An 814233-nucleotide genomic window follows, 5' to 3' on the forward strand; every position below is an offset into this window, starting at 1 on the left:
AGCGCGATGAACAGGTTCAAGCGCGACTATCTCGCCGCCTACATCAGCGCCAGCTCCGATCCGGCGACCTACGGCAAGATCACCGTGCTGACCATCCCGGGCCAGGTCAACGGGCCGAAGCTGGCCAACAACGCGATCACCACCGACACCGCAGTGTCCCAAGACCTCGGGGTCATCGGTCGCGACAACCAGAACCGCATCCGCTGGGGCAATCTGCTGACGCTGCCGGTGGCCCAGGGCGGGTTGCTTTACGTCGAACCGGTCTACGCCTCCCCGGGCGCCAGCGACGCCGCCTCGTCGTATCCGCGGCTGATCCGGGTGGCGATGATGTACAACGACAAAATCGGATACGGGCCGACCGTCAGCGATGCGCTGACGGGGCTGTTCGGGCCCGGTGCCGGTGACACCGCGACCGAGATCGCGCCCACTGACGGGGGCGCCCCCGCCAGCTCGTCAGCGGGAACCGAGCCGCCGGCCGAGTCGGTGCCGGGCGCGACGGAGCCGCCAGCCGCCGCAGCTCCGCCCGCGCCGAACGCCGCCACGCCGTTGTCTCCGGCAAAGTCCGCCGCGCTGAGAGAGATTCAAGCGGCTATCAGCGCAGCGCGTGACGCGCAGAAGAAGGGCGACTTCGCCGCCTACGGGGCGGCGCTGCAGCGAGTCGACGACGCGATCAGCAAGTTCAACAACGCCAAGTAGCTTCTTCGCGAGCCCCACATCGCGCAACAAGCGGCCCGCCCGATAGGCCGCTGCACGTGTCAGATTCTGTGGGAAAGACGGCTGGAACCGCGCCGTAGGATCGCCGCCCTCAGCCGCACAATGGGCCACGACAGTTGGGTTCTGAAGAAGGAGGAACACCAGATGGCGGACGCGAGCGAAATCGGAGTCACCGTTGTCCAGCCTGGGGAAGGGGATTACGTTGCCCTGCCTGGCTTTGGAGCGGTCTTCAAGCTGTCCGGCAAGACCAACGGCGGCGAGGTGTCGATTGTCGAGCACCCGTTTGAGGTCGGCCTGCTCACTGCGGCGCACCGGCACACCCGCGAGGACGAGCATTCGATCGTGCTGGCAGGCGAGATCGGCTTCCGCTCCGACGACAGTGAAGTCGTCCTCGGGCCCGGCGGCTACATCACCAAGCCGCGTGGGCAGATGCACGCCATGTGGAACGCCGGCAGCGAACCCGGTCGCATCGTCGAGATCATCACGCCGGGCGGGTTCGAGAATTACTTCCGCGAGCTGGGTGAGCTGCTCCTCGACCACGCCAACGATCCGGTCGGCAAGGTGCTGCACGAGTTGCCCGAGTTCGGCCAACTCGCCGACAAATACGGGCTGACCTACGGGTCGCCCGCCTGGATGGACGACATTGCGCAGCGATACGGGCTGAAGCCGCCGTCACACTGAGCGCATCCGGCCGCGCGCCGACGCCCCGCGATTTGGTTGCCCCAGCAGGGTTCGGTAACCTGGTATTCACCCGTCGCGGGGTGGAGCAGCTCGGTAGCTCGCTGGGCTCATAACCCAGAGGTCGCAGGTTCGAATCCTGTCCCCGCTACTAGTGTGATGTCCCGGGACACCGTTGACAGGTGTCCCGGGGCATTGTTTACATGGGCGGCTTGTTTTCGGGTGGGTTTCCGCATTTGACGGCGCGGGGTTGGTAGTCGCGGGTGGGGTCGAGGACGAGTTTGCGGATGAGCACTCCGGTGTTGTGGTCGATGATGCGGATGTCGCGGTCGTCGATGAGGACGGTGACTTTGGTGCCGCGCAGGTGTTTGGACAGGCCGATGTGGTGCAGACGGTTGTTGTAGCGGATGGTGGTAGCCGCTGGGTAGGGCTCGGAGGTGTTTTTTTAAGTGTTTGGTGGAAACGCTCGACCTTGCCGCAGGTTTGGGGTTGGTAGGGCCGTAAATGGCGGTATTTGATGCCGAGTTCGCCCAGGGTGATTTCTAGGGCGGTGCGTCCCTGCCCGCGTTGTTTGGCGGTGAAGATGGCGCCGTTGTCGCTCAGCGCGCCTGCGGGTATGCCCCATCGGGTGAAGGACTCGGTGAAGGTGTCAACGACGTCGGGGCCGGTGGTGACCAGCCGGGCGTGGCTGGCGATGGCCACGCGGGAGTGGTCGTCGAGGATGTTCAGGATTTCTGCCGGGGTGTGATCGGCCAGCTGTCAGTGGGTGGTGCCGGCTTGCCGCAGCTGGTTGGGTTGTTGGGCGCAGAAGCGTTTCCAGGCCGAGCGGGGTCGTTTGTGTGGTTGGGGGGCCACGAAGCGCGGCGGGTCAGGATCCGCCAGATGGTCGATACCGCGGGCACATTGGTGACGGTCCGGTCGCGTTTGAGGTGTGCGGCGATGGTGGCCGCGCCGGCGTCGTAGCCCTGTTTGGTCAGGGGTTTTGCGCAGCCGCACGATCTTGTCTTCGACCACGGTGTCGACCGCCTGCGGGCTGTGGTGTGGTCGGCGGGAATGTGGTTCAAACGCCGCGGGGCCTTCGGTCTCGTAGCGCTTGACCAGTTGCTGGTCGCGCACGCAGCCGAGCGCGCTCTCGCTTCGACGCCTACATAGTGGAGGGGCCGCACGACGCCCGCTGCGACATATAATCAACAAGGTCGGCCGCGCCGCCGGCACGAACGACTGGGTGCGAACATCCGACAGCTGAGGGAAGCTGCGGGGGAGAGACAAACTGCCGCGGCCGCAGCCATCGGCATCAACCGGGGTTTTCTTCGAGGCGTAGAGGCCGGTGAGCGAAACGTGTCGGTGGAACGGCTTTTCGACATCGCTGACCAGTTCGGCGTGACAGCTGCTGCGCTCTGCTCGACCGCGTCATCTGGTCGTCCACTGCCGGTATGGACGCCGTGTGGAAGGGTGTCGCTATCAGAGATCGAGTGTGCGAGATCGGTCGTGGCCCATGGCTGCTCCACATTCCTCATCAGCCACTGACGCCGTGTAGGGCCATTTCGATGACGCTGCGGCGGGCGGTTTCTGGGTCCCAGTCGTGACTGGCGCGCAGGTGAATGTAGCCCCAACCGACCATGTTGAACAGCACGGTGGCGGTGACAGTCTCCGGCACGCGTCGCAGCGTTCCATCCGCGGCGCCGTCCAAAAGTAGGCGTTCGAGCGGTTCCGCGAATACGTCAACAGTGAGGGCGTTGGGCCCGGATCGGTGGAAGGCCTCGCCGTGGGCGAGGAACATTCCGGCGAGTAACGGTAGGTGTTCGTCGGCAGCAGTGCACATCGCCTCGAGGGCGGCGCGCAGCCGTTCAGCTGCGGTGCCCCGTCCAGTGAGCGCGGGCCAGATTGCTGTGCGGAATGTCTGGGCGGCGCGCGCGGTGAGCGCGGCCACGAGTTGATCGCGGGTGACGTCGCGTCGGTAGATCGTTGCCCGCGACATTCCGGCTTCGGCGGCAATGCGCTCCCGCGTCGTCTCGGCCAAGCCCCAGCGGGCGATGGCGGCGGCGGTCGCGTCGAGAAGGCGTGGATCGACATCTGAGTTGGTGACGGGCATGTCTTGACTCTGGGCCATGCACACAGCATAGTTGAGATATGGCTGTCTCATATACGAGCGTACCAAGTATCACATTGCCCGTTCGCCGTTGGCATAAGCAGGAAATACACACGACCGCGGAATCCGCGTGGACGTTCGGGTTCGTCGACCTGGCCGGGTTCACCGCACTGACCGGTGCCCACGGTGACCGGGAGGCGGTCGCTGTTGTAGACCGGTTCGAGACGATCGTGACCGCGTCGTTGACCCCCGACGATCAACTGGTCAAGACCATCGGTGACGCCGTCATGGTGCGGTTCGCCACGATGAGGACCGCGATCGCCGGCGTTCGGCGCATCTTCGCGAAGTGCACCAGCGGCACGGGCTTACCCGCTCCACGCGCCGGTCTGCACCACGGGCCTGCGGTCGCGCGCGGTCAGGATTGGTTCGGAGCCACGGTCAACGTCGCTGCCCGCGTGGCCGCGCATGGTCGCGGCGGCCAGCTGCTCGCTACCGGTGACGTCGCGGAAACCGCGCGTCGTGCCGGCGCGGCCGTCACCGCGCTGGGTCCAGTCGACTTGCGGAATGTTATAGCGCTGGTAGAGCTTTACGACATCGACGTCGGCGCCAAGGTCATCGGTACGGTGATCGACCCGGTCTGCCGGATGCAGGTCGCCAGCACAAACGCGGCCGGGAGGTTACATCACCGAGGCCGCGACTACTGGTTCTGCGGCGCCGCCTGCCGCTCGGAATTCGCACTTCGCCCAGAGCGCTACGCTGCCGAAAAGTAAAGCGAGGCCAAGAGTCGTGCCAAGCATGTCCGCAATCGAATCCGCGTTCTGCCGCAGCGGACCCTGGCGGGCGGTGACCCGCCGAGTGCTGCCCTGGGCGCTACAAGGGATCGAACCAGTCGGGGAAGTGCTGGAGATCGGCGCCGGCAGCGGCGCCATGGCCGCCGAAGTCCTGAGGGCCCATCCAGACACCCGGGTGACGGTCACCGATTACGACCACGCCATGGTCGCCGCTGGTGCACGACGGCTCAGGTCATTCGGTGCCCGCGCGACCGCACGGCAGGCTGACGCCAACGCACTTCCTTTTGGCGACAACACGTTTGACATCGTGCTGACGTTCATCATGCTGCATCACACCGTCACGTGGGAAAAAGTCCTCGCCGAGGCGATGCGCGTCCTCACCCCCGGCGGCATCTTGATCGGCTACGACCTGCTGTCCTCGTGGCAGACCCGCACCTTGCACCGGCTTGAAGGCGCACCGCACCGGCTCATCCGTCGAGGTGCGCTCGAACCAGTACTGCACCAGCTCCCCGTCCGCAGCTTGCATGTGCGAGAAAATCCGCTCCTCGTCCGATTCACCGCTACTCGCTACTAAGGAGCCGAGTGCGTCATGACCGCCGGCCAGATCACCCTCGCGATGCGCCTCAGGATCGCTGCGGTCGACCCGGCGTAGAGCCGCAGCGGCTTCCGGGGACGGATTGCCAGCAGCAATCCGACACCTTGACGGTTTACCGCCCAGGCGTGGGCATGGGCATGGGCATGGGCGACATCGGCATCGATGGCATCGGGGACATGGATGGCATGTTGGGCATGGACGGCATGTTGGGCATGCTCTTCATCCCGCCCATCTCACCCATCATTTTTTTCATGTCCTCTTTCATCTCAGCACAGCACGGCATATCGGCTTTCATGCCAGCGCAGCAGTTCGGATGCACGAAAAGCAAATACAAGCCCGCAAAGATGACGAATATCCCGACCGCAATACCGGTGATGGCCAGGGCCGGGTAAAGCCAGCGGGTCCACGTCGGGCCGGTTGGCGTGGAAGTGGCGGGGGTGGTTTCTGTCATTGGTTGCTTACCTTTCCGGGGCGGAACGATCTGGATACTAAGCTACTAAGTAGGATAGTAGCATGACAAGTTTCGAAGTAGACTGCCCGTCATGACGAGCGGTCGGATACGAGACACGTATGGCCTCGGTGAACTCGAGGCCGACATCATGGCTGTCCTGTGGGACGACGCGCAGCTCACCACCGTGCGGCACGTCGTCACCGCGTTGCAGCGGGATGCGGCCTACACCACGGTGATGACGGTGATGGAGAACCTCTACCGCAAAGGTCTGCTCACCCGCGAACGCGTCGGGAGGGCGTTTCACTACCGGCCGGTGTGGAGTCGTGAGGAATACACCGCCCGGCTCATGCGCGACGTGTTGGCGGCAGCGACCGACCATGAGGCTGTTTTCACGCATTTCGTCTCGCAGATGACGACGGAAGAAGCCCGCGGCCTGCAGGCTGTCTGGCAGCGTTACAAGAGACGACGGGCATAGGCCTCATGCCGATGGTGGCGTGTGTCCTGGCAATCGTTCTGCTGAGCGTGTCGGTGGTGCCAGCCGGGCTGGACCGGCTCACCCCTGGCACGCACCCAGCGGTGCGGCTTGCGGCGTGGTTATGGACCGTAGTCACGGCGCTAGGTGCGGTGGTGGCGATACCGCTGGCCATTGCCGCCGCAGGTCGTGGTCTCATCGCGGTGGTCGTCGCTGTGCCGATCATGGTATTGGCGGGCCGAATATGGTTGCGTTACCAGCGCATCATGCGTCGGGCCCGAAACCACGCCGACGCCGTCCGCCTCATCGCCCGCTCTAGGCCGGGCCTTGCGGCGCAGAACCCCGTTGCCCTGATCGACTCCCCGATGCCCTTGGTGTACTGCCTTCCCGGACGCCCATGCCTCATTGTCGCCACAACCGGCGCTCACGACCGTCTCAGCTCCACTGAACTGGAGGCAGCGTTCGCCCACGAGCGAGCGCACCTGCGCCAACGGCATGCCCAGCTACGGGCAGCCGTCCAGGCGGTTGCCGCCGTGATGTGGTGGCTGCCGTTCTTTCGCCGCGCCGCCGAGCGCATTAGTGACGCGACCGAGCTGTGCGCCGACGCAGCCGCCGCCCGATGCCACCACCGGCAGACCCTAGCCAGCGCGCTTATGGCACTGGCGCCCGCCCCTGCGGGCGCCCTGGGCGCCGGACTCGTTGGCGCACCGGAACGCCTTGTATGGCTCCTGCATCCACCACCGCGACGCTACCGCCGTCATTTTGCCATCACCTTTGTCGCCTTGGCCCCAGCCGCTGGGCTGCTCGGGTTGATCCTGGGGTGTCCGCTCATGGCAGCGCTCGGGATGGCTTGACGATCCAAAATCGTGTACGCACAACGCGCTTTGCTGTTCGTCGGTCACCTCATCGACGCTGCCGCGAGCAGTTCCCACATGGGACCGGCTGCGATGCCGAGCGCAAGGCTTAAGCCGGCCGCAAGGATCGCGGTTCCTGTGGACCATCTCTCGGGCGTCGTACCGGTTTCGTGTTCGGGCCGTTGGAAGACCGGGATGATCCATCGCAGGTAATAGAACAGGCTGATCAGGCTGTTGACGAACACCACCACGGCCAACCACGCCTGACCGCCGTCCCACGCGGCGGTGGCGGTGGTGAGCTTTCCGACGAAAACAGCCGTCGGCGGAGTGCCGACGAGACCGAGCAGCGCCACCACAACCGCGCCGGCCAGCCAGGGCCGGGTGTGAGCCAGACCGCGGTAAGCGTTGAGGTCACGCCAATGCGGCAGCGCGGTGCTGACCGCGAATGCCGCGCTGTTCGTCAGGGTGTAGCCGGCCAGATAAAACAGCAACGACGGCAGCGCAAGATCGCTGCGGTGAGCGACCGTGATCGGGACGAGAAGATAGCCGACCTGGCTGACGGTCGACCAACCCAAGAGTCGCCGCGGATCAGGTTGCCAGTAGGCGGCCAGGTTGCCCAACGTCATGCTGGCGACGGCGAATACGGCGATCAGCAGCGGCCAGGCCACGGTGTTGGGCAGGACGGTGACCAGCCGGTACAGCGCGATGAGTGCTCCGATCTTGGGCACCGTGGTCAAGAAGATGGCCGCTGTTCCGTTGGTCGCTTGGGCCGCGTCGGGAACCCAGAAGTGTCCGGGCACGCCACCGGCTTCGAACATCAGTCCCGCGAGCACGGCGACTAGGCCGGCCGCGACGGCAATAACCGGTGCGTCGGCGAGCCGGGCGGCGAGTTGGTCGTAGCGGGTGACTCCAGTGACCCCGTAGAGGACGGTGACACCGAGCATCAGCGTGATGCCGAACAAGGCGCCAAGCAGGTAGGTCTTCATCGCCGCCTCGGCCGCCGCCGGCGAGCGCAGCAGCCCGATCAACCCGTAGAGTGGGATGCTGGCGAGCAGGTATCCAGTTATCAGGACCAGTAGGTCGTCGGCACCGGCCAGCACCAGGATGCCGGTGGCGGAAAACAGTAGCAGGGCATAGGTCTCGCTTTCCCGGGCAGCTCCTTTGATTTCGTCGCCGGCCACCGCAAGGACCATCAGTACTCCGACTGCGGCCGCGATCCGCGCCAGCCCGGTAGCGGTATCGAGGGCGAAGGTGCCCTCGAATGCGGTCTGATCTGACGCCGTCATGCCGACTACAGCGACGGTAATGGCCGCGCAGAGAGCCGCGGCGGCAACGATGCGCATCCACCACTGCCGGTGCCTGGGCGTAAACGAGCCGCCGATCAACACGATCAGGCCGCCGGCGAATATCAGCATCTCCGGCAGCATCAGCAGCGGCCGCATCCCGGTCTCGGCGTTCACCGGCTATCTCCCGACCAGGCCGATGAGTGCGTGGGCGGCCGGCTCGATCAGATCCAGCAGCGGTCGTGGGAACACGCCGATTGCGACAGACAACACCAGAAGTATTGCCACAGAGATCGTTTCGGATGGATACAGGTCGGTGAAGCTACGCGAGTCGCCCCGCGTGTCGCCGGTGAAGATACGCTGCAGCGCACGCAGAAACAGCGCTGCGGTGATCAAGATGCCCGGCAATGCGACCGCTGTGACCGGAGCCGCGGCGATGCTGCCGGCGAAAACTTGGAATTCGGCGATGAACCCGGAAAATGCCGGCAGCCCAAGGGAGGCGAACGCCCCGACCGCGAACAGCGCGGCCAGTTTCGGTGCCGGCGCAGCCAGACCGCCATAAGCGTCCATGTCGTAGCTGGCTGCGCGGTCGTAGAACACCCCGGCCAGCAAGAACAACGCGCCGGTGATCAGGCCGTGGCTGACCATCTGCGTGACCGCACCGGTGACCGCGACCGCGCGCGCGTCGGCAGTGTTCACCGAGAGCAGGCCGGCGGCGCCGAGCGCCAACACGATGTAGCCCATGTGGTTCACCGACGTGTAGGCCACCATGCGCTTGAAGTCGGTCTGCGCCAACGCGACCAGCGCCCCGTAGAGCACCGACACGATGCCGACGACGATGATCGGCCATGCCCAAGCGCGCCAGGCTTGCGGCAGCATCGGCATCGCGATCCGCACGAACCCGTAGGTGCCCATCTTCAGCAGCACCCCGGCCAACACCGCCGAGCCGATGGCCGGCGCATCGGTGTGCGCCGGGGGCAGCCAGGTGTGGAACGGAACCGTGGGTGTCTTGACCGCCAAGCCGAGCAGGATCGCCGCCAGAACCAGGCCACCGGCGAGCGGGCTCCCGGCCAACGGTGTGGTGGCTGCGATTTCGACCATGTCGAACGTATGTGGTTCGGAACCGATGTACAGGCCGATGAAGCCGACCAGCAGCGCCAGCGAACCCAGGAACGTGTACAGGAAGAACTTCAGCGCCGAGCGGCCCGCGTCGCCGTGGCCCCAACCGGCGATCACGAAATACATTGCGACGATTGACAAGTCGAAGAACACGAAGAACAGGATCAAATCCGCGGCGACGAACAGACCCAGACTTACGGTTTGCAGAAACAAGAACAGCGCGGCCTGCGGCCGCGGCCGGTCGCGGCTGCGCAGCGCGTAGAGCGCGCACGCCAGGAAGATCACCGACGTCATCACCACCAGCGGCAGCGACAATCCGTCGACACCGAGGTGGTAGCTGCTGTTGACGCCCGGGATCCACCGGGCCCACTCCTCGAAGGCCAGGCCGTTCGGGCGTGGCGTGTCATAGCGTGCCCACACCAGCACGGTCAGCGCCAAATCCACGCTGGTGACGAGGACCCACAGCCAGCGGGCCGCGGCATCACCGCCGCGCGGTAAGACCAGCACAACCAGCGCCGCGGCCAGCGGCAGAAAGACGATCAGACTCAGCATAATTCACCTCACCGCCACGAGAAGCACGACACCCAACACCAGCACCACCACAGCCGCGAGATAATACTGGTGCAACTGACCAGTCTGTGGTTTGCGCGCCAGGTCACCCAGCCGACGCATCCGCGCCGCGACCGCCTCCACCGCCGCGTCGACGCCGCGGTCATCGACGCCGGCCGCCCGCCTTGCGGCCCGCAGCGAGCCGGCCGCAATCCGGTGCACGGCTTGATCAAGCACCCGATCGTCGAACCGGGCCAGCAGGTCAGCCACTCGGATCGTCGGCCGCACGACTGCTGCATGGGCGGCCCGTTCAAGGCCCATCCAGTCAGCGGCCCACCGCGGCTCGGGCGCCCCCCAGCGCAGTACCGCCGCCACGACCAAAAACGCCACCAGCGCCGATACCGCCAGCTCGAGCACCGTCGCGTGTGCCGTGGGCCCGTTATCGAGAACCCGGCTCAACGCCGGGAAGATCGGCGGCAATGCCAACACCCCCGCCACTGCGGCGCCGAGGGCCAGCACAACAACAGGTAGTTGTTGAAACGTATTGCCCGCGTGGGTTTTCCGCCGGTCGGATTCTTCAGCAAAGTCGTGATCCACCGACGGCATGCGCCACACGGCAACCAGGATCTTCGCCGCGTAGGCCGCCGAGAGCGCAGCGGCGACGAATCCGGCCACGTACAGGGCGGGGGAGTGATCGAGCGCAACCGCCAGCACCGCGTCCTTGGTCGCCCACAACGACAGCGGCGGAATTCCCGCCAGGGCAACGGCACACACGGTGGCCGACCAGCCGACCAGCGGCCATCGTCGAGCCACCCCGCGCAGCTTGTCGAGTTGTTTGGTGCCCAGCAGCGACAGCCACACGCCGGCGGCCAAAAACAGCCCGGCCTTGGTAGATGCATGCGCGATCAGTTGCGCGGTGCCGCCGCTGACCGCGCCCACACCGGCTGCCATCACGACAAACCCGAGCTGTGCGGCCGTGGAAGCGGCGAGCAATTGTTTGAGATCACGCTGGGCCACTGCCACAGCACCCAGCAGCACCGCGGTCGCCGCGCCGGTCCAGGCCGCGACCTCGGCGGCCCACCTCGTGGCTGCCAGCAACGGCTCGGTGTGCAGCAGCAGGTAGGCGCCCATGGCTACCATCGCCGCGGAGTGCAGCAACGCGCTGACCGGGCTGGGACCCTCCATCGCACGGGAGAGCCAGAACGAAAACGGCAGCTGCGCCGCCTTACCGAGCGCTGCAGCGAGCACCCCGGCCGCAATGACGTTGCGCCACACGGCGCTTGCGTTGGGCAGATCCGCCAGCGCCAGACCCGCACCACCGGCCAGCGCGGCCCCGGCCGCGAGATAGAGCCCGAGGTCGGCGGTGCGGGTGGTGACGAACGCGGTGAGCCCGGCCGACACCCGAAACTCGTCGCGCCACCAGAATCCGATCAGCGCATAGGACGCCGCCCCCATCACCTCCCAGGCCAGCAGCAGCGCCGGCAGCGTCGCGGCGGTGGCGGTCAACACCGCGGCGGAGGCGAACAACAGCATTAAACCGTGGAATCGGCCCGCGGCTTCGCGAATGTCCCCGACGGCGAACACCAGCACCAGAAAGGTCACCACCGCGACGGCGGGAACCACCACCGCCGCCAGGCTGTCTACGGACAACGCGAATTGCGCACCGGCGACGAACGACACGCTGACCGCCGGACGAGTGACCGCCACCGCGATCGACAGCGCCACCACGACCGCCGCCGTCGCTACCGACATCGCGCCGCCCAACCGATCCGCACGGCGGGCAACCAGCAATGCTGCGCCGCTTATGGCGGGAATCAGGATCAGCAGCCACAGAGCCAGCTGCGCCGGTGTCATCGCCCCGTTCATCCGGCCAGGTCGGCGGCCGTGTCGGTCATGTCGGCCCGGCGGTCTCGATGCAGCAATGTGGCGACCGCGAATCCCATCGCCATCTCCACCGTCATGGCGGCGATGATCACCAGCAGCAGCACCTGCCCGGCCGGTGCCGGTACCAGAAACCACCAAACCCCGCCCGCGGCAAGGATGATCGCGTTGATCATCAACTCCAGGCCCATCATCACCATGACCACGACCTGCTGCGACAGCGCGCCGTAGAGTCCGACGCTGAATATCGCCGCTGCCGCAAGCAGCACGGTTTGCAGTGTCATCGCCCCACTCCGCCCGGCTGTGGATCGCGGGCGGGTCTGTGCTTGAGGTCGTCGCCGAAGCGGTCATAGCGGCTGCGGTCGGCCGCCAGGACGATCCCCGCGACGATGGTGGCCACCATCACCGGGCTGATCACCGCCATGGCCAGCATCTTCGGGCCCATCACGTCCTCCCCGAGCGCGACAGTGACGTCCGGCGGAGGTGTGCCGCGGCGGGACGGCCAGTCAGTCAGTAGAATCCCCGCGGCCAGCACAATAAACGTTCCCACGGCGGCGGCTAGTGCCCGTCGGTTGTCGTGCACCATGCTCATCGGCATCAGCGCCGGGTTCATGCCCATGAACATCACCATGTAGACCGCCATCACCGCCATCTCCATCACCATCATCAAGATGGTCACCACGCCGATGTAGTTCTGCTGCAACAGCAAAACCGCGACACCGACAGCAACGAATGAGAGGGCCAGCGCGTAGGTGGCCCGGGCCATCGAATCCACGATGAAGACCGCGGCCCCGGCCCCCACCGCGATCACGGCGGCGACCCAGAACACGATGTCAACGATCATGTGTCAACTCCTCACTGCGATAACGGCCACGACGAGGTCTTGGACGAGGGTGAGCGGCAACAACACCAGCCAGCCGATCTCCATGAATTTGTCGGGCCGCAAAACCGGAACCCGCCCGCGTAACCACACGAACACCGACAGCAGCGCAACGGTCTTGAGCAAGACCCACACCCAACCCGGTAACAGCGGGCCGGCGCCACCGCCGAGGAACATCGGCACCGCGAACGCGGCACCGGCGGCCAGCAGGGCGTAGCGGCCGGCCTGGAAAACCAGCCGGTCCACGCCGGACAACTCGGCGGTGACACCGCCGACGATATCTGCGCCGAGCGCCGGGCTGAACGGACCCCACACCGAAAACGCCACCACACCAAGGCAATACACGACGAAGGCGATCGGCATCCACACGACGAACCACAACCCGTGCTGAGCGGTGATCACATCGGCCACCCGAAGGCTCTCGGCGGCGATGGCCGGCGCAACGAGCGCGAACATCAGCGGCAGCTCGTAGCCCAGTCCGTGGGCCAGGAAGCGATAACCCCCGACCAGGGAATGCGCGGAGTTGGGACCCCAACCGGCAAGCCACACCAACGCCCACACCATCACATCCATCGCGTTGAACCACACCACGCCGACATCGAAATCGAACAGTGTCCAGCGCCCGAGCGGTACCACCGTCACCATCAGCGACGCGACAACGATCAGTCCGGCACCACCGATCCGCCATAGCAAGGTGTCGGCAGCCACGGTGGTGCGGCGACGTTGGCGCATCAGCCGAGCGACCTCAACAACCGCTGTCCTCCCACCGCGCGCACGCACCCCGGTACCGCGGGCAGTGAGCACACCGTCGAGAGTTGCCGCATAAAGGCCGAGACCCATCACCAACGCCGCCCCGGCCAGCCCCCACACCCCGGGCACCGTCGTGATCGAGACGTCAACCATGGCGACCGCCCGCGGGTGTCGTGTCGATACCAAGGCTGGCAATCACCAGTCGAGCCGTCGCAAGGTCGAGGCCACCTACCAGATGAGGCACTGCGCCGACAGCCATGGTTGAAATCGCGCGAGACTGGTTGACTTCAAGAGGATTCGAAAGCGCCTGCCGCGCCATGTCGACCCGCGTGAGCAGGCGGTCGTAACAATCGCCGGCCAGCGCGGCGGGCAACTCAAGGCGCTCGCAGTCCTCGAGGGTCAACGATGCGACGTCGCGCAACGACCAACGCAGCATTCGAGACCGGCGAAGCTTGCCGTGCAGAGTGTCGAGCAGGAGCTCCGCGTGGTCGAGGTCCGTTTCGCTCAGGAGCGCGTCCCGCGCCGCGCGAGCGATCGCCGCCGCGCGCGGCGAGCTTGCCAGCGCCATCACGTCAACGACGTGGTCGCACTGTCGCGCCGCGACCACCGCCGCGTCATTGTGGTCTTTTGAGTGCCGATTTTCATCAGGAGGTTTGCTATCCACGACCCACGCCTCGGCCTCCGCGAGCACGTCTCCCTGCAGCGAGCACCGCAGCACCAATCCTGCGGGCCAGTAGCAGAGCACCGGCCCGAGTCGCACATGCAACACGTCCATTTCCAAGCCGTCGCGGTCGTCGCCGCCTTCGGCCAGTGCAATTCCAGCCGGCGCCATGTCCATGTCGCCGTGGTGCATGTGCTGGTGTTGGCTGTGCTCGTCGTGGGTGGCGACGTTGTGGTCCATATGCTCGTGCTCAGCGTGCTCCATGCCGCCGTGGCTCATCTGGTGGTGGCCGCTGTGATCGGTGCTGTCATGATCAGCGCTCAAGTTTGGAGACTGAGCGCGTTCACGAGCATCGGTGCGGTGCATATCGATATCGAGCAACTGAACGGCGGCCCGATCCAGGGCCGACTCCACCATTTCCGAATCGGGCGCGTCGATACGGACACGGGGCCCGGGTAGCTGATCCCAGACTCGGTCGATCGCCTCGCTCAATTCGGGCCCGGGCACGCCGCAGACTGCCAACACGTCGGCGTCGGCCGGTGATGTAGCCGCACACCATCCACGGGCACGAAGTCGGCGGTCGGCCTCGGTGCGCACCACCCAGTACCCGGGCGTCTCCACGGTGAGAACGTGTGCGCGCCGCGCTCCGCATCGGGCCAACAGCCGCGTCACACCCATCGCAGTGCGCCCTCGCGCCATGCCCACGCCACGGCCACGAGCAGCGCCGCCAGAAACAGGAACATTTCGGTGATTGCGGTGGCACCCATTTTCGCGACCACCAACGCCCACGGGTACATGAACAGCATCTCGACGTCGAAGGCGAGAAAGACGAGCGTTGCCAGATACCACCGCACGTGATAGCGCGACAATGCGTGCTGCTCCGGTAGCCACCCGGACTGGAACGGCAGTATTGTCAGTACGTTCGGACTCGCCGCAGTAAGTCGGTGCAAAGCGTAGACGCCCACGACCACAGCCAAGCTGCCCGCCAGCATCCACGCCACGCCCGCATACATCGCGGCTCCTATTTCCGTTTAGTTGTCCGCAGTCAAGCGATGTCGACGCCTATTAGCGCCGGCTCCCGAACGCCCACCGCCGCCGGTGAGGTTCGCGGCGATACCGGGCGGCCGTTGCACACCTCAGCATTGTGATTTTCGGCCACACTGGGCGGTCGCCGAGGGCCGATCGTGGCGTTGAACCGCGCCGAACGTACACATCAACGCACAACGTGCAATCGCACGCGCAACAGGATGGTTGACGCTTCGCAGTGCCACCGATGTCATTTCCCCTCCTGGGCTGATACGTACTACTCGCTCAGTCGTACAATACCCTGTCGGGGTATCGATAATGCAAACGGCGTGGGGTTTGTCGCGTCGGCTGGCCTGGCTTTCGGGCCAAACCCTTCTAATGGTGCGGCAAACCGCCCTTTGCGTTGGCCGAACGGCTGCGTCTCACCCGCGCCGAAGCATCGCGGCGCGTCGGCGAAGTTGCCGATTCACGGTTGCGCCGCACGATGACCGTCCCGGTGATCCGCAGCTCCATCACCGGCAGCCCTGCGTCGTCGACATCGAAACCTGCGAGAAAGCCGAAGCCCAACTGGCCCGCCAGAGTGGGCGTTTAGCCCGCCGCTAGCTCCACCACCTTGCCGGTGCCGTTGTCGGCGACAAGTACTTTCTTTATCGCGTTGTCCACTGCCACGGCCACGGGGTGATCGCCGGTGAACGGGAGCACCGTCGAAGTGCTCGCCCCGGCATCCAGCTTCACCACCTTGCTGCCCTCGTGGTCTGTCACGTAGACGGCCCCGGCGGTGTCCACCGCGATGCCCGAGGGCACAGTGAGGCCCGTGAAGGGCAGCACGGTCGGGGTGCTCGATCCGGGGTCCAACTTCAGCACCTTGTCGTTGTCGGAGTCGGTCACGTAGACGGTGCCGGCGGAGTCCACTGCCACACCATCTGGATGATTGAGGCCGGTGAACGGCAGATCAGTCTGTGTGTTCGACCTGGTGTCCAGCTTCACCACTCTGTTGCTGCCCCGGTCGGCGACATACACGTTGCTGGCAGCATCCACCGCCACCCCTTGGGGGAAATTGAGGCCGGTGAACGGCAGCGCTGCCGGGGTTTGCGACCCGGCAGCCAACTTCACCACCCTGTTGTTGAAGTCGGCGACGTACACGGTGCCGTTGGCGTCTACCGCCAGCCCCTGCGGCTGGTAAAGGCCGGTGAACGGCAGCACTGCCGGGGTGCTCGACCCGGGAGCCAACTTCACCACCCGCCCGTACATGCCCTGACTGGTGACGTACACGCTGCCGGCGTTATCCAGCGCTACCCCGCCCGGGGAGAAGGGGAAGTCGAGCCCGGGGAACGACAGCTCGGTTTGCCCGGACGCCGACCTGGACGGTTCCGGTCCCCGTGTTACCAGGTAGCCCGCGACGCCGATGGCGACGATCACTAGCAGTGCGGCGGCGCCGACGAGGATCCGCTTGCGTTTGCGGTGAGATTCTGCTCGTGCGCCAGGTGATGGACTAAAGTCCGGTGCGCCCGCAGGGCTGGCGGAGGGCGGAGCGCTGGGCGGACCGCGCCAACCGCCAGTGCTGGCGGCAGGCGGTGTCGACCCGGGCTGGGTGGTGGGCGAGCTCGACAGTCGTGACCACGCCCTGGCCTGGGTCATGGCGTCGGCGCTGTCCCGTCCGGTATCCCTGGCATCGGCCGGCAGGGTTGCTTGTTCGCCACGCTGCAAAATCGCGGTCGCCTGGCCCTGCTCAGCTGTGTTCAGTGCGTCGTGGGCGGCGGTGGCCAGTTCACCGGCGCTGTGGTAGCGCTCGTCGGGGTTTTTCGCCATGCCTCTGGCGATCACCGCATCCAAAGCCACCGGAACCTGCCCGGGTCGCAGCTGACTGGGCCGCGGCGCGGGCTTCGTCAGATGCGCGCCGACCGCCCGTTCGATGCTGTTTGCCTGATACGGAGGCGACCCGATCAGACACTCGGCCAACACACATGCCAGCGAATAGATATCGGCGCGATAGGTGACCTCGCCGTCGGTGAACCGCTCCGGGGCCATGTAGTTGTAGGTTCCCACCACCGTCCCGGTGTGGGTCAGCCCTGGGTCGGCAGCGGCGCGGGCGATACCGAAATCCACCAGGTAGGCGAAGTCGTCACCAGTGATCAGGACGTTTTCCGGTTTGACATCGCGGTGCGTCACGCCGTTGGCGTGCGCGGCGTCCAACGCGGCGGCGACCTGCCGCACGATGGCTACCGCCCGTGCCGGCGCCAGCGGGCCATCGGCGGTCAACATGCTGTGCAGCGAAGCGCCGTCGATCAGCCGCATGTCCAAATAGAGCTGCCCGCCGATCTCGCCATAATCATGGATCGGTACCGCATGCGGCTCGGTCAGCCGTCCCGCGGCGTCGGCCTCGCGTTGCATCCGCTCGCGAAACACCGGGTCGGCGGAGAATTGCGGCGAGATCAGCTTCAGCGCCACCACCCGGCGTTTGCGGGTGTCCTCGGCCTGATAGACCTCGCCCATCCCGCCGCGACCCAGCAGCCGCATCAGCCGATAATGCCCGAAAAGCGACCCCGCCCGCGAACCCGGCTCACTGCTTGGCATCAAACTCCTTTATGTGATTACGAGATAGCGTTCACCGCTGTCGCTAGCCGCGACTGGAGCCAGTTCGGCGGCGCAATGGATCCATATTGCGCCAAGCCGTGTTGGCCCGGACCGATTATCGTCTGCATAAAGGCTTTTACCGCGGTTCCCGTCTCGGAGTCCGAATACTTCGAGCAGACGATCTCATAGGTCGGCTCCACGATCGGGTATGCACCCGGCTGCGTCGGTTTGTAGAACGATGACGTGTCTAACACCAGGTCATTGCCCTGCCCCGTGATCTTGGCACTGGCAACCGATTTACCGGCCGACTCGGCAGTGATCGACACCGGCTCCGGACCCGCTGACGTGATGATTCTGGCCATGTTCAACTGTTTGCCCAACGCAAACGACCACGCGGTGTAGGTGATCGATCCGTCGGTGGTCTGCAGGGTCGCCGTCACGTTGTCATCGCCGTCGGCGCCGGCACCGACGCCCCCCTGGAACGTCCCGCTGTGGCCTTTACCCCAGGCACCGTCGGATGCGGCATCGAGGTACTGCTGAAAGTTGGCTGAGTTACCGGATTGGTCACTGCGGAAGATGACGTGAATGGCCGTTGAGGGCAGGTTGGTTCCTGCATTGAGCGCCTTGATCGCCGGGTCATCCCAGCTGGTGATGCTGCCGTTGAAAATCTTCGCCAATGTGGGCGCATCCAGATTCAACGAACTCACGCCGCTGATGTGGTAGGCGACCGCGATCGGTTGAAACACCGCCGGCAGCTCCCACACGGGGGACCCGCATCGCGCCGCCGCCTTGTTGGGCTGACCCGTCGACGGGTCCAACGGCACACCGGAACCCGCCAAATCTGCATCATGATCGATGAACTGCTCCACGCCGGCGCCGGAGCCATTCGCCGCATAGTCCAGCGCGTGACCGGGGCACGTGTGGGAATAGACGTACACAAACCGTTGTATCGCGTTCTGTTGTGCGGTTGCGCCGGCGCCGTCGAGCTCCTTCTTGCCGCCGCAGTCCACTTTGACCGACGATCCTGAGGTGCTTGTATCGCCACCGCATCCCGATAGCACCAGTGCGCTGCCCACTAGCAGGCTCAAGGCTCCAGTTCGGGTGAGTCCCACAGAACTCCTCTCTCACAAGTGGAGGTTGCGTTTAGAAGGCGGTGTAAAAGCAAGGCCGGTCCGTCGCTTCGTTGTCAGCATACGGGCGGCGGAACGCGGGCGACTGATCCACCCGCACAAATCCATCCGTACCATCATTTGAGAATCCGCTGCACGGCGATATCCCACTTCGCGGGCGAATGTAGCGTCCGTGGCAGCTTGTCGACGATCCTGGTTGAAACCGCATGAAACCTATTAGTCGCCAAAGGAACAACACCTGGCTTCCCGCCAAGCCCGTCAAACGACAGGCTAGCTGACACATGGCTACTGCCACGGACATTAATCGCCACATGTGACCGGTCCCTTCGATGACGACTGCGTAGGTGTCCGCGACTTCGGTGGAGGCCGCCAGGTCCGAAAGGGGGAGATCGCGTAGTGGTCGGCGCTGATCGCCAGCACTGGGACATCGACCTTGTGGAGCCACTGGTCCAGCCGAAGCCTGCCGACGGCCGCCATGGTCGGTAACACGCCGCGCGCTGACTCCATCCACCAGGATGGCGACGCCATCTCTTGGCAGGGCGTTAGGACGATGGAGGTACGGCCACAACATCAGCCGACGCGTTGGTGATCACGAGTCTGCGACGGAAGCCCGGCGCGGGGGAGACCCGCGGTGAGCACTTCGAAGTAGGTGGAGACCACCGAGGCGGGACTGTGCCGCAGATTCGTGCCGACGCGGCGAAGGCCAAGGGTATCGCCGAAGATCCGGACGCTGCCAGCACGAGGGCGATCGCCTTGACCAGCTCGGGATGTCGGGCGGCAAAGCGGACCGACAGCGGGCCACCGAGCGAATGCGGGAATGTCAAGAGCAATCACCCTGCCAGGCTCAGCGAGCGCGGGAATGTTTTCCAACCAGTGTTGCCACGGCCCGCCCAGTCCGCGCACCAACAGGAACGTCACCGGTCCTTGGTCCGCCGAGCCGTAGGCGAGATAGTGCAGCCGGGATCCGTTGATCTCGGCGGGGTGTTGGTGCTGGGACCAGTCGATGTCGCGCCAGCTTTTGCGGGCGGCTCTGCGTTAAGAAGGAGCCACGTCAGATGGATTGCCGTCGGTATTTTTCTTCCACCGTCGACAACACCAAAACTGCGGAGTACGGTATGCGGGTATGGGGTACATGGCAGCGCGTTCGGAGGCCCGCGTCTGATGCCTCGCTTCGTGTCGCCGCGTTGTGTTGGTCGCGGGCGCGGCATGCCGCGCTTGCGGTCCTTCATCGCCGTCGCGGCCATGCTGGGGCTGATCGCCATCCTCGGCCATTCTGCGCTGCCGCGGTCGGAGTCCCCTGCCGCGCATTCGCTGGGCACCTTGGCTACATCGCTGAGCAGCGATGGTGGCGTCAGCGTCGAGCATGCGCATTTTGTCGAAGGTTGGTCGACGGGACACCCCGAGGTGTTGGCCGCTGCGGTATTGCCGAATTCGCCGTCGAGTTCCTTGGTTGCGCTGGCTGCGGTGGTGGCAGTGGCTGCTGTCGCCGCCTGGCTGGCCTCAGGAAAGCTGCTGGTCGGGCGGGGCCCGCCCGCCGCGCCGGCTCCTGCCCTTACCGGTCAAGACCTCTTGACGCGGTTCTGTCTTTCTCGTCGCTGACTGGTCAGCGTCAGGCCGTTGTTGCTTTGTCACGACGGCCGGTGACTGCTGCCATGTCAACGGCCGCGCTCTCTGTCGCGGCTTCGAGCAGAAAGCGACGATCCCATGAACAACAATGTTTTGCCCCTGAAATCTCTGAAAACCCTTACACCGCGCAACAGGGGCCGACTGCGCCTAGTGAACGGGCAACACCCCGCAGGTCAATGCCGGGCCTCCCGCGATGGTTATCGCCAGCCCGACGCCTTGGTCGGCAACACGCCAGTGCTGCGGATCTCCGCGCCGCTGACCGCCGCCGACCGCGGATTTTGGGCCAAACTCGAGGGGTTCAACCCAGGCGGCAGCATGAAAGACCGTCCCGCGCTGCAGATGGTCGAACGGGCCCGCCTCCGCGGCGAGCTGCGCCCCGGGGCCCGTATCGTCGAGTCCACCAGCGGATCACTGGGGCTCGGTTTGGCGCTGGCCGGCATGGTTTATCGCCATCCGGTGACCGTGGTCGCCGACCCGGGCATGGAGCCGATCGTGCAGAACATGCTGCGCGCCTACGGCGCACAGGTCGATTTGGTCACCGAGCCGCACCCGGTCGGGGGCTGGCAGCAGGCCCGCAAAGACCGCATTGTCGAGCTGCTGGACGCCGACCCGGAGGCCTGGTGTCCCAACCAGTACGTCAATCCCGACAACGTGGAGGCTTATCGGCCGTTGGCGTTGGAGTTGCTCGACCAACTCGGCGACGTCGACGTGCTGGTGTGCTCAGTGGGCACCGGCGGCCATTCCGCGGGTGTGGCGAAGGTGCTGCGCGAGGTCAACCCCGACCTGCGGGTGATCGGCGTGGACACCATCGGCTCGACGCTCTTCGGGCAACCGGCGGCTAGTCGGCTGATGCGCGGACTTGGCTCGAGCATCTATCCCCGCAACGTCGACTATCCGGCGTTTAGCGAGGTGCACTGGGTGGCTCCGGCCGAAGCGGTGTGGGCGGCGCGTGCCCTGGCAGCCACCCACCACGCCAGCGGCGGCTGGAGTGTCGGGGCGGTCGCATTGGTCGCCGGCTGGGCCGCGCGCAGCATGGCGGCCGATACCACCATCGCCGCAGTCTTCCCCGACGGTCCGCAACGCTACTTCGACACGATCTACAACGACGACTACTGCCGCCAGCACGGCCTGCTCGACCAAATCCCCCCGGCCGAGCCGGCCGTCATTGCGCACCCCGCCGAGCAGATCGTGCAGTCCTGGACGCGGTGCACGACGGTTCTCGACCCGACCGGAGCGCTGCGATGAAGGCGCTCGTTACCGACAATGGTCCCCGACAGCGAGCGCCTCGGTACCGCTGCAGCGATCGCCGAGCTGCGGGCATCAGCGGTCATGCCAGCCGTAGGCGCTGGCGCAATCGCGTCGTTCGGGATAGCGGATCTTTCGACGGTGCCGCAGGCCGGATCTGATGATCGGCTTGGTAGCGCGGCGCAGAGCACGCCTTGGTGAGCAGTGCAACGGCGATGACCAACTCGTGATGACGGGGGATATTGCAAGCCAATTAGAGACCGCCCAATACTTGCTGTCGTCGTCTGCTCCCAAGCCGCGCACACTCATCGAGATCCTCCACGAAACCGCGTCCCGCTATCCCGACGCGCCCGCGCTCGATGACGGCACCGTCGTGCTGACGTACCGTGACCTGATCGCCGCCATCAATGAGCGGGTGACGTGGCTGGCGGCCGGCGGGGTCGGTCGCGGCGACCGAGTCGGAATCCGCATGCCGTCGGGCAGCAACGCCTTGTATGTCGCGATTTTGGCGACGCTGGCCGCCGGCGCGGCCTACGTGCCGGTGGATGCCGAGGACCCCGAAGGGCGGGCCGACCTGGTTTTCAACGAGGCGGGCGTGGTGGCGGTGATCACCGAGCAGGGGCTGGCCCGCGGTTCCGGATCTTCGCGGGGCTCGCGGGCCGGCGCCCCGCTGGGCGGCGACGACGCCTGGATCATCTTTACCTCTGGGTCTACCGGAACCCCGAAGGGTGTTGCCGTCACCCACCGCAGCGCGGCGGCGTTCGTGGACGCGGAGGCGCAGATCTTTTTGCAGCACAACCCGGTTGGGCCGGGTGATCGGGTGCTGGCGGGTTTGTCGGTGGCATTCGACGCCTCCTGTGAAGAGATGTGGCTGGCGTGGCGACACGGCGCGTGCCTGGTGCCGGCGCCACGGTCGCTGGTGCGCGCCGGCAGCGATCTGGGGCCATGGCTGCTGGCCCGCGACGTCACGGTGGTGTCTACGGTGCCGACCCTGGCTGCGCTGTGGCCAACCGAGGCTCTGGAGAAAGTCCGGTTGCTGATTGTGGGCGGCGAGGCTTGTCCGCCTGAGCTGGCCGAGCGACTGGCGGTAGACGGCCGGGAAGTGTGGAACACCTACGGCCCCACCGAGGCCACGGTGGTGGCTTGCGCGGCAAGGCTGACCGGCAGCGGGCCCGTGCGCATCGGGCTGCCGCTGCCCGGCTGGGGTCTGGCGGTCATCGACCGCGACGGCCAGCCGGTGCGCTACGGCGAGGTCGGTGAGCTGGTGATCGGCGGTGTCGGGTTGGGGCGCTACCTCGATGCACGGATGGACGCCGACAGGTTCGCGCCGCTGCGCAGTCTGGGCTGGCGGCGCGCCTACCGCAGCGGCGACCTGGTGCGTCTGGAGCGCGACGGGCTGGTCTTCGTCGCCCGCGCCGACGACCAGGTCAAGGTCGGGGGTCGGCGCATCGAGCTGGGCGAGGTGGATTCCGCGTTGGTGAATCTGCCCGGCGTGCGCGGCGCAGCGGCCGCGGTGCGCTGCACGGGCGGCGGCGCCGCGCTGCTGGTCGGCTACCTTGTGAGCAGCGATCCGTCCTTCGACTTGGCGGCCGCGCGGAGGGCGCTGCGGCAAACGCTGCCTGCCGCGCTGGTGCCGCGGCTGGTGCTGGTCGAGCGGTTGCCCACCCGCAGGTCGGGCAAGCTCGACCGGGACGCGCTGCCGTGGCCGGTTGACGCAATCGCGGACGAATCGCCGGAGCTGGGCGGCACCATGGGTTGGCTGGCCGGCCTGTGGCGCGACGTGCTGGGCGCTGCCGTCGACGGGCCCGACGCCGACTTCTTCGCCCTGGGCGGCGAATCACTATCGGCGGCTCAGCTGGTGCATGCGCTGCGCCAGCGCTATCCGCAGGTTACGATCGCCCAGCTCTACGAGCATCCCCGGCTGTCGTCCTTGGCCGGTTTTATCGATGAACTCGATCTGCCAGTCCGCCCCGCGCCGCGCGTGGTGCGCCCGATTCCGCGGTGGACACAGGCCGCGCAGGTGCTCCTGTCGCTACCTTTGGCGACGCTGACCGGCATGCAGTGGGTGACGTGGCTGGCGCTTGCCAACAATGTTGCCGCGGGGCTGCGTCTGCTGCCCTGGCTGGTGACGCTCGACTGGTGGTGGATCATCGCCGGATTTCTGGTGTTCATCAGCCCGCCGGGGCGGATAGCCACCGCGGCCCTCGGGGCGCGGCTGCTGCTATTCGGCTTGGAGCCGGGCCCCTACCGGCGCGGGGGATCCGAGCACCTGCGGGTGTGGACCGTCGAACGCCTCGTGGAGGCCAGCAGAGTTGAAAACCTGGTTGGCACACCATGGTTGACCTACTACGCCCGCGCGCTGGGCAACAAGGTCGGCAGCGGGGTGGACCTGCACGCCATGCCGCCGGTGACCGGGATGCTGAGGCTGGGCCACCGCAGCGCGATTGAACCGGAGGTCGATCTGGCTGGGCATTGGGTCGACGGCGACCTGTTTCACGTCGGCCGGATTGCGATCGCCAACGACGCGATCGTCGGCGCGCGCACCACATTGCTGCCCGGCGCGTCGGTGGGCCACTACACCCAGATTGCTCCGGGTTCCAGCGTGACCGGCACGGTGAACAACAGCCAATACTGGACGGGTTCGCCGGCGGCGATGTCCGGTACGGCCCGCCACCGGTGGCCGCAGCACCGGCCGCCACGCGCGCCGCTATGGCTGGCAATATACGGGCTGACGCCGGTGCTGCTCGGCGCGCTGCCGCTACTGGCCGAACTCGCGGGACTGATGGTGCTGGTCTGGGCAGTACGCGACAGCCGCACCCTGCTCGGCGCGATCGTGCCGACGGCGGTCTGGACGCCGGTGGCCGTGGCCGTGACGCTGACGGTGTACGCAACGCTGACAGTGGTTGGGGTGCGGATTTGTTCGCTGGGGTTGAGTGAAAATTATTACCCGCTGCACAGCCGGCCGGGGTGGCAGCTGTGGTTTACCGGGCGGTTAATGGCTACCGCGCGCAGATACCTGTACCCGCTGTATGCCAGCCTGCTCACGCCGTGGTGGTTGCGCCTGCTCGGGGCGAAGGTGGGCCGCGGCACCGAGATCTCCACGGCGTTGCTGACCCCGAAGTTCACCGTCATCGCCGACGGCGCCTTCCTGGCCGACGACGTGATGGTGGCGACCTACGAGCTGGGCGGCGGATGGATTCACGCGGCCACGGCCAGCATCGGCAAGCGCGGGTTCCTCGGCAACTCCGCCATCACCCAGCCCGGCCGCCGGGTGCCCGACGGCGGGCTGGTTGCGGTGCTGTCGCTGACTCCGCACAAGGCCACCACTGGGTCGTCGTGGCTGGGCAGCCCGCCGGTGCGGCTACGCCGCCGCGCGGCCGAAGCGGACACGCGCCGTACCTATTACCCGTCGTTGCGGCTGATAGTGCTACGGGCCGTCGCCGAAACCACCCGACTAATTCCGTTGATGGTGACGTTCGCGATCGGGGTCGCCGTCGTGGACGCATTGCAGTGGCTGGCAAGCCAATTCGGCTACGGCTGGGCGGCGCTGGGCAGCGGTGTCGTGTTGCTGGCGGCCGGCGCCATCGCCGGCGGCGCCGCGGCGGTGGCGAAATGGCTTTTGGTCGGCCGCATACGGGTGGCCGAGCGGCCGCTGTGGTCGTCGTTCGTATGGCGGAATGAGGTGTCCGAATCCTTCGTTGAGACGGTCGCGGCGCCCTGGTTCGCGCGGCCCGCCAGCGGCACGCCGGTGTTGAATCTCTGGTTGCGTGCGCTGGGCGCGTCCCTCGGCCGCGGCGTCTGGTGTGAAACGTACTGGCTGCCCGAGGCCGACCTGGTGAGGCTGGGCACCGGCGCCACCGTCAACCGCGGCTGCGTGGTTCAAACGCATTTGTTCCACGACCGGATCATGCGCACAGGCCCTGTCGTCCTGGAATCCGGAGCCACGCTGGGCCCGCACAGTGTGGCGCTGCCGGCGGCGAGGCTGGGTGCCGGCGCCACCATTGGACCGGCGTCGCTGGTGCTGCGTGGCGAGCACGTGCCATCCTCGACCCGCTGGCAAGGAAACCCCATCGCGCCGTGGGTGTTCCGCGACACACGCCGCGCCCGGGCGGCCGACCGCCAACCCGAGGAGCTCGCCGCGTGAGAGAATTCAGCTAAGGGGCACAACGTCGCGGCCGTTTGTCGGGTACGGCCACGGTCACGCGGGCGCGGGGTTTTCCCACTGCACCTGCCGGTTGCGCGTACGTAGTTGTCGCATCAAGATCGGAACCGAAGGTCCTACCAGACAATCGCCAACCGCGAGTTTGTCCCACCGAGTCCGCGCAGAGAACACCACCTGGTTCTACGAGCAGGCCGGTCGCCATCGAGCTATTGGGCTGCCCTGCAGACTTATGTATGAGACGCATTGCCTCCGCGAGTCGCCCGTGCCGATGTATGTGGTGATGCCCGAAAAGACGGGGCGCGCAGTCCATTATGGCTGCGAGGGGGCGCTCAAGATGAGGAAGGCATTTGTCATCCCTGAAGGGGTCGCTTACCGGAGGCCTGGATCGCTTCGCCCCAAACTAGGCGAATTGCGGGAGTTGGTGCGTTACCGTGCCAAGCTGGTCGCGATCCGGTCCGGACTCAAAGCCCAGATCCATCCCGTGCTCGCCAAAGCCGGCGCGTGTTGATCGCGGTGTCGGACCTGCTCGGAGTCGGTGGTCGAAAACGGCTGGCCAAGGTGCCGCCGCTGGCGACATCTTGCTGCGTAAAAGATGAGGTTGCGCGTCACCTCTCGCCGTCGCTGTCGGCCGACCGATCAGGCTCCCAGGTGCCCGGCACCATCGGCACCGTCGGACCGTCACCAAACTCATCACCCGTCAGCGTGGTCAGGCCTGCGACCTCAGTGACGCTGCCCTTGCGGGCGGTCCCGGCAAAACCCAACGGTCCCGCACCGGTAGCCGAGGCCGCCGTCGAGGCGACGGGCTCTTCAGCCGGCGGCGCGCCCCAGTCGGGGTCGACTTCGACATTCATATCCATGAATTCGTCGGCGCCGCCGTGCAGCGCCGCGCTCCGGCGCCGCCGTGCCCGCCTCGTCTCTCGAGCCGCCGCTGCTGCCGCCGCCGCGGCGGTATCGGGCTCCGGCGCTTTGCGTTTGGTGCTCGAGCTGGCACTGTTGCTCATTCCCGAGCCGAGCCCGATCCGGGGCCCACCCGCCAGGTAGGGGAAGGACACGCCGGTGACGCTGGCGGCCGGCGGTGTGGGCGGCGTCGGCGGTGCGCCCGCGGCGCTGCTTGGCGCGGGCGCCGGAGTGCCGGCAGAGGCCGAGCCAGGGCTCACGGCGGGCGCCGCAGGCGGTGCAAGCCCGACGCCCACCTTGGGCTGGTCCTCGATCGGGATCGCTTCGGCGCCTGAGGGCACCGGCACCGCGGTCAGGCCGGCCAGCCCAGACAAGCCGATCGCCGCTCCCAGGCCGGTGATGGCTCCCAAGCCAGCGATGGCCAGACCGAGGCCGACCGATAGCAACTGCGGGGATGATTGCGCCACGCTGGACGCCACTAACTGAAGGTGAAACATGAAATCGGCTTCCATCAGGGCAAGGATGCTCGACACCTGCGACGGATCTGTCAGCAGGGCGTTCGCAAGCGCTTGAAATTGCTGGGCAAGTTCGGATCCCCACTCTTTATAGAAGCCTGGGTCGGAGGGGCAAAGGACGTTCTCGGTTTCGCCGGTCCATGGATCTACTCTGGTGCCGCAGCCGCCGCTATCGCCGTTGTTGCTGTCGGATTTCTGGATCTGCGGTGCCGCTGCGGTTTGCGGCGTCGAGGCTACCGCGATGCTGGAGACTGCCTGATAGGTGCTCATCGTGGTGGCGGCCTGGATCCACATCCGGACGTAATCGGCCTCGTTGAACGCAATCGGAATCGTATTGATCCCAAAAAAATTCGTGGCCACCAAGGTCGCGTGAGCAGCATGGTTGGTGGCTAGCTCGGGCAGCGTCGGCATCGTTGCCAGTGCGGCGGTGTAACCGGCGGCCACCGCCTCATGCTGGGCGGCCGCTGCCGCGCTGTCTGCGCTGGCGTGCATCAACCACGCCACATAGGGCACATTGGCGGCGACATACGATTCTGCGCTCGGCCCCTCCCACACGCCAGCTTGCACCGCCGCCAACAACGCGCTGAGTTCCTCTGCTACTGAAGCGTATTCGGAACTCAACGACGACCACATCCCAGCCGCCGCCAACAACGGTCCGGGCCCCGGACCGGCACTCAGCAACGCCGAATGCACCTCCGGCGGCGAGGCCATCCACACCGGTGCGGTCATCGTCAGCCGCCGACAACCAGATACGACGACGTAATATCACGGGCGCGCGACCTCATGACAGACACTCCTCCGTCGACGGGTTCCATCAACCTGCAGAGCTTACTGAATGTGATTTTCATTATCAAGTGACTAGTGGACGACGTGTATCGCCGCCCGCGTTCGGTGAATCGACGATTCGCTGGCTTAGTTGAAGCATTTGTCGGACACAATGAAGTTGCGCATGTCTGACCGCTGTTGGTACGCAAGGTTTGTTCTTTTGACTGCTGCCAGCGCAGCTGAAATCCCCCTCGTATGAGCGACAGGCGGCTGAGTCGATGACGCTGTAGTACCGACCGACGGCGGGATCCGATGAGGGTGACTATGGCTAGCGCCGACGCCGCCGTCGGATCCGGCTGGCCTAAAGCGCCACTACCCCGTCACTACGACTGCGGCGAGCATCAGTGCGGTGGCAGAGACGCACGACAAGAGCGCCGCCAGCCACTGGCGTCGCCGACCAACCTAATAGCGGCGGGCGTTGTGAATCGGGCCGGATGAGGTCATCGGCACCACCTTGACCGGCTGACCGTAGGTGGAGGAATGGACCATCAGACCGTCACCGACGTAGATGCCGACGTGTGATGCGTCGGAGTAAAAGGTGAGCAAATCGCCGGGTTGCAGGTCCGACAGCGCGATGGGCTGCCCGCCGTGGGCCAGCGCCTGGCTGGAGTGCGGCAGCGCGATGCCGGCCTGCTGGAACGCCCACATCACCAAGCCAGAACAGTCAAAACCCCCGGGCGCGGCGCCACCCCACGAGTACGGGGCACCGACCTGGGTCAACGCGGCCTGCACGGCCGTCGCCCCTTGGCCGCTGCCCGGCGCGCCGCCGGGAAACGCCTCAGGCGCGTCTGCGCCGGGCCCACCACCATTGGGCGGCAACGCTTCCGGTGCGGGGGCGGCTACCAGCGCGGCGGGCTGCGGAGCCGGCCCCGGTTCGGCCAGCGCGGTGCGCTGACCCGGCGACAACGAGAGGTACTGCGACTTGACGACGGCGATCTGCACCTGCAGCTGACTTTGCTTGGACTGCAGACTCGCCCGCACCGCCGCAGCCTGCTCGGCGGCGGTCTTGGCGTCTGCCGCCGATTTCGCCGACGCCTGCTCGGCCTTGGCGGCCTGCTTCCCGGCTGTCCGGTAACTGGCCATCTGCGCGGACATCTCGGTGGCGATCACCCGCTGCACAGCCAGCTTGCCGATCAACTGCTGGGGCGACTCGGCGGTCAGGATCGCATCCATGCCGTCGGTTCGACCGCCCATGTACATCGCGGCAGCAAACTTATTGACACCGGCCTGGAAGGTTGCCAACCGGGCTTTGGTGGCTTGCGCGGCGGCCTGGTCGGCCGCGTGCCGCTTGTCCGCGGCGCGCTGCGCAGTCACTTTGTCGTTGAGGTCGAGCTGGGCGCTGTGCATCGCCTCGGTCGTCTGTTCGGCCTGGCGAGACAGCTCATTGAGCTTTGCCATGGCGTCATCGGCCGGATCGGCCAGCACATTGCCGGTGACCGCGCCGGAGAAGATGGTGATAAAGCCCGCTATCGCGGCGACGGCAAATCGCTTGCGGGTGCGTCCAGCCCAGCGTCTACCGTCATGCCCCGACCCCAAAATTTCGTATCCTTAAAACCCGTCGACAAGACGTCGAATTTGCTTTAGGTCTCAGACAGGTTACGAAACGGTATAGGCATTGTCCATTAGCGGAACATCAAAGAAGTCGGCAGGATTCGGTGCCGGTAGCTCGCTACAGCGGGGTGCAGGCGGTCCGGGCCCTTGTCGTAGGCGACGACGCAGGCGCCGTATACCTGCATCAGAATGCGCATCTCGCGCGGTACCGACGAGGTGGTGAACTCCACGCAGCCAAGCGCAGGCGGCGGCCGCTGCACGCCGTACGATGCTTTGTCTTCTGGTGCCTACAACCCGCGCCGGGCGCAACGGGAAAATCCGAGTTGCGTGCGTTCATATTGTTGCGACGGCGTAGGCATGGTTGGGCATCGGAGAGACCCATCTTCGGTGACCCAGCGCTTTTCCGACCATTGTTGATGGCCAGGATGCGCCGCGTCGTCACACCTGGCGGTTAGGAAGGGCATCCGAATGGCAGGAACTGGAAAGTCCGGAATAGGGGAGGGCGGTCCTCCGTTTTCACGTTAACGCCGGTCGAACCCGCGAGCCCAGTCGACCACCGCGGCGCACGGGTGAGAGTGAGGCGCAGCCCGCCAATCTTGCATACCCTAGGGGGGTAAGGTAGAACTGGTATTGTCATATACAAGGATGCGTACGGATGGGAGAACGACATGAGCACTTCGACAGTCACGGTCGCCGGGATGACGTGCGGTCACTGCGCATCCTCGGTGCGCGAGGAGCTAGGTCATATCGCCGGTGTCAAAGCCGTGGATGTGGATCTTGCTAGCGGCAGGGTGAGCATCGACAGTGACCGTCCGATCGACACCGACGCGATCGAGGGCGCCGTCGAAGAGGCTGGCTACCAACTTGCCGGCTAGGAGCCTTGCGTCACGCGATTTGGTTCTGAGAGGAGTATGCCAGATGGACGCCGTCACCGAAGCTGCTCAGCAGATCGAGCTGCAGATCGGCGGAATGACATGTGCTTCGTGCGCGGCCCGAATCGAGAAGAAACTCAACAAGCTCGACGGGGTCAGCGCCTCGGTCAACTTCGCCACCGAGAAGGCCAGTGTCGAGTACGGCAGTGACGTTTCACCGGATCAGCTGGTGGCCACGGTTGAACAGGCCGGATACGCCGCGCAGCTGGCCCGACCGAGCCGGTCGGTTGCCGACAGCGACGCAGCGCTGGTGGTAGAGCCGGATCCGACTGCGTCATTGCGGCAGCGGCTGCTGGTTTCACTGGCACTCACTGTGCCGGTGATCGCGATGGCCATGGTTCCGCCGCTGCAGTTCATCAACTGGCAGTGGTTGTCGTTGACGCTGACGGCGCCGGTGGTGGTGTGGGGTGGCCTGCCGTTCCACAGGGCCGCGTGGGCCAACCTGCGGCACCGCACCGCGACCATGGACACGCTGATCTCAATGGGCACGATCGCCGCGCTGGGCTGGTCGGTCTATGCGCTGTTTTGGGGGACCGCCGGTATGGCGGGCATGCGGCACGCATTCGAGTGGGCCATCGCCCGCAGCGACGGCACTGGCAACATCTATCTGGAGGCCGCCGCGGGCGTCACCACGTTCGTCCTCGCTGGCCGGTTCTTTGAGGCCCGCGCCAAGCGGCGTGCCGGTGCCGCGCTGCGCGCGCTGCTCGAGCTGGGCGCCAAGGATGTCGCGGTGCGCAGAAACGGCGCAGAGCAACGCATCCCGATCGACCAGCTCGCTGTCGGCGACGAGTTCGTGGTGCGGCCGGGTGAGAAGATCGCCACCGACGGCGTGGTGATCGAGGGCTCCTCGGCGGTGGACGCCTCGATGCTCACTGGGGAGTCGGTGCCGGTCGAGGTTGGTCCCGATGACCAGGTCGTCGGCGCCACGGTCAACGTCGGCGGGCGAATCGTCGTGCGCGCCAACCGGATCGGCTCGGATACCCAATTGGCGCAAATGGCCAAGCTGGTCGAGGAGGCGCAATCCGGCAAGGCGTCCGCGCAGCGGTTGGCTGACAAGGTCTCCGGAATTTTTGTGCCCATTGTGATTGTCCTGTCGCTGGCGACGCTCGGGGTCTGGATCGCCGCTGGCGGATCGATCTCTGCGGCGCTCACCGCCGCGGTGGCGGTGCTCATCATCGCCTGCCCCTGTGCGCTGGGCCTGGCCACGCCGACCGCGTTGATGGTCGGCACCGGCCGCGGCGCGCAACTGGGGATCCTCATCAAGGGGCCCGAGGTGCTGGAATCGACTCGGCGCATTGACACGATCGTGCTCGACAAGACCGGCACCGTCACCACCGGCGCGATGACCCTGCTCGACGTGATTAGCGCCGACGGCGAACAACCCGATGAGGTGCTGAGATTGGCGGGTGCACTGGAAGACTCCTCTGAGCATCCAATCGCCAAGGCGATCGCAAAGGGGGCCCGCGACAAAGTCGGCGACCTGCCGGCGGCAGAGGGTTTTGCCAACCTGGAAGGGCTCGGCGTGCAGGGCGTCGTCGACGCCCACGCAGTCGTAGTGGGCCGGCGCCAATTGCTGGCCGACTGGTCGCAGCAGCTACCGGAGAACCTCATAACATCGATGCGCCAGGCCGAATCGCAGGGCAAGACAGCAGTCGCGGTGAGCTGGGACGGCCGACCGCGGGGGGTGCTGGTCGTTGCGGACGCGGTCAAACCGACCTCAGCCGAGGCTGTCGCGCGGCTGCGGGCGCTGGGCTTGACGCCGATCATGCTCACCGGTGACAACGAAGCCGCGGCCCGCACCATCGCCGGCCAGGTAGGCATCGAGCAGGTCGTCGCCGAAGTTTTGCCGAAAGACAAGGTGGAAACCATCAGGCGGCTGCAGACCGCGGGCAAGATGGTGGCCATGGTCGGCGACGGCGTCAACGACGCCGCCGCCCTGGCGCAGGCCGATCTCGGGCTGGCGATGGGTACCGGCACCGATGTCGCCATCGAGGCCAGCGACCTTACGCTGGTACGCGGCGACCTGCGCTCGGTGCCCCAGGCGATCCAACTCTCACGTAAGACGCTGGCGACGATCAAGAGCAATCTGTTTTGGGCCTTCGCCTACAACATCGCCGCGTTGCCGCTGGCGGCCGCCGGGCTGCTCAATCCCATGCTGGCCGGTGCGGCGATGGCCTTCTCGTCGGTCTTCGTGGTCAGCAACAGCTTGCGGCTGCGCAGATTCAAGCCGCACACGTAAACCAAGGCGACAGCTTCAGCGTCGGTAGTGACGAAAAGAGCGACGCTGCATGGCAGTTTGGATGCCTGCCTAAGGGGTACCGGTACGGAGGATCCATCGCCGACGCCTGAAGGAGCCCTTATGAGCACCGCCAGCAACATGCTGAAGACCTACCCGCAAGATCTCGGTGGCGTTGACCGAGCCAAGTTGGCCGCATGTATCGACGCGTGCGTCGAATGCGCGCAGGCTTGTACCGCGTGTGCCGACGCCTGCCTCAGCGAGGAATCGGTGGCCCAGTTAACAAAATGTATCCGCACAGACCTTGACTGCGCCGATGTCTGCGAGGCCACCGGCCGTGTCTTATCGCGGCACACCGGCTATGACGCCAACGTGACCCGGGCTGTGCTACAAGCATGCGCCGACACGTGCAAGGCTTGCGCAGAGGAGTGTGAGAGCCACCAAGCCCATGAGCACTGCCGTGTTTGCGCGGAAGTATGCCGTCGTTGCGAGCGGGCTTGCCGTGATCTGATTGAATCTCTCGGCTGAACCTGCGGTGCCGAAATAAGGATTTTCAGCTGATCACCGTGCGACGCTGGCCCGGGACGAGTTCCTGCACCGCCTGTAGCTGTTCGAGCAAACCCCAAACCTGCTTGATCTGAATGGTCGCATCGCTGGCCGTGCTGCCCAACCTTATCGACACCGATCCGGGCGGCAGGCCGAGTGCCGCCAGGCAGTCCCTGATCACGTCGCCATCCTGCGGGAAGTAACGCAGCGTAGTCGACAGGACCCCGGTCAGCTCGTCGGATAAGGTCCTAATCTCACGCGGTCGTAGCCGCGAGAACGACCCGGCGCCGCCGAGGACGGCCGGGTCGGCCACCCGCACCGGGTCGACCCGCGAGGAGCGGAAGCGGCACACCCGCCATTGCGCGACCGACGGGGCACCCGTGGACAGGTAGGCGGCCAAGGCTCGTCGCGCGCTGATCCGCATCGCGGTGGAGTACAGGTCGGTCAGGACATCATCGTCATCGGGCTGAAAATCCCAGGTGCTCTCCACCCGCGCGGAACGCAGACCGTGCACCCCGCGCAGCAGTCCGGTGATCTCGTTATAGGGCACGAACCCGCCCGCCTCGCCAAGCGCCGAGCCGCGCACGATCAGGTTGCAGCTCAGCGCGATCGACTCCGCGTAGTGCCGAAACTGCTGGGCCTGCTCGGGGTTTGCCGGGGCGGCCGCCTGGCGGTGAACGAACTTGGCGGCAAGCAGCGCGCGCAGCGCGTCGGCCGCGAAGAACACCGGCATGGTCGGCGCGGGCGTCTCGGGGCTGTCGAAAAGCACGGGGCCGGCCGCGAGGTCAGCCCTGGCTGGTCCGGTCACCGCTTGGTGCAAGCCCTCAAGGACGCCCGCCGGGAGATGTGTGAGGTCGTCGTCGGCGACGACGAAGCCCGTGCGCGCCGGGTCCAACCGCTGCACCTGGATGACCGCGTCCAGCAGGAGCTGCCGGAGTTCCCCCAGCCCGATCCGGGTCGGCAACACCACCTCGGCCGCGGCGAAGTTCACCGCTGGTGAACTTGCGCTGGCGATCGCTGCGCGGGCGCGCACCAGGGTGTCATCGGCGGGCCTGCTCGCCGGCCGGTTGACCAACAGCACCACCGAGATCGGCACCGAACACCGTTGCCGGGCCAGCTCCCACAGCGTGTCGTCGAGCACGGCCCGGTTCTGCCCACCGAACCCGACGGTGGGAATCAACACCGGCAACGCAGGGCCGGGCGGGAGTTGGTCGGCCAATTGGTCGACGACGTCATCGAACAGCCGGGTGTAGTCCGCGCCGCGTCCATCGACGGTGTGCCGGCAGGCCTGGTGTGCTGTCATCGGGCATCCTCCTGTCCTTTGCGCACATAAGGCGCGGCGATTCGAGCGAGCTGATCGGCGCGGATCACTACCTCGCGGAAGGTGTCGGGCGACATCGGCTTGCGCAGCCCGTCGCGAACCGGGTCCCACCGCGGGTCGCCGAATGGGCGGTTACCCACACCCACCTCCGCGGTTGCGGCCAGGGCGGGCACCGCGGCAATCACCAAGTCCCGCAGCCTGCACAGCACGTCGACCTGGGCGGCCTGCTGCTGGGACAGCACTGGGATGCACGTCCAGCCGAACATCTGTTCCCCGGCGTCCTCGACGAGCACCGTGACGGTGAGCGGCCCGGGTTCGTCGGGGACCGTCACGTCGCATCGCAATCCGCCGTTGACCGGTTCGGCGGGCCGATCGGCCACCGACAGCGTCCAGCTGAACCGGGCGCCATCGTCGACCGGCCGGTCTAACGCGACGTAGAAGGTAGCGGGCTGCCCGGCCACGGCCTGGCAGTGACGATGCCGCGCGGGGAACGGTCCCAGTACCCGGACGGCGCGGTTGGCCAGTCGGCGCAGCACATTGCGCGTCACCCCGGCAACGACTTGATTGCCTTGGTCGAGGACCCGGGGCCAGTCGGTGGTTCCGCAGGTGAAGACCGTCCCGGTAGCGCTGTAGGCGCCGAGTACGGCGTTGGCCTCAGCCCCCGCTGGGCGGTCCTGCCAGCCCTCACCCAAATGTGCGACGCCCAGCACAGCCAACTGCGGCGGGGTGCCGTCGGTTCCGGTTGCCCGCAGGTCGCCCCCGGGTCCCCGGTCGAGTATCGCCCCGTCGCACTCGTAGCCGACTAACCGTTCCTCGGCGCCGAACGTGTCTCCGGTGCGCAGACCTAAACCGTCGTAAACCCAGTGCCCGGCGTGCTGGACGGTGTACCCGACGGGATCTCGGGGGCCGTCCCACCAGCCGCCGCCGTGCCGGTAGCTGACGCCGGTCATGCTGTTTTCGGGCGCACGCCGCCACCACTGCCCGCCCTGGGGGTGGCTGACCGGCGGGTGCACACAGGTCATGTCGCCGTTGTCGGCCAGATCGATACGCCACCAGCTGGTGTTGCCGCTGAAGAAGGCGACGTTGCCGCCCTTCGCGACGAACTGCTGGACGGCCTGACGCATCGGCGCGCTCCAGTATTCGTCGTGGCCGACGCTGAGCAGTAGCCGGTAGCTGGCCAGCAAATCGGGGTCGCGATGCAGGTCGAGGTCGGTGCAGAAATCGACCGCGACGCCCTCGCGCTCCAGCCACCGGATCATCGGCAGATCCCAGTGTGCGAATCCTTCGCGTGGGCTGCCGGGGTCGTAGACGTCGACCGCGCCGGGAAACGACAGTTGACCACCGGTGCCGCCGCCGGGGCGCCGCGTGGTCAGCGTCGTGGCCGTTGCCGCGGGCACGAATGACGCGGTGTGGTACATGCTGCCGCCGCCCGAAGCGTTGTAAGCCTGGTAGGTGGCCCAGGACAGCTTGTACAGAATCGGCGGTGTGTCATTGGCGTGGCGGCGCACCACGAACAGCGCCCGGCCCGACCGCGCGTCGATTGCGGGTGCCGCATCCGGCGCGGGCTGGTCAACCACGGCATCGGCGGCGGTGATCACCGCCAGGTACACGCCGCCCGGCCAGTTGTCGGGAATGTCGAATTCTTCCGGCGGCCAGCCCCAATCCTGGTCAGGCGGTCCCGGCGGCAGGTCGTACCCGCGGTGCGGTGAACTGGTGCCCAGGTGGACGGTCTGCGATCCGACCCGGAAGAACGCCACCCGATAGTGGGATTCGGTGGTGGATACGTGCAGCACCAGCCGCCCACCGGCACGGACCGTCGGCTCGCGCGGGTACACCCACGCAGCAACCTCGGCCGCCCGGCGGCCTGGTGCGGCTGGTGGGTCTGCCGACCCTCCGCGGGCGCTTCCCGTCACCGCGTATCCTCCCCCACGCGACCTGGCCGTCCTGCAGCTGACGGACCAACGGATCATGCGTGCTGCCCATTATCACCGGCATGACGCCGAACCGATTTACTACCTCAGATACGACAAGATACCCCGGCGGGGTATTCGTTTAAACCAAAATCGAAACAAACCCGCCGCCGAGACGGAGGAACGAGAGATGAATGACACCGCCGAGGTGGTCGTGGTGGGAGCCGGATTGAGCGGCCTGGAATGTGCGAGCGCGATCGTAGCGGCAGGTGTTGACGATGTTCTGGTCGTGGAAACGGCCGGCGCGGCGGCTGCGGTCCCGCTCGAATGGCGCAGCATGGCGCCGCCGCACTATGTGTGCATGGATCGCAAGCCAGTGGTCGGTGGGCGATCGCTGCACTGGCACGGGGTGGTCCTGCGACTTGAGGAGTGGGCGCTGGCCGACCCGGCCTGGCCGCAACGGGCCCGGTCGGCGCTATGCGGCGAGCCGGCGGGTGCCGCGGGTCTGTACGAATTGGTCGAGCGAGAGCTAGCGGACTGGGCGGGCGGCCCCCTGATTCGCGATCACACCGTGAACTTCGGAGTGCTGGCTTCCGGCCGGGCGGTGCCGCAGGCCGTGCGGCCCGACGGCATTGGCGGCTGGCGCGCCTACACGCCCCTGGGGCGGTGCATCGGCTGGATGGCGCCCGGCGAGCGGGCGGGGCGGCCCCGGGTGCGCGACGGGTGCCAGGTGCTGAGCGTGCTGACCCGGGCGGGCCGGGTTGCCGGGGTTCGGGTGCGGGATACGCGCACCGGCGACACCGAGACCATCACCACCCGCACCGTGGTGCTTGCCGCGGGAACCCTGGACAACACCAGGCTGGTGGCGCAACTGTCGGGCAGCGACCGGCCGCCGGCCTTCACCGGCCTGAACGACCACCTGGTGCAGGGCTTTGTGGTTCGCCTGCTAGCCGCCGCGCTGGGCTGGCCGCGGCCGGTGGACGCGTTCGAGTACATGCCCAGCGCCGGGAGCCGGTTCAACGTGTTCGCCCGCACCCGGGCGGTGCCCGGCAGCCCCGACGAGGTGCTCCTCGACGTGTGGGCGATGGGTGAGCAGATGCGTTCGGAACACAACGTTGTCTCGTTTCCCGACACCGGACGGGTTCCCTGGCGCGCCATGGTGACGCCGGCCCTGACGGAATCCGACCGAGAGGTGCTGGCCGCGCAGCGACGTGGGCTGACCGAGCTGTGGGCACGCCTGCGCGGACCGGCGGGGACCCACTTGCGCTTCCCGGACTTCCTGGGCGCACCGTTGCCCTTCGATCGGGCACTGACTCGGGTGAGGAGTGAACCGCGGGGGGCTCCGGTCGGCTACTGCTGGCCGCTGGGCACCGTCGAGCATGAATCCGGCACGCTGCCGCTGGGCGGGGCGGATGTTGGCGAAACCGGTGAACTCACGGCCGCGGTTGGCGGGTATGTCGTCGGTCCCGCGACGTTTCCGCGCTCGGGTGCGGCGAACCCGTCGCTGACCACCCTGGCCCTGGCCCGGTGGACGGCAGCCAGGCTACTCACGGAGTGAATCTCTGGGCGGCGTCACAATGTCTCTGCGTGCCGGGCGACCTTGTCGAACGCGGTCACGACGGCCTCCAGCCCCGGCGGAGTGCTCAACAGCAACCGGTGCGGCAACAGCATCAGGTTGCCGTAAAGGTGTTCGGCGTGCGGAAAGCGGGTGTCGGGCCTGGGCCGCAGCCGATCCTGCAGCCAGCGGTAGCGCGGCTTGGTCTCGGGGCAGTACAGCGGGTTCTGGTGCAGGGGACGGTCGGCACGGTGCACCCGCACACCGAGTTCGGCGGCCACGGCGGCGCACACCCGGTCGGTGGGGGCACCGGCGAAAGCCTCGGGGTCTAGCCGCACGCCGTAGGCGAAAATGCTAGGCAGGTCGAGCTGCGCCGGCCGCGCCAGCGGCCGCAGGCCCGCCACTCTGGCGAGTTCGGTGTCCAACAGGTCACCGGCTCTGGCGCGCTGTTGCAGCTGCGCAGGCAGCCGCTCCAGCTGGTCCAACAATAGCGCCGCCGATAGCTCGGGCAGGCAGTGGTTGGTGCCCATCACCTCGCAGGCCTCGGTGAGGTAGGGGTAGCCGATCGCCGGCTCCGCGTCCGGGTAGCGACGGGAGTCCGCCCGCAGCTGTTGTAACCGGTCATACAACCGCGCGTCGGAGGTGCTCACGGCTCCGCCCTCCCCGCAGGTCAGCACCTTGCCCTGCTGCATGCTGAACGCACCGACGGCGCCCAGCGACCCCGCCACGCGGCCGTTCCAGCGGGCGCCGTGCGCTTGCGCGCAGTCCTCGACCACGGCCAAGCCGTGCCGCTCGGCGAGCGCCCCGATGGCGTCCATGTCGGCCATCCGGGAATGCAGGTGCACGACGATCAGCGCCTTGGTGCGCTCGGTGATCGCCTCGGCCATCGCCGCTGGGCTCACGCAGCCGGTATCCGGGTCCACGTCGGCGAAGACCGGCACCGCGTTGACGTTCAGCACGGCGGTGGCGGTGGCGACCCAGGTGAACACCGGCACCACCACCTCGTCTCCGGCCCCCACTCCGACCGCCTCCAACGCGACGGCGAGGCTGCTGGAACCGTGGTCGGTGCTCACGCAGTACGGGACGCCGAGGAACTCGGCGAAGCGCTGGGCGAACCGACGCTCGTAGGGCTCGACGCCGGTCCAGCCGCCGGTCAGCGTCCAGCGGCCGCTGGTCAGGGCCGCGGCGACGTGTTCGATCGTGGCTCGGTCCTGCTGCGGCCACTCGGGCCACCCGCCTGACCACACGGGGAGACCTCCGTGCAACGCCAGTTCTGCCACCACACCTCCCGGCCATACTTCGAGACGATTACCTTACGCAGCTTGGCATCGAGGCGATTGGTGGTTGCGGGCACTCGAAAAACCGCATAATGTCGAGCTGATACACCCTAACCCCCTAGGGGTATAGGTCCAAAGTCGGGATCTGCCACCGCTTTCGGTTAAGTTGGCCCCCGCTTCTAGAGAGGAATTCGATGAAGACAAAGCGAAACCTTCGCAGATGGACAATTGCCGCGGCCACGGCACTCGCGTTCGGCACTTTCGGTATAGGCGCCGGCGTCGCTAGCGCTGTTCCAAATGACAGCGGCATCGGCGTCAACGGCGGCAGCGACATAGGCGGCGGTATCAACCTTGGTCCGATCGGCGGCGGCGTCGGCAGCGACACCGGCGGCCGGGCCAATCTCGATCCGCACGGCGTCAGTGGCGGCGCCGGCACCGACATCCGCGGTGGTGTCAACCTCGGCCCGCACAGTGTCAGTGGCGGCGCTGGCACCGACAGCGGCGGTGGCATCAACGTGGGTCCGCACGGCCGTAGGTAACGGCCGACCGGCCCGGCGGCACCGGTCAGTGGTTGGTGTTGGGACGGACCGGAGGCGCCGGGCCATCAGGTCAAGCTAGCGTTGCTGACTGGCTGGGTGCGCGGAGCGTCCTCAGGCGGCGGCGCGGCGTGCACTTGGCGGTCCAACTGGACGTCGACGGTGCGCTCGTCGGGAAAGCGCGGGGTACCGGCGATCGCGTCTTGCAGCCACAGCTTGGCGCGCACGACCGGGCGTCGCAGCTTGCGTTCCCGCTGCAGCGCACGGCGCATCTTCTCCGGTTGGTTGCTGTACCGCCAGCGGGCCCACGGGGCGTGCGGGCGCGACAACCTGATCACGCCCACCACCAGCAGCGGTAGAAAGAACATGCCGAGCAGGCCGGTCCACACCTTGCCCTTGAGCATTACCACCACGGCCAGCGCCAGCGTTACTGCCGCCCCACCGATCACGGTGGTCCGCGCCACCAGCGAGTGGTAGTCGCGCCACAAAGCTAAGAGGAACGTCAGCGGGTGAAAACCCAGCAACAGCAGTCCCGCTACCGCGACCGAGGCGAAAACCGCGTCTACTGACGATCGCCCGTCCTCCGCCCAGTACACGTCGGACAAATGCAGGATCAGCGCGTATTCGTCGAGCACCAGCGCGGCCCCGATACCGAAAACGGTTGCGACCGCGATGAATTCGGGCGTCTGCCCCTTGACGGCCCAGGTGACCATCATCAGCCCGGATGCCATCACCAGGATCACCCCGTATACCGCGTGGTGGATGTGCACCGCTCCAATGCGGATATTTCGTGGTTGCCACCACCGGGGCGGCACGCCCGTGTCGGCGTGACGGCGAACGTAACGCACGATGATGCGCGTCACAAAGAACGTCAGGATGAATGCGACCAGACAGAACAATAAAGCCAGTTGGCCGTGGTCGACGATATCCTCATGCAGCCAGCGCAGCACCTAAAGGAACTTACGGCAGTCCGTCGGCCAACAGCAGCAGAACCGGTCCGAAGGAGACTGAAGGGTGCGCGGCCCAGGTTACGGCAGCGACGGTAGCGTGATTACCGACGGCAGCGACGGAAGCGTGATCTCCGATGGCAACGAGGGAAGGTCAAACCCGCCCGACGTAGTGGTGGCCGTCGGCGCTGTTGTCGCGGTAGTCGCCGGCGTCGTAGGGGCGGGCGTGCCGCCCTGGTTGCCGGTGAACAGCGCGACGATGCCCCAAATAATCAGCAAGATCAGGATCGCGATGACGACGCTCAACAGCACCACGGGCTTGCGGTACCAGGGGGTCTGCGAACGCTGGTTTCCAGCCCTGCCGGGGTTGAGACGCAAAGTCTCATCGTCGCCGCTGTGGTCCGGCGGTTCGTAGCGCGCCACGGTAGAAAGTCTAGCGGCGACTTACTGAGTGTCACACGCGCCCGCCCCGGAAGGCCTTACGCCGGCAACCCTCCAGGGAGTGCCCGCATCCAGATCCAAGCCCACCGTCGCCGCGACATAGACCCGGTCGTTCCGGCCGAAGCTCATTCACGCTGATTTCCTGGTAAGTGCCACTTCCCAAATGATGGCTCGGTCGCCTACCGCCAGCACTGGCAAAATTCGACATTGGCCTGCGGGCAGAATGGGATAACGACGAGTTGCTAAACACCATGTTACCCTTGCGCCCGCAACCATCGCCGGACGGAACGGACCATCCCGCAGATTACCAACCCACACCCTCGAAATCCGCGAACGCTCGTGCTGGGCTACAGCGGGCTACTCGCTGCGGTCGCTGGTTATGTCAACTCGGTGGCCTTGCTGGTTTGGATTTTCCCGGTCGGCAACCTCACTGCCTTGACCACGCAAATCGGCATGCACAGCACCAATCCGCTGCTGTATTCGGGCCGGATGATCGCCGGGATCGTGGTCGGATTCCTGGCCGGTGCTGTCGTTGCCGGTATGGTGCTGGCTGCCGCGCGGAGCCACACCGGCCCGCGTCACGCTGCGGTCCTGCTTGCCGAGGCAGCGCTGTTGCTGGCCGCCGCTGGTTTCGAACATCCTTTGGTCAGGGCGCCGCTGGCCGCCGCCGCCTGCGGGCTGCAGAACGGGATGACTTCTAGTTTTCCCGGGATGGCGATTCGTACCACGCACTTCACCGGAACCGTCACCGACCTCGGCCTGCTCGTAGGTCGCGCCTACCGCCACGGAGTCGACAAGGCGAAAGCCGCCGTTCTGACGACGACAGTGGTGCTGTTCGTCGGCGGTGCTGGTGCTGGGGTGATAATCGGTGGCCGCATCGGCGACCATGCGCTGATCCCTGCGGCCGCCGCGTGCGTAGCTGTCGCCGTCGCCAGTGTGCTGCATGACCGCAGGCGTCGCATGCGGGCGGCTCGCGCGGCACCTAGACCCGGGTCCGCATACCCTGCCCGTCCGCCGAGGGCCGCCACCACATAATGCGGTTCACCACAATGGGAATCGATCAGCTGCCGCTTCCAGCGGTAGCTCGGCCCCTTTCGGGCCAATACAGCGGGGTGTGGTGTAGAGGGCGAAGCGCCGGGGCCCGCCGTGCTTTAGCTGAACACGCGCAAGTCGAGTTGCGCCGGCCGCGCCACCGCCTGCGTGCCCCGCAGTCTGGCCAGGGTCCTCGCATCGTAGGCGGAAAATCCTCTCGCCAGCTTGAGAGATAGGCGGGAAACACGCTAACGTTCACGCCGCCGAGGCGACCGCTCGCGCGGTTCCGGTGACAGCCAGCGACCGGAGAGCGTGCGAGCGCCGACGAAGACCAGTCGCAGCACCGTGAACGTGGTCAGGCCGGACCAGATGCCCACAAGTCCCCAGCCGAAAATGAGCGACAACCAGATCAGCGGCAAGAACCCGATTAATGCGCTGATCACGGTTGCATTGCGCAGGAACTTCGCGTCCCCGGCGCCGAGTAGCACCCCGTCGAGACCCCAGACAATCCCGGCGATGGGAAGTTGGGCGGCCAGGAACCACCACGGCACACGGATCGCTGTCAGCACCGATTGGTCGTGAGTGAACAGCTCGGGCATCACCGCTGCCCCGGCACCGAGCAGCAGCGCCAGCGCCGTCGCCGCCAGCAGCGAGATCGCCGTGATGCGCCATGCCACCGACTTGGCATGCACGGCATTGTGCGCACCCAGCGCGGCACCGACCAGCGCTTGTGCAGCGATGGCCAGCGAATCAAAAACCAGCGCAATGAAATTCCACAGCTGCACTACCACCTGATGCGCGGCGATCGCTGCTGCACCGAACCTAGCAGCCACCGCGGCGGCCGAGACGAAACACGCTTGGAAAGCGACAACGCGGACAAGGAGGTCACGGCCCAGCGCCAACTGCGCCCGCAGCACAGCACGGTCGATACGTAGTGAGATCCGCTCGGCCAGCAGCGCCCTGCCGAACAGCAGTGCGGCCAGCCACTGACCGGCCAGGTTGGCCACCGCCGAGCCGGGCAGGCCCCAGCGGGGCAATCCCAGCCAGCCGTAGACCAGTAGTGGGCATAGCAGTGCTGACAGCCCGAAACCGGCTGCGACATAGCGCAGGGGGCGCGCGGTGTCCTGCACGCCGCGCATCCACCCGTTCCCCGCCAGCGAGACCAGAATCGCCGGCGCGCCCAAGATCGCGATCCGTAACCAGGGCAACGCCGCCCCCGCGATGTCACTGCGGGACGCGATCACCGCCAATAGTGGCACGGCAGCAGCTTCCACCCCGATCGTGATCACAGCGCCGAAGGCCAGCGCCAGCCATGTCGCGTGGATTCCTTCCTTGACGGCCGCCGCGCGCTCGCCAGATCCGAAGAGCCGCGCTGCTCGCACCGTGGTTCCGTACGACAGGAACGTCAACTGCGACTCGCTGAGTACCAGCCCGCCAATGGCCAGACCCGCCAACGATAGTGCCCCGAGGTGGCCGACCACGGCGGTGTCGAACAGCACATAGAGCGGCTCTGCGGCCAGCACCCCCAGTGTGGGCAGTGTCAAGCCGGCGATTTGTCGGCCGTCGGCGGCAGGCCTGGGTTTGTCAGTCAACTCTGGTTAGCCCTGTCGTCGAAGTCCACGGCTAGTGCCCCCGCCCCGCTCACACGGTACGGCGCGGATCGAGGTTGCGCCCGCCGAAGCCCAGCGCACCGACGACCGAGGCACAGCGCAGCGCAGCGAGCATCACCCGCACGGTGAAGCGGCGAGGCACGTCGGCGAGATCGACGGGCACCAGCCATCCTCCGATGCGCCGAGCCTCGCGCCAGGCTCCACAGCTAAGAGCGGAGGTCTCGCTGACCCGAAACCCGACTCAGCGGGAAAGCCTCTGCGGCGGAACGGAATTCGTGAGAACTGGAAAGCCTTGGTGCTGCACGCATACTCAGGCGCTTCGTGTGGCCGCCAGCGAAGTCCATGCGACGCTCAGCTGGTGTAGGCGGTGTAATTGAGGGTGGTCATCATGCCAGACTCCTGGTGGTACGCGTTGTGGCAGTGGATCATCCAGATGCCGGGGTTGTCGGCGACCAGTACAGTGGCGATCTTTTGTTTGGGTAACACGTTGACGGTGTCTTTGCGTGCGCCCAGGCTGCCGTCGGGTTTGATCACCTGGAAAGTGTGGCCGTGCAGATGCATGGGGTGGTACATCATCGTGGTGTTGTTGAACGTCAGGGTCGCCCGCTGACCCTGCTTGATGGTCAGCGGCGGGTTTTTCGGGTAAGGCTTGCCGTTGATGCCCCAGTCGTAATTGGACATCGAACCGGTGAGCTCCAGAGCCAGGTTGACGTCTGATTTCGTTGATTCGAGGCTGGCCGCCGGTGTGGCGGTGAACATGTCGACGGTGCCCACTCGGCGGTTGAGCTCGGGTGGCTGGAAGTTCACGTCGGGTGTGGTGCCGGCGCCGGTGGACAGCAGGGCTCGCCCCGGCTGTGCCTTCTTGCCTTCGGGCACGGCGACTAGGGGGAAGACCCCGTCGCCGGCGGTGACGATGACGTCGTAGCGTTCGGCCATCCCGAGCAACAAGGCGTCCACGTCGGTGGGTACGACCGGAAACCCGTCGGTGTGGGTGACGGTCATGGCGTGCCCGGCCAGAGCAACGCGGAAGGCGGTGTCGGCGCCGACGTTGATGAGCCGGATGCGGATTCGTTGCCCTGGTTTGGCGTTGAAGGTCGTGGGTGCGGCGGGGACGCGACCGTTGACCAGATAGTAGGGGTAGTCGACGTCGCCGGAGTCGCCGCCGAGCAGGCTGCTGGTACCGACGCCGGTCATTCCGGGCATTGCAGTCATGCCGGGCATCTCGGCCGGCATGTGCATGGTCTTCAGTTCGTCGTAGATTTGCTGGGGACCCTTGCCGATCCCGTCGGTCCAGTCATCCAGGACGACGATCCATTCGGTGTCGTAGTCGCCCGGCTCGGCGGGGTCGTCGATGATCACCGGTAGGTAAAGCCCGTAGTCGGCTTGCAGGCCGACGTGGGGGTGCGCCCAGTAGGTGCCCGGATGCGGGGAGGTGAATCGGTAGGTGAAGTCGCTGTTGGCGGCGATGTTCGGGGTGGCCGGGAAGACGCCGTCCATGTTGTTGCGCAATGCGATGCCGTGCCAGTGCACCGAGGTCGGGGCGTTGAGCCGGTTCTTTACGGTAACGGCGAGCTCGTCGCCGACATTGGCGCGGAGCAGCGGACCGGGGAGGGCGTCGCTGTAGGCGGAGGTTCGTGCGAGCGGGCCGCCGAGGTCGATTGTCGCCGGTTGCGGAGTGAGCGTGGCGCTGACCGTGCGGCCGGTGTGCGGGCGGGCCGCCTCGGCGGCAGCGATGGCCTGTTCGAGGCTGGGCGCGGGATCCGTCGACCGACCGCAGGCTGCCAACGCCACACCGACCCCGCCGGCCACCGAGGCGGCGACGAACGCCCGCCGATTCAGTTGCAGGTCATTCCACGCTGGTCTAGTCACCCGAGTCCCTTCTTCCATAGTTAACGGTGGTGTCACAGCTCTAAGAGGTGCGTCGGCTGGTGCCCGTCGTTACGTTGTGCCGTGCTGGTCGTGGGGCGCCAGCTCGCGCCGGTGGTCGGCGATCCGGACGATCTCGTCAGCGACCAGCTGTGGCTCGGTAAAGACCACTTGATGATTCGACCGCGCCGCTGGGACGTGACGCGCATCCAAACGCGCTGCAGTCTGGCGGTGCGCCGCCACGAAAGCCTCGCGGACGGGCCTGTCGAAGATCGTCGACTTCATCCCTGAGATGACGGTGACCGGGACGTCGCCGAGAACAGGCGGATGACTCCGCAGATTACGCAGGCCCTCGATGAAGAATCGTTCTTCCTCGTCGGCCGCCTGAGCGGCGCGTGGGGTGAGATCCTCGGTGACCAGATCGTGCACCACGTCGGCAGGCATGCCCGGCATGGCCCACCGGACGGCCAGCGGTATCAGGCGCAGGCTCCTCAGGACGCCGATTACTGATCGGCCTGCCAGCACGATCTGCCGCAGGCGTTTGAGCGGCGACCCGCAGCAGATGTTGACGTGTTCGTCGGCGTGATCGATGAGCACCAGCCCTGCGATGTTGGACGGATTCGCGGCGGCAGCTGCCAGGGCGATCGTTCCGCCGTAACTGTGTCCGGCCAGGATGTAGGGGCCCGCATCCAGCGCTGACAGCAGTTGGGTGAGGTCACCGCTGATGCGTTCCAGCGTGCGCGGTCCGGGGTCATCATCACTGCGCCCCAGATTGGCCCGATCGTAGACCACGGTCCGGAATCGTTGTGCCACAATTGGCTGCACGAGGCCCCACTCGGATCGTGAGGCGCCTAAACCGGATTCGAACACCACTGTGGGCCCGCCGGTGCCCGCGGTCATGTAGTGCAGTTGGCGCCCGCTTGGGAGACGGGCGAAGTGACTGCGGCCCAGAGTATGCATCACGGATTTTCTTCCTGTTCAGAACTCAGCGAGCCGAGTGCGGCAGCTGCTGTAGAAGACTTTCCACCGGAGCGGTTCTCGCACCCGTGCCGTGATCCGGCGGGTGCCCAGGCCGGGCGCCGACATCACGCAGGATCGCCGCCCACTCCATGACGAACACGTGTGAGACCGCCCGGCATAGCACCTGTCCTTCACCAGCGAACCGTTTCCACATGCGCAAACCTATACCCCGGCAGGGTACATCTGCAAACGGTCCTCAGTTTGTCGACCTCGGCCGTTCACCCAGATGGGTTCCCGCAAAAAAGTGGACAACACTAGCTTGCTTGCCTGGTAGCGTTCCAGCACGCATTTCCCAATCTCCGCTCGGCGAGCGCGTGGCAAGCGCTGAATGCCTGCGATCATTGTTGTAGCGATTCCCCAATCAACAACTGCTGCAACAATGTCCGCCATTATAGCGAACGCGCGACGATAGCAGCATTCTTGATTGAAACACGACCACGTCACGCGGCTGACTATGGTGTGCGGTACTGCGCGACCACGCTGAAACTGAGTGATGGATCTTCGGCTATCCCAGGCTCGACCAGCTTGGCACCATGGGCGGGCGTTCGAGGAACCGGGCATCAGGTACGCCACCCGGTATGCCGCGCGTAGCCGCGGCGGCCAGTGGCAACCCGCCCAACATTCCTCCTGGATTGCTTGCCATGACGTCCGGCGCAGTTCCGAGGGCGGTGCCCGGCAACGCTGTTGCGACAGGGCTGACGGCTGGGACTGCCGCGCCCCAGCTCTGTGGCACAGACAACGCGCCGATCGGTACTGCCCGGCCCATTCCCGCGGAAACCACCCCGGTGGCGCCCAGGCCTGCTAAACCCCCTGGACCTGCCGATCCCAACGCACCCACTCCGGGACTGAGCCCCGCGGCCAGGCCCGGCGTCAACGCGTGTGCCGTGCTGGCGGCGCTGACGGCCGGCATCAGATTTTTCAGCTGGTTCGCGTTCGACAGCAGCGAACTCGATATCCACCCGACCGAACTGGTCATCGACATGCCGGTAGTCAGAGGGCTCAGAGACGAGCTCAACGAGGACAGAGACGACGTGGACGATGCGGACGACAGCGGCGAGGCAAGCCCCTGCAGCGCCGCGGGTAGCGTCGAAGTCACCTGCGACAGTGCCGCCTGGGTGTTCGCCGCAGCGGAGGTGCCAGTGGCCTGCGCGACCGCAGCACCCTGCGCCGCCAGCGCGGTCGGATTGGCCGTCTGGGGGGCCGGGGCAAACGGCATCAGCGCGGCCGCGGCCGCCGACGAGCCGGCATAGCCATACATCGCCGTGGCATCCTGGGCCCACATTTCGCCGTAGTGGGCCTCGGTGGCCGCGATCGCCGGAGTGTTCTGCCCCAAGATGTTCGTCGCGATCAACGACATCAGCAGGCTGCGGTTAGCCGCGATTACCGGCGGCGGCACCGTTGCCGCAAACGCCGTCTCGTAAGCAGCCGCCGCGGCCCGGGCCTGGTTGGCCACCTGCTCGGCCTGGGCGGCGGTGGTGTTCATCCAGGCCACATAGGGGGCGACCGCAGCCGCCATCGAGGCCGACGCTGGGCCTCGCCAAGGGCCGGCCGTCAACCCCGAAATCACCGATCCGTAATCGGCTGCCGCCGAGTTTAATTCGGCGGCCAACCCGTCCCAGCCGGCGGCGGCGGCCATCATGGGTCCTGAGCCAGGACCGAAATATATTCTCGCGGAGTTGATCTCCGGTGGCAGCGCCCCGAAATCCATTTCTTTTCCTCCGTTTCGCCTATCCGGTCGCGGTCGCGTTGGCGGCCTCGGTGACCGCGTACGAACCAGCGCCGGCCGTCAAGGTGGCCACGAACTGGTCATGAATAGCTGCGGCCTGGGCAGCCACTGTCTGATACATCTGAGCGTGCGCGGCGAACTGGGTAGCGGTCAGCGCCGACACCTCGTCGATGGCCGCCGGAACCACTTCAGTGGTCGGTGCTGTCGCGGCAGCATTGCCGGAGCTGATTGCTGAGCCGACGGCCTGCAACGTGCCGGCCGCGGATGCGAGCATTTCCGGCTGTGCGGTGACGAATGACATATGTTGTCTCCTTTAGCAATAGCGTCACCGAGTGCAGATGACGGTGTTTTCACGCGGTGTTTACTTGTGCCTATTTGCCGGGCTCTTTTCCCTGTACCCCGGTGGTTCGTTCGGGTGGGCTGCCGCTGCGGATAGGACTTTTAGTGCCGACGAGCGGCTGGGTCGGTCAAAGCTGCCATATGGCGTATTGGGCCGGGTGATTGACGACGCCCGCCTCGCTCGCCGGACGCTGTCGAGCAGATCGTGTTGCGGCAGAGGACGTGGGTCAACAGTCACCGGCCGTAGCCGCAGAGCCAACGGCCTGGCGCTGACCGATCAGCGACGAGACAAACAGAACCGCGTCAAGAGGTCTTGACCGGTCAAAACAGTGGCCAGCCCACGAGGCGGGCCCCGCCCAGCTGGCACCACAAACAGGGCAAGCAAACCGGTGATAGCTATTACTGCCGCTGCGGCGCCAACCGCAACCAAGTCAGTGGGGGGCAGCGGCGGCGATGCGATCGCAAATACATGGTGGCATGCGGACGATGAGCGGCCAGCAATGGTCGCTTGATTGGCGTTGACAACGAGCTCGCCGTCCAGCGATGAAAGCGACGGCCGCGATGGATGAAGCATCTGCTCGGTCGGCTGCAACCCGCAGTGGTGGCCGACGAGGGCGACCAGCAACGCCACGACCGCCAGGGCGATGACTGATCGCCACCGTGGCCGTGTACGTGCGTCGCTCAACCGCATAATGCCTCGATCGTAGCAGCATGCGCCCCGGGGGTATACCAGAAGTCCGGCGTCAAAGCGGCGCGCGTGGGGCTGTGATCAGGCCGATATTCCGTAGTCACACAGCAGGTAACGATGAGGCCATCACACTGCGCGGCAGCCGCGCGCGCGCCACATGCGGCCCTACCGGCACCGGGTAACCGTATAAGCACACGGTTTGCGGCGTCTCGCCGGGCGACTCGGATGGGGCTCGCGACCGTGCGGTTTTGGGGTCACCCGCCGCTGGGGGATTTGCCGCCGGTTCTTTGCGCTGACATCGGTACGGCCAACTCGGGCGGCGGATTGTCCCCAGCCCGCGGCGCGTCTGCTGCATGCCGGCCCAAAACGGATAATCTTTTCGCGCGCGGCCGAACGCGGTGATGTGCCACCCGCACGACGAACCACGTGATGCAAGCAATCGACACGATGACAAAGCTCGGTGGCACATTGAACATGGCGGACACCGCGAGCCCAACCCAGACCGATACCACACTGATGACTGTCGAGATGAGCATTGCGGTGCCCGGCCGCGCCGTCAACATGATCGCTGTCGCAGCAGGCGTGACGACAAGGGCAAAGAGCAGCAAGGTCCCAACGGCTTGAACGGCCATGGTCACCGCGACTCCGAGCAGTGCCATGAAGATGATCGACAATGCCCGCACCGGCACGCCCTTGGCCTCGGCGACTTGGGCGTTGATCGAGGCGAACAACAGCGGGCGGTAGATGGCGCCGATGCTTGCAGCCAGAAGTGTCAGCAGGGCCGCGAAGGTGAGAAGTTGTTGATGCGAAACGGCCAGCAGGTTTCCGAACAAGATGCTGGTCATGGTGCTGGAGTTTCTGGTCGCCAGTGAGTTGAAGAACAGTCCCAGGCCGATGGCCATCGCCAAGACGGTGCCGGTGGCGACCTCGCGGTCGGCGGCCCGCTTGCCCAGTGCGCCGATGACGAGCGCACCGCCGACACAGAAGACCCCGAGGCCCAAAGTGAGGGGCGCACCGACTAACACCGCACCCGTCGCGCCGGGCAGCCCGACGTGTGCCAGGGCGTGCGCCGCAAACGCGGTGTTGCGGACAACGATGAAATAGCCGATGAGGCCCGCGGCGAGCGCGACGGTCGTCCCGCTCAGCAGGGCATGACGCATAAAGTGTGAGGTCAGGATTGGCCACCAGTCGGCCTGGTAGCCCAAGGCGACCAATTGTGTTGTCATACAACGCTCCTCATATAGAGCTGGCCTTGGGGCGTGTGAGCAACTTCGATCGGTGTCCCGTAGAGGTGAGTGAGCAGCGCTTCATCGACCACCCCGTCGACGGCAGCATAGTGGGCGTGCCCGTCGAGGAGATAGATCGCGCTGTCCAGCGCGTTCAGTAGCGGGTTAAGGTCATGCGCCACAACGAGAATCGTGACAGCCAGGTCGTGGTGCAAGTCTTTGAGCAGTCTGACGATGTCGCGCTGGCTACACAGGTCCAGTGATGCCAGCGGCTCGTCCAGAATGAGGAGCCTCGGTCGCGCGACCAACGCTTCGGCGATCGCCACCCGTTGGCGTTGGCCGCCGGATAGCCGGGAGAGACGCGTGCCGGCGAATTCGCTTGCGTGCACTGCCTGCAGCGCCTCCTGGACCCGACGCCGTTGGGCGGCAGTGGCGCGTCCGAAGGCCCATTTGCCGCCGGTCAACCCGAGCATCACCGCGTCGGCGACACGGATCGCCTCGTCTGCGCCCGAAGCGCAATTTTGCGGGACGTAGCCGATGGAGTTGTTGTCCTCGCCCGGACGTTTGCCGAATACCTTGACCTGACCTGAGGCGATTGGGATCAGTCCCAGGATCGCCTGTAGAAGTGTGGTCTTTCCTGCTCCGTTGGATCCGATGATGGCCACGATGCCACCGGCCGGCACCTGAAACGTGCTCTCTGACCAGATCAGCCGTCCCCCACGCACCACGCTGACGTCGTCGAACACCAATGCGATGCCATCTGAATCGACATCAGGCGCGGACACGGAGCGCCTTAGCCAGGGACGTGAGCTGGTCGGTCTGCCAGCTCTGGAACGTTCTCGCGCCGGGCCCAACCGTCTCGGTGACGTTCACGACCGGCACCCCCGCCTGTTCGGCTGCCGCACGGATCTGCTCAGGCACCGACCCTTGGGTTTGGGTGTTATAGATCAGCACATCGATCTGACGCGCCGCGAGCGTGGTGCGGAATGCCTGGATATCAGCGGGCGACGGATCGCTCTGGTTTGCCGCGGCCCGCCGATAGCCCTCCGGTGTCTTGTTGACCAGGCTGAGTGCCTGTGCCATGCGGTCGAAGATGGGCTCGGTGGCGGCATACGACTTGCCTGACGCGCTGGCTTTGATCGTGGCGATGGCATCGGTGTACGGCTTGATGCCGTTGGTGAATGCCGATCGCTGTTTCGCGAAGTAGCCGCCGGCCGAAGGAGCCAATTTGGTCAGCTCGCCCGTCACTGCGTCGGCGACAGTAATGACGGCTGGTGGGCTGTACCACAGATGCGGGTTGGCACCATCTGGCGTTTTGGTCGCTTGGGCCACGTTGATTACGGCGGCTGTCGGGGCAGAAGTCGCCGCGAGCTTGGCCGCCCACGGGTCGTAACCGGCGCCGTTGAAGACGACCAGGCGTGCAGTCGCGAAGGACGCGGCCTCGGCTGGGCCGGGCTCATAGTCGTGTGGGTTAACCGAGGAACTCGTCAGGACGGTGGTCACCGTCCCGCAGCCTCCGGCAAGCGTGGCGACGATATCGCCCCACTGGGCCACGCTAACCACTACATCGAGTGGAGCGGTCGGGCATGGTCCTGCGGCCGGCGCACCGGTGCTGGTCGATGGCCTATTGTCCGAGCCCGCGGAGCAGCCCCCGAGCGCCGACCCGACCCCGAGCATTAGGACGACGGCAAGGCTCAGTTTGCCAACCCGCGACGCGATCATGACGGAAATGATAACCGTTTTCGATTAGGCCGGCGATAGCCAGCCCTGCCGTGCGGTGTGCGAGCGCAGCGCTTCGCGCGCGACTCGAGCTCGGCGCCACCGACGTCAAAGTCCGCGGGAATAGTGTGGATTAACGGATCGCGATCCAGCCAGGTCCCCGGCGACGGCGAAGGCGGCCGGTCAATGATCACGAGCGTACGAGTCGCGCGATGGCGTCGGTGGCTTCTTTGATTCTGAGGTCTGCTTCTTCGTCGCCGAGCTGGGCGGCGTCGATGACGCAGTGCCTGAGGTGGTCGTTCAATAGGCCAAGGGCCACGGCTTGCGCAGCGCGGGTGAGTGCGCTCACCTGCGTCAGAATGTCGATGCAGTACTGATCATTCTCCACCATCCGCTGGACTCCGCGGACCTGCCCTTCAATGCGCCGGAGCCGGTCCAGGTAGCGGTCCTTGTTGGAGATGTAGCCGTGCGGTTCTGAGTCCAAGCTCGGTGCTATTGATTTGGTTGGCATGGCGTCATTATTGCTTTCCTGGTGATCGCCGGCTGAGAATTTCCGGGCAATGGCAGAGCCCATGGCGCTGATCTTCCCCGCCGAGGTTATATCCATCGTCGACTCCGGCGCCGCCCCGGTGAGCGGTGGCCATCCTGTCGTCGAAGACGGAAACGGAGATTCGTTACCTATACTAGTGGGGGGTATGGGGTTGTGGGGTGGACGTCCCGCATGTGGTGCAACCACCAGCGCACGGGGTGAGCGGGTGGGCGCTGGTTGGTCGGACGCTTGCGGGCGTCACCGACTGGTGGTGGCGGTCGGTACTTGTGGTGGCAGCTGTGGTGTGGGGGCTTATAGCTGTGGGCGCTCATGGTGGGCTGTTGTCGGGGCGGGCTGGCTACTGTTCTGACCGGTCAAGACCTCCTGGCGCGGTTCTGTCTGTCTCGTCGCTGATCAGTCAGCATCAGGTCGTTGTGCGCTGCGGCGACGGCCGGTGACTGCTGACCATATCAACTGCCGCCCACACTCTTCGCGGCACCGATATCGAAATGACGATCCTGATGAACAATCTCCACTCTCTCGTCGTCGGCTTTTCCGCTGGCGATCCAACACGATCTGTTCGACACGGCGCTACCCAGCGAAAGGGGCGCAATTCGGTGACGCCCTTTCCGGGCCGCGAGACGGTCCCTGATGATGAGCCGCGGGGACACAACCGCCACGAGTATGCGGTCTGGGACGCCGCATACGTGCTCGGTTCACTGTCCGCGAAGGATCGGCGCGAATTCGAGGCGCACCTGGCAGATTGCCCGGTCTGCCGGGCGGCCGTCACGGAACTCAGCGGGATACCCGCTCTGCTGGCATTACTCGAGCGTGAAGAGGTGGCCGCGAGCTGCGAGCCCACATCAGTCGCAGGCTCCGCCGAGGCGGTCACATCCGGTGTTGCTCATGGAGCACGTCATTCGTGACAACTGCAGCCGGAGACGTTGGCGCCGGCAATCCTTGAGGGGTGACCGCCCGGCACGTTCTACGGTCTACGTGCGTAGGCCGAGGCATCTACGGCCAAGAAGACGCTCGTACGAGTTTCACCACCGGCGATGCGCATGTGTCCATCGCGGACGATGCGACCAAGCAAGTCAGCGTGTACGACAACGGCGAGTCGGTGCGCACCATGCCGACATCGATTGATATGGGTGGGAGCGAAACAGTTGCAGGCCAAGAGATTTCATCTGGACACAACCTGGGGTCTACACGGTCATGGATAAAGCCAATCCGGTTGTCATGGATTCGTCGACCTTCGGTTTGCCGATCAACTCCCGGCTGGGTAATCGGGAAACGATCAACTACGCCCCCCGGATCAGCACCGACGGTATCTACCTGCACCAGCTGGACAGCACCGTGAGGCTCAAGGCAACACCAATCTGTCGCACGGCCGCCTCAACCTCAATGAGGACAACGCGAGATGGTTTTTCGGCTTCTCACCGGCCGGGCGACATCGTCGAAATCCGCAACACCGGCGGCAAGCCTTTGCAAGTCTGGCAGAACGGTGATTGGACCATGCCGTGGGACCAGTGGGTGGCCGGCAGTGCGCTGACCTGACAACCGTCACAAAAGGCAGGCCGGCCCGAGCGCCAGCGGGTCACGACCGCCACCCACATCACGGTCGTCAACATCAACCCGGTCGCGCCACAGGATACGACGCAATGGCGGTGCCATGAGCCCCACGCGGTGGTGTAGGTGATCTGCCGATCATGGGCAAAATCGCCAAAGATCCTCGCGGACCGTGCGCGCCGCGCCGCGGTTCCAGACCCGGTCCATGATGACCGACTAGAGATCTCAAAACGCCGAACGCGCACCAGCCAATGGATTGGGAGGGAGATCGCGCGCCAACAGGCAAGGTGTCGGGGCCACCCAAGGGCGCCAGTTGCGCGCTGGTTGTGGAATCATCGAACACCACCATCGTCAACCCCACTGAGGTGATGCGGCAATGGCGTTCATCGCGCAGTTCCGCAGTTTGCCCAGACCCAGCCGGATACTGATGGTCAACCAGTTGGTCATCAACGTCGGCTTCTACATGCTGATGCCGTACCTGGCTGGCTACCTCGCCGGTCCGCTGGGGCTCGCGGCGTGGGCCATCGGGCTGATCATGGGTGTTCGAAACTTTTCCGAGCAAGGCATGTTCATTATTGGCGGCACGCTCGCCGATCGGGTCGGCTACAAACCGTTAATCGTCTCCGGGTGCCTGTTGCGCACCGGCGGGTTCGCCATGCTGGCGATTACGCAGTCCTTTGCCGCTGTGCTGATCGCTTCAGCGACAATCGGTTTGACGGCCGCATTGTTCCACCCCGCAATCCGGGCTTACCTCGCCGTCGACGCCGGTGATCGCCGCGTGGAAGCATTCGCGATGTTCAACATTTTCTACCAGGCAGGGATTTTGGTCGGCCCGCTGGTCGGGGTCGCACTGGTGGCCATCGATTTTCGGATCAGCGCGCTCTCGGCGGCGGCGTTGTCCGCGGTGCTGACGGTAGCCCAACTGTTGACACTGCCAACGCGCGGCGCCGATCCCGAAACGGTGCCGACGTCGATACTGCAAGAGTGGCGGGTTGTTATCGGCAACCCGCCCTTTCTGCTGTTCGCCGCAGTGATGACCGGCTCCTACATCTTGTCGTCCCAGATCTTCCTCACGATGCCGCTACAGGCATCGATTCTCACGCCATCCTTCGCAACATTTTTAGTGACAGCGCTTTTCGGTGTTTCAGGTCTGGTCGCGGTCGCTGGCCAGCTGCGGATCACCCACTGGCTCGCGGCGCGCTGGAACCGCGGGCGCAGCCTGGCCATCGGCACCACTATCCTGGCGGGCTCATTCCTGCCGCTGACCATTGCGCCCGACGCGCAGCGCTTCGGTATTTTTCCGGCACTGGCCGCGCTCCTGGCGTCCACCGCCATACTGGCCGCTGGTGCCGCCGCGGTCTTCCCCTTCGAGATGGACACGATCGTCTCGCTAGCAGGAGGCCGGTTGGTGGCCACCCATTACGGGTTCTACAACACCATCGTCGGCACCGGAGTCCTTCTTGGCAATCTGGCCACCGGGGCTCTCATGGGAGCCGCACGCGAGGCTGGGCTCGGCGAACTCGCTTGGGCTGGACTAATTCTCGTCGGCATCATCGCCGCATTGGCACTTCGCGGCCTCGACCGCCGCGGTTATCTGCAGGCGAAGACTGTCGCGTCACGGTGAGGAGATTGTGGCCGTCGAAGCGACGGCCAGGGCCAACGCGTGACAGCTGGAAATGATGCCGCAGTCGTCACTGGCGCCGCCGTTCCGCAGCGATGTAATACAGGCGCGACAACTTTCGGTCCGAGCGTCGGCAAACCCGGTATCAGAGGTCATTGCGCGGAGCTGATCAAAGGCCATGTGTACCTTGGCACGACCGCGCGTGACGCTGGTAAGCCGCTCCACGGTTGGCAGGCTCGGCGGGCGGATATCAGCGATAAACATCCGGACACCCCGACCAGTAGTCGGCGCCTAATTCCATCGTCAGGTTCCTTTCGGGTAGAGCGACTGTGTCGTCGGACTAGTTGGTACGACATCCAGGTACATGGGTATACAGCCGGTTAAGGCGAAGCGCATCGCCCGTTCCGGGCTTGGAAAGGAAATCTGAGATGAGGCGACGGTTATTGACCACTGGTGCCGCTGCAGTCGCGGCGTTGCTTACCGTGACCGCGTGCGGCGGCTCAGTTGATCAGGGCAACCCCAGCACCACCGGGCCCGGTTCTTCCGGCGGAGCGAGTTCGTCAGCTGGTTCGCAGGCGCACAACAGCGAGGACGTCACGTTCGCCCAGCGCATGATCCCGCACCACCAGCAAGCAGTTCAGATGAGCGACATCATCCTGGGTAAACAGGGCATCGATCGTCGCGTGGTCGATCTAGCGAAACAAGTCAAGGGAGCGCAGGGGCCTGAAATCCAACAGATGCAGAGCTGGCTGAGCCAGTGGGGTCAGCCAACATCGCCGGCGATGCCGGGCAGCATGACACCCGGAATGCCTGACCACGGAGGTACGCCTGGCATGACCGGAATGGACGGAATGATGTCTGAACAGGACATGCAGGCCCTGAAAAACGCACAGGGTGTTGACGCCAGCAAGCTCTTCCTGACCCAGATGATTCGACACCATCAGGGCGCAATCACGATGGCCCAAAACGAAATCAAATCTGGTCAGTATTCGCCGGCCGTCGCCCTGGCGCATTCGATCATCACAGACCAGCAGCGGGAGATCAATACCATGCAGAGCATCTTGAGGTCGCTGTAGCAGCCCACGCTCCTCGGACTGGAGAAGCAGTATGTTCCGGACCAACGATCATGTCTTTCGCGAGAGCCGAAAATTGACGAAACTGACTTGCGCACGCGGCGATTTAGGTGCGAGCCAGCGCATGGCGAACCGCTCGGCTTGGCATGGTACGGGCTGGGGGTATAAACTCAAGCGGGTGGACGTTCCACAGGCGACAACAGGCTTCGCATCGCGCGATGCCAGAGATACTCGTGCCTGGGCTAGCCGCGTTATGAGGTCTACCAATCCCCGTCGGCTGCGGTTGCGGTCATTAATTGTGGTGGCGGCCGTGGTGTGGGGGCTTGTGGCTGTAGGTGCTCATGGTGGGCTGTTGTCGGGTGAGCAGCACGCAGCTCATGCGGCGCATCCGTTGTTGACGTCGTTGGGGGCGGAGTTCACCGTCGATGTCGATCACGCGCATCTTGTGGACGGGTCGGGGTCGTCGCATCATCCTGAGGAGTTCGCCTCCGCGGTGTTGCCGCGTCCGGCCACCACGTTGAGTGCGTTGGGTGTGGTGGTGGCAGCGCTCGCTGTCATCGGTATGCTCGGCGGCCTCGTGGTGGCGGCCGGGCGGGACCCACCATCTGGGCTGGCCCCTGTTATTTCGGGTCGAGATCGATTGACCCGGTTCTGCCTCGCTCGCCGCTGACGTGGTCAGCGTCAGGCCGTTGAGTGCCCTTGGCACCGATGGCCGGTGACCGCTGACCCACGTCAATTGCCGCACGCTGTTCCGCGGCACCATGCCCAAGCGAGGACCACATGAGTCATGTTCTGTCCATCGAAACCCCGCACATCTCGCGGAATCACACCTCCTCCCGGTATCCCGTTGCCACCGATAGGTTTCGCCCCACTCCGCAGCAGTGCCGCCACGCTCCGGATCGGTATCGCCGGGTGGGCGCCATGGTCGGTAACACTCCGGTACTGTGGATCGGCGAACCGTTCGGCTGCGCCGAGCGCGGTTTTTGGGCCAAACTCGAAGGAGCCAACCCCGGCGGTATGAAAGACCGCCCAGCCATGCACATGGTCGAACGCGCCCGACTGCGCGGCGAGTTGATGCCCGGAGCCCGCATCGTCGAATCCACAAGCGGCACCTTGGGATTAGGACTGGCTCTGGCTGGCCAGGTGTATCGGCATCCGGTCACTCTGGTCACCGATCCCGGGATGGAGCCGATCATCCGGCACATGCTGGCTGCCTACGGGGCGAAGGTGGATCTGGTCAGCCAGCCACACCCGACCGGGGGTTGGCAGCAGGCCCGCAAAGACCGGGTGGCCGAGCTGTTGGCCGCCGAGCCTGATGCCTGGTGCCCCGACCAATACAGCAATCCCGACAACATCGACGCCTACCGGCCACTGGCGTTGGAGCTGCTCGACCAACTCGGAGACATCGATGTGTTGGTATGTTCGGTGGGCACGGGCGGTCATTCGGCCGGGGTGGCCCGCGTGCTGCGCCAACATAACCCGGCGATGCAGTTGATCGGTGTGGACACCATCGGTTCGACGATCTTCGGGCAACCTGCCGGCTCGCGGCTGATGCGCGGGCTGGGGTCGAGTATCTATCCGCGCAACGTCGACTACGGCGCTTTCACCGAGGTGCATTGGGTTGCGCCCGCCGAAGCGGTGTGGGCGGCGCGCACTCTGGCCGCCACCTATTACACCAGCGGCGGATGGAGTGTGGGGGCGGTCGCGCTGGTCGCCGGCTGGGCCGCGCGCAGCTACCCGCGCGGCACCCGCATCGCCGCGGTGTTTCCCGACGGCCCGCAACGCTACTTCGACACCATCTACAACGACGACTACTGCCGCCAACACGGTCTGCTCGACGTCGCCCCGCCCAGCGGGCCCGATCAGATCAGTACACCCGCTCAGGCCGTCGTCGATCGCTGGACCCGCTGCACCACCGTCGTCGATCCCACGGCAACCGCACCCCGCCACGCCGCAGCCGACGACGAGAGAATCCCCGCATAAAGGTGAACACAACAATGAGACACGAACACATTTAGGGCAGTTCGAGGCGCGTTTTAGGAATTGATAACAACAATATGCAGAACGGAACCCAACACATGCAATCTCCGCCCGCAAGCCAACCGGTGCAGCAAATCCTCTCTCGTGAGGGCGTGGCGTTGCCGGTGCTTACCCGCAGCGACATCGCCGACCTTCCCATCACTCCCAGCGACGTGATCGAGTCCGTGCGGGGCGCGTATCTACGGGTGGCACAAGGCTCTTCCCGAGCCCCAGCGAAAATCATGATGCGTTCACCGCATAGAGATTCAGCGTCATATGCGATGCCCGGCTATGACGGCGGTTTGCAAGTCTTGGCCTTCAAAGACTATTACATGCAAAACGACGACGGCAAAAAAGAATACATCACCATCGCTCTCTACGACGATAAGACCGGTGTGCCGTTAGCGTTTATGGATTGCACCCGAGTCACCACATTGCGAACCGCGGCCAGCACCGCGCTGATCGCCGCCGCATGCGCCCCCGCCGGAGCGCGCACCGCGCTGGTGAGCGGTTCTGGTGCGCAGGGCAGGGAAACCTTTCCATTCCTGCTCAGCGCTCTTCCCGAGTTAGACCGGCTGCTGCTGTTTGCCACGCATCCCGACGGAATCGCCTCGGTACGCGCGTATTTGCGCGAACAACATCCCGATCGAGACATCGAGATAGTGACTGACCCGGAGCAGGCCGCTGGCGAGTCGGATGTCATGGTCGCGACGTCGGCCGGCCCGGCCACCGACGTCAAGCTGCGCACCAGCTGGCTCAAACCCGGGGCGCTGTTCATCTCGGTGAACGGCACAGGAGTGCACCCGTCATCGCTGCGCGACGCCGACTACGGAGTCGCGACCACCGCCGGCCAGCTCGCCGTGACCGGTACCCGCTTCGCCAACGAGGACGGCTCGCTGCCGCTGGACGCCGAACTGCCCGACATCCTTGCCGGAACGGCGCCTCCCCGGCGGGACAAAACCGACCGGGTTTTCGTATTCAACAGCGGCATGGCCATCACCGACATCCCGGTGGCGCATGCGCTGGCCACCCAGGCGATCGCGCTGGGGCGGGGACAGGAGATCCGGCTGTGGAGCTAGCGCCCTTGACATTGCCGGCAGTTGCGCCGTCATGGTTTCAACAGATCACAGCCGATCCGTCGTTGCTAGCCGATATGGCTCATGCGATAGGCGGCCCGTTTCATGTGCTGTTTCCGCCGCGCTTCGAGCACAACCTGCAGGCCTTCGCCGACGTCTTCGCCTCGTCGGGGGTGCGCGGGCAAGTGCTCTTCGCTAAGAAGGCGAACAAAGCGGGATGCTGGCTATCGGTGTGCGCCAGGACCGGCGCCGGGGTCGACGCGTCCAGCGCCCCGGAATTGGTTCAGGCACTGGCCCGCGGTGTGCGCGGTGCCGACATCGTCGTCACGGGTCCGGCGAAGAACGAGCATTTGCTCTGGCTGGCCTCTCGGCACGGCTGTTTGATCGCCGTCGACGCCCTCGACGAGCTCGACAGGGTGATCGCGCTAGCCCACCGTGGCGATGGTGTCCGGATCGTGCTGCGGGTGCTCCCGGACGTCAACCCCGACAGCCGGTTTGGCCTCGACTCGGCCGAACTGGACATCGCGCTACAGCGATGCGCCCAGCAGGGGTCCCGAGTGTCCATGGAAGGGTTCTCGTTTCACCTCAACGGATACGAGGTCAAACCGCGCGCGCAGCTAGCGGCCCGATTGGTCGACCGTGTCGTGCAGGCACGAGCGCAAGGGCTCGCAGCGACGGCTATTTCGATCGGCGGCGGGTTCGCGGTGAGCTATCTGGACGCCGACACGTGGGCCCGCTTCCTGCGCGACGCTGATGAGTCAGACTTTCACAGCGGCAAGACCTTCACCCATTATTACCCCTATCATCAGTCGCCCACCGGCGCGGAAATGCTGGCCGCGATCTTATCCAGCGAAACAGACTGCAGCGCAGGCACAGTCGGCGAAAAATTCGCGAAGACAGAAACCAAACTGCTCATTGAACCGGGGCGTGCGTTGCTGGACGGGGCAGGGTTCACTGTTTTCCCGGTCCAGGGGTTCAAGCGGCGACGCGACTACGGGATCGTCACCGTTGACGGGTTGAGCATGAGCCTGTCGGAGCAATGGAAGTCCAGCGAATTCCTTCCCGATCCGATGCTGTGGCCGCATGAAACCCCCGACGAGCACGATCCGACAACCTCGGTGCGAAGCTGTGTCGGTGGCGCCAGCTGCCTGGAATATGACATGCTGACCTGGCGCAAAGTCGTGTTGCCACGGGAACCGCGGCACGGCGACCTGCTGATCTATCCCAATACGGCCGGCTACCAGATGGACAAGAACGAATCCGACTTCCACCGACTTCCCTTGCCCCCCAAGATTGTGGTGAGTCCCGACGACCAAGGCCGGTTCCGCTGGCAGCTGGATGAAAACGGCTCTCTTCAGTGAGTCGTCCGCCCGTGGCTGAGACCCGCAGAGCGCGCCTTGGTTACCTGGTGCGTACCAGCCGGCAACTCACCACATTGGCGGCACCGATCGCCGGCGTCCAATTCGCCCAAGTCGCCTTGACCACCACCGACTTGGCCATCATGGGACTCCTCGGGGTGCAGGCCATCGCCGCCGGCGGGCTGGCCGCCACCTTATACAACTTGATGCGCACCATGTGCGTCGGTGTCGTCACGGCGGTGGGCAACCTGGTTGCCGGCGCGGCCGGCCGCGGCGAAACACGCTCGGGCACCGACCGCCCGGATGACCAGGCGCAGAACGAAATACGCCAGATCACCCGGTCAGCCTTCTTGGTGGCCACCGTGGCCGCTGCGCTCCTCGGAGTCGCGCTGATCGGCTTGGGTTATGTTTTGCCGCTCTTCGGGCTCGACGAGGAGGTGCTGAGAGCGGCGCGACCAATGATGATCACCCTGGCACCTGGGCTGATCCCCATGGTGTGGCTCAACGTCTTGCGCCAGTTCAGTGTCGGCATGCGCCGACCAGGCCCGCTGTTAGCCGTCAGCATCGCCTCTATCGGAGTGAACGCCGGATTAGACCTGGTGTTCATCTACGGTCTGCTCGGAATCCCCAAACTCGGGCTCGCCGGAATCGGGCTGGCCACAACGCTGGTACAAGTAGCCACTGTGATCGCGTTCTACTGGATCCTGCGGCGCGACAACCACCTTGCCCCGCTGCTGTCCATCCACGGCTGGAAGGCAGACGCTGCAACAGCGCGCAGCATCGTACGTCTGGGCATCCCGATCTCGCTGACCTACGGCTCCGAGGCCGGCATCACCTCCCTAGCCGCCGTGGTGATGGGGATGTTCGGCCCGATCGCGCTAGCCGCCTACAATGTGGTGAACCAACTGACACGTATCGCCTTCCAGGTCAGTATCGGCTTGTCCCATGGCGCGTCAATTCTCATCAGCCGCGCGGTCGGCAGGGCAGACAAAGAACATGCTCAGCAGATCGCCACCGCAGCGCTGGTGCTGGGATGGCTGACTACGGCCCTGATTGGGCTGGTGTACGTGGCGGCGCCAACCATGGTGTTGCGGCCATTTCTTGATCCTGCCGATTCGTCAACCATGGTGCTGGCCAAGCTCTTTCTGCTCTTCGCAATAGTTCAGCAGATCGTGGACTTCACCCAGAACATCGCTGTGGGCTTGTTACGAGGCATCGGAAATACTAGGACTGGATTTCACGTCACGTCGATCGGGTATTGGATGGTCGGCTTGCCTACGATACTATTGCTAGCCTTCCCAGCGCATTTGCAGGGTCCAGGGGTGTGGATCGGGCTCAGCACAGGCTTCGCCACGACAGCAGTGTTGCTACTGCGCCGGTTTTACCGAGACCTGCCACAAACTGTCTAACCTGCGAGACGTGGAACATCGACGAGTAGGCACCAGCAGACCCGCTGCAACTAGCTGCGGTGACGCCCACGCCATGGACGGCAAGTACTCCATTATCAACCGCCGACAAAGCTTTTCGCTCATTGCCGCAACCAAAAATCAATATATGCCCCGAATGCACTTGTGGCCGGACTCACCGAACTAGAGGGCGTTGCGCGCTGATGTAGCGCAGTAGATGACGGTCACCGGTGCCGCTGATGGTGAAGCCAGCATCGGCGATAATCCTGTTTGAGTTAGGTGGTACGCCACGACATTGGCGTCCGTTCACCCCAGAGTTTCGGTTGAAGGCCGCACACACGGTGGTCGATGAGCATCAGCGGGTTGCTGACGTCGCCCGTGAGCTAGACATGCACGAGCGACTGCTGCACACATGGGTGCGCGACGAGCGCTGGCGAATGTCCGAGGCCCACGAATCCGCCTGCCGACAAGTGGGGCCACAGGGCTTTATGAAAGGCGGTATCATCGCTGCCGTGCGAATGCTCCGGCGCACTAGCGGCTCGCCGCCTACACCAGGGTGATGACGGTGAAATCGATCGTGTGCATCGGATAGGGTCTGTTCGCCCGCGACGCTTCAGGCGAGCGTTCAGGTACCGGCCAGGTGGGCCGTGGGAGGAATCCACCGCCACGTTTGTACGCGACGTCACTGCAGGCTGGCTGCCGCGCGTACCTGCATGGCGGCGGATTACCCACCGGCCGGGGACTGTGCCATCACTGTCGGTCGGAACCCGTATTTGGGAGCGCTGCCGAAGCCATTAGTGGGCGGAGCGCCCAGCGGCAATCCGCCGAGCATGCTTGCCGGTGTGCCGGTCCCGATTGACGGGGCGACGCCCAGCCCGGTGGCCGGCAACAGCGAGGCAGCCGGGTTCATCAGCGTCGGCGCGAACCAACTCGGCGGCACCGACAACGGGCCGAGGGTGGCGGCTCGGCCCAAACCTGCGGCCACTCCACTGAGGCCGCCCAAACCGCCGAGTCCACCTAGTGCGCCACCGGCCGCGGCCGCGCCTGCGGCCTGCCCCGCCGAGCTCAACGCTGCGTCTTCAGCCGCATCCGCAGCCCCCAACCCGAGTAGGCTCAAAAACGGACCGACGGTGTTACTCGGCATGTAGAAACCCGACGAAAAGATGGTGTTCCACAGATTAGAGTTGAGTCCTAGCGGCGAGTTGGCTAGCCAATCCAAAAACCCCCCTGGGCTCGACAGATCCGTACCGCCCATTCCTAACCCAGCCAGGATCCCGGAGAGCCCCGACGTCGATGCCGGAAGTGACGCGGGTGAGGCGAGTCCGTGCAACGCGTTGGGTATCACGGAGAACAGCTGCGACAGCGTCGCTGCGCTGCTCGCGCCGCTGAACGTTCCGGCGGCTTTGGCGACCGCCGCGGCCTGTACGGTCGCCGCGGCCGCGCTAGTGGTGGGAGGCGGCTCGGCGAACGGTGTCAATGTCGAGGCCAACGCGGAGGCGTCGGCATAACCGTACATCGCCGCGGCGTCCTGGGCCCACATCTCCGCGTAATGGGCCTCGGTGGCAGCGATCGCCGGAGTGTTCTGCCCGAGGAGGTTGGTAACGATCAGCGACATCAACAGAGTGCGGTTGGCGGCGATCACCGGCGGAGGCACTGTCATTGCGAACGCGGCCTCATAGGCGCCCGCCGCCGCTTTGGCTTGGCTGCCGGCCTGCTCAGCTTGGGCCGCGGTGGCGGTCATCCATCTCAGGTATGGCGCGGTCGCGGTTACCATCGACGTCGACGCGGGACCGCGCCACCCTCCGCTGGTGAGTCCAGAGACCACCGACCCGGAGGAGGTCGCCGTGGAGTGCAGGTCGCTGGCCAGCGCGTCCCAGGCCAATGCGGCTTCCAGCAGTGGGCCCGAGCCGGGCCCCAAATACATTCGGGCGGAATTGATTTCCGGCGGTAATGCGGCATAATCCATGGTTACCACTTCGTTTCAGCTCGTCGCCATTGCGTTGGCAATTTCGGTGGCCGAATACGAACCACCGCTTAGGTTCAGGATGTTCACCAGCAGCTCGTGAACCGCCGCGGCCTGCGCGTTGACCGTCTGGTAGAGGGCGGCATGCGCGGCGAATTGCGCTGCGGTCAGCGCCGAGACCTCATCGGCGGCGGCGGGAACCACCCCCGTTGTCGGTGCGGCTGCCGCAATGTTGCGCGCGGCCATGGCTGACCCGATACCCTGCAAGTTACTGGCCGCCGCTGAGATAGTTCCCGGGGTTATGGTGACGAATGACATGGAGTTCTCCTTCGAGGATCAAGCCGATCTCGATGGGCATGCTCGTGTTAGGGCGCATCATGGACAACACGATTGTTGTGCGCAGCTGTGCGTGAGAGCTGGTTTGGCACAGGCTGTTTCAGGCAGCAGAAGCCGTGCCGGGACCGGATGGAAATATTGCGGTCATCATGTGTGAATAGGCGCTGTAAGCCCGCGATGATGGCGACAGGTGCGATACTGTAGTAAAAGGTTCAGCGCCGCATACGGTTTGCGGCTTAATCGGAGCAGCAAGGCGCCCGGCTCGACTCCATCGAGTGGGCGAGCTGTAGTGATTCTGGGCGTCTCTGACGAAAGGGCCCCACAGCTGGCTGTGAGCACTATTCCGTCAAGCTCGAGCCCGGCACGGCGGTGCCCGCGGCTTGATATAGACCCAAGCCGGTCTTTGGACGCGTGTCAGCCGACGCGTTCGGCCTGCATGCCCCACTTCTCCTCGATGCGTGCATAACGCCAGATCGCCAGCGCCACTGACCATGTCACCACGAACAGCCCGACGATGACGAAGCCGATGGCATTGAGGTTGATGCCGCCGATCCAACCCCAAAACGCACCGCTCCATCTGAACTGTTGCGCCAGCAGCCCTAGTAGTTCGACGGTGCCGATGAGCAGTGCAACGCCGACCGACAACCCGGTGATGGTGATGTTGTAGTACACCTTCCGGACCGGGTTGGAAAACGCCCAGCCGTACGCAAAATTCATGAAGGAGCCGTCGATGGTGTCCAGCAGACACATCCCGGCCGCGAACAGCACGGGCAGACACAATATGGCATACCAGGGCAGGCCGGCCGCGGCGCTAGTGCCCGCCAACACAAGTAGCGCGACCTCGGTGGCGGTGTCGAACCCCAGCCCGAACAGCAGGCCGATCGGGTACATGTGCCACGACTGGGTGATCGATCGGGTAAAGCGGCCAAGGATGCGATTGATCAATCCGCGGCTGTTTAACTGCGCTTCGAGTTCATCCTCGTTATAGATGCCGCGGCGCATCCGCGCGAACACGCGCAGGATGCCGATGAGAATGACGACATTAATGATGGCGATCAGATAGAGGAATACGCCTGAGACGGCGGTGCCGATTAAGCCGGTGTAGTGATGCAGCGCCGAGGAATCGTCTTTGACCGGCCCGATGATGGCCTTGAGCCCGATGGACAGCAGCAGCGCCAGTCCGAAGACGACACTGGAGTGGCCCAGGGAAAAGAAGAACCCGACGGCCAAGGGACGCTGGCCGTCGTTCATCAGCTTGCGGGTGGTGTTGTCGATGGCGGCGATGTGGTCGGCGTCGAACGCGTGCCGCAGGCCCAGCGTGTACGCCGTCAGCCCAATGCCGATGCCGAACGCTTTGTCGCCGACACTGAAGTGCGCCGGCTCGACGATGAGCACCAGGATGGTCCAACCCACCAGATGCAGCGCGGCGATTACCGCGAGCATCGAGCCCAGGCGCAGCCACTCGTCCGGTGTCAATGCCCCGCGCAGCTTAGACCGCGATGACGGCTGCCGACTGAGTAAAGGACCTACCATGTCGCGTCCCTCGGTGTGGAAACTGAGCCACAAAAACACTAACCCGCCGCGCCAGGCTGATGCATAGAGTTCGCAAAAAGATTGCAAGCTCTTCGCTGGTGTGAGTCGACCATCCACGCGCGATACTGAATAGGTGATCAAGCAGTCGGCGCTGGATCCGGCCGTCACCGAACGGATCGGGAAGCTGCTGCGCGCCCATGGGCTGCGGCGGATGGCGTCGCGGATCGCGGTGTTGGCGGTGCTCGAGCCCAGCCGTGGTCATCTGTCGGTCGCCGAGATCGACCAGCGGTTGCGCGAGGGCGCACCGGTCGGGAGCACGTCGCCGGACCTGGCGACGATTTACCGCACGGTGACCACCCTGGTCGACCAGGGCCTACTGCACGTGCTGACTGTCAAGGGTGGTGTCACGAGGTATGGCTTGGCCGCAGAACCGCACCACCACGCCGTGTGCACCCGATGCGGTTCGATCGCCGAAGTACCGGCGCAACAGCTGACTTCGGCACTCGAACATGCGATGGCGGGTAGTTCCTTCGCACTGTCTGAGCGTGCGGGCCTCACCCTGCACGGCCTCTGCCCGCAGTGCCAGGCTGAAGGGGGCGGTCCGCTGAGCGAGAGCGAACGCGATGAGCTCAACCGGCTGCGCAAGGAGAACGCCGAGTTGGCATTGGAGCGCGATATGTTAAAGCGCTCGGCAACCGCGCAGCCTCGCCAGCAGGGTCAGTAGCCGCGGACCGCGGACTGCGAGGCCGCTCAGGATCTAGTGTGTCCGAGAACTCCTGTCCTGTATCCCGGGCGCTCTTCCGAAGAACCTCATAAGCGGCGCTCATCAGGCCGCAGATTCGCTGAGCGCCAACTCATGTCTCCGATCGCGATAGCCATCGTTTTCATTTACCTCGGCCGCGCAGATGATGGGTAACGGAGTTGGCTCCTGGATCACGGTCTGCTCCCTCACCTGCTCCACGTGCTGAATACCCGGTGTGTCTTGGGCTTCCAGACGGTGGGCGCGGTCGAGGCGGTACACGGCCCGAGCGGCGATGAGGCCGACGAGAACGAGTCCTGCCCAAACAACTTGGCCGATGCCGAGCTGGCGCGCTGCACCCATGAGCCAGCCCGTGGCCAGGTTGCCGGCAAGGATTCCGATCCCGACGATTGTGTTGTAGAACCCGTAGTGGGTTGCCACCAGCCGGCCGCGGGCCAGCGCCATGACGGTGTCCATTTCGAACGGGAAGATCGCGGCCCCGCCAACGGCCAACCCGGCCGCTGATAGCAGTAGCGCGGCGGCCGCCGCAATTGTCCCGTATGCGGAACTGTCGGGGATGAGGGTCAGTGGCACGAAGGAGACCGCCAAGATCGTCATGCCAATGGCCAGACTGCGTCCTCGGCCCCATCGTGCGGCGAACCAGCGGGTGATGCGCAGTTGTCCTGCGACAGCGACCAGACCTGAAACGATGAAAATCCCTGCTACTAGCGCGGATTCGTAGCGCGGCGAAATGATCGAAGCTTGTAGCGGAAGGGCGAGGTAGACCTGGAAGGACAACACGTAGGAGCCGATCATCGCCGCGGCGAAGAGCAGGAAGGACCGGTTGGCGATGACGACGCGCCAGTCATCGAGTATGGAAGTCTTTTCCTGAGCCGGTTCGGCGCTGTGCTGCGGAAGCGCCACCAACTGCGCCACCGTGAGCACTGCGAAGACGACCGCCGCGGCACCAGCGGTAACCCGGAAGTCGATCGCCACCAGCAAGACTCCGACCAACGGGCCCAACAGGATCCCGGCCTGGTAGAAGATGTTGAACACGGCAAAGGCTTCCACCCGACGTTCGCCGGTATCCGCGGCCAGGTAAGCGCGCACTGCCGGGTTGAACAATGCCCCGGCGAAACCTGTGGCCGCGGAGGCGATCAGCACCGCTGGTAGGGACTGGGCAACGATCAGCAAGGCGAATCCGCCGGTGCGCAGCAGGCATCCGGCCACGATCAACGGCTTGTAGCCGATCCGGTCGGCCAGCGTGCCGCCCACGACGAACATGCCCTGCTGGGAGAAGTTGCGGACACCGAGCACCAGCCCGATGGCCCACGTCGCCAGCCCGAGCGGGCCGGCGAGGTAGGCCGCCAGGTAGGGCATCAGCATGTAGAAACCCATGTTGATGCCGAACTGGTTGATCATCAGCATCCGGGCCGACCGGTCGAAGCTGCGAAACTGCGCCATGAACTCACTCATCGCAGCGCTGCAGCAGGGTCGATGACGGTCGCGCAGCGCGTCCAGGATTCGACGACCCGCTCAGTAGGGTCGGTGATAACGGCCGGCTCGTCGGGGGGAAGGTGATCGAGCAGACCGTGTTCGCGGCAGTAGTCGTCGTTGTAAATGGTGTCGAAATAGCGTTGCGGACCGTCGGGAAAGACCGCCGCAATAGTGGTGCCCGGTGACATCGTGCGCGCCGCCCAACCGGCCACCAGCGCAACCGCGCCGACGCTCCAGCCGCCGCTGGCGTGGTGGGTGGCCGTCAGGGCGCGGGCCGCCCACACCGCCTCGGCCGGGGCCACCCAGTGCACCTCGTCGAACGCCGCATAGTCGACATTGCGCGGATAGATGCTCGACCCCAGCCCGCGCATCAGCCGCTTGGTGGCGGGTTGGCCGAAGATCGTTGAACCGATGGTGTCCACGCCGATGACTTTCAGGTTCGGGTTGAACTCGCGAAGCACCCGGGCCACACCCGCGGAGTGGCCGCCGGTGCCCACCGAGCAGACCAGGACGTCAATCTGCCCGAGTTGCTCGATGAGCTCCAGCGCCAGCGACCGGTAGGCGTCGATGTTGTCGGGGTTGGTGTACTGGTCGGGGCACCACGCGTCGGGGTCGGCGGCCAGCAGCTCGGCGACCCGGTCTTTGCGGGCTTGTTGCCAGCCCCCAGTGGGGTGCGGCTCGGTGACCAGATCGACGTCGGCACCGTAAGCGCGCAGCATATTTTGCACGATTGGCTCCATGCCTGGGTCGGTGACCACGGTGACCGGATGCCCGTAGGTCGTGCCGGCCAGCGCGAGCCCTAATCCGAGTGATCCGCTGGTGGACTCGACAATGCGGGCCCCGGGCCGCAGCTCGCCACGGACACGGGCGCGTTCAACCATGTGCAGGGCGGGACGGTCTTTCATGCTGCCGCCCGGGTTGAACCCCTCGAGTTTGGCCCAAAATCCGCGATCGGTGGCGGTCAGCGGTTCCGAGATACGTAGCACCGGAGTGTTGCCGACCAAGGCGTTGGGCCGGCGATTAGGACCGGGGGCGGGGTCGCAGCTGGCGGCGGTGCGCTGGCCGTTCGCCAGGGTGGGTTGCGGTGAGCTCTGCAGGTCGATGGTGTCGAGGGACAGGTCGGAGAGCTCGCAGGCTTTCAAAGACAGAAGGTTGTTCATGAGATCGTCGCTTTCTGGTGTAAGGCCGCAACGCAGAGCGCGGCCATTGACATGGGCAGCGGTCACCGGCCGTTGTGGCAAAGCACAACAGCTTGACGCTGACCATTCAGCGACGAGAAAGACAGATCCGGGTCAACAGATCTTGACCCGTGAGGGCACCCACCGGCCCAAGCGGGGGACCCCGCCCAGCCGGCACAATAAGACTGGCCGTTGAACCCGCGCTGACGACGAAGGCCGCTACCAGAGCAAGCGCAACCAGAGCGGTGAACGACGACTTTGTCAGCATCACGGTTGGGAACGCCTCGTGGTGCACGCCGGACGAACCATCGTCAAGGTGTGGGTGACCGACGGCGATAGCGGATTCTCCGCCCAGCGAGGGTGCCACAGTGTGCGCTGACAGAGACGTGTGGGATACCGGCCGCAGTACGTCGGAGTGGGCGGCGATTGCGAGCATCCCCACCGCCGCCACAACGGCGACGAGGAAGCGCAGCTGTGGCCGGCTGCGCGCGGCCACGCGTCCGGCCTCCGCTCGCATCCGCAAGAACCCCATACCCCCAGAGGGTACGCCCATCTCCGGGCGTTGCCAAGTGTCAGGATGAAGTGATCTCGATTACGCCGCTGCCGCTCACCCGGGTTGCGATTTGGCCGAGTCGCCCGAGGGTTTCGGTCTAGCGGTTAGCTGAAAACGATTTTCATTGGCGCGCGATGGCGGTTGCAGGAGACTGCTTGGTCAATGTCCCGGGCGAGCCAGCCGTTATGACGAGCCAGCCGTTATAGCGTCACCGCAATTGCATCCGCCGGCCTGTAACAAACGGGTTCGGTTTCCTGGTCTCGTCGTGGATCCGGCCATACCCGGGGAGATATAGGGTGTCAACGCTCGGCGACGTCTCGTGGACTAAGCGGAGGCACGCTTGCCCTGCCGTGCGATCAGGAACGTACGAGTCGTGCGATGGCTGCAGACGCTTCGGTCAGCTTCGTTTGAGCGTCGTCGCCGCCCTCGGCGACTGCGCGTGTCACGCAGTGGTCGAGGTGCTCATCGAGCAAGTTCAGCGCCACCGACCGCATGGCACTATTGACCGCGCTTATCTGTGTTAGGACATCTATGCAGTACTTGTCTTCGTCGATCATCTTGGCGATGCCGCGAACCTGGCCTTCAATGCGGCGTAGCCGCTTGGCATAGTTGTCCTTCTGCGCCGAATATCCGGGCGGGGTTGTCATCTGGCCTCCTCGCGTATTAGCCGTCGGGTGATCTCAGCTGTAGTAGCCAGCGCGATCGCGCCTCAGCAGTGGCCGATCATGGACTGCAAACCCAGGGCTTCCAGGCAACGGCCAGGACCACGGGAATGCAGCGGATCGGCACGGGTCATGCAGCCATCATACCTACCCCGTAGGGGTACATGGAACGATGGCGGCACCAAGCATGTGCGAGATTTCCCGTCACCGTCACCCGCTCGACGAGCCCGTTCATGCACATCTTGCCACCCGGCCTCAGTTCCTCTCGGTCCGGCGCATACAACGCTGCGGCCATCCATCGGGTTCGTCGAGATTTGGGGGAGCCTCCCTCCCGGCCGAAGCCCTCATGTGGCAGCGGTATGGTTGCCTACTTTGTGACGCCTTTCCACTGGTTGGATACGGGGGCTCGGACTGATGGTGCAGGATGGCATGGCGGTATCCGACGAAAACTTCGCACTGTCCGTGACAGTCGACCATGTATTCGCTGCCAGGGCGTTATGAACGATGGCTATCTCGGTTTTCTGCGTTGTCCCCGGTGTGGATTGGAGGCACGCGAAGACCAAGCATCGTTTGGATGTCCCGACTGCGCACGCCGCGGCATCGGAGCCAACCTCACCCCTGCATACGCGTTGGCGCCCGGTGCCTTGCCGTGGCAGGCCTCCGAGCCAGGCATTTTTGGCTTTCGCGGGTTGCTGCCGTTGGCGCACGACGACGTCGCGGTGAGCCGGGGAGAAGGTGGGACGCCTCTGATTCCGTTGCATCGGCTGGGACCTCGACTGGGCTTGCACAGACTCATGCTCAAAGACGAAGCGCGCAATCCGACATGGTCATATAAGGACAGGCTGGCGGCGGTCGCCGTCACCAAGGCGGCGGCGTCTGGAGCTTCAACCGTCGTCGTCTCCTCGACCGGCAACCATGGTGCAGCGGCCGCGGCCTACGCCGCTGCGGCTGGGCTTGGCTGCGTGGTGCTCACCGTCTCGTCGGTACCACGCGAGATGCGCATCCTGATGCAGGCATACGGCGCCTGCGTCGTCGCCTACGACAAGGGCCCAGACCGGTGGTCGGTGTTGCGGGCAGCGGTCGAGGCGTTCGGCTGGGTACCGATGTCTGGGCTTGTGATCCCCCCGATCGGCTCCAACCCGTTTGGCATCGAGGGATACAAAACAATCGCCTACGAGCTGTGGCGCCAACTCGGCGAAACGCCGGATGTTGTCGTGGTGCCAACCGCCCATGGTGATGGGTTGGCCGGTATTCGCCGAGGATTTTCCGACCTTATGGGTTTGGGTCTTGCCAGCCGCATGCCCAGGTTGGTTGCGGCGGAGCTGTTCGGCGCCTACGCCCGCGGGCTCCATTCCCAAGAAGGACAGCAACCTACGGTTCCCGCGCAGCCTTCAATGGCGTTCTCCGTGGCGACACGTAGGGCGACTTATCAGGGGTTGGACGCCATAAGAGCCACTAACGGGACGGCGGTAGCCGAACCAAGCAATGACGCGATCGCTCGTATGCAACTCGAGTTGGCCTCGACCGAGGGCATTTACGTAGAAGGGGCATCCGTGTTGACGGTGCTCGCCGCCCACCACCTTGCCGAGCGGAGGTGGATTGATCCCGAGGAGAGTGTGGTGCTGTTATCGACGTCGACCGGGTTGAAGGATCCCGGTTCCTCCGCGGGCCACCTGCGCGATCTACCGGTGCTTGAACCCACCCTGGCGGCTCTTGAGGGTGCGCTGCCGGCGGGCATGTGCCGATGACAATACATTGTGACCGTCTGAACAGATCTGTCGTTCCGGGCTTCATCGAAGTCGAGGCCCCGCCAGGCACGACGAACAACTAGTGTTCGCCCGGCTGGTTTCGTCGGCGGCCGCCTTTCCGGAACCGTGGCCGGAATCCTACTGGTGCTTAGACACCCAGATGGCAAAGACCGACAACACGGTGGTCGCGACAATCACCAGAATCCCGCGACGATCGCCACCCACACCACGATCTGGTAGGGCCTGTCCGAATGAAGCGGTGGCGCCCCGACCGGTATGCGGCGTGACAACGAAGTCCCCCAGGGGGCTCCAGGATTTGTTACGGGCCGTCCTAAGGGTGCTTGGATACTTTTTACTCACTGTGATAAACCTTTGGCCTGGTCAGCCTATTTGGGGTTGGAGGCATCACAGCTCCGTGGGTCGTTGATCACGGCACCGGGCTCGGGCCTAGGCGTCGTGTCGCGACGGCATATCGATCTCAGACGAGTCTGCAGCTGCCGCTGTCTGCCCTGACGCCTAGACCCGCCCACCGGTATTTCCAGCTCGCCGCCGGGTCTGCGCAGCCGGACACAGTCGCCGGCGGTCATCGCGGCTTGCGAAGGCACTACCCGAAAGGAAGGCCCGAATGACCGCACCCCGCCCCGCGAAGCTGGTGGGCGCTCAGCGACCGTAGCCGCTCAACGCCATCGAACAGCTTAAGAAAGACGACGCTCCGCTCAACATGCGGAGGCGCGTCGAAAACGTCTACGCGGAAAGCGGTTTCGACAGTATGGGCAAAACCGATCTGCGCGGCCGGTTCCGTTGGATGAGGCTCTGTCGCGGTCCAGGATGGCAACACTACGCGGGCTGCCGCGCAACGGCACCGACATCCCCGCGGTCGACACAGCGGTGCTGCGGCTACGAGCAGCCCTGGGCGACAAGAACATCGTGGCGACAGTCGTCAAGCGCGGCTACCGGCTTGCGATTGACGACTGTCATCGATCTGACGAATGGGTTTGAGCGGATGAGAATGCCTGCGCTCGTTCAATGGCGCGCTTAAGCCCGCGCCCATATTTATCCCGCTGACCTACAGCTCAAATGTGGTCGGAGGGCTGATAGCTCGAAATCGCCCCGGTTGTGGGTCAGCAGCGGTACGCGATGGATGTTCGCGGCGGCATTGTGGCGCAACGCTTGACCTTGCCCCAGAGGCACGGTCTACTGTCGGGGCCACCATCGGCGGAATCCTGCGGCTGCGCATGAAGGGGAGGGTTTTCAGATGCGGAAAGCGCCTCAGTGGACTGACCGGGAAGCTCACGGGCGTTTGAAGCTGTCGACGGCCTATCGGCACAAGCACATCAAGAACGATGACGATAATTGGACCGGCTCCCTGGTGGGAGCTCCAATCGAATTGGGAGCGGATATGTGCGCTGCACCTACGCAACAACGGACCACAGCGCCGGCTGGTGTCGGCGTCGATAACGAGACCGTGATTGCTGGCCGGGTCGTCGACGACTCCGGTCGGCCGGTTGGTGGCGCGTTTGTGCGACTGCTGGACGCGTCCGACGAGTTCACGGCGGAGGTGGTCGCGTCGCGCACCGGTGAGTTCCGGGTGTTCGCTTCGCCGGGATCATGGACGGTACGTGCGCGGTCGTCGATCATCGGCAGCGGCGACGCCGTAATCACCCCCATGGGCCCGGGTATCCATGAGGTGGACATCAAAATCACTACCTGGACCGCTGGCTGCTAGATACGAAATACCCGGCAGCGCGGCCAGCATCGCCCGGTTGCTCGAAACCCGCGGTGCCGACGCCGCCCCTCGCGTGCGTGGCCACCAGATAGCACGCGGGCAGTGCGGAACTGTCGAGCGTCGCGATCGTTTGCTCGTCGGGTTGCGGGCCGAATGATCCGGGATGGTGCTGAAAACCCCATGAACTTAGGACACTGTCCAGCACGGTCACCGTGGTGTCCCTGCCCAAGGATGACGAATTGCATCGCAAACGCAGGCTGTGATCGCGGCGCCTGCCCGAGAACCGGGTTGCCACAGCCGGTATCGGGTTCCACGGGTGGGTCTCGACCGCCGAATTGCGGCTGGTCAACGAATTGGCCAGCGCGCTTTCTGCCGCACGAATCATCGCCCGCGGGCAAGGCTCTCTATGCCGTTGGCGATTCAATAATACGACAGACGGTGGCGGCCTGTCCGCGGCGTTGATCGCTGCGGGCAGTCTGTAACGCAGCGGCCAGCGTGGTGCGTAGCGCGCGTAAGTCGGCGATGGCGCGGTCAATGTCGCGAATGTGCTTGTCGAGCAGCGCGGCGACCTGCTCACAGGGCGCCATGCCGTGGCGATGCAAGTCGAGGATGTCTTTGATCTCCGACAACGTCAGGCCGAGGGTCCGGGCCCGCACGATAAACCGCAGGATCGCGATGTCGTCGTCGCTGAACAACCGGTAGCCGGCTTGGGTGCGCTCAGCCGGCGGCAGCAGCCCCTTGGCTTCCCAGATCCGGATGGCCTTGGCCGAGACGCCGACGGCGTCGGCGGCGTCGCCGACGGTGTGCGTCACAAGGGCCCGTTCACGGACGGCAGTCGTCATTAGTGATCCTTCCCGCGGCCGGATTCAAGCGCATTCGTTGGTCGTTCGGGGCTCGGCGTCAGGGTAGTGAGTCCGTTTACCCTGCCCCCTATTCTGGCTGAATTGCACAAGTCGTCCGGCAGCGCCGCGCTCCGCGAAGGCAACGTCGACGGTGACTCCAACGGTAGGGCTTACCCTAGGGGCAAGGTCAAGGGTGCGTGCGGCGGCCCGCCAGAAATTAATACAGCGCCCTAGCCCAGATTTTTCATGGAAATTGGTGTGGGCTGGGTCTGATATTGAATTGTGTTGCGGGGTAGTGATTTTGGTGTGGCGGCGTGGTTGGTCTGTCCCGTGTCGCCGGGTGGGGCGGGCTTTCCCAGGGCCAGTGGGTCTTTCGTGATCGGTCGGTCAGAGGGACTGTCGGTCAACCGAAGGCGGTGCGGATGCGGTGCCAGGCGGTCGCGATCAGGGCGGCCCACCGCCAGGTGGCATCGATGCGTAGCCGGGTTCGACGGGCGCCTCGGGTGATGCGGGCGGCCACGTGCAGCACCCGGTAGCGAAAGGTGTCGATCTCGGCGCGGGCCAGGCCGGGATGGGTGCTGAACCCGATGAGTCGTGCCCAGGTGACCAGATCGGCTGCGGCCAGCGTGATCTCCAGCCAGGCGGCGTTAGCGTCGAATGCCTGGCACGGCAGGTTGCCCAAGCCGGTGGCTTTGAGTTCACGGATGCGGTCCTCGACGCGGGCGTGCTGACGGTGCCGTAGCTCCAGGCCGGCGACCTGGCCAGGCACGACACAGGGGGCGGTGTCGGTGATGAACGCGGTGACCCGCATCCCGTCGGCGTCGGTGAACCGCAACTGCGCACCTGGATGCGGGCGTTCCCTGCGCAGGATCAGCCTCGTGCCTGGTGGCCAGCTGCTCAGGTTGACCAGCCCGGTGGCCTCGGCGACCCACGCCCCGTCGCGCAGGCCGCCGTCGGTGTCGATCGCCGGATACCAGCTATCGGCGATGTTGATGGTGTCCACCGCGTCCTGCACCCGCCAATCGACGGGATAGCCGAAGGAGAACCCCACCCCCGCTGTCCGGCAGGCGGTGGCGAAGTCGTGGGTGGCCCCGGCGGTATCGCAGCGCACCAGCACCTTGGGTCGGTGGGGATCGTTACTCGGGTCGGGTCGCCACGCCGCGGGCAGGGCCGCCAACGCCTGGTGCAGAACGGTGATGTGGTCGGCGGCGGTGTTGGAGCCGGCGCGGCCGGTGCGCAGCAGCCCGGCCAGGGCTTCCCCACCGGCGATCTCGGGGCGGTCCAGAAACGCCAGCAGCGGATGATGACCGTAGGTTTTCTTCCAGGTCGGGGTCGCCAGTTCCTTGTTGTCGGAGTGGTCGATGACCAGGGTGGCGTCGATGTCGATGTGCAACCAGCCGCCCGGTACGGGAGCCGCCCCCGCGGCCCAGGCCGCCGTTCTGGCTGCTGCCCGTGCGCCACGCACCCCGGGCAGGTGGGCAGCGTCGATCCGCTCATCGACCAGCCGCCACATCGTGGTCGTCGAGGCCTTCGCGCCCAGGACGTGCTCACGATCGCCGCACAACTGGCCGACGGCGTCGATGCAGTCCGCCCCGTCGGCGACCGCAGCGGCCAGATCGGCGAACACATCCCCCGGCGCGTACGTCCACCGGCCGCGGTAGGTATCGGCCAACACGGCCGTGACCTGCGCCGATAACCCGCTGCGGTCAGCGAGCTCACGCACCAGGGCCATCCCGGCATGCGACACGACACCATGGCCATCGGCGGACACCTTCACCCGCGATGCCACCGCGATATCCTTCACCTGCGAAGTGCCTTCCCGTCAGGATTGTTGAACCGTGGAGAAGTCCAATTATCCCTTGCAGGACAGGCACTTTCGCTTATCTACACACCGCCACAAGCGACATTCGGCGAAAAATCCGGGCTAGTGGGGATCGGCTTAGCAACGGAACGAATCTGGTTGTTTCGAAGGCGAGGCCACGGGCGTCAGACTGGGTCGCGCCACGGCCAGCCGATCATCAAGGCTGGGTTCGGTGTCGGGATAGCCTGAGCAGGTCGAGCTCGAATTCGGCAAACGTGGGGAGGATGTTGACGAACATCTTGCCCATCGAGGGCGGCTGTTAACCGAAGGCTTAATGGCCTTGAGCTACGCGCGGCAGTTCACCCGTGGTCGGCGCGGTCGCTGCCGTGCTCGACAACAGGTGGCACGCGGGGCATTTCCGCCCGTTGGGTCGGTACCTCGACTGGTCGCGCGGCCTGCACCGAGGTCATCCGATCGTCGCGAAGCGATCAGCAGCGGTGTTGGCGGCAGCTGACGACTCGGTTCCTTTCTCACGGTGCGAGTTTGATAAAGCCCGGCGGCATGGGTCGCGCCGGCGACGGCTCGACCGGACCGCCACCGCCGTTGTCACCACTGCCTCCATCACCGATGCCGCCACCGCCGTCGCCACCACTGCCGGCAGTGCCCCCCGGCTGAGGAGCATCAGCAGGAGGCTCCACCTCTTGCGGTGGTGGCGGGTGTTGCGGTGGCGGCGGCGATTGTTTTGCTGGCGGCGGTGGGGCGATCGGCGGGGGTGTCAGGATATGCGCCGTCGGCGGCGGTGGTGCCGGAATCTGCGGTGGGTCCGGTAAGCGGGGATCCCCCGCGGGGACCGCTCCGATCAGTGAGGCGAGCATTTTGCCATGCGCGTCTGACCGGTCGCCCCCGTAGCGGCCCGCCACAAAAACGCCGCCGTCCATCAAGTGCCGCAGCCGCAGCGTCCCGGTGCCCGTCGGTTCCTGCCACGCCGCCGACATGTTGGTCATATCCAACCCCGGCGGCGGCTCCCGCAGATCGCTTCCTGAGTTGACTGTGTCGTGCGTGTACGCAGCGACCCGGTGCGTCGGTTCATCCGATACCGGCTCGGATTTAGCCTTGATGGAGGCTATCTTGCTTTGGTCGGATGGGCAGTAGATCTGCACTGCGGCAGTGATAAATCGGGTCATGGTGGTCGTGAGGCGGGCGGGGTATCGGCGCACGGTCGGGTCTATGCTGTACGCATCGTTCCTCAGTCCGTCCAGTATGTCGTTCACCGGCATGCCGGCATCGAGTTTGCGACAAACTTTGTGGCCTGCGGCGATGACGGTTGGCACGTTTTTGATGGCGGGGATTTCTTCTTGATCGAGCAGTGCCAGAAACTGGTCGTCCTGGCTTGGGTCGGCCGTTGCTGCGCCGCCGTTCAGAATTGCGGCGCCGGTTAGCACCACGATGGCGGTAACCAGGGCACCGGCGTGGCTAGTGATGCCGGTGAACATGGTAGGGGTTTCCGTTCTGCTTGGGTGTCCACGGCGCCGCGAGCCATTGGCCGTCGGCGATACCGTGGTTGGTCTCGTGACGTGAGCCCTTGCGTCGCAGAAGGTTTCCCTACGGCGCTGGTGCTCGAAGGATCGATGTGAAGTGATGGACTATGTAGCCAATCGATGAATCTGCTTACGGCGTTGGTTGGGGCGCCGCATAGTGGCGTACAGGGACTACGAGGCCCAATTATGTTGTGGCTCAGCTCATATTCGCCTCCCTTTGCGTGAATACGGTGGAGGCATCACTGCCGGTAACTCCGACGGTAGAGAATGCCGCGAGGGCAAGGTCAAGGCGTAGCGTCGAAATAATTCGCTGCCCACGGCGTCCCAGGCCATCGGTTTCGGTGATACTCGCTGTAATCACGGAAGCCCGTGCGCTCCACAATGTTTTAGTATTGCGCCCCGGTCGAATATCAGCTGCAGTTAGACCGTGGACTCGATGAGGCCAATCGACCGGCGCCGGTGTGCCCTAACCCTTGACCTTGTCCTAGGGGTAACGCATAGCTTGGGGTTGCTCGTCGGCTAACGCGACGCGCGAGCCTGCCGAGAGCGTGAGCAATGACGGGGCAATGAGTGAAGGGAGCGTTCGAGATGGCATTGCATGGGCTCTTTGTGAAGGCGGCGCCCCACGTGTTGACTTTTGCGGCTTATGAGGCGCTACACCGAGTGGTGGCAAAGGCTCCGTGGCGGGAGGCAACGGTGTCCGCCATGGCCTGTGGTGTCCGCGGTGTCCGCAAGGCTGAGGAGAAGACCGAGCGGGCGCGACTGACAGCCGCCGACATGTTCGCCGAGGCGATAGAGCGCAGCGAGGAGAAAGCTCCGCTGTCAGCTGTGGCGAACGAGGAAGTTCCGCCTCAGCGGCGGCGGACTGGAAAGACCAGGACCTCTGATGCTGACAATTGATGCTCACCGGGATGCCGGGCTGACCATTGCGTCCGACGCAGCAGGGCGGATGCGTGTACACACCAACGGGTTTCGTATCGACGGGGGCCGCGCCGTCGCGATCGAGGAGATGCTCGGCAAGCTGAGCGGTGTGCGCGCCGTGCATGTCTATCCGCGAACCGCATCCGTTGTGATCAGGTATTCGCCCGCTTTCTGCGACACCGCTGCCATCTTGTCGGCGATCACCGATGCTGAGCACAGCCCTGCCGCGCCGGTGCCCGCGCGTGCCCGTGCCCCCCGCTCGCCTGATATCGGCAACGGCGGCATAGCGGGCAAAGTCACCGGCGGCGTAGGGCGAACGCAATTGGGCCTGCGAGGTGACGTGGCAGACCATTTGCCCGAGATCGAGCAGCAGCTGGAAGCTTCGAAGACAATCGACACGGTCGTGTTCGACAAGACCGGCACCCTCACCCGCGCCCAGATGCAACTCACCGATGTGATTGTCGGCAAGCGGCGCCAGCCAAATCTCGTGCTGCGACTTGCCGCCGCGGTGGAGGCGGGCTCCGAACACCCGATCGCCGCGGCGATCGTTGCCGCTGCGCAAGGCTGCGGATTAAAGATTCCGGCCGCCACAGCGTTCACTAATCTCGCGGGGCACGGGGTACGCGCCAAGGTCGACGGCCGGCCCGTGCTGGTTGGGCGGCGCAAGCTCGTCGACGAGCATGATCTGCTTCTGCCGGACCACCTCGCTGCGGCGGCCGCGGAACTGGAACAGCGGGGCCGCACGACGGTCTTCGTTGGCCGAGACGACCAGGTTGTGGGTGTGCTCGCCATGGCTGACACGATCAAAGACGACGCCGTCGACGTGGTCCATCACCTGCATGCCATGGGCCTGCAGGTCGCCATGATTACTGGCGACAGCATTCGCACGGCCGCCGCGATCGCGCACCAGGTCGGTATCCACCAGGTGGTGGCCGAGGTAGTGCAGGAAGACAAGGTGACCGAGATCCGGCGGCTACAGGACGAGGGCCGGGTGGTCGCGATGGTCGGCGACGGCGTCAACGATGTTCCCGTTTTGGTGCAGGCCGATCTGAGCGTTGCGATCGGCCCCTGCACCGACGAGGCCATCGAAGCCTCCGATATCACGCTGATGTCCGACCGCTTGTACGGTGTCGTGCACGCGATCGAGCTGTCGAGGCGGACCCTGCGCACGAGCAATCTGAACCCCGGCGGGGCCTCCGGCTACAAGACCGCCGCGATCCCACTTGCCGCGGTCGGCTTGCTGAACGCCGTCATTGGAGAATCCATCTCTACCGGTCCGCCGGTGTGGACAAACGCTTGACCCTGCCGTAGGGGCAACCCTTACGTTGGGGCTGCCGTCAACTCTCCCGATGCGCGTGACTCGCACCGCCGGGAGCGTGAACGAATGACGGGGCAACGATGTGAAAGGGAGCGTTCGAGATGGCCTTGCATGGATTTTTGGTGAAAGCGACGCCCCACCTGGCGACTTTTGCGGCGTATGAGGTGATACACCGGGTGGTGGCGAACGCTCCGTGGCGGGACGCGACCGTTTCCGCGATGGCCTGTGGCGTCCGCGGCGTCCGCAAAGTTGGGGAGCGCACCGAACGGGCTCGGTTGACGGCCGCGGACATGTTCGCCGAGGCGATAGAGCGCAGCGGACAGGAGGTTCCACCGTCAGAGGTGGTGGACGAGAAAGTTTCGCCGCAGCCGCGGCGGGCTGGGAAGACCAGGGACCGCTGATGCTGACCATTGATGCTCAGCCCGATGCGGGGCTGACTGTCGCATCCGACGCAGCGGGCCGGATGCGGGTAAACATCAACGGGTTTCGTATCGACGGGGCCCGGGCCGCCGCGATCGAAGAGATGGTCGGCAAGCTGCACGGTGTGCGCGCCGTGCGGGTCTATCCGCGGACGGCATCCGTTGTGATCCGATATTCGCCCGAGCACTGCGACTCCGCTGCCGTCTTGTCGGCGATCGCCGAGGCGGAGCACAGCCCCACCACATCGGCGCCTCCGCGTGCCCGGCGCTCAGCTGATAGTGGCAACGGCAGCATCGTGGGGAAAGTCGTCGGCGGGATAGGGCGGACGCTGTTGGGTCTGCGCCATGACGTGCCGGATCGTCCACCGGAGATCGAGAGGCTGCGGGGCGCGCTGGAAGGCATCGGCTATCAGCACGAGCCGGTTGCCGCGAGTCAGCTGTCACCGCGCGACGAGGCTGAGCGCGGGATTCGGGCCTGGTTACGGCGAGTGCGGTTGGCCTGGCCGTTGGGCCTGTTGGCATCTGGTTTGACGATGTTCTTCGGCGCCTACCCATGGGCGGGGTGGTTAGCCTTCGTCGCGACGGTGCCGGTGCAATTCATAGCCGGGTGGCCGTTCCTGTTGGGGGCGGCGCAGCGGGCGCGGGAGAAAACTGCGAACATGGACACGCTGATCACACTCGGCACGCTGACCGCGTTCATCTACTCCACCTATCAGCTGTTCGTTGGCGGCCCGCTGTTCTTCGACACCGCGGCATTGATCATTGCGTTCGTGGTCCTGGGCCGCTACTTCGAGGCCAGAGCCCACGGCAAGACACGGGAGGCGATCAGCAAGCTGCTGGAAATGGGCGCCAAGGAAGCTTGCCTGCTCATCGACGGCCAAGAGCTCCTGGTGCCAATTGATCGGGTGCAAGTCGGAGACCTGGTGCTGGTACGGCCTGGGGAGAAGATCCCGGTCGACGGCGAGGTCATCGACGGTCGTGCCGCCGTGGACGAGTCGATGCTGACCGGCGAGTCCGTCCCGGTCGAGAAAACGGTGGGTGACCATGTCGCCGGGGCCACCGTCAACACCGATGGGCTGTTGACCGTCTGCGCTACCGCCGTCGGGGCCGACACCGCGCTAGCGCAGATTGTGCGCCTGGTCGAGCAGGCACAGGCCGGCAAGGCCCCGGTGCAGCGCTTGGCCGATCGGGTCTCGGCGGTGTTTGTGCCGGCTGTCGTCGGCGTTGCCGTGGCGACGTTTTTCGGCTGGACACTGTTCGCCGCCAACCCGGTCGCCGGGATGACTGCGGCGGTCGCGGTGCTGATCATCGCGTGTCCGTGTGCGCTGGGCTTGGCCACCCCCACGGCGATCATGGTCGGCACCGGCCGAGGCGCCGACATGGGGATCCTGGTCAAGGGTGGTGAGGTGCTGGAAGCCTCGAAAAGGATCGACACTGTGGTGTTCGACAAGACCGGCACCCTCACGCAAGCCCAGATGCGGCTCACCGATGTGATTGCCGACAAGCGGTGTCAGCCCAATCTGGTGTTGCGGATTGCCGCCGCGGTCGAGTCGGGCTCTGAGCATCCCATCGGTGCGGCGATCGTTGCCGCTGCTGAGGAATGCGGGTTAGAGATTCCGTCCGCCACGGCCTTCGCCAACCTGGCCGGGCACGGGGTGCGCGCCGAGGTCGAGGGCAAGCCGGTGCTGGTCGGACGGCGCAAGCTCGTCGACGAGCACGATCTGCTTCTGTCCGATGACCTCGCCGCTGCGGCCGACGAACTGGAAGAGCAGGGCCGCACCGCGGTGTTCGTAGGCCGGGAAAGCCAGGTTATTGGTGTGCTCGCCGTGGCCGACACGATCAAAGACGACGCCGCCGATGTGGTCCATCGGCTGCATGCCATGGGGCTGCAGGTTGCCATGATCACCGGTGACAATGCCCGAACAGCCGCGGCCATCGCGAAGCAAGTCGGCATCGAGCGGGTGCTGGCTGAGGTGTTGCCGCAAGACAAGGTGACCGAGGTTCGCCGACTACAAGACGAGGGCCGGGTGGTCGCGATGGTCGGCGATGGCGTCAACGACGCACCCGCCCTGGTGCAGGCCGATCTTGGCATTGCGATCGGCAGCGGTACCGACGTGGCCATCGAGGCATCCGATATCACGCTGATGTCCGGCCGACTCAACGGTGTCGTGCATGCGATCGAGCTGTCGAGGCTGACGCTGCGCACGATTTATCAAAACCTTGGTTGGGCCTTCGGTTACAACACCGCCGCGATACCGGTGGCCGCGCTCGGCGTGCTGAATCCGATTATTGCGGGCGCGGCGATGGGATTCTCCTCGGTCAGTGTGGTGACCAACTCGCTGCGGCTACGCCGCTTCGGGCGCGATGCTTCGCAGAGGATTCCCGAGCATGCGGTATAGCGGATCTTGATCGGCGACCTCGCGCTGCGGTGGACGGTTACCGTTCTCTTCGGCGCTAGCTTCGTGGGGCACCTGTATGGCCTTGTCGCGCAACATGAACTCTGGATATGCAGGGTCGAGCGCCTGTTGCACCTCGTGATGTCGGCGGCGATGCTTGTCATGGCCTGGCCCGCCGGAATGAAACTCCCGACACTTGGGCCGCTGGTTCTGTTTCTAGCCGCGACCGTTTGGTTCCTGCTTGTGGCCGCGCACGTATTTTCCAGCACCGCTGGACGATTGACCAACGGCTACCACGCCATAATGATGGCCGCGGTGGCTTGGATGTATGCGGCGATGACCGGCGGCTTGCCGGGCAAGCCTAGTCACTCACTCGACCGCACCGTTTCTAGGTCGCCAGCCATGGAGATGCCGGGTATGGAAATGTCAGCGCACGAACCCGGGTGGATCACCGTCGTCAACTGGATTGCGACCGTCGGATTCGCAATTGCCGCGATGTATTGGCTCTACCGGTATTTCGTCCAGCCCATAAACAACCCGGTGCCGAACATCCCTTACCTCGCGGACTTGGGACGCCTATATCAGGCTTTCATGGCCACGGGTATGGCCATTATGTTCGGCGTAATGCTGTAGAAGCCTGACATTCGCCCCACCGGTACTCACTTGTCAGCGGCTTGCGTATAAAGCCGCCGTTGAAGTGCGCCATCGAATAAGCGCCGGATGGTTGTCGGTTAGGGTCCCCCGACTTAGGACAAGTTAGTGTGCATGGCTGCCGTTGATCTTGGCGATGGCGTTGCGGAGGTCGTCGGGTCGGGGGTCGACAGCGGTCAGGACTTGTCTGCCGGCTTTGATCTGCACGGTGCGGTAGCGGCGCGCGGTCCGCACGAATTTCTTGATGCTCCAGCTGGTTTGGGTCTCGATGTGGTGGCTGACGGTCAGGGCGGCGAACACGATGGTCAGGTGAGCGTCGATGGATTCGCGCTTGTGGTGATAGATGGGCCTTGCCTGCAGGTCGTGCTTGGACATCCGGAAGCTCTTCTCGATGCGCCAGAGCTGGTGGTAGGCCCCGATGACAAACTCCGGTGTCTGTTCGATGAGGTTGGTGGTGTAGCCCTTGAGCCCTGCAAGGCCACGGGCCTTGGCTTCCAACTCGCGGTTGACGCTCTTGGTGGCACCGGTGAGCTTGATGAATCGATTGCGTTTGACAGGGGCTCGCCCGTCAACGGCCTTCTCGGCTTTGGCGACCTGCTCGGCGATGCCGCGCAGAGTGCGGCGCGCCCGGTCGTGACGGTATTGGTAGTAGACGACGCGATCGGGGATGCCTCGTGTCTTCTCACCGCTGGTCGACAGCCAGGGTTGGGTGAAGATCTGCCCGTCGTCGATGTTCTGATCGGGATGCTTGTCGCGCCATTCGCGCACTACATCGGGCACGAATGGGATCTTGGTACCGAGGATGAACGACAGCCCCGAGGCTTTCAGCGCGATCTGATTAGCCTCGGAGATCATGCCGGCATCGGCGACGACGATGACATCGGTGAGATTGTGGGCGGCCTTGAACGCGTTGATCACTGGCAGCATGGTCGCGGTCTCTGCTTTGTTGCCCTCGAACGCCTCGACGGCCAACGGGAACCCCGACGCGTCGGCGTCACCGGCATCGGTTTCGAAGTACAACGTTTATGCCGATCTTTCGGTTATGCCGATGTTTCGGGTTGATGCGCAGGTCAGTGGCGCCGTTGCCGCTTGAAAGGTCGGCATAAGCAGTTCGGTGCGACGCTCCAAGTACGCGTCTACTTGGAGGTTGATTGTCGTGATGACGGTGATGCCCGTAGCGGCTTGTGGTCCGCTGGCGGGGGCGGTGATGGATCGGCTTGCGGCATGGATCGCGGCCGAAGGATATGCGCACACGATGACTCCCCAGATCTTGGGAGTGGCCCGTGGACTGAGCGCGTGGATGGCCGACCAGCACGTGGGGCTCGATGCCCTATCTGTTGGAGTCCTTGAGGAATTCGAGGCCGCGTATCCACTCGGTGCGCCGGGTCATCAGTTGGTTCGGATGCGGTTGCCGGCGCTGCGGCGCTTTCTGATCGAGACCGGCTATCTGCGCGGGGTTCACCCAGTTCGCAAGCGGCCCAGGCGTCCTGGCCGCAGGGTGGGCCGGCCGCTCAGTGTAGCTGCAGAGCGGGAGCTGGAGGAATGGGCGCGTTGGCAGCGTGAGGTGCGCGGGATCAGCGGGGGGTGCGTCGGCCACCGACGTCAGTGGGTCGGCGAGTTCGTCGAGTCGCTGACCCGAAATGACGCGGTCGATTGGCACCGCTGCGATGTCAATGCCCTGAATGGCTTCGTCGGCTGGCGTTCCCATGGATTTTCATCGGCGTCCTGCACGGGCATCGTTGACGCTCTGCAGTCACTGATGCGTTGGGCGCTGGCCACCGGCCGCCTGCAGCATGACCTAACCGGCGGGATCCTGCGCGCCCGCGCTTCTCGGGTGACGCTGCCGCGTGGTCTGTCCGTGCCCCAAATCGAAGCCCTGCTCGCGGCGTGTGACGCACGCACCGTCTCGGCTATTCGGGATTGGGCGGTGATCGCCGCGCTGTGGCGGCTCGGGTTGCGTGCCGGGGAGGTCGCGAGCTTAATGCTCGATGACCTTGATTGGGCCGCAGGCAGATTGAGCGTCGTGGGTAAGAACCAGCGGCGTTTGACGCTGCCGCTGCCGGTCGATGTCGGCGAGGCCCTGGTCGCGTGGCTGCGCGTGCGTCCCTCCGCCGCGGCGGATCGGGCGTTGTTCGTGCGTCTGCGCCCGCCGAACCGGCGGCTGAGCAGTGCCGGGATTTCCGACATTGTCAAACACCGCGCTGAAGCCGCCGGCCTCGGTGTCGTGCATGCGCACCGTCTGCGGCAGAGCGCGGCGATGAACGTGATCGCCACTGGCGGCTCGCTGGTCGAGGCTCAGGAGCTCCTGGGCCATCGAAGCGTTTCCAGCACACGGGTATACGCCCGGACAGACCTTGTCTCCTTGCAGACGCTGACCGTGGCGTTCGGTCAGGTGCCCCGATGAGCCTGCACGATAACCTCGACGCCTACCTGATTGCGCGCCGCCAGTTGGGTTTTCAGCTCAAGACCACTGAATACCTGCTTCGGCAGTTCTGCGACTGGCTCGCCGACGGTGGCAGCTCCGAGGTCTTCACGATCGATCAGGCTGTGCAATGGGCAACCCAACCCCGGGATGCCCGCCCGGTGTGGTGGTCACAACGGCTGACTGCCGTGCGGCCATTCGCCGCCTACCTCAACGCGGCTGGCGCGCAGGCACCGATCATCCCCAAAGGGCTGCTGCCGGTCCGAACGACCCGATGCGCCCCCTACATCTACTCCCAGTCAGACCTCGACCGGCTCCTTGACGGGTGCTCGTCGTTCTTCAGAACGGTTCGGGTCGCAGCAACGATGCGCACGATCATCGGGCTGTTGGCCGCCACCGGTTTACGGATCGGCGAGGCGACACGCCTGCGAATCACAGACCTCGATGCCGACCAGAACGTCCTGACCATCTATGGGACGAAAAGACCGCTGGATCGGCTCGTGCCGATCCACCCAAGCACCACAGCGGCATTGCTTGCCTACACAAACCTGCCCGAGCGCCTCGCCACTCACCCGGCGACAGGCGGGCCGATCTTCGTCAACGCCGCCGGCACCGGGTTCGTCATCGAGACGATCGAGCAACACTTCCGCGCCCTGGCCGACTCCTTGCAGCTGAGCGTCCCGGGCCGGCGTCGACCACGGCTGCACGATCTGCGGCACACCTTCGCCACCGGCCACATGGTCGCCGCCTACACCCACGGTGCGGACCCCGCACGAACCCTTGGCCTGCTCTCAACCTGGCTCGGGCACACCACGCCCGAGAACACCTACTGGTATCTCAGCGCTGTCCCCGAATTACTCGCCGCCGCCGCGCGACGACTCGAAACCGACATCGAACAAAGCGAAACATCATGACCGCCTTGGCCATTGAACTGCAGACAGACATACTTCACCGTGTTTCGCTCACACCCAACGCGATCTCGCCGCCAACACCATCAGCGCCTACCGTGACACCTGGCGGATGCTCATCAGATATCTCGCAGAATCGACCAGAACCAGAGCCGAACGCATCGACTTCACCGACGTCGACGCCCAGGCCGTCTCCGCGTTCTTGGATTACCTGGAAACCGAGCGAGGTAACACCGTTTCCACGCGCAACTCCCGGCTATGCGCGATCCGGGCCGTGCTCTCCCACGCTGTGGTCAATCATCCTGAGCATGCCGCCACCATGACCCGCGTCCTGGCGATGCCACCCAAACGCCACCCGAAGCCGATGCTGGAATTCCTCACCGCCGCCGAAGCCGACGCTCTGATCAACGCCCCCGATCGCACCCGCTGGACCGGCCGACGCGATCACGCGCTACTGGTTCTGGCCATCCAGACCGGACTGCGGGTCAGCGAACTATGCTCACTGACCACCTCCAACGCCCACTTCGGATCCGCAGCGAGCATCACTTGCACCGGCAAAGGCCGCCGCAAACGGGCAACGCCGCTGACCGCGACCACCGTCGCGGTCATGAGCGCGTATCTAACCGAGCGATCGACCCGCCCCGGTCAGGCCCTCTTCTGCGGACCCGGCGGCGATCACCTCTCCCGCGACGCGCTCGAGCACCGGCTCGCGATCCACCTCCCCACAGCAGCAGCAAGTTGCCCCAGCATCGCTGACAAGCACGTCACTCTCCACACCTTGCGCCACACCGCAGCGATGAACCTCCTCGCCCAGGGCGTCGACGTCGCCGTCATCGCACTCTGGCTCGGACACCAACGAACCCAATCCGCCGACGCCTACCTGCACGCCGACATGAACATCAAGCAGACTGCGATCGACCGGACCCGACCACCGAACACCAAACCCGGCACCTACCGACCCGAACCCGACATCCTCGCTTGGCTCAACAGCCTATGAATATGCCGACCTTTCAAGCGGCAACGGCGCCACTGACCTGCGCATCAACCCGAAACATCGGCATAACCGAAAGATCGGCATAACAACGTTGAGACATCATAGAGCACTAGCGACGTGGGACCCAGTCCGGCGCGAGCTGCGCACGCCACTGACAGTGCTTGGCGCACAGCAAGTTTAGCGAACTTCGGCAGACGACGCGTGACAGTGCGGTAGTCGACGGTCTCCACGCCCGTCTCGGCGAGCACGCGTAGCGAGTCGGCCTTGCTGGTCGGTTCAATGATGCGGGCCAACACCAGATCACGGAACACCGCGTCGCAACCGGTTGCCGCATCGAAGCCAAGTACCTGATAGGCCGCGCACAACGATTCCCACAGCGGGGTCGACTTCGTCGAGACGATCTCCAACGGATCACCATCAACACCGGCGGTGGCCAGCCCGAGGTCAAGGCTGATTTGGCCCTCGGCAAGGCGCTGACGTGCCGCGGCCTTGAGCGCTTCGACCTCGCCATCGTCGTGTGCCGAGCCCAGATGCTCGATCTTTCGCGACCCACGCCGGGTCGACCACACGATCTGCACCGCAGTCGCGCCCGAAGCGGTTTTCACGGTGCGGACATAGGCCACCAGCGCCTCCTAGAGCCCGGATTTAGTGTGCAGATCTCGACCCGACATCCAGAGAATTCGCAGCTCAACGTCCGGCGGCACTCGGCAACGCCAGAAAATGTCCTAAGTCAGGTTCAGCGCGCCATCGAATAAGCGCCGGATGGTTGTCGGTTAGGGCCCCGTTGGCACCAAATGGAACATTCCATCGAAATGGAATGTTGGGACCGGTATGCGTATCGGAGAGCTTGCCGACCGGCTGGGCATCAACACCAAGACAATCCGGTACTACGAGTCCATCGGGCTGCTCCCCCCACCACAGCGCACATCCTCCGGTTACCGCCACTACAGCACCGCCGACGTCGACCGGCTCACCTTCATCAAAACAGCCCAGCGACTCGGGATGAGCCTGGGCGAGATCCGCGAGGTTCTCGCCTTCTGCGACCGTGGCCAACTCCCCTGCGGGTACGTCCGCGAGGTCCTGGACCAACAAGTCACCGGAATCGACCAACGCATCGCCGAACTGGTCCGGCTGCGTGAACAACTGGTCACCCTGCAATCGCAGACCGCGCACCTGCCCTCCGCCGAATCCGGCTGCTACTGCGGCATCATCGAGCACGCCACCCTGCCCGCCCCACGACTGGGTACACAGTGACGGGCGGCCTGCTCCGGTCGAACAGGCCGCCCCGGAGTCCGCGCTAAAGCCGCTGCCCGACACCAGCAGCGATCAGCGACTCCCGATCAGGCGCGCGGCCCTGGCAGCACGGAGCCAGAAGACCATCCACGACTACCGCCGGAACCGATCCGATCCCGTATTGGGCCGCCGCGTCGGCACCACCTTCCCGCAGATCGCGAAGCGTTAATTCGCAGTCCGGACAGGCAAGTTCCTGCACCAGACGAACCGTGGGCTCGCACACCGGGCATCCAGCGACGAAAACCTCAACGTGGCGCTTTGCCATCATCATCACCTCCGGTCTCGACGCTATCGCTTCCATCCGACTGGAATGTCAAGCTGGACCGAGGCAAAGCGCGACTTTTCCCGGACCGCACACGGCGCAAAGACTCGTCGCACACCCAGCGCGCGCAGTTGCTGAACCCAATGTCCCGTGACCTGACCCGTCCGCGCGTCCGGGATGTGCCGGACGTGTCGACCAGGCGACAAATGAGAACACCGGGTTCTTCGAACTCGGGGAAATCCGGTACGGACCATGAAGGCGGGCGGTCATGTAGCCGCAGCCGACCAGACACGATAGTGCACCGACACCCGCGGCTGCGAGATGCCGCCTTGGGCCACACACAGTCCGCCGCGGTGCGTTCACCGACCACTATGTATTCCACCAGCTTCAGTCGCGTGCGGTCGCAAGGGCACGGAAGAACCGGGCGGTTGCGTCCAGATGCTGTGCACGGCGCCGCGGTGGCCTCGGCTACGGCGACGGAAGAACCCGCTGGTATCGCGCCCCTACCAGGGTTTCGGCAAGTATCGTCTCACCAGCCGCAAACGAGGCGGGACTACTTGCGTGGCCGTAAGAATCCTGGCACCCATCATTTAGGCGGCCGCCTCCTGGTGTTCGGGGACCGGCAGTGCTAGGGCGGCATCGCCGAGATCACGCAGCGCGTGATAGCAGCGGCGCAGGATTTTGCGTTCCACCGCCAAGGTGGAGTTCTTGCCGTTATGGTCGTCGCGCTTGGCTGCCAACTTGCAGTAGTAGGCGTAATCGGGGGAACTGCGCCAATATGAGCGGCCAGCCGGCGATCAGCCTCCCACTGCACCGCAATGCCGAGGGCCTACCGATCGGCGTCCAGCTCGTCGCCGCTTACGGCCGGGAGGACGTGCTGATTCGCGTTGCCTCCCAACTGGAGTCGGCCCACCCGTGGTTGTCTCAGCACCCGGCGGCGCATTGACGATCCGACGGTCTTCGATGAAGTGCAGGCTGATCGCCGTCAATCGGCCTAGACTCGAAGCATCGACGCGTGCGGCTGGGAGGGCGCATCCGGAGGGGAGGCGGCGATGAGTTCTCAGCAAGCACACCGCCCATCTGCCCCGATACCACTTGAATTGCCGCCAAGCCGGATAGTGCCGGTGCGCGCACCGGACGGCACCTGCCTGCATACCGAGGTCTTCGGACCCGAGGACGGCTATCCGATCGTGTTGGCGCATGGCATCACGTGCGCGATCCGGGTATGGGCCTACCAAATCGCGGATTTGGCCACCGATTACCGCGTCATTGCCTTCGACCATCGCGGCCACGGCCGCAGCGGTTTGCCCCCGCGCGGCAATTACCGGCTCCATCACCTGGCTTCCGACGTCGACGCCGTACTCGAGGCCACCCTTGGCCCCGGGGAGCATGCCGTCATCGCCGGCCACTCGATGGGCGGAATTGCGATCGCCGCGTGGTCGGAGCGGTATCGCCACAAGGTCCCGCGCCGGGCCGACGCCGTCGCGCTAATCAACACGACCACCGGAGATCTGCTGCGCGAAGTGAAGCTACTGCCGGTGCCGGCGCCGTTCGCGGCGGTCCGGGTGTTGGGCGGGCGCGCACTGGTCAACATCTTCGGTTCGTTCACGGTGCCGCCCGCGGTACGGCGCGCAACCCGCGAAATGATTTCGCTGCTGGCAGTCGGCGCCGACGCCGACCCCGACATCGCGGACCTCATCTACGAGCTGTTCGACGCCACATCACCGGCGGGACGCGGCGGCTGCGGCAGGGCGCTGGTCGACGCGCTGGGGTCGCGGCACATCAGCTTGTCCGGTCTGACGGTGCCGACACTGGTCATCGGCAGCGAACGCGATCGGCTTACGCCGCTGAGTCAGTCCCGCCGGATCGCGGCGGCCGCGCCGAACCTGGTCGGGCTGGTCGTGCTGCCCGGCGGTCACTGCGCGATGCTCGAACGCCCCACCGAAGTCAACCGCCAGCTGCGCGAACTGGTGGAATCAGTCGCCGGCGAGCGGCGCATCAGCTCGTAGCCGGCCAGCAACCTCGGCGGCCGCACGCTGGCCCGATCGCACCGCCCCGTCCAGGAACCCGGTCCACTCATCGGCGGTCTCGGTGCCTGCCCAGTGAATCGGCCCGACCGGGCGGCGCAACCACGGCCCGTAACGGGTCCACGATCCCGGCGGCACCGCAGCCGTCGGCCCACCGGCCGCGAATTCTTCTGCGCCCCAACGGTGATCGACATAGTCGAGTGGCTTGAGGGCATCGTCACCGAACAGCGAGGCGAAGCAGCCCAACGCGCGCTGGCGGCGCTGCTCTGCAGGTAACGCGTCGAAGCTGCGGGCGTCGACGAATCCCAGCAGGATGCCCGGACCGTCGGGCTGCGGGCTCACGTCGAACGTGATGAACACCGGGCCCTCGTCGGACAGTGCTTCGCCTGAGCACCCGGCGTCCCGCCAGAACGGAGTGGGGTAGGCGGCGTAAGCCTTGGACAGTTGGCCCTGCGGCCAGCAGGTAGCCAGCCGCTGGTATTCGGCGGGCAGCGCAGGAGTGAAACCGATGCTCGCCCGATGTTCCGGGGGGATCGCCACGACCACGAATCTGGCTTCCGCCCTGCCCTTTTCGGTCACGATGAGCGCCGTGCCGTCCCGGTGCTCGATACTGCGCACCGCGGCGCCCAGCACCACCCGGTCGCCGAGTTCGACGGCCATCGCGTCGGCGATCTGCTGAGTGCCGGCCAAGAAGCGGTCCTGCTGGGCACCGTCATGCACGTCGAGTAGTCGATCCAGGCCACCGGCCGCCCGCACATATCGGGCGGCGTGCAGCATCGACACGTCGTCGGGTTCGCAGCCCCAGGTGACCCGAGCCATGATCGCCAAGAGGTCGCGGGCAGTGGCGCCGGCACGCACCGCCTGCAGCCAGCCGCCCAGCGACTGTTCGTCCAGCCGCGACGCTCGCCGCGCGGTCCACGGTTCGGCTAGCGGTACTTGTCGGGCAATACGCTCGAATTGCCAACGCACCCGGCCGATGTCGAGTAATCCGCCCAGCGACAACCTCGGGATGGTGCCGGAATACGAGCGGGTTTCGCCCCGCCACCGGATCAGGTTGGCGCCATCGGCGAAGGTCGGGGTGGTTTCGATGCCGAGTTCGGCGGCCAGCTTCAAGACCGCATCCTGTGTCGGGCCGACGAACGTACCGCCCAGATCGACCGGGATGCCGGCGACATGCCCGGTGTAGGAGCGCCCGCCCACCCGGTCGCGGCCCTCGAGGACCAACACCTCGTGCCCAAGCCGCATCAACTCACGGGCTGCGGTGAGTCCGGCGAAACCGGCCCCGATTACGACAACGTCGGCGGTCCAGTCCATGCCTCACAGTGAACCGCCCAACGTCGACTTGTTGCGCCCAAACGCCCGAAATATCCCAACAAGTCGACGTTCGCGCCGTTCAGGGGGCCACCGTCAACCAGTCTTTGAACCCCGACGGGTCATGTCGGCCTAGCGCGCCGTGTTCGTAGAGCCCCCAGCCCTCCACCGGATCGGCGTCGCCGTCGCGGCACACCGCGCGGCCCACATGGTCGATCACCCCGAACCCGGAGCGTGCGACGACGGCCGGGTCGGTCATGTCGTAGGTCAGTCGGTCGGTGAACTTCTCGCCCTTCCACATGCCGTGCAGCCAGTCCGAATCGCCGCCGTAGCCGCCGCCGACGTGGATCGGCACCGGCAGCTTGGACTCCACCTCGAATCGCACCGGGGTGCCGTCCGGCCTGGACGCTTCGATCGTGGCGCCGGTCGGGATGCGGGTGCCTGACCGGTAATGAATCTTGACGCGCGGCCAGCCCAATTGCTCGACACGGCCGTCGCGCCAGACTCGGGTGCAGTCGTTGAGTGATCGAAACCCGTTGGGCTCTTCCTGAATGATGAGCACGATGGCGAACTCGTCGAACGCCATCGGCACGTAAAGCCACCACATGCCCTCGAACGGCGGGTCGGCCGGACGTCCCGCCGGTTCGGCTTCACCGATCGGCCGGATACCCCAGGACCGGTCCCGGCTGCCGATCCAGGTCGCCGGATCGACGGCGATCTCCTCTCCGTCGACCAAGATCCGTCCGCTCCACGAGCCCAGCTGGGCGAAGCGCTGCGCGTTCAGCGTCACCCGGTTACCCGATCGCAGGATGTGCGGTTGCTCCTGGACGGGGTCGAACAACCCCTCCCAGGCCAGGTCGACGGCGATGCCCTCGGTTTCCTCCAGGATCACCCGCAGCTTGCGCAGCGGTTCGTTGACCTCGACCCGGTAGCCGCCCACGTGCTGGTTGAGCCGGTCCTGGTCGATGGCGTCCGAGAGGTGCACCGCCGTTTGGGTGTCGCCGCGGCGGATCAGCACAAACGCGTCCTTGATCCCGAGGTTGGGGTAGTAGCCGATGCCGGTGACCAGGAAGATGTCGCCGGTGCGGTCGTGGGCGTTGAGGTAGGACCGGTCGTAGAAGTTGCGGTCCGACGAGCCCGGCCAGGCGATCGGCTGGGGGATCTGGTGTACCGGAAACTCGTCGAGCGGTCCGAGCATCAGTCTTCTCCTATGAGTCTTTTCATTAATCCGGCGTGGTAGAACAGCGACTCGACATCGTCGGGTTTCTCCACTTCACCGAAATGCACCCGCCGCGCGCCGGTGCGCATGAACACACAGGCCCACATCACGCCGGAATACACGTAAAACCAGTGCAGGTCCCCGATTTCGACACCGGACAGCCGCCGATAGCTGGCGCTGACATCGTCCTCGCGCATCACTTCCGGCAGCCCTGGCAGGGTGGCCAGACCGGCGAGTTCTTCAAAGACCATGTGCGCGAATATCATCCACGCCACGTCGAGTTCGCGCGGCCCCAGCGTCACCATCTCCCAGTCCAGCACCGCCACCGGTTTGAAGTCGCGGTAGAGCACGTTGCCGATCCGGGCGTCGCCCCAGCACAGCACCGGCTCGGCGGCCGCCGCCTGGTGCGGCCAGTGCGTCTCCAGCCAGTCGAAGCTGCGTTCCAGCAAGGCGGAGCGGCCGATATCCGGAACGGCGAAGTCGTACCAGGACCGCACCCACTCGAAGTGCCGGCGCAGTGCTGTGTCGCCGGATCGTCCCTCGTCGAGAAAGCCGAAAACCTTCTGCGGGTCCGGAATTGAGTGCAGTTTGGCCAGCACCTGCACGGTGGTGTCCTGCAGTTCGCGCTGGCATTCGGCGGGAGCGTCGGCGAACCAGTTGTTGCCGAAGGTGTAGGGCATCACGTCGGGCGGTACCACGCCCTCGACGTGGTCCATCAGAAAGAACGGCTTGCCCAGAACGTCGCCGGTGGTCTCGATCCAACGCACCAACGGGACGGGCACGTCGGTGAGTTCACCGACCCGGCGCATCACCTCAAATTGATGATCCAGCCGGTACGACGGGAACACCGGCACGTCCTCGGCGGTGGGCGCCACCCGCGCCACCCAGCGCTGCTCGACCGCAGTCCCGTGGTCGTCCCAGCGTCCGGTCAGAATCAGCGTCTCGGAGGACATCCCGTTGGCATCGATGCCGCTTTCCACGGTCACCTGCGGCGCAACGCCGCCGGGCATCACCGTGGCGAGCCATTGCGACATCACCGCCGGCACGGTGGTGATGTCGCGGCTGGACCGTTGCAGACGGCCGATGTCGCTGACAGCGGGTTGGTTGGCCACAATCGCCTCCAGCAATTACGATACGGTGGGTAGCGTTATGAAAGCAGACCTGACTTCGGTTGACAAGTCGCCGAGTGCCGGGCGGCCCCGGGACCCGCGCATCGACGCTGCCATATTGGCGGCGACGGCGGAACTGCTTGTGCAAATCGGCTATTCGAACCTCACCTTGGCCGCCGTCGCCGAACGCGCCGGGACCACCAAGACCGCGCTGTACCGCCGCTGGTCGAGCAAGGCTGAATTGGTGCACGAGGCCGCCTTTCCGGTGGCGCCCACTGCTTTGGTCAGCCCGGCCGGTGATATGGCCGCCGATGTGCGGGCGATGATCGCCGCCGCGCGCGACGTGTTCACCAGCCCGGTAGTGCGCGCGGCGCTGCCCGGACTGGTCGCCGACATGACCGCCGACTCCGAACTCAACGCCAGGGTGATGTCGCGGTTCACGGATCTGTTCACCGCCGTGCGGGTCCGGTTGCGTGAGGCGGTCGCTCGCAGCGAGGTCCATTCGGACGTAGACCCGGACCGGTTGGTTGAACTGATCGGGGGAGCGACGTTGTTGCGGTTGCTGTTGCGCCCCGACGAGGACCTCGACGACGCCTGGGTGGACCAGACCACTGCGATCGTCGTGCACGGTGTGATGGCATAACGATCATGGCGGCACTGCAACCATTCCCTACCGACTGGCGCACCGCGCTGGTCTTGGTCCCGCACCCCGACGACCCCGAATATGGCATCGCCGCTGCGGTGGCGAAGTGGACGGCACAGGGCAAGTCTGTCCGCTACGCATTGGCCTGTCGTGGCGAGGCCGGCATTGCGGGCATGCCCCCTGAGCAAGCCGGGCCGATCCGGGAAGCCGAGCAACGGCGGTCGGCGGCTATTGTCGGCGTCGATGACGTCGATTTCTGGGACTTCCCGGACAGCGACATCCGCGATACCAACGAACTGCGAGCGAAGATCGCGTTAGCCATCAGCGACACCAAACCCGATGTGGTGGCAACCATTTACGGCGGGGCCCAATGGGCGCCGGGGATGCCCAATCAACGCGACCACATCGAGTTCGCAGCCGCGGTCAGCGCCGCCTACGATGCCCTGCCCGATCCACCGCGCTGGTTGTTTCAGAATGGTCCAGATGGCACCCACGCGGAGGTGGTGGACGGCTACATCGACGTCGCGGTCGCCGCGCTCGCGGCCCACACGGTCTACCTTTCTGTGCTTGACCCGCAGACACCGGTCATCGAGCAGGCCCGCCGGCACGTCGACTTGGTAGTACCGACGCGGCCAGACTGCGGCGGCCGGGCGGTGCAATTCATCTTGGAAAGGGGCAGCAGTCGATGACGGGACGACTCGACGGTCGCGCGGCGATTGTCACCGGCGCTAGCCGTGGATTGGGCCGAGCGATCGCCCTGGCGCTCGCGGCCGAGGGCGCAGCCGTGGCTGTCGGCGGGCGCACCGAACAGGTCTGGGACGAACGATTGCCCGGCACAATCGGGCAGACCGTCGCCGACATCGAGTCCGCCGGCGGGCGGGCCGTTGCGATCCGCGCCGATCTGCTCGATCGCGGTGATATCGACCGGTTGGTCGGAGAGACACGAGACACATTGGGCCCCATCACAATTCTCGTCAACAATGCGGCGTTCACCGCACCCGGACGCCCACCCAAGCCCGGCGCTCCGACCCAGCCGACCAAGCCGGCCAAAGCGCCGTCGGGCGCGGCCAAACCGGGCTGGCCGCCGCTGCTCGGCACACCATTAGCTGCATACCGGCGGCACTTCGAGATTTCAGTGTTCGCCGCCTACGAGTTGATCCAACTGGTGAGCCCCGACATGATCGCCGCCGGTTCCGGGTCGATCATCAACATCACCTCGGTCGCAGCGCGACTTCCCGGCGACGGGCCCTACGCGGACCGCAGCGGCGGCGTCTTGCCCGGCTACGGCGGATCCAAAGCGGCGCTTGAGCACCTGACGTGGTGTGCCGCGTTTGATCTCCAGGGCCACAACATAGCGGTGAACGCCCTCTCGCCGTCCAAAGCCATACTGACGCCGGGACTTTCGTATTACACCCGCGAGTTCGACGAGGTGGCGACGGCAGAGGAGTTCGCTCGGGCGGCAGTGGAACTCACGCTGGTGGACGCGAACGTCGTCACTGGACGCACGATCGGTCATCTGCAGGTACTCGACGGCAGCTTCCGCGCCTACGGCTAACCAGGTTTAGTGGCGGTCACCGCGTTGATGATCACCGCATGCAGTCGGTGCCAGCGCAGGGAAGAAAACCCGGCCCGCAGTAGTAGTCGAGTGGCGCGGCTGCGGGTGCGAGCTTTGCCGCGGCGGGTAGTGATCAGAGTTGGCGCCAGCCACCGGGAGAACTGGTCGACGAGCGCCAAGCGGCCGCCAGGGCACAGCACGCGGGAGCATTCGGTCAGGCCTGCTTGCTGATCGGACCAATGGTCAAATGACGTCGTGCTCACGACCAGGTCAAACGTTTCGTCGGGGTAGTCGAGCTGTTCGGCCACTCCAACAGTGAAGGCCAGTCGGCTATCGCGTGCTAAAGCGGTTGCGGTGCTGATCATTTGCGACGCGGCATCGATGCCGGCCAGCTGTACAGCGCTGGGATAGCGGGCGGCCAGCACGCCAAGCAGATAGCCCGTCCCGCACCCGACGTCGAGCACTCGGCTGGGAGTTGCGACAGTCGCCACGGCCAACTCTGCGGTGCGATCCGCGATCGCATGATGCAGCCCGCCGCGCCACCCACGGTCATACCCGGTCGCGCGATGCTCGAATGCCTCGACGTCTCGGTGCGGCGGCACAGCGTCAGTGTGCCACCCGAGGCTGTTCGGCGAGGCGCTTGAAGACGAGCAGCTGTCGGCACACCATGACGAGCTCGCCGATCATCGGGCTTGCTTGTCCGCGAGGACACTGGTGCGCAGCGCGACGGCGAGCAGGATGGTGCCTAGCGCGAGGCCGACGAACTCGAGCCAGCCAACCAGCCGGCCGTCGGCGTGGCCGGTGTCGACGATGTGGCTCAGCGAATGCAGCACCCAATGCGCCACCGCGAACGCCAGGGCCGGAACCCGCCAGGTCGGCCAGCGCAGTGTGGCGAGCAGCAGCAAACCCAACGGCAACTCGAACGACGCGTTGTCGAAGATGTAGTGATTATTGCGCGGCCCGAACGCGCCAAGAGTGTCGAAGAAGGCGCCCGGGGCGAACAGCATGAACAAGCCGAGAAGCGTCGAATACAATCCGAACCCGATCAATACCGCGTCAACGAAGCGTGAGCGTGTCGTCATAGCTGTGACCCTAGACGCTGGCGCGTCCCAGAGCATGTACCGCCTCGGCAACGGCATCGGCTAGCGGATCAATTTCGGCAGCAATAAGATTCGAGACGGTAATTCGTATCCCCGCCGATGTGTTGATTCTGAATCTCGTTCCCGGAGCGGCTGCCCAGCCGGCGCCGAGCAGCCGGGTGATCGCGACGGTTTCGTCGGGCACCGGAATCCAGATGTTGAGGCCGGATCGACCGTGGGAATTCACGCCGCGCTCGGCCAGCGCCGACTGCAGCGTCTCGCGGTTGCGGCCGTAAATGCCTTCGGCCTTGTGTACCAGCCGTATTGCTGCGCTGTCGCGCCACAAGCTGACCGCGAGGTCCTGCAGCAGGTAGCTGACCCAGCCGGGGCCTAGCCGCAGCCGGCCGTGTACCCGCTCAACTGTCCGGCGGTCGCCGGCCAGCACTGCCAGCCTCAGGTCGGGGCCGTAGGCCTTGGATGCTGACCGCACGAATGCCCAATGGCGCGTCGATCCGGACAAGGTATGCAGTGCTGCGCCGGCGATACCGGCGCAGTGGTCGTCTTCGATCAGCAGCAGGTCGTCGGCATGGTCGGCCATCAGCCGCCGCAACTCCGCGGCTCGTTCGGCGGAGATCGCCGCGCCGGTCGGATTTTGGGCACGAGTGGTCACCACCATGGCTCGTACGCCGCGACGCAGCGCCCCGGCCACATCCGCGGCCAGCGGCCCGTCGTCGTCGACACGCAGCGGCTCGACCGAAAATCCCATTGCAGCAAGGAGATCCAGTAGATTCGCCCATCCCGGATCCTCGACTGCCACTCGATCACCAGGCCGCAGGTGAGCTGCGAGGACGCGTTCGATGCCGTCGAGCGCGCCGGCGGTCACCGCGAGGTGCTCGGCCGGCACGCCCTCGGCACGCAACGACACCTGGACGTATTCGGCCAACTCGGGCGACATTGCGGGCTCGCCATACAGCAGCGGAGTGCGCCGTTGCCGCACAGGTTGGGCGCGGGCGATCGGCAGCAAGGCGGGATCCGGGTTGCCCGTCGAGAGATCGCGCACACCTTCGGGGACGGCCAGTCCGCGCAGGGATCGCGGTGTGGTCGCAGGCCGTTCGCGCACCCGGGTGCCTCGCCGTCCCGCGGTCTCAACCGCTCCGCGGTCGCGCAGCACGCGGTAGGCAGCCGCGACTGTGTTGGCGTTCACGCTGAGCTGCGCGGCGAGTTGCCGGATGGGCGGCAACTCGGCACCGGGGGACAGCGCGCCCGTGGAGATGGCTTCCTCCACGCTGGTCGCAATTGCCTCGGCGCCTGAGCCGCGAATAGTGTATCGTACTGGCACATAATACAGTATGCACTAGTACAAACTACTGCGAGGCAAAATTGGAATCGCCGTCGACCTACGCGCCCACCGCGCGCAGCACGCCCACGCGGTATCGCGAACGTGCCCGCTACGAGCGCGGCACCGTCCACCGCATCCTGGACGAGGCCCTGATCTGTCACGTCGGTTACCTCCAAGACGGCCGCCCGGTAGTACTGCCGACGACGCACGCCAGGGTCGGCGACGTGTTGTATCTGCACGGTTCCACCGGCAGCGGTCCGATGCTGGCGGCGTCATCGTCAGAAGGTCTGCCCGTCTGTGTCACGACCACCCTGGTCGACGGCTTGGTGCTGGCCCGTGCCGCGCTGCACCACTCAATGAAGTACCGGTCGGTCGTCGTGCACGGCACTGCACGCCTTGTCCGGGACCGGCCGGAGAAGCGGCGTGCTTTGGATGCCCTGCTCAACCACGTGGCTGCCGGTCGTGCCGCTGATAGCCGACCGCCCAATGCGCGTGAGCTGGCTGCCACCGCGGTGCTCGCGGTGGACTTGCTCGAGGTTTCGGCCAAGGTACGCGACGGCGGGCCGGTCGATGATCCCGAAGACCTGGCGCTGCCGCTTTGGGCCGGCGTGCTGCCGCTGACCTTGACCGCCGGCGCACCTGTCCCGGCCGAGGGCCTCGACCCGGCTGTTCCGCTGCCGCCTTATCTGGCGTCCTATCGACGAGGCTGACAGTTACATGGGCAGCGACGCACCCCGGGTAGTGAGTGCGAGCCGCGAGATTGCGGCAGCAGCGGATCGCATATTCGAGCTGATCGCCGACCCGTCGCAACAGCCGAGCTGGGACGGTAACGACAACCTCGCTGAAGCTGAACCAGGACAGCGGGTCCAACGCGTCGGAGATGTCTTCGTCATGATGCTCACCCTGGGCAGCATCCGCGAAAACCACGTTGTGGAGTTCGAGGAAGCCCGTCGCATCGCCTGGCTGCCTTCCGAATCGGGTCGTCGGCCACCCGGACATCTATGGCGCTGGGAACTCGAGCCCATCGACGAAACCCACACGCGGGTCACCCATACCTACGACTGGTCGAAACTGTCCGACAAGCACCGCCTGCCGCGCGCCCGACGCACGACGGCCGACCGGCTCCGAGCATCGCTGGACCGGCTCGCCGAACTCATCGAGAAGGAATAACTATCAATTGCCGTGCGTCGCGCGCTTCTCCGCAAGCCGGGCCGCGCCGTTCGTGCCCAGTCGAATGGCGATCGACCCGAAGATTTGGGTGCCGGGAATGCGTGTCCTGAAGCTGATTTCGGTGGTGAGCTGGGTGCCCATACCTTCGGCCTCGACAGTTACTTCGCCGATGTAATCACGGAACGGCAGACCGGACAGCAGTTTGTAGCGCAGCCGCTGCAGCGGTTCAAACTCGATGATCTGTTCTCGGGTCGGCGGTCCTACCAAGTAGAGCGCCCGCACAGCGCCCGTTCCGTTCGGGTGTGGCTCGCCTGGCTTTTCGACGACGGATCTGCGGAAGGGTGTCCACTCAGCCATCCCGGCATGATCCGACACGACGTCCCAGACGGTGACCGGATCGGCGGCCACGTGACGCGACATCCGGTAGTGATAGAGCTTGCTCATTTTTCGAACATCATCGGAACGTTGAGCGGCCCGCGGATTGCGGTGGTGTCGCGCCAGGCCACCGGACCTGCCAACGCCGGTTTGCGGGCGAAGATTTCGCGCAACGCCACGGTGGTTTCCAGCCGCGCCAAGGCCGCACCGAGGCAGTAATGCGCGCCGTATCCGAAGGACAGCGGTGCGGGGCCGGTGCGTTTCGGCTGGAAATGGTCGGGCTCGTTGAAGACAGCGGGATCACGGTTGGCGGCGGCGATGACCACCACAGCTTGCTGGCCGCACGCTATGTCGACGCCGCTGATCCGCTGATCCTCGGTGGCGGTGCGCGCGGTGGCCTGCACCGGGCCGTCGAGCCGGAGTAATTCAGTGATCAGCGACACATCAGCGGCCTCGACTCGATCGGCGATACGGGTGCCATTCGGCCCGGTAGAGAGGAGCCGGACCATCGCTGCACCAAGGAGATTCGCTGTTGTTTCATGACCCGCGACGGCAATAAGGATCGCGGTGATGACGACGTCATCGAGCAGCAGGTCCGGGTCCGATGCGATGAAGCTGAGCAGACCATCGCGTGGGTTCGAACGATGATCGGCGGCAAGCGGAAGAAACTCGGTCACCAATGCCGCGGACGCCGCAGCGCCGGCGGCGATATCGTCGGGCTCCGCGAGCGTGCCCAGCATCCGGATGATCGCCGGCGATTGCTCGCGCAGCAGTTGAGAACTCTGGGGCTCCAGGCCAAGCCACTCCCCAACAACAGCGATCGGCAGTGGCAAGGCGATATCGGCCATGAAGTCGAAAGTCATGGCCGCGGGCGGGTGGTTGATTACTGCCGATGCGATTGCCTCCACTCCAGCGGTCAGCCCGGTGATGAAAGAGCGGGTGAACACGTCGCGCACCGACCCGCGTAGGCGGTCGTGATTGGCGCCGTCGGCGAAGAGCATCGAGCGGTTGACCATGTCGGTGCCCATGGAGTCGATTGCCGCGCGGGCATTCGGGTTTGCCAGCGGATTGCTGGTCCATCCCGATCCGCCCAGCACCTCTCGTGCGGCGTCGTAGCCGAGAACGAGCCAGGCTTGCGCGGTTTCGTCCCATACCACGTCGCCGGCACGGCGGCGTTGTTCATAAAACGGGAAGGGGTCTGCGGGATCCCACGGGAGGCGCGGGGCAATGGTGCCAGAGGTGGTCATCGGGCCTCCAATCCGTATGGCAAACCGCGTTCGCGAACCCAGGCATCGTGTTGCTTGCCCAGCGGCGTGATCGGTTCGGCGACGCCGTCCATGTCGTCCACCATCGCCCGGGCGTAGATAGTGGCGCCGAGTGCGGCGGATATCGCATTGACGCTGAGGTTGAGCCGGGAGAAGAAGACGAAGTCGTCGGGGATCGACATGCGGCGAACCGGATGGTCTGGCGAACGGGCATCGAGCAGACCACGAATAGCACGGCGCGAGGTGTCTTTTGTGTAGGTCACAGGTTGGGGCGCGAGCAACTCGTAGAGGATCTCCGCCCACCACTGGTATGTCTCTTCGACAGTCAGACTGGAATCGTTTGCCAAGAAGCCCGATTCGATCATCAAGACATGCAGATCGTGTTTCCGGCCTTCGATTGCCGCACGATCCAACTCGACGATTCTGCGGCGTTGATATTCGGCCACGACCTTGACACAGCCGAAGTCGACGAAACCGACCGTACCGTCCAGGCCGAAGCAGTAGTTACCCGGATGGGGATCGGCGTTGAACAGATTAGCGTGTCGATAAGAGCCCGCCGCGAACCGCCAGATCACCTCTGCCCAAGTGTTCTTCAGCTCCTGGTCGGCCCCTTGCGCGGCGGCCCAGCCCAGTCCGTCGAGATAGGTCATGGTCAGCACCCGATCACCGGACGCCTCGCCGACGACCTCCGGTACCCGGATGAAGGGGTGGTCACGGTACAGCTTGCTGAAAGCGGTGACGTTAGTGGCCTCATGCGGGTAGTCGAGCTCTTCCGAGATACGCGCGGCTATTTCCTGAGTGGCTTGCCGCAAATCGGACCGCAGCGTGGTCCCGGACGCCGAGGCGGCCAACCGGAAAAACGTTGCCAGCAGTTCGGTGTTGGCCAGATCATTTTGAATCGCCTCCGCGGCGCCGGGATACTGAATTTTTACCGCTACTTGGCGCCCGTCATGCAGCACGGCATGGTGCACCTGTCCGATGGAGGCCGCCGCCATTGGTTGTTCGGTGAACTCGGCAAACATTTCCTGGGCGGGGCGGCCGAGGTCGGCCTCTAGCACTTCTTTGGCCAGGGCCGGGTCCATAGGTGGCGCATCGGCCTGCAACTGAGTCAATGCTTCCTGGTAAGGCGAAAGTTCGCCTTTCCCAACTGAATCCGTGTCTATCATGGAAAATATCTGCCCGGCCTTCATCAGTACGCCCTTCGAATGGCCGAGCAGCTCGGTGTAGCGCTCCGCAGTCCGCTCATGGAAGCGCTGTACGGCATCAGCGTCGCCGGTCTTCTCCCGTAGGGCGGCCACCATCCGTCCGCCGGCCGCCCGCGCGGTGAACCCCGCCAATGGCATGGTCCGACGGACTCGTCCGCGCGGGACCGAGTCGTCGTTACGGGTGGTCATGGGGCTCCAATCCGTATGGCAAGCCGCGCTCACGTACCCAAGCGTCATGCTGCTTGCCCAGTGGTGTGGTCGGTCCGGCGACGCCGTCCATGTCGTCGGATATCGACCGGGTATGGACGGTGGCGCCCAGCGCCGCGAAGAGCGGGTTCAACATGAGGTTGACCCGTGGGAAGAAGACCAAGTCGTCAGGCGCCGACATCCGACGTACTGGGTGATCGGATGGACGTAGATCGATAAGACCGCGAATGGCGCGTTGTGCGGTGTCCTGGGTATAAGTGACCGGTTGGGGTGCCAGGACCTCCCAGGCGAGGTCTGCCAGCCACTGGTAAGCCTCGTCCACAGAGACGGTGGAACCTCCGTCGAAGTAGCCCAATTCGGCCATCAGATCGTGCAAATCACGTTTACGTCCGTCGATGGTGGCGCGGCTCATCTGAACGAACTGCAGGCGCACACGCTCCGGCAGCACCTTGACACAGCCGAAGTCGACGAACCCGACCCGGCCGTCCAAGCCGAAGCGGTAATTCCCGGGGTGGGGGTCGGCGTTGAACAGATTTCCATGTCGGATGGCACCTCCGCCGAACCGCCAGATCACCTCCGCCCATGCGTTTTTCAGCTCCTGGTCGGCCTGTTGCGCTGCAGCCCAATCCACTCCGTCCAAATAGGTCATGGTCAGCACCCGATCACCGGACGCCTCGCCGACGACTTCCGGTACCCGGATGAACGGATGATCGCGGTAGAGCTCGCTGAAAGCAGTGATATTGGCGGCCTCGTGGCGGTAGTCGATTTCCTCGGCTATGCGGGCGGCGATCTCCCGCGCCGTCTGTCGTGGATTGAGCTGCATCGCGACGCCCGCCGCCGAGGTCGCGAGCCGAAAGAATGCCGCCAGCAATTCGGTATTCGCCAGATCCTCGCGGATCGCTCGCGCCACACCTGGATATTGGATCTTGACCGCCACCCGGCGGCCGTCCTGCAGCACAGCACTGTGGACCTGTCCGATGGAGGCTGCTGCAATCGGTTCGTCGCTGAAGTCGGCGAATACCTCCTCGGCGGGACGGCCGAGTTCCGCGCGAAGCACTTCTTGGGCCAGGGCCGGATCCATCGGCGGTGCATTGGCCTGCAGTCGGACCAGCGCTGCCTGGTATGGCGAAAAGCCGCCACTCCCAACAGAACTGACGTCCACCATCGACAATATCTGGCCGGCCTTCATCAGCGCGCCCTTGGAGTGGCCCAGTAGCTCCGTGTAGCGCTCCGCAGTCCGCTCATGGAAGCGCTGTACGGCATCAGCGTCACCGGATTTTTCCCGCAGCGCCGCCACCATCCGCCCCCCGGCGGCACGGGCAGTGAAGCCCACCAACGGCATGGTGCGGCGGATCCTCCCATGAGGGACCGACTCATCCCTATCCGCCATGGCCGACCTCCTAGCGGCGATGTAACTCAGGCGCTAAAGTAGTCACTTATCGATACTAAGTGAGTACTTGGGAGCGGTCAATGCCACCAATGCCGACCCGAGAGCGGCTGGTCACCGAGGCAATGCGGCTCTTCGGCGAGCAGGGATATAACGCCACCAGCGTCGCGCAGATCGAAGCCGCCGCCGGCCTGGCGCCGGGCTCGGGAGCCCTCTACCACCACTTCAAATCGAAGGAGGCGCTCCTGGACGCCGGCATTGACCGGCAGTTGGACCGCCGCCGTGCGATGCGCGATATGCGCGCACTTTTCGCTGGCCTAGGCGACTTGCGGAGCGAACTTACGATGCTGGGCCGATACGTGCTGGCCGTGCTCGACGAAGAAACGCCACTCCTCCAGATCGCCTCTCGCATCCCATCGGGTCAGTCGGCCCGACTCACGGACGCCTATGCAGCATTGTTCGACGGGCTATATGCCGAACTTGCTGATTGGGTCACCGGATGGATCCCAGCGATTAGCCAACAGGATGCCGCGGCCATCGCCACGGTCGGGGTCAACGCGCTCCATGGCAAACGGGCGACGAGCACTGTGTTTCACAAGCGAAGAACAGCCATGCCCGACGAGCAATACATTGCGGAGTGGACAGCGATGCTCGGCAGCCGGATCGATTCGCTGCGGCAGTAGCGGCTGGCGTGCCAGGATGAGATCAGCCCATGCCGCAAACGCGGCAGGCAACCGGGTCGAGTGGTGTGCCGATGCCCGTGATCGACAAGGCGACAGGCCGCGTCGTCGCTGTGATCGTGCTCTTGATCGTCGGGGCTGCGGCGTTGCGCGGATACCTGCCCGGCGTCGAACGTGCGCCGCGGCACGAACCTCCGCGCAGCTCCGCCTCGTTGGTGTATGTGGTGGCATTGCTGGCTATCTCGCTGGTGATCGTCGGCGCGGCCGTCATCGCCCGACTCCGTGATCCGCGCACACCGGCTACCAGTGCCGGCAATCTGCCGGAACGTTTCGGCGGCGGTGTCGGACGGCCAGGCTGGCGGGTATTGCTGGTCGGAGCCGCGGTGCTCGTCGGGTGGCTGCTGCTGGTGTTGCTGCTGACGCGGTTTTTCGTGCCACACGAAGTTGGGCAATTCCCGGACGGAACCGCCCCGAACACCCAGCCGCCGACCGGTGACACTGTGCCGCCACCTGAGCAGCCGCGGAATCCGGACACTGAGCGCGACGTGCTGGGTTACCTCGTCGCGAGCACGGTGGCGTTTCTGGTGTTACTCGTCGCGGGTGGGGTCGTCGCTGCCCGCCGCCGGCGCAGCACCGAACCGCGCATCGCCCCCGCCGAATCGGATGAGTCGCCCGCTTCCACCGCAGCCTCCGAAACACTTGTCCGCGCAGCGGAAGTCGGCCTTGTGGAAGTCGGCGACCTGAGCCGCGAGGCGCGGGAAGCGATCATCGCGTGTTACGCGGCGATGGAGCGCGAACTGGCCAAGGTGCCCGACGCCGCGCCGCAGGAATTCGACACTCCAACCGAAGTGCTGGCCCGGGCCGTCGAACATCATGCGTTGCATGCCGATAACGCTGCCCAACTGGTCAAGCTGTTCGCCGAGGCGCGGTTCAGTCCCCATGTGATGAACGAGAGCCATCGCCAGACCGCGGTAGACGTGCTGCAGTTGGTTCTCGCCGAATTGCGGAGCCTGGTATGAAACGCGTGGCGATCTTGAGTGTGTGCGTTGTTGTCGCCGTAGAGGCGGCGATGTTGGTGTTGCCCGATCGTCGACTCGTGCTGTGGACGTCCGGACTGGCGGTGGCGTTGGCGGTGGTCAATATTCGCCGGTTCGTCGGTCATCAGGACGAGCCGACGCGCGTCGCCACCGGCAATGAGTTGGGGGAGTCGTTGCGTAGTTGGCTGACCCGTACCGAGACACTGATTCGCTGGTCGGAATCCAACCGGGCCGACTGGGATCGGCATCTGCGTCCGATACTGGCCCGGCGGTTCGCCATTGCTACCGGGCAGAAGCAGTCCAAAGACCCGGCGGCGTTTTCTACAACCGGGCGAATGCTTTTGGGCCCGCAGCTGTGGGCATGGGTGGATCCCAACAACGTCGCGCAGTCCGGCGGCAAAGAACCGGGCCCCGGCCGGACGGCGCTCGAGGAAATTCTGCAACGGTTGGAGCAGGTATGACTGGAGGCGCGGCGGGGCCCGCCGAGGTGACTACTGCCCGCTGCGAGGCGGTGCTCGACGAAATCGAGCGTGTGGTGGTCGGGAAGCGTTCCGCCCTGACCCTGATCCTCACTACGGTGCTGGCCCGCGGTCATGTGCTCATCGAGGACCTCCCCGGTCTGGGCAAGACGCTGATCGCGCGATCGTTCGCCGCGGCGCTGGGGCTTGGCTTCACTCGCGTCCAGTTCACGCCCGATCTGCTGCCGGCCGATTTACTTGGCTCGACCGTCTACGACATGCAGTCGGGGCGCTTCGAGTTCCGTTCCGGACCGATTTTCACCAATCTGCTGCTGGCCGACGAGATCAACCGGACGCCGCCCAAGACCCAGGCGGCGTTGTTGGAGGCGATGGCCGAAAACCAGGTCAGCATCGACGGGCAAACGCACCGGCTCCCAACACCGTTCATCGTGTTGGCCACCGACAACCCGATCGAATACGAGGGCACCTACCCGTTGCCGGAGGCGCAGCTGGACCGGTTCGCGGTTCGCCTCGAACTGCGCTACCTCTCCGAGCGCGACGAGACGTCGATGCTGCGCCGGCGACTGGAGCGTGGCTCGGCCGAACCGGCGGTGAACCAGGTTGTCGACGCGCACGATCTGCTGGCGATGCGGGAATCGGTGGAGCAGGTGAGTGTGCATGAAGACGTTCTGCACTATGTGGTCTCGCTGGCCGCCGCGACTCGCCACCATCCGCAGGTCGCGGTCGGTGCCAGCCCCCGCGCCGAACTCGACTTGGTGCAGCTCGCACGTGCCCGCGCCTTGCTGCTCGGACGGGATTACGTGATTCCCGAAGACATCAAAGCACTCGCCGTCCCGGCTGTGGCGCACCGGATCACGCTGCGCCCGGAGATGTGGGTGCGGCGGATCCAGGGGTCAGACGTCGTAGAAGAATTGTTGCGCCGCTTGCCGGTTCCGCGCGCGCGCGGTGCAGCGACGTGACCCAAAGCCGGGAGGTCACCTTACGTTGGCGCGCATCGGCGCTGACGAGGGCGGTGGCCACCTGCGCGGGCGCGGCTTTGGTGGCGGCGCTGGTCGCGTCGCAGTGGCAGCTGCTGGCGTTCGCCGCGCCGCTGTTGGGCGTGTTGTGTTCGATCGGCTGGCAGCGGCAGCTGCCCAAGGTTCGGGTGCACGCCGAACCTGGCTCGCTACGCTGCTTCGAGTCCGAGCAGACGCAACTGAGCGTGACTGCGATCATCGAAAGCCCTGGTGTGGCAGTAGGTCTCACGGTGTCGGCGGTCGACGGCATGCAACTCGCGGTGCTCGACCGGCCCTCTGCTCAGCGACAAACCGTCGCTGCTACCGCCGACCGCTGGGGTCGCTACCCGATCCGGGCCACGGTCGACGTCGTCGCGCATGGCGGGTTACTGTTCGGGTCCGCCACCGCAGATGCCGCCCACGTCAACGTGTTTCCGATAACGCCCCCGCAGCCCACGGCACTCCCGCAGACCGAACTGCTCGATCGCCTGGGCACCCATCTCACTCGGCACATCGGCCGCGGTGTCGAATACGCCGATATTCGCGCATACGTGCCCGGTGACCAGTTGCGCACGGTGAACTGGCCGGTGAGCGCGCGACGCGGCAGCCTGCATGTGACCGAACGGCTGACCGATCGGGCTGCCGACGTGGTAGTGCTCGTCGACACTTATCAGCAGCCGCCGGGCCCGGCGACAGAAGCTACCGAGCGCACTGTGCGAGGCGCCGCTCAGGTGGTGCAGACTGCGCTGCGCAACGGCGATCGCACCGGCATCGTGGCGCTCGGTGGGCGCCGGCCGCGGTGGCTGGGCGCCGACATCGGCCAGCGCCAATTCTATCGGGTGCTCGACACGGTGCTTGGCGAAGGCGATGAATTCGAAACCACCACCGGCACTCTCGCACCCCGCGCCGCTGTCCCACCGGGCGCGATCGTCGTCGCATTCTCCACCTTGCTGGACACCGAGTTCGCGCTGGCGTTGATCGACTTGCGGAAGCGTGGTCACGTCGTGGTGGCCGTCGACGTCCTGCAGGGTTCGCCGTTTGAGGATCGGCAGGATCCGCTGATTGGCCGATTGTGGACCTTGCAGCGGTCGGCCATGTATCGCGACATGGCCACCATCGGTGTCGACGTGGTGGCGTGGCAGGCCGATCACACCTTGGACCAATCGATGCGTGCGGTTCCCGACCATCGGCGCCCGGTGTCGGGGCGACGATGATCGCGCGCGCATTGTCGGTCGCCTGCGGGCTGCTGATGGTGGCAGCTGTCGGGATAGGCTCGCAGGGCGGCACATTCGTCGTCACGCTCCTTGCTCTGGTTGCAGTGGTTGCCGGAACACTGGTTCGACCGGCCGCCACGCTGGCGGTGCTGCTGACCGTGATAGCCATCATGTTGTCCAATCCTGGGCCCACGCTGGCCGCGGTGTCCGGGCTGGCCGCAGCGGCCTATCTGCTGCTGCGACACGCCGTCAGTACGGGCACCGGGCTCGATACCGTCAGCGGGTCGGCTCTGATTGGGGCCGTTGGTTTCACGTTGGTCGGATTGGTCGCGACCGCGTTTCCCTTGCAACTGCCGTGGCTGCCGTTGGCGGCGCCGCTGGCCATCCTGGCGATCTACCTGGTAGCGATCCGGCCATTCACCATTGATCCGGCGCCGGTGGGTCAGGGTCGCCCCGCAGAAGTTCCGCCGGAAGATGGGCATGGTTGATTTCGGCCGGCCTGTGGTTGAAACCCAACTGTGGATAAGTCCCCGAGGGACTACCGACGGATCTGCCGGCGGTTGCGCTCGCTGATCTCGGCGTAGCGGGCACCGAGATCGGTGGTGTCCGACAGTGCACCGGAGATCGCTTGCTCGGCAGCCAGCGCGGCATCGGTCACTGCGGCCGATCCTCTAAGGTAGATCTCCTTGAGCCCGGCCATGATCGGCGCAGGCACCTCGGCGATCTGGCCGGCCAACTCGACCGCCCGAGACAGCAACCGTGCATGCGAGACGACCTCGGTCACCAGCCCGATCTGTTCGGCACGTCCGGCGTCGACGACCTCGCCGGTCATCGACAGCCGATGCGCCATCGCCACGCCGACCAACTGCGGCAGCCGCGCCGTCATCCCGCCGCCCGGCAGAATACCCACCCGTGCATGGGTATCGGCGAACACCGCGCGCTCCGAGGCGATCAGGAAATCGCAGCCCAGCGCCATCTCCAGTCCACCGGTGAACACTGGGCCGTTGATCGCGCCGACAACCGGCGTGGCCATCTGGGCCACCCGGGTGATGCAGTTATGTGACTGGTACCGCTCGAAATACGCCGAGCCCTCCCGCTGCGCCTGCTTCAAGTCGACACCGGCGCAAAACGCCGGATCGGTACCGGTGAGGACGACCGCGCGCACCGACGCGTCGGCATCGGCCTCGCACAAAGCGTTGTACAACGCTTCAATCAACCCGCTGTTCAACGCGTTTCGCGCCTCGGGACGGTTCAGCGTCAACACCCGTACCGGGCCGGCGTCGTCGACGAGGACCACCTGCCGAGTAGTCATGGTCATCTGACGAACTGGGTCGCTTGATCCACTAGGTCGAACAACGGCTGAGGGATGATCCCCAGGACGACGGTGACCGCCGCGCAGACCGCGATGGCGGCCTTGCTCAACACGCCCGGCACCACGACATGCGGTGTGTCAGGGGATGGCTCGGTGAAGAACATCAACAGGATCACCCGCACGTAAAAGTACGCTGCGACACCGCTGGCGATCACGCCGATGACTACCAGCGGTACCGCACCGCCCTCGGCGGCGGCCTTGAACACGGCGAACTTGCTGACGAAGCCGCTGGTCAACGGAATGCCCGCGAATGCCAGCAAGAACATCGAAAACATCACACCGACAATGGGGGAACGCCTTCCCAGCCCCGCCCATCGCGACATGTCGGCGTCCTCGCGGCCGTCGGTGCTGCGGACCAGGCCCAGGATGGCGAATGCGCCGACCGTCGAGAAGCTGTAGGCGATCAGGTAGAAGATCGTCGACGAGACACCGGCCGGGATGTCGGCGATCACCCCGGTAAGCACGAAGCCGACATGGGCGACCGACGAATACGCCAGCATGCGCTTGACATCGGTCTGGTTCACCGCAGTGATGGTCCCCACCACCATGGTCAGAATCGAGATCGTCCATAACACCGGCCGCCACTCCATATGCACTGGCGGCAGCGCGACATAGACCACGCGTAACAGTGCGCCGAACGCGGCGACTTTGGTTGCCGCGGCCATGAATCCGGTGATCGGCGTCGGAGCTCCGACGTAGACGTCCGGGATCCAGGAGTGGAACGGAACGGCACCGACCTTGAACAGCAGTCCGACCGCCAACAAGGCGACGCCGATCAACGTCAACGAATCAATACCGCGCGCGGCCAATTCATCCCGGATGCCGGGTATGGCCAGTGTGCCGGTCGCGCCGTAGAGCAATGCCGCGCCGTAGAGGAAGAATGCCGACGAGAACGCTCCGAGCAAGAAATACTTCATCGCCGCCTCTTGAGACAGCAGCCGACGGTGCCTGGCCAGCCCGCACAGCAGGTACAGCGGCAGCGACAGGACTTCCAGCGCGATGAACATTGTCAGCAGGTCGTTGGCGGCGGGGAAGACCATCATTCCGCCGACGCTCAGCATGGTCAGCGGGAAGACCTCGGTCTGGGTAACCCCGAGCCGTACCGCATCCTGTTCGCCCTTGCTGCCGGGGATCGCGGATGCTTGCGGCGTAAAGGAATCCAGCCCGGTGGCATGTTCGGCGACCCGTGCACCCGTAGCGCTGTCGGCGACGTCGCCGGTAACTACGGCGGCGGCACCGGGTCCTGCGGCATTGAGTACTAGAGCACGTTCGCCGATGAAGATGACCGCCATGATCGCGACCAGGACCACTGTGCCCTGCAAGACCAACGCCGGGCGGTCGACGCCGACCGCCCCCACCAGGGCGCTTCGACCCGCCACCGGGCTGTTGGCGGCGACCACGATGATCGCGACGAACGCGGCGACCAATCCGCCGAGGGCCAGCGTCATCTGCGCGCCGTAGCGGAATCGCCGCGGCAGGAACGCCTCTACCAGAACGCCGGTCACCCCAACGCCGAAGACGATCAACATCGGTAACAACAGGGAGTATTCGACGCTGGGCGTGTTCATCGTGCCGGTCCTTCCGCATTATGCGGCGCGGGATCGTACTGTCCGATCGTGGTCATCGTGTGCCCGACCGCCGGGTTGATGATGTCCAGCACCGGTTTGGGGTAGAACCCGAGGAACAACAACAGCGCAATGAGCGGGGCGACGACCACGACCTCGCGGGGCACCAGGTCACGAATCCGTTCGTTGCCCTGTGTGACCGGCCCGGTCATCACGCGCTGGTAGAGCCACAACATGTAGATCGACGAGAGCACCAGCGCGGTGGTGCCGAACACCGCCGCCAGCCAGTATCTGTTGAATGTGCCCAGCAGGACCAGGAATTCGCTGATGAACGGTGCCAGTCCGGGTAGCGACAGGGTGGCCATCGCGGCGACCAGGAAGGTCCCGGCCAGCACCGGGGCCACCTTCTGCACACCTCCGAAGGCGCTGATCGACCGGGTGCCGCGCCGAGAGATCAGGAACCCCGCGATCAGGAATACCGCTGCGGTGGACAGCCCGTGGTTGACCATGTAGAGCGTCGATCCGCTCTGGCCCTGGCTGGTCATCACGAAGATACCCAGGATGATGAACCCGAAGTGCGAGATCGACGTGTAGGCGATCAGCCGCATGATGTCGGACTGGCCGATCGCCACCATCGCGCCGTAGACCACACCGATGACTGCCAGTACTACGATCAACGGCCGGAAATATGTTGAGGCGTCGGGGAACAACTGCAGGCAGTAGCGCAGCATCCCGAAGGTACCGACCTTGTCCATCACCGCCATCATCAGCACCGCGCTCGCCGGCGTGGCCTCTACTGCAGCGTCGGGCAGCCACCGGTGAAACGGCCACAGCGGTGCCTTGATCGCGAAGGCGAACATGAAGCCGCCGAACAGCGCTTTGAGTACCAATGGATCGACGTTCGTCGAACCCGGCGAGAATATGTGCACGACTTCCCGGAAATCGAACGTGCCCGTACCGTGCTGCGCGGTCACTACGTACACCCCGATCACCGCAGCCAACATGATCAGGCCGCCGAACAGGTTGTACAGCAGGAATTTCAATGCCGCACGGGAGCGGTTTTCGCCGTTGCCGAAGCCACCGATCAAAAAATACATCGGGACGAGCATCGCCTCGAAGAACACATAGAACAGCAACACGTCCAGTGAGATCAGCGAAATCAGCACCATCGACTCGACGGTCAGCGTCAGCGCCACATAGGCGTGCACGCCGCGGGTGCGTTCGCCGCCGTCGTTCCAGCCGGCCAAAATCAGCAGCGGCACCAGCACCGCGGTGAGCAGCACCAGCACTATGGCGATACCGTCGACGCCCAGGGTGTAGCCGGCGCCGAATGCCGGGATCCAGGAATGGGACTCGACGAATTGATAGGTTTCGCCACCGGTCTCGAAACCCGCGGTGACCACGATCGCCAGCGCAAGCACCAGCAGGCTGACGACCAGGCCCGCCCACTTGGCCAGCCGCGGCGATGCGGCCGGCAGCAGGATCACCAGTACCGCACCGGCGATCGGCACCAGCCACAGCACGCTCAGCCAGGGAAAGGTGTTCACAGCTGCACCGCCAGGATCACTGCGACGACCAGAACCGCGCCCGCGAGCATCGTCAGCGCGTAGCTTCGGGCGAAGCCGGTCTGCACACCGCGTAGCCGATCCGACATTCGGCTCACCCCGGTCGCCAGCGTGGCGACCGTTCCGTCGACGCCTCTGTCGTCGGTCTCGACCAGCGCGTGCGCGAGTTGCCCACCGGGCCGCATGAACACCTCCTCGTTGAAGGCGTCGCCGTACAGGTCGTTGCGCGCGGCGACCGTGAGCGCGGACACATCGGTGGGTGCGATTTCGGGCACCGGTCGGGTTGCGTACATCCGGTAAGCCACGAAGACGCCCACCAGCACCACGGCCAGAGTCACCACGGCGCTGACCCATGCCGGGATGGCATGTGCGGCTTCATGGTTACCGGCGATCGGTTCGACGACCGGCGCGAGCCAGTGCTGCAGGGTGCCGCCGATCGCCAGCAGACCGCCGGAGAACACTGCGCCGACCGCGAGCACGATCATCGGCCATGTCATCACCCGAGGCGCTTCGTGCGGATGCTGGAGTGCGCGTTCCGCGGTCACCTCGCTCTGCTCCGTGGCCCAACGCTTTTCGCCGTGGAAGGTCAGCACCATTACCCGGGTCATGTAGAACGCGGTGATGCCGGCGCCCAGCACCGCCGCGGCCGCAAGGATCCCGCCCTGTACTCCGCCGGTGCCCAGCGCGGCCTCGATGATCGCGTCTTTGGAGTAGAAGCCGGCGAACGGCGGTATCCCGATGATCGCCAGATAGCAGAACCCGAACGTAGCGAACGTGACCGGCAGGAACGCGCGCAGGGCGCCATAGCGGCGCATGTCCTGCTCGTCGTTCATTCCGTGCATCACCGCGCCGGATCCGAGGAACAACCCGGCCTTGAAGAAGCCGTGGGTGAGCAGGTGCAGGATCGCGAACGCGTAGCCGGCTGCGCCCAGGCCGGCGGCCAGCACCATATATCCGATCTGGCTGATCGTCGACGCGGCCAGCGCGCGCTTGATGTCGTCCTTGGCACAGCCGATAATCGCCCCGAACAGCAGGGTCGCCGCGCCGACCACCACCACTGCGAGCCGGGCGTCGGGGGAAAGGTCGTAGAGCGGGCCGGACCGCACGATCAGATAAACACCGGCGGTCACCATGGTGGCGGCGTGGATCAACGCGGACACCGGGGTGGGGCCCTCCATGGCGTCGAACAACCACGCCTGCAGCGGCACCTGGGCCGACTTCGCGCATGCCCCCAGCAGCAGCAGCAATCCGATCGCGGTCAGCATGCCGCGCCCGGCGGTATCCGCCGCGGCGAACACGCCGTCGAATTGCAGGGTGCCGAAGCTGGCGAACATAGCGAACATGGCCAGCGACAGGCCGAAGTCACCGACGCGATTGCTCACGAACGCTTTCTTGCCCGCTGTGGCCGCCGACGGCTTTTGGTACCAGAAGCCGATCAGCAGGTAGGACGCCAGCCCGACGCCCTCCCAGCCGACGTAGAGGCCCAGGTAGTTGTCCGCGACCACCAGCAACAGCATCGCGGCGACAAACAGGTTCATGTACGCGAAAAACCGTCTGCGGTCGAGGTCTTCGGCCATGTAGCCGATCGAGTAGATGTGGATCAGCGAACCAACGCCGCTGATCAACAGCACGAAACAGATTGAGAGTTGGTCGATCTGCAGCCCGAAGTCGACTTGCAGGCCGGCGACCGGCACCCAGCTGAACAGGTTCGGATGGATGGTCCGCTCGGGCCCGGACCGACCGAGCATGTCGGTCAGCAGCACCAGACCCATCACGAACGACGTCAGGACGGTGGCGCAGCCCAGCAGGTGTCCCCATCGGTCGGTACGCCGGCCGCCGACCAGCAGGATCAACGCGCCCGCCGACGGCAGTGCCACCAGCAACCAGCTCAGATGTGTCATTGCTGTGCTTTCAGCCTTTGAGTAGGTTGACGTCGTCGACCGAGGCCGACTTGCGGGCACGGAAGATCGTCATGATGATGGCCAGGCCGACCACCACTTCGCATGCGGCGACGACCATTGTGAAGAACGCGACCATCTGGCCGTCGAGATGCCCATGCATGCGCGCGAAGGTGACGAACGCCAGGTTGACGGCATTAAGCATCAGCTCGATGCACATGAACATCACGATCGCGTTGCGTCGCAACAGCACACCGGCCGCGCCGATGGTGAACAGCAGCGCCGACAGATAGAGGTAGTTCTGCGGGTTCATGACCTACCGTTCCGCTCTGAGCTGTCAGGTGAACTGCCGGGCGACCGGGGGCCGGTGGCGTCGCCCGACGTGTCGACCTTGCGGTGCTGCAACACCGGCGACACCGAGAGCTTCGAGAAGGAGCCGTCAGGCAGTAGCGCGGCCACGTCGACTGCGTTGTGGCGGGCGTACACCCCGGGAGTCGGCAACGGTGTGGGATAGTGACCGTGCTGGAAACGCCGAATAGACAATTCCCGCTGAGTCATCCGGGGCTGCAACCGTTCCCGGTGCGCCAAGACCATCGCGGCGATCACCGCGGTGATCAGCAGCGCGCTGGTCAACTCGAACGCCCACAGGTAGCGCGAGAAGATCAGCGCGGCCAACCCTTCGACGTTGTGAGTCTTGTCGCGGGCCGACAACCCGGCGAAAGCCATTGTGGTTGACCCGATCCCGGCGATCAGCAAGATTCCGAATCCAACCCCGGCCACGACTGAGGCGATTCGCTGTCCGCGAAGCGTTTCCACCAGCGACTCCGCGGAATCGACGCCGATCAGCATCATCACGAACAGGAACAGCATCATCACCGCGCCGGTGTAGACGACGATCTGCACCACACCGAGAAACATTGCGTCTTGCACGAAGTAGAACACCGCCAAGATGAGCATTGTCATCGCCAGGAACATCGCGGAGTACACGGCTTTGGCGGCAATCACCACCCCCAGCGCGCCGATCACCGCGAGCGCTCCCAGGAACCAGAATGTCGCCGCCTCACCGGTGGAGGTGCGGACGAGGGTGTCGGCGGCCAGCAGTTCGGTGGTCAACGAGCTCATCAGGCTTTACCTTGCCTCGCCCTGTCGAGCAGGGCAAAGAGATCCGGATTGTCGCGCAGGCCGTCCGCGGTGACGTTTCCGAGGTAGTAGTCGGCCTGGGTGGCACCGTCCGGCATCGGGTGCGGCGGTGCGGTCATGTCGGGTTCCAGCGGTACCAGCAGCATGTCCCGGTCATAGATCAGATCGGCGCGGTTGTCGTCGGCCATTTCATACTGGTTGGTCATGGTCAAAGCCCGTGTCGGACAGGCCTCGACGCAATATCCGCAGCCGATGCAGCGCAGGTAGTTGATCTGATAGACGCGGCCGTAGCGCTCCCCGGGAGAGAACCGTTCCTCGTCGGTGTTGTCGGCGGCTTCCACATAGATCGCGTCGGCCGGGCAGGCCCAGGCGCACAACTCGCAGCCGATGCACTTCTCCAGGCCGTCTGGCCATCTGTTGAGTTGATGGCGACCGTGCCAGTGTGGCACCCGTTTCTTCTTCTCCGGATAGCCGTCGTTGATCGGCCGTTTGAACATCGTGGAGAGTGTGACGCCGAATCCGGCGAGGGCGTCTTTGAAGCTAGCCACCGGCATCCTCCTTGCTGACCCCGGTTGACGCCGGCTCGCGCGTGCGTAACGGCAGGGGTGGGGTCGGGAATCCTTCGCTCGGGACGGCCGTACTTACCGGCACCGTCTCCGATGCGCGAATATTCACCGCGCTGAACCGCCTATGCAGAAACACCAATAGCGCCAGCGTGGTGACCGTACTGATAATGGCCAAGACGATTTGCCAGTGCGGGTAGCCGTCGTTGCGGATGCTGCGCATCACCGCGGCGGCCATCACCCAGAGCAGCGCCACCGGAATGAGCATCTTCCAGCCCAGCGCCATGAACTGGTCGTAACGCAACCGCGGCAGGGTGGCGCGCAACCAGATGAAGATGAACAAAAAGCCCCACACCTTGATGGTGAACCAGAGCACCGGCCACCAGCCCTGGTTGGCGCCGTCCCACATGTTGAATGGGAATGGCGCGTGCCAGCCTCCGAAGAACAGCGTGACGGCCAGCGCAGAGACCGTGGTCATGTTGACGTACTCGCCCAGGAAGAACAACGCGAACTTCAGCGACGAGTATTCGGTGTGAAAGCCCCCGACCAGCTCGCCCTCGGCTTCGGGCAGATCGAATGGCGCCCGGTTGGTTTCACCGACCATCGAGGTGACGTAGACCAGGAGCGACGGCAGCAACAGAAACGCGAACCAAACCCGATCTTGGGCGGCAATGATGCCCGACGTCGACATTGTCCCGGCGTAAAGGAACACCGAAGCGAATGACAACCCCATCGCCACCTCGTAGGAGATCACCTGGGCGGTCGACCGTATCCCGCCCAGCAGCGGGTAGGTGGAGCCGGATGACCAGCCGGCCAAGATGATTCCGTACACCCCGATCGACGACATCGCCAGGATGAACAGCACCGCGACGGGGAGATCCGCCGTCTGCAACGGGGTGCGATGGCCCAACACGCTGACCTCGGGGCCGAACGGCATCACGACGAACGCGGTCATTGCCGGCACCACCGAGATAACTGGAGCCAGCAGGTAGACCACTCGATCGACGTCGGTGGGAGTGATGTCCTCCTTGAGGGCCAGCTTGATTCCGTCGGCCAGACTCTGCAGCCATCCCTTGGGGCCGACCCGGTTGGGGCCGGGCCGCATCTGCATGCGGCCCAAAACTTTTCGTTCGATGACGATCGCCAGGAGCACGGTCAGCACCAAGAACCCGAAAACGGCGATTGCCTTGGCGATGATCAGCCATAACGGGTCGTGGCCGAAGCCGTTCATGCGCTCGTTCCAATCCGCACCAGGGCGCCGGCGGTGACACCCAGCTGGGGGTGCAGCGCCGACCCGGCCGAGTTCATCGGCAGCCACACCACGCGCGGCGGCAGGTCGGTGATGTCCAGCGGCAGGCTGATCGACCCGCGCGAGGTGGTAACGCTGACCAGATCGCCGGCGGCCGCGCCAATCTCGGCCGCCGTGTCGGCCGACAGGCGCACCACCGGCTTGCGTGCGGTGCCGGCGAGGTTCGGTTCGCCGTCCTGCATCCGGCCGGCGTCCAGCAGCATTCGCCAGCTGGCCAGCACCGCTTCGCCGCGACCCGGGCCGGGGGGCTGGCCCGGCGGAACATCGGGACGGGCGATCCGCTCCCCAGCCCAGGCGCCGAGCCGCTGTAGTTCGTCGCGTGCCGCATCGACGGTGGGTAGCCCCAGCGCGACACCCATTTCGTCTGCGATCGAGTCGAGCACCCGCCCGTCGGCCAGCGCATTGCTATCACGCAGCGCGACGCCGAAGCGGCGGTGCCGGCCCTCCCAGTTCACGAATGTGCCTGACTTCTCCGCCGCGGGTGCGACCGGCAACACCACGTCGGCACGCTCGGTGACCTCGCTGTGCCGCAACTCCAGGCTGACCAGGAAATCCACCGCATCCAGAGCGGCCAGTGCGGCGCCGGGATCGATGAGGTCGCCCGGTTCGACTCCGCCGACCAGCAGTGCGCCTAACGTCCCGTCGGCGGCAGCGGCCAGGATCGCATCGGTGTCTCGGCCCGGAGTCGATGGCAGGTTGTCGACGTGCCAGTGTTCGCAGAGTTGTGACCGGGCGTCCTCGTCCTCCACTGGACGGCCACCGGGCAACAGCCCGCCCAGCGCACCGGCATCCAGTGCGCCGCGCTCGCCCGCGCGGCGGGGCACCCAGGCCAGCCGGGCCCCGGTGGCGTCGGCCAACCGAACCGCGGCCGACAGGGCGCCCGGTGACATCGCCATCCGCTCTCCGACCATGATCACCGCGCCGCGTTGCCGCAGCAGGTCGCCGATCTCTCCGTCGTGCAGTCCGTCCAGCACTTGCGCCTCGGCACCCGGCACGGCGGGTATCAGGGTTCCCAACATCTTCGCCACGGCGCGGTCGGCGAACGGCGCCACCGCGTAGACCCGGGTGTGGTGTTTGTTGACTGCCTTGCGCAACCGCAGGAAGACGATCGGCGACTCCTCCTCGGGTTCGAACCCGACCAGCAGGACGACCGGTGCGGCTTCCAAGTCGGTGTAGCTGACATCGATTGGCTGTCCGGCGACCCGAGCCGACAGGAAGGCCGCCTCTTCGGCCGAATGCGGGCGCGCACGAAAGTCGATGTCATTGCCGCCCAATGCGATTCGAGTGAATTTGGCGTAGGCGTAGGCGTCTTCGGTCGTCACTCGGCCGCCGACCAGGACGCCGGTGCGCCCCTGAGCGGCGGCCAGTCCACGCGCCGCCAGCACCAGCGCATTCGGCCATGCGGTGGGGACCAGTGTGCCGTCGGCATCGCGGACCAGCGGAGTGGTGATCCGGTCGCGTTGCCTGGCGTAGGTGAACGCCCACCGGCCCTTGTCGCAGTTCCACTCCTCGTTGACGTGCGCGTCGTCGCCGGCCATCCGGCGCATCACCTTGCCGCGGCGGTGGTCGGTGCGCTGCGCGCACCCCGACGCGCAGTGTTCGCACACGCTGGGGCTGGACACCAGGTCGAACGGTCGGGCCCGGAACCGGTAGGAGGCTCCGGTCAGCGCGCCCACCGGGCAGATCTGCACGGTGTTGCCGGAAAAGTAGGAATCGAACGGTTGGTCGGTGTAGATGCCGACCTGTTGCAGCGCACCGCGTTCAAGCATCTCGATGAAGACGTCACCGGCGATCTCGTTAGAGAACCGGGTGCAGCGCGCACACAGGATGCAGCGGTCGCGGTCCAGCAACACCTGCGATGAAATGTTGATCGGCTTGGGATACACCCGTTTGACTTCCTCGAAGCGAGTCTCGGGGCGTCCGTTGGTCATGGCCTGGTTCTGGAGTGGGCATTCGCCGCCCTTGTCGCACACCGGGCAATCCAGCGGATGGTTGATCAGCAGCAGCTCCATGACCATGTGTTGGGCCTTGTCGGCAACTTCCGAGGTGTGTTGAGTGCGCACCACCATGTCGTCGGTCGCTGCCACCGCACACGATGGTTGCGGCTTGCGCTGGCCCTCGACCTCGACAAGGCATTGCCGGCACCACGCCACCGGATCGAGCAGCGGGTGGTCGCAGAAACGTGGGATCTCGATGCCGATCTGCTCTGCTGCCCGAATGATCAACGTGCCCTTGGGGACTGTCAACTTCTGGTCATCGATGGTGAAGGTCACCATCTCGGGCCGCGGCTCATCAGCGCCGGCCGAAGTGTTGGCCGCCGACGTCACGCTGTTCCTCCCTCGGGTTCCCGCTGCGGCACGAAAATGCTCGCGTTCGGATCAAATGGGCAGCCGCCCTGCTCGACGTGTGCGATGTACTCGTCACGGAAGTATTGGATGGACGACTGCACTGGCATTGCTGCGCCATCTCCCAAGGCGCAGAACGACTTTCCGAATAACACGTCGGCGATGTCGAGCAAGGTGTCCAGGTCTTCGGGTGTGCCACGGCCGGTTTCCAGCCGCTCGTAGATCGGCACCAGCCAGTAGGTGCCCTCGCGGCACGGCGTGCACTTGCCGCAGGATTCGTGTTTGTAGAACTCCGACCAGCGCTGGGCTGCCCGCACGACACAGGTGGTCTCGTCGAAAATCTGCAGGGCTTTGGTGCCCAGCATCGATCCGGCCGACGCCATACCCTCGTAGTCCAGCGGGATGTCGAGGTGCTCGTCGGTCAGGATCGGTGTCGACGACCCGCCGGGCGTCCAGAATTTCAGCCGGTGCCCGGTGCGCACCCCGCCGGCGTACTCGAGCAACTCCCGCAGTGTGACGCCCAGCGGCGCCTCGTATTGGCCGGGGCGGTTGACGTGTCCGGACAGCGAATACAGCGTAAAGCCAGGGGATTTCTCAGTGCCCATCGAGCGGAACCAGTCGACGCCGTTGAGCAGGATCGGCGGCAGGCTGGCGATGGTTTCGACGTTGTTGACGACGGTCGGACTGCCGTACAGCCCGGCCACCGCCGGGAAAGGTGGCCGCAGCCGTGGCTGGCCGCGATAACCCTCCAGGGAGTCGATCAGCGCAGTCTCCTCGCCGCAGATATAGGCGCCCGCGCCGGCGTGCACCGTGACGTCGAGGTCATAGCCGGAACCTCCGATGTCGCGTCCCAGGAACCCGGCGGCGTAGGCCTCGGCCACCGCCGCCTGCATCCGCCGCAGCACCGGCAGCACCTCACCGCGCACATAGATGAACGCGTGACGGGCGCGGATCGCATAGCAGCAGATGATGACGCCCTCGATGAGGACATGCGGCGTCGCCAGCATCAGCGGCATGTCCTTGCACGTTCCGGGTTCGGACTCGTCGGCGTTGACGAGCAGATAGTGCGGCTTGGCGGCGGCGCCCTCGTCCCCCTGCGGGACGAACGACCACTTGCTTCCGGTCGAGAATCCCGCGCCGCCGCGCCCGCGGAGCCCAGAGTCCTTGACCTCTTTGATCACGGCGTCGGGCTCCATGGCGAGGGCCTTTTTCAGCCCGAGATAGCCGCCGTGGCGGCGGTAGGTCTCGATCGTCCACGACTCGGGTTCGTCCCAGTAGCGGCTCAACACTGGGGTGAGCTGGGTGGTCGTCATTGACCGCCTCCGTCGGGTGAATTATCCGGCTCGGGGGCCTGCATCCCGTTTTCCCGGGCGACCCGCAGCCCGGCCAACGTGGGCGCCCCGGGGCCGCCCTGGCCGTCGTCGGGGCGCTCGTCGGGGAAACCCGCCAGGATGCGCTCGGTCTCCCGGAAGCTGCACACCGGCAATCCGCGCGTGGGCCTGGGAGTTTCACCGGAGCGCAGCGCATCGACCAGCGCACGTGCCGATTCCGGTGTCTGGTTGTCGAAGAACTCCCAGTTGACCATCACCACCGGTGCGTAGTCGCAGGCGGCGTTGCATTCGACGTGTTGCAGGGTGATTGAACCGTCCGACGTGGTCTCGTCGTTGTCGATGCCCAGATGGTCTTTGAGCGCATCGAAGACGGCGTCGCCACCCATCACCGCACACAGCGTGTTGGTACAGACCCCCACCAGATACTGGCCGGTGGGGTCGCGCCGGTACATCGTGTAAAACGACGCTACCGCGGCGACATCGGCACCGGTCAGCCCAAGCTGATCTGCGCAGAACGACAGGCCGGCCGGGGTGAGGTAGGAGTCTTCGGCCTGCACCAGGTGCAGCAGCGGCAGGATCGCCGATCGGGGTTGCGGATAGCGGGCGATGATCTCCTTTGCTTCGGCTTCCAGTCGGGCCCGCACCTCGTCCGGATACGACCGCGGGGCGTCGGGGTCGCTCTCGAACTGGCCCGGCTCCTCCGGCGGGCGGCCGAGCTGGATGAAAACGCGCTCACCGTCGGTGCCCGCGGTCGGCGGCATCAGCTTCCCCCGCCCGGTCTTGTTAGGCGCCGTCACCGGTCGACTCCGCCCATGACCGGGTCGATGCTGGCGACCGAGGCGATCACGTCGGCGACCAATCCGCCCTCGCACATCGCAGCGACAGCCTGCAGATTGGTGAACGACGGATCCCGATAATGCACGCGATACGGTCGAGTGCCGCCGTCGCTGACCATGTGCACCCCCAACTCACCGCGCGGCGACTCCAGTGAGACGAAGACCTGCCCGGGCGGCACCCAGATGTCTTCGGTTACCCGCTTGAAATGGTGGATCAGACCTTCCATCGAGTGGCCCATGATCCACGCGATGTGTTCGGGGGAGTTGCCGAGCCCGTCCGGGCCCAGCTTCAGGTCGGCCGGCCAGGCGATCTTGCGGTCTTCGATCATGACTGGGCCACGCCCCAGCTTGCCAAGTTTATCCATGCACTGTTCTACGATCTTCAGTGATTCCTTCATCTCGTTGATGCGAATCAGGTAGCGGCCGTACGCATCACAGCCGTCGTCGGTGATCACGTCGAATTCATAATTCTCGTAGCCGCAGTACGGCTCCACGCGGCGCAAGTCATAAGGCAGTCCGGTGGAACGCAGGACCGGGCCGGTAATACCCAGCGCCATGCACCCGGCCAGGTCGAGATAGCCCACGCCCTTGGTGCGGGCCTTCCAGATGTAGTTCTCGGTGAGTAGGTCTTCGATGTCTTTGAGCCGTTTCGGCATCAGCTCGAGGAAGTCGCGGATTTGAGGGAACACTTCGTCCGGCAGGTCCTGCGACACCCCGCCAGGCCGGATGTATTGGTGGTTCATCCGCAAACCGGTGATCGTCTCGAAGATGTCGAGCACCAGTTCGCGTTCGCGGAACCCGAATAGCATCACGGTCAGCGCGCCCAGTTCCATGCCGCCGGTGGCTAACGCGACCAGATGCGACGAGATCCGGTTCAATTCCATCATCAGCACCCGAATCACGTTGACGCGCTCCGGGATCGCTTCGGTGATATCGAGCAGCTTCTCCACACCCAGGCAGAAGGCCACCTCATTGAAAAACGGCGACAGATAATCCATCCGGGTCACGAAGGTCGGACCCTGGGTCCAGTAACGGAATTCGAGGTTCTTCTCGATACCAGTGTGCAGATAGCCGATCCCGCAGCGAGTTTCGGTGACCGTTTCGCCCTCGAGCTCGAGGATCAAACGCAACACGCCGTGCGTCGACGGGTGTTGAGGCCCCATGTTGACGACGATGCGTTCGCCCGGATCCGCAGCTTTGGCTGCCTCGACGATCTGCTCCCAGTCCTGCCCGCCGACGCTCAGGACCGTCTCGGCAGTACCGTCCGTGCCGCGGGACGGGGTGGTGGGCTTGCTCATCAGGTGTATGCCCTCCGCTGGTTGGGCGGCGGGATCGTTGCACCCTTGTATTCGACTGGGATACCACCCAGGGGATAGTCCTTGCGCTGCGGATGGCCCTGCCAGTCGTCGGGCATCTCAATACGGGTCAGCGACGGGTGGCCATCGAAGATGATTCCGAAGAAGTCGTAGGTCTCACGCTCATGCCAGTCGGTGGTCGGATACACGCCGAACAGCGACGGGATATGGGGATCTGCATCGGGCACAACCACTTCCAGTCGGACACGCCGGTTGTGGGTGATCGACTTCAGCGGGTATACGGCATGCAACTCGCGGTCGGCGTCGTCCGGGTAGTGCACTCCACTCACGCCCAAGCTCAGTTCGAAGCGCAGGTCCGGCTCGTCGCGCAGCAACTGGGCGACGGCTGGCAGCAACTCCCGACGGACGTAGAGCGTCAGTTCGCCGCGAAACACCACGATGTTCTCGACGGCGTCGGCGGCCTCGATGCCGTCGCGCTCCAGAGCCTCGGTCAAGGTGTCGACGACCTCGTCGAAATATCCGCCGTAAGGTCGTTGGCTGCGGCCCGGCAACGCAACCTCGCGTACCAACCGCCCGTACCCGGAGGTGTCGCCGGTGCCGCGCGCACCGAACATGCCGCGGCGAACCTCGATCACCTCTCCAGCTTCGGCGTCGTGGTTGTTGCCCGGCTCGTTCACCGCAATAACCCCTTCATCTCCCAAGTCGACGGAGCCGACAGTGCGGCCTCTTCGGCCGCGGCGATCGCTTGCTCACGGTTGACGCCCATTGGCATCGCCTGAATCTTCTCGTGCAGCTTGAGCATTGCGTAGATCAACATCTCCGGCCGAGGCGGACAGCCCGGGAGGTAGATATCGACCGGGACGACGTGATCCACCCCCTGCACGATGGCGTAGTTGTTGAACATCCCCCCCGACGATGCGCATACGCCCATGGACAGCACCCATTTCGGCTCGACCATCTGGTCGTAGATCTGACGGAGAACCGGCGCCATCTTCTGGCTGACCCGGCCGGCCACAATCATCAGGTCCGCCTGCCGCGGCGACGCCCGGAACACCTCCATCCCGAACCGGGAGATGTCGTAATCCGGGGCCATCGACGACATCATCTCGATCGCGCAACACGCCAAACCGAAGGTCGCCGGCCACAACGAGCCCTTACGGAAATATCCGGCCAGAGACTCAACCGTCGACAGCAGAAAACCGCTGGGCACTTGCTCTTCCAGGCCCACTGCTACCTCAATCCCAATTCAGACCTCCGCGGCGCCAGACATACGCATAGGCGACGAGTACGACGACGACGAACAGCACCATCTCGACGAGTGCGAACAACCCCAGCGCGTCATAGCTGACGGCCCAGGGATAGAGAAAGACGATCTCGATGTCGAAAACGATGAACAGCATCGCGGTCAGGTAGTACTTCACCGGGAAACGCTGACCTGGCGCCGCATGTGGGCCGCTGACCGGCTGATCGATCGGTTCGATGCCGCACTCGTAGGCTTCCAGCTTGGCCCGGTTGTAGCGGGACGGGCCGGTCACTTTCGCGATCGCCACGGAGAACACCGCGAACCCCATCGCGATCGCGCCGAGTACCAGGATGGGTAGGTAGAGGTTCATCCTGCGTGACGCTCCCTCGTGGCTGTCGGTGTGAGCTCAAGCACAGCCTAGCGATGATGTGTGCGGCTCCGCTCACGGGTCTGGTTGTGAGCTCGAACACAGCTTGGCGAAGGTGATGTCTCGGCTTATCGCGCTTGCATCAAGTCGGGTCGTGGTCGCCAATGGCTGTCTCGTTCAACGCGAATTACCGACGGCAACACAACAATTCGCGTTGGCTGTGGTCGCAGGAACGACTTGCCCTGCCGAGGCGCTACTGAACCGGCGTGCGCAATAGGCCGAGCACAGTCCGGCCCAGCCGAATGGGGTCCAGCGGATGCGGGACAGCCGCCTCGGCATGTGACCAGCGAGCCAGCCATGCGTCGTCGGCGCGCCCAGTGAGGACCACGATCGGCGGGCACTGCGCGACCTCGTCCTTCAGTTGCTTGGCGATGCCCATCCCGCCTTCCGGGGTGGCTTCGCCGTCGAGTACGGCCAAGTCGATTCCGCCGGCATCGACGTGCTGGATTACCACCGGCCCCGTCGCGACTTCCACGTAGCTCAACTCAGGCAGATCAGGGTGCAGCCGTTTGCCCAGCGCCAACACCACCTGTTCGCGGGTGTGCGCATCGTCGCTGTACACAAGGATCCGAAGAGCATCAGTGGCAGGCATGTGCAGATCGTACTGGCGACGACGATGCGGGCCGGCGTAGCGGCCCGAGGACGAGTCGACACCAATTATCGCGGCACCCCGCTATGTCGCCCGGACGAAGCACGCGTCAGCCGAGGCCTTCGCGGTCTGGCCGACCATGCCTAACCGATTCCAGTCCAGGTCGAACTGGGTCCGATCGACCTCCGTTTCGGCCGTGATCCGCACCGAGCCGTCGCCGAGTACAGCGACCTTGGCCGGCAGCGGCAGCGGCGCGGTGACTCCTTTGATAGTGAAGTCGGCCTGCAACTCGGCGCCGTTGCCGGTGGTCGGTTGCACCGCGGTGACGACGACGCTGATCTGCGGGAAGTGCTCGACGTCGAAGAAATCGGCCGAGTGCAGATGCTCGTCGCGTTTGCGGATGCCGGTGCGCAGCGACGCGGCGGCGATGTCGAGGCGGCCGAAGACGGCGCCTTTGGCGGTCACTTGGCCGTCGCCGCTGACCTCGGTGAACTGGCCTTTGACGTTGAGCAGACCCCAGAAATTCTTGATCTTGAAGGTGACGGTCGAGCGGTCGGGAACCAGGTTCCACACCCCGGCGGTGTCCGGATCGCTCAGCAGTGTTTCCACGGTGGTCATATGTGCCCTCCGTTGACCGAACTCAGCTCAACAGCGGCGCGAGCTCGGCCGGGTCGAAGTACTCGTCGATACGGCTGATCAGGGCTCGAGAACCCGAGGAGCCACCCAACTTAATCACGATGCACACCCGCAAGGCGATCGATCCGCCGTTGTGGCCGGTGGCGTGCAAGATGTGCTGCTGGACGAAGCCGTTGGGAAACAGCTGGCGGTCGAGGATCTCGTAGCGCCGGTCGGCGGTGACGTCGATGAACCAGTGCAGCACCCGGAGCGCACGTTTCTTGTCGTTGTCGCGACCCGCCCCGACCCGCCAGACCGCGATGTCGTCGTCGAAGATCTGCTCGAGCGTTGCCACGTCGCTGTGCTCGATCGCGGCGAACAGCCGATCGGCCACGTCGACGATGACTTCTGCACTCTGGCCGGACTCGGTAGCGGGCATCGGTCGCCTTCCTATTCCTCGTGGTATCCGGGGTGTGCGACGGCCAGCCGCTGGCTGACCAGGACATGCAAAGCCCGCAGCACCTCGTCGCTGCGCTCGTCCAACTGGCCGGCCCGGATCGCGGCCGCCAAGCCGGCTTCGTCATCGAAGCCCAAGCCGGCCAGTGCGCCATGAGCCGGTTCGGCACCGGGACCCAGTAGTTCGCGCTCGACCATCCGCAATGCGTTAGCGGCTACGCGGGCATGGAAGTTGACCTGGCCGCTGGTGGCCGCCCGGACGTCGGTTTCCAGGAATTCGGCTACCGCCGCTATCAGTTCTGCGGCGGTGGGGCGACCATGAACACCGGTCATCGTGGGCCGGCCTCGTTGAGCAAGGTGAGCAGGTCCCACTCGGTCTCGCAGACCCGCCGTCCGATAGTGGCCAGCTCCACCGACCGGGTCTGTCCGCTCAGGTGCCGCTCTGCCTGGTAGCGGCAGATGACGCCCCAGCGCAGGGTGGCCAGCACCAGCCACCAGTGGAATGCCACCCGGTCGACCGTAGTCCCGCTGGCATCTTCATAGGCGCGAAGAAAGCTTTCGATGCTGCCCAGGCCGCCGGCGCCGCGGCTGGCCGGCGCGCCGAACCGCCAGGCCCGGATGCAGAACCAGGCCAGATCTTCATAGACCTCACCGATGTGCACCAGCTCCCAATCGAGCACCGCCGCCAGGTCGGATCCGTCCACGATGAGGTTGCCCATCCGGTAGTCGCCATGCACCAACCGCGTTGGGGACGGGGCCGGCCGGTGTGCGGCCAGCCAGCGAAATGCCCACTCGAAGGTGGCGGTGGTGTCGCCCATCGCGTCGAGCCGGTTGTGCCAGTCACCGAGCTGGTCTTCGGTTTTCAGGTCCGCATCGTGCGGGTCGGCCCGGTGGATGGCGGCCAGCGCCTGCGCACATTGGCGCATCAGCCGCTCGCGGCCCGCGTCGTCCAGCTGTCGGTCGATACGCCGGACAATGGTCTCGCCCACGACCGCGTCGCAGATCAGAAACGGATTGCCCAGGGCGGCAGTCGAATTGTGGGCGGTCAAGATGTGCGGGACGGGCGCGCCGGCCGCTGCGGCAGCTGCCTGGACGCGGGCTTCGAGCTCCATCGACGCGTGCAAGTCGTCGGGCGGACCGATGCGCAGGATCAGCGACCGGTGGTCCTCGCGGGTGACCGCCTCGAACGCCCACGTGCTGCGGCTGGCCCCGCCGGTCAGCGCGCGCAGGTTGTCGATCGTGGTTTCAACGCCGAGCGCTGCGGCCACCACACCTGCCAGAGCGGACTCCTGGACACGCGTCACTTCTTGCCGAACTTGAACAGCCGCTGGGCGACTCGGCGGATCTGGATCTCCTCGGCGCCCTCGGTGATCCGGTAGCGGCGGTGGTGCCGGTAGATGTGCTCGAACTGTTCGTGGCGGGTGTAGCCGAGCCCGCCAAAGATCTGCATGGCCCGGTCGGCGGCATCGCACACCAACCGGTTGGCCCGATAGTTGGCCATCGACACCTTGTCCGACACCTCCAGGTGGTGGTTGCGGTCCAAATGCCATGCCGCGTAATAGACCAGCAGCCGCACCATCTGCGCTTCGGTCTGCAACTCGGCCAGCGGCCACTGCACCGCCTGGTTGACCGACAGCGGCTTGCCGAACACGATGCGTTGACCGGCATACTCGGCGGCCCGGTTGATACAGTACTGCGCTGCGCCCAGACTGCTGGCCGCTTGACGAATCCGGTTCTCGTGCAGGAATGTTTGCGCAACTTCGAGGCCGCGGTCTACTTCCCCCAAGACAGCGTCGCCGGGCACTCGCACGTCGCTGAGCTCGACTTCACCGTGGTCGCTGGGCATGTTGAAGGTCCACCAGTAGAACGGGACGGCGAAACCCGGGGCGTCGGTGGGCACCAGGAACGCGGTGATACCGGTCGCCTGTCCCGGGTCGCCGGAGGTGCGGGCGAAGACAAGATCGTGGGTCGCGCGGTGCACCCCGGTGTTGAACCGCTTGGCGCCGTTGATCACCCAGCCGTCGCCGTCGCGTTCGGCGTGAGTTTCCAGCCAGGTGGCATCCGAGCCGTGCGCCGGCTCGGTCAGTCCGAACGCCATCGAGCGCTCTCCGGTGATCAGCGCCTCCGACCAGTCGCGGCGCTGCTCGTCGGTGCCGAACCGCTCCATCATGATCACCTGCGGGAAGTTGCCGACGATCGACGACTCGTCCTGCAGATCGTTGTGCAAACCAAGGCCTTTGGCGGCCAGGTGCTCGCGGATGACCGCCATGTCCAGGTTGGTGCCATCCCGGCCGCCGAGTGACGCCGGCAACGCGTAGCGCAGCCAGCCTGCCTGGTCGGCTCGCCGGCGCATCTCGCCGAGCAGATCCTCCCACTCCCGCCGCGGGATGCCGCCGTTATCGACGTCGGTGCGGGCGAACTCGCGGCGCTGGTCGAAGTACTGCATGTTCTCGGCTTGCAGCGGGGCGATCTCGGCGTCGATGAACGCATCGATGTCGGCAAGCAGCCGCGGAAGGTGTTCGGGCAGGGTGAAATCCACGGTGTTCTCCTTCAGAAGCCGTAGAGGGTTTTCTTCCAGATCCTCGACAAGGTGGTGATTGCATCATCGTCGGACAGTTCTATGCCCAACTCGGAGGGGCCCACAAATACCGTGGTGAAGTTCTCGAAGAGCAGTGCGATCGCCGCGGCGGTATGTTGCGGATCAAGCTCAGCAGAGTAACCGTGCTCCTGCGCGCGCCGCACCGATGCCGCCACGATGTCCATGCCGAAGCGGCGGAATTCGTTTTGTACCTCGGCGAATCGTCGCTGGGTGGCGGCCAACTGCGCCACGGCGATCATGATGCCGATGTTCTGCTTGAACATGTTCCAGTAACCGGTGACCACCGAGGTGAAGAACGCGGTGTCGTCGGGTGACTCGGGCAACGAGACACTCAGCCCGGAGGGTGCCACGACGTCGTGCAGAAACGACTCCGCCAGCGCGGCCAGCAGGTCTTCCTTGTCGGCGAAATAGCGGTAAAACACCGACGGCGATTTGCCGGCGGCCGAGGTGATGTCGGCCAGCGTGGTGCCGTGAAAGCCACGCTCGGCGAACAGTTTGCGCGCCGCCTGCTCGATCGCCTGACGGGTATGGCGACCTTTGGAGCTGCGCGCTTCGGTTGGCATCAGTTTCGTTTCCGGTCGCCCGCCCGCAGTAACGCGCCGGGAAGGTCATGGCCCACAGCTGTTCGCGCGACCTCGGCGGCCGCGATCGCCGCGTTCAGGTCGACGTCGACGCCGAACCCGCTGTCGGTCAGCAGATAGACCAGGTCCTCGGTGGCGATGTTGCCGGTGGCGCCCGGGGCAAACGGACAACCGCCCAACCCGCCCACCGAGGAGTCCAGTCGGCTGACCCCGGCGCTGACCGCTGCGTAGGCGCTGGCCAGCCCGGCGCCGCGGGTGTTGTGGAAATGCCCGCCCAGCGGAAGGTCGTCGATCACCGGGCGCACCGCCTCGATCAGCGAGCTGACCCGTCCCGGCGTGGTGGTGCCGATCGTATCGGCGATCGACAGCCGGTCGACGCCGTAGTCGCGAGCTGCCGCGGCGATGTCGACGACCCGCTGCGCCGGGGTAGGTCCCTCGAAGGGGCAATCCCACGCGGTGGCGATGATGACCTCGACGATCACGTCGCTGTCGCGGCCGATCGTCACGATGTCGGCGATCTGCGCGGTGGCCTCGGCGCTGGGCCGGCCGACGTTGGCGTGGCTGAAGGTGTCCGAGGGCGAGACCACGTACTCGATGGCCCGCAGTCCCGCAGCCGCCGCGCGTTTGGCGCCGTTGGGGCTGGCCACCAGCGCGGAAAATTCGATACCGGGGAAGTGCTGCAGTTCGGCGGCCACCTCGGCGGCATCGGCCATCGACGGCACCTTCGACGGCGACACGAATGCGCATGCCTCGACCTCGCGCACTCCGGTGACGGCGATCGCTTCGAGCAGTTCGAGCTTGGCGGACAAGGGGATTGGCTGCTCGATCTGCAGCCCGTCGCGCAAGGCGACTTCGCGGATGGTGACGTGCTGGGTCGTCATAGCACTCCCTCGGTGCGCAGTGCTTCGAGGTCCTCGGCAGTCTTGCCGAGCAGACCGATGTAGACGTCGTCGTTGTGCTGGCCGGGCCACGCGGGGCCGGCGTTGCGCACCCTGCCCGGGGATTCGGACAACAGCGGCATGATTCCGGGGCCGAGGACGGCCCGGTCGATTCGTTCGTCGTAGTGTTCGGTGATCATCCCGCGAGCCTGCAGCTGCGGGTCGTCGACTACGTCGGCCACCGTGTTGATCGGCCCCGCGATGACGCCAGCGGCAGTGAGGGTTTCGATGATGTCGCCGGGCTGGCGTTCGGCGGCCCAGTCACCGATGATCTTGTCCAGCTCGTCCTGGTTGCGGCCGCGGGCGCCGTGGCTGGCGAACCGGTCATCGGTGACCAGTTCGGGGCGGCCCATCGCCTGACACAGCCGGGCGAAGACGGTGTCCTGGTTGGCGGCAATCACCACCCAGGTGCCGTCGCCACTGCGGTAGATGTTCGACGGCGCAATGCCTTCCAGGCGGGTGCCCGACGGCCCGCGCACCACGCCGCCGACGTCGTAGTCGGGGATGGTGGATTCCTGGATCGCCAAACATGATTCGGTCAGCGCCACGTCGACCACTTGGCCCTCGCCCGTCACGCCACGCCGGTACAGCGCGGCCAGCGCGCCCTGGGCGGCGAACATGCCGGCCAGGCTGTCACCGAGCGACAGCGCCAGCCGCGGCGGCGGCCCGCCGGGAAAACCGTTGAGATGCCGCAGCCCACTGGCCGCCTCGGCCACCGACGCATATCCGGCTTTACGGGCATCGGGGCCGGTTTGGCCGTAACCCGACACCCGCACCAGGATGATGCCGCGGTTGCGTTGCCGCAGTGTGTCGTAACCCAGGTTCCACTTCTCCAGGGTGCCGGGCCGGAAGTTCTCGACCACGATGTCGGATTTTTCGACGAGCTCTAGAAACAGTTCGCGTCCCCGCGGCTGACGCAGGTCGAGTGTGACGGCCTTCTTGTTGCGGGCATGCACGGTCCAGAAGAAATGATGGCCGTCGAGTTCGGCCTGTCCCCAGGTACGCAGCGGGTCGGGAGCACCGGGCGGTTCGATCTTGATGACCTCCGCACCCATGTCACCGAGTAGCCGACCGGCGAACGGCCCGGCGATCAGAGTGCCCAACTCCAGCACCCGGATACCGTCCAGCGCGCCAGTTGGTGTCACTCCGGCCTCGCGAAGGCGTGACGCACCAGCCAATCGCTGACGACGCCGACGGCCTGACGCAGCGCGCCGCGCTGGTCTGGGCCGGCGTAATAGTGGGTGGCGCCGGGGATTTCATGGATTTCCTTGTCGGCATGCCCGATCGCCTCGAACAGCCGGCGAGTGTGGCTGGGCGTGCAGGCGTCATCGGCCAAGTTGCCGATCACCAACGCCGGCACAGCGATGTCACGCCCGCACTCCACGCCGTCGCCGTTGGCGTCGTCGTAGCTCCACTGCGACAACCAGCTGCGCAACGTGCAGAACCGGGCCAGCCCGACCGGGCTCATGTTCACCACCTGAGGATCACCCAGATAGCACGTTCCGGGGGTGCGTTCGTTCGGATCGACCGACGGGTCGAGCCAGCGCGGGTCGGCCATGGTGCCGTGCACGACGAAGGCGAACTCGTCGTCGGGGCGGCCGGCGGCCTTCAGCTCGGCGAGCTTCTCCTTGACCCAGGCGGTGATTCGTCGGTTGCGGTCAATTTGGGCTTGCCGGTAACGATCGAGGAACTCCTGGCTGTAGGGCGGCTGGTTGGGGTTGTCGGGGTTGTAGAGGTTCAATTCCGGGTTGCGTTTAGTGGGATCGGACTCGTCGAGAATCGACGCGTCCAGCCATTCGGTCATGGTGCCGTGCCGGCTGATATGAGCGGCGAGCAACATGATGCCGTCGGCGGCTTGCAGGTCCAGCTGGGTGAGATCGGGCCCATCGCCCGACGGACTCGAGGTCACCGTCGCGTGCTGGGCCTGCTGTTGGTAGAACACCGACAGCGAGCCGCCGCCGCTCCAGCCGGCCAGCACAACCTTGTCGTAGCCGAGCCGATTCTTGGCGTCTTTGATGCATTCGCCGAGGTCTTGAACCACCTTCTCCATCAACAGCGCCGAGTCGGTGCCGCGGAACCGGCTGTTGCAGTAGATGACATGGTGGCCGGCGCGGGCCAGCGCGTTCATCATCGGCAGATAGGCCCCGCCGCCGATGGGGTGCATGAACACCAGCACGGTGTCGGACGGTTTGTCGCGTGGCTTGAGTAGATGGCTTTCCAACACCACCAGCTCCGCCAGCCCGCCGTAGACGTCGCGAACACCGGAATTGTTCTGGAAGGCAATCAGATACGGGATCCGGTCGTATTCATGCTTGACCGCTGTGCTAGTCATCAATGCTGTCCTAGGTCGTGCGCCAGCACTTCAGCTGACGGGGTGAGTCGGCGGCGGGTGTCGACGGCGATCACCTGCCAGTCGACGCTGTGGAAGTCGTCGAACTTGCGGCGCGCACGTTCTCGCGCCTTCTCCGGCGCGCCGTGGTGAACTCCTTGCGGTGCATGGGAAATCAATCCTGGCGGCATTGGGATGCCGTAGAGCGAGCCGCCGTGGAAGAAGGCGATCTCGTCGTAGTCGACGTTGCGGTGATACCACGGGGTGCGCTCGGTGCCGGGCACGCCTTCGGCGGGCTTGGGTAAAAAGTTCATCACGTAAACCCCAGTGGCCTGCATGAACAAGTGCACGGTGGGCGGCAGGTGCACACTGTCGGAGGTCACCACGTTGTAGTCGGCGATGTTGAAGGTGAACGCGAAGTTGTCGCCGCGCCAACCCTCCACGTCGAGTGGATTGTGTTGGTAGAACAGCGTCGTCGGGCCACCGTCGTGCATTAGCCGGACCTCGTACTCGTCGCGCCCGGGAGGGGGCGGGTCGTCCGACGCCGCCGGCTCGGGGATGGTGGCCTGCGACGGGTCGAACGGGAAGTGCCGGCCCAGCGCGCCCGGCGGTGGCACGCGAAATTCGTCGGTGGCTTCGATCATCAACAGCGTGGTCTCGCTGTTGGGCAACTGACGCCAGGTCGTGGCCTTCGGCAGATACACCCAGTCGCCCTGGCGGTAGGGCAGCGGCCCGAATTCGGTCTGCAATTCGCCGTCACCGTTGTGCACGAAGCACAGCAGGTCGCCGTCGACGTGGCGGACATAGAACGGCATCGGTTCGCTGCGCCGGGACAGCGAGATGCGGCAGTCAACGTTGGAGAACATCAGCAGTGGGCCGCCGTCGGCGTCGGTGGCATCGCTGGGCTTGAGCTCGCTGGACAGCACGTCGAGAGGCCGCAGCGGGCCGACGGAGCGGTAGGCGGTCGGGTCGTGGCGGCGGTACATGTTCGCCGTGCGGCCGGTGAACCCGCCCCGGCCGAGTTCGTCATCTTTAAGCCCGTCGAGATCGGCGTGCAGACGGCGTGGTGTTTTTCCTTTGCGCAGGTGGACGAAGGATTCCATCGGTGGCTCCCGGGTCGGCCGCAATAAAACTGAAAGTGACATTACTTTCTCTTTTGTGCCGGCACAAGAGCTCGTCACAGTCGCGGTCGAAGCGCGAGTGGACGGCAAAGAGATAAACTGGTCATACTTATGACTATGTCTGAAGTCAGCTCGCTCGCCGAGGCGAAGGCACATCTGTCGGAGTTGGTCGCCCGTGTCGGCGATCAGCACGAGCGAATCACCGTCACGGTGCACGGGCGTCCTACAGCGGTGCTTCTTGCCGTCGATGACCTGGAGTCACTGGAAGAAACCATTGCGGTGCTATCCGACCCGGCAACGCTTCGCGCTCTCGGCGAGGCCGATGCCGAGCTAGCCCGCGGGGAAGGTGAGAGCCAGGACAGCCTTGCCGCGGCGATGCAAGCACGCCGAGCTTCGATGTGACCGACCGTCGACACGAGCTGATAATCGCACCGACTGCGAAAAGACAACTGGCCGAACAACTCCCCGAATCAGTGGCATTCGCGGCCTACAAGTTCATCATCGGCCCGTTGCTCGACAACCCTCAGCGTGTGGGCAAGCAGTTGCGGCCACCGTTGCACGATCGACATAGCGCGCGACGCGGCACCTACCGCGTGCTCTATCGGATCGATGACGCGTGTCATCAGGTCACCGTTGTCGGCGTGTTCGGCCGCGCGGATGCATACGGTGCCCGATAAGCGGCCGTGTCGCTAGCCTGGAAATTGTGGGTGCTGTCACGCCCGAGCGCGGCTGGGAATTCGTCATCGCGCCGCCTCGCAGCGGCCCCGGTGTTGCATCGATGGTGGGCTATCGCTCGTTGGGCGCTCCACCCGAGGTGCATCGCGGGATGCCGTCGTCGACACTGACCTTCATCGTCAGCCTCGATGACGGGGTGGAAGCCGCCGACACCCGAGAGGCACTCCGCGATGCTCGGCCCACCCCGCTGCTCTTGAGCGGGTTGCACGAGCGGGCCGCTCAGATACGGCAGCGACCGGGCCAAGCCGGCGTGCAGTTGGCCCTGCATCCGCTCGCCGCGCGAGGACTCTTCGGGGTGCCCAGCGCCGAGTTGAGCGTGTCCGATTTCGATGCCACCGCCGTGCTGGGCCACCGCGCCGTCGAGTTGTGCGAGCGGGCGGCCGACGCGCGGGATTGGCGGGGTGCCTTTGCGGTGATTGCCGATTACCTAGTGGGTGCGCGGCAGCGCCGCGACCGTGCGACGGTACGCCCCGAGGTCGCCTATGCCTGGCACCTCCTGGAGCGAAGTCGCGGCCGGGCCTCGATAGGCGCCGTCGCCGACCGAGTCGATGTCAGTGCACGACATTTGACGACGTTGTTCAACCAGGAAGTCGGCCGGTCGCCCAAGACGGTGGCGATGCTCATGCGCTTCGAGCACGCCACCGCCCGGATCGCCGAGTCGGTACGTCAGCATGGGCTGGTCGATTTATCAGCTGTCGCGATCGACACCGGGTACAGCGATCAGGCCCACCTGACCCGAGAGTTTGGCCGGTTCACCGGTACGTCGCCGCGCCGGTGGTTGGCCGAGGAGTTCCGAAACATTCAATACGGCGGCCACTCGCTTCGATCAGACTGCGAGCATGACTGATTCCAATCCGACCGTGTGGTTGACGTTGCGAGCCCACAATGCACCCAAGCTGATTGACTACTACGTGGACACCTTCGGCTTCGTCCTGGCAGCCCGGTACGGCGAGGGCGATACTGTCGACCACGCGCAACTTCTGTGGCCCGAGGGCAGCGGCGGGATCATGCTCGGCAGTGACAGACCCGACGGCGAATGGTCCCGTGAGCCTGGCACCGCGGGCGGCTACGTCGTCACCGCCGATCCGGATGCGCTCTACGAACGCGTCCTGCAACGCAAAGCCGAAATTGTTCGGCCCCTTGCCAATACCGATTACGGTGCCCGTGAATTCACCGTCCGCGACCCAGAGGGCAACCTGTGGTCCTTTGGTGATTACCGCGGCGCGCCGATGCCGGCCTGACATGCGCGCTAAACGAATCACCGCCAACCTTCGAGTAGCCGATATCAACACAGCGAAGACCTTCTACACCGACTACCTGGGGCTCAGCGCCGAGGAGTTCAACCTGGGATGGGTGGCCCGCTACACCGAACCGGACAGCGGCGCGAACGTCCAGGTCGTCACGCGCGATGCATCCGCCCCCGAAGACTCGGTCATCTCCGTCCACACCGATGACGTCGACGACGCGTATGCAGAAGCCCAGAGACTCGGCTACGAGATCGTGCATCCGTTGACCACAGAGTCGTGGGGGGTGCGCCGTTTCTTCGTGCGCGCACCGGATGGCAACGTCGTCAACGTCGTAAGCCACCGGGACTGAGCACCGGCGCGGCGTGCGGGTTCAGTCCCGGACGCGCACGACGACTTTGCCTTTGGCGGTGCGATTCTCAAGCGAGGCGACTGCCGCGGCGGCATCCTCCAGCGGGTAGACCACCGGCTCCGGGGGAGACAGCTTGCCTGAGGTAAGCAGCCGCTCGAGCCCCGCCCACTGCTCATGCAGCGCATTGGGGTGTTTCCCGGCCCATGCACCCCAGCCGACCCCGACCACGTCAATGTTGTTGAGCAGCAGCCGGTTCACCTTCACGGTTGGTATTTCACCGCCGGTGAAGCCGATCACCAACAGTCGTCCCGCCGGAGCCAGCGAGCGCAGTGAATCGGTGAACCGATCGCCGCCAACGGGATCGACCACCACGTCGACGCCACGGCCGTCGGTCAATTCCTTTACCGCGTCTTTAAATCCGTCGGCCAGCACCACATCCGTGGCGCCGGCGGCCGTCGCAATATCGGCCTTTTCCTGCGTGCTGACCACCGCGATGACGCGCGAAGCCCCGAGCACCGACGCCAGCCGCAGCGATGAGGTGCCGATACCGCCGGCCGCTCCGTGTACCAGCACCGTCTCGCCCGCCTCCAGTCGGCCGCGGACGGTCAGCGCGAAGTACATCGTCAGGTCGTTGAACAACAGGCCGGCGCCTGCCTCGAAGCTGACGTTGTCGGGCAGCTTGAACGCTCGGTCGGGGGCCAGCACTGCGACCTCGGCCATTCCGCCGGTGAGCATCGTCAGGCCAACCACCCGATCTCCGGCACGCACAGTGGCGTTGTCGGGTGCCGATCGGACCACGCCGGCGATTTCCGCGCCCAGCACAAACGGCGGATCGGGCCGGTACTGGTAGAGGCCGCGGGTGAGCAGCGCGTCCGGAAATGCCGCGCCGGCAGCGTGCACCTCGACGATCACGCCGTCGCCCGTGGGTTCGTCGACGTCGGCCACTTCGATACCGTCCGGACCATCGAGCCTGGTCACCCGTGCTGCGCGCATGCCACCTCCGTCATCAACGAAACGCTGTCCAACCCGCCTAACCCCCGGTGATCGTAGCCCCGCACGCTGACCCTCCGGCTGCACAGGGAACCCACAGCAGCTGCACAGCGGTGCCCGCACGAGGCAACAGGTGAACAGAAGGTAAACTAACCGTGAACAACCTGGGGTTCGGGCGGCGACCGCCCTCCGACCACGACCGTTGGGAGGTGTGGCAGATGCCGAGCTTGCCGCCCGTAGTTCTCGATAGCACCGTCGATCCGACGGATCGAGCCGACGCGATTGACTTCATCAATCGCGTCAACCTGCTGTTCGACGCCTGCGATATCGATGCCATGGTCGAGGCCTTCCTTCCGGACGGCGTGACGTACCACACCCATGGCGTGGCTCGGGGCCGGGCGGAAACGCGGCGCTTCTTCGAAGAGACCTACCCCTACAGCGTTCCCGGGGTTAGCCGCATCGCCACCAACCCGATCGTCGATAGCGACGGCGAGGGAGTGATCGTCCGCTACTACAACCTTCTCGTCCGCTATGCACCGGAGCCGGCTGGGCCCAGGATGGTGACGGGCGAGGTGGTAGAAGAGCCAGATGATCTGCCCGCGATCTGGGTCTACTCCGCTGTGACGGATCGCCTGCGTCGGCTCGATAACGTCTGGCGGATCTTCGAACGTCACATCGGGACGACGACGATGAACGACCGGCTACGTCCGATGGCGTCGGCGCCCGGGTATATGGGCCCGGGCCTGCGCCGGGCTGCCTCATGGTGAGAACCCGCCGGCAACACGTACCACCCCGAGATCGCTACGTAACCGCGCTCGCCGCTTAGGCTTTGCGCTGCTGGGCAAGTCCGTCGACGATCAGCTCGAGCCCGAATGCGAATTCGTCCTCCAACGGCACGGGCAAATGGTCGGCCACGGCAACGGTGGCGGGAAACAACCCGGGGTCTAATTCATGGAACACGCCGGCGAGTCGGGCGTCGCCGGGGCTGCTGTGGCCGGTGAGCTGGATGACGAAGCCCAAGACATAGCGCGCCAGCGTTGCATACGTGCGTGCCGCCAACTGTGGCGGAAACTCGTGGTTCAGCAGGATGGCAATCAACCGTTCACGCTGAGCCAACGCATTCGGGCCGATTGGCGCCTGTTCGACCAGTAGGCGCGCGACGTTTCGGTGGCGGCGCAATACATCGAACATGCCCAGCGCCACCGACTTACACGCCTGCTGCCAGCTCAAGGTACTGAGTTCTTCAGTGCTGAAGTCGACTTGGCCAAATACTCGGTCGACGACGTGAGCGATCACCTCGCCCCGATTGCCGAAATGCCGATAAAGCGTGGCGGTTCCCGAATCCACCCGCCTTGCCAGCGTCCGCATCGACAATGCGTCGGCGCCTTCCTCGTCAACGATTTGCATCGCCGTCTCGATGAACCGTTCTCGCGGTACCGGAGGGCGCCCGGGAGAACGTGTCATGGGCCAAGTATGCCGACCCTTGACAGCGGCGGGCAATAACGGCAACAGTGTACTCATTATGTTGCTGCTTCCCCTCGCGCCGGAGCCATGTCACCGTCCCCACTGACCGCGACATGCTCCCGTCGGAGCGGCGCGAATTCATTCGCACTCACCGCACCTGCGTGTTCGGCTACCGCCGACGACACGACGGCCCGGCCATGTCGATCGTCTACTACATCCCGACCGACGATGACGAGTTGCTCGTGTCCACGATGGCCGGACGCGGCAAGGCGCGCGCCATCGCACGCGACGGCAAGGTGAGCCTGTGCGTGCTCGACGAGCGTTGGCCCTTCGCGTATCTGCAGGTGTATGCCGACGGGGTGATCGAGCGTGACCGCGGTCTTGTCGTCGACGTGATGATGGCGGTCGCCGGTCGCATGTCTGGCCAACCGCTGGGTGAGGAAACGCGCCCCTACGTCGAGTCGATGGCCACTGAAGAGGATCGGGTGGTCGTGCGTTGCCGGCCGTACGCGACATTTGCGCAACCGCCACGGCATCTGTACCGGAATGATCAGGAGGATCGGATTACCCACTGGGTATCAGGCACGGTCGGGTGGGACGCGCCTGACCCGGCCTGAATCCGCATTGGAATTCGCCGTCGTCTCAGGTTCCACGTTTCCGATGGTCAGCCCGCCGGCCCGTGCCTAGTCCAGCTAGACTAAGTCCGGTACGCTGATCGTATGTCGACCGTCAACATCCACGATGCGAAGACCCACCTGTCGCACCTGCTCGCTCGCGTCGAGAATGGCGAGACGATCACGATCGCGCGCGCCGGCAAACCAGTCGCCGACCTGATCCCGCACGCACGCGCCGACATCGTTTTCGGCGGCCTGGCAGGTCGACTTCATTACGACACCGATCATTTCGATGACACCGACCACGATCTCAACGCGCTGTTCGGCATCGAATGAGTGGCCTCTTGCTCGATACCCACGTCGTGCTCTGGCTGCTCGACGCTAACCCCCGGCTCGGGACCGCGGCCCGAGATCGCATCACGGGCAGCGCAGGCGTGTATATCTCCGCCGCGAGCACCTGGGAACTCGCCATCAAGGCCGCCGTCGGCAAGGTCGAGCTGCCCGACGATTTCGAGGACGCGATTGATCGGTCCGCCCTGCGCGACCTGCCCGTTACACGACGCCACACTCTCGCCTCTGACTTGACGGCACTGCCCCATAAGGATCCCTTTGACGCAATTCTGGTGACGCAAGCGAAGATAGAGCGGCTCACATTGGTCACCGCCGACACGAAGCTGCTGAATGTACTACCCGACGCCATCGACGCGACGGTCTGACTTTCGCGGCGGCGCATTCCCGAAAGCGGCCAGTTTCAGGGGCCTTTCCCAAACCCGGCTTCAAGAGCCGGTCATCGCCGAGCGGATCACCTCCAGGTCGTGATCGTCGATCTTGAACACCCCGAATCGGAACTTGTAGCCCCACCGAGCTTTATCTTCGATGAAATCGAGTTGGCCGATCAGCGGCCGGATCGGCGTCTCGGTGCACTCGAGGAAGTCGACGTTGCGACGCCACGGGTGGAAGTCAGGCGTCATGTTCGCCTGATATGGCTCATCATCGGCGACTCGGCCGATGGCGGTGAAAGCCTGAAGCGGCTCACCCTCCGGGTAGTCGGTCTTCGGTGAGTAGAAGACAATCCAGTCACCACGGGCCATCTTGCGAAGCATGTGCGGCTTGCCGTGGTTGGCCTGGGTGAAGCGCCCGCGCACCCCCTGTTCGACATGGTCCCGGCTGACGGTGTTGATCCAGTTCGTCATGGCCGCATGCTAGGTCGGATGTCCGACACATTCGCGCGCTCGAAGTCGGGCTGTGGATAACTTCAGCGGAGCACGTCTGCTCGCCAGCACCTAGGTGGCGGGGGAGAGAACCGATCCGAGTCGTAATTGCTTGCTGCTCAGGACACGTCGTTGCTCGGTGACGAGGACTGTCGCCAGCCCGGCAGCGACCAGCCATACCGCCAGTTGTGCGACGCCGGTCGCGGCGACGTCTGAGCCGATGATGACGCCGCGCAGCGCAAGGATGGCCGGATGTGTCGGCAGGTAGCCGCCGATTGTGTGCAGCGCCGACGGGATCGTGGACATCAGGCTGGTGACTAGGGCTATGACGAGCACCGCGATCGATGCGAACCGGCCGGGTCGTTTGAAGATTGCGGTGGCGGCCTGGTTGAGCGCAATGAACGTCAGCGCAGTCAGCAGAGTAACGCCGAGCAACTCGAACCACCGCACTACTGCGATATCCAGAATCGGGATCAGGATGATGCTGAGCACGAAGGCGGCGAGCACTGCCACGGTTGCGCCCGGACAGACGGCGCGGGCCACGATCAGCCAGGTGTGTTCGCGGGAGGTGAGCACGGCCGCCGGCACGGCCCTGGTGATCACGTATGTGCCCAACGCGCAAGCCCATAGCGCCAGCGTGGTCGCAACTGCGGCAACGGCGGCGCCGACGTTGGTGTTGTCGGTGATGGCGACAGCCGGGGTTGCGGCGACGTTTTTCAGGCGCTCGCGCTCCGCCGGGTTGTAAGCGGGCACGTTGTCGCGTCCGTTTGCCAGCTGGGTGGCGAGTTGGTGCGCGCCGTCGGAGAGCTCGCCGATTCCGCCCTCAAGCTGGTGGGCACCGTCATTGACCTGGTTGGCCCCGCTGGCCGCGGCCTCGAGTCCCGACGCGACCTGTTGGATCTGGCTTGCTGCTCCGGCCAAGGGTGCTGGTGGCGGTGCAGGCAGGTGTTGCAACGGGGCGGTGACCGCCGATACCTGCCTTTGCGCGTTACCAAGCCCGTCGGCGAGCTGTCCGGTACCCGAGGACAGTTGTCCGGCACCGGCCTTGAGCTCGTCGGCACCGGTGGCGAGCTGTGCGGCACCATCGGCCGCCCGGCCCAGTTGGTCGTGGATAGTGGAGAAAGACAGGTACACGTTCTCCAGGTAGGTCCGCACAATCTGTTGGTTGAGCGTGCGCAGCACTACTTGGGCAATCTGGTTGCTTATCAATGGGTCTGCGACACCGGTCGCGTTCGAGGTTTGCACGCGTAGCTCAGCCTGCCCGGCTTCCCAAGGGTTCGTGCCGGCCGAGGAGGTGGCCTTGGCGGAGAAGTTTTCCGGGATGGTGACGACGGCCCCGTAGTCGCCGCGGGCGACCCCGTCTCTGGCGTCGTCCGCATCGGTGAGCACCCAGGAGTATGCGGCATCGCTGTGCGTGAGGTTGCCGGCGAGTTCCCGGCCGAGCGGAATGGTCTTGCCGTCAACGACGACCGGATGATCGTTGTTGACCACGGCCGCTCTCGCCGCTCCGTGGTTTGTGGCCGGTGACCAAAATGCCCAAAGAAACAGGCTCATCACCAGGATGGGCAGCACGACCAGGCCGGTCCAGGTACGCCAGGTGAGCGGGCCGGACGCCACCGAGCGCGCCGAGTTGGCGAAGGGTCTGATCATCGTGACACCTCGACTAGTTCAGAGGTCAACTGCAACATGCTTGCCGAGGACAAGGGCAGCAGGTCGCCGATCAAGGCAGGATCCTGGCAGGTGACCACAAAAGTGGCCGGTCTGCCCGAGCCCGTCTTCTGGTTGGAGAAGCATTGGCGCAGCATGCTTCTGGTGCTGCTGCGCACTATCACATCGATATCGTCGAGCAGGATCAGCTCGATGTCGCAGGCCAGCGCGGCCTCCACCTCGGCGGCTGCATCCGACGTTTCCTGGCACGAGATCACCGCGACTTTTCGGCGCACGGTGCCAATGTGCTGGGGCAGCACCTGACCGAGAACTTTCAGGTCGCCCTCGATGCGACGGACCCGGCCGGCCAGCGTGAACAGCAACGCACTCTTGCCGGCAGGACCATGGCCATGTATCACCAGGATTTGCCCTTTGCCCACCCTGAGATTCACGCCCGAGTAGACAACATGCCCACGGTCGTCCTCGCGGCACAGCCCGTGGGCATTGATTGCGTCATCGGAGTCCGGCGACGGCCAATCGGCAAGGCGCAACTCGTGCATGAGCCCGTCGCCCTCCGCATCGAAGATGGGCAGCCGGCGATCCAGCCAACCGGGCAGACCCCACGCACGACGCCCGAGCAGCGCCAACACCGCCGGAACCAGCGTCATGCGCACCAGAAACGCGTCCACGAACACACCGATGGCCAGGCTGAAGGCAATCGGCTTGATCACGGCGCTGCCCTCCGGTACGAATGCGGCGAACACCGCGAACATGATCACCGCCGCCGCGACCACCACACGAGACGCCGAGACGAACCCGGACTCGATGGCCTGGTGCGGATCGCCTTGGTGCACATAGCTTTCCCGGATTCGAGACACCAGGAAAACCTCGTAATCCATGGCGAGGCCAAACAGCACACCCATCAAAATGATCGGCAGAAAGCTGACCACGCTGCCGGTATGGGTAACGCCCAATGCGCCCGACAAGTGGCCTTGCTGGAATACGAAGGAGGTCGCCCCGAATGCGGCGCCCACCGAGAGCAGATATCCGGCGGTGGCCTTGACCGGCACCCAGATCGAGCGGAACACCATCGCCAGAAGGACCAGGGAAATCCCGACGACAAGGATCGCGAACGGTAACAGGGCGGCACCGAGTTGTGTCGAGACGTCGATGCCCACCGCGGTAATGCCGGTGACGGCAGTTTCCACTCCGTAGGTGCTTTTGAAATGCTCCCGCTGGCCGCGAAGCGCCTTCACCAGATCATCTGTCTGCGCCGAGTCGGGCGCGGTGGCGGGCACGACTTGGATGATGCCGGTGTCGGCCTTCGGATTTGGCGTCGCCAGCGGGACACTGGCCACACCGGGGATTCGGCTGATCTCGTCGGCGATCTTGTTCATGACGCCCACGGGGTCGGTGCTCGTGATGATGTCGGCCGTTACGATGAGCGGGCCGTTGTAGCCGGCCCCGAAGTGGTTACTCACCACCTCGTAGGTGTCCCGAGCGGGCGTACCCTCCTCTTCGGTCCCGTTGTCGGGCAACGCAAGTCGCAGATCGACAACCGGAAGCGCGCACAATGCGAGGCCGGCGACGAGCACCACGACGGTCAGCACGGGGACTCGGGTGGCAAGTCGTACCCAGAAGCGGCTCACCAACGCACGTTCGGTAGCTTTGCTGTGCTGGCGCTTAATGGCCTTCGGCCGCAGTCGTTCTCCGGCGAAGGCTATCAGCGCCGGAATCAAGGTCACCGCGATGGCCACCGCGATGACCACCGCCACCGCTGCGGCCAGACCCATCGTGGTCAAGAACGGAATGCCCGCCACGGCCAGCCCCAGCAACGCGATCACGACCGTGAGGCCGGCGAAGATCACCGCGGATCCGGCGGTGGCGGTGGCCTGCGCGACGGACTCTTCGACGTCGAGGCCTTCGGCAAGCTGGGCGCGGTGGCGTGACAGCAAAAATAGCGCGTAGTCGATTCCCACGGCCAGTCCCAGCATTACCGCCAGCATCACGGCGGTCGAGGAGACCGGCGTCAGGAGCGTGGCCGTATAGACGAGTGCGACTGAGATGCCCACGCCCAGGATCGCGGTCAGTAGCGGCATGCCGGCCGCGATCAGGGAGCGGAACACCAGCAACAGCACGCAAAACGCGATCAGCAGACCGATCCCCTCGGTGGAGCTCAGTTTGGGCACGGGGTTGGAAAAGGCCGGCCCGCCGACACTTACCGTCGCTTCGTGTCCGATCGCCGCGGCGAGATCTCTTCCGATACTGGTGAGCTGATTCTTGGTATTCGGCTTCACGTCGGCGAGTGTCACGGTGAGCTGCGCCGTGACGATCGCGGCTCGATGGTCGCCGGACACCGCACCCGCTACCCGCGGACGGGGGCCAACCGCGGGTTGGCCGGCGGCGTTGGGGTCGAACGGGTTTATCACCGCGGCGACTTGGTCGAGCTTCTCGATCGCCGCCACCGCGTCGGCGGTCGGCTTCGCGGCGAGCCGGGTGACGTCTTGTCCCGGGGGTGCGACGATAACCAGCTGCGCCGACGAACCGCTGACATCCGGAAACACCCTGCCTAGATAGTCGAGTGCCTCCTGCGACTCGGTGCCGGGAATTTCGAAAGTGTCATCGGTGCCTTTGTTCAACAGCGCGCCGCCGCCGGCCAAGGCGAGAACGACAAGCCACAGGACCAGCACCAATCGTCGCCGCTGCGCGGCAAGCCGGCCCAACCGATACAGAACAGATGACACCGAAGTCTCCTAGCTGCTGCTCGTCATCCGCGCGATGACTCGCATGGCGCGGCGGCCCAGGGAATGACGTAGCCGCTGAGCCCGCGACTGTCCAATTGGTTGCGCCGGGGCCGAACCGAGGCGCGGAAACAGTGCCAGCGCGTTGTGGTGTTCGATAGCGCTACGGGTGTCGTCGCCGCACGGATAGATTTCCAGGCCGGCCGCGAAGAGCTTTCCGGCGGCGACGGGGGCGAACGGCCAGTCGGAGCCGAAGGTGATGTGGCCGGGTTTGGCGAAGGCCAGCAGCGTGGGCAAAGCGGCGGCACTGGAGGACAGCGCGGTGTCGAAGTAGAAGCTGGAGAAGTCGTCGAGAACATCGGCCCAGCTGCGGCCGGTGTCGGCGGTGATGGCCAGGGCCATCCGGTGACTGGCGTAGGGCACGAAGCCGCCGGCGTGGCTGAGGATGAACCGAATGTTCGGGTAGCGGGCCCGAATTTCATTGCGCACCAGTAAGTAAGCGGCCCGGGTGGTGTCGAGCAGGAAGTCGGCCGCGAACGGCGCGAGGCCGGGCACGATGGGGCCGGGCAGCTCGGCTGGATGGATGAACACCACGGCGGAGCGCTGGTCGAGAGCTTCGAACAGCGCATCCTGACCGTGCTGCCCCACATACACGCCGGCGTTGTTGGCCAACAGTACGACGCCGTCGGCGCCCAGTTCGTCGAGTGCGCGGACCGCTTCCACTACAGCGGCATCGATATGCGGCATTGGCACGGTGGCGAAGAATCCGAACCGGTCCGGCTGCGCTGTGACCAGTTCGGCGGTGTAGTCGTTGAGATCACGCGCCAGCGCGGCCGCGCCGGCGGGGTCGGGTAGGAAAGTGGTGCCGGGGGTGGACACCGATAGGATGGCGGTACCGATGCCCATTTCGGCCATGGTCTGCAGCGACGCGTCGGGACTCCACTTGGGTAGCGCGCGTCCGCCGGCTTCGTCGATCCCGGCTTTCTGCAGGGCTTTTCGATAGTCGGGTGGGATCAGGTGATGATGGGTGTCGATGCGAAGCATGATTGTCTTTTCCCTAGGTGTCGGCGATCCCTGCGCCCGACAGCGCGGGGATGGTGTCTTCGCGGCGCAGCAGCGAGGCGGCTGCCGTCTTGAATTGGGCAAGCTTGTCGATGATGGTTTGCGCTTCGGGTCGGTGACCCCAGATGCTGATTCCTTGATATGTCGTGGGCTCCCAGGTCGTTTCGTCGACCACGACGGGGTTCCAGCCGACTTCCCATTCGAAACCCGATGGCGTGATGGCGTAGTACGACAGTTCGCGGTCATTGGTGTGCTGACCGACGGCCAGTGCCATGGGGAATCCGAGCTCCTTGACCCGTTGATAGGAGGCGGTCATGTCGTCGAGGTCGGCGACCTGGATGTTGAGGTGCTGGACGCGGGTACGGACCGGGTTTACGGGCAGCCGGTTCACTGCGGCTATCGCCACCGAATGGTGGCGTTGGTTGACTCGTAGGAATCGGATCTTGAGCTTGACGCCGCTAATGGTTTCGTCGATGTAGTCGGACAGGCGGGCGTCGAACACGGTGTTGTAGTAGCCGCGCAGCTGCTGCGGCTTCTTTGACGTCACCGCGACATGGCCAATGCCGCCGTCGCCGGTGATGAACCCGCCGACCTGCATGGCCAACGGTGTATCGCTGGTTCGGGCCCGGGTGAAAACTTCTTGTACCAACCCGTTGGGTCCGGGGAACCGCACGAGGCGCTCGACGCCCCGCAGCGCGGCCTCTTCTGCGGTGCCCTCGGTGATGGGAACACCATGCCTGGTGACCCGGGTGATGATTTCGTCGAAGGAGCGGTGGTCGTCGAGTTGCCATCCCAGGGCGGTGACATCCTCGGCCGGTCCGCGTTGCAGTAGGAAGCGGCATTCGTTGTCGTCGAGCCGAAACCGCATGACATCGGGCAAAGTGTCGTCCAGATGCATCCCGATGGCGTCTTGGCCGAAGCGGCGCCAGTCGGCGAACCTGTCGGTTTCGACGACGATGTAGCCGAGGTGCACGTTGCCGAAGATGTCCATTAGCCGAAAACCGAGGGTGTGCTGAGGAATTCATTGACGAGCCGGTTGAACAGTTCGGCGCGTTCCCATTGCATCCAGTGGCCGGTGTGCGAGGTCATCACCAGTTCCGCATTGGGCATCAGGTCGAGCAGCATCGGCCCGCCGGCGGGCCGGTTGACCCTGTCGTCGCGGCCCCACAGCACCAGGGTTGGCGTGGCCAGGTGTTTGAGCCGGCGGTCGCGGGTCAGATCCATGCGCCACAGCGTGCGCAGCGCGGTCGGGCCGGACGGTCGGCGCAGCGGCGGGTTCGAGACCACCTCTGGATCGATAGAGGCCTGATACCGCAGCTCGATCAAGTCATCCGGGACCGAAGCGCCGTCGTACACAAGGTGGTTGCGGATGAAGGTTTCCAGCTTGTCGCGGCTGGGGCCGTCGCCGCCGTAGTACGACAGCAGGCTGTTCAGCCCGGCCGTAGGGAGAGCGCGGGTGGTGCCGATACCGCCGGGGCCCATCAGCACCAGTTTTCCGACCCGATGCGGAGTGTCGAGGGCCAGTCGTAAGGCTGCCGCGCCGCCGTAGGAGTTACCGACGAGATGTGCGGTGTCGATGCCGAGTTCGTCGAGCACGCCGCGGATCATGTCGGCGAGGTAGCCGAACGGATCGCCTTGGTCGACGCCTTTGACCGAGCGGCCGTAGCCGGGCATGTCGGGCACGATCACCCGGAACTGCTGCGCAAGCGCATCGATGTTGCGCGAGTAGTTGGACACGCCGGTGGCGCCGGGTCCGCCGCCGTGGAGCATGACCACCGCTGGGCCGCTGCCGGTTTCGGTGAGGAAGATCGGCTTTCCGGCGATGGTGACGGTGTGTTCGATCGGGTTCGCTGTCGTCATGCGGAGACTCCGGTATCGATGCGGAGCCTCGGTGGTGGCGCCAGGGGCTGCCCGGGTTTGGCTGCGGTATAGATGAATCCGTCCGGCCGCAGCACCACGGCCGTGGCTTTCTTGCGCTGTAGCCAGCGGACGAGGCTGGGCTCGTCGATCCGGAGTGCCGGCACTCCCAGTTCGGTCCAAGTGTGCATGCCGGGCGGCGGTGCGCCGATGTGCAATACCGCCCAGCGCCCGCCGAGAACGTCGTCGAGGCGGACGTTTTCGCCCTTGGCGTCGGTCACCCAGGGTTGGGGGATCTGCCAGCCGACCGCGCGGTGCCTGCCGGCGGCGAAGAAGCCGTCGGTGTAGCGCGCATCGGGAATCCAGGTCAGCTTCTGCACGCCGGCCTCCAAACCGGGCACGCGCGACAGGGTCCGCATCACGTGATTACGGACGCTGGCGATGGCCTGGTTGCGCTCGGTGATGATCCGGCCGACGAAGCATGCGCGGCGGGCGACCTCGGTGACGTGCGGTTTGCGTTCGGCCTGGTAGGAATCCAGCAACGAGTCCGGTGCTTGTCCTCTGACGACAGCGGCCAGCTTCCAGCACAGGTTGGCCGCGTCGCGAACGCCTGCCGACATTCCCTGCCCGATCCATGGCGGCATGGCGTGCGCGGCGTCGCCGGCCAGAAAGACCCGTCCCGCCCGCCACCGGTCGGCGACGCGGACGTGGTGGCTGTAGATCACCGCGCGCAGGATCTTGACGTGTTGCGGAGTGACGCCCTGATCGCCGAGGACCTTCCAAATCGCCGCTTCACTCAGCAGCTCCTTGTCATCCTCACCCGCGTGCGCCGGGTACTCCCACCGGTGGTGGCCGAGCGGGGTCGGGCAGTCGACCGTCGGCCGGGCGGGGTTGGCGTGGAACCGCAACCGATCGTGGGCATCCCACTCCTCGAGGACCTTGGTGTCGATGACCACCCATCGCTCGGCATAGGTGCGGCCCGAATAACCGACACCGAGCTGACCGCGAGTCGGTGACGACCCGCCGTCCGCGGCGATCACATACGACGCTCGCAACCGCTTGAAGGTGTCGGTGCGCAAGTCGGCCAGCATGAGCTCGACGTCGTCGCCCTTCGGCAGCACACGTAGACATTCGTGTTCCAGGAGGACGTCGACGTCGGCAAAGCGCTGGACGCCCTCACGCAGGACACGGTCGACGGCCGGCTGATACAAGAACTGCTGCGGTGGATGGCCCGACCCGCGTGAGGTGATGGTGGTTTCGATGAAAGGCACGCCGGCGGCGTCGACGAAGGCCACCGGCCGGTCAGGCAGCATGTCTTGCTGCAGGCGCTCGGACAGGCCGACGGATTGCCAGATCCGCATCACTTCCTCGTCGGTGGAGATCGCCCTGGCGCGGCCGTAAATATCCGGATCACGCTCGACCACAAGGACTTTCAGGCCCAGGCGGCCTAACAGGTTTGCGGCCGTGGCGCCGGTCGGTCCGTAGCCGATCACCGCTACGTCGTAGATATCGGGGGTGGTCACAGGTCTGCCGCCTCGTTGAGCTTGTGCTGTAGTGATCACTACGGTAATGTAGCGATCACTACGGAGTCAATACCCAAACCCATGGAGCGGGAGATGGCGCAGAAGCAACAGCCCAAGCCGCGCCGAAAGCGCGCCGACGGCGAGCTGTCGCGCGAACGGATCCTCGACGCCGCCACCGAGATCGCCGCAGAACGCGGCTACGAGGGCACCAGCATCGCGCTGGTCAGCGCGAAATGCGGGCTGCCGGCCAGCTCCATCTACTGGCATTTCAAGGACAAGGACGACCTGATCGCGGCCGTGATCGAGCGCAGTTTCGACAGGTGGCTCTCCGCTTGGCAGGTCCCCGAGGTGGGCGCAGCGGAAGACCGTGCGGTGGGCATGGCGGTGCAAGTCGCCAAGGCACTACTGGAATCGCCCGACTTCATCCGACTGGGGCTGATGTTGGCTCTGGAGCGCCGGCCCGTCGAAGCCCGTGCCAGGGCAATGTTTTTGCAAACTCGGGCTCAGGCTTTCTACCAACTGACCCAGACCATTCGGGAGCTCACGCCCGAGCTCAGCGACGCCGACGTGAACCAACTCGCCAGCTACGCGCTGGCCGGGGCGGACGGGCTGTTCATCGCCAAGGAGGTCGGCGGCGACACGGTGGACCTACTGGCCTTGTTCGAGTTGCACGCGCGGGCCGTGCTCGCCGCCGCTCGTCGGCTGATCGACGAAAAGGCGAAACCATGACGTCACAAGGTAAATGGCCGGTGGCCATCATCGGGTCGGGCAACATCGGCACCGACCTGATGATGAAGATTCTGGGCAGCGACGGTCCGCTCACGGTAGCCGCCATGGTGGGCATCGACCCCAGTTCCGACGGGCTTGGCCGCGCGGCGCGCATGGGGGTGCCGGTCACCGCCCGCGGTGTCGACGGCCTGCTGACCATGTCTCAATTCGACGACATCAGACTCGTTTTCGACGCCACCTCCGCCGGAGCGCACCGGGCCAATTGGCCCAAACTGGCCGGCGCCGGCGTGCGGATACTGGACCTCACCCCCGCCTCGATCGGGCCGTACTGCGTGCCGGTGGTCAATCTCGACGACCACCTCGACGCGCCGAACTTGAACATGGTCACCTGCGGCGGGCAGGCCACCGTGCCGATTGTCGCCGCCGTCGCACAGTCGGGGATCGTGTCCTACGCCGAAATCGTGTCGTCGATCTCATCGCGGTCGGCCGGCCCGGGCACCCGCGCCAACATCGACGAGTTCACCGAAACCACCACTGCTGCACTACAGCTCGTCGGAAAAGCGCAGCGCGGTAAGGCGGTGATGATCCTCAACCCCGCCGACCCGCCGATCCTGATGCGCAACACGGTGTACTGCCTGGTCGACGGGCACGCCGATCATGAGCGGATCGAGGCGGATGTACTGGCCATGGTCGAGCGGGTCAAAGATTATGTGCCAGGTTACCGGCTCAGGCAGCGTGTCCAGTTCGAAACGTTCAGCGTCAACAATCCGCTCTACATCCCGGAAGCCGGCAAGTTCACCGGCACCCGCATCACCGTGCTGCTCGAAGTCGCCGGCGCCGCAGACTATCTGCCCGCCTATGCCGGCAACCTCGACATCATGACCTCGGCCGCCAAGGCGACCGCCGAGCGCATCGCCGGAGCGACCTCATGATCTATGTCAGCGACGTCACGTTGCGCGACGGCATGCATGCCGTGCGACATCAATACACCATCGAGCAGGCCACCACGATCGCCGCGGCGCTTGATGCCGCCGGTGTTGATTCCATCGAAGTTGCCCACGGTGACGGGCTGGGCGGATCCAGCTGCATCTACGGTTTCGGCGCCCACACCGACCTGGAGTGGATCGAAGCCGTGGCGGGAGTCGTGCGCCGTGCCAGGGTCGCCACCCTGGTACTGCCGGGCATCGGCAGCGTGCGCAACCTCAAGGACGCCCACCGTGCCGGGGCCACCGTCGTGCGGGTGGCCACCCACTGCACCGAAGCCGACATCTGCGCCATGCACATCGCAGCCGCCCGCGAACTCGGCATGGACACGGTCGGCTTCCTCATGATGAGCCACCTGACCACGCCTGCCGCGCTGGCCGGGCAGGCCAAGCTCATGGAAGGCTACGGCGCCACCTGTGTTTATGTCGTTGACTCCGGTGGCGCCATGACCATGGACGATGTCGCCGACCGCGTCGACGCTCTGCGCCAAAGCTTACTGCCCACAACGGAAATCGGGATCCACGCCCACCACAACCTGTCGCTGGGCGTGGCTAACTCGATTGTCGCGGTCGAACACGGCGCCCACCGGGTCGACGCGTCTTTGACGGGCATGGGCGCCGGCGCCGGCAACGCCCCGCTCGAGGTGTTCATCGCCGCGGCGGCCAAGCTCGGCTGGGAGCATGGCTGCGACTTGTACGCCCTAGAGGACGCCGCCGATGACATCGTGCGACCGTTGCAGGGGCGCCCGGTGCGGGTGGATCGGGAAACGCTGACTCTCGGGTATGCCGGGGTGTACTCGAGCTTCCTGCGTCACGCCGAAGCCGCCGCCGACCGCTACGGCGTCGACGCGCGGACCCTGCTCGAAGAGGCCGGCCGGCGCGGTATGGTCGGTGGGCAGGAGGACATGCTTGTCGACATCGCACTTGACTTCGCCGCCGAGAGGCGAACCGGCGCAATGAAGCTAGCGGATCAGCCCTTCTGATAGCTCCCGGGAGACGTCGCACGTTTTGGTCGCGGCCGCGGCGAAGCTCATCGTTGCGGCGCCAGTGCAGCAAAGATCCGGCGTCCGATCCAGTGTGGCAGAACGCTGAGGACCGCAGCGGACAGCTTATACGGCTTCCCGGGGACGGATATCGACCTGCCCGACGCGGCGGCGCCCAGGGCCTCTGAGGCCACCTGCTCGGGGCGCAGGATAAGCCATTTTGGGACGCGCTCAAGAGCGCGGTCGAGGCCGGCACGGGACGTGAATCCCGTTTGCACATAACCTGGCATCACGGTTGTGATGGTGATAGGCGAGTTGCGAGTTTCTTCATAGAGGGATTGGCAGAGACTGTTGACAAAGGCTTTTGTCGCTCCGTACACGGAGTGGTAAGGAGTGGGCTGAAGTCCATCCATCGACGAGACGGTGATTATGGCTCCCCGCGCTTGCGCCTTCATGCGTTCGAGTGCCCGCCGTGTAAGTCGCAGTGGCGCAAGTATGTTAACGGCGATCGTACGGAGTTCGGCGTCGAAGTCGGTGTGCGAGAATGGACCGAAGGTGCCGATGCCCGCATTGTTCACCAGCAGATCGATGAATGGGTCGGTATCGAGGCGCTGTTCAACGGCTTTGAGAGAATCCGCGTCCGAAAGATCGGCGGGCAACACCTCGACCGCGACCTGGTAGCAGGCTGTTAATTCGGTGGCCAACGCCTGCAGGCGGTCCGCGTCACGTGCGACTAGGACGAGGTCGACGCCGCGACGTGCCAGGTTGCGGGCGAATGCGGTACCGATGCCAGCCGAGGCGCCGGTTACAAGCGCGCGGTTCCACGGTGCGCGAGGCGCAGGTCCGTCGGTGGTGTTGCTCATGCAGTGAGGCTCCTGTTTGGTGGCTGTCGTCATCCAGCCCGGGTAAGCCGCACGTTGATCCTCTTGACGGCTGCTGTAAGAAGGAACTGGTAGTGCGGACCGAGGATTCGGCCGAGCGTGTCCAGCACTCTTGCGTCGGCGCCGATGAGGACTCGGGCCCGGTTCTTGAGGATGCCGTTGATGATGTCGTCAGCTGCTTGCCCGGCGCTGGTTCGTGCCATGTAGTTCTCGAAGAATTCGACGTGCCTCGCCTGGTCGCGATGGCCTGCCAGTCCGGCATTGCGGGCAATGTCGGTCTTGATGTTGCCCGGGTGCACGCAGGTTACTGCGACCTTGTGGCGGTTGACGAGCATCTCCTGCCGCAGCGCTTCGGTGAAGCCGCGGACAGCGAACTTGGAGGCGCAGTACTGCGACTGGCCGGCGATACCGAGCAGGCCATCGACCGACGACATGTTGACCAGGTGTCCATCGCCGGAGGCGATTAGGTGCGGCAGAAATTCCTTGGTCCCATTGATGACACCCCAAAAGTTGACGTCCATGATCCACTCGAACTGCTCGTAGGTCATCTCCTCGAAGAAGCCGAAAAATCCCACCCCGGCATTGTTGATGACCACGTTGACAACGCCGAATTCCTCGGCGACAGAGGTGGCATACGCCGCCATCGCCTCGCGGTTGCGGACGTCGAGATTGTCAGCGCGGGACTCGATGCCGTGCCTGGCCTTGATCTGAGCAGCGGTATCGGCCAGGCCTTCGACCGCCCAGTCGGACAGTGCGAGGCGTGCGCCGTTGCTCGCGGCGTTGAGGGCAAGGGCACGGCCGATGCCCGATCCCGCCCCGGTGATGACCACGACCTTGCGGTCAAGCGACTTCATGTTTGCAATTGCTTTCCCCGACGTTGCCTGGCGAGCACCGCCACAAGGACGCGGTTGGGCACGACCTGCGCCGCGCGCCCGACGAGCCGGGCTGCCCAGCCAGGAATGACGGTGCCGCGGTCTTTCTGCAAGGCGTCGATGCCGGTGCGCGCCACCGCGCGTGGGGACACGTACATGACTTTCGGCAGACCGAGCGCAGTTTCGTCGATGCCTGCGGCACTGAGGAATTCGGTGTGCACGGGACCCGGGCAGACGGTGGCGATGGTGACGCCGGTGCCGGCGAGTTCGCCGCGGAGCCCTTCGCCGTAGAGGTAGGTGAAGGCTTTGGTGGCGGCGTAGGCGGCCTGACTCGGTGTGGGGATGAAGCCGCTGACGGATCCGACGTTGAGGATCGCGCCGCGGCCGCGGGGCACCATCTGCTGTACGGCGCGGGTGGTGAGGTCGATGACGGCTTCCACGTTGACACGGGCCTGGGCGATTTCGGCGTCGACAGTGGAGTCGACGACCGCGCCGACGGTACCGATGCCGGCGTTGTTGACCAGGATGTCGACTTCGAGGCCGCGGTCGGCGACTTCGTCGAACAGCCGGGACCGCTGTGTCGGGTCGGCGACGTCGCAGGCGATGACATCGGCGCGGACTTTGTCAGACAGTTCTGTGGCCAGGTTGCGGAGCCGGTCTTCGCGACGGGCCACGAGGGTGACGCCGTAGCCTCGGTCGGCCAGTTCGCGGGCGATGTCGGCTCCGATGCCGGAGGAGGCGCCGGTGACGACGGCAGTGCCGGCAGCTGATGGTGCGGGCAGGCTCATGAGGATCTCTGTTCAGGTGAGCGGCTCGTGAATGCGCGTTGGTAGTAATGGGCGCGGGCAGCGGGATCCAGGTCGCTCGCGATCTTGCCGATTCCCATGGCGAGCAGCACGCGATCGCGGATTCGCCTGCCGACCAAATATCCGAGTCTGATGCCGATCCCCTGGCTGGCCGGCGCGAACACGTTGAATCGGTTGTGCTGCACCGCGTGCACGACGGCGCGCGCACAATCGTCGGGAGTGCCGGTGGGTAGCAGCCGCGATGGTCGGGTGGTGCCGGTAGTCATGGCGGTGGGAATGTATCCAGGGTGCAGAAGCGAAAAGCGCACACCGCTGTCGCGATACTCCAGCGCCATGCACTCGGTGAGCCCGACGACACCGTGTTTGGTGGCGGTGTACACCGAACTTCCCGGTTGCGGGATTCGTCCGGCGGCGGATGCCACGTTGACGATGTGGCCGCATCGGCGCGGCAACATGCGCTGCAGCGCCAACCGGGAGCCGATGATCGGACCCAGCAAGTTGACCGCGACTTCGCGGCGCGAGTCGTGATCGCTGCCCGTGTGGAACGGGCCCATCCAGTCGACACCGGCATTGTTGACCAGCACGTCGAGAGGACCGTGCGCGGCTTCGGCTGCGTCGAGAAACGTTGCGAACGACGCTTCGTCGGTGACGTCGAGCCCGACGCCGATCGCTGTGCCACCGATCTCCGCGGCCAGGTTGCGCGCCGCGTGCACGTCGAGATCGCCGATGGCCACCCGCGCGCCCCGCTGCGCGAAGTGCTGGGCAATGGCGCGGCCGATGCCGCCGGCGCCGCCGGTCACCGCGACCGATGCGCCGCGTATCGGTGTCATGTGGGGTCCTTGCTGGTAACCCACAACATCTGGCTTTTGCGGGCGCGGATGTCGTCGACGTAGCAGTCGATGGGCTGTCCACCGTGGCGAGCGATGCAGCCGTTGCAGTATCCGCAGACCGGGGCGTCGGGCGTGGGCGCCTGAATGTGTTGGAAGAGGTAGGGATCGGCGATGAATGCCCGCGCCGCCGACACCGCGTTGCAACGTCCAGATTCGATGGCGGCTTCCATTCCGGTCGTGGTGTGGAATCCGCCGACGCAGATCACCGGAATCTCGAGTGCAGCGGTGAATAGTCCGGCCTGCGCAAGATTGAAGCCCTCGCCGCCCGGCGCCAACCGTTCTGCGACACGTTCGATCACCGGCGCCAGGGCGAGCATCGCCGTGCGGCGATACCGGGGCAATTCAGCGGCCGCACCTTCGGTGACCTCCGCCCTGACGAATCCCCGGTAGCGGCCCAGAACCGTGGCGGGCCAGGATTCGTAGTGTCCACGCGAGACTTCTACGGCGTCGATCCCTTCGTCCTGCATGGCTTGTGCGACTCGGACGAGGTCGGCGGTGGCGGCTCCGCGACGCAGCGGCATCATGTCGGTGCCGTTGATCTTCAGCAACACCGGGTAGTCGTCACCGACGCGCTTACGGATCGCCCGACAGATCTGGCGCAGCAGCCGCATCCGGTTGTCGAGGCTGCCGCCGTAGTCATCGGTGCGCCGGTTGGTGTGCGGGGTCAAAAACTGGCTGAGCAGATATCCGTGGGCGGCGTGGATCTGCACACCGTCGAACCCGACATCGCGGGCGCGCTGAGCAGCCGTCGCGAAACTATCGATAACACCAGGTATTTCGTCACTGTGCAATGGCCGCGGCTTGGTTCCGAACAGTGGTTCACGTACCGATGACGCCGACACCGTCGGCTGGCCGGGAATCCAAGACTTGACAGTTTGCCGCCCGCCATGGTTCAGCTGGGCGATCAGCAGGCTTCCGCCGCCGTGGGCCAGCTTCACCCAGTCACGCAGGCCCGGTTGCTTGTCGTCGGCGTCGATGCCGGCTTGGCGGCCGGTGGACTTGCCCTGCAACGAGACGTAGAGGTTACCGGTCACGATCAACGGCGTGGCGGCGCGCACCATCGGCTCGTAGAACTCGAGTAGTTCGTCGGTGACGAATCCGTCGTCGCTGGACCGCGTTTCGCTGGTTGCCGATTTGAACAGCCGACCGGCGACGGTGAGAGACCCGATCTGCAGCGGTGTCAGCAGCGGACGGATTGACTCAGCGCTCATGATCCCGAACCCATCCGGATGACGGGCACTGTGCGTTCGACGCTATAGGCGTGCACTGCGGTGACGACGGCGTGCAAATCGGCGACGAGCGCGGCGATCGGGGCCGTGACCAATAGTTCGTCGACGGCTGCCCGGCTGTCGGCGCCGAGCAGTATCGCAGCGTGGTAGCGGTGCTGCGGAGGATTGTCGTGCCCGACACCGGGTGAGGTGTGAGCAAGCCGGGTCCACGGCACAAACGTGTAGGTCCGTAAGTCCCGAGCGCCTGCGTTGAGCAGAGCCGGTCCCATTCGATTGTGTACGAAACTCCGGAACACTGTGCCGCGGATGCCCCGTCGCCGGCGCAGCATCACCGCGACGTGCTGGCCGACGGTGTCGTCGAAACCGTCGGTCCACCAGCGACCGCCACCGGGGCCGGTGGGATGTCCCAGCACTCGGGAGAAGACGTTCTGCTCGTCGAGATAGACCTCGCGCGCGTGCAGGGCTGTGGCCAACATTGCGGCCGCACTGCGGAAACGGATCTCCGCGCAGCCGTCGAAGCGCCAGGTGTCCGCGATTGCGGTGCCGACGCCCGGTGTCGCTGGCCAGAACCCATGGTCGGTGGTAGAGAAGAGGCGCTGGTTGTATTCGAGCAAATTCGGAAGCTTCGTGACCTTCTCGGCATGAGTGCCGGCCCAGTAGGCTTTGGCGTTCTCCCGGGAAAGGTCGTCTCGCAGCATCAGCGGCGAAAGCATGGACGTGGTGCGAGTGGGGCCGGTCATCCGTCAGCTCTCCGTGATGCGGTAGTCGAGGGCATAGCGCGTCAGGATGTTGTCGATCAGCCGGCGGTCGGCACAGTGGTCGACCGCGATGGTGACGACGGTGGCGGCGTCTTCGGTGCCGGCCTCCACGGTGCGGATGCCCGAGACCTCGGACAGGGCGTCGACAACGGCGGCGCAGGCAGCGTCAGCGCGCAGCGGCAGCTTGTAGGGCTTGCCGACCGCGGTCATCGGAATGGTGTCGACGACGGTGACGGTCTTTGGCGCTGCGGCGGGTTCGGCGACCAGTTCGCCGGCCCATCGCCGCAACGTGTCAGCGTCGGCGGCGGCGCCCGCACGGAGCGTCACGTACGCGACGGGTACCTCGCCGGCGTGAACGTCAGGCCGGCCGACCGCCGCCGCGGCGGTCACATCGCGGTGGGCGAGCAAGGCATCTTCGATCATCGCGGGGTCGATGTTGTGTCCACCGCGGATGATCAAATCTTTCGCGCGCCCAGCCAAGTACACAAAATCGTCGTCGTCGACCCATGCGAGGTCACCGGTGTCCAGCCAGCCGTCGACCAGCTTGGCGTTGCCGTTCAGCACATAGCCGCGTGCGTCGTGGTCGGTGACATAGCCGGGGAAAACCGTTGGCCCGCTGATCGCCAGGATGCCGGTGGTATCGCGTGGCAGGTCATGCCAGCTGCCGTCGTCGCCGATGTGCACCACCTTGACGTGCTGGTAGGGCAGGCGCTGGCCGACCGAGCCCGGACGTGGGTGGTCGGGAAAGCTGCGCACGCTGGCACACGTCGCCTCGGTCAGTCCGTAGCCCTCGACCAACGGAATGCCGGTGTGTGATTCGAAATCCTTGCGCACCGCGTCCGGGAGTGCGGAGGCACCGACAATGGCCAGCCGCATGCTGGCGATGTCGGCGTCGACCGGGCACTGCGCCAGCACCGAGTACACGGTGGGGACCGCGCTCATTGTCGAAAGCCGGTAGCGCTCGACGATTTTCCAGAAGTTGCCGTACAGTGCCGCGTCCCGGTAACCCAGCGGCCCTGCCCACACCACCTGCTGTCCGCGCAGCAGCGGAGCCAGCGTGGTCACCACCAGCGCGTTGACGTGAAACAGTGGCAACCCCGCGAATACCACTGAATCCTCGTCGAGCGACGTGTTGGCGGCGACCATCCACGCGTCGGTCACCTCGTTGGCATGGGTGTGAGCAGCCAGCTTGGGGGCGCCGGTGGTACCACCGGTGTGGAACAAGGCCGCCAAATCACCCGCTTCGGGCGCTGCCCCGGAAAATCCTGCGTCGTCGTACTTCTCGGCCAGTACGTCGAGGTAGCCGACGGCCGCGCCCGGCAGCGTCGGGGCGCCATTACCACGTGATTCATCACCGGTCGGGCGCAGCAGCAGCACCGTATCGACCAGGCCGGCCTCGACCAGCCGCGTGGCGATCTGCCAGCCGGTCGGATCCAATTCCGGTGCAGCAGCGACCAGCACACGCGCACCGGAACGTCGGACCAGTTCGCTGATGTGCTCGGCGGACAGCGCACCGTTGATGGGTGCGGCGATGCCGGCGAGCTGGGCCGCCAGCGTGGCGGTGATCAACTCGTCGCAATTGGGAGCGATAAGAGCGACGGCGCTGCCGCGCTGTATCCCGATGCCGCGCAGCAGGTTCGCGGTTCTGTGAACGTCTCGCAGCAGCCGACCGAAGGTCCGCTGCGCCGGCTGTTGCCAGCGTTCTCCGTCGGGCAGCACGCTGACAGCGATCCGGTCCGGCCAGCGGGTGACCGCGCGGACCAGCATCTCGTAGGTCGAGGCGGGCAGTCCGCGCTCGGCGAGCGGAATCTGCTCGATCGCACGCAGGTCGGCAGGGCCGGCGTAGTGCGGCCACAGCAGGTCGGCGCTCACGCGTACCTCACGGTGTTGCGCTGGCTGCCGAGGTCGACTGCGCCGTCGTCGGTCGCGATGGCGGCCTCCACCACGTCGCCGTCGTGCAGATACTTGGGGTTGCCGGATTGCCGTTTGAAGAAGGCCTTCCACTTCATCGCCGGTGGCAGCAGCGAGCCGATGATCTCGATCGGCTTGGGTGGGGAACTCAGCGCGGTGCCGGCGGGCGTGCCGGTCATGATCAGGTCGCCGGCAGCCAGGTCCTGGAAGCGGGTCAACGACTGCAGCGCCTGAGCCGGCCGATACAGCATGTCGGGTTCGACCAGCATGTCTTGGCGCAGTTCACCGTTCACCCGCAGTCGCAGCCGAAGGTCGCCGAAGCGTTTCAGTTCGTTCGCGTCGAGCAGCACCAATGCGGGCCCGACCGGGGTGAAGGTGGGGTAGGACTTGGCCTCGTAGAACTGGGTCTGTGGCAACTGGATGTCGCGGGCCGACACATCGTTGGTCACCACCAATCCGGCGACGACGTCGGACCAGTTCGATTCGGAAACGGTTGTGCCGACGGGAATGTCGCGGCTGACGACCAGGCCGATCTCGACTTCGTAGTCCAGGAAGCGGACGTGGGCGGGTTTGACGATGTCATCGAGCGGCCCGGTGACCGAGGCCGACGACTTGCGGAAGAAGGTTAGTGGGATCGTCTTGGGGTCCATGCCGGAGTCTTTGACGTGCGAGGCGTAGTTGGTCATCTGCGCCACCACCCGGCACGGTGTGGTCACCGGCGAGACCAGGTCGAGGCTGTCGACGGGAACGGTTTCGCTGCCCGTGGTGGCGGCCTCGATGGCGGCCCGGTCGGCCAGCAACTCGGCGGTGGTGGCGGCGCTGGTGACGATCCGGGCTGCGCCAGTTGAGGTTTGGACCCACCAGGCATCGAAGGTGCGCAGGACAGTGATGGTCATGACTTGGCAACTTTCAGTAGGCCGATGAGGCGGTGGATGTCGAATTCGTTGTCATCGCGTAGGGCGGTGAGCATGGAGCGGGCTTCGCCGCGGGCGTGTCGCGGGCTGGTGCCCAGGAAGTCTTTGGTGGCCGGTGGTCCCCATTGCGCGAGTCCGGAGGCGGTGAACGGTGCCCAGCCGGGCTCGAGGGAGTTGTCGAACATGTCGCCGTCGGCAAAATGCTCGACCAGGAAGTCGTCGGGGTCGCGCCAGTAGTCGAAGATTTGGCTGCCCTGGATGTGGCGGCCGATGCCCCAGGACCGTTGGTAGCCGTGCTCTTTGAGGTATTCGCCGCCGGCGGCAACCGCGTCGAGGTCACACACTTGGTAGGCCGAATGCACGTAGCGGTTCGACGGCCCCAGCGCGATCGCCAGCGTGTGGTGATCGGCGGGTATCGAGCCGCGGTCGCAGCGGATGAAGCTCATCGTGGGTCCGCGGTCGCGCTGGCCGGGAAAGAACAGGAAGTCGCTGACGATCATGCCGAGGTTGTCGAGGTACCAGTTCAGCGCCGCAACGTATTTGGTGCTCTGCACCACCACGTGGCCGAGTCGCTGCACCTTGGCGGGCATGCGCGGCGGGCGCTGGGTGGCGTTGACGCGATTGAGGTCGTGGCCGAAGTTGAAGGTGTGGGGCGTCTGCCCGACAAGCCCGTCGAGAGGATGCGTGCCGGCCACGACGCGCACCGGGATGCCGGTGGGATCGACCAGCTCGACCGTCAGCCCGCCGATGGCGTCGGGCAACGGACGAGTTCGCGTGCCGGTCGCCTTTGCCAACCGCACCAGGTCGGCCTCATCCTGCGCGGTGAACGCGATCCCGCGGAAGCGCGTGGTTGCGCCACGGCGGATGATCACACATGGCGCACCCGGGTCGGTGCCGCGCAGCTGCAGCTCGGTGTCGGTGCGCAGGACGGTCGCGAAACCGAAGGCATGCGCGAACGCCTCCGCCCGGGTCAGGTCGGGTTTCTCGAATTCCAGCCAGGCGAGGTCGTGCACCTTGATCACCGGGTCGTGCGACCGTCCAGGATGCTCGCCTTTGTGGGCACCCTGCTCGCTGTGCAGGTCGTGGTGTGCGGTTTTGGTCATCGGTGTCACCTCATGGAGTCGACAAGACGGGAGGCCGCGCCGGAGCTGGCCCCGCGGATGCGGTCGAGGATGGCGCCGGAACGGTCCGGCACCGCGTTTCCCCGCCAGGCGACGTGGTGGTCGGGGCGGATCAACACAAGATCGCGCTCGTACAACATGCGGGCGTGATCCTCGCGGATATCGACTGTCTTCAACGGCATTCCGCGTTCGGCTGCTGCGGCGGCGAAGGCGTCGACGTCGAGGTCGGCGAACCGCAACAGGGTGAAGCCGTGCCCGAACAGGTCGAAGATCGGCCGGCCATCCTCGAGGAACACGCTGGGCGGACGTGCGCCGGGCTGCGTGCCCGGGGCATAGGCGTGCATGTGATCGGCCGGCGCCGTAACCGGTTCGCGGCAGATGGCCGGAGAGTGGTCGTATCGGTACCCGAATTCGACTCCGTCGGCCTCGTTTTCGAGGTTGCCCAGATCGAGGATCTCCCGACCCATCCGCCGGCGGCCGCGTTCCCCGTTCCAGCGCTCGCTGTGAATGACCTTGCGGTAGGCGGTTTTGATCGCCAGGCGCACCAGCGTGTGCCGCGCCGACGCCGTCCGGTTGCGTACCGCCACCGGGCGGCGCTCGGCTTCATAGGCTTCCAGCAGGCCGTGGTCACCCCAGCCCTGCACGATGGCGCCGAGCACCCAACCCAACCCGACGGCATCGCCCACACCGGTGTTCATGCCGTAGCCGCCGGCGGGCACGACCTGATGGGCGGAGTCGCCGGCCAGCCAGACGCGGCCCTTCCCATAACTGTCGGCAAGTGACAGTCGGGGGCGCCATTCGTTGGCGCAGATTATGTCGCAGTCGAACTCGATGCCCAACTTCGCGAACAAGAACTGCTTCGGGTCGATCGCGTCGGCGTCCGCGCCCGCTCCGAGAAGGCTGTGCAGCGTCCAGGTGTCGCGGTCGTTCTGCGAGATCAGCGTCCACCCCTCGGGTGATTGGGTGTGCCACGTGGTGCCGAACCGCTCGAATAGTTGACGGTCAGGCGACGTGAAATGGACGAGGTAGACCCGGCCGTCGATCGGTGTTTCGCCTTCGTCGAGATAGGCCCGGATCGCTGCCGGGACAAGTCGGCGGACGCCGAGTTCACGCACAGCGAGACGACGCAGATGGATGTCGTCGAGACCGATTCCCAGCCCTTTGCGCACGACGCTTCCCGCCCCGTCGCAACCGGCGAGGAATTCAGCCCGTATCGTGCGCGTCTCTCCGGTTGACGAGCAGTGGATCACTGCGTCGACCCCGTGGTCATCCTGCTGAAACCTCTGCAGGCCCCAGCCGTAACGAATGTCGATCTGTGGGGCACGGCTTTCCAGAATGTTCTTGAGGGCCGGCTCGAGCAGCGCCTGCGACACCCGCATCGCCGGCTCGAGCGTCATCGTCCCGTCGTCGCACTCGCGGATAAGCGCGCGCCGCTGCGCAACGGTGGGATAGGCAAAGCGCGCCAGCTCCCATCCGTTGAGGTTGGTCACCCACGACACGTCGAAGGGATGATCCTCGGGCACCGCGACTTTGCGCAGCTCGTCGGCCACTCCAAGGTGGCGAAACAATTCCATGCTGCGGCCGTTGGTGATGTCCATCTTCGGGTGCGTGGTGGTCGAAGGATTGCGCTCCGCCAGCATCGCGGCCACGCCGTGGCGGGCCAGCGTCAAAGCGAGCGTGAGCCCCACCGGACCGCCCCCCGCGATCAGCACCGGTACTTGGGTCACCGTGCTCATGGATCCTGCCCTTCCCCGCCTCCTGTTTGTAGCGATTGAACACTATCGTTCAATATGAGTCAAGCATGTCATTATCCTTGCAACCAACGCTGTGCTTGCACATAGATGTACTATGGATTCGTGCTTTCGAAACCACCCTGAGGACGGGCTCATGACCACACCCACTGACCAGCGGATCAGCGATGCCGCGGTCCGGCTGTTCGTCGAGAAGGGAACCACTCAGCTGACCATCAGCGAATTGGCTCAGGCGGCAAACGTGGCTCGGGGCACGCTCTACCGCAATCTCGGGTCGGTGGGGGACTTGTTTGATCGCGTCGTCGCCGACCTCAGCACCGACATGCATCGGCGAGTCGCGGAGAGCTTCGCCGGTATCGACGACCCCGCGGCGCGCCTGGCGACCGGCGTGCGGTTGTGGGTCCGCTATGCACACGAGAACCCGACGATTGGCCGTTTCGCGGTTAGGTTCGGGTTGTCCGAGGAGTCGCTGCGCGCGATGATGACCGGGCCGCCCATGCGTGACATCACCGATGGCGTCGCGGCCGGGCGGTACAACCTCGGCCCGGTAAGCGCCGACAGTATCGCCTCTTTAGTGGTCGGTGCGACCGTCAGCGCGATGTGGATGGTGCTCGAGGGGCATCAGACGTGGCGCGAAGCCGGGTCGTCGACGGCCGAACTCCTGTTGCGCGCCATGGGGATCGAGCCCGCCGAGGCCCGCGAAATCTCGATGGCCGAGCTACCGCGCCTGTCTGCGGCGTAGGGCGCCACAACCTTACTTGAGTTCCGAGGACGACAATCCCAGTAGCCGTCGGGCCACCACCAACTGCTGGATCTGTTGAGTGCCTTCGAAGATATCCATGATCTTGGAGTCGCGCGCCCACTTCTCCAGCAGGGACTGCTCGGAATAGCCGGTGGTGCCGGCCATTTCGACGGCCTTGCAGGTGATGTCGCTGCCCACCCGGCCGGCCTTGGCTTTGGCCATCGATGCTTCTTTGGAGTTGGGGATGCCGTTGTCGGCCTGCCATGCCGAGCGTACCGTCAGCAGATAGCTGGCCTCCCAGTCGGCCTCCATCCGTAAAAACTCTGCGGCCGGGGCGCTTTGGGCGTGCGACGGCTTGTCATAGGAGATCTCCACGCCGGCCTCGGTCAGGACCTTGCGCAGTTCTTCCAACGCCGCGCGGGCGACGCCGACGGCCATCGCCGCGACGACCGGGCGAGTGTTGTCGAAGGTTTCCATCACCCCGGCAAAGCCCTTGCCCGTTTGGATCTCGGGATTGCCCAATAGGTTGTCTTTGGGGATGCGGGCATTGTCGAACCGGATCACCGCCGTGTCGGAGCCTTTGATGCCCAGCTTGTTCTCCAGCCGTTCCACGGTGACACCGGGGTGCTCGCGCGGCACGATGAACGACTTGATCGCCGGGCGGCCCAGCGACTTGTCCAGCGTTGCCCACACCACGATGTGGGTGGCGCGGGAACCGGCAGTGACGAAGATCTTTTCGCCGTTGATCACGTACTCGTCGCCGTCGAGCTTGGCGGTTGTCGACACCGCTGCCGAGTCGGAGCCGAACCCTGGTTCGGTGATGGCCATTGCCGCCCACACCCGGCCCAGGCGTTGCAGCTGCTCGTCGGTGGCCACTCCGGAGATCGCGGCGTTGCCCAACCCCTGATACGGGATCGACAGCATCATCGCGGCGTCGCCCCAACTGACTTCCAGGGCTTGGAGCACAGCAGCCATGTTGGCGCCGTTGCGGTTCTTCTCTTCGCTGCTTTCGCTGCCGCGAAACGCATCGGCTCCGGCCATGCCGAGGGTGTTGGATGCGGCGGCGCCCTCGTACATGTGGGTCAGGGTGTCGAGCTCGACCGGGTAGGCGTGCTCCTTCAGGTCGTATTTGCGGGCGATCGGCCGCATGAGTTCGGCACCGGCGGAATGAGCGTTGTCGATGACCGCGTGCATTTTCTTGGGAAGTTCCAGATTGATTGCCATGACTAGACTTTCGGTTGCGGGGAAAGACTCAGATGACTACAACGCCCTCGGCGACGCCGATGGCCCGCAGGTCGCGGTACCAGCGTTCGACGGGGTGTTCCTTCGTGTAGCCGTGGCCACCGAGCAGCTGCACGCCGTCCAGGCCGATCTGCATGCCCTTGTCGGTGGCCAGCCGCTTGGCCAGCGCCGCTTCGCGGGTGAACGGCAAACCTTGTTCGGCGCGGGCGGCACCGCGCCAGGTGATCAGCCGCATGCCGTCGAATTCGATGGCGATGTTGGCGCACATGAACGCCACCGACTGGCGGTGAGCGATCGGCTCGCCGAAGGCTTCGCGTTCTTTGACGTAGGGGACGACGTAGTCGAGCACGGCATGGGAGGTGCCGACGGCCAGCGCGGCCCAGCCCAGCCGCGACAATGCGATTGCTTCCGAATAGTCGGCGTCGCTGGCGTCGTCTTCGCCGAGGCGGGCGCTCAGTGGCACCGACACCTTGTCCAACTCGACCTGACCCAAGGCCGCAGCGCGGATGCCCATGCTCGGGTCGGTCTTGACAGTCAGACCCTGAGCCGACGACTCGACGATGAACAGTGCCGGCCTGCCATCGAGTTGTGCTGCCACGATGAACAATTCGGCATCGGCGGCGGCCGGGACCAGCGATTTGACGCCCTCGAGCCGGTAGCCGCTGGGGGTGCGGGTCGCGGTGGTCTTCAGGTTGGTTGGGTCGAACAACGCGTGTGGTTCGGCGATTGCCACGCAGGCCTGCGGGACATTGTCGCCCGCGAACTCCTTGAGGTAGGTGGCCTGCTGATCGGCGCTGCCCCAATGGGTGAGCGCCGCGGCGACCCCGGCCGGGGCGAGGATCGGCAGGGCCAGTCCCATGTCGCCATACGCCAGCGCCTCGGCGACCAGCACGTTGGTGACACTTGAGCGGTGTTCGGCGATACCGTCGAAGTCCTCGGGGACGTTGACGGCGGTGATCCCTAACTCTGCCGCCTTGGCGACCAGATCCGGGGGATAGGCCGCCGCCTCGTCGGCGTCGTGGGCAGCGGGCCGCAGGATCTCTTCGGCGAACTGCTCGACGGTTTCGACGATGAGCTTCTGATCATCGTCGGGCGTCAGGTCGAAGTAGTCTTTGCCGCTTGCCTTCAGCCGCGTCGGCCCGCCGCGAAGCCCTTGGACGCGTTTGAACTGCCGGTTGGTGGCGCCGGCGGCCGAAAACACCGTCTTGACGCCGTAGCGCAGCGTCCGGTTGAGCGGATCGCGCAAGCGGTATTTGTCCAAGAACTCTTGGCCGAGCAGCGGCGTGAGCAGCGCCATGCCGATGTCGATGCCGGATCGCTTGTGCTTGTGTTCACCAACGGCGGTCTTACGGCCGGTTCGCTTGGGGCGTCCACTGGTCGCGGGGAGGGTGTTGGTCATATCAGCAGCCTTTTATTGAGCACTGTCGTTGGGCTAACGCCGTCTATCTTACTCTGGAGTAAGATAGACGTACCTGTTAAATACTTCACACCGCTGCTAGCTGCGCAGTCGCCTCAGCACCTCGTCGTGCAGCGAGCCGTTGGTCGCCACCACGCTGCCGCCGTGAGGGCCGACGGTGCCGTCCAAGCTGGTGAAGGCGCCGCCCGCCTCCCGAACCAGGATGTCCAGCGCGGCTAGGTCCCAAACCGAGACTTCGGGTTCGGCGGCGACGTCGACGGCACCCTCGGCCACCAGGCAGTACGACCAGAAGTCGCCATACGCCCGCACCCGCCACACCGCGTCGGTCAGGGCGACGAAGCGCTCCCGCAGACCGCGTTGCGCCCACCCGGACAAGCTGGAGAACGACAGGCTCGCCGCGCTCAGCTCTGCTACCGAGGACACCGTGAGCCGCCGCGGCGCCGAGCCGCCGACCGTCGCAAATGCACCCGCACCGCTCGCCGCCCACCACCGCCGCTGCAGCGCCGGCGCGCTGATGACGCCGACAGTGGGGACGCCATCGTCGAGCAATGCGATCAGGCTGGCCCATACCGGCACCCCGCGGACGAAGTTCTTGGTGCCGTCGATCGGGTCGACAATCCATTGCCGCCCGGTCATCGTGGTGGATCCACCGAATTCTTCGCCCAGGATGCTGTCGGTGGGCCGGTCCCGTCCGAGCGCTTCGCGCAATGCGGTTTCGACCGCCCGGTCGGCGTCGGTCACCGGAGTGAGATCAGGTTTGGTGTCGACCTGCAGGTCCAGCGCGCCGAACCGGGTCAGCGTCACCGCGTCCGCGCGGTCGGCCAGCGCCAACGCCACCGCGAGATCGTCGTCGGCATCGGTCATTGATGCCACTCCTCGATCCCGGCTGCGCCGGCATCATCGTCGTCGGCATGGGCGAGGGGCGTCATTCCTGCAGTCCTACCATGGGCGGCGTGTGGGAATTCGGTGTGCTGTTACTGCTGATTGCGATTCTGGCCGTCTTTTTAGCCCCGCGGTTCATCCGGCGCGGACCACGCGGCGACGCAGTGAACGGCACACTGCTGGTCACCGGTGTCAGTCCACGACCCGACGCCACCGGTGAGCAGTTCGTCACCATCGCCGGCGTGATCAACGGGCCGACCGTCAACGAGCATGCTGTCTATCAGCGCATGGCCGTCAATGTCGATGACTGGCCGACGATGGGTCAACTGCTGCCGGTGGTGTACTCGCCGAAGAACCCGGACAACTGGAGCCTCGCGCCGTCCGAGCCGCCGAGCCCGCCGAGCACATCCGCGGATTGAACGAATCGCGTCCAGATTTCGTGCACAGCATGTGGGACTCGGCGAAGTAGGGAGTCTTCCGTCTGCGACAAGTCGCGTGCGTCAAACCGGGACGTACGTCATCGCCACGCTGGGACGCCAGGAGTGGTTGGATCGGCCGAGCTATCGGCTTGAGCACGCTTTGGCATTTGTGTTCGCCGCCTGTGGTCGCCACCGAGAGCAGGTGAGCAACGCATTGCACGGAACGTGGCTGGGCCATCCGCTGCACCCGGCATTGACGTCGTTGCCGATCGGAGCGGTGGCTACGACGGTGGCATTAGACGCGGCAAGTGTGCTGCCGGGTCGTGCCGCAGGATTACGTGCCGCGTCACGGTTGACCTTAGCTGTCGGGATTGTGGGAAGCCTGGGCGCGGCGGCTACCGGCCTTACCGATTGGCAGCACACCCACGAACGCCCGCGCCGCATCGGTGTGGTGCATGGCGCATTGAACGCCCTCGCCACCGCCCTGTATCTGACCTCCTGGTGGGATCGCGGCCACCGCAGGCACTTTCGGGGAATCGTCGGTACTGCGGCCGGCTACGGCCTCACGCTTGGCAGCGGCTATCTGGGGGCGACGTTGGTGTATGGATCAGGCGTCGGCGTCGACCACTCCGGCGCGGGGCTGAGCATCAAAAGCTGGACACCGGTTCTGCCAGTGACGGCGCTGGACGAGCGGCCACAACGGGTGGAGGTGGCCGGCGTGGGCGTGGTCCTGTACCGCGATGATGGTCAGGTGCTGGCGGTCAGCGAGCATTGCCCACATCTGGGTGCGCCAATGGCTGACGGCTGGATCGACCGGGGCCGAATCGTGTGTCCCTGGCATGGTTCACGGTTCGCGTGCGGATCGGGCGAAGTGCTGCGGGGACCCGCGACGACGGCGCTGCCGTGCTACTCGACTCGGGTCCGCGGTGGCCTGGTCGAGGTGTGTGGCGTCGTTCCGGGCACTGTGGAAGGAGTACGGCGATGAATGCCTATGAGGTCCTCTGTGAGCATCACACAATCCTGCGCCGGTTGTGCAGGAACATCACGGCCATTCCGCGCGAATCTTACGAGCGTCGGCAGGCCCTCGACGACCTGCTGATGGAGTTGGACATTCATATGCGCATCGAGGATGACTTGTTTTATCCGGCCGTCTCGGCGGCGAGCGAACTCGTTGCGATTGCCCACGCTGAGCATCGCCAGGTGTGGGATCAGCTTGCCGCCGTCTTGCGCACGCCTCGGGCAGCACCTCACTACGACGACGAATGGTGTTCGTTTGTCACAGTTTTGGAAGCGCACGCTAGCGAAGAGGAACGCGATTTGTGTCCGCCGCCCGTTGCTGTGGATGAGGAGGTGCTCGATGAGTTGGGCGACGAAATGCTCAAGCGCATCGAGCAATTACGGGGTTCCACGCTCGAAAAGCTTCGGGTGAGCGGGCGCGCCGCGGTGCTTCGCGCGTTGTGATCGTCACGTGGTGCTGTTGGCCCGCGTGGTTGCCTGATCGCTGACATCGAGTTGCGGCGATTTCCCCCACCTGAAGCCGACGGTGGTGATCAGATGGTGCACCATCGCGGCAAAGGTGATAGCCCAGGCGGCCAGGCCAACCCAGCTTTCGTCGGCACCGATGTACTCCACGATCGGCAGTTGATCGGCCTTGCCCAGGTAGTCGCCGGCGACCCCGTACATGCCCAGCGGGAAAACCACGCTCCACAGCGGTCCCTCGTAGCGCAGCGGAATGCGATGCACCACATGCTTCCACACGCCGGCGGCGATCAGCGGAGGTATCAGCCAGGTGCCGAAAGCCCAGAACACCACCGACGTGCCGGCGATCAGTCCGCGGGTGGCGTCGACCATCGGCGCGGATGCCATCTGCGCGATGCGGGCGCCGGCGACGACGGTGATGGCGGTAGCGCCCATCGACACCCAGTACGGCGCGGTGAGGTCTTCGGGCCGCAGCCCATAGAGCAGGATACGGGCACCGACGAAAATGCCTGCGGCAGCGTAGAGAAAGACGCCTACCGACCAGGAGAACACCGCCAGCAGCGCCAATTCCCGTCGGCCCGTTTCCAGTTCGGGCTCCAACGCGGCGGCCAACACGGCGACCGATTCGCTGGCCACCACCCAGATGAACCAGCTGCCGTTGGCGTGCTGCAACACCGGCCGGTGGGTGGTACGCACCACCGCGGCCCACGGTACGACGTAGCCCAGCACCAGCCACGCTAGCCATCCGACAATCAGGAGCACGGACGCCAGCCGGTAGTGCGTGTCGATGGCCAATCGGGTGCCCAGCACGTCGACGGCGGCGACAAATGTGAATGACCCGAAAGCGCGGCGCGGATCCCGCAAGTCTGCGGTGAAGTCGGAGCGGAAAGCGATGACCCGCACCGCGGTAGCCGCCACCAAGACGACGAAGGCCAGGACGGCAAGCCACAGCAACATCACCGAGAAGGCATAGGCGTGGTGGTTGTGCATCGCGATCGACACGATGCCGGTGGCCATCACCAGCGCGAAGTAGCCGGGGTTGAGGGTTCTTACCGCTTCCCGAATGCCGGTCGCGCCGTCTGCTTCAGTAAGGGACACCAATCTTCCGCCATCTCCGCCCGCTGGTTCCTGGCTCTTGGGGAGGCCTGGCAACGCGGCTGCGGATGACAATATAGGGCCGCCACAGATACCACAGCGGGTAACTCCACGCATGGACGAGGCGGCTGAACGGCCAGACGATGAAAATCGCCCACGACGCGATGGCGTGCACCCGATAGAGCGGCGGTGCGCTCATGATCGCCTTGACGTTGGGGCGGAACGCGAACAGGCTGCGAAACCACACTCCGACGGTGTTGCGGTACTCGTAGTGCGAGGTGTCCTGTAGTCCCAGTGTCAGGAAGATGCCGAGCAGCACGATGAGCCCGAGCAGGATCAACGCCACGTAATCCACCGGACTGGTGGTGGCGCGGACCCGCGGGACAGCGGTGCGGCGAAACGTCAACACCCCGGCACCGATCAAGATGCCGATGGCGGCGGCCGAGCCCGCGACCGCGGAGAAGTCCTGGTACCAGGTCTCGGGAATGCCGAGCCAGTCGGTGACCGACTTCGGGACGAGGATGCCCAGGATGTGTCCGCCGATCGCGGCGAACGTGGCGTAGTGAAACAGCGGGGATCCCCACTTGAGCAGCCGACGCTCCTGCAGTTGGGTCGAGCGGCTGGTCCAGCCGAATTGGTCATACCGCCACCGCCAGATGTGCCCGACGACGAAGACGGCGATCGCGATGTACGGCAGGATCACCCACCAGCAGATGCTCCATGTGCTCAGTTGTCCCACGGATCGCCTCCACTTCCGGCGCCATAACCAGCGAGGTATTCCGGCGGCGCGAACGGCTCCAGCCCGACCTCCTCGCGCGGCGGACCGGACTCCCAGGCGGCCCGCACCTGATCCAGTTCGCGCTTGCCGAGCCCGGGCAGATCGGCGATCACCGCGGCCACCAGGTCGGCGTACGGCGACTCGGCCGTGGTCAAATTGCGGCGCAGCAACTCCAAGTCGGGGCGGTGCGCGGACAACAGCCGCTGGCCTCGGGGACACAGTGCGGCGAAGTCCAACACCATCGGCAGGTAGTCGGGCAACTCGTCGTCGGTCGGGACGAAGCCGGCATCGCGATAGGCGGTCTTGAAGATGACCATCGCCATCCCGCGTTTGCGGGTGTCGCCGTAGCGGTAGTAGGTCAGATACAGCGTGCACTTTCGGTGCAGATCAAAAGTGCGCACGTAGTGCTGCGCGACCTGGTCGGGCGACGTGGCGCGCAGCCAGCCGAGAAACCGGCCGAATGCCTCGCGCGCCGGCTTGGGGCTGGCCCCGGCCGCGAACGTGTCCAGCGTGTCGAGCCCGTCGAAAAGCGCCGTCGTCGGGTACTGCAGCAGCACCGACGCCAACTTGATGGTCTGCTGGTTCATGCGGTGCCCGGTTCTGGGAACATCCGCGTGTCACGGTCCCTGCCGTTCCAGTTCAGCAAGTTGAAGCCGGTTGCGGGGCTGGCAGTTTCGGCGGGGCTACTCGCAGGACGATAGGAGCCGACGCCGTGTGGACCAGGCGGGCCCATCCCGCCCATGCCGGGTCCGCCGTCGGTGTCGAGGCTGCAGAACAGCTGTTCGTGCTGACCCATCAAGATCCCGGCCTCCTCGGTGTGGGCAGGCGGAATCACATAGCGCTCTTCGTATTTCGCAATAGCCAGCAGTCGGTACAAGTCGTCGAGGTCGTCGGCGGTGGCTCCGACGGAAGCAGGCAGACCTTCGTCGATGTCCAGGCCGAGCTGCCCGGCGCGCTGAATTGCCCGCACCGCGGCCAGCTTGCGCAGCACCGTCCGCACCACTTCGGCGTCGCCGGCGGTGAACAGGTTGGCCAGGTATTCCACCGGGATGCGCAGCGCGTCGATCGTGGCGAAAACATTGTCGGGATTGTTCTCGTCATAGCCGGCCGCGTTGACGACGTCGGCCACTGGCGACAGCGGCGGGATGTACCAAACCATCGGCAGCGTGCGATATTCCGGATGCAGCGGCAGCGCGACCTTGTGCCGCACCGCCAGCTCATAGACCGGGGAGCGCTGTGCGGCCTGGATCCAGTCGTGCGGAATGCCGGCGCGCGCCGCCTCGGCCTGCACGGTCGGATCGTGCGGGTCCAGGAACACGTCGAGTTGGGCTTCGTAAAGATCCTGCGCATCGGGTGTGGCGGCGGCGTCGAGCACCTTATCGGCGTCATAGAGGAACAGGCCCAGATAGCGCAACCGGCCGACGCAGGTCTCCGAGCAGATCGTCGGCAGCCCTTGCTCGGTCCGCGGATAGCAGAACGTGCACTTCTCGGCCTTGCCGGTGCGGTGGTTGAAATAGACCTTCTTGTACGGACATCCGGAGACGCAGAATCGCCAACCGCGACAACGGTCCTGGTCTACCAACACGATCCCGTCGTCGGCGCGTTTGTACATCGCCCCAGACGGGCAGGACGCGACGCACGACGGGTTGAGGCAGTGCTCGCAGATGCGGGGCAGGTAGAACATGAACACCTGCTCGAACTCCATCTTGACGTGCTCTTGCAGCCCGGCGAGGTTGGGATCGTCGACGGCCAGTTCCGGCGCGCCGGCGAGGTCGTCGTCGAAGTTGCTGCCCCACTTGACTGTTACGTCGCGACCGGTCAGCGCGGAAATCGAATGCGCGCTGGGGTTCGCGGTACCCAGGGGCGCGTCGATCACGGTTTGGTAGTCGTAGGTCCACGGGTCACCGTAGTCGTCGATGCTGGGCAGGTCGGGGTTGTAGAAGATCGAGAGCAGTTTGCGCAGCCGCCCGCCCGCCTTGAGCTGTAGTCGGCCTTTGCGGTCCAGCGTCCAGCCGCCGTGCCACTGCTCCTGGTCCTCGTAACGCTTGGGATAGCCGATGCCCGGTTTGGTTTCGACGTTGTTGAAGTAGACGTATTCGGTGCCCGGGCGGTTGGTCCACACCTGCTTGCAGGTGACGGTGCAGGTATGGCAGCCGATGCACTTGTCCAGGTTCATCACCATCGCCACCTGGGCCATCACCCGCATCAGTACTGCACCTCCTGCGAACGACGCCGGATCACGGTGATCTCGTCGCGCTGGCTGCCGGTCGGGCCGTAATAGTTGAAGCCAAAAGACAATTGGGCGTAGCCACCGATCATGTGGGTCGGCTTCATAGTCAGCCGGGTCAGCGAGTTATCGCCACCGCCATGCCAGCCGGAGACCTCCGATTTCGGGGTCATCAGATGCCGGTCCATCGCGTGGTACATGAACACGGTGCCTTTGGGCATTCGGTGCGTGACGACCGCGCGGCAGGCCACCACACCGTTGCGGTTGTAGGCTTCGATCCAGTCGTTGTCGGCGACCCCGATGGTCTTGGCATCGGCCGGGCTCATCCAGATCACCGGCCCCCCGCGGAAGAGCCGCAGCATATGCAAATTGTCTTGGTACTCAGAGTGGATCGACCACTTCGAGTGGGGGGTGAGATAGCGCACGGTGATCTCGGGGCGGCCCTCCTCGCCGAGCGCCTCGTCGCCGAAATGCCGCGCGTAGTTCAGCGGCGGCCGGTACACCGGAAGCCATTCACCGTATTCGGCCATCCAGTCGTGGTCCAGAAAGAAGTGCATCCGCCCGGTCAGCGTGTGCCACGGCTTTTTGCGTTCGACGTTGACGACGAACGGCGAGTAGCGGCGCCCCCCGGCCTCGCTGCCCGACCACTCGGGTGAGGTGATCACCGCGCGGGGTTGCACCTGAGTGTCGTGGAAGGTGATCCGCTCACCGGAGCGTTCCTCGGCCAAGTCGCTCAACTGCACGCCGGTGAGTTCCTCCAACGCCTCCCAGCCCTGCAGTGCGACCCGGCCATTGGTGGTTCCCGACAGCGCCAGGATTGCCTCGGCCATATGGACATCGCGAGCCAGCGATGGTCGCCCGTCGGCGACACCGCCGTGGACGATGCCGTTACGCCGGCCCAGCCAGTCGATTGCTCCGGTCGGCTTCCAGCTGATGCTTTTCATCGGGGTGCCCGCGGTTTCGACCAGCGGACCCAGCGCGGCCATCTTGGCGGCGACCGCGGTGTAATCGCGTTCGATCGCCACCAGTTTCGGCATGGTCTTGCCCGGTAGCGGCTCGCACTCGCCGTAACGCCAGTCACGCACCACACCGCCGGGCTGGGCCAGCTCGTCGGGACTGTCGTGCAGCAGCGGCGCGGCGATCACATCGGTGCGGGTGCCCAAATGCTTGGCGGCAAGCCGGGAGAAGTCGCGGGCGATGGTGGCGAACGTGTCGAAGTCGGTGCGGGCTTCCCAGGGCGGTGCGATGGCCGGATTGAACGAGTGCACGAACGGGTGCATGTCGGTAGTGGAGATGTCGTATTTCTCATACCAGGTGGCGGCCGGCAACACGATGTCGGAATACGTGCAGGTGCTGGTCATCCGGAAGTCGAGGGTCACCGCCAGGTCGAGCTTGCCGCGCGGTGCCTCGTCGCGCCAACGCACTTCGTTCGGTCGCAGCTCCTCGGGGGACTCGTCAGCGCGCACGGCGTTGTGGGTGCCCAGCAGATGCCGCATGAAGTACTCCATGCCCTTGCCCGATGATCCCAACAGATTGGCTCGCCACACCGTCAGCACCCGGGGGAAGTTCACTGGGTTGTCCGGATCCTCACCCGCGAAATGTAAACGGTCGCTGGTCAATTCGTCGACCACGTAGTCGGCGATGCTTTTGCCGGCGGCCGTCGCCGCATCGGCCAGGTCCAAGGGGTTGCGGTCGAAAGTAGGGAAGGTCGGTGTCCAGCCCAGCCGGGACGCTTGGGCCAGCGCATCGGCGTTGGCCTTGCCGCGGAACAGGCCGCGACCCAGCGGGGATGACAGTTCGTCGGCGCCGAACTGCTCGTAGCGCCACTGGTCGGTGTGCAAGTAGAAAAACGACGTGCCGGTCATGTGCCGGGTCGGCCGTTGCCAGTCCAGCCCGAACGCGACCTGCTGCCATCCCGTCAGCGGGCGCACCTTTTCCTGGCCGACATAGTGCGCCCAACCGCCGCCGTTGACGCCCTGGCAGCCGCACAACATGGTGAGCGTGAAGAAGGTGCGATAGATCTGATCGGAGTGGAACCAGTGGTTGGTGCCCGCGCCCATCGCGATCATTGAGCGGCCCTCGGAAAGCTCTGCGCTGCGCGCGAATTCGCGCGCCACCCGGGCGGCGGCCGCCGCCGGTACCGACGTGATCACCTGTTGCCAGGCCGGCGTGTAGGGCTGGGAGGTATCGTCGTAGCCGGTCGGCCACTCGCCCGGCAGCCCGTCGCGCGGCACCGCGTAATGCGCCATCAGCAGGTCGAACACCGTCGTCACCAAGCGATCGCCGATCCGCAGTACCGGAACGCCGCGGCGGATCGCGCCGCCGCCTTCGGTTTCGCCGATGTCGAAGCGGGGCAAGTCGATTTCGACTGCCTCGTCGCAGCGGCCGTGCAGTGTCAGCACCGGGTCGACGTCACCGAGGTCAAGGTTCCACTTGCCCTTGCCGGCGTCGCTGAAGTGATCGGCAAGGGTGCCGTTTGGGACGACGGGTTGGCCGGTCGCCGCGTCGAGCAGCACGGTTTGGTGCACCGCGCGCGCGTCGTCACGGCCGAGGTCGGCGGCGGTGAGGAATCGGTCGGGCACGTATGCGCCGTCGCGCTCTCGCAGCGTGACCAGGAACGGCAGGTCGGTGTAGGTCTTGACGTATTGCTGGAAGTAGGGCACCAGGCGGTCCCGAAAGAACTCGGACAGCACCACGTGTCCCATCGCCATCGCCAGCGCGCCATCGGTACCGGGCGCGCAGGCCAGCCAGTCGTCGGCGAACTTGGTGTGGTCGGAATAGTCCGGGCTGACGACGACGACCTTCTGGCCGCGGTAGCGGGCCTCCACCATGAAGTGGGCGTCGGGAGTACGGGTGATCGGCAGGTTGGTGCCCCAAATGATCAGGTAGGCGGCGTTCCACCAGTCGCCGGACTCCGGCACGTCGGTCTGGTCGCCGTAGACCTGCGGCGAGGAGGGAGGGAGGTCGGCGTACCAGTCGTAGAACGACAGGATCGTCCCGCCGATCATCGACAGGAACCGGGTGCCGGCGGCATAGGAGATCTGCGACATGGCCGGGATCGGCGAGAACCCGACCACCCGGTCCGGGCCGTAGGTCTTGATCGTGTGCACGTGCGCGGCCGCGATCAGTTCGCTGACTTCGTCCCACGTCGTACGCAGAAACCCGCCCTTGCCGCGGGCCTGTTTGTAGCTGGCGGCGCGCTCGGTATCAGCAGTGATCTCCGCCCACGCCTCGACCGGATCCGCCAGTCGCGCGCGAGCTTCGCGCCACATCTCCAGCAGGGGCTGGCGGATATACGGGTAGCGCACCCGCGCCGGCGAGTAGGTGTACCAGGAAAACGACGCGCCGCGCGGACAACCGCGTGGCTCGTATTCGGGGCTGTCCGGACCGACTGACGGGTAGTCGGTTGCCTGGGTCTCCCAGGCGATGATGCCTTCTTTGACGTAGACCTTCCACGAGCAGGAGCCGGTGCAGTTGACCCCGTGGGTCGAGCGAACCTCCTTGCCGTGCCGCCACCGCTCGCGGTAGAACTCCTCGGCGCCGCGACCGCCGCGGCGATGCACCTCGCGGTGGTCGGCTGTGGGCGTGCCCACGGTGAAGTACTGCGCCTTGCGTAAGAGTGATTCGACGGGTTCGCCGCCGGGCAGCAGCGGCGCCAGCACGCCGCGCGGAGGCCTCCCGTCGCCGTGCTCGTCGCTTGCTGTCGGTCGATGGTTGATCGCTGTCAATCCGCTTACCCCGGCTCTCTCGCGCATCGCACTACGCCGATCCGGGGGGATCGACGCCGGCGACACCTCCGGTCGAGCAACAGATCCCGAGCGTTCAAACCGTTAGGTGCCGCTTCGATTCCGCTGATAACACCAGCACCTCTCGGTATACCACTGGTCGCCGCGAAAGATTGGGAGGTTGCCGATCATTTTTACAGGATGCGCATGTGAAAATTAGGAACACCGGTCTAGCCGAGTTGCTCGAGAGCGAGCGTGGAGTGGGCGTAGGCACCGCCCGCGCGCATCTCGGCGGCGACCCAGATGGCCTCCATGATTTCCTGATCGCTGGCACCCTTGCGTCGCGCGAGCCTGGTGTGCCCCTGAATGCAGTACGGGCATTGGGTGGTATGTGCGACGGCGACGGCGACGAGTTGTTTCGTCTTCTCCGGCAAGGCGCCTTCGGCGAACACCGCCCGGCTGAAAGCGTCGAAAGCGTCGTGGACGTGCGGAGCCAATTCCTTACGGCGCGCGGAGATTTCGGGGGTGGTGGGGTGGTACATGCCGTCTGCCATGTCGTTTCCTTCCGTCGAGCCCACCCCTATCAGCCACGTTAGTTCGAATCGCGGCCGTTTGACACCCGCCGGGGCGGGCAATTCCGGGCGTGTCGATGACGACACCAGAAGCGTTGTGATAACGCAGAATTGGCGTTCGCGAAGTTAGCCGTGGCTGATGTGCAGCATCTTGGCCAGGCTGGACAGCTTGACGCGCGGTCGCCCGTGCGGCTCGCCGGCCGAGCGCTCGTACTCGTCGATCAGCTTCCAGTGCGCGTCGGTGACCAGCTTCGGTTGACGCGAGGCGAGCCACTCAGCGAGTTTGTCGGCGTGGTCGGTGCCGAAATCGGCGAGGCTGGCTTTCGACAGATCGTCGAGCAGCGCGTCGACGGTGTCTTGCGAATCCTTCTTGTTGGTGCCGATCACCCCGGTCGGTCCGCGCTTGATCCAGCCGACGACGTACTCGTTGCGGCTGTCCGTCACCCGGCCGCCGCTGTTCGGGATGATTCCGCTTTTGTCGTCAAACGGCAGTCCGGAGGTGGGCACGCCGCGATAGCCCACCGAGCGCACCACCAGCTGCACAGGTAGCTCGTCGCGCGCGCCGGTGTCCTTGGCCACCACGCGCCCGCCCTCGTCGCTGACCAGCTCGTTGCGCCCGAGCACGATCTGTTCGACTTTCCCGTCGCCCTTGATTTCGATGGGGGAGGTAAAAAACCGGAAGACGAGTCGGCGGTTACTCGGGCGGGGCTCACGGCTCGCATAATCCCGCAGCACGGTGATGTTCTGCTTACACGTCTTGCCGACCGCGGCGGCGTCCTCGTCGCTGATGCCTTCGAGATCCGCGGGATCGACCACCACGTCGACTCCTTGGAGTGCCGCGAGCGTGCCCAACTCACGCAACTCCAGCGTCGTGAACGCGGTCTGCAGCGGACCCCGACGGCCGATGACCACCACTTCCTGGACACCGCACGGGCGCAACGAATCCAACGCGTGATCGGCGATGTCGGTCTGGGCCAGCTCGTCGGGGTCGCTCACCAGAATGCGGGCGACGTCGAGTGCGACGTTGCCGTTGCCGATGACCACCGCGCGCGCGCCGGACAGATCGGGCGACATTTGCTCGAAGTGCGGATGAGCGTTGTACCAGCCCACGAAGTCGACGGCGGCGATGCTGCCTGGCAGCTCTTCACCGGGAATGCCCAGCGAGCGGTCGGATTGCGCGCCGGTCGCATAAATCACCGCGTCGTAGCGCTCGGCCAGCTCGGCGGCCTCGATGTGTTCGCCGATCACGACGTTGCCGAAGAAGCGGAAGCGCGGGTCGTCGGCCGTCTTTTCGAACTGCTTGCTGATCGACTTGATCTTGGGATGGTCCGGCGCGACACCCGAGCGCACCAGGCCCCACGGCGTGGGCAGCATCTCCAGCATGTCTACCGCCACGTCGACGTCATCCGAGGAGTCAGCGGCCTTGAGCAGTGACGCTGCCGCAAAGAATCCGGAGGGACCGGAGCCGACGATCGCGACGTGGTATGGGCGCATAATCTTCGATGCTAAACGCCGGTACCCTGAGCAGCTGTGGAACCCGACCGCCAGGCCGACCTCGCCGCCCTTGACTCCACCCTGACCACGGTGGAGCGGGTGTTGGACGTCGAAGGTCTGCGCTCTCGCATCGAGAAACTCGAGCACGAGGCGTCCGACCCGAACCTGTGGGACGACCAGTCCCGCGCGCAGCGCGTGACCAGCGAGTTGTCGCACGCCCAAGGCGAGCTTCGGCGCGTCGAGGAGCTGCGCGGCCGCCTCGACGACCTGCCAGTGCTCTACGAGCTGGCCGCGGAGGAAGGCAGTGCAGACGAGCTCGCCGAAGCTGACGCCGAGCTCAAGGCGCTGCGCGCCGATATCGAGGCCATGGAGGTCCGCACTCTGCTGTCCGGCGACTATGACGAGCGTGAGGCGCTGGTCACCATCCGCTCGGGTGCGGGCGGCGTGGACGCCGCCGATTGGGCCGAGATGCTGATGCGGATGTATATCCGCTGGGCCGAGCAGCACAAGTATCCCGTCGAGGTCTTCGACACGTCCTACGCCGAAGAGGCCGGCATCAAAAGCGCGACCTTCGCCGTGCACGCTCCGTTCGCCTACGGCACGCTGTCGGTCGAACAGGGCACCCACCGGCTGGTGCGGATCAGTCCCTTCGACAACCAGAGCCGACGCCAGACGTCGTTCGCGGAGGTGGAGGTGCTTCCGGTGGTAGAGACCACCGATCACATCGATATCCCCGAAGGCGATGTCCGTGTCGACGTCTATCGGTCCAGCGGCCCGGGCGGCCAGTCGGTGAACACCACTGATTCCGCGGTTCGGCTCACTCACGTCCCGACCGGGATTGTCGTCACGTGTCAAAACGAGAAGTCGCAACTACAGAACAAGGTTGCGGCGATGCGGGTGCTTCAGGCAAAGTTGTTGGAACGCAAGCGCTTAGAAGAACGCGCTGAGCTTGACGCCTTGAAGGGGGACGGCGGCAGCTCCTGGGGTAACCAGATGCGGTCGTACGTACTGCACCCGTATCAGATGGTCAAGGATCTGCGTACCGAGCACGAGGTGGGCAATCCGACGGCCGTGCTGGACGGCGACATCGACGGGTTCCTGGAAGCGGGAATCCGGTGGCGTAACAGGCGAGATGACGACTGACACAACAGTTTTGGCAATGACCAAGAACCTGGCGGCGGTCCAGCCCTTCCGTGATATCTGGCGCGGCGGTGTGCGCGAATGGATTCTCACCAGTGGCTTGCACATCGTGCTGGTACTGATCGCTGCGGTGCTGGCGGCGCGTTTCGTTACCTGGGCGGCGCAGAAGGTGACTCAGCGCCTCGATGTGGGATTCGCCGAAAGCGATGCGCTGGTTCGGTCGGAGGCCACCAAGCACCGGCAGGCGGTCGCGGCGGTGATCTCCTGGGTGTCGGTGGTGATGATCGCCGTCGTCGTCGCCATCCAGATCGCCGACATTCTGAAGTTTTCGGTGGGTTCGCTGGTCGCGCCGGCGACCGTGCTGGGCGCCGCGCTGGGTTTCGGTGCTCAGCGGGTGGTCCAAGACCTGCTGGCCGGGTTTTTCATCATCGCCGAGAAGCAGTACGGGTTCGGCGATTTGGTCGAGCTCACCATTTTGGGTTCGCCCAAGGACGCTGCGGGCACCGTCGAGGGTGTCACGCTACGGGTGACCAAGTTGCGTTCTCCGGACGGCGAAGTGTTCACCGTTCCCAACGGTCAGATCGTCAAGTCGATCAATCTGTCCAAAGACTGGGCCCGCGCCGTTGTCGACATTCCGGTGCCGACGACCGCCGACCTCAATCAGGTCAACGAGGTTCTGCGCCAGGAGTGTGAGCATGCGCGCGATGACGAGGTGTTGGGGGAGTTGCTGCTCGACGCGCCCACTGTGATGGGAGTGGAAAGCATCGAGGTCGACACGGTCACCTTGCGGTTGGTGGCCCGCACGTTGCCCGGCAAGCAGTTCCAGGCGGGCCGCGAGTTGCGTGTGTTGGTGATCCGAGCGTTGGCCCGCGCCGGCATCGTCAGCGCGGCCGAGGCGCGGCCGACCGTCGGCGCGATCGCCAGCAATGCCGAGCAGGAAGTTCAGGAACCGGTGGACAAGCAGTGAAGCTCACACTGAACCCGTTGAGAAAGCCCGCCGAAGATAAGGACCGAAGTTGGCCGGGCTATTTCCTGGGCGGCCATGTGCGCACGTCGACTGCCGTGCTCGTCGTCGCGTTCCTCGGGTTGTGGTGGATTTACGACACCCACCAGCACTCCGACCAATCGGAGTCGACGCCCGGCCAGGCCCCCGCCACCCAGGTGGTGCCGCCGGGGTTTGTGCCCGACCCGAACTACACCTGGGTACCGCGCAGCAGAGTGCAGCAGCCGCCGCCGGTGACGACGACGCCGCCGCCGACCACGACCCCGCCGACGACCACCACGACCACGCCACCGCCGCCGCCGTTCCAACTGCCGGTTCTGCCGCCGCCCTTCGGGCCGGGCACATCGCCCACCCCGCCACCGCCACCGCCCGCGCCGGCGCCGCTACCGCTACCGCCGTTCCCGCCGCCACCGGCGCCGCCGCGCTAACCCCGCAGCTGGCCTGGCGCGACTTGTCAAAACTCCCGGTTACACTGGCGTGCCGTGATGATCACCCTCGACCATGTCAGCAAGCAGTACAAATCGTCGGCGCGCCCAGCGCTCGACAACGTCAACGTCAAGATCGACAAGGGTGAATTCGTCTTTCTGATCGGTCCGTCGGGCTCCGGCAAGTCAACATTCATGCGGCTGCTGCTGGGCGCCGAAAATCCCAGCACCGGCGACGTGCGGGTGTCGAAGTTTCATGTCAACACGTTGCCGGGACGTCACATCCCGAAGTTGCGGCAGGTGATCGGCTGCGTTTTCCAGGACTTCCGGCTGCTGCAGCAAAAAACGGTGTTCGAGAACGTCGCGTTCGCGCTGGAGGTCATCGGCAAGAAGCGTGAGGTGATCGTCCGGGTGGTGCCCGACGTGCTGGAGATGGTCGGCTTGTCCGGCAAGGCCAACCGCCTGCCGCACGAACTGTCCGGCGGTGAGCAGCAGCGGGTCGCGATTGCGCGCGCATTCGTCAACCGGCCGCTGGTGCTGTTGGCCGACGAGCCCACCGGCAACCTCGACCCGGAGACCAGTAACGACATCATGGATTTGTTGGAGCGCATCAACCGCACCGGGACCACCGTGCTGATGGCCACCCACGACCACCACATCGTCGACTCGATGCGGCAGCGCGTGGTGGAGCTGTCGTTGGGCAGGCTGGTGCGTGACGAGCAGCGTGGCGTCTACGGGATGGACCGCTAAGTGCGATTCGGCTTCCTGTTCAACGAGGTCCTGACCGGTCTTCGCCGCAACGTCACCATGACCATTGCGATGGTCCTGACCACCGCCATCTCGATCGGGCTGTTCGGCGGCGGGCTGCTGGTGGTGCGGTTGGCGGAGCACTCCCGCAGCATCTACCTCGACCGGGTGGAAACGCAGGTCTTCTTGACCGAGGACATCTCGGCCAACGACCCGACCTGCGACAGCGCCGCGTGCAAGGCGCTGCGCGAGAAGATCGAGGCGCGTGACGACGTCAAATCGGTGCGGTTCCTCAACCGCGACGAGGCCTACGACGATGCGATCCACAAGTTCCCGCAATACAAAGACGTGGCCGGCAAGGATTCGTTTCCGGCGTCGTTCATCGTCAAGCTGGAAAACCCCGAGCAGCACAAGGGTTTCGACGCCGCCATGCAGGGTCAGCCCGGCGTGCTCAATGTGCTCAACCAGAAGGACCTGATCGACCGGTTGTTCGCCGTGCTGGACGGTCTGAGCAACGCTGCGTTCGCCGTGGCGTTGGTGCAGGCCATTGGGGCGATTCTGTTGATCGCCAACATGGTTCAGGTGGCGGCATATACGCGGCGCACCGAAGTCGGAATCATGCGCCTGGTTGGCGCCACCCGCTGGTACACCCAGCTGCCATTCCTGTTGGAGGCGATGCTGGCCGCCACCGTCGGCGTGGTCATCGCGGTCATCGGGCTGATTCTGGTGCGCGCGCTGTTTTTGGAGAATGCGCTCAACCAGTTCTATCAAGCCAATCTGATCGCCCGGATCGACTACGCCGACATCCTCTACATCTCGCCGATTCTGCTGGTTGTCGGCGCGGCGATGGCGGGGGCGACGGCCTATGCCACGTTGCGCGTCTACGTACGGCGGTAACGGTGGCGAAAAGGCCGGGCGGGTCCAAGCCGGGTAGGAACGTCGTAGCCTCCAACCGCAAGGCTCGGCACGACTATTCGATCCTGGAAGTGTTCGAGGCCGGGGTGGTTTTGCTCGGCACTGAAGTTAAAAGCCTGCGGGAAGGCAAGGCGTCTTTGGTGGACGCCTACGCCACCGTCGACGACGGTGAGGTTTGGCTTCGCAACCTGCACATTCCGGAGTATCACCACGGGACCTGGACCAACCATGAGCCACGTCGAACCCGCAAACTACTGCTCCACAGGCGGCAAATCGACACACTGATCGGCAAGATTCGAGATGGTAACCTCGCCCTGGTGCCGTTGTCCCTGTATTTCTCCGACGGAAACGTCAAAGTAGAGCTTGCGCTAGCGCGCGGTAAACGGGCCCATGACAAGCGTCAGGATCTGGCCCGCCGCGACGCCCAGCGCGAGGTGGAGCGTGCCCTCGGTCGGCGTGCTAGGGGCATGAACTGATCGGCGCCGCGTACGCCCAGCTGTCCGCGGTCAGCTACGGCGTCAGCGACTTCGTCGGGGGCGTGGCCTCCCGGCGGGTGGCCGCGCTGCGGGTCATGCTGGTGTCGTACCCGATAGCGGCGGTGCTTTTAGGTGTGCTGGCACTCAGCACCGGCGGCCCGGTCCACGCCGGCGCCGTCGTGTGGGGTTCGCTGTACGGGATCAGCCAGGCGGTCGGTGTTTTTTGGTTCTTCACCGCGCTGGGCCTGGGGCCGATTTCGGTGGTCTCGCCGCTGGCGGCGGTGCTCAATGCCGCGGTTCCGGTGGCCGCCGGTGTGGCACTGGGGGAGCGGCCGGGTCAGATGGCCACCGTCGGTGTCGTGGTGGCGATGATCGCGGTGTTCCTGGTCGGGCGGGAGTCGCCGGACGACGAGGACGTCCGTACCCATCGGTTCACCCGCAAAGTGGCCTGGCTGACCATCGGCGCCGGGGTGGCATTCGGCCTGGACTTCGTGCTGTTGCATCAGGCTCCGGTGGAATGCCGGCTGTGGCCGCTGTTTTTTGCGCGGGCGTCAGCCACCGTGTTGGTCTTCGTGTTGGCGGCGGCGACCGGCAATTTTCAGGCCCCGACGAAGACGCCGCTGCGACTGGCGGTCGCTGCAGCGCTGCTGGACACCTGCGCCAATGTCGCCATGCTGATGGCGTTGCATGCCTGGCTGCTGTCGCTGGCCAGCATGCTGATCTCGCTGTATCCGGCGGCCACGGTCGTGCTGGCGATGGTGGTGCTGCGCGAACGGGTGACCCGGTGGCAGGCCGCCGGCATGGCGCTGGCGATGGTGGCGGTGGGCTTGATCACCGCCACCTGACGCGCGGCTAGCATCAGGGCGCATGGGCAATGTGACGCACCTCGATAAGTCCAACGTACTGTCGGGACTCTTCGCGTCCTGGGATGCATTGGACCGGTTGCTGACCGGCCTGTCCGAGCAGCAGTGGCGGACGCCGACACCGCTGCCCGGCTGGAATGTACACGCGGTTATCGCACACATCATCGGTACCGAATCGGCACTGATGGGAGTGAGCACGCCCGAGGTTGACGTGTCGGCACTTGGGCACGTGCGCAATGACTTCGGTGCAATGAACGAGTGCTGGGTGCGCCACCTCAGCGGCGAGTCCGGCGCCGACCTACATCAGCGGTTCCTGGCTGTGACGGGCGACCGGCGCAAGCAGTTGACCGATTTGTCCGACGACGATTGGGCGGCGGTGACGCAAACGCCGGCCGGCCCGGACAGCTACGGGCGGTTCATGCGGGTGCGAGTCTTCGACTGCTGGATGCACGAGCACGACATCCGCGACGGGTTGGGGTTGGCGGCGTCGGATGCGGAACTCGACGGCCCGGCGGCGCGGCTGGCGCTCGACGAGATGGCCGCAGTCATGGGGTATGTGGTGAGCAAGCTCGGCAAGGCGCCCGACGGGTCACGAATCGCGATCGAGCTGACCGGTCCATTGGCGCGGGTGATCCGGATCGCCGTGGACGGCCGCGGCCGGGTGGTTGACGACTTCGGTGGGGCGGAACCGACGGCGACGATCCGGTTGGATGCCCTGCTCTTCACCCGGTTGGCCGGTGGGCGAGTGGCCGCGGCACCCGTCGAACTCGGCGGCGACAAAGAAGTCGGCGGGCGCATCGTCGAGCACCTGAACTACGTGATCTGACGCGGCCGGGATGAATATTGACTGGCCTGTTGTTTTAAACCGCGTACCATTGAATGTCCTGCCGAAGTTCGGCGGGGATGCGAGGGGCTGAACGGTTTCGACTTCGCGCATCGAATCAAGGGAAGCGTGCCGGTGCAGGCAAGAGACCACCGTAAGCGTCGTTGCAACCAATTAAGCGCCGATTCACATCAGCGCGACTACGCTCTCGCTGCCTAAGCGACGGCTAGTCTGTCAGACCGGGAACGCCCTCGGCCCGGACCCTGGCATCAGCTAGAGGGATCAACCGATGAGTTCGGTCGCGGGACTTATCGGGACATACACAGCGACTGGGATCGTCATCTCGGCTGGTTCGCGTGACCGGGAGATCCGAGTAGAGGCATAGCGGACTGCGCACGGAGAAGCCTTGAGGGAATGCCGTAGGACCCGGGTTCGATTCCCGGCAGCTCCACCAAGAAGGTGCTGGTCAGGTGTTGTAAGTTTCGCTGGTCACCAGCGTTGAAATGCCTGCACGCATCCAGGAAGCGGCTGCCCGCTGAGGTCGACTGGGTATCGACCTCCATCAGGTGCGCACAGATTTCCCGGCTGAATGGCACCGCCAGGTCCGTCAAGGAGGCCGATGTTGCGCCGGACTCGGCGAGCGTCAGGATGGATTTGGCCAGCGCGAACTTGTACGACGCTACGTTCGCGGCCCCGCAGCACGACGTTGCGGAAGTCCTCGGATGCCTGGCCTTCCAAACCCACGACCAGAAGCTACTTGATGTGGGCGACATAAAGCGTGGCAGAGGGCTTACCGAGATGGCAGACGCTTACCGAAGGCGAGGCCCGGGGTTCGCGCTGAACCCTAGTATTCGTCCATGCCGTTAAGCGGGGGGCAGGCGTTCGCCGGGTACAGGATCGTTCGGCTACTGGGATCGGGAGGCATGGGGGAGGTTTACCTCGCCCAGCATCCGCGTCTACCGCGACGCGACGCTCTGAAGCTCCTTCCACGCGATTGGGCAGCCAACGTCGAATATCGGGAGCGCTTCAGCCGGGAAGCCGATCTTGCATCAACACTCTGGCATCCACACATTGTCGGTGTTCACGACCGTGGCGAAGAAGACGGCCAATTATGGATCTCGATGGACTTCGTCGACGGGCTGGACGCGGCCCGGTTGCTGGCCGATCGATATCCCGACGGGATGCCGGTCGAGGACGTCGCTCGCATCATCGCAGCGGTCGCCAGCGCGCTCGATTACGCCCACAAACAAGGCCTGCTGCACCGCGATGTCAAACCCGCGAATGTCATGGTCACCCATCTCGACGACGAGGGTCAGCAACGAGTCCTGCTGGCCGACTTCGGGATAGCTCGCAACGTCGACGACATTAGCGGCATAACGAAGACGAACATGACGGTGGGCACGGTGGCTTATTGCGCACCCGAACAGTTGCTTGGCGAAGACATCGATGGCCGCGCCGATCAATATTCGTTGGCGGCCACTGCGTTTCACTTGCTGAGCGGTACTCAGTTGTTCCCGCACTCCAACCCGCTGGTCGTCAGCAACCGTCACCTCAATGTGCCACCACCGAAACTGGCGGACCGTCGCCCGGAACTCGCCAAACTTGATCCGATTCTCGCCACCGGCCTGGCTAAGCGGCCTGAAGACCGGTTCAAGCGTTGCTCTGATTTCGCACGCGCACTGGAGGAACAGATCAATCCATCCGGTGCACCGACACCCGCCTCCTCGATAGAGCCAACAACGATCGAGCGCGATGTTCCCGACGTGAAAAAATTGCCACCCCAGGCTCAACCTGCCAGGAAGAAACGGAACGCTTTGCGCCTATCCGCAGTCGCAGCGGCGGTCGCGGTTCTCATCGCTGGGCTGATAACCGTCTGGCGACCGTGGGAGCGACAGGCCACGAGCAGCGCACCAAAGTTTGTTGCCCCCTCAACCCTTCTGCATCCGAGTCCGCCAGCGGCAACCGCCATGCCCGCCGTTCCGCCCGCGCAGCCAACCAGTACGCCGAAGCCGACAAAGACCTGTGTAAAAGGTGAGGACTCAGCAGCGGTTCAATCGGTGGTCGCCCGCTTTCGCCCCGAGGATATATTCCCAGATGCCCCACCTGGTCTTCACGTGGTGACCGAGGGTGGAAATTTTGACTCCTGCGCAACGCTGTCGGCTGTCTTCATCAGCATCGCAGAAGGCACAGGCAGCACACCATCAGATGCGCTTCTGTTCCACGAAGGTAGTTATGTCGGCCCGGCGACACCTAAACCGCACTCATTCACAACATTAGACACAGGACTGACCACAGACGACACGGTGGTGCTGAAGTACGGCGTGCCAGGTACCTGCAATGCATGTCCCGACATGACATTCACCATCGTCCAGTTCCAATGGCAGGGTGACCATGTGCAAATGATCGGCACTCCTCCGACCCTGTGGGCTGGCCGGTAGGGCCACGGCATCAGCCTGCCGTCTCAATCGCCGCCATCGCAGTTCTTGCCCCTCTGCCTGAGATCCTCGGCAAGCTTCCTTATGAATCTGCAAGTCTCCAATAGCTTTTCGCGAGCGTCCGGTGGCCACTCCATTAGCGGCGGCAGGGTCAAGGCGGCATCCCACAGCAAGTCGCGCTTCTCGGGGTCGTGGGCGTTGTCGGCGGTGAGGGCCAATAGAGCTTGGACGGCAGCATCACCGGGGTCAACAATGTCGTCGGAGTCCATTACCGACACGGTAGAGGTGACCACCGACAGTATGGCTTTTGCCCGCTACGAGGCCTAGTGCCAGTGGCCCGGTGTGGATCGCCCAGGCGGGTTCGGTCGTCATGCTGGTTCCGGGAACCAGCCGAAGTTATCAACGGTCAAAGCAAGCCCTGGTGTCGGCGTGCCCCGTTATGGTTGAGGGGTGGGGAGGGAACATGGGATCGCGATCGCCGGGCGAATCCTGTCCATCAGCAAGTGCGTCGAGAAGCTCCGTGATTACCCGCAGCGAACCGTCGCTAACTACGACCTACCGGGTCCGGGGGCTCGCGCCAGTCTGTCGCGAGAAGAGGTAGTCCGAACCCGGGCTGTCTCATCACGGATCTCGGGCGTCGAGGTGGACTGGTTCTTGAAGCAGGCCAATGACGCGCCGTGGCCATCGCCGGCAGCCGATGATCTGCGGCAGGCTGACCCCTCTGTCGCGGGCGGGCCCTACAGCGAGCTGGTGAATCTCTACAACCATTTCCATTCTGGTGCGCCCCGTGGGATCGGGATGGCGAAGGTCAGCAAAGTGCTCTATGTAAAGCGGCCTGCTGCCTTTCCGATCCTCGACCAGCGGATCGCTTCGGTATATGACGATGCTGCTGCCGAGTCCGCTCGTCGATATCCGCACCTGGGACAAAGACGCGCCTACTGGGCGGCTATCCGTGACGACGTTATCGCCAATACGGAATCCGGTGCGCTAGAGGACCTTCGGGTTGCCATTGAGAACGAGTTGGCTGCCGAAAGAAAGCTCACGTCGGTAACAGATCTTCGGCTTATGGACATGCTCACTTGGCGTTGAGGGGTAGTACACCGGCCTAAGAGGGGCGAGGTATCTGGCGGCTTACGCCGGATGGCCCCAATAAAGACAGACGCCTACTGAAAGGGAGTCCCGGCACTTCGCTGGACCCTACTAATTCGTCCATGCCGTTAAGTGGGGGCAGGCGTTCGCCGGGTACAGGATCGTTTGGCTACTGGGAGCGGGAGGCATGGGGCAGGTTTACCTCGCCCAGCATCCGCGTCTACCGCGACGCGACGCTCTGAAGCTTCTCCCACGCGATTGGGCAGCCGACCCCGACTATCGCGCTCGCTTCGAACGGGCGGCTGATCTTGCAGAAGGACGGTACACCGAAGGGCCCCGACAGTCTGTCAGTGCTTGTTGGCGGAGGCCTTTCGAACTGGTGGTAATGACGGGGCCCGGCGCAAGTGCTTCAAGCTGCCGATGGGGTACCGCCATCGCGGATCCACTGCACCTCTCAGTGCCGGTTGCTCTTGCCCAAATTGCAGGCTGCGCACAATGTCTGGAGGTTGCTCATCTCAGTCTTCCCACCCATGCTCACGGGGACAATGTGATCGACATGAAGGGTGACACCGTGCGTCTGTGGCGTCGCTCCGCATCCCCTGCAGCGGAAGTTGTCGCTCTTGAGGACCCGGTATCGAAGGCTGTCGCTCATGCGGTTGCGTTCCTGCTGGCGCAAGAACGTCGCTGTCGACTGGGCCTCTCGGATCTGTTTCATCTCAGTAAGTCCGCTCCGCAGTCCATCGAAGTTCCACTCAAGTCCCCTGGAGTAGGAATTCTGTCCCTTCGGGCTGGTGTAGCGGACGAAGCAGCGCACTTGGGCAACGCAGACGGGCGTCCTCAGCATTTGCTTAGTGAAGAGCTTCTGCTCGATCCGCAGGAAGGCCGCACGGCCGATTTTTTTGTGCTTTGAGCACCCCAGCTTCGTCGAGCCAAGCTGCTCATAGGCGGCCCGGTATTCGGCAAACACGGAGACATCGTTCATCTGTACCGCGATTTGACTGAGTAACTGATCCTCTAGGACGGCGAGCGTTGCCATGAAGAACTTGTGCAGGTCGTAGCGATCGAACTTCGCCTTGGAGTTGACCCTGTCATCCCAGTTGTAGACGATCGGACCTGGGTACTTCAATCGCTGCCCATAGCCCTGGTTGAGTGTTTGGAGTGCCGCGAGCGCAGTACTGCTTTTGGTCACCATTCGGCGCCGCGTCGATATGACAAGAACTGCGACGATGGCAGTAGTTCCCAACAACGCTAGGACGATTACGGCTACGACCTGACCATTCACGCCGGGGAGATTAACAGCTTGGTCCGACCTCCAAGACGACAATTGGGGCCATGCCGCATCGACGTGCTATTGGTTGTCGTGCCCCAGATGTACAACCTGTGAGTCCGCCAAAAGCGCTGCACCATCCCGCGCTTCGCTCCTATCCTTCGGTACGCGACGCACGGCAGAGGGGGAGCGCAATGCTCGAACTAGTTTTGCAGTTAGAGCCTCATCCGAAGTACATGCCGGTCAGCACCGCCATGCTCGACACTCTCAGAGAGATCTTGGCGGACGGTGTCAAAGGCGGCTACGACAGCGACGCCGTTTTACTCGCCCTGGCTCTAGCTGTCTTCAAGCTGGAAGATTCGCTGATGGACCATACAGCCAAACTGCTCGACCTTGAAACCCGCATTTTGGAGGCTGGCCTCCGCCTGCCCGCGCCGGACTGAGCGGGCCAGTCCGCCAGGGGCGGCGCTGCGGTGTGCTCATGTCGTGCCGACAATATGACATGCGGCTTGTACCTAGGCTGGCATGATCGCCGATCATGTCTGATCACTACCCACATTGGGGACACCCACCGGAGTCGTCAAGTATCTCCACACCACTACCGCTTCGCTCGCCCAGGATCGTTACCGGGGGATCGGGCCAAAATTCATGAAGCGCTGCAGCAGGGTCCTCTACCCGTGGTCTGACGTTGAATGGTTAGACCGCAACACCTTTCAACGAACCGACGATCCGAGACGGCAGCGATGAGCGACGCCGCTGACAGGCTAGCCCAAGCGCTCCGCGACCTCATCAACGAAGCGGTCCAGGACGCCCTCGACCGGACACGCCCGACACCGCCGCCTGTACGAGTGGTTGAACGTCCCACGGTGCCAGAGGAAGATTTCGAAGCGTGCCCCTGGTGCCGAAAGAAACACAGGCGGCACCTCATGCCGGTCACCGAGGCCCGGCAGCAACTCGGCGGCATCAGCCCCAGCACGTTCTACGGCCTGGTCAAAGAAGGCGAACTGTCGCTTGTCAAGATCGGCAGCCGCTCATTCCTCCAGGCGGAAGACCTCGACGATTTCATCAGGAGAAAGCGATATGACCGCTCCCGTTGAACGGAAGCTGCCCGGCCAACCCGTCGCCCGTGAGGAGCTTATGCGCGCCTACGACGCCTGGAAGAGGGCGAACCTCTTTGACCGTCCAGCGCGGGCTGCAATTTTCGATCTGCTTGTTCCGAAGCCCGAGGAAACGTATCGGTGGCGCGTCGAACTGGACTGCGGCTGCATCCGCGATGCAGTAACGCATGGGGACGATGTGGCGGGCCTCCTGGCGAAATCGGATACCTACCACTTCAGCACGCAGAAACCATCGGCGCGGGAGATCGCTGAAGCGACCAAGCAGATGAACACGGAAATCAAAGAAGATCTCAAAGCGAAGCGGGACGGCGATAAGCCAGCCATCAAGCCGAAGCGGCCCAGCGTCCGGGGCGAGGAAAAGCTCCCGCCAGGGCAGTGGTTGTGCCAGTACAACCGCGACTGCCCCAGGTATCGCTCGCACGGGGGTCCGGTCCGGGACATCGTCGAGTGGGTCAGGCGTCGCGACGACCTCCACACCATGGAGCCGTTGGAGATCGATGGCAAGGTGATCCGACCCGCGAAGGAGTACGCGCTCTGGGACGTCGTGCTGGGTTGCGGCCATTTCCACCAGGAACGCACCGAGCCGGATTGGAAGCCCGAAGACGGTATCGGGCACAAGAAGCCGTCCAAGAAGTGGCGAGGCCTGGAGGAAATGCTTGAGATGGTCGCTTACGGCGACCGCGACGAGCAGGAGTACTGGCGGCGCGTCTACGTGGAGAACCACCCTGAGCCTGTGCCCTTCACGCGGTGCCACACCTGCGCATGTCTTCGTTCCGTTGTGGCATACCAGCGCGTCGGCTGGCTGGCGCCCAAGCCGAAGCCGATCAGGGCGGTCAAGCCCAATCCGCCACGCCGCGAGACCCTTCAGCGACGGTTACAAAAGCTCGAATCCGAAGCCGCGCAACTACGGGAACAGTTGGACAATCTCCCAACCGAGGACGAACCTCCGTTAGGTGACCGCTCTTGACGCCGTCAAGACCCGAGAACGAAACCGCAGGTAACGAGCGGGAGTGAATCGGAACGAGATGTAACGAACCGGCAGGTCATGCGTCAAAAAGCCCTGGTAGGGCATCGGTTTCGATTCCCGGCAGCTCCACTGAGAAGACATGCGGGTCGATCCCGCTGGACGCATTGTCATGTGACGATATCGCTCGCTGACTGAAAACGATTTGCGCCGCAGGTGCTTTCGGCAAAACGATCGCCGACAAGCACGGGTTGCTCTGAGCCGCACTCAATGCTGCGGTGCGCGCCGGCCACATTGCCTCCAACCCAGCCGCCGGCGCGCCGCTGCCGCGCACCGAGCGTCCCGAGATGCGCGCCGGCTAAAGGCGGGATTACCCGACTTCATGACGCACGAACTCGTCGAGCACCTGGCGCGACAGCTTGGACACGCTCATCTTGCGTTCGGCAGCGATCGCTTGAAGCTTGTCTCGCGTGGACTCCGAGACGCGAACCTGAACGACTGGCGAGTGCTTGGCTCCACCAGACAGCGACTTGCCTCCCGGGACCAGGCCGCGTTCTCGTGATGTGCGTTCGACTTCCTCGGCCATCTTGGCGGCGCGGGCTTCAGTGAGTCGTTCGCCGTTGACGTAGACCACTTCCTTGTCGAGATCGATGTCGGAAACGTCCACATCATCTCCGATTACGTAGTCCGCAGGGTTGCGCTTCTTGCTCATCGGTTCCGTTCCTTCGGTAGTGCGTGGAAAACGATCAGGTCACCGTTGCCGGCTTCGACAGCTCCACCTCAAGGAGGCGGCCGCTGGTGTCTCGGCCTTCGTAGATCAGCGACTCGTCGTCGCGGATCTCGGGAATGCCGCAGTGGCGCATAGCCGCGACGATGCGGTGCTTGCCGACACGGTGTTTGCGTCCGCTCTGGGTGATCCTGTTCCGCTGCACATAACCAGTATGTAATGCATACTCGTCATTCTCAACGAGTATGCATTACATGTTCGCGTCATTTTCTACTGAAAGGTGCTGCCATGAGCGTATCCACTGCCCTGGCCGCTATCCGGCGGTGTGGACGATCAAAATATCTACCTTGGTTCTGCGTGCAACAGTGGCGGGCACTGAGCCCAGAAGCCGCCCGGCGACCGTGTCCAGTCCCACGTCGCCGACCACGAGTAGGTCTGCCTTGACTTCCTCGACCAATTTCACCAGCGCGTCGACTGCCGCACCGACGATCGCCCGCTCTTCGATGTCCTTGGCGCCGGCGGCCTTCGCCCGCTCGCGGGCGTCCTGAAGGATCGCATATACCGGGGCACTGCCATGCATCTTGTATCCCGCGTCCCCAAGACTGTCGGAGGCGCGGGGGTCAGTCACACGATCGGGCGCAGGTGGTCGTGACCAGCCGCCCTTCTCCGCAGTCGAGAGATGCGCACTGGCGATAATCAGCCTTGCGTTATCTTGCGCCGCAACCATGCCTGCGCGGTCGACTGCACGGAACGACGACGTCGAGCCGTCCGTCCCGACAACAATTGTCCGATAGCTCATGTCGCCTCCCAGCAGTCGGTTAACGACGACAACAAAACATTAAACTGCCCGACTTCTTAAATGAAGCCATTGCGCTCATCTCGGGACATGGGTCCCAGAGAAACCGCATGGACGCCTGGCGACAAGGTGCTACGCCCTGGCGTTCATGACGCCGTCCCGCCTTGAGTTGGGTTTCCATATCCAGCCATGCGCAGCTGGTCAAAACCTTCCCATGGCGTGATGTGGCGGAGCAGAATCTGATGCGTAAGGCCGGTAAGGCCTGAACTCAGAGCCTTTACCCGGGTGGCTGCCTCGACAGGAGGGAGTCATGACGACTCGTCGTCGAGCTATCAGCAGGCCGTCAATAGCGTTGGGGGACAGCGCTCCCCGGCATATCCGCGCTCATGTCAAGCTAGTTCCTTGTGTCAGCGCCGACCCAGCGCGCCGACTCTCCGTACGACGTCGTCCGTAACTACGGCCAGTCCCATGACGCGTACGGGCAAACGACCTCGCCAGTGAGTACGGCGCCGGCGCAAGGCACTAGCTCACCACACGCCTCGCCGCCGACGACGCCATGTACCAAACCCACCAGGAAGGGAGCCTGTGATGAGTTATCGCTATCGAGCCATGAAGACCCTCATCGGTGCTGCTGCATTGGTGGCGGCAGCGGTCATTCCGGTCAGTTACCACAGCACGGTCTATGACATGGGCGGGTGCGAGATAGGGAACAGCTATAACCCCGGGCAGGACATCTGCCAGCCGTACTTGCCTGGTGGCCCGGGATCCAGGTATGGGGAGTTCTGCCCGGGTGGCTATTACGCCCCTCAGCGTGACGCCTGCGAAGTCGGCGAGCGCGCGCACCCGCCAAATTGAAGCTAGTCAGTGCCGGCGGCCGGTCACCGAAGTTGGAACCACTCAACACGCTAGGCGAGGACAAAATGGCTACCCGGAATCGGAAGAGCAAGCTCATTTGGGGGGCCGCAGTAGCTTCAGCAGTGTGCTTCATCATCTTCGTGGTGTGGGCAATGGCTACGCAAACCGATAGGGCTCAACACCCCTCAACGTCTCCGGATGCAGTGCTCCTGCAGAAGGACGACCGGTTTCTGGCCATCATGAGGGACGACGAGATCGCCGCTCGCGACGGCAATTCACAGGAACTCACCAATACGGCGTACAAGATCTGCAATGCCCTAGCCAACGACGAGGGACACATCCTGATCGAGCAAGACGTCCAGGAGAGTGCCCCATCGCTCAGCGAGGCTCAGGTGGACGTTCTCGTCGACACCGCGATCAACGTTTACTGCCCGGCGGAGGGCTGATGGTTCACGCGATCAGATGGTGCGCGCCGCTGGGCCAGCAACTTAATCTCTGCTTTCAGCATTCTGGATGCCCAGCCATGCGGCTATCTCCGCAGCACGCCTGGTACGCCGCTTGCGACAGTGGAGTGTTGTACTGCTGGCAGCCCGCGCCCGCGACGGGCCAATTCGGCGGCTTCGGCGCCCCAGCGGAGCAGTCGGCATAGGCGAACCGGTCTTGGACCGGTATGTAATTGCAGTAATCGGGCATGGCATTCGCCACACTTGAGCTGGCCACGGAGGTGGGCGCCAGCGCAATGCTCACTGCGGCAACGCCAATGAACAGTTTCTTCATTTCCTTACTCCCTTTCCAGGGGTTGCGCACGGCGATCGAGCAGTCCTCGTCGCCGGCATTCGGTGCCGGTCGTTGATTCTGTTCTGGTGCTGGCGGTGCCGCCGGTGACGATTTATCGGCGCAGCCAAAATTGCGGCACCGCGCAGACGCCGCCGGGGCTTGCTGTCCCGACTTATCTACTGCGGCTTCGCGCCGTAGTAGCCAGCATCGGGCATCAGATAGTCGTGTGGCACGAGTAATTGGCTACTCGTTTTTTTCCCGCGCGTCACTCATTTGCTAGAAGTCTGATTCGCCGCGATGAGGTCGAACGGGGTCTTAACCGGAGGCGCGCGGCGCCACGGCTGAGCTCGCGCAGCGGCGGCTAGCCGGGCGTGCGAACGCAGCGATCTAACCGTGGACTACGCGCTGAGAGAGGTGCTGCGATAACTCAGCAGCTTGAGGCAGTTAGCCTTTCCAGACGACCTTGTCGACGCCGGCGGCATCCCGGTAAACAACGCTGTCGGGCGCTGTGCCACCCCGAACGTCGAAGTAAAGTTTCCCGGTTGTTTGGCTGCCCGGCGCGATCGGTTGATTGGGCAGGCCGTCGACCTCGTTCCCCTTCATCACCGCATAGGTCGAGCTGTTAACGGCACGCGCGTTGAAGTCGGCGATGACCGGAGTCGGGGAGCCGCTAACACCTTTGGCCGTGACATCGGAGTACCAGACACCATCGTTGTGACCGCTGGGTTGCAAGTCGCCCACGGTGTAGTCGATGACTCCACCTGAGCTGGGAATTTCTGCCGATTGGCCAAACTGGACGACTTGTGGGTCGGCGAACGCGGGTGTCGCCGTCAGGATCCCTGCCGTCGCGATGCCGGCCGCGGCTGCCGTCGTCTTGATGGCGAGCTTGGAGAACATCACGCCAGACTCCTTCCGCTATGTTCCAGTGATCTCTAAAAGAGGTAGCTGGTGGCTATCCAAATTCGCAGATTTCAAACCTGCTCGGACGTTGTCATCGCGTTGACCGTTGGTGATGGACGCAGCCCAGCGAATTTAAATTGCAATGTCATGCCAGGCAATATCGACGTTCGCGGCAGAAACCCAACTGTGAGAAGGAAGAATTGAGCCAATCATGGCTGGGCGAGTGGATGGCAAGGTCGCGTTCATCACCGGTGCGGCGCGCGGTCAAGGTCGCGCGCATGCGGTGCGATTGGCAAAAGAGGGTGCGGACATCATTGCCATCGACATCTGCAAGCCGATCGAAGGGTTTCTGAATCCGCCGTCCACCCCGGAGGATCTGGCCAGAACCGCGGATCTGGTGCGGGGCCACAACCGTCGCATTGTCACCGCCGAAATCGACGTCCGTGATTACGAGGCCCTCAAAGCCGCAGTCGACGGCGCGGTGGAGCAGCTGGGCCGGCTGGACATCATTGTGGGCAACGCCGGCATCAGCAACGCCGGCAGCGACGACGGCGACACCCTCGACAAAGTCAGCGAAAGAGACTGGCAGGACATGATCGATGTGAACCTGTCAGGTGTATGGAAGACCGTGAAAGCTGGTGTGCCCCATATAATCGCGGGTCGCCGCGGTGGCTCAATTGTGCTGACGAGCTCGGTCAACGGGTTCAAGGCATATACCTTTCCGCGTCTCGGCCATTACGTGGCCGCCAAACACGGTGTGGTGGGTCTCATGCGGACGTTCGCCGTCGAATTGGGTCAGCACATGATCCGGGTCAACTCCGTACACCCCACGTTCGTGAACACCCCGATGGTGCTGAACGAGGGCCTCTACAAAATGGTCCGCCCCGACCTGGCCAACCCCGGGCCCGAGGATTTGGCCCCGTTTTGCCAGACGTTCCACACGCTGCCGATCCCCTGGGTGGAGGCCGAGGACATCAGCAACGCCGTGCTGTTCCTGGCGTCCGACGAATCTCGCTACATCACCGGTGTCACGTTGCCGATCGATGCTGGCAGCTGCCTGAAATGAACGGCGCTGCGAACAGCGCTGTACGGCGTCGGGGGATCTGAACGTGGTAAACACGGGACTATGTCCGTCGTGAGCCGTCAACTTCGTTAAGAGATTGAGCGTGCACGAGGATCGCCTGTTGATTCCCGGTCAGACATGCTGGGGCACCGCGCGGGCTGATCGGTTCGCCGGCATCATCGATGCGGCCGATTACTTCACGTATGTCAAGGCGGCGATGTTGCGCGCTCGGCATCGAATCATGGTGATCGCTTGGGATTTGGACGCCAGGATGACATTCGAACGAGGTGACAAGACCCTTCCCGGCCCTAACCAGCTGGGCGCCTTTCTCTATTGGATGCTGTGGAAACGGCCCTCTCTCGAGGTCTACCTCCTGAAATCCAATCTGCGCCTGCTGCCGGCGTTCGATGGCATCTGGTTCGGGCTCACCCCGGTGGCGGTGGTCAACCAGATCAGCAGCAAGCGAATCCGCTTCGCCATCGACGGCACCCGTCCAATCGGCTCTGTCCATCACCAAAAGATTGTGGTCATCGACGATGCCGTGGCGTTTTGTGGCGGCGTCGACCTCACGATCGACCGGTGGGACACCCCAGCTCATCCAGATGAGAGTCGCCGCCGCCGGACGCTGGGACGCAGCTATGGGCCGCGCCATGACGTCATGGCAGCAGTTGACGGCGCGGCCGCGCGCGCACTCGGTGAGCAAGCGCGGGCTCGGTGGCAGTCCGCGACCGACCAAACGTTGGCGCCGGTTGACGCTAAGCACAGTGCTTGGCCCACGAGACTGGAACCCACTTTGCGCGACGCCGACATCGGAATCGCGCGCACCCTGCCCGAACTGGAGGATCGCGGCGAGGTTCGGGAAGTAGAGGCACTCAACCTCGCCGCCATTGCGGCAGCCCGTCACACCATCTATCTCGAGAACCAATATCTGGCGGCCCGGCGCATCGTCGACGCGCTGGCCGCCCGACTCAGCGAAGAGGACGGTCCGGAGATCGTCATCGTTCTTCCGCGTAGCGGCAACAACCCCCTCGAGCGGGAAACGATGGACGGCGCACGCCAACGACTGCTTCACGTGCTGTGGGCTGCAGACGATCATCATCGATTGGGCGTGTACTTTCCGGTGACCGACCGCGGTGGCCCGATTTACGTCCACTCGAAGGTAATGGCGATCGACGATCGGCTGCTACGCATCGGGTCCTCGAACCTCAACAACCGGTCGATGGGATTCGACAGCGAGTGCGATATAGCCATCGAGGCGGACTCGAACAATTCTGAACACGATGACGTCCGGCGCCAAATCACTTCCGTGCGCGATCAATTGGTGGCCGAACACCTCGGCGCGGCGGCCGACGAGTTCGAAAGCGCGATGCGTGAGTCCCAGTCGTTCCTGGCCGCCATCGAAACCCTTCGGGGAGAGGGCAAGACCCTGCGGCCACTTACCGAACAGACCGTGGCCGATGAGGCGAGCCCGCTGGCCGAGACCGACTTGATGGATCCTGACCATGTCCCACGATCATTGGCACGAAGCGTGCAGCGGTTCATATCGGGCCTTCGGGGCTGACCGAAACCTACGGTTGCTCCAATAGCCGCAGCGGATGCAAACCGTCGACTGCGCCGATGAACGGCGGGTGAATGCTGTAGCCGAGCATCCGCCGAATGTCGTCGGAGACCGTCCGGGCCAGCTCGCGCGACACCGACAGGGTGAAGGCCTCCATCGGTCGCAACCACGGTTGGCAGTACTGGGCGGTGACGGCAAGACGATCACCGGCGGAGGTGTTGGCTCCGCCGCCATGCCACAGGGTGCCTACGAAGAAGACGCACGAGCCGGCCGGCATCACCACAGTTTCCGCGCGATCCGCTGGGCCCGGTCTCCGTTTGCCCCAGCGGTGGCTGCCGGGGAACACGACGGTGGCGCCGTTGTCGGCGGTGAAGTCGTCGATCGCCCAGATCGTCGCGGCTGCCAACGGTTCTCGGGGGCGCGGAACGGGATAGAAGCCGTCGTCGTGGTGAGGCAATTGCGCGGATTCTCCGGGCTGAATGTTGATGGCCTGCAATGTCGAAAGCAGGTAGTTGGGCATCAGCAACCGGTCCAATACCGCCAGTACCCGCGGATGGTCGGCAATCCGATCGGATAGACGCGTCCTGGTCAGCAGGCTGTAGATGCGCTGGGTGTGTCGGCCCTCGAAAGAGTTGCGTCCGGTGTGTCCCAGCCACGGCCGGACCACGTCGCGAATCTGCTGGCACTCCTCGGCGGTGAGCAGGTTTTCCCAGATGACGTAGCCGTCACGGTCGAGGGCCGCCACGTCTGCTTCGACGATCGCGCTGTCGACCGAGGCCCCGCCGCTCGGTTCCCGCTTGTAGCGAAGCGCCAAATCGCCCCTCAGGTCCTCCAGCGTGGTGAGGGACTCGTCATCGATGTTCATGGGGACTCGTCCTTATGAGGCGGTTTCCCCCCTCACCCTAACGTTGGCGCCAGGTCGGTACACGTTTCTCGAGGAACGCACACATGCCCTCTTGAGCGTCGTCGGCGCCGGCGTTCATCGCCATGACCGCCTTCGTCAAGTCGTAGGCCCGGTGCTCGTCGAGCTCAATCTGCGCGTAGAACGCTTCCTTGCCCAGCCCTACCGTCAGTGGGCTGGAAGCGACGATGGCGTCGACGAGGGAACCGAGCTCCTCTTCGAGCGATTCCGCCGAAACGACGCGGTTCACCAAACCCCACTCGAGCGCGGTCAACGCGGTAATCGGCTGGCCGGTGAGCAGCATCTCCAGCGCCCGCTTCCTGCCGATCGCGCGCGAGAGCGGCACCATCGGAGTCGAGCAGAACAGCCCGATCTTGACTCCGGGAGTAGCGAAACCGGCGCCGTGCGCCGCCACGACGAGGTCGCAGGCCGCGACAAGCTGACAGCCCGCCGCGGTAGCCAAACCCTCGACCTTTGCGATCACCGGTTGGGGGAGCCGGTGGATGGTTTCCATGAGCTCGGTGCACACGTCGAAGAGCCGCTGGTAGAAGGGAACGTCGCGGCCGATCATCTCCGTCATGTCGTGACCCGCCGAAAACGCCGGGCCGACGGCATCGATGACGATCACCTGCACGTCAGGTTTCGCACTGAGGCGGCGCAACGTGTCGATCAGGACCTCCATTACCTCGAGGCTGAGGGCGTTGCGTTTCTCCGGTCGGTTGAGGGTCAGGCGCGCCACCGGGCCGTCGGCGCGTACCAGAACGGGCGCATTTGCGGCGAGCTTGCTCATGCAGGCGAGCATATGTCCTGGTGCCGAGGCCGGCGATCGAAGTCGAGGCTCTCCAGTGGCGGCTGTGGGAGCATGGGCAAGACGGTTCCGTACCAGAGCAAAGGTGGAGCAAGTGGTCATTGCCCTTATCGTCATCGGCGTAATTGTGGCGATCCTCGTGGTGGTCGCGTTCAGCGTCTACAACGGGCTCGTCCGTTCACGGAACGCCTACAAGAATGCTTTCGCGCAGATCGACGTTCAGCTGACCAGGCGTCATGACTTGATTCCCAACCTCGTCGAAACGGCCAAGGCTTATCTGGCCCACGAGCGCGGCACCCTCGAAGCGGTGATTCAGGCGCGCAACTCCGCAATCAGCGCACAAGCGGCAGCCACCGCCAACCCGGGAGACCCCAACGCCATGGGCAAGTTGGCAGAGTCGGAAGGCGCGCTGACCGGAGCTCTCGGGCGGCTGTTTGCGCTGAGCGAGTCGTACCCAGACCTCAAGGCCAACCAGAACATGATGCAGCTTTCCGAAGAGCTGACGTCGACGGAGAACCGTGTTGCGTTCGCCCGTCAGGCCTACAACGACTCGGTCTTGACCTACAACAACAAGCGCGAAGTCTTCCCGGCTGCCATCTTCGCGGGCATGTTCGGCTTCACCGCGGCGGCACCGCTGGAGGCGGGTCCGGAGACGCGGGAAGTCCCGCGCGTCCAGTTCTGATTCGTGGATTTCTTCGAGCGCCAGCGGCAGGTACGCGCGGCGTCGAAAAGAATGGTGTTCCTGTTCATCCTGGCTGTACTCGGGATCACCGCGGTCGTGGATGCCGCAGTCATGGCATTCGTGCTGTCTGGAGCGGACGAGCCAATACCGCCGGGAGAGTTGGTTGCCATGGTGGTGATCATCAGCATCCCGGTGCTGCTGATGATTGGCACGGTGTCGGTTGTCAAGACGTTCATGCTGCGCCAGGGCGGCGGGACCAAGGTTGCCGAGAGCCTGGGCGGGGTGCGCGTACCGGACATGCCAACAGACCCACAGCTCAAGCGGTACCGCAACATCGTCGAAGAAATCGCCATCGCGTCAAGCACTCCGGTGCCGGTGCTCTACTACCTACCGCAGGAGCAGGGCATCAATGCGTTCGCCGCGGGATACACACCGGCAGACGCCGCCGTGTGCGTCACCCAGGGCTCGCTCGACCGGCTCAACCGCGACGAACTGCAGGGCGTGATCGCTCACGAGTTCAGCCACGTCGTCAACGGCGATATGCGGTTGAGCCTCAGACTGATTGGCGTACTGGCCGGGATCACCGCGTTGGCGGTGGTCGGGCGGGTGCTGTTGTATTCGGGTAACGGGCGCAACCGGGACCGCGACGGTGGTCTCCCGTTGTGGGCAGTCGGGTTGGTCGTTCTGGCGGCCGGCTGGATCGGAGTCTTCTTCGCGCGGCTGATCAAAGCAGCCGTCTCGCGTCAGCGGGAGTATCTCGCCGACGCATCGGCGGTCCAGTACACGCGGCAGCCGAGTGGGCTGTCGGGCGCGCTGAAGAAGATCGGTGGGCTGCAGGCCGGCTCAAAGCTGGCCAGCCCCAAGACCGAAAACGTCAGTCACATGCTGTTCGGCCCGGGCATGAACTTTTCCTCGCTGTATGCAACCCACCCGCCGCTCCTCAAACGCATCCAGGCCATCGAGCCCGACTTCACGCCGGACAACCTCGACCAATTGCGGCATCGGTGGTCCCAACAGCCGCCGGACGGCTTGGCAGAGGACGCCCGGATGGGCTTGGCGGAGGCGCCAGCGCACCAAACTGCCTCCCGCCGCCTCGATGCCCGCGAATACGCAGCGGCCGTTGGCAACCCGACCGCAGCATCGCACCAGGCAGGTGTGCGCATCCGCAAGGCGATCCCGGATAACCTGGCCGACCTTGCGCACAACCCGGCCACCGCGGTCCCGCTGATCTACGGCTTGATATTCGACCGCAAACCCAACGTCCGGCAGGCCCAGTACGACATCGTCGCCCGCAATCACGGCAAGCAGGTGGCCGACGAGGCATGGCGATGCGGCGCAGAGTTGGTGCACCTCGACCCAAGCCTGCGCCTGCCCGTCGCGTCCATGGCATTCCCTGCTCTACGCGGTCGGGCCGCGGCGGACATCCGACAGATGACATCGGTTCTGGGCCAACTGATCAACGCCGACGGGCAGCTCGACGTCTTCGAATACTGCCTGGGCACACTGGTATTCGTCGGCTTGCACGAGGCATTGACGTCGGGATCACCGTGGAAGAGCAGGCGACAGAATCTGGCCAGCGCCCAAAACGCCGTCTCTTGTCTGATCGCGGTGCTGGCGCAGACCGGTAACAGTGATCCGCGGGCGGCGGCAGCGGCCTTCCACGCAGGCATCTCCGTCGCATACCCGCAAGCCCGCATCCCGTTCCTGCCAGTCGACGGGGTCTTCGCGCTCGAGCAAGTGTGGCCGGTGATCGACGGACTGGAAGGCAACGACAAGGCCACCGTTGTGGCCGCGGTGGTGACCACGGTCATGGCCGACAGGACGGTCACGGTGCAGGAGTCTGAACTGCTCCGAACCGTGTGCGGTGTGCTGCATGCCCCGGTCCCACCGGTTATCTAAGCGCGCAATGGTGCCAGCAACGCCTGAAGTCCGTATTCGAAAACGGCGTCATAGTCGGTCGGGGACTGCAGCGCTTCGACGAGCGCCCGGTCCGCCCAGTCATCGGCCCACAGTGACGGATCCTCCTCGTCGTGCTTGGCGCCCCGAACGGCCGAGAACTGCATCACCGCCGACGATATGACGTGAACCTGCACCGCCCGCAAGACCAGTGCAGCCTCGGTGCCGGTGACACCCAATTCCGCGAGCTGCGCCGCCAACGTCTGCTGAATCGGCAGGAACAACCGCGGCGTCTGGTCGCGTTCATGCGCGATACTGAGCAGGTGCTGGCGCTCAATCAGCGCCGTGCGCTGCGAGCGGGCAAGCGAGGCAATGCGTTCGACGGCGGTGTCACCCGCGATGGGGAGATTGGCCATCTGGCTGAGCAATCGGTCGACCAGGTTGTCGAAAAGTTTGTCGCGACCCCCGACGTGCCAGTAGATCGAGGTGACGGCCACCCCGAGTTGCTCGGCGAGGCCGCGCATCGTGAACGCCTCCACCCCGTGGAGTTCGATCAGTCGGGCCGCAGCGTCCAGGATCACCTCGGCGCTCACGGCCTGTTCGCCCTTGGCAGTCAAGGTGTTTCACCTCCGCTAACGCAATCCGACTCGGGAAGCTCCAGGTAACGTTCCAGGTTGCGGTGCATGTTGATCACCCGCCGTTCCTCATTAGACAACACCATATGGGTGTACCCCGGCTGGTGCAGACCACGCTGCAGTCCCGGCAACACCGTGAGGTCCTGGGACATCACCAGACCCGGGTGCGCCTCCTCGGCCGGCATCCGCACGTCGGCGGGCTTGCTGCGCGGCGCACCGGGCGGCATCCGGGTGAACAACACCATCACCAACTCGCCATGGTCGGGGTCAGGCCCTGGCCGTGCGGCCAGGACGGTCAGATGATCGGCGTTGGTCAGCAGGGACATGTTCGGGAAGATGTTGTACTGGTGCAGCCGCATCATCTGATCGGTGCTGGCCCAGCTGAGATCGACACCTCGCTCAGCAGCGAAAGCTCTTGTGCGATCGGCGATCATGTCGGCAACCGACTGCCCGGGTTGGCAATCATCGTGCGGGAACGGGGTGCCCTCGCCAACACCCATCAATGCTCCCTGGGTATCGACATAGGCGTCCCAGATCTCGTCGTCGCTGGGCGCTTGTTTGATATGCGGGCTGGGCACTCCGTAGAGCTGCTCGGATTTACCGGTGTGTCCCCAGATCACCTGTGGCGCATGGACGTCGTCCACGCACCGGTGCAGCTCGGGATGCAACGTCTGGATGTGATAGGTCTCGCTGAAGCCGTCGGCGATCGTCTTCCAATTCGCCTCGACTTCGATGGTCATCGTCGCGTAGCAGCGGAAGTCGCGGAGCCCGCACCAGGCGATGTCGTCCGGCACCGCCTCCAGGAAGTCAGCCAACGGCATCGCGTCGCGGTCGAGGTTGACGAAGACCAGCCGCTCCCACACCTCGACGCGGGCCGTAAACAAGGGCAACTCCGACATCCGTAACGCGCCGAACCCCTTGCGATTGGGAACTCGCTTGAGAACGCCGCAGAGGTCCCAGGTCCAACCGTGGTAACCGCATCGCAGTTCACGCAGGTCCGAACCGGAGCCGGCGCACAGCGAGTTGCCCCGGTGCCGGCACACGTTCTGGAACGCACGCAGGGCGCCGTCGTCGCCGCGAACGACCAGTATCGAGTAAAGCCCGCACCGGTATTCGAAGTAGTCGCCGGCCTCGGCGACATGGTCCACCGTGCAAGCGAGCTGCCACACCTTCGGCCACATCCGCTCCACCTCGAGCTGGGCGAACGCCGGGGAGTAGTAGCGCTCCGCCGGAACGAGGGCGGGGCGCTGCGGCGGCGTGCCGATCGCGTCTTCCTGACGGACTTGACGCGCAGTTTCGGTCGTCATCGAAAGGCTCCCGTCGGCTCTGTAACGGTGTTACATTGCTCACTGTAGCGGCTGGCGGGGGCAGACAAGGAGTAATCGTGTTCGACCTCAAGATTCTTGGCGGCGCCGTCGTCGACGGTACAGGCGCGGACCGATTCGACGCCGATATCGCTGTCAAGGACGGCAAAATCGTGGAGGTTCGTCGCCGCGGACCCAACGATCAGCCGCTGGACGGCGAGGCCGCCGAGACGATCGACGCAACCGGAAAGATCGTCGCGCCGGGATTCGTCGATATTCACACCCACTACGACGGTCAGGTCAGCTGGGATGGCCTGCTGGAGCCGTCCAGTAGCCACGGTGTCACCACGGTGGTGATGGGCAACTGCGGTGTCGGCTTCGCGCCGGTGCGGCCGGGGCAAGAAGACTGGCTGATCGGCCTGATGGAGGGTGTGGAGGACATTCCCGGTGCCGCTCTCACCGAGGGCATCACGTGGGGCTGGCAAAGTTACCCCGAATACCTCGACGTCGTCGAAAGCCACGAGTTCGCTGTCGATGTGGGAAGCCAGATAGCCCACGGCTCGGTCCGCGCCTACGCGATGGGGGAGCGCGGCGCCCGCAACGAACCCGCCACCCCGGAGGACATTGCGGCAATGGCGCGACTCGTGCAGGAGGCCGTCGAGGCCGGCGCGCTGGGCTTCTCGACGTCGCGCACCCTCGGCCACCGGGCCATCGACGGCGAGCCCGTTCCTGGAACCTATGCCGCCGAGGACGAGCTGTTCGGGCTCGGCCGTGCCATGGCGGCCGGCGGGCAGGCTGTCTTCGAGCTGGCTCCTCAGGGGGTGGCGGGCGAGGACATCATCGCGCCCAAGAAGGAGCTGGAGTGGATGCAGCGGCTGGGCGCTGAGATCGACCGGCCGATCTCCTTCGGCATGATCCAAGTTGACGCCGCCCCAGATCTTTGGCGCGAACAGCTGGACATCTCGGCGGCTGCTCACGCGGCAGGCAGTCGGCTGTATCCCCAGATCGCCGCGCGACCGTTCGGCATGCTGTTCGGCTTTCCCGGGCATCACGCGTTCACCCACCGTCCGACCTTCCGCCGGCTGAAGGCCGAATGCGGCCGCGAGGAACTGGCGCAGCGCCTCGCCGAGCCGGCCGTCAAGGCGGCGATCTTGTCCGAGGACGATCTGCCGCCCGACCCAAACCGGTTGTTCGACAACATGTTTGCTCTTGCTCAATACTCGCTTGGTCGGCTCTATGCGCTGGGCGACCCCCCCGACTACGAGCCGACCGCCGAACGCACCGTGGAGAAAATCGCGGCCGAGCGCGGCGAGGACCCATTGGCCACGCTCTACGACCTGATGCTGGAGTCCGATGCAACGGCGATGCTGATGCTGCCGTTCTACAACTATTTCTACGGCAACCATGACGCGATCCGTGAGATGCTGTTGCATCCCGCGGGTGTGTCGGGTCTTTCCGACGGCGGCGCGCACTGCAGCATGATCTGTGACGCGTCGTATCCCACCTTCTTGCTGACGCATTGGGCCCGCGATCGTCACCGGGGCGAGAAGCTGCCGCTGGAGTACGTCATCCGCAAGCAGTCTCACGACACCGCACAGCTGTTCGGGCTTTCGGATCGCGGGGTCATCGATGTCGGAAAGAAGGCCGACGTCAACCTAATCGACATGGATGCGCTGACGTTGCATCCCGCGCGGATGGCCTACGACCTGCCGGCCGGCGGCAACCGCCTCGTTCAGGGAGCCTCGGGCTACAGCGCCACGATCGTCAGCGGCGCCGTGACCCGCCGCGACGGCGTCGACACCGGCGCGCGTCCCGGCCGGCTGGTACGCGGAGCACGCTGAGCACATGTCGATCGATCGTGCTGCGCTGGCAGCGGGCAGCATCCGGTTAGCGTCAGGCGTCTCGTTTCTCGTCGATCCGGTTCGTGCGAACCGGCTTTGGGGCGCCGAGGCGGAAGAGTCGTCACCGACGGCGCGACTGCTGTTGCGGTCGATGGGCTACCGCGACGCGTTGATCGGCGGGCTGCTCGCAGCGGCAGCATTGCGCGGCAAGAACACTCGCGGCTGGTTTCTGGCATCCGGTGGTGCCGATGCTGCCGACCTGCTCGGCGGGATGAGCGTGCATCACGAGATGAAGCGCTCCCAACAGATCATCGGCCTGGGCGGGGCTGTCATCGGCATCGCCGTCGGGCTCTGGGGCGCTTTGCGCGCTCAGCCGTCTTCGCCGGTGTGTAACCCCTCCGGCGGTGGCGTGGAATAGGCGGGATAGGCCGGCGGCTTTACCACGCTGTCGTCGTCTTTTTCTTCGGATGCGGCCTGGGCGTCCTTTTCGTCGCCGTTCGGCGGTTCAGCAGTGCTCATCAGTCCTCCCTAGCCGATGCCGTGTTCGATGATGTCGCGGGCACGGTCGAGCAACGACGCGAAGGGCCCGACGGCAAAGTTCAGCTTCGCGGATTCCACGCCGGCATGCGGACGGGTCGGCGCGATAGCTTCCGCTGCTCGCACCGCTGTTCCCAGTCGTTTGAGTTCGTCGGCGTCGAGCTCACGCTGCAGCTTGGGGAACTCTCCGCTCTCCTCAAGCTCGGCGTGCTCCAGCACCGCGTCTCGCAGCTTGCTGAGTTCGTCGATGAACTGCTGCGAGGTGATGTCGATGTTCTCGATTTTTGACAGCAGCTCCTTGGCGTTGTGCTCTTCCTGGAGTCGAGCATCGACGATGACGTCCCCGGTATCCAGCTCGCGGCGCACCCGCGGGTGCACCAGCATTTCCTCGGCTGTCTCGTGGACGGCCAGCAGTTGGCGCAATTGCAGGAATGGCTTCTCCCGCGCCTGTGGGTCCGATGCGAGCAGCACCTGGTCGAACAGGTCCTCGATCAGGTTGTGTTGTGCTTTGAGGAACCCGACGACGTCGTCGGGCGATTGAATAATCATCTCGGGCATGCCAGATACCTCCAGCGGTCAGCCAGATTCCGGACGCGGCTAGGTGGCTGTGAGCCGCTCAGCGCCGCGCATACCCTGGCGCGACGGCGGTTAAACGCCGTGCGCCTGAACGGATCGGCGACGAGGACTACCCTGGCCTTATGGCCAAAAGCCGAGTCAAGGTGGCCCGGGTCTATGACGATCCCGGCGACGACGACGGCCAACGCATCCTGGTAGATCGGGTGTGGCCGCGAGGATTCCGCAAGGACGACCCGCGGGTGGGCACCTGGCACAAGGACGTCGCGCCGTCGAAAGAGCTACGTGAGTGGTACGGCCACAAGCCCGAGCGTTTCGACGAGTTCGCCAAACGCTACAAAAAAGAACTTCACGACAGCGAGGCGCTGGACGAGCTGCGCAAGCTGACCAAACGCGGGACGGTCACGCTGGTGACCGCCACCCGTGAGCTGGACGGCAGCCAGGCCGCGGTACTGGCCAAACTGCTCTAATAGTCGAACCGCGCCAGCTGGGTGTCGCCGCGCCGACCCGATTCGTCGATCGACAGTACCGCCGGCACCATCTCGCTGGTGACCATGCCGTGCTCGGCGGTCAGCTCGTCGACGATGTCGAAGCTGCGCGCGATCCACTCCGGGGTGTCCACGATAATCGTGACCACCGGCACCCGTCGCGCCAGCTGAAACAGCTTGTCTCCGTGAGGTTCATGGTCGCCGTGGAAGCCCCAGATGCCACGAAGCACAGTCGCACCGCGGGCCATCCCCGAGTCCAGCAGCCGGCGGACCAGGGCGCGGTGAATGGGCAGACCGCCGTGTCCGGTGGCCTCGCTGGTGTGCACCATCAGCTTCTGCCACACCGCCCGCCCGTGCTCGTCGGTCGTCGGCAGACGATGCGGCCGGGCCAGCGCCTGGCCGTCGCGTTTGCACACCCGCACCCGTTCGACGGTCAACAGCGGATGGGGCAGGACTGCTCTGAGCTCGGCGGCCGCCGCCGACACCTGTGCCGCGCTTCCGATGGAGATAATCATCATCGGAACATTGACGTTGCGGCTGAAAAACCGGGCGCGGTAGCGCTCGCCGTGGGCGGTGCCGTCGACACCGAGAAATACTGCGGCACCAGCGAAACCATGCCGATGCAGCATACCGCACACGGTGCGGTATGCCGGCAGCCCGCCGATGCGCTCTTGGCGTCCGACGTAGACGGTGAGCTTGCTGGTGTCGTGTGCGTCGGAGGCCGCGTCTGCGCGCACCAACTGTGCGCGTTCCAGGGTCATCAGGCCGCGGCCGGTCACCGCGATCACGTCGTCGACCAGTCCGCTGATCTTCGACTCGAGATCGACCGCGGCGACCGTCACCGGTGGGTCCTCCGACAGGCTCAGCGATTCGTCGGTGCGCAGCACGTGCCGCGGGCCGAAACTGGCGATGCCGCGCAGCATCACGCTGGTCGCGACTTCGCGTTCGCCGAAGAGGTTAAGCATCGCATCGGCCAGGAACCCGTGCTGTGCCGCATCGTTGGCGGCACGCTGGCGTTCGCCGAAGTAAGTCGTCAGTTTCAGGTAGGAGTCGTTCATAGCCGGCCCACGATCCATTGGCCCAGTAGCGCTGCGGCCAGGCCCAGCACCATGCTGACGACGATATTGCCTGCGGCGGGCCAGATCTGGCGCTCTTCACCGAGCCGTTGGGTTTCCAGCATCCAGGTGGAAAACGTGGTGTAGGAACCGATGAACGCGGTGTCGATGAGCAGCGCGGCGTGCCTGCTCAACGCCAGCCCGCCGAGCATGCCCAGCAGTGCGGCGCCGCTGATGTTGACTGTCAGCGTCCCCAACGGAAACGCCCGGGCCGCCCGGCGGGCCACCGCGCCGTCGACCACAAATCGCAGCACCGAGCCGACACCCCCGGCCGCCAACACGCCCACCCAGATGAGCATTTAGCGCACCCGCACCCGTCGTACCGCGGCGGTCGCGAGGTACACCGCCAGCAAGCCCAGCACGATGCTGGCGACGGTGTAGCCGACCGCAAGACCGTATTGCTGGTGTTCGAGCATCGCCAGCGTCTCGACCTGCATGGTGGAGAAGGTGGTCAGCCCCCCGCACAGCCCGGTGCCCAGCAGCGGGCGGCGATAGCTCGACAGCGGCAGCCGCTCCAGCAGTCGGGTGGTGAAGTAGCCGACCAGAAAGGCGCCGACGATGTTGGCGACGAACGTCGGCCACGGCCAGCGCGTCGGATCCGGCACGGCCAGGGTGTTCAGGCCCGCCCGCACCGCCGCGCCCACCGCGCCTCCGACAAAGACAGCGGCCAACTCCCGGTAGTCGCGACCTGGCATCCCAGCAGCGTATGCGGGACATCGGCAGAATTGGTGTCATGGCGGCCAATCCACGCGCCGGTCAACCGGCCGAGCCCGAAGACCTCGTCGATCTGCCACACCTGGTAACCGCGTATTACACGCGGCAACCCGACCCGGATGACGTGGGGCAGCAGGTGAGCTTCGGCACGTCAGGCCACCGGGGCTCAGCACTGGACGGCGCGTTCAACGAGCCCCACATCCTGGCCATCACCCAAGCCATCGTCGAGTACCGCGCCACCGCCGGCACGACGGGCCCGCTGTTCATCGGCCGCGACACCCACGCTCTTTCCGAGCCGGCCTGGGTGTCGGCGCTGGAGGTGCTGGCCGCCAACGACGTGACCGCGATGATCGACTCGGCCGACCGGTACACCCCGACCCCGGCCATCAGCCACGCCATCCTCAACTACAACCGTGGCCGCGCCGACGGGCTGGCCGACGGGATTGTCGTCACCCCGTCGCACAACCCGCCCCGCGACGGCGGCTTCAAGTACAACCCGCCGCACGGCGGCCCGGCCGACACTTACGTCACCAACGCAATTGCCAAGCGCGCCAACGAGATTCTGCGTGAAGGCGGTACCGCGGTGAAGCGGATACCGTTGGCCCGCGCTCTGCGCAGCACCTGGCGCCACGACTACCTCGATGCCTACGTCGACGACCTGCCCAGCGTGGTGAACATCGACGCCATCCGAAAGGCGGGGGTGCGGATCGGCGCCGACCCGCTCGGCGGGGCCAGCGTCGACTACTGGGGCGTGATCGCCGAACGGCACAACCTCGATCTGACCGTGGTCAATCCGTTGGTCGATGCGACGTGGCGGTTCATGACACTCGACACCGACGGCAAGATCCGGATGGACTGCAGTTCGCCGGATGCGATGGCTGGGCTGATCGCCAACCGCGACGACTATGCCCTGGCCACCGGCAACGACGCCGACGCCGACCGGCACGGCATCGTGACTCCCGATGAAGGGCTGCTGAATCCCAACCACTACCTGGCGGTGGCCATCGACTATCTCTACACGCATCGGCCTTCCTGGCCGGCCAGCATCGCCGTCGGCAAGACCGCGGTCAGCTCGTCGATCATCGACCGGGTGGTGAATGGCATCGGCCGGCGGCTCGTCGAGGTGCCGGTGGGCTTCAAATGGTTCGTCGACGGCCTACTGGAGGCCACCATCGGTTTCGGTGGCGAAGAATCGGCCGGCGCGTCGTTTCTGCGCCGCGACGGGTCGGTGTGGACCACCGACAAGGACGGCATCATCCTTGCGTTGCTGGCCGCCGAGATCCTGGCGGTCACCGAGGAGACACCGTCGCAGCGTTACCGGGAGTTGGCGGGCAAATACGGGGCGCCGACCTATGCGCGGGTCGACGCGCCCGCCGACCGCCAGCAGAAAGCAAGGTTAGCTAAACTATCGGCCGACGAGGTAAGCGCTACCGAACTGGCTGGCGAAGAGATCACAGCAAAGTTAACCACTGCTCCTGGCAACGATGCTCCGTTGGGTGGCCTGAAGGTGACAACCGAGAACGCGTGGTTTGCTGCACGTCCGTCGGGCACCGAGGATGTCTATAAGATCTACGCCGAATCCTTCCGGGGCGCGGAGCATTTAGCCGAGGTTCAGCGAGTGGCTCAGGACGTGGTCGGTAAAATCATCGGGTGACCCTCGTTGCCCGGCGCGCTCAAACGCCGCTGCCACGGGAAGCCTGGGCACTGATTTCGGCGAATGTGATGATCGCCCTCGGCTACGGCGTGGTGTCTCCAGTGCTGCCCGCCTACGCCCGCACGTTCGGGGTCAGCATCGGCGCGGCGACCTTCGTCATCACCGTGGTCTCGGTGACCCGGCTGTTTTTTGCGCCGGTCACCGGCCTGATGGTGCAGCGGCTGGGGGAGCGGCGGATCTATGTAGCCGGGCTGCTGTTCGTGGCGGTGTCGACCGGCGCGTGCGCCTTTGCCCAGACTTACTGGCAGTTGCTGGCGTTCCGCGCGCTCGGCGGGATCGGGTCGACGATGTTCTTCATCTCCGCACTGGGACTGATGATTCGGATCAGTCCCGACGACGCGCGAGGGCGGATCGCAGGCCTGTTCTCCACCGGGTTTCTGGCCGGCTCGGTCGGCGGACCAGTGGTCGGTGGTCTTACCGCGAGCTTTGGGCTGAGCGCGCCGTTCCTTATCTACGGAGCGGCACTGCTGGCGGCTGCGGTAGTGGTGTTCGCCAGCCTGCGCCGTTCCACGCTGGCCGCTCGTGCTGATGAGACCGAACCGACGGTAACGCTGCGCGCCGCGTTGCGGCATCGCGCCTACCGCTCAGCGCTGGTGTCGAATTTCGCGACGGGTTGGTCGGTGTTCGGGCTGCGGATCGCGTTGGTGCCGCTGTTCGTTTCGGAGGTCCTGGGCCGCGGTCCGCGGATGACCGGTTTGGCGCTGGCGACGTTTGCGATCGGCAACGTCGTTGCCGTGCTGCCCAGCGGTTATCTGTCCGACCGGATCGGCCGGCGAGGCCTGTTGATCGCCGGACTTGCGGTGTCGGGGGTGACGACCATGTGGGTGGGCGCCTCGACGTCCGTGTCGCTGTTTTTGGTCGCGGCGTATCTGGCGGGTGCGGCGTCGGGCATGTTCACCTCGCCGCAGCAGGCCGCGGTCGCCGACATCCTGGGCGGCACGGCGCGTGCGGGCACCGCGGTGGCGACGTTTCAGATGATGGCCGACCTGGGCGCGATCGTGGGTTCGGTGGCGGTCGGTCAGATCGCCGAACGCGTGAGTTTTGGATGGGGTTTTGTGGTCAGCGGGGTGATCTTGCTGGCCGCCGCGGTCGGCTGGGTGGTGGCGCCGGAAACCCGCCCGGTGGTGGCGCCGGCGGTGCTGGGGTTGGAGGGCGCGCCGGACGCGGCGTGAGCGTACACACGCCCGGCCGACCCCCGGTTACGCTGCGGTGATGGTCACCTTGGACCGCCTGGTGAACGTACTGGGCACGTATGGCGTTCAGCTGCGCTTCTGTTCGGTGCCGCGATCGACGGAATTGAGCAGCGTGGTGATGCACGAGTCCATCGCCGGCCGCGCCGTCGTCGGCGACGTGCTGTTGGCCATCGGCGCTGGCTCGGTGAAAGAAGCTGTGCGATGGGCGATGTCGGCGCATGCCGTGGCCCTACTGGTCCGTGGCGGCGACGACAAAACCGCGTTCGTCGGCGAGGGGGAGGCGGTCGCGGTGATGGTGATCGACGAGGCATTGCCCTGGAGCGAACTGGCTGCGGTGGTCTACGGCTTGGTGCTCGAGGGGCGCGAAACCGAATCAGGCCGTGGCCCAACCGATTTGTTCGCGCTGGCCGACAACCTGGCTGACGCGGTCGGCGGCGCGGTCACCATCCAAGACGGGCTGGCCCGCGTGCTGGCCTATTCACGGCAACAGCAGCACGCTGATTCGGCACGCGCCGAAACGATTCTGACCCGCCAGATGCCGGAACGGTTGCGCGCCCTGCTCGAACAACGCGGCGTGTACGCGCATTTGGCGGCATCGGACGAGCCGCTGTTCGTCGCCGCAGACGACGAGCACGGATTGACCGGCCGGATGGTGGTCGCGGTACGGGTCGGCCGTGAGCTACTCGGTGCCGTGTGGGTGGCCTGCCCCGAGCCGCTCGCCGCGGCCCGGCTGACCGCGCTGACCGACGGTGCGCGGACCGTCGCGCTGCATGTCCTGCGCTCCCGCGCGAGCGCCGATCTGGAACGTCAGGTGGAGTCGCAGTCGGTGACCGGGCTGCTGGAGGGCACCGCCGACGCGGTGACAGTAGCCAGTCGACTGGGCTTGCCGCAGGCACCGATGCGGGTGATCGCGGTGCACGCCCATCTGCCGTCCGAGCCCCACGCCGCCCTGTTGCAGGCCTTCGAACGTGCCACCACCGGCTTCGGCTGGTCACGGCCCGGTCGCAGCGCACTGGCCGCCAACACGGTGTACACGCTGCTGCCCGCCGAATCGGCGGCCGACGCGCGCCGCTGGGTGAGCGACTTACAGGCGGTGCTGCCGTCGCCGGCCAGTGTGGTCGCCGGGATCAGCGCCGTCGCGTCGGCCGACGAACTGGCCGCCGCGCGCCAAGAGGCCGACGAATGCCTGGCACTGCACGAGGTACGGCCGGAAGGCGCGCCACCGGCCTACGACGAATCCTGGGACGAGATCCTGCTGCAACGGCTGCGCACGGCAGCAGGCGCGGGCCGGGCACCGGCGCGCGGGCCAGTGGCCGAACTGCGCCGCCACGACCGTGAACACGCGACGCAGTACGTGGCCACACTGCGGGCGTGGCTGGCGGCGCAGGGTGACCTGGCGCAGGCCGGCGAGCGGTTGGGCGTGCACGAAAACACCGTGCGCTACCGGCTGCGCCGGATGGCGGAAGTCACCAACCTCGGCTTGGACGACCCCGGTAAGCGGCTGGCAATGACGATCGAGCTGGCCTCCAGCGACGACGACGAATCAGCTGTTGTGTCGGAAGCCGACAAACACTGACTTCGTCGTTGTCGGATTCCGGCAAACCAGTCAGCGGGTATCCGCGTCACCATGGATAACGTGATAGGTGATGGGGGTCCGCGGTCGGCGGTCGTGGTGGGCGCCGGTGTCGTCGGGTTGTCCACGGCATGGTTTCTGCAAGAGCGCGGCGTAGACGTCACGGTCGTCGATCGTGTCGGCGTGGCCGCAGGCGCCTCGTGGGGCAACGCCGGATATATCGCGCCGGCACTGACCATGCCGCTCAACGAGCCGCACACATTGCGATACGCCTTGCGCTCACTGTTGAAACCATCTGCCCCGGTGCGCATTCCACCGTCCACCGATCCGGCGCTGTGGCGCTTTTTGATGCGGTTCGCGGCCAACTGCCGCAACGCGTCATGGACGCGGGCGGTGCGGGCCAACCTGGCACTGAGCGAGGAATGCATCGAGGCCTACGACGTACTGGTCTCCAACGGTGTCGACGCGCCGATCACCGATGCGCCGGTCACCGCGCTATTTCGGACGTCTCATGACGCCGAACACCTGTTGGCGGAACTGCGCCGCTTCCAAGAGGCCGGCCAGCCCGTTTCCACCACGGAACTGACCGGTGCGGCTTTGCGCGAACAGGTGCCGCTGGCATCCGATGCGGCCGCCGCCGGCGTGCGCGTCAATGGCCAGCGTTTCGTCGACCCCGGCCGGTTCGTACAGGCGCTGGGCCGGTCGGTTGTCGAACGAGGAGCGACGCTGCACACCGCCGAGGTCGCCGATGTGGAGCCCGCCAGGGACGGTGTCGTCGTGCATACCCGCAGCGGTCCGGTGCTGAGTGCCGACGTGGCGGTGATCGCGGCTGGCGCCTGGTTGTCGCCGTTGGTGAGCCGCTGGGTGCGGGTTCCGGTGTACGCCGGGCGCGGCTATTCGTTCACGGTGCCGGTGGAACGTCCGGTTCCCTGCCCGGTGCACCTGCCCGATGCGCGGGTGGCGTGCACGCCGTTGAACGGGAAGCTGCGGGTCACCGGGACGATGGAGCTGCGCGATCCCGACGCGCCGGCGTCCGAGGCGCGGGCCGACGCCATCGCCGACGCGGCGCGCCCCTACCTCGACGGCGTCTGCTGGGAGCAGCGCAGTGAGGTGTGGGTCGGTCCACGTCCCCTGAGTCCCGACGGTCGTCCGCTGGTGGGGCAGGTGTCCCAGGGGATCTACGTTGCCGGCGGGCACGGCATGTGGGGCATGACCCACGGCCCGGTGACCGGTCGGTTGCTGACCGAGCAGATCACCACCGGCAAGCAGTCCCTCGCCCTGCGTGAGTTCGACCCCACGCGTTAAGAACCCGATTCCTTCAGTTCCACCCCACGCGTTAAGTACCGATTTCTAGGAGGCACTACATGTCCAGTTCCGAAGGTGTGTGGATGACACCGGAAACCCGCGACCGGCTCGAGGCCGAGCTGGCCGCATTATTGGGGCCGCATGTCGACGACACGCTCGATCTGGACGAACGGCGCGCGCGCCGGGCGCGCGTCCGGCAGATCCACGATCTGCTGCAATATGCCGTCGTCGGCGAAGATCCGCCCGACGACGGGGTTGCCGAGCCGGGCATGGTGCTGACCGTGCGCTACGACGACACCGGCGAGACCGAAACGTTCCTGCTGGGGGCTCGCGGCGCCGAGCACGGCGATATGGAGATCTACTCCGCCCAGTCACCGCTGGGGACCGCGATCACCGGCGCGCGCCGCGGCGAGCAGCGCAGCTATCGGGTGCCCAGCGGCGCCACGGTGTCGGTCACGCTGGTCGAGGCCGTGCCCTATGGACTGCATAGCAGTGACTGTCCGGCCTGACCGGGCGTGATCAGCGACTTTGAAGCCGAGTTGGCGGTGGTGTAGCTTCGATGAGCACACCATGGGGCTATGGCGCAGCTGGTAGCGCACCACACTGGCAGTGTGGGGGTCAGGGGTTCGAGTCCCCTTAGCTCCACCCAACGAACTGCAGACACAAGGTCTGAGGGTTGCCCCGCCTATCTTGGCGGTATGTCAGAGGAATCGAAGGATCGCGCGGCCGCTCGAGCCGAAGAGCTGATCGAACGGCGCTCCGACTTGCAGCGTGGACAGCCGGTTACTGAAACGGACGCCCAGCTGGCAGCACAGCGCGCCGAGGAAGCCCACGAGCGCGCCGCCGCGGCCCATCGCAGTGCTGCTGATCGTCACGACGAGTCGGCCCGGACACATGAACGAACTGCCTTGGTGCACGAGAACGCGATCGACGCCGGCGTCGGTGATGCCGACGAACACCGTGAGGCGGCAGCCTCGCACCGCGAACAGGCCGCCGCGGACCGCTCTGCCGCCGAGTTGTCTCAGTGCGAGGCCGACGAGGAGCAGTGAGGCTACGCTTTCATCGTGGTCCGGTTCCGACCACGACGCCTGCAGCGGCTTCGATCGGCTTGACGATCGACGTGAAATCGGATTCGGGCCCCTCCGCGCTCAGTGTCGCCTCCCATAACTGCGCCACCGAGTCCGCCAGCTGCGTGGGCATGCCCAGCGCTCTGGCCTCGTCGAGGTACAGGCGCACATCCTTGACCATCAGACCCGTCGCGAAGCCGTAGTCAAAAGTGCGCGGGAGCACCGCGCGTGGGAACTTCTCGCGGCTGGCATGGGTGGCACCTGACCCCGCGTTGAGAACATCGATCATGACCTGAGCATCCAGACCCGCCTTCACACCCATCACCATGACTTCGGCGGTTGCGGCCAGCGAAGCGGCGGCCATCAAGTTGTTCACCAGCTTCATCGTTTGCGCGGCACCGGGTTTTTCACTGACGAAGATGGCGCGGCCGATGGCATCAAAAACAGCGGCGGCGGCGTCGAACTCGGCTCGCGGGCCGGACACCATCACGGCAAGCGTTCCCGCGTGAGCGCTGTGCACCCCTCCGCTCACCGGGCTGTCCAGCATGGCCACATCATGTTCGGCCAGCAGTTCGTGGTTACGTTGCGCTGCTTGGCTTCCCGCGGTTGACAGGTCGATGAAGAGTTGAATGCGGTCACCGATGGCGACCATTGCCGCCACCTGCATCGACGTCTGTGGTGTCGGCAGGCTGGCTATGACGGTCGGCACGCGATCAGCCACCTCCCGTGCCGAGGCAGCCCGGTCGGCGCCCTCAGCCACGACGGATTCGATCGCGGCACTGCGGGTGTCGAATGCGACGACACAGTGTCCCGCGCCGACAAGTCGGCGCGCTATCGCAGATCCCATGTTGCCCAACCCGATGAATCCGATCTCCACTTCGTGGCTCCTAACACGTGCTCGACGTCGCTGTCGATTCTGGCAAATCGAGCCTGCGGTCAGCGCTTGCCTGCCCGGCTGGACTTGACTCTCACCGCAGTCTCGATGCCGTCATCGCAGTCTCGGCGAGAAAGCCACCAGGCCTTGACCTGAACTGCGGTTGAGGTCTTAACGTCGACGTTGTGACCCACCAGCTGGCCTCCGTCGGCGCGATTCGTTTCGCGCGACGCTCGAGCAACTTCGAACAGACCGTCGCGTTCTACCGCGATCTCGTCGGGCTGCCGCTGTGTGCAACGTTCGCCAATAGCTACGGCAGCACAGGCGCGATCTTCGGAATGCCCGGCACTGCCCTCACTTTCGAAATCGTCGAAGCAACCGAACCCGTCGCCGTCGACCTCCATGAGCAGCTGTGTCTGTACTTCCCCGACGCGACAGCGCAACACGACGCGACGGCTCAGCTGCGGATAGCCGGGGTGCAGCCCGTGGAGTCCCATCCATATTGGGCCGCGGTCGGGGCGGTCACCTACCGCGATCCCGATGGACGTGAGATTGTGTTCGCGCCCTTCGTATTCGGAGTCAACGAGCCACCCGCGGGCGGCGCCTCGGGCGAACACTGGACGGTCACCAGGTCTGCTCGGCGGCACGCACTAGCATGTGGTTGACCGCCACCCGCCGGTCGCGGGTCACCATGTACAGCACCGCGTCCGCGATGTCCTCGGGCCGCAGTTGGACCACGCCCGACGTCCGGCGATCATAAGCTTCGCGCGACTCCGCCGGCAGGTGGGTATTGATTTCGGTGTCGACCGAGCCGGGTGCCACGACACCGACGCGAACCCTTTTGCCCAGCAACTCTTGTCGGATGCCTTCGCTGAACGCGTTGACACCGTATTTCGTCAGCGAGTAGACCGCGCTTCCCGGGCGGGCCACCCAACCCGCAGTGGAACTGATCGTGACCAGGTCGGTGACACCGCGCGGTGAGCTGGCGGCCGCCTCGACGAGATGCGGGATCGCGGCGTGGGCCACATACAGAATCCCTTGCACGTTGACCGCCACCAGGTCATCCCAGTCTTGTAGTGGCGCTTCGGCGGCGGCTCCCGTCCGGACCAGCCCGGCGTTGTTCACCACGGTGTCGAGCCGGCCCAACTCACGAACGGTGCGATCCACCGCCTCGGTCACTTGCACCGCGTCGGTGACGTCGGCCGGCACCGCCAGCGCGGCGCCGCCCGTCGACTCGATCTCGGCTTGCAGTTGATGCAACCGGTCGGCGCGGCGCGCGACCAGGGCGACCGCGGCGCCGTCGGCGGCCAGGGCCCTGGCGGTGGCCGCGCCGATGCCGCTGCTGGCACCGGTCACCAACGCGACGGTGTTGGCTAACTGCAGCGTCATGTCACGGCTTGCTGCGTCCCGAGCGGCTCAGCCGCCACTCGGGCGGGAAGTTCATGTCGTTGTCCTTCACCACGTTGTTCAGGCCCTTGTTGAAGGTGCCCTCGGTGAGGTCGACCTCGTTGTCCTGGTCGTTTTGAATCAGCGGCAGCATGCCTTCCACCATGCCGGTCAACAGGCTGCCGAAGTACTCGCCCTTGTGCTGCTTGTAGAGCTCCAGGAAGGTCTTCTGCACCGCGACCGTGTCGGTGGGGCGAGAGCGCGAGCAGGCCATCGCATACTTCAGCGTTTCCTCTTCAAGCTTTTCGCGGGGCACCACGCTGTTGACGAACCCGCACTCATACATTTCCTTCGCGCTGAAAGGCCTTCCGGTGAACAGCATTTCGGAGAACTTCCGCAGACCCATGGTTTCCGCCCACCACCACAGCCGCGGCCCCCAGCCCACATAACGAAAAGCCGGGTGGCCGAACAAAGCGTCGTCCGAGGAGATGACCAGGTCGGCGTCGCCGGCCTGATAGAAGTGCCAGCCATAGCAGTACCCCTTGGCCTCGATGATGCTGATCTTGCGAAGTTCCTGCAGCGGCCGATTGCCGGCCGGAGCCTTGGCGTAGAAGTCGGTCACGGTGGACAGATAGCGGTAGGAGCCTCCGGGCGGGTACTTGACGTTGTCGTCGTTGATCGCGAGTTCGTGAAGCAGTGGCATACCGGGGTTTTCCAGCATGTCCCGCTGCTCGGGCAGGTCGCCGCCGCTGCCGAAATCCTCTCCCTCGCCGCGGATCACGACCACCTTGACGTCGTCGTCGACATTGCATTTGTGGATCAGGTCGGCATAGTTCTGCCGCATGCCGAGCGTCGTCGAATTCTGCGCATCGGGGCGATCGAAGGTGATGTAGGCGATCCGGTTCTTGACGTCCTTCTCGAACTTGATGAACGGCTCCGCCTCTTTTTTCATTCGTTCGTAGTCGTACTCAGGCATAAGGGTCTCCCATCCGTGCGCGGTGTCGCCGCCAGTGTGTCAGCGTCGGAGTGTGTTCGGGCAGTTTGTACTTTCCGCTTAAACCAACTGTCGCGCGGTATGCGACATTGGCACGATGAAGGTCGCGATCCTCGACGATTACCAGAACGTCGCGCTGAGCATGGCCGACTGGTCGCAGGTGGCCGCCCGCGCCGACATCACCGTGTTCACCGATCACCAGGCCGATCACGACGCGATCGTCGAGCGGCTTGCCCCGTTCGACGTGGTGTTCGTGATGCGTGAGCGCACCCCGTTGCCGCGCAGCATCATCGAGCGGCTGCCGAACCTGAAGATGATCGCCTCGACCGGTCCGTTCAACGCCGCCATCGACGTCGCAGCCGCCAAAGAGTGCGGCATCCACGTCAGCACGACCGGCGGATACCTGGAATCCACCGTCGAGCTGACCTGGGCGCTGATTCTGGCCGCCGCGCGCCGCCTCGTCGACGAGTCCGTGTCGGTACGCGGCGGCGGCTGGCAGACCTCCGTCGGTCGCCAGCTGGGCGGAACGGTTTTGGGCGTATTGGGTCTGGGTCGGATCGGCAGCCGGGTCGCGCGGGTGGGGGCGGCCTTCGGCATGGACGTCATCGCCTGGAGCACCAACCTGACTCCGGACGCCGCCGAACGCGCCGGGGTGACCTACGTCGGCAAAGAGGAGTTGTTCCGTCGCGCCGACGTGCTGACCATCCACCTGGTGCTCAGCGAACGCAGCCGCGGTCTGGTGGGCGCCGGCGAACTGGCGTTGATGAAACCGACCGCGCTGCTAGTCAACACCTCGCGCGGACCCATCGTCGACGAGAGGGCGCTGATCGAGGCGTTGCGCTCCCACCGGCTCGGCGGGGCCGGACTCGACGTCTTCGACACCGAGCCCTTGCCGGCTCGACACCCCCTGCGCGCGTTGGACACCGTCGTCGCCACCCCCCACATCGGCTATGTCGCCGACCGGGTCTATCAGACCTTCTACGGCGAGGCGGCCGCCAAGATCGCCGACTGGCTCGACGACGTCGCGCGCTGAGCGTCGGCGCCGCCAGCGCGTCTCGAGGCGGCCGAGCACCACCAGCAGGATCGCGGCCAGCGCCCACCCCAGCAGGATGTCAATGACGTAATGCTCGGCCGAATACACCAGCGTGAACGCCATCGTCAGCACGTACGCCACCAGCAGCGGGCGCCACCACCAGCGGACGCGACGCCACAGAAACACCGCGATCATCGCCGACAGTGCGGCATGCAGCGACGGGATGGCCGCCACCAGGTTCACGCTGGCCTGCCCGGAGTCGAGTAAGGCCCGCGCTGAGTGCAGATGCAGCGTGCCCCAGCCCCGGCTGGAGATCCGTTCCACAAACGGGTGGGCGCCGGGGTGGCTGGTGTGCATGGGGCCCAGCAGCCCGCCGTCGGGCACCCCGGCGGGGCTTCGGAACATGCACCGTGGGTTGGACGGGCCGTCGGCGATCTGGTCGGGTGTGCAGCGCGCGGCCGCCCACGGCGGCGCCGACGGCACCAGCACGTAGACGATCAGAGCGGCAAACGACAGCCCGATGAATCGCCGGGCAAATGCTGCCCAATCATTTCGGTTGCGCAGCCACAACAGCCCGGCGATCACGTACGGCAGGATGAAAAACGACATGTAGACGGCGCTGATGACCACCTCCCACCACGGCGGTTTAGCCAACTTGAGCTGTTCCTGCAGCCACACTGTCGGCACCACCCCGAAGAACATCCATCGGTCCACGTCTACTTGGGGCTGCCACAGCGTGGGCGTTCCAACGAACGTGGCCGCATGGCGGCTCAGGTCATACAGCAGCAGAAAAAGCGCGAATGGCAACCAGTCGCGCACGACGGCTAAGGCTCGGCGGGGACGTCCGATACTGGCGGCGATCAGCCCGGTGGCGATGTAGAGCAGCAGCAGTTCGCGGTTGAACGCGAGCCCTTCGGTCACCGTCCGGTACACCACGACCGCGGCCCATACCGCGATTGCCGCGCGTCGGATGAAGGTGAGCCGCCGCTCGCGCGGTGTGGCGGCAGCCTCGCGCGCGGCAGCCGGTTGCCTCTCGCCTGTGAGCACCTGGACCTTTCAGTCGGTCATTATTGACACCGGGGTCAATCCTTCCGGTGTTTTGCCGTCCTACATAGTCGCATTCTGCTGGGGATCTGGTAACCGGCGCGTCGATTGCGCTAAACGCGCTGTTTCCCGGCGTCTCCGGTCCAGTGATCGGAGTCAGTGCTGCTGCTCATAAAGGGCGCGCACGGCGTCGATGGTGTCGGCGTCGGCCGGGCCCTTGTCGTGGCGGTAGCGCAGCACCCGGGCGAACCGCAGCGCCAAGCCGCCGGGGTAGCGCGACGAGCGCTGCAGCCCGTCGAAAGCGATCTCGACCACCTGCTCGGGGCGCAGTTGCACCAGGTAGCCGTCGATGCCGCCGACGGCCAGCTCGGTAAACCGGGCGGTCTGCCAGTCCAGCATGGCGTCGGTCATGCCTTTGAACGTCTTGCCCAGCATCACGTAGCCGCCGGCCGGATCCCGCGCGCCGAGATGGATGTTGGACAGCTTGCCGCGGCGGCGTCCCGATCCCCATTCGACGGCCAGCACCACCAGGTCGAGGGTGTGCACCGGCTTGACCTTCAGCCAGCCCGCACCGCGGCGGCCAGCCGCATAGGGTGCCGTCAACGATTTGGCCATCACTCCTTCGTGGCCGGCGGCCAGCGTCGCCGCCAGGAAGTCGGCGGCCGCCGCGGGCTCGGCGGTGACCAGCCGATCGACCCGGTGCTGCGCAGGCGCGATCTCGTCGAGGACGGCCAGCCGGTCGGTGGTCGGCGCGTCGAGCAGGTCGACGCCGTCGCGGTACAAGACGTCGAAGAAGAACACCGACAGCGGCTGGACAGCGCGGGCCGCCGCGACATCGACCGATCGGCCGAAGCGCGACCCGGTGACTTGAAAGGGCTGCGGCCGGTTATCCGGCCGCAGCGCGATCGCCTCGCCGTCGGCGATCAGGTCGGTGACCGGTAGCGCCAGCGTCGCCTCGACCACCTCGGGGAGCCGGGCGGTGACGTCGTCGAGACTGCGGGTGTAGACCGTGACCTGATCGCCGGCGCGGTGGATTTGCACGCGCGCGCCGTCCAGCTTTGTCTCGAAAATAGCTGTGCCGCTGAGCTTTTCAAGTGCTTGGCCGACGCCGGTGGCGGTTTGGGCCAGCATCGGCCCGACCGGGCGACCCACTTGCAGGGTGAACGTATCCAGTGCGGGCGCGCCGCCGGCCAGGCCCGCCGCCGCGACCGCGGGCAGATCACCGCCCAGCATCGCGGCGCGGCGCACCACCGCGGCCGGGATCTGCCCGGCCGCTGCCACCGCATCGGCCATGATTCCGGCCAGTGCGCCTTGCCGCAGCTCACCGGTCAGCAGTCGGCGCAGAAACGCCTGTTCGGTGTCGGTGGCGAGGGAGAACAGCGCGGCGACGTGTTGAGCGCGCCGGGCCTGCGAGCCGGTGCCCGACAGCGCGCCGATCGCCGAGAACGCCGCGTCGACGTCGCGCACGGTCAAACTGGGGTGCGTCGCGGCCGAGGGTAGCGAGCGCAGGCTGGCCCAGCCCACCCCGATCTGGCGCTGCGGCAACTCGCCGGAAAGCCAAGACACGACGATCGCGACGACGTGTGGGTCGGATTTTGTCTGGATGAGCAGGTCGGCGATCCGCGCGATCTTGGCCCGCCGCGCAGCAGCGCCGCCTACGTCGACCCAGGCGGCCGCCACGTCGATCAGCAGCACAGCCCACCTTTACACGCCTGGCCGACAACGTCACGCGCGGCCGCGCTAACGTGCTGGACACAAGAGCTGTCAAACACGGAGGTTTGCATGGAGATCAACGGCAAGAAGGCGGTCGTCATCGGCGGCGCCTCAGGCATGGGACGGGCCACCGCCGAACTGCTGGCCGCACGTGGGGCCAGCGTCGCGATATTCGACCGCGAAGGCTCCGACGGTAAGGACGTCGCCACCGCGATCAACGGCACGTTCTACCCGGTGGACGTGACCGACTTTGCCGGCACCGAGGAGACGCTGCAGACCGCCGTCGATGCGCTGGGCGGTCTGCACGTGATCGTGACGACGGCCGGCGGCGGTATCGCCAAGCGGACGATGTCCAAGTCCGGCCCGCACGATCTCGAATCCTTCCAGTCGGTGATCGATCTCAACCTCATCGCGACCTTCAACATCAGTCGGCTTGCGGCGGCGCACATGAGCAAGAACGAGCCGGAGGACGAGGAGCGCGGCGTCATCGTCAACACCGCCTCGATCGCGGCGTTCGAGGGCCAGATCGGGCAGGTGGCCTACACCGCAGCCAAGGCCGGCATCGCGGGCATGTGCCTGACCATGGCGCGCGACCTCGGATCGCTGGGCATCCGGGTGCTGGCGATCGCGCCGAGCCTGTTCGCGACCGGGCTGACCAAGGGCATTCCGGACGAATACGCCACCGCGCTGACCAAGGACGCGGCGTTCCCGAAGCGTCTGGGCCGGCCCGAGGAGTACGCCAAGCTGGTCGCGGCCATCGTCGACAACCCGATGCTCAACGGCCAATGCCTGCGGCTGGACGCCGGGCAGCGCTTCGCGCCGAAGTGATGCCGTAACCATCAAGCCGCGAAACAGAAGCCACGGTCGTGATTACGACCTCGACGACAGCCCTGGCTTCTGTTTCGCGGTCAAACCGCCTGTGAGTACGCTTCTTGCACCGCCTGCAACGACGAGGAGGGCCCTCGAATGGGTATCGCACTGACCGACGACCATCGCGAACTCGCCGAGGTGGCCCGCGCGTTTTTGACCTCACAGAAGGCCCGTTGGGCGGCGCGCTCGCTGCTCGATGCGCCCGAGGAGGCCCGTCCGCCGTTCTGGCAAGACCTGGTCGAACTCGGTTGGCTGGGCCTGCATATCGACGAGGAGCACGGCGGCTCGGGATACGGGCTGCCCGAATTGGTGGTGGTGATCGAGGAACTCGGCCGGGCGGTGGCGTCCGGGCCGTTCGTGCCGACCGTCATCGCCTCGGCCGTCATCGCCCACGAAGGCAGCACCGAGCAGAAGAGCCGGCTGTTGCCGGGGCTGATCGATGGCACGGTCACCGCCGGCATCGGGCTGGGTGGTGAGGTCGCCGTCGACGGGGGAGTCGCCACCGGCGACGCCGGAATCGTGCTGGGCGCCGGGCTGGCCGAGTTGTTGGTGATCGCCGCCGGCGACGACGTGCTGTTGCTGGACCGCAGCCGCGACGGCATAACGGTTGAGGTGCCCGACAACCTCGATCCCACTCGGCGCTCGGGACGGGTCAAGCTGCAGAACGTCAGCGTCACCGACGACGACATCCTGTCGACGGGACGGGAATCGCTGCTGGCGCGGGCCCGGACGCTGCTGGCGGCCGAGGCGGCCGGCGGGGCGTCGGATTGCCTGGACGCCGCGGTCGACTACGCCAAGGTGCGCCAGCAGTTCGGCCGCACCATCGCCACCTTCCAAGCGGTCAAGCACCACTGCGCGAACATGCTGGTGGGTTCGGAGTCGGCGACGGCGGCGGTGTGGGATGCCTCCCGCGCGGCCGGCGAAGATGAGGAGCAGTTCCGGTTGATCGCCGCGGTTGCGGCGGCGCTGGCGTTCCCGGCCTATGCGCGCAACGCCGAGCTGAACATTCAGGTGCACGGCGGAATCGGCTTCACCTGGGAGCACGACGCGCACCTGCATCTGCGGCGGGCGATGACGTCCCGTGCGCTGTTCGGCGGGGACGCGCCCGCACAGGATGTCTTTGATCGCACCGCGGCCGGTGTTACCCGGGCCAACAGCCTGGACCTGCCGGATGAAGCCGAAGAACTGCGCGGCCAGATCCGTGCCGACGCCGCCGAGATCGCCGCGTTGGCCGCAGAGGCGCAGCGCGACAAGCTGATCGCCACCGGCTACGTGATGCCGCATTGGCCCAAACCTTGGGGTCGGGCCGCGGATGCGGTGGCGCAACTGGTGATCGAAGAGGAGTTCACCGCAGCGGCGATCAAGCGGCCGGACTACTCGATCACCGGCTGGGTCATCCTTACCCTGATCCAGCACGGAACTCCTTCGCAGATCGAGAGATTTGTCGAGAAGGCGTTGCGCCAGGACGAGGTGTGGTGCCAGTTGTTCTCCGAACCTGATGCCGGATCGGATGCGGCTGCGGTCAAGACCCGCGCCACCCGCGTCGAGGGCGGCTGGAAGATCAACGGACAGAAGGTGTGGACCAGCGGCGCGCACTACTGCCGTCGCGGCCTCGCCACCGTGCGCACTGATCCCGACGCGCCCAAGCACGCCGGTATCACCACGGTGATCATCGACATGAAGGCTCCCGGGGTGGAGGTCCGCCCGCTGCGTCAGATCACCGGCGGCTCGGATTTCAACGAGGTGTTCTTCAACGACGTGTTCGTCGCTGACGAGGACGTCGTCGGGGAACCCAACACCGGCTGGACGGTAGCCCGCGCGACGTTGGGCAATGAGCGGGTCAGCATCGGCGGCGGCGGTTCGTACTATGCGGGACTGGCCGGACAGCTGGTGCAGCTGGCGGAGCAGTACGCAGATCGCTTGGCCGGGGCCAGCGTCCGGGTCGGAGCCTTCCTGGCCGAAGAACACGCGCTGCGGCTGCTGAACCTGCGCCGCGCCGCTCGCAGTATCGAAGGCGCGGGCCCTGGTCCCGAGGGCAACATCACCAAGCTCACACTGGCCGAGCACATGGGTGAGGGCGGCGCCATCGCCGCAGCTCTGCTAGGGCCCGAGATCGCCCTGGGCGATGGGCCCGGCGCGCTGGTCAGCCGGCTGGTGATGGGTGCCCGCGGCATGGCCATTGCCGGCGGCACGTCCGAAGTCACGCGCAATCAGATCGCCGAGCGGATTCTCGGCATGCCCCGCGATCCGCTGATCAAGTAACCGGGGCGAACACCGGCGTCGCTCCCTCGAACCGGGCTTCGACCGGCATGCCGCATACAACTGAATCAGGCTCGCAGTCAACGATATTGGCGGCCAGCCGCAGTCCCTGCTGTTCGGCCAGTTCGACGATCGCGATCACATAAGGAGTCGGGATGTCGGGGTTATACGGATGGAAGTTGACGGTGAAGGTGAACACCGTGCCGCGTCCCGACACCGGACGGGCCACCATCGGGCTGTCACAGCCCGGGCAGGAGTTGGCCGGCGGATGAACCCAACGGACACATGTGTCGCAATGCTCGATGAGCAACTGCGACTTCGGTTCTGCGGTCACCGGCAATACAGTACGCTCTGTTGGACTGGCGGCGCGGACGGACGGTTCTGATGCGACGCTTCGAGAAGGACGCGATCTTTTCCGGTGTCGGGATCTCGCGAATCGGGCGCCGTACCGGCATCCCTTCGCTCGAGCTCACCCTCGAGGCGGCGCATGCGGCCATCGCTGACGCGGGGCTGAGCGCCACCGACATTGATGGCATCGCCACCCTCGGTGATACACCGGTGCCCGACGTCGCCGCGGCGCTGGGTGTCGAACCCGTCGACTATAGTTCCGGTTTCGGCGCTGCCGGGCTGCTGACCCCGGTCGCGTCGGCGTGTCGTGCGGTTGCCGAGAAGCAGAGCAGGCACGTGCTGGTCTATCGCACGGTCCAAATGATCGGTGGCTCGGTGCCAGCGGCGCCGACGTCGGACTCTTCGACGTCAACGCAGCAGTCGCCGACCGAACAACCCAGTATCGGCGGGATGGACGATATCGTCGAACTCATTGCCGCCCACGCTTACTCGGCTGCGAATTGGCTGGCGTTGAATTGCCGGCGGCACATGCAGCTCTACGGAACCACCAAAGAGCAGCTCGGCTGGTTGGCGATCAACAGCCGACGCTACGCGGCGTTGAATCCCCTTGCGGTGTACCGCGACCCGCTGACCATGGCCGACTACCTTGCGGCGCGTCCGGTTTCGGCACCGTTCGGATTGTTGGACTGCGATGTCCCGGTCGACGGGTCGATCGCGGTGGTCGTCTCGGCTGCCGATTACGCTCGCGACTGCCCGAATCCAGCAGTGGCGGTGGAAGCCGTCGGCGGGTCCGACGGTGCTGGCGGCTGGTTTCACCGCCCGGACTACCCGAAGATGGCATCCAGCGACGCGGCGGCGCAGATGTGGTCGCGCACCGACCTGACCCCGTCGGATCTCGACCTCGCCGAGTTGTACGACGGCTTCACCTTTCTCACACTGGCGTGGCTGGAGGCGTTGGGTATCTGCGGTGACGGCGAGGCCGGTCCGTTCGTCGAGGGCGCCGAGCGGATCGCACGCGACGGCATGCTGCCGCTGAACACCTACGGCGGGCAGCTCTCGGCGGGCCGCATGCACGGCTACTGGGTGCTGCATGAAGCGTGTTTGCAACTGCGCGGTCAGGCCGGCGACCGGCAGGTACCCCGGCGGCCGGAAGTCGCGGTGGTCGCCGCGGGCGGTGGTCCGATCGCCGGGTGCATGTTGTTGACGTGTTGAGTGGGACCGCCCGCGTAGTATCAGGTCGGGTTGGGCTGCTGGCGTCGCGATCAAGGGGCGATTATGCGGGATAGACGCGCCGAGCCGGCTGGCTTGGTGCACTCGGCGTTCTTCTACCGATCCGAGCAGGAATACCTCGACGCGGCGGTACCGTTCATCGCCGACGGGTTGGACATGGGCCAGCCCACGATCGTCGCGTTGCCAGAAGAGAAGTTGGCAGCAGTCCGCGACGGGCTGGGTGATGCGGCCGTAGACGTCGCCATGGCCGATATCACCGAATCCGGCCGCAATCCGAATCGGCTGCTGGGACTGATGGGTGCTTTTGTCGCCGAGCACCCGGACCGGCGGGTGCGGATGGTCGGCGAACCGGTGTGGCCCGGGCGCACCGCCGACGAGTATCCAGCATGTGTGCAGTACGAAGCCTTGTGCAATACGGCCTTCGCCACTAATGAGGTAACCGGGCTGTGCCTGTATGACGCCGAGCAACTGGCTGACACCGTGCTGTTCGACGCCTGCACGACTCATCCGCTGCTGTGGCGGAACGGGACGGCGGATCGCACCGCCGATTATTCTCCGGATGAGGCGGTGGCCCGTTACAACCAGCCGCTACCGACCAACGCCGACGCGGCGGCTTTTACGGTGCGAAACCTGGGGGATCTCACCGGTGCCCGTACCTTCGCCAGCCGCTACGCGGGGTGGTTGGGACTGTCTCAAGGCGGCATTGCCGACCTGCTGTTGACGGTCACCGAGTTGGCAACGAACAGTCTGCAGCACGCCAAAAGCCATTGCCGACTGGCCTTCTGGCAGCACAACGGCCATCTCGTTTGTCAGGCACGCGATCGCGGGCGGCTTGATGACCCGCTGGCCGGGCACCGCCTGCCGGCCGCCAACGCCGTCACCGGCCGTGGATTGTTTCTGGTGAATACTATGGCGGATCTTGTTCGCACTCACGCCGCCGAGGCAGGCACCACTATTCAGGCGTACTTTCGGCTGACGCCGGCGCCGGGAATGATGAACTGAGACTGTCGGGTTCGACGCGGCCGCGGCCCATCAACTCCAGACCGGCCATCGCCGCGTCGGCGCCGGCCTTGTCGGTTTTCTCCATGACAAAGCCCATGTGGATGATGACCCAGTCGCCCGGGGCGAACGTCTCCTCGGGCAGCATGCCGACGTTGACCCGGCGGTTCTCACCGGCGACGTCGACCAGCGCGAGTTGCCCACTGTAGCCGTCGAGCATCCGCACGACTTGACCTGGAATTCCCAGACACATCAGTTAAACCTCCCGTAGCTCCGCCTCGGCACGCAACATCGCCACCGCCGATTCGACCTCTCGCACTGCCGTGGGGACGGCATTCAGAACAGCCTCGGACAGGCCGATCCCTTCACCGATGTCGGCGACTTCGCATCCGACGACGACAGTCCGGGGCGGAGCGCCGCCCAGGGCCCGCAGACTGGCGAACACCGTCGCCGGATCCATGCTGTGGGCGTCGAGACCGGCTGGGGCGTCCGGCGATTCGTGGTCGGCCTCGAAGACGTGCACCGCCCCGGGCGCGCCCCGGCCCGGCAGCGCGTCGACGAGCACCAGCGCGTCCCAATCCTCCAGCAGGTCGTAGGCCAGGTGCATTCCGCCGATGCCGTAATCAGTGGCGCGCACCGCATCCGACCCGGGAATCCGTTCGCACACATGGTGCAGCACCTCGGGACCGAAGCCGTCGTCGCCGAGGAAGATGTTGCCGATGCCGGCGATCAGGATTCGGGACGCCATAAAGCTACGTTACTCGCGTTACATGTGCCGGATCTTCAGGTAGCGCCGAGCATCCGGCAGCGACACGAGCCCCATCAGGACTGCTGAGAAGACGACCAGCGCCAGGATGCCGATGAACACCCACCCTACGATTTCCATGTCGGACTCCCTTCTGCGATGTGTTGAGCTTCGAGCGGCTCGACTTCGTCGGGGGCGAAGTACAAATAGCGGCCATACCAATCGTGCAGGTCAGCCGCCGGATCCTCCTCGACCACCACCCCGACATGCTGGTTGCCGTCGACGTCCTCGTGCACCGAGGTCACCCGAGCAGTCTTGCCGACGAAGAACAGATCCTGCGCGTCGGCGCGACGCGACGGGCGCAGCCGGACCCGGCTGCCGCGCGCGACCCGGATGCCGTCGACCAGGACAGCGTCGATGTCGGGGTGAACGGCGGTGTCGGCCATGGGATCCCACCATTGAACGCCGTCGGGTATCTCCGGTATCAGGTCCGGATCACCGAGCTGCGGGTCGCGCAGCACGCCATGCAGCCGCTGCATCGCCTCGGGAGACATCGCATCGCACCGGTCGATGAGCTGAGCCGCCAATGGATCGGTGGCCCGGGCCTGTGCCTTCTCCTCGTCGGTCATGGTCATCACCCGCAGGGTCAGGATCTCGTCGATCTCGGTGGAATCGTAGAGTGCGCCCTCGCTCTGTTCGGCGACCTCGGGATGGTCGTAGAGAATGATCGGCGACACCAGCAGCAGATCGGATTCGCCGGGCGGCCCGGCCAGCACCGGAAAACAGCGGTGCTGTGCGCAGCGGGCCGCCGCGGCCGCTGCGCCCTCGGCTGGCTCCAGCAATGAAACGAACGCGCCGCCATGAGCTTCTGCGATGATGTGTGTGCCGATCAGCGACCTAGCGATGGCATCGGCTTTATCGATCGCCGCAGCGCCGGTGTTGCTCAGTGTCAAGGTGACACGGTGCAAACCGTCGTCGTCGGGTTCGACGCCGATGGTCAGCGACGCGGACACCGCCTGCCGGGTGCGCACCAGTCTGCCGCCCTCTACCGGCTCGACATCAGTTCCCGACGGCGCCTCCACCGTCCACTGCCCCCGAGTCTGGTCGCCGATGTCGAAGGGGCCGAACGACAACTCGACTTCGACAGCCTCGTCCCAGCACAGCCACGTCGCCGACGACGTGGTCAGCTCGTCGACCGGCTGGTAGTGCCGGTTGCCGGTGGCACGCTCGGCGCCGCGGTGCTGCAGTTGCAGGAAACGCACCACCAGTGTGAGACCATCGACGCCCTCGAGGAGGAATTGCGCCGAAAGGCCGTCGTCCTCGCCGATTCCGGCGTCGGCTGCCCCGGGCGGCCCGAGAACACCCCACTGCCAACGGGATTGGTTCTTGCTCGACGACGCGCGGTAGGGGTAGAGCAGGTAACCTTCGTAGAGCACGGCATCGGCGACTGTGCGGGCGCGGGCCCAGTTCGCGCTCATCGGACTTCCTCGCGCGTCGCTGCCAGCAGAGCGGTAACTGCCTCGTCGAGGCTCAGCAGTCCGCGCGCGGACTTGTACTCGGCCAGCGCCTCGACCGTGTCGTGGTCGAGACGTACCCATCCGGTGGTGGGATAGTGCTGGCGCATCAGATCCCGCCACACCGAGACCGGCATCGCGTAGCGGTCTTCGCAATCCCACGGCACCTGCTGCACCGAGAACCCACGCTGGCCTGCCATGAAAATCGTTCCGCTGAACAGGAATTGCAGTGGCAGCACCCCGTCACGCAGTGCGTGCAGGTATTTGGCGGCGGCCACCTCGAAGTCATACGTGCACTCGAGTGGGAGCGCTACGGTGGCGGCGCCGGTGAACCCAGCCACCATCGCCGCGCAGTGCTGCCATAGGAACGTGTGTTGGGTGGTCGCCCAACGTTCCCGCGCCCCAAACAAGTCGACCAGCCCGGCGGCCTCCTCGTCGGTGTAGCCGCGCCGCAGCGGGTCGATCCGGACCTGGCAGCGCAGCGCGATCGCATGCACCGGTTCGTCTCCGGTGGCCGAAACCGCGACGTGCGCGGTCAGCACCGGCGTCAATGCGTATGGCTCCGGGGCGATGTCGACGACGGTGAACGACACCCCGGTCTCGGTCATGAGCGCCGCTCGTCACTGCGGCCGGCCACGGTCGCGAAGAATTTGTCGATGAACGCGCGGGCGTCCTGTCCGCCGTCGAAGCCGCGCCATAACGTCCGTAGGCCGCCGACGAATTCGTAGCAGGCATCGATCGGCACCAGATAGCACTCGGGTTGCCCGGTCTCCGGAACACGCACCAGCAGTGCCTCGACGTCGTCGGCGAGCAAACCGACCCGGGAGTCTGCCGCGCTGATGGCACCCCAGTCCTGCAGGTCCAATTCGGATTCACAGGCGCCCGCGGGTCCCGGGTAGAAGGCGACGGTACGTCCCAGCGCCGAGTTGCGGAAGAAGAACGCCAGGCCGACCGGGATCTGCAAGATCTCCCAGGCGCGGCGATCCAACGCGAAATCGGGGAAGGACAGATACCGGTCCGGCACCGCGCGGTAGCGCAGCTCGGCGTGGCTGTCAGTGAACAGCAGATAGCAACCACGGCATACGCACATCAGTTGCCGCCCCGCCACATTGACCACATGCTGGTGGGCGTCGGCGATGGCTTCCGAGCACATTTCGCATCGTTGTCCGGCCGGCTGTGGGGCGCGCCGGTTGCCAGTGATGCGGGACAGCACGTTGTAGGGACTGGTCATGCCGGGGCGCCCATCGGCTCGGCCGGCACCGCGATGGAGAGCACGCCGTCGCGTATCAGGAGCGGCATCGGCTCCAGGTGCGATACGGCATCCAAGCCGATACCCGCGTGCACGACGTCGAAAAAGGCGTGGCAGGCCGGGCAGCGCAACAGTGCGTCGGTCAGCTTGGCGCCCGTCAACGATCCGTCGCATACCGGGCAATGGTCGCGGTAGGCGTAGAGCTGATCGCCGATCCGACATGCCAGCACCGACCTACCGCCGACGGCGAAGCCACCGACTTCCCCGGGGGACAGGTCGGCCAGATCGGCTACCGAATGCCATGCCGGCGAGCCGCTGTTGTGGACCTTGGCCAGCAGCGATTCGGCCGGTATCACCGCCGCCACCGCTGGCTCGGGCTCGGCACTGACGATTTCGATCGACGAAATCTCCGGTGCGGCAGAGCGGATCGCGTCCTCGACGGCCAGCTCCAAGGTCACCGCTGAGGACGGACAACCGTTGCAGCTGCCGGCGAATTGCAGTTGGACGGTGTCGCCGACGATGCCGACCAGGTGCACGTCACCGCCGTGCGAGCCCAGATAGGGACGGACCCGCTCCAGTGCGTCGGACACCCGCCGGTGCACGTCGTGCGGATGCAGACCGTGCACCAGCAGCAGGCTGGCCACCAGGTCGTCGGCGGCCAGCCGATCGATCGCGGCTGGCTCGCCAACCAAATCCACAATCTTCGCCAGCGCGGCGCCGTAGAGTTCGACGACCTCACCGACCAGCTGCTCGGCGCGCTCCCGTGCCGCGGCCCCGCCCGCCGAGGCCGAGTCCAGCAGCGTCTGGATCCGATCGCCCGCCGTGCGCCATTGCGCGTCCCCTCCGAGTTCCTCCGGGCGATCAGCCATGCATCACTCCCCGCCAGCCGATTGGGTCGGCGAGTGCAGCCGATCCAGCGCCTTGCCCTTACCGAGATACATGTGCACACCACAGGGCAGGCACGGGTCGAAACTGCGCACGGTGCGCATGATGTCGATGCCTTTGAAGTTCTCCCGATTGTTCTCCTCGAAAATTGGCTGGCCCTGCACCGCGTCTTCGTACGGCCCGGGCGTGCCGAAGCTGTCGCGCGGGTTGGCGTTCCACGGGGTGGGCGGATACGGGTGATAGTTGGCGATCTTGCCGTCCCGAATCACCATGTGGTGGCTCAGAACGCCGCGGACCGCTTCGGTGAAGCCACAGCCGATGCCCTCCTTGGGAACGTCGAACTTTTCCCAGGTCTTGGTGCGGCCGGCCCTAATCTCGGCGAGTGCCTGCTCGCAGAAGTGCAGGGCGCAGGCCGCCGCGTAGGCCTGGAAGTAGGTCCGCGCCCGGTCTCGCTCGATGGTGTTGGATCCGTGCTGCGGGATCTTCCACTCGAACTCGACCGGCCCCTTGAGTGCGGTCTTCGGCAGGTTGATCTGCACGCTGTGGCCCGTCGACTTGACGTAGCCGATGTCGACCAAGCCGGCCAGCGCGGTCGCCCACAACCGGGCCAGCGGACCGCCGCCGGTGTCCAGCGCCAGGTGATCCTTCCCGTCGAACCAGCGGGGCGACATCACCCAGCTGTAATTGCCACCATCCATTTCGCGCTTCTGCGGGTGCGGGTTGGTGTGCTGGTTCCACGGATGCCGCCGGTCGACAGGATTGCCCAGCGGGTCGTTCTTGACGAACATCTCCTGGTCGGTCCAGTCGTCGTAATACGAACTACCCAACAGGATCCGGATGCCTAGGTTGATGTCGACCAGCGAGTGGGTGACCAGCTTGCCGTCGACCACCACGCCGGGCGTGACGAACATCGCGTTGCCCCAACGCTCCATGTCCTTGTAGTCAAAGTTGCATACCTCCGGGTCCTGGAAGGAGCCCCAGCAGCCGAGCAGGGTGCGGCGCAAGCCGACCTTTTCGTAACCGGGGATGGCTTCGTAGAAGAAGTCGAACAGGTCGTCGTGCATCGGCACGACCTTCTTCATGAACTCCACGTAGCGCATCAGCCGGCTCATGTAATCGGTCATCAGCTGTACAGTCGCGACTGTGCCCACCCCTCCGGGGTACAGCGTGGACGGGTGCACGTGGCGACCCTCCATGAGGCAGAACATCTCCCGCGTATAGCGGCTGACTTGCAATGCCTCCCGGTAGAACTCGCCGCTGAACGGATTGAGCGCGCGCATGATGTCGGCGATCGTCTTATAACCGTGCATCTCGGCGTGCGGTGCCGCGGTGTTCTCGGCTCTGCTCAACACGCTCGGATTGGTCTCGGAAACCATCTTCTCGCAGAAGTCCACGCCAACCAGATTCTCCTGAAAGATGTTGTGGTCGAACATATATTCCGCGGCTTCGCCGAGATTGACAATCCACTCGCCGATGTGCGGCGGCTTGACACCATAGGCCATGTTCTGCGTGTAGCAGGAGCACGTGGCGTGGTTGTCACCGCAGATTCCGCAGATACGGCTGGTGATGAAATGCGCGTCGCGGGGATCCTTGCCCTTCATGAATAAGGAGTAGCCGCGAAAGATCGACGACGTGGAATGGCATTCCACGACTTGATTGTTGTCGAAGTCGATCTTGGTGTAGATGCCGAGGCTGCCCACGATCCGGGTAATCGGATCCCACGCCATTTCGACCAGTTGGCCGGGTTCGCGCTTTGCCAGGGAAGGTTCGGGAATGATCGTTGTCATCGAACTTCACTCTCTCTTACGTGTGGCTACCAGGTGCGCTTCAGGCCCGTGGTCAGTTCGGTGCCCTTGTGCCGCCAGCGCGGCTCCTTGTCGAGGGTGCGGTTGGTGATCCCGCGCAGGTTGCGGATCAGTGATCCGTACAACCCGGAGGCGGTGGTGGACACCTTGCCGCCGGGCGGCTCGTCCATGAACGGCATGAACTTGTCCGGGAACCCGGGCATGGTGCAGCCGATGCAGATGCCGCCGACGTTCGGGCAGCCGCCGACACCGTTGATCCAACCACGTTTGGGCACATTGCATTTCACGACCGGACCCCAACAGCCCAGCTTCACAATGCATTTCGGTGACCCGTATTCGGTTGCGAAGTCACCCTGCTCGTAGTAGCCGGCCCGGTCGCAGCCTTCGTGGACGGTGGCGCCGAACAGCCACTGGGGCCGCAGGGCGTCGTCGAGTGGAATCATCGGCGCCTGCCCGGTGGCCATGTAGAGCAGGTAGGTCAGTGTCTCCGACAGGTTGTCCGGCTGGATCGGGCAGCCCGGAACGCAGACGATCGGGATGCCGGCCTTGCTCTTCCAGTCCCAGCCCAGGTAGTCGGGTACACCCATCGCCCCCGTCGGGTTGCCGGCCATCGCGTGGATGCCGCCGTAGGTGGCGCAGGTGCCGACCGCGACCACCGCGGTTGCCTTGGGAGTCAGTCGGTCCAGCCATTCGCTGGTGGTCATCGGCTGGCCGGTTGCCGGGTCGTTGCCGAACCCGCACCAATAGCCTTCGTTCTTGATCGCTTCGTTGGGTATCGAGCCTTCCACAACGAGCACGAACGGTTCGAGTTCACCGCGGTCGGCTTTGAAGAACCACTCGAGGAAGTCGTCGGCGCCGCCGGTGGGCCCGCATTCGAAGTCGATCAGCGGCCAGTGCACCGCGATCTTGGGGAGGCCAGGCAGGGCGCCGAGCGCGATTTCCTCGATGCTGGGCTGGGTGGCGGCAGTCAACGCCACCGAATCGCCGTCGCAACTTAGGCCCGCGTTGATCCAGAGCACATGGATCAAAGTTTCTTCCGCTTTGACTGCTGCTTCCGTTGGCATGCCGCAGCTTTCCGGGGCCAGGGCTGATTGCTTGGCCCCTGGCACCGCCGGAGTCGACCGTCGGCCCGCCTACGCGGTACTAGTTTTTGGGTCTACTCCCGCTTAGTTGCGTTGTCAACGGTCTGTCAGCAAATTTGGGAAACCCGTCCAACTTTCCGGATTCTCAACGGTCTTGGAGCGTGCCATCAGCTGTTGACGCCTTGGCGCGAAGCGAGGTCCGAAGCTCCTGCGAATAACTTGCATGTGCTGTCATGCAAGCGATTTGCACTGATATGGACCGCGTTGGCGGCCCACGTCGTCAGGGCGGGCCGTCTGCCACGAACCGCCGCAGCCAGCCGAACCAAGCCGACATACCGTCCCCGGTGCGGGCGCTGACCGGCAAAACCGTCGCGGTCGGATTGACCTCGCGGACATGGGCGATATAGGCGTCGACGTCGACGTCCAAATACGGCACCAGATCGATCTTGTTGAGCAGAACAACGTCCACGGCGCGGAACATCACCGGGTACTTCTGCGGCTTGTCGTCACCTTCGGTGACGGAATACACCATCGCCTTGGCGTGCTCGCCCACGTCGAACTCGGCCGGACAGACCAGGTTTCCGACGTTTTCGATGATGACCAGATCTAGCGTACTGAGCTCGAGGCCCTGCAGGGCGCGGTTGACCATCGGGGCGTCGAGGTGGCACTCGCCGCCGAACCCGTTGCCGGTGTTGAGAAGAGAGATCTGCGCGCCTCGTCCGCCGAGCTTGGCGGCGTCGAGATCGGTGGCGATGTCACCTTCGATGACTCCGACAGCAAACTCGCCGGCGAGTTCGTCGAGGGTGGCAGCCAGCACCGTCGTCTTCCCCGACCCGGGCGAGCTCATCAGATTTAATGCGCGAACACCATTGGCTTCGAACGCATTTCGGTTGTAATCGGCACGGACGTCGTTTTCGGCGAAAATCGCCTCCAACACGTCGATCCGCTGCGATCCGGTGTCATAACCGCTGTGATCTCCGTGGTCGTGGTCGTGGTCGTGGTCGTGGTCGTGGTCGTGGTCGTGCGTGTGCACGGTGCCGTCGTCGTGTCGATGAAACCTGCCCATCGTCAGCCCCCTATGAAACGTCCAGCGAGGTCACCAGAAACTCTTCGCCACGCAGCACCTCGACGTCTGCGCTCTCACACTGCGGACACAGCAGGCACCACTGCGAGGTGATCGTCGAGGGTTGGCCGCACGAACGGCAACGCACCTCCGCGCTGACCAATTCGAGTTCCAGTTCGGCGTCGGGCATGTCCTCGTAATCTCGGACAAGCGTCCAGCAGAACGACAGCGATTCAGGGACCACCTGGCGAAGCGCGCCGATCCGGACGCGGACGACGTCGACGTGGCGGCCATCGGCATACGGCTTGACCGCCCCGGCGATCGCCTGACACAGCGACAGCTCATGCATGGGCGGCCACCGCCGCGGCGAGCTGACGGCACGGGTGGCCCATGGGCACCGTTTTACACCTCGCAGCCCGTCAAGGTGGCCGAGTGGGCGCAACCCGTCGCCCTGGTTATCGGCGGCAGACGCACAATGGAAGACGAGAGAGGAGCCGACTATGGCCATTTCGTTATCGACCACCCTGCAGACCTCATTCGACGACGCGGTTGCCCGGACTCGGCAAGCGCTCGCTGCCAAGGGTTTTGGCGTGCTGACCGAGATCGATATGAAAGCGACGCTGAAAGCCAAACTCGGCGAGGACATGGAGGACTACCTGATCCTGGGCGCCTGCAACCCGCAGTTCGCCCACCAGGCGGTCAACGTCTACCGGCAGATCGGGGTGTTGCTGCCCTGCAATGTCGTGGTGCGCCGAGATCCCGAGGCGCCCGACAGCGTGATCGTCGACGCGATGGACCCGCGACTGATGGTCGAGGTGACCAAGGAGTCCGCACTGGACGACATCGCCAACTCGGTGACCGGGCTGCTGCAAGAAGCGCTCGAAGACCTCGCCGCGCGCCCGGTCTAACCACTTGCACCGGCCCGACGTCGGCGACTAACCTCAATAACCGTGCAACATCTTGCCGTAGTAGCCAGCACCCGCAGCGGGGTCTGATCCAGACCGACCCCCCGCTGTGGGTCGGAAGCTACTACCCGTCGGTCATTCCTGCAGATCAGAGAAGACCGGCTCATGACAATCGATCTCGGCGCCGATACCGCGCCCGCCCCGCCCGAACCGCTACAGGCCCGCTTCCGTGGCGTTCCACTGCCGCGTGAGCTCCGGGAGGACGCCAACACCATGTCGTGGAGCACATTCACCGCCGAATATGCGCCCATCGGCGGGCCGCTGCGGCTGGGCAACTGGGAATGCGCCGACACCGGCCGGCCCGCCACCCGGCTGGGTCCCCAGGCCCGCACCTTTCAGGCCACCCTCGGTATCGGCGACCGCATTGAGACGCTGACCGCCACCGCGACCGGCCCGGTCGCCGCGCTGACCGAGATGCTCTACACGTGCGGCATCGCGGTCGAGACGCTGCACTTTCATCAACTGCGCTCAGACGATGCCATCGCGACGTTTATCCAGGGCAGCGACGGTGCCCATGCGGAGTGGGCGATGGGCTGGTCAGACGACGCGACGGACTCCGCGTTACGTGCGGTGATCGCCTGCGCCAACCGACTGTTGACCTGACCTACTACAGCGGGCGCAGCACGATCGGCATGCCGTCCATCGGGATCGGCATGCCCCCGTAGTCCCAGCGCGGCTGGTAACCCGGCCGGGCCAGCTCCAAGCGGTAGCGGCGCAGCAGCCGGTGGATAACGGTTTTGACCTCCAACCGGCCGAACACCATCCCGATGCACTTATGGGCGCCGCCGCCGAACGGCGCGAACGCGTAACGGTGCTTCTTGTGCTCAACGCGCGGCTCGGCGAACCGTTCGGGGTCGAACTTCCTGGGCTCGGTCCACAGCTCGGGCAGCCAGTGATTCATCCCCGGCCAGGTGACCACATTGGTGCCGGCCGGTACGTAGTAGCCCAGCAGGTCGGTGTCGCGCACGGTCCTGCGCATGTTGAACGGCAGCGGGGTCACCAGGCGCAGCGACTCGTCCATCACCAAGTCCAGTGTCTCGAGCTTCTCCAGCGACTCGATGTCCAGCGGGCCGTCGCCCAGCCGAGCCGACTCGTCGCGGCAGCGTTCCTGCCACTCCGGGTTGGCCGCCAGGTTGTAGGCCATCGTCGTGGTGGTTGACGTGGAGGTGTCGTGGGCGGCCATCATCAAAAAGATCATGTGGTTGACGATGTCCTCGTCGCTGAAGCTGTTGCCGTCGTCGTCGGCGGTGTGACACAGCACGGTGAGCATGTCGGTGCCCTCGGCGTTGCGACGCTCGGCGACTCGCTCGGTGAAGTAGTCCTCGAGCACCTTGCGCGCCCGCAGCCCCTGCCACCATTTGAAGGGTGGGACGGGCGTGCGGATGATGGCCCCGCCGGCGCGGGTGGTGGTGGTGAAGGCCTGATTCACCTTGGTGACGAGGTCATGGTCGGTACCCGGCTCGTGGCCCATGAAGACCACCGACGCGATGTCGAGGGTGAGTTCCTTCATCGCCGGATGGAACAGGAAGCGCGCGTCGTTGGTCGGCCAGTCGTGCACGATGGCCGTCGCGACCCGGTCGATGTGCTCGACATAGCCGGTCAGCCGGGTTCGGGTGAACGCCTCCTGCATGATGCGCCGGTGGTACATGTGCTCGTCGAAGTCGAGCATCATCAGACCCCGGTTGAAGAACGGGCCGATGACGGGATGCCAACCCTCTTGGGAGAAGTCCTTGTTGCGGTTGGAGAAGATGGCCTGGGTGGCGTCGGGGCCGACGGCGACGATCGACGGCAGGATCGGTGAATCGGCGAAGAAAACCGGGCCGCGCGTCTGATACAAGTGCAGCGGGAAGTCGGGGCCTTCCCGGAACATCTCGATGATGTGGCCCAGCAGCGGCAGCCCGGAATCTCCCATCACCGGCTTCAGCCCACTGCCGGGCGGCGGCTCGGCCAACTTGTGCTGCTTCCAGTCGACGGTCAGCAGTCGCTTCTCGATCACCCCCATCCCAGGGATGGTGTTTACCGTCGGAACCAGTCGGCGCTTGGCCTGATCAAGCAGGTAGCGCGGGGTGCTGATGGTCGCCATCGAGGCTCCTTACCGATTGTGGCAGCCGTCACTGAACCCCATCCTGACGGCGAAACTTGACGCCTGTCAAGTTTGCCTTCGCTGGCGCGGCGCCGCCCTACAGCGGACGCAGCACGATCGGCATGCCGTCCACCGGCACGGGCATCCCGGCGTAGTCCCATTTCCCCGTGTATCCCGGGTGAGCCAGCTCCAGCCGGTAGCGCCGCAGCAGCCGGTGCAGGATCGTCTTGATCTCCAGTCGGCCGAACGCCATGCCGATGCATTTGTGCGCGCCGCCGCCGAACGGCGTGAATGCATAGTGATGACGCTTGTGCTCATTGCGCGGTTCGGTGAACCGGTCCGGGTCGAACGTGAGTGGATCCGTCCAGAGCTCCGGCAGCCGATGGTTCATGCCGGGATACGCGATGACGTTGGTGCCCTTCGGTAGGTAATAGCCCAGCAGGTCGGTGTCGCGCACGGTCTGGCGCATCGCCCACTGCACCGGCGTCACCAGCCGAATCGACTCGTTCATTACCAGGTCCAGTGTCTCGAGCTTCTCCAGCGCTTCGATGTCCAGCGGGCCGTCGCCCAGCCGGTCCGACTCGTCGCGGCAGCGGTCCTGCCATTCCGGATGCGCGGCCAGGTGGTAGGCCATCGTGGTGGCCGTGGAGGTGGAGGTGTCGTGGGCGGCCATCATCAAAAAGATCATGTGGTTGACGATGTCCTGGTCGGAGAAGCTGTTGCCGTCCTCGTCCTCGGTCTCGCACAGCACCGTCAGCAGGTCGTTACCTTGCTTGCCGCGCCGCTCCTTGACCCGGGCGGCGAAGTAGTTCTCCAGCAGTTGCCGCGCTTTGAGGCCACGCCACCACGTGAACGGGGGGACGCTGGAGCGGATGATGGCGTTGCCGGCGCGGGTGGTGATCGTGAAGGCTTTGTTCACCTTGGTGACCAGCTCGTGGTCGGTGCCCGGTTCGTGACCCATGAACACCATCGAGGCGATGTCGAGCGTGAGCTCCTTCATCGCCGGGTAGAGCAGGAACCGCGCGTCGTTGACCACCCAATCGTTGGCGACCACTTGGGACACGACCTTGTCCATCTGCTCGACATAGCCGACCAGGCGGGAACGGACGAAGGCTTCCTGCATGATCCGCCGGTGGAACATGTGCTCCTCGAAGTCGAGCAACATCAGACCGCGATGAAAGAACGGCCCGATCACCGGAACCCAACCCTGCTGCGAGTAATCCTTGTTGCGGTTGGAGTAGATGACTTGGGCGGCGTCGGGACCCAGCGCCGCGACCCCGGGCAGCACCGGCGAGTCGCCAAAGACGAGCGGACCTTTGGTGCGGTAGATGAACATCAGATAGTCGGGTCCGCCCCGCAACATCTCGATGACGTGGCCGAGGATCGGCAGCCCGGCGTCGCCCATGACGGGTTTGAGCCCGCTGCCCGGCGGTGGATCCGCCAGCTTTCTCGGCGGAAACTCGGTGTTCAGCAGTCTCCGCTCGACGGCACCCATCCCGGGGAAATTGTTGAACGATGGAGTAAACCGGCGTTTGGCCTGGTCGAGCAGGTAGTTCGGGGTGCTGATGGTCGCCATTGACGCTCCTCACCGATTGTGGCCGCCGTCACTCAAAATCCATCCTCAAGACCGACTTGACGACTGTCAAGTTTCGTTTTTTCCTGGTGTAGTGCAAGGTCGAAGTGTGAGCACACAGCAGGAAGCCCGGCGGACCGCCGATCAGTCTGCAGCTGTGTCCGCCCCGACACGGCGGGGCGACAGGCAGCGGCAGGCGATCGTGCAGGCGGTGCGTGAGCTGCTGGAGGAGAAGCCGTTCGCCGAGCTGTCGGTCAGCACGATCAGCGACCGTGCAGGCGTGGCCCGATCGGGTTTCTACTTCTACTTCGACTCGAAATACTCGGTGCTGGCCCAAATCCTGGCCGAGGCGACCCAGGAGCTCGAAGAGCTCACCCAGTACTTCGCGCCGCGAGGGCCCGACGAGTCACCGGCGGCGTTCGCCAAGCGGATGGTCGGCAGCGCCGCAATTGTCTACGCGCACAACGATCCAGTGATGTCGGCCTGCAATGTCGCCCGCAACACCGACGCCGAGATCCGCGAAATCCTTGACCAGCAGGTCGACGGTGTGATCACTCAGATCATTGGGATCGTCGAGGACGAGTTGACGGCCGGCACCGCGCATCCGATCAGCGACGACATCCCGGCGCTGGTTCGCACGCTCGCGGTCACCACCGCGCAGATGCTCTCCGGAGACACCACCTACCTGGGCGCCGATCGCGACGTCCAGCGTGGGATCCGCGTGCTCGAGCAGTTGTGGCTGGCCGCGTTGTGGGGCGGCCGGAGCTAGCGCGCCGGTATTGTCTACCGCCATGGCTCAGACGACCTACGCGGGTAAGAGGTGTTTTCTCACCGGTGCGGCCAGCGGCATCGGCCGCGCGACCGCGTTGCGGCTCGCCGCCCAGGGTGCCGAGCTCTACCTGACCGACCGCAATGCCGACGGGTTGGCGGAGACGGTTGCCGACGCTCGCGCGTTGGGTGCCCAGGTCCCCGAGCACCGGGTGCTGGATATTGCCAGCTACGACGACGTGGCCGCCTTCGCCGCAGACATTCACGCCAACCACCCGAGCATGGACATCTTGATGAACATCGCCGGCGTCTCGGCGTGGGGGACCGTCGACCAGCTCAGCCACGAGCAGTGGAGCAAGATGGTCGCGATCAACCTGATGGGCCCGATCCACGTCATCGAGACGTTCATTCCGCCGATGATGGCCGCCGGCCGGGGCGGACACCTGGTCAATGTGTCGTCAGCGGCGGGACTGGTCGCGCTGCCGTGGCATGCTGCCTACAGCGCCAGCAAGTACGGTCTGCGCGGGGTATCGGAAGTGCTGCGCTTCGACTTGGCGCGGCACCGGATCGGCGTGTCGGTGGTGGTGCCCGGGGCGGTGCGAACGCCGCTGGTCAACACCGTCGAGATCGCCGGCGTCGACCGCGAAGACCCCAATGTGAGCCGTTGGGTGGATCGCTTCAGCGGGCATGCCGTCTCACCGGAGAAGGCGGCCGAGAAGATCCTGGCCGGAGTCGCCAAGAACCGCTTCCTGATCTACACCTCGGCGGACATCTGGGCGTTGTATACGTTCAAGCGGGCAGCGTGGTTGCCCTATAGCGTGGCGATGCGCCAAGTCAACAGGTTCTTCACGCGGGCAATGCGGCCAAATCCGGTGCCGCGCTAGCGGGCTTTGCCGTCGAGATTGCGCTCAGGGCTGTTGATTTGGCGTCACCCACAACCCTGTGTGCAATCTCAACGCATGGTCAGGCTAAGCGGTCGGCATCTGCAGTTCCAGGCGCACTCCGAGCAGGCGAACCGGGCGATCGAGCTCGAAGAGGTCCAGCACCCGCAGCGCGGCAGCCACGATGACGTCGGGGTCGGTGCTGGGGTGGTCAAGCTTGCGGATTTTGGTGCGGGTGAAAAACGTTGCGGTGCGCATGGTGATGGCCACCCGGGTCACGATGCGCTGTTGAGCGACGACCTCGCCGAGGGCGCGCTGCGCCAATTCGGTTACTGCTGCCTCCATTTCGTTCCGGTCGGTGAGATCACGCGGGAAAGTGATGACGTGGCTGCGTGACCGCGGCACCCATGGCTCGGCGCTGACCGTGTCGGCGCCACCGCCGTTGGCCACCAGCAGCAACCACAGCCCGGTTCGTGACCCGAAGGTCTTTGTGAGCAATTCGGTATCGGCGTGGGCCAGCTGCCAGACGGTGGTGATGTCCAGGGCGGCAAGCTTTTTCGTGGTCTTGGGCCCGACACCCCAGAGCGCGTCGACAGGCCGGTCACCCATCACCGCCATCCAGTTGGCATCGGTGAGCTGATAGATGCCGGCCGGTTTGGCGAAGCCGGTGGCGACCTTGGCGCGCTGTTTGTTGTCGCTGATGCCGACTGAACAGGACAACCCGGTTTCAGTCGAGACGACGGTACGGATCTGTTCGGCGAGCTCTGACGGTTCGTCGACGTCGGCGCCTACGAATGCTTCATCCCAGCCCCACACCTCCACCGGGTGTCCTAGGTCTCGTAGCGCGCCCATCACCTCGGTAGAAGCGGCGTCATAGGCGGCGGCATCCGACGGCAGAAAGGTGGCCTCCGGGCAGCGGCGGGCGGCGGTCCGCAGTGGCATACCCGCGCGCACCCCGGACTGCCGGGCTTCATAAGAGGCGCAGGTGACCACCTTGCGCGGCTCGGTCGGATCACCGCTGCCGCCGACGATGACGGGTAGTCCCGCCAACTCCGGGTGGCGGCGCAGTTCGACCGACGCCAGGAATTGGTCGAGGTCGACGTGCAGAATCCAGCGGGCGGTCATTTCCCGCAGAGCTTGCGCGCCAGGCTTTCCCAGCCGGCGCCCAGCGTCTCGAGCGTCTGGCCGCGGGCAGCGAGTTGATGCTCGACGTAATCGACGTCGAGCAGAGCCAGCAGAGCATCGGTTTGCACGTCTAGGTCGCCGGTGGTGCCGGCTGAGGCCAGCAGCATCCGGACATGGGTGCGTTGCACCATCGCGGCGGCGCTGTAGCGGGTCTGCGGATCGCGGTTGGCCGCCGACAGCAGTGCGTGATGCCGATGGACAAAGCACAGCCGTTCACGCCCGAATGCCACCAGCCGATCCAACGGCGGCGCATCGGGGCCCAATGGTGGCGGGCCGAACAAAAACGCTTGCTGACTGGACCGCTCGTCTTCGTCGAGCAACACCATCATCAATCCGGCCCGGCTGCCGAAGCGGCGGAACACCGTGCCCTTGCCCACCCCTGCCGCGGCGGCAATGTCATCCATGGTGACCGCGTCGGCACCCCGCTCGGCGATGAGCCGGCGGGCCGCTTCTAGCAGCAGCGCGCGATTGCGGGCGGCGTCGCCACGCTCGTTGGGAGTTGAAACGGGCAGCCCACCTCGCCGGTCGACGACGCTCACCATTGCACTGTAACGCGCCCGGAATAAACCGGACTACGGTCCGGTTGCGCCATGCGAGGATGTACCCGGACAAGCCGAAGGGGAATTCGAAGATGCCGGATATCAAGGTATTGGCGCTGGTCGGAAGTCTGCGGGCGGCCTCGGTCAACCGTCAGATCGCGGATTTGGCCGCCGACGTCGCCCCCGACGGCGTCACCGTGACCGTCTTCGACGGGCTCGGCGCAGTGCCGTTCTACAACGAGGACATCGACAATGCCGACGACGTGCCCGCTGCGGTAACCGTTTTGCGGACCGCGGCGGCCGAGGCCGATGCCGCGTTGGTGGTCACACCGGAATACAACGGCAGCGTGCCGGGCGTGCTCAAGAACGCGATCGACTGGCTGTCCCGGCCGTTCGGTAACAGCGCGTTGAAGGGCAAGCCACTGGCCGTCATCGGCGGGTCGATGGGCCGCTACGGCGGCGTCTGGGCACACGACGAAACCCGCAAGTCGTTCGGCATCGCCGGTCCGCGCGTCGTCGAGGCGATCAAACTCTCGGTGTCCCTGGCGTCGCTGAACGGTGTGCACCCACGCGAACATGCCGACTTGGTTTCCAACGTGCGTGACGTAGTGGGCAAGCTCGCCGCCGAGGTGAGCTAGCGCCCAGTCAAGAGTTTGCTGTGGCGAGCCGGAGGAGAATCTCGGGCCGGTAGTTGTCGGTGGCCGGTGATAGACCTGGGCGCATAGTTCGCACCCGGGCCGAAGCAACCGGATTGTGATCTACGACACGCCGACAGCGAGCGTCGCGGTGGGCTTACGACCAGGGAATTTCATGAATGTTGTTCAGAATATCTTGTATCTCTTCTTATTGACGGCCACTAGGTGTAGTGTTCCGGACACCGACAGACCCCAGGTTCACCAGGTCGGCCGGGCCGCGCCAAAAGACTCAATATTTTCGACGACGGGTCGCCGACGCGGTTGGCGACGACGGGAATTTCGGGTCGTGGCGGGGTGCTGAACCAGCAGTGCAGATGCAGTACCACAGTAGTTGCCAGTCCGTGTCAAGTTCGTCATCTTCCACAGAGGAGTGGTATCGCCGATGAGCATCACCGTGTACACCAAGCCGGCGTGTGTGCAGTGCAACGCCACCTATAAGGCGCTGGACAAACAGGGCATCGCTTACGAGAAGGTGGACATCTCGATCGACAGTGAAGCGCGCGACTACGTGATGGCACTGGGTTATCTGCAGGCCCCGGTCGTGGTGGCCGGCAACGAGCACTGGTCGGGCTTTCGTCCGGACCGGATCAAGGCGCTCGCAAGCGCTGCGCTGAGCGCATAGCAGGTCAGGAGATCGCGGTGCAGTCGTGCAGCTTGGTGTATTTCTCCAGCGTGTCGGAGAACACCCATCGCTTCGTGCAGAAGCTGGGCATTCCGGCCACGCGGATACCGCTGCACGGCCGCATCGAGGTGGACCGGCCTTACGTTCTGGTGCTGCCCACCTATGGCGGCGGCCGGGCCACTCCGGATATCAATGACGGCGGATATGTGCCCAAGCAGGTCATCGCCTTCTTGAACAACGAACACAACCGCTCGTTGATCCGCGGCGTCATCGCCGCGGGCAACAACAACTTCGGTGCCGAATTCGCCTATGCGGGCAACGTGGTCTCCCGCAAGTGCGGCGTGCCGTACCTGTACCGCTTCGAACTAATGGGAACCCCGGACGACGTAGAGGCCGTCCGCGCCGGTTTGGCTGACTTTTGGAAGGACGACACGTGCCACCAACCGCCGCAACTGCAGAACGTGTAACGCCGGCCGGGCACAACACGTTGCCGGGCGAGACGGATTATCACGCCCTCAACGCGATGCTCAATCTGTATGACGCCGACGGCAAGATCCAGTTCGACAAGGACCGGGAAGCCGCGCATCAGTTCTTCCTGCAGCACGTCAACCAGAACACGGTGTTCTTCCACAATCAGGACGAGAAACTCGACTACCTGATCCGCGAGAACTACTACGAGCGTGAGGTTCTCGACCAGTATTCGCGCAACTTCGTCAAAACGCTGCTGGATCGGGCCTACGCCAAGAAGTTCCGGTTCCCCACGTTTTTGGGCGCGTTCAAGTACTACACCTCCTACACGTTGAAGACCTTCGACGGGAAGCGGTATCTGGAGCGCTTCGAAGACCGGGTCGTCATGGTGGCGCTGACGTTGGCCGCCGGTGACACCAAACTGGCCGAGCAGCTCGTCGACGAGGTCATCGAGGGCCGCTTCCAGCCGGCCACCCCGACGTTTTTGAATTCTGGGAAAAAGCAACGGGGAGAGCCGGTGAGTTGCTTCCCAGCCGGAACGCCGGTTGATACACCCGAAGGGCCGAAGGCGATCGAGGCTTTGCAGGTCGGTGACCGGGTGCTCTCGCACGACGGATCCTTTTCCGTAGTCGAATCCGTTGTCGAGAACCCCAACGACCAGCCTCTGGTCTCGATTTCACACTTCGGGCACAAAGAGCCGATCCGGTGCACTCCGGAGCATCCGATCCTCGTGTGGACGACCCGTGAGGTCGAGAGTCTCATCGAAGGCGATGGTGCTGATCCATTCAATGGATTTGTATGGCTAGCGGCCAAAGACGTTCAGCCTACGGACTTCATCGTCACGGCGGCGCCGCTGGAGGGGCGCGATCGGCGCGTATATGACCTGATGAAGTATGTCGGCTCGGGCGTGTACGAAGAGGTCGACGGGCTCATCCGCAAGGTCAACTCCGACCAGAAGCACCGCAGCAAGCAGCGCCACTTCATGCGCTTCATTTCCGTGAATCGCTACGTCGAAGAGTCCTACGACCTCGGCCTCATCCTTGGTTGGTACGTCGCCGAAGGTCACATTTCCAAGCGATCAGGGTCTGATGGTGTGACGCCCAACGGTATTCACTTCACCCTCGGCGCACACGAAATCGAATATCAGCAGGAGCTGGCCGCGGCGTTCAAGCGGGTGTTCGCGGCAGATCTTGCTGTCCACCACAGTGTGTCGGACCAGTCGGTGCGGATGGTCTGCAACAGCATGGTCGTCGCCTCGCTGTTCCTCTCCATGGTTGGGACGGGATACCACGCAAAACGGTTGTCCCACGACATCTTGACAGCCGATGAAGAATTCCAGCGCGGACTGTTAGACGGGCTGTTCCGGGGCGACGGGTGCTGCACCACCGGCGGGATGATGCTCGACCTGGTGAACCCGGAACTGATCGATCAGGTTCAACTCCTTCTGCGTCGAGTCGGCATCGTGTCCACAGTCCGTCAGTACGTCAACCAAGCAGGCAACCTGACTGGGCAGGTCTTCGTCCCCGGGCTGCCCGGCACCAATGAAGAATTCATTTTCGATGTCGGCAAGAACCTCTATAACTATGTCGGTCGAAAAGGGTCGTCGCGCAAGACTTACCAGGTGGTAGGTGGGCGGCACGTGTACGGGATTCGCGAGCTGAAGGGTACGCAGGAAATTCCGGGCACGGTGTATAACCTTCACGTCGAGGGCACGCATACCTACACGATTCGTGGCGCAGTTGTCCATAATTGCTTCCTTTTGCGCATCGAGGACAACATGGAGTCGATCGGGCGCTCGATCAACTCCGCGCTACAACTGTCCAAGCGCGGCGGGGGAGTGGCGTTGCTGCTGAGCAACATTCGCGAACACGGCGCGCCGATCAAGAACATCGAGAACCAGAGCTCGGGCGTCATTCCGATCATGAAGCTGTTGGAGGACTCGTTCTCCTACGCCAACCAGCTCGGAGCCCGCCAGGGCGCCGGCGCCGTGTACCTGCACGCCCATCACCCAGACATCTACCGCTTCCTGGACACCAAGCGGGAGAACGCCGACGAGAAGATCCGCATCAAGACGCTCTCCCTGGGTGTGGTGATTCCTGACATCACCTTCGAACTGGCCAAGAAGAACGAGGACATGTACTTGTTCTCGCCCTATGACGTCGAGCGGGTCTACGGTGTCCCGTTTGCCGACATCTCCGTCACCGAGAAGTACTACGAGATGCTCGACGACTCACGCATCCGCAAGACGAAGATCAAGGCGCGAGAGTTCTTCCAGACGGTTGCCGAGCTGCAGTTCGAGTCCGGTTATCCCTACATCATGTTCGAGGACACGGTGAACCGGGCCAACCCGATCGACGGCAAGATCACTCACTCCAACCTGTGCTCGGAAATCTTGCAGGTGTCCACACCGTCGTTGTTCAACGAGGACTTGTCGTATGCAAAAGTGGGCAAAGACATCTCGTGCAACCTGGGGTCGCTGAACATCGCCAAGACGATGGACTCGCCGGATTTCGCGCAGACCATCGAGGTGGCGATCCGGGCCTTGACGGCGGTCTCCGATCAGACGCACATCACCTCGGTGCCCTCGATCGAGCAGGGCAACAACGACTCGCACGCCATCGGTCTGGGCCAGATGAACCTGCACGGCTACCTGGCCCGCGAACACATCTTCTACGGCTCCGACGAAGGCATCGACTTCACCAACATCTACTTCTACTGCGTGCTGTATCACGCACTGCGCGCGTCGAATCGCCTTGCGGTCGAACGCGGTACGCATTTCAAGGGCTTCGAGAACTCCAAGTACGCGTCGGGAGAGTTCTTCGATCGCTACACCGAACAGGGGTGGGACCCCGCGACGCCCAAGGTGCGTGAGCTGTTCGCCGAGGCCGGCATCCGCATCCCGACGCAGGATGACTGGCGGCGGTTGAAGGAGTCGGTGCAGGCCCACGGCATCTACAACCAGAACCTGCAGGCGGTGCCGCCGACCGGGTCGATCTCCTACATCAACCACTCGACGAGTTCGATCCACCCGATTGTGTCCAGGGTCGAGATCCGCAAGGAAGGCAAGATCGGCCGGGTCTACTACCCGGCGCCGTACATGACCAACGAGAACCTGGAGTACTACCAGGACGCCTACGAGATCGGCTACGAGAAGATCATCGACACCTACGCGGCGGCCACTCAGCATGTGGACCAAGGGCTTTCGCTGACGTTGTTCTTCAAGGACACCGCCACCACCCGCGATGTGAACAAGGCGCAGATCTACGCCTGGCGCAAGGGCATCAAGACGCTGTACTACATCCGGCTGCGCCAGATGGCATTGGAGGGCACCGAGGTGGAGGGCTGCGTCTCCTGCATGCTGTAGTAAGGGCTTCGGTCGAGTGGCCACTTGATGCACGCAATTCAGCATTTCGCGTGACATAGGTGGCCGCTCGACAGCAAAGGTAAAGTTGCTTGCCGTGGTGAGAATTCCCCGGCCCCATCCCGGCGCCAAGCCGGGCGGCAAGGTCGACGCACGCAGCGAGCGCTGGCGCGAGCACCGCAAAAAGGTTCGGGGTGAAATCGTCGAGGCGGCCTTCCGCGCCATCGACCGGCTAGGGCCAGATCTCAGCGTCCGCGAGATCGCCGAAGAGGCCGGCACCGCCAAACCCAAGATCTACCGACACTTCCACGACAAGTCGGATCTGTTCCAGGCAATCGGGGAACGTCTGCGCGACATGTTGTGGGCGGCGGTCTTCCCATCGGTCGACTTCGCCACCAACTCGGCCCGGGACATCATCCGGCGCAGCGTCGAGGAGTACGTCAACCTCGTCGATCAGCATCCCAACGTGCTGCGGTTCTTCATCCAGGGCCGCTTCCCGGAGCGGTCCGAGTCCACGATGCGTGCTTTGAACGAGGGCCGCGGCATCACGTTGGCCATGGCCGAGATGTTCAACAACGAGATGCGGGAAATGGACCTCGACGCCGCCGCGATCGAACTCGCCGCATTCGCCGCGTTCGGTTCGGCGCAATCGGCCACCGACTGGTGGCTCGGCCCCAAGCCCGGCAGCCCGCGGCGCATGCCCCACGACGAATTCGTGGCGCACCTGACGACGATCATGATGGGCGTCATCAGCGGCACCGCCGAGCTGCTGGGCATCGACCTGGACCCCGATTTGCCGATTCACAAGGCGGCGCCGCGCGACACCGCCGCGAGCTAGTTGTCCCCGCGGCGGACGAGCAGGGCGAGCAGCGCGCCGATGCCGGCCGCTACCGCGGCCACGATCATCGAAGCGTGCAGGCCGACCATGAACGCGCCGTGGCTGCCCTGCGCCACCGCGTGTGCCAGCGGTGCCGGCATACCGGGAGCCGTCGGTGAAACACCTTGGGCGACTAGCTCTTTGGCAGCTATCAACTTTGCGGCCACTGGTGCGGGTGTACCGGCGCTGGTGAGCTGGTCGACGAGGACCGAACCGACCCGGCTGGACAGCACCGAGCCGAGGATCGTCGTGCCCAGCACCCCGCCCAGCTGCACAGCGGTGCTTTGCAAGCCGCCGGCCACCCCGGCGTCGTCGACGCTGGCGTTGCCGATGATGGCGTCCGAGCTGGCGGTCAGCACCAGCCCGATGCCCGCGCCCAGCAGCACAAATGCCGGCCACAACGCCGAATAGCCGGAATCGGCTCGCAAAAACGCCAACGAGAACAACCCGGCCGCAACGGCAGCCAACCCGACCACCATCGCCGGGCGCGGACCGAATTTCTCGGTGAGCCATCCGGACAGCGGTGCGGTGACCATCAGCGCCACGCTCAGTGGCAGCGTGCGCACACCGGTTTCGACAGGGGAGAAGCCCTGCACGTTCTGTAGGTACAGCGACAGGAAGAACACCGCACCGAACAGCGCGAAGAAGTCGATGACGACGACGGCGGTGCCGATCGACAGCGACCGGTTGGCGAACAGCCGGATCGGCAGCAGCGGTTCAGCCGTCCGCAACTCGATCAGTACAAACACTGCCACCGCGGCCAACCCGGCCAGCAGTACCAGCAGGGTACGGCCCGCCAGCCAGCCCCAGTTCTGAGCCTTGATCAGGCCGAAGACGATCAAAAACAGCCCACCGGACAACGTGGTGATGCCGGGAACGTCCAGACGGTGTTCACCACCGCTGCGGCTCTCGACGATGGCCCGTCCGCCGATCAACAACGCCGCGGCGGCGATCGGCGCATTGATGTAGAACACCGATTGCCAGCTGACGTGCTCGACCAGTAGCCCACCGACGATGGGCCCGGCGGCAATCGACACACCCGACGCCGCACCCCAGATTCCGACGGCGGTGTTGAGCTTTTCGGGCGGGAACGTGGCACGCACGATCGCCAGTGTGCTCGGCATCAAGAGTGCACCGAAGACGCCTTGCAGCGTGCGCAGCGCGATGACGCCGGCGACGCTGCCGACTAGACCAATCGCGACGGACGTTGCGGCGAAACCGAGCACGCCGACGAAGAACACCTGCCGGCGCCCGAAGCGGTCGCCGAGTTTTCCGCCGAAGATCAGCAGCGAGGCCAGCGCGAGCATGTAGGCGTCGGTGATCCACTGCAGGTCCGACAGCGACGCCCGCAGATCGGTGGCGATGCGCGGGTTGGCGATGGCCACCACGGATGCGTCGAGGCCCACCATGATGACGCCGATCGACACGGCGATCAACGTCCACCACGGATTGCCCCGTATCCCACGGTGGCCGGGCGCCCGATGCCGGGCTCCGCGGGTCAGTTCGGGGGCGGTCAGGATGACGGCCATGTATGAGCTCCATTCATATGTGGAGGGTGATTACCACTTACGTCCAGCTCGACGATACGCATAAGTGGATGCCACCCTCCAGTTCAGCGGGTATGGTTGGCCTGTGATTTCAGGCGCATCCGGGCGCGCGAAGGGAGCCAGGCCACTTCGGGCCGACGCGAAGCTCAACCGGAACCGGATTTTGGCCGCCGCCGCCGAGTTGTTCGCCGAGCGCGGCCTGTCGGTGCCGCTGGAAGAGATCGCCAACCGCGCCGGGGTGGGTGTGGCCACGCTGTACCGGCGCTTCCCGACCCGCGCCGATCTGGCGGCCGCCGCGTTCGAGCGCAACATGTCCCGCTACACCGAGGCGGTAGACGGGGCGCTCGCCAATCCCCGCGCCTGGGAGGGCTTTCGGACGTTGGTCTTCGAGTTATGCGCGCTACAGGCGAGCGACGCCGGTCTGCGTGATTTGTTGACCACGGCGTTTCCGGCCAGCAGCGCCGTTGAGCAACGCACCAACGAGACCGTCGAGAAGGTCAGGGTGCTGATCGGCCGGGCGCAGGCCGAGGGGAGTCTGCGGCCGGATGTGGCCGTCGCCGACATCGTCGTCATGCTGATGGCCAACGCCGGCGTGTTGAGGACCACCGGTAGCGCGGCCCCGGACACCTGGCGCCGGTTCGCGGCGTTGATGGTCGACGCGTTTCGCACCCGGCCCGACGTGCCGCTACCGCCCGCTCCGCCTGAGCAGCAGCTGCGTCAGTCGATCGCCTTGCTCACCGACGGGCGCTGAAGTATCCGGTACCGGCGTTCCCAGGTAGGATCGACATTTATGACGATCGCCGAGTCGGCGCCGCAAACTCAGGCGCAGCAGAGCCCCGTGCATACCCGCGCAGTCATCATCGGAACCGGCTTTTCCGGCCTGGGGATGGCCATCGCGCTGCAGCGCCAGGGGGTTGACTTCGTCATCCTGGAGAAGGCCGACGACATCGGCGGCACCTGGCGGGACAACAGCTACCCAGGCTGCGCATGTGACATCCCGTCGCACCTGTATTCGTTTTCATTTGAACCGAAGCCGGACTGGAAGAACCCGTTCTCCTACCAGCCCGAGATCTGGGACTACCTGAAGGGCGTCACCGAGAAATACGGCTTGCGCCGCCACATTCAGTTCGATTCGCTGGTCGATCGTGGCCACTGGGACGATGACGAGCTCCGCTGGCATGTGTTCACCGCCGACGGACGTGAATACGTCGCCCAGTTCCTCATCTCGGGGGCCGGGGCGTTGCATGTCCCATCTTTCCCCCAGATCGAGGGACGCGACCAATTCGCCGGCCCCGCTTTCCATTCCGCGGAGTGGGACCACAGCGTCGACCTCACCGGCAAGCGGGTGGCGATCATCGGGACCGGTGCCAGCGCCATCCAGATCGTCCCTGAAATTGTCGGGCAAGTCTCCGAACTTCAGCTCTACCAGCGCACCCCACCGTGGGTAGTGCCCCGCTCGAATCCCGAAATCCCGTCGGCGCTGCGGACGGCCATGGAAAACGTTCCTGGGCTGCGTCCGCTGGTGCGCCTGGCGATCTACTGGGCGCAGGAGGCATTGGCGTTCGGGATGACGAAGCGTCCTAATGCGCTGAAATTCATTGAGGCGTATTGCAAGTGGAACATCTGGCGCTCGGTGCGAGACCGAGAGCTGCGCCGCAAGCTGACCCCCAAATACCGCATTGGTTGCAAGCGAATCCTGAACTCCTCGACGTATTACGCGGCGGTGGCCGCCCCTAATACCGAAGTGATCACCGAAAGCATCACGCGCATCACGCGCGACGGGATCGTCACCGCGGACGGCACCGAACACCCAGCCGACGTGATCGTCTACGCCACTGGCTTCCACGTCACTGACTCCTACACCTACGTCCAGATCAAGGGGCAGCACGGCGAGGATCTGGTCGATCGGTGGAACCGCGAGGGCCTCGGCGCCCATCGCGGAATCACCGTCGCCGACGTGCCCAACCTGTTCTTCCTGCTGGGCCCGAACACTGGGCTGGGCCACAACTCCGTGGTGTTCATGATCGAATCGCAGATCCGCTACGTCGCCGACGCGATTAAGACGTGTGACAAGCGGGGAGCGCAGGCGCTGGCTCCGACCCGCGAGGCGCAGGACCGCTTCAACGACGAGCTGCAACGCAGGCTGGCCGACTCGGTATGGAACACCGGCGGCTGCAGCAGTTGGTATCTCGACGAGCACGGCAAGAACACGGTGCTCTGGGGCGGCTACACCTGGCAGTACTGGCGGGCGACCCGCTCGGTCAAGCCGGAGGAGTACCAGTTCTTCGGGATCGGCGAGGGCTCACGCGCCGCCCGCAAGGCCGCCATCCAGTAGGCGCGCAAAAGCCGTCGCGGCCGCGTCGACGCCGGCTTCGTCGCCGGTGGCCACGAGGTCCAGCAAGAGCCCCCGAATCACGGCCAGCCCGAGCCGTGCCATGGCGGGGTCGACTGGGCCGTCGGCGACTTCCTTGGCCTCGGCCAGCCATCCGTCGACGGCGCCGGGAACCATTCGGACGAAAGGCTTTTCGCCCTGGACGGCGCGGGCGTAGCACTCAAAGAAGAGGCGCTCGAATTGCCGCAGTTCGGGCCGCCGCAAATCGTTCCACATAGCGGCAAAGCCCTCTGACAGGTTGGTGGGCAGGTCGCGCAAGAGCGCCATCTGGCGGCGCTCGACGTCCTCGACGATCGCCACCAGCAGGTCCTCCCGAGACCCAAAGTGGTGCAGCAACATCCGATGGCTGGTGCCGACGGCGGCGGCTACGTCGCGCAGCGAACGGTCGCCGACGCCGCCCGCGGCGAACTCCGCGACCAGCGCGTCGAGGAGCTGCCGGCGCCGTTCCGCGTCAGGGGTGCGAGCCATTGGCCCGGCTGAGTTGCTCAGACCGGGCCTTGAGTCCTTGGGCCTCGAGTTTGAGATAACGCTTGGTCATCGATCCCATCAGCCGCGCGACCAGAGCGCCGAGCGGGCCGCGCTGGTCGAGCCGCTGGCGCACCAGGGTGCGGCCGCCGGGTTGGGGGATCACCTCGTGGCGGGCGGTGGTCGACGCGCCGGGCGCGCGCTGCACCCACGTCCACGACGAGCCGGGCTCGACCTCGGTGACCTGCCAGACCAGCTTCGACATGCGCGGCTGCTTGATCGCGAAGCGCTTGCCGACCGCGAGCCCGGCGCCGTCCACCGCGGCCAGCGACGTCACCGACGCCGTCCACTCGGGCCAGCGCTCGACGTCGCTGAATACCTGCCACACCAGTTGCGGCGACGCATCGATCTCGACAGTGTCCTCGGTAATCATGTACCAAATGGTACATGTTGCGTCGTCTGTTGAATAGAGGTCTAGCCCGGGCGGCTGCCAATTTCCAAACCCGCCAACTGCGTTGTGCCATCGAAAATGATGCGGCCCCATTCGCGGACCGTGCAGCGCAGAGCGCCGGCCAGATATTCGTAGTCGGCGTCGATGTTGCGGCGTTCTGCGGGCAGCGGTACTGGAAGCACGTGCGGACCCGCCTCATCGCCACGCCCATCTAGCTCAACGCGGTAGCGTGCGCTGCGGGCATCAACCCGCCACCGTCGGCCATCGCAATTGGACGACACCCACGCGGGGGGAGTGATGCGCAGGACCCGATCCTGTAGTCGCACAACAACTCCGGTCACCTCCCGTCGCAGCGGCCCGAGCTCCAACAGGCCCCCCGAGAACACCACCGAGACGTCGGCTTCACCGAAATCGTGAGCCTGACCCCACCACCAGCGACGTGGGAAACCCGCTCCCCAATTGCGTTCGCAATACAACGTGGCGTCGGTAAACCGCCAATGTTGGTCTCCACACGTCACTGTTCCCGAAGCCTTGGCGTCCAGCCGGTACGGATGCCAGTATTGATTCAAGAAAGGCACCGACGAGACGACTCCGCCCCCGGCAAATGCCTTCGGCCATCCGAATTCTCGGGTGACGGTGAGATCCACCGCGCTGTCGCCGATGGCCATCGCCAGCCGCTTGCCGTTGGCCTCGACGAAGTCAGTGCCCGCGCGGGCAATGACCGAAAATTGCGAGCGGTCAGCACTGACGCCCTCGATCGCAGCAGAATGCACCACGCCGCCCGGATGCAACGCAATCGCGGCAGTCGACCAGTCGCCATCGGGGTGTCGGTTTGCGCTGCACAAAGCCACTACCACGCGTCCGCGCGAGGGGTCGGAAAGTCGCCAGAACCAGCCCTCCATTTCGGTGCCGTGCGAAGGCAGCGGATCGCCGAACGGCACATCCGCTCCCGTTCGGCGATAGAGGGAAACAAGTCGCTGCGCCGCAGGTGTAATCGAGCCGAGGATGTTCACGGCTCTTGCGATACCCCCGCGCGCGGCGCTCGAACCCGGGCGACTCGCACGACACGGCAACACAACTTCTTGTGTTGCGGCTACTTGTCGCACCCCAGGGGTAGTGTTTGAGGTCCGAACACGGCCAACGACATGTCCTGGTGAAGTGGGGTTCTGGTGACCGAAAAAGTGAAGCTGATCGATCGGGTCTCGGCGATCAACTGGAACCGGGTGCAAGACGAGAAGGACGCCGAGGTCTGGGACCGGTTGACCGGCAACTTCTGGTTACCGGAGAAGGTGCCGGTGTCCAACGACATCCCGTCCTGGGGGACGCTCACCGCACACGAGAAGCAGCTGACCATGCGGGTGTTCACCGGGCTGACGCTGCTGGACACCATCCAGGGCACGGTCGGGGCGGTCAGCCTGATTCCCGACGCGCTGACGCCTCATGAGGAAGCCGTCTACACGAACATCGCGTTCATGGAGTCGGTGCACGCCAAGAGCTACAGCCAGATCTTCTCCACGCTGTGCTCGACCGCCGAGATCGACGACGCCTTCCGCTGGTCGGAGGAGAACACCAACCTTCAGCGCAAAGCCGAGATCGTGATGCAGTACTACCGCGGCGACGAGCCGCTCAAGCGCAAGGTGGCCTCCACACTGCTGGAGAGTTTTCTGTTCTATTCCGGGTTCTACCTGCCGATGTACTGGAGCAGTCGGGCCAAGCTGACCAACACCGCCGACGTGATCCGGCTGATCATCCGTGACGAAGCGGTGCACGGCTACTACATCGGCTACAAGTACCAGCGCGGTTTGGCGCTCGAAGACCCGGCGACGCAAGCCGAATTGAAGGACTACACCTACGAGTTACTCTTCGAGCTCTACGACAACGAGGTGGAGTACACCCAAGACCTCTACGACGAAGTCGGGTTGACCGAAGACGTCAAAAAGTTCTTGCGCTACAACGCCAACAAGGCGCTGATGAACCTCGGATACGAGGCGCTATTCCCGCGTGACGAGACCGATGTCAACCCGGCGATCCTGTCGGCGCTCTCGCCCAACGCCGATGAGAACCACGACTTCTTCTCCGGCTCGGGCTCGTCGTATGTGATCGGCAAGGCGGTCGTCACCGAGGACGAGGACTGGGACTTCTGAACATCGGCCGCCATCGAGCGGCTGGTAGCCCGCCGAGCAGTGAGATCAGCAGTACGCTCAACCCGTGCCGGAAACGTCATACGCATCGTGTGGCGATCTCAGCCTGGCGTATCAGGTATTTGGCGACGCGCCTGTCGAGCTCGTCGTCGTCAACCCGTTCGTCAGCCACATCGAGCTGGCCTGGACCCTCCCCCAATTCAAAGCGTTCATGGAGCAGCTCGCCACGTTCTGTCGCGTCCTTTTGTTCGACAAGGCCGGAGTCGGGCTTTCCGATCCGGTGCCGAAAGTTCGCACGCTGGATGATCGGGTGGCCGAGATTGAGGCCGTCATGGACGCCGTCGGTTTCGGACAGGCAGTCGTCTCCGGTCTGAGCGACGGTGGACCGGCCGCCATGATGTTCGCGGCAACACGACCGGAGCGAGTGCGCGCGCTGATCCTCTGCGCCACATACGCGTTCAATCCGGGCGAGTGGGCCGACATGGAGCGCGGGCCGGCCGAGTTGCGGGCGCGCTACGTCGCCGAGGTGGGCGAGGACTACACGCCGTCGATTGAACAGCTCGCCCGCTGGTTGGAAGCTTGCCGCGCTGTGCGCTCCGGGTGGGGCACCGGTGCGGCAGCCAGCATCAGCGCGCCGTCGGTCCGGTCGATACGCCAGCTCGCAATGCTGGAGCGCATGGCCGCCAGCCCGGGGATGGCGCGGGCGTCATTCGAAGCGGCCTTCTCGACCGACGTGCGACCGATCCTGTCAACGATCACCGTGCCAACTCTCGTTATCCATTCCCGCCAGGACCCCGCGGTCCCGGTGCAGGGCGGTCAGTATCTCGCCAGTCACATCCCCGGCGCGCGATACCTGGAGGTCGAGGGTGTGGACCATGCACCCTTCTTGACCGAGCCCGACAAGATCCTGACTGGGATCGAGGAGTTCCTCACCGGCAGCCATGCCGCGCCTGCACAGTCGCATCGCGCCCTGCGCACCGTGTTGTTCACCGACATGGTCGCCTCGACCCAACATGCCGCGGCAGCGGGCGATGAGCAGTGGCGCGCGGTGCTGCACCGCTTTGGTGAGATCACCGCCGAACTCACGCAACGGTTCGACGGCACGGTGGTCAAGAGCACCGGCGACGGCCACCTCACCACGTTCGACGGCCCGACGCAGGCCATCCGCTGCGCCGAGGCGCTGCGCGCTGACGCCGAGACCCTGGGCATCCAGATTCGCGTCGGCATCCACACCGGCGAATGCGAACTACTCGACAACGACATCGGGGGAATCGCGGTACACATCGCGGCGCGGATCCTCGGTCATGCAGGCCCGGGCGACATTGTCGTGTCCCGCACCGTGCGTGACCTTGTCGTGGGCTCGGGCACTGGCTTCGAGGACCGTGGCAACGTCGAACTGCGTGGCGTGCCGGGCATTTGGCAACTGCTGGCGGTGGATCGCCGCGGCCCGCGGGCGGGATCGCCCGAGGCGGAACTGGCGTCAATGCCCACTCCTGGCCGTCGGACCGCGATGCACCGCTCGGACCGTGCCGTGGAGCTGATCGCGACGCGTGCACCGTGGCTTCTCCGCGGGGTGGCGCGCCTCGCCCCGGCCACCGGCCGCAGATGAACAGCCGGAGTCAGCTCGGTTCGACTGGGATCTAGCCTGACCCGCGAAAGCCTGTGAACGACATATGAATTTCGCGAGCCGCCCTGCGTGTCAGGATGCGCGGGTGACCTCGGCGGCGGCAGACTAGATTCCATGGCCACCACGTCGTTTCTCAGCTCGGTGCTGCGTTGGCTGCAGGTCGGTTATCCCGACGGCGTGCCCGGGCCTGACCGGGTGCCGTTGCTGGCGCTGCTGCGCAGCACACCACTGACCGAAGAACAGGTCGCTGAGGTGGTGCATAACATCACCGCCGGCGGATCAAAGGCGTTGGACGGCAGCCAGATCCACCACGACGAGATTGCGGAGTTCATCTCGGACATGACGCACTATGACGCCGGTCCGGAAAACATCCAGCGGGTCGCCGGGATTCTGGCCGCGGCCGGTTGGCCGCTAGTCGGCGTCGAGGTCGACGCTGAAAGCGCTTAGAGCGCCGAGGTGTCGATCACGAAGCGGTAGCGCACGTCGCTGGCCAGCACCCGCTCATAGGCCACGTTGACGTAGTCGGGTTCGATGACCTCGATTTCGGGTGTCACGTTGTGCTCGGCGCAGAAGTCCAACATCTCCTGCGTCTCGGCGATACCACCGATCAGCGAACCGGAGAGGCTGCGCCGCCAGGCCGCCAGCGGGAACGCCGGTACTTCCATCGGGTGTTCGGGCATCCCGAGCTCGACCATCGTCCCGTCGACATCGAGGAGTTTGAGGTACTCGCTGAGATCCAAGTTGGCCGAGACGGTGTTGATGATCAGGTCGAAGCCGTCCCGCAACGCTTTGAAGGTCTCGGGATCCGAGGTGGCGTAGTAATGCTTCGCGCCCAGGCGCAGGCCGTCTTCCATCTTCTTCAGGGACTGCGACAGCACCGTGACGTCGGCACCCATCGCGGTAGCGAGCTTGACGCCCATGTGTCCGAGGCCGCCCAGGCCGATCACCGCGATCCGCTTGCCCGGTCCGGCATTCCAGTGCCGCAGTGGGGAATACAGCGTGATGCCGGCGCACAGCAGCGGCGCCGCGGCATCCAGCGGCAGCGAGTCGGGGATGCGCAGCACGTAGTTCTCGTCGACGACGATCGCGCCGCTGTAGCCGCCCTGGGTCGGCTGGCCGTCTCGGTCGACGCCGTTGTAGGTGCCCATCGGTCCGCGCTTGCAGTACTGCTCCAGGCCGGCCAAACAGCTGTTGCACTCGCGGCAGGAATCCACGAAACAGCCGACCCCGACGCGGTCGCCGACTTTGTGCTTGGTGACCTCCGAGCCCACCGCCGTCACCACGCCGGCGATCTCGTGGCCTGGCACCACCGGGTAGTTCGGTTGACCCCATTCGGCTTTGACGGTGTGGATATCGGAGTGACAGATACCGGCGAACTTGATGTCGATGGCCACATCGTGGGGCCCCGGGTCGCGGCGGGTGATCGTCGTTTTGGTCAGCGGTTCAGTCGCCGAGGTGGCGGCATAGGCGGAAACAGTGCTCATCACAAACCTCTTGAGTACGTCTTTTGTCAGCAGCAGATTGAGGGGGACCTAGCCAGAATAGCCTAGGTAAGCTATGTATTTCTTCCCCGTGAGGGCAATCTCACAGGCTCGGGGGAGGGCCGCGTCCATCGCCGAGCGTCACGCTGGCGTGGCGCCGGGCTGCGATGGTCACACTGGCGTGACGCTCGTGGACGTGATCGGCCGTCAGTTGATTGGCGCGTTGACCCACCGCAGGTCGTCAACAACACCGCGGGCCGCGACCAGACCCTGCCCGGTCTGCCACACCTCGTTGTTGACGATGAACACCCGGTTGTCGCGGTAGGCGGATAACTTGCGCCACGCATCGCTCTCCAGCACGGTTGGCGCGCGGTCTTTGGCGGCCGATGACGCGAAGGACACGTAGACAATGTCGGCGTCGGCCGCGCTCAGATCCGGCGTGCGGTCCAGGTTGGCGTCGGTGGTGCCGATCTCGATATAGGGCTTGTCAGTGAAGCGTTGCGCCGGCGGCCGGTCGACGCCGACGGCCTTCAGCACACTGGCCGGGAAGTTGTCGGCGCCATACACCCGCACGCTGTTCTCGGTGAACTGCACGACCGATGCCTGGAAGTGGGCGGCGTCGTGCGCGGCGCCGGTTTCGCCGGCTTTGGAGGTGAAATCGTGGATCAACGCAGCCGCGGCATCGGCACGCCCCGTGGCTGCACCGATACTGCGCAGGTTGTCCTGCCAGGCAGCCCCGGGTGCCGCGGTGAACACGGTCGGGGCAATGGCCGCCAGCTGCGGGTAGAGCTGCGGTGTTGCGGCTTGCGAGCCGAGGATCAGGTCCGGCCTGGCCGCGGCGATGCCGGCCACATCCGGAGCGCTGCGGGTGCCCACCCCGGGCAGGTCGTGCACGACCGTGCCCAGATACGACGGCTGGCTCGGCGAGCCGTCGGGTAAGGCAGCCGACACGATGCGGGACTGCAGGCCCAGCGCGCACAGCGCGTCGAGCGCATCTGCGGACAGCGCGACGATGCGCTGCGGATCGGCGTGCACGTCGACCACCTCGGGGTTCACGCCCGCGGCGTTGTGTGCCTGCCGCATCGAGGGGCCCGGATCGGCCTGAGCCGGTTGGTTTGCACACGACTCGTCGGGTCTGCGCTGGTTGCCCAGCACACCCGCGCCGGCGATCTGGGTGGTGCTGGTGATCACCGATCGCGACGCCTCGGGCGACGGTTGTCCCCCGGAGCTGCAACTGGTGCACAGCGTGACCGAAATTGCTGTCGCGCCAGCGGCTGCGGCAAGCAGAACGCCTGGTCGCACACCGCTGAACAGCACGCGTCCGACGGTAACATCCGCGCAGCTCGCGACCAGCGCGACGAGGCTGCCCCGCCAATTACGACAGTTTGTAGGACCCGGACCGTCACGTGCCCGATCAGAGGTTAGGATTCAGTGAGAATCCCGGTGCCTTGTTCGACGTTTGGAGGAGCTCTTGACAACCGAAGCGCCCCCGCTGGGAGAACTTGAGGCCAGTCGCCCCTATCCGGCCCGGACGGGACCTAAAGGCAACCTGGTCTACAAGCTGGTGACCACCACCGATCACAAGCTGATCGGCATCATGTACGTCGTCACCTGCTTCGCCTTCTTCTTCATCGGCGGACTGATGGCGCTGCTGATGCGCACCGAGCTCGCCGCGCCGGGTCTGCAGTTCCTGTCGAATGAGCAGTTCAACCAGCTGTTCACCATGCACGGCACGATCATGCTGCTGTTCTATGCCACCCCGATCGTGTTCGGGTTCGCCAACCTGGTGCTGCCGCTGCAAATCGGCGCCCCCGACGTCGCGTTCCCGCGGCTGAACGCGTTCTCTTACTGGCTGTTCCTGTTCGGCGCGTTGATTGGAATGGCGGGCTTCATCACGCCGGGTGGGGCTGCCGACTTCGGCTGGACGGCCTACACCCCGTTGACCGACGCCATCCACTCGCCCGGCGCCGGGCCCGACCTGTGGATCGTGGGCCTGATCGTCGCCGGTCTGGGCACCATCCTGGGTGGGGTCAACATGATCACCACAGTGGTCTGCATGCGCGCCCCCGGGATGACGATGTTCCGGATGCCGATCTTCACCTGGAACATCCTGATCACGTCGATCCTGGTGCTGATGATCTTCCCGCTGCTGACTGCAGCGCTGTTCGGGTTGGCCGCCGACCGGCACTTGGGTGCTCACATCTACGACGCCTCCAACGGCGGAGTCCTGTTGTGGCAGCACTTGTTCTGGTTCTTCGGACATCCGGAGGTCTATGTCGTGGCACTGCCGTTCTTCGGCATCGTCACCGAGATCTTCCCGGTCTTCGCCCGCAAACCGATCTTCGGCTACACCACGCTGGTGTACGCGACGATGTCGATCGCAGCGTTGTCGGTCGCGGTGTGGGCGCACCACATGTTCGCCACCGGAGCCGTTCTGCTGCCGTTCTTTTCGTTCATGACGTACCTGATCGCAGTGCCGACCGGAATCAAGTTCTTCAACTGGATCGGCACCATGTGGAAGGGTCAGATGACGTTCGAGACCCCGATGCTGTTCTCGATCGGGTTCGCGGTCACCTTCCTGGCCGGCGGTCTGACCGGGGTGCTGCTGGCCAGCCCCCCATTGGACTTCCACGTCACCGACAGCTACTTCGTGGTCGCGCACTTCCACTACGTGCTGTTCGGCACCATCGTGTTCTCCACCTTCGCCGGCGTGTACTTCTGGTTCCCGAAGATGACCGGCCGGCTGCTCGACGAGCGACTCGGCAAGCTGCATTTCTGGTTGACGTTCATCGGTTTTCACACCACGTTCTTGATCCAGCACTGGGTGGGCGACGCCGGTATGCCGCGCCGCTACGCCGACTACCTGCCCACCGACGGCTTCCAGATGTTCAACATCGTTTCGACGATCGGGGCATTCATCCTCGGCGCGTCGATGCTTCCGTTCGTGTGGAACGTCTTCAAGAGTTGGCGGTACGGGGAAGTCGTCACCGTCGACGACCCGTGGGGTTACGGCAACTCGCTGGAGTGGGCCACCAGTTGCCCGCCGCCGCGGCACAACTTCCACGAGCTGCCGCGCATCCGCTCCGAGCGTCCGGCCTTCGAGCTGCACTACCCGCACATGGTGGAACGGCTGCGCGCCGAAGCGCACATCGGCCGGGGACCGCACCCCTCGGGCGGTGACGTCACCGAAGCCGACGACGTGAGCGTTCGCACCTGATGAGCGATAGCGGCTACAGCCGCGGGTGAGTACGCCCGCCAAGGTGCCGGTGCTGATCACCGTCACGGGTGTCGACCAGCCAGGTGTGACGTCAGCGCTGTTCGAGGTCCTCTCCGAGCACAAGGTTGAGCTGCTCAATGTCGAGCAGGTGGTCATCCGCGGCCGACTGACCCTGGGCGTGCTGGTGTCGGCCCCGGTGGAGGTGGCCGAGGGCCAGGCGCTGCGGGATGACGTCGAGGCGGCCATCCGCCGGGTGGGCCTGGACGTCACGATCGAGCGCACCGACGACCTGCCGGTCATCCGGGAGCCCTCGACCCACACCATCGTCGTGCTGGGGCGGCCGATCACGGCCGGGGCCTTCGGTGCGGTGGCTCAGGAGGTCGCCGCGCTGGGCGTCAACATCGACGTCATCCGCGGCGTGTCCGACTACCCGGTCACCGGTCTGCAACTACAAGTGTCGGCGCCGCCCGGTATCGGCGGCAAACTACAGGCTACGCTGACGCGGGTGGCCGCCGACGCGGGCGTCGATGTGGCGGTGGAGGACTACAGCCTGTCGCGACGCGCCAAACGGCTCATCGTATTTGACGTCGACTCGACCTTGATCCAGGGCGAGGTGATCGAGATGCTGGCCGCCCGGAGCGGAGCCCAGGACGTGGTGGCGGCCATCACCGACGCGGCGATGCGCGGCGAACTGGACTTCGCCGAGTCGCTGCAGCAGCGGGTCGCCACGCTGGCGGGTCTGCCCGCCGACGTGCTCGACGACGTTGCCGCTCAGTTGGAGCTCACCCCGGGCGCTCGCACCACGCTGCGCACGCTGCGGCGGTTGGGATTTCACATCGGCGTGGTGTCCGGCGGCTTCCGCCAGGTGATCGAACCGCTCGCACACGAGCTGATGCTGGACTTTGTCGCCTCCAACGAGCTGGAGATCACCGACGGCACGCTTACCGGCCGGGTCGCCGACCCGATCATCGACCGGGCCGGAAAAGCCAAGGCGCTGCGCGACTTCGCGCACCAGGCCGGGATTCCGCTGGAGCAGACCGTCGCAGTCGGTGACGGCGCCAACGACATCGACATGCTGGCCACCGCCGGGATGGGGATTGCTTTCAACGCCAAGCCGGCGCTGCGGGAGGTGGCCGACGCGTCGCTCAGCTATCCCTACCTCGACACCGTGTTGTTCATTCTCGGGGTCACCCGCGGTGAGATCGAGGCCGCCGACGCGGTCGACGGGGTGCTGCGGCGCGTCGATATCCCGCCCGAGTAGCCGACCGGGCAAAGCGCCGCAGTCAGACGACCCGGGGGCCGCCAAAGCGTCGCGGTACGGCACGATGGTCAGGTGCCCGAAACCGGCAGCGACGCAGCGCACCCCGACCTGCTGATCGACTTCCGAGAGGTTTCGTTGCACCGCAGCGGCCAGACACTGGTCGGGCCGGTGAGTTGGTCGGTGGAGCTTGACGAACGCTGGGTGATCATCGGCCCCAATGGCGCCGGCAAGACATCGCTGCTGCGCATCGCCGCCGCTGCCGAACACCCGTCGTCGGGTGTGGCCTACGTGCTGGGTGAGCGGCTGGGCCGAGTCGACATGTCGGAATTACGCGCCCGGGTGGGGTTGAGCTCGTCGGCGCTGGCGCAACGGGTGCCCGGTGCCGAAGTGGTGCGCGACTTGGTGGTCTCGGCGGGCTACGCGGTACTGGGCCGCTGGCGGGAGCGCTACGAGGACGTCGACTACCACCGCGCGATCGACATGCTGGAAAGCCTCGGTGCCGAACACCTGGCCGACCGCAGCTACGAGACCCTGTCGGAGGGGGAGCGCAAGCGGGTGCTGATCGCCCGAGCGCTGATGACTGATCCGGAGCTGCTGTTGCTCGACGAGCCCGCGGCCGGTCTGGACCTGGGCGGCCGCGAGGAGCTGGTCACCCGGCTGACCGATCTGGCCGCCGACCCGGACGCGCCGGCACTGGCGCTGGTGACCCACCACGTCGAGGAGATCCCGCCGGGCTTCAGCCACTGCATGCTGCTTTCCGAGGGGCAGGTCGTCGCGTCGGGTCTACTGGCAGATGTGCTGACCGCCGAAAATCTGTCCGCGGCATTCGGCCAGTCGATCGCCGTGGACGTCATCGATGGGCGCTACTTCGCCCGGCGCACCCGCACTCGCGCGGCCCACCGGAGGAATTTATGAGCACCCCGTTGCCCGTGCGGCCCGCGGCCACCGTGATGCTGATCCGCGACAACACCCAAGGACTCGATGTCTTCCTGATGCGGCGGCACGCGGCGATGCACTTCGCTGCCGGAGTAATGGTGTTTCCCGGCGGCGGCGTCGACGAGCGCGACCGCAACGCCGAAATCGTCTGGGCCGGGCCAGGACCGGGATGGTGGGCGCAGCGGTTCGGCATCGAACCCGACCTGGCCGAGGCGCTGGTGTGCGCCGCCGCCCGCGAGACCTTTGAGGAGTCCGGGGTGTTGTTCGCCGGGCCGGCCGACGACCCGGCCAGCGTCGTCGGCGACGCCTCGGTCTACCGGGAATCCCGGCTCGCGCTGGCCGCGGGCACCCTGTCCTTCGCGGACTTTTTGCGCACCGAAAACCTGGTGCTGCATGCGGACCTGCTGCGGCCGTGGGCGAACTGGGTCACCCCCGAGGCCGAACGGACCCGCCGCTACGACACCTACTTCTTCGTCGGCGCGCTGCCGGCGGGTCAGCGCGCCGACGGGGAGAACACCGAATCCGACCGGGCCGGGTGGACCACCCCGGAGGCGGCCATCGAGGACTTCGCGGCCGGCCGGACCTTCCTGTTGCCGCCGACCTGGACGCAGCTGGACTCACTGGCCGGCCACACCGTCGCCGATGTGCTCGCCGTGGAACGCCAGATCGTCGCGGTGCAGCCCGACCTGGCGCGCAACGGCGACAACTTCGAAATCGAGTTCTTCGACTCCGACCGCTATAACCAGGCGCGCGGCAAGCGGTGGCCATGAGAGAGTTCGTCAGCGTCCACTCCGATGCCGCTCGCGCCGGCATCGCCACCCTGGTGCTCTCGCGGCCACCGACCAACGCGATGACCCGCCAGATCTACCGTGAGCTCGCCGAAGCCGCCGGTGAGGTCGGGCAGCGCGACGACGTCACCGCGGTGGTCTTGTTCGGCGGCCATGAGATCTTTTCCGCCGGTGACGACGTGGCGGCATTGCGGGCGCTGAGCCCGGCAGAAGTCGACACCTGGATCCGGGCGCGCCGCGACGCCCTCGACGCGATCGCCGCGATTCCCAAGCCCACGGTTGCCGCGGTCACCGGCTACGCGCTCGGTGCCGGGCTGACCCTGGCGCTGGCCGCCGATTGGCGGGTCAGCGGCGACAACGTGCGGCTCGGCGCGACGGAGATCCTGGCCGGGTTGATCCCCGACGGCAGCGGCATGGCCCGGCTGACCCGCACCGTCGGAGTCAGCCGGGCCAAGGAGCTGGTGTACAGCGGGCGATTCTTCGACGCTGAGGAAGCGCTGGCCTTGGGCCTGGTCGACGACATGGTGGCCCCCGACGACGTCTACGACGCTGCCGCGGCATGGGCCAACCGCTTCATTGACCGCCCGCAGCCGGCGCTGGCCGCGGCCAAAGCCGGGATCGACGACATCTACGACCGCAGCCGCGCCGAGCGGTTGGCTGCCGAGCGCGGCCGCTATGTCGAGGTGTTCAGGGCCAGCCTCGGGGGCCTCGCCGAGCAGCCCGGCCGATAGGCTGGGGCACCATGACGAGTATCGATCCGTCTCCCCAGCCGCACGCCACGGCCGAGCAAGTGGAGGCCGCCCGGCATGACAGCAAGCTCGCTCAGGTGCTTTATCACGATTGGGAAGCCGAAAACTACGACGAGAAGTGGTCGATCTCCTACGACCAGCGCTGCGTCGATTATGCTCGCGGCCGGTTCGACGCCATCGTCCCCGACGACGAGATCCGTCGGCTGCCCTATGATCGTGCCCTCGAATTAGGTTGTGGCACTGGGTTTTTCCTGCTCAACCTGATTCAGTCCGGGGTCGCGCGCCGCGGATCGGTGACCGACCTGTCGCCGGGCATGGTCAAAGTCGCCACCCGCAACGGCCAGTCGTTGGGTCTGGACATCGACGGGCGGGTCGCCGACGCCGAGGGCATCCCGTACGACGACGACACGTTCGACCTGGTGGTCGGCCATGCGGTGCTGCACCACATTCCCGACGTCGAGCTGTCGTTGCGTGAGGTGCTGCGGGTGCTGCGCCCGGGCGGGCGGTTCGTGTTCGCCGGTGAGCCCACCTCCGTCGGCAACGGCTACGCGCGCGCGCTGGCCGACCTGACCTGGAACATCACCATCCGGGCGATGAAGCTACCCGGGTTGGGCAGTTGGCGTCGCCCGCAAGCCGAGCTCGACGAGAACTCCCGGGCGGCGGCTCTGGAGTGGGTGGTCGATCTGCACACCTTCGATCCGCGCGATTTGGAGCGGATGGCGGCTAACGCCGGCGCGGTGCAGGTGGCTACCGCCAGCGAGGAGTTCACCGCCGCGATGCTGGGCTGGCCGGTGCGCACCTTCGAGTCGACGGTGCCGCCGGGGAAACTCGGGTGGAACTGGGCGAAGTTCGCGTTCGGTAGCTGGAAAGCGCTGAGCTGGGTCGACGAGCACCTCTGGCGGCAGGTTGTGCCGAAGGGCTGGTTCTACAACGTGATGATCACCGGGACCAAGCCGTCCTGAACTTCGGGCTCGACGACGTCGGCTACCTGACGTCGGACGCCGGTTCGGCGGCGCTGGGCGTGGTGGCCACGTTGCCGCTGACCGACCGGGTGGCCGACATCGCCGCGGTCCGCGCGCGCTTCGGAGACCGCACACCGGCCCTGGTGGAAACGGTGCTGCTGCGGCGGCGCGCGGGGGCCAAATTGCCGGGGACCGGCGACTGGCTGTTCACCGACGAAGCGCTGCAGCAGGCCAGTGCGGCGCCGGTGGCGGCGCACCGGGCGCAGCGGCTGGCCGGCCTCCTGGTACACGACGTGACCTGCTCGATCGGCACCGAACTCGCTGCCCTGCGCCGGTCGGCGGCCCGGGTGGTGGGCAGTGACATCGACCCGGTACGGCTGGCGATGGCACGGCACAATCTGGCCGGCGGTGCCGATCTGTGCCGCGCCGACGCGCTGCACCCGGTGACCCGCGGCACCACCGTCGTCGTCGACCCGGCCCGGCGCTCTGGAGGGCGCCGGCGCTTCAATCCACGCGACTACCAACCCGCGCTGGACCAGTTGTTCGATGTCTACCGCAGCCAAAACATCGTCGTAAAGTGCGCTCCCGGAATCGATTTCGACGCAGTATGGCGGCTCGGCTTCGACGGCGAGATCGAGGTGAGCTCGTTTGGCGGGTCGGTTCGGGAAGCGTGCTTGTGGTCAGCCGGTTTGGCCGAAGCGGGCGTGCGGCGGCGAGCCAGTCTCCTTGACCGCAGTGAACAAATCACCGACGCCGAGCCGGACGACTGCGGCGTACGGCCGGTCGGCCGCTGGATCGTCGACCCGGACGGCGCGGTGGTGCGGGCGGGCCTGGTGCGCCATTACGGCGCGCGGCACGGGTTGTGGCAACTCGACCCCGACATTGCCTACCTGTCCGGCGACCGACTGCCGCCGGCCGTGCGCGGTTTCGAGGTCCTGCACCAGTTGCCCTTCGATGAGCGACGACTTCGGCAGGCATTGGCGGCGCTGGACTGCGGCGCGCTGGAAATTCTGATCCGCGGTGTGGATGTCGATCCGGACGCCTTGCGCAAACGGCTCAGGCTGCGCGGCGAACAACCGCTGGCGGCGGTCATCACCCGTATCGGCTCAGGCAGGACCAGCAGTGTGACGGCGTTCGTTTGTCGTTCGTCGCGGTGAGAGCCCAGGTAGGCTCTCGTGGACGGCGGTTGCGCCGTCTTTCCGTTTGTGAGGGTGAATGCGCAATGTGATGGTGGCCGCGGTGCTGGCGGCCGCAGCCTTGGTGGGCTGGCCGGGTGGGCCGGTGGCGGCGGCAGATCCGTCGTGCGCCAGCCTGGGCGGCAGCGTGGAGAGCGGCCAGATGTGTCACGTGCACACGTCGAATGCCACCTACACCCTCGACATGAGGCTTCCGGTCGACTACCCCGACCAGCAAGCGCTGGTCGATTACCTGACTCAGAACCGGGACGGGTTCGTCAGTGTGGTGCAGACGTCCGGACCGCGCGACCAGCCTTACCAAATGGACGTGACCTCTGAGCAGTACCGCTCCGGGCAACCGCCGAAGGGCACCCGCAGCGTGGTGCTCAAGATATTCCAAGATGTCGGCGGCCCACGCCCGTCGACCTTCTACAAAGGGTTCAATTACGACCTCGAGCGACACGAGCCGATCACGTTCGACACGCTGTTCGCGCCGGGCAGCAAGCCGCTGGATGCCATCTATCCGATCGTGCAGCGCGACCTGGGACGCCAGACCGGGCTGGGCGCGGCAATCCAGCCCGGCTCCGGCCTCGACTCGTCGCACTACCAGAACTTCGGTATCACCGACGACCAGTTGATCTTTTACTTTGCGCCGGGAGAACTGTTGCCGCCCTTCGCCGGTGCCGCGCAGGCCCAGGTGCCGCGCAACGCCATTCCGCCGCTGGCGATTTAGGTCGGCTACACCAGTCGACGCCCCTCGAGACTGCGTGTAGTGCGCAATTCGTTGACAACGTGCGCGCTGTGCGCAGGGTCGACGCAGTGAGCGCAGACTCGGCGCGATTGGCGGGACTCAGCCCGGGGCGTAGCTGTACACCTGCCCGGCGCTGGTAGCGGCGACCACGCGGCGATCGTTGCCGACCGCCACACCGACCGGGTAACCAGTGGCCTCCGGCAGCGGATAGCTGTTGAGGGTGTGACCATCCTTCGGATCGAAAACCAGCAGCGACATGCTGTCCCCGCTGCGGGCCACGGTGTAGCCGACGGCGGGACCGGCCAGGCTCGACGACGACAGTGGGGTGACGTCGTCGCGGCGCCACGCCAGCTCGGCGTGGTCGCCGGCGTCCTTGAAAGCGACCAGTTGTGTGTCGGGGCCCCCGCCGGACACGATCAGCCCGCCGGGTGTGACAGCGGGCGGTGTCTGCGCCAGGAACTTCAGCGGCGCCGACCATTTCGGCTTCCCGTCGGAGGCATGCAGCGCCCATAGCTGTTGGTCGCGGCCGTTGACGTAGACGGTCGAACCGTCGGCGGACAGCACCGGGCTGGCCAGCACACCGGCGGTGACGGCGTCGCTGGTCCAATCCCGGGTCAGCAGCGGGTTTTGACCTCGGTGGTATTTCAGCCCGACCAGCACCGGCGCCGCTGCGCCCGGCTCCCATAGGCTCACCACTACCGTTTTGCTGGCCGCCGAAAACGCCGGCGCCGCGGCGACCGGGCAACCGGAACGCGCCGGCGCGCAATCGGACAGCCCGCGGGTGAAATCGGTCGGGTCAACCCCGTCGACCAAGTCCAACGGACTGCCGGCCGTGATGCCGCGACGGGCGTCGAATACCAGTACCTGACCCAGGTGGGTGATCACCAGCAGCTGGCCATCCTCGAGAAACCTTGGGGTGGAGGGCATTCCGATTACCGGCGCTCGCCAGCGGATCCATTGCGTGGGCGGGAAGGACAGCATCGCGCCGGGCTGGCCGATGTAGACGTTGTCAAAGCCGTCGAAGAGCGGACCGAAAAATCCACCGCCCTGAAACAGCCGGGTGCACCAGCGCTGTCGGCCGTTGTCGTCGTTCTCCCATTCCATCAGCGAGCAGCCGCCCGGAGTCTGGGCGTTCAACACCAACCAGCCGCGCCCGCTGAGTGCCGGGGCGGCCGCCAGGCTGCCTTTGACCGAGCGGGTCCAGCGCAGGCTCAACGTGGTGGCCCCGGCTGTCGGGGTGTAGCTGCTGTTGGCGGCATCGCCGTATTGGGCCGGCCAAGCCGGGGCTGACGCGGCGTCGACCCACGAGTCGGTGCTGTGGCATCCGGCCAGCATGACCGCCAAGAGCATCACCACCGTCGCGGCGAGGTGGCGGGTACGGGGGAGATGACGAAGGATGGCGCGTCTTGGGGCCACAATCTGCGCACTCGGCGAGACGGACGTCGGCCAGAACACGGTGCCGAGAGTAACCGAGGAGGGCCGGCGTATGCCTGATTGCCTGACTTGCCTGTGGGACTTGTGCGGTCTGCATCGGCGCCGGACTGTGTCTGATCGCCTGACTTCTCCTCGGGACGCTCTGCGTCCCGCATCGGCGTCAGGCTAGGATTTCCGGCCATGACGACCATGTGGGGAGCACCCCTGCATATCCGGTGGCGAGGTTCGCGGCTGCGTGACCCGCGCCAGGCCAAGTTCTTGACGCTGGCATCGCTGAAGTGGGTGCTGGCCAATCGCGCCTATAGCCCGTGGTATTTGGTCCGCTACTGGCGGCTGCTGAAGTTCAAGCTGGCCAACCCGCACATCATCACCCGCGGCATGGTGTTCCTCGGCAAGGGTGTGGAGATTCACGCGACCCCGGAGCTGGCGCAGCTGGAGATCGGCCGCTGGGTGCACATCGGCGACAAGAACACGATCCGCGCCCACGAAGGCTCGCTGCGGTTCGGGGACAAGGTAGTGCTCGGCCGGGACAACGTCGTCAACACCTATCTCGACATCGAGATCGGCGATTCGGTGCTGATGGCCGACTGGTGCTACATCTGCGATTTCGACCACCGGATGGACGACATCACGCTCCCGATCAAGGACCAGGGCATCGTCAAGAGCCCGGTGCGGATCGGGCCGGACACCTGGGTCGGGGTGAAAGTGTCTGTGCTGCGGGGCACCACGATCGGCCGTGGCTGCGTGCTGGGATCGCATGCCGTGGTCAGAGGCGACATCCCGGACTACTCGATTGCGGTCGGCGCGCCGGCCAAGGTGGTCAAAAACCGGCAGCTGGCCTGGGAGACCTCGGCCGCCGAGCGCGCCGAACTGGCGGCGGCGCTGGCCGACATCGAACGGAAAAAGGCGGCCCGCTAACTCCGGATCCATACCGGCTACTTTGGAAGAGTGCCGCCGACATTCGACGACGTTTACCGAAGCAAGTATCTGCTGCTGACCACGTTCACCAAGGAGGGCAAGCCCAAGCCCACCGCGGTGTGGGGCGCGCCGGAGGGCGACCAACTGCTGGTGATCACCGATGACGGATCGTGGAAAACCAAACGCATCCGCAACACGCCCCGGGTGACCATTCAAAGGTGCGGTGTGCTGGGCAGCCCAAAGGGTGAGCCCGTCGAGGCGGTCGCTCGGGTGCTGCCTAAATCAGAGACCAAACGCGTGTACGAAACTGTAATTAAGCGGTACTGGTGGCACGCCTGGTGGTTCGTTCCGCACACGATCGTGCGGGGCGGGATCGACAAAGTCCACATCGGGCTGGAGATCAAACCCGCTGCTGCCTAGGCGATGCACGATTCACTTGTAGGGCGGGTACGGGTTCTTCTGCAAAACACCGGCGAGATGTACAGCGTTGCGCGCTGCGGCCTCGGTAGTAGTTGCCACTGCTTCGGGAACATCGTCGAGGTCGTTGTAGTCCGTGCCTTGCATGGCCTCGCCATTCCAATAGGTGCAGCCCTGTGCCGGGATTGAGAACCCTATGTCGTTGAGCGCTTGAAACAGATCCGCGACGATTTTGTGGGCGCCATCCTCGTTGCCCACAACAGCCGCCAGCGCGACTTTGCCGACCATTCTGGGCCGGCCGGCGTCGTCTTCGTCGGACAGCGCGGCGTCGAGCCGCTCCAAGACGCGCTGTGCGACGCTGGACATGTGGCCGAGCCAGGTAGGCGTAGACACCACGACGATGTCTGCGGTCGTGATCTTTTCAAGTAGTTGTGGCCATTCGTCACCTTGACCCATGTCGCTTTCGACGCCAGGCAGCAGCGTCAGGTCGACGCACCGCACCTTCTCGGTGGCGACGCCGACGTTGCTCAAATGGCCGAGCAGCTGGTCCGCGATGAGCTCGCTACTCGACGGCGCCGGGCTCTTTTTCAAGCTGCAGATCAACGCGATGGCGTGCAGAGATTCCGCTGTTGGTGGGGTCATATTGGCGAAGTACCCCAACGCGGCGTGGGCAAACGACAGGTCAGCTGAGGTCTTGAGGGATCCGACTGCCAGCCCTAGCAACAAGTTTCGAAGTAATACTTGTCCCGGACGAGAAACTGCGCCGATGCTGCACGAGAGGGGACTGAGGTTCGATGAGCGTGCCGTGCGTGTTAGCGTCCAGACCGTCAATGCTGGGCGCGCTCGGGCGTGTCTGTTTCCCTCTTACCGCGCTGGTTTGCGGCAGCGGCCCACTGGTGAGCTCTGAATTTGTCGTTGTCGGACTGTAGCTGCGTGTTGTCGGCTTCCAGTTGACTGTTTCGACTTTCCAGGTTCAATATGCGAGCGATGCCCGCCAGGTTGACGCCTTGGTCGACGAGTCCCGTGATCTGTTTGACGCGATCAAGATCATCGTCGCTGTAGCGGCGAGTACCGCCGTCCGTTCGAGAGGGACTCAGTAGTCCCCACCGCTCGTACAGTCGCAGTGTCTGGGACCCAACACCCGATAGCTCAGCAGCCACGGAGATGCCGTACACGCCACGCGCGGCTCGAGATGCTGAATCGTCGCTCAACCACTTCTCCGTCCATCAGCGAACCTATGACTTCTACTTGCCTGAGGCTATCAGATGTGCTACCAAATGATCTATATAAAGACACATAGATTACTGTAATTGTTAAGGCGAGGTAATCGGTATGTCGGACGTTATTAAGCCGCCGCTCGACGGCCAGTCAGCACACCGTCCCGGTGCACCTGCGCGGGCATCTGCTGACCCCGCTCCAGTAAACGGTTTGTCCCTGCTAAACGGCGATGTGCGGGCGTTCGGTCCGGTTGAAGATTCTGATCCCATACAGATGGTGCTTGCCTCCGGAGAGGGGGCGCCCGCCGGGCGGTTCCGATTCTTCTGCGACGGAGAGCGTTGGCAGTGGTCGGAGGCGGTAGCTCAGATGTACGGATATCAGCACCAATCCGTGCCGCTGACCACCGAACTGGTGCTGCGGCATGCTCATCCCGATGATGTCGAGCAAGTGGCTGCCTGCCTACGCCACATCCTCAAGGCAGAGCCTTTCAGTAGCCGTCATCGGATCACCGACACCAACGGGAGAACTCATTGGGTCGTCGTCGTAGCTGATCGCCTGTCCGACAGCGTCGGCACGCCGATAGGCGCCAGCGGCTTCTACATCGATGTCACCGAAGCACTGCAGTCTGACATCAGGACTACCGTTGCGGCCGCTTCGGCATCGCGCGCCCGCATCGAACAGGCTAAAGGAGTACTGATGGCTGCTTACGGCATCTCCGCCGACCGAGCGTTCGACATTCTCGTGTGGCGTTCCCAGCAGACCAATATGAAGCTTCGTGACGTCGCCGATCGATTTCTCGATGCCTACGTCGCCAAATTGTCGCCTGACAGCTTGTTGCGCGTCGACCACGCGTTGCTCACCCTCACTGCTCCCTCCGGTGGCGGCAATTTCTGAACGATCGGCATGCGCCGGAAGGCTGTTCAGCAGCGGCTGCCGGCGAATAATTTTCGTCAGCATGCGGTTGCACGTTATTGCGGGACATGATATATAAAAGCTATGTCTGCAGACATAGATGATCTGCGTCGATCTGGGGAGGTAGAACATGGTGCTGATGCGTACAGATCCGTTCCGCGAACTCGATCGTTTCGCCCAGCAGGTGTTGGGCACAGCGGCTCGTCCAGCTGTCATGCCGATGGACGCTTGGCGAGATGGCGAGCAGTTCATTGTCGAGTTCGATTTGCCGGGCGTTAAGCCTGATTCCCTCGACCTCGACGTCGAACGGAACGTCCTGACTGTCCGGGCAGAGCGCCCCGACGTCGACCAAAGCCGCGAGATGGTGACCGCTGAGCGTCCGCGTGGGGTATTCAGCCGGCAACTATTTCTCGGGGAAAACCTCGACACGGACAAAATTGACGCCAGTTACAACGACGGCGTCTTGCGGCTTATCGTCCCAGTGGCCGAAAAGGCGAAGCCGCGGCGCATCGAAATCAGTCACGACAGCCAACGGGCGGTAATCAACGCGTGACAACGGTCTGCTTCTACGAATGTCGTGCAGCGCAAGGGAGGTGATGCGTCGATAAACGGAAAAGCTAATGGCAATGGTCGTGCCGTCCGCAAATAACCTTGATAGACAGCCCGTCGATAGCGACGTCGCCTGATCGCCTCTCTGAACCGCCTAGTGGACGGCATGACGTCGGGGCCCGGGGTGAGGCGCACATGCTGCCTTGCAGCGCCTCATCCCGGGCTAGACGCGGCCTTCGGCGCTGGTCCCGAAATGACTAACGTCGATGACGCCCACCCGACGAGTGGCCCCCGTCTGCCGATCCACTCGCTACCGTTCGTCGATCACGGTCGTCGGGGGGCGCTGTGCCGCTATCAGGGCGCGGGCGCAAAGCTGGCCACCAGATCCGATCACCGATCAGCGCGAATAACGCCGGGATGACCAGCGTTCGAACCACGAACGTGTCTAGCAGGATGCCGAGCCCCACGATGATGCCCAGCTGGGTCAACACGATCAACGGCAGTACGCCTAGTACGCAAAACACCGCCGCCAAAACGATTCCCGCGCTGGTGATCACTCCGCCGGTGGCCGAGACCGCGCGGATCATGCCGTCGCGGGTGCCGTGGTCGGGGGTGTCCTGGCGGGCGCGGATGACCATAAAGATGGTGTAGTCGACGCCGAGCGCAACCAGAAACAAGAATGCGAACAGTGGTGTGCTGTTGTCTAGCGCCGGAAAACCGAAAAGGTGAATGCTGGTCCAACCGCCCAAGCCAAGCGCAGCCAGCGCGCTGAGCACGGTGGCAACCATCAGCGCGGGCGGTGCGAGCATCGCCCGCAGCAGCACGTACAGCACGACCAATACGACCGCCAGAATCGCCGGAATCAAAACGAGCCGATCTCGTACGGCGGCATCACGAGTATCGAGCGCTTGCGCATCTGGACCGCCCACCAGAGCCGCTGGATCCGCAGTTCGTGTCGACTTACGCAGAGCCGCAACGGTTTCGAACGCTCTGGTGGTCGCTGGAGCGGCATCGATCACCACTGACCACTTTGTCTGTCCGGTGGGCGACGTGCCGGAGGGAGTCGCTGACACAACACCCGGCGTCGCGGTGATGGCCTTCTGCACCGGCCCTGCCCTCTGGGTGGACGCGATCACGACCGTCGGGTCGGATGCACCGCCGGGGAAGTGCGCGGCCAACGTGTCGAATCCGGCGACCGAGTCAGCTCGAACGCGGAACTGCTCGGTCTGGGAGAGTCCGATGCGGGTTCCCAGCAGGCCGAGGGCCAATGCCGCCAAGACGGTAACCGCCACGGCGCACACCGGGCCGGGTCGCCGGCCCACCGCGTTCGCTACGCGGTGCCATGCGCCGGTTGTCGTTGACTGCGAGTCACCGGCGTGTGGAATGAACGGCCAGAAGATGCGTCGACCACACCATCCCAGCACCGGTGGCAACACAAACAGCACGAATAGCGCTGCGACGACAAGTCCGCACGCCGCGCAGATACCCAAACTTCGGGTGCTGGGAGTTACCGCCAAGATCAGCGTCAACAGAGCCAGCACAACGGTGGCGTTACTGGCCAGGATGGCGGGGCCGGCCGCGTGCACCGCGCGCCGCAATGCCCCGCGATGATTGGCCTCGTTGCGCAACTCCTCGCGGTAGCGCGAGATCAGCAACAGCGCGTAGTTAGTTCCCGCGCCGAACACCAGGACACTGGTGATGCCAGAGGTTGAGCCGTCGAACGTAACTCCGGCCGCCTTGGCAACCTCGGTGCCCACCACCGTCGCGACCCGGTCGGCAAACGCGATCACCATCAGCGGCACCAGCCACAACACCGGTGAACGGTAGGTGGCAATCAGCAGCAGCGCGACAACGAGGGCGGTCACCGCGAGCAGGGTTACGTTCGCGCCGGAAAACGCGTTGGCGATATCGGCACCGAACGCGGGCCCGCCGGTGACGTGCGCGGTCAGCTCTGATGGCAGTCCGGCGGCCGCAACTCGGCGAAGCGTTTTCACCGCGTCGCTGAGGTCGAACCCGGACAACTCGCCGCTCAACGGCACGGTCGCGATTGCCGCTTTGCCGTCGCTCGATGCAATCATCGGCGACCGCGGGCCGGGAGGTGCTTGCGGGATCTGTTGCATGCGGTTTTGCGCCAGCTCCACCGCCGACAAATCAGCAGACGTCAGCGCCGATCCGTCGTTGCGAACGGCCACTAAAATCGCCGAGCTCTGCTCGCCCCCGGGAAACTGATGAAGCGCTGCGGCGGCTCTGGCCGAATCCGAGGAAGTGGGCACTGACACCGGTGACTGTCCAGCGGCGCTATTGCCGCCGCTCAACGCCATCAACGCAGCCGCGACCACAACGACCGCCAGAGCCGCCAGCCACGAACGACGTCCGGTGACGGCGGCGGACAGGCGCTCCCACACCACTGAGAAAGCATTTCATCCATTTAAAAATTAATCAACTGAACAAACTGTTCATATCGCGGTATGCTGCGGTTCTGATGAATCCCGACCAGGGTGCTGACCGGCGGGAGCTGGAAGCACTGATCTCGGCCGACGCGCGTGCTCTCTCGGCCGAATCCGACCAGATCGGCCGATTGTTCGCTGCTGCCCATCAGGTGCACGCCACCGACTTCCGCGCGCTGCTGCACATATTGGTAGCGGAGTCGGGCGGCAGCCCACTGACCTCGGGGGAGTTGCGGCAAAAATTGGGACTTTCCGGCTCCGCGATCACCTACCTGGTTGAACGCATGATTGGCTCCGGTCATATCTGGCGGGACTCTGACGCCGCGGATCGACGGAAGGTGATCTTGCGTTATGCCGATCACGGCCGCGACACCGCTGCTGCGTTCTTCACACCGTTGGCCGCACACACCCACGCCGCGATGGCGGAGGTGTCCGACACCGAGCTGGTCGCGGGGCACCGGGTATTCACTGCGCTCCTAGATGCGATGCGCCGGTTTCAGGACGAGCTCACATCATCAGCGATGTCGCCGCCGCCGGTGTAGTACGCCGCCAGTCAGGCGGGTATACGACACCGAGTTTAAGAGGGAGGAGACGAGCAATGCGTATCTCGACATTCATCGCCACGGCTGCCTCGGTCGCCGTCGTATCGGTAGTCGGCGGATTGGCCAGCGGACCTGCGGTCCAATCCAACTGGTATGCGCGGCTGCGCAAGCCTTCCTATCAGCCGCCGCGACAGGTTTTTCCGGTGGTGTGGCCGGCGCTCTACGCCGATATCGCGGTTGTATCCGCATCCACGATCGACCAGTTGCACGACAGCGATGACGAGAAGCAAGTCCGCGCGTATCAGACGGCACTTGGCGTCAACCTGCTCCTCAATGGCAGTTGGTCGTGGCTGTTCTTCAACCGCCACTATCTGGCCACCTCGGCCGCGGTTGCGGCTGCCTTGACCGCAAGTAGCGCCGACTTGACCCGCCGTGCGGTCGCGGCGGGTGGCCCGCGCGCGGCGCCGTTAGTCCTCTACCCGCTGTGGTGCCTCTTCGCCACAGTGCTGTCGACGCATATCTGGGTACTCAATCGCCGGCGCCGGCCCATTTCACGATGACCGTTGAACCCGACGGCATCGCCAGGCGCAAGCGTCGTCACATCGACGTGTGCCTCGACGGCGACGTCAACTACACGGGTGTGACCACCGGGCTGGAACGTTATCGATTGCCCTACAACGCATTGACACAGACCAGCCTCGCCGACATCGACCTGTCGACTGAGTTCATGGGCGCGTCGTTGCGTGCGCCCCTGCTGATCGGAGCGATGACGGGCGGCGCCGAACTTTCCGGCACCATCAATCGAAATCTGGCTGCCGCCGCGCAGGAGTTGGGCATCGGAATGATGCTGGGTTCGCAGCGGATCATGCTCGACGACGTCCGGGGTGAACAGGCCGCAGCCAGCTTCGCGGTCCGCGACGTGGCTCCGGACGTATTGCTGTTCGGCAACATCGGCTTGGCACAGTTGGCCAAGGAAGCGGTACCGAATATCGCGGAGGTACTCGATCGGGTTGATGCGAATGCGCTCGCAGTGCACACGAATCCGCTACAGGAGGCAATGCAGCGACACGGTGACACTGACTTCGCTGGATCGCTCAGTCATCTGTACGACGTCGCCGATGCGCTTGATTATCCGCTGCTGCTCAAGGAGGTCGGCCATGGTATCGGCGCCTCGGGTGTCGCGGAGCTGACTCGGTCGGGTACCGATTTACCGGTGGCTGCCATCGATGTCGCGGGTGCGGGGGGCACGTCGTGGTCGCGCGTCGAACAGCTGGTCCGCTACGGGGTGGTGCGCTATCCCCATCTCGCCGAGTGGGGTATCCCGACCGCACAGGCCGTCATCGAGGTGCGTGAAGCGCTGCCTAAAATGCCACTGGTCGCGTCGGGCGGCATCCGCACCGGCATGGATGCAGCCAAGGCCATCGTGCTCGGCGCCGACGTAGTCGCAATCGCAGGCCCTCTTCTCGAGGCAGCGATCGAATCCGCTGTCGCCGTGACGGATTGGCTGCAACGCTTCATCGACGAACTTCGCATCTGCTTGCACGGCTGCGGCACCCCAGGGCTGACGGCGCTGCGTGCTATCCGGTTGACACCTGTCGCGTGACGCCATGGCAGTAATTCTCGCTTACGTGTCACCGACGCTGGGCCATCATTATCCGGTCAGCGCGTTGTTGTCGGAACTGGCGAAGCGCGGTCATCATGTTCACCTTCGCACCATGTCGTCCCAAGTGCCGACGATGCGCAGGCTCGGCTTCCACACCGAGGCTGTCGATCCGCGAATCGAGGCCATCCGCGGTCATGACTGGTCGACGCAGGATGCGCTGAAAGTATTGAAAATGTCGATCGACGTCCTGTGTCGACGGGCTGTGCTCGAAGTCGACGATCTCCGGACTGGTATCAGCCGGGCACGGCCCGATGTCGTCATCGTCGATGCCAACTGCTGGGGTGCGATGGCGGTAGCCGAAGCCTGCGGGATCCCCTGGTTGGTGTTTTCGCCGTTCACTCCGTACTTGAGGTCACGCGGAGTGCCGCCATTTGGCCCTGGCTTGCGACCCTTGCCTGGGATCGCCGGCACTGTTCGCGACATGGCGATTCGACCATTCGTACGGCATCTTTTCGACCGGCCGACTTTGCCGCGTGTCAACGCAATTCGCGCCGACGTGGGTGTGCCGAGCGTTCGGTCGGTGGACGAGTTGATGCGCCGGGCACCCATGCTGGCAGTCGGTGGCGAACCATTCGAGTACCCGCATCCGGGCTGGGGTGACTCGGTACACCTCATCGGTGCCTGCGCGTTCGAGCCGAATCCGGCAGTGGTGCCCGGCTGGATGGCCGACATTGACCAACCTGTCGTCTTGGTCAGCACGTCTTCGATCGAGCAAGCCGACGCAAACCTGGGGCGCGTTGCGTTGCAGGCGCTGGCGGACGAGCCGGTTCACGTCGTTGCGACCTTTCCGGCCGGTATCCCAAGGGATCTCCCGCAAACGTCCAATGCCAGCGTATGCCGGTTTGTGCCACATGATGTCGTGCTTGACCGGGCGATCTGCGCCGTAACGCATGGAGGAATGGGTACCACGCTGAAGGCGCTCGACCGTGGAGTGCCAGTCTGCGTCGTACCCTTCGCACGCGATCAGGCCGAAGTCGCGCGACGCGTCCAGGTGGCGCGCTGCGGCACCCGGCTGCCGGCGAAGCGGCTCACGCCCGGCCGCCTTCGGGCTGCGGTGCGGAAGGCGGTAGCGATGGCCGACGGTGCGCATCGTGTCGCCGCCGGATTCGCTGCGACCGGTGGCGTGGCCCGAGGAGCCGATTTTGTCGAGCATTGCGCCCTCAATTCGGCGACAGAATGGAACGTGTAGCCGGGACATACCGTGTCGTGAGTGAGTCAACTTCAGGTGTTGCGCGGCCGAGCGGTCGCTTTACTACGACGCTTAACGCCCGTTGACGGCTTTGGCCGCGGTGCAGTGAGTTCGGCCTCAAACGTGGACATCGCTTCGATCATCGCCGCGAAGACGCGATGCGCAGCGACGAGGTCCCCGTCGCGTAAATCAGCGACGGCGGAACGCAGATGGGCGCCGAGCGGTTCAAAAAACGCGCGACCCAGCGCCATGCCTTGGGCCTCGTAGCGGAGCAGCGACTTACGGCGATCCGCCGGGTCAGGGTCCCGCCGGATATGCCCCGCCTCGATCATCCGGTCCACCAGATAAGTGATAGCTGCCGGCGACACGTCCATGCGTTGGCGAAGCTCCGACAAGGTCAACGGATCGCCTGTTGTCTCGGCCACCATGATGTGCAGTAAGGCTTGGCAGTCGCTGCTGTTGACCCCGTTGTGACGCGCGAAGTACCGGGCAATGCGATCGGATTGCGCAGTAATTGCCCGCATATCGACCGACATCAGCTTTTCCAGCTCCGCCCGGCCTGGCGGTGGATTCTTTACGCGCCGCTTGGTCACCTGACCGCTTCCTACTCAGCGATACATCGACAGCGTATCTGGAGCACGTTGAAGCGGCCGGTACACCCGTCACTTGATCCAGCGTGTCGCGTGGCGGTAGCAGTACATTACGACGCGAATATTTACATGAGACGAGCCCGGCGCGGCGGCCACAGCCGACACCACCATAGAAGGGCTATGGTGACGGCGCCCTGACATCAGTCAACGCAAGCCGTTCTACAGCGGCGTTCACCGAATCGATGATGGGCAACGAACCCTCGTAATTCAGCACTCGTAGCAGATGTTTCACTGCGTCGCCGGGTACGACCATCCACGCAAGACCGATCCCACGGCAGTGCTCGTCGATGCCGAGAAGTGTGCGCAAGCCTGAAAGGTCGAGGAAGTCGACATCGCTGAGGTCCACGACGAACTTCTGTTGCGCTTTAAGAGGTTCGGCGACGAAGGCTTGGAAGTGATTGAAGTTGCTGACATCAATCTCACCGGAGACCTCGACGACGGTAAAGCGCGCAGGGCCTTGCACGTGGAGTGAATAGGCCAGCGGGCCGCGCAGTTGCTCGCTGTGGCAAACACGGCGGGATCTTGAGGTTTGGGTTGGGGAACGCCCCTGGATATCCGACATTCGCGACTCCCTGTGACCGACTTGTCGGGGCTGCTAGACCACAGGCTGCGAGTTCAACCCTCTGTCGATAGTACAGGTTGTAACGACGGGCCGGCGCGGAAGCAGTCCGCACAATCTATTTCATATTCTTAACTATTAAGCAGAGTAAGGTGGCGGGTGTCGATGTCGGGGGGGAAGGCGAGGCTGGCGTCCATGACGATCGCGATGGCGCTGTTCACCAGGGACCTTCGAGTCCGCGACAACCCGGTGCTGACCGCCGCACACCAAGCCGGGGGAGCCGTAACGCCGGTATTTGTGCTCGACGACGCGATACTCGCCAGCAGCTACCTCACGCCGAACAAGGCTGCATTCCTCAGTTCGGCACTTCACGAACTCGACGATGAATTACGCCGAATCGGTGGGCGACTTATCCTGCGCCACGGCCAGTTAGTGACCGAGGTTGTGCGGTTGGTCCGCGAACTGTCAGTTACTGATGTTCACATCGCCGCTGATGTCAGCGCCTACAGCCAGCGGCGCGAGCAGCGGCTGAGTGACGCTCTGCAGAAGCAAGGTTGCCGGCTCACCGTGCATGCCGCCAGCGTGACGGCATCCGATCCCGGTGCGATAGCTCCGGCAGGCTCTGACCACTTCGCTGTCTTCACCCCGTACTACCGACGATGGAGCCGGACGGGTGGACGCAAAGTGTTGACCGGACCACGATCGCTGACGGTGCCTGAAACGCACAGTGAGGCGCTGCCCGATGCCGGAGAGCTCTGCGCCGGTCAACCGTCGCCGCAGTTGGCCGTCGGTGGGGAACGGACCGCGCGCCGACTGTTGCAACGTTGGCTTTCCGGCCCGGTCGATCGCTACGACGCTTGTCATGACGACCTGGCGGCCGATGCGACGTCTCGGTTGTCTCCGTATCTGCATTTCGGGTGTCTCTCCTCAACCGAAGTCGTGCAACGGACCGGTCGCGCTACCCCGGGACGCGAAGCGTTTGTCCGCCAACTTGCTTGGCGCGATTTCCACCACCAGGTCCTTGCTGCCCGTCCCGACGCGTCGCAGACGGACTATCGGGCCCGCGACGACGACTGGCGACACGAACCGCGATTACTCGACGCGTGGCGGCAAGGACGCACCGGCTACCCGATTGTCGATGCTGGGATGCGCCAATTGGCCGCTGAAGGGTGGATGCACAACCGGGCTCGGTTGGTCACCGCCAGCTTCCTGGCCAAGAGCATGTATGTCGATTGGCGGCAGGGAGCCGACCACTTCATGAGCCTGCTCCTCGACGGGGACATTGCCAATAATCAGCTGAACTGGCAGTGGGTCGCAGGCACTGGCACAGACACCCGACCCAACCGGGTACTGAACCCGCAGCGGCAAGCAGAGCGCTACGACCCTACCGGCGACTATGTACGCCGCTGGATTTGCGAGCTCGCCCACATCGAGGGCGCACAAGTGCACACACCCTGGGAGTTGGAGTCGCCTCCAGATGGCTACCCCAGCCGGATCGTCGACCACCTCGAAGGTGCTCGCCAGTTCAAGGCTGCGCGCTCCGGCGGAAACTAACAAAGCAGTTGTCACACCGAACGCGTGAGATTTAGCGGTGGGTATTCGGCAGATTTCAATCAGTGCGCTTCAGTGCGCTCGGCTTGTGCACGGCGTCCGAGCCGGTCTTGCTGCTGCGTACCTTGTATTGCGGCTCGTCCTTTGACGCGCGTACCTTCCGCCCGGCCGCCAAGGTGTCGGAGGTGATTTCCTGCTCCACTGTTCCGTGAACCGTCTTGCCATGACTCTTCCATTCGACATCCTCGCCCTTACGGAATTTCTTGCCACCCATGCGTTTCTCCGTTTCATTCATTCGATGGCACAGCGGCATGACAGCTATGCCTCAACCACACCCCGTGGTGATGTCGCGCGCGATGCCGCTGAACACGGTTTCTCGAACCGCAGTGGAGCCGGCCCAAAACAACTGCCCGGCAAGGCCATAAGGCTGAAAGAGTGCACGCTGCCAATAGACAGCCCCGCCGTTGCTACCGGGCCTCGCCGACATTTCCAGCCATAGCCGACCCGGTAATGGAACATCGGCGCGCAGCCGCAGTAGCCGCGGTCTATCGACGCGCTCCACCCGCCACCAGTCAAGGGCCTCACCGGTGTGCACTTGCGCGCCGGCGTTTGGTTGCCGACGCACGCCCAACAGCCGCGCAATTTTGCGGGCCCAGCCTTGAATCGGCCATGCCAACGGCGAAACCGACCATCGTCGCTTTTCGGCGACCATCGTTTCAATGGCTCGCCACAATGAGGCCGGGTCAGCGGCTACCCGATGTTGTCGGACATCGTCGTAGAGGAAACCACCGGACCAGTCCGGATCGGTGGGCAGCGGCTGCGACGGCGCACTGTCGCCATCGTCTTGTGCCCATCGGGTCCGAAGCTCCGGCTCGCGTACACGCGCCAGCGCGAGCGCTACTGCGTGTTCGTAATGCGTCAGCCCGCCGGCGGGCTCGGGAATGTGGCGCGTGATATCGGATTCGGAGCACACCACGTCGTTCTCCAGAGATTCCATTAATGAGACCGCCAGCCGGCGCGGGATCGGTGTGATCAGGTTGACCCACTGGGCCGACAGCCACGGCGTCAGCACCGGTACGGGGATCGCGATGCGCCGCTGCAAACCCGCCACTGCGGCGTACTTGCGAATCATCTCCATATAGGTAAAGCGGTCCGGGCCCCCGATATCAAAGGCTCGGTTTACTGTGTCCGGCAGCTCCGCGGCATGCACCAAGTAGTACAAGACGTCACTGATTGCGATGGGCTGCACTTGAGTGCGCAACCAGCGCGGTGTGACCATGAGCGGCAGCCGCTCGGTCAAATAGCGCAACATCTCAAAGCTGGCGGAACCCGCGCCGATGATGATCGCCGCGCGCAGCTCAACGGTGGGAACGCCCGATTCTCGAAACAGCCGACCGACTTGGGCACGTGAGGCCAGGTGCTCGGAGAGCTCCTGGCCGTCGGCAACGATTCCGCCGACATACACGATGCGCGTCACCCTCGCCTCGACAGCGGCTTCCGCGACAGTCGATGCCGCCCGGTTGTCGAACTCAGCGAAGTCCGCGCGCAGCAGCGAGTGCACGAGGTAATAGAGCACCTGCTGCCCGTCAAGCGCCTGGCGCACGTTGTCGCGGTCGGTGACGTCGCCTTCGACCACCTCTACCTGGTCGCGCCACGGCACATCGTCGAGCTTGGCCGGTTGGCGCGCCAGCACACGCACCGTATGTCCCGCGTGCAACAGCTGTGGAACCAGCCGCGTGCCCAGGTAACCGGTCGCGCCGAACACGACGCACTGCATTCACTCACCCCTTCTCGGGACGGCCGTATGAGCCGGATGCCCGTGCGTGCGCCGGCGTTCCTTCATCTCGGCCTCGAAGACGTGCCGACGCCCGCCAGTGAGCCGGACCCGCATCAGCCGCTCGAGCTCTTGAAAGCAGCGGTAATAGCCGTCGTCGTAGTCTTCGACGATTTGAAAGCTCCAGCGGCCCGGTAGCACGTTGCGTCCGATCAGTTCACCGCTGATGCGCTCGGCGAGTTCGGCCCGGCCAAGTTCTTGAAGCTGAGCCGATGCCTCGTCGAGTAGAAGGTCGGCGCGACCGGTGAGTTGATGAAACGCATACAGGTGCCCGCGCGCCCGCTCGACGGTTTCTAGCGCCTCCGAAACCTTGCCGGCCGCCTGCACGGCGCCGTCAGTAGCGCCGTCGGGACGGCAATGATTGCGTCGGCTGGCGCCGAATGCTGCCGTAGCCTGGGCGTTTTCTCCTGGGCGGCCGGCCGGGTCATCCACGGGCGTTGGCATGTCGGTTTGGTTCTCCCCTACTCGTATCGGCATGACATTCCCCCTGTGAACCCGCTTGAACCCTACTTTCGCCACTAGAGATTAAAATCTTTAATAGTTAAGTAAATGGTCATATCGCGCCGGGTCGTTTTCGGATGCCGTCCAGATCGGCTGGCGTGCAATGGGGTTGGTCGCGTCGAGCCGGGGTAGTCCCAACCCTGATTGTGACAACGACGGACAGGGATGAAGATGCCACTAAACCTAAAGCTGATGTTCAGCGTTGACCGAGTGATCCCGGCGTCGCCGCGCGTGGTGTGGAACACCTTGGTTGATGTTGATGCTTGGCCGCAATGGGGACCGTCGCTGGCCGACGCGCGGCTTGATAGGTCGGAGCGCGGTTTGCAGCTGGGATCAACAGGGCGCTTGCACACGCCGGTGGGCGTCGTAGTGCCTTTCGTTGTCACCGAGTTCGAAGTAGGCCGTCACTGGGCGTGGGCCGTTGCCGGCATGCCCGCAACTCGGCATAGCGTTACCCCGGTCGTGGGCGGCACCCGAGTTACGTTCGCGGTTCCCATGTGGGCGGGGCTTTATTGCCCGGTGTGCGTGGTCGCACTCCGGCGCATCGAGCGCATGGTTGTCGGCGCAGCGCTATAGGGTCACGGCATTTCGGTATCAACGGCTCCGAGCTTTATGAGGCTGGCAGTTTCCTGCGCCGCGCAGCCAACAGCAGCCACGACATGACAGCCGCACAAAAAGCAAGTGACTGCGCGGCGCCGGTGCGTCCATTCGGATAAAAGACGCCTTCCACGTAGCGACCAATGAAGCCTGTCGTCGGCAGTGTGTCCATACCTGCTCGCGCCCGCGCGAACGTTTCGAGCCACGTAAGCGGGCACGGAAGTTTCAACCAGACGACTCCTAGGCCCCAAGCAACGCACGGAACGTGCAACAGAATGGTGCGCCACCAGCGCAAGGCTAGAAATCCACCGCTGGGAACGTAGACGAGGAAAGCTGTGTGCGCGCTGACCGTCAACACGACGGCAGCGAAATATGCGCGCCGGGTGGCTGTTTGAGCTTGTTGCGGCGAACTTGCCCCGGGCGCATCCCGTAGTGCGCTGCTGCGCGCGTCGGACTGGGAACTCGGGCGGTCGATCACGAACCAGTACGTACCTGGTAGCGGCGCTCGGCATAAGCGAGGTCGTCTCGCCAGAGTCGGGTGGCGGCGTAGCGCATCAGCGGCGAAATGAGTCGCGACAGCCGGGATGCGAGAGGAAACCCCGGACGGCTGGAATGTGCGACGACGGCCTCCAACACGGCCGTACGTGGGCGTCCATCGGGGCCTGGACCGATTGGCGTGGCGTGCGTTTCGACAACGCTGCCAACTCCTTCGCCCTCGACGATCCGCATCACCACGGTCCGCGCGTCGGTGCACATGAACTCGGCAATCACCGGCACACCAAATCGAGCCATCCGAAAGGTGACTGCGACCAGAAAACGGTCGTCCTGCTCGGTCGGGGTGCTGAGGACGTCGAGATTGGTGAACGAATACGGGTGAAACCACGCGCCATGCCATGGATCGAGCCGGTTAGCGATGATGTCCACGGGTTCGCATATCCCGACCACTTTGGCGACGGCATGGACCGTTTCGCCGGTCGGCCGATGAAAATTCAACGGCTTCTCCGAGGGCGGCTCTGCGCCGATGTCGTCGAGTCGCACCCAGACGAGCACACCGTCGTCGTAACCCCGCAGCGGTGCCCAGCCGTACTCACAGCCTTCGCCGTCGAAGGCCAATCCGTGCCATCGGCACATCAGCGTGCTGTCGTGAACTACGCCGGTCGCGAGATCCGCCCCAAGATGCGGACAAGTGCGCGGGCCGACATGGAGGCGGTGCCGCTGGTCACGCCAGGCGACAATGTTGACTCCGGCGACGACGGCACCGAATGGACGGTCGGTGCGTACCTCGCGGCTCGCGGCAAATGCATACCAATTTCCGGTGAGTCGACGTTGGGAGCGGTCCAGCGCGCCATTGATGATGACCGGCTTTGCGTCGCGGTAGGTCGGTTTCTGGCGAGCCCACGACGTCGGTGGCACGATCTGCAGCGGCCAGCTCTTCGGCCACCGCTGCCGTACGTGATCTCGAATATTCATGAGGATCTCAATTTTTGACGATTCGCCAGCCAGCGCAGCGGCGCCCATCGGCCGCGGGTGGGCACCGTGGTCAGCGTATGACCGGCAAGCCCCCACTGGGCCAGTAGCCGGTTGGCCGCCGACCAGCCGGTGGTGGCGGCGCGCTCCATCAGCGCCACCGGAAGATCGACTCGAATCCCATCGCCGGCCAGCATCAGCCCGGGTTGTGGCGTGGTGATGCTCGGGCGGTGCGCGTAGGAGCCCGGCGTGAACAGCGGGCAATCGCTGCGATGGAGTACGCGTTCATGGACGATGTTCGCCTCCGCAGTCTCCGGATAGAGCGTATGTAGTTGCCGGATCGCAGACCCCCTGCATGGTGCGAAATGCAGTGCATAGGAGTGTAATTCGACAACGGAGCCGCGTCGGCGCTGAGCCCAGTCGCGGGCTTGGCTTTCATAGCGTTCCAACACGCTGATGTTGTCGAGCGGCTTATGGCCGGCGGTCCCCAGAAATGCCGGGCGGTGGCCCGCGACGGGCCGGTCAAGCCACAGGCGATGTACCGCGAAGGGCGGCGCGCTCCGCAGTTGCTGTATCTGGTTACGCCACGTGTCGTCGGCCAGGGTCATTGACGCTGCGGTGATTCGCTGCAGGCCGCCGATGTCAGTGGCCAGGACCACAGCGTCTGCCTTGAGGCGGTCATTGGAGTCGGTATGCACGCTGAACGCGTTGTCGGCCTCGACGTCGATGCGAATTGCACTGTGCCCAAGGTGGAACCGCACGTCATGCTCTTCGAGGTAGCGCTGTAACGGCTGCCACAGAGCGGTGTCGTAGTTCGATGTGGGAACGTCGAAGATGAGGCCCTCGCTGGAGCCGAGAAAGTAGATGTGGAACATCGTCGCCAACTCGGCTGCCGACAGCTGCGAGGGTTCGGCGAAAAAGCTGCGGGAAAACACTTCGAACGCCAGATGCCGTGCGGCATCAGGGAAGTTGATACCTTTCAAAAATGTTTCGGCGTCGATATGGTCCAGCCGCTGATAGATGTCGGGCAGAGACACAGTAGCTAGCGGCGCAGCGGCCCGCGCGTCGATGCGGGCCAGATCCGGGAGCCGGAAGGTGGGGCTTCGCATCGCGAACGCCAGCGCGTTCCACGGCGGTGTTCGGGGTAGGCCGCGGAAGCTGTCGCGCCGGCCGGCGCCATCGACTAGCGGATAGTCGTCGACGGGCGCGAGCATGTGCAGTTGCGGGTCGATCCGCTTCAGCAGGTCCCTCAGGTTGTAGTACTGGCGAAAGAATGCGTGGAAGCCGCGGTTCATGGCCAGTTCGGTGCCGTCATGGTTCTCGGTCCAGCCGCCGACCCGTCCGCCCAGATAGTTTTCGCGCTCAAGGATCGTGACCGCAACGCCGCGTTCCGCCAGTCCGGTTGCGGCGGTCAGCCCGGCGATGCCGGCACCGATGACCACGACAATTGGGCGTGACATCAATGCACTGGCATGGCGCAAACCCGTTGGGGGCGCGTGGGTTTGACGGCGACGATCGGTCATTGTGGCGCATCCGCGAGGAAGGTGTGCACGATATTGGCTTCCCAGCCCGGCATGGTTTGGCTGCGCACCGCGGTGAATCCGGCGTCGGAAAGCCGGCGCCGAAAACGTGCTGCACCATCGAATGCCAGCACGCTTTGCCACAAGTAGCGGTACAGCGTGGCGTCGCGCGTGCGCCACCACCCGGTCGGGATGATGATGCCCCAGCACACCGCATGCCATACCGCGGTGGCCGCGCGAGAGTCACGCACCGAGTACTCGTGTACGGCCAATGTGCCGCCGGGCCGTAGCAGCGCACAGAACTGTTGCAACTGCTTATCCGGCTCGGCGAGGTTGCGCACCAGGTACGCCGCCAGGATGCCGTCGAACGGTCCGGTGACCCCGTGGTCGGCCAGTTTCTCGACAGGGGCATGCACGAACTGCACTGAGGGTGGCCATTTCTTGCCGGCTGCGACATCAAGCATGCCCCGCGAAGCGTCGACGGCGACGATATCGGCTTTCGGCGCGACCGTGAGCAGCGCAGCAGTCGATGCGCCAGTGCCGCATCCGGCATCGAGCAGTCTTAGCCCGTCGCCGTCACCAGGCAGTCGCATGCGGCGTGCCGAGCACCGCAGGTGCGGGTGATAGCCCGGATTTGCACGGACCAACCGGTCGTAGGCAACCGCGCCGGCGTCGAATGCGCGGGTTAGCCCGTCGTCGGAGCCGAGCCTATCTGCGCACACGTTGGCGTTCCCATAACAGCAGCACCGCAGTGAGCATCGCGAAGCCGAACAAAAAATCCTCGACCGGGATGTCGAACGGAAACCGCAGCCCGCTGATCTGGCGCTCGTCATAGCTGACGATGGGGGCGCTGCGCTTGGTCAGCCAGCCGTCCACCGGAACCTGGAAACCGAGCACGATCAGCATCGACAACCAGTAGGCGGGGCGCCGAAACAGACCGGTATGCAGCAATGCCAATTCGATTCCGAAGACTGCCAGCACAGCCAGTAGGGCCGGCAAGGCATAGCCCAACCCTGTCATCGTCGGCTCACCCAATCGAGAATTGTGCTCACCGCGTTAAAAGTCAGCAGAGCGCATAACGGAATTACGATGAAGAACAAAACCTCCTCGATCGGCACGTGAAACGGAACGCGCAGACCGGTGATGTACGCAGGGTCATAGGTCCAGATGTGGCAGGCCACCGCGATTTCATCCCAAATCAGGAAGAGCACGGCGACGGGTAACACCGCGCGGACGATTCGTCGCGGTTGGCGGTAGACCCCGCGTCCGAACACCTCCAACGGTGCGGTGATTGCCAGGCATGCGGCCAGGACGAGCAGATATTGCCATCGATCGCTCATGCCGCACCTGTTTCGCCGGCACGGGCCTTCCATGCACGAATCAGGCCCGCACCGGCTACTCGCAGTCGTCGGGCGGTACCGACTGTGGCGCGCCGCCCGAAAACCGCGAAGTCGTTGTCTTCGATCTCCTCGAGGATCTCGGAATACAGCGTCAAAGCGGTTGCCACGCAGGGCCGGGAGCGAGGCGCCAGCGACGCAATCCCGTCGGCGGCAAACCGATATGTCTGCCGGGCGATTTCGTGCTGGGCGGCCAGGGCGCTGCGCACCCAGGTATCGGTGCGATGATGGTGGTGGCACCACATCAGCACATCGCGATCCACACAAAAACTGGCGAGTTCGTCTGCGGGCAGGTAGATCCTGCCCCGCATCAGGTCTTCGTCGACGTCACGCAGAAAGTTGGTGAGCTGAAACGCCCGCCCGAGGGCCGCGGCGTAGGGGGTGGCCTCCGCCACGGAGCAAATGGTGCCGAGTATCGGAAGTAGTTGCAGTCCAATCGCTTCCGCTGACCCTCGCATATAGCGGTTGAGCGCCTCGCGGTTGGGATAGTCGGTGACGGATAGATCCATCCGCATCGACGTCAGGAAGTCATCGAATAAAGCCGCATCGATGTCATAGCGGCGTGCGGTGTCGCTGACCGCGGCGAGTACGGGATCTTTATGGTGGTCGCCGCCGGCGAAGAACCGATCGCATAGCTCCTGCAGTCGTAGCGTTCGGACATCGATTGTCAAATGCGGGTTGAAGTCATCGAGGATATCGTCGGCGTAGCGGGCGAATCCGTATAGGGCATGCACCGGAGGCCGTTGGTCGGGCGCCAGCAATCGGGTGGCCAAAAAGAACGTGCGCCCGTGTGCGGCATTGATTTCGCGGCAGCGGCGATACGCGTCACGCAGCCGGGGGTCGTCAATGCCGGCGGCGTCGAGTTCGCTACGGATCATGGCAACGAAGCTTTCAGGTCGAGGTGTTTCCGTGATCGGCCGACGACCCCGGTGATGCGGTCGGCCGCCAGCCGCCCGGAGATCAGCGCGGTCGGCACACCCACGCCCGGGACGGTCGACGATCCGGCCAGCACCGCGTTGTCGATGCCGCGCACGATGTTCGCCGGGCGGAATGGCCCTGTTTGGCCAAAGGTGTGTGCGAGCGCGAACGGTGTGCCGGCGGTCATACCCTGACGGGCCCAGTCGACTGGGTTGATGACGTCGAGCACCCTGGCATCGTCGCCCAGGTCCGGTATTAGCCGGTCCTGCACGGTGTCCACAATCGTTTGCGCGTATGTCTGACCTGTGACCGACCAGTCGACCGCGCACGTGGAAAGGTTGGGCGCCGGGGCGAGCAAATAGAGTAAGTCTCGTCCGGCCGGTGCGAGCGTCGGATCGCCGGCGGTCGGCCGGGTGACAAGCAATGACGGATCTCGCATCAGCCGGCCGTCGCGAATGATGTCGGTGAACGTGTGCTCCCAGGAGTCACCGAAAAGAATTGTGTGGTGGGCGGTCGACGGGTGCACACGGCGGCAGCCGACGTGAACCACAACCGCAGACGGCGATGAGCGCAAAGCACGCAGGCGACGCGGTGTACGGCCGAGTAATTCGTAGGTCTGGGGTAGTTCGGTGGTGAGTACTACCGCATCACAGTCGATTCGCTGGCCTTGGTCGGTTCGGATGGCGGTGATTTCCCCAGCGGCGCGGTCGAGGCCGGTGACGGTCGATCCGTAAAGAAACCGCACACCGGAGTCGGCTGCCGCGGCAGCCAACGCGTCGGGTAGCGCTCGTACACCACCGCGGGGGAAGAAGACGCCCGAGATGGTGTCCATGTAGGCGATCACCGCATAGGCCGCCAAGGCGTCCTGCGGAGCCACACCGGCATAGAGCGACTGGAACGTGAAAACCCGCCGCAACCGCGGGTCGGTGATGTGTCGCTTGATCATCGTGTCCCACTTACGAAATCCGCCCATCACCGCCAGCTTTGCCAGCTGCGGCGTCAACAGATCCAGCGGTGAATCGAAGTTCGCGCCGATGAAGCCGTCGATTTCGATGCGGTACAGGCGGGTCAGCCAGTCACGCAGCCTGCGATAGCCGACAGCCTGCTGGTGGCCGGCGAAGGCTTCGATGGCGCTGGCCATTTGATCCGGGTCACGGTGTACATCGATCCAGCTGCCGTCGGCGAACATGGCCCGATAGGCCGGGTCCACCGGCAGCAGTTGCAAACGGCCGGCGCAAGTCTCACCCACGGCAGCGAAGGCATCGTCGATGATGTCCGGCATCGTCAGGACCGTCGGACCGGTGTCGATCCGGTAGCCGTCGACGTCCAGGCGGCCTGCCCGTCCGCCGGGCCACGGTTGCCGCTCCACGACGGTGACCGCCCGACCGCGCCCCACCAGATGTAGGGCTGCAGCCAGGCCCGCCAAGCCGGCGCCGACGACCACCACGTGATCGCTACGTCTCCAGACAGTTCGCATCAGTGCAAAATTCCCGAATTCATGCGGCTCATTCGTCGCGCTCTGTGCACGCGGTCGCCATGTTTGCCAGCGCTTCTCGCAACGCTTCGTCGATTGCCATGTCGGCCAATGCTTTTTGCGCCGTCGCCACGTTCTCGCTGATCATGTCTTCTATCCACTGCACAGCTCCCGTTGTGGCAATCAGGGTCTTCCATCTATTGAGTGAGGAGTCCTCCAAGTGGCCGCTGCTCATTAGTTCGGTCAACTCGCGGCGGGTGGGCGGGTCCGCCATCTGCTGCGCGGTCACCATGACGCTCGTTGCCTTGCGTTCAAGCAGGTCAACGCCATCGGGCTTGCCTGTGCGCGCCGACGAACCGAAAACACCCAGCAGGTCGTCGCGCAGCTGGAATGCCTCCCCGACGGCGGCGCCGTATCGGCCAAGCTGGGAAATTGTGTAACTATCGCAACCGGCCATCGCCGCGCCAATCTCCAAGGGCCGGCGCACCGTGTAATTACCCGACTTACGTCGTGCCACGATCAAAACGGACTCCAAGGATGGTTGATCGCGGACGTCGCTTGTCAGGTCGGCGAACTGGCCTATCGCCAACTCCACGCGCATGGCGTCATAACGTGGCCACACTTGCTGCAGGCGAGGAAAGTCCATGCCACATTCGCGCAGCATCTGCTCGGCCCAGATCAGACACAAATCGCCAAGCAGAATCGCCGCCGATTCGCCGAACCGGCGTGTTGAACCGGATAGCGCCTTCCCGCGGTGCCAAGCCGCCAATTGGATATGCACCGCCGGCCGGCCTCTCCGTTGGGGCGACTCATCCATCACGTCGTCCTGTAGGAGCGCGAAGGCGTGCAGCAACTCGAGGCTGGCGGCCGCGCGCAGGGCCGCGTCGTCGGCTTCCGCCCCACACAGCCAGCCCAAATACATGAATGACGACCGCAGGCACTTTCCGCCCGAGACGAACTTCAGCAGGATGTCGCCGGCCGCATCGATACCTGCGCGATCCAACTCCGCAGTGCGTGCGGAGACAAACTCCGACACGTGAAGAAGCACAGCATCCCGAACACTCGCACGCCAGGCATCGAAGCTGCCTGCGTCCACTCCGTCAGTAGCGCCCGGCAAACCCACTGCGGGCATGAACGACAAACTAGAAAGTTCGCTCACCGACGGCCCTTTCTGAACGTTTGTCAGCGGCTTGCTCGGCTGGCTTAACCTCACGCGGTCATACCCCCCTGACGGCACCTACAAACACTCCAAAAAGGGCTGTTGCCAAGACAACGCTGACTCCTGATGGCGGTCAGACTGCTCGACAAAGCCAGTTCAGTTCCTTAAACGTTAAGGTACTGAAGTTTTGCCGTGGTGGCTACCAAGAGGGCAGCAGCAGTCACAAATCGGGGTCTTCTGCCGTCGTTATCGCTGGAGCGAGTCGTCCAGCGCTGCGCGCAGCCCTTCGGTATCGGCCACGGTCACGGTCAGCGCGGAGTGGTCACGCAATCCGATAACCCGGCGAATCGGCGGGTCGAAGTGGATGCAGACGCCCGCGGTGGCATTCGTTCCGAAGGTCAGGCCGTCGTCGGCCATGGACAGCCGTGGTCCCACCGCAGTCCACCACCGATACGGCCCGGTCACATGGGCATCGTCGATCTGCTGCAGTGGGACCTCGACCCGAAAGGGCCCGAAGCGGGCAATCAATCGGCTATCGGTGAGCGTGACGCCCTGGGTGGTGGGCCAAACCCGGAACGGCAGCCACATGGGCACCAGCCGAGGGTCATAGCGATACGGGAAGTAGCGCCCTTGCGGCTGTTGCTTCGTCATGCCGCCGCCCGGCCCAACAGGTGGCACAACGCCGGCTCGAGGCTGGGTTGGCGAAATCGGTGACCGGCGCTCTGCAGACGGGCGGGGTTGACCCGTTGACTTGCGCAGGCCAGTTCGCGGGCTCCCTGGTCGCCAAGCAACAGTCGCGGCCCCAGCGCGGGTACCGGCAACACCGCCGGCCGGTGCAGCACGCGCGCGAGAGTGTGGGTGTAGTCGATGTTGCGCACCGGTTCGGGGGCCACCGCGTTGACCGGCCCGGACAGTTCGGTGTCCCACAGCCCGCGGTGGTAGATGTCGATGAGGTCGTCGAGGCCGATCCAGGACAGCCACTGCCGGCCGTTGCCGACCCGCCCGCCCAGTCCGGCGCTGAACAGCGGACGCAGCAGGCGAAGCGTTCCGCCGCTCGGGGATTGCACGATACCGGTGCGGATGCGTACTACCCGGTTTCCGGCTTGTTCTGCCGGCACTGTCGCATCTTCCCAGTCGGCGACGACGTCGGCGAGGAACCCGTCGCCGCGCTCGCTGTCCTCGGTAAGAATTTCGTCGCTACGGTCGTAGCCGTAGAAGCCGATCGCCGACGCGCAGATCAGCACGGTTGGACCGCCGGGTGTTTGGGCGACGAGTTCGGCCAGCCGCCGGGTGGGGTCGATTCGGCTGTCCCGAACCGCGCGTCGGTGGTCGTCGGTGAAGCGCCCGGCGATCGAGGCGCCGGCCAGGTGGATCACCGCGTCGACACCGGCCAGTAGGCCCGGGTCTGGGCTATCCGGATCCCATTGCCGCTCAGTGGCATTGGTTGGTCGATGCCGCACCAGCCGGATGAGACGGTGCCCGCCGGTGGACAGAAATGCGCTCAACGCCGACCCGACCAGCCCGGAGGACCCGGTGATCGCGACGGTCAGCGGCCGCAGACCGTGTTCGGCCGCCTGCCGGTGCGCGGCCAAGTCGTCGGCAAGTTGGCGATGGCGGTAGCCGAACATCGGCCGAAGCGCCCGCTCGGGCACCGGTGTTGCAACTCGGTCGATCACCCGGGTCCGATCAGTGTCGACCTCGTCGAAGTCGTGGGTGTGGCGCCACCGGACCGCGATCCGGGCGGGCAACGAGGCCAATCCGGCGCTGTCGATCTCGTCGACGAAACGTCTTGGCGGGTCGTAGAAGTCGGGCCGATGCTGGGCCACCCAGCGAAGCCCGCCCGGCAGTGCGAGGGTCGCTCGGCCGTTCTCCAGCGAGTCGGCTTCGGCGACCAACCGCATCGGCTGCCACGGCGGCGACAGCCGGGTGAACGCCCCGGGGCGGGCATGCCAGGCGAACACCTCGTCGCGTGGCGCATCGATCACACTGGAGTAGACCAGGCCCATGACTCGACGGTACCGGCCTTTTCGGACTACCGGTCGGGTAGTGCGTGGGCGACGATGGGCAACCGGGGCAGGGGTTGGCGTTCGCGACGCTTTGCCGCCAGGTACACCTGGGCGGTCTCCTCGGCCACGGTGTGCCAATCGAAGTCCGAAGTCAGCCGCTGCCGGGCGGCGTGCGCACGGCGCTGCGCGGCGGCCGGGTCGTCGAGCACGGCACCGACCGTCTTGGCCAGCTGGGCCACGTCGCGCGGTGGGCAAGACATGCCGGTCTGGCCGTTGATCACCGCCTCGCCCAAACCGCCGATGTTCGACGTCACCAGCGGAGTTCCGGCCGCGGCGGCCTCCAACGCCGCTAGCCCGAACGGCTCGTAGTGGCTGGGTAATACGGCTGCGTCGGCGCGGTGCAGCGCGGCCAGCAGGTCGGCATGGTCGAGCCGCCCGACGAAGTTGGTTGCCTTGAGCACCCGGTGTTTTCGCGCCTGGTCGATGAGCCAGTCCTGCTGGGTGCCCTCGCCGGCAACGGTCAGCGTCGTTCCCGGATGGGCTCGCCTGATCCGCGGCAATGCGGCGATCGCGTCGTGTACGCCCTTCTCGTATTCCAGACGGCCCACATACAACAGCTCCGGTGGACCGGTGCGGCGCCGGCGGGCCGCGAATGGCCAACGCCCCGCGTCGATTCCATTGCGAATCACCGTGATCTGGGCCAGCCCCGGACCGAACAGTTCGGTGATCTCGTCGCTCATCGACGCCGAACAGCTGATCAGCGAGTCGGATTCACGCACCAGCCATGACTCGAGGGCGTGCACCTGGCGGCTGACAGGGCCGGACACCCAGCCGGAATGCCGGCCGGCCTCGGTCGCATGGATGGTGGAAACCATTGGTACGTCGTGGAACTCGGCTAGTGCCATGGCTGGATGGGCCACGAGCCAGTCGTGTGCGTGCACAACATCGGGGGTGAAGTCCAGCGATAGCCCGGCGCGGGTCATGGCGTGTCCCATGGCAAGGGTCCAGGCCATCATGTCGTCGGCGAAGGTGAACTCGTGCGGGTCCTGCGCAGCCGCGACCACCCGCACGCCCTCGCTGAACTCCTCTGTCGACGGATGCGTGCTCGGGTCGGTTCCCGTCGGTCGGCGGGAGAGCACGACGACCTCGTGGCCGGCTGCAGCCAGTGCCGTCGACAGGTGGTGGACGTGGCGGCCCAGGCCGCCGATTACCACCGGCGGGTACTCCCACGACACCATCAAGATCTTCATGCGGTTGCCCACCTTTGGCGCGCCCACACTTGGCGCGAGCGTGCGTGTCCCCGGTCCGTACACGGCGTGTCGGACCGGGGACACGCACGCTCGCGGGAGAAGGTGACCCTCAGCATGGCAGCCGCCGGGCGTCGAGGGCGCCGAACAAACCGTCGGCACGATTCCAGCCGTCGGCCAGCCGCTGGGCGACCTCGCGGCGGCCCGACGCCAACGCATCGGCGATCTCCCGGGTGGCGTGGGCGTGCAGGTGCGCCCGGTAGCGCGCGTAGTCGGCGGCGGAATCCTTGCTGACCATGAACGGCCAGTCGCTGGAGACCGTCAGCAGCGTCTCACGCAGGATCTGGTCGGCAACCTGATCGCGGGGGATCGGCCCATCCAATGACGCGTTCTGGGTCAGCGCCTTGTCGACCGTACTCAGCGCGGTGTCGACCACCTCGGTGTTGAGCTGGACCAGATCGGCCACTTTGTCCCCGGACCACACCTGCCAGTCCTTGCCGGAACCCCAAGAGCTGGGCGGCAATTCGACGGCAGAGCCGACAAAACCGTCGGCGATCGCGTCGCTCAAAGTGCCGACCCGCACCCCGGCTTCGGGCAGGGCACGCAAGACCCGCTCCAGCCATACCGGTCCCTCGTACCACCAATGGCCGAACAATTCGGTGTCGAACGCAGCGATGACGTGGGCCGGCCGCCCGATTCGCTCGGATTCGGCCAGCAGTCGGCCGCGGACGACGTCGACGAAGTCGTCGACGTGGACGTCGACCGCACGGTCGGCGCGCTCGGGATCGTAGGGCGCCTTGGCGTCCGAGGGCACGTTGCGGCCGGTGACCCGGGCCGGCTTCAGGCCGGTGCGATGGTCGTAGGTGTGGAAGTCGCGGTAGGCGGCGTGACCGGGGTAGCCGGACTTCGGCGACCACACCCGGTAGCTGACTTGCAAGTCACGCCCGAACGCCACCACATCGGTGTCGCCGACCGGCCGTCCCAACGCGGTATCGCCGTGCAGCGAGGGGCCGTCGACCATGAAATGCCCGACTCCGGCTGCGGCGTAATCGTTTTCCATGCCCGGGGCGTAGGCACATTCGGGAGCCCAGATCCCGCTGGGGGTGTGCGCCAACCGCTGCCGAGCGTCGGCCAGCCCTTCGCGCAGCGCGAACTCCCGCAGCCGCGGATGCAGCAACGGCTGAAACGGGTGCGCCAGCGGGCCGCCGAGCAACTCCACCGTGCCGGCATCGACGAGGCCGCGCAGCAGTGGGCTGCCGCCGTGGTGCCACAGCGTGGCGAAGTCCTCGAGGGCCTGGTCAGCTTCGGCGCGCTCGCGAATCCCGAAGTCCCGCAACGGCTCCGGTAGGCTGGTGGCCTCGGTGGCGCGCAGCCCCCAGTTGGCCAGCCAGTGGTACATGCCGTCGAGGCAATAGGGGTCGTCGAGTTGGGCGGTCACCACCGGCGTCATCCCCAGCGTGACCACCCGGTGCCGGTCTTCGCCGGCCAGCGTGTGCAGTACCCGCAGCAGCGGTAGGTAGGCCGCCGACCACGACTGGTAGAGCCACTCCTCGCCGACCGGCCAGCGGCCGTGGTGGGCCAGCCACGGCAGATGCGTGTGCAGCACCAGGGTGAACAAACCGGGGACCCGGTCGGCGGAATGGCTCACGGGCGCACCGCGATCGCGACGAGATCCAGGCTGGCGTCGATATCGCGGTCGGCTGCGTCGACGATCTCGAAGTCGGCGGCACTGACCGCAGCGACATCGGCCAGCAGGTCGGGTGGCCAGGGGGCGTCGGCCACCGCCCGGGCAACCTGAGCGTCGATGATCGAGCCCCCGTGCCGGGCATCCATGTCGGCCAGCCGCGGTCCGTGGAAGACCCCGCTCAGCGTCACTGTCGCGAACCCGGCGTCGAGCAGCAACTGCCTGAGCTCGTCGGCATTGAGCTCGCGGGTATGAAACGGGTTGATCGGGGTGTCGCGGCCCGGTGAGAACGTGATCCGGTTCGGCGTCGACACCATCAGCACCCCCGACGGCCGCAATACCCGGGCGCATTCGGCGACGAACTGTGTCTGATCCCACAGATGCTCGATGACCTGGAAGTTGACCACGGCATCCACCGACGCGTCCGGCAACGGCAGCGCAGCGAGGTTGCCGTGCATGACCTCCACCCGTGGATAACGTGCGCGCACATGAGCGACCGTCGACTCGTCGTAGTCCAGCGCGACCACTCGGCGCGCCACCGCGGCGATCAAGTCGGCGCCGTAGCCTTCGCCGCAGCCCGCCTCGAGCACTTCGCGGCCGGCGCAGCGCGAAGCCAACCGCTGGTAGACGACCTCGTGGCGGCGAAACCAGTAGTTCTCCACGTCCAGGCCGGGAATGGTGCGCTCACCGGTCAACGGCAGTGCGGCGTCGACCGGGGTGTGCGGAACGTCGGGAACTAATGCGCTCATTGCATAGGGAGGCTAGCCCCTGCGGCGCCGATCGCGAATGGGGTCACCGCAGACGGGCGGGCAATCGGGCCTAGCACGACCCGCTATGGTGTGAGAGCGAACCGCACAAAGTTACCGCTCAGTAACATGCGTGTGTGGTGGCGTAAGACGTGACCCAGGTCCTGCAGTCGACGGCTGTGGGACTCCTTCGAGGAGGACGAACCACACTTATGACGAACATCGTGGTCCTGATCAAGCAGGTCCCAGACACCTGGTCGGAGCGCAAGCTCACCGACGGCGACTACACGCTGGATCGCGAGGCCGCCGACGCCGTGCTGGATGAGATCAACGAGCGCGCCGTCGAAGAGGCGCTGCTCATCCGGGAGAAAGAGGCCGCCGACGGCACTGAGGGGTCGGTGACCGTGCTGACCGCGGGCCCGGAGCGGGCCACCGAGGCAATCCGCAAGGCGCTGTCGATGGGCGCCGACAAGGCCGTCCACCTGCTCGACGACGGGATGCACGGCTCCGACGTCGTCCAGACTGGCTGGGCGCTGGCCCGTGCGCTGGGGACCATCGAAGGCACCGAGCTGGTGATCGCCGGCAACGAATCCACCGACGGTGTCGGCGGAGCTGTGCCGGCCATCATCGCCGAGTACCTGGGTCTGCCGCAGCTCACCCACCTGCGCAAGTTGTCGGTCGAGGGCGGCAAGATCACCGGCGAGCGGGAGACCGACGACGGCGTGTTCACCGTGGAGGCCTCGCTGCCGGCAGTGGTCAGCGTCAACGAGAAGATCAACGAGCCACGCTTCCCGTCGTTCAAGGGCATCATGGCCGCCAAGAAGAAGGAAGTCACCAACTTGACGTTGGCCGAGATCGGTGTCGAGGGTGACGAGGTCGGGCTGGCCAACGCCGGGTCGAAGGTGCTGGCGTCGAACCCGAAGCCACCCAAGACGGCCGGTGAGAAGGTCACCGACGAGGGCGATGGCGGCACCAAGGTCGCCGAGTACCTGGTCGGCCAGAAGATCATCTAAGACCCCTAGACCCGAAAGATACGGACATAACTCATGGCTGAAGTACTCGTGCTCGTCGAGCACGCTGAAGGTGCGCTGAAGAAGGTCACCTCCGAACTGATCACCGCCGCCCGTGCGCTGGGTGAGCCGGCTGCTGTCGTGCTCGGTGCGCCCGGAACTGCCGAGCCGCTGGTCGACGGCCTGAAGTCGGCTGGCGCCGCCAAGATCTACGTCGGCGAATCGGAGACGGTCGACAACTACCTGATCACCCCGGCGGTCGACGTGCTGGCCGCATTGGCCGAATCGGCGGCGCCGGCGGGCGTGCTGCTGGCCGCCAGCGCCGACGGCAAGGAAATCGCCGGCCGGCTGGCCGCGCGGATCGGCTCGGGGCTGCTGGTCGACGTCGTCGACGTCCAGGCCGGCGGCAAGGCGGTGCACTCCATCTTCGGTGGCGCCTTCACCGTCGAGGCCCAGGCCACCGGTGACACCCCGGTGATCACCGTGCGGGCCGGCGCAATCGACGCCGAACCGGCCGACGGCGCGGGAGAGCAGGTCACCGTCGAGGTGCCCGAGCCGACCGAGAACGCCGCCAAGATCACCTCCCGTCAACCCGCCGTCGCCGGCGATCGCCCGGAGCTGACCGAGGCCACCATCGTGGTCTCCGGCGGTCGTGGTGTCGGCAGCGCCGAGAACTTCAGCGTGGTCGAGGAATTGGCCGACGCGCTGGGCGCTGCGGTCGGTGCCTCGCGTGCCGCGGTGGACTCCGGCTACTACCCGGGCCAGTTCCAGGTGGGCCAGACCGGTAAGACGGTGTCGCCGCAGCTCTACATCGCACTGGGCATCTCCGGCGCGATCCAGCACCGCGCCGGCATGCAGACCTCCAAGACGATCATCGCGGTCAACAAGGACGAAGAGGCGCCGATCTTCGAGATCGCCGACTACGGCGTGATCGGCGACCTGTTCAAGGTCACCCCGCAGCTGACCGAGGCGGTCAAGGCCCGCAAGGGATAGCTTTTGCTGCGTGACCAGACGTAAAAGCCCCCGCACACCCGGTGTGTCGGGGGCTTTTACGTCTGCTCGGCACCAGCTCACCGGCCGCGGCGCCGAGTGCGCGCAACTGGACGAACTCCTTACGGCGGCCCGGGCCGGCCACAGCCAGATACTGGTCCTGCGCGGCGAAGCCGGCATCGGCAAGACGGCGCTGCTGGGATATCTCAGCGACGCTGCCGCCGATTTCGAGGTGATTCGCGCCGCCGGGGTGGAGTCCGATATGGAACTTGCCTACGCCGGGCTGCAGCAGCTGTGCGCCCCGCTGATGGACCGCCTCGGAATACTGCCCGAACCGCAGCGCGAGGCGCTGTGCATCGCGTTCGGGTTGAACACCGGGCCCGCCCCGGACCGGTTTCTGGTCGGGCTTGCGGTGATGGGATTGCTCGCCGCGGCCGCGGGAGAGCAGCCGGTGTGCTGCATTGTCGACGACGCCCACTGGCTGGACCGGGTTTCCGCCCAGACGCTGGGGTTCGTGGCGCGCCGGCTGCTGGCCGAGCCGATCGCGCTGGTGTGCGCGCTGCGCGAACCCGTCGACGGGCTGACCGGGCTGCCGAGGCTGATGCTGCGCGGCCTGGCCGACGCGGACGCCCACGCGCTGCTGGAATCGGCGCTGCCCGGCCCGATCGACCCTCAGGTCGCCGACCGGATCGTCGCCGAAACCCACGGCAATCCGCTGGCGCTGGTGGAGCTGCCCCGAGGGTTGTCCGCGGCCGAGTTGGCCGGCGGCTACTACCGCCCGGACGTGCAGCCCGTCGCCGGGCAGATCGAGCGGCACTTCCTGGCCCAGATCCGGTCGTTGCCCGACGACACCCAACGGGTGCTGCTGGTGGCCGCCGCGGAGCCGGTGGGTGATGCGACGCTGCTGCTGCGGGCGGCCGAGTCGCTGGGGATTGCGCCCGGTGCGTTGGCCCCCGCCGAGGAGACCGGACTGCTCGAAATCGGTGCGCGGGTGCGGTTTCGCCACCCGCTGGTGCGTTCGGCGACCTACCGCGCGGCATCGGGCGCCGATCGCCGCGACGCCCACCGCGCCCTGGCCGAGGCAACCGACCCGGCGCACGACCCCGACCGTCGCGCCTGGCATCGCGCCTACGCGGCGGCCGCTCCCGACGAGTCCGTCGCTGCCGAACTGGAACGATCCGCGGGCAGGGCTGCGCTGCGTGGTGGGACCGCCGCGGCGGCAGCGTTTTTGACCCGGGCTACCGAACTGACTCCCGACGCCACCGTGCGCGGAGCGCGTGCGCTCGACGCCGCCGAGACCAAGCGCGCGGCGGCTGAACTCGACGCCGCCGGTGAGTTGCTGGCCATCGCGGAGCTGGCGCCGTTGGACGAGCTGCAGCGGGCCAGGTTGGGGCGCATGCGTGCGCAGCTGGCATTCACCCGCAGCCGCGGCAGCGCTGATGCGCCCGCGCTGATCGGTTCGGTGCATCAATTCTTCGACGCCGCAAAGACTTTAGAGTCCCTCGACGCCGCTATGGCGCAGGAGGCCCTGTTGGAAGCGGTCAGCGCGGCCATGTATGCCGGCCGGCAGTTCGGCGCGGCGGCGCGTGCGGACACGGTGGCGGCCCTGCTCGCCCGGCCGGACACCGACGCCACCCGCCCGGCCGATCTGCTGCTGCGCGGCTTGACCACCCGGATCAGTAAAGGCTGCGCGGCCGGCGTGGCGCCGATGCGCGCGGCGGTTGCGGCGATGACCCCCGAAACCTGGTCGTGGCAAGCGTTTCCGATCGCCCACGAAGCTGTCGTGCACGATCTGTGGGACGACGAGTCCTGGTACCGGATCGCCACCGACGCGGTGCGGGTCGCCACCGACGGCGGCGCGCTGGCGATGCTGCCGGCGGCCTTGACGACTCGCGCCGGGGTGCACGTGCAGGCCGGTGAATTCGCGTCAGCGCGGGCGCTTATCGCCGACGCCCGAACCCTGTCCGCCGCTGCCGGCCATACGCCGGTGCGTTACCACGAGTTGGCGTTGGCGGCCTGGGTCGGTGACGAAGCGGAGGCAACCGAGCTGATCGAGGCCGCCACACGGGACGCGGGCACCCGCGGAGAGGGCCGGGTCAACGCCTTAATCGGATATGCCACCGCGGTGTTGCGTATCGGTCTGGGCCACTACCCGGTCGCCTGCGCCGCGTTGTGTCGGGCGTGTGAATACGAAGATCTGGGTCTGTACGGCTGGAATCTCTTCGAGCTGGTGGAGGCCGCCATACGCGCCGACGAACGCCCGATCGCTCTCGATGCGCTGGCCCAACTCGAGGAACGCACCCTGGCCGCCGGTACCGATTTGGCACTGGGGGCGCGGGCCCGGTCTCGGGCGCTGCTCAGCGACGGCCGCACGGCAGAGAACCTCTACGTGGAGGCGATCGAGCGGCTGGGCCGCACCCGCATCGTGGTGCAGCTGGCCCGCGCCCACCTGGTGTACGGGGAGTGGTTGCGTCGCGAGAAGCGCCGCACCGACGCGCGCGATCAACTGCGGACCGCCCACGAGATGTTCAGCCGGATGGGAGCCCACGCGTTCGCCGACCGCAGCCGACGGGAGCTACAGGCGACCGGGGACACCACCAGCAAGCAGCCAAATGCTTCCGGTGGCGTGTTGACTCCCCAGGAACAGCAGATCGCCGAACTGGCCGGCGCGGGTCTGACCAACCCCGAAATCGGAGCGCAGCTATTCATCAGCGCACACACCGTCGAATGGCACTTGCGCAAAGTGTTCGCCAAGCTGGGAATCCGGTCCCGCCGCGAACTGCGCGACGGCTCCTGGCGTTAGACCATCCGCCAGACCACGGACTTTCCAGGGTTCCCCCGCGGCCACCGGGGTGCCAGTGTTGTCCCATCACCGCCGGGATTCACGAACTGGGAAGGGAACCAATGAAGATCACCGTGATGGGCGCCAGCGGGCAGATCGGCTCCAAGGTCGTCGCGCTGCTGGGCGCCGCCGGCCACGAGACCGTGGCCGCTTCCCGCAATACCGGCGCCGACGTGCTCACCGGCAACGGCCTGGTGGAGGCGCTGTCGGGCGCTGACGTGCTCGTCGACGTGGTCAACTCGCCAAACTTTGACGACGACCCGGTGATGGAGTTCTTCACCAAGTCGGCGACCAACCAGGTGGCCGCGGCCAAGACCGCCGACGTCAGCCACTACGTCGTGCTGTCCATCGTGGGGTGCGACGGCCTGCCCGACAGCGGCTACATGCGCGCCAAGGTGGCCCAGGAACGCATCATCACCGAATCGGGGCTGCCCTACACGATCGTGCGCGCGACCCAGTTTCACGAGTTCGCCGACGCGATCACCGCGTCGCTGACCGTCGACGGGGAGGTGCGGGCCCCGGACGGGCAGATCCAGCCGATCGCCGGCGCCGACGTGGCCGCCGAAGTGGCCCGGGTCGCCCAGGCAGCGCCCGTCGACGGCATCGTCAACATCGGGGGGCCGGAGAAAATGAGCTTCGCCGAGCTGGCCAAGCTGGCGCTGGCCCACCGCGGCGAGGACTTGCCGATTGTCGTCGACCCGTCGGCGGTCTACTTCGGCACCCAGGTTGGTGACACCGGCCTGGTCACCGGAGAGGGCGCCGTGTTGGCCAGCACCCGGTTGGCCGACTGGCTGGCAGCGCAGTGAGCGAACTGCACGACCAGACCGCACTGGTGACCGGGGGCACGGCGGGCATCGGCCTCGAGTCCGCGCGGCTGCTTGCGGCCGAGGGCGCCGCGGTGATCATCACGGGTCGCTCCCGTGACCGCGGTGCCGCGGCCGTCGCCGAGCTGGGCGGCGGGGCGCGTTTCGTGGCCGCCGACCTGTCGGATTTGGAGTCGGTGAAAGCCCTTGTCCGGCAATGTGGTGACGTCGACATCGTGGTGAACAACGCGGCCAGCTTCCCCGGCGCGTTGACCGTGGAACAGGACGTCGCATCATTCGAGTCGACCTTCGACACCAACGTGCGCGGCGCCTACTTCCTGGTTGCGGCGTTGGTGCCGGGCATGTTGCGCCGCGGGCACGGCAGCATTGTCAACGTCACCACGATGGCCGCGTTCAAGGGCATCCCCGGCGCCTCGAGTTACAGCGCGTCCAAAGCCGCGCTGGAATCGCTAACCCGCACCTGGGCGGCCGAATTCGGGCCCCGCGGGGTACGGGTCAACAGCGTCGCGCCCGGGCCCACCGCCACCGACGGCGTCGCCGCCGAGTGGGGCGACACCAACGACGAGTTGGGCCGGGCGTTACCACTCGGCCGGACCGCCAAGCCAGCCGAAATCGCCCAGGCCGTGCTGTTTTTGGCATCACCCCGGTCGAGCTTCATCACCGGTTCGACACTGCACGCCGACGGCGGCGGAGCCGCCGCCTGATCCGGCAAGCCGGCTGTCGCCGAGTGCGCGCACGTCAAGTCCCTCGAGCGTGCCGGCGTCACGCCATGCGGCAAGGATGTCGGCGTATTCGGTTGGGCTGCCGAAAAAGAAGCTGTCCTGGTTGAGTCTCTTGGTCGCTTGGCCTTCGCGGTTGTAATAGCCCGGCGTGCACGCCTCACGCCGTCCGGCGATGACGCTGGAGCGTTGCATGACGGCGTCGACCCAGGCTGCTTCGGCGCCGGCAGTGGCTTCCAGCTCCGCCACGCCGCGCTGTAGCGCCCAGGCGATCACCCAGGCGATGTGTTGGGACTGGGTGTCGATGAGGTAGGGGAAGTTCACCGTGAAGCCGGACTGCGCGATGCTTTCGATGAAGCAGTTCGGAAAGCCGTTGATCTGCAAGCCGTGAAAAGTGCATATCCCGTCGGCCCATTTGTCGGTGAGGGTGCGGCCGTCGCGACCGACGACTTCGAAGCCGGTCCGTTGCCGGTAATCGGTGCCGACTTCGAACCCGGTGGCGAAAATCAGGCAGTCCAGGCCGTATTCGACACCGTCGACGACGACGCCGCTTTCGCTGATCTGCTCGACCCCGCGGCCGCGAGTATCGACCAGGGTCACGTTGGCGCGGTTGAATGCCTGCAGGTACTCGTCATGGAAACATGGCCGCTTGCAGTAATACCCGTACCACGGCTTGAGCGCCTCGGCGGTGGCGGGATCAGTGACCAGCGAATCCACCCGCGCCCGAATCTCTTCCATCTTCGCGAAATCGGCCAGCTCCGCTGCGTTCGGTCCATCGGCGTTCACGATCGGCATCTTCTTGGTGAGGCTGGTCCAGGCGTCGTCAACCAGATCCTCGTCGGCTTGGCCGCCCGCCGTGAGGATTTGGAAGTTCTCCATGCGCCGGCGTTGCCAGCCCTGCGGCAACGTCGCTGCCCATTGGGGGTCGGTGGGCCGATTGGCCCGTACGTCGACAGTTGACGGGGTCCGCTGGAAGACGACGAGGCGCTGGGCCGCTTCGGCGAGGCGGGGAACACACTGAATGGCTGTCGCGCCGGTCCCGATGATGCCCACCCGCTTGTCGGACAGCTCGGTGAGCTCTGGGCCGGTGTAACCGTAATCCCAGCGGCTGGTGTGGAAAGCATGGCCGCTGAAATCCGTAATGCCCGGGATACCAGGGAGTTTCGGCTTCTGCAGGTACCCGTTGGCCATTGCCACGAACCTGGCGCGGATACGATCACCACGGTCGGTGCTGATGATCCATCGCGATTCGACCGGGTTCCAACGGATTTCACGTACCTCGGTGTGCAGACACGCGTTTCGGTACAGGTCGTAGTGCTCGGCGATGCGTCGGCAGTGGGCGAAGATCTCCGCGCCTTTGGCATACTTCTCGGTCGGGAGGTAGCCGAGCTCCTCCAGTAACGGTAGGTAGACGTAGGATTCGACGTCGCAGGCGATACCGGGATAGCGATTCCAATACCAGGTACCGCCGACGTCGGCGGCTTTGTCGATCAGCCGCACACCGTCGACGCCGAGTTGTTTCAAACGCGCTCCGATGAGTAGCCCACCAAAACCCGCGCCGACGACCGCTACGTCAACCGCGTCGGCCAGCGGGTCGCGGGTGAAGCCGGCATCGGCCCACGGATCGTCGCCGAAGCGGGCGAAGGCACCGCTGATTTCGACATATTGATCGATTCCGTCCGGCCGCAACCGTCGTTCGCGCTCGTGGGCGTACTTGACGCGCAGCGCAGCGGGGTCGAAAGCCGCGCCGTCGACGTTAGCCACGGCTGAATAGTGAACTAATTTTCACGACACGGCAATGCCTGCCGCGGCAAGCCTACTGCGCCTGAATGAGCTGGGTCCCGTCCGCGTCGAAGAGTTCCTTGGACCACTGGGCGAGGAGCTCAGTGCTGTCCCAGTCATCGGGGTGGAACCCGGGGCGGGTGTAGGCGGCGATGCGACGACGGGTCTCGGCGCTCAGTAGTGGCGATTTGCGGAAATCGTTGAGGCTGCGCAGCAGCCGCCGCGGGTTGTAGGACGCGCGATCGCGGGCCATCGACCGGACCGTCTGGATGACCATCTCGGCCAGGAAGATCGCGGTGCCTATCCGCATGGCCCGCACCCGGGTCCGCTCGGTTCCGCCGACCGCCTGGAAGACATCGAAGGCCACCGCTTTGTGCTCGCACTCTTCGAAGGCGTGCCACAGCAGTATTTGGCGCACATCCGATCGGCCCAGCAGGTCCAGCATCTGCTCGTCGGTGAGCAGGAGCTCCGCCAACGTCGCCGTGTAGTGCTCCAGGGCGGCGGTGCCGGCCAGGGCCATCTCTGTGGAGAACACCTTTTCCAGCTTGGCCAGCAACCACGTGACGTGGCGGTCCAGCCGCGCGGTGGGATAACCCATTTCCTGGAGTCGCTCGTTGAGCATCCGGTGTTGGTGGCGGTGGGTGGCCTCTTGGGCGATGAACCCTTTGACCGCCTGTTGCAATTCCGGGTCGGTGACCTGGTCGCGGTAGTTGCGCACCGACCGGATGAAAAAGTCCTCGCCCTCGGGAAACACCGCAGACAGCACTGCGACGAAGTGGCTCATCACCAGGTCGTCGCCGGCGAAGTGTTTCCGGGTGCCCGTGGGAAGCGTGAACTGGACCCGGCGGGCTTTCAGTGCCGGGCGCTTGGCGGGTGGTTGGGACATCTCCGGTCTCCTGTCGTTACGAAGCTCACATCTGACTTTACGCCTAGTCAGATAAGAATGACAGACTTGGTCCGTGAGCCCGGCGCGGATTTATGGCGGCTTGACCGCCGAGCAGCGTGAAGCCGGGCGCCGGGCGCGCCTGATCGACGCGGCAATCGAGCTGATGGGCACCCGAGGCGCCGCCGACACCACCGTGACCGCGGTTTGCGCCACGTCCGGGGTCACCTCGCGCTACTTCTACCAGCACTTCGCTGACCGTGACGCACTGCTGCGGGCCGTGGCCGACCAACTCCGCACCACCATGCAAGAGGCCATCGTGGCGGCCATCCCCGAGGGCAGCGCCGCGCCCGATGCGTTGGCGCAAGCCCCGATTCGCGCGCTGCTGACCATGATGCGCAATGATCCGCGGCTGGGCCGGATTCTGTTCGTGGAATCCGGCACCGAGCCCACCCTGCGCCAACTCCGCAGCGAGCTGATGGCCAGCTTTGCCGATTTGGTCTGGCAACAGGCCCGGCTGCACCTGAACATCTCCGATTCCGCGCTCAAGGTCGGCGAATTGGCCGCGATCGTGGGTGTCGGCGGGGTCTTCGAAGTGTTGCGCCGCTGGGCCGACGGCGAACTCGACTACACCCCGGATCAACTCGTCGAGCACTGCGCCGGGTTGCTGGGCAGCCTCGCCGGCTACGTCCTGGCAGACAGCGCCGCCGAATAGCGTCGGTATTCTGGGCGGGTCATGGTCTACCTGGATCACGCCGCCACCACCCCGATGCATCCCGCTGCCATCGAGGCGATGACGGCTGTGCTGGGTACCGTCGGCAACGCCTCCTCGTTGCACACCACGGGCCGGGCGGCGCGACGGCGGATGGAGGAGTCGCGCGAGCTGATCGCGGCCAAGCTGGGTGCGCGCCCGTCCGAAGTGATCTTCACCGCAGGCGGCACCGAGAGCGACAACTTGGCCGTCAAGGGCATCTATTGGGCACGCCGCGACACCCAGCCGCGCCATCGCCGTATCGTCACCACCGCCGTCGAGCACCACGCCGTGCTGGACGCGGTCGGCTGGCTGGCCGAGCATGAAGGCGCCGAGATCACCTGGTTACCCACCGCCGCCGACGGGTCGGTGTCGCCGGCAGCGCTACGCGACGCGTTGGAAGCCCACGACGACATTGCGCTGGTGTCGGTGATGTGGGCCAACAATGAAGTCGGCACCATCATGCCGATCGCCGAGCTCGCGGCGATCGCCGCTGAATTCGATGTCCCCATGCACAGCGACGCCGTGCAGGCGGTCGGTCAGCTGCCGGTCGACTTCGCGGCCAGCGGGTTGTCCGCGCTGAGTGTGGGGGCGCACAAGTTCGGTGGTCCACCCGGCGTCGGTGCATTACTACTACGCCGAGACGTCTCCTGTGTCTCGCTGTCGCACGGCGGCGGCCAGGAGCGGGACATCCGCTCCGGCACACCAGATGTCGCCGGCGCCGTCGCAATGGCCGCCGCCGTGCAGGTCGCGGTCGACGGGCTGCAGGCAAATAGTGCGCGGCTGCGCACGCTGCGTGACCGGCTGATCGACGGTGTGCTGACCGAAGTCGACGAAGTCCGCCTCAACGGCGCCCGCGAGCCGCGGCTTCCGGGCAACGCCCACTTCACCTTCGATGGCTGCGAAGGTGATGCGTTGCTGATGTTGTTGGACGCCAACGGGATCGAGTGCTCGACCGGCTCTGCCTGCACAGCCGGGGTGCCGCAGCCGTCGCATGTGCTGCTGGCAATGGGCGCCGACCCGGCCAGTGCCCGCGGGTCTTTGCGACTGTCGTTGGGGCACACCAGCACTGACGCCGACGTCGATGCCGCACTGCGGGTGCTGCCGGGTGCGGTATCGCGCGCGCGGCAGGCTGCGCTGGCCGCAGCGGGGGCACCGCGATGAAGGTCCTGGCCGCGATGAGCGGCGGCGTGGACTCCTCGGTGGCCGCCGCGCGCATGGTCGATGCCGGCCACGATGTGGTCGGTGTGCATCTGGCGCTGTCGCAAGCGCCCGGGACGCTGCGTACCGGCTCGCGGGGCTGCTGCTCCAAGGAGGATGCCGGCGACGCCCGCCGTGTCGCCGACGTACTGGGAATCCCGTTCTACATTTGGGATTTCGCGGACAAGTTCAAAGAAGATGTGATCGACGACTTCGTGTCGTCCTACGCGCGGGGAGAAACGCCGAACCCGTGTGTGCGATGCAACGAGCGGATCAAGTTCTCGGCGCTGGCCGCTCGTGCGCTCGCGCTGGGCTTCGACACAGTGGCCACCGGGCACTACGCCCGGCTGGCCGACGGGCGACTGCGCCGCGCGGTCGACCGCGACAAGGACCAGTCCTACGTGCTGGCGGTGCTCACCGCCGAGCAGCTGCGCCACGCCGCATTCCCGATCGGCGATACCGCCAAGCCGCAGATCCGCGCGGAGGCCAACCGTCGCGGCCTTGCGGTGGCCGAGAAACCGGACAGCCACGACATCTGCTTCATCCCGTCCGGCGACACCCAGGCCTTCCTGGGTGCCCGCATCGGGGTGCGACGAGGCGCCGTGGTCGACGGCCAGGGCACCGTGCTGGCCGAGCATGACGGGGTGCACGGCTTCACCATCGGGCAGCGCAAGGGCCTGGGCATCGCAGGCCCCGGCGCCGATGGGCGTCCGCGCTACGTCACCGCCATCGACGCTGACAGCGGCACAGTTCGGGTCGGTGCGGCCGCCGATCTCGACGTGTGGAAGCTGACTGGGCACCAGCCGGTGTTCACCGCCGGCACGGCGCCGTCCGGGCCCATCGAATGTGCGGTCCAGGTACGCGCGCACGGCGAAACCGTGAATGCCGTCGCGGCATTGGCCGGCGAGCGCCTCCACGTAGATTTGCGGGCTCCGCTGCGCGGGGTGGCGCCCGGTCAGACATTGGTGCTCTACCGTCCCGATCCCGACGGCGATGAGGTGATCGGCAGCGCCACGATCTGTAGCTGATCGCCGAGCGTGAAGCCACTGCGAAATTCCGACCAGATTTTCGCAACCATTTCACGCTCGGCGCGGTGGCCGTCGGCGTGGTGCCGGCCGCGTTAGGGAATGTTGGCGGCGATGTTGGTCATCACCATGTCGGACACCGACGCCGGGAAACCGCAGAAGGTGACCTCCATCAACACCACCGACTTGACCCGATAGTCGCGGCCGCAGTCGCCCGGACGGGTCTGCAGCGACTGGGTGTCGGCGCGCCAGCGGCCGACGAATGCCTTCCCGACCGAACTGGACCCGCAGTGATCGACGGTTTCGACCAGGGCGTCGAAGGCGTGCTGAGCGGTGTCGGCATCACGGTAGGCCGCGGCGCCTTCGGAGATCAGCCCGCCCCGGGGCGGGTACTGAAAGGTGGTCTTGTGGAACTCCTCGACGTCGGGCCCGAAGGTAACGGTCTCGGCGTAGACGAACCGGCACTCCGGCGGTGCTGTGCCGGCGAGCGAGTCGATGTCGATCGGCGACTTGCCATCCATCGACGGGATGATCGTCAGGCGCTCGTCGGCGCCGGTGATCGCGCGCATCCGGAACTGATCGAGTAGGACCTGGTCGACGTCGACACCTAAAACGGGTCCCGCGCCGAACGCCGGTAGCGCCGTGCCGCCCACCACTCGGGTACATGCTGCGGCCAGCAACGCCGCACCACACATCAGCAGTGGGCGCCACATTGTCTCAAGGGTAGTCGCGAGGTGCCAGTACGGTTGGCCGGTGAGCGTTTTCGCAACCGGCAGCGGAACCGGGTCATGGCCGGGGACTTCTGCGCGGCAGGCCGCCGAGGTCGTGGTCGGCGAGTTGGCCGGCGCGCTGGCCCATCTCGTCGAATTACCCGCCAGGGGAGTGGGCGCCGACACTATCGGGCGAGCCGGCGGGCTGTTGATCGACGTGGCCATCGACACGGTGCCGCGCGGCTACCGCATTGCAGCGCGACCCGGCGCGGTCACCCGCCGGGCGGCCAGCCTGCTCGACGAGGACATCGACGCGCTCGAAGAGGCCTGGGAAACCGCGGGCCTGCGGGGCAGTGGGCGTGCAGTCAAAGTGCAGGCGCCCGGGCCGGTCACGCTGGCCGCCGAATTGGAGCTGGCCAACGGACACCGGGCGATCACCGACGCCGGCGCCGTGCGCGATCTCGCCGCGTCGCTGGCCGAAGGTGTCGCCGCACACCGCGCCACGGTGTCGCGCCGGCTGGACACTCCGGTCGTGGTGCAGTTCGACGAGCCTTCGCTGCCGGCGGCGCTGGCCGGGCGGCTGACAGGTGTGACCGCGCTGAGCCCGGTGCACCCGATCGACGAGGCGCTGGCCACCACGCTGCTCGACAGCTGCGCCACCGCTGCCGGAGCCGACGTGATGGTGCACAGCTGCGCGGCCGAATTGCCGTGGAAGGTGTTGCTGCGTAGCAGTATTCACGCGGTATCGGTGGATGTCGCAACATTGCAGGCCGCCGATTTGGACGGGGTCGCCGAGTTCGTCGACTCGGGTCGTACGGTCATGCTGGGGGTGGTCGCCTCGGAGCCGCCGGCGCGGCGGCCCTCGGTAGAAGAGGTCGCGGCCGGCGCCGTCGCGGTGATCGACCGGCTGGGGTTCGCCCGGTCGGCCTTGCGCGAACGGATCGGCATCAGCCCGGCCTGCGGCCTGGCCGGCGCGACCCCCGAGTGGGCCCGCGCGGCCGTCGAGCTGGCCCGCAACGCCGCCGAGGCGTTCGCGGATGACCCCGAGGCGATCTGAGGTGATAGCCATGTCAGCGCCCTCCGATAGCCTGCCAAGGTGAGCTCACCAGAAGCTGACCCGGTCCCGCCCGACATTCGGCGGCAGTGGCGGGAACTGGCCGACGAGGTGCGTGAACACCAGTTCCGCTACTACGTCCGCGACGCGCCGATCATCACCGACGCCGAGTTCGACACGCTGCTGCGGGAACTGGCCGCGCTCGAGGAGCGCTACCCCGAGTTGCGGACCCCGGATTCACCCACCCAACTCGTCGGCGGCGCCGGCTTTGCCACCGACTTCACCGAAGCCGAGCATCTGGAACGGATGCTGTCGCTGGACAACGTGTTCAGCACCGAGGAGTTCGACGCCTGGGCGGCCCGGGTGCGCGCCGAGATCGGCAACGACGCGCATTACCTGTGCGAGCTCAAAATCGACGGGGTCGCCCTGTCATTGGTGTACCGAAACGGGCGCCTGGCCCGCGCGGCGACCCGCGGCGACGGGCGCACCGGCGAAGACGTCACACTCAACGCCCGCACCATCGACGACGTCACCGGACTGCTGACCGCCAGCGACGACTATCCGATACCCGATGTCCTCGAAGTGCGCGGCGAGGTGTTCTTCCGGCTCGCCGACTTCGAAGCGCTCAACGCCGCATTGGTCGAAGACGGCAAGACGCCGTTCGCCAACCCGCGCAACAGCGCGGCAGGCTCACTGCGCCAGAAGGATCCGGCGGTGACCGCCCGCCGCAAGCTGCGGATGATCTGCCACGGCCTGGGCCGCACCGAAGGATTTCGACCGGCCACGCTGCACGACGCCTACCTCGCGCTGCGGGCCTGGGGGTTGCCGGTCTCCGAGCACACCGCCCGTGTCGACGGGCTGGCCGGCGCACACGAGCGCATCACCTACTGGGGTGAGCACCGCCACGACGTCGAGCACGAAATCGACGGTGTCGTCGTCAAAGTCGACGAGGTATCGCTACAGCGTCGGCTGGGCTCGACGTCACGCGCGCCACGCTGGGCGATCGCCTACAAGTACCCGCCCGAGGAGGCGCAGACCAAGCTGCTGGACATCCGGGTCAACGTCGGCCGCACCGGGCGGGTCACTCCCTTCGCCTACATGACACCGGTGAAGGTGGCCGGGTCGACGGTCGGGCTGGCCACCCTGCACAACGCGTCGGAGGTCGGGCGCAAGGGCGTGCTGATCGGTGACACCGTGGTGATCCGCAAGGCCGGTGACGTGATCCCCGAAGTGCTCGGTCCCGTCGTCGACCTGCGAGATGGCTCAGAACGCGAATTCGTCATGCCCACAACATGTCCCGAATGCGGGACGACGTTGGCTCCGGCCAAAGAGGGCGACGCCGACATCCGCTGCCCCAACTCGCGGTCCTGTCCGGCGCAGCTGCGGGAGCGGGTTTTTCACGTCGCGGGCCGCGGCGCGCTCGACATCGAGGGACTGGGCTACGAGGCGGCCATCGCGCTGTTGAAGGCCCACGTCATCGCCGACGAGGGCGATCTGTTCACCCTCACCGAAGGCGACTTGCTGCGCACCGAATTGTTCACTACCAAAAGCGGTGCGCTGTCGGCCAACGGCAACCGGCTGCTGGCCAACCTGGACAAGGCAAAAAAGCAGCCGCTGTGGCGGGTGCTGGTCGCGTTGTCGATCAGGCATGTCGGCCCGACCGCCGCACGTGCGCTGGCCACCGAGTTCGGCAGCCTAGACGCGATCACGTCCGCGTCGACCGAGCAGTTGGCCGCCGTGGAGGGGGTTGGCCCGACGATTGCCGCCGCCGTCACCGAGTGGTTCACCGTCGACTGGCATTGCGCGATCGTGGACAAGTGGCGCGCTGCCGGGGTTCGAATGGCCGACGAGCGCGACGCCAGCGTGCCGCGCACGCTGGAGGGGCTGTCCATCGTGGTCACCGGCTCGTTGACCGGCTTTTCGCGCGACGACGCCAAGGAGGCCATCGTGGCGCGCGGCGGCAAGGCCGCCGGCTCGGTGTCGAAAAAGACCGCCTACGTGGTTGCCGGCGATTCACCCGGATCCAAATACGACAAGGCCGTCGAGCTGAATGTGCCGATTCTCGATGAGGACGGATTTCGAAAGTTGTTGGCCGACGGGCCGGACTAGCCTGAACAGGTCGGGGCCGTTTGGGATAGGGATTGCCGATGACTGACGTTGACGTGCATCACGACGGATATCCGGCCTATCGCCGGAAAGTTCGCTTCGACTGGTCGGATACCCCGCTGCACTGGGTACCCGACGACCCATTCGCCACGCACATGATGAACGTGCTGCATTTGTTGCTGCCGGCCGGCGAGCGGTGGTTCATCCAAGTCGTCAACGAGGCCGAACCGATGGTGGACGATCCGGAATTGCGGGCGGCGATCAAGCCATTCATCCAACAGGAATCGTGGCATGCCTTCGCGCACCAGTTGGTGCTGGACCACTTGGCGGAGCAGGGCATCGACACCACTGCGTACACCGCAAACCTCCAAAAATGGTTGTCCAGACTTGGTGATCAGCGTCCGAATTGGCCGAAGCCACTGCAGCGGTGGTGGCTTTACCGGCGCCTTGCGGTCGTCGCGGCGCTCGAGCACTTCACCGCCGTGTTGGGGCAGTGGGTGATCCAGAACCGTGGCCTCGACTACGCCGGAGCCAACCCGGTCATGCTCGACTTGCTGCGCTGGCACGGTGCCGAGGAGATCGAGCACCGGTCGCTGGTTTTCGACGTCTACCAGAACCTGTGCGGCAACTATCTGCTGCGGGCGTCGACGATGCTGTCCACCGCGCCGATTTTCCTGATCCGCTGGCTCGCGGGCGCGCGGTTCTTGATGGCGCGTGACCCAACCGTCGATGCCAAACCGCGGTGGCGGGACTGGCTGCGCGCCGCCCGGCAGTACCGACTGCCGGGACCGTGGCAGCTGATCGTGAGCGCGCAGTTCCGCTATCTACGGCCCAGTCATCATCCCAGCACCGAGGCCTCCACCCAGATGGCGATGGATTATCTGCAGCATTCGCCCGCAGCACAAGCTGCCCGCGAACGGGCGAAAGGCTAAAGGCCGCAGTCAGCGCAGCAGCGTCGCCACGATGCCGGCCAGATAGCCCAGCCGCGCCACCTCGGACGGCCGGAACGCCGGGCCGCCGGGACGACCGAGCATCACCGCGGTGTGCGGTTCGCCCAGCGGCGCCGCGACCAAAGTGGTGTCCATGTCGCGCCACAGCTGCGGCACCCAGCCCGCCGTGCCGTCCAGGGCGGTGGCACGTTCGAGCGGTAGCCATGGCGCTTCGTCGGGCTGAGTTTCCGGCGCGCCGCGACTGCCGACGACGAACTGAAGCTGTTCGGCCGAATGGCGCAGCACCGCACACCAGCCCACCCGCAGCACACGCGGCGCCTCGTCGGCCAGCACTTGCAGCTTGGCTGCCGTGTCGCCGGCAGCAGCGATGTGGTCGATGAGTTCCAGCTCGCGGTGTGCCTCCAGCAGCCCGGTGTGCGGGCGAACGCTGTCGACCCACACTCCGTTGAGCGCTTCGGCGGCCGTGATCAATCTGTCCGGCATCGACCAGGCCGGCAGATCGACCACCAAGTCGTCGATCGCATAGCCGGAGCCACGCTCGACCACGTCCAGCGACAGAATGTCGGCGCCCGCCGAACCCAGCGCGACCGCCAGCGAGCCGAGGCTGCCCGGTCGATCGGCCAGCCGGACCCGCAGCAGATAGGAAGACACGCGCACACTGTCGCACAGTGCTGATCGGGCGGCGACCCGCAGCGCCCGGCTCTGCCGCGCTTGCGATCGCCGCCGGCTGATCGGGCGGCGACCCGCAGCGCCCGGCTCCGCCGCGCTTGCGATCGCCGCCCCATTAAGCTTTGGCCTCGTGTCTCAGATCTCCCGTGACGAGGTGGCCCATCTGGCTCGGCTGGCCCGGCTGGCGTTGACCGATGCTGAGCTGGACAGCTTCGCCGGTCAACTCGACGCCATCCTGACCCACGTCAGCGCCATCCAGGCCGTCGACGTCACCGACGTGCAGGCTACCTACAACCCGTCCGAGACAGTCGGCGATACCCGGCCCGACGAGCCCGCCGCGTGCCTGACTCAACAGCAAGCACTCGACCAGGCGCCCGAAGCCGTCGACGGCCGCTTCGCCGTCCCGCAGATCCTCGGAGAAAGCCAGTGAGCGACATCCTCCGGTTGGACGCGGCGACGTTGGCGGCCAAAATTGCGGGCAACGAATTGTCGTCGGTGGAAATCACCCAGGCCTGCCTGGACCAGATCGAGGCCACCGATGACCGCTATCACGCCTTCCTGCACGTCGCAGCCGACACCGCGCTGCAGGCCGCCGACGCGGTCGACAAGGCGGTCGCGGCCGGCGACGAGTTGCCGTCCCCGTTGGCCGGGGTGCCGCTGGCGCTCAAGGACGTGTTCACCACCGTCGACATGCCGACCACCTGCGGGTCGAAGATTCTGGAGGGCTGGCGCTCGCCGTACGACGCCACCGTCACCGCAAGGTTGCGCGCGGCGGGCATTCCCATCCTCGGCAAGACCAACATGGACGAGTTCGCGATGGGCTCGTCGACCGAAAACTCGGCCTACGGCCCGACCCGCAACCCGTGGGACGTCGAGCGGGTGCCCGGTGGTTCGGGCGGTGGCAGCGCCGCGGCGCTGGCCGCGTTTCAGGCGCCGCTGGCCATCGGCACCGACACCGGCGGCTCGATCCGCCAGCCCGCCGCGCTGACCGCAACCGTCGGCGTCAAACCCACCTACGGCACCGTGTCGCGATATGGGCTGGTGGCCTGCGCGTCGTCGCTGGATCAGGGCGGTCCGTGCGCACGGACCGTATTGGATACCGCGCTGCTGCATCAGGTGATCGCCGGCCACGACGCCAAAGACTCGACGTCCATCCCTTTGCCGGTGCCCGATGTCGTGGCCGCCGCGAAGGCCGGCGCATCCGGTGACCTCAACGGGGTGCGGGTCGGCGTCGTGCGGCAGCTGCGGGGCGAGGGTTATCAGCCCGGTGTGCTGGAGTCGTTCCACGACGCCGTCGAGCAACTGACCGCGCTCGGCGCCGAGGTGACCGACGTCGACTGTCCGAACTTCGATCACGCACTGGCGGCCTACTATCTGATCCTGCCCTCGGAGGTGTCCAGCAACCTCGCTCGCTTCGACGCCATGCGCTACGGCTTGCGGGTGGGCGACGACGGCACGCACAGCGCCGAAGAGGTAATGGCGCTGACCCGCGCCGCCGGGTTCGGGCCGGAGGTCAAGCGGCGCATCATGATCGGCACCTACGCGCTGTCGGCGGGCTACTACGACGCCTATTACAACCAGGCGCAGAAGGTGCGCACGCTGATCCGCCGCGACTTGTATGAGGCGTACCAATCGGTCGAGGTGCTGGTGTCGCCGACGACGCCGACCACCGCGTTCCGGTTGGGAGAAAAGGTCGACGATCCGCTGGCCATGTATCTGTTCGACCTGTGCACGCTGCCGTTGAATCTGTCCGGCCACTGCGGGATGTCGGTGCCGTCCGGGTTCGCGCCGGACGACAACCTGCCGGTCGGATTGCAGATCTTGGCACCGGCGCTGGCCGACGACCGGCTCTACCGGGTGGCCGCGGCCTACGAGGCCGCCCGCGGCCCGCTGCCATCGGCCATCTAGTCGCGGGCAGGGCCGACCACCCGGCAAGATGGGGCTATGCGGATCGGGGTTCTTACCGGAGGCGGCGACTGTCCAGGGCTCAATGCGGTTATCCGGGCGGTGGTACGCACCTGCGACGCCCGCTACGGCTCATCGGTGGTCGGATTCCAGGACGGCTGGCGGGGGCTGCTGGAGAACCGTCGTCTTCAACTGCGCAACGACGACCGCAATGACCGGCTACTGGCCAAAGGCGGCACGATGCTCGGCACCGCCCGGGTGCATCCCGACAAACTGCGGGCCGGTCTGAACCAGATCAAGCAGACGCTGGATGACAACGGCATCGACGTGCTGATCCCGATCGGCGGTGAGGGCACGCTGACCGCCGCGCATTGGCTGTCCGAGGAGAACGTGCCCGTCGTCGGCGTGCCGAAGACGATCGACAACGACATCGACTGCACTGACGTGACTTTCGGTCATGACACCGCGCTGACTGTGGCCACCGACGCCATCGACCGCTTGCACAGCACCGCCGAGTCGCATCAGCGGGTGATGCTGGTGGAGGTGATGGGCCGGCATGCCGGCTGGATCGCGCTGAACGCCGGGCTGGCTTCCGGCGCCCACATGACCCTCATTCCCGAACAACCCTTCGATATCGAAGAGGTGTGCCGGCTGGTCAAGCAGCGTTTTCAGCGCGGCGACTCGCACTTCATCTGTGTGGTCGCCGAGGGCGCCAAACCGGCCGTGGGTTCGATGACGCTGGCCGAAGGAGGCCTCGACGAGTTCGGTCATGAGCGGTTCACCGGGGTGGCCGCACAGCTGGCGGCCGAGGTCGAAAAGCGCATCAACAAGGATGTACGGGTGACCGTGCTGGGCCATGTGCAGCGTGGCGGCACCCCGACCGCCTACGACCGGGTACTGGCTACCCGGTTCGGGGTGAACGCAGCGGATGCCGCCCACGCGGGCGAATACGGCCAGATGGTGTCGTTGCGGGGTCAGGACATCGGCCGAGTGGCGCTGGCCGATGCGGTGCGACAACTCAAGCTGGTACCGCAGAGCCGCTACGACGACGCCGCGGCCTTCTTCGGCTAGCAGCCGGTGTCGCCTGCTGTTTACCCGCGGGCCATGAATTCTTCACGAAAATCCGGATATTCCTTGGGTTTTCGCCCCCTCCACCGGTGCTACGGTCGGAATTATGATTATCCGCGGTAGTGGTCGCGGCGTACTTCAACAGCCGGCCCCGCTGGCGCAATCGCAAGGTCCGCCGCCGCGGCGCCGGCCATCGCCTGGTCGACCGATTCGGGCACGGTCCGCGCCGGGTGCCGTGCCGCAGTCCCGAGACGATCCCCCCGCCTACCGCCCGCCGTCGCCGGCGGACATTCGCGCCACCGTGCCGGTAAGACAGGCGCAGGCGCCTGCGGTTGATCGGCAGGTGCCTGCCGCTGTTGCCCCCGACAGCCAGCAGGAGCGCGACACCCAGCCCGCCGCCAAACGCGACTGGCGGAGCCTGCTGGTCCGGCTGACGCCGGTCGACCGCGGCCCCGGAAAAGCGCGGGCCGATGAACTCACGCTGCGCAACCGGATCCGAGCATCCGTGGACAACGCATTCCCGATCGCGGTTCTCAACCTCAAAGGAGGTGTCGGCAAGACCGTCGTCGTCGAGGCGTTGGGCTCGACGTTCGCCGACGCGCGCGACGACCACGTTCTCGCCGCGGACCTCGACGCCGGCGGCCTCGCTGATCGCCATGGCCGCCGCAACTCGCTGAACATGGTCGACCTACTCGCCGATCGGTCGGCCACGCAGTATCCGGACCTGCGAGCTCACACCTACCAAAACAGTTCCGGCTTGGAGATTTTGGGGATCCCAGACTATGCCTACAGCGATTGGCGGATCGAGCATGACGACGTTGTCAAAACGTTTTCGAAACTGCGGCAACATTATTCGGTGATGCTGATCGACTGCGGCCGAGACCTGAAATCAGGTGTGACGAAGGCAGTTTTGCGCGAGTCACGAGCGCTGGTGGTGGTCACCAGCGCCTCCGTCGATGCGATCAAGAAGACGCGAACCACTATGCAGTGGCTGGCAAACAACGAGTATCGGAAACTGATTGATGCGACGGTACTGGTGGTCAACCACACCGAGCCAGGAAAGCCGGGCTCCGTCGCGAGCAAGGAGCTGCAGCAGCTGGCTCAGCGGTTCCCGTCGGAACGGGTGGTGGAGCTGCCATTCGACCGGCACGTGTATGAGGGCAGCGAGATCACGCTGCAGCGGTTGAGCAGGGAGAGCAGACGGCGTTACCTGCAGATGGCGGCCTCGCTGGCCGACCTGTTCCCCACCGAAAGCGGCGCGACGCCGGCAAGCGAAGACTTCCGCTGAACCCATAGCCGTTACGTAACAACTAGCTGTAACGTAACGGCTATGGTGGCACGGTCGTTGACCTGCAGTGTTTGTGGCACCGACTTCTGCGCTCGCTCCGACGCAATCTATTGCTCACCCGCTTGCCGGCAGAAGGCGCACCGGGCTCGCACGGCCCGGCGAATCGGCGCATTGGCCGGCCGTCACCAGCGAGCGTTCAGCAAGCCTGATGTCGATGGCGCAATCAAACGGGCCCAGCGGGAACACGAACGAGCGCTCAAGCTGCGGCGCGCCGCGCGCGCCTACCTGGAGCAGCACAGCGCCGCCGCGGAGCGACGACGCGCCGAATACCATTCGCCGGCAAACCAGGCGCGCGGCGGCCAAGGTGGCGGAACAGGGCGGGCGCGGTGGCTGCCGAACTAAACGGTGAGACCGCCGAGACGGAGCAGGCGCTTGCCGGCGGCGCGCCACAACGCGTCGGGTCGTTCCGCTTCTATTTCGCGGACCAGCGCTGGGAATGGTCGGAGCAGGTGCAGCGCATGCATGGCTACGAGCCTGGGACTGTCACGCCCACCACCGAATTGGTGTTGTCGCACAAGCATCCGGACGATCGGAGTGAGGTAGCGGCAACCATCGACAACATCCTGCACACGCATCGAGCGTTCAGCACTCGCCATCGCATTCTCGACACGCGCGGCACCGTGCATCACGTCGTGGTGGTGGGGGACAAGCTCAGTGATGAGACCGGTGCAGTCATCGGCACCCACGGCTACTACGTGGACCTCACCGCAACCTCCGGCCCGTCGCGCGACGACGACATCATCTCTGCGCGGGTCGCGGAGATCGCCAGCAACCGGGCCACCATCGAGCGCGCCAAGGGAATGCTGATGCTGGTGTACGGGATCGACGTCGACGCCGCTTTCGACTTGCTCAAATGGCGGTCCCAAGAAACCAATGTCAAGCTGCGGTTGCTCGCCGAGCAGGTCGCCGAGGACTTCTGTGAGGCAGGGCGCGATGCCATCCCGTCGCGGTCGGCGTTCGACCATCTTCTGCTCACCGCACATGAACGCGTTGTCGACTGTTCCGACGAGCAGGCGGGCGCTTCCGCCTGACTGTGTCTCGGGTGACGACCCGCAGCGCCCGGCGTCGCCGGGCTCGCGGTTGTCACTAGGACTATCGGGTGACGACCCGCAGCGCCCGGCGTCGCCGGCCTCGCGGTCGTCACTAGGATCGGGTCCGTGACTGTTGCCGCAGCTGAGCTGCTCGATTACGACGATGTCCTGGCGCGCTACGAGCCGGTGCTCGGCTTGGAGGTGCACGTCGAGCTGTCCACGGCCACCAAGATGTTCTGCGGCTGCTCGACGACATTCGGCGCCGAACCCAACACTCAGGTGTGCCCGGTGTGCCTGGGCTTACCCGGTTCGCTGCCGGTGCTCAACCAAGCCGCAGTCGAGTCCGCGATCCGCATCGGGCTGGCGCTGAACTGCCAGATCGTGCCCTGGTGCCGGTTTGCCCGGAAGAACTACTTCTACCCGGACATGCCGAAGAACTACCAAATTTCGCAGTACGACGAGCCGATCGCCGTCAACGGCTACCTCGATGTGCCGCTCGACGACGGCACCACCTGGCGCGTCGAGATCGAACGCGCGCACATGGAAGAAGACACCGGCAAGCTGACCCACCTGGGCAGCGAAACCGGACGCATCGAAGGCGCCACCGGTTCGCTGATCGACTACAACCGTGCCGGTGTGCCGCTGATCGAGATCGTCACCAAACCCATCGAAGCAACCGGCGAGCGGGCCCCGCAAATCGCCCGGGCTTACGTGACCGCGTTGCGGGACCTGTTGCGCGCGTTGGACGTTTCCGACGTGCGGATGGATCAAGGTTCGATGCGCTGCGACGCCAACGTGTCGCTGAAGCCGATCGGGGCGAGCGAGTTCGGTATCCGCACGGAGACCAAGAACGTCAACTCGCTGCGCAGCGTCGAGGTCGCCGTGCGCTACGAGATGCAGCGACAAGGCGCGGTGCTGGCGGGCGGCGGCCAGGTCACCCAGGAGACTCGGCACTTCCACGAGAGCGGTTACACGAGTCCGGGACGCACCAAGGAAACCGCCGAAGACTACCGCTATTTCCCGGAGCCGGATCTGGAACCCGTTGCACCCGACGCCGAGCTCGTCGAGCGGCTGCGTCAAACCATCCCCGAGCTGCCGTGGTTGCGCCGCAAGCAAATTCAGCAGGAGTGGGGTGTTTCCGACGAGGTGATGCGCGATCTGGTCAACGCCGGCGCCGTCGACTTGGTCATCGCGACCGTCGAATATGGCGCGCCGAGCGAGTCCGCGCGTGCGCTGTGGGGCAACTTTCTGGTGCAGAAGGCCAACGAGGCCGGCGTCGGCCTCGACGAACTGGCCATCACCCCCAAGCAGGTCGCTGCGGTGGTCGCGCTGGTGGACGAGGGCAAATTGTCCAACAAGCTGGCCCGCCAAGTTATCGAGGGTGTGTTGGCCGGGGAGGGCGAACCCGAACACGTGATGACCGCCCGGGGCTTGGCCGTGGTGCGCGATGACTCACTGATCCAGGCCGCAGTCGACGAGGCGCTGGCCGCGAATCCCGACGTGGCCGAAAAGATTCGCGGCGGCAAAGTCGCCGCGGCGGGCGCGATCGTCGGTGCGGTCATGAAGGCCACCAAGGGCCAGGCCGACGCGGCGCGGGTGCGCGAGCTGGTGCTGGCCGCGTGCCAATAGCGCCAACTCTGGCCCTGGGTAATCGCATGCTCTAAAGCTGCACCCGCGCGCGGCTGACACGCCTACGATGGATTTGGTCGGGGAAAGCCGTGACTGACGAAACGGTGTGATCGCGACGTGTGCTGACGGGCGGATATATCGGTGCGGCGGCGTTCTTGAGCCGCCCGGTTCCCCACTGTCCACCGGCCTCCGGCGGATGCCATGACCGACACGCTGTTGCTGCAGCCGGGCGACGTTCGGCAGCGATTCACCGTGACCGGTGTCGTCCAGGGCGTCGGATTTCGCCCGTTCGTCCACCGCACGGCCAGCGAACTGGGCCTCGTTGGGTTCGTCGGGAACGATTCCGGTGCGGTGTTCGTCGAGGCGCAGGGCTCAGCTGCGCGCCTTGACGAATTCGGTCGCCGGTTGCGGGCCGACGCGCCGCCGTTGGCGCGCATCAGCGCGGTCTCCGTCGTCGACATCGAGGCAAATGGCGATACCGGATTCCGCATTGTGGACAGCCAATCCGGCCCGGGTGCCGGCACGCCGATTCCGCCCGACATCGCGGTGTGCGACGAGTGCCGCGCCGAGTTGGTCAACCCCGCCGACCGCCGGTACCGGCACCCGTTCATCACCTGCACCAACTGCGGACCGCGGTTCACCATCATCCGCGAACTGCCGTACGACCGTCCGGGCACCACCATGTCGGGCTTCGCCATGTGCGAACGCTGCGCGGCTGAATACCACGACCCGGGCAACCGCCGGTTCCACGCCCAGCCGATCGCCTGTCCGGATTGCGGGCCGTCGTTGTGGTGGCAGCGGGGCGCCGAACGGGTCCACGGATCCGACGCTGCGCTGGCCGCCGCCCAGCAGGGGCTGATCGAGGGGGCCGTCGTCGCGATCAAGGGTATTGGCGGCTACCACCTGGCCTGCGTCGTGGACGACCAAGCGGTGGTGGCGGGGCTGCGGGCCCGCAAGGCCCGCGGCGCAAAGCCTTTCGCGATGTTGGTCCGGGATCTCGACGTCGCCCGTCGCTACGCGCACATCGACGCCACCGAGGCCGCGATCATGCTCAGCCCGGCGCGGCCGATCGTGTTGCTGCGCCGCCGCGCGGACGCCCCGGTCGCCGACGCCGTCGCGCCGGGCAGCCCGCTGCTCGGAATGATGCTGCCGTACACACCGATTCACCACTTGCTGCTGGCGTCTGGACTCGATGCGCTGGTAATGACCAGCGCCAACCGTTCCGACGAACCCATCTGCTTCACCGACGACGATGCGACCCGGCGCCTTCCGCCGCTCTGCGACGCGCTGCTCGACCACAACCGGCCGATCCACGTGCCGTGCGACGACTCCGTGGTCCGCGTCGTCGACGGCCACGAACTACCGATCCGCCGCTCCCGCGGTTACGCGCCGCTGCCCGTCGACCTCGGCCACGAAGCGCCTTCGGTGCTGGCCGTCGGCGGGGAACTGAAGAACACCTTCTGCCTGACCGACGGTTCACGCGCCTACCTCTCTGGGCACATCGGCGACATGGAAACCCTGGAAACCCTGCGGGCGTTCGAACGTGCGGTGAGCCAGCTCGGCGAAATCCGCTCGCGGCCAGTTCGATTGGCGGCTGACCTGCATCCGGGGTATCAGACCCGAAGCTGGGCCGAGCGGCATGCCGGTGAGCGTCCGCTGGACCTCGTGCAGCACCATCACGCGCACGTCGTCTCGCTGTTGGCCGAGCACGGCCGGCTCGGCGAACCCATCATCGGCGTCTCGTTCGACGGCACCGGCTACGGTTGCGACGCCACCATCTGGGGCGGGGAGATCCTTGCCCTCGGACGCGATAGCCATCGGTTCGCCCGGGCCGGTCACCTGCTGCCGGTGCTGCTGCCCGGCGGTGACGCCGCAGTGCGCAATCCGTGGCGGATGGCGCTGTCTCAGTTGTGGGCGGCCGACGTCGACTGGGCCGCCGACCTGCCGCCAGTGACCGCAGCCACCCAGGCCGAATTGCGCGCCACCCGTTCGCAATTGGAAACCGGCTTCGGCTGCGTGCCGTGTTCGAGCATGGGCCGGTTGTTCGACGCCGTCGCTTCTCTGCTGGGGGTGCGACACCACATCGACTACGAGGGACAGGCCGCCATTGAACTCGAAGTGCTGGCCGAGTCCGCGGACACCCCCGCCGAGCTGCGCCTTGCGGTGCACGACGACGGGGTGGTCGACCCGCGCGGCCTGATTGGTGCGATGGTTGCCGCGCTGCGCGCAGGTGTCGAAACCGCTGCGCTGGCAGCTGGGTTCCATCATGCCGTCGCCGCCGCGGTCGCGGCGGTGGTGGGCCGGGTCGCCGGCGACGTGCGACTGGTGGGTCTTACCGGCGGCGTGTTCCAAAACGTGCTGCTGCTGCGCTCCTGCCGCCAGCAGTTGCAGCAGGCTGGTTTTGAGGTATTGACCCACCGGACGGTCCCGCCTAACGACGGCGGGCTCGCGCTGGGCCAGGCCGCGGTGTCGGTGCTGACCGTGCTGGCATCGCAATCCGAGTTAAGGGGGGCTGATTTGTCATGACTACCACCGCGATTGACCGCGGGCTGGGCGCCGAGCTGACCGCCGATCTCGCGGCCACCGCACTCACCCTGGCCCGGCGGTTTGCGGGCGGCGCCACCATGTGGTCGATAGCTCCGTCCTGGGAGCCGCATGCCCTACACATCGCCGTCGAGTTCGTGCACCCGGTGATCATGGGCAAGCGGGCCCTGCCGGCGGTCGCTCTGATCGGATCCGACCTGGTTGATCTGGTTCGGATTTCGGTGCGCCCGGGCGACATCGTGATCGCGGTGTCAGGTGCCGACGACCCCGACGTGCGCTCGGTGATGCGCCGCTGTCCGGCCTGGGGCGCCACCACCATCTGGATCGGCAGTGGCGAGCGACCTGAGGCGGGAATGGCCGACCATGTGCTGTGGCTCGACGACCCCGATCCCAGGGTGCCGGCAACCGGTGGCTTCGTGCTGTTCTATCACCTGCTGTGGGAACTGACCCACGTCTGCTTCGAGCATCCCGGCCTATTGAAGGACGACGCCGCGTGCACCGATGACGTCTGCGTGACGTGCAGCGACGAAGGTCGGCTCGGTGAGGTGGTGTCGGCGTCGACCGACGGCATGGCCGCGGTGCGCACCGCTAAGGGCGTCGAGTCGGTCGCCACCACCCTCGTCGACCCAGTCGCCGCCGGCGAGCTTGTGTTGGTGCATGCCGGTACGGCGATCAGCCGCGTTAGTGAGGAGGAGCGGCACGAATGACTGAAGAGCCCACCAACTTCCTGTATCCGTTCATTGACGCCCAGGAGGACGACCCCAAGTCGCTGCTCGCCGATCTGACCGCGTCGGCACAAGCGAAGGCGACCGAAAGCCTGAGGCTGCGCCGCTCCACGCTGGCTGAAAACACCGAACTGGTTGCCGCCGCGGCCGCGGAGATGGCAGCTCGTTTCGCGGCGGGGGGCCGACTGTTCACCTTCGGCAATGGCGGGAGTTGTACCGATTGCACCACCTTGGCGCGGCTGTTCGCCCGCCCGCCACTCGGAAAACCGTTGCCGGCCTGGTCGTTGACTGCCGACCAGGCGATCATGACCGCGCTGGGCAACGATGTCGGGTTCGAGTTGGTGTTCGCCCGCCAGTTGATCGCCCGCGCGAAGGCGGGCGACATCGCGATCGCAATGTCGACCAGCGGCAGTTCCCCAAACCTGATGGCCGCACTGGCCGAAGCCCGTCATCGCGACATGTACACCATCGGCTTCGCCGGATACGACGGCGGCGCATTCGCCAAAAGCCTGGACGTCGACGCCTGCTTCGTCGTCCACTCGCAAAGCGTGCACCGGATACAGGAATCGCAAGCGCTGCTGGGCTACGAGCTGTGGTTGAAGGTCCACGAAGAGCTGGGGGTGGAAGTGGCATGACTAAGTCCGCCAATGAATACCTGTCATCGGGGCCGAAATTCGCCGAAGGCGAGGTGATCGAGCGGATCGAAACCTTCCGCAAGCGCCGGCCCCGGTTGCTTGACGATCACGTGACCACCGCGCACGGCGCCGGCGGAAAGGCGTCGGCGGCTCTGGTGGATGCGGTGTTCATGGAGGCCTTCCGCAATCCGCTGCTCGAGTCGCTCGGCGACGGCGCGGTCCTCACCCTGCCCAGCGGCGAACGGCTGGTCATGTCGACCGATTCGTTTGTGGTGCAGCCCAGGAGATTTCCTGGCGGTTCGATCGGCGAACTCGCCGTGCACGGCACCGCCAACGACCTTGCGGTGGCCGGTGCGGTGCCGCAGTGGCTCTCGGCGGCGTTCGTGCTCGAAGAGGGATTTCCGATCGCGGAATTGAAGGAGATCGTCGCGGACATGGCCGCCGCAGCGTCCGCGGCAGGTGTGCAGATCGTCACCGGCGATACCAAGGTGGTGCCCAAAGGTGCCGCCGACGGGATGTTTGTCACCACTACCGGCGCCGGCGTCATCCCGGCGGACCGACGGCTCTCAGCTGAGTCGGTACGGCCGGGCGACAAGGTGCTGTTGTCCGGTTCGATGGGCGATCACGGCATGGCGGTGATGCTGGCCCGCGGCGATTTGGCCATCGAAGCCGACATCCATTCCGACACTGCGTCGGTGAGTCCGCTGGTGGAACTGCTGTTGGCTGCCGCACCGTCCACCCGCTGGCTTCGCGACCCGACTCGCGGTGGCGTCGGGACCGTCTGCAACGAACTGGCCCAGGCGTGCGGGCTGGCGGTGGTGCTCGAAGAGGACAAGTTGCCGATCCACCCGATGGTCAGCGGCGCTTGTGAGCTGTTGGGCATCGACCCGCTCTATGTCGCCAACGAGGGCAAGTTCGTCGCCGTCGTCGCCGCCGACGAGGCGGAGGCCGGGCTGGCTGCCCTGCGCTCGCACCCGCTAGGCGCCGAAGGGGCTGAGGTGGGAGAGATCGTCGAGGAACCCGCGGAAACCGTGGTGGTGCAGACCGGGTTCGGCGGTTCCCGGATCGTCGACATGCTCGTCGGTGACCCGCTGCCGCGGATCTGTTGACGTGGCGATCGCAAGCGCGGCGAAGCCGGGCGCAGCGGGTCGCCACAGAGAAATGGCGCCACAGAGAGAGGAGCTCTGAAATGTGTCTTGGTATTCCGGGGCGGATCGTCGAAATCACCGATGCTGACAACTATTTGGCCAAGGTCGATGTCAGCGGTGTGCAGCGCACCATTTCGGTGCGGCTGCTGGAAAAGGACATGCCGCAACCCGACGACTGGGTGCTGGTGCATGTCGGTTTCGCGATGGCCAAGATCGACGAGACCGAAGCGTTGCTGACGCTCGCGGCCGTCAAGAAACTCGGTGACGCCTACACCACCGAAATGGAAGCGTTCGATTCGTCGGCCATCGTGTGAAGGGATAGCTATGAAATTCGTTGACGAGTTCCGTGATCCGGCGGCGGCGCGCAAACTGATCGCCGCGATCAAGCGCCTAGCCGGTACCGGCGAGAAAGGGGCCGAACACTTCAAGTTCATGGAGGTGTGCGGCGGACACACCCACACCATCTACCGGCACGGCATCGAACACCTGTTGCCGGAGAACGTCGAGTTGGTGCATGGCCCGGGGTGTCCGGTATGCGTGATCCCGATGGGCCGCATCGACGACGCCATGTGGCTGGCTGAGCAACCCGACGTGATCTTCACCTGCTTCGGCGACATGATGCGGGTGCCCGGCTCCAACGGAAACCTGCTGGACGCCAAGGCGCGTGGCGCCGACGTGCGGTTCGTCTACTCGCCACTGGATGCACTGAAGATCGCCGTCGACAACCCGGACAAGCATGTGGTGTTCTTCGCCGTCGGGTTTGAGACCACCGTGCCCTCCACCGCGGTGACGCTGGTGCGGGCCCGCGATCTGGGCCTGACCAACTTCAGCGTGTTCTGCAACCACGTCACGATCGTGCCGCCGATCAAAGCCATCCTCGAATCACCGGACTTGCGACTGTCCGGCTTCATCGGCCCCGGACATGTGTCGACTGTCGTCGGCAACCGGCCGTACCGCTTTGTCAACGACGTCTATCACAAGCCGTTGGTAATCGCCGGATTCGAGCCGCTGGACATCCTGGCATCGGTGGCGATGCTGCTCACCCAGATCCGGGAGGGCCGCTGCGAGATCGAGAACCAGTACTCGCGGGTCGTGCGTCCAGAGGGCAACCCCGCAGCGCTGAAGTTGATGGGCACGGTTTTCGCGCTGCGCCCGCACTTCGAATGGCGTGGGCTGGGCTTCATCTCGCAGAGCGCGCTGCGGTTGCACGACGATTTCGCCGAGTTCGATGCCGAACTGCGCTACGAGATGCCCGGTGTGCGGGTCGCCGACCCCAAGGCATGCCAATGCGGCGAGGTGCTCAAGGGTGTGCTCAAGCCTTGGGAATGCAAGGTTTTCGGCACAGCGTGTACCCCCGAAACCCCGATCGGCACCTGCATGGTGTCGCCGGAGGGCGCCTGCGCGGCGTATTACAACTTCGGCCGGATGCACCGCGATGCCGTCAAGCTGGTGGGATCCCGAACCTGACCGTGTCGGTGGATACCCGCGGGGCGGAGATGTTCGCCCGCTACGCCTACGCTCCCAACGCGCTGGGCTACTGCGGGCCGCCTCTGGGCGCCACCCTGCGGGACGGCTCGGTCGACGACGTGCGGATCGCCGCGCGGAAGTTCTCCGGGGCCTGGCCCTATTTGCAGGTCCTTGCCAGGATGACCGGCATCGCCGATCCGCTGGACTACCGACTCGTCGAGTCATACTGGCTCGGCGGCGGTCTCGGCGCCGATCTGGAACCGGGCGAGTTCGTCGACGAGTTGCTCGCCATCATCGGTCCGCAAGCCGGCCGCTACTGGTCGCACCTCGACTCGGATTTGGTGGGCGAGGCGGCTGCTAACCACTGCTTCCACGTGTTCGGGGTGTACCCATGGTCGCGACTGCTGGGCCTTAAAGGAGGGAGCCTCGACGAGCACCCGTTGAGCGTGCTGGATAGTTGCCGAATCACTTGGGGGACAGTGGTTTCCCGCGACGGTGACGACGTCGACGTATCGTGCCGTGCTTTGCTGTGGGACGGTCACGTGCTGGAACTGTCCGAACCGGCGACCCGCCGGGTCGAGGTATGGGCCGACGGATACAGCGCGGTGCCCGACGTGACCGTTGGCGACGAGGTCGCGGTGCACTGGGACCGGTTGTGCGGCCGGCTGGCGCCCGAGCAGATTCAGGCGCTGACCGATGCGACGGCGGACCAGCTGAAGGCGACCAACCAGCGACTCGCGCGCGGGTAGCCGTCGTCGGTCCATGATGGCTGTGTGGACGATGAATCATTCGACCGGCTGGTCGGTCTGCTGGACTACACGATGTTCGTTGTCACCACTCAAGCCGACGGCCACACGTCGGGCTGTCTGGTCGGCTTCGCCACCCAGACCAGCTTGGCGCCGCCGAGGTTTCTCGTCGGCATCTCGAAACGCAATCACACCTATCGAGTGGCGAGCCGAGCCGACCACGTAGCGGTCCATCTGCTGTCGCGGCGCGACATCGAGTTGGCCCGGCTCTTCGGCGGCCAAACCGGGGATGAGATCGACAAATTCGAGCGGTGCGCCTGGCACAGCGGCCCGGCAGGGATGCCGATCCTCGACGATGCCGTCGCCTGGTTCGTCGGAAAAACCCTGAGCCGGCTCGACGTCGGCGACCACATGGGCTATCTGCTCGAACCGATTGCGGGGTATGCGCCGGAGCGCGCCGACGATCTCGTCAGCTTCTCCGACGTGCTCGACATGGAACCGGGCCACGAGGCCTAGGAAGATCGCAAGCGCCGCATAGCCCGGCGCCACTGGTCGCCGCCACCAGGCATAGCGGCTTCTGGTTGAGTCTGCGTCCACCATAGTGGCTACTCGAACTTGTGCTTGGTAGGCGCAGAGTCAACGGCGACAATCCAGCGTTACGTCTTGTCCTCGTTGGCCCGGGGGAATCCGCCGCCCTGCGGGAACAGCGGGAAGACCACGTCGTCGAGTTTCTCGGCGTCTCCGGCTGTCTTGTTGACCGTCGCGCCCCACACGTTGCCGTCCGGTGACATCCGCAACGCCCAGGCGTGGGCATGCGTGTCCTGACGGACCACGTCGGGTTCGCCGGTGACCGCGCCGGTCGCCGGGGCAAGGTGGATGGCCACTGTCTGCTTGGTGTTGATCAGGTTGACGAGCACGGTGCCGTCCAACGCCGCACATCCGGCAACGCCGGGCCGGTCCGGCCAGGTCCAGACCGTGGAAACTTTCGAATCCCGGGTGATGCGCTGCAACCGGTCTGCAGTGGGTGCGCGGTCGACCACGTACAGCGAGCCGTCAACCGGGTCGGTGCACACCCCGCCGCCGGCGCCGAGTCCGGACAGCGCGGTGGTCGGCGGCGCCTGGTTCAGGGTGGTCGGCTGCTCGATCCGCAGCACCTTGCCCGCCATCGAGCCCGGGTCCTCGGCCATCGCGGGGTTGCCGGCGTCGCCGGTGAGGACAACCAGCGTGGTGGGGCTGGTGAAGATCAGTGCTCCGGTATTTCCGTTGGCGCCCTTGGGGATTCCGGTCAGAATGTCTTTGGGGATATCGCCGTCAGCGATGCGAATGACCCGGTTGTCGCTGGGCGTGCTGATGTAGGCGTACATCAGCCGGTCTTGCTGATAGGTCGGCGACAGCACAATGTCCATCAGCCCGCCGTCGCCGGCGGGATCGACCGGGATCACCAGTTTGACTTTGGGCTCGGCGCTGACCGAGACCTCTTTGACGGCGCCGGTGGTGCGCTCGGCGACCAGCGCCGACTTGCTGTCGGGGCCCATGATGAGGCCGCTGGTGCTTTCCAGGCAGCCCTGCATCACGCCCGGAGCCGGGCACTTTTTGGGGAATGGCTTGGCAGGCAGCGGTGGCGGCGGGGGCGGAGTCGAGCTTGCTGGCGCATGGCGCTGCGGCTCGGTGGTGAACGGTTCGGACTGAGCGTCGTTGAAGCGTGCGCACCCACTGACGACGAGCAGCGCCGCGGACAGCGCGACAAGCGCGCACCGCGCCGACCGTCGTACCTGCATGTCCGCAAGGGTACGGACAACGCTGCGGCGCTCGCCATGGCGTCCCACCGACGCGCCGACAGCGCCGAATAACGGACCGATCAAGCCGCGATACAAAACCATCGTCTTGCCGGTTGCTTGCACTTAGGCTGGCACGGTGACCGGCGACCCCTATGGCTTTACCCGCTTTCACCGGCTTGAGGACGCGCAGGCGTCACCGGCTCGCAAGCCCGCTCCGCCGCCGCGGGAGTCCCGTCCGCCGGAGCCCCCGCCGCAGTCCGCTGAGCCGGAGGCGGTCGAGCCCGACGACGAGCTGGAGCCGGTCGTTGACGACGATGACTCCGAAACGACCGGGATCGCACGCGACGAGCCAACTGACGAGCCGGCCGAAGATATCGATGAGGACCTCGACCAGCCGCCCGCCGCCGACCGCGAACTGCCGCCGTCTGTGCAGCCGCGGCTGTTAGACGACCCACGGCTCAAAATGGCGCGGCAGCGCGGCACCCAGCATCTGGGCCTGATGGTGCTGCGGGTGGGCGTCGGTGTCGTGTTGGTCATTCACGGTATGCAGAAGATGTTCGGCTGGTGGGACGGACCGGGGATCGACGGATTCAAAAACTCGCTGACCGAATTGGGGTATCAGCACGCGGACATCCTGAGTTATCTGGCGGCCGGTGCCCAGGTCGTGGCCGGCGCACTTTTGGTTCTCGGGTTGTTCACCCCAGTGGTCGCCGCCGGCGCGCTGGCCTACCTGGTCAACAGCCTGTTGGCGGATATCGCGACACAGCGACAGCACGGGCACCTGAACTTCTTCCTGCCCGGCGGCAACGAATACCACATCGTGCTCATCATCGCGCTGGTCGCGATTATCCTCGCCGGCCCGGGCCTTTACGGGTTCGATGCGGGCCGCGGCTGGGCCCGTCGCCCGTTCATCGGATCGTCCGCAGCGCTGCTCATAGGTGTCGGCGGCGGAATCGGGTTCTGGGCGCTATTCAACGGTGTCAATCCGCTGACGTGAAGCTCGGCGGCGGCCGTCGCGACGGCCCCGACGTGCATCAGTCTGGTAAAAGCGCCGCTCAAATCCCCAATCTCGGCCCAACTGCCCTTACCCTGACACGCGTGACGAGTCAATCGCATGACACACGATGGCGGCGGCCGGACAGCTCCGAGGCGCCAACTCCGGGACGTCAGGCCGCAGCGAGCCTGGTCGACCCGGAAGACGACCTGCCGTCAGCCACCTATGCAGGCGATTTCGAGACGACCACCATTCCGCACTACGACGCCGCCGCCGGCATGTCCCCAGACTCCGGCAATCTGCGGCTGCCCGGCAACGGATACGGCGCGATCGGCGGCCAGGAGCCACTGGGCGCCCTGCCGTATGTCCAGCCGCAGAACAACGGCCATCATTCGGTATTCGGGCCGGCCGAGCTCGAGACCGGCTTCGACGACGAGCGTGTCCGAGCAGCCGGCCGGCGCGGCACCCAGAACCTCGGTTTGCTGTTGCTGCGGATCGGGCTGGGCGCGGTGCTGATCGCCCACGGCCTGCAGAAACTGTTCGGCTGGTGGGGCGGCCAGGGGCTGACCGGGTTCAAGAATTCACTGGCTGACGCCGGCTACCAGCACGCCGACATCCTCACTTACGTCGCCGCCGGCGGTCAGATCCTGGCCGGAGTTCTGCTGGTGCTGGGACTGTTCACCCCGGTCGCCGCGGCCGGCGCGTTGGCGTACCTGATCAACGGCCTGATCGCCGGGGTGTCGGCGCAATCCGACTCGCAATCGATTCCGTTTTTCCTGCCTGATGGGCACGAGTACGAGCTCACGCTGATCGTCATGGCCGCCGCGGTCATCTTGATCGGCCCGGGACGGTATGGATTCGACGCTGGTCGTGGCTGGGCGCGGCGGCCGTTCATCGGCTCGTTCGCGGCCCTGCTGTTGGGGATCGGCGCAGGTATCGGCATGTGGGTGTTGCTCAACGGTTCGAATCCGCTGACGTAGCGGCAGACCAGCGGGTCTAGCCGGCGTACGGGTTGGGTACCCGGCCCCCGCTGGCTTCGGTCAACACCGGGAGCGTCGCGAAGGTGACCGCGGGCAACCGCAGTTCGCCGTCGCCCTTGAGTTGCGCCCGCGCCCACAAACTCTTGGTGAACCGCAGCCCGTCGATCTGATCCCAGCGCACCGTCCGGCTGCCGAGCAGGGTGCGGACCGTCACGCCTTGTTGGTCGGCCACGGTTCGCAGCCGAATGATCAACGCCGACAACATGACCGGGATCACCAACAGCGGCGCGCTCAGCGGCCAGGTCAGTACCGGTATCAGCAGACCCAACGCGAAGAAGCCAACCGCAAAGTGGGCCATCGGCGAAATCTTGATCACCGCCGGGGACGTCGCGGGTGAGCTGGCAGCCACCGGTGCATTGTGTCATCGCCTGGTGAGATTGCGCGCAGGGCTGTGCCTTGATGGACAACCACGACCGTAGGCGCAATCTCAACGCTGACCGGGTTTCCATCCGGATTTGACGGCTGACCTGTGCAGAGACTACCGTCGAACGCTATGTACAGCCGCGAAATGCTCGTAGTACTTGGTCGGCGCGTTGGTAGCTGATTAGCTTTCGAGCACCAACGCGCAACCCCTCGTGCAGCAGAGCTGGCGGGGGTTTTTTGTTGCCAGCACCTGAAGAGGACACAGTGAGCGCACCCATAACGCGACCATCGGAGCGATCGGCGAGACCGCCGGTTGCCAACGGCGCGTCCGCCGCAGCCAAACCCATCGGCCCCCAACCGAGCCACGTTGCGCCGCACCAGCTTACCGGCGCGCAGTCGGTAATCAGGTCGCTGGAGGAACTCGACGTCGAGGTCATATTCGGCATTCCGGGCGGCGCCGTGCTGCCGGTGTACGACCCGCTGTTCGACTCGCAGAAGCTGCGCCACGTGCTGGTGCGGCACGAGCAGGGCGCTGGGCATGCCGCCAGCGGCTACGCGCACGCCACCGGCAAAGTCGGCGTGTGCATGGCCACGTCGGGTCCCGGTGCCACCAACCTGGTCACTCCGCTGGCGGACGCGCAGATGGACTCGGTCCCGGTGGTGGCGATCACCGGGCAGGTCGGCCGGTCGCTGATCGGCACCGACGCCTTCCAAGAGGCCGACATCTCCGGTGTGACCATGCCGATCACCAAACACAACTTTCTGGTCCGCGACGGCGACGAGATCCCCCGGGTGATCGCGGAGGCCTTCCACATCGCGGCCACCGGGCGTCCCGGTGCGGTGCTCGTCGACATCCCCAAGGACATCCTGCAAGGCCAGTGCACGTTCAGCTGGCCGCCGCGGATGGATCTGCCCGGCTACAAGCCCAACACCAAGCCGCACAACCGGCAGATCCGGGAGGCCGCCAAGCTGATCGCGGCGGCCCGCAAACCGGTGCTCTACGTCGGCGGCGGGGTTATCCGCGGCGACGCCACCGAGCAGCTGCGCGACCTGGCCGAGCTGACCGGCATCCCGGTGGTGACCACGCTGATGGCGCGCGGCGCCTTCCCCGACAGCCACCCGCAGCACCTGGGCATGCCGGGCATGCACGGCACGGTTGCCGCCGTGGCGGGCCTGCAGCGCAGCGACCTGTTGATCGCGCTGGGCACCCGATTCGACGACCGGGTCACCGGCAAGCTCGAATCATTCGCGCCGGAAGCCAAGGTCATCCACGCCGACATCGATCCGGCCGAGATCGGCAAGAACCGTCACGCCGACGTGCCGATCGTCGGCGACGTCAAAGCCGTCATCACCGATCTGATCGCGGCGCTGCACCATGACGGGGCCACGATCGACGTCGACGACTGGTGGGAGTACCTGCGCGAGGTGCGGTCCACTTACCCGCTGTCTTACGGGCCGCAGAGCGACGGCAGCCTCAGCCCCGAATACGTGATCTCGACCCTCGGCAAGATGGCTGGGCCGGACGCCGTCTACGTCGCCGGAGTCGGACAGCACCAGATGTGGGCCGCGCAGTTCATCTCCTACGAGAATCCGCGCACCTGGCTCAATTCCGGCGGTCTGGGCACCATGGGCTTCGCCATCCCGGCGGCGATGGGCGCCAAAATCGCCCGCCCGGACGCCGAGGTGTGGGCGGTCGACGGCGACGGCTGTTTCCAGATGACCAACCAGGAACTGGCCACCTGTGCCATCGAAGGCGCTCCGATCAAGGTGGCGTTGATCAACAACGGCAACCTGGGCATGGTGCGTCAATGGCAGTCGCTGTTCTATCAAGAGCGCTACTCGCAGACCGATCTGGCCACCCACTCGCACCGCATCCCGGACTTCGTCAAGTTGGCCGAGGCGCTCGGCTGCGTCGGATTGCGCTGCGAGCGTGAGGAAGACGTGGCAGATGTCATTGCCCAGGCCCGAGCGATCAACGACCGACCGGTGGTGATCGACTTCATCGTCGGGGCCGACGCGCAGGTCTGGCCGATGGTGGCCGCCGGCACCAGTAACGACGAGATCCACGCCGCTCGCGGAATCCGCCCGCTCTTCGACGACGAGGGCAACGAGGGGCACGCCTGATGAGCACTCTGGATTCTGCGAAGACGCATACGCTTTCGGTGCTGGTCGAGGACAAACCCGGTGTCCTCGCGCGAGTGGCGGCGCTGTTTTCCCGGCGCGGGTTCAACATCGAGTCGCTGGCTGTCGGCGCGACCGAACAAAAGGACATGTCCCGGATGACGATCGTCGTCTCCGCCGAGGACGCCGTGCTGGAACAGATCACCAAGCAGCTCAACAAGCTGGTCAACGTCATCAAAATCGTCGAGCAGGATGACGACAATGCGGTGGCCCGCGAGTTGGCTCTGATCAAAGTCCGCGCCGACGCCAATACTCGCGGCCAGATTATCGAAGCGGCGAACCTGTTCCGCGCCAGGGTGATTGACGTCTCTCCGGAGTCGCTCATCATCGAGGCAACCGGTACCCCGGCGAAGTTCGAGGCGTTGCTGCGGGTGCTGGAGCCCTACGGGGTGCGCGAAATCGTCCAATCCGGATTGGTGTCGTTGGCCCGCGGTCCGCGCGGCATCGGCTCCGCAAAATAACTAAGGGAGAGAAGACAAGTGACATCGGTCTCTAGCGAGATGTTCTACGACGACGACGCCGACCTGTCGATCATCCAGGGCCGCAAGGTCGGCGTCATCGGATACGGCAGCCAAGGCCACGCGCACTCGCTGAGCCTGCGCGACTCCGGCGTCCAGGTGAAGGTGGGCCTGAAGGAGGGCTCGAAGTCGCGGGCCAAGGTCGCCGAGCAGGGCCTTGCGGTCGACACCCCGGCCGAGGTGGCCAAGTGGGCCGACGTGATCATGCTGCTGGCACCCGACACCGCGCAGGCCGACATCTTCAAAAACGACATCGAGCCCAACCTCGAGGCGGGCAACGCGCTGTTCTTCGGCCACGGGCTCAACATTCACTTCGACCTGATCAAGCCTGCCGCTGATATCACCGTGGGGATGGTCGCGCCGAAGGGCCCGGGGCATTTGGTGCGCCGCCAATTCGTCGACGGCAAGGGTGTGCCCTGCCTGATCGCGGTGGACCAGGACCCCAGCGGGGAAGGCGAGGCGCTCGCGCTGTCCTACGCCAAAGGCATCGGCGGCACGCGCGCCGGCGTCATCAAGACCACGTTCAAGGAAGAGACCGAGACCGACCTGTTCGGTGAGCAGGCCGTGTTGTGCGGCGGCACCGAGGAATTGGTCAAGGCCGGGTTCGACGTGATGGTCGAGGCCGGTTACGCGCCGGAGATGGCCTACTTCGAGGTGCTGCACGAACTCAAGCTGATCGTCGACCTGATGTACGAGGGCGGTATCGCGCGGATGAACTACTCGGTGTCTGACACCGCGGAGTTCGGCGGCTACCTTTCGGGTCCGCGGGTGATCGACGCCGACGCCAAAGAGCGGATGCGCACCATCCTGCGCGACATCCAGGACGGCAGCTTCGTCAAGAAGCTGGTCGCCGACGTCGAGGGCGGCGGCAAGGAACTCACCCGGTTGCGCAAGGAAAACGCCGAGCATCCCATCGAGGTGACCGGCAAGAAGCTGCGCGATCTGATGAGCTGGGTCGACCGCCCCATCACCGAGACCGCCTGACGTTTGGGCCGAGCGTGCGTGTCCCCGGCCGACACGCCGGGCGGATTCCCGGGTTTGCGCACGCTCGGCACGGTCAAGACGTCAGCCGGTCGGCGACCGACACCACCCGCCGAGCCAGGTGCTCCAAAGCGTGGTTGATGGGATCGTCGAACTCGTGGATGTTGTCGTGGGTGGAAACCAGGCTCACCCCATAGGGATTGCCGTCGACGAACTTGCACGGATCGGTGTATCCCGGCGGCACCAGGATGCCGCCGAAATGCATCAGCGTGAGGTAAAGCGCCAGCAGCGTGGTCTCTTGGCCACCGTGGACGGTGTTCGACGACGTGAAGCCCGCATACACCTTGTCGGCAAGCTTGCCCTCGGCCCACAACCCGCCCAGCGAGTCGAGAAAGTTGCGCAATTGCGATGCGGGCGAGCCGAACCGGGTCGGTGAGCCGAAGATCACCGCGTCGGCCCAGACGATGTCATCGCCCGTCGCGACCGGCAAGTGCTTGGTGGCGTTATAGTTCGCCGTCCACGCCGGATTGCCGGCAAACGATTCCGGGTCGCGGGTTTCGGCGACGGGGCGAACCCGCACCTCGGCGCCCGCGGACTCGGCCGCTGCGGCGACGTGTTTGGCCATCGTCGTGCCGTGACCGGTAGCGGAGTAATAGATGACCGCGAGGTTCGTCATGGCGCCATCGTAGGCATCGCGGTGATCCCGAACTCGCGCTTGAGCACACTGCGCGCGGCGTAGTAGCCGCACATGCCATGCACGCCGCCGCCCGGGGGAGTGGCCGCCGAACACAAATACGCCTTGGGAATCGGTGTCGCCCAGGGATTGAGTCGCGGGGTCGGGCCGACGATCGCACGCCAGGCGGAATTCCCACCCATCCCGATGTCACCGCCGACATAATTCGCGTTGTGATCGGCCAGCCGCGCTGCGGGCACGCTGCGCGCGGCGACCACGATGTCGCGGAAGCCGGGCGCAAACCGCTCGAATATCGTCGTGACGGCTTCGGTTTGGTCAACGGTAGAACCCGAGGGGACATGCGCGTAGGTCCACAGCGGCCGACGTCCCTCTGTATCGATCCGGCCCGGGTCGCAAACGTACGGAGTAGCAGCCAGCACCATCGGCCACTCCGCATGCCGTCCGGCGGCCACCTCCGATTCGGCTCGCGCCATCTGCGCACGGGTGCCGCCGAGGTGGAAGGTGGGTACCTGCGCCAGCCGCGCGTCGGTCCACGGAATGTCGTCGCTGAGCACGAAATCGACCTTCGCGACCCCAGGACCAAAGTGGTAGCCACGCAAGGCTTTCGCATAGCCGGCGGGCAACGTATCGCCGTAGATGCGCAATAGCGCCGTCGGAGCGGTGTCATACAACACGACACCGCCGGGCGGCTCGGTGATCTCCATCCCGGCGGTCAATTCGCCGCCGTGCGCCCGCAGATCGGCGATCAGCGCATTGGCGATCGCCTGGCTGCCGCCCACCGGAATGGGCCAGCCGACCGAATGGCCCAGCGTCGCCAGCATCAGCCCGGCGGCCGCCGACACCAGCGACGGCATGCGCGAAATCGTATGAGCGGCAACACCACTGAACAGCGCTCGAGCGTCCTCGCCGGCCAGTGACCGCCACGCGGGAGTGGCTTGCGCGAGCATCCGTAAGCCCAGGTGCAGAGCCGGCAGCACATCCGTCGGCACCGAGCGTTTGTCGCCGAGCAGCAATCCCACCACCGCCTCGGAGTCAGCCACCAGCGGGCCCAGGAGGCGCCGCCATGACGCGCCGTGCTCTAAGCCGTCGCAGGTCCGTTCGAGATCGTGGTAGGCGATCGCCGCCGGCCGGTCCGGTAGCGGGTTGGCATATGCCAGCTCTGGTACCGCCAACTGCACACCGCGCGCGGGCAGGTCGAACTGCGCCAGGAACGGCGACGCGAGCGCCAGTGGGTGCACCGCCGAGCAGATGTCGTGCGACACCCCGGGAAACTCTGGATCGGCGGCGGTGCGGGCGCCACCACCGAACGTCGGCTGCGCCTCGATGACCTGCACGCTCAACCCCGCGCGTGCGCAGATGACGGCGGCGGTCAGCCCGTTGGGCCCGCTACCGACCACGGTGACGTCCATCCCGTGATGGTAGGGACCGGCGGGCTACGCGGTCAGGCCAGGCCGGTCACTCCGACACAGCCATTGACTCTGCGGCTACCAGGCAAAAGTGCGAGTAGCTCGCCTGGTCAGCGCAGAGTCAACGCATTGGTGGGGCCGGCGCGGCCCGCATCGTCGCCGGTCCCACGGTCGCCGCTACGCTGGCCGGGTGAGCCTGCCTGTTGTCTTGATCGCCGACAAACTTGCCGAATCAACCGTCGAAGCCCTGGGCGACCAGGTCGAGGTGCGCTGGGTCGACGGCCCGGATCGCGAAAAACTGTTGGCTGCGGTACCGGACGCCGACGCGCTGCTGGTGCGCTCGGCCACCACCGTCGACGCCGAAGTGCTGGCCGCCGGGTCCAAGCTCAAGATCGTCGCCCGCGCCGGCGTCGGGTTGGACAACGTCGACGTCGAGGCCGCCACCGCCCGCGGCGTGCTGGTGGTCAACGCACCCACATCGAACATCCACAGCGCCGCAGAGCATGCCATCGCGCTGCTACTGGCCGCGGCCCGCCAGATCACCGTGGCCGACGCCTCGCTGCACGCGCACGAGTGGAAGCGCTCGTCGTTCTCCGGCACGGAGATCTTCGGCCACACCGTCGGCGTGGTCGGGCTGGGCCGCATCGGGCAGCTGGTCGCGCAGCGGCTGGCGGCCTTCGGCGCCCACGTCGTCGCCTATGACCCGTACGTGTCGCCGGCGCGGGCCGCGCAGCTGGGTATCGAGCTGCTGGCCCTCGACGAGCTGCTGGGCCGCGCCGACTTCATCTCGGTGCACCTGCCCAAGACACCCGAGACGGCCGGCCTGATCGGCAAGGAGGCGCTGGCCAAGACCAAGCCGGGTGTCATCATCGTCAACGCCGCACGCGGCGGGCTGGTCGACGAGGCCGCGTTGGCCGAGGCGGTGTCCAGCGGGCACGTCCGCGGCGCGGGTATCGACGTATTCGCCAGCGAGCCGTGCACCGACAGCCCGCTGTTCGACCTGCCGCAAGTCGTGGTAACTCCCCACTTGGGCGCCTCGACCGCCGAAGCTCAAGACCGGGCCGGCACCGATGTGGCGGCGAGCGTGAAGCTGGCACTGGCCGGCGAGTTCGTCCCCGACGCGGTCAACGTCGGCGCCGGGGTGGTCAACGAGGAAGTTGCGCCGTGGCTGGACCTGGTCCGCAAGCTCGGTGTACTGGCGGGTGCACTGTCCGACGAGCTGCCGGTGACGCTGTCGATACAGGTACGGGGCGAGTTGGCTGCCGAAGACGTTGAGGTGCTGCGACTTTCGGCTCTGCGCGGTCTGTTCTCGGCGGTGATCGAAGACCCGGTGACATTCGTCAATGCGCCGGCGTTGGCCGGCGAACGCGGCGTCGCCGCCGACATCAGCACCGCCACCGAAAGCCCCAACCACCGCAGTGTCGTCGACGTGCGCGCGGTCGGCTCCGACGGCTCGGTCGTCAACGTTGCCGGCACGTTGTCCGGACCGCAGCTGGTGGAGAAGATCGTGCAGATCAACGAGCGCAACTTCGACCTGCGGGCCCAGGGCACCAACCTGGTGATCAACTATGTCGACCAGCCCGGGGCGCTGGGCAAGATCGGCACACTGCTGGGCGGGGCCGGGGTCAACATCCACGCCGCGCAACTGTCCGAGGACGCCGAAGGCCCGGGCGCAACGATCTTGTTGCGCCTGGATCGCGATGTGCCCGGGGATGTCCGGTCGGCGATCGGCGCGGCCGTCGAGGCCAACAAACTCGAGGTGGTGGACCTGTCATGAAGTTGGCGATCATCGGCGGTGACGGTATCGGCCCAGAGGTGGTGGCCGAAGCGGTCAAAGTCCTCGACGCGGTGCTGCCGGATGTGGAGACGACGAACTACGACCTGGGCGCCCGGCGCTTTCACGCCAGCGGGGAAGTGCTGCCCGACTCGGTGCTCAGCGAGTTGCGCGCGCACGACGCGATCCTGCTCGGCGCAGTCGGTGATCCGTCGGTGCCCAGCGGCGTGCTCGAGCGTGGCCTGCTGCTGCGCCTGCGCTTCGAACTCGACCACTACGTCAACCTGCGGCCGGCCCGGCTGTACCCGGGGGTCAGCAGCCCGCTGGCAGGAGATCCGAAAATCGACTTCGTGGTGGTGCGCGAGGGCACCGAGGGTCCCTACGCCGGCAACGGCGGCATCATCCGGCGCGGCACTGCGCAGGAGATCGCCACCGAGGTCAGCGTCAACACTGCCTACGGGGTGCGGCGAGTGGTGCGGGATGCGTTCGAACGCGCGCAGCGGCGGCGCAAACACCTGACCCTGCTACACAAGACGAATGTGATCACCTTCGCCGGAGACCTGTGGTGGCGCACCGTGCAGCAGGTCAAGGCAGAGGAGTATCCCGACGTCGAGATCGCCTACTGCCACACGGACGCCGCGACCATCTACATGGTCACCGACCCCGGCCGGTTCGACGTGATCGTCACCGACAACCTGTTCGGCGACATCGTCACCGACCTGGCCGCCGCGGTATGTGGCGGTATCGGGTTGGCGGCCAGCGGCAACATCGACGCCACCAGGACCAATCCGTCGATGTTCGAGCCGGTGCACGGCAGCGCGCCCGATATTGCCGGGCAGGGCGTCGCAGACCCGTCCGCGGCGATTATGTCGGTGGCGCTGCTGTTGTCCCACGTCGGCGAAGACGCCGCTGCTGCGCGAGTGGACCGGGCAGTGGCGACCCATCTGGAGACTCGGGGGACGCAGCGGTTTTCGACCCGTCAGGTGGGCGACCGGATCGCTGCTGAGCTTTAGCCTCCAGTTCGGGCGGCAGCACCGAGGCCGGCACCAGCGGCGTCGCGACCAACGGAAACAACCCGCACACCAAGAAGGCCGCCGGATAGCCGCTGGCCACGATCAGCGCGCCGAACACCGGGGGCCCGCCGGCGGCCATCAACCGCTGATAGGTGTTCTGCAGACCCAGCGCACGTCCGCTCCAATACGGTCCGGCGTATTCGGTGATCGCGGTGGACTCCAGCCCATTGTCGAGCACCGCGATCACCGATGCGGCCACCATCAGCGGCACGGCATATGCCGACTTCAGATGATCGGCGATCGCCAGCAACACCAGCGCCAGGCCGCCGGCGATGCCGATCATGCGTACCGGCCGCAACCGGGAGCCGACGCGATCCGACCACCGCCCGACCAGGACGCGGCCCACCGCACCGAGTAGCTGCGAGACAGTGACCAGCGTCCCGGCCGACGCGATCGACCAGCCGTGCTTGTTGATCAACCACACCAGCATGAACGTTACGGTCACCGTCTGCGGCATCATCAGCAGCGCCGACGACGCGTGGATTCGGCGCAGCACCTGCGGTCCGCGGTACGGATTGGCCAGCTCTTCCTTGCTGGCCGCCGTGCGTGGCTTACGCGGCGGGTCGATCACACCGATCGCGCTCGCCACCGCCGACACGGTGCACATCAGCGCCGGAAACGTCAGTCCGGCCATTGGCCCGTGCTCGGCCAGCTCGGGAATCACCAGCGCGCCCAACGCGATTCCCAGCGGCTGCGCGGTCTGCCGGATCCCCATCGCCAACCCGCGCTGGTGCGGAGGAAACCACCCGGAGACCAGCCGCCCGCCGGCCGCGTTGCAGCTGGCGGCCGCCATGCCGCCGACGAACAGGAACGCACCGATCGCCATCAAAGAATGCATGGTCGTCGCGGCGTAGGCGGCCGCCGCAGTCAGCACCGAACCGACCGTGAGCACGATCCGCTCGCCGATCCGGTCGAGCAGGTAGCCCCAGGCGATCAGGGTCACCACCATGCCGAAGCTCGGCATCGACGCCAGCAGACCGGCCTGCGCCAGCGGCGTGCCGCGGTCGTTTTCCAGTGCCGGAATCAGAAAGGCGACGCCGTTGATGAAGATGAAAGCGCTTGCCGTAACCGCCAGCGAGATGGCCACCATCGACCAGCGCGCTCCGGTACCGATCGACTCCGTCGCCATTCAATCCATCGTTCCACACGCATTCACGGCGTGCGGTTGGCGAAACACCGGAGATCAGAGCGGATGGAAGCTGCGACTGGCGATGAAGCTGGGACGAGGATCGGCAGCACCGAACGGTTCGACCAGCGTGTTTTCCACGCTGTTGTACACGATGAACACGTTCGAACGGGGATAGGGCGTGATGTTGCTGTTCGACCCGTGCATGCAGTTGCTGTCGAAGAACACCGCCGATCCCGCCGGACCGATGAACTGGCGAATACCCCGCTCGTTGGCCAGCCAGGTCAGGCTGGCGTCGTCGGGGGTGCCGATCTCCTGACGGCGCAGCGACGAGCGGTAGTGATCGGGCGGCGTCTCGCCCGGGCAGGACACGAACCACTTATGCGACCCGGGCATGATCATCAGCGAGCCGTTGCAGTCAAGGTTCTCGGTCAGCGCGACCGAAACGCTGACCGCGCGTGGGGCGGGCATGCCGTCCTCGGCGTGCCAGGTCTCGAAGTCGGAATGCCAGAAGAACTCCTGGCCGTTGAAACCCGGCTTGAAGTTGATCCGGCTCTGGTGCACGTACACATCCGAGCCGAGCAGCTGACGGACCGGACCGACCAGCCGCGGATCGGCGATCAGCGCGGCGAACGCCGGACTCACCTTGTGGACCTCGAAGATCGACCTGATCTCGCGGCTGTCGGGCTCGAGCACCGAGCGTTCGTCGTCGGCCAAGATCGGGTCGGTGCGCAGGGTGTCCAGCTCGGCCCGCAGATCGGCCACGACGTCGGGGTCGAGCAGGGTGTCCACGCTCAGGAACCCGTCGGCGTCGAAACGGTCGACCACCGCCCGCTCGAGCGGACCGCTGACACGATCGGGAGCCCACACCACGGGGTCGTGGCGTGGTTCGATCCCAATCTTGACGTCGCTGCGAGTCGGGTAGCGGTCGTAGCGATCGGTCACTGTGGCCGTCACGCGGTCGCCTCCGTCTCCTCCACGATCAACGGATAAGCCCCAGTCTCGTCGTGCACCTCACGGCCGGTCACCGGCGGAGTGAACACGCACACCATGCGCAAGTCGGCGTGGGCGCGGACCCGGTGATGCTCGTGGCCGTCAAGTAGATACAAGGTCCCATCGCGCAGCGGGTGTACTTCGCCGGTCTCGTCGTTCACCAGTTCGCCTTCGCCGCCAACGCAGTACACCGCTTCCACGTGGTTCGCGTACCACATGGTGGTTTCGGTACCGGCATACAGCACGGTCTCGTGCATCGAGAACGACTGCCCATCACGCGCCAGCAGCAGCCGCTGGCTGTTCCAGGTTTCTGCCTGAACGTCGCGGTCGGTGCCGCTGATCTCGGACAGGGTACGGACGATCATCGGTCGCCCTTCCCGTTCGCGCCGACCCCGGCCAGCGGTCGCGCAGTAGCCGCCTTGATCGACTCCGACACGATCTCCAGGCCCTGCTCGATCTCGGTGTCCTCGATCACCAGCGGCGGCATCATCTTGACCACCTCGCTCTGCGCGCCGGACGTCTCGAGCAGCATCCCGCGCTCGAAGGCCGCCCGGCACACCGCGCCGGCCAGCTCGGGACGATCGAACGCCAGACCCTGCACCAGACCGCGTCCGCGGACCTGCACCCCGTCGACGGGCGCGACCACGTCGCTCAGCGTCCGCTCGATCTGCTCGCCCTTGCGCAAGACGCTTTTGCTGAGCTGGTCATCGGTCCAGAAGTCCAGCGCAGCAGTGGCAGTGACGAACGCCGGGTTGTGACCGCGGAAGGTGCCGTTGTGCTCACCGGGCTCCCACACGTCGAGTTCGGGCTTGAACAAGGTGAGTGCCATCGGCAGCCCATAGCCGCTGATCGACTTGGACAGGCACACGATATCGGGCACGATGCCGGCGGCCTCGAAGCTGAAGAACGGCCCGGTGCGCCCGCAGCCCATCTGCACGTCGTCGACGATCAGCAGCAACTCGTGGCGACGGCACACCTCGGCCAGCCCCCGCAACCACTGCAGCCGGGCGACGTTGATGCCGCCCTCGCCCTGGACAGTCTCGACGATCACCGCCGCCGGCTGGTTCAGCCCACTGCCGTTGTCGTCCAACAGTCGCTCGAACCACATGAAGTCGGGCGTGGTGTCGTCGAGATAGTGGTCGTAGGGCATCGGGGTGGCGTGCACCAGGGGAATGCCGGCCCCGCCCCGCTTCATCGAGTTGCCGGTGACGCTCAGCGCGCCCAGAGTCATGCCGTGAAACGCGTTGGTGAAGCTGATCACGCTTTCCCGGCCGGTGACTTTGCGGGCCAGTTTCAGCGCCGACTCCACCGAGTTAGCGCCGGTGGGGCCGGGGAACTGCACTTTGTAGTCCAGTCCGCGGGGCCGCAGGATCACCTCGTCGAAACGTTCCAGGAACCGCGCCTTGGCGACGGTGTTCATGTCCAGGCTGTGCACCACCCGATCGGCGGTCAGATACTCCAGTAGCGCCGCTTTGAGGTCGGGATGGTTGTGCCCGTAGTTGAGCGCGCCGGCACCGGCGAAGAAGTCCAAATATTTCCGTCCCTCGGTGTCCCACATGTGACTGCCGGATGCCCGGTCGAATACCACCGGCCACGAGCGGCAATAACTGCGCACCTCGGATTCAAGTGCCTCAAAAATGGACAATGTGGTTTAACCTTCCGTCCGTTCGAGCAACACGACGGAACGAGAGCGATAAAGCCGAATCCGCACGGCGACGGTACGGCAGCGGGGTTCCGGTTCGTCTTCGACGTCGGTAACAGCGAAGACGACTGGGCTCCGTTGCCAGTCGTCGATCTGTTTCGGCTTACCACCCCGCTCGGACGCCCCGACTCGGTCTGCCGGAGGGTTCACGTCGCGCAATCAGCAACCTTACCGAGAACCCGCAGCCGGTCTCAAGCTCCTCCGTCGGCGGGTCTGCTCGGCTCAGCCGTGCTGGGGTACCCCCAAAGGACCAATACGAAACAGCTGTTCAGAGGCGTGATCGTTCGGAAATAACTCTGAGCCGAATAGCTCATCACGCTCGAGCGGCGCATTCCAGCGGCGAGCGAATGCGCTGAACAACCGCTGGCTGGCAACATTGTCCGGTGTGATCGACGCCTCAACATTCGTGACGCCCGCGGGCTGCAACCGCTCGGCTAGATGGTCAAGCATGCGCCCGGCGGCCCCCGCGCCGCGATGCGCGGAACTGACCGCGATCTGCCACACCATCACGGTGTCCGGGTGTTCGGGGCGGCGGTAGCCGGTCAGGAACCCCGCTGGCCGGCCGTCGATATGGGCGATCACCGAGGTGGCCGCGAAGTCCCGGCACCACAGCAGGTAGGCGTAGGGCGGGTTGACGTCGAGGGTCGCGCTGTCGGAGGCCATCCGCCACAACGTCGGCCCGTCGGCCACGGTAGGTGCGCGCAAGTCGAGGTCCACGGAATTGGTCACCGCGCCGACAGTAGTGTCAGCTCTTCGCGCGCAGTCGCGCGCCCACCGGCACCAACGGCAGGGCCAGTAGCGGGAACAGCGCGCACACCGCGAATGCCAGCGGATAGCCAGCGACGTCGATCACCTCGCCGAAAATCGGCGGTCCGGCACCGGCGGTCAGCCGCTGGCTGGTGTTCTGAGCGCCCATCGCGCGTCCGCTCCAGTACGGCCCGACGACTTCGGGGATTGCGGTGAACGCCAGCCCATTGTCGAGCACGGTGACCACCGAGGCGGCGACCATGGCCAGCACCGCAAGCGACGATCCCAGCTGGTCGGTGAGCGCCAGCAGCGCCATGACCACCGCGGCGATCATCGCGATCGTGCGGATCGGCCGCATCCGGGAGCCGACCCGGTCCGACCATCGTCCGACGGCGATCCGGCCCAGGGCGCCGAGGAGCTGCGACGCGCTCACCAACGCACCCGCCGAGGCGGTGGACCAGCCATGATCCCGCATCAGCCAGACCAGCATGAACGTCAACACCACCGTCTGCGGCACCATCAGCAGTGCCGAGGCCAGGTGGATGCGCCACAACACCGCCGTGCTGCGGTATGGATTGGCCAGCTCGTCGTCGTTGGCCGCCCCCCGCTTCTTGCGCGGCGGATCGAGCACGCCGATCACGCTGACCACCGCGGCGCCCGCGCACAGCGCCGCCGGGAACAGCAGCGCCACCGAGAAGTCGCGTTCGCCCAGCTCGGGCAGCACCAGCGCCGCCACGGCGATCCCCAGCGGTTGGGCGGTCTGGCGGATACCCATAGCCAAGCCGCGCTGGTCCGGCGGGAACCAACCGGTCACCAGCCTGCCGCTGGCGGTGTTGGCGCTGGCGGCGGCCATCCCGCCGACGAACAGACACGGCGCCTCCACCAGCATGGAAGGAGGAACCGAGGCCGCGGCGAAGGCGGCCGCCGCGGTCAGCGCCAGACCGACTCCCAGCACGATCCGCTCGCCGACCAGATCCAGCAGATAGCCCCAGGCGATCAGCGTGAGCACCATGCCAAAGCTGGGCATCGCCGAAAGCAGAGCGGCTTGGGCCAGGGTGATGCCGCGTTCGGCGTCCAGAGCGGGGATCAGGAACGCGATGCCGTTGACGAAGACGGTGGCTGACAATGTCGCCACCAGCGAGATTCCCAGCAATGACCAACGCCGTGTCGAGCTGATCGAAGCCGTCACCACTTTTCCAGGGTTCCAGGTAGTCGGTTCTTCCGTGTCGGCCCATGGCGCCGGCGCGTCATGGCCGCATCGTCATTAGGCTCTGACGAATGCGCCTTGGCCGAATTGCCAGTCCCGACGGCGTCGCCTTCGTCAGCATCGAAGGCGAGCCCGGAGACCCCGACGGGATGACCACCCGCGAGATCGCCGAGCATCCGTTCGGCACACCGACGTTCACCGGTCGCAGCTGGCCGCTGGCCGACGTGCGGCTGCTGGCCCCGATGCTGGCCAGCAAGGTGGTCTGCGTCGGCAAGAACTACGCCGCGCACATCGCCGAGATGGGCGGCGGTGCATCCGCTCCCGACCCCGTGATCTTCCTCAAGCCCAATACCGCGATCATCGGACCCAACGTGCCGATCCGATTGCCCGCCACAGCATCTCCCGTCCATTTCGAAGGCGAGTTGGCCGCAGTCATCAGTCGCCCTTGCAAAGACGTCACGGCTGACCGCGCCGCCGAGTCCATCCTGGGGTACACCGTCGCCAACGACGTGACGGCCCGCGATCAACAGCAGTCCGACGGGCAGTGGACGCGGGCGAAGGGCCACGACACGTTCTGCCCCGTGGGGCCGTGGATCGTCACCGACGTCGACCCCTCCGACCTCGAGTTGTGCACCGAGGTCAACGGGCAGGTCAAGCAACGGAGCCGCACTTCGCTGATGATCCACGACATCGGAGCGATCGTGGAATGGATCTCGGCGGTGATGACCCTGCTGCCAGGCGATCTCATCCTCACCGGCACGCCCGACGGAGTCGGGCCCATCGAGGACGGCGACACGGTGACCGTCGCCGTCGAGGGAATCGGTACGTTGACCAATCCTGTTGCTCGCAAAGGGAAGTCATGACCGACGAGGTGCGGGTCCGGTTCTGCCCGTCGCCGACCGGCGTGCCGCATGTCGGGCTGATCCGCACTGCGCTGTTCAATTGGGCCTATGCCCGTCACACCGGCGGCACCTTCGTCTTCCGCCTGGAAGACACCGACGCTCAACGCGACAGCGAGGAAAGCTATCTGGCGCTGTTGGACGCATTGCGCTGGCTCGGCCTGAATTGGGACGAGGGCCCCGAAGTCGGCGGTGATTACGCTCCCTACCGGCAGTCGCAGCGGGGTGACATCTACCGCGACGTGGTGACCCAATTACTGGCGGCAGGCGAGGCCTACCAGGCCTTTTCGACGCCCGAAGAGGTCGAGGCACGCCATCTCGCGGCCGGGCGCAGCCCCAAGCTGGGCTATGACAACTTCGACCGAGATTTGACCGCGCAACATCGCGCGGCTTATCTGGCCGAAGGTCGCCAACCGGTAGTGCGCTTGCGGATGCCCGACGAGGATCTCGGCTGGGACGATTTGGTCCGCGGACCGACCAACTTCGCAGCCGGCGCCGTACCTGATTTCGCCTTGACTCGCGCCAGCGGAGATCCCTTGTACACCTTGGTCAATCCCGTCGACGACGCGCTGATGAAGATCACCCACGTGCTGCGCGGTGAAGATCTGCTGCCGTCCACCCCGCGGCAGATCGCGCTGTACCAGGCGCTGATTCGCATCGGGGTGGCCCAGCGTGTTCCCGAGTTCGCCCACCTACCAACAGTTTTAGGCGAAGGAACCCGAAAGCTCTCCAAGCGGGACCCGCAGTCGAATCTTTTCGCGCACCGGGACCGCGGCTTCATTCCGGAGGGACTGCTGAACTATCTGGCGTTGCTCGGCTGGTCGATCGCCGGTGACCGCGACGTGTTCAGCCTTGCGGAGATGGTGGCCGCGTTCGACGTCGCCGACGTCAACGCCAATCCGGCCAGGTTCGACCAGAAGAAGGCCGACGCAATCAACGCCGAGCACATCCGGCTCCTCAACCCGGACGAGTTCACCGACAGGCTGCGCAACTACTTCGCCGCCCACGGGCATCGGACCGGGTTGGACGACGCGGCTTTCGCCACGGCGGCCGGACTGGTGCAGACCCGCATTGTCGTGCTCGGTGACGCCTGGGCGCTGCTGAAGTTTCTGAATGACGACGAGTATGCAATTGATCCGAAGGCCAACGCCAAAGAATTGGGACCGGATGCGCGTCCGGTGCTCGACGCCGCCGCGGCGGCCCTGGACGCCGTGACGGAATGGACCGCGGCCGGCATCGAAACTGCCCTCAAAGATGCGCTGCTGGATGGTCTGGGGCTCAAACCACGCAAGGCCTTCGGCCCGATCCGAGTCGCGGCCACCGGGGCGTTGATCAGCCCACCGCTGTTCGAATCGCTGGAGCTGTTGGGACGTGACCGCAGTCTGCACCGAATCCGCGCCGCCGGCACCCGGGCACAGCCGTGAGCATGGCGGCTGGATTCTTTGGTAGTCTGCACGTCGGCCCACAACCGCTGGCAGCAGCCGCCCCATGATGCGCTGACCAGCAGTTATAGGCAGCCAATGGGGTATGGTGTAATTGGCAACACAGCTGATTCTGGTTCAGCCATTCTAGGTTCGAGTCCTGGTACCCCAGCAAAGTTTGTCCACCACAAGCAATTAGGTGGGTATACCGCTGTGAGCTATGCTGACAGCTCGGATCGGTTCTGGCCCCGTCGTCTAGCGGCCTAGGACGCCGCCCTCTCACGGCGGTAGCGTGGGTTCGAATCCCATCGGGGCTACTTATCCGGCCGGTGCGCTGTTACGGCGCGAGCACACTCGGCGCAGTTGAACCGCCCACCGGCATATGCGGCAGCCCGAGCTTGCGATGATCCCAGGAGCGGGTGCGCCGCGCGGCGATGCGCACCGCGACCCGCTTGTTCATCATCTGATCCACCGCCGGTTTCATGTCGTCGGTGTACGGCCCGGTGTAGCGCTCCCATACGCTGACGCCGACCCGGAAGATCGCCTCGGAGTCATCGACAATCTCGGCGTGTCCTTCGAAGGAAACCCCGCGCAGCGTGTCGTAGGTGTTGCCGTCCTCGAGTAGGAAACTCACCCGCGGGTCACGCCGGAGGTTCACCGCCTTCTGCGACTTCGCCTTGGTCTCCAGCCAGATCTCGCCATCGACCACGCCGTACCACATGGCGGTCAGATGCGGTTGCCCGTCGGGCCCCACGGTGGCCAACGTGCCGGTGCGGCTGGAGGCGACGAAGTCGGCGATCTCGGCTTCGGACATGACAATCTGCGCGCGCTGGTTGCTACCCATGGCTTGACAGTGTGGCAGGTCGGCGATTCGAGACGGCGACGACGGCATCGAAACTGCATCTCGACGCAACGACTAAAGCCGGCGAGTCAACGCGTCGGCCGCGGCCAGCAGGTCGGCCGCCCACCGCGCACCGGGCCGTCGTCCCATCCGGTCGATCGGCCCGGACACCGAAATAGCGGCGATCACTGCACCGCGGCTATCGCGCACCGGCGCCGACACGCTGGCTACCCCGGGCTCGCGTTCGGCGGCGCTTTGCGCCCAACCGCGCCGGCGCACCTCGGCCAGTGTGCGGTCGGTGAATTTCGCATCCGGTAACACCGCCTGCTGGGTGGCGGCATCGGCGTAAGCCAACAGCACTTTGGCGCCCGACCCTGCGGTCATCGGTAGCCGCGTCCCGACCGGAACGGTATCGCGAAGGCCCGCAGGCGGTTCCAGCGCCGCCACACAGATCCGCCAACTGCCCTCGCGGCGGTACAACTGCACGCTTTCACCGGTGATCTCGCGCAGTTGCGGCAGCACCGCTGCGCCGGCCGCCAGCAGCGGGTCGCTGACCGCAGCCGCGAGTTCGCTTACCGCCGGTCCCAGCAGCCACCGACCCGCGCCGTCGCGCACCAGCAGCCGATGGACCTCCAGGCCGGCGGCCAACCGGTGCGCAGTCGCCCTGGGCAGACCGGTGCGGTCGCACAATTCGGCCAATCCGCATGGTGATTCCGCAATCGTGTGCAGCACGCCCACGGCTTTGTCGAGGACGCCGATGCCGCTATCATGTCTCACATAGAGATACTAACGTCTCATATAGTGAGATCAAGGGAATTGAGATGACAACGCGCACTCTGGCCGAGAAGGTTTGGGACGACCACGTCGTGGTCTCCGGTGGCGGCACCGAACCGGATCTGATCTACATCGACTTACATCTGGTGCACGAGGTCACCAGTCCGCAGGCGTTCGAGGGTCTGCGGCTGGCCGGGCGTCCGGTACGCCGACCCGATCTGACGCTCGCCACCGAAGACCACAACGTACCGACCATCGACATCGACAAGCCGATCGCCGACCCGGTATCGCGGACTCAAGTCGAGACGCTGCGGCGCAATTGCGCCGAATTCGGTATCCGGCTGCACCCGATGGGCGATATCGACCAGGGCATCGTGCACATCATCGGGCCGCAGTTGGGTCTCACCCAGCCCGGCATGACGATCGTGTGCGGCGACAGCCATACCTCCACCCATGGCGCATTCGGCGCTTTGGCAATGGGTATCGGCACGTCGGAAGTCGAACATGTGTTGGCCACCCAGACATTGCCGCTGCGGCCGTTCAAGACGATGGCGGTCAACATCGATGGGCAATTGCCGCCGGGCGTGACCGCCAAGGACATCATCCTGGCGGTGATCGCCAAAATCGGCACCGGCGGCGGCCAGGGTCATGTCATCGAATACCGCGGCAGCACCGTCGAATCGCTGTCGATGGAAGCACGGATGACGATGTGCAATATGAGCATCGAAGCCGGCGCCCGCGCCGGAATGGTGGCCCCCGATGCGACGACGTACGAGTTCCTGCGTGACCGACCGCACGCGCCGACCGGAGCCCAATGGGATGCCGCGATGGCCTACTGGGAAGGGCTGCGCACCGACGAGGGTGCCGAATTCGACACCGAGGTCTATCTCGACGCCACCGAGTTGAGTCCATTTGTCACCTGGGGCACCAACCCCGGGCAGGGCGTCCCGTTGGCCGCGGCGGTGCCGGATCCCGAGTTGATGACTGACGACGCGCAGCGTCAGGCCGCCGAGAAGGCATTGGCCTACATGGACCTTCGACCCGGGATCCCGATGCGGGAGATCGCCGTCGACACGGTGTTCATCGGATCCTGTACCAACGGCCGCATCGAGGATCTGCGTGCGGTGGCCGACGTATTGCGTGACCGGCACATCGCCGACGGTGTGCGAATGCTGGTGGTTCCGGGGTCGATGCGGGTGCGCGCGCAGGCCGAAGCAGAAGGGCTGGCCGAGGTTTTCACGGCGGCAGGCGCCGAATGGCGTCAGGCCGGTTGCTCGATGTGTCTCGGGATGAACCCCGACCAACTTGCGCCAGGGGAGCGATGCGCCGCGACCTCCAACCGCAACTTCGAAGGGCGGCAGGGCAAAGGCGGCCGCACGCATCTGGTGTCTCCGGTGGTGGCCGCCGCCACGGCCGTGCGCGGGAAACTGTCGGCCCCCGCCGACTTGGACTGAGCTAGCAGGGAAAGGAACGGGCATGGAAGCATTTCGTACCCACACCGGTATCGGAGTTCCGCTGCGGCGGTCCAATGTCGACACCGATCAGATCATTCCTGCCGTCTATTTGAAGCGGGTGACCCGAACGGGTTTCGAAGACGGATTGTTCGCGGCCTGGCGTAGCGATCCGTCTTTCGTGCTCAATCTCAGCCCATTCGACAGGGGCTCAGTCCTCGTCGCCGGACCTGATTTCGGAACCGGATCCTCGCGCGAGCACGCGGTGTGGGCACTGATGGACTATGGATTCCGGGTGGTGATCTCATCGCGCTTCGCCGACATTTTCCGGGGGAACGCGGGCAAGGCAGGCCTCTTAGCGGCCGAAGTCGCCCAAGATGATGTCGAACTGCTCTGGAAGCTCATCGAGCAGCATCCGGGGTTGGAAATCACTGTCAATCTTCAAGATCGGAATGTGTCCGCCGGAACGGTGGTGGTGCCGTTCACGATTGACGATTACACCGCCTGGCGACTGGCCGAAGGCCTCGACGATATAGGTCTTACGCTGCAGAAACTCGATCACATCGAGTCTTTCGAGGAGGCGCGGAAAGCCTGGAAACCGCGCACTCTTCCGGCTTCCTAACCCGGCCGGAAAGGCCCGAATTCCGGCGTTACACCCGGACCATTTGGCCGCCTCGCCACCGACCAAGGGCGGCAACCGGATTGCAAAAAAGTCCGTTATTGCCGCCTGAAATTGCGCGTGGCTCTTGGAAATCAGTGGTGTCAGGGTTTACCGTGTCCACTAGTCGGTCCAACAAGGGCCACTGGCTTCGGAGGGTTTGCATGAACAAAGCAGAGCTCATTGACGTACTCACAGACAAATTGGGCTCAGATCGTCGGTCGGCTACCGCCGCTGTGGAGAACGTCGTCGACACCATTGTGCGCGCGGTGCACAAGGGCGACAGCGTCACCATTACCGGCTTCGGTGTGTTCGAACAGCGGCGTCGCGCAGCACGCGTCGCCCGTAATCCCCGCACCGGCGAGACGGTGAAGGTCAAGCCGACATCGGTGCCGGCATTCCGCCCCGGCGCACAATTCAAAGCCGTTGTCTCTGGCGCACAGCGTCTCCCATCGGAAGGACCTGCCGTGAAACGTGGTGTGGTAGCAAGCGGCGCCAAGAAGGCGGCGAAGAAATCACCGGCCAAGAAAGCGGCCAAGAAGACGGCTGCCAAGAAGGCTGCGAAGAAGGCTCCGGCCAAGAAGACCGCCGCGAAGAAGGCTCCGGCCAAGAAGGCCGCAACCAAGCGGACGCCGGCTAAGAAGGCCGCAACCAAGCGGGCGCCGGCCAAGAAGGCCACTAAGTCGACGGCACGGAAAGCGACGAAGTCGACGGCGCGCAAGACTGCAACTAAGGCCCCGGCCCGCAAGTCTGCCGCCAAGAAGTCGCCGGCCAAGAAGGCCACCGCCCGCCGCGGGCGCAGGTAATCACAGCACGGAGATTCGCCGCGGTTCGGCCCTAGCGTGGGCCGGCCGCGGCGAATCCGCGTGCTAGGTCACCACGTTGGTGGCCAGCGCGCTGCCGATGTGATCGGCGGCCACCAGCCGCCCCGCCGATAGCGACAGAACCCAGGTGCTGCCCTTGCGGTTGCGCGATTTGTCGGGACGCACGCCGTCGCGGTCACACCACCAACCGATCAGATCCGGAATCACCTTGCCCTGCGTGCAGATCACCGGAGTATGCGTCGGACCCGGCGTCGACCGTCTACGGCGCGCACCGTCGCGCAGCCCGGCGATTTCCAAAACCCGGCGCCGGGCTTGCTTGGGATTATCGGCATAGGCTTCCTCGGTGAGCATGGGCTCGTTGCAGATGACCACACCCAATTCTTCGGCCAGCGGTTCCACCGTCTGGTGGCACCGCACCCGGTCGGCCGCGTAGACATCGTCGGCGCCGAAGGCCAAGAGCTGACCGACCAGTGCCTCGGCCTGCGCACGCCCCTTCTTGTCCAAGGGGCGCTTGGTGTCATCCCCGGAGAACCGCTTCTTGCTGCCCGCGGTACCGTGCCGGACCACCAATACGGTCTGGGTATCGGCCGGATGTTTGGCGAACCGGCGCAGAACTTTTCGATCCTGCGGGTAGGACACCTTCTTCATCGCCGCCGCGACGGGCAACCACAGCAACTCGTCGACTTCGCGGTTCGGGCTGAAATTCCCGCCGAGGCTGCACGCCGCCCAGTACAGCACCTTCTTGGTGCCTTGCTCGATCGGGTAACTCACCGTTGCGATGCGTCTACCCAAATGCACGCGGTGGCCGGTTTCTTCGAAGACCTCACGCACGGCGGCAACCGGTTCGGTTTCACCGGCATCGACTTTGCCTTTGGGCAGTGACCAGTCGTCGTAGCGCGGGCGGTGGATGAGCGCGATTTCGACATCGGCCTCGTGGTGCCCGGGGCGCCATAGCACCGCGCCACCGGCACAAACGATCTTGCTCGCTGGACGCTCCGGCGAGTTCTGTGTCGACACCCTCACTCCTGCAGGTCAATCGGGGCGCCGCTGGTACACAGCGCCTGGCCGGTCGGTCGGGTAGAGATTTCCGTCAAGGACTGCGGTGCCGCTCCATCAGCGATACCTGATGGTCGCGCACGGTGTGACCGGCCTGCGGCGACGCCCTCCACTGGCCGTCCGATCCCAATTCCCAGCAGCGGGTGGCCGGGTCCAGTGCCGACTCGAACATGTCGTTCATTTGTGCTGTCAGCCGGGGATCTTTGACTTGGGCCATCACCTCGATACGCCGGTCGAGGTTGCGGTGCATCATGTCGGCGCTGCCGATCCAGAACTCGTCGATGGCGCGGAAGTGAAAGACCCGCGAGTGCTCGAGGAAGCGACCGAGAATCGAGCGGACGGTGATGTTTTCGGAGAACCCCTCCATGCCGGGACGTAGTGCGCAAATTCCGCGCACTACCACCTCGACGCAGACCCCGGCCTGCGATGCGTGATAGAGCGCATCAATGACCTGCTCGTCGACGAGCGCGTTGGCTTTCAGCCGGATCCATCCGTCGCCGCTTTCGCGGTGCGCCTCGACCTCTCGTTGCACGCGTTCGATGATGCCGGTGCGAATGCCGTGCGGAGCCACCAGCAGATTGCGGTAGGTCAGTTTTCGTGAGTAGCCGGTGAGCGAGTTGAACAGGTCGGTCAGGTCCGCACCGATGTCAGGGTCTGCGGTGAGCAAGCCGATGTCCTCGTAGAGTCGCGCGGTCTTGCTGTTGTAGTTACCGGTGCCGACGTGGCAGTAACGCCGGATCGTCGAACCCTCACGACGCACCACCAAACATGTCTTGCAGTGTGTCTTGAGTCCGACGAGCCCGTACACCACATGCACGCCGGCCTGCTCGAGCTGACGCGCCCACTTGATGTTGGCCTGCTCGTCGAAGCGGGCCTTGATCTCCACGAGCGCCACCACCTGCTTGCCGGCCTCGGCAGCGTCGATGAGTGCAGTGACGATCGGCGAATCACCCGACGTGCGATACAGCGTTTGTTTGATCGCGAGTACGCCCGGGTCGGCTGCCGCCTGCTCGATGAAGCGCTGCACGCTAGTGGAAAACGAGTCATACGGGTGGTGCACCAATATGTCGCCTTCGCGCAGGGTGGCGAAAATACTTTTGGGCGTCTCCCGCTCGGCGAACGCCGGATGAGTGGCCGGCACGAAGGTCGGATCTTTCAGTGCCGGACGGTCGAGGTCGTAGATCTGCCACAGCGACGACAGGTCCAGCAGCCCGGGCACGTTGATCACGTCGCCGGGATGCACGTCGAGTTCGCGCAGCAGCAACTCCAACATGTTCTCGGTCATGTCGTCGGCGACCTCGAGCCGCACCGGGGACCCGAATCGCCGGCGCGCCAGTTCCCGCTCGAGGGCTTGCAGTAGGTCCTCGTCGCGGTCTTCTTCGACCTCGAAGTCCGCGTTGCGGGTAATGCGGAACACGTGGTGCTCCACGATTTCCAAGCCGGGGAACAGCACCGGCAGGAAAGCCGCAATCAGTTCCTCCATCGGCAGGAATCGGACTTGCGCTTTGCCGTCGGCACTTTCGCGGGCGGCGAGCTCGACGAAGCGATCGACGTTGTCGGGCACTTTGACCCGGGCGAAGTGAGTGCCGCCGTCGTCGGGTCGCTTGACGGTGACCGCCAGGTTCAGGCTCAGGCCACTGACGAACGGGAACGGGTGAGCCGGGTCGACAGCCAACGGTGTCAGAACCGGGAAGACCTGCTCGTGGAAATACTCCGACAGTTGCTTGCGCTCATCCTCGTTCAGCTCGGTCCACGTGACGACGTAGATACCGTGCTCGGCGAGCGCGGGACGCACCGAATCGAGGAACACCCGTGCGTGCCGGCTGGCGATGTGCTGAGTTTGCTCACCGATGCGACGCAATTGTTCGCGTGGGGTCAAGCCATCGGCCGACCGCACCGAGAGTCCCATTTCGTCGCGGCGCTTGAGGCCGGCCACCCGGACCATGTAGAACTCGTCGAGGTTGGAGGCGAAGATCGCCAGAAACTTGGCCCGCTCCAGCAGCGGCAGCGAGGTGTCGGCGGCCAGGGCCAGGACGCGCGCGTTGAAATCCAGCCAACTCAGCTCGCGGTTGAGATATCGGTGCTCGGGAAGCGCGTCCTCGATTGCGGCAGCAGCAGTTGCTGCGGGCGGTGCGCCCGGTGCCGAGTCGCCCGGGTGCCACACCGTGGCGTCCGGGCGCGCCTCGGCTGCCTCCCGGGCTTCGGTTTCGGTCACTGTTCGATCATGACTCATCGACGGGTGTCACTGCCACCAGCCGACTGACATCCATCCGCCGTTGGTGTGCTGTTCACCTGACGCCGCCGATCGCGCGAGCTGTCGCCGGACCCACACCGAGGCGGCGAGCAGCAGCCAGATCGTCGGGGGTGTCGATATCGCAGCGCAGGCCCGGCCACGCGCCGGTCAGCTCGATCGCGCCCGAACGCCGATGCTGCGCGGCTGAATCGGGCCCGAACCGCGGGTCGAGTCCCGCGCCGAACGCGCACAGCGCCGCCGTTCCGCTGCCGAGCCGGTCAGCGACGAAGCTGCGTCGGTAACTGCGTGCGGCAGCGATCGCCTCCGCAAGTTCCTGAGTTTGCAATGACGGCAAATCGCCTTGCAGCACAACGATATTCGGGGTGGATTCGACTACCACCCGTTCGGCGGCCGCGATCGCGTTGTTCAACGGATCGCGATGACCTTCGGGCGTGGGGTCGAACAGCACTTCGGCTCCGAGGGCGGCCGCCGTGTCGGCAGCAGCATCGTCAGGGGTGATGACGGTGATCGAGCGCACCGACCCAACACCGGCTGCCGCGGTCAAGGCGTCGGCCAGCATGGCCAGCACCACGTTTTCACGGGTCTGCGCTGAGAACACCGGCGCCAGCCGGGTCTTGGCGGCCGCCAACCGTTTGACGGCGATGATCAAGCCGACATCGGCCTCCGCGTCGGCCTGCCTGCCGTCCATACCGCAATCCTGCCAGCCCGGTTTCGTCGCCCGGCGTCGTCCACCGGGCAGACTAGGGTGAACGCAATGACTGAAGGCTCCGTCGCAGTGATGGGCGCCGGCGCATGGGGCACGGCGCTGGCCAAGGTGCTGGCCGACGCCGGCAGTGAGGTGAGGTTGTGGGCGCGCCGCGCCGACGTCGCCGCGGAAATCAATGCCACCCGGTGTAACTCCGATTACCTGCCGGACGTGCGGTTGTCACCGGCTATCCGGGCCACCTCCGACGCCGCGGAGGCGCTCAGCGGTGCGTCGACGGTGTTGGTCGGTGTCCCGGCGCAGACGATGCGGAGCAACCTCGAGCAGTGGGCCGGCTTGGTCAGCGAGGGCGCGACGCTGGTCAGTCTGGCCAAGGGCATCGAGTTGGGAACTCTGATGCGGATGAGCCAGGTGATCGTCGCGGTCACCGGTGTCGATCCGGCACAGGTCGCGGTGCTGTCCGGACCGAATCTCGCCAGCGAGATCGGGGCCGGCCAACCCGCCGCCACCGTCGTCGCCTGCAGCGACTCCGGACGCGCCGTGGCAATACAGCGCGCGCTGAACACCGGCTACTTCCGCCCGTACACCAACGCCGATGTCATCGGGACCGAGATAGGCGGCGCGTGCAAGAACGTCATCGCCCTGGCCTGTGGAATGGCGGTCGGCGTGGGCCTCGGCGAAAACACCGCGGCAGCGATCATCACTCGTGGGCTCGCGGAGATCATGCGCCTCGGGATCGCAGTGGGAGCCAAGGGCGCAACGCTGGCCGGCCTGGCCGGAGTGGGGGACCTGGTGGCCACCTGCACGTCGGCGCATTCGCGGAACCGATCGTTCGGTGAATGCCTGGGTCGCGGCGGAACGATGGAATCGGCGCTGCAGGCCAGGGACGGCCAGGCCGTCGAAGGTGTGACGACGTGCGAATCGGTGCTGGCCCTGGCCTCCAGCTACGACGTCGAGATGCCGCTCACCGACGCGGTTCACCGCGTCTGCCACAAGGGGCTGTCGGTCGGCGAGGCCGTACTGCTGCTGCTGGGTCGCAGCACCAAACCAGAATGACGCGTTACGGCGATTCCACTCGCACCCTGAAAGCCGTCAGTTCGCCGGCGGTGCCGGGGCTGCCGATGGCACCGTCGCCGGTGCTGGCGTCGGCCTACCACTTGTCCACCGACGAGTCCGCGCAGCTGGACGCCTATGGGCGCAAGTCGAATCCGACCTGGCGGCAGCTCGAATCGGCGTTGGCTGAGCTGGAAGGCGCCGCTGCGGCATTGGTGTTCGGCTCGGGCATGGCGGCGATCAGCGCCGTGCTGCGGGTGCTGGCCAAACCCGGCGCGGTGCTGGTCATTCCGGCCGACGGGTATTACCAGGTGCGCCACTATGCCGCCGAATATCTGGCGCCCCTCGGTGTGACGGTCATCGAAGCGGACTATGCGCAGATCTATGAGGCAGCCGAACGCGCCGATGTGGTGCTGGCCGAGACGCCGGCCAATCCACGGCTGGACGTCGTGGACCTACGCCGGCTGGCCGCGGTGTGCCACCGACGCGGTGCTCGCCTGGTCGTCGACAACACCACCGCGACACCGCTGGCGCAGCAGCCGCTGGCACTGGGCGCCGAGCTCGCGGTCGCAAGCGCGACCAAGGCCCTGTCGGGTCACAGTGATGTGGTGGCCGGATATGTCGCCGGCAACCAGCTGGAGTTGATCGCCGCGGTCGAACAGGAACGGCTGCTGGCCGGGGCCATCCTGGGTGCTTTCGAGGCCTGGCTGGTGCTGCGCAGCGTCGGCAGCGCCGGTCTGCGTTTCGAGCGTCAATGCCGCAACGCGCAGGCCCTCGCGACGATGCTGCGTGACCATCCGGCCGTGAGCGCGGTCCGGTACCCCGGGCTAGCCGACGACCCGGCCCACCCGGCCGCGTCGGCGCAGATGAGCAGATTCGGCGGCATGGTGTCCGTCGAGTTGGCCGACGCCGCTGCCGTGCATCGACTCGTTGAGCGCAGCGAGCTGCTGACCGCGGCCACCAGCTTCGGGGGGTTGCACACTTCGGTCGATCGCCGGGCTCGGTGGGGAGATCGTGTCCCGGATGGTTTCGCCCGCATCGCGCTGGGCATCGAGGACACCGACGACCTGCTGGCCGACATCGAACACGCGTTGGCACACTGAATCCGCAGGCCGCAGCGCCGTTCCCGGCATCGGCGCGCCGACCCGGTAGCCTCTCTAGGTTGTGAGTGCCCGTGACCGTATCCGCGTCGCCGTCGTGTTCGGCGGACGCAGCAACGAGCACGCCATCTCGTGCGTGTCGGCGGGCAGCATTTTGCGCAACCTCGATCCGCGGCGGTTCGAGGTCCTGGCGGTCGGCATCACGCCGGAAGGGTCGTGGGTGCTCACCGACGGAAATCCGGACGCGCTGGCGATCACCAACCGGCAGCTGCCCGGCGTGACGTCGGCATCGGGAGCCGAGTTGGCGCTGCCGGCCAGCCCGGAGCGGGCCGGTCAACTGGTGTCGCTGTCGCCGGGAGCCGGGGAGGTGCTGGGCTCGGTCGATGTCGTGTTTCCGGTGCTGCATGGCCCCTACGGCGAAGACGGCACGATTCAGGGACTGCTCGAGCTCGCCGGGGTGCCCTATGTCGGCGCCGGAGTGTTGGCCAGCGCGGCGGGCATGGACAAGGAGTTCACCAAGAAACTGCTGGCGGCCGAGGGGCTTCCGGTGGGCGCTCACTCGGTACTGCGGCCAGCGCAGCAGACACTGGATCTCGCCGACCGCGAGCGACTGGGCCTGCCGGTCTTCGTCAAGCCCGCGCGTGGCGGCTCCTCGATCGGCGTGAGCCGGGTGACCAGCTGGGACCAGCTGGTCGCCGCCGTCGCCGAGGCCCGGCGACACGACCCCAAGGTGATCGTCGAAGCCGCGATTGTGGGCCGGGAATTGGAGTGCGGAGTGCTCGAATTCCCCGACGGCACAGTGCAAGCCAGCACACTCGGCGAGATCCGGGTGGCCGGGGTGCGCGGCCGCGAAGACCCCTTCTACGACTTCGCCACCAAATACCTCGACGACGCCGCCGAACTCGACGTGCCCGCCAAAGTCGACGACGAGGTGGCCGACGCGGTGCGCGAACTGGCGATCCGGGCGTTCAAGGCGATCGACTGCCAAGGACTGGCCCGGGTGGACTTCTTCCTCACCGAGGACGGGCCGCTGATCAACGAGGTCAACACCATGCCCGGATTCACCACGATCTCGATGTATCCCAGGATGTGGGCGGCCAGCGGCGTGGACTACCCGACGTTGTTGGCGACCATGGTCGAGACCGCATTGGCCCGCGGAGTCGGCCTGCGCTAGGGCCCCGCTTGCCGAGTGGCCACTTAATGCACGCGATTCGCGCGCAGGCGTGTTATAACTTCCCATTCGGCGCGGGAATTAGGCTGACGCCGGGCTGATCGGCACCGCCGCCATGGTGTGGTCGAGCACATCCGATATCTGCTGGATCGGCGCGGGCCCCGAGCCGGGCGGCAATGTGAGCGCCACATATACGGGTCTGTCGACGGCGTACCAGGTAGACCTGTCATCTTGGCGCACCTCGAACCACTGCACCCGGTTGACGACCTGGATAGGAGCGCCCACCAGAAAATCGGCCGGCCGGTCGAGACCACAACGCAGCACGACGGGCTCGCCCTCGCTGCCGGTCTGCCACGCGGCGGTACCGGGCGGCGACGGCTGCACGGTCACGGCGCGCTGGTAATCGCCGAGTCGCTCCGGCAGCGCGGCCACTAACGCCCGGCAGGCCGGATTCTGCGCCTGCGGCGCGGGCGCAGCGGCGATCGCGACTGGTTGTCGGGACGGGTGGCGGGTCACGGCGATCGCCAGCACCGCGCCGATCGCGCCGACCGCCAAGACCAGCGCGACGATCAACAGGGCGCGCGGCGGTCCGTCGTGGTTATCCATCCGTGCATACACTCCCCGCAGTCCTACAAAACGTACCCGCCAGGAGGTGGCGTGAGCACTCTGGGCGACCTCGGCGAGTTCGGCATGATCGGCCAGCTGGTGGCTGGCCGACGGCAGCCGGATGCCGTTGCTCTCGGACCGGGTGATGACGCCGCGCTGGTGCTCGCCGGCGACGGGCGGGTCGCGGTGTCGACGGACATGCTCGTGCAGGGGCGCCACTTTCGGTTGGACTGGTCGACACCGCACGACGTCGGCCGCAAAGCCGTCGCCCAAAACGCCGCCGACATCGAGGCAATGGGTGGGCGGCCGACCGCGTTCGTCGTCGGGTTCGGCGCACCACCGCAAACACCGGTCGCAGACGTCAGCGCGCTGGCGGATGGGATGTGGCAGGAGGCCGAACGGGTGGGCGCCGGCATCGCCGGCGGAGATCTGGTCAGCTGCCCGCAATGGGTGGTCGCGGTGACGGTGCTCGGTGACCTCGGCGGCCGCGCGCCGGTGCGGCGCGCCGGGGCGCGGCCCGGGTCGCGCATCGCCGTCGCCGGTCAGCTCGGGCGATCGGCAGCCGGATATGCGCTGTGGCACAGCGGTATCGAAGGTTTCGACGACTTGCGGCGGCGACATCTGGTTCCGCAACCGCCCTATGGGCAGGGCCGCGCCGCCGCCGAGGCCGGCGCCGGGGCGATGATCGATGTGTCCGACGGTCTGGTAGCCGATCTGGGCCACCTCGCCGAATCGTCGGGCGTTGGCATCGACCTGGACACCAGCGCATTGTCGGCCGACCGCGACGCGGTGGCGGCCGCCGCCGAGACCATGAGCGCCGACCCGTGGTCGTGGGTGCTCGGCGGGGGAGAAGACCATGCACTGGTGGCTGCGTTCGCCGGCCCGGTCCCCGCTGACTGGCGTGTCATCGGGCGGGTGCTCCACGGCCCGGCCCGCGTGCTCGTCGACGGGAACGACTGGACGGGATATGCGGGCTGGGAATCCTTTGCCCGCTAAGGTGACGCGGTGACCGTCTATGCCATTGCCCAGCTGCGGTTCACCGATCGAGCCGCCTACGACCGGTATCAGTCGAAATTCATGGAGGTGTTCAATCGCCATCCGGGAACGTTGTTGGCGGCCGACGAGTCACCGCAGGTGGTGGAGGGCCGCTGGGATCGCGAGAAGGTAGTCCTGATGTCCTTCCCCGACGAGCAGGCTTTCCGTCGCTGGGCCGAATCGCCCGAGTACCAAGACATTTCGACGGATCGTCGTGCGGGTGCCGATACGGTGGTGCTGCTGGTGAAAGGCCTGACGTGACCGCGCTGCCGCTCGCTGAGCTTGTCGAAGACGGCTGGGCAGGTGCCCTGGAACCGGTAGCCGCAAAGGTCGCCGAGATGGGGCAGTTCCTGCGCGCGGAGATCGCGGCCGGCCGGCGCTACCTGCCGGCGGGACAGAATGTCTTGCGCGCCTTCACTTTCCCGTTCGACCAGGTGCGGGTTTTGATCGTCGGCCAGGACCCGTATCCGACGCCTGGGCATGCAGTCGGCTTGAGCTTTTCGGTGGCCCAACAAGTCCGGCCACTGCCGCGCAGCCTGGACAACATCTTCGCCGAATACACCAAAGACCTTGGCCATCCCGCGCCGTCGTGCGGTGATCTCACGCCGTGGGCGCAACGCGGGGTGATGCTGCTCAACCGGGTGCTGACAGTGCAGCCGGGCAAGGCGGCATCGCACCGGGGCAAGGGCTGGGAGGCCGTCACCGAGTGCGCCATCCGCGCGCTGGTGGATCGGCGCAAACCGATGGTGGCTATTTTGTGGGGCCGTGATGCCTCGACGCTCAAACCGATGCTGGCCGGCCAAGACTGTGTCGCAATCGAATCGCCGCACCCCTCGCCGCTGTCGGCATCGCGCGGATTTTTCGGCTCGCGTCCGTTCAGCCGCGCCAACGACTTGCTGATCCAGATGGGCGCCGAACCGATCGACTGGCGATTGCCCTGACTCGCTGCGGTTCCCGCCGCCAGAACACTAGCGTTCGAGCATGGTGGATTTCGCTTTGCGCTCATGCGGATTGCGCGGGCATGCGACATTCGCGCCCGACGAGCCGGCGCTTCGGGAGCGGCTGAAGGTCGATACACCGGTCGGGGAGGCATGGCGTTGTCTGCGATGCGAAACCTTTGTGGTCGGCGCACCGCGCCAGCGCGGTCCGGCAGACACCGCACCGGAAGTGCCGCGCGGGCGATTGTTACGGGACCGGACGTTGATGCGAGCCCTCGCCGTGGAACGCGCGATTCGAGGCATCATCGTGCTGCTCGTGGCCGCCGGTGTGCTCAAGGTCCGCGGTTCACGCGAACGGTTGCAACAGGCCTTCGAGCAGGATCTCCCTCTCCTTCGTCCGTTGGCCAACCAGCTCAGCTGGGACCCGGACAACTCGAAAATCGTCCGCCACATCGGTCACGCGCTCACGCTGTCGTCGTCGACGTTGCTGTGGATCGTGCTGGGCCTGGCCGCGTATGCCCTGATCGAGTTCGTCGAAGCCGTCGGATTGTGGCTGGTGCAAAGGTGGGGCGAGTACTTCGCGGTGATCGCGACCAGCGTTTTCCTGCCGCTGGAAATTTACGAACTCACCGAAAAGGTGACAACGCTGCGAGTAGCCGCGCTGCTGGTCAACATCATCGCGGTGATCTGGCTGCTGTGGAGCAAACGGCTGTTCGGGCTCAACGGCGGCGCGCAGGCGTACCACAAGGAACATCGGGAAGAAAGCTTGTTGACCGTCGAACGTGCCGGCCTACGGGAAGCTGGCCGGGCTGAGGACAGCTAACCGCGGCTGACTTTGCCCGCCTTGATGCACGAGGTGCACACGTTGAGCCGCTGCTTGTTACCGCCGGGGCGAGTCACGGCGCGCACGGTCTGGATGTTGGGATCCCAGCGGCGGCTGGTCCGGCGATGCGAGTGCGACACCGACTTGCCGAAGCCGGGGCCCTTTCCGCAGATGTCGCAGACGGCGGCCATGTGTATAACTCCTCGAGTCTCTTGGGCCGGGGCAGGTAGCCCTGCTCCTCCTCAGGCCGTTCCGGCCTGCATCGTCGCAGCGCGCAACCGAACGACTGGGTGGCCCGAACAACCTGGCCAGAATAGCCGCCGTGCGGCGCAAGCGCCAAAACGACCAACAACCCCAGGACACCTTATGACCAGTCCTGTCGTTGTCACTGGTTAGGCTTGCGCCCACCGGAGGAGGCGGGAGGAGGTGACAGATGGGCGCCGAGGTGGACACGTCGGATCGCCTGCTGGACGCGTCTGCCCTGCGAGACTGGGCGCATACCGCGGTCAGCGACCTGATCACCCACATCGACGAGATCAACCGCCTCAATGTGTTCCCCGTCGCCGATTCCGACACCGGCACCAACATGCTGTTCACCATGCGCTCCGCGCTGGCTGAGGCCAACACCGAAGCAGGCTCCGGCGACGTTTCGCGAGTAGCAGCGGCGCTGTCGGCCGGCGCCCTGAACGGCGCCCGCGGCAACTCTGGAGTGATCCTGTCCCAGATCCTGCGCGGTATCGCCGACGTCACCGCGGGCGCCGCCGCCGAGGCCGAAGGTGAGCTGCACCACATCGACGCAGCGGTTCTCGGCTCGGCGTTGCGGCAGGGGGTGGCTCTGGTCGTCGCCTCGATGGGCGGCCAAGAAGTTGCCGGGACGATCGTCTCCGTGCTGCAGGCCGCCGCCGGCGCCGTGGAGCAGTGCGCGAACGTCGACGACGGGCTGGCCCGGGCGATCAGCGCCGCCGGGGACGCTGCGGTGATTGCGCTGGAGAAGACCCCGGAGCAGCTCGATGTGCTGGGCGACGCCGGCGTGGTCGACGCCGGTGGGCGCGGTTTGCTGGTTTTACTGGACGCGTTGCACTTCACCATCACCGGCCAGGCATCCGCCCGCACCGTGTACGAGCCGTCACCGCGCCGGGCATCGGCCGAGCCGGTCGCCGAGCAGCGCGCGCCGGAGTTCGAGGTGATGTACCTGTTGGAGGGTTGCGATGCCGATGGCGCGGATGCGCTGCGGGATCGACTCGCCGAGCTCGGTGATTCGGTGGCGATCGCGACCTCCGCGTCGGAGGTCTCGGATGCCGTCGGCGGCTACTCGGTACACGTGCACACCGACGATGCCGGCGCCGCAGTGGAGGCGGGTCTGGCATTCGGCAGCCCGCGCCGGATCCAGATCTCGGCGCTGACCGGCGGCGCGACCGGGATACCACCGGGCAGCTGGACGCGGGAACGGGCCGTGCTGGCCGTCGTCGACGGGGAAGGCGCGGCACAGCTGTTCGCGGGGGAGGGCGCCTGTGTGCTGCAACCGGATCCCGACGCCGCCGACCCATCCACCGTCGTCAGTGCCCAGCAACTGCTGCGCGCAGTGGTGGACACCGGTGCGGCACAAGTGATGGTGCTGCCCAACGGGTATGTGGCCGCCGAAGAACTGGTCGCCGGCTGCACCGCGGCCATCGGTTGGGGCATCGACGTGGTGCCGTTGCCGACCGGGTCGATGGTGCAGGGGCTGGCCGCCCTCGCGGTCCATGAACCCGGCCGGCCGGCCGTCGACGACGGCTACACCATGGCCCACGCCGCCGGGGGTGCGCGGCACGGGTCGGTGCGCATTGCGACCGAGAAGGCGTTGACGTTCGCCGGACCCTGCGAGCCGGGCGACGGCCTGGGCATCGCCGGCGACGAGGTGCTGATCGTGGCCCCGGACATCACCGCGGCGGCAATCGGTTTGATCGATCTGCTGCTGGCAGCCGGCGGTGAGCTGATGACGGTATTGACCGGTGCCGCTGTCGACGCCGCGGTCGGGGACGCCCTCCAACAGCACGTCCACGACGACCATCCCGGCACCGAGCTGGTGACCTACTGCACCGGGCATCGGGGTGACGCGCTGCTGATCGGGGTGGAGTAGCGATGGCGGCGCTGACCGACCGACTGGATTACGTACTCGGCGCCAAATCCGCCGGACCCCTCGACGACGTGTTCGGTATCCGCACCGTCGACGACCTCTTGCGGCACTACCCGCGCAGCTACATCGAAGGCACCACGGTTCGCGGTGTCGGCCCCGAACGGCCGCCGGCGGGCGAGCATGTCACGCTTGTCGACACCATCACCGGCGCGGAGACACGGTGGACGACCAAGAAGCCCAAGATAAAATATCTGGTCATCACCATCGGCTCCGGGCGAAACAAGGTGACCGCCACGTTCTTTCACGTCAAGAAGTGGACCGAGCAGCGGCTCGCCAAAGGAGCGCGAGTCATGCTGTCCGGGGAGGTGGGGTATTTCCGGAACGCCATGCAACTCACCCACCCCGACTTCCTCGTGCTGAACTCCCCGGACGGCAAAGACCACGGCAGCAGGTCACTGCGGATGATTGCCAAGGCGTCGCAGGCAGTCAGCGGCGAGGTGCTGCAGTCGGCGTTCGAGCGGGCGTTTTACCCGATCTATCCGGCTAGCACGAAAGTGCAAAGCTGGGACATCTACTCGTGCGTGCGTCAGGTGCTCGCGGTGCTCGACCCGGTCCCCGATCCGCTGCCTGACGTGGTGCTCGCCGAGCACGATCTGATCTCCGAGGACCGCGCGCTGCGGGCGATTCATCTGGCCGAGGACGAAGCCGAGCGGCGACGCGCCCGGCAGCGGCTGACCTTCGACGAAGCCATGGGCCTGCAATGGGCGCTGGTGACGCGCAGGCACGGTGAACTTTCGGAATCCGGTCCGGCCGCGCCGCCACACCCGGACGGCTTGGCGCAAGAACTGTTGCGGCAGTTGCCGTTCGAGTTGACCGCCGGCCAGCGTAACGTGCTCCAGACGTTGACCCGCGAAATCGATGCGACCCGCCCGATGAATCGGCTGCTCCAGGGTGAAGTCGGCTCGGGCAAGACCATCCTCGCGGTGCTCGCCATGTTGCAGATGGTCGACGCCGGCTACCAGTGCGCGCTGTTGGCGCCGACGGAAGTCCTTGCCACACAGCATGTCCGGTCTATCCGCGATGTGCTGGGCCCGCTGGCGATGGGCGGCCAGCTCGGCGGAGTGGACCACGCTACCCGGATCGGGCTGCTCACTGGGTCGATGTCGGCAGGGCAGAAGAAACAGGCTCGCGACGAGATCACCTCCGGGCAGGTGGGTGTCGTCGTCGGGACTCACGCGCTGTTGCAGGACGCAGTCGAGTTTCACCGGCTGGGCATGGTAGTGGTCGACGAGCAGCATCGGTTCGGCGTCGAGCAACGAGACCAATTGCGCGCCAAGGCTCCCGCCGGTATCACGCCGCACCTGCTGGTGATGACCGCAACGCCGATCCCGCGGACCGTTGCGCTGACGGTTTACGGCGATCTGGAGACTTCGACCTTGCGTGAACTGCCGCGCGGGCGGCAACCGATCACCACCAAAACGATCTTCGTCAAAGACAAGCCCGCCTGGCTGGACCGCGCCTGGCAGCGCATCATCGAGGAGGTTTCGGCCGGCCGCCAAGCCTATGTGGTCGCACCCCGCATCGATGAGACCGATGAGGGCCAGACTGAGGAAGGCCAACGGCCGTCAGCGACAGCGGTAGAACTGTTCGCTCGGTTGCAGCGCCATGAGTTGGCCGGCGTGCGACTGGGGCTGATGCACGGTCGGTTACCCGCCGACGAGAAAGACGCTGTGATGACCGCGTACCGTACCGGTGAAATCGATGTGCTGGTGTGCACCACGGTGATTGAGGTCGGCGTCGACGTCCCGAACGCGACGGTGATGCTCGTGATGGACGCCGACCGCTTTGGCATCAGCCAGTTGCATCAACTGCGGGGCCGCATCGGCCGCGGTGCGCATCCCAGCCTGTGCCTGCTGGCGAGCTGGTCGTCGCCGAATTCGCACGCCGGAGCGCGACTGGCTGCCGTCGCCGAGACGCTGGACGGGTTCGCATTGGCCGACCTCGACCTCAAGGAGCGGCGCGAAGGCGATGTACTGGGCCGTAACCAATCCGGCCGTGCGATTACCCTACGGCTGCTCTCACTGGCCGATCACCGGGAAATTATCGAGGCGGCGCGGGACATCTGCGAGCGCGCCTATGACGAAGACCCGGCGGACGCCGGCCTGGCGCTGCTGGCCGCACCGTTCACCGGCACCGAGCGCATCGAATACCTGGATAAATCATGACCCGGAAGTCGCTGCTCTGGCTTTCCGCGATCGCGGTGCTGGCGGTGGTGATCGCCTACCAGGTGCTGGCATCGTCGGCCGGTGATCGCGCAGAGGAGTTCGCCGCGCGCGCCGACGTCCCGACGGTGCAACCCGGCGCGGATGTGTTGGCCGGAATTGTGGTGGTGCCCAGCAGGGTCCACCGCTACGACTACCGGCGTGACGCGTTCGGCGACGCCTGGACCGACGACAACGACGCGCCCGATGGGCACAACGGATGCGACACCCGCGACGACATCCTCAACCGCGATCTAGTCGACAAGACCTATGTGTTCATCAAACGCTGCCCGGACGCCGTGGCGACCGGCACGCTGCACGACCCCTACACCAATGCCACCGTCGACTTTCGGCGCGGCGCACGGGTGGGCGCATCGGTGCAGATCGACCACATCGTCCCGCTGGCGCTGGCCTGGGACATGGGCGCCTATGCCTGGCCGTTTCCGCAGCGGCTGCGCTTCGCCAACAATCCGGCCAACCTGCTGGCGGTCGCCGGAAAAGCCAACGAGGACAAGAGCGATTCCCAACCGGCGTTGTGGATGCCGCCCAACACCGCGTTCTGGTGCCAGTACGGCATGCAGTTCATCGCCGTGCTGCGTGGTTACGCGCTGCCGACCGACCAGACGTCGGCCGAGGTGCTGCGCCAGGCGGCCGACAAGTGTCCGGTCGGATAGCGAGGCGCTACATCATCAGCCCGAACATCATGGCTATGCCGGCGGCAATGATCGCCTGACAGAGCAATCCCAGCTGCGCCAAACCCGGGTGTGCTGGCTGTACGGTGCGCGACAGCGGGTTGGCCCTGCATGCCACGAAGTAGCGGTAGAACCAGTACACCGTCGCCACCGCGAATCCGGCGGTCGCGATCCAGTTAACCGCGGCGATCCACCCGGGTTCGGGCCCAGTCAAAGGCATCTCCGTCCCCAGCGAGCCCGAATGGATGTGAGCGGATGATGTACTGGGCTGGCCCGGCAGGCTGCCATTCATCACTGCGTACATCCACGCCATCGCCGTCATCATCGCGGCGTTGTAGCCGTGGGAAAGTCGGCCAGAGCTAGCGCAGGACAGACGTCGTGCCGCAAACACGAACCAAACCGCCGCCAGCAGGAAGAAGACCACTGGCAAGACCTTTGGGAAGTCGATGGCGGCACGCCAGGCCATCTCAACCATTGCCAGCGACATCGCCAGATGCAACAGGTGATCGATGGTGCTGTCCCACCGATTATGATGCACGACAAGGACATACAGGTATCCGGCGATGCCGATGCCGAAGAGGACGGTGACGATCCAGCGCAGCACGAGGTCGGTGGTCAATAAACCGGACCCTGAGTCGGAGGAGGCACGGCTACCGGCGGATCGCAGCCGGTGCGGCGGCGGCGTCGACCCGAGTGGTACCGGAATCTCCACGCGCCGCATGGGCACTGGACTCCGGATTGAGGTCCAGCCGACGCAACAGCTGCGCGTTGAGCGCGACGATGACCGTCGACAGGGACATCAGGATGGCGCCGACCGACATTGGCATCACGAAGCCCACGGGGGCCAGCACACCGGCGGCCAGCGGTACCGCAATGAGGTTGTATCCCGCCGCCCACCAGAGGTTTTGCTTCATCTTGCGGTAGCTGGCCGCCGAAAGCTGGATCACCGACAGCACCGAACGCGGATCGGAGCTGGCCAGGATTACACCCGCTGAGGCGATCGCCACGTCGGTGCCCGCGCCGATGGCGATACCGACGTCCGCCTGGGCCAGGGCCGGTGCGTCGTTGACACCGTCACCGACCATCGCGACCTTCCATCCTTCGGCCTGCAACTCCGATACCTTGGCCGCCTTGTCCTCGGGCCGGACCCCGGCGAATACCCGGTCGATGCCTAGTTCACCGGCGACCGAGTGCGCGACGGCCTCGGCGTCACCGGTAATCATGACCACGTGGAGACCCAGCCGATGCAGCGCGTCGACGGCCTGGCGTGACTCCCGGCGCACTTCGTCGGCCAGCGCCAGCGCCCCGACTACAGCGTCGTCGGAGAGCACATGAAGGATGGTGGCGCCATCGTCTCGCCAATGCGTAGTCGTCGCTAATTCGGCAAGCCCGGTCTCCTCGAGTAGCCGCGGCCCGCCGACCCGGATGCGTCGGCTGCCAACCGTCGCGGTGACCCCGACTGCCGGAGACGACGCGAAATCCGTTGCAGCCGGAACACTCAGACTTCGCCCGCGGGCCGCGTGCACGATCGCGCGGGCCAGCGGATGCTCGGAATCAGCCTCGGCGGCGGCGGCCAGCGCCAGCACCTCGTCCTCGTCGTAGCCGTCGGTGGTCGCGACACCGAGCACCGCGGGCTCGCCCTTGGTCAGGGTGCCGGTCTTGTCGAAGAGCACTGCGGTGACGGTGCGCATGCTCTCCAAGGCGACGCGGTCCTTCACCAGCACGCCGCCGCGAGCGGCCCGCTCGGTGGCGATGGACACCACTAGCGGGATGGCCAGGCCCAGCGCGTGTGGGCAGGCGATGACCAGTACGGTGATTGTCCGGATCACGGCTTGGTCGGGATGACCAAGGAACCCCCAGACGATCGCGGTGAGCACACCGGCGCCCAGCGCGAACCAGAACAACCAGCCCGCCGCTCGGTCGGCCAGGAGCTGCGCGCGCGACGACGAATTCTGCGCCTCGGCCACCAGGCGCTGGATGCCCGCCACCGCGGTGTCGTCACCGACCGCGGTCACTTCCAGGCGCAACCCCGAGTCGGTCGCCACCGTGCCGGCAACGACGTGATCGCCGACCGTTCGTCGCACAGTGCGGGATTCGCCGGTCACCATCGACTCGTCCATCTCGGCCGCGCCGTCGGTGATCCGGCCATCGGCGGGCACACTCCCACCCGGGCGGACAACCACGACGTCGCCCACCTCTAGCTCCGCGGGGGCCACGCTGACGACGGAATCGCCCTCGACACGCTCGGCCTCGTCGGGCAGCAACGCGGCCAGTGAGTCAAGCGCCGACGTCGTCTGCGCCAGCGAGCGCATCTCGAGCCAGTGCCCGAGCAGCATGATGACGATCAGTAAGGCCAGTTCCCACCAGAAGTCGAGCCCGTGTGCCACCCAGCCCAAGGTCGACGCCCACGACGACACGAACGCCACCGTGATCGCGAGCCCGATCAGCAGCATCATTCCCGGTGCCCGCGAACGGATTTCGCTGACCGCACCGGTCAAAAACGGTTTGCCGCCCCACGCGTACATGATGGTGCCGAGCACCGGCGACACCCATGTCGAGCCGGAGAAGCCGGGCACGGTGTAGCCAATGATCGTGGCGAACATGCCCGAGAGTCCCACCGTGGGAACCGCCAGCACCAGCATCGTCCAGAACAACCGGCGATACTGCGCAACATGGTCGCCGTGGCCCGCATGCCCCTGATGTGACTCGTGCCCGGCATGGTCGGCATGGCTCGTCCGCGGCTCGGTCATGTCAGCCACTATATACCCCGCCGGGGTATAGTCTGACCGACGGAACCGGTGGCTCGGATTACACGCCGGTGTAGGTCAGCGGATCCTCACGCACCCGGGTGCCGTCATTGAGCCCGTTGAGGGCATCCATGTGCTCGGTGGCCAACTCGAAATCGAACACGTCGAAGTTGGCCGCGATGCGTTCGGGTTTGCTTGATCGGGGGATGACGACATTGCCCAATTGCAGGTTCCACCGGATCAGCACTTGCGCAGGTGTCCGGCTGTACTCGCCGGCAATCGACGTCACCGTCGGATGGTCGAGCAGCCTGCCGACCGCCAGCGGGCTGTAGGCCTCGGTGACGATGTTTTGCCGGGCATTGACGTCGCGCAACTCGACCTGGCTGAGCAGCGGGTGCAGCTCGATCTGGTTGACCGCCGGTGTCACAAAGGTGAGGTCGGTGACCATCGACAGATGTTCCTCGGCGAAGTTGCAGACGCCGATCGACCGGGTAAGGCCGTTTCCGCGGGACTGGATCAGGCCGCCGAAGCTATCCACATATTTGCCCAACTGCGCAGCCGGCCAATGGATCAGATACAGGTCGACATACTCGAGGCCCAACCGTTCCAGGCTGGCGTGGCAGGCCTCTTGTGCGCTGCTGAAGCCCTGGTCGGCGTTGGCCAATTTGGTCGTGACGAACAGTTCGGCGCGCGGAATCCCCGACGCGGCGATCGCGCGGCCGACGGCGGCCTCGTTGCCGTACACCGCCGCGGTGTCGATCAACCGGATCCCGATCTCCAGCGCCGCCGATACCGCGCGTTCGGTCTCGTCGTCCGACAATTCCGCGACGCCGAGGCCGAGCACCGGCATTGAGTTCTCGTCATTGAGTAATACAGAAGGGATGGAAGGGCTAGCGGCGCCCGTCATCGTCTCACCTGCCTGTGAAATTGAAGGTACGTGGATCAGGACCAAGCCGGGTCCCGTCGTCGAGCGAGGAGATCGACGCCATCTGCTCTGCGCTGAGTTCGAAATTGAACACGTCGAAATTGCTCACAATCCGCGAAGGGTTCACCGACTTCGGGATCACGATATTACCGAGTTGGATATGCCACCTAATCAACACCTGGGCAGGCGTGCGGCCGCAGCTGTCGGCGACGGCGGTAATGGTCGGGTCGGTGAGCAGCGAGCCCTGCCCGAGCGGGCTCCAGGCTTCGGTCGCGATGCCCAGGCGGGCGTGGACTTCCCGCAGCGCGGTCTGAGGCAGCCGTGGATGCAGTTCCACCTGGTTGACAGCGGGCACGATGCCGGTGGCATCGATCAGAACCTGCAGGTGCTCGGGCTCGAAATTGCTCACCCCGATGGACCGGATCCGGCCCTGGTCGCGGAGGTTGGCGAACGCCTTGAAGGTCTCGACGAATTTGTTGAGCTCAGGCAGCGGCCAATGCACCAGGTAGAGGTCGAGATAGTCGATTCCGAGCCGATCCATGCTGGCGTCGAAAGCCGCCAATGTGCTGTCGTAGCCTTGGTCGGCGTTCCACAACTTGGTGACCAAGTAGAGTTCGTCGCGGGGCACACCGGAATCCGCTACCGCACGCCCGGTCTCACGTTCATTACGGTAGGCCGCCGCTGTGTCGATATGCCGGTAACCGGCTCGCAGGGCGGCGCCCACCGCCTGCTCGGTGTCCGCAGGCGGAATTTGGAAAACACCGAATCCGACCGCCGGAACGCAATTACCGTCGTTCAGCCTGACTAGGGGAGCAGCCATGACAAGGAGTCTGCCAGGCCGCCTGCAGAACACCGCTACCAACATCGGCGTCAAGATCATCCCCTGGATCCCGACCCGCGCCAAGCGACTGCTGACCGGCGGCCGTTCGGTCACCATCGACGGCAACACACTGGATCCCACACTGCAGCTCACGCTGGCTGCGCAACGGGCGGCGGGGATCAACAGCCTGGTCGTCGACAACGACCCGAGCGCCTCGCGGGCCCAGGCCCGGATGATGTCCCTCGGGTTCGGTGGATCGCAGATTCACGTCGACGTCACCGATGTGTTGATACCGGGACCGGCCGGCGACATTCCGGCCCGCCATTACCGCCCGGCCAGCACCGAGCCGACGCCGCTACTGGTCTTCTACCACGGCGGTGGCTGGGTGATCGGCGACCTGGATACCCATGATGCGCTGTGCCGGTTGGCTTGCCGCGACGCCGATATTCACGTGCTGTCAATCGACTACCGGCTGGCGCCTGAGCATCCGGCGCCGGCCGCGGTCGAAGACGCCTATGCGGCCTTCCAATGGGCACACGAGCACGCCGGCGAACTCGGCGCCCTCCCCGGTCGGGTGGCGGTCGGGGGCGACAGTGCGGGCGGCAACCTGGCGGCGGTCGTCTCGCAGCTGGCACGCGACAACGGCGGCCCGGCGCCGGTGCTGCAGTGGCTGATCTACCCGATCACCGACCACACCGTTCCGACCCGCTCACGCACCCTCTTCGCCGACGGTTTCGTGCTGACCAAGCACGATATCGACTGGTTCCATGAGCAATACCTCGGCGGTTCTGGCGTCGAACCGGACGACGCGCGGGTGTCGCCATTGCAGGCCGACAACCTCTCGGGGCTGCCGCCCGCGCTTATCGCGATCGCGGGCTTCGACCCATTGCGCGATGAGGGCGAGCGCTATGCGAGGGCGCTGCAAGCCGCCGGCAACGCCGTCGACCTGCGTTGCTTTCGGTCACTGACGCATGTATTCGCGAACCTCTTCCCGCTCGGTGGCGGCAGTGCGACCGCGACGACCGAACTAGTCTCGGCGCTGCGCGCCCACCTCAGCCGGGTCTGAGCTCCGTTACTCTAGAGGCGCTATTGCGACAACGGAGGATCAGCAAACCTGTGGCCGACAAACCGAAACGCCCCGCCTATGACCTGAAGAAAGCCGGACGGCGACGCGATATCGCGATCCGGACCGGGCTGACGGCGATCGTGCTGATCTTCGCCGTCGTGCTGGTTGGCTACATCGTCATCTCGCACGACAAGAAGGGCGACGGCGAGAGCCGGGCGGTGCGGGTGACCTCGAGCGCGCTGGTCACCAAGGACGGAACCAAGGACCCTAAAGCCGTCGTGTCGTTCTACGAGGACTTCCTGTGCCCGGCGTGCGGCAACTTCGAGCGGACGTTCGGTCCGACGGTGTCCAACCTGATCGAGTCCGGCGCGATCGCCGCCGACTACTACATGGTGGGCATTCTCAGCAGGCCGCAGAACGACGACTATTCGACGCGGGCCGGATCGGCGGCCTATTGCGTCGCCGACGAGTCCATCGACGCCTTCGGCCGCTTTCACGCCAAGCTGTTCACCAAAAACGTGCAGCCCGAGGAAGTGGGTGGCACCTACCCGGACAATGCGCGATTGATCGAACTCGCCCGCCAAGCGGGGGTGGTCGGCAAAGTTCCCGATTGCATCAACAGCGGCAAATATGCCCCGATGGTCGACGGGATGGCATCGGCCACCGATATTCACGCCACCCCGACCATCCGCATCAACGGTCAGGATTACGAGTGGTCCACACCTGACGCGCTGGTCGCCAAGATCAAAGAAATCGTCGGGAATGTGCCGGGCCTCGACACGGCGGCGAGGCCGCCGGCGCAGTGACCACCGCGGTGTCGGCGCAACCCGGTGAGCCGCTCGAAGATTCGGCGCCTCGCGTTGCGGTCGCGGCCAGCAGTGCGTGGTGGGTGCTGGTCGCCGGAGTGGTCGGGCTGATCGCCTCGGGGATACTCACGGTGGAGAAGATCCACCTGTTGATGAACCCGTCGTATGTGCCGTCGTGCAACCTCAATCCCGTGCTGTCATGCGGCTCGGTGATGGCGACCCCGCAGGCATCGCTGCTGGGCTTTCCCAATCCGTTGATCGGGATCGTCGCTTTCAGTGTCGTCGTGGTCACCGGTGTACTGGCGATCGCCAAAGTGGCTCTGCCGCAGTGGTATTGGATCGGACTGGCGCTCGGTAGCTTGGCCGGCACGGGATTCGTGCACTGGTTGATCTTTCAGAGCCTGTACCGGATCGGGGCACTGTGTCCGTACTGCATGGTGGTGTGGGCGGTCACCGTCCCGCTGCTGGTGGTCGTCGGGTCGATCGCTTTCAATCCTGCCGACGGGAGCCCGGTCGTCCGCGCGCTCTACCATTGGCGGTGGTCGCTTACCGCGCTCTGGTTCACGGCGCTCATTCTGCTGATCTTCACGCGGTTCTGGGATTACTGGTCGACACTTCTCTAGAACGAAGGGGCGTGTGTGATTTCCAAAGTGCTGGTCGCCAACCGCGGTGAGATCGCGATCCGCGCGTTCCGCGCCGCCTACGAACTGGGCGTGGGCACCGTCGCGGTCTACCCGTACGAGGACCGCAATTCGGTGCACCGGCTCAAGGCTGACGAGTCCTACCAGATCGGCGATGTCGGACATCCGGTGCGGGCCTACTTGTCCGTCGACGAGATCGTCGAAACCGCCCGCCGCGCAGGCGCCGACGCGGTGTATCCCGGATACGGATTCCTGTCGGAGAACCCCGAATTGGCAGACGCCTGCGCACGGGCGGGGATCACGTTCGTCGGCCCGAGCGCCGCGGTGTTGGAGCTGACCGGCAACAAATCCCGCGCGATCGCGACGGCGCGCGAAGCGGGCCTGCCCGTGCTGATGTCCTCGGAGCCGTCGGCATCGGTTGACGAGTTGGTGGCCGCCGCCGGTGATATGCGGTTCCCGTTGTTCGTCAAGGCGGTCGCGGGTGGCGGCGGACGCGGGATGCGTCGCGTGGGCGACATCACCGCGCTGCCCGAGGCCATTGAAGCGGCCAGCCGCGAAGCCGAATCGGCGTTCGGGGATCCGACGGTTTATCTCGAGCAGGCGGTGATCAACCCGCGCCACATCGAGGTGCAGATCTTGGCTGACACCCATGGGAATGTCATCCACCTCTACGAGCGGGACTGCAGTGTGCAGCGTCGCCACCAGAAGGTCATCGAACTGGCGCCGGCGCCGAACCTCGACCCGCAGGTCCGGGAGAAGATCTGCGCCGACGCGGTCGCGTTCGCCCGCCACATCGACTACAGCTGTGCGGGAACCGTGGAGTTCCTGCTCGACGAGCGTGGTGAGCATGTCTTCATCGAAATGAATCCGCGCATTCAGGTCGAACACACCGTCACCGAGGAGATCACGGACGTCGACCTGGTTTCCAGCCAGCTGCGCATCGCCGCCGGGGAGACTCTCGACGACCTGGGTTTGCGCCAAGAGGCGATTCGGCCGCACGGCGCAGCGCTGCAGTGCCGGATCACCACCGAGGACCCGGCCAACGGGTTTCGGCCCGACACCGGGCGAATCAGCGCCTACCGTAGCCCGGGCGGGGCGGGCATCCGGCTGGACGGCAGCACGCATCTGGGTGCGGAGATCAGCGCTCACTTCGACTCCATGCTGGTCAAGCTGACCTGCCGGGGACGGGACTTTTCGACGGCGATGAACCGTGCCCGGCGCGCGCTGGCCGAGTTCCGGATCCGCGGCGTTTCGACGAATGTCCCGTTTTTGCAAGCAGTGTTGGACGATCCGGATTTTCGCGCCGGCCGCATCACCACGTCGTTCATCGATGAGCGTCCGCAACTGCTGACCGCGCGTGCGTCGGCCGACCGCGGCACCAAAATCCTCAACTACCTGGCCGACGTCACCGTCAACCAGCCGCACGGCGCTCGGCCGTCGACGGTGTACCCGCACGACAAGCTGCCCGAGGTTGACCTCGAGGCGGCCCCGCCGCCGGGCTCCAAGCAACGGCTGGTCGAGTTGGGGCCGGAGGGTTTTGCGCACTGGTTGCGGGAATCCGCAGCAGTCGGGGTCACCGAAACCACCTTCCGCGATGCCCACCAGTCGTTGCTGGCCACCCGGGTGCGGACTCTCGGGCTGCTCACCGTGGCGCCCTACATTGCGCGGCTCACACCGCAATTGCTGTCAATGGAGTGCTGGGGCGGCGCGACCTACGACGTGGCGCTGCGCTTTCTGAAGGAGGATCCTTGGGAGCGGTTGGCGGCGCTGCGTGAAGCGCTGCCCAACATCTGCCTGCAGATGTTGCTGCGTGGCCGCAACACCGTGGGCTACACGCCGTACCCGGAAGTCGTCACCACGGCGTTCGTCGAGGAAGCCACCGCAACCGGAATCGACATCTTCCGGATCTTCGACGCGCTCAACAACGTCGAGTCGATGCGTCCGGCGATCGACGCGGTACGCGAAACCGGTTCTGCCATCGCAGAAGTCGCGATGTGCTACACCGGCGACCTGGCCGATCCGGATGAGAACATCTATACGCTGGATTACTATCTCAAGCTCGCCGAGCAGATCGTCGATGCCGGCGCACATGTGCTGGCCATCAAGGACATGGCCGGGCTGTTGCGGGCACCCGCCGCGACAGCACTGGTGAGTGCACTGCGGAGTCGCTTCGACCTGCCGGTGCATGTGCACACCCACGACACCCCGGGCGGGCAGCTGGCCAGCTATGTCGCGGCCTGGCATGCCGGGGCCGACGCTGTCGACGGTGCCGCCGCCCCATTGGCGGGAACGACCAGCCAGCCCGCGCTGAGTTCGATCGTGGCTGCGGCCGCGCACACCGAATACGACACCGGGCTGTCGCTTGCTGCGGTGTGCGATCTGGAGCCGTATTGGGAGGCGCTGCGAAAGGTGTACGCCCCCTTCGAATCCGGGCTGCCCGCACCGACCGGCCGGGTCTACGACCACGAGATCCCCGGCGGCCAGTTGTCCAATTTGCGCCAGCAGGCCATTGCGCTGGGTTTGGGCGATCGTTTCGAAGAGATCGAAGTCAATTACGCCGCAGCCGATCGGCTGCTGGGCCGGTTGGTCAAGGTCACGCCGACCTCGAAGGTGGTCGGGGACCTCGCGCTGGCGTTGGTCGGGGCCGGAGTCAGCGCCGAGGAATTTGCCTCGGAGCCATCCCGATTCGACATACCCGAGTCGGTGCTGGGTTTCCTGCGCGGCGAGCTGGGTGATCCGCCCGGCGGCTGGCCGGAGCCGCTGCGCACCGCGACGCTGGCCGGCCGGGCGCCCGCCAAACCCGCACCGGAGCTCTCCGCAGACGACGAGACGGTGCTGGCACAGCCCGGGCCCAAACGTCAGGCCACCCTGAACCGATTGCTATTCCCCGGTCCGACAAAGGAATACGAATCGCATCGGGAAGCCTACGGTGACACGTCGCAGCTGTCGGCCAACCAGTTCTTCTACGGCCTGCGCCAAGGCGAGGAACACCGCGTCCAGTTGGAACCCGGTGTGGAACTGCTGATCGGGTTGGAGGCGATTTCCGAACCCGACGAGCGCGGCGTGCGAACGGTGATGTGCATCATCAACGGCCAACTGCGACCGGTGGAGGTGCGCGACCGCAGCATCGCCAGCACGGTGCCGACGGCTGAAAAGGCCGATCGTGCCAACAGCGGTCATATCGCTGCGCCCTTCGCCGGCGTTGTCACCATTGGTGTGTCCGAAGGCGACCGGGTGAGCGCCGGGCAGACCATCGCAACCATCGAGGCGATGAAGATGGAGGCGCCGATCACCGCCCCCGCCGATGCGACGGTCGAACGGGTGGCGGTATCGACCACCGCCCAGGTGGAGGGCGGTGACCTGCTGGTGGTGCTGCGCTGACCCGCATCATCGGCGGTGTGGCCGGGGGCCGGCGGATTGCGGTGCCGGCGCGGGGAACCCGGCCAACCACCGATCGGGTCCGCGAATCGCTGTTCAATGTGTTGACGGCAAGGCTCGACCTGACCGGGATGTCGGTGCTGGACCTTTACGCGGGCTCGGGCGCCCTGGGTTTGGAGGCGTTGTCGCGCGGCGCGGCGTCGGTGCTGTTCGTCGAGTCCGATCGGCAGGCCGCGGCCGTCGTTGAGCGCAACATTGCGGCCCTCGGACTGCCCGGCGCGACGCTGCGGCGCGGGAACGTTTCGACGGTGGTGGCAGCCGGCGCCGCCACGCCGGCGGACCTTGTGCTTGCCGATCCGCCCTATGACGTCGACGCTGCCGAGATCGAGGCGCTGTTGGATGCACTGACCGGTTGTGGCTGGGCCAGCGCCGGAACCGTGGTCGTGCTGGAGCGGGCGGCCGGAGGCACGCCGCTGGCGTGGCCGACCGGCTGGCGGCCCTGGCAGCAGCGGGTTTACGGCGACACCCGGTTGGAGCTTGGCGAACGGTCTTGAGCTGGCTGCTACCGTCGTGAGCCATGAGCGGCGCGGTATGCCCAGGATCCTTCGACCCGGTGACGCTGGGGCACGTCGACATCCTCGAGCGCGCGGCCGTGCAATTCGACGAGGTGGTGGCCGCCGTATTGGTCAACCCGAACAAAAAGGGCATGTTCAGCGTCGACGAGCGAATCGCGATGATCGAGGAGTCCACCGCACATTTGGCGAACGTTCGGGTGGAGTCGGGCGAGGGTCTGGTGGTCGATTTCGTCCGGTCGCGCGGGCTCACCGCGATCGTCAAGGGGCTGCGGACCGGTACCGACTTCGAGTACGAGTTGCAGATGGCCCAGATGAACAAGCACATCGCCGGGGTGGACACGTTTTTCGTGGCGACCACGCCGCGGTATTCCTTCGTGTCGTCATCGCTGGCCAAGGAGGTCGCGTCGATGGGCGGTGACGTGTCAGAGCTGCTGCCCGAACCCGTCAACCGTCGGCTCGCCGAAAAACTATCGCGCGGTAGGTAATTCGTTACGGAACGTCGCCATCCTCGCCGTCGCTTTCGCGCAGGAGCCGCTCGGGGTGGTGGTAAGTGTTGGTGCGAGGTTGGCCCCGGTCTAGGTGCGGAGGTGGGATCCATTGGGTATCACCGTTTTTGAGCTTGCGGGTCTTCCAGCCGCCGGAGGTGACGAGTTTGTGATGCGGTCCGCAGGCCAGGGTGAGATCGTCGACGTTGGTTTCGCGGCATTGGGCGAAGTCGGTGACGTGGTGGACTTCGGTGAGGTAGCCGGGCACGTCGCAGTTGGGGAAGGTGCAGCCGCGGTCTTTAGCGTAGAGCACGATGCGCTGGCCGGAGCAGGCCAGCCGTTTCGTGTGGTAAAGCCCGATTGCTTTGCCGTTGTCGAAAATCGACAGGTAGTGATGAGCGTGGGATGCCAGGCGGATCACGTCGCTCATCGGCAGCAGGGTGCCGCCACCGGTGAGGGCTTTGCCGGTGCCGGCTTCGAGTTCGGCCAGGGTGGTGGACACGATGATGGTGGCGGGTAGCCCGTTGTGTTGGCCCAGCTTTCCGGAAGCCAACAGCGCGCGCCCGGCAGCATTGAGCGCATCGTGGTTGCGTTGGCCGGTGCTGCGGGTGTCGCCCTGGATGGCTTCCTGCGACGGTGTGCCGCCGAGGCACGGCGTGGAATCCTCCGGGTTGCACATGCCCGGGGCGGCCAGCTTGGCCAACACGGCATCCAGGGTGGCGCGCGCCTCCGGGGTTAGATAGCCGCTGACTGGACTCATCCCGTCGACGTCTTGTTTGCCCAGGATCAGGCTGCGGCGCCGGGCGCGATCGTTGTCGGTGAAATCGCCGTCGGGGTTGAGGCAGTCGGTGAGCCGGTCGGCCAACTTGCTCAAGTCGTCGGGGCGATGCTCGCCGGCCAGTTCCGCTAGGTGGGCTTCGGCGCGCTGGCGGGTCTCCACATCCACCGCGTCGGGCAGGCGGTGATAGAAGCTGCGGATCACCGCCACGTGGCCGGCTCCGAGGTGTCCGGCGCGCTGGGCGGCCGCGGTGGCGGGTAGCAGCGGCTCGAGCGGTTCGCCGGTGATCGCGCGGCGCGGCCCCAGGTCGGCGGCCTCACCGATACGCCGTGAAGCGTCGGCGCGGGTGATCTGCAACCGCTCGGCCAACGCAAACGACAGCTTGCCACCCAGCTCGGCTTGATCGGCCTGCTCGGCGAGCTGGTTGATCAGCGGATGCTCGACGGCGGGCAGCTGGCGGCGCAGCGTTTCGGTGCGCTGCAGCATGGTCAGCCGCTCGGGGGTGGTCAACCCGTCAAAGCACAGGTCCAGGGCGCGTTTGAGGTATGTCGCCAGCCCATCGAAGACCTCATCGATCTCTTCCCGGCAACTCGAACGCATATTCGAATGATACCTGAAGCCGACGACAAGCGCTGTGGTTATCCACGGGCAAAACTACAGTGATACAAGTGGTTTGAGGGGTACAAGTGGTGGAAAACCCGGATAGTTGACGACCATGCCAAGGTGTGTGCCGGACCGCCTTGGCAAACGAAGGGACGGGCGTCTGGATGGGCCCGTCCGGGCGGCGTTGGCGCCGGACCCCGTAGCCCGACATAATGACGCCAAGTGTGCAGGTGAGCGGCATAGCAGCCAATGTCCGACACACCGGGCACGGCAACCCAGTCACAGAAGCAACACCAGGCACACTGGTAACAACAAACGATGCCGGAAGGGTGTTGCCGTGTACCGAGTTTTTGAAGCCCTGGACGAGCTGGGCGCGATTGTCGAAGAAGCCCGCGGAGTACCGATGACGGCCGGCTGCGTGGTTCCGCGCGGCGACGTGTTGGAGTTGATCGACGACATCAAGGACGCCATCCCCGGTGAGTTGGACGATGCCCAGGATGTGCTCGACGCCCGCGATTCGCTGCTCCACGACGCCAAGACCCACGCCGACTCCATGGTCTCCTCGGCGACCACCGAATCCGAGTCGATGCTCAACCACGCGCGCTCGGAGGCCGACCGGATCCTGTCCGACGCCAAGTCGCAGGCCGACCGGATGGTGGGCGAGGCACGCCAGCACAGCGAGCGGATGGTCGGCGAAGCTCGCGAGGAGGCGGTCCGCATCGCGGCCGCGGCCAAGCGGGAGTTCGAGGCCACCACCGGCCGTGCCAAGGCGGAATGCGACCGGCTGGTCGAAGAGGGCAACATTTCCTACGAGAAGGCCGTGCAAGAGGGCATCAAAGAACAGCAGCGGCTGGTCTCGCAGACCGAAGTCGTGGCATCGGCTCACGCGGAGGCCACCCGGCTCATCGACTCCGCGCACGCCGAAGCGGACCGGATGCGCGGCGAGTGTGATATCTACGTCGACGCCAAGCTCGCCGAATTCGAGGAGTACCTCAACGGCACGCTGCGCTCGGTCAACCGCGGTCGACACCAGCTGCGGACCGGGGCCGGCACCCACGACTACGCAACGCGTTAGTTCGGATTCGGACCCCTGTCTGCCCCGCCCGTAAAATCGCGGGCATGCCTAGGCAGCACAGCTCGACAAGGCACCGGCAGCCAACGTCACCGCTCGCGATCAACGTCGCACGGCTGCCGCGACGGCCGGGGGCGATGTTCTCGGTGCATGACACCGTGGCCAGCCCGTCGCGCATCGGACTGGACTTGATCGCAATCGAGCGCGGGGCGCCGATGCAGCTGGATCTGCGGGTGGAGTCGGTGTCCGAAGGCGTGCTGGTGACAGGCACGGTGGCCGCGCCCACCAGCGGCGAATGCGCCCGCTGCCTGAGACCGATCACCGGGCAGGTGCAGGTTGACCTGACTGAGCTGTTTGCTTACCCGGACAGCGCCACCGACGTGACCACCGAGGACGACGAGTTCGGCCGCGTCGTCGACGACATCGTCGACCTCGAGCAGCCCGTCATCGACGCCGTCGGCTTGGAACTGCCGCTGTCGCCGGTGTGCCGCACGGATTGTCCGGGGCTGTGCCCCGACTGCGGGGTTCCGCTGGCCACCGCCGAACCCGGCCACCACCACGACCAGATCGACCCGCGCTGGGCCAAGCTGGCCGGCATGGTGCATCCGGACGAGGACGCGGCACAGTCGTGAACAGCCTGCTCGAGGCGCTCGGGACGGACCTGCCCGACGAGCTGCTTACATTGGCGCTGACGCACCGCAGCTACGCCTACGAGCACGGCGGGCTGCCTACCAATGAGCGCCTGGAGTTCCTCGGCGACGCGGTGCTGGGACTGACCATCACCGATGAACTTTTCCGCCGCCACCCCGACCGTTCGGAGGGCGATCTGGCCAAGCTGCGGTCCAGCGTGGTCAACACCCAGGCGCTGGCCGACGTCGCACGTGCGCTGACCGACCAGGGGCTCGGCGCCCACTTGCTGTTGGGCCGCGGCGAGGCCAACACCGGCGGCGCGGACAAATCGAGCATTCTGGCCGACGGCATGGAGTCGCTGCTGGGCGCGGTCTACCTCCACCACGGGATGGATACGGCCCGCGAGGTGATCCTGCGATTGTTCGGTGGACTGCTGGACGCCGCGCCCACGCTGGGCGCCGGCTTGGACTGGAAGACCAGCCTGCAGGAGCTGACCGCGGCGCGCGGCTTGGGCGCGCCGTCGTACCAGGTCACCTCCACCGGGCCCGACCACGACAAGGAGTTCACGGCCGTCGTCGTCGTCATGGACACCGAGTACGGCAGCGGTGTGGGTCGATCCAAAAAGGAAGCCGAACAGAAGGCCGCTGCAGCAGCCTGGACTGCCCTCGACAGCGCGTGATGTAGATGCCCGAACTCCCCGAAGTCGAAGTGGTGCGGCGCGGGTTGCAGGACCATGTGGTCGACAAGACGATCACCGCGGTCCGCGTCCATCATCGCCGCGCGGTGCGCCGCCACGAGGCCGGCCCGGCCGACCTCACGGCGCGACTGCTCGGCGCACGGATCACCGGCACCGACCGCCGCGGCAAATATCTGTGGCTGACGCTGGACGACGACCAGGCGCTGGTCATCCACTTGGGAATGAGCGGACAGATGCTGCTCGGCACGGTCCCTAATGTCGGCCACTTGCGGGTCGCCGCGGTGCTCGACGACGGGACCACGATGAGCTTTGTCGACCAACGGACATTCGGCGGATGGCTGCTGGCCGACCTGGTAACTGTGGACGGCAGCGTGGTTCCCGCGCCGGTGGCGCACTTGGCCCGTGATCCGCTCGACCCTCGATTCGACGTCGCTGCCGCGGTTAATGTATTACGGCGCAAGCATTCTGAGATCAAACGCCAACTACTCGACCAGACCGTGGTGTCGGGTATCGGCAATATCTATGCTGACGAGGCGCTGTGGCGGGCCAAGGTGAACGGAGTCCGCCTCGCCGACGGTTTGAGCCGACCGAAGCTGACAGCGGTGTTGGCGTCGGCCGCCGAGGTGATGCGCGACGCGTTGGCCCAGGGCGGCACCTCGTTCGATGCGCTGTATGTCAACGTCAACGGCCAGTCCGGCTACTTCGACCGGTCGCTGAATGCTTACGGTCGCGACGGCAAACCCTGTCGGCGCTGTGGTGCGGTGATCCGGCGGGAGAAGTTCATGAACCGCTCGTCGTTCTACTGTCCGCGCTGCCAGCCCCGCCCGCGGCGCTGACGCTCTGCGCGAGCGTGCGTGTTCCCGGGCGACACGCCGGGCAAATTACCGGGGACACGCACGCTCGCGCCAGGGGCGAGCAAAGTCAGTCGAAGATGTCGCGCCGCACCGATCCCGGCGGCGCGTCCGGATCGACGAACCATTCCCGAGCGAACAGCAGCCCGAACACCTGAGGTGGCAGGCGCAGCAGCACCCCGAACATGCGCGCGGCGAAACCGGTACTGCCGATCTGCGAGCGATGAGCGGCCAATGCATCCCGCTTCTGCCGTGCAAAACGGAAAACGTCGATCCGGTGAGTGATGGTTGCCCGCGGAGCGTATGCGGTGCGGACGACGTCCGCCTCGTACGGCGCCGGCAGTCGCAGCACCCGAGCGAGATCGCTGATCCGGCACAGCCATTCCCGCGGCATCGTCACCTCGAGCACTCTCGGCGTACCAGCAAGTTGGGCCGCCCGCTTGCCGACATGGTGGACCTGCACATGATCACGATGGTGATAGCCGCCGTTGGATTGGTAGTTCAGCAGCAGGTCCGCGTTTTCGGCCCGAAGTATCGTCGCCAGTCGTTGCGCTGCCTCCTCGACATCCGCTCGTCCGAACCGGACTCGTCCGGGCGGGTCGGGGTAGAAGTCGGGGCCGTATCCGCTGTCGGCATAGCCGAGACACTCGACCCGATGCGCCCCGAGAATGCCTGCGCTCGACCGCAATTCGTCGAGCCGAGGCCTTTCTTCGGCATTATCCATATGACCGTCGGTTGCCGTGACGACAACCACACGGTTCCCGGCCGCCGCCGCTCGCGCCAGCGTGCCGCCGGTCAGGATGACTTCGTCGTCCGGGTGGGCGTGAAATGCGACGACGGTGGCCATGGGTTGCAGTATTACCCGACATCGTCGATTGCCGCACACGGTAGAACTGACCCATGACGCAACTGTGGGTGGAACGCACCGGGGCCCGTCGCTACACCGGACACAGCTCGCGGGGCGCGCAGGTTCTCGTCGGGTCCGAGGACGTCGACGGGGTGTTCACGCCGGGGGAGCTGCTCAAAATCGCGCTGGCCGCCTGCAGCGGAATGGCCAGCGACCAGCCGCTGGCCCGTCGGCTCGGCGACGACTACTCGGCCACCATCAAAGTCTCCGGCGCGGCTGACCGTGAGCAGGAGCGGTATCCGCTGCTGGAGGAGACCCTCGAGATCGACCTGTCGGGCTTGACGGACGACGAGAAGGCGCGCGTGCTGACGGTCGTCGAGCGCGCCGTCGACCAGGTCTGCACGGTCGGACGCACCCTCAAGTCGGGAACCAACGTGACTTTCGAGGTGACCAGTGGCTGAGGTGCGGCTCACCGCCTGGGTGCACGGCAACGTGCAGGGTGTCGGCTTCCGCTGGTGGACTCGGAGCCGCGCCTTGGAACTGGGTCTGACCGGCTACGCCGCCAACCGGCCCGACGGGCGGGTCCAGGTCGTCGCGCAGGGATCGCGTGACGCTTGTGAACAGCTGTTGCAGCTGTTGCAAACCGGCAAAACACCAGGCCACGTCGACAATGTTGTCGCGGATTGGTCTCAGCGCGCCGAACCGATCAGCGGCTTCAGCGAGAAGTAGCCCGGCGCCTCCTCGGGACGCGCGGCGTCCCGCATCGTCGCCGGGCGGAGCGGTAGTCTGCACGCCGTGTACCTCAAGAGTCTGACGCTCAAGGGCTTCAAGTCCTTTGCCTCGCCGACGACTCTGCGTTTCGAGCCGGGCATCACCGCCGTGGTCGGGCCGAACGGCTCGGGTAAGTCCAACGTGGTCGACGCCCTGGCCTGGGTGATGGGCGAGCAGGGCGCCAAGACGCTGCGCGGCGGAAAGATGGAAGACGTCATCTTCGCCGGCACCAGTTCGCGAGCACCGCTGGGCCGCGCTGAAGTCACGGTCACCATCGACAACTCGGACAACGCGCTGCCGATCGAGTACTCCGAGGTGTCGATCACCCGGCGGATGTTCCGCGACGGCGCCAGCGAATATGAAATCAACGGCAGCGGTTGCCGTTTGATGGATGTGCAGGAGCTGCTCAGCGACTCCGGCATCGGGCGCGAGATGCACGTCATCGTCGGGCAGGGCAAGCTCAACGAGATTCTGGAATCGCGGCCGGAGGACCGTCGGGCGTTCATCGAGGAAGCCGCCGGTGTGCTCAAGCACCGCAAGCGCAAGGAGAAAGCCGTCCGCAAGCTCGAGGCGATGTCGGCGAACCTGGCGCGGCTGACCGATCTGACCACCGAATTGCGTCGCCAGCTCAAGCCGTTGGGTCGTCAGGCCGAGGTGGCCCGTCGCGCCCAGACCATTCAGGCCGACCTGCGCGACGCGAAGCTGCGGCTGGCGGCCGACGACGTCGTGACCCGGCAGGCCGAGCTCAACGACACCAACGAGGCAGAAGCGGTGTTACGCCGCGAGCACGACGAGGCTGCCGCGAGGTGTGCGTCGGCCTCCGACGAGCTGGCCACCCACGAGAGCGCGTTGGCCCGCCTTTCTGAACGCGCTGAACGCGCACAGCAGACCTGGTTTCGGTTGTCCGCGTTGGCCGAACGGGTCAGCGCGACGATCCGGATCGCCAGCGAGCGAGCGCAGCACCTCGACGTCGAGCCCGCGACGACCGGCGGTCCGGATCCCGATGCGTTGGAGGCCGAAGCGCAACAGGTGGCGGCACAAGAACAGCGGCTGCTGGCGGAGTTGGCCGCCGCGCGCACCGGGCTGGAGGCCGCCCGGGCGGAGTTGTCGCACCGTGAGCGCAGCGCCGCCGACGCCGAACAGGCGCACCTGGCGGCGGTGCGCGCCGAGGCCGACCGCCGGGAGGGCCTGGCCCGGCTGGCCGGCCAAGTCGAAACCATGCGCGCGCGGGTTGAATCGATCGACGACAGCGTCGCCAAGTTGTCGGAGCGCATCGAGGAGGCAGCCACCCGAGCGCAGCACGCGGTGGCGGAGTTCGAAACCGTGCAGAGCCGCGTGGGTGAACTCGATCAGGGCGAGGTAGGCCTCGACGAGCATCACGACCGGATGGTGGCGGCGCTGCGACTGGCCGACGAGCGGGTCGCCGAACTGCAGTCCGCCGAGCGCGGGGCCGAACGTCAGGTGGCGTCGCTGCGGGCCCGCATCGACGCGCTGTCGGTGGGACTCGAACGCAAGGACGGTGCCGCCTGGCTTACCGAAAACCGCAGTGAAGCAGGTATTTTCGGAACCATCGCGAAGCTGGTCAGGGTTGAGTCCGGTTACCAGACGGCGCTGGCGGCGGTGCTGGGCGCGGCCGCAGACGCCGTGGCCGCCGACAGCTTCGGCGCTGCCCGCTCGGCGGTGACCGCGCTCAAGCAGGCTGACGGCGGACGAGCGGCGATCGTGCTGGGCGACTGGCCGGCCGCACCCGAATCCGAACGCGCCGCGGCCGCGTTGCCCGACGGCGCCCGCTGGGCGCTGGACCTCATCGAGGCGCCGCCGCGGCTGCGCGGCGCGATGACGGCGATGCTTTCCGGCGTCGCGGTGGTCGCCGATCTGGGTGCGGCGCTGGATCTGGTGGCGGCGAGCCCGCGGTTGCGCGCGGTTACCCACGACGGCGATCTGGTCGGGGCGGGCTGGGTGAGTGGAGGATCAGACCGCAAGCCCTCGACACTGGAAGTGGCCGGCGAAATCGACAAGGCCGGTGCTGAACTGGCGGCCGCCGAAGCTCAGGTCAACCAGCTATCCGCCGCGCTGTCGGGTGCGCTCAGTGAGCAAGCCACGCGGCAAGACTCCGCCGAGCAGGCGCTGGCCGCGCTCAACGAATCCGATGCCGCGATCTCAGCGATCTACGAACAACTGGGTCGGCTGGGCCAGGAGGCCCGCGCCGCCGACGACGAATGGCGCCGGCTCTTGCACCAGCGCGAGGAGTTGGAGGCCGGCCGCGCCCGGACCCTCGAGGAGCTCGGTGAGCTGGAGACCCGGCTACGCAACGCCGAACAGACCCAAGATGTGTCGGCCGCCCAGCCCGTCGACCAGCAGGAGATTGCCGCGGCCCGCACCGGTTTAGAGGCTGCCCGCACCGCCGAAGTGGAAGCTCGGTTGACGGTACGCACCGCTGAGGAGCGTGCCAATGCCGTTCGGGGACGGGCGGATTCGTTGCGCCGAGCCGCCGCCGCCGAACGGGAGGCGCGGCTGCGTGCCCAGCAGGCCCGCGCCGCCCGAGAGCACGCCGCGGCGGTGGCAGCTGCGGTGGCCGACGGCGGGCACCTGCTGGCCAGGCGGCTCAATCAGGTGGTCGGCGCAGCGTCGCGCGACCGCGACGCACTGACCACCGAACGCCAGCAGCGATCGACGGCGATGACGGCGGTGCGCGACGAGGTCAACACCCTCAACGCGCGGATCGCCACCCTGACCGAAGCGCTGCACCGCGACGAAGTGGCCAAGGCGCAGGCCGCGCTGCGCATCGAGCAGCTCGAACAGATGGTTCTCGAACAGTTCGGGATGGCCCCCGACGACCTGGTCGCCGAATACGGTCCCGATGTCGCGCTGCCGCCCACCGAACTCGAGATGGCCGAATATGAGCAGGCTCGCGAGCGCGGCGAGCAGGTCACCGCGCCGGCGCCGATGCCGTTCGACCGGTCCACTCAGGAGCGTCGGGCCAAACGCGCCGAACGTGAGCTGGCCGAACTGGGCCGGGTCAACCCGTTGGCGCTGGAGGAGTTCGCCGCGCTGGAGGAACGCTATAACTTCTTGTCCACCCAGCTCGAGGACGTCAAGGCCGCCCGCAAGGATCTGCTCGACGTCGTCGCCGACGTCGACGCCCGCATCCTGCAGGTGTTCACCGACGCCTACGCCGATGTGGAGCGCGAGTTCCAAGGAGTGTTCGCAAGCCTTTTCCCGGGCGGCGAGGGCCGGCTGCGGCTGACCGATCCCGACGACATGCTGCACACCGGCATCGAGGTGGAGGCCCGCCCGCCCGGCAAGAAGATCAAGCGGCTGTCGCTGCTGTCCGGTGGCGAGAAGTCGCTGACCGCGGTGGCGATGCTGGTGGCGATCTTCAAAGCCCGGCCGTCGCCGTTCTACATCATGGACGAGGTGGAGGCCGCGCTCGACGACACCAACCTGCACCGGCTGCTGCAGCTGTTCGAACAGCTGCGCGCCCAGTCGCAGCTCATCGTCATCACTCACCAGAAGCCGACGATGGAAGTGGCCGACGCGTTGTACGGGGTGACGATGCGCGACGACGGCATCACCGCGGTGATCTCGCAGCGGATGCGCGGTCAGGAACTGGTCACCGCCGGATAGCGCCGCCAGCGACCGGCCCTCGGTGTTGGGTGTGGCCCCTGGAACAATGGCGTGGTGTCCGAAGCTCTGTGGATCGCCGTCGCGGTCATCGCTGCACTGGTCGTCATCGCCGCACTGATCTTCGGCCTGGTCCGCTACCGCCGGCGACGGATCAGCTTGTCGCAACAGCCCGCAACGCTCGACCGCTCCGGCGGCTACACCACCTCAGCGGGCATCACCTTCAGCCAGACAGCGCCGCCGGTCCAGCCGGCCGAGCGCATCGACACCACCGGCCTGCCCGGTGTCGGCGACGACGCCACCATTCCGCGTGACGCCCCGAAGCGCACCGTCGCCGACGTTCAGCTGCCCGAACCCGACACCGAAACACCGCCGGCGCCGCCCGCACCGCCAGCACCAGCAGCGCCGCCCGCGCCGAAAGCTCCCGATCTCGAGGCGATTGCCCCGGCCGAAGGCCGGTTGGAGCGGCTGCGCGGGCGGCTGGCCAGATCGCAGAACGCGTTGGGGCGCAGCATGCTCGGCCTCCTGGGCGGCGGGGATCTCGACGAGGACTCCTGGGAAGAGGTCGAAGAGACGCTGTTGGTGGCCGACCTGGGCCCGACGGCGACCACGTCGGTGGTGTCGCGCCTGCGCAGCGAGCTCGCCGGCAAAAACGTCCAGACCGAGGCCGATGCCCGCGCGGTGCTGCGGGAGGTCCTGATCAGCGAGCTGCAACCCGAGTTGGATCGCTCGATCCGTGCGCTGCCGCACGCCGATCATCCGTCGGTGCTGCTGGTGGTCGGTGTCAACGGCACGGGCAAAACCACCACGGTCGGCAAATTGGCGCGGGTGCTGGTCGCCGACGGCCGTCGGGTGGTGCTGGGCGCCGCCGACACGTTCCGCGCCGCTGCGGCCGACCAACTGCAGACCTGGGCCGCCCGGGTGGGCGCCGAAGTAGTGCGCGGCGCGGAGGGCGCCGACCCGGCCTCGGTCGCGTTCGATTCGGTCGACAAGGGCATCGCCGCGGGCGCCGACGTCGTCGTCATCGACACCGCAGGGCGATTGCACACCAAGACCGGGCTGATGGACGAACTGGGCAAAGTCAAACGGGTGGTGACGCGCCGCGCGGCCGTCGACGAGGTCCTATTGGTGCTCGATGCGACCATCGGGCAGAACGGCCTGGCGCAGGCGCGGGTGTTCGCCGACGTCGTCGACATCACTGGCGCGGTGCTGACCAAGCTGGACGGAACCGCCAAAGGCGGCATCGTGTTCCGGGTGCAGCAGGAATTAGGCGTGCCGGTCAAACTGGTCGGCCTCGGCGAGGGACCCGACGATCTCGCGCCGTTCGAGCCCGCCGCCTTCGTCGACGCCCTACTGGGCTGACGCCCACCGGTGAGCATCCTGTAACGCTGGCGAAACCACGCCGCGTCGGAGCCGAAACAACGACTGCGCATTGTTTGACCAGGTCGTTGGCAGCTTCGGCGAAGGAGGTCTGGGCGCGTGGACCAATACCCGACGATGGGGGTGCCGAACACCGGCGATACCGCCTGGATGCTGGCCAGCTCCGCGCTGGTGCTGTTGATGACACCGGGCCTGGCCTTTTTCTATGGCGGCATGGTCCGCGCCAAGAGCGTGCTGAACATGATCATGATGAGCGTCAGCGCGATGGGCGTGGTGACGGTGCTGTGGGTGCTCTACGGCTACTCGCTTGCCTTCGGCGACGACGTCGGGTCCATCGCGGGTAATCCGACCCAATACTGGGGCTTAAAGGGGCTCATCGGCGTCAATGCCGTCGCAGCCGACCCGGCCGCCCACTCGGCCGCCGTCGAGATTCCGCTGGCGGGAACCGTGCCGCAATCCGTGTTTGTCGCATTCCAGCTGATGTTTGCGATCATCACGGTGGCGCTGATCTCCGGAGCTGTGGCCGATCGGTTGAAGTTCGGCAGCTGGATGCTGTTCGCCGCGCTGTGGGCGAGTTTCGTGTACTTCCCGGTCGCGCACTGGGTCTTCGCGTTCGACACGGTGACGGCGGCGCACGGCGGGTGGATCGCCAACAAGCTGCACGCCATCGACTTCGCGGGCGGTACCGCCGTCCACATCAACGCCGGCACCGCGGGCCTGGTGTTGGCCATCATCGTCGGCAAGCGCAGAGGCTGGCCCGCCATGCCGATGCGGCCGCACAACTTGCCGCTGGTGATGCTCGGCGCCGGTTTGCTGTGGTTCGGCTGGTATGGCTTTAACGCCGGGTCGGCGCTGAGTGCCAACGGCGCCGCCGGCTCGACGTTCATCACCACCACGATCGCGACGGCCGCAGCGATGCTCGGCTGGCTACTCACCGAGCGGATCCGCGACGGCCACGCGACGTCACTTGGGGCCGCGTCGGGCATTGTGGCCGGGCTGGTCGCGATCACCCCATCATGTTCGTCGGTCAACGTAGTTGGCGCCCTGGTAATCGGCGTGGTGGCCGGCGTCGCATGCGCGTTGGCCGTCGGCCTGAAATACCGATTCGGGTTTGACGATTCGCTCGACGTGGTCGGGGTGCACCTGGTCGGCGGTCTGGTGGGCACCTTGCTGGTGGGCTTGCTCGCGGCCCCGGAAACGGTTGCCATCGCCGGCGTGGCGGGGGTGTCGCCGGGTTTGCTCTATGGCGGCGGTTTCGATCAGCTGTGGCGGCAGACCATCGGCGCGGGCGGTGTTCTCGTCTATTCGGCTATCGGCACCGCTATCTTGGCTCTGATCGTGAAATACACGATCGGACTGCGACTGGGTGCGGAGGATGAAACCTCAGGCATCGACGAAGCTCAACACGCCGAAGGCGGCTACGACTTCGCTGTTGTCCGCAGTTCGGTTATCGCACATCACGACTTAGCGGACGGAGCAGAGGTACACAACGATGAAGCTGATTACCGCGATCGTCAAGCCGTTCACGCTGGAAGACATCAAGGCCAGCCTGGAGGAGGCAGGACAACTGGGGATGACAGTCAGCGAAGTCCAGGGCTACGGACGGCAGAAAGGTCACACTGAGGTTTACCGCGGTGCTGAATACTCGGTTGATTTCGTACCGAAGGTGCGAATCGAGGTCTTGGTCGACGACTTTGCCGCCGACAAGGTCGTCGACAGTATCGTGCGAGCGGCGCGCACCGGCAAGATCGGTGACGGCAAAGTATGGGTCTGCCCCGTGGAAACCGTTGTGCGGGTGCGCACCGGCGAGCGTGGGCCGGATGCGATATGAGGTTCGTTCTGAATTTCTGCCCCCGGCCGGGCAGCAATGAAATCAGGCCGCCCGGGCCCGCCGGGGCCGGGTGAGTGGGAGACGGCGACAGGCGGAAGTAGCGGTGCGGCAACCGATTTAGTCGCGGCCCGGGAGCAGCTGCTCGTCGCCGCGCCGGACCAGCTGGATTCGCGGGCGCTGCGCAAAGCCTGGGGAGAGCTGCACGAGTCCTGGCTGGCCACGAAGGCGACCGAGATCGGTATCACCGCCGGCAGCGGGTTTGCCGTCGTCGCCACCGGTTCGCTGGGCCGTCGCGAGCTGCCGCCGTATTCCGACCTGGACCTGGTGCTCATGCACGACGACATGCCGGAAGGAATCATCGAGCAGATCGCTGAGTCCTTGTGGTATCCGCTGTGGAACGCCAACATTCGTCTCGACCACAGCGTGCGCACGGTCGCCGAGACACTGGAGGTCGCAGGTGCGGACATTTCCGCGGGCCTGGCGATGCTCGACATTCGCCACATCACCGGCGATCAGCGGTTGTCGACCCGGCTGATCGACGGCGTGCGCCACCAGTGGCGAACCGGAATACGTTCCCGCTTCGATGAACTCGTCGAGGTGACGCAATCACGGTGGCACCGCAGCGGCGAAATCGCGCACCGCGCCGAACCCGACCTGAAATGCGGCCGCGGCGGCCTACGTGACGTTCAACTGCTCGACGCGCTGGCCATCGCCCAGCTGGCCGACCGCCTCCCATCGGATAGTCCGACAGTCTCGCTGACCGGTGCATACCTCAACCTGCTCGACGTTCGCACCGAACTGCACCGGGTTTCGCGGCGCGGGCATGATCTGCTGCTGGCCCAGTACGCCGACGAGATCAGCGAGGTGCTGCACGTCGGCGACAGATACGACCTATCGCGCATGTTGTCCGACGCGGCCCGGACCATCAGCTACCGCGTCGACGCCGGGTTGCGGACCGCTGCCAATGCGTTGCCGCGCCACAAGATGTCGAGTGTGCGCCGACGGCTACGCCGACCGCTGGATGACGGCGTGGTCGAGCATGCCGGGGAAGTGGTGCTCGCCCGCCAAGCCCGGCCCGAACGTGATCCCGGTCTGGTGCTGCGGGCGGCGGCTGCATCGGCCGTCACCGGATTACCCATCGCGGCGTCCACGCTGAACCGGTTGGCCCATACTGCAGCGGAACTGCCCACGCCCTGGCCACGTGAGGCGTTGGACGACCTACTGGTTCTGCTGGCTGCGGGTCCCGCGGTGGTGGCGACGATCGAAGCGCTCGATCGCACCGGTTTGTGGGGCCGGCTATTCCCGGAATGGGCCGCAATCCGCGACCTGCCACCACGTGACGTCGCCCATGTCTGGACAGTGGACCGTCATCTGGTCGAAACTGTCGCGCGCGCAAGGATTTTCACGACCCGAGTGGCGCGACCCGACCTACTGGTGCTTGCCGCGCTGCTCCATGACCTCGGGAAGGGCCGAGGCGCCGATCACAGCGTTGTCGGTGCCCAGTTGGCCACTCAGATCGGTACCAGGCTGGGCATGTGGCCCTCCGACGTCGAGATGCTCTCGCGGCTGGTGTTGCATCACCTGCTGCTGTCGAAGATCGCCACCAGACACGACCTGAACGACCCGGAAGTCATTTCCACCGTCGCGGACGCCCTCGCCGGGGACCCGGTACTGCTCGACGTGCTGCACGCGCTCACCGAAGCCGACGCGCTGGCCACCGGCCCAGCAGTGTGGAGCGATTGGAAGGCATTGCTGGTCGGGGAGTTGGTGCGGGCCTGCCGGTTGGTGATGGCCGGTGAGCCGTTGCCGCAGCCTGACCCGATCGATCCTGACTATTTGTCGCTGGCAGCAGACCACGGAGTGCATGTCGAGATCCGAAGCGGCGGCGGTCGACGCACCTACCGGGTGACGATGATTGCCCCGGATCAGCGCGGCCTGTTGTCGAAAGCCGCTGGCGTGCTGGCATTGAACAGGCTGCGAGTCCATTCGGCCTCGGTGAACATTCATGACGGTTCGGCCATCAATGAGTTCGTGGTGTCGCCACACTTCGGAGCCCCACCGGCCACTGGCCTGCTGCGCCAGCAGTTCGTCAACGCGCTGGACGGCGACCTCGACGTCCTCGGCGTGCTGGTGCAGCGTGACGCCGATGCCCGGCCCATCCGCGGCGTGCCGACCGGAGTTCCTGCCGATCTGCCGACCGCCCCGCCACGCGTTTTGTGGTTCGACGGCCCGGGCAACCGGCTGACCGTCGAGATCCGCGCCACGGATCGCACCGGCTTGCTTGCGCAGGTGACCGGGGTGTTGGAGCGGGGCGGAGCGGACATCATCTGGGCGAAGGTCGCCACCCGGGGCTCGACGGTCGACGACACGTTCTGCGTCGCGCTGCCCACCGGGACGGCCGACCAAACCGCCTGCATGCAAGCGGCGATCGAGCGGGAATTGGTCGCGATGTTGCGCGGCGATACCGCCGAAATTCCACCGAGCACCTAATTCGGATCCGCCTGGCCGACGCTAATGCCCGGCCAGGCGCTTTGCCGAAGTGAAGGCCGCATTAACTTCGTCACGCTCATGACACATAGCGAGCCAAATTTAGTAAACCTTCCGAGCTGACCGTTAAAAGCCAGTTACCCGCCTATTCATTGATGGATGAATCCGCAAAACTATGAGTAGGAATGGGTAGCCAACACGCCTACTCGGCGTTGATAAGAAGGGGTCCATGACGTTATGACTACACAGCCCGAATCGTTGTCGGCAGCAGTCAGGAAGTTACAGGACACCGGCGTGGCGGTGGCTGCGCAGAACGCCGCCGTTGCCATTCCCACCAGCGCGGTACATCCGGCCGGCGCCGACGCAGTGTCGGCAGTGACCGCCGCACAATTCGCGCTGCACGGTGAGATGTACCAAGCGGTCAGCGCCCAGGCCAAAGCCATTCACGAGATGTTCACCAGCATCCTGGCCCAAGCGGACAACGCCGCCGTCGACAGCTAAAGGGTGTGTCGGTGTACCTGACTCGTCAGACGAAGACCGATTTGGGCATCACCGTGGGTTTGACGCCGTAGCGCGGGGCACCGAAGCCAAAGCCCCCGCGCCCGGCGGGGGCCGCCGACGGCATTCCGGCCGGCACGGTGGCCACCGCGCTTTCTTCCGCGGCGGCCGTCCACCCGGTGCCCGCCAGCGTCGCGGCACCGGTGCCGGCCGGGGTGGCCGCAGACCAACCCGCAGGCACCGACAACCCGCCGACCGAGGACGCCTGGCCCAGGCTCGCCAATATCGGCGCACCGCCCACGCCGACTGAGCCGGCTGGGCCTGCTGCGCCCGCGAGCATCGTGCCCAACCCCGCGCCCAGGCCCTCCGCACCGGCAGCTTCGGCGGCAACGGCCGCGGGCGCGCTGCCGGCCAGGGTATGTCCAAGTGATACCGCGTTCGGGATGGCGGCCATGACGAACCAGGCCGCCGTGTTGACCGCCCCGTTCGTGGCATTCGACACCAGCGGAATGCCCAGGAAGCTGTCGATCGAGCCCAGGAATCCGGTGGTCCCCGCCGTCGCCGCCATGGGCGTGGCCAGTTGTTGCACGGTGCTGGGCAAGGCGGTGACCAGCTGGGAGAGACCGGTTTGGGTGCTGGCGGTAGAGGCTTGGGTGACCGCCGCGGCTTGGGCCGCCAATCCGGCGGGGTTGGTGGTGGATGCCGGAGGGGTCAGCGGTTGCAGAATTCCGGCGCTGGCCGAGGCGGCGGCGTACCCGTACATGGCGGCGGCGTCTTGGGCCCACATCTCGGCGTAGAGGGCTTCGGTGGCTGCGATGGCCGCGGTGTTTTGGCCGAGGAAGTTGGTGGCAACCAGGACGGCCAGCTGAGCCCGGTTGGCCGCGATCACCGGCGGAGGCACGGTCATCGCAAAGGCGGCCTCGTAGGCCGCCGCTGAGGCCATGGCCTGGACAGCGGCATGTTCGGCGGCAGCGGCGGTGGTGTTCATCCAGGCCAGATAGGGAGCGGTCGCGGCGGCCATGGCCGCGGAGGCCGGGCCCAGCCATTCCTCGCCGGTCAGCATGGCGATCACCGACTCATACGACGCCGCGGTGGTGGCCAACTCGACACCGAGGCCGCTCCAGGATGCCGCGGCGGCCATCATCGGTGCGGGGCCCGGGCCGGCGTAGATGCGGGCGGAGTTGATCTCGGGGGGTAACGCGGCGAAATCCATGTTTGCGCTCGTTTCTGGGTTGGCGACGCGGAGTGGTTCCTAGACGACGGCAGGTTTGGGCATGACGGTCGGTTTGACGCCGTAGCGTGGTGCGCCAAAGCCGAAGCCATTCCGCCCGGCGCCGGCTGCCGATGGCACCCCGGCCGGCACCGTGCTCACCGGAGTGCTGTGCGGGGCAGCGCTGGTCCAGCCCGCACCGGTCAACGTCGGCGGGGTCGCGCCGGACACCGGGGCGGTCGCCCCAGCCCAACTGGGCGGCACCGAGAGCCGGCCGACCGAAGAGGCCTGACCCACCGCCGCCGACATCGGCGCCGCGATGCCGCCGGCACCCGCCGGCTGCGCCGAGCCGGCCAGGAGCGCCCCATCCACACCGCCCGCACCGACAGCGTCGGCGTCGGCAGCCAGCTCGGCGGGGGCATCGAACAGGCCGCCGCCGGCCATCCCGAGCAGGTTCGAGCAGGCAGAAGCCCAGTTTCCCCCGCCGATGTTGAAGATGTTGGCCATGTTGCTGGACAGGCCCCCGGGCCCCGTCCCACCGAGGATGTCGGTGAGCCACGACAACGGGTCCGACCCCGATGACCCCGAAATCCCGCCGAGGAGTCCGGATACTCCCGACGAAGATGCGGCCGCGACCGAGTTGGCGGTCTCGGTCTCGCCATACGAACCCGCGCTGATCCCCAGCGTGTGCACGAACATCTCGTGAATCGCCGTGGCTTGGGCGCTGACTTGTTGGTACAGGGTGCCGTAGGCGGCGAACTGAGTCGCCTGCAACGCCGACACCTGGTCAGCGGCTGCCGGGACCACGCCCGTGGTCGGCGCTGCCGCCGCCGCATTCTGCGCGGCCATGGCCGAGCCGATTCCCTGCAACGTGCCTGCCGCGGCGGCCAATGCTTCGGGATGTGTAGTCAGAAAAGACATGGAGTTCTCCTCATAATGCGCGCCATCCGAAAATGGGTGGCCGACTGTTGGCGCTCGACCCATTGCACGTGCATGAGGTTTCCGCAGATTGGCCCGAAAGAATGGTGCGGTAACGGTCTTTTAACAGCTATGCCCGGAAGCTTAACGAAATAGGATGGCCTGTGAGGATTCGGCAATTGCCCTTTAAAGGGCGCGACTCCGAACAGTAACCGTTAGATTTCTTTAACTCCTCAGTTACATTTTTGCGAAGGCAATAATTGTTGGGTTTTGCTCCAGCAGTGCCAGCCCACGTCCGATGCCTGCCGCCATCCCGGCAGCATCGTCGCCCGGCGGCGTCCGGCTAGCATGGCGACGTGTTTGAATCGCTGTCCGACCGCCTCACCGGTGCACTGCAGGGACTGCGCGGCAAGGGCCGGCTGACCGACGCCGACATCGACGCCACCACCCGCGAGATCCGGCTGGCGCTGCTGGAAGCCGACGTGTCGCTGCCGGTGGTGCGCGGTTTCGTCAACCGAATCAAAGACCGCGCCAAGGGCGCCGAGGTCTCCGCGGCGCTCAACCCTGCGCAGCAGGTCGTCAAGATCGTCAACGAAGAACTCATCGGCATCCTGGGTGGCCAGACCCGCCAATTGGCCTTCGCCAAGACCCCGCCGACCGTGGTGATGCTGGCCGGCCTGCAAGGCTCCGGTAAGACGACACTCGCCGGAAAGCTCGCCGCGTGGCTGCGCGGCCAGGGCCACACCCCGCTGCTGGTGGCCTGCGATCTGCAGCGGCCGGGCGCCGTCAACCAGTTGCGCATCGTCGGCGAACGGGCCGGCGTCGCGGTGTTCGCCCCGCATCCGGGCACCTCCGTTGAAGCGGACCCGACGCAGCAGGCCGGCCCCGGCGATCCGGTCGCCGTGGCCGCGGCCGGGCTTACTGAGGCGCAGACCAAGCATTTCGACGTCGTCATCGTCGACACCGCAGGGCGGCTGGGCATCGACGACGAGCTGATGACCCAGGCCGCCGCCATCCGCGCGGCCATCGATCCCGACGAGGTGCTGTTCGTTCTCGACGCGATGATCGGCCAGGACGCCGTCACCACCGCGGAGGCGTTTCGCGAGGGCGTCGGTTTCACCGGCGTGGTGCTGACCAAGCTGGATGGCGACGCTCGCGGTGGTGCCGCGCTGTCGGTTCGCGAAGTAACCGGTGTGCCAATTCTTTTCGCGTCCACCGGCGAGAAGCTGGAGGACTTCGACGTCTTCCATCCCGACCGGATGTCGAGCCGCATCCTGGGCATGGGCGACGTGCTGAGCCTGATCGAACAGGCCGAGCAGGTCTTCGATGCGCAACAGGCCGAGGCCGCCGCGGTCAAGATCGGGTCCGGCGAGCTGACGTTGGAGGATTTCCTCGAACAGATGCTGGCGATCCGCAAAATGGGTCCGATCGGCAACTTGTTGGGCATGCTGCCCGGCGCCGGCCAGATGAAGGACGCGCTGGCCGCCGTCGACGACAAACAACTTGACCGGCTGCAGGCCATCATCCGGGGGATGACGCCACAGGAGCGGGCCGATCCGAAGATCATCAACGCGTCGCGTCGGCTGCGCATCGCCAACGGGTCCGGGGTGGCGGTGTCAGACGTCAACCAGCTCGTCGACCGCTTCTTCGAGGCCCGCAAGATGATGTCGTCGATGGTGGGCTCGATGGGAATCCCCGGCCTTGGCCGTAAGTCATCGTCCCGAAAGAGTAAGGGTGGCAAGGGGAAAAAGAACAAAAAGCGCGGACCGACGCCACCCAAGGCGCGGAGCCCCTTCGGGCCCGGGATGCCGGCGATGCCCGCCGGTTTCCCCGACCTGTCCCAGATGCCGGAGGGCCTCGACGAATTGCCGCCCGGGTTGGCCGATTTCGACTTGTCCAAGCTGAAGTTCCCGGGCAAGAAGTAACCGCATGGGGCTCCATGTGCGCGGCCGCGGGTTACCCGACGGCGAACCGGTGCAGTGGTGGATCGCCGACGGAAAGCTCAGCGCCGAGCCGGTGCCCGACGCTGACACCGTTTTCGACGACGGCTGGATCATCCCGGGGCTCGTCGACGCGCACTGCCACCTCGGCATAGGTCCCGACGGGCCGGTCGGAATTGACGAGGCCATTCGGTACGCGGAGACCGAGCGCCGCGTCGGGGTGCTGCTCCTACGTGACCCCGGGGTGCCGATCGACACCCGGGGCCTCGACGACCGTGACGACCTGCCCCGCATCATCCGCGCCGGGCGTCATCTGGCCCGGCCCAAGCGCTATATCGCAGGCTTGCCGATCGACATCGAAGACGAAGCACAGCTTCCCGCAGCGGTGGCCGAACAGGCCCGGCACGGCGACGGCTGGGTCAAGTTGATCGGCGACTGGATCGACCGCGCGGTGGGCGATTTGGCGCCGTTGTGGTCCGACGACGTACTCAAGGCGGCGATCGACACCGCGCATGCCCACGGCGCGCGGGTGACCGCCCATGTTTTCGGGGAAGACGCCCTGCCGGGACTGATCAACGCCGGCATCGACTGCATCGAGCACGGCACCGGGCTCACCGACGACACCGTCGAGTTGATGCTCGAACACCACACCGCGCTGGTGCCGACGCTGATCAACGTCGAGAACTTCCCCGGTATCGCCGATTCCGCCGGGAAGTACCCGGCCTATGCCGCTCATATGCGAGACCTCTACGCAAAGAGCAAGCAGCGACTGTCCGCCGCGCGCGAGGCCGGCGTACCCATCTACGCCGGCAGCGACGCAGGAGGCATGGTCAGCCACGGCCGGATCGCCGACGAGGTCGACGCGCTCACCGGCATCGGGATGACTGCCACCGAGGCGCTCGGCGCTGCCTGCTGGGACGCCCGGCGTTGGTTGGGGCGGCCGGGCCTGGAGCACGGCGCATCCGCAGACCTGTTGTGCTACCGCGACGATCCCCGGGGCGGCGCAGCCGTGCTGAGCCAGCCGGACGTGGTGATCCTGCGCGGACGGGTGTCCTGACCGGCGCATCCGGCGACGGCCCGTTAGCATCGAAGGATGTCGTTGGCCACCGGCGCGACGTTTGCTGGATACACCATCCAGAAAATCCTGGGCTTCGGTGGGATGGGCGAGGTCTACCTGGCTCGGCACTCCACGCTGTCGCGGGAGTTCGCCTTGAAGGTGCTGCCTGCGGCAGCGTCGGCCGACGACGGGTTGCGCCAGCGGTTCACCGCCGAGACGTCGGCGGTGACGACGCTGTATCACCCGAACATCGTCGAGGTGGCCGACCGCGGTGACTATGACGGCCACCTGTGGGTCGCGATGGACTACGTCAACGGCATCACCGCGGCGCAGCTCGTCGCTGACCAGTACCCGGCCGGCATGCCGGCCGGTGAAGCCCTTGCCGTCGTCGCCGCCGCGGCCGGCGCACTCGACTACGCCCACCGACGGGGAATCCTGCACCGCGGTGTCAAACCCACCAACATCGTGCTCACCGATCCGCAGGACGGTGAACAACGGATCCTGTTGACCGACTTCGGACTAGCCCGATATTCGGGGCAGCAGCGCGAAACGGCCGCCTATGCCGCGCCAGAACAGCTGACTGGCGCGCCGATCGACGGGCGCGCCGATCAGTACGGCTTGGCGGCAACCGCCTATTACCTGTTCACCGGTGGCCCGCCGCAGCATTCCGGCTTCGCGCCGTCGAAGCTCAGTGACCGGCGCCCCGAGCTGGCGCGGCTCGACGAGATACTGGCCACCGCTATGGCCAACAATCCTGCCGACCGGTTCGGTCGCTGCAGCGAGTTCGCCGCGGCCCTCTCCGAGCGGGCCGGCGGATGGATGGGCGATCGCAGCCCCGAAGCCTTCTTCACCGTCGTCGACTATCCCGACGACCCGGAGCCCGAGACAGCCGCTGCAACTGCGCCGGTACCGGCGAAGCGCACCCGGCGCTGGACTTTGCTGGGATCCGCGGCCGGCGCGGCGCTACTGCTCTTACTCACCGGTCTGCTGGCCGGCATCATGATCGGCCGAAAGCACGACGCGTCGCCCGCACAGGCGGACGGCCCCTCGATGCCGCAGGCTCCGGCGGCCCTCCCGACGAGCAGCGCCCCCGCGCAACCTCCGGCGCGCCAACAGCTCGATGGCACCTATCAGGTAGACGTCAACCGCGCCCAGCAGACGTTCAACGACCTCCCGGATCCGCAACCGCCCAACGTGACGACATGGTGGGCATTTCACTCGTCGTGCACGCCGGCCGGTTGTGTTGCCACCGGGATCCAACTCGACGACCAGGACCACCAAAACCCACACCGAACCGCCGGGCTTCGGCCACTTGTCTTCGATTTTCGCGACGGCGCCTGGCAGTCACGCCCGGAAACGCTGCAGTTCCCCTGCGTAGGACCCACCGGGGCGGCGGACAAGCAGACCATGACCCAGGTGTTGTCACTTGAGCCGCAGACTCACGGCCCGTTGCGCGGCGTGATGACGGTGACGGTCCAAACCGATGAATGCGGCCAGCAGGGCGGCCAAATCGTGATTCCGGCGGTGGCCGGACGGCTGGGGCCGGTCGCGCCTGGGGTCACGGTGCCCGGCGTCCCACCGGTCGCGGAATCTCCGGCGTCGAGTACGTCGAGCCCGCCCACGTCGTCCAGCCAAACCCCGGCCAAGCCGGGCGGCTGAAATTCCAACGCTCAAAAGATTGTGAGTGCTTACTATCTATGTTAGCGTGGGCGAAAGCGATGAGGAGGAGTGGCGCTATGACTCGCGCCGGCGACGATGCAGAGCGAAAGCGATGAGGAGGAGCGGCGCTATGACTCGCGCCGGCGACGATGCAGAGCGAAAGCGATGAGGAGGAGCGGCGCTATGACCTACGACGTGATCGTGCGCGACGGCTTGTGGTTCGACGGCGCCGGCAACGCGCCACAAATCCGCACGCTGGGCATTCGCGACGGCGTCGTGGCGACGGTGTCGGCCGGCGCGCTCGACGAGACCGGATGCCCCGAGGTGATCGACGCCGCGGGCAAATGGGTCGTCCCCGGTTTCATCGACGTGCACACGCACTACGACGCCGAGGTGCTGCTGGACCCCGGATTGCGGGAATCGGTGCGACACGGTGTCACCACGGTGCTGTTGGGGAACTGCTCGCTGTCGACGGTCTACGCCGACTCCGCTGACGCCGCCGACTTGTTCGCCCGGGTCGAGGCGGTGCCCCGCGAATTTGTGCTCGGCGCACTGGAAGACAGCAAGACCTGGTCCGGGCCCGCCGACTACGTCCGGGCACTGGAGGCACTGCCGCTGGGGCCGAATGTGGGCTCGCTGCTGGGACATTCGGATCTGCGGACAGCGGTGCTGGGGCTGGACCGCGCCACCGACGACACCACCAAGCCGACCGACGCCGAACTCGGCCGAATGGCGGGCATGCTCGACGAGGCGCTCGACGCCGGCCTGCTCGGCATGTCCGGGATGGACGCGGCAATCGACAAGCTCGACGGTGATCGCTACCGGTCGCGGGCCTTGCCGTCGACGCTCGCGACCTGGCGGGAGCGCCGAAAGCTGATCAATGTCCTGCGCAAGCGCGGCCGGATTCTGCAAAGCGCTCCCGACGTCGCCAATCCGCTGTCGGGACTGCTGTTCTTTTTGTCCAGTAGCCGATTGTTCGGGCGCGGCAAGGGAGTTCGGATGAGCTTGCTGGTGTCGACCGACGCCAAGTCGATGCCGGGAGCGGCCACCGTCTTCGGCCCGATCATCCGGCTGCTCAACACCGTTCTCGGTGCCAGTGTGCGGTTCCAACATCTTCCGGTGCCCTTCGAGTTGTATTCCGACGGCATCGATCTGCCGGTTTTCGAAGAGTTTGGTGCCGGGACTGCGGCGCTACATCTCCGCGATCAACTGGAGCGCAATGCGCTGCTGAAGGACACCGACTACCGTCGCAGCTTCCGGCGCGAATTCGACCGCCGCAAGCTTGGGCCGACGTTGTGGCACCGCGACTTTCACGAAGCGGTGATCGTCGAATGCCCCGACAACGCGTTGGTCGGCAAGAGCTTCGGGCAGATCGCCGACGAGCGCGGGCTGCACCCGCTCGATGCATTCCTCGACGTCCTCGTCGACAACGGCGAGCGCAATGTCCGGTGGACCACCATCGTCGCCAACCACCGGCCCAAGCAGCTCAACAAGCTGGCCGCCGATCCCAGCATCCACATGGGGTTCTCCGATGCCGGCGCACATCTGCGCAACATGGCGTTCTACAACTACGGTGTGCGACTGCTCAAGCGCACGCTGGACGCCAAGCAGGCGGGGGCGCCGTTCCTCACCCTCGAACATGCCGTACACCGGCTGACCGCCGAGGTCGCCGACTGGTTCGGTCTGGACGCCGGCACGCTGCGGCAAGGTGACCGTGCCGACTTCGCGGTGATCGATCCGGCCGGTCTCGACGAATCGGTGGACGGCTACTACGAGGAGAAGGTGCCGTTCTACGGCAATCTGAGCCGGATGGTGAATCGCAACGACGCCGCCGTCGTCGCTACCGGGGTCGGCGGTGAGATTGTGTTCCGCAACGGCCGCTTCCGCGACGGCTACGGCACGACGGTGAAATCCGGGCGTTTCCTGCGTGCGGGCACCCGTCAGCTACAGCAGGCGTGAGATGGCCCGCACCCAACAGCAGCGCCGCGAGGAGACGGTCGCGCGGCTGCTCGACGCCAGCATCGCGACGATCACCGAAGTCGGCTACGCCCGCGCCTCGGCCGCGGTAATCACCAAGCGCGCCAACGTGTCTGTGGGCGCGCTGTTTAGGCACTTCGACACCATGGGCGATTTCATGGCGGCCACCGCCTACGAAGTGATGCGCCGCCAGCTCGACGAGTTCAGCAAAAAGGTCGCCGAAATACCTTCCAACAAGCCGGTTCTGGAGGCCGCGTTGGCGATCCTGCGCGATCTCACGGCAAATTCCACGAATACCGTGATGTACGAACTCATGGTGGCCGCACGCACCGACGAGAAACTCAAAGCCACGTTGCAAAACGTCCTGGCGCAATATGGGGCCAAGATCCACGAGGCGGCGAAGGCACTGCCCGGCGCCGATGACATCCCCGACGATGTCTTTCCGGCTTTGGTGGCGGTGCTGACCAATACCTTCGACGGAGCGGCCCTGGTGCGCGCGGTGTTGCCGCAACCAGAGATCGAAGCTCAACGGATCGCGCTATTGGCGTCACTGTTGAGCGGAATGTACGTCGCCGACGCCGCAGCGGGCTAAAGCGCAGCTATATCCCGGACAGCCTGCTCAGCGCATCGTCCAGGGTGCGGCACAGCGACATGATCTCGTTGAGGCCCAACAGGGTGAGCGGCCGATGGGTGGCCGGGCCGTCGGCGACGACGGCGAAGCGGTCCGTGTCGCCGATGTTTTCGTGGGCGGTGATGATGACACTGATCCCCGCCGACCCGAGGAACTCCACCCGGGAGAGGTCGACAACCAAACCGGCCGGGCTTTTCGCCAGCGCGGCATCGAGCGCTTCGGTCAACCAGGGCGCGCTGAGCATGTCCACGCTGCCGCTCACCGAGACCACAGCCAACTGTTCAACCCAGTGCTCGTCGACGTTGAAGTCGTTTTTGCCGGGCTGCGGTGTGGAACCCGGTGGAGCCTGCTGGTGTTCGGCCATCATTTTCCTCGTTCCTTGCACGCGTCTGCGCGGCATGCTCGCGGCGCCGGCATGTTCGGCCTGGGCTGTGGCCTCAACCCGATAACCAGCGCCGACGGCTGCCGACGCTCACCGCACACCCCACTTCGCGGACGACAAGATGCCACGGCATCAGAAGACTAGCCCACAAAGCTGCAATCCACAGGGGAGGGGATAGCGTTTCGGAGCGCCGCTGCACTCAGAGGGCGCCGATGCCCGACTGGGGGCCCAGCGCGAAGCCCCAGTCGAGCAGGCTCGCGGCCTGATCCCAATAGGACGGGCCGCCCTCGCGGACCAGTCCGTACATCATCGCGATCACCAACCGGCGGCCGTCGCGCGCGGCGGCGCCGACGAACGTCTTGCGGGCGGCGTCGGTAAAGCCGGTCTTGCCGCCGATCGCGCCCGGATACCGGTAGAGCAACTCGTCCTGGTTGACGATCTGATGTTCGCCGTTATCAGCGGGGAACATCGCTGACGGCTGAGCAGTGATCTGCGCGAACACCGGGTTGGCCAGCGCTGCGCGGAAGATAACCGCCAGGTCGTGCGCGGTCGAGGCGCCCGAACCGCCCGGCCCGTCCAGTCCGGAGGGGGTCGCCGCATGGGTGCTGGTCGCGCCCAGGGCGCCGGCCATGGCGTTCATCTTGGCCACCGCGGTCTGATGGCCGCCCAGCATCCGCGCCAGCGTGTTCGCGGCGTCATTGCCCGACACCAGCAGCAGACCGTCCAGCAGCTGGCGTGCGGTGTAGGTGCGGCCGGCTTTGACGCCGACGCAGTTGCACTCGACGTGGGTGTCGGTTTCGTCGGCGACCACGGTGGAATCCAGGCTCAGCTCGTCGAGGGCGACCAGCGCCAGCAACACTTTGATGGTGCTGGCCGGCGGGTGCCCGACGTTCTCGTCGCGCGCGGCCAGCACCCGGCCGGAATCCAGGTCAGCGACGATCCACGTCTGTGCCGGTCCATCCGGGATGGGCACCGAGCCGACGGGTTGCACGCTGGTATCAGCCCACACCGTCGCGGTGGATGCGCTGAGCGCGGTGAGGACGGCCGCGATCGCGGCGACAAGCCTGCGCATGGGCGGTCAGCCTAACGTCGGGTCGCCATCGTGTTCAATCAATCCCATGTTGAGCCAGGCGGAAATCTCCGACCGATTGGAGATCCAGCGGTTGTTGGTTGATTACTCGAGCGCCATCGATACCCGTCGATTCGACGATCTCGACGATGTGTTCACCAGCGATGCATATATCGACTACAGCGCCTTTGATGGGATCGTCGGGCACTATCCGGAGGTAAAGGCCTGGCTGGCGGAGGTGCTGCCGAATTTCGCCAACTACGCCCACATGCTGGGCCTGCCGTCGATCAGGGTCGACGGTGACTCCGCGAGCGCGCGGACCTTCTGCTTCAACCCGATGGTGTTCGGTGGTGAGACGCCTAGCACCATGCTGCTGGGCCTGTGGTACGACGACGAGTTCGTCCGCACCCCGGCGGGCTGGCGGATGAGTCGCCGTGTCGAGACCAAGTGCTTCGACCGGCGCCCCTGACGGATTTCCACTCAACGTCGGCGTTCTGGCACAATGAGCGGCTGCACACGCGAGGCAAAACCGGATCCCGGCATCCTGCCCGGATCGCTGAATTGCAGCGTGACACGCATAGGAGAAGTCGCTAACCATGGCTGTGAAGATCAAGCTCACTCGGCTTGGCAAGATCCGCAATCCCCAGTACCGCATCTCTGTCGCCGACGCGCGCACCCGTCGCGACGGCCGCGCGATCGAGGTCATCGGCCGTTATCACCCCAAGGAAGAGCCGAGCCTCATCGAGATCGACTCCGAGCGCGCCCAGTACTGGCTCTCGGTCGGTGCTCAGCCGACCGAACCCGTGCTCAAGCTGCTGAAGATCACCGGTGACTGGCAGAAGTTCAAAGGGCTGCCCGGCGCCGAGGGCCGGTTGAAGGTCGCCGAAGCCAAGCCAAGCAAGCTGGAGTTGTTCAACGCCGCGCTGGCCGCCGCCGAGGGTGCGCCAAGCACCGAGGCCGCGACGCCCAAGAAGAAGAAGGCTCCGACCAAGAAGGCCGACAAGCCGGCCGATAAAGCCGACGAATCCGAGTCGGCCGCCGAGCAATCCGAGCCGGCCGAGCCGGCCGCTGAAAGCTGATCATGGCCACTGTGGTCGTTGACGCCGTCGAGCATCTGGTCCGTGGGATCGTCGACAACCCCGACGATGTTCGGGTCGACATGGTCACCAACCGGCGTGGCAGGACCGTGGAAGTGCACGTTCACCCCGACGACCTCGGCAAGGTGATCGGCCGCGGCGGACGCACCGCGACTGCGTTGCGCACGTTGGTGGCCGGAATCGGCGGTCGTGGTATCCGCGTCGACGTGGTGGACACCGACCAGTAGCCCCGATGGAGCTGCTGGTCGGGCGGGTGGCGAAAGCGCACGGCATCACCGGCGAGGTCGTCGTCGAGGTCCGCACCGACGATCCCGAGACCCGGTTCGCGCCGGGAGCGGTCTTGCGCGCCAAGGCATCTGACGGCGGCGAGCGCAGCTATGTCGTCGACACCGCCCGCGCGCACGGCGGGCGGCTGCTGGTTCGATTGGTCGGCGTGCGCGACCGCGACGCCGCCGATGCGCTGCGCGGCACTCAGTTCCTCGTCGACTCGCAGGACCTGCCGCCCATCGACGAGCCGGATACCTATTACGACCACCAGTTGGAAGGACTTCGGGTGCGCACGATCACCGGACAGGACATCGGCACTGTCACCGAGGTACTGCACACCGCCGCCGGTGAGTTGCTGGCGGTCCGCCGCGACGACGCGGGCGAGTTGCTGGTGCCGTTCGTCGGCGCGATCGTCACCTCGGTATCGCTGGACTCTCACACCATCGAGATCGATCCGCCCGAGGGACTGCTGGAATTGGGGCAGTGAGGGCCGCATCGACATGAAAATCGACGTCGTGACGATCTTCCCAAGTTACCTGGATCCGCTGCGACAATCGTTGCCGGGCAAGGCAATCGAGTCGGGTCTGGTGCAGCTCAGTGTGCACGACCTGCGGCGCTGGACCCACGACGTACACCGCTCGGTGGACGACACGCCCTACGGCGGCGGCCCGGGAATGGTGATGCGGGCGCCGATCTGGGGTGAAGCACTGGACGAAATCTGCTCGGAGGACACCCTTCTCGTCGTTCCGACGCCGGCCGGCGCGCCGTTCCGGCAGGAGACCGCCCGACGGTGGAGCAGCGAGGCGCATCTGGTGTTCGCGTGCGGACGCTATGAGGGCATCGACCAACGGGTCGTCGACGACGCCGCCCGACGAATGCGGACCGAAGAGGTTTCGATCGGCGACTATGTGTTGCCCGGTGGCGAGTCGGCGGCGCTGGTGATGATTGAGGCGCTCATCCGGCTGCTGCCGGATGTGATCGGCAATCCGCAGTCGGTTCACGATGATTCGCATGCCGATGGCCTGCTGGAGGGCCCGTCGTATACCAGGCCGCCGACGTGGCGCGGACTCGACGTGCCCGAGGTGTTGCTGTCCGGCGACCACGCGCGCATCGCCGAATGGCGGCGGGCGGCCGCGCTGCAGCGCACCCGGGAGCGTCGGCCGGACTTACTGCAGTAGTGGCGCCGCGCTGATGCGGGCTCAGATCCGGCCGGTCGGGAACATGGTCTTGACCGCTTGGGTGATCGTGGCCCGCGCGGTGGCCTCATCGGACGGCTGCAGCGACTCGATCACCATGATGTAGCGCCGATCCGCGCCGATAACGCCGGTCGACAAGTGCATCCAATCACTGCCGATGCAGCACATCCACCCCTGTTTGACGGCAACCGGTTCGGCGTACAAGCCGTCCGGGATACCGAACCGTTGCGGGTAGCCGTCGATACCGATCGGGGTGGACCGGGCCAGGTTCGCCACGATGATGTCGGCCTGCGCCGTCGGCAGGCCGCCGGACCCGCTGAGCAGCATGTCGTAATAGCGGATCAGGTCGGATGCCGAACTCATGGTGTCCCACCAGCGTCCGTCGCCGGGTGGTGTCGTGGCGGTCAACCCGTACCGCTCGACGACCTCGGCGATGATCGCCTGGCCGCCGCGCTGATTCCAGAAATTCTCGGCGGCGTTGTCGTCCGAGGAGCGCAGCATGATCTCGAGCGCCTGCCGGTCCTCCGGCGACAGCTGGGTCTTGCCCTGGGATTCGGCCAGCAGCAGGTCGTCGGCGATGAACAGTTTGGCCACTGACGCGATGCCGATCAGCGTGTCCCTGCCGTTGGAGAACATCCGGTTGGTGTTGCGGTCGAAGAGCGCCACCGAGATCGTCGCGCCGTCCGCGGCGGCTTCGTCGGTGGCTTGCTGGATGCGCCTTTGCAGCCCGCCCAACGCCGCGGCGGACTCAGCGAACCCCGATTCGGGCGGGATCAATGCAGCCACCAGCGGCGCTACCCGGCTCGTCCGGTGTTCGGCCGGCCTGACGGTGGACGCGCCGTACACCTTGGCCTCGCAGCCGGCCACCAACACCGTCAGCGCCGCTGTTACGGCAATGAGCAGCATCGGGGCCCGCGCTCGCATGCGTCTCCTTGAAAGAGTTGCCAAGAAACACCTGAACTGAGGGGTGCCACCAGCCGCCCGGCTGCTGTCGTGGTCAGGCCCCTTAATGTGTACCACTCGGCCGCCCGTCCGGATGGCAGGCCTGACCGGTGATTTTGCCTGATTTCACTGCGTGCGCGCGATCTGGCACAATTGACCAGTTGTCTCCAGCGGTTGCCGGGCGGCCGGGCTGCTTCCGCCTGCTGCGAGATGCGTCAAGATGCCCGAATCCATCGGCTCGGTTGACCGCCCATGCGCCGCCGGCGCAGGCAGAAACCCCAGCCGCGAACCGCAAGGAAGTGTCTTCGGAAATGAACACGCTGGACTTCGTCGACAACGCGTCGCTGCGCGACGACATCCCGGCCTTCAACGCCGGCGACACGGTCAACGTGCACGTCAAGGTGATCGAGGGCGCCAAGGAGCGCATCCAGGTGTTCAAGGGTGTGGTGATCCGCCGCCAGGGTGGCGGGGTCCGCGAGACGTTCACAGTGCGCAAGGAAAGCTACGGCGTCGGGGTGGAACGGACTTTTCCGGTGCACTCGCCCAACATCGACCACATCGAGGTCGTGACCCGAGGCGATGTGCGTCGCGCCAAGCTGTACTACCTGCGGGAGCTACGCGGCAAGAAGGCCAAGATCAAGGAAAAGCGCTGAATCGCGGCCCCTTCGACGTGGGGCGGATGCGGCTGACGGCGGCGCGAACCGCCCTGGCTACGCTGATCTGGTGACCGAAACCACGGACTCGTCATCCGAGCGCGAACCCGATTCCGGTCCGGCGGAGCCCAATGTCGCCACCCGAGAACCCACCCCCCAGGACGCGAAGACCACCGACGAGCCGAAGGGCAATAAGCGGGCGGCGCTGCGCGAGGTCGCGATCCTCGCGGCAATCGCGGTGATTCTCTACTACGTCATGTTGACCTTCGTGGCGCGGCCCTACCTCATCCCGTCGGAATCGATGGAACCCACACTGCACGGATGCTCGGGCTGTGTCGGCGACCGCATCATGGTCGACAAGGTCAGCTACCACTTCGGATCGCCGCAACCCGGCGACGTCGTCGTGTTCAAGGGACCGCCGTCGTGGAACCTCGGCTACAAGTCGATCCGCTCACACAACACCGTGGTGCGTTGGCTGCAAGACGGGCTGTCATTCGTCGGATTCGTACCACCCGACGAGAACGACCTGGTCAAACGAGTCATTGCGGTCGGCGGGCAGACCGTGCAGTGCCGCAACGAGGGCGGGTTGACGGTCGACGGCACGCGGTTGACCGAACCGTATCTGGATCCGGCCACGCTGATGACCGACCCAGCGGTGTACCCGTGCCTGGGTAACGAGTTCGGGCCGGTCACCGTCCCGCAGGGCCGGTTGTGGGTGATGGGCGACAACCGCACCCACTCGGCGGACTCCCGCGCCCATTGCACCAGCACCCCGGCCGATGCGATGAAGGGCCTGTTGTGCACCGGCGATCCGGTGTCTGGCACCGTGCCGGTGGGCAACGTGATCGGCAAGGCCAGGTTCATCGTGTGGCCGCCGTCGCGCTGGGGTGGTGTGCGTTCGGTCAATCCCCAGCAGAGCCAGTAGCCATGGCCACCACCTGGCCGCCGCGGACGGTAATCCGTAAATCCTCGGGCTTGCGCACCTTGGAGTCCGCCCTGTACCGCAACGGTTTGGGACCGGTGGTCGGGGTCGACGAGGTCGGTCGCGGAGCCTGCGCGGGCCCGCTGGTGGTCGCGGCTTGTGTGTTGGGTCCTGGCCGACTGGAAAGCCTTGCCCTCCTTGATGATTCGAAGAAGCTCACGGAAAAAGCGCGGGAGAAGCTGTATCCGCTGATTCGCCGTTACGCGCTGGCGTACCACGTGGTGTTCATCCCGTCTACCGAGGTGGATCGGCGCGGAGTGCACGCAGCCAACATCGAGGGCATGCGACGCGCGGTGGCCGGCCTGCCGGTGCGCCCCGGGTATGTGCTGTCCGATGGTTTCCGGGTGCCGGGGCTGCCGGTGCCGTCGCTGCCGGTGGTCGGCGGAGATGCGGCGGCCGCCTGTATTGCCGCGGCCAGCGTCCTGGCCAAGGTCAGCCGGGACCGGTTGATGGTGGCGATGGATGCCGAACATCCCGGCTACGGCTTCGCCGAGCACAAGGGCTACAGCACGCCGGCCCACTCCGCGGCGTTGACCGAGCTGGGTCCCTGTCCTGAGCATCGCTATTCGTTCATCAACGTCCGCCGGGTGGCAACCGGATCGGGTACCCGGGTAGTGGCCGAGTGCCGGCCCGGCGATCCGGACCAGCCGGGCCCCGCGATGGGGCTAGCCTGACGACGATGCGGTCCATCCACACGGCCCGGGACAGCCGGGTCATCACATCTAGCCGAGTAAAAGGACGACCGAGCAGATGAGTGCCGAAGATCTCGAAAAGTACGAAACCGAGATGGAGCTCTCGCTGTACCGCGAATACAAAGACATCGTGGGCCAGTTCAGCTACGTCGTGGAAACCGAGCGGCGGTTCTACCTGGCCAACAGCGTCGAGATGGTGCCACGCAACGCCGACGGCGAGGTGTACTTCGAGCTGCGGCTGGCCGATGCGTGGGTGTGGGACATGTATCGGCCGGCGCGGTTCGTCAAGCAGGTGCGGGTGGTCACCTTCAAGGACGTCAATATCGAAGAGGTGGAAAAGCCCGAGTTGCGCCTGCCCGAGTAGCTACGCGGCGATCGCAAGCGCGGCGAAGCCGGGCGCGGCGGGTCGCCGCCAATGGCGTCAGCTTTCCAGCGACCGCTGGTCGTCGCTGAAGGCCGGGTTGCCGCGGTGCTCGATGACCGTGCGTGCCACGTCGGCCAGCTTGATGTTCAGGTCCTGCGAGTAGCGCCGCAGCACATCGAACGCCTCGTCCTCGGAAACCCCGTGCAGCAGCATCAACATGCCCACCGCTTTGCCGATCTCCCGGTTGCTCAGTAGCCCCCGTCGCAGAGTGGTGACGTCCTCGCCTGCGGCGATGGCGTTGATGGCCACACTGGCGAACGACGCCAGCACGATCGCCTGACCGGCGGACTGGGTGTCGAAACCGTTGGCGGTGTCACTGAACAGGTTCAGCGCGCCGGTCTTGCGGCGATCGACCAAGATGCGAAAGCCCATCGCTGCGCGGACCGGCGTCTCGTCGAGCAGGCGGGCGGCCAGTCTGGGCCATGAGCACGGTGTGGCCAGGTCGGTTTCGATCTGGGGAGTCTCCTCCTCGATCGCGTCGAGGCACGGCCCTTCGCCGACGGCGCGTTCCAGGTCGTCGATATGCTGCGCGACCTGGTCGCTGGCGCCGACGGTCACGTAGCGATCGCCGCGGCGCACCAGCAGGCTGGCGTGGTCGCAGCCGGACACGATCAGGGTGGCCGCGATGCAGATAGCCGCATACACCTCGCTGGGGTCCGAGCCTTGGTAGATGATTTCGGCCAGCGCGGCGAACACCGTCGCGGGGTCGGCTTTGACCGGCTGAGGTATTGCCTCGGAGTTCGTGTCGGCCTCTTCTGCCACGTTGTTCCTCATTTCAGGTGCTGCCCTCGTAGCGGAACGCGCACGTCTTCCGGCGACTAGGTCGGCCGGAAACCACGGTATACCGGGCGTCGGCCCAGCTGGCTGGATCAGTTGACAACGGTGATGTCAGCCGGCGGCCGGCGAGCGGGGTACGACGCTCTTCGTACGCAGCTTCGCGGCGACGTTACTGACACCTCGTCCTGCCAGCGTACCGAGGAGTGCTTCACCGAACATGCCGGGAGGCATGACACCGGAGGCCACCGGAGCTGCCGCGGCGCTGGTGCTCGGCAAAGTCAGTGCCGCGGGGCCAACCGCCGGGGTGGCCGTGGCGGCCCAGGTTTGCGGGACCGACAACGTGCCGACCAGGCTGGCCCGCCCCGTCGCCGCCGATACGGAGGGCGCACCAAAGTTCGCCGGTCCGGCAGACGATGCCAGTGTCAGCGGCCCGGCCGGTCCGCCCAAGAATGGTCCTATTCCTTGCGCGGCGTCGCGTTCGGCATTGATCGCCACTGCATGGTTCGTCACGCCTATCGAGGATCCAGAAAACGATGCACTGCTAATGGACGCCGCGCCGCTCGTCGAACTCACGGTGTCGTTGAAGACGTCGGTTGGAGTCAGCAACGGGGTGGACGGCGCCGGCGCCGCGGGTTGCTGCAGCGTCGTGGGTGGTTGTGCGAACGCCTGCGCTGGGCTCCCCGCGGAATGCGCGGCCGCGGCGGTTTGTGCGGCCACCCCGGCGGGGTCCGTGGTGCGTGGCGGGTTAATGAACGGTGTCAGTCTCGACGCGGTGTGCGATGCAGCGGCGTAGCCGTACATCGCGGCGGCGTCCTGAGCCCACATTTCGTCGTACTGGGCTTCGGTTGCCGCGATCGCCGGGCTGTTCTGACCGAAAAAGTTGCTCGCCACCAGCGCCTGCAGTTGCGTGCGGTTGGCTTCGATCAGCGGCGGGGGCACCGTCATTGCGAAGGCGGTTTGGTAGGCGCCTGCGGCGGTCGTGGCCTGTAGAGCGGTCTGTTCGGCCTGAGCGGCGGTGCTGTGCATCCACGCCACGTAAGGCGTAATCGCATTCGCCATCATGATCGACGACGGGCCCTGCCAGCCGCTGGTTGTCAGGCCGGTGATCACTGACCCGTAGGCGGCGGCCGACGCGTTCAGTTCGTGGGCCAGCTGGCTCCATGCGGAGGCCGCGGCCAACATTGGGGACGAGCCGGGTCCGGCATAAATTCGGGAAGAGTTGATTTCTGGGGGCAATGCTCCAAAGTCCATGTCTGCAAACCTTTCTCAATCAGCGGTATGAGTTTGGCGTTTGGGCTGCTATCCGGCAGCAGGCGAGCGGACGATCACCGGTTTACTTTTCGCGCGAGGACCGTCAAACCCGTATCGAGTTAGCGCCCCCAACACGGACTGGCTGAACGCGCTTCCGGGAACGGGCGGCATTTCCGCGGCAGTTGCCGGCGTTGCGCCCACGGACTCCGGCAAGGTCAGTGCGACCGTTCGCATCTCTGGTACGGCGGTGGTCCAGTTGGCCGGCACTGACAACGACCCGACCGCGCCGGCCCGGCCCATTGCCGCTGATACTGGTGGGCCGAGTCCTCTCACCGGAGCGGTCGAGACAAGGCGGCCACCAGACACGGCAGATTTTTCCGCGTCCCGGGCCTCTTGGAACGCGAGCCGCTCATCTTGGATCACGATGCTGCGCCCCGTATTTGCGGCGTTACTCGTCGAGAACACCGTGTTCACGATCTTGGTGACCGAAAGGAAGGTGCTGAGCGTAGACGAGGGCGACAGCGAAGCAGCGGGTGCGGCGAGTTGCTGTAGCGCGGCGGGCGCAGCGGCCGCTGCACGCGCGACGGCACCGGACTGGGCCGCAAGCCCGGTCGGATCGGTAGTGGGTTGTGGGGGGACGAAGGGGGCCAACCGAATCGCCGCCGCCGAGGTCCCGGCGTAGCCATACATCGCGGCCGCGTCTTGGATCCACATCTCGGCGTAATGCGCTTCGGTTGCCGCGATCGCCGGCGTGTTCTGACCGAAGAAATTCGTCGAAATTAATGCCATCAACAGGCTGCGGTTAGCGGCAATCACCGGCGGTGGAACGGTCATCGCGAACGCCAGCTCGTAGGCGGCCGCTGCCTCCTTAGCCTGGATGGCGGTCTGCTCGGCCTGGGCCGCGGTGCTGTGCAGCCAAGCCACATGCGGTGCCGCCGCGGCGGCCATCGACAACGACGCTGCGCCCAGCCACCCGAAACCAGCCAGTTCGGAGACGATGGAACCGTATCCGGCGGCGGTGGCAAACAGCTCGACGGCCAGCGCGTCCCAAGCCGCCGCGGCGGCCAACATCGGGCCCGAGCCCGGCCCCAAATACATTCTGGCTGAGTTGATCTCCGGCGGTAACGCTCCGAAATCGAACACAAGCCCCTCAGCTCAACCTGTTGCGACGGCGTTGGCCGCCTCAGTCGCCGCATAGGAGCCGGCACTGGTATTCAAGGTGGTGACGAACATCTCGTGAATCGCCGAGGACTGGGCACTGACCGCTTGATACAGCTGGGCGTGCGCGGCGAACTGCGCTGCAGTCAGCGCCGAAACCTCATCTGCGGCAGCGGGAATCACTCCGGTGGTCGGAGCCGCCGCGGCGGCGTTCTGAGTAGTGATCGCTGACCCGATCCCCTGGAGGCTGCTTGCTGCTGCCAGAAGCATTTCCGGCTGTGCGGTGACGAAAGACATGACTATTCCTTTCCTGGATGACGGTGGTCGTTGTGAAGGCGCTGAGAAAGCGCTCCGGGGGACCACGAACGGGGAGATACTGCCCCACAGGACATTTCGAGCAAATTGTCAAGCGGCTATTCCGCAGCGACGCAGAACGCTGAAGAAAGATGCTGGAAAGCCGTGTCATTCGCCGCTGCCCGCCTTCCACCCCGACTCACTCACGGGTAGAAGCCATCAGCCAGGTGCGGCGGTTACGGCGAGCTTCATCGCCTAGCGGGATGCTACGCCGCGTCCGACAGGGCGCGCAATCACTTGTGGATCGACATGCAACTGGGGATAACTGGCCGCTGAACCGTGATGGGTGCTCCGCAATGTCGGCCCGGTCCAGCAGGGTGGCCGCATGACAACGTTGACGCGGACCCAGTTGGGAGCCCTTGGCGAACAGCTGGCCGTCGACCACTTGATCGGTTCGGGATTAGAGATCCTGGCTCGAAACTGGCGCTGCCGCTACGGCGAGCTGGATGTGATCGCCGCTGACCCGGCCGCGCATGCGGTGGTCTTCGTCGAGGTCAAAACCCGCACGGGTGACGGCTTCGGCGGCCTGGCCTATGCGGTGACCGAGCAGAAAGTGCGCCGGCTGCGGCGGCTGGCAGCCGTGTGGCTGGCCGGTCAGGACCGACGTTGGGCGGCGATCCGCATCGACGTGATCGGCGTCCGGATCGGTCGTCGTCGCGCACCGGAGATCACCCACCTGCATGGAGTCGGCTGATGGCGCTGGGGCGTGCGTTCTCGGTCGCGGTGCGCGGGTTGGACGGCGAAATCGTGGAGATCGAAGCTGACATCAGTTCGGGGTTGCCGGGCGTGCACCTCGTCGGCCTGCCCGACGCAGCCTTGCAGGAGTCCCGCGACCGGGTCCGGGCAGCGATCACCAACTGCGGCAACCAGTGGCCGCAGGCGCGTCTCACGCTGGCGTTGTCACCGGCCACCCTGCCGAAAATGGGTTCGGTCTATGACGTCGCGTTGGCGGCGGCGGTGCTGTCGGCGCAGCGCCAAACACCGTGGCAGCGGCTAAAGACGGCGGTCCTGCTGGGCGAGCTGGCGTTGGACGGCCGGGTGCGGCCGGTGCGCGGCGTGCTGCCGGCCGTGGTGGCGGCGAAGCGCGACGGCTGGCGAACCGTTGTGGTACCGACGGAGAACCTGGCCGAGGCCAGCTTGGTCGACGGTATCGAGGTGTGGGGCCTGCGCACTCTGGGTCAGTTTCAGGCCTGGCTCGGCGGATCGGCGCGGCTGGACGAGCGGATCAGCGGCGCACTCCCGGCGCCGGAACCGTCGGCGGATCTGGCCGATGTGGTGGGGCAGTCGCAAGCGCGCTTCGCCGTCGAGGTGGCCGCTGCCGGTGCGCATCATCTCATGCTCACCGGACCGCCCGGCGTCGGGAAAACAATGCTGGCTCAACGTCTTCCGGGCCTGTTGCCCACGCTGTCAGACAGCGAGTCGCTGGAGGTCACCGCGATCCACTCGGTGGCGGGCCTGCTCTCGGATGCGACACCATTGATCACCAGGCCACCGTTTGTGGCGCCGCATCACAGTTCCAGCGTCGCCGCGCTCGTCGGCGGGGGATCGGGCATGGCCCGGCCCGGTGCTGTCAGCCGCGCACACCGTGGGGTGCTGTTTCTCGACGAGTGCGCAGAGATCGGGGTCAGTGCGCTCGAGGCGCTGCGAACACCGTTGGAGGACGGCGAGATTCGGCTTGCCCGCCGCGACGGCGTGGCGCGCTACCCGGCCCGGTTCCAGCTGGTGCTGGCGGCCAACCCCTGCCCGTGCGCGCCGACCGACCCGCAGGATTGCATCTGCGCGGGCGCGGTCAAGCGTCGTTACCTGGGCCGGCTGTCCGGGCCGCTGCTGGATCGCGTCGACCTGCGGGTCGAGATGCATTCCGTGCGCACCGCGGCGTTCTCGACGGCGCAGTCCGAGTCGACGGCGCAGGTGCGCAACCGGGTAGCGCAGGCCCGCGGTGCGGCGGCTGAGCGCTGGCGAGCACACGGCTTTCATAGCAACGCCGAAGTCAGCGGGCCGTTGCTGCGGCGGCGGTTCCGGCTCGGCACCACCGCGATGGAGCCGCTGCGCGCCGCCCTGGATCGCGGGCTGTTGAGTGTCCGTGGCGTCGACCGCACTCTGCGGGTCGCGTGGACGCTGGCTGATTTGGCCGGCCATGCAGCTCCGGGACTCGACGAGGTGGCCGCCGCGCTGAGCTTCCGCCAAGCCGGAGTGTCGCGATGAGCGATCCGACGCTGCGGGCCTGGGCCTACCTGTCGCGCGTTGTCGATCCACCGTGCGCTGAACTGGCCGGGTTGGTCGAACGGGTGGGGCCGCAGGAGGCAGCCGAACGGGTTCGACGTGGGCAGGTCGACGACACGTTGGCGCGGTTCACTGAAGCGAGGCGCGAAATCGACCGGGCTGCGGAGGATCTCGAGCTGCTTGCCCACCGGGGCGGGAGACTGCTCACACCCGCCGACGACGAGTGGCCGGTGCTGGCGTTCGCCGCATTCGGCGGCGCGGCCGCCGCGGCCAAACCGCAGGGCAGCGCGCCGATGGTGTTGTGGGCGGTCGGGCCGCAGCGGCTGGACCAGGTCGCGCAGCGCGCGGCTGCGCTCGTCGGCACTCGTGCGTCCACCACCTACGGCGAGTGCGTGGCGGCTGATCTGACAGCAGGACTGGCCGACCGCGACGTGGCGGTGGTATCGGGCGCGGCCTACGGGATCGACGGCGCGGCGCATCGAGCTGCGCTGGCCGCAGATGGCGTCACGGTCGCGGTCCTCGCCGGGGGCATCGATATTCCCTATCCGGCAGGGCATTCCGGGCTGTTGCATCGCATCAGCAGACACGGGTTGCTGGTCACCGAATATCCACCCGGCGTGCGGCCGGCGCGGCACCGGTTTTTGACCCGCAACCGTCTGGTGGCAGCCTTTGCGAACGCGGCCGTCGTGGTGGAAGCCGGTCTACGCAGCGGCGCGGCGAGCACCGCCGCCTGGGCCAGGTCGCTGGGTCGGGTAGTCGGCGCGGTACCCGGGCCGGTGACCTCGTCGGTGTCGGCGGGTTGTCATGTCCTGCTGCGCGACGGCGCCGAGCTGGTCACCCGTGCAGCGGACATCATCGAGTTAGTGGGCCGCATCGGCGAATTGGCATCCGAGCAGTCCCGGCCCACCACAGCGCTCGACGGCCTCAGCGATATCGAACGCCAAGTGTATGAAGCGCTGCCAGGCCGCGGCGCCGCCACGATCGACGAGATCGCGGTCGCCGCGGGGCTGGCGCCGGCGCGGGCGCTGGGCCCATTGGCGATCTTGGAGTTAGCCGGGCTGGCCGAGCGCCGCGAAGGCCGATGGCGCATCGTCCGCCAGGCGCCGCGGCTCGTATAGTCGACGGAGTGGCCGGTCGACCAGTGCACACCTTTGAAGTGGTCCGCAGCGAAGAAATCACCCCGCACATGGTCCGCGTGGTACTCGGCGGCAGCGGCTTCGACACCTTCACTCCCAGCGACTTCACCGACTCCTACGTCAAGCTGATATTCGTCGCCGACGACGTCGACGTGACCAGCCTGCCGCACCCGTTGACGCGGGACAGCTTCGCCGAGCTGCCCGCCGAACGGCAACCCGTCGTTCGCACCATGACCGTGCGCCGCGCCGATTCGGCGGCGCGCGAGATCGCCATCGACATCGTCGTGCATGGTGAACACGGGACAGCCGGGCTGTGGGCGGTCGGGGCCGAACCCGGCCAGCCGGCCTATCTGATGGGGCCCAGCGGCGCCTACGCCCCGGACCCGGCCGCCGATTGGCATCTGTTCGCCGGCGACGAATCAGCGCTGCCGGCCATCAGCGTGGCACTGGAAGCATTGCCGCCCAACGCCGTCGGCAAGGTGTTCATCGAAATCGCCGACCCCGAGGACGAGATTGCGCTGACCGCGCCCGAGGGCGTGTCGGTGAACTGGATCTACCGCGGTGGGCGCGCCGATCTGGTTCCCGAGGATCGCGCCGGTGACCACGCCCCGTTGATCGAAGCGGTCACGACCACGCAGTGGCTACCTGGGCAGGTGCACGCCTTCGTACACGGCGAAGCCCAGGCCGTCATGCACAACCTGCGGCCCTACATCCGCAAAGACCGTGAAGTCGACGCCAAATGGGCATCGATCTCGGGTTACTGGCGGCGGGGCCGCACCGAAGAGACGTTTCGGCAGTGGAAAAAGGAGCTCGCCGCTAAAGAGGAAGCCGAAGCCGGAGGCTGATCCACGGCTGGCATCCTCACTGTCATGGCATTCGGCGATTACCAGTTCGAGATCTACCTGCAAGGCCTGGCCGGCGTGGTCCCAAAGCTGCCGATGGCTTTCGCCGAATTGGAGGCCAAGGCGCATGCCGCCATGCCGCCGTCGGTGTGGTCGTACGTCGCAGGTGGCGCCGGCGACGAGCGCACCCAGCGGGCCAACTGCGAGGCCTTCGAGCGCTGGGGGTTGATCCCACGGATGTTCGTCGGCGCCACGCAGCGCGACATGTCCATCGAACTGTTCGGCATGGCGCTGCCGTCACCGATATTCATGGCACCCATCGGTGTCATCGGGATCTGCGCCCAGGACGGCCACGGCGATTTGGCCACCGCCCGCGCGGCGGCCCGCACCGGCGTCCCGATGGTCACCTCCACCTTGACCGCCGACCCGCTCGAGGAGGTCGCTGCCGAATTCGGTGGCACCCCCGGCTTTTTCCAGCTGTACACCCCGACCGACCGGGAACTCGCCGCAAGCCTGGTGCATCGCGCGGAGGCCGCCGGTTACCAGGGCATCATCGTCACGCTCGACACCTGGGTGCCCGGCTGGCGTCCTCGCGACCTGTCGACCGCCAATTTCCCGCAGCTGCGCGGACATTGCCTGAGCAACTACACCAGCGATCCGGTGTTCCGGGCCGGGCTGCAGCAGCCGCCGGAAGATGATCCGCGGGCCGTGGTGCTGCGCTGGGCGCAGGTCTTCGGTAATTCGCTCACGTGGGATGACCTTCCGTGGCTGCGCTCGCTGACCAGTCTGCCGCTGATCGTCAAGGGCATCTGCCACCCCGAGGATGCCCGTCGCGCCAAGGACGGCGGCGTCGACGGCATCTACTGCTCCAACCACGGCGGCCGGCAGGCCAACGGCGGACTGCCCGCGCTGGACTGCCTCGCGGCCGTGGTCGACGCCGCCGACGGCCTGCCGGTGCTGTTCGACTCGGGCATCCGCAGCGGCGCGGACATCGTCAAGGCGCTTGCGCTGGGCGCGACCGCGGTGGGCATCGGCCGTCCGTACGCCTACGGATTGGCGCTCGGTGGAGTCGACGGCATCGTGCACGTACTGCGTGCGCTGCTGGCCGAAGCCGATCTGACCATGGCTGTCGACGGCTACCCGACACTGGCCGATCTGACCCGCGAGGCGCTGCGGCGCGTCAGCTGAGCCAGATGGTCGCCGTCTGCGACCGTGGGGGAGTGGAGACGGTCCTCGACGAGTTCGACGACTATTTGACGCTGCAGCGCAATCGCTCGGCGCACACCCGTCGTGCCTACCTGGGCGACGTGCGGTCGTTTTTCGCCTTCGCCGAGGAACATGCGCCCGGATCCGGCCTTGCCGCGCTGACCCTGCCGTTGTTGCGGTCCTGGCTGGCCACCCAGGCCGCCGCAGGTGCAGCGCGCACGACGCTGGCGCGCCGCACGTCGGCGGTCAAGGCGTTTACTGCGTGGGCGGTGCGCGGTGGGCTGTTGAGCGCCGACCCGGCCGAGCGGCTGCAGGTGCCCAAGGCGCATCGCACGTTGCCGTCGGTGTTGCGCCAGGATCAGGCGCTGGCGGCCATGGCAGCCGCGAAAACCGGCTCACAGCAAGGCGATCCGTTAGCGTTGCGGGACCGGCTGATCGTCGAGTTGCTCTACGCCACCGGAATCCGGGTCAGCGAGCTATGCGGTCTGGACGTCGACGACGTCGACACGGCGCATCGGCTGGTGCGCGTGCTCGGCAAGGGTGACAAGCAGCGCACCGCCCCGTTCGGGGGGCCGGCTGCCGAGGCGTTGAACGCGTGGCTGGCCGACGGGCGGCCCGCGCTGGCCACTGCCGAGTCCGGGCCGGCGCTGTTGCTGGGTGCGCGGGGCCGCCGGCTCGACGTCCGGCAGGCCCGCACCGTCGTGCACCAGACCGTGTCTGCCGTGGCCGGCGCACCCGACATGGGTCCGCACGGGCTGCGGCACAGCGCCGCCACCCACCTGCTCGAAGGCGGCGCCGACCTGCGTGTCGTGCAGGAGTTGCTCGGCCATTCCAGCCTGGCCACCACCCAGCTCTACACCCATGTCACGGTTGCTCGGCTACGGGCCGTCCACGATCAGGCCCACCCGCGGGCCTAGCCGCCCAGCGGCTTGAGCCGGACCGGCGTCGACGCCAGCAGCCCGAGCGGGTCGACGTAGTCGGCTCGGGCCGCCGGACCCCACATCGCGCCCCAATGCAGGCACGCTGCAGCCCCGCACCCGCGGTGGCCGGCCAGCAATTCGCCGATCACCGTCGAGCTGGTCACTCGTTGACCGACCTGAACAGCGGCTCGGACCGGCTCGTAGCTGGTATGCAAGCCGCCCGGGTGGGCCAGCGACACCACCGGCCTGCCGGCCAGCATCCCGGCGAACACCACCGTCGCGTTGCCCGCCGCGTAGACCGGTTGACCGGCGACTCCGGCCAGGTCAACGCCCCGATGCCCGGGATTCCAGTTCGGCGAGGGAGCATCGAAGCGGTGCACGACGGCCGGGGGTGGTCGCAGCGGCCAGTGCAGCCGGACGTCATCGGCAACCGCCGGGGCGGCGCACAGCAGCGCACAAAGCAGCACCACAACAAATCGCACCGGCCCAGTCCAGTGTGCAGCGGGCAGGCCCGCCAGCCGGGCTGTGGACAAAGCACCTGCTGAAACCGTGTAAACTCGTCCGCGCAGCTCGCCCAAGCGGGCTGACTTCGCGTGTCTGCAGCCGAATGGGTGCCGCGCGGTCCCGTCCTCAGGCGGGTCCGGCATCCCGCAGACACCAGGGCCCGGCTTCACCCGTCGCCGGGCGACAACCGACACAACATAAAGGCATCAGCATGGCCGTCGTAACCATGAAGCAGCTGCTGGACAGCGGCACCCACTTCGGGCATCAGACCCGTCGCTGGAATCCCAAGATGAAGCGGTTCATCTTCACCGACCGCAACGGCATCTACATCATCGACCTGCAGCAGACGCTGACGTTCATCGACAAGGCGTACGAGTTCGTCAAGGAGACCGTCGCCCACGGGGGCACGGTGTTGTTCGTCGGCACCAAAAAGCAGGCGCAAGAGTCCATCGCCGCCGAGGCCACCCGAGTCGGGATGCCGTACGTCAACCAGCGCTGGCTGGGCGGCATGCTCACCAACTTCTCCACCGTGCACAAGCGGCTGCAGCGCCTCAAGGAGCTCGAGGCGATGGAGCAGACCGGCGGCTTCGAGGGTCGCACCAAGAAGGAAATTCTTGGCCTGACCCGGGAGAAGAACAAGCTGGAGCGCAGCCTGGGCGGTATCCGCGACATGGCGCGGGTGCCGTCGGCGGTCTGGGTTGTCGACACCAACAAGGAGCACATCGCCGTCGGCGAGGCCCGCAAGCTGGGCATCCCGGTGATCGCGATCCTTGACACCAACTGCGACCCCGACCAGGTCGACTACCCGATCCCGGGCAACGACGACGCGATCCGCTCGGCGGCGCTGCTGACCAAGGTGATCGCCTCGGCCGTGGCCGAAGGGCTGCAGGCGCGGGCCGGGCTGGGCCGCGGGGACGGCAAACCGGAAGCGGACTCGGCCGAACCGCTGGCCGAATGGGAGCAGGAGCTGCTGGCCAGTGCCACCACGTCGGCGCCCGATGCCGCCACCGCGGCGGAGACCACCACCGAGACCACCACGGAAGGCTGAGATGGCGAACTTCACCGCTGCCGACGTCAAGCGGCTTCGTGAACTGACCGGCGCGGGCATGCTCGACTGCAAGAACGCGCTGGCCGAAACCGACGGCGACTTCGACAAGGCCGTCGAGGCGCTGCGGATCAAGGGCGCCAAGGATGTCGGCAAGCGCGCCGAGCGCGCGACCGCCGAAGGTCTGGTCGCCGCCAAGGACGGTGCGCTGATCGAGCTGAACTGTGAGACCGACTTCGTCGCCAAGAACGCCGAGTTTCAGCAGCTGGCCAACGAGGTAGTAAGCGCTGCCGTCGCCGCCAAAGCTGCCGATGTCGAGGCGCTCAAGAGCGCGCAGGCCGGGGAGCGGACCGTCGAGCAGGCCATCGCCGAGCTGTCGGCCAAGATCGGCGAGAAGCTCGAGTTGCGCCGGGTCGCGTTCTTCGACGGCACCGTGGAGACCTACCTGCACAAGCGGTCAGCCGACCTGCCGCCGGCGGTGGGCGTGCTGGTGGAGTACACCGGCTCCGACCAAGAGGCTGCGCACGCGGTCGCGCTGCAGATAGCCGCGCTCAAGGCCCGCTACCTGTCCCGCGACGACGTGCCCGAAGACGTCGTCGCCAGCGAACGCCGCATCGCGGAGGAGACCTCGCGCGCCGAGGGCAAGCCCGAGCAGGCTCTGCCCAAGATCGTGGAGGGCCGGCTGGGCGGATTCTTCAAGGATGTCGTGTTGCTGGAGCAGCCGTCGGTGTCCGACAACAAGAAAACGGTCAAAGCCCTGCTCGACGAGGCCGGTGTCACCGTGACGCGATTCGTCCGCTTCGAGGTGGGTCAGCAGTAGCATCAGCCGGATGCGACACGTACACGCATTTGGCGACGATGCGCTCGGCGACCTCGACGCGGTTGCGCTGGCAGAGGTCATCCAGTCCGGCAGAGTTTCTCGCGCCGAGGTCATCGAGGCTGCCATCGCCCGCACCGAGGCGGTCAACCCGGCCCTGAACGGCTTGGCGTATGAGGCATTCGACCGCGCACGGGCCGAAGCGTCCGCGCCGCCGAAAAGCGGTTTCTTCAGCGGCGTGCCGACGTTCATCAAAGACAACGTCGACGTGGCCGGCATGCCGACCATGCAGGGCACCGACGCGTGGGACCCCCGCCCGGCCGCCGCTGACGGCGCCTTCGCCCGGATGTATCGAGCCACCGGGCTGAACCCGCTGGGCAAAACCCAGTTGAGCGAGTTCGGTTTCAGCGCCGCCGCCGAGCATCCCCGGCTGGGCGCGGTCCGCAACCCCTGGAACACCGACCACACCGCCGCCGCATCCTCGTCCGGGTCGGCGGCGTTCGTCGCTGCCGGGGTGGTGCCGATCGCGCACGCCAACGACGGGGGCGGGTCCATCCGGATTCCGGCAGCCTGCAACGGCCTGGTCGGTCTCAAACCATCGCGCGGCCGATTACCGCTGGACGACGACTTTCGCCAGATGCCGGTGCGCATCGTCTACAACGGCGTGGTGACCCGCTCGGTGCGCGACACCGCCGCCTTCTACCGGGAGGCCGAACGCATCTGGCCCAACCCCAAGTTGTCGCCTATCGGCGATGTTGCCGGTCCCGCCAAGCGGCGGCTGAAGCTTGCGGTCGTCACCAAGTCCATCGGCCGGGAAGCCACTCCGGAAGTGCGCGAGCTGACATTGAAGACCGCGGCCTTGCTGGAGGAACTCGGCCATCGGGTGGAATACGTCGAAAACCCGCCGGTGCCAGCCTCTTTCGCCGACGACTTCCTGCTGTACTGGGCGTTCTTGTCCACCGCGCTGGTGCGCCGGGGGCGGCGCGTATTCGGCCCCTCGTTCGACCGCACCCGGCTGGACAACTTGACGCTGGGGCTGGATCACTACGCCAGCCGCCGCCTGCACCGGCTGCCGCTGGCCATCGCCCGGCTGGCGGCTTCGTCACGGCGCAGCGCACGGTTCTTCCGCAGCTACGACGCGTTGTTGACGCCGACGCTGGCCACCGAGACTCCCCGCGTCGGGCACCTTGACCCGACCGCGGACTATCAGCAGATCATCGACCGGCTGATGGAGTGGGTTGCGTTCACACCGCTACAGAACGCCACCGGTGATCCGGCGATCTCGTTGCCGCTGGCCCACACTGCCAACGGTTTACCGCAGGGCATGATGTTCTCGGCAGAGCGCGGAGCGGAGGCCCGACTGCTGGAGTTGGCCTACGAGCTCGAAGAAGCGCGGCCGTTTGCCGCCATCCAGGCCGGCGGCGGCTGACCGCGCCGGCGTTAGTCGGATCCCAGCGCTTCGAGCATCCGTTTGAACTCACGCTGCTCCGACGTTGACAGCTTGCTCAGGATGCGGGCGTCGGCTTCGCGCACTGCCGCCTCGGCACGCTTGAGCAGCGCCCGGCCCGCGCCGGTCAGCGTGGCCGGCAGCGCTCGCCCGGACGGCACCGTCGCCGGCCTGGCCACCACCTCGACGTCTTCGAGCTTGCGCAGCACGGTGTTCATCGCCTGCGGTGTGACGTTGGTCTGTCGCGCCAAGTCGGCGCTGGACATCCCCGGATACATGGAAAGTATTCGCATGCAAACGAATTCGGGCAGTGTCAGTTCGAGTGGGCGCAGAACCGCGGTTACCTCCGGACGCAGCGCGGCGCCTACCCGGTACAGCAGATAGCCGAGTGGCGCATCCTCGATCCGTCCCATGTCAACCATCTTGACATATATCAGGCTGGTTGATATACCGGACGGTATGACTGAAACCAAGAATTTCGATTTTGACTTCGACCCCGCCTACCGCGGCGAGGCCGCGCAGTTCGGCGCAGGTGTCCGGCCGCCGTGGAGTCTCGGCGAACCGCAGCCGGAGATCGCGGCGCTGATCGAGGCGGGCAAAATCCGGGGCGATGTGCTCGATGCGGGCTGCGGCGAGGCCGCGCTGGCCCTGCACCTGGCGGCATTGGGACATAACACCGTCGGGCTGGACGCCTCGCCGACCGCGATCGAGTTGGCCAGCGCCGAGGCCGCCAAGCGTGGATTGACCAACGCGTCTTTCGAGGTCGCCGACATCTCGGCGTTCACCGGCTACGACGCTCGGTTCGACACGATCGTCGACAGCACGCTGTTTCATTCGATGCCGGTGGAGCTGCGCGACGGATACCAGCGCTCCATCGTTCGTGCCGCTGCTCCCGGTGCGTCGTATTTCGTGCTGGTCTTCGACCGGGCCGGGATGCCGGACAGCCCGGCCAATCCGGTCACCGAGGATGAGCTGCGCGACGTCGTCTCCAAGTACTGGGTTATCGACGAAATCCGGGCCGCCCGAATTCACGCCAATTTCCCCGACGGCGTTTCCGCCGAGTTTCCGGTGGTGGATCTGCGCGACGAGGCCAACGGACGCAAGTCGGTGCCGGGCTGGCTGCTCTCCGCACACCTCGGCTGAGCGGCGGCGGGTCACAACCGCAGCAATTGGCTGAACTCGTCGAGGTGGGCCCACACGTCGAGCGGTCCGGCGTAGATCGCCGCCGCGCCGGCGTGTTCTAGTGCCTCGCGGGCGATTCCGCCGCTGAGCACCGCTGCGGTCGGGACCCCGGCGCGCCGGCCCGCCTGCACATCCCACACCGTGTCGCCGAGGAAGACGGCCTGCGACGGTGGTGTCCCGACACACTCCAGTGCGCTGGCGACGATGTCAGGATCCGGCTTGGCCCGGTCAGCGTCAGCGGCCGACGTCACGGCGGCCACCAAATCTTCCGCGTCGAGGACGCTGCGCAGCAGAGCAAGCTCGTCTTCACCGGCCGATGTGGCGAGCACCGCGCGCCAGCCCTGCCGTGCGATCGCCTCGAGCAACTCGCGCGCACCAGGCAGCGGGCGCAGCGTCGACCCGCTGTCGAGGAAGTAGCGGGTGTGTGACTTCTCGACCTGTTTGCCGTGCGCGTCGGCCAACTCGTCGCCGAGCAGAATGCGGACGAGTTCAGCACCTGAGCGGCCGATGAGTCCGTGGATGCGCCAGCAGGGCACCTCTTTGCCGATGTCGAGAAAGGCGCGATGCCAGGCGACGACGTGATGGAAGTTGGAATCGACCAACGTGCCGTCGACGTCGAACAAGACAGCCGATTTATCACCGGCGCCGCTGTCACGCGCCGGCTCGACCTGGGCGGGTTGCGCCATTACGAACAATCCTTCCGTGGGTGGTGGGCCGCTAGTGGGTACCCCGTCGGCGGCATGCCGACGCGGCCGGTAGCCGGTCGGGGATTGCCAGGCACCGACATCGGGTAACCGGCGTGCGAAACCCGACTCGAGGAGTGGCAGTGGGCGACGTGACGGACATGGCCAAGCGGGCGCGTCAGGAAGCAGATGCGTATCGCGGCGACAGCTCCCGGCCGTTGGGCGGCTATCTGGTTGTTCTCGTCGTCTACGGGACGGTCGTCATGCTCAGCGCGGTGATCGCCGCGGCCACCGGACGCCGGTTGCCCGAACGGTGGCGGACGCAGGATCTGCTGACGGTGATGTGTGGCACCCATAAGCTGTCCCGCGCGCTGACCAAGGACGCGGTGACCAGCCCGCTGCGGGCTCCATTCGCCCACTACGCCGGCACCGGCGGTCCCGCCGAGGTGCAGGAGGAGACGCGGCACTCCAGCCAATTGCGGCACAGCCTGGGTGAATTGCTCACGTGCCCGTTCTGCCTGGACATGTGGGTGGCCACCGGGTTCGTCATCGGGCTGATCTTCGCGCCGAGATTCACCCGCTTGGTCGCCGGAAGTTTCACCGCGCTGGCGGGGGCTGACTTTTTGCAGCTCGCGTACGCAATGGCACAGCAATCCGCGCAGGGTTGAGGAGTCGAGGAGGTCAGTCATGCCCAAGACAACGAAGGGCGGCAAACCCAAGCAGGGCGAGTTGCCCAGCACTTTGCAACGTTCCGGCGCCAAGGCGCAGCGTACTTTCGCTAAGGCGCACGACGCGGCCGCCAAAGAGTACGGCAGCGAGCAGCGCGCCCACCGCGTCGCCTATTCGGCTCTCAAGCACAGCTTCGAAAAAGTCGGCGACCGCTGGCTGCCCAAGAAGAAGAAGGGCCCATCGGACAAACGCGCCGAGCGCGGCGGCCTGAATAATCCGATCCCCTCAGCGGAGGGCGTGGATGCCAACGCCAGCAAGAAACATCTGCTCGACGTCGCCCGCCGGCTCGACGTCCCGGGGCGATCCACGATGAACAAGTCGCAGCTCGTCGACGCGATCAAAAAGCACAACCGTCGTGTCCGGGGGCGGTGAGCAGCCGGCGCGCTACCGGCTGGCCCGGGCATCGGGCGAAATTCTGTTGTGGTGGGCAATCACCGCCGTTGTCTGGCTGGCGACGCTGAGTTCCCGCACGCCTGCCGAATTGGTGGTGATGGTGGTGTGCACACTGCCCTGTGCGGTGGCTGCGCGGTCGGCGCGGCAAGCCAACGGGGGCCATTGGCGGTTCCGGATCGGCTGGTTCCGTTGGGTCGCCGCGGTGGTGTGGGCCGTGCCGGTGCAAACGATCCAGGCCTGGGGGTATGCGCTCAAAGCGCTTCCAATCGTCCGGGTTGGGCGCCGCCGCGGGGTGATCAGTGCTGTGGTGTTGCCGTCCGAAGCCGAGACCGTGGCGGCGGCGCGCCGCGCGGCGGCGGTATTGGCGTTCGCCACGACGCCGGGAACGGTTGTGCTCGACAGTGATCCATCCGAACAGACCGTGCTACTGCACCGAGTCCGGCCGCGACCGGACCGGCTGACGGCGGCGGTGCAGCGATGACCGCGGGCGAACTCGCCGCACTGCTGGTGTTGATCGGCGTGTTCGTGCCCGGCGCGTGGATGGCTTCCCACGGCAAACCGCATGCCCGGTTGGTAGGACTGGAGTTCGCCAGTATCGGTGCGACCATCACCGTGATGCTGATTGCCGTTGGGTGGCAACGCGATTTGGATCTGATTGTGGCGCTGACACTGGCGGTGGTGACATTGCCGGGCACGCTGGTGTTCACTCGGCTGCTGGCGGGTAAGTCGTGATCGCGTGGGTGCTGGTTTTCACCGGCGTCGCGGTGATGGTGTGCTCGGCGCTGGGGGCGGCGGCGCTGCCGCGGGTGTACGACCGGCTGCACCTGCTGACCGCGACCACCTCGTTGGGCGTGCCGCTGATCGGCGTGGGCCTGATCGTGTCGCAGGGCCTTTCGGAGCCGTCGGCGATGATCGCGGTGACGGTCGTGCTCATCGTCGTCAGCTCCCCGGTGATATCAGCGGCGACGGCTCGCTTGACGGCACAACATGAGCGACTGGTGGATCGGGACACGCCGTCATGACCTTTCTGCTGTCGGTTGTCGTGACACTGGTCGGGGTGATGGGGACGGTCGTGGCGCTGACCGGCCGGCCGGAGCGTCAGGCGATACCGCTGTCGGTGTTCGGGCTGGCGCTCACAGTGCTTTTCGTGGTTCTACAAGCCCCCGATGTCGCGTTGTCGCAATTGGCAATCGGTGGCGTCGTCGTTCCGCTGATGGTCATGTTGACCCTGCGGGCGGTCCGTCGACAGGCCTCCGATACCGACGAGCCCAGACAGCAGGAGACGGCACCGTGAGTCGCGGCCTGCGCACGGCACTGTTCCTTGCCGGGGCCGCCGGGCTGGCAATCCTGATGTGGCTGAGCTTCGCCCAGCTGCCGCCGTTCGGCCAAAACCAGCACTTATACCGGGATCTGGCTGTGCCGGCCGCAATTTCACGGGCCACAGCCAATGTCGTCGCGTCGGTCAACTTCGACCAGCGTGCCCTGGACACACTGGGGGAGGAGACGATTCTGCTCGGTTCGGTGACCGGGGTGATGGCTCTGTTGCGCCCGGCCATCGAAGAGCGTGAATACCAATCGTCGGGCCGCCGCACGGCGCTGGACGCAACTCGTCTGGTCGGCTATCTGATGCTGCCGGTGACCATCGCGTTAGGTATCGACATTGTCGTGCATGGCCATCTCACCCCGGGCGGTGGGTTCCAGGGCGGGGTGGTGCTGGCCGCCGGGTTGCACCTGCTGTACATCACCGGCAGTTTCCGGGCGCTGGATCGGCTGCGGCCGGTCAATGCGTTCGACGTCGGAGAGGCGCTGGGCGCAGCGGCTTTCGTGGCGATCGGGTTGGCGGGGCTGGTCTTCGGCGGGGTTTTCCTGGCGAACCTGTTGCCCACCGGAAAGCTGGGTAACTTGCTTTCGTCCGGCTCGGTGCCGCTGCTCAACATTGCTGTCGGTGTGGAGGTTGCCTGCGGGATGACGGTGCTGCTGGCGCAATTCCTGGCTCAGGAGATCACCGTCGCCAAGCGGGGTGACAGCACGTGAGCGGCTACGCATATTGTGTGGCCGGCTGGCTGGTGCTGATCGGTGCGCTCGGAATCATGCGTAGCCGCAACCTGATTCACGCCGTGGTATGCCTGTCGATCGCTCAATCCGGCACCTATGTGTTGTTGCTGGCGATCGGATACCAACGTGGTGCCGCGCCGCCGATCTTCGCCGGCTCGAATCCGCCGGCACCGGCCGATGTCGTCGATCCCGTCGTCCAGGCGATGACGCTGACCGACATTGTCATCCAGGCGACTGTCACTGCGCTGTTGCTGGCGCTGGCTATTCAGATCCACAAACGGCACGGCACCCTGGATCCCGACGAACTGTCGGCGTTGAGGGGCTGAGCCGGCCGTGCAGACTACCGCGGCCATGCTGTTGCCGCTGCTGGTCGCGGTTCCCGTCGTTGCCGGGTGCCTGCTGCTCGCGCTGGGCGGACGGGTATCCGGAGCGACAGCCACCTGGCTGACATTGGCAGTGTCACTGGCGGCAGCCGCGGTCGCCGGGTTTGCGGCGGTCGCGGCCGGTCAGCACATGGTGGTCACCTGGATCGGCGGCTGGTCCATGCAGGGCCGCACAACGGTCGGAATCGCGCTTGCTGCGGGCCCGCTGTCTGCGGGCATGGCCACACTGGTGAGCCTGCTGATGGCTTGCGCGGCGCTCTATAGCCGGTTGGGGCTGGACGAGGCCGGACCGCGCTTCGACGCGCTGATGCTGCTCTTTCTGGCCGCGATGAACGGTTTCGTGCTGGCAACGGACCTGTTCAACCTCTTTGTCTTTCTTGAATTGATGGGGGCGGTGGCGTATGCGCTGACCGGCATCAAGATCGAAGACAAGTCGGCGATCCAGGGTGCGCTCAATTTCGGCATCATCCAATCGCTTTCGGCATGCCTTTCGCTGGTGGGCATCGCGATTCTCTACGCCCAGACAGGCCAGCTGGGCATGGCTCAGGCCGGGATAGCGCTGGCGCAGGGGGCGCCGAGGACGGTCACGGTCGCGGCCTTCGTGCTGATTCTCGCCGGTCTATTGGTGAAGGCCGCCATTGTGCCGCTGCATTTCTGGTTGGCGGACGCGCACGCCGTGGCCCCGGCTGGCGTATGCGTGCTGTTTTCCGGCGTCATGGTCGAACTCGGCTTGTACGGGATGTGGCGGGTGTATTGGGTGACGTTCGCCGACGCGCTGCCGCGGACTGCGGTCATGCACACGTTCATGGCGGTGGGCGTGCTGACTGCGGTGGTCGGCGCGGTGATGTGCCTGTTGCAGCGCCATCTCAAGCGGCTGCTGGCCTATTCGACGATCGGCCACATGGGCTTGTTTCTGGTGGCTGCCGCGACCCTGCGGCCCGACGCGGTCAGCGGAGCGGCGGTCTACGTGGTGGGCCATGCCGGGGCGAAATCAGCACTGTTTCTGATCGTGGGGATCTTGCTCGACCGTCACCAGACGGTCGACGAGCTGGAATTGTCCGGTCGCGGACGCGGCCAGCATCTGTTGGCGGCGCTGTATCTGGTGGCGACGCTGGCACTGGCCGGTCTGCCGCCGTTCGGCACCGGGCTGGGAAAGTCGTTGTGCGAGGAGGCTGTCGGCGCCGGATGGGGTTCGGCTTTGTTCCTGGTGATTTCGGCGATGACCGGTGGTGCGGTGTTGCGCGCCGGAGTGCGCTGCTTCACCAAGTGGGGCAACGGCGCCGACCCGCCCCCCGATGCGTCGGAGGCAACCAAAGGCGAAGAGGAACCGGACGCGGTGCTGCGTCGGATACCGCCGAGCATGTATGTCCCGATCGGCGTGCTGCTGCTGGGCTGCCTCGCGGCCGGCGTAGTGCCCCGTGGCGGCGAGGCCGCAGGCGCCGCGGGCCGACGATTCGTCGACACCGCCGGCTATGTCGCCGCCATCCTCGGACGTTCTAGCGCCGGCGGGCCGACCGGTCCGGCCCCCGGCTGGACGGCCGGCGGCGTGATCCTCGCCTTCACCGGGGTGTTGGCCGCGGCCGGGGTGGCGGCTATTGCGTTGCGGGACAACGGCTCAGCACTGCAGCGTGCCACCTCGGCGGTGACCCGGCCGGCTGTCGTCGCGCTACGAAGAGCGCACTCCGGCCATGTCGGCGACTACGTCGCGTGGATGTTCGCGGCGCTGACCGTGTTGGCGGCGGTGCTGGGCCTGCAGCTGCGGTAGCTCACTCACCGAAGCCTTGCGGTGGAGCTGCCACCGACACGGGGACAGGGGGACCTGCACCAAGGCTGTTTGCTGCAAAGGCCGCTCCCTGGTCGATCATCGCGCCGTCGTCTGCGTAGGTTTTGTGGGCCGAAAAATTCATCCCGTCAGAGCAGACCGGGTCCTCGGTGGCGCACACCTTGATGGTCTTGCCCTGATACGCCGGGCCGATGACGACCGGCGGCTCACCGAGGAAGTTCATGGCCCGAACATTGGGCATGCCGAACAAGACGACCGAGGCGACGTGGTTGGCCACGGCGGGGTCCAGTGGTTTGGGGACGGTCGCCGGATCGACGCCGTCGGGGACTGCAGCCGAGGTGACAAACCCCATCACGGCCGCGCCCTGGGAGTAACCGCCGAGCACCATCTTGGTCTGCGGACAGCTGTTCGCCGTGGAAAGGACGTGCGCGCCGGCATCTCTGATCCCGTCGACACCGGTATCCCACTGTTCGCTGGCGGGATAGTTGACCGGATATACGTCGAGCGACCGCGGGCCAACTCGCTGGTGCAGGTTGTCGACGAAGGCCTGCCCGACCGGGCCGACACCCGGATCGTCCCCGGTGCCGCGGGCGAACACCACCTGCACATCGGGGCACGGCTCGGCGGACGCGGTGGGAAGAGCAGAATCAGACAGGAGCCAGGCGTTGAGGCCGCAGGCGGCAAGTGCCGCAGGACCAAGGAATCGGACGAGGTGACGTGCAATCATGGCGCAGGAAGTGCCCACCGGATCGCACCCTCAAACCAGAAAATTTTTGGGCACTAATGCTCGGTGACTACCCGGCTTCGACGTAGGCGCCGGCGGGTACTCCAGCGGACGAGTTTCGTCGGGATGCGACAGGTAAAGGCGGTGTCGCCGATGGAGAACCATCTCAATGCGAAGTCCGGGCAGACCCCGGCTGCGGGCTCGTCGGAGCCGATGCTGGACGCGCTCACGCCGGACGAACTGAGTGCCGCTCATTCGGTCATCGCCTCGGCTGAGCCGCAACGCGTCGGCAGGTTCTGGTTCTTCCTCGACGAGCAGCGTTGGGAGTGGTCAGATGCGGTCGCACGCATGCACGGCTACCAGCCGGGAACAGTGGTACCCACCACCGATCTGTTGCTGCAGCATAAGCATCCCGACGACCGGCAGCGAGTCGCTGCGGTGTTGGGTCGAGTGCTCTCCGGCGAACCGTTTTGCAGCCGTCATCGCATCATTGACACCGCCGGACACACGCACTGGGTGGTGGTCGTGGGCGACGTGCTGTACGGCGAAGCCGGTGCGGCAACCGGCACGACCGGGTTCTACGTCGATGTCACCGAGTCACTGCAGTCGAATATCAGCACTGCCCTTTCCGAAATCGCGTCGTCGCGCGCCCAAATCGAGCAGGCCAAGGGCGTACTGATGGTGGCCCATGGCATTTCCGCGGAGCGGGCGTTCGACATCTTGGTCTGTCGCTCACAAGAAACCAACATCAAGGTCCGCGATCTTGCTGGTCGCTTTCTCTCGGCCATCGCCGGCCATGTGTCGATCGATTCCGTGGGCAATGTCGACCATGCCCTGTTCACCGTCGGATAGCCACGGCGCTATCACGTCTGTGCTCCGCCACCGGCGCCCAGCGTCCGCTGCATATCCGGCTTCATGGCCGCCAGCTGGCTACCCCAGTAGCCCCAGCTGTGAACGCCGTTGCTGTCGATGTTGAACGTCGCGTTGTGGCCGCCGGCCGCGGTGTAAGCGTTCCGGAAAGCCTCATTGCTTTGCAAGATCACCTGCTCGATGACCTGCCCCGGCACGCTGCCCTCGCCGATGTTTTCCGAGGGCGTGCCGTTGCCGCTGTAGATCCACAGCCGAGTGTTATTGCCGGCTAGCCGGCCGGCCTGCACGGTGGGGTCGTTGCGCTGCCACCCGGGGCCGCCTGCCGGTCCCCACATGTCCTCGGGGTTGAAACCGCCCTCGTCGTTCATTGCGAACTTGATGAAGGTCGGCCCGCTGCCCTGGGAGGGGTTCAGCAATGCCGACAGCGAACCGGCGTAGGCGAACTGCCCCGGATGGTAGGCGGCCAAGGTCAACGCTGACGATCCGGACATCGAAACGCCCACCACGGCATTGCGATTCGACCGCACACCTCTGCTGGAAAGATAGCCGGGAAGCTCATTCGTCAAGAATGTTTCCCACTTGTAGGTTTGGCCATTCGCCGAGCCGTACCAGTCGGAGTAGAAGCTGGACCGTCCGCCGACCGGCGCCACCACCGATATACCCGAACCGGCGTAGTCGTTGAAGGCGTTGGTTTCGATATCCCAGCCGCTGCGATCGTCGCGGGCACGTAGCCCGTCGAGCAAGTAGACCGCCGGCGCTCCGCCACCTTGAAATTCGACGGTGATGTCGTGGCCCATCGACGGCGACGGCACCGCAAGGAATTCGGGCGCAGCGGCTCGCGCCGGCGGTGCAGCCCCGACCAACCCAGCCAGTCCCGGTAGTGCGGCGGCCACAACTCCGGCATTCAGCAGTCGGCGCATCCAACGTCTTTTGTTCGCATCCATCTCTATCCCTTCCGTCCGGTTGGGCTGCCGCCCATTAGCCGTATCCACGAATCCCATGTCAGCTCAACGAACTTCGTCATCCACCGCCCTTCCGGAGTTGGCTTACCCATCAGACAGCTTCAGCGGATTGCCGACGTCTACCGACAACGGTCGAGGCGCGTTGATGGTCGGGGGAATCTTGCTCAGCACGACTGCCGGCCGGGAGAGTTCGATAACACGGCTCATGGGGCGTTCTTTTCGTAGCGCGGTGCCCCCGAGCGCCGTGATGGATGGCTGCCCGCAGTCTGAAAGACAGACCACGACCTCTTTTTCTTAACAAAGATGAGGCAATCTGTCCAGAAGGTTCTTCGGCGACGCCGACTCCGCGTTTTCTGTTTGATCCGTTACGGGTTCGGCCGATTCGCGGCCAGCTGTTGCGCGGAGTTGGCGAGGCCAAGCCCGCCGCTTTGTGGTGTGCCGGGCCACCGCACGCTACTGCGTGCTAGAGCCCGTGGCGCCGACACCGTCTGAGAGTGGTGGCCGTTGGTGTGAAAGACGAAACGCTCAACGATTTGTACCGCATGGTCGGCGAAACGCTCATAGAGCCGGCCGACCAGGGCCACGTCAACCCCAGTGGCGACGTCGTATCGCCATCCTGGGTCGATGAGCACGGTCAGCAACTGGCGGTGCAGTTCGCCGACCGCGCTGTCGCGGCGGCGAAGGCGCGTGGCCGGGCCTGGCTCGCGCGACAGCAGCACTTCTTGGGCAGTCCAGGCCAGCGCCACGGCTAATGCGCTCAGTTCAGCGATGCGTCCGCTTACTTCGGCAGGCACCGCATGATGAGGGTGGTGGCGGCGGGCCATCTCGGCCACCCGCACCGCCAGTTCGCCCATGCGTTCTGCGTGCGCGGCGAGCCTGATGGCGTTGACGGCCACGCGCAGTTCAGTGGCTGCCGGCGGTTGCAACGCCAGCAAGAGGAACGTGGTCTCTTCGATGCTCGAGCTCATGGCGACGGTTTCCTTGTGTCCGCCGATGACAGCTTCGGCCGAGTTAATGTCGGCCAGCAGCAATGCATGTGTGGCATGGTTCATTGCCTGAGCGGTGATAGCGCACATCTCAGCGAGCTGGGATGTAAGTGCCGCGGTCTCATATCCCACTGCGCTGTTCATAATCGTGAATCAGTCTGAGCGGCGCGAATTAAACCTCGCGACACCGCTTGTTACCGAAATGGGACATAGCAGTGCCGTCGGGTGACGGTCTGATCGCCGGTGCCGCCCCACCGCAGCCAGCCGGATTATTTGGGCTGCGCCAAGCGGATTCGATGGTGCGCCGTGTGGACCGAGTCAGGCGGGAGTCATTCTCCAAAACCCCCGCCCGGAGACGCCGCCGGCACTGCGGCGCCGGGACTCGCCTGCAAGTGGCTTGCGGCGAAGTCTGCGCCCTGGTTGATCAGGCTGCCCTCGTCTACGTAGGTGTTGTGCGCGGCGAAGTTCATCCCGTCAGAGCAGACCGGGTCCTCTGGAACGCACAACTGCAGGGTCTTGGGCTGATACAACGGGCCGATGGTGAGGGGCGGTTCGTTGAGGAAGCTCATCGCCCGCACATTCGGGGTTCCGAACAGAACGACCGCGGCGACGTGGTTGGCCACCGCAGGCGAGAGCGGTTTGGGCACTGTCGCAGGATCAACCCCGTCGGGAACCGTTGGCGACGTGACGAAGCCCATCACGGCCGCGCCCTGGGAGTAGCCGCCGAGCACCATCTTGGTATTGGGACAGGTGTTCGCCATCGACACGACATGAGCGCCGGCGTCCCTGACGCCGTCCACCCCGGTGGCCCACTCGTCGCTGGCGGGGTAGTTGACCGGATACACCTCCAGCGACTTCCCGCCGATGCGCTGGCCGAGCGCGTCGACGAACGCCTGTCCGGTGGGACCCACGCCGGGTGGCTCACCGGTACCGCGCGCAAACACCACCTGGGCATCGGGGCATCCCGCGGCCGACGCCGACGGAAGAGCCTGGCCAGAAAGGACGGTGGCGCTGAGACTGCATGCTGCGACCATCGCAGAACCGACGAGACGAACGACGTGACGTGCCATCATGCCGCAGTTGTTGCCCATACGCTCACTTCCTTAAACGCAAACTTTCCGGCTCAATTCATCCGCCGCGATTCCGGCCTGCCCGCGGCTGGTTGTCGGCACGCCTAGTGTAGTGGGTGAGCTCTCGATTATGTTAAACCTCAGCTCTTTTCGATCCCGGTAGGAGCGCGGCGTGTCTGGTCAGCGCGTGATCGGCTTGCAACGCGCTGCCGGAGAGCCCACGAGGCGGAAGTCCTCGCTTGTGTCAATCTGCGGGTCGACCCCATTTTGGAACAGGATGATGATGTCGGAGCCGCCGAACTGGAAGTAACCGAACTCCTCGCCTTTGGCCATGTGCTTGCCAGCAGTCGAAGTGAGTGTTACCGAGGACACGTGCGCCATTCCTACCGGGATGACTGCGACGATCCCGATGTCACCTAAGTCGGACTGCGACGTGTCGAGGGTGACTACTCCGCGGGTCTGTGAGAATTCGTAGCCGCTGGTGGCGCTGTCGCTGGCCTGTAGCTCGTGATCTTCGATGCCCACCCGCATGAAGACTTTGCCGCTGATCCGGTAGGACTCCTCGACCACACCGCCAACCGGCAGGTGGTAGCGGTGGTAGGCGTGCACCGGCAGCATGTAGTGCACGAACGTGCCCCGGGCAAAGCTCTCGCTGTAGCGGCTGCCTTCGATGAGCTGCTTGATGTTGCCGTACTTTTCGCTCTTTACCTTGGTGGCCGGGATGTTCGAGTCGGCATCGATGTCGAAGGTGTGTTGATACATGCAGTCGGCGGGCGAGGTGACCGCCAAGTTGCTGGTCGGCTCGGCGATCGGGCGCAGACCACCGTTGAGTTCACGGGCGATGAACTGGTTAGCGCTCAACCAACCGCTGGGCGCGTTCGGCACGCCGTCGACCAGCGATTCGTGGATGCGATACTCCGGCGCGTTGTCGATGAACGACTGCAACGCGTCCTGGCTGAACGACTCGGGCGTGTCCAGGAAGCTTCCCCAATGCCGGGCGAACTCGGTTATCCACCCGCGAAAGACGTCGGAGTCCTGCGGAGCCTGCTCGCCGACCTTTTGGTCGACGAGGAAGTAGAAATGGCTCATCCGATCGCTGACTTCCTGGGACTCCCGGTTCTCGTTCTTCCAGGCGTCCGCGCTCGACTCGTGGGGCACCCATCTGACGAAGCGCCGCAGGTACTCCTCGTACTGACCGATGTCGGTAGGCCACTCCAGTGCCTCGAACAGTTTCGGGTTCAGCTCGGCCTCGGCGAACCGCCGAGCCGCCAGCAACGACTGCTCAAGCCGAGCAGCGAGCCCCTCCTCATTGTTGAGTGCATCATGCAGTTTCCGGACGATCGCTTCGGGTTCAGGCATCTGTGCTGCTCCTATCGGGTTTCAGGAGAAGTACCCGCAGCTGAGTCGGGTAACCAGGGAGGGCTTCGGCCTAGCGCTAACCGCCCAGAGCCGGCCCGGCGATCGGCGGCAGGCCCATCGTCAGTGTGAGGAGCATCAGCAGCAGCAAAAACCAACCCGCGCCCTGCCATGCCCACCAAGGCCTGCCCTGCCGCCACAGCCGGTACGTTCGCGCGAACGCCCAGACGCCTCCGCCGAACAGAATCACCGGCGCGCCAACTCCCAGCGCGATGCGCAGTGCTGAGCCACACGCCGCTGTGTCGGTGCGCGTGCCGCCGTCGCAACCAGCAACTGACAATGCCGCCAGAACGAGGAAGGCCACGCCTACCACGGCGATTACCAGAGCGAAAGTGACCGCCGGCCGCACGCTGCGGTCTTCGCGGCCAGGCTCGTCGGGGCGGGGCGGCAACGGTGGCGTACCCATCGTTACTGTTGCCGGTCGGCCAGCGCGTCGTCACCGGATTCGCGTGCGCAGTGCACGCAACAGTAGACAGCGTCAGTGGTCTCAACCCCGTGCCCGAGAATTCGGCAGCCGCAGTGCGCACACTGGGGCGCAATTTCGCTGGCCGCACATTCGATGCTGTCGAAAGTAGCGGTGCGCCCCTGCCAAGTCACCGTGAACGCTTTGTCGTAGTCGTTCCCGCATGTGGCACAAATCGCCATGTCAGCCGAATCCCCGAATATCCGGGCCGGTAAACGCGACTGTCAGGGCAGGCCTCAGTCCGAAAATGACACAGAACAGCGGGCTTAGTCAGCGCCCAAGCGACGCTCACAACGGTGACTCGTACAGAGCCAGGCTGATGAAGGCGAAGACAATACAACAGAGCACGCTCAACGACGCGAGAGTCGCGCCGGCAAATATGAGCCATCGGGTGGCGCGGCGTCGGCCTCGCTTGAACATCGCGAGACGCTCTTCCCGCATCACTTCAGTCGCCACGAGTGCGAAACTGACATTCACCAAGTCGTCAGACGCAAGAGACCTACCCGCGGCTATCTCCTGAAGGCGTGCCGCCGGGATTCCCACACCGACGGCAGTGAAGCGCCGACTCATGCGTCGGGCCCGTCTGCCGCTGAGTACCTGATCTCGGGCGTGCCGACGATGCGGCGGCGGTGGTCCCCACTCGTCGACAAATGAATACGATGTGGCTGTCATGGCGTCGGCCTTCACCACCCCACGGTGCCCGCGCCAACGAGCGCTCGACGGTGCCGGGGCGCTGCGGCCATGGTGTTCACCTGCTCTGTGCCGATGCCGTGTGTCGTATCAGCACGTCGGAGCGCTCCGGCGAGCTTGAATGTTGCGTCGACACAAGCGCATTACCCGGGACTTGGATGAGTAAAACATGCAATATCAGCGGCGCCTAGCCCTCCGCCGCACGCAGGCCAGACTCCTACTGGCGCGGTCTGAAGCCGGTTTGGTGGGCTCACCGTCGGGTACTTGTTGCCTATGGCGTTTGCACAGTATCAAAACGAGATTTACACGCAGGGTCAAAAGGGCGAAAACCCGGCTTTGCCAATCACTTTCGCTGACCTGGAGGCGAAAGCCTCGGCTGCGCTGCCGCAGTCGGTATGGGGTTATGTAGTAGGCGGCGCCGGCGACGAGCACACCCAGCGCGCCAACTGTCGCGCCTTCGAACGCTGGGGCCTGATGCCGCGGATGCTGGTCGCCCCCACCGAACGTGATCTTTCGGTCGAGGTGTTCGGGGTGAAGTTTCCCGCTCCGGCGTTCATGGCACCGATCGGCGTCATCGGCGTATGCGCCCAAGACGGCCATGGCGATCTGGCCTGCGCCCGTGCGGCGGCGCGCACCGGTATCCCGTTCATGGCCGGAACACTGTCGGCCGACCCACTCGAAGACGTAGCGGCTCAGCTAGGTGACACCGCCGGGTTTTTCCAGCTTTACACGCCACCGGACCGCGCGATGGCCGCCAGCCTGGTGCATCGCGCCGAGGCAGCCGGGTATAAGGGCATCGTCGTCACCCTCGATACCTGGGTGACCGGTTGGCGACCGCGTGACCTGAGCGCCGGCAATTATCCGCAGGTGCCCAGTCGTTGTCTTGCCAACTACACCAGCGACCCCGTCTTCCTCGACAGCCTGAAACCCGGCGAAGATCCAACGGAGGCCGCGGTGCAGAAGCTTCCCATCTTCGGCGGGCCTTTTCGCTGGGATGACCTGGACTGGCTACGTGCGGAGACCGAGCTTCCGGTAATCCCCAAGGGAATCTGCCACCCCGACGATGCGCGGCGCGCCAAAGACGCCGGCGTCGACGGCATCTACTGCTCGAACCACGGGGGCCGACAGGCCAACAGTGGTGTACCCGCCCTCGACTGCTTGCCAGGAGTCCTCGAGGCGGCTGACGGGCTACCCGTGCTGTTCGACTCGGGTGTCCGCAGCGGACCCGACATCATCAAGGCGCTCGCGATGGGGGCCGCCGCAGTCGGAATCGGCAGGCCCTACGCCTACGGTCTGGCTCTTGGCGGTGACGATGGCATTGTGCACGTGCTGCGCTCGCTACTGGCCGAAGCCGACCTGCTGATGGCCGTCGACGGCTACCCCTCCCGCGAGGACCTCACCCCCGAGGCGCTGCGGCAGGTCGGATAAACAACGGTACTAGTCACATCCGTTCAATTTTGAGGTAGCGGATGATGGCGGGCAGTTCGCGCCAAATGAACGCCAGCCCCACCAAGGCCAGGATGGCAATCACTACATAGAGAACGATCACTGAACTCTCCTCGGTATCGGTCAAATCCATTACGGAGTTCACCCCGGCGGCAAGTTGGGCATGATCGGCAGGATCGCGTCGTGTCTCTTCGGGCCGACTCCGGTGGAGCGACGGGCGTCGGCTTTACCATCCTTGTGGTGGCCGACGTTTTTGTCGTACGGACCTTGGTTGCCCTGCTGGACCCGCCACGAATGCGACGTCGAATCGGGTTTGATCTTGGCCTTGCCAACTCGGATTTCAGCCATCTGGTTCCCTCCAATTGCGTTGCGTTAGAGCAGTATCTGACGTTGTGGATCGAGCTCGGCGAAAAAGCGGTCAACCGCCGGCCACACGGTGCTGCCTCCGGACAGCCCCCGCCATTCCTGGCGGATGACGGCGACCAGGCGGTAGCAGTCGTCGATCGGCACTATCCAGTGTTCGCGGGCATCACGAGTCGTGTTCACCAGCAACGCCTCGAGGACCGGCGACAAGTCCTGCAACTGCGGGCATTCCTGCAATACCTGCTGCCAATTCGCGGCATCCACCTCCCAGGTTGTCGCACCCATCGGGCTGGGATAGTGGGCGATGACCGAGCCGTCGGTGTCAACCGTGAAGAATGCCAAACCTACGGGGACACCCAGTCCGCCGACCGGGAAAGCCGGCAGCCGCAGTCGCCGATCGGGCACCAGTCGGTAATGGCCACGTCCGGCGGCCTCTCGCTCGAACAGCACCGTGCACGCCCGGCAAGCGCATAACAGCTCACCGGTCTGCTCGTCAAGCATGTGCCGGTGCGTTTCCGCCACTGGGGCGCTGCATAATTGGCACTTCAACACCTCGTCGGACGGTGTGGCCGTCCGGCGGATGGTGCGGCGCAGCGCGGACAGCCCCGTCCGCGCGGTTGTCTCGACGCCGGCGCGGGTCATGTTGGGGCTCCGTTGGTCGACGCGCGAACCATCAGCTTGTCCAGCGGCACAAATGCGTTGTCGTGTTGCGCGCCCGACACTACGGTCACTTCGGACAGCTCCGGCGCGGCCGCGAGCACCGCTTCGCGTACCACATCGGCGATTCCGGCCGAGCCGCAGCCATGGGCTGACAGCCGCACGGTGGCGACACCGTTTTCGATCGCGCTCAATTCGACCCGGGCGCCGTGGTCGTCGAGCGGGCCCGCCAGCTTGGCGAGCACCCGCGAGACGCGGCCGTCGACTGGTTCTGGGTGCACGTCATGCAGCGCCAGCAGATGCCCGAGTAGTTCGTCGTTCAAGAACGCTTCCCGCGCCGCGGGGATGCCCACGACATGGCCGATGGCCCGCGTCAGTGCTTCACCGTAAATCCGCGCCAGTGCCGACACCGTCTCGGCTGCGATCTCCCCGGCCGGGCCGGGCGTCTGCTCTATCTCCTCGAGCAAGTCGTTGAGCCGGCTCAGAGCGTCGCCGACTTCGCGGTCGGCCAACCGTTGCGGCGCTTCCGGTTCAGTCATGACCCTAGGTAGCCCGTCGGTGAGTGGGTCTCGTGGATGGTGCGCCCGCCGCCGACATACATGTGTACGCCGCATGGCAAGCACGGGTCGAAGCTGCGGACCGCACGCATGATGTCGACGCCGCGGAAATTGTCCGGGCCGTTCTCCTCGAAGATCGGCATGCTTTGCACGGCGTCCTCGTATGGCCCTGGTGTGCCGAACGAATCGCGCGGGCTGCCGTTCCAGGGTGTGGGCGGATAGGGGTGGTAGTTGGCGATCTTGCCCTTCTCGATCACCATGTGATGCGACAGCACCCCGCGGACCGCCTCGTGGAAACCGCAGCCGATGGCCTTCTCATGCGGCACCTCGAAGTTGTTGAACACCTTGGTTTCTCCGGCGCGCACCATTTCCATGGCTCGCTCGGCGAAGAATAGCGCCATCGCTGCGGAGTAAGCGACGAAGTACACCCGGGCGCGGTCACGCTCCAACGCGTTGGACCATTGCGGAATCTTCCACTCCAGGGTGGTTTCCGGCAGGGTGCGGCTCTTCGGCAGCGAGATCTGCACGCTGTGACCGGTGGACTTCACGTAGGGTGTGTCGACCAGGCCGGCCAGCGCAGTGGAGTACAGCCGCGCAAACGGTCCGCCGCCCGTGTCCAGCGCCAGGTGCTCGCCGCTGTTCTTGTCGAGCCAGCGCGGACTCATCACCCAGCTGTATTTGTCGTTGAAGTCGCGCTTTTGCGGCTCGGGCAGCGTGGTCTGGTTCCAGGGGTGCCGGATGTCGACCGGGTTGCCCAGCGGGTCGTGGGTGACGAATGGTTCCTCGTTGACCCAATCGTGGTAGTAGGAGCTGCCCAACAGGATCCGGATTCCGAGGTTGATGTCGACCAGGTCGGTAGTCACCAACTTGCCGTCGACGACGACACCGGGTGTCACGAACATCGCCCGGCCCCACTCGGTCATGTGCTCGTATTTGTAGTCGACTTTGAACGCGTCCTGCCATGCGCCCCAACAACCCAGCAGCACCCGACGACGGCCCACCTCTTCGTAACCGGGCAGGGCTTCGTAGAAGAAGTCGAAGACGTCGTCGTTGAGCGCGACGGCCTTCTTGACGAAATCTAGAATGCCCATCAGCCGGGTCAGGTAGTCGGTGAAGGTCGTCGGTGACGGCATGGTGCCCACACCGCCGGGGTACAAGGTCGACGGGTGCACATGGCGACCTTCCATGATGCAGAACATCTCCCGAGTAGTGCGGCTGACGCGCAGCGCCTCCCGGTAGATCTCGCCCTCGAACGGGTTGAATGCTCGCAGGATGTCGGCGATCGTGCGGTAGCCGTGGATGCCGGCATTACGGGCTTCGGTGTTCTCGGCCTTGGCCAATACGCCGGGGTTGGTTTCCTTGACGATCGCCTCGCAGAAATCGATGAACACCAGATTGTCCTGGAAAATGGTGTGGTCGAAGAGATATTCGGCCGCCTCACCCAGGTTGATGATCGTCTCGGCCAGCGGCGGGTTGTCGATGCCGTAAGCCATGTTCTGGCAGTAGATCGAACACGTGGTGTGGTTGTCGCCGCAGATACCGCAGATGCGGCTGGTGATGAAGCCGGCATCGCGGGGGTCTTTGCCCTTCATGAACACCGAATAGCCCCGGAACAGCGACGAGGTGCTGTGGCATTCTTCCACGGTCTTGGTGCCGAAGTTGATTTTGGTGTAGAGGCCGAGGTTGCCGATGATGCGGGTGATCGGATCCCACGCCATCTCAATGGTTTGCGACGAACCCTTCGTACCCGTTTGCGCCGGCTCGGTTAACGTCATTTTTGCTTTCCCTCCTCAATGTCGTGTGGCTGTCAGGGACGCCAGCGCGGGTTGTATCCAGTGGTCAATGCATCGTTGTTCTGCCGCCACTTGGGTTCTCGGTTGCCGCCTCGGTTGGTGATCGCTCGCATGCGCCGGATGAACGCTCCGTACGGCTTGACCATCATCGACGACAGGCTGCCGCCCGGCGGGGCGTCCATGAACGGCTGGAACTTGTCCGGGAAACCGGGCATGGTGCAGGCAATACAGATCCCGCCGACGTTCGGGCAGCCGCCGATGCCGCCCATCCAGCCTCGCTTGGGTACGTTGCAGTTGACGACCGGGCCCCAACAGCCAATGTGCACTTGGCATTTCGGCGAGTTGTAGTCGTGCGCGAAGTCACCCTGCTCGTAGTAGCCGGCCCGGTCGCAGCCTTCGTGCACCGTCTTGCCGAAGAGCCATTGCGGGCGCAGCAGGTTGTCCAGCGGTGGTGGCGGCGCCGAGCCGGCCGCATGGTAGAGCACCCAGGTCAACGTCTCCATGAAGTTGTCCGGCTGCACCGGGCATCCGGGAATGTTGACAATTGGAAGCGCCCCACGGGATTTGAAGTCCCAGCCCAGATAGTCGGCCAACCCCATAGAGCCGGTGGGGTTGCCCGCCATCGCGTGGATCCCGCCATAGGTCGCGCAGGTGCCGACCGCGACGACCGCCCAAGCCTTGGGTGCGAGGTTGTCCAACCACCAGTTCAGCGTCAGGGGCTCACCGGTTTCCAGGTCGTTTCCGAACGAGGTCCAGTACCCGTCGCCGTTGATGTTCTCATTGGGAATCGAGCCCTCGATCACCAGGATGAACGGCTCGAGCTCGCCACGTGCCGCAGCCCGGAACGGCGCTAGAAACTCCTCCCCACCCATTGTCGGCGAGAGCACCTTGTTGTGCAGATTGACTTTTGGCAGGCCGGGAATCAATCCGGTCACCACATCCTCAATCGGCGGCTGGGCGGCGGCCGTCACCGACACCGTGTCGCCGTCGCAGCTCATGCCCTCCGAGATCCACAGGATGTGAACTTCGTCGAAACCGTGCGGCTTGGGCTGCGTTGCCTCTTGTGGCAATGTCATTGCTTCACCCTTTCGTTGAGGCCGGTACCGGGTTAGGTCTGCGGACGCTGCTGAAACTTGTCGCGCAATCGGTCGTAGAGTGCGGCGACGGGAGCTGCCAAAGCCAGCTTCGGTGGCTCGGTAGGTGCTTTGGGATGCGGCCGCGTGGGCGCTACCTTTTTTGCTTCGTCCAACACCTTGCCCAGCTCGTCGAGAGCTTCCTGGTCGACTGCCTGGCGCAGCTTGGGCCACAGCGTGCCCTCTTCGTCCTCGATGTGATGGTCGAGGTCTTTTTGCAGTGTCGCCAACAACGTGCGGGTCTGTTGCTCGTCGTCGCCCGCCTCGTCCAGCGCGACAAGCGCCTTCTTGACGCTCATGTGTTCGTCGAGGTGTTCGTCAATTTCCGCCGCACCATCCGATATGGCGTCTTTGGCCAGCGGGTAGACCATTAGTTCTTCCAGCGCCGCGTGCTTGGACAGCTCGCGGATCATGACCTCGACCACACCGCGCCGTTGCTCCTCGTTCTTCGCCGCTTCGTAATCGCGAAAAAGCTGCTCGACCATGCGGTGGTCGTTGTTCAACATCTCGAGCGCATCCATATGTCCTCCCTCGCTGAAATCACGATTCCCGTTGCAGCGCCGGCATTTCGGTCTCCAGCGGCGAGACTTCGTCGGGGGAGAAGTAGTAGAAGCGCTGATACCACTGATGCAGATCAGCACCCGGGTCGTCGTCCACGGTGACGGCGATCCGGTACTCGTCTTCCATGTCGACGAGCACATCCTCGACTCGGGCGGTTCGATTCACCAGAAAGATGTCGTGGGCATCGGTACCGCGCCGGCGCGGACGAAGCCGCACCCGGCTGCCCTTGGCGACGACGACGCCGCTGATGGTCACCGAGTTGGGCGGCGATTCGCGATGCGGACGCATCGAGCGCACCGCACCATGCAGGCGGTCCATCACCTCGCGAGGCATCGCCTCGACGCGATCGATGATCGCTGCTGCGCGCGGATCGGTGTCGCGAGCTTCGCGCTTTTCTTCGTCGGTCAGCGTTTCGGTGCGCAACGACAGGATCTCGTCGATCTCGGCGGCGTCGAACAGATCGCCGGGGCTTTCCGGGCTGACCGCCGGGTGGTCATAGAGCAGGATCGGCGACGACAGCACCAGGTCCTGGGCGCCAGGCTCGGCGGCCAGGACCGGGAACGTGTGAATGTTCTGGCAGCCTTTGGCGGCGACGGCGGCCCACTCTGGGCCGTCGAGCAGCGACAGGAACGCGCCGCGGTCCACACCGATCAGGGTGTGGGTGCCGATCATCGACGCTGCGAGGGCCTGCTGCCGGGAGGCGTCCGCCGGGGTGGCGACGTCGCTGTTCTCGGTGACGACGCGAAGCTTCCATAGCGGAAACGGCGCCTCGACGGTGGACATCGACAACCGCAGACGCGCCGTCACCGGCTGGCTGCTACGTACGATCCGCCCGGCGTTGCCGGGTAGCGCCTCGATCTCCTCGCCGCCGGGGATCCGCACCTCGATCACCAGCGGGGAGGCGCTCAGTTCAGCGACCGGCGCGACGACGTCGTGCTCACGCGGCACCGCATCGTCGAAAGTGAGGTGACGCCGGTCGTCGATGGTCAACGCATCGACTGGTTCAAAACTGCCGTCTGCGCAGGCCCGCTGCACGGATCGGTGGTGGACGTGCAGGAACCGCAGCCGGATACGGACTACAGCGGTATCGCTTGCTTCCAGCAGGCATTCCGTTTGCTGATACCAGCCGTCAGCGGAACCGGTGACACTGGTATCCGCACGGGCTTCTGGCGAAAGCCATTGGCGCGGCGCCAGGATCCCGAACTGCCACCGCACTCGGTTCTTCGGCGAAGAGCGCCGATACGGGTAGAGGAGGTAGCCCTCGTAGAGAATGGCGTCGGCCACGGCTTGTGCCGCCTCGAAGCCAGGCCAGGCAGTCACCAGGTGCTCCGAACGTGAGAGATTTCCGGCGCGCCGACTGGTGGTCTCCTGTCTGGCGCCTCAGCCATGACAGTCACCCCCGCTGCGCGCAGTCAGTGCTGTGGAGCTCGAAACCGGCCCGTCAACAGCGGCGGTACCCGGGTTCTGCACTGGCCAAACCACGATTTTGCGCGGCGGCAGATCCATCTCGGATACAGCTTCTACCGGTTCGGTCGTCGCCGAACGGGTAGAGCGGCCTACCTGCCGTGGGATCGTGGTGTTCAGTCCTCCTTGGCGACCCGCGTCAACGCTCTTTGCAGCGTCGAGTGGATGGGCAGGAGCCACCGCAGACCGAAGGCAGCCGCGGTCCGCGCCACGATCGGTTTTTGGCTGACCAATCGGAGCGTCACACCACGGCGTCTGCATCGTTCTGCCTCGCGCGCCAGAACCGCGAACGCGCAGCAACCCATGAAGTCGAGCTCGCGTACGTCGACCACGACGGGTCCCGGGGCGGCAGCGGTCGCCGCCATCTCGGCGAGCAGGTAGCGCCAGTCGCCTTCGTTGCTGGCGTCTACCTCGCCACTGACGGAGATGATCACCGCGGTACCGACGTGGCGGGTGGCGGCCCGCAGGGCGCGCGGCGCGTCAGCGGGCTGTGTATTCGAAACAGCTTGAGAGCGACAAACTTTGATCGCCGCAGAGCTCATAGATGCACTCCGAATCGTGCGCCGTAATCGGCGCATCGGCGGATGCCGGCCCTACGCTGCTGAAGACAGGGTGGTCTGTACCCATTAGTAACCTCCACGAGAGGATCTGTCCAGCGTTTGATGGGAATTTCCTGTGAAAGCCGGTTGGAGCAGCGTTACCGCGAGACGGTGGCCGCAGGACCTGATGGCCAGCCTCGCCTTGTCTTCAGAGAATCGGTCGGCCGCCGGTGACGGCCACCCGCGCACCGGAAATATAGCTGGCGTCGTCGGAGGCCAGCAGCACATAGATCGATGCCAGCTCGGCGGGTTGACCGGCGCGCCCCAGCGGGACGTTCTCGCCGAACGATTTTACCTTCTCCGCGGGCATGGTCGACGGGATGAGCGGTGTCCAGATCGGACCGGGAGCCACGCTGTTGACACGAATCCCTTTGTCGCCCAGCATCTGTGCCAGACTGGCCGAGAAGTTGGCGATCGCTGCTTTGGTCGCCGCATACGGCGCCAAGGTGGGGTTGGGTGTGTCGGAGTTGACTGACGAGCTGCCGATGATCGAAGAGCCGGCGGCCATGTGCGGCAAGGCCGCCTTGGTGAGATAGAAGTAGGCGCCGACATTCAGGCGGAACGTGTAATCCCATTCCTCGTCGCTGACCTCGTCGAGCGTTTCGTGCGTCATCTGAGATGCGGCGTTGTTGACCAACACGTCAATACCGCCGAGCTCCTGGACTGCCCGATCCACCACGGCCCGGCAGTGTGCGGGTTCGGACAGATCGCCAGGAACGAGGACGCATTTGCGGCCGGCGGCTTCGACATAGCGAGCGACGTCCTGAGCGTCTTCGTCCTCGTTGAGGTAGGCGATCAACACGTCAGCGCCTTCTCTGGCGTAGGCAATCGCCACCGCGCGACCGATCCCGCTGTCACCGCCGGTGATCACCGCCCGTTTACCCGTGAGTTTTCCGGAGCCTCGGTAGCTGTCCTCGCCGCAGTCCGGGACGGGGTCCATGCGAGCTTGCACACCGGGTACCGCTTGCTGCTGCTCGGGAAAACTCATCCTGAAGTGTCCAATCGTCAGGTGGCGCAGGCGTTATCGAAGTCGCGATCGTGATCTACCGCCCGGCTACCCGGCCTAACCAGCGGCTAACCATTGATGTAATGCGTTTACGGCGACGTAAAAGATCGCTGTCACGCAACATCATTCGTCCGGACCACGTTTGGGTCGACAGTGGATGGGTATGGGGGACTGGGTGCGGTGACCTACTCGAGACCGGGGTATCACCGCTCGAACGGAAGGCTCGAACGACACGAATGAGAGGAGATAGCGTGAAGTTCACCGCCACTACTGTGAAAACGGGAATTGGAGCCGCTGCAATCGCGGCCGCCAGTGTTTTCGGTGCGCCGATGGCCTCTGCTGCTCCGCCGAGCATCCAGGGTTTCGGCACCAGCCAACAACTCGTCGACGGTCCGTTGGTCACCGACTACACGGTGAGTAATTTGCAGCCCAGCGACATGGTGATTCCGGGGTACACCCCGAAGGGTCACTTGTACCAGGCGGATCTGACTGCCAAGTCGGACAGTGGGACTGTCACGCCGTTGGTGTCGGACTTCAACGCCCGGGCCGCCAACGGTGAAACTTACCGGGTGGTTGACACGTCGCCGGTGCCGAACGGCATTAGCCCGGCACCGATTGTTCAGGGTCAACAGTCCAGCGGCAAGGTCTACTTCGACGTGACCGGTGCGCCGCCCAACGGCGTCGTCTACAACGACGGCGTGCAGGACGTCCTGATCTGGACGAGCAACACTTAAAGCTGCCAGACCAGGCAACTTGCCCTCCCCGCGTCATTCAATGACGCGGGGAGGCGTCATTTTGCAGACATTTTCGCCGCGGCCCGGATCGGGTACTCGAAGCGGTATGAGTGCAACCGATCGCAGACCGGACAATGTGCGTCAGCAGGCCCGTCGGCAGGCCGAACAAGCGCGCACGGCGATGGACGACCGGCGTGAAGGACAACAGGGCGGACTGAGCGGCTGGGTGGCGAGCCGGGCCGGCAGTTGGGACCTCAGCGGCCAGGACGAGGCAACACTGCAGCGGCAGAAGTTCTTCTGGAACGTGTTGGTCGACTATTGGTTTCGAATGGAAATCGACGGCTGGGAAAACGTCCCGGAGACACCGGTGTTATTGGTGGGCATCCACTCAGGTGCCCCATTCGTGTGGGATGCCTGGACCGTCGGTTTGCAGTGGTGGCGGCGATTCGGTCCGGAGCGGACTTTGCATGGAACCGCCCACGATGCGTTGATGGCGATTCCGGGTTTCGGCCGGTACTTCCGTTCGATGGGTGTGCTGCCGGCCGCGCCGGACGCCATTGCGACGGCGCTGGCCGAAGGACGTGATGTCGCGCTCTGGCCCGGCGGCGAAGTGGACTCGCTGCGGCCGTGGAGCGACCGCGACCGCGCCAACCTCGCCGGGCGCAAAGGCTTCGTCAAGATGGCGATTCGCGCCGGCGTGCCGATTGTGCCGATCGCCACGGTGGGGGGCGCCGACGCGATGCCGGTCCTGATCCGCGGCGACAAGCTGTCGCGGGTCTTGCGGTTGGACCGGCTGTTGCGGCTCAAGGTGTTCCCGGTGGCCGTCTCGTTGCCGTGGGGCATCGCGCCCGCCGCGCTGCCGCAGTTCCCACTTCCCGCCAAGATCCGGACGCGATTCATGCCCGCCGTCGAGCTTGACCAGGACGCTGAACGCGCGGACGACGACGAGTATGTGGACCGCAAGTACCACGAAGTGCAGGACAGCATCCAGCGCGGCATGGATGCGCTGGCCCGCAAGCGCGCCCTGCCGTTGTTCGGTTGATCCTCGGGTCCCACTCAAACGACAGGCCCGGTCCTTTCGGACCGGGCCTGTCTATTGGATCAAGCTATTCCTGGTGAGACTCCTGGCGCTTCTCCGCCGTCTCAGCGCTGCCGCGAGCCGCGTCGGCTTCGGCTTCCCGCTTGGCCGCGTCGCGTTGAGCTTCGGCCTTGTCCTGCTGGGCCTTACCCTCGCGGGCCATGTCGTCCTGGCCGAGAACGTTGCCTGCGGCTTCTTTGGCCTTGCCCTTCACGCCTTCGACAACGCCACGAACGCCCTCTTCGGGCCCGCTGTTCTTGTCGTCCGCCATGGATTCCTCCTAGTTGGCTAGTGTCACTGAGTTTCTGCTCAGTACCGGCCGATGTCTCGACCGGTTTCGGCGCGGCGCAGAGACTCGTTGATCTCTTGCTTTCCCCGCCGCGTCTCGCGGATTCCCGGGTCGGCGAGTACTCAAACCTTCACGGCCGCCTTCCCCGGCCGCCGGCCTGTTTCGTCACCTCACGGCCGGGTATGTGGGAGCGATGATGGGATCGCTGTGGCTGGCCGACCGAAGCCGCCTAACTGCGCGAACAAGCCTGGGACCGCTGTCTGCCGACGTCGTGGTGGTTGGCGCCGGCATCACCGGCCTGGTCACTGCGGTGCTGCTGGCCAGGGCAGGCAAGGACGTAGTGGTGCTGGAGGCGCGCGGCGCCGGCGCAGTGACGACTGGCAACACCACCGGGAAGGTCAGTCTGCTGCAGGCCACGATGTTGTCGCAGATCGTCGCCCGCCACGGGGCTGACCTGGCACGTGATTACGTGCGTGGCAACCATGAGGGCCAGGATTGGCTGCTGCGGTATTGCGAGGCCAACGGTGTTCCGGTGCAGCGTGAGGACGCCTACACCTATGCGCAGTCGTCGGGAGAGGTGGCGTCGGCGCGCGCGGAGTTGGCTGCGTGCCGGCTGGCAGGCCTCGACGTCGACTGGGACGACGACGCCGATGTTCCGTTTCCCTATCACGGCGGGGTACGGCTCGCCGACCAGGCGCAGTTCGATCCAATGCCATTGCTGGACAGTCTGATCGGCGAGTTGACCGAGCGGGGTGGCCGGCTCGTCGAGGGCGCGCGGGTGCATCGCCTCGCACACCGCAGCGGCCGTGTGCGGCTAGGCGTGCGTACCTCTGACGGTGAGGTCGACGTCGACGCTGGACGGTGTGTGCTCGCCACCGGTATGCCCATTCTGGATCGCGGCGGATTCTTCGCCAGACTGAAACCCAGTAGGTCCTACTGCATTGCCTTCGACGTTCCCGGCACCATCACCCGACCGATGTTCATCTCGGCGGGTTCGCCGACCAGGTCGATCCGATACGCGCCGGTCGCCGGCGGTGAGCGACTCATCGTCGGTGGTGCCAGCCACGTCGTCGGCCGCAAGAGCCCTACCGCCGAGCTGGACGAACTGTCGTCATGGACGCGTAACTACTATCCCGGTGCCGAGGTGACCCATCAGTGGTCGGCCCAGGACTACACGCCAGCGGACCACTTGCCCTATGTCGGTCCGATCCTGCCTGGAGACGAAAAAGTTCTTGTCGCAACGGGTTTCAATAAGTGGGGGCTGGCTGCCGGCGCGGCGGCGGCGCTTGCCCTCAGCGGGCGGATCCTCGATGGGCGGATGGATTGGGCGCGTGCCTTCGCGGCGTGGAGCCCGCATGAGCTCGCCGGCATCCCCACCGCTGTGCAGGCCAATCTCGAGGTCGCATTCCACATGGCCAAAGGGTGGGTGGCGCCGATGACCCGGCTGGGACGCGCCACTCCCGCCGACGGCGGAGTGGTCAGCGGTCCACCCTGGAATCTGGAAGCACGTTGCACGGTTGACGGTGTGCAGCACCGTGTTTCGCCGGTATGCCCCCATTTGGGCGGAATTGTGAATTGGAACGACGCCGACAAGTCGTGGGAGTGTCCGCTGCACGGATCGCGCTTCGCACCCGACGGCACACTGTTGGAAGGACCGGCCACCCGAGGGCTGACAGCGTCGTCGTAGCTCCCAGGCGGGCACTGACCTTCTGGTGTGCGGGTGCGCGAGGATGTCCGCGAGAAATCTCGCAGTGGCTGCACGGCCGGCGAGCCTCGACATTAAGCTTTCACCTCGGACATGCGGGGGTGGGCATGAGGCAGGATGGAAAGTGCCGTGTCCGGGCGCACCGGGATGGCGCTCTTACGCGAGGAGTCTGATGACAGAACCGGAGCCGACGAGCACCAGGGGCGTAGAGGCGTTTTTGCCGGACAATGGCTACTCGGCCGCTCAACCGGATAATCGGCCGAAGTATTCGCGGGTGTTACTCAAGCTCGGCGGCGAAATGTTCGGCGGCGGTCAGGTCGGTTTGGATCCCGATGTGGTGGCCCAGGTAGCCCGCCAGATCGCCGAAGTGGTTCGCAGTGGCGTGCAGGTCGCGGTCGTGATCGGCGGTGGCAACTTTTTTCGCGGCGCACAACTTCAACAACGCGGCATGGAGCGCAGCCGCTCGGACTATATGGGCATGCTCGGCACTGTCATGAATAGCCTTGCGCTGCAAGACTTCTTGGAGAAGGAAGGCATCGCGACCCGAGTTCAGACCGCGATCACGATGGGGCAGGTGGCGGAGCCGTACATTCCGCTGCGTGCGCGACGGCATCTGGAGAAAGGCCGGGTGGTGATCTTCGGTGCCGGCATGGGATTGCCGTATTTCTCCACCGACACCACCGCGGCGCAGCGCGCGCTGGAGATCGGCGCCGAGGTGGTGCTGATGGCAAAGGCCGTCGACGGCGTGTTCGCCGACGACCCGCGGACCAACCCCGAAGCCGAACTGCTCACCGCGATCAGCCACCGCGAAGTAATCGACCGCGGGCTGCGGGTGGCCGATGCCACCGCGTTCAGCCTGTGTATGGACAATGGCATGCCGATCTTGGTGTTCAACCTGCTGACCGACGGCAATATCGCTCGCGCGGTCGCGGGTGAGAAGATCGGGACGCTGGTCACCACCTAAGGAGCGGCGAAACAATGATTGACGAGGCGCTCTTCGACGCCGAAGAGAAGATGGAAAAGGCCGTCTCGGTGGCGCGAGACGATCTGTCGACCATCCGGACCGGGCGGGCCAATCCGGGAATGTTCTCCCGGATCGTCATCGACTATTACGGCACCAATACCCCGATCACCCAGCTGGCCAGCATCAACGTCCCCGAAGCACGCCTCGTCGTCATCAAGCCGTACGAAAACAATCAGCTGCATGCCATCGAAACCGCGATCCGCAACTCCGACCTCGGGGTCAACCCAACCAACGATGGCAACGTCATCCGGGTGGCGGTGCCGCAGTTGACCGAGGAACGCCGCCGCGAGCTGGTCAAGCAGGCCAAGCACAAAGGTGAGGAAGGCCGCGTTTCCGTACGCAACATCCGCCGCAAGGCCATGGAGGAACTGCACCGCATCCGCAAAGACGGGGAGGCCGGCGAGGACGAGGTCGGCCGGGCCGAGAAGGACCTGGACAAAACCACCCACCAGTACGTCACTCAGATCGACGAGCTGGTCAAACACAAAGAAGGCGAGCTGCTGGAGGTCTAGCGGCCGCTCAGCAACGATGTCCGTGGCAGGCACTGATACCGGTACAGGCACCCCGGCCGAGGAATCGCTGCCGGAGCCGCCGCCGAAGACGTCGCGGGCCGGCCGCAACCTGCCGGTGGCGATCCTGGTGGGCGCGGTCCTGGGCGGGGCCGTCATCGCCACGTTGTTGTACGCGCGCTACGCGTTCGTCGGGATACTCGCCGCCGGTGTGCTGCTCGGCACGCTCGAAGTGATGCGGCGGCTGCGGGCCGCGGGCTACGTGATACCGGTCATCCCGCTAGTGCTCGGTGGTCAGGCCACCGTGTGGCTGACCTGGCCGTACGGGGCGCGCGGCGCGCTGGCCGGCTTCGGCGGCACCGTCGTCATCTGCATGATCTGGCGGCTGCTGAGCCGCCGGGGTCGGCGGGCGGCGCAGGGTTCCGATGCCGCGCCGGCGAACTACCTGCGTGACGTCTCGGCGACAGTTTTCCTGGCCGCCTGGGTCCCGCTGTTCGCCTCGTTTGCTGCGCTGCTGGTCTACCACCATGACGGACCCGCCAAGGCGTTCTCGCTGGCCGTCGGTGTGGTGTCCTCCGATGTCGGCGGTTACGCCGCGGGCGTGCTGTTCGGCAAGCACCCGATGGTCCCGGCGATCAGCCCCAAGAAATCCTGGGAAGGACTGATCGGCTCCCTGGTGCTGGGGACCACCGCGACCGCGCTCACCGTGGTCTATCTGGTCGGCAAACCGCCGTGGATCGGGGTACTGCTGGGTTTGACGGTGGTGATCACCGCGACCCTCGGTGATCTGGTGGAATCACAGGTCAAGCGGGATCTGGGGATCAAGGACATGGGCAGCCTGCTGCCCGGCCACGGCGGGGTGCTGGACCGGTTCGACGGATTCCTGCCGTCGGCGGTGGCAGCCTGGGTCGTGCTGACGCTGGTGCCCTGATACTGGACTCATCATGGTGCAACAACTGGTGTTCGAAGCACCGCGGCGCGCACTGCCGCCGCGGCATCTGGCCGACCTCGACGAGGCGGGTCGCGCCGCCGCCGTCGCGGAGCTGGGTCTGCCGGCTTTTCGCGCTAAGCAACTGGCGCACCAGTATTACGTCCGGCTGATCGCCGACCCCCGGCAGATGAGCGACCTGCCGGCCGCAGCCCGCGACCTGGTCGCCGAGGCCTTGTTTCCCACCCTGCTGGCGCCGGCCCGCGACATCGCCTGTGACGACGGCCAGACACGCAAGACACTGTGGCGCGCCATCGACGGCACCACGTTCGAATCGGTGCTGATGCGCTACCCGCAGCGCAACACCGTGTGCATCTCGTCGCAAGCCGGCTGCGGCATGGCATGTCCGTTCTGCGCGACCGGGCAGGGCGGGCTGAACCGGAACCTGTCGACCGCGGAGATCCTCGAGCAGGTGCGGGCCGCGGCCGTCGCACTGCGCGACGACTGGGGCGACCGGTTGTCCAACGTCGTGTTCATGGGCATGGGCGAACCGCTGGCCAACTACGCGCGGGTGGTGGCCGCGGTGCGTGGCATCACCTCCGGATTCGGGATCTCGGCCCGCTCCGTGACGGTGTCGACGGTCGGTCTGGCCCCCGCCATCCGCAAGCTGGCCGACGAGCGGCTCGGGGTGACGCTGGCGCTGTCGCTGCACGCGCCCGACGACGAGCTGCGCGACACGCTGGTGCCGGTCAACAACCGGTGGAAGGTCGGCGAGGCGCTGGATGCCGCCCGCTATTACGCCGACGTGACGGGTCGACGGGTCTCGATCGAATACGCGCTGATCCGCGATGTCAATGATCAGCCTTGGCGGGCCGACCTGCTGGGAAAGCTGCTGCACCGCGCGCTCGGCCCGCTGGCACATGTGAATGTCATCCCGCTGAACCCGACACCGGGCAGCCAGTGGGACGCCAGCCCCAAGCCGGCCCAACGCGAGTTCGTCCGGCGAATCCGTGCCAGGGGCGTCTCCTGCACTGTCCGCGACACCCGCGGCAGGGAGATCGCCGCCGCTTGCGGTCAGTTGGCCGCCGACGGCTGAGTGTCGACCTTTTACACCGAGACTGCGCTCAGAGCATGCCTGACCGCCGTGCACGGGCGCTGACCGCAGTTTCGGTGCCGTCAGCGCAGTCTCGACAGTTCGGCGCTACCGGAGCCAGCCGCGCCGGCGACCCCACCAGTCGCGCACGACGAAGAACAGCACCAGAGCCGCGAAGCTGATCAGAAACCAGTCTTCGATATGGCCGACGTGGTTGCCCCGCAGCATCAGTAGCAGGAAGCCGACGATGCACAACCCGACGATGCGCCAGGTGCGGTTGTTGATCTTGCTCCAGCCCCAGGCTGCAGAGGGCACATCGGCGGTGTACACCCCGGCGTCGCGCTCCACCTCAGTACTGACCACGACGTCACCTCCGGTTGGGATTGCCAGTGCCCCGACATTCTGGCACACCCACGTCAGGGCCCGGGCGGGGGCGGCGGAGGCATCAGCACGGTGTCGATCATGTACACCGTCGCGTTGGTGGTGCCGATACCGCCGCAGGTGACGGCGGCGTCGTTGACTTTGAGGTCGTCGCTGGTACCGGTGACAGTCAGCGTCGCATTGTTGTCCAGCGTCTGATGTACGCCGTCGGCCTGCGCCGGCGTCAGCTGACCATTGACCAGGTGATAGGTCAAGATGCCGTTCAAAAACGCTGCGTCGGTCTTGAGCCGGTCCATGGTGGCAGCATCGAGTTTCTCGAAGGCCTTGTCGGTCGGCGCGAACAAGGTGTACTCGCCCTTGTTCAGCGTGTCCACCAGGTTCACCTGCGGGTTGAGTTTGCCGGAGAAAGCTTGGGTCAGCGTGGTGAGCTGCGGGTTGTTCGAGGCGGCCACGGCGACGGTGTCTTTGGCCATCCCGGAAACCGAGCCGGGCCCGGTGGGCACCTGCTGCTCGTACTCGGCGCAGCCGGGACCGACCGGATTGCCTGCCGGGGCCGGGCTTCCGGTCGTCGTGGGCGCCGATGTGGTGATGAGCACCGTCGTGGTCACGGTCGCCGGTCCGGACTGGGCCGGCTGGTGGACTTCGGTTGTGGTGCAGCCCGACAACCCCACCACTGCGATCGCCGCGAAGCCGACCGCGGCAAGTGCTTTGTGCTGCATAGCGTCCATGGCTGCCATCTCCCGTTTTTAGGCCATTAGATGTTCGTCGCCCTTCCCGCTTTGGGCTCGGATTAAACGGTGTTCGCGTCTGCACGTGGGAACTCGCGCACCGCGCGGCACAATAAGTGGGTGACGAGCCGCCGCAAGATTCTGGTGCTGGGCAGTACCGGGTCCATCGGTACCCAGGCGCTGGACGTCATCGCGGCCAATCCGGATCGCTTCGAATTGGTCGGGCTGGCCGCCGGGGGCGCCAATCCGGATCTGCTTGGCCGGCAGCGCGCCGAGACCGGGGTCACCAACATCGCCGTCGCCGACGAGCGCGCAGCGCACGCCCTCGGTGAGGTGAGCTATCACGGGCCCGATGCGGCTACCCGCTTGGTCGAGGACACCGAGGCCGACGTCGTGCTCAACGCACTGGTAGGCGCGCTGGGATTGCGGCCCACGCTGGCGGCGCTGGGCTCCGGTGCCCGCCTGGCGCTGGCCAACAAGGAGTCACTGATCGCCGGTGGCCCGCTGGTGCTGCAGGCGGCGCAGCCAGGTCAGATCGTGCCCGTCGACTCCGAGCACTCCGCGCTGGCCCAGTGCCTGCGCGGCGGCACCCCAGATGAGGTCGCCAAACTGGTGCTCACCGCCTCCGGCGGGCCGTTCCGGGGCTGGTCGGCCGCCGAGCTCGAGCACGTCACGCCCGAACAGGCCGGCGCCCATCCCACCTGGTCGATGGGGCCGATGAACACGCTGAATTCGGCGTCGCTGGTGAACAAGGGGTTGGAGCTCATCGAAACCCACCTGCTGTTCGGGGTGCCTTACGACCGAATCGAGGTGGTCGTGCATCCGCAGTCGATCGTGCATTCGATGGTCACCTTTACCGATGGCTCGACGATCGCGCAGGCCAGCCCACCGGATATGAAGCTGCCGATCGCGCTGGCGTTGAACTGGCCGGAGCGGGTGCCCGGCGCGGCCGCGGCCTGCGACTTCTCCACCGCGTCGAGCTGGGACTTCGAGCCGCTGGACAACCAGGTATTTCCCGCCGTCGAGCTCGCCCGGCAGGCCGGGCAAGCCGGTGGCTGCCTGACGGCGGTCTACAACGCCGCCAATGAAGAAGCGGCGGGCGCTTTCCTGGCCGGCCGGATCGGCTTCCCGGCGATCGTGCGCACAATCGCCGACGTGTTGCACGCCGCAGGCCAATGGGCCGCATTACCCGCTACCGTGGATGACGTACTCGACGCGCAGCGCTGGGCCCGTGCGGAGGCTCGACGCGGGATTGAGCGAGCCGCACAGGAGGTCATAGGCACCCGATGATGTTCGTTGTCGGCATCGTGCTGTTCGCGCTCGCCATCCTGGTCTCGGTGGCGCTGCACGAGTGCGGGCATATGTGGGTCGCGCGCGGGACCGGCATGAAGGTGCGCCGCTATTTCGTCGGCTTCGGGACGACGCTGTGGTCGACGCGGCGCGGTGAGACCGAGTACGGCATCAAGGCCGTCCCCGCGGGCGGATTCTGCGACATCGCCGGCATGACCTCGGTCGAAGAACTGCTGCCCGACGAGCACGACCGCGCCATGTACAAGCAGAAGACCTGGAAGCGCACCGCGGTGTTGTTGGCCGGCCCCGGGATGAACTTCCTGATCGGCCTGGTGTTGATCTATGGCATCGCCGTCGCCTGGGGGTTGCCGAACCTGCATCCCGACGATCGCGCGATCGTCGGTGAAACCGCTTGCGTCGCACCGGAACTCACTAAAGGCGAGCTGGGCAAGTGCAACGGGCCCGGGCCGGCGGCGATGGCCGGAATCAAGTCCGGCGACGTGATCACCACGGTGGGCGCCACCGACGTGCACAGCTTCGGCGAGCTGGTCGATGCGGTGCAGAAACTCACCGGTCCCACTCCGTTCGTCATCGAGCGGGACGGCGCCAGGTTCACCGTCATGGTCGACGTCACCCGAACGCAGCGGTTCGCCAAGCCCGGCGACCAGCAGCCGAGCCCAGTGGGCGCCATCGGCATCAGCGCAGCCCAGTTCGGGCCGACGCACTACAACGCGCTGACGGCCATCCCCGGCACCGTCACCTTCACCGGCGATTTGGCCGTCGAGTTGGGTAAGTCGCTGGCGAAGATCCCGACCAAAGTCGGCGCGTTGGTGCACTCGATCGGCGGCGGTGAGCGGGACCCCGAGACGCCGATCAGTGTGGTCGGGGCGTCGATCATCGGCGGCGACACCGTCGACCATGGGTTGTGGGTGGCGTTCTGGTTCTTCCTGGCGCAGTTCAACTTCGTGCTCGGTGCCATCAACTTGGTGCCGCTGCTGCCGTTCGACGGTGGGCACGTCGCGATAGCGGTGTATGAAAAGCTGCGCAACATGGTGCGGTCGGCCCGCGGGAAGGTCGCCGCAGCGCCGGTCAATTATCTCAAGCTCATGCCCGCCACCTATGTCATCTTGGTGGTGGTGGTCGGCTACATGCTGCTGACCGTGACCGCCGACCTGGTCAACCCGATCAGGTTGTTCCAGTAGGAGACTCACCGATGGCCACCGGCCAAAACATTGGACTGGGCATGCCGGCACCGCCGGCGCCCACGTTGGCACCACGACGCAAGACCCGTCAGCTCAAGGTGGGCGACGTCGGCATCGGCAGCGATCATCCGATCGCCGTGCAGTCGATGACCACGACGAAAACCCACGACGTCAACGCCACGTTGCAGCAGATCGCCGAGCTGACCACCGCCGGCTGCGACATCGTGCGGGTGGCCTGCCCGCGCCAGGAGGATGCCGACGCGCTTGCCGAAATCGCCCAGCACAGCCAGATTCCGGTGATCGCCGACATCCACTTCCAGCCCAAGTACATCTTCGCCGCGATCGACGCCGGCTGCGCGGCGGTGCGGGTCAATCCGGGCAACATCAAGGAATTCGACGGCCGGGTCGCCGAGGTCGCCAAGGCCGCCGGTAAGGCCGGTATCCCGATCCGCATCGGCGTCAACGCGGGCTCGCTGGACAAGCGGTTCATGGACAAGTACGGCAAGGCCACCCCGGAGGCGCTGGTGGAATCGGCGCTGTGGGAGGCGTCGCTGTTCGAAGAACACGGCTTCGGCGACATCAAGATCAGCGTCAAGCACAACGACCCGGTCGTGATGGTGAGGGCCTACGAACAGCTGGCCGCCCAGTGCGACTACCCGTTGCACCTCGGGGTCACCGAGGCCGGCCCGGCGTTCCAAGGCACCATCAAATCCGCCGTCGCATTCGGCGCGCTGCTCTCACAGGGCATCGGCGACACCATTCGGGTGTCGCTGTCGGCGCCACCGGTTGAAGAGGTCAAGGTCGGCAACCAGATCCTGGAGTCGCTGAACCTGCGCCCGCGCTCGCTGGAGATCGTGTCGTGCCCGTCGTGCGGCCGCGCGCAGGTCGACGTCTACACCTTGGCCAACGAGGTCAGCGCCGGTCTCGACGGGCTCGACGTGCCGCTGCGAGTGGCCGTCATGGGTTGTGTCGTCAACGGCCCGGGGGAGGCCCGCGAGGCCGACCTCGGCGTGGCATCGGGCAACGGCAAGGGCCAGATCTTCGTTCGCGGCGAAGTGATCAAGACCGTGCCCGAAGCGCAGATCGTCGAGACGCTGATCGAAGAGGCCATGCGACTGGCCGCCGAAGGCGGCACGCCGTCGGGTCCGGACGCAACTGCGAGCGGTTCCCCGGTTGTGACCGTAAGCTGAGGGGGCCCGTTCGGGCTACCTGATCGCAGAAAGAGTCAGTATGTCGGCTCCGCCCATCCATCGCTTGGTCGACGAGCGGCGGGTGTCGGTGGTGCGGGATGCCGCCGCGGTGCGCCGCGTCCTCGACCACGACCCCGTCGGGTCGTGCATGGTCGCCGCACGGGTCGCCGACCACGGCATCGACCCGAATGCGATCGGCGGCGAACTGTGGACTCGGCGGGGCGCCGACGAGTCGCTGTGTTACGCCGGCCCCAATCTGATCCCGCTGCGGGGCGGGCCGACCGACTTGGCTGCGTTTGCCGACGAGGCCATGGGCGCCTCGCGGCGGTGTTCGTCGCTGGTGAGCCGGGCCGAATTGGTGATGCCGATGTGGCAGCGGCTCGAGTCGGTCTGGGGCCCGGCCCGCGACGTGCGTGCCCATCAGCCGTTGATGGCGCTGAACTCGATGCCGGCCTGCGCGATCGACACCGGCGTGCGCCAGGTGAAGCTACCCGAACTCGACGCTTACCTGGCGGCGGCCATCGATATGTTCATCGGCGAGGTGGGGGTGGACCCGCGGTTGGGCGACGGCGGTCGCGGCTATCGCCGCCGGGTGGCCAGCCTGATCAGCCAGGGCCGGGCGTGGGCCCGCTTCGAGCACGGCGAAGTCGTCTTCAAGGCTGAAGTCGGATCGCAGTCACCGCATGTCGGCCAGATCCAAGGGGTGTGGGTGCATCCCGACCGGCGCGGCCGGGGCTTGGGCACGGCCGGCACCGCGACGCTGGCCGCGGTGATCGTCGGCACCGGGCGAATCGCCAGCCTGTACGTCAACAACTTCAACACGGTGGCCCGCGCTGCCTACACCCGCGTCGGCTTCACCGAAGTCGGCGCCTTCGCGACCATCCTGCTGGACTGACTCGTCGCGACCGTTTTCGCCGTCACGCTGGCGTGACGCTCGGAGGCGACGGTCACGCTGGCGTGACGCTCGGCGGCGGTCACGGTTGCCTTCGGTGAGCCTCCGACCGTCCAGGGACTCGATTTCATAACATTTGCCTCAATGGCAACAAAAACCACATTTGCATCGCAAGCCGTGTGTCTGCTGCTGGTCGCGATCACCGCCTTGCCCGGCTGCACGCCGCGCCCCGATGGGCCGGGTCCGGCCGCCGAGCGATTCTTCGCCGCCTTGTCGACCGGCGACACCGCCGCCGCCGCCGAGCTCAGCGACGACCCGAGCAATGCCCGCGAGGCGCTCAATGCGGCGTGGGCCGGCTTGCAGGCCACCCACCTGGACACCCAGCTCTTGGGCGCGCGCTACACCGAAGACACCGGCACGGTGGCCTACCGCTTCACGTGGCAGCTACCGAAGAACCGGACCTGGACCTACGACGGGCAACTGAAGATGGCCCGCGACGAGGGCCGCTGGCGTGTCCGGTGGACCACCACCGGTCTGCACCCGCGACTCGGTGAGCATCAGACCTTCGCGCTGCGGGCCGACCCGCCACGACGTGCCGCGGTCAACGAACTCGGCGGTACCGACGTGCTGGTGCCCGGCTACCTCTACCACTACACACTGGACGCCGGCCGGGCCGGCGGGCAGCTCATCCAGACCGCACGCGCGGTCATCGACGCCCTGCACCCCTTTGACGACGCGCTGAACGACCCGCAGTTACTCGCCGAACAGGCCAGCTCGTCGGCCAAGCCGTTGGATCTGATCACGCTGCGCGCCGACGACAACAACGCCGTCGCGCCGGCAATCGGCAACCTGCCCGGGGTGGTGATCACCCCACAGGCCGAGCTGCTGCCGACCGACGAGCACTTCGCGCCCGCGTTGATCAGCCAGGTGAAGCAGGCCGTGACCGACCAACTCGACGGCCAGCCCGGCTGGCGGGTGGTCAGCGTCAACCAGAACGGAGTTGACGTCGCAGTGCTGCACGAGGTCGAACCCGCACCGGCGCCGTCGATCTCGATCAGCCTGGACCGCTCCGTGCAGAACGCAGCCCAGCATGCCGTCGACAACCAGAGCCGCCAGGCGATGATCGTGGCGATCAAACCCTCGACCGGCGAGATTCTGGCGGTTGCCCAGAACGCTGCCGCTGACGCCGACGGCCCGATCGCCACCAGCGGCCTGTATCCACCCGGGTCGACGTTCAAGATGGTCACCGCCGGTGCGGCGATCGAGCGCGATATGGCCAGCCCCAACACGCTGCTGGGCTGTCCGGGCACGATCGACATCGGTCACCGCACCGTGCCCAACTACGGCGGGTTCGACCTGGGTGTGGTGCCGATGTCACGGGCTTTCGCGAGTTCCTGCAACACCACGTTCGCCGAATTGGCCAGCCGGATGCCGCCTCGAGCGTTGACGCAAGCGGCCGCCAAGTACGGCGTCGGCCTCGATTACCAGGTGGACGGCATCACCACGGTGACCGGTTCGGTGCCCCCGACGGTGGATCTGGCCGAGCGCACGGAAGACGGCTTCGGCCAGGGCAAGGTGCTGGCCAGCCCGTTCGGCATGGCGCTGGTCGCGGCCACGGTGGCCGCCGGGAAGACGCCGGTGCCGCGGCTGATCGAGGGCCGGGAGACGACGGTGGCCGGCGATGGCACGCCGGTGAGCCCCAAGATGCTCGACGGCTTGCGGCCGATGATGCGCCTGGTGGTGACCAACGGCACCGCGACGGACATCTCCGAGTGCGGTGCGGTGTTCGGGAAGACGGGGGAGGCCGAATTCCCGGGCGGATCGCACTCGTGGTTCGCCGGGTACCGCGGTGATATGGCATTCGCGGCGCTGATCGTCGGGGGCGGCAGCTCGGAATACGCGGTGCGGATGACCAAGTTCATGCTGGGCCAGCTGCCGGGCGACTATCTGGCGTGACGAGCAGTAAATTGGTACCGCTATGACCCAGCCTGACCAATTGACCGAGCTACGGGTTTCGGATGCCGACCGCAACGGCACCCTGCGCCGGCTGCACAACGCGGTCGCGCTGGGGCTGATCGACATCGGCGAGTTCGAGGAACGCTCGTCGCAGGTGTCCTACGCTCGGACTCGCACCGAGCTGGACAGCCTGGTCAGCGACCTGCCCGGCCCCGGAGCGATCGTCACCTCGGCAGCCGACCGGGTCGAACTGCGCGGCTGGCTCGGCTCTCTCAAGCGGCACGGCGGGTGGATGGTGCCGACTCGGCTGGCGCTGGTGCGCCGAGTGGGTTCATGCGAGTTGGACCTGGTGAACGCGCGTTTCGCCGGCCCGGTCGTCGTCATCGAACTTGACATGAAGTTCGGATCGGTCGAAATCCGTCTGCCCGAGGGCGCCAGCGCCTCGATCGACGACGTCGAGGTTTACGCCGGTAGTGCCAGCGACCGCCGCAAGGCCGCGCCGGCCGAAGGAACACCCCATGTGGTGTTGACTGGACGAGTGGTCTGCGGCTCGGTGGTGGTCAAGGGACCGCGCCGGTCGTTGCTGCGGCGGCGTTAGCGCCGGAAAAGCGTCGCGCCGGCGCGCGCCAGCCGACCCCATCCGCGCGGCCGGCGAATCAGCGTGAGCACCAGCGGAACCGCGTTGAAATACGAGACTCGTTCGGCGATCAGTCCGTCGATGAATGCGAAGCGATCGACGGCGTCCCACGCGATCGGCTTACCGCCGTAGGTTCCGCTCAACGTGAACTCGATGAACACCTCCGTTTTGCCGTGGCCGACGGTGTGCACGTCGGCGTGCAGGTCGGGAATCAGTGCGAAGAGCCGCTGGAACGCTGACAGGCAGGCCCGCTTGCCGTGCAGGGTGCCCATCATCGGCTGGACCAGCACGATGTCGTCGCTCCACAGTGCGTCGTGCCTGGCCAGGTCCGGTGTGCGCCAGGTGTCGGCGAACCGCTCGGCGAACTGTGCGGTGAACTCTGCGTCAACGGTGTCGATCTCCATGGTCGTGCAATGTAGCCCGACCATCCGACTACCCTGGCGACATGCCTGTTCGCACCGCACTTTCCCCCGGCGTGCAGTCTCCGACACTGCCGGTGCCGGCGTCGGTTCCCCGCCCGGAATACGTCGGTAAAGCCACCGCGCGCGAGGGCAGCGAGCCGTGGGTGCAAACTCCCGAGGTCATCGAGAAGATGCGCACTGCGGGCCGGATCGCGGCCGGCGCACTGGCCGAGGCCGGCAAGGCGGTGGCACCCGGGGTGACCACCGATGCGCTGGACCGGGTCGCGCACGACTACATGGTCGACCACGGCGCCTACCCGTCGACCCTGGGCTACAAGGGTTTCCCCAAGTCGTGCTGCACGTCGCTGAACGAGGTGATCTGCCACGGCATCCCCGACTCGACGGTGATCGAGGACGGCGACATCGTCAACATCGACGTCACCGCCTACATCGACGGCGTACACGGCGACACCAACGCGACGTTCCTGGCCGGCGACGTCTCCGAAGAGCACCGGCTGCTCGTCGAGCGCACCCACGAGGCGACGATGCGCGCGATCAAAGCCGTCAAACCGGGCCGGGCATTGTCGGTGGTCGGGCGCGTCATCGAGTCGTATGCAAACCGGTTCGGCTACAACGTGGTTCGCGACTTCACCGGTCACGGCATCGGCACCACCTTCCACAACGGCCTGGTGGTGCTGCACTACGACCAGCCCGCGGTCACCACGATCCTGGAGCCGGGGATGACGTTCACCATCGAGCCGATGATCAACCTCGGTGCCCTCGACTACGAAATCTGGGACGACGGCTGGACGGTGGTCACCAAAGACCGCAAGTGGACCGCGCAGTTCGAGCACACCCTTCTGGTCACCGACAGCGGCGCCGAAATCCTGACGTCTCTCTAGCGCGACGAACGTGAGTGGGGCGCTGCTGGTCGCGGGCACCAGCTCCGACGCCGGGAAATCGATGGTGGTGGCCGGGCTGTGCCGGCTGTTGGCCCGCAAGGGCATCCGGGTGGCGCCGTTCAAAGCGCAGAACATGTCCAACAACTCCGCCGTCACCGTCGAAAACGGCGAGATCGGTCGGGCGCAGGCCGTGCAGGCCCGCGCCGCAGGATTGCCGCCAAGCGTCCGGTTCAATCCCATCCTGCTCAAACCCGGCAGCGACCGCAGTTCACAGCTGGTAGTCCGTGGCCAGGTCGCCGGCTCGGTCAGTGGCAGCGGTTACTGGACCCAGCGCAACGAGCTGGCCGCTGTGGTGGCCGACGAATTGGCAAGCCTGCGCGCCGAATTCGACGCCGTGATCTGCGAGGGCGCCGGATCGCCTGCAGAAATCAACCTGCGCGAAAATGATCTGGTCAACCTGGGACTGGCCCGGGCCGCGCATCTGCCGGTGATCCTGGTCGGCGACATCGATCGCGGCGGGTTGCTGGCCCATTTGTTCGGCACGGTGGCAGTACTCGACGCGCCCGACCAAGCGCTGATCGCCGGGTTTATCGTCAATAAGTTCCGCGGCGACCTCACGCTGCTGGCACCCGGTCTGCGGCAACTGGCCGAGCTCACCGGCCGTCCGACCTACGGCGTCCTGCCCTACGCCGAGGAACTATGGATGGACTCGGAGGATTCCGTCTCGGTGATGGATCACCGGGTGATGGGCACACCGCAACCGCCGCGCGGGCAGGGCCGGCTTCGCGTCGGTGCGCTGCGGCTGCCGCGAATCTCCAACTCCACCGACGTCGAGGCGCTGGCCTGCGAGCCCGGGGTGGTGGTGCGCTGGGTCAGTGAGCCTGCCGACCTGACCGACGTCGATGTGATCGTGGTGCCGGGCAGCAAAGCCACGGTCGACGATCTGCGCTGGTTGCGCGCGCGTGGCCTGGACCGGGCGATCGCAGCGCATGCCGAATCCGGCCGGCCGGTACTGGGTATCTGCGGCGGTTTCCAGATGCTGTGCCGCTCGATCGACGACCGGGTGGAGACCCGGTCCGGGCGCGTCGACGGGCTGAGTCTGCTCGACGCCGACATCGTGTTCGAGACCAAGAAGGTGCTGCGTCGGTGGCAGGGTCCGCTGAACGGCTACGAGATCCACCACGGCCGGGTCGCCCGCTGCGCCGAAGCGGCCTGGTTTGACGCGGACGGATCACCGCAGGGTTATCGACGCGACCATGTGTACGGCACCCACTGGCATGGCCTGTTCGACAACGACGAGTTTCGGCGAAAGTGGTTGACTGCTGCGGCCGCCGCGGCGGGCCGGAATGGTTTCGTTGTGGCTGACGATGTGGATGTGGCGGCCCGCCGCGACGGCCAGCTGGACCTGATGGCCGATTTGTTGGCGGCGCACGTCGACATCGACGCGATCATCGGTCTACTCGACAACGGTCCGCCGTCGCGCCCGACTGTCGTTGCGGGCCTGCGCGATTAGCGAACCGTTGTCAAAACTGCGCTAGCGCAAGTGTTCTGAGGCACCGCGACCGCCGGGGCAGCTATTAGACATCAGTTCACCTGATATCCATCTGAGAGACAGTGCAGAAACGCCACGCGCCGAGGGCAATGGCTGTAGCTTGCGAAAGTGCCCTCGACGATGATGACCACCATCGACGGATTCCCGATCGAGGTCAATATCGCGGGCCCGGAACGGGGCTCGGTCGTCGTGGTGCTCGGCGCGGCCCAGCGGGCTCTGGCTGCCTACGACCCGCTCTGTGAACGCCTGCACACCGCGTCGCTGCGGACGCTTGTGATCGGCCCGGACCAACGGCTGACCGCCAAGTCCGTCGTCGGCATTCTCGACGTGCTCGATATCGACTGGGGCGTGCTGGTAGGCGATCGCATCGGCGGCGAACTGGCCTGGGAGCTCGCGGCCACCAGGCTGGACCGCTTCACCGGTCTGATCGTCGTCGATCGCGGGCATCCGCGGGCGCCCGACGTCGCCGGGGTCATCCGCGACCGAGACTGCCCACCGGTGGAAATCAACACCACCGCGCTGGTCAGCTCGCCTGCAGCGCAGGCGGTGGCCCGCGCCAGCCAGCGGTTCGTCTACGGGGATTACCGCGTGGTGGAGTTGCTGGGGCGCCGCAACGCGCAAGATTCCACTGCGCAGCTGGCCGCCGAGATCGTCCTGCGTACCAGCACCTGGTGACCGACCGCGGCCGCGGCATCGGCCTACGGTGGTGACGTGCACACCTCGCGACCCCCGATGATCGGGATGACCACCTATCTGGATCAGGCCCAGACCGGCATTTGGGATGTGGTGGCCAGTTTTTTGCCGGCCGTCTACTTTGAGGGCATCACGCGAGCCGGCGGCGTGGCGACGCTGCTGCCGCCCCAGCCGGTGGATGTCGACATCGCCGAGCGGGTACTCGACGGACTCGACGCTTTGGTGATCACCGGCGGCAAGGACGTCGATCCCGCCGCCTACGGCCAGCAACCGCATCCGGCCACCGACGAGCCCGGCCGGCAACGCGACGCCTGGGAATTCACCCTGCTGCGTGGAGCGCTGCGGCGCGCGCTGCCGGTGCTGGGGATCTGCCGGGGCGCGCAGGTGCTCAACGTCGCGCTCGGCGGAACGCTGCATCAGCACCTGCCCGACGTCATCGGGCACAGCGGCCACCGGGCCGGCAACGCGGTGTTCACCACGCTGACGGTGCGCACCGTGGCCGGCACCCGGTTGGCGGGATTGCTGGGGGAGTCGGCCGACGTGCGCTGCTATCACCACCAGGCCATCGGCGACGTCGGCGACGGACTGGTCGTCAGCGCCTGGGACGTCGACGGCGTGATCGAGGCCCTGGAGTTGCCCGGTGATGCTTTTGTACTCGCCGTGCAATGGCATCCCGAGGAAAGCCTCGATGACCTGCGGCTGTTCACGGCGATCGTCGACGCGGCCCGCGCGTATGCGAGCGTGAGCAAATGAGCACGGATCTGAACCGGCGGCTGGCCGGCAAAATCGCCGTGGTCACCGGCGCCGCCGGCGGCATCGGTCTGGCCACCGCGCAGCGGCTGCACGCCGAAGGGGCCACGATCGTCGTCGGCGACATCGATCGGCGGGCCGGCGCACAGGCCGCCGACGACTTGGCCGGTTTGTTTGTGCCGGTGGACGTTTCCGACGAAGCCGCCGTCAACGCACTGTTCGACACTGCGGCGGCAACCTACGGCTCGGTCGACATCGCGGTCAACAACGCCGGCATCTCACCGCCTGAAGACGAGCTGATCGAGAACACCGAGCTGCCCGTGTGGCAGCGGGTGCAAGACGTCAACCTGACATCGGTCTACCTGTGTTGCCGGGCGGCGTTGCGCCACATGGTGCCCGCGGGAAGCGGCTCGATTGTCAATGTCGCCTCGTTCGTTGCGGTGATGGGCTCGGCGACGTCGCAGATCTCCTACACCGCCTCCAAGGGCGGCGTGGTGGCGATGTCACGTGAGCTCGGGGTGCAGTTCGCCCGGCAGGGCATCCGGGTCAACGCGCTGTGCCCGGGCCCGGTGAACACTCCGCTGCTGCAGGAGCTTTTCGCCAAGGACCCAGAGCGCGCCGCGCGCCGGTTGGTGCACGTGCCGATGGGCCGCTTCGCTGAAGCACCCGAAATCGCCGCCGCCGCTGCATTCCTGGCCAGCGACGACGCCTCGTTCATCACGGCCTCGGCGTTTCTGGTCGACGGCGGCATCAGCGCCGCCTACGTCACCCCGGTGTAGTCGACTCGGTCAGCCGTTCGCGGTGTCGAACGAAAAACACCACCGCCGCAGCCGCGCAGAGCACACCGACGACACCGCCTATTGCACAAGCCGGCCCGTGCAGGGCATCGGCAACTTTCTGCCAGTCGCGGTCGAGCGCATAGCCGGCCCCGGCAAGCGCCGCGGTCCAGGGGATGCAGCCGGCAACGGTATAGACGCCGAACCGCAGCGGCGGCATGGCCGAGATCCCCGCCGGCAGTGAAATGAATGTGCGCACCGCGGGCAGCAGCCGCCCGAGGAAAACCGCGGCGCCGCCGTAACGCGCGAACCAGCGCTCGGCGCGGTGCAGGTCGTGACCGCGCAGCCACACGCGGCTGCCCCAGCGATGCCAAACGGCTTGGCCGCCATAGCGTCCGAGCGACCACGCCAGATAGCTGCCGACCGCGTTGCCCGCGACGCCGGCCGCCACGATGAGGACGAGGCTGGGGCCGGCGCCGGGTAACGCCTGGGCGGCCAACGCCCCGCCGAAGAGCATGACCAGCTCCGACGGAATGGGGATGCACGCCGATTCGGCTGTCATGAGCACAAACACGGCGACATAGCTGTAGCTGGCGATGAAATCTTGCATTGAGATCGTCTCCTGAAAGGTTGGGTTCATCCGGCTGAGGGCGAACGCGGAATCACGGTGGGACGCAGGTCGTATTGCGGCGTTGCACCGCCAGCTGAGCGCCCGGCCATATGCGTTATCGGCATCAACGGCATGCCGGACAGTCCACTCGTCCCGGGCACCCCGACGCCGGCGCCCGGCAATGTCGCGGCCGCCGGGCTTGTCGTCGGCCCTGCCCAGAGCTGCGGCACGGACAGCGGGCCGATGGCGGTGGCCCTGCCCAGGCTCGCCGAGACGCTAGACCCGCTGCTGCCCAGTGCCGTGGTGGCCGAGCCAATCGCGCTTGGGGCCGAACCGGCCCAGCCGCCCAGCGCCGAGTTGGCGGCGGTGACGGCCGCCGGGGCGGCGATAGCCGACGCGGTGCCTGTTTTCGCGAACCCGAGACCTCGCATCAAAAACGTCAAGGGATACGTCGCGAGTCTGGCGGGAACGGTAAGTGAGTTCAGCAGCGACAGCGAATGCAGCGACGACGACGTCGCCGACGACGACGGCGATGCCAGTCCCGCCAGCGCGTGCGGCGTTGCGGCTTGAATAGCGGCCGGGCCACTGGTGGTCGGCGGCGGCTGGCTGAACGGACTCAACTGCGAGGCCGCCGCTGACGAGCCGGCGTAGCCGTACATGGCGGCAGCATCCTGAGCCCACATCGCGTCGTACTGAGCCTCAGTCGCGGCGATCGCCGGCGCGTTTTGTCCCAGGACATTGGTGGCAAGCAGCGTCATCAGCTGAGCGCGGTTGGCGGCGATGAGCGGCGGCGGCACTGTCATCGCGAACGCGGTTTCATAGGCACCGACGGCCGCCCGGGCCTGGTTGGCGGTTTCTTCGGCCTGGGCAGCGGTGGCCTGCAGCCACCCCGCGTACGGTGCGGCCGCGGCTGCCATCGCCCCCGACGATGGGCCCGACCACGATGCGGCGGTCAGCCCGGAGATCACCGAGGAGTAGGCGAGCGACGCCGAGCCGAGCTCGGCGGCCAGTTCGTCCCAGGCCGATGCTGCGGCCAGCATCGGCCCGGCGCCGGCCCCGGAATACATCCGGGCGGAGTTGATTTCGGGCGGCAACATTCCATAGTCCATCGCTATGCACCTCCGTGAAGCGCCGCGATCGGATCGGCGGGAATGCCTGATTTGCTGCTGATTGAAGACAGTGAAGACATGGACTTCTCCTGAAGAAGAACGGACATTGTGACGGAGACAGACCCATCGGCCACTGCGGTGCTCGTACCGTGGACGCGCTGCTACGCGGTTCAGAACTGAGTCGCGGGCTATGGCGCCGAGGTCAGCGTCGAAAGCTGATACCCCGCGGATGGCGTGGGTCGGCGCTCATCGGCCGCCATGGCATGGCTCGACGGCTCGGCGCCGAATCGGTCACTGCCGCGTGATGCAGAACTGAGTTAAGAGATCCTGTCCGGAATGACCCGATGCGGGTGCACGGGCGCACGTGCCGCCCGGCCAGGACCACACGATCGGCGTTGACACCGGCGAGGTCTGCGACGCCGGTATCACCCGCAATTGGGCCGGTGGGCGATCGCGGTGTAGTCCCGCGGACTTGAATGCCGTATGACTTGCCGGCGCGGAGGCGTGTCCCAACTGCGCGTGGTCAACATGGGCAGCGCTCGACGCGGTTGCCGAAGGCGGGGTGTCCGGCACGGCGCGCTCTAACCGCAGCAGCCAGCATCCGAGGACAGCGGCCAGCACGCATACCACCGCGGCAATGGCGATGGCCGACTGCGACCGTGACGGTCGGCGTGCGACGCTGAATTTCACAGTGTCTCAACTGTAACAGCGCGCAGCGGGGTTCAGCAGCGTTGCGACGGGGCCGGCGCTATCCGGCGGCCGGCGGGTGCGCCATCACACTCGGGCGGAACCCGTATCGGGGCGCGGCACCATTCAGCCCGTGTCCATTCGCACCTGCGAGCGGCATCCCGCCCAGGAGGCTTCCCGGACCGCCTGCCACACCGCCCGGTGGGATGCCCTGGGCGATGCCCGGCAATGCGGTGGCCCCGGTGGCAATCGGCGACATGGCGGTCCAACTCGACGGCACCGACAATGGTCCGATCGAGCCTGCCTGACCCAAACCGGCCGCTACTCCGCCGAGTCCACCGAGCGGGCCCGCCAATGCACCGCCGAGCCCTTCGGCGGCGGCCGCGCCTCCAGTCGCCGCCCCCTCGGCTGCCTCCGCAGCGCCACCGACGCCCGCCATCGCGGCGAAATCGGTCATGGTGCCCAAGAAGTTCCCCGGCATGTAGAACCCGGACGAGAAGATGGTGTTCCAGAAATTATCGTTCAGCCCCAGGCCCTCCGAACCAAACAGGCCATCGGGGAACAAAGAGCCCAGGAAACCCGAGCCCAACGTCGACGACGCCGGGGAGGAGAGGCCCTGCAGTGTCTGCGGGATGGTGGTCGTCAACTGCGAAAGAGCCGTCTGAGTGCCTGCGACGGTTGCCGTTCCGGTGGCTTGGGTAACCGCCGCGGCCTGCAGGACCGGACCGGTGGTCGTCGTGGTCACCGGCGGTTCGGTGAACGGCGCCAACGCCGATGCGGCCGCCGACGATCCGGCATAGCCGTACATCGCCGCGGCGTCTTGCGCCCACATCTCGGCGTAGTGCGCTTCGGTGGCCGCGATCGCCGGCGTGTTCTGGCCGAGGAAGTTGGTCGCGACCAACGACGCCAACAGCGCGCGATTGGCGGCGATCACCGGCGGGGGCACCGTCATGGCGAACGCGACTTCGTAAGCGCCCGCGGCAGCCTTGGCTTGGATGGCCGTCAGTTGCGCCTGGGCCGCGGCGCTACCCATCCACGCCACATACGGAGCGGCGGCGGCGGCCATCGACGCCGATGCCGGCCCGCGCCATGGTCCGGTGGCCAGATTGGTGACCGCCGACCCGTAATCTGCGGTCGCAGAGGTCAATTCGGCGGATAGGTTGTCCCACGTGGTGGCAGCCGCCAACAATGGGCCGGCGCCGGCCCCGACGTACATGCGGGCGGAGTTGATTTCTGGTGGTAGGGCTGCGAAATCCATTGCATCGCTCCTCAACTCGCGGCGACGGCGTTAGCTGTCTCGGTGGCCGCGTAAGACCCCGAGCTGGCCGCCAGCATCGTCACGAACGCGTGGTGGATGGCGTTGGCTTGCGCGCTGACCAATTGATACATCTGAGCGTGAGCGGCGAATTGTGCTGCAGTCAGCGCTGATACCTCGTCGGCGGCGGCGGGGATGAGTGCCGTGGTCGGTGCCGCCGCTGCGGCATTCTGGGCGCTCACCACCGAGCCGACAGATTGCAGATTAATGGCCGCTGCGGACAGCGCTTCGGGTACGATGTTGACGAATGACATGGACTGCTCCTTCGAATACCAGATCGCCCCGGTGGACTAGTCCATCCCTGGGCGCATGCAGGCAGCGCACACCCGTATTTGCACAGGCGTGCCTGAAAATTGGCCCAATGCATGCGTTGAGACAGCAGGCATCGTGCCTGGACCGAATCGAGATCGTTACGGTCGTCGAATGTTGCGGACTCGGACGGTCATGTCCGAGCTGAAAATCACAGTTCGACCCATGCGCGGGCCAAGCTGCACTGATCGTGGGTAGCATTGGCTACCCGCTCCTGGCCGGGCGGTGAACGCGGCCTGATATCAACCCAAGCCGACTTCTCGACGCGTTTCAGCCGACGCGTTCGGCCTGCACGGCCCACTTCTCCTCGATACGGCCATAACGCCAGACCATCAGAGCGACAACCCATGTCGCCACGAACAGCCCGACAATGACAAAGCCGACGGCGTTGAGGTTCAGCCCGCCGACCCAATCCCAAAATGGGCCGCCCCAACCGAATTGATCGACGAATAGGCCAAGCAGTTCGACGCTGCCGATGAGCAGGGCAACCGCCACGGACAGCCCGGTGATGGTGATGTTGTAGTACACCTTGCGCACCGGATTCGAAAAGGCCCAGCCATAGGCGAAGTTCATGAACGAACCATCGATGGTGTCCAACAAGCACATTCCGGCGGTGAACAGCACCGGCAGACACAGAATGGCGTACCAGGGCAGGCCGGCCGCGGCGCTGGTGCCGGCCAGCACCAGCAGCGCGACCTCGGTGGCGGTGTCGAAGCCCAGCCCGAACAACAGGCCCACTGGATACATATGCCAGGACGCCGTAATCGATTTGGTGAAGCGACCAAGGAACCGGTTGAGCAATCCGCGGTTGTTCAGCTGTTCTTCCAGCTCGTCCTCGTCGTAGACCCCGCGGCGCATCTGGACGAACACCCGCAGGATCCCCACCAGGATAACCACGTTGATGACGGCGATCAGGTACAAGAACACGCCCGAGACCGTCGTGCCGATCAGGCCGGTGTAGTGGTGCAGCGCCGACGAATCCTGCCTGACCGGCCCAACGATTGCTTTGACGCCGAATGCCAGCAGCAGTGCCAGCCCGAAGACGACAGAGGAGTGGCCCAGCGAGAAGAAGAAGCCGACGGCCAACGGGCGCTGCCCGTCGTTCATCAGCTTGCGGGTGGTGTTGTCGATCGCCGCGATGTGGTCGGCGTCAAAGGCGTGCCGCAGCCCCAGGGTGTAGGCCGTCAGACCGATGCCGATACCGAACGCCTTGTCGCCGACCGAAAAGTGCGCCGGTTCGACGACGAGCACCAGCGTGCACCAACCGACCAGATGCAGCGCGACGATCACTGCGAACATGGCGCACAGACGTAGCCACTCGTCTGGCGTCAAGGCGTTTCGCAACCTCGACCACGACGATTGCTGCTGACCAAATGCAGCGCCGGCCATGTCGTGTCCTCTCCGCACAAGAAGAAAACCCCGGCCGCTCACGACGTTAATCCACCAGCAAGCGACATGCAGACGATTTGCAGTAATAATGCAAATCATTTGCAAGTGGAATATGGTGGAATTTAGTGGAATTCCGTAGCAACGCTGGAATTGCGTCCTCGCTCAACGCCGGTAGGTGATCAGCGGGATCGCCAGCTCGGCCGCCGTGGCAGCGCCGTGGAATCCCACCAGCTGTGCCACTTCCGGCGGCTCAAAACCGGTGGCCAGCACCGCCGTATCACCGGTGCAGGTGACGACGACATCGCCGATCCTGTTGAGGTGATCGCCGTCCACTGGCCCGAACAAGCCTGCCGCAACCGCATTTTCGCGGCTGCGCACCTCGGCGCGCCCGGCCAGTATCTCGCTCCACGCCGCGATGACGTCGGGCGCCGCGCCGGCGACGGTATGGAGGTAGCGCACCCGCGGATCGCCGGCCGCCACCCGTACTCCGGCAGCCAGCTGCGCGTCGGTCCCGAGGTCGATTCGCGCGTCCGCCGGGATGTTCAGTCCGCCGTGGTCGGCCGTGATCAGCAGCGCCGCATCTGCCGGCAGCGCCTCGACCAGCCGCGTGAGCAGCGCGTCGACGTAAGCGGCGGCGCTATGCCATTCCGGTGAACCGATCCCGAATACGTGCGCGGCAGTGTCGAGGGCGGCGGTGTAGCCATAGACCAGCCCCGGTCCTGCCGCCAGCTCGTCGGCCACCCGCTGCGCGTAGTCATCGCCCGGGTTCGCCGGACGGAAGTCCGCGCCGCGGTAGGCCGCTTCGGTGAGGCCGCTGCCGATGAACGCGGCCGGCAGCACCGCCCGCGCGCTGATACCCGCCGCGGCGAGCCGTTCGAACCACGTCGGGACGGGCTGCCACTGCGCGGGCGGTGGGTCGTCGCGCCAAAAGATATGGTGCAGCACTCGGTCGGTGGCGGGCAGCTTGACGGTGAAGCCCAAAACGCCGTGCCGGCCCGGCGGGACTCCCGTGCCCAACGAGACCAGGCTGGTCGGTGTCGTCGACGGGAACGTGCACGTCAGTTCCTGGAGCCGTCCGTCCTCGCCGGCCAGGATCGACGCGAGCAGCGGAGCGCTGCCCGCCAGCTCCGGCAGCAGATGCCAGCCCATCCCGTCGACCAGAATGACGGCGATGCGGCGCACGTCGCCCACCGTTTCGGTGATCCCCAACGCGTCGACCGCTTCCGGCGCTGACAGCAGCGCAGCAGCGGCGGGCAGCACGTCGCAGATGGAACGCGGCGATCGCAAGCGCGGCGAAGCCGGGCGCAGCGGGTCGTCGCGCGACAAATCAGCCACGGACCTCAGTCTGGCAGCTTCCCGGGCCCCCGATCCTGTTCATTGGCGCGATTCGGCCATCAGGTGCGCGCATACTGGAGAAGTGACCAAGCCATCCGCGTTGGATCCGACGGTCACCGAGCGGATCGGCGAGTTGCTGCGCGCACATGGGCTGCGGCGGATGGCGTCCCGGATTGCGGTGTTGGCCGTGCTGGAGCCGGTTCACGGTCATTTGTCGGTGGCCGAGATCGACCAACAGCTGCGCCAATGTTTGCCGGCCGGTGAACAGCCGCCGGACCTGGCGACGATCTATCGGACGGTGACCACCTTGGTCGAGCAGGGTGTGCTGCACGCTCTGACCCTCGAGGGCGGGGTCACCACTTATGGGCTGGCCGAAGACCCACACCATCACGCGGTGTGCACCCGGTGCGGCTCGATCATCGAGGTGCCCGCGCAACAGCTGAGTTCGGCGCTCGAGCATGCGATGGAAGGCAGTTCGTTCACCCTGTCCGAGCGGGCCGGTCTGACCTTGCACGGCCTGTGCCCCGCATGCCAGTCGAACGACCGGCCGCCGTCAGCTCAGTCCGAGTAGCGCGTTCTCCACCACCTCGGGCAGCGCCGGATGAATCCAGTATTGGCCGCGGGCCATTTGATGGGCGGTCAGCCCGAAACTCATTGCCTGGATCAGTGGCTGGATGATCGAGGACGCCTGGTGGCCCATGATGTGGGCACCCAGTAGCCGCCCGCTACCGCATTCGGCGACGAGCTTGACAATGCCGGTGGTGTCCTCCATCGCCCAGCCGTAGGCGACGTCGCCGTAGTCCTGCACCTTGACCGACACGTCGAAACCCTTTGCAACAGCCTGGTTCTCGGTCATACCCACACTGGCGACCTGCGGATCGGTGAACACCGCCGAGGGCACGTAGCGGTGGTCGGTGGCCATCATCGCCTCGGTGTCTTCCCAGTCGCACAGCAGGTTGTGCTGCACGACGCGCGCCTCGTGATTGGCCACATGCTTGAGCTCATACGGGGAGGAGATATCACCGAGTGCGAAAACATTACGGGCGGAGGTCCGTTGGTATTCGTCGACCGCTATGCGGCTGTGCACAACGTCGATCCCGGCCTGCTCGGCGTCGAGCAGATCCCCATTGGGTATCCGCCCGGTGGCCACCAATACCGCGTCGGCGCTCAGCGTGGAGCCGTCGTCGAGTTCGAGCACGATGCCCGAGCCGTCATGACTGGCGTCGACGACGTTGCGATGGGTGCGGAGTTCCCATTTGGTCGAGGCGATGCGGGTGAAGCGCTCGGACAGCGTGTCATCCAAGTGCCGCAGCAGCGTGCCGCCCCGGATCACCAGCGTGATCCGAACGCCGAGCGCCGAGAAGATGTGCGCGAATTCGGCTGCCACGAAACCGCCGCCGATGATCACGAGGTGCTCGGGCAACTCGGCGATCCGCATGATCGTGTCGCTGGTGTGGTATTGGACGCCGCACTCGAGGACCGCAGGCGGAGCAACCGGCCGTGATCCTGCGGCGATCACCACTTGGTCGGCGGTGAACTCGTCGCCGTCGTCGGTGCGCAGCAGATAACGACCGTCGGGCTGGACCGGGCCGAAACGCGTGTGACGCCCGTACACGTCGACATTGGGGGAGGCGCGTCGATAATCCTCCCCGCTGACCCCGATCGGGTCGATGCGACCAAAGATGCGGGACACGATGTCATCCCAGCGCACACCCTCGATATGCGCGTCGATACCGTAACGCGCTGCGCCGCGGATTGTTTGGGCAACCTCGGCAGCGTAGACGAACATCTTGGTCGGGATGCATCCGACGTTGAGGCAAGTGCCGCCGAAGACGCCCTGTTCGCAGATCGCGACTCGTTTGCCGGCATAGCGTTCATCGAGAACGCTGTTGCCCGAACCGGTTCCGATGATTGCGAGGTCGTAGGTTTCCATGTCGTCATCCGTTCTGTGACGGTATCGATTCGGCGGCGCCGAGGTAGTGGTCGAGCCAGGTGTCCAGCTGACGATAGGCCTCCTGGCGAGGCTGCGGCATGGACAGGAACACATCGTGTTTGGCGTCGGTGATCGGGACGATCGTGCTGCGGTTGCCGATGCAGCCGGCCCACCGGGCGATGTGGCTGACATCGAGCACCGCATCGCCGCATTGCAGGGCAACCGAGTCGGCGGTTTCGGACACACTATGGTCTGAGCGCAGGATCAAATTGGGTACCCCGACATCGAGCCCGCGGTGCAGCCGGGCCTGTCCACGCCGGATCGCGTGTAGCCAGCCGAAGGTGATCGGGAACCCACCGAGCGGCTTCCACTGCAGGTCGTAATCGAATTCGCCGTGATAGCTGGTGTGCAGGCTGGCGCCGTAGCCGCCCGCACCGGGTGCCCGGGCCACCCGTGTTTTGCTGACCCGTGCGATGGCTGCGATCAGAGCAGAGGTCACCGCCCAGCGCAGCACCGCCGCACCGGGCAGGTCGAGCAGCGGACTGTTGAGCACCAGGCCACCAATACCGGCCCGGGCGGTGGCGTCCCGGCGCCGCAGCCGATCCAGCCACAGCGATCCGATGAGCCCGCCGGCGGAATGTCCGCACACCAGCACACGAGCGGCATCGGTGTCCTGGCGGATAACGGCCAGGACGTCGTCGAGTTCGGCGTCGTAACAGCTCAGGTCGGTGGTGAAGTGCGGGGTTTGACCCGGCCGCCACGAACGTCCGCATTTGCGTAGGTCGACTGCATAGAACGCGAAGCCGCGGTCGGCGAAGTGGTCGGCCAGCGCGGTATTGAAGAAGTAGTCGGTATAGCCGTGCATGGCCAGGACAGCGTGTGGCACGGCGGCGGCTTCGCCGCGACGGATCAGGGTCGCGACGACGTCTCCCTCGCCGTCCGGATCGCGGCCCAGCGCGATCGTGCGCTGCCAGTAACCGGGCAGGACATCGCGCTGCCAGCCAGTCACGTTCGCCAGCTTAAAGCGTGCGGGATTGCATTGACTGCTGCCGGGATAGCCTGAGGACCGCTACAGCCGATCCACGACGAAGGACAAACCTCCGGTGTCCGACTCCGCTACAACCGCGAAGGCCGACGTCGTGCTGGTGGGGGCGGGCATCATGAGCGCCACCCTGGGGGCGTTGCTGCGACGGCTGGAACCCGGCTGGTCGATCACTGTGGTCGAACGGCTGGACGCCGCCGCCGCCGAAAGCAGCGACTCGTGGAACAACGCCGGCACCGGCCACTCCGGGCTCTGCGAGCTCTTCTACACCCCGGATCGCGACGGCTCGATCGACATCAGCAAAGCGGTGCGCGTCAACGAGCAGTTCCAGGTCACCCGCCAGTTCCTGGCCTATTCCGTGGAAAACGGCATCCTCACCGACGTGCGCGGCTTCCTCAACTCGGTCCCGCACGTCAGCTTTGTGCAGGGCGTCGACGAAGTCGACTACCTGCGACGGCGCCGGCAAGCGCTGTCGGCCAACCCGCTGTTCGCGCGCACCGAGTTGATCGAAGATTCCCACGAGTTCGCCCGCCGGTTGCCGCTGATGGCAGCCGGACGTGACTTCCGCCGGCCGGTGGGGCTGAGCTGGGCCGCCGACGGCGCCGACATCGACTTCGGTGTACTGGCACGACAGCTCATCGGTTACGGCCTACAGGATGGCACCACCGCGTTGTTCGGGCATGAGGTGCGCAATCTGTCCCGTCGACGCCAGGGCGGTTGGTCGCTGAGAATCCGCAACCGCCGCACCGGCCAAAGCCGCGACCTCCACGCGAAATTCGTGTTCGTCGGGGCCGGCGGCGAAGCGCTGCGGCTGTTGCAGCGCTCCGGAATCAAGGAGGCGAAGGGTTTCGGGGGCTTTCCCATCGGCGGGCGATTTTTGCGCAGCGCCAATCCTGCCCTGGTCGGGGGGCACCGCGCCAAGGTGTACGGCATGCCCGCGTCCGGGGCGCCCGGTGTGACGGCGCCGCATCTGGACGTGCGGATCGTCAACGGCAAACCGTGGCTGTTGTTCGGGCCGTTCGCGGATTGGTCGACGAAGTTCCTCAAGCACGGCCGTGTCTCCGACCTGGCGCGGTCGGTCAAGCCGAACAACGTGTTGTCGATGCTCGGCGCCGGGTTCGGCCACCGAAAGCTGGTCAACTACCTCCTCGGCCAAGTGCAGCTCACCCACCCAGCGCGGGTCGATGCGCTGCGTCAGTTCGCGCCCGGCGCAGTCGATTCCGACTGGCAGACGGTGGCGGCCGGCCAGCGGGTGCAGGTGATCCGGCGCGGAAAACTCGAGTTCGACACCACGGTGCTGACTGCCGCCGACGGCAGCATCGCCGGGCTGCTGGGCGCCTCGCCGGGCGCCTCGACAGCCGTATCGGCGATGCTCGATGTGCTCCAGCGCTGCTTTCCCGACCGCTATCAATCATGGCTGCCGACCCTCAACGAGATGGTGCCCTCGCTGGGCACCGCGTTGTCGCGGGAGCCGGCGCTGTTCGACGAGGTGTGGGCATGGGGCACAAAGGTGTTGGAGCTATGACCGCCGGATTGCGCCGAGCGTGGGCCAAAGACCTTGACGCGCCGACCCTCTACGAGCTGCTCAAGCTGCGGGTGGAGGTCTTCGTCGTCGAGCAGGCCTGCCCGTATCCCGAACTGGACGGGCGAGACCTGCGTTCGGAAACCCGACATTTCTGGCTGGAAGAGCCCGATGGCGCGGTGATCTGTACGCTGCGGCTGATGGAAGAACACGCCGGCGGGCACAAGGCGTTCCGGATCGGCCGGTTGTGCACCAAACGCGCTGCGCGCGGGCAGGGTCACACCACCCGACTGCTGCAAGCCGCATTGGCGGAGGTGGGCGACTACCCCTGCCGTATCGACGCCCAGGCCTACCTCGCCGAGATGTACGCCCAGCACGGCTTCGTCCGTGACGGCGAGGACTTCGTCGAAGACGGTATTCCGCATGTGCCGATGCTGAGGCCGGGCGGGCCGTGAAGCCCTACCCGTTCAGTGCGATCGTCGGCCATGAGCAGCTGCGGCTGGCGTTGATCCTGTGCGCGGTGCGCCCCGAGATCGGCGGGGTGCTGATCCGCGGCGAGAAGGGCACCGCGAAGTCCACCGCCGTGCGGGGCCTCGCCGCGCTGCTGTCGGCCGCCGCGTCGGAGGGCACCGACGCCCGGTTGGTGGAACTGCCGATCGGCGCCACCGAGGACCGGGTGATCGGCTCACTGGATCTGCAGCGGGTGCTGCGCGACGGTGAGCACGCGTTTTCGCCCGGGCTGCTGGCCCGCGCCCATGGTGGTGTGCTCTACGTCGACGAGGTCAACCTGCTGCACGACCACCTGGTCGATCTGCTGCTCGACGCCGCCGCGATGGGCCGGGTGCACATCGAACGTGACGGGATCTCACACTCCCACGAGGCCCGGTTCGTGCTGATCGGCACGATGAACCCGGAAGAGGGCGAGTTGCGCCCACAGCTGCTGGACCGCTTCGGGCTGACGGTCGACGTGCATGCTTCGCGTGAGGTCGACGTGCGGGTGCAGGTCATCCAGCAGCGGATGGCTTACGAGGCCGACCCGGACGGATTCGCCGACCGGTATGCCGCCGCGGATGCCGAGTTGGCCCGCCGGATCGCCACTGCCCGCCGACGGCTCGACGACGTCGTATTGCCGGAGAACGAGTTGCGCCGCATCGCGGCGCTGTGCGCGGCGTTCGACGTCGATGGGATGCGTGCTGATCTGGTGGTGGCCCGTACCGCCGTCGCTCATGCCGCCTGGCGGGGCAGCGGCGACGTCGACGAGCAGGATATCCGGGTGGCCGCCGAGTTGGCGTTGCCGCACCGGCGCCGCCGCGACCCGTTCGATGATCCGGGCATCGACCGTGACCAGCTCGACGAGGCGCTGGAGCAAGCGGGCAATCCGGAGCGGGACCCAGACCCGGACCCTGACCCACCGGGCGGTGGCCAAAGCGCAGAAGAAGCGGAGCCGCAAGCGAATTCGCAACACGCGCCGTCGCAGCCGCGACCGAGCGCGCCGCCGTCGTCGACCTTCCGGACCCGCGCCCTGACCGTGCCGGGCGTCGGTGCGGGGGCACCGGGCCGCCGATCGCGGGCCCGCAACACCTCCGGCGCGGTGGTGGCCGCCACCGACGACGTCGCCGCTGGCCATGGCCTGCACCTGTTCGCCACCGTGTTGGCCGCTGCCGAGCATGCGGCCGGCGGGAACCGGCTGCGGCTCCAGCCCGGGGATGTGCGCCGCGCGGTCCGGGAGGGCCGCGAAGGCAACCTGGTGATCTTCGTCGTCGACGCCTCGGGTTCGATGGCCGCCCGCGACCGGTTGGCGGCGGTCAGCGGTGCGACCTTGTCGCTGCTGCGCGACGCGTATCAACGGCGCGACAAGGTCGCCGTCATCACTTTCCGCCACCAGGGTGCGCAGCTGTTGTTGCCGCCGACGACGTCGGCGCACATCGCCGCTCGCCGGCTGTCCCGCTTTGACACCGGCGGCAAGACGCCGCTGGCTGAAGGGCTGCTGGCCGCCCGCGAGCTGGTGCTGCGCGAGAAGGTTCGCGACCGCGCGCGCCGCCCGCTGGTGGTGGTGCTCACCGACGGGCGAGCGACATCGGGCGCAGATCCGTTGGGCCGCAGCCGCACTGCGGCCGCCCTGCTGGTCGCCGAAGGCGCCGCCGCGGTGGTGGTGGATTGCGAGACGTCGTTCGTGCGGCTGGGGCTGGCCGAACAGCTGGCGGCCCAGTTGGGCGCGCCCACCCTGCGGTTGGAGCAGCTGCGGGCCGATTATCTGACCCAGGCCGTGCGCGGCGCAGCCTGAGTTCGGGGTGAATTAGTCATGCCACAGGGCCGCCCGCTTCAGGTTCCCGACGACGGCTTGACCACTCGGGCCCGGCGCAACTCTCCGGTGTTGGCCGTGCACACCGGGCCGGGTAAGGGAAAGTCGACCGCCGCATTCGGAATGGCGCTGCGGGCCTGGAATTCCGGGTTGAACGTCGCGGTGTTCCAATTCGTCAAGAGCGCCAAGTGGAAGGTCGGCGAGGAGGCGGCGTTTCGCGAGCTGGGCCGGTTGCACGACGAGCACGGTGTCGGCGGAGCCGTCGAATGGCACAAAATGGGTGCCGGCTGGTCGTGGTCGCGGAAGGCCGGCAGCGACGACGATCACGCCGCGGCGGCCGCCGACGGCTGGGCCGAGATCACCCGCCGGCTGGCGGAGCAGCGACACGACTTTTACGTGCTCGACGAGTTCACCTATCCGCTGAAGTGGGGCTGGGTCGACGTCGACGAGGTGGTGGACGCCCTGCTGTCGCGTCCGGGCCACCAACATGTGGTGATCACCGGCCGCGACGCCCCGCCGCGGCTGGTCGACGCGGCCGACCTCGTCACCGAGATGACCAAGATCAAGCATCCGATGGACGCCGGGCGCAAAGGCCAGAAGGGCATCGAGTGGTAGAGGCGCCCCCCCTTTTGCGCGAGCGTGCGTGTCGCCGGTCGACACGCCGCACTCAAACCCGTTTTTGCGCACGCTCGCGCCGATGGCGACCAGCGTGAGCACGCCTGCCGTCGTCATCGCAGCTCCGGCATCGGGAAGCGGAAAGACCACCGTCGCAACGGGTCTGATCGGTGCACTGCGGCAGGCGGGCCATCTCGTCGCACCGTTCAAAGTGGGCCCGGACTTCATCGATCCCGGCTACCACGCCGTGGCAGCCGGGCGCCCGGGCCGCAACCTCGACCCGGTTCTGGTGGGCGAGCAGCTCGTCGGCCCGCTTTACGGACATGGCACCGCCGGCGCCGACATCGCGGTAATCGAAGGCGTGATGGGGCTTTTCGACGGACGCATCGACGAGGCCGCAGCCGCCCCGGCACGAGGATCGACGGCGCAGGTCGCCGGCCTCCTGGGCGCCCCGGTCGTCCTGGTGGTCGACGCCCGCGGGCAAAGTCACAGTATTGCAGCTCTGCTGCACGGCTTTTCGACGTTCGACACCGGTATCCGCATCGCCGGTGTCGTGCTGAACCGGGTCGGCTCGCCCAGGCATGAGCAGGTGCTGCGGCAGGCCTGCGAACATGCCGGCATCCCGGTGCTGGGCGCGATTCCGCGCCGTGACGAAATCGAAGTGCCGACACGGTATCTGGGCCTGGTCACTGCAGCCGAATACGGTCGGCGCGCCCAGGCCGCCGTTGAGGCGATGACAGCCTTGATCGCCCGCTACGTCGATATCGGTGCTGTCGTCGCAGCGGCCGCAACTGCGGTCACCGATCCGCCGTGGGATCCGGCGGCCGCCGTGGGTGAAGCGGTCACCGAACCGGTTACGGTCGCGTTGGCCAGCGGCAAGGCATTCAGCTTCGGCTACGCCGAACACGCCGAACTGGTCCGGACGGCCGGTGCCGACGTCGTCGAATTCGATCCGCTGGTCGATTCGTTGCCCGAGAACACCGACGCGGTGCTGTTGCCCGGTGGCTTCCCCGAACAGTTCACCGCCGAATTGTCGGCCAACGATCCCGCCCGCCGGCAGATCAGCGCGCTGGCCGCTGGCGGAGCGCCAGTGCATGCCGAATGCGCCGGGTTGGTGTACCTGGTTTCCGAACTCGACGGCTACCCGATGTGCGGGGTCCTGGCCGGGTCGGCGCGGTTCACCGAGCAGCTGACCTTGGGATATCGTGACGCCGTCGCCGTTGCCGATTCGCCACTCTACGGCACTGGCCAGCGGGTGACCGGGCACGAATTCCACCGCAGCGCAGTCACATTCGCCGACACTTATCAACCGGCATGGAGGTATCAGGGGCACGCCGCGGGCACTGTGCGCGACGGCGCCGTCCACCGCGGCGTGCATGCGGCCTACCTGCACACCCATCCTGCTGCGGCTCCAACGGCCGTGGCACGCTTCGTGGCCCACGCCAGCAGCATTAAACTCGCCCAGTGACCGAGAACGCCTACCTGGTCGGCATGCGGCTGTCCGGCAAGAAGGTCGTCGTGGTCGGCGGCGGCACGGTCGCTCAACGCCGGCTTCCGCTGCTGGTCGCCAGCGGCGCGGACGTGCATGTCATCACCCGCAGCGCCACCCGCGCTGTCGAGGCGATGCAGCGAATCACCTTGTCGCTGCGCGAGTATCGCGACGGCGACCTTGACGGAGCCTGGTATGCGATTGCGGCCACCGACGACCCCGCCGTCAACACCGCAGTGGTCGACGAAGCAGATCGTCGACAAATCTTCTGCGTCCGCGCCGATATCGCCGTTGAGGGCAGCGCGGTCACCCCGGCGACGTTCGACTACGCCGGGCTGGCGGTGGGCGTGCTGGCCGGCGGCGAGCACCGTCGCTCGGCAGCGATCCGCTCGGCCATCCGGGAGGCGCTGCAGCGTGGGATCGTCACCGCCGAGAGCGACGACGTCGTGCACGGCGGGGTGGCGCTGGTCGGCGGCGGCCCCGGCGACCCGGAACTGATCACCGTCCGCGGGCGCCGCCTCCTGGCCCAAGCCGACGTGGTGGTCGCCGATCGCCTGGCCCCACCGGAATTACTTGCCGAGCTGCCGCCGCAGGTCGAGGTGATCGACGCCGCCAAGATCCCGTACGGCCGCGCCATGGCGCAAGACGCCATCAACGCAGTGATGATCGAGCGCGCCAAGGCCGGGCAGTTCGTGGTGCGCCTCAAAGGCGGCGACCCGTTCGTGTTCGCGCGGGGCTACGAGGAAGTGCTCGCGTGCACCGAAGCCGGAATTCCGGTCACCGTCGTGCCGGGTGTGACGAGTGCCATAGCGGTGCCCGCGTTGGCCGGCGTTCCGGTCACCCACCGCGCCATCAACCACGAATTTGTGGTGGTCAGCGGCCATATAGCGCCCGGGCATCCCGAATCGTTAGTGAATTGGGACGCATTGGCGGCAATGTCGGGCACCATCGTTTTGCTGATGGCCGTGGAACGTATCGAACTATTCACCGAAGCGTTGTTGAAAGGCGGTCGACCAGCGGATACGGCGGTCTTGGTGGTTCAGCACGGGACGACGGCCGCCGAGCGCACGTTGCGGGCTACCCTCGCTGACGCTCCCGAAGCGATCCGCGCGGAGGGTATCCGGCCGCCGGCGATCATCGTGATCGGCGCCGTCGCGGCTTTCGGCACTTAAGCGGTTCTTAAGATTACTGTAGGGTAGCTCCTTATGACTGCTCTCAACGACGCAGAGCGGGCAGTCGGTAGCTGGACTACTGACGACCCCGTTCCGACGCCCGTTAAAGAGGCTCCCGTGGACCGTACGAGCAGGTATTCCCCGGCGTGGCTGCCGTCGCGCCGATTCATTGCCGCGGTGATCGCGATCGCCGGCATGCAGCTGATGGCGACCATGGACGGCACCATCGCGATCGTGGCGCTGCCCCGGATCCAAAACGAGCTCAGCCTGTCCGACGCCGGCCGTAGTTGGGTGATCACCGCCTACGTGCTGACCTTCGGCGGGCTGATGCTGCTCGGCGGCCGGCTCGGCGACACCATCGGCCGCAAACGCACTTTCATCGTGGGCGTCGCGCTGTTCACGATCGCCTCGGCGCTGTGCGGCATCGCCTGGGACGAATCAACCTTGGTCACCGCCCGGCTGCTGCAGGGGGTGGGCGCTGCGATCGCCTCCCCGACCGGTTTGGCGCTGGTCGCGACCACCTTCCCGAAGGGACCCGCGCGCAACGCCGCAACGGCGGTGTTCGGCGCGATGACCGGCGTCGGCTCGGTGATGGGCCTGGTGGTCGGCGGGGCGCTGACCGAGGTGTCGTGGCGGCTGGCGTTTTTGGTGAACCTGCCGATCGGGCTGGTGATGATCTACCTGGCCCGCACCACGCTGCGGGAAACCGTCAAGGAGCGGATGAAGCTCGACGCCACCGGGGCCTTTCTTGCCACGTTGATCTGTACCGCCGCGGTGTTCGCGTTCTCGATGGGCCCGGAGCAGGGCTGGATCTCCGTCACGACGATCGGTTCGGGACTGGTGGCCCTGGGTGCTTTCATCGCATTCGCCATCATCGAGCGCACGGCCGAGAACCCCATCGTGCCGTTCGACCTTTTCCTGGACCGAAACCGGCTGGCCACGTTTGCGGCCATCTTCATGGGCGGTGGTGTGCTGTTCACCCTGACCGTGCTGATCGCGCTGTACGTGCAGGACATCATGGGCTACAGCGCGCTGCGCGCCGGGGTCGGCTTCATCCCGTTCGCGATCGCCATGGGCATCGGCATGGGCGCGTCGTCGCAGCTGGTGTCGTGGTTTCCGCCGCGGGTCGTGGTGATCAGTGGCGGTGCCCTGTTGGTGGGCGCGATGTTGTACGGCTCGACGCTCAACGCCGGCATCCCCTACTTCCCGAACTTGGTGATCCCGATCGTGGTCGGCGGCATCGGTATCGGCATGATCATTGTCCCGCTGGCGCTCTCGGCGATCGCGGGCGTCGGGTTCGACAAGATCGGACCCACCTCGGCGATCGTGCTGATGCTGCAGAACCTCGGTGGTCCGGTGGTGCTGGCCGTGATCCAGGCCGTGATCACGTCGCGCACCCTGTATCTGGGCGGCACCAACGGCCCGGTGAAAAACATGAACCCAGCGCAACTGCACGCGCTCGATCAGGGCTACACCTATGGCCTGCTGTGGGTGGCCGGGGTGGCCGTCGTGGTCGGCGGGGTTGCGCTGCTGATCGGCTACACCGCCAAGCAGGTTGCCCACGCGCAGGAAGTCCAGCACGCCCTCGACGTCGGCGAGCTGTAGCGGGCACGGTTCACCGGCGCTGAGACGCGCCTGCATTAGGCTGGCGTCTCATGTCTACGCCGGGCGGGCCTGCACCGACGGCCCGGCAGTTGTCCTCCAGCGTGCTCGGTATCGCCATCGTCGCGATCACCGGCATGCAGCTGATGTCGACGCTGGACGGCACCATCGTGATCGTGGCGCTGCCGCGCATGCAGGCCGAACTCGACCTTTCCGACGCCGGGAAGAGCTGGGTGATCACCGCTTACGTGTTGACCTTCGGTGGGCTGCTGCTGCTGGGTGGTCGGGTAGGCGACGCCATCGGCCGCAAGCGGGCTTTCATCTCCGGGGTTGGTGTGTTCACCCTGGCGTCGTTGGCATGCGGGTTGGCCACCGAGGAGTCGTTCCTGGTGGTGGCTCGTGCTGTCCAGGGCATGGGCGCCGCGGTGGCCGCGCCGACCGGTTTGGCGTTGATCGCGACGACCTATGCCGTCGGTCCGGCCCGTAACCAGGCGATGGCCATCTCGGCAGCCATGCAGGGCGCCGGTTCGGTGCTGGGCCTGGTTCTCGGCGGCGCGCTGACCGTGGTGTCCTGGCGGCTGGCGTTTTTGATCAACATTCCGATCGGGATCGTCATCGTCGCCATCGCGGTCACGCAGCTGGCGGAGACCCGCCACGAGCGGTTGAAACTCGACATCACCGGCGCGGCGCTGGCCACGCTGGGCTGCATGTCCGCGGTGCTGATCTTCACCCAGGGGCCGCAACGGGGCTGGACGGATCCGTGGGTGATCGGGGCGGCGGTCGCCACCGTGCTGCTGGCGCTCGGATTCCTGGTTGTCGAGCGCACCGCCGAGCATCCGTTGGTGCCACTGTCGCTGTTCAGCGAGCGCAACCGGGTGATGACCTTCTTTTCCCTCTTCATGGCCGGCGGGGTTCTGCTGACCCTCACGGTGATGATCGGGCTGTATGTGCAGGACGTGATGGGATATTCGGCGCTGCGCGCCGGGCTGAGTTTCATCCCGTTCGCCGTGGCGCTCGGCGCCGGGAACGTGGTGGCGGCGCGGTTAGCGCCGCATTTCGCGCCGCGCTGGCTGATCATCTGCGGCGGAGTCGGGGTGTGGGGCGCGATGCTGTACGGCTCCACATTGACGCGCAACATCCCCTACTTCCCGAACCTGTTGGTGCCCATCGTGATTGGCGGGTTCGGGATCGGCGTTATCTCGGTCGTCCTGCCGCTGTGCGCGGTCGCCGACGTGCGGCCCCGCGACATCGGGCCGGTGTCGGCGATCACGCTGATGGTCCAGGACCTCGGCGGTCCGTTGGTGTTGGTGGTGATCCAGGCGGTGCAGGTATCGCGCACCCTCTATCTCGGTGGCACCACCGGGCGAGTTGCCGACATGACGCCGGCCCAGATCAACGCGCTCGACCATGGCTACACCTACTCGCTGCTGTGGGTGGCCGCCGTCGCGGTGCTGGTGGGCGCCGGTGCGCTGGGTATCGGCTTCTCGGCGCGTCAGATCGCCCGCGCGCAACACAATCGCGAAGCCGTGGAGGCCGGTCAGCTGTAGCGTCACGAAAAAGAAGCCAGGGTTGTGATGAGCCACGGATCACAGCCCTGGCTGCGGTTTGGCGGTTCGATGCACGCCACCGATAGGCTTGCCCGCTGTGATCACCCGGATGTCCGAGCTGTTCTTGCGCACGCTGCGCGACGACCCCGCCGATGCCGAGGTTCCCAGCCACAAGCTGCTGATCCGGGCCGGCTACATCCGGCCGATCGCGCCCGGCCTGTACAGCTGGCTGCCGCTTGGTCTGCGGGTGCTGCGCAAGGTCGAACAGGTCGTTCGCGACGAAATGAACGCCATTGGCGGGCAGGAGATCCTGTTTCCCGCGCTGCTCCCGCGTGCCCCCTACGAAACGACCAACCGCTGGACCGAATACGGCGACACCATCTTTCGGCTGCAGGACCGTCGCCGCAACGACTACCTGCTGGCGCCGACGCACGAGGAGCTGTTCACGCTGACAGTGAAGGGTGAATACAGCTCCTACAAAGACTTCCCGCTGGTGCTCTACCAAATCCAGACCAAATACCGCGACGAGGCGCGGCCGCGGGCCGGCATCCTGCGCGGCCGGGAGTTCGTTATGAAGGACTCCTACTCCTTCGACGTCGACGATTCCGGACTCAAAGCCGCTTACCACGCGCACCGCGAGGCCTATCAGCGCATGTTTGACCGGCTGCAGGTGCGCTACGTCATCGTGTCGGCGGTGTCCGGTGCAATGGGCGGCAGCGCCTCGGAGGAGTTCTTGGCCGAGAGCCCGATTGGTGAGGACACCTTCGTGCGCTGCCCGGAGTCGGGTTACGCCGCCAATGTCGAGGCGGTCGTCACCGCGCGCCCCGAAAGCCGGCCCGTCGACGGGCTGCCCGAGCCGGTGGTGCACGACACCGGCGACACTCCCACGATCGCCACGCTGGTGGAGTGGGCCAACCGCGCGGAATTGGGCCGCGGCGTCACCGCCGCCGACACGCTCAAGAATGTCTTGGTCAAAGTCCGCGTACCGGGCGGCGAGTGGGAGTTGCTGGGCATCGGGATACCGGGTGATCGCGAGGTCGACGACAAGCGCCTGGCCGCCGCCCTCGACCCGGCCGACTACCAGCTGCTCGGCGACGACGATTTCGCCAAGTACCCATTTCTGGTGAAGGGATACATCGGCCCGAAAGCTCTGCACGACAACGATGTTCGTTATCTCGTCGACCCGCGGGTGGTGGACGGCACCAGCTGGATCACCGGCGCCGACCAGCCGGGCCGCCACGTCGTCGGGCTGGTGGCCGGGCGCGACTTCACCGCCGACGGCACCATCGAGGCCGCCGAGGTTCGTGACGGCGACCCGTCACCCGACGGTGCCGGGACGTTGGTCTCGGCCCGCGGCATCGAGATCGGTCACATCTTTCAGCTCGGCCGCAAATACACCGACGCCTTCACTGCCGACGTGCTCGGCGAGGACGGCAAGCCGGTCCGGCTGACCATGGGCTCCTACGGCGTCGGGGTGTCGCGGCTGGTGGCCGTCATCGCCGAACAACACCATGACGAGCTGGGCCTGCGCTGGCCGTCCAGCGTCTCGCCCTTCGGCGTGCATCTAGTGATCGCCAACAAAGACGCCGAAGCGCGCGCCGGAGCGATCGCGCTGGCCGCCGACTTGGACCGGCTCGGAATCGAAGTGCTGCTCGACGACCGCCAGGCATCGCCCGGGGTGAAGTTCAAAGACGCCGAGCTGCTCGGTGTGCCGTGGATCGTGGTGGTGGGGCGCGGCTGGGCCGACGGGGTCGTCGAGCTGCGCGACCGGTTCAGCGGTCAGGTCCGTGAGCTGACCGCGGGCGCCGCCCTGGCCGCCGACATCACGACGGCCATCACCTCACCCGACTAGACGCCCTTAGTCGCTGCCGCCCGGGAACGCGGTGGTGATCGGCCAAACGCCCGCAACCCGATTCCAACGGGCGGCCAGCACGGCGCTCTGGGTCAGGGCTCTCACCCCGAACCCGCGGTCCGGGTCGGCCTGGGCCTGCTCGACCACCGCCCGCCAGGCCACCTCGGTGTCCTTCTCCATCCGGGCCGCGAGTCGGGCCGCGTCGGTCTCGTTGTTCACCGGCATGGGCAGCTGGTAGCCGGCTGCCGCGACCGGGGCGGTGATGTCGTGGTCGGTCAACATCGCGATGACCTGGTCGCGGCGCTCGCGGTGTTGCGTCATCGACGCCGCCACCAGCTTGTTGACGTCCGGCGTACAGCGGGCGGAGACGATGCCATAGCCGTAGATGACCGCGTGCTCGGTGGTGAGCGCAGCGCTCAGCGCATCGGTGTACGACGTGGGCTCGGGGGACGTCATGGCGCGGTGCCTCCGAACACCAGCGCGACGGTATATGCCGCGGTGCAGGCCGCAGCAATCGAACCGAGCAACCCCGCGCGATAACCCGTCGACACGGTCGCCAGCTTTTCCGCGCTGGCGGCCGACGCACGCAACGAACCAACGACCTCGGAGAGCGTGGGCGGCGGTCCCGGCGGAGCACTGCTGGACGTCGGGGCCGTTGTCGTTTGGCTGGAGGTGCTCGTCGTTATCCCGGCAACCCGGTCGATCTCGGTGGCCAACGACTGCGCGTGTTGGGAACGTTCGGAGGCGACCTGCTGCAACGCGGCTGCGACCGCCGCCGGCTGAGCGGGGGCAGCGGCAGCGGCCAGTTCACTGTCGTGGCGGGCCAGCGTCAGTTCTGCTTCCAGTTCGTCGACCGGAGGCGGCTGTTCCGGTTGCGTACTGCAGGCCGGCGCAGCGATCCCCAGTACCGCGAGAGCGGCGCCGCCGACCAGCACACGTCGCCGCGTGACGACGGGCGGTGTCGGTGGCACAGCAACATCCTGCCATTGCCTTTTCGTGCACTCGCGGTGACCGGCTGAGACCGGATTCCTGGCGTATCGTTGATGACTGGTTCCCCGGGACCGGCGATAGCCGTGCGCCCGGAGAGCAGCCGGAGCCGCCCCGCCGGCGACATCAGTCGCCGAGCGGACAACTCAAGATGAGGAGCTCGCCGTGGCCACCGGGCTACCGTCGCACACGCAGGTGATCGAGCTGCTCGATGGTGAGTTCGCGCGCGCAGGCTTCGAGATCGAAGACGTGGTGATCGACACCCGGGCGCGGCCGCCGCGGATCACGGTGATCGCCGACGGCGACACCGCGCTGGATCTGGACACTATCGCCGCCCTGTCTCGCGGTGCCTCGACGTTGCTGGACGGTGTCGAAGGCATCCACGGCAACTATGTGCTGGAAGTCAGCTCGCCCGGGGTGGACCGGCCGTTGACGACTGCGAAGCATTTCCGTCGCGCCCGCGGCCGCAAGGTCGAACTGGCTCTCTCCGACGGATCGCAGTTGATCGGACGGGTCGGTGAAACCTCTGGAGACGCGGTGACACTCGTTGTCCGCGAAGACCGGCGGCGCGACTGGACTGTCCGGATGATCTCGCTCGACGAGATCGTGAAAGCGGTTGTTCAAGTGGAGTTTTCGTCGCCCAGTAAACGTGAGTTGGAGCTGGCGGCGCTCGGTCGGGGCGGGGAAACGGAGGCCGAATGAACATCGACATGGCCGCGCTGCATGCGATCGAAGCGGACAAGGGCATTTCGGTGGATGTGGTGGTCGAAACCATCAAATCCGCACTGCTCACCGCCTACCGGCACACCGAAGGACATCAGCAAGAGGCGCATATCGACATCGACCGCAAAACCGGTGTTGTCCGGGTGATCGCCCGCGAGGTTGACGAAGACGGCAATGTGTTGTCCGAATGGGACGACACCCCAGAGGGTTTCGGCCGGATCGCGGCTACCACCGCCCGGCAGGTGATCCTGCAACGGCTGCGCGACGCAGAAAACGAGCGCAATTACGGTGAGTTCTCCACCCGGGAAGGCGAGATCGTCGGTGGGGTGATCCAGCGCGACAGCCGGGCCAACGCCCGCGGCCTGGTCGTGGTTCGAATGGGCAGTGAAACCAAGGGGTCCGAGGGGGTGATCCCCGCGGCCGAACAGGTACCGGGGGAGACCTACGAGCACGGCGACCGCTTGCGCTGCTACGTAGTGGGCGTGAGCCGCGGCGCTCGCGAACCGCTGATCACATTGTCGCGCACTCATCCCAACCTGGTGCGCAAACTGTTCTCGCTGGAAGTACCCGAGATCGCCGACGGCTCCGTGGAGATCATCGCGGTCGCCCGGGAAGCCGGTCATCGCTCGAAGATCGCGGTCGCATCCCGGGTTCCCGGCCTCAATGCCAAAGGCGCTTGCATCGGCCCGATGGGTCAACGGGTCCGCAACGTCATGAGCGAGTTGTCCGGCGAGAAAATCGACATCATCGACTACGACGAAGACCCGTCCCGTTTCGTCGCCAACGCGCTTTCGCCGGCGAAGGTGGTTTCGGTCACGGTGATCGACCAGACGGCCCGCGCCGCTCGAGTGGTGGTGCCCGATTTCCAGTTGTCGCTGGCCATCGGCAAGGAGGGGCAGAACGCGCGGTTGGCCGCCCGGCTCACCGGCTGGCGTATCGACATTCGCGGCGATTCGCCGGGGTCGTCGGCGGACCAGCCCGACCATGCCGCCGGCCACGGGATGGCGCACGGCCGCTAGTCGGCAACGCAGCCAGCCCGCGCAATTCTTAGCGGTCCGGTGAAGGTAAACTAAGCCGTGATCCAGCGCGAGACTTCGGCCTCGGCGCATCGACGCATCGACGGACCGGTGCGGACGTGTGTCGGTTGCCGAAAGCGAGAGTTGGCTGTCGAACTGCTTCGAGTGGTGGCTGTGTCGAGCGGGAACGGTAAATACGCCGTGATCGTTGATGCAGCAGGTAACCTGCCGGGGCGGGGTGCGTGGCTGCATCCCGTACCGCAGTGCGCGAACCAAGCGATCCGGCGGCGAGCTTTCAGTCGAGCGCTGCGCATCGCCGGTTCACCGGACACCTCCGCGGTGGTCGAGCACGTCAACACGCTCGGCCCACCCGGCAACAGAACAGGTAGCAAAGAACATGAGCACACCGTGAAGTCCCGATGACCATGCGTCATAGCTAACCCGAGGCGCGGCCTACCACCGCTGTCGCCTCATGGACAGGAGATGTAGTGGCAGGCAAGGCCCGCGTACACGAGTTAGCCAAGGAACTCGGTGTTACCAGCAAGGAAGTTCTCGCCCGGCTGAACGAACAGGGCGAATTCGTCAAATCGGCATCGTCGACGGTGGAAGCGCCGGTCGCGCGCCGGCTGCGGGAGTCGTTCGGCGGCGGCAAACCCGCTCCCGACAAGACCGCAGAGAAAGCGGCAGGCAACGGCGCGGCAGCAAAGGCCCCCGCGAAGCCCGACACCGCCGCTGAGAAAGTCGACGGCCGCAAACCGTCCGCACCGGCGGCCGCCGAGCCGCCCGCGCCACCGGCCCAGCCAGCCGCCCAGGCCCCGCCCGCCGGCCAACCGCAAGCTGCCCCGCCGCCGACGCGGCCCGGCCCCACGCCCGGCCCGCGACCGAGCCCGGCCCCGAAGCCGGCCGCGCGTACCCCGCGCGTCGGCAACAACCCGTTCTCGTCGGCCCAGCCCGTCGACCGGCCCATTCCTCGTCCGCCGGCGCCTCGTCCCGGCGGACCGCGGCCCGGCGCACCGCGCCCGGGCGCATCGCCCGGCAGCATGCCGCCCCGCCCGGGTGGAGCTCAAGGCCGCCCACCGCGTCCCGGCGCGCCGCGTCCCGGTCCGGGCGGTCGGCCCGGCGCTCCCGCGGGCGGCCGCCCCGGCGGCGGTGGCGGCAACTATCGAGGCGGCGGCGGTGGCGTCGGTGCCCCGCCCGGCGGCGGCTACCGTGGCCGTCCCGGTGGCGGCGGCGGTCGCCCCGGCCAGCGCGGTGGCGCGGCCGGCGCGTTCGGCCGGCCCGGGGGCGCGCCCCGGCGCGGCCGGAAGTCCAAGCGGGCCAAACGCGCCGAATACGAAAACATGCAGGCACCGGTGGTCGGTGGGGTGCGGTTGCCGCACGGCAACGGCGAAACCATCCGGCTGGCCCGCGGCGCGTCGCTGAGCGACTTCGCCGAGAAGATCGACGCCAACCCGGCCGCGCTGGTCCAGGCGCTGTTCAACCTCGGCGAGATGGTCACCGCCACCCAGTCGGTCGGCGACGAGACACTCGAGTTGCTGGGCAGCGAGATGAACTACGTCGTGCAGGTCGTTTCCCCCGAGGACGAGGACCGCGAGCTGCTGGAGTCGTTCGACCTCTCCTACGGGGAGGACGAGGGGACCGAGGAAGACCTGCAGGTGCGCCCGCCGGTGGTCACCGTGATGGGTCACGTCGACCACGGGAAGACCCGCCTGCTGGACACCATCCGTCAGGCCAACGTCCGCGAGGCCGAGGCCGGCGGCATCACCCAGCACATCGGCGCCTACCAGGTCTCGGTGGACCTCGACGGCACCGAACGGCCGATCACCTTCATCGACACCCCGGGTCACGAGGCGTTCACCGCCATGCGTGCCCGCGGTGCCAAGGCCACCGACATCGCGATTCTGGTGGTGGCCGCTGACGACGGCGTGATGCCGCAGACCGTGGAGGCCATCAACCACGCCCAGGCCGCCGACGTGCCGATCGTGGTGGCGGTCAACAAGATCGACAAGGAGGGTGCCGACCCGGCCAAGATCCGCGGACAGCTCACCGAATACGGTTTGGTGTCAGAGGATTTCGGTGGCGACACGATGTTCGTCGACATCTCGGCCAAGCAGGGCACCAACATCGAGGCGCTGGAGGAGGCGGTGCTGTTGACCGCCGACGCGGCGCTGGACCTGCGGGCCAACCCCGACATGGAAGCCCAGGGCGTGGCGATCGAGGCACACCTGGACCGGGGCCGCGGCCCGGTGGCCACCGTGCTGGTGCAGCGCGGCACGCTGCGGGTCGGCGACTCGATCGTCGCCGGCGACGCCTACGGGCGGGTTCGCCGCATGGTCGACGAACACGGCGACGACGTCGAGGAGGCACTGCCGTCGCGGCCGGTGCAGGTCATCGGCTTCACCTCGGTGCCCGGCGCCGGCGACAACCTGCTGGTCGTCGACGAGGACCGGATCGCCCGCCAGATCGCCGACCGGCGCAACGCGCGCAAGCGCAACGCCATGGCCGCGCGTTCGCGCAAGCGGATCAGCCTGGAGGATCTGGACTCGGCGCTCAAGGAAACCAGCCAGCTCAACCTGATCCTCAAGGGCGACAACGCCGGTACCGTCGAAGCGCTGGAAGAGGCCCTGCTGGGCATCCAGATCGACGACGAGGTGGCGCTGCGGGTCATCGACCGCGGTGTCGGTGGTATCACCGAAACCAACGTCAACCTGGCATCGGCCTCCGACGCGGTCATCATCGGGTTCAATGTGCGCGCCGAGGGCAAGGCCACCGAGCTGGCCAACCGCGAAGGCGTGGACATCCGCTACTACTCGGTGATCTACCAGGCCATCGACGAGATCGAGAGCGCGCTGAAGGGCATGCTCAAGCCGGTCTACGAAGAGGTGGAACTGGGCCGCGCGGAGATCCGGGCGCTGTTCCGCAGCTCGAAGGTCGGCCTGATCGCCGGCTGTCTGGTCACCTCCGGCGTGGTGCGCCGCAACGCCAAGGCCCGGCTGCTGCGGGACAACATCGTGGTCGCCGAGAACGCGACCGTGCAGTCGCTGCGCCGCGAGAAGGACGACGTGACCGAGGTGCGCGACGGCTACGAATGTGGTCTGACGCTGAGCTACAACGACATCAAGGAAGGCGACGTCATCGAGACCTACGAGTTGGTTGAGAAGGCCCGCACCTGATGGCCGATCCGGCCCGAGCGCGACGATTGGCCAAGCGGATCTCGACGATCGTCGCCTCGGCGATCGAATACGAGATCAAAGATCCGCGGCTGGCTGGGGTGACCATTACCGACGCCAAGGTGACCGCCGATCTGCATGACGCGACCTTGTTCTACACGGTGATGGGGCGCACCCTGGAGGACGAGCCGGACTACGGCGGTGCCGCCGCAGCGCTGGAAAGCGCCAAGGGTGTGTTGCGAACCAAGGTGGGCGCCGGTACCGGCGTGCGGTTCACTCCTACGCTGACGTTCAGCCGCGACACCGTGCCCGACGCGGCGCACCGGATGGAGGAGTTGCTCGCCCGCGCCCGCGCCGCCGACGCGGACCTGGCGCGGGTTCGCTCGGGTGCAAAGCCGGCAGGGGAGGCCGATCCGTATCGGGCAAGGAGCGGGGACTCGGACGCTGGAGACGCCGGTGACGACGACCAACACGACGACTGAGGCGGCCGTGGCCGGCCGGCGCGTCGACGCCGCCGCAGCCGCGGAGTTGCTGTCCGCTGCCGCCACGATCGGCGTGGTCTGCCACGTCTATCCCGACGCCGACACCATCGGTGCCGGGTTGGCGCTGGGGATAGTGCTGGACCAATCCGGCAAATCGGTCCAGGTCGGTTTCGCCGCGCCGGCAGCGCTGCCGCAGTCGCTGCAGTCACTGCCCGGCGGTCGGCTGCTGGTCGGTCCCGAGGAGATGCGCCGCGACGTCGACCTCGTCGTGACCGTGGATATTCCGAGCATCAACCGGCTCGGCGGGCTGCGCGATATGGCCCGCGCGGACCGGGAGCTGCTGGTGATCGACCACCATGCGTCCAATCAACTGTTCGGCACCGCCAATTTCGTTGACCCATCGGCGGATTCCACCACGATGCTGGTCGCCGAACTGCTCGACGCGTGGTCCAAGCCGATCGACATCGAGGTTGCGCACTGCCTTTATGCGGGGCTGACGACCGACACCGGGTCGTTTCGCTGGGCCGGCGCCCGGGCACACCGGTTGGCGGCCCGGCTGATAGAGCTCGGCGTGGACAACGCCGCGATCAGCCGAGCGCTGCTGGACACGCATCCGTTCAGCTGGCTGACGATGCTGTCCCGGGTGCTGGGTTCGGCCCAGCTGTTGCCCGACGCCGTCGGGGGCAGTGGGCTGGTGTATGCGTCGGTCGGACACCAGGAGTGGATCGGCGCACGCGCAGAGGAAGTCGAAAGCATCGTCGACATCGTGCGCACCACGTCGCAGGCCGAGGTGGCGGCGGTCTTCAAAGAGGTTGAGCCGCAGCAGTGGTCGGTGTCGATGCGAGCCAAAAAGGCGGTGGATCTGGCCGTCGTCGCGTCGACGTTCGGCGGTGGCGGACACAAGCTGGCCGCGGGCTACTCGACTACCGGCACGATCGACGAAGTGGTGGCCGCGCTGGTCGCCGCCCTTGCCTAACCGCGCTTAACCGCGCTTAACCGCGCGAGCGTGCGTGTCGCCGGTCGACACGCCGGGATGAAACCCGGTTCTGCGCACGCTCGCGCAAGATGGTGACCATGCCCGACAGGCCCGCCGCCGGTTCACGGCAGATTGCCGGCTTGGCACTACCGGCGCTCGGTGTGCTTGCGGCCGAGCCGCTCTACCTGTTGTTCGACACCGCGATCGTCGGTCGGCTGGGTGCGCTGAGCCTGGCCGGACTGGCCATCGGGGGACTGATCCTCGCTCTCGTCGGCTCCGACCTGACGTTTCTGTCCTATGGCACGACGGCACGTTCGGCCCGCTATTTCGGTGCCGGCGACCGCGCCTCGGCAGTGGCCGAGGGTGTGCAGGCGACCTGGCTGGCGCTGGGTCTGGGCGCGCTGATCGTCGTGGTCGTGCAGGCCGCAGCGGTGCCGCTGGTCTCAGTGATCGCATCCGGCAGCGACATCGCCGATGCCGCACTGCCATGGCTGCGGATCGCGATCTTGGGCGCCCCGGCGATCCTCATCTCGCTGGCCGGCAACGGGTGGCTGCGCGGGGTCCAGGACACCGTACGGCCGCTGCGCTACGTGGTCGTCGGTTTCGGGCTGTCGGCGTTGCTGTGCCCGTTGCTGGTGTACGGCTGGCTGGGACTGCCACGAATGGGGCTGGCCGGTTCGGCGCTGGCCAACCTCGTGGGCCAGTGGCTGGCCGCGGTGCTGTTCGGCCGCGCGCTGTTGGCCCAGCGGGTGCCGCTGGGGCTCGACCGCGCCGTACTACGAGCGCAGCTGGTGATGGGCCGCGATTTGATGGTGCGCACGCTGGCTTTTCAGGCCTGTTTCGTGTCGGCTGCCGCGGTGGCGGCGCGGTTCGGCGCCGCGGCGCTGGGTGCCCACCAGGTGGTACTGCAGTTGTGGACGTTTCTGGCGCTTGTCCTTGATTCGCTGGCGATCGCGGCACAGGCACTGGTGGGCGCGGCGCTCGGGGCCAACCGCGTCGAGCATGCCAAATCGGTGGCCCTGCGGGTCACGGTGTTCTCGACGGTCGCTGCCGGAGCTTTGGCCGTGGCGTTCGCGGCCGGGGCCGCGGTGCTGCCTCAACTGTTCACCGACGACCATTCGGTGCTGGCTGCGATCGCCGTGCCGTGGTGGTTTTTGGTTGCCCAATTACCAGTCGCCGGAATCGTTTTCGCGCTCGACGGGGTGTTGTTGGGTGCCGGCGACGCCGCCTTCATGCGTACCGCGACGGTGCTCAGCGCGCTGGTCGGGTTCTTGCCGCTGGTCTGGCTATCGCTGGTCTTCGCCTGGGGCCTGGCCGGAATTTGGTCGGGGCTGACCATGTTCATGGCGCTGCGGCTGCTTTTCGTGGGATGGCGCGCGTTGTCGGGTCGCTGGGCGGTGACGGGGAGTTGAGCCGAAACCCGTTGGGCGGCAAACCGGCATCCGCCTGGCCGTAGGATCGGTGGGCGTGACCAGTCAGCGCGAGCGAATGCTCAGCGGCGCCCTCTACTACGCCAACGACCCTGAACTCGTCGCGAGCCGCAGAGCGTGTCAGCGTCTGCTCGACGCGTTCAACGCGACGCAGGCCGACGACGGCGAGCGACGGCAACAGCTGCTGACGAAGTTATTCGCTTCGCTGGGCGAAGGGGCGACGATACTGCCGCGGTTTCAGTGCGACTACGGGACACAGATAAGCATCGGGGCGAACAGCTTCATCAACTACGACGCCATCATGCTGGATTGCGCACCGATCACCATCGGCGACGACGTGTCGATCGGTCCACGCACGCAGCTAGTCACGGCGCTACATCCCGTCGAGGATCACGATGTACGACGGCAAGGCTGGGAGTCGGCGTCACCCGTGGTGATCGCCAACAACGTATGGATTGCTACCGGCGTCATCGTCTGCCCCGGAGTGACCATCGGCGACAACTCGGTCATTGGAGCCGGCAGCGTCGTCATCAAGGACGTGCCGGCGAACGTGTTCGCCGCCGGCAATCCGTGCAAAGTGATCCGACAAATTTCCTAACTCAGTGGCCCCATCACCCGCCGGCCAGTGCGGGTCGGGCCTCACTCAGCGCATCTGCGCACGGCCCCGTCGCAGCACCGCCTCCCGGTTGCCGGCAATGTCGTCGCCGGTCGCGGTGCTCATCCACTGTTTGGCCGCGCTCGCTTCCAGCCACAACCCGGCGGCAGTCTGCGAATCGTCGATGCGGTGGTAGGACGCCAGCAAAGCCCGCACCGCGTTCTGGTTGTTGCCCGCGATCGAGGTCGCTACCTGCCGGGCAGCGGTGAGCAGCTCGTCGTGGGCAACCACCTCGGTGACCAGCCCGGCGCGCAGCGCGTCGGATGCGGACAGGTAATCACCGGTCAGGCTCATCCGCCGGGCCAAGCCAACACCCACCTTCTGCGGTAGCCGCACACTCAACCCCCAGGTGGGCAACAGACCCACCCGGGCGTGAGTATCGGCGAACCGGGCATGTTCTGACGCGATCAGAATGTCGCAATACAGCGCCAACTCCAGCCCGCCGGTCACGGCCGCGCCATTGATCGCGCCGATCACCGGCTTGCTCATCGCCGGCCAGCGCGGCGAAATATCCGGCAGCGCCGACTGCCCGCCCAGCTCTTTGAGGTCCAGTCCCGCGCAGAACACCGGGTCGGCCCCGGTGACGATCACGACGTCGACGGCGTCGTCGGCCTCGGCCTGGGCCAGGGCGGCGAAGAATCGGTCCCGCAGCGCCGTCGACAGCGCATTGCGGGATTCGGGACGGTTCAACGTCAGGACGCGGACCCGCTCGTCGGTGTCGATCAGCAAGATGTCGGTCATCGGATCACCGTAGCCAGTGCCGGCGCACCTATCGTGAGGGGTATGTGCCGGAACATCACCGAACTGCGCGGCCTCGAACCGCCGGCCACGGCCGTCGAGATCGAAGCCGCCGCGCGCCAATACGTCCGCAAGGTCAGCGGCATCGCGCGGCCGTCGTCCGCCAACGCCGAGGCGTTCGAGGCGGCGGTCGCGCAGGTCGCCACCGCGACGGCCCAACTGCTCGACGCGCTGCCTGCGCGGCGCCAGCCTCCCAAAAGCGTCCCGCCGCTGCGCCGACCCGAAGTGGTTGCCCGGCTGGCGGCGCGATGACCCAAACCGCGACGATGCCCGCGCTCAAGGAGTGGAGCGCGGTCGTGCACGCGCTGCTGGACGGGCGGCAGCAGGTGTTGTTGCGCAAGGGTGGGATTCACGAAAAGCGCTTCGACGTCGCCGCTCCCGAGTTCGTCTTGTTTCCGACGGTCGCGCACAGTCACGCACAGCGGGTCCGCCCTGAACACCGAGATCTGCTCGCGCCCGCGACCGCGGACAGTGCCGACGACCGGGTAGTCGTTCGGGCAGCGGCGAAAGTTGTTGCCGCGCTGGCGGTCAACCGGCCCGACCAACTCGATGCGATCGAGGATCTGCATATCTGGACCGCCGAGTCAGTGCGGGCGGATCGGCTGGACTTCCGGCCCAAGCATCGCCTGACGGTACTGGTCGTGCAGGCCATCCCGTTGGCGAAGCCGCTCCAACTGGCGCGCACCCCGGAGTACGCGGGCTGCACCAGTTGGGTGCACGTCCCGGTGACCCCGACATTGGCTGAACCGGTGTACGACGAGACCGCACTACGCCAGGTCGTCGCCCGTGTCCGCGCCGCCGTCGGATGACGACGTCTGGTCGACCAGCACTGCGCCGTCGGGCCGGTTACCCAAGGTCTGCAGTGGCATTTCCGCACTGCCTACCGTGCTCCGAATGATGTCGGCCAGCTGCGGTGCCGCGTCGCACTGCAGGTAGTGGTCTGCGGTCGGCACGATCCAGTAGCGGTTACGTCCGGGCTTGTCTTTGAGAAATCTCTGCCAGACGAAGTTCGCCACCCGCAGCGGGGCCACGTTGTCGTGGCAGCCCCAGACCAGACTGGTGTTGACTTCAGTTCGGGAAAGCGCTGTCAGCCAATTGGTTTCGTCGGCGGCGCGCTCATGCAGGTATTGAATCGTGTCGGGGAGTACGGCGATGCCGTCGTGGTACGCGAAACATTGCGCCAATGCGCTGATTTCGGGATCCTCAAGGCCTCGTCGCGGCATGAAAGTCGTCGCACCCATGCCGGCGGCCAGCATCTCCGCCGTTGTGGCCTGCGCTGTGGCGCGTGCGGTCGCGGGGTCGAGCAGCGCCTTTTGAAATGCGGTGAGATTGGCCAGCGGCAGATAGATGTTGGCGTTGGTCAAGATGACCTCGGCAGGTGGGACCGGCTGCGGTGCGGCGGTGATCATCTCCAGCGCGATCATGCCGACGCTGGTGCCCCGGTCATGGGTGAGCATCGCGTAGCGCGTCAGTTTCCACACGTCGGCGATCGCATGGATCAGCAGGCGGGCATCGTCGTAGAGCGAATACACGTGCGGGGCGGGCGGCTTGTCGGAGAATCCGTAGCCGGGGAAGTCCAGCAGGAAGATCTCGAACTCGGCGCCCAGTTCCCGCGTCAACGCGTAGTAGTCGATGCTGGATGTCGGAAACCCGTGAACACACACCAGCGCCGGGGCCCCCGGCGTGCCGCAGCGGCGGGCGAAGACCGTGACGTCGGCTCCGCCGTTGGCGGCCGTCGACGACCGCCAACGGATTTCGGTGCCGCCGCTTTGCCAGTCATCGAAAATACTCATCGGCTGATCCGGAGAGGCACACCCGCGTCGGCGGCTTTAGAAGACGTAGTAGGGAGAAAGCTCGTTGGCCCGTTGCAGGTTGGTGGACGGGCAGTCTACGTCGGGATCGGAGTAGACCGTGGAATAGAACAACGCCTGCTGGATCAACCCGTAACTGGTCTTGAACGCCACCATGCAGGAGGCGAACCAATAGCTGTTGTGATAGGTCGGCTTCAAGATCCAGTACTGCGCGACGCGGTGGCCGTTGACGGTGGTCTCGAGCGCGTCGGCCGGCAGCGTCTGGTCATAGTTGCGCCAGATGATCGGTTCGACGGCCAGCTGGTAGTTGCCGGCGTCGTATTGACAGCGCAGCCCCTCTTGGGGCTCCGGCGGGGTGAACGACAGGCCGAGCCGCTGGACGACATCGAACGGAACGTCGTTGCACGGGTCGAAGGGACTCGGATCGGTGGTCGCGATGATCGGGCTTTTCATCGTGCTGGCCGGCGACATCGGCATTCCGGTGGAGCGCAGCTGCACCGTTTCGTTAGCGGCGCCCGGCGGGGGTGCACTTTGCCAAACCACGACGACGGCCATCACCAACGCACCCAGCGCGGCGATCAGGCGCACTTTGGCGACCACGACACCCCTTCCGATCCGCTGGCTATTGCGTGGGAGTGTACAAGTCGCGACAGTGTGCCGATAGCAGAAACGAGAACCTGTTCTAGTCCGGTGTGCCGGCCGGTGGTTAGGCTGGTGAGTCGTGGCAACTCGGCAGGGCGCGACGCAACCCACGTTGTGGGCTGTTTCTGACCTGCACACCGGCCATCAAGGCAACAAGCCCGTCACCGAATCGCTGCACCCGTCGTCGCCCGAGGATTGGTTGATCGTTGCCGGCGACGTCGGCGAGCGCACCGACGATATTCGCTGGTCGCTGGATCTGCTGCGGCGACGGTTCGCCAAGGTGATCTGGGTGCCCGGCAATCATGAGCTGTGGACCACCGGCAAGGACCCGGTGCAGGTCTTCGGCCGCGCCCGCTACGACTACCTGGTCCACATGTGCGACGAGATGGGCATCGTCACCCCCGAGCATCCGTTCCCGGTCTGGACCGAGCGGGGCGGGCCCGCCACGATCGTGCCGATGTTCCTGCTCTACGACTACACCTTCCTGCCGGAGGGCGCGACCAGTAAGGCCGAAGGGCTGGCCATCGCGCGGGAGCGCAATGTGGTGGCCACCGACGAGTTCCTGCTGTCGTGCGAGCCGTACGGCACCCGGGACGCCTGGTGTCGCGATCGGCTGGCCAGTACCCGCAAGCGCCTCGACGAGCTCGACTGGATGACGCCGACTGTGCTGGTCAACCATTTTCCGCTGGTGCGCGACCCCTGCGATGCGCTGTTTTACCCGGAGTTCTCGCTGTGGTGCGGCACCACCGAGACCGCCGACTGGCACACCCGTTACAACGCCGTGTGTTCGGTCTACGGTCATCTGCACATTCCGCGCACCACCTGGTACGACGGCGTGCGCTTCGAGGAGGTGTCGGTCGGCTACCCGCGGGAATGGCGTCGCCGTAAGCCCTACAGCTGGCTGCGTCAGGTACTGCCCGATCCGCAGTACGCGCCGGGCTATCTCAACGATTTCGGCGGCCATTTCGTCATCACCCCCGAGATGCGCGAGCAGGCCGAGAAGTTCCGGGAACGAGTCCGCCAGCGGCAGTCGCGATGACGGGAACGCTGTTGTCGTCGGTGCTGCCCGACGACGCCGGGGACCTCGCGTCGGCCGAGCTCTACGCCGACCCGCCCGGCCTGACGCCGATGCCCGAAGAGGAGCCGTTGATCGCGCGGTCAGTAGTCAAGCGGCGCAACGAATTCACCACCGTTCGGCACTGCGCCCGGGTCGCGCTGGGCGAGCTCGGGTTTCCACCGGCACCGATTCTCAAGGGGGACAAAGGCGAGCCCTGCTGGCCCGACAGCGTGGTGGGCAGTCTGACGCACTGTGCGGGGTTCCGCGGAGCGGTGGTTGCCCGCAGTTCGGCGGTGCGTTCAGTGGGCATCGACGCCGAACCGCACGACGTGCTACCCGACGGGGTGCTTGGTTCGATCGCGCTGTCCGAGGAGCGCCATGAAATCGCGGCCTTGCCGGACGGATTGCACTGGGACCGAATCCTGTTCTGCGCCAAAGAAGCCACCTACAAGGCCTGGTTTCCGCTGACCAAACGGTGGCTTGGTTTCGAAGATGCCCACATCGTGTTCGACGTCGACCCGTCGGACACAACGGCCGGCGAGTTCGTCTCCAAAATCTTGATTGATGGGGCCGCGCTGTCCGGTCCGCCGCTGACGGCGCTGCGGGGACGGTGGTCGGTTGACCGTGGGTTGGTGCTCACGGCCATCGTGTTATGAGCACCGGGCCGGGCATCGTCGTCGTCGACAAACCGGCCGGCATGACCAGCCACGACGTGGTCGCACGGTGCCGGCGGATTTATGCGACCCGAAGAGTCGGGCATGCCGGGACGCTGGACCCGATGGCAACCGGTGTGCTGGTGATCGGCGTCGAGCGCGCGACCAAGGTCCTCGGGCTGCTCACAGCGACGTCAAAGTCCTATGCGGCCACCATTCGCCTGGGCCAGTCGACGTCCACCGAGGACGCGGAAGGTGAGCTGCTGCACGCGGTTTCCGCACAACACCTGGCCGACGACGCGATCGCGACGGCGATCGGGCAGTTGCGTGGCGACATCATGCAGGTGCCGTCGGCGGTCAGCGCGGTCAAAGTCGACGGCCGGCGGGCCTACCGGCTGGTTCGCGAAGGCCGGGCCGTCGAGTTGGCCGCCCGGCCGGTGCGCATCGACCGGTTCGACATGCTGGCCGCGCGCCGCACCGGTGAGCTGATCGATCTCGATGTCGAGGTGGACTGCTCGTCGGGGACCTACATCCGTGCGTTGGCCCGCGATCTGGGAGCGAAGCTGGGCGTGGGCGGGCATTTGATTGCGCTGCGGCGCACGCGGGTCGGACGGTTCGGGCTGGATCAGGCCCACACCCTCGATGAACTGGCCGAGCAGCCGCAGCTGAGTCTGGACCTTGATCAGGCGTGCCTGCTGATGTTCCCGCACCGCCGGCTCAGCGACGAGGAGTCCGAGGCGGCCCGCAATGGCCGGCCGCTGTCACCGGCCGGTATCGACGGCGTCTACGCCGCGGCTGCCGACGACGGCCGGGTGATCGCACTGCTGCGCGACGAGGGGCCGCGGACGAAGTCGGTGGTCGTCATCCGGCCCGCGACGCTCTAGACGCCCGCCGTACGCTGTGGCAATGACAAACAAGGTGTACGTCGTCGGGGTCGGCATGACGAAATTCGAGAAGCCGGGGCGACGTGAAGGCTGGGACTACCCCGACATGGCGCGCGAGTCGGGAACCAACGCGCTGGCCGACGCCGGGATTCGCTATGACGAAGTGCAGCAGGGCTACGTCGGCTACTGCTCGGGTGACTCCACCTCCGGGCAGCGGGCGCTCTACGAGCTGGGCATGACCGGAATCCCGATCGTCAACGTCAACAACAACTGCTCCACCGGCTCGACGGCGCTTTTCCTGGCGGCGCAAGCGATCCGCGGCGGGCTGGTCGACTGCACCATCGCGCTCGGCTTCGAGAAGATGCAACCCGGTTCGCTGGGGGGTGGTGCCCAGGACCGTGAATCGCCGATGGGCAGGCACGTCAAGGCGATGGCCGAGATCGACGAGTTCGCGATGCCCGTCGCGCCGTGGATGTTCGGCGCTGCCGGCCGCGAGCACATGCGCCAATACGGCAGCACCGCAGAGCATTTCGCGAAGATCGGCTACAAGAACCACAAGCACTCCGTCAACAACCCGTTCGCGCAGTTCCAGGAGTCCTACACGCTGGACGACATCCTGGCAGCCCGGATGATCTCTGATCCGCTGACCAAACTGCAGTGCTCGCCGACCTCGGACGGTTCGGGCGCGGCGATTCTGGCCAGCGAGTCGTTCGTGGACCAACACGATTTGGCCGGCCAGGCGACCGAGATCGTCGGCCAGGCGATGACCACCGACTTCGCCTCCACCTTCGACGGCACCGCCAAAGCCCTCATCGGCTACGACATGAATGTGCAAGCCGCGCAACAGGTCTATCAGCAGTCCGGGCTTGGCCCGGAGGACTTCCAGGTCATCGAGCTGCACGACTGCTTCTCGGCCAACGAGTTGCTGCTCTACGAGGCGTTGGGCCTGTGCGGCGAGGGTGAGGCGCCCAAACTGATCGACAACGGTGACACCACCTATGGCGGACGCTGGGTGGTCAACCCGTCCGGCGGCCTGATTTCCAAAGGCCATCCGTTGGGCGCGACGGGTTTGGCGCAGTGCGCCGAATTGACCTGGCAGCTGCGCGGCACCGCCGACAAGCGCCAAGTCGACCACGTCAGCGCGGCGCTACAACACAACATTGGGCTGGGCGGCGCCGCCGTCGTCACCGCGTATCAGCGGGCCGAGCGGTAACGCCTAGATCACCCAGATCGCTTGGGCGGCCGGGCTGCCCAGATCGACGGCCGCCTCGGTACCGTCGCCCGACTCGACCGCCACCGAGATCATCCCGGCGAACTCTCGGCGGGTCAGCACTCGCAGCCGCGAATCAAGGCTGATACCGATGCTGTCGAAGTAGCGCAGCATCTCCGGGTCGGCATCGGAGATGCGTGCGACCGTCCCGGCTTCCCCGTCGCCACAGGCCCACAGCTGACGCGCCGGCGGAGTCGGTACTTGGCCGTCGGTGGCAGGGATCGGATCACCATGCGGGTCGCGCTGCGGGAACCCCAGTTTGGCGTCGATCCGGGCCACCAGTTGGTCGGAGACGGCGTGCTCGAGCACCTCAGCCTCGTCGTGCACCTCATCCCAGCTGTAGCCGAGCTCGTTGACCAGGAACGTCTCCAACAGCCGGTGCCGGCGCACCATGGCCAGCGCCGCGCGGCGGCCGGAATCCGTGAGCGTGACGGCGCCGTACTTCTCGTGGTCGACAAGGCCTTGCTCGGCGAGCTTGCGGATGGATTCCGAGGCGGTACTGGCCGACACACCCAGCTTTTCGGCCAGCATCTTGGTGCTGATCTTCTCCCGAGACCACTCCTGGGCATTCCAGATGATCTTCAGATAGTCCTGGGCAACCGCTGTGAGCTCGCCAGGCTCGTCGTCAGGGCGCACACCGGAAGTTTAAGCAATGCTCACCTGATCTGGGACTCTGGCGCGGTCAGAGACCGCCTCGCGCCGTACGCTTGCGGTTGTGCAACGGTGGCGCGGGCAGGACGAGATCCCCACGGACTGGGGCAGATGCGTGCTGACCATCGGGGTATTCGACGGGGTGCATCGCGGCCACGCTGAGCTGATTTCGCATGCGGTGAAATCCGGCCGGGCCCGTGGCGTGCCGACGGTGCTGATGACCTTCGACCCGCACCCGATGGAAGTCGTGTTCCCCGGTAGCCATCCCGCGCAGCTGACCACACTGACCCGGCGCGCCGAGCTCGCCGAGGAGTTCGGAGTCGACGTATTTCTGGTGATGCCGTTCACCACCGATTTCATGAAGCTGACCCCGGACCGCTACATCCACGAGCTACTGGTCGAGCGCCTGCACGTCGTCGAGGTCGTCGTGGGCGAGAACTTCACCTTCGGCAAAAAAGCCGCCGGCACCGTCGAGATCCTGCGACGGGCCGGCGAACGGTTCGGCTTCGCGGTGGAATCGATGTCGCTGGTCACCGAACATCACAACACCGAGACCGTGACGTTCTCCTCGACCTATATCCGCTCCTGCGTGGACGCCGGTGACGTGGTGGCCGCCGCAGAAGCGCTCGGCCGCCCGCACCGCGTCGAGGGCGTGGTGGTCCGCGGCGACGGGCGAGGCAAGGCGCTGGGCTTTCCCACCGCCAACGTGGCGCCGCCGATGTACTCCGCGATCCCGGCCGACGGCGTGTATGCCGCATGGTTCACCGTGCTGGGGCACGGGCCGGTGACAGGCACCGTCGTCCCGGGCGAGCGCTACCAGGCCGCCGTGTCGGTGGGCACCAACCCGACCTTCTCCGGGCGTACCCGCACGGTCGAAGCGTTCGTCCTGGATACCACCGCCGACCTGTACGGCCAGCACGTGGCGCTGGACTTCGTGGCGCGGATCCGTGGGCAGGAGAAGTTCGCTGCGGTCGACGACCTCGTCGCGGCGATGGGTACTGACACCGACCGGGCGCGGGCCCTGCTGTCGGCGGGCTGACCTGCGGTTTGGGGACCGCGCGGCGCCCGCTGCTAGACTGCCCGGCGACACGGCGCGTGCTGCAGTTCGCGGCGGCCGCGCCCCAGATTTCGATGATCGCGGACCAATTGATGGAGATATTTCGTGGCGCTGACAGCCGAGCAGAAGAAAGAAATCCTGGGCTCCTACGGCCTGCATGAGACCGACACCGGTTCGCCGGAGGCGCAGGTCGCGCTGCTGACCAGGCGGATCGCGGACCTGACCGAGCATCTCAAGGTGCACAAGCACGACCACCACTCACGTCGGGGGTTGCTGTTGCTGGTGGGACGGCGGCGGCGTCTGCTCAAATATGTGGCCCAGATCGATGTGGCGCGATACCGCTCGCTCATCGAGCGCCTGGGCCTGCGTCGCTGATTCGCCGTCGCGATGCGCGCGCTTGCCGCGGCCGCGATCGCAGCAGTCGCCGTCCTCGCCGGACTGACCGGCTGCTCATCGTCTGCGACCAACGCCGCGGACCTCAAAGTGGGGGATTGCCTCAAGCTGGGCGGCACCGCCGACCGGCCGGAGGCCAGCAAGGTCGCCTGCGGCAGCCCTACGTCGAACTTCAAGGTTGCGGCCACTGTCGCCGACCGCGATCAGTGCCCGGACGACGTCGACTCCTCGTATTCGATGCGGAACGCATTCAGCGACTCGACCAACACCGCGTGCCTCAATATCGACTGGGTGGTCGGCGGTTGCATGAGCGTGGACCCGGAGCACAACGCCGACCCGGTCCGCGTCGACTGCGACGACAAATCAGCACCGCATCGCCAACGCGCCACCCAGATCCTCACTGATCTCCGGGACCCGGTCAGTGTCGATCAGTGCGCCAGCGGCGTGGGCTACGCGTATGCCGATCAGCGGTTCACGGTCTGCGTTGAGGATGTCGCCTGAACGTCGCGACCGCCGTCGGGCTTAGGAATCGCCAGGTCGGCGTGTAGAGTGAGGTCGTTCTGGGCCAGATCGGCCCGAGCAGGTGCGGTTCGCGCGATCCGCGCGCACCGTCCCAGCGCGTCACAGCGCGACCGCGAACGCAGAAGGGCCACGTCTGTATCGGGCGGTCTTCGGTAGTGGCTGCCGGATGAGCTGTCCGGCCGCTTCGATCGACGGCCGTAGCCGTATCCAGGCCGGTTCTCTCGGGTTGCGCGTGACCGCGCGAAACAGCTGAAAACGAACCCAGAGAGGCCGCACGGACTCCATGTCTGTAGCTGAAATTGAACAAGGCGTGTTCGAATCCACCGCCACTATCGACAACGGGAGCTTCGGCACCCGCACCATCCGCTTCGAGACCGGCCGGCTGGCCCAGCAGGCCGCCGGCGCCGTCGTCGCCTACCTCGACGACGAGACCATGCTGCTCTCGGCGACCACCGCCAGCAAAGCGCCGAAGGAGCACTTCGACTTCTTCCCGCTGACGGTCGATGTCGAGGAGCGGATGTATGCCGCGGGCCGCATCCCCGGCTCGTTCTTCCGGCGGGAGGGCCGGCCGTCCACCGACGCGATCCTGACTTGTCGGCTCACCGACCGCCCGCTGCGCCCGTCGTTCGTCGACGGCCTGCGCAACGAGGTCCAGGTTGTGGTGACGGTGATGAGCCTGGACCCCAACGACCTGTATGACGTGGTGGCGATCAACGCCGCGTCGGCCTCTACCCAGTTGGCCGGCCTGCCGTTCTCCGGCCCGGTCGGCGCGGCGCGGGTGGCACTCATCGACGGCACCTGGGTGGCTTTCCCGACCGTCGAGCAGCTCGAGCGGGCGGTGTTCGACATGGTGCTGGCCGGCCGGACGCTCGATGACGGTGATGTCGCGATCATGATGGTCGAGGCCGAGGCCACCGAGAACGTCATCGAACTGATCGACGGCGGCGCGCAAGCGCCGACGGAAACCGTTGTGGCCGAGGGGCTGGAGGCAGCTAAGCCGTTCATCGCCGCGTTGTGTGCCGCGCAGCAGGAGCTTGCCGAGGCGGCCGCCCGGCCGACCGCCGACTATCCGGTGTTCCCGGACTACGGTGACGACGTCTACTACTCGGTGTCCTCGGTGGCCACCGACGAGCTGTCGAAAGCGTTGACCATCTCGGGCAAGACGGAACGCAACGACCGCACCGACGAAATCAAGGCCGAGGTGCTCGAGCGGCTCGCCGACACCTACGCGGGCCGCGAGAAAGAGGTGAGCGCGGCCTTCCGTGCGCTGACCAAAAAGCTGGTGCGCCAGCGCATCCTGACCGATCACTTCCGCATCGACGGCCGCGGCATCACCGACATCCGCGCGCTCTCAGCTGAAGTGGCCGTGGTGCCCCGCGCGCACGGCAGCGCGTTGTTCGAGCGCGGTGAGACCCAGATTCTCGGGGTGACCACGCTGGACATGGTCAAAATGGCCCAGCAGATCGACTCGCTGGGACCGGAAACCTCCAAGCGCTACATGCACCACTACAACTTCCCGCCGTATTCGACCGGGGAGACCGGCCGGGTCGGCTCGCCCAAGCGGCGCGAGATCGGCCATGGCGCGCTGGCCGAGCGGGCGCTGGTGCCCGTCCTGCCCAGCATCGAGGAGTTTCCCTACGCCATCCGGCAGGTGTCCGAAGCGTTGGGCTCCAACGGTTCCACGTCGATGGGATCGGTGTGCGCCTCGACGCTGGCGCTGCTGAACGCCGGTGTGCCGCTCAAGGCGCCGGTGGCAGGCATCGCGATGGGCCTGGTGTCTGACGACGTCGAGGTTGAGGCGGCGACTGGCACTACTACTGAGCGTCGGTTCGTGGCGCTGACCGACATCCTCGGTGCCGAAGATGCGTTCGGCGACATGGACTTCAAGGTCGCCGGCACCAAGGACTTCGTCACCGCGTTGCAGCTGGACACCAAGCTCGACGGGATTCCGTCGCAGGTGCTGGCCGGAGCGTTGTCGCAGGCCCGCGACGCGCGGCTGACCATCCTGGAGGTGATGGCCGAGGCCATCGACGCCCCCGACGAGATGAGCCCGTACGCGCCGCGGGTCACCACGATCAAGGTGCCGGTGGACAAGATCGGGGAGGTGATCGGGCCCAAGGGCAAGATCATCAACGCGATCACCGAGGAGACCGGCGCGCAGATCTCCATCGAGGACGACGGCACCGTGTTCGTCGGCGCCACCGACGGCCCGTCGGCGCAGGCCGCCATCGACAAGATCAACGCGATCGCCAACCCGCAGCTGCCCAAGATCGGGGAGCGGTTCCTCGGAACTGTGGTCAAGACCACCGATTTCGGCGCCTTCGTGTCGCTGCTGCCCGGACGCGACGGGCTGGTGCACATCTCCAAGCTCGGCCGCGGCAAGCGGATCGCCAAGGTCGAGGACGTGGTCCACGTCGGCGACAAGCTGCGGGTGGAGATCGCCGACATCGACAAGCGCGGCAAGATCTCGTTGGTGCCGGTGGACGAGGACAGTCCTGCAGCCGCGTCCTCCGAGCCTGCTGCAGCCACTGGCGATTCGGGGGCCGCGACAGCCGATGCCGCGTCCGCCAGCAGTTAAGACCGGCGCGCTGCGCCGCGGCCGGCACACGGCTGAACCGTCTTCTGCGCTGCGCCGTAGCACGTTGCCCGGTGGCCTGCGCGTGGTCACCGAGTACCTGCCGGCGGTGCGCTCAGCCTCAGTCGGTGTCTGGGTGGGCGTGGGTTCACGCGACGAGGGCGCCACGGTGGCCGGGGCCGCGCACTTCCTGGAGCATCTGCTGTTCAAGTCGACGCCGACACGCACCGCGGTGCAGATCGCGCAGGCGATGGACGCTGTGGGCGGTGAGCTCAACGCCTTCACCGCCAAAGAGCACACCTGCTACTACGCGCATGTGCTCGACAGTGACCTGGCGCTGGCCGTCGACCTGGTCGCCGACGTGGTGCTCAACGGACGCTGCCTGGCCGACGACGTCGAGCTGGAACGCGACGTGGTGCTGGAAGAGATCGCGATGCGCGACGACGACCCCGAGGACGCGCTCGGAGATCTGTTCCTGGATGCGATGTTCGGCGATCACCCGGTCGGTCGTCCGGTGATCGGCACCGCACAATCGGTGTCGGCGATGACTCGCTCTCAGCTGCGCTCATTTCATGCCCGGCGCTACACGCCCGAGCGGATGGTGGTCGCGGTGGCCGGCAACGTCGACCATGACGACGTGGTGGCGCTGGTGCGAGAACATTTCGGGCCGCGCCTGGTGCGGGGACGGCGTCCGGTGGCGCCGCGCAAGGGCACCGGACGGGTCGTCGGGCGGCCCCGGTTGGCGGTGACTAACCGGGAGGCCGAGCAAACCCATCTCTGTCTGGGAGTGCGTGCGCCGGGCCGGCATTGGGAGCATCGCTGGGCGCTGTCGGTGCTGAACACCGCCCTGGGCGGCGGCCTGAGTTCCCGTTTGTTCCAACAGATCCGCGAATCCCGCGGCTTGGCGTACTCGGTCTATTCGTCGCTGGACATCTTCGCCGACAGCGGTGCGCTGTCGGTGTATGCCGCCTGCTTGCCGGAACGTTTCGGCGAAGTGGTGCGGGTGACCACCGACGTGCTCGATGCCGTGGCACGCGACGGCATCACCGAATCCGAGTGCCGGATCGCCAAAGGTTCACTGCGCGGCGGACTGGTGCTGGGCTTGGAGGATTCCGGCTCACGGATGAACCGCATCGGGCGCAGCGAACTGAACTTCGGCGAGCACCGCAGCATCGAACGAACGCTGCACGAGCTGGACAAAGTCACCCTCGACGAGGTCAATGCGGTGGCCCGCAGGCTGCTGAACAAACCCCACGGCGCGGCTGTTCTCGGTCCGCACAAGTCGAAACGATCTCTGCCACAGCAGCTTCGGGCAATAGTACGGTAGCGCCATGGTACTGGGCTTCTGGGATCTCGAGGTGCCAGTGGTCGGTGCGCCGATGGCCGGCGGTCCCGGTACACCGGCGCTGGCTGCGGCGGTCTCGAATGCGGGCGGCATGGGGTTCGTCGCCGCGGGCTACCTGAGCCCGGAGCGGTTCGCCGATGACATCGCAGCCGCCCGCGCGGCGACCAGCGGTCCCATCGGGGTCAACCTGTTTGTTCCGCAACCCAGCGCCGCCGACTATGTGCAACTGGACCACTACGCGGACCAACTCGACGAACTGGCCGAGCACTACGAGGTCGAGGTGGGCCGGCCCCGGTTCGGCGACGACGACAACTGGCAGCGCAAGCTCGAAGTCGTGGCCGACGTACGGCCCGAGGTGGTGTCGTTCACCTTCGGCGCCCCGCCGCCCGATGTTCTGCGGTGGTTCGGTGCGCTGGGCATCGTGCTGCTGATCACGGTGACGTCGGCCTACGAGGCAGGCGTCGCCATTGCCGCAGGAGCGGATGGCTTGGTGGTGCAGGGCCCGGACGCCGGCGGTCACCGTGGCACGTTCGCGCCGGACATGCAGCCCGGCCGCGAGTCGCTGGACGAACTGCTGGGCCGCATCAGCGCCGCCCACCACGTCCCGCTCATCGCCGCGGGCGGCCTGGGCGGCGCCGAGGATGTCGCCAGGGTTCTGCAGAGCGGAGCGGTGGCCGCTCAAGTCGGGACCGCGTTGCTGCTGTCCGACGAAGCCGGGACCAATAGCGCTCATCGCACCGCGCTGCAGAACCCCCAGTTCGGCAAGACGTTGGTGACCCGAGCGTTCTCCGGACGGTATGCGCGCGGCTTGGAGAACGATTTCACTCGGCTGCTCGACGACGTTGCGCCGCTGGGCTATCCCGAGGTCAACCACATGACATCGCCGATTCGCAAGGCAGCGGTCGCCGCCGATGATCCGCACGGGACAAACCTCTGGGCGGGAACGGCTTTCGCCTCGGCCCGTCCCGGGCCGGCCGCGGATATCGTCGCGTCCCTCGCCGCCGGTTGATCGATGAGCAGCTGAGCGGAGCTATCATCGCCGGATGAGCGAATCCGGCCCGCCGTCGGTCACGGCCAGTGTGCACATCAACGCCGACGCCGATGCGGTATATGCACTTGTCACCGATCTGGCGACGTTGGCGTCGATGGCTGAGGAGACCGTCGCGATGCGGTGGCGCAAAGGCGACGCGGTCCGACCGGGTGCCGTGTTCACCGGACGCAACCAGAGCGGCAACCGCCGCTGGAGCACCACCTGCACGGTGACCGACGCCGAGCCGGGCCGGCGATTTGCATTCGATGTGCGTTCGACTGGCATCCCGGTAGCGCGGTGGTGTTACGACTTCAACGCGGTCGAGGGGGGTTGCCACGTCACCGAGAGCACGTGGGACCGCCGGCCAGGATGGTTTCGCAAAGTTGCCGGCCTGGCCACCGGCGTCAGCGACCGCGCGTCGGTCAACGCCGATCACATCCGGCTGACGCTGCAGCGCCTCAAAGAGCGCGCGGAAACCGGTTAACGCAGTATCTCCCGCCGCGACGGAATCACCGTTAACATATGGCTGTCGTTGCCCTCGGCGGGAAGGGGTAGATGTGCTCACCGTGCTCGAGCGGGTCTTGGATTTTCGGCTCACCTTCGTCGAACTCGTCTGCATCGCAGTGCTGTTGGCTGTGCCGTACCTGGCGATCGGTATTGCCTGGGCCAGTACGCACAGCGCTCATTTCGAGCAGCTGCAGGGGTTGGACCTGACGGCGTCGGTGCTCGGGTCGATCCTGTTGTGGCCGGTGCTCGGCTTTAGCGGCGTCTGCCACGCCTGAGCGCCGATGTTGCTCACCCTGGTGCGCCGGCTGATGCACTACCCGATCAGCATCGGGGCGCTCGTCGAGGTCGCGCTGTTGTGCGCAATCCCCTATCTGATCGTCGGCGCAATCGTCGCCGGCACCTACAGTGAGGGTCTGCGCCAGGCGCAGGTCGAGCAGGGCACCGACGGGTTGATCGCGCTGATGGCATCGATCATCTCCTGGCCGGTGCTGCTGTTCGCCCACTCCTGCACGCTGTGACGGGGCCAGGTCAGGCTTCGTCGTCGTCGTTGAAGAACCGTTCGGGATGGTGATAGTCGTTGGTTCTGGGTTGGCCGTGGTCGAGCTTGGGTGGTGGAATCCATTGAGTGGCACCGTTAGCGAGATTGACTGTGTGCCAGCCTCTTTCGGCAAGGTCATTGTCGGATTTGCAGGCTAGGGTCAGGTTGTCGATATCGGTGTTGCCGCCGCTGGCCCAGCTGGTTATGTGGTGGACTTCGCTGAAGTGGCCGGGCATGTCGCAGCCCGGACGGGTACAGCCACGATCTCTCGCATACAGCACGACGCGTTGATCCGGTGATGCTATTCGCCGCGTTCGACCCAGATACAGCGGCCGGCTCTGGTGGTCGTCGAACACGGCCAGGTAGTGGTAGGCGTGGCTGGCCATCCGGATCAGGTCCCGCATGGGCAGTAGCGTGCCGCCCGCGGTGACGGCATGGCCGCTGCCCGCATTGAGCTCCTTGAGAGTGGTGGACACGATCACGGTGACCGGCAAGCCGTTATGCACACCAAGTTTGGGGTCACCGAGCTGACCGCGCACCAAAGCATTGAGCGCGTCGTGTTGGCGCTGGGCGTGGCTGCGCAGATCCCGGGCCGCCACATCCGCAGTGGGTTGTCCGTCGATGCACGGGGCAAAGTCGTCGGGATTGCACGTGCCGGGGGCGGCGAAGCGAGCGAACCACGCTTCGAGATTGGCGCGCAGTTCCGGGGTGGCAATCAGTTTGGCGATGCTCATGCCGTCGCGGCGTTGGCCGCACCAAGTGAATCCGCGTTGGCGGGCGCGGTCCTCATCAGAGAACTTGCCGTCGGGATTGATCAGCGTTGCGCAGCGGTTGGCGACCTTCTCCAGCTGGTCGGGCCGCAGCAAGGTCGCCTGTTCGGCGAGAAAGCGTTCGGCTTGTTCGACGGTTTCCGGCGGGGTGGCCTCCGGCAGGTCGCGGATGAAGGTCTGAATCACCCGCAGATGCTGTTGGTCGAGCTGCCCGTCGCGCCACGCTTGAGCGGTGCCGGGCAATTCGGGCGGCAACGGCTGGCCGGTCAGGATGACCCGCGGGGCCAGTTGCTGCGCATCCCGTAACCGGCGACGCGCCTCGGCGGGGCTGATGCGCAACCAGTCGGCCACCACCTTGGGCGCCGGGCCGCCGATCTCGGCCAAGTCCTCCTCGGCAAGGCCGGCGATCAGATCGTGGCTGCTCACTACCTGGGAGCGGCGCGCGGTTTCCAATCGCTGCAAGACGCGCAGCCGTATCGCCGGCTCGTACTTGCCGAAGTCGAGTGCATCGATCCCCTCCACCGCCGCGTCCAGCGCGTCAAGGCGCGCGGCCACCGCCGGGGGTAGAGAATCGCAACCCGAATCCATGGTCGAAAGCTATCCATGCGGACCGACATGGATTCTGCGCGTTCTGTTCAACTACCGGCTCGAATTCCTCCGCTGTGGATAAACCTCTAACTGTGGATTAACGGGGGGCGCCGGGGGGTGACCGTGACCCGAGCGTGCCGCGGCGTACAACCACGCACGTTCGCGCGAAAAGCAATCCCGGCTAGGGTTGTGACCATGCGGGTAGGAGTGCTGGGGGCCAAAGGCAAAGTCGGTGCGACGATGGTGCAGGCGGTGCAGGCCGCTGACGACCTGACCTTGTCCGCTGAGGTGGATGCCGACGAGCCGCTGAGCCTGCTGACCGACAGCCAAACCGAGGTCGTCATTGACTTCACCCATCCTGACGTCGTGATGGACAACCTGAAGTTTTTGATAGACAACGGGATTCACGCCGTTGTCGGCACCACCGGCTTCACCGACGAGCGACTCCAACAGGTCCGGTCGTGGCTGGCCGCCAAACCGGGGACCGCGGCGATCGTCGCGCCCAATTTCGCGATCGGGGCGGTGCTGAGCATGCATTTCGCTAAGCAGGCCGCACCGTTCTACGACTCGGTCGAGGTCATTGAACTGCATCACCCGCATAAGGCCGATGCGCCGTCGGGCACTGCGGCGCGCACTGCCGAATTGATCGCCCAGGCACGAAAAGACTTGCCGCCCAATCCCGATGCCACCAGCACCAGCCTGCCCGGAGCGCGCGGCGCTGACGTCGACGGTGTCCCGGTGCATTCGGTGCGGCTGGCCGGCCTGGTCGCTCACCAGGAGGTATTGTTCGGCACCGCGGGAGAGACGTTGACGATCCGCCACGACAGCATCGACCGCACTTCGTTTGTGCCGGGCGTACTGTTGGCGGTCCGCCGCGTCGCCGAACACCCGGGTCTGACCATCGGCATCGAATCGCTACTCAACGTGCAATGACCACCGCCGTGCGCCTGCAGCTGTTGATCGCGTTCATGTGCGCGGCGCTGCTGGTCTACCTCGCGCTGCTGGCCCGCACCGCTGTCGTAATGATCGGCTCCGGCCGCGCCGCGGCCATCGGCCTGGGAGTGGCGCTGTTGGTCCTGCCCGTCATCGGTCTGTGGGCGATGGTCGCCACCCTGCGCGCCGGGTTCGCACATCAGAAGTTGGCCCGGCTCATCGCCGAGGACGGACTGGAACTCGACGTCAGCACGCTACCGCGGCGGCCGTCTGGCCGCATCGAGCGGCAGGCCGCCGACCGGCTATTCGAATCGGTGCGCACCGAGTTGCACGACGATCCGGACAACTGGCGGCGCTGGTACCGGCTGGCCCGCGCCTACGACTACGCCGGTGATCGCGCCCGCGCCCGGGAGGCCATGAAGAAGGCCGTCGAGCTGCAGAGGCGGCGATGAGCACAACGCTGTTGATCGTCCACCACACGCCATCGCCGCATTGCCAGGAGATGTTCGAGGCCGTGCTGGCCGGCGCCACCGATCCCGAGATTGAAGGTGTGGAGGTTGTGCGGAGGCCGGCGCTCACGGTCTCGCCGACCGACATGTTGGAGGCCGACGGCTACCTGCTGGGGAGTCCGGCCAACCTCGGCTACATGAGCGGCGCGCTCAAACATGCCTTTGACGTCTGCTACTACCCCATCCTGGACGCCACCGGCGGGCGACCGTACGGGCTGTTCCTGCACGGCAATCAGGGCACCGAAGGGGCCGAAAAGGGTGTCGACTCCATCACCACCGGGCTCGGCTGGGTGAAAGCCGCTGAGACAGTGGTGGTGTCGGGGAAGCCAACCAAAGACGACCTTGAAGCGTGCTGGAACCTTGGGGCCACCGTTGCCGCGACCCTGATGGGCTGAGTGGCCACGGCCACGCGGCGAAGTCGCACCCCAGGGCTACTTAGGGAGAAGCGAACGAACGAGTCGACGTGGTCCCAACGGCCGGAGCATGTAGCTGGCCGGCCGCGGCCTGACTCGTAGCGGCCACCAGAACCATCGTCCGAGCAGCGCCGCGATCGACGGCGTCATCAAGGAGCGCACGATCAGGGTGTCGAACAGCAGGCCCAGACCGATCGTGGTGCCGGCCTGGCCGATCGAGCGGAGGTCACTGGCGGCCATCGACATCATCGTGAAGGCGAACACCAGGCCCGCGGCCGTCACGACACCACCGGTCTCGCCCATCGAGCGGATGATGCCAGTCTTCAGTCCCGCACCGATCTCCTCCTGGAACCGTGACACCAGCAACAAGTTGTAGTCCGATCCCACGGCCAGAAGAATGATCAACCCAAACACCGGTGCGATCCAGTTCAGCTCTAAGCCAAAGAGGTGTTGCCACACCAACACCGACAGACCGAAAGCGGCACCCAGCGACAACAGTACTGTCCCGACGATCGCCATGGACGCGACCAGGGCCCGTGTGATGAGTACCATGACGACGAAAATCAATGTCAGAGCCGCTATTCCGACGATCAGCAGGTCATATTGGGAGCCGGCCTGGATGTCGCGGTAGACCGCTGCCGTTCCGGCCAGGTAGAACTTGGCGCCAGTGAGCGTCGTGCCCTTCACCGCTTGGTGCGCGGCGTTGAGCGCCGGTTTGACCGCAGCAATGCCGGCCGGAGTCGCCGGGTCCGTGTCGTGGGTGATGATGAACCGGGCAGCTTTGCCATCCGGTGACAAGAACAGCTTTAACCCGCGCTGAAAGTCCGGGTTTTGAAAGGCTTCCGGAGGCAAATAGAAGTAATCGCCACTCTTGGACGCGTCGAAGGCCTGGCCCATCGCGCTCGCTGTATCGGTCATCTGAGCCATTTGCGTGACCAGGCCCGAGAAGCTGCTGTGCATTGTGAGCAGGGTGCTCTGCATCGACTTTGCGACGGCGATGATGGGCGGAAACTCGGCGAGCATCTCGGGCAATAGTGCGTCGACGTTGTTCAGGTCCATGATCAGCGTGCTCATATTCTCGCTGAACTTGTCCACGCCGTCGATTGCCTCGAACGCCGATCTGGTCGCGGAGCATACCGGGATGTTGAAACAGTGCGGTTCCCAGTACAAGTAGCTGCGGAGCGGCCTGGCGAAGTCGTCGAAATCCGCGAGATGGTCCCGCATCTCATCCAGAGTGGCCTGCATGGTCTGCATGTCACCGACCATGTGATGGGTCGTGCTGCTCATTTGTTCGAGCAAGCCTCGCACACGTTCCATTGAGTTGATGATGGCGCCGAGATCGTCGCTCATCTTGAGCATGTCGGCCGTTCGATCCCTCATGAACTGAAGGTTCTGCTGGATCGGAATCGATTGAGCGCTTATCTGAAACGGTATCGATGTGTGCTCGATCGGTCCGCCCAACGGGCGCGTGATGCTTTGCACCATGGCGATTCCCGGCGAGCGAAACACATCTTTGGCGATCCTGTCGAGGATGATCATGTCACCGCTATTTCGCATGTCGTGGTCGCTCTCGACCATCAGGATGTCGGGATTCATTGTCGCGGCGCTGAAATGACGCTCGGCGGCGGCATACCCGATGTTTGATGGCAGGTCAGACGGTATGTAGAAGCGGTCGTTGTAGCTGACCTTCATGCTCGGCATGATCAGGATGCCGATGATCGCGATGACGAGGGAGGTGGCGAACACCGCGCCGGGCCAACGCACCGCAGCGGTGCCGACCCGTCGCCAACCGTGAACTTTTACCACCTTTTTCGGGTCGAGCAGACCGAATCGACTGGCCACGGCTACGACGGCCGGCGCTGCGGTCATCGCCCCCGCAACGACGACGAGCAAACCCAACGCCGACGGAATTCCCAGCGCCTTGAAGTACGACAATCGCGCCAGGTGCAGGCAGAAGGTCGCTCCGGCGATCGTCAGACCCGAACCCACAATGATGTGAGACGTACCGCGAAACATGGAGTAATAGGCCGTTTCTCGGTCTTGACCGGCCTGGCGAGCCTCCTGGTAGCGACCGATCAGAAAAATCGCGTAGTCGGTTCCCGCCGCGATCGCCAGCGAGGACAGCATGGCGACGACGAACGTCGAGAATCCCAACAAGCCGGCGTTCCCAAGCAGCGCGACAAGCCCTCTGGCGGTACCCATCTCGAAGCCGACCATGACGAGCACCAGCAGCACGGTGCTGATCGAGCGATAGGCGATGAAGAGCATGATTATGATGACCACGCCGGTCACGCCCATCATTGTGAACATGCTCTTATCGGCAGCTTCGTTCATGTCGGTTGTCAGCGCAGCCGGACCGGTAACGTATACCTGCAGACCGCTCGGGGGCCCGGACCGGTCGACAATGTCCCGCACTGCCTTGATCGACTCGTTACCCAGCGTGCTGCCCTGGTCGCCGGCCAGATTGAGTTGGACGTAGGCGGCTTTGCCGTCTCGGCTCTGCACGCCATCGGCGGTCAGCGGGTCTCCCCAGACGTTCTGGACATGTTGCACGTGCTTGGAGTCAACCCGCAGTTTCTGCACCAGCTCGTCGTAATAGCGGTGCGCCTCCTCCGCGAGCGGGCGATCGCCTTCCAGGATGATCATCGCGATGCTGTCGGAGTCCGACTCGTGAAAAGTGTTGCCAATGCGCTTGGCTGCGATCATTGCCGGAGCATCTTGCGGCGACATCGTGACCGCATGGTCACGCGCGACCGATTCGATCGGCGGCACGAAAACGTTGAGGGCGACCGTCAGGAGTAGCCATGCCACCAGGATCGGCACAGCGAACCTGCGGACGAACCGCATGTATTTCGGACGGGCCTGGTTGTCAGCGTTCATGCGGCCTTCACCAGACAAGACGTTTGTGCGTGGTGGCCGGTCGAGGACCGTTGGTCCTTGACCTCGTCGTTGACGACGATGCGACACCCGATGTCGTCGCTGTCGCCCTGTGCTACGACGCTGGCGATCACCGCCGGCACGGTCGTGGTGATCGTGAAGGTCCAGGGCAGGGTAGTGAAGTCCGTGTGTTCCGGTTGGGCCGTCACATCTAGGTAGCTCACGCTCCCTGTTGTCCCGCTGGGGCCGTAAATCTCGTAGGTAACCCGCTTGACGTGGGACGCCTTGAGTGGCGCCGCGCTGCTGCCGGTCGCGGAGAAGATTTCGTCAGACCCGAAAACGCCGCGAAGCCGGTCGACGGCAACACCGCCGAGGGCAACTGCCGCCACCACAACGACTGGTACCCAAGCCCGTCTCAAAAAAGTCAGCATCGGGATCTCCCTTCGGCAGGTTTCGTCGCCAGCATATACCCTAGGGGGTATGGTATAAAGGAACCATGGCAATCGAAGAGAACCGCACCGCATCACAGAGGGCCGATGCCGCCGGATACGACCCGGGCGATATCGACGCCGTCCTTGCCCGGTTACGTCGAGCCCACGGTCAGCTTGGGGGCGTCATCTCGATGATCGAACAGGGGCGCAGCTGTAAAGACGTCGTCACCCAACTGGCCGCGGTGTCGCGGGCACTGGATCGCGCCGGCTTCAAGATCATCGCCTCGGGTCTGCGCGACTGCATCACGCGGTCAGACGCTTCACCTGCTGACCGGCTGTCGATCGATGAATTGGAAAAACTATTTCTGAGCCTGGCCTGATACCCGGGCGTGCGAAAGAAGGGAAGACAGGTGGTACCCGCCGAAAGTCGCCGAGCCGAATCGAAGGTGACGCTGTGGTTAGACCCGGTGTGTCCATTCTCGTGGAACACCGCACGGTGGCTGCGTATCGCCGCCGAGAAGACCGGCTTAGCTGTCGATTTGCGACTGATGAGCTTGGCAGTCCTCAACGAGGGACGAGAACTCCCACCCCCACAACAGGCCCGCATGCGCGACTCGCAACGAGCTGGCCGGCTGATGGCTGCCATAGCGCCTGAACAGAACGCCGGCGGGTGGAGCGCCGCATATTTCGCCTTCGGTGAGCGCTACTTCGACCGATCCGAACCCCTCGACGACAGCCTCGTCGCCCACGTGCTGGCAACGGTGGGTAGCGCCGCCGAGCCCGATGCAGATGCGTCCCTCGACGAACTGGTACGACGTTCGCACGAGGCAGGTCAGGAAGCGCTCGGTGAGACCGGCGGCAGCCCGATTCTGCGGATCGGTGAGCGTGCCTTCTTCGGGCCGGTCTTGACCGGACTGCCCGATGAGACGGTGGCGACCGCGTTGTTCGATGCAGTCGCCACTTTGGCCGCCGTCGACCAGTTCACCCAGCTGCAACGGCCCCGTCCTTAACTAATTTTGGGTAGTCCGGAAGCGAGATGAGGAGGAACACAATGACGCCAGGGTTGAGCACCACGTTGCACACCTCGTTCGAGGAGGCGGTGAAACGGACCACCGACGCGCTCGCTGAGCAGGGTTTTGGCGTGCTGACGACCATCGACGTCAAAGCCACCCTGAAAAAGAAGCTGGGCGAGGATATGGAGAATTATCTGATCCTGGGAGCCTGCAACCCGACGCTGGCACATCGCGCCCTGGGCGTCCACCGCCAGATCGGCCAATTGCTGCCATGCAACGTGGTGGTGCGAACCGATCGTGACGGCGCAGACGACGCCGTTCTTGTTGAAGCGATGGATCCGCAAGTCATGGTCCAGGTAACCGGCGAACCGGGTGCTCTGCAGGAGGTCGCAGACCAGGCCACCGCCAAACTGCAAGCTGCCATCGGCGCGCTTGAGCAACCAACTCCCGCGCGCTGATCCGCTGGGCGCTGAAACGCGCCGGATCAAGCGCGGCGAGTGCTGTACTGGTGTCCGGTGCGGCCGTTGGACGACTACACCGACCCGGCACGTCGAGGCCGATCGGTGACGTCAGCTCCTGACCCGAGCGACGATGCGGTGACGAAGAACCGGAAGGAAACGGTGATGGCTTCAGCGAGCGCGGTGACTGAGATTCCACGTGACCACAGCCCCTTCTCGACGACGGGGGTCTCCCGCGACTCAACCGGCGTCCCGCGCTATGACGAGTTACCGGCCACGCTGCTGGACATGCTTGCCGAGCATGTCCAAACCCGGCCCGACAGCGAGGCGTTGGTCGAGGTGGGCTCCGATCGTTTGACCTACCGGCAGTTGTGGGATCGCGCGGCCCGGGTGGCCGGCGGGCTGCGGGCCGGTGGGCTGCGGCGAGGTGACCGCGTCGCGCTGCGTTATCCCGCGGGCATCAATTGGGTGCTTGCGTTCTGGGGCACGGTGATGGCCGGCGGGGTGGCAGTGCCGGTGAACACCCGGTCGGCCCGGCCCGAGGTTGAATTCGTCGTGTCCGACGCCGGCGCCCAGCTGGATTTGGTCGACACGCCGTTACCCGACGGCGAACCCTATGTGGTCGACGGGCTCGAGCGCCGCGACATCGCGGCGATCTTCTACACCTCGGGAACCACCGGACGTCCCAAAGGTGTACCAACGACTCACGAGGCATTCCTGACCAACGCCGAGAACATGATTCGGTGCCTGGGGCAGCCGCGCGACCTCGGTGAGGAGTTGCGCACGCTGATCTCGGTGCCGCTGTTTCACGTGACCGGCTGCAACTCCCAACTGCTGTTCGCCGGGTATGTCGGCGGCGCGTCGGTCATCATGCCCGCGCTGAACCTGGCCCAGCTGGTCACCGTGCTTTCGGCCGAGCGCATCTCATCCCTGGTGACCGTGCCGGCCGTGTACGCATTATTGTTGCGGCACAGTGACTTCGCAGCATCGGATGTCTCCAGCGTCCGTTGGGTCGGTTACGGGGGCGCGCCGATTGCGCCGTCGTTGGTCAGGTCGGTGAAGCAGGCGTTCCCGCAGGCCACCGTGTTCAACGGGTACGGCATGACCGAAACCGCCTCGCTGATGACCGTGCTACCCGACGACGACGCCGTCGAGCACGCCGACTCGGTCGGGTATGCGGTGCCCTCGGTTGACCTCGGCGTGGTCCGCTATGGCGATGATCCGGCCGTGGGTGAGTTGGTCGCGCGCGGCGCCAACGTGACGGACGGCTACTGGGACCGGCCGGACGCCACCGCGGCCACGATCGTCGACGGCTGGCTGCACACCGGTGATGTAGTCCGGGTTGACGATGCGGGCCGAGTGCACATCGTCGACCGGCTCAAGGACATCATCAACCGCGGTGGCGAGAACGTCTCCAGCGTCGAAGTCGAGGCGGTATTGCTGTCGGCACCCGGCGTCGCTGACGCCTGCGTGCTGGCGGTCCCCGACGAGGTCATGGGGGAGAAGGTCGGCGCCGTGTTGGTCGGCGAGCAGATCGACGTGGCAGCGGTGCTGGACTACTGCCGCGAACAGCTTGCCGACTTCAAGATTCCGCAATACGTGACGGTGGCCGGCGAGCCACTGCCGCGTAATCCGGGTGGCAAGCTGCTCAAGGGCCAGTTGCGCGAACACGTGCAGTGGGGCGCTGCGCTGCGATGACCGTGCTGATCGCCAACCGCGGCGAAATCGCGCTCCGGATCATCCGCACCGCAACCGAATTGGGTATCGGCACCGTCGCGGTCTATGCCGAAGACGATGCCGACAGCCCGCATGTGCATGCCGCCGATGAAGCGATCGGACTGTCCGGCAGCGGGCCCGCGGCCTACCTGGATCACGCCGCGGTCCTGGCGGCGGCCAAGCAGTCCGGCGCGGCGCTGATTCACCCCGGCTACGGGTTCCTCAGTGAGAACGCCGCATTCGCGCGCGCCTGCGCTGCGGCAGGGTGCACATTCGCCGGGCCCGATGCCGATCTGCTGGAGTTGTTCGGCAACAAGACTGCAGCCCGCAACGCCGCGGCCGCGGCCGGGATTCCGGTGCTGGCCGGCACCGACGGGCCCAGCAGCCTGGACGACATTCGTCGGTTCTTCGCTGCCCAAGCCGAAGCGATAGTGATCAAGGCCTTAGCCGGCGGCGGAGGCCGGGGAATGCGAATCGTACGCCGCCGAGAGGACATCGACGACGCGTACCGCCGCTGCGCTGCCGAGGCGCAACTCGGCTTCGGCAACCCGGCTGTGTTCGCCGAGGTGTTGTTCGACGGCGCACGCCATATCGAAGTACAGATCGCGGCGACACCGGACCACGCACGTGCACTGGGGGACCGAGACTGCAGTATCCAGCGGCGCTACCAGAAGCTCGTCGAAATCGCTCCGGCGCAGGGCCTCTCGACGTCACTGCGAAGCGAGCTGCACTGCGCGGCAGCGCGGCTGTGCGCTCAGGTGCGTTACCGCGGACTGGCCACGGTCGAATTCCTGGTCACAGGCGAACGGTTTGTGTTTCTCGAGGTCAACCCGCGCCTGCAGGTCGAGCACACCGTCACCGAGGAAGTCACCGGGATCGACCTGGTCGCCCTGCAGTTGGCGATCGCAGACGGCGCGACGCTCGACGAACTCGAATTGCCGGCCGGAATCGACGGAGTCGACGTGGTGGCCGAACCTGCTGCGACTCGCGGCATCGCGATCCAAACTCGGGTCAACATGGAGACTTTTGCATCCGACGGGTCGGTGCTGCCCGCGGCCGGCACCCTGTCGGTGTTCTCGCCGCCGAGTGGGCCCGGGGTGCGTGTTGACACCTACGGTCGTCCCGGGCTGACCCCGAGCCCGGCCTACGACTCGCTGCTGGCCAAAGTGATCACCCATGTGCACGGGTCGTCTTTCGCTGCGGCGCTGCGCAAAGCGCAGACGGCGCTGGGCGAATTCGGCATTGAAGGCATCCGCACCAATATCGCGTTCCTGCAGGAGTTACTGGCGGACAGTCAGATTCAGACCGGTATAGTGACGACGGGCTTTGTCGACGAGAAGCTTCCTACGTTGGCGGGAGCCATCATCGGTCAACCCCAAACCCCGACTGCGCCGCTTGAGTTGTACCCCGGTGAAGAGGCGCTGCGGGCCCAACTCGCCGGCACCGTCGTGGAGATCGCACCCGAAGGCGTGGACTTGGCAGCCGGGACGCAGTTGGTGGTACTTGAAGCGATGAAGATGCAGCACGTGCTCACCGCACCGGATGCGGTGCACACCGTGCGCAACCTGGTGGCGCCCGGACAGGTCGTGGGCACCGGAGACCCGTTGGTGGTTTTCAGCCGCACCGCCGCCGGTGCCGAAGGCCAAGCGGCCGCTGAACTCGACTTGGACCGCGGCCGCGGCGATCTCGACGAGGTCCGTCGCCGCCACCTGCTCACCCTGGATGAGGGTCGGCCGGCCGCGGTGTCCAAACGGCGCAGCCAGAATCGCCGCACCGCCCGGGAAAACATCACCGACCTGGTGGATCCGGGCAGCTTCGTGGAATACGGCGGGCTAGCGGTTGCCGCGCAGCGCAGCCGGCGATCCGAGGAGGATCTGATTGCCAATACGCCCGCGGACGGTTTGGTGGCGGGTCTGGCCACAATCGGCGGGGGCGAGGCGGTGGTGGTGTCCTATGACTACACCGTGCTCGCCGGCACCCAGGGCATGCGCAATCACGCGAAGACCGACCGCGTCTTCGATTTGGCGGCCCGCAAGCGCATTCCGGTGGTGTTGTTCGCCGAGGGCGGCGGCGGTCGGCCCGGTGACACCGACGTGGCCAACATCGCCGGCCTGGACGTGCCGACCTTCCGCGCGCTCGGCGCGCTGAGCGGCCGGGTGCCGCTGGTGTCCATCGTCTCGGGACGCTGCTTCGCCGGCAACGCCGCGCTGGCCGGAACTTGCGATGTGATCATCGCGACCCCGGACGCCAACATCGGCATGGGCGGCCCGGCGATGATCGAAGGTGGCGGGCTCGGCGTCTACCGGCCGGAGGACATCGGACCGATCGACGTGCAGCGGCGCAACGGGGTGGTCGGACTGGCCGCCCGCGACGAGGCGCATGCGGTAGCCCTGGCCAAGCAGTATCTGTCCTACTTTCAGGGCAGCATCGACGGCTGGGCGGCGCCGGACCCGCGCCTGGCTCGACATGTGGTGCCGCAGAACCGGTTACGAGCCTACGACGTGCGCCGGGCCATCGAATCCGTTGTCGACGTGGATTCGGTGCTGGAGGTGCGGCCGGACTACGGCGTCGGAGTGGTCACCGCGCTGGTGCGTGTCGAGGGCGCACCGTTCGGGCTGCTGGCGAACAGCAGCCATCATCTCGGCGGCGCCATCGACGCAGAGGCGGCCGACAAGATCGCCGACTTTTTGATCGTGTGCGAATCGTTTGGCCTGCCGATAATCTCGCTCTGCGATACGCCGGGATTCATGGTTGGGCCGGACGCGGAAAGGGAAGCTGCGGTGCGGCGGTTCAGCCGGCTGTTCGTGCACGGCGCACGTTTGACCGTCCCGTTTGGAATGATCATCCTGCGCAAAGGTTACGGGTTGGGGGCGATGGCGATGGCAGGCGGATCATTCCATGCGCCGGAGTTCACCGTGGCCTGGCCGACCGGCGAGATCGGCGGGATGGGATTGGAAGGCGCAGTGCGGTTGGGCTTCAGCAAGGAGCTGGCGGCCGTCGCCGATCCGGCCGAGCGTCAGAACCTGTTCGACAAACTCGTCGAGGCTGCCTACCAACACGGCAAAGCGCTCACGTCGGCCACCACCTTTGAGCTTGATGACGTGATCGACCCGGCGGATTCGCGGGCATGGATCATGAGATTGGTCCGCCGTTGACGAAAGGATGGTGCGTGTGAAAGTTGACCACAAGGTCGCGATCGTCACCGGCGGTGGCGGCGGCATCGGCGGCGCGCTGGCGGCAAAGCTGGCGCAACAGGGCGCGCGGGTTGTCGTCGCGGATTTGGATCCCGCTGCCGCGGCGGGGGTGGTTGAACAGATCAACGCCGAGCGTTCGGGCGCGGCCGTCAGTGCGGGTGCAGACGCCTCCGACGTCGCCGAGATCCGCAAGCTGATCGCATTGGCCCGAAGCGAATTCGGGCCGGTGGATCTGTATTTCGCGAACGCCGGCATTACCGGTGCCCCGGGACTGGACCTCAGTGAGGACGAGTGGGACCGGTCCATCGACGTCAATCTGCGTGCGCACATCCGCGCTGCCCAACTGCTGATACCCGAGTGGATCGAACGCGGTGAGGGTTACTTCGTCAGCACCGCGTCGGCGGCGGGGCTGCTCACCCAACTGGGCTCGGCCGCCTACTCGGTCACCAAACACGCCGCCGTGGGTTTCGCCGAGTGGCTGAACATCACCTACGGCGACCAAGGGGTTCGGGTGAGTTGTCTGTGTCCGATGGGCGTGAACACCAAGCTGCTGTACTCCGGCGAACGATCCGGCGACCCGCTCGGGGACCTCGCCACCCGGGCGGTGACCACCGCCGGTGACGTGCTGGAGCCGGCCGTGGTGGCGGACAGCGTGCTGACGGCCATCGACGAGGAACGGTTCTTGATCCTTCCGCATCCGCAGGTGCTGGACATGTACCGCCAGAAGGGCGCCGACTACGACCGCTGGCTGTACGGCATGCGCCGTTACCAGCGCAGCCTGCAGAGGGAGCCGCGATGACTGACCTCACCGGCAAAACTGCGATCGTCACCGGCGCCTCCCGCGGAATCGGGCTGGCCGTCGCGCAGCGGTTGGCCGATGGCGGCGCGAACGTCGTGCTCACTTCTCGCAAGCAGGAAAGCGCGGAGGCAGCAGCTGCACAGGTGGGCGCCAACGCCGTCGGCGTCGCGGCCCACGCTGTCGACGAAGACGCGGCGCGGCACTGTGTGGACCTCACGCTCGACCGCTTCGGCAGCATCGACATTTTGGTCAACAACGCCGGAACCAATCCCGCCTACGGCCCGCTGATCGACCAGGACCACGCCCGCTTCGCCAAGGTCTTCGACGTGAACCTGTGGGCGCCGCTGCTGTGGACCTCGCTGGCCGTCACAGCGTGGATGGGCGAACACCACGGCGCGGTCGTCAACACCGCGTCGATCGGCGGTCTGCATCACGCGCCGAACATGGGCATGTACAACGCCACCAAGGCCGCGCTGATCCACGTGACCAAGCAACTGGCGCTGGAGCTTTCACCGCGGATCCGGGTCAATGCGGTGTGCCCCGGCGTGGTCCGCACCCGGCTGGCCGAGGTGCTGTGGAAGGACCACGAAGACGCTCTATCGGCGTCGACTCCGCTAGGACGCGTCGGCGAGCCTGTCGACGTGGCGGCCGCAGTCGCGTTCCTGGTGTCGGACCAAGCGAGTTGGATCACCGGCGAGACCATGGTCATCGACGGCGGCACGCTGCTCGGCAACGCACAGGCGTTCCGTGGCTAACGTCTTAGGCGTCGACGCGGCAGCGATCGCTGACTGGTTGACGGAACTCGGGATCGAGTTCAGCCCGCCGCTGAGTTTCGACCGAATTGGGCTCGGGCAGTCGAATTTGACCTATCGGGTGCGCGACGCCCGTGGCGATCGCAGCTGGGTGCTGCGCCGCCCACCGCTGGGGACGTTGCTGGCGTCGGCGCACGACGTCGCCCGCGAGGCGCGGATCCTGTCGGCGCTGCAGGACACCGCGGTGCCGACGCCGGCGGTGTACGGCCTGACTCGGGACATCAATGGTGTTCCGCTGCTGTTAATGGAATTCGTCGACGGCTTGGTGCTGGACCGGATGTCGGTCGCGGAATCGCTGACGCCGCAGCGTCGCCGACAGATTGGGCTGTCAATGGCCAAGACGCTGGCCAAGATCCACGGGGTCGACATCGAGCAGGTCGGCCTCGACGACCTGGCCAGCCACAAGCCGTATGCGCAGCGGCAACTCAAGCGGTGGGCCGGGCAGTGGGAGCTGTCGAAGACCCGGGAGCTGCCCGATCTCGACGACTTGACTCAACGGCTGATCGCCGCGGCGCCCGAGCAACACGAATTGACGTTGGTGCACGGCGATTTCCATCTGCGCAACGTCATCACCTCGCATGTGACCGGGGAAGTCGTGGCCGTCGTGGACTGGGAACTGTCTACCCTCGGCGACCCGCTGGCCGACATGGGCAGCCTGCTGGCGTATTGGCCGGAATCAGCTGCTGAGGATCCCACCGGCGCGTTTGCGGCGGCTGCGCTGGACGGGTTCCCGGACCGCGCCGAGATGGCGCAAGCCTATCTGGCCGAAAACGGCCGCGACGCAACGACACTGAAGTATTGGCATGCGTTGGGCCTGTGGAAGGTTGCGGTCATCGCCGAGGGCGTGATGCGCCGCGCGATGGACGAGCCGCGGAACAAGGCCGCTTCGGGCACCCCGACCGCCGAACGCATCGACGCGCTCGTGCGCAGGGCCCGCGAAGTGGCCGACGACGCCGGCATCTGAACGACGGTCAAGCGCGCGAGACGCGACGGGCGACCTCGCCATACCGCTCGACGCGGTCCGGCTCGGTCAGCGCGTTGTACAGCACGAGCCGGGTCGCGACGTCGGCGTACTTGTCGGTCAACGCGTCGGCCAGCCCGTCCCACGTCGACTCGGTGGCGAAGGCGGCGATGTGCTCGTCGCTGATCTGGGCGGCCATCCCGGCGAAGTCGCCGGCCTTCTGCTTCTCCCGGATCCGGGCAGTGGTGCCCTCGAATCCGGCCTCGTCCCAGATGAACGCGTAATTGGGCGTGCTCCCGTAGAAAGCCATGCTGACGCGCACGCGTTCGCGCTCGGCGTCCCGCTCTTCGTCGTTGTCGCCGACGATCGTCAGCACCGGCACGATCACGGCCACATCCGATGCGCTGCGCCCCGCTTTCGCCGCTCCGGCGGCGATGTTCGGCACGGCGTGCCGGGCCAGGTAGCCGGGCTCGGCGATCGGATGGATGTGCACCCCGTCGGCCACTTCGCCGGCCATTCGCAGCATCCACGGATTCACCGCCGCGATATCCACTTGGGGATCAGGCGCCTCGATGGGCCCGGCGCTCCACTGCGGAGTGATGAAGTCAAGATCGTAGAACTCGCCGTGGTGATCCAGGGTTCCACTGCGAAACGCCGAGAAGCACGCCTTCACGGCGCGCACGTAGTCACGCAGCCGTGGGCCCGGCCGCTCGAAGGCCACGCCGTAGCGCCGCACCACGTGGGTGCGCACCTGAGTGCCCAGACCCAGCCGGAACCTTCCGCCGGATGCTTCCTGAAGCTCCCACGCCGCGGCCGCTGTCACGAACGGACTGCGCGGAAAGGCCACCGCCACGCCCGTGGACAGCTCGAGGCCGGGGGCGGCCTGCGCGGCCATGGCCGCGTTGAGATAGGCCGTGCGGCCCGTCTCGGTGAACAGCAGGCCGGAGAACCCCGCCGATTGGGTTCGCCGGGCGAGCTCCCCGGTTTGGCGCAGCGGGACCGGGCTCGTCATCGCGTCGACGTGCATCTGCGGCGACTACTTGGCTAGCTTGGCGCCGAAGAAGTCCCGCATTGCGGTCCAATGCCGTTCGGCGGCGTCGGCGTCGTACGGCGGGTTGTCCGGGACCGCGAAGCCATGCTCGGCCGGATAGGTCTCGATGGTGTGCTCGACGCCGGCCGCGGTCAGCGCCTTGCCGAGCTCCTCGGCCTGCTGGGGTGTGAACGAGCCGTCGTTCTTGGCGCCGGCCACGTACACCGCCCCCTGGATTTGGTCGGCGAGCAGGTGTGGGCTATCGGGGCTGTCGGTCACCAGCCCGCCGCCGTGAAACGACGCCGCCGCAGCGACCCGTTCCGGTTGACGACCGGCCACCACCACCGACGTGCGGCCGCCCATGCAGTAGCCGCAGACACCGAAGCGGTTGCCGCTCACCTCCGGGCGACCGGCCAGGTAGTCGAAGAAGGCCTCGGCGTCGATCGCCATCTTCAGTGGCGTGACGGTGCCGATCATCGACATCAGGCGCCCGCGCTCCTTCTTGTCGCTGAAGGCGGTCTGCATGTCGAATGGAGCCCAGTCGCCGGAGCGGTAGTAGACGTCGGGCAGCAGCACCGCGTAACCGAAGCCGGCCAGCTTGGCGGCCATCTCGTAAAAGGTGTCCCGCACACCCCCGGCGTCGGGGTACATGACCACACCGGGCCAAGGGCCCTCACCCTCGGGTGTGTAGAGCCAGATCGGGCAGCTTCCATCGGCGGTGGTGACGGTGTCGGTGATGTTCGGCATGGCTACCGTTCTACTCGCCGCGATCGCCGCCGATTCATCGGCGTCGACCCGCCGCGCCCGGCTTCGCCGCGCTTGCGATCGCCGCTCGTTCGTTGGCGTCGACCCGCCGCGCCCGGCTTCGCCGCGCTTGCGATCGCCGCTACGCTGAGGGGCGTGCCGATCGCCACACCGTACGAGGACCTGCTGCGCCTGGTACTCGAGCGCGGCACACCCAAAGCCGACCGCACCGGCACCGGGACCCGCAGCCTGTTCGGCCACCAGATGCGCTACGATCTGTCAGCCGGTTTCCCGCTGATCACCACCAAAAAGGTGCACCTCAAGTCGGTGATCTACGAACTGCTGTGGTTTCTGCGCGGCGACTCCAACATCGCTTGGCTACACGAGCACGGCGTCACCATCTGGGACGAGTGGGCTTCTGACACAGGCGATCTCGGCCCGGTGTACGGCGTGCAATGGCGATCCTGGCCCACCACCTCCGGTGCGCACATCGACCAGATCAGCGCGGCGCTGAAGTTGCTGCGCACCGATCCGGACTCGCGGCGCATCATCGTGTCGGCGTGGAACGTCGGCGACATCCCGCAGATGGCGCTGGCGCCGTGTCACGCGTTGTTCCAGTTCTACGTGGCCGACCGGAAACTGAGCTGCCAGCTCTACCAGCGCAGCGCCGACCTGTTCCTGGGTGTGCCGTTCAACATCGCCGGCTATGCGCTGCTGACCCACATGATGGCCGCTCAGGCCGGTCTTGGCGTCGGCGAGTTCGTCTGGACCGGCGGCGACTGCCACATCTATGACAACCATCTCGAACAGGTCACCGAGCAATTGCGTCGCGAACCCCGGCCGTATCCAGAACTTGTTCTGGCACAGCGGGATTCGATCTTCGACTACACCTACGACGACATCGTCGTCAAGAACTACGACCCGCACCCGGCGATCAAAGCGCCCGTCGCCGTATGACACACCTGAGCTTGATCTGGGCTCAGTCGACTTCGGGGGTCATCGGCCGCGGCGGCGGCATTCCGTGGCAGCTGCCAGAAGACCAGGTTCGCTTCAAACAACTCACCATGGGCCACACCGTGGTGATGGGCCGGCTGACCTGGGAATCGCTGCCGCAGCGGTTCCGGCCATTGCCGGGGCGCAGAAATGTCGTACTGACCCGGCAGACTGACTTCATGGCTGAAGGCGCCGAGGTGGTCGGCACCCTGGAACAGGCACTCACCGACGCCGAGACCTGGGTGATCGGCGGGGAACAGATCTATGCGCTCGCGATGCCACGGGCCACCCGATGTGAGGTCACCGAGATCGAGATCGACCTGCCCCGCGACGACGGCGACGTGCTGGCTCCGGTGCTCGACGAGACCTGGGTGGGTACGGCGGGGGAGTGGCTGACCAGTCGGTCCGGGTTGCGCTACCGGCTGCACACCTACCTGCGGTAATGAGCACGTTGACGGTGGCGCAGGCCCGCCGGATAGCGGTCGCTGCGCAAGGCTTCGCCGACGCCACGCCCACGGGTTCGATCACCCGCGCGCATTTGCGGCGCGTGATTTCCCGCATTCAGGTGCTGCAACTGGATTCGGTGTCAGTAGCCGTGCGGGCCCACTACGCCCCGGTATTCAGCCGGCTCGGGCCCTACGACCGCGAGGTATTGGACCGTGCGGCATGGAGCCATTCGGCCCGAACACCCCGGCTGCTGGTCGAGTACTGGGCACACGAAGCCGCGCTGATGGCCGTCGACGACTGGCCGCTGTTGCGCTGGCGGATGCGCCAGTACCGGCACGGCCGTTGGGGTTCTCATGTCGTCAAGGCAAATCCGCGGCTGGCCGACGACATCGTCGCCGCTGTCGCGCATCTCGGGCCGTCGACCGCCGGACAGATCGAGGCACATCTGGCCGCGGAACCGCGTAAAGCCAAGGGGGCCTGGTGGAATCGCAGCGACACCAAGTGGGTCGCCGAAGCGTTGTTCGCCTCCGGGGTACTGACCACCGCCACCCGGGTCGGGTTCGCCCGCCACTACGACCTGACCGAGAACGTGCTGCCGGCCGAGGTACTGGCCCGCCAGGTAGACGACGACGAGGCCATCCGCGAACTGGTGCTGCGGTCCGCCACCGCGCTGGGCGTCGGCACCGAAGCCGATATCCGGGACTATTTCCGGCTGGCCGCAAGCCAGGCCAAGCCGGCCATTGCCGAGCTTGTCGCAGACGGAGAGCTGGAGGTGGTGTCCGTCGCCGACTGGCCGGCTCCGGCGTATTTGCGTGTGGGACAACCGACTTCGCGGCGGGATCGGGGGACCGCGCTGCTGTGTCCGTTCGATCCGTTGATCTTCTTCCGGCCGCGGGTGCAGCGGCTGTTTGGTTTTCACTACCGCATCGAGATCTACACTCCGGCAGCCAAGCGTCAATACGGCTACTACGTGTGGCCGTTTCTGCTCGACGGTGAACTGGTCGGGCGAGTCGACCTCAAGGCGGACCGCAGCGGGGACGCGCTGCACGTCGTCGGCGCCTTCGTTGAGGACGGCCGGTCACCGTCGCGGGTGGCCGAAGCGCTGGCGGCAGAGCTGGAGTCGATGGCATCCTGGCTGGGTTTGGGCAGGGTCACCATGGGCGCCGTCGGGGACCTGACCGCCGAGCTGCGCGCGGTCACGTAGGTAGGTAGAGAACACGCAGCACCGAACCTCGACAAACACATTCGGAAAAACCAGGCGCCCACTACGCTGCGGGTCGTACCCACCGATGACGACCAGCACCATTGTGGACGAGTCCACGAGGTCCGGCCAGGAAGGGTAGATGTCCGTGACGGGCGTTTCGAAGAAGACCATCTCCCGGCGCGAGCTGATGCGGGGCATGGCGTTATCGCTGCCGGTGATCGGCGTTGCGCTTACCGCGCCGTCCGCCCTGGCAGAGCCTCCGGATTCGGCCTGCGGCGATCCGTCTGGTTCGGTGGACAATTGCGCAGTCGAGCTACCCGAAGAGTTCACCTCGACGAGCTTCAGCACGACGGCCGTAGCGGGTGGCACGAACTACTCCATCTTGTTCAGCACGAAGATCTCATCGGGTCCGTCCGTGCCCACGGCCGCCACCGGTTACAAGATTCGCAGCGTCAGCGTGGCGGGCACAAAGCTGGACGGCACCCCGTTCTCGCTGAAGCCGGGAATCGGCGAGGCCGGCCCGCGTGTGCTCGGTGCCAGGTCCGCCTCGTCACTCGGTTTCGCCCTGGACGTGGTGTGGAGCGGGAGTCAATTGGTGCGCTCATTCGACTACACCTACGACGTGGTCTTTCTCAACGGATTGACCGAGATCCAGACGTGCACGTATGTGACGACGATGACGCTGGACGACAATGGCATGACCCTCGGCGGCGTCGGGTCGGTCACCTTCTCCCCGCCCAGGCTCACCGCCTGCACCAGCTGAGCCGTCGCCGGCTTTCCGGCGGGCTAAGGTGAGCGCCGTGGCCGAGACCGCCCCGCTGCGCGTGCAATTGATCGCCAAGACCGAGTTCTTGGCGCCGCCGGACGTGCCATGGAGCACCGACGCCGACGGCGGCCAGGCGCTGGTCGAGTTCGCCGGCCGGGCCTGCTACCAGAGTTGGTCAAAGCCCAACCCCAAGACCGTGACCAACGCCGGCTACCTCAAGCACATCATCGACGTCGGGCATTTCTCGGTGCTCGAGCATGCCAGCGTGTCCTTCTACATCACCGGCATCTCCCGCTCCTGTACCCACGAGCTGATCCGGCACCGGCACTTCTCCTACTCGCAGCTGTCGCAGCGCTACGTGCCGGAAAAGAACTCACAGGTGGTGATCCCGCCGGGCATCGAAGACGACCCGGAGCTGCAGCAGATCCTGGCCCAGGCCGCCGACGCCAGCCGGGCCACCTACACCGAACTGCTGGCCAAACTGGAAGCAAAGTTCATGGCGGGCGAGCCCGCTGGGAGCCTGGGCGTCTTGCGGCGCAAGCAGGCCCGCCAGGCCGCCCGTGCCGTGCTGCCCAGCGCCACCGAAACCCGCATTGTGGTCACCGGCAACTACCGGGCCTGGCGGCACTTCGTCGCGGTGCGAGCCAGCGAGCACGCCGATGTGGAGATCCGGCGGCTGGCCATCGCCTGCCTGCGCCAACTTGCCGAGGTCGCGCCGAGCGTCTTCGCCGACTTCCAGATCGTCACGCTGGCCGACGGGACAGAGGTCGCGACCAGTCCGCTGGCCACCGAAGCCTGAGGCACTCGCAGCCGGGGAAGGCCGGTCATGGCCATTGGACGTGCGGGAGGCTTGAACCCTGCGGGTAATCTGGAGGCCGTGAGCACTGCCGGCTTCGACGCGCGGACGCGCCTGGGAACCGTCTTGACCGCGATGGTGACGCCGTTCGGTTCGGACGGCTCGGTGGACACCGTAGCGGCCGCGCGGTTGGCCAACCACCTCGTCGACGCCGGTTGTGACGGTCTGGTGCTGTCCGGCACCACGGGTGAGTCGCCGACCACCGCCGACTACGAGAAGCTCACGCTGCTGCGGGCGGTGTTGGAGGCGGTCGGGGATCGTGCCCGTGTCATCGCCGGCGCAGGGAGCAACGACACCGAACACAGTGTTCGGCTGGCCGAGGCCTGCGCGGGCGTGGGCGCCCACGGGCTACTGGTCGTCACGCCGTATTACTCGAGGCCGTCGCAGGACGGGCTGTTGGCGCACTTCACCGCCGTCGCCGATGCCACCGCGTTGCCGGTCCTGCTCTACGACATCCCGCCGCGGTCGGTGGTGCCGATCCAGCCCGACACCATCCGCGCGTTGGCATCTCACCCCAATATCGTCGGGATCAAAGACGCCAAGGGTGATCTGCATGCCGGTGCGCAGCTGATGGCCGAAACCGGACTGGCCTACTACTCGGGCGACGATGCGCTGAACCTGCCGTGGCTGGCGATGGGCGCGACCGGCTTCATCAGCGTGATCTCCCACTTCGCGGCAGGGCAACTGCGAGACTTGTTGACTGCCTTCCAATCCGGAGATGTGGCGACCGCCCGCAAGATCAATGTCGCGCTCGGTCCGCTCTGCGATGCGATGAGCCGGCTGGGCGGGGTGACGATGTCCAAGACAGGGCTGCGGTTGCAGGGTATCGAGGTCGGTGACCCCCGGTTGCCGCAAGTGCCGGCCAGCCCTGAGCAAGTCGAGCGGTTGGCTGCCGATATGCACGCGGCCTCGGTGCTCAGGTGACCCCCAAGTGGATGTAGAACTTTCGCCGCCAGGACCTTTGACCACTGGCGGATTGCGGGTTACTGCGCTGGGCGGGATCAGCGAAATCGGCCGCAACATGACGACTTTCGAGCATCTCGGCCGACTGCTGATCATCGACTGCGGAGTCATGTTTCCCACTCACGACGAGCCCGCCGTCGACTTGATCCTGCCGGACCTTCGGCATATCGAAGACCGACTCGACGACGTCGAAGCGCTGGTGCTGACCCACGCGCACGAAGACCACATCGGCGCAATCCCGTTCCTACTCAAGCAGCGCCCCGACATTCCGGTCGTCGGCTCGAAGTTCACTTTGGCCCTGGTCGCCGCGAAATGTCGTGAACACCAACTCAAGCCGGTCTTCATCGAAGTTGCCGAAGGCATGCGCAGCACGCACGGGGTGTTCGAGTGCGAGTACTTCGCGGTCAACCACTCGATTCCCGATGCGCTGGCGATCGCGGTGCGCACGGGCGCGGGAACCGTTCTGCACACCGGCGACATCAAGCTCGACCAGTTACCGCTCGACGGGCGCCCCACCGACCTGCCCGGGATGTCGCGGCTCGGTGCCGACGGGGTGGATCTGTTCTTGTGTGACTCGACCAACGCCGAAATTCCCGGGGTCGGGCCGTCGGAAAGCGAGGTCGGCCCGACGCTGCACCGGTTGATCCGCGGTGCCGAGGGCCGGGTGATCGTGGCGTGTTTCGCCTCCAATGTGGACCGGGTGCAGCAGATCATCGACGCGGCGGTGGCATTGGGCCGGCGGGTGTCGTTCGTCGGGCGTTCGATGGTCCGCAACATGGGCATCGCCCGCGAACTCGGTTTTCTGCGGGTGGCCGACTCGGATCTGCTCGACATCGGCGCCGCGGAAATGATGCCACCCGAACGGGTGGTGCTGATCACCACCGGCACCCAGGGCGAGCCGATGTCGGCGCTGTCGCGAATGTCGCGGGGCGAACACCGCAGCATCACGCTCAACGCCGACGACTTGATCATCCTGTCGTCGTCGCTGATCCCCGGTAACGAAGAAGCCGTGTACGGCGTCATCGACGCGCTGTCCAAAATCGGGGCTCGAGTTGTCACCAACCAGCAAGTGCGGGTGCATGTTTCGGGGCACGCGTACGCGGGCGAGCTGCTGTTCCTCTACAACGGGGTGCGGCCTCGCCAGGTCATGCCGGTCCACGGGACCTGGCGGATGCTGCGCGCAAACGCCGCGCTGGCCGTTCGGACCGGGGTGCCCGAGGAGTCGATCCTATTGGCCGAGAACGGTGTGAGCGTCGACCTTGTTGCCGGCAAAGCCGCCATCGCCGGCGCGGTGCCGGTCGGCAAGATGTTCGTCGACGGGCTTATCACCGGCGACGTCGGCGACATCACCCTTGGCGAACGACTTATCCTCTCATCGGGTTTCGTCGCCGTCACCGTAGTCGTGCGCCGGGGCACCGGTCAGCCCGCGGCTGTGCCGCACCTGTATTCCCGCGGCTTCTCCGAAGACCCCAAGGCGCTTGAGCCTGCGGTGCGCAAGGTCGAGGCGGAACTGGAATCGCTGACGGCCGAGAACGTCACCGATCCGGCCCGGATCGCCCAGGCGGTGCGGCGCGCGGTCGGCAAGTGGGTGGGCGAAACCTACCGTCGCCAGCCGATGATCGTGCCGACCGTCATCGAGGTGTGAGCCTCGCAAAGCCTTACTGCCTCAGCGTTTTTCCGCGTACGCCGACCACTCGATTTGCGATGCGGTGAGATTGCGGCCGGTCGGCTCGACATAACGCTGGACCAGCTGTTCGGGCCCCACCTGCTCGATCAGCCGCCAGCCGAACTGGTCGAGAAATGGCGCCACCTCGTGGGGCTGCAGCCCGAAGTGCCACAGTTGACGGCGTTGCCGAACCTTGCGGTACAACGACTTTGCGCCGTACAGGTTGGTGCCGTCGATGAAATCGCGTCGAACATAGGTGAATGCCAGCCGACTACCCGATGCGACGGGTCGCAGTCCTGCCAGCGTGGCATGCACGGCGTCAGCGGTGAGGTACTGCGTCACGCCTTCCCAGCTGAAAAACGTGCGATGGTCGGCTCGGTAACCGAGCCCGGTCAAGACCGTGAGCAGGTCGTCGTGCTCGAAGTCCACCGGCACCAACCGGACGGAGAGCGGTTGCTCGCCCAGCACCCGCTGCACCACCGCCGCCTTGCGGGCGATGTTGACCGGCTGGTCGACCTCGAAGATCGGGATGCGGGTGTGTTGCGCCAGATGATAGGCGCGAGTGTCGAATCCGGCGCCGAGGACCACCACGGCGTCGATACCGTCCAGCGCCTCGTCCAGCTTGTCGGCGATGTAGTGCTTACGACAGGCGAGGTTGGTCCACAGTCCCGGGCCGCCTCGCTCCATGCCGGCCATCATCAGCCGCCGCAGCGGCGCCGGGCGTAACGCGGCGACCAGCCACCGGGTGGATGCCGGCAGGAACCGGGCCGCCAGGTCGTCATTGACCAACCGCTTTGCCGGTGGTTCGTGCTGTTCGATCGCTGTCAGCGCGATCGGGCCGAACGCGGTCTGCGCCGCCGGGTTTCGCGCCATCGCTAGCGCTTGTTCACAAAGCCCGCGTCGACCGGCAACGTGATCCCGGTGATGTAACGGGCCTGATCGGAAACCAGCCAGGCCACCGCGTTGGCGATGTCATCGGGCTGCAGCACCTGCACCGGCAGTGCGTTGCCCATGTCGGGCGGAGAACCGGACTCGGCGACCAGATCGGCCAACCATTGGCGGGTGAACTCGTTGTTGATCATCGGAGTGTCGACACCGGCCGGGTGCACCGAGTTGACCCGAATGCTATGCGGCGCAAGATGGTTGGCGTAGACACGCATCAGGCCGACCAGGCCGTGCTTGGCGGCGGCGTAGCCGATGGAACCGGCGTCGGTGCTGCCGATCCCCGAAAGCCCCGCGGCCGAACTGATCAAGACGATCGACCCGCCGTCGCCCTGGGAGATCAGCGTCGGTATCGCGACCTCCACGGTGTGATGAACTCCGGTCAGATTGACATCGATGACGTCGCGCCAGCCGTCGGCGCCGGCCTGCATCGGTGCGATACCGGCGTTGGCGACCACGATGTCCAACCGACCGAGATCATCGAGGCCCGCCTGCAGCGCGGCGGTCAGCGAGCCGCGGTCGCGCACATCACCCTGACGGGCCACGATGCGGGCTCCGGTGTCCTCGACGAGCTTGACGGTGGCGGCCAGATCGTCGGCGGTGGCCAGCGGATACGGCACGCTCGGGATTCGATCGCACAAATCGACCGCGATGATGTCGGCGCCGTCGGCGGCCAGTCGCACCGCATGGGCGCGGCCCTGGCCGCGCGCGGCGCCAGTGATCAGCGCGACTTTGCCGGCGAGAGGGCGGCCCATCAGGGACGTAGCTGACCCTTGGCAGGATCGCCGGCGACGACCGGTTGCAGCATCTTGATGTCGGGCGCCCCGGCCAGGTGCTCGCCGGCGTCTTTGAACATCGTCGCCATCGCAGGCGCGGTGCTGTGAGCTTTGAGCGCGTCTTCGTCCGCCCACTGCTCGACAAACACGAACTTTTCGCCCGATTCGTGCAGGGAGTAGAGCTGACAGCCCGGTTCGCCGTGCACGTCTTGGACCGCGCGGCTCAAGATATCGCGGACGGTGTCGACCGACTCCGGCTTGACGGTGAGGGTGGCGACGACAACGACGGGCATAGCGGGAGCTCCTCGAGGTAGCTGACGTGACGGCTGTCACCCTACTCAGGCTTTCCGCCTGTCCCGGTAGCCAGGTGCAGGTTACCAGTGTGGCGGATGGTGCAGATGGTGCACTTGCGACTAGGCTTGCCGACATGGCTAGTAAGACCGTGGCCCGATCCGGCGCCCGAACGAGCAGGTCAAAGGCCACGCCGCGGCGCGGCGCCCGATCCACGCGCTCAGCATCGCCACGGCGGCGGCCGTCAGCGCCCGCCAAGCGCCGCAACCCGTCGTTGGTTGCCACGGCCGGGCTGACCTGTGGGCGCGCGGTGCGCGCCGGTTGGCTGATGCTGGCAAAGGGCACCGGCACCACCGCGCGGTCGGTGGGCCGGGCCCGTGACATCGACCCGGGCCACCGCCGCGACGGCATCGCGCTGGCCCTGCTGGCGCTTGCCGTCGTCATCGCCGCCAGCTCGTGGTTCGACGCAGCCCGCCCGGTAGGAGCGTGGGTTGACTCCGTGTTGCGGACGTTCATCGGATCAGCCGTGGTGGTGCTGCCGGTGGTCACTGCCGCGGTGGCGGTGCTGCTGATGCGTACTGAGCCCGACCCGGACGCCCGGCCGCGGCTGGTGCTCGGCTCGGCGATGGTTGCGCTGCCGGTGCTGGGGCTGTGGCATCTGTGGGCCGGCTCGCCCGGTGCGCCGGAGGCACGCCAGCACGCGGCGGGCTTTGTCGGGTTCGCCATCGGGGGACCGCTTTCGGACGGATTGAGCAAGTGGATCGCCGCACCGCTGTTGTTCATCGCCGCAGTGTTCGGACTACTGCTGTTGACCGGCACCACGATCCGCGAGGTGCCCGACACGGTGCGTGCCATGTTCGGCACCCGGCTGTTCGGCTACGACTACCCGGATGAATCCGAGTACGACGAGCCGGAAGCCGAAGATGCTGCGCCGGAGGACTTTTCCGACGGGTACTACGACGACCCGGTGAGCTACGGCGACGACGAACCGCAGGCGTGGCCATCCCGCGACCAGCCCGTCGCCGCCGACGACACCCCAACGGTTCCGGAGCCTGCCGTCGCACGCAGCCGTCGCAAAGCCAAACGCGAACCGCAGGTCACCGATCGGGTCGTCGAGGGGCCCTACACGCTGCCGCCATTGAGTCTGCTGGTCGCCGGCGATCCGCCGAAGCGGCGCAGCGCCGCCAACGAGCAGATGGTCGACGCGATCACGTCGGTGCTGCAGCAGTTCAAGGTCGACGCGGCGGTGACCGGTTGCACCCGCGGACCCACTGTCACCCGCTATGAGGTCGAACTCGGCCCGGGCGTGAAGGTTGAGAAAATCACTGCGCTGCACCGCAATATCGCCTACGCGGTGGCCACCGAGAGTGTCCGGATGCTGGCCCCGATCCCCGGTAAATCCGCGGTCGGCATCGAGGTGCCCAACACCGACCGGGAGATGGTGCGCCTGGCCGACGTGCTCACCGCACGAGAGACCCGTCGCGACCACCATCCGCTGGTGATCGGCCTGGGCAAAGACATCGAAGGCGACTTCATCAGCGCCAACCTCGCCAAGATGCCGCACCTGCTGGTGGCCGGCTCCACCGGATCCGGTAAGTCCAGCTTCGTAAACTCCATGCTGGTGTCGTTGCTGGCGCGGGCCACCCCCGAGGAGGTCAGGATGATCCTGATCGACCCGAAGATGGTGGAACTCACGCCCTATGAAGGCATTCCGCATCTGATCACCCCGATCATCACCCAGCCCAAGAAAGCGGCTGCCGCGCTGGCCTGGCTGGTCGAGGAAATGGAGCAGCGCTACCAGGACATGCAGGCCTCCCGGGTGCGCCACATCGACGACTTCAACGAGAAGGTGCGCTCTGGGGCCATCACCGCGCCGCTGGGCAGCCAGCGCGAGTACCGGCCCTATCCGTATGTGGTGGCCATCGTCGACGAGCTGGCCGATTTGATGATGACCGCGCCCCGCGACGTTGAGGACGCGATCGTGCGCATCACCCAGAAGGCCCGCGCGGCCGGTATCCATCTGGTGCTGGCCACCCAGCGCCCGTCGGTCGACGTGGTCACCGGCCTGATCAAGACCAACGTGCCGTCCCGGCTGGCGTTCGCCACGTCATCGCTCACCGACTCCCGGGTGATCCTCGACCAGGCGGGCGCCGAAAAACTGATCGGGATGGGCGATGGGCTGTTCTTGCCGATGGGGGCGGGGAAACCGCTCCGCCTGCAGGGGGCGTTCATCACCGACGAGGAGATCCACGCCGTCGTCGCCGCGTGCAAAGAACAGGCCGAACCCGAGTACACCGACGGCGTCACCACCGCGAAGCCCACCGGGGAACGCAAGGATGTCGACCCCGACATCGGCGACGACATGGACGTGTTCCTGCAGGCCGTCGAGCTGGTGGTGTCGAGTCAATTCGGCTCCACCTCGATGTTGCAGCGCAAACTGCGGGTCGGCTTTGCCAAGGCCGGCCGGTTGATGGACTTGATGGAGACCCGCGGCATCGTCGGGCCGTCCGAGGGCTCCAAGGCCCGAGAGGTCCTGGTCAAACCCGACGAGCTGGCCGCGACGCTGACGTCGATCCGGGGCGGCGGGGAGGACGCCGAGGACGCCGACCAGCGCCGAAAGTGAAACTGTTGTGAATTTTCGGCCGGATTCTCGCAACAGTTTCACGCTCGGCGGCTAGAGCACCAGCAGCATGCGGGTGTTGCCGAGGATGTTGGGCTTGACGTAGCTCAGGTCGAGGAATTCGGCGACACCGATGTCATACGAGCGGCACATCTCCTCATAGACCTCGGCGGTCACCGGGGTGCCGTCGATCTCGGCGAAACCGTGCCGGCTGAAGAATTCGATCTCGAAGGTCAACACGAACAGCCGCTGCAATTGCAGATCGCGGGCCACCTCGAGCAGGCGGTCGACGATCGCATGGCCGATACCCCGGCCGGTCACGCTCGGGTCGACCGCGACGGTGCGCACCTCGCCGAGGTCCGACCACAACACGTGCAGCGCTCCACAGCCGACCACCTCGCCCTCGTGTTCGGCCACCCAGAACTCCTGCACGGCCTCGTACAGCGTCACCAGGTTCTTTTCCAGCAAAATCTTGCCGGCGTAGGTGTCGACGAGTCGCTTGATCGCCGGCACATCGGAGGTCCGTGCGCGCCGGACGGCCGGCCGGTAGGCGCGTGGACCCCCCACTGCGTTCACGGGTGCAGAGTATCGGTTTCGGCCCATCCGAGGGGCAACCGATATTCTGATGCCGTGACGGGGCAGCCTCAAACCGGTCCGATGGTCCGGCGTGTGCGCGTCACCAACCTCGCCAACATGCTCACGCTGCTGCGTCTGGTGTTGGTTCCGGTCTTCCTGTTGGCGCTGTTTGCCGGGGATGGACACGAAACCCCCAGCCGCATCGTGGCTTTCGTGATTTTCGCGGTAGCGGTCATCACCGATCGCTTCGACGGCGCGCTGGCCCGCAACTACGGGATGGTGACCGAATTCGGCACGATGGCCGACCCGATTGCCGACAAGACGCTTATCGGAGCGGCGCTGATCGGGCTGGCGATGCTCGGCGACCTGCCGTGGTGGGTCACCGTGCTGATCTTGGTGCGCGAGGTCGGCATCACCGTGCTGCGGTTCGCCGTGCTGCGCCGCGGCGTCATTCCCGCCAGTCGCGGTGGCAAGCTGAAGACGCTCGTGCAGGCGGTGGCCATCGGATTGTTCGTGCTGCCGTTGTCCGGATCATGGCTGGTCCTGGCAACGGTGGTGATGGCGATTGCCATCGTGCTGACCGTGGTCACCGGTGTGGACTACGTCGCGTCCGCCGTACGAGACGTCCGGGGACGGTCTGCGCCCTGAGGCGATAGGGCCTGTGCACGGGGAACCAATGCCGACCCGCGTGGCGTTGACCTAGATGACCAGTGTCAATCTGCGTGACCGGACCAAGGAGTGCACAATGCCGCCATTGTTGCGTGAGGTCATCGGCGACGTGCTGCGCCGGGCCCGGACTTCACAAGGCCGCACCCTGCGCGAAGTTTCCGACGTCGCCCGGGTCAGCCTGGGATATCTCTCCGAGGTCGAGCGCGGCCGCAAAGAAGCGTCCAGCGAGTTGCTGAGCGCCATCTGCGATGCGCTGGAGGTGTCGCTGTCGGACCTGCTCGTCGGCGCCGGTGAGCGCCTGGCCCGCCAAGAACACACCACGTCCAGCGCCGCCAACATCGACGCCGACACCTTGGTCGTCATCCCACCGGTGGTCTCGCTGGCCATCGCCTGAGCGTGGCGATCCGGCCGGCGCCGGGCGGTTTCCGCGCCGACATTGTCGAGCGTCTGCGCGCCGAGGGTGTGGCCATCGGCGCCAAGCCGATAAATTGAGCAGCAGGGCTAGCGCACCAGCCCCATCCGGCAGACACGAAAGAAGGCGGAGCTAAACAGATGGCCAATCCGTTCGTCAAAGCGTGGAAGTACGTGATGGCGCTGTTCAACGCGAAGATCGACGAGCACGCCGACCCGAAAGTCCAGATCCAGCAGGCCATCGAGGAAGCGCAGCGCACCCATCAGGCGTTGACGCAGCAGGCCGCCCAAGTGATCGGCAATCAGCGCCAACTCGAGATGCGGCTCAACCGGCAGCTGGCCGACATCGAAAAACTCCAGGTCAACGTACGCCAAGCGCTGACGCTGGCCGACCAGGCCACCGCTGCCGGAGACACCGCCAAGGCCACCGAGTACAACAACGCCGCCGAGGCGTTCGCGGCCCAGTTGGTGACCGCCGAGCAGAGCGTCGAAGACCTCAAGGGCCTGCACGACCAAGCGCTGCAGGCCGCCGCGCAAGCCAAAAAGGCCGTCGAGCAAAACGCGATGGTGCTGCAGCAGAAGATCGCCGAGCGCACCAAGCTGCTCAGCCAGCTCGAACAGGCCAAGATGCAGGAGCAGGTCAGCGCGTCGCTGCGGTCAATGAGCGAACTCGCCGCGCCCGGCAACACCCCCAGCCTTGACGAGGTACGCGACAAGATCGAACGCCGCTACGCCAACGCGCTGGGCGCCGCCGAACTCGCGCAGAACTCGGTGCAGGGCCGCATGCTCGAGGTCGAGCAGGCCGGCGTGCAGATGGCCGGGCATTCGCGGCTGGAGCAGATCCGCGCGTCGATGCGCGGTGACGCGTTACCCGCCGGCGGCAATGCCGCCAGTCCGGGCACACCGGCCGCCGCCGCCGACCCGGCCGCCGCTGAGAAGCCGCTCGGTCAGCAGTAGCCGGGACGGGCGACATGGCGGTGAAATCGGGTCAACGCGTGACGGCAACCGGTCAGTGGCGCACGCTGGTGCAGCGGGGTCTGGACACTGCCGGCGAGTTCTCCGATCTGGTGATGCGCAGGATCAGCGCGGTCACCGACCCGCGAGCGCGACTGCTGCGTCGCCGCCGACGGGCATTGCGCTGGGGTCTGATCTTCAGCGCCGGTTGCGTGTTCTGGGGCGTGGTGACGGCGCTGCTGGCGGCGTGGGGCTGGTTCACGCTGCTGCTGGTGATCACCGGCTCGATCGCCGTGGCGCAGGCGATTCCGGCGACGCTGCTGCTGCTTCGCTACCGGTGGTTGCACGCAGTGCCGCTGCCGGTGCAGCGACCCGGCAGCACCCGCCGGTTGCCGCCGCCCGGCTCGGCCGCACGATCGGCAATGTTTGCCCTGGGTGCCTCCGAACGCGGCTTCTTTTCGCTGCTGGGCGTTATGGAGCGGGGCAACATGTTGCCGCCCGACGAGATACGCGACCTGACTACCGCGGCCAACCAGACCGCGGCGGCCATGGCGGCGACAGCCGCGGAAGTGGTGTCGATGGAGCGGGCGGCGCATTTCACTCCGCAGTCACGCACATACCTAGTGCCCACGATCAACGCGTTCACCGCTCAGTTGGGCACCGGCGTGCGTCAGTACAACGAAATGGTCACCGCTGCAGCACGGTTGGTGTCGGCCGCGAACGGTGACGCTGCGGCGCCCTCGCCGTTGTCCCGGCAGCATTATCGCGAGGAACTGGTCGGCGCGACAGACCGTCTGGTCGGCTGGGCGCAGGCGTTCGACGAACTCGGCGGGTTGCCGCGGGCCTAGATGTCGTGGCTGCGCTGCGGCGCTGACTCGGGCCGCGGGCCGTAGCGCTCGATGTACGCCCGATGGATGTGGGCGTCGCGTTGCCGGGCCCGTTCGTCGACCAGGTCGGGATCGAGATTGTGCATGCGCAGCATGTGGCGGCGCCACACCTTGTTCAGCGCATGCGAGAAATACACGAACGGAATGAGAATCGGCAGCGTCATGCCCGCATGCACGTAGAGCGTCGTCGGGATCAGCCAGAACGGGGCGAGCACCAGCACCGCCGGAACGGCGACCCGGATCATCATCCGGGCAGTGGCACCCTTGCCGGCCAGGTCGTTGCGCACCCAATCGCGCATCGAGCTGGGCAGCGGGTGGCCGTAGCAGTAACGGATGTACTGGATAGCGTTGGGTCGTTCGCGCATTGGACTCGTACCTAGAACGACGCCTTCAGTGACGGCAGCGCCAGGGCCGCCAGACCACGAACCGTCGCTTTCAGCATGTCGTAGAAGTCGAAGTAGTCACGCCACAAGGTGATTTGCCCGTCGTAAACTTCAAACACCCCGCAGACCCAGAACTGCAGTCGCAGCGGGCCGAAGATCAGCGCATCGCTGCGTTCGGTGAGCACGGCGGCGCCGTCGGCGGCGATGCGATGGATCTTCACTTCGAAAGCGGTGCTGCCACCCTCCATCCGCCGGAACAGTTTCATCGCCCGGTGACGGCCGTAGATCGTCGGTAGCCCGACGTTCTGGTACACCAGGTCGTCGGCCAACGCGGCCTCGGCGGTGTCGAAGTCCTCGTCCTGCAACGCGTTCAGGAATGTCTCGACCGTCCGGGTGTTTTCCATCGTCTGCTCGGTCATGGTCACCAGCCTAGATGCGGCCGCTGTGGCAGGGTAGGCCCGTGCGCGTCGCTGTGGTCGCCGGGCCGGATCCCGGGCACTCGTTTCCTGCGATCGCGCTGTGCCAGCGATTCGCTGCGGCGGGTGACACCCCGACTCTGCTCACCGGCACCGAATGGCTCGAGGACGCGCGTGCCGCCGGCGTCGACGCCGTGGAGTTGGTGGGGCTCGATCCGACCGCGGCCGACGACGACCGTGACGCCGGCGCCAAGATTCACCAGCGGGCGGCGCGGATGGCTGTGCTCAATGTTCCGCAGCTGCGGGACCTGGAGCCGGATCTGGTGGTGTCCGATGTCATCACGGCGTGCGGCGGCATGGCCGCTGAGTTGATGGGACTCCCGTGGGTCGAGCTCAACCCGCATCCGCTGTACCTGCCGTCGAAGGGGTTGCCGCCGCTGGGTAGCGGCCTCGCGCCGGGCATCGGGATTCGCGGTCGGCTGCGTGACTCGGTGATGCGGGCGCTGACCGCCCGATCCTGGCGCGAAGGGCTGCGCCAGCGAGCGGCGGTGCGCGCCGAGATCGGTCTGCCGGTCCGCGACCCGGGTCCGTTGCGGCGGCTGATCGCCACGCTGCCCGCATTGGAGGTGCCCCGGCCGGACTGGCCGGCCGAGGCCGTCGTGGTGGGGCCACTGCACTTCGAACCGACCCAGCACGTGTTGCCTGTCCCGCCCGGTTCCGGTCCGGTGGTGGTGGTGGCGCCGTCGACGGCGCTGACCGGAACACAGGGGATGGCCGAGACCGCCCTGGACTGCCTGGTGCCGGGGAAGCAGCTGCCGTCCGGGGCGCGCATCGTTGTCTCGAGGCTGAACGGTCCCGAGTTGACGGTTCCGCCGTACGCCGTGGTGGGGCTGGGCCGTCAGGACGAGCTGTTGGCGCATGCCGACGTGGTGATCTGCGGCGGCGGGCACGGAATGGTGGCCAAGACGCTGCTGGCCGGTGTGCCGCTGGTGGTGGTTCCGGGCGGTGGTGACCAGTGGGAGATGGCCAACCGGGTGGCGCGTCAGGGCAGCGGGCGGGTGATCCGGCCGCTGACTGCCGACGCGTTGGTCGCTGCGGTCGGCGAGGTGCTGTCGACACCGAGCTACCGCGACGCGGCCCGCCGGGCGGCAGCCAGCATCGCCGACGTGGTTGATCCGGTGCGGGTATGCCACGAAGCGCTGGCACACGCTGGGTAAGTTGGACGTCGTGCGTCTCACGGAGTTCAACGAGCTGGTCACTATGCGATTCGGTATTACCTACGGTGCTTCGGTGCTGGCCGACCATGTGCTGAGCGGGTTCGACGGGCGCACCGCCGCACAGGCGATCGAGGACGGCGTGGATCCGCGCGACGTCTGGCGAGCGCTGTGCGTGGACTTCGATGTCCCTCGCGAACAGTGGTGAGCCTTTCGCGGCTGCAGCCGCTGCGCTGAGACGGCATCCAGCGCGGCGGCTGGCTGCATTAGGGCGCTGCCACCGCAGGTTCGATGCCTTCAGCGCAGACTCGATGTGCGCTCGGCGCGCCTCCTTGCTCTCGAACACACGTTCGTTACTGTAATGAGCGTTCGACGACGAGGACTTGTCGGTGGGCTGTTCTAGCGTCACGGCCAACTGACCAAGACCGGTCAACCGAACACCGACTACACCGAGAGGTAGCACCATGGCGCAAATCCCTGACCGCGAGAAAGCCCTCGACCTGGCGATGGCCCAGATCGAGAAGAATTACGGCAAAGGATCGGTGATGCGCCTCGGGGACGAGGTGCGTCAGCCGATATCGGTCATCCCGACCGGATCGATCGCACTGGACGTTGCCCTGGGCATCGGCGGCCTACCGCGCGGTCGCGTCGTCGAGATCTATGGCCCGGAGTCCTCGGGTAAGACCACTGTCGCCCTGCACGCGGTGGCCAACGCCCAGGCCGCCGGCGGTATCGCGGCATTCATCGATGCCGAGCACGCGCTAGACCCCGAGTACGCCAAGAAGTTGGGTGTGGACACCGATTCGCTGCTGGTATCCCAGCCCGACACCGGTGAGCAGGCACTGGAGATCGCCGACATGCTGATCCGCTCCGGCGCGCTGGACATTCTGGTCATCGACTCGGTGGCCGCGCTGGTGCCGCGGGCGGAGATCGAAGGCGAGATGGGGGACAGCCACGTCGGTCTGCAGGCCCGGCTGATGAGCCAGGCACTGCGGAAAATGACTGGCGCGCTCAATAATTCGGGCACCACCGCGATCTTCATCAACCAGCTGCGGGAGAAGATCGGTGTGATGTTCGGGTGTGGATCTTGGTACACCAACGTGACATTGGCCGATGGGTCGACAGAGAAGCTCGGCAAGATCGTCAACCAGAAGATGGATGTCGAGGTTTTGTCCTACGACTTCGAGACTGGCCAAATTGTGCCGCGCAAGGTGACTAACTGGTTCAACAACGGCAAGACGGAAGAGTTCCTGCACTTCAAGGTCGACAGGCCTGGAGGCGGGACTGGGCGCGGCCACGCTAGCTTGGCCATGACTCGGAACCACCTCATCCGAACTCCGGGCGGCTGGCGTGAGGCCGAAGACATTGCCGTCGGTGACCGCGTGATGTTGGCGCAACCGAGCATGCTAAGTGAACAGCAGTGGGAAGTCGTATTGGGATCCTTGATGGGCGACGGATGCCTATCTCGTCCAGTTCGGCAAGATTCGGAAAGCGCCCGATTCCGTATGGGGCATGGAGCAAAACAGTCGGAATACCTTGACTGGAAGGCATCCCTACTCGCGAACATCTCGCACAGTCGCACCGGTAATAACAAGGGAGCGGTATTCGCAGACTTCACTCCGCTTTCTGAACTTCATGAGCTAATGAGCGCGGTTTACCTGGGTGATGGTAAGAAGTTCCTCTCCGAGGAGTACTTGAAGGCACTGACCCCGCTGGCGCTGGCTATCTGGTACATGGACGACGGGTCGTTCAGCCTTCGCTCCAAGGGTCTGCAACAGCGCACTCAAGGCGGAAGCGGGCGAATCGAAATCTGCGTCGAGGCGATGAGCGAAGGATCGCAGACGCGTCTTAGCGACTACTTGCGCGATACCCACGGTCTGGACGTGCGACTGCGCAATGCTGGCGCAAGGGGTAAGGCCGTGATGGTCTTCTCGACACAAGCCACCGCAAAATTCCAGGAGCTCATCGCCCCGTATGTGCACCCGTCGATGGCATACAAGCTCTTGCCGCGCTTCCGTGGTCGGTTCAACGTAGAACCACAGTTTGTTGTACCCACGATGCAACTGATGCCGGCACGTGTCATCGAGATCGAGTCGAAGACGAACTATCAGAAGATGGACCGCTTCGACATCGAGGTCGAAGGTTCGCATAACTACTTCGCCGATGGTGTGATGGTGCACAACTCACCTGAAACAACAACGGGCGGAAAGGCTTTGAAGTTCTACGCTTCAGTTCGCATGGATGTCAGGCGGATTGAGACGCTCAAGGACGGCACCGACGCGGTGGGTAACCGCACCCGGGTCAAGGTCGTCAAGAACAAGGTATCGCCACCGTTCAAGCAGGCGGAGTTCGACATCCTCTACGGCAAGGGCATCAGCCGGGAAGGCTCGCTGATCGACATGGGTGTGGATCAGGGCTTCATCCGTAAGTCCGGCTCCTGGTTCACCTATGAGGGCGAGCAACTCGGTCAGGGCAAGGAGAATGCCCGCAATTTCCTGCTGGAGAACACCGACGTGGCCGCCGAGATCGAGAAGAAGATCAAGGAAAAGCTCGGCATTGGCGCGGTGGTGACCGATGACGAAGTCCTGCCCGCCCCCGTCGACTTCTGACGGGGCGCCGGCCCGCGAAGAGCAGGCGCGGGCGTTGTGCCTGCGCCTGCTCACCGCGAGGTCACGCACCAGGGCCGAACTCGAAGGCCAGCTGGCCAAACGGGGATACCCCGACGATGTGAGCACCACGGTGCTGGACCGGCTAGCCGCCGTCGGCTTGGTCGACGACGCCGACTTCGCCGAACAGTGGGTGCACTCCCGTCGGGCGAACGCCGGAAAGGGCAAGCGCGCGTTGGCCGCTGAGTTGCGCACCAAAGGTGTCGACAAGGACGTGATTACCGCGGTGCTGGACGGCATCAAACCCGCAGCCGAGCGCGATCGGGCCGAACAGTTGGTACGGACCAAACTGCGTCGCGAGCCTTTGAACAACGACGACGACGCACGAGTCAGCCGCAGGCTGGTCGCGATGTTAGCGCGCCGCGGCTACAGCCAAACCATGGCCTATGACGTGGTCAGTACCGAGCTGGCCGCCGAAAGAGAGCGTCGGCGGGTGTAGAGCCTCAGAGGGTTTCGAACTCGATCTGCGGCTGTATGTCGATCTCGGTGCGCAGCGAGTTGGCGATGTAGCACTGTCGATGGGCCACCTCCAGCAGGTGGTGGATCTGCTCGACGGTCGGGCCTGCAGCCACGACGACCCGTGGCCGCAGCGTGATTCGGGTGATGCTGACCGGGTGGTTGTTGTCCGGCATGACGCCTTCGGCGTCATCGTCGTAGGCGAGCACGTCAATTCTTGCGCGCGCTGCCACGGCTAGGAAGGACAGCAGCTGGCACGACGAGGCGGCCATCACCACCAGTTGCTCGGGATTGAGGTGTCCGGGCTGGCCTAGGAATGCGGGGTCCGCCAAGAGCACCAGCGAGTCGCGCGCTGAATCGGCGCTGGCTGTGTGTTCGCGGCGATAGTGCTGGTATCCAAGCCCGGTCGAACCGCTCCATCGGCAGCGGGCGCGGTAGGTGCGTTGGGATGCCTGCATCCGGTCAGCCTGGCATATCGCGCGGAGCGGCCGGTCGAGTGCCGACGCGTCTAGCCGGGCCTCTACCACCGGAGTGACCGGAGCACCTTCCCTGCTACTAGTCGCCGTACCATGGCTCCGTGACTTCGACGCTGGCACCACGCACCGGGCGGACCTATCAGGTCCGCACTTACGGGTGCCAGATGAACGTCCACGACTCGGAGCGGTTGGCGGGGCTGCTGGAGGCGGCCGGCTACCGGCGGGCCCCCGAGGACAGCGACGCCGACGTGGTGGTCTTCAACACCTGCGCGGTGCGGGAAAACGCCGACAACAAGCTGTACGGCAATCTCAGCCACCTGGCCCCGAACAAGCGCAGCAACCCGGATATGCAGATCGCGGTCGGTGGATGCCTGGCCCAGAAGGACCGGGACACGGTGCTCCGCAGGGCGCCGTGGGTCGACGTCGTCTTCGGCACCCACAACATCGGGTCGCTGCCCACGTTGCTCGACCGGGCCCGCCATAACCGGGTCGCCCAGGTGGAAATCGCCGAGGCGTTGCAGGAGTTCCCGTCCAACCTGCCGACCGCTCGTGAATCCGCTTATGCAGCTTGGGTTTCCATTTCGGTGGGTTGCAACAACAGCTGCACGTTCTGCATCGTGCCGTCGCTGCGCGGCAAGGAAGTTGACCGCAGCCCGCACGACATCCTGGCGGAGGTGCGGTCGCTGGTCGCCGACGGCGTGCTGGAAATCACCCTGTTGGGCCAGAACGTCAATGCCTACGGGGTGTCTTTCGCTGATCCCGCGTTGCCCCGCGATCGTGGTGCATTCGCACAGTTGTTGCGCGCATGCGGAGACATCGACGGGCTGGAACGGGTGCGGTTCACCTCACCGCATCCGGCCGAGTTCACCGACGACGTCATCGAGGCGATGGCACAAACCCCCAACGTGTGCCCGGCCCTGCACATGCCGCTGCAGTCCGGCTCCGATCGGATCCTGCGCTCGATGCGGCGCTCCTACCGCGCGCAGCGCTATCTGGGCATCATCGAGCGGGTTCGGGCGGCGATGCCGCACGCGGCCATCACCACCGACCTGATCGTCGGTTTCCCCGGCGAAACCGAAGAGGACTTCACGGCCACCCTCGACGTCGTACGGCAGGCCCGGTTCTCGGCCGCGTTCACCTTCCAGTACTCCAAACGCCCCGGCACCCCGGCCGCCGAACTCGACGGCCAGCTGCCCAAAGCCGTGGTGCAGGAACGCTATGAGCGGCTGGTTGAGTTGCAGGAGCAGATCTCGCTGGAGGAAAACCGCGCCCAGATCGGGCGCAGCGTCGAATTGCTCGTCGCGACCGGCGAAGGCCGCAAAGACAGCCGCACCGCACGGATGAGCGGTCGCGCCCGGGATGGCCGGTTGGTGCATTTTGCGCCGAAAGACCAGCAGGTGCGTCCCGGCGACGTCATCACCACGCTGGTCACCGACGCCGCACCCCACCACCTGATCGCCGACGGCGACATCGTCGCCCACCGCCGCACCCGCGCCGGTGACGCGCAGGCCGCCGGCCAGCGTCCGAGCGGCGTCGGTCTGGGCATGCCCGGCATCGGCCAGTCCGCGCCGGTAGTGACCGGATGCAGCCGATGAACGAGCAGAATCGCGGGGATTTCGAAGCCTACCGAGCAGATTTGGAAGCCGCCGAACGGCGCATCGCCCACGAGATCGACCCGGGCGCAAGGGCTTTGGTAGTAGCGATCTTGGTGGTTGTGCTGGTGGCGTCGTTCATCCTGCCGCACACCGGCCATGTCCGCGGATGGGACGTGCTGTTCGGCGGCGACGACGCGGCGGCCGCCGCGGTGGCGCTGCCGTCGCGGCTGTTCGGCTGGCTGGCGCTGGTGTTCGGCGTCGGGTTCTCGATGCTGGCCTTGGTGACCCGGCGCTGGACGTTGGCCTGGATCGCGCTGGCGGGCTCGGCGGTGGCCAGCGCCGTCGGCCTATTCGCGGTCTGGTCGCGCCAGACCGTGGCCGTGGGGTATCCCGGTCCCGGGGCGGGCCTGATCGTCGCCTGGATCACCGTGATGGCGCTGACGTTTCACTGGGCCCGGGTGGTGTGGTCGCGCACGATTGTGCAGCTGGCGGCCGAGGAGCAGCGCCGTCGCGCGGCCGCGAGCCAGCAAACCCGCACCCTGCTGGAAACTCTGGACGACGAGAAGCCGCCCGAATAGTCAGCGCTGTCAGGACTTCAGCGCATCAGCGGCCGCGTCGGCCCATTGCCGCCACTGCGCGGCGTTCGCCTTGGCCTCTTCGGCCTCCTTGCTGCGGCCCGCCGCCTCGGCCTTTTCCGCTTGGCGTTCGAACTGCTCGGCGCGAGTCCGGAACTGCTCGGCACGGTCTTGGGCCTGCGGGTCGGACCAGTCCGATTCCCCGGCCTCGCGCACCTTCTTCTCGACCGCGCGCAGCCGCCGCTCCAACTCCGCCGACCGCTCTCGCGGCACCCGACCGATCGCGTCCCACTTCTCGGCGATCGACCGCAGCGCCGCCCGCGCCGCGTCGAGGTTGGTGGTGTCAAGCTTTTCGGCCTCGGCCAGCAGCGCTTCCTTGGCGGTGGCGTTCGCTCCCAATTCCGCGTCGCGTTCGGCCGTCGCCGCGTTGCGGGCCTTGAAGAAGGTGTCCTGAGCGGCCTTGAACCGCCGCCACAGTGCATCGTCGACGTCGCGGGCGGCTCGACCGACGCCCTTCCACTCGGTGAGCAACTTGCGGAACGCCGCGCTGGTGGCGCTCCACTCCGTCGATCCGGCCAACTCTTCGGCGCGCTCACACAGCCGTTCTTTGGCGTCGCGAGCCACCGACCGCTCCCGGTCCAGCTCGGCGAAATGCGATCCGCGCCGCCGGTTGAACGTTTCCCGGGCCGTCGAGTAGCGCTTCCACAACGCGTCGTCGGTTTTGCGGTCCAGACCGCCGATCGTCTTCCATTCCTCGAGGATCGCGCGCAACCGGTCACCGGCGGCTTTCCAGTGCGTCGAATTGGCGGCCAACTCCTCGGCTTCGTCGGCCAGCGCCTCCTTGCGGGCGATCTGGGCGGCGCGATGCTCCTCGCGGCGGGCGCGATCCGCGGAGGCGACGGCGTCGGCATGTTCGCAAATGCCCGCCAGCCGGACCACCAACGCATCGACGTCACCGAGCACGCACGCCGTCGGCAATGCCTCAGCCAGCGCGGCGGCGTTGGATTTGATCTTGCGGGCATCCCCGGTGCCGGAGGCCAGTCGCTCCTCCATCAGGGTGACTTCGGTGCTCAGGTCATCGAAGCGCCGGCCGAAATGGGCGAAGGCGGCCTCGGTGTCGCCGGCCTGCCAGGAGCCGACGACTCGCTCACCGGCGGCGCTGACCAGCCATACCGTGCCGTCAGCGTCTACCCGCCCGAACCGGTGCGGGTCGCTGGCCGGCGGCGCGGCGATCGGGGAGGGTCGCGGTGTCGGCCTGGGCCCAGGTCGTGGCCCCGGTCGCGGAACCGGTCTGGACTCAGTGCTGCGGGGCTCTTCCACCATCACCGTCACCTACCCTTCGCGCGGATCCCGCGCACCTGCCGCGCATATTGCGGCGCCGACTGCTGCACCTCGGGAGTGCCCGTGCCCCTCGACGGGTTCCCCAACCAGTATTGAAGCAGCTTGCCAGGCGGCGCGCCCCCACCTTCGCGTTGCCGCCTCGGTGACCGCTCCGTGGGACATGGGCAGGCAATCGGTTCGTGCTGACCGCGGCCCTGGCAGACCCGCGTTTGCATAGCAGATACATAGGCTATGGAGGGTGCGTAATGCCGTACGTTGCGAAGGGGTTCGGCTAATGTTCGCGCGTTGTCCACCGCACTAGAGTGGCGACGGAGTGTGAACGAACAGCATGGAAATGTAACGGCTTCCGGGCCGAATGACGGCCAAGGAGGTCTTTGATGTGGAGGGCTGATCTTGCGATCTTCCTCGCACTGTGCGCCGCGCTGGCATCCGCGCTCGGTGATGTAATCCGTCAGCGTTCCGCTCAGGAGATCACCGACAAGCAGGTCGGTCACCTCGAGTTGTTCCGCATGTCGTTGCGCGACGTGCGCTGGTGGTTGGGCGGCATGGGTGCGGTGGCCAATTACGCGCTGCAAGCCGGCGCGTTGGCTTTGGCCTCGGTGATGTTGGTGACATCTTTGCAGGTGACCGCGCTGCTGTTTGCGTTGCCGATCTACGCGCGAATCACCCACCATCGCGTAACCCGCTGGGAGTGGATGTGGGCGCTGGTACTGGCTTGTGCGCTGGCCCTGGTTGTCAGCGTCGGCGACCCGACCGCCGGTCATTCACGTGCCTCGTTGGGCACCTGGATTGTGGTGGCCATCGTGATGGGCCCAGCGCTGGTGCTGTGTGTGTTGGCGGCGCGGATCTGGTCGCGCGGTCCGGCGGCCGCGGTGCTGCTGGCGGTGGTGGCGGGGTCGTCGTTGGCGGTATTCGCCGTGCTGACCAAGGGTGTCGTGGAACTGCTTGAAGGCGGCATCGGACCGGTGCTGCGGGCGCCCGAGTTCTACGCGTGGATATTGGCGTCGCTGGCCGGGATGATCTTCCAGCAGTCGGCGTTTCGCGCCGGCGCATTGACTGCGTCATTGCCGACGATCACCGTGGCCAAGCCCGTGGTGGCGTCGGCGCTGGGGGTTTTGGTGCTCGAGGAGAGACTGCGGGTCGACGGGCCGGAAATCTTCGTGCTGATCGCGGCGGTCGCGGTGGTGATCACCGCGACGGTGGCGTTGGCCCGCGGCGAGGCCGCCACCATCGCGTCCGGCGCCGGTCGCGACGTGAGAGGCACCTACGAGTCGACGGCGCCCGCATAGCGCCAGCCCTCCGAGACCTCAGGCGCGGTGCGGAGGTTAGTTTGATGGCGTGTTGGGCGCCATCGCGATCATCCCCTCGGCGCCGGTGCTGGTTCCCGAGTTGGCCGGAGCCGCAGGCGCCGAAGTGGCCGATCTGCGGGCCGCGGTGATCGCAGCGGCCGCCGCGCTGCCGCCGCGCTGGATCGCGGTGGGCATGGGCGGCGTCGAGGCCGTCGTCGATGCGTCCGCCGTTGGTACGTTCGCGGGGTTCGGCGCCGAGGTCGTTGTCCGGCTCTCGCCGGGCGACGACCGCGACCCGGTGGCGTTGCCGCTGTGCGCGTTGTTCACCGGCTGGGTACGGGAGCAAGCACAGCCTGACGCCTGCGCCGAGGTGCGGGTGTATCGCGCCGATCTCGACGTCGACGCCGCGCTGGCCGCCGGCCGTCGATTGCGGGACGAGATCGAGCAGGCGCCAGATCCAATCGGCGTCCTGGTCGTCGCCGACGGCGCCCACACCTTGACCGCCGCCGCGCCCGGCGGTTACCGCCCCGGCGACGTCGAGGTGCAGCGGGGGCTGGATGACGCGCTGGCGGGCGGCGACGTGGCCGCCCTGGCCCAACTGCCCGGCCAGGTCGTGGGACGGGTGGCGTTCCAGGTGCTGGCCGGCGTGGCCGAGCCGGCACCACGATCGACCAAAGAGCTCTACCGCGGAGCGCCCTACGGCGTGGGCTACTTCGCCGGTCTCTGGCAGCCGTGAGGCCGCTGGCCGTCGTCGGCCCGACCGGCACCGGCAAGTCGCAGCTGGCGCTCGAGGCCGCCGAGCGACTCGGCGGCGAAATCGTGAATGCCGACGCGATGCAGCTCTACCGCGGGATGGACATCGGCACCGCCAAACTGCCCGCCGCCGAGCGCCGCGGCATACCGCACCATCAGCTCGACGTTCTCGACGTCACCGAGACCGCCACGGTTGCCCGCTACCAGCGCGAGGCGGGCGCCGACGTCGAAGCGATCGCTGCCCGCGGCGCGGTGCCGATCATCGTGGGCGGGTCGATGCTGTACATCCAGTCGCTGCTCGACGATTGGTCGTTCCCGGCGACCGACCCGGCGGTCCGGGCCGGCTGGGAGCAGCGGCTCACCGAGGTAGGGGTGGCCGCGCTGCATGACGAGCTGGCGGCCCGCGACCCGGCGGCGGCGGCGTCGATTCTGCCCACCGACGCCCGCCGTATCGTGCGGGCGCTGGAGGTCGTCGAGCTCACCGGACAACCGTTCGCCGCGTCGGCGCCGAGCATCGGCGCCCCCCGCTGGGACACCGTGATCATTGGATTGGATTGCCCCACCGGCATTCTCGACGAGCGGCTGGCCCGGCGCACCGATGCCATGTTCGCGTCGGGACTGGTCGAGGAGGTCATCGCGCTGCTCGGACAAGGGCTGCGCGCGGGCATCACCGCCGCACGGGCACTGGGCTATGCGCAGGTGATCGCCGACCTCGATGCCGGCGGCAACGGCGAGGGTGCGCGTGAGCCGACGTTTATCGGCACCCGTCGCTATGTACGACGGCAGCGGTCCTGGTTTCGCCGCGACCACCGCATCCACTGGCTAAACGCAACGGCCGGCGACCTCGCGGGTGACGTCGTACAGGCCTGGCGGCACGTATCCTGAGCAGGTGATCTTCTCGAAGGGTCACGGCACGCAGAACGATTTCGTGCTGCTGCCCGACCTCGACGCCGAACTGGCGCTGCGCCCCGCAGCGGTGGCCGCACTCTGCGACCGCCGGCGCGGGCTGGGCGCCGACGGGGTGCTGCGGGTGAGCACCGCGGGCGCGGTGCTGGCTGCCGGCGCGCTGGAGCGGCTGCCCGACGGAGTCAGCGGCGACGACTGGTACATGGACTACCGCAATGCCGACGGTTCCGTCGCCGAGATGTGCGGCAACGGCGTTCGGGTGTTCGCACACTATCTGCGGGCCAGTGGCCTGGAGTCGCGCGACGAGTTCGTCGTCGGGTCACTGGCCGGCCCGCGGCCCATCGTGCTGCACGGGTTCGACGCCACCCACGCCGACGTCACCGTCGACATGGGCAAGGCCAACCGGCTCGGGGCGGGGGAGGCGGTCGTGGGGGGCCGCCGGTTCGGGGGCATCGCCGTCGACGTGGGCAACCCACATCTGGCGTGCGTCGATGAGCAACTGACCACCGAGACGCTGGCGGCACTGGATGTCGGCGCTCCGGTGACCTTCGACGAGGCGCAATTCCCGGATGGGGTCAACGTCGAGGTTCTCACCGCGCCCGCTGACGGCGCGGTCAGCATGCGGGTGCACGAGCGGGGCGTGGGTGAAACCCGCTCCTGCGGCACCGGGACAGTTGCGGCCGCCGTCGCCGCGCTGGCCCACACCGGGACGGCCGGCGGCTCACTGATCGTGCGGGTGCCCGGCGGCGACGTCGTCGTCACCATCACCGAAGCCACCAGTTACCTGCGCGGGCCGTCGGTTCTGGTGGCCCAGGGCGACATCAGCGAGGAATGGTGGCAGGGCGCGCAGCGTTAATTCGGATGCACGTCGCCGATTCGGCGTGCACCATGTGTTATTGCCTATGACATATCCGGAATTTCCCGAAGAGAACACTCCCAGCACGGGTGAGCTTGCGCTCGACGACCGGTCGGCGCTGCGCCGCGTCGCTGGGCTGTCCACCGAACTTGCCGACGTCTCCGAGGTCGAGTACCGGCAGCTGCGCCTCGAGCGTGTCGTGCTGGTCGGCGTGTGGACCGACGGCAGCGCCGCCGACGCCGAGGCCAGCCTCGCCGAGTTGGCGGCGCTCGCCGAAACGGCCGGCTCGCAGGTGCTCGACGGGATGATCCAGCGCCGCGACAAACCGGATGCCTCGACGTACATCGGCTCGGGCAAGGCGCAAGAGCTGCGCGAGGTGGTGCTGGCCACCGGCGCCGACACCGTCATCTGCGACGGCGAGCTGTCCCCGGCTCAGCTGACCGCGTTGGAGAAGGCCGTCAAGGTCAAAGTCGTCGACCGCACCGCGCTGATTCTGGACATCTTCGCTCAGCACGCCACCAGCCGGGAGGGCAAGGCGCAGGTGGCCTTGGCGCAGATGGAATACATGCTGCCTCGACTGCGCGGCTGGGGTGAGTCGATGTCGCGGCAGGCCGGTGGCCGCGCCGGCGGCAGCGGCGGCGGGGTGGGTCTGCGCGGTCCCGGCGAGACCAAGATCGAGACCGACCGGCGCCGCATCCGAGAGCGAATGTCCAAGCTGCGCCGCGACATCAAAGCGATGAAGCAGGTCCGCGATACTCAGCGCAGTCGCCGGCTGGACAGCGACGTTCCGTCCATCGCGATCGTCGGCTACACCAACGCCGGCAAGTCGAGTCTGCTCAACGCGCTGACCGGCGCGGGTGTGCTGGTGCAGGATGCACTGTTCGCCACCCTCGAACCCACCGCCCGCCGCGGAGAATTCGGGGACGGGCGGGCATTCGTGGTCAGCGACACGGTCGGCTTCGTTCGGCATCTGCCCACCCAGCTGGTCGAGGCGTTCCGCTCGACGCTGGAAGAGGTCGTCGACGCCGATCTGCTGGTCCATGTCGTCGACGGTTCCGACGTCAATCCGCTGGCCCAAATCAGCGCGGTGCGCCAGGTGATCTCCGAAGTGATCGCCGATCACGACAGTCGTCCGGCACCCGAACTGCTGGTGGTCAACAAGGTCGACGCCGCAGGCGATTTGGCGCTGGCCAAGCTGCGTCGCGCGCTGCCCGGGGCGATGTTCGTGTCGGCCCGTACCGGAGACGGCGTCGAGGCGCTGCGCCGACGGATGGCCGAACTGGCCGCCCCGACCGATACAGCCGTCGACGTGGTAATCCCTTATGACCGTGGTGATTTGGTGACTCGTGTACACGACGAGGGCAGGGTGCAGCAGGCCGAACACAACGCCGACGGCACCCGGATCAAGGCGCGGGTGCCGGTGGCCTTGGCCGCCAGCTTGACGCAATTTTCGGCGACCTGAGTCACTCCGCGCCGAATGCGGCCGAGCGGGTAGGTGTTTCGTTCGTGCGGTATGCTTGCCCGGAACGTTGGCGTCACGAGGAATGATGCCAATACGTCGTGGAACGCTTTCTCCATCGGCTGCCTGCCGATTAGTGCGCCCCGCACAAGCTCTTCTCGCGGCGATCGATTTTGCCGACCGGCAATCTCGCCAACCTGTGCGCCAGCGCCGCTTGACGTCAATCGTCGCGGCTGCGCCGCACCACCATGCCTGAAAGGCACCCCCAATGACCACATCATTTGCCGACCTTGGCGTGCGCGAACCACTTGCCGGGGCGCTCACCGCCCTCGGTATCACCACGCCATTTCCGATCCAGGTCAACACTCTTCCCGACACCCTCAAGGGCCACGACGTGCTGGGACGAGCCAAGACGGGCAGCGGGAAGACGCTGGCCTTCTCGATTCCGCTGGTGGCCCGGCTCGCCGACCGCAAACGACGCCCGTCGCGGCCGACCGGGCTGGTATTGGCGCCGACCCGCGAACTGGTCAGCCAGATCTGCGCGACGCTCGAGCCGCTGGCGGCGGTCTACGGACTGACGGTCACCCCGATCTTCGGCGGCGTCGCGCAGAGCCGGCAGGTGGCCGCGCTCAACAGCGGTATCGACATCGTGGTGGCCTGCCCCGGCCGGCTCGAAGACTTGATGAAACAGCGTCTGATCAGCCTCGACGCAGTCGAGATCAGCGTGCTCGACGAGGCCGATCACATGGCGGATCTGGGCTTTCTGCCAGGCGTCACCCGCATCCTGGCGGCGACACCGGCCGGCGGTCAGCGGCTGCTGTTCTCCGCGACCCTCGACAACGGGGTCGACAAGCTGGTCCGGCGCTTTCTGCGAAACCCGGTGTCGCATTCCGTCGATGAGATCAGCGCGCCACCCGCGGCGATGACACACCATGTGTTCCACGTCACGGGAACCGAGGCGAAAAAAGAGCTGGTGCACCGGCTGGCGTCCGGCACCGGTCGCCGCATTCTTTTCATGCGCACCAAACACCAAGCCCGCAAGCTTGCCAGGCAGCTCACCGAATCTGGCGTGCCAGCGGTCGACCTGCATGGCAACCTCTCGCAGCCCGCGCGGGACCGTAACCTCGCCGCATTCACCGCGGGTGAGGCGCGTGTGCTGGTCGCCACCGACATCGCCGCTCGTGGGGTGCACGTCGACGGCGTCGAACTGGTGGTGCACGTGGACCCACCGGCGGAGCACAAGGCCTACCTGCACCGCTCGGGTCGCACGGCGCGGGCCGGCAGCGCGGGCCACGTGGTCACCGTCGTATTGCCCGAGCAACGCAAAGACACCCGGCTGCTGCTGCGCAAGGCCGGAATCACCGTCACGCCTCAACAGGTGGCGGCCGACTCCGCGTCGGTGCAGGCACTCGCCGGCGAGGTTGCGCCGTTGCGGCGGCCCGCCGCCAAGGATGCGCCGCCCGCGGGTGCTCCCACGGATGGCCGCCCGGGGCGGCGATCCCGGCGCGCTCGAGAACAACGACGCGGTGGCGAACACGGTCATCCCCGGCAGCGCAGTCGCCGCGACGCTGGCACTCCGCGCGCCGAGGCCCGGCGCAGAGCTGTCCGCCAGCAGCCAACCGCTCGGTGATCCTTGCTTACTCGACGTCGTAGACGTCAGTATCGGCTGTTTCGATGATCCGTTGTGCCAGCTGCGCTTTCAGCGCGTCGAGTCGGTGCTCCTGCTCGGGTGTGCGATCCTGACTGCGGGCCAGGTCGACGAACTCGTCGGTGACAAACCCATCACGCAACAGCAGGGTCACGGTGCTGTCATTGATGCTCACCTCGAAGACGAAGTCCTCCAGCAATCGGCCCCGGTCGGATCTGACCAGCGTGCGGTCGACGACGTAGCGCCCGTCGGAGACAGCGCGCGTCACTGCCTCGAAACCATCGCGAGCACCGGGGCCTCGAAACGCCGTGCGGATCACGATCGATCGCCGCGGGGGTAGCCCATCAGTGCACAGGACGGCAAATGCGCGCCGCATCACTTTGAACGCGGTGGCCACGCCGGCCGGCGAGTACGGCCCGGCGTAACGCAGCATGTCGGCGAACGAGAACTCCAGCGTCTGTCCGCGTTCGTGTACCCGGATCATCTCGGCCATTCGCCGAGGGTAGGCCGGCGCGGTCCAACCAACCACCCGGTTGGTATATCTTGGGCGGCAGAGTCCCCATTCGCCGGAGGTTGATCCATGGGTAGCGCCGTCAAGTACCAGCGCACGTTGTTTGAGCCCGAGCACGAATTGTTCCGCGAGTCCTTCCGGGCTTTCCTCGATCGCCACGTCGCGCCGCATCACGACGAGTGGGAGCAGGCCAAGATCGTCGACCGCGGGGTCTGGCTGGAAGCCGGCAAGCAGGGGTTTTTGGGCATGGCGGTACCGGAGGAGTACGGCGGCGGTGGCAACCCCGACTTCCGCTACAACACGATCATCGTCGAGGAAATCACCGCGGGCCGCTACAGCGGGATCGGATTCGGTCTGCACAACGATGTGGTGGCACCGTATCTGCTGCGGTTGGCCACCGAGGAGCAGAAGCAGCGCTGGCTGCCCAAGTTCTGCACCGGCGAACTGATCACCGCTATCGCGATGACCGAGCCCGGCACCGGCAGTGATCTGCAGGGCATCAAGACCCGCGCGGTCAAGCAGGGTGACCACTACGTGCTGAACGGGTCGAAGACGTTCATCACCAACGGCATCAACTCCGATCTGGTGATCGTGGTGGCGCAGACCGATCCCGACAAGGGTTCGCAAGGCTTCTCGCTGCTGGTCGTCGAACGCGGTATGGAGGGCTTCGAGCGCGGCCGGCACCTCGACAAGATCGGCCTGGACGCCCAGGACACCGCCGAGCTGTCGTTCACCGACGTCAAGGTTCCCGCGGAGAACCTGCTCGGCAAGGAGGGCATGGGCTTCATCTACCTGATGCAGAATTTGCCACAGGAACGGATTTCGATCGCGATCACCGCGGCTGCTGCCATGGAGGCGGTGTTGGCGCAAACCGTGCAATATGCCAAGGAGCGCAAGGCTTTTGGTCGATCGATCGGAAGCTTTCAAAACAGCCGATTCCTGCTCGCAGAACTAGCTACGGAAACCACCGTCGTTCGAATCATGGTCGACGAGTTCATCCGTTTGCACCTCGACGAGAAACTGACGGCCGAGCAGGCAGCGATGGCCAAGTGGTACTCCACCGAAAAGCAGGTGAATTTGATCGACCGCTGCCTGCAGCTGCACGGCGGCTATGGGTACATGCGTGAATATCCCGTCGCGCGTGCCTATCTCGATTCCAGGGTGCAGACCATCTACGGCGGCACCACCGAGATCATGAAGGAGATCATCGGCCGCGGCCTCGGGGTCTAGCCGTTGGTGTGCGCGTCGTGCGCGTGATGGGCGCGCTGCAGCAGATCCATCAATTCGTCCTCGTTGCGGATCTTGGCCCGATATTTCATCGGGAGCGCCCGGATCTGATTTTCTTCGCTGACGAGCCGGTCGAAGATCTTCCTCCGCTCGGCGGGGTCGATGGCGTAGTGCCGGTCGAGGTACTCGGTCGCATGCCGACGTGCGCCGGCGACGGCGTTTTGGGCCCGCCCTCGCGCCGACAGTAACGAGGCCGCGGTCGTGATGACCAGGATGACGATGATGACCGTCAACGACGCGGCCGTGCTCACCTCGGCGACGGGAATCGGCTTGCCGCCGTGGATAAACGGAACGCTGTTCTGGTGCAGCGCCTGCAGCATCAGCTTCACGCCGATGAAGCCCAGAATGGCGGCCAGGCCATAGGACAGGTAGATCAGCCGGTCCAGCAGCCCATCGATGAGGAAGTAGAGCTGGCGCAGTCCCAGCAGCGAAAGCGCTGTGGCGGTGAATATCAGGTACACGTTCTCAGTGAGGCCGAACAGCGCCGGGATGGAGTCGAACGCAAACAACAAGTCCGCGCCGCCCAGGGCGACCATCACCACCAGCAGCGGTGTCATGACCCGTTTGCCGTTGTCGTTGATGAACAATCGGTCGCCGTCGTAGCTGTCGGAGGTGCGCAGGAACCGTTTGGCGACACGGATGATCACCGTGTCGGCGGTGCGGCCCTCCGATTCCGACGGCTTGACCAAACCGGCCGCCGTGATCAACAGGACAATGCCGAACAGGTAAAACGCCCAATCGAAGATCGTGATGAATGCCGCGCCGACAAAGATGAATCCGGTACGGGCCACCAATGCGATCACGATGCCGAACAACACCGCCTTTTGCTGGGCCGCCCGGGGTACGGCGAAGCTCGCGATGATCACCAGAAACACGAAAAGGTTGTCGACCGAGAGCGCTTCGTTGCTCAAGTAGCAGGCGAAATATTCCACGGCCGGCGCGATGCCGCCGACGATCAACACACCGGCGCCGAACACAATCGCGATACCGGTATAGATCGCCGACCAGATGGCCGCCTCACGCAGCGTCGGTACATGTGCGCTGCGGACATGGAAGTAGTAATCGAACAACGTCAAGCCGGCGAGTACGACGACTGTCAGCGCCCAAATCAGCCCGGAAACTCCCATGTCCGATGCATTTCCTCCCCGCGCGTTGCTCGGCCGCCCGTTCCGGCACGGTAACGCACCGACGGTTGGTGCGCACTCGACCATCCACGACACGCACGCGTTCGGGGGGCATTTAGACATCGGCTGGATATTCGGTTCCGTAATGTCTGCAAGATGACTTCGCAATTCTCGTTCGCCGACGCCCATTGGTGGCGCCGCCGGGGAGGTGTGGTGAAAGGGCAACATCGGCTTGTCGGTGCGGTGGTTTCCCGCGCGGCCCTTGCTTTGATGGCTGTGGCAGCCGCCGCCGCGCTGTTGTCCCCGACGGCTGCGGCGTCACCCGAGAGCGACGCTGACGACGCGATTACCGCGGCGTGGGAGGACGCCGGCGGCGAGAATTCGGATCTCGGCGCCAGGCAGGGCGACGTGTATGCCGTTGGCGCCGGATTCGCCCAGGACTTCGCCAACGGCAAAATGTTTTTCACCCCGGACACCGGTGCCAGATCCATGTACGGCGCGGTTCTGGACAAGTACGAGTCCCTCGGCGGGCCTGCCAACAGCGACCTGGGTTTTCCCACGATCGACGAGGTGCCGGGACTGGCCGGGCCCGATAGCCGAAACAGCACATTCTCGGCCGGCGACAAACCGGTGATTTTCTGGACGCCCGACCACGGTGCATACGTTGTGCGCGGCGCCATCAACGCCGCCTGGGACAAGCTCGGAAGCTCCGGCGGAGTGCTGGGCGTGCCGGTCGGCGACGAAACCTACGACGGCCAAGTCGCCACCCAACTCTTCAGCGGCGGCCAGGTGTCGTGGAACCGGCAGACCAAGGCGTTCACCACCACTCCGCCCGAACTGGCCCAGCAACTGACCGGCCTGCAGGTGCCGATCGACCCGACCGCGGCCATCAACATGGCCTGGCGGGCCGCCGGCGGGGCATCCGGCCCGTTGGGCGCCAAGCAGGGCGGACAGTACCCGGTCGGCGACGACGGACAGGGCCAGAACTTCGCCGGCGGCAAGGTCTTCTTCAGCCCGGCCACCGGCGCCAATGCCGTCGAAAGCGAAGTGCTGGCCAAATACGAGTCGCTGGGCGGACCGGTCGGCAGCGACCTGGGCTTTCCCACCGCCAATGAGGCCGACGGCGGAATCAAGCCGGCCAGCCGGATCAGCACGTTCTCCGGCGCGGACAACCCGGTGATTTTCTGGACGCCCGACCACGGTGCGTTCGTCGTGCGCGGCGCCATGAAGGCCGCCTGGGACAAACTGGGCGGGGCAACCGGCCAACTCGGCGCCCCGGTGGGCGACCAGACGGTGGACCGCGACATCGTCGCGCAGAAGTTCAGCGGGGGCAAGATCGCCTGGGACCGGGCGAAAAACACCTTCAGCACCGAACCGACCCAGCTGGCGTCGGCGTTGTCTGGACTGCAGGTACCGGGCCAGAACCTGCCTGCCGGATCGGCACAGCCTGCCGACACCGGCCCAAAGCGGGCCTGGCACGCGTGGTGGCTGTTGGTCATCATTCCCGTCCTGCTGCTGATCGCCTTGGTCGTGCTGGCCGCGCCGTGGTGGAGCCGTCGCCGCATGGCTCGCCGCGAGGGCCCGGTTTACGAGCCCGATCACGACATGGACGCCGGCTATGACGCCGAGCCGAAATCCCGGGTGCGCTGGGCAGCCGACGCCGACGGCGAACCCGGCTCGTCGCCGTTCTCCGGTGGATATTCCGAAGCGGCTCCGGCGGCCGCCGCTGCCGGTCCGCCGGACAGCGGCTGGATGTCACCGGCCAGCGCTGGTTTCGATGAGCCACCGCCGGGCGCCGAAACCCCCAGTGGCGTAGCAGCTTCCGAGTTCGAGAGCGAGGCCGAGGCCGAGGACCCCGACGCGGTGGACACCGCGCCGACACGAATCCCCACGGAAAGCGAAATAAGCGGCGGGCGACACGCGGCTACCGACGGTGCCGCGGACGCCGAGAGTGAGGCTGAGTCAATGACGCCGGTTGCGGCCGACCAGCCCGCGATTCACCTTCCGTTGCAGGACGCGCACGAAGCGCCCGACGGGTATCCGATCAAGGGCAATGTCAGCTTCGGCCTGTACTACACCCCCGACAGCGCGCTGTACGACGACGCGTTCGCCGAAATCTGGTTCACCACCGAGGAAGTCGCCCAAGCCAACGGCTTCTCCAAGGCGACTTGACCCCGTTTCAGATTTTGCGAATGACGGTGACGACCTTGCCCAGTACGGCGGCGTCGTTGCCCGGGATGGGGTCGAACGCCGGGTTGTGCGGCATCAGCCAGACCTGGCCGCCGGTGCGCTTGAACGTCTTGACGGTGGCCTCTCCGTCGATCATCGCCGCGACGATGTCGCCGTTGTCGGCCACGTTCTGCTGACGCACCACCACCCAGTCGCCGTCGCAGATCGCCGCGTCGACCATGGAGTCGCCGACCACCTTGAGCAGGAAGAGCGCACCCTCGCCCACCAGCTCACGAGGGAGTGGGAAGACGTCTTCGACGGCTTCCTCGGCGAGGATGGGGCCACCGGCAGCGATGCGCCCGAGCACGGGCACGAACGTCGGTTCCGGCAGCGCGTCCGAACCCGACACGTCGGTGAGAACGGTGGGTCCGCTCGCGTCGTCGGCGCCACGGACGTCCACGGCACGTGGCCGGTTGGGGTCTCGGCGCAAGTAGCCTTTGCGCTCCAGGGTGCGCAGTTGGTGCGCCACCGACGAGGTTGACGTCAGGCCCACAGCATCACCGATTTCCCGGATGCTGGGCGGATATCCGCGGCTGGTGACCGATGCGCGGATGACGTCCAAGATCGTGCGCTGCCGTTCGGTCAGCGTCGAATCCACGGATCGCTCGCGGCGGCCGCTACCGGCACCCGGGGTATGGCTGCTGTCGCTCATAGGTCCGAATGTAGCCGCGATCCAACGGAAACTCAAACATGTGTTCGAGGTGTGTCGCCATAACGCCCCGAGGGTGTCGGACCCCCGTCTTATCGTGCTGCTGAGTATGCAACGAATCGATCACATGTTCGGAATTCGAACGTGCTATCGATTATAGTTCGAACAAGCGATCGATCAGCTGCGACGGAAGGGGTTCCCATGACAGTCATCGAGACGACCCGGCCCGGTACACCGCGTCGCAGTCGACCGGTCCGGATCCGTCCGGCCGGGCAGCAGGACCGGCCGCGGCCATCGAGGCCGCCCGTCGCGCCGCCGCGCTACCGGGGCACCGGTGTGCTGATGTCGACGGCGCCGCACCGGCCACGTCCCATAACGCCGGCGACGACGGTGGCGCTGGCGCTGCTCGCCGGGGTGATCACCGTGTGGCTGGGCTTGGTGGCACAGTTCGGCGAGGCAGTGCAGAACACGTCCGCGGACATGCCCGACCAACTTGCCGTGGTGCGCGTCGAACCGGGGGAGACGCTGCAGCACTTGGCCGGCCGGGTCGCGCCCGGCGCCCCGAGCGGTCAGGTCGCCGACCGCATCCGGGAACTCAACGGTCTGGACACTGCGACGCTGGCCGCCGGCCAGACCCTGATCGCACCGGTCGGCTGACCGTCAGCCGTGGACGGCGAAAACCGCGATGCGTCAACGGTAGCCGCCGCCGGGGGCGCGCGGTGGGTGCCGATCGCGATGGCGCTGGGCCTGCGGGGAGCCGCGCGGGTACGCTCAGAAGGTTCTGAGATACCCGGCTATCAGCGCGGCGAAGGAGCGGCCATGCACTGTCCGTTCTGTCGTCACCCCGATTCAAGGGTGGTCGACTCCCGGGAAACCGATGAAGGCCAGGCGATCCGGCGTCGCAGATCGTGCCCCGAGTGCGGACGGCGGTTCACCACCGTCGAGACCGCGGTACTGGCTGTGGTCAAGCGCAGCGGTGTCACCGAACCATTCAGTCGCGAGAAAGTCATCAGCGGCGTACGGCGAGCATGCCAGGGCCGCCAGGTCGATGACGACGCGTTGAATCTGCTCGCCCAGCAAGTGGAAGACACCGTTCGGGCCAACGGATCGCCGGAAGTCGCCAGCCACGAGGTCGGGTTGGCAATCCTTGGCCCGTTGCGTGACCTCGATGAGGTGGCCTATCTGCGATTCGCCTCGGTGTACCGGTCGTTTTCCTCGGCCGACGATTTCGAACGGGAGATCGAGGCGCTGCGCGCGCATCGCGAGATATCAACTCCCAGTTGAGCCGCCGGGGGTGGCGGTCGTCGGCGGACGTAGGCTGACCGCATGCCGGCCGACCTGCATCCTGATGTCGAAGCACTCGCCCCGCTGCTGGGCACCTGGGCTGGCCGCGGATCGGGGAAATACCCGACGATCGAGCCGTTCGACTACCTCGAGGAAGTCGTGTTCACCCATGTCGGCAAGCCGTTCTTGGCCTACGGCCAAAAGACGAAGGCGGCTACCGACGGCAAGCCGCTGCACGCCGAGACGGGCTATTTGCGGGTGCCGCAACCGGGCCAGCTCGAACTTGTCCTCGCTCATCCCAGTGGGATCACCGAAATCGAAGTCGGCACCTACACGGCGGCCGGCGATGTCATCGAGATCGACCTGACCGCATCGAAGATCGGCCTGACACCCACCGCCAAAGAGGTGACTGCACTCGGACGGCGCTTCCGGATCGACGGCAACGAACTGTCGTATTCGCTGCAGATGGGCGCGGTCGGATTGCCGTTGCAACATCACCTTGCCGCCGTATTGCACCGGCAAGGTTAGACAAACCGGGTGACGCCCTCGTTGACCACGTGACCCGCCACCCGAACCCAGCCTTCCGGATTCCAGGTGGTCTGGATCAGCGAGCCCTTGCCCTGGGTGATGGTCAGGTCGCGGCTGAGGTAGTCGGTGATCCGGACCGCAGCAGATCCCGTCGCCTCGTCTTCGGGCACACCCAAGCCCGGCGCGAACATTCTGGAACGCAGCGATCCCGCCGACTGGTCGGTCCAGGCCCACAGATAGTGCTGGATGTCGTCGGGAAAGTCGGCGGGGTTGGCCGCGGCGAGGTCATCGACTGAGTCGAGATCGTGGATCGCCAACTCCGGAGCCCACTCCGAGCGGGCGCTGATGGCGGTGACGTCGTCTTCGTAGCTCACCTGCACAATCCCGGCCGGCAACTGCAGGGTGCGCAGCGGAATGCCCTGCTCGCGCAGCCACCACGACAGCCCGACGGCCGGGTGGCCGGCGAAGGCGAGTTCGGTCATCGGCGTGTAGATGCGGGCGTGCGCGGTGGTCGAGCCTGCTTGCGGCATGTCGACGAATATCGTTTCGCTGTAGCCCAATTGGCTTGTCAGCTTCTGCCGTTCGGCGATTGGGACGGTACCCGAATCGACAATGCCGAGTGGGTTTCCGAAATTGCCCGCCGAGTCTGTGAAAACCCGCAACACCGTCACGTCGATGCTCATGGGGTGACTGTACGACGGTGCTTACCAGCGGCGTCCGCGGGACTGGTCAGGTGGCGCTGCGTTCGTCGGAACCCATGGCGCTCAAGACGGCAACGCGGGTGTCGTGCGGGCCCGAGACCGTCGGTTCACCGCTGCCGGCGCGCAGCAGCTCACGCAGTGCGTCGGGGTCGTATTCGGCCGGCTCGGTGGTGTCGATGAAACGCTCGACGACTTTGATGAAGCGGTCGGGGTCGTCGTGGAACGGGAAGTGTCCGGAGCGCTCGAAGATCTCCAGTCGTGAACCGGGCATCGCCGCATGCGCCATCCGCGCGTGGCTGACAGGCACCACCACATCGTCTGTGCCCCAAATGATCTGCACCGGAATAGCTTCCATCAAATAGCACCGGTCCAGCATGGTGACCATCTGACCGCGCCAGTCCACCACCGCCCGCAAAGTCCGGGTGAATGCCGAAGAGGCCGTCGGCTCCGGCAAATCGGCCAGAATCCGCAACACATTCGGCAGGTCGTGGCCCAGCCTCGTCGACCCGAACACCATGCCCGCCGCACGTCCGGCGAACTGCACAGCCGGAAGCACCAACGGCAGCCGTAGTAAGGCCAGCGCCTCGCCGCCCAACGGCAGTGAGGCCAAGCGAAACACGAGGTTGACGTCCTTGGTGACACCGCCGGCGCCGACCAGGATCAGTCGCTCCACGAGCTGTGGGAACTGGTAGGCGAACTGCATCGCCACCCCACCGCCCAGCGAATGACCGACCACGGTGACCCGATCGATGTCGAGTACCGAAAGCAGATCACGCAGCCCGTTGGCGTAGGCCGCGGCCGAGTAGTCAGCGCGGGGCTTGTCCGACTGACCGTGACCCAGTAGGTCCACGGCGACGACGGTGAATCGCTGCGCCAGTGTGGCCTGCACCGTCTCCCAGGTGGTGGAGTTGTCGCCGATGCCGTGAATCAGCAGAATCGCCGGGCCCGAACCCGCGATCCGGTAGGCGCGTCGATAGCCGTGGATGGTGCGAAACTGCAGCGAAGGCGCCGCCTGGCGCACCGGGCGCAGCTTTCGCTGTCGCCCGATGACATCGCCAACGTCGTTGTCGGCGGTCACAAACGCCGCTCCTCTCCCCCCGCGAGTGCGCGGGTGTCCGCACCTCGCTTGCTCTGCATCCTCGCCGGAGCGTTAGGGCTCAGGTCCTGTCGTCGTCGTCGAACTTCTTCTCGGCCTGCTGCGCCAGGAATCGTTCGAACTCCGCGCCGAGTTCGTCACCGCTGGGCAGATCTTCGTCACGCGTCAGCAGCGATCGGTTCTCCTGTGCGGCGACGAACGTATCGTACTGGCGCTCAAGTGCTGCTACGACCTGGGCCACGTCTGTGCTGGCCTCGACTTGTTCGTCGATCTTGGCGGCGATGTCGGCCGCCGCATCGACCAGCGCAGTCAGCGGCAATTGCAACGACCCGGTCTTGGCCACCTGCTCCAACAGCGCCTGCGCGGCGGCCGGATAGTCGGTCTGCGCCAGATAGTGCGGGACGTGCACGGTGAAGCCGACGACCTCGTGGCCGTGCTGGGCCATCCGGTATTCCAGCAGGTTCGAGGCACTACCCGGCACCTGGACCTCGGAGATCCACGGCGTGAAATCGGCGATCAACTCGCGATTGTTCGAGTGCGCGGTCATCGTCACCGGCCGGGTGTGCGGAACCGCCATCGGGATGGTGCCCAGCCCGATGGTCTGCCGGACTCCGAGGCGCTCGGCCAACAGTCGCACGGCACTGATGAATCGCTCCCACTTCAGATCGGGTTCCATCCCGGCCAGCAGCAGAAACGGTGTGCCGACGCTGTCGTGCAGCGCGTAGAGGCTCAACTCGGGATCGTCGTAGTGGGTGAAGTGATCGGTCTTGAACGTCATCAGCGGCCGGCGGGACCGATAATCCAGCAGTTCGTCGATGGCAAACGACGCCACCAACTCGGTGTCCAGGGCGTTTTTCAGGTGCGTCGCGGCCAGCCGGATGGCATGACCGGCGTCGGAAAACCCTTCCAGGGCATGGACCAGTACTGGGCCCCGGCCATCTGCAGACGACAACTGGGGCGCCGGGAACTCGAGCTCGTACATCCCGTTCTGCTCGGGCTGATAGTGCTGCCCGTGGTCCGCAGGCTGGTTGTGGCTCATCGTGTTGCCTCCTCGCCACGGCGCCGGATAGCGCACCGTGTCAAATAGTCTCTCTCAGGCGGGCGGGCCGGGTCTCACAGACCCCACTGGTTAGCTGACCCGCCCGTATGTTCGAAACGCGGCGGCACAAGTCCGCATTCCACGGGTACCCATTCGGGATAGCTGTTTCGCGCTTCCGCGGACGGGGGCATCATCGACAACGATGATGCGCACTGTTGTGGCGGCGGCAAGTGTGGCGGTCCTGGTCGTGTCGGCCTGCGGGCGCCATCCGGATCCTCCGCCGACCACCAGTACAGCCCAACAGCATTTCGCTGATCCCGCATCGTGGGTGGTGGCCGCGCCGGTAGACCCGGATCCTCGGGTGGGCGCACTGTTCTTCGGGGCCGGTGATCTGCACACCTGTACCGGCTCCGTGCTGCATTCAGTCGGCGGCGACCTCGTGCTGACGGCGGCGCACTGCCTGGCCGCCGGCACAGCGGTGACGTTCGTACCTGGCCTTTCCGGAGCCGCCGCAGCGCCAGACAGCTGGACGTTGGACACGGTCTATCTCGATGCGCGGTGGACAACCGACAAGGACCCGCATGCGGATTATGCGATCGCGCGAGTCAGTCGGGCGGACGGTGCATCGATCGAGGCGGAGGTCGGTTCGGCGCTGACGCTGGGCACCGCGCCGCAGCCGGGCAGCGCGATCACTGTCGTGGCTTATCCGGCCGGGGTCGGCGGCAAGCCGATCGGCTGCCGGGTCAAGAGCCAGACCGTGCGCGGCGGCTATCCGGCTGTGCCGTGCGCGGGGCTGGTCGACGGTACCAGCGGTGCGGCCTGGATCACCGGATCGACGGTGACCGGAGTGGTCGGCGGCCTTGACGGTGGCGGCTGCGAAGAAAACGTGTCGTACTCCGCACCGTTCGACGAGCAGACCGCCGCGTTGTTGGTGCGGGCCGAGGCCGGCGGTCCGGGCGACGCCGCTCCGCCGGCCCTGACCACCGAGTGCTAGCAGGCCGGGGAGGATGCTCAGCTGCGGAATTGGTTGAGCGCGCGCACCTTGTTGCGCACATCCAACGCCGCGACCTTGTATGCCTCGGAGAACGTCGGATAGTTGAACACCGCGTCGACCAGATAGTCGACGGTGCCCCCGCATCCCATCACCGCCTGCCCGATGTGGACCATCTCGGTGGCGTTGCTGCCGAAAATGTGCACTCCCAGCAGCGTCAGGTCTGCCGTAGAGACCAGCAGCTTGAGCATGCCGTAGGAATCGCCGGCGATCTGGCCGCGAGCCAGCTCCCGGTAGCGCGCCACCCCCACTTCGTAAGGAATCGCGTCTTTGGTCAGCTCCACCTCGGTGGCCCCGACATAGGAGACCTCCGGAATCGAGTAGATGCCGATCGGCTGCAGCTCGGTCATGGGATCGGTCGGCTCGCCGAAGGCATGATAGGCCGCCAGCCGCCCCTGATCCATCGAGGTTGCCGCCAGCGCGGGGAAGCCGATCACATCACCGACGGCGTAGATGTGATCGACCTTGGTCTGGAACTGGTCGTCGACGAAAATCCTTCCGCGATGGTCGGTTTCCAGGCCGGCGTTCGCCAAGTCGAGGTCCTCGGTCTGACCCTGCCGCCCGGCCGAATACATCACCGTCTCGGCGGGGATTTGCTTGCCGCTGGCCAACGTGGTGATGGTGCCGGCAGCTCCGACGTCCACGGCGGTGACCTCTTCGCCGAACCGGAACGTCACGGCCAGGTCGCGCAGATGAAATTTCAGCGCCTCGACGATTTCGGGGTCACAGAAATCGAGCATGGAATCGCGCTTTTCCACGACCGTCACCTTGGTCCCGAGCGCGGCGAACATCGACGCGTACTCAATCCCGATCACCCCAGCTCCGACGACGACCATCGACGCCGGCAGCGACTTGAGGTCCAGGATGCCGTCGGAGTCGAGCACCCGTTCCTCGTCGAACTCGACCCCGCTCGGGCGCGCCGGCGTGGTTCCGGTAGCGATGACGACGAAATCCCCAGAGAGCGTGATTCGTTCGCCTCGGGAGACGTCCTCCACCAAGACGGTGTGCGGGTCGACGAAGCGACCGTGCCCGACAATCAGGTCGATCCGGTTGCGAATCAACTGCGAGCGCACCACATCGATCTGCTTACCGATCACGTGCTGGGTCCGTGACAACAAGTCGGCGGGGGTGATTTTGTCCTTGACCCGGTAGCTGGCGCCGTACAACTCGCGCTGGTTCATGCCGGTGAGGTAGACCACCGCCTCCCGCAAGGTTTTCGACGGGATCGTTCCGGTGTTGACACAGACGCCGCCCAGCATCCGGCCGCGCTCGACAATGGCCACCGACTTACCGAGTTTGGCCGCCGCGATCGCCGCCTTCTGCCCACCCGGTCCTGAACCGATGACGATGATGTCGTACTCCCGCATCGAATTCACCATGCCATAGAGGTCTACGCCGGTTTCCCAGCCCGCGTGCGGCGAACCGGCCAACAGTCGTGAGTTCATCCACAACAGATCGGCCCAGCCCGCGTTGCCGGTCATCCACTGACGGTCACCGTTGACAGCGTCGCCTCATGACAAAGCATCGAAAAGACTTTGAGTTGAATCGGCCAGGCGCGTTGATCGCCGCACTGCCCGCGGTTTTGGGGTTTGTGCCGGAGAGATCGCTGGTGCTGGTATCTGTCGACGGTGGCGAGCTGGGTTCGGTGATGCGCGTCGACCTATCCGCTCAGCTGACGCAGCGTCTCGGGCACCTCGCAGAGGTTGCCGCGGCAGCCGACCCGGAGGCCGCGATCGCGGTGATCGTCGACGCCGACGGAGCATCGTGTCCGGTGTGCAACGAGGAGTACCGCGAGTTGTGCACGACGCTCACCGAGGAGTTGTCCAGCCGCGACATCCTGTTGTGGGCCGCACATGTCGTCGATCAGGTGGCGCCCGGTGGTCGCTGGCACTGTGTCGACGGGTGTGGTTCCGGCGGCACGGTTGACGACCCATCGTCGTCGCCGCTGGCCGTGGCCGCCGTCCTGGACGGCCGGCGGTTGTATGCGCGGCGCGCCGACCTGCAGGCCGTCATCGCGGCCGACGACGGGGCCGATAGCGACGAACTTGCCGCCGCACTCGACCGATACGCCGGATCGCGTGAGGCGGCCTATCGCGCGGACCCCGACGGCTGCACCCGTCGCGACGTTGAAGATGCGATGGCCGCCGCCGCGAGCGTGGCCGACGGGCAACCGCTTTCGGAGGTGGAGCTGGCCAAGCTCGGCTGCGCACTAGGCGATGTGCACGTTCGCGACACGCTCTATGCCCTTGCGGTGGGGGATAACGCGGGCGAGGCCGAGTCCTTGTGGGCGCTGCTCTCACGTGCGCTACCTGAGCCCTGGCGGGTCGAAGCGCTGGTCCTACTCGCGTTCAGCGCGTATGCGCGTGGCGACGGACCGCTGGCCGGGGTGTCGCTGGAGGCCGCGCTGCGTTGCCAACCGACTCACCGGATGGCGGGCATGCTGGACACCGCGTTGCAGTCGGGATTGCGACCCGAACATATCCGGGAACTCGCGCTGACCGGGTATCGGCTTGCCAAGCGGTTCGGTGTGCGCTTGCCGCCCCTGCGGTCGTTCGGCCGGCGTGCGGTCTAGGGCGCAACAGCCAGGTCAGACCTTCTCGACCTTGACGGCGTGAGCCATCTCGTGCGGCAGGCTGACGTTTTCGTGGCCCGGGATCACGATGGTCACGCCACCGGCCGGGTTGGTCTCCACGGTCACCCGTGCGTTGGGGACGACGCCGGCGTCTTTGAGGCGGGTGATCAGGTCGATGTCGCCTTGGACGTGCTCGGTGAGCTGCCGGACCACCACGGCGACCGGCGATCCGCCCGGCAGCTCGGTCAGCCGTACCAGGTTGGCGTCTTCGGCGCCGAACCCAGGCCCCACGCCCAGATCCAAAAGCCCGGGAATCGGGTTGCCGAACGGCGAGGTCGTCGGGTTGTTGAGCACCTGCACAAGCCGACGCTCGACGTCTTCACTCATGACGTGCTCCCACCGGCAGGCCTCGGCGTGTACGTCTTCCCACGGCAACCCGATCACGTCGACCAGCAGCCGTTCGGCCAGCCGGTGCTTGCGCATGACGGCGATCGCCAGTGTCCGCCCCTTGTCGGTCAGCTCCAGGTGGCGATCACCGGCCACGTGCAACAGCCCGTCGCGCTCCATCCGCGACACCGTCTGGCTGACGGTAGGCCCACTCTGGTCGAGCCGCTCGGCAATCCGGGCACGCAGCGGCGTTACACCCTCTTCTTCGAGGTCGTAAATGGTCCGCAGGTACATCTCGGTGGTATCAACCAGGTCGTTCATTCCGCACCCTTCGTTGCACCTGAGTCTACTTGCCCAGCTGCGTGAATGGTCTGCTAACACACACGCACGGTCCAGGGGCCATTAGTGGTCAACCGTCCCCACGGCAGCAGTATGCCCGCCGCAACGCGGCGGGCATACCCCGTGACAGGTCTTAGCTGGCGTACGACCGCAGCCGGTCGGCGCGCTCGCCGTTGCGGAGCTTGGCCATCACCTCGCGCTCGATCTGGCGCACCCGCTCGCGCGACAAACCGAACAGCTTCCCGATCTGGTCGAGCGTGCGGGGCTGGCCGTCGTCGAGGCCGAAGCGCAACCGGATCACCTGATGCTCACGCTCGTCCAGCGTGGCCAGCACGCTGCGGATGTCAGTGTGCAGCAGCTCGGCGATCACCGCGTTCTCCGCGGACATTGCTTCGGCGTCTTCGATGAAGTCGCCCAGCGGGGCCTCTTCCTCCGAACCGACCGGCATGTCGAGGCTGACCGGATCGCGGCTGTGCTCGAGCAAGTCGTTGATCTTGTCGACCGGAATTCCCGACTCCGAAGCGAGTTCCTCGTCGGTGGCTTCTCGGCCGAGGTTCTGGTGCATCTCTCGCTTGATCCGCGCCAGCTTGTTCACTTGCTCGACCAGATGAACCGGCAGCCGGATGGTGCGGCTCTGATCGGCCATACCGCGGGTGATCGCTTGGCGAATCCACCACGTGGCATACGTGGAGAACTTGAATCCCTTTGCGTAGTCGAACTTCTCCATCGCACGGATCAGCCCCAGGTTGCCCTCCTGGATGAGGTCCAGCAGCGGCATGCCGCGGCCGGTGTAGCGCTTGGCCAACGAAACCACCAGCCGCAGGTTGGCTTCCAGGAGATGGCGGCGCGCGGCTTCGCCGTCGCGCACCACTGTCGCCAGGTCACGCTTGCGCTTCTCGCCCAGGCGCTTGCGGGTATCGAGCAGATGCTGAGCGTAGAGTCCGGCCTCGATGCGCTTGGCGAGCTCGACCTCGTCGGCGGCAGTAAGCAACGCCGTCTTGCCGATGCCGTTCAGATACACGCGCACCAAATCCGCGGCAGGACTCTGAGAATCCAGATCGCTCTCAACCCGGCTGGTAGTGGCATTTGCCATAGCGGCCTCCTGATCGGCTTGAACTGTCATGTGGTCCAACGACTAACCCGGGACAAGAGTTCCCACCGGGCGGCGATCTCACACCCGTTGACGTGCGCTAATGTGCCGAGGCCCTGAGAATGTGCTGAGAAGTGCCGCCGGGTGGCGGTTATTCGGAACTGTCGGCGCCCGGACCCCGCGATTCGGGTTGCGGCGCTGGACGAATGTCTCGCTCGAGTGCGGGACGCTCGGCGGTCGGGAACAGCGGGGTGTGCCGGCGGGATGGATCGAACCGGCGGGGTTCGTCGGGGCGGCGCGGCGGCCGATCATTGGCGATCAGCACCGCCATCCACGGCAATGGAATCGACGCGACGAGAATCAGCAGCGAGATCAATCCGTTGTGCCACGCGCCGTACGCGAGGGCGGCCAATACCAGCGCAGGAATCCGGAATGACATCAGCGTCAGGTACTTGCGTACCCGCTGACGATGCTGCACCTCGTAGGAGGGTGCGGCTGCTGTGATGAGCACCGGCCGACCGTCGTCGTCGAAACCCAGCTCGGAGCCGTGCTTCATCCATCCACTGTCCCACATTCGGCCCATTCCGGCACAGGCGCCTATTGCCCCGCGGCGGGCTCAGAGTCGGCTCAACGACCGGTTTCCGGCACAATGAGACGCATGCAGACCCAGACGATCGAACGCACCGATACCGACGAACGCGTCGACGACGGGACCGATAGCGACACCCCGAAATACTTTCACTACGTCAAGAAAGACAAGATCGCCGAGAGCGCGGTGATGGGCACACACGTCGTTGCATTGTGCGGTGAGGTGTTCCCGGTCACCCGATCGGCCAAGCCGGGGTCGCCGGTCTGCCCGGACTGCAAGCGGATCTACGAACAGCTCAAGAAGAGCTGACCCGCTCGTCGCTGACACGGCCCGAATCCTGATCGTCGGTGGTGCCGTTCTGTGCCCGGGATTTCAGCCAGCGTCGCATCCGATGCGCATGGGTCGCCGGCGCCGGCCACTCCTCCTGGATGGCGGCGTTGAGTTCGGCGCCCAGCATGATCGCGAAGCCCCCGAAGAAGGCGAATAACAAAAACGCGATCGGCGTGGCCAGCGCGCCGTAGGTGTAGCCGGTGGCGGTGATCCAGGTCAGATAGATGCGCAATCCCAAGGTGGCGATCAGAAACACCACGGTCGCCAGCACTGCGCCCAGGACCAGCCGGTGGGTCGGCAGCGCTTTGGGCAGCGCCACCCGATACAGGATCATCACCGCGACCATCAACCCGGTGATCAGCGCCGGGTAGTAGCCGATGTCCAGCCAGCTGTCCGGGATGAACTGCGCCACCTTCCACTCGCCCCGCACCAAAAGCGGGGCAGTCGCGATCACGAACAGCAGCATCACGACATAGAGCAATAGGGCGAACAGGCGCTGACGCACCGGGTGGCGCAGCGGGGTCTGGTCGTGGGCTTCCACCACCGCATCGACGAACGCCGAGATCGCCGACGATCCGGCCCACAACGAGATCACGAAGCCCAGCGACACCACCTCACCCCGCGCACCCTTGTCGATGTCGCTGATCGTCGGCTTGATGATCTCGTTGACGACGTTCTCGGAGAAAAAGCTGTGCGCCAGCGTCACCAGGCGGTGCTCGATGACGGGCAGAGTGTCGGGACCGAACAGCGGCGCCACGTAGGCGAGGCTGCCCAGCATGCCCAGCAGCAACGGCGGCAACGACAGCGCCGACCAGAAGGCCGCCTGCGCTGACTCGGAAAAGATGGAGTCGTCCCAGCTTTTCGACAGCGTCCGGCGTGTGACACGCCAGACGTGATGCCGCGACGGCTTAACCCGCTGATCGCTCATGACCAACCCAGCATTCCTGACGAGTTGTCCTGCCGTCCGGATTGCCGGTAGGTGAGTTGTGTCTCAAGACTCCACAGGAGCGCTTACTTGCAGCACCGCCGCCAACTCAACCAACTTCGCCTCGTGCTCATTGGCGTGATGCTGGCAGAAGAGAAGTTCGGCGCCAGAGGGCAGCGTGGCGCGCACCCGGGCGGCCGCGCCGCACCGGTCGCAGCGATCAGCCCTAGTCAACTCCGGACTGGTCAAGGTCGCGTTCATGGCTACTCCGTTTCTGGCCTATCTCCACTGTCTCAGATGTCGGGGCGTTTGGCCTTCTTCCCCGTGTGGTTACCCGCTGTGTCGTTTCTCACGCCCTACCGGTTACACCTCGGGCAGGGTGGTTTTGTGAACCCTGATCCCGCGGTGCTGGTCCACCTCTGTTCAGCCGACCAGTGGTCTGCTGCCCAGGCTCTCGGTGCCCTCCACCCCGAACCGACCGACTGCGCCGGATTCATCCACCTTTCGACACCGGGCCAGGTACATCTGCCGGCCAACCGCCTCTTCAGTGGACGCGTCGACCTGCTGCTGCTGTACATCGATCCGGCCCGGCTGGATGCACCGGTGCTTTGGGAACCGGGAGTTGCAACGGACCCGGAGTCAATGCTGTTCCCGCATCTGTACGGATCACTTCCGGTCGATGCTGTGTTCAAGGTCACCGACTACCGGCCCGGCCCCGACGGAGCCTTCCCGGCGGCTTCGGAGTCGGAGTCGGCATAGACGCTTCGCCCGCGCCGTCGGCGCACCGGCCGGCATCGCCGGCCATAGCTCAGTCGAGGTAGTCGCGCAGAACTTGAGAACGGCTGGGGTGGCGCAACTTCGACATCGTCTTGGACTCGATCTGGCGGATGCGCTCCCGGGTGACGCCGTAAACCTGCCCGATTTCGTCGAGGGTCCGGGGCTGGCCGTCGGTGAGCCCGAAGCGCAGCCGCACCACGCCGGCCTCGCGCTCCGACAACGTCTCCAATACCGACTGCAGTTGGTCCTGCAGCAGAGTGAACGACACCGCGTCGACGGCGACGACCGCTTCGCTGTCCTCGATGAAGTCGCCGAGCTGACTGTCGCCCTCATCGCCGATCGTCTGGTCCAGGGAGATCGGCTCGCGCGCATACTGCTGGATCTCCAGCACCTTCTCCGGCGTGATGTCCATTTCTTTGGCGAGCTCCTCCGGGCTGGGCTCACGGCCCAGGTCCTGCAGCAGCTCACGCTGGATGCGGCCCAGCTTGTTGATCACCTCGACCATGTGGACCGGGATGCGGATGGTGCGCGCCTGGTCGGCCATCGCGCGGGTGATCGCCTGGCGGATCCACCACGTCGCGTAGGTCGAGAACTTGTAACCCTTGGTGTAGTCGAACTTTTCGACCGCACGGATCAGACCCAGGTTGCCTTCCTGGATCAAGTCGAGAAATGCCATGCCGCGACCGGTGTAACGCTTGGCCAGCGACACCACCAGACGCAGGTTGGCTTCCAGCAGATGGTTTTTCGCCCGGTCGCCGTCCCGGCAAATCCATGACATGTCACGCCGCTGGGCCGCGGGCAGCTTCTCGCCGCGCTCGACCAACTCGGTCATCAGCTGGGTGGCGTAAAGCCCGGCCTCGATTCGCTTGGCCAGCTCCACCTCTTCTTCGGCGTTAAGCAGCGCCACTTTGCCGATCTGCTTGAGGTAAGCGCGTACCGAGTCCGCCGACGCAGTGAGCTCAGCATCCTTTCGGGCCTGGCGCAACGCCTCGGACTCGTCCTCATCCCATACGAAATCGCCTGAGGCCTTGTCCTTTTCGGTGGGCTCAGCGATTTCCTCGTCGTCGTCGGTGGAGCCCTCAGCGGGCGCCTTCTTGGTCGAGGCGGTCTCCGAGTCGTCGGTTTCGGCTTGTTCGTTGTCGGTGTCGTCGTCGCCGTCGGAGGACGCATCCTCCTCGAGGTCGTCGAGGTTCAGGTCGGCGGCGTCGATCTCGATATCGTCGCCGGGCTCACCGTCGAGTTCCGGCTCGGTGTCGAGGTCCTCATCGACAGCATCTTCGGCAACGACCTCGCGGTCCTTCGGGGTGTCCTTGGGCGACGCTGCCTTCTTCGCACGCCCACTGGCCGGCGCGGACTTGGCAGCGGCGTTTTTCGCCGGTGTGCGGCTCTTCTTGGCGGCGTCAGCACCGTTGGCTTTGGCCGGCGCCTTACTGGCGCGTGTCGTTGTCTTGGTGGCCCGTTTGGCGGGGGCGGCGCCGTTTGCGGATTTGGCCGCGGGTCGCTTCGCCCCGGCTTTGGCGGGGGACTTGGTAGCGGAGCGCTTCACCGGCTCGTCGGTCGCCGGGCTTGCCTTGGTCGCTGCCACGTAAACCCCTTCAGTAGGACTCAGTCTTCAAGCCGAGCCTTCGGTGCTCCTGGGCGTGCGTTACCGAAAGTGTCGGCTATGTCGGATGTCGGTCTTGATATCAGCTTGGATGCTCGCCGCTATGGGTTGGGCGGCTGCCGGTGACCAGTGTAACGACCGAGCGCGGCCACATTGCCCGGAGCGCGCAATTCAGTGGGTGACATCCCTGGTCGCCGCCATCGCCGCGCCGACGATTCCCGCTGTGTTCTGCAGGGCGGCGGCGACAACCGGCGTCCGGTTCTCGAGCAGTGGCACCCATTTGTCGGCCTTGCGGCTGATTCCGCCACCGGCGATGAACAAATCGGGCCAAAAGGCGTTCTCGAAAGCGACCAGTACTTTCGTCACCTGTTTCGCCCATTTCTTATAGCTCCAGCCGTGCTTGTCCCGTACCGACGACGCGGCACGGTGTTCGGCTTCTTTGCCGCCGACCTCGAGGTGACCGAATTCGGTGTTGGGCAGCAATATCCCGTTGTGAATGACCGCCGACCCGATTCCGGTGCCGAATGTGAGCAGCACCACCACGCCGGTTTTGTCTTTGCCCGCGCCGTAGCGCTCCTCGGCCAGCCCGGCCGCATCTGCGTCGTTGAGGACGACGATTTCTTGGCCGTCCAGCTCCCCGGCGATGACATCGCGTGCGTTGGTCCCGATCCACCCCTTGTCCACATTCGCTGCTGTCTGGACGACGCCCTCGGTGACCACGCCGGGGTAGGTCACCCCCAGCGGGCCCGACCAGCCGAATTCGTTGACCACGGCGGCGATGGTCTTCGCGACTGCCGACGGCGTGGCCGGCTGTGGCGTCGGCAGCTTGAACCGGTCGCCGACGAGCTCACCGGTGTCCAGATCGACGATCCCGCCCTTGATCCCGCTGCCGCCCACGTCGACGCCGAAGCCGCGCCGCTGCGGCGTCGCGCCGGGCCCATCGGTCGCAGACGAAGCCGTGGTCGAGTCGCTACTGGTCATCGCATCTCCTCGGCGGGACGTGGCTGTGGCCCACACCCTAATGCGATGCCCCGCCGCGGGGGTGCCCCAGCGAGGATTGTGATGCGATAGAGCAGTGACGACACCTGACAACAGCCCTGCTCAGCTGCGTTCGGTGGCCGAAGCGCTGGCCGGCGAGGCGGCTGAGTTCGTGCGCCGTCGTCGCGCCGAGGTGTTCGGCGCCGACGCGAGCGTCTCGGCAAGCGAGGCAGTGCAGACCAAGTCCACTCCGACGGACCCGGTGACCGTCGTCGATACCGAAACCGAGCGATTGCTGCGTGATCGACTGGCGCAGCTGCGATCCGGCGACCCCATTCTCGGTGAGGAGGGCGGTGGCCCGGCCGATCCCTCAGCGAGCTGTGCCGACACGGTCACCTGGGTACTTGATCCGATCGACGGCACGGTGAACTTCGTCTACGGCATCCCGGCCTACGCGGTCTCGGTAGCCGCGCAGATCGACGGCGTGTCGATTGCCGGCGCAGTCGCCGACGTCGTCGGCGGCCAGGTGTATTCGGCTGGGACCGGACTCGGTGCGCACCTCGCCGACGAGCAGCAAACCCGTCGGCTGCGATGCACCGATGTCGACGATTTGTTGATGGCGCTGCTGGGCACCGGGTTTGGCTATTCCAGGCGGCGCCGCACAGCCCAGGCGGCGCTGGCGGCCCGGATGCTGCCGATGGTCCGCGATGTGCGCCGCATCGGTTCTGCCGCACTGGATTTGTGCATGGTCGCGGCGGGCCGACTGGACGCCTACTACGAGCACGGGCTACACCTGTGGGATTGCGCGGCTGGGGCGTTGATCGCTGCCGAGGCGGGCGCGCGGGTAGTGCTGCCGGATCCTGGGACGCCAGCCGGCGGAGCCGGGCCGGTGGTGGCGGCGGCACCGGGGATCGCGGACGAATTGCTTGCTGCCCTCGACCGATTCGGCGGGCTGGCGCCGATCCCGGGCTGAGATCTGATTGTCCGGCTTCTGCTCGCGCCGCGCCGCGGCGCGCATCCTCCGCTGGACCGAAATCAGCAGCTGTTGGCGTGGATCTTCGACAGCAGCGCAGGATCTGGCGGCTCACCGGGCCCTGGCCGTAAGCCGGCGAGCACCGCTTCGATGTCATCGCTGTGGGCCAGCGCGGTGAACTCGGTGCCCAACGCCAGATCGACAGAGTCGTCGGAGCGGTCGTCGCGGAACAGTTCGGTGCACGGCGCCACCACCCACAGGGCAGCCGCCGCGGCCTGCCCGACCTCGCCGAAGCGGATCTGGCCCTGGCAGGCCAGTCGGGTATTGGCATAGATCGGGTCGTTGGCGGCGGTCGGCTGGGCGAAGCCCAGGTCGCGCAGCGTGCCCGCGACGTCGCCGGCCTGGCCGCCGCGCCCGCTGGCATTGAGCACCCGAATCTTGGTATCCGCCAGCTTGGCCGGGGTGACGTTGATCATCGTGCTGTACGGGACCGGCTCGCCCAGCCGTGGTTGGCCCGGATCGGTCTGCGGCGGCGGGGGATTGCAGATCGCGACCTCGTGGACGTCGGACGGACGGGTCAGTGCAATCGTCCAGATAAAGCCGGTTGCCAGCACCAGAAAGATCAGCAGGAACATAGCGGGCCGGGTGTTGCGGCGGCGAAATGGGCGACCATGTTTGTCGAACGCGGTGCCTTCGGTGATTTGCGCGACCACGGGAGCACTCTAGCGGCGATCACGAGCGCGGCGTAGCCGGGCGCGGTGGGTCGCCGCCGACGAGACTAGCGGCGATCCGAACGCGATGTTTAGAACGAGATAGGGCGGTCAAGATACGTGTGTGACGTAAATCACACTTGAACAAACCGGGTTACGGGCACGAATCGTTTGGCGGATGCGTTCGACGCTGGTACAAAGCGTTGCTTGCAGGGTTTATGAGGGGAGCGAGGGGAAAGGCCGATGGCTACCGACTATGACGCCCCAAGGCGCACCGAGACCGATGACGTTTCCGAGGATTCGTTAGAGGAGCTCAAAGCGCGGCGCAATGAAGCGGCGTCGGCCGTAGTCGACGTCGACGAATCCGAGTCCGCAGAGTCGTTCGAACTGCCTGGCGCCGACTTGTCCGGCGAAGAACTGTCGGTTCGTGTTGTTCCTAAGCAAGCTGACGAGTTCACCTGCTCGAGCTGCTTTCTGGTGCAACACCGCAGCCGGCTGGCCAGCGAGAAGAACGGCGTGATGATCTGTACCGACTGCGCGGCCTGAGCGGGTTGGGTCAGCTCCGCAATGCTGACAGCACCCGCTGCGGGTGACGGCAGCTCACCAACCAGTACGGCGTCGGGTCGTCGGGGTCGTCGAGCACGACCAACACCATCGGGCCGACCCAGCCTCGGTGCAGTACGTAGGCCGCGGGATCGAGCTGGCGCCCTAATGCCGCAGACTTGGCCGAGCGTGGGACCTCCGCGGAGCGGGCGATCGCCGTGACAGGCAGATGCGCCTCACCGGCCCACAGCTCGACGCCGTCGTCGCCGACGGTGACCCGAATCTCCATCCGGCCCAGCCACAGCAACGCTCCGGCGGCCACCCCGAACAGGACCGCAAATGGCAACCAGTCGGGAAGTGTCGGCACGCCGTGGTTGACCTCCAACGCGATGAGGGCCGCAGCCGCGAAACCTAGTGGCCACCACCACCATGGCACCCATAGATGCTCGCGATACCGCACACTTTGCGGCGCGACGCGCGTACCCGACACGCGGTCAAGGGTAGTCTGTGCCCCCGTGTCGACCAGTCTGGCGATCGTCCGCCTCGATCCGGGACTTCCACTGCCTAGTCGCGCCCACGAGGGGGACGCCGGCGTCGACCTCTACAGCGCCGAAGACATCGAACTGGCGCCCGGTCACCGTGCCCTGGTGCGCACCGGCATTGCGGTGGCCATCCCGCTGGGAATGGTCGGGCTGGTGCATCCGCGCTCCGGATTAGCTGCGCGAGCGGGGCTTTCGATCGTCAACAGTCCCGGGACCATCGACGCCGGCTACCGCGGGGAGATCAAGGTCGCGTTGATCAATCTCGATCCTGCGGCATCGATCCTGGTGCACCGCGGCGATCGCATCGCCCAACTGCTGGTGCAAAGGGTGGAGTTGGTCGAGCTGATGGAAGTGGCGTCGTTTGACGAGGCCGGCCTGGCGGGCACATCTCGTGGCGACGGCGGTCACGGCTCCTCCGGCGGACACGCGAGTTTGTGACGCCGGCGACGATGCAGAGCGTAGCGATGAGGAGGAGCGGCGCTTGTAATGGCATTCGGTAAAAGCAAACCCCAAGACGACTCGGCCGAGACGGAGGTGGCGGTCCCAGTGCAGAACCCGGAGCCGACAGCCGAAGCCGAATCCGACGTCGAACTCGACGGCCCGTTCGACATCGAGGATTTCGATGATCCGGCGGCCGCCGAAGTGGCCCGCCTGGACCTCGGCTCAGTGCTGATCCCGATGCCCGGGGACGGTCAGCTGCAAGTCGAACTCACCGATACCGGCGTCCCGAGTGCGGTGTGGGTGGTCACGGTCAATGGCCGGTTCACCATCGCGGCATATGCGGCGCCGAAGACGGCCGGATTGTGGCGGGAAGTGGCCACCGAACTCGCTGATTCACTGCGCAAAGACGGCGCGAAAGTGACCATCCAGGACGGTCCGTGGGGCCGGGAAGTTGTCGGCAGTGCGGCCGGCGAGGTGCGTTTCATCGGAGTCGACGGCTACCGCTGGATGATCCGTTGCGTGGTCAACGGAACACACGAGACCATCAACGCGCTCACCGAGGAAGCCCGGGAAGCGCTGGCGGACACCGTAGTCCGTCGCGGCGATACACCACTACCGGTGCGGACGCCGCTGGCGGTGGAGTTGCCCGAGCCGATGGCAGCGCAGCTGCGGGAGGCCGCCGCCCAACAAGCGGCTGCGCAGCAGGGTGACCCCGAACCGGCCGCTCGGCGCAGCGCCCAGGGGTCGGCCATGCAGCAATTGCGCAGCACCAGCACCGGAGGCTAAACGGCGCCCAGCGCCGCCAAACATGCGACGCCCAGCGCAGCCGGGTCGGCGCCGATCTGATCCAGCGTCACGCTGCGCAAGGCGGCTCGCGGCGCGGCAGACGCCCATTGCACGCCGACCTCGACCGGATGGATCGGGTCGTCGGTGGCGGCCGCCACTGCCAAGGGGACTCCCAGATCCGCGAGCTCTGTACAGGTTGGTGCGATGTAGGCCGCTGCCTCGTCCATGGCGTCGGGGAGTTGTGGCCACTGCCCCCGCCATGAGCGGGCCAGCTCGTCGCCCAGCCACGGCGGGCTGGACTCCCGCATCTGCGCCGTCGTCGCGGCCAGTCCCTCGCGACGGAGTTGCGCCGCGGAATGGCGCGCCGCGTGGGCGGCCGGCGCGTCGTCGGGCGCACCCGCCCAGGCGGGCAGCGCGGCCAGCACCGCTACCGCGCGATCGGGATGCCCCAGTGCCCATGCGGCGGCCACGGCGGCGCCGATCGAAACACCGCCAACGGCGATCGGCCCGCCGCGCGCCGCGTCGTCCAGGGCGGCGAGATAGCCGCGCACCAAGCCGCCCGGCCGCGGAGGCGGTGCCACAATCAGCGCGCCGGCCGCCCGCAACGGGTCACCGAAGGCCCGCCGGATGTAGTCGTCGTCGGAGCCCGTGCCGGGCAGTATGACGGCGGAAACACCACTCAAGTCGACGGTCACAGCTTGATACTGCCTGGCATTCGCGGGGTATCCCTCCGACACCCCAAGAGATACATGGCGTTGGGGAACCAACGGGTCTACGGTGTCCGTTGGCATATATGGGTTCGACCACCACAGTGGATTGGTTCCAGTGGGATCGGCCGAAGTGATCAGGAGAGGTGATGGCGACCCGCGAAGGTTATCTGCGCCGGCTCACTCGTCGTTTGACGGAGGACCCCGAGCAGCGCGATGTTGAGGAGTTGTCCGACGAGGCAACCAACACCGGCGCGCAGCGCGCGATCGACTGCCGCCGTGGTCAGGAGGTGACGATGGTGGGGACGCTGCGCAGCGTGGAAGCCAACGCCAAGGGCTGCGCCGGTGGGGTTCGTGCCGAGTTGTTCGACGGCACCGACACCGTGACGCTGGTGTGGCTGGGGCAGCGTCGTATTCCGGGCATCGACTTGGGCCGCATGCTGCGAGTGCGGGGTCGGCTGGGCAAGCTGGATAACGGCACCAAGGCGATTTACAACCCGCATTACGAAATTCAGCGGTGAGATGAATCCTGACGGGCGGGAATGACCATGGCAGATGACCGCACCGGCGCCGCCGAACGGGTGATGGCACACCTGGGCGGTGTGAGCGGAATGGTCTACTCTTCGCTGCCGGTCGTGGTGTTCGTCGTCGCGAACGGGGTGGCGGGGTTGGTGGGCGCTACCGGCGCGGCGCTCGGCGTGGCGGTACTCATTCTGCTGTGGCGCCTGACCCGGGGGGAGTCCACCAGACCGGCGGTATCCGGATTCATCGGCGTTGCCTTCTGTGCGGTGATCGCCTACGCGCTCGGAGAGTCCAAGGGATATTTCCTGCTGGGCATCTGGGTGTCGCTGGTGTGGGCGACGGTCTTCGCGGTGTCGGTGCTGATCCGCCGGCCCGTGGTGGGCTACTTGTGGAGCTGGTGGGCCGGCGACGACCGCAGCTGGCGTGACGTGCGTCGCGCTGTCTACGCCTTCGACCTCGCGACTTTGACCTGGGTGCTGGTCTTCGGGGCCCGGTTTGTGGTGCAGCGGTTGCTCTACGACGCCGACCAGACGGGCTGGTTGGGTGTTGCGCGGATCGCAATGGGTTTGCCGCTGACCGCCGCGGCCGCCCTGGTGACCTATCTGGCGATCAAAGCAGCGCAGCGTGCATCGAGTCCGGTCCTGGTCAGCGTGCCGGCAGAAGCAGCTGGCGCAGCTCCGCCTCCACCTCAGTAACGGCGACGAAGAGCAACTCGTCGCCGCCCTCCAGCGGTTCGTCGCCCTGCGGCACGATGACCCGCGGCCCGCGCAGGATCGTCACCAGCGCCGCATCACGCGGCAGCTCCAGCTTGCGTACCGGCTTACCGCCCCATGGCGTGTCGTCGGGCAGCGTGATCTCGACGAGGTTGGCCTGGCCCTTGCGGAACTCCATCAGCCGCACCAGATCTCCGACGGCGACGGCCTCTTCGACCAGGGAGGCCAGCATCCGCGGGGTGGATACGGCGACGTCGACGCCCCAGGCGTCGGTGAAAAGCCATTCGTTGCGGGGATCGTTGACCCTGGCCACCACCCGAGGTACCGCGAACTCGGTTTTGGCCAACAGGCTGAGGACCACGTTGGCCTTGTCATCACCGGTAGCGGCGATGACGACGTCGAAGTCCTCGAGGTGGATCGATTCCAGCAAGCTCAACTCGCAAGCATCGCCCAGCCGCCAGTGCGCTGCCGGGATGGCATCGACATCGAGGTGTTCGGGGTTACGCTCGATCAGGCTCACTTCGTGGCCACTTTCGATGAGTTCCCGCGCGATCGAGCGGCCCACCGCGCCGGCGCCGGCAATCGCGACCTTCATAACTCTTCGCTCGGCGGCAGAGCGGCAATGGCCACCGCCTCAGCAGCGCGGCCGGATATCGCGGCGACGTAGACCTGATCGCCGGCCTGAATGACCGTCTTCGGTTCGGGTAGCAGCCCGCTGCCGAACCGGATCAAAAACGCCACCCGGGCTCCGGTCGCTGTTTCCAGATCGGTCAGCCGATGTCCCACCCAGTCCTCATGCAGCACCACTTCGACGACGGCGACCGTGCCGGTCGGATCGCGCCACTTGCTGGTTTCAGACTCCCGAGTCAGCGCGTTGAGAAGGCGATCGGTAGTCCACGGCACGGTGGCGATGGTGGGGATGCCAAGCCGCTCATAGACCGCGGCGCGTTTGGCGTCGTAGATCCGTGCCACCACACGCTGCACGCCGAAGGTTTCCCGGGCCAGCCGCGCCGAGATGATGTTGGAGTTGTCGCCGGACGACACCGCGGCGAAGGCATCGGTCTCCTCGATGCCCGCCCGCAACAGCACATCGCGGTCGAAGCCCAGGCCTAACACCCGGTCGCCGGCGAAATCCGGGCTGAGCCGGTTGAAGGCAGTCCCGTCGCGGTCGATGACCGCGACATCGTGGCCGATCCGGGACAGGCCGTCGGCCACCGAAGACCCGACCCGGCCGCACCCCATCACCACTACCCGCACCTGAGGTCCTTTCGGCTGCGTTCTGCTCGTCTACGGAACGCTACCGCCAATCGCGGGTGGGCTTACTCTTGGCTCTCGTGTCCAAACTTTCGACGGCGGCGCGCCGGTTGGTGTTGGGTCGGCCGTTTCGCAGCGACCGGCTGAGCCATACCCTGTTGCCGAAGCGGGTCGCGCTGCCGGTGTTCGCCTCGGATGCGCTGTCCTCGGTGGCTTACGCCCCTGAGGAAGTATTTCTCATGCTTTCGGTGGCCGGCCTGGCCGCGTACTCGCTGACGCCGTGGATCGGGTTGGCGGTGGCCGCGGTCATGTTGATCGTGGTGGCCAGCTACCGGCAGAATGTGCATGCCTACCCATCCGGTGGCGGCGACTACGAAGTCGTCACCACCAACCTCGGTGAGCATGCGGGTCTGACCGTAGCCGCCGCGCTGATGGTGGATTACGTTCTGACCGTTGCTGTTTCGACAGCATCAGCCATGTCGAACATCGGATCGGCCATTCCGTTCATCGCCAAGCACAAAGTGCTGTTCTGCGTCATCGCGATTCTGTTGGTGATGGCGATGAACCTGCGTGGCGTCCGCGAGTCCGGGGTGGCGTTCGCCGTTCCCACCTACGCGTTCATCGTCGGCCTGGGCATCATGCTGGTCTGGGGTCTGTTCCGGATCTACGTGCTCGGCGACCCGCTACAGGCCGAATCAGCCGGTTTCGACATGCGGGCCGAACACGGTCAGATCGTCGGATTCGCACTGGTTTTCCTGGTGGCCCGGTCATTTTCCTCAGGGTGTGCGGCCTTGACCGGTGTGGAGGCGATCAGCAACGGCGTGCCGGCATTCCGGAAGCCCAAGTCGCGCAACGCTGCAACGACTCTGCTGATGCTGGGCATGATCGCGGTGAGCCTGCTGATGGGCATCGTCCTGTTGGCCGAGAAGACCGGGGTCAAGATCGTCGACGATCCCGCGCGTCAGCTGATCGGCACCCCTGCGGATTACCAGCAGAAAACTCTTGTCGCCCAGATTGCTCAAGCGGTGTTCGGCAGCTTTGAGGTCGGGTTTTGGCTCATCACCGTGGTGACCGCACTCATTCTGGTGCTGGCGGCCAATACCGCATTCAATGGCTTTCCGGTGTTGGGTTCGGTTCTCGCGCAGCACAGCTATCTGCCGCGCCAACTGCACACCCGCGGTGACCGATTGGCCTTCTCCAACGGCATTTTGTTCTTGTCCGCGGCGGCTTTGGCCGCGATCATCCTGTTCCGCGCCCAGGTGACTGCCCTGATCCAGCTCTACATCGTCGGGGTGTTCTGGTCATTCACGCTCAGCCAGATCGGCATGGTGCGGCACTGGACGCGGCTGCTGCGCACCGAAACCGATCTGGCGGCACGGCGCAAGATGATGCGCTCACGGGTGGTCAACACGATCGGTCTGGTTTCCACCGGAACGGTGCTGTGTGTCGTGGTGGTCACCAAGTTCGCCGCCGGCGCCTGGATTGCTGTCGTCGCGATGACATCGCTGTTCCTTGTCATGAAGTTGATCCGCAAGCATTACGACGCGGTCAGCCGGGAACTGCAGCAGCAAGCCGCCGAGAACGAGGGTGTGGTGTTGCCCAGCCGCAACCACGCCCTGGTGCTGGTGTCGAAATTGCACCTGCCGACCTTGCGGGCACTGGCCTATGCCCGGGCCACCCGTCCCGACGTTTTGGAGGCCGTCACGGTCAGCGTCGACGACGGCGAAACACGCGAGCTGGTGAGCAAATGGGAAGACAGCGACATCAGCGTGCCGCTCAAGGTCATCGCCTCGCCCTACCGCGAGGTCACCCGCCCGGTGCTCGAGTACGTCAAGCGGGTCAGCAAGGAGTCGCCGCGCACCGTGGTGACCGTGTTCATTCCGGAATATGTCGTGGGCCGCTGGTGGGAACAGGTGCTGCACAACCAGAGTGCGTTGCGGCTCAAGGGACGGTTGCTGTTCATGCCGGGCGTGATGGTGACTTCCGTTCCATGGCAACTGTCTTCGTCGGAACGCCTCAAGACGCTGCAGCCCCACATCGCTCCCGGAGACGCTCGGCGGGGAATCTTCGATTGACCGAGCTCACGCTGACGGTCGGTGCGCCGGCGAATGGAGGCAGCTGTGTGGCCCGGCATGACGGTCGAGTGGTGTTCGTCCGCTATGCGCTGCCCGGTGAACGAGTACGGGTGCGGGTCACCGCGGACCGGGGTTCCTACTGGCACGCCGAGACCATCGAGGTGATTGAGTCGTCGGATTACCGGATCGCGTCCTTGTGTCCGATCGCCGGAGTCGACGGGTCCGGTTGTTGCGACTTGGCATTCGCCGAACCGGAGATGGCGCGGGCACTCAAGGGCGAGGTGGTGAGCAATCAGCTGGCGCGCCTGGGCGATCAGCAATGGTGCGGTGTGGCCGAACCGCTTTCCGCGGCGGGTCCGACGGGGTGGCGCACCAGGGTCCGGCTGGCGGTGGACGCCGACGGCCGCGCCGGCTTTCATCGTTACCGCAGCGACGAGTTGATCACCGATATTCGTTGCGCGCAGCTGATTGCCGGGATGGTTGACGGGCTGGCCGCTGCGAGTTGGCCGCCGGACGCGCAACTGTATGTGGCCGTTGACGACGACGCGCAGCGTCATGTGGTGTGCACCGCGCGGCAAGGCCGACGCACCGCGACCGATGTGGTCGAGGGCAGCTATCAGGCCGTGCAGCGGGCCGGTGAGCGCAGCTGGAAGGTGCCGGTGACGGCGTTCTGGCAGGCCCACCGAGACGCGGCGCGGTTCTACAGCTCGTTGGTCAGCGATTGGGCGCAGGCCGGCGCCGGCCAGACCGCATGGGATCTCTACGGCGGCGCAGGGGTTTTCGCGGCGGCGCTGGGGGAGGCGGTGGGTGAGTTCGGGCGGGTGGTGAGCGTCGACACCTCCCGCGCGGCGTCGCGCGCAGCTCGAGCCGCGTTGTCCGACCTGCCCCACGTGAGTGTGGTCAACGATTCGGTGCGCCGGGCGCTGACCGCGCAACGTACGCGCGCCGACGTAGCGGTGCTGGATCCGCCGCCCGCCGGCGCGGGCCGCGACGTCATCGGCCTGCTGGCCGCTGCCGATGTGCCTCGAGTGGTGCATATCGGCTGCGAGGCAGCGTCTTTCGCGCGTGACATCGGCCTGTACCGCGGCCATGGCTACGTCGTCGAGAAAATCCGGGTGTTCGACTCGTTCCCGCTGACCCACCACGTGGAGTGCGCCGCGCTGCTGACCCGCTAGCCGCTCTGATGCCAACGTTCCAACACCGCAGGGAGTTCGGTGAGCAGGAAGTCGTAGAAGTCGTGCATCTGCGTGAGGCGGTGCCGCGCCGGGCTGTTCGGTCCGGTGGTCGCGATACCGGCCTCGGCTGCCGTCTGCATGGCGGAGATGACGGCGTTCTGATTGGTGAACAGCACCGCCCAGGCGTCGTCGCGTAGCCGGAAATGGTCGCGGCGGCTGGCCGGCGCCGGCACCCGCTCGGCTAGCCCGACGGACGTGAGCATTTTGACGGCGCCGGAGATCGCACCGGAACTGGCCTGCAGCTGGTCGGCCAGCTCACCCATCGTCATGGTGGGCTGCTCGGTGAACAACAGGGTGGCCAGCACTCGAGCGGTCATCCGTTGCAGCCCGTGGCTGGTGAGGATCACAGCGAGCTGCTCGGCCGCGTGCTGTTGGTCTGAGGCCACGCCAACTCCCTACAGAGACTTCAAAGATTTCTGAATATTCAGTATAGTGAACCACGGCGTGCCGGGAAGTCTGGTCGGCAAATGTGATATCCGACTGTGCGGTACGTCCATCGGCGCACCGCGCTCGACCCGAAAGGGATTGGGCGATTTCCATGCAGAACGCCTCGACCGTCGCGGCATCCGCAGCAGTAATTACCGAGGTGATCCGCGTCCGCGACCTCACTTTCCGCTATCCCAAATCGCCCGGGCCCGCGATCCGCGGCATGGAGTTCGCGGTGGGCCGGGGCGAGATCTTCGGGTTCCTGGGCCCCAGCGGAGCGGGCAAATCGACCACCCAGAAGATCCTGATTGGCTTATTGCGTGGTCACGGTGGCGAGGTCTCAGTCTGGGGGAGGGATCCGCTGGCGTGGGGATCCGACTACTACCAGCGCGTCGGGGTCTCGTTCGAGCTGCCCAACCACTATCAGAAACTGAGCGGCCTGGAGAACCTGCGCTTCTTCGCGTCGCTGTATGACGTCGCGACCCTGGATCCGATGACGCTGCTGGACGCCGTGGGTCTGACCGACGATGCCAATACCCGCGTCAGCAAATACTCCAAGGGCATGCAGATGCGGCTGACGTTCGCGCGGGCGCTGATCAACGACCCGGAACTGCTGTTCCTCGACGAGCCAACCTCGGGACTGGACCCGGTGAACGCACGCAACGTCAAGAACATGGTGCTAGACCTCAAGGCCCGCGGTCGCACGGTCTTTCTCACCACCCACGACATGGCCACCGCCAACGAACTGTGCGACCGGGTCGCCTTCGTGGTCGACGGCAGGATCGTCGCCCTGGACACCCCGACCGAGCTGAAAATCGCCCGCAGTCAACGGCTGGTCCGCGTGGAGTACCGCGGCGAGAACGGTCGACTCGACACTGCCGATTTTCCCCTGGACGGGCTGGCGGACGATCCCGCATTTCACGCCGTGCTGCGTGACCACCACGTCGAGACCATCCACAGCAAGGAAGCCACCCTCGATGACGTCTTCGTGGAGACCACCGGACGGCAGTTGTCGTGACCCGATTGGTGAGCGCGCTGCGGCTGGAACTGACACTGCAAGTGCGGCAAAAGTTTCTGCACGCCGCCGTTTTCTCCGGGGTGATCTGGCTGGCCGTGCTGCTACCGATGCCGGCCGGCCTGCGTCCGGTCGCCGAACCCTACGTGTTGGTAGGTGATATCTCGATCATCGGGTTCTTCTTCATCGCGGGCACCGTGTTCTTCGAGAAGCAGGAACGCACACTCGGCGCGGTCATCTCCACCCCGTTGCGGTTCTGGGAGTATTTATCCGCGAAACTGGCGCTGCTGGTGTTGATCTCGTTGTTCGTGGCGGTGGTGGTGGCGACGGTGACGCGCGGTTTGGCGTACGCCGTGATGCCAGTGCTGGTCGGGGTTGTGCTCGGGACACTGTTGATGCTGCTGGTGGGGTTCATCACCTCGCTGCCGTTCGCGTCGATCAGCGACTGGTTTCTGGCGGCGACGATCCCGCTCGCGGTGATGACGTTGCCGGTGCTGAATTATTCGGGTGTGTTGCCGAATCCGCTGCTCTACATCATCCCGACGCACGGGCCGTTGCTGCTGTTCGGCGCCGCGTTCGAGCAGGTTGCGTTGGAACCGTGGCAGCTCGGGTATGCGGTGCTGTATCCGGTGGTGTGCGTGGCGGGGTTGTGTTGGACGGCGAAGGCGATGTTCGACCGCTACATCATCGCACGATCGGGAGGTCTGTGATGTCGGGTGTGCGAGTGCTGACCGCATTCGGCCGCAATGATATTCGAGGTTCCTACCGCGACCCGCTGCTGGTGATGATCGTGGCCGCGCCGGTGATCTGGACCAGTGGCGTCGCGCTGCTCACGCCGCGGTTCACCAGGATGTTGGCGCACCGCAACGGGTTCGATCTGGTGCCGTACTACCCGTTGATTCTGACCGGGTTCCTGCTGCTGACCAGCATCATCATCGCAGGTGCGTTGGCAGCGTTCCTCGTGTTGGATGAGGTCGACGCCGGCACACTGGTCGCGTTGCGGGTGACGCCGGTTCCGCTGTCGGTCTTCTTCGGCTACCGGGCGGCCACGGTGATCGCAGTGACCACGGTCTACGTGATCGCGACGATGTCGTTCAGCGGAATCCTGCAGCCCGGCCTGGTCGGGGCGTTGATCCCGATCGGGCTGCTGGCCGGGCTCTCCGCAGTGGTGACGCTGCTGCTGATACTGGCCGTGGCCAGCAACAAGATTCAGGGCCTGGCGGCCGTCCGCGCCCTGGGCATGCTGATCGCCGGGCTGCCCTGCCTGCCGTGGTTCATCGATTCCAATTGGAATCTGGCGTTCGGGGTATTGCCGCCCTACTGGGCCGCCAAGGCGTTCTGGGTGGCCAGCGACCAGGGCACGTGGTGGCCGTACCTGCTGGGCGGCGTCGGGTACAACCTGGCGATCGCCTGGCCGTTGTTCCGCCGCTTCCTCGCCAAGACCGCTCTCGGCAAGAGTGCTGACGGCGGCTGACCGCCAGTGGTCCGTACCTTGAGGCGTGTGGACACTGTCGATGTCGTTGTGGTGGGCGCGGGCCCTACCGGCCTGACGTTGGCGTGCGGATTGTTATTGCACGGCGTCTCAGTGCGTGTCGTCGATCGCGCGTCGGGTCCGGCAGTGACGTCGCGGGCCAACTTTCTGCACGCGCGCGGTTCGGAGGTGCTCGACCGGGTGGGTGCGTTGGGGACGTTGCCTGATGAGTCGCTACGAGCGATGCGGATTACGACCTATCTCGGCGACCAACCGGTCATGAAGCTGCAGTTCGGTGATCCAGGGCTGCGCACGGCCGCGCCGCCAATGCTGGTGTCGCAGGCCAAGGTCGAGGCGGCACTGGGCGATCGGTTGGCCGAGCTTGGCGGTGTTGTGGAATGGGGCCGGCCGTTGCGTGCTGTGACGCCGGACGACGAGGGCGTCACTGCGGTGCTGGGTGCCGATCAGAGCGTGCGGACGCAATGGGTCGTGGGCTGTGACGGCACCGGCAGCACCACTCGCGCACTGGCGGGTATTGGCTTTCCGGGCGTGCAGCTCAGCGAGCGTTTTCTGCTGGCCGACGTGCACCTTGATTGGGACATGGACCGTGGCGGGACGACCGGTTGGATTCACCCGGCGGGGATGATCGGCGTGATGCCGATGCCCGACCCGGATGGGCGCAACGACTTGTGGCGGGTAATCGCCTACGACCCGGGAGGTGACGAAAAGCCAAGCGAGCACCAGATTCTCGACCGTCTCGAGCAGATCCTGCCGGAGCGGACCCAGCGCCCAGTGCGGATCGGGGATGCGGTGTGGCTTTCCCAGTTTTCGGTGCACCGGCGCCTCGCCGATACCTACCGTCGGGGCCGGATTGTGATCGCCGGCGACGCGGCGCACGCGCATGCTCCCTTCGGCGGGCAGGGAATGCTCACCGGTGTCGGGGATGCGGAAAACCTGGCGTGGAAGCTTGCGTTGGTGGTCAGTGGTTGTGCGGCTGATCGACTGCTCGATAGCTATGAGGCCGAGCGCCGCCCGCTGGCGATGGAGGTGCTGCGCGGCACCAGCGCGATGACCCGCGTCAACGTGCTGAGTAACCCGATTGGTCGGTTTGTGCGAGATCGGATCGTGGTGCGGTTGGTCGGTTTGGCGGTGGTGCAGCGTTGGGCGACCTACTCGGCGTCACAGCTGTGGGTGAGTTACCGCAAAGGACCGCTCGGCGGGCGAGGCCGAAAGCCGCGTCCGGGTGATCGGATCAGTGATCTGCCGTGCATCCGCGAGGACGGCGCAGTGTCGCGCCTGCACGCCGAACTGGGCGGTCGTTGGGCGTTGCTCGCGCCGCGCGACGGCGATGTGGGGGGCGCCGAAAGTGTTCAGAAACGACTCGGCGGTCATCTGAGTGTGCTGCGCTACGACGGCAAGGAAGCGATGCTGGTTCGGCCGGACGCGCACCTGGGGTGGCGGGGTGATCCCGACGACGTGCTTAGTCTCGACCGATGGCTGGCCAACGCGTTGGAGACTGGACGAGCCCGATAACCCCGTAACGCAGTGCACCAGCGGTAGCGCCCAAATTTCGGGCCTGCGGCAAGTTCTCAGAAAAGCATTCGCATTGCGGCAGCATGCGTCTCGTACGCAGGTAGTTACCGCGGCGGTGTCGGTGTAGGCGTCGATGCGGGCGTGGCAATGACCAACAGGCCGCCGGATACCCACTGAATGGTGATGGTGGTCTGCGGCAGCGCGGTCTGCAGGTCAGCTTGCAGTGCGCCGACATCCGGTTCGGTTTGCCCAATCAAGGTGACAGTGATCGCCGTAGCCGATCCGGTAATACTCAAGATCGCGCTGTCCGGTCTGGACGATGCCCATTTGGCGGCGGTGCCACGCGCGGTGGCAAGTGCAGTTTCGCTGCCATTGGGTTCGATGGCTCCGCGGGTGCGTGTCCAGGCGAGGCTGACCGGAATGCGGTAGGTGAACCGTGCGTTGAGCAGCGCGGTCAGGTCTTCGGAATTTTTTGGCGGATGTGGTCCGGCCGCGGAAACAACCAGCGTCCCGGACTGATAGCTGAGTCCGTTGAGGCTCAATGATTGCCCGGCCAGCCACTTCTCGACCACGGGGCTTAGCTCGATCAGCGGCAGTTGCGGCATGTCGGGCTGGTCGTCCTCAGGATCCCGCATGGGTATCCAGCCCAACTGCACCGTAACCGGATGGCCCAATGCGCGACCGAGAGTGGCCGCCACATTCTGCACCGGTGGGGGCGACGTGGGGCCCGCGATGTCGGCGCGAATCGCGTTGTCAGCGGCTGTGATACGGGTAAGTCTGCTACCGGAGTCGAGAAGATCTGTGATTGTCTGGGTGGCTACTTTGAGTTCGTGGGCTTGGCGCGTGATGGCGAGATAGCGCGGCGTGAGGATCAATGCGAGTGCCAATACGCAAATGGCCGCCACAGCCAGAGAAGTAAGAATCTGGCCGCGACGGGTCCGCAACATGTCTCCGGGAACCAAGCCAGTCAGCAGGAATACCACAGCCGCCATCAACACGATGCCGATCAGATTCGTCAGAAACAACAACGCGGCGCCCCGAGCCAACTCTGGCTGCCCCCGACCCAGGAGCACACCGGCTGCCGCCAGAGGCGGGACGACCGCGACAGCGACTGCGACGCCGGGCAGCGCTGCGGAAATCTGTTTGTGTACGGTAGCGATCGCTCCGGCGGCGCCAGCCCCGAGCGCAACCAATAGGTCACGTATATCTGGGCTGGACCGGGCAACTACTTGGGCAGGCAGCCCGGTCCCGGCTGGGGGCAGCAGTGTTGCGAAGAGCCATCCCACGGCGACGGCGCACGCCGCAGAGACCGATACCAGCATCAGAGCGCTCACAAACCGCTGCGCCCATCCCATGACCAGACAAGCGGCAATCCCCATGATCGGTGCCATCAGCGGTGCAATCATCATTGCGCCGATCACGACCGCCGCGGAATTCTGTAGCAGCCCGATCGCCGCCACCAGGCTCGAGAGAAACATCAGCACCGCGAATCGCGAAACTGCTGCACCCGACGGGGCCACCATCAGGGCGACCATCACCGAATCGCGGTCTTCGATCGGTAACCGATTCAGCGGCCACGTCACGGTCGACACCACGCGACTCTTCAGCGCGGTCAGCATGTCGTTTCCCCCTCGCGCCCCAGCGCCATCCCGAATCGCCACGTGCAAGCGCGATGACGGGCGCTGCGAGTTTTACGGCTCGAGAAGGCGTTGCTTTTGTTGAGTGAATTCCTCCTCGGTCAGTATCCCGGAGTCGCGGAGGTCGGCGAGTTCGCGCAGCTCGGCGGCGATTCCCGTCACTGGCCCGGTGAGTGGTCTCGGCGCCAACTCCGTGCGCTTCCGCCCCGTCGATACGGCCGGCTGCCCGCGGCGCAGACCGGCGGTACTGCCAAGGGCGCGTCCGGCCATCCCCGCCGCAGCCATCTCCGCGTAGGGGATTTCCGATTCGCCGGCCGCGACGGCTGCCGCGGCAGCAGCGCTGGAGCCCGGCGACACCATGGCGACTTGCCGAATCGCCGGCGGGGCAGCAGTGGTCCAGGATTGCGGCACCGACAATCCGCCGACTGAGTTGGCTTGACCCATACCTGCCGCCACGGGCACACCACCTAAGCCCAATCCTGGGTAGACGCCGCCCGTCTCTATCTCGGCGGCCTGGAGCGCAACACCTACGCCGGCCACATCCACACCGAACGAACCGGCCGAATCAATGACGAACGAGCCGAATAGGTCGGCACCCAGGCCTGCCAGCGCCACGGTCAAGGCCGGACTGGCGCTCAACGCCGGCGCCAGCGCGCCAATTGGAGCAGCCGAGGCGGTTGGCGCCGCGGCGCCTAATGCCGGCAGCCCCGCCGCGGGCGACGTCAGGCTTTGCAGCGCTTGCGGCACTGCCGAGATCGCGGTTTGGGCGCGGGTGCCGGCTGCGGTGCCGATGGCCTGCGCTAACGCTGCTGCTTGGTCGGACATGCCGGCTGGATTGGTGGTCTGTCCCGGCGGCGTGAACGGTGCCAGCGTCGCGGCCGCGGCCGAACTGCCGGCGTACCCGTACATGGCGGTGGCATCCTGGGCCCACATCTGGGCGTAGTGAGCCTCGGTGGCCGCGATCGCCGCGGTGTTTTGACCCAAGAAGTTGGTCGCCACCAACGCAGCCAGCTGGGCACGATTGGCCGCGACGGCCGGTGGCGGCACCGTCATCGCGAACGCGGCCTCATAGGCGGCCGCGGCGGCGCTCGCCTGCGCAGCGGTCTGCTCGGCCTGGGCGGCGGCCGCGTGCATCCACGCCGCATAAGGGGTGGCGGCGAACGCCATTGACGTCGACGCCGGCCCCAGCCAGCTGCCGGTTAGTTGAGCGATCAGCGATTCGTAGGATGCGGCCGCCGTGCCCAAGTCGGCAGCCAGACCGTTCCAGGCAGTTGCGGCGGCGAGCATCGGTGCCGAGCCGGGACCGGAATACATCCTGGCGGAGTTGACTTCCGGTGGCAGCAGCGCGAATTCCATTGCTTGACAACTCCTCAGCTTGCTGAGACGGCATTGGCCGCCTCGGTGGCTGCATAGGAACCGGCGCTGGTTTGCAACGTGGTGACAAACTGCTCGTGGATAGCCGCAGCCTGCGCGCTGATCGCCTGGTACATCTGGGCCTGCGCAGCGAATTGTGCTGCGGTCAGCGCTGATACCTCGTCTGCGGCGGCGGGAATTACTCCAGTCGTCGGTGGCGCTGCCGCCGCATTTCCTGCGCTCACTGCAGAACCGATACCCTGCAAGTCACCGGCCGCAGCCGTAAGCAGTTCTGGCTGTGTGGTTAAGAAGGACATCTGTACTTCCCCTCTCTATATTCAGTCGGACCACCTTTGGGTGGCTTCAGACGAAGGTGCGCTGGAGTGCACGCAAAATGGTGCAGCCGCGGCCGCCATCACCGGCGACGCCCCGGGATCGGCATACATTCTGCTGGAATTGATCTCTGACGGTAGAGCCACATAATCCATGTTCGGTAACCCCCGGTGAGTTAGGTGAGTTACTGGCGCGTGTCTCGCCGGTCAACGTGGCGCCCGTCAATGAGCGCCGAGGCATGCGGCGGCCGCAAACTTCCATGCTGGTCTCTGGCTATTTGGTAACGCGACGGAGAAACCAGTCCGCGCAATCTAGCCAATTGCATTCCATCAACTGCGCGATCCGAGTCGGGATTGAATTGGTTCAGCCGATTCTGCTGAGAAGCGCTGCTGCCGGATTTTCACGCTCACCCGGACGCAGGCAGCCAAGGCTCAGCCAGCAACCTGAATGTTGAAGAGTTCACCTGGACATCGCATTTGTACAGACGCAAACGTCAGCAGCTTATGATCCGCGGTTCCGCCATTGCCGATGTTGTCGGCGCTGCAAATACGCCTCAACGCCGCGGTTATGTTGTCGCGCACCGTGCCACGGCGTGAGCGTTGAGTAACGGCAGCAGCACGGCGCACCAGTTATCCGCCGTACCTCGCCGGATGTCCCCCGCACTTCGTGCCTCCATGCCACTATCGCTCATCTGACGCGCCGCCACGATTGTCGCAGCGCTAAAGCCGATGGCATACCCGCCGATCGAGACGGGCAAACCGGTCCATCCAATACTGCCGACGGCGCACTGCTACCGCGGACTCCGGTGCCCGCGCTCGTCTTCTTCCGGTTCGTCGCGTACTAAGCGCGAGTCCCTGCTAGTCGCGGTCCGTGCCCTCGGCATGCTCATCACGGGCTGCCTTGCCAGCCCGAGTTGGTCAACGGAACCAGGTTCATCCGAGTTTCCAGTCCGCAACCCAGTTCCACCACCACAGCATTCGGATGGGCGGCGATGAAAGTTATCTCCTGCATCGGGATCGAACTCGCCGCTTTTGCGAAGCATCGGACTATTAGCCCAAAACGAAGTAGCGCACCCACAGATAGACCGCGGACAGCGCGATCGACACGATGGTCACCACCGTGCCTTTGCGGGTGAATTCCCAAAACGAGATGGGACTCTCGGCGCGACGAGCGATTCCGAGCATGACGACGTTGGCGCTGGCTCCCACGGCGGTCAGGTTGCCGCCGAAGTCGGCACCGAGGGCCAACGCCCACCACAGCACGTCGGGGTGGACGTGGTCGTGGATGGTGGCCGCCAGCTCGCTGACGATCGGGGTCATGGTCGCGACGTAGGGGATGTTGTCGATGACGCCGGATACCGGTGCGGATACACCGAGGATCAGCATTGCGGTGACGAGCATGTTGCCGCCGGTTGCGGTGGTCGCGGAGCGTGCGAGCTGTTCCACGACACCGGTTTTCACCAGGGCGCCGACCATGACGAACAGGCCGGCGAAGAACAACAGCGTTTCCCATTCCACGCTGGACAGATAGTCGGAGCGCTCCAGCCTGGAGATCACGACCAGGATGCCGGCGCCCAGCAGCGCCACGACGGAAGGCTCCATGTGCAGCGCCGAGTGCGCGATGAAAGCCGTGAAGACCAGTGCCAGGACAACCCCGCACTTGATGAGCAGCCCGTGATCGCGAATGGCCTCGCGCTCTTCCAGTGACATGACATCGGCGACCCGCTCCGGATCGACCGTGAACGACCCACGGAACAGCAACGGCAACAACCCGACAAAGACGACGATGACGATGAGGACGATCGGCAACATGTGCACCAGGAAGTCGTTGAACGTCAATCCAGCGCGGCTGGCAATGATGATGTTGGGCGGATCACCGACCAACGTCGAGGCGCCGCCGATATTGGAGGCGAATACTTCCGCCATCAGAAACGGGGCCGCGTTGATCGCCAGTCGATCGCACACCAATAAGGTGACCGGCGCGATCAGCAAGACCGTCGTGACGTTGTCCAACAGGGCCGAGGCGAGCGCCGTGATCAGCACCAGCAGGACCATGATGCGCAGTGGGGAGCCGTTGGCACGTTTGGCGGCCCAGATGGCGAGATACTCGAAGACACCGGTTTGGCGCAGCACGCTGACGATGATCATCATCCCGAGCAACAGAAAGATGACGTCCCAATCGATTCCGGTCTCATGGGAGTAGAAGACGTCATCGGACCTGATCAACGGCAAGCAGACCACGATCGCTGCGCCCGCCAGCGCTACCAGCGTCTTGTTGATGCGGTCGCTGGCGATCAGCGCATAGGCGGCCACGAACACCGCAATTGCGACGACGCTCATCGACGACCCCGCCGGCGACGTTGCGCCGCTGTCGCCGGGATCAAGTTTTCAGCGCCGCTGCCAGCAAGCGCGATGCGGTGATCACTCCGTGTAAGGTGCCGTCCTTGACCACCGCGATCAGCGGGCTTCTCAGCCGCGCCATCACCGCGGCCACCTCGATGATGGTGTCGTCGGCGTCGGCCGACGGTACGTTGCGTAGGTGATCCGGCAGCACATCGCGCACCGTCTTGCCACCCAACTTTTCCGCGGCACGGTCGGCCATGGATTCGTCGAGTACACCGGCAAGCGACGGATCGTCTTGCACGTAGCGGGGAACGATGAAGCGGACGACCTGGGATGCCGGTAGGACGGCGTACGACTTTCCAGACGTGACCACAATCCCGGGCAAGCGGTGTTCGGCGAGCATGCGGGCGGCATCGAGTGCGTCGGCATCGATGCTCACAACCGGAAAGTCCTCGGCGATGTCCTCTGCGTGCATACGGTGACAATACGTCCGCTGCGGGCGGGCTTGTTTGGTCTCCGACCATGATGGCGATGGCGCGCTCCCGGGTCGCTAGACGTTGCAGGACACGAACGCCGACCAGGCTTCCCGGCTCACCGAAAACCGACCCTATCAGCGTCGGCGGCACCCCATGTCATCAACGCGACGCGTGGCCCGTGCCTGCGTAGGATGGCGGGATGCTTGAACAGATCCGCGGGCCCGCCGATCTGCAGCACCTTTCCCAGTTGGAATTGCGCGATCTGGCTCACGAGATTCGTGAGTTTTTGATCCACAAGGTCGCGGCCACCGGGGGGCATCTGGGGCCTAACCTGGGCGTCGTCGAGTTGACGCTGGCGCTGCACCGGGTGTTCGACTCGCCGCACGATCCGATCGTGTTCGACACCGGTCACCAGGCTTACGTGCACAAGATGCTGACCGGCCGCGCCGCCGACTTCGAAACGCTGCGCAAAAAGGGCGGGCTGTCGGGTTATCCGTCCCGCGCCGAAAGCGAGCACGACTGGGTGGAGTCCAGCCATGCCAGTGCCGCGTTGTCGTACGCCGACGGGCTGGCCAAGGCCTTCGAGTTGGCGGGGCACCGCAACCGGCATGTCGTGGCCGTGGTGGGCGACGGCGCGCTCACCGGCGGGATGTGCTGGGAGGCGCTGAACAATATCGCCGCCGCGCGCCGGCCGGTGATCGTGGTCGTCAACGACAACGGCCGCAGCTACGCTCCGACCTTCGGCGGCCTCGCCAATCACCTGGCCGCGCTGCGGCTGCAACCGAAGTATGAGCAATTGCTGAACCGGGGGCGCGCCACCGTGCGCGGCATGCCGGTTATCGGTGAGTTGGTCTACCACTTCATGCACAGCGTCAAAGCCGGCGTGAAGGACGCGCTGTCGCCGCAGCTGCTGTTCACCGACCTCGGGCTGAAATATGTCGGGCCGGTCGACGGCCACGACGAACACGCCGTGGAGACGGCGCTGCGCAGCGCCCGCGGGTTCGGCGGCCCGGTACTCGTGCACGTCGCGACCGGCAAGGGACACGGCTACGGCCCGGCTGAGGCCGACGAGGCCGAACAAATGCATTCCTGCGGGGTGATCGACCCGGCGACCGGGCTGGCCACGAAGGTGCCGGGACCGGGCTGGACGGCAACGTTCTCCGAGGCGCTGATCCAGCTCGGTGCCCAACGCCGCGACGTGGTCGCGATCACCGCGGCGATGCCCGGCCCCACCGGGCTGACAGCCTTCGGGCAGCGCTTCCCCGACCGGTTGTTCGACGTCGGAATCGCCGAGCAGCACGCGATAACGTCGGCGGCCGGCCTGGCCATGGGCGGGTTGCATCCGGTCGTGGCGATCTACTCGACGTTCCTCAACCGGGCGTTCGACCAGATCATGATGGACGTCGCGCTGCACAAGCTGCCGGTCACCATGGTGCTCGACCGGGCCGGGATCACCGGGCCCGACGGCGCCAGCCACAACGGCATGTGGGACCTGTCGATGCTGGGCATCGTGCCCGGTATGCGGGTGGCCGCGCCCAGAGACGCTGCCCGGCTGCGCGAAGAACTCGGCGAAGCCCTCGACGTCGACGACGGTCCCACCGCGATCAGATTCCCCAAAGGGGATGTGGGCGAAGACATTCCGGCCGTCGAGCGGCGCGCCGGCGTCGATGTGCTCGCGCTGCCGGCCGAGGGGCTGAACCATGACGTGCTGCTGGTGGCGGTCGGAGCGTTTGCGTCGATGTCGTTGGCGGTGGCCGAGCGGCTGCGTAACCAGGGCATCGGCGTGACGGTGATCGACCCGCGGTGGGTGCTGCCGGTCTCTGATGCACTGCGCGACTTGGCGGTGACGCACAAGCTCGTCGTCACGCTGGAGGACAACGGCGTGGCCGGCGGGGTCGGTTCGGCGATCTCGGCGGCGTTGCGGCGCGTGGAGATCGACGTGCCGTGCCGCGACGTCGGGCTGCCGCAGCAATTCTTCGACCACGCCGCTCGCGGCGAGGTCCTCGCCGAGGTAGGCCTGACCGATCAGGACGTGGCGCGCCAAATCACCGGCTGGGTTGCGGCGTTGGGCAGCTCGGTCACCGAAGCCGAGATCCGCGAGCACCTGGACTAACCGGGCGGCGGCTGCAATGCCGCGGCCAACTCCGGCACCACTAGCTGACGCTGCCAATCGCGGGCGCCGCCGGCACGGAGAAAATCGTCGATGGCCGTCGCCGCGTCGGCGGCGCCGTCCCAGTCCCAGCACAGCCGTCGCACCAGGTCGGGGGAGATCAGGTTCTCCGTCGGCACCGCCACCCGCTCCGCGACTTTCGTCAGCGCGGCGCGGGCGGCATCCAGCCGCGCGGCGGCTTCGGGTCTGCGCCTAGACCAGCGCGCCGGCGCCGGCGGGCCGTTCGGTGGTTCGGTTTCCTCGACCGGCTCGCGATTCTGCCGGGCGGCCTCCAGCGCTGCGAACCACATTGCCGCACTGCGGCGCTGCTTGCGCCCGCCGAATATGGGCAGATCGACGAGGTCGTCGACGGTTTTCGGGTCGGCGATGGCGGCCGCGACGATCGCCGAATCGGGCAGGATCCGGCCTGGCGCGATGTCGCGGCGTTGGGCGATGCGGTCGCGCGCTGTCCACAATTCCCGCACAGCGGCCAGCCCGCGTTGGTTGCGCACTTTGTGGATCCCCGACGTGCGTCGCCACCGGTCGCGCCGGGTGGGCTGGGCCGGCTCGGCAGCGGATGTCCGTAAGTATTCGAATTCCTCTGCCGCCCAAGAACTTTTATCTTGTTCTGCCAGCACGCCGGCGATCGCCTGGCGCAACTCGATGAGCAACTCGACGTCGAGGGCCGCATAATTCAGCCAGGCCGCCGGTAGCGGACGTTTGGACCAGTCGGCAGCGCCGTGGCCTTTGACCAAGCCCAAGCCCAACAGCCGCTGCACCTCCGCCGCCAGATTGACCCGGTCGAAGCCGGCCAGGCGGCCGGCCAACTCGGTGTCGTACAGGCTCGGTGGGCGCATGCCAACCTCGGCCAGGCAGGGCAGATCCTGGTCGGCGGCGTGCAGGATCCACTCATCGTCGGCGAGCACCTCGGCGACCGGTCGCAGCACCGTCAGCGGGTCACCGCCGTGGCTTACCGGGTCGATGAGCACGGTGCCGGCGCCAACGCGCCGGATTTGGATCAGGTAGGCCCGATTTGAGTAGCGGAATCCCGACGCGCGCTCGGCGTCCACCGCGAACGGTCCGTGCCCGCCGGCCAGCAGCTCCGCGGCGGCCGTGATTTGGTCCGCTGTCGCCGAGAGGTCCGGCACCCCCTCGGCGGGATGCAGCAACGGCGTGACGTCGGCTTCGACTTCCGTGCTCTCGGGTTGAACCGGCGCGTCGGACATCTCTAGGCGCGGGACCGCGACCCGAGGTCGGTCACCCCCACCGGCGGAAGCCCTGCAGCGTGCTCGAGGACTTCGCAAAACGCCTCGACGTGGGTGCCGATGTCGGGGGTGATCGCGGTCCAGGAGGCCCGCAGTTCGAGCTGGTGGGCGCGCGGCGGTCCGGAGATATCGCCGTAACGCACCGACGTGGTGGCGGTGACGGTGCCGCCGAGAGCCGTGACGTCCTCGGCGCGTGCCTCCAGGGCGTCGACCAGCCAACTCCACGCCACTTCGGGTAGCAACGGGTCGATGGCCTCGCTGGAGTCCAGGTCGGCCTGGATGTAGGCGACCAACCGCATGGTGCCGTCCCAGGCGTCGGCGCCATCAGGGTCATACAGCAGAATCAGCCGGCCGAAGGCGTCACCCTCGGAGCGCTCCGGGACGATCGCGACGTCGGGATGCTTGACCTCGGCGCCCAGCGCGTAGCTGTAGGGCGCGAGACGCTGCGGCGGCCGGATCGGGCCCAGCTCGATCTCCGGCCGCACGGTCGCGGCGTTCATCGCCGTCACCGCCTCGCGGAATGGGGCCGGTTCGGCTGCAGTCACAACCTCTGACGCTAGACCTATCCGCAGATCCGTGGAAACAGGCGCGCCGCGGTCTGCCCGGGCCAGCCATTGACTCTGCGTGTACCAGTCAAAAGTGCGAGTGGCCTGCCTGGTCAGCGCAGAGTCAACGCAAGGCTAGAAGCGAGCCGGCCGCTTTTCGCGGTGCGCGGCCAGACCTTCGGCCACGTCCGGCCCGCTGAAGCCGAGAAATTCCAGGCCAAGCGAGGTTTCGAAGGCCGGCGCGAACATCCGGTACCAGTGGTTGAGGCTGTGTTTGGTAAACCGGATCGCCGATTGCGCGCCCTGCGCCAGGTCGCCGGCGATGCGGGTCGCGGTGGCCAGCACCTGGTCATCGTCAACGCAGGTCGAGACCAGTCCGATCCGCTCGGCTTCCTCGCCGGTCAGCGGCTCGCAGGTGAGCAGGTAGTACTTGGCCTTGGCCATGCCGACCAACAACGGCCAGCAGATCGCGGCGTGATCACCGGCGGCCACGCCCAGCTTGGTATGGCCGTCGATGATCTTGGCGTTGCGGCCCGCCACCGACACGTCGGCGAGCAGTGCCACCACCAGTCCGGCGCCGACCGCCGCACCGTGAATCGCCGAGACCACCGGCTTGTCGAGGTTGACCATGTTGAGTACCAGGTCGCGGGCCTCGCGCATGATGCGCATCCGGTCGGGAAACTCGCCCATGGTCTCCTGGATCAGGTCGAAGCTGCCGCCGGAGGAGAACGCTTTACCTTCGCCGCGGACCAGGACCACCCGCACGTCGGGGTCGCGATTGATGGCCGGCCAAATCTCGGCGAGATCGCGATGCATCTGCGGACCCACCGAGTTCAGTCCGGGAGCGTCGAGAATCACCTGCAGCACGCCGTCATCGCCGGGTTCGATTCGCAGACTTGGGAATTCGTCGTAGTTGACTGGAGGTTGCTGTACTGGCATACCGACGAGGTTACGCACGCACGGCTCGGGTCCCCACGTCGGCCTTGATGTCGCCCCTGACGATCCGTTCGGCCAGCCGCGAGGCCAGCGCCATGATGGTCAGCGCGGGGTTGGCGCTGCCCTGAGTGGGGCACACCGAACCGTCGGCCAAGAACAGGTTGGGCACCGCCCAACTTCGCTGATCGGAGTTGACGACGCTGGTGTCGGGGTCGCTGCCCATCCGTGCGCCGCCGATCAGATGGGCGAAACGCTGGATGGTCAGCACGTCCTGGGCCCGGGCCGCGTGCAGGATGTTGGTGATGACGTTGGTGGAGTACTCCATGTTGTCCTTGTCGTTGTCCGACAGCGAGTAGTCGAACCGGGCGACCGGAATCCCGTACTGGTCGGTCTCCTCGGCGAGCGTAACCCGGTTGTCGGGGTGTGGAAGCAATTCGTTGAGCACGCCGATGGTGGCCCAGTGGTTGTAGTCGCGCATGTATTCGCGCAGCGCAGCACCCCAGTGCCCGTCGGCCAGCACGTGTTCGGCCCACCCGATCGGCAGTGGCGACACCGTCTGGATGGAAAACCCGCGCGCGAAGCCGCGATCCGGATCCGTCTCGTAGAACTGTTCGGACGACACCTCCGGCGGCGGCGCCTTGTACATCCGCAGCTCGTCAGGCCAGCGGCCCGCGGTCTGCGAGGCACCCTGCACCATCACGTAGCGGCCGACTTGGTCGCTGTTGTTGCACAATCCGTTCGGGAACTTCTGACTGGTCGAGTTGAGCAGTAGCCGTGGGGTTTCGATCGAGTAGCACGCCACCGCAACCACTTTGGCCCGCTGAAACCGCTCCCTGCTGCCGTCTTCGTCGAAATATGTCACGCCGCTGGCATTTCCAGCCTCGTCGAGCTCGACGCGCGATGCCATGCAATTGGCCCGGACCTCGACACCGTGGGCCAGCGCGTCGGGCAGATGTGTGACGTACGGGCTGGCCTTGGCGTTGACCTTGCAGCCCTGCAGGCAGTAGCCACGGTAGATGCAGTGCGGCCGGTTGCCGAAGGTGCCGTTGACGATGCCGACCGGGCCGACCCGCATCTCGATGCCGAGGTTGAGCGCTCCTTCCCACAGTTTCATCGCCGCACCCGAAACTGGATGCGGGGCAAAGGGATAGCGGTGCGGATCGCCCCACGGCCAGTCCTGGCCGGCGACCGGCAACTCCTGCTCCAGGCGCTCGTAGTGTGGTCGCAGATCGGCGTAGCTGATCGGCCAGTCGGCACCGACCCGGTCCCGGGTGAACGTTTCGAAGTCGCTGGGATGGAACCGCGGTGTGTAGCCGGCGTAGTGCACCATCGAGCCGCCCACACCGCGGCCGGAGTTGTTCTTGCCCAATTCGATCGGATCCGAGCCGCCGATGATCCGCTTCTGCGTCCAATACAGCTGATGCGACCCGGCCTCGTCGGATACCCAGTCCTCGTCGGGATGCCAGAACGGGCCGGCCTCCAGAATCACGATTCGCCAGCCGGCGCGCGCCAACCGCTGGGCGAGCACCGAACCCCCGGCGCCGGCCCCCACGATCACCAGGTCGACCTCTTCGTCGTCGTGGTAGCGGCGCATGGTGGCTTTGCCGGGCAGGTCACGCGAGTGCACGTCGAGCAGGAATCGAGAATCGTTGTCGGGCGGACCGAGGGCGCCTTTGAGCAGGCCTCGCAAGAAGTCACCCATCGATGTCGTCCTCGTCGACAGTCGTGACCGGGTCCTCATCGGTGGCGCCGGGCTTCTCGTACGGCTCCCGGCTGCCAACCCCGCCGAGCCGCATGAACCCGCGGGGATAGGCCGGCCCGCCGAACCCGATCTCATTCCACGCCCACGGATGACTGTAGAAAGCCGAGAGCGCCATCCGCATCACCACCGACCACGCGCGGGAGACGTTCAACTTCTCCCAACTGCCGCCGTACAACTGGGTGTCGGCGAAGCGCTGGACGACAGATTCGCGAGTCGTCGCCTCGGCGGCGGCAAACGAGTCCGCGCCGGCGTCACGGGCCGCCTCGTCCAAGCCGGCCAGCACCAGCCGCCAGGTGTCCCGGTCGTCGGGCATGTCGTCGTATTGGTAGCCGTCCAGTTGCCCGTCGGCGAGCTTGGCGTCGACGAACTCGGCCACCGGTACCCGCGGCTCACCGTCTTGGGCCAGCACGGTGTCGCAGAACATCCGCAGTGTCGGTTCCTCGGCAGGCTCGAAGAACCGCAGCGGTCCGGGTTCATCCAGCCGGGCCAGCACCACTTTGCGGGTGGCTTCGTCCCAGGTGTCCGCGGTGGACACCACGTCGTAGTCGGGGTAGCGGCCGATCATCTGCGGTGTGACGCCGCGGCGCTGGCGCGGCAGCCACGACGGGTGCAGCGGCTTGCCGTCGGGCCGCAGGTTGGGCAGGTGCTTACCGCTGGCGATGTCGCGCATGCTCACTTCTCGCGCCGCATGATCGCCGCCAGTATGCCCATCGCGCCGACGATGCTCATCAGTCCCGGTGCGGCGATCGGCGGGCCCATCGGCACGTTGTAGTTGTACAGCCCCCAGCCACCGGGCCGGCGCGCGACGCCGCGGGCGTGAAAATACTGGCCCATCAGCCCGTTCGCCGCGTAGATCCCCGCGGTGACGGGCAGCCACCGCTTGGCCCAGTGCTTCGAGAACACCCCGGCCACCCCGGCCACCACCACCGGCGGCGTCACGACGATCGGGCTCCACATCCATTTGTTGCCGAAGCTGGCCCGGTAGTGCTCGAAGTACACCTCGGCGGTCGTCACGACCGCCGCGAACGCGGTCAGCCCCGACAGCGTCCGCTCGAAACGGCCATGTGCGATATTGCGCAACACCCGGTCAATCAGGTATTCGGCCTCGCCGACCAGGTTTGTGTCCTTGGCCGGTTTGTCCATCAGGAACATCAACCGTCTCCTTTCACGCCGTCGGGGCGGCTGAGGATGGGCACGCGCAAATGCGCGGGCCGCCGCCGCACCGACCGCATTCCCCAAAACGGCCGTGCGCACACTTCGGGCCATCTCCGTTGGCTGTCGTGGCAGCATTGAGCGCGATGACTACTCGTCGTGACCTTCCCGACTCGCCGTATCTGGCTGCCGCCGCCGGCCGCACGCCCGCCCGGTTGCCGGTGTGGTTCATGCGCCAGGCCGGCCGCTCGCTGCCCGAATACCGGGCGCTGCGGGCACAACACAGCATGCTGGCAGCCTGCTTCGACGCCGAGCTGATCACCGAGATCACCATGCAGCCGGTGCGCCGCCACGACGTCGATGCGGCGATTCTGTTCTCCGACATCGTGGTGCCGCTCCGCGGTGCGGGCGTCGAGCTCGATATCGTCCCCGACGTCGGGCCGGTCATCGCCGCACCGGTGCGCAGCGCCGACGACATCAGCGCATTGAAACCTCTTGAGCCACAAAACGTTCAACCGGTATCAGAGGCGGTGGCGCAGCTGGTGGACGCGCTCGGCGATGTTCCGCTGATCGGTTTCGCAGGTGCGCCGTTCACGTTGGCGTCCTATCTGGTGGAGGGCGGACCCAGCCGTCACCACGCTCGCACGAAGGCGATGATGCTGGCCGAGCCGGACAGCTGGCATGCGCTGATGGAAAAGCTGACCGACGTGACCATCGCCTTCCTGCGGGTACAACTCGACGCCGGGGTGGACGCCATTCAGGTGTTCGACTCGTGGGCCGGTGCGTTGTCGCTGTCGGACTACCGCCGTTATGTGCAGTCCCACAGTGCGCGGATCTTCGCCACGCTCGCCGAATACGGCGTCCCGATGACGCACTTCGGAGTGGGCACCGCCGAATTGCTGGGGCCGATGTCAGGGGCCGGCGCCACGGTGGTGGGAGTCGACTGGCGGACGTCGCTACTCGACGCCGCCTGGCGGGTCGAGGCCGGCACGGCGCTGCAGGGCAACCTCGATCCCGCGGTGCTGCTGGCAGGCTGGCCGGCGGTGGAGCGGGCGGCGCGGGCAGTGGCCGACGACGGGCGGCGTGCCGTGGAGGCCGGCGCGGCAGGCCACATCTTCAACCTCGGACATGGGGTGCTGCCCGACACCGATCCCGACGTGCTGACCGAGTTGGTGTCGTTGGTGCATTCGCTGTGACCTCGTATTGCGTTGTCGGGGGCGGCATCTCAGGGCTGACAGCCGCCTATCGGCTACGGCTGGCCGTCGGTGACGACGCGACGATCACCCTGTTCGATCCCGCCGACCGGCTCGGCGGGGTACTGCGCACCGAGCGCGTCGGCGGGCAGCCGATGGACGTCGGCGCCGAGGCGTTCGTGTTGCGCCGGCCCGAAGTGCCGGCGCTGCTTGCCGAGTTGGACCTCGCGGACCGGCAACGCGACACCACCGGTGCCCGCCCGCTGATCTACAGCCAGGCCCGGCTGCATCCACTGCCGACCGGCACGGTCAACGGAATCCCGTCGTCGGCGGAATCGGTCGCGGGTCTGGTCGACGACGGGACCGTCGCACGCATTGCCCAGGAGCCCAGCCGTCCGCTGCAGTGGCGCCGCGGCAGCGACCCGAGCGTCGCTGAAGTGGTGGCCGACCGGTTCGGCGAGCAGGTGGTGAGCCGGGTGGTGGACCCGCTGCTGGCTGGCGTGTATGCGGGTTCGGCAGCCAGTATCGGGCTGCGCGCGGCGGCGCCGTCGGTGGCCGCAGCCCTCGACGCCGGTGCAGCCAGCCTGACCGGGGCGGTGGGCCAGGTGCTGAGCACGACCAGCCGGGGGCCGGTTTTCGGCGCGGTCGACGGCGGCTACTGCGTGCTGGTCGACGCGTTGGCCCGGCGCAGCCGGGTGCGCTGGGTGCAGACGGCGGTGCAGCGCCTCGAGCATGCCGATCGGGGCTGGGTGCTGCACGACGACGCCGGGACACCATGGCAGGCCGACGGGGTCATTCTGGCCGTCCCCGCGCCGCGACTCGCGCCGCTGGTCGAAGGCATTGCCCCGCGTAGCGCCGCGGCCGCGAACCGGATTGGCAGCGCATCCTCTGCGGTGGTGGCGTTGGCGGTGCCGCCTGACACTCCCTTTCCGCACCAGTCCGGGGTGCTGGTGGCCACCGGCGAAGCTTTGCGCGCCAAGGCGATCACCTTGTCGTCGCGCAAATGGGGGAGCGGCGGCGAGGTCGAGTTGCTGCGCTTGTCGTTCGGTCGGTTCGGCGAGGATCTGGCCGTGCGGGCCTCCGACGACGAACTGCGGTCGTGGGCGGTGGACGACCTGGCCACCGTGTTCGGGGCGGCCGTCAAGCCGCTGGACGCCTGGGCGCAGCGCTGGCCAGATGCGATGCCGCAATACGGCCCCGGTCATGCCGATGTGGTTGCCGAGTTGCGTGCCGGACTGCCGCCGGGAGTGGCGGTGGCGGGCAGCTACCTCGACGGGATCGGGGTGCCGGCGTGTGTCGGCGCGGCTGGTCGAGCGGTGTCGGAACTGCTGAAGGTGGGCGTGGCACGATAGAGCCATGGCCCGCCTGGACTACGACACCCTCAACTCGACCCTGCGCTACCTGATGTTTTCGGTGTTCTCGGTACGGCCCGGCGTACTCGGGGACGAGCGAGACACCATCGTCGACGAGACCGCGACCTTCCTCAAGCAGCAGGAAGAACGCGGCGTGGTGGTGCGCGGGCTCTATGACGTCTCGGGCCTGCGGGCCGACGCCGATTTCATGATCTGGACGCACGCCGAACGCGTCGAAGCGCTGCAAGCGACCTACGCCGACTTCCGCCGCGCCACCACGCTGGGCCGGGCCTGCACGCCGGTGTGGAGCAGTGTGGCGCTGCATCGGCCTGCCGAGTTCAACAAGAGCCACGTCCCGGCGTTTATCGCCGGCGAAGAGCCGGGCGCTTACATCTGCGTCTACCCCTTCGTGCGGTCCTACGAGTGGTATCTGCTGCCCGACGAAGAGCGCCGCCGCATGTTATCCGAGCATGGGATGGCCGCGCGCGGGTACAAGGACGTCCGAGCCAACACGGTGCCGGCCTTCGCGCTGGGCGACTACGAGTGGATCCTGGCGTTCGAGGCGCCCGAACTGGACCGGATCGTCGACCTGATGCGCGATCTGCGGGCCACCGACGCACGCCGGCACACCCGCGCCGAGACCCCCTTCTTCACCGGGCCGCGGGTGCCGGTCGAGCAGTTGATGGCTTCGCTGCCATGACGTCTCCGGTCGATCCCAGCCGTTTCGAAGAGATGTACCGCGATGAGCGGACCTCGCATGGATTGCCGACGGCCACGCCATGGGACATCGGCGGCCCGCAGCCGGTGGTTCAGCAGCTGGTGGCGCTGGGCGCGATCAAGGGCGAGGTACTCGATCCGGGCACCGGCCCCGGCCACCATGCGATCTACTACGCGTCGAAGGGCTATTCGGCCACCGGCGTCGACGCGTCACCGAGCGGTCTGGAACGTGCGCGGGAAAACGCTCGTAAAGCCGGCGTTTCGGTGAACTTCGAATTGGCCGACGCCACCCGGCTCGAGCGGCTGGACAACCGCTTCGACACCGTCGTCGACTGCGCCTTTTATCACACCTTCAGCACCGACCCCGAGCTACAGCAGTCGTATGCCAAGGCGTTGCACCGCGCCACCAAACCCGGTGCGCGGCTGTACATGTTCGAGTTTGGTCCGCACAGCGTCAACGGCTTTCGCATGCCGCGGTCACTGTCCGAGGACGACTTTCGACAGGTGCTTCCGGCCGGTGGCTGGGAGATCACGTACCTGGGTCCGACCACCTACCAGGTCAATCTCAGCGCGCAATCCTTCGAGATGATGCTGGCACGCAATCCCGATATGGCTGACCAGATCAAGCCGGTAGCCGAGCGGTTTCAGGTCATCGAACCGTGGCTGGAGGGCGGCCGGGCACACGCCCCGTTCTGGGAAGTGCACGCAGTCCGGGTGGACTGACTGTCGCGAGAGTGCAACTAGCGACATCGTCTCTCGCGAAACGTGTCGGTAGTTGCACTTTCGCGAGAGATCAGGCAGGCACCAGCTTGAGGCAGATCGAGTTGATGCAATAGCGCTGATCGGTCGGCGTCTGATAGCCCTCGCCTTCGAAGACGTGGCCCAAGTGGCTGTGGCAGTTGGCGCACAGCACTTCGATGCGACGCATGCCCAACGAGTCGTCGGACCGCAGGATCACCGCATCCGAGGCCGACGGGTCGAAGAATGACGGCCAGCCGCAATGGGATTCGAACTTCTCGCTGCTGCGGAACAGCTCGGCCCCACAGGCCCGGCACTGGTAAATGCCCTCGGTTTTGGTGTCGGTGTATTCACCGCTGAAGGGCCGCTCGGTGCCGGCTTGCCGTAGCACCGCGAACTCCTCCGGCGTGAGCTTCTGCCGCCATTCGTCGTCGCTCAACTGCACCCTGGGAGAGGTCATGCTTCCACGCTAGCGCGCCGGCTGCTCGCTCGTCAGCCACGCCGGATCGATCCCGTCGTCCAGCCGGTTTTCCGCCTTGGCGTCCAGATAACGGAAGTACAGCACCGTGAACACCACAATCATCAGCAGCGACCAGCCGTAGGTGATCTTCAGGTACTCCAGCGGACGCCCGATATACATCCAGTTGAACAGCAGCCAGCGGTCCATCGTCAAGAAGCCGTAGATACCCAGCCATGCCGGCCAGTTGCGGATCACCGAGTTGGGCAACACCACCGTCATCAAGAACGGGAACAGCATCATCGAGTAGTAGCCCTGCGCCAGCGACAGCACCAGCCAGGACCACAGCAACACCACACCAGAGGAAGTGAGCAGCCAAAACCGCGGGTCGCGGGTCCGGTAGTAGCGGTACAGCAGCCACAAACTACCAATCGCGATGAGCGTGAACAGGATTCGCAGAAACATGATCAACCAGGTGGGCAACCCGAAGTATACACCGTTGCCCAGGATCGAGCTGTTGAAGTAGTCGCGGGTACCCATGATGTAGGGCAGTGTGCGGGTGAAGAAGTCCATCGGATCGCTGAGCAGTGGCAGCGCGGCCAGGTTGAACACCGCCGGCACCACGATGGCGACTATCACCGCGCGCCACTGCCGGTTGAGCAGCGGCAGCAGTAGCAGCGGTCCCAGGACCGGTTTGACCACCAGCGCCAATCCGATCGCCACACCAGCCGGCCACTGGCGGCCGTCGAGCAGCCACCGGAAGAACAGCACTTCCAACAGCAGGATGCAGCCGTTGATGTTGGTGAACACCAACGTGTTGGTCACTGATTCGGTGCAGAACATCGCCAGCAGCAGCGCTGGTGCGGCCACTGAGGTGACGGTGAAGTTGAACATCCGCAGCAGCAGGTAGGCCGCGATCACGATCGCAATGGTGTTGCACGCAATGAACAGGTAGCGCGACTCGGCGAACGACAGATAGCCGAACGGCGCCATGAGCAGCGTGCCGCCGGGCGGGTAGAGGTAGTGCGGGTCGACGTAGTCGAAATGCTCGTTGTAGATGTCCAAGCCGTGCCGAAAGTTGGACACCGCCCGGTACACGGGTTTGAAGTCGTCGGTGATGTTGCCGTTGGTCGTCACCACCACGCTGCGGTGGATGATGGCCAGAATGGCCGCCGGCCACAGCACCGACCGCAGCACCGTCGCGATGCTGGGGGCGCTGGTGCGGGGACGAAACAAGGAGTCAACCGTCGTCACCAGCGCACCGTACACCGGTGCCTCGCCGACCCAAGTATCAGGCGGGACAGTAGGTGTCGGTGTCGGGCAGGTGGCCGCTGTCCAGGTAACCGATCAGCGGCGGTACCGCACACGAGGAGTAAATGCTGGCGCCGTGGCCGATTCCCTGCCACATCACCCGCTTGCTGGCCGCGGTGGCGTTGATGATGGTGGCGGCCGTTGCGGCGACGCCCTCGGAGCCGACGATCGGGTCGTTCTGCACGCCCAGCAACAGGACGTTGACCTTGAGGGTCTTCGGTGCTTGCGGCGGGGAGCCGCTTGGCCAGTGCACACACTTGACGAGATCCAGCGCGCCGACCCTGCCGAACTGCGGGTAGAGCTTGCCCCACTCGACCACCAGTTGGCGCACACGATCCGGGGTCGGGCGGTTGAGCGCGTCGCTGCAGCTGTTGATGAACTGGCCGTCGGTGCCGCGGGTGGATTCAGCCCGGTTGATCAGCGATGTCAACAAGTTGGTGTCGCCGGAGCGGGCGTTGGCCAGCGCGGTGGCCAGGTCGGTGGTGGTTCCGATGCGGTCCCCGGTGGGGAAACCCAGCGCGGTGGAGATGGCGTTGGCCACCGATGCCACCGACGCGCCGGCGAGCCCGTGGCCGGCGCGGGCGTCGGCGAGCAGCGAATCGACGGCGCCCTTGGGGTCGGGTCCCAGCGCACAGTTCACCGCCGCGCACTGGGCAGCGAACGCGTCCAGCGCCGCCTGTTCGCCCTTGACCCGCTGCTCGGCAGCGGCTTCGGCGCCCACGCCCAAGGCGATCGGCGAGTCCAGGATCAACCTGGACACCTTGTCGGGACGAGACCCGGCGTAGCTCAGCGCCACCTGGGCGCCGTTGCCGATCCCGACCAGCGCCAGCGCGGGCACGTCCCAGATGCTGCGCAGCCGTTCGAGGTCGCCGGCCGAGTGCGTGTTGTCGTAGGCGGAGTCGCCGGGGGCGATGGTGTCGGTGCAGCTGGTGGTGGCGTTTTGGGTGATGTCGGCGAGGTTGGCCACCGGATCGTCGCCCGTCTCGAACTGCGATTGGTTGCGCATTTCCAGACGGTCGAACTGGTCGCGGCAGTCGACAGGACTCGACAGGCCCATGCCGCGACGGTCGACGGCGACGACGGGGTGGGCGCGCAACACGTCGGCGCCCGCGCGCGACAGCCACACCGGCAATTGCAGCGACGACGGCAGATCCGAACCGGTGGTGAACACCAGTGGGCCGGCATCCTCCGGGGTCTGCACGGAGCGGGCGCGGACCACGCCGATGCTCAGCGTTCCCGACGAGCCGTTAACCGGGTCGAGGTCGGCATCGTAGTTGGCGCAATCCAGTTTGACTCCGGGAGCGGCGGGGACGGCGGCGTCGCCGAACACCCGCGACGTGCAATCTCGCCACGACAAGTCGTTCTTGGGAGCCGCGATCGGCGGCGGACCACCGGGCGATTGGGTCTTTGCGGCTTTCCCTTGCGGGTGGGCACCGGAGTTGGTGGCAAAGCGCGGGTTAGCGGCCAGACCCGGCGCACAGCTGGCCACCAACGCAGTCACCGCGACCAAGGTTGCGGCGTAGATGGCGTGCCGGTTCATGCGACCACAGTAACTAGACGCCGCGGACATAGCGGGTGTAGAGGTAGCCGTCCTCGTCGGACAGGATGTGGGCGCAGCGCATCGCGCTTTGCACCTGGCCCGGCCCGGTCGCGATACGGCGGGCCTGACCGCCCACCACACACGGTGCGATTGTCAGGCACAGCTCGTCGAGCATGCCGCCTTCGACCAGCGAGCCGAACAGCATCGGGCCACCCTCGGTCAGCACCCGGTTGAGGCCACGGCTGGTCAGCGCCTTCAGTAGGGCGGCCTCGTCGACCAGCGCCGGATCACGGCCCGAACAGTCGACGACCTCGGCCAGGCCACCCAGCCGACGACGGGTCGCCTCGGCCGACGCAGCGCAGGTGAGCACCAGCGGCGGCACCTCGGTGCGGGTGAACACCGGCATGTCGCGCTCCAGCCGGCCGGACTTGGTCACGATCGCCAGCGGCGGGACTTCGCTTTGGCCGCGGGCCTGTCGCCGCTGCCGCGCCGATACGCCCGGGCGCGCCCCGGAATAGCTTTCGATGCGCACCGTGCCCGCACCGACCAGGATGACGTCGGCGAGTTCGCGCAGCAGGCTGAACAACGCCCGGTCGACGGGCCCGCCCAATTGGCCGGTGGTGCCGCCGACGGTGCCGCCCCCGTCGATGCTGGCGATGAAGTTGGCCCGCACCCACAACCCGTCCGATGGATAGGCGTACAGGTTGGGCAGATCGCCGTCGTCGAGCCGGCGGGTGGAGCCCAACAGTGTGAGCTCAGCGGTGAGGTCGGGTCCAAGCTCGGCCATGAGCTTGATTGCAGCACGTCGTTACAGTGCCTGCATGCACGGCCCCACCTCTACGGACGCCACCGACGCAATCGGGCATCTGGTGGATCGGCATCCGACCGTCTCCCCGGAGCGGCTGATCGGCCAGTTGACGCCCCCGCCGATGTTTGCCGGGGTCAGCTTCGCGACCTACCGTCCCGACCCTGCCCAACCAAGCCAAACCGCTGCCGTCGAGGCATGTCAACAATTTTGCCGACAGGCTGTCGAGCGCCGGGCCGGTCGCCGCAAGCTGTTCGGCAAGCGGGCGGTAGTGCCCGGTATCGGGCTCTACCTCGACGGCGGCTTCGGCGTCGGTAAAACCCATCTGCTGGCCTCCGCGTACCGCCAGATACCCGACGGCATGCACCGCAAGGCGTTTGCGACGTTCATGGAGTTGACTCAGCTGGCCGGGGTATTCGGCTTCGCCGAATGCATCGACCTGCTTGCCGATTACACGCTGGTCTGCATCGACGAATTCGAGCTGGACGATCCGGGAAACACCACGCTGATCGCCCGGATGCTCGCCCAGCTCGTCGAGCGCGGTGTGTCGCTGGCCGCCACGTCGAACACGTTGCCCGAACAGCTCGGCGAAGGCCGCTTTGCCGCCCAGGATTTCCTGCGTGAAATCAACACGCTGGCAAGCATTTTCACCGTCGTGCGGATTGACGGGCCCGACTATCGACATCGCGGCCTGCCGGCCGCACCCGAGCCGCCGTCCGATGACCAGGTCGCCGCGTCTGCCACGCGTGTCGACGGAGCCACTCTCGACGACTTCGACGAGCTGTGCGCGCATCTGGCCACCATGCACCCGTCGCGCTATCTGGCGTTGATCGAAGGCGTGACCGCGGTGTATCTGACCGGCGTGCACGGCATCGACGACCAAAACGTCGCGCTGCGACTGGTGGCGCTGACCGACCGGCTCTATGACGCCGGAATACCCGTGGCGGCCTCGGGTGAGAAGCTGGACCACATTTTCAGTGAAGAGATGCTCGCCGGCGGTTTTCGGAAGAAGTACCTGCGTGCCACGTCGCGCCTGCTGGCGCTGACGGCATCGAGCTAGAGCCGCCGGACCATCACGTAGTCGTCCTCGCGACGCTCGCCTACCTGAAACGTTCTGGTGCCGCTGACGATAAAGCCATGTTTGGTATAGAAGCGTTGAGCGCGTTGGTTTTGCCGGTTGACGCCAAGCCACATGCAGGTGGTGCCCAGCTTCTCGGCAGCAGCCAACGCGGCGGTCATCAATGCCGTCGACACTGCCGTGCGGTGATGATGTTCGACCACGTAGATTTTCGAAAGCTCTACGGCTGGAACGGCGCTGACTGCCCGCCTTACGTCGGGGTCGTCGGTGACGCCGCAGACCAGCATCGCATAGCCCGCAATCCGGCCGGCTTGCTCGGCGACCAGCAACACGCGTTCGGGATCAGCGAGATACTCGGCGAAGCGCGCCGCAGACAAATTGGCTTCGACGAACGCCGCGATGTTCGCCGGTGTCACTGACGCCGGACAGGCCAGGGGAAAGGTGTCAGCGGCGACGGCGGCCAGTTCGTCGAGATCGACGGAATCGGCGCCGGCAACGCGAACCGTGAGAGTGTCTGTCGTCAGAGATTCCACTGCGCCAGGTGGGTGCCGGTCTTCTTGTCCAGCAGCACCACATTCGAGACCGGATCACGCTGGACGTCCCAGTACACGCCACCGCGGACCACCGACCCGGCCGGCGCATTCCCCAACGCGACTTCCAGAGCGTCGGGAGCATCGGATGGCCGCGGCCGGTAGGCGTCGGCGAACGGTGTGACGCCGACGAAACTGAAATCGGTGCCCATCTGGAACGGATTAGGCATCCTGATCGCGTGGATCGCCACGTCGGCACGGTCGACCCCGCTGCCGGGGAAGCCTTTGACGTAGTTACCGCCGCGCTGGTAGCCGAATCCAGGAGGCGCATCGACACGCTGGACGCTGCTGACGGTGATGTCGGCGATCATCTTGCCGGTGTCCACCCGCAACGTGTCACCGAGTCGTCCGATCGGTGCCTCGCTGGCCGAGGCAGGTGGAGCGGCGACGAACCCCGCGACCATGACGGTGATCACGACAATCAACCAGCGGTGCATTGTTTCCTCCTCGGCGACCTTCGCATGATGGCACATCGCGGCGTCTGCGTCGCCGAGTTGGTCGGCAATCAAGCTCAGTCGCTTTTTTGCGCTACCAGCGATTCCAATACGGCGATCAGGTCGGTCTCCGCCCGGACTTTGTCGACACCGGCGCGGTGCAGCGGGCCGGCGCCATCTTCCAGCTCGAGCAGTGCCAGCAATATGTGTTCGGTGCCGATGTAGTTGTGGCCCAAGCGCAGTGCTTCACGGAAGGTCAACTCGAGCGCCTTGCGGGCCGGGCCGCTGAAGGGAATCAGCTGGGGCGGGTTTTCTACCGCCGCGGGCAGTGTGACGGCGGCTCGAACCGATTCGACGTCGACCTGCTGGGCCGCGAGCAGCTTGGGGGCCAGCCCCTCAGAATCGCCGAGCACACCTAGCACCAGATGATCGGGGGTGATTTCGCTGTTGTGCGCTGCGTGGGCGGCGTTTTGGGCGGCGACGACTGCGTTGCGGGCCCGCGGCGTGAAGCGCTCGAAGCCTTGCTCGGGATCCACCGCGAAGGGCTGCGCGCGAAAAACGAACCGCTTCTGGGCGGCTTGCTTGGTGACACCCATGCTCTGGCCGATGTCGGTCCAGGATGCTCCGGAGCGGCGCGCCTGGTCGACGAAATGTCCGATCAGGTGGTCGGCAACCTCGCCCAGATGTTCGGCCGCCAGAACGGCATCGCTGAGTTGGTCCAGCACATCTGGGTGAACGTGCTTGATGGCACCGATTAATTCGTCGAGGCGGACTGGATAGGCGATCGGCGTCGGGTTGGCGGCGGGTCCTGTCATGGCGTCAACATTAGGTTGACGCCCGGATCGCGTCAACCCTGAGTTGACTACCGCGGTTAGGCCATTTTTGGGCTTGTGTTGAATTACACTGCCGACCATGCGTCCAACCGTGGCTACCGATTGGCGGCGTATGGTTCGGCCGATTCGACGTTTGGCTGCGGCTGTCGCGTGTGTGTTCGCGTTGGCCGGGGTGCCGTTCTCCGTTGTCACGCTCAGCGTTCCGGCACCGAGCCGCGCCGATGTGTGCGAAGACGGTCAGCCGGACTGCTCGGACAGCTCATGCGACGACTCAGACGGTTGCCAGGCGCCACCGCCGGTCTTCGTCCCCGTGCCGGTACCGCGCCCCAATGTCAATGCGTGTGTCAACCTCGGCGGGCGGCGTCGGGTCAGCGTGAGCGGATGCATCTGAGTCGTCGGCGCTGACCGCCGCGCCTCAGCCCTTCGGGTAACCGCGTCGAACGGTGCGATCCAAAATGCCCAGCGTGGCGCGCAACGCGAGTTCGGAGATGACCGGGAAAATTCCCGCCGCACGCCACTTCTCGTCGATTTCCGACCAGTCGTAAAACGATGTGACTACGGTGCTTTCACCGTCCTGATCAGGCTCGAGGCGGTAGCCGTAGACATGGCCGATCTGCGGTCGGATCTGACCCAGAATTGTCCAGGAGATCAGCCGGTCGGGCTCGAATTCGCGGATGCTGACGGTGACGTCGTAGCGGCCCATTTGCGGGAAGTCGTTGAGCGCCTCGCGGTCCATGTGCACGACGAAGCTGTCACCGACTGCACCCACGGGTCCGCCGTCCGCGTCCTGCAACATCCCCGATGAGTCGATGGCGACATGGCCATGTGGGTCGCACAGCACCGCGAAGATGTCGGCCGCCGGTGCCGCGATGCGGCGTTGCACCTCGATTCGTTCGGTCATGAGCCGCTGCCGGGACTGCCGCCACCACCGGCCGTGTAGGAGGCGGCGCCGGTGCCGGCAAGCTTTCCGCCGTCGACGATGAGGTATTCCTCGCGGATGGGGCGCCCGGCGAACCAGTCTTCGAGGATCTCGCGGGTGCCCGCGGCGTAGCGCGCCTGGGCCGAAAGGGTGCTCCCTGAGATGTGCGGCGTCATCGCGTTGTGCGGCATGGTGCGCCAGGGGTGGTCGGCGGGCGGCGGTTGGGGATACCACACGTCGCCGGCGTAACCGGCGAGTTGGCCGCTTTGCAGTGCTGCCACGATCGCGTCGCGCACGCAGATCTCGGCGCGGGCGGTGTTGACGATGTAGGAGCCGCGGCGCATCGATCCCAGCAGCTTTTCGTCGAACAAATGGTAGGTCTGCGGATGCAGCGGGGCGTGGATGGACACCACGTCGACCGCACGCACCAGCGACGCCACGTCGGGATGAAACGTCACGTTCAATTCCTGCTCGAGCTCAGCGGGCAGGCGGCGGGTGTCGGTGTAATGCAGGTTGACGTCGAAGGGCGCCATGCGGCGCAGCACGGCCTGTCCGATGCGGCCGGCGGCCATCACGCCGACTTCGAGACCCTCCACGTCGTAGGCATGCGCCACACAGTCGGCGATGTTCCAGCCGCCCTCGGCCGCCCATTGGTGTGACGGGACGAAGTTGCGCACCAGCGCCAGAATCTGCATGACGGCATGCTCGGCCACACTGATGCTGTTGCTGTAAGTTTCCTCGGCCACGGTGATGCCGCGGGTGATCGCGGCGTCGAGGTCGACGTGGTCCGAGCCGATTCCCGCGGTGATCGCCAGCTTGAGCTTCGGTGCCTTGGCGATTCGCTCTGCGGTCAAGTACGCGGGCCAAAATGGCTGGGAAATCACGATATCGGCATCAGGTAGCTCACGCTCGAACTCCGAATCCGGGCCGTCTTTGTCCGAGGTGACCACCAACTGGTGGCCACCGTCTTCGAGGAACTTGCGCAACCCCAACGCGCCGGACACACAACCCACCAACTCACCGGGAGTGAAGTCGATCGATGACGGGCTGGGCAGACTCTGACCGCCCGGGTAGCCCTGCAACACCGGGATGCTGTCGCGCGCATACGCCGGGGGATAACCGGTTACCGGGTCGGGATAGAGCACCAGCACGACCTTGGCCATGACGTAATTCCTCCTCAGTGTCCGCGTTATCGAGCCCGGATCGAGACTAGCCCTTGCCATCGACAGGACAGCACTGCCGGGGTGCGCGATGATGGAGCGGTGAAACTGCTCTCGATGCTGGCCGGCATGGCGGCCATGATCTGCTTGGCCGTGCCGGCCAACGCCGATCCGGGCGGCGTCGATGCGGAGTTCGTGGCGGCCCTGAGCAAGGCCGGCATCACCTACGGCAGCCCCGAACAGGCTGTCGCGGCGGGCAGACAGGTGTGCACGCTGATGGACAGCGGCCAGCAGGACATCGACATCGTCAGGAAGGTGGCCGAGCAGAATCCCGGCTTCACCATCTCCGGTGCCGCCAAGTTCGCCGCGATCGCGGCGAGCGCGTACTGCCCCGAATATGTCGTCGGCAGTCCCAGCCCAGACGCCAATTAATTTGCCGTAGAACAGGCTTGGCTATAGCTGTCAGGCCGCGCCGCCTTCGGCCGCGTCGTCGAGCTACCCGAGGCTGCCCGGTGTTCCGGCTGGGACTTGTTCGTTGCTGACCCAGTTGCAGGGCATCCACGTCCGCCACGCGATGAACGCGCACCGCTGCTCGGGGGTCAGTGGGCCCGGGCCCGCACACGGCACGTCCGGCGTGCCGCATACCTGGCCGGGGTCGGCATGGACCGGTCCAGCACCGGCAGCTACGCCAACGGCCGCCGATGCGGAAACCGCCGCGACAGCGAACACATACTTAACCCCTGTGACTGCTTTCATCTCGATTCCTTCCCGGGGGGATGCTAACTCCGGGCACCGACGACCTGGCCGCATTCGACATACGGACAGCGCACTGTGGGCAGCGGTACATGTCGCACCCTCTGCTTAAGGTCTTTGACACGACGACGGGGCGCAATGTCTTGGGCCCGAAAGCGCTGCGGCCGTATTGACCGCTCGGTGTTGGGGCACTTCGCGTCCAGGTATCGAGAGAGGACAACCGACATGACTCGAATCGCCTTGGCGATAGTGGCGGCGACGCTGGCGTTAAGCGGCGGGCTGCTAGTCGCGCCGCCGGCGCACGCGCTTCCGCGATGCCTGTTCGATGGCGACTGGAACTGTCAGGGGCCACCCCAGTACAACGGCCCGGGGCTGAACACCTGGGACGTCCCGGGCACCTACGGCGGGTGGACGACACTGCCGCTAATTTGCGACCCCGGGACCGGCGCCTGCCGGCAGTACGTGACGCCATGAGCGGGTAGCAGGCTTGTGACCTGCACAAACACTGGTGCGCGGTACTGGGATTGAACCAGCGACCTCTTCCGTGTCAGGGAAGCGCTCTCCCGCTGAGCTAACCGCGCGTGGATCGAAGAAATCGAGGTGGAGACGGGAATCGAACCCGTGTGCACGGCTTTGCAGGCCGTTGCCTCACCACTCGGCCACTCCACCGCTGGGGTTGATGCCACTAGCATCTTCGAGCGGATGACGGGATTCGAACCCGCGACCCTCACCTTGGCAAGGTGATGCGCTACCAACTGCGCTACATCCGCGAGCCACGGACGAGATCGTCGCCCGTCGCGAAGCACGACGATAGTCCACCTAAGCGGGCCTGCACAAATTCCTCGGTGCGGTTCGGCGCGCCTCATCGCAGTCGGGTGCAGCAGGTTCCGCTATCACGCTCGCCGCGTGTTAATCTTCGTGCTCGTTCGCCTTTCGGCACCGGTCCCGTGGCTCAGTGGGAGAGCGTCCGCTTCACACGCGGAAGGTCGCTGGTTCGATCCCAGCCGGGACCACTTCACATCGCAGGTCAGAGGCCATTAGCACCAGGACGCGCTGAGAATACGTTGTGACGCACCATTATTCAGATCAGGCAATCGTGCGGATCGCATGCTGATCGCACAGAACCGCTCGAAATGTGCGCTGACCAGGTATTCCGGCTGATGATGCAGCAGCCGACGAGGGGCCACGACACCCGACTGAGCTAGCGCGGATTGGCCAAAAGACTTTGCGGATCCCGCCGTCGTGCGGCTGGAGCTGTGCAACTCACGGGCTGGCGTGGTGGTCGAAAACCACCGGCTCTGACAGGCGAAGTAGTCCAACACGCCGTGTGAGTTTTCACCTGAAATTGGAGTAGCCGACTACTCGCGCGGTGGGGGGATCGACGAGATCACACTGACCGGGTAGCGGCAGATCCTGCCGCTACCCGAAGGGGAGTTAAATCATGAAGGTCAAGCAAGTGGGACTTACTCTCACCGTGGCAGCCGCCATCGGTTTCGCACCGCTTGGCGCGCTGACGCCCGGTGTGGCACAGGCAGGACCGCTGTGCGCCCAGGCAGCACAAGTAGGTGGTGAGATTTACCAGCGGTGCTTGCAGATGGAGCAGAACCAGAACTACTGCGGATTGGCAAGCGGTTGCACCCCGGGTGATCCGTGCGTGGTTGGCGCGCCAGGCGAAAAGCAACAGTGTGCCGATCTACGAGCGGGGGCACACCAATGAAGATCCTGGCAACCCTCGCAGCAGCGGCGTTGGCACCGGTGGTGATCACGCCGCTTCCCTCCTCGCCGTCCTCCTCGCTCTGCGAACAAATCACAGGGCGAGGCCACCTGACCTGTGCCGACACCTGTTCGAACAGCTGGTTTTCGTCGTTGCCGAAGTGCACAAATCCATGCAGTAAGTCGGAAACCGACAAGAATTATTCTTACTGGCCGCCGGGTTGCGACCCGTCACAGCCGATGACCGATTAAGGAGGTCCAGTGATCAAAGCAGTGCTGATGCCCACCGTCCTGGCGGCAGGCATCGCCTGCATCTGCGAGTAGCGTCTTCCGATGGTGAGAAGGCAATCACCATGAGAACGGCGCAGCGGTTGAGCGAAGGCTGATCCTTCAGGCCGACTCAGCCGGTTCGTCGGCCACGACCGCGAGCTCGTCCCAGCGCAAAAGGCGAAGGCGCAAAAAATTTGCTGACTGCCGCGGGCCCAGTCGGCGAGTTTTATTAGGCAGCCGTCCAATTAGCAATACTTATTGCGCATCCGAGCAATTATCGGGACCGCACATCTTCGACACATAAAGCGCCCACATACCGATTATTCTTCAGTTGAAGTAGTCGCCTCGTTGCGTTCGCCGCATAGAACTTACCAAGGAAGCTCTCAGGTACTGCCTAACTGGACGAAAACTGAGTTGTTGCACCGATGTTGAATGCGACGGACCAGGGCCGGCAGGTTCGGCACACCCCGGTCGTGACGATGTTTCGACTGCGCCTCACGCAGGTCTTGCGGAACCTTATGTTCAGTGTTTAAGTGAACATACTGAGGGTATGCACAGTTCTGATTCAAGGAGGACAGTGGCGGCGTAGCTGCCATTGTCGATGACGAGCACCAGCGGGGCCTGGGTTCGGCTTTGCTGAAGTTCGGGCGCGCTGCCGGGTGGGTACCGGTGAGGCGGCGCGTGCCGGGTGTCTCGGCCGTATCGAAACAGCCGACGGGGGTTGCGTGAAGGGCCGGATCGGGACCCGGCGTTTGACGCATCACCACATTTGCTTGGTGGGGGCATTTCATGGGGGTTGCGGATTCGGTCGTTCGGCCGACGCCAGTTCAAGCAGGTGCGGGGTCGTCGGTCAACGCGGCGCATCACCCGCGCACCAATAGATGCGGTAAGCCAACGTGATGGCCACCTCAGGCCGTGAGGACCTGATGGCGGCGCGGGCGGCCCCGGTCCCTAGGTGGACCGGGGCCGGGACACGACTGCCTGCCGTGCGCATATGGCACCCCGCGTGTGACGCGATCGACAAACTCAAGCTGTCCCGGCGTGAGCGAAGCGCGCGAATCCGGGTACCCGGTGGACGGGCCGTGACCGGCAGCGGCCGAACTCCAGGTGGGACGCCTCTCGCCAATGCCCGCAGGGCGGACGCATCCAATGGATGTGATCATCGTTGTGGGATAAGGCGATTCAACGCTGCACGCATTTCGGACGCTGGCCTGTCGGCCTGAGTAGGGGGTTCTTCGTCAGCATGCTCAACTACGGCACGCAACCAGACATGCTGGGCCCGTTGACCGCTGCTCAGCGGTCGATATGGGCTGCCCAGCAGCTCCGCACAGAAGTCCCTTACAACTTTGCCGCCTTTGTGAGGATCGATCACGCTGTCGACGCCGAGAAGCTCGCGGCTGCGTGCGAAGCGGCGGCGACGCGGTTCGGCACACCCTGCGCCCGGCTCTCGCTCGTCGACGGTGAACCGGTGTTCATGGTTGACCGCACCCTCGCGCAGACCGGGCTCTTGCGCTGCATTGATTTGCGCGACGAGCCGGACCCCGAAGCCGCCGCCAGCAACTGGATGAACAACGATTACCGCGAGCCAATTGAGATGGTTCGTGACCGACTTACGAACTTCGCGCTGCTGCGGATCACCGATAACCTCTCGTACTTCTACTTGCGCGCGCACCACGTTCTTTGTGACGGCTATGGCGCCGACAATTTCATCCAATACATCGCCGCCGTCTACTCGGGGGCAGCCGCCGACACCGCGGACATCGACTTTTCCGAATTTGCCCTGATCCGTGACGCAGATCAGAAGTATCAGCAGTCTTCGCGCAGTCAAGCCGATGCCGAGTACTGGAAGACGGTTGTCCAAGGACCCTTGGACGTCAGCGACCTGACCGGGACGTCAAGGTCCGTGCCACCACGCCACCCGCTGGTGCGCGAACTGCAGTGCCTACATCGGCGGCCGACGAACGGGGATCATCAATTCGATGTCGCAAGGGTGGTTGCGGCGGTGGCGGTATTCATCGCGAAAACCACCGGACGCCAGAATGTCTCGATGTCGTTGCCGGTGTCGGCGCGCACCACTGCGGCGCTGAAACGACGTGCAGGCATGGTATCCAACCTGGTGCCGCTGCTCATCAGCGTCGAGGACGGCGACACCATTGGTGCAGTAACCGATCAGGTCACCAAGGCGTTGGTCGGTGCACTGCGCCATCAACAGTTCCGCCGGTGGCCCGATCTCATTGCCGACACAGCCGGGGTCGACATGAACGTCGAGTTCGGTCCGGTGATCAACGTGCTCGACTTCGCGGCGACGCTTCAGTTCGGTCCGTCCAAAACGGCCTACAACGTGCTGAGCACGTTCCCCATCCAAGACATTGCCGTCAACATCTATCCACAGCTGGGTGAGGGCGCGCCGCGAATTCAGTTCAGCTGGAATCCGGATCGGTACAGCGCCGACGACATCGACAGGCACATCAGCCGTTTGGAATCGCTCTTCGACCGCCTGTTGGCGGCGGACAGGTCGGTCGCGGTCGGAAGCATGCCATTGCTGGACGCCGGTGAGCGTGACCTGTTGCTATCGCGGTGGTCTGGCGCTGGTGTGGAGACGCCGGCGGGGGTGGTGACGCAGTTGTTGGCCACGGCGGCGGCTGCCGATCCGGACGCGGTGGCGGTCATCGACGGTGCACGCAGCTTGTCGTATCGCGACCTTGATGAGTGGTCGACGCGGTTGGCGCGGGTGCTGATCGAGGCGGGCGTGGGCCCAGAACGCGCGGTGGGCGTGGCGATGGACCGGTGTGCGGAGTTGGTGGTGGCGTGGTGGGCGGTGATCAAAGCCGGCGGCGCATATGTGCCGGTGGATCCCATCCACCCGGTCGAGCGCATCGCCACCGTGCTGGACGCGGTGGGAGCGGTGTGCGTATTAGCCTGTGGCGCCGACGATGTGGCGGGGGTCGGCACGCGGCCGGTGCTGCGCGTCGACGGTCTGGACGTGTCGGGGCGCTGCGCCGATCCGATTGCCGACGCCGACCGGCTGGCGCCATTAGGGGTGGATGACACCGCGTATGTGATCTTTACATCCGGGTCCACCGGCGTGCCCAAGGGAGTGGCGGTCAGCCACGCCGGCCTACTGGGGGTGGCCGCGGCGCAACGGGAGTTGTTCGGATTGGGTTCGGACGCACGGGTTTTAACAGTAGCTGCGCCGACTTTTGATGCCTCGGTGTTCGAGTTGATGTTGGCGGCGGGGTCCGGGGCGGCGGTCGTAATAGCGCCGCCGGAAACGTATGCCGGTGAGGCACTGACCGGGTTGTTGGAGGACCAGCAGGTCAGCGCTGCGGTGCTGACACCGTCGGTGCTTTCGTCGCTGGACACGGCTCGGCTGAGCGGATTGGACACGCTGCTCACCGCGGGGGAGGCCTGCCCGGCGGAGTTGGTAACGGCCTGGGCCCCGGGCCGGCGCATGTTCAACGGCTACGGCCCCACTGAGGCCACCATCTGGTCGACTTGTAGTGCGCCGCTGGCGGCGGGGCAGCCGGTGAGCATCGGCGCTCCGATCCCGGGGGTATGCGCACTGGTGCTCGACGCGCGGCTGAACCCGGCTCCGACCGGGGTAGTGGGTGAGTTGTATCTGTGCGGGCCGGCGCTGGCGCACGGCTATGTAGGCCGGGTGGCGTTGACCGCGGAACGGTTCGTGGCGCATCCCTTTGGGAGTTCCTGGGGCGCCACCGGCACGCGCGTCTACCGCACCGGGGACCTGGTGTGCTGGGGCGCTGATGGGCAGCTGTGTTACGTGGGGCGCGCTGATGAGCAGGTCAAGATCCGCGGGTCTCGCATCGAACTCGGGGAAGTTCAAACGGCTTTGAGTGCGCTGGACGGCGTCCAGCAAGCGGTGGCGGTCGCCCGCGAGGACCGCCCGGGCGACAAGCGCCTGGTCGGTTATGTCACCGGCGCAGCCGACCCGGTCGGGATACGCACCCAACTGGCCGACCGGCTCCCTGCCTACATGATCCCCGCGGCAGTGGTGGTGCTGGATGCTCTGCCGTTGACGCCCAACGGAAAACTCGACACCCGCGCCCTGCCGGCGCCCGAATACTCCGCCGGTGAGTATCGAGCGCCGGGCAACGCGGTTGAGGAGATTCTGGCCGACATCTACGCCGAGGTGTTGGCACTGGAACGGGTCGGCGTCGACGATTCATTCTTCGAACTGGGCGGGGACAGCATCTCGTCGATGCAGGTGGTGGCGCGTGCCCGCGCCGCGGGCCTGATTTGTCGGCCGCGCGATGTTTTCGTCGAACAGACCGTGGCCCGGTTGGCCGTCGTGGCCGCGGTGTCCGACGGTGAGGTTGGCCCGATCGATGAGGGCATCGGGCAGGTGGTGGCCACTCCGATTATCCGTTGGCTGGAAAGCGTGGATGGTCCGGTCGAGCAGTTCAACCAGACGATGGTGCTGCAGGCCCCCGCCGGGGCCGACGAGGCCGACGTGCTGATTGTGTTGCAGGCCTTGCTGGATCGCCATGCCATGTTGCGGCTGCGTGTCGACCACGACGAGGCAGGTGGCTGGTCGTTGACGGTGCCTGAAGCGGGGTCGGTGGATGCTCGCAGGTGCCTGCAGTCGGTGCAGGAGTTGTCGGACGCGGCACTGATCGAGGCGCGGTCGCGGTTGAACCCGACCGCCGGGGTGATGGTCGGCGCGCTATGGGTGGCTCCGGCGAACCAGCTGGTGTTGGTCGTTCACCACTTAGCCGTCGATGCGGTGTCGTGGTGGATTCTGCTGGAGGACCTCAACACCGCCTGGGCTCAGCAGCACGGCGGGCAGCCAGTGGTGTTGCCGGCCACCGGCACCTCGTTTGCCCGGTGGGCAGCGCTGTTGGCCGAGCACGCGCAACGCCCGGATGTCGTAAACCAGGCGGACGCCTGGAAGCAGGTGGCGGCGACCACCACTGCACTGCCGGCCGTGCGGCCCGGAACCGACACGTATGCCAATGCCGGTCATCTGTCGGTATCGCTTGACGCCGCGACCACCCGTATGTTGCTCGGAGAGGTACCCGCTGCGTTTCACGCCGGAATACACGACATTCTGTTGACCGCGCTCGGTTTGGCGGTCGTCGAGTTCGTGGGCAACGGCAGCGCCCCAATCGGTATCGACGTCGAGGGCCACGGCCGTCACGAGGAGTTGGACGCCGATATCGACCTGTCGCACACGGTGGGGTGGTTCACCACTAAATACCCGGTGTCGTTGAATCTCGGGAGGCTGTCCTGGGCACAGGTGGTTGCCGGTGAGGCGGCGCTGGGGCCGGTGCTTAAGGACGCCAAGGAGCAGTTCCGGGCGCTCCCGCACCCGCTGACGTATGGGGCGCTGCGGTATCTCAACACCGATGTCAGCCTGGCCGAGTCCGATCCACCGGTCGGGTTCAACTATCTGGGGCGCCTGGGTGTCCCGACAACCGATGCGGCTGATGGTGTTTGGCGGCTCGGGCAGGATAGCTTGGCGGTCACCGGCGCCGCCGCGGCGGTACCCATACCGTTGGCACACACCGTGGAGCTCAACGCCGTCACTGTCGACACCGAGGCCGGGCCGCACCTGCATGCCAACTGGACCTGGGCGGCATCGGTGCTCGACGAAGCACAGATCAGCCGGCTGAGCCGGTTGTGGTTCGAGGCCCTTGCCGGTATCTGCGCGCATGTGCGATCTGGTGGTGGCGGGCTGACACCTTCTGATATCGCGCCGGCCCGGCTCAGCCAGCAGCAGATCGACGAGCTGCAACAGTACCATGAGATCGCCGACATCTTGCCGTTGACGCCCTTGCAGCAAGGGCTGCTCTTCCACACCAGCACCGCGCAGGCGAGCGACGACATGTATGCCGTACAGCTGGATTTCACCGTCACCGGCCCCCTCGACTCCCGCCGGCTCCGCGATGCGATGCACACGGTGGTCAACCGCCATCCACATCTGGCGGCACGATTTTGCCAACAGTTCGACGAGCCGGTGCAAGTCATCCCGGCCGATCCGGTCGTCGAGTGGCAATACGTCGATTTCGGTGTCGCCGCTGCTGACAACGACGCCGACCCGGACGAGGCGATCGAGCAACTGTGCGCCGCCGAACGTGCCGCGGTCTGCGACCTGGCCGACCAGCCGGCATTTCGGGTTGCGTTGATCCGCACCGCCACAGACCGGCACCGGTTGGTGCTGACCAATCACCACATCGTGCTCGACGGCTGGTCACTGCCGATTCTGCTGCGGGAATTGTTCGCCAGCTATTACGGGCAGCCGCTGCCCGCCGCCGGGTCCTACCGGACATTCCTTACCTGGCTGGCCGATCGAGACCTCGATACCGCGCGCGCCGCTTGGCGCGAGGTGCTGGCGGGCTTCGAAACCCCCAGCCTGGTCGGCCCGAAGGATCGGTTGAGCCTGGGGCGGCGCGGCTTTGAACGAGGCTCTGCATCGTTCAAGGTGCCCGAGCACACCACACAGGCCCTCAATCACCTGGCGCGCTCCTGCCACACCACCGTCAGCACCGTGTTGCAAGGCGCCTGGGCACTGCTCCTGACCTCGCTGACCGGTCAGCGTGATGTCGTCTTCGGCACCCCGCGCTCTCGGGTAGGTCAGTTGGAAGTGGCTGGCGCGGAATCAATGGTGGGCCTCCTGATCAACACCGTGCCGGTGCGGGCAAGCATCACGGCGGCAACCACCGCCGCAGACCTGCTGCGCCAGCTGCAGAACACCCACAACGAGACGCTCGAGCACCAGCACCTGGCGCTCAGCGAGATACATCGCGCTACCGGTCACGAAAGACTGTTCGACACCCTGTTCGTGTACGAAAACTATCCGATTGACGCCGACGTCCCGTTGGGCGCCGACGGATTGGTCATCACGGGATTCACCAACCGCGAATACAACCACTACCCGCTGACAGTGGAAGCGCTGCCGGGTCGCGAGCTGGGTTTTCACGTCGAATACGACACCACCGTGTTCGACCCGGCCGGCATCCAGGCGCTCATCCAGCGGTTGCGGCGAGTGCTGGCAGCGATAACCGCCGACCCCTCCCGGCGCCTGTCATCGGTGGACCTGCTCGACATCAGCGAGCGAGACCTGTTGGTGTCCAAGTGGTCTGGTGCCGGCGTGACAGCGCCAGTGAATGTGGCGCCGCAGTCGTTGGCGGCGGCGGTGGCTGCCGACCCGGGCGCGGTGGCGGTCATCGACGGTGACCGGCGGCTGTCGTACCGCGAACTCGATGTGTGGTCGACGCGGTTGGCGCGGGTGCTGATCGAGGCGGGGGTGGGCCCAGAGCGCGCGGTGGGCGTGGCGATGGACCGGTGCGTGGAATTGGTGGTGGCGTGGTGGGCAGTGGTCAAGGCCGGCGGAGTGTATGTGCCGGTGGACCGGGCCCATCCGGTCGAACGGATCGCTGCGGTGTTGGACGCAGCAGGGGCAGTGTGCGTATTAACCTGCGGCGCCGACGATCTCACGGCCGCCGGGCCGCGGCCGGTGCTGCGCGTCGACGGCCTGGACCTCCGTGGTCGCAGCGCGGATTCGATTGCCGACGCTGATCGGCTGGCGCCACTACACGTAGACAACACCGCGTATGTGATCTTCACGTCGGGTTCTACCGGTGTGCCCAAAGGGGTGGTGGTCAGCCACGCCGGCCTGTTGGGTTGGGCTGCGGCGCAACGCGAGAAGTCCCAATTTGGTGACGATGCGCGGGTATTGATGGTGGCCGCGCCGACCTTCGACGCGTCGATCGGCGAAATGTTGTGGGCGGCGGGGTCCGGTGCCGCAGTCGTCGTGGCACCGCCGGGCGTATATGCCGGTGAGGCGCTGACCGCGCTGCTGCAGGAGCAAGAGGTCGACGCGGCGTTTTTGACTCCGTCGGTACTGTCGTCGCTGGACCGGACCCGACTGGACGGACTGGGCACGCTGATGGCCGGCGGGGAGGCCTGTCCGGCAGAGTTGGTCGGCGCCTGGGCGCCGGGCCGGCGCATGCTCAATGTCTACGGCCCCACCGAAACCACCATCTGGGTCACCGCCAGCGCGCCGCTGTCGCCGGACCAACCGATCAGCATCGGCACCCCGCTGCCCGGGGTCCACGCGCTGGTGCTCGATGCCTGGTTGAAGCCGGCCCCTGTGGGGGTGGTCGGTGAGCTCTATCTGGGCGGGCCCGTGCTGGCGCACGGCTACGTGGGCCGGGTCGAGTTGACCGCCGAACGGTTCGTCGCAAATCCCTTCGGGGCGGCCGGGTCTCGGATGTACCGCACCGGTGACCTGGTGCGCTGGACCTCCGCCGGCACCCTGGACTGCCTGGGGCGCGCCGACACCCAGATCAAACTACGCGGGCAGCGCATCGAACTGGGCGAAATCGAGAACACCTTGCTGACCTGTCCGCAGGTGGCCCAGGCCGCCGTCACCGTGCACGAAGGCGAGACCGGCGCGCACCTGGTGGCCTACCTCGTTCTCGATCCAGCCGCCACCGCCGACCACGACGTCGAGGTCGTCGACGAGTGGCAACACCTGTATGACGAGTTGTACGGCGCTGAATTGGAGGAGCCGGAATTCGGAATGGATTTCCGCGGCTGGAACAGCAGCTACACCGGTGACCCGATTCCGCTCGAGGAAATGGTGGAGTGGCGGTCGGCCACCGTGGACCGGATCCGCGGATTGAGTCCGGAGCGGGTGTTGGAGATCGGGGTCGGCTCGGGGCTGTTGCTGACGCAGGTGGCCCCGACCTGTGCCGAGTACTGGGCCACCGACTTCTCCGCGCCGACCATCAAGACCCTGCAGGAGCAGGTGGCCGCACAGTCATGGGGCGACCGGGTGCGGTTGCGGGTGCAGCCGGCGGATGTGGCAGATGGGTTGCCCGAAGGGCATTTCGACGTCGTGGTGCTGAACTCGGTGGTCCAGTACTTCCCGAGCGCGGGCTATCTGCTCGATGTGCTGGCAGCCGCGATGCGATTGCTGGCGCCGGGCGGGGCGGTTTTCATCGGCGATGTGCGCAACCATAGCTTGCAAGGTGCGTTCCAAACCGCGATCGCGCTGGCCCGCACGGACAGCGCCGACGCCGCCGAGATCCGCCAGCGAGTCCAACACGCACTACGTGGTGAACCCGAATTGCTGCTGGCCCCAGAGTTTTTCACCACATGGGCCGCTGACCACTCGTCGGTGGCCGGCGTTGACGTGCAAGTCAAACGCGGATGGGCCGACAATGAGCTGACCCGGTATCGCTACGACGTCGTCGCCTACAAGACCCCCGCACCGGTGCACTCATTGGCCACCGCGGTCACATGGACCTGGGCCCAATGCACCGACCTGCCCGGTCTGCAAACCAGGCTGGCAGCCCAACGTCCAGCCACTGTTCGCGTCACCGGTATCCCGCGCACCGGAGTGACCGTCGATGTCCATATCGAAACCACCTTGTCCGCCGGACAATCGCTGGGCGACGCGCTGGCCCAAGCCCCCGCCGACACAGCGGTCCCGGAGGAACTGCATCGGCTCGGCGAAGCCAGTGGATACCACGTCGCGGTGACCTGGGACGCCCAACCGGGCGCCCTGGACGCGGTTTTCATCGCCGCGGTCGGCCCGCATCGCGAGCACACCCCAGCCCTGACCGACGTGTACCTGCCGCCCGCCGGAGCTCAGCACCGCGTTACCTACGCCAACGATCCACAGACCAACACCAAAGTCAGCGCGGTCCGTCGGCGGTTGAGCGCGTGGTTGCCCGAATACATGGTGCCGCAGCACATTCTGGTCCTCGAGGAGTTCCCGTTGACCTCCTCGGGCAAGCTCGACCGAAAAGCCCTGCCGGCGCCCGAGTATCAGGATTCCGATCGTTACCGCGCCCCGGCCGGTGCGGTCGAGGAGATTCTGGCCGGCATCTACGCCCAGGTACTGGGACTGGAACGCGTTGGCGCGAATGACTCATTCTTCGATCTGGGCGGCGATTCACTCTCGGCGATGCGGTTGATCGCCGCGGTCAACAGCACGCTGGACACCAACCTGTCGGTGCGCGTGTTGTTCGAGGCGCCAACGGTGGCCGAGTTGGCGCCCCGGATCGGCGGAGACGCAGGACGGTTGGAGCCGCTGGTAGCCGGCGAGCGGCCCGCGGCGATTCCGTTGTCCTTTGCCCAGAGTCGATTGTGGTTCATCGACCAGTTGCAGGGGCCCTCACCGACCTACAACATCGCGGTGGCATTGCGGCTGCGCGGACACCTTGATGCCGAGGCTTTGCGTGCTGCCCTAGGCGATGTAGTGGCTCGGCACGAAAGCCTCCGCACACTGTTTGCGGCACCCGAAGGGATCCCTCAACAGGTGGTCATGCCGGCCGAGCAGGCTGGATTCGGTTGCGAGATCGTCGATGCGGCCGGATGGCCGGAAAGCCGGCTGAGTAAGGCCATCGGTGCGGCGGCACGTTACGCATTTGACTTGGGGACCGAGATCCCGTTGCGCGCACCGCTGTTTCGGGTCTCAGAGGACGAACACGTGTTGGTGGCGGTGGTGCACCACATCGCCGCCGATGGCTGGTCGATCAGGCCGCTGGCCCGTGACCTCGCGGTGGCTTATGCCAGCCGGTGCGCAGGTCAAGCCCCGGACTGCGAGCCGTTGGCCGTTCAGTACGTCGATTACACCTTGTGGCAGCGCACGCAGTTCGGCGATCTCGACGACAGCGACAGCCCGATCGCGGCGCAGGTGGCCTACTGGGAGAAAGCTTTGGCCGGCATGCCCGAGCGCTTGCAGCTGCCCACTGACCGGCCCTATCCGCCGGTGGCCGACCACCGTGGCGCTCGAGTGGCCATCGACTGGCCGGCCGAGCTGCAGCAACAGGTTCGGCGAGTGGCCCGCGAACACAACTCCACCAGTTTCATGGTGATCCAGGCCGCCTTTGCCGCGCTGCTGTCGACCATCACCGGTAGCAGCGATGTGGCGGTGGGCTTCCCGATCGCCGGGCGCCGCCTCCCGGTGCTCGACGAGCTGGTGGGCTTTTTCGTCAATACCTTGGTGTTGCGCGTCGACGTGTCCGGTGACCCCACCTTCGCCGAACTGCTGGCGCAGGTGCGGCGTCGCAGCCTGGCGGCCTACGAGCACCAAGATGTGCCCTTCGAGGTCCTGGTGGAGCGACTCAATCCCCCTCGGAGCCTCACCCATCACCCGCTGATCCAGGTGGTGTTGGGCTGGCAGAACTTCCAGGACCATGACCCCGCTGCCGGACTGGCGTTGGGTGACGTGCACGTCACGCCGGTGTCTGTCGATACCCAAACCGCCCGAATGGATCTGGCGTTTTCGATGTCAGAACGTTGGAGCGAGGCCGGGGTGCCCGCCGGGATCGGCGGGGAAGTGGAATTTCGGACCGACGTGTTCGACGCCGCCGGCATCGGGGCGCTCGTCGGGCGGCTCGAACGGATGTTGGTGGCGATGACCGCCGACCCCGCCCAGCGGGTTTCGTCGGTGAACGTGCTCGATGAGCGCGAGCATGCCCGGCTGGACAACTGGGGTAACCGGGCGGTGTTGACCCAGCCGGCAACCCCGGTGGCGGTCCCGGCACTGTTCGCCGCGCAGGTGGCCCGCACCCCCGACGCGGCAGCGGTGACCTTCGAAGGCCGGTCACTGACCTACCGGGAGCTTGACGAGGCGGCTAACCGGTTGGCGCACCTGCTGGCCGCGCAGGGCGCAGGCCCAGGTGCCTTTGTGGCGCTGCTGTTTTCCCGCTCCGCCGAGGCGATCACGGCGATCTTGGCGGTGCTCAAGAGCGGGGCAGCCTATCTGCCGATCGACCCTGCGCTGCCGTCGGCGCGCATCGGCTTCATGCTCACCGACGCCGAGCCGATCGCCGCGGTCACCACAACGGATCTGGTCGACCGGCTCGACGGCCATGACCTCGTCGTCGTCGACGTCAACGACCCCGCTGTCGCCGCCCAGCCCGGCACTGGATTACCGATGCCCGCGCCGGACGACATGGCGCACCTCATCTACACCTCGGGCACCACCGGTGTTCCCAAGGGGGTGGCCGTCACTCACCACAACGTCACTCAGCTATTCGACTCTCTGGACGCCGGCGTGCACTTGGCACCGGGACAAGTCTGGACACAGTTCCATTCCTATTCGTTCGACTTCTCGGTGTGGGAGATCTGGGGAGCGCTGCTGCACGGCGGCCGGCTGGTAATAGTGCCCGATGTGGTGGCGCGTTCACCGCACGACTTCCACGCCTTGTTGGTGGGTGAGCACGTCAGCGTGCTCACCCAGACCCCGTCGGCAGTGGGCGTGCTCTCACCCGAAGGGCTGGAGACAGCGGCGTTGGTGATCGGTGCTGAGCCGTGCCCGCCCGAGTTGGTCGACCGGTGGGCGGCCGGGCGGCTGATGGTCAACGTCTACGGTCCGACCGAGACGACAATGTGGGCGTCGAAGAGCACCCCGCTGGCCCCGGGGACCGGGGCGCCGCCGGTCGGCTCGCCGGTGACGGGCGCGGCCTTTTTCGTGCTGGATGCTTGGTTGCGGCCGGTACCGGCGGGCGTGGTCGGAGAGTTGTATCTGGCCGGTCGCGGTGTGGCGGTGGGGTATTGGCGGCGACCCGGGTTGGCGGCGTCGCGGTTTGTGGCCTGCCCGTTCGGGGGTGCTGGGACGCGCATGTATCGCACCGGGGATCTGGTGTGTTGGGGTCCCGATGGGCAGCTGCGCTACTTGGGGCGCGCCGACGAGCAGGTCAAAATCCGCGGATACCGCATCGAACTCGGTGAGGTGCGCTCGGCCCTGTCCGGGCTACCCGGGGTCGAGCAGGCGGTGGTGATCGCCCGCGAGGACAGGCCCGGCGACAACCGGTTGGTCGGTTACCTCACCGGCACAACAGATCCCGCGGAGGCACGCGCCGCGCTGGCTCAGCGGCTACCGGCCTACATGGTGCCGTCGGCGGTGGTCGTGCTGGATGCCCTGCCCGTCACGGTCAACGGCAAACTGGACACCCGCGCGTTACCCGCACCGGAGTACCTGGACACCGGTCAGTACCGCGCGCCGGCCAGCCCCACGGAGGAGATCCTGGCCGGCATCTACGCCGAACTACTCGGAATCGAGCGGGTCGGGGCCGACGACTCGTTCTTCGAACTGGGTGGGGATTCGCTGTCGACGATGCGCCTGATCGCGGCGATCAATACCGCGCTGGACGCCGATCTTTCGGTTCGCACCGTCTTCGAAGCGCCCACAGTCGCCCAATTGGCACCGCATATCGGTCAGGGCGCTGGTCGGCTGGAGCTCATGGCGGCTGGTGAACGACCGGCGACAATTCCATTGTCGTTCGCCCAGAGTCGGTTGTGGTTCATCGACCAGTTGCAAGGCCCGTCACCGATTTACAACATCGCGGCCGCATTGCGCCTGCGCGGGCCGCTGGATGTCGATGCGCTGCGGGCGGCGTTGGCCGACGTCGTCGAGCGCCACGAAAGCCTGCGCTCCCTGTTCCCGGCACCGCAAGGAACACCTGAGCAAGTGGTCATCCCCATCGAGCGGGTTCACACCGGGTGTGACGTCGTTGATGCCACCGGATGGTCGGAGAGCCGGCTGGATCAGGCCGTTGACGCGGCAGCACGCTACACGTTCGACTTGGCAACTGAAATCCCTTTGCAGGCACGGCTTTTCCGCATCGCCGAGGGCGAGCACGTGCTGCTGATCGTGGTGCACCATATCGCCGCCGACGGCTGGTCGCTGAGGCCACTGGCCGCCGATTTGGGGGTGGCTTATGCCAGCCGGTGCGCCGGGCGGGCCCCCGGGTGGGCTGCGTTGGCGGTGCAGTATGTCGATTACACACTGTGGCAGCGCAGTTGGCTTGGCGACCTCGACGATAGTGACAGCCGCGTCGCTGCGGAGCTCGAGTTCTGGACACAGGCGCTGGCCGGAATGCCCGAACGCCTCGACCTGCCCACCGATCGGCCCTACCCGCCGGTCGCGGATCATCAGGGCGCCACCGTGACCGTGGATTGGCCGGCGGAGCTGCAGCAGCAGGTTCAGCGGGTGGCCCGAGAGCACAATGCGACCACCTTCATGGTGATGCAGGCCGCGCTGACGGTACTGCTCTCCAAGCTCAGCGCCAGTTCTGATGTGGCGGTGGGCTTTCCGATCGCCGGGCGCCGTGACCGCGCGCTCGACGAGCTGGTCGGCTTTTTCGTCAACACCTTGGTGCTGCGGATCGATCTGTCCGGTGATCCCAGCTTCGCCGAGCTGCTGGACCAGGTGCGGGCGCGCAGCCTGGCGGCCTACGAGCACCAAGACGTGCCCTTTGAAGTACTGGTGGAGCGGCTCAACCCCACCCGCAGCCTGACCCATCACCCGCTGGTCCAGGTGATGTTGGCCTGGCAGAACCTCCCTTGGCAAGACGATGACCCCGCCGCCGGGCTGACATTGGGCGACCTGGAAGTCACGCCGCTGCCGGTGGAGAGCCACACCGCCCGCATGGATCTGGTCTTTGCACTGGCCGAACGGTGGAGCCAGACCGGTGAGCCTGCCGGAATCGGCGGCAAAGTGGAATTTCGCACCGACGTGTTCGACGCCGACAGCATCCAGGCGGTCATCGAGCGATTGCAGCGGGTGCTGATGGCCGCGGCGGCCGATCCGACCCGGCCGCTGTCGTCGGTGGATCTGCTCGATGAGACCGAGCATGTCCGACTGGATGAGGTGGGGAACCGAGCGGTGTTGACCGGGCCGGTGCCCGCCGCGGTGTCGATTCCGGCGTTGTTCGCACAGCAGGTGGCCCGCGCACCGGAGGCAGTGGCGCTGGTAAGCGACGGTCGGTCACTGACCTACCGGGAGCTCGATGAGGCCGCGAATCGGCTGGCGCACTTGCTGGTCGGTCACGGCGCCGGCCCAGGCGAGTGCGTGGCGCTGCTGTTGCCGCGGTCGGCTGACGCGGTCATCGCGATTGTGGCGGTGCTGAAAACCGGGGCAGCCTACCTGCCGGTCGACCCGGCGGTGCCGTCGGCGCGGATCGAGTTCATGCTTGCCGATGCCGCGCCGGTCGCCGCGATCACCACCGCCGATCTGTCCGTTTTGCTCGACGGCAGTGGTGTGCTGGTCGTCGACGTCAATGACCACGCTGTCAGTGCCCAATCCAGCACCGCGCCGGGGGAACCAAGCCCGGCCGATGTGGCCTACCTGATCTACACGTCCGGCACCACCGGCACGCCAAAGGGTGTGGCAATCACCCACCACAACGTGACCCAGTTGCTGGCGTCGCTGGCGGCCGGGCTGCCGGCGTCGGGGGTCTGGAGCCAGAGTCATTCGCTGGCCTTCGACGTCTCGGTGTGGGAGATCTTCGGTGCGTTGTTACGCGGTGGGCGGCTGGTGGTGGTGCCCGACTCCGTGGTGCGCTCTCCGAAAGACTTGCACGACTTGCTGCTCGGTGAACAGATCAGCGTCATGACCCAGACTCCGTCGGCAGTGATGGCGTTATCACCGGAGGGCCTGGAATCAACGGCGTTGGTGATGGCCGGTGAGGCGTGCCCGGCCGAGGTGGTGGATCGCTGGGCGTCGGGGCGGGTGATGGTCAACGCCTATGGCCCGACCGAGACCACGATGTGTGTGGCGATCAGTGCGCCGCTGACCCCAGCGGCAGGTGTGGTGCCGATCGGGTCGCCGGTGGCCGGTGCTGCGCTGTTCGTGTTGGACGGCTCGTTGCGCCCGGTGCCTGCGGGGGTGGTCGGCGAGTTGTATGTCGCCGGCGCCGGTCTGGGATACGGGTATGTGCGACGCGCGGGGTTGACCGCGTCGCGGTTCGTGGCCTGCCCCTTCGGGGCACCTGCGACGCGCATGTATCGCACCGGTGATCTGGTGTGTTGGCGCCGCGATGGCCAGCTGCAGTATCTGGGACGCGCTGATGAGCAGGTCAAAATTCGTGGCTACCGCATCGAACTCGGCGAAGTCCAGGCTGCCCTGAACGCGCTTGACGGGGTGGATCAGGCGGTGGCAATCGCCCGCGACGACGGTCCCGGCGACAAACGCTTGGTCGGTTACGTGACCGGCACCGCCGATCCGGCCGGGCTGCGCGCGGCGCTGGCCGACCGGTTACCGGCCTACATGGTTCCGGCCGCGGTGGTCGTCCTCGATGCGCTGCCGCTGACACCCAACGGCAAACTCGACACCCGCGGCCTACCCGCACCCGAGTACGCCACGGGCGAATACCGGCCCCCCAGCACTGCAGTCGAGGAGATCCTGGCCGGCATCTACGCCCAGGTGCTCGACGTCCAGCGCGTTGGAGTCGACGACTCGTTCTTCGATCTGGGCGGAGACAGCATTTCGGCGATGCGCCTGATCGCGGTGATCAACACGAATTTGAATGCCGCGCTTGCGGTTCGCACTGTGTTCGAGGCGCCCACGGTTGCCCAGTTAGCGCCCCGGATCGGGGAGGACGCGGGTAGGTTCGAGCCGTTGACGGCGGGCGAGCGACCGGCGGTGGTCCCACTGTCGTTTGCGCAGAGCCGATTGTGGTTCTTGGATCAGTTGCAGGGGCCCTCGCCGGTTTACAACATGGCGACAGCGTTGCGGTTGGACGGGCGGCTCGACGTCGAGGCGTTGGGTGCGGCGCTGACCGGTGTGGTGAGACGCCACGAAAGCCTACGCACCCTGTTCGTGGCATCCGACGGGATACCTCAGCAGGTGGTGGTGCCCGCCGAGCGGGCCGAGCTGGATTGGCAGGTCGTCGATGCCACGGCCTGGCCGACGACACAGCTGGACGAGGCGATCGACACCGCGGCGCGTTACGCCTTCGATCTCGCCTCCGAAATTCCGCTGCGGGCAACCGTTTTCCGGGTGGCCGAGCACGAGCATGTGTTGGTGGCCGCAGTGCACCACATCGCCGCCGACGGCTCGTCGATCACTCCGCTGGTGCGTGATCTGGGTGTGGCGTACGCCAGTCGCTGTGCCGGGCACGCGCCGGAGTGGGCCGATCTGGCGGTGCAGTATGTCGATTACACGCTGTGGCAGCGCGCGCAGTTGGGTGACCTCGACGACAGCAGCAGTCCCATCGCCGCCCAGCTGGGCTTCTGGGAAGAGACGCTGGCCGGGATGCCCGAGCGGGTGCAACTGCCTACCGACCGGCCCTATCCACTGGTGGCCGACCAGCGCGGCGCCACTGTGACCGTAGATTGGCCGGCCGAGCTGCAGCAGCAGGTTGCCCAGCTAGCCCGAGAACACAACGCGACCAGCTTCATGGTGATGCAGGCCGCCTTGGCGGTACTGCTGGCCAAGCTCAGCACCAGTTCTGATGTGCCGGTGGGCTTCCCGATCGCCGGACGTCGTGATCCGGCACTCGATGAGCTGGTCGGCTTTTTCGTCAACACCCTGGTACTGCGGGTCGATCTGTCCGGTGATCCCAGCTTCACCGAGCTGCTGGCGCAGGTGCGGGCCCGTAGTCTGGCCGCCTACGAGCATCAAGATGTGCCCTTCGAGGTGCTGGTGGAGCGGCTCAACCCGACTCGATCGCTGACCCACCATCCGCTCGTGCAGGTGATGTTGGCCTGGCAGAACCTGCCGGGTCACACCAGCGATCCCGCCGCCGGGCTGGCCTTGGGTGATGTTCACATCGCGCCGATCCCGGTGGACACCCACACCGCCCGCATGGATTTGGTGTTCTCGCTGGCCGAACGGTGGAGCGAAAACGGTGAGCCCGCGGGGATCGGCGGAACAGTCGAATTTCGCACCGATGTGTTCGACACCGCCAGCATCGCAACCCTCACCGAGCGGTTGCGCCGGGTCCTGATGGCGATGACGGCAGACCCGGCACGGTCGTTGTCGTCGATGGATCTGCTCGACGAGCGCGAGCACGCCACGCTTGACGACCTCGGGAACCGGACCGCGTTATCCGCGAATTCGCCGCTGCCCGTTTCGGTTCCAACGTTGTTCGCACAGCAGGTGGCTCGCACTCCGGAGGCGGTAGCGGTGACCTGCGAGAGCCGGTCACTGACGTACCGAGAGCTGGACGAGGCCGCCAACCGGTTGGCGCAGCTGCTGGCCGGTCACGGAGCAGGCCCGGGGAAGTATGTGGCGCTGCTGTTTTCGCGTTCGGCTGAAGCGATCGTGGCGATCATGGCGGTACTCAAGAGCGGGGCGGCCTACCTGCCGATCGACCCGGCGCTGCCGGCGACGCGGATCGGGTTCATGCTCGAGGATGCCGCACCGGTCGCGGTGATCACCACCGCTGACCTCGCGGCACGGCTGTCCGGTAGTGACGTGCGGGTCATTGATGTCCATGACACCGCCGTCGATGCCCAGCCCAACACCGCGCTGCCGGCCCCGACCGCCGCGGATATCGCCTACCTCATCTACACGTCGGGGACCACCGGCGTGCCCAAAGGTGTTGCGGTTACCCATCACAACGTCACCCGGTTATTGGCCACACTCGACGCCGGTCTGCCGAGTGTGGCGGTATGGAGCCAATGGCATTCGTTGGCCTTCGACGTCTCGGTGTGGGAGATCCTCGGTGCGCTGCTGCATGGCGGGCGGCTGGTCGTGGTGCCCGAATCGGTAGCGGGCTCGCCGGAAGACCTGCACGCTTTGCTGGTCGCTGAACAGGTCAGCGTGTTGAGTCAGACCCCGTCGGCGGTGGGGATGCTCTCGGCTGAGGGTTTGGAGTCGACGGCGCTGGTGGTGGCCGGTGAAGCCTGCCCGACTGAGCTGGTGGACCGCTGGGCGCCGGGGCGAGTGATGATCAACGCCTACGGTCCGACCGAGGCCACCGTGTACGCGGCGATCAGCGCGCCGTTGACGGCAGGATCGGGTGTCGTGCCAATCGGTTCGCCGGTCTCCGGCGCGGCACTGTTCGTCCTCGACGAGTGGTTACGGCCGGCGCCGCACGGTGTGGTCGGTGAGTTGTACGTCGCCGGTGCCGGGTTGGCGTGCGGGTACGTGCGACGCGCGGGATTGACTGCGTCGCGGTTTGTGGCCTGCCCGTTCGGCGGGGCCGGCGAACGGATGTATCGCACCGGGGATTTGGCGCGGTGGGGCACCGATGGGCAGCTGCAGTATCTGGGACGCACCGATGCGCAAGTCAAGATCCGCGGCTACCGCATCGAACTCGGCGAAGTTCAAACGGCATTGAGTGCGCTCGACGGCGTACAGCAGGCGGTGGTGATCGCCCGCGAAGACCGCCCCGGCGACAAACGGCTGGTGGGCTATGTGACCGGGACCGCCGATCCGGTCCAGGTTCGCTCCCGACTGGCGGACCGATTGCCGGCCTATATGGTCCCGGCGGCGGTGGTGCTGCTGCCGGAGCTGCCACTGACGCCCAACGGCAAACTCGACACCCGCGCCCTGCCGGCACCGGAATACGCCGCCGGTGAGTACCGTGCCCCGGGCACCGCGATCGAGGAGATCCTGGCCGGCATCTACGCGCAGGTACTGGGGTTGGAGCAAGTCGGAATCGACGACTCATTCTTCGACTCGGGCGGGGACAGCATCTTGGCGATGCAGGTGGTGGCGCGGGCCCGCGCCGCTGGCCTGACGTGTCGGCCGCGCGACGTCTTCGTCGAGCAGAACGTGGCCCGGCTGGCCCGAGTGGCCGAAGTAGCCGACAGCCACATCGACGACGGTGACGACGGCGTCGGACAGGTGGTGGCCACCCCGATCATCCGTTGGCTGGAAAGCGTGGACGGTCCGGTAGACCAGTTCAACCAGACGATGGTGCTGCAGGCTCCCGCCGGGGCCGACGAGGCCGACGTGCTGATTGTGTTGCAGGCCTTGCTGGATCGCCACGCCATGTTGCGGCTGCGGGTCGACCACGACGATGCCGGTGGCTGGTCGCTGACGGTGCCCGAACCCGGGACGGTGGCCGCCCGCGAGTGTCTGCGGTCGGTGCAGGAGTTGTCGGACGGGGCGCTGATTGAGGCGCGGTCGCGGTTGAACCCGAGCACCGGGGTGATGCTGAGCGCACTGTGGGTAACCGGCAGCGGCCAGCTGGCGTTGATCGTTCACCACCTGGCAGTTGACGCGGTTTCGTGGTGGATTCTGTTGGAAGAGCTCAACACCGCGTGGGCTCAGCATCGCGAAGGCCGCGAGGTGGTGTTGCCGGCGACCGGCACATCGTTTGCCCGGTGGGCGACGCTTCTCAGTGAACATGCTCAGACGTCGGAAGTGGTTGAACAGCAGCAGAGTTGGCAGCAGGTGGCGGCGGCGCCGGCGGCTTTGCCTGCCGTGCAGCCGGAAACCGACACGTTTGCCACCGCCGGGCATCTGTCGGTGCCGGTGGATGCCGAGATCACCCGCATGCTGCTCGGGGAGGTGCCGGCAGCATTTCACGCCGCAACGCACGACATGCTGCTGATCGCGTTCGGGTTGGCGGTAGCCGAGTTCGTCGGCAACGGCAGCGCCCCGATCGGTATCGACGTCGAAGGCCATGGGCGTCACGAGGAGCTGAACCCGAATGTGGACCTGTCCCACACGGTGGGCTGGTTCACCACCAAATATCCCGTCGCGCTCACCCTTGGCGGGCTGTCCTGGGCGCAGGTCGTCACCGGCGAGGCGGCGCTGGGGGCGGTGATCAAACACGCCAAAGAGCAGCTTCGCGCCCTGCCCGACAGCCTGACGTACGGTCTGTTGCGGTACCTGAACACCGACGTTGATCTTGGCGAGTACGAGCCGCCGATCGGATTCAATTATCTAGGCCGCGTGGGGATCCCGGCAGCTGAATCGTCCGGTGAGCTGTGGCAGATCGGCCCGGACGGCCTATCGGTTGCCGGCGCGGCTACGGCAATACCCATGCCGCTGATGCACACCGTGGAACTCAACGCTGCCGCCGTCGACACCGAATCCGGACCGCAGCTGCATGCCAACTGGACGTGGGCGCCGTCGGCGCTCGATGAAGCGCAGATCAGCCGGCTCAGCCGGTTGTGGTCCGAGGCGCTGGCCGGGATCTGCGCGCATGTACAAGACGGTGGCGGGGGATTGACGCCATCCGATATCACTCCGGCCCGGCTCAGCCAGCACCAGATCGACGAGCTGCAGGCGCAAGGCCGGATCGCCGACGTACTACCGCTGACAGCGGTGCAAGAGGGTCTGCTCTTCCACGCAAATACTGTGCGGGGCAACGACGACCTGTACGCCGGGCAATTGGACATCAGCCTCACCGGCGCCCTCGATCCCCACCGGCTGCGCGATGCCATGCACACGGTGGTCAACCGGCACCCCAACCTGGTAGCCCGGTTCTGCCCACAGTTCGACGAGCCAGTACAGGTCATCCCGGCTGATCCGGTATTGGCCTGGCGCTACGTCGAACTCAACGAGGACGACATCGACCACGATGAGCAGATCCAGCGGCTCTGCGCCGCCGAGCGTGCCGCGGTCTGCGACCTCGCCAGCCAACCGGCGTTTCGGGCCGTCCTGATCCGCACCGCAGCAGACCGCCACCGATTGGTGCTGACTAACCACCACATCGTGCTCGATGGCTGGTCGATGCCCATCCTGTTGGGCGAACTCTTCACCGGCTATTACGGGCAACGACTGCCCGGGGCTGCTGAGTACCGCAGTTTCGTCGCCTGGCTTGCCGCCCGCGACGCCGAGGCCGCCCGCGCCGCCTGGCGCGAGGTGTTCGCTGGCTTTGACGCTCCGACGTTGGTTGGGCCTCAGGGCCGGATGGAGCCGGGACCGCGAAGCGTGAAAGCCTTTGGGCTGCCTGCTGAAATCACGCAAGCCGTCTCCGAACTGGCCCGCTCGCGTCATACCACGGTCAACATCGTGTTACAGGGCGCATGGGCTCAGCTGTTGAGTTCGCTGACCGGCCAACAGGATGTGGCGTTCGGCACCACGGTCTCGGGACGGCCCGCCGACGTCGCCGGTGCGGAATCGATGGTGGGACTGCTGATCAACACGGTGGGAGTGCGTGCGCGCATCACCGCGTCGACGACCACCGCCGACCTGCTGGACCAGCTGCAGGGCGCCTACAACGACACGCTTGAGCACCAGCACGTGGCGCTTAGCGAAATCCACCGGATCACCGGTCAGGACACGCTGTTCGACACGCTTTTCGCGTTCGAGAACTACCCGATCGACAGTGGCGCGTTACTGGGTGACCACGAGTTCGCCATCACCGATGTCACCAGCCGCGAATCCACCCACTACCCGTTGACGATGCAAGCCCAGCCGGGCCACGAGCTACGACTACGCGTCGAATACGACGCCGATGTGTTCGACGCCGCCAGTATCGAGGCGTTGGCCGGGCGGTTGCAGCGAGTGTTGGTGGCGATGATTGCCGATCCGGCGCAGCCGTTGTCGTCGATGGATCTGCTCGACGAGCGCGAGCATGCCCGGCTTGATGTGCTCGGCAACCGGGCGGTGTTGACCCGACCGGCGGTGCGGGTGTCGATTCCGGCATTGTTCGCACAGCAGGTAGTCCGCGCTCCCGAGGCGGTGGCGGTGACGTGCGAGGGCCGGTCACTGACCTACCGGGAGCTGGACGAGGCCGCCAACAGGTTGGCGCAGCTGCTGGCCGGGCGCGGGGTGGGCCCGGGTAAGTCTGTGGCGCTGCTGTTTTCGCGTTCCGCTGAGGCGATCGTGGCGATTCTGGCGGCGCTGAAGAGCGGGGCGGCCTATCTGCCGATCGACCCGGCCCTGCCGGCGGCCCGGATCGAATTCATGCTCGCCGACGCCGCGCCGATCGCAGCGATCACCACCGCTGATTTGGCTGATCGGTTCGACGGGCACGAGCTGGAGATCATCGATGTCCACGACCCCGCCGTCGGCATCCAGCCCAGCACGGCGCCGTCGGCGCCGAACCCGGACGACATCGCCTACTTCATCTACACCTCCGGTACCACAGGAGTCCCCAAAGGCGTGGCGGTCACCCATCACAACGTGACACGGCTGTTCGACTCACTGGAGGCGGGGCTAGAACTCGGGCCGGCACAGGTGTGGACGCAGTGCCACTCCTACGCCTTCGACTACTCGGTGTGGGAGATCTGGGGTGCACTGCTGCACGGCGGCCGGCTGGTGGTCGTTCCCGAAGCGGTGACCCGCTCCCCGGAGAACCTCCACGATCTGCTGGTTGCCGAACAGGTCACCGTGCTGAGTCAAACCCCTTCTGCGATAGGCATGTTGTCCCCCGAGGGACTGGATTCGGCGGCGCTGGTGATCGCCGCGGAGGCATGCCCGACCGAGTTGGTGGACCGGTGGGCGCCCGGTCGGGTGATGATCAACGGCTACGGCCCGACCGAGACGACGGTGTATGCGTCGGTCAGCTCGTTGACCGCAGGGTCGGGTGTGGTGCCGATCGGTTCGCCGGTGCCAGGAGCGGCGTTGTTCGTGTTGGACGGCTGGTTGCGCCCGGTACCCCCCGGGGTGGCCGGTGAGTTGTATGTGGCCGGCGCCGGGGTGGCGTGTGGGTACGTGCGCCGCGGGGGATTGACCGCGTCGCGCTTTGTGGCCTGTCCGTTCGGGGCGCCTGCGACGCGCATGTATCGCACCGGCGATCTGGTGCGTTGGGGCACTGATGGGCAGTTGCTGTACCTGGGCCGCGCCGATGAGCAAGTCAAGATTCGCGGCTACCGCATCGAACTCGGCGAAGTCCAGGCAGCCCTGACTGCCCTCGACGGCGTGGATCAGGCGGTGGTGATCGCCCGCGAGGACCGCCCCGGCGACAAACGCCTGGTCGGTTATCTCACCGGCACCGCCGACCCGGCCGAGGCGCGCGGCCACCTGGCGCAGCGGCTCCCGGCCTATATGGTGCCGGTCGCGGTAGTGGCGTTAGACGCACTGCCGTTGACGGTCAACGGCAAACTTGACACCAGGGCCCTACCGGCGCCCGAGTACCGGGACACCGATCATTACCGCGCCCCGGCCAACCCGACCGAGGAGACGCTGGCCGGCATCTATGCCGAGGTACTCGGACTCAACCGCGTTGGGGTCGACGACTCGTTCTTCGATCTGGGCGGGGACAGCATTTCGGCGATGCGCCTGATCGCGGCGATCAATGCCGCTCTGGATGGCGATCTTTCGGTACGTGCCGTGTTCGAGGCGCCCACGGTCGCCCAGTTGGCGCGCAGCGTCGGTGAGGGCGCGGGGCGGCTGCCGCACATAGCGGCGGTTGAGCGTCCCGCGGTGGTCCCGTTGTCGTTTGCCCAAACCCGGTTGTGGCTCCTAGACCAGCTGCAGGGCCCCTCACCGGTGTACAACATCCCGGTGTCATTGCGGCTGCGCGGCCAGCTTGATGCCCCGGCGTTGCGTGCGGCATTGGCCGATGTGGTCGGCCGTCACGAAAGCCTGCGAACGCTGTTCCCAGCGCCGCTGGGTACGCCTCAGCAGGTGGTTATCCCCGTCGAGCGGGCCGACTTTGGCTGGCAGCACGTCGATGCCAGCACGTGGACGGCCAGCCGGCTCGCTGAGGCCATCAGCGAGACGGCACGCCACACGTTTGACCTGGCCACTGAGATTCCGTTGCGGGCCAGGCTTTTCCAGATAGCCGACGACGAACACGTGCTGGCGGCAGTAGTCCACCACATCGCCGCCGACGGCTCGTCGATCACTCCGCTGGTGCGTGATCTGGGTGTGGCGTACGCCAGTCGCTGTGCCGGACAAGCCCCGGGCTGGGCTGATTTGGCGGTGCAGTATGTCGATTACACGCTGTGGCAGCGCGCGCAGTTGGGTGACCTCGACGACAGCAGCAGTCCCATCGCCGCCCAGCTGGGCTACTGGGAAGAGGCATTGGCCGGGATGCCCGAACGGCTGCAGTTGCCCACCGACCGGCCCTACCCACTGGTGGCCGATCAGCGCGGCGCGACTGTGGCGGTGGATTGGCCGGCGGAGTTGCAGCAGAATGTTGCCCGGGTGGCCCGTGAGCATAGCGCCACCAGCTTCATGGTGATGCAGGCTGCTTTGGCGGCGCTGTTGTCCAACGTCAGCATGAATTCTGATGTGGCAGTTGGCTTCCCGATCGCTGGCCGTCGTGATCCGGCACTCGACGAGCTGGTGGGCTTTTTCGTCAATACGTTGGTGCTGCGGGTCGATGTGACGGGTGATCCCAGCTTCGCCGAGCTGCTGGCGCAGGTGCGGTCGCGCAGTCTGGCCGCCTACGAGCATCAAGACGTGCCTTTCGAGGTGCTGGTGGAGCGGCTCAACCCGACTCGGTCCCTGGCCCATCATCCGCTCGTGCAGGTGATGTTGGCCTGGCAGAACTTCGGCGGGCGCAGCGATGATGCCGCCGCCGGGCCTGCCCTGGGCGACCTGCACGTCACGTCGATGCCGACCGATACCCAGTCGGCTCGCATGGATTTGGTGTTTTCGCTGGCCGAACGGTGGAGCGAGGACGGTGAGCCCGCCGGGATCGGCGGCAGGGTGGAATTCCGCACCGATGTGTTCGACGCTCCCAGTATCGAGACGCTCGCGGAGCGGTTGCGCCGTGTGCTGATGGCCATGACGGCCGATCCGACACGGTCGTTGTCATCGATGGACCTGCTCGACCAGGCTGAGCACGACCGGCTTGATGACCTGGGGAACCGGGCTGCGTTGACCGCGAATTCGCCGGCACCAGTGTCGATTCCGATGTTGTTCGCACAGCAGGTGGCTCGAGTCCCGGAGACGGTGGCGGTGACGTGCCAGGGCCGGTCATTGACGTACCGGGAACTCGATGAGGCCGCCAACCGGTTAGCGCAGCTGTTGGTCAGTCACGGAGCCGGTCCGGGACAGTGCGTGGCGCTGCTGTCCTCACGTTCGGCTGAGGCGATCGTGGCGATCATGGCGGTGCTGAAGAGCGGAGCGGCCTACCTGCCGATCGACCCGGCACTGCCGGCGGCGCGGATCGGGTTCATGCTCGAGGATGCCGCGCCGATCGCTGCGGTTACCACCGCTGAACTTGCTGGGCGATTCGATGGGTTCGTTGACATTGCGGTGATCGATGTCGATGAGCTCGCTATCGACGCCCAGCTCAACACAGCACCACCGGTGCCGGACCCACGGGACATCGCCTACATCATCTACACCTCAGGCACTACCGGGGTGCCCAAAGGCGTCGCGATCGCTCACCACAACGTCGTCCAACTGTTGGCGACGCTGGACGCCGGCCTGCCGGTGACCGGGGTATGGTCGCAGTGTCATTCGCTGGTCTTCGACGTTTCGGCATGGGAGATCTTCGGCGCACTCTTACACGGCGGGCGCCTCGTGGTGGCGCCCGAGGAGGTAGCACGCTCACCGAAAGACCTTTCGGAGTTACTGGTTGCCGAGCAGGTCACCATGATCACCCAAACCCCTTCTGCCGTAGGAATGTTGGCCCCTGACGGGCTGGACGCGGCGACGCTCATGGTGGCCGGGGAGCCCTGCCCGGCCGAGGTGGTGGAACGGTGGGCGCCGGGCCGGGTGATGGTCAACGCCTACGGCCCGACCGAGACGACGATGTGCGTGGCGATCAGTGCGCCGTTGACCGCGGGGTCGGCGGTGGTGCCGATCGGTTCACCGGTGCCGGGCGCCGCCTTGTTTGTGTTGGACAACTGGTTGCGGCCAGTGGCCTCCGGTGTGGTCGGCGAGTTGTACGTGGCCGGTGCCGGGGTCGGCTGCGGGTACGTGCGTCGGGGTCCGTTAACGGCATCGCGCTTTGTGGCCTGCCCGTTCGGGGAGCCCGGCGAACGGATGTATCGCACCGGGGATTTGGCGCGGTGGGGCAGCGATGGGCAGCTGCAGTATTTGGGGCGCGCCGACGAGCAGGTCAAGATCCGCGGCTACCGCATCGAACTCGGCGAAGTCCAGGCAGCCTTGTACGCGGTAGACGGCGTGCAGCAGGCGGTGGTGATCGCGCGCGAGGACCGGCCCGGCGACAAACGCCTGGTGGGTTATGTGACCGGGACTGCCGACCCGGCCCAGGCGCGCCGCGCGCTGGCGCAGCGGTTGCCGGCCTACATGGTGCCGGTCGCTGTGGTGGTGTTGGATGCTCTGCCGTTGACGCCCAACGGCAAACTCGACGCCCGCGCGCTGCCCGCCCCGGAGTATCGCGACGCCGACCGGTATCGCGCTCCGGGCAACGCAATTGAGGAGATTCTGGCCGGCATCTATGCCCAGGTGTTGGGGCTGGAGCGCGTCGGCGTCGACGACTCGTTCTTCGAGCTGGGCGGGGACAGCATTTTGTCGATGCAGGTGGTGACGCTGGCCCGCGCCGCAGGCCTGACGTGTCGGCCGCGCGATGTTTTCGTCGAGCAAACGGTGGCAAGGCTGGCGGTAGTGGCCGCGGTGTCCGACGGCGGCATTGACGACGGTGATGACGGCGTCGGCGAAGTGGCGGCCACTCCGATCATCCGGTGGCTGGAAAGCGTGGATGGTCCGGTCGAGCAGTTCAACCAGACGATGGCGCTGCAGGCCCCCGCCGGCGTCGACGAGGCCGACGTACTGATTGTGTTGCAGGCCTTGCTGGATCGCCATGCCATGTTGCGGCTGCGCGTCGACCGCGACGAGGCCGGTGGCTGGTCACTGACGGTGCCTGAGCCGGGGACGGTGGATGCTCGCAGCTGCCTGCAGTCGGTGCAGGAGTTGTCGGATGCGGCAGTGATTGACGCGCGGTCGCGGTTGAACCCGACCGCCGGGGTGATGCTCAGCGCGCTGTGGGTAGCCGACCGCGGTCAGCTGGTGCTGACTGTTCACCACTTGGCCGTCGATGCGGTGTCGTGGTGGATCCTGTTGGAGGACCTCAATATCGCCTGGGCTCAGCAGCACAGCGGACAGCCGGTGGCATTGCGGTCAACCGGCACATCGTTTGCCCGGTGGGCGGCGATTCTGCGTGAGTACGCTCGGACACCGGAAGTAGTGGCCGCAGAGCAGATCTGGCGGCAGGTGGCGGCGACGCCGACAGCCTTGCCCGCTGTGCGGCCCGAAACCGACACGTATGCCACCGCGGGGCACCTGTCGGTGTCGCTGGATGACGTTGAGACCACCAGGATGCTGCTGGCCGAGGTGCCCGTGGCGTTTCGCGCCGGGATACACGACATTCTGCTGATTGCGTTCGGGTTGGCGGTGGCCGAGTTTTCCGGCAACGGCAACGCCCCGATCGGCATTGACGTCGAGAGCCACGGCCGCCGTGAGGAATTGGGCTCCAATATCGACTTGTCTCACACGGTGGGTTGGTTCACCGCGAAATACCCGGTGTCGCTGGCTCTTGGCGGGCTGTCCTGGGCACAGGTGGTCGCCGGCGAGGCGGCGCTGGGAACGGTGATCAAAGACGCCAAAGAGCAGCTTCGCGCCCTGCCCGACGGCCTGACTTACGGTGTGCTGCGCTATGTGAACGCCGAAGTCGATCTGGGCGGCTCCGACCCGCTGATCGGGTTCAACTACTTCGGGCGTTCGGGCGCGGCGGCCGGCGAGACTGGGGACGGCTGGCGAATCTGCCCGGACGGCTCCTCGATCACCGGCGCCGCGACGGCGACATCGATGCCGCTGATGCACACCGTGGAACTCAACGCCGGCACCGTCGACACCCAGGCGGGTCCGCATCTCCACGCCGACTGGGCATGGGCGGTCTCGGCGCTCGATGAAGCGCAGATCAGCCGGTTGAGCCAACTGTGGTTTGAGGCTTTGACCGGTATCTGCGCGCATGTGCGAGCCGGTGGCGGCGGGCTGACCCCGTCGGACATCGCGCCGGCGCGGCTCAGCCAACGCGAGATCGACGAGCTGCAACACAACTATGACGTCGCCGATATCTTGCCGTTGACACCGTTGCAGCAGGGCCTGCTGTTTCACGCCACCGCACAGGACAGCGAGGACGACCTCTATGCGGTGCAGCTGAACGTCGCGCTGAGCGGTCGGCTCGACAGCAACCGGCTGCGCGATGCGATGGACACCGCGGCCAAGCGGCACCCGAACCTGGTGGCCCGGTTCTGCCGACACTTCGACGCGCCGGTGCAGATCATCCCGGATGATCCCGCGGTGGCGTGGCGCTACGTCGAACTCGACGACGAAGACCTCGACGGCGATGAGCAGATCCAACAGCTTTGCGCCGCAGAGCGTGCCGCGGTTTACGACCTCGCCGACCAACCGGCCATGCGCGCGGCTGTGATTCGCACCGCAGCCAACCGGCACCGGTTGGTACTGACAATTCACCACGTCGTGCTCGACGGCTGGTCGCTGCCGATCCTGTTGGGTGAGATATTCGCGAGCTTCACCGGGCAGCCGCTGCCGGCGACGGTCTCGTATCGGACATTCCTTACCTGGCTGGCCGGCCGGGACCTCGATGCCGCCCGCGCCGCCTGGGCCGAGGCGTTCGCCGGCTTTGACGCCCCCACATTGGTCGGCCCCCCGCACCCACGGCGACTGGGTGCCCGCGGCGTCATCGCGGGTCGGGTGCCCGCCGAGACCACCCACGCGCTCAGCGAGTTGGCCCGGTCGCGTCAAACCACTGTCAACGTCGTACTGCAGAGCGCCTGGGCGCTGCTGCTCGCGTCATTGACCGGTCAGCACGATGTCGCGTTCGGCACCACGGTCTCGGGTCGGCCGGCCGAGTTGGCCGGTGTCGAATCGATGGTCGGGTTGTTGATCAACACGGTGCCGGTACGGGCTCGCATCACGTCGGCAACTACCACCGCAGATCTGCTGGATCAGTTGCAAGGCGCGTACAACGACACGTTCGAGCATCATCATCTGGCGCTCAGCGAGATCCACCGCGTCACCGGTCAGGAGAAGCTGTTCGACACGCTTTTCGCCTACGAGAACTATCCGATTGACACCGGTGCGTTGTTGGGCGACAACGAGTTAGCCGTCACCGACTCCACCATCTCCGAATACAACCATTACCCGTTGACGGTGCAGGCCCAGCCGGGTCGGGAACTGGGGCTGCGCGTCGAATACGACACCGATGTGTTCGACGCCTCCGGCATCGACGCGTTGATCGGGCGGTTGCAGCGGGTGTTGACGGCCATGACGGCCGATCCGACCCGCCCGTTGGCGTCGGTGGATGTACTCGATGCGGCCGAGCATGCCCGGCTGGATGAGATCGGGAACCGGGCGGTGTTGGCTCACTCGACGAGCGCGCCGATGTCGATTCCGGAGTTGTTGGCCGAGCAGCTGGCCCGCACCGCCGATGCGGTCGCAGTGACGTGCCAGGGGGAGTCGATCACGTATCGAGAGCTCGCCGAGGCGTCGAACCGGCTGGCGCACGTGTTGGCCAGTCACGGCGCGGGCCCGGGACAGTGCGTGGGCTTGCTGTTGTCGCGCTCAGTCGACGCGATCGTGGCGATGTTGGCGGTGCTCGAAAGCGGGGCGGCGTATCTGCCGATCGATCCGACGCTGCCCGCGGCGCGGGTCGGGTTCATGCTCGGCGATGCTGCGCCGGTGGCGGTGATCACCACCGCCGAGTTGGCTGACCGACTCGACGAATTCGGCGTCGTGGTCGTGGATGTCGATGATGCTGTTGACACCCCGCCGGGCACGGCACTGCCGGTCCCGGACCCTGATGACGCCGCGTATGTGATCTACACCTCCGGCACCACCGGGGTGCCCAAGGGCGTCGCGGTCACCCATCGCAATGTGATGCAACTATTGGCGTCGTTGGATGCCGGCTTGCCGGCGGCCAGGGTGTGGTCGCAGTGTCATTCGCTGGCCTTCGATGTTTCGGTGTGGGAGATCTTCGGCGCGCTGTTGGGTGGCGGGCGGCTGGTGATCGTGCCCGACGCGGTAGCGCGCTCGCCGCACGAGTTGCACGATGTGCTGGTTGCCGAGCACGTCAGTGTGCTGACCCAGACTCCGTCGGCGGTTGCGGCGTTGCCGCAACAGAGATTGGAGTCGACGGCGCTGGTGATGGCCGGTGAGCCCTGTCCGGTCGAGGTGGTGGATCAGTGGGCGCCGGGCCGGGTGATGGTCAATGCTTACGGCCCCACCGAGACCACGATGTGTGTGGCGATCAGCGCGCCGTTGACCGCGGGGTTGGACACGGTGCCGATCGGTTCGCCGGTGCCGGAGGCGGCGTTGTTTGTCTTGGATGGGTGGTTGCGGCCGGTGCCGGCCGGTGTGGTCGGCGAGTTGTACGTGGCCGGCGCCGGGGTGGCGCGCGGCTATGTAGGCCGGAATTCGTTGACGGCGTCGCGGTTTGTGGCTTGCCCGTTCGGGGAGTCCGGGCAACGGATGTATCGCACCGGGGATCTGGTGCGTTGGGGTTCGGATGGTCAGCTGCAGTATGCGGGGCGCGCCGACGAGCAGGTCAAGGTCCGCGGCTACCGCATCGAACTCGGCGAAGTCCAGGCGGCCCTCAACGCCCTCGATGGGGTGGATCAGGCGGTGGTGGTCGCCCGTGAGGACCGCCCCGGCGATAAACGGCTCGTCGGCTACGTGACCGGCAACGCCGACCCGGCCGAGGCGCGCAGTCAACTGACGCAACGGCTACCGGCCTACATGGTGCCGGCGGCGGTGGTGGCGTTGCAGGCGCTGCCGCTGACCCCGAACGGCAAACTCGACAACCGTGCGTTGCCGGCACCCGAATACACCGCGACGACGTATCGCGCTCCGGCTAACCGGACCGAAGAAATCCTGGCCGCCACGTATGCCCAGGTACTCGGTCTCGAGCGGGTCGGCGTCGACGACTCATTCTTCGACCTGGGTGGCGACAGCATTTCAGCGATGCGCCTGATCGCCGCGATCAACATTGCGCTGGATACCGACGTCGCGGTGCGCACGTTGTTCGACGCGCCCTCGGTGAGAAGTTTGAGCCGGCAGATGGGCAGCCGGGCCAGGTCGGTGGAAGTGGCACCAGTTCAGATCCTCCGGAAAGGTACCGGCGTCCCGCTGTGCTGTATCCATGACGGTCTCGGGCTGAGCTGGCGGTATCGGGCGCTGGGCGATTATCTGGACTGCCCGATCATCGGCATTCAACAAGCCCAGCAAAATGGCGAGCCTGATGCCGGGTCGATTCGTGAGATGGCGCAAAACTATGCCGACCGGCTCCAAGCGGTTTATCCGACCGGGCCCTATAACATCCTCGGCTGGTCTTTTGGCGGCGTGGTCGCCCACGAGCTTGCCATCGAGCTTCGTCGACGCGGATGCGTAGTCCGACGTCTTGTCCTGCTCGATGCCGCGTCGAACGGGAGCGGAAAGGCCACCAGCAATGGCGCCGTAGACGAGAGTCGCCTGCTGGATCGCATCTTGCGGAGCAATCGGATACCGATTCCGGCCCAGCCTGAACCGCTGACCTATCGCCAAGTGGAGGAATTAATTCACCAACAGGAGGAGGCGGAATATCCTCTGCCGCCGCGACCACTGCTGAAGTTCATCGTGGAAAGCGCTAACGCCAACCGGATGCATCTGTTAGAGCATGTGCCTGCTGTGTTTGACGGTGACATGTTCCTCTTCTCCGCCACCCGAAACGGAAATGGGAACGGTGCATCCAAGCTGCAGAGCTGGCGCCCGTATGTCGCCGGGGACATCACCGAGCAGTCGGTGGACTGTGCGCATCATGAGATGTTGGATAGCGAACCGCTCAACGCGTATGCCAAACGACTCAAGCTGTTGCTGCAAACCTAGCCTCGGTCCCGCGGCGCTAGAACCGGAACGACGGCGTCGGGAAGTTGAAGTGCGGCATCGCCGGCATTGCCGGGGCGGCCGGAGTGGGCATCCGAGGGAATTGCGGAGCGGGCATGGTGGGCAGCCGGGGCGCCTGCGGAGCCGGCATCCGAGGGAATTGCGGTGCCTGTGGAAACGGCAAGCGCATCGGCGGCTCCGGCGCCGGGATGTTCACCGGTGGCGTGGGCGCCTGAACCGGGGGCGCAGGGTGCTGCCAGGGCGGCGACGGTAGTTGCCAGGGCGGTGACGTCGGTACCTGGGTAGGCGGTTTCGGAAATTCAACGGGCGGGGTGGGCGCCTGCACTGGCGGCGTCGGAATGTGTGCCGGCGGGGTCGGCGGGTTGGCGGGCGGCGTCGGCAGATGTAGCGGGGGTGTCGGCAGATGGACAGGTGGTAGCGGCGGCTGGGCAATCGGCGCCTGGATCGGCCGCGGAACCGCCACGTGAATTGGCGGCGCGGGCACCCGGACCGGTACCGGCACGGGCACCGGGACCGCGGCAGGAACCGGCACGGACGCGGCGTCCGGAAGTGGCGGAGGCGCGAGCGCCGGCTTCGGAACCGGTGGCGGCGCGACGGGATCAACCGGCGCGGGCGGTGCCGCCGGAGCGGGTGGTGCGGTCATGTGAACCGCCTGCGGTTGCGGCTGCGAAGCCGCCGGCGCGGGCGGCGCAGGCGGCTGCTCGGTGGGCGCAATGAGTTGTTGCACCGGGTTGGGCAACAGCGCAACGGTCGGCCGGACGCCCAGTGCCAGCGCGACTTCCAGCGCCAAGGCCGCGATAACGAAGACGACGGCCAATCCGCTAACGACCAGCAGCAGCGGCCGCCGCCCCGACCGGGGTTCGTCGAGACCGCCGTCCTCGGACAGCACAGTGGTATCGGCGTCGTCGTCGACCACCGCACTGTACGCAATGTCCTCTTCGCCTAGCTCAACACCGGCCCGGGCAATCGGCAGGTCGAGGTAACCGGGGGCGACGGCATACGGGTCCACCCGACCAGTACCGGGATCCTGCGCATACGCCAAAGCCGCGGTCGACGATGCGAACAACGGCGCGTTGGCGGACGCCAGCGCCGCCCCGCGGGCCAGCGCCGTGCCAGGCTCCTCGGGTGCGCTTACCGGAAGCCAGGTCGCCGACTCCAACACCGGCTTGATCGGTGCGATATCGACGCCACAGCCCACCACGAACAAGCCCTCCGGGCGGGTCGCCGATCCGTCCAGATCGGCGATCATTGCCGCGAGCTCGCCGGCCATGTCGGTGCTGCGCAGCGGCCGCCGGTACACGTCGGTGACCGAACCGTCGGAGGCATCAACAACGGCCAGCGTTGCGGTCTGCGGTTCGACGAACAGCATCGCGGTGTGCTGGTAACCGATCGCCTGGCCGACCGTTTGAGTCAGTGCGGCCGCAGCCAGAAACGCCGAGACCAACATGACGTTCTCGATCTTGCGGGCGGCCAGTGCCTCGCGCAGTGCGGCCGCGTCGACGGGGTTGGTCCAGGTGACGCCCGTCGAGGCCAACCGGTAGCCGCCTGCGGTCGCGGCTTCGCGCGTGCCCACAATGGCCGAGATCACCTGGTCAGAGCTGCTGAGCGTGGCGGCGGCCGCGACATCGAAGTGGTCTTCCTCGACCGTGACACCGTCGGCATTGTCACCCTCGACCAGCACCATGCGGATCGTGCTGGGTGCCATCGATACCCCGAGGACAATGTCCACTTCTCCTCCAAATTCTTCGCCACCAAGCCACGGTCTGGGCGGAGGAGCGCACCGCACGGGCCGCCATCTACATACTTTGTCGAACTAACAACGTGTGACGTTACGCCGCCCAGATGAGTGCAGGCTGTGAACTGGCTATGAGCCAGAAGGCTGAATCCCGACGGGTGTCAGGCCACGCGGAACTGCTGCAGGTCGGCCTCTTTGACGGTCAATCCGTGACCGGGGGCGGTCCGGTCCGGATGTAGCGCCCCGTCCGGCTCAGGGTCGATCGTCCCGTCGAACGCCATGCCTTCGATCCGCACATGATCATGGAAGTACTCCAGATGCCGCAGGTGCCATATCGCCGTTCCGACGTGCGCGCTGATCTGCGGCGCGCAATGCAGCGACAGGTCCATGCCGCGTGCGTCGCACAACGCGGCGACCTTGAGCACGCCGGTGATTCCCAGCGCGCGCGTGACGTCGGCCTGTAAGCAGTCCACGGCGCCCGCTGCCAGCATCTGGTGGAAATACGGCAGGTGGTAGCCGTATTCGCCGGCGGTGATGTCCATCCCGCCGGGGCCCTGCTCGCAGAGCTGCCGCAGGCCGTCGAGGTCATCGGAGGTCAGCGGCTCTTCGAACCAGCGCACGTCGTATTCGGCGAAGCGGTGCGCCCACAGCAGTGCTTGCTTGCGGTTGTAGGCCCCGTTGGCGTCGACAAAAAGTTCCGCCGAGTCGCCGATCGCCGAGCGGGCCGCGGCCACCCTGCCGGTGTCGGCGCCTGGGTCGCGGCCGACCTTCATCTTGACCCGCGGTATTCCGGCGCCGACCCATCCGGACAGCTGCTCGCGAAGGGTGTCGTTGTCGTAGGAGGTGAATCCGCCGCTGCCGTAGACCGGTGTGGCGTCGTGCACGGCGCCGAGCGCCACCGCGAGTGGTTCGTCGAGTAGCCGGGATCGCAAGTCCCACAGCGCGACGTCGACCGCTGAGATGGCCTCGGCGACTACGCCCGGTTTACCCAAATTGCGCACCGCGTGTTGCATCTCGGCCCAGCGGGCCGGCGGCTGCAGCGCGTCTGCGCCCTTGACCACGTCGGCCAGCTTGGACTGGACCACGGTCACCACGGCTGTGCCGCCGTAGGTGTAGCCGGTGCCGACTTGGCCGCCGGCCCGCACTGTCACCAGTACGAGAGTCGTCGAATCCCACGTCAGGGTGCCGTCCGATTCCGGGGCGTCGGTGGGAATCGAGTAGGCCGAAGCATCGACGGATTCGACAGGGATTACTGAGCCGGCACGCGAAGGCATGCTCGGTGACTACCCGCAACGCAAACCGGGTATGCCCGACGTGGCGAAATGAAAGGAACTATGGCAAACGAACCACTGCTGGCTGAACAGCTTGCGCCGCATGTACTTCGGGAATACGCGTTGCTGGCCGACGGAGAACGGGGAATTGTTGTTGGGCCGCGCGGTGATTGCTGCTGGATGTGTCTGCCGCGCTGGGACAGTCCCGCGGTGTTCAGTTCATTGCTGGGCGGTGGCGGCGTCTACTCCGTCTCGCCGGATCACCCGCGCTACGTCTGGGGCGGCCGATACGAACACCGGTCGCTGATCTGGCGGTCACGGTGGGTGACCACGGATGGGATCGTCGAATGCCGCGAGGCGCTCGCATTTCCCGGCGACCCGCACACCGCGGTGATACTTCGGCGCATTCGCGCCCTCGATCGGCCCACCCGGATGCGGATCAGACTCGATCTGCGCGCGGAGTTCGGCGCTAAGGGCATCCGTGACTTGTCCTGCAGCGACGGAGTCTGGACCGGCCGCTCGGGGCCGCACCGCTTCCGCTGGGTTGGCGCCGGCGGCGCTCGGCGCGGCGACGACGGGGCGCTGGAGGCGGTCGTCGAAGCCAGCCCCGGCACGGATCACGACCTGGTGCTGGAACTGTCCGACGAGGAGTTGGCGTCCGATGTGGTGCGGCCCAACGATGCTTGGCGCGACACCGAACATGCCTGGATGCAAGCTGTTCCAGAATTTTCCGGCACTATCGCGGACCTCGACACCCGGACCGCGTATGCGGTGCTGCGCGGCCTGACCAGCAGCGGGGGAGGGATGGTCGCCGCGGCGACGATGTCGCTGCCGGAGCGGGCTGAGCAGGGCCGCAACTATGACTACCGCTATTGCTGGATCCGCGACCAGTGCTACGTCGGGCAAGCTGTCGCCGCTGCAGGCGGCTACCCGCTTCTCGACGACGCCGTTAAGTTCATCAGCGAGCGGGTGCTCGACGACGGCCCGGGCTTGAAGCCGGCCTACTGCGTTACCGGTGACGCCGTGCCCGGGGAGCAGGACCTCGACCTGCCGGGGTATCCGGGTGCGGCTGTCAAGACCGGCAACTGGGTGACCGACCAGTTCCAGCTGGACGCCTTCGGCGAGGCATTGCTGCTGCTGGCGGCCGCGGCACGGCTGGACCGGCTGGACAGCGTGCATTGGCGTGCCGTGCGCACCCTGGTCGAGTCCATCGAGAAGCGTTGGCGCGAGGCCGATGCCGGACTCTGGGAAATCGATGACCGGCGGTGGGCGCACTCCCGGTTGATCTGTGCGGCCGGCTTGCGACGGGCCGGCGAGGTAGCACCGAGACAGCAGGGCTCCGAGTGGCAGCGGCTTGCCGACGTGCTGATCGCCGATGCCGATTCGGACTGTCTGCACCCGTCGGGCAGATGGCAACGGGCGCCGGATGATTCGCGGGTCGACTCGGCATTGCTGCTTCCGGCGATCCGCGGGGCGATACCGCCCCACGACCCGCGCAGCGTTGCCACCCTCGAAGCAGTGCGCAACGACCTGGGCCGACACGGGTTCGTGTACCGCTTCAAACCTGACGAGCGTCCGCTCGGGCAGGCCGAAGGGGCCTTTTTGCTCTGCGGATTCCTGATGGCACTAGCCGATCATCAGCAAGGCAACAACTTGGCGGCAGTGCGCTGGTTCGAGCGCAATCGCACCGCCTGCGGCCCGCCCGGCTTACTCACCGAGGAGTTCGACGTCGACCAACGCCAGCTGCGCGGCAACCTCCCGCAGGCGTTTGTGCATGCGCTGCTGTTCGAGTCCGCGCACCGGCTGGCGGACTCGGTCGGGCCGTCGGTCGGCACCGGGACTGGCAGGTAGCGATGGTTTGCCGTCAATCGTCGCGGGGTACGCAGCCGCCGTGGGTCTTGTCGTGCGCGTGTTGCAGCGCAGTCGGCTGTACCGGATGTTGCGACTGGGTGGCTATGTCGCTTTCGACCTGCCGCGCACGGTGACGGCACTGGGTGGAGTGCTGCTGCTGGGCATTGTCGCGGCCCACATCTATGCCCTCACCCGAGAGACGTCGCCGCCGGTCTACTTCATCATCTACGCCGCTGTGCTGATCGCCGGCTGTCTACTGGCCGCCGGTGTCATGTGGCTCGGGCTGAATCCCCGTCTGCCGCAGCTGGGTTGGCTGCTGGGCGACCTGGTGTCGGTGGTGTTTCTCGGCTTGTATCTGGCCAGCCGGGCGGCCAGCCTGCCGGGGCTGGTGGCGTTGACCGGTCGCTGGGATGTCGCGCCCGGCACGTGGGCGCTGGCTTGCGCGGGCGGCTTCATCGCGGTTCACATGACGGTGCTCTTGGGCATCAACGTGGCCTACCCGCAACGACAGAATTGGCACGACTGATGACCTTCGACTACCCGGTGTGGCTGCGGATCGACCACTGGCTCAACGTGCTTTTCCTGACGTTGCTGTTGCGCAGCGGGATCGAGATCCTCGGCACCCATCCCAAGTTGTATTGGCGCGAGGACAGCAGGCCCGGCACCGAGTGGGCGCGCTTCACCCCCAAGGAAATGCCGACCAATAAGTTGTACGACACGCTTGACGAGGAGGAGTCCTACAGCTCGATCGTCGCGTTGCCCGGCCACAAGAAACTCGGCCTCGGCCGCCACTGGCACTTCTTCGCGGTGATCGGGTGGATTCTGGTCGGTCTGTCCTACTACATCCTGCTGTTCGCCACCGGGCAGTGGCATCGGTACTGGCCCTATTCGTGGTCGATATTTTCCGAGGCCTGGAACGACATCGTCGCCTACATGACGTTCAACTTGCCGTCGCTGTTGCCCAGCGAACCGCTGGATGCCATCCAGAAATTGGCGTACGCCGGCGTCATCTTCGTTCTTGCCCCGTTCCAGATCCTGACCGGCGCGGCACAGTCACCGGCGGTCGAAGCGCGCTTCCCGTGGTACGTCCGGCTGTGGGGTGGCCGGCAACGGGCGCGCAGTTTGCACTTCTTTGGTCTGGTGGCGTTTTTGGTCTTCATCGTGATCCACCTGTCGATGATCTTCTTCTGGGGCTGGGGCCAGCTCACCGCGGCGATGATCTTCGGTTCGGTCCGCAACATCAACTGGGCGACGTTCTGGTCGTTCGTGATCATCGGCGCGATCGTCGCCGTGCACGTCGCCGCGACGGCATGGAGTCTTCGCCGGCCAACACAGGTCCACAAAATTTTGGGCGTGATCAATACCCGCGCCAAACTCATGTTGTTGCGGCCGCTGAACTCGCGGCAGGACTACCCGGTGCACAAGCTCTCCAAAGAGCACCGAGTCAACGGCAAGCCGCCATGCTCAAGTGAGTACAAGGTGATGGCGGTGCACAACTTCGTCGACTGGCGATTGCGAGTCGGCGGTCTGGTGGAAAAGCCGGTGACCCTCGACTTGGCGGGGCTGCGCGCGTTGGGCGAACCGGAAACGCAGCGGGTGTTGCACAACTGCGTGCAGGGTTGGACGAGCATCGGTCAATGGAGCGGGATTCATCTGAGCCGGCTGCTCGAGGAAGTCAAGCCGCTGCCACAGGCCCGCTACATCTGCTTTTTGACCATGCAGGACAACAGCCGCGACGAGCCCAGCTCCGACGGGTTGGGCCAGTTCTATGAGGTGATGGATATGGAACTGGCTTACAAGCCGCAGACCATCCTGGCCTACGAGATGAACGGCCAGCCGTTGCCGATCAAACATGGTGCGCCGCTGCGGTTGCGGGTCGAGACCCAAGTCGGCTTCAAGATGGCCAAGTGGATCAACCAGATCGAGTTCGTCGACGACCACCGCGGTATCGGCATGGGCTTGGGCGGTTGGCGCGAGGACAACATCCATTACGACAAGGATGTGGAGATCTGATGACCCGCGACACTGTGGTGCGTCCCGAGCTGGTCAGCTTGAATCTGACCGAGTGTGAGCGGGTGCTGGACCAGGTCAAGGCCAAAGGAGGGCACTGCGACGGCTGTGGCGCAACCGAATTCGATGTCGGCGATGCGCTCTACCTTGGTTTCCTGTTTCTCGACGAGGACGACGATGCCTACATGGTGGCTTTGACATGCCGCAAACCGGAGTGCCCCATGCCGCGCACCGGAATCAAACTGCGGGAGAAAGACTTCCTCACCCGCGATGCAGACGAGGCCCGCGCCGCGAGCTGGTCCGTCGAGGTCCCCGATGCCGTTTAGCGGTGGCGGGTGTGGGTGCGGTGAACACCGGGTGAGCCAGCTCGAATTGATCGATCAGCTCGGATAGCCCGCGCAACTCGTCGCACAGCGATTGGAATCGGGCTTCATCGGCCGCACTGAGGATGCCTTCGGAGCTGTAGAGCACCAGCCGCCGCAGCCGCCCGGCAAGAGCCGTGCCCCACCGGATGCTGAAGTCGTAACTTTCCCCTTCCTCGACTTCTTCCTTAGCGCCGAGTTCCTTGAGGGCCCGGATCTGTTCATTGATCCACTCGAAGTCGTCGTCGACGCCGATCGGGGTGTGCGGTACGGCGCTCACCGGTTCTCCTTCAGTCATAGGTGCGGCTTCGCGACGCCGACCACATACGGTGCTCCGCGTAGCGTGAGAAACACCTGGTGTGGACCAACCTCCATCCCGGACAGCGGCGCCGACTTCGCCTGGCCGGCAGGCAAACTCGAGCGGTAGTCGACTACGTGGATCACATGCATGGCGTAGTTCGGATAGCCGCCGAAGCTGTTCGTCTCGAGCGTCACCAGTTGCCGGTCGGTTGCCGCGTAGATCCGGGTGTCGTCGGTTCCCAAATAGCGGATCGGCGATGACGGCAGTTCCGCACGGCCGACCACTTCCAATCCTTCGCCGCCGCGGCGGGAGTCGATCGAGTAGAGCGTGGCGTGGTCGTGGTCGGCGGCGTAGGTGCGGGTCACTTTGGTGTTGTTGCCCGCTGACGCCGCGACGTCCATGGTGAACGCGCCGCGTTCTCTCGGTGGCGACGAGGGTCCTTTGTAGTATCGGATTCCCGACGGCGCGTACACGTGGTAGTCGATTTCGCGTCCTCGCGTGGAACCGTCGATGGAATCCGCGCGATCTCCGGTGATCGTGGCAGCCGGCAGTTTGCGGTAGCCGTATTGATCCACCGGCGTCACAGTCGTTCCGTCAGCGGACAGCGCGAGCAAGATCCGCATGCCGGCGTCTTCGGAGAGGTAGTCGGGAGCCGGACCGGCATCGAACTGGCCGACCGTCCGCAGGCTGCCGATGTCGACGATGCCCACGTCCCCACGCTGCGGTTGCGGCACGAAGACGTTGCGGTCGTCCATCTGGCTGATTTGGAGGTTGCGGCCGGCGTCGAGCGGCCCCGACAGCGTGGTTCGCGCAGTCTCCGGCTTTTCGGCGCCGCTGACCTTCGCCAGCCGATGGTCATCGGTGAGGCCGAGCAGAGTGTGCGTGCCATATGACCACACCGGACTGTGCAGCGCCGCGTCGACATGCACCAGCGTCACTTCAGGCGAGCTCTCCGGCTGTTGAGGCGATGAGCACCCAGCGACAGCGAGTGCGCCGGCGGCAGCAGCCGAACACCAGCGCCAGAATGCGGTGGCCACGTGGGATGCAATACCCCAAGACGCGGGTGCTTACACCTGTTTCGGCCCTTGTCAGAAGGGTATGCCCGCACCATGCCGACTTTTGGCTACCTCCTCACCAGCGAAGAGTTCCATCCGAACGAATTGATCCGCCAAGCCGTTCGAGCTGAGGCCGCCGGCTTCCAGCGGCTGTGGATCTCCGATCACTTTCATCCGTGGACCGACCAACAGGGACACAGTCCATTTGTCTGGTCGGTGATCGGCGCGCTGTCGCAGGCCTGCTCATTGCCGGTCACCACGGCTGTCACCTGTCCGATCATGCGGATCCATCCAGCGGTGATCGCCCAGGCCGCCGCGACCTGCGCCGCTCAGCACGACGGGCGGTTCGTCCTCGGGGTGGGGACCGGGGAAGCGCTCAACGAGCACATCACCGGACAGCATTGGCCGACGATGGCGATCCGCCGCGAAATGCTCGAAGAAGCGGTGGCTGTGATCCGAAAGCTGTTCTCCGGCAACGAGGTCAGCCACCACGGCCAACACTTCACCGTCGAGAACGCCAGGCTCTACACGCTGCCGTCCCAACCGGTCCCGATCTATGTCTCCGGATACGGGCCGCAGGCCGCCGGCTTGGCCGGCCGGATCGGCGATGGTTTCCAGTGCACCATGCCCGATGCCGAATTGGTGTCGCAGTTCCGGGAGAACGGCGGATCCGGTAAGCCGACCCAGGCCGGCTTCAAAGTGTGCCACGCGCCGACCAAAGACGACGGGCTGCGCACCGCGCACAGTTTGTGGGCAAACGAACAGTTGCCTGGGCAGCTCGGCCAGACCTTACCCCGACCAAGTGATTTCGAGCAGGCATCCAGTCTGGTTCCAGAGTCTGCGGTGGCGGAGTCGGTGCCCTGCGGGCCGGATGCCAAGCCCTATATCGAGCGGATCCGGGAATTCGCCGCCGCCGGCTTCGACGAGGTCTACATCCAGCAGATCGGTCCGGACCAGGACCGGTTCTTCGACTTCTGGGAGTCGGAGATCGCACCCGAGTTCGCGTGAACCGATGAGCACTACCAAGGTCCCCGGCGCGGAGCGTTACCTCCCCGAAGATCGCAGCCTGGATTCATTGGAAGCCGCGGCAAGCTGTTGCCACGGCTGCACGCTGTACCAGAGCGCCTCTCAAACGGTGTTCGGGCACGGGCATCGAGACGCGCCGATCATGCTCGTCGGCGAGCAGCCGGGGGACCGGGAGGACATCGAAGGCCTGCCGTTCGTCGGACCCGCCGGGCGACTGCTGGCCCGAGCACTCGACGACGCGGGCATCGACCCCGATCTGACGTATCAAACCAACGCGGTCAAGCATTTCAAGTTCACCCGCAAAAGCGGCAAACGGCGGATACACCAAAAGCCCAACCGCACCGAGGTCGTCGCGTGCCGCCCCTGGCTGTTAGCCGAAATCGACTCACTGCAGCCTCAGCTGATCGTGCTGCTCGGCGCGACCGCCGCCCAGGCATTGCTGGGCAGCGCCTTTCGCGTCTCGGCGCACCGCGGCGAGCTCATCGGCCTGCCGCAGGAGTTCGACGTGCGGTTGGACCCAGAGCCCCAACTGGCGGCCACCGTGCATCCGTCGGCGGTGCTGCGGGACCGCACCGACCGCGACAAGGCCTACGCGTCTTTCGTCGACGACCTCCGCAGCGCACGCGCCCGTCTTTCGACCGTTTGACGCCCCAACTCGCGGGTACACGTCGACAGTGACCACCGGCGTCGTCACCGTCGCCGTGGTACCCATGACCGCCGCCGTTGCCCCCTCCTCGGCCGGCGGTGACGATCCCGGCGGTCCACTCACGTCCCGCAAAGCGAACCCCCACGGAAGGAATACCAATGCCCAAGACCGCCGACTTTATTCTCGACCGACTGCGGCAGTGGGGGATTCACCGCATCTACGGATATCCGGGCGACGGCATTCTGTCGATGCTGGGAGCGCTCGATCGCGCCGGCGGAGATCCTGAGCTGATCCAGCCGCGGCATGAGGAGATGGGTGCATTCATGGCGACCGCGCACGCCAAGTTCACCGGGGAGATCGGCTGTTGTTTGGCAACCTCCGGCGGCGGGACCATCCATTTGCTCAATGGCCTCTACGACGCCAAGCTCGACCACCAGCCAGTGGTGGCCATCATCGGTCAACAGAAGCGGATGTCGCTGGGTGCGGCGTTCCAGCAGGAGATCGATCCCAACTCGCTGTACAAAGACGTATCGTCTGACTTCGTCCAAACGTGCATGGCCCCCGAACAGGCGCGCCAGCTCGTCGACCGGGCCTGCAAGGTGGCGCTGAACAACCGGACCGTGGCGACGATCATCCTGCCGGAGGACGTCGCGGAGGCAGATGCGGTGCCGTCGCCGCCGCGCATGCACGGCGCGGTGTTCACCAGTGTCGGTTGGACGAAACCGCGGGTGATCCCCCCGGAGTCCGAGTTGCAGAAGGCGGCCGGAATTCTCAACGACGGCAAGAAGGTGGCCATCGTTATCGGCCAAGGTGCGGCCGAGGCGGCCGACGAGGTGGTGCAGACCGCGGAGTTGCTCGGCGCCGGCGTCGCCAAGTCTTCGCTGGGACGCGCCGTGCTGCCCGACGATCTGCCCTATGTCACCGGTCCCATCGGCTTGCTCGGTTCCACCGCCAGCGAGGCGATGATGTCCGACGCCGACACCTTGTTCTACATCGGCACCAGCTTCCCCTACACCGAATGGCTGCCGAAGGAAGCCCAATGCCGCGGCGTCGAGATCAACATCGACGGACGCATGATCGGCACCCGCTATCCGATGGAGGCCAATCTCGTCGGAGGCTCCAAAGAGACGCTACGAGAGCTTATTCCACTACTGAAGCGTAAAGATGACCGGTCGTGGCAGGAAAAGATCCAAAAGGAAGTCAAAGAGTGGTGGGCGGTGCTCGACAAGCGGGCGCACGACAAGGCGGAGCCGCTCAACCCGGAGCTGGTTGCGCACGAATTGTCGAAACGGCTACCGGATAATGCGATTCTGACCACCGACGCCGGTTCGGTGGCCAACTGGTGGGCGCGGCACCTGAGGATGCGCCCGGGTATGCAAGCCTCGTTAGCCGGAAACTTGGCCACGATGGGACCCGGTACGCCCTATGCGATCGCCGCTAAGTTCGCCTATCCGGGCCGGCCGGTGATCGCGCTGGTCGGTGACGGCGTGTTCCAGATGAACGGAATGGCCGAAATGATCACGGTCAAGCGTTACAAGGATCGGCTTTCCGATGGGCCGCTGATCTTCTGTGTGTTCAACAACGAAGACCTCAACCAAGTCACGTGGGAACAGCGGGCGATGGGTGGGGAGCCCAAATTTGAGGGGTCCCAATATATCCCGGATGTGCCCTACGCGGAGTTCGCAAATCTGCTCGGTCTGACCGGGATTCGCTGCGACGACCCGGCGAAGATCGGCGAGGCCTGGGACCGGGCGCTGGCCGCCAACGGTCCGGTGGTTTTGGAAGTCGTCGTCGACAAGGACATCCCGCCTGTTCCGCCACACATCAAGAAGATGATGGCCAAGAAGACCGCCAAAGCGGTGATCAAAGATCCCGACCGGGTCAGCATTGGCAAGAAGGGCGCCAAACAGAAGATGCACGAGTTCACCGAGTCGATCAAGCAGACGGTCAAAGGTGACGACGAATGACGCAGACCGTCCCATCGCGGCCCGATACCCGCTTCGTCGCTGGGATGGCGTCGGTCGGCAAAGTCAACGTCGCAGGGCTGGAGAACCAGCTGCGTCGGCACGTCAGCGGTGAGGTGCGATTCGACACGGCCACCAAGGCGATGTACGCCAACGACGCGTCGAACTTCCGCCAGGTGCCCATCGGTGTGGTCGTGCCCAAGACGATCGACGACGTCGTCCAGACCGTGCGGGCCTGTCACACCTACGGTGCCCCGGTGCTGTGCCGGGGCGGTGGGACCAGTTTGTCCGGTGAGACCGTGAACGTGGCCGTCGTCATCGACTTTTCGAAGTACCTCACCGAGATCATCGACATCGATGCCGGGCGTCGCGTGGCTACTGTGCAAACCGGGGTGATCAACGAGCAGCTCAACAAGGCCACTGGCGAATACGGACTGGTGTTCGGTCCGGACCCGTCGTCGCACTCGAGGTGCACCTTGGGCGGCAATATTGGCAACAACTCCTGCGGCGTCCATTCGATCCAGTCGCATCTCTACGGACCGGGGCCGCGCACGTCCGACAACACGCATTCAATGGACGTCATCACCTATGACGGCGCGCGGTTCTCGGTCGGCGTCAATGAGGAGAAGAATCTGGACGCCATCATCGCCGCCGGTGGACGCAAGGGTGAAATCTATGCCGCCCTGCGGGATTTGCGCGACGAGTATGCCGACGACATCCGCAAGGGATATCCATCGGTGGACGAGCTGCCGCGGCGGGTGTCCGGATACAACCTCGACGAATTGCTCCCGGAGAAGGGTTTCAACGTAGCCCGCGCGCTGGTCGGCACCGAAAGCACCTGCGCGGTGGCGCTGACCGCGACAGTGATGCTGACACCGGCGATGATTCACCGCACGCTGGTGGTGATTCAATACGACTCGCTGGGCGAGGCCGGCGACGCGGTACCGGACCTGATGGCCTGGAAACCAATTGGTCTGGAGGCCGTCGACCACCTGCTGGTCCACGACCAGGAACTGACCGGAACCAATGCGGCCGGCCGGGCGGCGCTGCCCCGGCCCGAATCCAGCGGTGCCTGGCTGTTCATGCAGTTTGGATCCGACGAGCCCGGCGAATCACTGCGCCGGGCTGAGGAATTCGTCCAGTGGCTCCAGAAGAAGAAGGACTACGACGACGACCGCATCGTGCTGGCCCGCAGCAAGCAGGACGGCGGCAACAGCGACGAGTTGTGGTCGATCCGCGAGGCCGGGCTGGGATCGACTGCGTTTCCGGCTGACAGTGGCGATCACTGGCCAGGCTGGGAAGATTCGGCTGTGCCGCCGGCGCGAGTTGGCGACTATTTGCGGGATCTGCAGCAGCTCTACGCCGACCACAGTCTGCGCGGTGCCATGTACGGCCACCTGGGCGAAGGCTGCATCCATTCCCGGATCAATTTCGACCTGCGCCACCGCGACGGGTTGGCCAACTACCGGCACTTCATGGAGGCGGCCGGCGACCTGGTGGCGCGCTACAACGGCTCGATGTCCGGCGAGCACGGCGACGGGCAGCAGCGTGCCGAACTGCTCGGCAAGCAGTACGGTCCGCGCCTTCTCGAAGCGATGCGCAAGTTCAAGCTGATCTGGGATCCGGAGTGGAAGATGAACCCCGGCAAGGTCATCGACCCGTATCGCTTCGACGAGAATCTCAAGCTGGGCACCGACTACAACCCGCCGCGGCCGAAGGTGAAGTTCGCCTACCCGGACGACGGCGGCGACTTTTCGCACGCGGCGCTGCGCTGCGTCGGTGTCGGCAAATGCCGGGTGCCCGAGGCGACGAGCACGATGTGCCCGAGCTATCAGGTGACCAGGGAGGAGAAGCACTCCACTCGTGGGCGCGCCCGGCTGCTGTTCGAGATGTTGCGCGGTGAAGTGATCACCGACGGCTGGCAGTCCACAGAGGTCGCCGATGCATTGGACCTGTGCCTGGCCTGTAAGGGCTGCACCAGCGACTGCCCGGTCGACGTTGATATCCCGACCTACAAGGCGGAATTCCTCTACCACCATTTCAAGTCGGCGCGCCGGTGGCGACCGCGCTATGCCTACGCGTTCGGGTTCATCGACCAGGCGGCCCGGTTGGCGAGCGCGATCCCCGAACTGGCGAACTTCGCCACCCAGACACCGGTGCTGTCCCGCATCGCCAAAGCCCTGGGCGGAATCGACCGCCACCGGCCGCTACCGACGTTCGCGCCGATGACACTGCAACAGTGGTTTTCGGAGCGCCCGGTGGTCAATGACGGCGGACCGCGGGTCATCGTGTTTCCGGATACGTTCAACAACCGGCTGCATACCGATGTCGGGGTGGCCTGCGTGGAGGCGATCGAGGCGGCCGGCTGGCAGGTGGTAATGCCGACCAAGCACATCTGTTGTGGCCGACCGCTGTACGACTACGGCTTCTTGGATGTGGCCGAGCGCTACCTGCACGATGTGCTGGCGCAGTTGCGTGACGACATCCGGGCCGGCACACCGATCGTGGGGATGGAGCCCAGCTGTCTGGCCGTGTTCAAAGACGAGCTGCCCAAGCTATTGCCGCATGACGACGACGCAGACCGCCTGGTACGCAACAGCTATCACTTTGCCGAGTTCTTCACGAAGTTCGACGTCGAGCTTCCGAAGGTGTCCGGTGCGCGGGCGCTGCTGTGGGGGCACTGCCACCAGCGGGCAACCGGCGGGGTGGATGCGGATCAGCAAGTCCTGGAGAAGATGGGACTCGACGTGCAATCAGTAACCGGCGGCTGCTGCGGATTGGCCGGTTCCTGGGGTTTCGAGCAAGGCAAGTACCAACTTTCGATGGACTGTGGCGAGCAAGCGCTGCTGCCGAAGGTTCGCGACAACCCCGACGCCCTGGTGGTGGCCGACGGATTCTCCTGCCAGACCCAGATCAAAGATGCGGGCGCAGCGACGCCGCTGCATCTGGCGCAGGTAATGGTCGGCGGTCGGCCGAGTCGTCCGGAGCCCTCGTCACGCGTTCGGGCGGCCCGGGTGGCTGGCCCACTGGCCGCAGTCGCGGTGGTGGGTGCCGGGGTGACTTGGGCGCTGGCAGCCGCACTCCGAAAGCGTTGAGCCGCTACGGCACCTCGTCGTCTTCGTCCGTGCGCAGCAGTTTTTCGGGGTGGTGGTAGTTGTTGGTTCGTGGTTGGCCGTGGTCGAGGTGTGGGGGTGGGATCCATTCGGTGTCACCGTTTTTGAGTTTGCGGGTTCTCCAGCCGCCGGAGGTGACGAGTTTGTGATGTGGTCCGCAGCCCAGGGTCAGGTCATCGATGTCGGTGTCGCGACATTGGGCGTAGTCGGTGACGTGGTGGACTTCGGTGAGGTAGCCGGGCACGTCGCAGTTGGGGAAGCTACACCCACGATCCCTGGCGTGCAGCATGATTCGCTGACCGGGTGAGGCCAACCGCTTGGTGTGATATAGCCCGATCGCCTTACCGTTGTCGAAAATCGACAGGTAATGATGCGCATGCGATGCCATTCGGATCACATTGGACATCGGTAGCAGGGTGCCGCCGCCGGTGAGGGCTTTGCCCGCGCCGGCTTCGAGTTCGGCCAGGGTGGTGGACACGATGATGGTGGCCGGTAGCCCGTTGTGCTGGCCCAGATCGCCGGAGGCCAGTAGCGCGCGAGCGGCGGCCAGCAGCGCGTCGTGGTTGCGCTGGGCGGTGCTGCGGGTGTCGCGCTCGATGGCTTCTTGTGAGGGGGTGCCGCTCACGCAGGGCGTGGGGTCGTCGGGGTTGCACATGCCGGGGGCGGCCAGTTTGGCCCATATTGCTTCGATGGCGGCCCGCAGTTCAGGGGTCACCCAGCCGGTCAACTGCGACATCGCATCGGGGTGCTGATTACCCAGAGCCAGGCCGCGGCGTCGGGCGCGGTCGGTGTCGGTGAAATCGCCGTCGGGGTTCAGACAGTCGGTGAGCCGATCGGCGAGCTTGTGTAAGTCGTCGGGGCGATGTTCGCCAGCCAGCTGGGCTAGGTGGGCTTCGGCGCGCCCGCGGGTCTCCACATCCACCGCGTCGGGCAGCCGGTGATAAAAGCTGCGGATCACCGCCACATGCCCGGCCCCGATGCGTCCGGCGCGTTGAGCGGCGGCGGTCGCCGCCAAAACCGGCTCCAAAGGTTCGCCGGTGATTGCGCGGCGTGGCCCCAGGTCGGCGGCCTCACCGATACGCCGTGAAGCGTCGGCGCGGGTGATCCGCAACCGCTCCGCCAACGCAAACGAGAGCTTGCCGCCGAGCTCGGTTTCGGTGGCCTGCTCGGCGAGCTGGTTGATCAGCGGGTGCTCGACAGCGGGCAGCTGGCGGCGCAAGGTTTCGCAGCACTCCAACATCGCCAGGCGTTCGGGGGTGGTCAACACATCGAACGACAGGTCCAGGATGCGTTTCATGGCGGTCTTGAGCGCGTCGAAGTACTCGACGATCTCTTCCCGACTACCCGAATGCATGTTCGAATTTTATCGACGGGGCACGACAATGATGGCCGACCGTGAGACCACTGAAACGGAAGTGGCAGAAGTGATTTCAGCGAAGCTGGCGCTGACCCCAACTCGACGCGGCCAGCAAGCTTGCCATTAGCCCCGCGCCGAGCAGCGAGCGCCGATGCCGGGTGGCCCAGAATTGCGCGCTATGGCCGTGGGCCTGGTCGTCGAACACGCCATGCGCGCCGTAATCCTTGCCCCCTGGCCCGTCGACAGGCTCCCAAAGATTGGCCGGCTGATCCGGCCCGACTTTCTGATCGGTTTGTTGCGAGTCATATCCAGTCCGGGCCAGATAGCGGTCGAGCAGCGCAGGCGCGAACCGTTGTCCGATGATCGTTCCGACCGTGCTCGCCCCGACCCAGTACTGCTTGCGGCGCGGATGGTCGAGCGCATGCAGGACGCCGCGCGCGGCGACCTCTGGCTGGTATATCGGCGGCACCGGTTGCGGGTGCCGATCCAAACGCGAAAGCACCCAGGAGAACTGCGGGGTGTTGACCGCGGGCATCTGCACGACGGTGATCCGCACCTTGCTCTTCTCATGCATCAATTCGGTTCGTAGCGATTCGGTAAAGCCGTTGATGGCATGTTTGGCGCCGCAGTACGCCGACTGAAGCGGAATTGCGCGGGCGCCCAGTGCAGATCCCACTTGCACGATGACTCCGGAGTTCCGCGGACGCATTCGCTTCAACGCGACCATGGTGCCGTACACGAAGCCGAGGTAGCTGATCTCGGTGACCCGGCGGAATTCCTCCGGTTTGATCTCGGCGAACGGCGCGAAGACCGAACTGAATGCAACGTTGATCCAGGCATCGATAGGGCCGAACCGTTCCTCGACGCGTTGCGCGGCCTGTTCCACCGCGTCATAGTCGGACACGTCGGTCGGGATCGCCAGCGCCTCACCGCCTGCCGCGCGCACATCGGATGCCGCGCCGTCCAGCCCGGCCTCGCCCCGTGCCAGCAGTCCGATGCGTGCCCCTCGCTTCGCGAGCAGTTGCACAGTCGCTCGGCCGATACCGGCGCTCGCGCCGGTCACCACGACGACGGGTGAGTCTTTGATTCCCATGGTCTTACGCTGTTCCGATCTTGTAGGGCGGCGGACGAATGGTCTCCATAAGCACGCTTACCCCGGCCCGGGGCCGGTAAACCAACTAAGGTCGTACTGCAATGACCGACGTGAGCACAATGCAGATGGCGTGCGAGGAGCGCGAAGAATTCGCCGACCTGCTCGCGGGGCTATCACCGGCGCAATGGGAGCACCCTAGCTTGTGCGCTCAATGGCGGGTGCGTGACGTCGTCGCTCACGTGCTCAGCTATGACGAGCTGAGTCGCCGGGAACTGGTGTGGCGCTTCGTCAAAGGCGGTTTGGTGGTCAACCGCATCAACGCGATCGGCGTCGCTGAGTATGCGCGCCGCTCGCCCGAACAGCTCACCGAATTGATGCGCGCCTGCATCCCGCCGCGGGGCTTCACGTCGATGTGCGGTGGCATGGTCGCGCTCGTTGACGGCATGATCCATCAGCAGGACATTCGCCGGCCACTCGGTATCGCGCGCACCATCGACCCACAGCGGATGCAAGCCGTGTTGGACTACGCCTTGCGGGCTCCCGCAACTCGTGGTGTGTGGCGGGCTCGAGGGATCCGGCTGGTCGCCACCGACCTGGACTGGTCGCACGGCAGCGGGACTGAGGTAAAGGGCCCAGGCGAGGCTCTGCTGATGGCGATGGCTGCACGCCCGGACGCCCTCAATCAACTAGCCGGACCAGGGAAAGAGCTGCTCGCTCAGCGCATACGTCGCTGACCCGCCCAGTGGTTTACCAGTCGGAGGACTCGCCAGGCGAGTTCGCCAGCGCCGCGTCCACGCTCTCGTCGACGGCTATCAGTTCGCCGAGCCCGCAGGCGGCGACCAGTCGCGCAACGACAGGCTGGTTGCTGACCAGGCGGATCTCGACGCCACGCTCCCGGCTGCGCTCCGCTTCCTCGGCCAGCACGGCGAACGCGCAGCAGCCCATGAAGTCCAGGCCGCTGGTGTCGACCACCAGAGCACCCGGGGAACTGGCAGCAGCCGCCGCCTCGCTCAGCAGGTGCCGCCAGGTGTCTTCGTTGGAGGCGTCGACTTCGCCTCCGGCATGGACAATCACCGCGGATCCGCTGCGTTCGCTGGTGGTCCGCAGTGTGCTCCGTGCACCGGCCAGTTCCGAGACCAGACGGCTGCTCAACATCAAATGACTGGACGATGCTTCTGCCGTGGCAAAACTCATGGTGAACTCCTCAAATCGGCGCTTCGCGCCGCGAAGGATGCCCGCCCTACGTGCCTGAAGACAGACCTCGTAATTTCTAGATTTCATTTTTATAACAGAGATTGCTCGGCATGTCTATGTGGAGTTGCTAAGAATGGGCTGGATCCGACCGGGATAGCCCGACGTTCCGCAAATGAGGATGACTGTCCGCATTTCCGGACGAATCTCGTCAGCGCACGTGATGTAAATGTCGATTACATCTGTTACCAACAGCTCTCATTCGACAGCGGCCACGCGGGGCGCGGGGCAGCATCGAGCGCTAACAGCCTGTTGCGGCTCGGTAGCAAACTCTCGGTCGACGAGGTCGGGTGCCTGTTGCGGAGCAGCTGTCGGTGGCGCTCAGCATCGGGCGCGAAGTTTGCCAACGGGCCGGGCGAAACCGTCGCCTCAAGCCGCCGTCTGGTCCGATTCTCGAGGGCTTTCGGCCTCGAATTCGGCGATTGCCCGAGCAGTGCGTTTGCGGAGCAGAATCGCGGCAATGCCGCCAATTACGACCGCGACAACCAGAGCGATCCAGGAGAAGCGCTGCAGCCAGCGCTCGGCTGCGACTCCGGCGTAGTAAATCAGGGCGGTGGTACCGCCGGCCCAGCACACGGCACCGGAAACATTGGCGACGAGAAACCGCGGATAGGGCATCTTCAAAGCGCCGGCAAGCGGCCCGGCGAAGATCCGCAATAATGCGATGAACCGCCCGAAGAAGACCGCGTGTGAACCCCATCGGGTGAATATCCGTTCGGCCAGGCCGACGTGTCCGGGGCCGAAGTGGTGCGGAAACCGCCGGCCCAGCCATTCGAACAGGGGCATGCCGAACCGCCGGCCAATGGAATAGCCGATCGTGTCGCCGATCACCGCTCCGATCACTGCGGCCGCCCCGACGCCGATTGGGCTGACGGCCAATTCGTGGCGTGATGACATCAGCGCCGCGGTGACGAGCACGATCTCGCCGGGAAGTGGAATCCCCAGGCTCTCGATCCCGACCACGACGCCGACGATCAGGTACACCGTCAGCGGTGGGATCGAGTGCAGCAGGACATCCACCGTCATGCGATAAGGATGCCTGACCGGGGTGGTCAGCGGGCGCGGCGACGCGCTGTGACGTCATCGAGGTGTGGACGTTTGGGTTGCCGGCCGTCGCCGGTAGAGCGACCGCGCAGCTGGCGCCACAGCCAGGGCAGGAGCATGTTCTGTGTCCATCGCACTTGCGCACCGGCGCGCGCTGACAGCGACGAGCGCACCGCCACGCCGGCTGAGTTCGCCCAATCATGATTGCTCGACGGCAGATTCAAGGCCTCTGCCGCGGCGGCCGCAAACAAGATATGGCCCTTGGTGGAGGCGTGAATGCGGTCCGCGCTCCAGGTGTCGAGGTCGTGCATGGAGGGGGCGGTGTACAGATCGACGAGCCCGAATCCATGGCTTTGGGCAGCGCTGCGGATGACGTCGTTGATGCGGGCCACTCGTGCGGCAAGCAGGCGGCCGACCGGCACGAGTTTGGCGACGTCGGGGAAGGTCGTCGTCGCCACGGTTGCTCCCGACCCGGCCAACCGCGTATACAGCAGGCCCAGTTCGGCCAGGGCTTGATCGAAGGATCGTCCCGGCCGGGTGACGTCATTCATCCCAGCGCACACGGTGATCAGATCCGGCCGCATCGCAAGCGCGTGCGGTAGTTGGTCGTGCAGCACGTCACGGATCCGCCTGCCCCGCACCGCCAGATTGGCGTACTGCAATCCGGGATACAGGGCGTCGAGCTGGTAGGCCAGCCGGTCGGCGAATCCGCTGAGGCCAACGGTGTCGTCGCCGTCCCACAACCCCTCGGTCTGGCTGTCGCCGATAGCCACGTACCGGCGGTAAGCGATGCCCGACATGACCGCGAGACTAACCCCGGGAATTCAGGCCTCAGGCAAGACGAAGCGCTCGACGGCCTTGGCGAAGCCGTCGTTGTCGTTGCTGTCGGTGACTCGACGAGCGGCTTTCTTCACCTCGCTGTCGGCGTTACCCATGGCGATCGGCAGACGTGAGTGCGCGAACATCAGAACGTCATTGGGCATGTCACCGATCGTTGCGATCTCGTCGGGCTTTAGGTTGTACTGGGCCGCAAGGTATTTGGCGACCGAACCCTTGTTGGCCTCGGGATGGGTGACGTCGAGATAGTACGGCTGTGACGTCGATGCGGCGACGCGCTCACCGAACTTGTCGTGGACTGCCTTGGTGGCCGCAGCAACCGCGTCGTGGTCGTCGCTGACCCCGACGAGCTTGGCGACCGACTCGGTGTGGTCCTTCGGGTCTTTCATCACCTTCGGCTTGAACTGGACCGTCTTGGACTCGCGATCTACATGCGAGCCGTCGAGATCGGGAACATACCAATCGGCACCCTGATAGATCCACACGTCGAGGTCGAACGAGCTGATCACCTCCGCGATCGGTACCACGAGGTTGTCGGGGAGGACCTTCTGTTCGATGACGCTCATATCGCGCTTGACGAAGATGCCGCCGTTGAAGCCGGCGATGGGCGTTTTCAGATCGAGCGGATCGATCAGCATCGCCATACCCTTGGGCGGTCGCCCGCTGGTGACGGCGAACAACACGTCGGCGTCGTGTAGCTTGCGCACCGCGTCCACGGCCGCGTCGGTGAGTTGCTTCTGCTGGTCTACTAGCGTGCCGTCTACATCGGCGAGCAGCAGACGGATCCGGTCAGTCGCCACGCGTCCCCATGATAGTCAGGATCGGCGTTATCGCAGGTACCGTCTCTGACATGCCGAAGAAGGCGAAGCGGACCGCCGATTCACTTGCGCCGCAGTATCCGATCGAGTCGGTGGACAACGCGCTCAAACTATTGCTGCTATTAGGGGACCAACCCCAGATCCGGCTGACCGACGCGACCCGGTATCTGGGAGTGGCATCCTCGACCGCACACCGGCTGTTGGCGATGTTGACCTACCGCGGATTTGTGCGCCAGGACCCGGTGTCGAAGGCCTACCTGCCGGGTCCGGCGCTGACCGGTGTGGCATTCGCGATCTTCGGCCGCATCGATATCGCTGGAACTGCCATGCCGATCATGCGCGGGCTCAGTGAACGACTGCGCGAGACAATCCATATCGGGATGCTCGACGGTGCAGTGGTGCGCTTCGTTGCCGCGGTCGAAGGGCCGACGGCGGTGCGGGTGGCCTCCCGCTTGGGTCGCACTATGCCGGCGCACTGCACGTCGACCGGCAAGGCCATGCTGGCCCAGCTGTCACAACCGGAATTGCATCAGCTGCTGCCCGACGAGACCCTGGAGCGGATCACTCAGCGGTCGATCGCCAAGCGCACCGCGTTGGAGGCCGAGCTGTCGCGGATCCGCGAACAGGGCTACGCCGTCAACCGGGAGGAGAGCGAGGAAGGTGTTGCCTCGGTTGCGGTGGTGATTCCGACCCGGGCGCCGGGTTTGCGGCTGGCGCTCAACGCCGCAGCACCACAGCATCGGTTGAGTAAGCCGCAATATGCATCGGTGGCGGCCACACTGGCCAAGGCGGCCAAAGAGATCGGCGAGCAACTCTGATCCGTCGAGCGTCGACTTGTTGCGCGAATTCGCCCCAAAATCGCCCAACAACTCGACGTTCGGCGGCGAGCAAGGGGTTACCCGAGCCGCGCGACTTCGTGCCGCCACGCCGCCTCGACGGTGAAGCCGGCACCGAGGTCGGGCAGATCAGCCCAATCCCGGTCGTCGATGTCGTGCACGGTGCCGCCGGCGGAGCGCACGCGTAACGCCATCCGGGCCAGCGCGTCGACGCTGATCGCCTGCAGCACCGCCTGCTGCACGCTGGCGGCGGCGCTGGTGATCCCGTGGCCGCGGCAGATCACCACCGGCCGGCCGCGCATCGCGGCCACCATTTCCTTGCCCAACTGAGGGTTTCGGATCAGCACCGCCCGTTCGTAGACGGGCACGCCACCGCGTGCGAGCCACGCGCCGGCAATGTCGTATGCACCCCAGATCGGCCGGAGAACGATGCCCGCCAGATCCGCGGCGACGACAGCGGGCGGATGCAGATGGGCAACCGCCCGATGCCGCGCGTCGGCCAGCAGGGTTTCGACGTGGATCGGAAGCTCGTTGGGCACTCGGTAACCGTCGAGTTCGGCTGCGGCGCCGGCGCTGCCGTCGAAGTGGATCAGCCGAATATCCTCCGGCCGGGTGAACGCCACCCCGGTATCGGCGTCACTGCGGCAGCGGATCAGCAGGTGCTCGTCGTCGACGCGCAGGCTGAGATGGCCGAGGATGCCGTCGACCAAGCCGCGCGCCGCGGCCACCCGGCAGGCCTGCGCCACCAACGCGCGTTGCTCGTCGAGACTCACGATGCCCCCAGACCCGATCCACCGTCCGGGTGGATGGTGTCGCCGGTGATGCCGCGGGAGCGGTCGGAGGCCAAGAACACGAAACTCCACGCGTGGTCGTGGCCGGAGAGTGCGACGTTCAGCGGTGTGCGCGCCGCTAAGTCGTCGGCCCGGCCAGGTGTGTCGTCGAGGCGGACATCCTGCAACCCGAGGCTGGTCGCCCCACGGAGATCGGTGTTCAGCGTGCCGCCCGGCGCCACACCGTTGACTCGGATGTCCGGCGCCAGTTCGTGGGCGAGCGTGCTGACCAGTCCACGCACCGCGAATTTCGACGACACGTAGAGCACGCCACCACGGCCGGGATAGAACGACGATGCGGATTCGGCCAGCACGATCGACGACCCGGCGCCGGCTTTCAGCGCCGGCACGGCGGCCTTGACCGATTGCAGGTGGCTGAGCACGTTGGCCCGGAAGATCTCGTCGAATGCGGCGGGCAGGTCATCGGCGTCGAAGTCCAGGATTCCCCGGTAGAAGTCGAAAATTCCCACACAGTTGACCAGGGTGTCGAGTCCGCCGAACGCGTCGACCGCGGCGGCGACCGCGCGTTCGTTGGCGGCACGCTCGATCGCGTCGCCTTCGACGACCGGCACCTCCGGGCACTCCTGGCGGAGAGCCTCGCACTTGCCGTGATCGCGTTCCAGCACAGCAGCTTTGGCGCCTTCGGCACGGAAAGCGTCGACGACGGCTCGTCCGATGCCCGATCCGGCGCCGACGATTAGGGCACGCTTGCCGTCCAGCCAGCCCGTCATGGTGTCGGCCCCTCGTCCGGAAGCAGCGGGCCATGCGTCGTGCCGACCATTGCCTCCAGTGTGCGGGTGTTCTGCCGTGTCAGGGCTTCCAGCTCGAGTGCATCCAGGCTGATCGACTGCCCGGATTTGGGTGCGGTGACCAACAGCCGTGATCCGTTGCGGGTATCCACGCGACGCACCTGCACTTCGGTGAATTCATTTGCGATGGTGAGGGGTTCATCGGTCATAGGAACACCGCCAGATTCTGCATCCGCAACACCGACTCGTCGACCATGATGGTGCGCCGCGCCAGTTTCCAGCGCTCGCCGTCCCGGCGCAGTACGTCCGTGCGGCCGCAGGACACCAGCGCCGCTTCGTTGGCATCACCGCGGCTGCGGAACAGCAGCTCAGCGGATTCGACGACCACATGATCATCATCCTCGCAGGCGAACGTGCGAACGTTGGTGATGTAGTGCCGTAGCCGTGACGGCGGATCTTCGGTCCATGCGTGCTCGGTACGGAACCGGGCCACCCGTCGGCTCAGCGAGTATTTGTCCTCGTCGAAGTGCGCCATGCCGGGCGAGGTGTCGAACCCGGCCCCCAGCGCGGTGGTTACCCGCACCGGCATCAGGTAGACAATGTCGTCGGCCAAGGTGGCCAGCCACGCCTCGTACTGCTGTGCGTCGAGCAGGTAGGCTTCGTCAACCAGGAACTGGTGGGCCTGCAGGTGCCGAAGATCGTTGAACGGCAGGGGATGTCGGGCGGTCATACCGTCTCCAGGTGATCGGCCCACAGTTGCAGTAATGCGCGCTGGTTGTTCTCGTTGTAGCCGACTTGGGCGCGGCCCGGCCCGTGGAACGCAGTTGCGGGCAGCGTGTCGACGACGGGACGGTCATCGGAGAACAGGCCCATCCGGCTGTTCAGCAGCAACCGCCGCGCCATCGTGCCGCCTGCAGTGGTGGTCAGCGACACCCAGTTCTCGACGTCGTCCTGTTCGAACATGCCCGACGACCCGAAGCACATCAGGTAGGCCTTGTAGGAATTCTTCTTGTACTCCGGCGGCGCCGCAGAGTCCACCGCGAACCATGAGTACACCTCGGTTTGGTTCGCGCTGATCGGCTGCCAGAGCCGAATCGAGATGAACGGCAAGACCGCTTCGCCGTCTGCGACTTTGGGCCAGTTGTGTACGAAACTCAGGTTGGGGAAACACGAAGCGGCCGAGATCATGAATCCGTCCTCGCCGACGACCTGTTGGTGGCGTTGTGACCAAACGTCTTTGATCCGGCCGATCATCTCATCGGGGTATCCGACGTAGCGCATGCGTTCGTCGAAAGCGCCCGGCGGGAGTTTATAAGTGGTTCCACCGCCCCGGCCGGCCCAATAGGTGGCGCCATCCTTGCGTTTTTGAGCCTTGGGTTCGCGGAACAGTCCGATTTCGACGATCGAGGCATGGGTCTGCGGGGTGTGGTACATGTCGCCGGCGAAATTCTCCGCTCCGATCTTCCAATTCGCGTTGATCCGCCAGCGTTGCGGGCCACGCACTTCCAGGCCGTGGCGGCTCTGTTTGGTGTAGAAGTCCAAGTAGAACCGGAAGTCACCGAGGAAGTCCTCCAGCGGCTCGGCGTTGGGATCCAGGCTGATGAAGATCAACCCGTTGTAGCTCGCCAGATTCGGTGCAGGTAACAGGGTTTGAGCGGTCTTGGCGAATCCGTCGTCGCCGCCGTAGGCCTCGCGGTGGAACGGAAGACCGGTGAGCCGGCCGTCGTTGCGGTAGACCCAACCGTGGTACGGGCAACGGAAATTCGAGGCATTGCCCATCTCGGCGCGGCACACCTGCATCCCGCGGTGTAAGCACATATTAAACAGGGCCCGCACATCGCCGTCCGATCCACGGGCGATGATGAATGAGTCACCCAGCACCCGACGAACCACGTAGTCGCCGTCGTGGGGGATCTCCGACTCGTGGCCGACGAACAGCCAGGCGCGGCTGAATATTCGGTCCTTCTCCAAAGCGAAGATGTCGTCGTCGTTGTAGATGTAGGCGGGGATCATCCCGCGCCGAACGTTGTCGAAGACGTGGCTGTAGTCGGTCACCGGCCTACTCCCGTCGATGATCTGCTATGCAGAGAGCACTTCCGCTATTTAGAGAATGCCCGAACCGTCGGGGACGGTCAACGGAGCGCCAGCTGTGCGCTGGGTACGTGAACAATCTCACATGAATCCGAATATGCGGTTATGAAAATCGTGCAAGCTGGGCATATCGGGCTATAGTCCGTGACGGAACGAGGATAGAAACCGTAAATGAGGAGAGGCTGAGGTCATGGTTCAGCGGTCGAAGTTGGGCACCCGAACGCTGTCCTTCATCGGACGGCAGGACTGGCTGGATCGCCCCAGTTACCGGTTTGAGCACATGCTCGGCTTTGTCTACAACGCGCTGGGCGGCGCCCGGGACCGCGTTTCCAACGCACTGAACGGCGCGTGGCTCGGGCATCCGGTTCATCCGCCATTGGCGTCGCTGACCAGTGGAGCGCTCGGGACGACGGTCGCGCTGGATGCGCTGAGCGTGCTACCGGGCCGACCGGCTTCCGAACTGGTCGACGCATCGCGGTTTGCGCGACGCGCGTTGGGTCTGGGGATTCTGGCGAACATCGCCTCCGCGGTCACCGGCGTCACCGACTGGCAGCACACCCACGAGGAAGACCGCCGCGTCGGAGTCGTGCACGGTCTGCTGAACGTCGTCGCGACTGGGCTGTACGTGAAGTCGTGGTCGGATCGCCGACGTGGCCGCCACCTGCGCGGAATTGCCATCAGTGCAGTGGGTTACGGCATCACCGTGGGCAGCAGCTACCTGGGCGGCGCCTTGGTGTTCGAGTCCGGAATCGGCATCGATCAATCCGGCCAGCGGTTGCGCACCCGCGACTGGACGCCCGTGCTGCCGGCGACGTCGCTGCAGAACGGCAAGCCGCAGCGAGTCGAGATCGACGGGGTGGGGTTGGTCGTGTGCAAGACCGGCGACGGCGAGGTATCCGCCTTCGGCGAGTTCTGTCCGCACCTCGCGGCACCGATGGCTGACGGATGGGTCGATCGCGGACGAATCGTATGTCCCTGGCACGGTTCGCGATTCGACGTCGACTCGGGGGAGGTGCTGCGCGGCCCGGCGGCGGCGCCGCTGCCCCGCTATCAGGCGCGGATCAGCGACGGAATGATCGAGTTGCGCGGCGACGCACAACATCCGCTCGAGGCGGGAAGGGGAGTGGCCAAATGAACGCCTACACAGTGCTGCAGGACCACCACAAGGTACTCAAAGGCCTGGGGGCCAAGGTCAGTGCGGCGCCGGCAGGGACCGCGGAACGGCAGGCCATCCTCGACGAGATGCTGGTGGAATTGGATATTCACTTTCGCATCGAGGACGACATCTACTATCCGGCCCTGGCGGCGGCCAGCAGGTTGATCGCGATCGCGCACGCCGAGCACCGCCAGGTCACCGACCAGCTCGCGGTGCTGCTGCGCACGCCGCCGACTGCGCCCACCTACGAACTCGAATGGGAAACGTTCAAAACGGTCCTGGAGGCGCACGCCGACGAAGAGGAACGTGACATGATCCCGGTTCCCGCATCGGTGCACATCACCGACGAAGAACTCGAGGCGCTGGGGCGCGAGATGGCGGCGCGCATCGAGCAGCTACGTGGCTCCACTCTGGAAAAATTGCGGGTGAAGGGCAAAGCGGCGCTGCTTCGCGCGATGTAGTCCCGCAGAGGACAGCCGGGCATTGCTAGTAGCGTCAGCGCTATGTGGGCGGCACCGGAGCACCTCGCGTCCCAAAGCGACATCACGGCCGAGATCGCCGGCGTGGCAACCGGCAGTGCTGACGGACCGCAGCCGCAGCTGAACTACCCGCCGTACCGCAGCAGCGCCCTGCGCCATCCGCAATCGCCGTTCGTCCGCGTCGATCCGGAGGGCGTCGAGCGCGCGGCGCCGTGTTTCGGCTACCAGGACGTCGACCCCGGCGATGCCGACCTCACCGCCGGTGGTGCCGGCGAGCCGATCGGCGAGCGCATCATCGTGACGGGGCGGCTGCTCGACACCGCGGGCCGACCGCTGGCCGGACAACTCATCGAGATCTGGCAGGCCAACGCCAGTGGCCGTTACAACCACGATCGTGACCAACACCCGGCGCCGATCGACCCGAACTTCATCGGGGTGGGCCGCTGTCTGACGCAGTCCGACGGCACGTACCGCTTCCTGACCATCAAGCCGGGCCCGTACCCCTGGCGAAATCACCACAACGCTTGGCGACCGGCGCACATTCACTTCTCGGTTTTCGGCACGGCTTTCACCCAGCGCCTGGTCACTCAGATGTATTTCCCCGGGGACCCGTTGTTCGGGTTGGACCCCATCTTCCAGTCCGTCCTCGACCCCGCCGCCCGACAACGTCTGATCGCCGCCTACGACCACGAGCTCACCCAACCCGAATACGCCACCGGTTACCGCTGGGACATCGTGCTGGAGCAAAGCGAACATGAGTGAATTAGCCTGCACGGCAGGGCAAACAGTCGGGCCGTTCTTTCACTGCGCGTTGCCGTATGTCGGCGACAACCGATTGGCCGGCGATGCCGACGCCATCCAGTTGCACGGCGTGGTGTTTGACGGCGCCGGTGTCGGCATCCCCGACGCGCTGGTCGAACTGTGGCAGCCGGCCCCGGACGGCAGCATCGTCTCGCAGCCCGGTTCGCTGCGTCGCGACGGCGCGACATTCACCGGCTGGGGACGATGCGCGACTGACGAGGCCGGACGCTACACCTTCACAACGCTGACACCCGGATCGGTAACCGCCGGACGTGCTGCGTTCTTCGCGATCACCGTCTTCGCACGCGGGTTGTTGAATCGGTTGTTCACCCGGGCCTATTTGCCGCACGGTGATCTGGCCGCCGAGCCGCTGCTGTCAGTGGTCGACACCGCGCGACGAAACACCCTGTTGTGCTCCGTGGAGCCGAGCGGATACCGTTTCGACATCCACCTGCAAGGCGAGCACGAAACGATTTTCCTGGCCTACCACAGCGATAACGGATGACGAACCTGCTGTGGCCGGGTGATCACCGCGCCGGTGCCCTGATGACCGACGAGGCGTTGCTTGCGGCGATGCTCGCGGTGGAATCGGCCTGGCTGAACGCACTGGCCGCTGCCGGTCTGGCTCCGGTCGAGGCAGCCGACGCCGATCTGGGCCAATTGGTGGGCTCGCAGGACTGCGAGTTGCTCGCGGTGACCGCCGAAGACGGCGGCAACCCGGTGATCGGGTTGGTCGCACTGCTGCGTGAGCGCGCCGCTCCGGCCACCAGCGCCTGGATCCACCGCGGCCTCACCAGCCAGGACGTCCTGGACACTGCCCTGATGCTGGCCGCCCGTGATGTCGCCGACACCCTGAAAAGCCAATTCTGCGAGCAGATTTCGGCACTGTCCGCTCTTGCGGAGAAGTATCGGGCCACACCGATGGTGGCCCGCACATTAACCCAGCACGCCGTGCCAACGACATTCGGTGCCAAGGTGGCCGGGTGGCTGGGCGGCGTGGTCGAGGCGTATCGGGGCCTCGGCGCATTGACCTGGCCGGCCCAGATCGGCGGTGCCGGCGGGACCCTGGCGGCGACGACCGAGCTGGCCACCTTGGCCGGCAGCGCAGGCGGCCCCGCGCAGGTCTCGATCCAGTTGGCGCAAAACACCGCAGCGGCATTGGGATTGGCGGCCCGAATGCCGTGGCATACCACCCGGGCGCCGGTCACCGCGTTCGCCGACGCCCTGGTGGGATGCACTGACGCGTGGGGCCACATCGCCTCGGATATCGTCACGCTGGCCCGTCCCGAGATCGCCGAGTTGTGCGAGCCTACCGTCGGCGATCGCGGCGGATCGTCGACCATGCCGGGCAAGCGCAATCCCGTGCTGTCCATCTTGCTCCGGCGCACTGCGATATCGGCGCCACCATTGGCCGCGACCCTGCACATCGCCGCCGCCCTCGCCCACGACGAGCGCCCGGACGGGGCGTGGCATGCCGAATGGGACACGGTGCGGACGTTGGCCCGCCGCACCGTCGTCGCCGCCGCCCAGTGCAGCGAATTGCTCGCCGGGTTGGAAGTCCACCCAGACCGCATGGCCGACAACCTCGACGGCGCCGACGTATCCGGTGAACAACGAGCGATCGCAGATCTGGTCGAAAGCACCCCGTCGCCAACCTATTTCGGTACAGTAGATTTCTTGATCAACGACAGCCTGGACCGTGCGCAACGGCTTCGCGAGGAACGACGTTGAGTACGCCCGCCATCCGCGGATGCCATTTGGGCGGCTCACCCGACCTGCCGCCGCTGGTCGTCGGCCCGTCGCTGGGCACATCCGTGGCCGCGTTGTGGTCGGCCGCAGCCCGGCGTCTGACGGACAGCTATCAGGTCATCGGCTGGGATCTACCCGGCCACGGCGCCAGCCCGCCGCCGCGGGACGCCTTCACGATCAGCGAGTTGGCCTCAGCCGTCGGCAAGCTGGTGGATCACACGGTGGGTAAGCGACCGGTCACCTATGCCGGTGTCTCGGTCGCCGGCGTCGTCGGACTGCAGTTGCTGCTCGCGCGCCCCGAACGCATTATGTCGGCTGCGCTGATCTGCACAGCGGCAAAAATCGGCGACCCGGACGACTGGCACTCCCGAGCCCAGGTCGTCCGTAGCGGCGGAACCGGCGAAGTGGTGTCCGGATCTGTCCGGCGGTGGTTCGCTCCAGGCTTTTTCGAGCGTGACCCGGGCTCGGCGCGGGCGCTGCTGGACGCGTTGCGGGAAGTGGACGACGACGGCTACGCGCGAACCTGTGAGGCGCTGGCCGAATTCGATGCCCGCGGTCGACTCGGTGAAATCGACACACCGATTGTCGCGGTCGCCGGGGCCGACGACATCGCCACTCCGCCCGATTCGGTGCGCTTCATCGCCGCCAATGTCAGCCGTGGCCGGTTCGTCCAGGTGCCCAACGCCGCGCACCTGGCTCCCGCCGAGCAACCCGGACGTATTGCCAAAGTTCTTTCTGCGCTGAGGAAGTGGAGATAGATGGCCGGGGCCAGTGACCGCTCCGCAGACGGGATGGCGGTGCGGCGTGAAGTGCTCGGCGAGCGCTACGTCGAACGCGCCGACTCGCAGATCACCGACTTCACCCGCGAGTTTCAGGCTTTCATCACCGAATTCGCCTGGGGCGCGATCTGGACGCGACCGGGCCTGGACCGGCGCAGCCGTTCACTGATCGCGCTGACCGCCCTGATCGCCCGTGGGCGCGACGAGGAACTGGCGGCGCATATCCGGGCGGCGCTGCGCAACGGGTTGACCCGCGATGAGATCAAAGAAGTGCTGCTGCAGACCGCCGTCTATTGCAGCGTGCCAGATGCCAACAGCGCTTTCCGGATCGCCCAGCGCGTGTTCGACGAAATCGACGCTCAGTGACGCAGATTCAGCCGGTTGCCGGTTTGTGAGCAATGATCGCCACGGCGATCAGCTGCTCACGGTACTTGCGGAAAGTGCGACGCATGATCAGTACGCGCCGTCGCGCATCGTGGTGGGTGAGCAGGTTTTTGGCGAACCGCAGCGCTCCCCACAGCCCTTCGTCGGCAACCAGCCGCCGCGGCTGTAACAGCGCCATCGGCGCCGTTGCCACTTCGTCAACGACCAGGCCCGCCTCGGCGAGGAGCTGGGTCCATTCAGCCACGGTGAGCGGGCGGGCGTTGACTTTGATGGCGCGGGCAAGAGACTGCCGGACATCGGTTTTGATGTCCTCGGCGATGCTGTCCGGTGTCAGCGCCAGTTCGTGGATCGCGTACCGTCCGCCCGGTCGCAGGACCCGCGCCGCCTCGCCGACGATCGCCTGCTTGGCGGTGTCGCCCTGCATGGTCAGCATCGCCTCGCCGATCACCACGTCGGTGGCGGCGTCGGGCAGGCCGGTCCGGGCGGCGTCGGCGACCCGGACATCGCCGTGGTCCGCAACGAGGTTGCGCACCGCCCGAGCGGCGTCGGGGTCTTGCTCGGCGCCGAGATACGAGCGCGGGTGGCGGGCCAGGATCTCGGTCGCGGTGCGGCCCATTCCGGGGGCCAGTTCGAGCACGTCGACACCGGCCACATCGGCGCGGGCCAACAGGGTGCGGGTCAATCCGATCCCGCCCGGGCGCAAAACCCGCTTGCCCAGCCGGGCCAGCAGCCAGTGCCCGTGTATCGCATCATCGGTGCGGTCCGCCGACGGCAGCGTGTCGTAGTCGGTCATCAGCCTGCCTGCCGCACAGTCGGTGTGAGCGGCAGAATTTCCCGCTTTTGGTGCACGGTCAGATAGCGTAATCCGTCCGGACCCGCGCTGAACTGGCGTCGGGACCGCTTAGGCAGCCAGAGCAACGCGCCGGGCACCAAGTCGATCACGCCGTGTTCGGTGGTAAGCCGCCCGCTACCGGAGAGCACGTGGATCAAGACGTCGACGTCCGCGCCGGCGTGCGCGTCGATCCCGCCGTCGGGCGCCAGCGCGATCACGTTCGAATCCAGGTCGCGTTCGCGGGCCTCCAGCTTCCATACCGCCCCGGCCACGTCGGGCTCGGCCGCCAGGTCGGCGGTGTTGGCCAGAACGCGGGGGAGCGGAGTCGTGGCGCGCTTGGTGATTCGGATCCGCCAGACCTTCGGGCCCTTCTCGACGTATTCCCAGCCATAGCTGCCGGCGTGGTCGGCCTCGAACTCGTCGTGCAGATGCTTGGGGTCATGGTTGTTGACCAGCACAAACGATTCGTCGACGGCCAGTGCGCCGTAGGTGGCGAAGATCGTCGGGTGCTTCTGGGGCTTGGGCAACTCTCGGACGTCAAGTTCGTTCTCTGCCACGGGGTTTCGTCCTCCCAGAGTTTGTACAACGCAACTTGTGTAAACACTACCGCATCACCTGCGCGATAGGGAAGCCTCGCCTACCTTTAGATCGTCTGGTGGCGGCCGAAGAACTCGTGGTCTTCGTTGTAACCGCCATAACCGCTACCGACCTCGGAGTAGTGCGCAACGAACTCGATGCCCTTGAGCCACTTCACCTGCCTGAACCCGTGCTGTAGCTCGTTACGCAGCCGCAGTGGCGCGCCGTGGCCGTAGCTCACTGCTTCCCCGTTCATGTCGTAGGCCAGCATGGTCAGATGGTTGCTCATCTGCTCGATCGGGTGCGCGACGTAGTAGATGCCGCCGTCGGCGCCGGCGCCCAGTGAGTAGAACACCGCCCATTTTGCCTCCGGCAGCGGCTTGACGATGTCAATGATCGTCTGCATCGATACACCGCCCCATTTCGCGACGCCTGACCAACCCTGGATGCAGAAATGCTGGGTGATCTGCTCGTGGTAGGGGAGATCATGCAGGTCGGCCAGGGAGAAGTCGGTGGGGTTCGCGACAAGACCGTGGACCCGCAGCCGCCAATCCACGAAGTTGTTGTGCTCCAGCTCCTTGTACTCCACGGTTTCCGGGTAGGTGCCGTTGTGCCAGAAGTAGGGCGAGATGTCTTGCTCGGTGAACGCGCCCGGCCTCGGGTTGACGTATTCGAACAGCCGCTGCAACGGCCCGATCAGCGCGTAGCCGACTCGTTGCACCACGCGGGGGTGGCGATATGTGAACGGGGTGGCAGCTCCCCAGGCGACCGCCACCACCACCATCGCCGCGGCAAAGGCGCCGAACCCGATCCAGCGGTCGTCGTCGCGGGCGGCGAACATGTGGTTGAGGTTGCGCAACGCCTCGGTGGTGAAGACCAACGTCACGTGCACCACGATGAAGAACACGAAATACGCCATGACCAGGAAGTGCAGCGAGCGCGCGACCTGAATGTTCAACCGTTTGCTGATCACGGTGAGCCGCATGGACAGCGCCGGCGACATGCCGAGCCCGGTGATGACCGCCAACGGCGCGGCGATGAAGACGGTGGTGAAGTAAGCCAGCAGCTGCAACGCGTTGTAGGCCAGCCACGTGTTGTCGGCCGGCCAGTTCAGTGACAGGTACTGGATGGCCACCGACACCGCGTTGGGGAAGACGTCCCAACTGGTGGGCACAATGCGACGCCACTGCCCGGTCGCGAACAACAGCAGGTAGAACACCGCGCCGTTGAGCAGCCATACGACGTCGGACCCGAGGTGCCACCACCGGGCCAGGCCGATGGAGTGCCGAATCCCCGGCAACCCGAGTTGATCGGGCAGCGCGACCGAATCATCCTTGGCTGTCCACATCGGGTCGTCCGGCACCGGCTTCGCCAGCCGCAACCACTCGTCGTTGCCGGGTGTGGCGTTGCGGCTGAAGTAAAGCCGCGGGTGATCGACGAGGATCTGGATGCCCGAGCGGATGATGAACGTCATCAAGAACAGGTTGAAAAAATGCGTCCACCCCACCCAGCCGGGAATGCCGGCGGGCGCCCCGGACGGTCCGGGTACGCCGGGATAGCGCTGGATGAAAGCCTGCACTGCTGAAATATTGTGCAGCCCTTTGCCGATCGCGACCGCTGCGACGAGTATGCCGAACCCGATCGGGATCAGCCACAGCGTGTTGAACCACATCTCGCGTCCTATTCGCAGCCGCGGAGCGATGGCCCGCTTGTCTGCTAATCCGCCTGCCCAGCTTTCCCGATCGACGATGTCGTGCGCCAATCGCAGCTCGGTGCGGTAACTGATAGCGGGCGGATCGACGTCAGCGCCACTCGCTCGCGGCTCCCGGACGCCGAGTTCATTGTCGGCCATGGGGTCTCGCACCTCGCTCTAGTTTCTACAAGGCAAATTGTGTAAACTCTAGCCCATGACGTACGTGATCGGGAAACCATGCGTTGATGTGATGGACCGGAGCTGTGTGGAGGAGTGCCCGGTTGACTGCATTTACGAGGGCGGGCGTGCTCTCTACATTCACCCGGACGAATGCGTGGATTGTGGTGCCTGCGAGCCGGTTTGTCCGGTCGAGGCGATCTACTACGAGGACGATCTGCCCGAGGACCTGCAGCCCTACCTGGCCGACAATGACGCGTTCTTCTCGGAAACCTTGCCGGGCCGCGACGAGCCGCTGGGCTCGCCGGGCGGCGCGGCCAAGATCGGCCCGCTCGGCGTGGACACTCCCTTGGTGGCTAGTCTGCCGAAGGCGGACGAAACTCAGGAAGAATGAGCGACATCGTCAGGTCACCAACCGAACACGCCGGTCGCCGGCGCGACGTCCTTCGGGTATTGAAGGCGGCGACGGCGCCGATGAGCATCGCCGCGGTCGCCGACGAGTTGCACGTGCATCCCAATACCGTCCGTTTCCATCTCGACACACTGGTCAGTGAGGGACAGGTGGAGCAGGTGGCGCCCGATCGTAAAGGGCCGGGCCGGCCGCCGTTGCTGTTCCGGGCCACCCGCCAGATGGACCGCGGTGGCCCGCGGCGTTACCGGTTGCTGGCCGAGATCTTGGCGATGGGCTTTGCCGCAGAACGAGATCCGGGCGCCAAGGCGCTGGCCGCCGGCCGGGCGTGGGGCAAGCAGTTGGAACCGCCGCCCGAGAGCGGCAAACGGTCCGCAACTCTCGGCACCGAGGAATCGATCGAGCACTTGGTCGACGTGCTCGACGACCTCGGGTTTGCGCCGGAGCGCCGCGGCAAAAAGGAGGTCGGTCTGCGGCACTGTCCATTCCTGGAACTGGCCGAAGCCCGGACCGCCGTTGTCTGCCCGATTCACTTGGGGCTCATGCAAGGAGCATTGGAAACCTGGCAGGCGCCGGTCGCGGTCGATCGGCTGGACGCCTTCGCCGAACCGGACCTGTGCATGACGCACCTCACTCTGGGCTCTCGCAGATGACCGCTGGAGCGGCCGTCGCCGTCGCCGTCATCTTCCTCTGGCTGGGCATGGTGTTGGCGATCTCGTTCCTCGAAGCGCCGCTGAAGTTCCGCGCACCCAACGTCACCACTCAGATCGGGCTCGGCATCGGCCGGCTGGTCTTCCGCGCGCTCAACAGCGTGGAGGTCGTTTTCGCCGTGGTGATCCTGGTGGCCGCCGTGGCCAGCCCGCCCCGGACCGCTGTCACGGTGGCGTTCGTCGTCGCGTTTGCCATGCTGGGCCTGCAATTGGGCGCGGTGCGACCGCGGTTGAACCGCCGGTCCGACAAGGTGCTCGCCGGTCTGAACGCGCCGCGCTCACGCGCCCATTACGGGTATGTCGGCCTCGAACTGATCAAGGTGGTTGCATTGGCCGTAGCCGGGGTTCTTCTACTATCCAGCTGAAGGCCCACCTCCGACTCGAAGGAAATCATCGATGGACTCCGTCTCACTGACCAGCCTGGCCGCCGAACAACTCGCCAAGGCGCGAGAGGCGCATAGCGGTCGGGCCGCGCACACCATCCACGGCGGTCATGCGCTCGAATTGCGCCAGACCGTACTGGCGCTGCTGAGCGGTCAGGAGCTGGCGGAACACGACAGCCCGGGGGAGGCGACGCTGCAGGTCCTGCAGGGCCACGTGCGGCTCACCGCCGGTGACGAAGCCTGGGAGGGCAAAACCGGTGACCACGTCACGATCCCGCCGCGCCGGCACGCGCTGGAATCACTCGAGGATTCGGTGATCATCCTGACCGTGGTGAAGAACATTCCTTCGGCGTAGCCGACGCTGTGCTGTCGACACCATGGTCCCGCCGCATGGGGTTGCGAGTGCCGATCGTCAACGCACCGATGGGCGGAGTCGCCGGCGGACGGCTCGCGGCCGCCGTGACGGCGGCGGGCGGGCTGGGCATGGTTGGTATGGGCAGCGCCGGGTCGACCTCGGCACTGGCCGCCGAGTTGCAGCACGTGCGCGGGATGGTCGGAATTGGCTTGGTGGACTGGGTGATTCGCAAGGAGCCGGGCCTGCTCGATGCGGCGCTGGCCGCGCAGCCGGTCCTGCTGTCGGTCAGTTTCGGGACCGACTGGTCTTGGGTCCGTCGCGCCCATGATGCCGAAATCGCCACCGCCACCCAGGTTTACGACGGCGGCGAGGCCCGGCGCGCCCAGGATGCCGGCATCGACGTTCTGGTCGCCCGGGGTGCAGAGGGCGGTGGTCACGGCGATGCGAGGGTCGCGATGCTGCCGCTGCTGGATGCCGTGCTGGACGCGGTGTCACTGCCGGTGCTGGCCGCGGGTGGCATCGCCTCGCCGCGCAGCCTCGCCGCGGTGCTGGCCGCCGGTGCCGGCGGGGCGTGGTTGGGCACCTGCTTGTCGGCTTCCTCGGAGGCGCTGACCAGCGACGCCGCCCGCCGGATGCTGATTGCTGCCGGCGAGACGGACACCACCGCGACTCGGGTGTTCGACGTCGGTCGTGATCGCCCGTGGCCCAAGCGGTTTCCGTCGCGGGTGCTGCGCAACGACTTCGTCGCCCGCTGGGGCGGCCGCGAAGACGCGCTGGCCGGCGATTCCGGTGCGCAGGCCGAACTCGCCGAGGCGATCGCCGCCGAGGATTATCGGGTGGCTCCGGTCGACGCGGGACAAGGGGTGGGAATGGTGACCGGCGTGACGCCGGTGGCCGACGTGATCGACCGGCTCTGCTCGGGCGCCGAAGGTTTGCTTGGCCGCTGGGGTTAGTCGCTTGTCAGCACCACACAGCACCGCTCCGGTTGCGGCTGCAACCGCGCCCGAGGGCAGTGCGGGGTGAGCGCATCGGTCACACCGGTGATCAGTGCATGGTTCATGCCGCAGGCCAGTTCGGTCTGCTCTTGAGCCAGCGCGTGAAACGGGCAGTTGGCCAGATAGACCTCGCCGTCGGCGCGCCGCGGCTCGTAGCCGTAGTCGGCCAGCACGGTCGTCGCCAGTTCGAGCGCTGCCTGCGCGTCGGGCGGCTGCCGGTCATCGCGGACCGCGGCATCGGCGATGGCGCGGCCGTAGTCGTGCGCGACCTGCTGCAGCACCTCGACGACGGGCATGCCGGTCTGCGCGGACCGCGCGATGGCCTCGGCCATCAGCCGGCCGGCGAGCTCGTACTCCCGCTGCGGCAGGCTGACCGCGATGTCGCGGTTGGCCCGTTGGTACAGCTTGGACGTCCGGCCTGCCCCGGGGCCGGACCGCCCGGTCAACCGGGCATAGCCGGATTCCAGCAAACCCTCGGCCTCCAGTCGGTCGAGGTGGAACTTCGCCTGGTGGCGCGCAATACCGACCGCGTCGGCTGCTTGATCCCGGCTGACCGGCTCCGGCTGCGAGCAGACGAACCGGTAGAGCTCGTGTCGCACCGGATCGGCGAGCGCGCCGATGCCGGCCGCGTCGCGCTGCAAGTCTCCCATATCTCCACTTCTAACGGATTAAACCCTTGACGTTAGAGTACGCCTTGTTCTAACGTTCAAATTAGGATCTTTTAGAGTAAGGAGCGAGACATGACTACTACCCACGCGCCGGCCCCAACGGCCACCCTCGCCGAGCGGTTGAAGGATCCGACGTACTCCGCGTACTTCGCGTTGCGCGTCGTCTTCACCGTCGCGCCAATCCTGTTCGGGCTGGACAAGTTCTTCAACCTCCTGACCCATCCCTATCACTGGGGCGAGTTGTATCTGGCCAACTGGATCAACGACATCGTTCCCGGAAACGCCGACCAGTGCATGTACGTCGTCGGCGTGATCGAGATCGTGGCCGGCATCCTGGTAGCGGTCGCGCCGCGCCTCGGGGCCTGGGTGGTGACGGCTTGGCTGGCCGGCATCATCGTCGACCTGCTGACGCTGTCCGGTCACTACGACGTCGCGCTGCGTGACTTCGGGTTGCTGGTCGGCGCCGTCGCGCTCGGCCGGCTGGCCCAGGGCTTCCACACTCCCCGGCAACCCTGACGCGGCCCGACCGGCTGCGAATCGGTGCGGCCCAGTGCATCACACCGCGCGCACGTAGCGCTTGGCGATGATGCGCTGGGCCAGCGTCACGACCGGTCCGCCGGCCCTGCTCCACCACGTCGCCGGCCGTGAGAATGCCGACACCTCCGCGAACACCGCAGCGGTCACCGGGTCATGGCGTACGACGAATCGTTCCTCACCGGACTCCGGGTGACCGGGCAGCGTGCCGTAGGCGAATCCCCTGACATCCGGTTCGTCGATGACGTAGATAACACGACACGGTGCCTGCAGGAAGGCGAGCTTGACCAGCAGCACGGCGCCGACCTCGACCACCTCGCTGCTGGCCGTCACCCGCAGTCCGGCGCCGCGCTGCATTCCCCAATGCATCACCGCGTCGGCGGCGTCGTCGAAACGCTTTTGGCCCGCACCGATCTGGGTGGCAAAGCCCATGTGGTGATAGCCCGGAGGCGGCGGGCCGGCGGTCGCGCCCACTTCGGGATAGGTCAGCGGTAAATCGGCCAGCATGCGCAAGTCCACCCGCTCAGCTTGCCACGACGTAACGGGCTATAGGCATTGGCGGCGTACGGTCGGCTTCATGACCGCACCAAGCTCTCAAACTCCTGCCCAAGCTTCCGGGACCTTCACTCTCGGCGGTGACCTCACAGTCAACCGGCTCGGATTCGGTGCCATGCGCATCACCGGCACGGGTGTCTGGGGCCCGCCGGCCGACCGCGGGGAAGCCGTGCGGGTATTACGCCGCGCCGTGGAACTCGGCGTCAACTTCATCGACACCGCCGACTCGTATGGCCCCTACGTGTCTGAGGAGATCATCTGCGAGGCGCTGCATCCCTACCGGGGGCTGGTCATCGCGACCAAGGCGGGGCTGCTGCGCACCGGCCCGGATGTGTGGGTGCCGTTGGGCAATCCGACCTATCTGCGCCAGGAGTGCGAGATGAGCCTGCGGCGTCTGGGTGTCGACACCATCGACCTCTTCCAACTGCATCGCGTCGACCGCAACTTCCCGTTGGCGGACCAGGTGGGTGAGCTGGTGAAGTTGCGCGAGGAAGGCAAGATTCGCCACATCGGCCTGTCGGAGGTGGACGTCGATCAACTGAGCGCCGCTCAGCAGATCACCCCGATCGTGTCGGTGCAGAACATGTACAACCTGACGGCCCGGGACGCCGAACCGTTGCTGGACGCGGCGACCGAGCGGGGCATCGGCTTCATCCCGTGGTTCCCGCTGGCCGCTGGACCGCTGGCCGCCCCCGACGGGCCGCTGCAACAGATGGCGGCCGAACACCACGCGACACCCGCACAGTTGTCGCTGGCCTGGCTGCTGAAACGCTCGCCGGTGATGTTGCCGATTCCGGGCACCTCCAGCGTGGCGCACCTCGAGGAAAACGTCGCCGCCGCCGAGATCACGCTGTCCGACGACGAGTTCGAGACGCTGGGGGCCGCGGGGGCGCAGCAGCAGGATTGACTCTGCGGCTACCGTGCAGAAGTGCGAGTGGACCGCGTGGTGAGCGCAGAGTGAACGCCAAGCACGCGGGCGGCGGATTCAATCCGCCCGACCCGACCACAAGCGGCGGGCCCGATTACGGCCGGTTCATCGACGCGGCGCGGACGCTGCAGGATCACGCGCGTGCCGTCGATGCGCCCGACGAGGTGATCAGCGAGGCGGCCGACCTGCTCGAGAAGGTGTCCGATCTGCTCAGCCCGTACGACACCGACGAGTGGCGCTCCCCGTCGGGCCGCCGGATGGACCTGCCGATGCGCGGCAACCTGCTGACGGTGCCGATGAAAATGACCAAAACTGGCGACGGCCGCATCCACGGCTGGGCCCGCTTCCGCCGGTTTCATCTGGGACGCAACGGTGCCGTGCACGGCGGCGCGATTGCGCAGCTGTTCGATTCGGTGCTGGGCCTGACGTCTGCGGTGCTCACCGGCGGGCCCTACCAGCGCACCGCGTATTTGCACCTAAACTACCGTCGCATTGTGCCGATCGAAAAAGAGCTACAGGTCGATGCGGGGATCGAACGCACCGGCGGCCGGAAAATCTTCGTCGAGGGACGCCTGCTCGACGGCGAGACCGTTCTGGCCGACGCCGAGGCCCTCTTCGTTCGGTTACGGCCGGGACAACCGTGACACCGTCGGGACGGCCAATCGCGCACCGCTGGTCCCGGTGGCGAGATCGGCTGCGCCGTTGGCCCGTCGTCGAGCTCGGCTACCGGACGGCCGTCGCGGTGATCGGTTTTACCGTTCTGACGATCGGCATCATTGCGATTCCGTACCCGGGGCCGGGGTGGGCCATCGTGTTCCTGGGCCTGGCCATTCTCGCCAGCGAATTCGCCTGGGCGCACCGAGTGCTGACATACGCCAGGAGCCGGTATGACGCGGTGATGGCGTGGTTCGCCCGCAGGAGCCGGTGGACACAGGCGCTGGGTGTCGCGTTTACCGCGGCGATCGTAGTGACGACGATGTGGCTGCTCGGCGTCGCCCATTGGTCGGCGGAATTGGTGGGTGTCGAGCAGTCGTGGCTGACGAGCCCGATCGCCCAGCATTCGTAGTTCCAGCCCGCGCGGTTCCTAGCGGCGTGGGGCGTCGAGCCGTTCCCGCGCCGCGGTGAACAGGGTCGCGCAGACGTCGGCCAGGTCGCCGGGACGTTGCTTGCTGCCGGTCATCAGCCAGTCGACGAGTAGATGGTTCACGCCGCCGACCAATGCGACGGCGGTCGAATGTTCCTTTTGCGTCAGGGGTTCGGTGCGGGAGGCGGCCCAAATGGTGGCGACGATATCGGCGAACTGCCGCAAGACGCCGTGGCGCCGCTGTTCCATCTCGGGCGAGACCCCGACCACCTCGGTCAGTACGACCCGGGCGCGTCTCGGGTCGTCGGTGAGGTAGCCGATGAACGCGTGCAGACCGGCCTGGGCTCTCGCGTCGACATCGGTGCCGGCGGACTCGACGGCCGCCAGGGTGGCTGCGCGCATCTGGTCGACGAGGTCGGAGTAGAGCTCGGCGAGGCAGCTTTCGCGGTCGCTGAACGACTCGTAGAAGTACCGTTCGGTCAGGCCGGCGACGCCGCAGATCTGTTTTACCGAGCTGCCCGCATATCCGCGGATGCCGAACACTTCCAGACCCGCCGCAAGGATGGCGGCACGCCGCTGACGTGTGCGTTCCTGGGGAGTCAGCCCGTGGTATTTGCGTCCTGCCGGCCGCGCAGCTAACTGCTTGCCTGCCATCTCTGTCCTTGTTTGTCGTCGGACTGCAGAGTAGAGTATCAATTCTGACATGTCTTCATGTCAGGATGGGGGCGTAACTGAGATGAACGCACCGATCACGGGCCAGGTGATCGCGGTGACCGGCGGCGCGCGGGGGATCGGGCGGGAAATCGCCCGCCAACTTGCCGCCGCCGGGGCGCGGGTGGCTATCGGCGATCGCGACGGCGAGATCGTGCGCAGCACCGCCGCGGCGCTACCCGGCACCGTGCAGGGATTCGATCTCGACGTCACCGACTCGGCGTCGTTTCGGGCCTTCCTCGCCGCCGTCGAGGCGTTGTGGGGACCGATCGACGTGCTGGTGAACAACGCCGGGGTGATGTGGGTGGGTCCATTCGACGAAGAACCCGAGTCGTGGACCCAACGCATGTTGGACGTCAACCTGGGCGGTGTCATCCGCGGTGTTCGGCTGGCGGCTCCTGCTATGCGAGCCCGGGGCCGCGGCCATATCGTCACGATCGCGTCGGCCGCCTCGCGGCTGTCCCCGCCGGGCGAATCGACGTATGCGGCCACCAAGCACGGAGTGCTCGGCTATCTCGTTGGCGTGCGAGAAGAACTGCGCAGCAGCGGGATAGAACTCTCGGTGATCATGCCGGGTGTCGTGGAGACCGAACTGGCCGCCGGCACCGCGACCGGCGCCGCGCGGCTCCTACAGCCGGCGGATGTCGCGCGGGCGGTGGTGCGGACCATCGAACGGCCGCGCTTCGAGGTGACCATCCCCGGATATGTGGGGCCGCTGACCCGGTTCGTCGCGGCGCTGCCGCAGCGCACCCGCGACCTTGTGCTACGGCGCATGGTCCCCGACCAAATTGCGGCGACACGCGGATCATCCGCGCGCGCCGGTGAATCCCAAGCTGATGGAGGAGACCAATGACAACGACCCAGCCCACCGCGATCGTGCGGCCGATACCGGAGTTCGACGGCGTGCACGACGTTTGGCCCCGGGGTGCTCGACTCGAGGCAGTGCGGGCCGCCGCGCAACGCTATCGGGAACGCTTCGCCTCCCAGGGGCAGGTCAAGGCGATCAAAAGTATCGACCTGGTGGCCGCTCCGTATCCGGCCCGGTTCGCGTTTCAGGGCTATTCGGTCAATCTCAACCCGTTCATTTCCATCATCAATCGGATGATGGTGATCCAGTTCGAGGGTTTCGACGGCAAGCTCAAAACCTTGGTCTGGGAGCCGACCGTTGCGGATGGATCCGCCGAAGCGCCGTTTTACAACAAGATCCGCAAATTCGGGAATGCTTTGCACGCCGGGCGATTCTTCGTCAAGTACTACAACGACCCCGACGAGGTGCTGCCGAATCTGGGTCTGACGAATGCAGACGTCGACTACGTCAGCTACGACCATCTGCATGTGCAGGACGTGCGGATGATCATGGGCAGCACCGAGCCGATCGAGGGGGAGGACAAGCCCCGAGACCCGGTCTTTCCCAACGCCAAGTTGCTGGTGCACCGCAAGGAACTCGGCACGTTCGAGGCGCTGCATCCCATGCAGTGGGCCTGGTACGTCGAAAACGGGATGGCCGGCGTACCGGCGGAGCGACTCGAAATCTTCGACGGCGACGTGGAACTGGGCGTCGGGGTGAGCCTGCTGTGGACACCCGGTCACACCGACGGGAACCATTCGCTGTGCGTCAACACTCCCGATGGTGTCTGGGTGTGCTCGGAAAACGGTATGGCGCCGGACAATTGGCAGCCTGAGCTGTCGAAGATCCCGGGCGTCAAGCAGCAGGCCGCGTTTTACGGTCGTGAGGTTGTGCTCAACGCCAACACGCTGGAGGACACCCTCGACCAGTACGACTCGATGGTCAAGGAGAAGACGATGGCCTCACCTTCGCCGCGCGACCCACGCTGGGTGCAGGTGATCCCGTCGTCGCAATGTGTGTCCTGGAAACGCCAATGGCCGCTGATCCCGACGTATTCGCACGTCCCGCTGAACTACGGCGAAGTCGTCAAACCCGGCCGAAGCGCCTCGTGACGACGACACGGCCCGTCGTATCGCCGATCATCAGTCACAGTTCGCCGAGCGCCACATCGGTGCTGCTCTACTGGCTGGCCCGGATCTTTCTCAAGCAGGTCTATCGGGTTTGGCCGCTGGGAGACCGCGGGATCCGCGCCTTGCGCATCATCGAAACCGCGTTCACCCGGCTGCCGTACCCCACGACGGTGTGCCACAGCCACACCCGGCTCGGGGGCGTCACAACGCACTCCTGCACCCCGCACCAACCCGCCACCGACGCCCTTGCCGGAGCGCACATCCTGTTCCTGCACGGCGGCGCGTTCCTCTTCTGCGGCCCGGCCACCCATCGTCGCCTGTGCAGTGGCCTGTCCGAAACAACCGGTGTGCCAGTACATTCCGTTAATTATCGGCAGCTTCCCGAGGTAGGGGTCGGCACCTCGGTATCCGACGCGTACGCCGCCTACCGGGCGCTGGCCCAAGAGGCGGCGCCCGGCAAGGTCATCGTCGCAGGCGACTCCGCCGGCGGCTTTCTGGCCGCCAAGATTTGTGAGCTCGCCGACACCGACGGCATTAGCCGCCCAGCCGCCTTCGTCGGCTACTCACCGCAACTCAGTCTCGACGCCGACCAACGCGACCCCGCTGCGCTCAAACACGACGCGTATCAGCCGCTGAGCGCGGTGCGCCGGGCCAAGGCGAAGTGGCTGCGCGGTGACATCGAGCTGCGCGGCTCGCGGACGCCGATCGACGCACCCATCGCCGCGTTTCCGCCGAGCTTCTTCACCGTCGCCGAACGTGAGTTATTGGAGCCCGACATCCTCGCGTTCACCCAGCGGCTGCACGAAGCCGGAACACCGGTCGAGACGCACCGTTGGCGCCGTCAAGTCCACGCCTTCCCCGTGCTCGGCCGGCTGCTGCCGGAAGGCCGCGAAGCCATCACCCTGACTGGCCAATTTCTGCGCGCAGCACTCGAATAGCGCCCTCGCATAGTCATCCCCGGAAGCCAGCAGTATCAGGGCTTGCGCCGGCGTGGCGGCGGTGTAGCCACCGGGAGCATGCCCTCTTCGTGGTCGAGCTCGCGTTCTAGCACGCGAAGGCTCCGGTCGGGCAGCATGCCGGCGTCGCGCCGGCGCACGAGTTCGTCGCGCTGGGCTTCGATGGCCGCGCGGCGTATCCCGACATTGGCCTCATAGGCGGGGGAGGCCGGGATCTCATCGGAATCCCAGGATTCCAGCAGATCGAGTCGACGTCGATAGCGCTCCAGCCGCGCGGACAACTGTTGGCGCACACCATCGATAACCCGTGGATCAACATCGTCGTGGTCCTGTTGGTCCAGCTCGTCCAGTCTGTCGAGGGCAGCCTGAACGGCAGCTGTTCGAGCCTGATTGCGCAGACGCACTTCGTCGACGGCATTGGCGTGCAGGCCCAGGGCTCGTACCACCGGAGCGAAGGTGATGCCCTGTCCGATCAGTGTCACCAGCACGATCACGAAGGCGCAGAACAGCAGCAGACTCCGGTCGGGAAACGGTGTGCCGCTGTCGGTGACGAATGGGAGCGCGAAAATCGCGGCGAGGCTCACCACGCCGCGGGTGCCGGCCCAGCTGAGCACGAAAACCTCGCGGCCGCTGAGTCGCTTAGCGTTGCGGGACCGAGGGGCATCGTCGCCGGAGACGTTGCCGAGCCGGGTATGCAGCGGTCGAGGAAGCGCCTGGGTGAGCAACAACCACAGCGGTCGGACCAACAGCACCACCGCGACCGTGATCGTCACTGCCGCAATGATCGTCGAGAGTTCGTAGCCCGTGAGGCCGTGGAGAATAGCCGGCAGTTGCTGACCGATCAGCAGGAAGACGACACCTTCGAGCAGGAAGTTGACCAGTCGCCAGACGGCGCGGGTCTGGAGTCGGCTCGCGCCAGATTCCGATCGTGGCGAGTGGTGGCCGACGATCAGCCCACACACCACAACCGCCAAAACGCCCGAGGCATGGACCTTCTCGGCTGCCAGATAGGTCAAAAACGGTGTCGCGAGCGAGATCGCGTTGGCTGTCAACACGTCGCGGGTCCAGCGCCTGATGAAACGTCGGCAGTACGCCAGCACCATGCCCACTACCAGACCACCCACGGCCGCCAGCACGAATTTTCCGGCTGCCGATGGCACTGAGAATCCGGCGCCGCGAGCGACTGCAATGGCGACCGAGAACGTGGTGAGCGCGGTGGCGTCGTTGAGCAGTCCTTCGCCCTCGATCAGTGTGACGATGTTGAGCGGTAGGCCGACCTTTCGTGCGACGGCGAGCGCGGCCACCGGATCTGTCGGCGCCACTGCGGCGCCCAGCGCCATGCCCACCGCGAGCGTCGCGCCGCCGATGAACAGGCTGAACGCCACACCGACGGCCGATGCGGTCACCAGCACCAGCACCACCGACAGGCTGATGACCGTGCGCAGGTTGTGACGTATCCCGACCAGCGACGATTCCAGCGCCGCGTTGTACAGCAGCGGCGGCAATATGCATGTCATCACGACATCGGGATCAAGGCTGAGGTTCGGCCCTGGCAGCAGCGCATACCCGATGCCGACCAAAGTGAGAAGCGCCGCGCCCGGCAGTCCGGTGCGTTCACTGATCCAACTCACCACCACGATGACGCCGACAGCGGCGAGCAGCAGTGCCAGGGCCGTCTGCACCACCACGGCCACATTCTGCCGGACATCGTCTGATCCGCCGTGATCGATGTCGTGACCTCGGGTCGGCAATCCGTTTGCGGTCCGCGATTCACGTCAACCCCAGATGTAAGTAGCTGTCGAGAACGCGTCAGGAGATTGCAATGGTTTATCCGTCTGGTCAATCCGGTCCGAGCCAGCAGGCCCGCGCCGAGCCGCCCGTCCGACGGGAGGTTATTGCATCCTTCGACAATTACTTCGCCGCGCAGCAACTGGTCGACCGGATGTCCGACGGCGGGTTTCCGGTGGAGCACGTCCGCATCGTCGGCGACGGTGTACGCACGGTTGAACACGTCACCGGCCGCCTGACCAACGCAAGGGCAGCGTGGGCCGGCGCCGGCGCCGGTGCGTGGTGGGGTCTGCTCATCGGGTTGCTTTTTGCGATCTTCACGGTCGGGCCGTATTGGATATGGGCGCTGCTCATCGCGGTGGCCATCGGTGCGTTCTGGGGTGCAGTCTTCGGATTCGTCGCACACTGGTCGACTCGAGGCCGGCGTGACTTCTCCAGCGTGCAAACGTTGGAAGCCCAGCGCTACGACATCTGCGTTACGGCCGACCACGCACCGGAAGCGGCCCGCTACGTCCACGCCGGGTAACGGTATGCCGGGGTGAACCCGAGCGAACGATTTTGCTGACAGCGGCGCCGCCGGGTCCGTTCGCTGCTCGACGGCTCCTGCTTGGCTGCTGACCGCCCCGATAGCATGGTCGTCGTTCCCCCGAGCCTTGGAGACCGCCGTCATGACCGCCCCTGCGCAGCCCGCCCTGATCCGGGTTCCTGCCGGCACGACCGCGGCCGCAGCGGTGCGGGACGCGGGGTTGCCGGTCCGCGGCGTGCCCGACGCCGTCGTGGTGGTGCGCGATGCCGACGGCAAACTGCGTGACCTGAGCTGGACACCGGACGTCGATTCCGAGGTCGTTCCGGTAGCGGCCGACACCGACGAGGGTCGCAGCGTCATCCGGCACTCGTGTGCCCACGTGTTGGCCCAAGCCGTCCAGGACATGTTCCCGGACGCCAAGTTGGGGATCGGGCCGCCGATCACCGACGGCTTCTACTACGACTTCGACGTGGCGCAACCGTTCACCCCGGAGGATCTGGAAGCGCTGGAAAAGCGGATGCGCCGCATCGTCAAAGACGGGCAGCTGTTCGCCCGGCGGGTCTACGAATCCAAGGACGAGGCGCGCGCCGAACTGGCCGGTGAACCCTACAAGCTCGAACTCGTCGACGACAAGTCTGGGGACCCGGCGGTGATGGAGGTCGGCGGCGACGAGCTCACCGCCTACGACAATCTCAATCCCCGTACCCGCGAACGTGTTTGGGGCGATCTGTGCCGCGGTCCGCACATCCCCACCACCCGCCACATTCCGGCGTTCAGGCTGACCCGCAGCTCGGCGGCATACTGGCGCGGCGATCAGAACAACGCCAGCCTGCAACGCATTTACGGCACCGCCTGGGAGTCGCAGGAAGCCCTCGACCGCCACCTGACCCTGCTGGAAGAAGCCCAACGCCGCGACCACCGCAAGCTGGGCGCCGAGCTGGACCTGTTCAGCTTCCCCGACGAAATCGGCTCCGGCTTGGCGGTTTTCCACCCTAAAGGCGGAATCGTGCGCCGCGAGCTGGAAGAGTATTCGCGGCGCAAGCACATCGATGCCGGCTACGAGTTCGTCAACACTCCGCACATCACCAAGGCGGACCTGTTCCATACCTCCGGGCACCTGGACTGGTACGCCGACGGCATGTACCCGCCGATGCACATCGACGCCGAGTACGACGCCGACGGCACGGTGCGCAAGCCGGGGCAGGACTATTACCTCAAGCCGATGAACTGCCCGATGCACCACCTGATCTTCCGTTCCCGCGGACGGTCCTACCGCGAACTGCCGTTGCGGCTCTTCGAGTTCGGCAGTGTCTACCGCTACGAGAAGTCCGGCGTGGTGCACGGACTGACCCGGGTACGCGGGATGACCCAGGACGATGCGCACATCTACTGCACTCGTGAGCAACTGCGTACCGAACTCGCGTCGCTGCTGCGGTTCGTGCTCGACCTGCTCCGCGACTACGGGTTGGACGACTTCTACCTGGAGCTGTCCACCAAAGACCCCGACAAGTTCGTCGGCTCCGACGAGGTGTGGGACGAAGCCACCGAAACACTGCGCGCAGTGGCCGAGGAGTCGGGACTGCAGCTGGTTCCCGATCCCGGTGGGGCCGCGTTCTACGGGCCCAAGATCTCAGTTCAGGTCAACGATGCGCTCGGGCGCAATTGGCAGATGTCGACCATCCAACTGGACTTCAACATGCCCGATCGGTTCCACCTGGAGTACACCGCCGCCGACGGCACCCGGCAGACGCCGGTGCTGATCCACCGCGCGCTGTTCGGGTCGATCGAACGGTTCTTCGGCGTGCTGACCGAGCATTACGCCGGCGCGTTCCCCGCATGGCTGGCGCCGGTGCAGGTGGTCGGCATCCCCGTCGCCGACGGTCATGTGCCGTATCTGGAAGATGTTGCGGCCCAACTGCGCTCGAAGGGTGTGCGGGTCGAGGTCGATTCCAGCGACGACCGGATGGCCAAGAAGATCGTCAACCACACCAACCAGAAGGTGCCGTTCATGCTGCTGGCCGGGGATCGTGACGTCGCCGCCGGCGCGGTCAGTTTCCGGTTTGGCGACCGCACGCAGATCAACGGGGTGAGTCGTGACGAAGCCGTCGACGCCATCGTGAAATGGATTGCCGAGCGCGAAAACAGCGCTCCCACCGCGGATTCGATGAAGGTGAGCAGCCGTGGCTGACGAGGACTTCATCGTCGACAGAGGCGTCGGCGAGTCGGACCACCTGCAGCGGTTGTGGACGCCCTACCGGATGAGCTACCTGGCCGAGGCGCCGCTGCGGCGGGACGAGAGCAGCCGTGCACAACCTTTTACCGACATCCCGCAGCTGTCCGACGAGGACGGCCTGGTGGTCGCCCGCGGTGAACTCGTCTATGCGGTGCTCAACCTCTACCCGTACAACCCCGGGCACCTGATGGTGGTGCCGTATCGGCGGGTATCCGAACTCGAGGACCTCACCGACAAGGAGAGCGCAGAGCTGATGGCGTTCACCCAGAAGGCGATTCGCGTCATCAAGAACGTGTCGCGGCCGCACGGCTTCAACGTCGGACTGAACCTGGGCACGTCGGCGGGTGGGTCGCTGGCCGAGCATCTGCACGTGCACGTCGTGCCGCGGTGGGGCGGTGACGCCAACTTCATCACGATCATCGGTGATTCCAAGGTCATTCCGCAGTTGCTGCGCGATACCCGTGAGCTGTTGGCGACCGAGTGGGCCAGGCAACCGTGAGCAAGCTCTTTTCCCGCGAGGGGGTCGCCAGCGTCACCACGCCGCTGGCCAGGGCGTTTCTGCGGGTGGGTTTCACCGCGGACGGCGTCACCATCCTGGGCACCGCCGCGGCCGTGGTCGCCGCGCTGACGTTGTTCCCGACCGGCCGGCTGTTCGCCGGCACCTTGGTGATCTGGTTTTTCGTGATGTTCGACCTGCTCGACGGCGCGATCGCGCGGGAAAGCGGCGGCGGCAGCCGGTTTGGCGCGGTGCTCGACGCCACCTGTGACCGCATCAGCGACGGCGCGGTGTTCTGCGGGCTGGCGTGGTGGGCGGCGTTCGGCCTGCACAGCCCGTCACTGGTAGTGGCCACGCTGATCTGCCTGGTCACCTCGCAGGTGATCTCCTATATCAAGGCCCGTGCCGAAGCCAGCGGTCTGCGCGGCGACGGCGGCTTCATCGAACGACCGGAACGGTTGATCATCGTGCTAGTCGGCGCGGGATTGTCCGACCTGCCCCTGTTCCCGCTGCCCTGGGCGGTGCACGTGGCGATGTGGCTGCTCGCCGCGGCCAGCATGGTCACCTGCGCGCAGCGGTTGCATACCGTGCGGACCTCGCCAGGTGCGGCGGATCCGCTGCGCCCGGGGGAGTCGGAAAAGAGCGAGCCGTGATCTCGCTGCCGGCGGGACTGAAAGTGCCTGGGCTCAGTCGCTTCCCGCTGGCCGGCCGAATGAGCGACTGGGGGTATGCGGCCGGCTGGATGATGGTGCGCACCATGCCGGAGTTGGCCGCGCGCAACGTGTTCGACGCCGGAGCGCTCTACGCGTCGCGCAACGGCGGGCCCGAGCAGCTACGCAAGAACCTGGCCCGGGTGCTCGGGGTGGCGCCGGCCGAGGTGCCCGGTGCACTGATGCGTGCGTCGCTGGCCTCCTATGCGCGCTACTGGCGGGAAGCGTTCCGGCTACCGACGATGGACCACCGGCGAGTGGCCCAACAACTCGACGAGTCGATCCTGGGGCAACAACATCTGGAAGCGGCGCTGGCGACCGGCCGTGGGGCGGTGCTGGCGTTGCCACACAGTGGCAACTGGGATATGGCCGGTGTTTGGCTCACCCAGACACACGGCACCTTCACCACCGTCGCCGAGCGTCTCAAACCCGAGTCGTTGTACCGGCGGTTCATCGACTATCGCGAAAGTCTCGGCTTCGAGGTACTCCCGCTGTCGGGCGGCGAGCGGCCGCCGTTCGAACTGCTCAGCCAACGGCTGAGCGACAACAGGGTCGTCTGCCTGATGGCCGAGCGCGACCTCACCCGCACCGGCGTTCAAGTCGACTTCTTCGGTGAGCCCACCCGGATGCCGGCCGGATCGGCGAAGCTGGCCATCGAGACCGGCGCGGCGCTGCTGCCGGTGCACTGCTGGTTCGAGGACGCCGGCTGGGGCGCGGAGATCTATCCGGCGCTGGACTGCGCCAGCCGCGACGTCAGCGCCATTACCCAGGCGCTGGCGGACCAGTTCGCGCGCAACATCGCCGCATACCCCGCCGACTGGCATATGCTGCAGCCGCAATGGCTGGCTGATCTGTCCGATGAGCGACGGGCCAGCTTGGGAATCGGGCGAGCTGGAGCGACGCGACCCGGGGAGCAGGAACAAGTCTGATGCGCATCGGGATGGTGTGTCCGTACTCGTTCGACGTGCCGGGCGGGGTGCAGTCGCATGTCCTGCAGCTCGCTGAGGTGATGCGCGCGCGGGGGCACACGGTCAGCGTGCTGGCGCCGTCGTCGCCGCATGTCGCGCTGCCCGACTATGTCGTTTCCGCCGGCCGGGCCTTCCCGATTCCCTACAACGGCTCGGTGGCGCGGCTGCAGTTCAGTCCGGCGGTGCACGGCCGGGTTCGGCGCTGGCTGTCCGACGGCGATTTCGATGTGTTGCACCTGCACGAACCCAACGCGCCCAGCCTCTCGATGTGGGCGTTGCGGGTGGCCGAGGGGCCGATCGTGGCGACCTTTCACACGTCGACCACCAAATCTTTGACGCTGACCGTCTTCCAGGGGGTGCTGCGGCCCTGGCATGAGAAGATCGTCGGCCGCATCGCGGTGTCCGACCTGGCGCGGCGCTGGCAGATGGAGGCGCTGGGCTCCGACGCGGTGGAGATCCCCAACGGCGTGGATGTGGCGTCGATCGCATCGGCGCCGCGGCTGGACGGATATCCGCGGCCCGGCAAGACGGTGCTGTTTTTGGGCCGCTACGACGAGCCCCGCAAGGGGATGGCGGTGCTGCTCGACGCGTTGCCCACGCTGGTCGAGCACCTGCCCGACGTGCAGTTGCTGATTGTCGGGCGCGGCGATGAGGACGAATTGCGCGACGCTGCCGGCGATTTGGCGAAGCATCTGCGGTTCCTTGGCCAAATCGACGACGCCGGGAAGGCCTCGGCGCTGCGCAGCGCCGACGTCTACTGCGCACCCCACACCGGCGGTGAGAGTTTCGGCATCGTGCTCGTTGAGGCGATGGCCGCCGGCACCGCCGTGGTGGCCAGTGATCTGCACGCGTTTCGGCGGGTGCTGCGCGACGGCGAGGCCGGCCGGCTGGTTCCGGTGGACGACGGCGCCGCGTTGGCCGAAGCCCTGGTCACGGTGCTGGAGAACGATGTGCTGGCCGGACGCTACGTCGCGGCCGGCCACGAGGCCGTGCGCCGGTACGACTGGTCGGTGGTGGCCAACCAGATCATGCGGGTCTATGAGACGGTGGCCGGCTCCGGCACCAAGGTTCAGGTGGCCAGCTGATGGTTTGGCTGCTGGTGGCGGTCGCGGCGCTGGTCGCGCTGCTGGTGGTGTTGGGCGCCTGGGGCTATCACACCGCCAACCGCCTGGACCGGTTACATGTGCGCTGCGACCTGTCCTGGCAGGCGCTCGACGGTGCGCTGGCCCGCCGCGCCGTGGTGGCCCGCGCCGTCGCGATCGACGCCTTTCACGGCGCGGCCCAGGGTAAGCGGCTGGCGGCGCTGGCTGACGCGGCCGAACGTGCTCCCCGCCACGACCGCGAGGCGGGTGAAAACGAGTTGTCGGCAGCGCTGGCTGCTGTCGATCCGGCGTTGCTGCCGTCGGCGCTGGTCGCTGAGCTGGCCGACGCCGAAGCCCGGGTGCTGTTGGCCCGCCGGTTCCACAACGACGCGGTCCGCGACACCCTGGCGCTGCGCGAGCGAACGATAGTGCGTCTGCTGCGCCTGGGCGGAAGGGCCGCACTGCCAAGCTATTTCGAGATCGCCGAGCGGTCACGCATGCACGGGCTGAGCGGCCACGCGGCCAACCGGCGGACGTCGGCGCGGGTGGTGCTGCTCGACGGCACCGGCGCCGTGCTGCTGCTGTGCGGATCCGACCCGGCGCTGCCCCATGACACCGCACCGCGCTGGTGGTTCACCGTGGGCGGGCAGGTCGGCGACGACGAAGACTTGGCGCAGGCCGCCGCCCGCGAGCTCGCCGAGGAAACCGGTTTGCGGGCTGAGCCCGCTGACATGGTCGGACCGATCTGGCGACGCGATGCCGTGTTCGACTTCAATGGCGCAGTGCTGGACAGCCAGGAGTTCTTCTTCGTCTACCGCACCCATCGGTTCGAGCCGTCCATCGCCGGGCGGACCGAGCTGGAACGCCGCTACATCCACTGTCACCGCTGGTGTGGCGCGGCCGACATCGCCGGCCTGGTGGCCGCCGGCGAGACCGTTTACCCGCTGCAGTTATCCGAGTTGCTGGCCGACGCGGTGGCACTGGCCGATGGCGAGTCCTCGGGGCCGCGGCGGCAGCTGCAGTCGATCCGCTGAGCAGCGCTCCGGCTGAAACTCAGACACACCACCAACCCGAGCAGACAGATGCCGGCCAACAACCACGGCATCGCCGCGGCCGGCTCGAACGGATGGAAGCTGGCGTTGTCCAGCATGCCGAACGCGGTGAGCAGCCCGGCCAGACATAACGTCGACGCTGCCAACCTGGCCGCGGCGCCGGCCGCGACCACGATCAGGAAAGGCAGTGGCCAGATCAGGTACTGCTCGAGCACGACTTTGCTGGCCAGCAGGAAAGCCACCAGGGTCAGCGCGGTAGCAAGCCACACGTCGGTCAGCGACGCGAGGAGGACCGCGGCGGCCGCGAAGCAGACCAGCAGCAGATAGCTGAGCCACTTGGCTTGTTCGTGCGTCAGTAGCCCGAGCAGTTCCCGTTGCCACGACAACCCCTGCGGAAGCTTCGTCGCGTCGTAAAGAACCACATCGGCATACAGCGCGTGAAAGCTGTGCAGGTAGGGCAGGCACAGAACGGCGACGACCAGGACAAGGGTCCCGATGATCGCGAGCCGCCGGCCTTTGACATGGCGCAGGATGGTCGGCAGCACGAATATCGGGAACGTCTTCGCGGCGACTGCCAGGGCGTAGTAGCCGGCGGTCGACCTGATATTGCGCCGAGCGGACAGGCTGAGCAGAGCGGCCAGCAGGAGCGCACAGCCCAGTGAGTCGAAGCGGCCGTAGTAGGCGCTGTTGTACAGAACCAGCGGGTTCAGAAAGAACGCTGCGGCGGCTCCGGCCACCACCCACTCGTTGCGGCCTCCGCGGCGCGCCGCGGCCGCGAGCAGCAGCGTGCAGGCCAGATCGGCGGCCGCGATCGGCAGCTTGCCCGCCACCTGAAACGGGATGCCACTGTGCTGGGCCAACCATTGGAACGGCAATTCGATGTACAGCCAGAGCGGGAAGTACGCATACGGCCCGGCGGGGTAGTGCGGATGATGTGTGTAGATGTTGACGCCGCGCAGGGTTGCCGCACTGGCCATGTCCCAGACCACGAAGTCCTGGCCGTGGGTCAGCGGGATCAGGACGCAGCGTGCAATCGTCCCGAGCAGCAGGACAATGGCGAGGGGCGAGACGGCTCGGAAGCTCACTGCCGGCGAGGTTTTCGATCAGTGCTGCGACCTAATGGTCCACCGATCGGCAGCATGCGCGGGATCGTAGCACCATCCGCGGTCTGATCGATCCGCCCAGGTCGCGCCTTTTACCATCAGCTTTTCGGGACGCTTTAGACTGGCTTAGTACCAGGTGAAGGAGATCAGCAGTGGATAGCGCCGGTTCGTCGAACGGCCGCGGGCAAATCGGAACCGCGCGGGTCAAGCGCGGCATGGCCGAAATGCTCAAGGGCGGCGTCATCATGGACGTCGTCACGCCCGAGCAGGCCCGCATTGCCGAGGGCGCCGGCGCCGTCGCGGTGATGGCCCTCGAGCGGGTGCCCGCCGACATCCGCGCCCAGGGCGGGGTGTCGCGGATGAGCGACCCGGACATGATCGAAGGCATCATCGCCGCGGTCACCATCCCGGTGATGGCCAAGGCGCGCATCGGGCACTTCGTCGAGGCGCAGATCCTGCAGAGCCTGGGGGTGGACTACGTCGACGAGTCCGAGGTGCTCACCCCGGCCGACTACACCCACCACATCGACAAGTGGAAATTCACCGTCCCGTTCGTCTGCGGCGCCACCAATCTGGGCGAGGCGCTGCGGCGCATCGGCGAAGGCGCGGCGATGATCCGGTCCAAAGGTGAGGCCGGCACCGGCGACGTCTCCAACGCCACCACGCACATGCGGGCGATCGGCGGCGAGATCCGTCGGTTGACGTCGTTGTCGGAAGACGAATTATTCGTTGCGGCAAAGGAACTCGCAGCGCCCTACGAGCTTGTCGTGGAGGTGGCCCGGGCCGGTAAATTACCGGTCACGCTGTTCACCGCCGGCGGCATCGCCACCCCCGCCGATGCCGCGATGATGATGCAACTCGGCGCCGAGGGGGTGTTCGTTGGCTCGGGCATCTTCAAGTCCGGCGACCCGGCCCAGCGGGCCGCCGCCATCGTCAAGGCCACCACTTTCTACGACGACCCCGACGTGCTGGCCAAAGTGTCACGGGGGCTGGGTGAGCCGATGGTCGGCATCAATGTCGAGGAGATCGCGACGGCGCATCGCCTGGCCGAACGCGGCTGGTAAGAACGATCCGTGGCGATCGAGCAGATCCTCGATCTCGAGCAGCTCGAGGTCAACATCTACCGGGGCAGTGTGTTCTCCGCCCAATCAGGCGCCTGGCAGCGCACCTTCGGCGGCCACGTGGCCGGCCAGACGCTGGTGTCGGCGGTGCGCACCGTCGACCCGCGCTTCCTGGTGCACTCGCTGCACGGATATTTTCTACGACCCGGAGATGCCAAGGCGCCCACGATCTTTCTCGTCGAACGGATCCGGGACGGCGGCTCGTTCTGCACCCGGCGGGTCAACGCCGTCCAGCACGGCGAGACGATTTTTTCCATGTCGGCGTCCTTTCAGACCGACCAGAGCGGCATCGAGCACCAGGACGTGATGCCTTCGGCGCCGCCGCCCGACGATCTGCCCGGGCTGCAGTCGATGAAAGTGTTCGACGACGCGGGATTCCGCCAATTCGAAGAGTGGGATGTGCGGATCGTGCCGCGGGAGCAGCTGACACTCCTGCCCGGACTGGCGTCCCAGCAGCAGGTGTGGTTTCGGCATCGCGATCCGCTGCCCAACGACCCCGTGCTGCACATCTGTGCGCTGGCCTACATGAGCGACCTCACCCTGCTCGGTTCGGCGCAGGTAATCCACCTTCAGGAGCGCGACCACTTGCAGGTCGCATCACTGGACCACGCGATGTGGTTCATGCGGCCGTTCCGGGCCGACGAATGGCTCCTGTATGACCAGTCGTCGCCGTCGGCGTGCGGTGGGCGGTCGCTGACCCAGGGCAAGCTCTTCAACCAGTACGGCGAGATGGTCGCGGCGGTGATGCAGGAGGGCCTGACCCGCTACAAACGCGACTTCCGACCGGGGAGCCAGTGAGCGCACCCCATATCGGCGTCCTGGCGTTGCAGGGCGACACCCGCGAACACCTGGCGGCGCTGCGCGAAACCGGAGCCGATCCGCAACCGGTGCGCCGCCGCGACGAACTCGACGCGGTGGATGCACTGGTGATCCCCGGCGGGGAGTCCACCACGATGAGCCACCTGCTGCGCGAACTCGACCTGCTGGATCCACTGCGCAAGCGGCTGGCCGAGGGCTTTCCGGCCTACGGGGCGTGCGCCGGGATGATTTTGTTGGCCGGCGAGATACTCGATGCCGGCGCCGGCGGGCGCGAGGCGCTGCCCCTGGGTGGCATCGATATGACGGTGCGGCGCAACGCCTTCGGACGACAGGTCGACTCGTTCGAGGGTGACATCGCCTTCGACGGTCTCGACGATCCGGTGCACGCTGTATTCATCCGGGCGCCGTGGGCGGAGCGGGTGGGTGCAGATGTCCAGGTGCTGGCCCGCGCAGCCGGTCACATCGTCGCGGTGCGGCAAGGCCCCGTGCTGGCGACCGCGTTTCACCCGGAAATGACCGGCGATCGTCGCATCCACCGGTTGTTCGTCGACATGGTCACCGGGGCGGCCTAGCCCCGCGCGAGCGAGACACCACGGCTGCCGCCAGGCATGATGTGCTCATGGCCGACATCGTGCGGGGCCGATTAGGACGCGTCGCAAAGCTGGCCGGACTTCCAGCAGGAGTGGCCGGGCGGGCCGCGCTGGGCGTGGGCAAGCGGATGACCGGCAAGTCCAAGGAAGAAGTCAACGCGGAGCTGCTGGAAAGGGCCGCCGACGAGCTGTTCCAGGTGCTGGGGGAGCTCAAAGGCGGCGCCATGAAGGTCGGTCAGGCGCTGTCGGTAATGGAGGCCGCAATACCTCCGCAGTTCGCCGATCCGTTCCGGGAGGCCTTGGTCAAGCTGCAAACCGAAGCACCGCCGCTGCCGGCAGCAAAGGTGCACCGGGTGCTCGACGCCCAGCTCGGCACCAAGTGGCGCCAACGCTTCGAATCCTTCGACGACACCCCGGTCGCGTCGGCGAGTATCGGACAGGTTCACAAAGGCACCTGGAAAGACGGGCGCACAGTCGCCGTCAAGGTCCAGTACCCCGGCGCCGACGACGCGCTACGCGCGGATCTCAAGTTGATCCAACGGTTCTCCTGGCTCGCCAAGCAGATCGTGCCGCGAGCGGACGTGGACCGCCTCGTTTCCGAGGTCAGCGAACGTATCGAAGCAGAACTGGACTACCGGCAGGAAGCCGACTATCAGCGTGCCTTCGCGAAAGCTTTTGCGAACGACCAGAAGTTCTTCGTACCGGCAGTGGTCGCGAGTGCGCCCAAGGTCATCATCTCGGAGTGGGCGGAGGGTCGACGTCTTTCCACAATCATCGCCGAGGGCACCCAAGATGAACGAGACGCGGTGTGCACCTTGCTGCTTGAGTTCACGGTGAGCTCACCCGCCCGGGTCGGGCTGGTGCACGCCGACCCTCATCCGGGCAACTTCATGATGCTGGCGGACGGGCGGCTGGGAGTCATCGATTTCGGCGCCGTCGCCGAGCATCCCGGCGGGGTTCCCGCCGAATTCGGCGAGCTGCTGTGCTGGGCGCGAGACGAACAGTGGGATGAAGCAATCTTCTTGATGAAGAAGCTCGGGTTCATGCCCCAGCACTACGACCTGAGCGCCGAGCAGCTGGTGGAGTACCTCGGACCGCTGTGGGCTTACATCGATCCGTTGCGCTCCGGGGAGTTTCACTTCACCCGCGACTGGTTCCAGAAGTCGGCCCTGATCACCGCCGACCCGCTCGCGGACGGATTTGCTGACCGGTTCAAGGTGGCCCGGCAACTGACGATCCCGCCCGGCTACGTCATGTTGCTCCGCACGCTGGGCGGTCTGCTCGGAGTAGCCGTGCAACTTGACGCGCAGGTTGCCTACGCGACGCTGATCGAACGATGGATACCGGGATTCTTCCCGCCCGGGGAGGGGCAGCGCCCGCGGGCGACGGACGACCCGCGCCTGCCGCCCACGTAGACTCGTCTGGCGAACTTTGCCAGCAACAGAAGAGGTAGCACGCCGATGAGCGGCCACTCCAAATGGGCCACCACCAAGCACAAGAAGGCCGTCATCGACGCCCGTCGCGGCAAAAACTTCGCCCGGCTGATCAAAAATGTCGAGGTTGCGGCCCGCGTCGGCGGTGGTGACCCGGCGGGTAACCCGACCCTCTACGACGCCATCCAGAAGGCCAAGAAGAACTCGGTGCCCAACGACAACATCGAGCGCGCCCGCAAACGCGGCGCCGGTGAAGAGGCCGGCGGCGCCGATTACCAAACCATCACCTACGAGGGCTACGGCCCCAATGGGGTGGCTGTGCTCATCGAATGTCTGACCGACAACCGCAACCGCGCCGCCAGCGAGGTGCGGGTGGCGATGACCCGCAACGGCGGCAACATGGCCGACCCCGGCTCGGTGGCCTACCTGTTTGCCCGCAAGGGCGTGGTGACCTTGGAGAAGAACGGGCTGACCGAAGACGACGTGTTGACCGCGGTGCTGGAAGCGGGCGCCGAAGACGTCACCGACCTTGGCGATAGCTTCGAAATCCTCAGCGAGCCAGGTGATCTGGTGGCGGTCCGTACCGCGTTGCAGGACGCCGGCATCGACTACGACTCCGCGGAGGCGGGCTTTCAGCCGTCGGTCACCGTTCCGCTGGACGCCGAGGGTGCCCGCAAAGTCATGAAACTCGTCGATGCGCTCGAAGACAGCGACGACGTGCAAGACGTCTACACCAACGCCGACATCCCCGACGAGATCCTGGCTCAGATCGAGGAGTGACAGCCCGCGAGTCGAGCCTGCGACCGCGTGTCCTACCGGCTCTTGTCGGCGCTGCCCGTTAGGGTATCGAACAACCGTTCGGCATCGAGGGAGCTTGACGTGCGCGTGATGGGCGTCGACCCGGGACTGACCCGCTGCGGCCTGTCGGTCATCGAAGGCGGCCGCGGGCGGCAGGTGACCGCGCTGGACGTCGACGTGGTGCGCACCCCGGCCGACGTGCCGCTGCCGCGGCGGCTGTTGACGATCAGCGACGCCGTCGAGCACTGGCTGGACACTCATTGTCCCGACGTGATCGCGATCGAGCGGGTGTTCTCCCAGCAGAACGTGTCGACGGTGATGGGCACCGCGCAGGCCGGCGGCGTGATTGCGCTGGCCGCGGCCAAGCGCGGCATCGACGTGCACTTCCACACCCCCAGCGAGGTCAAGGCCGCGGTCACCGGCAATGGCGGCGCCGGAAAGGCCCAGGTCACCGCAATGGTGACGAGAATCCTCGGGTTGCAGGCCAAACCGACGCCGGCGGACGCCGCCGACGCGTTGGCGCTGGCAATCTGCCACTGCTGGCGCGCGCCGATGATCGCCAGGATGGCCGCCGCCGAAGCCAAGGCGGCCGAGCAGCGCCGGAAGTTCAACGCGAAAGTGAAGGCCGCGACATGATCGCCTCGGTACGCGGAGAGGTGCTCGACATCGCGCTCGACCATGTCGTGATCGAAGCGTGCGGTGTCGGGTACAAGCTGATGGCCGCCCCGTCGACGTTGGCGACGCTGCGTCGCGGCAGCGAGGCCCGGCTGATCACCGCGATGATCGTGCGGGAAGACTCGATGACCCTGTACGGGTTTCCCGATGCCGACGCTCGCGACCTCTTCCTGACACTGCTGGGTGTCTCCGGTGTCGGCCCCAAAATCGCATTGGCTACATTTGCGGTGTATGACGCGGCGGCGCTGCGCCAAGCGCTGGCCGACGGTGACATCACCGCGCTGACCCGGGTACCCGGCATCGGCAAGCGCGGCGCCGAGCGCATGGTGCTCGAACTCCGCGACAAGATCGGTCCGGTCGGACCGACGCCGAGCGCGTCAGTCAACGGCCACAGCGTCCGCGGCCCTGTGGTGGAAGCCCTTGTCGGGCTTGGCTTTGCGGCCAAACATGCCGAAGAGGCCACCGACACCGTGTTGGCCGGCGACGACGCTGCCACCACGTCCAGTGCGCTGCGCGCGGCCCTGTCGCTGCTGGGCAAGTCCACATGAGCGAGCCCGACGAGCGTGAGGTCTCACCGGCGCTGACCGTCGGCGAGGGCGACATCGACGCCAACCTGCGGCCGCGTTCGCTGCGCGAGTTCATCGGCCAGGCGCGGGTGCGCGAACAACTGCAACTGGTCATCGAAGGCGCCAAAAACCGTGGCGGCACACCGGATCACATTCTGCTGTCGGGGCCGCCCGGGCTGGGCAAGACGTCGCTGGCGATGATCATCGCCGCCGAATTGGGGTCGTCGTTGCGGGTGACATCCGGACCGGCGCTGGAACGCGCCGGTGACCTGGCCGCGATGTTGTCCAACCTCGTCGAGCACGACGTGCTGTTCATCGACGAGATCCATCGCATCGCCCGGCCCGCCGAGGAGATGCTGTATCTGGCGATGGAGGACTTTCGGGTCGACGTGATCGTCGGCAAAGGGCCTGGGGCGACGTCGATTCCACTGGAGGTGGCACCGTTCACGCTGGTCGGTGCGACCACCCGGTCCGGTGCACTGACCGGGCCGCTGCGCGACCGGTTCGGGTTCACCGCGCACATGGACTTCTACGAGCCCGCCGAGTTGGAGCGGGTGCTGGCCCGGTCGGCCGGGATCCTGGGTGTCGAACTGGGCGCCGAAGCCGGCGCGGAGATTGCGCGCCGCTCGCGCGGCACGCCGCGGATCGCCAACCGGCTGCTGCGACGGGTGCGTGACTACGCCGAGGTCCGTGCCGACGGTGTCATCACCCGCGATGTCGCCAAGTCGGCGTTGGCGGTGTACGACGTCGACGAGCTCGGCCTGGATCGGCTGGACCGGGGCGTGCTGTCGGCATTGACCCGCAGCTTCGGCGGCGGCCCGGTCGGCGTGTCGACGCTGGCGGTAGCGGTCGGGGAGGAGGCCACCACCGTCGAGGAGGTGTGCGAGCCGTTTCTGGTGCGAGCCGGAATGATCGCCCGCACTTCGCGCGGTCGGGTGGCCACGGCCCAGGCCTGGACGCATCTGGGCATGGTGCCGCCGGTCGGAGCCGGTGGCCTGGGTCAACCGGGACTTTTCGACTAGTTACGTCGAGTTACGTCCGCACCCGATCCGGGTACCCAGCACGCAGCCGACACCGTCGGTATCAACTGTGTGAGGAGATTGTCATGAATGACTCGCGGACGGCCCCGGGCAGCCTGCACATGCCTCGCAGCCGCGGCGCGGTCAGCGGATTGCTCCTGATCGCCCTGGGTGCGTGGGGTGCGTTGGCCCCGTTCATCGGGCCGTATTTCCACTGGGCCTATACGCCAGACCAGGAATGGACCTGGACCGCGGCCCGCGGCTGGCTTGAAGTGTTCCCCGGCGTCACCACCCTGGTCGGTGGCCTGCTGGTGCTGGGTTCGGGAAACCGCGCCACCGCGATGTTCGGCGGCTGGCTGGCGGCCTTTGCCGGGGCCTGGTTCGTGGTCGGGGGCGCCTTCGCCTCGACGCTGCGGATCGGCAGCGTCGGCCACCCGGTGGCCTCCACCGACGCCAAGCGGGCATTGCTCGAAGTCACCTACTTCTCCGGGCTGGGCGCGCTGATCGTGTTCTTGGCCGGCGCTGTGCTGGCTCGGGTCGCGGTCCGGATGGCGCGAGATGTCGAGGCGGTGCCCGCAGCCGCGGCTCCTGCCGCCGACGTGCCTGCGGCGGACTACCCGCCCGCTCCGGAGTACGAGCCGGCGCCCGCAGTGTCACCGGATGCGGTCACCCAGGCGCGGGCCGATCAGTTCCCCGCGCAAGACGCGGAGCCCGCGCGGTCCAAGAGCAGCTTCTTCCGTCGGCGCAAGCACGTCGACGCGTCGCGCTGAATAAAGACCAAGTCCCCCATTTCGAGCGGAAATGGGGGACTTGGCGTGTCTTTGTCAGAGTAGGCCGAGCAGTTGCAGGTCGGTGATGTACTTGACGATCACCGGCGCGCTGACATGCGGAATGTCTTTGTCCGGGCCAATTTTCGCGTCCTGCACCGCGGCGCGGAAGCGATCGGTCGGCGCAATCGAGCCTTGGATCGGCGTCTCTGGCTTCTGGTAATTGTGCAGCAGCGGCAATAGCGAGTACTGGCGCTGTTTTTCCGGCAGCGCCCGCAGTGTCATCTCGAACCGCTGCAACCACTCGCCGTAGTCGGCGATCCGCTGGATCTTGTACCCGGCGTCGATCAGCCAGTCGACGTATTCGTCCATCCCGACGCCGTCGTCGTAGGGATTCATCACGTGGTAGGTCTGCAAGCCCTCCACATTCTGAGCGCCCAACGTCGAGATGGCCTCGGCGATGAACTCGACCGGCAAGCCGTCGTAGTGTGCGCGCTGCCGGTTGCCGTCCGCGTCGAGCTGGTAGAACGAGCCGGGCGCGATGCCGGTCGCCACCAGGCTCAGCATCGTCCGGGTGAACATGTCCGGCAGATTGAGCTGGCCCGCATACGTGGTGTCGGCCAGGATCATGTCGCAGCGGAACACCGCGACCGGCAGGCCGCACAGCTCGTGCGCCTCGGCCAGCAGCACTTCGCCGGCCCACTTGCTGTTGCCGTAGCCGTTGGCGTAGCTGTCGCTGATCCGGCGGGTCGGGCTCATCACCCGGACATCGGCATCCTCGGTGAAGCTGCCCGGAGCGATCTGGTCGCCCACGCCGATCGTGGACACGTAGCTGTATGGCTTCTTCTTGGTGGTCAGCGCGATCCGGATCAGCTCGGCAGTTCCCAGCGCGTTGGGGCCGAACAACTCGCTGTAGGGCAGTACGTGGTTGACCAGCGCCGCCGGGTCGACGATCAGGTCGACCGTGTCGGCCAGGCGCTGCCAGGTCGCGTCGTCGAGGCCGAGGTTGGCCTCGCCCTTGTCGCCGGCGATGACCTCCAAGTGATCGGCGGCCAGCTTCTGGTAGTGCGCCAGCAGTGCCGGGTCGCCGCTGTCGAAGGTCTTGTCCAGCCGGGCCCGCGCATCGGCATCAGACTTGGCCCGCACCAGACAGATCAGCTTGCCGTCGACCAGGTCCATCCGTTCCAGCCACTCCAGGGCCAAGTAGCGGCCCAGGAAGCCGGTCGCGCCGGTCAGCAGCACCGTCCGCACCTCTGAGCTCGGTCCAGGCAGCGAGGGTGCGGCCGCCAGCGTGGCGGCGTCGAGGAACTTGTCCAGCGTCAGATCACCGGCGTGCACCTCGACCGCGTCGCGGCCATGCACGGAGCCGAACGTGGGTCGCTTGGAGCCCTGCCGTTCGCCCTCGATGTAGTCGGCGATGGACTGCAGATCCGAGGCCGGGCTGACGATCACACCGACCGGCACGTCCACATCGAAGATCTCCCGCAGCAGGTTGCCGAATGTCAACGCCGACAACGAGTCTCCACCCAAGTCGGTGAAGTGCGCATCGGGTTGCAGGTCGGACGTCGACGCACCCAGCAGTGCGGCCGCGGCCCGGCTGATGGTCTCCAGCACCGGCGCGCCGGCACCGCTGCGACGAAGCTCGCTGAGCTCATTGGCCTGCCCTTCGGCCAGCTCGTCGTAGAGCTGTTCCAGCCGTTCGCCGTAGTGCTGCTTCAGTTTCGGCCACGCCAGCTTGCGTATGCCCGTGAGCAGACCGTTTTCCAGTGTGAAAGGCGTTGTCTCGATGAGGAAGTCGCGCGGGACCTCGTAGGACTGCAGGCCGGCCTCTTTGGCCACGTTCTGCAGCGACTCGGCGATTGCCGACTTTGACGCGTTCACGTCCGTCGGCACCACGACCGCCAGCAAGTAAGGATGCGCGCTGTTGCCGTAGACGTAGATCTGCCGCACCAGCGGGCTGTTGCCGAACACCGCCTCCAGCTTCGCGACCGTGACGAACTCGCCCTGGGCGAGTTTGAGCACGTTATTGCGGCGGTCGACATAGACCAGCCGGTCGGGGCCGACCTCGGCCACCACGTCGCCGGTGCGGTAGTAGCCCTCGGCGTCGAACACCTCCGCGGTGACCTCGGGTCGCTTGTAGTAGCCGGGGAACAAGTTCTCCGTCTTCAGCAGCAACTCGCCCCGTGGATGGGGCTGATCGGTGTGGAAGTAGCCCAGATCCGGGACGTCGACCAGTTTGTAGTCGATGACCGGCGGGCGTTGCACTTCACCGTCGAACAGCACCATGCCCGCCTCGGTGGAGCCGTAGCCGTCGAGCAGATGCATCTCGAGGACGGACTCGACCCAGACCTTCAACTCAGGAGACGTGGGCGCCGAGCCCGTCATCGCGAAGATGAACCGCCCGCCGAGGCGGTCCTGCCGCTGCTCGGCGATGACCTCGGTTTCGGCGACCGCACGGTCTGACCCCTCAGCAGTCCGGCGGTCCACTTCGCTCTGGAACTCTTGGAAAAGCATTTCCCAGATTCGCGGCACGAAGTTCAGCTCGGTCGGCCGCACCAGCGCAAGGTCGTCCAGCAGCGTGGACAGGTCGCTCTTGGCGCCGAAGTAGGCGGTGCCGCCGTTGCCCAGGGTGCCGTAGAGGATGCCGCGGCCCATCACGTGACTCATCGGCATGAAGTTGAGGGTGATCGACGCGGCGCTGGGCCCGAACCAGTTCCGGGACGACCGTTGCCACATCTTGGCGACGTTGCGCTGCGGGTACATCGCGCCTTTGGGTGCGCCGGTGCTACCGGAGGTGTAGATCAACAGCGCCAGCGCGTTCTCGTCATCGGCGACGAATGCAGGCAATACCGGCAGCGCCTTTCCGCGGTTCAGCACCTCGTCCAGCGTTTCCACGACAACTGGGCTGTCGGCCAACTGCGCGCAGGCCGCTTGCACGGCGTCCCGGTGGTCGTCGACCTGCCGGTGGTAGTCGAACACCACCAGCCGGGCGGGCCGGTGCCCGGTCTGGATCAGTTCGACGGCGTCGGGCAGATGGTCGACGCTTGCCGCGATCACGGACGGCTCGGTCTCGACGACGATGGGCCGCAGCTGCGTGATCGCCGCGCTGGTCTGCATCGGCACCGACACCGCGCCCAGGCGCGCCAGCGCCACATCGATCGTGGTGTAGTCGACGCTGGTGAAGCCGAGCACGCACACCCGATCGCCGGGGGACACGGCGTCAGCGGCCCATGCACTGGCCAGCGCATCCACGCGCCGGCCCAAGTCGCGGTAACTGATCGTGTCGAAGCGGGGCAGCAGTTGGGCCGACGTGCGGCCGCTCTGGTCGCGGACGAATTCGACCGCGCGCTGGCCGAGTGCAGGCCGGTCCGCATAGCCGTCGAGGATGGCCTGAATCACCTGTGGCAGCTGGAGTCCGGGCTCTTGCGCCGCTGCGGCGACGGCCGGGTCAGGGCGGGCGGCGGCGAACTGCGGGTCGTTGGCGATCAAATCGGCGATGCGGCGCTCGACGAACTCTTCATTGATATCGGTGGGCATTGGGGTCCTCTCGCAAGGATTAGGACGTTTCAGGTTTACGGCGCACCGTTGCGTCAACGGTTTACTACGTTAGCAAAGCTAAAGTTATTCCGGTTAGCAAGGTGACCAAGCTAACGGCGCCCGTCCGGCCCGCATGCGCGCCCGCACTGCAGCTCGGATTGCCGGCCCCCTGCTGACCCCGGGCGCATGGGGACCCCTGAGTCCCAGGCGTCACACCAGTCACCGCGGGGATCGACGTGCCGTTGTGCCCGCCTCGTAGCGACAACGCGGCGTATGCCCAGGCGGCGGGGCGACGATGGAGTCACTCGGACCACTCCTAGCGCTGTTTGCCACACCTGTCACGGCCTGGCCCGTCGTTCCGGGGTGCCCGCCTATGCGCGACAGCCTATGCGCGACAGCGAACGGATTGTCGGATGTCCATGCGACGGTCGGGCGATGAATGAGTCGCTGCTACTGCGGGGGACCGAACTCCGCTACGTACTGACAATGCAGTTGTTTCGCCATGGGCCGGCCACCGTAGGCGAGCTGGCCGAGGCGCTCGCGCACCACGGTTTTGGCGTGGGCGGGCGGATGTCGAAATCCATCTCAGACGCGTTGCGCTGGGAAATGGGCCACGGCCGGGTGCGCCGGCTGAGGCGCGGCCGATATGGACCCGGCTGGATGCCGCGCGGTACCGAGCACCGAATCCGCACGCGTGAGCTGGCACTGCGCGACCGAGCCAAGTGTCGCTCCTAGCCGGGCACCTTCCCACCAGCGACAACGCCGCCACGCGCGTGACTGGCGCGGCGGAAGTGTCTCAAGTGAACAATTTTTGGTCCTGGCGCCACACCAAAGCGTCAGTTGTCGCTGCGAGGCGGGCACATCGTCGCATCCCAAAGTCCCTGCGACAGCTGGGATTACGACAGCTGGGATTACAGTGACGTCACATCTCGGCGAGAAGCCCTGCCAGCACATCGAGGCCTTCGGTGAGCAACTCGTCGCTGATCGCCAGCGGCGGCAGGAACCGCACCACATTGCCGAAGGTGCCGCAGGTCAACAGGATGACGCCGGCGGCGCGCGCGGCAGTCGCCAGTTTGTTCGTCAGCTCGGCGTCGGGTTCGGTGCCGCCGGATTTCACCAGCTCGACGGCGATCATCGCGCCGCGTCCGCGCACATCGCCGATCCGGTCGTCGTCGGCCTGCAGCCGGAACAACCGCTCGGTCATCAGTCGCCCGATGTGCTGTGCGCGCTCGATGAGCTCGTCGCTCTCGATGGTCGCGATGGTGGCCAGCGCCGCCGCGCATGCGAGCGGATTGCCCCCGAACGTGCCGCCCAGGCCACCGACGTGGGAGGCGTCCATCAGCTCAGCGCGGCCGGTGACCGCCGACAGCGGCAGCCCGTCGGCGATGCCCTTGGCGGTGCAGATCAGGTCGGGCTCGATGCCTTCGTGCTCGCACGCGAACATCGCACCGGTGCGGGCGAATCCGGTCTGCACCTCGTCAGCGATGAAGACGACGTCGTTCTGGCGGCACCACTCCAGCAAGGTCGGCAGGAACCCCTCGGCCGGCACGATGAAGCCGCCTTCGCCCTGGATCGGCTCGATGACGAGGGCCGCCAAGTTGTCCGCGCCGATCTGCCTGCCGATGACGCGGATCGCTCGTGCGGCCGCCCGTTCGCCGTCCGTGGCCAGCTCTTTGTCGAGCAGCCGGTCGCGATACGGATAGGACAGCGGCGCTCGATAGATCTCCGGCGCGAACGGCCCGAAGCCGCTCTTGTACGGCATCGACTGTGCGGTCAGGGCCATGGCCAAGTTGGTGCGACCGTGGAAGGCATGGTCGAAGGCGACCACCGCGGATTTGCGGGTGAAGGCGCGGGCCACCTTGACCGCGTTCTCCACCGCCTCGGCGCCCGAGTTGAACAGCACGGAGCGCTTCTCGCCGGAGCCCGGGGTGAGGCGATTGAGCTGCTCGGCGACGGCGATGTATTGCTCGTAGGGGGTCACCATGAAGCAGGTGTGGGTGAAGTCGGCGACCTGCCCGCGCACCGCATCGACGACCCGGGGCGAGGCGTTGCCGACCGTGGTGACCGCGATGCCGGAGCTCAAGTCGATGAGCCGATTGCCGTCGACGTCTTCGACGATGCCGCCGCCGGCGCGCACGGCATAGACCGGCATCGTGCTGCGGACACCGCGGGCGACCGCAGCGGACCGGCGCTTGGCCAATTCCAGCGATGCGGGGCCCGGGATTTCGGTGACGAGGTGGCGACTCTGTTCGAGAGTGGGCATGTATCCGAGCCTAGTTGCGGTCACACCCGAAACGCCGCCGGGCGAGCGCTCGAAACCGCAATCACTATGGGAACTGCCTGAGAAGATGCCGATATGGCCTCCGCGGAAGGCTCACGCATCGGCACCATGTTCGGGCCCTACGAGCTGCAGTCGTTGCTGGGCCGCGGCGGCATGGGGGAGGTGTACCGGGCGTACGACACCGGCAAAGACCGGACGGTCGCGCTCAAGCTGCTGCGCCCAGAACTGGCCGCAGACACCACTTTTCAGCAGCGGTTCCGCCGCGAATCACGACTCGTGGCGCGGCTGCAAGAACCGCACGTCATCCCGGTGCACAACTTCGGCGAGATCGACGGCGTTCTCTACATCGAGATGCGGCTGGTAGAAGGAAGCAATCTCAAGGCCCTGCTGCGCCAGGGCGGGGGGCTGGACCCGGGGCGGGCGGTGTCGATCATCGCGCAGGTGGCGGCGGCGCTCGATGCTGCGCACGCCGACGGGCTGTTGCACCGCGACGTGAAGCCGCAGAACGTGCTGTTGACGCGCACCGACTTTGCCTACCTCGTCGACTTCGGTATTGCCCGTTCGACCTCGGATACCAGCGGGACCAACGCCGCTACGCTGAGCGGAACCTACCTCTACATGGCCCCGGAGCGGTTCAGCGGCGGACCGGTGGGGCCGCACGCCGACATCTACTCGCTGACCTGCGTGCTCTACGAATGTCTCACCGGCCAACCGCCGTTCCCGCAGGGCGAACTGGACCAGCTGTTGGGCGCCCACTTGTTGACTCCGCCGCCGCGGCCCAGCCAGATCCGGCCGGATCTCGGGCCGGCCTTCGACGAGGTGATCGCCCGGGGGATGGCCAAACAGTCGGAGGAGCGATTCCCGTCTGCCGGCGAGCTTGCCCAGGCCGCCAACACGGCGTGGGTCTGGTCGGCCGGGGTCCCGCCGCCCGCCGCGAAGCAGCCCGATCCGACGCCGACCGATCCCGGCCCGTCGATACACCAGGCCATGCCGTCCCGGCGCCGGTGGCCGGTGCTGGCCGCGGCAGCGGCTGCGGCTGCGGTGCTGATCGCCGGCGCGCTGTGGTGGGGTTTCGGGGCGGGTCGTCCTGCCGACGTCGAGGTGCCGCCAGCGAGCACGCCCTCGCCGTCGCCGCCGCGGCCGCCATCGTCGTCGTCGCAGGTCACCCAACCCGTGCTCAGCTTGCCGGGCGCCGATGCGCAGGGTTTCATCGACTATCCCGGGGCCCGTTGTGACCCGGGAAACCGGCCTGCGGTGCTGGCCCGCACCGACGAGTCGGTGCTGGTGATCTGCCAAGCCGGTCCCAGCCGCTACTACTACCGGGGCGTTCGGCTTAGCGACGGCGCCGCAATCGAACTCGCCAACGCGGTCCGCTCATCCGGCGGATTCGACGTCGTCAACCCGGTCGACGGAACCCGATACGAGGTGCGTAGCGACGGCTTGACCATCATGCTGTCCGACGGTCGGCACTTCATGGAGCCGATGCGCGACTACGCCTCCGATTGACCTGCTCGCGCCGTTGTCGCGGGTCAGGGTTGGCCGAGTGGCTTGCACACGTTGTCGGCCGGGTTCCAATACTGGCCGTCGGGGCAATTCAGGGGTTGCGGGCCTTCGCCCAGCGGGCGGCAGACGTTGCCGGTCGGCTCCCAGTACTGGCCTTCGGGGCAGTTCAGCGGTTCCGCCGAGCCCAGGGCTGGTGTTTCGACCACCACGACCGCCATCGTTGCTGTCGCCAGCATGGCTGCGGCCGCCAACCGGCCGACGAGGTTATTCATGACAGACCTCCAGAAAAGCGTGTTAACCGTGCGATGAGCTTATGTATTGACGGCCGCGTCATGCGCCAAACGCCGGGCCGTCGATCGTGTCGACGGTGGCGAACGAGGAGACCGGCGCGCGGCGCAGTTTGCGTGGCTGGCGAACCGGGTGCCCGAGCGCGATCACGGCGGCCAGCGCCAGCGGGCCCGGAGCCGCGAGCAGAGCTTTGACCTGGGGTTCCTCCCGGATCGCGATCGTCGTAATGACCCCGCCCAGGCCTTCTTCGCGGGCGGCCAGCAGGATGCTCCAGGCGAACGGGTAGATCGAGGCACCGCCGGCGAAGGTGTACCGGTCGGCGTCGCGGTCCACCGCCGCCAGCAACGACAGGTCGGCGAACAGCGCAAGCAGGACCGGGGCCTGGTCGAAGCGGTCGGCGAACCCTCCTGGCGGGTCGGGCTGTCCGGCGGCCAGGGCGCTGGCTTCGGCGTCGCGGTCGTTGGTCGGTGACCAGGGCCGCAGCCCCGCGGCGCTGAGCGCCAGGTAGTCGCGGGAACCGCGCTGGTACAGATCCCGCAGTCGGCGCCGCCGCTCGGGGTCTTTGAGCACCACGATCCGCCACGCCTGCGCGTTGGCGCCGCTGGGCGCGAACCGGGCGTTTTCGAGCACCCGCGCCACGGCGGCGTCGTCGACGGGCTGATCGGTGAAGTCGCGAACTGCGCCGGTAGTGCGCAACGCCGAGAGGAGTTCCATCCAATGGCACACTAGCGGTCATGGACCTTCTCGTCTTCTTGCCGCTGCTGATCATACTGGCGGCGTTCATGTTCTTCGCATCGCGGCGTCAAAAGCGGGTGATGCAGGCGACTATCGACCTGCACGAGTCACTGAGCGTCGGCGACCGGGTGCACACCACGTCGGGGCTGCAGGGCACGATCACCGACCTCAACGACGACACCGTGGACCTGGAGATCGCGCCGGGCGTGGTGACCACCTGGATCAAGATGGCGATCCGCGACCGTATCGACCCGGAGATCACCGAGGGCGACGACGGCGCCGTCGAGCTCACCGCCGACCCAGAGCGACTGCCCAAGGACTAAGTCCGGCCGACCGGCACGTACCCTTTGCGGGAGCAGTCGAACTGATCGGTAAGCGAGGAGACTCAACAACGTGGCATCGCCTTCCGCGCCGGTGCACCCTGCCCGTTACCTGACGATCTTTCTGGTCATGCTCATCGGCGTGTACCTGCTGGTCTTCCTGACCGGGGACAAGCGGGCCGAACCGAAGCTCGGCATCGACCTGCAGGGCGGCACCCGGGTCACGTTGACCGCACGGACGCCGGATGGTTCCCGGCCGTCCAGGGACGCACTGTCGCAGGCCCAGCAGATCATCGGTGCCCGGGTCAACGGGCTGGGCGTCTCGGGTTCGGAGGTCGTCGTCGACGGCGACAACCTGGTCATCACCGTGCCCGGAAACGACGGCAACGAGGCCCGCAATCTGGGGCAGACCGCGCGGCTCTACGTCCGGCCGGTGATCAACGGTATGCCCGCACAAGCCGCTCCGCCGCCCGAGGAGTCGCCGCCGCCGGCGGATGAAAAGCCGGGCGACAAACCCGCGCCGACCGGCCAACCGGCGCCACCACCCCAGCCACGGCCCTACCCGCAGGAGCCGCCGCCATCGCCGAGCCCGGCTCCGCCGCCGGATCAGACGGCGGCGCCCGTCCAGCCCGGGCCGCCGGATCCGCGGAAGGACCTCGCCGAACGCATCTCCAAAGAAAAGGAGTGGCGGCAGAGCACCGACAAGGCCATCCAGTTCTACGGGCTGCAATACCAGGCCACCCAGTGCGACAAAGACGACATCCTGGCCGGCAACGACGATCCCAACCTGCCGTTGATCACCTGCGACAAGGACCACAAAACCGCCTACCTGCTGGCGCCGTCGATCATCAGCGGCGACCAGATCCAGAACGCCACCTCGGGCCTGGACCCGCGCAGCGGCTACGTCGTCGACGTGCAGTTCAAGAGCGCCGCGGCCGGCATCTGGGCGGATTACACCGCCGCCCACATCGGCACCCAGACCGCGTTCACACTGGACTCCCAGGTGGTCAGCGCGCCGCAGATCCGTGAAGCGATCCCCGGCGGCCGAACCCAAATCACCGGCGGCGACCCGGCGTTCACCGCCGACAGCGCCCGTCAGCTCGCCAACGTGCTCAAGTACGGGTCGTTGCCGCTGTCGTTCGAATCCTCGGAAGCCGAAACCGTTTCGGCCACACTAGGTTTGACGTCATTGCGGGCAGGACTGATCGCCGGTGCGATCGGGCTGGTGCTGGTGCTGCTGTATTCGCTGCTGTATTACCGGGTGCTGGGATTGCTGACCGCACTGTCACTGGTAGCTGCTGGCGCCATGGTTTTCGCGATCCTGGTGCTGTTGGGCCGCTACATCAACTACACGCTGGATCTGGCCGGGATCGCCGGTCTGATCATCGGTATCGGCACGACCGCCGACTCGTTCGTGGTGTTCTTCGAACGCATCAAAGATGAGATCCGCGAAGGCCGTTCGTTCCGGTCAGCGGTTCCGCGTGGTTGGGCGCGGGCGCGCAAGACGATCGTGTCCGGTAACGCGGTGACGTTCCTGGCCGCCGCGGTGCTGTACTTCCTGGCGATCGGACAGGTCAAGGGCTTCGCATTCACGTTGGGTCTCACCACCGTCCTCGACCTTGTCGTGGTGTTCCTGGTGACCTGGCCGCTGGTGTACCTGGCGTCGAAGTCCCCGACGTTGGGCAAGCCTGCATACAACGGCCTGGGCGCGGTACAGCAGGTCGCGCGCGAGCGGCGCGCCGCAGCCCACACAGGACGGGGATAGCGAGATGGCCGCAAAAGCAACGGAAGCAGCCGTCGAAATCACCGAGACGGCCGGCGCCGAAGGCGACGACACCGCCACCGGGCTGCCGCACCACAACTTCCTGTCCCGGCTGTACACCGGGACCGGTGCGTTCGAGGTGGTCGGCCGCCGCCGGCTGTGGTACGGCGTCAGCGGGGCGATCGTCGCAATCGCGATCGCCAGCATCGTGCTTCGCGGATTCACCTTCGGTATCGACTTCGCAGGCGGAACCAAGGTGTCGATGCCCAGGGGAGACATCCAGACCAGCCAGGTGACCGAGGTCTACCACGACACCATCGGCTCTGACCCCGAGTCGGTGGTGATCGTCGGCAACGGCGCCTCGGCGACCGTGCAGATCCGTTCCATGCCGCTGGACAACGACCAGACGGCCAAGCTGCGCAACGCGCTGTTCGACAGGTTCCAGCCAAAAGGCGCCGACGGCAAGCCCAGCAAGCAGGCGATCAGCGACTCGGCGGTCTCGGAAACCTGGGGCGGCCAGATCACCAAGAAAGCGGTGATCGCGCTGGTGGTGTTTTTGGTGCTGGTCGCGATCTACATCACCGCGCGCTACGAGCGCTACATGGCGATCTCCGCGCTGGTCGCGATGTTCTTCGACGTCGCCGTCACCGCGGGCATCTATTCGCTGGTCGGCTTCGAGGTCACCCCGGCGACCGTGATCGGGTTGATGACGATTCTCGGGTTCTCCATCTATGACACCGTCATCGTGTTCGACAAGGTCGAGGAGAACACCCACGGCTTCCAGCACACCACCCGGCGCACCTTCGCCGAACAGGCCAACCTGGCGGTCAACCAGACGTTCATGCGCTCGATCAACACCAGCCTGATCTCGGTGCTGCCGGTGGTTGCGCTGCTGGTGGTGGCAGTGTGGCTGTTGGGTGTGGGCACGTTGAAGGACCTGGCGCTAGTGCAGCTGGTCGGCATCATCGTGGGCACCTACTCATCGATCTTCTTCGCTACCCCGCTGCTGGTCAGCCTGCGTGAACGCACCGAGTTGGTGCGTACGCACACCCGCCGAGTGCTGCGCCGGCGCAGCGGCGCTGCCGAGAAGACTTCGGAGTCGGCGGAATCGGCCGAGGACGAGCCGGACCGGCAGAACACCGTGGCGGCCCCGAACAAGCCGGCTCCGAACAAGCCGGCGCCCGGCGCGCGGCCGGTACGGCCAACCGGCAAGCGAAACAAGAGCTAGCCCGATGGCTGCCTGGCCCCGGCGCGTGGCCGCCAGCTGTCTGGCGGCCATCTTGGCAGCAGCCGGCCTCGCGAGCTTGTCGGGCTGCTCGGGTAGTGCCGCCGGGCACGTCGACTACGTCGTCGACGGCGCGCTGGTCACCTACAACACCACCACCGTGACCGGCGCCGCGTCGGCCGGTGCGCAGGCGTTTGCCCGCACCCTGACCGGGTTCGGCTACCACGGGCCCGACGGGCAGGTCGTCGCCGACCACGACTTCGGCACGGTGTCGGTGGTGGGCGGCGCGCCGCTGGTGCTCGACTACCAGATCGCCGACAAGGCCGTCTATTCCGACGGCAAGCCGGTCACCTGTGACGATCTGATGCTGGCGTGGGCGGCTCACTCCGGCCGGTACCCGGCCTTCCACGCCGCCAGCCAGGCCGGCTACGTCGACATCGCCACCATCGACTGTCAGCCCGGGCAGAAGAAGGCCCGGGTGTCATTCCAGCCCGACCGCAACGTGGTCGACTACCAGCAGCTGTTCACGGCGACCACGATGATGCCCTCGCACGTCATCTCCGACGAGCTGAAAATGAGCGTGGCCGCCGCGGTGATGGTCAACAACGGGCCGGCCATCGAGCGCATCGCCCAGCTCTGGAACACGATCTGGGACCTCAAACCCGGTCTGGACATCAAGCATTTCCCGTCGTCGGGGCCCTACAAGATCGAATCGGTGCTGAATGACGGCGGGGTGGTGCTCGTCGCCAATGACCGCTGGTGGGGCGCCAAGCCGATGACCAAGCGGGTCACGGTGTGGCCACAGAAAGCCGACATCCAAGACCGGCTCAACAACCAGAGCGTCGACGTCGTCGACGTCGCGACCGGTTCGTCGGGGTCGGTGATCACCCCGGACGACTACCAGCGCATCGATGCGCCATCGGATGGAATCCAGCAGCTGATCTTTGCTCCGGGCGGTCCATTGTCGGAGACCCGCGCGCGCCGCGCGGTCGCGTTGTGCACCCCGCGCGACGTGATCGCCCGCGACGCCGGGGTGCCGATTGCCAACGCGCGGTTGCACACCGCCGCCGAAGACGCCATCAGCCAGGCCGAAAATGTTCCCGAGGCCGCGCAGTTCGTCCGGTCGAATCCCGACGCGGCGCGTGATGCGCTGGGCAAGGCGCCGCTGACGGTGCGGATCGGCTACCGGGGACCTAACGCGCGGCTGGCCGCCACCGTCGGCGCGATCGTCAAGGCGTGTGCGCCGGCCGGTATCACCGTCTCCGACGTCACCTCCGACACCACCGGCCCGCAGACGTTGCTCGACGGGCAGATCGACGTGCTGCTGGCCAGCACCGGCGGCGCCACCGGCAGCGGGTCCACCGGGTCCTCGGCGATCGACGCCTACGCCCTGCGCGCCGGCAATGGCAATAACCTCTCCGGCTATCACAACGGCCAGATCGACGGGATCATCAGTGCGCTGGCGGTATCCGCCGACCCGGCCGAGTTGGTCCGGCTGCTGGCCGAGAGCGCGCCGGTGCTGTGGGCCGATATGCCGACGCTGCCGTTGTACCGCCAGCAGCGCAGCCTGCTCATGTCGAAGAAGATGTATGCCGTGGGCACCAATCCCAGCCGCTGGGGCGCCGGCTGGAATATGGACCGCTGGGTATTGGTGCGGTGACTCGGGCTGGCGACCAAGTCGCCGACATCATCGCATCGTTGACCCGCGAGGTGGCCGACTTCCCCGCGGCGGGTGTGCAATTCAAAGACCTGACCCCGGTATTCGCCGATCCGCGCGGGCTGGCCGCGGTGACCGACGCGCTGGCCGACGTGGCCGCCGGCGCCGAGGTGATCGCCGGCATCGACGCCCGCGGCTTCCTGGTCGGCGGTGCGGTGGCGGCCCGGCTCGGCACCGGAATGCTGGCCATCCGCAAGGGCGGCAAGCTGCCGCCGCCGGTGCTCGCCGAGTCCTACAACCTGGAGTACGGCACCGCCACCCTGGAGATCCCCGCCGACGGTGTCGAGTTGGCCGGCCGCAGCGTCGTCATCGTCGACGACGTGCTGGCCACCGGCGGCAGCGTCGCGGCAGCACACCGGCTGCTCACTCACAGCGGCGCCCGGGTGACGATGGCCGCGGTGGTGCTGGAACTCGGCGCGCTGGGCGGACGCGACGCCGTGGCGCCGCTGCCGGTACACAGCTTGCGCCGCATCTAGCGGGACAATTGAGGTTGAGCGATATCCTGGGTGGTCGGAGGTGACGAACGTGGCGGATGACCAGCGCACGGCTGTCCAGCAGCCGACCCAACCGCTGCAGATCGCCGATATTCCGCAGGCGCCGCCGGCCGCGGAGACACTCAAGACGTCCAGCAGCGCGTCGCGGCGGGTGCGGGCCCGACTGGCCAGGCGGATGACCGCCCAGCGCAGCACGCTCAGCCCCGTGCTCGAGCCGTTGGTGGCGGTGCACCGCGAGATCCACCCGAAGGCCGACGTGTCGATGTTGCAACGCGCCTACGACGTCGCCGAACAACGGCACGCCGACCAGATGCGGCATTCCGGGGATCCCTACATCACTCATCCGCTGGCCGTCGCCAACATTCTGGCCGAGTTGGGCATGGACACCATCACGCTGGTGGCCGCCCTGCTGCACGACACCGTCGAGGACACCGGATACACGCTGGCCGCGTTGTCCGAGGAGTTCGGCGAGGAGGTCGGTCATCTTGTCGACGGGGTGACCAAGCTGGACCGGGTGGTGCTGGGCAGCGCCGCCGAGGGCGAGACGATCCGCAAGATGATCACCGCAATGGCGCGTGACCCGCGGGTGTTGGTGATCAAGGTGGCCGACCGGCTGCACAACATGCGCACGATGCGTTTTCTGCCGCCGGAGAAGCAGGCCCGCAAAGCCCGCGAAACGCTGGAAGTGATTGCGCCGCTGGCACATCGGCTGGGGATGGCCACGGTCAAGTGGGAGCTGGAGGATCTGGCTTTCGCGATTCTGCATCCCAAGAAGTACGAGGAGATCGTGCGGCTGGTGGCCGGGCGGGCGCCGTCGCGCGACACCTACCTGGCCAAGGTGCGCACCGAGATCATCGCCACCTTGACTGCGTCGAAGATCAACGCGGTGGTCGAGGGCCGGCCCAAGCACTACTGGTCGATCTACCAGAAGATGATCGTCAAGGGCCGCGACTTCGACGACATCCACGACCTGGTCGGCATCCGGATTCTGTGTGAGGAGATTCGGGACTGTTATGCCGCTGTGGGCGTGGTGCATTCGCTGTGGCAGCCGATGGCCGGCCGGTTCAAGGACTACATCGCCCAGCCCCGCTACGGGGTGTATCAGTCGCTGCACACCACGGTTGTCGGGCCGGAGGGCAAGCCGCTGGAGGTGCAGATTCGCACCCGCGACATGCACCGCACCGCCGAGTACGGTATCGCGGCGCACTGGCGTTACAAGGAAGCCAAGGGCCGCAACGGAGTGCCGCATCCGCATGCCGCGGCCGAAATCGACGACATGGCCTGGATGCGGCAACTGCTCGACTGGCAGCGGGAGGCCGCCGACCCCGGCGAGTTCCTCGAGTCGCTGCGCTATGACCTTGCGGTTCAAGAGATTTTCGTGTTCACCCCGAAAGGCGATGTGATCACGCTGCCGGCTGGGTCGACACCGGTCGACTTCGCCTACGCCGTGCACACCGAGGTGGGGCACCGCTGCATCGGTGCCCGGGTCAACGGCCGGCTGGTGGCGCTGGAGCGCAAGCTGGAAAACGGCGAAGTTGTCGAGGTTTTCACCTCCAAGGCACTCAATGCCGGGCCGTCGCGAGACTGGCAGCAGTTCGTGGTGTCTCCGCGCGCCAAGACCAAGATCCGTCAGTGGTTCGCCAAAGAGCGCCGCGAGGAGGCGCTGGAGTCCGGCAAGGAAGCGATGGCGCGCGAGGTTCGTCGCGTCGGACTTCCGTTGCAGCGCTTGATGAACGGCGCATCGGTGGCGGCGGTGGCCAATGAGCTGCACTACACCGACGTGTCCGCGCTCTACACCGCGGTCGGTGAGGGCCACGTGTCGGCCAAGCACGTCGTGCAGCGGCTGCTGGCCGAACTCGGTGGTATCGATCAGGCCGAAGAGGATCTCGCCGAGCGGTCCACGCCCGCGACGATGCCGCGGCGTCCGCGCAGCACCGACGATGTCGGGGTGGCGGTGCCAGGCGCGCCGGGGGTGTTGACCAAGCTGGCCAAGTGCTGCACGCCGGTGCCCGGGGACCAGATCATGGGGTTCGTCACCCGCGGTGGCGGGGTCAGCGTGCATCGCACCGACTGCACCAACGCCGCGTCGCTGCAGCAGCAGGCCGAGCGGATCATCGAGGTGCACTGGGCGCCGTCGCCGTCGTCGGTGTTCCTGGTGGCCATTCAAGTTGAAGCGCTGGACCGGCACCGGTTGCTCTCGGACGTGACGAAGGTGCTCGCCGACGAGAAGGTGAACATCCTGTCGGCCTCGGTGACCACCTCATCCGGTGACCGGGTAGCCATCAGCCGCTTCACTTTTGAGATGGGCGACCCTAAGCATCTTGGGCATCTGCTCGACGTGGTCCGCAATGTCGAAGGCGTCTACGACGTCTACCGGGTGACCTCCGCGGCGTAACCTTTTGCCTTGTGCGCGAGCGTGCGTGTCCCCGGCCGACACGCCGAGCGTGCGGCCGGGAACACGCACGCTCGCGGCGAGAATTGGCGGCTTGCTCCGCGAAACTGCAACTGCGGTCGTGATTTCTCGGAAACTACAGCCCTAGCGGCAATCTCGCGGAGTGCTCAGTCCAGCCGCACCGATGTGATCGTGACTTTGGTTGCCGGCGTCCCGTTTGCACCGCCGCCGGCAATACCAGCGGCAGCAACCTTGTCCAGCATGGCCAGCCCGTCGTCCTGAATGGTCCCGAAAATCGTGTATCGCGGTGGCAACTGCGAGTCCTGGTAGACCATGAAGAACTGACTGCCATTGGTTCCTAGTCCGGCATTGGCCATCGCGAGTGTGCCGCGCGGGTAGACGACCGGTTGATTCAGCGCTGGATCGTATGGCGGAAATTGATCGGTCGGGTATTCGTTGGCGAACTGATAGCCCGGTCCGCCGGCGCCGTTGCCCTTCGGATCGCCGCACTGCAGCACGCTCAGGCTCGGCGAGGCGGTCAGTCGGTGACACTGGGTGCCGTCGAAGAAGCCTTGCTTGGCCAGGCTGACGAAACTGTTGACCGTGCAAGGGGATTGGTTGTTGGCCAGTTGCAGGCCGACATTGCCCTGGTCGGTGACCATGCTGACGCTGATCAGGGCCGGGTCGGTTGGCACCTTACCCGCCCGGGGTGGATCTACCGGCTTGCTGGCCGGATCCGTCGACGGCCGGTATTGGCAGTCGGAGCCCAGATGCTCAGTCGGGGTAAATGGCGGCAATTGTCCGTTCGCCTGCGGTGCCGATCGCTGTGAGGCGCTGGGCGACGTCCACGGTGAGGCGCTGGGCGACGTCCACGGTGAGGCGCTGGTGTCCGCGGTGCCGGTGCTAGCGCTCTTTTCCGAGTCGCGGTTGACGGCGACGACCGCGACCACCGCGACGAGCACGGCGATGATGCCGCCGGTGATGAGCAGGATTGTCGGCGTCGACAACGTCTTGCCGGACCTGTTCATTTGCATCACACGTTCCTTCGGTCAGTCGAGCCGTACCGATTTGATGGTGACCGGAGTGGCGGGTTGGCCGTCGTCGCCGCCACCCGCGACGCCGGCATTGGCGATCTTGTCCAGCGTGGCCAGCCCGTCTTCCTGGATGGTTCCGAACACGGTGTATTCCGGCGGCAGCTGCGAATCCTTATACACCAGGAAGAATTGGCTACCGTTGGTGCCTGGCCCTGCATTGGCCATGGCTAGGGTGCCGCGAGGGTAGTCGACCGGTTGGTCTACCGCGGGATCACCGGTTGGATATTGGTCCGTGGGGTATTCGTTGGCGAACTGATACCCGGGGCCTCCGGTTCCATTGCCCGTCGGGTCACCGCACTGCAGCACGCTGAGCGTCGGCGAGGTGGTCAACCGGTGACACTGGTTGCCGTCAAAGAAGCCCTGCTGTGCGAGGCTGACGAAACTATTGACCGTACACGGTGATTCGGCGTTGGCGAGTTGTAGGCCAACGTTGCCCTGGCTGGTTACCATGCTAACGCTGACCTGCGCCGGCTCAGTCGGCACCTTGCCTGATCGGGGCGCAGTAGCCGGCTTGCTCGCCGGCTCGGTCGAAGGTGGGTATTGACAGTTGGCACCCAGATCGGCCGACGGCGTGAATGAGGGCAACGGCGGAATGCCAGGCAATGCGCCCAGGGCAGGAGTCGTCGTGGCGGAACTGCTGGTCGGTGCCGACGCCTTTTCGTCTTTAGGCTCTAAGTTGGTGATGACCAGGACGATAATCGCCACGGCGATTGCGATTGATGCACCGGTAATGATCAGGGTGCGCCGACGCCGACTGGTTTGGAGGGCAGTGATTTCCAGCTGTTGCTCGAGCTTGCGCTTGGCCATCGCGCGTCGATCTTCGTTGGTCGGTGCAGCCACCGTGTTGGTAGGCGATGCGACGGGCCGCGCCGGCGCACGCTGAGTCGGTGCCTGGACGGGCGGGGTCGGCCGCGTCGTTTTCCCAGGACTCGTCAGCGCTGCGCGCGCGGCATCAGCGAATTCTGTCGCACTTTGGTAGCGTTGGTCGGGCCTTTTAGCCATGCCTCGGGCGATGACGGCGTCGAAGGCCGGTGGGATGTCGGAGAAGTCGATGGATGGCCGTGGAGGCGGGTTATTCAGGTGGCCGGCAATTTGTTGTTCGAGGCTCTCGCCGGGGTAGGGGCGTTGGCCCGTGAGGCATTCATGCAACACGCAGGCCAGCGAGTAGATGTCCGCGCGGTAGTCGGTGGTGCCGCTGAAGCGTTCCGGAGCCATGTAGGCCAACGTGCCGATGGTATGGCCTGTGCCGGTCATCGCGGTGTCGGTGACTGCGCGGGCGATGCCGAAGTCGATCAGGTAAGCGAAATCTCTTGCGGCTAAAAGGATGTTGGAAGGCTTGACATCCCGGTGGACCAATTCTGCGAGGTGGGCGGTATGCAGTGCCGAGGCGATCTGCTCGATGATTGCGACGGTGCGTGCAGGGCTTAACCGGCCGTCGTCGTCGGCGATGATGCTGCCTAAATCGCGGCCCTCGATAAGCCGCATGTCGACGTAGAGCCGGCCGTCGATTTCGCCATAGTCATGAATAGGCACCACGTGCGGGTCGCTGAGGCCAGCCGCAGTCCGTGCCTCGCGGCGGAACCGCCGCTGAAACTCCGGGTTTTCGGCCAGATGCTGCGGTAACAGTTTGATGGCGACGACACGGTCGGTGGCGCTGTCGTAGGCACGATAGACCTCGCCCATGCCACCGCGACCCAACACCTCGAGAAGCTGGTAACGTCCGAATGCCGTTGTCACCGTAGTCTTCTCCTCACCACTGAGAGGTGCGTTTCCCTCGAACCATAAGCGGTGGCGCTCTACCTGTGAGTAGCGATACCAGGTCAGTCCAGCAGTACCGACTTGATGGTGACCGGCGTAGCGGGCGGACCGTCTTCGCCGCCGCCGGCGACGCCGGCCTTGGCGATCTTGTCCAGCGTGGCCAGCCCGTCGTCTTGGATCGTGCCGAACACCGTAAAGTTCGGCAACAGTTGAGAGTCCTTGTAAACCATGAAGAACTGGCTGCCATTGGTGCCAGGGCCGGCGTTCGCCATAGCCAATGTGCCGCGTGGGTAGACGACTGGTTGCTGCAGTGCGGGGTCGTCGGGCGGGAACTGATCGGTGGGATATTCGTTGGCAAACTGGTACCCTGGGCCGCCGTCGGCGCCGTCTCGGTTGGGATTGCCGCACTGCAGCACGCCCAACGTCGGCGAGGTGGTCAGCCGGTGGCACTGAGTGTCGTTGAAGAAGCCCTGGTGCGCGAGGCTGGCGAAACTGTTGACGGTGCAAGGGGACTTGGCGTTAGCGAGCAGCAGGCCGATATTCCCTTGATCGGTTACCATGCTGGCACTGACCTGCGCGTCTTTCCCCTCCGTCGGCACTTTGCCGGTCCGCGGCGGTTTCACCGGCTTGCTGGCCAGGTCAGGGGACGGCGGGTACTGGCAGTTGGCGCCCAGCTCAGCCGACGGCTTGAACGACGGCAACGGCGGCGCGGCCGGAGGCGCGCTCTGCGTGGTCGTCGCACCGCCCTCGGTTCCCGACGCTTTCTCGTTCTTGTCCTTATTGGTGACCAGCACAGTGATGACCACCGCGGCGATGACGACCACCGCGGCGACCGATCCGCCGGCGATCGCCATAATCCTGCGCCGGCGGGCCTGCTTGGCGCGGCGTTCCAGCTGGCGTTCGAGTTTGCGCTTGGCTGTCGCCCGTCGCTGTTCGTTGGTCGGCACCGCCGAAGTCCCTCCTCGATCGTTCGCGTGGGTCAGCACAGAGTGTGCCAGAGTGCCAGCAGTCAGGCGCAACGTGGGAAACTGGGGATCGTGTTGATTTCCGCGTTTCCCGCCGGGTTGCTGGCTTGCAACTGCTACGTGCTGGCGCCGCATCCCGGGGCCGACGCCATCATCGTCGATCCCGGTCAGCGGGCCATGGGCCCGCTGCGGCGCATTCTCGACGAGAATCGGCTCACCCCGGCGGCGGTGCTGCTCACCCACGGCCACATCGACCACATCTGGTCAGCCCAGAAGGTGTCCGACAGCTTCGGCTGCCCGGCCTACATCCACCCCGAGGACCGGTTCATGCTGACCGATCCGATCAAAGGATTCGGACCGCGGCTGGGCCAGGCCCTGTTGGCGGCGATGTTCCGCGAGCCCAAGCAGGTCGTCGAACTCGACCGCGACGGCGACAAGATCGACCTGGCCGACATCGCCGTCACCGTCGACCACACCCCTGGCCACACTCGGGGGTCGGTGGTGTTCCGGGTGACCGGCGATGGGTCCGACATCGTGCTCACCGGCGACACGCTGTTCGAGCGTTCGGTTGGGCGCACCGACCTGTTCGGCGGCAGCGGCCGCGACCTGCTGTGCTCGATCGCCGGCAAACTGCTGGTCCTCGACGACAAGACCGTGGTCCTGCCCGGTCACGGCCCCAAGACCACGATCGGCGCCGAACGCCGGCACAACCCGTTCCTCGAAGGGCTGTGAGCGTGGCCCCGCGCCGGCGACGATGCGGAGCGCAGCGATGAGGAGGAGCGGCGCAAAGTGACTCAATTCCAGGCGCCCAAGGGTGTACCGGATTACGTCCCGCCGGATTCGGCACGGTTCGTCGCGGTGCGCGACGGGCTGCTCGACGCGGCACGGCGCGCCGGCTACAGCGACATCGAGTTGCCGATCTTCGAGGACACCGCGCTGTTCGCGCGCGGGGTGGGGGAGTCCACCGATGTGGTGTCCAAGGAGATGTACACCTTCGCCGACCGCGGCGACCGGTCGGTGACGCTGCGCCCGGAAGGCACCGCCGGGGTGGTGCGCGCGGTCATCGAGCACGGGCTGGACCGCGGCGCGCTGCCGGTCAAGCTGTGCTACGCGGGTCCGTTCTTTCGCTACGAGCGCCCGCAGGCCGGCCGCTACCGCCAGCTGCAGCAGGTTGGGGTGGAGGCCATCGGGGTCGACGACCCCGCACTGGACGCCGAGGTGATCGCCGTCGCCGACGCCGGCTTCCGTTCCCTGGGTTTGACGGGGTTTCGCCTAGAACTCACCTCGCTGGGTGATGACACCTGCCGTCCGCAATACCGAGAGCTGTTGCAGGACTTCCTGTTTGCGCTCGACCTGGATCCGGAGACCCGCAGGCGCGCCGAGCTCAACCCGCTGCGGGTGCTCGACGACAAGCGCCCGGAGATCAAAGCGATGACCGCGGACGCGCCGGTGATGATCGACCACCTCTCCGATGTCGCCAAGCAGCATTTCGAGACGGTGCAGGCGCATCTCGACGCGCTCGGCGTGCCGTATGTGATCAACCCGCGAATGGTGCGCGGGCTGGACTACTACACCAAGACCACGTTTGAATTCGTGCACGACGGGCTGGGCGCGCAGTCGGGCATCGGCGGCGGCGGCCGCTACGACGGGCTGATGCGCGTGCTGGGTGGCCAGGATCTCTCCGGCATCGGGTTCGGTCTCGGCGTGGACCGCACCCTGCTGGCATTGCAGGTCGAAGGCAAAACCGTTGGCGCGACGACTCGTTGCGACGTCTTCGGAGTACCGCTGAGCGAGCAGGGCAAGCTGCGGCTGGCGACGCTGGCCGGTCAACTGCGTGCCGCCGGCGCGCGGGTGGACCTGGCCTACGGCGAGCGCGGACTCAAGGGTGCAATGCGCGCCGCCGACCGGTCCGGCGCCCGGTTCGCGCTGGTGGCCGGTGACCGCGAGATCGAGGAAGGCATCGTCGGCGTCAAAGACCTCGGCTCGGGCGAGCAGGTGGACGTTGCGACGGACGCGGTTGTCGCCGACGTGCTTTCCCGACTCACCCCTTGACCGCGAGCGTGCGTGTTCCCGGCTATCAGCCCGGCGTGTCGACCGGGGACACGCACGCTCGCGCACAATGGCGTCAGTGCTTGACCTGGTTGAACGGCACACCGCGATCGGCCGCGTGTTCACGCGGAAAGCCCAAGACCCGTTCGCCAATCACGTTGCGCGCCATCTCGGTACTGCCGCCCCCGAGCGCCGCGGTCTGCCGGGACAGATAACGTTGGCCGATCGCAAGCAGTTCGTCGACCACCCCGAAGCTGCCCGCGATCGCCAATGCGGTGTCGACCTCGAGTTCGATGGCCTCGGCATGGAAGAGCCGAATCAGCGTCCCGGCGGCCGGCGGGAGCGAGCCGTCGAGCACGCCGCGGTAGACGTGGTCGATCAGCTGATCACGCACCGCACGATGCACCAGTGCCCGGCCGGCCTTCTCACGGACACGGTCGTTGTCGGGCTGTCCGATCGCCTGCAGCAGCACGCCGTAGTCGGGTGTCTTCTCCTGGGCGTTCTCGCTGCCGCTGCCGCTGGCGAACTCCGAGCCGCCGCCGACGGCGCGCCGCTCGTGATAGAGCTGGCGCGATGCGACGTCCCAGCCCTTGTCGACTTCGCCGAGCACATCGTCGTCGCTGAGTTCCAGGTTGTCGAAGAACTCCTCGCAGAATTCGGTGGAACCGTTGACTTGTTTGATGCGCCGCAACGTAATTCCGGGGCTGTCGATGCGCACCAAGAACATGGTCAGCCCGTCGTGCTTGGGGACCTCCCAGTTCGTCCTGGCCAGCAGCAGCCCGTAGTCGGCGGCGAACGCTCCGGTGCTCCAGGTCTTCGCGCCGTTGACCACCCATCTGCCGTCGCGCCGCTCGGCGCGGGTGATCACGCCGGCCAGATCCGACCCGCCGCTGGGTTCGGAGAGCAGCTGAACCAGTACCTCATCACCACGCAGTGCCGCTGAAATGTGTTGACGCTTCTGCTCTTCGCTGCCGGTGTCCAGAATTGTCGCGCAGCAGATCGTGAAGGTCGGCGTGTTGAGTATCAGCGGCATCTCGTAGCCGGCGCTCTCGGCGTCGAAGGCCTTCTGATATTCGATGCTCAGCCCGAGCCCGCCGTACTCGACCGGGAAACAGATCCCGGCGAACCCGCCATCGTAGAGTCGCCGCTGCAGCTCGCGGGCCCGCTGCCATGACTCCTGCACGCCGCGATCGGCAAACGGCGGATTGCCTCGATCGATGCGCGGCATCGCCTCGGCCAGCCATCCGCGGGCCCGCTCGGCGAACTCGGCCACCGACTCGCTGGGGCGGGGAGGAGCGATCATGACGGCAGCTCACGTGACGACATGCGGCGCCTCCCGAGAGTCTCATTCGTCGCAAACGGAAATGACGTTACCAGAGGTCATGGGCCGCCCCGCGGCTTGGTCAAGGTGAATTGGTCGACGACAGTGAGCGCGCCGAGCGATCCGGTGATCGCGTAGTGCGTCGCGGTGATCGAGGTGTTGCCGCCGGGAGGGCCCGGGTCGACATCGAACGCCGCGAAGCCGTAGGGATGTGTGCGGTCGCGAAACGCCGACCATGGCGCGTCCTCCACGACATAGATCGGTGCTTTGCGTCCGGTCGCCGGGTTGAGTCGGCCGACGCCGGTCACCACCCGACATTTGGGCCGGTCGAAGAACATCGTGTTCGACGGCGCCGACGTGCCACCTCCGCCGATTACTACGTGCACGGTGCCCTTGGTGGCGTCGATGAGGTCGGCGCGGGTGTCGGCGGGTCGGGGGGTTCTGGTTTCGCCGTCCAGCGCTCCGCGCACCGGATGTGAGCGTTCGTAGTGGTGTTCGTGACCGCACACCACTAAATCGACCTGGTAGCGGTCGAACAACGGCAGCCATTCCTGACGGATGCCGAGGTCGGCGCCGTTGGTGCGGTCGGTGGTCGAGATTGCCGTCTGGTGCATGCAGACGACCACCCAGTCCACGTCGGGGTCGTGCCGGGCATCGGCGAGTTCAGCTTCCAGCCAACGCTTCTGCGCGCCACCGGAATAGCCGTGCACATAGAAGTTGCCGCCGTCCTGAAAGCACACGTCGTCGTTGGACAGGCTGATTACCCGCACCGACCCGGCGGTGAAGGAGTACCAGAGCCCGCGCAATGCCGGGTCGGCTCCCGAGTCGGGCAGCGCAAAGTAGGTCTGGTAGGCCTCGAATCCGACTGGGCCGTTGCCCAATTCGTTTTCGTGGTTTCCCGCCGCCGGCATCCAGGGCCGGTAGCGCGCCGAACGTGAGTTGTTGTCGAACCAATCGGTCCAGGAGCGGATCCGGTCGTGGGCCAGGTTGGCGTAACAGAGGTCGCCGTTGACCAAGTTGAACAGCGGGCCGATGCGCTCGATCGCGGTCGTGGTGTCCGCGGCGGCCGGCGAGCCCAGGTTGTCGCTGGTGTACGTCGTGCCCGTCAGCCTGCCGAGCGTCGGGGTAGCCTGATCGCCGAAGCTGGTGAAACACAGTGATTTCCGTCCCGACGGCGCAGTGCGCACCGTGCCCAGCTCTGGGCTGGTGCCATCATGCACCGCGGCGTAGACGTAATCGGTGTCGGGAGCCAGATCGGTCAGCGCCGCATGGTGGACGCGAACTTCACTGCGCGACTTGGCGTCCCGGTAGGCGCGGGTTTCGGCTTGCACCGTGCGCCCGAAGCCCGACGTCGGCATGCCCACCAGCACCCGGGGGTTGCCTACCGCGTCGGTGGTCTGCCAGGACACCACCACGTCGGTGGCGGCATTCCGGCCGAATTGCAGATGCAGGCCCCGCACCGGCGGTGCGCCGCTGGCGTCGGGCTGCGTCCACACGGCCGGTCCGGACGAGCGCAGCAGCGTTGCCCCGGCACCGCCGATGCCCACTCCCGCAATCGCCGCCGCCCCGGCCGTCAACAGCGTGCGGCGGCTGATGCCCGTCTCGTCGCTCATCTTTGTTTCATACCGCACCCGACAGCAGATTTCTGCGTTGGCGGTAACGCTCCGCTAGCCTGCGCAGAGGACCGAGCGCATCCGGTTTGCACCATGACACAAAGTGTCCTACCGTAATTGTTAGTGTCATATCCCTACGATTCAGGGAGCCGCTGATGGCCAGCACGTTCACCGATTCCAAAGCCGACTTGATGCGGCGCGCACAAGACCGCTTGGCCGCCAATGTGGGTGAGTCGGCGTTGTCGACCCGCCAGAAGCTGGCGCTGACCTGCCGCGCCCTGTTCGACCAAGGACATGATTCGGGGCTGGCCGGACAGATCACCGCCCGCGCCGAGCAGCCCGGCACCTATTACACCCAGCGGCTGGGGTTGGGCTTCGACGAGATCACCGACGCCAACCTGTTGCTCGTCGACGAGGACCTCAATGTGCTCGACGGCGACGGTATGGCTAACCCCGCCAACCGTTTTCACAGCTGGATCTACCGCGCCCGGCCCGATGTGCAGTGCATCGTCCATACCCACGCCTTCCACGCCGCCGCGCTGGCCATGCTGGAGGTTCCGCTGGTGGTGTCCCAGATGGACACCACGCCGCTCTACGATGACTGTGCGTTTCTGGCGGAGTGGCCAGGGGTTCCGGTCGGCAATGAGGAGGGCGAGATCATCAGCGCTGCCCTCGGCGACAAAAAGGCCATCCTGCTGGCTCACCATGGCCAGATCGTGGCCGGTGCCAGCGTCGAGGAGGCGTGCTCGCTGGCGGTGCTCATCGAGCGCGCGGCCAAACTGCAGCTGGCCGCGATGTCGGCCGGCACGATCAAAGAACTACCGGAGAAGCTGGCCCGCGAAGCCCACGACTGGACGCTGCGGCCGGAACGTAGCCGGGCGAATTTCGCCTACTATGCGCGCCGCGCGCTCACGCAACACCCCGATGCCTTGACGAGCTGACCGAAGGAGTCCGCCATGCCGAAAATTCACGGCATCATCGCCTACCCGGTGACTCCGTTCGCCGCCGATTCGGGCACGATCGACACCACGTCCTTGACCGCGCTGGTCGACCGGCTGGTGCGCGCCGGCGTCCACGCGATAGCCCCGCTCGGTAGCACCGGCGAGCTGGCCTATCTCGACGAAGGCGAGTTCGACACCGTCGTCGACACCACGATCGCCGCTGTCGACGGCCGGGTGCCGGTCGTCGTCGGTGTGTCAGACCTGACCACTGCCAACACGATTCGGCGTGCGCAGGTGGCCGAGAAGGCCGGCGCCGACGCGGTGATGATCCTGCCGGTGTCCTATTGGAAGCTGACCGAGCACGAGATCGTCACGCACTACCGCAGCATCGGCGAGGCGATCGGAATTCCGATCATGGCCTACAACAACCCGGCCACCAGTGGCATCGACATGAGCCCGGAACTGCTGGTGCACATGTTCGAGAGCGTCGAGAACCTCACGATGGTCAAGGAGTCCACCGGCGACCTGTCCCGGATGCAGCGCATCGCCGAGCTCAGCGATGGTCGGCTGCCGTTCTACAACGGCAGCAACCCGCTGGTGCTCGACGCGCTGCGGGCCGGCGCCGCCGGATGGTGCACGGCGGCCCCGTGTCTGCGACCGCAGCCATGCATCGACTTGTACGACGCCGTGCGGGCCGGCGATCTGCAAACGGCGCAAAAGATCTACGACGACCTCAAGCCGCTGTTGCAATTCATCGTTGCCGGCGGGCTCGCCACCACCGTGAAGGCCGGATTGGAGCTGCTCGGTGTCGGCGTCGGAGACCCGCGCCGTCCGCTGCTGCCGCTGGACGACGAGGGCCGCGACACGTTGCAGAAATTGCTGCCCGCTTGACAGGAAATCGAACTGGCGTTCGAATAGGGCATGCGGTGGGACGCCCAGAGCATCGACGTCGATGACGGCGCGCTGCCCGGTTTGCAGCGCATCGGGTTCGTCCGCAGTGTGCGGACCCCGCAGTTCGACGGCATCACGTTTCACGAGGTGCTGTGCAAGTCGGCGCTGAACAAGATCGCCAACGCCGCTGTCTTGCCGTTCCGGTACACCGTCAACGGCTATCGCGGCTGCTCGCATGCCTGCCGTTACTGTTTCGCCCGGCCCACCCACGAGTATCTGGAATTCAACTGCGGCAACGACTTCGACACCCAGGTCGTCGTCAAGACGAATATCGTCGACGTGCTCCGGCGCGAGCTGCGCCGTAAGTCCTGGTGCCGCGAGACCGTGGCATTGGGCACCAACACCGATCCCTATCAGCGCGCTGAGGGCCGGTATGCGTTGATGCCCGGCATTATCGGTGCGCTCGCGGAGTCGGGCACGCCGCTGTCGATCCTGACCAAGGGCACCCTGCTGCGGCGCGACCTGCCGTTGCTCGCCGACGCCGCCGGGCAGATTTCGGTCCGGGTGGCCGTCTCCCTGGCGGTCGGCGATCCCGAGCTGCATGCGGCCGTGGAACCGGGCACTCCCGGGCCACGCGCACGGTTGGGGCTGATCGCGGCGATCCGCGACGCCGGCCTGGACTGCCACGTGATGGTGGCGCCGGTGCTGCCGCACCTGACCGATTCCGCCGAACAGCTCGACAGCCTGCTGCGCCAGATCGCCGACGCGGGTGCGACCGGTGTGACGGTGCTGGGCCTGCATCTGCGCGGATCGACACGCGGCTGGTTCTTGTCGTGGTTGGGCCGCACCCACCCCGAGCTGCTCGGCGGGTATCGCGAGTTGTACCGGCGCAGCGCCTATCTGCCGCAGCAGTACCGCGACGAGCTACGAGACCGGGTTACGCCGCTGATCGCCAAACACCGGTTGACCGGTGAGCGGCGCCGCCCCGATCCCGCCCCGCCGCGCCTGGCCGCCGAGGTTTTGCAGCCCACGCTGTTCTAGCCCAGTTCTGCGGCGCGGAAAGTGTCGCACTGATTGGGGTCACCGGTCTGGTAGCCGACGGTGAACCAGTGCTGCCGCTGCTCGGACGACCCGTGGGTCCACGACTCAGGGTTGGTGCGCCCGGTCGCCTTGCGCTGAATACGGTCGTCGCCCACCGATGCCGCTGCCGACAGCGCGTCGTCAATGTCCTTGTCGCTCAAAGGCTCCAGAAACGGCACACCGGTACTTTCCTGCTTGGTGATCGACGCGTAGTGCGCCCACACCCCGGCATAGCAATCGGCCTGCAGCTCGGTGCGCACGCCGTTGCCGCCGGCACCCTGCGCGCCCTGCTGGGCGCGGCCGAGTACTCCCTGCAGCTTCTGCACATGATGGCCAAACTCGTGCGCGACCACATACTCCTGCGCCAACGGCCCACCGCTGGAATTGAATTGGTCTTTGAGCACCTCGAAGAAGTCCGTGTCGAAATAGGCGGTCTGGTCCAGCGGACAGTAGAACGGGCCGACATCGCTGGTGGCCGCGCCGCAGCCGGTGCTGACCTGGCCGCTGAACAGCCGCACGTGCGGGCGGGTGTAGCCGCGCATCAGCTGCTTCCACACGCCGTCCACCGAGTTGCCGGTAGCGACCACGCGGCACTGCACGTACTTGTTGGCGTCGGCTCCGGTGCGGCAGGTGCTCAAGTCAAAGCCCGGCGCGACGTCCTGGTTGGTGTTCATCGGTTGCTGGCTGAGCACATTGCCCGGATCGACGCCGAGGAACATGGCCACCACCACGATCACCAGCCCGCCGAGACCGCCGCCGATCGCCATCCGCCGACCGCCGCCGCCGGACGACGACGTGGTGCTGGTGTCGATCTGCATACCCTCGTTGAAGGTCATCGCACGCTCCGTTTGCCGCTAGATCGGGTCGCCGGATCAGCTTTTCACACTACGGTTCGGCGCGCCGGTGGATGCGCGGTCCGTGGCTCAGCCCGGGCCGTCGCTGGCGGCAGCCAGCAGCGGTACGACGACGTCGCTGATCGGTGTGGTCAGACCATGCGAGCGCGCCTTGCGGACGATCACCCCGTTGCGGATATCCCACTCCAGCGGCCGGTGGGCCTCCCGGTCGGCCAGCATCGAGGTCCCCATATCGGTCGGAGCGCGGCGGAATATCTCGACCAGCTCCTCGACCACGTCATCGCCGAGATCGGCGCCCTCGGCGCGAGCCACGGCAAGGCATTCAGCGAGGTAGCGACGACTCAATGCGGCAACGTCGTCGCGCCCGAACATGCCGGACCGCCGGCCGGTCAACACCATCAGCCCGGCGAGCGCATTCACCAGCAGCTTGCGCCAGGCCGCGGTGGTGAAATCCGGTTCGCAGTCCACCACACAGCCGGCCTCGCGCAACACCGTGGCAAGCCGGTCCGCGGCCGGGCCAGTGGGCAGCACCAGCCGCGGTTCGGTGCGTAGCCGCACCCACCCGTCCGGATCGGTCTCGGCGCTGTACCAGACGATGCCCGCCAGGACCGTTGACGACGGGCAAAGCGGCTGCACCTGCTCGACCTGCTCCACTCCGTTCTGCAGCACGGCCACGAGGGTGCGCTCATCGCACAAGCGGGCCAGCCAGCCGGCTGCGGCGCCGTTCTGCGTGGCTTTGATCGCGAGGATGACGATCTGGGCCGGGCCGCTGATCTCGCTCGGGTCGGTGTGCACCGGGCCCGGCACCACGATCGGGTCGGCGCCGTCGGGCCGCAGTTCGATGCGGTCACGCGGTGTTCGTCCGCACAGCAGCACGCGGTGACTGGCCGCATGCAGATACGCCGCGACCGTCGTGCCGACAGCACCGGGACCGACAAGGGCAATATCCATGGTTATCCCCGAAATTACCGGCTCTACACTGAGCAGTCGGTCCAACCCATTGCAGAGGAGTAGTTCGTGCTGCGCAGTCACGTCGCCGGTTCGTTGCGCGCCGCCGATGCCGGTCAGAAGGTGACGATGGCCGGTTGGGTGGCGCGCCGCCGCGACCACGGCGGGGTGATCTTCATCGACCTGCGCGACGCATCCGGCGTGTCCCAGGTGGTGTTCCGCGCGGCTGATGTGCTGGAGCAGGCGCACCGACTGCGCGCCGAATTCTGCATCGCCGTCGAGGGTGTGGTCGAGATTCGCCCGGAAGGCAACGCCAACCCGGACATCGCCACCGGCGAGATCGAAGTCAACGCGACGGCGCTGACCGTCCTGGGCGAGTGCGCGCCGCTGCCGTTTCAGCTCGACGAATCCGCCGGCGAGGAGACTCGGCTGAAGTACCGCTACCTCGACCTGCGCCGCGACGGACCCGGCGGGGCAATCCGGTTGCGCTCCAAGGTGAACGCCGCCGCGCGTGCGGTGCTGGCCGAACACGACTTCGTCGAGATCGAGACACCGACGATGACCCGCTCCACGCCGGAGGGCGCCCGCGACTTTCTGGTGCCGGCCCGGCTGCAGCCGGGCTCGTTCTATGCCCTGCCGCAAAGCCCGCAGCTGTTCAAGCAGCTGCTGATGGTCGCGGGCATGGAGCGCTACTACCAAATCGCCCGCTGCTACCGGGACGAGGATTTCCGCGCCGACCGCCAGCCGGAGTTCACCCAGCTCGACATGGAGATGAGCTTCGTGGACGCCGACGACGTGCTGGCGATCTCCGAACAGGTGCTCCGGGGGCTGTGGGCGCTGATCGGCTACGACCTGCCGTTGCCGTTGCCGCGAATCACCTACGCCGAGGCGATGCGGCGGTTCGGCTCCGACAAACCCGACCTGCGATTCGGGCTGGAGCTCGTCGAATGCGCAGAGTTCCTCAAAGACACCACATTTCGGGTATTCCAGGCCCCCTATGTCGGGGCGGTGGTGATGCCGGGCGGGGCGTCGCAGCCGCGACGCACGCTGGACGGCTGGCAGGACTGGGCCAAGCAGCGCGGGCACAAGGGGCTGGCCTATGTGCTGGTGGGCGAGGACGGTGCGCTGTCCGGCCCGGTGGCCAAGAACCTCTCCGACACCGAACGTGCCGGCCTGGCCGAGCATGTCGGCGCCGGACCCGGTGATTGCATCTTCTTCTCGGCGGGGCCGCCGAAGGCCTCGCGCGCACTGTTGGGCGCGGCCCGCATCGAGATCGCCAAGCGACTGGACCTGATCGACCCGGCCGCCTGGGCGCTGACGTGGGTGGTGGATTTCCCGCTGTTCGAGCCGGCCGACGAGGCCGCCGCCGCCGGCGAGGTTGCCGTCGGCGCCGGAGCCTGGACCGCGGTGCATCACGCGTTCACCGCGCCCAAGCCGGAATCGGAGGCCACCTTCGACACCGACCCGGGTAGCGCGCTGGCCGACGCCTACGACATCGTGTGCAACGGCCACGAAATCGGCGGCGGCTCGATTCGTATTCATCGCCGCGACATCCAGGAGCGGGTGTTCGCGATGATGGGTATCGACGCGGCGGAGGCGCAGGAGAAATTCGGATTCCTGTTGGACGCTTTCACCTTCGGGGCACCGCCGCACGGCGGCATCGCGTTCGGCTGGGACCGCATCACCGCGCTGCTGGCCGACATGGACTCCATCCGGGAAGTCATCGCGTTCCCGAAATCCGGCGGTGGTGTGGACCCCCTGACCGACGCGCCGGCGCCGATCACCGCGCAGCAGCGCAAGGAATCCGGAATCGATGCTCGCCCCGAGGACCGAGATCGACGCTAGAGCCGATTTCCGCGCTCATTTGAGCGCTAGCGTCGATCTGGGCGATACCCACGCCGTCGAAGCGCGGTGTAGACGCGGTTGATGACGTCGCCCGGCCTGTCTTCGGAAACCACCCGCACAGCGATCCAGCCGCGATCGCCGACCAGCTCGTGCCGGCGAATGTCCTTGACGTATTGCCTGCGATCGCCGCGATGTTGATCGCCGTCGTATTCGGCGGCGACCTTGAACTCCTCCCAACCCATGTCCAAAAGGGCCACCGGTCGGTAGCCGTCGAGGACGGGTATCTGGGTGGTCGGGGCGGGCAACCCGGCGTCGATCAACAGCAGTCGTAGCCAAGTTTCCTTGGGAGAAGCTGCACCACCATCGACGAGGGGAAGCGCGGCGCGCAGTTGCTGCAAACCCCGGGCGCCCCGATGGCGTTTGGCAAGCAACAGCACATCTTCGACCGAGTACGGGGTCGCTCGCATCAGCGCATCGAGTCGTGCGACCGCCTGGCCACGTGGTAGACGCCGGCCCAGATCGTAGGCAGTGCGCGCAGGCGTAGTGACGGGGAGCCGTACGACGTGGGTCGTTTCGTCGTCAGCCAGCATCTCGTTGCGTACTGCGAGGCCACGTTGCGGACGGGAATTCGGTGCGACCAACTCAATGGGAATGCTGGCGTCAACCCACCGTGCGCCGTGCAACGCCGATGCGGCAATCCCAGCGATAACCGCCCGTCGACGGGACCACAGCCACGCGCCAATGGTCCGGTCACGCAACGACGGCTCGCGGCCTCCGGCCACGTAGACGTCACGGAAAATGGCGCGATGCCGGCGGCGAAGGTCGGACTTGGTGAGTTCGCCGCGCGCCACCGCCTCGCTGCCGATGAAGACTTCGGCCATGGCGGCATGATGGCAGCCCGCACCGACACGTCGCCGAGATCGACGGTAGAGCCGATTTCCGCGCTCATTTGAGCGCTAACGTCGATTTCGGCGAAGCGGATAACGCGGGTCGGGCAAGCTGCCTACATGGACACCAACAACCTGGCTGCTCTCATCCCCTTCGCCGGGACCCTGGGCATCGACGTCGCCGAGGTAACCCCGCAGCGGGTGACAGCCACCATGGATTGGGCCGAGGACCGGTGCACCACGGGCGGAATCCTGCACGGGGGAGCGCTGATGGCGTTCGCTGACACGATCGGCGCACTATGCGCGGTGGCAAACCTTCCGCCGGGAGCCGGCACCGCCACAATTGAGTCGAAAACGAACCTATTCCGGGCCGTGCGCGCGGGCACCGTCACCGCTATTTGCGAGCCGCTGCACGTCGGGCGGACCACCATCGTCGCGCAGACCAACCTCACCGACGACCGCGGGAAATTGGTCGCCCAGGTCACCCAGACCCAGGCCGTGCTGACCGGATAGCCGGGCGGCTAATGCGGGATCGCTTTCGACCACAGTTTTCTCAGCGTGGTCCGGACCGGATGTCCCGACCGCAAAATGTTGACCACTTCCGTCGGAAACAGCGTTTGGTTGGGACCGCATTTGGGCCAGGCCTCGGGCCCTTGGGTCTTCAGCACCCGTTCGGCCACCGCGATCTGTTGCTCGCGCGAGGCGTCCGCCGGCGAGCCGACCCCGCCGTTGGCGTCCCACGTCGACTGCTTGAACTGCAGGCCCCCGTAGAAACCGTTCCCGGTATCAGCCGACCAGTCGCGTCCCGACTCGCATTCGGCCACGGCGTCCCAATTGACCGCGTCGGCATAAGCCACGCCGGTGGCCGGATCAATCACCAGCGAAATGGCGATGACGACGACTGCGCCTTTCATCAATGACTTGCACAACGTTTTCGAAATTGATGCTGCACCGTGATGCGCCATTAACGACATGTAACAAACCATAGTGAAAGCTGTCAACAGCTGAGGCTGAATTCGCTTAGCGAGATGCTTGTTGTTCTGGGGTTTAAACGGTAAATCGGTACAGATGTTGCCTCTGTTATTTCAGTGATAGCTGATGTTTGAGTTGCCGTATTTATATTCCTGTGATTGATGTTACTCGAGTGGTTAGAGTTGCAGATGTTGTCAGAGTTACATCAGTGACGAACGCAAGCTGGGTCTTCAGGCCCGTCGCAAACCCGCGGGGCCGTTAGTTCGGCTCGTTGAGGAATTCCTCGACCAGCCGTTTGGGTGCCTGCGTCAACCAAGCCTCGGTGAGCAGTTCGGCCAGCCCGAGCTCGTCGATCTCCGCCAGCCGAACCAGCACCGCCGGGTAGCCGTCGAAATGCGGAGTGGTGAAATACACGTTCGGCTCGTCGTCGATCAGCGCGAACTTGACGCCCTCGTCGGCTACCCGGATACCGAGGATGTCGCCGGCAGGAGGCTCAATACCCGACGCCGCCAATGCCTCTCGGTCGGAGGCACGTAGCGGCCGCTCCCAGGCGACCAGTTTCTTGCCCACCCGCCAATCGTGGGGTGACCGCTCCTCGGTGAGCGGGAGCTCGGCGACGATACCGGCGACGTCGTCCCAGGTGGCCACCCCATAATTGTGCGCCCGCAAGCTAATGTGCGGATCGTGTTGCACTTGCGGGTGATCGCCCCGCCGGAGTTGCGGGACGACCTGGTGGAGCTGCTCGAGCGCGAACCCGGCGTCGCGCACATCGCGCTGCACAAGCAAGCCGGCATCGACCCAGCCGGCGATCTGCTCACCGCCGACATCGCCCGGGAAGTGGCCAACGACGTCGTCGAGCGGCTCAAGGCGCTGGGGCTGGCCGATCGTGGAGCGATCACCATGGAGGCCATCGACACCGTGGTGTCCAAGGCCGCCTACCGGGCCGAGAAGAAAGCGCCGGGAGATCCCGCCGACGCGCTGGTCTGGGAGGAGCTCATCGGGCGGACCCGCGAGGAGTCCACGCTCAACCTCACGTTCCTGTTGTTTTTGTGCCTGGCCTGCCTGATCGCTGCGATCGGGGTGATCACCGACTCGACGGTGACAGTGGTCGGCGCGATGGTGGTCGGTCCGGAGTTCGGTCCGTTGGCGGCGCTCTCGGTGGCGCTGGTACGACGACGGATGGACCTGGCCCGGCGCGCGTCTACCGCGCTGGCCGTCGGATTTCCGGTGGCGATGGTGGTGACTGCGGTCGCCACGCTGGCCGGCGAGGCGGTCGGTTGGGTGGATCTGGGCAACCTGCGGGAGTTCAGGCACGTCGACTTCATCTTTCAGGTGGGCCCGTTGTCGGTGGTGGTCGCGCTACTGGCCGGCGCCGCCGGCATGCTGTCGTTGGTGTCGGCGAAGTCGGCGGCGCTGGTCGGAGTGTTCATCTCGGTCACCACGGTCCCGGCCGCCGGATTCGCGGTGGTGGCGGCCACCACCGGCGATTGGGATGTGGTCGCAAAATCGGTGGCGCAGTTGGCGATCAACCTGGTCTGCATCACGGTGGCCGGCGTACTGGTGCTGACCGTGCGGCGCGGCGGCACCGCAAGTCGGCTGCGGCGTTCCTAGGATCGCTCGGGTGACCGACCGCTACGGAACCGACGTTCTTGCCAATGACCCGCACAGATCACGACGAATCCGCTCGGTCGAGCTGCCGGTGGAGCTGGGCATGGTCGTCGAAGACGCGCAGACCGGCTACGTGGGCGCCGTGGTGCGTATCGAATACGGGCGCATGGACCTCGAGGACCGGAACGGCCGCCGCCAAGGCTTCCCGGTGGGCCCGGGTTACTTGATCGACGGCAAGCCGGTGATCCTGACCGCGCCGCGTCGCCACGCGCCCAAGGCCCCCGCGCGTACGGCGTCGGGTTCGGTGGCGGTTGCCGGCGCCCGCGCCCGGGTGGCGTCAGCCGGCCGGATCTACGTCGAGGGCCGCCACGACGCCGAGCTCGTCGAGCAGGTATGGGGTGACGACCTGCGGATCGAGGGCGTGGTGGTCGAGTATCTCGGCGGCGTCGATGACCTCGTCGGTGTCGTCGAGGAGTTCCGCCCCGGCCCGACGCGGCGGCTGGGCGTGCTGGTCGACCACCTGGTGCCCGGCTCCAAGGAGGCCCGGTTGGCCGAAGCCGTGCGCCGGGGACCCGGTGGCCCGCACACGCTGGTGGTCGGCCATCCCTTCGTCGACATCTGGCAGGCCGTCAAACCGAACCGGCTGGGCGTGTCCGAGTGGCCCGTCGTACCGCGCGGCATGGACTGGAAGCACGGCATCTGCCGGGCGCTGGGCTGGCCGCACGCCGGCCAAGCCGACATCGCCGCGGCGTGGCAGCGCATCCGTAGCCGGGTGCGGGACTGGCAGGATCTCGAGCCGGCGCTGATCGGCCGGGTCGAGGAGCTGATCGACTTCGTGACCCAGCCGCAGGTCAGCTGAGCGGCGCTACCTGCCCGCCGGAGAGGCGTCGATAGGTGTAGGTCTGGATGAGCGTCGCCAACGGGCCGGCTACCAGCAAACCCACGGCGCAAATCACCGTTCCGACCAGCAGCACCGCGTACTGCACCAGCCAGGACAGCAGTGCGCCGCCGACGTTGTTCTTGGCCGTGCCGATGCTGGCCTTCAACCCGCCGACAGGGGAGAGGGACCGGTCGACGACGAAGGCGACCGCGAACTGGGCGAGGAATCCGACGATGACGCCCGGGACGACGAGCAGCGCCAAACCGACCGCGGTCACAACACCGACCAGCAGAGCGGTGAGGATCATCGCGCCGAAGTTGCGCGGCTTGAAGAACGATCCGACGCTCACCGGCTTGCCGTCGGCGATGTCGAGGCAGCCGGACAGGAAAGCGGCCTGGATGAACATCGACAGCGCGAAAATGACGATGTAGCCGACGATCATGACGACGATCGAGGTGGCAGTCAGCGTTCCGGTGACCGAGGTGTCGTAGTACCCCTCGCCGCTGACGGTCACCGTGTCGGTATCGGCGGTGGCGAAGATCAGCGCCACCAGGACACCACCGAGCACCATCAGCAGCAAAACGTAGAGCAAGGTCGAAATGATCAGCGGGCCGGCGTTCTGGCTGAACTTGTTCCACGCCCAGTTGAACGCATCGCCGACGTCGAATCCCTGGCGCGGCGGCGGGTAGCCGCCCGGCTGCGGATAGCCGGGCGGGACGGGCGCGTAACCCGGCGGGTCGGTCGGGCTGCCGGGGTGTTCCGGGGGTCCGCTCATCTGCCGCTCCTAGCTGGTGGGCTGAAATATCGCGTCCGCCGAACGTAACAACAATTCGTGCTCATCGCCGGGAACGCGCCGTCGACGGCGACGTGGTATGCCTGAGTTCGTGTCCGACGGTCTGTTCGACGTCCCGGCGAGCCTCACCGAACCCGCTCACGACGGGTCGGCGGCTGCGCCGCTGGCGGTGCGCATGCGGCCGGCAACCCTCGACGAGGTGGTCGGTCAGGATCACCTGTTGCAATCCGGTTCGCCGCTGCGCCGACTGGTCGAGGGCTCGGGCGTGGCGTCGGCCATCCTCTACGGTCCGCCCGGTAGCGGGAAGACCACGCTGGCGGCGTTGATCTCGCAGGCCACCGGCCGACGGTTCGAGGCGCTCTCGGCGCTGTCGGCCGGCGTGAAGGAAGTCCGGGCGGTGATCGATCTGGCGCGCCGCGCCGCCGCGCACGGCGAGCAAACTGTGCTGTTCATCGACGAGGTGCACAGGTTCTCCAAGACGCAGCAGGATGCGCTGCTCTCGGCCGTGGAGAACCGGGTGGTGCTGCTGGTGGCTGCGACCACCGAGAACCCGTCGTTCTCGGTGGTGGCGCCGCTGCTGTCGCGGTCATTGATCCTGCAGCTGCGGCCACTTTCCACCGACGACATCCGCACTGTGGTGCAGCGCGCCATCGAGGACCCGCGCGGCCTGAACGGTCGCGTCCAAGCGGCCGCTGATGCGGTCGAGTTACTGGTGCGGCTGGCCGCCGGCGACGCCCGCCGCGCGCTGACGGCGCTGGAGGTGGCGGCCGAGGCGGGGGAGCAGGTCAGCGTCGAGACGATCGAGCAGTCCCTGGACGAGGCCGCTGTCCGCTACGACCGCGACGGCGACCAGCACTACGACGTCATCAGCGCGTTCATCAAGTCGGTGCGCGGCTCCGACGTCGATGCCGCGCTGCACTACCTGGCGCGGATGCTCGTCGCCGGTGAGGACCCGCGGTTCATCGCCCGCCGGCTGATGATCCTGGCCAGCGAGGACATCGGGATGGCAGACCCGGCCGCTCTGCAGACTGCCGTCGCCGCGGCGCAGACCGTCCAGCTGATAGGCATGCCCGAAGCCCAGTTGACGCTCGCGCATGCCACCGTGCACCTGGCCACCGCACCCAAGTCGAACGCGGTGACCACCGCGCTGGGCGCGGCGATGGCTGACATCAAGGCCGGCAAGGCCGGCCTGGTGCCGCCGCATCTGCGTGATGGCCACTATTCGGGTGCCGCGGCGCTGGGCAATGCCCAGGGCTACAAATACTCCCACGACCATCCGGATGGCGTTGTCGCGCAGCAGTATCCGCCGAACGAAATAGTCGGTTCGGACTATTACCGCCCGACCGCGCGCGGCGCTGAACGCGAAATCGCCGGCCGGCTGGAACGGCTGCGCGCGATCATCCGCGGCAAACGCGGCTAGCTGCTAGTCCGCCGCCAGCGAGCTGGCCAGCGAGCGGCCGGCGTCCAGCACATGGCGTTCGGCGATATCGCGGGCGCGCTCGGCATCGCCGTCGCCGAGGGCGGCGACCAGGGCCTGGTGGTCGTCCAGCGCGTGATGCTCGTGTTCGGGAAACACCGCCAGGAAGTTCGACGGCACCACTCGCACGGCCTGGCGGATCTGTGCCATCAGCCGCGGCGAGTGCGCCGCCCGGTGGATCTCGCGATGAAACCGCCAATTCGCGTCGACGATGCGGCCTTCCCCAGCGCGCGATTCCACGTCGGTAGCCAACTCGCGCAACCGCTCGATGCCCTCGGGGGTGACCCGCTGCGCCGCCCACGCCGCGGCCTGACCGGTTAACACGCCGAGAATGGTGAAGCTGTCGAGCACGTCGTCGGGGCGGATGCCGATTACCGTGACGCCGCTGCGCGGCGCTACCCGCACCAACCCGTCGTAGGACAACTCCAGCAGCGCCTCGCGCACCGGGGTCCGGCTGGTGGCGAACTCTTTGGTGATCGCGTCGAGGTCGAGCCGGGTGCCGGCGGGCAGCGTGCCGGTGAGGATGCGGTCGCGCAACTCCCGCGCCGCGCGCTCCCGCACGGTACCGGCGATATCGACGTCACTGCTGGTCATAGCGTGACTGTAGCCGAATCAGGCATCTAACACTTGAAATCTGATATATCAGATGTTAGACATCAGAACATGACCACCACACGACAGATGGCGCTCGTCGCCTTCATGCAGGCCGGCAACAGCTCGGTGTACGCGGGATCATGGCGCCACCCCGCCACCGAGCACCGCTACCTGGACGCCTCCTATTACGCCAAGATCGGTCGGCAACTCGAAGAGGGCTGCTTCGACCTGATGTTCTTCGACGACCGGCTGGCGATGCCGGGAATCTACGGCGGCTCGGTCGCCGACGCGGTGCGCTATGGCGCGCGGCCGGTGAAGCTGGACTTGTCCATCGTGCTCGGGGTGCTCGCCCAGGCGACATCACGCATCGGGTTGGGCGCGACCTGCTCGACCACTTACTACCCGCCGTTTCATGTGGCCCGCACGTTCGCCACCCTCGATCACCTGTCGGGCGGTCGCGCGGCCTGGAACGTAGTCACCTCGGTCAACGACAGCGAGGCCCAGAACTTCGGCGTCGACGCGCATCTGGGCCATGACGCGCGCTACGACCGCGCCGACGAGTTCCTCGACGCCGTGGTCGGCCTGTGGGACACCTGGGAGGACGACGCGGTGCTGCACGACCGGGCCGGCGGGCACTACGCCGACCCGGACAAGGTGCATGAGCTCGGCCACGTCGGCGAGTACTTCTCGGTGCGCGGGCCGCTGACCGTGCCACGCGGCCCGCAGGGGCGGCCGGTGATCATCCAGGCCGGTTCGTCGGGGCGGGGCCGTGAATTCGCTTCGCGCTGGGCGGATTTGATCTTCACCGGCGACCCGGGCCTCGAGGTGGCCCGCAGCCACTACGCCGACCAGAAGGAGCGGATCGCCGCCACCGGCCGCGACCCGGAGTCGGTCAAGCTGTGCCCGATGGCCTATGCGGTGGTCGGCGAGTCCGAGGATCACGCCAAGCACCGCGAACAGGTCTTCCTCAACGACCTGGTGCATCCGATGGCGTCGCTCACCCTGCTGTCCGAGCTGATGAACTACGACTTCTCCCGCCACGACCTCGACGACCCGATCACCGACGAGCTGATCGCATCGGTATCCGGTATCCGCGGGCTGGTGCAGAACCTGCGCACCCACATCGGCGGCGACACCGTCACGCTGCGCGACCTGGCCGGCCACCGCGCCACCCTGCTGCAGGGGCCCCGCTTCGTCGGCACCGGCACGCAGGTCGCCGACCAGATGGAGGAGTGGTTCCACACTGGTGCATGCGACGGATTCGTCTTGGCTGCAACGCATTTGCCCGGGGCGTTCGAAGACGTGGTGCGGATGGTGGTCCCCGAGTTGCAGCGCCGAGGCCTGTTTCGCACCGGCTATGACGGCGCGACCCTGCGCGACCACCTGGGTTTGCAGCGGCCGGCCTGCCTCAGCGCATGATGCTCGACGGCATCCGGGTGCTCGACGTCGCCACGCTCGCGGCCGCACCGCTGGTGGCCACCTACCTCGGTGAGTTCGGCGCCGACGTCGTCAAGGTCGAACAGCCGGGCGGCGGAGACCCGATCCGCGGCTGGGGACACCAGCGCGACGGGGTCGGGCTGATGTGGAAGTCGGTGTCGCGCAACAAGCGGTCGATCACTTGCGACCTGCGGGTTGCCGAGGGTCAAGCGCTGTTGCGTCGCCTGGCCGGGCAGGCCGACGTCGTGATCGCCAACACCCGGCCCTCGACATTGGCGAACTGGGGGTTGGACTACGCCGCGCTGCGCAAGGTCAACGACCGGATCATCATGCTGCACATCACTGGATATGGCCTGTCCGGCCCGAAAAGCGACCGGCCCGGCTTCGGCACACTCGGCGAGGCGATGAGCGGGTTCGCCAACATCACCGGCCAGGCCGACGGGCCGCCCACGCTGCCGCCATTCATGCTGGCCGACGGGGTGGCGTCACTGAACGCCGCCTACGCGGTAATGATGGCGCTGTATCACCGCGACGTACATGGGGCATCCGGCCAGTTGATCGATGTCAACCTGATCGATCCGCTGGCGCGGCTGTTGGAGCAGACGCTGCTGGGCTACGACCAACTCGGGCTGGTGCCCAGCCGGGCGGGCAACCGCTGGGACATCTCGGCGCCGCGCAACACCTACCGCACCGCCGATGGACGCTGGCTGGCGATGTCGGGCAGTTCACCGGCGTTGGCGCTGCGGGTGTTTCGGGCCATCGGGCGCGCTGACCTGGTCGACGACGCCGACTTCGCCGATCCGCAGCGGCGACTGGCGCGGGCCCACGAGGTCGACCAGGTGGTCGCCGACTGGGTGGCCGGCAAGACACTGACCGACGCCATGAAAATCCTGGACGCTGAAAACGTCGCCGCCGCACCGATTTACGACATCACCGACCTGGTCGCCGACGAGCAGCTGACCCACCGCGAAGTGTTCGTCGAAGTCGACGACGATCAACTGGGCGCCATGACCGTGCAGGCACCGGTGCCGCGGTTCTCCGCAGCACCCGGCCGCGTCGAGCACCTCGGTCCCCGACTCGGCGAGCACAACGCCGAGGTCTACGGCGAGCTGCTCGGCCTGACCACCACCGAAATCGACGACCTGCACGCCCGCGGCGTGCTGTGACCAAGGAGATCCACCGATGCTGTTGCGCCGCTCGGAGCTGGCCGTCCCCGCCAGCAACGACCACATGTTCGCCCACGCCGCCGCCTCCGGTGCCGACCTGGTGTTCCTCGATCTCGAGGACGCCGTCGCGCCGGCGCACAAAGAAACATCCCGCGCCAAAGCCATTGCGGCGCTGAGAGAATTAGACTGGGGACGCACCGTTCGAGCGATTCGCATCAACGGCCTGGACACCCCGTGGTGCCACGACGACATCATCGAGGTCGTCACCCAGGCGCGCGAGCACCTCGACACAATCATCGTCCCCAAAGCCCGCACCGCCCGCGACGTCTGGTGGGTCGACGTGCTGCTGACCCAGCTGGAAGCCAAGCTGGGGCTGCGGCGCCCGATCGCCCTCGAGGTGCTGATCGAGGAAGTCGAAGGCCTGGCCAACGCCGAGCAGATCGCGGCGGCCAGCCCCAGGCTGGACGCGTTGATCTTCGGGGTCGGCGACTTCTCGCTGTCCCAAGGAGCCAGGGTGGACACCAATTTCGTCCCGCTCGGCGACTACCCGGGCGATTTTTGGCACTACGCGCGCAACAAGGTGTTGGTCGCTGCCCGCATCGCCGGTATCGAAGCGATTGACGCGCCCTATCCCGACTACCACGACCTCGACGGGTATGAGCGCGACGCGCGGCGGGCCGGGCTGCTCGGCTACACCGGCAAGTGGGCGATTCACCCCAGCCAGGTCCCGGTCGCTAACCAGGTGTATGCGCCGACGCCGGCCGAGATCGAGCTCGCGGAGCGCAACGTCGCCGCCTATCGCGACGGCGAGGACAAGGGGCTGGGCGCGGTCGGCGTCAATGGGGTCCTGGTCGACGCCGCCCATGTCAAGATGGCGCAGGCGACGCTGGCGCGCGCCGCCCTGATCGACGGGAGGGGCAGCGGATGAAGACTTTCACCGACGACGAGATGAACTCGCTGCTGCCGGCCGCCAAGGCCTACAGCGTCGTCATCATCAAGCAGGGACCGAACTTCGCCGACGACGCGTCGCCGGCCATTATCTGGGAGCACGGGCGGCGCAACTTCGGGTTGCGCCACGACGGCGTGCTTGCGGTCGTGCTGCCGGTCACCGATGGTTCGCAGGTGTGCGGCGTCGGGGTCTTCACCGGCAGCGTCGACGAGACCATCGCGGTCATGGACGACGACCCCGGCGTGGCGGCCGGGGTGTTCAGCTACGAGGTGCACCCGTGCCGGGGATTCCCCGGCGACGCGCTGCCGTGAGGCTCAGCCCGGATCAGACCAGCTCGGGCACCCGCAGGTGGGCCAGCGCCAGCTCGAACTCACCGACGTCGTACTGGTCGGTGCCCAGGTCGCGAAGCCGGGAAGTGCGCAGTGAACGGGCCGCATCCCCGTTGCGCTCCATCGCCTCAACGCTGTCGAACGTCGACGACGACACCGCCCGCCAGGAGGCGCGGTCCAGCATCAGGCTGGCGCTGCAGAAACCCTCCAGTTCCTCGATCGCGGGCAGCACCGACTCCCGGTAGAACGCGATGGCCTTGTCGAATTGATCGGGCCGCACCTTGAGCCAGGTGGCCCGCACACAGGCGCCCGGACCGGAGTGGTGGTCGCGGTGCAGCACGGCGATCTCCCAGTCGTCGACGGTCGGGCTACCGCCGAACGCCTCGGCGGCCTGATCACGAACCGGCCGTACTCGCTCGGCGCTGGCCTGCATCGCCTGTTGGGTCTCCCAAGAACTGGTCGCGATGCAGCGACCGGCCTGACGATCGACCAACAACGACACACCGACACATCCGTCGATCTGCTGGAGTGTGGGCATGACCACATCACGAACGTGCGCGACGCCCGCGTCGATGGACGACGGCTGCGCCTCGATGGTGGTAGAGCGCGCGTACACGATCACCCTCCCTTTCTGGTCGAATCCGCTTGGCGGCAGCGCCCCGGTGGCGCCACCGGTCCAGTAACCACCTTCCTCCAACCGGATAAGCGTCGCAATGGTTTTGCGGCGGGTCGGGGGCTTGCGATTGGGAGGTAGCCGAGTGCGGCCCGTAGGCTGGTCAACGTGGACAGCGATGTGCTGGAGGTGGACACCAAGCGTCGCCGCGTCGTGGATTTGACCGAGGCGGTGCGCGCGTTTTGCGCTGCGCGCGCAGACGGGCTGTGCAACGTGTTCGTTCCGCACGCGACGGCCGGGGTGGCGATCATCGAGACCGGCGCCGGTTCCGACGACGACCTCGTCGACACGCTGGAGCGGTTGCTGCCCCGTGACGACCGCTACCGGCATGCGCACGGTTCACCGGGCCACGGCGCCGACCATGTGCTGCCGGCCCTGGTGGCGCCGTCGGTGACGGTGCCGGTAGCCGGTGGCGAACCGCTGCTGGGCACCTGGCAGAGCGTGGTCCTCGTCGACCTCAACCGGGATAACCCCAAGCGGTCGGTGCGGTTGAGTTTCGTCGGCGGATAGCCATCCGGGCGGGGCCGGTCGGCACGATCGCCGATCTGTGCAGGCCGGTAAGGTAATGCGGTCGATTTAATTACTAGGACAGCGACGGACACGTGCAGACACACGAGATCAGGAAACGGTTCCTCGATCATTTCGTGAAAGCGGGCCACACCGAGGTGCCCAGTGCTTCGGTGATCCTCGACGACCCCAACTTGCTGTTCGTCAACGCCGGCATGGTCCAGTTCGTGCCGTTCTTTTTGGGGCAGCGCACTCCGCCGTACCCGACGGCCACCAGCATCCAGAAGTGCATCCGCACGCCGGATATCGACGAGGTGGGCATCACGACCCGGCACAACACATTTTTTCAGATGGCCGGCAATTTCTCGTTCGGCGACTATTTCAAGCGTGGCGCCATCGAATTGGCCTGGAGTCTGCTGACCAACAGCGTCGCCGATGGTGGATATGGCCTGGATCCGGAAAGAATGTGGGCCACAGTCTATTTCGACGATGACGACGCCGCACAATTGTGGCAGGAGGTCGCCGGCCTGCCGGCCGAGCGGATCCAGCGCCGCGGGATGGCCGACAACTACTGGTCGATGGGCATTCCCGGGCCGTGCGGCCCGTCCTCGGAGATCTACTACGACCGGGGTTCGGAGTTCGGCGTCGAGGGCGGCCCAGCGGTCAACGAGGAACGCTACATCGAGATCTGGAATCTCGTGTTCATGGAAAACGAGCGCGGCGAAGGCACCACCAAGGAAGATTTCGAGATCCTCGGACCGTTGCCGCGCAAGAACATCGACACCGGCATGGGGGTCGAGCGGGTCGCGTTTCTGCTGCAGGGCGTGCACAACGTCTACGAAACCGACCTGCTGCGCCCGGTCATCGATGTCGTGGCCGCACGCGCACCTCGTCAATATGATGTCGGCAACGCTGACGACGATGTGCGTTACCGGATCATCGCCGACCACAGCCGCACCGCGGCGATCCTGATCGGCGACGGAGTCAGCCCCGGCAACGACGGCCGCGGCTACGTGCTGCGCCGGCTGCTGCGCCGGGTGATCCGCTCGGCCAAACTGCTGGGCATCGAGGACCCCATCGTCGGTGACCTGATGGCCACCGTCCGCGACGCGATGGGCCCGTCGTACCCAGAACTCGTCGCCGACTTCGACCGGATCAACCGGATCGCGGTGGCCGAGGAAACCGCGTTCAACCGCACGCTGGCGTCGGGATCCCGGCTGTTCGAGGAGGTGGCCGGCGCCACCAAAGCCTCGGGTGCCACGGTGCTGGCCGGACCGGATGCGTTCACCCTGCACGACACCTACGGATTTCCGATCGAGCTCACCCTCGAGATGGCCGCCGAAGCTGGGCTGCAGGTCGACGAAGCCGGCTTCCGGGAGTTGATGGCCGAGCAGCGCGGTCGCGCCAAAGCCGACGCCGCCGCGCGCAAACACGCACACGCCGACCTGAGCGCCTACCGCGAGTTGGTGGACGCCGGCCCCACCGAGTTCACCGGCTTCGACGAGTTGACCTCGGAGGCGCGGATTCTGGGTATCTTCGTCGACGGCAAACGGGTCCCGGTGATCGCGCATGGCCCAGAAGGGGCAGCAGGCGCCGTTGAACTGGTCCTGGACCGCACTCCGCTCTATGCCGAATCGGGCGGGCAGGTCGCCGATTCCGGGACGATCAGCGGCACCGGCGCCGGCGAGACCGCCCGCGCGACAGTGACCGACGTGCAAAAGGTCGCCAAAACCCTGTGGGTGCACCGCGTCAACGTGGAGTCCGGCGAATTCGTCGAGGGCGACACTGTCGTCGCGGCGGTAGACGCCGGTTGGCGCAAGGGTGCCACCCAGGGACACTCGGGCACCCACATGGTGCACGCCGCATTGCGACAAGTACTGGGACCCAACGCTGTTCAGGCCGGCTCGCTGAATCGGCCGGGCTATCTGCGGTTCGACTTCAATTGGCAGGGCGCGTTGACCGACGAGCAGCGCAGCCAAATCGAGGAAGTGACCAACCAGGCGGTGCAGGCCGATTTCGAAGTGCACACGTTCACCGAACAACTCGACAAGGCCAAGGCGATGGGCGCGCTGGCGCTGTTCGGCGAAAGCTACCCCGACGAGGTGCGGGTCGTGGAAATCGGTGGGCCATTCTCGCTGGAACTCTGCGGCGGGACGCACGTGCACAATTCGGCGCAGATCGGTCCGGTGACCATTCTGGGTGAATCCTCGGTGGGTTCCGGGGTGCGCCGGGTGGAGGCCTACGTCGGATTGGAATCGTTCAAGCACCTGGCCAAGGAACGCGCGCTGATGGCGGGGCTGGCGTCGTCGCTCAAGGTGCCCTCGGAGGAGGTGCCCGCCCGGGTGGCCAACCTGGTCGAGCGCCTCAAAGCCGCCGAGAAGGAGCTCGAACGTGCCCGGCTGGCGAATGCCCGCGCCGCTGCGGTGAACGCCGCAGCCGGCGCACAGCGCATCGGTAACGTGCGTGTGGTGGCGCAGCGGATGTCGGCGGGAATGACGGCCGGTGATTTGCGTTCGCTGGTCGGCGACATCCGCGGAAAACTCGGCAACGATCCCGCCGTCGTCGCGTTGATCGCCGAGGGCGACAGCGGCACGGTGCCGTATGCGGTCGCCGCCAACCCGGCCGCCCAGGACCTCGGGATCCACGCCGATGACCTGGTCAAGCAGCTGGCCGGAGCGGTCGCGGGGCGCGGCGGAGGCAAGCCGGATCTTGCCCAGGGCTCGGGCAAGGACCCGGCGGGCATCGACGCTGCACTCGACGCGCTGCGGGCGCAGATAGCGCGGGTCAGCTGAGTGGATACCACAGCGCACCGCCTGCCGGATCGGCCCGGCCGGGACGATCCCGGACGGGGCCGGCGGCTGGGTGTCGATGCCGGCAGTGTGCGCATCGGCGTGGCGTGCAGTGACCCGGACGGGATCCTGGCCACCCCGGTGGAGACCGTGCGTCGCGACCGGGGTGGCGGCCATCTGCGCCGGCTCGGTGAGCTGGTCGCCGAGCTCGACGCGGTCGAGGTGGTCGTCGGGCTGCCGCGCACCCTGGCCGACCGCACCGGCCCATCGGCGCGCGACGCGATCGAGTTGGCCGATCTGCTGGCCCGCCGGATCGCGCCCATTCCGGTGCGGCTGGCCGACGAGCGGCTGACGACGGTCGCCGCGCAGCGATCGCTGCGGGAGGCGGGCGTCCGGGCCAAGGGCCAGCGTGGAGTTATCGACCAGGCGGCGGCAGTGGCGATCTTGCAGGGGTGGCTCGACCAACGCCGCGTCTCCCCGCCAGGGGAGGTCGACGGTGCATGACGGCGCCGGACGCGGCCGGGCCCAGCCTCGTCGCGATCGCCAGCCCGGCGAAGCCGGGCGCAGCGGGTCGCGACCAGGACCTGTTGCGGTTGGGCCCGCTCGCCGCACGATGACGCGCGCCGAGCGGATCCGCGCCGAGCGCGGCCGCCGGCGTCGACGCATCGTCGGCGGATTTGCCGCGGTCCTGCTGATCGTCGTGGTCATCGCGGCCGTCTTCGTCGGTTCCAAGTTGTGGCACACCTTCGGTTCGTCGACCGACTACCGCGGCAGCGGCAAACAGGATGTGGTCATCCAGGTCCAGGCCGGCGACTCGACCACCGCGATCGGCGAGACTCTCCACGATCGCGGCGTGATCCGCACGGTCCGGGCGTTCATCGACGCCGCGCACGGCAATTCCGCCATCTCGGCCATTCAGCCCGGCTTCTACCGGATGCGCACCGAAATTCCCGCCTCGTCGGCGGTCGAAAGACTCACCGACCCCGACAGCCGGGTGGGCAGGCTGGTCATCCCCGAGGGCCGTCAACTCGACGACACCACCGACGTCAAGACCAACGCCGCGACGCCCGGCATTTTCACCCTGATCTCCCGGGCCACCTGTGTGGAACTCGACGGGGACCGGCATTGCGCGTCGGTGACCGACCTGCGGACCGCGGCCGCCGACACCCCGCCGTCGAAGCTGGGAGTGCCCGGGTGGGCCGTCGATCCGATGACGCAGATGGGCGCCGATCACCGTCGGATCGAAGGCTTGATCGCGCCCGGCACATTCAACGTCAACCCGTCGGCTTCCCCGCAGACGATTCTGTCGACGCTGATCAGTACCAGTGCGGTGAACTACGTCAAATCCGGGCTGCTCGATACCGCCAAGGCGATGAACCTGTCACCGCATGCCGTGCTGGTGGTGGCGTCGCTGGTGCAACGCGAGGCCACGCCGGAGGATTTCCCGAAGGTGGCTCAAGTCATCTACAACAGGCTCGCGGAGCATCGCACGCTGGAATTTGACTCGACGGTGAACTATCCGCTGGACCGCCGGGAAGTCGCCACCACCGACGCCGACCGCGCGCAGTCCACACCGTGGAACACCTACATGTCCGAGGGGCTGCCCGCGACGCCGATCTGTTCGCCCGGCACCGACGCCCTGTCGGCTGCCGAGCACCCCGAGCCCGGTGACTGGCTGTACTTCGTCACGATCGACGCGCAAGGCACCACCCTGTTCACCCGGGACTACCAGCAGCATCTGGCCAACATCGAGCTGGCCAAACACAACGGTGTCCTCGACTCCGCGCGATGAGCGTAGCCGCGCGCAGCGCGGCGGCGAAGAGCGCAATCAGACCCCGCGCGCTAGACGGGCGGGCGTCCTCGGCTCGCCGATCGCGCATTCGCGCTCGCCGCAGTTGCACTTGGCGGCCTATCGCGCGTTGGGCCTGCAGGACTGGACCTACGACCGCATCGAATGCGGCGCTGAAGAGCTGCCCGGCGTAGTCGGTGGTTTCGGGCCGGAGTGGGTTGGCGTCTCGGTGACGATGCCGGGAAAGTTCGCCGCACTGGCGTTCGCCGATGAGCGGACTCCGCGCGCCGAGCTGGTCGGCTCGGCCAACACGCTGGTGCGCACAGCGGACGGCTGGCGAGCTGACAACACCGACGTCGACGGCGTCATCGGCGCGCTCGGTACCGCGGTGGGGCACGCGGTGGTGTCCGGGTCCGGCGGCACCGCGCCCGCAGTGGTGGTGGCGTTGGCCGAGCTGGGAGTTGAGCGCATCACGGTCGTGGCGCGCAACCCCGACAAGGCAGCCCCACTGGTGCAGTTGGGCGCCCGGGCCGGGGTGGACACCCAGTTCAGCGAGTTAGGTGCTGAGGTGGCGGGAGCGGCCCTGCTGGTCAATACACTGCCGGCCGGGGTGGCCGCCCGGTACGCGTCGACGTTCGCTTCGGTGCCAGTGCTGTTGGACGCGATCTACGACCCGTGGCCGACGCCGCTGGCCGCCGCGGTGACCGCGGCCGGCGGGCGGGTGATCGGTGGCCTCCAGATGCTGTTGCACCAGGCGTTCGCGCAGGTCGAGCTATTCACAGGGCAACCCGCGCCCCGAGCGGCGATGACCGCGGCGTTGGGTTAGCCTCCCGCCGTGACGGCGGCGGTGGTGTTGTGGATGGTTGGCCTGACCGGCTACGACCTTGCCCGACGGCGGCTGCCCAACTGGTTGACGCTGCCCGGGTCTGTGGTGATCCTGTTGGCCGCCGTCATCGCCGATCGCGGTGTGCCGGCGTTGGCCGGCGGCTCGGCGCTGGCCGCCGTGTACCTGCTGGTGCATCTGGCGTCGCCGTCGGCGCTGGGCGGGGGAGATGTGAAGCTGGCGCTCGCATTGGGCGCGCTTACCGGCCGCTTCGGCGTCGAGGTGTGGTTATTGGCGGCGCTGGGCGCGCCGCTGTTGACCGCGGCGACGGGCGTGGTCGCCTTGCTTCGGGGCGTCCGTACCGTGCCGCATGGCCCGGCGATGTGCCTGGCCACCCTGGTGGCGGTGGGCTTAGCGGCGCTGTAGTCGTCGTACCTTCCTGGTAGGTAGGTCGACTATGGACAACGCCAGACCCAATTCAGGGACCGATCCAGCGGAACCTAGGCCGGTTGTCGTCGTAGGCGACGGCTCAAGGCCGCCGTTGACGCTGGGGCGTTGTCTCGCACAGTTGCTGCCGCAGCGGAAGAAAATCATCGGAAGTGAACAAAGCCCCGGCGACATGACCCGTAACGGTCAGGGGTCATCCGGGGCAGTGCACGACGAAGTCTACCGGCAATGACCGACACTGAGGAGCCTGGCACATGGTTGGAGGCCTGGCTGTCGAAGCCGCGGTTTGCGGTCTATCTGGCGGCTGTGGGTGCGGATCGACAACGAGCGCTCGAACTTTACGAATGGAACACCGCCTTGTCGGCTGTATTTCTGCATGATTTGGCGCACCTGGAAGTGGCGTTGCGCAACGCTTACGACGCCGCGATCACGGCTAGCACAACGGCGGGGCTGCCGCATTGGACGACCGACCCATACCGGCTGTTTCCGGTTCGGTGGCGAGCAGCGCGTGATGGCACCCGAATTGATGCGAACCGTGCTCCGCGCGAGCAAATAGAGCGAGCCGTACGGGGTCCTGGTGCGCCACCCGGCAAGGTAATCGCCGAATTGACGTTTGGGTTCTGGCGCTACCTGTCCACAACGGCGCACCACCATCCGCTGTGGATTCCACATCTACACAAGGCTTTCCGACCTGGCACCAGCCGGCGAGCGGTGGACGATCCGGTCGGTCGACTGCATCAGCTCCGCAACCGGATCGCACACCATGAACCGCTACTGCGGCGCGAGCCGGGGCAAGGTGTACTGAGCCTGACGACCCACCATCTGCTCGACCGGCTTGCGGATCTGTTAATGGTTGCCTACCTGATTTCGCCCGAGCTGCGCGACTACATCGCGGCGGCGAGCAGTGTGCGGGACAAGCTGAGTGACCTTCCGCTGTAAATTACTGACAATACGAAGGCCCGGAGCTCCCGAGTGTCTCGACAACGCGCGTTCGCGGGGCAGTGATTGATGATCGTCTCTGGCGCCGGTCGCTTAGCTCGGCGCGGCTTGGGCGGTTACGACCAGGTCAAGCGCACTGAGAACACCTGGGTTGGCCGCACACACTGCTGGGATTGCGTTCACCACCCGGGCGGCGGTAGCAGTTGAGCCGGGCAACTCGCCGCCATTGAGCGCGAAGTCGAGCTGAACCGGGGGATCGCCTTCGACGGAAATTCGGGTGAGCCGTCTAGTCGGGCTACCAGGCGCAATCGCCGGCTGCCAGTCTTCGACCGCCTCATCGGGCATCGACCAGATCGATGAATAACGCAACCGCTGCTGACCATCGACGATGCCGTCGAAGCGCATCCGCACACTGGCGATCGTGCCGGCCGGGATCTCACCGGCGTCGAAGCGGTAATGACGGTCGGCAATCGCGATATCCCGGTTCTCGTGGACTTCGTCAAGCCGCAAGCCCAGTCCTTGGGCCAGGAGTCGTAGGGGCGGGGTGACCGTCGCGATCATTGATCCAGGCGGATACATCTGCGCGTCCTGTTCAGCCGTTCGACCGAAGCCCAGCATGGCGAAGAAACCGGGCACCCGATAAGCCCCGCACGGAATACGTTCCTCGACAGAGACCTTTGCGGGCAGTTCACACATACTCGCCGCGTGCACGGCAAGGATGTCGGTGGCGAAGCCCGGCGCGATACCGGTTGCCAGCAGGGAGCTGTTCCCTTGCCGGCATGCCGCTTCCAGCTTTTCTCTTACGGCGTCGTCAAGAGAGGCTGGGTGAAATAACGCGTGATATGACGGTGTCACGACATTTTTTCCGCTGGCGAGGATTGCGGATATCTGGTCGGCTATCTCCCTAGCTTCGCGGCCGGATACAGCTGCGAAGTAGCTAACGCAGTCGGCGTCGAGCGCAAGCAGATCATCAAGGCTGTCAGTGGCCACCACACCAACGGCGGCCTCGTCGACCAGTTCGCCGGAGTCTCTGCCGGCCTTGTCGTGGCTGTGAACGAGTTGGCCGACCAGCTTGAAACGTGGCGACCTAAGGATTTGTCGGAGCGCGATGGAGCCGGTGTAACCGGTGCCGACATGTGCTATCCGATACTGCTGTCCCATATCGAGTGCGCTCCTCACTCGCGGTTGCTGAGCGTCAGGGACGCTACGCTGGCCGGACTGCGCTCAGGCGTGTTTCGGCTGGGAAGGTATTGCCTAGACCGCATCGCCCGCCGAACGTGAAGCCGTTGCGAGATTCGGGCGCATTTTTCGCAACAGCTTCACGTTGGGCGTTCGCGCCGGCTTTTGGGTGGCGAGAACCCGGCGTGGGAGGATGGGACACGTGTTGCGTTGGACCACTGCTGGTGAATCCCACGGCCGTGCGCTGGTGGCCGTGGTGGAGGGCATGGTCGCCGGGGTCACCGTCACCTCCGAGGACATCGCCGACCAACTGGCCCGACGGCGCCTGGGCTACGGCCGCGGCGCGCGGATGAAGTTCGAACGCGACCAGGTCACCGTGCTGGCCGGGGTCCGGCACGGCAGCACATTGGGCGGGCCGATCGCCGTCGAGATCGCCAACACCGAATGGCCCAAGTGGGAAGAGGTGATGGCCGCCGACCCGGTCGACGCGGCGGCGCTCGAGGTTGCCCGCAACGCGCCGCTGACTCGGCCGCGGCCCGGCCACGCCGACTATGCCGGCATGCTCAAGTACGGCTTCGACGACGCCCGCCCGGTGCTGGAGCGCGCCAGCGCCCGCGAGACCGCCGCCCGCGTCGCCGCCGGCACCATCGCCCGGCTGTTCTTGCGCCAGGCCCTCGGCGTCGAAGTGCTCTCCCACGTGGTGTCCATCGGCGCGTCGGAGCCCTACGACGGCCCGCCGCCGCAGCCCGAAGACCTCGCAGCGATCGACGCCAGCCCGGTGCGGGCCTACGACAAGGCGGCGGAGGAAGCCATGATCACCGAGATCGAAGCCGCCAAAAAGGACGGCGACACCCTCGGCGGCGTGGTGGAGGCCGTGGCGGTGGGCCTGCCGGTCGGGCTTGGATCGTTCACCAGCGGCGACAACCGGCTCGACAGCCAACTTGCGGCCGCGGTCATGGGCATCCAGGCGATCAAGGGCGTGGGGATCGGGGACGGGTTTGAAACCGCCCGCCGCCGCGGCAGCCGTGCCCACGACGAGATGTATCCCGGTCCCGACGGGATCGTCCGCTCGACCAACCGGGCCGGCGGGCTGGAAGGCGGGATGACCAACGGCCAGCCGCTGCGGGTGCGCGCGGCGATGAAGCCGATTTCCACCGTGCCGCGGGCACTGGCCACCGTCGACATGGCCACCGGTGACGAGGCCGTCGCCATACACCAGCGCTCCGATGTGTGCGCGGTGCCGGCCGCCGGCGTGGTGGTCGAGACCATGGTGGCGCTGGTGTTGGCCCGTGCGGTGCTGGAGAAGTTCGGCGGCGATTCCCTGACCGAAACCCGCCGCAACATCGACGCTTACCTGCGCACTGTCGCCGAGCGGCAACCCGCCGCCGAAGCTCGGGTGTCGGGATAATGGCGCCGCGGGCCGTGCTGGTGGGCTTGCCCGGATCGGGCAAGTCCACCATCGGACGACGGCTGGCCAGAGCGCTCGGGGTCGAGTTGCTCGACACCGACGCCGCGATCGAGCAGCAGACCGGGCGCAGCATCGCCGATATCTTCGCCACCGACGGCGAGCAGGAATTCCGTCGGATCGAGGAGCGGGTCATCCGTCAGGCGCTGGCCGATCACGACGGGGTGCTGTCGCTCGGCGGCGGCGCGGTCACCACCCCGGGGGTCCGCGAGGCGCTGGCCGGCCACACGGTGGTGTTCCTGGAGATCACCGCCGCCGAAGGGGTGCGACGCACCGGCGGCAATACCGTGCGCCCGTTGCTGGCCGCGAAAGACGAGGCCGAGAAGTGCTCGAAATTCAAAGCGCTGATGTCGCAGCGGATTCCGCTGTACCGGCGCGTCGCCACCATCCGGGTGAACACCAATCGCCGCAATCCCGGCGCTGTCGTCAACTACATCGTGTCGCGGCTCGAAGACCCGGGTACGGCGGGTCGCGGTCGCCGTCGCGCGCCGTGGCGGCGCACGGCGCCGTCCGCGCTGGACGACAGCCCCGACACGGCAGCCCAAAAGCCGGCGTCGCCACCGACTCCGGCCACCCCCGCCGCGCTGGCCGCCCGCCGCGCCGGAGCGCGCAAATGAGCGACATAGCCACCCCGGTCACCGTGCAGGTGGCTGTCGACCCGTCCTACCCGGTGGTGATCGGCACCGGCCTGCTCGGCGAGCTCGACGAACTGCTCTCTGGTCGACACCGGGTGGCGATCCTGCACCAGCCGGTGCTGGCCGAAACCGCGGAGGTGATCCGAAAGCGCTTGGCCGACAAGGGTGCCGACGCGCACCGCATCGAAATCCCCGACGCCGAGGCCGGCAAGGATCTGCCGGTGGTGGGTTTCATCTGGGAAGTGTTGGGCCGCATCGGAGTCGGGCGCAAGGACGCGCTGATCAGCCTCGGCGGCGGAGCCGCCACCGACGTGGCCGGCTTCGCGGCGGCGACCTGGCTGCGGGGCGTCGACATTGTGCACATACCCACCACTCTGCTCGGGATGGTCGACGCGGCCGTCGGCGGCAAGACCGGGATCAATACCGATGCCGGTAAAAACCTGGTGGGCGCCTTTCACCAGCCGGCCGCCGTGCTCGTCGACCTGGCCACCCTGGAGACGTTGCCGCGCAACGAAATCGTGGCCGGCATGGCCGAAGTCGTGAAAGCCGGTTTCATCGCCGACCCGGTGATCCTGGATCTCATCGAAGCCGATCCGCAGGCCGCGCTGAACCCGACCGGCGACGTGCTGCCTGAGCTGATCCGCCGCGCAGTCACAGTCAAGGCCGAAGTCGTGGCCGCCGACGAGAAGGAATCGCAGCTGCGCGAAATCCTGAACTACGGGCACACGTTGGGCCACGCCATCGAGCGGCGGGAGCACTACCAGTGGCGCCACGGCGCCGCGGTGTCGGTGGGCCTGGTGTTCGCCGCCGAATTGGGCCGGCTGGCCGGGCGGCTCGACGACGCCACCGCGGACCGACACCGCACAATCCTGACCTCACTGGGATTGCCGGTCAGCTATGACGCCGACGCGCTGCCCCAGCTATTGGAATACATGGCCGGTGACAAGAAAACCCGCTCCGGCGTGCTGCGGTTCGTGGTCCTCGACGGGCTGGCCAAGCCCGGCCGCTTGGAGGGCCCGGACCCGGCGCTGCTGGTGGCCGCCTATGCGGAGGTCGCAGCCCAGTGACGACGGTGAACGTGATCAACGGACCGAATCTGGGCCGGCTGGGCCGCCGCGAGCCCGACGTGTACGGCGACACCACCCACGACGACCTGGCCGCAATGATCGAACGCGAGGCCACCGAGCTGGGACTGAAAGTGGTTGTGCGGCAAAGCGATAACGAAGCACAGCTGCTGGACTGGATTCATTCCGCCGCCGATGCCGAAGAGCCGGTGATCCTCAACGCCGGCGGCCTGACGCACACATCGGTGGCGCTGCGCGACGCGTGCACCGAGCTACGCGCGCCGTTGATCGAGGTGCATATCTCCAATGTGTATGCCCGCGAGGAGTTTCGGCGTCATTCGTATCTGAGCCCGATCGCCAGCGGGGTGATCGTCGGTCTCGGCGTGCAGGGCTATCTGCTGGCGCTGCGCTATCTGGCCGGCGTTTAGCGCTGATCCTTCTCGGTTTTGGGAGCCGGCTCGGTCTGCTCCGCCTCCGCCGCCGCGGCGGTCTCCTGGTCGTAATCGGCCAGCTTGATTTCTTCGGTCGGTGACTCGCTGTAGGCCGGCTGCGGCGCGGTGTGCTCGTCGCGCTCGGCGGTGGCGACCGCACCGGCTCGTTCCTCGGGCATTACGCCGCCCTCAGCCGCAGCCGTCGCGTCGTCAGGCCGGACGGCGGCGAACACGTCGGTGTCGACCCGGTCCTCTTCAGCGCCGGGGCGAGGGGCGTAATCACCCTTGCGGTCAGTGCGCCAACGGCCGACTGTCGCCCCGGCGATGCCGCCCAAAAACACCAGCAGCGCGGTGAAGGCGGCGAACGTGGTGATCTCGTTGATCAGCCCGCCGACATAAAGGCCCTTGTAGACCAGTCCGATCAGCCAGGCGACCGCGCCGCTGAGTACCCCGGCGACCAGGCCGGCCAGCAGCCACGTCATCGCCAGATCGTCGCGCCGGTCCGGGTCGGGGTTTGCCCTGGCGTCGGCGCGGCCGTCGATCACGCCCCACACGACGACGCCGGCGAGGAAGAGCAGCAGCAGCACAATGCTGATCATCGCGGCCGCAGTCTGAAAGGCATTGATCAATGCGCCCTGGAACAGGCGGACGACGACCATCGCGGCGGCAAAGACCAGACCACGCAGCATCCAGTTAGTCATGAGGGCACAGCGTAGACGAGTACCGTCGTCGGGCGTGACACATTCTCAGCGTCGAGACAATCTCAGCGCCCGAATTGACGGCAACGGGCTGGACGCGATGCTGATCACCGACCTGATCAATGTGCGATACCTTTCCGGATTTACCGGCTCGAACGCCGCGTTGCTGGTCTTCGCCGACCGCCGGCCCGCGATGCTGGCCACCGACGGCCGCTACCGCACCCAGGCCGCTCAGCAGGCACCTGACGTAGAGGTGGCCATCGAGCGGGCCTGCGGTCGTTACCTGACCGGGCGGGCCGCCGCCGCCGGCGTGCCGCGGTTGGGTTTCGAGAGCCACGTCGTCACCGTGGACGGGTTTGACGCCTTGTCCCGTGAGGCGATGGGCACCGAGTTGGTCCGCGCGTCAGGGACCGTCGAAGCGCTGCGCGAGGTCAAAGATGCCGGCGAGGTAGCCCTGCTGCGGCTGGCGTGCGAGGCCGCCGACGCCGCGCTGACCGAACTGGTGCAGCGCGGTGGGTTGCGGCCGGGCCGAACCGAACGCCAGGTGGGCCGCGAGTTGGAGGCTTTGATGCTCGACCACGGCGCCGACGGCGCTTCGTTCGAGACGATCGTTGCCGCCGGAGCCAATTCGGCGATCCCGCATCACCGGCCCACCGACGCGGTGCTGGCCGCCGGCGACTTCGTCAAAATCGACTTCGGCGCGCGGGTCGGCGGTTATCACTCCGACATGACCCGTACCTTCGTGCTGGGCCAGGCCGCCGACTGGCAGCACGACATTTATCAACTGGTTGCTGCCGCCCAGCAAGCCGGCCGCGAGGCGCTGCGGGCCGGAGCGAGTCTGGCCGACGTCGACGGCGCGGCGCGGCGGGTTATCGACGACGCCGGGCATGGTGACCATTTCGGCCACGGGCTCGGCCACGGGGTGGGGCTTCAGATCCACGAAGCGCCGGGGATCAGTGCCGGCGCCGCCGGTACACTACTGGCGGGCTCCGTGGTGACGGTGGAGCCCGGTGTCTATGTGCCCGACCGCGGCGGTGTCCGCATTGAGGACACGTTGGTCGTGGGAACACACCGACCCGAGTTGCTGACCCGGTTCCCCAAGGAACTGGCCATTCTCTAGGAGACTTGTGGCATCGACTGCCGACTTCAAGAACGGACTCGTGCTGGTGATCGACGGCCAGCTGTGGCAGATCGTCGAATTCCAGCACGTCAAACCCGGCAAGGGCCCGGCGTTTGTGCGCACCAAGCTGAAGAACGTCGTCTCCGGCAAGGTGGTCGACAAGACGTACAACGCCGGGGTGAAGGTGGAGACAGCCACCGTCGACCGCCGCGACACCACCTACCTGTACCGCGACGGCTCGGACTTCGTGTTCATGGACAGCCAGGATTACGAGCAGCACCCGCTACCGGAGTCGCTGGTGGGCAACGCCGCGAATTTCTTGCTGGAGGGCATGCCGGTACAGGTCGCCTTCCACAACGGGTCGGCGCTGTACATCGATCTGCCGGTGACTGTCGAGCTGGAGGTCACCCACACCGACCCGGGCCTGCAAGGCGACCGCTCCAGCGCGGGCACCAAGCCGGCGACTCTGGAGACCGGTGCGCAGATCAACGTGCCGCTGTTCATCAACACCGGCGACAAGCTCAAAGTCGACTCCCGCGACGGCAGCTACCTCGGCCGTGCTTGACGATGGCTGACGCCAAGCCGGCGAGGCCTGTCAAGGGACGACATCAGGCCCGCAAACGCGCCGTCGACCTGTTGTTCGAGGCCGAGGCCCGCGGTCTGACACCGGTTGAGGTCGCCGACGCCCGGGCCGCGCTGGCAGCGGCGAAACCCGACGTCGCGCCGCTGCATCCATACACCGAGACGGTGGCTCGCGGGGTCGCCGAGCACAGCGCCCATATCGACGAGCTGATCGCGTCGCACCTGCAGGGCTGGACCCTGGAGCGTCTGCCGGCGGTGGACCGGGCCATCCTGCGGGTCGCGGTGTGGGAGTTGCTGCACGCCGACGACGTGCCAGAGCCGGTAGCGGTCGACGAGGCCGTGCAGCTGGCCAAGGAGTTGTCGACCGACGACTCGCCCGGATTCGTCAACGGCGTGCTCGGCCAGGTGATGCTGGTGACACCACAGATCCGCGCTGCCTCGCAAGCCCTCCGGGGAGGGAACCACCAGTCGTGACCCGGCTGGAATTGCGGGTGGTCATCGCCGGCGTGCTGGCGGCGACGGTGGTGCTGGGCGCCGTCGTGTGCGCGGCCTACGGGCAGGCGACGATCGCGGCGGCGCTGGCGATTTACGCGCTGGGGGTCGGGGCGTGGCTGTATCACTCGATCGAGCGTTACGTGGTGGCCCGGCGCATCAACACGGTCCGCTCAGTGGCCAAGCCGCTCTCACCGCTGTTGCCGGTGATGGCCGCCATCATGGGGCTGACGCAGGCCGTGGTGCGCTCGCTGTCCGATGTCACCGAGGTGCCGGCGCGGGGATGGCGGTGGATGGCCATCAGCCGCGGTCCCCAAGACGACGAACTGGAGAGCTGACGGCGGCCCGCGTCGACGAAACCGCCTCATCGTGATCACCGGCGAGACACACTGGCCACATGGATCGAAACGGCGAGCGCCCGAGACGACTTCGTGTTTCCGCGCTGGCGGCGGTAGCCAACCCGTCGTACTCGCGGATGGATACCTGGAACCTGCTCGACGACGCCTGCCATCAGCTCGCGGTGGTCAACCGTGCCGGGCTGGACACCACTCACGAAGCGGCCCGGGTCAAGCGTCTGCTTAATCGTCTCGGCGCCTACGAGCGGTATTGGCTCTACCCCGGCGCGGAGAACCTCGCCACCTTCCGCCGGTATCTCGACAACCTCGCCACCGTCAGCCTCTCCGACGGGGTGTCGCTTGCGGTGCGGCTGCTCTCCGAATACGGCGACCGCGCAGCGTTGTTCGACACCTCGGCGTCGCTGGCCGACCAGGAGTTGGTGGCCCGGGCCAAAGAGCAGCAGTTCTACACCGTGCTGCTCGGCGACGATGCCCCGGAGACGGCTCCGGAAAGCCTGGCCGAATGCCTGCGCGCGCTGCGCGATCCGTCCGACGACGTGCAGTTCGAGCTGTTGGTGGTGACCAGCGTCGAGGACGCCATCACCGCGATCGCGTTGAACGGCGAGATTCAGGCCGCGATCATCCGTCATGACCTTCCGCTGCGTTCCCGCGACCGGGTGCCGTTGATGACCACACTGCTGGGCGGCAATGACGACGCGGTCGCCACCGACCGCACCCACGACTGGGTGGAGTGCGGCGAGTGGATCCGCGAGCTGCGGCCGCACATCGATCTCTACCTGCTCACCGACGAGTCGATCGCCGCCGACACCGAGGACGAACCGGACATCTACGACCGCACGTTCTACCGGCTCAACGATGTCACCGACCTGCACAGCACCGTCCTTGCCGGTATCCGGAATCGCTTCGCCACACCGTTTTTCGACGCGCTGCGCGCCTACGCGGCGCGGCCCGCCGGCCAGTTTCATGCTCTTCCGGTCGCCCGTGGCGCCAGCATCTTCAATTCCAAGTCGCTGCAGGACATGGGGGAGTTCTACGGCCGCAACATCTTCATGGCCGAGACGTCGTCGACGTCGGGGGGACTGGATTCGCTGCTGGACCCACACGGCACCATCAGGGCGGCGATGGACAAAGCCGCGCTGACCTGGAATGCCAACAACACCTACTTCGTCACCAATGGCACGTCGACCGCCAACAAGATCGTCGTGCAAGCGCTGACCCGGCCCGGCGACATCGTGCTGATCGACCGCAACTGCCATAAGTCACACCACTATGGCCTGGTGCTCGCCGGCGCCTACCCGTTGTATCTGGATGCCTACGAGCTGAAGCCGTTCGCCATCTATGGAGCGGTGTCGCTGGACACCATCAAAAAGGCGCTGCTCGATCTCGAGGCGGCCGGACAGCTGGACCGGGTACGGATGCTGCTGCTGACCAACTGCACCTTCGACGGCGTCGTCTACAACCCGCGCCGGGTGATGGAGGAAGTGCTGGCCATCAAACCGGACATCTGCTTTTTGTGGGACGAGGCGTGGTACGCGTTTGCCACCGCAGTGCCGTGGGCACGGCAGCGCACAGCGATGATTGCCGCCGAGCAACTGGAATCGATGCTGTCGTCAGCGTCTTATGCCGAGCAGTACCGGGAATGGCAGAAGTCGATGCAGGGAGTCGACCGCGAACAATGGCGTACCCGGCGGCTGCTGCCCGACCCCAGCCGCGCTCGGGTCCGGGTGTACGCGACGCATTCCACCCACAAGTCGCTGTCGGCGCTTCGGCAGGCGTCGATGATCCATGTCCGCGACCAGGACTTCAAGGCGCTCAGTCGCGACGCGTTCGGTGAGGCGTTTTTGACCCACACCTCAACCTCGCCCAACCAGCAGCTGCTCGCCTCGTTGGATTTGGCGCGCCGCCAGGTCGACATCGAGGGCTTCCAGATGGTGCGCTACGTCTACGACATGGCGCTGGTGTTTCGCCACCGGGTGCGCAAAGACCGGTTGATCGGCAAGTGGTTTCGCATCCTCGACGAGTCCGACCTGGTGCCCGACGAGTTTCGGGCGTCGACGGTCAGTTCCTACCGTCAGGTCCGGCAAGGCGCGCTGGCCGAGTGGAACGAGGCCTGGCGCTCCGATCAGTTCGTATTGGACCCGACCCGGGTGACGTTGTTCATCGGCAAGACCGGGATGAACGGCTACGACTTCCGCGAGAAGGTCCTGATGGACCGGTTCGGCATTCAGATCAACAAGACCTCGATCAACAGTGTGTTGTTGATTTTCACGATCGGTGTCACCTGGTCGAGCGTGCACTATCTGCTCGACGCGCTGCGCCGGGTGGCCAGCGATCTCGAGCGGAGCCAGTGCGCGGCCAGCAAGGATGATCGTGCCCTGCAACAGCGCCGGGTCGAGGAGATCACCGAGGACCTGCCGCCGCTGCCCGACTTCAGCGAATTCGACAACGCATTCCGCCCCGACAAGGTCTGTTTGTTCGGCGACATGCGATCGGCGTTCTACGCCGGATACGAAGACGCCGACCGTGAACACGTTCAGCTCGGCGCCGCCGGGCGCCGACTGGCCGACGGAAAGCCGTTGGTATCCACGACGTTTGTGGTGCCCTATCCGCCCGGTTTCCCGGTGCTGGTGCCGGGTCAGGTGATTTCCAAGGAGATCCTGTATTTCCTTGCCGAGCTCGACGTCAAGGAAATCCACGGCTACAACCCGGAGTTGGGGCTGTCGGTGTTCACCGAGGCGGCGCTGCAACGGATGGCCGCGGCTCGTCGCGCCGTGGCCGAGGCAAGCGGCAACGGCAACGCCGCGCAGGTGGCTGTGGCTTCAACGCGGGCTGTGCTTGGCTAGCCACCTTCGGCGCACCCACCTTCGGCGCACCCACCTTCGGCGCGAGCGTGCGTGTCCCCGGTCGACACGCCGAGCGGATCTCCGAGTTTGCGCACGTTCGCCCCGGATCGCCACCCGTCGGACGGCGACGCCGCGATGGGCGCCCCAGCACGCCCTAACGGCGGTCTTGTCGGAAAGCGACAACAGCGCACGACGGGCTTGTCGCGTTGTGGCAAGCGCTGCGGTGCCAGCCTGGCCGACAATGGGTCTTGGTAGCCAGAGATACAGAAGGATATGACCCAAAATGACTGCGACCGAACGAGTTTGTATGACGCGGCAGGACTATGTGCGCTTGCAGAACGAACTGACGGCCCTGCGCTCCCGATCCGGCATTGAAGTCCCCGACGACGTGATGGATTACGACGGGAATCTCGTCGTCCGTGACCCGGCACTGCAAAAGCGCATTCACAAGATTCACGATCTACTCACCCGCGCCGTCGTTGATAAGAAGGCTGCCGGCGATGACATCGCCCAGCCAGGAACGGTGCTCACCATCCGCTACGACGCGACCGGCGAAACCGAAACGTTTTCGCTTGGCAGGCGTGCTAAGAACACGGAAGACGCGCACATCAAGGCCTATTCGATGGCATCGCCATTGGGTCGTGCGATCGCCGGTGCGCGCCCCGGCGAACAGCGCAGCTACGCGATCCCCGATGGTGCGCACCTGCCCGTAACCTTGCTCAAGGTTGTGCCATACCGCGCGCACCTCCGGAAAAGCCCACAGTCTCAATCTGTTTCACCGGCGCGCAGCAAGCGTCTACAGCGGTCAAGTTCATCGACAGCGCCGTCTCGTAACGCGATGGCTGCTGCCGCGAAGTAAACAATCAGGAGACCCAGTGTCTATCGCTAACAAGACTTTTGGCGTGAAGCGCCACACACGCCAGCTTGCCCCAGGTGGTTGTGCGGCAACGGTTCGGCCTGGCATGTCGCTGAGTGCACATGTCCAACCGGATGTGACCGCTGTCGAGGCACGTGGCGTGCTCGACTCTTACGGCGCCGCTCAACTGAACGATTACGTCATTGAGCTGGCTAACCCACGACGATCTCTCATCGTTGACCTCTCCGGAGTGGATTTCGTTAACGGTCAAGGCTTCCAAGCCTTGATTAGATTCGCCCAACACTGCCAGCGGATAGGCGTGCAATGGGCTCTGGTTGCCAACGAAGCGGTGAGCCGACTGCTGCGCGCAATGGACAGCACCGACCGATTGCCCATCGCAGCCGACCTGAAGGGCGCCCGGCGGTTGCTGGCGCTTTATCACCAGACCTGGGCGCCAACGGTGTCGCGTCGCCCAGCGGCGGTCAGATAAGGCAGAGCGGGCAGGACTACCGCAATGCGTGACACATGGCTTGACGGACCGGCGAAGGGAACGAGGTGGCGACCTATGAGCGCGATCGAGCGGCTCGATGAGGACGATCTGTGGGAAATATCCCAGCGAACCGACAAGCTCGGGGTGTTGTCCGTCTACCTCAGCGCAGATCCCGGCCAAGACCCGAACCTGCAAGGCGTCGCAATCGACCTGAAAAACCGTTTTCGGGAGTTGCAGCGTCGGGTTGCCGAGGTTGCCGGTTCTGATCAGCGCCGCGACGTGGCCGCCGCGCTCGAGCGACTCTGGCCGCAGATAGAAAGCCTGGCAAGCCCGACAGCATCGGGACGAAGCCGCATCGCCTTCGCCGCGTTGGATAGCGACTGGCTTCTGCGATTTGAGAGCGCCATGCCAGTGGCCAATCGGGTGGTGTTCGACGATGGACCGTTCATCCATCCGCTGCTGGAGTTGCTCGACGAAGGTCGGACGGCGGGCGTTGTCCTGGTGTCAGCGGAGGAGGCCCGGCTGCTCGAGTGGCGGGTCGGGTCGCTTCGCATGCTGAGTGAGATGGCGCAGCCGTACGCTGAGGCGCCGCACGAGCGTGCCGGCCAAGTCGGCGGCGGCCCAGAAGGGCAGTTCCACACACCGGTCCGCGAACAGCGCCAAGCTCGCGACCGCGACCGTATCGAGCGGTTCTTGGACCAGGTGACCAAGGCCGCTGCGGAGCTGGCCGATGATCGCGGCTGGCAGCGGATCCTCATCAGCGGCGGGGAGCGCTGGACCGAACCGACCGTCGCGAGGTTCCCCCAAACGCTTCGCGGCAAGGTGTTCGCCGACGCTCGAGTCCTCAGCGGGCTGGATGATGTTGCGCTCGCAACGGCTGTCACGGAATGGGTACATGAGCAGCACGGCCAGCGGGAAAGGCAGCTCCTGGAACATGTCCGCGATGCTGCCGGGTCGGGTATCGCCGCCCTGGGGTTGTCGGAGGTGGTTGCAGCGTTGAACGCCGGGAGAGTCGCACACTTGGTGTACGACCCGCAGGTCCGCTACACCGGGACGGTGGGCGCCGACGGAGCGTTGTACGCCGGCGAGGAGGTCGGCCCCGACGGGCAACCGGGAACGCCCGAGCCGCGATTGACCGAAAGGCTGGTCGAGCGAGCACTCAATACTGGGGCCCGAATTAGTCCCGTCGAGGGCGCGGCCGATGGGGTGGTGAGAGAAGCCGCGGGCGTGGCTGCGCTGCTGCGCTGGTAAAGGGCGGCTTGGCGAGACCAAGCTTGCTCAAAGACGTCAAACGACAAGACCAGAGAGGCAGCACATGTCCGCAACAACGGAACACCTAGGGTCGTGCGAACACGACGACCGACCATGCGAGCCCGCCGGCCGGGGATGGGAACCCGCACATCGCCGGCATGCCCGTATCGCCTTGCAGCGATGGGAATGTGAAGGCGGCGCATTGGGACATCCTGCATCACAACCACATTCACGGCGGCTGCATACAATCAGTCCGGCCAACGCGCACAACGCAGCAGCGGCTACCGCGCCAGTATGAGTGGGATGAGAAAGACAGAGGGTTAGCGATGACGTCGACAGTGAGACTTGGACGGATAGCCGGTGTGGACGTCGGCGTGCACTGGAGCGTATTGGCCATCGTAGTGCTGCTGGTCGGCGGTCTGTGGGTGCGCTTTTCGCGGCTCGCCGCAGGGTTCCCGTGGGGCGCATACCCGCTGGCGGCGGTGGTGGCCGCTGTGCTGTTCGTAGTGTCGCTGCTGGCCCACGAACTGGCCCACGCGATCGTGGCGCAACGCAACGACGTGGAAGTGGAGGGCATCACGCTGTGGCTGCTCGGCGGGGTCGCGCGGCTGCGCGGCGAGGCCTCCACGCCCGGCGCTGATTTCCGCATTTCTGCGGTCGGGCCTCTCACTAGTCTGCTGATGGCAGCGGTGTTCGGCGCGGTGGCCTGGCTGGGCGATCTGGCCGGCATGAACGCGCTGATGGTGGCGGTGCCCGGCTATTTGGCCGTGATCAATGTGGTGCTGGCCGTTTTCAATACGATCCCGGCGGCGCCGTTGGATGGCGGGCGGATTCTGCGAGCCGCGGTGTGGGCGTGGCGAGGCGATCGGCTCACCGCGACGGTGGTAGCCGCAAGGGCGGGCAGAATTTTCGGCTTCAGTCTGATCGCGTTGGGCATACTGCAAACTATCGGTGGCGGCCTCGGAAACGGCCTGTGGTGGATCCTGCTCGGCTTGTTCGTCGTCACCATGGCCAGCGCCGAGGAGCACCATGCCCGGACAAGCGCGGCGCTGGCCGGAGTTCGGGTTCGCGACGTCATGACCGAGCACCCCGAAGCGGCGGACGGCAACGCCAGCATCGCCGAATTCCTGCGCGACATCGCGCTGTTGCGCCGGCACTCCGCATTCCCGTTACTCGACCACGCCGGGCGGCTGCAAGGCCTAGTCACCCTCAACCGAATCCGCGCCGTTCCGGCCGATCGGCGGGAGACCACGCTGCTGCGCGAGGTGGCCTGCCCGCCGGAGGAGATCCCGCTGGCCCGGCCCGACGAACCGCTGTCTGCCTTGCTCTCCCGGCTTAAAGGATGCGCCGACGGCCGCACCCTGGTGTTCGATCACGGCGAAATGCTTGGCATCGTCTCGCCCAGCGACATCAGCCGCGCGGCCGCGCTACACGGCTTGGGTGTGCGGACCGGAACCAGCGGCGCCGACATCGCCGAAACGACCTGTGGGGTGAACTAGCCTTTAGGCACGCGCTGCGGGTTCGACTCTTATGCGATAAACAAATTAAGAACCAGAATGATCGTCGGGTATCGGCGCCGTCGCGTTATCTGAGAAACGTCGCCATGAGGCCGTTCACGCGTTCAGGTTCCTGCCGGTTGGCCCAGTGCCCGGCGCCGTCGATGAGCTCGAAACGCGCACCGGGAACAGCGTTTGCCGCCGCGCGCGTGTGCTTGCGGCTGACGCCGATGTCGCGACTTCCTTGAATGAAGAGCGTGGGACACGAGATTGTGTGCAGCCGCGGTCGAAGATCGACGCGCATCCGGCAGAAGTCAATCGATCCGTTCTGCCAGTCCGAGGAGCCAGCGCCGTTACGGAGGACATCGGCATGATATTCGTCGACGATCTCGTCGAAGTCGTCGACCGGCCCGGCGAAGAGGGCCGTGCGTGCGAACCGTGCGCAGACTGCCCGGCTTCGGAAGATCAGCGACGGGAGAGTGCGCCCGAGTAGCGGTACTTTCGCGACGAGCCACATCAGCTGATGCACGACCGGTGGGAACGAGATGATGCCGGCGGGCGCCAGCGCAATAAGGCGGGACACCCGCTGCGGATGATCGATGGCGTAGGCGAGTGCGAGGGCGCCGCCCTGGGAGAGGCCGACGACGGCGATGCGGTCGAGCCCGAAATAGTCGAGGACGACGGTGATGCAGGCCAGCATCCGATTGTGGTCGGCGACGCCATCCCACGGCCTGCTCTCGCCTTGCTTGGGCCAATCGAGCGCGAAGACACGGTGCTGCGCGGCGAGAGCCGGGATGGCGTGCCGCCAACTAAGCATGGCGTTGTCGTTGCCGGCGCCGCTGAGCAACAGCACGGGCGTCCCCAAGTTGCCTTGGACGATGACGTGCAGGGGGCCCTCGGGTTGTTGGATGTAAATACTCTCGCGGCCCTCGGCGTCTCGCGGCGCAGTCATACTTCCCACGCTACTGAGGCGTCGCTACACCACAATCGGCGCGAGCGTGCGTGTCCCCGGCCGACACGCCGAGCGGATAACCGGGTTTGCGCACGTTCGCCCCGGGCCGCCCCGGGCCGCCACCCGGCCGGCCCGAGCATTTCGCTCACTCCGAGTTGAAGCCTCGACCGCGCGCGCGGGGTGGCGCAATGACGGGCAAACATCCCACTTTCGCCTGGTAGCCCCGAACCCGGAAGCGGCGCAATACGGCGGATGGCGGCGCTGCCCACATTTCAGCTGGTCGAGACACTCCTTCGGGCGGCATTAGCGTAACGGCGTGGCCCTCGTAGTACCGCTGCCGCTTCGCCGACCTCGCGCAGATCGCGCTCGCCAGGTCGCCGACGTGCTGCGCTTCCAGATCCACACCGGCGGCTACGACGACGGCCTGCCCACCGAACACGACTTGGCCGAAGAATTCGCAGTCTCCCGCAACACGATTCGCGCAGCGCTTACCACGTTGAAGACCGAGGGCCTGATCGATCGCGGACCCAAGGTCGGAACCCATGTGGCGCAACGCAAATACGACCACGGACTCGACACCCTGTTGGGGCTGAAGGAAACCTTCAAAAGCCACGGCGACGTCCGCAATGAGGTTCGCGCCGCGATGAACGTCGCGGCGCCGCCGTCGGTGGCACAACGACTGCAGGTGCCGCCGGGCCAGCAGGTGGTGTTCATCGAACGGCTGCGCTACCTGGGCGGGCTGCCGCTGAGCCTGGATCTGACCTACTTGGCACCGGATGTCGGCGCCGAAATCCTGACTCAGCCGCTGGAAACCAACGACGTGTTCGCGCTCATCGAACGGCGGCACCGCCTCGGCTCGGCCACCCTGGCGCTGGAAGCCATCCCCGCTGACGCCCACTCCGCTGCAACCCTGCAAGTGCCCGACGGTGCGCCGTTGCTCATGCTGGAGCGGCTCACCAGCCTCGACGACGACAGACCCGTTGACCTGGAATACATCCGACTGCGCGGCGATCGAATCACCATGCGCGGCAACCTGGTAAGGAGCACCCCGTGACACTGGTCAATCAGCGCGGTGACGTTCCGGTGACCATCGACGAGTCGCTGTGCATCGACGGTTGCACGCTGTGCGTCGACATCTGCCCGCTGGATTCACTGGCCATCAACCCCGACACCGGGAAGGCCTTCATGCACGTCGACGAATGCTGGTACTGCGGCCCATGCGCGGCCCGCTGCCCGACCGGCGCGGTGACCGTCAACATGCCCTACCTCATCCGCTGACTTCGTCCTAGGACACTTCATGAGAACACTCCCCATCTTGCTGGCGTCGGTGGCACTTATTGCAACGGGCTGCTCGCTGGACGCCACTGACACGGTCAACCTCGTCATCGGCTACCAGTCCAAGACCATCAACACGGTGACCGCCGGCACATTGCTGCGCGCGCAGGGCTACCTCGAGCGCCGACTCGCCCAGGTAGGCCGTGACACCGGCACCAGATACCGGGTGGTGTGGCAGGACTACGACACCGGCGCGCCGATCACCGCGCAGATGGTCGCCGAAAAGATCGACATCGGCTCAATGGGCGATTACCCGATGCTGATCAACGGCTCCCGAACCCAAGCCAACCAACGTGCCCGTACCGAGATCGTCTCGATCACCGGTTACAACGCCAAAGGCGCATTGAACATGGTGGTGGTAGCCCCGGATTCAACGACGGCGGCCCTGACCGGCCTGGCCAGTAAGAAGGTCTCGGCCAGCATCGGGTCGGCCGGTCACGGCACACTGGTGCGTGCGCTGTCCAACGCCGGCATCAACCCCGCCGGCGTCGAAGTCTTCAACCAGCAGCCACAAGTCGGCGCATCGGCGCTGGAATCCGGTCAGGTGCAAGCCCTCTCACAATTCGTCGCCTGGCCCGGCCTGCTCGTCTACCAAGGCAAAGCCAAGCTCCTCTACGACGGCGCCGAGCTGAACTACCCGACGCTGCATGGTGTCGTGGTGCGCCGAGCGTACGCCGCCGCGCATCCCGAAGTGCTTGACGCATTTTTGCAGGCCCAACTCGACGCCACCGATTTCCTCAACCACACTCCGCTCGAGGCGGCGCGAATCGTCGCCGATGCCAGCGGGTTGCCGCAAGAGGTGGTCTACCTCTACAACGGCCCGGGCGGCACCACGTTCGACACCACGCTCCAGCCGGCACTGACAGATGCGCTGAAAGGCGATGTGCCCTACCTGAAGTCGATCGGCGACTTCGCCGACCTCGACGTCGACGGCTTCGTGCAGGACGGGCCGCTGCGGGCGGCCTTCGCGACCCGAAAGCTGGAATACGGCAAGCCGGTGACCCCGGCAGTGCCCGGCGGCGAACTGTGGCTGGCGGATTCAGCGACCACCCGACAGGTGGCCGATCCGACCGCCCTCCTCAAAGAGGTCCGGGATGCGACGGCCCGCGGCGGGCGCGTCCGCGCAGCCTACGTGCGCGACACCGAACTGGGCACCCGCTGGTTCGCCGACAAATCAGTGTGGGTGCGCGACGGCGAACAATACCTGCCATTCGACACCGCGGCGGCTGCGCAGCGCTATATCGCCGGGCACCGGGGAAGCGTCGCACTCGATTACCAGCAGGCGCTGGAGGGCGTGGCGTGACCGCCGTCAGTATCGACGCCCCAGTGGCGGCCGCGCCGGTCGTCAGGCCGCCGCGTCCGCGACGTTCACCCTGGCGGCCGCGACTGCTGCGGCTGACGTCGGTGGCGGCCGGGATCGGATTGTGGCAGCTGCTCACCGCCGGCCACGTCCGGCTGTGGCTGCGCTTCGACACGCTACCGACCGTCACCGAGATTGTGACCGCGCTGACCCGTCGACTGCACACCGATGAATACTGGCTTGACTTGGGGCAGTCGCTGATTCGCATTCTCACCGGCTTCGGGCTGGCCGCTGTCATCGGTATCGCGACCGGCATCCTGCTGGCCCGCTCACACCTGTTCAGCGACCTGTTGGGCCCGTTGACCGAACTGGCCCGCCCGATCCCGGCCATCGCGGTAGTGCCGGTGGCGATCTTGCTGTTCCCCACCGACGAGGCCGGCATCGTGTTCATCACGTTCCTCGCGGCGTATTTCCCGATCATGGTCAGCACCCGTCACGCGGTGCGGGCGCTGCCCACGCTCTGGGAGGACTCGGTACGCACTTTGGGCGGCAACCGATGGGATGTGCTGACCCAGGTGGTGCTGCCGGGCATCCTGCCTGGCGTATTCGGCGGACTGTCGGTGGGCATGGGGGTGGCGTGGATCTGTGTGATCTCCGCGGAAATGATTTCCGGCCGCCTCGGTGTGGGCTATCGGACCTGGCAGGCCTACACCGTGTTGGCGTATCCCGACGTCTTCGTCGGCATCATCACGATCGGTGTGCTCGGATTCGCCACCGCCGCGACAGTGGAATTGGTGGGCCGCCGCGTGACCCGGTGGCTGCCACGCGGCGAGGAGCGTGCGCGATGACGACTGGAATGAGCCTCGGGCTGGACCGGATCCGACTGTCCTACAACGGAACGGCGGTTATCGATGGGCTGAGCTTGGCGGTGCGGCCCGGCGAGATCCTGGTGCTGACCGGGCCGTCGGGCTGCGGCAAGACGACGGTGCTGCGTGCGCTGGCCGGGCTGCTGCGGCCCGACACCGGCCGCGTGCTCGCCGACGGAGCTGAAGTCGGCACCACGTCGGGCGAGCGCGGCGTGGTATTTCAGGACAATGCGCTGCTGCCGTGGCGCAGCGTGCGGTCCAACATCGAGTTGGCGTTGCGGTTGCGCGGCCAACCGCGGGCCACCCGACGTGCCCAGGCCAATCGTTGGATCACCGAGCTCGGATTGACCGGTTTCGGTGATTACTTGCCCAAGAACCTCTCCGGGGGAATGCGCCAGCGCGTCCAGTTGGCGCGCGGACTGGCCGGGGCGCCGCGCGCAGTGATGATGGACGAGCCGTTCGGCGCGCTGGACACCCAAACCCGCGCCGCGATGCAACGACTGCTGATCGACTCGTGGCGCGCCCATCCGACCACGATCGTGTTCGTCACCCACGACGTCGATGAAGCGCTCGCCTTAGGCGACCGGGTCGCGGTGCTGGGCCGCGCCGGGCAACCGCTGCGCGCACTGGTCGACGTCTCGTCGCCCCGCACCGCGGAAGCCAAGCCCGCCTTGCGGGCCGAAATCATTGCCGCACTGGAATACCCGGTAGCCGCATGACCCAGATTCCCGATCCGGCCACGCCGCTGCGCCTGGACTGCGATGTGCTGGTCATCGGTGGCGGCACCGCCGGCACCATGGCCGCGCTCACCGCCGCCGAGCATGGCGCGCAGGTGCTGCTGCTGGAGAAGGCACACGTCCGGCATTCCGGTGCGCTGGCAATGGGCATGGACGGCGTCAACAACGCCGTCATCCCGGGCAAAGCCGATCCCGAGGACTACGTCGCCGAGATCACCCGGGCCAACGACGGAATCGTCAACCAGCACACCATCTATCAGACCGCGACCCGCGGATTCGCGATGGTGCAGCGTCTGGAACGCTACGGGGTCAAGTTCGAAAAGGACGAACACGGCGAGTATGCGGTGCGCCGGGTGCACCGGTCGGGCTCCTACGTGCTGCCGATGCCCGAGGGCAAGGACGTCAAGAAGGCGCTCTACCGGGTGCTGCGCCAGCGATCGATGCGGCAGAAGGTTCGCATCGAGAACCGGCTGATGCCGGTGCGGGTCTTGGTTTCCGATGGTCGTGCCGTGGGCGCGGCCGCGCTGCACACGCGCAGCGGCGAATTCGTCGCCGTCGGCGCCAAAGCGGTGGTGCTGGCCACCGGCGCCTGCGGCCGGCTCGGCCTGCCCGCCTCGGGATATCTCTACGGCACCTACGAGAACCCGGCCAACGCCGGTGACGGCTATTCCATGGCCTACCACGCCGGCGCGGAGCTGTCCGGCATCGAGTGCTTTCAGGTCAACCCGTTGATCAAGGATTACAACGGTCCCGCCTGCGCCTACGTGGCCAACCCGTTCGGCGGTTATCAGGTCAACGCACTAGGGGAGCGGTTCGTCGACTCGGACTACTGGTCGGGCCACATGATGGCCGAGGTCCGCAGTGAAATCGAGTCCGCGCGCGGGCCGATCTATCTGAAGGTGTCGCATCTGCCGGACGAGACACTGAGCGCGCTGGAAAACATCCTGCACACCACCGAGCGGCCGACTCGCGGTACCTTCCACGCCAACCGCGGGCACGACTACCGCACCCACGACGTGGAAATGCACATCTCCGAAATCGGCTTGTGCAGCGGTCATTCCGCGTCCGGTGTGTGGGTCGACGAGCAGGCTCGCACCACGGTGCCCGGTCTGTACGCCGCCGGTGACCTGGCCTGTGTGCCGCACAATTACATGATCGGTGCGTTCGTGTTCGGCGACCTCGCGGGCGCGGATGCCGCATCGACGCTGGCCGACGTCGCCGCGCCACGGCAGCTTCCCTTAGACCAGCTGGTCGACGCCCATGAACTGATCTACCGCCCGCTGCATCATCCCGACGGGCCGCCGCAACCTCAGGTTGAATACAAACTGCGGCGATTCGTCAACGACTATGTGGCACCGCCGAAGACAGCCGCCAAACTGTCAATCGCGGTGCGGACCTTCGAGCGGATGCGCGGCGAGATCGCCGAGATGGGCGCTCGCACGCCGCACGAGCTGATGCGCGCGGTGGAGGTGTCGTTCATCCGCGACTGCGCCGAGTTGGCCGCCCGCTCGTCGCTGACCCGCACCGAGTCGCGGTGGGGCCTGTATCACCAACGCGCCGACCTGCCGGCCCGCGACGATCAGCAGTGGGGTTATCACCTCAATGTGCGCAAAACGGCCGACGGATCGATGCAGTTCCTGAAGCGGCCGGTGGCACCGTATTTCGTGCCGGTCCCCGAACTGGATGTCGTGCCGCCAGCCGACCAAACCGTGCGGACCGTGCAGCAGCCGGATCTGGTCGGCGGTAAAGCCCCGGCCGGCGGGCCAACCAGAATCGGTGCTGGGCCGGCGGTTGATCCGCCGTCGCCGCGCATCGCCGCGGTGCTCGCGCTGGACGAACCGACCGTCGCAGAACTAGCCGCCTTCCTGACCGATGCCGACGCAGGGGTTCGCCGTACAGCAGTGACCACGCTGACCGAGCACATGCCGGACGGGTATGCCGCAGTGCTGCTGGACGCGCTGGACGATGCCGACGCTACGGTGCGCGGCGCCGCCGCTGCCGGCGTGCGCGAACTCGTCGAAGTGCTGCCGCAACCCGAAGCCGGGCGCAGATTTCTGTCCTCACCCGACGCGGTGGTTCGCGCGGTCGCGGTCTACCTGTTGGCTTGTCGACGCGTCGGCGACGCCGAAGAATACCGGCATGCGCTCGGCGACATCGACCACCGGGTGCGGATCGAGGCGGTGCGCGCGCTGGTATCCGTCGACGATGCGGCCGGGGTCGGGGCCGCGGCTGGTGACGGTAACCGGGAGGTCCGCATTACCGCGGCCAACGGCCTGGCCACCTTGCGAGCCGGCGCCGATATCGTCCGCAAGCTGCTCGTCGACCCCGATCCACTGGTGCGTGCGGCAGCGCTCGCCGCGATGAGCGAATTAGGTTGCAGTGTCGACGATTTAACTGCGGTCGAGCAGGCACTACGGTCACCGGCCTGGCAACTACGAGAGGGCGCGGCGCGCGCCCTGTCCGGGGCGCCGACAGAGCCGGCGGTTCCCTTGCTCGTGCAGACGCTGGACGATGAGCACCTCGACGTGCGCAAGGCGGCGGTGCTGAGCCTCACCCGGTGGGGCGACGAAGCCGCCGTGCGGGACGCGCTGAGCGTCGCGCTCAAAGACAACGACGCCGACGTCCGCGCCTACGCCCGGCGAGCGCTGGCCGGCGACTCCGCATAGGCCTTGACCAGCACAGCCGCGCGACCTGCAGGTGGCCGTCGGCCAAAGCGGCGAATTACGGCAATCAGCGTCGGCCTGGATGGCTAGGCTTGGCGAGCGTGGCGACTTCGGGTGATTCAGCCAATTCCCGGCTCTCCGTGGAGGACTGGGTGCAGGAAGGTTTTCGGGTACTCGCCGAGGACGGCATCAAGGCCCTGACCCTCGACCGGCTCTGCCGCCGCCTCGGGGTCACCAAGGGCAGCTTCTACTGGCACTTCAACGACATGAAGGCCTACCGCACGGCGCTGATCGATGCCTGGGCGGCCGTCCGCGACGAGGACCGCTGGTACTTCGACGACTTGGCCGGCGACCCGCCCCGCCAGCGGCTGTCGCGGATGATGACCGCGCTGGTCGGCCCGCGGCACTGGATGCTGGAGCGCGCGATGCGGGAATGGGCGCGCTCGGAGACCGCAGTCGCTCATGCGGTGCGCGCCTCGGACCAACGTGTCGTCGCCGCCGTGCGGCAGGCTTTCGTCGACGACGGCTTCGACACCGACCAGGCCGATATGCGGGCCAACGCCACGTTTGCCGCAGGAATCGGATTCCTGCACCTGTCTGGTTCGAGACCGAGCCCGCAGGCCGCCGGCCGTCGCGAAGCGTTCCTCGAGGTGATGCTGCGGCATTGATGCCGCTACTTCGAGCGCCGAGACTGCGCAGGCGACGCCGAAACTGCGTACAGGATGGCTTGTTTCGCGATTTCTCACTGTGGACGCAGCCTCGATGCGACGCTACCATACCAAAAGGTATGGTAGCGTCCTCGCTGTGACGATCACCGACGAGTTCGTGGCCCGGTTGGCCGAGCGCGCCGGCGAGGCGGAGAAGCTGCGCCGACTACCGCAGGCCACGATTGACGACTACCGCGCCTGCGGACTGGCGCGGCTGTTGCAGCCGGCGCGGTACGGCGGGCAGCAGGCGGAGTTTCCCGAGATCCTCGATGCGGTACGGCGAATGGCCCATGGCTGCGCGTCGAGCGCCTGGACGCTGGGCTTCTACACCCTGCACAACTGGATGCTGGCGCTGCTGAGCGAGCAGGCCCAGGACGAAGTGTTCGCCGACGGGCCGGTGCTATGTCCGGCGCCGCTGGCACCGACCGGACGGGGCACCCCGGTCGACGGCGGTATCCGGTTGACCGGACGTTGGTCATGGGCGACTGGCGTGATGGATGCCGACTGGGTGCTGGTCGGCGCGTTCTGTGATCCGGATCCGGCGCTGGTGCTGCTGCCGGCCTCCGACATCCGAGTCGACGACGTCTGGCATACCGCCGGGATGTGCGCGACGGGCTCCAACGACGTCGTCGTCGACGACGTATGGGTGCCGGGCCACCGCCTGGTCAAGGTCACCGACATCTACGCCGGCACCACACCGGGTGCCCAGCTGCATGACGCGCCGACCTACCGCTGGCCGATGGTGCCCGCACTGGCCCTGACAGCCGCGATGCCCGCGCTGGGCTCGGCGGAACTGGTCACCGACACCTATGCACGGCGACTCGGCGAGCGAGTGCTCGCATATTCCGGTGTGGCGCAAAAGGATCAACCGGCCGCACAACTGCGACTCGGTCAGGCGCGGGTACGGCTGCGGGCGTTGCGCGCGTTACTCCAAGACACTGCAAATCGCATCCAGGACACCGTCGGTAGCGGGCAGCGGATCAGCCGGGCGGCCCGTGCGAACGCCCGGGTGGCCGCCGCGCATATCGTGCACGAATCGCGTGCGGTGATCGCCGATCTGCTGGAAGCCTCCGGGGCCAGCGCGCAATTTCTGGACAATCCGTTGCAGCGGGCCAAACGCGACGTCGACGTCATCTCCGGGCATGTGGTGTTCGACTACGACGTCAGCCGCGAACTGGCCGGCGCGCTGGAGGTCGGTGTGAAAGTCTCACCGATCGCAATGCTCTGACTCTCTCCACCTCGCCGAGATCGACGTTAGAGCCCATTTTTGCCCTTGGATTGACTCTAG

General features: G+C 66.0%; 785 protein-coding genes, 8 tRNA genes, 1 other RNA gene, 21 pseudogenes and 1 riboswitch (1 of these 816 cut by a window edge). Of the genes and pseudogenes, 458 read left to right on the plus strand and 357 right to left on the minus strand.

What is annotated here, in order from left to right; translation table 11 throughout:
- The 4 genes from AC5Y49_RS05320 to AC5Y49_RS05335 all read left to right on the plus strand — a co-directional run.
- Window positions 1–696, plus strand: the 3' portion of a protein-coding gene (locus AC5Y49_RS05320) for a UPF0182 family protein (RefSeq protein WP_499884760.1). It extends 2292 nt beyond the left edge of the window; the window shows 696 of its 2988 coding nt (coding positions 2293–2988); its start codon lies off the left edge, out of view; its stop codon occupies window positions 694–696.
- Between the two features lie 162 nt (window positions 697–858).
- Window positions 859–1395, plus strand: coding sequence for a cupin domain-containing protein (locus AC5Y49_RS05325; protein ID WP_499884761.1), 537 nt, complete (start codon window positions 859–861; stop codon window positions 1393–1395).
- Between the two features lie 74 nt (window positions 1396–1469).
- A tRNA-Met gene (locus AC5Y49_RS05330) sits at window positions 1470–1543 on the plus strand.
- A 99-nt stretch (window positions 1544–1642) separates the two neighbouring features.
- Entirely contained in the window at window positions 1643–1888 is a 246-nt protein-coding gene (locus tag AC5Y49_RS05335) for a hypothetical protein (protein WP_499884762.1), read from the plus strand.
- 263 nt (window positions 1889–2151) lie between these two features.
- On the opposite strand, the gene AC5Y49_RS05340 is transcribed toward AC5Y49_RS05335, so the two are convergent.
- Window positions 2152–2508, minus strand: coding sequence for a hypothetical protein (locus AC5Y49_RS05340; protein WP_499884763.1), 357 nt, complete (start codon window positions 2506–2508; stop codon window positions 2152–2154).
- A gap of 105 nt (window positions 2509–2613) precedes the next feature.
- Between AC5Y49_RS05340 and AC5Y49_RS05345 the strand changes: the two genes are divergently transcribed.
- Window positions 2614–2919: a helix-turn-helix domain-containing protein gene (locus AC5Y49_RS05345; protein ID WP_499886244.1), complete on the plus strand. Its 306-nt coding sequence runs from the start codon at window positions 2614–2616 to the stop codon at window positions 2917–2919.
- Here the strand turns inward: AC5Y49_RS05345 and AC5Y49_RS05350 are convergent.
- The gene (locus tag AC5Y49_RS05350; RefSeq protein WP_499884764.1) at window positions 2909–3502 is read right to left on the minus strand and encodes a TetR/AcrR family transcriptional regulator; all 594 of its coding nucleotides are present in this window, start codon (window positions 3500–3502) and stop codon (window positions 2909–2911) included. The genes AC5Y49_RS05345 and AC5Y49_RS05350 overlap by 11 nt on opposite strands.
- Window positions 3503–3558: 56 nt before the next feature.
- On the opposite strand from AC5Y49_RS05350, the gene AC5Y49_RS05355 reads away from it, so the two are divergent.
- Together AC5Y49_RS05355 and AC5Y49_RS05360 are read left to right on the plus strand one after the other, a co-directional pair.
- On the plus strand, window positions 3559–4251 hold the full coding sequence (locus AC5Y49_RS05355; RefSeq protein WP_499884765.1) for an adenylate/guanylate cyclase domain-containing protein: 693 nt from the start codon (window positions 3559–3561) through the stop codon (window positions 4249–4251).
- A 25-nt stretch (window positions 4252–4276) separates the two neighbouring features.
- Window positions 4277–4846 carry a class I SAM-dependent methyltransferase gene (locus AC5Y49_RS05360; RefSeq protein ID WP_499884766.1) on the plus strand — a complete coding sequence of 190 codons (570 nt, stop codon included), beginning with the start codon at window positions 4277–4279 and terminating at the stop codon, window positions 4844–4846.
- A 133-nt stretch (window positions 4847–4979) separates the two neighbouring features.
- On the opposite strand, the gene AC5Y49_RS05365 is transcribed toward AC5Y49_RS05360, so the two are convergent.
- Window positions 4980–5318 carry a hypothetical protein gene (locus tag AC5Y49_RS05365; RefSeq protein WP_499884767.1) on the minus strand — a complete coding sequence of 113 codons (339 nt, stop codon included), beginning with the start codon at window positions 5316–5318 and terminating at the stop codon, window positions 4980–4982.
- A gap of 106 nt (window positions 5319–5424) precedes the next feature.
- Here AC5Y49_RS05365 and AC5Y49_RS05370 point away from each other — a divergent pair, with 106 nt between their 5' ends.
- Together AC5Y49_RS05370 and AC5Y49_RS05375 are read left to right on the plus strand one after the other, a co-directional pair.
- The gene (locus AC5Y49_RS05370; RefSeq protein ID WP_499886246.1) at window positions 5425–5793 is read left to right on the plus strand and encodes a BlaI/MecI/CopY family transcriptional regulator; all 369 of its coding nucleotides are present in this window, start codon (window positions 5425–5427) and stop codon (window positions 5791–5793) included.
- A gap of 11 nt (window positions 5794–5804) precedes the next feature.
- Window positions 5805–6644, plus strand: coding sequence for a M56 family metallopeptidase (locus tag AC5Y49_RS05375; RefSeq protein ID WP_499884768.1), 840 nt, complete (start codon window positions 5805–5807; stop codon window positions 6642–6644).
- A gap of 44 nt (window positions 6645–6688) precedes the next feature.
- Here AC5Y49_RS05375 and AC5Y49_RS05380 read toward each other — a convergent pair whose 3' ends face one another.
- The 11 genes from AC5Y49_RS05380 to pstS all read right to left on the minus strand — a co-directional run bounded on the left by AC5Y49_RS05380 (window position 6689) and on the right by pstS (window position 18479).
- On the minus strand, window positions 6689–8086 hold the full coding sequence (locus AC5Y49_RS05380; RefSeq protein ID WP_499886248.1) for an NADH-quinone oxidoreductase subunit N: 1398 nt from the start codon (window positions 8084–8086) through the stop codon (window positions 6689–6691).
- Window positions 8087–8107: 21 nt separating this feature from the next.
- Complete coding sequence (locus AC5Y49_RS05385; RefSeq protein ID WP_499884769.1) at window positions 8108–9598, minus strand: complex I subunit 4 family protein; 1491 nt, start codon at window positions 9596–9598, stop codon at window positions 8108–8110.
- Between the two features lie 3 nt (window positions 9599–9601).
- Window positions 9602–11449, minus strand: a complete 1848-nt coding sequence (locus AC5Y49_RS05390) for a proton-conducting transporter transmembrane domain-containing protein (protein ID WP_499884770.1) — start codon at window positions 11447–11449, stop codon at window positions 9602–9604.
- An 8-nt stretch (window positions 11450–11457) separates the two neighbouring features.
- Complete coding sequence (locus AC5Y49_RS05395; RefSeq protein WP_499884771.1) at window positions 11458–11760, minus strand: NADH-quinone oxidoreductase subunit NuoK; 303 nt, start codon at window positions 11758–11760, stop codon at window positions 11458–11460.
- A complete protein-coding gene (locus AC5Y49_RS05400) occupies window positions 11757–12320 on the minus strand; it encodes an NADH-quinone oxidoreductase subunit J (protein ID WP_499884772.1) in 564 nt (187 codons plus the stop codon). The genes AC5Y49_RS05395 and AC5Y49_RS05400 overlap by 4 nt, the downstream gene beginning before the upstream one ends.
- Before the next feature lie 3 nt (window positions 12321–12323).
- Entirely contained in the window at window positions 12324–13259 is a 936-nt protein-coding gene (locus AC5Y49_RS05405; protein WP_499884773.1) for an NADH-quinone oxidoreductase subunit H, read from the minus strand.
- Window positions 13252–14184, minus strand: coding sequence for a hypothetical protein (locus tag AC5Y49_RS05410; RefSeq protein WP_499884774.1), 933 nt, complete (start codon window positions 14182–14184; stop codon window positions 13252–13254). Before AC5Y49_RS05410 ends, AC5Y49_RS05405 begins: the two co-directional genes overlap by 8 nt.
- Window positions 14185–14435: 251 nt before the next feature.
- On the minus strand, window positions 14436–14780 hold the full coding sequence (locus AC5Y49_RS05415; RefSeq protein ID WP_499884775.1) for an NADH-quinone oxidoreductase subunit A: 345 nt from the start codon (window positions 14778–14780) through the stop codon (window positions 14436–14438).
- 388 nt (window positions 14781–15168) lie between these two features.
- Window positions 15169–15360: a hypothetical protein gene (locus tag AC5Y49_RS05420; RefSeq protein WP_499884776.1), complete on the minus strand. Its 192-nt coding sequence runs from the start codon at window positions 15358–15360 to the stop codon at window positions 15169–15171.
- A gap of 21 nt (window positions 15361–15381) precedes the next feature.
- On the minus strand, window positions 15382–17367 hold the full coding sequence (locus AC5Y49_RS05425; protein WP_499884777.1) for a serine/threonine-protein kinase PknD: 1986 nt from the start codon (window positions 17365–17367) through the stop codon (window positions 15382–15384).
- 17 nt (window positions 17368–17384) lie between these two features.
- Window positions 17385–18479 (minus strand): phosphate ABC transporter substrate-binding protein PstS, encoded by a 1095-nt coding sequence (gene pstS / locus AC5Y49_RS05430; RefSeq protein WP_499884778.1) that lies wholly within the window; start codon window positions 18477–18479, stop codon window positions 17385–17387.
- 1224 nt (window positions 18480–19703) lie between these two features.
- Between pstS and lpqS (AC5Y49_RS05435) the strand changes: the two genes are divergently transcribed.
- The 4 genes and pseudogenes from lpqS (AC5Y49_RS05435) to AC5Y49_RS05450 form a co-directional block, all read left to right on the plus strand.
- Complete coding sequence (lpqS, locus tag AC5Y49_RS05435; protein WP_499884779.1) at window positions 19704–20096, plus strand: putative copper homeostasis (lipo)protein LpqS; 393 nt, start codon at window positions 19704–19706, stop codon at window positions 20094–20096.
- Between the two features lie 105 nt (window positions 20097–20201).
- Window positions 20202–21368: a PLP-dependent cysteine synthase family protein gene (locus AC5Y49_RS05440; protein ID WP_499884780.1), complete on the plus strand. Its 1167-nt coding sequence runs from the start codon at window positions 20202–20204 to the stop codon at window positions 21366–21368.
- A 229-nt stretch (window positions 21369–21597) separates the two neighbouring features.
- Window positions 21598–25512, plus strand: a complete 3915-nt coding sequence (locus AC5Y49_RS05445) for a Pls/PosA family non-ribosomal peptide synthetase (protein ID WP_499884781.1) — start codon at window positions 21598–21600, stop codon at window positions 25510–25512.
- A 384-nt stretch (window positions 25513–25896) separates the two neighbouring features.
- Window positions 25897–26094 (plus strand): annotated as a pseudogene (locus tag AC5Y49_RS05450) (IS110 family RNA-guided transposase); the annotation flags it as partial.
- Between the two features lie 41 nt (window positions 26095–26135).
- Here the strand turns inward: AC5Y49_RS05450 and AC5Y49_RS05455 are convergent.
- From AC5Y49_RS05455 to AC5Y49_RS05465, 3 genes are all read right to left on the minus strand, one after another.
- Entirely contained in the window at window positions 26136–27671 is a 1536-nt protein-coding gene (locus AC5Y49_RS05455) for a PPE family protein (RefSeq protein WP_499884782.1), read from the minus strand.
- Between the two features lie 498 nt (window positions 27672–28169).
- A complete protein-coding gene (gene ripC, locus AC5Y49_RS05460; protein WP_499884783.1) occupies window positions 28170–29303 on the minus strand; it encodes a peptidoglycan hydrolase RipC in 1134 nt (377 codons plus the stop codon).
- Window positions 29304–29389: 86 nt separating this feature from the next.
- Complete coding sequence (locus tag AC5Y49_RS05465; protein WP_499884784.1) at window positions 29390–29548, minus strand: hypothetical protein; 159 nt, start codon at window positions 29546–29548, stop codon at window positions 29390–29392.
- 438 nt (window positions 29549–29986) lie between these two features.
- Between AC5Y49_RS05465 and AC5Y49_RS05470 the strand changes: the two genes are divergently transcribed.
- The 3 genes from AC5Y49_RS05470 (at window position 29987) to AC5Y49_RS05480 (ending at window position 33014) form a co-directional block, all read left to right on the plus strand.
- Window positions 29987–30193, plus strand: coding sequence for a heavy-metal-associated domain-containing protein (locus AC5Y49_RS05470; protein WP_499884785.1), 207 nt, complete (start codon window positions 29987–29989; stop codon window positions 30191–30193).
- 43 nt (window positions 30194–30236) lie between these two features.
- The gene (locus AC5Y49_RS05475; protein ID WP_499884786.1) at window positions 30237–32489 is read left to right on the plus strand and encodes a heavy metal translocating P-type ATPase; all 2253 of its coding nucleotides are present in this window, start codon (window positions 30237–30239) and stop codon (window positions 32487–32489) included.
- A gap of 120 nt (window positions 32490–32609) precedes the next feature.
- The gene (locus AC5Y49_RS05480; RefSeq protein WP_499884787.1) at window positions 32610–33014 is read left to right on the plus strand and encodes a four-helix bundle copper-binding protein; all 405 of its coding nucleotides are present in this window, start codon (window positions 32610–32612) and stop codon (window positions 33012–33014) included.
- Between the two features lie 25 nt (window positions 33015–33039).
- Here AC5Y49_RS05480 and AC5Y49_RS05485 read toward each other — a convergent pair whose 3' ends face one another.
- Entirely contained in the window at window positions 33040–34335 is a 1296-nt protein-coding gene (locus AC5Y49_RS05485) for a hypothetical protein (RefSeq protein ID WP_499884788.1), read from the minus strand.
- Entirely contained in the window at window positions 34332–36266 is a 1935-nt protein-coding gene (locus AC5Y49_RS05490) for a N,N-dimethylformamidase beta subunit family domain-containing protein (protein WP_499884789.1), read from the minus strand. The genes AC5Y49_RS05485 and AC5Y49_RS05490 overlap by 4 nt, the downstream gene beginning before the upstream one ends.
- Before the next feature lie 187 nt (window positions 36267–36453).
- Here AC5Y49_RS05490 and AC5Y49_RS05495 point away from each other — a divergent pair, with 187 nt between their 5' ends.
- Complete coding sequence (locus AC5Y49_RS05495) at window positions 36454–37821, plus strand: GMC family oxidoreductase (RefSeq protein WP_499884790.1); 1368 nt, start codon at window positions 36454–36456, stop codon at window positions 37819–37821.
- Between the two features lie 14 nt (window positions 37822–37835).
- Here AC5Y49_RS05495 and AC5Y49_RS05500 read toward each other — a convergent pair whose 3' ends face one another.
- The gene (locus AC5Y49_RS05500; protein WP_499884791.1) at window positions 37836–39065 is read right to left on the minus strand and encodes a DegT/DnrJ/EryC1/StrS aminotransferase family protein; all 1230 of its coding nucleotides are present in this window, start codon (window positions 39063–39065) and stop codon (window positions 37836–37838) included.
- 224 nt (window positions 39066–39289) lie between these two features.
- On the opposite strand from AC5Y49_RS05500, the gene AC5Y49_RS05505 reads away from it, so the two are divergent.
- Entirely contained in the window at window positions 39290–39634 is a 345-nt protein-coding gene (locus tag AC5Y49_RS05505; RefSeq protein ID WP_499884792.1) for a hypothetical protein, read from the plus strand.
- A gap of 65 nt (window positions 39635–39699) precedes the next feature.
- Here AC5Y49_RS05505 and AC5Y49_RS05510 read toward each other — a convergent pair whose 3' ends face one another.
- Both AC5Y49_RS05510 and AC5Y49_RS05515 read right to left on the minus strand, forming a co-directional pair.
- Complete coding sequence (locus AC5Y49_RS05510) at window positions 39700–40581, minus strand: hypothetical protein (protein ID WP_499884793.1); 882 nt, start codon at window positions 40579–40581, stop codon at window positions 39700–39702.
- A 78-nt stretch (window positions 40582–40659) separates the two neighbouring features.
- Window positions 40660–41001, minus strand: a complete 342-nt coding sequence (locus AC5Y49_RS05515) for a hypothetical protein (RefSeq protein WP_499884794.1) — start codon at window positions 40999–41001, stop codon at window positions 40660–40662.
- Between the two features lie 360 nt (window positions 41002–41361).
- Here AC5Y49_RS05515 and AC5Y49_RS05520 point away from each other — a divergent pair, with 360 nt between their 5' ends.
- Complete coding sequence (locus AC5Y49_RS05520) at window positions 41362–42054, plus strand: YoaK family protein (protein WP_499886250.1); 693 nt, start codon at window positions 41362–41364, stop codon at window positions 42052–42054.
- A 245-nt stretch (window positions 42055–42299) separates the two neighbouring features.
- Here AC5Y49_RS05520 and AC5Y49_RS05525 read toward each other — a convergent pair whose 3' ends face one another.
- From AC5Y49_RS05525 to AC5Y49_RS05575, 11 genes are all read right to left on the minus strand, one after another.
- The gene (locus AC5Y49_RS05525) at window positions 42300–43643 is read right to left on the minus strand and encodes an MATE family efflux transporter (protein WP_499884795.1); all 1344 of its coding nucleotides are present in this window, start codon (window positions 43641–43643) and stop codon (window positions 42300–42302) included.
- A gap of 49 nt (window positions 43644–43692) precedes the next feature.
- On the minus strand, window positions 43693–43824 hold the full coding sequence (locus AC5Y49_RS05530; RefSeq protein ID WP_499884796.1) for a hypothetical protein: 132 nt from the start codon (window positions 43822–43824) through the stop codon (window positions 43693–43695).
- Window positions 43825–44012: 188 nt separating this feature from the next.
- Window positions 44013–45530, minus strand: coding sequence for a multicopper oxidase family protein (locus tag AC5Y49_RS05535; protein WP_499884797.1), 1518 nt, complete (start codon window positions 45528–45530; stop codon window positions 44013–44015).
- 69 nt (window positions 45531–45599) lie between these two features.
- Window positions 45600–46487: an alpha/beta fold hydrolase gene (locus AC5Y49_RS05540; RefSeq protein ID WP_499886253.1), complete on the minus strand. Its 888-nt coding sequence runs from the start codon at window positions 46485–46487 to the stop codon at window positions 45600–45602.
- A 565-nt stretch (window positions 46488–47052) separates the two neighbouring features.
- Window positions 47053–48255, minus strand: coding sequence for a PPE family protein (locus AC5Y49_RS05545; protein WP_499884798.1), 1203 nt, complete (start codon window positions 48253–48255; stop codon window positions 47053–47055).
- Between the two features lie 19 nt (window positions 48256–48274).
- Window positions 48275–48574: a PE family protein gene (locus AC5Y49_RS05550; protein ID WP_499884799.1), complete on the minus strand. Its 300-nt coding sequence runs from the start codon at window positions 48572–48574 to the stop codon at window positions 48275–48277.
- Window positions 48575–48889: 315 nt separating this feature from the next.
- Entirely contained in the window at window positions 48890–49303 is a 414-nt protein-coding gene (lpqS, locus tag AC5Y49_RS05555; protein ID WP_499884800.1) for a putative copper homeostasis (lipo)protein LpqS, read from the minus strand.
- Between the two features lie 251 nt (window positions 49304–49554).
- The gene (locus tag AC5Y49_RS05560; protein ID WP_499886255.1) at window positions 49555–50460 is read right to left on the minus strand and encodes a metal ABC transporter permease; all 906 of its coding nucleotides are present in this window, start codon (window positions 50458–50460) and stop codon (window positions 49555–49557) included.
- 62 nt (window positions 50461–50522) lie between these two features.
- The gene (locus AC5Y49_RS05565) at window positions 50523–51311 is read right to left on the minus strand and encodes a metal ABC transporter ATP-binding protein (RefSeq protein ID WP_499884801.1); all 789 of its coding nucleotides are present in this window, start codon (window positions 51309–51311) and stop codon (window positions 50523–50525) included.
- Window positions 51298–52089: a metal ABC transporter solute-binding protein, Zn/Mn family gene (locus AC5Y49_RS05570; protein ID WP_499884802.1), complete on the minus strand. Its 792-nt coding sequence runs from the start codon at window positions 52087–52089 to the stop codon at window positions 51298–51300. The genes AC5Y49_RS05565 and AC5Y49_RS05570 overlap by 14 nt, the downstream gene beginning before the upstream one ends.
- A 346-nt stretch (window positions 52090–52435) precedes the next feature.
- A complete protein-coding gene (locus AC5Y49_RS05575) occupies window positions 52436–52756 on the minus strand; it encodes a metal-sensitive transcriptional regulator (protein WP_499886257.1) in 321 nt (106 codons plus the stop codon).
- 348 nt (window positions 52757–53104) lie between these two features.
- Here AC5Y49_RS05575 and AC5Y49_RS05580 point away from each other — a divergent pair, with 348 nt between their 5' ends.
- From AC5Y49_RS05580 to AC5Y49_RS05630, 11 genes and pseudogenes are all read left to right on the plus strand, one after another.
- Window positions 53105–53188 (plus strand): hypothetical protein, encoded by an 84-nt coding sequence (locus AC5Y49_RS05580; protein WP_499886259.1) that lies wholly within the window; start codon window positions 53105–53107, stop codon window positions 53186–53188.
- A gap of 203 nt (window positions 53189–53391) precedes the next feature.
- Window positions 53392–53646, plus strand: a pseudogene (locus AC5Y49_RS05585) (anti-sigma factor family protein); the annotation flags it as partial.
- Between the two features lie 131 nt (window positions 53647–53777).
- A pseudogene (locus tag AC5Y49_RS05590) lies at window positions 53778–54331 on the plus strand (L,D-transpeptidase); the annotation flags it as partial.
- A 388-nt stretch (window positions 54332–54719) separates the two neighbouring features.
- Entirely contained in the window at window positions 54720–55967 is a 1248-nt protein-coding gene (locus tag AC5Y49_RS05595; RefSeq protein WP_499884803.1) for an MFS transporter, read from the plus strand.
- Window positions 55968–56392: 425 nt separating this feature from the next.
- Entirely contained in the window at window positions 56393–57040 is a 648-nt protein-coding gene (locus AC5Y49_RS05600; RefSeq protein ID WP_499884804.1) for a DUF305 domain-containing protein, read from the plus strand.
- 250 nt (window positions 57041–57290) lie between these two features.
- Window positions 57291–57707 carry a putative copper homeostasis (lipo)protein LpqS gene (gene lpqS / locus AC5Y49_RS05605; RefSeq protein WP_499884805.1) on the plus strand — a complete coding sequence of 139 codons (417 nt, stop codon included), beginning with the start codon at window positions 57291–57293 and terminating at the stop codon, window positions 57705–57707.
- A 110-nt stretch (window positions 57708–57817) separates the two neighbouring features.
- The gene (locus AC5Y49_RS05610) at window positions 57818–59020 is read left to right on the plus strand and encodes a PLP-dependent cysteine synthase family protein (RefSeq protein WP_499884806.1); all 1203 of its coding nucleotides are present in this window, start codon (window positions 57818–57820) and stop codon (window positions 59018–59020) included.
- A gap of 95 nt (window positions 59021–59115) precedes the next feature.
- Entirely contained in the window at window positions 59116–60135 is a 1020-nt protein-coding gene (locus AC5Y49_RS05615; RefSeq protein ID WP_499884807.1) for an ornithine cyclodeaminase, read from the plus strand.
- The gene (locus AC5Y49_RS05620; RefSeq protein WP_499884808.1) at window positions 60126–61493 is read left to right on the plus strand and encodes a type III PLP-dependent enzyme domain-containing protein; all 1368 of its coding nucleotides are present in this window, start codon (window positions 60126–60128) and stop codon (window positions 61491–61493) included. The genes AC5Y49_RS05615 and AC5Y49_RS05620 overlap by 10 nt, the downstream gene beginning before the upstream one ends.
- 11 nt (window positions 61494–61504) lie before the next feature.
- Complete coding sequence (locus AC5Y49_RS05625; RefSeq protein WP_499884809.1) at window positions 61505–62899, plus strand: MATE family efflux transporter; 1395 nt, start codon at window positions 61505–61507, stop codon at window positions 62897–62899.
- Between the two features lie 236 nt (window positions 62900–63135).
- Window positions 63136–63456, plus strand: a complete 321-nt coding sequence (locus AC5Y49_RS05630; protein WP_499884810.1) for a transposase — start codon at window positions 63136–63138, stop codon at window positions 63454–63456.
- Window positions 63457–63620: 164 nt separating this feature from the next.
- Here AC5Y49_RS05630 and AC5Y49_RS05635 read toward each other — a convergent pair whose 3' ends face one another.
- From AC5Y49_RS05635 to nicT (AC5Y49_RS05645), 3 genes are all read right to left on the minus strand, one after another.
- A complete protein-coding gene (locus AC5Y49_RS05635) occupies window positions 63621–64862 on the minus strand; it encodes a PPE family protein (RefSeq protein WP_499884811.1) in 1242 nt (413 codons plus the stop codon).
- A 15-nt stretch (window positions 64863–64877) separates the two neighbouring features.
- On the minus strand, window positions 64878–65177 hold the full coding sequence (locus tag AC5Y49_RS05640) for a PE family protein (protein WP_499884812.1): 300 nt from the start codon (window positions 65175–65177) through the stop codon (window positions 64878–64880).
- A 432-nt stretch (window positions 65178–65609) separates the two neighbouring features.
- Complete coding sequence (nicT, locus tag AC5Y49_RS05645) at window positions 65610–66728, minus strand: Nickel transporter NicT (RefSeq protein WP_499884813.1); 1119 nt, start codon at window positions 66726–66728, stop codon at window positions 65610–65612.
- 133 nt (window positions 66729–66861) lie between these two features.
- Between nicT (AC5Y49_RS05645) and AC5Y49_RS05650 the strand changes: the two genes are divergently transcribed.
- On the plus strand, window positions 66862–67452 hold the full coding sequence (locus AC5Y49_RS05650) for a transcriptional repressor (RefSeq protein WP_499884814.1): 591 nt from the start codon (window positions 66862–66864) through the stop codon (window positions 67450–67452).
- Window positions 67453–67554: 102 nt separating this feature from the next.
- Here AC5Y49_RS05650 and AC5Y49_RS05655 read toward each other — a convergent pair whose 3' ends face one another.
- From AC5Y49_RS05655 to ricR, 4 genes are all read right to left on the minus strand, one after another.
- Window positions 67555–68943 carry an MFS transporter gene (locus AC5Y49_RS05655; RefSeq protein WP_499884815.1) on the minus strand — a complete coding sequence of 463 codons (1389 nt, stop codon included), beginning with the start codon at window positions 68941–68943 and terminating at the stop codon, window positions 67555–67557.
- Window positions 68940–70124: a PLP-dependent cysteine synthase family protein gene (locus AC5Y49_RS05660; RefSeq protein ID WP_499884816.1), complete on the minus strand. Its 1185-nt coding sequence runs from the start codon at window positions 70122–70124 to the stop codon at window positions 68940–68942. Before AC5Y49_RS05660 ends, AC5Y49_RS05655 begins: the two co-directional genes overlap by 4 nt.
- A 106-nt stretch (window positions 70125–70230) precedes the next feature.
- Entirely contained in the window at window positions 70231–70674 is a 444-nt protein-coding gene (gene lpqS, locus AC5Y49_RS05665) for a putative copper homeostasis (lipo)protein LpqS (protein ID WP_499884817.1), read from the minus strand.
- 377 nt (window positions 70675–71051) lie between these two features.
- Window positions 71052–71342 carry a copper-sensing transcriptional repressor RicR gene (gene ricR / locus AC5Y49_RS05670; protein WP_499884818.1) on the minus strand — a complete coding sequence of 97 codons (291 nt, stop codon included), beginning with the start codon at window positions 71340–71342 and terminating at the stop codon, window positions 71052–71054.
- 512 nt (window positions 71343–71854) lie between these two features.
- Between ricR and AC5Y49_RS05675 the strand changes: the two genes are divergently transcribed.
- The 3 genes and pseudogenes from AC5Y49_RS05675 (at window position 71855) to AC5Y49_RS05685 (ending at window position 74831) form a co-directional block, all read left to right on the plus strand.
- A complete protein-coding gene (locus tag AC5Y49_RS05675; protein WP_499884819.1) occupies window positions 71855–73105 on the plus strand; it encodes a threonine synthase in 1251 nt (416 codons plus the stop codon).
- Window positions 73106–73927: 822 nt separating this feature from the next.
- Window positions 73928–74104 (plus strand): annotated as a pseudogene (locus AC5Y49_RS05680) (hypothetical protein); the annotation flags it as partial.
- A 400-nt stretch (window positions 74105–74504) separates the two neighbouring features.
- Window positions 74505–74831 (plus strand): DUF1416 domain-containing protein, encoded by a 327-nt coding sequence (locus AC5Y49_RS05685; RefSeq protein WP_499884820.1) that lies wholly within the window; start codon window positions 74505–74507, stop codon window positions 74829–74831.
- Between the two features lie 404 nt (window positions 74832–75235).
- Here the strand turns inward: AC5Y49_RS05685 and AC5Y49_RS05690 are convergent, their stop codons facing one another.
- The 3 genes from AC5Y49_RS05690 to AC5Y49_RS05700 form a co-directional block, all read right to left on the minus strand.
- Window positions 75236–75673 (minus strand): MerR family DNA-binding protein, encoded by a 438-nt coding sequence (locus AC5Y49_RS05690; RefSeq protein ID WP_499884821.1) that lies wholly within the window; start codon window positions 75671–75673, stop codon window positions 75236–75238.
- A gap of 403 nt (window positions 75674–76076) precedes the next feature.
- A complete protein-coding gene (locus tag AC5Y49_RS05695; protein ID WP_499884822.1) occupies window positions 76077–77477 on the minus strand; it encodes an IS1380 family transposase in 1401 nt (466 codons plus the stop codon).
- A gap of 527 nt (window positions 77478–78004) precedes the next feature.
- Window positions 78005–78967 carry a DUF732 domain-containing protein gene (locus tag AC5Y49_RS05700; RefSeq protein ID WP_499884823.1) on the minus strand — a complete coding sequence of 321 codons (963 nt, stop codon included), beginning with the start codon at window positions 78965–78967 and terminating at the stop codon, window positions 78005–78007.
- A gap of 633 nt (window positions 78968–79600) precedes the next feature.
- Here AC5Y49_RS05700 and AC5Y49_RS05705 point away from each other — a divergent pair.
- The 5 genes and pseudogenes from AC5Y49_RS05705 (at window position 79601) to AC5Y49_RS05725 (ending at window position 84699) form a co-directional block, all read left to right on the plus strand.
- Window positions 79601–79912, plus strand: coding sequence for a DUF1490 family protein (locus AC5Y49_RS05705; RefSeq protein WP_499884824.1), 312 nt, complete (start codon window positions 79601–79603; stop codon window positions 79910–79912).
- 394 nt (window positions 79913–80306) lie between these two features.
- Window positions 80307–81188 (plus strand): annotated as a pseudogene (locus AC5Y49_RS05710) (heavy metal translocating P-type ATPase); the annotation flags it as partial.
- A 164-nt stretch (window positions 81189–81352) separates the two neighbouring features.
- A complete protein-coding gene (locus AC5Y49_RS05715; protein WP_499884825.1) occupies window positions 81353–81652 on the plus strand; it encodes a DUF1490 family protein in 300 nt (99 codons plus the stop codon).
- A gap of 62 nt (window positions 81653–81714) precedes the next feature.
- Entirely contained in the window at window positions 81715–84069 is a 2355-nt protein-coding gene (locus tag AC5Y49_RS05720) for a heavy metal translocating P-type ATPase (RefSeq protein WP_499886261.1), read from the plus strand.
- Between the two features lie 6 nt (window positions 84070–84075).
- Window positions 84076–84699: a DUF5134 domain-containing protein gene (locus tag AC5Y49_RS05725; RefSeq protein ID WP_499884826.1), complete on the plus strand. Its 624-nt coding sequence runs from the start codon at window positions 84076–84078 to the stop codon at window positions 84697–84699.
- A gap of 123 nt (window positions 84700–84822) precedes the next feature.
- Here the strand turns inward: AC5Y49_RS05725 and AC5Y49_RS05730 are convergent.
- Window positions 84823–85707 (minus strand): annotated as a pseudogene (locus AC5Y49_RS05730) (IS1634 family transposase); the annotation flags it as partial.
- Window positions 85708–85876: 169 nt separating this feature from the next.
- On the opposite strand from AC5Y49_RS05730, the gene AC5Y49_RS05735 reads away from it, so the two are divergent.
- The 3 genes from AC5Y49_RS05735 to AC5Y49_RS05745 all read left to right on the plus strand — a co-directional run bounded on the left by AC5Y49_RS05735 (window position 85877) and on the right by AC5Y49_RS05745 (window position 89044).
- Entirely contained in the window at window positions 85877–87121 is a 1245-nt protein-coding gene (locus AC5Y49_RS05735) for a tyrosine-type recombinase/integrase (protein WP_499884827.1), read from the plus strand.
- A complete protein-coding gene (locus tag AC5Y49_RS05740) occupies window positions 87118–88053 on the plus strand; it encodes a tyrosine-type recombinase/integrase (RefSeq protein ID WP_499884828.1) in 936 nt (311 codons plus the stop codon). Before AC5Y49_RS05735 ends, AC5Y49_RS05740 begins: the two co-directional genes overlap by 4 nt.
- 106 nt (window positions 88054–88159) lie before the next feature.
- Window positions 88160–89044 carry a tyrosine-type recombinase/integrase gene (locus AC5Y49_RS05745; RefSeq protein ID WP_499884829.1) on the plus strand — a complete coding sequence of 295 codons (885 nt, stop codon included), beginning with the start codon at window positions 88160–88162 and terminating at the stop codon, window positions 89042–89044.
- 83 nt (window positions 89045–89127) lie between these two features.
- On the opposite strand, the pseudogene AC5Y49_RS05750 reads toward AC5Y49_RS05745, so the two are convergent.
- Window positions 89128–89664 (minus strand): annotated as a pseudogene (locus AC5Y49_RS05750) (IS1634 family transposase); the annotation flags it as partial.
- Window positions 89665–89872: 208 nt separating this feature from the next.
- Between AC5Y49_RS05750 and AC5Y49_RS05755 the strand changes: the two are divergent.
- Window positions 89873–90295, plus strand: coding sequence for a heavy metal-responsive transcriptional regulator (locus AC5Y49_RS05755; protein WP_499884830.1), 423 nt, complete (start codon window positions 89873–89875; stop codon window positions 90293–90295).
- Window positions 90296–90338: 43 nt separating this feature from the next.
- Here the strand turns inward: AC5Y49_RS05755 and AC5Y49_RS05760 are convergent, their stop codons facing one another.
- Window positions 90339–90599 carry a thioredoxin family protein gene (locus AC5Y49_RS05760; protein WP_499884831.1) on the minus strand — a complete coding sequence of 87 codons (261 nt, stop codon included), beginning with the start codon at window positions 90597–90599 and terminating at the stop codon, window positions 90339–90341.
- 587 nt (window positions 90600–91186) lie between these two features.
- Window positions 91187–91336: a hypothetical protein gene (locus tag AC5Y49_RS05765; RefSeq protein WP_499886373.1), complete on the minus strand. Its 150-nt coding sequence runs from the start codon at window positions 91334–91336 to the stop codon at window positions 91187–91189.
- A gap of 35 nt (window positions 91337–91371) precedes the next feature.
- On the opposite strand from AC5Y49_RS05765, the pseudogene AC5Y49_RS05770 reads away from it, so the two are divergent.
- Window positions 91372–91542 (plus strand): annotated as a pseudogene (locus AC5Y49_RS05770) (amidase); the annotation flags it as partial.
- 106 nt (window positions 91543–91648) lie between these two features.
- Window positions 91649–92605 (plus strand): alpha/beta fold hydrolase, encoded by a 957-nt coding sequence (locus tag AC5Y49_RS05775; RefSeq protein WP_499884832.1) that lies wholly within the window; start codon window positions 91649–91651, stop codon window positions 92603–92605.
- On the opposite strand, the gene AC5Y49_RS05780 is transcribed toward AC5Y49_RS05775, so the two are convergent.
- From AC5Y49_RS05780 to AC5Y49_RS05790, 3 genes are all read right to left on the minus strand, one after another.
- The gene (locus AC5Y49_RS05780; protein WP_499884833.1) at window positions 92573–93937 is read right to left on the minus strand and encodes a flavin monoamine oxidase family protein; all 1365 of its coding nucleotides are present in this window, start codon (window positions 93935–93937) and stop codon (window positions 92573–92575) included. The genes AC5Y49_RS05775 and AC5Y49_RS05780 overlap by 33 nt on opposite strands.
- 79 nt (window positions 93938–94016) lie before the next feature.
- Window positions 94017–95132, minus strand: coding sequence for an Rv3169 family protein (locus tag AC5Y49_RS05785; protein WP_499884834.1), 1116 nt, complete (start codon window positions 95130–95132; stop codon window positions 94017–94019).
- Complete coding sequence (locus tag AC5Y49_RS05790) at window positions 95132–96265, minus strand: phosphotransferase family protein (protein WP_499886263.1); 1134 nt, start codon at window positions 96263–96265, stop codon at window positions 95132–95134. The genes AC5Y49_RS05785 and AC5Y49_RS05790 overlap by 1 nt, the downstream gene beginning before the upstream one ends.
- A 37-nt stretch (window positions 96266–96302) precedes the next feature.
- Between AC5Y49_RS05790 and AC5Y49_RS05795 the strand changes: the two genes are divergently transcribed.
- Genes AC5Y49_RS05795 through AC5Y49_RS05805 form a run of 3 tightly spaced genes read left to right on the plus strand, consistent with a single transcriptional unit; the run spans window position 96303 to window position 98460 of the window.
- The gene (locus AC5Y49_RS05795; protein WP_499884835.1) at window positions 96303–96905 is read left to right on the plus strand and encodes a TetR/AcrR family transcriptional regulator; all 603 of its coding nucleotides are present in this window, start codon (window positions 96303–96305) and stop codon (window positions 96903–96905) included.
- A 5-nt stretch (window positions 96906–96910) separates the two neighbouring features.
- Window positions 96911–97594, plus strand: coding sequence for a PIG-L deacetylase family protein (locus tag AC5Y49_RS05800; RefSeq protein WP_499884836.1), 684 nt, complete (start codon window positions 96911–96913; stop codon window positions 97592–97594).
- Window positions 97591–98460, plus strand: coding sequence for an SDR family NAD(P)-dependent oxidoreductase (locus AC5Y49_RS05805; protein ID WP_499884837.1), 870 nt, complete (start codon window positions 97591–97593; stop codon window positions 98458–98460). The genes AC5Y49_RS05800 and AC5Y49_RS05805 overlap by 4 nt, the downstream gene beginning before the upstream one ends.
- Here the strand turns inward: AC5Y49_RS05805 and AC5Y49_RS05810 are convergent.
- The 3 genes from AC5Y49_RS05810 to AC5Y49_RS05820 form a co-directional block, all read right to left on the minus strand.
- Window positions 98457–99062, minus strand: coding sequence for a class I SAM-dependent methyltransferase (locus tag AC5Y49_RS05810; protein ID WP_499884838.1), 606 nt, complete (start codon window positions 99060–99062; stop codon window positions 98457–98459). The two genes, AC5Y49_RS05805 and AC5Y49_RS05810, sit on opposite strands and share 4 nt — an antisense overlap.
- Window positions 99063–99143: 81 nt before the next feature.
- Window positions 99144–99542, minus strand: coding sequence for a hypothetical protein (locus AC5Y49_RS05815; protein ID WP_499884839.1), 399 nt, complete (start codon window positions 99540–99542; stop codon window positions 99144–99146).
- A gap of 10 nt (window positions 99543–99552) precedes the next feature.
- Window positions 99553–100878: an aminotransferase class I/II-fold pyridoxal phosphate-dependent enzyme gene (locus tag AC5Y49_RS05820; protein WP_499884840.1), complete on the minus strand. Its 1326-nt coding sequence runs from the start codon at window positions 100876–100878 to the stop codon at window positions 99553–99555.
- A gap of 41 nt (window positions 100879–100919) precedes the next feature.
- On the opposite strand from AC5Y49_RS05820, the gene AC5Y49_RS05825 reads away from it, so the two are divergent.
- Window positions 100920–101588, plus strand: coding sequence for a pyridoxamine 5'-phosphate oxidase family protein (locus AC5Y49_RS05825; RefSeq protein ID WP_499884841.1), 669 nt, complete (start codon window positions 100920–100922; stop codon window positions 101586–101588).
- Window positions 101589–101595: 7 nt separating this feature from the next.
- Window positions 101596–102048 carry an SRPBCC family protein gene (locus AC5Y49_RS05830; protein ID WP_499884842.1) on the plus strand — a complete coding sequence of 151 codons (453 nt, stop codon included), beginning with the start codon at window positions 101596–101598 and terminating at the stop codon, window positions 102046–102048.
- Window positions 102049–102051: 3 nt separating this feature from the next.
- On the opposite strand, the gene AC5Y49_RS05835 is transcribed toward AC5Y49_RS05830, so the two are convergent.
- From AC5Y49_RS05835 to AC5Y49_RS05850, 4 genes are read right to left on the minus strand one after another with little or no spacing between them, the layout of a single operon-like run.
- Window positions 102052–102492 (minus strand): SRPBCC family protein, encoded by a 441-nt coding sequence (locus AC5Y49_RS05835; RefSeq protein WP_499884843.1) that lies wholly within the window; start codon window positions 102490–102492, stop codon window positions 102052–102054.
- The gene (locus AC5Y49_RS05840; protein WP_499884844.1) at window positions 102489–103670 is read right to left on the minus strand and encodes a cytochrome P450; all 1182 of its coding nucleotides are present in this window, start codon (window positions 103668–103670) and stop codon (window positions 102489–102491) included. The genes AC5Y49_RS05835 and AC5Y49_RS05840 overlap by 4 nt, the downstream gene beginning before the upstream one ends.
- Window positions 103667–105082: an ABC1 kinase family protein gene (locus AC5Y49_RS05845; RefSeq protein WP_499884845.1), complete on the minus strand. Its 1416-nt coding sequence runs from the start codon at window positions 105080–105082 to the stop codon at window positions 103667–103669. The genes AC5Y49_RS05840 and AC5Y49_RS05845 overlap by 4 nt, the downstream gene beginning before the upstream one ends.
- On the minus strand, window positions 105069–106490 hold the full coding sequence (locus AC5Y49_RS05850) for an ABC1 kinase family protein (protein WP_499884846.1): 1422 nt from the start codon (window positions 106488–106490) through the stop codon (window positions 105069–105071). Before AC5Y49_RS05850 ends, AC5Y49_RS05845 begins: the two co-directional genes overlap by 14 nt.
- A gap of 80 nt (window positions 106491–106570) precedes the next feature.
- Between AC5Y49_RS05850 and AC5Y49_RS05855 the strand changes: the two genes are divergently transcribed.
- The 6 genes from AC5Y49_RS05855 (at window position 106571) to AC5Y49_RS05880 (ending at window position 111380) form a co-directional block, all read left to right on the plus strand.
- A complete protein-coding gene (locus tag AC5Y49_RS05855) occupies window positions 106571–107170 on the plus strand; it encodes a TetR/AcrR family transcriptional regulator (protein ID WP_499884847.1) in 600 nt (199 codons plus the stop codon).
- Between the two features lie 71 nt (window positions 107171–107241).
- The gene (locus AC5Y49_RS05860) at window positions 107242–108186 is read left to right on the plus strand and encodes a DUF4129 domain-containing protein (RefSeq protein ID WP_499884848.1); all 945 of its coding nucleotides are present in this window, start codon (window positions 107242–107244) and stop codon (window positions 108184–108186) included.
- Window positions 108183–108665 carry a hypothetical protein gene (locus AC5Y49_RS05865; protein WP_499884849.1) on the plus strand — a complete coding sequence of 161 codons (483 nt, stop codon included), beginning with the start codon at window positions 108183–108185 and terminating at the stop codon, window positions 108663–108665. Before AC5Y49_RS05860 ends, AC5Y49_RS05865 begins: the two co-directional genes overlap by 4 nt.
- Complete coding sequence (locus AC5Y49_RS05870) at window positions 108662–109642, plus strand: AAA family ATPase (RefSeq protein WP_499884850.1); 981 nt, start codon at window positions 108662–108664, stop codon at window positions 109640–109642. The genes AC5Y49_RS05865 and AC5Y49_RS05870 overlap by 4 nt, the downstream gene beginning before the upstream one ends.
- Window positions 109639–110892, plus strand: a complete 1254-nt coding sequence (locus tag AC5Y49_RS05875) for a DUF58 domain-containing protein (protein WP_499884851.1) — start codon at window positions 109639–109641, stop codon at window positions 110890–110892. The genes AC5Y49_RS05870 and AC5Y49_RS05875 overlap by 4 nt, the downstream gene beginning before the upstream one ends.
- Window positions 110889–111380 (plus strand): hypothetical protein, encoded by a 492-nt coding sequence (locus tag AC5Y49_RS05880; protein ID WP_499884852.1) that lies wholly within the window; start codon window positions 110889–110891, stop codon window positions 111378–111380. Before AC5Y49_RS05875 ends, AC5Y49_RS05880 begins: the two co-directional genes overlap by 4 nt.
- A gap of 50 nt (window positions 111381–111430) precedes the next feature.
- Here the strand turns inward: AC5Y49_RS05880 and AC5Y49_RS05885 are convergent, their stop codons facing one another.
- From AC5Y49_RS05885 to AC5Y49_RS06010, 26 genes are all read right to left on the minus strand, one after another.
- The gene (locus AC5Y49_RS05885; RefSeq protein WP_499886266.1) at window positions 111431–112204 is read right to left on the minus strand and encodes an enoyl-CoA hydratase; all 774 of its coding nucleotides are present in this window, start codon (window positions 112202–112204) and stop codon (window positions 111431–111433) included.
- Between the two features lie 2 nt (window positions 112205–112206).
- On the minus strand, window positions 112207–113832 hold the full coding sequence (gene nuoN / locus AC5Y49_RS05890) for an NADH-quinone oxidoreductase subunit NuoN (protein WP_499884853.1): 1626 nt from the start codon (window positions 113830–113832) through the stop codon (window positions 112207–112209).
- Entirely contained in the window at window positions 113829–115376 is a 1548-nt protein-coding gene (locus tag AC5Y49_RS05895; RefSeq protein ID WP_499884854.1) for an NADH-quinone oxidoreductase subunit M, read from the minus strand. Before AC5Y49_RS05895 ends, nuoN begins: the two co-directional genes overlap by 4 nt.
- Entirely contained in the window at window positions 115373–117295 is a 1923-nt protein-coding gene (nuoL, locus tag AC5Y49_RS05900) for an NADH-quinone oxidoreductase subunit L (protein WP_499884855.1), read from the minus strand. The genes AC5Y49_RS05895 and nuoL overlap by 4 nt, the downstream gene beginning before the upstream one ends.
- A gap of 10 nt (window positions 117296–117305) precedes the next feature.
- Window positions 117306–117605, minus strand: coding sequence for an NADH-quinone oxidoreductase subunit NuoK (gene nuoK / locus AC5Y49_RS05905; protein WP_499884856.1), 300 nt, complete (start codon window positions 117603–117605; stop codon window positions 117306–117308).
- Window positions 117602–118414, minus strand: a complete 813-nt coding sequence (locus AC5Y49_RS05910) for an NADH-quinone oxidoreductase subunit J (protein WP_499884857.1) — start codon at window positions 118412–118414, stop codon at window positions 117602–117604. Before AC5Y49_RS05910 ends, nuoK begins: the two co-directional genes overlap by 4 nt.
- Window positions 118414–118980: an NADH-quinone oxidoreductase subunit NuoI gene (gene nuoI, locus AC5Y49_RS05915; RefSeq protein WP_499884858.1), complete on the minus strand. Its 567-nt coding sequence runs from the start codon at window positions 118978–118980 to the stop codon at window positions 118414–118416. The genes AC5Y49_RS05910 and nuoI overlap by 1 nt, the downstream gene beginning before the upstream one ends.
- A complete protein-coding gene (nuoH, locus tag AC5Y49_RS05920) occupies window positions 118973–120226 on the minus strand; it encodes an NADH-quinone oxidoreductase subunit NuoH (RefSeq protein WP_499884859.1) in 1254 nt (417 codons plus the stop codon). Before nuoH ends, nuoI begins: the two co-directional genes overlap by 8 nt.
- Window positions 120223–122631, minus strand: coding sequence for an NADH-quinone oxidoreductase subunit G (locus AC5Y49_RS05925; protein WP_499884860.1), 2409 nt, complete (start codon window positions 122629–122631; stop codon window positions 120223–120225). Before AC5Y49_RS05925 ends, nuoH begins: the two co-directional genes overlap by 4 nt.
- Window positions 122628–123962 (minus strand): NADH-quinone oxidoreductase subunit NuoF, encoded by a 1335-nt coding sequence (gene nuoF / locus AC5Y49_RS05930; protein WP_499884861.1) that lies wholly within the window; start codon window positions 123960–123962, stop codon window positions 122628–122630. The genes AC5Y49_RS05925 and nuoF overlap by 4 nt, the downstream gene beginning before the upstream one ends.
- Window positions 123959–124741: an NADH-quinone oxidoreductase subunit NuoE gene (nuoE, locus tag AC5Y49_RS05935; RefSeq protein WP_499886268.1), complete on the minus strand. Its 783-nt coding sequence runs from the start codon at window positions 124739–124741 to the stop codon at window positions 123959–123961. The genes nuoF and nuoE overlap by 4 nt, the downstream gene beginning before the upstream one ends.
- Window positions 124742–124773: 32 nt before the next feature.
- A complete protein-coding gene (gene nuoD, locus AC5Y49_RS05940; RefSeq protein WP_499884862.1) occupies window positions 124774–126114 on the minus strand; it encodes an NADH dehydrogenase (quinone) subunit D in 1341 nt (446 codons plus the stop codon).
- Entirely contained in the window at window positions 126114–126809 is a 696-nt protein-coding gene (locus tag AC5Y49_RS05945) for an NADH-quinone oxidoreductase subunit C (protein ID WP_499884863.1), read from the minus strand. The genes nuoD and AC5Y49_RS05945 overlap by 1 nt, the downstream gene beginning before the upstream one ends.
- Window positions 126806–127360 (minus strand): NuoB/complex I 20 kDa subunit family protein, encoded by a 555-nt coding sequence (locus AC5Y49_RS05950; RefSeq protein ID WP_499884864.1) that lies wholly within the window; start codon window positions 127358–127360, stop codon window positions 126806–126808. The genes AC5Y49_RS05945 and AC5Y49_RS05950 overlap by 4 nt, the downstream gene beginning before the upstream one ends.
- Window positions 127361–127367: 7 nt before the next feature.
- Entirely contained in the window at window positions 127368–127745 is a 378-nt protein-coding gene (locus tag AC5Y49_RS05955; RefSeq protein WP_499884865.1) for an NADH-quinone oxidoreductase subunit A, read from the minus strand.
- A 250-nt stretch (window positions 127746–127995) separates the two neighbouring features.
- On the minus strand, window positions 127996–128394 hold the full coding sequence (locus tag AC5Y49_RS05960; RefSeq protein ID WP_499884866.1) for an Rv3143 family two-component system response regulator: 399 nt from the start codon (window positions 128392–128394) through the stop codon (window positions 127996–127998).
- An 81-nt stretch (window positions 128395–128475) separates the two neighbouring features.
- Window positions 128476–129009: a YceI family protein gene (locus AC5Y49_RS05965; RefSeq protein ID WP_499884867.1), complete on the minus strand. Its 534-nt coding sequence runs from the start codon at window positions 129007–129009 to the stop codon at window positions 128476–128478.
- 22 nt (window positions 129010–129031) lie between these two features.
- Entirely contained in the window at window positions 129032–129445 is a 414-nt protein-coding gene (locus AC5Y49_RS05970; protein WP_499884868.1) for a nuclear transport factor 2 family protein, read from the minus strand.
- A gap of 11 nt (window positions 129446–129456) precedes the next feature.
- Window positions 129457–129795, minus strand: coding sequence for a DUF6285 domain-containing protein (locus tag AC5Y49_RS05975; protein WP_499884869.1), 339 nt, complete (start codon window positions 129793–129795; stop codon window positions 129457–129459).
- A complete protein-coding gene (locus tag AC5Y49_RS05980) occupies window positions 129792–130742 on the minus strand; it encodes a phosphotransferase family protein (protein ID WP_499886270.1) in 951 nt (316 codons plus the stop codon). Before AC5Y49_RS05980 ends, AC5Y49_RS05975 begins: the two co-directional genes overlap by 4 nt.
- Before the next feature lie 20 nt (window positions 130743–130762).
- A complete protein-coding gene (locus AC5Y49_RS05985; protein ID WP_499884870.1) occupies window positions 130763–132001 on the minus strand; it encodes an acyl-CoA dehydrogenase family protein in 1239 nt (412 codons plus the stop codon).
- A gap of 11 nt (window positions 132002–132012) precedes the next feature.
- A complete protein-coding gene (locus AC5Y49_RS05990) occupies window positions 132013–132624 on the minus strand; it encodes a TetR/AcrR family transcriptional regulator (RefSeq protein WP_499884871.1) in 612 nt (203 codons plus the stop codon).
- Window positions 132624–133523: a hydroxymethylglutaryl-CoA lyase gene (locus AC5Y49_RS05995; protein WP_499884872.1), complete on the minus strand. Its 900-nt coding sequence runs from the start codon at window positions 133521–133523 to the stop codon at window positions 132624–132626. The genes AC5Y49_RS05990 and AC5Y49_RS05995 overlap by 1 nt, the downstream gene beginning before the upstream one ends.
- Complete coding sequence (locus AC5Y49_RS06000; RefSeq protein ID WP_499884873.1) at window positions 133520–134725, minus strand: CaiB/BaiF CoA transferase family protein; 1206 nt, start codon at window positions 134723–134725, stop codon at window positions 133520–133522. Before AC5Y49_RS06000 ends, AC5Y49_RS05995 begins: the two co-directional genes overlap by 4 nt.
- The gene (locus AC5Y49_RS06005; RefSeq protein WP_499884874.1) at window positions 134722–135912 is read right to left on the minus strand and encodes an alpha/beta hydrolase family protein; all 1191 of its coding nucleotides are present in this window, start codon (window positions 135910–135912) and stop codon (window positions 134722–134724) included. The genes AC5Y49_RS06000 and AC5Y49_RS06005 overlap by 4 nt, the downstream gene beginning before the upstream one ends.
- Complete coding sequence (locus tag AC5Y49_RS06010) at window positions 135912–137012, minus strand: homogentisate 1,2-dioxygenase (protein WP_499884875.1); 1101 nt, start codon at window positions 137010–137012, stop codon at window positions 135912–135914. The genes AC5Y49_RS06005 and AC5Y49_RS06010 overlap by 1 nt, the downstream gene beginning before the upstream one ends.
- Before the next feature lie 135 nt (window positions 137013–137147).
- Here AC5Y49_RS06010 and AC5Y49_RS06015 point away from each other — a divergent pair, with 135 nt between their 5' ends.
- The 5 genes from AC5Y49_RS06015 (at window position 137148) to AC5Y49_RS06035 (ending at window position 139361) form a co-directional block, all read left to right on the plus strand.
- Window positions 137148–137432 carry a type II toxin-antitoxin system Phd/YefM family antitoxin gene (locus AC5Y49_RS06015; protein ID WP_499884876.1) on the plus strand — a complete coding sequence of 95 codons (285 nt, stop codon included), beginning with the start codon at window positions 137148–137150 and terminating at the stop codon, window positions 137430–137432.
- Window positions 137429–137707: a type II toxin-antitoxin system RelE family toxin gene (locus tag AC5Y49_RS06020; protein WP_499884877.1), complete on the plus strand. Its 279-nt coding sequence runs from the start codon at window positions 137429–137431 to the stop codon at window positions 137705–137707. Before AC5Y49_RS06015 ends, AC5Y49_RS06020 begins: the two co-directional genes overlap by 4 nt.
- A gap of 101 nt (window positions 137708–137808) precedes the next feature.
- Window positions 137809–138612 (plus strand): helix-turn-helix domain-containing protein, encoded by an 804-nt coding sequence (locus AC5Y49_RS06025; protein ID WP_499886272.1) that lies wholly within the window; start codon window positions 137809–137811, stop codon window positions 138610–138612.
- Window positions 138605–139006 carry a VOC family protein gene (locus AC5Y49_RS06030; RefSeq protein ID WP_499884878.1) on the plus strand — a complete coding sequence of 134 codons (402 nt, stop codon included), beginning with the start codon at window positions 138605–138607 and terminating at the stop codon, window positions 139004–139006. Before AC5Y49_RS06025 ends, AC5Y49_RS06030 begins: the two co-directional genes overlap by 8 nt.
- Window position 139007: 1 nt before the next feature.
- Complete coding sequence (locus AC5Y49_RS06035) at window positions 139008–139361, plus strand: VOC family protein (protein WP_499884879.1); 354 nt, start codon at window positions 139008–139010, stop codon at window positions 139359–139361.
- Window positions 139362–139382: 21 nt separating this feature from the next.
- Here the strand turns inward: AC5Y49_RS06035 and AC5Y49_RS06040 are convergent, their stop codons facing one another.
- The gene (locus AC5Y49_RS06040) at window positions 139383–140354 is read right to left on the minus strand and encodes an NADPH:quinone oxidoreductase family protein (protein ID WP_499884880.1); all 972 of its coding nucleotides are present in this window, start codon (window positions 140352–140354) and stop codon (window positions 139383–139385) included.
- A 215-nt stretch (window positions 140355–140569) separates the two neighbouring features.
- On the opposite strand from AC5Y49_RS06040, the gene AC5Y49_RS06045 reads away from it, so the two are divergent.
- Window positions 140570–141118, plus strand: a complete 549-nt coding sequence (locus AC5Y49_RS06045) for a nuclear transport factor 2 family protein (protein WP_499886274.1) — start codon at window positions 140570–140572, stop codon at window positions 141116–141118.
- A 55-nt stretch (window positions 141119–141173) separates the two neighbouring features.
- Here the strand turns inward: AC5Y49_RS06045 and AC5Y49_RS06050 are convergent, their stop codons facing one another.
- On the minus strand, window positions 141174–141815 hold the full coding sequence (locus tag AC5Y49_RS06050) for a TetR/AcrR family transcriptional regulator (protein ID WP_499884881.1): 642 nt from the start codon (window positions 141813–141815) through the stop codon (window positions 141174–141176).
- Window positions 141816–141876: 61 nt separating this feature from the next.
- On the opposite strand from AC5Y49_RS06050, the pseudogene AC5Y49_RS06055 reads away from it, so the two are divergent.
- The 3 genes and pseudogenes from AC5Y49_RS06055 to AC5Y49_RS06065 all read left to right on the plus strand — a co-directional run bounded on the left by AC5Y49_RS06055 (window position 141877) and on the right by AC5Y49_RS06065 (window position 143145).
- Window positions 141877–142432 (plus strand): annotated as a pseudogene (locus AC5Y49_RS06055) (pyridoxamine 5'-phosphate oxidase family protein).
- Window positions 142433–142534: 102 nt separating this feature from the next.
- Window positions 142535–142765 (plus strand): type II toxin-antitoxin system Phd/YefM family antitoxin, encoded by a 231-nt coding sequence (locus AC5Y49_RS06060; protein ID WP_499884882.1) that lies wholly within the window; start codon window positions 142535–142537, stop codon window positions 142763–142765.
- An 8-nt stretch (window positions 142766–142773) separates the two neighbouring features.
- Entirely contained in the window at window positions 142774–143145 is a 372-nt protein-coding gene (locus AC5Y49_RS06065; protein ID WP_499884883.1) for a type II toxin-antitoxin system VapC family toxin, read from the plus strand.
- Between the two features lie 60 nt (window positions 143146–143205).
- Here AC5Y49_RS06065 and AC5Y49_RS06070 read toward each other — a convergent pair whose 3' ends face one another.
- The 7 genes from AC5Y49_RS06070 to AC5Y49_RS06100 form a co-directional block, all read right to left on the minus strand.
- Window positions 143206–143622 (minus strand): EVE domain-containing protein, encoded by a 417-nt coding sequence (locus AC5Y49_RS06070; RefSeq protein ID WP_499884884.1) that lies wholly within the window; start codon window positions 143620–143622, stop codon window positions 143206–143208.
- 90 nt (window positions 143623–143712) lie between these two features.
- Entirely contained in the window at window positions 143713–145290 is a 1578-nt protein-coding gene (locus AC5Y49_RS06075) for a YhgE/Pip family protein (protein ID WP_499884885.1), read from the minus strand.
- Window positions 145287–148031: an MMPL family transporter gene (locus AC5Y49_RS06080; RefSeq protein WP_499884886.1), complete on the minus strand. Its 2745-nt coding sequence runs from the start codon at window positions 148029–148031 to the stop codon at window positions 145287–145289. The genes AC5Y49_RS06075 and AC5Y49_RS06080 overlap by 4 nt, the downstream gene beginning before the upstream one ends.
- 9 nt (window positions 148032–148040) lie before the next feature.
- Window positions 148041–149072, minus strand: a complete 1032-nt coding sequence (locus AC5Y49_RS06085; RefSeq protein WP_499884887.1) for an amidohydrolase family protein — start codon at window positions 149070–149072, stop codon at window positions 148041–148043.
- Between the two features lie 13 nt (window positions 149073–149085).
- Window positions 149086–150081, minus strand: coding sequence for a VOC family protein (locus AC5Y49_RS06090; RefSeq protein WP_499884888.1), 996 nt, complete (start codon window positions 150079–150081; stop codon window positions 149086–149088).
- Complete coding sequence (locus AC5Y49_RS06095) at window positions 150081–150950, minus strand: alpha/beta fold hydrolase (RefSeq protein ID WP_499884889.1); 870 nt, start codon at window positions 150948–150950, stop codon at window positions 150081–150083. The genes AC5Y49_RS06090 and AC5Y49_RS06095 overlap by 1 nt, the downstream gene beginning before the upstream one ends.
- Window positions 150947–152506: a bifunctional 3-(3-hydroxy-phenyl)propionate/3-hydroxycinnamic acid hydroxylase gene (locus AC5Y49_RS06100; RefSeq protein ID WP_499886276.1), complete on the minus strand. Its 1560-nt coding sequence runs from the start codon at window positions 152504–152506 to the stop codon at window positions 150947–150949. The genes AC5Y49_RS06095 and AC5Y49_RS06100 overlap by 4 nt, the downstream gene beginning before the upstream one ends.
- Window positions 152507–152563: 57 nt before the next feature.
- Here AC5Y49_RS06100 and AC5Y49_RS06105 point away from each other — a divergent pair, with 57 nt between their 5' ends.
- The 3 genes from AC5Y49_RS06105 to dmpG are packed head-to-tail and all read left to right on the plus strand — an operon-like array spanning window position 152564 to window position 155165.
- Window positions 152564–153199, plus strand: a complete 636-nt coding sequence (locus AC5Y49_RS06105; RefSeq protein ID WP_499884890.1) for a TetR/AcrR family transcriptional regulator — start codon at window positions 152564–152566, stop codon at window positions 153197–153199.
- Window positions 153196–154131 (plus strand): acetaldehyde dehydrogenase (acetylating), encoded by a 936-nt coding sequence (locus tag AC5Y49_RS06110; protein WP_499884892.1) that lies wholly within the window; start codon window positions 153196–153198, stop codon window positions 154129–154131. Before AC5Y49_RS06105 ends, AC5Y49_RS06110 begins: the two co-directional genes overlap by 4 nt.
- Entirely contained in the window at window positions 154128–155165 is a 1038-nt protein-coding gene (dmpG, locus tag AC5Y49_RS06115) for a 4-hydroxy-2-oxovalerate aldolase (RefSeq protein WP_499884893.1), read from the plus strand. The genes AC5Y49_RS06110 and dmpG overlap by 4 nt, the downstream gene beginning before the upstream one ends.
- Before the next feature lie 47 nt (window positions 155166–155212).
- On the opposite strand, the gene AC5Y49_RS06120 is transcribed toward dmpG, so the two are convergent.
- From AC5Y49_RS06120 to AC5Y49_RS06165, 10 genes are read right to left on the minus strand one after another with little or no spacing between them, the layout of a single operon-like run.
- Window positions 155213–156028 carry an SDR family NAD(P)-dependent oxidoreductase gene (locus AC5Y49_RS06120; protein ID WP_499884896.1) on the minus strand — a complete coding sequence of 272 codons (816 nt, stop codon included), beginning with the start codon at window positions 156026–156028 and terminating at the stop codon, window positions 155213–155215.
- Between the two features lie 29 nt (window positions 156029–156057).
- Window positions 156058–156900 (minus strand): SDR family NAD(P)-dependent oxidoreductase, encoded by an 843-nt coding sequence (locus tag AC5Y49_RS06125; protein WP_499884898.1) that lies wholly within the window; start codon window positions 156898–156900, stop codon window positions 156058–156060.
- Window positions 156897–157706, minus strand: a complete 810-nt coding sequence (locus tag AC5Y49_RS06130; protein WP_499884900.1) for an SDR family NAD(P)-dependent oxidoreductase — start codon at window positions 157704–157706, stop codon at window positions 156897–156899. The genes AC5Y49_RS06125 and AC5Y49_RS06130 overlap by 4 nt, the downstream gene beginning before the upstream one ends.
- Window positions 157703–158554, minus strand: a complete 852-nt coding sequence (locus AC5Y49_RS06135) for an SDR family NAD(P)-dependent oxidoreductase (RefSeq protein WP_499884902.1) — start codon at window positions 158552–158554, stop codon at window positions 157703–157705. Before AC5Y49_RS06135 ends, AC5Y49_RS06130 begins: the two co-directional genes overlap by 4 nt.
- Window positions 158551–159825, minus strand: coding sequence for an oxidoreductase (locus AC5Y49_RS06140; RefSeq protein ID WP_499884905.1), 1275 nt, complete (start codon window positions 159823–159825; stop codon window positions 158551–158553). The genes AC5Y49_RS06135 and AC5Y49_RS06140 overlap by 4 nt, the downstream gene beginning before the upstream one ends.
- A complete protein-coding gene (locus AC5Y49_RS06145) occupies window positions 159822–160583 on the minus strand; it encodes an EthD domain-containing protein (protein WP_499884907.1) in 762 nt (253 codons plus the stop codon). The genes AC5Y49_RS06140 and AC5Y49_RS06145 overlap by 4 nt, the downstream gene beginning before the upstream one ends.
- Window positions 160584–160586: 3 nt before the next feature.
- Window positions 160587–162473 (minus strand): acyl-CoA synthetase, encoded by a 1887-nt coding sequence (locus tag AC5Y49_RS06150; RefSeq protein ID WP_499884909.1) that lies wholly within the window; start codon window positions 162471–162473, stop codon window positions 160587–160589.
- Entirely contained in the window at window positions 162470–163408 is a 939-nt protein-coding gene (locus AC5Y49_RS06155; RefSeq protein ID WP_499884911.1) for a fumarylacetoacetate hydrolase family protein, read from the minus strand. Before AC5Y49_RS06155 ends, AC5Y49_RS06150 begins: the two co-directional genes overlap by 4 nt.
- Window positions 163405–164529: a VOC family protein gene (locus tag AC5Y49_RS06160; protein WP_499884912.1), complete on the minus strand. Its 1125-nt coding sequence runs from the start codon at window positions 164527–164529 to the stop codon at window positions 163405–163407. Before AC5Y49_RS06160 ends, AC5Y49_RS06155 begins: the two co-directional genes overlap by 4 nt.
- Before the next feature lie 5 nt (window positions 164530–164534).
- Window positions 164535–166283, minus strand: coding sequence for an FAD-dependent monooxygenase (locus AC5Y49_RS06165; protein ID WP_499884914.1), 1749 nt, complete (start codon window positions 166281–166283; stop codon window positions 164535–164537).
- A 151-nt stretch (window positions 166284–166434) separates the two neighbouring features.
- Here AC5Y49_RS06165 and AC5Y49_RS06170 point away from each other — a divergent pair, with 151 nt between their 5' ends.
- Complete coding sequence (locus AC5Y49_RS06170; protein WP_499884916.1) at window positions 166435–167040, plus strand: TetR/AcrR family transcriptional regulator; 606 nt, start codon at window positions 166435–166437, stop codon at window positions 167038–167040.
- Between the two features lie 12 nt (window positions 167041–167052).
- Here AC5Y49_RS06170 and AC5Y49_RS06175 read toward each other — a convergent pair whose 3' ends face one another.
- The 3 genes from AC5Y49_RS06175 to hisN all read right to left on the minus strand — a co-directional run bounded on the left by AC5Y49_RS06175 (window position 167053) and on the right by hisN (window position 170563).
- On the minus strand, window positions 167053–168264 hold the full coding sequence (locus AC5Y49_RS06175; RefSeq protein WP_499884918.1) for an acyl-CoA dehydrogenase family protein: 1212 nt from the start codon (window positions 168262–168264) through the stop codon (window positions 167053–167055).
- Window positions 168265–168292: 28 nt separating this feature from the next.
- Window positions 168293–169681: an acyl-CoA dehydrogenase family protein gene (locus AC5Y49_RS06180; protein ID WP_499884919.1), complete on the minus strand. Its 1389-nt coding sequence runs from the start codon at window positions 169679–169681 to the stop codon at window positions 168293–168295.
- 96 nt (window positions 169682–169777) lie between these two features.
- Window positions 169778–170563 carry a histidinol-phosphatase gene (hisN, locus tag AC5Y49_RS06185; RefSeq protein WP_499884921.1) on the minus strand — a complete coding sequence of 262 codons (786 nt, stop codon included), beginning with the start codon at window positions 170561–170563 and terminating at the stop codon, window positions 169778–169780.
- Between the two features lie 80 nt (window positions 170564–170643).
- Between hisN and AC5Y49_RS06190 the strand changes: the two genes are divergently transcribed.
- The 3 genes from AC5Y49_RS06190 to AC5Y49_RS06200 all read left to right on the plus strand — a co-directional run bounded on the left by AC5Y49_RS06190 (window position 170644) and on the right by AC5Y49_RS06200 (window position 172461).
- The gene (locus tag AC5Y49_RS06190) at window positions 170644–171000 is read left to right on the plus strand and encodes a hypothetical protein (RefSeq protein WP_499886278.1); all 357 of its coding nucleotides are present in this window, start codon (window positions 170644–170646) and stop codon (window positions 170998–171000) included.
- Window positions 171001–171076: 76 nt separating this feature from the next.
- Complete coding sequence (locus AC5Y49_RS06195) at window positions 171077–171985, plus strand: Rieske (2Fe-2S) protein (RefSeq protein WP_499884924.1); 909 nt, start codon at window positions 171077–171079, stop codon at window positions 171983–171985.
- On the plus strand, window positions 171982–172461 hold the full coding sequence (locus AC5Y49_RS06200; RefSeq protein WP_499884926.1) for a hemerythrin domain-containing protein: 480 nt from the start codon (window positions 171982–171984) through the stop codon (window positions 172459–172461). Before AC5Y49_RS06195 ends, AC5Y49_RS06200 begins: the two co-directional genes overlap by 4 nt.
- Before the next feature lie 3 nt (window positions 172462–172464).
- Here AC5Y49_RS06200 and AC5Y49_RS06205 read toward each other — a convergent pair whose 3' ends face one another.
- From AC5Y49_RS06205 to AC5Y49_RS06235, 7 genes are all read right to left on the minus strand, one after another.
- The gene (locus AC5Y49_RS06205; RefSeq protein WP_499884929.1) at window positions 172465–173577 is read right to left on the minus strand and encodes a tellurite resistance/C4-dicarboxylate transporter family protein; all 1113 of its coding nucleotides are present in this window, start codon (window positions 173575–173577) and stop codon (window positions 172465–172467) included.
- Window positions 173564–174313 carry a respiratory nitrate reductase subunit gamma gene (gene narI, locus AC5Y49_RS06210; RefSeq protein WP_499884931.1) on the minus strand — a complete coding sequence of 250 codons (750 nt, stop codon included), beginning with the start codon at window positions 174311–174313 and terminating at the stop codon, window positions 173564–173566. The genes AC5Y49_RS06205 and narI overlap by 14 nt, the downstream gene beginning before the upstream one ends.
- The gene (narJ, locus tag AC5Y49_RS06215; protein WP_499884934.1) at window positions 174301–174939 is read right to left on the minus strand and encodes a nitrate reductase molybdenum cofactor assembly chaperone; all 639 of its coding nucleotides are present in this window, start codon (window positions 174937–174939) and stop codon (window positions 174301–174303) included. Before narJ ends, narI begins: the two co-directional genes overlap by 13 nt.
- Window positions 174936–176558, minus strand: a complete 1623-nt coding sequence (narH, locus tag AC5Y49_RS06220; protein WP_499884938.1) for a nitrate reductase subunit beta — start codon at window positions 176556–176558, stop codon at window positions 174936–174938. The genes narJ and narH overlap by 4 nt, the downstream gene beginning before the upstream one ends.
- The gene (locus tag AC5Y49_RS06225) at window positions 176558–180334 is read right to left on the minus strand and encodes a nitrate reductase subunit alpha (RefSeq protein ID WP_499884941.1); all 3777 of its coding nucleotides are present in this window, start codon (window positions 180332–180334) and stop codon (window positions 176558–176560) included. The genes narH and AC5Y49_RS06225 overlap by 1 nt, the downstream gene beginning before the upstream one ends.
- Before the next feature lie 200 nt (window positions 180335–180534).
- The gene (locus AC5Y49_RS06230; RefSeq protein ID WP_499884943.1) at window positions 180535–180858 is read right to left on the minus strand and encodes a carboxymuconolactone decarboxylase family protein; all 324 of its coding nucleotides are present in this window, start codon (window positions 180856–180858) and stop codon (window positions 180535–180537) included.
- Between the two features lie 144 nt (window positions 180859–181002).
- Window positions 181003–182370, minus strand: a complete 1368-nt coding sequence (locus AC5Y49_RS06235) for an FAD-dependent oxidoreductase (protein WP_499884945.1) — start codon at window positions 182368–182370, stop codon at window positions 181003–181005.
- Between the two features lie 36 nt (window positions 182371–182406).
- On the opposite strand from AC5Y49_RS06235, the gene prfB reads away from it, so the two are divergent.
- The 10 genes from prfB to AC5Y49_RS06285 all read left to right on the plus strand — a co-directional run bounded on the left by prfB (window position 182407) and on the right by AC5Y49_RS06285 (window position 191200).
- Window positions 182407–183513, plus strand: coding sequence for a peptide chain release factor 2 (prfB, locus tag AC5Y49_RS06240; RefSeq protein WP_499884946.1), 1107 nt, complete (start codon window positions 182407–182409; stop codon window positions 183511–183513).
- Window positions 183503–184477, plus strand: coding sequence for a mechanosensitive ion channel family protein (locus AC5Y49_RS06245; protein WP_499884947.1), 975 nt, complete (start codon window positions 183503–183505; stop codon window positions 184475–184477). Before prfB ends, AC5Y49_RS06245 begins: the two co-directional genes overlap by 11 nt.
- Entirely contained in the window at window positions 184474–184941 is a 468-nt protein-coding gene (locus AC5Y49_RS06250) for an Rv3103c family proline-rich protein (protein ID WP_499884949.1), read from the plus strand. Before AC5Y49_RS06245 ends, AC5Y49_RS06250 begins: the two co-directional genes overlap by 4 nt.
- 57 nt (window positions 184942–184998) lie before the next feature.
- Complete coding sequence (gene ftsE, locus AC5Y49_RS06255; protein ID WP_499886280.1) at window positions 184999–185688, plus strand: cell division ATP-binding protein FtsE; 690 nt, start codon at window positions 184999–185001, stop codon at window positions 185686–185688.
- Window positions 185689–186582, plus strand: coding sequence for a permease-like cell division protein FtsX (ftsX, locus tag AC5Y49_RS06260; protein WP_499884950.1), 894 nt, complete (start codon window positions 185689–185691; stop codon window positions 186580–186582).
- Window positions 186583–186584: 2 nt separating this feature from the next.
- The gene (gene smpB, locus AC5Y49_RS06265; protein WP_499884953.1) at window positions 186585–187076 is read left to right on the plus strand and encodes an SsrA-binding protein SmpB; all 492 of its coding nucleotides are present in this window, start codon (window positions 186585–186587) and stop codon (window positions 187074–187076) included.
- On the plus strand, window positions 187073–187921 hold the full coding sequence (locus AC5Y49_RS06270; protein WP_499886282.1) for an EamA family transporter: 849 nt from the start codon (window positions 187073–187075) through the stop codon (window positions 187919–187921). The genes smpB and AC5Y49_RS06270 overlap by 4 nt, the downstream gene beginning before the upstream one ends.
- Before the next feature lie 22 nt (window positions 187922–187943).
- Window positions 187944–188765, plus strand: coding sequence for a maleylpyruvate isomerase family mycothiol-dependent enzyme (locus AC5Y49_RS06275; RefSeq protein ID WP_499884956.1), 822 nt, complete (start codon window positions 187944–187946; stop codon window positions 188763–188765).
- An 83-nt stretch (window positions 188766–188848) separates the two neighbouring features.
- Window positions 188849–189216: a transfer-messenger RNA gene (gene ssrA / locus AC5Y49_RS06280) on the plus strand.
- Between the two features lie 403 nt (window positions 189217–189619).
- On the plus strand, window positions 189620–191200 hold the full coding sequence (locus AC5Y49_RS06285) for a protein kinase domain-containing protein (protein ID WP_499884958.1): 1581 nt from the start codon (window positions 189620–189622) through the stop codon (window positions 191198–191200).
- Window positions 191201–191223: 23 nt separating this feature from the next.
- On the opposite strand, the gene AC5Y49_RS06290 is transcribed toward AC5Y49_RS06285, so the two are convergent.
- On the minus strand, window positions 191224–191466 hold the full coding sequence (locus AC5Y49_RS06290; protein ID WP_499884962.1) for a hypothetical protein: 243 nt from the start codon (window positions 191464–191466) through the stop codon (window positions 191224–191226).
- A gap of 373 nt (window positions 191467–191839) precedes the next feature.
- On the opposite strand from AC5Y49_RS06290, the gene AC5Y49_RS06295 reads away from it, so the two are divergent.
- Together AC5Y49_RS06295 and AC5Y49_RS06300 are read left to right on the plus strand one after the other, a co-directional pair.
- Window positions 191840–192286, plus strand: coding sequence for a DUF6308 family protein (locus AC5Y49_RS06295; RefSeq protein ID WP_499884964.1), 447 nt, complete (start codon window positions 191840–191842; stop codon window positions 192284–192286).
- Between the two features lie 160 nt (window positions 192287–192446).
- A pseudogene (locus AC5Y49_RS06300) lies at window positions 192447–192599 on the plus strand (serine/threonine protein kinase); the annotation flags it as partial.
- A 141-nt stretch (window positions 192600–192740) separates the two neighbouring features.
- Here the strand turns inward: AC5Y49_RS06300 and AC5Y49_RS06305 are convergent.
- Entirely contained in the window at window positions 192741–193568 is an 828-nt protein-coding gene (locus tag AC5Y49_RS06305; RefSeq protein WP_499884966.1) for an HNH endonuclease, read from the minus strand.
- A gap of 179 nt (window positions 193569–193747) precedes the next feature.
- On the opposite strand from AC5Y49_RS06305, the gene AC5Y49_RS06310 reads away from it, so the two are divergent.
- The 3 genes from AC5Y49_RS06310 (at window position 193748) to AC5Y49_RS06320 (ending at window position 195638) form a co-directional block, all read left to right on the plus strand.
- Window positions 193748–193996: a hypothetical protein gene (locus tag AC5Y49_RS06310; protein WP_499884969.1), complete on the plus strand. Its 249-nt coding sequence runs from the start codon at window positions 193748–193750 to the stop codon at window positions 193994–193996.
- A 300-nt stretch (window positions 193997–194296) separates the two neighbouring features.
- Window positions 194297–194650, plus strand: coding sequence for a helix-turn-helix domain-containing protein (locus tag AC5Y49_RS06315; RefSeq protein ID WP_499884971.1), 354 nt, complete (start codon window positions 194297–194299; stop codon window positions 194648–194650).
- The gene (locus AC5Y49_RS06320) at window positions 194634–195638 is read left to right on the plus strand and encodes a hypothetical protein (RefSeq protein ID WP_499884973.1); all 1005 of its coding nucleotides are present in this window, start codon (window positions 194634–194636) and stop codon (window positions 195636–195638) included. Before AC5Y49_RS06315 ends, AC5Y49_RS06320 begins: the two co-directional genes overlap by 17 nt.
- A 367-nt stretch (window positions 195639–196005) precedes the next feature.
- Here AC5Y49_RS06320 and AC5Y49_RS06325 read toward each other — a convergent pair whose 3' ends face one another.
- The 3 genes from AC5Y49_RS06325 to AC5Y49_RS06335 form a co-directional block, all read right to left on the minus strand.
- Entirely contained in the window at window positions 196006–196347 is a 342-nt protein-coding gene (locus AC5Y49_RS06325; protein ID WP_499884974.1) for a DNA-binding protein, read from the minus strand.
- A 34-nt stretch (window positions 196348–196381) separates the two neighbouring features.
- Complete coding sequence (locus AC5Y49_RS06330) at window positions 196382–196567, minus strand: hypothetical protein (RefSeq protein ID WP_499884976.1); 186 nt, start codon at window positions 196565–196567, stop codon at window positions 196382–196384.
- Window positions 196568–196675: 108 nt separating this feature from the next.
- On the minus strand, window positions 196676–197161 hold the full coding sequence (locus AC5Y49_RS06335) for a universal stress protein (RefSeq protein WP_499884979.1): 486 nt from the start codon (window positions 197159–197161) through the stop codon (window positions 196676–196678).
- A 585-nt stretch (window positions 197162–197746) separates the two neighbouring features.
- On the opposite strand from AC5Y49_RS06335, the gene AC5Y49_RS06340 reads away from it, so the two are divergent.
- The 3 genes from AC5Y49_RS06340 to AC5Y49_RS06350 all read left to right on the plus strand — a co-directional run bounded on the left by AC5Y49_RS06340 (window position 197747) and on the right by AC5Y49_RS06350 (window position 198866).
- A complete protein-coding gene (locus tag AC5Y49_RS06340; protein WP_499884980.1) occupies window positions 197747–198013 on the plus strand; it encodes a hypothetical protein in 267 nt (88 codons plus the stop codon).
- A gap of 152 nt (window positions 198014–198165) precedes the next feature.
- Complete coding sequence (locus AC5Y49_RS06345; protein WP_499884982.1) at window positions 198166–198459, plus strand: DUF732 domain-containing protein; 294 nt, start codon at window positions 198166–198168, stop codon at window positions 198457–198459.
- A gap of 245 nt (window positions 198460–198704) precedes the next feature.
- A complete protein-coding gene (locus AC5Y49_RS06350; protein ID WP_499884985.1) occupies window positions 198705–198866 on the plus strand; it encodes a hypothetical protein in 162 nt (53 codons plus the stop codon).
- A gap of 368 nt (window positions 198867–199234) precedes the next feature.
- Here AC5Y49_RS06350 and AC5Y49_RS06355 read toward each other — a convergent pair whose 3' ends face one another.
- Window positions 199235–199687 (minus strand): DUF1942 domain-containing protein, encoded by a 453-nt coding sequence (locus AC5Y49_RS06355; RefSeq protein WP_499886284.1) that lies wholly within the window; start codon window positions 199685–199687, stop codon window positions 199235–199237.
- 214 nt (window positions 199688–199901) lie between these two features.
- On the opposite strand from AC5Y49_RS06355, the gene AC5Y49_RS06360 reads away from it, so the two are divergent.
- Window positions 199902–200756 (plus strand): mycofactocin-coupled SDR family oxidoreductase, encoded by an 855-nt coding sequence (locus AC5Y49_RS06360; protein ID WP_499884986.1) that lies wholly within the window; start codon window positions 199902–199904, stop codon window positions 200754–200756.
- Window positions 200757–200856: 100 nt separating this feature from the next.
- The gene (locus tag AC5Y49_RS06365; protein ID WP_499884988.1) at window positions 200857–202314 is read left to right on the plus strand and encodes a phospholipase D-like domain-containing protein; all 1458 of its coding nucleotides are present in this window, start codon (window positions 200857–200859) and stop codon (window positions 202312–202314) included.
- A 7-nt stretch (window positions 202315–202321) separates the two neighbouring features.
- Here AC5Y49_RS06365 and AC5Y49_RS06370 read toward each other — a convergent pair whose 3' ends face one another.
- Window positions 202322–203176 carry a phytanoyl-CoA dioxygenase family protein gene (locus AC5Y49_RS06370; protein WP_499884990.1) on the minus strand — a complete coding sequence of 285 codons (855 nt, stop codon included), beginning with the start codon at window positions 203174–203176 and terminating at the stop codon, window positions 202322–202324.
- A 37-nt stretch (window positions 203177–203213) separates the two neighbouring features.
- Complete coding sequence (locus AC5Y49_RS06375) at window positions 203214–204002, minus strand: enoyl-CoA hydratase (protein ID WP_499884992.1); 789 nt, start codon at window positions 204000–204002, stop codon at window positions 203214–203216.
- A gap of 112 nt (window positions 204003–204114) precedes the next feature.
- Here AC5Y49_RS06375 and AC5Y49_RS06380 point away from each other — a divergent pair, with 112 nt between their 5' ends.
- Together AC5Y49_RS06380 and AC5Y49_RS06385 are read left to right on the plus strand one after the other, a co-directional pair.
- Window positions 204115–204702 carry a LemA family protein gene (locus tag AC5Y49_RS06380; RefSeq protein WP_499884995.1) on the plus strand — a complete coding sequence of 196 codons (588 nt, stop codon included), beginning with the start codon at window positions 204115–204117 and terminating at the stop codon, window positions 204700–204702.
- 3 nt (window positions 204703–204705) lie between these two features.
- Window positions 204706–206601, plus strand: a complete 1896-nt coding sequence (locus AC5Y49_RS06385; protein WP_499884997.1) for a M48 family metallopeptidase — start codon at window positions 204706–204708, stop codon at window positions 206599–206601.
- Here the strand turns inward: AC5Y49_RS06385 and AC5Y49_RS06390 are convergent.
- Together AC5Y49_RS06390 and AC5Y49_RS06395 are read right to left on the minus strand one after the other, a co-directional pair.
- Window positions 206598–207215, minus strand: coding sequence for a TetR/AcrR family transcriptional regulator (locus AC5Y49_RS06390; protein ID WP_499884999.1), 618 nt, complete (start codon window positions 207213–207215; stop codon window positions 206598–206600). The two genes, AC5Y49_RS06385 and AC5Y49_RS06390, sit on opposite strands and share 4 nt — an antisense overlap.
- Complete coding sequence (locus AC5Y49_RS06395; RefSeq protein WP_499885002.1) at window positions 207212–208540, minus strand: aromatic ring-hydroxylating oxygenase subunit alpha; 1329 nt, start codon at window positions 208538–208540, stop codon at window positions 207212–207214. Before AC5Y49_RS06395 ends, AC5Y49_RS06390 begins: the two co-directional genes overlap by 4 nt.
- A 77-nt stretch (window positions 208541–208617) precedes the next feature.
- On the opposite strand from AC5Y49_RS06395, the gene AC5Y49_RS06400 reads away from it, so the two are divergent.
- Window positions 208618–210378 carry an N-acyl-D-amino-acid deacylase family protein gene (locus AC5Y49_RS06400; protein WP_499885004.1) on the plus strand — a complete coding sequence of 587 codons (1761 nt, stop codon included), beginning with the start codon at window positions 208618–208620 and terminating at the stop codon, window positions 210376–210378.
- A gap of 4 nt (window positions 210379–210382) precedes the next feature.
- Complete coding sequence (locus AC5Y49_RS06405; protein ID WP_499885005.1) at window positions 210383–210796, plus strand: DUF4267 domain-containing protein; 414 nt, start codon at window positions 210383–210385, stop codon at window positions 210794–210796.
- Here AC5Y49_RS06405 and AC5Y49_RS06410 read toward each other — a convergent pair.
- Together AC5Y49_RS06410 and AC5Y49_RS06415 are read right to left on the minus strand one after the other, a co-directional pair.
- Window positions 210748–210897, minus strand: a complete 150-nt coding sequence (locus tag AC5Y49_RS06410) for a hypothetical protein (protein ID WP_499885007.1) — start codon at window positions 210895–210897, stop codon at window positions 210748–210750. The genes AC5Y49_RS06405 and AC5Y49_RS06410 overlap by 49 nt on opposite strands.
- Window positions 210898–210906: 9 nt before the next feature.
- Window positions 210907–211473 (minus strand): hemerythrin domain-containing protein, encoded by a 567-nt coding sequence (locus AC5Y49_RS06415; protein WP_499885008.1) that lies wholly within the window; start codon window positions 211471–211473, stop codon window positions 210907–210909.
- Between the two features lie 140 nt (window positions 211474–211613).
- Here AC5Y49_RS06415 and AC5Y49_RS06420 point away from each other — a divergent pair, with 140 nt between their 5' ends.
- Complete coding sequence (locus AC5Y49_RS06420) at window positions 211614–211958, plus strand: DUF488 domain-containing protein (RefSeq protein ID WP_499885010.1); 345 nt, start codon at window positions 211614–211616, stop codon at window positions 211956–211958.
- Here the strand turns inward: AC5Y49_RS06420 and AC5Y49_RS06425 are convergent.
- From AC5Y49_RS06425 to crcB (AC5Y49_RS06435), 3 genes are read right to left on the minus strand one after another with little or no spacing between them, the layout of a single operon-like run.
- Entirely contained in the window at window positions 211955–213034 is a 1080-nt protein-coding gene (locus AC5Y49_RS06425) for a DUF190 domain-containing protein (RefSeq protein ID WP_499885012.1), read from the minus strand. The two genes, AC5Y49_RS06420 and AC5Y49_RS06425, sit on opposite strands and share 4 nt — an antisense overlap.
- Window positions 213031–213390 (minus strand): fluoride efflux transporter CrcB, encoded by a 360-nt coding sequence (gene crcB / locus AC5Y49_RS06430; protein ID WP_499885014.1) that lies wholly within the window; start codon window positions 213388–213390, stop codon window positions 213031–213033. Before crcB (AC5Y49_RS06430) ends, AC5Y49_RS06425 begins: the two co-directional genes overlap by 4 nt.
- Window positions 213391–213786: a fluoride efflux transporter CrcB gene (crcB, locus tag AC5Y49_RS06435; RefSeq protein WP_499885016.1), complete on the minus strand. Its 396-nt coding sequence runs from the start codon at window positions 213784–213786 to the stop codon at window positions 213391–213393.
- A gap of 38 nt (window positions 213787–213824) precedes the next feature.
- On the opposite strand from crcB (AC5Y49_RS06435), the gene pgm reads away from it, so the two are divergent.
- The 7 genes from pgm to AC5Y49_RS06470 all read left to right on the plus strand — a co-directional run bounded on the left by pgm (window position 213825) and on the right by AC5Y49_RS06470 (window position 220639).
- Window positions 213825–215459, plus strand: coding sequence for a phosphoglucomutase (alpha-D-glucose-1,6-bisphosphate-dependent) (gene pgm, locus AC5Y49_RS06440; RefSeq protein ID WP_499885020.1), 1635 nt, complete (start codon window positions 213825–213827; stop codon window positions 215457–215459).
- The gene (locus tag AC5Y49_RS06445; protein WP_499885022.1) at window positions 215456–216691 is read left to right on the plus strand and encodes an MFS transporter; all 1236 of its coding nucleotides are present in this window, start codon (window positions 215456–215458) and stop codon (window positions 216689–216691) included. The genes pgm and AC5Y49_RS06445 overlap by 4 nt, the downstream gene beginning before the upstream one ends.
- A 40-nt stretch (window positions 216692–216731) precedes the next feature.
- A complete protein-coding gene (locus AC5Y49_RS06450) occupies window positions 216732–218288 on the plus strand; it encodes a PucR family transcriptional regulator (protein WP_499885024.1) in 1557 nt (518 codons plus the stop codon).
- A 51-nt stretch (window positions 218289–218339) separates the two neighbouring features.
- On the plus strand, window positions 218340–219590 hold the full coding sequence (locus tag AC5Y49_RS06455; protein WP_499885027.1) for an NAD(P)/FAD-dependent oxidoreductase: 1251 nt from the start codon (window positions 218340–218342) through the stop codon (window positions 219588–219590).
- A 59-nt stretch (window positions 219591–219649) separates the two neighbouring features.
- Complete coding sequence (locus AC5Y49_RS06460; RefSeq protein WP_499885030.1) at window positions 219650–220099, plus strand: GreA/GreB family elongation factor; 450 nt, start codon at window positions 219650–219652, stop codon at window positions 220097–220099.
- A gap of 63 nt (window positions 220100–220162) precedes the next feature.
- Window positions 220163–220235: transfer RNA gene (locus AC5Y49_RS06465), tRNA-Ala, on the plus strand.
- Between the two features lie 53 nt (window positions 220236–220288).
- Complete coding sequence (locus AC5Y49_RS06470) at window positions 220289–220639, plus strand: hypothetical protein (protein ID WP_499885033.1); 351 nt, start codon at window positions 220289–220291, stop codon at window positions 220637–220639.
- A 10-nt stretch (window positions 220640–220649) separates the two neighbouring features.
- Here the strand turns inward: AC5Y49_RS06470 and AC5Y49_RS06475 are convergent.
- Window positions 220650–221603 (minus strand): annotated as a pseudogene (locus AC5Y49_RS06475) (NAD(P)-dependent oxidoreductase); the annotation flags it as partial.
- Window positions 221604–221716: 113 nt separating this feature from the next.
- On the opposite strand from AC5Y49_RS06475, the gene AC5Y49_RS06480 reads away from it, so the two are divergent.
- Window positions 221717–222196, plus strand: coding sequence for a VOC family protein (locus AC5Y49_RS06480; protein ID WP_499885035.1), 480 nt, complete (start codon window positions 221717–221719; stop codon window positions 222194–222196).
- On the opposite strand, the gene AC5Y49_RS06485 is transcribed toward AC5Y49_RS06480, so the two are convergent.
- Together AC5Y49_RS06485 and AC5Y49_RS06490 are read right to left on the minus strand one after the other, a co-directional pair.
- Complete coding sequence (locus AC5Y49_RS06485; protein ID WP_499885037.1) at window positions 222156–222920, minus strand: SDR family NAD(P)-dependent oxidoreductase; 765 nt, start codon at window positions 222918–222920, stop codon at window positions 222156–222158. The genes AC5Y49_RS06480 and AC5Y49_RS06485 overlap by 41 nt on opposite strands.
- Before the next feature lies 1 nt (window position 222921).
- On the minus strand, window positions 222922–223893 hold the full coding sequence (locus tag AC5Y49_RS06490; RefSeq protein ID WP_499885041.1) for an enoyl-CoA hydratase/isomerase family protein: 972 nt from the start codon (window positions 223891–223893) through the stop codon (window positions 222922–222924).
- 115 nt (window positions 223894–224008) lie between these two features.
- Here AC5Y49_RS06490 and AC5Y49_RS06495 point away from each other — a divergent pair, with 115 nt between their 5' ends.
- Window positions 224009–224944: a D-2-hydroxyacid dehydrogenase family protein gene (locus tag AC5Y49_RS06495; RefSeq protein ID WP_499885044.1), complete on the plus strand. Its 936-nt coding sequence runs from the start codon at window positions 224009–224011 to the stop codon at window positions 224942–224944.
- Window positions 224945–225046: 102 nt separating this feature from the next.
- Here the strand turns inward: AC5Y49_RS06495 and AC5Y49_RS06500 are convergent.
- Window positions 225047–225646: pseudogene (locus AC5Y49_RS06500) on the minus strand (phosphatase PAP2 family protein); the annotation flags it as partial.
- 498 nt (window positions 225647–226144) lie between these two features.
- On the minus strand, window positions 226145–227683 hold the full coding sequence (locus tag AC5Y49_RS06505) for an ATP-dependent DNA ligase (protein ID WP_499885047.1): 1539 nt from the start codon (window positions 227681–227683) through the stop codon (window positions 226145–226147).
- A gap of 87 nt (window positions 227684–227770) precedes the next feature.
- Between AC5Y49_RS06505 and AC5Y49_RS06510 the strand changes: the two genes are divergently transcribed.
- On the plus strand, window positions 227771–228529 hold the full coding sequence (locus AC5Y49_RS06510) for an SDR family NAD(P)-dependent oxidoreductase (RefSeq protein WP_499885049.1): 759 nt from the start codon (window positions 227771–227773) through the stop codon (window positions 228527–228529).
- 138 nt (window positions 228530–228667) lie between these two features.
- Window positions 228668–230833 carry an acyl-CoA dehydrogenase family protein gene (locus tag AC5Y49_RS06515; RefSeq protein ID WP_499885052.1) on the plus strand — a complete coding sequence of 722 codons (2166 nt, stop codon included), beginning with the start codon at window positions 228668–228670 and terminating at the stop codon, window positions 230831–230833.
- Here the strand turns inward: AC5Y49_RS06515 and AC5Y49_RS06520 are convergent.
- Entirely contained in the window at window positions 230826–231164 is a 339-nt protein-coding gene (locus AC5Y49_RS06520; RefSeq protein WP_499885054.1) for a Zn-ribbon domain-containing OB-fold protein, read from the minus strand. The two genes, AC5Y49_RS06515 and AC5Y49_RS06520, sit on opposite strands and share 8 nt — an antisense overlap.
- A 50-nt stretch (window positions 231165–231214) precedes the next feature.
- Between AC5Y49_RS06520 and AC5Y49_RS06525 the strand changes: the two genes are divergently transcribed.
- Entirely contained in the window at window positions 231215–232390 is a 1176-nt protein-coding gene (locus AC5Y49_RS06525) for a thiolase family protein (protein WP_499885056.1), read from the plus strand.
- Between the two features lie 63 nt (window positions 232391–232453).
- A complete protein-coding gene (locus tag AC5Y49_RS06530) occupies window positions 232454–233410 on the plus strand; it encodes an anti-sigma factor RsbA family regulatory protein (protein WP_499885057.1) in 957 nt (318 codons plus the stop codon).
- Here AC5Y49_RS06530 and AC5Y49_RS06535 read toward each other — a convergent pair.
- The 11 genes from AC5Y49_RS06535 to AC5Y49_RS06585 all read right to left on the minus strand — a co-directional run bounded on the left by AC5Y49_RS06535 (window position 233361) and on the right by AC5Y49_RS06585 (window position 242099).
- Complete coding sequence (locus tag AC5Y49_RS06535) at window positions 233361–233660, minus strand: HypC/HybG/HupF family hydrogenase formation chaperone (protein ID WP_499885059.1); 300 nt, start codon at window positions 233658–233660, stop codon at window positions 233361–233363. The two genes, AC5Y49_RS06530 and AC5Y49_RS06535, sit on opposite strands and share 50 nt — an antisense overlap.
- 3 nt (window positions 233661–233663) lie before the next feature.
- Window positions 233664–234155, minus strand: a complete 492-nt coding sequence (locus AC5Y49_RS06540) for a hydrogenase maturation protease (protein ID WP_499885061.1) — start codon at window positions 234153–234155, stop codon at window positions 233664–233666.
- An 18-nt stretch (window positions 234156–234173) separates the two neighbouring features.
- On the minus strand, window positions 234174–234293 hold the full coding sequence (locus tag AC5Y49_RS06545) for a DUF6893 family small protein (protein ID WP_419866400.1): 120 nt from the start codon (window positions 234291–234293) through the stop codon (window positions 234174–234176).
- Window positions 234281–235630, minus strand: a complete 1350-nt coding sequence (locus AC5Y49_RS06550) for a hypothetical protein (protein WP_499885064.1) — start codon at window positions 235628–235630, stop codon at window positions 234281–234283. The genes AC5Y49_RS06545 and AC5Y49_RS06550 overlap by 13 nt, the downstream gene beginning before the upstream one ends.
- Window positions 235627–236274 (minus strand): DUF6084 family protein, encoded by a 648-nt coding sequence (locus AC5Y49_RS06555; protein WP_499885066.1) that lies wholly within the window; start codon window positions 236272–236274, stop codon window positions 235627–235629. Before AC5Y49_RS06555 ends, AC5Y49_RS06550 begins: the two co-directional genes overlap by 4 nt.
- Window positions 236271–236897 (minus strand): DUF5947 family protein, encoded by a 627-nt coding sequence (locus tag AC5Y49_RS06560; protein ID WP_499885069.1) that lies wholly within the window; start codon window positions 236895–236897, stop codon window positions 236271–236273. Before AC5Y49_RS06560 ends, AC5Y49_RS06555 begins: the two co-directional genes overlap by 4 nt.
- Entirely contained in the window at window positions 236894–237784 is an 891-nt protein-coding gene (locus AC5Y49_RS06565; protein ID WP_499885070.1) for a NifU family protein, read from the minus strand. Before AC5Y49_RS06565 ends, AC5Y49_RS06560 begins: the two co-directional genes overlap by 4 nt.
- Window positions 237785–237787: 3 nt before the next feature.
- Window positions 237788–239587 carry a nickel-dependent hydrogenase large subunit gene (locus tag AC5Y49_RS06570; RefSeq protein WP_499885073.1) on the minus strand — a complete coding sequence of 600 codons (1800 nt, stop codon included), beginning with the start codon at window positions 239585–239587 and terminating at the stop codon, window positions 237788–237790.
- Window positions 239588–239613: 26 nt separating this feature from the next.
- Window positions 239614–240669, minus strand: coding sequence for an NADH-quinone oxidoreductase subunit B family protein (locus AC5Y49_RS06575; protein WP_499885075.1), 1056 nt, complete (start codon window positions 240667–240669; stop codon window positions 239614–239616).
- Between the two features lie 298 nt (window positions 240670–240967).
- On the minus strand, window positions 240968–241753 hold the full coding sequence (gene hypB / locus AC5Y49_RS06580; protein ID WP_499885077.1) for a hydrogenase nickel incorporation protein HypB: 786 nt from the start codon (window positions 241751–241753) through the stop codon (window positions 240968–240970).
- Window positions 241754–241763: 10 nt separating this feature from the next.
- A complete protein-coding gene (locus tag AC5Y49_RS06585; protein ID WP_499885078.1) occupies window positions 241764–242099 on the minus strand; it encodes a hydrogenase maturation nickel metallochaperone HypA in 336 nt (111 codons plus the stop codon).
- 151 nt (window positions 242100–242250) lie between these two features.
- Between AC5Y49_RS06585 and AC5Y49_RS06590 the strand changes: the two genes are divergently transcribed.
- Together AC5Y49_RS06590 and AC5Y49_RS06595 are read left to right on the plus strand one after the other, a co-directional pair.
- The gene (locus AC5Y49_RS06590) at window positions 242251–242658 is read left to right on the plus strand and encodes a DUF302 domain-containing protein (RefSeq protein ID WP_499885081.1); all 408 of its coding nucleotides are present in this window, start codon (window positions 242251–242253) and stop codon (window positions 242656–242658) included.
- Window positions 242659–242820: 162 nt separating this feature from the next.
- Window positions 242821–243318: a homocitrate synthase gene (locus AC5Y49_RS06595; RefSeq protein ID WP_499885084.1), complete on the plus strand. Its 498-nt coding sequence runs from the start codon at window positions 242821–242823 to the stop codon at window positions 243316–243318.
- A 4-nt stretch (window positions 243319–243322) separates the two neighbouring features.
- On the opposite strand, the gene AC5Y49_RS06600 is transcribed toward AC5Y49_RS06595, so the two are convergent.
- Window positions 243323–244798 (minus strand): cytochrome P450, encoded by a 1476-nt coding sequence (locus AC5Y49_RS06600; protein ID WP_499885086.1) that lies wholly within the window; start codon window positions 244796–244798, stop codon window positions 243323–243325.
- Between the two features lie 97 nt (window positions 244799–244895).
- A complete protein-coding gene (locus tag AC5Y49_RS06605; RefSeq protein ID WP_499885088.1) occupies window positions 244896–246374 on the minus strand; it encodes a cytochrome P450 in 1479 nt (492 codons plus the stop codon).
- A 154-nt stretch (window positions 246375–246528) separates the two neighbouring features.
- Between AC5Y49_RS06605 and AC5Y49_RS06610 the strand changes: the two genes are divergently transcribed.
- Window positions 246529–247140: a TetR/AcrR family transcriptional regulator gene (locus AC5Y49_RS06610; RefSeq protein ID WP_499886286.1), complete on the plus strand. Its 612-nt coding sequence runs from the start codon at window positions 246529–246531 to the stop codon at window positions 247138–247140.
- 22 nt (window positions 247141–247162) lie between these two features.
- The gene (locus AC5Y49_RS06615; protein ID WP_499885090.1) at window positions 247163–248023 is read left to right on the plus strand and encodes an SDR family oxidoreductase; all 861 of its coding nucleotides are present in this window, start codon (window positions 247163–247165) and stop codon (window positions 248021–248023) included.
- Between the two features lie 84 nt (window positions 248024–248107).
- Here AC5Y49_RS06615 and AC5Y49_RS06620 read toward each other — a convergent pair whose 3' ends face one another.
- Together AC5Y49_RS06620 and AC5Y49_RS06625 are read right to left on the minus strand one after the other, a co-directional pair.
- Window positions 248108–249145, minus strand: coding sequence for a DNA polymerase IV (locus AC5Y49_RS06620; protein ID WP_499885094.1), 1038 nt, complete (start codon window positions 249143–249145; stop codon window positions 248108–248110).
- Window positions 249142–249744, minus strand: a complete 603-nt coding sequence (locus AC5Y49_RS06625; protein ID WP_499885097.1) for a TetR/AcrR family transcriptional regulator — start codon at window positions 249742–249744, stop codon at window positions 249142–249144. The genes AC5Y49_RS06620 and AC5Y49_RS06625 overlap by 4 nt, the downstream gene beginning before the upstream one ends.
- Window positions 249745–249836: 92 nt before the next feature.
- Here AC5Y49_RS06625 and AC5Y49_RS06630 point away from each other — a divergent pair, with 92 nt between their 5' ends.
- The 7 genes and pseudogenes from AC5Y49_RS06630 (at window position 249837) to AC5Y49_RS06660 (ending at window position 255728) form a co-directional block, all read left to right on the plus strand.
- On the plus strand, window positions 249837–250382 hold the full coding sequence (locus AC5Y49_RS06630) for an NAD(P)H-dependent oxidoreductase (RefSeq protein ID WP_499885099.1): 546 nt from the start codon (window positions 249837–249839) through the stop codon (window positions 250380–250382).
- 439 nt (window positions 250383–250821) lie between these two features.
- Window positions 250822–251061: a glutaredoxin-like protein NrdH gene (gene nrdH / locus AC5Y49_RS06635; RefSeq protein WP_499885102.1), complete on the plus strand. Its 240-nt coding sequence runs from the start codon at window positions 250822–250824 to the stop codon at window positions 251059–251061.
- Between the two features lie 17 nt (window positions 251062–251078).
- Window positions 251079–251528 carry a class Ib ribonucleoside-diphosphate reductase assembly flavoprotein NrdI gene (gene nrdI, locus AC5Y49_RS06640; RefSeq protein ID WP_499885103.1) on the plus strand — a complete coding sequence of 150 codons (450 nt, stop codon included), beginning with the start codon at window positions 251079–251081 and terminating at the stop codon, window positions 251526–251528.
- Window positions 251495–252058, plus strand: a pseudogene (locus AC5Y49_RS06645) (ribonucleotide reductase N-terminal alpha domain-containing protein); the annotation flags it as partial. The gene nrdI and the pseudogene AC5Y49_RS06645, both read left to right, overlap by 34 nt.
- Window positions 252047–253252: pseudogene (locus tag AC5Y49_RS06650) on the plus strand (LAGLIDADG family homing endonuclease); the annotation flags it as partial. The pseudogenes AC5Y49_RS06645 and AC5Y49_RS06650, both read left to right, overlap by 12 nt.
- Window positions 253253–253276: 24 nt before the next feature.
- Window positions 253277–254893, plus strand: a pseudogene (gene nrdE, locus AC5Y49_RS06655) (class 1b ribonucleoside-diphosphate reductase subunit alpha); the annotation flags it as partial.
- Window positions 254894–254987: 94 nt separating this feature from the next.
- Complete coding sequence (locus AC5Y49_RS06660; RefSeq protein ID WP_499885106.1) at window positions 254988–255728, plus strand: TetR/AcrR family transcriptional regulator; 741 nt, start codon at window positions 254988–254990, stop codon at window positions 255726–255728.
- On the opposite strand, the gene AC5Y49_RS06665 is transcribed toward AC5Y49_RS06660, so the two are convergent.
- Window positions 255725–257296: an MFS transporter gene (locus AC5Y49_RS06665; RefSeq protein WP_499885108.1), complete on the minus strand. Its 1572-nt coding sequence runs from the start codon at window positions 257294–257296 to the stop codon at window positions 255725–255727. The two genes, AC5Y49_RS06660 and AC5Y49_RS06665, sit on opposite strands and share 4 nt — an antisense overlap.
- A 103-nt stretch (window positions 257297–257399) precedes the next feature.
- Here AC5Y49_RS06665 and AC5Y49_RS06670 point away from each other — a divergent pair, with 103 nt between their 5' ends.
- Together AC5Y49_RS06670 and AC5Y49_RS06675 are read left to right on the plus strand one after the other, a co-directional pair.
- The gene (locus AC5Y49_RS06670) at window positions 257400–258065 is read left to right on the plus strand and encodes a TetR/AcrR family transcriptional regulator (RefSeq protein ID WP_499885110.1); all 666 of its coding nucleotides are present in this window, start codon (window positions 257400–257402) and stop codon (window positions 258063–258065) included.
- 39 nt (window positions 258066–258104) lie between these two features.
- Window positions 258105–259649: a flavin-containing monooxygenase gene (locus tag AC5Y49_RS06675; protein ID WP_499885112.1), complete on the plus strand. Its 1545-nt coding sequence runs from the start codon at window positions 258105–258107 to the stop codon at window positions 259647–259649.
- Here the strand turns inward: AC5Y49_RS06675 and AC5Y49_RS06680 are convergent.
- Genes AC5Y49_RS06680 through AC5Y49_RS06690 form a run of 3 tightly spaced genes read right to left on the minus strand, consistent with a single transcriptional unit; the run spans window position 259617 to window position 261563 of the window.
- Window positions 259617–260174: a TetR/AcrR family transcriptional regulator gene (locus AC5Y49_RS06680; protein WP_499885115.1), complete on the minus strand. Its 558-nt coding sequence runs from the start codon at window positions 260172–260174 to the stop codon at window positions 259617–259619. The genes AC5Y49_RS06675 and AC5Y49_RS06680 overlap by 33 nt on opposite strands.
- Window positions 260158–260604, minus strand: coding sequence for an SRPBCC family protein (locus AC5Y49_RS06685; RefSeq protein WP_499885118.1), 447 nt, complete (start codon window positions 260602–260604; stop codon window positions 260158–260160). The genes AC5Y49_RS06680 and AC5Y49_RS06685 overlap by 17 nt, the downstream gene beginning before the upstream one ends.
- A gap of 41 nt (window positions 260605–260645) precedes the next feature.
- On the minus strand, window positions 260646–261563 hold the full coding sequence (locus AC5Y49_RS06690) for a tocopherol cyclase family protein (RefSeq protein ID WP_499885119.1): 918 nt from the start codon (window positions 261561–261563) through the stop codon (window positions 260646–260648).
- Between the two features lie 228 nt (window positions 261564–261791).
- Between AC5Y49_RS06690 and nrdF the strand changes: the two genes are divergently transcribed.
- From nrdF to AC5Y49_RS06705, 3 genes are all read left to right on the plus strand, one after another.
- A complete protein-coding gene (nrdF, locus tag AC5Y49_RS06695; protein WP_499885123.1) occupies window positions 261792–262766 on the plus strand; it encodes a class 1b ribonucleoside-diphosphate reductase subunit beta in 975 nt (324 codons plus the stop codon).
- A gap of 64 nt (window positions 262767–262830) precedes the next feature.
- Window positions 262831–264372, plus strand: coding sequence for an adenylate/guanylate cyclase domain-containing protein (locus AC5Y49_RS06700; RefSeq protein WP_499885125.1), 1542 nt, complete (start codon window positions 262831–262833; stop codon window positions 264370–264372).
- A 132-nt stretch (window positions 264373–264504) separates the two neighbouring features.
- Window positions 264505–264837: a DUF3349 domain-containing protein gene (locus AC5Y49_RS06705; protein ID WP_499885127.1), complete on the plus strand. Its 333-nt coding sequence runs from the start codon at window positions 264505–264507 to the stop codon at window positions 264835–264837.
- Here the strand turns inward: AC5Y49_RS06705 and AC5Y49_RS06710 are convergent.
- On the minus strand, window positions 264834–265874 hold the full coding sequence (locus AC5Y49_RS06710; RefSeq protein ID WP_499885129.1) for an NAD(P)-dependent alcohol dehydrogenase: 1041 nt from the start codon (window positions 265872–265874) through the stop codon (window positions 264834–264836). The genes AC5Y49_RS06705 and AC5Y49_RS06710 overlap by 4 nt on opposite strands.
- Window positions 265875–266078: 204 nt before the next feature.
- Complete coding sequence (locus AC5Y49_RS06715; protein ID WP_499885132.1) at window positions 266079–267188, minus strand: iron-siderophore ABC transporter substrate-binding protein; 1110 nt, start codon at window positions 267186–267188, stop codon at window positions 266079–266081.
- A 154-nt stretch (window positions 267189–267342) separates the two neighbouring features.
- Here AC5Y49_RS06715 and ctaD point away from each other — a divergent pair, with 154 nt between their 5' ends.
- The 8 genes from ctaD to AC5Y49_RS06755 all read left to right on the plus strand — a co-directional run bounded on the left by ctaD (window position 267343) and on the right by AC5Y49_RS06755 (window position 275692).
- The gene (ctaD, locus tag AC5Y49_RS06720; protein ID WP_499885133.1) at window positions 267343–269088 is read left to right on the plus strand and encodes an aa3-type cytochrome oxidase subunit I; all 1746 of its coding nucleotides are present in this window, start codon (window positions 267343–267345) and stop codon (window positions 269086–269088) included.
- A gap of 25 nt (window positions 269089–269113) precedes the next feature.
- A complete protein-coding gene (gene serB / locus AC5Y49_RS06725; RefSeq protein ID WP_499885135.1) occupies window positions 269114–270349 on the plus strand; it encodes a phosphoserine phosphatase SerB in 1236 nt (411 codons plus the stop codon).
- A gap of 72 nt (window positions 270350–270421) precedes the next feature.
- Window positions 270422–271264, plus strand: coding sequence for an ABC transporter ATP-binding protein (locus tag AC5Y49_RS06730; RefSeq protein WP_499885137.1), 843 nt, complete (start codon window positions 270422–270424; stop codon window positions 271262–271264).
- Entirely contained in the window at window positions 271261–272055 is a 795-nt protein-coding gene (locus AC5Y49_RS06735) for an NUDIX hydrolase (protein WP_499885139.1), read from the plus strand. Before AC5Y49_RS06730 ends, AC5Y49_RS06735 begins: the two co-directional genes overlap by 4 nt.
- Window positions 272052–272804 (plus strand): enoyl-CoA hydratase, encoded by a 753-nt coding sequence (locus AC5Y49_RS06740; RefSeq protein ID WP_499885142.1) that lies wholly within the window; start codon window positions 272052–272054, stop codon window positions 272802–272804. The genes AC5Y49_RS06735 and AC5Y49_RS06740 overlap by 4 nt, the downstream gene beginning before the upstream one ends.
- Before the next feature lie 11 nt (window positions 272805–272815).
- Window positions 272816–273784 (plus strand): class I SAM-dependent methyltransferase, encoded by a 969-nt coding sequence (locus tag AC5Y49_RS06745; protein ID WP_499885144.1) that lies wholly within the window; start codon window positions 272816–272818, stop codon window positions 273782–273784.
- Window positions 273742–274941 carry a class I SAM-dependent methyltransferase gene (locus tag AC5Y49_RS06750; RefSeq protein ID WP_499886287.1) on the plus strand — a complete coding sequence of 400 codons (1200 nt, stop codon included), beginning with the start codon at window positions 273742–273744 and terminating at the stop codon, window positions 274939–274941. Before AC5Y49_RS06745 ends, AC5Y49_RS06750 begins: the two co-directional genes overlap by 43 nt.
- 58 nt (window positions 274942–274999) lie before the next feature.
- Window positions 275000–275692 carry an esterase gene (locus tag AC5Y49_RS06755; RefSeq protein WP_499885147.1) on the plus strand — a complete coding sequence of 231 codons (693 nt, stop codon included), beginning with the start codon at window positions 275000–275002 and terminating at the stop codon, window positions 275690–275692.
- Window positions 275693–275809: 117 nt separating this feature from the next.
- Here AC5Y49_RS06755 and AC5Y49_RS06760 read toward each other — a convergent pair whose 3' ends face one another.
- Complete coding sequence (locus AC5Y49_RS06760; protein WP_499886289.1) at window positions 275810–277063, minus strand: outer membrane protein assembly factor BamB family protein; 1254 nt, start codon at window positions 277061–277063, stop codon at window positions 275810–275812.
- Window positions 277064–277324: 261 nt separating this feature from the next.
- Between AC5Y49_RS06760 and AC5Y49_RS06765 the strand changes: the two genes are divergently transcribed.
- Together AC5Y49_RS06765 and AC5Y49_RS06770 are read left to right on the plus strand one after the other, a co-directional pair.
- On the plus strand, window positions 277325–278062 hold the full coding sequence (locus tag AC5Y49_RS06765; protein ID WP_499885149.1) for an acyltransferase: 738 nt from the start codon (window positions 277325–277327) through the stop codon (window positions 278060–278062).
- Window positions 278063–278092: 30 nt separating this feature from the next.
- Window positions 278093–278482 (plus strand): PPOX class F420-dependent oxidoreductase, encoded by a 390-nt coding sequence (locus AC5Y49_RS06770; RefSeq protein ID WP_499885152.1) that lies wholly within the window; start codon window positions 278093–278095, stop codon window positions 278480–278482.
- A 12-nt stretch (window positions 278483–278494) separates the two neighbouring features.
- On the opposite strand, the gene AC5Y49_RS06775 is transcribed toward AC5Y49_RS06770, so the two are convergent.
- Both AC5Y49_RS06775 and AC5Y49_RS06780 read right to left on the minus strand, forming a co-directional pair.
- A complete protein-coding gene (locus AC5Y49_RS06775; RefSeq protein WP_499886290.1) occupies window positions 278495–279121 on the minus strand; it encodes a flavodoxin family protein in 627 nt (208 codons plus the stop codon).
- Between the two features lie 185 nt (window positions 279122–279306).
- Complete coding sequence (locus AC5Y49_RS06780; protein WP_499885154.1) at window positions 279307–279690, minus strand: MerR family transcriptional regulator; 384 nt, start codon at window positions 279688–279690, stop codon at window positions 279307–279309.
- A 280-nt stretch (window positions 279691–279970) separates the two neighbouring features.
- Here AC5Y49_RS06780 and AC5Y49_RS06785 point away from each other — a divergent pair, with 280 nt between their 5' ends.
- Entirely contained in the window at window positions 279971–280591 is a 621-nt protein-coding gene (locus tag AC5Y49_RS06785) for a PAS and ANTAR domain-containing protein (RefSeq protein ID WP_499886292.1), read from the plus strand.
- A gap of 148 nt (window positions 280592–280739) precedes the next feature.
- Window positions 280740–281162, plus strand: a complete 423-nt coding sequence (locus AC5Y49_RS06790; protein WP_499885155.1) for an Hsp20/alpha crystallin family protein — start codon at window positions 280740–280742, stop codon at window positions 281160–281162.
- 253 nt (window positions 281163–281415) lie between these two features.
- On the opposite strand, the gene AC5Y49_RS06795 is transcribed toward AC5Y49_RS06790, so the two are convergent.
- Complete coding sequence (locus tag AC5Y49_RS06795) at window positions 281416–283566, minus strand: MMPL family transporter (RefSeq protein ID WP_499885157.1); 2151 nt, start codon at window positions 283564–283566, stop codon at window positions 281416–281418.
- Window positions 283567–283640: 74 nt separating this feature from the next.
- Here AC5Y49_RS06795 and AC5Y49_RS06800 point away from each other — a divergent pair, with 74 nt between their 5' ends.
- From AC5Y49_RS06800 to AC5Y49_RS06815, 4 genes are read left to right on the plus strand one after another with little or no spacing between them, the layout of a single operon-like run.
- Entirely contained in the window at window positions 283641–284147 is a 507-nt protein-coding gene (locus AC5Y49_RS06800) for a MarR family winged helix-turn-helix transcriptional regulator (RefSeq protein ID WP_499885159.1), read from the plus strand.
- A 56-nt stretch (window positions 284148–284203) separates the two neighbouring features.
- Window positions 284204–284707 carry a TspO/MBR family protein gene (locus AC5Y49_RS06805; protein WP_499885162.1) on the plus strand — a complete coding sequence of 168 codons (504 nt, stop codon included), beginning with the start codon at window positions 284204–284206 and terminating at the stop codon, window positions 284705–284707.
- Entirely contained in the window at window positions 284704–285750 is a 1047-nt protein-coding gene (gene fni / locus AC5Y49_RS06810) for a type 2 isopentenyl-diphosphate Delta-isomerase (protein WP_499885164.1), read from the plus strand. Before AC5Y49_RS06805 ends, fni begins: the two co-directional genes overlap by 4 nt.
- A gap of 4 nt (window positions 285751–285754) precedes the next feature.
- Complete coding sequence (locus AC5Y49_RS06815) at window positions 285755–286999, plus strand: glycosyltransferase (RefSeq protein ID WP_499885168.1); 1245 nt, start codon at window positions 285755–285757, stop codon at window positions 286997–286999.
- A 32-nt stretch (window positions 287000–287031) separates the two neighbouring features.
- Here AC5Y49_RS06815 and AC5Y49_RS06820 read toward each other — a convergent pair whose 3' ends face one another.
- A complete protein-coding gene (locus tag AC5Y49_RS06820) occupies window positions 287032–287592 on the minus strand; it encodes a MarR family winged helix-turn-helix transcriptional regulator (RefSeq protein WP_499885172.1) in 561 nt (186 codons plus the stop codon).
- Window positions 287593–287767: 175 nt separating this feature from the next.
- The gene (locus AC5Y49_RS06825) at window positions 287768–288211 is read right to left on the minus strand and encodes an STAS domain-containing protein (protein ID WP_499885173.1); all 444 of its coding nucleotides are present in this window, start codon (window positions 288209–288211) and stop codon (window positions 287768–287770) included.
- Window positions 288212–288403: 192 nt separating this feature from the next.
- Here AC5Y49_RS06825 and AC5Y49_RS06830 point away from each other — a divergent pair, with 192 nt between their 5' ends.
- Window positions 288404–289762 carry a cryptochrome/photolyase family protein gene (locus AC5Y49_RS06830; RefSeq protein ID WP_499885174.1) on the plus strand — a complete coding sequence of 453 codons (1359 nt, stop codon included), beginning with the start codon at window positions 288404–288406 and terminating at the stop codon, window positions 289760–289762.
- A gap of 55 nt (window positions 289763–289817) precedes the next feature.
- Here the strand turns inward: AC5Y49_RS06830 and AC5Y49_RS06835 are convergent, their stop codons facing one another.
- From AC5Y49_RS06835 to AC5Y49_RS06845, 3 genes are read right to left on the minus strand one after another with little or no spacing between them, the layout of a single operon-like run.
- A complete protein-coding gene (locus AC5Y49_RS06835) occupies window positions 289818–290033 on the minus strand; it encodes a hypervirulence associated TUDOR domain-containing protein (RefSeq protein ID WP_499885175.1) in 216 nt (71 codons plus the stop codon).
- 51 nt (window positions 290034–290084) lie between these two features.
- Window positions 290085–291536 (minus strand): DUF2867 domain-containing protein, encoded by a 1452-nt coding sequence (locus tag AC5Y49_RS06840; RefSeq protein ID WP_499885176.1) that lies wholly within the window; start codon window positions 291534–291536, stop codon window positions 290085–290087.
- Window positions 291537–292037: a hypothetical protein gene (locus AC5Y49_RS06845; RefSeq protein WP_499885177.1), complete on the minus strand. Its 501-nt coding sequence runs from the start codon at window positions 292035–292037 to the stop codon at window positions 291537–291539. It lies immediately after the preceding gene.
- Window positions 292038–292286: 249 nt separating this feature from the next.
- Between AC5Y49_RS06845 and AC5Y49_RS06850 the strand changes: the two genes are divergently transcribed.
- Window positions 292287–292670 carry an SRPBCC family protein gene (locus AC5Y49_RS06850; protein ID WP_499885179.1) on the plus strand — a complete coding sequence of 128 codons (384 nt, stop codon included), beginning with the start codon at window positions 292287–292289 and terminating at the stop codon, window positions 292668–292670.
- Window positions 292671–292704: 34 nt separating this feature from the next.
- Here the strand turns inward: AC5Y49_RS06850 and AC5Y49_RS06855 are convergent, their stop codons facing one another.
- The 14 genes from AC5Y49_RS06855 to AC5Y49_RS06920 all read right to left on the minus strand — a co-directional run bounded on the left by AC5Y49_RS06855 (window position 292705) and on the right by AC5Y49_RS06920 (window position 306312).
- Window positions 292705–293169, minus strand: coding sequence for a DUF2784 domain-containing protein (locus AC5Y49_RS06855; RefSeq protein ID WP_499885181.1), 465 nt, complete (start codon window positions 293167–293169; stop codon window positions 292705–292707).
- Entirely contained in the window at window positions 293166–294161 is a 996-nt protein-coding gene (locus AC5Y49_RS06860; RefSeq protein ID WP_499885184.1) for a DUF5914 domain-containing protein, read from the minus strand. Before AC5Y49_RS06860 ends, AC5Y49_RS06855 begins: the two co-directional genes overlap by 4 nt.
- Window positions 294158–295681 carry a hydroxysqualene dehydroxylase gene (locus tag AC5Y49_RS06865; RefSeq protein WP_499885185.1) on the minus strand — a complete coding sequence of 508 codons (1524 nt, stop codon included), beginning with the start codon at window positions 295679–295681 and terminating at the stop codon, window positions 294158–294160. Before AC5Y49_RS06865 ends, AC5Y49_RS06860 begins: the two co-directional genes overlap by 4 nt.
- Window positions 295678–296400, minus strand: coding sequence for a class I SAM-dependent methyltransferase (locus AC5Y49_RS06870; RefSeq protein WP_499885187.1), 723 nt, complete (start codon window positions 296398–296400; stop codon window positions 295678–295680). The genes AC5Y49_RS06865 and AC5Y49_RS06870 overlap by 4 nt, the downstream gene beginning before the upstream one ends.
- Window positions 296387–296698, minus strand: a complete 312-nt coding sequence (locus tag AC5Y49_RS06875; protein ID WP_499885189.1) for a lycopene cyclase domain-containing protein — start codon at window positions 296696–296698, stop codon at window positions 296387–296389. The genes AC5Y49_RS06870 and AC5Y49_RS06875 overlap by 14 nt, the downstream gene beginning before the upstream one ends.
- On the minus strand, window positions 296695–297018 hold the full coding sequence (locus AC5Y49_RS06880) for a lycopene cyclase domain-containing protein (RefSeq protein WP_499885192.1): 324 nt from the start codon (window positions 297016–297018) through the stop codon (window positions 296695–296697). Before AC5Y49_RS06880 ends, AC5Y49_RS06875 begins: the two co-directional genes overlap by 4 nt.
- Window positions 297015–297953: a phytoene/squalene synthase family protein gene (locus tag AC5Y49_RS06885; RefSeq protein WP_499885194.1), complete on the minus strand. Its 939-nt coding sequence runs from the start codon at window positions 297951–297953 to the stop codon at window positions 297015–297017. The genes AC5Y49_RS06880 and AC5Y49_RS06885 overlap by 4 nt, the downstream gene beginning before the upstream one ends.
- Complete coding sequence (crtI, locus tag AC5Y49_RS06890) at window positions 297950–299470, minus strand: phytoene desaturase family protein (RefSeq protein WP_499885196.1); 1521 nt, start codon at window positions 299468–299470, stop codon at window positions 297950–297952. Before crtI ends, AC5Y49_RS06885 begins: the two co-directional genes overlap by 4 nt.
- 28 nt (window positions 299471–299498) lie before the next feature.
- Entirely contained in the window at window positions 299499–300599 is a 1101-nt protein-coding gene (locus tag AC5Y49_RS06895; protein WP_499886294.1) for a polyprenyl synthetase family protein, read from the minus strand.
- A 273-nt stretch (window positions 300600–300872) separates the two neighbouring features.
- Window positions 300873–301277 carry a hypothetical protein gene (locus AC5Y49_RS06900; RefSeq protein WP_499885200.1) on the minus strand — a complete coding sequence of 135 codons (405 nt, stop codon included), beginning with the start codon at window positions 301275–301277 and terminating at the stop codon, window positions 300873–300875.
- Complete coding sequence (locus AC5Y49_RS06905) at window positions 301274–302632, minus strand: TIGR01777 family oxidoreductase (RefSeq protein WP_499885204.1); 1359 nt, start codon at window positions 302630–302632, stop codon at window positions 301274–301276. Before AC5Y49_RS06905 ends, AC5Y49_RS06900 begins: the two co-directional genes overlap by 4 nt.
- A gap of 26 nt (window positions 302633–302658) precedes the next feature.
- Window positions 302659–303882, minus strand: coding sequence for a glycosyltransferase family 4 protein (locus AC5Y49_RS06910; RefSeq protein WP_499885208.1), 1224 nt, complete (start codon window positions 303880–303882; stop codon window positions 302659–302661).
- 109 nt (window positions 303883–303991) lie between these two features.
- Window positions 303992–305527: a 1,4-alpha-glucan branching protein domain-containing protein gene (locus AC5Y49_RS06915; RefSeq protein WP_499885211.1), complete on the minus strand. Its 1536-nt coding sequence runs from the start codon at window positions 305525–305527 to the stop codon at window positions 303992–303994.
- Entirely contained in the window at window positions 305524–306312 is a 789-nt protein-coding gene (locus AC5Y49_RS06920; protein ID WP_499885215.1) for a class I SAM-dependent methyltransferase, read from the minus strand. The genes AC5Y49_RS06915 and AC5Y49_RS06920 overlap by 4 nt, the downstream gene beginning before the upstream one ends.
- 209 nt (window positions 306313–306521) lie before the next feature.
- Here AC5Y49_RS06920 and AC5Y49_RS06925 point away from each other — a divergent pair, with 209 nt between their 5' ends.
- The 5 genes from AC5Y49_RS06925 (at window position 306522) to AC5Y49_RS06945 (ending at window position 312679) form a co-directional block, all read left to right on the plus strand.
- Entirely contained in the window at window positions 306522–307322 is an 801-nt protein-coding gene (locus AC5Y49_RS06925; protein ID WP_499885218.1) for an electron transfer flavoprotein subunit beta/FixA family protein, read from the plus strand.
- Window positions 307323–307355: 33 nt separating this feature from the next.
- A complete protein-coding gene (locus tag AC5Y49_RS06930; RefSeq protein WP_499885221.1) occupies window positions 307356–308312 on the plus strand; it encodes an electron transfer flavoprotein subunit alpha/FixB family protein in 957 nt (318 codons plus the stop codon).
- Between the two features lie 43 nt (window positions 308313–308355).
- Window positions 308356–311112, plus strand: coding sequence for a helix-turn-helix transcriptional regulator (locus tag AC5Y49_RS06935; RefSeq protein WP_499886296.1), 2757 nt, complete (start codon window positions 308356–308358; stop codon window positions 311110–311112).
- 101 nt (window positions 311113–311213) lie between these two features.
- Window positions 311214–311957, plus strand: a complete 744-nt coding sequence (locus tag AC5Y49_RS06940; protein WP_499885223.1) for an SDR family oxidoreductase — start codon at window positions 311214–311216, stop codon at window positions 311955–311957.
- A complete protein-coding gene (locus AC5Y49_RS06945) occupies window positions 311954–312679 on the plus strand; it encodes an SDR family NAD(P)-dependent oxidoreductase (protein ID WP_499885226.1) in 726 nt (241 codons plus the stop codon). The genes AC5Y49_RS06940 and AC5Y49_RS06945 overlap by 4 nt, the downstream gene beginning before the upstream one ends.
- On the opposite strand, the gene AC5Y49_RS06950 is transcribed toward AC5Y49_RS06945, so the two are convergent.
- Both AC5Y49_RS06950 and AC5Y49_RS06955 read right to left on the minus strand, forming a co-directional pair.
- Window positions 312614–314458, minus strand: coding sequence for a flavin-containing monooxygenase (locus tag AC5Y49_RS06950; RefSeq protein ID WP_499885228.1), 1845 nt, complete (start codon window positions 314456–314458; stop codon window positions 312614–312616). The two genes, AC5Y49_RS06945 and AC5Y49_RS06950, sit on opposite strands and share 66 nt — an antisense overlap.
- Before the next feature lie 52 nt (window positions 314459–314510).
- Window positions 314511–315362, minus strand: coding sequence for a metal-dependent hydrolase (locus AC5Y49_RS06955; RefSeq protein WP_499885230.1), 852 nt, complete (start codon window positions 315360–315362; stop codon window positions 314511–314513).
- 73 nt (window positions 315363–315435) lie between these two features.
- On the opposite strand from AC5Y49_RS06955, the gene AC5Y49_RS06960 reads away from it, so the two are divergent.
- From AC5Y49_RS06960 to mnmA, 3 genes are read left to right on the plus strand one after another with little or no spacing between them, the layout of a single operon-like run.
- On the plus strand, window positions 315436–316074 hold the full coding sequence (locus tag AC5Y49_RS06960; RefSeq protein ID WP_499885233.1) for a TetR/AcrR family transcriptional regulator: 639 nt from the start codon (window positions 315436–315438) through the stop codon (window positions 316072–316074).
- A gap of 21 nt (window positions 316075–316095) precedes the next feature.
- Entirely contained in the window at window positions 316096–317274 is a 1179-nt protein-coding gene (locus AC5Y49_RS06965) for a cysteine desulfurase family protein (protein WP_499885236.1), read from the plus strand.
- A complete protein-coding gene (mnmA, locus tag AC5Y49_RS06970; RefSeq protein WP_499885240.1) occupies window positions 317271–318338 on the plus strand; it encodes a tRNA 2-thiouridine(34) synthase MnmA in 1068 nt (355 codons plus the stop codon). The genes AC5Y49_RS06965 and mnmA overlap by 4 nt, the downstream gene beginning before the upstream one ends.
- Window positions 318339–318430: 92 nt before the next feature.
- Here the strand turns inward: mnmA and AC5Y49_RS06975 are convergent, their stop codons facing one another.
- Window positions 318431–319048 carry a sensor domain-containing protein gene (locus AC5Y49_RS06975; protein ID WP_499885243.1) on the minus strand — a complete coding sequence of 206 codons (618 nt, stop codon included), beginning with the start codon at window positions 319046–319048 and terminating at the stop codon, window positions 318431–318433.
- Window positions 319049–319088: 40 nt separating this feature from the next.
- Between AC5Y49_RS06975 and AC5Y49_RS06980 the strand changes: the two genes are divergently transcribed.
- From AC5Y49_RS06980 to AC5Y49_RS06990, 3 genes are read left to right on the plus strand one after another with little or no spacing between them, the layout of a single operon-like run.
- Window positions 319089–320102, plus strand: a complete 1014-nt coding sequence (locus AC5Y49_RS06980) for a uroporphyrinogen decarboxylase/cobalamine-independent methonine synthase family protein (RefSeq protein WP_499885247.1) — start codon at window positions 319089–319091, stop codon at window positions 320100–320102.
- Window positions 320103–320141: 39 nt separating this feature from the next.
- A complete protein-coding gene (ligA, locus tag AC5Y49_RS06985; protein ID WP_499885250.1) occupies window positions 320142–322208 on the plus strand; it encodes an NAD-dependent DNA ligase LigA in 2067 nt (688 codons plus the stop codon).
- Window positions 322209–322246: 38 nt separating this feature from the next.
- Window positions 322247–323137, plus strand: coding sequence for a metal-dependent hydrolase (locus AC5Y49_RS06990; protein ID WP_499885252.1), 891 nt, complete (start codon window positions 322247–322249; stop codon window positions 323135–323137).
- A gap of 9 nt (window positions 323138–323146) precedes the next feature.
- Here AC5Y49_RS06990 and AC5Y49_RS06995 read toward each other — a convergent pair whose 3' ends face one another.
- A complete protein-coding gene (locus tag AC5Y49_RS06995) occupies window positions 323147–323806 on the minus strand; it encodes an ACT domain-containing protein (protein ID WP_499885253.1) in 660 nt (219 codons plus the stop codon).
- Window positions 323807–323954: 148 nt separating this feature from the next.
- On the opposite strand from AC5Y49_RS06995, the gene gatC reads away from it, so the two are divergent.
- The 4 genes from gatC to AC5Y49_RS07015 all read left to right on the plus strand — a co-directional run bounded on the left by gatC (window position 323955) and on the right by AC5Y49_RS07015 (window position 328085).
- Window positions 323955–324254, plus strand: coding sequence for an Asp-tRNA(Asn)/Glu-tRNA(Gln) amidotransferase subunit GatC (gene gatC, locus AC5Y49_RS07000; protein ID WP_499885255.1), 300 nt, complete (start codon window positions 323955–323957; stop codon window positions 324252–324254).
- Entirely contained in the window at window positions 324251–325732 is a 1482-nt protein-coding gene (gene gatA / locus AC5Y49_RS07005) for an Asp-tRNA(Asn)/Glu-tRNA(Gln) amidotransferase subunit GatA (protein ID WP_499885257.1), read from the plus strand. Before gatC ends, gatA begins: the two co-directional genes overlap by 4 nt.
- A 36-nt stretch (window positions 325733–325768) precedes the next feature.
- On the plus strand, window positions 325769–326800 hold the full coding sequence (locus tag AC5Y49_RS07010) for an ATP-dependent 6-phosphofructokinase (RefSeq protein WP_499885260.1): 1032 nt from the start codon (window positions 325769–325771) through the stop codon (window positions 326798–326800).
- A gap of 340 nt (window positions 326801–327140) precedes the next feature.
- Complete coding sequence (locus AC5Y49_RS07015; RefSeq protein ID WP_499885263.1) at window positions 327141–328085, plus strand: MinD/ParA family ATP-binding protein; 945 nt, start codon at window positions 327141–327143, stop codon at window positions 328083–328085.
- A gap of 114 nt (window positions 328086–328199) precedes the next feature.
- Here AC5Y49_RS07015 and AC5Y49_RS07020 read toward each other — a convergent pair whose 3' ends face one another.
- Entirely contained in the window at window positions 328200–328418 is a 219-nt protein-coding gene (locus AC5Y49_RS07020) for a hypothetical protein (protein WP_499885265.1), read from the minus strand.
- Window positions 328419–328471: 53 nt separating this feature from the next.
- On the opposite strand from AC5Y49_RS07020, the gene AC5Y49_RS07025 reads away from it, so the two are divergent.
- The 10 genes from AC5Y49_RS07025 to AC5Y49_RS07070 all read left to right on the plus strand — a co-directional run bounded on the left by AC5Y49_RS07025 (window position 328472) and on the right by AC5Y49_RS07070 (window position 338586).
- Window positions 328472–329176, plus strand: a complete 705-nt coding sequence (locus AC5Y49_RS07025) for a PAS and ANTAR domain-containing protein (RefSeq protein ID WP_499885267.1) — start codon at window positions 328472–328474, stop codon at window positions 329174–329176.
- Window positions 329177–329302: 126 nt separating this feature from the next.
- Window positions 329303–330805 carry an Asp-tRNA(Asn)/Glu-tRNA(Gln) amidotransferase subunit GatB gene (gatB, locus tag AC5Y49_RS07030; protein WP_499885269.1) on the plus strand — a complete coding sequence of 501 codons (1503 nt, stop codon included), beginning with the start codon at window positions 329303–329305 and terminating at the stop codon, window positions 330803–330805.
- 201 nt (window positions 330806–331006) lie between these two features.
- A complete protein-coding gene (gene hypF / locus AC5Y49_RS07035; protein WP_499885271.1) occupies window positions 331007–333331 on the plus strand; it encodes a carbamoyltransferase HypF in 2325 nt (774 codons plus the stop codon).
- Entirely contained in the window at window positions 333328–334056 is a 729-nt protein-coding gene (locus tag AC5Y49_RS07040; RefSeq protein ID WP_499885273.1) for a HypC/HybG/HupF family hydrogenase formation chaperone, read from the plus strand. The genes hypF and AC5Y49_RS07040 overlap by 4 nt, the downstream gene beginning before the upstream one ends.
- Window positions 334053–334709 (plus strand): D-sedoheptulose-7-phosphate isomerase, encoded by a 657-nt coding sequence (locus AC5Y49_RS07045; protein WP_499885275.1) that lies wholly within the window; start codon window positions 334053–334055, stop codon window positions 334707–334709. The genes AC5Y49_RS07040 and AC5Y49_RS07045 overlap by 4 nt, the downstream gene beginning before the upstream one ends.
- Window positions 334706–335818, plus strand: a complete 1113-nt coding sequence (gene hypE, locus AC5Y49_RS07050; RefSeq protein WP_499885277.1) for a hydrogenase expression/formation protein HypE — start codon at window positions 334706–334708, stop codon at window positions 335816–335818. The genes AC5Y49_RS07045 and hypE overlap by 4 nt, the downstream gene beginning before the upstream one ends.
- Window positions 335819–335898: 80 nt before the next feature.
- On the plus strand, window positions 335899–336171 hold the full coding sequence (locus AC5Y49_RS07055) for a HypC/HybG/HupF family hydrogenase formation chaperone (RefSeq protein ID WP_499885278.1): 273 nt from the start codon (window positions 335899–335901) through the stop codon (window positions 336169–336171).
- A 10-nt stretch (window positions 336172–336181) separates the two neighbouring features.
- Window positions 336182–337324, plus strand: coding sequence for a hydrogenase formation protein HypD (gene hypD / locus AC5Y49_RS07060; RefSeq protein WP_499885280.1), 1143 nt, complete (start codon window positions 336182–336184; stop codon window positions 337322–337324).
- A gap of 8 nt (window positions 337325–337332) precedes the next feature.
- The gene (locus tag AC5Y49_RS07065; protein ID WP_499885282.1) at window positions 337333–338073 is read left to right on the plus strand and encodes a DUF6390 family protein; all 741 of its coding nucleotides are present in this window, start codon (window positions 337333–337335) and stop codon (window positions 338071–338073) included.
- Window positions 338074–338097: 24 nt separating this feature from the next.
- The gene (locus AC5Y49_RS07070; RefSeq protein ID WP_499885284.1) at window positions 338098–338586 is read left to right on the plus strand and encodes a flavin reductase family protein; all 489 of its coding nucleotides are present in this window, start codon (window positions 338098–338100) and stop codon (window positions 338584–338586) included.
- A gap of 140 nt (window positions 338587–338726) precedes the next feature.
- Here the strand turns inward: AC5Y49_RS07070 and AC5Y49_RS07075 are convergent, their stop codons facing one another.
- Entirely contained in the window at window positions 338727–339848 is a 1122-nt protein-coding gene (locus AC5Y49_RS07075) for a PQQ-dependent sugar dehydrogenase (protein ID WP_499885286.1), read from the minus strand.
- A gap of 136 nt (window positions 339849–339984) precedes the next feature.
- On the opposite strand from AC5Y49_RS07075, the gene AC5Y49_RS07080 reads away from it, so the two are divergent.
- Both AC5Y49_RS07080 and AC5Y49_RS07085 read left to right on the plus strand, forming a co-directional pair.
- Window positions 339985–340845: a DoxX family protein gene (locus tag AC5Y49_RS07080; protein ID WP_499885289.1), complete on the plus strand. Its 861-nt coding sequence runs from the start codon at window positions 339985–339987 to the stop codon at window positions 340843–340845.
- Between the two features lie 101 nt (window positions 340846–340946).
- Window positions 340947–341822 (plus strand): DoxX family protein, encoded by an 876-nt coding sequence (locus AC5Y49_RS07085; protein ID WP_499885293.1) that lies wholly within the window; start codon window positions 340947–340949, stop codon window positions 341820–341822.
- A gap of 16 nt (window positions 341823–341838) precedes the next feature.
- Here the strand turns inward: AC5Y49_RS07085 and AC5Y49_RS07090 are convergent, their stop codons facing one another.
- Entirely contained in the window at window positions 341839–342180 is a 342-nt protein-coding gene (locus tag AC5Y49_RS07090; RefSeq protein WP_499886297.1) for a PH domain-containing protein, read from the minus strand.
- Between the two features lie 329 nt (window positions 342181–342509).
- Between AC5Y49_RS07090 and AC5Y49_RS07095 the strand changes: the two genes are divergently transcribed.
- Genes AC5Y49_RS07095 through ilvC form a run of 3 tightly spaced genes read left to right on the plus strand, consistent with a single transcriptional unit; the run spans window position 342510 to window position 345928 of the window.
- Entirely contained in the window at window positions 342510–344369 is a 1860-nt protein-coding gene (locus tag AC5Y49_RS07095; protein ID WP_499885295.1) for an acetolactate synthase large subunit, read from the plus strand.
- Entirely contained in the window at window positions 344369–344887 is a 519-nt protein-coding gene (gene ilvN, locus AC5Y49_RS07100) for an acetolactate synthase small subunit (protein ID WP_499885297.1), read from the plus strand. Before AC5Y49_RS07095 ends, ilvN begins: the two co-directional genes overlap by 1 nt.
- 39 nt (window positions 344888–344926) lie before the next feature.
- Window positions 344927–345928, plus strand: coding sequence for a ketol-acid reductoisomerase (gene ilvC / locus AC5Y49_RS07105; RefSeq protein WP_499886299.1), 1002 nt, complete (start codon window positions 344927–344929; stop codon window positions 345926–345928).
- 73 nt (window positions 345929–346001) lie between these two features.
- On the opposite strand, the gene wrbA is transcribed toward ilvC, so the two are convergent.
- Window positions 346002–346601, minus strand: coding sequence for an NAD(P)H:quinone oxidoreductase (wrbA, locus tag AC5Y49_RS07110; protein ID WP_499885299.1), 600 nt, complete (start codon window positions 346599–346601; stop codon window positions 346002–346004).
- On the minus strand, window positions 346598–348028 hold the full coding sequence (locus AC5Y49_RS07115; RefSeq protein ID WP_499885300.1) for a phytoene desaturase family protein: 1431 nt from the start codon (window positions 348026–348028) through the stop codon (window positions 346598–346600). The genes wrbA and AC5Y49_RS07115 overlap by 4 nt, the downstream gene beginning before the upstream one ends.
- Before the next feature lie 187 nt (window positions 348029–348215).
- Here AC5Y49_RS07115 and serA point away from each other — a divergent pair, with 187 nt between their 5' ends.
- Both serA and AC5Y49_RS07125 read left to right on the plus strand, forming a co-directional pair.
- Window positions 348216–349802: a phosphoglycerate dehydrogenase gene (gene serA / locus AC5Y49_RS07120; protein WP_499885302.1), complete on the plus strand. Its 1587-nt coding sequence runs from the start codon at window positions 348216–348218 to the stop codon at window positions 349800–349802.
- Window positions 349799–350812: a 3-isopropylmalate dehydrogenase gene (locus tag AC5Y49_RS07125; protein ID WP_499885306.1), complete on the plus strand. Its 1014-nt coding sequence runs from the start codon at window positions 349799–349801 to the stop codon at window positions 350810–350812. The genes serA and AC5Y49_RS07125 overlap by 4 nt, the downstream gene beginning before the upstream one ends.
- A gap of 133 nt (window positions 350813–350945) precedes the next feature.
- Here the strand turns inward: AC5Y49_RS07125 and AC5Y49_RS07130 are convergent.
- The 6 genes and pseudogenes from AC5Y49_RS07130 to AC5Y49_RS07155 form a co-directional block, all read right to left on the minus strand.
- Window positions 350946–352001, minus strand: a pseudogene (locus tag AC5Y49_RS07130) (MFS transporter); the annotation flags it as partial.
- A 54-nt stretch (window positions 352002–352055) separates the two neighbouring features.
- A complete protein-coding gene (thpD, locus tag AC5Y49_RS07135) occupies window positions 352056–352955 on the minus strand; it encodes an ectoine hydroxylase (protein WP_499885309.1) in 900 nt (299 codons plus the stop codon).
- A complete protein-coding gene (locus AC5Y49_RS07140; protein ID WP_499885312.1) occupies window positions 352952–353356 on the minus strand; it encodes an ectoine synthase in 405 nt (134 codons plus the stop codon). The genes thpD and AC5Y49_RS07140 overlap by 4 nt, the downstream gene beginning before the upstream one ends.
- Entirely contained in the window at window positions 353353–354636 is a 1284-nt protein-coding gene (gene ectB, locus AC5Y49_RS07145; RefSeq protein WP_499885315.1) for a diaminobutyrate--2-oxoglutarate transaminase, read from the minus strand. Before ectB ends, AC5Y49_RS07140 begins: the two co-directional genes overlap by 4 nt.
- A 279-nt stretch (window positions 354637–354915) precedes the next feature.
- Window positions 354916–355422, minus strand: a complete 507-nt coding sequence (gene ectA, locus AC5Y49_RS07150) for a diaminobutyrate acetyltransferase (protein WP_499885317.1) — start codon at window positions 355420–355422, stop codon at window positions 354916–354918.
- 16 nt (window positions 355423–355438) lie between these two features.
- On the minus strand, window positions 355439–356632 hold the full coding sequence (locus AC5Y49_RS07155) for an MFS transporter (protein ID WP_499885318.1): 1194 nt from the start codon (window positions 356630–356632) through the stop codon (window positions 355439–355441).
- 86 nt (window positions 356633–356718) lie between these two features.
- Here AC5Y49_RS07155 and AC5Y49_RS07160 point away from each other — a divergent pair, with 86 nt between their 5' ends.
- From AC5Y49_RS07160 to AC5Y49_RS07175, 4 genes are all read left to right on the plus strand, one after another.
- A complete protein-coding gene (locus tag AC5Y49_RS07160) occupies window positions 356719–357510 on the plus strand; it encodes a fumarylacetoacetate hydrolase family protein (protein ID WP_499885320.1) in 792 nt (263 codons plus the stop codon).
- The gene (gene gltX, locus AC5Y49_RS07165; RefSeq protein WP_499885322.1) at window positions 357507–358970 is read left to right on the plus strand and encodes a glutamate--tRNA ligase; all 1464 of its coding nucleotides are present in this window, start codon (window positions 357507–357509) and stop codon (window positions 358968–358970) included. Before AC5Y49_RS07160 ends, gltX begins: the two co-directional genes overlap by 4 nt.
- Window positions 358971–359067: 97 nt before the next feature.
- Window positions 359068–359139, plus strand: a tRNA-Gln gene (locus tag AC5Y49_RS07170).
- 72 nt (window positions 359140–359211) lie between these two features.
- Window positions 359212–359284, plus strand: a tRNA-Glu gene (locus AC5Y49_RS07175).
- A 20-nt stretch (window positions 359285–359304) separates the two neighbouring features.
- Here the strand turns inward: AC5Y49_RS07175 and AC5Y49_RS07180 are convergent.
- A complete protein-coding gene (locus AC5Y49_RS07180) occupies window positions 359305–359811 on the minus strand; it encodes a pyridoxamine 5'-phosphate oxidase family protein (protein ID WP_499885324.1) in 507 nt (168 codons plus the stop codon).
- A gap of 72 nt (window positions 359812–359883) precedes the next feature.
- Entirely contained in the window at window positions 359884–360585 is a 702-nt protein-coding gene (locus tag AC5Y49_RS07185; RefSeq protein ID WP_499885326.1) for an IclR family transcriptional regulator, read from the minus strand.
- Window positions 360586–360629: 44 nt separating this feature from the next.
- Here AC5Y49_RS07185 and leuC point away from each other — a divergent pair, with 44 nt between their 5' ends.
- The 3 genes from leuC to AC5Y49_RS07200 all read left to right on the plus strand — a co-directional run bounded on the left by leuC (window position 360630) and on the right by AC5Y49_RS07200 (window position 363497).
- On the plus strand, window positions 360630–362036 hold the full coding sequence (gene leuC / locus AC5Y49_RS07190; protein WP_499885328.1) for a 3-isopropylmalate dehydratase large subunit: 1407 nt from the start codon (window positions 360630–360632) through the stop codon (window positions 362034–362036).
- 22 nt (window positions 362037–362058) lie between these two features.
- On the plus strand, window positions 362059–362655 hold the full coding sequence (gene leuD / locus AC5Y49_RS07195; RefSeq protein ID WP_499885330.1) for a 3-isopropylmalate dehydratase small subunit: 597 nt from the start codon (window positions 362059–362061) through the stop codon (window positions 362653–362655).
- Window positions 362656–362855: 200 nt separating this feature from the next.
- Entirely contained in the window at window positions 362856–363497 is a 642-nt protein-coding gene (locus tag AC5Y49_RS07200; protein WP_499885331.1) for an HU family DNA-binding protein, read from the plus strand.
- A 63-nt stretch (window positions 363498–363560) separates the two neighbouring features.
- Here AC5Y49_RS07200 and mutT1 read toward each other — a convergent pair whose 3' ends face one another.
- The 3 genes from mutT1 to cofC form a co-directional block, all read right to left on the minus strand.
- Window positions 363561–364532: an 8-oxo-(d)GTP phosphatase MutT1 gene (mutT1, locus tag AC5Y49_RS07205; RefSeq protein WP_499885334.1), complete on the minus strand. Its 972-nt coding sequence runs from the start codon at window positions 364530–364532 to the stop codon at window positions 363561–363563.
- 73 nt (window positions 364533–364605) lie between these two features.
- On the minus strand, window positions 364606–366804 hold the full coding sequence (locus tag AC5Y49_RS07210; protein ID WP_499885337.1) for an RNA degradosome polyphosphate kinase: 2199 nt from the start codon (window positions 366802–366804) through the stop codon (window positions 364606–364608).
- A 55-nt stretch (window positions 366805–366859) separates the two neighbouring features.
- Window positions 366860–367513, minus strand: coding sequence for a 2-phospho-L-lactate guanylyltransferase (cofC, locus tag AC5Y49_RS07215; RefSeq protein ID WP_499885339.1), 654 nt, complete (start codon window positions 367511–367513; stop codon window positions 366860–366862).
- A 66-nt stretch (window positions 367514–367579) separates the two neighbouring features.
- Here cofC and AC5Y49_RS07220 point away from each other — a divergent pair, with 66 nt between their 5' ends.
- The 3 genes from AC5Y49_RS07220 to AC5Y49_RS07230 all read left to right on the plus strand — a co-directional run bounded on the left by AC5Y49_RS07220 (window position 367580) and on the right by AC5Y49_RS07230 (window position 370855).
- The gene (locus tag AC5Y49_RS07220; protein ID WP_499885341.1) at window positions 367580–368584 is read left to right on the plus strand and encodes an NAD(P)H-dependent glycerol-3-phosphate dehydrogenase; all 1005 of its coding nucleotides are present in this window, start codon (window positions 367580–367582) and stop codon (window positions 368582–368584) included.
- A complete protein-coding gene (locus AC5Y49_RS07225; protein WP_499885344.1) occupies window positions 368581–369684 on the plus strand; it encodes a cystathionine gamma-lyase in 1104 nt (367 codons plus the stop codon). The genes AC5Y49_RS07220 and AC5Y49_RS07225 overlap by 4 nt, the downstream gene beginning before the upstream one ends.
- A 61-nt stretch (window positions 369685–369745) precedes the next feature.
- On the plus strand, window positions 369746–370855 hold the full coding sequence (locus tag AC5Y49_RS07230; protein ID WP_499885347.1) for a D-alanine--D-alanine ligase family protein: 1110 nt from the start codon (window positions 369746–369748) through the stop codon (window positions 370853–370855).
- Between the two features lie 78 nt (window positions 370856–370933).
- Here AC5Y49_RS07230 and AC5Y49_RS07235 read toward each other — a convergent pair whose 3' ends face one another.
- Window positions 370934–371458: a DUF3515 domain-containing protein gene (locus tag AC5Y49_RS07235; RefSeq protein WP_499885351.1), complete on the minus strand. Its 525-nt coding sequence runs from the start codon at window positions 371456–371458 to the stop codon at window positions 370934–370936.
- Window positions 371459–371509: 51 nt separating this feature from the next.
- Here AC5Y49_RS07235 and AC5Y49_RS07240 point away from each other — a divergent pair, with 51 nt between their 5' ends.
- From AC5Y49_RS07240 to AC5Y49_RS07255, 4 genes are read left to right on the plus strand one after another with little or no spacing between them, the layout of a single operon-like run.
- On the plus strand, window positions 371510–372454 hold the full coding sequence (locus AC5Y49_RS07240) for a thiamine-phosphate kinase (protein ID WP_499885355.1): 945 nt from the start codon (window positions 371510–371512) through the stop codon (window positions 372452–372454).
- A 9-nt stretch (window positions 372455–372463) separates the two neighbouring features.
- Window positions 372464–372754 (plus strand): DUF1330 domain-containing protein, encoded by a 291-nt coding sequence (locus AC5Y49_RS07245; protein WP_499885358.1) that lies wholly within the window; start codon window positions 372464–372466, stop codon window positions 372752–372754.
- Window positions 372751–373434: a uracil-DNA glycosylase gene (locus AC5Y49_RS07250; protein ID WP_499885360.1), complete on the plus strand. Its 684-nt coding sequence runs from the start codon at window positions 372751–372753 to the stop codon at window positions 373432–373434. The genes AC5Y49_RS07245 and AC5Y49_RS07250 overlap by 4 nt, the downstream gene beginning before the upstream one ends.
- 40 nt (window positions 373435–373474) lie before the next feature.
- Complete coding sequence (locus tag AC5Y49_RS07255) at window positions 373475–374254, plus strand: DUF2127 domain-containing protein (RefSeq protein ID WP_499885364.1); 780 nt, start codon at window positions 373475–373477, stop codon at window positions 374252–374254.
- Here AC5Y49_RS07255 and rpmB read toward each other — a convergent pair.
- Window positions 374251–374445, minus strand: a complete 195-nt coding sequence (rpmB, locus tag AC5Y49_RS07260) for a 50S ribosomal protein L28 (RefSeq protein WP_065014327.1) — start codon at window positions 374443–374445, stop codon at window positions 374251–374253. The genes AC5Y49_RS07255 and rpmB overlap by 4 nt on opposite strands.
- 242 nt (window positions 374446–374687) lie before the next feature.
- On the opposite strand from rpmB, the gene AC5Y49_RS07265 reads away from it, so the two are divergent.
- From AC5Y49_RS07265 to AC5Y49_RS07275, 3 genes are read left to right on the plus strand one after another with little or no spacing between them, the layout of a single operon-like run.
- Window positions 374688–376373, plus strand: a complete 1686-nt coding sequence (locus AC5Y49_RS07265) for a DAK2 domain-containing protein (RefSeq protein ID WP_499885367.1) — start codon at window positions 374688–374690, stop codon at window positions 376371–376373.
- Window positions 376374–376375: 2 nt separating this feature from the next.
- Complete coding sequence (recG, locus tag AC5Y49_RS07270; protein ID WP_499885369.1) at window positions 376376–378595, plus strand: ATP-dependent DNA helicase RecG; 2220 nt, start codon at window positions 376376–376378, stop codon at window positions 378593–378595.
- Window positions 378592–379305 (plus strand): HNH endonuclease family protein, encoded by a 714-nt coding sequence (locus AC5Y49_RS07275; RefSeq protein WP_499885371.1) that lies wholly within the window; start codon window positions 378592–378594, stop codon window positions 379303–379305. The genes recG and AC5Y49_RS07275 overlap by 4 nt, the downstream gene beginning before the upstream one ends.
- Before the next feature lie 7 nt (window positions 379306–379312).
- On the opposite strand, the gene AC5Y49_RS07280 is transcribed toward AC5Y49_RS07275, so the two are convergent.
- Genes AC5Y49_RS07280 through AC5Y49_RS07295 form a run of 4 tightly spaced genes read right to left on the minus strand, consistent with a single transcriptional unit; the run spans window position 379313 to window position 383815 of the window.
- The gene (locus AC5Y49_RS07280; RefSeq protein WP_499885374.1) at window positions 379313–379942 is read right to left on the minus strand and encodes a DUF5134 domain-containing protein; all 630 of its coding nucleotides are present in this window, start codon (window positions 379940–379942) and stop codon (window positions 379313–379315) included.
- Between the two features lie 31 nt (window positions 379943–379973).
- Window positions 379974–382073 carry a heavy metal translocating P-type ATPase gene (locus AC5Y49_RS07285; RefSeq protein ID WP_499885376.1) on the minus strand — a complete coding sequence of 700 codons (2100 nt, stop codon included), beginning with the start codon at window positions 382071–382073 and terminating at the stop codon, window positions 379974–379976.
- Between the two features lie 58 nt (window positions 382074–382131).
- Window positions 382132–382977, minus strand: a complete 846-nt coding sequence (locus AC5Y49_RS07290; RefSeq protein ID WP_499885378.1) for an aldo/keto reductase — start codon at window positions 382975–382977, stop codon at window positions 382132–382134.
- Window positions 382978–382981: 4 nt separating this feature from the next.
- Entirely contained in the window at window positions 382982–383815 is an 834-nt protein-coding gene (locus AC5Y49_RS07295) for an aldo/keto reductase (RefSeq protein WP_499885380.1), read from the minus strand.
- On the opposite strand from AC5Y49_RS07295, the gene AC5Y49_RS07300 reads away from it, so the two are divergent.
- Genes AC5Y49_RS07300 through coaD form a run of 6 tightly spaced genes read left to right on the plus strand, consistent with a single transcriptional unit; the run spans window position 383814 to window position 390766 of the window.
- A complete protein-coding gene (locus AC5Y49_RS07300) occupies window positions 383814–384881 on the plus strand; it encodes an alpha/beta hydrolase (RefSeq protein ID WP_499885384.1) in 1068 nt (355 codons plus the stop codon). The genes AC5Y49_RS07295 and AC5Y49_RS07300 overlap by 2 nt on opposite strands.
- Window positions 384882–384931: 50 nt before the next feature.
- On the plus strand, window positions 384932–385687 hold the full coding sequence (locus tag AC5Y49_RS07305) for a DsbA family protein (RefSeq protein ID WP_499885387.1): 756 nt from the start codon (window positions 384932–384934) through the stop codon (window positions 385685–385687).
- Window positions 385684–386310: a vitamin K epoxide reductase family protein gene (locus AC5Y49_RS07310; RefSeq protein ID WP_499885389.1), complete on the plus strand. Its 627-nt coding sequence runs from the start codon at window positions 385684–385686 to the stop codon at window positions 386308–386310. Before AC5Y49_RS07305 ends, AC5Y49_RS07310 begins: the two co-directional genes overlap by 4 nt.
- A 15-nt stretch (window positions 386311–386325) precedes the next feature.
- On the plus strand, window positions 386326–389709 hold the full coding sequence (locus AC5Y49_RS07315) for a pyruvate carboxylase (RefSeq protein ID WP_499885391.1): 3384 nt from the start codon (window positions 386326–386328) through the stop codon (window positions 389707–389709).
- Window positions 389706–390260: a 16S rRNA (guanine(966)-N(2))-methyltransferase RsmD gene (rsmD, locus tag AC5Y49_RS07320; protein WP_499886303.1), complete on the plus strand. Its 555-nt coding sequence runs from the start codon at window positions 389706–389708 to the stop codon at window positions 390258–390260. Before AC5Y49_RS07315 ends, rsmD begins: the two co-directional genes overlap by 4 nt.
- Window positions 390261–390283: 23 nt before the next feature.
- Window positions 390284–390766 (plus strand): pantetheine-phosphate adenylyltransferase, encoded by a 483-nt coding sequence (gene coaD / locus AC5Y49_RS07325; protein ID WP_499885393.1) that lies wholly within the window; start codon window positions 390284–390286, stop codon window positions 390764–390766.
- Between the two features lie 4 nt (window positions 390767–390770).
- On the opposite strand, the gene AC5Y49_RS07330 is transcribed toward coaD, so the two are convergent.
- Complete coding sequence (locus AC5Y49_RS07330; RefSeq protein ID WP_499885395.1) at window positions 390771–392144, minus strand: HNH endonuclease signature motif containing protein; 1374 nt, start codon at window positions 392142–392144, stop codon at window positions 390771–390773.
- 340 nt (window positions 392145–392484) lie between these two features.
- Here AC5Y49_RS07330 and sepIVA point away from each other — a divergent pair, with 340 nt between their 5' ends.
- Genes sepIVA through mutM form a run of 4 tightly spaced genes read left to right on the plus strand, consistent with a single transcriptional unit; the run spans window position 392485 to window position 395382 of the window.
- Window positions 392485–393222, plus strand: coding sequence for a cell division protein SepIVA (gene sepIVA, locus AC5Y49_RS07335; protein ID WP_499885398.1), 738 nt, complete (start codon window positions 392485–392487; stop codon window positions 393220–393222).
- A 44-nt stretch (window positions 393223–393266) separates the two neighbouring features.
- Entirely contained in the window at window positions 393267–393851 is a 585-nt protein-coding gene (locus AC5Y49_RS07340) for a YceD family protein (RefSeq protein WP_499885401.1), read from the plus strand.
- Window positions 393848–394528: a ribonuclease III gene (rnc, locus tag AC5Y49_RS07345; RefSeq protein ID WP_499885403.1), complete on the plus strand. Its 681-nt coding sequence runs from the start codon at window positions 393848–393850 to the stop codon at window positions 394526–394528. The genes AC5Y49_RS07340 and rnc overlap by 4 nt, the downstream gene beginning before the upstream one ends.
- Before the next feature lie 5 nt (window positions 394529–394533).
- The gene (mutM, locus tag AC5Y49_RS07350) at window positions 394534–395382 is read left to right on the plus strand and encodes a DNA-formamidopyrimidine glycosylase (RefSeq protein ID WP_499885405.1); all 849 of its coding nucleotides are present in this window, start codon (window positions 394534–394536) and stop codon (window positions 395380–395382) included.
- 85 nt (window positions 395383–395467) lie between these two features.
- Here mutM and AC5Y49_RS07355 read toward each other — a convergent pair whose 3' ends face one another.
- Window positions 395468–396244 carry a PIG-L deacetylase family protein gene (locus AC5Y49_RS07355; RefSeq protein ID WP_499885408.1) on the minus strand — a complete coding sequence of 259 codons (777 nt, stop codon included), beginning with the start codon at window positions 396242–396244 and terminating at the stop codon, window positions 395468–395470.
- A gap of 53 nt (window positions 396245–396297) precedes the next feature.
- On the opposite strand from AC5Y49_RS07355, the gene AC5Y49_RS07360 reads away from it, so the two are divergent.
- The 8 genes from AC5Y49_RS07360 (at window position 396298) to AC5Y49_RS07395 (ending at window position 406838) form a co-directional block, all read left to right on the plus strand.
- Window positions 396298–396705, plus strand: a complete 408-nt coding sequence (locus AC5Y49_RS07360) for an OsmC family protein (protein ID WP_499885410.1) — start codon at window positions 396298–396300, stop codon at window positions 396703–396705.
- A complete protein-coding gene (locus tag AC5Y49_RS07365) occupies window positions 396698–396973 on the plus strand; it encodes an acylphosphatase (RefSeq protein ID WP_499885412.1) in 276 nt (91 codons plus the stop codon). The genes AC5Y49_RS07360 and AC5Y49_RS07365 overlap by 8 nt, the downstream gene beginning before the upstream one ends.
- Window positions 396974–397039: 66 nt before the next feature.
- Window positions 397040–400642: a chromosome segregation protein SMC gene (gene smc / locus AC5Y49_RS07370; RefSeq protein ID WP_499885414.1), complete on the plus strand. Its 3603-nt coding sequence runs from the start codon at window positions 397040–397042 to the stop codon at window positions 400640–400642.
- A 54-nt stretch (window positions 400643–400696) separates the two neighbouring features.
- Window positions 400697–402001 carry a signal recognition particle-docking protein FtsY gene (ftsY, locus tag AC5Y49_RS07375; RefSeq protein ID WP_499885416.1) on the plus strand — a complete coding sequence of 435 codons (1305 nt, stop codon included), beginning with the start codon at window positions 400697–400699 and terminating at the stop codon, window positions 401999–402001.
- Between the two features lie 117 nt (window positions 402002–402118).
- Window positions 402119–403642 carry an ammonium transporter gene (locus AC5Y49_RS07380; RefSeq protein WP_499885418.1) on the plus strand — a complete coding sequence of 508 codons (1524 nt, stop codon included), beginning with the start codon at window positions 402119–402121 and terminating at the stop codon, window positions 403640–403642.
- Window positions 403569–403850: a P-II family nitrogen regulator gene (locus AC5Y49_RS07385; RefSeq protein ID WP_499886305.1), complete on the plus strand. Its 282-nt coding sequence runs from the start codon at window positions 403569–403571 to the stop codon at window positions 403848–403850. Before AC5Y49_RS07380 ends, AC5Y49_RS07385 begins: the two co-directional genes overlap by 74 nt.
- 36 nt (window positions 403851–403886) lie before the next feature.
- On the plus strand, window positions 403887–406340 hold the full coding sequence (locus AC5Y49_RS07390) for a [protein-PII] uridylyltransferase (protein WP_499885420.1): 2454 nt from the start codon (window positions 403887–403889) through the stop codon (window positions 406338–406340).
- Between the two features lie 234 nt (window positions 406341–406574).
- A complete protein-coding gene (locus AC5Y49_RS07395) occupies window positions 406575–406838 on the plus strand; it encodes a PE family protein (RefSeq protein WP_499885423.1) in 264 nt (87 codons plus the stop codon).
- Window positions 406839–406863: 25 nt separating this feature from the next.
- Here the strand turns inward: AC5Y49_RS07395 and AC5Y49_RS07400 are convergent, their stop codons facing one another.
- The 3 genes and pseudogenes from AC5Y49_RS07400 to AC5Y49_RS07410 form a co-directional block, all read right to left on the minus strand.
- Window positions 406864–408048, minus strand: a complete 1185-nt coding sequence (locus AC5Y49_RS07400; RefSeq protein ID WP_499885425.1) for a PPE family protein — start codon at window positions 408046–408048, stop codon at window positions 406864–406866.
- A gap of 39 nt (window positions 408049–408087) precedes the next feature.
- Complete coding sequence (locus tag AC5Y49_RS07405; RefSeq protein ID WP_499886307.1) at window positions 408088–408552, minus strand: PE/PPE C-terminal domain-containing protein; 465 nt, start codon at window positions 408550–408552, stop codon at window positions 408088–408090.
- Window positions 408553–408672: 120 nt separating this feature from the next.
- Window positions 408673–408966 (minus strand): annotated as a pseudogene (locus AC5Y49_RS07410) (PE family protein); the annotation flags it as partial.
- A gap of 353 nt (window positions 408967–409319) precedes the next feature.
- Here AC5Y49_RS07410 and ffh point away from each other — a divergent pair.
- The 5 genes from ffh to AC5Y49_RS07435 all read left to right on the plus strand — a co-directional run bounded on the left by ffh (window position 409320) and on the right by AC5Y49_RS07435 (window position 416188).
- Window positions 409320–410888, plus strand: a complete 1569-nt coding sequence (gene ffh, locus AC5Y49_RS07415; protein WP_499885426.1) for a signal recognition particle protein — start codon at window positions 409320–409322, stop codon at window positions 410886–410888.
- A gap of 4 nt (window positions 410889–410892) precedes the next feature.
- The gene (locus AC5Y49_RS07420) at window positions 410893–411960 is read left to right on the plus strand and encodes an amidohydrolase family protein (RefSeq protein WP_499885427.1); all 1068 of its coding nucleotides are present in this window, start codon (window positions 410893–410895) and stop codon (window positions 411958–411960) included.
- Window positions 411961–411996: 36 nt separating this feature from the next.
- Entirely contained in the window at window positions 411997–413619 is a 1623-nt protein-coding gene (locus AC5Y49_RS07425; protein WP_499885428.1) for a serine/threonine-protein kinase, read from the plus strand.
- Window positions 413620–413784: 165 nt separating this feature from the next.
- Window positions 413785–415578 (plus strand): N-acyl-D-amino-acid deacylase family protein, encoded by a 1794-nt coding sequence (locus tag AC5Y49_RS07430; RefSeq protein ID WP_499885432.1) that lies wholly within the window; start codon window positions 413785–413787, stop codon window positions 415576–415578.
- A 1-nt stretch (window position 415579) separates the two neighbouring features.
- A complete protein-coding gene (locus tag AC5Y49_RS07435) occupies window positions 415580–416188 on the plus strand; it encodes a TetR/AcrR family transcriptional regulator (protein ID WP_499885436.1) in 609 nt (202 codons plus the stop codon).
- A 7-nt stretch (window positions 416189–416195) separates the two neighbouring features.
- Here AC5Y49_RS07435 and AC5Y49_RS07440 read toward each other — a convergent pair whose 3' ends face one another.
- Both AC5Y49_RS07440 and AC5Y49_RS07445 read right to left on the minus strand, forming a co-directional pair.
- Window positions 416196–416594, minus strand: coding sequence for an STAS domain-containing protein (locus tag AC5Y49_RS07440; protein WP_499885440.1), 399 nt, complete (start codon window positions 416592–416594; stop codon window positions 416196–416198).
- A gap of 214 nt (window positions 416595–416808) precedes the next feature.
- Window positions 416809–417681, minus strand: coding sequence for a D-alanyl-D-alanine carboxypeptidase family protein (locus AC5Y49_RS07445; protein ID WP_499885442.1), 873 nt, complete (start codon window positions 417679–417681; stop codon window positions 416809–416811).
- A gap of 46 nt (window positions 417682–417727) precedes the next feature.
- Here AC5Y49_RS07445 and AC5Y49_RS07450 point away from each other — a divergent pair, with 46 nt between their 5' ends.
- The 5 genes from AC5Y49_RS07450 to trmD all read left to right on the plus strand — a co-directional run bounded on the left by AC5Y49_RS07450 (window position 417728) and on the right by trmD (window position 420220).
- Window positions 417728–418147: a nuclear transport factor 2 family protein gene (locus tag AC5Y49_RS07450; RefSeq protein ID WP_499885445.1), complete on the plus strand. Its 420-nt coding sequence runs from the start codon at window positions 417728–417730 to the stop codon at window positions 418145–418147.
- A 127-nt stretch (window positions 418148–418274) separates the two neighbouring features.
- On the plus strand, window positions 418275–418757 hold the full coding sequence (rpsP, locus tag AC5Y49_RS07455; protein WP_499885448.1) for a 30S ribosomal protein S16: 483 nt from the start codon (window positions 418275–418277) through the stop codon (window positions 418755–418757).
- A gap of 2 nt (window positions 418758–418759) precedes the next feature.
- Complete coding sequence (locus tag AC5Y49_RS07460; protein ID WP_065015852.1) at window positions 418760–419002, plus strand: RNA-binding protein; 243 nt, start codon at window positions 418760–418762, stop codon at window positions 419000–419002.
- 5 nt (window positions 419003–419007) lie between these two features.
- Window positions 419008–419529, plus strand: coding sequence for a ribosome maturation factor RimM (gene rimM / locus AC5Y49_RS07465; protein ID WP_499885453.1), 522 nt, complete (start codon window positions 419008–419010; stop codon window positions 419527–419529).
- A gap of 13 nt (window positions 419530–419542) precedes the next feature.
- Complete coding sequence (gene trmD, locus AC5Y49_RS07470) at window positions 419543–420220, plus strand: tRNA (guanosine(37)-N1)-methyltransferase TrmD (RefSeq protein ID WP_499885457.1); 678 nt, start codon at window positions 419543–419545, stop codon at window positions 420218–420220.
- Between the two features lie 21 nt (window positions 420221–420241).
- On the opposite strand, the gene AC5Y49_RS07475 is transcribed toward trmD, so the two are convergent.
- A complete protein-coding gene (locus AC5Y49_RS07475; RefSeq protein WP_499885461.1) occupies window positions 420242–421162 on the minus strand; it encodes a serine hydrolase in 921 nt (306 codons plus the stop codon).
- A gap of 329 nt (window positions 421163–421491) precedes the next feature.
- On the opposite strand from AC5Y49_RS07475, the gene rplS reads away from it, so the two are divergent.
- The 4 genes from rplS to AC5Y49_RS07495 all read left to right on the plus strand — a co-directional run bounded on the left by rplS (window position 421492) and on the right by AC5Y49_RS07495 (window position 423871).
- Entirely contained in the window at window positions 421492–421833 is a 342-nt protein-coding gene (rplS, locus tag AC5Y49_RS07480; RefSeq protein ID WP_499885463.1) for a 50S ribosomal protein L19, read from the plus strand.
- A 70-nt stretch (window positions 421834–421903) separates the two neighbouring features.
- On the plus strand, window positions 421904–422758 hold the full coding sequence (lepB, locus tag AC5Y49_RS07485; protein ID WP_499885467.1) for a signal peptidase I: 855 nt from the start codon (window positions 421904–421906) through the stop codon (window positions 422756–422758).
- A gap of 2 nt (window positions 422759–422760) precedes the next feature.
- Entirely contained in the window at window positions 422761–423489 is a 729-nt protein-coding gene (locus AC5Y49_RS07490) for a ribonuclease HII (protein WP_499885469.1), read from the plus strand.
- A gap of 76 nt (window positions 423490–423565) precedes the next feature.
- Window positions 423566–423871, plus strand: a complete 306-nt coding sequence (locus AC5Y49_RS07495) for a DUF2469 domain-containing protein (protein ID WP_012393608.1) — start codon at window positions 423566–423568, stop codon at window positions 423869–423871.
- Window positions 423872–423928: 57 nt separating this feature from the next.
- Here AC5Y49_RS07495 and AC5Y49_RS07500 read toward each other — a convergent pair whose 3' ends face one another.
- The 4 genes from AC5Y49_RS07500 to AC5Y49_RS07515 all read right to left on the minus strand — a co-directional run bounded on the left by AC5Y49_RS07500 (window position 423929) and on the right by AC5Y49_RS07515 (window position 427414).
- Entirely contained in the window at window positions 423929–424705 is a 777-nt protein-coding gene (locus AC5Y49_RS07500) for a GAF and ANTAR domain-containing protein (RefSeq protein ID WP_499885470.1), read from the minus strand.
- Between the two features lie 114 nt (window positions 424706–424819).
- On the minus strand, window positions 424820–425959 hold the full coding sequence (locus tag AC5Y49_RS07505) for a PPE family protein (RefSeq protein ID WP_499885473.1): 1140 nt from the start codon (window positions 425957–425959) through the stop codon (window positions 424820–424822).
- 48 nt (window positions 425960–426007) lie between these two features.
- Entirely contained in the window at window positions 426008–427057 is a 1050-nt protein-coding gene (locus AC5Y49_RS07510) for a PPE family protein (RefSeq protein ID WP_499886310.1), read from the minus strand.
- Between the two features lie 57 nt (window positions 427058–427114).
- Window positions 427115–427414, minus strand: coding sequence for a PE family protein (locus tag AC5Y49_RS07515; protein ID WP_499885477.1), 300 nt, complete (start codon window positions 427412–427414; stop codon window positions 427115–427117).
- A gap of 200 nt (window positions 427415–427614) precedes the next feature.
- A riboswitch (Fluoride riboswitch) is annotated at window positions 427615–427676 on the minus strand.
- Between the two features lie 120 nt (window positions 427677–427796).
- Between AC5Y49_RS07515 and AC5Y49_RS07520 the strand changes: the two genes are divergently transcribed.
- The 6 genes and pseudogenes from AC5Y49_RS07520 (at window position 427797) to AC5Y49_RS07545 (ending at window position 433795) form a co-directional block, all read left to right on the plus strand.
- Window positions 427797–428165: a YraN family protein gene (locus AC5Y49_RS07520; protein WP_499885480.1), complete on the plus strand. Its 369-nt coding sequence runs from the start codon at window positions 427797–427799 to the stop codon at window positions 428163–428165.
- Entirely contained in the window at window positions 428165–429676 is a 1512-nt protein-coding gene (locus AC5Y49_RS07525) for a YifB family Mg chelatase-like AAA ATPase (RefSeq protein ID WP_499885484.1), read from the plus strand. The genes AC5Y49_RS07520 and AC5Y49_RS07525 overlap by 1 nt, the downstream gene beginning before the upstream one ends.
- Window positions 429673–430838, plus strand: a pseudogene (dprA, locus tag AC5Y49_RS07530) (DNA-processing protein DprA); the annotation flags it as partial. The gene AC5Y49_RS07525 and the pseudogene dprA, both read left to right, overlap by 4 nt.
- A complete protein-coding gene (locus AC5Y49_RS07535) occupies window positions 430821–431675 on the plus strand; it encodes a siderophore-interacting protein (protein WP_499886311.1) in 855 nt (284 codons plus the stop codon). The pseudogene dprA and the gene AC5Y49_RS07535, both read left to right, overlap by 18 nt.
- Before the next feature lie 24 nt (window positions 431676–431699).
- Window positions 431700–432860: an alpha-hydroxy-acid oxidizing protein gene (locus AC5Y49_RS07540; protein WP_499885486.1), complete on the plus strand. Its 1161-nt coding sequence runs from the start codon at window positions 431700–431702 to the stop codon at window positions 432858–432860.
- 32 nt (window positions 432861–432892) lie between these two features.
- Window positions 432893–433795, plus strand: coding sequence for a tyrosine recombinase XerC (locus AC5Y49_RS07545; protein WP_499886313.1), 903 nt, complete (start codon window positions 432893–432895; stop codon window positions 433793–433795).
- Window positions 433796–433800: 5 nt separating this feature from the next.
- Here the strand turns inward: AC5Y49_RS07545 and AC5Y49_RS07550 are convergent.
- Window positions 433801–434316, minus strand: a pseudogene (locus AC5Y49_RS07550) (M23 family metallopeptidase); the annotation flags it as partial.
- 197 nt (window positions 434317–434513) lie between these two features.
- On the opposite strand from AC5Y49_RS07550, the gene rpsB reads away from it, so the two are divergent.
- The 3 genes from rpsB to AC5Y49_RS07565 are packed head-to-tail and all read left to right on the plus strand — an operon-like array spanning window position 434514 to window position 437593.
- A complete protein-coding gene (gene rpsB, locus AC5Y49_RS07555; RefSeq protein ID WP_499885487.1) occupies window positions 434514–435350 on the plus strand; it encodes a 30S ribosomal protein S2 in 837 nt (278 codons plus the stop codon).
- Between the two features lies 1 nt (window position 435351).
- Window positions 435352–436167: a translation elongation factor Ts gene (tsf, locus tag AC5Y49_RS07560; protein WP_499885489.1), complete on the plus strand. Its 816-nt coding sequence runs from the start codon at window positions 435352–435354 to the stop codon at window positions 436165–436167.
- 10 nt (window positions 436168–436177) lie between these two features.
- Entirely contained in the window at window positions 436178–437593 is a 1416-nt protein-coding gene (locus AC5Y49_RS07565; RefSeq protein ID WP_499885491.1) for an amidase, read from the plus strand.
- 11 nt (window positions 437594–437604) lie between these two features.
- Here the strand turns inward: AC5Y49_RS07565 and AC5Y49_RS07570 are convergent, their stop codons facing one another.
- Entirely contained in the window at window positions 437605–438024 is a 420-nt protein-coding gene (locus AC5Y49_RS07570; RefSeq protein ID WP_499885493.1) for a MarR family winged helix-turn-helix transcriptional regulator, read from the minus strand.
- Between the two features lie 46 nt (window positions 438025–438070).
- Between AC5Y49_RS07570 and AC5Y49_RS07575 the strand changes: the two genes are divergently transcribed.
- On the plus strand, window positions 438071–438754 hold the full coding sequence (locus AC5Y49_RS07575) for a class I SAM-dependent methyltransferase (protein WP_499885495.1): 684 nt from the start codon (window positions 438071–438073) through the stop codon (window positions 438752–438754).
- A gap of 11 nt (window positions 438755–438765) precedes the next feature.
- Here AC5Y49_RS07575 and AC5Y49_RS07580 read toward each other — a convergent pair whose 3' ends face one another.
- Window positions 438766–439479: an HAD family hydrolase gene (locus AC5Y49_RS07580; RefSeq protein ID WP_499885497.1), complete on the minus strand. Its 714-nt coding sequence runs from the start codon at window positions 439477–439479 to the stop codon at window positions 438766–438768.
- Between the two features lie 158 nt (window positions 439480–439637).
- Between AC5Y49_RS07580 and AC5Y49_RS07585 the strand changes: the two genes are divergently transcribed.
- From AC5Y49_RS07585 to AC5Y49_RS07625, 9 genes are read left to right on the plus strand one after another with little or no spacing between them, the layout of a single operon-like run.
- The gene (locus AC5Y49_RS07585; protein ID WP_499886314.1) at window positions 439638–440144 is read left to right on the plus strand and encodes a DUF1360 domain-containing protein; all 507 of its coding nucleotides are present in this window, start codon (window positions 439638–439640) and stop codon (window positions 440142–440144) included.
- Window positions 440145–440163: 19 nt separating this feature from the next.
- A complete protein-coding gene (locus tag AC5Y49_RS07590; RefSeq protein WP_499885499.1) occupies window positions 440164–440577 on the plus strand; it encodes a ChaB family protein in 414 nt (137 codons plus the stop codon).
- Window positions 440561–441079: a hypothetical protein gene (locus AC5Y49_RS07595; protein WP_499885501.1), complete on the plus strand. Its 519-nt coding sequence runs from the start codon at window positions 440561–440563 to the stop codon at window positions 441077–441079. Before AC5Y49_RS07590 ends, AC5Y49_RS07595 begins: the two co-directional genes overlap by 17 nt.
- Window positions 441076–441330 (plus strand): hypothetical protein, encoded by a 255-nt coding sequence (locus AC5Y49_RS07600; protein ID WP_499885503.1) that lies wholly within the window; start codon window positions 441076–441078, stop codon window positions 441328–441330. Before AC5Y49_RS07595 ends, AC5Y49_RS07600 begins: the two co-directional genes overlap by 4 nt.
- A complete protein-coding gene (locus AC5Y49_RS07605) occupies window positions 441327–441620 on the plus strand; it encodes a monovalent cation/H(+) antiporter subunit G (RefSeq protein WP_499885505.1) in 294 nt (97 codons plus the stop codon). Before AC5Y49_RS07600 ends, AC5Y49_RS07605 begins: the two co-directional genes overlap by 4 nt.
- The gene (locus tag AC5Y49_RS07610; protein WP_499885509.1) at window positions 441617–441892 is read left to right on the plus strand and encodes a Na(+)/H(+) antiporter subunit B; all 276 of its coding nucleotides are present in this window, start codon (window positions 441617–441619) and stop codon (window positions 441890–441892) included. Before AC5Y49_RS07605 ends, AC5Y49_RS07610 begins: the two co-directional genes overlap by 4 nt.
- Window positions 441889–442632, plus strand: a complete 744-nt coding sequence (locus AC5Y49_RS07615) for an MnhB domain-containing protein (RefSeq protein ID WP_499885512.1) — start codon at window positions 441889–441891, stop codon at window positions 442630–442632. Before AC5Y49_RS07610 ends, AC5Y49_RS07615 begins: the two co-directional genes overlap by 4 nt.
- Complete coding sequence (locus tag AC5Y49_RS07620) at window positions 442629–442979, plus strand: sodium:proton antiporter (protein WP_499885514.1); 351 nt, start codon at window positions 442629–442631, stop codon at window positions 442977–442979. The genes AC5Y49_RS07615 and AC5Y49_RS07620 overlap by 4 nt, the downstream gene beginning before the upstream one ends.
- Window positions 442980–442986: 7 nt before the next feature.
- Entirely contained in the window at window positions 442987–444801 is a 1815-nt protein-coding gene (locus AC5Y49_RS07625; protein WP_499885517.1) for a complex I subunit 5 family protein, read from the plus strand.
- Window position 444802: 1 nt separating this feature from the next.
- Here the strand turns inward: AC5Y49_RS07625 and AC5Y49_RS07630 are convergent, their stop codons facing one another.
- Window positions 444803–445546 carry a cutinase family protein gene (locus AC5Y49_RS07630; RefSeq protein WP_499886315.1) on the minus strand — a complete coding sequence of 248 codons (744 nt, stop codon included), beginning with the start codon at window positions 445544–445546 and terminating at the stop codon, window positions 444803–444805.
- Between the two features lie 210 nt (window positions 445547–445756).
- Here AC5Y49_RS07630 and AC5Y49_RS07635 point away from each other — a divergent pair, with 210 nt between their 5' ends.
- On the plus strand, window positions 445757–446395 hold the full coding sequence (locus tag AC5Y49_RS07635; protein ID WP_499886317.1) for a PAS and ANTAR domain-containing protein: 639 nt from the start codon (window positions 445757–445759) through the stop codon (window positions 446393–446395).
- 11 nt (window positions 446396–446406) lie between these two features.
- Here the strand turns inward: AC5Y49_RS07635 and AC5Y49_RS07640 are convergent, their stop codons facing one another.
- The 7 genes from AC5Y49_RS07640 to AC5Y49_RS07670 all read right to left on the minus strand — a co-directional run bounded on the left by AC5Y49_RS07640 (window position 446407) and on the right by AC5Y49_RS07670 (window position 451492).
- Window positions 446407–447333, minus strand: coding sequence for an esterase family protein (locus AC5Y49_RS07640; RefSeq protein ID WP_499885520.1), 927 nt, complete (start codon window positions 447331–447333; stop codon window positions 446407–446409).
- A gap of 126 nt (window positions 447334–447459) precedes the next feature.
- Complete coding sequence (locus AC5Y49_RS07645) at window positions 447460–447582, minus strand: hypothetical protein (protein WP_499885524.1); 123 nt, start codon at window positions 447580–447582, stop codon at window positions 447460–447462.
- 158 nt (window positions 447583–447740) lie between these two features.
- Window positions 447741–448505: a phosphate signaling complex PhoU family protein gene (locus AC5Y49_RS07650; RefSeq protein ID WP_499885527.1), complete on the minus strand. Its 765-nt coding sequence runs from the start codon at window positions 448503–448505 to the stop codon at window positions 447741–447743.
- A 185-nt stretch (window positions 448506–448690) separates the two neighbouring features.
- The gene (locus AC5Y49_RS07655) at window positions 448691–449452 is read right to left on the minus strand and encodes a cutinase family protein (protein ID WP_499885530.1); all 762 of its coding nucleotides are present in this window, start codon (window positions 449450–449452) and stop codon (window positions 448691–448693) included.
- Window positions 449453–449611: 159 nt separating this feature from the next.
- Window positions 449612–450790 (minus strand): phosphatidylserine decarboxylase, encoded by a 1179-nt coding sequence (locus AC5Y49_RS07660; RefSeq protein WP_499885532.1) that lies wholly within the window; start codon window positions 450788–450790, stop codon window positions 449612–449614.
- 76 nt (window positions 450791–450866) lie between these two features.
- A complete protein-coding gene (locus AC5Y49_RS07665) occupies window positions 450867–451253 on the minus strand; it encodes a hypothetical protein (protein ID WP_499885537.1) in 387 nt (128 codons plus the stop codon).
- Window positions 451254–451255: 2 nt separating this feature from the next.
- Window positions 451256–451492: a metallothionein gene (locus AC5Y49_RS07670; protein WP_499885539.1), complete on the minus strand. Its 237-nt coding sequence runs from the start codon at window positions 451490–451492 to the stop codon at window positions 451256–451258.
- 781 nt (window positions 451493–452273) lie between these two features.
- On the opposite strand from AC5Y49_RS07670, the gene AC5Y49_RS07675 reads away from it, so the two are divergent.
- Window positions 452274–453428: an alpha-hydroxy-acid oxidizing protein gene (locus AC5Y49_RS07675; protein ID WP_499885543.1), complete on the plus strand. Its 1155-nt coding sequence runs from the start codon at window positions 452274–452276 to the stop codon at window positions 453426–453428.
- Between the two features lie 13 nt (window positions 453429–453441).
- Here the strand turns inward: AC5Y49_RS07675 and AC5Y49_RS07680 are convergent, their stop codons facing one another.
- The 10 genes from AC5Y49_RS07680 to AC5Y49_RS07725 form a co-directional block, all read right to left on the minus strand.
- Window positions 453442–453579, minus strand: a complete 138-nt coding sequence (locus AC5Y49_RS07680) for a DUF6893 family small protein (protein WP_499885546.1) — start codon at window positions 453577–453579, stop codon at window positions 453442–453444.
- Window positions 453580–453587: 8 nt separating this feature from the next.
- Window positions 453588–453794: a hypothetical protein gene (locus AC5Y49_RS07685; protein ID WP_499885548.1), complete on the minus strand. Its 207-nt coding sequence runs from the start codon at window positions 453792–453794 to the stop codon at window positions 453588–453590.
- Between the two features lie 24 nt (window positions 453795–453818).
- Window positions 453819–454451, minus strand: coding sequence for a DUF5947 family protein (locus AC5Y49_RS07690; protein WP_499885551.1), 633 nt, complete (start codon window positions 454449–454451; stop codon window positions 453819–453821).
- Window positions 454448–455005, minus strand: coding sequence for a NifU-related iron-sulfur-binding protein (locus AC5Y49_RS07695; protein ID WP_499885554.1), 558 nt, complete (start codon window positions 455003–455005; stop codon window positions 454448–454450). The genes AC5Y49_RS07690 and AC5Y49_RS07695 overlap by 4 nt, the downstream gene beginning before the upstream one ends.
- Window positions 455002–456798 (minus strand): nickel-dependent hydrogenase large subunit, encoded by a 1797-nt coding sequence (locus tag AC5Y49_RS07700; RefSeq protein ID WP_499885557.1) that lies wholly within the window; start codon window positions 456796–456798, stop codon window positions 455002–455004. Before AC5Y49_RS07700 ends, AC5Y49_RS07695 begins: the two co-directional genes overlap by 4 nt.
- A gap of 32 nt (window positions 456799–456830) precedes the next feature.
- A complete protein-coding gene (locus AC5Y49_RS07705; RefSeq protein ID WP_499885561.1) occupies window positions 456831–457892 on the minus strand; it encodes an NADH-quinone oxidoreductase subunit B family protein in 1062 nt (353 codons plus the stop codon).
- 32 nt (window positions 457893–457924) lie between these two features.
- Window positions 457925–458470 (minus strand): hemerythrin domain-containing protein, encoded by a 546-nt coding sequence (locus AC5Y49_RS07710; RefSeq protein ID WP_499885564.1) that lies wholly within the window; start codon window positions 458468–458470, stop codon window positions 457925–457927.
- Window positions 458471–458489: 19 nt separating this feature from the next.
- On the minus strand, window positions 458490–459830 hold the full coding sequence (locus AC5Y49_RS07715; RefSeq protein WP_499885567.1) for a hypothetical protein: 1341 nt from the start codon (window positions 459828–459830) through the stop codon (window positions 458490–458492).
- Window positions 459831–460090: 260 nt separating this feature from the next.
- Entirely contained in the window at window positions 460091–460516 is a 426-nt protein-coding gene (locus tag AC5Y49_RS07720; RefSeq protein ID WP_499885572.1) for an anti-sigma factor antagonist, read from the minus strand.
- A 205-nt stretch (window positions 460517–460721) separates the two neighbouring features.
- Window positions 460722–461561, minus strand: a complete 840-nt coding sequence (locus tag AC5Y49_RS07725; protein WP_499885575.1) for an SDR family oxidoreductase — start codon at window positions 461559–461561, stop codon at window positions 460722–460724.
- A gap of 269 nt (window positions 461562–461830) precedes the next feature.
- Here AC5Y49_RS07725 and AC5Y49_RS07730 point away from each other — a divergent pair, with 269 nt between their 5' ends.
- Both AC5Y49_RS07730 and AC5Y49_RS07735 read left to right on the plus strand, forming a co-directional pair.
- Window positions 461831–462313, plus strand: a complete 483-nt coding sequence (locus AC5Y49_RS07730) for an MPT63 family protein (RefSeq protein ID WP_499885579.1) — start codon at window positions 461831–461833, stop codon at window positions 462311–462313.
- 106 nt (window positions 462314–462419) lie between these two features.
- Window positions 462420–463355: a lysophospholipid acyltransferase family protein gene (locus AC5Y49_RS07735; RefSeq protein WP_499885584.1), complete on the plus strand. Its 936-nt coding sequence runs from the start codon at window positions 462420–462422 to the stop codon at window positions 463353–463355.
- A 64-nt stretch (window positions 463356–463419) separates the two neighbouring features.
- Here AC5Y49_RS07735 and mbp1 read toward each other — a convergent pair whose 3' ends face one another.
- Complete coding sequence (mbp1, locus tag AC5Y49_RS07740) at window positions 463420–463662, minus strand: microaggregate-binding protein 1 (RefSeq protein WP_499885588.1); 243 nt, start codon at window positions 463660–463662, stop codon at window positions 463420–463422.
- A 214-nt stretch (window positions 463663–463876) separates the two neighbouring features.
- Between mbp1 and AC5Y49_RS07745 the strand changes: the two genes are divergently transcribed.
- The 5 genes from AC5Y49_RS07745 (at window position 463877) to rlmN (ending at window position 468942) form a co-directional block, all read left to right on the plus strand.
- Complete coding sequence (locus AC5Y49_RS07745; protein ID WP_499886318.1) at window positions 463877–465367, plus strand: FAD-dependent oxidoreductase; 1491 nt, start codon at window positions 463877–463879, stop codon at window positions 465365–465367.
- A 190-nt stretch (window positions 465368–465557) separates the two neighbouring features.
- The gene (pyrH, locus tag AC5Y49_RS07750; protein WP_499885590.1) at window positions 465558–466349 is read left to right on the plus strand and encodes a UMP kinase; all 792 of its coding nucleotides are present in this window, start codon (window positions 465558–465560) and stop codon (window positions 466347–466349) included.
- Between the two features lie 14 nt (window positions 466350–466363).
- Complete coding sequence (gene frr / locus AC5Y49_RS07755; RefSeq protein ID WP_065015808.1) at window positions 466364–466921, plus strand: ribosome recycling factor; 558 nt, start codon at window positions 466364–466366, stop codon at window positions 466919–466921.
- 22 nt (window positions 466922–466943) lie between these two features.
- A complete protein-coding gene (locus AC5Y49_RS07760; RefSeq protein WP_499885592.1) occupies window positions 466944–467849 on the plus strand; it encodes a phosphatidate cytidylyltransferase in 906 nt (301 codons plus the stop codon).
- 13 nt (window positions 467850–467862) lie between these two features.
- Window positions 467863–468942: a dual-specificity RNA methyltransferase RlmN gene (gene rlmN / locus AC5Y49_RS07765; RefSeq protein ID WP_499885594.1), complete on the plus strand. Its 1080-nt coding sequence runs from the start codon at window positions 467863–467865 to the stop codon at window positions 468940–468942.
- A 105-nt stretch (window positions 468943–469047) separates the two neighbouring features.
- On the opposite strand, the gene AC5Y49_RS07770 is transcribed toward rlmN, so the two are convergent.
- The gene (locus AC5Y49_RS07770) at window positions 469048–469302 is read right to left on the minus strand and encodes a DUF2631 domain-containing protein (RefSeq protein WP_499885598.1); all 255 of its coding nucleotides are present in this window, start codon (window positions 469300–469302) and stop codon (window positions 469048–469050) included.
- Window positions 469303–469355: 53 nt separating this feature from the next.
- Window positions 469356–470048, minus strand: coding sequence for a fasciclin domain-containing protein (locus AC5Y49_RS07775; RefSeq protein WP_499886319.1), 693 nt, complete (start codon window positions 470046–470048; stop codon window positions 469356–469358).
- A 120-nt stretch (window positions 470049–470168) separates the two neighbouring features.
- Here AC5Y49_RS07775 and dxr point away from each other — a divergent pair, with 120 nt between their 5' ends.
- From dxr to AC5Y49_RS07805, 6 genes are all read left to right on the plus strand, one after another.
- A complete protein-coding gene (dxr, locus tag AC5Y49_RS07780; protein ID WP_499885600.1) occupies window positions 470169–471338 on the plus strand; it encodes a 1-deoxy-D-xylulose-5-phosphate reductoisomerase in 1170 nt (389 codons plus the stop codon).
- Entirely contained in the window at window positions 471335–472540 is a 1206-nt protein-coding gene (locus tag AC5Y49_RS07785; protein WP_499885602.1) for a M50 family metallopeptidase, read from the plus strand. The genes dxr and AC5Y49_RS07785 overlap by 4 nt, the downstream gene beginning before the upstream one ends.
- Before the next feature lie 11 nt (window positions 472541–472551).
- Entirely contained in the window at window positions 472552–473730 is a 1179-nt protein-coding gene (gene ispG, locus AC5Y49_RS07790) for a flavodoxin-dependent (E)-4-hydroxy-3-methylbut-2-enyl-diphosphate synthase (RefSeq protein WP_499885604.1), read from the plus strand.
- Window positions 473731–473770: 40 nt separating this feature from the next.
- Window positions 473771–474625, plus strand: a complete 855-nt coding sequence (locus AC5Y49_RS07795) for a GNAT family N-acetyltransferase (RefSeq protein WP_499885606.1) — start codon at window positions 473771–473773, stop codon at window positions 474623–474625.
- Between the two features lie 141 nt (window positions 474626–474766).
- Window positions 474767–476578 carry a penicillin-binding transpeptidase domain-containing protein gene (locus AC5Y49_RS07800; RefSeq protein WP_499885608.1) on the plus strand — a complete coding sequence of 604 codons (1812 nt, stop codon included), beginning with the start codon at window positions 474767–474769 and terminating at the stop codon, window positions 476576–476578.
- Between the two features lie 22 nt (window positions 476579–476600).
- Complete coding sequence (locus AC5Y49_RS07805) at window positions 476601–477176, plus strand: DUF1707 SHOCT-like domain-containing protein (RefSeq protein ID WP_499885610.1); 576 nt, start codon at window positions 476601–476603, stop codon at window positions 477174–477176.
- Here AC5Y49_RS07805 and AC5Y49_RS07810 read toward each other — a convergent pair.
- Window positions 477173–477619: a nuclear transport factor 2 family protein gene (locus tag AC5Y49_RS07810; RefSeq protein WP_499885612.1), complete on the minus strand. Its 447-nt coding sequence runs from the start codon at window positions 477617–477619 to the stop codon at window positions 477173–477175. The two genes, AC5Y49_RS07805 and AC5Y49_RS07810, sit on opposite strands and share 4 nt — an antisense overlap.
- Window positions 477620–477660: 41 nt before the next feature.
- On the opposite strand from AC5Y49_RS07810, the gene map reads away from it, so the two are divergent.
- From map to AC5Y49_RS07835, 5 genes are all read left to right on the plus strand, one after another.
- Window positions 477661–478518, plus strand: coding sequence for a type I methionyl aminopeptidase (map, locus tag AC5Y49_RS07815; RefSeq protein ID WP_499885614.1), 858 nt, complete (start codon window positions 477661–477663; stop codon window positions 478516–478518).
- A gap of 10 nt (window positions 478519–478528) precedes the next feature.
- On the plus strand, window positions 478529–480031 hold the full coding sequence (locus AC5Y49_RS07820) for a cobyric acid synthase (protein WP_499885616.1): 1503 nt from the start codon (window positions 478529–478531) through the stop codon (window positions 480029–480031).
- 162 nt (window positions 480032–480193) lie between these two features.
- Window positions 480194–480745 (plus strand): alpha/beta fold hydrolase, encoded by a 552-nt coding sequence (locus AC5Y49_RS07825; protein ID WP_499886322.1) that lies wholly within the window; start codon window positions 480194–480196, stop codon window positions 480743–480745.
- A gap of 57 nt (window positions 480746–480802) precedes the next feature.
- Window positions 480803–481516: a gamma-glutamyl-gamma-aminobutyrate hydrolase family protein gene (locus AC5Y49_RS07830; RefSeq protein ID WP_499886324.1), complete on the plus strand. Its 714-nt coding sequence runs from the start codon at window positions 480803–480805 to the stop codon at window positions 481514–481516.
- Window positions 481513–482292: a 3-oxoacyl-ACP reductase gene (locus tag AC5Y49_RS07835; RefSeq protein WP_499885618.1), complete on the plus strand. Its 780-nt coding sequence runs from the start codon at window positions 481513–481515 to the stop codon at window positions 482290–482292. Before AC5Y49_RS07830 ends, AC5Y49_RS07835 begins: the two co-directional genes overlap by 4 nt.
- Here the strand turns inward: AC5Y49_RS07835 and AC5Y49_RS07840 are convergent.
- The 7 genes from AC5Y49_RS07840 to AC5Y49_RS07870 form a co-directional block, all read right to left on the minus strand.
- Entirely contained in the window at window positions 482279–482899 is a 621-nt protein-coding gene (locus AC5Y49_RS07840) for a DedA family protein (protein ID WP_499885620.1), read from the minus strand. The two genes, AC5Y49_RS07835 and AC5Y49_RS07840, sit on opposite strands and share 14 nt — an antisense overlap.
- A gap of 26 nt (window positions 482900–482925) precedes the next feature.
- Window positions 482926–484008, minus strand: coding sequence for a PPE family protein (locus AC5Y49_RS07845; protein WP_499885622.1), 1083 nt, complete (start codon window positions 484006–484008; stop codon window positions 482926–482928).
- Between the two features lie 291 nt (window positions 484009–484299).
- Entirely contained in the window at window positions 484300–484698 is a 399-nt protein-coding gene (gene lpqS, locus AC5Y49_RS07850; protein WP_499885625.1) for a putative copper homeostasis (lipo)protein LpqS, read from the minus strand.
- A gap of 58 nt (window positions 484699–484756) precedes the next feature.
- Complete coding sequence (locus tag AC5Y49_RS07855; protein ID WP_499885627.1) at window positions 484757–485953, minus strand: PPE family protein; 1197 nt, start codon at window positions 485951–485953, stop codon at window positions 484757–484759.
- Window positions 485954–485964: 11 nt separating this feature from the next.
- Window positions 485965–486264, minus strand: a complete 300-nt coding sequence (locus AC5Y49_RS07860) for a PE family protein (protein ID WP_499885629.1) — start codon at window positions 486262–486264, stop codon at window positions 485965–485967.
- 325 nt (window positions 486265–486589) lie between these two features.
- Entirely contained in the window at window positions 486590–487708 is a 1119-nt protein-coding gene (gene nicT, locus AC5Y49_RS07865; protein WP_499885631.1) for a Nickel transporter NicT, read from the minus strand.
- A 162-nt stretch (window positions 487709–487870) separates the two neighbouring features.
- A complete protein-coding gene (locus tag AC5Y49_RS07870) occupies window positions 487871–489043 on the minus strand; it encodes an alkaline phosphatase family protein (protein ID WP_499885633.1) in 1173 nt (390 codons plus the stop codon).
- 82 nt (window positions 489044–489125) lie between these two features.
- Here AC5Y49_RS07870 and AC5Y49_RS07875 point away from each other — a divergent pair, with 82 nt between their 5' ends.
- Complete coding sequence (locus tag AC5Y49_RS07875; RefSeq protein WP_499885635.1) at window positions 489126–489614, plus strand: Fur family transcriptional regulator; 489 nt, start codon at window positions 489126–489128, stop codon at window positions 489612–489614.
- Here the strand turns inward: AC5Y49_RS07875 and mtr are convergent.
- Window positions 489597–490976 carry a mycothione reductase gene (gene mtr / locus AC5Y49_RS07880; RefSeq protein ID WP_499885637.1) on the minus strand — a complete coding sequence of 460 codons (1380 nt, stop codon included), beginning with the start codon at window positions 490974–490976 and terminating at the stop codon, window positions 489597–489599. The two genes, AC5Y49_RS07875 and mtr, sit on opposite strands and share 18 nt — an antisense overlap.
- Before the next feature lie 4 nt (window positions 490977–490980).
- Window positions 490981–491985: an alpha/beta hydrolase gene (locus AC5Y49_RS07885; protein WP_499885639.1), complete on the minus strand. Its 1005-nt coding sequence runs from the start codon at window positions 491983–491985 to the stop codon at window positions 490981–490983.
- Between the two features lie 94 nt (window positions 491986–492079).
- Between AC5Y49_RS07885 and mqo the strand changes: the two genes are divergently transcribed.
- From mqo to AC5Y49_RS07930, 9 genes are all read left to right on the plus strand, one after another.
- Window positions 492080–493543 carry a malate dehydrogenase (quinone) gene (gene mqo / locus AC5Y49_RS07890; protein ID WP_499885641.1) on the plus strand — a complete coding sequence of 488 codons (1464 nt, stop codon included), beginning with the start codon at window positions 492080–492082 and terminating at the stop codon, window positions 493541–493543.
- Entirely contained in the window at window positions 493540–493995 is a 456-nt protein-coding gene (locus tag AC5Y49_RS07895; protein WP_499885642.1) for a GNAT family N-acetyltransferase, read from the plus strand. Before mqo ends, AC5Y49_RS07895 begins: the two co-directional genes overlap by 4 nt.
- The gene (locus AC5Y49_RS07900; protein WP_499885645.1) at window positions 493992–495824 is read left to right on the plus strand and encodes a VWA domain-containing protein; all 1833 of its coding nucleotides are present in this window, start codon (window positions 493992–493994) and stop codon (window positions 495822–495824) included. Before AC5Y49_RS07895 ends, AC5Y49_RS07900 begins: the two co-directional genes overlap by 4 nt.
- 18 nt (window positions 495825–495842) lie before the next feature.
- Entirely contained in the window at window positions 495843–496457 is a 615-nt protein-coding gene (cobO, locus tag AC5Y49_RS07905; protein WP_499885647.1) for a cob(I)yrinic acid a,c-diamide adenosyltransferase, read from the plus strand.
- An 82-nt stretch (window positions 496458–496539) separates the two neighbouring features.
- Window positions 496540–497925, plus strand: coding sequence for a cobyrinic acid a,c-diamide synthase CobB (locus tag AC5Y49_RS07910; RefSeq protein ID WP_499885649.1), 1386 nt, complete (start codon window positions 496540–496542; stop codon window positions 497923–497925).
- Entirely contained in the window at window positions 497922–499118 is a 1197-nt protein-coding gene (cobA, locus tag AC5Y49_RS07915; protein WP_499885651.1) for a uroporphyrinogen-III C-methyltransferase, read from the plus strand. Before AC5Y49_RS07910 ends, cobA begins: the two co-directional genes overlap by 4 nt.
- A 33-nt stretch (window positions 499119–499151) precedes the next feature.
- Window positions 499152–500723, plus strand: a complete 1572-nt coding sequence (locus AC5Y49_RS07920; protein WP_499885653.1) for an MFS transporter — start codon at window positions 499152–499154, stop codon at window positions 500721–500723.
- Window positions 500724–500773: 50 nt separating this feature from the next.
- Complete coding sequence (locus AC5Y49_RS07925) at window positions 500774–502267, plus strand: MFS transporter (protein ID WP_499885655.1); 1494 nt, start codon at window positions 500774–500776, stop codon at window positions 502265–502267.
- Window positions 502268–502364: 97 nt separating this feature from the next.
- Window positions 502365–504119 carry a proline--tRNA ligase gene (locus tag AC5Y49_RS07930; RefSeq protein WP_499885659.1) on the plus strand — a complete coding sequence of 585 codons (1755 nt, stop codon included), beginning with the start codon at window positions 502365–502367 and terminating at the stop codon, window positions 504117–504119.
- Between the two features lie 6 nt (window positions 504120–504125).
- Here the strand turns inward: AC5Y49_RS07930 and AC5Y49_RS07935 are convergent, their stop codons facing one another.
- On the minus strand, window positions 504126–504575 hold the full coding sequence (locus AC5Y49_RS07935; RefSeq protein WP_499885661.1) for a ferritin-like domain-containing protein: 450 nt from the start codon (window positions 504573–504575) through the stop codon (window positions 504126–504128).
- Window positions 504572–505090, minus strand: coding sequence for a hypothetical protein (locus AC5Y49_RS07940; protein ID WP_499885663.1), 519 nt, complete (start codon window positions 505088–505090; stop codon window positions 504572–504574). Before AC5Y49_RS07940 ends, AC5Y49_RS07935 begins: the two co-directional genes overlap by 4 nt.
- 181 nt (window positions 505091–505271) lie before the next feature.
- On the opposite strand from AC5Y49_RS07940, the gene rimP reads away from it, so the two are divergent.
- From rimP to AC5Y49_RS07980, 8 genes are all read left to right on the plus strand, one after another.
- Window positions 505272–505808 (plus strand): ribosome maturation factor RimP, encoded by a 537-nt coding sequence (gene rimP / locus AC5Y49_RS07945; protein WP_499885666.1) that lies wholly within the window; start codon window positions 505272–505274, stop codon window positions 505806–505808.
- Window positions 505805–506848: a transcription termination factor NusA gene (gene nusA, locus AC5Y49_RS07950; RefSeq protein ID WP_499885669.1), complete on the plus strand. Its 1044-nt coding sequence runs from the start codon at window positions 505805–505807 to the stop codon at window positions 506846–506848. Before rimP ends, nusA begins: the two co-directional genes overlap by 4 nt.
- Window positions 506849–506905: 57 nt before the next feature.
- Window positions 506906–507268, plus strand: coding sequence for a YlxR family protein (locus tag AC5Y49_RS07955; RefSeq protein WP_499885671.1), 363 nt, complete (start codon window positions 506906–506908; stop codon window positions 507266–507268).
- A gap of 65 nt (window positions 507269–507333) precedes the next feature.
- Entirely contained in the window at window positions 507334–510018 is a 2685-nt protein-coding gene (infB, locus tag AC5Y49_RS07960; protein WP_499885675.1) for a translation initiation factor IF-2, read from the plus strand.
- Window positions 510018–510497: a 30S ribosome-binding factor RbfA gene (gene rbfA, locus AC5Y49_RS07965; protein ID WP_499885678.1), complete on the plus strand. Its 480-nt coding sequence runs from the start codon at window positions 510018–510020 to the stop codon at window positions 510495–510497. The genes infB and rbfA overlap by 1 nt, the downstream gene beginning before the upstream one ends.
- Window positions 510472–511473 carry a DHH family phosphoesterase gene (locus AC5Y49_RS07970; protein WP_499885681.1) on the plus strand — a complete coding sequence of 334 codons (1002 nt, stop codon included), beginning with the start codon at window positions 510472–510474 and terminating at the stop codon, window positions 511471–511473. Before rbfA ends, AC5Y49_RS07970 begins: the two co-directional genes overlap by 26 nt.
- Window positions 511474–511571: 98 nt before the next feature.
- Complete coding sequence (locus AC5Y49_RS07975; RefSeq protein ID WP_499885684.1) at window positions 511572–512885, plus strand: MATE family efflux transporter; 1314 nt, start codon at window positions 511572–511574, stop codon at window positions 512883–512885.
- Between the two features lie 55 nt (window positions 512886–512940).
- Window positions 512941–513501 carry a sugar O-acetyltransferase gene (locus AC5Y49_RS07980; protein ID WP_499885688.1) on the plus strand — a complete coding sequence of 187 codons (561 nt, stop codon included), beginning with the start codon at window positions 512941–512943 and terminating at the stop codon, window positions 513499–513501.
- A 45-nt stretch (window positions 513502–513546) separates the two neighbouring features.
- Here the strand turns inward: AC5Y49_RS07980 and AC5Y49_RS07985 are convergent, their stop codons facing one another.
- Complete coding sequence (locus AC5Y49_RS07985) at window positions 513547–514299, minus strand: enoyl-CoA hydratase (RefSeq protein ID WP_499885691.1); 753 nt, start codon at window positions 514297–514299, stop codon at window positions 513547–513549.
- Between the two features lie 42 nt (window positions 514300–514341).
- Here AC5Y49_RS07985 and AC5Y49_RS07990 point away from each other — a divergent pair, with 42 nt between their 5' ends.
- Both AC5Y49_RS07990 and AC5Y49_RS07995 read left to right on the plus strand, forming a co-directional pair.
- Entirely contained in the window at window positions 514342–514608 is a 267-nt protein-coding gene (locus tag AC5Y49_RS07990; RefSeq protein ID WP_499885694.1) for a DUF2277 domain-containing protein, read from the plus strand.
- Window positions 514605–515165, plus strand: a complete 561-nt coding sequence (locus tag AC5Y49_RS07995; protein WP_499885697.1) for a DUF1802 family protein — start codon at window positions 514605–514607, stop codon at window positions 515163–515165. The genes AC5Y49_RS07990 and AC5Y49_RS07995 overlap by 4 nt, the downstream gene beginning before the upstream one ends.
- Here the strand turns inward: AC5Y49_RS07995 and AC5Y49_RS08000 are convergent.
- Together AC5Y49_RS08000 and AC5Y49_RS08005 are read right to left on the minus strand one after the other, a co-directional pair.
- Window positions 515124–516149 (minus strand): alpha/beta fold hydrolase, encoded by a 1026-nt coding sequence (locus tag AC5Y49_RS08000; RefSeq protein WP_499885698.1) that lies wholly within the window; start codon window positions 516147–516149, stop codon window positions 515124–515126. The two genes, AC5Y49_RS07995 and AC5Y49_RS08000, sit on opposite strands and share 42 nt — an antisense overlap.
- A gap of 36 nt (window positions 516150–516185) precedes the next feature.
- Complete coding sequence (locus tag AC5Y49_RS08005; RefSeq protein WP_499886326.1) at window positions 516186–516722, minus strand: DUF3558 domain-containing protein; 537 nt, start codon at window positions 516720–516722, stop codon at window positions 516186–516188.
- Window positions 516723–516888: 166 nt separating this feature from the next.
- Here AC5Y49_RS08005 and pptH point away from each other — a divergent pair, with 166 nt between their 5' ends.
- From pptH to AC5Y49_RS08025, 4 genes are read left to right on the plus strand one after another with little or no spacing between them, the layout of a single operon-like run.
- On the plus strand, window positions 516889–517848 hold the full coding sequence (gene pptH / locus AC5Y49_RS08010) for an ACP phosphodiesterase PptH (RefSeq protein ID WP_499885702.1): 960 nt from the start codon (window positions 516889–516891) through the stop codon (window positions 517846–517848).
- Window positions 517845–518522: a 4'-phosphopantetheinyl transferase PptT gene (gene pptT, locus AC5Y49_RS08015; RefSeq protein ID WP_499885704.1), complete on the plus strand. Its 678-nt coding sequence runs from the start codon at window positions 517845–517847 to the stop codon at window positions 518520–518522. The genes pptH and pptT overlap by 4 nt, the downstream gene beginning before the upstream one ends.
- On the plus strand, window positions 518519–519403 hold the full coding sequence (truB, locus tag AC5Y49_RS08020; protein ID WP_499885705.1) for a tRNA pseudouridine(55) synthase TruB: 885 nt from the start codon (window positions 518519–518521) through the stop codon (window positions 519401–519403). Before pptT ends, truB begins: the two co-directional genes overlap by 4 nt.
- 22 nt (window positions 519404–519425) lie before the next feature.
- Entirely contained in the window at window positions 519426–520616 is a 1191-nt protein-coding gene (locus AC5Y49_RS08025) for a lipid-transfer protein (protein ID WP_499885707.1), read from the plus strand.
- Window positions 520617–520619: 3 nt separating this feature from the next.
- On the opposite strand, the gene mntR is transcribed toward AC5Y49_RS08025, so the two are convergent.
- Entirely contained in the window at window positions 520620–521309 is a 690-nt protein-coding gene (mntR, locus tag AC5Y49_RS08030; RefSeq protein WP_499885709.1) for a manganese-binding transcriptional regulator MntR, read from the minus strand.
- 79 nt (window positions 521310–521388) lie between these two features.
- Between mntR and AC5Y49_RS08035 the strand changes: the two genes are divergently transcribed.
- The 9 genes from AC5Y49_RS08035 to AC5Y49_RS08075 all read left to right on the plus strand — a co-directional run bounded on the left by AC5Y49_RS08035 (window position 521389) and on the right by AC5Y49_RS08075 (window position 529271).
- On the plus strand, window positions 521389–522363 hold the full coding sequence (locus tag AC5Y49_RS08035; protein ID WP_499885712.1) for a bifunctional riboflavin kinase/FAD synthetase: 975 nt from the start codon (window positions 521389–521391) through the stop codon (window positions 522361–522363).
- A 123-nt stretch (window positions 522364–522486) separates the two neighbouring features.
- Window positions 522487–522756, plus strand: a complete 270-nt coding sequence (gene rpsO, locus AC5Y49_RS08040; protein WP_065016389.1) for a 30S ribosomal protein S15 — start codon at window positions 522487–522489, stop codon at window positions 522754–522756.
- A 12-nt stretch (window positions 522757–522768) separates the two neighbouring features.
- Window positions 522769–523275 (plus strand): LppU family putative lipoprotein, encoded by a 507-nt coding sequence (lppU, locus tag AC5Y49_RS08045; RefSeq protein WP_499885716.1) that lies wholly within the window; start codon window positions 522769–522771, stop codon window positions 523273–523275.
- A gap of 304 nt (window positions 523276–523579) precedes the next feature.
- Window positions 523580–525874 (plus strand): polyribonucleotide nucleotidyltransferase, encoded by a 2295-nt coding sequence (locus AC5Y49_RS08050; protein ID WP_499885718.1) that lies wholly within the window; start codon window positions 523580–523582, stop codon window positions 525872–525874.
- Window positions 525852–527198 (plus strand): M16 family metallopeptidase, encoded by a 1347-nt coding sequence (locus tag AC5Y49_RS08055; RefSeq protein WP_499885720.1) that lies wholly within the window; start codon window positions 525852–525854, stop codon window positions 527196–527198. The genes AC5Y49_RS08050 and AC5Y49_RS08055 overlap by 23 nt, the downstream gene beginning before the upstream one ends.
- Window positions 527199–527202: 4 nt before the next feature.
- Window positions 527203–528225, plus strand: a complete 1023-nt coding sequence (locus AC5Y49_RS08060; RefSeq protein ID WP_499885722.1) for a nitronate monooxygenase — start codon at window positions 527203–527205, stop codon at window positions 528223–528225.
- Between the two features lie 34 nt (window positions 528226–528259).
- Complete coding sequence (locus tag AC5Y49_RS08065) at window positions 528260–528730, plus strand: SRPBCC family protein (RefSeq protein ID WP_499885724.1); 471 nt, start codon at window positions 528260–528262, stop codon at window positions 528728–528730.
- A gap of 73 nt (window positions 528731–528803) precedes the next feature.
- Window positions 528804–529028, plus strand: a complete 225-nt coding sequence (locus AC5Y49_RS08070; protein WP_499885726.1) for a hypothetical protein — start codon at window positions 528804–528806, stop codon at window positions 529026–529028.
- 6 nt (window positions 529029–529034) lie between these two features.
- On the plus strand, window positions 529035–529271 hold the full coding sequence (locus AC5Y49_RS08075; protein WP_499885727.1) for a hypothetical protein: 237 nt from the start codon (window positions 529035–529037) through the stop codon (window positions 529269–529271).
- A gap of 10 nt (window positions 529272–529281) precedes the next feature.
- Here AC5Y49_RS08075 and AC5Y49_RS08080 read toward each other — a convergent pair whose 3' ends face one another.
- Window positions 529282–530649: an HNH endonuclease signature motif containing protein gene (locus tag AC5Y49_RS08080; protein ID WP_499885731.1), complete on the minus strand. Its 1368-nt coding sequence runs from the start codon at window positions 530647–530649 to the stop codon at window positions 529282–529284.
- Window positions 530650–530844: 195 nt separating this feature from the next.
- Between AC5Y49_RS08080 and dapB the strand changes: the two genes are divergently transcribed.
- Genes dapB through AC5Y49_RS08095 form a run of 3 tightly spaced genes read left to right on the plus strand, consistent with a single transcriptional unit; the run spans window position 530845 to window position 532486 of the window.
- The gene (gene dapB, locus AC5Y49_RS08085) at window positions 530845–531582 is read left to right on the plus strand and encodes a 4-hydroxy-tetrahydrodipicolinate reductase (RefSeq protein WP_499885733.1); all 738 of its coding nucleotides are present in this window, start codon (window positions 530845–530847) and stop codon (window positions 531580–531582) included.
- Window positions 531579–532034: a tetratricopeptide repeat protein gene (locus tag AC5Y49_RS08090; RefSeq protein ID WP_499885735.1), complete on the plus strand. Its 456-nt coding sequence runs from the start codon at window positions 531579–531581 to the stop codon at window positions 532032–532034. Before dapB ends, AC5Y49_RS08090 begins: the two co-directional genes overlap by 4 nt.
- Window positions 532031–532486, plus strand: a complete 456-nt coding sequence (locus AC5Y49_RS08095; RefSeq protein ID WP_499885736.1) for a flavodoxin family protein — start codon at window positions 532031–532033, stop codon at window positions 532484–532486. The genes AC5Y49_RS08090 and AC5Y49_RS08095 overlap by 4 nt, the downstream gene beginning before the upstream one ends.
- Window positions 532487–532522: 36 nt before the next feature.
- Here AC5Y49_RS08095 and AC5Y49_RS08100 read toward each other — a convergent pair whose 3' ends face one another.
- Complete coding sequence (locus AC5Y49_RS08100; protein ID WP_499885737.1) at window positions 532523–535384, minus strand: MMPL/RND family transporter; 2862 nt, start codon at window positions 535382–535384, stop codon at window positions 532523–532525.
- Entirely contained in the window at window positions 535381–535812 is a 432-nt protein-coding gene (locus tag AC5Y49_RS08105) for an MmpS family transport accessory protein (protein ID WP_499885738.1), read from the minus strand. Before AC5Y49_RS08105 ends, AC5Y49_RS08100 begins: the two co-directional genes overlap by 4 nt.
- Window positions 535813–535877: 65 nt before the next feature.
- Between AC5Y49_RS08105 and AC5Y49_RS08110 the strand changes: the two genes are divergently transcribed.
- The 8 genes from AC5Y49_RS08110 to AC5Y49_RS08145 all read left to right on the plus strand — a co-directional run bounded on the left by AC5Y49_RS08110 (window position 535878) and on the right by AC5Y49_RS08145 (window position 544768).
- Window positions 535878–536192, plus strand: a complete 315-nt coding sequence (locus tag AC5Y49_RS08110) for a metal-sensitive transcriptional regulator (RefSeq protein ID WP_499885739.1) — start codon at window positions 535878–535880, stop codon at window positions 536190–536192.
- A 66-nt stretch (window positions 536193–536258) separates the two neighbouring features.
- Window positions 536259–536822, plus strand: coding sequence for a mycothiol-dependent nitroreductase Rv2466c family protein (locus AC5Y49_RS08115; protein ID WP_499886329.1), 564 nt, complete (start codon window positions 536259–536261; stop codon window positions 536820–536822).
- Between the two features lie 41 nt (window positions 536823–536863).
- Complete coding sequence (locus tag AC5Y49_RS08120) at window positions 536864–537283, plus strand: DUF302 domain-containing protein (RefSeq protein ID WP_499885740.1); 420 nt, start codon at window positions 536864–536866, stop codon at window positions 537281–537283.
- A 183-nt stretch (window positions 537284–537466) separates the two neighbouring features.
- Window positions 537467–538981 (plus strand): class I adenylate-forming enzyme family protein, encoded by a 1515-nt coding sequence (locus AC5Y49_RS08125; RefSeq protein WP_499886331.1) that lies wholly within the window; start codon window positions 537467–537469, stop codon window positions 538979–538981.
- Window positions 538978–542154 carry an acetyl-CoA carboxylase family protein gene (locus AC5Y49_RS08130; RefSeq protein ID WP_499885741.1) on the plus strand — a complete coding sequence of 1059 codons (3177 nt, stop codon included), beginning with the start codon at window positions 538978–538980 and terminating at the stop codon, window positions 542152–542154. Before AC5Y49_RS08125 ends, AC5Y49_RS08130 begins: the two co-directional genes overlap by 4 nt.
- A gap of 16 nt (window positions 542155–542170) precedes the next feature.
- The gene (locus AC5Y49_RS08135; RefSeq protein WP_499885742.1) at window positions 542171–542992 is read left to right on the plus strand and encodes an SDR family oxidoreductase; all 822 of its coding nucleotides are present in this window, start codon (window positions 542171–542173) and stop codon (window positions 542990–542992) included.
- On the plus strand, window positions 542989–543747 hold the full coding sequence (locus tag AC5Y49_RS08140) for an SDR family oxidoreductase (RefSeq protein ID WP_499885743.1): 759 nt from the start codon (window positions 542989–542991) through the stop codon (window positions 543745–543747). The genes AC5Y49_RS08135 and AC5Y49_RS08140 overlap by 4 nt, the downstream gene beginning before the upstream one ends.
- Window positions 543740–544768 carry a phosphotransferase family protein gene (locus AC5Y49_RS08145; protein WP_499885746.1) on the plus strand — a complete coding sequence of 343 codons (1029 nt, stop codon included), beginning with the start codon at window positions 543740–543742 and terminating at the stop codon, window positions 544766–544768. Before AC5Y49_RS08140 ends, AC5Y49_RS08145 begins: the two co-directional genes overlap by 8 nt.
- Before the next feature lie 7 nt (window positions 544769–544775).
- On the opposite strand, the gene AC5Y49_RS08150 is transcribed toward AC5Y49_RS08145, so the two are convergent.
- On the minus strand, window positions 544776–545792 hold the full coding sequence (locus tag AC5Y49_RS08150) for a TIGR03617 family F420-dependent LLM class oxidoreductase (protein WP_499885748.1): 1017 nt from the start codon (window positions 545790–545792) through the stop codon (window positions 544776–544778).
- 9 nt (window positions 545793–545801) lie between these two features.
- Complete coding sequence (locus AC5Y49_RS08155; protein ID WP_499885750.1) at window positions 545802–546542, minus strand: dienelactone hydrolase family protein; 741 nt, start codon at window positions 546540–546542, stop codon at window positions 545802–545804.
- A gap of 153 nt (window positions 546543–546695) precedes the next feature.
- Here AC5Y49_RS08155 and AC5Y49_RS08160 point away from each other — a divergent pair, with 153 nt between their 5' ends.
- The 7 genes from AC5Y49_RS08160 (at window position 546696) to AC5Y49_RS08190 (ending at window position 553413) form a co-directional block, all read left to right on the plus strand.
- Complete coding sequence (locus AC5Y49_RS08160) at window positions 546696–547496, plus strand: thymidylate synthase (RefSeq protein WP_499885751.1); 801 nt, start codon at window positions 546696–546698, stop codon at window positions 547494–547496.
- On the plus strand, window positions 547493–547975 hold the full coding sequence (locus AC5Y49_RS08165; protein WP_499885752.1) for a dihydrofolate reductase: 483 nt from the start codon (window positions 547493–547495) through the stop codon (window positions 547973–547975). The genes AC5Y49_RS08160 and AC5Y49_RS08165 overlap by 4 nt, the downstream gene beginning before the upstream one ends.
- On the plus strand, window positions 547975–549183 hold the full coding sequence (locus AC5Y49_RS08170; RefSeq protein WP_499885755.1) for a winged helix-turn-helix domain-containing protein: 1209 nt from the start codon (window positions 547975–547977) through the stop codon (window positions 549181–549183). Before AC5Y49_RS08165 ends, AC5Y49_RS08170 begins: the two co-directional genes overlap by 1 nt.
- Window positions 549184–549328: 145 nt before the next feature.
- On the plus strand, window positions 549329–549946 hold the full coding sequence (locus tag AC5Y49_RS08175) for a hypothetical protein (RefSeq protein WP_499885756.1): 618 nt from the start codon (window positions 549329–549331) through the stop codon (window positions 549944–549946).
- 37 nt (window positions 549947–549983) lie between these two features.
- The gene (gene thyX / locus AC5Y49_RS08180) at window positions 549984–550748 is read left to right on the plus strand and encodes an FAD-dependent thymidylate synthase (RefSeq protein WP_499885758.1); all 765 of its coding nucleotides are present in this window, start codon (window positions 549984–549986) and stop codon (window positions 550746–550748) included.
- A 78-nt stretch (window positions 550749–550826) separates the two neighbouring features.
- Complete coding sequence (gene dapA, locus AC5Y49_RS08185) at window positions 550827–551729, plus strand: 4-hydroxy-tetrahydrodipicolinate synthase (protein ID WP_499885761.1); 903 nt, start codon at window positions 550827–550829, stop codon at window positions 551727–551729.
- 7 nt (window positions 551730–551736) lie between these two features.
- Window positions 551737–553413: a ribonuclease J gene (locus AC5Y49_RS08190; RefSeq protein WP_499885764.1), complete on the plus strand. Its 1677-nt coding sequence runs from the start codon at window positions 551737–551739 to the stop codon at window positions 553411–553413.
- 21 nt (window positions 553414–553434) lie between these two features.
- Here the strand turns inward: AC5Y49_RS08190 and AC5Y49_RS08195 are convergent, their stop codons facing one another.
- Genes AC5Y49_RS08195 through AC5Y49_RS08205 form a run of 3 tightly spaced genes read right to left on the minus strand, consistent with a single transcriptional unit; the run spans window position 553435 to window position 555445 of the window.
- Window positions 553435–554307 (minus strand): SAM-dependent methyltransferase, encoded by an 873-nt coding sequence (locus AC5Y49_RS08195; protein ID WP_499885767.1) that lies wholly within the window; start codon window positions 554305–554307, stop codon window positions 553435–553437.
- 2 nt (window positions 554308–554309) lie between these two features.
- Window positions 554310–555134, minus strand: a complete 825-nt coding sequence (locus AC5Y49_RS08200) for a mycofactocin-coupled SDR family oxidoreductase (protein WP_499886334.1) — start codon at window positions 555132–555134, stop codon at window positions 554310–554312.
- Window positions 555131–555445, minus strand: coding sequence for a putative quinol monooxygenase (locus AC5Y49_RS08205; RefSeq protein WP_499885770.1), 315 nt, complete (start codon window positions 555443–555445; stop codon window positions 555131–555133). Before AC5Y49_RS08205 ends, AC5Y49_RS08200 begins: the two co-directional genes overlap by 4 nt.
- Before the next feature lie 134 nt (window positions 555446–555579).
- Here AC5Y49_RS08205 and AC5Y49_RS08210 point away from each other — a divergent pair, with 134 nt between their 5' ends.
- Window positions 555580–558066, plus strand: coding sequence for an FtsK/SpoIIIE family DNA translocase (locus AC5Y49_RS08210; RefSeq protein ID WP_499885772.1), 2487 nt, complete (start codon window positions 555580–555582; stop codon window positions 558064–558066).
- A gap of 51 nt (window positions 558067–558117) precedes the next feature.
- On the opposite strand, the gene AC5Y49_RS08215 is transcribed toward AC5Y49_RS08210, so the two are convergent.
- A complete protein-coding gene (locus AC5Y49_RS08215; RefSeq protein ID WP_499886337.1) occupies window positions 558118–558630 on the minus strand; it encodes an amino-acid N-acetyltransferase in 513 nt (170 codons plus the stop codon).
- 63 nt (window positions 558631–558693) lie between these two features.
- Between AC5Y49_RS08215 and pgsA (AC5Y49_RS08220) the strand changes: the two genes are divergently transcribed.
- From pgsA (AC5Y49_RS08220) to pspM, 4 genes are all read left to right on the plus strand, one after another.
- Window positions 558694–559287, plus strand: a complete 594-nt coding sequence (pgsA, locus tag AC5Y49_RS08220) for a CDP-diacylglycerol--glycerol-3-phosphate 3-phosphatidyltransferase (RefSeq protein ID WP_499885774.1) — start codon at window positions 558694–558696, stop codon at window positions 559285–559287.
- A gap of 97 nt (window positions 559288–559384) precedes the next feature.
- Complete coding sequence (clgR, locus tag AC5Y49_RS08225) at window positions 559385–559702, plus strand: transcriptional regulator ClgR (RefSeq protein WP_499886339.1); 318 nt, start codon at window positions 559385–559387, stop codon at window positions 559700–559702.
- Window positions 559703–559860: 158 nt separating this feature from the next.
- On the plus strand, window positions 559861–560676 hold the full coding sequence (gene pspA / locus AC5Y49_RS08230) for a phage shock protein PspA (RefSeq protein WP_499885776.1): 816 nt from the start codon (window positions 559861–559863) through the stop codon (window positions 560674–560676).
- Window positions 560677–560690: 14 nt separating this feature from the next.
- Entirely contained in the window at window positions 560691–561521 is an 831-nt protein-coding gene (pspM, locus tag AC5Y49_RS08235; protein WP_499885778.1) for a phage shock envelope stress response protein PspM, read from the plus strand.
- On the opposite strand, the gene AC5Y49_RS08240 is transcribed toward pspM, so the two are convergent.
- Complete coding sequence (locus AC5Y49_RS08240) at window positions 561518–561925, minus strand: DUF5313 domain-containing protein (RefSeq protein ID WP_499885781.1); 408 nt, start codon at window positions 561923–561925, stop codon at window positions 561518–561520. The two genes, pspM and AC5Y49_RS08240, sit on opposite strands and share 4 nt — an antisense overlap.
- Before the next feature lie 11 nt (window positions 561926–561936).
- Window positions 561937–562362 carry a limonene-1,2-epoxide hydrolase gene (locus tag AC5Y49_RS08245; RefSeq protein WP_499885783.1) on the minus strand — a complete coding sequence of 142 codons (426 nt, stop codon included), beginning with the start codon at window positions 562360–562362 and terminating at the stop codon, window positions 561937–561939.
- A 41-nt stretch (window positions 562363–562403) separates the two neighbouring features.
- Here AC5Y49_RS08245 and AC5Y49_RS08250 point away from each other — a divergent pair, with 41 nt between their 5' ends.
- From AC5Y49_RS08250 to recX, 4 genes are all read left to right on the plus strand, one after another.
- Window positions 562404–563576 (plus strand): glycosyltransferase, encoded by a 1173-nt coding sequence (locus AC5Y49_RS08250; RefSeq protein WP_499885785.1) that lies wholly within the window; start codon window positions 562404–562406, stop codon window positions 563574–563576.
- A gap of 10 nt (window positions 563577–563586) precedes the next feature.
- Window positions 563587–563781: a DUF3046 domain-containing protein gene (locus AC5Y49_RS08255; protein WP_499885787.1), complete on the plus strand. Its 195-nt coding sequence runs from the start codon at window positions 563587–563589 to the stop codon at window positions 563779–563781.
- Window positions 563782–564037: 256 nt separating this feature from the next.
- Window positions 564038–566182 carry an intein-containing recombinase RecA gene (gene recA / locus AC5Y49_RS08260; protein WP_499885790.1) on the plus strand — a complete coding sequence of 715 codons (2145 nt, stop codon included), beginning with the start codon at window positions 564038–564040 and terminating at the stop codon, window positions 566180–566182.
- Window positions 566148–566678: a recombination regulator RecX gene (recX, locus tag AC5Y49_RS08265; protein ID WP_499885792.1), complete on the plus strand. Its 531-nt coding sequence runs from the start codon at window positions 566148–566150 to the stop codon at window positions 566676–566678. Before recA ends, recX begins: the two co-directional genes overlap by 35 nt.
- 4 nt (window positions 566679–566682) lie before the next feature.
- Here recX and AC5Y49_RS08270 read toward each other — a convergent pair whose 3' ends face one another.
- Complete coding sequence (locus AC5Y49_RS08270; protein WP_499885794.1) at window positions 566683–567153, minus strand: OsmC family protein; 471 nt, start codon at window positions 567151–567153, stop codon at window positions 566683–566685.
- A 119-nt stretch (window positions 567154–567272) separates the two neighbouring features.
- On the opposite strand from AC5Y49_RS08270, the gene miaB reads away from it, so the two are divergent.
- Both miaB and AC5Y49_RS08280 read left to right on the plus strand, forming a co-directional pair.
- Window positions 567273–568766 carry a tRNA (N6-isopentenyl adenosine(37)-C2)-methylthiotransferase MiaB gene (gene miaB / locus AC5Y49_RS08275; RefSeq protein ID WP_499885796.1) on the plus strand — a complete coding sequence of 498 codons (1494 nt, stop codon included), beginning with the start codon at window positions 567273–567275 and terminating at the stop codon, window positions 568764–568766.
- Window positions 568763–569344 carry an Rv2732c family membrane protein gene (locus AC5Y49_RS08280; RefSeq protein ID WP_499885798.1) on the plus strand — a complete coding sequence of 194 codons (582 nt, stop codon included), beginning with the start codon at window positions 568763–568765 and terminating at the stop codon, window positions 569342–569344. The genes miaB and AC5Y49_RS08280 overlap by 4 nt, the downstream gene beginning before the upstream one ends.
- 9 nt (window positions 569345–569353) lie before the next feature.
- On the opposite strand, the gene AC5Y49_RS08285 is transcribed toward AC5Y49_RS08280, so the two are convergent.
- The gene (locus AC5Y49_RS08285) at window positions 569354–570664 is read right to left on the minus strand and encodes a DUF349 domain-containing protein (RefSeq protein ID WP_499885800.1); all 1311 of its coding nucleotides are present in this window, start codon (window positions 570662–570664) and stop codon (window positions 569354–569356) included.
- Window positions 570665–571059: 395 nt separating this feature from the next.
- Here AC5Y49_RS08285 and AC5Y49_RS08290 point away from each other — a divergent pair, with 395 nt between their 5' ends.
- The 6 genes from AC5Y49_RS08290 to AC5Y49_RS08315 all read left to right on the plus strand — a co-directional run bounded on the left by AC5Y49_RS08290 (window position 571060) and on the right by AC5Y49_RS08315 (window position 577575).
- On the plus strand, window positions 571060–571971 hold the full coding sequence (locus AC5Y49_RS08290; RefSeq protein ID WP_499885802.1) for a DMT family transporter: 912 nt from the start codon (window positions 571060–571062) through the stop codon (window positions 571969–571971).
- Window positions 571972–572020: 49 nt separating this feature from the next.
- Complete coding sequence (locus tag AC5Y49_RS08295) at window positions 572021–572707, plus strand: class III extradiol ring-cleavage dioxygenase family protein (RefSeq protein ID WP_499885803.1); 687 nt, start codon at window positions 572021–572023, stop codon at window positions 572705–572707.
- Window positions 572704–573609: a tRNA (adenosine(37)-N6)-dimethylallyltransferase MiaA gene (gene miaA / locus AC5Y49_RS08300; RefSeq protein WP_499885805.1), complete on the plus strand. Its 906-nt coding sequence runs from the start codon at window positions 572704–572706 to the stop codon at window positions 573607–573609. Before AC5Y49_RS08295 ends, miaA begins: the two co-directional genes overlap by 4 nt.
- A gap of 4 nt (window positions 573610–573613) precedes the next feature.
- A complete protein-coding gene (gene dapF / locus AC5Y49_RS08305; RefSeq protein ID WP_499885807.1) occupies window positions 573614–574486 on the plus strand; it encodes a diaminopimelate epimerase in 873 nt (290 codons plus the stop codon).
- 46 nt (window positions 574487–574532) lie between these two features.
- The gene (gene hflX, locus AC5Y49_RS08310; protein WP_499885811.1) at window positions 574533–575948 is read left to right on the plus strand and encodes a GTPase HflX; all 1416 of its coding nucleotides are present in this window, start codon (window positions 574533–574535) and stop codon (window positions 575946–575948) included.
- 265 nt (window positions 575949–576213) lie between these two features.
- Window positions 576214–577575 (plus strand): DEAD/DEAH box helicase, encoded by a 1362-nt coding sequence (locus tag AC5Y49_RS08315; protein WP_499885814.1) that lies wholly within the window; start codon window positions 576214–576216, stop codon window positions 577573–577575.
- 7 nt (window positions 577576–577582) lie between these two features.
- Here the strand turns inward: AC5Y49_RS08315 and AC5Y49_RS08320 are convergent, their stop codons facing one another.
- Window positions 577583–578086: a hypothetical protein gene (locus tag AC5Y49_RS08320; protein ID WP_499885818.1), complete on the minus strand. Its 504-nt coding sequence runs from the start codon at window positions 578084–578086 to the stop codon at window positions 577583–577585.
- An 87-nt stretch (window positions 578087–578173) separates the two neighbouring features.
- Between AC5Y49_RS08320 and AC5Y49_RS08325 the strand changes: the two genes are divergently transcribed.
- Complete coding sequence (locus AC5Y49_RS08325) at window positions 578174–579334, plus strand: acyl-CoA dehydrogenase family protein (protein WP_499885821.1); 1161 nt, start codon at window positions 578174–578176, stop codon at window positions 579332–579334.
- Here the strand turns inward: AC5Y49_RS08325 and AC5Y49_RS08330 are convergent.
- Window positions 579331–580518: a TerC/Alx family metal homeostasis membrane protein gene (locus tag AC5Y49_RS08330; protein WP_499885823.1), complete on the minus strand. Its 1188-nt coding sequence runs from the start codon at window positions 580516–580518 to the stop codon at window positions 579331–579333. The genes AC5Y49_RS08325 and AC5Y49_RS08330 overlap by 4 nt on opposite strands.
- Window positions 580519–580728: 210 nt before the next feature.
- Between AC5Y49_RS08330 and AC5Y49_RS08335 the strand changes: the two genes are divergently transcribed.
- On the plus strand, window positions 580729–582687 hold the full coding sequence (locus AC5Y49_RS08335) for an LGFP repeat-containing protein (protein ID WP_499886341.1): 1959 nt from the start codon (window positions 580729–580731) through the stop codon (window positions 582685–582687).
- Window positions 582688–582694: 7 nt separating this feature from the next.
- On the opposite strand, the gene lexA is transcribed toward AC5Y49_RS08335, so the two are convergent.
- Entirely contained in the window at window positions 582695–583396 is a 702-nt protein-coding gene (lexA, locus tag AC5Y49_RS08340) for a transcriptional repressor LexA (protein ID WP_499885826.1), read from the minus strand.
- Window positions 583397–583594: 198 nt separating this feature from the next.
- Here lexA and AC5Y49_RS08345 point away from each other — a divergent pair, with 198 nt between their 5' ends.
- The 3 genes from AC5Y49_RS08345 to AC5Y49_RS08355 all read left to right on the plus strand — a co-directional run bounded on the left by AC5Y49_RS08345 (window position 583595) and on the right by AC5Y49_RS08355 (window position 585205).
- Window positions 583595–584050, plus strand: coding sequence for a LysM peptidoglycan-binding domain-containing protein (locus AC5Y49_RS08345; protein WP_499885829.1), 456 nt, complete (start codon window positions 583595–583597; stop codon window positions 584048–584050).
- Window positions 584051–584212: 162 nt separating this feature from the next.
- Window positions 584213–584677 (plus strand): transcriptional regulator NrdR, encoded by a 465-nt coding sequence (nrdR, locus tag AC5Y49_RS08350; RefSeq protein WP_499886343.1) that lies wholly within the window; start codon window positions 584213–584215, stop codon window positions 584675–584677.
- 42 nt (window positions 584678–584719) lie between these two features.
- Window positions 584720–585205: a peroxynitrite isomerase gene (locus AC5Y49_RS08355; RefSeq protein ID WP_499885832.1), complete on the plus strand. Its 486-nt coding sequence runs from the start codon at window positions 584720–584722 to the stop codon at window positions 585203–585205.
- Here the strand turns inward: AC5Y49_RS08355 and AC5Y49_RS08360 are convergent.
- The 3 genes from AC5Y49_RS08360 to AC5Y49_RS08370 all read right to left on the minus strand — a co-directional run bounded on the left by AC5Y49_RS08360 (window position 585202) and on the right by AC5Y49_RS08370 (window position 588041).
- On the minus strand, window positions 585202–585888 hold the full coding sequence (locus AC5Y49_RS08360; RefSeq protein ID WP_499885835.1) for a PhzF family phenazine biosynthesis protein: 687 nt from the start codon (window positions 585886–585888) through the stop codon (window positions 585202–585204). The two genes, AC5Y49_RS08355 and AC5Y49_RS08360, sit on opposite strands and share 4 nt — an antisense overlap.
- A gap of 46 nt (window positions 585889–585934) precedes the next feature.
- Window positions 585935–586954: an alpha/beta fold hydrolase gene (locus AC5Y49_RS08365; protein WP_499886345.1), complete on the minus strand. Its 1020-nt coding sequence runs from the start codon at window positions 586952–586954 to the stop codon at window positions 585935–585937.
- Between the two features lie 109 nt (window positions 586955–587063).
- Entirely contained in the window at window positions 587064–588041 is a 978-nt protein-coding gene (locus AC5Y49_RS08370) for a proteasome assembly chaperone family protein (RefSeq protein ID WP_499885837.1), read from the minus strand.
- A 202-nt stretch (window positions 588042–588243) separates the two neighbouring features.
- Between AC5Y49_RS08370 and AC5Y49_RS08375 the strand changes: the two genes are divergently transcribed.
- Complete coding sequence (locus AC5Y49_RS08375) at window positions 588244–589035, plus strand: trypsin-like serine peptidase (RefSeq protein ID WP_499885840.1); 792 nt, start codon at window positions 588244–588246, stop codon at window positions 589033–589035.
- 17 nt (window positions 589036–589052) lie between these two features.
- Here AC5Y49_RS08375 and sthA read toward each other — a convergent pair whose 3' ends face one another.
- The gene (gene sthA / locus AC5Y49_RS08380) at window positions 589053–590459 is read right to left on the minus strand and encodes a Si-specific NAD(P)(+) transhydrogenase (RefSeq protein ID WP_499886347.1); all 1407 of its coding nucleotides are present in this window, start codon (window positions 590457–590459) and stop codon (window positions 589053–589055) included.
- A 146-nt stretch (window positions 590460–590605) separates the two neighbouring features.
- Between sthA and AC5Y49_RS08385 the strand changes: the two genes are divergently transcribed.
- Complete coding sequence (locus AC5Y49_RS08385; RefSeq protein ID WP_499885842.1) at window positions 590606–591664, plus strand: DUF4192 domain-containing protein; 1059 nt, start codon at window positions 590606–590608, stop codon at window positions 591662–591664.
- Between the two features lie 15 nt (window positions 591665–591679).
- Here the strand turns inward: AC5Y49_RS08385 and AC5Y49_RS08390 are convergent, their stop codons facing one another.
- From AC5Y49_RS08390 to AC5Y49_RS08400, 3 genes are all read right to left on the minus strand, one after another.
- Window positions 591680–592372: an iron-dependent transcriptional repressor DtxR gene (locus AC5Y49_RS08390; protein ID WP_499885845.1), complete on the minus strand. Its 693-nt coding sequence runs from the start codon at window positions 592370–592372 to the stop codon at window positions 591680–591682.
- Between the two features lie 151 nt (window positions 592373–592523).
- Window positions 592524–593513 carry a sigma-70 family RNA polymerase sigma factor SigB gene (sigB, locus tag AC5Y49_RS08395; protein WP_499885847.1) on the minus strand — a complete coding sequence of 330 codons (990 nt, stop codon included), beginning with the start codon at window positions 593511–593513 and terminating at the stop codon, window positions 592524–592526.
- A gap of 118 nt (window positions 593514–593631) precedes the next feature.
- On the minus strand, window positions 593632–594054 hold the full coding sequence (locus tag AC5Y49_RS08400) for a DUF3099 domain-containing protein (RefSeq protein ID WP_499885850.1): 423 nt from the start codon (window positions 594052–594054) through the stop codon (window positions 593632–593634).
- Window positions 594055–594138: 84 nt separating this feature from the next.
- Here AC5Y49_RS08400 and AC5Y49_RS08405 point away from each other — a divergent pair, with 84 nt between their 5' ends.
- Window positions 594139–594378 carry a DUF3039 domain-containing protein gene (locus tag AC5Y49_RS08405; protein WP_499885851.1) on the plus strand — a complete coding sequence of 80 codons (240 nt, stop codon included), beginning with the start codon at window positions 594139–594141 and terminating at the stop codon, window positions 594376–594378.
- On the opposite strand, the gene AC5Y49_RS08410 is transcribed toward AC5Y49_RS08405, so the two are convergent.
- Together AC5Y49_RS08410 and AC5Y49_RS08415 are read right to left on the minus strand one after the other, a co-directional pair.
- Entirely contained in the window at window positions 594365–595327 is a 963-nt protein-coding gene (locus tag AC5Y49_RS08410) for a YihY/virulence factor BrkB family protein (RefSeq protein WP_499885853.1), read from the minus strand. The genes AC5Y49_RS08405 and AC5Y49_RS08410 overlap by 14 nt on opposite strands.
- Window positions 595328–595390: 63 nt before the next feature.
- The gene (locus AC5Y49_RS08415) at window positions 595391–595585 is read right to left on the minus strand and encodes a DUF7455 domain-containing protein (protein WP_499885854.1); all 195 of its coding nucleotides are present in this window, start codon (window positions 595583–595585) and stop codon (window positions 595391–595393) included.
- Window positions 595586–595711: 126 nt separating this feature from the next.
- Here AC5Y49_RS08415 and AC5Y49_RS08420 point away from each other — a divergent pair, with 126 nt between their 5' ends.
- The gene (locus tag AC5Y49_RS08420; RefSeq protein WP_499885856.1) at window positions 595712–596083 is read left to right on the plus strand and encodes a DUF952 domain-containing protein; all 372 of its coding nucleotides are present in this window, start codon (window positions 595712–595714) and stop codon (window positions 596081–596083) included.
- 49 nt (window positions 596084–596132) lie between these two features.
- On the opposite strand, the gene AC5Y49_RS08425 is transcribed toward AC5Y49_RS08420, so the two are convergent.
- Entirely contained in the window at window positions 596133–597686 is a 1554-nt protein-coding gene (locus tag AC5Y49_RS08425; RefSeq protein WP_499885858.1) for an RNA polymerase sigma factor, read from the minus strand.
- Between the two features lie 189 nt (window positions 597687–597875).
- The gene (gene ppgK / locus AC5Y49_RS08430; RefSeq protein ID WP_499885859.1) at window positions 597876–598685 is read right to left on the minus strand and encodes a polyphosphate--glucose phosphotransferase; all 810 of its coding nucleotides are present in this window, start codon (window positions 598683–598685) and stop codon (window positions 597876–597878) included.
- Between the two features lie 94 nt (window positions 598686–598779).
- Between ppgK and AC5Y49_RS08435 the strand changes: the two genes are divergently transcribed.
- Window positions 598780–599655: an inositol monophosphatase family protein gene (locus AC5Y49_RS08435; RefSeq protein ID WP_499885861.1), complete on the plus strand. Its 876-nt coding sequence runs from the start codon at window positions 598780–598782 to the stop codon at window positions 599653–599655.
- 62 nt (window positions 599656–599717) lie between these two features.
- On the opposite strand, the gene cei is transcribed toward AC5Y49_RS08435, so the two are convergent.
- Window positions 599718–600368 (minus strand): envelope integrity protein Cei, encoded by a 651-nt coding sequence (gene cei, locus AC5Y49_RS08440; RefSeq protein WP_499885865.1) that lies wholly within the window; start codon window positions 600366–600368, stop codon window positions 599718–599720.
- A 240-nt stretch (window positions 600369–600608) separates the two neighbouring features.
- Here cei and AC5Y49_RS08445 point away from each other — a divergent pair, with 240 nt between their 5' ends.
- A complete protein-coding gene (locus tag AC5Y49_RS08445) occupies window positions 600609–600911 on the plus strand; it encodes a DUF4193 domain-containing protein (RefSeq protein WP_045382353.1) in 303 nt (100 codons plus the stop codon).
- 10 nt (window positions 600912–600921) lie between these two features.
- Here AC5Y49_RS08445 and AC5Y49_RS08450 read toward each other — a convergent pair whose 3' ends face one another.
- A complete protein-coding gene (locus AC5Y49_RS08450) occupies window positions 600922–601398 on the minus strand; it encodes a DUF3093 domain-containing protein (RefSeq protein WP_499885867.1) in 477 nt (158 codons plus the stop codon).
- 25 nt (window positions 601399–601423) lie between these two features.
- On the opposite strand from AC5Y49_RS08450, the gene dut reads away from it, so the two are divergent.
- Window positions 601424–601888: a dUTP diphosphatase gene (dut, locus tag AC5Y49_RS08455; RefSeq protein ID WP_499885869.1), complete on the plus strand. Its 465-nt coding sequence runs from the start codon at window positions 601424–601426 to the stop codon at window positions 601886–601888.
- 48 nt (window positions 601889–601936) lie between these two features.
- On the plus strand, window positions 601937–602677 hold the full coding sequence (locus AC5Y49_RS08460) for a DUF3710 domain-containing protein (protein WP_499885871.1): 741 nt from the start codon (window positions 601937–601939) through the stop codon (window positions 602675–602677).
- On the opposite strand, the gene AC5Y49_RS08465 is transcribed toward AC5Y49_RS08460, so the two are convergent.
- Window positions 602674–603372 carry an alpha/beta hydrolase gene (locus AC5Y49_RS08465; RefSeq protein ID WP_499885873.1) on the minus strand — a complete coding sequence of 233 codons (699 nt, stop codon included), beginning with the start codon at window positions 603370–603372 and terminating at the stop codon, window positions 602674–602676. The two genes, AC5Y49_RS08460 and AC5Y49_RS08465, sit on opposite strands and share 4 nt — an antisense overlap.
- 161 nt (window positions 603373–603533) lie before the next feature.
- Between AC5Y49_RS08465 and AC5Y49_RS08470 the strand changes: the two genes are divergently transcribed.
- Window positions 603534–603905, plus strand: coding sequence for an OB-fold nucleic acid binding domain-containing protein (locus AC5Y49_RS08470; protein ID WP_499885874.1), 372 nt, complete (start codon window positions 603534–603536; stop codon window positions 603903–603905).
- A 27-nt stretch (window positions 603906–603932) separates the two neighbouring features.
- Window positions 603933–604601 (plus strand): DUF3159 domain-containing protein, encoded by a 669-nt coding sequence (locus AC5Y49_RS08475; RefSeq protein WP_499885876.1) that lies wholly within the window; start codon window positions 603933–603935, stop codon window positions 604599–604601.
- On the opposite strand, the gene AC5Y49_RS08480 is transcribed toward AC5Y49_RS08475, so the two are convergent.
- Window positions 604552–605214: a potassium channel family protein gene (locus AC5Y49_RS08480; protein ID WP_499885878.1), complete on the minus strand. Its 663-nt coding sequence runs from the start codon at window positions 605212–605214 to the stop codon at window positions 604552–604554. The two genes, AC5Y49_RS08475 and AC5Y49_RS08480, sit on opposite strands and share 50 nt — an antisense overlap.
- A complete protein-coding gene (locus AC5Y49_RS08485; RefSeq protein ID WP_499885881.1) occupies window positions 605211–605876 on the minus strand; it encodes a potassium channel family protein in 666 nt (221 codons plus the stop codon). The genes AC5Y49_RS08480 and AC5Y49_RS08485 overlap by 4 nt, the downstream gene beginning before the upstream one ends.
- A 77-nt stretch (window positions 605877–605953) precedes the next feature.
- Between AC5Y49_RS08485 and AC5Y49_RS08490 the strand changes: the two genes are divergently transcribed.
- Both AC5Y49_RS08490 and AC5Y49_RS08495 read left to right on the plus strand, forming a co-directional pair.
- Complete coding sequence (locus tag AC5Y49_RS08490; RefSeq protein ID WP_499885883.1) at window positions 605954–607948, plus strand: APC family permease; 1995 nt, start codon at window positions 605954–605956, stop codon at window positions 607946–607948.
- Window positions 607945–609123: a class I SAM-dependent RNA methyltransferase gene (locus AC5Y49_RS08495; RefSeq protein WP_499885885.1), complete on the plus strand. Its 1179-nt coding sequence runs from the start codon at window positions 607945–607947 to the stop codon at window positions 609121–609123. The genes AC5Y49_RS08490 and AC5Y49_RS08495 overlap by 4 nt, the downstream gene beginning before the upstream one ends.
- Here the strand turns inward: AC5Y49_RS08495 and AC5Y49_RS08500 are convergent.
- Window positions 609120–609569: a GbsR/MarR family transcriptional regulator gene (locus tag AC5Y49_RS08500; protein ID WP_499885886.1), complete on the minus strand. Its 450-nt coding sequence runs from the start codon at window positions 609567–609569 to the stop codon at window positions 609120–609122. The two genes, AC5Y49_RS08495 and AC5Y49_RS08500, sit on opposite strands and share 4 nt — an antisense overlap.
- A gap of 152 nt (window positions 609570–609721) precedes the next feature.
- Here AC5Y49_RS08500 and AC5Y49_RS08505 point away from each other — a divergent pair, with 152 nt between their 5' ends.
- From AC5Y49_RS08505 to AC5Y49_RS08520, 4 genes are read left to right on the plus strand one after another with little or no spacing between them, the layout of a single operon-like run.
- Entirely contained in the window at window positions 609722–610627 is a 906-nt protein-coding gene (locus tag AC5Y49_RS08505) for an ABC transporter ATP-binding protein (protein ID WP_499885888.1), read from the plus strand.
- Entirely contained in the window at window positions 610624–611334 is a 711-nt protein-coding gene (locus tag AC5Y49_RS08510; RefSeq protein WP_499885889.1) for a fluoroquinolone export ABC transporter permease subunit, read from the plus strand. The genes AC5Y49_RS08505 and AC5Y49_RS08510 overlap by 4 nt, the downstream gene beginning before the upstream one ends.
- Entirely contained in the window at window positions 611334–612098 is a 765-nt protein-coding gene (locus tag AC5Y49_RS08515; RefSeq protein WP_499885890.1) for an Rv2686c family ABC transporter permease subunit, read from the plus strand. The genes AC5Y49_RS08510 and AC5Y49_RS08515 overlap by 1 nt, the downstream gene beginning before the upstream one ends.
- Before the next feature lie 27 nt (window positions 612099–612125).
- Complete coding sequence (locus AC5Y49_RS08520) at window positions 612126–613628, plus strand: FAD-dependent monooxygenase (protein ID WP_499885893.1); 1503 nt, start codon at window positions 612126–612128, stop codon at window positions 613626–613628.
- A gap of 104 nt (window positions 613629–613732) precedes the next feature.
- Here AC5Y49_RS08520 and AC5Y49_RS08525 read toward each other — a convergent pair whose 3' ends face one another.
- From AC5Y49_RS08525 to AC5Y49_RS08550, 6 genes are all read right to left on the minus strand, one after another.
- A complete protein-coding gene (locus AC5Y49_RS08525; protein ID WP_499885894.1) occupies window positions 613733–615247 on the minus strand; it encodes a DUF389 domain-containing protein in 1515 nt (504 codons plus the stop codon).
- 72 nt (window positions 615248–615319) lie between these two features.
- Window positions 615320–616621: a PPE family protein, SVP subgroup gene (locus tag AC5Y49_RS08530; protein ID WP_499885895.1), complete on the minus strand. Its 1302-nt coding sequence runs from the start codon at window positions 616619–616621 to the stop codon at window positions 615320–615322.
- Between the two features lie 14 nt (window positions 616622–616635).
- Window positions 616636–616935, minus strand: coding sequence for a PE family protein (locus AC5Y49_RS08535; RefSeq protein ID WP_499885897.1), 300 nt, complete (start codon window positions 616933–616935; stop codon window positions 616636–616638).
- Between the two features lie 904 nt (window positions 616936–617839).
- Window positions 617840–617962 (minus strand): hypothetical protein, encoded by a 123-nt coding sequence (locus AC5Y49_RS08540; protein ID WP_499885898.1) that lies wholly within the window; start codon window positions 617960–617962, stop codon window positions 617840–617842.
- 38 nt (window positions 617963–618000) lie between these two features.
- The gene (locus AC5Y49_RS08545; protein ID WP_499885899.1) at window positions 618001–619290 is read right to left on the minus strand and encodes an ArsB/NhaD family transporter; all 1290 of its coding nucleotides are present in this window, start codon (window positions 619288–619290) and stop codon (window positions 618001–618003) included.
- A 40-nt stretch (window positions 619291–619330) separates the two neighbouring features.
- Entirely contained in the window at window positions 619331–619768 is a 438-nt protein-coding gene (locus AC5Y49_RS08550) for a CBS domain-containing protein (RefSeq protein WP_499885900.1), read from the minus strand.
- Between the two features lie 200 nt (window positions 619769–619968).
- Here AC5Y49_RS08550 and dxs point away from each other — a divergent pair, with 200 nt between their 5' ends.
- Entirely contained in the window at window positions 619969–621882 is a 1914-nt protein-coding gene (gene dxs, locus AC5Y49_RS08555; RefSeq protein ID WP_499885902.1) for a 1-deoxy-D-xylulose-5-phosphate synthase, read from the plus strand.
- On the opposite strand, the gene AC5Y49_RS08560 is transcribed toward dxs, so the two are convergent.
- The 6 genes from AC5Y49_RS08560 to AC5Y49_RS08585 form a co-directional block, all read right to left on the minus strand.
- Window positions 621879–623144, minus strand: a complete 1266-nt coding sequence (locus AC5Y49_RS08560; RefSeq protein WP_499885903.1) for an HRDC domain-containing protein — start codon at window positions 623142–623144, stop codon at window positions 621879–621881. The genes dxs and AC5Y49_RS08560 overlap by 4 nt on opposite strands.
- A 2-nt stretch (window positions 623145–623146) precedes the next feature.
- Window positions 623147–623683, minus strand: a complete 537-nt coding sequence (locus AC5Y49_RS08565) for a DUF3000 domain-containing protein (RefSeq protein WP_499886349.1) — start codon at window positions 623681–623683, stop codon at window positions 623147–623149.
- A gap of 180 nt (window positions 623684–623863) precedes the next feature.
- Window positions 623864–624667 carry an enoyl-CoA hydratase/isomerase family protein gene (locus AC5Y49_RS08570; RefSeq protein ID WP_499885905.1) on the minus strand — a complete coding sequence of 268 codons (804 nt, stop codon included), beginning with the start codon at window positions 624665–624667 and terminating at the stop codon, window positions 623864–623866.
- 10 nt (window positions 624668–624677) lie between these two features.
- Window positions 624678–626366, minus strand: a complete 1689-nt coding sequence (locus tag AC5Y49_RS08575; RefSeq protein WP_499885907.1) for a GMC family oxidoreductase — start codon at window positions 626364–626366, stop codon at window positions 624678–624680.
- On the minus strand, window positions 626359–627096 hold the full coding sequence (locus AC5Y49_RS08580) for a gluconate 2-dehydrogenase subunit 3 family protein (RefSeq protein ID WP_499885910.1): 738 nt from the start codon (window positions 627094–627096) through the stop codon (window positions 626359–626361). The genes AC5Y49_RS08575 and AC5Y49_RS08580 overlap by 8 nt, the downstream gene beginning before the upstream one ends.
- Window positions 627097–627098: 2 nt before the next feature.
- The gene (locus AC5Y49_RS08585) at window positions 627099–627569 is read right to left on the minus strand and encodes a hypothetical protein (RefSeq protein WP_499886350.1); all 471 of its coding nucleotides are present in this window, start codon (window positions 627567–627569) and stop codon (window positions 627099–627101) included.
- A 155-nt stretch (window positions 627570–627724) separates the two neighbouring features.
- On the opposite strand from AC5Y49_RS08585, the gene hemE reads away from it, so the two are divergent.
- From hemE to AC5Y49_RS08605, 4 genes are read left to right on the plus strand one after another with little or no spacing between them, the layout of a single operon-like run.
- Window positions 627725–628774, plus strand: coding sequence for a uroporphyrinogen decarboxylase (hemE, locus tag AC5Y49_RS08590; protein ID WP_499885912.1), 1050 nt, complete (start codon window positions 627725–627727; stop codon window positions 628772–628774).
- Entirely contained in the window at window positions 628771–630123 is a 1353-nt protein-coding gene (locus AC5Y49_RS08595; RefSeq protein WP_499885916.1) for a protoporphyrinogen oxidase, read from the plus strand. Before hemE ends, AC5Y49_RS08595 begins: the two co-directional genes overlap by 4 nt.
- A gap of 4 nt (window positions 630124–630127) precedes the next feature.
- Complete coding sequence (hemQ, locus tag AC5Y49_RS08600; protein WP_499885918.1) at window positions 630128–630823, plus strand: hydrogen peroxide-dependent heme synthase; 696 nt, start codon at window positions 630128–630130, stop codon at window positions 630821–630823.
- Window positions 630820–631563 (plus strand): class I SAM-dependent methyltransferase, encoded by a 744-nt coding sequence (locus AC5Y49_RS08605; RefSeq protein WP_499885920.1) that lies wholly within the window; start codon window positions 630820–630822, stop codon window positions 631561–631563. Before hemQ ends, AC5Y49_RS08605 begins: the two co-directional genes overlap by 4 nt.
- Window positions 631564–631633: 70 nt before the next feature.
- On the opposite strand, the gene msrB is transcribed toward AC5Y49_RS08605, so the two are convergent.
- Genes msrB through AC5Y49_RS08625 form a run of 4 tightly spaced genes read right to left on the minus strand, consistent with a single transcriptional unit; the run spans window position 631634 to window position 635673 of the window.
- Window positions 631634–632038, minus strand: coding sequence for a peptide-methionine (R)-S-oxide reductase MsrB (gene msrB, locus AC5Y49_RS08610; RefSeq protein WP_499885921.1), 405 nt, complete (start codon window positions 632036–632038; stop codon window positions 631634–631636).
- 9 nt (window positions 632039–632047) lie between these two features.
- The gene (aftC, locus tag AC5Y49_RS08615; protein ID WP_499885922.1) at window positions 632048–633304 is read right to left on the minus strand and encodes an arabinofuranan 3-O-arabinosyltransferase; all 1257 of its coding nucleotides are present in this window, start codon (window positions 633302–633304) and stop codon (window positions 632048–632050) included.
- Between the two features lie 22 nt (window positions 633305–633326).
- Complete coding sequence (locus tag AC5Y49_RS08620) at window positions 633327–634886, minus strand: alpha/beta hydrolase (RefSeq protein ID WP_499885923.1); 1560 nt, start codon at window positions 634884–634886, stop codon at window positions 633327–633329.
- Window positions 634887–634899: 13 nt separating this feature from the next.
- Complete coding sequence (locus AC5Y49_RS08625; RefSeq protein WP_499885924.1) at window positions 634900–635673, minus strand: pyrimidine reductase family protein; 774 nt, start codon at window positions 635671–635673, stop codon at window positions 634900–634902.
- Between AC5Y49_RS08625 and zapE the strand changes: the two genes are divergently transcribed.
- Window positions 635672–636751, plus strand: a complete 1080-nt coding sequence (zapE, locus tag AC5Y49_RS08630; protein WP_499885925.1) for a cell division protein ZapE — start codon at window positions 635672–635674, stop codon at window positions 636749–636751. The two genes, AC5Y49_RS08625 and zapE, sit on opposite strands and share 2 nt — an antisense overlap.
- On the opposite strand, the gene AC5Y49_RS08635 is transcribed toward zapE, so the two are convergent.
- From AC5Y49_RS08635 to AC5Y49_RS08655, 5 genes are all read right to left on the minus strand, one after another.
- The gene (locus tag AC5Y49_RS08635; RefSeq protein WP_499885926.1) at window positions 636748–637302 is read right to left on the minus strand and encodes a GNAT family N-acetyltransferase; all 555 of its coding nucleotides are present in this window, start codon (window positions 637300–637302) and stop codon (window positions 636748–636750) included. The genes zapE and AC5Y49_RS08635 overlap by 4 nt on opposite strands.
- On the minus strand, window positions 637290–637796 hold the full coding sequence (locus AC5Y49_RS08640; RefSeq protein ID WP_499886351.1) for a hypothetical protein: 507 nt from the start codon (window positions 637794–637796) through the stop codon (window positions 637290–637292). Before AC5Y49_RS08640 ends, AC5Y49_RS08635 begins: the two co-directional genes overlap by 13 nt.
- Before the next feature lie 74 nt (window positions 637797–637870).
- On the minus strand, window positions 637871–638608 hold the full coding sequence (locus AC5Y49_RS08645) for a Clp protease N-terminal domain-containing protein (protein ID WP_499885928.1): 738 nt from the start codon (window positions 638606–638608) through the stop codon (window positions 637871–637873).
- A 433-nt stretch (window positions 638609–639041) separates the two neighbouring features.
- Complete coding sequence (locus tag AC5Y49_RS08650; protein ID WP_499885929.1) at window positions 639042–639527, minus strand: SRPBCC family protein; 486 nt, start codon at window positions 639525–639527, stop codon at window positions 639042–639044.
- Window positions 639524–640708 (minus strand): NAD-dependent formate dehydrogenase, encoded by a 1185-nt coding sequence (locus AC5Y49_RS08655; protein ID WP_499885930.1) that lies wholly within the window; start codon window positions 640706–640708, stop codon window positions 639524–639526. The genes AC5Y49_RS08650 and AC5Y49_RS08655 overlap by 4 nt, the downstream gene beginning before the upstream one ends.
- A gap of 114 nt (window positions 640709–640822) precedes the next feature.
- Here AC5Y49_RS08655 and AC5Y49_RS08660 point away from each other — a divergent pair, with 114 nt between their 5' ends.
- The gene (locus AC5Y49_RS08660; RefSeq protein ID WP_499885932.1) at window positions 640823–641137 is read left to right on the plus strand and encodes a DUF732 domain-containing protein; all 315 of its coding nucleotides are present in this window, start codon (window positions 640823–640825) and stop codon (window positions 641135–641137) included.
- Window positions 641138–641200: 63 nt separating this feature from the next.
- Here AC5Y49_RS08660 and AC5Y49_RS08665 read toward each other — a convergent pair whose 3' ends face one another.
- On the minus strand, window positions 641201–641461 hold the full coding sequence (locus AC5Y49_RS08665) for a hypothetical protein (protein ID WP_499885934.1): 261 nt from the start codon (window positions 641459–641461) through the stop codon (window positions 641201–641203).
- Window positions 641462–641683: 222 nt separating this feature from the next.
- Between AC5Y49_RS08665 and AC5Y49_RS08670 the strand changes: the two genes are divergently transcribed.
- Window positions 641684–641932: a hypothetical protein gene (locus AC5Y49_RS08670; protein ID WP_499885936.1), complete on the plus strand. Its 249-nt coding sequence runs from the start codon at window positions 641684–641686 to the stop codon at window positions 641930–641932.
- 32 nt (window positions 641933–641964) lie between these two features.
- Here AC5Y49_RS08670 and AC5Y49_RS08675 read toward each other — a convergent pair.
- The 3 genes from AC5Y49_RS08675 to AC5Y49_RS08685 all read right to left on the minus strand — a co-directional run bounded on the left by AC5Y49_RS08675 (window position 641965) and on the right by AC5Y49_RS08685 (window position 642228).
- Window positions 641965–642039 (minus strand) — tRNA-Val (locus AC5Y49_RS08675).
- A 17-nt stretch (window positions 642040–642056) separates the two neighbouring features.
- Window positions 642057–642127 (minus strand) — tRNA-Cys (locus AC5Y49_RS08680).
- A gap of 28 nt (window positions 642128–642155) precedes the next feature.
- Window positions 642156–642228 (minus strand) — tRNA-Gly (locus AC5Y49_RS08685).
- A gap of 171 nt (window positions 642229–642399) precedes the next feature.
- Between AC5Y49_RS08685 and AC5Y49_RS08690 the strand changes: the two genes are divergently transcribed.
- Together AC5Y49_RS08690 and AC5Y49_RS08695 are read left to right on the plus strand one after the other, a co-directional pair.
- Window positions 642400–642471, plus strand: a tRNA-Val gene (locus AC5Y49_RS08690).
- A gap of 2213 nt (window positions 642472–644684) precedes the next feature.
- Entirely contained in the window at window positions 644685–675860 is a 31176-nt protein-coding gene (locus AC5Y49_RS08695) for a non-ribosomal peptide synthase/polyketide synthase (protein WP_499885938.1), read from the plus strand.
- A 16-nt stretch (window positions 675861–675876) separates the two neighbouring features.
- Here AC5Y49_RS08695 and AC5Y49_RS08700 read toward each other — a convergent pair whose 3' ends face one another.
- Together AC5Y49_RS08700 and AC5Y49_RS08705 are read right to left on the minus strand one after the other, a co-directional pair.
- On the minus strand, window positions 675877–677607 hold the full coding sequence (locus AC5Y49_RS08700; protein WP_499885939.1) for a DUF7159 family protein: 1731 nt from the start codon (window positions 677605–677607) through the stop codon (window positions 675877–675879).
- Window positions 677608–677774: 167 nt separating this feature from the next.
- Window positions 677775–678887, minus strand: coding sequence for an enolase C-terminal domain-like protein (locus AC5Y49_RS08705; protein WP_499885941.1), 1113 nt, complete (start codon window positions 678885–678887; stop codon window positions 677775–677777).
- A 60-nt stretch (window positions 678888–678947) separates the two neighbouring features.
- Here AC5Y49_RS08705 and AC5Y49_RS08710 point away from each other — a divergent pair, with 60 nt between their 5' ends.
- Genes AC5Y49_RS08710 through AC5Y49_RS08725 form a run of 4 tightly spaced genes read left to right on the plus strand, consistent with a single transcriptional unit; the run spans window position 678948 to window position 683071 of the window.
- Window positions 678948–680735 carry a glycoside hydrolase family 15 protein gene (locus tag AC5Y49_RS08710; protein ID WP_499885945.1) on the plus strand — a complete coding sequence of 596 codons (1788 nt, stop codon included), beginning with the start codon at window positions 678948–678950 and terminating at the stop codon, window positions 680733–680735.
- Window positions 680736–680775: 40 nt separating this feature from the next.
- Window positions 680776–681261 carry an oxidoreductase gene (locus tag AC5Y49_RS08715; protein ID WP_499885947.1) on the plus strand — a complete coding sequence of 162 codons (486 nt, stop codon included), beginning with the start codon at window positions 680776–680778 and terminating at the stop codon, window positions 681259–681261.
- Entirely contained in the window at window positions 681258–682748 is a 1491-nt protein-coding gene (locus tag AC5Y49_RS08720) for a molybdopterin-dependent oxidoreductase (protein ID WP_499886353.1), read from the plus strand. The genes AC5Y49_RS08715 and AC5Y49_RS08720 overlap by 4 nt, the downstream gene beginning before the upstream one ends.
- Entirely contained in the window at window positions 682748–683071 is a 324-nt protein-coding gene (locus tag AC5Y49_RS08725) for a hypothetical protein (RefSeq protein WP_499885948.1), read from the plus strand. The genes AC5Y49_RS08720 and AC5Y49_RS08725 overlap by 1 nt, the downstream gene beginning before the upstream one ends.
- Here the strand turns inward: AC5Y49_RS08725 and AC5Y49_RS08730 are convergent.
- Window positions 683007–683387 (minus strand): hypothetical protein, encoded by a 381-nt coding sequence (locus AC5Y49_RS08730; RefSeq protein ID WP_499885950.1) that lies wholly within the window; start codon window positions 683385–683387, stop codon window positions 683007–683009. The two genes, AC5Y49_RS08725 and AC5Y49_RS08730, sit on opposite strands and share 65 nt — an antisense overlap.
- A 14-nt stretch (window positions 683388–683401) precedes the next feature.
- A complete protein-coding gene (locus tag AC5Y49_RS08735) occupies window positions 683402–684445 on the minus strand; it encodes a hypothetical protein (RefSeq protein WP_499885952.1) in 1044 nt (347 codons plus the stop codon).
- 72 nt (window positions 684446–684517) lie between these two features.
- On the opposite strand from AC5Y49_RS08735, the gene AC5Y49_RS08740 reads away from it, so the two are divergent.
- The 4 genes from AC5Y49_RS08740 to AC5Y49_RS08755 all read left to right on the plus strand — a co-directional run bounded on the left by AC5Y49_RS08740 (window position 684518) and on the right by AC5Y49_RS08755 (window position 691194).
- Window positions 684518–685471 (plus strand): TIGR03557 family F420-dependent LLM class oxidoreductase, encoded by a 954-nt coding sequence (locus AC5Y49_RS08740; RefSeq protein WP_499885954.1) that lies wholly within the window; start codon window positions 684518–684520, stop codon window positions 685469–685471.
- 4 nt (window positions 685472–685475) lie between these two features.
- On the plus strand, window positions 685476–686135 hold the full coding sequence (locus AC5Y49_RS08745; RefSeq protein ID WP_499885955.1) for a UdgX family uracil-DNA binding protein: 660 nt from the start codon (window positions 685476–685478) through the stop codon (window positions 686133–686135).
- Window positions 686136–686293: 158 nt separating this feature from the next.
- On the plus strand, window positions 686294–688102 hold the full coding sequence (locus AC5Y49_RS08750; protein ID WP_499885957.1) for a thiamine pyrophosphate-requiring protein: 1809 nt from the start codon (window positions 686294–686296) through the stop codon (window positions 688100–688102).
- On the plus strand, window positions 688099–691194 hold the full coding sequence (locus tag AC5Y49_RS08755) for an FAD-binding and (Fe-S)-binding domain-containing protein (protein WP_499885959.1): 3096 nt from the start codon (window positions 688099–688101) through the stop codon (window positions 691192–691194). Before AC5Y49_RS08750 ends, AC5Y49_RS08755 begins: the two co-directional genes overlap by 4 nt.
- 4 nt (window positions 691195–691198) lie before the next feature.
- On the opposite strand, the gene AC5Y49_RS08760 is transcribed toward AC5Y49_RS08755, so the two are convergent.
- Both AC5Y49_RS08760 and AC5Y49_RS08765 read right to left on the minus strand, forming a co-directional pair.
- Complete coding sequence (locus tag AC5Y49_RS08760) at window positions 691199–692566, minus strand: HNH endonuclease signature motif containing protein (RefSeq protein WP_499885962.1); 1368 nt, start codon at window positions 692564–692566, stop codon at window positions 691199–691201.
- Window positions 692567–692642: 76 nt separating this feature from the next.
- Window positions 692643–693662 carry an SDR family oxidoreductase gene (locus tag AC5Y49_RS08765; protein WP_499885965.1) on the minus strand — a complete coding sequence of 340 codons (1020 nt, stop codon included), beginning with the start codon at window positions 693660–693662 and terminating at the stop codon, window positions 692643–692645.
- A 119-nt stretch (window positions 693663–693781) separates the two neighbouring features.
- On the opposite strand from AC5Y49_RS08765, the gene AC5Y49_RS08770 reads away from it, so the two are divergent.
- A complete protein-coding gene (locus tag AC5Y49_RS08770) occupies window positions 693782–694396 on the plus strand; it encodes a maleylpyruvate isomerase family mycothiol-dependent enzyme (RefSeq protein ID WP_499886356.1) in 615 nt (204 codons plus the stop codon).
- A gap of 13 nt (window positions 694397–694409) precedes the next feature.
- Here the strand turns inward: AC5Y49_RS08770 and AC5Y49_RS08775 are convergent, their stop codons facing one another.
- The 4 genes from AC5Y49_RS08775 to AC5Y49_RS08790 all read right to left on the minus strand — a co-directional run bounded on the left by AC5Y49_RS08775 (window position 694410) and on the right by AC5Y49_RS08790 (window position 697594).
- The gene (locus tag AC5Y49_RS08775) at window positions 694410–694856 is read right to left on the minus strand and encodes an anti-sigma factor antagonist (protein WP_499885969.1); all 447 of its coding nucleotides are present in this window, start codon (window positions 694854–694856) and stop codon (window positions 694410–694412) included.
- A 426-nt stretch (window positions 694857–695282) separates the two neighbouring features.
- Window positions 695283–695939: a DedA family protein gene (locus AC5Y49_RS08780; protein WP_499885971.1), complete on the minus strand. Its 657-nt coding sequence runs from the start codon at window positions 695937–695939 to the stop codon at window positions 695283–695285.
- A 26-nt stretch (window positions 695940–695965) separates the two neighbouring features.
- On the minus strand, window positions 695966–696757 hold the full coding sequence (locus tag AC5Y49_RS08785) for an SGNH/GDSL hydrolase family protein (RefSeq protein WP_499885974.1): 792 nt from the start codon (window positions 696755–696757) through the stop codon (window positions 695966–695968).
- Between the two features lie 24 nt (window positions 696758–696781).
- Complete coding sequence (locus AC5Y49_RS08790) at window positions 696782–697594, minus strand: Cof-type HAD-IIB family hydrolase (protein ID WP_499885975.1); 813 nt, start codon at window positions 697592–697594, stop codon at window positions 696782–696784.
- A gap of 50 nt (window positions 697595–697644) precedes the next feature.
- On the opposite strand from AC5Y49_RS08790, the gene AC5Y49_RS08795 reads away from it, so the two are divergent.
- The gene (locus AC5Y49_RS08795; RefSeq protein ID WP_499885978.1) at window positions 697645–698430 is read left to right on the plus strand and encodes an IclR family transcriptional regulator; all 786 of its coding nucleotides are present in this window, start codon (window positions 697645–697647) and stop codon (window positions 698428–698430) included.
- A gap of 77 nt (window positions 698431–698507) precedes the next feature.
- On the opposite strand, the gene phtC is transcribed toward AC5Y49_RS08795, so the two are convergent.
- From phtC to AC5Y49_RS08820, 5 genes are read right to left on the minus strand one after another with little or no spacing between them, the layout of a single operon-like run.
- Window positions 698508–699224 (minus strand): 3,4-dihydroxyphthalate decarboxylase, encoded by a 717-nt coding sequence (phtC, locus tag AC5Y49_RS08800; RefSeq protein ID WP_499886358.1) that lies wholly within the window; start codon window positions 699222–699224, stop codon window positions 698508–698510.
- Window positions 699218–700009, minus strand: coding sequence for a 3-(cis-5,6-dihydroxycyclohexa-1,3-dien-1-yl)propanoate dehydrogenase (hcaB, locus tag AC5Y49_RS08805; protein ID WP_499885980.1), 792 nt, complete (start codon window positions 700007–700009; stop codon window positions 699218–699220). Before hcaB ends, phtC begins: the two co-directional genes overlap by 7 nt.
- On the minus strand, window positions 700006–700236 hold the full coding sequence (locus AC5Y49_RS08810) for a dihydrodiol dehydrogenase (protein WP_499885983.1): 231 nt from the start codon (window positions 700234–700236) through the stop codon (window positions 700006–700008). Before AC5Y49_RS08810 ends, hcaB begins: the two co-directional genes overlap by 4 nt.
- Entirely contained in the window at window positions 700233–700757 is a 525-nt protein-coding gene (locus AC5Y49_RS08815; RefSeq protein ID WP_499885986.1) for a 3-phenylpropionate/cinnamic acid dioxygenase subunit beta, read from the minus strand. Before AC5Y49_RS08815 ends, AC5Y49_RS08810 begins: the two co-directional genes overlap by 4 nt.
- Complete coding sequence (locus AC5Y49_RS08820) at window positions 700754–702040, minus strand: aromatic ring-hydroxylating dioxygenase subunit alpha (protein WP_499886359.1); 1287 nt, start codon at window positions 702038–702040, stop codon at window positions 700754–700756. Before AC5Y49_RS08820 ends, AC5Y49_RS08815 begins: the two co-directional genes overlap by 4 nt.
- 268 nt (window positions 702041–702308) lie before the next feature.
- Here AC5Y49_RS08820 and AC5Y49_RS08825 point away from each other — a divergent pair, with 268 nt between their 5' ends.
- The 7 genes from AC5Y49_RS08825 to pcaC are packed head-to-tail and all read left to right on the plus strand — an operon-like array spanning window position 702309 to window position 707448.
- Complete coding sequence (locus AC5Y49_RS08825) at window positions 702309–703253, plus strand: Rieske (2Fe-2S) protein (RefSeq protein ID WP_499885989.1); 945 nt, start codon at window positions 702309–702311, stop codon at window positions 703251–703253.
- Window positions 703250–703735 (plus strand): hemerythrin domain-containing protein, encoded by a 486-nt coding sequence (locus AC5Y49_RS08830; protein ID WP_499885993.1) that lies wholly within the window; start codon window positions 703250–703252, stop codon window positions 703733–703735. Before AC5Y49_RS08825 ends, AC5Y49_RS08830 begins: the two co-directional genes overlap by 4 nt.
- 42 nt (window positions 703736–703777) lie before the next feature.
- Window positions 703778–704515, plus strand: coding sequence for a protocatechuate 3,4-dioxygenase subunit beta (gene pcaH, locus AC5Y49_RS08835; RefSeq protein WP_499885995.1), 738 nt, complete (start codon window positions 703778–703780; stop codon window positions 704513–704515).
- Window positions 704508–705059, plus strand: a complete 552-nt coding sequence (gene pcaG / locus AC5Y49_RS08840) for a protocatechuate 3,4-dioxygenase subunit alpha (RefSeq protein WP_499885998.1) — start codon at window positions 704508–704510, stop codon at window positions 705057–705059. The genes pcaH and pcaG overlap by 8 nt, the downstream gene beginning before the upstream one ends.
- Entirely contained in the window at window positions 705056–706285 is a 1230-nt protein-coding gene (locus AC5Y49_RS08845; protein WP_499886001.1) for a lyase family protein, read from the plus strand. Before pcaG ends, AC5Y49_RS08845 begins: the two co-directional genes overlap by 4 nt.
- A complete protein-coding gene (locus tag AC5Y49_RS08850) occupies window positions 706282–707061 on the plus strand; it encodes an alpha/beta fold hydrolase (protein ID WP_499886006.1) in 780 nt (259 codons plus the stop codon). Before AC5Y49_RS08845 ends, AC5Y49_RS08850 begins: the two co-directional genes overlap by 4 nt.
- Window positions 707062–707448, plus strand: coding sequence for a 4-carboxymuconolactone decarboxylase (gene pcaC / locus AC5Y49_RS08855; protein ID WP_499886010.1), 387 nt, complete (start codon window positions 707062–707064; stop codon window positions 707446–707448).
- A gap of 7 nt (window positions 707449–707455) precedes the next feature.
- Here the strand turns inward: pcaC and AC5Y49_RS08860 are convergent, their stop codons facing one another.
- The 3 genes from AC5Y49_RS08860 to AC5Y49_RS08870 all read right to left on the minus strand — a co-directional run bounded on the left by AC5Y49_RS08860 (window position 707456) and on the right by AC5Y49_RS08870 (window position 710726).
- Complete coding sequence (locus AC5Y49_RS08860; RefSeq protein WP_499886014.1) at window positions 707456–708259, minus strand: class I SAM-dependent methyltransferase; 804 nt, start codon at window positions 708257–708259, stop codon at window positions 707456–707458.
- On the minus strand, window positions 708259–708855 hold the full coding sequence (locus AC5Y49_RS08865) for a DUF2249 domain-containing protein (RefSeq protein WP_499886018.1): 597 nt from the start codon (window positions 708853–708855) through the stop codon (window positions 708259–708261). Before AC5Y49_RS08865 ends, AC5Y49_RS08860 begins: the two co-directional genes overlap by 1 nt.
- 86 nt (window positions 708856–708941) lie before the next feature.
- Window positions 708942–710726 carry a molybdopterin-dependent oxidoreductase gene (locus AC5Y49_RS08870; protein WP_499886019.1) on the minus strand — a complete coding sequence of 595 codons (1785 nt, stop codon included), beginning with the start codon at window positions 710724–710726 and terminating at the stop codon, window positions 708942–708944.
- A gap of 55 nt (window positions 710727–710781) precedes the next feature.
- On the opposite strand from AC5Y49_RS08870, the gene fdxA reads away from it, so the two are divergent.
- From fdxA to AC5Y49_RS08895, 5 genes are read left to right on the plus strand one after another with little or no spacing between them, the layout of a single operon-like run.
- Entirely contained in the window at window positions 710782–711138 is a 357-nt protein-coding gene (gene fdxA / locus AC5Y49_RS08875; protein ID WP_499886022.1) for a ferredoxin, read from the plus strand.
- Complete coding sequence (locus AC5Y49_RS08880) at window positions 711135–711806, plus strand: helix-turn-helix transcriptional regulator (protein ID WP_499886025.1); 672 nt, start codon at window positions 711135–711137, stop codon at window positions 711804–711806. The genes fdxA and AC5Y49_RS08880 overlap by 4 nt, the downstream gene beginning before the upstream one ends.
- Window positions 711803–712228: a hypothetical protein gene (locus AC5Y49_RS08885; RefSeq protein ID WP_499886028.1), complete on the plus strand. Its 426-nt coding sequence runs from the start codon at window positions 711803–711805 to the stop codon at window positions 712226–712228. Before AC5Y49_RS08880 ends, AC5Y49_RS08885 begins: the two co-directional genes overlap by 4 nt.
- Window positions 712229–712259: 31 nt before the next feature.
- A complete protein-coding gene (locus AC5Y49_RS08890; protein ID WP_065015281.1) occupies window positions 712260–712601 on the plus strand; it encodes a cupin domain-containing protein in 342 nt (113 codons plus the stop codon).
- Window positions 712602–712609: 8 nt separating this feature from the next.
- On the plus strand, window positions 712610–713554 hold the full coding sequence (locus AC5Y49_RS08895; protein ID WP_499886032.1) for an NAD(P)H-dependent flavin oxidoreductase: 945 nt from the start codon (window positions 712610–712612) through the stop codon (window positions 713552–713554).
- Here the strand turns inward: AC5Y49_RS08895 and AC5Y49_RS08900 are convergent.
- Window positions 713551–714246, minus strand: a complete 696-nt coding sequence (locus tag AC5Y49_RS08900) for a helix-turn-helix transcriptional regulator (RefSeq protein WP_499886035.1) — start codon at window positions 714244–714246, stop codon at window positions 713551–713553. The genes AC5Y49_RS08895 and AC5Y49_RS08900 overlap by 4 nt on opposite strands.
- A 90-nt stretch (window positions 714247–714336) precedes the next feature.
- On the opposite strand from AC5Y49_RS08900, the gene AC5Y49_RS08905 reads away from it, so the two are divergent.
- Entirely contained in the window at window positions 714337–714780 is a 444-nt protein-coding gene (locus tag AC5Y49_RS08905; protein ID WP_499886038.1) for an Rv2617c family stress response/phage resistance protein, read from the plus strand.
- 39 nt (window positions 714781–714819) lie between these two features.
- On the opposite strand, the gene AC5Y49_RS08910 is transcribed toward AC5Y49_RS08905, so the two are convergent.
- Entirely contained in the window at window positions 714820–715317 is a 498-nt protein-coding gene (locus AC5Y49_RS08910; protein WP_499886041.1) for a DUF1990 domain-containing protein, read from the minus strand.
- A gap of 58 nt (window positions 715318–715375) precedes the next feature.
- Between AC5Y49_RS08910 and AC5Y49_RS08915 the strand changes: the two genes are divergently transcribed.
- Genes AC5Y49_RS08915 through AC5Y49_RS08925 form a run of 3 tightly spaced genes read left to right on the plus strand, consistent with a single transcriptional unit; the run spans window position 715376 to window position 717347 of the window.
- Window positions 715376–716260 carry an aldo/keto reductase gene (locus AC5Y49_RS08915; RefSeq protein ID WP_499886044.1) on the plus strand — a complete coding sequence of 295 codons (885 nt, stop codon included), beginning with the start codon at window positions 715376–715378 and terminating at the stop codon, window positions 716258–716260.
- 50 nt (window positions 716261–716310) lie between these two features.
- Window positions 716311–716925 carry a PaaI family thioesterase gene (locus AC5Y49_RS08920; RefSeq protein ID WP_499886047.1) on the plus strand — a complete coding sequence of 205 codons (615 nt, stop codon included), beginning with the start codon at window positions 716311–716313 and terminating at the stop codon, window positions 716923–716925.
- Window positions 716922–717347, plus strand: a complete 426-nt coding sequence (locus tag AC5Y49_RS08925; RefSeq protein ID WP_499886051.1) for a TIGR02611 family protein — start codon at window positions 716922–716924, stop codon at window positions 717345–717347. The genes AC5Y49_RS08920 and AC5Y49_RS08925 overlap by 4 nt, the downstream gene beginning before the upstream one ends.
- Before the next feature lie 18 nt (window positions 717348–717365).
- On the opposite strand, the gene AC5Y49_RS08930 is transcribed toward AC5Y49_RS08925, so the two are convergent.
- Entirely contained in the window at window positions 717366–718019 is a 654-nt protein-coding gene (locus tag AC5Y49_RS08930; protein ID WP_499886053.1) for a TetR/AcrR family transcriptional regulator, read from the minus strand.
- Window positions 718020–718101: 82 nt separating this feature from the next.
- Between AC5Y49_RS08930 and AC5Y49_RS08935 the strand changes: the two genes are divergently transcribed.
- The 3 genes from AC5Y49_RS08935 to AC5Y49_RS08945 are packed head-to-tail and all read left to right on the plus strand — an operon-like array spanning window position 718102 to window position 720991.
- Window positions 718102–718929, plus strand: coding sequence for an SDR family oxidoreductase (locus AC5Y49_RS08935; RefSeq protein ID WP_499886055.1), 828 nt, complete (start codon window positions 718102–718104; stop codon window positions 718927–718929).
- On the plus strand, window positions 718926–720035 hold the full coding sequence (locus AC5Y49_RS08940; RefSeq protein WP_499886057.1) for an MBL fold metallo-hydrolase: 1110 nt from the start codon (window positions 718926–718928) through the stop codon (window positions 720033–720035). Before AC5Y49_RS08935 ends, AC5Y49_RS08940 begins: the two co-directional genes overlap by 4 nt.
- Complete coding sequence (locus tag AC5Y49_RS08945) at window positions 720032–720991, plus strand: alpha/beta hydrolase (RefSeq protein ID WP_499886060.1); 960 nt, start codon at window positions 720032–720034, stop codon at window positions 720989–720991. The genes AC5Y49_RS08940 and AC5Y49_RS08945 overlap by 4 nt, the downstream gene beginning before the upstream one ends.
- A gap of 35 nt (window positions 720992–721026) precedes the next feature.
- On the opposite strand, the gene AC5Y49_RS08950 is transcribed toward AC5Y49_RS08945, so the two are convergent.
- On the minus strand, window positions 721027–722697 hold the full coding sequence (locus tag AC5Y49_RS08950; protein ID WP_499886062.1) for a Na+/H+ antiporter: 1671 nt from the start codon (window positions 722695–722697) through the stop codon (window positions 721027–721029).
- A 134-nt stretch (window positions 722698–722831) separates the two neighbouring features.
- On the opposite strand from AC5Y49_RS08950, the gene AC5Y49_RS08955 reads away from it, so the two are divergent.
- From AC5Y49_RS08955 to AC5Y49_RS08985, 7 genes are all read left to right on the plus strand, one after another.
- Entirely contained in the window at window positions 722832–723323 is a 492-nt protein-coding gene (locus tag AC5Y49_RS08955; RefSeq protein ID WP_499886064.1) for a YflT domain-containing protein, read from the plus strand.
- Window positions 723324–723465: 142 nt separating this feature from the next.
- Window positions 723466–725511: a threonine--tRNA ligase gene (gene thrS / locus AC5Y49_RS08960; protein ID WP_499886066.1), complete on the plus strand. Its 2046-nt coding sequence runs from the start codon at window positions 723466–723468 to the stop codon at window positions 725509–725511.
- Window positions 725504–726055 (plus strand): ATP adenylyltransferase, encoded by a 552-nt coding sequence (locus AC5Y49_RS08965; protein ID WP_499886068.1) that lies wholly within the window; start codon window positions 725504–725506, stop codon window positions 726053–726055. Before thrS ends, AC5Y49_RS08965 begins: the two co-directional genes overlap by 8 nt.
- Window positions 726052–726705 (plus strand): phosphatidylinositol phosphate synthase, encoded by a 654-nt coding sequence (gene pgsA / locus AC5Y49_RS08970; RefSeq protein ID WP_499886070.1) that lies wholly within the window; start codon window positions 726052–726054, stop codon window positions 726703–726705. Before AC5Y49_RS08965 ends, pgsA (AC5Y49_RS08970) begins: the two co-directional genes overlap by 4 nt.
- Before the next feature lie 59 nt (window positions 726706–726764).
- On the plus strand, window positions 726765–727691 hold the full coding sequence (locus AC5Y49_RS08975; RefSeq protein ID WP_499886361.1) for a phosphatidylinositol mannoside acyltransferase: 927 nt from the start codon (window positions 726765–726767) through the stop codon (window positions 727689–727691).
- Window positions 727691–728815: a glycosyltransferase family 4 protein gene (locus AC5Y49_RS08980; RefSeq protein ID WP_499886072.1), complete on the plus strand. Its 1125-nt coding sequence runs from the start codon at window positions 727691–727693 to the stop codon at window positions 728813–728815. The genes AC5Y49_RS08975 and AC5Y49_RS08980 overlap by 1 nt, the downstream gene beginning before the upstream one ends.
- Entirely contained in the window at window positions 728815–729846 is a 1032-nt protein-coding gene (locus AC5Y49_RS08985) for an NUDIX hydrolase (RefSeq protein WP_499886074.1), read from the plus strand. Before AC5Y49_RS08980 ends, AC5Y49_RS08985 begins: the two co-directional genes overlap by 1 nt.
- Here the strand turns inward: AC5Y49_RS08985 and AC5Y49_RS08990 are convergent.
- Window positions 729750–730949 (minus strand): glycosyltransferase 87 family protein, encoded by a 1200-nt coding sequence (locus AC5Y49_RS08990; RefSeq protein ID WP_499886075.1) that lies wholly within the window; start codon window positions 730947–730949, stop codon window positions 729750–729752. The two genes, AC5Y49_RS08985 and AC5Y49_RS08990, sit on opposite strands and share 97 nt — an antisense overlap.
- Before the next feature lie 170 nt (window positions 730950–731119).
- Here AC5Y49_RS08990 and pdxS point away from each other — a divergent pair, with 170 nt between their 5' ends.
- From pdxS to AC5Y49_RS09035, 9 genes are all read left to right on the plus strand, one after another.
- On the plus strand, window positions 731120–732031 hold the full coding sequence (pdxS, locus tag AC5Y49_RS08995) for a pyridoxal 5'-phosphate synthase lyase subunit PdxS (RefSeq protein WP_499886076.1): 912 nt from the start codon (window positions 731120–731122) through the stop codon (window positions 732029–732031).
- A gap of 9 nt (window positions 732032–732040) precedes the next feature.
- On the plus strand, window positions 732041–732886 hold the full coding sequence (gene tesB, locus AC5Y49_RS09000) for an acyl-CoA thioesterase II (RefSeq protein WP_499886080.1): 846 nt from the start codon (window positions 732041–732043) through the stop codon (window positions 732884–732886).
- Window positions 732883–733479: a pyridoxal 5'-phosphate synthase glutaminase subunit PdxT gene (gene pdxT, locus AC5Y49_RS09005; protein WP_499886083.1), complete on the plus strand. Its 597-nt coding sequence runs from the start codon at window positions 732883–732885 to the stop codon at window positions 733477–733479. The genes tesB and pdxT overlap by 4 nt, the downstream gene beginning before the upstream one ends.
- Before the next feature lie 47 nt (window positions 733480–733526).
- Window positions 733527–734912 carry an ABC1 kinase family protein gene (locus AC5Y49_RS09010; protein ID WP_499886084.1) on the plus strand — a complete coding sequence of 462 codons (1386 nt, stop codon included), beginning with the start codon at window positions 733527–733529 and terminating at the stop codon, window positions 734910–734912.
- Between the two features lie 45 nt (window positions 734913–734957).
- Window positions 734958–735710 (plus strand): YebC/PmpR family DNA-binding transcriptional regulator, encoded by a 753-nt coding sequence (locus tag AC5Y49_RS09015; protein ID WP_499886086.1) that lies wholly within the window; start codon window positions 734958–734960, stop codon window positions 735708–735710.
- 99 nt (window positions 735711–735809) lie between these two features.
- Window positions 735810–736364, plus strand: a complete 555-nt coding sequence (gene ruvC / locus AC5Y49_RS09020; RefSeq protein WP_499886088.1) for a crossover junction endodeoxyribonuclease RuvC — start codon at window positions 735810–735812, stop codon at window positions 736362–736364.
- The gene (gene ruvA / locus AC5Y49_RS09025; protein WP_499886091.1) at window positions 736361–736951 is read left to right on the plus strand and encodes a Holliday junction branch migration protein RuvA; all 591 of its coding nucleotides are present in this window, start codon (window positions 736361–736363) and stop codon (window positions 736949–736951) included. Before ruvC ends, ruvA begins: the two co-directional genes overlap by 4 nt.
- Window positions 736948–737991, plus strand: coding sequence for a Holliday junction branch migration DNA helicase RuvB (gene ruvB, locus AC5Y49_RS09030; RefSeq protein ID WP_499886094.1), 1044 nt, complete (start codon window positions 736948–736950; stop codon window positions 737989–737991). The genes ruvA and ruvB overlap by 4 nt, the downstream gene beginning before the upstream one ends.
- 83 nt (window positions 737992–738074) lie before the next feature.
- Window positions 738075–738758 carry a hypothetical protein gene (locus tag AC5Y49_RS09035; protein WP_499886097.1) on the plus strand — a complete coding sequence of 228 codons (684 nt, stop codon included), beginning with the start codon at window positions 738075–738077 and terminating at the stop codon, window positions 738756–738758.
- Between the two features lie 54 nt (window positions 738759–738812).
- Here AC5Y49_RS09035 and car read toward each other — a convergent pair whose 3' ends face one another.
- Window positions 738813–742292 carry a carboxylic acid reductase gene (gene car / locus AC5Y49_RS09040; RefSeq protein WP_499886099.1) on the minus strand — a complete coding sequence of 1160 codons (3480 nt, stop codon included), beginning with the start codon at window positions 742290–742292 and terminating at the stop codon, window positions 738813–738815.
- Window positions 742293–742727: 435 nt separating this feature from the next.
- Between car and AC5Y49_RS09045 the strand changes: the two genes are divergently transcribed.
- Window positions 742728–743027, plus strand: coding sequence for a hypothetical protein (locus AC5Y49_RS09045; RefSeq protein ID WP_499886101.1), 300 nt, complete (start codon window positions 742728–742730; stop codon window positions 743025–743027).
- Between the two features lie 187 nt (window positions 743028–743214).
- Here the strand turns inward: AC5Y49_RS09045 and gabT are convergent, their stop codons facing one another.
- Window positions 743215–744555 (minus strand): 4-aminobutyrate--2-oxoglutarate transaminase, encoded by a 1341-nt coding sequence (gene gabT, locus AC5Y49_RS09050; protein WP_499886103.1) that lies wholly within the window; start codon window positions 744553–744555, stop codon window positions 743215–743217.
- Between the two features lie 93 nt (window positions 744556–744648).
- Between gabT and AC5Y49_RS09055 the strand changes: the two genes are divergently transcribed.
- A complete protein-coding gene (locus AC5Y49_RS09055) occupies window positions 744649–746079 on the plus strand; it encodes a serine/threonine-protein kinase (RefSeq protein ID WP_499886105.1) in 1431 nt (476 codons plus the stop codon).
- A gap of 23 nt (window positions 746080–746102) precedes the next feature.
- Here the strand turns inward: AC5Y49_RS09055 and AC5Y49_RS09060 are convergent, their stop codons facing one another.
- Both AC5Y49_RS09060 and AC5Y49_RS09065 read right to left on the minus strand, forming a co-directional pair.
- A complete protein-coding gene (locus tag AC5Y49_RS09060; protein ID WP_499886107.1) occupies window positions 746103–746348 on the minus strand; it encodes a hypothetical protein in 246 nt (81 codons plus the stop codon).
- A gap of 58 nt (window positions 746349–746406) precedes the next feature.
- On the minus strand, window positions 746407–747078 hold the full coding sequence (locus tag AC5Y49_RS09065) for a nitroreductase family protein (RefSeq protein ID WP_499886110.1): 672 nt from the start codon (window positions 747076–747078) through the stop codon (window positions 746407–746409).
- Between the two features lie 20 nt (window positions 747079–747098).
- Here AC5Y49_RS09065 and yajC point away from each other — a divergent pair, with 20 nt between their 5' ends.
- The 6 genes from yajC to AC5Y49_RS09095 all read left to right on the plus strand — a co-directional run bounded on the left by yajC (window position 747099) and on the right by AC5Y49_RS09095 (window position 755012).
- Window positions 747099–747422: a preprotein translocase subunit YajC gene (gene yajC / locus AC5Y49_RS09070; protein ID WP_499886112.1), complete on the plus strand. Its 324-nt coding sequence runs from the start codon at window positions 747099–747101 to the stop codon at window positions 747420–747422.
- 70 nt (window positions 747423–747492) lie between these two features.
- Window positions 747493–749184: a protein translocase subunit SecD gene (gene secD / locus AC5Y49_RS09075; RefSeq protein WP_499886114.1), complete on the plus strand. Its 1692-nt coding sequence runs from the start codon at window positions 747493–747495 to the stop codon at window positions 749182–749184.
- A gap of 4 nt (window positions 749185–749188) precedes the next feature.
- Entirely contained in the window at window positions 749189–750409 is a 1221-nt protein-coding gene (gene secF / locus AC5Y49_RS09080) for a protein translocase subunit SecF (RefSeq protein ID WP_499886116.1), read from the plus strand.
- Window positions 750410–750413: 4 nt separating this feature from the next.
- Window positions 750414–752066, plus strand: coding sequence for an ABC transporter substrate-binding protein (locus AC5Y49_RS09085; protein WP_499886118.1), 1653 nt, complete (start codon window positions 750414–750416; stop codon window positions 752064–752066).
- On the plus strand, window positions 752063–752599 hold the full coding sequence (locus tag AC5Y49_RS09090; RefSeq protein ID WP_499886120.1) for an adenine phosphoribosyltransferase: 537 nt from the start codon (window positions 752063–752065) through the stop codon (window positions 752597–752599). The genes AC5Y49_RS09085 and AC5Y49_RS09090 overlap by 4 nt, the downstream gene beginning before the upstream one ends.
- A gap of 49 nt (window positions 752600–752648) precedes the next feature.
- Window positions 752649–755012, plus strand: a complete 2364-nt coding sequence (locus AC5Y49_RS09095; RefSeq protein WP_499886122.1) for a RelA/SpoT family protein — start codon at window positions 752649–752651, stop codon at window positions 755010–755012.
- Window positions 755013–755176: 164 nt separating this feature from the next.
- On the opposite strand, the gene AC5Y49_RS09100 is transcribed toward AC5Y49_RS09095, so the two are convergent.
- From AC5Y49_RS09100 to AC5Y49_RS09115, 4 genes and pseudogenes are all read right to left on the minus strand, one after another.
- Complete coding sequence (locus AC5Y49_RS09100) at window positions 755177–756043, minus strand: peptidylprolyl isomerase (protein ID WP_499886124.1); 867 nt, start codon at window positions 756041–756043, stop codon at window positions 755177–755179.
- Between the two features lie 15 nt (window positions 756044–756058).
- Window positions 756059–756910 carry a peptidylprolyl isomerase gene (locus AC5Y49_RS09105; RefSeq protein ID WP_499886362.1) on the minus strand — a complete coding sequence of 284 codons (852 nt, stop codon included), beginning with the start codon at window positions 756908–756910 and terminating at the stop codon, window positions 756059–756061.
- A 180-nt stretch (window positions 756911–757090) separates the two neighbouring features.
- Window positions 757091–757840: pseudogene (locus tag AC5Y49_RS09110) on the minus strand (serine/threonine-protein kinase); the annotation flags it as partial.
- A gap of 83 nt (window positions 757841–757923) precedes the next feature.
- The gene (locus AC5Y49_RS09115) at window positions 757924–758808 is read right to left on the minus strand and encodes a peptidylprolyl isomerase (RefSeq protein ID WP_499886127.1); all 885 of its coding nucleotides are present in this window, start codon (window positions 758806–758808) and stop codon (window positions 757924–757926) included.
- A gap of 90 nt (window positions 758809–758898) precedes the next feature.
- Between AC5Y49_RS09115 and AC5Y49_RS09120 the strand changes: the two genes are divergently transcribed.
- Window positions 758899–759558, plus strand: coding sequence for an MBL fold metallo-hydrolase (locus AC5Y49_RS09120; RefSeq protein ID WP_499886131.1), 660 nt, complete (start codon window positions 758899–758901; stop codon window positions 759556–759558).
- 57 nt (window positions 759559–759615) lie between these two features.
- A complete protein-coding gene (gene hisS / locus AC5Y49_RS09125) occupies window positions 759616–760878 on the plus strand; it encodes a histidine--tRNA ligase (RefSeq protein WP_499886134.1) in 1263 nt (420 codons plus the stop codon).
- A 73-nt stretch (window positions 760879–760951) separates the two neighbouring features.
- Here the strand turns inward: hisS and AC5Y49_RS09130 are convergent, their stop codons facing one another.
- Together AC5Y49_RS09130 and AC5Y49_RS09135 are read right to left on the minus strand one after the other, a co-directional pair.
- Window positions 760952–762178, minus strand: a complete 1227-nt coding sequence (locus AC5Y49_RS09130; protein ID WP_499886137.1) for an acyl-CoA dehydrogenase family protein — start codon at window positions 762176–762178, stop codon at window positions 760952–760954.
- 77 nt (window positions 762179–762255) lie between these two features.
- A complete protein-coding gene (locus AC5Y49_RS09135; RefSeq protein ID WP_499886141.1) occupies window positions 762256–763809 on the minus strand; it encodes a purple acid phosphatase family protein in 1554 nt (517 codons plus the stop codon).
- 155 nt (window positions 763810–763964) lie between these two features.
- On the opposite strand from AC5Y49_RS09135, the gene AC5Y49_RS09140 reads away from it, so the two are divergent.
- The 3 genes from AC5Y49_RS09140 to AC5Y49_RS09150 are packed head-to-tail and all read left to right on the plus strand — an operon-like array spanning window position 763965 to window position 766682.
- The gene (locus AC5Y49_RS09140; protein ID WP_499886145.1) at window positions 763965–764750 is read left to right on the plus strand and encodes an aldolase; all 786 of its coding nucleotides are present in this window, start codon (window positions 763965–763967) and stop codon (window positions 764748–764750) included.
- Window positions 764751–764765: 15 nt separating this feature from the next.
- Window positions 764766–765641: a dihydrodipicolinate synthase family protein gene (locus tag AC5Y49_RS09145; protein ID WP_499886146.1), complete on the plus strand. Its 876-nt coding sequence runs from the start codon at window positions 764766–764768 to the stop codon at window positions 765639–765641.
- Window positions 765642–765671: 30 nt separating this feature from the next.
- Window positions 765672–766682 carry an Rv2578c family radical SAM protein gene (locus tag AC5Y49_RS09150; RefSeq protein ID WP_499886148.1) on the plus strand — a complete coding sequence of 337 codons (1011 nt, stop codon included), beginning with the start codon at window positions 765672–765674 and terminating at the stop codon, window positions 766680–766682.
- Here AC5Y49_RS09150 and ypfJ read toward each other — a convergent pair.
- Together ypfJ and AC5Y49_RS09160 are read right to left on the minus strand one after the other, a co-directional pair.
- Entirely contained in the window at window positions 766679–767557 is an 879-nt protein-coding gene (gene ypfJ, locus AC5Y49_RS09155) for a KPN_02809 family neutral zinc metallopeptidase (protein WP_499886150.1), read from the minus strand. The genes AC5Y49_RS09150 and ypfJ overlap by 4 nt on opposite strands.
- 87 nt (window positions 767558–767644) lie before the next feature.
- A complete protein-coding gene (locus tag AC5Y49_RS09160) occupies window positions 767645–768526 on the minus strand; it encodes an oxidoreductase (protein ID WP_499886153.1) in 882 nt (293 codons plus the stop codon).
- 66 nt (window positions 768527–768592) lie between these two features.
- Here AC5Y49_RS09160 and aspS point away from each other — a divergent pair, with 66 nt between their 5' ends.
- Window positions 768593–770368 (plus strand): aspartate--tRNA ligase, encoded by a 1776-nt coding sequence (gene aspS / locus AC5Y49_RS09165; RefSeq protein ID WP_499886155.1) that lies wholly within the window; start codon window positions 768593–768595, stop codon window positions 770366–770368.
- Window positions 770369–770394: 26 nt separating this feature from the next.
- Here aspS and AC5Y49_RS09170 read toward each other — a convergent pair whose 3' ends face one another.
- Window positions 770395–771249, minus strand: coding sequence for a type IV toxin-antitoxin system AbiEi family antitoxin (locus AC5Y49_RS09170; RefSeq protein WP_499886157.1), 855 nt, complete (start codon window positions 771247–771249; stop codon window positions 770395–770397).
- A 126-nt stretch (window positions 771250–771375) separates the two neighbouring features.
- On the opposite strand from AC5Y49_RS09170, the gene AC5Y49_RS09175 reads away from it, so the two are divergent.
- Window positions 771376–771768 (plus strand): PaaI family thioesterase, encoded by a 393-nt coding sequence (locus AC5Y49_RS09175; RefSeq protein ID WP_499886159.1) that lies wholly within the window; start codon window positions 771376–771378, stop codon window positions 771766–771768.
- A gap of 8 nt (window positions 771769–771776) precedes the next feature.
- On the opposite strand, the gene AC5Y49_RS09180 is transcribed toward AC5Y49_RS09175, so the two are convergent.
- Both AC5Y49_RS09180 and AC5Y49_RS09185 read right to left on the minus strand, forming a co-directional pair.
- Window positions 771777–772169, minus strand: coding sequence for a transglycosylase family protein (locus AC5Y49_RS09180; protein ID WP_499886161.1), 393 nt, complete (start codon window positions 772167–772169; stop codon window positions 771777–771779).
- A 316-nt stretch (window positions 772170–772485) separates the two neighbouring features.
- On the minus strand, window positions 772486–772875 hold the full coding sequence (locus AC5Y49_RS09185) for an MmcQ/YjbR family DNA-binding protein (RefSeq protein WP_499886164.1): 390 nt from the start codon (window positions 772873–772875) through the stop codon (window positions 772486–772488).
- Window positions 772876–772911: 36 nt separating this feature from the next.
- On the opposite strand from AC5Y49_RS09185, the gene AC5Y49_RS09190 reads away from it, so the two are divergent.
- Window positions 772912–773838, plus strand: a complete 927-nt coding sequence (locus AC5Y49_RS09190; RefSeq protein WP_499886168.1) for a TIGR00341 family protein — start codon at window positions 772912–772914, stop codon at window positions 773836–773838.
- 10 nt (window positions 773839–773848) lie between these two features.
- Window positions 773849–774694 (plus strand): DUF3097 domain-containing protein, encoded by an 846-nt coding sequence (locus AC5Y49_RS09195; RefSeq protein WP_499886170.1) that lies wholly within the window; start codon window positions 773849–773851, stop codon window positions 774692–774694.
- Here the strand turns inward: AC5Y49_RS09195 and AC5Y49_RS09200 are convergent.
- Entirely contained in the window at window positions 774687–775490 is an 804-nt protein-coding gene (locus AC5Y49_RS09200) for a hypothetical protein (protein ID WP_499886172.1), read from the minus strand. The two genes, AC5Y49_RS09195 and AC5Y49_RS09200, sit on opposite strands and share 8 nt — an antisense overlap.
- Window positions 775491–775587: 97 nt before the next feature.
- Here AC5Y49_RS09200 and AC5Y49_RS09205 point away from each other — a divergent pair, with 97 nt between their 5' ends.
- A complete protein-coding gene (locus tag AC5Y49_RS09205; RefSeq protein ID WP_499886174.1) occupies window positions 775588–776928 on the plus strand; it encodes a replication-associated recombination protein A in 1341 nt (446 codons plus the stop codon).
- A 3-nt stretch (window positions 776929–776931) separates the two neighbouring features.
- Here AC5Y49_RS09205 and AC5Y49_RS09210 read toward each other — a convergent pair whose 3' ends face one another.
- Entirely contained in the window at window positions 776932–777579 is a 648-nt protein-coding gene (locus AC5Y49_RS09210; RefSeq protein WP_499886176.1) for a GntR family transcriptional regulator, read from the minus strand.
- A 69-nt stretch (window positions 777580–777648) separates the two neighbouring features.
- Between AC5Y49_RS09210 and AC5Y49_RS09215 the strand changes: the two genes are divergently transcribed.
- From AC5Y49_RS09215 to AC5Y49_RS09230, 4 genes are read left to right on the plus strand one after another with little or no spacing between them, the layout of a single operon-like run.
- Window positions 777649–778998: an LLM class flavin-dependent oxidoreductase gene (locus AC5Y49_RS09215; RefSeq protein WP_499886178.1), complete on the plus strand. Its 1350-nt coding sequence runs from the start codon at window positions 777649–777651 to the stop codon at window positions 778996–778998.
- Entirely contained in the window at window positions 778998–780182 is a 1185-nt protein-coding gene (locus AC5Y49_RS09220; protein ID WP_499886365.1) for a CaiB/BaiF CoA transferase family protein, read from the plus strand. The genes AC5Y49_RS09215 and AC5Y49_RS09220 overlap by 1 nt, the downstream gene beginning before the upstream one ends.
- A gap of 16 nt (window positions 780183–780198) precedes the next feature.
- Entirely contained in the window at window positions 780199–781110 is a 912-nt protein-coding gene (locus AC5Y49_RS09225; protein WP_499886179.1) for an HpcH/HpaI aldolase/citrate lyase family protein, read from the plus strand.
- The gene (locus AC5Y49_RS09230) at window positions 781107–781442 is read left to right on the plus strand and encodes a hypothetical protein (RefSeq protein ID WP_499886181.1); all 336 of its coding nucleotides are present in this window, start codon (window positions 781107–781109) and stop codon (window positions 781440–781442) included. Before AC5Y49_RS09225 ends, AC5Y49_RS09230 begins: the two co-directional genes overlap by 4 nt.
- Window positions 781443–781455: 13 nt before the next feature.
- Here AC5Y49_RS09230 and AC5Y49_RS09235 read toward each other — a convergent pair whose 3' ends face one another.
- Window positions 781456–782076: an antibiotic biosynthesis monooxygenase gene (locus AC5Y49_RS09235; RefSeq protein ID WP_499886367.1), complete on the minus strand. Its 621-nt coding sequence runs from the start codon at window positions 782074–782076 to the stop codon at window positions 781456–781458.
- 177 nt (window positions 782077–782253) lie between these two features.
- On the opposite strand from AC5Y49_RS09235, the gene AC5Y49_RS09240 reads away from it, so the two are divergent.
- From AC5Y49_RS09240 to AC5Y49_RS09270, 7 genes are all read left to right on the plus strand, one after another.
- Complete coding sequence (locus AC5Y49_RS09240) at window positions 782254–782643, plus strand: secondary thiamine-phosphate synthase enzyme YjbQ (protein WP_499886369.1); 390 nt, start codon at window positions 782254–782256, stop codon at window positions 782641–782643.
- A 92-nt stretch (window positions 782644–782735) separates the two neighbouring features.
- The gene (gene alaS, locus AC5Y49_RS09245) at window positions 782736–785432 is read left to right on the plus strand and encodes an alanine--tRNA ligase (protein WP_499886183.1); all 2697 of its coding nucleotides are present in this window, start codon (window positions 782736–782738) and stop codon (window positions 785430–785432) included.
- Window positions 785433–785933: a Holliday junction resolvase RuvX gene (gene ruvX / locus AC5Y49_RS09250; protein ID WP_499886185.1), complete on the plus strand. Its 501-nt coding sequence runs from the start codon at window positions 785433–785435 to the stop codon at window positions 785931–785933.
- Between the two features lie 109 nt (window positions 785934–786042).
- Window positions 786043–787221, plus strand: a complete 1179-nt coding sequence (locus tag AC5Y49_RS09255; protein WP_499886186.1) for an endolytic transglycosylase MltG — start codon at window positions 786043–786045, stop codon at window positions 787219–787221.
- On the plus strand, window positions 787199–788044 hold the full coding sequence (locus AC5Y49_RS09260; RefSeq protein ID WP_499886187.1) for a shikimate dehydrogenase: 846 nt from the start codon (window positions 787199–787201) through the stop codon (window positions 788042–788044). The genes AC5Y49_RS09255 and AC5Y49_RS09260 overlap by 23 nt, the downstream gene beginning before the upstream one ends.
- 33 nt (window positions 788045–788077) lie before the next feature.
- Entirely contained in the window at window positions 788078–788467 is a 390-nt protein-coding gene (locus AC5Y49_RS09265) for a prepilin peptidase (protein WP_499886371.1), read from the plus strand.
- Window positions 788468–788716: 249 nt separating this feature from the next.
- Window positions 788717–789427, plus strand: a complete 711-nt coding sequence (locus AC5Y49_RS09270; protein ID WP_499886188.1) for an Abi family protein — start codon at window positions 788717–788719, stop codon at window positions 789425–789427.
- Between the two features lie 93 nt (window positions 789428–789520).
- Here the strand turns inward: AC5Y49_RS09270 and AC5Y49_RS09275 are convergent, their stop codons facing one another.
- Window positions 789521–790588, minus strand: coding sequence for a hypothetical protein (locus AC5Y49_RS09275; RefSeq protein ID WP_499886189.1), 1068 nt, complete (start codon window positions 790586–790588; stop codon window positions 789521–789523).
- Window positions 790589–790808: 220 nt separating this feature from the next.
- Here AC5Y49_RS09275 and aroC point away from each other — a divergent pair, with 220 nt between their 5' ends.
- The 4 genes and pseudogenes from aroC (at window position 790809) to aroQ (ending at window position 794198) form a co-directional block, all read left to right on the plus strand.
- Window positions 790809–792014, plus strand: coding sequence for a chorismate synthase (gene aroC, locus AC5Y49_RS09280; RefSeq protein ID WP_499886190.1), 1206 nt, complete (start codon window positions 790809–790811; stop codon window positions 792012–792014).
- A pseudogene (locus AC5Y49_RS09285) lies at window positions 792014–792529 on the plus strand (shikimate kinase); the annotation flags it as partial. The gene aroC and the pseudogene AC5Y49_RS09285, both read left to right, overlap by 1 nt.
- 155 nt (window positions 792530–792684) lie before the next feature.
- Window positions 792685–793773, plus strand: coding sequence for a 3-dehydroquinate synthase (aroB, locus tag AC5Y49_RS09290; protein ID WP_499886192.1), 1089 nt, complete (start codon window positions 792685–792687; stop codon window positions 793771–793773).
- Window positions 793770–794198 carry a type II 3-dehydroquinate dehydratase gene (gene aroQ / locus AC5Y49_RS09295; protein WP_499886193.1) on the plus strand — a complete coding sequence of 143 codons (429 nt, stop codon included), beginning with the start codon at window positions 793770–793772 and terminating at the stop codon, window positions 794196–794198. The genes aroB and aroQ overlap by 4 nt, the downstream gene beginning before the upstream one ends.
- On the opposite strand, the gene AC5Y49_RS09300 is transcribed toward aroQ, so the two are convergent.
- Window positions 794195–794902: a B-4DMT family transporter gene (locus AC5Y49_RS09300; RefSeq protein ID WP_499886194.1), complete on the minus strand. Its 708-nt coding sequence runs from the start codon at window positions 794900–794902 to the stop codon at window positions 794195–794197. The two genes, aroQ and AC5Y49_RS09300, sit on opposite strands and share 4 nt — an antisense overlap.
- Before the next feature lie 34 nt (window positions 794903–794936).
- Here AC5Y49_RS09300 and AC5Y49_RS09305 point away from each other — a divergent pair, with 34 nt between their 5' ends.
- The 9 genes from AC5Y49_RS09305 (at window position 794937) to AC5Y49_RS09345 (ending at window position 804388) form a co-directional block, all read left to right on the plus strand.
- Complete coding sequence (locus AC5Y49_RS09305) at window positions 794937–796019, plus strand: M24 family metallopeptidase (protein ID WP_499886195.1); 1083 nt, start codon at window positions 794937–794939, stop codon at window positions 796017–796019.
- A gap of 7 nt (window positions 796020–796026) precedes the next feature.
- Window positions 796027–796584, plus strand: coding sequence for an elongation factor P (efp, locus tag AC5Y49_RS09310; RefSeq protein WP_065014025.1), 558 nt, complete (start codon window positions 796027–796029; stop codon window positions 796582–796584).
- A 2-nt stretch (window positions 796585–796586) separates the two neighbouring features.
- On the plus strand, window positions 796587–797075 hold the full coding sequence (gene nusB, locus AC5Y49_RS09315) for a transcription antitermination factor NusB (RefSeq protein WP_499886196.1): 489 nt from the start codon (window positions 796587–796589) through the stop codon (window positions 797073–797075).
- Window positions 797072–797431, plus strand: a complete 360-nt coding sequence (locus AC5Y49_RS09320) for an antitermination protein NusB (protein WP_499886197.1) — start codon at window positions 797072–797074, stop codon at window positions 797429–797431. Before nusB ends, AC5Y49_RS09320 begins: the two co-directional genes overlap by 4 nt.
- A 59-nt stretch (window positions 797432–797490) precedes the next feature.
- Complete coding sequence (locus AC5Y49_RS09325; RefSeq protein ID WP_499886198.1) at window positions 797491–800292, plus strand: aminotransferase class I/II-fold pyridoxal phosphate-dependent enzyme; 2802 nt, start codon at window positions 797491–797493, stop codon at window positions 800290–800292.
- A 283-nt stretch (window positions 800293–800575) separates the two neighbouring features.
- The gene (locus AC5Y49_RS09330) at window positions 800576–801151 is read left to right on the plus strand and encodes a GreA/GreB family elongation factor (RefSeq protein WP_499886199.1); all 576 of its coding nucleotides are present in this window, start codon (window positions 800576–800578) and stop codon (window positions 801149–801151) included.
- A 16-nt stretch (window positions 801152–801167) separates the two neighbouring features.
- Window positions 801168–801638, plus strand: a complete 471-nt coding sequence (locus AC5Y49_RS09335; protein WP_499886202.1) for an STAS domain-containing protein — start codon at window positions 801168–801170, stop codon at window positions 801636–801638.
- Between the two features lie 75 nt (window positions 801639–801713).
- Window positions 801714–802889 carry an MSMEG_1130 family ribosome hibernation factor gene (locus AC5Y49_RS09340; protein WP_499886204.1) on the plus strand — a complete coding sequence of 392 codons (1176 nt, stop codon included), beginning with the start codon at window positions 801714–801716 and terminating at the stop codon, window positions 802887–802889.
- Window positions 802890–803215: 326 nt separating this feature from the next.
- On the plus strand, window positions 803216–804388 hold the full coding sequence (locus AC5Y49_RS09345) for a site-2 protease family protein (protein ID WP_499886208.1): 1173 nt from the start codon (window positions 803216–803218) through the stop codon (window positions 804386–804388).
- Between the two features lie 85 nt (window positions 804389–804473).
- Here AC5Y49_RS09345 and AC5Y49_RS09350 read toward each other — a convergent pair whose 3' ends face one another.
- Window positions 804474–805238 carry an alpha/beta fold hydrolase gene (locus tag AC5Y49_RS09350; RefSeq protein ID WP_499886210.1) on the minus strand — a complete coding sequence of 255 codons (765 nt, stop codon included), beginning with the start codon at window positions 805236–805238 and terminating at the stop codon, window positions 804474–804476.
- A 415-nt stretch (window positions 805239–805653) separates the two neighbouring features.
- Between AC5Y49_RS09350 and AC5Y49_RS09355 the strand changes: the two genes are divergently transcribed.
- The 8 genes from AC5Y49_RS09355 (at window position 805654) to AC5Y49_RS09390 (ending at window position 814173) form a co-directional block, all read left to right on the plus strand.
- On the plus strand, window positions 805654–806391 hold the full coding sequence (locus tag AC5Y49_RS09355; RefSeq protein ID WP_499886212.1) for a GntR family transcriptional regulator: 738 nt from the start codon (window positions 805654–805656) through the stop codon (window positions 806389–806391).
- Window positions 806388–806615, plus strand: coding sequence for a 4Fe-4S dicluster domain-containing protein (locus AC5Y49_RS09360; RefSeq protein ID WP_499886214.1), 228 nt, complete (start codon window positions 806388–806390; stop codon window positions 806613–806615). The genes AC5Y49_RS09355 and AC5Y49_RS09360 overlap by 4 nt, the downstream gene beginning before the upstream one ends.
- Window positions 806616–806634: 19 nt before the next feature.
- The gene (locus tag AC5Y49_RS09365) at window positions 806635–807975 is read left to right on the plus strand and encodes an ABC transporter substrate-binding protein (protein WP_499886216.1); all 1341 of its coding nucleotides are present in this window, start codon (window positions 806635–806637) and stop codon (window positions 807973–807975) included.
- Window positions 807976–807998: 23 nt separating this feature from the next.
- Window positions 807999–808820 (plus strand): ABC transporter permease, encoded by an 822-nt coding sequence (locus tag AC5Y49_RS09370; RefSeq protein WP_499886372.1) that lies wholly within the window; start codon window positions 807999–808001, stop codon window positions 808818–808820.
- Window positions 808817–809557, plus strand: coding sequence for an ABC transporter ATP-binding protein (locus AC5Y49_RS09375; RefSeq protein WP_499886217.1), 741 nt, complete (start codon window positions 808817–808819; stop codon window positions 809555–809557). Before AC5Y49_RS09370 ends, AC5Y49_RS09375 begins: the two co-directional genes overlap by 4 nt.
- Window positions 809554–812241, plus strand: a complete 2688-nt coding sequence (locus tag AC5Y49_RS09380) for a fumarate reductase/succinate dehydrogenase flavoprotein subunit (RefSeq protein WP_499886219.1) — start codon at window positions 809554–809556, stop codon at window positions 812239–812241. Before AC5Y49_RS09375 ends, AC5Y49_RS09380 begins: the two co-directional genes overlap by 4 nt.
- Window positions 812242–812339: 98 nt before the next feature.
- The gene (locus tag AC5Y49_RS09385) at window positions 812340–812906 is read left to right on the plus strand and encodes a TetR/AcrR family transcriptional regulator (protein ID WP_499886220.1); all 567 of its coding nucleotides are present in this window, start codon (window positions 812340–812342) and stop codon (window positions 812904–812906) included.
- A 94-nt stretch (window positions 812907–813000) separates the two neighbouring features.
- A complete protein-coding gene (locus AC5Y49_RS09390) occupies window positions 813001–814173 on the plus strand; it encodes an acyl-CoA dehydrogenase family protein (RefSeq protein ID WP_499886222.1) in 1173 nt (390 codons plus the stop codon).
- The last annotated feature ends 60 nt before the right edge of the window (window positions 814174–814233 follow it).

Source organism: Mycobacterium sp. NGS62 (genome assembly GCF_059812285.1).

Excerpts from the sequence above, each read along its gene's own strand:
- pyrH (WP_499885590.1), top strand. The coding sequence starts at position 465,558 with ATGACAGAACCGGAGCCGACGAGCACCAGGGGCGTAGAGGCGTTTTTG.
- hflX (WP_499885811.1), top strand. The coding sequence starts at position 574,533 with ATGACATATCCGGAATTTCCCGAAGAGAACACTCCCAGCACGGGTGAG.
- AC5Y49_RS09380 (WP_499886219.1), top strand. The coding sequence starts at position 809,554 with ATGACCCAGATTCCCGATCCGGCCACGCCGCTGCGCCTGGACTGCGAT.
- AC5Y49_RS06685 (WP_499885118.1), bottom strand. The coding sequence starts at position 260,604 with ATGATTACCGAGGACACTGTCGAGATCGATGCGTCGCCGCAACTGGTG.
- AC5Y49_RS06570 (WP_499885073.1), bottom strand. The coding sequence starts at position 239,587 with ATGACAACGATCATTCCCGAACCTTCCCTGGCAAAGCGCGAACCCGGC.
- AC5Y49_RS06620 (WP_499885094.1), bottom strand. The coding sequence starts at position 249,145 with ATGACCGCCCGCTGGATTCTGCACGTCGACCTCGACCAATTCCTGGCG.
- AC5Y49_RS09220 (WP_499886365.1), top strand. The coding sequence starts at position 778,998 with ATGCTCGACGGCATCCGGGTGCTCGACGTCGCCACGCTCGCGGCCGCA.
- AC5Y49_RS09230 (WP_499886181.1), top strand. The coding sequence starts at position 781,107 with ATGAAGACTTTCACCGACGACGAGATGAACTCGCTGCTGCCGGCCGCC.
- dxs (WP_499885902.1), top strand. The coding sequence starts at position 619,969 with ATGCTTGAACAGATCCGCGGGCCCGCCGATCTGCAGCACCTTTCCCAG.
- AC5Y49_RS06895 (WP_499886294.1), bottom strand. The coding sequence starts at position 300,599 with ATGCCCGCAGTGGGTTTGCCGGGCGCTACTGACGGAGTGGACGCAGGC.
- AC5Y49_RS06375 (WP_499884992.1), bottom strand. The coding sequence starts at position 204,002 with ATGAGCAAGCTCGCCGCAAATGCGCCCGTTCTGGTACGCGCCGACGGC.
- AC5Y49_RS06355 (WP_499886284.1), bottom strand. The coding sequence starts at position 199,687 with ATGTTCTCCAAGCTCGCCATCAAGACGACGGCAGCCGCGGCCGGCATC.
- AC5Y49_RS05860 (WP_499884848.1), top strand. The coding sequence starts at position 107,242 with ATGCCCGTGATCGACAAGGCGACAGGCCGCGTCGTCGCTGTGATCGTG.
- AC5Y49_RS07650 (WP_499885527.1), bottom strand. The coding sequence starts at position 448,505 with ATGAACAGCGCAGTGGGATATGAGACCGCGGCACTTACATCCCAGCTC.
- AC5Y49_RS06535 (WP_499885059.1), bottom strand. The coding sequence starts at position 233,660 with ATGTGTCTGGGAATTCCAGGTCAAGTCGTGCGGATGCTCGACGGCTAC.
- AC5Y49_RS06320 (WP_499884973.1), top strand. The coding sequence starts at position 194,634 with ATGACCGCTCCCGTTGAACGGAAGCTGCCCGGCCAACCCGTCGCCCGT.
- AC5Y49_RS05760 (WP_499884831.1), bottom strand. The coding sequence starts at position 90,599 with ATGGCAAAGCGCCACGTTGAGGTTTTCGTCGCTGGATGCCCGGTGTGC.
- AC5Y49_RS08280 (WP_499885798.1), top strand. The coding sequence starts at position 568,763 with ATGAACGAGCAGAATCGCGGGGATTTCGAAGCCTACCGAGCAGATTTG.
- AC5Y49_RS08240 (WP_499885781.1), bottom strand. The coding sequence starts at position 561,925 with ATGCGCGAACGACCCAACGCTATCCAGTACATCCGTTACTGCTACGGC.
- AC5Y49_RS05705 (WP_499884824.1), top strand. The coding sequence starts at position 79,601 with ATGGCATTGCATGGGCTCTTTGTGAAGGCGGCGCCCCACGTGTTGACT.
- AC5Y49_RS05635 (WP_499884811.1), bottom strand. The coding sequence starts at position 64,862 with ATGGATTATGCCGCATTACCGCCGGAAATCAATTCCGCCCGAATGTAT.
- AC5Y49_RS09140 (WP_499886145.1), top strand. The coding sequence starts at position 763,965 with ATGGCCAGCACGTTCACCGATTCCAAAGCCGACTTGATGCGGCGCGCA.
- nusA (WP_499885669.1), top strand. The coding sequence starts at position 505,805 with ATGAACATCGACATGGCCGCGCTGCATGCGATCGAAGCGGACAAGGGC.
- AC5Y49_RS05615 (WP_499884807.1), top strand. The coding sequence starts at position 59,116 with ATGCAATCTCCGCCCGCAAGCCAACCGGTGCAGCAAATCCTCTCTCGT.
- AC5Y49_RS07975 (WP_499885684.1), top strand. The coding sequence starts at position 511,572 with ATGCCCGACAGGCCCGCCGCCGGTTCACGGCAGATTGCCGGCTTGGCA.
- AC5Y49_RS08155 (WP_499885750.1), bottom strand. The coding sequence starts at position 546,542 with ATGCCGAACATCACCGACACCGTCACCACCGCCGATGGAAGCTGCCCG.
- AC5Y49_RS07835 (WP_499885618.1), top strand. The coding sequence starts at position 481,513 with ATGAGCACGGATCTGAACCGGCGGCTGGCCGGCAAAATCGCCGTGGTC.
- ftsE (WP_499886280.1), top strand. The coding sequence starts at position 184,999 with ATGATCACCCTCGACCATGTCAGCAAGCAGTACAAATCGTCGGCGCGC.
- AC5Y49_RS06395 (WP_499885002.1), bottom strand. The coding sequence starts at position 208,540 with ATGACGACCGAAACTGCGCGTCAAGTCCGTCAGGAAGACGCGATCGGC.
- hypB (WP_499885077.1), bottom strand. The coding sequence starts at position 241,753 with ATGGGCAGGTTTCATCGACACGACGACGGCACCGTGCACACGCACGAC.
- AC5Y49_RS09010 (WP_499886084.1), top strand. The coding sequence starts at position 733,527 with ATGGCCGACATCGTGCGGGGCCGATTAGGACGCGTCGCAAAGCTGGCC.
- AC5Y49_RS09035 (WP_499886097.1), top strand. The coding sequence starts at position 738,075 with ATGAATGACTCGCGGACGGCCCCGGGCAGCCTGCACATGCCTCGCAGC.
- AC5Y49_RS08975 (WP_499886361.1), top strand. The coding sequence starts at position 726,765 with ATGAGCGACTGGGGGTATGCGGCCGGCTGGATGATGGTGCGCACCATG.
- AC5Y49_RS06510 (WP_499885049.1), top strand. The coding sequence starts at position 227,771 with ATGGAGATCAACGGCAAGAAGGCGGTCGTCATCGGCGGCGCCTCAGGC.
- AC5Y49_RS08940 (WP_499886057.1), top strand. The coding sequence starts at position 718,926 with ATGACAACGACCCAGCCCACCGCGATCGTGCGGCCGATACCGGAGTTC.
- pcaG (WP_499885998.1), top strand. The coding sequence starts at position 704,508 with ATGAGTGAATTAGCCTGCACGGCAGGGCAAACAGTCGGGCCGTTCTTT.
- AC5Y49_RS06135 (WP_499884902.1), bottom strand. The coding sequence starts at position 158,554 with ATGACACCGATACGCGGCGCATCGGTCGCGGTGACCGGCGGCGCCGGC.
- AC5Y49_RS07020 (WP_499885265.1), bottom strand. The coding sequence starts at position 328,418 with ATGGTATTCGGCGCGTCGTCGCTCCGCGGCGGCGCTGTGCTGCTCCAG.
- AC5Y49_RS09265 (WP_499886371.1), top strand. The coding sequence starts at position 788,078 with ATGGTTGGCCTGACCGGCTACGACCTTGCCCGACGGCGGCTGCCCAAC.
- AC5Y49_RS06865 (WP_499885185.1), bottom strand. The coding sequence starts at position 295,681 with ATGACCGATCGTCGCCGTCAAACCCACGCGCCCCCAACGGGTTTGCGC.
- AC5Y49_RS05740 (WP_499884828.1), top strand. The coding sequence starts at position 87,118 with ATGAGCCTGCACGATAACCTCGACGCCTACCTGATTGCGCGCCGCCAG.
- AC5Y49_RS08810 (WP_499885983.1), bottom strand. The coding sequence starts at position 700,236 with ATGACCGATGAACCCCTCACCATCGCAAATGAATTCACCGAAGTGCAG.
- AC5Y49_RS07810 (WP_499885612.1), bottom strand. The coding sequence starts at position 477,619 with ATGGAGATCGACACCGTTGACGCAGAGTTCACCGCACAGTTCGCCGAG.
- AC5Y49_RS06815 (WP_499885168.1), top strand. The coding sequence starts at position 285,755 with ATGGCAGTAATTCTCGCTTACGTGTCACCGACGCTGGGCCATCATTAT.
- AC5Y49_RS07925 (WP_499885655.1), top strand. The coding sequence starts at position 500,774 with ATGTCTACGCCGGGCGGGCCTGCACCGACGGCCCGGCAGTTGTCCTCC.
- AC5Y49_RS05395 (WP_499884771.1), bottom strand. The coding sequence starts at position 11,760 with ATGACACTGCAAACCGTGCTGCTTGCGGCAGCGGCGATATTCAGCGTC.
- AC5Y49_RS09340 (WP_499886204.1), top strand. The coding sequence starts at position 801,714 with ATGAGCGCGATCGAGCGGCTCGATGAGGACGATCTGTGGGAAATATCC.
- AC5Y49_RS05690 (WP_499884821.1), bottom strand. The coding sequence starts at position 75,673 with ATGACGACTGCCGTCCGTGAACGGGCCCTTGTGACGCACACCGTCGGC.
- AC5Y49_RS07420 (WP_499885427.1), top strand. The coding sequence starts at position 410,893 with ATGGGGCTCCATGTGCGCGGCCGCGGGTTACCCGACGGCGAACCGGTG.
- hypF (WP_499885271.1), top strand. The coding sequence starts at position 331,007 with ATGACCGACACGCTGTTGCTGCAGCCGGGCGACGTTCGGCAGCGATTC.
- AC5Y49_RS06905 (WP_499885204.1), bottom strand. The coding sequence starts at position 302,632 with ATGGGCCTGGTCTACTCCAGTGTGATCGATGCGCCACGCGACGAGGTG.
- AC5Y49_RS07610 (WP_499885509.1), top strand. The coding sequence starts at position 441,617 with ATGACCTTTCTGCTGTCGGTTGTCGTGACACTGGTCGGGGTGATGGGG.
- AC5Y49_RS08775 (WP_499885969.1), bottom strand. The coding sequence starts at position 694,856 with ATGAGTTTTGCCACGGCAGAAGCATCGTCCAGTCATTTGATGTTGAGC.
- AC5Y49_RS08535 (WP_499885897.1), bottom strand. The coding sequence starts at position 616,935 with ATGTCCTTCTTAACCACACAGCCAGAACTGCTTACGGCTGCGGCCGGT.
- AC5Y49_RS08795 (WP_499885978.1), top strand. The coding sequence starts at position 697,645 with ATGCCGAAGAAGGCGAAGCGGACCGCCGATTCACTTGCGCCGCAGTAT.
- AC5Y49_RS06590 (WP_499885081.1), top strand. The coding sequence starts at position 242,251 with ATGGCCATTTCGTTATCGACCACCCTGCAGACCTCATTCGACGACGCG.
- AC5Y49_RS08405 (WP_499885851.1), top strand. The coding sequence starts at position 594,139 with ATGCAGACCCAGACGATCGAACGCACCGATACCGACGAACGCGTCGAC.
- AC5Y49_RS05685 (WP_499884820.1), top strand. The coding sequence starts at position 74,505 with ATGTGCGCTGCACCTACGCAACAACGGACCACAGCGCCGGCTGGTGTC.
- AC5Y49_RS07795 (WP_499885606.1), top strand. The coding sequence starts at position 473,771 with ATGTCGGCTCCGCCCATCCATCGCTTGGTCGACGAGCGGCGGGTGTCG.
- AC5Y49_RS06560 (WP_499885069.1), bottom strand. The coding sequence starts at position 236,897 with ATGACCAGTCCCTACAACGTGCTGTCCCGCATCACTGGCAACCGGCGC.
- AC5Y49_RS09345 (WP_499886208.1), top strand. The coding sequence starts at position 803,216 with ATGACGTCGACAGTGAGACTTGGACGGATAGCCGGTGTGGACGTCGGC.
- AC5Y49_RS06765 (WP_499885149.1), top strand. The coding sequence starts at position 277,325 with ATGACGACCATGTGGGGAGCACCCCTGCATATCCGGTGGCGAGGTTCG.
- AC5Y49_RS06085 (WP_499884887.1), bottom strand. The coding sequence starts at position 149,072 with ATGCTTCGCATCGACACCCATCATCACCTGATCCCACCCGACTATCGA.
- AC5Y49_RS07690 (WP_499885551.1), bottom strand. The coding sequence starts at position 454,451 with ATGACCCGCGCCGGCGTCGAGACAACCGCGCGGACGGGGCTGTCCGCG.
- ppgK (WP_499885859.1), bottom strand. The coding sequence starts at position 598,685 with ATGACCAGTAGCGACTCGACCACGGCTTCGTCTGCGACCGATGGGCCC.
- AC5Y49_RS08005 (WP_499886326.1), bottom strand. The coding sequence starts at position 516,722 with ATGGCCGTCGTCGTGGTTTGGCAAAGTGCACCCCCGCCGGGCGCCGCT.
- AC5Y49_RS07300 (WP_499885384.1), top strand. The coding sequence starts at position 383,814 with ATGACAAGGAGTCTGCCAGGCCGCCTGCAGAACACCGCTACCAACATC.
- AC5Y49_RS07140 (WP_499885312.1), bottom strand. The coding sequence starts at position 353,356 with ATGATCGTCCGTACCCTGTCCGAGATCAGCGGCACCGACCGCGACGTT.
- nicT (WP_499884813.1), bottom strand. The coding sequence starts at position 66,728 with ATGGTAGGTCCTTTACTCAGTCGGCAGCCGTCATCGCGGTCTAAGCTG.
- AC5Y49_RS07210 (WP_499885337.1), bottom strand. The coding sequence starts at position 366,804 with ATGAGTCATGATCGAACAGTGACCGAAACCGAAGCCCGGGAGGCAGCC.
- AC5Y49_RS07115 (WP_499885300.1), bottom strand. The coding sequence starts at position 348,028 with ATGGACGTCACCGTGGTCGGTAGCGGGCCCAACGGGCTGACCGCCGCC.
- AC5Y49_RS08000 (WP_499885698.1), bottom strand. The coding sequence starts at position 516,149 with ATGAGTATTTTCGATGACTGGCAAAGCGGCGGCACCGAAATCCGTTGG.
- wrbA (WP_499885299.1), bottom strand. The coding sequence starts at position 346,601 with ATGACGAACCTCGCGGTCATCTATTACTCCGCTACCGGTCACGGCACG.
- AC5Y49_RS07490 (WP_499885469.1), top strand. The coding sequence starts at position 422,761 with ATGGCCACCACCTGGCCGCCGCGGACGGTAATCCGTAAATCCTCGGGC.
- hypD (WP_499885280.1), top strand. The coding sequence starts at position 336,182 with ATGAAATTCGTTGACGAGTTCCGTGATCCGGCGGCGGCGCGCAAACTG.
- AC5Y49_RS09275 (WP_499886189.1), bottom strand. The coding sequence starts at position 790,588 with ATGGGACAGCAGTATCGGATAGCACATGTCGGCACCGGTTACACCGGC.
- AC5Y49_RS06800 (WP_499885159.1), top strand. The coding sequence starts at position 283,641 with ATGAATCCCGACCAGGGTGCTGACCGGCGGGAGCTGGAAGCACTGATC.
- AC5Y49_RS05440 (WP_499884780.1), top strand. The coding sequence starts at position 20,202 with ATGAACAACAATGTTTTGCCCCTGAAATCTCTGAAAACCCTTACACCG.
- AC5Y49_RS06990 (WP_499885252.1), top strand. The coding sequence starts at position 322,247 with ATGACTGACGTTGACGTGCATCACGACGGATATCCGGCCTATCGCCGG.
- AC5Y49_RS06525 (WP_499885056.1), top strand. The coding sequence starts at position 231,215 with ATGCGACGCTTCGAGAAGGACGCGATCTTTTCCGGTGTCGGGATCTCG.
- AC5Y49_RS07430 (WP_499885432.1), top strand. The coding sequence starts at position 413,785 with ATGAGGAGGAGCGGCGCTATGACCTACGACGTGATCGTGCGCGACGGC.
- AC5Y49_RS05375 (WP_499884768.1), top strand. The coding sequence starts at position 5,805 with ATGGTGGCGTGTGTCCTGGCAATCGTTCTGCTGAGCGTGTCGGTGGTG.
- AC5Y49_RS08930 (WP_499886053.1), bottom strand. The coding sequence starts at position 718,019 with ATGGCAGGCAAGCAGTTAGCTGCGCGGCCGGCAGGACGCAAATACCAC.
- AC5Y49_RS06910 (WP_499885208.1), bottom strand. The coding sequence starts at position 303,882 with ATGAAGATCTTGATGGTGTCGTGGGAGTACCCGCCGGTGGTAATCGGC.
- AC5Y49_RS08765 (WP_499885965.1), bottom strand. The coding sequence starts at position 693,662 with ATGGGAATCAAAGACTCACCCGTCGTCGTGGTGACCGGCGCGAGCGCC.
- AC5Y49_RS05550 (WP_499884799.1), bottom strand. The coding sequence starts at position 48,574 with ATGTCATTCGTCACCGCACAGCCGGAAATGCTCGCATCCGCGGCCGGC.
- AC5Y49_RS07990 (WP_499885694.1), top strand. The coding sequence starts at position 514,342 with ATGTGCCGGAACATCACCGAACTGCGCGGCCTCGAACCGCCGGCCACG.
- car (WP_499886099.1), bottom strand. The coding sequence starts at position 742,292 with ATGCCCACCGATATCAATGAAGAGTTCGTCGAGCGCCGCATCGCCGAT.
- AC5Y49_RS08355 (WP_499885832.1), top strand. The coding sequence starts at position 584,720 with ATGCCGGCCGACCTGCATCCTGATGTCGAAGCACTCGCCCCGCTGCTG.
- AC5Y49_RS06710 (WP_499885129.1), bottom strand. The coding sequence starts at position 265,874 with ATGAGCACTGTTTCCGCCTATGCCGCCACCTCGGCGACTGAACCGCTG.
- crtI (WP_499885196.1), bottom strand. The coding sequence starts at position 299,470 with ATGCGAACTGTCTGGAGACGTAGCGATCACGTGGTGGTCGTCGGCGCC.
- AC5Y49_RS08880 (WP_499886025.1), top strand. The coding sequence starts at position 711,135 with ATGAGCGACATCGTCAGGTCACCAACCGAACACGCCGGTCGCCGGCGC.
- AC5Y49_RS06755 (WP_499885147.1), top strand. The coding sequence starts at position 275,000 with ATGCGCAATGTGATGGTGGCCGCGGTGCTGGCGGCCGCAGCCTTGGTG.
- AC5Y49_RS06965 (WP_499885236.1), top strand. The coding sequence starts at position 316,096 with ATGGTCTACCTGGATCACGCCGCCACCACCCCGATGCATCCCGCTGCC.
- nrdR (WP_499886343.1), top strand. The coding sequence starts at position 584,213 with ATGCACTGTCCGTTCTGTCGTCACCCCGATTCAAGGGTGGTCGACTCC.
- AC5Y49_RS06955 (WP_499885230.1), bottom strand. The coding sequence starts at position 315,362 with ATGTCCCAACCACCCGCCAAGCGCCCGGCACTGAAAGCCCGCCGGGTC.
- AC5Y49_RS06825 (WP_499885173.1), bottom strand. The coding sequence starts at position 288,211 with ATGTCGGATATCCAGGGGCGTTCCCCAACCCAAACCTCAAGATCCCGC.
- AC5Y49_RS05545 (WP_499884798.1), bottom strand. The coding sequence starts at position 48,255 with ATGGATTTCGGGGCGCTGCCACCGGAGATCAACTCCGCGAGAATATAT.
- AC5Y49_RS06285 (WP_499884958.1), top strand. The coding sequence starts at position 189,620 with ATGCCGTTAAGCGGGGGGCAGGCGTTCGCCGGGTACAGGATCGTTCGG.
- AC5Y49_RS07855 (WP_499885627.1), bottom strand. The coding sequence starts at position 485,953 with ATGGATTTCGCAGCCCTACCACCAGAAATCAACTCCGCCCGCATGTAC.
- AC5Y49_RS07910 (WP_499885649.1), top strand. The coding sequence starts at position 496,540 with ATGGCGACCAGCGTGAGCACGCCTGCCGTCGTCATCGCAGCTCCGGCA.
- ispG (WP_499885604.1), top strand. The coding sequence starts at position 472,552 with ATGGCCACCGGCCAAAACATTGGACTGGGCATGCCGGCACCGCCGGCG.
- AC5Y49_RS06140 (WP_499884905.1), bottom strand. The coding sequence starts at position 159,825 with ATGAGCGCTGAGTCAATCCGTCCGCTGCTGACACCGCTGCAGATCGGG.
- AC5Y49_RS08695 (WP_499885938.1), top strand. The coding sequence starts at position 644,685 with ATGCTCAACTACGGCACGCAACCAGACATGCTGGGCCCGTTGACCGCT.
- AC5Y49_RS07920 (WP_499885653.1), top strand. The coding sequence starts at position 499,152 with ATGACTGCTCTCAACGACGCAGAGCGGGCAGTCGGTAGCTGGACTACT.
- AC5Y49_RS07720 (WP_499885572.1), bottom strand. The coding sequence starts at position 460,516 with ATGAGCTCTGCGGCGATCAAAGTTTGTCGCTCTCAAGCTGTTTCGAAT.
- AC5Y49_RS07745 (WP_499886318.1), top strand. The coding sequence starts at position 463,877 with ATGGGATCGCTGTGGCTGGCCGACCGAAGCCGCCTAACTGCGCGAACA.
- AC5Y49_RS07580 (WP_499885497.1), bottom strand. The coding sequence starts at position 439,479 with ATGGCGCAACCCGCCCAGGTCGAGCCGGCGCGTGACAGCGGCGCCGGT.
- AC5Y49_RS05720 (WP_499886261.1), top strand. The coding sequence starts at position 81,715 with ATGCGGGTAAACATCAACGGGTTTCGTATCGACGGGGCCCGGGCCGCC.
- AC5Y49_RS08935 (WP_499886055.1), top strand. The coding sequence starts at position 718,102 with ATGAACGCACCGATCACGGGCCAGGTGATCGCGGTGACCGGCGGCGCG.
- AC5Y49_RS08150 (WP_499885748.1), bottom strand. The coding sequence starts at position 545,792 with ATGCACGTCGACGCGATGACGAGCCCGGTCCCGCTGCGCCAAACCGGG.
- AC5Y49_RS08130 (WP_499885741.1), top strand. The coding sequence starts at position 538,978 with ATGACCGTGCTGATCGCCAACCGCGGCGAAATCGCGCTCCGGATCATC.
- AC5Y49_RS07290 (WP_499885378.1), bottom strand. The coding sequence starts at position 382,977 with ATGACGGGCGCCGCTAGCCCTTCCATCCCTTCTGTATTACTCAATGAC.
- AC5Y49_RS05970 (WP_499884868.1), bottom strand. The coding sequence starts at position 129,445 with ATGCCCGCTACCGAGTCCGGCCAGAGTGCAGAAGTCATCGTCGACGTG.
- AC5Y49_RS06160 (WP_499884912.1), bottom strand. The coding sequence starts at position 164,529 with ATGACCAAAACCGCACACCACGACCTGCACAGCGAGCAGGGTGCCCAC.
- AC5Y49_RS05775 (WP_499884832.1), top strand. The coding sequence starts at position 91,649 with ATGAGTTCTCAGCAAGCACACCGCCCATCTGCCCCGATACCACTTGAA.
- secF (WP_499886116.1), top strand. The coding sequence starts at position 749,189 with ATGGCCGCAAAAGCAACGGAAGCAGCCGTCGAAATCACCGAGACGGCC.
- ilvC (WP_499886299.1), top strand. The coding sequence starts at position 344,927 with ATGTTCTACGACGACGACGCCGACCTGTCGATCATCCAGGGCCGCAAG.
- AC5Y49_RS06010 (WP_499884875.1), bottom strand. The coding sequence starts at position 137,012 with ATGGAATCCTTCGTCCACCTGCGCAAAGGAAAAACACCACGCCGTCTG.
- AC5Y49_RS06565 (WP_499885070.1), bottom strand. The coding sequence starts at position 237,784 with ATGGCTGATCGCCCGGAGGAACTCGGAGGGGACGCGCAATGGCGCACG.
- AC5Y49_RS05425 (WP_499884777.1), bottom strand. The coding sequence starts at position 17,367 with ATGCCAAGCAGTGAGCCGGGTTCGCGGGCGGGGTCGCTTTTCGGGCAT.
- AC5Y49_RS08525 (WP_499885894.1), bottom strand. The coding sequence starts at position 615,247 with ATGCTGACCGCGCTGAAGAGTCGCGTGGTGTCGACCGTGACGTGGCCG.
- lpqS (WP_499884779.1), top strand. The coding sequence starts at position 19,704 with ATGCCGCGCTTGCGGTCCTTCATCGCCGTCGCGGCCATGCTGGGGCTG.
- AC5Y49_RS05540 (WP_499886253.1), bottom strand. The coding sequence starts at position 46,487 with ATGCATACTCTGGGCCGCAGTCACTTCGCCCGTCTCCCAAGCGGGCGC.
- aroB (WP_499886192.1), top strand. The coding sequence starts at position 792,685 with ATGAGCGACATAGCCACCCCGGTCACCGTGCAGGTGGCTGTCGACCCG.
- AC5Y49_RS09160 (WP_499886153.1), bottom strand. The coding sequence starts at position 768,526 with ATGGATATTGCCCTTGTCGGTCCCGGTGCTGTCGGCACGACGGTCGCG.
- cofC (WP_499885339.1), bottom strand. The coding sequence starts at position 367,513 with ATGGACGGCAGGCAGGCCGACGCGGAGGCCGATGTCGGCTTGATCATC.
- AC5Y49_RS05380 (WP_499886248.1), bottom strand. The coding sequence starts at position 8,086 with ATGCGGCCGCTGCTGATGCTGCCGGAGATGCTGATATTCGCCGGCGGC.
- AC5Y49_RS07010 (WP_499885260.1), top strand. The coding sequence starts at position 325,769 with ATGCGGATCGGGGTTCTTACCGGAGGCGGCGACTGTCCAGGGCTCAAT.
- AC5Y49_RS06615 (WP_499885090.1), top strand. The coding sequence starts at position 247,163 with ATGGCTCAGACGACCTACGCGGGTAAGAGGTGTTTTCTCACCGGTGCG.
- AC5Y49_RS08955 (WP_499886064.1), top strand. The coding sequence starts at position 722,832 with ATGGTTTATCCGTCTGGTCAATCCGGTCCGAGCCAGCAGGCCCGCGCC.
- rpsP (WP_499885448.1), top strand. The coding sequence starts at position 418,275 with ATGGCTGTGAAGATCAAGCTCACTCGGCTTGGCAAGATCCGCAATCCC.
- ilvN (WP_499885297.1), top strand. The coding sequence starts at position 344,369 with ATGAGCACTCTGGATTCTGCGAAGACGCATACGCTTTCGGTGCTGGTC.
- AC5Y49_RS08075 (WP_499885727.1), top strand. The coding sequence starts at position 529,035 with ATGTTGCTCACCCTGGTGCGCCGGCTGATGCACTACCCGATCAGCATC.
- AC5Y49_RS09200 (WP_499886172.1), bottom strand. The coding sequence starts at position 775,490 with ATGAGCGGACCCCCGGAACACCCCGGCAGCCCGACCGACCCGCCGGGT.
- AC5Y49_RS05850 (WP_499884846.1), bottom strand. The coding sequence starts at position 106,490 with ATGGCGGATAGGGATGAGTCGGTCCCTCATGGGAGGATCCGCCGCACC.
- AC5Y49_RS06775 (WP_499886290.1), bottom strand. The coding sequence starts at position 279,121 with ATGACCCCACCAACAGCGGAATCTCTGCACGCCATCGCGTTGATCTGC.
- AC5Y49_RS06735 (WP_499885139.1), top strand. The coding sequence starts at position 271,261 with ATGAGCACCCCGTTGCCCGTGCGGCCCGCGGCCACCGTGATGCTGATC.
- AC5Y49_RS07500 (WP_499885470.1), bottom strand. The coding sequence starts at position 424,705 with ATGAGGAACAACGTGGCAGAAGAGGCCGACACGAACTCCGAGGCAATA.
- AC5Y49_RS07575 (WP_499885495.1), top strand. The coding sequence starts at position 438,071 with ATGACTGAAACCAAGAATTTCGATTTTGACTTCGACCCCGCCTACCGC.
- AC5Y49_RS08650 (WP_499885929.1), bottom strand. The coding sequence starts at position 639,527 with ATGACCGAACGAATCGAGGTGCAACGCCGCATCGCGGCACCGGCGGCC.
- AC5Y49_RS06120 (WP_499884896.1), bottom strand. The coding sequence starts at position 156,028 with ATGAGCAACACCACCGACGGACCTGCGCCTCGCGCACCGTGGAACCGC.
- AC5Y49_RS08325 (WP_499885821.1), top strand. The coding sequence starts at position 578,174 with ATGGGTAGCGCCGTCAAGTACCAGCGCACGTTGTTTGAGCCCGAGCAC.
- AC5Y49_RS07725 (WP_499885575.1), bottom strand. The coding sequence starts at position 461,561 with ATGAGTTTTCCCGAGCAGCAGCAAGCGGTACCCGGTGTGCAAGCTCGC.
- AC5Y49_RS08290 (WP_499885802.1), top strand. The coding sequence starts at position 571,060 with ATGTGGAGGGCTGATCTTGCGATCTTCCTCGCACTGTGCGCCGCGCTG.
- AC5Y49_RS08530 (WP_499885895.1), bottom strand. The coding sequence starts at position 616,621 with ATGGAATTCGCGCTGCTGCCACCGGAAGTCAACTCCGCCAGGATGTAT.
- AC5Y49_RS08205 (WP_499885770.1), bottom strand. The coding sequence starts at position 555,445 with ATGCCCGTCGTTGTCGTCGCCACCCTCACCGTCAAGCCGGAGTCGGTC.
- AC5Y49_RS05360 (WP_499884766.1), top strand. The coding sequence starts at position 4,277 with ATGTCCGCAATCGAATCCGCGTTCTGCCGCAGCGGACCCTGGCGGGCG.
- AC5Y49_RS08400 (WP_499885850.1), bottom strand. The coding sequence starts at position 594,054 with ATGTGGGACAGTGGATGGATGAAGCACGGCTCCGAGCTGGGTTTCGAC.
- AC5Y49_RS07635 (WP_499886317.1), top strand. The coding sequence starts at position 445,757 with ATGCTGGACGCGCTCACGCCGGACGAACTGAGTGCCGCTCATTCGGTC.
- AC5Y49_RS08745 (WP_499885955.1), top strand. The coding sequence starts at position 685,476 with ATGAGCACTACCAAGGTCCCCGGCGCGGAGCGTTACCTCCCCGAAGAT.
- AC5Y49_RS08585 (WP_499886350.1), bottom strand. The coding sequence starts at position 627,569 with ATGGACAAACCGGCCAAGGACACAAACCTGGTCGGCGAGGCCGAATAC.
- AC5Y49_RS06060 (WP_499884882.1), top strand. The coding sequence starts at position 142,535 with ATGTCGACCGTCAACATCCACGATGCGAAGACCCACCTGTCGCACCTG.
- AC5Y49_RS05485 (WP_499884788.1), bottom strand. The coding sequence starts at position 34,335 with ATGACAGCACACCAGGCCTGCCGGCACACCGTCGATGGACGCGGCGCG.
- AC5Y49_RS08985 (WP_499886074.1), top strand. The coding sequence starts at position 728,815 with ATGGTTTGGCTGCTGGTGGCGGTCGCGGCGCTGGTCGCGCTGCTGGTG.
- AC5Y49_RS05580 (WP_499886259.1), top strand. The coding sequence starts at position 53,105 with ATGGTGGGCTGTTGTCGGGGCGGGCTGGCTACTGTTCTGACCGGTCAA.
- AC5Y49_RS08100 (WP_499885737.1), bottom strand. The coding sequence starts at position 535,384 with ATGAACGCTGACAACCAGGCCCGTCCGAAATACATGCGGTTCGTCCGC.
- nuoK (WP_499884856.1), bottom strand. The coding sequence starts at position 117,605 with ATGAACCCGCAGAACTACCTCTATCTGTCGGCGCTGCTGTTCACCATC.
- AC5Y49_RS07360 (WP_499885410.1), top strand. The coding sequence starts at position 396,298 with ATGACGCAACTGTGGGTGGAACGCACCGGGGCCCGTCGCTACACCGGA.
- AC5Y49_RS06875 (WP_499885189.1), bottom strand. The coding sequence starts at position 296,698 with ATGACAGGGTTGGGCTATGCCTTGCCGGCCCTACTGGCTGTGCTGGCA.
- AC5Y49_RS05960 (WP_499884866.1), bottom strand. The coding sequence starts at position 128,394 with ATGCCTGCCACTGATGCTCTTCGGATCCTTGTGTACAGCGACGATGCG.
- AC5Y49_RS05815 (WP_499884839.1), bottom strand. The coding sequence starts at position 99,542 with ATGACGACACGCTCACGCTTCGTTGACGCGGTATTGATCGGGTTCGGA.
- AC5Y49_RS08360 (WP_499885835.1), bottom strand. The coding sequence starts at position 585,888 with ATGAGCATCGACGTGACGGTGTTGCGGGTTTTCACAGACTCGGCGGGC.
- AC5Y49_RS06050 (WP_499884881.1), bottom strand. The coding sequence starts at position 141,815 with ATGACACGTTCTCCCGGGCGCCCTCCGGTACCGCGAGAACGGTTCATC.
- AC5Y49_RS07645 (WP_499885524.1), bottom strand. The coding sequence starts at position 447,582 with ATGAGCCGTGTTATCGAACTCTCCCGGCCGGCAGTCGTGCTGAGCAAG.
- AC5Y49_RS07160 (WP_499885320.1), top strand. The coding sequence starts at position 356,719 with ATGCGCCTTGGCCGAATTGCCAGTCCCGACGGCGTCGCCTTCGTCAGC.
- AC5Y49_RS08195 (WP_499885767.1), bottom strand. The coding sequence starts at position 554,307 with ATGGCGCGAAACCCGGCGGCGCAGACCGCGTTCGGCCCGATCGCGCTG.
- AC5Y49_RS07475 (WP_499885461.1), bottom strand. The coding sequence starts at position 421,162 with ATGCGAGCGCGGGCCCCGATGCTGCTCATTGCCGTAACAGCGGCGCTG.
- AC5Y49_RS07895 (WP_499885642.1), top strand. The coding sequence starts at position 493,540 with ATGACCGCCGGATTGCGCCGAGCGTGGGCCAAAGACCTTGACGCGCCG.
- AC5Y49_RS06740 (WP_499885142.1), top strand. The coding sequence starts at position 272,052 with ATGAGAGAGTTCGTCAGCGTCCACTCCGATGCCGCTCGCGCCGGCATC.
- AC5Y49_RS08165 (WP_499885752.1), top strand. The coding sequence starts at position 547,493 with ATGACACACCTGAGCTTGATCTGGGCTCAGTCGACTTCGGGGGTCATC.
- mbp1 (WP_499885588.1), bottom strand. The coding sequence starts at position 463,662 with ATGGCGGACGACAAGAACAGCGGGCCCGAAGAGGGCGTTCGTGGCGTT.
- AC5Y49_RS07390 (WP_499885420.1), top strand. The coding sequence starts at position 403,887 with ATGAAATCAGGCCGCCCGGGCCCGCCGGGGCCGGGTGAGTGGGAGACG.
- AC5Y49_RS05365 (WP_499884767.1), bottom strand. The coding sequence starts at position 5,318 with ATGACAGAAACCACCCCCGCCACTTCCACGCCAACCGGCCCGACGTGG.
- AC5Y49_RS09055 (WP_499886105.1), top strand. The coding sequence starts at position 744,649 with ATGGCCTCCGCGGAAGGCTCACGCATCGGCACCATGTTCGGGCCCTAC.
- AC5Y49_RS08915 (WP_499886044.1), top strand. The coding sequence starts at position 715,376 with ATGACCGCACCAAGCTCTCAAACTCCTGCCCAAGCTTCCGGGACCTTC.
- yajC (WP_499886112.1), top strand. The coding sequence starts at position 747,099 with ATGGACCTTCTCGTCTTCTTGCCGCTGCTGATCATACTGGCGGCGTTC.
- AC5Y49_RS06235 (WP_499884945.1), bottom strand. The coding sequence starts at position 182,370 with ATGCGCCCATACCACGTCGCGATCGTCGGCTCCGGTCCCTCCGGATTC.
- nrdH (WP_499885102.1), top strand. The coding sequence starts at position 250,822 with ATGAGCATCACCGTGTACACCAAGCCGGCGTGTGTGCAGTGCAACGCC.
- cobO (WP_499885647.1), top strand. The coding sequence starts at position 495,843 with ATGCCACAGGGCCGCCCGCTTCAGGTTCCCGACGACGGCTTGACCACT.
- AC5Y49_RS08560 (WP_499885903.1), bottom strand. The coding sequence starts at position 623,144 with ATGTCCGACGCGCCGGTTCAACCCGAGAGCACGGAAGTCGAAGCCGAC.
- nuoN (WP_499884853.1), bottom strand. The coding sequence starts at position 113,832 with ATGAACACGCCCAGCGTCGAATACTCCCTGTTGTTACCGATGTTGATC.
- AC5Y49_RS07225 (WP_499885344.1), top strand. The coding sequence starts at position 368,581 with ATGACGCGTTACGGCGATTCCACTCGCACCCTGAAAGCCGTCAGTTCG.
- AC5Y49_RS06600 (WP_499885086.1), bottom strand. The coding sequence starts at position 244,798 with ATGGCGACCATCAGCACCCCGCGCTACCTGCTTGATCAGGCCAAGCGC.
- ricR (WP_499884818.1), bottom strand. The coding sequence starts at position 71,342 with ATGACAACCCCGCCCGGATATTCGGCGCAGAAGGACAACTATGCCAAG.
- AC5Y49_RS06840 (WP_499885176.1), bottom strand. The coding sequence starts at position 291,536 with ATGCAGTGCGTCGTGTTCGGCGCGACCGGTTACCTGGGCACGCGGCTG.
- hemE (WP_499885912.1), top strand. The coding sequence starts at position 627,725 with ATGACTACTCGTCGTGACCTTCCCGACTCGCCGTATCTGGCTGCCGCC.
- AC5Y49_RS06605 (WP_499885088.1), bottom strand. The coding sequence starts at position 246,374 with ATGGCGACCATCAGCACCCCGAACTACCTGCTCGACCAGGCCAAACGC.
- AC5Y49_RS05560 (WP_499886255.1), bottom strand. The coding sequence starts at position 50,460 with ATGCGTCATGCCCTGCTGAGCGGGACGACCGTCGCGCTCGCCGCGGGC.
- AC5Y49_RS06930 (WP_499885221.1), top strand. The coding sequence starts at position 307,356 with ATGGCTGAAGTACTCGTGCTCGTCGAGCACGCTGAAGGTGCGCTGAAG.
- AC5Y49_RS05880 (WP_499884852.1), top strand. The coding sequence starts at position 110,889 with ATGATCGCGCGCGCATTGTCGGTCGCCTGCGGGCTGCTGATGGTGGCA.
- AC5Y49_RS08885 (WP_499886028.1), top strand. The coding sequence starts at position 711,803 with ATGACCGCTGGAGCGGCCGTCGCCGTCGCCGTCATCTTCCTCTGGCTG.
- AC5Y49_RS06515 (WP_499885052.1), top strand. The coding sequence starts at position 228,668 with ATGGGTATCGCACTGACCGACGACCATCGCGAACTCGCCGAGGTGGCC.
- AC5Y49_RS08345 (WP_499885829.1), top strand. The coding sequence starts at position 583,595 with ATGACAGTCATCGAGACGACCCGGCCCGGTACACCGCGTCGCAGTCGA.
- AC5Y49_RS08665 (WP_499885934.1), bottom strand. The coding sequence starts at position 641,461 with ATGAAAGCAGTCACAGGGGTTAAGTATGTGTTCGCTGTCGCGGCGGTT.
- AC5Y49_RS07585 (WP_499886314.1), top strand. The coding sequence starts at position 439,638 with ATGGCCAAGCGGGCGCGTCAGGAAGCAGATGCGTATCGCGGCGACAGC.
- AC5Y49_RS06880 (WP_499885192.1), bottom strand. The coding sequence starts at position 297,018 with ATGAGCGATCGATGGCAATATCTGCTCGTCCTGGCCGCATGCCTGGCA.
- AC5Y49_RS07660 (WP_499885532.1), bottom strand. The coding sequence starts at position 450,790 with ATGCCTGAACCCGAAGCGATCGTCCGGAAACTGCATGATGCACTCAAC.
- AC5Y49_RS06425 (WP_499885012.1), bottom strand. The coding sequence starts at position 213,034 with ATGAACGACTCCTACCTGAAACTGACGACTTACTTCGGCGAACGCCAG.
- AC5Y49_RS08710 (WP_499885945.1), top strand. The coding sequence starts at position 678,948 with ATGGCAAACGAACCACTGCTGGCTGAACAGCTTGCGCCGCATGTACTT.
- AC5Y49_RS05640 (WP_499884812.1), bottom strand. The coding sequence starts at position 65,177 with ATGTCATTCGTCACCATAACCCCGGGAACTATCTCAGCGGCGGCCAGT.
- AC5Y49_RS05675 (WP_499884819.1), top strand. The coding sequence starts at position 71,855 with ATGAACGATGGCTATCTCGGTTTTCTGCGTTGTCCCCGGTGTGGATTG.
- lpqS (WP_499884800.1), bottom strand. The coding sequence starts at position 49,303 with ATGCGGTTGAGCGACGCACGTACACGGCCACGGTGGCGATCAGTCATC.
- AC5Y49_RS06290 (WP_499884962.1), bottom strand. The coding sequence starts at position 191,466 with ATGGACTCCGACGACATTGTTGACCCCGGTGATGCTGCCGTCCAAGCT.
- AC5Y49_RS07330 (WP_499885395.1), bottom strand. The coding sequence starts at position 392,144 with ATGCGTTCGAGTTGCCGGGAAGAGATCGATGAGGTCTTCGATGGGCTG.
- rimM (WP_499885453.1), top strand. The coding sequence starts at position 419,008 with ATGGAGCTGCTGGTCGGGCGGGTGGCGAAAGCGCACGGCATCACCGGC.
- AC5Y49_RS07840 (WP_499885620.1), bottom strand. The coding sequence starts at position 482,899 with ATGCAAGATTTCATCGCCAGCTACAGCTATGTCGCCGTGTTTGTGCTC.
- AC5Y49_RS08415 (WP_499885854.1), bottom strand. The coding sequence starts at position 595,585 with ATGAACGCGACCTTGACCAGTCCGGAGTTGACTAGGGCTGATCGCTGC.
- AC5Y49_RS08620 (WP_499885923.1), bottom strand. The coding sequence starts at position 634,886 with ATGAACCGGCACGCCATCTACGCCGCAACCTTGGTCGCGGTGACTGCG.
- AC5Y49_RS06190 (WP_499886278.1), top strand. The coding sequence starts at position 170,644 with ATGGGCGGCGTGTGGGAATTCGGTGTGCTGTTACTGCTGATTGCGATT.
- narH (WP_499884938.1), bottom strand. The coding sequence starts at position 176,558 with ATGCGGGTGATGGCCCAGGTGGCGATGGTGATGAACCTGGACAAGTGC.
- AC5Y49_RS06920 (WP_499885215.1), bottom strand. The coding sequence starts at position 306,312 with ATGAGCGCATTAGTTCCCGACGTTCCGCACACCCCGGTCGACGCCGCA.
- AC5Y49_RS06490 (WP_499885041.1), bottom strand. The coding sequence starts at position 223,893 with ATGCCTGAGTACGACTACGAACGAATGAAAAAAGAGGCGGAGCCGTTC.
- AC5Y49_RS07510 (WP_499886310.1), bottom strand. The coding sequence starts at position 427,057 with ATGTATTTGGGGCCGGGCTCGGGCCCGATGTTGGCCGCCGCGGCGGCT.
- AC5Y49_RS05745 (WP_499884829.1), top strand. The coding sequence starts at position 88,160 with ATGCTCATCAGATATCTCGCAGAATCGACCAGAACCAGAGCCGAACGC.
- AC5Y49_RS06175 (WP_499884918.1), bottom strand. The coding sequence starts at position 168,264 with ATGGCAATCAATCTGGAACTTCCCAAGAAAATGCACGCGGTCATCGAC.
- hcaB (WP_499885980.1), bottom strand. The coding sequence starts at position 700,009 with ATGACGGGCTGGCTGGACGGCAAGCGTGCCCTAATCGTCGGCGCCGGA.
- AC5Y49_RS06860 (WP_499885184.1), bottom strand. The coding sequence starts at position 294,161 with ATGAATATTCGAGATCACGTACGGCAGCGGTGGCCGAAGAGCTGGCCG.
- nuoF (WP_499884861.1), bottom strand. The coding sequence starts at position 123,962 with ATGACGACCACCCAGCTCACCCCAGTGTTGAGCCGCTACTGGGACGAA.
- AC5Y49_RS07515 (WP_499885477.1), bottom strand. The coding sequence starts at position 427,414 with ATGTCTTTCGTCACCGCACAGCCGGAAATGCTTCTGGCAGCAGCAAGC.
- AC5Y49_RS07075 (WP_499885286.1), bottom strand. The coding sequence starts at position 339,848 with ATGCAGGTACGACGGTCGGCGCGGTGCGCGCTTGTCGCGCTGTCCGCG.
- AC5Y49_RS08845 (WP_499886001.1), top strand. The coding sequence starts at position 705,056 with ATGACGAACCTGCTGTGGCCGGGTGATCACCGCGCCGGTGCCCTGATG.
- AC5Y49_RS08820 (WP_499886359.1), bottom strand. The coding sequence starts at position 702,040 with ATGATCCCCGCCTACATCTACAACGACGACGACATCTTCGCTTTGGAG.
- AC5Y49_RS06030 (WP_499884878.1), top strand. The coding sequence starts at position 138,605 with ATGACTGATTCCAATCCGACCGTGTGGTTGACGTTGCGAGCCCACAAT.
- AC5Y49_RS06095 (WP_499884889.1), bottom strand. The coding sequence starts at position 150,950 with ATGACGACAGCGAACCCGATCGAACACACCGTCACCATCGCCGGAAAG.
- AC5Y49_RS07040 (WP_499885273.1), top strand. The coding sequence starts at position 333,328 with ATGACTACCACCGCGATTGACCGCGGGCTGGGCGCCGAGCTGACCGCC.
- AC5Y49_RS06025 (WP_499886272.1), top strand. The coding sequence starts at position 137,809 with ATGGTGGGCTATCGCTCGTTGGGCGCTCCACCCGAGGTGCATCGCGGG.
- AC5Y49_RS08515 (WP_499885890.1), top strand. The coding sequence starts at position 611,334 with ATGTCGGGTGTGCGAGTGCTGACCGCATTCGGCCGCAATGATATTCGA.
- AC5Y49_RS08780 (WP_499885971.1), bottom strand. The coding sequence starts at position 695,939 with ATGACGGTGGATGTCCTGCTGCACTCGATCCCACCGCTGACGGTGTAC.
- AC5Y49_RS07680 (WP_499885546.1), bottom strand. The coding sequence starts at position 453,579 with ATGGATTTGACCGATACCGAGGAGAGTTCAGTGATCGTTCTCTATGTA.
- nuoH (WP_499884859.1), bottom strand. The coding sequence starts at position 120,226 with ATGAACGGCTTCGGCCACGACCCGTTATGGCTGATCATCGCCAAGGCA.
- AC5Y49_RS08060 (WP_499885722.1), top strand. The coding sequence starts at position 527,203 with ATGGTACTGGGCTTCTGGGATCTCGAGGTGCCAGTGGTCGGTGCGCCG.
- AC5Y49_RS07700 (WP_499885557.1), bottom strand. The coding sequence starts at position 456,798 with ATGACGTTAACCGAGCCGGCGCAAACGGGTACGAAGGGTTCGTCGCAA.
- AC5Y49_RS08830 (WP_499885993.1), top strand. The coding sequence starts at position 703,250 with ATGAACGCCTACACAGTGCTGCAGGACCACCACAAGGTACTCAAAGGC.
- AC5Y49_RS07180 (WP_499885324.1), bottom strand. The coding sequence starts at position 359,811 with ATGGGTAGCAACCAGCGCGCGCAGATTGTCATGTCCGAAGCCGAGATC.
- AC5Y49_RS06275 (WP_499884956.1), top strand. The coding sequence starts at position 187,944 with ATGGGCAATGTGACGCACCTCGATAAGTCCAACGTACTGTCGGGACTC.
- AC5Y49_RS08670 (WP_499885936.1), top strand. The coding sequence starts at position 641,684 with ATGACTCGAATCGCCTTGGCGATAGTGGCGGCGACGCTGGCGTTAAGC.
- AC5Y49_RS06145 (WP_499884907.1), bottom strand. The coding sequence starts at position 160,583 with ATGACCGGCCCCACTCGCACCACGTCCATGCTTTCGCCGCTGATGCTG.
- AC5Y49_RS06070 (WP_499884884.1), bottom strand. The coding sequence starts at position 143,622 with ATGACGAACTGGATCAACACCGTCAGCCGGGACCATGTCGAACAGGGG.
- AC5Y49_RS08890 (WP_065015281.1), top strand. The coding sequence starts at position 712,260 with ATGGACTCCGTCTCACTGACCAGCCTGGCCGCCGAACAACTCGCCAAG.
- AC5Y49_RS07785 (WP_499885602.1), top strand. The coding sequence starts at position 471,335 with ATGATGTTCGTTGTCGGCATCGTGCTGTTCGCGCTCGCCATCCTGGTC.
- AC5Y49_RS09135 (WP_499886141.1), bottom strand. The coding sequence starts at position 763,809 with ATGAGCGACGAGACGGGCATCAGCCGCCGCACGCTGTTGACGGCCGGG.
- AC5Y49_RS05955 (WP_499884865.1), bottom strand. The coding sequence starts at position 127,745 with ATGAACCTCTACCTACCCATCCTGGTACTCGGCGCGATCGCGATGGGG.
- pgm (WP_499885020.1), top strand. The coding sequence starts at position 213,825 with ATGGCGGCCAATCCACGCGCCGGTCAACCGGCCGAGCCCGAAGACCTC.
- AC5Y49_RS07995 (WP_499885697.1), top strand. The coding sequence starts at position 514,605 with ATGACCCAAACCGCGACGATGCCCGCGCTCAAGGAGTGGAGCGCGGTC.
- AC5Y49_RS06575 (WP_499885075.1), bottom strand. The coding sequence starts at position 240,669 with ATGCCAACGGAAGCAGCAGTCAAAGCGGAAGAAACTTTGATCCATGTG.
- AC5Y49_RS06540 (WP_499885061.1), bottom strand. The coding sequence starts at position 234,155 with ATGGCGTCCCGAATCCTGATCGCCGGCATCGGCAACATCTTCCTCGGC.
- AC5Y49_RS08900 (WP_499886035.1), bottom strand. The coding sequence starts at position 714,246 with ATGGGAGACTTGCAGCGCGACGCGGCCGGCATCGGCGCGCTCGCCGAT.
- AC5Y49_RS05495 (WP_499884790.1), top strand. The coding sequence starts at position 36,454 with ATGAATGACACCGCCGAGGTGGTCGTGGTGGGAGCCGGATTGAGCGGC.
- AC5Y49_RS07400 (WP_499885425.1), bottom strand. The coding sequence starts at position 408,048 with ATGGATTTCGCCGCGTTACCCCCCGAGATCAACTCCGCCCGCATCTAC.
- lpqS (WP_499884817.1), bottom strand. The coding sequence starts at position 70,674 with ATGGGGTTCTTGCGGATGCGAGCGGAGGCCGGACGCGTGGCCGCGCGC.
- AC5Y49_RS08905 (WP_499886038.1), top strand. The coding sequence starts at position 714,337 with ATGACTACTACCCACGCGCCGGCCCCAACGGCCACCCTCGCCGAGCGG.
- AC5Y49_RS09330 (WP_499886199.1), top strand. The coding sequence starts at position 800,576 with ATGACTGCGACCGAACGAGTTTGTATGACGCGGCAGGACTATGTGCGC.
- AC5Y49_RS09175 (WP_499886159.1), top strand. The coding sequence starts at position 771,376 with ATGGACACCAACAACCTGGCTGCTCTCATCCCCTTCGCCGGGACCCTG.
- AC5Y49_RS07665 (WP_499885537.1), bottom strand. The coding sequence starts at position 451,253 with ATGGGTACGCCACCGTTGCCGCCCCGCCCCGACGAGCCTGGCCGCGAA.
- AC5Y49_RS09150 (WP_499886148.1), top strand. The coding sequence starts at position 765,672 with ATGCGGTGGGACGCCCAGAGCATCGACGTCGATGACGGCGCGCTGCCC.
- AC5Y49_RS09215 (WP_499886178.1), top strand. The coding sequence starts at position 777,649 with ATGACCACCACACGACAGATGGCGCTCGTCGCCTTCATGCAGGCCGGC.
- AC5Y49_RS08110 (WP_499885739.1), top strand. The coding sequence starts at position 535,878 with ATGGCAATCGAAGAGAACCGCACCGCATCACAGAGGGCCGATGCCGCC.
- ruvA (WP_499886091.1), top strand. The coding sequence starts at position 736,361 with ATGATCGCCTCGGTACGCGGAGAGGTGCTCGACATCGCGCTCGACCAT.
- lpqS (WP_499884805.1), top strand. The coding sequence starts at position 57,291 with ATGAGGTCTACCAATCCCCGTCGGCTGCGGTTGCGGTCATTAATTGTG.
- AC5Y49_RS07220 (WP_499885341.1), top strand. The coding sequence starts at position 367,580 with ATGACTGAAGGCTCCGTCGCAGTGATGGGCGCCGGCGCATGGGGCACG.
- AC5Y49_RS08445 (WP_045382353.1), top strand. The coding sequence starts at position 600,609 with ATGGCTACCGACTATGACGCCCCAAGGCGCACCGAGACCGATGACGTT.
- AC5Y49_RS05350 (WP_499884764.1), bottom strand. The coding sequence starts at position 3,502 with ATGGCCCAGAGTCAAGACATGCCCGTCACCAACTCAGATGTCGATCCA.
- AC5Y49_RS06450 (WP_499885024.1), top strand. The coding sequence starts at position 216,732 with ATGGTCACCTTGGACCGCCTGGTGAACGTACTGGGCACGTATGGCGTT.
- AC5Y49_RS05865 (WP_499884849.1), top strand. The coding sequence starts at position 108,183 with ATGAAACGCGTGGCGATCTTGAGTGTGTGCGTTGTTGTCGCCGTAGAG.
- AC5Y49_RS05965 (WP_499884867.1), bottom strand. The coding sequence starts at position 129,009 with ATGACCACCGTGGAAACACTGCTGAGCGATCCGGACACCGCCGGGGTG.
- AC5Y49_RS06335 (WP_499884979.1), bottom strand. The coding sequence starts at position 197,161 with ATGAGCTATCGGACAATTGTTGTCGGGACGGACGGCTCGACGTCGTCG.
- AC5Y49_RS07630 (WP_499886315.1), bottom strand. The coding sequence starts at position 445,546 with ATGATTGCACGTCACCTCGTCCGATTCCTTGGTCCTGCGGCACTTGCC.
- mutM (WP_499885405.1), top strand. The coding sequence starts at position 394,534 with ATGCCCGAACTCCCCGAAGTCGAAGTGGTGCGGCGCGGGTTGCAGGAC.
- AC5Y49_RS06940 (WP_499885223.1), top strand. The coding sequence starts at position 311,214 with ATGAAGATCACCGTGATGGGCGCCAGCGGGCAGATCGGCTCCAAGGTC.
- AC5Y49_RS08315 (WP_499885814.1), top strand. The coding sequence starts at position 576,214 with ATGACCACATCATTTGCCGACCTTGGCGTGCGCGAACCACTTGCCGGG.
- AC5Y49_RS07525 (WP_499885484.1), top strand. The coding sequence starts at position 428,165 with ATGGCGCTGGGGCGTGCGTTCTCGGTCGCGGTGCGCGGGTTGGACGGC.
- frr (WP_065015808.1), top strand. The coding sequence starts at position 466,364 with ATGATTGACGAGGCGCTCTTCGACGCCGAAGAGAAGATGGAAAAGGCC.
- AC5Y49_RS05400 (WP_499884772.1), bottom strand. The coding sequence starts at position 12,320 with ATGATCGTTGACATCGTGTTCTGGGTCGCCGCCGTGATCGCGGTGGGG.
- AC5Y49_RS06485 (WP_499885037.1), bottom strand. The coding sequence starts at position 222,920 with ATGACGCTGCAGTTAGCCAACACCGTCGCGTTGGTGACCGGTGCCAGC.
- AC5Y49_RS05445 (WP_499884781.1), top strand. The coding sequence starts at position 21,598 with ATGACGGGGGATATTGCAAGCCAATTAGAGACCGCCCAATACTTGCTG.
- AC5Y49_RS08565 (WP_499886349.1), bottom strand. The coding sequence starts at position 623,683 with ATGAACGCCGCGACCGTGCGGCCGGAGATCGAGCTGGGCCCGATCCGG.
- AC5Y49_RS05470 (WP_499884785.1), top strand. The coding sequence starts at position 29,987 with ATGAGCACTTCGACAGTCACGGTCGCCGGGATGACGTGCGGTCACTGC.
- AC5Y49_RS06545 (WP_419866400.1), bottom strand. The coding sequence starts at position 234,293 with ATGGAAATCGTAGGGTGGGTGTTCATCGGCATCCTGGCGCTGGTCGTC.
- AC5Y49_RS07825 (WP_499886322.1), top strand. The coding sequence starts at position 480,194 with ATGACCACCATCGACGGATTCCCGATCGAGGTCAATATCGCGGGCCCG.
- AC5Y49_RS07710 (WP_499885564.1), bottom strand. The coding sequence starts at position 458,470 with ATGGATGCGCTCGAGATGTTGAACAACGACCACCGCATGGTCGAGCAG.
- clgR (WP_499886339.1), top strand. The coding sequence starts at position 559,385 with ATGCCGCCATTGTTGCGTGAGGTCATCGGCGACGTGCTGCGCCGGGCC.
- AC5Y49_RS06345 (WP_499884982.1), top strand. The coding sequence starts at position 198,166 with ATGGCTACGCAAACCGATAGGGCTCAACACCCCTCAACGTCTCCGGAT.
- AC5Y49_RS08625 (WP_499885924.1), bottom strand. The coding sequence starts at position 635,673 with ATGGCCGAGCTTGGACCCGACCTCACCGCTGAGCTCACACTGTTGGGC.
- ypfJ (WP_499886150.1), bottom strand. The coding sequence starts at position 767,557 with ATGACCTTCAACGAGGGTATGCAGATCGACACCAGCACCACGTCGTCG.
- AC5Y49_RS06415 (WP_499885008.1), bottom strand. The coding sequence starts at position 211,473 with ATGCCCGAGATGATTATTCAATCGCCCGACGACGTCGTCGGGTTCCTC.
- nusB (WP_499886196.1), top strand. The coding sequence starts at position 796,587 with ATGGCTGACGCCAAGCCGGCGAGGCCTGTCAAGGGACGACATCAGGCC.
- fni (WP_499885164.1), top strand. The coding sequence starts at position 284,704 with ATGACCGTTGAACCCGACGGCATCGCCAGGCGCAAGCGTCGTCACATC.
- nuoD (WP_499884862.1), bottom strand. The coding sequence starts at position 126,114 with ATGAGCAAGCCCACCACCCCGTCCCGCGGCACGGACGGTACTGCCGAG.
- AC5Y49_RS08025 (WP_499885707.1), top strand. The coding sequence starts at position 519,426 with ATGACAAACAAGGTGTACGTCGTCGGGGTCGGCATGACGAAATTCGAG.
- AC5Y49_RS06530 (WP_499885057.1), top strand. The coding sequence starts at position 232,454 with ATGCGGGATAGACGCGCCGAGCCGGCTGGCTTGGTGCACTCGGCGTTC.
- AC5Y49_RS08605 (WP_499885920.1), top strand. The coding sequence starts at position 630,820 with ATGACGTCTCCGGTCGATCCCAGCCGTTTCGAAGAGATGTACCGCGAT.
- AC5Y49_RS06835 (WP_499885175.1), bottom strand. The coding sequence starts at position 290,033 with ATGGGTGGCAAGAAATTCCGTAAGGGCGAGGATGTCGAATGGAAGAGT.
- AC5Y49_RS05595 (WP_499884803.1), top strand. The coding sequence starts at position 54,720 with ATGGCGTTCATCGCGCAGTTCCGCAGTTTGCCCAGACCCAGCCGGATA.
- AC5Y49_RS08330 (WP_499885823.1), bottom strand. The coding sequence starts at position 580,518 with ATGGGAGTTTCCGGGCTGATTTGGGCGCTGACAGTCGTCGTACTCGCC.
- AC5Y49_RS06040 (WP_499884880.1), bottom strand. The coding sequence starts at position 140,354 with ATGCGCGCAGCACGGGTGACCAGGCTCGATGGTCCGGACGGTATCGAA.
- AC5Y49_RS06555 (WP_499885066.1), bottom strand. The coding sequence starts at position 236,274 with ATGACCGAGACCGGGGTGTCGTTCACCGTCGTCGACATCGCCCCGGAG.
- AC5Y49_RS05475 (WP_499884786.1), top strand. The coding sequence starts at position 30,237 with ATGGACGCCGTCACCGAAGCTGCTCAGCAGATCGAGCTGCAGATCGGC.
- AC5Y49_RS05630 (WP_499884810.1), top strand. The coding sequence starts at position 63,136 with ATGGTGAAGCCAGCATCGGCGATAATCCTGTTTGAGTTAGGTGGTACG.
- AC5Y49_RS06090 (WP_499884888.1), bottom strand. The coding sequence starts at position 150,081 with ATGGACATCTTCGGCAACGTGCACCTCGGCTACATCGTCGTCGAAACC.
- AC5Y49_RS07775 (WP_499886319.1), bottom strand. The coding sequence starts at position 470,048 with ATGGACGCTATGCAGCACAAAGCACTTGCCGCGGTCGGCTTCGCGGCG.
- AC5Y49_RS07695 (WP_499885554.1), bottom strand. The coding sequence starts at position 455,005 with ATGACTGAACCGGAAGCGCCGCAACGGTTGGCCGACCGCGAAGTCGGC.
- AC5Y49_RS09270 (WP_499886188.1), top strand. The coding sequence starts at position 788,717 with ATGACCGACACTGAGGAGCCTGGCACATGGTTGGAGGCCTGGCTGTCG.
- AC5Y49_RS06585 (WP_499885078.1), bottom strand. The coding sequence starts at position 242,099 with ATGCATGAGCTGTCGCTGTGTCAGGCGATCGCCGGGGCGGTCAAGCCG.
- AC5Y49_RS07265 (WP_499885367.1), top strand. The coding sequence starts at position 374,688 with ATGGGCGCCGAGGTGGACACGTCGGATCGCCTGCTGGACGCGTCTGCC.
- AC5Y49_RS06925 (WP_499885218.1), top strand. The coding sequence starts at position 306,522 with ATGACGAACATCGTGGTCCTGATCAAGCAGGTCCCAGACACCTGGTCG.
- AC5Y49_RS06015 (WP_499884876.1), top strand. The coding sequence starts at position 137,148 with ATGTCTGAAGTCAGCTCGCTCGCCGAGGCGAAGGCACATCTGTCGGAG.
- AC5Y49_RS08245 (WP_499885783.1), bottom strand. The coding sequence starts at position 562,362 with ATGACCGAGCAGACGATGGAAAACACCCGGACGGTCGAGACATTCCTG.
- AC5Y49_RS09390 (WP_499886222.1), top strand. The coding sequence starts at position 813,001 with ATGCGACGCTACCATACCAAAAGGTATGGTAGCGTCCTCGCTGTGACG.
- lppU (WP_499885716.1), top strand. The coding sequence starts at position 522,769 with ATGCGCGCGCTTGCCGCGGCCGCGATCGCAGCAGTCGCCGTCCTCGCC.
- AC5Y49_RS08760 (WP_499885962.1), bottom strand. The coding sequence starts at position 692,566 with ATGCATTCGGGTAGTCGGGAAGAGATCGTCGAGTACTTCGACGCGCTC.
- AC5Y49_RS07090 (WP_499886297.1), bottom strand. The coding sequence starts at position 342,180 with ATGGCCCACTTTGCGGTTGGCTTCTTCGCGTTGGGTCTGCTGATACCG.
- AC5Y49_RS06630 (WP_499885099.1), top strand. The coding sequence starts at position 249,837 with ATGCCGGATATCAAGGTATTGGCGCTGGTCGGAAGTCTGCGGGCGGCC.
- AC5Y49_RS06170 (WP_499884916.1), top strand. The coding sequence starts at position 166,435 with ATGACCACACCCACTGACCAGCGGATCAGCGATGCCGCGGTCCGGCTG.
- AC5Y49_RS08410 (WP_499885853.1), bottom strand. The coding sequence starts at position 595,327 with ATGAGCGATCAGCGGGTTAAGCCGTCGCGGCATCACGTCTGGCGTGTC.
- AC5Y49_RS06370 (WP_499884990.1), bottom strand. The coding sequence starts at position 203,176 with ATGAACATCGATGACGAGTCCCTCACCACGCTGGAGGACCTGAGGGGC.
- AC5Y49_RS06455 (WP_499885027.1), top strand. The coding sequence starts at position 218,340 with ATGGATAACGTGATAGGTGATGGGGGTCCGCGGTCGGCGGTCGTGGTG.
- nuoL (WP_499884855.1), bottom strand. The coding sequence starts at position 117,295 with ATGACACATCTGAGCTGGTTGCTGGTGGCACTGCCGTCGGCGGGCGCG.
- AC5Y49_RS07235 (WP_499885351.1), bottom strand. The coding sequence starts at position 371,458 with ATGGATAACCACGACGGACCGCCGCGCGCCCTGTTGATCGTCGCGCTG.
- leuD (WP_499885330.1), top strand. The coding sequence starts at position 362,059 with ATGGAAGCATTTCGTACCCACACCGGTATCGGAGTTCCGCTGCGGCGG.
- AC5Y49_RS09365 (WP_499886216.1), top strand. The coding sequence starts at position 806,635 with ATGAGAACACTCCCCATCTTGCTGGCGTCGGTGGCACTTATTGCAACG.
- AC5Y49_RS07395 (WP_499885423.1), top strand. The coding sequence starts at position 406,575 with ATGACTACACAGCCCGAATCGTTGTCGGCAGCAGTCAGGAAGTTACAG.
- AC5Y49_RS06005 (WP_499884874.1), bottom strand. The coding sequence starts at position 135,912 with ATGACTAGCACAGCGGTCAAGCATGAATACGACCGGATCCCGTATCTG.
- rbfA (WP_499885678.1), top strand. The coding sequence starts at position 510,018 with ATGGCCGATCCGGCCCGAGCGCGACGATTGGCCAAGCGGATCTCGACG.
- AC5Y49_RS09300 (WP_499886194.1), bottom strand. The coding sequence starts at position 794,902 with ATGACTAACTGGATGCTGCGTGGTCTGGTCTTTGCCGCCGCGATGGTC.
- AC5Y49_RS09015 (WP_499886086.1), top strand. The coding sequence starts at position 734,958 with ATGAGCGGCCACTCCAAATGGGCCACCACCAAGCACAAGAAGGCCGTC.
- AC5Y49_RS06225 (WP_499884941.1), bottom strand. The coding sequence starts at position 180,334 with ATGCGCGAGAGAGCCGGGGTAAGCGGATTGACAGCGATCAACCATCGA.
- AC5Y49_RS08475 (WP_499885876.1), top strand. The coding sequence starts at position 603,933 with ATGGCAGATGACCGCACCGGCGCCGCCGAACGGGTGATGGCACACCTG.
- nicT (WP_499885631.1), bottom strand. The coding sequence starts at position 487,708 with ATGGCCGGCGCTGCATTTGGTCAGCAGCAATCGTCGTGGTCGAGGTTG.
- AC5Y49_RS07445 (WP_499885442.1), bottom strand. The coding sequence starts at position 417,681 with ATGCGCAGGCTTGTCGCCGCGATCGCGGCCGTCCTCACCGCGCTCAGC.
- AC5Y49_RS06550 (WP_499885064.1), bottom strand. The coding sequence starts at position 235,630 with ATGAGCGCGAACTGGGCCCGCGCCCGCACAGTCGCCGATGCCGTGCTC.
- AC5Y49_RS06340 (WP_499884980.1), top strand. The coding sequence starts at position 197,747 with ATGAGTTATCGCTATCGAGCCATGAAGACCCTCATCGGTGCTGCTGCA.
- recA (WP_499885790.1), top strand. The coding sequence starts at position 564,038 with ATGGCGCAAATCCCTGACCGCGAGAAAGCCCTCGACCTGGCGATGGCC.
- AC5Y49_RS08815 (WP_499885986.1), bottom strand. The coding sequence starts at position 700,757 with ATGACCGCCCGACATCCCCTGCCGTTCAACGATCTTCGGCACCTGCAG.
- AC5Y49_RS06420 (WP_499885010.1), top strand. The coding sequence starts at position 211,614 with ATGGCCAAAAGCCGAGTCAAGGTGGCCCGGGTCTATGACGATCCCGGC.
- AC5Y49_RS06315 (WP_499884971.1), top strand. The coding sequence starts at position 194,297 with ATGAGCGACGCCGCTGACAGGCTAGCCCAAGCGCTCCGCGACCTCATC.
- AC5Y49_RS05885 (WP_499886266.1), bottom strand. The coding sequence starts at position 112,204 with ATGACTACTCGGCAGGTGGTCCTCGTCGACGACGCCGGCCCGGTACGG.
- AC5Y49_RS08270 (WP_499885794.1), bottom strand. The coding sequence starts at position 567,153 with ATGCAGGCATCCCAACGCACCTACCGCGCCCGCTGCCGATGGAGCGGT.
- AC5Y49_RS08550 (WP_499885900.1), bottom strand. The coding sequence starts at position 619,768 with ATGCACGCAGAGGACATCGCCGAGGACTTTCCGGTTGTGAGCATCGAT.
- AC5Y49_RS05480 (WP_499884787.1), top strand. The coding sequence starts at position 32,610 with ATGAGCACCGCCAGCAACATGCTGAAGACCTACCCGCAAGATCTCGGT.
- AC5Y49_RS06310 (WP_499884969.1), top strand. The coding sequence starts at position 193,748 with ATGCTCGAACTAGTTTTGCAGTTAGAGCCTCATCCGAAGTACATGCCG.
- mtr (WP_499885637.1), bottom strand. The coding sequence starts at position 490,976 with ATGGAAACCTACGACCTCGCAATCATCGGAACCGGTTCGGGCAACAGC.
- AC5Y49_RS05610 (WP_499884806.1), top strand. The coding sequence starts at position 57,818 with ATGAGTCATGTTCTGTCCATCGAAACCCCGCACATCTCGCGGAATCAC.
- AC5Y49_RS07355 (WP_499885408.1), bottom strand. The coding sequence starts at position 396,244 with ATGGCCACCGTCGTCGCATTTCACGCCCACCCGGACGACGAAGTCATC.
- AC5Y49_RS06200 (WP_499884926.1), top strand. The coding sequence starts at position 171,982 with ATGAATGCCTATGAGGTCCTCTGTGAGCATCACACAATCCTGCGCCGG.
- AC5Y49_RS06105 (WP_499884890.1), top strand. The coding sequence starts at position 152,564 with ATGGCGCAGAAGCAACAGCCCAAGCCGCGCCGAAAGCGCGCCGACGGC.
- AC5Y49_RS05325 (WP_499884761.1), top strand. The coding sequence starts at position 859 with ATGGCGGACGCGAGCGAAATCGGAGTCACCGTTGTCCAGCCTGGGGAA.
- AC5Y49_RS08370 (WP_499885837.1), bottom strand. The coding sequence starts at position 588,041 with ATGAGCCACAACCAGCCTGCGGACCACGGGCAGCACTATCAGCCCGAG.
- AC5Y49_RS05995 (WP_499884872.1), bottom strand. The coding sequence starts at position 133,523 with ATGACGACCCAGCACGTCACCATCCGCGAAGTCGCCTTGCGCGACGGG.
- coaD (WP_499885393.1), top strand. The coding sequence starts at position 390,284 with ATGAGCGGCGCGGTATGCCCAGGATCCTTCGACCCGGTGACGCTGGGG.
- AC5Y49_RS07045 (WP_499885275.1), top strand. The coding sequence starts at position 334,053 with ATGACTGAAGAGCCCACCAACTTCCTGTATCCGTTCATTGACGCCCAG.
- AC5Y49_RS06850 (WP_499885179.1), top strand. The coding sequence starts at position 292,287 with ATGTTCAGCGTTGACCGAGTGATCCCGGCGTCGCCGCGCGTGGTGTGG.
- AC5Y49_RS09180 (WP_499886161.1), bottom strand. The coding sequence starts at position 772,169 with ATGAAAGGCGCAGTCGTCGTCATCGCCATTTCGCTGGTGATTGATCCG.
- AC5Y49_RS07055 (WP_499885278.1), top strand. The coding sequence starts at position 335,899 with ATGTGTCTTGGTATTCCGGGGCGGATCGTCGAAATCACCGATGCTGAC.
- AC5Y49_RS06130 (WP_499884900.1), bottom strand. The coding sequence starts at position 157,706 with ATGAGCCTGCCCGCACCATCAGCTGCCGGCACTGCCGTCGTCACCGGC.
- AC5Y49_RS06035 (WP_499884879.1), top strand. The coding sequence starts at position 139,008 with ATGCGCGCTAAACGAATCACCGCCAACCTTCGAGTAGCCGATATCAAC.
- AC5Y49_RS08470 (WP_499885874.1), top strand. The coding sequence starts at position 603,534 with ATGGCGACCCGCGAAGGTTATCTGCGCCGGCTCACTCGTCGTTTGACG.
- AC5Y49_RS08640 (WP_499886351.1), bottom strand. The coding sequence starts at position 637,796 with ATGCACCGCTGGTTGATTGTCGTGATCACCGTCATGGTCGCGGGGTTC.
- AC5Y49_RS05805 (WP_499884837.1), top strand. The coding sequence starts at position 97,591 with ATGACGGGACGACTCGACGGTCGCGCGGCGATTGTCACCGGCGCTAGC.
- AC5Y49_RS08320 (WP_499885818.1), bottom strand. The coding sequence starts at position 578,086 with ATGGCCGAGATGATCCGGGTACACGAACGCGGACAGACGCTGGAGTTC.
- AC5Y49_RS08385 (WP_499885842.1), top strand. The coding sequence starts at position 590,606 with ATGACAAAGCATCGAAAAGACTTTGAGTTGAATCGGCCAGGCGCGTTG.
- AC5Y49_RS08770 (WP_499886356.1), top strand. The coding sequence starts at position 693,782 with ATGCAGATGGCGTGCGAGGAGCGCGAAGAATTCGCCGACCTGCTCGCG.
- AC5Y49_RS05415 (WP_499884775.1), bottom strand. The coding sequence starts at position 14,780 with ATGTATGCGGGCGTGGCGTGGATGCTGGCGGGCAGCTTGGCTGTGGTC.
- AC5Y49_RS06350 (WP_499884985.1), top strand. The coding sequence starts at position 198,705 with ATGGCATTCGCCACACTTGAGCTGGCCACGGAGGTGGGCGCCAGCGCA.
- AC5Y49_RS07600 (WP_499885503.1), top strand. The coding sequence starts at position 441,076 with ATGACCGCGGGCGAACTCGCCGCACTGCTGGTGTTGATCGGCGTGTTC.
- AC5Y49_RS08480 (WP_499885878.1), bottom strand. The coding sequence starts at position 605,214 with ATGAAGGTCGCGATTGCCGGCGCCGGCGCGGTGGGCCGCTCGATCGCG.
- AC5Y49_RS05780 (WP_499884833.1), bottom strand. The coding sequence starts at position 93,937 with ATGGACTGGACCGCCGACGTTGTCGTAATCGGGGCCGGTTTCGCCGGA.
- AC5Y49_RS06785 (WP_499886292.1), top strand. The coding sequence starts at position 279,971 with ATGGTGCTTGCCTCCGGAGAGGGGGCGCCCGCCGGGCGGTTCCGATTC.
- AC5Y49_RS05715 (WP_499884825.1), top strand. The coding sequence starts at position 81,353 with ATGGCCTTGCATGGATTTTTGGTGAAAGCGACGCCCCACCTGGCGACT.
- AC5Y49_RS09085 (WP_499886118.1), top strand. The coding sequence starts at position 750,414 with ATGGCTGCCTGGCCCCGGCGCGTGGCCGCCAGCTGTCTGGCGGCCATC.
- trmD (WP_499885457.1), top strand. The coding sequence starts at position 419,543 with ATGAAAATCGACGTCGTGACGATCTTCCCAAGTTACCTGGATCCGCTG.
- sigB (WP_499885847.1), bottom strand. The coding sequence starts at position 593,513 with ATGACAGTTCAAGCCGATCAGGAGGCCGCTATGGCAAATGCCACTACC.
- dapB (WP_499885733.1), top strand. The coding sequence starts at position 530,845 with ATGCGGGTAGGAGTGCTGGGGGCCAAAGGCAAAGTCGGTGCGACGATG.
- AC5Y49_RS07705 (WP_499885561.1), bottom strand. The coding sequence starts at position 457,892 with ATGACATTGCCACAAGAGGCAACGCAGCCCAAGCCGCACGGTTTCGAC.
- AC5Y49_RS09100 (WP_499886124.1), bottom strand. The coding sequence starts at position 756,043 with ATGCAAATGAACAGGTCCGGCAAGACGTTGTCGACGCCGACAATCCTG.
- AC5Y49_RS06845 (WP_499885177.1), bottom strand. The coding sequence starts at position 292,037 with ATGCCAACGCCCGTGGATGACCCGGCCGGCCGCCCAGGAGAAAACGCC.
- AC5Y49_RS05755 (WP_499884830.1), top strand. The coding sequence starts at position 89,873 with ATGCGTATCGGAGAGCTTGCCGACCGGCTGGGCATCAACACCAAGACA.
- AC5Y49_RS06180 (WP_499884919.1), bottom strand. The coding sequence starts at position 169,681 with ATGACCAACACCCTCCCCGCGACCAGTGGACGCCCCAAGCGAACCGGC.
- AC5Y49_RS07800 (WP_499885608.1), top strand. The coding sequence starts at position 474,767 with ATGGCAACAAAAACCACATTTGCATCGCAAGCCGTGTGTCTGCTGCTG.
- AC5Y49_RS06410 (WP_499885007.1), bottom strand. The coding sequence starts at position 210,897 with ATGAGCACTGCTGAACCGCCGAACGGCGACGAAAAGGACGCCCAGGCC.
- AC5Y49_RS06805 (WP_499885162.1), top strand. The coding sequence starts at position 284,204 with ATGCGTATCTCGACATTCATCGCCACGGCTGCCTCGGTCGCCGTCGTA.
- AC5Y49_RS06045 (WP_499886274.1), top strand. The coding sequence starts at position 140,570 with ATGCCGAGCTTGCCGCCCGTAGTTCTCGATAGCACCGTCGATCCGACG.
- AC5Y49_RS07670 (WP_499885539.1), bottom strand. The coding sequence starts at position 451,492 with ATGGCGATTTGTGCCACATGCGGGAACGACTACGACAAAGCGTTCACG.
- AC5Y49_RS07640 (WP_499885520.1), bottom strand. The coding sequence starts at position 447,333 with ATGCGCCGACTGCTGAATGCCGGAGTTGTGGCCGCCGCACTACCGGGA.
- AC5Y49_RS09225 (WP_499886179.1), top strand. The coding sequence starts at position 780,199 with ATGCTGTTGCGCCGCTCGGAGCTGGCCGTCCCCGCCAGCAACGACCAC.
- AC5Y49_RS08750 (WP_499885957.1), top strand. The coding sequence starts at position 686,294 with ATGCCCAAGACCGCCGACTTTATTCTCGACCGACTGCGGCAGTGGGGG.
- AC5Y49_RS06245 (WP_499884947.1), top strand. The coding sequence starts at position 183,503 with ATGACGACTGACACAACAGTTTTGGCAATGACCAAGAACCTGGCGGCG.
- AC5Y49_RS07255 (WP_499885364.1), top strand. The coding sequence starts at position 373,475 with ATGGTGGATTTCGCTTTGCGCTCATGCGGATTGCGCGGGCATGCGACA.
- AC5Y49_RS06975 (WP_499885243.1), bottom strand. The coding sequence starts at position 319,048 with ATGTGGCGCCCACTGCTGATGTGTGGTGCGGCGTTGCTGGCCGCAGCA.
- AC5Y49_RS08210 (WP_499885772.1), top strand. The coding sequence starts at position 555,580 with ATGGCTAGTAAGACCGTGGCCCGATCCGGCGCCCGAACGAGCAGGTCA.
- AC5Y49_RS08570 (WP_499885905.1), bottom strand. The coding sequence starts at position 624,667 with ATGCCAGTACAGCAACCTCCAGTCAACTACGACGAATTCCCAAGTCTG.
- AC5Y49_RS09065 (WP_499886110.1), bottom strand. The coding sequence starts at position 747,078 with ATGGAACTCCTCTCGGCGTTGCGCACTACCGGCGCAGTTCGCGACTTC.
- AC5Y49_RS07285 (WP_499885376.1), bottom strand. The coding sequence starts at position 382,073 with ATGACCGAGCCGCGGACGAGCCATGCCGACCATGCCGGGCACGAGTCA.
- AC5Y49_RS08705 (WP_499885941.1), bottom strand. The coding sequence starts at position 678,887 with ATGCCTTCGCGTGCCGGCTCAGTAATCCCTGTCGAATCCGTCGATGCT.
- AC5Y49_RS08390 (WP_499885845.1), bottom strand. The coding sequence starts at position 592,372 with ATGAACGACCTGGTTGATACCACCGAGATGTACCTGCGGACCATTTAC.
- AC5Y49_RS06595 (WP_499885084.1), top strand. The coding sequence starts at position 242,821 with ATGACAATCGATCTCGGCGCCGATACCGCGCCCGCCCCGCCCGAACCG.
- AC5Y49_RS09145 (WP_499886146.1), top strand. The coding sequence starts at position 764,766 with ATGCCGAAAATTCACGGCATCATCGCCTACCCGGTGACTCCGTTCGCC.
- AC5Y49_RS06745 (WP_499885144.1), top strand. The coding sequence starts at position 272,816 with ATGACGAGTATCGATCCGTCTCCCCAGCCGCACGCCACGGCCGAGCAA.
- AC5Y49_RS06705 (WP_499885127.1), top strand. The coding sequence starts at position 264,505 with ATGGCCACCACGTCGTTTCTCAGCTCGGTGCTGCGTTGGCTGCAGGTC.
- AC5Y49_RS08090 (WP_499885735.1), top strand. The coding sequence starts at position 531,579 with ATGACCACCGCCGTGCGCCTGCAGCTGTTGATCGCGTTCATGTGCGCG.
- tsf (WP_499885489.1), top strand. The coding sequence starts at position 435,352 with ATGGCGAACTTCACCGCTGCCGACGTCAAGCGGCTTCGTGAACTGACC.
- AC5Y49_RS07860 (WP_499885629.1), bottom strand. The coding sequence starts at position 486,264 with ATGTCATTCGTCAACATCGTACCCGAAGCGCTGTCCGCAGCGGCCATT.
- AC5Y49_RS06405 (WP_499885005.1), top strand. The coding sequence starts at position 210,383 with ATGTCGATCGATCGTGCTGCGCTGGCAGCGGGCAGCATCCGGTTAGCG.
- AC5Y49_RS07440 (WP_499885440.1), bottom strand. The coding sequence starts at position 416,594 with ATGATGGCCGAACACCAGCAGGCTCCACCGGGTTCCACACCGCAGCCC.
- AC5Y49_RS07540 (WP_499885486.1), top strand. The coding sequence starts at position 431,700 with ATGGCATTCGGCGATTACCAGTTCGAGATCTACCTGCAAGGCCTGGCC.
- hemQ (WP_499885918.1), top strand. The coding sequence starts at position 630,128 with ATGGCCCGCCTGGACTACGACACCCTCAACTCGACCCTGCGCTACCTG.
- AC5Y49_RS09210 (WP_499886176.1), bottom strand. The coding sequence starts at position 777,579 with ATGACCAGCAGTGACGTCGATATCGCCGGTACCGTGCGGGAGCGCGCG.
- AC5Y49_RS08375 (WP_499885840.1), top strand. The coding sequence starts at position 588,244 with ATGATGCGCACTGTTGTGGCGGCGGCAAGTGTGGCGGTCCTGGTCGTG.
- AC5Y49_RS07200 (WP_499885331.1), top strand. The coding sequence starts at position 362,856 with ATGAACAAAGCAGAGCTCATTGACGTACTCACAGACAAATTGGGCTCA.
- AC5Y49_RS05600 (WP_499884804.1), top strand. The coding sequence starts at position 56,393 with ATGAGGCGACGGTTATTGACCACTGGTGCCGCTGCAGTCGCGGCGTTG.
- AC5Y49_RS05655 (WP_499884815.1), bottom strand. The coding sequence starts at position 68,943 with ATGAGTGAGTTCATGGCGCAGTTTCGCAGCTTCGACCGGTCGGCCCGG.
- AC5Y49_RS08575 (WP_499885907.1), bottom strand. The coding sequence starts at position 626,366 with ATGGGTGACTTCTTGCGAGGCCTGCTCAAAGGCGCCCTCGGTCCGCCC.
- AC5Y49_RS06495 (WP_499885044.1), top strand. The coding sequence starts at position 224,009 with ATGAAGGTCGCGATCCTCGACGATTACCAGAACGTCGCGCTGAGCATG.
- zapE (WP_499885925.1), top strand. The coding sequence starts at position 635,672 with ATGAGCTTGATTGCAGCACGTCGTTACAGTGCCTGCATGCACGGCCCC.
- AC5Y49_RS05830 (WP_499884842.1), top strand. The coding sequence starts at position 101,596 with ATGGGCAGCGACGCACCCCGGGTAGTGAGTGCGAGCCGCGAGATTGCG.
- AC5Y49_RS07805 (WP_499885610.1), top strand. The coding sequence starts at position 476,601 with ATGACCCAGCCTGACCAATTGACCGAGCTACGGGTTTCGGATGCCGAC.
- rplS (WP_499885463.1), top strand. The coding sequence starts at position 421,492 with ATGAACACGCTGGACTTCGTCGACAACGCGTCGCTGCGCGACGACATC.
- AC5Y49_RS08860 (WP_499886014.1), bottom strand. The coding sequence starts at position 708,259 with ATGACCGACTACGACACGCTGCCGTCGGCGGACCGCACCGATGATGCG.
- AC5Y49_RS08655 (WP_499885930.1), bottom strand. The coding sequence starts at position 640,708 with ATGGCCAAGGTCGTGCTGGTGCTCTATCCCGACCCGGTAACCGGTTAT.
- AC5Y49_RS08505 (WP_499885888.1), top strand. The coding sequence starts at position 609,722 with ATGCAGAACGCCTCGACCGTCGCGGCATCCGCAGCAGTAATTACCGAG.
- AC5Y49_RS09105 (WP_499886362.1), bottom strand. The coding sequence starts at position 756,910 with ATGGCCAAGCGCAAGCTCGAGCAACAGCTGGAAATCACTGCCCTCCAA.
- truB (WP_499885705.1), top strand. The coding sequence starts at position 518,519 with ATGAGCACCGGGCCGGGCATCGTCGTCGTCGACAAACCGGCCGGCATG.
- AC5Y49_RS07425 (WP_499885428.1), top strand. The coding sequence starts at position 411,997 with ATGTCGTTGGCCACCGGCGCGACGTTTGCTGGATACACCATCCAGAAA.
- AC5Y49_RS06665 (WP_499885108.1), bottom strand. The coding sequence starts at position 257,296 with ATGGCCGTCATCCTGACCGCCCCCGAACTGACCCGCGGAGCCCGGCAT.
- crcB (WP_499885016.1), bottom strand. The coding sequence starts at position 213,786 with ATGCCAGGTCGCGACTACCGGGAGTTGGCCGCTGTCTTTGTCGGAGGC.
- AC5Y49_RS08580 (WP_499885910.1), bottom strand. The coding sequence starts at position 627,096 with ATGCGCGACATCGCCAGCGGTAAGCACCTGCCCAACCTGCGGCCCGAC.
- AC5Y49_RS08660 (WP_499885932.1), top strand. The coding sequence starts at position 640,823 with ATGCTGGCCGGCATGGCGGCCATGATCTGCTTGGCCGTGCCGGCCAAC.
- AC5Y49_RS07405 (WP_499886307.1), bottom strand. The coding sequence starts at position 408,552 with ATGGCCAACATCTTCAACATCGGCGGGGGAAACTGGGCTTCTGCCTGC.
- AC5Y49_RS06165 (WP_499884914.1), bottom strand. The coding sequence starts at position 166,283 with ATGAGCACGGTGACCCAAGTACCGGTGCTGATCGCGGGGGGCGGTCCG.
- AC5Y49_RS05840 (WP_499884844.1), bottom strand. The coding sequence starts at position 103,670 with ATGACCACCTCTGGCACCATTGCCCCGCGCCTCCCGTGGGATCCCGCA.
- nuoE (WP_499886268.1), bottom strand. The coding sequence starts at position 124,741 with ATGCCGCCGACCGCGGGCACCGACGGTGAGCGCGTTTTCATCCAGCTC.
- AC5Y49_RS07565 (WP_499885491.1), top strand. The coding sequence starts at position 436,178 with ATGCGACACGTACACGCATTTGGCGACGATGCGCTCGGCGACCTCGAC.
- rpsB (WP_499885487.1), top strand. The coding sequence starts at position 434,514 with ATGGCCGTCGTAACCATGAAGCAGCTGCTGGACAGCGGCACCCACTTC.
- AC5Y49_RS08050 (WP_499885718.1), top strand. The coding sequence starts at position 523,580 with ATGTCTGTAGCTGAAATTGAACAAGGCGTGTTCGAATCCACCGCCACT.
- AC5Y49_RS07675 (WP_499885543.1), top strand. The coding sequence starts at position 452,274 with ATGGCGTTTGCACAGTATCAAAACGAGATTTACACGCAGGGTCAAAAG.
- AC5Y49_RS08545 (WP_499885899.1), bottom strand. The coding sequence starts at position 619,290 with ATGAGCGTCGTCGCAATTGCGGTGTTCGTGGCCGCCTATGCGCTGATC.
- AC5Y49_RS05700 (WP_499884823.1), bottom strand. The coding sequence starts at position 78,967 with ATGTTCACCGGCATCACTAGCCACGCCGGTGCCCTGGTTACCGCCATC.
- AC5Y49_RS08785 (WP_499885974.1), bottom strand. The coding sequence starts at position 696,757 with ATGTCGGGCATCGCTTACCGCCGGTACGTGGCTATCGGCGACAGCCAG.
- AC5Y49_RS07460 (WP_065015852.1), top strand. The coding sequence starts at position 418,760 with ATGGCCACTGTGGTCGTTGACGCCGTCGAGCATCTGGTCCGTGGGATC.
- AC5Y49_RS08120 (WP_499885740.1), top strand. The coding sequence starts at position 536,864 with ATGACGCCAGGGTTGAGCACCACGTTGCACACCTCGTTCGAGGAGGCG.
- AC5Y49_RS07275 (WP_499885371.1), top strand. The coding sequence starts at position 378,592 with ATGACCCGGAAGTCGCTGCTCTGGCTTTCCGCGATCGCGGTGCTGGCG.
- AC5Y49_RS08170 (WP_499885755.1), top strand. The coding sequence starts at position 547,975 with ATGAGCACGTTGACGGTGGCGCAGGCCCGCCGGATAGCGGTCGCTGCG.
- AC5Y49_RS09045 (WP_499886101.1), top strand. The coding sequence starts at position 742,728 with ATGAATGAGTCGCTGCTACTGCGGGGGACCGAACTCCGCTACGTACTG.
- AC5Y49_RS05410 (WP_499884774.1), bottom strand. The coding sequence starts at position 14,184 with ATGGTGGAGTCGGCCCTGGATCGGGCCGCCGTTCAGTTGCTCGATATC.
- AC5Y49_RS05385 (WP_499884769.1), bottom strand. The coding sequence starts at position 9,598 with ATGCTGAGTCTGATCGTCTTTCTGCCGCTGGCCGCGGCGCTGGTTGTG.
- AC5Y49_RS06675 (WP_499885112.1), top strand. The coding sequence starts at position 258,105 with ATGACGATCGCCGAGTCGGCGCCGCAAACTCAGGCGCAGCAGAGCCCC.
- AC5Y49_RS05575 (WP_499886257.1), bottom strand. The coding sequence starts at position 52,756 with ATGCCAACCAAATCAATAGCACCGAGCTTGGACTCAGAACCGCACGGC.
- ruvB (WP_499886094.1), top strand. The coding sequence starts at position 736,948 with ATGAGCGAGCCCGACGAGCGTGAGGTCTCACCGGCGCTGACCGTCGGC.
- AC5Y49_RS07590 (WP_499885499.1), top strand. The coding sequence starts at position 440,164 with ATGCCCAAGACAACGAAGGGCGGCAAACCCAAGCAGGGCGAGTTGCCC.
- hypE (WP_499885277.1), top strand. The coding sequence starts at position 334,706 with ATGACTAAGTCCGCCAATGAATACCTGTCATCGGGGCCGAAATTCGCC.
- AC5Y49_RS08755 (WP_499885959.1), top strand. The coding sequence starts at position 688,099 with ATGACGCAGACCGTCCCATCGCGGCCCGATACCCGCTTCGTCGCTGGG.
- AC5Y49_RS09060 (WP_499886107.1), bottom strand. The coding sequence starts at position 746,348 with ATGAATAACCTCGTCGGCCGGTTGGCGGCCGCAGCCATGCTGGCGACA.
- lexA (WP_499885826.1), bottom strand. The coding sequence starts at position 583,396 with ATGAGCGACAGCAGCCATACCCCGGGTGCCGGTAGCGGCCGCCGCGAG.
- AC5Y49_RS07435 (WP_499885436.1), top strand. The coding sequence starts at position 415,580 with ATGGCCCGCACCCAACAGCAGCGCCGCGAGGAGACGGTCGCGCGGCTG.
- AC5Y49_RS08725 (WP_499885948.1), top strand. The coding sequence starts at position 682,748 with ATGACCCGCGACACTGTGGTGCGTCCCGAGCTGGTCAGCTTGAATCTG.
- AC5Y49_RS07125 (WP_499885306.1), top strand. The coding sequence starts at position 349,799 with ATGAAGTTGGCGATCATCGGCGGTGACGGTATCGGCCCAGAGGTGGTG.
- crcB (WP_499885014.1), bottom strand. The coding sequence starts at position 213,390 with ATGCTCATCTGGGTGGGCGTGTTGGCGGCCGGGGGTGTCGGCTCGGTG.
- AC5Y49_RS08055 (WP_499885720.1), top strand. The coding sequence starts at position 525,852 with ATGCCGCGTCCGCCAGCAGTTAAGACCGGCGCGCTGCGCCGCGGCCGG.
- gltX (WP_499885322.1), top strand. The coding sequence starts at position 357,507 with ATGACCGACGAGGTGCGGGTCCGGTTCTGCCCGTCGCCGACCGGCGTG.
- gabT (WP_499886103.1), bottom strand. The coding sequence starts at position 744,555 with ATGCCCACTCTCGAACAGAGTCGCCACCTCGTCACCGAAATCCCGGGC.
- AC5Y49_RS08540 (WP_499885898.1), bottom strand. The coding sequence starts at position 617,962 with ATGCAGGAGATAACTTTCATCGCCGCCCATCCGAATGCTGTGGTGGTG.
- AC5Y49_RS06900 (WP_499885200.1), bottom strand. The coding sequence starts at position 301,277 with ATGACGAAGCAACAGCCGCAAGGGCGCTACTTCCCGTATCGCTATGAC.
- AC5Y49_RS07295 (WP_499885380.1), bottom strand. The coding sequence starts at position 383,815 with ATGGCTGCTCCCCTAGTCAGGCTGAACGACGGTAATTGCGTTCCGGCG.
- map (WP_499885614.1), top strand. The coding sequence starts at position 477,661 with ATGCCTGTTCGCACCGCACTTTCCCCCGGCGTGCAGTCTCCGACACTG.
- AC5Y49_RS08140 (WP_499885743.1), top strand. The coding sequence starts at position 542,989 with ATGACTGACCTCACCGGCAAAACTGCGATCGTCACCGGCGCCTCCCGC.
- leuC (WP_499885328.1), top strand. The coding sequence starts at position 360,630 with ATGACAACGCGCACTCTGGCCGAGAAGGTTTGGGACGACCACGTCGTG.
- AC5Y49_RS05855 (WP_499884847.1), top strand. The coding sequence starts at position 106,571 with ATGCCACCAATGCCGACCCGAGAGCGGCTGGTCACCGAGGCAATGCGG.
- msrB (WP_499885921.1), bottom strand. The coding sequence starts at position 632,038 with ATGACCTCTCCCAGGGTGCAGTTGAGCGACGACGAATGGCGGCAGAAG.
- AC5Y49_RS06470 (WP_499885033.1), top strand. The coding sequence starts at position 220,289 with ATGTCAGAGGAATCGAAGGATCGCGCGGCCGCTCGAGCCGAAGAGCTG.
- AC5Y49_RS08870 (WP_499886019.1), bottom strand. The coding sequence starts at position 710,726 with ATGGCCGACAATGAACTCGGCGTCCGGGAGCCGCGAGCGAGTGGCGCT.
- AC5Y49_RS08285 (WP_499885800.1), bottom strand. The coding sequence starts at position 570,664 with ATGGTGGAAGAGCCCCGCAGCACTGAGTCCAGACCGGTTCCGCGACCG.
- AC5Y49_RS06075 (WP_499884885.1), bottom strand. The coding sequence starts at position 145,290 with ATGATCAGACCCTTCGCCAACTCGGCGCGCTCGGTGGCGTCCGGCCCG.
- AC5Y49_RS05975 (WP_499884869.1), bottom strand. The coding sequence starts at position 129,795 with ATGACCGGTGTTCATGGTCGCCCCACCGCCGCAGAACTGATAGCGGCG.
- pcaH (WP_499885995.1), top strand. The coding sequence starts at position 703,778 with ATGTGGGCGGCACCGGAGCACCTCGCGTCCCAAAGCGACATCACGGCC.
- AC5Y49_RS05390 (WP_499884770.1), bottom strand. The coding sequence starts at position 11,449 with ATGACACCGGCGCAGCTGGCTCTGTGGCTGCTGATCCTGATTCCCGCC.
- pcaC (WP_499886010.1), top strand. The coding sequence starts at position 707,062 with ATGGCCGGGGCCAGTGACCGCTCCGCAGACGGGATGGCGGTGCGGCGT.
- AC5Y49_RS05735 (WP_499884827.1), top strand. The coding sequence starts at position 85,877 with ATGACGGTGATGCCCGTAGCGGCTTGTGGTCCGCTGGCGGGGGCGGTG.
- AC5Y49_RS06680 (WP_499885115.1), bottom strand. The coding sequence starts at position 260,174 with ATGGCTCGCACCCCTGACGCGGAACGGCGCCGGCAGCTCCTCGACGCG.
- AC5Y49_RS05845 (WP_499884845.1), bottom strand. The coding sequence starts at position 105,082 with ATGACCACCCGTAACGACGACTCGGTCCCGCGCGGACGAGTCCGTCGG.
- AC5Y49_RS05990 (WP_499884871.1), bottom strand. The coding sequence starts at position 132,624 with ATGCCAACCGAAGCGCGCAGCTCCAAAGGTCGCCATACCCGTCAGGCG.
- narJ (WP_499884934.1), bottom strand. The coding sequence starts at position 174,939 with ATGAACCAGCAGACCATCAAGTTGGCGTCGGTGCTGCTGCAGTACCCG.
- pspM (WP_499885778.1), top strand. The coding sequence starts at position 560,691 with ATGGCGGTGAAATCGGGTCAACGCGTGACGGCAACCGGTCAGTGGCGC.
- AC5Y49_RS06830 (WP_499885174.1), top strand. The coding sequence starts at position 288,404 with ATGACGATCGCGATGGCGCTGTTCACCAGGGACCTTCGAGTCCGCGAC.
- AC5Y49_RS08105 (WP_499885738.1), bottom strand. The coding sequence starts at position 535,812 with ATGCTGACTTTTTTGAGACGGGCTTGGGTACCAGTCGTTGTGGTGGCG.
- AC5Y49_RS08095 (WP_499885736.1), top strand. The coding sequence starts at position 532,031 with ATGAGCACAACGCTGTTGATCGTCCACCACACGCCATCGCCGCATTGC.
- rlmN (WP_499885594.1), top strand. The coding sequence starts at position 467,863 with ATGGTGCAACAACTGGTGTTCGAAGCACCGCGGCGCGCACTGCCGCCG.
- pptT (WP_499885704.1), top strand. The coding sequence starts at position 517,845 with ATGACGGGAACGCTGTTGTCGTCGGTGCTGCCCGACGACGCCGGGGAC.
- AC5Y49_RS05660 (WP_499884816.1), bottom strand. The coding sequence starts at position 70,124 with ATGAACAACCTTCTGTCTTTGAAAGCCTGCGAGCTCTCCGACCTGTCC.
- AC5Y49_RS08825 (WP_499885989.1), top strand. The coding sequence starts at position 702,309 with ATGGTTCAGCGGTCGAAGTTGGGCACCCGAACGCTGTCCTTCATCGGA.
- recG (WP_499885369.1), top strand. The coding sequence starts at position 376,376 with ATGGCGGCGCTGACCGACCGACTGGATTACGTACTCGGCGCCAAATCC.
- AC5Y49_RS06110 (WP_499884892.1), top strand. The coding sequence starts at position 153,196 with ATGACGTCACAAGGTAAATGGCCGGTGGCCATCATCGGGTCGGGCAAC.
- AC5Y49_RS07830 (WP_499886324.1), top strand. The coding sequence starts at position 480,803 with ATGATCGGGATGACCACCTATCTGGATCAGGCCCAGACCGGCATTTGG.
- AC5Y49_RS05455 (WP_499884782.1), bottom strand. The coding sequence starts at position 27,671 with ATGACCGCACCGGTGTGGATGGCCTCGCCGCCGGAGGTGCATTCGGCG.
- AC5Y49_RS07935 (WP_499885661.1), bottom strand. The coding sequence starts at position 504,575 with ATGACGTCCCCCGAGCCCACGTCGTACACCGATGCGCTGAGCGCTGCG.
- AC5Y49_RS07570 (WP_499885493.1), bottom strand. The coding sequence starts at position 438,024 with ATGGGACGGATCGAGGATGCGCCACTCGGCTATCTGCTGTACCGGGTA.
- AC5Y49_RS08065 (WP_499885724.1), top strand. The coding sequence starts at position 528,260 with ATGAGCGAATCCGGCCCGCCGTCGGTCACGGCCAGTGTGCACATCAAC.
- AC5Y49_RS06155 (WP_499884911.1), bottom strand. The coding sequence starts at position 163,408 with ATGACCATCACTGTCCTGCGCACCTTCGATGCCTGGTGGGTCCAAACC.
- fdxA (WP_499886022.1), top strand. The coding sequence starts at position 710,782 with ATGACGTACGTGATCGGGAAACCATGCGTTGATGTGATGGACCGGAGC.
- hisN (WP_499884921.1), bottom strand. The coding sequence starts at position 170,563 with ATGACCGATGCCGACGACGATCTCGCGGTGGCGTTGGCGCTGGCCGAC.
- AC5Y49_RS06360 (WP_499884986.1), top strand. The coding sequence starts at position 199,902 with ATGGCTGGGCGAGTGGATGGCAAGGTCGCGTTCATCACCGGTGCGGCG.
- AC5Y49_RS07655 (WP_499885530.1), bottom strand. The coding sequence starts at position 449,452 with ATGGGCAACAACTGCGGCATGATGGCACGTCACGTCGTTCGTCTCGTC.
- AC5Y49_RS07505 (WP_499885473.1), bottom strand. The coding sequence starts at position 425,959 with ATGGACTTTGGAGCATTGCCCCCAGAAATCAACTCTTCCCGAATTTAT.
- AC5Y49_RS08980 (WP_499886072.1), top strand. The coding sequence starts at position 727,691 with ATGCGCATCGGGATGGTGTGTCCGTACTCGTTCGACGTGCCGGGCGGG.
- thrS (WP_499886066.1), top strand. The coding sequence starts at position 723,466 with ATGACCGCCCCTGCGCAGCCCGCCCTGATCCGGGTTCCTGCCGGCACG.
- AC5Y49_RS06325 (WP_499884974.1), bottom strand. The coding sequence starts at position 196,347 with ATGAGCAAGAAGCGCAACCCTGCGGACTACGTAATCGGAGATGATGTG.
- AC5Y49_RS06790 (WP_499885155.1), top strand. The coding sequence starts at position 280,740 with ATGGTGCTGATGCGTACAGATCCGTTCCGCGAACTCGATCGTTTCGCC.
- AC5Y49_RS07985 (WP_499885691.1), bottom strand. The coding sequence starts at position 514,299 with ATGACCGACATCTTGCTGATCGACACCGACGAGCGGGTCCGCGTCCTG.
- AC5Y49_RS05835 (WP_499884843.1), bottom strand. The coding sequence starts at position 102,492 with ATGAGCAAGCTCTATCACTACCGGATGTCGCGTCACGTGGCCGCCGAT.
- mnmA (WP_499885240.1), top strand. The coding sequence starts at position 317,271 with ATGAAGGTCCTGGCCGCGATGAGCGGCGGCGTGGACTCCTCGGTGGCC.
- rpmB (WP_065014327.1), bottom strand. The coding sequence starts at position 374,445 with ATGGCCGCCGTCTGCGACATCTGCGGAAAGGGCCCCGGCTTCGGCAAG.
- AC5Y49_RS08080 (WP_499885731.1), bottom strand. The coding sequence starts at position 530,649 with ATGGATTCGGGTTGCGATTCTCTACCCCCGGCGGTGGCCGCGCGCCTT.
- AC5Y49_RS09375 (WP_499886217.1), top strand. The coding sequence starts at position 808,817 with ATGACGACTGGAATGAGCCTCGGGCTGGACCGGATCCGACTGTCCTAC.
- AC5Y49_RS06125 (WP_499884898.1), bottom strand. The coding sequence starts at position 156,900 with ATGAAGTCGCTTGACCGCAAGGTCGTGGTCATCACCGGGGCGGGATCG.
- AC5Y49_RS07685 (WP_499885548.1), bottom strand. The coding sequence starts at position 453,794 with ATGGCTGAAATCCGAGTTGGCAAGGCCAAGATCAAACCCGATTCGACG.
- pspA (WP_499885776.1), top strand. The coding sequence starts at position 559,861 with ATGGCCAATCCGTTCGTCAAAGCGTGGAAGTACGTGATGGCGCTGTTC.
- AC5Y49_RS09130 (WP_499886137.1), bottom strand. The coding sequence starts at position 762,178 with ATGATCGCTCCTCCCCGCCCCAGCGAGTCGGTGGCCGAGTTCGCCGAG.
- AC5Y49_RS05800 (WP_499884836.1), top strand. The coding sequence starts at position 96,911 with ATGGCGGCACTGCAACCATTCCCTACCGACTGGCGCACCGCGCTGGTC.
- AC5Y49_RS05505 (WP_499884792.1), top strand. The coding sequence starts at position 39,290 with ATGAAGACAAAGCGAAACCTTCGCAGATGGACAATTGCCGCGGCCACG.
- sthA (WP_499886347.1), bottom strand. The coding sequence starts at position 590,459 with ATGCGGGAGTACGACATCATCGTCATCGGTTCAGGACCGGGTGGGCAG.
- AC5Y49_RS09170 (WP_499886157.1), bottom strand. The coding sequence starts at position 771,249 with ATGGCCGAAGTCTTCATCGGCAGCGAGGCGGTGGCGCGCGGCGAACTC.
- AC5Y49_RS08645 (WP_499885928.1), bottom strand. The coding sequence starts at position 638,608 with ATGACAGGACCCGCCGCCAACCCGACGCCGATCGCCTATCCAGTCCGC.
- AC5Y49_RS07340 (WP_499885401.1), top strand. The coding sequence starts at position 393,267 with ATGCCTAGGCAGCACAGCTCGACAAGGCACCGGCAGCCAACGTCACCG.
- AC5Y49_RS07450 (WP_499885445.1), top strand. The coding sequence starts at position 417,728 with ATGTTGAGCCAGGCGGAAATCTCCGACCGATTGGAGATCCAGCGGTTG.
- AC5Y49_RS08740 (WP_499885954.1), top strand. The coding sequence starts at position 684,518 with ATGCCGACTTTTGGCTACCTCCTCACCAGCGAAGAGTTCCATCCGAAC.
- AC5Y49_RS05785 (WP_499884834.1), bottom strand. The coding sequence starts at position 95,132 with ATGCTCGGACCGCTCGACGAGTTTCCGGTACACCAGATCCCCCAGCCG.
- AC5Y49_RS07495 (WP_012393608.1), top strand. The coding sequence starts at position 423,566 with ATGAGTGCCGAAGATCTCGAAAAGTACGAAACCGAGATGGAGCTCTCG.
- AC5Y49_RS09325 (WP_499886198.1), top strand. The coding sequence starts at position 797,491 with ATGGATCGAAACGGCGAGCGCCCGAGACGACTTCGTGTTTCCGCGCTG.
- AC5Y49_RS05405 (WP_499884773.1), bottom strand. The coding sequence starts at position 13,259 with ATGGTTGACGTCTCGATCACGACGGTGCCCGGGGTGTGGGGGCTGGCC.
- AC5Y49_RS06230 (WP_499884943.1), bottom strand. The coding sequence starts at position 180,858 with ATGGCAGACGGCATGTACCACCCCACCACCCCCGAAATCTCCGCGCGC.
- AC5Y49_RS08460 (WP_499885871.1), top strand. The coding sequence starts at position 601,937 with ATGGCATTCGGTAAAAGCAAACCCCAAGACGACTCGGCCGAGACGGAG.
- dmpG (WP_499884893.1), top strand. The coding sequence starts at position 154,128 with ATGATCTATGTCAGCGACGTCACGTTGCGCGACGGCATGCATGCCGTG.
- AC5Y49_RS06460 (WP_499885030.1), top strand. The coding sequence starts at position 219,650 with ATGTCCAGTTCCGAAGGTGTGTGGATGACACCGGAAACCCGCGACCGG.
- AC5Y49_RS05795 (WP_499884835.1), top strand. The coding sequence starts at position 96,303 with ATGAAAGCAGACCTGACTTCGGTTGACAAGTCGCCGAGTGCCGGGCGG.
- AC5Y49_RS05910 (WP_499884857.1), bottom strand. The coding sequence starts at position 118,414 with ATGAGCTCGTTGACCACCGAACTGCTGGCCGCCGACACCCTCGTCCGC.
- AC5Y49_RS07735 (WP_499885584.1), top strand. The coding sequence starts at position 462,420 with ATGAGTGCAACCGATCGCAGACCGGACAATGTGCGTCAGCAGGCCCGT.
- AC5Y49_RS06885 (WP_499885194.1), bottom strand. The coding sequence starts at position 297,953 with ATGATCCGTAGCGAACTCGACGCCGCCGGCATTGACGACCCCCGGCTG.
- AC5Y49_RS07845 (WP_499885622.1), bottom strand. The coding sequence starts at position 484,008 with ATGGACTATGGAATGTTGCCGCCCGAAATCAACTCCGCCCGGATGTAT.
- recX (WP_499885792.1), top strand. The coding sequence starts at position 566,148 with ATGACGAAGTCCTGCCCGCCCCCGTCGACTTCTGACGGGGCGCCGGCC.
- AC5Y49_RS05870 (WP_499884850.1), top strand. The coding sequence starts at position 108,662 with ATGACTGGAGGCGCGGCGGGGCCCGCCGAGGTGACTACTGCCCGCTGC.
- AC5Y49_RS07520 (WP_499885480.1), top strand. The coding sequence starts at position 427,797 with ATGACAACGTTGACGCGGACCCAGTTGGGAGCCCTTGGCGAACAGCTG.
- AC5Y49_RS09255 (WP_499886186.1), top strand. The coding sequence starts at position 786,043 with ATGACGCGCGCCGAGCGGATCCGCGCCGAGCGCGGCCGCCGGCGTCGA.
- AC5Y49_RS09205 (WP_499886174.1), top strand. The coding sequence starts at position 775,588 with ATGCCTGAGTTCGTGTCCGACGGTCTGTTCGACGTCCCGGCGAGCCTC.